The following is a 922746-nucleotide window of genomic DNA, read 5'->3' on the forward strand; positions in this document are numbered from 1 at the left end:
AATCGTATCGCCACTCCAGCCTGTCCAGGATCCTTCGATGCGCGATTGCATATCCACCTGCTCCTAGTCGATCCTGCGAACGCGAATGCCACGGCTCATGCCCTCGACATGCATGACGTTGCCTGAAAGGTTGACGTAGGGGCGATAGGCGTATCGATACTCGTAGTGATACTCCTCCTGCCGCCAAACTGATCCATCCGTGAGCCGGACGATGGTGTCGCCATCCCAGCCTGTCCACTCATCTTCAACCTGCCGAGTCATGTAGACCTCCTTGCGTGCGCTAAACGTCATGCTGCTTTAGGCAGACGCACCACTTCCGCGATCTCCGCAGCGATCTCCTCAACAGTGTGGGTAGCGGTGCTTCTTGCCAATCGGTCGGCGAGTGAAGCCGAATACCCGATCACTTCGCGCTTCGAGACGTTGTGCCAGATCGGCAGCAAGATTTGCTCGCCCGAGACGGCGCGGGTTACCAGCCCGTCCAGCTCGTACTCCGGCCACCCCTTGCCAAAGAATGCCTGTGACAGCACCACCACGCCGAAACGGCTGCTTCCCAGTCCGCGGTCGATCTTCCGTCGAAGGCTGTCACCGATGCGCAGCTCGAACTCGTCGTACCAGACTGACAGACCAGCGTCGCGCAAGGCAGTTGCTAGCGGCCGAACGACTTCGTCCTTGTCCTCGGAGGCATGGGAGATGAAGACGTCAAACACTCGCCCATCCGGAGACGCAGGTGCGGGCGCGAGATCGTCATCGTCTTCGTTGCGTACAAGCGTCGGCACGCTCCGCAGCGGAGCCTCATTGATCGCTGGCAGTGGGCCAAATGCCTTACTCGGGATTACCCGAACACCAGTTCGGACTGAGCCACGAAGCCCCTGCATGTCTACCGCGACGTGCCAAATGCCAGAGTGTGGCACTGTCAGTCGGACCGGTGAGCGCTTCGCAAGACCGCCAATGTAGCGATGGTGTCGGCCCGATTTATAGTTGTTGAAGTTCGAACCATCCATGAGGCGGACGTTGGCAGCATTTCCGCTGAGCGTGACGGCGACAACGCTTCCTCGCTCCACGTGACCTAAATTGTAGTGCGTAAAGTTCATCATCTACTCCAGGTCAGGAGATCTGAGTCTCCGGCTTGTCGATGACGACAGGTTCGCACGCGAGGGTGTCAAAAATAGACACCCTATGAAAGTAGAGATTTCTGACGGCGCTAGGCGGCAGCTTGGAACAGCATTTTGAGAAAACTGGCAGGCACGACCGCTGTTTTTGCTACTTCATGTGCGGCTGTCGCCTTCAAGGGATGGCTAGCGCTGTAGCGCAAGAAAAGATGGTTGCGCCCTCCCGCAACCATCTTTACCGGCGCCGATTGCAAGTTGTGATCGATGCCGGCCCCCGCAACCAATTCTCTCCAATTTATCAAATGCGTGAACGCCGCCCGCCAAGGCGGCGTTTGCGTTCGCGCTCACCGTGGAAGCACTGTGGAAGCAAGAGGGGCGAAAATTTGATGACGGACCCCAAGATTGCGCGGGGACATCCGGGCTACTCGAGCAGGGTCTTGATTGAATGCGCCGTCTCTTTCAATTTCTCAGAATCAAGTCCGCTCTCATGGTCTTCAGTTGATGTGAACAGCGTCTTGCCGTCGATAAAGCCGTTTGTCTGGTGCCGCTCAAGTTTCCATTCCCAGCCGCGCTCGTCGTCGGGTCGACAAAGCATGTTGGCGATGACGAGCTCCGACTTTGATCGAACGAGATGGCCTTTCTCTGTCCGATGGATGAGGTGCTCGGCGAAAGGCACACTGTCGTCGGCGACGCGGATCACCTCTTGGAAGAGATTCGTATTCCGACGTGTGGTTTCGGACCGTTCTGGGCGCAAGAGGCCGAACAGTACCGTGGCGTTGTCACCTTCGATCTGCAGCACGAGTTGCTCTCGCGAAGGAGTGATGCCAACGTGCGCGACCTCTGACTCATTTTGAGGATTCCCTGGGGAAATGTCGATTCAGCCTAGCCGCCGATTTCGAGGCGGCAGCGGTGGCCTGCGGGCAGGCGGTCATCGGGATTGGGGATTTCCAGCAGCACGACAAAGGTGCCGCTGGCGGCGTCGAACACGCGGTCGACCGTGATCACCCGGGCCTTGTACGCGCCCTCGATCGGTGCGGCCGGATGGACGATGGCGGTGTCGCCGGCCTTGACCTTGCCGAACAGGCTGATGGGCACGAACGCCTCGATCTTGAGCGGGTCGAGCTGGACGATTCGGACGACGTAATTGTCCTGGTTGACGTATTCGCCCTCGGTCAGATTGCGGAGCGCGACCACGCCGCTGATCGGGCTGAAGATCTCGCGCTGGCCGAGCGCGGCCTTGGCGCGGGCCAGTTCCTTGATGGCCAGATCCCGGTTCAGCTCCGCCTGGGCCAGCAGGCTCTGGCTGGCGATCCGTTCTCCCTCCACCTGGTCCAGGTCGCTGACGGATGCGACGCCCCGGTTGCGCAGGGTTGCGATGCGGTTGTAGCGCTTTTCGACCATATCCAGCTGCTTGCGCTGCGCGTCGATCACGCTGGTGGAGTTGGCGCGAAGGTCGAGCAATTCGACGGTGCTGGCCTCGACCTTGGAGTCCAGGCGCGCGATGAGCTGGCCGGCCTCGACCCGGTCGCCGCGGCGGACCTTGACCTCGGTCAGCAGCCCGGAAACGGCGCTGCTGAGTTCGACCACCTCATTCGGTTCCATCAGACAGTCGACTTCGGCCGAACGGGCCGGCAGGGCGGCCAGCAACGCCGTCGCCAGGCTCAGCACGCAGAGGGGTTTGGGCATCGTCACAGGGCTCGTGTTCCGCTATTCCAGTCCGCCGGTGAACGAAAGCATGGTGTTGAGGCGCTTGTCCTGGCGCACCAGCTCCTTGCGGGCGCGGGCGTGGTTGCGTTCGGCGGCCCGTTGCGCCCGGTCGAACAATTCCCGGCGCAGCGCGTTCGTGCCGATCGGGAAGCCGGCCAGGAGTTTCCGGATCGGTGCCCGCACTTCGTCGAGAAGGGAGTCTTCCAGCGAGAGGAAGGTGGCGACGCTGCCGGGCTCGCCGCGGCGGCCGGCGCGGCCGGCCAGCTGGCGGTCGATGCGTCCGGCGTCGTGGCGCTCGGTCAGGATGACGTGCAGGCCGCCGGCCTTTCGCACGTCCGGTGCCAGTTGGATATCGACGCCGCGTCCCGCCAGGTTGGTCGCAACCGTGATGCGGCCCGGCTGCCCCGCATCGGCGATGATTTCGGCTTCCTCGAAGTCGTTTTCCGCGTTCAGGACCCGGTGCGCGAGGCCCTTGGCCGTCAGCAACTCGCTGACCGTCTGCGAGGCGGCGACGGAGCGGGTGCCGATCAGCACCGCCCGCCCGGCGGCGGTTTCCCGTTGGGCGCTCGCCACCACCAACTCCCAGCGAGTCCTGGCGCGCGAGACCACGCGCGGCCGCCGGAAGCGCAGTTTCGAGCGGCGGTTCGGCGGAACGCGGTTCACGTCCAGGTCGTAGACATACCAGAGCTCGCTCCGCACCTCGCGCGCGGTGCCGGTCATGCCCGCCAGCAGGCGGTAGCGGCGGAACAGGCGCTGATAGGTCATCCGCGCGATCGAAAGGTTGCGGGCGGTGATCTCCACCCCTTCCTTGGCCTCGACCAGCTGGTGCATGCCGTCGGACCAGGAGCGGTCCTGCTGCACCCGGCCGGTGTATTCGTCGACGATCTGCACCTTGCCGTCGAGCACCAGATAATGCTCGCCGCGGTGAAACAGGAACAGGGCCGTCAGCGCCTGGCGCGCGGCTTCCTCGCGCCGGAGCCAGCTTTGCCAGGCATCGCCAAGCCCTTCGGCGCGCTGGGCCAGGAACTGGCGGCCGGCCTCGGTGACCTCGACCCGCCGCTCCTCCAGGCGCAGGCGGTAATGGCGGTTTGGCACCATCTCCTGGGCGATGGTCAGGGCGGTCGTCGCCCATTCGCGTTCGTCGGCGGGGTCGGATTGTTGCGAGATGATCAGCGGGGTGCGGGCCTCGTCGATCAGCACGCTGTCCGCCTCGTCGACAATGGCGAAATGCAGGCCGCGCAGCACGATGCGGCGGCCCCATTCGTCTTGCTCGGTCAGGCGGCGCAGGCGCCGGCGCAGGTCGTTCTGCTGGCCGCCGAAGACGATCCGGTCGCGCAGATAGTCGAACGCCAGTTCCTTGTTCGAGGCATAGACGATATCGGCGGCGTAGGCGCGCTGGCGCGCCTCGGTCTTCATGTCGGTTTCGACGACGGCGTGGGTCAGTCCCAGCGTCTCGTAGATCGGCGAGAGGTTGTCGCGGTCGCGGCCCGCCAGATAGTCGTTCACGGTGATGACGTGGACGGGGATGCCGGCCAGCGCCGCGGTGGCCGCGGCCAGGGCGGCGGTCACGGTCTTGCCCTCGCCGGTGTCCATCTCCGCCACCTCGCCGCGCAACATGGCGAGGCCGCCGCGGATCTGCACGTCGTGATGGCGCAGGCCGATCCTGCGGTCGGAGACCTCGCGCACCAGGGCCAGCGCGCGATGGATGGCCGAGCGTTTCAGGCCATGCCGGCGCAGGGTCGAGCGGACCTGGAAGATCTCGCGGCCCAGTTCTTCCTCGTCCATGGCCCGAAGGCGTCGGCCGGCCCGCGCGATGGCGAAGACGGCGACGCGGTCGCGCCACGGGCGGAGCAGGCGGCGGACATGCAGGCCGCCGCCCGCCAGAACCGTCTCCAACGTCGCCAGCCAGCCCTCATCCGGGTCGGCCCGTTCCGGATAGAATTCGAGCCGAACCTCGGGAAAGGCGGTCGGTGTCGCGGACGGTGTCGCAGACGGTGGCAGCATCGGCTATCCGGGGAGACCGGCCGTCCGGGGTCTAGGCGCCGGAAGCCCCATTGGCCGAGCCGTGGCCGCCGTCGTCGGTCGCGGCCGGCGGTGCGGCCGCTTCCGGAACCGCCGCCGGGATCGCCATACGGCCGATCATGTCGTTGAAGTGGCGCAGCGAATGCAGGTGCAGATAGGCACATTCCAGCTCGTCGGTCTGGAACATCTGCTTCAGGGTATCGTCTTCGAGCTTTTTGAACTTCTCGCGGTTGATCACCTGGAAGCCGGAGAGCGAGCGGCGCTCGCCATCGGCCAGGTTGAACTGCGCCTGCATGGATTGCAGCAGGTCCAGCTCCTTCAGCCGGCGGCAGAACAACTGCGTGCGCCGGAAATGAGCCTGGTATTCCTGCAGGAAGTTCAGGACGTTGCGCAGGAATTGCGTCTGGGACCCGCTGCTGTCGAACAGACGCTCGCCGACGCCGTCGCGATTGCAGCCCTCGAAACTCTCGTCGATGTTGAGGATGAACTGCTTGCCGTCGCCGCTGGTGGAGAACACGAACGGATAGCGGCGCACGAAGGCCGGGATGTATTTGCCGGCGGACCAGCGGCCGTCGCTGTCGATGAACAGGTTCTCGCTCTCGCCGACGCCCAGGATGGCGGCGGGCATGACGACATCGTCATTGCCGGCGAACACGATCGGATAGTGCGCGGCGGCGGCCGAGAATTCCACCGCCGTCAGCGGCACGGAATTGACGCCGCGGGCGAACCCGTACGTGCCGCCGACCTTGACCGACAGGTCCCGATGGCTTTGCTGGGTAACCGGCACGGCATCGGAGTAAAACAGCAGTTGAGTCGCCATAATGGAGTGCCTTTGTGTTGGAGAGGCTTATCGCATCATTTAAATCATGACACGACGGAAAAATAACGCAAGAACACTTGCAAAGCGGCCCGGTAGAGCCGTTGGGCCAGGGGGGTGTCGTCGTGAGAAAACCGCACATAGACACGGTCGCCGTATGCCAGAACCGACCGGGGCTCGTCCAGCTTGACCTCCAGATGATAGAGGCCCGTCAGCGCCTTGCGGGCGCCCTGCGGCGAGTTCGGGTCGAGGGCGATGGTGCCGCCCCCCTCGGTCGAGAGCGCCAGGCTGGGCAGGTCGCGCGTCACGGAGGGCGTGGCCCGCACCACATGCGCCGGGTAGACCCGGTCCAGCGCGCTGACGAAGCGGACCTGCAACGCCTTGGTGTTCCGCTGCACCAGATTGGCCTGGGATTCGGGAACGACGACGCGGATCAGCGGGTCTTCGAACCGGGCGACGACGGCCAGCGGCTGGCCCGGCTGGACGTAGCGGCCGACCAGGTCCTCGGGCGTGGCCATGATGACGCGGCCGTCCGCGCCCGCCTTCAGGGTGAGGTCGGCAATGCGCGAGCGGATGTTCGCCAGATTGGCCTCCGCCGTCTTCAACTCCTCGCGCATGATGCGCACGGCGACCTGGTCGTTGGGCAGTTCGGCGGCCAGGCGTTCCTGCAATTCGCCGACGCGGGCTTCGAGCACGTGCTGCTGCGATTCGATCAGCGGATCGTCGATACGGACCAGCGGCGTGCCGGCCCGCACGGTCTCACCCGGCTGAACGAAGACCTCGGCAATGGTGCCCTCGCCGCCGGCGTTGACATAGGCCTCCGGCCCCGGCGCGACCACGCCTTCCGCCATTGTGTTGTGCGGCAGGGGCACGGCGAGCAGAACGGCGGCGAGCGCGCCCAGCAGGGCGGCGGTGGCCGCCAGGGCGCGCCCGCGCTTGCGCCGCAGCATCGGGCTGTTGAGCAGGAACCAGCCCATTTTCAGGACCGGCAGCACCAGCATCAGGAACACGGCCCAGATGGCCAGGATCACGCCGACGATGAAGAATTGCGTCGCCACCAGTCCGACAATGGCAAACGTGACCGTCAGGCGATAGACGAAGGAGGCGATGGCGTAGACCAGGAACCAGGCCGGCTCGCCCCTGGCGGTGACCGGGTTTTCGGACCACTGGATGCCGAAGACATAGCGTTGCAGCAGATAGGCCAGATAACGGTTCGCGCGCTGGCCAAGATTGGGAATCTCGATCAGGTCGCACAGCACGTAATAGCCGTCGAAGCGCAGCAACGGATTGCCGTTGAACAACAGGGTGGAAACCCCGCCGATCAGCATGACGTTGAAGGCGAAGGCGCGGGCGAAGCCTTCCTCGGCATCGACCCAGACGATCATGGCGATCGCCGCCAGGAAAAGCTCCACGATGATGCCGGCCGAGCCGACCAGCGCCCGGCGCCACTTGCTTGCGAAGGCGGCACTGTCCGAGGCATCGACATAGGGCACCGGCATGAACACCAGGAACATGATGCCGATCTCGTGCACCGTGCCGCCCCAGCGTTTGATGGTGTAGGCGTGCCCCAACTCGTGCACCGCCTTGACCGATGGATAGGCGAGCAGCAGCAGCAGCAGGTTCTCGCTCGCCAGCACCCGGTCGATGACGTTTTCGGTGAGCGGCGCCCAGTTCAGGGCGACCAGAACGCCGCCATATCCAACCACCGCCAGCCAGGCCAAGGCGCCGAAGACCGAGAACAGGGGCCGGATCAGCGGCATGGTGGCGTTGAGGAATTCGTCCGGGTCGATGATCGGCAGGCGCAGCGCCAGCGGGTTCAGAATGCTGCGCACCAGCTTTTGCCGCCGGGTGCGCCGCCCGCGCTCGGACAGTTCCTGAATGTCGGCCGGTACGTCGCCCCGCAGCACGTCGGCGGTGTAGAGCCGGCCGACCAGGCTCGTCAGCTCGTCCTGGGTGACCGCGTCGGTCGGCAGTTGCTCGCACGCCAGTTGCCAGATCTGCTCCAGCGTGCGGCGCCCGTCCATCATGGCGATGAGGCGGTGTGCCTCGGGCGTGAAACGGTGGAAGCGGCCGGAACTGCGATCCTGCAACACATACCAGATCTCGCCGCGATAGACGTGGCGGTAGATGCTGGTGTGGTGGCGCAGGCTCGGCCGGTAGCCGGCAACGCGATACCAGGACCCGCTGGACCAGCTGCGGTTGGTGGTCATCGGCCCGCCCCGCTCACGGCAGCCAGCGCCAGAGCGCGAGCCGGACCCAGCCGACCAGCCGGTCGGACAGGGCGCGGATCAGCAGGCGCTCGTCGATGGCGGTGCGGGCGATGCCGAGCATGCCGGGGCGGAGGTCCGGCGCCTCGGTCAGCAGCGCCGCTTCGACCCGGAACCAGTTGCGGCCGTCGCGCTGTTCGGCCAGCGGCGTGATGCGCTTGACGGTGTATTGGAGCGGTGTCTCCGGGATGGCGGACACGCGCAGCACCCCTTCCTGGCCGACCGCAATGTCCTTGATGTCCCGCTCGTCGACTTCGAGAATGACCCGGAACGAGTCGAGCGGCGCGATGCGGAACAGGGTTTCGCCGCGTTCGATGGAGGCGCCGAGGCGCTGGCTCAGATCGCCCTGGACCACATAGCCGTCGAACGGCGCGCGCACGCGGGTGCGGGCCAGTTGCTGCTCGATCAGGGCCAGTTGCGCGTCGGACTGTCGGATCTGCGCCCGGATGATGTTGACCTCGGCCATTTTGCGCTCGGCCAGCGAGCGGTCGAGTTCGTTGGTCTTCTGCTGCCGCTCGGTGACGATGCGCAGGCGCTCCAGCGCCATGTCCTTGTCGTCGAGCGCCGCCAGGATGTCCTCCGCCTGCACCACGTCGCCGGCGCTGGCGTATTGCGCCGCCAGATAGCCGTTGAACGGCGCCACCACGGTGCGCTGCACGGTTCCCTCGATCGAGGCGCGCGAGGAGACGGCATAGTCGGTCTTGGTGTAGGCGAAGAAGGCGACGACGGCGGCGACGGCCAGCGTCGCCAGTTTGGTGGCGAAGTGCGAGGGGCCGAGCAGGCGCCGCAATTGCCCGCCGGCGCTTTCCCAGACCTTGACGATCAGCAGGCGGTCGTTGGCCTTGCGGTCCATCAGCACCGGGCCGACAATGCTGGCCACCGCATCCAGCACGTCCACATCCAGGGGCGAGAAGGGGGCGTCGCGGGGGCGTTCGAAGGTGAGCGCGCCGACGATCTCGCCCGCATTCTGCATGGGCACGGTCAGGATCGCGCCCATGCCGTGGGCCTGGAACAATTCCTCGTGCGCGCGGGTGACCCGGAACTCCCAGTTCGGCGGCGGCGGCCACAGGATGACGGCGTGCTGGTCGGCGGCCTCGTCCATGGCGCTGCTGACGTCGCGCATCAGATTGGTGCGGGCGCCGAAGGTGGAGCTTTGCGACATGGCGCGAACGCGGATGTGCCGGCGCTGGGCGAAACCGATAAAGACGGTCTCGCATTCCATCCGCCGGGCGATATCGGCCACCAGCGCGTTGCAGGCTTCGTCGAACCGGGCGTGTTCCAGAACGCTCGCCAGCATGTCGAAGGCGACGGCGATGCGCTCGCGCAGTTCGCCGCCCTTGATTTCCTGCTCGCGGCGGACCGCGACCTCGATCCAGCCGGCGCCCCATTCCAGCACCCGGAACGCGGCGGGCGTGGCCAGGTCGTTGGGGCCGAGGCGGACGACGACGGCGCCCATGAGTTGCTGCAACACCAGCAGCGGCTGCGCCAGGATGCGCTGGGTGCCCGTCTCGCCCAGCACCACGCCGCGGCGATGGTCGAGCGCCTGATTGGCGGCGGACACGATGTCCCCGTCGGGGCGGTCCTCGTGCGGCCAGGCGGCGATGGGATGGAACGGGCCCAGGTCCGGAGCCTCGCCGATGACGACATGGCCCGACACGCTGCGGCCCAGTTGTCGGCACTGCAGTGCCAGCCACGCTTGCAGGAACGCTTCGACATCGTGCGCCGAACGAAACCGGTTCCACAGGGTCTGATCCAGGACTTCGACACTGACGGTCGCGTTCTGTTCGGCCGTCGCATCGACGGCCTCTGGGCCACTGGTCCGGTCCATTGACGACCCTGCTCGCTAACCCGTTATTTGTATGCTATATTCTAGCACACTGTCGCTGCCGGTCCAAGGCGATAGGCGGGGGGTGGCCTGCCGACCAGGAGCGCAAGAACAGCAAAAACAGCCGCATAACAACCGGCAATTGTCCAGTAACCGATCTGGGTTGCTATGGAAATTATTCCCAAGAAATATGTAAAGAGGATATATTGCAAAGATTATAACTGATATTTTGGGTATGCTAAATACGCGGTCCAGAATAGAAGGATTATAATCTGATGTGGAAATTAAATTGCATACTCAATGACGATAAAGAAAAATACTGTTGAGTCCGTTGAAGAGATGGTATTTTAATTTCATTACATATGATTTTGACGTTATTGAAGTAGCGTCATACGCCCGGTCAGGGTAATTCAGTAGCGCGTTGCGATCGTGCAATGGTGCCGACCCTGGCGCAAAGGCGATACATTGAGGAGTGTGTGGCATGGCATTCCCGTTCGGCCAGTCGTCGTTTGAGCCGCCGAAAGTCTCGCGATTCCGCTCTCTGCCCTTGCTCCCATGGATGGCGCGCCAGACGCCTCATCGCTTTTTCTTCCGAAAGAGGAAACCGCTGACAAAGGCGGAGCGGCCGGTTCGGGTCTCGGCGATCAAGCTGGAGTCGCTGGAGCCGCGCTATCTGCTGTCGGCGGACCTGATGCCGCTGTCGGTCGATATGGCGGGCATTGATGGCGCCAGCTACACGCTCAGCTTCGACGACCTGGCCCAGACCTTCCGCATCTACGATGACGAGACCGGCGGGGTGGTCGACCAGCGGGCGGTGGCCGAGACGTCGGAAGTCATGATCCGCGGCACGGAAGGCAATGACCGCCTGACGCTGGACGTCACCGCCGCCATCCTGGACCTGATGATCTCGTTCGACGGCGCGGGCGGCGACGATGTCGTGGCCGGCCCGGCGGCGGATGCGCTCTGGACCATTGACGGCCACAATTCCGGTTCGGTCGCAAACCTCTCGTTCACCAATGTGGAGTCGGTCGAGGGCCAGGCCGACAACGAGGATACGTTTGTCGTCGGCGCGGCCGGCGTGCTCGACGGCGTGATCGACGGCGGAGCCGGCGGTTTCGACAGCATGGTGCTGGACGGCGGCTCGTTCGACAGCGTCGTCTACACCGCCACGGGGCCGAATTCGGGCTCGATCAACCGCGATGGCGTGACGCTCGTCTATGACGGGCTGGAGCCGCTCTATGACCAGACCGGCACCAACGACCTGGTGATCGACCTGACGGCGATTTCCGACGAGGCGACGGTGTTCCAGGATGGCGGCAATGTTCGTGTCGAGTCCACGGACGGCACGTTCGAGTCCGTGATTGCCGCGCTGCCGACATCCAGCCTGACCATCAATCTGGGCGACGATCTGGGCTTGATCCCGGCCAATGGCGACGAGCTGGACGTGCCGATCATCAGCCAGATCAACGGCGACGTGCTGACCGTCGGCACGCTCGACCTCGGTGCCGCCGCCTTCACCGTGAACGGTGAGGACGGGGCGGACCGCGTCGTGTTCACCGGCACCCTGTCGGCAGGCGCCGTGACCGTCAACGCCGAGGACATCGAGGTCGCGGGCGGGGCTTCGGTCACCGGCACGTCGGTGAGCTTCAACGCGGCGGCGACGGCGGACAGCCTGACCGTGGATCCGACCATGCTGGTGCCGGGCGTCTTCGTGGCGCTGCCGGTCTCCGAAATCCTGGTCAAGGCGATGTGACGGCCACCGCGGGCGACGTGGTGCTGAACGCCACGGCGAACCAGACCGTGCCGACCATGCCGGCCGTGTTCGGCCCGCTGGGCGGGGCGCTGGTGGTCGGCCTGCCGTCCGCGACCGTTGCGGTCGACGGCGGCGCGATCACCGCGACGGGTGCGGTTGACATCGATTCCGCGGTCACGCTGATCATCCAGGCCACCGACGCGGCCGATGCCGGCGACAACTCGACCAGTAGCGATGCCGCGGTTGCGGTGACGGTGGTGCTCTCGACCTCGACCGTGGACGTGGTCGGCGCCAGCTCGATTGCGGCCGACGGTGCCGTGTCGCTGAACGCGATGACGACCCTCACCGTGACCAGCAATGCCGATGGCACCGGCAGGACCGCCGGCGGCACGGTGGCCGTCAGCGAGGTGCAGGCCGCAACGCGGGTGGCGGTGAGCGGCTCCAGTTCCATCGGCGGCAATCTCGACACACCGGACAGCGTCGTGCTGGGCGCGACGCTCGGCAGCACGATCGCGACAACGGCAACGTCCACCGCCGGCGGCGCCTCGGACGGCGGCGGCACCAACGAGTCGGAAATGCGGTTGGAAGACGCCAACCAGGACGGCGACATGTCGGACAACGCCGCCACGCCCGGCGGCGGCAGCCTGACATTTGCCGGCGCGGTCGTGGTCTCCGACTACCGGCCGGTGACCGAGGCCTATATCAACAGTTCCGGGACCATCGCGTCGGCCGGGACGGTGGCGTTGACGGCGGTGGCGACGGAGTCCGTCACGGCGACGGCCGACGGCACCACCACCAGCGACGGCGGCACCGGTGTCGGCGTGGCCGTGGCCATCGGCGTGGTCGACAGTGTCGTCTCCGCGCGTCTGGGCGGAACCACAACTTATGAGACGCCTGCGATCACGGTGAGCGCGACCCTGAACGCGGGCGACAGCTATGTCCTGACCGCGACCTCCGGCGGCAGTGGCTCCGCCGGGACCGGCGTGGCCGGCTCGCTTGCGATTCACATTGTGACCACCTCGGTCGAGGCGATCATCGAGAGCGGCGCCAATCTGACCCTGAACGGCGCCGACCTGACCCTTTCGGCCAGCGGCGACGCACACCACCACCTCTGCCGTGCCGGACGAGGTCACGAATGCGAGCGACCTGGGCGTCGGTGCGTCCATTGCGCTTTACATCGGCAACAACACCGTGCGCGCCGGCATGGACGGCACGGAAACGCTGACCGGCGTCGACGATCTGACGATCACCGCCAGCGGCGATCACGACGACGAAACGCGCGCCGAGGCCGGTGCTGCGGGCACGAATACAACCATAGGTGGCGCAATAGCCATTGCGGTGGTCGACAATCTGGCCGAGGTCGATCTCGGCAATGCGGGCTCGACCCTGACGGTCGGCGGCAGTCTGACCGGCGAGGCGAGCAATGCCGGCACCAGCGAGACCGTGGCCGACGCCACGGTTTCCGGCGGCATGACCGCCATCGGCGCGGCGGTGGCCCTGGCCTTCGTCGACAACCGCTCCACCGCCAATGTGCGCCGGCAGTTGTCGGTCGCCGGCGCGGCGTCGATGACCGCGCGCAATGCCGGCGGCTCGTCGGTCGAGGCCAAGTCCTCGGTTGCGGGCACCGAGGAGGAAATGGGCGATCCGGATGCCATGGGCGGCGGCGCCGACGGGCAGCAGGACGAGGCGATCTCGTTCGCCGATAGTCGCGGCGGCGCGATGGATACCGGCGTTGCCTCCGAAGCGGATGCGGATTCGAGAGCGGCGGTTCCGGCGGCGTCAGCGTCGCGGCGGCGCTGGCGGTGAACATCACCGACGCCGAGGCCTCGGCGGTGGTCGACGGCGTGATCGTCGATGCGGCCAGCCTCTCGCTGATCACCACCAACGATCAGGACGCGACCGCGAACGCCGACGGTTCGGCCAGTGCCGGCGACGGCACCAGCGTCGGCGCGGCGGTGGCGATCAATGTCGCGACCATGACCAACACCGCGTCCGTCCTGGCGGGCTCGGACGTCAATCTGACGGGCAATCTGGCCCTGTCGGCGACGATGAACAACACCGACGGCGACGGCACCAGCACCTTCGGCGCGACGGCGATGTCCGGCGCATCGGGCGGCGACACCGGCGTCGCCGGCAGTTTCGCGCTGTCCATCGTCAACGCCAGCGCCATCGCGACGGTCGAAGGCACGGCCGACGTGGCGGCGGGCGGCGGCAATGTCTCGCTGATCGCCACCTCCATCAGCGACGGCACCGTCTCGGCCTCTGCCGAGAATGACGGTTCGGCAACGACCGGCGTCAGCGCGTCGATTGCGATTGGCGTGTCGAACCACACCGTCACCGCGGCCCTGCTGAATGGCGCGATCCTGACCGGCGCCGCGGATCTCAATCTCGCGGCGATTGGCGAGCACACCAACGCGGTCAGCGCCGGGTCCAGTGCCGATTCCATGGGAACCGCCGTCGGCGGTGCGCTGGCGATTGCCGTCGACGACCGCACGACCGATGCCTCCATCGGCACGGGCGCGCTCCTGTCGATCACCGGCAGCATGGACGCGACCGCGACCCACACCGGCAGCACGACCACCACCGCCGGCAGCGAGGCGACGGCGGCGGACGCCGGCGTCGGCGTGTCGCTGGCGCTGGCCTTCGTCGACGACACCGCCACCTCCTCGCTCGGGCGCAGCCTGACCGCGGGCGGCACGGTGAGCCTCTCCGCACTGGCGGAGGGCGGCTCGACGGTGGAGGCCATGGCCTCGGCGGCCGGTGCCGATACCGACGATGAAGCCGCGGATGGCAATTCCAGTGCGGACGACCAGGCGTCAGGCGCGACCGACCTCGCCAACGCCAAGTCCGGCCAGACGGACGGGACCAGCGAATCGGCGAGCACGGGCTCCGGCTCGGTCAAGGTCGGCGCGGCGCTGGCGTTGAACGTCTCCACGTCCACCGCGGTGGCGGAGACAGGCATGGTGACGGTGATGGCCGATGGCCTCAGCCTCATTGCGTCCAATGACATGGACGGCACGGCGTCGGCCGATGGCTCGGCGACCAATGGCGGCGAGGGCGACACCCAGGTCGGCATCGCGGTCGCGATCAATGTCGCCACCATGATCAACCGGGCCGAGCAGTTCGGCACCTTCATCAGCACCGGCGCCGATGGCCTGACCATTTCGGCCACCATGACCGACGACGGCACCCACAGCTATGGCGCGACCGCCATGTCCGGCGCCTCCGGCGGCGACACGGGCGTGGCCGGCAGCTTTGCGCTGTCGGTGGTAAACTCCACCACCACCGCGCGCCAGTCCGGCGCCGCCAGCCTCGGCTCCGGCGACGCCACCATTTCGGCCGAGGCCGTGAGCGAGGATACGGTTTCGGCGACGGCGGAGAATGACGGCTCCGCGACCACCGGCGTCGGCGTCTCCATCGCCATCAACGTCACCGATCACCTGACCACGGCCGCCGTCGCGAACGGCGCGACCATCACGGGCGGCGACGCTGTCACCATCAGTGCCGCGGGTGAGCACACCAGTTCGACCACGGCCAATTCCGGCGCCAAGGCGGCGGACGATACCGGCGTCGGCGGCTCGCTCGCCATCGCCGTGGAAGAACGCACCACCGCTGCGTCCATCGGCACCGGCCTGGCCATGGACCTGACCGGCGCGCTGCTGATCGCGGCGAACCATTCGGGCGCGAGCGTCACCACCGCCGGCAGCGAAGCGACGGCGGGCGGCACCGCGGTCGGTGCCTCGATCGCCATGGCGTTCGTCGACGATGTCGGCACCGCCATCCTGGCGCGCGACGTGACAGCGGACGGCAGTGTCTCGCTGGCCGCCAACACCGACGGCAGTTCGACGACGGCCGCGACGGCCTCCGCCGAAGGCGTGGAGAAATCCAACGAGGACGCCAGCGGCAACACCGACGGCACGGCGCAGCAGGACAACACCCAGGACCTGGCGGCCAGCAAGTCCGGCGACAATCTGGCGGCGAAGGACGCCAACACAGCGACCGCCAACAATGGCGGCGGCAATTCCAGCGTCGCCGTGGCGGCCGCACTCTCGGTCAATGTCAACAGTTCGATTTCCGAGGCCTCCATCGAGGACGGCCTGGCGGTCGTGGCCGGCGACGGCGCCGGCACCGGGGCGGTCTCGGTCACCGCCACCAACAATATCGGCGCCGAGGCCACCGCCGACGGTTCCGCCAAGCAGACGGCGATGAATTCCAGCGGCAGCGACGCCATCGGCATCGCCATCGCCATCAATGTCGCCGACATGAGCAACCGGGCCATCATCGGCGCCGATACCGACATCACCGCCGACGGTCTCACCCTGTCCGCGACCATGAAGGATGTCAGCGGCGAGGCCAGCGACAAGCACCAGTTCAAGGCCGAAGCGACCTCCGGCGCATCCGGCGGCGAGATCGGCGTGGCGGGCTCGTTCGCGCTGAGCGTCGGCACCACCACGACAGAGGCCGTGTTCGGCCAGGATCGGGCCGACCAGGCGGCCACCGGCGCGGCCTTGCTGACGCTCACCGGCGGCAATGTGAATGTCGATGCGGAGAGCATCACCACGACCACCACTTCCGCCACCTCGGCCACCGCGTCGGGCGGCTCGGATTCCGTCGGCGTCGGCGCCTCGATCGCCATCGGCATCGAGTTGAACGAAACCCGCGCCGAGTTCGAGGCGGGCGACACGATCAGCGGCTCGACCGGGTCCTTCACCGTCGACACCGTGGCCCACGACACCGTCACCACGACGGCCGAGGCGGGTGCTGCCGGCAGCACCGCGGTTGGCGGTGCCATCGCCATTTCCTATGTCGAGAACGACACCTATGCCGGGATCAATTCCGGCGGCAGCGCCATCACGCTTTCCGGCGGCGCGCTGTCGGCGACCGCCGATCATAGCGCCAACCTGACCACCACGGCGGACGGCCGGGCCAAGGGCGGCTCGTCGGCCGGCGTCGGCATCGCCATCGCCCTCAATATCGGCCAGTCCGACACGGACGCCCGGATAGCGCACAGCTTCTCCGGCGCCGGCAATGTGACGCTGAAGGCGGTGTCCGACCTCGACCTGACCACCACCTCGTTCGCGAGCGCGTCCGGCCAGGACAAGAATTCCCGCGATTCCGACCAGGAATCGAACGCCCAGACCTCGCTGGCCCAGGACCACGCCGGCAGCAGCAATGCGACGCCGACGGTCAAGGACGGCAGCGACACCCCGACCGGCAATGTGACCTCCGGGTCGCTGAACAATGCCGACAGCAACTCCTCGTCCGAGTCCGGCCAGTCCACCGGCGGCTCGACCCAGGTTGCGGCCGCGATTGCGCTCTCCTTCATGGAGGGCGATAACGACGCGACGCTGGCGACGGGCACGTCGATCACCGGCACCGGCGCGGTGGTCGTGGCCGCCGACATGAATGTCGACACCTACACCGTCGCCAACGCCACCGCGTTCACGTCCGACTCGAACAGCGACGCGATTTCGGCCGCGGTCGGCATCAATATCGGCCTGTTGCACAACCGCGCCGACGTGCAGGGTTCGACCACGCTCGGCGGCTCCAGCGTCGACATCCGGGCGATCACGCCGGACGGCGACACCGTGCCGAACGAGTTCCAGGTGCAGGCGCTTTCGGGCGCGGCCAGCACCGGTTCGTCCGTGGCCGGCTCCATCTCGGTCAACTATGTCGAGTTCGACACCGACGCGATGGTGCGCGCCAACGCCACCATCACGGCATCGTCCGGCGATGTGCGGGTGCGCGCCAGCTCCATTAACGAAGTCCAGAACCTGGCCGGTGGCGGCGCGATCACCACCGGCAGCAATACCGGCGTCGGCCTGGCCATCGCCGTCAATATTTTCAACGGGTTGGAGACGTCGGCAACGGTCGGCAACGACGCGGCCCTGACCGCCACGGGCGGCTCCGTCGAGGTGACCTCCGAGGCCAGCTTCACGCCGAAGAGCGACAGCCTGCAATTGCTGGATGTCGGCGACAACACGCTGACCGACACGCCGCTGTCCTTCACCAGCTTTGCCGCCGGCGTCGCCGCCGGCAACAACGGCACGGTCGTTTCCGGTTCGGTCAACGTCAATGTCCTGCTGATGACGACCGAGGCCGAGGTCGGCACCAACACGGTGCTGGACGGCAGCCAGGACGTGCTCGTCACGGCCGAGGACGTGGTCGAGATCTTCACCGGCGCCGGCGGCGTCGGCATTTCGCTCGGCTCCAGCGGCGTCGGCCTCGGCATCGACGTCAGCGTCATCACGCGCGACACGCTCGCCACCGTGGGCGGCGGCGCCGACCTGCTGGCCGGCTCCGGCGAAGTCAAGGTGCTGGCGGATTCCGACGACACCGTCACCTCGATTGCGGCGTCCTTCGGGCTCAGTGCGTCCGGCGGCAGCGGCGTTTCCGGCTCCGTCGGCGTGGTGGTGTTCCTGACCAGCACCAAGGCCATCGTCAATGCGGGCACGAGCACGCTTGATGGCGACCTGACCAAGCTGGAAGCGGGCGGCAATGTCTCGGTACTGGCCGAAGGCACGGCCGACGTGTTCATGCTGGCGGGCGGTCTGGCGTTCGGCCAGGGCGCCGGCATCGGCGTCGCCAGCACCGTGCTGGTGCACGAGGACACGGTGCAGGCCATCGTCCACGGCAACACCAATATCGAGAGCGGCGGTGCAACGGGCGTCAAGATCGACGCCAACTCCACCGACGACCTGGTGATGATCGCCGCGGCCGGCGGCATTTCCACCGGCTCGGCCGCGGTGGGCGGCTCGGTCGTCGTGCTGGTCCAGACCGAGACCACCGAAGCCAGCGTGGGCGAAGGCACCACGATCACGGCCGAGGACGGGTCGAACGACCCGGGCGTGGCGGTGCGGGCTCGCGACGTGACCGACCTGCTGGCCATTGCCGGCTCCATCGCGATCTCCGGCAGCAGCGCCGGCGTGGGTGCGGGCGTCAACGTGCACACCATCAACAAGACCACCACGGCCTTCATCGACGACGATGTGACGGTGGTGGCCGACGGCAATGTGACCGTCGATGCGATCAGCGACGAGGATATCAGCACGGTTTCGGCCTCGGCCTCCGCGGCGTCGTCCGCCGGCGTGGTGCTGACCGCCGATGTGTTCGTGCTGACGCTGGAGACGCGCGCCTATATCGGCGACGACGTCGCCCTGGATGACCCGGGCGCGGACGTGTACGCGCACGGCACGGTGCGGGTCTCGGCGATCGACGAGAGCGAACTCGACCTGATCGTCGGCGGCCTGGCCATCGGCGGTACGGCCGGCGTCGGCGCGGCCGCCGGCGTCGCGGTGGTGAACAAGACCACGGACGCCTTTATCGGCCATGACGCGCGAACGTCACGGGCGAGGGCGATTTCGCCGCGGCGGTGCGGGATGCAGGCTATTCCGCCAGCTATGTGGCGGAGGATGCGCCTGCCAGCGAAAGCGGGCTGGAGCCGACCGGCGGGTCCGATGCGTCTGCGTCCGGCCTGCGCTCCTCGGCGCCGGGTTCGAGCGCGCTCGAGGTTTCGGTTGCCGGCAACAGCGAGTTGGAGCAGCCGACCGATCTGGATGGCGACGGCGGCAACGAGACCGGCGCATCGCCCGGTCTGACGATGAAGCGCATGTCCAGTGCGGACCCCGACGCCACCTTCCGCGGCGTCGCCGTGACGGCGAATGCCAAGGACGACGTCGAGACCTATGCCATCGGCGCGGGCGTTGGCGGCAATGCGGCGGTGTTCGTCGGCGCCGCGGTGAACGTGATCACCTCGAACACGCACGGCTATATCGGCGACGATACCAACATCAACCAGCATATGGGCGCCACGCCCAACGCGAACCAGACGGTCCTGGTCTCGGCGGCGAGCGATTTCAGCCATGTCGGCGTCGGCGTCGGCGTCGCAATTTCCGGCAATGCCGCCGTGGCGCCGGGCGTCGATGTTTCGGCCATCGACCTGCACACCAACGCCTGGATCGGCGACCATTCGACCATCGATGCCGAAAACGACGTCAAGGTCCTGGCCGCGTCCGAGGCGGACTTTGTGATCGTGTCGTTTGCGGTGGCGATCAGCGGCACCGCGTCGGTTGGCGGCGGCGTCAGCGTGGTCACGCTGGACGCGGAAACCACGGCCGACATCTACAACTTCACCGACATCCAGGCCGGTGGCGACGTGGCGGTCATGGCGAGCGACCACTCGTCGATGATCGTCGTTTCGGGCGCGGTTGCGGCGGGCTTCGGTGGGGGCGGCATCGGCGCCGGAGTCGGCGTGGTGATCTTCAACAAGGACACCCGCGCGACCATCGGCGACGACACCGACATCGACGCCGAGGGCGGCGCCGGCATGAGCAATGTGCTGCTGGACGGCGTCAACAATGACGGCACCTTCAAGCGCGGCACCGGCCATGGCGTGATCGTGCAGGCCGACAGCGACGAGACCATCACGACCATCGCCGTTGCCGCGGCCGGCGGCATCTATGTCGGCGTTGCCGGCGCGGTGACGGTCAGCCTGATCGACAGCGACGCGACGGCGCGCATCGGCGAAGGCGCGATGATCAACCAGCGCAACGGCAATTATCTGACCAACGGTTCGGTGGGTTCTGACCAGGGCGTCTATGTCGGCGCCTCCAACGACGCGCGCATCCTGGAAGGCGCCGGAGCCGTCGGCCTCGGCCTGGCGGGAATTGCCGGCGCGGTCAGCTTCGGTTCGATCAAGAACGACGTGAACGCCTCCATCGGCACCGGCGCGCATGTGAACGCCCATGGCGACCTGAGCGTGAACGCGCTGGCCAACAAGGAATTGCAGGGCTTCACCATCAGCGGCTCCGGCGGCTTGGCGGCGCTGGCGGCGTCGGTCTCGGTCTGGTCCATCGGCGAGGACTTCTCGTCTGCCTACGAGGACAACGACTCCGAGAATCCGAGCGAGGGCGCGAACAATCAGCAGGATGCGCTCGAAGACGACATGGGTTCGAACAATGCCAGTTCGACCACGCAGAGCAATATCGATGGCACCAACAGCGATATCGCCGGCGAACTGGGCGGCCTCGACGACAACTCGACCGACCCGTCGGTGGCCGAGAACTCGGCCGACGACCGCGCCGGCAAGGCGTTGAACGGCCTGAGCCTGAATCCGGTCTCCGGAAGCGATCTGAACACCTCCCTGACGGCGTCTGCGGCCGGCCCGACGCGCGGCGTTAACGCCATCGTCGAAGGCGGCGTCGTTGCCGATGTGGGCGACGACGTGAATGTCGACGCCTATGAGCGCATCAAGGTCGACATTGCCGACGGTTCGGTCTCGGTCGGCCTGGTCGGCGCCGGCGCGGCGGTGGCCGTGCTCAATGTGGCGAGCCAGACCCGCGCCAAGCTCGGCGGGACCATCCGGGCGGATGGCGATATTTCCGTCACCGCGGCGGGCATCCGGGATTTCGACTACCACGTGGTCACGGGGCAGGGAGGGCTGGCGGCCCTCGGCGCCGGCGTGACGGTGATCAACGACAACAGCCTGGTGCTGGCCGAAATTTCCGACGGTGCCGTCATCCGCGATGCGGCGAGCCTGGCGGTGACCGCTGTCACCGACCAGGACATCAACGTCATCAATGTCGGCATCCAGGTCGGGTTCGCGGCCATCGGCGTGTCGTTCTCGCAGGTGAATGCGGACGACGGCAATGCCAACACGGTCGAGACCCTGGCCCGGATCGGCGACAATGCCGATATCGGGCTCGCGGTCGGCATGGACGACAACGAGGTCGGCAATATCACGGTGGAGGCGAACGCGACCTCCGACGTGATCGTGGAAGTCTATGCCGGCGCGGCCGGCGTCGGCGCCGGCAGCTTCAACTTCGGCTTTGCCACCTACAGCGCGCAAACCAAGGCCGAGATCGGCAACGATGTTCAGATCGATTCGCACGGTCAGGTGCTGGTGCTGGCCCGCGACAGCGCGAAGGCGGTGGCGCATGTGCTGACCGCGACCGCCGGCGGGCTGGCGCTCGGCGTCAGCCTGGCACGGGCAAAGACCAATGGGGACGTGACCGCCCGGATCGGCAACGAGTTGCAGTCCGACAGCGAGGGCCTGGCGGTCTATGCGCTGCACAACCAGACCCTCAACGGGATCGGCAGCATCAGCCTCGACGGCGGGCGCGGTGCGTTCGCGATGACCGAAGCGGCGGGCGGCGGCATTTTCAGCGGCCAGGGCTCGATCCCCGAGGCCGAAGACAAGACCGACGTGCTGGCGTCCATCGAGGCGGGCGAAGACGGCGGCGACATCGACGCCGGCGCCCAGCAGGTCATCGTCGATGCGCGCGGCACGATGTACGCCAAGGCGGAATCGTTCGCCTTCTCGCTGGGCGGGGTTGCGGCCGGCGCATCGCTGGTGGACGCGACCGCGGCCGGCAGCGTGACCGCCGCCATGAACGGCACCGTCACCGGCGGTTCGGGCGCGACGATCAACGCCTCCGCGATCTCCGATGCCATCGCCACGGCGGAGGCCGCCACGGTTGGGTTGCTGGAAATCACCGTCCCGCACGCGACGGCCCTCTCGGATACCGATGTTTCGGCCTCCGTCGGCGCGGATGCGACCCTGATCGTCGACCAGGCGGCCAACATCTCGGCCACGTCGGATGCGAACGCCGACGCCTCCGGCTTCGCCGCCGGCGGTGGCCTGATCGGCATCGGCTCCATGAACGCCCACGCGACGGTCCGGCCGAGCGTCAGCGCGTTCGTCGGCAGCGATGCGACGGTCGCGGCCGCCTCGCTCTCGGTGGCCGCCTCGCACAATATGGGGGTTGCGGGTTCTCGCAACGCCCGTGCCGAGGCCGAGGCCGCGAAGGGGGCGGGCCTGAGCTTCCAGTTCACGACCGCGATTGCCGAATCCACGGCGACGGTCGACAGCTATGTCGGCGGCGGGGCCATGATCACCACCGGTTCGACGCTGTCGATCTCGGCCGTTGGCGTGAACAATGCCGATTCGGACGTCGACAACGTGACCATCGGCATTCTGGTCAGCGTCGGCGAAGGCGACTCCCTGGCCGTGGCCAACGGTTCGTCCTCGGCCGGCATCAAGGACTCGGGCGCGCTGTCGGCGACGCCGAAGATTTCGGTCGGCGAACTCAACATCACCGCGACCACGACCGACACGGCGAACGCCCAGACCACGGCCGCGACCGGCGGCTTTGTCGCCGCGGGCGGCAACCAGGCCGTCGCCTATGCCGATGCGGTCGAGGATAGCGCGGGCTGGAAGCCGTTGGAAAACGACGACGGCAGTTTCACCCCCGATCCGAACTATGTTTCGGCCGATGCCTATATCGGCAACAACAGCTCGATCCTGGTGGGCGGCAATGTTTCGGTGACCGCCAATGCCCGGCCGCAGGCGGATTCCTATGTCAGGGGCTCGACCGGCGGTGCGGTCGATGTCGGCGGCTCGTTCTCCACGACGCGCGTGATGCCGGTGGTCAACGCGACCATCGAGTCCGGCACGGTGCTGGATGCCGGCGGCTCGATCTCGGTCGACGCCAAGGCGCTGGAGCAGGACGGCACGGTTCCGGACTATTTCATCACCAATGTCAGCACCGGCAACGACACGGCGAACGTGGCGGCGCACGGCCTGGAGACCGGCCAGATCGTCGAGTATGAGAGCAACACGAACGGCGATCCGATCGGCGGGCTCGACGAGTTCGTGACCGAAGAGGTTGCGGATGCAAACGACAATGTGACGACGCAGGAGTTCAACCGTCAGTATGCGGTGATCGCCGTCGATGCCGACACGCTCGCATTCGGCGCCGAACTCGACGACGCGACGGTCGATCCCAACACCGAGATCATCGAGTTCCAGTCCGAGCACGGCTTCCGGTCCGGCGACCAGGTGGTCTACCGGGTGTATTCCGGCTCGCCCATGCCGGGGCTGACCGATGGCGCAACCTATTACGTCCTGGTGATCGACGGCACGCACATCAAGCTGGTGGCGAGCGAGGCGACCGCGGAGGATCCCGACAGCGTGTTTGCCGGCAAGGACTTCCTGCCCTCCGATGTTGATACGGGCACCGAAGCCAACACGATCAGCGGCTTCACCCATGGCTTCCTGAACGACCAGCCGGTCACCTACAACGCGCCCGATCCGTTCACCTTTACCGACCGCCAGGTCGATGTGGATCCGAATGCAACCATAAGTGGCGGTTATATCGACCGCACCACGATCGACAACGACACGATCCGGTTCGCGATCACCGAGGGCACCAACGAGGGCAAGCCCTTCAACCACGGCTTCAGCAACGGCGACATCGTCCGCTACAATGTGGAATTCGTCGACGACAGCACCGACGCCTATACCGACCCCGGCGCGACGGCGATCGGCGGCTTGCAGGCGGGTGAGGACTACCGCGTGGTGGTCGTCTCGAACAGTGCGATCCAGTTGAAGCGCAGCAGTCTGATCAGCGAGAACGTCTATTATGTCCGCGACGGCTCCGGTTCTGACCAGATCGTCCGCACCGACGGCCTGAGCTGGGAAGACGACGGCTTCGTCGCCGGCATCGAGCTGATCATCACCAATGGCGGCGGCAATGACGGCCAGTACACGATCCAGAGCGTGAACGGCGATACGATCACGCTCGCCTCGAACGACGACGTCAGCGAGATCACCCGCGTCGACCGCTCCATGACGGTCGACCGCGTGGATCTGGGCGGCGGTGACTACCGCCTGACCCTGACCGTCACCGGCACCACCTGGGCGGCCCTGGGAATCACCAGCGGCACGGTTGAACTGCACGATCTGGGCGCCTATTCCGGGATGACCGGCACGATCGACAATGTGAGCGGCGGCACGATTCGCCTCTCCATCGACGCATCGGGCGGCGCCAATATCGGCAGCACGTTCAATACCGCCTTCGTCCAGCGGACCACGCCGCGCAACGACACGTTCGACAGCCCGGTCATCGCGCTGACGCCGAACAAGGGCTTCCCGTTCGACGATCTGAACGCGGCGAACGACACCTTGCCGGGCAACACCACGGACCCGGGCAACAGCGACATTCACTCGCTGATCCGCGTCGCGGACCTGCCCATTGGCAATCTGGTCGACGGCCAGACCTATTATGTCGACTATGTGAGCAGCACCGAATTCGGCCTGACCGCGACGCCCCTGGGCGCCCGCATCGACCTGATGCCGACGGCGCTGACCGGCGTGCTGACCCACAGCATCGGTGCGCTGGCGGTCGACATCTCGGCCGGCGGCGCCTCGCACGACCTGCGCATCAACATCACCAGCTTCACGGCGGGCGACCGCCTGCTGGGGCCGGGCGGCGTGCCGCTGAACCTGTTCGCGCCGCAAAGCGGCGACGGCATCTCGTCCTCGACCGCCAAGGGGTCGAGCGGCGCCATTGTCGGCGTCAAGCAGAATGAGGCGTTGCTGCGCTGGTCGCCGACCGCGGTCGCCAGCGTCAACGGCGACCTGATCCGCGCCGGCACGAATGTGACGATCACCAGCGACGCGGGGCTGCACAGCACCGCCACCACGACCAACGGTTCCGGTGGGTTCGTGGCGGTCGGCAATGTCGACGCCCGCACCAACTCCACCCTGACCAGCCTGGCCGAAATCGGCGCCAACACCCGCCTGATCGCGGGCGACAACCTGACCGTCGACGCCAACGCGGATGCGACCGCGGATAGCGCCGCTTCCTCCAGCACCGGTGGCTTTGTCGGCGTCGCGGATGCCGATAGCCGGGTCAATGTCGACTACAATGTCGATGCGAAGGTCGGCGACAACGCCGTCGTCCTGGTCGGCAAGCTGGCCTCGATCCTGGCCGCGGGCGGCGTGATCGGCACCTCGTCGGCGACCGGGCGCGGCGTCGGCTTCGGCGGTGACGCGGAAGCCTATTCCGAATACGTCACGGACTCCGCCAAGGCGGATGCGACCGTCGGCTCCGGCGCGAAGCTGGAGGCGCTGGAAGTCATCCTGAGCTCGACCGTCGGCGACACCGCATCCGGTCAGGACGCGCGCGCGGTCAATATCAGTGCCACGACCGACGCGCGTGCCGGCGGCTTCTATTCCGAAGCGACGGCCGACAGCATCACCAAGTACATCGCCGACAACACCGTGGCGATCAAGGGCAATGCCGAGGTGACCGGCTTCGAGGGCGTCGACCTGATCGCCACCTTCGACGACGTCCGCACCCACGCGAAGGCCTACACGCGGTCGACGGGCCTGTTCGGCTATGTCAGCTCCGACGCGACGAACGAGCAGGATCTGACCAATTTCATCGACGGCGACAGCGGCGCACTGGTCACCGCCGGTCCGCGCATCGAACTGCCGAACACCGACAGCGAGACCACGGAACTCGCCCAGTTCGACAACGCCAAATTCCGTCTGGCCCTCTATGGCACGACCGAGAACGGCACCAACCTGACCTACAGCAACGACGCGAGCCATTCGAAGCGGTCGCTGGCCGCGGGCGGGTCGGACGAGCACGGCGATCCGGATTATGTCGACTCGATGGACTTCGACTCCGACGTGCTGATCCTCTCCGGCCGCTCGCCGGAACTGGATGTGGTGCGCGAACTGGTCATCGGTTCGGGCGGGAACATCGTCAAGGCCGTCAACGTGACGGTCGACGACAGCCCTGGCGGCGGATCCGCGACCAAGACCAGCGGCACGACGCTCAGCGACCACATCATCGTCAACGACATCACCAATCCCGGCCCGGGCGACGTGGCGTTCGACTCGGCGGATATCGACGGCAGCGGCGGCACCTGGACCTTCCGCGAGTCGCTGGAGCGGGTGCGCATCACCAACGAGTCCGACCTGGATATCGAGATCAACAATATCGACGTGATGGCCGAGGACCGTCCGCTGGTCTGGCTGCGGCCGTCCGGCTCGGTGCCGCTGACCTTCACGATCAATGCGGAAGTCGCGCCGACCCTGGTCGAGATCTTCAATACCGGCGACAGCGACATCATCATCGACGGCACGATCAACAACCCGGTCGGCACGACCACCATCGTCAACACCGGTGGCATGGGCGGCGGCTCGGTGCTCTCCGGCAAGGACCGGGGCGTGAGTTCGCCGGACGGCCGCTATGCGCTGATCGTGACCAACATCCTGAACGTGGATGCCACGAACGATGTCGGCTCCGACACCGAGCGGCTGAACGTCGACCTGGTCAGCAGCGACGACGTTCCGCAGGCCCTGACCTTCACCACCGGCCAGGTGAGCGGCCTGACCGAGAAGATCTTCATCGGCCAGAACGGCAAGTTCTACGATGGCCAGCTGGTCCGCTACACGTCGGCCTCGCCGCTGGGCGGGCTCGCCAATAACGGGCTCTACTACGTGAAGCTGGGCGCCGACGGCAACTCGCTCAGCCTGTCGGCGACGCCGGGCGGCAGCGACATCGACCTGACGCCGTCGGGCTCGCTCAGCCAGACCCACAGCCTGACCTCGGTCGAGGTGTTCACCGTGGACGCGGTCGACAATATCGACCTCGACCTGCGGGCGCTGAAGCGCGAGGGCACGAATGTCGGCGAGTACATCGTCAACATCGACCGTATCGCCGCCGGCAACACCGCGGACGTGCTGCTGCGCAACAGCCTGTACCAGACGGGCACCGGCACACGCGGCGGCATCGACGTCGAATGGCCGAGCGAATCGCCGACCGCCGGCAATTACGTGTACTTCTTCCAGCCGGACATGGGCTTCAACCAGTTCCTGGGTCCGGTGCGGGGCGCGTTTGCCACCGGCTCGACCGTGGTTGACGTCACGACCTACGACTTCCGCGGCATCGACCCGCAGACCGACGCGCGCGAGCTGGCCGGCCTGCAATCGGGCGGCGTCAGCTATCCGGGCAACCCGGCTGCCGCCAATGGCGACATCATCGTTCAGGCCGCCAGCCTGACGGTCGGCGATCCGACCATCAACGTGCTGGCCCTGACCGAGGTCGCGAACCCGAATGCGGCGGACTACGAGAATGGCGAGATCACCGTCATCACCGACGGCTATATCGCGCTGACCGAGATCACCGACCACATGCGGGTCGGCGAAATCCGGTCGACCGGCTCGGACGTGTTGCTGTATTCGCCGCAATCGATCTTCGACGCCAACGACGACTTCGACACGGCCCCGGCCGACGTCGCCGGCGTCAACATCACCATGGTCGCCGCCTCCGGCGATGTGGGCGACCCCGGTTTCGTCAACCCGGATCCGGGCGACGTGGCCGGCGAAATCCTGAATCCGACCCGTGTCTGGAGCGGCCTGAGCGGCGGCATCGGCACCGATGATAACTTCCTGGAAATCAACGGAGATATCCTCGGCACCAACACCGGCGTGCTGCGCATTTACGACGATTTGGACGCATCCACGCTCGGAATCTATCTCGACGAAACCACCGGCGACATGCGGATCGACACGATCTGGTCGCTGGGCGACGTGGCGCTGCGCACCACCGACGGTTCGGTAATCGACGCCCGCGACGATGACCTGACCAACGTCTATGGCCAGAGCATCGACATCGACGCCAACGGCACCGGCGCCAATATCGGCGAGGACGGCGACGATCTCGAAATCGACAGCCGCCGCGGCTCGGCCGCCGTGGACCTGACCCAGATCGGCGACGACGTCGCCCTCGAAGCCATCGACAATATCTGGCTGACGGAGACGGCGGAAGAACTGCGCCTGGTCTTCGCCCACACCTATGACGGCCTGATCCGCCTGACCGTGAACGAAAGCGCCGACCCGACCTCGACCGGCGAGGACCTGGAACTGATCCAGAACGGCTCCGCCCGCTTCGCCGAGGACAACGGCGTGATCCCGCCCGGCGATCATGTGGACGCCGACCGCATTTTCGCGCACGGTATGATCTATGCCGAACAGGGCTCGGTCGAACTGCGCGTCGCCGACGACGTCACGCTGGACGACAACAGCCAGATCGTGGCCGGCCTCGGCATCATCGTGCGCGGCGACTTTGCCGACGCCGACCTGCATTTCGGCACCGAAATGGTGCTGCGCGGCATGATCGTCGCCGGCGCCATGCTGACGACGGCCGGCAGCCGCAACGGCGGCATCCCGGTCGGCGTTTCGACGCCGGACCTGAGCGCCGCGCCGGCGCCGGGCGAGGCGGGCTATGAGGACCGCCTGACCCAGATTTTCGGCGGCAGCGACATCGACTTCTTCCAGTTCGGCGACGAGACCGGTGCCGCCGGCACGACCACGTGGGGCGAGGACGGCTACATTTTCCTCGGCTCCAAGACGCGCGTCTATGGCAGCGCCGACGCCGACACCGGCGTCTACGACAATCCGGGCGCAATGCCAGCGTTTGTCGATATGAACGACGGCGAGGATCACTTCACCGTCTTCTATCTGCAGGACACGGCGACCCAGACCTCGCCGCAGACCGCGGACGTGGTGGCCGAGCACACCCTGACCCTCGATGGCCAGGCCGATACCGACTACTACGCGGTGCACACGCTGGGCTCGAACGGTGAGGATCAGCGCAACTACATCATCAACGTCCTCGACACGGGCGAGGAGTTCGATGGCGTCGACGAGCTGACCATTTTCGGCCTCGACAACACCGACCCGGACGCGAACGGCTCCGACCTGGTGGATGGCTCGTTCGTGCGCAAGCCGACCGACGACATCTTCCTGCTGCGCGCGGCCAGCTATCTGCCGCACGAAATCGCGGACCGGCCCGGCTATGTGGCGCTGCTGCATGGCGAGCTGGACCCCTATCAGGACGTCATTTTCGGCAACGAGCCCTCGAACGAGGTGCAGCGCATCAACTACGACACCGGCCTGAACGGTCGCCTGATCGTGGAGGGCGGCGGCGGCAACGACGCCTTCTTCTCCGACGACGCCACGGTGACGACGACGCTGGACGGCGGCCTGGGCGACGACCAGTTCCAGGTCGGCCAGATCTTCGGTGAGAAGCGCAATGTCGAAGACGGCAACCTGCTGGACCAGGATGTCTTCCCCGATCTGGTCGCCACCACCCGCGGCTGGCTGAGCCAGGGCATTTCCGCGCCCATGGTGGTCCAGGGCGGCACCGGCAATGACGAGTTCCGCGTCTATTCCAACCAGGCCGAACTGCGCCTGGAAGGCGACGACGACAACGACCTGTTCATCGTCCGCGCCTTCGCGCTGGCGGCGACGGTCGATTTCGACTGGAACAATGACGGCAGCATCGACGCGCTCGACCTGGACGACGGCGTTGCCGTGCTGAACGAGCTGCAGAGCCTCGCGGACGCGACGAACTCGGATCAGGCCATCACCGACCTGAGCCTCGCCTCGCTGCTGGGCACGCCGGAGGCCGATGCGACCTACCGCCAGTATCTGCGCGACAACCTGCCGACCGACGGCGGCCCGACCAACTATCGCTTCGACGTCAACGACGACCTGAACATCAACTATCTCGATCTGTTGCTGACGCCCAACGACGTCACCGACGACGAGATCGTGCTGGATCAGGACGGCGTGGCCGTGCCGCAGATCGGCCTCGGCTTCTCCATCGCCCAGGCGCCGGACATCCGCGCCGGCGGCGGCCAGGACGAGGTGCGCTACAACGTCAACGCTCCGGTTTCGGTCGAGGGCGGCACCGGCTTCGACAAGCTGGTCATTCTCGGCACCGAATTCCCGGACGACATCGCCATCACCAAGGACGGCATTTTCGGCGCCGGCCTGAATGTCCGCTACTCCACCATCGAGGTGGTCGAGGTCGACGGCCTGGAAGGCGATGACGAGTTCTTCATCCAGTCCACCGCTTTCGGCGTCGCCTATCGCGTCATCGGCGGCCTGGGCTCCGACACGATCAACGTGGCGGGCGACGTGACCGAGGATATCGTCACGCGCGAGCTGGAGGGCGTCTCCGGCGCGGTGAACCATATTGTCGGGTCCGAGGACGATCCGCTCTATGACGGCCTGCCGATCGACGGCTTCAACTACAACGTCACCACGGACGGCGAAGGCCTCGTCGTCATCGACGAGGGCACCGACGGCTTCACGGCCGTGCGCGAGGGCGATGCGGTGCGCGAGGTCGACAGCTACACCGTCAAGCTCGCCAAGCCGCTGGCCGCCGGCGAGGTGGTCTATGTGACCGTCTCGGCCGCCCGTTCGCCGGAAGAAGAGCGCAACGACACGCTGATGAACCCGGCGCCGCTGCCGAACGGCCCTGGCGACACCATCTGGCTCAGCACGGTCGCTCCGGGCGACCCCGTCACTCCGTCCGACTTCCAGCACTTGGAGCCGTACGACGCCAACGGCAACGGTATGATCGATGCGGACGAATTGCTGGTCGAGAACCGCGCCGTGGTGCTGCGCTTCGATCACACCAATTTCGGCACCGCACAGACCGTGTGGCTCTATGCGGTCGATGACACGCGCGCCGAGGGCGACCGCGTCGTGGTGGTGCAGCACTCGGTGATCTCGAACGTTGCTGACTACGACGCCATCGACGTGCGCAATGTCGAGGTGGAGGTCCGCGACAACGACACGCCGGGCGTCTATGTGACCGAAGTCGATGCCATGGGCAACGAGGACGGCCGCACGCTGGTGGTCGAGGGCGACGCCATCACCAGGCTCAGCGACCAGATCCAGGTGTCGCTGGCCTCGCAGCCGGCCGGAACGGTGGTCGTGGACATCGTGCTGAACGATTTCGCCGACAAGGCCATCGAACTGGTCAATACGGATATGAATCCGGATCTGGACATCCTGGTGGGCGCCGCTCGGCAGGATCTGGGCGATGGCCGCATCGTCGTGGCCCGCGCCACCTTCGACGCGGGCAGCTACGCCACGCCGATCACGGTCGGCATCGAGGCCCGCGACGACTTCGTGCGCGAAGACCCGCAGACCGCCGTGGTGGAATTCGTCCGCAACGATGCGGAGACCACCGACGCCAACTATGTCTTCCCGAACCTGCGCTCCGATCCGGGCCTGCTCGATGTCGAAGTGATCGACAACGAGACCGCCGGTGCGGTGGTGTTGCAGGAAGGCGGCGAAACGGTCCTGATCCCGGACGATCTCACCACGACCGGGGTGGGGGAAGATGAGAGCAACACCCAGGACTACACCATTCGCCTGACCAAGCAGCCGACGTCCGATCCGGACGTGCCGGGCAGCCCGGCGGACGTGGATGTGGCGATCGTGACCGACGGCCTGGCCGATGTCGTCCAGATCAATGGCATCGACGCCACCTACCAGACCATCGGCGGCGAGCGTGCCTCGCAGCGCTTCACCGGCTCGATCGTCTTCGAGGAGGTCGGCGGCAAGCTGACCCTGACCCGCGGCACCGGCGCCGACTTCGGCAGCTTCGTCTCCGACGGTTGGAAGGACGGCGATCTGCTCCGGATCGTCGGCACCGCCGGCGGTGCGGTCGATGTCGACGGCGACTACACGGTCGAGACGGTCTCCGAGCAGACCATCACGCTCACCACCACCAATGCCAACGCCACCGGACAGCCGGCGTTCGAGGTGATGGACGACGTGGTTCTGTCTCTCCTGATCGAGGAAGACATCTGGACCGGCTACGTCAAACACGAAAACGTGCTGGACGAGCAGTTGAGCCACGAGGCGGGCATGGACGTCTTTGTCGACCGGATCACCCGGGTCGATGCCGGCGGCGCCCTGTTCGCCGACACCGTCAAGGGCTGGCTCGACCAGGGCTTCCTGGAAGGCCAGCGGGTGCGGATCACCAATCTCGACAATCCGGCCCAGTATATCGACGCCAAGATCGCCATCATCCGCGGCGAGAACGACACGCTCGACGAGACGATCCAGTTCACGCTGGATCCGGACACCGACGTGCACACCCATGCGGCCTGGCTCGAGGACGCGACCAACCTGCATGTCGAGGTGAACCGCCTCGCCGTGGTGGCCTCGTTCGACGAGACCAACTGGTACCAGCAGCAGACCGTCACCCTGAAGGCCGACCCCTATTACGAGGTGCCGTCGACCCGCGAGGGCGTGAAGGTGTTCGCGGTGCAGCCGCACCGTCTGTCGAACCTGCGCGGCCCGCTGGCCGTGGAGGGCGGCCCGACCGGCGCCGACCGCTCACTGACCAACGGCGTCAAGCTGCCGGGCGAACGGGACGACTTCCTGATCGCCATCGGCGCGCAGCCGCCGGAAAGCCAGCAGATCGACGTTCTCAACATCTTCAACGACGGCAGCCAGGCCGACACCAACGGCGTGCTCACCTCGACCACGCTGCGCGGCTTCGGCATGGCGGAAGACCTGGTCTTCCCGAACGTCTCCGGCCCGCTCTATGGCGAGGGCGCCGACTCGAACGAGCCGACCGACCTGCTCTATCCGGGCGGCATCAGCTTCGGCAAGGTCAATTTCGGCTCCGGCGGCGTCAGCACCGAGGGGCTGACCAGCACCGTCGAGGTCGTGAACGTCATGCTGGGCGAGGGCAATGATCGCCTGGACGTGGAAGGCACGCTGAACCCGGCGGACTTCGTCTCGGCCGAGAACACGTTCACCTTCACGAACAGCTGGGATGGCACCTCCGACCCGAATTTCGGCCTGGTGGCCGACTGGGCGGGCTATGCGGGCGAGAACATCATCACCCGCGCCGGCTTCGACTGGAAGGCCCAGGGCTTCCTGGCCGGCCAGACCGTGACCATCGAAGGCATGGACGGCCTCGAATGGACCGTGCTTGGCGTCGAGGATGCCATCGAGTACTTCGATCCGATGACCGGCGACCCGATCATCAACCCGGCGACGTCAGAGCCGTATCGCGATCCGAACGACAACTCGATCCTGATCCTCTCCGGCCCCGACTTCAGCTTTGAAGGCATGTCGCCCGGCGACATCAAGATCGTCGCGGAGGACCTGAAAGTCCTGGAGACGGTTACGGCCACCGTCGGTGCCGGCGTGCTGACCCGCAGCACCGGCAACTGGGAAGACTCGGGCTTCATCGCGGGCCAGCTGCTGCATGTCGAGACCGAGGCCGGTTCGCATCAGTTCCGCATCGTCTCGATTTCCGACGACGGCACGACGATGGAGGTGAATGACGGCGACCTGGATGCGCTCGGCGCGCCGGGCGAGACGGTCACCGGCATCTTCTGGGTGCAGGGGCCCCATGGCGGCCTGACCGTGCTGCACGGCGGCGGCAATCTGGATGTCGACACCATCGGCACGTTCAACCTCGCCCAGAACGGCGCCGGCGAGACCCTGCTCACGCGCCTGGACGGCCGCAGCTTCGGCACGGTCGACGACGGCATGGGCGGCGAGATCTTCGGCGATGCGCGCTTCCAGGTCGGCCAGTTGATCCAGCTTGGCGACGAGACGCATGTGCGCCAGATCCTGGAAATCCGCGACGCCGATCCGGACGATTTCGGCATCGCCAACCCGTTCAGCACCTGGGGCCGCGCCTCGGTCCTGGTCCTGTCCGACCCGGTTGCGGGCGAGGGGGGCGACACGGTCCTGAGCGTCGGTGCAATGCCGGCAGACGGCATGGATCACGCCATCCGCGTTTCGCTCGCCACCCCGGACGTGACCGAGGTGACGGTGGCGGAGGTCGACATTCGCGTCGACCGGCTGATCGCGCCCGATGGCACCAACTGGGAGACCGACTACGGTTTCGAGGTCGGCCAGTTCATCGAGATCGACGGCCAGCCGGGCCAGTTCCTGATTGCCGATATCACCGGCAATGTGCTGCGCATCGCCAACGCCGCGCTCGATCCGTGCGACGATGGCACGGTGACGGTGCGCCTGACCCGGACGGATATCACCCGCACGGGCGGCGCCTCCGTCGGCGGCGACCACTTCGTCGTGACCGGCGGTGCCGGCCCCGACAGCCCGTTGGTGATCTATGGCGACACCAGCCAGGACGGCGTCTGGTATTCCGGCCACAGCGGCGACCAACTCGGCATCGAATTCGGCGAAAAGCCGTTCGATCCGTTCGCCGATCTGCCCGACAACGAGCTGGAGGACGACGAGTGGGTGTTCCCGGTCGCCGTGCCCTTCGGCCAGTACGGCAACGACATCATCGACGCCAGTGCGCTGTTCGCCGACGCCATCTATGACGCCGACGGCATACCGCACGATGCGGAGGGCAATGTCATCTCCGTCGGCCTGACGGCCTATGGCGGCGCCGGCAACGACCTGATCATCGGCAGCCAGGTGGGCGACCATCTGGCCGGCGGTTCCGGCAACGACACCATTATCGGCCAGCGCGGCGTCGACCATATCTATGGCGACAGCGGCGTGAACGTGAACATCTTCACGCGCGCGCTGGATATCGCGGTGATCGACGCCAGCCCGGCGCCTTCGGCCGATCCGAACACGCCGGAGACCGGCAGCACGTTCGCGCCGGTGGCCTCGCCGGTCCGCGACGACCTGACGGCCGGCAAGGACACCCTGATCGGCAATGGCGGCGCGCCGGACAACAACCCGGACATCATCTTCGGCGACCACGGCATCGTTACCCAGGACACGTTCGACCCGAACCTGCCGGACGTGTTCGCGGCCCCGGGCGAGATCGTCCTGCAGAAGATCCAGACGACGCTGCTGGACAGCATCCTCTCGATCAGTTCGACCGAACTCGACAACGGCGCCGACGACATTCTGATCGGTGCCGAGATCGATGACGTCATGATCGGCGGTGGCGGCAACGACATCATCGACGGCGGCATCGGCGACGACCTGATCTTCGGCGATGCGGTCACGCTGACCCGCATGGGCGGCGCCGACGACAACCTGCTGGACGACATTCGCAGCCTGCGTTTCCAGACCCTGGCCGGCACGCTGATGTATTCGCGCTCCGACCGCGAAACCCCCGCCGGCTATGACGAGGCGGGTGCCGATACCAGCGGCGTGCTGCTGGTCTCCCTCGACTCCATGGGCAACCCGATCCCGCGCGACTACCGCGACCCGAACGGGCCGCAATGGTGGGCCGAGTACGAGATCGACTATGCCGACACGCACACCAGCGCCATGGATGCGGGCCTGGCCGGCGTCGGCACGTTCGGCAACGACTACATTGCCGGCGGCCAGGGCAATGACATGATCTTCGGCCAGCTGGGCGACGACGTCATCCAGGGCGACGGCACGGTTCAGGGCACGATCCTGGATGCGGACGAGATCCAGGCCATTATCGAGGGCGCGAACCTCGATATGGACGACTCGAACGACGTCACCACCCGCCGGGTGGGCGCGGCCCGCGATCCGGGCGACGCCACGGATCCGATCGGCCCGCTGACGGTCATCCCGGTCGACGTGAACGCGACCGACCTGACCCAGGACGGCGAGGACTATATCGAGGGCGGCGGCGGTTGCGACGTCGTCTTCGGCGGCCTGGGCCAGGACGACCTGGTCGGCGGTTCGTCCAGCTTCTTCAGCCTGACGACGCCGGACGTGCGGCCCGACCACAATGATGTGATCTTCGGCGGCACCGGCGTGCAGATCGACCGCAACGACGCGGACCCGAACGGCGATGCGACGGCGGCGATGGACCCGCATTCGCGCGATGCCGACGTGATCGTCGGCGACAATGGCAACATTGTCCGCCTGGTTGGCGTCAACAACACCGACGACCCGTCGGCGCGGGGCGGGGCGGCGCTCTACCTGCACTTCGCCTATGACACCGACGCCTACAACGCCGACGAGAAGATCATCGCCCGCGGCGTCACGCTGCTTGACTACACGCCGGGCGGCACCGACTTCGCGCCGGCCCAGGCGATTGCCGACATCTTCGGCGACGACGAGGTGCATGGCGAGACCGGCGACGACGTCATCTACCTGGGCGCCGGCAACGACATCGCCTTTGGCGACGCCGAGAACGACGACATTTACGGCAATGCCGGCAATGACTGGATTTCCGGCGGCACCGGCATTGACGGTATCCTCGGCGACGACGGCCGGATCTTCACCAGCCGCAACGAAGCGCTCGCCAATGGCGAGGACTATGGCGCGGCCTATTCCGAAAGCCTCTACGGCGTCTTCAAGCTGCTGGCCCGCGATCCGGACAGCCGCACCAGTCAGGGCAATGTGATCGACGAGTTGGTCTACACCCCCGGCAAGGTGCAGACCGCCCTGATCAACCGGTCCGGCGAGTTGCTGAAGTCGGTGGATCTGACACCCTACAGCGTCGACCCGGAGGCGAACCTCTATTCCAACCCGCTGCTGTCCAACCCGCAGCAGGCCGACGACGTCATCTTCGGCGGTCTGGGCGACGACTTCCTGCATGGCGGCTCCGGCGACGATGCGATCGCCGGCGGCGAGGCCCTGCCGGACAGCTACACCCAGCTGTTCGAGAACGGGGTCGAGGTGGGCCTGGTCCGCACCGACTTCACCCGGCCGTGGAACCCCGGCGACATCCTGAAATTCGGCGAGGACACGGACCCCTGGAACGCGCCGAAGCCGATCCGCAGCCGCCTGGGCGAGTTCTACCTCTATGACGAGTACGATCCGCGCCGCGTGATCCTGTTCAAGGACAACGGTTCGGTTTGGGATGCCAACGATCCGCAGGATCCGACGCTGTACAAGCAGTACTTCCTGAACCAGCTCGACAACGAGGGTGAGACCTTCCTCGGCTATACCGGGTTCGAGCCGAACGGCACGCCGATCGGCGACGAGGTCCCGCGCGAGAGCGACGGCAACGACGCGATCTTCGGCGACCTCGGCAATGACTGGATCGTCGGCGGCACCGGGCGCGACCACATCTATGGCGGCTTCGGCAACGACCTGCTGAACGCCGACGACGTGATGGGCGGTCCCGGCACCTCCTACGATGAGACGGCCGGCCTGAACGATGCGCCGGACACGCACCTGATCTGGGAGGATCGGGCCTATGGCGGTGCCGGTCTCGACATCCTGATCGGCAACACCGGCGGCGACCGTCTGATCGACTGGTCGGGCGAGTTCAACTCCTACATCGTGCCGTTCGCGCCCTTCGGCATCGCGACGGTGAGCCGGCAGGTGCCGCCGCAACTGTTCGACTTCCTGTGGGCGCAGGCGGCCAGCGACGGCGTCGACGTGACCCGCTTCGGCGATACCGGTCAGTCCAACTCGCGCTCGCGCTATTCGAACGTGTCCGAGTCGCAGGGCGATCCCGACGGCGAACTGGGTCTCGTCACCCAGCGCGATCACGGCCTCTGGCAGGATCAGAGCGGCCCGCCGACCGATCCGCAAGCCGGCAACATCCCCGGCGGGCGGCGCGACGTGCTGCGTACCGCGGACTTCGACAACCGCACCATGGACGGCTTCTCGGTCGACCGCGGCAATTTCGTGGCCACCGGCGGTTCGCTCAGCGTTGCGGCGGCGAGCCCGGGCGACGTGGCGACGGCGGTGTTCATGCTCGACGACTACCTGCCGCAGTATTACGAGGTCGAGGCCACCATCAGCACCGACAAGCCGACTGGCGGTTGGAAGGCGAATGGCTACGTCATCTTCGACTACTATGACGACCAGGATTTCAAGTTTGCTGGTATCAACATCTCTACCAACAAAATTGAAATGGGCTATGTCGATGCCACCGGCTGGCACTATGTGCAGCAGTCGAACAAGCCGGTGCAGATCAAGCCGAACCAGAACTATCACGTGACGGTGGCGGTCAACGGCACGAACGTGACGCTGCAGATCGAAGGCGTGAACTGGTTCACCTACGACTACACCCCGCGCTACGAAGGCGGCGAGCCGGTGCCGTTGAACCGCGGTATGGTCGGTGTCGGCATGGATGGCTCGCGCGGCAAGTTCGACAACTTCCGGGTGCAGATCCTGCCGCCGGAATGGACGCTGGAGGCGACCGACGACTTCGAGGGTACGGTCGACGAGGTTCCGAATGTCGAGCAGAGCCCGACCTGGGCCGAGCTTGGCGGCGTGCTTGGCGGCACGGCCAATGGCGGCACGCCTGCGGTCCAGTTCGTCGAGTTGGGGGCCACGCTGGCGGCCAACAGCCATCTCGAACTGCAAGTCGATGTGGTTGCCAACGGCCAGGCCGGCCTCATCTTCGACAGCTACGACGATCAGAACTACAAGTTCGTCGTGCTGGACGCCGCGACGAACCGTCTGGTGATCGGTCATTCGACCACCGAACACGGGATCGTCCAGGATTTCTCCGTCGCGGTTAATGTCGGCAGCGGCAGTCACAATCTGATGGTGGGGATGCAGGGTGCCGGCATGGAAGTGCGCGTCGATGGCGCCCTGGTCAGCAGCTACGGCTTCAACGCCGCGACGGTCGACGGCCAGTTCGGCGTCATCGTGATGCAGGGCGAGGCGGCCTTCGACAATCTGCGGGTTGCGACGGACGACGATGCCTTCGCCGAGGCGCTCCGGCTCGCCGGCGGCGTGCGGGACGACTCGGTGGCGCCGACGACGGTTTCGGCCGACGACGTGCAGCGCCTGTACGAGCAGGCACTGGCCGACTGGGCCGACAGCGGTCTGGTCAGCGATGCCGACCTGGCGGCGCTGGCCGACGTCAAGCTGGAAGTCGTCGACCTCGAAGGCTCGACCCTGGCGCGTGCGCAGGAGGACGAGGACGTCATCCAGGTCGACCTCAACGCGGCCGGCGCCGGCTGGTATATCGACAGCGATCCCAGCACGACCGAGGCGTTCGAGGGCGTCGACCTGATCACCGTGCTGCGGCACGAGATCGGCCACCTGCTGGGCTATGAGCACAACGAGATCCTGCTCATGGCGGCCGAAATCGACACCGGCGTCCGCCTCGCGGTGGACGATGGGGCGACGGGCGGGGCGACCGCGACGGACGGCGCGACCTATGCGACCGACCCGACCTTCGACGATGGTTTGGCGACCGACCCGCTGAAGCGCGGCAAGGGCGACAAGACCGCCGCCGCCGAAGGCAGCCTGATCTTCGATCCGGAGACCGGCCAGCTGGTCGACTCGAACGAGGCCGCCCTGCTGTTCGCGAGCCGCACCACCGGTTCGGAGCGCGACCCGTCGATGATGCTGGCGGCCTTTGGGTCAGTGGCCGGCCTGGCCGCCATGAAGGCGCGCACCCACGCGGAGCGCGCCCGGATGGAGGCTCCGGTCGAGGTGCCGGGCGAGGTCATCGCCGCGGCAGAGGCCCGGCGGGGCGGCGGCTGGAAGCACCGCTTCCTGGCGCTGTTCGGCCGGCAGTAGACCGGGCATCAACGCGGTCGCCTCCCGCAGGCGGCCCGCCGCAGCACCCCCCGCGCCGGCCGGATCGCCCGCGCGGGGGCGTTGCGTTCGGAGGGCGTTGCGTTGGGGGGCTGCGACCGCGGGGGCTGCCGTGCGATCCGCAGCGCCGGCCGGCGATGGATCGGTTGGACAAGATCGGTTTTGCAAAGCGGGTGCGGCTCGCGCTATCCCTGGGTCGCGGACCGGCGGAAGCCCGCCGACCGGTCGCATGATGCGGGACGATGAGCAGACACTGGCAGACCTACCACCACTATGCCTATGGCGCGGTCGCGACCCTGGGAACGCTCGCCGCCGTCGCCGCGATCGGCTGGCTGATGACCTCGGCCCTCTGGGCGGCGTGGGCGCCGGCCATGGAGCAGGTGACCGGCCCGTTCCTGAACGTGCTCGGCGTGCTGTTCGGCCTGACCCTGGCCTTCCTGGCCAACGACACCTGGACCGCCCATGACCGGGCGCGAAGCGCCGTCCTGCGCGAGGTGGATGCGATCCGGCGGCTGGATATTCTGACCGAAGCCGTTCCGGCGGCGGCACAACCCGCCCTGCGCCAGGCGGTGCGCGACTATGTCCGCGCCGCCGTGGAGGAATGGCCGGCGCTGGCGCGCTGCGATTTCTCGCCGACGGCCTCCGTCGCCGCGGACGGGCTGCTGCGGCGGTTTTCCGGCCTCGCAACCGGCATTGGCTGCCAGCCGCCCTTGCTGCAGGCGATGCTGGGCGCCGTCACCGAGGTGCGCGAGAACCGCGATATCCGCATCGGGCTGAGCCGCACCCATGTCAATCCGCTGAAATGGCTGGGCATGGCCTTTCTCGGCTTCCTGACGATCGTGTCGATTGCCGTGGTCCATGCCGGCGACCCGGCGACGGCGCTGATCGGCATGGGCCTGTTCGGCCTCGCCTCGGCCCCGACGGCCACCATCGTGCTGATCCACGGCAACCCGTTTCAGCCGCCGTCCGCCGTGTCGGCCGCGCGACTGGCGGCGGCGCTGGCGGGGGACCGAAGCGGCGCGCGCGGTGGCGACGCGCGACAACAGCCAGTCGCGCGAAGGTTGCCGTAAGTCGAACATGCGATAAGTTTGAGACAAGCGCGAATTGGTGTGCATAGTCTCGCGCTTGGCGCTTTTCGCCGGACGTCCGTGTTTTGGAGTTCACAATGGTCAGCGAGTTACGATCCGCCGCGAATGCGCAGGGACGCGGTTATGCCGGCGACGCCCTGCGCGAAAAATACCGGGCGGAGCGCGATCGCCGTCTGCGCTCCGACGGCACCGACCAGTATGTGGCGACCGTCGGCGACTTTGCCCATTATCTCGACGACCCCCACGCCGACCCGACCTTTGCCCGCGCGCCGGTCGATGAAACCGTCGATGTCGCGATCCTTGGGGGCGGTTTCGGCGGATTGCTCGCGGCCGCGCGCCTTGTCGCCGCCGGCATCGACGATTTCCGCATCATCGAGAAGGCGGGCGATTTCGGCGGCACCTGGTACTGGAACCGCTATCCGGGCGCGGCCTGCGATACCGAAGCCTATATCTACATGCCGCTGTTGGAAGAGGTCGGCTACATCCCGACCCGGAAATACGCGCGGGCGACCGAGTTGTATGCGCATTGCCAGCGCATCGGGCGGCATTTCGACCTCTATGGCAGGGCGTATTTCCAGACCCTGGTGACCGAGGCGCGCTGGGACGAACGGGCGTTGCGCTGGATCGTGACCACCAGCCGCGGCGACAGCCTGCGCGCCCGGTTCCTGATCCTGGCCGGCGGCACGACGCTGGGCCGGCCCAAGCTGCCGGGCGTCCCGGGGATCGAACGCTTCAAGGGCCACACCTTCCACACCAGCCGCTGGGATTACGACTACACCGGCGGCGATGCGAGCGGCGGCCTCGACAAGCTGCGCGACAAGCGCGTGGGCATTATCGGCACCGGCGCGACGGCGGTTCAATGCGTGCCGCATCTGGGACGCTCGGCCCAGGACCTCTATGTGTTCCAGCGCACGCCGTCCTCCGTCGATGTCCGCGCCGACCGGCCGACCGACCCGGACTGGGCCGCCGGCCTGCGGCCCGGCTGGCAGCAGGAGCGGATCGCGAATTTCACCGCCGTCATCTCCGGCGCGGATTTCGAGGAGGATCTGGTCAATGACGGCTGGACCGACCTGATCGGCAACATCCTGCTGGCCGCGCGCCGCCGCCAGCAGGCGGGCGAGGCGGTGGAGGACGCGCAGGCGCTGATCCAGCAGGCCGACGACCAGAAAATGGACCAGGTGCGCGCCCGCATCGACGCCATCGTCAAGGACAAGGCCACGGCGGCGGCGCTGAAGCCCTGGTACAACCAGTTCTGCAAGCGCCCCTGCTTTCATGACGACTACCTCCCCACCTTCAACCGGCCGAACGTGCATCTGGTCGACACCAAGGGCCGGGGTGTCGAGCGGATCACGGAAACCGGCGTCGTGGTCGACGGCCGGGAATACGAACTCGACTGCCTGATCTACGCCACCGGTTTCGAAGTCGGCACCGGCTATCAGCGCACCATCGGCTTCGACCTCCACGGCCGCGGCGGGCAGAGCCTGGCCGACAAATGGAAGGACGGGGCCGAGACGCTGCACAGCCTCTTCACCCGCGGCTTTCCCAATCTGATCGTCTTTTCCACCATGCAATCCGGCCAGAGCGCCAACTTCCAGCATATGCTGGACGTCAAGTCCCGGCACATTGCCTATGTCCTGAGCGAAGCCAAGGCCCGCGGCGTCAAGGCGTTGGAGCCCAGCGCCGAGGCGGAACAGGAATGGGTGGATACCATCGTCAAACTCGCGATCGGCCGCCGGGCGTTTCTGTCGGAATGCACGCCCGGCTACTACAACAACGAGGGCGGCAAACTCGACATGCGCATTGCGAAGAACAACCAGTATTGGCGCGGGCCGATGGTCTATGTCCGCCATCTGGACCGCTGGCGCGCCGAGGGCACCCTGCCGGGGCTCGAACTGACGGTGTGATCGACCGGCACCCCGGCGACCGCGGCCGGGGCGTCGAGCCATGCCGCGGCGCGCGCGGTTCGCGGAGGCCCGCGCGGCTCAGTTCGCGGGGGTCAGGCGGATGAGCGCGCCATTGCCGGAGTCGGTCAGGATCATGACGGCGCCGTCCCGCGCCACGTCCACGTCGCGCACCCGGGCTTCGCCCTGAAGGTAGCGGGCCTCGCCGGTGACCCGGGTCCCGTCCAGTTCCAGCCGCACCAATGCCCGGCTCGCCAGGCCGCCGATCAGCACGCTGCCGCACCAGCCGGGAAACAGCCGGCCGTCGTAAAAGGCCATGCCCGACGGCGCGATCACCGGGTCCCAATAATAGAGCGGCTGCTCCATGCCGGCGGCGGCGGTCAGGCCCTGTCCGATCGGCGCGCCGGAATAATCCTCGCCATAGGTCACGATGGGCCAGCCATAGTTGCGGCCCGGCTCCGGCCGGTTCAACTCGTCGCCGCCGCGCGGCCCGTGTTCCACGGTCCAGAGCGCGCCGTCGGGGCCGAGCGCCGCTGCCTGGATGTTGCGGAAGCCCCAGGCCCAGATTTCCGGTTGCCCGCCCGCGATCCGGGGATTGCCGGCCGCCGCGCCGCCCATCGGCTCGATCCGCAGCACCTTGCCCAGATGGGTCGAGACATCCTGCGCCAGCCGGCGCGGCTCGGGGCGCGACCGCTCGCCCGTGGTGACGAACAGGGCGCCGTCGCGGTCGAACACCAGTCGCGAGCCGAAATGCAGGGTCGAGTTCCAGGCCGGCTGTTGGTGAAAGATCGCCCTGACTTCTGTCATGGTCCGGCCATCCGCCGACAGGAAGCCCGTGGCCACCGCGGTCGCGTTCGTGCCATGGCCGCGGGGTTCGGCATAGCTCCACCAGACCCGGCGGGTCGCGGCGAAATCGTCCGCCACGACAACGTCCAGCAGTCCGCCCTGGCCGCGCGCATCGACATCGGGCAGGCCCGCAATCGCAGCGGAGACGTGGCCATCGGGCGAGACCAGCCGCATCCGCCCCGGCCGCTCCGTCACCAGCCAGCGCCCGTCGGACAGTTGATCCATGCCCCAGGGGTGTTCCAGCCCGGTGGCGATCACCTCGCGGGTCAGGTTCACGCCCGCGTCGACGATCGGCGCGCGGGTCTGGCCCGCGAAAGCGGGGCGCTGGTCGGGCGCATTCGGCGGTGCGGCATTGAAGTTCTGTGCGGACCCGGCAAGGGGCGCCAGGGCGACCGCGAGCGCAAGGATCAGGATCGTCCGGTTCATCTGTTCACTCCGTTCCTGCGGCGCATTGCACTGCCCACCGTCCGGGATTTTGGCGCGATTGCCCAATGAATTTGGCGTGTTCCGGTAGGGGAGCGCGAGGGCCGCGGCGCAGGCCCGGCCCGGGATTGCGCCCTTGCCCTCGCCCCGTCGGCCTGGCGGGGCGTTCGAGGGGCGGGCCGCGGCCCGTTCGCGGGGCCTGCGGCGGCGACGTGCTCGAAATTCCGTTGCCGGCCGCCGCGGCTTCGCCTATCGTGGCCGGCATGGATGCGGGTGTAGTTCAGTGGTAGAACGTCAGCTTCCCAAGCTGAATGTCGTCGGTTCGATCCCGATCACCCGCTCCAACGCTCCGGCTTTCGACGCCGTTTCGCGCCGCTGATGCCCGTCGCCGGAACCGCCAAGCCAATGCCCCGCCTCCTGATCGTCTACCACTCCCGCACCGGCGGCGCGCGCCAGATGGCCGAGGCGGCCGCTGCCGCGGCGCGCGCAGAGGCCCCGACCACGCTCAAGCCCGCCGCCGAGGCCGGCCCGGACGACCTGCTGGCCGCCGACGGCTATCTGTTCGCGGCGCCGGAAAATCTGGCCGCGCTTTCCGGCGTGATGAAGGATTTCTACGACCGTTGCTATTACCCGGTGCTGGGCCGGATCGAGGGGCGGCCCTATGCGCAGATGGTCTCGGCCGGCTCGGACGGCGAGGGGGCGGCGCGGCAGACCGCGCGCATCGTCACCGGCTGGCGCCTGAAAGCAGTGCAACCGCCGTTGATCGTCTGCACCCACGCCCAGACGCCCGAGGCCATTCTCGCGCCCAAAACCATCGCCGAGGCCGACCTCGCCCGCTGCCGCGAACTGGGCGCGGCGCTGGCCGCGGGCCTGGCGCTCGGCGTGTTCTGAGCCGTCCCGCAGGCGCGTCCCGAACCCTGGCGCTCGCCCGGCGGCCGTGGCACACTCGTGGCCGAACCCCAACAATACCCCGATAAAATATCGACGAGGACCCCCCGATGGCAGAATACATCCCCCCGGCGCTGGATTGGGTGCGCGAGCAGGTGGAGCTCTATGAGGGCAGCGGCGGCACCAAGGGCACGACGCTCCGCGACACCGGCCTGCCCTGCATCATCGTCACCCACCAGGGCAACAAGACCGGCGGCATCCGCAAAATCCCGCTGATGCGGGTCAAGGTCGGCGATGCCTATGTGCTGGTCGGCTCCTATGGCGGGCGCGAGAAGAACCCGGTCTGGGTCTACAATCTGCGCGCCAACCCGGACGTCGACATTCGCGACGCGACCGAGGTGTTCAAGATGCGGGTGCGCGAGGTGCCGCCCGGGCCGGAGCGCGACCGCTTGTGGGAGGCCTGCGCCAAGGCGTTTCCGCCTTATCTGGACTATGAGAAAAAGGCGCCGCGCCTGATCCCGGTCTTCCTGGCCGAGCCGGTCTGAGGCCGTCGTCATGCCCGTCGAATTCAGCCGCCGCGACGAGTTCGCCATCATCACCCTCAACCGGCCGGAGGCGATGAACGCGCTGGCCTTTTCGGTGGTGGAGGAGATCGACGCCGCCATCGACCAGGCCGTCGCCAGCGACGCCCGCGCCGTGATCTTCACCGGCGCCGGCGACAAGGCGTTCTGCGCCGGGGCCGACATCAACGAGTTGCAGAGCCTGACGCCGGTCGGCTTCCGCACCCAGATGCGCCGCGGCCAGAGCGTGCTGGCGCGCCTCGACACGCTGCCGATCCTCTCCATCGCCGCGATCAACGGCTTTGCGCTCGGCGGCGGCATGGAGTTGGCGCTGGCCTGCACCTTCCGCGTCGCGGTGCCCTCGGCCCGGCTGGGCGTGCCGGAGATCAAGCTGGGGGCGATTCCCGGCTATGGCGGCACCCAGCGCCTGCCGCGCCTGATCGGCGAGGGGCGGGCGCTGGACCTGGTGCTCTCCGGCCGCTTCGCCGACGCGGCGGAGGCGGAGCGCATCGGCCTCGTGCACCGGGTGATCGAGGGCGACCTGATGGAGGGGGTGCTCGCCTTTGCCCGCCAGTACACCGGCATGAGCCTGGCGACGCTGCGGCTGGCGCGGGAAGCGGTGACCGGCGCGCTCGACCGCACCATCGCCGACGGTCTGAAGGTGGAAGCCGACCTCGCCGCCTTCTCCTTCACCCTGGAGGATGCGAAGGAGGGCACCAGCGCCTTCCTGGAAAAGCGCAAGGCCGTTTTCAAGGACCGCTAGCGCTGCCCCTGCACCGGGTTGATGGTCCCCGGACGGTGCGGAGCGCCGGTCCGGGGCCGGTGTCGGCATGCGAACACCGCCGCCTCGGGTGTTCGCGAGAGCGAGCGGCCCCGGATGCTTGCGCTGCAAGCTCCGGGGAACACCGACTTTCACCGCACTCCCGTTGGGTTGATGTTCCCCGGACGGTGCGCCGGTCCGGGGCCGGTGTCGGCATGCGAACATCGCCGCCTCGGGTGCCCGCCTGCGTTTCGCGCTGGCCATGGCTGGCCGGCCGTGGTTTTCTGCCCCCAGCCTCTCGCACCCGCAAACGAACGAGTTCGCCTATGCCCGGCCCGTTTTCCGCCGTCCTCTGGGATTTCGGCGGCGTGATTCTCTCCAGCCCGTTCGACGCCTTCGCCCGGTACGAGGCGGAGATCGGCCTGCCCGACGGCTTTATCCGCCGGTTGAACGCCACCAATCCGGACGACAATGCCTGGGCCAAGCTGGAGCGGTCCGACGTTTCGCTCGACGAATTCTGCAATCTCTTCGAGGCCGAAGCCCGCGCGGCCGGCGGCGAACTCTCCGGCCACAAGGTGATTTCGCTGCTGGCCGGCGAGGTACGGCCGGACATGGTGGCGGCCCTGCGCACCGTGGCCGCCCGCTACAAGACCGCCTGCCTGACCAACAACGTCAAGACCTCCACCCGGACGCCGGAAAAACAGGCCGAGATCGACCGGATCATGGGGATTTTCGGCGTGGTGGTCGAAAGCTCCAAGGTCGGCGTGCGCAAGCCGGAGCCGGCCTTCTACGCGAAGGCCTGCGCGATGCTGGAGATCGAGCCGCATCAGGCGATCTTCCTCGATGACCTGGGCGTCAATCTGAAGCCGGCGCGGGCCATGGGCATGGCCACGATCAAGGTGGCCTCGCCCGCCCAGGCGCTGGGGGAGCTGGAGATCCTGCTTGGCCATCCCGTCCGCTGAGACCGGCGATGGCTGAAAATGGCGATGGCTGAAAATGGCGACGGGACGCCGACGGTCCGGATTGCCATGTGGTCCGGGCCCAGGGCGCTCTCGACCGCGCTGATGCGGGCCTGGGAGAACCGGCCCGATTGCCTCGTGGTGGACGAGCCGCTTTATGCCGCCTATCTGGCCGCGACCGGCCTCGACCACCCGATGCGCGCCGCGGTGCTGGCGGCCCAGGCGCAGGACGCGGGCCTCGTCGCCCGGCGGATGACGACCATGACCGGCGCGCCCATCATCTACCAGAAGCATATGAGCCACCATCTGCTGCCGACCATGCCGCGGGATTGGGTGGACCGGCTCGCCAACGCCTTTCTGATCCGCGACCCGGCCCGCGTGCTCGCCTCCTATGACCGCAAGCGCCCGGCGCCGACCCTGGCCGATATCGGCATCGGGCAGCAGGGCGAAGTGTTCGACCGCCTGGCCGACCGCGACGGCCGCGCGCCGCCGGTGATCGACGCCGACGACCTGCAACGGGCGCCGGAGACGGTGCTGCGCGCGCTCTGCCGGGCGCTGGGCGTGCCGTTCCGGGCGGAAATGCTGGCCTGGCCCGCGGGTCCGCGGGCCAGCGACGGCGTCTGGGCGCCGCACTGGTATGATGCGGTCTGGCGCTCCACCGGCTTCGGGCCGCCGCGGGAGCGGGCGACGACGCTGGCGCCGGCGCTCGCCCGCCTGGCCGAGCAGGCCCGCCCGCTCTACGAGCGCCTTGCCCGCCATCGCCTCGCCGCGGCGTGACAAGCGCGGCCGCGGGTGGCATGCTGCCGGTCACACGCTCGCAAGACCGAAGCCGCCCATGACCATCCCCCCATTGTTCGACCTGTCCGGCAAGGTGGCCGTCGTCACCGGCGCCTCGCGCGGCATCGGCGAGTCCATCGCCCAACAACTGGCGGCGCACGGCGCCCGGGTCGTGGTGTCCTCGCGCAAGGCCGAGGCCTGCGACCGGGTCGTGGCCGATATCAAGGCCAACTGGGCCCGGGGTGAGGGCGACGCCATGACCATCCCCTGCCATGTGGGCCAGCGCGACCAGTGCGAGGCGTTGATCGACCGCACCATCGCCGCCTGGGGCCGGGTCGACATTCTGGTGCTCAACGCCGCCGTCAGCGCCCATCGCGGGCCGATGGCGGAGGCGGAGGACTGGATGTTCGACAAAATGTTCGCCGCCAACATCCGCGGCGCGCTCTGGCTGACCGACCGGGCCTGCCCGGACATGGCCCGCCGCAAGGACGGCGCCGTCATCCTGATCGGCTCGGCCGGTGGGCTGCGCGGCTCGTCGGACATGGGGCTTTACGGCATCACCAAGGCCGCGGACATGCAGATCGCGCGCAACCTGGCCGTCACCTGGGGCAAGCACAACATCCGCGCCAATTGCGTCGCGCCCTCGCTGGTGGTGACCGACATGGCGGAGGTGCTGACCACGGACGCGAAACGGCAGCAGACCCTGGAATGGACCTATCCCATGAAGCGCATCGGCACGGTGGAGGACGTCTCGGGCGTCGTCGTGGCGCTCGCCGGCCCGGCCGGGGCCTGGACCAGCGGCCAGACCATCGTCATCGACGGCGGCATGATGGCCGGCCCGGGCCGGGAGGAGGGCTGAGCCATGACCGAACCGAGCGAAATTCCCGCCATGTTCGACCTGTCCGGCCAGGTGGCCGTCGTCACCGGCTCGACCAAGGGTATCGGCAAGGCCATTGCCGCGCGGATGGCGCAGCACGGCGCCAAGGTGGTCGTCTCCTCGCGCAAGGCCGATGTCGTCGAAGCCGTGACGGCGGAGATCAACCGCGACTTCGCCGCCCATGGCGGCGAGGCCATCGGCGTTCCCGCCAATATCGGCCGCCGGCCCGAATGCGAGGCGCTGGTCGCCGCGGCGCTCGACCGGTGGGGCCGGATCGACACCTTCGTCGCCAATGCCGCCATCAACCCCTATTACGGCCCGCTGCACGAGATCCCGGAAGACGCCTTCCTCAAGATCATGAGCACCAATGTGCAGAGCCCGATCTGGTTCTCCGGCCTGGTTTGCCCGCAAATGGCGGCGCGGGGCGGCGGCAATTTCATCGTGGTGTCGTCGGTGGGCGGGTTGCGCGGCGACGCCAAGATCGGCGCCTATTGCCTGTCGAAGGCGGCCGACATGCAACTGGTGCGGAACATGGCGGTGGAATGGGGGCAACACAATATCCGCGCCAATTGCATCGCCCCCGCGCTGGTGCGCACCGATTTCGCGCGGGCCTTGTGGGAAAATCCGGTGCGCCACGAAAATGCCTTAATGACCTATCCGCTGCACCGATTGGGGGAGCCGGACGACATTGCCGGCATGGCCGTGATGCTGGCCAGCCGGGCCGGCGCCTGGATTTGTGGCCAGACCCTGACCGTAGATGGCGGAATGATGGCGGGAATCGGGCGATACGAGTAGCCGCTCCGACGCCGATTACGTCATTGTCGCATATCTGTAATTTCGTTTTTATTGATTGCGGAGCCAAACAGACGTAAGATTACCGCACAGGTAAGCGATTTGTTGCCGTCGGATTCAGCAACCCCGACGGCTGCGAATGAGGTGCAGCAAAAGCAGTCGCAACATCTGAGTCATATGGTCGAAGACGGGTTGGCGCCCGGGGGCCGATAAGGTCGGTCCACCACGCCGTCTCGCATCGCACTTACCTGTGAATCGTCCTACCGATCACACTGGCTCAGCGGACTTGCGGGTCGAACTAGGAAAGACCCGCTACGGAGTGGTTCCTACACATGTCGAATTTTGACCGGCCGCCTGTGAAGGCCGAGAGCGTGACCGTTACGGTCAAGTGGTTTAACGCGACCAAAGGGTTCGGTTTCGTCCAGCTCGAGGACGGCTCCGATGCGTTTTTGCACGCTTCGGTTCTGGTGCCCACCGGCTATGACGAACTCACCGATGGCAGCACGCTGGTGTGCGATATCGCCGATGGCCGCAAGGGCCAGCAGGTGGCCGCGGTGCACGAGGTAACGCTGGCGGATGCGCCGCCGCGTCGGCCGCGCGGGCCGGGCGGCCCTGGCGGTCCGCGCCGGGATTTCGGTGATCGCGGCGATCGCGGCGGTTATGGCGACCGGGGCGGTTTTGGCGACCGTGGCGGTTTCGGTGACCGTGGCGGTTTCGGCGGCGGACGCAGCGCCTATGGCCCGCCCCGCGGCGACCGTGGCGGCTTCGGCGGTCGCGACCGGGATCGCGACCAGGGTCCCGCGACCGTGGTCGATGGTACGGTGAAGTTCTTCAATGCCGAAAAGGGCTATGGCTTCATCGCGCCGGATGACGGTGGCGCCGATGTGTTCATCTCCGGCCGCGTGCTGGAGCGGGTGGGTGTCCCCAGCCTGGAAACGAACCAGCGCGTCCGCGTCTCGGCCCGCCAGGGCCAGAAGGGCATGGTCGCCTCGAATCTCGAACTGCTCTAAGCATTTTTCTTGCGGAAGCGGCGTGGTTGCCGCCGCTTCCTCCCATTCCGGCGCGACGCGGTTCCGACGGCGTGGCGCCGGATGGCGTTTGGCCGGACGGAATTCCCTGGACGGAATTCCCCATCAGAACCGATCCCCGGTCCTGCCGCAGGCGGAGAGCCTGCGCCGGCGGCGGCCCAACCCGCCGGGTTTCGTGGCAGAGGCCGGATACGCCACCCGCCACGACCAGCCCCGCCCGTAGCGGGAGCTGCGGCTCAGCCGGCTGCGAGCGCGTCCATCAGCGCCCAGCCGTCGGCGGCCTTGTCCAACCCCATGACCGCATCGAACACCCGTTCGGCCCGCACCCGGTTCACGGCCCGGGTGGCGTTGGCCCAGAATTTGGCCTCGATATCGGCCGCGGTCAGCGGATTGGCATCCGAGCCGCGATTGACGTCCTCGCGATAACGGTGGGTCCGGCCGTCCTTGGTCTGCACCACGATTTCGCCGGAATAATAGCGCGGGAAGCGGGTGTTCGGGTCCTCCGCCCAGTCCACCTTCGCCGCTAGGTCGAGCGCGGCCTCTTCGCTATAGGCGGCGGGGTCCAGCTCATCCAGGGTGAAGCGGCCGCGCAACAGGCTCTGGGCGACGATATAGGGCACCGAGAACTGCGCCTCGTAGGCGTTGGCCGGCCGCTGCTTCGCTGCCAGCGGCTCGCACACCACCTGGGCCGGGGTCGGGTGGATCAGGGCGGTGATGCGCTCGATGGCGTCGGCGGTGATGCCGTCGGCGCGCATGGCCAGCGCCGCGTCGGCGAATGAGTGGTTGAAATGGCAGGCGGGGTAGGGCTTGAAGCCGACCTGCTCCAACTCCCAATCCCGGCCGAGGCCGGCGGTGCAAACGCCGAGGTCCGCCTCGTTGTCCGCGCCCAGATGCAGGTTGAACAGGCCATAGCGGCCCTCATAGGTTTTGGACGGCCCCTGGAAGCCCTCGTTGGCCAGCGCGGTGGCGGTGATGCCCGCGACCCCGGCCCAGCCCGGATGCATGCGCTTGGTCCAGGCGCCATCGCTCAGGAATTCGAGCGATCCCGCGGCCATGGACAGCGCGATGCCCTGGGCGTCGCAGAGCTTGTGCACGGGCAGGCCCGCGAGCTTGCCGGCGGCGAGCGTCGCCCCGAACGCGCCCACCAGACCGGTCGGATGGTGGCCGCGCACATGGAAGCCGCCCTGGGCCGCCGCACCGATCCGGGCCGCGGTCTCGACTCCCACCAGATAGGCGGCCAGCAGGTCGCCGCCGGAGGCATCCACTTTCAGGGCCTGGCCCAGCGCCGTCGCCAGCGCGCTGGCGCTGGCGTGGATGACGCCGGCGGTGTGGGTGTCGTCATAGTCCAGACCGTGGATCAGCGTGCCGTTCAGCAGCACTTGGTCGCGCAGCGGCAGCGCCAGCGGCATGCCGATGGCCGGGTAGTCGCCCGCACCGGCCAGCCCGCCGATGGCGGTGGCGGCGCGCTGGGCGAACTCGAACGTGGTGGACGCGAGCGCAATGCCGAGACAGTCGAGAATGTGCAGCTTGGCCCGCTGCACCACCCGCTCCGGCACGTCGCCGAGGCTGAGATTGTCGGCGAACAGCGCCAGTTGCCGGGCGATGGTGGCGTCGCCGGCGCTGGCCTTGGCGGCGCTGGCGGTTTGGGGCTGGCTCGGCGCGTTCATGGGCGGATCTCCCTGGGCATTCGGTGGCCGGCACTATAGCCGCCCGGCCGCTACAAGGCGAGTTGCAGTTGCTGCCCCGGCGCGGGCGGCGGCGCGAACAGGTCGGTGCGCAGGTCTGCCGCCCGGCGGTCCAGGCCGAAGCGCTGTGCCGCCTGGCGGAAGCGCTGGCGGATCAGGTCGGCATAGGGGCCCGTGCCCCGCATCCGCTCGCCAAAGCCGCTGTTGTAGAGCGCGCCGCCGCGGGTCTGGCGCACCAGGCTTTCGACCTTGCCGGCGCGGTCGGGATAGTGTTCGGCCAGCCACTCGCGGAACAGGTCCTTGATCTCCAGTGGCAATCGCAACAGCGTGTAGGCGGCCTCGCGCGCGCCGGCGTCCCGGGCCGCTTCCAGGATCGGCTCGATCTCGTGATCCGTCAGGCCGGGGATGATCGGGGCGACGTTGACGCAGACGGGCACCCCCGCCTCGGCCAGCGCCCGGATCGCCTCCAGCCGCCGGCCCGGCGTCGAAGCCCGTGGCTCCATCGCGCGGGCCAGCCTGCGGTCCAGCGTCGTGACGGAGATGGTGACATGGCCCAGGCCCAGCGCGGCCAGTTCGGCCCAGAGATCGGCATCGCGCACCACCAGCGCCGACTTGGTCACCACGCCGACCGGGTGGCGGAATCGCAGCAGCACGCCCAGAATGGCGCGCGTGATCTTGTGCTCGCGCTCGATCGGCTGATAGGCATCGGTGTTGGCGCCCAATAGGACAAAATCCGGCTTGTAGCGCGGGTCGGAGAGTTCCCGGCGCAGCACCTCCGCCGCGTCGAATTTCGCGAACAGCTTCGTTTCGAAATCCTGGCCGGGCGAAAACCCCCAATAGGCATGGGTCGGCCGGGCGTAACAATAGATGCAACCGTGCTCGCAGCCGCGGTAAGGGTTGATGGTGCGGTCGAAGCCCAGGTCCGGGGACTGGTTGAAGGTGATGACATGCTTGGCGGTATCCGGCATGACCGTGGTCGGCAGACGGTTCTCCGGCTCCTGGAACCAGCCGTCGTCGACGGCGCTGCGGGTGGTCGCCTCGAACCGCCCGGACCGGTTCGAGACGGCGCCGCGGCCGCGCAGGGGGTGAAGGGGGGATCGCTCGCTCATAACGGAACAAAATGGCATTAAAGGAAACATGTCAAGAACAATTGAGAGGTTAAGCCTTGCGGTCCCGACCGGGTCGCGCCTGCCGGTGGCGGTGATCGTCCCGGCCCTGAACGCTGCCGCGCGGCTCGGCGCCACGCTGGACGCGGTGGCGGGCTCGGTCGACGCGGTCATCGTTGCCGATGGCGGGTCGGCCGATGCGACCGCCTCGGTGGCGGAGCGTCACGGTGTGCGCGTGGTGACGGCGCCGCGGGGCCGCGGCCCGCAATTGCGGGCGGGGGCGGAACTGGCGCGCGACCAAGCCTGGCTGCTGTTCCTGCACGCCGACACCGTGTTGCAACCGGGCTGGGAGGACGCGGTGCGCGCGCATATTGCCGATGCTGCCGGCAAGGCCGGGTATTTCCGCCTGCGGCTCGACGATGCCGCCCCTGCCGCCCGCCGTGTCGAGCGGCTGGCGGCCTGGCGCTCCCGCAGGCTGGGCCTGCCCTATGGCGACCAGGGGTTGCTGATTTCCCGCGCTCTTTATGTCGAAATCGGCGGGTTTCGGGCCCTGCCGCTCATGGAGGATGTGGACCTTGTCCGCCGCATCGGCCGGACCCGATTGCGCGCGCTGGCGGCGGATGCGCTCACGTCCGCTGCCCGCTATCGCCGCGACGGCTATTGGCGCCGGCCGGCGCGCAATCTGGCGCTGCTGTCGCTCTATTTCCTGGGCGTGGCGCCCGAGCGTCTGGTGCGCTGGTATGGATAGGTGCGCGCGCGCCCGGCCGCCGCGCACGGTCATCGTCTTCATGCGTTCACCGGTGCTGGGCCGGGTCAAGACGCGGCTGGCGCGCGAGACCGGCAGCCTGGCCGCCTGGCAGTTTTACCGCCGCGCCAGTGCGCGCCTGCTGCGCCGCCTGCGCGCCGACCCGACCTGGACCGTGGTCGTCGCCTGGGCCGGCCCGTCGGAGCAGCGGGCGCTGGCCCGGCCGCACGACCTTTCGCAGGGCCGGGGCGATATTGGCACCCGCATGGCCCGCTGCCTGCGCGCGGCGGCGCCGGGGCCGGTGGTGCTGTTGGGGGCCGATATCCCCGGCGTTCGCGCCCGCCATATCCGCCGGGCGTTCGCCGCGTTGGCGCGCGCGCCGCTGGTGTTCGGCCCGGCGGCGGACGGTGGCTTCTGGCTGGTCGGCGCCCGCAGCCCGGCGCACGTGCCGCGGCCGCTGTTCGCGCCCGGCATCCGCTGGTCGAGCCCGCAAACCTTGGCGGATGTGCTGGCCGACCTGCCATGTCCGGCCGCGCTCGCCGACACGCTGGCTGACGTCGACCATGCCGCCGACCTGCCGCTGCCGGCGAGCCTCACCGGCTTTCCCGGGCGTTGATCCGCTCTCAAGCGAAATGCCTGTATCCCGGCCGTCGCGGGGCGGCGGGCCGGGACCGGTCGGCGTTGCGAACACGGGCGCGGGCGGTGTTCGCACGCAGCGAACGGCCCCGGACGGCGGCTCCGCCCCTTCCGGGGAACAGGATGGGGCAAGGCTCAGGTGACGCGCTCTCAAGCGAGATAACAGTATCCCGGCCGTCGCGGGGGCGGCGGGCCGGGACCGGTCGGTTGGCGAACACGGGCGCGGGCGGTGTTCGCACGGGCGCGGACGGTGTCCGCCTCCGGGGGAACGCCGCAAGGCAGGTGACGGGCTCTGGCGAGATGGCAGTATCCGCCGTCGCTCCGGGGAACACGATGAACGCGGGCGCGGGCGGGCGCACGCCGGCGACGCGCTCTCAAGGCCAGGGGCGAGATGACTGTATCCCGGCCGTCGCGGGGCGGCGGGCCGGGACCGGTCGGCTTTGCGAACACGGGCGCGGGCGGTGTTCGCACGCCGCGAGCGGCCCCGGATGGCGGTTCCGCCCCCTCCGGGGAACAGGATGGGCAGGGCTCAGGCGACGCGCTCTCAAGCGAGATGCCTGTATCCCCGCCGTCGCGGAGCGGCGGGCCGGGACCGGTCGGCGTTGCGAACGCGGGCGCGGGCGGTGTTCGCACGCTGCCAGCGGCCCAAGACGGCGGCTCCGCACCCTCCGGGGAACAGGATGGAGGGGCTAAACCGCCTTGTCGGCCGCCAGCAGCGCGCGCAGGTCGGTCTTCAGCACCTTGCCGTAATTGTTCTTCGGCAGGCTTTCGACGAAATGGTAGGTTTTGGGCCGCTTGAACCGGGCCATGGTCTCGATGCAATAGCGGTCCAGCGTCTCGGCGTTCGCGCCGGCGCCCGCGCGGGCCACGACGAAGGCGACGACGTTTTCGCCCCATTCCTCGTCCGGCTCGCCGATCACCGAGACCTCCAGCACGGCCGGGTGCTGCAACAGCACCTCCTCCACCTCGCGCGGATAGATGTTGGTGCCGCCGGAGATGATCATGTCTTTCGAGCGATCCTTCAGCGAGAGATAGCCGTAGGCGTCGAACACGCCGACATCGCCGGTGTGCAGCCAGCCATTGCGCAGCGTCTCGGCCGAGGCCTCCGGATTGGCCCAGTAGCCGGACATGACCACGTCGCCGCGCACGCAGACCTCGCCCAGCTCGCCCGCCGGCAAGGGCCGGTCGTCGGCGTCGGCCACCATCACCTCCACATTGGCGAAGGCGCGGCCGGTGGAGGCGAGGCGGTCGGCAAAGCGCGGATGCTGCGCATCCTGCAACTCGGCCCGGCCGACCACGGTGATGGTCATCGGGCTTTCGCCCTGGCCGTAGATCTGCGCCAGCTTCGGACCCAGCAGGTCATAAGCTGCTTGGGCGTCAGCCAGATACATCGGCCCGCCGCCATAGACCACGGTGCGCAGGTTCGCCGTGTCGCCGTCCCGCACGGCCTTGTGCTCGATCAGGCGCTTGACCATGGTCGGGGCGGCGAAGAACGAGGTGCGGGGGAATCGCGCCAGCAACTCCATCATTTCCGGCGGATCGAACTTGCCGCTGGCGGGCACCACTTGCGCCGCGCAGGCAGCAACGAAGGGCAGGCCGTAGAGGCCGCCGCCATGGCTCATGGGCGCGGCGTGCAGCCAGTGATCGCCTTCCGCCACCGGGTCGACATCGCCGACATATCCGTGAATGCAGGCCATCAGGCTGCGATGGCTCAGCATGGCGCCCTTGGGCCGGCCGGTGGTGCCGCTGGTGTAGAACAGCCAGGCGAGATCGTCGGCGGCGCGGGGCTCCATCGCCAGGGGTTCGGCCCGGGTGGCGGCGCGGTAGTCCGCCGATCCGGTCACCACCAGCCGTTCGCAGGTGTCGAGCCCGGCCACCACGCCCGCCAGGTCGTCGGCCAGGTCCGGTGTGGCGAAGGCGACCCGCGCGCCGCTGTTGGCGAAAATATAGGCGAAGTCGCTCACATGCAGCTTGGCGTTGACCGGCACGGCGATCAGCCCGGCATGCCAGGCGGCCCAGAGGATTTCCTGGAATTCGACGCAATTGCTCATGGCAAAGGCGACCCGGTCGCCGGGTTGCAGACCCGCCTCGCGCCGCATCCAGCCGGCCAGCCGTTCCACCCGCTCGCCCAGTTGGGCGTAGGTCATGTGCAGGTTTGTGCCGGTGTAGAGCGCCGGGTTCTCCGGTCGGGAGCGGGCGGCGCGTTGCAAGAGCGCGGCGAGGTTCATGGGCGCGGATCCTCTGGTCGGGCGGATGGTGTTGCTTGGCCCCGACTATATCGCGCGGGTCCGGCCGCCGCTATCGGTTCACGGGACGCGGCAGCGCGCCCGCCAGGCGTTCCAGGCCCATGCGCAACGTCCTGCCGGTGACGGCGAGGCCGAAACCCGCCTCGCTGACGGCGACATGCAGGCCCACCACCGCATAACCCTGCCCCCGCCGCACCAGGATCGGCGAGCCGCTGTCGCCGTAGGTGGCGTCGCAGTCGTGCGCGAACAGCCGGCCATAGCGGTCGAACCCGCTGATGGAGCAGGCCGGTGTCCGGGTCAGGAGATGGGCGCGGTCGCCGCTATAGCCGGCCTGGGTGTAGCGGATGCCCGCCCGGCGGTCGTCCAGCCACCGGAACGCATCGAACGCCTCCACCGGCAACGGGCGCAGGGATGGGGGCATGGGATGGGCCAGCGTCACCACGGCAAAATCCGTCTCGCGACCCTCAAGGCCGCCACCGTCCTTGCGTCTCCCGCGGCCCGGCTCCGCCGGCGCGACGGCGATGGCGCTGGCCTGGCTGTGAGCCAGATACCGGCCGCGGCGATAGCCGGCGAGGAAATGCACGGTCCCCGGCGGCGCCCAGGCGTGGCCGGCGACGTGACTGCGCACGCAATGGGCGGCCGTCAGCACCCGGGTCGGCGCGATCAGGACCGCGGTGCAAAAGCCGCGCCCGGCATTGTTCAGCCGCCCGATGCTGGTCCAGGGATACGCCGCGGCCTCGACGGCCTGCCGGTCGTCCTGCCCCTGGATGCCCGGTCGCGCGCCGGGGGAAGGGGCGGGGGAAGGGGTGGGGGCGGCAACCGGCTGTTGCGCCGCCAGCGCGCCCAGCGCCAGCGCAAGCACAAACCCCAATGTCGGCAAACGGATCATCGCTGCCCCGAAAAGTCGTTGGGCCGGTCGGTGAGATGGTGCATAACGGGCACCGGGTAGGCTAATCTACTCCAACACAAAGAATACACCACAAAAGGGGACCGGGATGGATCAGTTGGCAGCCGTGAATTTGCTGCGTGGTCTGGAGCCCGCCGAGCGGGAGCGTCTGGCCAAACGCTGTGTCTGGCGCTCGTATCGCAAGGACCAGACGGTGGTGGAGAACGCCTCCGACGACCGCGACGTGTATTTTGTCATCAGCGGATCGGTGCGGATCGTGAATTTCGCGCTGTCCGGCAAGCCCGTCGCCTATGCCTCGCTCGGCGCCGGCGAGTTTTTCGGCGAACTGGCCGCCATCGACGGCCAGCCACGCTCGGCCACCGTGGTCGCGAACGAGGCGAGCCAGCTGGCGTCGCTGTCGCCGCACGCCTTCATCGAACTGATGCAGGGCCATCCCGACCTGTCGCTGGCGGTGATGCGCCGGCTGGCCGGCATCGTGCGCTCGTGCGACGAGAGGATCATGGACCTGGCGACGCTGGGGGCCATGCAGCGGGTGATCATGGAACTCTGCCGCCTGTCGAAGCCGGACCCGATCACCGCCGGCTCGTGGATGATCTATCCCTGCCCGGCCCAGCGCGAGATCGCGGCCCGCGCCTCCACCACCCGCGAGACCGTCGCCCGGGTGTTCACCCAGTTGCTGGACAGCAACCAGATCCGGCGCAAGGGCCGCAGCCTGTATTTGCAAGATCGCAAGGCGCTGGAGGCGCTGGCCTACCGGCTGGCGCCCGGCGCCAATTCCTGAGGCGGCGGCTCGGCCGCTGGCGCGGGAGCTGGGGCAGGGGAGTGGCTCAACCAGCGCCGAGACCGCTCTGGCGCGGGTTCCAGGCCGGGCCGAACAGGCAGGCCGCGAGCCCGATGCCGACGGTGGCCAGACCGGCGGCGACGCAGGCAAACAGGGCCGCGACGCTGCCGTCGAGGGCGATGACCGCAAACCCGCCGCCGGCAGCGACGGCGAAGCGCACCAGGCCCACCAGCACCGGCAACAGCATGCGGCCGGTGCCCTGGCAGGCGAAATACAGGGTCTGGCCGCCGCCGAACAGGCCATAGAGCGGCCCGGCAATGCCGAGATAGAGCCCGCCCATGGCAAACGCGGCCGCGTCGGCGGTGAACTGGCCCAGCCACAGCGTCGGCCAGAGTGCGGCCGCCAGCCCGATCGCGCCGATCAGCACGAAGCTGGCCGCAGCACCGGTCCAGGCCAGGCGGCGGGCGCGGGCATAGAGCCGGGCGCCGACATTGGCCCCGACCGCGCCGGTCAGCGCGCCGCCGATGCCGAAGGACAGCGGCACCATCATCAGCTCCAGCCGGCTGCCCAGGCCATAGCCGGCCAGCGCCGCGGTGCCGAACTCGGCCACCAGCCGCGTCACCACCACCACGGTCAGCGCGATGGTCAGGCTGTTGACGACGCCGAGCGCCCCGACCCGCAAAATATCGTGCGCCGGCGCCCAGGCGAGGCGCCGGGGCGCCAGCCGCACCGCCCGGTGCCCGCCGCCGTCGCCGGCCCGCACCAGATGCCAGCCCAGATAGAGCGCTGACAGGCCGAGGGCGATCAGCATGGCGACCGCCGGCCCGCTCACGCCCAGATTCGGGAACGGCCCCCAGCCGAGCGTCAGCGCGCCGGAAAGCGCGATTTGCACGGGGCTGGCGACGAGGACGGCGCGGGCCGGCGTCACCGTATCGCCGCTGCCGCGCAGGATCGCGAACATGGTCTGCATCGCCCACATGACGATGGCGCCGCCGAAGGCGATATGCGCATAGGCGACCGCGCCGTCCAGCACCGGTCCGCTGGCGCCGAACAGGGCGAAGACCGGCCGCGCGAACACGCCCAGCACCAGGGTGTAGAGGCCGGCCATGACGAGCGCGATCACCACCGCGTGCCAGGCCACCGCCTCGGCCCGGTCCGTGTCGCCCGCGCCCAGCGCCCGGGCGACGGCGGAGGTGATGCCGCCGCCCATGGCGCCGCCGGCCATCATCTGCATCAGGGTCTGCAACGGAAACACCAGCGCCAGGCTCGCCAGCGCCGTCGTGCCGAGTTGGCCGACAAACCAGGCGTCGGCGACAGTGACCGCGGTCATCAGCACGACCGCCGCCACGTTCGGCGTCGACAACCGCCAGAGCACCCGGCCGGGCGGCGCCTCCAGCAACAGCGCCAGCCGCGGCGATCGCGGCGGCGCCGGGGGAGGGGGTGGGGATGTCAGCGGCTGCACTTGCGCCATCGGGATGTCTCTTCGGGCTGTTTTAAGTGCATTTACACCTAAATGCCCGCTGCGTCACCGCCAATGCGATCCCGCGCAAAGCTGTTGTGCCGGGGGAGGCGGCAAAAGCCGCCCCTTGCCCCTTGCCCTCTTGCCCTCTTGCGCCCTTGCCCGTCCGGCTTGCGGCCGGCTCACTCCGCCGCCCGGTTGCGGGCCATCGGCACCGCCTGTTCCGCCCGCGGCAGCGGCTTCGGCCACCAGCGGTCCTCCCACTCATTGGTGAACAGGTCCTGCAATTGCGGCATGACCTTTTCCGCGAAAATGCGGGTGTTGTACTGGGTCAACTGCTTGTTCATGTTGCCGAATTGCAACAGCATCATCAGATGGCCGACATGCAGTTCCTTGGCCAGTTCCCGCAGTTTCTCCGCCACCTGGTCCGGATTGCCGACGATGATATAGCCGTTTTCCAGGATGGCCGGGAATTCGCGCGCGGTCTTGCTGATGACCCGTTCCTGTGCGGTTTTCGAGCGCGCGGCGGCGGAGGCGCGGGCCACCTGGCTTTCCATGCCGGCCCGCTGCGTGCCCTCGGTGACATAGCCGGGCGGGCCCGCAAAGCGCGGGTCGACGTGCAGGCATTTGTCGAAGAAATACTCCGCCGGCTCCTTGTAGAGTTCCAGCGCCTCTTTCTCGGTCTCGGCGACGCCGACGGCCTGGGCGAAGCCGGCCATATAGGGGTTGGGCTCCTTGCCGAGGGACTTCATCTCCTCCCAAAAGCCCTTCATCGTCGCCATGCCGGCCTTGTAGCCGTAATAGGAGAGGTAGGAGTAGACATAGTCCATCTCCGCGCACCAGCGCCAGGTCTCGACGCTGCCGCCGCCGGGAATCCAGATCGGCGGGTGCGGCTTCTGGATCGGCCGGGGCCAGATGTTGACATAGCGCTGCTGGTTGAAGCGGCCGTTGAAGTGGAACGTGTCCGGCTCGGTCCAGGCGCGCAGGATCAGGTCGTGCGCCTCCAGGTATTTCTCGCGCAGCTTCGACGGGTTCTGGCCATAGGCGAAACAGGTGTCCATCGGCGTGCCGACCGGGAAGCCGGCGATCAGCCGCCCGCCGGAAATGCAGTCGATCATGGCGAATTCCTCCGCCACCCGCGTCGGCGGATCGTAGAGCGCCAGCGAATTGCCCATGACGCAGATCGGCACCTGCTGCGTGCGCCTGGCCAGCGCCGAGGCGACCAGATTGGGCGAGGGCATCAGGCCATAGCCGTTCGAGTGGTGCTCGTTGCAGCAGATGGCATCGAAGCCGACATCGGCGGCGTATTCGAGTTCGTCCAGGAACTCGTTGTACATCAGATGCGCGCGCTCGGGCTTGAACAGGGTCGAGTGGATGTCGACCCAGACCGAGGGATTGTGCTCGCGGAAATCGTCCGGCAGCTCCGTATAGGGCATGAGGTGGAACCACATGAACTTCATGGCAGTGCTCCGCGGCTGGTCTGACCTGCGGCAAAGTCTCCGGCATTGCCGGGGAGGCGTCAATGGCCTCGGCCCGCGGCGGGTGCGGACCGGCGAACCTGTACCCCGGACGCTGCGGAGCGGCGAACCTGTTCCCCGGACGCTGCGGAGCGGCGAACTTGTTCCCCGGACGCTGCGGAGCGGCGATCCGGGGCCGGTGTCATCCTTCGAACACCGCCGCCCGCGGTGTTCGCGAGATCGGGCGGTCCCGGCCCACCGCTCCGCGGCGGCTGGGAAACAAGCGTCAGGGCATCAGGGACAGCGGCAGGGTCGGCCCGGTCGCGGCGTCCCAGATCGGCCGCGGGTCGCCCAGCACCCGCAGCAACGCCCAGGCGAGGCAGTAATTCGACGAGACCACCGGCTTTCCCAGCAATGGCGCGGCCTGACCGATCGCGGCGAGCGACGGCATGCCGGTGCCGCTCAACAGCACCGCGTCGGCGTCCCGCACCGGCAGGTCCGCCAGCGCCCCCAGCGCATCGGCGGCGCGCAGGCCGTAAATGTTCCGGGTGTCGTCCGAGCCGATGTCGATGCGGCGCACCGCGGCGACGCGCAGGCCCGCGGCCTCCCAGAACGCCACGCTGGCGTCGATGATCGGCTGCGGGTAGGGGGCGAGGATGGCGATCCTTCCAGCGCCCAGCGCCCGCAGCGCCTCCAGCACCGCGCCCGCCGCCGTTACCACCGGATAGCCGAACTCGCGCTCCACCGCGGCCCGGATCTCGGCCTCCCGCTTCGCGCCCACCAGATAGGACGAGCCGGTGTTGCCGAAGCCGAACACGTCCGGCTTCAGCGTGTCATAGGCCTGGAGCGCCCGCGGCAACTGCTCGATATAGTCCACCATGCGCTGCTCGGACGAGCCGGCGTCGCCGCGCAGGCGCGTCACCAGCAAGTCCACGTCCGGCGGCAGCAACCGGCGGAATTCCGCCTCCATGGTCGGGTTCGCCTGCGGCGTGCCGAGGCCGATCCAGCCGCCTCGGCCGTATTCGCGCTGGCTGCGGTCGGTGCTGCTCATGATGTGCGCGCCTCCCGGATCGCCCGCCAGACCGCCTCCGGCGTGGTCGGCATCTCCACATGGCGCACCCCGTAATCGGCGAGGGCGTGCGTGATGGCGTTGACCACGGCGGCCAGCGCCGGCGTCGTGCCGCCCTCGCCGCCGGGGCGGATGCCGTGCGGGTGCGAACTGGCGGGAACTTCCGTAATCACCGTCTCGATATTCGGCACCGTGTCGGCCCGCGGCAGGGCGTAGTCCATGAACGAGCCCGAGAGCAACTGGCCGCTGGCCGCGTCGTAGCGGCAGGCTTCCAGCAGCGCCTGGCCGATGCCCTGGACAACCGCACCCTGGGCCTGGCCGTGCAGGATCATCGGGTTGATGGCGAGGCCGACATCGTCGACGCCGGCCCAGCCGACGATTTGCACATGGCCGGTATCGGGGTCCACCTCCACCTCGCAGACATGGCTGCCATAGGGATAGCCGCCGGCGCGGTTGACGATGTCGCCCACCCCTTCCAGCGGTCCGCGCAACGCCTCCGGCAGGCTGTTCAGGGTTGCCGCCACGTCCGCCACGCCCCGGAGGTCGAGACTGCGGCCGTCCGGCGCCGCCACCACGCCGTCCGCATAGGCGAGGCGCTCCGGCGGCAGGCCCAGGGCGTGCCCTGCCACCGCCTTGGCGCGGGCCACCAGCGCCTCGACCGCGTCGCCGATGGCGATGCTGGCGAGGCGCATGGAGCGGCCGGAATGCGAACCGCCGCCGGCCACCACCCGGTCGGTGTCGTTCACCACATAGCGCACCGCCTCGAACGGGACGCCCAGCCATTCGCACACCAGTTGCGGGAAGCTGGTCTCGTGGCCCTGGCCGCTGCTGGTGGTGCCGACCACCAGCTCGATGCTGCCATCGGTGCAGACCCGCAATTCCGCCCGCTCGCGCGGGATGCCGCTGGTGATCTCGATATAATTGGCGATGGCGATGCCGCGGCAGAGCCCGCGCGCCGCGGACTCGGCCCGGCGCTGCGCGAACCCCGGCCAGTCGGCCTCTTGCAGCGCGGCGTCCATGCCGGCCGCATAGTCGCCGCTGTCATAGGTTACGCCGACGGCGGTGGTAAACGGCATGGCGTCGGCCGGGATCAGGTTGCGCCGGCGCAAGTCCACCCGGTCGAAGCCGCATTCCGCCGCCGCCAGGTCGATCAGGCGCTCGATCACGAAAATCGCCTCCGGCCGGCCGGCGCTGCGATAGACGGCGGTGGGCGTGGTGTGGGTGTAGGCCGCCCGGCCGCAGAAATGCACCGCCGGGATGCGATAGACCCCCTGCATCATCGACAACCCCTTGCGCAGCGGCCAGAAATACAGGCAGTGCGCGCCCAGGTTCGAGGTGTTGGTGCCGCGCAATCCCAGAAACGTGCCATCGGCATCCAGCGCCAGTTCGGCGGAGACGGCCAGGTCGCGGCCCTGCCAGTCGCTGGCAAAGCATTCCTGCCGGCTGGCGGTCCACTTCACCGGCCGGCCCACCCGCCGTGCCGCCCAGGGCACCAGCGTGTATTCGGGGGAATAGGCGTTGCGGGTGCCGAAATTGCCGCCCATGTCGCCGAACACCACCCGGCAGCGCTCCGCCGGCACGCCGAGCGTGATCGCCAGCCTCTCCCGCGTCTGCACGACGCCGCGCCCGGAACTGGTGCGCAGCGTGTAGCGGCCGCTGGCGGCGTCGTATTCGCCCAGCGCGGCGCGCGGCTCCATCGGCACGCCGGTGATGCGGTTGATCTGCGTCTGAAACCGCACCACGTGCGCTGCGCTCGCGAAGGCCCGCTCCGTCGCCGCCGCATCGCCGACCTCGCAGGTCAGCGCCAGATTGCCGGCGCAGGCGGGCCAGACCAGGGGCGCGCCCGGTTCGAGTGCCGTGAGCGCGTCCGTCACCGCGGCCAGGGGCTCATAGTCCACCAGAACCTGCTCAGCGGCATCCAGCGCCTGCGCTTCGGTCTCGGCCACGACCATGGCCACCGCCTCGCCCACATGGCGCACGGTCTCCGAGGGCAGGGGCGGTTGCGGCGAGACGAACACCTCGAACCCGTCCGGCAGGCGCAATTCCGCATCCGGCGGGCCGCGCCATTCCGGATTGTGCGGGATCGGTTGCAGGCCGTCCGCGGCGGCCTCCGCCCCGGTCAGCACCGCCAGCACGCCGGGCATGGCCCTTGCGGCGGCGGTGTCGATGCCGCGGATGCGGGCGTGCGCGTGCGGCGAGCGCACCATGGCGGCAAAGCAGAGCCCATCGGGCGCAAAGTCGCTGGTGTAGCGGCCCTTGCCGGTCACCAGGCGCCGGTCCTCGGCCCGGGGGATCGAGGCGCCGATGCCGGTTGCGCTGGCCTGGCCGCGCCTGTTGTCTGCCATGGGGGCTTGTCTCCGAAACGAATGTCTGGCCCGCAGTCTAGCGATGAGCCCCCTCCCGAACCAAGACGCTTTCCCGGAAGCGGCCCCGCCGCTATCCGGGACCTCGGCCCGAGCAGGCAACGCCCTTGCGGAGATGCTCCACGACCGGAGATCCCGGCCCTAGCACCCGCCCTGTCGGGCGCTTTCGGCACGGGTTGCCGACTCTCCTACCCCCTCTCCCGCGGAAGCGGGAGCCCATGCCTGAGCGCTTCTCACAGAAACCGGACTCTGTCTTGGTCTCTCCGGCATGGGTCCCCGCTTCCGCGAGGACAGGGGAGGTGGGGCGGTGCGCCTGCCGGAACAGAATCCGTTCTAGCCGAACACCTTCGCATCGAAGGCCGCCACCTCGCTCATGAACGGCGCGGCGACGTCGGCGTTGATCTTGCAGTCGAGGAAGATCGGCCCCTGCGGGTCGGCCAGCAGCGGCGCCAGCGCCTCCAACTCGTCCAGGGTGCGGATGGTGTGGGCGTCGTAGCCGAACGCTTCCGCCACCGGGGCATAGTCCACGTCCGGGAAGAACGCCTTTTGCGCCGGCAGTTGGCGCAGGCGCAGGAAATGCACCTCGGCGCCATAGGCGCAGTCGTTCATCAGCACCACCACCAGCGGCAGGTCCTCGCGCACCACGGTTTCCAGCTCGCCCATGGTCATGGCGAAGCCGCCGTCGCCGATCACCAGCACGGTCGGGATGTCCGGCCGCGCCTTGGCGAAGCCCAGCCCGGCGCCGAAGCCGAGGCCGATGGAGGCGAAGTCGCTGACCATCTTGAAATGGCCCGGCCCCGGCACGTCGAAATAGGGGACGACGCCCAGGAAATTGCCGCCGTCATAGGTCATGTTGCGCTCGGCCGGCAGCATGCGGTTCAGCGCCACTGCCATCGAGCGCGGGTCGAGCGTGCGGGCGGTGTTCTGCGGCTCGAAATCCTCCGCAATGGCGAAGGCTTCCAGCACCGCCCGGTTTTCGGCCGAATGGAACGGCTTGGCGCTGGCCGCCCGCTCCGGCACCGCGGCCAGCAATTGCTCCGCCACAAGCTTCGCGTCGCCGACGACCGAGACATCCGCCGGCGTCCAGCGGCTGATATGGGCGCGCACGGTGTCCACATGGATCAGCGGCACCGCCGGCAGCGATTCGCCGAAGCTCATGGTCAGGATGTTGAGGCCGGCGCCGAACACCAGAACGCAATCCGCCTCTGCCGCCATGCGCCGGGCGAGCGAGTGCGAGAACGAGCCGATAATGCCCAGATTCAGCGGATGCCCGCGGAACAGGTCCTTGCCCCGGGCCGAGGTGGCGAGCAGCGCGCCGGTCTTCTCCGCCAGCGCGATCAGCGCCTCGCGCGCGCCGGCCTTGTGGGCGCCAAAGCCGCCCATGATGAGCGGCTTCTTGGCCGAGGCCAGCACCGCGGCCGCGGCGGCAATGCTGGTGTCCGGGGCGGCCTGCACGCCGCGCGGCGGCAGCGGGTCGGCGAAGATCCGCGCCGGCGGCGGTTCGTCCGCGGGCACCTCGATCGTCTCCAACTGCACGTTCACCGGCATCAGATAGGCGACGGCCTGGCCCTGGGCGGCGGCGTTGGCGGCCTCCACCAGCATCTCCCGCGCCGAGGCGCCGGTCGCCGGCAGGAAGGAGCGGATGCCCGCCGCCTTCAGCACGCCCGCCTGGTCCAGCGCCTTGTAGTCCGGGCCGGGGCCGTTGGCGCGGGCCGGCACCTGGGGCGCCTCGCCATAGATGATCAGGGTGGAATTGCCGGTGCGGCTGGCGAAGGTGGCGCCGTGCAGGCCGTTCGCCAGCGCCGGACCCCTGCCGACGCAGGCGCAGGCCAGCCGCCCGGTCGCCTGCGCCCAGGCATCGGCCATGACCAGGGCGATGTTTTCGTGCCGGGCGCCGACGAATTTGATGCCGATGGCGTCCAGGGTCACGCCGAAATGGGCGGTGTCGTCGCTCATCAGGCCGAAGACGGTGTCGACGCCCATGGCTTTCAGATCGTGCGCCAGGGCCTCATAGACCGGGATGCTGCGGGTGGCTGCCGCCATGGGCCTGTCCTCCAGGGTGAACTTTGGTCGCAGGAGCCTAACGCCCGCCCCGGCGGGTGTCGAGCCGGGCGCTCAACGCAGCCAGACACCGGCGGCGTCGGTCCGATAGCCCAGCGCCCGGTAGGTGGCATCCACCAGCCCTTGCCCGCGCGGGTTCAGGAACACGCCCGGCCCCTGGCGGTTCATGGCATAGCCGAAGGCCAGCCCCGCCTCCGGGTCGGCAAAGCCCAACGAGCCGCCGGCGCCCACATGCCCAAAGGCGCGGGCGCCGAGGATGACGCTGTCGCCGCCCGCCACCCGCTTGCGATTGTCCATGGACAGCATGAAGCCCGGCCCGAAACGCACCGGCACGTGCAGCGTCGCGTCGGCGTGAGAGGCGGCCGAACACTGGCCGAAGCCCGCCAGCGTCTCGGGCGAGAAGCCCAGCGGTCTCGCCGCCGCCTCGTCCGTCATCGCGGCGAACAGGCCGGCCAGGCCGCGGCCGTTGGTGATGCCGCCTGCCGCGCCGATCTCCGCCGCCCGGCCGGCGCGGGTGTTGACGCCGCCCGCCATCCAGTCGCCGTGGTTGAAGACGAACAGGTTGGCCACACTGCCGCGCTTCGTCGCCTCGACCATGAACGGCGTGCGCGGCTCGTCCTTGCCCGGCCGGTACAGCAGGATCGGCGCCACCCGCGGCTCCATCGCCTCCGGCAGGCCGATCCAGTAGTCGATGCCGAGCGGCCCGGCGATCTCCTCGGCGAAATAGGCGCCCAGCGACCGTCCGGAGGCGCGGCGCACCATTTCGCCCACCAGATAGCCGAAGGTTACGGCGTGATAGCTGCTGCGGGTGCCCGGCTCCCAGAACGGCGCCTCCGCCGCCAGCTTTTCGCACATATAGTCCCAGTCGAGCAGGCAGTCGGGTTTCAGTTTCTCGCGCAGCGCGGGCAGGCCGGCGGTGTGGTCCAGCATCATGCGCAGGGTGAGCCCATCCTTGCCGTTGGCGGCCAGCTCCGGCCAGAGGTCCGCCGCCGGCGCATCCCGGTCGAGCGCGCCGCGTTCGGCCAGAAGATGGGCGCAGAAGGCGGTGGCCGCCTTGGTGCAGGAAAACACCGTGCAGACGGTGTCCTCCTGCCATGCCCGGCCGGCTTGCGGATCGGCGCTGCCGCCCCAGAGGTCGACCACGGGCTCGCCTCGCACCCGGACAGAGAGCGAGGCTCCGACCTCGCCGCGCTCGGCGAAGTTGGCGACGAACGTGTCCGCCACCGCTTCGAAACCGGGCGCGACATGGCCCTGAACGGTGCCGGTGGGAACGGTGGCGGAGAATGCGGTCATGGCGTCGTCTGGCTCGTCTACTCTGTTTCGCCCTGGCAGGCCGCGGCACGCCACTCCTTTTCATCCTGAGGAGCGCTCGCAGGGCGTGGATCGAAGGGTGAGATGGTGCGTTACGCAAACCGCTCGCTGTGCAGGCGGATGCCATGGGCCTCGCGGTCCCAGGTGTCGTTGGTGATGCCCTGAGCGCGCAGTTCGTGCTTCATCACCTTGGCGGTGGGCGTTTTCGGCAGGTCGTCGAGCACGCGCAGATAGCGCGGCACCATGAAATAGGCCATGCGCGGCGTCAGGAAGGCGATCATCTCCGCCGGGTCGATGTGCGCGTCCGGCTGAGCCGAGAGGCAGAGCATCACCTCGTCCTCGCCCAGGTCGCTCGGCACCGCGATGGCGGCGGCCTCGCGCACGGCCGGGTGGGCCAGAGCCTCCATCTCCACCTCCAGCGAGGAAATGTTCTCGCCGCGGCGCCGGATCGCGTCCTTCATGCGGTCGACGAAATAGAAATAGCCGTCGGCGTCGCGGGTGAAGGCGTCGCCGGTGTGGAACCAGCCATTGCGCCAGGCTTGCGCCGTCGCCTCCGGGTTCTGGTAATAGCCGCTGTTCATGCCCCAGGGCCGGTCGGTGCGCACCATCATCTCGCCGACCTGGCCGACGGGCACCTCGCAATCGTGCTCGTCCACCAGCCGCACCTCGACCCCGGCCCGCGGCTTGCCGCAGGTGCCGCGCCGGGTCGGGTTCGCCTCCGAGACGATGGGCGTCGAGATCTCGGTCATGTTGAAAATGGTGTAGACGTCCAGGCCGAAGCGCGCGCTGAAGGCGGGAATGTCGCCCGAGAGCGGCACCATGAAGGCCAGCCGCAGCGGATGGTCCGCATCCCGGGGCGAGGGCGGCTCCTTCGCCAGGAAGGTGGCCATCGCGCCCAGCAGGAAGGCCGCAGTGCATTGCAGCCGCCGCACCGAATCCCAGTAGGTGCGGGTGTCGAACCGCTCGCAATAGCCGACCGAGCCGCCGCGACAGAGCATCACGAAAAGCGTGCCCATGCCGCCGATATGGAACATGGGAAAGTTCATCAGCCAGCGGTCGTCGCCGGTCACCATGTGCCAGCTTTCCGGCCCCGCATTGGTGTAGATGTGCAGGTAGGACGCCAGAACGCCCTTGCTCGGCCCTGTGGTGCCGGAGGTGAAGATGATGGCGAACGGGTCCCAGGGCTCGATGGTGCGGGCGGGCGGCGCCAGCGTGCCCTCGGTCGGCTGCAACGCATCCTCGAAGCGGACGGAGGGCAGCGGCGTTTCCGCCTCGCCGCCGACGGTGACGATCCGCTCCAGCCGGGCGAGATCGACGCCGGCGAGGCGCTCGCACAGGTCCTTGTGCACCACGGCCAGCTTGGCGTCGGAAATGCGGATCACATGTGCCAGCAGGTTGCCGCGATAGGCGGTGTTGATCGGCACATAGACGCCGCCCAGATAATTGACGGCGAGGAAGGTCAGCGTGTGCTCGCGGCCGTTCGGCGCCCAGACCAGCACATGGTCGCCCTGCGCCACCCCCTGGCGTTGCAGGCCGAGCGCCACTTGCACCACCCGCGCGCGGAGGTCGGCATAGGTCCATTCCTCGCCGCCGGCCGGATGGTCCGGATCGTCGAATTTGAGGAACACCTTGTCCGGCTGCTCCGCCGCCCAGCGCTCGATCAGGTCGCGGGTGACGACCCGGTTCCGCGCCGGTATGCGCCTGTCGGAGGTTTCCGGCGTGCAAGGGCTATCGGCGACGTGGATCATGGGGCGCGAGGCTTTCAATATCGTATATTGATAAAAAATTTATTTACTTAATCCAAATTTATATAAATCTCCTTTTGATTGTATTCCTATTCTGCGCAAAAATTCAATTTTATCACGAGTCGAGATCGGTGTGTAGGGAGCAGGTACTTTCTCAACAATATATTCAAGAAGCTGTTTTTTGTCGGATTCGGAAATTTTGTTCCAGTTTGGAAGACGAGAAAAATCATCGTCACTGAGTTCTATCACAACAACACCTACGCCATATTTTTCTGCATATTGAAGAAGATCAGGCGTTTGGTCAGGGTCGCCAGGGGCTGATCTAAAAATAAAATATGATCGTTCTGAGAATCGTTTGTGTGACACGGCTTCGAAAAAGTAGTATCTCCATTGCAAAAGTGATGGTTTAACTTCGGCGGTAGAGATCTCTACATCAAAGAACCCCAATTCATCAACTGGCAGAATCGCCACCACGTCAGGGTTTGACCAAGTTCCGCCCGACTTAAGATTTGCAATTTCGTGCGATGCGTTCAGAATTTCTTTCTGCACCCTAAACCACATGGAAACTAGAGGCCATATATGTTTTTCTTGAACTTTTTCTTTCTCATATTCTGACTTGGTTGGAAGTATCCGATCTTTTTCTTCGGCTTCCGCGACCTCTTGTGGGATTAAATAGTATCCACCACCTCGTCCTTTTTTACTTCTTAATCGGCTTTTTTCATGTTTTGATGCGTCAAGAATGGTTAAATAAATAAGGCTATTTTTTGTGCTATCTGAAACTATTTCTTGAACAGATTGTTCCAAATCCTTTACGCTCATGGGGGTTTCGATGGTGCGCTCTTTTAAGGTAATTGCTGCTGCTCTGTAAATATCCTGTTGGTCTTTCTGGTTAAAGATAATTTCGGCCTCAGGGAAATCGACTTGATTGTCTGTGTTCATGATAGACCCCCAGTAATGGATTTGTAATATCACCAGTCGCTTTGAGCGACTGGTGATTGAGATGTTGAGTCCAGATCCTACTCCGCTGCGCGCCGGGTGAACTGGGTCTCGGCGCGGGCGCCGCCGTCCGGGTGGCCGTCGAACAGGATGCCGGAATAGCCGTCCGCCACCACCTGGTTGATGATGGAGACGAATTTCGGCGTGCCACCATTGTAGACCAGATAGCGGATCGTGCCGGCCTCGTGACCCTTCACGTTCGAGTTGTAGCCGGTGAACCAGCTCTTGGCCTTCCGCATCAGCATCATGGAATACATTTTCTCCACATGCTGGGTCCAGCGTTCCGCGGCTTCCTCCGTGGGCTCGACCCGCGTGTGGCCGTGGGCGCGCACGTATTCGAGGAAGTTCGACACCCAGTCGACGCCGATCTCGATGCCGCGCGGATAGTTGGTCGAGGCCGAGCCGCTTTGCGGCCCGTTCGGCATGATCAGGTTCGGGAAGCCCTCGATGAACATGCCGAGATAGGTGGAAATCCGCGTTTCCCACTTGTCGCGCAGCACCGCGCCGTTGGTGCCGCGAATGTCGATCCGGTCATAGGCGCCGGTGATCGCGTCAAAGCCGGTCGCATAGATGATGACGTCGAAGTCGTATGCCTGCGCGGTCGTCTGCAACCCGCTCTCGGTGATGCGCACCAGCGGCGTGTCGTTCAGGTCGACCAGATGCACGTTCGGGCGGTTGTAGGCCTCATAATAATAGGTCTCCAGCGGCACCCGCTGCACGCCGAAGCCGTGGTCGCGCGGGATCAGCTTTTCCGCCGTGACCGGGTCTTTCACCCGCTCGCGGATGCGGTCGGCGATCCACTCGGAGAATTCCTCGTTCGCCTTCTCGTCCATGAAGATTTCGCGGAAATTGGCGAGCCAGATGCCGAAGCCCGGCTCCTTGTAGAGCCGGTTCCAGAGCTTCTCGCGCTCCTCGCGGCTGACCTCGTAGAAGCCGCGGCGGTCCGGCTCGTGCTCGAAGCCGCCGGGGGTGCGGGCGCAGGTGGCGAAGATCTCGTCATAGCGCGCGCGGATTGCGGCCATCTGGTCGTCGGAGATCTTGCTGTTGTTCAGCGGCGCGGCCCAGTTGGCGCGGCGCTGGAACACGTGCAGCGAGCCGACCTTGTCGGCGATGTCGCCGATCACCTGGATCGCGGTCGCGCCGGTGCCGATAATGCCGACCTTCTTGCCGGTCAGGTCATAGCCCTCGTGGGGCCAGTCGAACGTGTGGAAGCTGTCGCCCTTGAAGGCGTCGATGCCTTCGAGGCGGGGCAGGGTCGGGATCGACAGCAGGCCGACGCCCATGATCAGCCAGCGGCAGGTCAGCTTGCGGTCGCCGTTGACCGTCAGGCGCCAGATATTCTCCGCGTCGTCGAAATGGGCGGCGTCCAGATGGCAGTGGAACTGCATGTGGCGGCGCAGGTCGAACCGATCGGCGACGAATTCCAGGTATTTCAGGTTTTCCGGCTGTGGCGAGTAGCGCTCCTGCCAGTGCCACTCGTCCAGCACCTCCTGCGAGAAGGAATAGCCGTAGGTGTAGCTCTCGGAATCGAAGCGGGCGCCCGGATAGCGGTTGTTGTACCAGGTGCCGCCCAGGCCGCCGCCGGCTTCCAGCACGGTTGCGTCCACGCCCATGTCGATCAGGCGCTTGATCTGGTAGATGCCGGCAACGCCCGCGCCGATGACGATGGCTTCGTAATGGGTTTTGTCGGGGCTGGTCATGGCTGTTTGTTCCTCGCCTGGTGGCTATCGACCCGATTTTGTCGTACTTAAGGCCAATGCTCAACGGTGGCAAAGTGTTTCAGTGGCCGGCCAGCCGGTCGCGATGAGGGGCGCCTGTTACTCGATCGGCACGAAAATCGAGTGCCGCAGTTGGCCCTCGATCGCCTTCGAGCAATGGCCCTTGCCGTGGGTGTCCTCGACCAGGATCACCTCGCCGGCGGCGATCACGCGGGTTTCGCCGTCGCTGGCGGTGATGGCGACGCCCGCGTCCAGGTTGATGATGTATTGCCGCCTGGGCGCCGGGTGCCAGTCATAGTCATAGCTGCCCGGCGTCTCGCGGAAGATGATGCCGGTCGCCGGCAGCCGGTCGGAGGTCTGGCCGCCCGGCCCCTGGTGTTTCCATTCCACTTCGATGTCGCGGAAATGGGTCTCGCCCTGGTCGTCGACATAAAGATTGTGAATGCGCATCGCGGGGTTCCTTGTGTGCCGGCCGGGCCGGTGTCGGGAGGGGCCTGTGTCGGGAGGGGCCGGAGTGTAGCGCGGCAGGGAGGGCCGCAACCGGCCCCGCCGCTTGGGGGCAGCGGAGCCGGCTTTGGGGGAGACCGGAAATCAGGCGGTCTTGGCTTTCAACTCGTCCAGCTGGCGCCGGGCGCCGGCCACCATGCAGGCGAGGTCGGAGGTCAGCATCACCATGTCGAAGCCGCGCTTGACGGCCTCGGCCGCGAACGCGGCGCTGGCGCAGTGCATCACCGCCTTGATGCCGTGCTTGTGGGCGGTGTCCTTGATCTTGTCGCAGGTGGAGAGGTGCAGCGGGTCCGGATTGTCGGCACGCGGCTCCAGGCCCAGCGCGAACGAGAGGTCGGCCGGGCCGATATAGACCGCATCCAGGCCGGGGGTGGCGCAGATCGCGTCCAGGTTGGCGAGGCCCTCTTTCGTCTCGATCATGGCCATGACGATAATCTCGTCATTGGCGTGCTTGACATAGTCGGCGCCGCCGTAATGCACGGCGCGGATCGGGCCGGACGAGCGCATGCCGACCGGCGGATAGCGGCAGGCGGCCACCGCCTGGGCGGCTTCCTCCGCCGTGTTGACCAGGGGCACGATGATGCCATAGGCGCCAAGGTCGAGCGCCTTCATGATCGTGCGCGGCTCGTTCCAGGCGACGCGCACCACCGGCACGGTGTCGGTCTGGGAGATCGCTTGCAGCATCGGGCCGACGTCGGGCAGTTCCGCGGTGCCGTGTTGCAGGTCGACGCAGAGCGCGTCGAATCCCTGGCGGGCCATCACCTCGGTGGTGAAGCCGTGCGAGATCGACAGCCAGCCCAGGGTCGCGAACTGGCCGTCGCGCCACATTTGTTTGATCTTGTTCGGTCGCATATTTCCTCCTGCGAGTGTTTCCGTCGGAACGAAACGGGGATGCCGCGACCCCGGTCGGGGCGCGGCCTGGCGGGAGCATCAAAGTGGCGGTTTCCGGGGCGGCGGTCGACCCTTATCATGCCGGCGGCGCGCCGCGACGCCGGTTTTTCCACCATGAGGCGGGCCTCAAGGGGCCGACGACCGTGCCATCCAGAACAGCAACTGCGCCAGCACGCCCCCGACCGCCAGCACGGCGGCGGCGGTCAGGGCCGGGTTGCTGCCCAGGCCGCTCAACGCGGCGCAAAGGCCGCCAATCCCCATTTGCGCGAACCCGTACAGGCCGGAGGCCGAGCCGCTGACCGCCGGATTGACGTTCAGCGCCTGGGTGACCGCCATCGGCGAGGAGATGCCGGCGCCGAAGGCGACCAGCAGCATCGGCAGCACCACGGTGAGGATGTGCAGCGGCCCCGCCAGCACGAACAGCAGAAAGGCAAAGGCCCCGGCGCAGCTCAGCAGGTTGCCGGCCATCAGCAGCCGGGTCATGGTCACCTTGCCGGCCAGCCGGCTGACCGCAAGGCTGCCGAACCACACGCCCAGGATGTTGAGCGCCAGATAGAGCCCGACCTCCTGCATCGGCCGGTCCAGCTGGTGCACGAAAATGAACGGCGCCGCGCCGATATAGGCGTACATCGCCGTCGTCGCGCAACCGCCGCCGACGGCGTATCCCAAAAACCGGCGCGAGCGCAGCAGCCGGGCATAGCTGCGCAGGACGGTGCGGGAATCGTGGCCGCGCCCCGCCCGGGTCTCGGGCAGGCGGCGCCAGATCAGCAGCAGGTTGACCAGGCCCAGCGCGGCGAGCGCCAGGAAGATCGCGCGCCAGCCGCTGGCCGCGGCAATGGCGGCGCCGATCATCGGCGACAGGCCTGGGCCCAGAATGACCATCAGGTTCATCAGCGACAGTTTTCGGGCGGCGTCGGGGCCGGAGGTGATGTCGCGCACGATCGCCCGGCCCAGCACCATGCCGGCGCCCCCGCCCACGGCCTCGAAGAACCGGGCGGCGATCAGAAAGTCGATGGTGGGCGCCTCCATGGCGACGAGGCTGCCGAGCGTGTAGAGCAGCGTGCCGACGATCAGCACCGGCTTGCGGCCGAACTGGTCCGACACGGGGCCGTAGACCAGTTGCGCCAGGGCGAGGCCGACGATATAGGCGCTGAGCGTCATCTGGGCGAGGCCGACGCTGGTTTCCAACCCCTGGGCTACCAGCGGCAGGGCCGGCACGAAAATGTGCATGGCGAGCGTGCCGGTCAGGGTGATCATGGCCAGCAGCCAGAGCCTGGCGCCGGGATTGGCGGCCGGCGCGGCCGGCGCGGCCGGCGGGGCCGGCGCGGCCGGTGGAGCGGTGCCGGGGGACGGGGGGCTCATCGGCAATCGCTCCCGTCGTTCGCGCTGTCGAGTTGCGCGCAAATCTGCGCCAGCACACGCCGGACCGTGGCGACGTCTTCGTTGGAAATCCCCGCGAGCAGCTCGGTCTCCTTGTCCCGGGAAATCTGCTCGATGCGCCGGGCGAGGTCGCGGCCCTTGGCCGTGACGACGACCGCCTTGGCGCGACGGTCGTCCGGGTCCTCCTGGCGCGCGATCAGCCCGGCCGCCTCCAGATTGTGGAGAATGCGCACGATCGACGAACCGTCGAGGAACAGCGCCGCGGCCAGGTCCTTCTGGCGCATGGGCACCGGCGCGCGCGCGAGATGCACCAGCGGCATCCACATCGCCTCGGTCAGGGCGAAGGGCTGCAAACGCAGGTCCACCGCGCGGCGCCATTGTCGGGCCGCGAGGCCGATCAGGCTGCCGAGCCGGTTCGGAATCGGCGGAAGGACGGAAGGGGGTGCCATGCCATCGGCCTCGAATATCGTCGGTGGGTCATCGGCAATAGATGGCATGCCAATTATTTGGATACAAGCCTTAGAGCCGGCCTTGCGGTCGGGGGAATCGGACAGGGGGAGGGGCCCGAGGCCTCGGCGGTCAGCGCGCCCCCTCCGCCTCGGCCGGCGGGCGGCGGTAGCAGAGGCGCTGCCCCAGCGTTGCGACCAGGACGGCCGCGATGAGCGGCAGCGCGAACGGTGCCAGGGGACCAGGCCTTCGACGGCGTGGCCCTCGACGACCGCATGGGCCAGGCCATGGGCGGCGGTGGCGATGGCGATGACCGACGCCAGGTCGAACATCAGTTCCAGCGGTGTCGCGACCCGGTGGGCTTCGTGCTTGTCGCGGGCCGCAAGGGCGAAGACGGTGCGCTTGGCCATGGCAATCCTCGTCCGGATCGGTCGTTCGGGTGCGGCGGTGGGATCATGGCGCCCGGTCGGGCAACGGCGATTCGGCCTCAGTCGGTCCCGGCGCCCGGGCGGCGGGCCGGCAGCGGCTCCGCCAGGGTATCGTGCCATTCCGGATGGCGGCGATAGAGCAGGGCGATATAGGTGCAGACCGGCGTGACCTTGAGCCCGGTGGCGCGGGCGTCCGCCACCATGTGCGCGACCAGCGCGGCGGCGATGCCGGTGCCGCGCAGATGTGGCGGCGCTTCGGCATGGTCCGCGCTGATATGAGCGCGGCCGCGCCGGGTGAACAGAATTTCGGCCGTGCCGTCCCGCTCTGTCATGGTGGCGACATAGCGGCCGTGGCGACCGTCGCCGTCGTCTTTGTGGAACTGGAATGCCATGTCGTTCGTCCTTGCTCCGGTGCGGTCCGATACCGGCACGCGACTACGTTGGCACAAAGCGGCGGAGAGGGGAACGCCGAGGGGGACACGGCTTCCCCCCTCGGCCCCCTCGGCCCGGTGTTTGCGCCTATGCCGCCGGCAGGTTGCCGAAACGGCCCTGGCGGAAGTCGGCAATGGCCTCGCGGATTTCCGCCTCGCTGTTCATGACGAACGGGCCGTAGCCGACCACCGGCTCGTCGATCGGCTCGCCGGTGAGCACCAGCAACACGGTCTCGCCGTCCGCCCGTACCCGAATGCCGGACCCGTCGTTCGAAAGCTGGGCGACTTCCGCCGCGCCGAGCTCGCGCCCGTCGACCGAGACATGGCCGGACAGAACCGCCAGCAAGGCGTTGTGCCCCTCCGGCAGGTCGAGGTCGACCTCGGCATCGGCGTCGAGCCGCACGTCCCAGACATTCACCGGCGTGAAGGTGCGGGCGGGGCCGGCCGTGCCGCCGAACGAGCCGGCGATCACCCGTGCCCGACCGCCTTCGAACGGCACGTCCGGGATGGCGTCGCCGGTGATGGCCTGGTAGGCCGGCGCCGTCATCTTGTCCTTGGCCGGCAGGTTGACCCAGAGTTGCACCATGCGGAACGGCCCGCCGGTCCTGGAGAAGCCCGCGGAATGGAATTCCTCGTGCAGGACGCCGCTGCCGGCGGTCATCCACTGGACGTCGCCACGGCGGATCGTGCCGCCGCCGCCGCTGCTGTCCTTGTGGCTGACCTCGCCGTCATAGACGATGGTCACCGTTTCGAAGCCGCGGTGCGGATGCTCGCCGACGCCGCGCGGCGGGCCGTCGTGCGGCTCGAACGTGTGGGGGCCGGCATAGTCGAACAGCAGAAACGGGCTGGTCGCTTTCGTGTCGCCCTGGTAGCTGAACAGCGAGCGGACCGGGAACCCGTCCCCGACCCAGTGGCCGGCTGTCTCGCTCAGAACGCGCTCGACTTTTTTCATGATCCTGTCTCCATAAGGGCCCCGAAGAACCGGCCGTCGGTGAGGCCGGGGGCGTGGCTGTTGCCAGGAATTTGTGATGCGCACAACGGCGTTCAAGTACTATCTCAGGGGATACTGCCCATGGCAAAGGAAGTGGGATGTCCAACCGAAACAGTGTTGGAATTGATTGCCGGTCGCTGGAAAGTCATGGTGATTTACTGGCTGCTGCAAGGCCCGCGTCGCTTTAATCAATTGCAACGGGATCTGGCCGGAATCACGCCCAGAACATTGGGGCGGCAGCTCAAGGAGATGGAGCGGGACGGTCTGTTGCAGCGGATCGACCATGACGAGACGCCGCCGCGGGTCGAATACCGCCTGACGCCGCGCGGCCGGTCGCTGGAAACCGTTCTGATGGCGATGCACGATTGGGCGGAGGCGCATGACGGCACTTCGCCGAGCCAAGCCGACGCGGCGGAGTAGGCTGCCCGCGAAAAATTTCCCGTATCCCGGACCGTGTATAACGCCGAGCTTTCCCGGACGGCGCAGCCGATCCGGGACCTCGGGCCGAGCGAAATGCCTCCCGGAGATCCCGGCTCTCGCCTCCGGCTCGGCCGGGAAAGCCGGCCGCATGTGCCCGGAGATCCCGGCTCTCGCCTCCGGCTCTCGCCTCCGGCTCGGCCGGGAAAGGTCGAGCGGAACTCCCTCGGGAGATTCCGGCTCTCCGCTCCGCCGCCTACATGATGGCGTCGGGCGCCAGCGTCACTTTCAGGCCGTCGAGGCTGGGGTCGAACTCGATCTGGCAGGACAGGCGCGAGGTGTCGAACACCTCCAGCGCCAGGTCGAGCATGTCGACCTCTTCCTCGGTCTTTTCCGGCAGTTTCGCGAACCAGTCCGCCTCGACGATCACGTGGCAGGTGGCGCAGACGCAGGAGCCGCCGCACTCCGCCTTGATTGGCAGGCCGGCGTCGCGGATCATTTCCATCACCGTCCAGCCGTCGGTCGCCTCGATCTCGTGTTCGACGCCATGGCCATCGGTCACCAGGATTTTCATCGCTCGAAAAGCTCCTTCAAGACGGCCCGCGCGTCAGCGCACGCCGAGTTTTTTCTGCAGTTCGCTGGAGGAGGTGGTGTACTGGAAGCGCAGCCGCTCGCCCGGCCGGGCGATCTTGAACGCCGCCTGGCTCATCAACGCCGCCTCGTGGAAGCCCGAGAGAATCAGCTTCAGCTTGCCCGGATAGGTGTTGATGTCGCCGATGGCGAAAATGCCGGGCACGTTGCTCTCGAACTTCGCGGTGTCGACCGGGATCAGGTTCTGTTCCAGGTTGATGCCGAATTCCGCCACCGGGCCCAGCTTCATGGTCAGGCCGTAGAACGGCAACAGCATGTCGCACTCGTGCACGAAGGCGCCGGTTTCCTTGCCTTCCAGGCGCACGCCGGTCAGGTGCGGGGCGGTGCCCTCCAGGCCCTTCATCTGGGCGATGTGCAACTCGCCCTTGCCCTCGGCGACGATGGCGCGCATGGCCTCGACCGAGTGGGGGGCGGCCCGGAACCCGTCGCGGTGGTGCACCAGGGCGATCTTGCGGGCGATGGGTTGCAGCGCGATGAACCAGTCCAGCGCCGAATCGCCGCCGCCGGCCACCAGCACGCTCTTGTCGCGGAAACGCTCCATCTGGCGCACGGCATAGAAGACGCTCTCGCCTTCATAGTCGTCCAGGCCTTCGAGATGGGGCTTTTTCGGCACAAAGCTGCCGCCGCCGGCCGCGATCACCAGGACCGGAGCCTCCAGCACGGTGCCGGCATCGGTCTTCAGGCGCCAGTGGCCGTTGTCGAGCCGGGTCAGCTCTTCGGCCATTTCCGACAGATGGAATTGCGGATCGAACGGGGCGATCTGCTCCATCAGCTTGTCGGTCAGTTCCTGGCCGGTACAGACCGGGATGCCCGGAATGTCGTAAATCGGCTTTTCCGGATACAGCTCGGCACACTGGCCGCCGATCCGGTCGAGAATGTCGACCAGATGGGTTTTGAGGCCGAGCAGGCCCAGTTCGAACACGGCGAAAAGGCCAACCGGCCCGGCACCGACGATGATCACGTCGGTCTGGTGCGCGTTGTCGCTCACGGGCGCCAATCCTTAATAGACGGGTCGCGGGGTGCGCTGGGTGCCCCTAGTATTTCTCTTTCGGCTCCAGCACCTGGCGGCCGCGATACATGCCGGTTTCCAGGTCGATGTGGTGCGGACGGTGGAACTCGCCGGTGTCCTTGTCCTCGCGCAGATTCGTGTGCTTGAGGGCGTGGTGCGAGCGACGCAGGCCACGCTTGGACGTGGTGGTTTTCTTCTTCGGAACGGCCATGGATAAAGGCTCCCAGAATATCGGACGGCCGCGGGAAGGAGGTCTGCCGCGGCCGCGCTAGAAACGGGCCTTATACAGAGTGCCGCCCGCCTTGCCAAGCGCTCGCTTCGGGTTTGTGCGTCGCACGCACCTCGCCTAAGGTAGCGGTATCGAACGACGGCGAGTGTCAGAGAAGGAGACGCCAAAGCCATGACCGATAAACCCGGCCGGCCCGTGCCGAAGGCCACGCCCGAAACCCAGCATTTCTGGGACGGTTGCAACCAGGGCAAGATCATCCTCCAGCGCTGCAAGGACACGGGCAAGGCCTATTTCCCGCCCCGCCCGTTCAGCCCCTACACCGGATCGCGCAATGTCGAGACGTTCGAGGCGTCGGGCAAGGGCGTGCTCTGGTCCTACATCATCAGCCACCGCGACCATCCCAACTTCGACATGAAGGCGCCCTACGCCATCGCCGTCGTCAAGCTGGACGAGGGCGTGCAGATGATGACCAACATCGTCGACTGCGAGCAGACGCCCGAGGCGCTGCAACTCGACATGCCGGTGCAGGTGACGTTCAAGCGCCTGACCGACGACATCAACCTGCCGCTGTTCAAGCCGGCCTCCTGAAGCGGCCTGGCGAAAGGAATACACGACCGATGAAACCCGGTTCCGTCGCCGTTGTCGGCGCTGCTGAGACCACCGAGCTCGGCAAACTCCCCCACATGTCCAACATCCAGCTGCACGCGGATGCCGCCCTCAACGCCATGGCCGACTGCGGCCTGAAGCCCGAGGACATCGACGGCATCGCCACCGCGCGCGAAAACCCGATCGAGATCGCCCACTATCTGGGCATCAAGCCGCGCTATGTGGATGGCACCAGCGTCGGCGGCTGCTCGTTCATGATCCATGTGAAGCACGCGGTCGCGGCCATCGAAAGCGGCATGGCCGACACCATCCTCGTCACCCATGGCGAGAGCGGCCGCAGCCAGGTCGGCATGACGCCGCGCGGCATCAACCCGGCCATGCTGGACGGCCAGTTCCAGATTCCCTACGGCGTCACCAACCCGCCGACCATGTTCACCATTCCGGTGCTGCGCTATCTCAAGACCTACAACGTGCCGATCGAGCGCGTGGCCAATGTGGCGGTGGTGCAGCGCGAGTGGTCGGCGATGCACCCGCGGGCGACCTTCCGCGACCCGCTGACGGTCGATGACGTGATGAACGCCCGCATGATCGCCTGGCCGTTCTCGCTGCTGATGTGCTGCCTGGTGACCGACGGCGGCGGCGCGCTGATCCTGACCCGCTCCGACCGGGCCAAGGACTTCCCGACCAAGCCCGTCTACGTGCTGGGCGCGGGCGAGGCCGGCGAGCACACGCTGGTCAGTCAGATGAGCGACTTCACCTCCTCCCAGGCCTTCCGCATCGCCGGCGAGAATGTCTGGAAGTCCAGCGGGCTGAAGCATTCCGACGTCGACCATTTGATGATCTACGATGCGTTCGCGCACCTGCCGATCTATGGCCTGGAAGACCTGGGCTTTGTCGGCCGCGGCGAGGGCGGCGATTTCATCTGGGAGGGCAACACCCGCCCCGGCGGCAAGCTGCCGCTGAACACCAATGGCGGCGGCCTCTCGTACATGCACAGCGGCATGTACGGCATGTACGCCCTGCAGGAGAGCGTGCGCCAGATGCGCGGCACCTCGCCGGCCCAGGTCGAGGGCGCCAAGGTGAGCCTCTGCCACGGCGTCGGCGGCATGTTCTCCGCCAGCGGCTCGATCATGTTCTCGAACGAGCTGCCGTGAAATTGAGTGCGTCTGGGCGAGGGGATTAATTGCCCTCGCCCAGATTATGTCTTGGCCAATTCAAAAATTGATAGCATGTGGAAAGCATCATTCCTATTTTTTGCGATCTTAGTCGGGTGTATAAAATATGTGGAGATACCCGATAAACAGCCCAGTGGTGGTCTGGAAACGCTTCAACTTGTCTACAATCTGGAGAATGGCTATGTGCCTTCTCGAATATTTTCCGGTCCGTCAGATTATCCACCAGAAAAATTTCACGTGTATGCGATAGTTGCGTTTCCAGCCAATGGTTTTGCCAAGGAGAGAGAAAGACATTTGTTGCATTGCAAAGCGTATATTGCGAGTCTTAATAATAGTTTCAGATTATCCAGAGAATTGCACAAGCAGCTTGTCACAGTGTGGCCATTAAATAGTAATAATACTGCATATTTTCTCAATAATAAGACTATCGAATTGGATAGTATATGTGAAATTGCTGTCAGTGAGTATGGTTTGTCATCTGCGCAACTTGCCTTAAGGCAAGCGAGAATGCGGGATTCTTCTGTTAAAGGGGTGGGGCCATTTCTACTAGCGTGGTCACCCGCGGCAAGAAAAGGTCAAAAGGACTCTGATATGCTGGTGATGGACCTTAGTGGAGTTAATTCCTATGATTCTGCCTTAAAGAGGTATGTAATGTGGGCTGAAGAGATTGAAAACGATCCGAGTACATGGGAATCTGGATGGGATTATGATAAAATTCTCGCTAATATTGCAAATTCATTGAATCAGCGGGGCAGGGAATGGTTTAGGATAATTCAAGGCGATGATTGAGAATATTTTTAAAATTCCGAAATGTATGATCTTGGGCTTAGTAATAGGCGTGTTAATTGGTGCTTTTTGGAGTGATTTGGACATGTATGGGATGGTCCTGTTTGTTATCATATTTTCTTTAGTTTTTTTTCTTTTTTGCCGATTTATTCAATGTATTAAAAAATAGGCATTTACAATATGAGCTTTGTAAGTATTGAAGGCAATAAATTTTGATTTTGCAGTCTATGGCCTGGAAGATATCGGCATTGTCGGCCGTGGCGAAGGCGGCGACTTCATCTGGGAGGGCAGCGCCCGTCCCGGCAGTAAGCTGTCGCTGAACACCAATGGTGGCGGGCGCACGCACTCCGGCATGTACGCCCTGCAGGAGAGCGTGCGCCAGATGCGCGGCACCTCGCCGGCCCAGGTCGAGGGCGCCAAGGTGAGCCTCTGCCACGGCGTCGGCGGCATGTTCTCCGCCAGCGGCTCGATCATGTTCTCGAACGAGCTGCCGTGATCCCGGATCGCGGTCTCGACTGTTGACGGCGGGAGCCCGGCTCGGAGACGAGCCGGGCTCCTGTCATGAACGGGGAGGGATCGGGGATCGGACTTGGAGACCGGGCTTGGGGCCGGCCGGCTTTGGCGCTTGGGAGAAGGCGTTTTCCGGTCGCCACGCCAATCGGCGCGCCAATCCACGCGCCAACGCCAAGCGGGCGAAGGTCCGGCGCAATCGGCGGACAGGATTTTCGGATTGAGACAAGCGCGTCTATTGCGCCGTCGCTGACGCAATCGGCCAGATCCAGGACGTTGGATATGCCCGCGCCTAATACCAAGTCCCGAAGAGGCTGACTCACGTCGGGGATTCCCAAGCGGCTGATTTTCTGATTCACCATCTCAGGTTGAAGGAGACTTGCGATGGCGGCTGCGATTGGGGTTCGAACAGACTACGCTTCGGCAGATTTGCGTGGTTTGGCGCGTTGTTGTGGTGATGGGGAGCAGGTGCGGCGGCTGTTGGCGCTGGCGTCGATCCTCGATGGCGGGAGCCGGAGTGAAGCGGCGAAGATCGGCGGCGTCACTCTTCAGATCGTGCGCGACTGGGTGATCCGCTTCAATGCGGATGGGCCGGACGGCCTCAAGTCGCGCAAGGCACCGGGCAAGCCCTCTATCCTGAACGATGAGCAGCGCCGTGCGTTAGCCGATATCGTCGAGGCAGGGCCGATCCCGGCTGCGCATGGCGTGGTTCGTTGGCGGCTGATCGACTTGGCGCAGTGGCTATGGGACGAGTACGGCCTGTCGATTTCCAAACAGTCGCTCAGCCGTGAGATGCGCGCGCTGGGCTTTCGCAAGCTTTCGGCCCGGCCTCGCCACCGAGGCCAGAAACCACAAGACATTGCCGATTTTAAAAAAGCTTCGCCGCCCGTCTGGCGCAGATCAAGCGAGGGCTTCCGAGGGGGACGCCCATAGAACTGTGGTGGCAGGACGAGGCGCGCATCGGCCAGCAGACCAAGCTCACTCGGCGCTGGGCCAGACGCGGCACCCGGCCTTCGGCGACGAGGGACCAGAGGCGCTCCTCGGCATGGATCTTCGGGGCCATCTGTCCTGCTGAAGGCAAGGCCGCCGGGATCGTCATGCCCCGATGCAACAGCGAGGCGATGAGCATGCACCTGGCAGAGATCGCCTTCCACGTCGCCACCGGCGCGCATGCCGTCGTCCTGCTCGATCAGGCCGGATGGCATGGATCGGCCGAGTTGGTCGTTCCCTCCAGCATCACCTTGATGCCGCTACCGCCCAGATGCCCGGAACTCAACCCGGTCGAGAATGTCTGGCAGTTCATGCGCGACAACTGGCTCTCGAACCGCATCTTCAAATCCTACGACGACATCGTCGATCACTGCTGCTTCGCCTGGAACCGTCTGGTCAATCAGCCATGGAAGATCATGTCCATCGGAATGCGCCAATGGGCACATGAGTTCTGATCAATGGGACTTGGTATCAGGTTGAAGGAGACTTGCGATGGCGGCTGCGATTGGGGTTCGAACAGACTACGCTTCGGCAGATTTGCGTGGTTTGGCGCGTTGTTGTGGTGATGGGGAGCAGGTGCGGCGGCTGTTGGCGCTGGCGTCGATCCTCGATGGCGGGAGCCGGAGTGAAGCGGCGAAGATCGGCGGCGTCACTCTTCAGATCGTGCGCGACTGGGTGATCCGCTTCAATGCGGATGGGCCGGACGGCCTCAAGTCGCGCAAGGCACCGGGCAAGCCCTCTATCCTGAACGATGAGCAGCGCCGTGCGTTAGCCGATATCGTCGAGGCAGGGCCGATCCCGGCTGCGCATGGCGTGGTTCGTTGGCGGCTGATCGACTTGGCGCAGTGGCTATGGGACGAGTACGGCCTGTCGATTTCCAAACAGTCGCTCAGCCGTGAGATGCGCGCGCTGGGCTTTCGCAAGCTTTCGGCCCGGCCTCGCCACCGAGGCCAGAAACCACAAGACATTGCCGATTTTAAAAAAGCTTCGCCGCCCGTCTGGCGCAGATCAAGCGAGGGCTTCCGAGGGGGACGCCCATAGAACTGTGGTGGCAGGACGAGGCGCGCATCGGCCAGCAGACCAAGCTCACTCGGCGCTGGGCCAGACGCGGCACCCGGCCTTCGGCGACGAGGGACCAGAGGCGCTCCTCGGCATGGATCTTCGGGGCCATCTGTCCTGCTGAAGGCAAGGCCGCCGGGATCGTCATGCCCCGATGCAACAGCGAGGCGATGAGCATGCACCTGGCAGAGATCGCCTTCCACGTCGCCACCGGCGCGCATGCCGTCGTCCTGCTCGATCAGGCCGGATGGCATGGATCGGCCGAGTTGGTCGTTCCCTCCAGCATCACCTTGATGCCGCTACCGCCCAGATGCCCGGAACTCAACCCGGTCGAGAATGTCTGGCAGTTCATGCGCGACAACTGGCTCTCGAACCGCATCTTCAAATCCTACGACGACATCGTCGATCACTGCTGCTTCGCCTGGAACCGTCTGGTCAATCAGCCATGGAAGATCATGTCCATCGGAATGCGCCAATGGGCACATGAGTTCTGATCAATGGGACTTGGTATAAGTCATTGAAGAGAATGGTGCCCAGGGGCGGATTCGAACCACCGACACGCGGATTTTCAGTTCGCGAGGATATACTTCCACCGTTGCTCATTGCTTCACATAACTCTATGATTTATCGCGAATATAGGGGTCTGAGGTGAACATAGCTGAACCTGGAAACACCCTCTTATGCACGCGATTTATGTGACTAAAAAGAGACTAATGCAATGAAGCTGCGGCTCACGGACATCGCCATCAAACGCCTCGCTTTCCCTGAGACAGGGCAACAAACGTACTGGGATGAAGCGACGCCCGGCTTTGGCCTGCGGTGTTCGCAGAAGAGTAAATCGTTTGTGGTGATGTATGGTGAGAAGCGCCGGTTGAAGACCTTGGGGCGTTATCCGGATTTCTCGTTATCCGAAGCCCGAAAGGAAGCCCGTCGGTTCCTGGCTGACGCTGACGAGCGTCCCGACGCGAGTGAGCCACCAACAATAGCGTTCGAAGAGGCAAAACAACGCTTTCTGGCGCACTGTGAAGGACGGAACAAGGAGCGGACCGTCAAAGACTATACGCGGCTGCTTAGGCCGTCGACTCATAAACGCGCAATCGGATGCGGATGGCCGCGAGCTTGATCATGGCGAGGTAAGTTGAGCCGAGCTTGTCGTAGCGGGTTGCGATACGACGGAAATATTTGAGTTTGTTGAAGAAGCGCTCGATGAGGTTACGCTCCCGGTACAAGGCAGGGCTAAAGCAAATGGGGTGTTTCCGGTTCGACCTGGCGGGAATATTGGCCCAGGCTCCAGCAGCGTACAGCGTCTCCCGTATCCAGTCGGCATCGTAGGCTTTGTCGGCCAGTAGCATCTCGCCGGAATCGATGGCGGATAGCAGATCCTCTGCCGCCCTGGCGTCATGCATTTGGCCGGGCGAAATCGCGAGGCGCACCGGCAGGCCACGGCCATCGACTACAGCATGGATTTTCGTTGTAAGACCACCCCGGCTTCGTCCGAGACAACGATCTGGGTGGCTTTTTTTAACGTCGCTGCCGAGTGATGGACGCGGACACTTGTGCCGTCGATCATCTTGATGCCGTCACCATAAGCATCTGTGATCGCGTCCATAATCTGGTCCCAGATGCCCGCCTTGGTCCAGCGGCGGAAACGGTTGTAGCAGGTCGTAACCGGGCCGTAGCGCTCCGGAAGGTCGGCCCAGGGCGCACCGGAGCGCAAGACCCAGAATATGCCGTTCAAAACGCGCCGGTCATCGACACGGGGAACACCGCGGGACTTCTGGGGCAGAACCGGCTGAATGACCGACCACTCGGCATCCGTGAGATCGTAGCGTGCCATGGACAATCCTCCTCCAGCACGCTTGAATCCGATTTGTCCACCTTTGGGAATCCCCAATGGCCGTTTATGAGTGCACGGCCTAATCGCCACTTCGAACTCCCCGGCGCTCTGCACGAAACCACTCGTGGTCAGATCATGAACGTCGTTGCAGGCTTATCTCGCACACCCTCGGAGCGCCAGCACGCATTCGTCGCCATCCGCACAATGATGAACTGGTGCGTGGAGGCGGGGTTAATTGAAAGTTCGCCTGTGCCGCGTATCCGCCAACAGACCACCTCGAGGGAACGGGTGCTCAGCGACGAGGAGCTTGCGGCAGTTTACCGACGAGCGCTTGAGACCCCGTATCCCTATGGCTCAATCATTCAGCTTCTCGTCTTGACGGGGCAGCGGCGGGGCGAGATTGCTGGTCTACGAAGGTCGTGGATCGAGGGTGACGTGCTCACCTTCCCAGCAGGGTTCACCAAGAACAAAAAGGAGCACCGACTCCCCCTGCCCCCGATGGCACGTCGGGTCATCGACGCGGTGCCGGACACCGGGGATCTACTCTTTCCCGCGCGCGGACGGGTCGAGAGACCCTTCAACGGCTGGGGCAAGTGCAAAGAGCGGTTTGACGCCGGTTTATCATTCTCGGATTACACACTGCACGATCTGCGCAGGACATTTAGCTCGAACGTGGCTCGACTGCGTGTACCCATCCATGTGACTGAAAAAATCCTCAATCATGCGTCGGGAACGATCGGAGGAATTGCTGCTGTTTACAATCGCCATTCTTACTTTGCTGAAATGAAAGAGGCGCTGCTGAGTCATGACGAATTCATCAGAAACGTATTTCAAGCCGATTCCGCCCTCTCTTCATTGTAATCAGAGGGTTAAGGGATGGAACTCCGCAGACGAAAACAATGAAATCAACCACCTATCTGGGTTACTACATTCTCTAGAGGCCACTTTGACCCTTCTCTAAGCGACGCCATCCATCTTCAGTGATCGAATAGTAATCAGGCGTATTCGCCGTGAAGATCATTGGAGAGTGCCATTCAATATAGCCCCAATTCTTAAGTTCTTCGAGCCATCGTGGCGATCCAGTACCTGCAGGGAGGTTGAATTCCCGGGAACCTTGCCGGAAAATATGAAACAAAAACTGTTTCTGTTGATCTGATAATTTATCAAAAGGCCGGCTGACTCTAGGCCGACGCCGCTTAGTTGCTTGGTCAATACATTGAAACAAGAGAAGAAAGAATGACAGGATACCAACGACGCCGATACCTGCCGCAACCTTATGTGGCAGTTCGCTAAATACAGGGGCCTCAAAAAAAACGAGCAAAAGGATAATGGCGGCTGTGACCGTTATGGCGGCAGCTACCCACCAAGCAATTTTGTGAATGGCCGTGAGCCAACCGCTGTCAGGGAGGCTTGTCATGAGGAAATTTTAGCACGGAAATTTTCCGGGACCATGGGTCACGAATCTCCCGAAAAGGTGATATCATCCAAAGTTGCACATCTCCAATTCGCCTTGAGGAATATGAGTCTAGCTATGTTGATCCAAAAAGCAACTCTCAGTCAATAAAAACCGCCTCCGATTACATCGCCGGAATTTGTATCAAGGTGTAAAATCACAATATGAAGAATAATTTTCCATTTACCAACTACGATTTCTACGCATATCTCACCAGTGGCGGGATGTTACTAGCCTTTTTAGATTATGTGTTCAACGACAGCAAGATAATTAGTCTAAAGGAATGGTCTTTTATGCAAATTGTGCTCTCTATTGCATCTGCCTATATCTTAGGACATCTGATTGCATGGGCATCACAAGTGACCATAGAAATGTGTATTATGCGAAGGCTTCTGACCGCACCAAACCAGATCCAGCTTGGCTTTTCCACTCCGAACCTGATCGAACGTTGGCTAGGGCTAGCCGTTGGACGATACTATGAACCGTTCTCGGAACCCGCGCGCCATGCGATTGTTGCTCGCGCCGCTGCAGCATTGGACTTGGAGGCAGCCGAACTGCGAGATGCGGAGGCCGTATTCCAAGTGGCACACAATAAGGCCACGAGAACGGATCCGATTCGCCAACGCTCGGACGATTTTCGAAACCAGTATGGTCTATTTCGAAATATCACCCTTGTCGGAATCGTAGCGACTATTATCTTATTATGGTCCGCCTGGTTTGGCTCTGGATCCGTACAGGATGGGTGGATTGTGATAATCGCCGCTAGCTTGACCATCGGAGCTTTTGTTCGGTTCGTTAAGTTCTACGCAAGTTTTTCAGCGGAAGTACTTAGATCATTATTGAGTAAGGAATAATATGCGACTAACTATATTCGATGTCGAACACGGGGCGTGTGCGCTGGTCCAATCCAATAATAGCGATTGCATTGCTCTCATAGATTGTGGAATTAATAGCACAACAGGCTGGACTCCTGGTGAATATATACAGAATATTCTCGGAAAAAACACTATAGATTATCTATTTATTACAAACGCTGACCAAGATCATTATGCCAATTTGTCATCTCTTAGACAAAAAATCTATATTAGAACATTTACAAAGAATCCATCGCTTAATGCAGATGCTTTTGAAAGAATTAAACGGCAAGTTGGCCCTATGAGCGCTGATGCGCTGGCATACCAAGCTCTACTAAATAGTCACACCCATCCAGTTACTACCTCTTTCAATGATGGAATGGGAGGGATTACCGCCAAGACCTTCTATAATTCGTATCCGAAATTTTCAGACACTAATAATCTGAGCCTTGTCACATTTATAAACTATAATGGTTTCCAAATCCTATTTCCGGGTGATCTTGAAAGACCGGGGTGGCTGGAAATGTTGGCCAACCCTGAATTCAGACAAGAATTACAGAATACAACAATTCTAGTTGCATCTCATCATGGCAGGCAAAACGGTTATTGTGACGAACTTTTCTCCGGTTGGTCACCACAGGCTGTGGTAGTGTCAGATAAGCCAATTGTTCATAATACTCAGAACGTACCACAATATCAAAACTGCATCAGTGGTGATGGTATTAATGTCTACGGACAAAATCGAAGGAGAAGGGTTCTGACCACACGAAAAGATGGAGCTATTACATTTACGGTCAACGCATCAGGCAACTACAACGTTCATACAAACACATAGCGTCAGTAACGACGACAAAATTTCGGATACACTTTTAATACGAATTCAACTGAATATCAGAATCACAAATAAGCTTAAAGTTGGCATAATAGTTTTGCAAATAAGGTGAACGAATTCTCCGAACATATCCTTCACTTCAGTTCGAGAAGTGTTCCGATCTGGGTCACCATCGGAGACACTGAAGATATTTTTGATCTCCAAAAGCCAATTATATGGCTCTAAATATACGTTTTCTGGACATACCGTCCGGTTCGAGAATGCATTTTCAACCATTCTGCGTTTTTCTGCTGGATTCGCTGAAATATAAAGCAAATTAAGGGTTTTCATGAGTTCGAGGAACTTTTGCATCTCCTCCGGCGAAAGGTCTTTTTTGCTACTATTTTCAATTTCTTCGTAGAGTTGATTTAACTCCTGCATCAGTCCAGCCTTTCGCCGGTCGTAAGCATCTCGATCAATCGTTCCGTCGATGAGGAGGTCGGTGAGGCGATCCAGCCTGGTTTCAGTTTCTTCAATTTGCCGTTTCACAGAATGCAGCAGCATTGGCTGCTTGTCGCTTGCAATCCACCGAAGCCATGCAGCTTCGAGCTTGTTTGCGTCGTCATCGTTGAGGGTCAACGTCCCGAGCTTTTCAACGATCGCTGCCTCAAGACGATCCTCCCTGATTGTGGTCATTGGGCAGCCAGCCGTTTGGCACCGATAATATACGTTTCCTTTCTGTCGCTCTGGCGAGAGTGGCCCTGCGCATAACCCACACCGAAACAGCCCGCGATATAGATGGTTGTGGCGAGTGACCTTCTTCCCAGTTTTGCCAGCTTTCCGGTCTTGAATCCTACGGAAGGTCGATCGATCAATCAGCGGCTCATGGATCCCGTCGTACGTCTCGCCCGACCGTTTGATCTCGATCCTACCGCAATAGAAGGGATTTGCGAGGATGGTCTCCACGTTGTGCTGGCTGATGGGCAGGCCCGAGTGGTTTTTGAGCTCTCTCCTTATCAGATACCGGTGCAAAGACCTGATTGAATGCTCTCCGGCGGCGTAGGACAGCAGTGCATCGCGCACGATCGGTCCTTTCACGGGACAGATGGTCTTCGGCTGCCCGCGGCCATTGTCCCGGTACCCAATCGGCGCTTTGAACGGATACAGGCCTTGCTTCAGACGGCCTTTGAGCCCCTTGATCGTCTCATCTCGCAGATTGCGGATATAATCGGCGGCAATTACCGCCTGGATATCAGCGGTTAGGCGTCCACCACGGGAGCGGAAATCCAAGCTCTCGGTCGCGAAGTAAACGTCGATGCCTTGGTCGGACAGCTCTCCGACGGTCGCCCAGTCCTTGAGGTTGCGGGCCGATCGATCGATCTTGTGCATCACAAGACCGCTGGCGGCCCCTTTGCGAAGCGCTGCCAACATCTGGTTAAATACCGGACGGCCTGACTTGGCGGCAGTTTCTTTCTCTTCGTACCAGCGGGTGATGTGGAGATGTTGGCGACTCGCAAAGGCCGTGATGGCATCTTTTTGTGCTTCGAGTGACACGCCCTCGCCCTGCTTCTGCGTGGACACTCGAATGTATCCAAAACACTGCTTCATGGTCGCTTGTTTGAGGACTCTGAATCTACCAGATCCTCAGAATTTTGCGAATCACGCCACGGCCAAGTACCGTCGCGCTGCATGCGTTTGCAAATCTCTTGGCAGAGTTTTAGGTGCGCTTCGAGGCGAGGATCCATTTCCATATCCATCAGTTTGCCGCCCTGGCTTGTTGTCCGCCACCACCCGGCGCGTGCACGAATGCTGTCACATGATCCGTGCCGCCACATCGCAGCGGACAAACTAGAAATCGACCGTCGCGTCCAGCTTTTTCAAAGGATGGCCATGGGCCGACAACTGCGCCAACCGATCCTCAAAATCCCAAAAGCCGGAATGCTGAGCCGTCGGTCAACTCCTCGATCCAAGGGCTCTATCAATTCAGAAAATCTTCCCTAGTTGTTTAGGCTTCAGCCTCATAGCCAATAGCAAATGATCGCTGCAATATGGACGGCTGCCAGTTATGAGCTTGCGAGCTTGTCGTACCGGGTTGCGATGCGGCAGAACATGCGCTCGATCGCGTTACGCGCACGATAGAGGAAAGGGCTGAACGGAGGCCGGAAGGCCCTGTTGCGCTTGGAAGGGATGTTGGGAACCGCACCGGCGGCATAGACCAAGGAGCGGTTCAGGTCGCTGTCGTAGGCGCGGTCGGCCAACAGGTGGACGCCGGGCGGCAAATGCTCCAGCAATGGTTCCGCCGCCTAAGAGCCTGACCGAAAAGAGGTTGAGCGATATCAGTAGGTTGTGATTCACCGTCTTTGCGAAGAGATGGAGGATCAGGTGCCTTGGACCGATACCGCTCGGGTTGAGCATAGTCGTCGCACGTGTCGCTATCCAAGCGATATGCTGGATCAGGAATGGCGGCTGATTGCGCCGCTCTTGCCTCCGGCCAAGCTCGGTGGGCGGCCGCGGTCAGTCGACCTGCGCGAGGTGATGAATGCGATCCTCTATCTCGGGTCGAGCGGTTGTCAGTGGCGTGCGTTGCCGAAGGATTTTCCGCCGGTGAGCACGGTGCAGGGCTATTTCTACGCCTGGCGTGATCTGGGCCTGTTCGAGACGATCAACGGATTGCTGACAATGGCCGCCCGAGAGTTGGAAGGCCGGGAGGCCAGTCCCACCGCCGGCGTGATCGACAGTCAGAGCGTCAAGACCACCGAAAGCGGCGGGATTTCGGGGTATGACGCGGGCAAGAAGGTGAAGGGCCGCAAACGCCACATCCTGACCGACATCCTAGGATTGCTGCTGGTGATCCTCGTCCTTGGGGCCGATGTGCAGGACCGTGATGGCGCACCGGGGGTATTGAAGGCCGCCCGGTTCCGGTTCCCGTGGCTGCGCCATGTCTTTGCCGATGGCGGCTATGCCGGGGACAAGCTGAAACGGACCCTCAAGGGCAGTGGTGAGTGGACGATCGACATCATCCGAAGGAGCGCCACCGCCAAAGGCTTCGAGATCCTGCCACGCCGCTGGGTGGTCGAACGGACCTTCGCATGGCTCGGCCGCTGCCGGCGGTTGGCCAAAGACTGGGAGCGAACCATCGAAAGCGCCACCGCATGGGCCTATATCGCCAGCATCTGCCTCATGACCCGCCGTCTCGCAAGGTATTGCTATTGCAGCTGAACTTTTGAATCAGGCTCTTACAGTCCGCGCGCTGCCCGCCGGTCAGGCGGAATACCGGCGGACGACCACGCGCATCTGTCAGGGCGTGGAGCCTAGGCCGTGCACTCATAAACGGCCATTGGGGATTCCCAAAGGTGGACAAATCGGATTCAAGCGTGCTGGAGGAGGATTGTCCATGGCACGCTACGATCTCACGGATGCCGAGTGGTCGGTCATTCAGCCGGTTCTGCCCCAGAAGTCCCGCGGTGTTCCCCGTGTCGATGACCGGCGCGTTTTGAACGGCATATTCTGGGTCTTGCGCTCCGGTGCGCCCTGGGCCGACCTTCCGGAGCGCTACGGCCCGGTTACGACCTGCTACAACCGTTTCCGCCGCTGGACCAAGGCGGGCATCTGGGACCAGATTATGGACGCGATCACAGATGCTTATGGTGACGGCATCAAGATGATCGACGGCACAAGTGTCCGCGTCCATCACTCGGCAGCGACGTTAAAAAAAGCCACCCAGATCGTTGTCTCGGACGAAGCCGGGGTGGTCTTACAACGAAAATCCATGCTGTAGTCGATGGCCGTGGCCTGCCGGTGCGCCTCGCGATTTCGCCCGGCCAAATGCATGACGCCAGGGCGGCAGAGGATCTGCTATCCGCCATCGATTCCGGCGAGATGCTACTGGCCGACAAAGCCTACGATGCCGACTGGATACGGGAGACGCTGTACGCTGCTGGAGCCTGGGCCAATATTCCCGCCAGGTCGAACCGGAAACACCCCATTTGCTTTAGCCCTGCCTTGTACCGGGAGCGTAACCTCATCGAGCGCTTCTTCAACAAACTCAAATATTTCCGTCGTATCGCAACCCGCTACGACAAGCTCGGCTCAACTTACCTCGCCATGATCAAGCTCGCGGCCATCCGCATCCGATTGCGCGTTTATGAGTCGACGGCCTAGTTCGGGGATGCACGGAGGCGTCCAAATCTTGCGGTATTTTGCTCTGGTGTTGAGTTGCAATACAACCTACTTTCAATAGAAGTTAAAATCAACTATTGGTACCATAATTGAAATCGCATTTCAGGTTTTGCATAAATTTCAATATTATAGATCTGTATATAAAAGAACTATAAATTCGAAATATCCGCTTGAGGTTTCTGTCTAATGTCGCTAGCCTATCAATGAATGTCGTGCTTGGATTTGGGATGTATAGGGGGGTAGTATGAAATACAACAGAATTACGCGGGCTGCAGTTGTGTTTGGTGGAATAACTGCGTTAAGTTCGCCTGCCCTTTCCGATAACATCGTTATTGGTATTATGGAGGGTTATGAGGCATTTGGCTTTGGCAATCCTGAAGACATTGCTAATTTGAACTCCAGTATACGAGACCAGTTGCGTGGTGAAAACTATTTCTCACGCATTTTCCAATGGGATGCAGTTGATGAGGCAACCAACTACTTTAATCTATTTCCCAATTCGCAAAATTATTTAATTGGGTACAGTAGGGGCGGGTATCAAGCGCTTCGCGTAGCTAATAATTTGGACCAACAAGACAAAAATATAAAAAGACTTGTGCAACTTGACCCCGTACGGTGTGGTGGGACTGGCACTTACGCTGCGGATAACGTGGCAGGATGTGCGGCTCTTAGTATAAATGATGTAGTCTCAAGTGGGCCTCAGATAGTTCCAGATAATGTAGAGGTGGCGAAGAATTTCTTCCAGACTGGAGGAGGAATAACTGGTGAAAGAAATGTTACTGGATCTGAAAATATTAACGCAAATATTATGTTTGGGGACGCATCCATAAATCATAGTACGATTGATGGAAGCCCGGACATTCGTGATTACATTGTATCCGATTTGAAATCATTAGCTGATAATAATGTGATAATGTCAGGCCTCGGTGGTGATGCTGGTTATGGCACTTTGGCAATGACACGCAATGATGATGGCTCGTCGTCGGAAATCACCTTGCCATTTTCTATTAACTTGAATGGCAACATATATGATCGGATGTTTATCAACAACAATGGGAATGTAACATTTGGTGACGATTACAGAGCATTCACCCCGACAGGGTTTAGCAATCTTCCGGTTGATATGATTGCCCCATATTGGGGAGATGTGGACACGCGATGTGCAGATTGCGGCGAGGTCTATTTAGCTGTGCCAACTGCTGATACAGCTGTGGTAACTTGGAACGAAGTGGGTTTTTATGCAGCGGATGCCAGCAAGAAAAACACATTCCAATTAATAATAAGAGATCGAAATGACCTCGTTGGAGACAACACAGATGTAGAATTCCGATATGGTCAATTAGAGTGGACGACAGGAGATGCAAGTGGGGGTGCAAATGGTTTAGGTGGGACGCCGGCGTTTGCAGGTTACACTGGTGGGCCGAATGGAGCGCCACAGACACTGATTGGATCAGGTACCTCATCGGTACTAACACTAAACAGCCGCTCTAACATTAGTAACGATGGCGTGTGGTATTTCCCATTTCGCGATGGGATGGCGCCAGGCGTCACTCCGGACAATCCTTTATTGCCCGACGTTCAAGATGGTAATTGGGAATTCCAGTTTGTTACGACAGACGTGACACAAGTTGTGTGGAGCGATCCGGAATTCGTGTTCGGCTATGATTTTGTGGGTCTGAATGGAACGCTTTTCAGGAGTGTTATATTTCCGATTTTGGGTGATAACGCATACTCGTTGTGGTTTGGCGCACTCGATGATCCCATCTACTTTGCCGATGTCATTGGCGGTGTAGAGTATCTCTTTGCGGATATGGGATTTTTAAATGGTGTCGATTTCTTTCGCGTAGAAGGGGTGGATTTGGATCTAATGCTAGATCCAAATGACGTAAATGGATTTGTTACAGGGTTGTCATTTATGAATACAGGTCTGGTTGAATGGTCGCAACGTCCTCTGGTCGTGCAAACTAGTGAACCACCAATTGTCATTGCTATGCTAATGTTAAGTGGTATAGCAGGTATAATGACTAGAAGGCGTCGCAAGGATAAGAGACATAAAAATGAAAAGAAAAATTAGAAATGTGTCTGGGGTGATCGTGATATGTACGATTGCATTGGGGGCGGTAGCTGTGGCAATGGAAGAAAGTGGGTCAGAGCACGAGAAGCAGGTGTTGATGGAGCAATTGGAGCAAGAGGTGCTTCAAGGAGCGGGAGAGGCGGAAGACTTACGTAATGATGCTGAGGCGCTGCAGCCGACCCACACGATATTTAATGGGTTATACCTAAATAATTTTGATAAATATGGAGAAGGTTGGGCGCTAGAAGCAAAGGTAATAGATAAGGTAGTCGCGGACGGGAGGATATTTGCGCTCGCAACATTCATTGTGAAGTATTACGAAAAGGGATTATGGAATAATAAATTAAATAAAAATAAATCAGAGATATTCGTAAAAGTGTACAAAAAAGAGAATGGAATTTGGGTGGATATCAGAGAAATAAGAAATCCGCCAAACCTAATGGGATTAACAATAGGAGATGACGGGTGTGAATTAAGAATATTGCAAACAGACATTGTGCAAAGACCGGCGGCGATTATTGATATTGATTGTATCCGATAGGTGTCACCACAACCCCTCAAACCTACTCGACGCCGTCCATGTGTAGTGCGCGGGGTGCGTCTGGTTGAGCCGCTCCAAAGCAAGAGCAGCAAGATTGGACGGATACCGTGTAAATCTCTCGGTGGAACTTCAGATGGGCTTCGAGGCGAGGATCCATTTCCATATCCATCAGTTTGCCGCCCCTGCTTGTTGTCCACCGCCACCCGGCGCGTGCACGAATGCCGTGAACGCATCGGTGCGCACGCCATCAACCATAACGCGGGCGTAGCACTCATAGTTGGCAAGGCCGGTAAGATTGCGCGGATTATCGATGGCCATCTGGTTGGCGAGAAATGGCGCGTCGGCAGCGCCGACCCGGAACACCATCAGGCTGCCGACGTTGCCCAACACCGCCGCCAAGAGGGGCCGCTCGACCTGCTCCAGGTATTGGTGGGCCAACGTGATGCCGATGCCGTATTTGCGCAACTGAGGCAGCATGGCCATCAGGCTGCCGCTTGAGAAGCTATGAAACTCATCGACATAGACAAAGAACGGACGGCGCGTGGTGCTGTCCGCCCGGCTTAAGGCGGCATTAGCAATCCCCGAAAGGATCAAGCCGCCGAGCACGTTGGCCGTATCCGCTCCCAATCGACCAGCAGCCAAGTTGACGATGAGCGCCTGGCCTTCATCCATGATCCGCCGGAAACGGATTGGTTCGGTGGGTTCGCATACCGCTTGCCGCACCAAGGGGTGGGCCAGAAACGCGCCGAGCTTATTGGCGATCGGCGCGACCGCATCGGTGGCGTTCTTGTATCGAAGCGCCGTGTATTCCTGCTCCCAAAACCCGCGCACCTGCTCGTCGCTGAGCTCTTGCACCACCTGGCGCTGAAACGTAAGCGATGCGCACGCCCCACGTTGCTGATTGTGTGATGGAGCGGTTGAAACGATCCTGATGAGAAGGATCGTGAGATGAAACGTTTCGACCAAAACGACATCGGTTTGTTAGACGACGTTCGCGACCGTGTTACGCGAATGGAGGTTCTGGAGGGGCCGACCGGCCGTCGGTCTTGGCCGGACGATGTGAAGGCACGGATCGTGGCTGAGAGTTTCGAGCCGGGGGCACGGGTGTGCGATGTCGCCCGGAGCCATGGGCTGGCACCGCAGCATCTGTCGACCTGGCGGGGCCTGGCGCGAAAGGGAGAACTCGACGTTGCCATCGGGCATGACGATCTTCCGGCCTTCGCCACAGTCGAGATCATGGAAGAAGGCACGGCGGGAACGTCTGTACTGATTGAGATCGAGGCCGACGGCATCACGGTCCGTCTTGGCGCCGACACGCCGGCCGATCGGATCGCCGAGATCGCCGCCGCCTTGCGCCTCGCCCGGTGATCGTTCCCTTCCAGGCGGTCAAGATCGTGATCGCAACCAAGCCGGTCGACTTCCGCAAAGGCCATGACGGCCTGGCCGCCTATGTCGAGAAGGAACTCGGGCTGAAGGCGCATTCCGGGATCGTCGTGGTCTTTCGTGCCAAGCGCGCCGACCGGATCAAGATCCTGGTCTGGGATGGAAACGGGCTTGTGCTGACCTACAAGCGGCTGGAGGCGGGGAAGTTCGCCTGGCCGGCGATCAAGGACGGTGTGATGCGGCTTTCGAAGGCGCAGTTTGAGGCTCTTTTCGAGGGGCTCGATTGGCGGAGGGTCCATGGCCGGCGGGTACGCCCGCCGCTCCTCACGGAATAGCGGCGACGGAGTGAGTCAGGCGGTATCGCGAAGGCCATGGGCCGGCGATCCGGCGGTATAATCCATGGCATGTCAGCTGCCCCAAGCGATCTCGACCTGAGCGTCCTACCGCCGGAATATCGGGCGGCCTTCGAAGCGCAGCAGGCACAGATTGCCGCCTTGAGCTCGGACAATTCCGCCCTGGCGGTATCAAACCGGCGTCTTGAAGCGCTGATCAAGGAACTGCGCCATGCGCTGCACGGCCGGACGTCGGAGAAGCTGACTGCCGATGAGCGCCAGCTTGCGTTTGAAGATCTCACGGTCGCGATCGAAGAGATCGAGGCCGCCTCGGAAGCGGCCCACGCGACGCCTTCAGCGTCGCGCCCGAGGCGCGCGCCTGTCAACCGCAACATTGGCAACCTGCCAGAGCATCTGCCCCGGATCGAGGAGGTGATCGAGCCGGAAAGCCTCGAGTGTCCCTGCGGCTGTGGAAACATGCACCGGATCGGCGAAGACCGCACGGAGCGGCTCGACATTGTGCCGGCCCAGTTGCGCGTGATCGTCACCATCCGGCCGAAATACGCCTGCCGGACCTGCACCGACGGCGTGAGGCAGGCGCCGGCGCGGTCCTGGCTGATCGAAGGCGCGTTGCCCACGGAGGGCGCCATCGCCCACGTGCTGGTCTCGAAATATGCCGACCACTGTCCGCTTTATCGCCAATCCCAAATCCTGGCGCGTTCGGGCATTCAAATCGACCGCTCAACGCTGGCAGGATGGGTCGGCAAGGCAGCCTTCCACCTCGGCCCTGTCGTCGATCGTCTGGCCGAGCACCTGAAACGGTCGACCAAACTCTTTATGGACGAGACCACGGCGCCGGTCTTGGACCCAGGCAAGGGCAGAACCAAGACCGGATATTTTTGGACGCTGGCCCGCGACGATCGCCGCTGGGGCGGCCCGGACCCACCGGGCGTCGTCTACTTCTACGCACCCGGCCGCGGCGGCGGACATGCCGAGACCTTCCTGGACGGCTTCGACGGCATTCTCCAGATCGACGGCTATGCCGGCTACAACCGGCTCACTCGACTGTCGCGCAAGGGCGGCACTCCGCTCACTGTCGCCCACTGCTGGGCGCATGCGCGGCGCAAGCTCCGCGAGGTCTTCGAACGCGACGGCTCGGCCATCGCCCGCGAAGGGCTCGAGCGCATCGCCGGGTTCTACGAGATCGAAGACGAGATCCGCGGTACCGATGCCGGCCATCGCCTCGCCGTGCGCCAGGCACGAACGGCGCACCTGGTCGCCGACTTCCGGGAATGGCTGACCAGCGCCCGCGCGCGGGTGTCCGCAAAATCGCGCCTGGGCGAAAAGCTCGGCTACATCCACCGCCTTTGGGACGGACTGCAGACCTTCCTGACCGACGGCAGGGTCGAGATCGACTCCAATGCCGTCGAGAACCTCGTGCGCCCGATTGCCCTCAACAGAAAGAATGCACTCTTCGCCGGCCACGACGAGGGCGCCAAAGCGTGGGGCCGGATTGCCTCCCTGATCGAAACGGCGAAGATCAACGGTGTCGAACCGTTCGCCTATCTGAAAGCGACACTCGAAGCGATAGCCCACGGCCACCCCAACGACCGTCTCGACGAGCTCTTGCCCTGGAACTGGGCGTCAACGTCAAGCTGATCGCTACGTGGGGCGCTCGCAGCGCTTACGCTGAAACTCGGTGTCGATGAAGAGCGGCAGCACATCCCGTAGATCAGTGCGCGGTTGTTCGAGAAGCGCCAAAAGCGCGTAGCGCAGCAAATGCTCCATGCGCGGCCCCCAGGCATCGGCCCACTGCTTTTTCAAGGTTTCAATCAGCCCGGACACGACCAGCGGACGATGTTGAGCCGAGACGGTAGTGAGTGGGTTGTATCCAAACCGGCACTCCGGATCAGCTGGGTTCCAATACAGGCAATTAGGCACGCTGGCGGCCAATTCACTGGCGAGGTCGCCATGGGGATCTAAGAGGCACAATCCCTGGCCGGAGGCGGCGTCCTGGCGCGCCAATTGCCCGAGCAAGGTCGATTTGCCGACGCCGGTTTGTCCGACCAGGTACAGGTGTTGGAGGCGGTCGGTGACGTGCATGCCAAACGGTTTGCGCCCGCGGCGGAAATAGGCATCTCCAAGAATGGTCGAGATTGGGCGCATGTTCGATGCCCATCCTCACAGAAACTGACTGTTCGCACGACCACCCGGCGCGTGCTGTCCCCAAGCATGCCGGGGGGTTTTGGTTCTTCGCGGCGGTGCCATACTACCGGCAGATCAGTTCTTTTAAGCGGACGTCTCCCTTGCCCTCGTGCGCCGGAAATCCTTCGGGCGTGCGTCGCAAGGGAGACTGCCTATGAGTACCAGTGACACGTCAAAGATCGCGGCGCTGAACGATCAGTTCCGCACTACCGGCATCGGTGGACAATTTCTCATGTCCGCCGGGATTGCCGCTTTGCCTTATGCAGAGCTGGCGGCGATTATGTACCGCGTGCGCAATTTCGCGGACTTCACGCCGGATAATGATCCCCATGGCGAACATGATTTCGGCTCGTTCACCTTCGGAGCCGAAACGATCTTCTGGAAAATCGATTGCTATGACCCGTCATTGCAATTCGGTTCCGAAGATCCGGCCAATCCAGAGGTCACCGCCCGCGTGCTCACGGTGATGTTCGCGCGTGAATACTGACCGCATGCCGCCACCAGCGTCTTCTACCTGGTGGCGGTTTTGTGTTTTGGGGGTGTGGACAGTGAGGTCAGGCGATGCGGATTCGGAATCGTCAAATCGGCTATCCGGTCAGGCAGCCTCTGCCAATCGGCTGGCGCATGGTCCGTGGCAAGGCGATTGCACACGGCGGGTGGTAGACAGGGTTTGGTCGCTTGCTAAGCTATTGATAACCAGTGGATAACCCTCCCGGTATACCTTCCATCCGCACGCCCGAACGCTGACGCAATGGCTCCCGCCATTGCGTTTCTCGTTATTCCTTCGGGCGTTGTGTGGATGGGCTTCCGGCGCACATGCCGGGTGGTTTTGGTTGGAGCTCCTGGTCGATAGAGTACGGGCGTTATCCAATTAAGTTCTTCTTTGCATATGAAAAATGATCTCGCCCTTGATCTAAAAGTAACCCGCCGGAAGTCCGGCCTTACCCAAGCCGACTGCGCCCATCTCTTATCAATCGACCGTGCCGGGATTTCCAGGATGGAGCGTGGCGACCGCCTGCCAACCGTATCTGAGGCCTGCCGTCTGTCGCTCATTTATGACCGGCCCCTTGATAGCCTCTTGGTTGCCGAAAAACTGCTGGCAGCCCGTGAACTGGGTGGACGGCTCTCGAGTTTGCCCATGCCGCCCGTGCGCTGGATCAGCACCTTTAACCGTCAACACACGCTCACCTCCTTGAGCGAGCGGTTGATCAGAACCGAATATGGGGACTTCGGCACAGTATGAACGCATCCTATCGTTTGCTGTATCGACTGGGCAGATGGCGATCGTCTTTGTGGCGCACGGGAAGCTACGGGACTGGCAGATGTGGCGGCAAGTTACCGATTGCCCGACGAAGGCTCGCTCAAAGCTGCGCGTGCTCATTGCCACCTATGACCCGGACCTAATCGCCTGCGAAGATCCCGGCCAAGGCTGCCGCAAGCGCGGCAAAAGCCTCAGGCTATTGCAGACGCTGGTGCAGGCGGTAGCGGATGAACCGATCCGCCATGTGAAGCTGCCGCGGCCCCGGCAGTATCGAACCCGGTATGAAGAAGCCAAGGTGCTGGCGCAGCGGTTCCCGGAGATCAGCGCCTGGTGCCCGGAGCCGCGGAAGAGTTTCGAGAAGGACGCCAAAAACCTGACGTACTTTGAGGCATTGGCATATGCGGCTGAGGTTCTGGACAGGTTGTAAAGCTTAGTGAAAGGAAAAGACTGCCCAGACTTGGGCAGCCTTCTATGTGAGTTCTCTAGTCATCTTCTAGCGAGTGCTCGGCTCGAACGCCGCATGCATAGACGATTGAGACCATCACTAATGCGACGGAATTAGGGACCCATAGCTCGGGTATCCCGAACACTAGCGCCCAAATCTCAATCACGATAAAGGGCCCCACGAAGAACAGAAAAATATATGGCATCGCGCACTCCAATTTAGATCCTCTGATCCAACAAACCAGCTCAACGCTGCACTTGTTGGATAAATCAACCAAATGATGCAAATTACATTGACAAAGATTCTATTGTCCTGAAAGGTCCTTATGCACTTTAATGCAACAGAACAGCCCAAGGCATGTGCATGAAAATATTACCACAACATAAATGATAACGCATCCCATGCCAGCAAAACCCAAGTTTATATGTTGCTGCAGATAGTATGCCAACTGTTCGATCCACGTCAATCGTTGCACATGAACATCTTGAAGAACGTGATGGAGAAAATTTTCATTATATTGCCATGTTAAATAAAATTTTGTGAAGACAATAATGAAAGAGATCATAATCATTGCAAACAAAAATCCTACAACAGCAGGGTAACGTGAAATTAGATTTCGTCCCAAACGAGCAAATCGAGTATGATGTTGGAACTTTTGAATATTTTTCAAATTTTGAGGGAGTGTTTTACCTTCTTCAATCTTGATTTCCTTCCGGGATTTGGCGAATATGACTGTAGAAATGGCGGCAATTAGGGAGAAGCTGCCAATCGACAAGATGGTGACGCCAATAAGAACTGCCACAATACCGGAAAGAGTAAGGAAAGGCTGTTCCAAAATCCCACCCCCAATACGCGTGTTCTCGTTGCTTAGAACTCAGTTGATCGCCTCTTGCCGCAGTACGGCAATGCGTTCTTCATAAAATTCAAACTCTTCAATCGCATCAGCATCCATCTCGGATGGAGGTACGAACTTTGCCGCATAGGCAACGGGAGAGCCAGGTGGGTGATCATATTCAATAAACATCGCGCGTTTGCCCCCCTTAAGGTGGAGCAATATCGGGTGTAAGTCTTGAAACAAGTCAGCAATATTGTTAATTCTGTGGTCTTTGCCACTTTTGGAAATAGACGTGCTAGATACATATAGGGAAAACTTATTGGGAAAATCAGATTCAATTTTCCTGAGAATAGGCACCGATTTTGGGTCGGCATTTGTTAGAAAGTACTCTATTTTTACGCCATCGTTAAGCCAGCGCCGTATATTGTTCTTAAAGTAACTACCATTTTTGCCCCTTATGTAATCTCCATTGGACCCAGTTAGCTGAAGAACATCGCCTTCACTTAAATATCGATTCAACAACGGAACCATATCTTTTGCTGGCGTCGTCAATCCTAAGAATATTACTTTTTCTGCCCACAGCCCTCTCAACGCCTTGATCGATCTCAAACCAAAAGATTGAGCTGCAACAATTAAAATCAAAGTTGCCGTGGCGGCAACCATGCCTATCAGCAGGCTGTTAACGTCGTTCGTTGTAGTCATTTTCCCCATTCCACTATGCGCCACGAACTTAGCTTGATGAAGAAGCCCGCACTTAGCGCTGTTCATCGTGCCAAAATTTGGCAGCGGATGTTAGAAGCTAAATCGAATGCTGCAAAGGCAAATCGTCACATATCGTGCGGTTGTCCTCTGTCGGAGGAAGCCGATTTCGGATAACAAATTGGAAAATATGAATAATGTGTGGAGTTTTCCTGTGGAAACTTTATCAAATTTTGGCTGATACACATAAGATTTTGTCCTCTTAGGAGTGTTTCACGGCGGTTAGCCGTCATAGATTGGGGCTGATAAGCACTATCTCCGATCGATCTGAAACGGTTCGCGACCCGCACGCTGCCAAGGGCCTTCGAGCAAGCCTGGCATTGGTAATGTTGGCCGGAAGATCGGGCCGAAGCCTTCGATCGTCTGGAATAGGTGGTAGGCGTTGCCGCTTGCCGGTGCCTTTTTTTCAGTGACCGCGAGCAGCTGGCTGAGGCGCGTTTCATCGGTGATGACGTTGAGAACCAAAAGCGGCGCGGTGAGCCTGAGGTGATCCTTGTATCGTGAGCGCCCGATGTATTCCTCATATTGCCGGAGACTGCGGAGCCAGCTTTTACGGTTGAAACGCTTCGTCGTGGCCGGTTCGGTGGCACGGTCGCATTCGACGACGAAAAACCGGAACCGGCTGCCATCGGGGGTGTGATACTCCAGGCCAAAGAGCGCGTCCGGGATCAGGTCTTTGGTGACACTGTCCCGCGCCTGCGGATCAATAATTGAGACCGGATGGCGGAGCTCTGCCTTGGCACGCGAGAGCACGCGATGTCCGGCGATGTATGAGACATCATTGCGAGAAAGTGTGGCCAGTTCGATCGAGGCGGTCACGCACGCCACCATGAAGCGGTGTACCCATGGCCCAGCCGATGCGGCCTGTACTGGAGGCAGGTCTCCAGCATCGCGGTAAGCGATGCGTGCGCCCACGTAGCAATCAGCTTGACGTAGGTGTCCAATTCCAGGGCAAGAGCTCGTCGAGGCGGTCGTTGGGGTGGCCGCCCGCGATGGCTTCGAGTGTCCCTTTCAGATAGGCGAACGGTTCGACACCGTTGATCTTTGCCGTTTCGATCAGGGAGGCAATCCGGCCCCAGGCCTTGGCGCCCTCGTCGTGGCCGGCGAAGAGTGCGTTCTTTCTGTTGAGGGCAATCGGGCGCACAAGGTTCTCGACGGCATTGGAGTCGATCTCGACGCGGCCGTCGGTCAGGAAGGTCTGCAGCCCGTCCCAATGGCGGTGGATGTAGCCGAGCTTTTCACCCAGGCGCGATTTTGCAGACACCCGCGCGCGGGCAGCGTTCAGCCATTCCCGGAAGTTGGCGACCAGGTGCGCCGTTCGTGCTTGACGGACGGCCAGGCGGTGGCCAGCATCGGTGCCGCGGATCTCGTCTTCGATCTCATCAGAACCCGGCGATGCGCTCGAGCCCGCTTCGCGGGCGATGGCCGAGCCGTCGCGTTCGAAGACCTCGCCCGGAGCTTGCGCCGCGCATGCGCCCAGCAGTGGGCGACAGTGAGCGGAGTGCCGCCCTTGCGCGACAGTCAGTGAGCCGGTTGTAGCCGGCATAGCCGTCGATCTGGAGAATGCCGTCGAAGCCGTCCAGGAAGGTCTCGGCATGTCCGCCGCCGCGGCCGGGTGCGTAGAAGTAGACGACGCCCGGTGGGTCCAGCCGCCCCAGCGGCGATCGTCGCGGGCCAGCGTCCAAAAATATCCGGTCTTGGTTCTGCCCTTGCCTGGGTCCAAGACCGGCGCCGTGGTCTCGTCCATAAAGAGTTTGGTCGACCGTTTCAGGTGCTCGGCCAGACGATCGACGACAGGGCCGAGGTGGAAGGCTGCCTTGCCGACCCATCCTGCCAGCGTTGAGCGGTCGATTTGAATGCCCGAACGCGCCAGGATTTGGGATTGGCGATAAAGCGGACAGTGGTCGGCATATTTCGAGACCAGCACGTGGGCGATCGCGCCCTCCGTGGGCAACGCGCCTTCGATCAGCCAGGGTCGCGCCGGCGCCTGTCTCACGCCGTCGGTGCAGATCCGGCAGGCGTATTTCGGCCGGATGGTCACGATCACGCGCAACTGGGCCGGCACAATGTCGAGCCGCTCCGTGCGGTCTTCGCCGATCCGGTGCATGGCCCCGCAACCGCAGGGGCATTCGAGGCTCTCCGGCTCGATGATCTCCTCGATCCGAGGCAGATGCTCGCCAGCGGGTTACCGATGTTGCGGTTGACAGCCGCCGGTCTTGGGCGGCGCGACGCTGAAGGCGTCGCGTGGGCTACTGCCGACGCGGTTTCGACCTCTGCCACCGCAGTCTCCAGATCTTCGAACGCAAGCTGACGCTCGTCTACTGTCAGCTTCTCCGATTTCCGGCCGTGCAGCGCATGACGCAATTCCTTGATCAGCGCTTCAAGACGCCGGTTCGATACCACCAGGGCGGAATTGTCGAGGCTCAGGGCGGCAATCTGTGTCTGCAGCGTTTCAAAAGCCGCCACGTATTCCGGCGGCAGGACGCTCAAATCGAGATCGCTTGGGGCGGCTGACATGCCATGGATTATACTGCCAGATCGCCGGCCGACGGCCTTTGAGATGCCGCCTGAATCACTCCGTCGCAACCGGCGGGCACCCGCCGGCCATACCACCCAGCGCCAGTCGAGCCCTTCGAACAGGGCCTCGAACTGCGCCTTCAGCCGCATCCACCGTCCTTGATCGCCGGCCAGGCGAACTTCCCGCCTCCAGCCGCTTGTAGGTCAGCACGAGCCCGTTTCCATCCCAGACCAGGACCTTGATCCGGTCGGCGCGCTTAGCACGAAAGACCACGACGATCGGAATGCGCCTTCAGCCCGAGTTCCTTCTCGACGACATAGGCGGCAAGCCCGTCATAGCCCTTGCGGAAGTCCACGGGCTTGGTTTGCGATCACGATCTTGACCGCCTGGAAGGAACGATCACCGGGCGAGGCGCAAAGGCGGCGGCGATCTCGGCGATCCGATCGGCCGGCGTGTCGGCGCCGAGAGACGGATCGTGATGCCGTCGGCCTCGATCTCGATCGGCGTCGAACATGCCGAAGCCTCGTCGTCAAAATCTCGAGTGCCGAAAGCCGGCATATCCTCTGGCCCAATGGCGACGTCGAGCTTTCCGCTTGCGCGCCAGGCCCGCCAGGTGGAGATGCTGGGGCGCCAGCCATGGCGCCGCGCCACATCGCACACCCGCGCTCCAGACTCGAAACTCTCGGCCACGATCCGTGCCTTCACATCGTCCGGCCAAGACCGACGGCCCGTCGGTCCCTCCAGAACCTCCATTCGCGAAACACGGTCGCGAACGTCGTCTAACAAACCGATGTCGTTTTGGTCGAAACGTTTCATCTCACGATCCTTCTCATCAGGATCGTTCAACCGCTCAATCACACAATCAGCAACGTGGGGCGTGCGCATCGCTTACGCATCGCGCAAGGCTGTGACCGCCGGTTTGCCGAGATCGTAGACGAGTTGGTTGTACCGGCTGTCGATGGTGCGGAATTGCTGCAGCGGGCGGGTGAGATAAGGGCCGCCATGCTTGGTCGTCTCCTCGTTAAAGAGATCGGTCAGTCGCTCTGTGGCGCGTTTGCGGCTCACCCGCAGATGCATACTGAATTGCAGCAGATACGAAGACGGCAGCGGTCCGTGCTCATAGAGTTTCTGGAACCATAGAAGATCCGCGGGTTGCAGCGTGATGCTCTTGCCGGTTGAGGTGGGCAACAGGCGCGTGCGCCGTCCTAAGGTATCGAGTACCACCGCTACCAGCTCTCTCCGGGAGCGGTGCCGTCATCTAGCGGCGGTGCCGATTTTGGCTTCTTCTTTGTCTGGCTGGCCTTTGGCGGATCCGGTTCTGGCGCTACGTTTTCGGGCGCGTCGGCAGCTTCCGGCTCGGGCTCGCGCTCGTAGAGCGCCGTGTAGTGGACAGCGTAGCGGTCCCGCATCCGGGCTTGGAGCGCCTCACGCTCTCTCTCGCCCATCCGCTCTTTTTGCTCAAGGTGGCCAAACGGGAACCGCAGCGGTAGCGCATGCAGCGTCACCCGCGGATATGGGCCGCAAAGCTGCCTTTGGGCCGGCTCTCGATAAGGGTCGGATCAGCATAGAGCATTGGTGCAAGGGTGCGGGCATCACGGGCCGATACACCACCGGCAAACTTGATGGCCGTATTGGCCGCGACCGCTTCCTGGGTTTAGGTTCAAGCTGCCTGAGGTACTGGTGCGCCAGCACCATGCCGACGTTGTATTTGCGGGCTTGGGAGAGAATGATACCGACGTTGCGGTCGAAGTAATCGGCAGCTTCGTCGATATAGACGAATGTGGGCAATCGATTGCGCTCCGGCAGGGTGGCGCGTTCCTGGGCCGCTTGGGCAATGAGCGCGATGAAAAACCGACCAAAGATTTCCGTGCCCTGTTCCCAGAGAAGATCCTTGGCGGTGTTGATCAGGATGACCTTGCCAGCGTTCATCTCGGAAAAGAGATCAAGCTTGGAGCGCGGATGGCTGAACATCCGCTCGAAGGTCTGGTTCTCAAGAATGCCCCAGAGCCGCCGCAGCACCTGCTTTTTGGTCTGCTCGAATTCCCGGCCTGGAAACTCGGTCTCGAAAAAGTGCCGGGCGGTACCTTCGAGTTTGGCGATATGGGTCGCGAATTTGACGTGGCTGCCGGGTTCCATGAGTTCCCGGAGCGTGTGGATGGTCGCGTCCGGAATGTGGAGCATGAGGCGTGTGACGTAGCGGAAGATGACGTTTTGCTTTTGCGTCATCTCAGCCGAAAGCAGCGTTCCCAACACGAAATCATAGAGCTCAAGGATCGAGTTGGTGAGCCGCTCGCGCTCCAGCGGTGCGTAGCCCTTCAGGCGATCGATACCGACGTCAAACAGGTTCAGCGAAACCGGATATTCGACATCTGTGGGGTCGATGATGACCACCCGGTCATGCAACGGGCCACCGGGCGCAAATTCGGCCAATTGCGAGATATTGCGAATGAGATCACCCTGGCTATCGATCACGACGATCGAGCGCTTACCGCGGGCAACGGCCTCCAGGTCCTGGCAGATTAGGTACTGCAACGTCTGGCTTTTGCCGTGTCCGGAGCCCGCCACGATGTGGTGGTGTTCAAAGCGGGAGTTGGTTGGAATGGCAAACTGGAGCGATTGGTCGAATAGATTCCGCAGCGGTGTGCCGCCGAGGTAGGTATCCAGAAGTTCCTTGGGATCCTTGATGTCCGATTTGCGCGGCATTTTCGGCGCGCGGTTGAAGCTCTTGGGGTCTGCTGGATTGCCACCGGAGGCGGCAATCAAATTACGGCCTAAACGGTCGCGAAGGCGCGAGAGTAGCTCCGCCTTCGTCAGGCCGTCGGCAAAGCTTACCTCTGCCACCGACTCACAAACGTCTCCGACATTACCCAAACTATGGATCAGTTCGGTTGGAACGATAATGTCTCCACCTTTTGGCACATCTAAGAGCGCTGGCGCAGCACTATAGACAGGGTCAAAGATCGCTGTGATGGCCCAAACGAACAGCTCGCGTGACTCATGGAACTGATCGACCACCGCTCGCTGGCGGTTCAATTCGTCTCGGATATCCCAATACGCAGATGTCGATCGGCTCTCGGTCCAATCAACTAACGGCAGCAGAAACAACTGCTCGTAGTCCAGTAACCGTGCGATGAAGGCCGTGAGCACCTCGACCTGAGGATGGTCTGGCGGTATGTCGAACGTGTCGAGCACTTCCGCGGCGAGGCTCGCGATCAGCGCACGGCGACCGCCAACTGTCTCAAGGTCATGTTCTTGGAACCGCCTTTCCACTCGGCCATAGAGTTCTCTGGTTTCCTGCTCGTCGGTCGGGCGAAAGAAGCCGTTGACGAATGCATGCATACGGGCGGCGAGGTGAACCGGCATCTAGAGCCCTCTGATGATTACCTGCCGGGCTTCGTCCTTGGGAAGCGGCTCGACGGTACGGCGCTCTGTTCCATCCCAGTGCTTGGCGCTCTCCATCACCTGCCGCAGGAAATCGACCACATAGGCGAGCCAAGCTTCCTTGCGGGCCAATTCGACAACGCTTGGGCAACTGAAGTTTCGACCATGCAGTAGATCGCGAACATAGATCGTCTCGCGCTTCTCGTGAAAATAGAGGTATCCCACCAAACACCCGGCAATGAGGCCAACGATAGTTGCGAACATAGCGGTCAACTTCATTGCGAAGAATCCGCCAACAACAATGAATGCAGCAACGCCTATCAGAATGGCATTTCGTAACAGCGTCGGTTGAAAGGCATCAATCAACATTGCTTCGTCGAACTTATACCGCCTGACTATGGCCTGCTCGTCTTGATCGAGTTCGATCTTACCCCAGAGTTTGAAATTTACCCGACCGAGGCTTCCGGTCGATTGTTCACGTCGAAATAATAGTTCCATGAGCGTGCCCCCGCTTGGATCGTTAAAGACATAGGCAGAGATTGCATCCTGAATATAGAAAGAATGCAAGCAAGGATTGATGACGGTTAGCGTAAAGGGGCCATCCACCCCGTCTTAGCGGGTGGATTTCACCCTGGAAAACGGTGAAGTCGCGGAAAAGGGCGATGAACCTGGGTTCAATAACGGATTCCTATGTGCCCCTATGGATAGGGATCGGAAATTCAATGAGATGGGGATACAGAGTCTTCGGAGTTTTCGAAGGCATTTTGGCGGGTGACCGGGTTGTGCACACCCGGTCACCCTTGCTCCTTAGACGGAGCGTCGGTTGGGCGCTTCGCGGCTGTCCAGGCGTTCCTGGAGCCAATCCAGCACTTCCGCTTCAACCCATCCCACTCTGTTAGGCCCGATCTGTACCCGCTTGGGGAATTGACCGGCTTTCTCCAGTCGCGCGATGTGCTGAGGGGAATACAGGACCATCTCCTTGACCTGACGCTTTGAGAGTATCCGCATCACGATGTCTCCATTCAGAGAGAGCATCGCGATGCCCTAGGTTACGACAATACCCAGGCACCGAAAGCGTATCATCGGTCGAATTTGGAGGCGAGATGCAATTTGGGGGAAGCCCACCGCACGTCAGCGTCCAGTGTGACTAACTCATGCACAAGAGATTTATGTGACTAAAAAGAGACTAAAGCGACTCGTGACCGCCTCTTTTTCCGACTAACTCATTGAAAAGAATGGTGCCCAGGGGCGGATTCGAACCACCGACACGCGGATTTTCAGTCCGCTGCTCTACCAACTGAGCTACCTGGGCGGGCAGCGCGCCGGGGCGCCGCTGAGAGACGGCGTGTTTAAGCGATCCCTCGCGTGCTGTCCAGAGGATTTCCAGGGCCTTTCTGCCGCGGTTAACCCTGCCTACAATGCGCTGCAATATTCCTTGCGCGTGCGCAAGCGCTATTTTCCGCCCTTTTTCGGGCCTTGGGGCTGGAATCCCAAGGGAACTACGCCTAGCCTAAGTTTGTCCTCCTGACGCTATCGCAACGCAAAAACAACCATCGGCGGTCAGGACGGTGAGCGTTTATGGAGTACGGACATCATGTTATATACGGCCTATGAGGCTACCCACGCGGCGATCAGCCCGCTGCGCGTGGCCGCCGATGTCACCCGGCGGTTCTATCGCTCGCCGATCAATCCGACCGCGTTCTGGCCCCAGTCGAAAGCCATTGCCGCGGCCTGCGACGTGTTCGAGCGCGTGACCCGGCGTTATGGCAAGCCGGAATGGGGGATTGCCGAAACCCAGGTCGATGGCGAGACCGTGCCCGTCCGCATCGAGGCAGCCGCGACGCACCCGTTCTGCACGCTGCTGCATTTCTGTCGCGAACCGGAGGCCATGCCGGCCGGACGGGCGCCGGATCCCGCCGTGCTGATCGTTGCGCCGCTCTCCGGGCACTACGCCACCCTGCTGCGCGGCACGGTCGAGGCGATGCTGCCGGAGCATGACGTCTACATCACCGACTGGCACGATGCGCGCATGGTGCCCGTGAACCAGGGCCGGTTCGGGCTGGAGGATTATGTCGACTATATCGTCGACTTCCTGCGCTTCCTCGGGCCGGATACCCATGTGCTGGGCGTCTGCCAGCCGGGCCCGGCGGTGCTGGCCGCCACTTCGGTCATGGCCGCGGCCAACGATCCCTGCCAGCCGGCCAGCATCACCCTGATGGGCAGCCCCATCGACACGCGCAAGAGCCCGACCGTGCCGAACCAACTCGCGACCTCGCGGCCGCTGGACTGGTTCGAGCAGAACGTGATTTCGCTGGTGCCCTGGCCCAATCCCGGCATGATGCGCCGGGTCTATCCGGGCTTCCTGCAACTGACCGGATTCATGACCATGAATCTGGACCGCCATGTCGACGCCCATTTGCAGCTTTTCCGCCATCTGATCACCGGCGATGGCGAAAGCGCGGACGCGCACCGCAAATTCTATGACGAGTACAATTCGGTGCTCGACCTCACCGCCGATTTCTACCTGGAGACCGTCAAGGTGATCTTCCAGGAGCATGACCTGCCGGACGGCCGCATGCGCCACCGCGGCGAACTGGTGCAGCCGGCGGCGATCCGGCGCACGGCGCTGATGACCGTCGAGGGCGAGAAGGACGACATTTCCGGGGTCGGCCAGACCCAGGCGGCGCACGGGCTCTGCACCGCCATTCCGGCCGAGCGGCGGCGGCTGATGGTGGCCGAGCGCGTCGGCCATTACGGCATTTTCAACGGCCGGCGCTGGCGCGAACAGATTCAGCCCCAGGTCCGCGATTTCATCCGCACCCACGCCACTCTGGGGCCGGCCTGACCGGATCGGGGCGCCGCAGCCAGGGCGTCCCGCGCGGGCGGGCGGGGCCCCTCCCGCGCTGGCCGGTCAGCGCAGATTGCGCTCCCACAGGCGGAAAATCTGGTTCCAGGCGTGTTCAGAGGCTTCGGGCGCGTAGGCCGGCCGCTCGGAGAACTGGAAGCCGTGCTGGGTGCCCGGCAACTGCTCCAGAAGGTGCCGGGTGCCGGCCTGTTCCAGCGCCGCGGTCAGCGTCGGAATGACGTTTTCGGGCACGGTCGCGTCGATTTCGGCGAAGCAGTAGTACAATTCGCCCTCGACCCGATCCAGCAGCCGGTGCGGCGAGTCCTCCTGGTCGGTGACGATGCCGACGCCATAGAGGCTGGCGGCGGCGGCCATCCGGTGCGGAAAGCGGGCGGCGACCGTGGTGATGTAGCGCCCGCTCATGCAATGGCCGACGCAGCCGACGGGGCCGGGCTTCACCATGCCCTGGGCGTCGAGCCAGGCCAGCATGGCGCCGGTGTCCTCGACCACCAGCGCGTTGGTCAGGTGGTTCATCGCGGCCCGGATGACGGCGGACATGCCGTCGTCGCGGCGCGGCAGGTCGAACCGCACCGTGCCGAGGCGGTAATACATGTCCGGCAGCAGGCAGAAATAGCCGGCCTTGGCGATGCGCCGGGCCATGTTGCAGAGTTCCTCGCGGAAGCCCGGCGCATCCATGTAGAAAATGATCGCCGGCACGGCGTCGCCTTCGGCCGGGGCGGCGGCGAAGGCGGGCATGCGGCCGTACTTCGTCGTGATGGTGACGTGGTCTTCCCAGAGCTTCATGGCACAGCATCCTTCGCCAGCGAGATCGACGCGCCACCATCCGATGGCAGCGATGCGGACACCAAAGCGAATTGGTCCGGTTCCGTCAACGGCGGCCAGCGGCCCGCGGCATCGGAGTGCGATGGCAACGCCACCGGTGACACAACCGGCAATTGCTGTCTAGAGTATTGGCGGCAAAGACAATTTGTGGACCGACACCGTTCGGAGGCGCCGATGACCAGACAAGCCCAGACGGCCGGCTCGCCCGCGCGTCAGCCCGTTTCGGCGGCTGCCCCGATCCAGGGTGCCGCCACCCACCCGTTGCAGGCCCTGGCTGATGCGTCCCCCGCGTCGGCCGGGCTGCTGGCCTTGCGCGGTCTGGCCGCGAACGCGCCGGCGGTGCAGCGCTTGCAGGCGCTGCAAATGCGGGCCGACGTGGCGCAGATGCGCGGCGGCGCCCGGACCTCTGTGCCGTCGTATCGGCCGATCCTGCAACGCAACGCCTTCCTGACCAACCTCGCCAACCCCGCCGGGCAGATCGACTATGGCGTGATTTCGGGGGGAGGGGCGACGGCCAACCAGGTGTTGCTCTACAACGCCATCAGCGATGCCGTGAACCAGAACCGGCGCAACCAGGCCGTGCTGGCGGCCATCGAGGCCAGCGGGCAGGGCGCGAATTTCGAGCAGTATGCGGCCGGGCAAGACTGGACCCTCGGCGCGATCGTGGCGGCGGGCCAGGATATCCGTTCCTCGCACTCCGGCGGCGCCATCGACCCCAACCTGCCCCAGGCCGCCTATGAACCGGGCGGCGTCGCCGGCGGCGGTCTCACCGTGTCGGTCGCGCCGCCTGCGCTGAACACGCTGGCGGAGCGGGCGAATTTCGATTGGCTGGATAGCTCGACCACCACCCACACCACCGACCCGGATCACCCGCAATTCCGGGGGCCGACCGCGTCGGGCGGTGCCAAGCCAACCCTTGGCAGCGTCGTCAATCCGGCCTTGGGAGGGCATCAGCGCCTGCCGACCGCGCCGAACCGGGTGGCCTCGTATTTCGAACTGGGGGCGCACGCGGTCAGCGATGGTGGCACCAAGCTGGTGAGTGGCACCCGCGTGGTGTTCGATCCCTTTGCCGGCCGGTATTTCGTGTCCGAGCATTACGCACGGCAATACGAGTTGACCAATGTTCCCGCGGCGACGGCCCACCCATTCTATAACAGCGTGTGGACCGGACTGACCAACATGCTGGCCTCGCCCGCCTATACCGGCGCGGGTCCGGCGGGGCAGGCCACCATGCGGGAGACCGCGTTCGCGCAAATTCTGAAAAGGTTCAACACCTGGGCCGCGGCCAAGGCGGGTTCGGACTAGAGCGGAGTCTTTTCCCGCTGGCTCACCAGCCCAGCATCCCTGTCCTCGCGGAGGCGGGGACCCATGCCCGAGAGGCAAAGACAGAGTCCCGTGTCCTGTGAGAAGCTCTCCGGCATGGGCTGCCGCTTGCGCGGGAGATGGGGCGGGAGAGGGGGGCAACCGTTACCGAAACCGCGCTGGCCGTTTGGTCCCGCCGACCGCTATCCCACCTTGGCATAGCGGACCGCCGCGTCCTGCTCGAACAGATAGAGCAGCACGCGCAGCGCCTGCCCGCGCTCGGTGGCGAGGTCCGGGTCGGTCTCGACGATCAGGCGGGCGTCGTCGCGGGCGACGGGCAGCAGGTCGGCATGGTGTTCCAGATCGGCGAGGCGGAAGGCCGGCAGGCCGCTCTGGCGCGTGCCCAGAACCTCGCCCGCACCCCGCAGCTTCAGGTCCTGCTCGGCGATCTCGAAGCCGTCATCGGTCGCGCGCAGGGTTTCGAGCCGCGCCTTCGCCGTCGCGCCCAGCGGCGGCTGGTAGAGCAGCACGCAGGTGGAGGCCTTGGCGCCGCGCCCGACCCGGCCGCGCAACTGGTGCAACTGCGCCAGACCGAAGCGCTCGGCGTGCTCGATCACCATGATGGTGGCGTCGGGGACGTTGACGCCGACCTCGATCACCGTGGTCGCCACCAGCAATTGCACCGGCCCCTCGGCGAAGGCGTGCATCACCGCCTCCTTGTCGGCGCCGCGCATGCGGCCGTGGATCAGGCCGACCCGCTCGCCGAAGCGCGCATGCAGGGTGGCAAAGCGTTCCTCCGCGGCGGCGAGGTCGACGGTCTCGCTTTCCTCCACCAGCGGGCAGACCCAATAGGCCTTGCCCCCGTTCGCCAGGGTCCGCTCCAGGCCGTCGATGATGTCGGACAGACGATGGGCCGGCACGACCCGCGTGTCGACCGGCTGGCGTCCGGCCGGCTTCTCGGTCAGGCGCGACCAGTCGAGATCGCCATAGGCGGTCAGCATCAGCGTGCGCGGGATCGGCGTCGCGGTCATCACCAGCGTGTGGCAGCCGCCGCCCTCGGCCTTGTCGCTCAGCACCATGCGCTGGTCGACGCCGAAACGGTGCTGCTCGTCCACCACCGCCAGGGTCAGCTTGCGGAAGTGCACGCTTTCCTGCACCAGCGCATGCGTGCCCAGCACCAGCGGCGCCAGCCCGTCGGCAATGTCCTCCAGGATGCGCTCGCGCGCCCGGCCCTTGTCGCGGCCGGTCAGCACCACGGTTTTGAGCCCCAGCTTGAGCGCGATGGGCGCGATGGTCTCGGCGTGCTGGCGCACCAGGATTTCCGTCGGCGCCATCAGCGCCGCCTGGCCGCCGGCGGCCACCGCCTCCAGCATGGCCAGCAGCGCCACCACGGTCTTGCCGCTGCCGACATCGCCCTGCAACAGCCGCTGCATGCGCTGGCCGGAGGCGAGGTCGCCGCCGATCTCCGCCAGCGCCTGGCGCTGCGAGCCGGTCAGTTGGTAGGGCAGCAGGTCGATGGCCTTTGCCGCCAGGTCGCCCGCGGGAATGACCGGCCCCGGCCGGCGTTTCTGCTTCGCCCGCACCAGCACCAACGCCAGCTGGTTCGCCAGCAACTCGTCATAGGCGAGCCGCTGGCGCGCCGGGGTGAGGGGCTCCAGATCCTCCGGCGCCGCCGGCGCGTGCACGCCGCGCACCGCCTCGGCCCAGCCGGGCCAGCCATGGCGCCGTTGCAGCGGCCCGTTCAGCCACTCCGGCAGGTCGGGCACGCCCGCCACCGCCTGGTCGACGGCGCGCCGCAGCGTGCGCGCGGTCAGGCCCGCGGTCAGCGGATAGACCGGCTCGATCAGCGGCAGTTCGTCCGCCTCGTCCGGCGAGACCACATGGTCCGGATGGGTGATCTGGAGCTGGCCGCGATAGTCCTCGACCAGGCCGCTCACCAGCCGTTCCTCGCCCGGCGGCAGCAGCTTTTCCAGATAGGGGCGGGAGGCGTGGAAATAGACCAGCGCGACCTCGCCCGTGGCATCGGCGGCGATGACGCGATAGGGCTGGCGCCGGTTGGGGCTCGGCTGGTGGCCGACCACCCGCAGGCGCAGCGTGGCGAGCCGGCCGGGTTCGGCCTCGATCACTTTCGGCTGGTAGCGCCGGTCGACCACGCCGGTCGGCGGCAGGAACACCAGGTCGCGCACGCGCTCGCCCGCCACTTTCGCGATCAGCGGCGCGATTTTCGGCCCGACGCCTTTCAGGCTGCCGACCGTGCGGAACAGGGGGAACAGGATTTCGGGACGCATGGCGCCAGTCTAGGCGAGAGCGCGCCTGGGCAACAGGGCAGGGCGATCGCCCGCACGCAAAAAAAACCGCCGGCTGCGGCAGGGCGCAACCGGCGGTTCGGCCTTCGCTGCGAGCGGGCCTATTCGACGTGAATGATGTCGCCGAACAGCACCCAGCGGTCGCCCTTGAACTCGGAGAGCTGCTCGGACTGGATGGTCTTGAAATCCGTCGGGCTGGTGGTGACCAGAATGCCCGGGATGATCATCGGCAACTGCAGGTCCTTGATGTTGGCCGCGCACTTCATCAGGCCCGGCCGGCTCAGGTCGTCACAGTTTTCCAGCATGGCCGTCAGCAGCGTGCCCAGGCTGTGGCCATAGGCATAGTTCACGTCGCTGCGGTCGGCATTCGGGAAATAGCCGTCCATGAACTTGGACCATTCCTTGTAGCCCTCGGTGTCCTGCCACTGCGGGTCGGTCGGGTCGCGCTGGTACTGGGCCGTGATCAGGCCCTGCGAGCATTCCAGGCCCGCCGGCTTCATCACCGCGCCGACCGAGGACGACACGTTGTTGATCAGGTGCAGCGGCTTCCAGCCGATTTCGCAGGCCTTCTTGATCGCCTGGGCCGCGAATTTCGGCGTCGAGATGTTCATGAACACGTTCGCGCCGCTGGCGGCCATCTCCAGCACCTGGGCGTCGATGGTCGGGTCGGTCACCTCGTAGGGCAGGTTCTTGACCACCATCTGCTCGGCCTTGTCGCCCAGCCCTTTCAGGAAGCCGTCGCGATAGTCTTTGCCGTAGTCGTCATTCTGGTAGATGATGGCGATCTTCGGGTTCTCGATATTGTCGAGAACGTATTTCGCGTAAATCAGACCCTCGACGTCGTAGCCCGGCTGGAAGCCGATGGTCCACGGATACTTCTCCGGATGGGCCCATTTGGATGCGCCCGTCGCGACGAACATCTGCGGCACCTTCTTCGCGTTCATATAGCGGTGCACGGCAGAGTTGGTCGGGGTGCCGACGGAGCCGGCGACCATCGCAACTTCGTCCTGCTCCACCAGCTTGCGGGTCTGCTCGACGGTGCGCGGCGGGCTGTAGCCGTCGTCCAGGCTGATGAACTCCACCTGGCGGGTCTTGCCATCCTTGCTGGTGATGCCGCCCTTGTCGTTCACCATTTTGAAATAGGCGGCAACGGTCTTGCCGATCACGCCATAGGCCGACGCCGGCCCGGAATAGGGGCTGGTGTTGCCGATCTTGATCGTGGTGTCGGTCACGCCGACGGTCTGCGCGAATGCGCCGGGGATAACGAAAGCGGACAAGGCCGCGGCAGCCAAACAGGCTTTCAACCGCATTTGAGGCTCCCTGATGTTTCGGGCAAAACGAACGCATACCCCATTGTGCATTGGGTATGCTGGGGCACACGTGTATCACCCATGCCCCGGATTCGTCTACGCGCATAAACGCCCGGTCGGACGGTCGCCACTTATGGCGACCGTCCGATCAGCAAGCCTTCCGGTAACGGTGAAGTGCTATTTTTTCGAGGCGTCGATGACGTCGCCGAACAGCACCCACTTTTCGCCGTCGAACTTTGACAACTGTTCCGCCTGCACGGGGTAGAAGTCGGTCGGGCTGGTGTTCACCTTGATGCCCGGCAGCACCATCGGCAGCTCGAAGTCCTTGATGTTGGCGGCACAGGCCATGATGCCGGGCCGGCTGAGATCGGCGCAGTTTTCGAGGACGTGCTTCAGCAGGGTCGAGGCGTTATACGCATAGGCGTAGTTTGCGTCGCCGCGGTCGCCGTCCGGCATGTTCTTGTCCATCCAGGCCGACCATTCCTTGTAGCCCGCGGTCGTTTCCCACTGCGGATCGGTCGGGTCTTTCAGCCACTGGGCGGTGATCAGGCCCTTGGAGCAGTCCAGGCCGGCCGGCTTCAGCGTCGCGCCCACCGAGGAGGACACGTTGTTCAGCAGATGCAGCGGCTTCCAGCCGATCTCGCAGGTTTTCTTGATCGCCTGCGCCGCGAATTTCGGGATGGAGACGTTGAAGAAGACGTTGGCGCCGCTCGATGCCAGTTCCAGCACCTGGGAATCGACGGTCGGGTCGGTCACCTCATAGGGCAACATCTTGACCACCAGGTCCTTCTTGTCGCCCAACCCGCGCAGGAAGCCGTCGCGGTAGTCTTTGCCGTAATCGTCGTTCTGGTAGAGGATCGCGATCTTGGGGTCCTTCACGTGTGACAGCGCATAGTTGGCGTAGATCTCGCCCTCCACGTCGTAGGTGGGCTGGAAGCCCATGGTCCACGGGAATTCCTTCGGATGGCCCCATTTCGAGGCGCCGGTCGCGACGAACAGCTGCGGCACCTTCTTCGCGTTCATGTAACGGTGGATGGCGGAATTGGTCGGCGTGCCGAGCGTGTTGAACGTGAAGGCGACCTGGTCCTGTTCCACCAGCTTGCGGATCTGCTCCACCGTGCGCGGCGGGCTGTAGCCGTCGTCCAGCGACAGGAACTCGACCTTGCGGGTCTTGCCGTCCTTGCTGGTCAGACCGCCCGCCGCATTCACTTCTTTCCAGAACGCCTGATGCGTCTTGCCGATGACGCCGTATGCGGACGCGGGCCCGGAATAGGGGCTGGTATTGCCGATCTTGATCGTGGTGTCGGTCACGCCGACGGTCTGCGCCTGTACGCCGAACGACGCCAGAACGGCTACGCCGACGGACGTCAAAAGGGCCTTGAGTTGCATCAGCAACCTCCCGGATGTTTTGCCTCGTATTTGCTTTCGGCACGCATCCCGCTCTGTGTCGGGTAGGCATGCCGGGCAACTCTAGCCGGCAATATTGGGCCCGTCTATGCAAGAAAAAGGCGGCAACCCAGTGGGTTACCGCCCGAATTTTTGAGACGACAATGTGTGTTACTTGGATGCGTCGATGATGTCGCCGAACAGTTGCCAAGTGGTGCCGTCAAATCGCGAAAGTTGTTCGGCCTGGATCGGGTAGAAGTCGGTCGGACTGGTGTTGACCTTGATGCCCGGCAAGATCATCGGCAGTTGGATGTCTTTCAGGTTGGCGGCGCAGGCCATGATGCCCGGGCGGCTCCAGTCCTCGCACTGTTCCAGCATGATCTTCAAGAGCGTCGACACATTGTAGGCAAAGGAATAGCTGGCATCGCCGATATCCGCGTTCGGCATTTCCGTCTGCATGAAATGCAGCCATTCCTTGAAGCCGGGATCGTTCTTCTCCGCCCATTGCGGGTCGGTCGGGTCCTTCAGATACTGGGCCGTGATCAGCCCCTTGGAGCATTCCAGGCCCGCCGGCTTCAGCACGGAACTGACCGAGGTGGAGACGTTGTTCAGCAGTTGCAGCGGCTTCCAGTCGATCTCGCAGGCCTTCTTGATCGCCTGGGCCGCGAATTTCGGCGTGGTCACGTTGAAAAAGACGTTGGCGCCGCTCGCCGCCAGTTCCAGGATCTGGGCGTCGATGGTCGGGTCGGTCACCTCATAGGGCAACATCTTGATGACCAGGTCTTTCTTGTCGCCCAGCCCCTTCAAGAAGCCGTCGCGATAGTCTTTGCCGTAATCGTCATTCTGGTAAAGGATGACGATTTTCGGGTCTTTGACGTGATCCAATGCGTATTTGGCGTAGATCTCACCCTCGACATTGTAGGTCGGCTGAAATCCCATGGTCCAGGGGAACTTCTCCGGATGGCCCCATTTCGAGGCACCGGTGGAAACGAACAGCTGCGGCACCTTCTTGGCGTTCATGTAGCGGTGGATCGCCGAGTTGGTCGGCGTGCCCAGCGTGTTGAAGGTGAAGGCCACATGGTCCTGTTCCACCAGCTTGCGGACCTGTTCCACCGTGCGCGGCGGGCTGTAGCCATCGTCCAGCGAGATGTAATCGATCTTGTGGCCGCGGATACCGCCATTGCGGTTGACCATGTTGAAATAGGCGGTTTCCAACTGGCCGATCACGCCATAGGCCGAGGCCGGACCGGAATAGGGCATGGTGTTGCCGATTTTGATGGTGGTGTCGGTCACCCCCACCATCTGGGCGCTGGCCGTAGCCGCGAGCAAGCCCGCGGCCAGGGCCGCCAACGCAGTGCGTATAACCATCGTGAGGATCTCCCTTTTTTCAAACGATCGATCGTTAACGATTGTCGTGGCTTCTGCGTCGGCCGGTGTGGCGCAGAACGGTCTGATTCTATCCGGCCATCCTTCGCTTCACCCACGCCAAGCCACGCTCGACACCGCCCCAGACCCCGAATGGAATGAAATAGATGATCAGGATCAAGAAGATGCCGAAAAGTGCCCACGGTGGCGGCAGCCACCCATGGGCCAGACGCAGATCCTGGGCCCAGTTCGGCATGAAGACGATGAACAGGCCCCCGAAAATTGCGCCGGGGATCGAGACGATACCGCCGACCACCGACCCTACCAGAATATAGACGGCAACAAAGAAGTTAAAGGCATCCGGCGAGACGAACTCGCTCGCATAGGTGAACAGCGCGCCGCCGATGCCGGCATACATGGCGCTCAGGCCGAACGTGGTCGTTTTGACCAGCGGCATGTTGATGCCCATGGTCTTGGCGGCAATCGGGTTGTCGCGAATGGCCATCATCGCCCGGCCCGACCGGCTGTGCAGGATGCACCAGGTGACGACCATCAGGAACAGCATGATCGCCAGCGCCACGTAATAGAGCGACTGGTCGGGGCTGAGGCCGGCGAAAATCGGCTCCGGCTTCGGCACGAAAATGCCCTGCACGCCGCCGGTCGCCTCTTCGAAGGCATCGAATTTCAGCAATTGCGGCGTGGCCACCGCCAGCGCGAAGGTGGCCAGGGCCAGATACAGACCCTCCAGCCGCAGCGCCGGCAGGCCGAACAGGAAGCCGAACACGAACGAGACCGCCGCGGCAAAGACGATGCTCTCGTACGGTCCCCACCCGAAATGTTCGATCATGATGGCAGACGCATAGGCGCCAGCGGCAAAGAACGCGCTGTGGCCGACCGAGAACTGGCCATTATAGCCCGTCAGCACGTTCAGGCCGAGCATGGCCACACCCCAGGCCATGGCCAGGGTGAACTGATAGGTGACGAAGTCGGGGACCAGGAACGGCACGACAATGCCGACGGCCACCGCGATGAGAAAGCCGATCAGAAGCGTCGGCGTAATGGGATTGGGACGCGCCATCGTTCGCTACACCCTCTTCACGACGACGCGGCCGAACAGGCCCGCCGGTTTCACCAACAAGACGCCGACGATCATGATCAGCGCGAAGGTCAGCTTCAACTCGCTGCCGCCCGGCACGTACTGGCCGACCCAGTTTTCGAGCACGCCGATGATCAGGCCGCCCATCACCGCGCCGAACGGGGTCGAGACGCCGCCCAGCAAGGCGCCGGCAAAGCCATAGAGCAGCACGCCGCTCATCATGTTCGGCTCCAGATAGACGATCGGCGCCACCAGCACGCCGCCAATGGCACCGACAGCGGCGGCCAGGCCCCAGCCCAGCGCCAGCATCCAGCTCACCGACACGCCGACCAGCCGGGCGGAGTCCGGGTTCGCGGCGGCGGCGCGCATGGCCAGGCCCACCCGCGTGAAGCGGAAGAACAGGAAGATCAGGAACAGCACCACCAGCGTCAGCACGATCACGCCCAGATTGTGCGGGCCGATCAGGTCGGACTGGAAGCCCAGGTCCGACGGAAACACGCTGGGGAAGGGCTTGATGGTGAATTCCCAGATCCAGCCGGCGACATTGTTCAAAATCACCAGCAGGCCGATGAACACGATGATCTGGTTGAAGATCGGTGCGTTTTCCACCGGCTTGATGATCACCCGTTCGATGATCACGCCGGCGATGAACGACACCACCACGGTGGCGATCAAGGCCAGCCAGACCGGCGCACCCAGCCCGAGGAAGGTCCAGGCGACGAAGGTCGAGAACATCGCCATTTCGCCCTGGGCGAAATTGAAGTGGTCGGTCGCCTGGTAGATCATCACCACGGCCAGGGCCACGCACGAATAGATCGAGCCAATCGCCAGCCCGGCCAGGGTCAATTGAAAGAATAAGTCCATGGTCTCCCGCCCCTAATAGCCGAGATAGCTCTTGCGCACGTTTTCATCGTCGCGGATGACGTGGCTTTCGCCCGACATCACCACCTCGCCCGTTTCCAGAAGATAGGCGTGGTCGGCCAGGTTCAGCGCGATATTGGCGTTCTGCTCCACCAGCAGCATGGAGGTTCCCTCCTGCTCGCGGATCCGCTTCATGATGCCGTAGATTTCCTGGACGATCAGCGGCGCGAGGCCGAAGCTCGGTTCGTCCAGCAGCATCAGCCGCGGCCGCAGCATCAGCGCCCGGCCGATGGCCAGCATCTGCTGCTCGCCGCCGGACAGCGTGCCCGCCTGTTGCTTCTGCCGCTCGCGCAGACGCGGGAAATACTCGTAGACCCGCTCGATATCGGCCAGGATTTCGCGTTTGTTGCTGCGGGTATAGGCGCCGAGCTGAAGGTTTTCCTCCACCGACTGGCGCACGAAGGTGCCGCGGCTTTCCGGGACGTGGGCGATGCCCAGTTGCACCACCTTTTCCGTCGCCATGCCGGTGAGGTCGCGGCCGTCGAAGCGGATTTCGCCGTCGGTCCGCACCATGCGCGAGATGGCGCGCAGCGTCGTGGTCTTGCCGGCGCCGTTCGCCCCCAGAATGGTGGTGATCGACCCTTCGTCCAGTTCGAAGTCGATGCCGTGCAGCGCCTCGACCTGGCGGTAATAGGCTTTGAGCCCTTTGACTTCCAAGAATGCCATCAGTCCGCCGTCCCCAGATAGGCCTCGATCACCTTCGGATCGCGCTGCACCTCCGCCGGCGTGCCGTCGGCTATCTTGCGGCCGAAGTCGATGGCGACGACCTTGTCCGACACCTGCATGACCAGGCTCATATGGTGCTCGACCAGCAGCACGGTGATGCCGCGCTCGTCCCGCACCTGGCGGATCTGGTCCTTGAGATGATCCAGTTCCTCGTGGTTCAGGCCGCCCGCCGGTTCGTCCAGCAGCAGCAATTGCGGCTGGCTCGCCAGGGCACGCGCCATCTCGACCCGTTTCTGATAGGGGAAGGGCAGGGAGCCCACCGGCGTGTTCACCACGTCCGTCAGGTCCATGAACTCGATCAGTTCCATGGACTGGGCCATCAATTCCCGCTCTTCCCGGTTGACCCAGGGCAGGCGGAAAGCGTTGGCGAGGAAGCCGCTATTGGTGTGGCAATGGCCGCCGATCATGACATTGTTCAACACCGACAGGGTCGGGAACAGCGCCAGGTTCTGAAACGTTCGACCGATGCCGAGCGATGCGATCTTGTCCGCGCCCGTGCCCAGGATCGATTGACCCTCGAACAGGATGTCGCCCTCGTTCGGGGTGTAGAGGCGGGACAGGCAGTTGAACAGCGTGGTCTTGCCAGCGCCGTTCGGGCCGATCAGGCCGACGATATCGCCTTTCGGGATGTCGAATGCGACCCCGTCCAGGGCGACGATGCCGCCGAAGCGGACCACTACGTCGCGCACTTCGAGGAGCGCTGCCATCACTGCCCCTCCCACAACGCCCACACCGGGCGCATGAACAGCGCGCCGGCCGTGTTTCGAGCCGATGTCAACGATTAACCTCCCATTGTGACTTTATCGGATGCGGAGAGGCCGCAGCCGGGTTGCCAGGGTCACGAGCAACCGTCGTTCTGTGCTAGCGGAATGGTCACAGCCATGCAACGGCGTTTCTGCCCGCGGCGGTCGACGCGCCCCACCGTCGGGCGCGCGGCGTCGAAGCCCCGCCTCAGCGCCCCAGACGCGCTTCGGAACCGCGGTTTCCCGGGTTTCGGCAAAGGAAAGCGGTACTATGTTGCGCAAATTACAAAGGGGATAATGCCACGGACGGAGCATGTTGGCGGCTCTGCCCGGCTGGCGGGGCTGAGCCGCCTTCGATGCCGGGGCATGCGGCTTGCATTGCGGTTGTCGCGCCTGGGAACCGGTCGCGGTGTGCGACGTCAAATCCCAGGAACGTTTCGCCCGCCGACGGCGGCGGCCCGGCCACTGACAAAGCCGTGGGCGGCTCGGGCGCTGCTCGGATGCGTTGGTCCTCGCCCCGACCGACGCCGCCGATGCGGTCCTCGGCCGGGCTGCGGCTGCGTTCCCCGTCTTGCCACCCAACCCGCGGCAACCCTATGTTTGTCGGTAACACGGTGCCGCTGAACCTGGCGTGCGGCGGGCCTTTCCGACGCCGTGTGCCGGCGCGTTTCGCCTCCCGCCGTTCCGAGTTCTCCCATGAATGATGCGTCGCCCATCGCTTCCCGCCCGGCACAACCCGCCGCAGAAGACGGCTTGCCGCGCCCGCGCCGGATCTGGGCGATTGCCGCGATCTCGTTCGGAACCGCGCTGTTCGTCGTGGACGGCACCATCGCCAACGTGGCGCTGCCGACGATCGCGCACGATCTGGGGACGGATCTTGCCGCCGTCGTCAGCGTCGTCACGGTCTATCAGTTGATCATGGTGATGGGGCTGCTGCCCTTCGCGAACCTGGGGGAGCGGATCGGGCTGCGGCGCCTCTATCAGTTGGGGCAGCTGGTCTTCATGCTGGGCTCCGGCCTGGCGCTGTTGGCGCACAGCCTGCCGATCCTGTTGGGGGTCAGGGCGATCCAGGCGCTGGGTGCGGGTATGGCGCTCAGCGTGTCCAGCGCGCTGATCCGGCAAACCTATCCCCGCTCGCGCCTGGGCAGCGGCCTCGGCATTAACAGCGTGATCGTCGCGTCCTCCAATGCGCTGGCGCCGGTGTTGGGCGGCTTCCTGGTCGCGCATGGCGACTGGCACTGGCTGTTTGTCGCTGGCGTGCCGCTGGCGGTGGCGTCGCTGTTGCTCGGCCGGACCTTGCCCGACCCGGTGCGGGGTCAAACGCCGCTCGACCCGCTCGCGGCGCTGTGGAGTGCCGTGGGCTTCGGATTGTTGATCGGCGGCATCGAGTATACCACCCATGGCGGGCCGGTGGCCGCCGGGACGGTAGCGTCGCTGCTGGGAGCCGTGGCGCTGATGCTGCTGGCGCGGCGCGAGGGCCGGCACAGGGCGCCGGTGCTGCCCGTGGATCTGGTGCGCGACCCGGCCATCGGCCTGTCGAGCCTCGCCGCGGTGCTGGGGTTTCTGGGTGCTGCCGGGCTGATGGTGGCGCTGCCCTTCCGCTTGCAGGAGGCGATGCACTATTCGCCCGATGACGCCGGCCTGATGATCATGGCCTTCCCGCTGACAATGCTGGTGGTCTCGCCCCTGGCCGGTTGGCTGTCGGACCGGGTGCGGGCCGCGCTGCTGGGCGCGGTCGGGCTCGCGGTTGCCTGTTGTGGCTTCGCCCTGGTGGCCTTCCTGCCGACGACGGCGGGCGCCTTCGATCTGAGCTGGCGTCTGGTCGTGGCGGCGACGGGCCTCGGCCTGTTTTTCGCGCCGAATGCGCGCATGATCGTCGGCCGCGCCCCGCACTCCCGAGCGGCTGCCGCGGGCGCGTTGCTGTCCACCGGGCGGTTGCTGGGCCAGACGCTGGGCGCCGCCGGGGTCGGCGTGTTGCTCAGCATGGGGGCCGGTCTGGGGCCGACCCCCATGCTGATCGGCATTGGGCTCGAAGCCATCGCCGCATTGTGCATTGTCAGCCAGTTCTGGATCGTCGGGCAACGCACCCCGTCTTACGTGAAGTCCTGACGGGGGAACCCGCGAACCGGGGAACCGGCGAACCGGCGCGGCGCGCCTTACTCCGCTGCGACGCTGCTGGCCTCGACCAGCGGGATGCCGTCGACGCGGGTTTCGCCCTTCAGGTTGTCGACCGTCACATGGGTGTCGTACCAGGTGAGGCGGGGTTTGACGCCGAAGCGCTCGGTCAGGCTGGCCAGCAATTTGTCCGTGTACCAGGCCTCTGCGGCGGCGCGGCTCTCCCAGAGATAGACGCCGCCGGCGCCGGTCTCGCCGTTCAGATAGTCCTTGCGGATCAATCCCTTGGCTGCCAGCCCGCGATAGGTCGGGGCCGACGCGGTGCCGCTGGCAACCGCTTGTTCCGGCGTGCGTTTCGGCAGGTCGAACTGGACGATGACGATGCATTGGCTCATGGGGCGCTCCTGATTTCGCGATGATGGCCGGTCTTGGGTCAGGGCGACCGGCCGGGGCGGAGATCATACCCCAGTCTTGGGAAATGCACGACCACTTCCCCCACCGCCGCATCGACCCGGCGGAGCGCGATCTCGGTTTCGTCGATGAAGACGAGGTCGCCCACGATCCCATCCCGGGCATAGTCGTCGGCGCGGATGCGCACGGGCGTGCCCAGCGGCGGGTCCTCCGCAAACGGCGCGGAGGCTCGCACCGGCGCGGGCTCGGTCGCCCTGGCGATGGCGAGCGCGTCCGCCGGCGCCATCGGGGTCCGGGCGCCGTGGCCGAAGGCGCGCATGCGTTCCATCCAGGCGGCAATGCGCTGATGCGGTGCCAACGCGGGCGCCAGGCGGTCGCTGCGGGCTGTGACGAACCAGAGGGCGTGATAGACGGCAAAGTCGGCGATGGTGACGGCCGGTCCGACGATCCAGGGCCGCCCGTCCGCCAGCAACGCCTCGATCCAGCCGAGTTGCACCCGCACCGGCGGCGCGCTGCGCCGGGCCGCCTGCCGCACCGCCGCGACGCTCGGCTCCGGCAGGCCGCGCATGCGCGAGCGGTCGGCCTGAAGGTCCGGCGGCAACAGGTCGAGATTGTGGCCGGAGACATAGAGCGACATCGGCCGGAACAACTGGTTCTCGGCCCAGTAGGCGATCATCGCCGCTTCGGCCTCAAACCCGGCGGGGAAGATCGGCGGCTCGGGGTGGCGCCGCTCCAGCTCGCGCAGGATCAGCCGTGTGTCGCAATAGATGTCCGCGCCGATCTGGAGCACGGGCGTGCGCCGATAGCCGCCGGTCAGCGGGGTCAGGTCGGGCTTGGGCGCCACCGGCGGGATGATGACCGAGCGCCACGCCAGTCCCTTGTAGCCCAGCGCCAGCCGCGCCTTCTCCGCATAGTTCGAAAAATCGTAGTGGTGCAGGATGAGATCGGGCGTCGGTGCCATGGTCGGCCTTTCGGTGGGAGCGGGACGGCCCCGGGATCGCTCTGGACTCATCGGGGCATGTCGGCGAAGCGGGCGAACACGACCGCGGCGCCGGCATCCGCCAGCCGGCCGGCGAGGCCTTCGTCGCCATGGCCGCCACCGGTGAAGCCCCAGACCCGCATGCCGGCGGCGACGCCGGCGCGGACGCCGTTGACGCTGTCCTCGACCACGACGCAGTCCGCCGGCGCCACGCCCAGCCGTTCCGCGGCGTGCAGGAACAGGTCCGGCGCCGGCTTGCCGCGGGCGACGTGCTCGGCCGAATAGACATGGGCGCCGAACCAGGGTGCCAGGCCGGTGAGCGCCAACTTGCGCGCCAGGCTCCTGACCGTGCTGGACGACGCCACCGCCTTCGGCCGCGCCAGCCGGGCCAGATAGGCCTCCAGCCCGTCGACTGCCCGCAAATCCGTGGTGAAGCGGTCGTAACAGGCGGCGCGCACCCGCTCCAGGAAATCCGGCGGAAACGCGCCGGTGCCGCGCACCGCATGGTCGGCCCGGAGTGCGGCAACGAAATCCCGGTCGGAGGTGCCGACAAACCGGGTCATATAGTCGACATCGTCATAGACCAGGCCGATTTCGGCCAGAAACCGGCGCTCGACGGCGATGATCAGCGCTTCGGAATTCACCAACACTCCGTCGCAGTCGAAAATGATGGCACTGGCTGTCATAATGGGCGTCAATGTCCCGTGTTCTGCGTTTCCGGAGTCCCCGCCATCATGCCAGACGGTCTGACCTATTTCATCCCCAGCGACCTGCCCGCGCCCATCGACCACCCCAGCGCCTGGTACGGTCCGGATCTGGTGCATTCGACCGCGTGGATCTATCAACTCAGCGAGAACGACATTGCCGAGATCGAGGCGGCGGTGCGGCCGCTGGCGGCGCGCGACGCGGATATCGCCCGCATCACCCGGGCCGATTTCCCGCTGCCGACGCTGGGGCCGAAGCTCGAAGAACTCTGCCGCGAGGTCATTGACGGTCGCGGCTTCCAGTTGATGCGCGGCTTGCCGGTGGAGCGCTACACCACGCGCGAAGCGGCCACCGCCTATTTCGGCATCGGCACCTATTTCGGCAATGCCCGCAGCCAGAACGCCAAGGGGCATGTGCTGGGGCATGTGAAGGATCTGGGACTGTCGACCGACGACCCGAAGGTGCGCATCTACCAGACCACCGAGCGCCAGACCTTCCACACGGACAGTTGCGATATCGTGGCACTGCTGTGCCTGAAGACGGCGAGAGAAGGCGGGCTGTCCTCCATCGTCTCGACCATGACGATCTATAACGAGATGTACCGCCGCGCGCCGGACCTGTTGTGGGAGCTGTTCCAGCCCTTCGCCACCGACCGCCGCGGCGAGATCCCGGAAGGCAAGAAGGCGTATTTCGAGATCCCGGTGTTCAACTCTTACGAAGGCCATCTCTCGGCGATCTATGCCCGGCGCTATATCGAAAGCGCCCGCCGGCTCGACGGTGTGCCGCCGCTGACCGAGAAACAGGTGGCGGCCCTGGACCTGTTCGACTCGCTGGCGGAGTCGCCGGAACTGCGGCTCGACATGGACTTCCAGCCGGGCGACATGCAGTGGGTGCACAACCACACCACCCTGCACGACCGCACCGCCTTCGTCGACTGGCCGGAGCCGGAGCGGCGGCGGCACCTGCTGCGCCTCTGGCTGGCGACGCCGGGCGCGCGGCCGCTGCCGCCGGTCTATGCGGAGCGCTACGGCAAGGTCGACGTGGGCGACCGCGGCGGCATCATCGTGCCCGGCACCCTGCTGAACGCGCCGCTGGAGGCGGTGTAGCGGTTCGCTGGCTAAGGGGGCCGGCTCCTTCCCAGCTCCCCTCTCCCTTCTCCCGCGCAGGCGGGAGGCCATGCCGGAGAGCCGGCCACGGAGTCCGGCCTCTGTGAGAAGCGCTCAGGCATGGGCCCCGGGTCGAGCCCGGGGCGGTGAGGCGTAAAAGTCCGAGGCGGTGGGGCGTTCGAGTTGGGGCCAAACCGGCCGACGCGCGGCTCAGATGCGGTAGACGCGGGCGGCGGTGTCGTGGAACAGCGCCGCGCGCTCGGCCGGGGCATAGGCCGCGGTCATGCGCTTGAAGGCGTTCCAGAGCACCGCATAGGAGCAACTGACCTTGTCGACCGGGAAGTTGCTCTCGAACATGCAGCGTTCGGGGCCGAACAGCTCGATGACGGCTTCGTAATAGGGTCGGTAGGCAGCCGCGAGGTCCTCGCTCGTGGGCGGCAGCGGCCGCTTTTCCCAGCCGAAGCCGCAATAGGTCATGTTCAGCGCGCCGAGCTTGACGACGACGTTCGGGCAATCGCGCGCGATGGCGGCCATGTCGGCGCGCCAGGACGCGAATATCTCGTCGCGGCGGCCGGCATAGGTGCCGACGCCGACCACGCCGCCAATATGGTCCAGCACCATGCATGTGTCGGGGAAGGCGCGGGCGAGGTCGAGGAAATCCGGCAGTTGCGGATGCCGGATCGCCGCCTCGAACACCAGGCCAAGCGGCGCCAGTTGCGCGAACCCCTCCCGGAATTTGGCGTCCAGATAGACGCCGGGCCCCGGCACGCGCGGCGGCGTGAACACCGCCTTGTCCTCCAGCCAGGCGCCGATGAAGCGGATGCCGCGAAAGCGCTCCGGCGCGGCCGCCTGCAACGCCTCCAGCACCGCTTTGACGTCGGCGCCCAGCAGCAGGTCCGCATGGCCGATGATCGCCTTGGCGACCTGCGTCCGCCCATATCCGCCGGAGGCGGCCATGGCGGCGATGCCGTTGACGAACTCGACCTCGCCCACCGGGCGCAGTGCCTCCGGCCCGTCGGCGCGATACATGGAATCGCACTCGACGAACACGGTCGAAACAACATTGTGGCCGGAGCCGAGATCGTCCTGGATCTCGTCCATCAGATAGCGGTTCTGGATGAACGAGGTGTTGCGGTCCCACAAATGGTGGTGCGGATCGATGATCGCCAGGTCCGGCTCCAGCGCATCCTCGCGGACCTGGTCGAGCCAGCCAGCGTTCTGGGATGTGGCCGTCTGGGATTTGGCCGTCTGGGAGTGCGACATGGCGGACGCTCCCCCTATTCCGCCGCCCGCAGGCGCGGCGCGTCCATGGCCTGGACGTGGGGCAGCACCTCCCTGGCGAACAGGCGCAGCATGTCCAGGGTCTTTTCGGTGCCGTAATAGGGCGGGTAGTGCAGCATCAGCGAGGTGGTGCCCGCCGCCTTGAACGCCTCGATCTTGCGCAAGACCGTGTCCGGCGAGCCGTGCAGCAGGGTGTGCTCGGCCAGGTTGTCATAGGCGAACTGGGAATCGTCGGTCTTGTCCGAGATATCGCCCAGATAGCCGCCGGTGGTGCTGCCGCCGGCCATGAAGCTTTTCATGTGGTGGGTGATGCCCGCCTCGGAGAGTTCCTTCGCCTTGGCGTCGGTCTCGGCGACGAAGGTCATGCGCGCCACGTCGACATCGCCGAAGGCCGGGTTCTGGTTCCAGGGCGCCGGCGCCTCTTTCATGTGCTCGCGGTAGTGTTGCACATGCTCGCGGATCACGTCGACGCTGGGGAAGGTGGACTGCATCAGGCCGAAACCGTTGCGGGCCGCCGTGGCAATCGACTCGGCCGAGCCCGCGCCCATGTAGAAGGGCGGGTGCGGCTGCTGGATCGGCTGCGGGAAGATTTCCCACTCGTCCGAGACGTCGAAGTCGAAATACCGGCCCTTGGCGGAGACGCGCTTCTTGTGGAAGCCGTCCAGGATCAGCGGCACGGCCTCGGCCTGGATCTTGCGTCGCTCCTCGTAGGAGACGCCGAGGCCGTGGAATTCATAGGGCCGGTAGCCGGAGCCGAGGCCCAGCTGGAAGCGGCCATTGCTCAGAATGTCGACGAAGGCGGCGTTCTCGACGATGCGCAGCGGGTGGTGCAGCGGCACCACCATCACCGCCGCGCCCAGCTTGATGACGCTGGTCTTGGCGGCGAGATAGGTCAGATAGCTGAACGGGTCCGGCAGGATGCCATAGCGGTTGGAGAAATGGTGTTCGGCGATCCAGACGCTGTCGAAGCCCAGTTGCTCGGCTTCCAGGATTTCGCGGGTGACGCGCTCGTGCACGCCCTGGTGCGGATAGGGCTCGGTCTTCGGGTCGGGGTGGGAGGTGTAGAGAACGCCTACCTGCATGATCTTGCGCTTCCTTCCGATACGGCTTCGGGTTCTACGACTTTCGTGCACCATAACCGGCAGGGGTCGTCAAGCCCAGAGGGCAGTTGGCGGCGGTCGAGGCGGCGGGATAGAGTGCGGCTCCTGTCCGCCGCCTTTGGAGCCGTGTTCATGTCCGACCGTCCCTCGTTTCGCGCCGCCGGCCATGCCTGGCGGCTCTATGTCGGCCCGGGCGTGCTGGAACAGTCCCTGGGCGAGGCGATGGACCGGGCCGGCGCCCGGCGCGCTTTCGTCATCTGCTCGCCCTCGGTCAACCGGCGCACCGACACGGTGCAGCGGATCGCGGCGACGCTGGGCGGGCGCTATGCCGGCGTCTATGACGGGATCGAGAAGGACTCGACCTATGCCAGCGTCCGGGCCGCCGCCGACGCCGCTCGCGAGGCCGGGGCCGACCTGCTGATCGCCGCCGGCGGCGGCAGCGTGGTGGTGGCGGTGCGGGTGGTGGCGATCTATCTGGCGGAGACCGGCTCACCGTTCGACCTGATGACGCAATACCCGGAGGGCAAGCCTGCCTACAGCCCGCGGCTGATGGCGCCGAAACTGCCCATCGTCAACGTGCCGACGACGCCGAACAGCGCGGTGAACCGGGCGGGCTCCGGCCTGAAGAACCCGGACCTGGACCACCGCATGGAGTATTTCGACCCCAAGACGCGGCCGCACTCGGTGTTCCTGGACGAGGCGGTGCTGCTGTCCTCGCCGGCGGAGGTGGTGCGCTCGACCGCGGCGACGGTGTTCGCCGGCACGCTGTCGGCGCTGTCGCAGACCGGGCAGAACCCGCTGGTCGACGGCGACCACCGCCAGGCCTTCCGCCTGGCGCACAACGCCTATCTGCGGCTGATGGACGAGCCCGACAATGCGGCGCTGCGCATCGACCTGGCGCTGGCCGCCTTCCTGCAGAACCGGGCGGAGGATGACGGGCGGCGGCGCTTTGCCGGCGGGCCGTTCAGCGGCAATTACGCGGTCTCCACCGCGCTGCACGTGCGCTATCCGAGCGTCGGCCAGGGCGAAAGCACGTCGGTGTTGCATGCGACGGCGCTCAGGCTCGCCGAGGGCGTGGACGCCGAGGCGGCAGGGCGGGTGGCGGATGGGCTCGGCGTGCGGCACGATGGCATGGGCACCGCCGAAACCGCCGCGGCGGTGGCGGACCGGCTGGAGGCGATCTATGCCGGCACCGGCATGCCGACCCGCGTCGGCCAGCTCGGCATTCCCGAGGACGACCTGCCGAACATCGCGGCCGAGACGGTGAAGAACTTCAACTTCAACCGCGGCGCCCGCTCGGCCGAGCAGCAGGTGGCCGATGCGCTGCGGCTGTTGCGGGCCGCCTGGTAGCCGCGGCGGTTTGCGCATCCCCCCGTACTTGATCCGGCCTGTCTAGCGAACCATCTGGCGGGCTATAACCGGGCAAGACCCGGACCGTTTGCCCATCCCGTCTTGTCCGATCCGATCCACGACAAGGGGATGCCGCCGCCCCGTACGGGCGGCCGAAGTTCGGATCGGCCCGTCCTGCTGGCGGGCCTGCCAGTTACGGCAACGAAGGAGCCTCAGCATGTACCCGAATGTTCAACTCTATCTGAACGGTGCCTGGGTCGATGGCACCGGCAAGCGCTCGATCCCGGTCGAGAACCCGGCCAATGGCGAGGTGGTCGGCACGGTCGCCCACGCCGAGCGGTCCGACCTGGACCAGGCGCTCGAAGCGGCGGCGAAGGGCTTCGAGACCTGGCGCAAGGTCTCCGCCTATGACCGCAGCAAGGTCATGCGCAAGGCGGCCGACCTGGTGCGCGAGCGCGCCGACCACATCGCCAAGCTCATGACGCTGGAACAGGGCAAGCCGCTGCCGGAGGCCAAGGGCGAGGTGCTGGCCGCCGCCGACGTCATCGACTGGTTCGCCGAGGAAGGCCGCCGCACCTATGGCCGCGTCATCCCGGCCCGCAGCGAGGGCGTCTATCAGCTGGTGATTCAGGAGCCGGTTGGGCCGGTGGCGGCGTTCACGCCCTGGAACTTCCCGATCAACCAGGTGGTGCGCAAGCTGTCCGCGGCCATCGCCACCGGCTGCTCGATCATCGTCAAGGCGCCGGAAGAAACCCCGGCCTCGCCGGCGGAACTGATCCGCGCCTTTGCCGACGCGGGCCTGCCGGCCGGCGTCATGCATCTGGTCTATGGCGTGCCGGCGGAGATCTCGGAATACCTGATCCCGCACCCGGTGATCCGCAAGATTTCCTTCACCGGCTCCACCGCCGTCGGCAAGCAGTTGGCGGCGCTGGCCGGCCTGCACATGAAGCGCGCCACCATGGAGTTGGGCGGCCACGCGCCGGCCATCGTCTTCGACGATGCGGACGTGGATCTGGCCAGCAAGATCCTGGCCGCCACCAAGTATCGCAATGCCGGCCAGGTTTGCATCTCGCCGACCCGCTTCCTGGTGCAGGAAGGGGTCTATGAGCAGTTCGTCGACCGGTTCGTGGCCTTCAGCAAGGGCGTGAAGGTCGGCGACGGCATGGAGAAGGACACCCGCATGGGGCCGATGGCCAACCCGCGCCGCATCACCGCCATGGAAAGCTTCACCGCCGACGCGGTGCAGCACGGCGCGACGCTGCGCACCGGCGGCAACCGCATCGGCAACAAGGGCAATTTCTTCGAGCCGACCGTGCTCACCGACGTGCCGCTCGACGCCAAGGTCATGTCGGAGGAGCCGTTCGGGCCGATGGCGGTGATCGCGCCCTTCTCCAGCTTCGACGACGTGGTGACGGAGGCGAACCGCCTGCCCTACGGCCTGGCGTCCTATGCCTTCACCCGCTCGGCCAAGACGGCGAACGCGATTGCCGCTTCCGTCGAGGCCGGCATGATGACCATCAACCATGTGGGCCTCGCCCTGCCGGAGGTGCCGTTCGGCGGCATCAAGGATTCCGGCTATGGCTCCGAAGGCGGGACGGAGGCGCTGGAAGCCTATCTGAACACCAAGTTCGTGACCCAGGCCGGGTTGTAGGGGCGGCTCTACCTTCTCTCTCCCCCGCCCCCGCGGAGGCGGGGGCCCATGCCTGAGCGCCTCTCCCAAAGTCCGGACCGTGGGGGCTGGTCTCAGGCATGGATCCCAGGTCAAGCCCGGGACAGGGGGAGGGTGTTGGCTCCGACGCGGGGGCTTGCTGCCGGCGCGGCGGTGGGGTGAGATGGCGGGCAACGCACAACACGCCCGCCCGAGGACCCGCCCCATGGCCCACAACCCCGACAGCCTGTTCAGCGAGGAGACCCTCAGCGCGGCAGGCTTCCCGACCATCTCCTATGACGTGCTGGCGGTCGGCACGGACATGCGCTCGGACGAGCGGCATTTGCGGCCGGAGGATACCGAAGCCTATGCCTGGGCGGTGGAGGACGAGGACCCGTGGTTTTTCGGCCCCTCTCCCTTCGGCGGCGCCGTCTGCCATCCGACATTGCTGGCGAACCAGGCGCTGTTGCTGCGCCACAACCGCTTCGTCGTGCCGGCGGGCCTGCACGCGCGCATGGTGTTTCGGTTCCACAAGGCGATCCCGCTGGGCGCGCGCATCCGCACCACGGGCCAGGTGGTCGACAAATACTGGCGGCGCGACAAGCCCTATATGGTGACGGCGTTCGAGACCCGCGGCGACGACGGCACGCTCTATACCAGCGGGCGGTTCGTGCAGATGCTGTTCGCCAAGGACACGGCGCCGGCGTCGGGGTCTTCGGCGGGCTCGAACCGGGCGGGCGACGCCGCGCCGGCCTATGACGACAGCATCGCCTCGGCCCAGGGCCGCGACGGCGTGCTGGAGCGGGGGCAGGCGCTGCCGGCGCTCAGCCGCACCATCGTCCAGCGCCAGATCGACATCTACAGCGGCATCCGCCCGTTCTCGATCCACACCGACGAGGACTGGGCCAGGCGGAAGGGCTTCGCCGCCACCATCGCCCAGGGAATGATGAGCACCGCCTATATCTCCACCATGCTGCAACGCGCGGTCGGCGCGGGCTTTGTCGAGGGCGGCACCATGGACGCGAAATTCCTGAAGCCCGTGCTCTGCGGCGACACGCTGGAAGTGACGGGCACCGTCGCCGGCTTCACCCGCGACGAGGACGGCCGCGTGCGCGCCCATGTCACCGTCGCCGCCCACAACCAGCGCGGCGAGCAGACCATGGCCGGCAGCGCCAGCGGCGTGTGCGCGCCATGAGCCAACCGCTTCCGCTCCCCTGCCGCTTCATCCCGAGTGGCCCGCAGAGCGGGCGTATCGAGGGACACTCCGGACCGCGCGGACCCGCCCCTCGATCCGCCCCGGCCCTCGGCCGGGACACTCGGCGTGAAGTCGAAGGGGAGGCGAAACGGTGACCGGCCTGGACCCCACGGACTTCCCCGCCAGCCCGCTTTCGCGCGCTCTGGAGCAGCCCTTTCTGCTGGGCCTGTTCCTGCCGATCCAGGATGGCGGCTGGACGCCCTCGACCCTGGAGCGCACCACCACCTGGAGTTTCGACTACAACGCCGCCCTGGCCCAACGGGCCGAGGCGCTGGGCTTCGACCTGGTGTTCGGCCTGGCGCAGTGGACGCCGAAGGGCGGGCATGGCGGCCAGATCAAATACCGGGAAATCTCCATCGACAGCTTCATGACCGTGGCGGCGCTGGCGGCGGTGACCGAGCGCATCCTGCTGATCTCCACCATTCATGTGCTCTATGGGCCGTGGCATCCGCTGCATCTCGCCAAGTTCGGGGCGACGCTGGACCATATCTCCGGCGGGCGCTGGGGCGCCAACATCGTCACCGGCCACATCCCGCGCGAGGCGCGCATGTTCGGCCAGATGCGGCCCGACCACGGCAAGCGCTACGAGATGGCCGACGTGTTCACGACCCGGCTGAAGGAGTTGTGGGCAGCGACCGAGAACCTGACCGTTGACGGCCCCTATTGGGCGATGGAGAACGCGTTCTGCACGCCGAAGCCGCTCTACGGGCGCCCGGTGCTGGTGAACGCCACCGGGTCGGCCGACGGGATCGGCTTTGCGGCCCGGCACTCGGACGTGGTGTTCATCACCAGCCCCTCCGGCAACCAGATGGCGGACGCGGTCGAGAGCCTGCCGCCGCACACCGCGGCGATCCGCCAAGCCGCCGCGGCTGAGGGGCGGCGGCTGCGCACGATCATCAACCCGATGGTGGTCTGTCGCCCGACCGAGAAAGAGGCGCTCGCCTATCGCGACGCCATCGTCGCCGCGGCCGACACCGGCGCGACCGAGGGCTTTGCCGCCATCACCCGCGGCGGCGACGCGGTGGCGTGGAGCAAGCAGAACCGGCAATACGCGGCGCTGGGCGGCAACCTGCACGTGGTCGGCTCGCCGGACCAGGTGGTCGAGCACTTCCTGGCGCTGCAACAGGCGGGCTGCGACGGCGTGCAGGTGACCTTCTACGACTTCGCCCCGGACCTGGAGTATTTCGGCGAGGCGGTGCTGCCGCTGATGCGAGAGGCGGGGTTGAGGGTGGGGTGAGATGGCCTCACCCCGAGGCAAAATGCGGGCTCAGGCGTCGCTCATCACGTGGATGACGCGGTCGGCGAGCAGGTCCTTGGTCTTGGCGCCGTAGGCTTTCATGTGCGGTGAGGCGGCGTGGGCGCCAAGGGCGGCGAGGCTCGCCCATTTCTCGACCACGACAAAGGTGTCGTCGCCGTATTTGGCGGCGAAGCCGGCATCGGCGCAGTCGACGGTGGCGCCGTATTCGAGGCAGCCGTCCTCGGCCTTGACGGCGGGGACGTTGGCGCGGAACAGGTCCAGCACCTCCTGGCGCTTGCCGGGCTTGGTGGTGATGACGGCGATCACGTGAACGCGGGACATGGTGGTTTCCTCCAAAGTGGGCGGGCAGCATGGCAACTGCCGCCCGAGACTGTCAATCGGGCGCGGATCAGGGGGCGAGGCCGGTCTCGCCTTCCGGCAGTTGCACATTGGCGACGTTCAGGGTCATGGAGACCATGGTGTAATAGCCGCTGATGCCGATCAGCTCGACCACGCCGCGCTCGCCGAACCGGTCCACGACGCGCTGGTAGGTGGCGTCGCTGACATTGTGGTCGCGGTGGAGCTCCTGGCAGAAATCGTAGACGGCGGCCTCGTCGTCGGCCATGTCCGGCCGCTCGCGCCGGGCGACGGCATCGATCACCGCGTCGGAGAGACCGCCCTGGCGGGCGAGGCGGGCGTGGGCGTACCACTCGTACTGCGCGGTCCAGAAGCGGGCGCATATGATGATGGCGAGTTCGGCCAGGCGCGGCTCGAACGCGGTGTTGAAGCGCAGGAACTCGCCCAGGCTTTGGCCGCGGTCGGCCAGTTCGGGCGAGCGGATCCAGGCCGGGAAGGGGCCACGGACGCTGCCCCGCGGGCCGGCGGCGATGGCGGCATAGACTTCTTTCTGTCGATCGGACAGCGTTTCGGGGTCGAGCGGCGGCAGGCGGCTCATGGGGCGTCTCCTGAAAGATGAACGGTAACGCAGGACATTAGCAGAGATCGCGCCGGCCATCCCCCTTAAACCGGCAGGCGCGCCGCAAATCGGCCGGCGGTCAAAGACCGGGATGGGGCCGCCGAACGCTCAATCCTCCGCCCTGAGCGGCGCCACCAGGTCGACGCCCGGCACCTTGATCCCATCCGGGCGGCCGCTTTTCGTCATGCCCTGGTGCTCGCCCGTGAACGCCGCCGGCAGCGTCGGGCCGTCCGCGCACGCCAGCCAGAGCCGCAGCAGGTGGCGGCGCTGCTCCGGCTCGGCGAAGTCCTCGTAGGCCGTGCGGGAGTGGGCGATGGAGTGGTTGCAGACCACCTGGATATCGCCGGGCTCGAACGTCATGTCCAGGTGCAGGGCCGGGTCGTTCGCCAGTTCGTCGAACAGGTCCATGGCCTCCACCTGCTCGGCCGAGAGGCGCGGCACCACGTCCATCAGCTGCGCCTTGCGCACGGCCGAGCGCACATAGGTGCAGATCACCCGCCCGTCGACGAGGCTGAACGCCGGCATGCCGTAATAGGGCTTCCGCCCCTCCGGCACCTCGCCCCAGCGGGTGCGGTAGAGCGGCTGCATCAACACCGCCGCCAGGTCCGGCCGGCGCCGCACCATCTCGTTGTAGACCGTCGTCGTCGAGACCAGCGAAGACAGCCCGCCCGCCTTGCTCTTTTTCAGGCAGAGCAGGCAGACTAGGTCGCTGCTGTCGGTGTGATAGGGCAGGCGGGCTGCGGTCTGGTAGCCGCGGGCCATCGGGTCGTTGTAGTTCAGGCCCAGGTCCTTCACATGCCCCAGCACATGGCCCTTGCCGTTCTGGCTGACCGGCTCGCCCCAGTGCGCGCCCAGGCCCCAGAAGATGCGGGCGGCGTCGGCGATGTCATAGCGCGCGATCGGCAGGCCGCGAAGCAGGAAGAAGCCGCAGCCGTGCAGCGCCTCCCGCCGGATCGCCGCGAGCCGGGGCGCCAGCGTCGGCAGCGGGAAGTCGGCCGCGCCGATCTCCAGGATCGGCCGGCCGCGCACGCCGGCCAGTGCCGCCTCGATCTCGGCGATCTCCGCCGCACCCAGCGTGTGGCGCCAGTCGGCGAGGCCGGCCACCGCCGGCCCGTACCAGGCCCCGGCGACGGCTTCCAGGGCGGCGGCGGGCGGGAGCAGGGTATCGGGCATCGGCGCATTCCTCCGGGTGAGGGCCAGGGGCCAGGACGAAAGTCGATACCGATCCTAGGGCGCGTGCGCCGCATCGTCCATTCCTTGGGGCGCGCGCGATCCGGGCTTGACGGCCCTGGCGACTTGATCTCTGTCATGGCGCCCGGCCGGCTTTGGGCGAAACTGACCCCGTTACCCAGGCATAAGGACCAACACCCGCATGACCCATACCCCGCACGAACTGGCGGAAATGTTTCCCGACGATGTCGACACCATCCACCGTCTGAAGGCCCAGAACCCGCATTTTGCGAAGCTGGCCGACGAGCACCACGAGGTGAACCGCGCCATTCACCGGATCGAGACCGAGGTCGAGCCCGCCTCCGACGCCCATGCCGAGGACCTGAAAAAGCAGCGCCTGGCCCTGCAGGACGAGATTGCCGCGATCCTCTCGGCCCAGCGCGGCGCCTGACGGCCCGCGCCCCGAGGCCCTGAGCCCCGACGCCCGACGCCCTGAGCCCCGGCGGGCCGGGGTTCGAGATTTGAGCCGGCGAACGCCCCTGGCGTCGCCGGCTTCGGTTTTGGAAAAGCCCGTTCTTGCCGGCGGTCGGGGCATGCTATGGGGGTGATGCGCGCCAGCCCCGCCCGAGACGACGGCCGCGGCGCGCGGCAACCCCAAGGAGACGGCCGTGACCGCCCGCCCCCGTCATATCCTGCCGGTGATTGCGATCTCGCAGTTTGCGGGCGTCTCGCTCTGGTTTTCCAGCAACGCCATCCTGCCGGACCTCCAGGCCAGCTGGCACCTGCCGCCGGAGGCGCTGGGCGACCTGACGTCCGCCACCCAGTTCGGCTTCATCGCCGGCACGCTGGTCTTCGCCTTCACCGCCTTGGCCGACCGCATCTCGCCGCGCAAGATCTTCCTCGCCTGCGCGCTGCTGGGCGCCGTGGCGAACGGGGCGGCGGTGCTGCTGGACCAGGCCTTGCTGGCGCTGCTGGTGCTGCGGTTTGCCACCGGCTTTTTCCTGGCCGGGATTTATCCGGTGGGCATGAAGATCGCCGCCGGCTGGTTCGACCGCGATCTGGGCCGCGCGCTCGGCTATCTGGTGGGGGCGCTGGTGGGCGGCACCGCCCTGCCGCACCTGATCCGCGGCCTCGGCGAGAGCCCGCCCTGGCAAGAGGTGACGCTGGCCGTCTCGGTGTTCGCGATCGCGGGCGGGCTCTTGATGTTCGCGACCGTGCCGGACGGCCCGTTCCACCGCGCCGGCGCCGTGTTCAACCCCAAGGCCCTGCTGGTCGTCTTCCACAACCGCGACTTCCGCGGCTCCGCCTTCGGCTATTTCGGCCATATGTGGGAGTTGTACGCGTTCTGGGCCTTCGCGCCGGTGGTGCTGGCCGCCTACGCCGCGGCGCGCGGCCTGGCGCTCGACATCTCGCTCTGGACCGGCGCGATCATCGCCACCAGCGTCGCGAGTTGCATGGTCGGCGGCCTGCTGTCGCCGCGGCTCGGCAGTGCGCCGGTGGCGGCGGTGCAGCTGGCGATATCGGGCCTTTGCTGCCTGGTGTCGCCGCTGCTGTTCTTCGCGCCACCCTGGCTGTTCCTGCCCTTCCTGCTGGTCTGGGGGCTGGCGGTGGCCGGCGACTCGCCGCAATTCTCGGCCCTGAACGCGCGGTTCGCGCCGCCGGAGCTGGTGGGCTCGGCGCTCACCATCGCCAACTGCATCGGCTTCACGATCTCGATCGTCAGCATCCAGTTGCTGAACCGCACCGTCGACGCGCTGGGCGCCGACTGGGTGCTGGTCCTGCTGGTGCCGGGGCCGGTGTTCGGGCTCTGGGCGCTGCGGCCGCTGCTGCGGCCGGCGGCGGTGCGGGCGACTATTTCCGCTCGATGAGCTGATACATCACGCCATGGCCTTCCTTCGGGTGCAGGAACACCTGCCGCCCGGCCTCGATCACGCGGGCGCCGCGCGCCTGCATGTCGGCCTTGGCCGCCGCCAGGTCCGGCACCGCCAGGGCGACCAGATGCACGCCTTCGCCGCGCTTTTCCAGGCTGGAGCGAATGTCGCTCTTGTCGCCCAGCGGTTCGCACAGTTCGATGAAGGTGCCGGACGAGCCCAGCCCCAGAATCGCCCGGCGCAGGCCCAGTTCCGGCTGCGCCTCGGCTTCTTCCGTGACGGTGAAGCCCAGGCGGTTGGTGTAGTGGTCGATGGCCTCGTCCAGGTTTTCGACGCGGACGACCACGTGATCGATCCATTTGTGCATGAGGGCGCTTCCTTCCGTTGTTGGCTGTTGGCATCATGCTATGCACGACAACCGCCGGCGCGCCAGAAGGAAATTTCCCTGCGGCCGGGGGTTCCGCACGACCGACCGGCCCCGGCAGGAGGACCACGACCCGCATGCGAAGCGCCCGGCCGTCGCCGCAAGTGCCGTCGGACCTGTTGCCGCCGCTTCCCGCCCGGGCGCCGGTGGCGCAGTCGCGCGGCATTGCCTGCCTGATCGCCTCCGGCGCGGCGTTTTCCTCCTCGGATGCGCTGTCGAAAGTGCTGACCGCCACCTATCCCACCGGCGAAATCCTGTTTTTTCAGGCCGTTTGCATTGTCGGCGCGACGCTGCTGGGCATCCGCCTGCGCGACGGGCGGCAGAGGCAGAGGCGGGGCCGGGGTGCCGGTGCGGGCGCGCCGCTGCGGGTGCACGACTGGCGCCGGCAATTGGTGCGCGGCGCGATCTTCGTGCTCAACTCGTTCATTTTCGTGACCGTGCTGCGCTATCTGCCGCTGGCCGATCTGATGGCGCTGTTGTTCCTCTCGCCGGTGCTGGTCACGCTGATGGCGCCCTATCTGCTGGGCGAGCAGGTGGGCTGGCGCCGCTATCTGGCGGTGGCGGTCGGCTTCGGCGGCACGCTGCTGATCGTCAATCCGGCCGGCGACCCCGCCGAAATCTGGCCGATGCTGCTGGCGCTGGTGGTGCCGGTGTTCGGCAGCTATCGCGACATCGTCACCCGCCAGCTCGCCCGCACCGATCCGCCGGACGCGACCATGCTGGTCACCACCTGCTGCCTGCTGGTCGCCAGCGCCGTCACCCTGCCCTTCGCCTGGGTCATGCCCGACGCGGCGGGGCTGGGCCTGCTGGTCGTCACCGGCCTGTTGCTGGGGCTGGGCATGTATTTGCAGGTCTATGCCTTCACGCTCGGCGAGGCGGCGGTGGTGGCGCCGTTCCGCTATTTCATCCTGCTCTGGGCGACGATCTACGGCTTTTTGCTGTTCGGCGACATACCGGGCGCCCGCACGCTGGTGGGCGCGGCGATCATCGTTGCGTCAGGGCTTTACATCTTCTTCCGCGAGGCCCGTCATAAGCGGCCCGCCCCTGCTTCTGCCTAGCCCGTTCCGCCTGCTCCGATGCCCGCACTGACGCCCGCATGACCGCCGCCTCCAGCGCCTCCACCCCCAGCGCTTCAGCCCAGATGAAGGGCATTCTGTTCATCGTCGTCTCGAACGGGATCTTCGGGCTGACCGACGCGCTGTCCAAGGTGCTGACCGGCAGCTATCCGCCCGGCGAGATCCTGTTCTTCCGTTCGGTGTTCGTGTTCGTCTCCATCGCCGTCATGGTGATGGCCCAGGGCGGCTGGCGCCGGGTGCAGATCGTCAACTGGCGCCTGCAATGGGCGCGCGGCCTGCTGCTGGCGGCCACCTCCTACATTTTCGTCGTCGTCCTGAAGCATCTGCCGCTGGCGGACCTGACGGCGATGATGTTCATCTCGCCGCTGGTGCTGACGGCGCTGGCGCCGCGCTTTCTGGGCGAGCGCGTGGGCTGGCGCCGCTGGACGGCGGTCGGCATTGGCTTCGGCGGCGCGCTGCTGATCATCCGGCCCAGCGGCGAGGGCGCGCTCTGGCCGATGCTGCTGGCCGCCACCATGCCGCTCACCATGAGCATTCGCGACATCATCACCCGCCGCCTGGCCGTGACCGACACCGCGACCGGCATGATGATCTGCTCGACCCTCTGCGTCATGGCCGGCGGTCTGGCCAGCCTGCCCTTCGGCTGGGCCATTCCGACCTGGGAGGGGCTGGGCCTGTTCGCGCTGACCGGCACGTTGCAGGGGGTGGCGCAGTTCTTCCTGGTCTACGCCTTCATCTATGGCGAGGCGGTGGTGGTGGCGCCGTTCCGCTATTTCCTGCTGCTGTGGGCGACGCTCTATGGCTGGCTGTTCTTCGGCGCGTTTCCGCGGGCGGAGACCATCACCGGCGCCGCCATCGTCTGCGCCGCCGGCCTTTACATCTTCTATCGCGAGATGCGCCATGGCCGCGGTTGAGCGGCCCGCCGCGGCGGACGGCATGGCGGGGCAGGGGCGGGGCATCGCCTACATCCTCGCCTCCGGCGCGATCTTCGCCTTCACCGACGCGCTGTCGAAGGTGCTGGCCGGCGCCTATCCGCCCGGGCAGATCCTGTGTTTCCGCTCGGTGTTCGTGCTGATCGCCATCGCCGTCATGGTGCGCCTGCGCGGCGGTCTCGCCTCGGTGCGGGTGCGCAACTGGCGGGGCCAGGTGTGGCGCGGCCTGATGGTGGCCGGCACCTCGCTGGTGTTCATCGTCGCCCTGAAGCACGCGCCGCTGGCGGACCTGACGGCGCTGCTGTTCGTCTCGCCCCTGATCCTGACCGCGCTGGCGCCCTATTTCCTGGGCGAGCGGGTGGGCTGGCGCCGCCGCGCCGCCGTTGCGGTCGGCTTTTGCGGCGTGCTGCTGATCGTCCGCCCCAGCGGCGACGTGCCCCTGTTCGCGCTGCTGCTGGGCCTGCTGGTGCCGGTGCTGCTGAGCGCCAGCGACCTGCTGACCCGCCACCTGGCCCGCACCGACACCGCCAATGCGATGATGCTGTTCTCGAACGCCGTCATGGCGGCGGTCGGCGTCGCCCTGCTGCCGCTCGGCTGGGAGACGCCGGACTGGGAGGGGCTGGCGATCTTTGCCGCCGCCGGCACCTTGCAGGGCGTGGCGCAATATCTGCTGATCTATGCCTTCATGCACGGCGAAACCGTGGTGATCGCGCCCTTCCGCTATGTCATGCTGGTCTGGGCCAGCCTGTACGGCTATCTGATCTTCGGCACCATCCCCCGCACCGAGACCTTTTTCGGCGCCGCCATCGTCATCGCCGCCGGCCTCTACATCTTCCACCGCGAGGCCCGCCATGGCCGCGCGTGAAAAAAGGAGCCTCGCCGCTTCGACCAAGGGCATTCTCTGCATTCTGGGGTCGGGTGCGATCTTCTCGTTCACCGACGCCGTCTCCAAGGTGATGATGGACGACTACCCGGTGGGCGAGGTGATCTTCTTCCGCTCGCTGTTCGTGCTGGTCTTCACCGTCGGCGCGATCCGCTATCAGGGCGGCTGGAAGGGCGTGCGCATCGTCGACTGGCGCCGCCAGATCGCCCGCGGCGTCAACATCGCGCTGACCGGCATCTGTTTCATGTTCGCCCTGAAACAGGTGCCGCTCGCCGACATGACCGCCATGGTGTTTCTGGGGCCGCTGATCCTGACCGCGCTCGCGCCCTATTTCCTCGGCGAGCGCGTCGGCTGGCGCCGCTGGACCGCGGTCGGCATCGGCTTTGGCGGCGTGCTGTTCATCGTCGACCCCAGCGGCGGCGGGCCGCTCTGGCCGCTGCTGCTGGCTGGCTGCGTGCCGCTCCTGACCAGCACCCGCGATATCCTGACCCGCAAGCTGGGCGCCACCGATTCCGCCAACGCCACCGTGCTGATCTCGACCGCGTGCTCGGTGATTTCGGGCGCGCTGCTGCTGTCGCTCGGCTGGGCGACGCCGGATCTTTACGGCATGGGCCTGTTCGCGCTCACCGGCCTGTTGCAGGGCGTGGCCCAGTTCCTGACCGTCTACGCCTTCGTCTATGGCGAGGCGGTGGTGGTGACGCCGTTCCGCTATTTCATGCTGCTGTGGGCGACGCTTTACGGCTATTGGTTCTTCGCCCACATCCCGCGGCTGGAGACCTTTGTCGGCGCGGCCATCGTCAGCGCCTCCGGGCTCTATATCTTCTACCGCGAGACGCGCGCGAAACGCCGCGCGTGAGCCGTCGCCGCGCCGCCATCAAGCCTCTTGACGCGCGCGGGGACGGGCCTATGTACGGCCCGATTCCGGAGTATCCCGCTGGCGCATGGGCGCCGGGACCGTCGGGCTCCGGCCATGGACGTTTCACGCCTTGGACCATCATCACGGGCTGAAGCCCGCCCCTTTCGGCACCGTGCTCGGCTATGGTCCGGGCGGCGTGCCGGTCTATTCCTCCGACTATGCCAGTGCCGACGAGCGCCGGTTCCCGAACCGGCAGGCCTATCGCAGCACGGCGGACGGCGTCTATCTCGGCCACAAATGGCAGTGCGTGGAGCTGGCGCGGCGCTGGCTCTACCAGACCCGCGGCTATGTCTTCGAGGACATCGCCATGGCCTATGACATTTTCCGCCTGCGCCAGGTGCGCGTGGTGGCCGACGGCTCGCTGCTGCCGCTGCAATCCTTCCGCAACGGCGCGAAACGGCCGCCGGAGCCGGGCGCACTGCTGATCTGGGACGAAGGCGGCGAGTTCGAGGTCACCGGCCATGTCGCCGTCGTCACCGAGGTGGGCGCGACCTGGGTCCGCTGCATCGAACAGAATGTCGAGGACATTGTCTGGCCGGCGGGCCAGACCTGGTCGCGGCAATTGCCGCTGCACCGCACGGCCGACGGCGGCTGGCAGGTCGCCTGTACCTTTCCGAACGGCATCATTCTTGGCTGGGTGATCCAGACCGACGACGCCACCCACGCCGAACGGGTTCTGGAGGACGAGCCCGCCCTGTTTCGGATCCAGCGCCGGGCTCTCGCCGGTCCGTCGTCGGCGCCGGCGGAGTGGCTCGACACCGCCGACCCGATGCAGGCGACCTATGTCCGCGCCTATGGCGGCCATACGCTTTCGGACGATCCGGCCGACATGGGGGCCTATTACGCCATCAGCGAGACGGCGCTGCGCGAGGTGCGGCGGGCGGCGAACGAACTGCACCGCATGTTCCTGCACGCCACCAACCATGTGCTGGAGAATGAGGCGCTGCTCGAGCGGTTCAACCTGCCGCCGGCGCTCCGGCCGCGGTTGCGCCAGTCCTGGGCGAACCGGCGCAACCACATGATCACCGGCCGGTTCGACTTCGCGCTGCGTCCCGACGGCCTGAAGGCCTATGAGTACAACGCCGATTCCGCGTCCTGCTACATGGAGTCCGGCTTTTTGTTCCAGCGCTGGGCCCACGCCTTCGGCTGTACCGCCGGCCGGGACCCGGCCGACGGGCTGCACGCGGCCCTGGTCGAAGCCTGGCGCGAGAGCGGGGTTCCCGGCCTGCTGCACATCATGCGCGACGACGACCCGGAGGAATCCTACCACGCCCTGTTCATGCGCCGCGCCATCGAGGAAGCGGGCATCCGCTGCAAGCTCGTGCGCGGCACCGCCGGCCTGCAATGGGGCGAGGGCGGGCGCGTGCTGGATGCGGACGGCGAGCCGATCCTCTGGGTCTGGAAGACCTGGGCCTGGGAAACCGCGCTCGACCAGATCCGCCACGACCTGGACGACGACGCGGAGAATTTGCGCCTCTCCCGCACCATCGACCGCGCCACCCAGAAGCCGCGCCTGGTCGACGTGCTGCTGCGCGAAGAGGTGATGGTGTTCGAGCCGCTCTGGACGCTGGTGACCAGCAACAAGGCCATCCTCCCGGTGGTGAAGCAGATGTTTCCATCCAGCCGCTTCCTGCTCGACACGCGGTTCGAGCTGGCCGACGATCTGCGCGAGCGCGGCTATGCCGCCAAGCCGATTGTCGGCCGCTGCGGCGCCAATATCGCCCTCTACAACCGCCGCGAGGACCTGATGGCGGAGACCGCCGGCCAATTCGACGACCGCGACACCATCTATCAGGAACTGTTCCGGCTGCCGCAGGTGGACGGCCGCAACGCCCAGATCCAGGCCTTCACCGTGGCGGGCCATTACGCCGGCGCCGGCATCCGCATGGACCGCTCGCTGATCATCACCACCGACAGCGACCTGCTGCCGCTGCGCGTGCTGCCGGACGAGGACTTCCTGACCGGCGCCTGATCCGCGCCCGCTTTCGCGAGCTTTCCCGGACGGCGCATCGCGCCGATCCGGGACCTCCGCCCGAGCCTGTCTCCACCGCCGGAGTGCCCACGCGGCCGGAGATCCCGGCTCGGGCTCCGGCGCCTTCGGGCCCCGCGCCCGGCCGGGACAGAGGGGAAAGCGGCGTAAGACGCCCTCAGCGGGCCGAGACGAACGTGCCGCCTTGGTAGATCTCGGCGGGGTCGTCCGGGTCCGCGGGCGGCTCGGCGGCCAGCACCTCGGCCGCGTGGTCCTCGGCGCAGTCCTGCGGCTTGTAGCCGAGCCGGTAGGCGTTCGCGTTGTCGTAAAAGGTCCGGTCGTTGTCCGAGACGCCGAACACGATCTCATAGCGAATGTCGGGATGCTCCAGGCCGATGCGGCAGAGCTGGGCCATGTCGCGCGGGCTGATCCAGATCGAGAGCCGCCGCTTGTCCACCGGCTGCTCCGCCACATTGCCGATGCGCATCATGAACACGCCCAGCCCGTGTTTCATCGCATAGAGTGCGCCGATGGCCTCGCCGAACGCCTTGGAGACGCCATAGCGGCTGTCCGGCAGCACTTTCAGGTCCGGGTTCACCCGCTGGTCGCGCCGGTAATAGCCGACCGCGTGGTTGGAGGTGGCGAAACACACCCGCTTCACCCCCTGGACGCGCGCCGCCTCGAACAGGTTGTAGACGCCGTCGATATTCTTGGCGCGGATGTCCTCCCAGTCGGTCTCCATGCCCTGGCCGGCGAAGTGCAGCACGCCGTCCACCCCCTCGCAGGCCGCCGTGAATGCCGCAAGGTCGGTGATGTCGAGTGGCTGCCAGGTCTCGCCGGGGCCGAGATCGCCCACGGGCCGCACATCGGCCAGGATCAGTTCCGGATAGACGCCCGCCAGCTCGCGCCGCAGAAAACTGCCGACGGAGCCGGCCGCGCCGGTCATGAGGACTCGTTGCATGGAAGGTCTCCCGCCCGGGTTGCGGTAATCCCCTCACCCTAAGGCTTTGGCCCGGCGGCGGAAAGGGAAAGGCGCAACGGGGCTGACGGGGTTCGGCATCTCGGCGGGTCGCCTCACGTCTCCCGACTCAGTCCCGCTTGTAGCGATAGAAGAATCGCTCCTGCCCGTCCGCCGTCACCAGCCCGGCGGTGGGCGCGGCGAAGTGGATCGGCAGGATCAGAGTCGGCGTGTCCGCGACCGCGGCGAGGAAATTCCGCCGCGATGCGATCCCCTGCTCAGGGTTCCAGTCCGGCGCGGCGGCCCAGCTGGGTTCCCGGCACTGGATCGGGTGGTGCATCATGTCGCCCGTCACCACCGCCCGGTGCCCCTGCGAATGCAGGTTCACGCAGCAATGGTGCGGCGAGTGGCCGGGGGTGGGCGTCAGCGTCACCAGATCGTCCAGCGCATAGTCGTCGTCGACCAGCAGCGCCTGGCCGGCCTCGACGATGGGCAGGCAGTTGAAGCGGAAAATGCAGCCATAGGGGTCGCGGCCCGCCTTGTATTCCTCCTCCCACACCGCGTATTCGGCCTTGTGGAAGATGTATTTGGCGTTGGGGAAGGTCGGGACCCAGCGGCCGTCCTTCAGCGTCGTGTTCCAGCCGGTGTGGTCCACGTGCAGGTGGGTGCAGAACACATAGTCCACGTCCTCGAAGCCGATGCCGAGGCGCAGGAACTCGTTGCGCCAGCGCTCCTTGCCGGGGAAGTCGAAGGGCGCCGGCAGGTCCTTGTGCTCGCCGGTGCAGGTGTCGACCAGAATGGTGTGGTGCGGCGTGCGCACGACGAAGGTCTGGTAGGTCATGACCAGCAGGCCGGTGGCGGCGTCGAATACCTCCGGGTCCATGGTGGGCAGGTGGGCGTCGAACACGGCCTGGTCGAAGGCGGGGAAGAAGTCGGCGGGTTTGCGCCACGGTCCCTCGCGCTCGATGATCGCGTCGATGGTGATGGCGCCGAGCCGGATTTGCCGCATGGTGGGAGGTCCTCCTGAAGGTCTGCCCGCAGTCTAGCCAGCGCGTCGCCCCTGCGCCAATGGGGCTCGAACCGGGCCGCGACCGGCGGACTCTTTTCCAGTTGGCTCGCCACCCCATCTTCCCAGTCCCCGCTTGCGCGGGAGATGGGGCCGGAGAGGGGGCAATCGGTACCGAAAGCGCCCTACAAATGCGGGCGCTTGTCCTGCGGGTCGTCGTACAGGATGCGCTCGGCCGCGCCCTCCAGGTCGTCGTACTGGCCGTTGTTCAGGCTCCAGAGGAAGGCGCCGAGGCCGGCCGCGCCCAGCAGCAGCGCCAGCGGGATCAACAGGATCAGGACGTCCATGGGCGGGGCCTCCAGCGCAGGCGCAGCGCGTTGAGCGTGACCAGGATCGACGAGGTCGACATGGCGATGGCGGCCAGCAACGGCGTCACATAGCCGGCCATGGCGAGCGGGATGCTGATGGCGTTGTAGACCGCGGCGAGGGCAAAATTCTCGAACACCAGTTCGCGCGCGGCCCGCGCCACCCGCAACGCCTCCGGCAAGGCCGCCAGCGAGTCGCCCTGGAACACCATGTCGGCGGCGGTCTGGGAAATGTCCGCCGCGGAGGACGGCGACAGCGAGGCATGGGCGGCGGCCAGCGCCGGCGCGTCGTTCAAGCCGTCGCCAACCATCAGCACGCGGGCGCCGCCGGCCTTCCAGGCGTCCAGCCGGGCGATCTTGTCCTTGGGGCTGAGCCCGCCCTCGGCCTCGTCCAGGGCCAGGGCACCAGCGGTGCGGGCCACCGTCGCCGGCCGGTCACCGGAGAGCAGGGCGGTCGGCATGTGATGGGCGTGCAGGTCCTGCACCACCGACGCCGCATCCGGCCGCAGCGTGTCGGCGAAGCGCAGGGCCAGGGCAGGGGCGTCCGGGCGGGTCAGGTAGACCGTGGTCTCGTCGCCGCCGTCGTCGGCCAGCCCGACCCAGGCGGCCGAGCCCAGGCGCCGGTCGCCGGCGGCGATGCCGGCGCCGGGCGTCTCTTCCGCCGCTTCCGCCGCGGCCACCGGCCCAAGCCGCGCTTCGGCCGCCCGCACGATGGCGCGGGAGAGCGGGTGGCGGCTGACCGCGGCCAGGCCGGCCGCCGCGCGCAAATCGTCGTCGCTGAGGCTTTCGGGCGCCAGCAGGCTGGGCTCGCCGAGCGTGAGCGTGCCGGTCTTGTCGAACACGACCCGGTCGACCTCGGCAAAGCGTTCGAGCGCGGCGCCGTTCTTCACCAGAATGCCGCGGCGGAACAGTCGCCCGCTCGCCACCACCTGCACCGCCGGCACGGCCAGGCCGAGCGCGCAGGGGCAGGTGATGATGAGCACGGCGATGGCGGTGATCAGCGCCTGCTCGACGCCGGCGCCGGCCAGCAGCCAGCCGACGAAGGTTATGGCGCCCAGCCCGTGCACCAGCGGCGCATAGACCTTGGCCGCCCGGTCGGCGAGGCGCACGAAGCGGTTGCGGGTCTGCTGCGCGTTCTCCATCAGCCGGGCGATGTCGGCCAGCAGCGAGTCGTCGGCCATGGCGATGGCGCGCAATTCCACGGCCGGGCCAAGATTGACGCAGCCGGCATAGACGGTGTCGCCCGCGCCGGCGCGCCGCGGCAGCGACTCGCCGGTGATCAGGCTGGTGTCGATCTGCGTCGCGCCCGCCAGCACCACGCCGTCGACGGGCACTTTCTCGCCGCTCGCCACCAGCACCCGGTCGCCGACCGCGACATCGCTGGAGCGCACGCGGCTGTGGGCGCCGGTCTCGGGCTCGACCCTTGTGGCCTCGGTCGCGGCGAAGGCCAGCAGGTTGCCGGCGGCCTCCCGCGCCTTGCCGCGCACCTGCGCGTCCAGATAGCGGCCGATCAGCAGGAAGAACAGCAGCGAGACCGCGGCGTCGAAATAGACCTCGTCCGCGCCGACCGCGGTCTGCCACAGGCTCATGCCGGTGGCCAGCAGCACCGCCAGCGAGATCGGCACGTCCATGTTGACCCGCCAGACCTTCACCGCGCTCCAGGCCGAGCGGAAGAAGGGCCGGCCGGCATAGGCCACCGCCGGCAGGGCGATCGCGGCGGCGATCCAGTGGAAGATCTGCCGGGTTTCCGCCGTCATGTCCTGCACCAGCCCGGCCCAGACCGCCACCATCAGCAGCATGATGTTGGCGGCGGCGAAGCCGGCGACGCCCAGGCAGCGCAGCAGGAATTTCAGGTCCTCGTCCGCCGCGGCCAGGCCGCCGTCGAAGCGCGCGGCCTGGAAGCCGGCCCGGGCGAGGCTCTTGATGACGCCCGGCACGTCGATGGCGGCGGGGTCGAAGCGCACGCGCACGCGCTTGGTGGTCAGGTTCGCCCGCGCCTCGGCAATGCCGGGCGTCTCGCCCAGCGCGCGCTCGATGCCGCGGACGCAGCCGCCGCAATGCATGTTGGAGACGGAGAGAACCGTCTCGTCGAACGCGGCGGCGGTAGTGGAGTTTAAGGTTATGGTACCCATAGGCGTGCGGTCACCTTGAACGGGGGGGCATCCGCCGATCCGGCCGGATGCGCGTCGGCCGCCAGATCCCAGACACCGGAGTCGAGCGTGCCGGCATCTGCCACATATAGGCCGCGGCCGAAGCCCTGAAAGGTGAGGGACCGGTCCTCGGCATCGGTCGAGGGGCGACCGATGCGCCCGCCGATCGTCAGGCCCTCGACCGGCTTGCCGTCGGCGTCGGTCACGGTCAGGCGCACATTCTGCCCGTCCATCTCGGCCCTGGCGTGCCAGCCGGTCGCCTCCTGGGCGCGATAAGCCCGGAGCGTCTGGTTATAGGCCACGCCCTTGCGGTACGGGTCCTCGGTTGAAAGGCCGGAGAAGGTGCTGGTGGCGAAATAGACGAAGGCGCTATTCACCGCCAGCATCACCCCGAAAAACGCGATCAGGCCCAGCAGGACATGGGTTCCGGTGATTGGCCGCATGGCTATCGTCCTTCCGGCAGGCGGAATGTCGTGCTGTTGCGCGACGTCCGGTCCGACTGGGTATCGTGCGCGACGATGGCGAAATCCAGGACGTCCTCGCCCGCGGCCATGGCCTTGCGGGTGGCCTCCGGCGACAGAACCACGAAGGCGCGCAGGCTTTGCAGGTCGTCCACCGGCACCTCGACCGTGCCACTGTCGTGCCCCTGCAGGACGAGCTGGCCGCCCTCCAGCCCATCCAGCGTCAGGACGACATGCATGGAGTCATGCTCCTTGTTCAGGATGCGCAGCGTGTAGCCGTTGCGGACGCCGCCGTCGGACAGGCGGACGAACAGCGGGTTGCGGTCGCGCAGCACGTTCACGTCCAGTTCGGTGCGCATCAGCAGGGCGGTCAGCATGATCAGGCCGACCACGGCGATCAGGCCCGCATAGATCAGGGTGCGCGGGCGCAGCGGCCGGAAGCGGTGGTTTTCGCCCTTCGCGGCGGCGCTGAGGCCCTGGAACGAGTCGTAGGCGATCAGGTTGCCGGGCCGGTTGATCTTGGTCATGACGTCGTTGCAGGCGTCGATGCAGAGCGCGCAGTTGATGCATTCGAGTTGCGCGCCGTCGCGGATGTCGATGCCCATCGGGCAGACGACGACGCATTGCTTGCAGTCGATGCAGTCGCCGCGATTGTCCCAGGATTCGCCCTTGCGGTAGTGGCTGCGCGGCTCGCCGCGCCAGCCGCGATACGAGACCATCAGGCTCTCGTCGTCGAGCATGGCGCCCTGGATGCGCGGCCAGGGGCACATATAGGTGCAGACCTGCTCGCGCGCGAGCCCGCCCAGCAGATAGGTGGTGGCGGTCAGGACGCCGATGGTGGTGTAGGCGACGATCGGGGCCTGGCCGGTGACAAGGTCGACCATCAGGGTGGGCGCATCGCCGAAATAGAACACCCAGGCGCCGCCGGTCAGCAAGGCCACCAGCAGCCAGAGCGCATGCTTGATCACGCGCTTCGCCAGTTTCGAGCCGCTCATGGGCAGCTTGTCGAGAACGATGCGGCGGCCACGGTCGCCTTCGACCAGGCGCTCGATCATGATCATCAGGTCGGTCCAGACCGTCTGCGGGCACATATACCCGCACCACACCCGCCCGGCCAGCGCGGTCATCAGGAACAGGACCAGCGCCGCCAGCACCAGCAGGCCGGTGACGAAATAGAATTCCTGCGGCCAGATCTCCAGGAAGAAAAAGAAGAACCGGGTGTTGGCGAAATCGATCAAAACCGCCTGGTCCGGCAGGTTCGGGCCGCGGTCCCAGCGGATCCACGGCGTCAGGTAATAGATGGCGAGGGTCACGCCCATCACCGCCCATTTGATCCGGCGCCAGTGGCCGTGCACCAGCTTCGGGTGGATCTTGACCCGTTCGGCATAAAGGGTCTCGCGGGTCGCCTTGGCATTGACCGCCTCGACGTCGGCGCGTTCGACGACGGTTCCCGTCTCGGTGATGGTCCCGGTATCGGCCATGTCGTTCATGGGCCAGCCTCGATGTGGACGTTCGGCCTGGGTGCGAGCCTCGAAAGCCGGGCGCGCCAGTGGGAAAGGACACAATCCCCGACCGGCACCGTCGCCCCGTCCCTCGCAAACGAGAGGACGGGGCGGGGGGCGGCCCGGTCGGGGAGCGACTCACACATGGGGGGTTACTGGCCGCCGCCCAACGAGTGGACGTAAACGGCAAGCTGTTTGATCGTGACCGGGTCGAGCCGGTGTTCCCATGTCGGCATCACGCCCTTGCGGCCGTTGGTGACGGTCTGGCGGATCGTATTCCGATCGCCGCCATAGAGCCAGATCGCGTCGGTCAGGTTGGGCGCGCCCAGTTCCTGATTGCCGACGCCGCCCTCGCCATGACAGGCGACGCAATTGTCTGTGAAGATCTGCTTGCCGCGTTCCGCCGCCGCCGCGTCGTGATCCTGGTGCGAGATGTCCAGAACATACTCGGTCACGTCGTTGATCTGGTCGCGGTTCAGGATCTGGTCGCGGCCGAACGCCATCATGTCGTTCAGGCGGGTGTTGTCGCTGGTCGAGCGGATGCCATAGCGGATGGTCGTGTGGATCGCATCCAGCGAACCGCCCCACAGCCAGTCGTCATCGTTCAGGTTGGGGTAGCCGGTGAAGCCCTGGGCGCCGGTGCCGTGACAGGGCGCGCAGTTGTCGCCGAAGGCGGCCTTGCCGCCGGCGACCGCGAACTGGAACAGTTCCGGGGTTTTCTCGATCGTGGTCAGATCGGCCGAGGCGATCTGCTGGCGCCATTGGCTCTGGGCCTCCTGCGCCTTGGCCAGATCCGCCGCGACCGTCTGGCGCTGCGAATAGCCCAGCACGCCCTTGGTGTAGCCGCCCACCAGCGGCCAGGCCGGATAGAGCACGAAATAGACCAGCGCCCACAGAATGCAGGCATACCAAACCATCAGCCACCATCGCGGCAGCGGCCGGTTCAGTTCCTCGATCCCGTCCCATTCGTGGCCGGTGGTCTGGAAGCCGGTGACGTCGTCGGTGCGGTTCATATCAGCCACAGCAGCCTCCGCGGGAAAGTTTGGTGTCGTCGGTATCGTCGTTCAGGGGGATGTTCGCGGCGTGATCGAATTTCGACCGGTTCTTCGGCCAGAGCGCATAGACCAGCACCCCGACGAAGAGGCCGACGAAGATCAGCAGCCCCAGCGTGCCGCTGATGGCGCGGACGGCCTCGTATTCCATTTCCATGGGCTCGCTCCCCCTACCGCGCGTTCGCGTTGGCGTCGTAGTCGGCGAACTTGACCAGGGTGCCCAGCATTTGCAGATAGGCCACCAGGGCATCCATCTCGGTCAGCCGCTGCGGATCGCCGTCGAAGGCGCGGACATTTGCGCCCGGATAGCGCTCCTCCAACCCGCCGACGCCGTCGGCGTCCGGGTTGGCCTGGGCTTCCAGATCGGCCTTGGCGTTGGCGATCATGGCGTCGTCGTAAGGCACGCCGACGGTCCGGTTCGCCTCCAGGTGCTGGGCGATCAGGCGCTCGTCCAGCTTGCGTTCGGCCAGCCAGGGGAAGCCCGGCATGATGGATTCCGGCACCACCGCGCGCGGGTTTTTCAGGTGCAGCACATGCCATTCGTCGGAATACTTGCCGCCGACCCGCGCCAGGTCGGGCCCGGTGCGCTTCGAACCCCACTGGAACGGATGGTCGTACATGCTCTCGGCCGCCAGGCTGTAGTGGCCGTAGCGCTCGACCTCGTCGCGCAGGGCGCGGATCATCTGGCTGTGGCAGGTATAGCAGCCCTCGCGCACATAGATGTCGCGGCCGGCCAGTTCCAGCGGCGTGTAGGGGCGCATGCCCTCCACCTTCTCGATCGTGCTTTTCAGGTAGAACAGGGGCACGATCTCGACCAGGCCGCCAATGGCCACGACCAGCAGCACGCAGAGCGTCAGGACGAGCGAATTCCGCTCGAGGAATGCGTGTTTCTCGAACATCTTCGCTTACTCCGCCGGCGTGCTGGCAAGTTGCGGTGCGGGGGTGAGGACGGTCTCGCTCTGGCGGACGTCGCCGCGGGCCGTGCGCCACAGATTGTAGCACATGATCAGCGCGCCCAGCAGGAACAGCGCGCCGCCGAAGGCGCGGATCACATACATCGGGTGCATGGCTTCCACAGTTTCGACGAAGCTGTATTCCAGGAAGCCCAGGCTGTCATAGGCGCGCCACATCAGGCCCTGCATGATGCCGGAAACCCACATGGACGAGATGTAGAGCACGATGCCGATGGTGGCGGTCCAGAAGTGCCATTCGACCAGTGCCGCCGAATACAGGCGCTCGCGCTTCCACAGCCACGGCACCAGGCAATAGACCGCGCCGAAGCTGACAAAGCCGACCCAGCCGAGCGCGCCGGAATGAACGTGGCCGATGGTCCAGTCGGTGTAGTGGCTGAGCGCGTTCACCGACTTGATGCTCATCAGCGGCCCTTCGAACGTGCTCATGCCGTAGAACGCCACCGAGACCACCAGCATGCGGACCACCGGATCGGTGCGCAGCTTGTCCCAGGCGCCCGACAGCGTCATCAGGCCGTTGATCATGCCGCCCCAGGACGGCATCCACAGCATCACGCTGAACGCCATGCCCAGCGTCTGCGCCCAGTCGGGCAGGGCGGTGTAGTGCAGGTGGTGCGGGCCGGCCCAGATATAGATGAAGATCAGCGCCCAGAAGTGGACGATGGACAGGCGGTAGGAATAGATCGGCCGGTTCACCGCCTTCGGCACGAAATAGTACATGATCGCCAGGAAGCCGGCGGTCAGGAAGAAGCCCACCGCGTTGTGGCCGTACCACCACTGGATCATCGCGTCCTGGACGCCGCTCCACGCGATATAGCTTTTCGAGCCGGTCCACGAGACCGGCACCGTCACGTTGTTGACGATGTGCAGCATCGCAATGGTGACGATGAAGGCCAGATAGAACCAGTTGGCCACATAGATGTGCGGTTCGCGCCGTTTCATCAGCGTGGCCAGGAACACCAGCAGATAGGTCACCCAGACGATGGTGAGCCAGAGATCGGCATACCATTCGGGCTCGGCGTATTCCTTGCTCTGGGTGACGCCGAACAGATAGCCGGTGCCGGCGATGACGATGAACAGGTTGTAGCCCCAGAACACGAACCACGGCGCCCAGTTGCCGGCCAGCCGCGTGCGGCAGGTGCGCTGGACGACATAGAAGGACGTGCCGATCAGCACGTTGCCGCCGAACGCGAAAATCACCGCCGAGGTGTGCAGCGGGCGCAGGCGCGAGAAGGTCGTATAGGGCCAGTCGAAGTTCAGGGCCGGGAAGGCGAGCTGCCAGGCGATGGTGTCGCCGACCAGGAAGCCGGCCACGCCCCAGAACATGGTGGCGATGACGAACGCCTTGATCACTGTCTCGTTATAGGCGGTGCCGTCCGGCGCGGTGCGACGCCCGGCGGAAATCTCGGACGCGTTGTTGGCGATGTAGATCGCGCCAACGACACACGCCGCGACCATCAGCCAGGCGTGAAACTCAAAAATGCCGTCGGTTGCCCTTGCGGCGAGAAAGAGCCCGATCAGGGCTCCGAGTACGAGCCCGATCCCGGCGATGATGTCCGAGAATTCGCGCCCGGCAGGTGTTCGCGCGGCCGATGCCATCTGCGCCTCCACTGGCTTGAAACGATCCGGCCCGACAGTATTCCGGTGTTGCCGGCTGACGGTTGACCTAAATCAAGAGCACACGACACCTTTGGTCGCAAGACTTTGGCATCACGATGGATCGTGCGACTCGCCGCCGGTCCGCAGGCCCGTGGGCGAGAGTTCCGTGGCGAGATTGAGCCATATTGTCGCGACTCCGGGCTGTGCGTGACAAAATTTTGCCATCTAAACAACATAGTACCGTTATTTTCTCAATAATGCAAACCCGGGACCCTTGGAATGTTGCGCACTATGGTGTTGCAATCTCCGGGTGAAAAAGTGAACCTCACATCTGAGGCAGGGTGCATACGAATGCTTTTGGTCGTATGTTTTTGGATGCCGCGGCTGAACCTATGGTTGAGACTTCGCTGAGGCCGCAAGTATGATATAGTATACGCAAAATACATGATAATTGATTGTGTATCATATAAGATGTTTATTAGAATTATTTGGCGCATAATCTCAGTTCGAATTGGGCAAAATCGGCGGTTTCCAGGTAAATTTGCCATGGAGTTGTTGGTGGCATAAGCGGCCCCTTTGCGCTATCATAAGCTGCGTTGGTTGATGGATCTGAGCGGCGTAGCGCTTAGCATACAATGTAAAGCGTGTCGGCCGCGAGAAGGGGGATGGAATATGTCAGTCGGTATGGATCGACAATGTAAGGTACGGCTTACAATGCGATTGCCAAAAAGAGCCGGGAGAGCGTGAAATGATGTTGTTTGGCCATCATCTGCGTCGCATGACTGTCTTCCTATGCCTGTTGGAAGCGGCCATTTTCGTTGCGGCGTTCTTTGCTGTCGCGCGCGGCTTGCCGCTGGCGAATTTCAACCCGGCGTCGGTCGGCGAGGTGTTTCAGGTCGCGGTGGTGCCGACGGTGCTGCTGTTCCTGGCCATGGTCGCGCTCGGCACCTACAATATCGACGTCTTGCAGTCGCCGGGAACGGTCACGCAGCGGCTGGTCGCCGTGGCCGTGCTCGGTGGTATCGCGACCCTGGTCCTGGCTGCGCTGGGCATTTGCGATCTGATTTCCGCGCGCCAGATGGTGCTGGCGGAGGCGGCGGCGTTCCCGCTGATCCTGGTGGGGCGGCTGTCCGTGCGCTATCTCACCGCCGTCCCGGTGCTGCGCTCGCGCGCCCTGGTGCTGGGCACCGGCCCGTCGGCCCGGCGCGTGTGGGAGGCCCTGAGCGGCGACAATCTGGGGCGGCTCTACCGCTTCGTCGCCATCGACGCCGGGGCGTCGGATCATCCGGAAGTGCCGGCCGCGCGGACCATGAGCCGCCCGGAATCGATTGCCGATTTCGCCCTGCGCAACAATATCGACCAGGTGGTCGTGGCATTGGACAACCAGCCCGACGCCATGCCGATGGCCGATCTGGTGGAATGCCGCCGGCGTGGCATCAAGGTGGAAGACACCAGCGCGTTCATCGAGCGCGAGACGGGCAAGGTCGATCTCGACGGCCTGGGCGCCGGCTGGCTGGTGTTCGACAAAGGCTTCGAACTCGGCCCGCTTGGCCAGTTGCTCAAGCGCGGGCTGGATGTGGCGGTGTCCGGCGCGCTGCTGATCCTGTTTGCGCCGGTGCTGTTGGCGACCGCCCTGTTGATCAAGCTGGACTCGCCCGGCCCCGTCTTCTACCGGCAAACCCGCGTGGGCCTGAACGGCAAGCCCTACAGCATTCTGAAATTCCGCAGCATGGTTCAGGATGCGGAGAAGGACGGCAAGGCGCAGTGGGCCAAATCGGGCGATGCCCGGGTGACGCGCGTCGGCGCCATCATCCGCAAGACCCGGGTCGATGAAATCCCCCAGGCCATCAACGTGCTGAAGGGCGATATGAGCTTTGTCGGCCCGCGCCCCGAGCGCCCGGTGTTCGTCGATCAGTTGGCGGCGGAAATTCCGTACTACAACGAACGCCATCGGGTGAAGCCGGGCATCACCGGCTGGGCCCAGATCAGCTACCCCTATGGTGCGTCGGTCGAAGACGCTCGGGAAAAGCTCAAATACGACTTGTATTATATCAAGCATCAGAGCTTCCTGTTCGATCTGGTCATTATCCTGCAAACCGTGCGCATCGTTCTGTTCGCCGAAGGCGCACGCTGACGGCGCCGACGTGCCCGGACCGGCGGTTGGGTCGCGCGGTTGGGGCGGACGGTTCGCATCCGAAAGGGGCGCTGGCGATAGTAGATGGGCGCGAACGCATATCTCCTGCCCCTGATCGGGATTGGCTATTTTCTGTGGCTGGCGACGCTGGTCGCCCGGCCGGGGCGGCAGCGGTTCGCCTTTTGCCTCGCCGCTGCCTCCACCATTCTCTGGGCGGCAATCGCCTATTGGGATGAGTATGTGGCGGCCCTGCCGCAAAGCCTGACGGTGGTGGCCGGCGTGGTGCGGCTGTGGACCTGGGTCTGGCTGGTCGCGCAATTGCTGTCGCTCTGGAGCAGTCCGGTCGACCCCGAAACCGGCCGCAAGGTGCGCTCGCCAGGGTCTGCGCCAATGCAGATTGCATCGGCGGTGGCGTTGGCCTCGATTGTCGTGGCGGTGGCCGCACAATGGGTCGGGCCGATGTACGAGCCGTTCGCCAACGCGACGGTCGGTCGGCTGTGCCTGGCGGTGATCGGGTTCATGCTGCTGGAAAACCTGCTGACGCTGGCACCGTCGCCGGCGCGCTGGGCGATCAAGCACATGCTGATCGGCTTCGGCGCGGCCTTCGCGTTCGATCTGTTCCTGTTCTCGGAAGCGATGCTGCTGAAGCAGATCAGCGAGGTGACGGCCGAGGTGGCGCCGTTCGTCATCGCCTTCGTGCTGCCGCTGGTCTGGATCAGCGAGCGGCGCCTGCGCGGCATCCGCAGCGGGATCGCGGTCAGCCGGACCGTCATGCTGCGCACCACGGCGCTGCTGGGCAGCGGCCTTTACCTGCTGGGGGTGGCGGGCGTCGGGTTTCTGATCCAGCGGTTCGGCTGGACCTGGGGGCCGGCCCTGCAAATGGCCGGGTTTATCGGTGCGCTGCTGGTGCTGGCCGTGATGCTCGCCTCCAGCCAGGTGCGCGCGCACACGCGGTGGTGGCTCTCGCGCAATTTCTTCCGCCTGCACTATGACTATCGCAGCGAATGGTTGCGGTATGTCGAGACGATGGCGGGGGTGGATGCGCTGACCGGGCGTCTGCACCAGCGGGCGATCAAGGCGACGGCCGACCTGTTGGATTGCGCGGGCGGCGCGCTGTATGTGCGCACCCGGCACAGCGGTTTCCGGCTGGCGGCGGAACTCGAATTCGGCAATGCCGTGCTCGCGGGACCGCCGCCGGAATCGCTGTTGGACCGGCTGACGCCGAAATCGCCGGTGGTGGACCTGACCGCCATGGCGCCGGTCGAGGAGCCGGCCGAGCGGGAATGGTGCCGGGCCATCGGCAGCGGCTGGGTGCTGCTTGGCCTGCAGCACCGTGGCCGCATGGTCGGGGCGTTGTTGGTGGCCTCGCCCCGGGTGCGCCGTCCGCTGTCGTGGGAAGACCGGGACCTGTTGCAGATCTTTTCCGCGCAGATCGGGTCCTATGTCGCGGAAGAGCAGGTGACCCTCGCGCTCGCGGAAGCGCGACGCTTCGAGCGCATCAGCAAAAATTTCAGCTTTATCGCGCACGATCTGAAAAATCTGGTGACGCAGCTCTCGCTGATCGTCAGCCAGGCCAAACGCCATGGAGACAACCCCGATTTCCAAAAGGACGCATTGAGCACGGTCGCCGATTCGGTGGAAAAGATGCGCACCATGCTGTTGCGCCTGCGCGATGTTCAGGCGGGCGACGATGGCGAGGCGTTGCAACTGATCCGCCTGGGGCCCCTGGTCGCCGATCTGTTCCAGCGCAAGGGCGCAATGATCGGGCGGCTGACCGTCGGCCAGCTGGACGGGTCCTTGCAGGTGCGCGCAGAGCCCACCACGTTAGCAGCGGTGCTGGAGAACTTGGTGCAAAACGCATTGGATGCTGTTGGCGATGACGGTCACGTGAGCGTGGGACTGGTGCGCCGGTCCGGTGAAAACAGACCTGGTGAAAACGGGTCCGGTGAAAACGGGTCTGGCGAAGCGGTCATCGCGATCGAGGATGACGGGGTCGGCATGACGCAACAGTTCATCGACGACCATTTGTTCCAACCGTTCGTCTCCACCAAGGAGACGGGATTCGGCCTGGGAATGTACCAGTGCCGGGAATGGGTGGAACGCTGGAACGGACGCTTGGAATTGCAAAGTGCGCCCGGGCAGGGCACAACGGCGCTGGTCGTGCTTCCGATTGTGCCGGACGATGCGAATGCAACCAGTGCGAACCAGGAAGCCAATAATGCGAACCAAGAAAAGGTCGAACGGTGAGCGAGCCAAAGGATGGAGCAGCTTTCGCCCAGGCGGCGAAAAGCGGGGACGGACGTCCCATTTTGCTGGCGGTCGATGACGATCCCGGCATTCAACGCAGTTTGCGGTGGTGCTTTGACGACTATGAGGTGATCACGGCCGGCGACCGCGCCACGGCCATCCAGGCGATGGAGGCGACCCGCCCCGCCGTCGTCACCCTCGATCTGGGCCTGCCGCCGTCGGTCGACGACGCGACCGAGGGCCTGGCCACCCTGGCGGCGATCCTGGCGATCGCACCGACGACCAAGGTGATCGTGGTCAGCGGCAACGAGGACCATGCCAACGCGGTCCGCGCCATCGCCGAGGGGGCGTACGATTTCTACTCCAAACCGATCGACGAGGAGGTGCTGCAACTGATCGTCCGGCGCGCCTTCCACGTGCACGAGCTGGAAGCGGAAAACCGCTCGCTGCGCACGGCGAAGGCCGACGATCACGGCATCCTCACCGCCAGCGAGAGCATGCAGGCGGTCTGCAAGATGGTGGAAAAGATCGCCCCCACCGACGCCACCGTGTTGCTGCTGGGCGAAAGCGGCACCGGCAAGGAGTTGCTGGCCCGCGCGCTGCACCGCCGCGCGCTGCGCGACGACGGCCCGTTCGTTGCGATCAACTGTGCCGCCATTCCGGAAAACCTGCTGGAAAGCGAGCTGTTCGGTCACGAAAAGGGCGCGTTTACCGGTGCCATCAAGGCATTGAAAGGCAAGATCGAACTTGCCGACGGCGGCACGCTCTTCCTGGACGAAATCGGCGACATGCCGCCCTCGCTGCAGGGCAAGCTGTTGCGGTTCCTGCAGGAACGGGAAATCGAGCGCATCGGCGGACGGGATATCATCCCCGTCGACGTGCGTGTGGTCTCGGCCACTCATCGCGACCTGCGCAAGCTGATCGACGAGGGGACGTTCCGCGAGGACCTGTTCTATCGGCTCGCGGAAATCGTGGTGGAAATCCCGCCGCTGCGCGACCGCGGCGACGACTCGGTGCTGCTGGCGCAGCATTTCGCCACCCGCTTCGCCGCACAGATGAACTCGGCGGCGGTGAAGCTGAGCGCGGACGCGGCGGACGCCATTCGCGCCTACAAATGGCGCGGCAATGTCCGGGAACTGGAAAACCGGGTGAAGCGGGCCGTCATCATGGCCAACCAGCCGGTCATCAATGCCAGCGACCTGGACCTGCCGAGCGTGACGCCCCGGGCAAGGGCGGCCTTCGATGGGCCGGCGGAAATCATCAGCCTGCGCGATGCGCGCGAGCGGGCGGAGCGGGAGGCGATCACGATCGCGCTGCGCAGCCTGTCCGGCAATCTTTCGGCCGTGGCCAAGGCTTTGGGCGTCAGCCGCCCGACACTCTATAACCTGTTGAAACAACACGATCTAAACGCCGATATGGAAGAGGGAACCAACGCATGAACAAGGCGAGCGGCAAGCGGGCGGCCTGGCGCGCAACCCGGATGGGGATGTTGGCGGCGGCTTCCGCCATTGTGCTGTCGGCCACGGTGTCGATGTCGGCGTTGGCGGACCAGGGGCGCTCGCAGGATTATTACAAGGACGCGCTGGAATGGCTGCAAAAGGGCGATGGCCGTGCGGCACTGATCCAGTTGCGCAACGCCGTGAAGGAGGACCCCGACAATTTCAACGCCCGCCTGCTGCTGGGGCGGTTGTACCTGGAGACCGGCAATCTGCCGTCGGCGCTGAAGGAACTCGAAGTCGCCCACAAAGGCGCGCCCGGCGATGAGACCGAGGTCTATTACGGTCGGGCCCTGCTGGCCGGCCGCCAGTATCAGAAGGTGCTGGATACGGTGCAGCAGACGGCCAACGATCCGACCTTCGGCACGGTCAAGGTCCTGATCCGGTCCGAAGCACTGTTCGGCCTGGGGCGTCTGGACGATGCGATGGCCGAAGTGCAACCCATCCTGGCCAAGGACTCGAACCAGCCGCAGGCAAACCTGATGGCCGCGCGCATCCTTGCGGCCCAGAACGATCCCAAGGCGGCGTACGCCCATGTCGATGCGGCCCTGGTCGGCAACCCGAAGTTGATGGAAGCCTATCTGGTGCGGGCGAACCTCGACTATGCCGCGCGCGACATGGACAAGGCGATGGAGTCCCTGGACCGGGCCATCGAACTGGCGCCGGACGACCCGCGCCCCAAAATGTTAAAAGCGGAAACGCTGATGCGCCTGGGCCGGCTGGACGAGGCCACGACCCTGGTGAAGGCCTATCAGGAAAAGAACCCGCGCGATGTGCGGGCGGCCTATCTGATGGCCCGCATCCTGGCCGCCGAGGGCAAGTATGAGGAGGCGGACCAGGAACTGCGTCCGATCTCGGAAGCGGTGCGGCAGATCCCGGCCGCCAGCCTGCTGGCCGGCATCGTGAAATATCATCTGGAGCAATACGCCCAGGCCGAGGAGGCGCTGCAGCGCTATGTGCAGACGGCCGGTGACGAGGCAAGGCAGGCGCGCCGCCTGATTGCGGCGATCCAGTTGCGCACCCTGCGCCCGCGCGCGGTGTTGGGCACGCTCCAATCCCTGATCGGCGAGGGCTCCCGCGATGTCGCGAGCATGCAGATGGCGGCAAGCGCCTATCTGCGCGTCAACGATCTCCAGAACGCCAAGGCGATGTTCGCGCGGGTGGTGCGCTACGGCGCGCCCGCCGACGTGCGCCAGGCCCAGCCCTTCCTGCAGGTGCTGGACTCCGCCAAGCCGGACGTCGACGGCAAGCTGACGCTCGACCCGCTGGTGAAGGACACGCTGGTCGTCCTGGACCTGATGCGGACCGGCGAAGAGGCCGAAGCGCTGAAGGATGCCCTGAAACTGGCCGAGGCGAACCCGGACAACAACAGCGTCGCCAATCTGGTGGCCGGGATCTATGTCGCCCGCAACGACCTGGAAACGGCGCGCAAATATCTGACGCCGGCGCTGGAGCGCGATCCCAACGCCATCACCCTGATGCGCACCATGGACCGGATCGATACGGCCGAAGGCAAGTTCGATGCGGTCGAGAAGCGGGCGCGGGATGCGCTGGCGGCATCGCCCGACAACGAACAGATCATTCTGCACCTGGCGCAGTTCCTGGCGCAGCGCGGCCGGCGGGACGAGGCCGTCCGGTTGCTGGAAGAGAAGGCGGATGCCCTGCCGCAGTCGCTCGCCCTGCGCCAGACGCTGGCGCGGTTGGATCTGGCCCTGAAACGGCCGGACGACGCCCGCAAGCGGGCGAACGAAGCGCTGGCAATCGGCAAGGCGGGCACGGTTCAGGGGCTGGTTCTGGCCGGCGATATCTTCGTGGCATTGAAGGATCTTCCCGCCGCCGAGGAGGCTTTCGGCCAGCTGGCGAGCGCGACGAACCAGAGCACCGGTGCCTTGCTGAAGCTGGCACAGGTCCAGTTCCAGGCCGGCGATACGAAGGCGACCCGGGCAACGCTGGAACAGGTTCTGGCCAAGGACCCGGCCAACGCGGTCGCCAACCGTTCGCTGGTGTCGCTGTATTTGCGCGACGGCGACGGCGACGCGGCGATGGCGGCGGCCGACCGTGCCGCCAAGGCGAACGACATTCTGGGCCTGCAATTGCGGGCCGAGGTCTATCGCCAAACCAAGCGTATGGATCAGGCCATCCTGGAAATGCGGAACGGTCTGGCGAAACACAAGATCAGCGAACTGGCGCAGCAGACGTTCCGCCTGCTGGTCGAGGCCGGCAAGGTCGACGAGGCGAAGAAGCTTCTGTCCGGCTGGCTGGTCGACCATCCCGACGATCCCGACTCGCTGCAACTGCTGAGCGCGCTGCTGATCCGCGAACAGGATTATGGCGGGGCGGCGGTGTATCTGGAACGGGCGTTTTCACTGCTGCCGAACAATCCGGTGGTGCTGAACAATCTGGCCTGGGTGCGCTATGAACTGCAACGCCCGGGCGCCCTGGCCGTTGCCCGTCGGGCCTATCGTCTGGCGCCCCAGGCGCCGGCGGTGATCGACACGCTCGGCTGGATCCTGGTGCGCGAGGGGGAATTGGACGAAGGGGTCAAGCTGCTCTACACCGCCAACGACGCCGCGCCCAAGGTCGGCGACATCGCCTATCATCTGGCGTTCGCCCTGGAGAAATCGGGCAAGAAGACGGATGCCATCGGCGTGCTGGAGCGGGCGCTGGACCCGGCGACCGATGCGGAGTTCGGCGAGGACCGGACCAAGGCGGAGGAGCTTCTGGCGAAGCTGAAGGCGGGTTAAGGCCCGCCACGACCGGAGCAGGTGGACATCTCCGGAAACCGTCATTGCGAGCCGAAGGCGAAGCAATCCAGAGTTTTCCATGGCAAAAGACGCTGGATTGCTTCGGCCCCCGGATGAAATCCGGGGGCCGAAGCAATGACGGAATCACGGTTTCCGGAAGCCTCCAGGTTCGACCGCGCAAATTTGACCGGCCCTAAACGAAACCGGCCCCAAACGAAGACGTCGGGAAGCGAGGGGCTCGCTTCCCGACGTTGTCACTCAATCCGGCAAGCGCCGGCTTGGCATGGGGTCGCGTCCGGGACGCGCGGGCTCTAGTAGCCCTCGCGCTCCATCCGCTTGCGCATCAGCTTGCGGTGGCGGCGAATGGCTTCGGCCTTCTCCCGTGCGCGGCGCTCCGACGGCTTTTCGTAGGACCGGCGCAGTTTCATCTCGCGAAACACGCCTTCACGCTGCAGCTTTTTCTTCAGGGCGCGAAGGGCTTGATCGACGTTGTTGTCGCGAACGGTTACTTGCACGGGAGGTTGTCACTCCGTTTCAGTCGGTTGCGGGTGCAGAAAATCGACCGGCAATCCATGGCCGGCTATTGCGGCGCGTTTTACCCGAAGGCGGCATGGCTTTCAATCGTTTTTCCGCGTACCCATGTTGGAAGCGTGCAAGGGAAGGATCCGAGCGACCGATGGCCATTCGCAAAATCGCCCGCATGGGCCACCCGGTTCTGTTGCAGCGCGCCGCGGAGGTCCCGGACCCGTCCGCCGTGCGCGACCTGATCCGGGACATGGCCGAGACGCTGGTGGATTCCGGCGGCATCGGCCTGGCCGCGCCGCAAATCCATGAAAGCGTTCGGCTTATTCTGGTCTCGGTCCCGGCCGGGCGCTCCGAGGCGGGCGAGGGCGAAACGCCGATCACCGCGCTGATCAACCCGGTGCTGACGCCGGTCGGCGACGACCGGGTGGTGGGCTGGGAGGGCTGCCTATCCATTCCCGGCCTTCGCGGCGCCGTGCCGCGCTTCCGCACCGTGCGCTTCGAGGCGCTGGACGCCGATGGCGCGCCGGTCGCGGGCGAGGCAGAGGGCATGATGGCGCGGGTGCTGCAACACGAGGTGGACCATTTGGACGGCATTCTCTACCCGATGCGCATGACCGATCATTCGCAATTCGGCTTCGACCAGGAAATCGGCCGCTACGCCCTCGGCAGAGGCCAGGGCGGGGACACCCGGAAAGGATCGACGAAATGAGCGCAGGCGACGACCCGAACCCGACGCCGGACCCGACGCCCGAGCCGACGCCGGACCTCACGCCCGACGAACTCGCGCGGCAACGGGCCGCCGACGAAGGCATGGAACCGCCTTACTCGGAAGAGGCCGGCGAGGGGGCCGACTCCGGGACGGCCGCCGAGGAGCCGGTGGAAGACCCGCACCGCGCCCTGCAACGGGCGATTCTGGAGGCCGCGCTGCCGCATATCGCCTTCGATGGCTGGACGCGGGAGGCGCTGACCCAGGCGGCCCTGGATGCCGGCTTCCACGAAGGCGATGCCGACCTGGCCTTTCCGGGCGGCCCCGCGGAAGCGGTGATCGCGCACGCCGCGCTCGCCGACGAGGACATGGCGGCGGAGATGGCGACGCTCGACCTGGAGACGATGCGCACCCGCGACAAGATCGCCATCGCCGTGCGCGTGCGTCTGGAAGCCCAGGTCGCCAACCGCGAGGCGATCCGGCGCGGCCTGCGCCTGCTGGCCGATCCGCGCCATGCGCCCGAAGCGGCGCGCAGCCTCGCCCGGACCGTGGATACGATCTGGCGGATTGCCGGCGATACCGCCACGGACTTCAACTACTACACCAAGCGCGGCCTGCTGGCCGGGGTCTATTCGGCGACGCTGGTCTACTGGCTCCAGGACGACTCCGAGGACCAGCACCGCACCTGGGAGTTCCTGAACCGGCGGCTCGACGAGGTGCTGCGCTTCGGCAAGGCGACGGCGGGCCTGGGCAAGGTGGCGGACCGGCTGCCGAACCCGTTCCGCCTCTGCGGTGGCGGCCGCCGCCGCTGGCGCGAAGGCCCCGTGCACCGGTAGGGGCCGGATCGAAGCCATTGCACCGGTAGGGGCCGGATCGAGACCCGTGCACCGATAGGGGCCGGATCGAAGCCGGCGCACCGATAGGCCGCCGGGCGGCCGGACAGCGGCCTTGATCGCCGGCGGGGTTCGCGCAATCTTGGCGGCGAACCTCCGCAATCAAGGCCCGTTCCGACCATGACCACCGCCCAACCGCCGATCCGCTCCTTCCTGTTCGTGCCGGCCGACAGCGAGCGCAAATACCAGAAGGCCGCCGGCACCAAGGCCGACGCCCTGATCCTCGACCTGGAGGATTCGGTGGCGCAGGAAAACCTGCCGAAGGCGCGGGAGATGGCGCGGGACTATCTCGCCTCCCACCGCGGCGATCGCGGCCGCCAGCAACTCTGGGTGCGCTGCAATCCGCTGGAAACGCCGCTGGCGCTGCCGGACCTGGCGGCGATCATGGCCGGTGCGCCGGACGGCATCATCCTGCCCAAGACCTATTCCGCGAAAGAGGCGGTCGAGTGCGACCACTATCTCTCCGCCCTGGAAGCGCGCGAGGGGCTGGCCATCGGCTCGACCCGCATCCTGGTGGTGGCGACCGAGACCGCACGCAGCGTCTTCACCATGGAGAGCTTCATCGGCGCCAGCCCGCGCATCTACGGCATGACCTGGGGGGCGGAGGACCTTTCCGCGGCGCTGCGCGCCACCACCAACCGGGCGCCGGACGGCCTCTATGAGGACGTCTATCGTCTGGTGCGCTCGCTCTGCCTCGCCGCCTGCCATGCGGGCGAGATGGAGCCGGTGGACGTGGTCTACCCGAATTTCCGCGACCTGGAGGGCATGAAGGCCGAGGCGATCCAGGCCCGCAAGACCGGCTTTACCGGCAAGGTTGCCATCCACCCGGACCAGGTCGACATCATCAACGAGGCGTTCACGCCGACCCCGGACGAGATCGCCTATGCCAAGCGCGTGATCGCCGCCTTCGGCGATCTCGGCTCGGGCACGGTCGGGCTCGACGGCAAGATGCTGGACATGCCGCACCTGAAACAGGCCCGCCACGTCCTGGCCATCGCCGACATGCTGGCCGCCCGCGGCTAGGCCGTCCCGGCCATGGCCCCGGCGGAACTGGAGGCGCTGCTGGCCGGCCTGCTGCTTGTGTGGCAGGTGCCGGCGGCGCTGTCGGTCCGCCGCGACGGCGAAGACCTGTGCGCGACGGTCGAGGGGCCGGCGGGCGCTGTCACGGTCGGGTACAGCGTCCCGTCCTTCGGTCCGCTCTGGCGGGTGCAGGAGGCCGGGCGTCGTCCGCGCACGTATCCGTCCACGATCGGCATGATCCGCCATCTGCGCGAAGCCCTGGCGCCGGAGCGCGGTGCGGCGCGGGTGGTGTTCGCTCCGGGGGCGGTCGGATGACGCGGGCATTTGCCCTGCAACCGGGCGCAGCGTCCCTCGATACGCCCGGCCGTTTGGCCGGGCCACTCGGGATGAAAGCCGGAACCGTGGCCGGTCCCGCGACCGGACCCGACATTCGCCCCCACCCCAGCTTCATCCCGAGTAGCGCCGCAGGCGCGTATCGAGGGACCGGCCCCAAACGCCCGCTCCCCTCGAAGCCACGGCGCGGGCAGCCATGACCCCGCTCCCGCTCACCGTGCTCACCGGCTTTCTCGGCAGCGGCAAGACGACGATCCTGCGCCACGCGCTCCGCGACCCGGCGCTGGCCGGCACGGCGGTGATCGTCAACGAGTTCGGCGCCGTCGGCCTCGACCACGACCTGCTGGAAAGTGCGGAAGAGGACCTGGTGGCACTGTCGACCGGCTGCCTCTGCTGCGCCGTGCGCGGCGACCTCGCCCGCACCATCGGCGACCTGCTGGCCCGCCGCGCCGCCGGTGCCATCGCGTTCGAGCGGCTGGTGATCGAAACGTCCGGCCTCGCCGATCCGGCGCCGATCGTGCAGGCGCTGGCGCTGGATCCGGCGTTGCGGGGGCGGGTGGCGCTCGCCCGGATCGTGACGGCCGTCGACGCCGTCACCGGGGCGCAAACCCTGGAAAATCATCCGGAGGCGCGCAAACAGGCCGCTTTCGCCGACACGCTGGTGCTGACCAAGACCGATCTCGCCCCGCCGCAGCCGGCGGAGCGGGCGGCGCGGCGCCACAATGCCGCCGCTCCCCTGGTCCGGGCCGAGCACGGTCGCCTCGACCCGGCACGCTTGCTGCCGCCGGCCGTCCCATCGGAGGCCCTGGCGGCGGCCATCGCCGCGACCGCGGACGCCGAGTCAGAGCACACAGAGGGCCTTGCCGCCGTCACCCTGGTGCGCGACGAACCGGTGCCCGCCATCGCCCTCACCCTGTTCCTGGAGGCGCTGGCCGAGGCCTGCGGCCCGGACCTGTTGCGGGTCAAGGGGCTGGTGCGCATTGCCGAAGCGCCGGAAACGCCGGCGGTGGTGCACGGCGTCCAGCATGTGTTCCACGCCCTGGAATGGCTGGACGCCTGGCCCGGCGGCGACCGGCGCACACGGCTGGTGTTCATCGGCCGCCGCCTGCTGCCTGGCTGGCCGCGCCTGCTGCTGGCCCAGATCGAGCGCGAGGTCGCGGCGGCGGCGTGAGGCTCATTCGGCCTCGTGCAGGGTTTCCGCGCCGCCGATCAGCGCATCGCGGACGAAGTCGAGCCGGTCCTGGCCCCAGAAGGGCTCGCCGTTGACGATGTAGAACGGGGCGCCGAACACGGCGGCCGCCTTCGCTTCCTCGGTCAGCGCGGCATAGCGGGCGGCGATGGCGTCGGACTGCGCCTCGGCCAGCAGCGCGTCGCCGTCGATGGCGATCGAGCGTGCGGCCTCCCGCACAAAGTCCGGGTCGGCCACGTTCCGGTCCTCGCACCAGACCCCGCGCATGAGCTGGTCCGCAAACGCCATGGCATCGAGGCCGGCCTCCGCCGCGGCCAGCACCGCACGGTTGCCCAGGTTCGGGTCGGCGGGGAAGTGCTTCGGGTGCAGGTTCAGCGGAATGCCGCGCTTGCGCCGCCAGCGCTGCAACTCGAACAGCCGGTAGCGCTGGCGCTGTTTCGGGCGCTGCGGCAGCGGCAGCCCGCCGGACACGGCGAACACGGCGCCGAAATCCACCGGCTTGATCGCGACCGAGACGCCGGCCTGGGTCACGATCTCGGAAAACTCCTCATGCCCCAGGAACGTCCAGGGCGAGGTGACGGTCATATAATATTCGACATGATGCTGCGGCACGGGGACGGGCTCCTTCCGTCGGGGGCGTTGGGCAAGACCGCGCCGGCCGGACTTAACCGGGATTGACCCGGCGGGCAGCGGATTAACGACTTTTTAATACCGCGACAGCGATCATTCCGGCCAGGGCAAACGGGATGCGAGGTGAAACTCCCATGAACGTCCTGGTGACCGGCGGCGCCGGCTTTATCGGCGGAACCTTGGTGCGGCGACTGCTCGGGCGGGGCTGCCGCGTCGTGAATGTCGATGCGCTCACCTATGCCGCGGCGCCCGAAGCGCTGGCCGCGTGCGGCGAGGCCGGCGGCTATGGCTTCGTTCGCGCCGACATCGCCGATGCCGACGCGATGGCCGGGATTTTCGCGCGGCACCGGCCGGATGCGGTGGTGCATCTGGCGGCGGAAAGCCATGTGGACCGCTCGATTGCCGGCCCTGCCGCCTGCATCCGGACGAATGTGACCGGCACGTCGGTGCTGCTGGAGGCCGCCCGGGCGCACTGGGCCGGCCTTTCGGGCGAGCGGCAGGAGCGGTTCCGCTTCCTGCACGTCTCCACCGACGAGGTGTTCGGCATGCTGGAACCGGACGAGCCGCCCTTCATCGAGGCCTCGCCCTACGCGCCGCGCTCGCCCTATGCCGCGTCCAAGGCCGCGGCCGACCATCTGGTTCGTGCCTGGGGCGAGACCTACGGCCTGCCGGTCCTGATCTCGAACGGCTGCAACACCTACGGCCCCTGGCAGCACCCGGAAAAGCTGATCCCGCGCATGCTGGCGCTGGCGCTGGCGGGCGAGGCGCTGCCGGTCTTTGGCGACGGCCGGCAGGTGCGGACCTGGCTGCATGTGGACGACCATGCCGACGCGCTCGCTCTGATCCTGGAGCGGGGCGAGCCCGGCCGGTCCTATCTGGTCGGCACCCGCGACGAGTGCCGCAATCTGGACCTGGTGCGCCGGCTCTGCACCCTGCTGGACGCCCGCCGGCCCGAGGCCGCCCCCCACGCCCGCCTGATCGCCCATGTGGCGGACCGGCCCGGCCATGACCGCCGCTATGCGGTCGACCCGACCCGGATCGAGCGGGAGCTGGGCTGGCGCCCGTGCCGGTCGTTCGATCAGGGGCTTGCCGCAACCGTGGACTGGACCCTGGCGCATCGCGACCGGTGTCTGGCACGGGCCGGTGCGGCCCCGTCTTTTCCTTCCCCCAACCGGAGAGCCGTTGCATGACCCGAGTTCTGATCTTCGGCGCCCAGGGTCAGCTGGCCCGGGCGCTGGCCCATAGCCCCTGGCCGCGCGGCTGGCGCACCCGCTATCTGGACCGCAGCCGCTGCGACCTGACCGACTTCGCCGCGGTGCGGGACGCGATCCTGGAGGGGGCGCCGGCTCTGATCGTCAACGCGGCCGCCCACACCGCCGTCGACCGGGCCGAATCCCAGCCCGACATCGCCTGGGCGGTCAATGCGCTCGCCCCTGCCGCCATGGCGGAGGCGGCGCGGCAGGTGGGGGCGGCGCTGGTCCAGGTCTCCACCGACTATGTGTTCAGCGGCAGCCTGGGGCCGGCCTGGACGGAGGCGGACGAGCCCCGGCCCCTCAACGTCTATGGCGCCACCAAGGCCGCGAGCGAGGAGGCGGTGCGGGCGGCGCTGCCGCGTCACCTGATCCTGCGCACCGCCTGGCTGTTCGACCGCAGCGGCCGGAATTTCGTCACCACCATGCTGCGCCTGGGGCGGATGCAGGACCGGCTTTCGGTCGTCAACGACCAGTACGGCCGGCCGACGGCCGCCGGCGACCTGGCGCAGGCCCTGGTGCACATGGCGCACGCCGCCATGAGCGCCGACAGCGGCTGGGGCACCTATCACCTCACCAACGGCGGCCCCGCGGTCATGCGGGCCGATTTCGCCCGGTCCATCTTCGCTGCTGCCGCGCCCTGGTATGGCGCGCCGCCGGAGATCGTGCCGGTCCGCTCCAACGCCTTCCCGGCGGCGGCGCAGCGCCCGGCGAACGCGGTGCTGGACACGGCGCGGGCCGAGCAGGTGTTCGGCCTGGCCCCGCGCCCCTGGTCGGATGCGCTGGGCGCAACCCTGGCGCAGCCCTTGCCCCGCTGTGCGGCGGCCCGGACCCGTTCGGCGCAGGGCGCATCGGCGAGGGTTGCGGCATGAGCGGCGGTTCGGACCTCAAGGGCATCCTGCTGGCGGGCGGCAGCGGCACCCGCCTGCACCCGGTCACGCACGGCCTCTCGAAGCAGTTGTTGCCGGTCTACGACAAGCCGATGGTCTACTACCCGCTCAGCGCGCTCATGCTGGCGGGAATCCGCGACATCCTGGTGATCTCCACGCCGCAGGACCTGCCGCTGTACCGGCGATTGCTGGGGGATGGAGGGGGCTGGGGCGTCTCCTTCGCCTATGCGGAGCAGCCGGAGCCGAACGGCATCGCCGAGGCGCTGCGGATCGGCCGGGGCTTTGTCGGCGACAGCCGGGTGGCGCTGGTGCTGGGCGACAACATTTTTTACGGCCACGGCCTGCCGGAGGTGCTGCGCGCCGCCGCGGCGCGCCCGGAGGGCGCGACCGTGTTCGGCTATTGGGTGCAGGACCCGGAGCGCTATGGCGTTCTGGCCTTCGACGCCGCGGGGCGCGCGATCGGCATCGTCGAGAAGCCGGCGGTGGCGCCCAGCCCCTATGCGGTCACCGGCCTCTATTTCTACGACAACCGGGTGCTCGATATCGCCGCGGCGCTGCGGCCGTCGGAGCGCGGCGAGCTGGAAATCACCGACGTCAACCGGGCCTATCTGGCCGCGGGCGCGCTGCATGTGGAGATGATGGGCCGCGGCTTTGCCTGGCTCGACGCGGGCACGCACGAATCCCTGCTGGATTCCGCCGTGTTCATCCGCACGCTGGAACAACGCCAGGGCCTGCGCATCGCCTGCCCGGAGGAGATCGCCTGGCGCCAGGGCTGGATCGGCGACGGCGACCTGGCGGCGCTGGCCGCCCCGCTCCGTCGCAGCGGCTATGGCGCCTATCTGCTGGGATTGCTGGGGGAGCCCGGCGCGCCGCCGGTCAACGGCTGGTCCCGAACACGAAGCGATAGTGCAGCGCCGTTGCCGCGTCCAGTTCTGCCGCCACTGTCTCTGCCACGGCACTGACCGTGCCGCTCTCGCCGCCTTCCAGCGCCAGCAGCCACTCCACCGTCTGCCCCGGCGGCACGGGTTGGCCCTGCTGGCGCAGCGGCGCGTTGGCCACGTCCAGGTCGTTTTCCAGCAGGCAACCGCCGGTCATGCCCGAGCGGTCGACGGCGCCGGGCAGCAATTCGCTCTCGATATGGGTGCGGAGCGCGGCCTGGGCATCCTCGCCTTCCGGCGCGGGAAAGCGGATCAGGGAGAGCGCGCCGCCGAAGCCGAAAATCTGGTCGACCGTCACCTTGAGCGTCAGGCGCTGGAACAGGGAGAACCGGCCCATCACCCGCTTCGACCAGGGCGTCTGGTCCGCCAGCAGCGCCAGATAGCCGGGGGCGGCCAGATCGGCGACGCTGCGGGTCTCGTACCAGGCGACATATTTCGGCGACGTCGTGCCCTCGCAGGCCAGATAGCGGCGCGAGCGCAGGAAGCCCGGCAACTGGGTGCGCTCGTCCACGTGCTCGCGATTGTACCATTCGTTGAAGTCCTGTTCGTGTTCGTCCGGGACTTCCGTGAACGTCATCAGCATGCCTTGGCCCAGCAGGGGCATCGCGCAATCCTCCCTCGGTCTCGCCTCATCCGGTCGATCCTGGCACAGCCGGTTTGCGCGCGCCAAAGGACGAGGTGCCACGGGCGCGAACCTGCGCCATAATACAGGCAGTTGCGGGGCCGCCGGTTCCTCCCGCCAGATCAGAGGCGCGTCATGTCGTTGGAACACAGCCATTCCCTGAATGCGATCCACGAGCGGATCCACGGCAAGACCAAGAACAGCTATGTCAGCGACTGGATTCTGGGCGGGATTGACGGTGCGGTCACCACCTTCGCCATCGTCGCCGGCGTGGTGGGCGCGGCGCTGGAATGGCATGTGATCATCATCCTGGGGCTCGCCAATCTGCTGGCGGACGGCTTTTCGATGGCGGCCAGCAATTACAGCGCCGTCAAGTCGGACGCCGACGACGTCAAGCGCCTCTGGAAGATGGAGCAGAAGCATATCCGCACCGTGCCCGAGGGCGAGCGCGAGGAGGTGCGCCAGATCCTGATCGGCAAGGGGCTGAGCGGCCCGACGCTGGAAGAGGCGGTCGAGGCGGTCTGCGCCAACGAGGCGGTCTGGATCGAGACCATGCTGGTGGAGGAATACGGCGTGCTGCCGGAAAGCCGCGACCCGCTGAAGGCGGCGCTGGCGACCATCAGCGCCTTCATTCTCTGCGGGTCGGTGCCGCTGGTGCCCTATGTGTTCGACATGGCGGAGCCCTTTGTGTGGGCCGTGGCGGCGACGGGGGTGGTATTCTTCGTGATCGGCGCCGCCAAGTCGATGTGGGCGCTGGCGCCCTGGTGGCGCTCCGGCCTGGAAACCTTCGCCATCGGCATGGCGGCGGCGGGCGTTTCCTATGCGGTGGGCTATTGGCTCAAGGGCCTGATCGGCTAAGCTGGCGGCAACGCCAAACCCCGCCGATCGGCAAGGAAACCGCCCCCATGATGGATTCGCACACCGGCCCCCTGTTGCTGCTGGTGCAGGCCAATATCGCGCCGGAGCAGGAAGAGGCCTTCAACGCCTGGTACTATCACCACGTGCCGCGCCTCTTGGAGATTCCCGGCTGGCTCTGGGGCCGGCGCTATCTGAACGTCAAGGGCACGACCAAGTATCTGGCGCTCTACGGGGTCGAGGACATGGACGCCATGGCCCGCGTCATGGCCGCCGACCCGGCCCTGAAAGACCCGCGCGCGGTGGAGGAGCGGGCCCGCTTCGACGCCATCTCGGGCAAGACCGACGTGGTCTCCAACGTCTACGAGCAGGTGAGCGGCACGCATCTGGGCCATCCGCTGCTGACCCGGGACCACTATCTGAGCCTCGTCATGGCCGACTGCAACGACCCGGCCGAGGAAGCGGCGTGGAACGCCTGGTACGACCACAGCCACGTGCCGAACCTGACCCGGGTGCCGGGCTATCTCTCCGGCGCGCGCTTCCGGGTCAGGCACGATCCGCGCTTCGGCGACAAGCCCATGGGGCCGAAATATCTGGCGCTCTACGAGTGGGAAGGCGCGCATTGCCTGCCGGCGCTCAGCGACCCCGACACCATGTGCGCGGAGGCGAAGGCCGAACTGGCGCAATGGAACGCCTATGGCGTGAAGTTCGCCGCCAACATGGCCTGGAACGTGTTCCGCCCCATCGCCAGCCACCACAGGTTCGCCTGGTAACTTCTCCGCCAAGACCGAGATACGCTCATGCTGCAACAAGTCGAAGACCTGCGCGCCGAGGGCGCCGACCTCTATGCCTTTCTCGACGGCCTCGCGCCCGCCGACTGGGACCGGCCGACGCCGTTCAAGGGCTGGACGCCCAACGACGTGGTGCAGCACCTGCACATGGGCGACTGGATGGCCGTGCTCTCCATGACCGACGAGGCGGCCTTCCTCGCCCTGCTGGAGAAGCGCAAGGCGGTGCGCGAGGGCGCCGCACCCGGCCAGGGCGTCGGCCCGGACATGCAGACCGGCGCGGCGCTGCGGGAGCAGTGGTACGGCTATTTCCGGCAACTCTGCGGCCTGCTGGACGCGCGCGACCCCAAGGACCGGGTGTTGTGGGTCGGGCCGTCCATGAGCGTGCGCATGTGCGCGACGGCGCGGCAGATGGAGACCTGGGCGCATGCGCAGGACATTTACGACCTGCTGCGCGCGCCGCGCGAGCACTTCGACCGCCTGCGCAACATCGCGGAGATCGGCGTGCGCACCTATGGCTGGACCTTCGCCAATCGGGGCGAGGAGCCCGGCGCCCACCGCTCCCTATGTGCGCCTGACCGCCCCCAGCGGTGCGATCTGGGAATGGGGCGAGCCGAGCGAGACCGACAGGGTGGCGGGCTCGGCCCTGGAATTCTGCCAGGTGGTGACCCAGGGCCGGAACATCGCCGACGTGAACCTGACGGTGGCGGGCGAGCCGGCACGGCAGTGGATGGCGATTGCCCAATGCTTCGCCGGCCCGCCCCGCAACCCGCCCGGCAAGGGGGAGCGCGCCTGGTCGTGACGCCGGCGGAGGTGGGGGGGGCGGGAGCTCTCCCGGCTCTCCACCCCGTTTCACGCATCTCCATCCCGTTTCACCCTGAGTAGGGCCGGAGGCCCGTATCGAAGGGCGGTGCCCGCGTCCCTCGATACGCCGGCTTCGCCGCCTACTCGGGATGAGAGCCGCGGGGAGAGGGTGGCGTCGCTCCGCCGGCGGCGCTGGTGTCGCGCCCCCTACGCCCCGCCGCCATAGCCGCCGCCGCCGGGGGTGCGCACGGTGATGGTCTGGCCCCTGGTCAGCATGTGGTCGGCGCGCACGTCGGCCGGCACGTCGTCCACCAGCACCTCGCCGAGCGCGCCGGGGCCGCCGCCTTCCAGGCCGGCCGCCGGGTGGGTCAGGCGTTCGGCCATGAAGATGACGCCGATGGGCGTGTCGCTTTCGCTCTCGAACACCACCTCCTGGCCCTCGCCGCCGGGGTGCACGCCGGCGCCGCCGGAGCCCTGGCGCAGCGCCTTGCGGTGGACGAACAGCGGCGTGTTGCGCTCCACCAACTCCACCGGCACGTTGGAGATGTTCGAGGGCCAGCTATAGCAGCTCTCGCCCGGCTTCGAGGGCAGGGCGCCCATGCCGCCGTTGAAGAACAGCGTGTTGGCATAGGTGCGGCCGCGCTTGTCGACGCCGGTCTGGATGATGCTCCACAAGGGCGAGCCGCAGGCGGCCATCACCTTTTCCGGCAGCACCGGCGCCAGCGCCTGGAAGATCAGGGTCGGCAGATAGTGGCCGGTCGCCATCCGCCCGCCGACGCTGACCGGCCGGGTCGGGTTGACGATGGTGCCTTCGGGTGCGAACACCTCCATGCAGCGGAAAATGCCGTCATTGTTGGGCACGTCCGGCAGCAGCGCGCATTTCAGGGCATAGGAGACCATGGCGAAGGTGTAGGTCATGGTGCAGTTGATCGCCCGCGGGATCTGGGCCGAGGTGCCGGTGAAATCGACCCGCACCCGGTCGCCGGTCACCGTGACCGCGCACTGATAGTGCAGCGGCCGGCCCTCGAAGCCGTCGGTGTCGAAGGCGGCCTCGTAGCGTCCGTCCGGCACGGCGGCCATGGCGGCGCGCATGGCGCGTTCGCTGCGGCCCTGGATGTCCTCGCCGAAGGCGGTGAGGTCGGCGAGGCCGTATTCGTCCATCAACTCGGTGACGCGGGCCTCGATCAGGTTCAGGCCGGTGACCTGGGCCCAAAGATCGCCTTCGGTCTGGTCCGGCGTGCGCACCTGGGCGCGGAACAGCCTGATGAGCGTCGCGTCCGCCTCGCCCCGGTCCAGCAGCTTCATGGCCGGGATCTGAAAGCCTTCCTCGAACAACTCCTTCGCCACCACCGAGCGCACCTTGCCGCCGATGTCCGGCGCGTGCGCGGTCGAGGCGGCGAAGGCGGCGAGCCGGCCGTCGCGGAAGATCGGCTTGGCCACGGTCACGTCGTTCAGGTGTCCGGTCGCGACCCAGGGGTCGTTGCAGATATAGACGTCGCCGGGGTTCATGTTCTCCGGCCCGATCACCGCCAGGAAATGCTGCACGGTCACCGGCAGGCAGGCGTTGAAGCTGGGAATGCTCTCGGTGTTCTGCACCAGCGAGTGGCCGGCGGCGTCGGTGACGACACAGGCGAAGTCGTTGCTCTCGTTCACCAGGGTCGAGAAGCTGGTGCGCTGGATCGTCTTCGCAGCCTCGTCGGCGGCGGAGATCATGCGCCGCCAGATCACTTCCAGCGTGACGGCGTCGAAGGCGGCGGTGGCGGTCATGGCAACTTTCCTTTGCTTTTGCCCTGCGTGGAGTCGGAGGCGCGCCCCTTCCTTTCACCCTGAGTAGCGCCGCAGGCGCGTATCGAAGGGCGTGTTGCCTCGGCCAAGGGCACCCTTCGATACGCCGCTTCGCGGCTACCCAGGGTGAGAGGACTAATGGGTGTGAGGTCAGCCATCACAAATCCACCACGAGATTGCCGTCCGGTGTGACGCGCGCCCGGCCGGAGGGGCCGACGATCAGGGTGGAGGCGGCTTCCTCGATCACCGCCGGGCCGGCAAAGGCGAAGCCGGCGGGCAGGTCGCCCCGGGCATAGACCGGCGTTTCGGCAGAGCCGCCTGCCTCGGGGAAGTAGACCGGGCGGCGGCCGGTGGGCGCCGGCGTGCCGGCGGCCGAGAGGGCCGGGCGCGGCCGCTCGCCCGGCACGTCGACCGAGACCGCGGTGCGGATGTTGATGATCTCCACCGGCACCGCCGGCGGCGTGCGCGTGAACTTGGCGAGATAGGCGGCCTCGAACGCGGCCACCAGCGCCGGCCTGGACGCCGCCGTGTAGGGCCCCGACGGCAGGCTCACCACCACCTCGAAGGCCTGGCCGACATAGCGGATATCCGCCAGCCGCTCGATCCGCGCGGCGGCGGGGTCGAGGCCGGTGCCGGCGATCAGGTCGCGCGCTTCCGCCTCCAGCCCGGCATAGCGGGCCTCGAACGCGGCCCAGTCGAGCCGGTCCAACTCCTCCGCCACCGTTGCGACCCGGTCGACGCGGGCGGGCGCGATCAGCAGGCCGACCGCGCTGGCGACGCCGGCGGCAGGCGGCACGATCAGCCGGCGGCAGCCCAGTTTCTGTGCCACGTGATAGCCGTGCAGCGGCCCGCCGCCGCCGGTGGTCAGCAGGGCGTAGCGGCGCGGGTCCTTGCCCCGCTCGGCGATGTGGACGCGGGCGGCGCCGGCCATGGCCTCGTTGGCGATGTCGTGCACGCCCCAGGCGGCCTGTTCCGGCGTCAGGCCCGCCGCCGCCGCCAGGCGTTCGAGGGCGGTGCGGGCCGCGTCCATGTCCACGGCCATGCTGCCGCCGGCGAAGAAATCGGGGTTCAGGTAGCCGAGCACGAAATTCGCGTCCGTCACCGTCGCGTGCTCGCCGCCGCGGCCATAGCAGGCCGGGCCGGGCTCGGAGCCGGCGCTGTCCGGGCCGACCTGCAACAGGCCGAGCGGGTTCAGCCGCGCGATCGAGCCGCCACCGGCGCCGATCTCGATCAGCTCGATGGTGGAAATCTTGATCGGCAGGCCGGAGCCATGGGCGAAGCGCTTCTGGCGCGCCGCCTCGAAATCGTAGGCGATCAGCGGCTGGCCGTCGTCGACCAGCGAGAGCTTGGCGGTGGTGCCGCCCATGTCGAAGGCCAGCACATGGCCGCTGCCATCGGCCTCGCCGAACCAGGCGCCGGCGAGCGCGCCCGCTGCCGGCCCGCTCTCCAGCAGGGCCACGGGTGCCTGCTTGGCCTGCTCCAGCGCGCCGAGGCCGCCGTTGGAGAGCATGAGTTGCAGCGGGGCTGCGATGCCGAGGCCCGCCAACTCGCCCGCCAGCCGGTCCAGATACTGGGCCGCCAGCGGCTTGATATAGGCGTTGACGACGGTGGTGGAGGTGCGTTCGAACTCGCGGATTTCCGGTGCCACCTCGACCGAGAGCGACACGGCCAAGTCCGGCACGGCCTCGGCCAGTGCGGCCGCCGCCGCCCGCTCGTGCGCCGGGTTGGCGTAGGCGTGCAGGAACACCACCGCGACCGAGGCGACGCCGTCCGCCTGCAAGGCCCGCGCCTGCGCCACCAGGCCGGAGAGGTCGAGCGGCACCCGCTCCCGCCCCTCCGCGTCCAGGCGGCCGGCCACTTCGCGTCGCCAGGGGCGGGGCGCCAGCGGGGCGGGCTTGGCGATGGAGAGGTCGTACAACTCGTATTTGCGCTCGCGCCCGATCTCCAGCACGTCGCGGAAGCCTTCGGTCGTGATCAGGCCGGTGGCCGCGCCCTTGCGCTCGATCGTGGCGTTGGTGAAGAGCGTGGTGGCGTGCACGACGCGGCCGATTTCGGCGGCGGGAAGTGCATCCTCGCGCAGCACCTGCCGCACGCCGTTGACCACGCCTTGGGCGGGGTCGGCATGGGTTGTCAGCACCTTGCGAGCGAACTGGCTGCCGTTGCGGTGGTCGAAAACGACGATATCCGTAAACGTGCCACCGATATCGATGCCGAGGGAGTAACGGGCGGTCATAGGATCGCTGGCCCAATCTTGGCGGGAAATGTGGGGTCTTCGCTCAGCGCAGCAATTGCCGTGCCAATCGTCGTTCGGCGCGGTTCAGGCGGTGCCCTGGCCAAACACCGGCATCACCTGCTCGGCGAACATGCGCATGGAGCGTTCGGCCTCGGCGAACGGCATGTTGTGGAAGTTGACCTGTAGCGAGGCGTGCTCGAAGCCGCCGGTCTCCTCCTGATACATGCGGATATTGTCGACGATTTCCGCCGGCGTGCCGATCCAGGCCGCGCCCTTGGCGATCTGGGTGTCGGTGGTCTCCTGCTGCATCATGGCGATGATCTTGTCATAGCCGGGATAGTCGGCGCTCGTCATGCCGTCGAGCCAGTCGGAGGCACCCTCGACCAGCGATTTCAGATAGGCGTCCAGATGCGGACGGGCGATGTCGCGCGCCTTGGCGCCGTCGGGATGGCAGAACATGTGATGGGCCAGCATGACCTGGCCCGGCCCCTCGTGCCCGGCCTTGGCGCGGGCCTCGCGGTAAATGCCGATCAACTCCTTCATCGCCGCGCCCAGCATGGGCACGCACATGATGTTGTGGCCGGCGGCCCCGGCGAATTCGAACGAGGCGGGCGTGCCCAGGGCGGCCACGTAGAAGGGCGGGCGCGGCCGCTGGGTCGGGCGGGGCAGGGTGGTGGTCTCGCGGATCTGGTGGAACCGGCCTTCGTGGGTGACGTTTTCGCGGGTCAGGAGCAGTTCCACCTGCTCGATCCCCTCGCGGTAGCGCGCCACGGACTCGTCCGGCGAGACGCCGAAGCGGCGGAATTCGTGCGGCAGGAAGGCGCGGGCGAAGCCCACGTCCAGCCGTCCGTTCGAGATCGCATCCAGCATGCCGATCTCGCCCGCCAGTTTCAGCGGGTTGTTGAAGGCTGGCAGCACGGCGCCGGTGACCAGCCGCACCTTGGCCGTGCGGGCCGCGACGGCGGCCAGGAACACCATCGCGTTCGGCGAGTAGCCGCCGTAATAGTGAAAGTGGTGCTCGACGATGCGCACATGGGTGTAGCCGAGCGGCTCGGCCTGATCGACCAGGGCCAGCGCCTCGCGGAAATACTGGTCGGCGGGCTTGTGCTGCGGGCCGACGTCGGGAAAGAACTGGATGCCGAATTCCATGGCGCGGGGCGTCTCCTGGCGGGACATTCTGGTTGCCTCCCAGCCTAGCGCCCCTGGCCCCGACGGCAAGCGCTTGCGGGTCGGCCGCAGTCAGGCCAAACCGGCCAGGTCGCGGATGCGGTCCAGGTTTTCCGGCCCCGGCTGCAGCGCGCCGGCGTGAATCTGGCGGGCGAGGGCGGTGATGGCGCCATTGACCGGCGCCGGTCGTCCGCTGACTTGCAGCGTGTCGGCGACCAGGCCGTTGATGAGGTCCACCTCGCTCAGGCGGCCCTTCATCAGGTCTTGCAGGACGGTGTTGATCGCGCTCGGCCCTACGTCGCGGGTGAGCTTGTCCAGCAGCAGTTCCAGCAGGGTGTTGGTGTTCTGCACCTGATCGGCCGAGAGGCCGAAAATCGGCACGACGCGATAGCCGAGCCTCTGCCCGGCCTCCAGCGCCTCCGCACCGGCGCCGAGGAACAGCTCGCGCACGCCCGACATCTCGGCCACCTGGGCGTTGGTCGCGCCCAGCACCGCCTTCAGCCCCATGGTCATGGCGTTGACGATCAGCTTCATCCACTTGGCCGAGAGGATGTCGTCCGACACCTCCACCCGGCCGGCATGGCCAATCACCTCGGCGGCGATGGCCACCTTGGCGCTCTGGGAGGGGTGGAAGGCGCCGACACCGAACCAGGTTTTCTCGCGCACCGTGCTGCGGGTGATAAGGCCGGGTTCGAACATCTGCGAGGCCAGTTCGACGACGCAGCCGACCGTGCGCTCCGGCCCGACCACCTCGGCCAGCATTTCGGCCGTCATGCCGTTCTGGACGCCGAGCAGCAGCCCGTCGGCGGCGAGATAGGGTTTGATAAACTCCGCCATCCAGCGCGCGTCATAGGCCTTGCAGGCGAGCAGCACCACGTCGAACACGGGACTGAGCGCGCAGAGATCGCAGAGATGGTGTGCCCGCACCGGCAGCGTGGTCTCGCCGTCCCGGGTGCGGACGGTGAGGCCGCCGGCGCGCATGGCCTCCACATGCGCCGGCCACTGGTCGACCAGGGTGACGTCGAGGCCGGCGGCGGTGAGGTCGGCGGCGATGCAACTGCCGTTGGCGCCGGTGGCGAGCACGGCGATCCTTCGGGCCATGGGAGGCTCCTCTCCTGGGGCGTGAACCCGACGATTGCACACCGCGGCGCGCGGTCGCGCAACCGGCTTTCGCCGCCGGCCGCACGGCCCTACGATCGGAGCGGTACCACCGCAGAGGAGACGCGCCATGACGATCGAGGTTCTGGGATTGCTGCACACGGGTTTCCGCGTCGGGCCGACGGACGCGGACGTGGCCAAGGCCCATGCTTTCTATGGCGACCTGCTGGGCTTGCAGACCGACGAGAAGCGGCCGGAAATCCGGGGCATTCCCGGCTTTTGGTCGAATGTCCGCCCCGGCGACCGCAGCCAGCAACTGCACATCATGGGCGCGGAGGGAGCGTCGCCGGTGGCGCGCTCGGACAAGCAGGACCCGACCCGCACCCATGTCGCATTCGCCGTCGCCGACCTGGATGCGGCCCGGGCCGAGTTGGAACAGCGCCAGATCGAATTCTGGGAATACAAGAGCCTGGTCGGCACGGCCTCCGACCAGATTTTCTTCGAGGACCCGTTCGGCAACATGATCGAGTTGCAACAGGGCTGACGGCGGCGGCCAGCCCTGCCTTGTCTCGCATAGGGCCTGCGTCCCTCGATACGGCGCGTTGCGCCTGCTCGGGATGAGAGGGGAGGGGCGAGAACGGGCCGGTCAGGCGCCCAGATAATATTGCTTGACCAGGTCGTTGTTCATCAGCGCGGCCGCACTTTCGCCCTCATAGGCGATTTCGCCGTGGACGATGATGTAGCCGCGGTCGGCGATCTTGATCGCCTGGTTGAAGTTCTGCTCGGCCATCAGCACGGTGAGCGCGCGGTGGTCGTGCAATTCCTTGATCTTGGCGATCATGCGGCTGACCAGGATCGGCGCCAGGCCGACCGAGGGCTCGTCGATCAGCAGCACTTGCGGGTCCGACATCATGGCGCGGGCCAAGGCCACCATCTGCTGCTCGCCGCCGCTCATCGAACCCACCATCTGCTTGCGCCGCTCGGCGAGGCGCGGGAAGGCCTCGAAGCAGAAGGCGAGGTTGTCGCGCAGGCGCTGGCGCGCGGCCGGGCGGAAGGCGCCCAGCTCCAGATTCTCGCGCACCGTCAGCTTCGGGAACAGGCGGCGGCCTTCCGGCACCAGGGCGACGCCCAGATTGACGATTTCCTGCGGCGAGCGGCCGGCAAGGTCGATGCGCTCGCCGTCGCGCTCCAGATAGACCCGGCCGGCAACCGGTTGCAGGATGCCGGTCAGGCATTTGATCAGCGTGCTCTTGCCGTTGCCGTTGGTGCCGAGCAGCACCACGGTCTCGCCCGGCTCGACCCGGAGCGAGACGCCGTGCAGCACCTGCACCGCGCCATAGCCGGCACAGAGGCTTTCGGCCACGATTCTACTCGCCAAGATACGCCCTCTCCACGTCCGGGTTCTGCATGATCTCGGCCGGCGCGCCGTCGGCGATCTTGCGGCCGGCGTCGAGCACGGCGATGCGCGTCGAGAAGCCCATGACCGCGCGCATGATGTGCTCGATCATGATGATGGCGACGCCGCGGCCGTTCACCGCCAAGAGGATTTCCAGGATCTCGTCCACCTCGTTGCCGGAAAGGCCAGCCATGGCCTCGTCGGCGATCAGCAGTTCGGGGTGGCAGGCCATGGCGCGGGCGAGTTCCAGCTTGCGCAACTCGATCTGGTTGAGCGCGCGTGCGTCGGTGTCGGCCAGGTGGTCGAGCCGCATCAGGGCCAGGATCTCCCGCGCCTCGGCCAGCAGGCCGCCGGAGCGCTGGCGCGAGCCGACATATTCCAGCGGGATGGCGACATTCTCCGCCACACTCATGCTGGCGAAGGGTCGGGGGATCTGGAAGCTGCGGGCGATGCCGAGGCCGGTGCGGCGGTGGGCGGAGAGACGCGTGATCTCCTGCCCCCGGAACCGGATCGCGCCGGCGTCGGCGATCAGCGTGCCGGCAATGCAGTTGATCAGCGTCGTCTTGCCGGAGCCGTTCGGCCCGATCAGGCCCAGGCGCTCGCCCGGCGCCAGGGCGAGGTCGATGCCGTCCAGGGCCGTGAAGCCGCCGAAGCGCTTGACCACGCCCTCGACTTGGAGAATGGGCTCGCCGCCCAGGCGGAGGAGGGGCGTCTCGCTCATGGCCGGCGCCTCACGCGGGCGAGCGCCTGCCGGGCGAGGCCGACCAGACCCTGCGGCGCCAGGACGACGAAGCCGACCAGGGTCACGCCGACGATCAGCAGGTTCAGCTCGGAGGAAATGGTCACCGTCGCCCATTGTTGCAGCGAGCCCAGCAGCACCGCGCCGATCACCGGGCCGAACCAGGTGGTGGTGCCGCCCACCATCGGCATGGCGATGGCGTTGACCGCATAGGTCAGGTTGAAGGCCGAGGTCGGCTCGACATAGGTGACGTAAAAGGGGTAGGGCGCGCCGGCAATGCCCATCAGCGCGCCGCTGAGGGTGGTGGCGATCAGCTTCAGCCGCAGCGTCGGCACGCCCATGCATTCGGCCGCCACCTCGTCGTCTCGGATGGCGGCGAAGCCGCGGCCGATCTTGGACCGCGCGATGTAGCGGGCGATGGCGACGGCGGCGACGGCCAGCGCCAGCATCAGGCTGAACAGGCCCTCGATATAGTTGTCGAAAAAGGGCACCTCCGCCGGCGGGATGACATAGGAGCCGGAGGCGCCGCCGACATAATCCCAGTTGGCGACCATCGTCTCCAGCACCACCGCCAGCGCCAGGGTGGCGATGGAGAAGAACACGCCGCGCAGGCGCAGGGTCAGATAGCCGGCGGCCAGACCGATCAGCCCCGCCACCAGGGCGGCCACCGGCAGGATCGCCAGCAGCGGCAGGCCCAGCCACTTGTTCAGGGCGATGGTGGTGTAGGCGCCGACGGCGAAAAAGGCGGCGCTGCCGAAATTCACATAGCCGGTGAAGCCGCCCAGAATGTTCCAGGCGGTGGCCAGCACGACGAATTGCAGTACCACATAGCCGGCATAGAACAGGAAGTTGGAGTCGACATGGCGGGTGGCAAGCGCGCCGCCCAGCACCAGCAGCACCGCCAGGGGCGCGAACCAGTCGATGCGCATGGCCCCCTACCTCCCGAACAGGCCGGCGGGGCGCACCGCCAGCGTTACCAGCAGGAAGCCGAACGCCACCGCCGGCGCCCAGGACGGGCCATAGAAGGTGGCGACCATGCTTTCGACCACCCCCAGAATGATGGCGGCGACGATGGTGCCGCCGATGCTGCCCATGCCGCCCAGGACGACGATGGCGAACACCCGGCCGATATAGAGCCGCCCCAGCGACGGCTCCACCGGCCCCAGCATGATCAGCAGCGACCCGGCGATGGCCGTGGTGGCGAGGCCGATGCCGAAGGCGATCTGCTTGGTCCTGACCGGGTCGGCGCCCATCAGTTGCAGCGCCAGCCGGTCCTGCGCCACCGCCAGGATGGCGCGGCCGGTGAAGGTTTTGGAGAGATAGAGATAGATCGCGCCCGCCGTCGCCATCGCCACCGCGAACGGCACCAGCATGCGGAAGGGCAGCCCGACCGGGCCGATATGGATCGCCTGGCCGATATAGGCGGTCTCCACCAGGCGGTAGTCGACGCCGAAGGTCATGATCAGCAGGACCTCCAGAATGAACATGATGCCGAAAAAAAAGGCGAGGCCGCGCAGGGTCTCGTCGCCGCGCCGCTCGAAGCTGGCGTAATAGACGCTGTAGAGGCCGACGCCGATGCAGAAGAAGACCGGCGTCAGCAGCACGCCCGCCAGCACCGGGTCGAGCCCCAGATGCTCGTGCAGCACGAAGGTGCAGAACGAGCCCAGCACGATGAAAGCCGGATGGGCGATGTTGACGATGTCGAGCTGGCCGAAGGAAATGGTCAGCCCGATCGTCACCGCCGCATAGAAGCCGCCCAGCAACACGCCGGCCGCGAGGGCGTTCAGGAAGAGATCGAGCACGGAGGCCTCGCTGTCGTCAGGCCGTCATGGCTTGCCCCGGGGGATGCCATGACGGCAGAGGCCCTTATTGCGCGTAGGGGTAGTGGAGCGTGCCGGACTTCCACTGTTCCGGCCAGAGCACGACGCGCTTGCCGGCGTGGGTGAACTGCTCCAGGCCGCTGTCGTCGACGCCCTGGAACTGCACCATCAGCGCCCGCGGCGTCGACCATTCGCCGTTCGGCGCGAAGGTGACGTCGCCGACCACGGTCTTGTGGGTGTGGCTGCGGATATAGTCGGCCAGCTTCTGCTGATCCAGCGAGCCGACCGCGTTCACCGCATTGCCCAGCAATTGCAGATAGGCATAGGCGTAGGGCGGCAGGTAATAGCCCAGCGGGTCGACGCCCTGGCCCTTGGCTCTTTCCTGGTATTTCTTCAGGAATTCCTCGACGCCTTCGAATTTCAGCGTCGGCTCCGGCACCCAGAAATCGTAGTTGACGATGCCGTTCAGCGAGGCGCCGAGCTTCGAGAGCAGCGAGGCGTATTGCAGGCCGACCATGCCGCCGCCCAGCAGCTTGGCCTTGAGCCCGACCTCGTTGATGGCGCGCACCATGCCGGCGGAATCCGGCGGGTAGGAGGCGATGAACACCATGTCCGGCGCTTCGGCCTGGATGGCGCGGACGATGGGGGTGAAGTCGGCGGTGGCCGCCGGGTAGGTCTTGTCATAGACGATTTTCAGGCCGGCCTTGTTCGCATTCTCGCGCGCGCCGTCCAGTGCGTTGCGGGCGAATTCCGCGTCGGCGCCGACCAGGGCGACGGTTGCGGGCTTCGGCGTCTGCGCCATGCCGATGTCGAAGAAGCCGGCCGACCAGTCCGAGCGCGGATGCGGGCCGGCGGGCATGATCTGGAAATAGTTCGGGTAGTGGAATTTCTCGTTCACGGCCAGGCCGAACAGGCTCATGAACACCATTTTGCGGCTCATGACGATGGGCATGGCCGGCGCCACCATGTTGGTGGCATAGCCGCTGACCACCAGGTCGACATTGTCGAGCGTCAGCAGCTTGGTGTAGATGCCGGGAACGGTCGAGGGGTTGGTCTGGTCGTCGTAATAGACGAACTCCACCGGCCGACCCAGCAGGCCCCCCGCCTTGTTGATATCGTCGCGCCAGATTTCCATGGCGATCAGGGCGGCCTTGCCGGCACCGGCGAGTCCGCCGGTCAGCGCCATGGAGAAGCCGATCTTCACCGGCTTTTGCGGCGAGGCGGCGCTGCTGGGCTGCAAGGGCGCCGCCAGCGTCAGCGCGGCGGCAAAGGCGGTGGCACCCAGTTTCAGCGCCCATCGGCGCGTCGCGGAGAAGCGTATCATCGAGCGGAGTCTCCCTGCTTGCTCGCCCCGGCACGCTGTTGGCGCAACGTCCTCGCCGGGACCCTGCGACAAGTTAAGCACGAGGCGAACCGATCCGGGAAGTCCGTTCGGGCAGGCGTCCGCCGACAGGTGCGGCGACGGCGGTACGGAAATACCAGTATCGCGTTGGTACGAGGTCTCGGACTATACTGCACCCTTATGCTGTACGCGTTACCGACAAAGGCCTCCGCATGACCGCGTCCGACTGGGACATTCCTGAGGAGATGAACCCGAAGGCGGAGGACTATGCCTTTGACATCGTCCGCGCCCTGGCTGCGGTGGTCAGTCTGCATTGCTATGTGCCGCCCGACGCCTTCACCGCCCACACGCTGGGTCTGGAGCGGGGCGGCAGCGGCGTGGTGATCGACGAGGCGGGCCTGATCGTCACCATCGGCTATCTGGTGACCGAGGCGGAGACGATCTGGATCAACACCGGCGACGGCCGGGCCATTGCCGGCCACGCGCTGGCGGTCGACCAGGAAACCGGCTTCGGCCTGGTGCAGGCGCTGGGGGATTTGCGGCTGCCGGCGCTGGTGCTGGGCGACTCGGACGCGTTGGAGGTCGGCGACGATTGCATCCTCGCCGCCGGTGGCGGCCGGCGCAACGCCGTCGCCACGCGCCTTGCGGCCCGGCACGAGTTCGCGGGCTATTGGGAGTATGCGCTGGAGGATGCGTTCTTCACCGTGCCGGCGCATCCGTTCTGGGGCGGCGCCGGCCTGATCGGCCCGGATGGGCGGTTGCACGGCATCGGCTCGCTGGTGCTGCAACAGGGCGGCCGGCGCAAGTCGCGCGTCGACATGAACATGGTGGTGCCGATCGCGCTGCTGAAGGGCATCCTGCCGGACCTGCTGAGCCAGGGGCGGGCGAACCGGCCGTCGCGGCCGTGGCTGGGCCTCTATGCGGCGGAGGATGGCGATTCCGTGGTGGTGGCCGGCGTCGCCGACCATGGCCCGGCCGAGCAGGCGGGACTGGAAATCGGCGACCGCATCGTCGCCATCGGCGACACCGAGATTCCGAACCTGATGGGGCTTTGGCGCGGGATCTGGTCCTGCGGCCAGGCCGGCGCCGAGGTCCCGCTCAGACTGCTGCGGCAGGACGAATTGATCGACGTCACCGTGAAATCCGCCGACCGCATCAGCCTGCTGCGAACCCCGGCAATGCACTGAGGCGGGCATTGGCTGCGGCGCTGGTGCCTCGGCCCGCGGATCATGCCAGGACCAGGCGAAGCAGGGTCGCCACCAGGCCGAGCGCCAGCACGCTCGCAACCCAGATGGCCACCATCCAGCCCAGCCGCTTCCAGAGCGATGCGGCCGGCGGCATCAGTGATAGCCCTGCGATCCGGCCTTGCCGCGAAACACCCAATAGGCCCAGGCGGTGTAGGCCAGGATCATGGGCACGATGACGACGGTGCCCACCAGCAGAAACGCCTGGCTCTCCGGCGGCGATGCCGCCTCCCAGATCGTCACGGCCTGGGGCACGGCATAGGGGTAAATGCTGATGCCAAGGCCCAAAAAGCCCAGCAGAAACAGGCCGAGCGCCATCAGGAACGGACGGCGCTCGTCCTGGCGGGCGAGGCTGCGGAAGAACACATACGCACAGCCCAGCACCAACAGCGGAACCGGCAGCGTCAGCAGCATTTGCGGGAACTGGAACCAGCGGGTCCAGTAGGCGAAATTCAGGAACGGCGTCCAAAGGCTGACCGCGGCGAGGGCGGCCAGGGTGGCGATGCCGAGCCCAAAGGCCATGCGGCGCGCGCGCGCCTGCCCCGGCCCGTCGGTCTTCCAGATCAGCCAGGTCGCGCCCAGCAGGCCATAGCCGAGCGCGACGGATACGCCGGTCAGAAGGCTGAACGGGCTCAGCCAGTCGAGCCAGCCGCCCGCATACATGTTGTTCTCGACACGAATGCCCTGGAGGATGGCGCCGAGCGTGATCCCCTGCGCCAGCGCCGCCACGGCGGAGCCGGTCGTGAAGGCCAGGTCCCAGAGTCGGCGATGACCGGGGTCGCGCCAGCGAAACTCGAAGGCGACGCCCCGGAAGATCAGGCCGAGCAGCATGGCGATGATCAAGGGATAGGTCGCCGGCAGGATGATCGCATAGGCCAGCGGAAACATCGCCATCAGCCCGCCGCCGCCCAGGATAAGCCAGGTCTCGTTGCCATCCCAGACCGGTGCGATGGAGTTCATGGCCCGGTCCCGCTCCTCGCCGACCGCGAAGCCGGGAAACAGCAGGCCGATGCCGAGGTCGAACCCGTCCATGGCGACATAGGCGAAAATGGCGAAGCCGATAATGCCGGCCCAGACGACGGTCAGATCGATGCCAGACATGGCGTTACCCTCCCTTCACCGGGGATGCCCCGACACCGGCCGCGGGCGTGATGCCGGAGGCGCGGTAGGGGGAGTTCGACAATTCCGGCTCGCCCCGCTGCGGCGGCTTCGCCATGAGACGCAGGATGTAGTAGATGCCCAGGCCGAAGACGCAGCAATACACCACCACGAAGGCGATCAGCGAGGTGGCGACCGCGGGCGCGGCCAGCGGCGAGGCGGACTCCGACGTGCGCAGCAAGCCATAGACGGTGAAGGGCTGCCGCCCCACTTCGGTCGTGACCCAACCGGCAATGACGGCCACCAGGCCGGACGGCCCCATCGCCACCGCCGCGCGGTGCAGCCAGGCTGAATCGTAGAGCCTGGACCGGTAGCGGGCGACCGCGCTCCAGAGGCCGATGGCCAGCATCGCGAAGCCGAGCGCCACCATGATGCGGAACGACCAGAACACGATCACGACCGGCGGCCAGTCGGCCTTCGGAAAGTCGGTCAATCCCGGCAGCGGTGCGAACGGGTCGTGCTTCAGGATCAGCGAGCCCAGATAGGGCAGGGCGATTTCGTAATGCACGCGTGCGTCCTGGTTGCTCGGCAGGCCGAACAGGACCAGGGGGGCGCCGTCGGGGCTGGGGGCGAAGTCGCCTTCCATCGCCAGCACCTTGACCGGCTGGTGCTCCAGCGAGTTGAGCCCGTGCTGGTCGCCGGCGATGATCTGGACCGGCGTGACCAGCACGGCCATCCACATCGCCATCGAGAACATGGTGCGGGCGCCGGGATTGGTTCGGTCCCGCAGCAGATGCCAGGCGCCGACGCCGCCGACGAGAAAGGCGGTCGTCAAATAGGCGGCGAGCGCGGTGTGGACCAGTCGGTAGGGAAAGCTGGGAGAGAAAATGATCGGCCACCACGAACCGTCGGGCACGAACTGGCCGGCCGGGTTGATCGCATAGCCGGTGGGGGTTTGCATCCAGCTGTTGACCGAGATGATCCAGGTGGCGGAGATCAGCGTGCCCAGGGCCACCATGCAGGTGGCGAAGAAATGCAATCGCGGGCCGACCTTGTTGGCGCCGAACAGCATGACGCCCAGGAACCCGGCCTCCAGGAAAAACGCCGTCATCACCTCATAGGCCATCAGCGGGCCGATGATCGGTCCGGCCTTGTGCGAGAATTCCGACCAGTTGGTGCCGAACTGATAGGCCATGACGATGCCGGAAACGACGCCCATGCCGAAGACGACCGCAAAAATCTTGAGCCAGTAGCGGTAGAGGTTCGCATAAACGCCGCGGCCGGTTTTCAGCCAAAGCCCTTCGAGCACCATCAGATAGCTGGCAAGCCCGATGGTGATGGCCGGGAAGATGAAGTGAAACGAGACCGTGAACGCGAACTGGATCCGCGCCAGGATCACCGGATCGAATTGCTCGAACATGCTGGAACCCTTTCAGCCGGGATGGGGCTGTGACGGGGCTGTCGACGAACCGAATGGCCGCTATCCGGCGACCACACGGACCGGAACGAACTTCGCGATGGCGGTCGTTTTGGCTGGAGGCGGTGGCGTCGGGCCCGACCGTCGAAGACGCCTTTCTGACATGGACGATGGAGCAAGGGCGTCAACACGGTGTGCCATTTGGTCCGGCGGACGGGCATGCCGGGCGGCGGCCTCGCCGTCTTCGCGTGCGGGCCGGGAGGCAAGCGGCTGGCCGTCCACGGCGATCTGTGCGGTTTCGTCCCAAAATCGGGCGCGGCAGCCGTTGACAGAGCCGCGCCGTGGCGGCATATAACGGCCTCTCGCGCGGCCCTGGCGTTCCGGCAGGGCGCGGCGCGGTCCGGTTGGCGGGATAGCTCAGCGGTAGAGCAGGGGAATCATAATCCCTTGGTCGGGGGTTCAAATCCCTCTCCCGCTACCAACCGAACCACCCCTCTTCCTCCTCGTGAAAACGCTTGGCGACCGGGCTACTCAGCTCCGGGGCGAGCGCCTATGTAGAACGCCACGACTCGTTACGAGGAAGGACCCCGACCATGGCCGCCAAGATGCAATTCGGCATCATGCAACGCGGGATTTTCGACTGGGACGACGATATCCGCCTGCGCTTCACCGAACTGATGGAGCAGGCGCGCACGCTGGACCGGCTCGGCTATCACTCGATCACCACCGGCAGCCATTTCTCCACCTGGCCGCACCGGGAATTCATGCAGATTCCCTATCTGAGCCGGGTCATGGCCGAGGCGCCGAACCTGCGGCTCAACGCCGGCATCGTGCTGCTGGCCCTGCACAGTCCGCTGGAGGTGGCCGAATACTTCGCCACCATGGACCTGATGAGCAATGGCCGCATGATTTTCGGCGCGGCGCTCGGCTATCGCGAGGTGGAGTATCGCGGCTTCGGCGCACGGAAAAGCGAGGGCGTGCGCCGCTTCACCCAGAATCTGGAGGCGATCCGCCGGCTGTGGACCGAAGAGAAGGTCTCCATGGTCGGCGATCATTTCGAACTGATCGAGGCGACGATCTCCACCCCGCTGGTGCAGGCGCCGCACCCGCCGATCTGGATCGGCGCCAATGTCGACAACGCGGTGAAGCGGGCCGCGCGGCTCGGCGACTGCTGGTATGTCAACCCGCACCAGAAGCTGGGAACCATCCGCCGTCAGATGGATGTCTACCGCGCGGAGTTGGACCGCATCGGCAAGCCTTTCCCGACCGAACTGCCGATCCGGCGCGAGGTGTTCTGCGCGCCGACCTACGAGGAAGCCCAGCGCATCGCCGGCCCCTATATGAAGAACATGTACGACGCCTATGTCACCTGGGGCCAGGACAAGGCGATGGCGGAAGACGACCGCGACATCTCCATGGCCTATGAGGAATTGGCGCGCGACCGTTTCATTGTCGGCGACCCGGACACGGTGGCCGAGGAGATGGTGCGCTACAACCGCGAGATCGGCGTCAACCACATCATCATGAGCGTCCAGGGCATCGGCATGCCGCAGACCCAGGTGCTGGAAACCTTCGACCTGCTGGCGAAGGAGGTGTTTCCGAAAGTGCAGGCGGCGCTGTAGGCCGGGCAGGCGCAAGGCGTCTCCGCTTTCCCGGCCGGAGCACCTCGTCCTTCCGCTTTCCCGGCTGGAGCGCAGCGCGCGGAGGGCCGGGATCTCCGGCCGGGATTGGCTCCGGCTCTGGAATGTCCGCCCGAGTCCCGCCTCGGCTGGAGGTCCCGGACTGGCTCCGCCATCCGGGAAAGCTGGGGAGTGGTGGCCGGAGCGCCGCGTTGCGGGCAGGGCAGGCGCCTCGTCCTTCCGCTTTCCCGGCCGGAGCACCTCGTCCTTCTGCTTTCCCGGCCGGAGCGCAGCGCGCGGAGGGCCGGGATCTCCGGCCGGGTTTGTCCCCGGCTCTGGATGTCCGACCGAGTCCCGCCCCGGCTGGAGGTCCCGGATTGGCTCTGCCATCCGGGAAAGCTGGGTGTGGGCTCCGCTTTGCCGCTGCCTTACGCGGCGACCGGGCGGGCGCTGCCGCGGACCTGGGTGCGGTGCATCAGGCGGCGGCTCGCGGGGTCGAAGGAATCGCGGCGGTGCAGCACGCAGCGATTGTCCCACATCACCAGGTCGCCCACCTGCCAGTGCTGGGTCCAGGTGCGGCCATGGGCCAGCAAATGCTGCCAGAGCGCATCCAGCAGGGTCTCGCTCTCCTCGGGCGGCAGTTCCATCACATGCGCGTTCAGGCGGCGGCCGGGATAGAGCGCCTTGCGGCCGCTTTCCGGGTGGCGGATCACCAGCGGGTGCACGGCGCCCGGCAGGTCCTCGCGGGTGTAGGCCTCCGCATAGCCCTGGCGCAGGCGGCCGTCGCTGGAGCGGGTGGCGTCGTGCTTGCAGGTCAGGCCGTCCAGGCGCTGCTTCATGGTTTCCGGCAGGGCCTCATAGGCCTGGTACATGTCCATGAACCAGGTGTTGCCGCCGCTCGCCGGCACCTCCAGCGAGTAGAGGGCGGAGGCGTCGGGCGGCAGGTCGATATAGGTCATGTCCGAGTGCCATTCGGCCTCGCCGTCGCCGAGCCCGCCAATGGCCTCGCCGTCGATCTTGATGTTGGAGATGACGGTAACCTCCGGCCGGTCGGTCTTGTATTTGCGCGTCTTGAAGCCAATGGGCGCGTTCTCCAACTCGCCGAAATAGGCGGAGAAATTGGCCATGGCGTCATCGTCCAGTTTCTGCCCCCGAAACCGCAGCACCGCGTGCTCGATCCAGGCCCGTTTGATGGCGGCCGCCTCCGCATCGGTGATGCGGGCGAGGTCGACGCCGGAAATATCGGCGCCGAGCCCTTCGGCGAACGGGGTGACGGTGACGGACATGGCGGTTCCTCCTTCTTGCTTATGGGCCTGATGCGCGCGATCCGGACTCAGTCATCATAGCCGGGCGGCGGCTGGAAACCGACGATTTCCTGCTCCACCAGCTTGGCGAATTCGATGGCGGTGTAGTCCCAATACTGGCCGGCGACGGCCTGGTAGCCGACCGGCAGGCCGCCGACCAGGCCCGCCGGGCCGACCGTGGCCGGCAGATAGACGTTGCAGGAATAGCCGGCCCAGAAAATCTGCTCCGTGCCATAGACCTGCTTGCCGTTGACCGCGATGGTGCGGTCGTGGCGCACCCCGGCCTCGTCCTTGGGGAAGGCCGGGCCGGCGGCGGCGGGACACAGCAGGATGTCCCAGTCCTTGAAGAACTCGGCGAAGGCATAGCGCATGCGGTGCCGCTCGTTGTTGTGGCCGAGCCATTCGCGGTGGGCCATCAGATTGCCGCGGGACATCCAGTAGAGATAGCTGCCGTCGTCCGGCCCCTGCACCACCCGTTCCGCCAGGTCGAGCATGGACTGCGGCACCCGGCCGGACGTGGCGGCGCGCAGCAGCAGCACATAGTTCTCGAACAGCTTGCGCGTGTCGACGTCCGGTTCGATCTCCTTCACCGTCGCGCCGGCCTTGGCGAGGCGGTCGGCCAGGTGTTGCAGCGCGTCGACATAGGCCGCGTCGGTCTCGACATTGGGGTCGGTGAATTTCAGGGCGACGCGGAAGTCCGACAGGCGCCGCCGGCGCGGCGCCGGCAGGGTCAGGCTCCAGCCGATGCCGTCGACCGCGTCGGGGCCGGCCATGACGCGCAGGCCGGTCTCCAGGTCGCGCGCGCTGCGGGCCATGGGGCCGATCACCGAAATGTCGCTGGTGGCATAGGCGTCGGGCAGGGACTGGCCCCGCGGCGTCACCACGCCATAGGTGGGCTTGTGCCCGAACACGCCGCAATAGTGGGCCGGGTTGCGGATCGAGGCGCCGATGTCGCTGCCGGCCTCCAGGCCGGTCAGGCCCGCCGCCAGCGCCGCCGCCGACCCGCCGGACGAGCCGCCGGGCGTGCGGGTCGTGTCCCACGGGTTGCTGGTGGTGCCGTAGATCTCGTTGAAGGTCTGCCAGTCGGCCAGCATCAGCGGCACGTTCGACTTGCCGAACAGGTTGACGCCGGCCTTTTTCAGCCGGTCGACGGTGATGGCGTCGGTCTCGGTCACGTTGTTGCGGAAATCCGGATGGCCCCAGGTGGTGGGCGAGCCGGCCACCTGGTAGCTCTCCTTGATGGTCATCGGCACGCCGTGCAGCGGCCCCCAGACCTGGCCGCGGTCCAGCGCCGCGTCGGCCGCGTCGGCGGTGCGGCGGGCGCCGTCCACGTCCAGCCAGATCAGGGCGTTCAGCGTCGGGTTGTAACGGTCGATGCGGGAGAGGAAATGCTCCAGCACCTCCCGCGCGCTGACCTTGCGGCGGATGATCTGGGAGGCGATGTCCGTGGCGGACTGGTAGTGCAGGGGCGTGGTCATGGGCGGCGTCCTGAGCGCATCGGTCTGGCTTGGCCGTCCAGCATGCCAGGGCCGGGCGGCCGTGCCAATCGCGAGGACCGCTATCGCCCGGCGGCGATCTTGGCCCCGATCAGGCTGTCCCAGGCCTCCAGCATACGGTCGATGCCGTAGGTGGCGCGGACATGGGCGCGGTTCGCCTCGCCGATGCGGGCGCGGGCCGCGGCATCGCCGGCGAGCCAGCGCAGGCGGGCGGCGAAACCGGCCTCGTCGTCCTTGGCCACCACGCATTCGTCGGCGATGGCGGGCGCGAGCATCTGGCGCACGTCGCCGACATCGGTGGCGACCACCGCCAGGCCGGCGGCCATGGCCTCGATGACGCTGTAGGGCATCTGTTCGGTGTCGGAGGAGAGGGCGAATAGGTCGAAGGCCGCCTGGGCGCGCTCCGGCGTGTCGGTGTGGCCGAGAAAGGCGACGCGCTCGCCGAGGCCCAGCCGCCGGCTCTCCGCCTGCAACGCCGCCAGGGTCGGGCCGCTGCCGGCGATGGCGAGGCTTACGGGCAGGTCCTCCAGCGTGGCGAAGGCGCGCAACAGGCGGCCGATATTTTTCTCCTGCCGCAGCATGCCGATGGTGCCGATGACGGTGCGGTCGGAGCCGAACGGGGTCGCCAGCGGCTCGGCGGCGGCGAACCGGTCGAGCTCGATCCCGTTCGGGATCAGGTGACAGCGCCGGGCCGGAATGTGCCAGACCCGGCGGGCGATGGTCTCCAGCGTGTGCGAGGGCACGATCAGGTCGCAACGGCCGCCGAGGCCGAGGCGGCGGGTCCAGACGCGGCGGGGAATCTGGCGGGTGCCGGATTCCTCCGGCCCGAAGCCGTCCTCGCAATGCAGTTGCGGCACCGCGCGCAGCAGCCGGTTCACCAGCGCCCACTCGATGGCGCCCCAGTTGTAGGACAGCAGCAGGTCCGGCTTTCGGTTCCGGATCACGCCGGCGATGGCGCGCAGCGTGCCGAGCGAGAGGCCGCCGCCCTTCGCCACCGGCGGGGCGACCACCTCGAACGCCACGTCGGGGCTCAGGTCGGCGAGCGATTGCGTGTTGCCGTCCATCGCGACGATGGCGTGGCGATAGCGCGGGCCGAAGGCGTTGGCGATCTGGACGAAACGCCGTTGCGGCCCCCCCATCGCCAGCGTGGAGAAGGCGTGCAGCAGCAGGGGAGCCTCAGCCGCCATGGGTCGCGAACGCCTGTTGCAGGAACCGCTCACGGTCCGCCTCCGGCTGCCAGCCGAGCAGGTCCTTTTCGGCCGAGCAGTCGAATTGCGAGACCAGGCCGCGGGATTTCAGGTCGGCGAACGAGGGCACCGGCACCTTGCGGCCGGCGACGCGCTTGATGCCCCATTTCAGTAGCTCTTCCGCCTGCATCGTCCAGGGCGCCGACGGGTGATAGACCAGCGGCCGGCCGGTGGCATAGCCGAGTTCGCGGGTGTAGTCGCGCGCGCTCAACCGCACGTCGCCCACCAGGTTGAGGGTCTGGCCGATGGCGGCGGGCGTGCGGATCGCGGCGGCGATGGCGCTGGCTACGTCCTCGCCCAGCACCAGGGGCAGCGGGTTCTGGCCGTCGTTCCAGCCGATGCAATGGGTCTGGCGGTTGTAAAGGCCGATGCCGGAATGGAAGGGCGAGGTGCCGAGGCCCAGCACCACGCCCGGCCGCAGGATCGAGACCGGCAGGCCCTGCTGCCGGTGCATGTGCAGCATGGCCAACTCCGCCAGCGCCTTGGCCCGGGCATAGTCGGCGCGGCGGTCGTGGTTCGGGTCCGGCGGCGTCGCGGCGGTGATCCGGGCGTCGCGGGCGCCGAGATACAGCGCGGCGATGGAGGAGACGAACACCAGATGCTCGCATCCGGCGGCCAGCGCGGCCTCGGCGACGAGGCGGGCGCCGCCGACCATGGCGGCCTCGACCGCCGCGGCCGAGGCGCCGCCGCCGCCATGGGCCAGGTTCACGATCACCGGCGCGCGGCGCGCCATGTCGGCCACCGCGGCCTTGTCGCCGATCGAGCCGCGGAACACGCCCACCGCCGGGTCGTGGAAGGGCGCCGGCAGGTTGTCGACGCTGCGGGCGAACACGGCGACGCGCTTGCCCTCGGCCCGCAGCGCGGCCAGCGTGTGCCGGCCGATAAAGCCGGTGCCGCCCAGCAGCACCACGTCATAGCGCGCGTCGTCGGCGGGCTGCGGCGGGCGCGGCCGGGCCTTGGGGCCGTCGACCGTGGCGGCGATATCGGCGCAGACCTGCACCAGCCGCGCGCCCATCTCGCCCCGCGGGCGGTCGCCCTTGGCAAGCTCACGATAAAACGCAGCGAGCGAGCCCTGCATGCACTGGAAAAAGGCGTCGCCGCGCGGGGCGAGGCCGCTCATGCCGGCCAGATAGCGCGTCGCGCCGGCGATGCTGCCGCCGACCAGACCGGAGGCGCGCTCGGCGCCGCTTTGCAGCGTGTCGGCGAACTCCAGCCAGCGGCTGGGCGTGGCCGCGGACACGCGGTTGTTGACGATGTCGGCCTCGATCTGGCCGTCGTCGCCGATGGCGGTGACGGACCAGACCGGATGGCTTTGGCCGAGCGCGAATTGCAGTTGCGCCGTGCCGCGCTCGCAGCGCAGCGACAGCAGCCAGCCGGTGATCAACTCCAGCCCCTCGCCGACGGCGCGCGGTGGTTGTGGTTGCGCCTGGACCGCCAGAATAGGGCCGAGCAGCGCCTCGATCTGCGAGAGCGGATGCACCGCCTGTTCCAGCAGCAGGTTGCGCGGCTCCGCGAACATCCAGTGGCCGAGCTGGCCGGCGTCGAGCTGGCGCAACGGCATGTTGTAAAGCACGGAGACATGGCGCACCGGACCGATGCGGTTGGCGCGGATGGCCTGTTGCAGCCCGACCTGGGCCGGGTGGAACACGAAATTCTGATTGACGCCGAGGGCGACGCCCGCCGTCGCGGCGGCCTGTTGCAGGGCGGCGCAGTCCTCGGGCGTTTCCGCCATCGGCTTTTCCAGCAGCACGTGCAGGCCGGCTTGCAGCAGGGGCTCGGCCACGCGGCGGTGCAGGTTCGGCGGCACCAGCACATGCACCGCATCGACCCGCCCGACCAGGTCGGCGGCGTCGGTGTGGCGGCCGGCAATACCCCACCGCTCCGCCAGCGCGGCCGCGCGGCCGGGGGCGGGGTCGGCAATCCCGGTCACGCTCACACCCGGAATCTGGCGAAGCGCTTCGGCGTGAATGTCGGCGATGAAGCCCGCGCCCACCAAGCCAACGCGAATGTGCGACATGAGAACGAATTCCGTTGGTGCTGCGTTCGGGTGGCCCTGTGGAACAGGGTGTTAGTGGTAACGCTCCCGCCTTGCCAGCCTGCACATTGTCGCCTGACGGGGGATGCCCGCTGGAGGACCGGGACGGTGTCCCTCAGCGACGTTCCGGCGGGCTGCTGGGGCTGGCCAGGCGCGGCATGCTGGTGCTGGCTTCCTTGATGGTGATGCCCAGCAGCGGATAGATGGCGTCGCGGCCCCAATCCTGGATTTGCTTCTGGAAGACGACGGCGAACAGCAGGACGATGGCCACCACCGCGCCGGTCAACAGCGCGCGAGCGATCTCCCGGCCCCAGCCCGTTTCGGCCTGGAGCGCCGCCACCTGCTGTTCGAGGCCGCCCATGCGCTGTTGCAGACCCTGCGCCTGCTGCTGGAATTCCTGGCGGATCTGACCCGGCAGCACATTGCGCAAATGCAGGAGCACGTCATCGTCGCTGCGGTCCGACAGCGTGTCCGCCGCCGCTTCCAGGCGGGCAATCAGGGTCGGATCGAGGCTGACCGGGCCGGAAGCGTTTGCGGCAACCGACTCGGCCACCGCATCGGCGACAGCGGCGCGGAGGGTGGCGGCCAGCTCCGCCGCGTCGACCGCCGGCGTGGGGGCGGGCGCCAGCCGGCCTTGTTCCGCGGCCTGACGGACCAGGGTGCGAAATTCCTCGGCGGTTCGTTCCAGTGGGCTGTCGGTCATTGGTTCTTCGCTCCAGGATGGTCTTCGTGCCCGACCGGGCGCGCGTCGCCTCGGGACAATGCTCCGGTCTTGCGGAGTTTTGTCTTAAGACGACGCGCCGCATCCTCTAACCGCAAATGCCACCGCGGTGCAAATGCGACCAGTGATTGCATCGGGATTTCGCGGTTGGACAGGCTGCGCTTATAGCGCGCCGGGCCGGCGAGGAAATCGTACAGGCGGTCGCCGCGTGCGGTGCAATAGTCGATGGCGGCACTGTGGCAGACCAGCCCCGGCTTCCAGCGGTTGTCCGGTGCGGGTGCGAGCCCGGCCTGATAGGCCATGGTCCAGCCATCGACCGAAAAGTTGTAAAGATAGCCGATTACCCGATCGCCCGCCGAAATCCGCAACAGGTCCACATAGCCGTGCGGATGGGCGGTTGCGATCAGCGTTTGATGGAAGGGGTGGAACCAGCGGTTGGTGAAGGCGTTGTGCGTGGCCCGCCCCTGCCAGGATGCCACATGCAAGGCCGCGAGGCAGTCGAACCAGGCCAGGGCCTCGGCGACGGATTCGGCGCGATGGACCCGAATCGGTCCGTCCGCTTCGTAGAGGCGGATGGAGCGCCGAATGGCAGCGCGGGTGTTCTTGCCGAGGCGCACCAGGGCATCCCGGCCGTCGGTCCGCAGCGGCTCCAGGTCGAGCACAGACGACGGCGCCCGGTTGGTGCAGCGCACCGCCCACCCCGCGTCGGCGGCCGCGCAGCGCAGGGCCGCAGCGGTGGCGGCGGTGGCATTGCGGACCACGAGTTCGTCGGCATCCGGCAGGTTGTGCAATAACCAATGCAAGGCCGCGCGCGTGCCGTCGGTGTTTTCGGCCAGTCCGGCCAGCCCGTTGTATTCCAGGGCCACCCGGTCGAAGACCGGATGGCCGGTCTCGTTGAGGAACCACTGGCGGACCGGCAAAACCCGGTGCCGGGTCGTGCGGCGGTGGCCGAGCAGGGCGCCCACCCTCCCGTCAATTTCCAGAAGGGTGAGAGACGCCTCTTCCGGCGCCGTGCGGACAGTGGTACCAAGCCAGTCGGATGACAGGAAAAAGCCGGCCGTGCCAGCGCCCGGCAGACCGCGGTCAAGAACCCGGATATCGGTGTCGGCGAGGCGCATCATCGTTCAATGCCATCGCAGGGAATCGTCGAGAAGTCAGAAAGTCTTTGCCTCCGCACCCGTATATGGCCGATGTCGGCGCGTGGCGTACTTTGGTAGGCGGTACGTCGGCCTGTCCTCAACGCAAGGGGCTTTGAAATCATGGAAGACACTGTAATGCCAACATCCTCTCGCCGCCAAGTGTTGGGTGCCGCCGCCTTGGCGGTGCTGGCGCCGTCCGTGCTTTGGCGCGTGCCGGCCCAGGCCAGGACGCCGGTGCGGTTCACCGCGGCGGAAGACCTGCCGGTGCTGGAAATGGATGTTGCCACGTCGATCGCCAAACGGCACCTGGTGACCCGTGGCCAGTCCTATCGGAGGATGCCGCGGGGCGCCGTGATCATGGTTCCGGCCGGTGTCGATATCCCGGCGGCCTGGTGGGAGTTGGGCCTGCGCCGCAATGCCCCGACCCAGGACGGCGCCCGCTTCATCATCCGCGGCGAAGGGCCGAACCGGCGTGGACGGCTGGTCGCGCCGGGCAAGCAAGGGGTGATCAGCCTGAACAACCGGATCGACCGCAAGGTCTCGTTCGAATTCGAAGATCTGGAGATCCGCGCCGGACTGAGCGGGGATGGGGTGCGCCTGGTGCGGGGCGATCACGTGCGTTTGCAGCGCGTCAAGGTCACGGGCGGCAAGAATGGGATCGCGACCACAACGAACCCGATCGACGTGGAGTTGATCGATTGCGACCTTCACCATTCCGGCCGCGGCGGCGGCAAGACGCATGCGATCTATGTCAGCTATATTCGCAATATGACGGTTCGGAACTGTCGGATCTCCGCGCCAAAGGCGTTGGGGCATGTGTTCAAATGCTATGCCCGTCATCTCGACATTCGCGATTCGCATCTGTCGCACTACGAAACCGCGGAAGACCTGGCCCAGGGCTATTATGGCGGATTGCCCTTGTTCGACCGCGGCGCCTGGGGCTCGACCATTGCGGTTGGAAACACGCTTGTGCGGCGCGGGCCGGTGCGCTCGCCGGTGATCACGCTTCGCAACCGCGCCTATCCGCCCGGTTATGCCAAATGGGTCGATGAAGGATGGGGAACCGAGGCGGTGGACTTTCACCAGGTCGACAATCGCAACCCGCAAAACCCGTACCTGTTCCGCCATCTGTTCTATCAGAACCGGATCCAGAACGGGGTTTTGCCGGATGGCGGTGTGGATCCCGATGTCCGCGCCAAACCCGGCGTGCTGTTGCGCAACAATGGCAGCGCCCCCTGGGCGGTGGTCGTCAGGGGCAAGTCCGCCCAACAGGGGATGCCGGCGGATTGGCAACCGCAGAACGAGCGCGCGGTGGCCTATCTGGTCGCAAACAGGACCGAAGGGGTTCCGTTCGACCGGATGACCGAATCCACACCCTACAAGAACCCCGAAGCCGCGCCGACGCCCATCGTGGAAGCCGATACGCTGCCGCAATGGGCGGCCGACTGGATCCGGGACTGAACATCTAGCGGCGGTGCGCAAGCCGCGCGCGGAACAGGTCCACGACGCGCTCGGCATTGTGCCGCCAGGTCAGGTTGCGCCGGTGCAACAGCGCCAGCGCGCCGCCGCCCAACCGTTGGCGCAGCGCCGGGTCGTTGGCGAGGCGGACGATGGCCTCGGCAAAGGCGTCGGTATTGCCGGCCGCAAACAACAGGCCGTCTTCGCCGTCGGTCAGGATCTCCCGGATGTTGCGGGTGTCCGGCGCGACGATGGCGCGGCCGAGCGCCAGGTATTCGATCAGCTTCAAGGGCGAGGCATAGGCGACCACGTGCGGCTGCAGCGCGATGTCGAAGGCGGCCACATAGTGGGGCACCGCATCGCGCTGGACCACGCCGGTGAAGGTGACCCGGTCGGTCACGCCCAGGCGTTGCGCCTGCGCTTCCAGGTCCGGCCGGGCCGGGCCGTCGCCGACCATCAGCAGGTGGGCTTCCGGCGGCAGACGGTCGCCGGCCAGCAGGTCGATCACCTTGTCGATGCCGTGCCAGGGGCGCACGAAACCGGTGAAGCCCAGCACCAGCCGTCCCTCCAGCCCGTGCCGGTCGCGCACCGAAGCGCCATCCGCGGAGCCGTCGAGGAAGGGGGCGCCGGCCCCGTTGGGAATGATGCGGATGCGCTCTTCGGGCACCCGGGCGGCGCGGACATAGTCCGCCAGGACATTCGTCACCGGCAGGCAGACATCGGCCGCCCGCCAGGCGGTCACCTCGGTCCAGCGCGCCAGGCCCTTCAAGGTCAGATCGCCGTGGGTGGAGCGTTCCTCAAAGAGCGGCGCGTTGACCTCCAGCGCCATGGGCAGGCCGGTCAGCCATCTCAGCCACGTGCCGGAGAGGCAATAGATGTTGTAGCGCTCGTACAGCACGTCCGGCCGGTGGCGGCGCCAGGCGCGCCAGAGCTTCCAGAACGCCACGGCGCTGTAGCCGAATTCCAGCAGTTCGTAGAGCCAGGCGGGCAGGCGCTCGCGCAGGCCCGGGCCGCTGTCCGTCCCCGCATCCATGCGGCGCTTCTCGTTGCCGCCGGGCCCGACCATGACGATCTCGTGGCCGAGCGCTTCGAGCGCTTCGGTCAGTTCGCTGATATGGACGTACTGGCCGTCGGCGGCCTGGGTGCGGTGGTGATAGAGAATCTTCATCGAATGCCGCTCGGCCGTGGGGCGGCGGGGTTGCCGGCAACGGGGCGAGACGGCAGATTGCCGGCACGGCCTGTTATTGTGGTCGCCCGCACCTTCGGCGGCGGTGGAAAGGATCGGCCAAGTCCATGGATCACGCTTCGCTGACAGTTACGGAGCACCCGCTATCCTCGCTGGCCTTGGCGTATGAAGGGGAAGGGATCGCAGAAACCGACCTCGATTACTACTCTACGGCACACTGGTTCGGGAATCTCGCGGCGAACTGTCTCCAACCGGCGGAAGCGCCGGTGGTTTTGCGCGCCGGCGGTGTGGTATTGCCGCTGCGGCCGGGGCCGGTGCGCCTCGGGCCTCTCTGCGGGCGGCAGGCGCGGGGGCTTTCCAATTTCTATAGCTGCCGGTTCGCGCCCCCCGGTCTGGAACGCGCCCGCGACCCGGTTGCGGCCATGGCGGCGCTGGCCCGCGATCTGAGGCGGCGGCGCTTCGATTCGCTCTGGTTCGATGCCCTGGACGAGGGGCCGAAGGATGTCGTGGCCGAGGGGTTGAGGCGGGCGGGCTGGATCGTGGAACCGTTTCCCCAGTTCGGGAACTGGTACCTGGCGACAGAGGGGCTCGACTTCGATGCCTACTGGCAACAACGGCCCGGTGCCCTCCGCAATACCGGTCGGCGGCGCAGTCGCGCTCTGCTGGAAAAGGGGGAGGGCCGGATTGCCCGCTTCGCCCAGCCGGAGGAGGCGGACGCGGCAATTGCCGCCTACGAGGCCGTCTATGCCACGAGCTGGCAACCGGCGGAGCCGTTTCCCGGCTATATCCCCGGATTGATTCGCCAGGGTCTGGCCGACGGGGAGGCGGCGGTGTGGTGTCTGTTCATCGGCGCGCGGCCGGTTGCGGCCCAGATCTGGGTCCGCCGGCATGGCCAGGCGACGATTTTCAAGCTGGCCTATGACCAGGATTGGAGCCGGCAATCGGTGGGCACGGTCCTGACCATGGCGGCGATGCGCGCCGCTTTGGCCGACCCGACCATCCGCGAAATCGATTTCGGTTGGGGCGATGACCCGTACAAGCAGGAATGGCTGCCGGAGCGGCGCCAGCGATATGGCATTGCGGCCTACAACCCAAGGCGATGGGTGGGCGTGGCATTGGCGATTCGCAACCTTGCGCGGCAGAAGATCCGCAATGCGATGGGTTAACGGTACGTCATTATTATAATTCTTCATTTTATATTTATGTTGTTGCGGTGATTTCGATGACAATTATGATTTGAGGTAAAGGAAGGGTATATGAATGAACAGTTCTCAAGAAAATTCCATGGCGTCGGGATGTGGGTTCGGAGAAGGTGAGCCGTTCGCCGGTTGGATCTGGGCGGCCTCGCCCGGACGCTGGTCCGTGGGTATGGCCATGGCCGGGGTGGCGACCGTCTCGCTGGCCGTCTGGACCGCGATCCTGTTTGCGGTCCTGCCCTGACGGTCCGCACACGATCGTGCCGCGCGGTTTTGGGTCGCGACAGGCTGCCGAGCCTGTGATAAAGCCGGTCCCAGGTCGGATTCTGGAATGAGGTCGGGATGATTCGCTGGGTCATCGCCCTGGTGTTTTTGGGATTGGTCGGTTGCGCGCCGCAGCAGCACTCCCTGCCAAAGACGTCGGTGGCAACCACGGTGGCGAAGCCGGAGGCGTCACGGGCGCCGGCGGCGGTTGCACATGCCCGCTTCGATTGGAATATGGTGGTGGATGGCCGGCGCGTTCGCGTCCATGTGGTCGCCCCGAACACCCCACCGCCCTGGCCGACGGTCATGCTGCTGCACGGTGCCAGCGGCTTGGGGCGGGGTTTCATGGTATGGCCGGTCGCCAATGCGCTGGCGGAGCGGGGCGTGGCCGCCGCGGTGGTCCGCTATTTCGATGCCATGCCCGCCTCGGTGAAGCGCAAGGGGGCCATCCCGTATTTCCAACTGCGCGAACGCCAGCTTTCGAACATGGTCGACCAATTGTTGGTCCGCCCGGAGGTGATGGGGCCGGAACTGGCGGTTTACGGCTATTCGCTGGGCGCGTTTCACGGGTTGGGCATGGCTGCGACCGACCCGCGCATCGCCGCGGTGGTGGCTCTGGCCGGCGGCCTGCCGCGGAACGTGCCTGCGTCCGCGGTCGAACGGGCCGCGCCGGTGATGCTGGTGCACGGCACCCGCGACCGGATCGTGCCCTATGCCCGCACCCGCGAGGCCGAGGCGGTGTGGCGGCACTATGGCCGGCCGGTGAGCGTCATGAAGCTCAAAAACACCGGTCATGTGCCGCGGCCGGCGGATCGCAAGAAAATGGCCAATCTGGCCGCCGACTTCCTGGCCAAGGAATTGCAGCTCCAGGTGGCGGAACTGCCGTGACGGGCGGGCTCCGGCCCGGCCAACCGGGTATCCGTCAGCTGGGCATCCGTCAGCTGGGCACGAGCCCGCCGTCGACATTGTAGCACTGGCCGGTGATGTTGCGCGCGCCGGGGCCGGCCAGGAACACCGCCATGGCGCCGATGTCCGCCGGGGTGTTGCCGCGGCCGATCGGGATCGGCTTTTCGATGCGGGTGCGCATGTCCTCGACCGTGATGCCCTGCTCCTTCGAGCGCGTCTCCAGCAGGTCTTCCAGGATGGCGGTGAAGGTGACGCCGGGGCAGATCGCGTTCACGTTGATGTCGTGGCGACCCAGTTGCTGCGCCGCGGTCTTGGTGAGCGAGATCACCGCGCCCTTGCTGGCGGCATAGACGGCGTTCGACGTGTCCTTGAAGCCGCGGCCGGCAATGCTGGCAATGTTGATGATGCGCCCGCCATGGCCCTGGGCGATCATCTGGCGCGCGGCGGCTTGCAGGCAGAAAAACACGCCCTTGGCGTTGACCCGGTGGATGCGGTCCCAATCCTCTTCGGTCAGGTCCATGATATAGGCGGATCGGGTGACGCCCGCATTGTTGACGATGATGTCCAGCCGGCCGTAGCGGGCGACGCATTGGTCGACCATGGCGTCGATCGAGGCGACGTCGCCGCAATCGGCCTCGATGGCCATGCTGGGCACCTGGAAGTCCGAGGCTTTGGCCGCGGTGGCGACCGCGGCGGCGCGGTTGATGTCGGCGCAGGCGATGCTGGCGCCGGCCTCGGCCAGGCCCAGGGCGATGCCTTCGCCGATGCCGCTGCCGGCACCGGTCACCAGGGCGACTTTTCCGTCAAGGCGCATGGGATTTCCTCATTGTTCTGGCATTGGCGCGGGGTTCTGGCATTGGCGCGGGGTTCTGGCGCTAGCGCGGGGCGCAGGCGCGGATGGCGTCTTCGAAAATGGTGGCGGACTCCGGCCCGCGGGCGAACGGGCTGATAATCGGCTCGTCCAGGCCGGACTCGCGATAGGCCTGGATCTTGTCGCGGCATTCCTCCGGCGTGCCGGCGACGCTGGTGGCATCGACCATGGCATCGGAGACGGCGGCACTGGCGGCCTTCTGGTCGCCGCGGCCCCAGGCCTCGGCGATCCGGGCGGCTTCGTCTTCGAAGCCGTGCGAGGCGATCAGCTTGTTGTAGCGCGGGAAGAAGCCGGCATAGAGCGCCAGGCCCGGCCGGCAGCGGTCCAGCGCCTCGGCCCGGGTCTTGGCGACGGCGGTTGGCAGCAGCGAGGTGACCTTGATGGCGGCCGGGTCACGACCCGCGGCCCTGGCCCCGTCGGCCAGTCCGGCGCGGATGCTGGCCGCGGTTTGCAGGGTCGAGCGGGTCAGGATGATGCCGTCGGCGATCTCGCCGGTGGCGTGCACCATTTTCGGGAACAGGCCGGCGGCATAGATCGGAATGTCGGGCCGCAGCGGCTGGAACCAGAGATCGAAATTCTCGATCTGCACGGTCTCGCCCCGGTAGGAGACGCGGCCGTCGCGCAGCAGCGCCCGGCAGACGGCCACCGTGTCGCGCACGCGGGTGATGGGCTTGGCATAGGCGACGCCGTGCTCCGGCTCCACCTGCACCCGGTGGCTGGAGCCGACCCCCAGGATGAAGCGGCCGCCCGAAAGCTGGTCCACGGTGGCGGCTGCCATGGCGATGGTGGGGGCGGTGCGCACGAACACGCTGGTGATGGCGGTGCCGAGTTGCAGGCGTTCCGTTGCGGTGGCCACCGCCCCCAGCACGGCGAACTGGTCGCCACCATGCCCCTCCGCCACCCAGGCCGAAGTGTAGCCGAGGTCTTCGGCGAGGCGGGACAGGCGGACGATCTCGCTGGCATTCGGGCCGCCGGAGACGGCAATACCGAGGGGTGGGGACATGGAAGGCTCCCGCGAGGCTGGGCTGCGACGCCGCCCATGCTGGGCGAAAGCGCGGGGAGGGGCAAGGGGGCGAAGAGGGTGCGGACGGTGTTCGCGAGATATAGCGGCCCCGGCCCGCCGCTCTGCGGGCGGCCGGGGAACAGGGGCGAATGTTCCCCGGAGGGGGCGGAGCCGCCATCCGGGGCCGGTGTCTTCGTGCGAACACCGCTGCTGCCCGTGCTCACGAGGGCGGGCGGCCCCGGATCGGCGCTCCGCACCGTCCGGGGAACAGGGGCTTACGGGGTTTCGCGCTGGAACAGGGCGACCAGTTCCAGGTGCGGCGTCCAGACGAACTGGTCGACCGGGATCACCTGGCGCAGTTCGTAGCCCCCGCCCGCCAGCACGCCGGCGTCGCGGGCGAAGCTGGCCGGGTTGCACGAGACGTAAACCACCGAAGGCACGCCGCTTTCGGCAGTCTGCGCGGCCTGGGCAGAGGCGCCGGAGCGCGGCGGGTCGAGCAGGACGAGGTCGGCGCCGCGCATCTCGTCGGCGCGCAGCGGCTGGCGGGCGAGGTCGCGGACATGGCCGGTGATGCGGCCGCCGAGGCTGGCGCGGCCCGCTGCCTGGTTCAGCGCCTGGATCGCCGCCGCCTCGCCCTCATAGGCCGTGACGCGGAAGCCGGCGGCGGCAAGCGGCAGGCCGAAGGCACCGCAGCCGGCGTACAATTCGATCACCCTGAGCGTGCCGGGCGGGACCAGCACCTGCACCGCCTCGCGCAGGGCCTGTTCGCCGGCCGCACTCGGTTGCAGGAAGGCGCCGGGCGGGAAGGCCACCGCCGTCTCGCCGAAGCGTGCCAGCGGCGGCGTGAACTGCACCACCACTTCCGGCGGAAAGCGCTCGTCCTGCTGGAAGCTGACGCGGCCGATGCCGTGCTCGCCCGCGAACGCGATCAGCCGCTCGCGCCGCTTGCCGTTCAGGGAGACGCGGGAGAGCAGCAGCAGGTCGAGGCAGTCGTCGGTCGCCACCACCTCCGCGTCGCAGGCCATTTTCGGCGGCAGGATGTCGCCCAGCGCCTCGCGCAGGGGCGCCAGCAGGGCGGCGATGCGCGGGTCGGCGACCGGGCATTCGGCCAGGTCGATCACCTGGTTGGAGTTGCGGGCGTTGAAGCCCAGCACCGCGCCCTCGCGCCGGCCGATGGCGGCGAAGCGCAGGCGGCGGCGTTCCGGCGGGCAGAGCACGAGGTCGGCCACCAGCCCCGCGTCGTCGAAGCCGCGGCGGGCGAGGACGTCCAGCAGCAGGTCGCGCTTCCAGGCGGCATAGGCGGGCGAGGCCAGGTGCTGGGCCTGGCAGCCGCCGCAGCGGCCGAAATGGCGGCAGGCCGGGGCCACGCGGTCGGCCGACTCGCTGCGGCGCTCGACGACGCTGGCCGCCATGCCCTCGGCCCGCGGCTTGCCCAGGCGCACGAGCACCTGTTCGCCGGGCAGGGCGTTGGGCACGAAGACGGGGCCTTCCGGCGTCTCGGCAATGCCGTCGCCACGGCCGCCGAGCCGTTCGATGGTGACTTCCAGGGCCCGGTCAGGGCGAGCGGTGCGCGACAAGCAAGAACTCCACATTTCCTTCGGGGCCCGTGATCGGGCTTTCGACAATGCCTTGAACGGTCCAGCCCGCACCCTCGGCCCAGGCGCGGACCCGCTCGCAGACGGCGCGGTGCACGTCGGGGTCGCGGACGACGCCGCCCTTGCCCACATGCTCGCGCCCGGCCTCGAACTGCGGCTTGATCAGGGCGACGAGCCGGGCGTTCGGCCGGGTGAGCGCCAGCGCGGCCGGCAGCACGGTGGCGAGGCCGATAAAGCTGGCATCGCACACCACCCAATCCACCGGCTCCGGGATGTGCTCGGCGGTCAGATGGCGGGCGTTGGTCTTTTCCAGCACCACCACGCGCTCGTCCTGGCGCAGGCGCCAGGCCAGCTGGCCGTGGCCGACGTCTACGGCGTAAACCCGGACAGCGCCATGAGCCAAAAGCACATCGGTAAAGCCGCCGGTGGAGGCGCCCACGTCGATGCAGACGGCACCTTCGGGCGAGAGGCCGAAGGCATCCAGCGCGTGCGCCAGCTTCAGGCCGCCGCGGCTGACCCAGGGATGGTCGCGGCCACGCACCTCCAGCGGCACGTCGTCCTTCAATTGCGTGCCGGGCTTGTCCAGCTTGCGCTCGCCGCTGAACACCTTGCCGGCCAGCACCAGCGCCTGGGCTTTCGAGCGGCTCTCGACCAGGCCGCGGTCGACGAGCATTTGGTCCAGGCGGTGTTTGGGGGGCATGGCTCGGCTGCAAGTGGGTGGGAGAGCGGGGCGATTTTGCGTATAAAGGCCCGAACTTTCTTCCCCCATGCAAGAGGAACCTTGGCCCATGAGCATCGCCGCCCGCCTGAAAGAGCTTGGCATCACCCTGCCCGACGCGCCGAAGCCGGTGGCGAACTATGTGCCGGCGGTGCAGGCCGGCAATCTGGTGTTCGTGTCCGGCCAGGTTTCGGCCGCCGGCGGCGCGGCGGTGAAGGGCAAGCTGGGCGCCGACGTGTCGCTGGAGGACGGGCAGAAGGCGGCCCGGCTCTGTGCGCTGGCGATCCTGGCGCAGGTGAACGCGGCCGTGGGCTCGCTCGACAAGGTGAAGCGCGTGGTGAAGCTCGGCGGCTTCGTCGCCTGCACGCCGGAGTTCGACCAGCATCCGGCGGTGGTCAACGGCGCCAGCGACCTGATGGTCGAGGTGTTTGGCGACAAGGGCAAACACGCCCGCTTCGCCGTCGGCGTGCCCTCGCTGCCGCTGGGCTTCGCCGTCGAGGTGGACGCGGTGGTCGAGGTCGAAGGCTGAGCCTGCGGGCGGGTGCCGGCCGCGCGGCGGGCATCCGTCACTTTGCCTGTTCGCTCCGCGCCTCGACATAGGTGGCGAGCGCGCCCAGCATCAGGATGGCGCTGGCATAGAAAATCCAACGCGGGTGGCCGTGGTCCATCAGCCAGCCATAGATCAGCGGCGTGATCGCATTGCCGAGGCTGAGGCCGGATGAGGTGAAGCCGTAGAGCGTGCCCATCTGGCCTTTCGGCGCCAGCGCCCGCACCAGCAGGTCGCGCACCGGCAACAGCGTGCCGTTCAGGGCGCCGGCGACGATGAACACCACCATCAGCACGATGGCCGGCATGGCGACCGAGCCGATCAGGGCGGTCAGGGCGGCGATGCTCAGAATGCTGAAATAGAAGATCAACTGCGGTCGGCCGGTGGTGTCCGCCGCCCATCCGCCCAGCAGGTTGCCGAACGAGGCGCCGACCAGATAGCCGGTCAGCGCGCTGGCGATCAGTTCCGGGGCGATGTCGGTCAGGGCGGTCAGCGCCGGCAGCGAGAAATTGCGGATGCCGCCGAACGCCATCGCGTGCACGATCTGGAAGGCCAGCAGCAGCAGCGCCGCGCGGGACAGCAGGAACCGCCAGCCGGGGCCGTCGGCGGCCTTCGCCTTGGTCTCGGTCTTGCGTTTTTTGGGTTGGTGGTCGGCGTCGGTTTCCAGATGGCCCGCCTGCAACAACAGGACCGCCGCCGTGGCGAGGCCGCAGCAGCCAGCGACGATGAATGCCGTTTGCAGACCATAGAGCGAGGCCAGCGGCACCATGACGATCGGTGCCAGCGCCCAGCCCATATTGCCGCTGACCGAATGCAGCGAGAACGCGCGCCCCAGCCGCCGCTCGTGCACCTTGGCCGCCAGGATCGAGAAATCCGCGGGGTGGTAGATGGCATTGGCGATGCCGCCGAACACCGCCAGCACCATCATCGCGCTGTAGGATGCGACCAGGCCATAGCCCAGCACGCTGGCCGACAGCACGGCGGTGCCGAGGATCAGCGGCCAGCGGGCGCCGATCTTGTCCACGATGATGCCGAGCGGCGTTTGGGCCACGGCGCTCATGGTGCTGAACACGGTCACCAGCAGGCCCAGCTCCACATAGGTCCAGCCGAAATGATCGGCCATGAACACGAACAGTGCGGGCAGGACCAACTGGTAGAAATGGCTGAAGAAATGCGCCGCACCCACAAGCCCGATCACACGGGCATCGCGGGAAAGCGGCGGGATGGGGGTGGCGGGTGCGGTCATGGGCGTCGCGTGGTAGCTGCGGGAGCGGTCGCCTATCTAAGCCGGTTCCGCGCGGTCTCGCTAGATGGTTGCCGCGGACCGGGAGCGGTGTCGGGACGGTTCCGGTCGCGCCCGCCGACTCCCGGCCCGAAGCGCTGGCGCGTCGGGGCTCCATCGGCTAAACAGCCGAACGCGGTTGGCCGGAATGGAGTTCGGGAGACTATGGGCGATCTGAGTTCATCCGAAACCGCACGCCTGTTCTATCTGAGCGTGCTGGGGATCGTGCTTCTGGTCTCGGTTTTCTCGCTCTATCGCCACCGGCTCGGCCAATCGTTGCAGCATGTCGCGATCTGGGGATTGATCTTCGTCGCTGTCGTGCTGGCTTTCGGCTTCAAGGACGAGTTGCTGGCCATTATCCAGGCCGACAAGGGCCGGGTGGTCGACGCGCGCACGATGTCCTTCACCCGGGACCGCGACGGCCATTTCTACGCCCGGCTGGCCGTCGACGGCCAGGACGTGTCCTTCCTCATCGATACCGGGGCCAGCGATCTGGTCCTGACCCGCGAGGCGGCCGCCAGGGTTGGCCTGGACGTCGACCGGCTGGATTTCAGCCGGCCGGCCCAGACCGCGAACGGCACCGTGCTGGGGGCGCCGGTCGTGCTCCGCACCGTGACGCTGGGGCCGTTCGAGGATCGCGACGTCCCGGCGGTCGTCAACGGCGGCGACCTCGATACGTCCTTGCTGGGGATGAGCTATCTCAAGCGGTTTCGGTCGTTCCAGATACAGGGCGATCGCATGACCCTGGTGCGCTGAGCGCCGCGGGCCGGTGGGGCGGCGGAGCGAACCGCCGTCAATAGCCCAGCGCGCAGCCGTCCTTCCGCGTCTCGCTGCCGGCGGTGAGCACGCCTTCCTTGCGGTCGATCCAGATCGCTTGGCCGCCGCCGTGCGGGCGCACCAAATATTCGCAATCGTGGCCGAGCGCGCGCAGTTCGCTCGCCATTTTCGGGCCGATCGTGGTTTCCAACTCCAGCTTGCCGCCATAGCTCATGACGCGGGGCAGCGCGATGGCCGCCTGCGGGTCCATGCCGTAGTCGAGCATGTTGGACAGCACCCAGGTGTGGCCGATCGGCTGGAAATTGCCGCCCATGACGCCGAACGGCATCACCGCCTCGCCATCCTGCATCAGCATGCCGGGGATGATGGTGTGCATTGGCCGCTTGCCGCCGGCGATGGCATTGGGATGGCCCTGTTCCAGCGTGAAGCCCCAGCCGCGGTTTTGCAGCACCACGCCCGATTTCGGCCCGACAATGCCGCTGCCGAAGCTGTGGAAGGTGGAGTTGATGAAGGAGCAGGCATTGCCGTCCCGGTCGACGACGCAGAGATAGACCGTGTCGCCGTTCTTATCGAGCCCCGGCGGCGGCAGTTCCGGCATGGCCTTGTTGTCGTCGATCAGGGCGCGCAGGCGCTCGGCATAGCCCTTGGAGAGCAGCAGGTCCTGGGGCACGTCCGCCATGCGTGGGTCGGCGACGAAGGCGTTGCGGTCGCGGATGGCGAGGCGGCTGACCTCCGCCATGCGGTGCAGGCGGGTGACGGCCAGCGGGTCGTCCGGCTGCTGGAAGCCCTCCCACATGTTCAGCATCAGCAGCGCGATGATGCCGACGCCATTGGGCGGGCATTCGTAGACCTGATAGCCCTTGTAGTCGGTGACGATGGGGGTGACGTATTCCGGCTGGCTGGCGGCGAAGTCGTCGAGCGTGTGCAGGCCGCCCATGGCGCGCAGATGGCCGACCAGGTCCTCCGCGACCTCGCCGGTGTAGAAGGCGTCGCGGCCACCCTTGGCGATCTTTTTCAGGGTTTCGGCCAGTTCCGGCTGGCGGTAGACCGTGCCCTCTTTCGGCGCCTTGCCGCCATTGCGCAGCAGGATCGCCTTGGCGGCCGGGTCGATGGAGAGCTTGTCCTCGGCCAACCGCCAGTCGAGCGCGGCGCGGTCGTGCACGGCGAAGCCGTTCTCCGCATAGCCGATGGCCCATTGCAGGCATTCGCCCAGCGACTTGGTGCCGTGCTCGCGCAACAGCGCGTCCCAGGCGCCGACCGCACCCGGCACGGTGACGGCGTGGGGCGAGGTGGTGTCCAGCTGGGTGATGCCCCGGTCGGCATACCATTCGGCCGACGCGGCGGCCGGCGCGCGGCCGGAGCCGTTCAGCGCCACCAGCGGCCCGTTCGCCGGCTTGTAGAGGCAGAAACAGTCTCCGCCGATGCCGGTCGAACCGGGCTCGGTCACGCATTGCACCGCGCAGGCGGCCACCGCGGCATCCAGCGCATTGCCACCGGCCCGCAACATCTCGATCCCCGCCAGCGTCGAACTGGGCTGCGAGGTGGCGACCATGCCATTCGTGGCGCGGACGGCGGAGCGGGTCGGCTGGTGGAAATCGCGCATCGGGCGAGGCTCTCCGGGACGGTGGCAATCGGAATCGGCGGAGCCTACGCCGGTTGGTCCGTATTGGCTAGATGCCCTACCCGACTGATCAGATGATGGCGCGTTCCCGGAACGGCTCGCCGCGGGCGATCCGCTCATAGCCGAGCGGCGACAGGTCGAGCGAGCGGAATTCGCCATGGGCGATCCATTCGGCCGTGCCGCGGCCCATGGCCGGCGACTGCTGCAAGCCGTGGCCGGAAAAGCCGTTCAGGAACAGGAAGTTCCGAACCTCGTCGTGCGGACCGACAATGGCGTTCTGGTCCAGCGTGTTATAGTCGTAATGGCCCATCCAGGCGTTCAGCAGCTTCACGCGCTCGAATGCGGGCACGCGGTGGGCCAGCGCCGGCCAGACCTTGTCCTCCCAGACGCCGGAATCGACGGCGAAATCGTCGAAATCGACCGCCCGGTCGTCGTCCGGCGGGCAGCCGCAGAGATAGTTCGCACCGTCGGAACGCATGTGCACGCCGGAGGGGTCGATGGTCAGCGGCAGGGCGCGGGGCAGCCGGTCCTCGGCGGCGAAGACGAAGGAAAAGCGTTTGCGCGGCTCGATGGGGATGTGAATGCCGGCCATGGCCGCGGTCCGGGCGCCGCGCGTGCCGGCGGCGTTGACCAGCCAGCCGCAGGCCACCCGCTCGCCGGAGGCCAGGGTCACGCCGGCAATGCGGTCGCCGGTGCGTTCGATGGCCACCACTTCGTTGGTGACGTATTCGACGCCGCGTCGCCGCGCCACGCGCCGCCACCAGTCGAACAGGGTGGAGCCTTCGAAATAGCCCTCGTCCCGGGTGTTGTGGCTGCCGAGGACGATGTCGGCGAGGTTGTAGAACGGATAGTCCGCCAGGATACGGTCCGGCGTCATCAGCCTTGTGCCGGCACCGCAGGCGGCCTGGGTTGTCTGGTTGGCGCGCAGCACGGCGGCGAAACGCTCGTCGGCGGCCAGGTAGAGATAGCCGAAGCTTTGCAACGGCACCGGCGGCACGTCCGGGTCGCCGCCCATATAGGCGCGGAAATTCTTCACATAGTCGGCGCCGAACTGCGAGATGCGGATGTTGATCTCGGCCGAATATTGCTGGCGGATGCAGGAATTGGTGCGCGCGGTCGCGGAATTCTCATACGAGGGGTCGCGCTCCACCACCAGCACCCGCCCGTCGAAATCCGGATTGTCGGCCAGGAACCACGCCGTCGCCGAACCCATCATGGCGCCGCCGACGATCACCACGTCATAGCGGGCGTGGCGCGGTGTCGGACCGATGGGGGGAGGGGCCATGGGAGCCGGATTTCGTCAGGTCAGGACCATCGCCAGGATAATGGCGGACAGAATGCCCCAGATCAGCACGTTGGCGTACATGCGCAACACCAGCCGGTTGTCGGAATCCTTGGGCAGGCCGGTCAGGCTGGCGACGAAGTCGCCGGGCCAGAGGAACAGTTTCATGCGGTTCTCCTTTTACATTCTTAATATAGAATGTTTATGGCGCGTTTTCCAGCAGCGTGACCCCGGCCGCGCGCAGGGCGCGCGTCGCCGCGGCTTCGGAGCCGTTCAGGTCGATGGCGCGGCAGGCGGCCGTCGCCACCGTCACATCGAACCCCAGGCGGCGGGCATCGAGCGCGGAATACAGCACGCAGAAATCGTAGGCGAGCCCCGCCAGGGTCAGGGCGGCGATATCGCGCTCGCGCAGATAACCCGCCAACCCGGTGGGCGTGGTGCGATCGTTCTCGAAAAAGGCGGAATAGCTGTCGATCTCGGGCCGGAAGCCCTTGCGGACCGCCAGTTGCGCCCGCGTCCGGTCCAGACCGGGGTGGAAGGCCGCGCCGTCCGTCCCCTGGACGCAATGGTCCGGCCAGAGGGTTTGCTCGCCATAGGGCAGCAACGCCGTCTCGAACGGCGCCTTGCCGGGATGCTGGCTGGCGAACGAGCGGTGGTCGGCCGGATGCCAGTCCTGGGTCAGCAGCACATGCTCGAAGTCCCGGGCCAGGCGGTTCGCCAGCGGAACGATCGCATCGCCATCCGGCACCGCCAGGGCGCCGCCGGGGCAGAAGTCGTTCTGAATGTCGATCAGGAGCAGGGCTTCGGCCATGGGGAGGCTCCCGCGGATGCGCAGTCAACCACTATTGCAGCGGAACCCCTTTCATTTGGGTGCAGTCGGCGGGCGTTGCCATCACGATTTGGTCGCGCAACCGGCAGGGCGCGAAGACGTTCGGCAGGGGCTCTGAGGGCGCCGCTTTGGGTGCCGCCGCTTTGGGTGCCGTCGGTTCCGTCAGTTGGGGCGGCGGAGGCGGTGTCTCCGGCATGGGCTCGGCCTGCTTGGCCGGTTCCGGCGATTGCTCGGCATCCGCAGGCGGTTGCGGCGCGGCCTGGTCGGGCGCAGGGGTCTCCGGTGTGCCCGTGTGGACGGGGACCAGTTGCAGCATCTCGACCTTGGGCTCCGTTTCCGCTTGTGGCGCGGGGGCCGCGGCGGGTGCGGGTGCCGGCGGGGGAGACGCCGCCGGCATGGCCTTGGCCGGTGCCGCCGGTTTCGGCGCCTTGGCCTTCGGCGGCGCGACCGTGACGGACGGCGTCTTTGCGGCCGCGGCTTTGGGCGGCTCTGCTTTCGGCATCGCGGCGGCGGGGGCCTCGACAGCCGGGGCCTGCACCACGGGCGTTTGGAAGTTCGGCCCCTGCGGGCTCGGCGTTGCGGCGGCGGGGGCCTGGACCGTGGCGCCCCGGACATCCGGCGTTTGCAACTCGGTCGCTTCGGTTGCGGCCGCCGCCGGTGTCTCCATCGGCGCGGCGGGGAGCGCGTTGCCCGGTGTCTGTGGCATGGCCGGTGACGTGGTCGGTGGCGTGGCCGCCTCGGTCGAGGGCAGGGGCGGCATCGGCTCGATCAGCGGCGGCGGCTGCCGGATCGGCAGGGGCGGTTGCAGGTCGGGCGCCCTGGGGCGAACCGGCCGTGCCGCCGGCGCCTCCGAACTTTCGACCACGTTTCCGGCCTCGTCGGTCGAGTCGCTGAGACCCAGTGTTTCGCAGCCGCCAACGGCCAGCAACAGGGCGGCCGCGACGATGTGTAACCCACGCATTCGCATCTCCAACGCTCCGGGATCAGCCGAGGCTGGCCCGCAGGGCCGCGATCCGGTCCAGCACCGGCAGGATCGCATCCGCCTTCGCCGAATCGAGGCTGAACACCACCCGGGCGATGCCCGCATCGCGGTAGCGCTTCAGCATGTCCGCGTCCTCGCCGGCGCCGAAAACCGACACCGGCAGGCTGTCGGGCTCGCGGCCGGCTTCCGCCGCCATCTGCCGGAAGCGCGGCAGTTGGTCGAGCACGTCCGCGCCGCGGCCGCCCAGCGGAATCCAGCCGTCGCCATAGGCAATGGCCCGTTGCGCGGCGTGGGGCATGGCGCCGCCGACCAGGATTGGCGGGTGCGGTTTCTGCACCGGCTTCGGCCAGGTCATCATCGGTTCGAAACTCTGGAACCTGCCCTGAAATTCCGGCTTGGTCTGGGTCCAGATCGTCTTGAGCATGGCGACCCGCTCGGCCATCAGCGCGATGCGGGTGCGCGGGTCGGTGCCGTGGTCGGCCATCTCCTCCCGGTTCCAGCCGGCGCCGATGCCGAACAGGAAGCGGCCGCCGGAGAGCAGGTCGAGCGTCGCCACTTCCTTCGCCAGTTGCAGCGGGTCGCGCTGGACGATCAGGCAGACGCCGGTGGCGAGCTTCAGGGTCTTGGTGACCACCGCGGCCGTGGCCAGGCCCACGAACGGGTCGATCACGTCGTAATAGCGCTTCGGCAGCTCCGGCCCGCCGCCCCAGGGCGACTTGCGTGAGAGCGGAATGTGCGAGTGTTCCGGCGCCCAGAAGGATTCAAAGCCCCGCTCTTCCAGCGCCGGGCCCAGTTCGGCCGGAGGCATGGAATAGTCGGTACAAAACATGGAGGCACCGAACTGCATGGGCGGGGTTTCCCTTGAACGAATGATCGAGGCGCCACCATAGCGCGTGTCGCGGCGGGTGGCCACTCATGCGGCGTCGTGGAAGATCAGGCCCAGCGTGTGCCGTTCGCCCCATATTACGCGGCTGACGCCATGGCGCAGCGACGCGCGCAGGATCGACCGCGCGCCCTGCACCGGCCGCTCGTTGGTCGGGAAGAGGATGAAAGAACCCTGGGGGATGTCGACCGCCGTGCCGATCGCCTGCTGGCGCGGGCGGTTCTCCACCAGCAGGAACTGCCCGCCGCCGAAATCCTGGCCCGGACGGCTCAGCATCGCGGTGGCCTGGAGCGGAAAGGCCAGGTCGCCGTAAAGATCGCGGTGCAGCCGGTTGTAGCCGCCTTCGCCATAGCGCAGCAGCAGGGGCGTGGGCTTGGTCTGGCCGTTGGCAGCGCAAACCGCGCGATATTCGGCCAGCGTCGGGGGATAGTGGGTGTCCCGTCCCATGGCCCGCAGCATGCGGTTGGCCATCGGTGCCAGGCCCTCGTAGAAGGCTTGCCGCAGACCCTGGATCAGCGGTGGCAGCGGATCGGCGAAATAGGCGTAGTCGCCTTCGCCGAAGGCGTGGCGCGCCATCACCACGCGCGAACGGAACGGCCGGTCGTCGCGGTAGAGGGCACGCAGGGCGGCACACTGGTCCGCCGTCAACACGGGCGGCGTCAGCGCATAGCCATAGGCCGTCAGGTCCGCTTCGAGCGCGGCCCAGTTCAGCGCGGCCCAGTCTAGCGGGGACCAGTCCATCAGGGGCCGGTCCAGAGCGAGCGGCCGCATCGGCCCGCGCTCAGGCGTGCGCGCGCTCGCCCTCGGCCGCGATCGGATGTTCGTCGGTGGCGGGGTCGAACAGGCGGTGGAGATGGACGATGAAATACCGGGTTTCGGCGTCGTCAATGGTGCTTTGCGCCTTGCCGCGCCAGACTTTCAATGCCTCGGCATAACTCGGATACATGCCGACGATATCGATGTCCTCGATACTTTCGAACGTCCGCGAATGCGGGTCTTTCAGTCGACCGCCGAATACGAGGTGCAACAACTGTTTCGCCATTGGGGGCCTCTTGCGTTCGAGCGTTTCACACCGTCGGCACGTGCGCGCGACGGGAACCGAAGACCCCCTACATAATTGAGCGAGCCGCGCTCCGCACCCCGACATTGGTCGAATTTTGTCGCAGTGCGGCCGCGGAGGCTAGGGTTTTTGCGCGATCATCAACACCGGGGCGAGGCGGCCCGCGCTGATATTGGCCACCATATTCGCCACTTTGGTGGCGGCGCTGGCCCCCATCAGGATATGCAGGCCAAGCGGCGGCGGCCCGCCGGCCTGGGCGGACGCGGCGCGCATCTTGGTGAAAAAATCGAGCGCGATGGCGCTGCGGTTTTCGTCGTGGACGAGGTCGAGCCTCGCATCGGTGATGGCGCTGCGGTAGTCGTCCGCGGGGGCGGCGGCGTTGGCGGCCGGCGTCTCGGCCCAGGGCACGGGAAAGGAGAGATCGCCCGGCCCGGTGCGCATCACGTCATAGATCGCCACCCGGCCGCCCGGCCGCAGCACCCGGGCGATCCCCTCGGCCAGCGTGGCCTTGTCGGCGATGTTCATGCCGACATGCAGCAGGTAAGCCTTGTCGAAGCTCTGGTCGGCAAAGGGCAGGGCCATGGCGTTGCCGTTCTGCAAGGCGACCTGCGGGCGAAGATTGAACCAGTCGCTCAGGGTGTTGCCGGTGGCGACATATTCCGGCGTCAGGTCGATGCCGCTGACCGTGCAGCCGTATGTGGCCGCCGCCAGGCGGGCCGGCCCGCCGATGCCGCAGCCGATGTCGAGGACGCGGTCGCCGGCTTCCAGGCCCAGCGTGTCGAACACGGACAAGGTCGCCGCCCGTCCGCCGATATGGAACTCTTCGACCGGCGCCAGATCGGCCATGCTCACCGTGGCCGGCGATTTGCCCAGCCTGGCCATGCCGGCCTCGATCGCCTGTAACAGCGAACCGTGGTGATAGTGACCGCTGACAATACTCGCATCTGCCATGACGGCCTCCTAATGGAGTAATGTATTTATTATAGTGGCAGATTTCGATTTGTCAGCGGTCGGTTGGCCATTAGAGATCGGCGTATTTCTGGATCGTGTCGGACCATTGCTTCAGGTCTTCCGGGCCGCGGATGCGGTTGGCGAGACCGGCTGCGCCCGTGACCGGCACCAGCAGGCGCTTCACGCCCATGGCGGCGAGCGCGGGGATGTCGTCCAGATTGTCCGGCAGGCTGGCGGTGAACTCGATGGCGTCCGGGTCGCGGCCGTGTTCGCGGGCGGTGTCGCGCGCCAGTTGGAACAGCTCTTTGGGATTGCCGCGGGCCGGGAAAAAGCCGTCGCCGAGGCGCCCGGCCCGGCGGGCCGCCGCCTTGGAATGGCCGCCGACGATCAGCGGCACGGTGCCGTTCGCGGGCTTGGGCCGACAATAGGCGCCGTCGAACTTCACGAACCGGCCGTCATAGGCGGGGCGCTCCATCTGCCAGAGCGCGCGCATGGCTTGCATATAGTCGTCGCAACGGGGGCCGCGCTCCTCGAAGTTGGCGCCGATGATGTCGAATTCCTCGCGCAGCCAGCCGACGCCGATACCCAGCAGCACGCGGCCGCCGCTCATGGCGTCCAGCGTGGCCACCTGCTTGGCGCACACCACGGGCGAATGCTGCGAGAGGATCAGAATGCCGGTCGCCAGTTTGATCTTCGAGGTGACCGAGGCCATGTAGGCCATCCACACCAGCGGGTCCGGCAGGTCGGTCGCCGCGTCGATGCCCGGCATTTTTCCGCTATCGGAATAAGGATAGCTGGACTCGTAGCCTTCCGGGATGATCGTGTGTTCGACGGTCCAGGCGCTTTCGAAGCCGGCGGCCTCGCCCGCCTGCACCAGTTCCATGGCCCTGGCGGTGTCGGTGTATTTTCCGGTGTTGCAATATCTTAAGCCGAACTTCATCGGGCGGTCCTCCTGGGGGATTGTGCAAACACGGTACACGGGCGGCTCGGACTTGCCTATATTGGCCGTGAAAGCCTGCCCACCGCAGACGCATGAGGATCGATATGGCCGACGGCTCCAGCGCGACCGCCCCCCAACTGCGCGACGTTTCCCTGGACGACAAATACACCGCGGAAAGCGGCCTGGTGTTCATGACCGGCACCCAGGCGCTGGTGCGCCTGCCGCTGGAACAGCACCGGCGCGACAAGGCGGCGGGCCTGGACACGGCGGGGTTCATCACCGGCTATCGCGGCTCGCCGCTGGGCGGCTATGACCAGCAATTGCAGCGCGCGTCCCGGCATCTGAAAGAAAACCAGATCCTGTTCCGCCCCGGCGTGAACGAGGATCTGGCCGCGACGGCGGTCTGGGGCTCGCAGCAGGCGGGGCTCTGGAACGACGGCAAGCATGACGGCGTCTTCGGCATCTGGTACGGCAAGGGGCCGGGGGTGGACCGGTCCGGCGACGTGTTCAAGCATGCCAACGCGGCCGGCACGCTGAAGCATGGCGGCGTGCTGGCCTTTGCCGGCGACGACCACATGGCCAAGTCCTCGACCAGCGCGCACCAGAGCGAATATGCCTTCGTCGATGCCTCGATCCCGGTGATCGCGCCCTCCGGCGTGCAGGAATTCCTCGACCTGGGTCTGCACGGCTTTGCCATGAGCCGGTTCTCGGGGCTTTGGACCGGCTTCAAGTGCATCGGCGAGACGGTCGACAGTGCGGCGACCGTGAATGTGGGCCTGGACCGCATCCAGCCGGTGATTCCCAGCGATTTCGAAATGCCGGAAGGCGGCCTGAACTCGAAGCTGATCGTGGCCGAATTCCTGATGCTGGAGGAATTGCTGCACAAGTACAAACTGCCGGCGGCGCTGGCCTATGCCCGCGCCAATCGCCTGGACCGGGTGGTCTGGAGCGGCCCGCGGCGGCGGATCGGCATCGTCACCACCGGCAAGTCCTATCTGGATGTGCGCCAGGCGCTGGACGATCTGGGCCTGGACGAGGCGACGGCGGCGGGCTTGGGCCTTTGCCTTTACAAGGTGGCCATGACCTGGCCGCTGGAAAACGAGGGCGCCCGGGCGTTCTGCGAAGGACTGGAGACGGTGTTCGTCGTCGAGGAAAAGCGCTCACTGATCGAATGGCAGTTGAAGGATGCGCTCTACCGCGTGCCGGCCGACCGGCGCCCGGACGTGATCGGCAAGACCAACTCGGCCGGTGCGCCGCTGTTGCCGAGCAATGGCGAACTCACCCCCAACATGATCGCGCGCGAGATCGCCAGGCTTCTGGACACGGACGCGGTGCCGTCGGGCCTGCGCAGCCGCATCGGCGAGCGCATCGCGCAAATGGATGCGTTGCAGGCGGCCAGCGGCGGCAACCAGCCGCCCAGCATGGTGCGAACGCCGTATTTCTGCTCCGGCTGCCCGCACAACACCTCGACCCGGGTGCCGGAGGGCAGCCGCGCCGGCGCCGGTATTGGCTGCCACTACATGGCGATGTGGATGGACCGGAACACGCTGGGCTTCACCCATATGGGTGCGGAAGGCGCGAACTGGACCGGCCAGGCACCGTTCGTGACCACGCCGCACATTTTCCAGAATCTGGGCGACGGCACCTATTACCATTCCGGCCTGCTGGCGATCCGGGCGGCGGTCGCGGCCGGCACCAACATCACCTACAAGATCCTCTACAACGACGCGGTCGCCATGACCGGCGGCCAGAGCCATGACGGCCCGCTCGACCCGGTGTCCATCGCGCACCAGGTCTGGGCCGAAGGGGTGAAGCAGGTCCAGATCGTCGCCGACGAGAAAGAAGACCTGCCGGCCAATGCCAACTGGCCGCCGGGCACCAAGGTGCACGAGCGCGCCGACCTCGACCGGGTGCAGCGCGAGTTGCGCGAGGTCCCGGGCGTGACCGCCATCGTCTATGTGCAGACCTGTGCCGCGGAAAAGCGCCGGCGGCGCAAGCGCGGCCAGTTCCCCGACCCGGACCAGCGCGTGTTCATCAACGAGGCCGTGTGCGAGGGCTGCGGCGATTGCGGCGTCAAGTCGAACTGCGTCTCGGTCACGCCGGTCGATACCGAGTTCGGCCGCAAGCGCCGCATCGACCAGTCGGCCTGCAACAAGGATTTCTCGTGCCTGAAAGGCTTCTGCCCCTCGTTCGTGACGGTGAAGGGCGGCAAGCCGCGCAAGTCCAAGGGCGTTGAGGGGACCGAGCCGCCGCACCTGCTGCCGGTGCCGGACCTGCCGGGGCTGGACGAGCCCTATGGCATCATGATCACCGGTATCGGTGGCACCGGCGTCATCACCATCGGCGCGCTGCTGTCCATGGCGGCGCATGTGGAGGGCAAGGCCTCGACCGTGATGGACATGACCGGCCTCGCCCAGAAGGGCGGCGCGGTCTGGAGCCATCTGCGCATCGCCAATACGCCGGAGGAGTTGCACGCGGTGCGCATCGCAGCCGGCGGCGCGAAATCGCTGATCGGCTGCGATCTGGTGGTCTCCGGCCAGGCGGACACGGTCTCGAAGCTGACGCGCGCGAGCAAGGCGGTGGTGAACAGCTATCGCCAGTTCACCGGCGATTTCACCCGCAATCCGGACTTCCAGTTCCCAACCGACGAGATCAAGGGCCGCATCACGTCCGCCGCGGGCGAGGCCAATGTCGACTTTCTCGACGCCACCGACATCGCCACACGGCTGATGGGCGACAGCATCGCCACCAACATGTTCATGCTGGGCTATGCCTTCCAGAAGGGCATGGTGCCGTTGTCGGAAGCCTCGATCCTGCGGGCGATCGAGTTGAATGAGGTCGCGATCGACTCGAACAAGCGCTCGTTCGCCTGGGGACGGGCGGCGGCGGCCAATCTCGCCATGGTCATGGACCTGCTGGGCGGCGAGAAAAAGGCCACCAACCAGCCGGATATCGCCAAGACGCTGGAAGAGATCGTCGCCAAGCGCGTCGCCGTCCTGACCGACTACCAGAACGCCCGCTATGCCCGGCGCTATCGGGCGCTGGTCGACACCGTGCGGGCAGCCGAGCAGGAGAAAGGTCTGGGCGAGGCGCTGAGCGAGGCGGTGGCCCGCTATTATTTCAAGCTGATGGCCTACAAGGACGAATACGAGGTGGCGCGCCTCTACACCCAGCCGGAGTTCAAGGCCGCGCTGGAGGCGCAGTTCGAGGGCGACTACACGCTGGAATTCAACCTGGCGCCGCCGCTGCTGACCAAGGTCGATCCGGCGACCGGCGAGCCGAAGAAGAAACAGTACGGCCCCGGCATGCTGCGCACCTTCGGCTGGCTGGCGAAGCTGCGCGTGCTGCGTGGCACGCCGCTGGACGTGTTCGGCCGCACCGAAGAGCGGAAAATGGAGCGCCGGCTGATCGGCGAGTACGAGCAGACGGTGAGCGACCTGCTGGCCGGCCTCTCGCGCGAGAACCATCGCTATGCGGTGGAGATCGCCAGCATTCCCGAGCACATCCGCGGCTATGGCCATGTGAAACAGCAGCACGTCGCCGATGCCAAGGCAAACGAGGCGGCGCTGTGGCAGAATTTCCGCAACCCCTCGGCGGCCACCGCGCTGGCGGCGGAATAAGGCGTCGCTGGCGGCGGAATAACCCGTGCCGCCCTCGGGCGGCGGGATGGAAACGAGAAAGGCACAGGCTCATGAAACTGAAGCTCTATCGCGCCAACGACCGCGCGACCAAGGTGGCCCCGGCCAGCAATTTCACCGGCACGGTGCTGCAGGACGAGGTGCTGGTGGGCCAGGCGCCCTCGCGCATGCGCGCCACCAATGTGACCTTCACCCCCGGCGCGCGCACCGCCTGGCACCAGCACCCGGTCGGGCAGACCCTGCTCGCCGTCTCCGGCGTTGGGCGGGTGCAGGTGGAGGGCGAGCCGGTGCAGGAATTGCGTCCCGGCGACACCGCCGTCATCCCGCCGAACACGCGGCACTGGCACGGCGCCGCCCCCGACCGGCTGTTCACCCACCTCGCCATGTCCGAGACCGGCGAGGACGGCGCCGGCACGGCCTGGTTCGAGCAGGTCAGCGACGGCGACTACGGCAAGACGCCCGACTGACCGGGCGCGCTGTTTCCCGGCCGAGCCGGAGGCGAGGGCCGGGATCGGTGTCGTTCATCGAACACCCGCTCCGGCGGTGTTCGCACGCCGCGAGCGGCCCCGGATGGCCGCTCTGCGACCTCCGGGGAACAGGCGGCGCACAGCACCGTCCGGGGAACATCGCTGTTTCCCGGCCAAGCGCCGTGCGAGCTTTCCCGGCCGAGCCGGCGGCGAGGGCCGGGATCTCCGGCGGTCCGGTGCCGGCGCTCGGGCGGAGTCTCGCCTCGGTCGGGGATCCCGGGTCGGCGTTGCCGTCCGGGACAGTTCGGAAATCGCCGAAGCCGTTGCCATCCCCGCAGCGGTCGCTCCCCGCTTCTCCGCCTCCCCGGCCGTCGCGCGCCGCGCGGTCCCGGCCGAGCGCCGTGCGAGCTGTCCCGGCCGAGCCGGAGGCGAGGGCCGGGATCTCCGGCGGTCCGGTGCCGGCGCTCCGGCGGAGTCTCGCCTTGGTCGGGGATCCCGGATCGGCGTTGCCGTCCGGGACAGCTCGGCAGGTGCCGGGACGGGGGCGGGGAGTGCAACGCCAGCGTCTTGTGCCGGCCAGCTCCCGCCGTCAGCGGGCCTCGCGCCACCAGACCGCCACCAAAAGGCCTGCCGCCAGAGTCAACAGCAGCCAGGTCGGCAGCAGCGGGTGTTGTTCCAGACCGGTGACGGTGTGGGCCTCGTTGCGCTGCAACCCGGCCCAGCCGCGCCCCGCCGCGGTCTGGCCGGGGGAGGTGCGGCGCAGGCCCGGCACCCCGTCCGACAGCCAGTAGGTGCCGCCGCCCTGGGCGTGTGCCGTCTCCGCCAGCGGTTCGGGGCTGGCGCGGGCATCCTCCCATTCCTTCGGGTCCAGGATGCCGACGGCGGCAACCACCGTGTTCCGGCCGTCGCTGACCCGGTAGAGACCATCGGCTGCGACGGGCAGGGAGGCGCCGAAGCGGCCGGGGCCGAGCGCGTGCAGGGCGACGGCCCGGGTGGTCTCGTCGGGCGCCGTGACCGTAACGGCGGGCGGCGTATCGCCCAGGGTGCGGTGTTCGATCGACAGGGTTCGCCCCGCGGCCGAGGCCAGCAGCGCTTCCTCTTCCAGTTCCGGCTCCTTCATCAGCCAGTGGGCGAGGCGGCGCAGCAATTCGCCGTGCGGGCCGCCGCCCTCGAAGCCGCGCGCCCAAAGCCAGATGTGATCGGACAGGATCTGGGCGACCCGGCCCTGGTTCTGGGGTTCGCCGACCCGGTCCAGCACCAGAAGGGGCCGGCCGCCAATGCCGGACATCACCACCTGGCCGCCGGAAACCGTCGCGTCGATCTCGCGGAACCAGCGCCCCCAGGGGTGACCGGCGGCGGTCGGCGGTGCGCTCAGGCCCTGCGTCACCGGATGGCGCAGGCCCATGGCGGTGATAGCCGGCCGGAACCCCTGTTCCAGCACGCTGCCGGTGGGAGCCGCGGGCATGATGTCGCCGATGGCGCTGTTGTGCAGCGAGGCATAGCGGTCGGCATAGGTGGGGCCGACGGCGATGAGCACGGCGCCGCCATTGCGGGCGTAATTGGCGATATTCTCCAGATAGGCGGGCGCGATCAGGCCGCGGAGCGAGTAGCGGTCGAACACGATCAGGTCGAATTCGCCGAGTTTCTCCTGGAACAGTTCCCGCACCGGGAACGAGATCAGCGACAATTCCTCGACCGGCGTCAGGTCCTGCTTGGTCGGCGGCCGCAGGATGGTGAAATGCACCAGGTCGACGGCCGGGTCCGACTTCAGCAGGTTGCGCCAGACGCGCTCGCCCTCATAGGGCTTGCCGGAAATCAGCAGCACGCGCAGCCGGTCGCGCACCGCGTTGATCGACGCGATGGCCCGGTTGTTGTTCAGGGTGAGTTCCGCCGGGCCGCCCGCCACGGAGATCTCGACCACGGCGGTGCCGGCGCGCACCAGGGGCAGGGACAGTTCCACCGGCGCGCCGGTCGGGACGGTGGCCTGCCGCACCACCTCGCCATCGCGGCGGACGGTGATCTGCGCGCTGGCCGGTGGGTCGGCCACGCCCAGATCGTCGACCTGGACCGCCAGCGTCACCGGCTCGCCAACAATGCCGTAGCGCGGCGCCTGCAACAGTTTCAGGCGGCGGTCGCGCTCGCCGGGAGCGCCGGTCAGCAGCAGGTGCAGCGGGCCGGTGACCTCGCCCGCCGCCGGACGGTCGTGGACCTGGCCGTCGGTCAGCACCAGCACGCCGGCGCGGCGGCCGGGCGGCACGTCCGCCACCGCCCGGCGCCAGGCGTCGAACAGACGGGTGCCCGGCGCGTGCGGGTCGGGCGTGCCGGCCCGGACCTCGCGCCATTCCAGGTTGGGCAGGCGTCGGGCCTCTTCCCGCAGACGCTCCAGCGCGGCGGTGCGCAGGGCGGTGCGGCCGTTGATGCCCTGGCTGGGGGATTCGTCGACCAGGGCGATGGCCACGTCCGGATGCACCCGCCATTGCTCGTCCAGCCAGAGCGGCCGCGCCAGCGCCAGCGCGATCAGGCCGAAGGCGGCCAGCCGCCAGAGCGTGCCGCGTGCCCGGCGCCAGAGGCCGAATGCCGACAGAGTCAGTGCCGCCGCCAGCAGGGCGGCGATGGCCCACCAGGGCACCAGGGGGGCGAAGGCGATGCTCCAGTCGCTCATGCCGCGCCGCTCACTGGCCGAGCCGCTGGAGAATATCGGGAATGTGCACCTGGTCGCCTTTGTAATTGCCGGTCAGCACATGCATGACGAGGTTGACGCCAAAGCGATAGGCCAGCTCCCGCTGGCGGTCGCCGCCCGGATAGACCGGATAGAGCGGCCGCCAGTCCTCCGAGAGCGCCCAGGCCGCGGCCCAGTCGTTGCGGCCGATGACGATGCTGGTGACGCCATCGCGGTTCGCCGCCGCGTTGGCCTCGATCCAGACCGGCGAGCCTTCCCAGCGGCCGGGAAATTCGCGCAGCAGGTAGAAGGCGCGGGTCAGCACATGGTCGGGCGGCACCGGCTCCAGCGGCGGGATGCGCATGCCGGCCAGCAACTGGCGCAGGCGCAGCATGCCGGGGCCGGTGTCGCCGCCGGCGTCCTGGTCGCGGGTGTCGAACAGGATCGTGCCGCCATGCTCCATGAAGGCCGACACCCGGTCGCGCGTGCGGGCGGAGAGCAGCGGTTGATCCGGCAGCACCGGCCAGTAGAGCAGCGGGAAGAACGCCAGTTCCGTGCTGTCGATGTCGACGGCGATGGGCGGGCCGGGCTCGACCGAGGTGCGGGCGGCCAGGATGTGGGAAAGTCCGGCAAGGCCGGCTTCGCTGGTCCGGTCCACCTCCGGATTGCCGGTGAGGACGTAGGCGAGATGGGTTTTGAGTGTCGCCTCCAGGGCCAGGTCGTCGGACGCGGCGGCGTTGCCGGCCGCCGCCAGCAGGGCGACCAGACCCGCTGCGGCCAGCGCCGCGAGCGCAGGAGCAACGCGCGTCGCCAGGCGCAGATGGCCCCGGAGCCAGAGCGAAGCCAGCGTGTCCAGGATCAGCAGAAGGGCCGCCGCCAGCAACAGCCAGGCGCCCAGATCCCGGCTGCGGTCCTGCCGGAAGCCGCGGACCTCGACGCCGCCGGGCCAGTCGGCGATGGCCCTGGGCGGTTCGGCGCCCAGGGCGGGGGCGAGATTCCAGGCGAACCGGTTGGTCTCGTCGCCGTAATAGCCGGGCGGATGCCGCGGCCCCAGCCGGGCGGCGGTTGCGGTGGGATGCGGCGGCAGCGGGCGCACCTCGGGCGAGGGCTCGTGCAGGCGCGCAAAGCCATCCAGCACCTGTCGCGGCGGCAGGGGCGCGTCTCCGGCCGCGACGCCGGACTGGCCGTGGCCCAGGCGGACCAGTCGGTCGAGCATTTGCAGGAACAGGCCGGAAAGCGGCAGGTCGGACCAGTCCGCCCCGGCGCCGACATGGAACAGCACGACCCAGCCCTTGCCGCGGGCCTCGGCCGTGACCAGCGGCGTGCCGTCGGCGAGCAGGGCCCAGGTCTTGCCGCGCAGGTCCGGCCCCGGCTCGGCCAGCACCTGACGGCTGACCGTCACCTCCTCCGGGACGGCGAGGCCGGCAAAGGGCGAGGTTTCCGGGAAGGGCGCCAGATGCTGCGGCACCTCCCAGCTGAGCGCGCCGCCGAGCGCGCGGCTGGCGGTGCGCAGGCGTACCGGCAACCACTCGTCCGGGTCTTCCGCCAGGCTCGGATCGGCGAAACGCAGCAGGACGCCGCCCGCATCGAGCCAGGTTTCGAGCGCCACCGCCGTCGCCTCGTCGGGCTCCAGGCGGGTGCGGGTGACGATCAGGCTCGGGCGCTGGTCCAGCAAGGCGGCCAGCGGTGCCTCGCGGAAGGTGGCGAGGTCGGCAAAGGCCGCGTGCAGATAGTGGTCCGGGTCCAGCAGCGGATGGCCGGCGCGGGTATCGCCGGCGGCGGCGATGCCGACCAGATGGCGTTGCCAGCGGTCGTCGAGCAGCACTGTCCCGGCCGCGCCGGCGCTGCCGGCCAGGCGCAACCGTCGGGCCTGGTTGAGCAATTCCCGGGGAAGGGTCCAGTCGGCGGTTGCCGTGGCAGAGCCGCCGGCGAAGGCCAGTTCGGTCTCGGCCAGCACCCGGCCGTCGGCCGCCACCGCCTGCACCTGCCGGCGCAGCGGCGCTTGCGGATCGGTGCGGACCGCGGACACGGTCAGGCCGTCCCCGGCGGTGTCCGGCTCCCGCAGCAACACGGTGGCGGCCGGCGGTGCGAACGCCACGAGGCGGCCGAGACGTTGCAGGCGCCGGGCGGCTTCGGCCCGGCCCATGGTCTCCACGCCGTCGCTGAGCCAGACCGCTTCGCCGGGGCCTTGCAACGCGGCGATGGCGGAGAGCAGGGCTTTGCGGTCGGTGGGCCAGGGATGGGGTGCGAGCGCGCCCGCAAAGGCCTTCCACGCCGTCGCGGGCCGGAAGGACACCGGCTCTGTCGGTTCCGCCCGTGCCGCGGTCGGCAGGATCGCGACCGGCCGGTCGGTCCGGTCGGCCGCGTCCAGCAGGTTGGCCAATGCGCGCTCCCGCGCGGGCCAGTCGGCGGCGGAGGCCCAGCCATTGTCGACCACGATCAACAGCGGCCCCTTGCCCTGCAATCCCTTTTGCGGCGCGAACACCGGGTCGGCCAGGGCCAGGATCACCAGGGCGGCCAGCAACAGGCGCAGGGCCAGCAACCACCAGGGCATGCGGGCACTGCTGTCCTCGCGGGCCACCAGCCCGGCCAGCAGGGCAATGGCCGGGAAGCGCTCGCGCCGCGGCGGCGGCGGTACCAGTCGCAACAGCCACCACAGCGCCGGCAGCGCCAGCAGCACGGCCAGAACCCAGGGTTGGGCAAAGCCGATCAGGCCCAGGTCAAGCATGGGCCACCCGCCGGTTCAGACCCAGCGTCTGGTAGAGCGACAGCAGCAGCGGCAGCGGTGCCTGGTCCGTGGCGTGATGTCGGAAGCGCCAGCCGCGGCGCTGACAGATCGCCTCCAGCCCGCGGCCATGGGCAGTGAAGCGCTCGCCATAAACGCGCGCGAGATCCTCGGCCCGGCGCAGGAGTTCCGGCGGCTCCCCCTCCAGGCCCTCGATCCGCAGGCGGCCGCGATAGGCAAAGCGCACCTCGCCCGGGTCGACGACCTGGACCAACTGGCCCCGTACCCCCGGTGCGGACAGTGCGGCGATGCGGCGGTCCCAGGCATCGAGCGGCGCCAGCGTGTCGCCGAACGCAAGGACGGTGGAAAAGCGCGGCAGCCGGGCCGTCGGCGGCAGGCTCGTGTCGGTGGCCGCGCCCGCCAGATGCTCCAGGAACCGGTCGAGCGCGTGCTGGCCGGTGCCCGCCGCGCGCGCGCCGGCCGCGGTCAGCACGCCGATGCGCTCGCCCGACCGGCAGAGCAGGGCCGCGGCGGCCATGGCCAGCACGGCGGCCCGGTCCTGTTTCGCCGGCCCATGCGGCCGGCTGCGATAGGCCATTGACGGCGAACGGTCGAGCCAGAACCAGAAGGTCTCGGCGGCCTGCCATTCCCGCTCGCGGAAATAGAGCCGGTCGCTGCGGGCGGAGCGGCGCCAGTCGATGCGGCGCACCGGGTCGCCGGGCCGGTAGGGGCGGAACTGCCAGAAACTGTCGCCGGGGCCGGGCCGGCGGCGGCCGTGGCTGCCGAGCGCGACCGTGGCCGCCACCCGCAAGGCCTGGATACGGAGGTCCGGCAGGCGGGCGGCCCAGGCCTCGGCTTCGTGTCGCTGCTGTTGGAGGGCGGTGGCGCTCACGGGAGGGGCTCAGGCGACGGCGCGCACGAGGTCGCCGATCACGTCTTCGGCGCTCACCCCGTCGGCGCGGGCGGTGTAGTTCAGGCCGATGCGGTGCCGCAGTGCCGGAGCGGCCAGCGCCACCACATCGTCCAGCGAGGGCGCATAGCGGCCTTGCAGCAGGGCGCGGGCGCGAATTGCCAGCATCAGCGCCTGGGCGGCGCGGGGGCCCGGCCCCCAGTCCAGATGGCGGGTGATGCGCTCGTCCGCCTCCGCCTCGCCGGGGCGGCCGGCGCGGACCAGACGCAGAATGCCCTCCAGCACCCGTTCGCCCACGGGCAGCTGGCGCACCAGATGCTGCGCGGCCAGCAACTCCGCCGGCGTCATCGCCGCGCTGGCGGTCGGGTCGGCGGTGCCGGTGGTCATGGTCAGGATTTTCGCCTCGGTCGCGCGGTCCGGATAGGGCACGCGGATGTCGAGCAGGAACCGGTCCAGCTGCGCCTCCGGCAGCGGGTAGGTGCCTTCCTGTTCGATCGGATTCTGGGTGGCGAGCACGGTGAAGGGGCTCGGCAGCGGCCGGTCGGCCCCGGCCACGGCCACGTGCCGCTCCTGCATCGCCTGCAACAGCGCCGACTGGGTGCGCGGGCTGGCGCGGTTGATCTCGTCGGCCATGAGCAACTGGGTGAAGATCGGCCCGGCCAGGAAGCGGAAATGGCGGCTGCCGTCTTCGGCGGTCTCCAGCACTTCCGAGCCCAGAATGTCGTCGGGCATCAGGTCCGGCGTGAACTGGATGCGCTTGGTCTCCAGGCCGAACACCACACCCAGCGTCTGGACCAGCCGGGTCTTGCCGAGACCGGGCACGCCGACCACCAGCGCGTGGCCGCCGGCCAGCAGCGCGATCAGAACCTGATCGATCACCTCGTCCTGGCCGAAAAAGACCTGGCCGATGGTCGCCCGGACCTCCGCCAGCCTGGTTCCCAGCGCGTTGACCGCGGCGACCGCGTCGTTTGCCATCGCAGCGTCCAATGTCTCGTTCATTCCGCGTCCCGTTTTGCTTGCGGCGGCCAACCCGCAGTATGCCCGTATCGCGCCGTGCTGGCGAGGGGCCAGCGCCCGCGATGACGCAAAGATGACCGCGGTTCCGGCCGGGGAATCGCGCTGTCGCCGCCAGGGTGCCTTCACGCCATGCGCCGACTCCCCTATATAGGAAGCCAATCGTTCCGCACGCAGAAGGGCGTTGGTATTGAGCGACTCGACTCCCGACCTGTCGATTCTGACCGAGGGCCTCGCCGCAAACAACGGCCCCGCGCGCCGGCCGTCGGGCCATGACCGGCCGTGCGTCGACTTCGGCATTCGCATCGCCAAGGACGGCACCTGGTATCACAACGGCCTGCCGTTCCGCCGTCCGGCTCTGGTCAAGCTGTTTTCCACCGTGATGACGCGCGCCGACAACGGCGACTATCTGCTGGCCACCCCGGTCGAGCGCGGCACGATCGAGGTGGAGGACGCCCCGTTCGTCGCCGTCGAAATGCGGGCGGAAGGCGAGGGGCGGGACCAGGTCCTGACCTTCCGCACCAATATCGACGAATGGGTGCGCGCCGACGCCGACCATCCGCTGTGGCTGGTCATCGACGAGGCGAATGCGGAACCCCGACCCTATCTCCTGGTCCGGCCGGGGCTGGAGGCGTTGATTGTGCGCTCGGTCTTCTATGATCTGGTCGAATTGGCCGAGGAACAGCCGGATGGTTCGCTGGCGGTCTGGTCGGGCGGGGCGTTGCACTCTTTGGGACAGGCAAGCGCGTGACGCGGGACCAGATCATCGAACGGCTCGCGGCCGGCGGCCTGCCGGTCGGGCCGGAGGCCACACGGGCGGCGAAGCAGGGCGAGCGCAGCGATTTCGACCTGCACCCGCACGGCCGGCCCGGCTATGTCGGCGAGCGGCGGCTGAAGCCGGCGGGCGTGCTGGTCGGCATCGTCAACCGCGCCGGCGGGCAGACCATCCTGCTGACCCAGCGCACCGCACACCTGAAGAAACACGCGGGCCAGATCAGCTTTCCCGGCGGCGGCTGGGAGGAGCAGGACCCGCACCTGGAAGCCACGGCGCTGCGCGAGACCGAGGAAGAGATCGGACTGCCGGCGGACCGTATCGAGGTGCTGGGCCAGCTCTCGCTTTACGAAACCTCGACCGCCTATGGCGTGACACCGGTGGTCGCCTGGGTCGAACCCCCGTTCCGGCTGAAAGCCGACCCGTTCGAGGTGGCGGAGGTGTTCGAGGTGCCGCTCGACTGGATTCTCGACCGGCGCAATCACCGGCAGGAAAGCCGCGTGCGCGACGGCCGCCGCCGCCACTATTATGTCCTGCCCTATGAGGGCCGGTTCATCTGGGGCGCCACCGCCGGCATGCTGGTCAATCTGGTCGACGTTCTGGTCGGCAAGGAGGGCTGAGCCGGCGATGCTGCGCAGCGTTCTGATGACCCTGCTGCCGCTGTTGCTGCCGCTCATCGTCTATTCGGCGTGGCGTCTGGTCTATGGCAATGAGCGGCTGCCGGATTGGGCGCAGCAGGTGCCCTGGGTGCCGCTGTTGAGCATCGGCATCGTGCTGGCGGCGCTGACGCTGGGGGCGTGGCGGTTGACATCGAATGTGCCGGCGGGCAGCGAATACGAACCGCCGCACATGGAGAACGGCAAACTCGTGCCGGGGACGTTCCGATGATAGCGCAGGCGCCGATCCTGGCGGACATGCCCGTCCGCACCATCAACCACATTCCCTGGATGGAAATTCCGGGCGTGCGCGCCGTGGTCTGGGCGTTGGGGCCGGAGCATGTGCGCTTTGTCGGCGGATGTGTGCGCGATTTCCTGCTGGGCCGGCCCAATCTCGACGTGGACATGGCGACGCCGTTGCCGCCGGACGAGACCATGCGCCGCCTCCACGCCGCCCATGTGCGCGTCAAGCCGATCGGCATCGAGCACGGCACCGTCGTCGCCCTGACCAGCACGGGCCAGTTCGAGATCACGACCCTGCGCCGGGACGTGGAGACCGACGGCCGGCGCGCCACCGTCGTCTTCACCACCGACTGGGTCGAGGACGCGCTGCGGCGCGACTTCACCATCAACGCCCTGTCGGTCGATCCCGAAGGCCGGCTGTTCGACCCGTGCGGCGGCCTGGCCGACCTGGAGGCCGGGCGCGTGCGCTTCATCGGCGACGCCGACGAACGCATTCGCGAGGATGTGCTGCGCCTGCTGCGGTTTTTCCGGTTCTCGGCCTGGTATGGCCGCGGTCCGATGGATGCGGCGGGGCTCGCGGCGTCCGCGCGGGCGGCGGCGCAACTCGACCGGCTGTCGGGCGAGCGGCTTTCGGCGGAACTCCACCGCCTGCTGGCCGCGCCGAACCCCGCCGCGGCGGTGGAGGCCATGGCGGCGCACGATCTGTTGCAGGCGCTGACGCCGGCGCAAATCCGGCCGCGGCCGCTGGCGGCCTTCGTCGCGCTGGAGGCTTCGCGGGGCCTGGCGCCGACGCCGGTGGCGCGACTGGCGGCGATGCTGCCCGCGTCCGCCGACGTCTATGCGGCTCTGGCGGAACGGTTGCGCTTCAGCCGCAAGGAGGCGCGGCGCCTGGAAGCGCTGGCGCGGCCGCTGCCGGCGCTGGGGGAGGACGAGGCCGACATCCGGCGGCGGCTGTATCGCACCGGCGACCGCGAACTCTACCGCCTGCGCGCACTGCTGGCTGCGGCCGACGGCGATCGCGGCGACCTCGACAAGCGCCTCGGCCTCGCCGATGGGTGGGCCTGGCCCAAATTCCCGATCGGCGGTCTTGACCTGGTGGAACTGGGGGTCGAGCCCGGGCCGCATCTGGGCGATATTCTGAACCTGGTCGAGGACTGGTGGGTGCGCCGGGATTTCGCCCCCGACCGCGACGCCTGCCTGGCCGCCATCCGGAAATCGCTGGCCGCCGATGCCTGAGCCTCTCCCCATCATGGCCAGCCGGGGTCGGTCGTGACCATGTCCGCTCCGAACGGGGTCGCTGCCGCGCTGCTGGCCGCAAACGAAGCCTTCTATGACGCGTTCGACAGCGGCGACATCGACGCGATGGCGGCGCTTTGGGCCGCGTCCCATCCGGTCGCCTGCCTGCATCCCGGGGCCGCGCCGATCATGGGGCGGGACGCGGTGCTCGCCAGTTGGCGCAGCATTCTTTCGGCTTCGACCCGGCCCGCAATCCAGTGCCTGCAACCGCAGGCGCTGGTGTTCGACGAAGCCGGACTGGTGGTCTGCGTCGAGGCGCTGGCGACCGGCCGCCTGATGGCCAGCAATCTGTTCGCGCTCGAACGCGGCGCCTGGCGCATGGTCCATCATCACAGCGGCCCGCTGAATGCGCCGCTGCCCGCCACCCCCGACGAACAGCGGACTTCCTAGAGGTTCGGCCCCGGACTGCGGGGCCGGCCTAGGCCTCGCGCAGATAGGGCAGCAGTTTCCGGATGGGGCGGGCGATACGGCGGGGCAGCAGCCCGACCAGATAGCGCTGGTCCGAGCGCGGCACGGCGATCAGCAGCACCGCCAGCGCCACCGGGCTGTAGGTCACGCAACCGAAGACGAACAATTCCAGCAGGTTCATGCCCGGCATTTGCTGGAGCAGCAGCCATACCGGCACCTGCAATGCGAGGCTGATGCCCATGATCCGTCCGATCTGGCCCAGATAGTGCCAGAGCGGAATCTCCAACTCGTTGCAGACATTGCGGGGTTTCAACAGGATCGCCACGGCCGCAACGGGCAGGGCGACGCCGAAGGCCACGCCGTTGATGCCAAACGGTATCGCCAGGGCGCAGGCCAGGGCGATAGTGGCGAGGGCGACGCCGAAGTCGAAATGGGCGAACCGGCGATGCTTTCCCAGCGCCGTCATCAACTGCAGCGCCGGGATCTGCGTGAGTTCGACCATCCACGCCACCATCAGGATCGCCAGCGGCCAATACGCGGCCCCATAGTCGCGTCCGATCCAGGCCAGGACGAAATCATGGCCGGCAACAAGCAGGCCGCCGCCGATAATGGACACGCCGAACGTCACGACGCGCGTGACCGTATAGAAACGCTGGCGCAGCAGGTTGGAATGGCCGGTCTGGGTGGCGATGGTGGTGAAGGCCGGCATGGCGAGGAAAATGCCCAGGCGGATCATGCGTTCCAGCCGGCTGACGACATTCAGGCCGATGGAGTAGATCGCCGTCGCCTGTACGCCGATCAGAGTCGATACGACGATGACGCTGGAATGCATCAGCGAGAATTTGGAAATGTTGGTCAGGAACACGAACCGTCCGAACTGCAACAATTCCTTGAAACATATCCAGGACACCAACGCCCATTCGTACCGCAATTCGGGAAACACCCGCCGTTGCAAATGCCAGACCGCCAGGCGATAGACGGTGTCGGTCGTGAAGGCGATGGTCGCAAGGCCGACAATGCCGTAGCCGGAACGCAGCGCCCAGTAGGATATGCCGACGCGTGCGGTCGCCCGTGTCAGCAACAGCAGGCTGCTCAGGTCCTGGCGCAAGGCCGCGGACAGGCTTCCCTCCAGGACATAGGTGGGGAAGGCTAGGGCTCCCGTGAGGCCGATCAGCAGTACGGTCCAGGACAGCGTTTCCCGCTCCTGCGGGTCGGCAATGGTGCGGTCGAGCACGATCAGTGTGCCGCAAACGACCAAAAGTGTGACGGCAGTCAACACCAGAAATGCCGTAATCGCGGTAGAGAACACGCGACGAGCGCCGGTGCTGTCGCCATCCGCCCGGAACTTGGAGAGAAAGCGGACGACGGTTTGCGACATCCCGAAGTCGAGGGCCTGATATTGCGTTACCACCGAGCCGATCAGCATCCAGATGCCGAACCAGTAATTGCCCAGTTCGCTTACGGCTATCGGAAAAATGGCCAGTGTTCCGATGGCGCTGACGAAGATTGCCAGCATTCGCATTCCTGCGCCACGCAGCACCAGCAGACCGACACGGGTTTGCTTGGGCAGGTCACTCTGGGACATGGATGGTCAGCTTTCCGAGGCAGGCGGCAACGGGGGGAAGTCGGTCAGAGTCTCTTACGCCGCAGTGCGCGCAAAAACGACGGGCTATGCGCGCGCAGGTGGTGGACTGCCTGCCTGCGGCGAGGCGCCTTTGACAGGTGGTGGCCATTTGCGGGGTACTGTGTTAGGCGATTGCGGGTGGCAAGGCGATGCCTTTTGGTTCATGTACACAATTCCTGCGATATGTCTTCGGTGTCGCGATGTGCCAAAGGTTGCGAAGAATGAATGGTAAACGATTGACGTTTAGTATAAAGATATGCCGTAGAGAACGGTATGGGGTGAGTGAATTTCGGGCGACCCCACCGTTGGCGAGAGACGCGGGAAAAGGCGACGGATGATGAAGGTGCATCTGGGTTTTCGATTGGTTGTGGCGGCCATGGCGGTCCTGTCGATTGCGGCGTGCAGCCAAACGCAACGAACCACGACGGCAGGGGTGCCGGCTGCGGTTGCGCCGGCGGACTATGTCATTGGGCCGCTGGATCAGGTGCAGGTCTTTGTCTGGCGCGCGCCGGACGTCTCCGTCACCGTGCCGGTGCGGCCGGACGGCAAGATCTCGACGCCGCTGGTCGAGGATATGCAGGCGGCCGGCAAGACGCCGACCCAGTTGGCCCGCGACCTGGAAGGCGCCTTGCGCACCTATATCCAGGATCCGGTGGTGACGGTCATCGTGCAGTCCTTCGTCGGCCCGTTCGACCAGCAGGTCCGGGTCGTCGGCGCGACGGAGCAGCCGGTCGCCGTGCCCTATCGCTCGCGGATGACCGTGCTGGATGTGATGGTGGCCGTGGGCGGGTTGACCGAATTCGCCGATGGCAACAATGCCATCCTGTTCCGCCGCGCCGGCGGGAAGGAGGAGTCGATCCCGGTTCGTCTGGATGATCTGCTGAAGGACGGCGATATCAGCGCCAACCAGCCAGTCGCGCCGGGAGACGTGATTTTGATACCGGAAAGCTGGCTGTAATTCCCGCTTTTGGCCACGGTCTTAAGCTTTCTGTGAGGAGAGCCCTGCGGTATGGGATCGACGACTGAGCTTCGCGCTCTCGTATTGTATTATTTGCACGGCCTGCTGGCGCGCCGTTGGACGATCCTGATCGTTGCCTGGATCGTTTGCGTCGCGGGATGGTTTGTGGTGGCCATGCTGCCGAACGTCTACACCTCGTCCGCCCGGATCTTTGTCGATACGCAAAGCCTGTTGCGCCCGTTGATGAAGGATCTGGCGGTCCAGCCGGATGTCGAACGCCAGGTCGATATGATGCGGCGCACGCTGCTGACCCGGCCCAATGTCGAGCAGATCGTGCGCAAGAGCGACCTCGACCTGACGGTGGCGACGCCGCTGGAACTGGATCGGTTGATCGACCGCCTTGCGAGGAACATCAATATCAAGGTCGAAGGGCCCAATCTCTTCCGGATCGAGTACAGCACCCGGACGCCGCAGCTGGCCCAGCGCGTCGTCGACACGACGTTGCAGATCTTCGTGGATATGAATCTGGGTGATGCGCAACAGGATATGGAATCGGCGCGCCGTTTCATCGACGAGCAGATCGCCGAGTACGAGAAGAAGCTGCGCAACTCGGAATTGCAGGTTGCGGAATTCAAGCGGTCGCACTCCGACCAGTTGAGCAACACCGAGCGGTTGCAGCGCGAACTCGACCGGGCGGAGCAGGAGATGAGCAACCTGCAATCGAGCCTGCAGTCCTCCACCTGGCAAATGGATCAGTTGCAGGTCCAGTTGTCGGGCACGCCGCAATATTCCGAGACGACCACGACGGCCGGCGGATCGCCCAGGGGGCAATTGCAGGCCCAGCTCGCACAGCAGAAAGCGGAGCTGGCGCGGTTGCAAGCGCAATACACCGACCGGCATCCGGATGTGATCGCGCAGCGCAATCTGGTGGCGCATACCGAACAATTGCTAAGCACCGCGTCCGGCGGATCGGTCAGTCGCATCAAGACCCAGAACCAAGCCTGGGGGCAGATCAAGGCGCAGGAGGAGCAGGTGACCCTGGCGATCAAGAGCATCAACGCTCGGATCGCCCAGCAGCAAAAGGTGATCGACGACCTGGTCCGGCGGGTCGGCCAAACGCCGGAGGCGGAGGCCGAACTGGTGCACCTGACCCGCGACCACGATGTGCTGTTGCGCCAGTACCAGCTTCTGATCGAGCGGCGCGAGTCGGCGCGGATGGCCGAGCGCATGGGCGCGGAGGCCGACAACGTCAAATTCCGCATTATCGATCCGCCGGTGGAGCCGACGGAGCCGAGTGGGCCGCCGCGCGTGCTGTTGATGGCTGCGGTCCTGTTGCTGGGGCTGGGGCTCGGCGGGGCCATCGCGTTCCTGCGCATTCTGCTGGTGGATGCCTTCGTGAACGCCAAGCAGTTGACGGAGACGTTGGGGCTGCCGGTCATCGGCACGCTGTCGGTGGCGCGAACCGCCATGGACGGGCCCCGGCGCGTGCTGGAGGTGACGTTGGCAGTCGCGGTCGTCGCGAGCCTGTTCTTGAGCTTCGGCGGGCTGAGTTATCTCTATACCGCCAATCCCGGCCAACCGGCGTTGCAGGGCGCCGTCAAAAATGCGGCTCAAGCCGTGATGCGGCGCTTTGGTCCGTCGCAATGATCAAATGACGGCCCCGACCTGAGGATTCGACGACCATGAGCCTGATCGAGAAGGCCGCCGAACGGTTCGAAAAGGAGCGCAGCGCACGGGCGCGCGGGCGGACGCCAACGCCGCATCCCGGCGCAGCCACTGTCCCGACCGGCGACGCATCCGCGGATGCGATGGCGACGGGCGGTGTGACCGACGTGCCGCCGGTCGCACCGCCGGTCGCGTCCGCACCGACGCCCACACCGACACCCGCACCGACGCCATCCGCCGGGGACGCCGGCGATGCGCCGCTGCCCCGCGGTCCGGTTGCGGAAAGTGCGGCCCGCCCCGCGTCGGGTTTTCCGGCGAGGCACAGCGAAGCCTCCGTCTCGCAGACCTTTCGGATCAATTTCAAGCAGATGGAAAAGCACGGCTTCGTCAGCCGTCCGTTTGGACGGGAGCGGCTGGCGAAGGATTTGCGCCTGATGAAGCACCGGTTGATGAACCGGATGAATTTTTTCAGCCTGGACGCGCATCGCAGCACGGGGCGCCAGCAGAACGTCATCATGGTGACCTCTTCGCTGGCGAGCGAGGGCAAGACCTTCACCGCGGCCAATCTTGCCATGTCCCTGGCGCTGGAAGACCGGGTCAGCGTGCTGCTGGTGGATGCCGACGTCATCCGCCCCTCGGTCCAGTCCATTTTCGGGCTGACCATGCGCGAAGGCCTGACGGACTATCTGCGCATGCGCGAGACCGACCTCTCGCCGTATCTGTGGCGGGCGGAAAATGCGCCCTTGTCGCTTCTTCTGGCGGGCAGCCCGGTGCAGGCGCCGCGGGAATTGTTCCGCAGCGATGAGATGTCCCGCTTCATTTTCGATGTCTCCAACCGCTATCGCGACCGATTGGTGATTTTCGACACGCCGCCCTTGCTGGTCACCGCGGAAGCGCCGGTGCTGTCCAATCACGCCGACCAGATCGTGATGGTGGTCCAGGCCGGCCGGACCCCTCAGACGACGGTGGAAGGGGCGCTGGAGTTGCTCCCGGCACACGACAATGTCAGCCTGGTGTTGAACCGGTGCAACGAATCCGAGCGCATGACCACACCGGATTACTACGGTTACGGGTATTATCAGGTGTCGGCCGAAATCGAAGACGCTAGGCCTCAGTCGTGACAGTCGACAACCGACATCGATTGTCCGCGCTCCGGGCCAGCCGCTATCCGGTGTCGGTGGCGGCCATGGCGGTTTCGCTCCTGGCCACCGCGCCGGCATGGGCGGTCGACTGGCAATTCAATCCGTATGTCAGCGAACAATTGTCGGTTTCGAACACGAGCGGACAGGGCGGCGGCTCCGGTTCCGACAATGGCGACGGTTTGGCGGCCCGTACCACGGTCGGCACCAATACCCGGGCGACCGGTCGCCGTCTGAAGCTGACCGCGGACGCCGCGTTGGCGATGGTCAATCGCACGGACGGGCGCACGGTCGACCTGGAGCAGAACCTGCACGGGCTGTCGACCCTGGAACTGGTTCCGAACCGGTTCCTGGTGGACGCGAATCTCTCGTCGACGCGAGAATTGGTTTCCACCACCAGCCCGGTCAGCGGCGCCGGTGCGGGCACCGACAACAACAACCGGACCAGCGTCACGTCCGTCAGCATCAGCCCGTACTGGCAGCAGCGCTACGGCCGCTGGGCGCAAAGCCTGGCCCGTTATCGCCACACCGAGGTGATCGGCAGCGGTGGCGACAGCAACGATTCCCGCAATGACAGCGTCGAACTGCAACTGGTGGCCGGCCACAAGCTTCAGCCCTGGCGGCCTGCGCTCACGGGCGAGTGGACGAATATCGACGAGCGCGGATCGGCCGGGTCGACCCCCAACGACCTGACGCGCTACTCCCTCGCGTTTTCCAACCAGCTTGGCCTGTCGCGCCGCTATTCGCTGACGGGGTCCATCGGTTACGACAATGTGGACGCGCCGACGCAGACCCGCGATCTGAGCGGCATCAGCTGGAGCATTGGCGCCATCGGCCGGCCGGGACCGCGGTCGTCGTTCGATTTGTCCTTCGGACAGCGGTATGGCGAGTGGGCGGTCAACGGCACGGCCTCCTATGCCCTGACCAGCCATTTGAGCATGCGTCTGTCGGCGAAGCAGAGTCTGGGCACCGGCCTGCAGGATTTCGTGAACGACAGCAACCTGGTGACCGTCGATCCGATCACGGGCGAGCTGGTGACGCCGGGGGGTACGCCGGTGGGCTTTCTCGACCGGGGCATCGACAACCAGATTTCCGTGAGCCAGTCGGTGGAGACGTCGCTGATCGGCGATTACGGGCGCAACCGGATCACCGTATCCAGCTATGTCGAACGGCGGAATTTCGATGTCGGCAACGAGGACCTCGTCCGGGTGCGCGGCGTGGTGACCCGCCGGCTCAGTCCGGACCTTTCGGCGACCTTGGCCTCCTTCTACCGCTACACCAAGCCCACCATCGAAGCGACGAGCCACACCGTCAACGCCCGCTTCGATCTCAACTACCGCCTGGGCCGCCGAACGACCGTGTTCGCCGGCTATTCCTATACCACCCGCCGGTCTTCGGACACGACGCTTGAGTACGACGAGCATGTCGCCAGTGTCGGCGGCAGGATATCGTTCTGATCATGATCGAAGAATTCTACGGGTTCTCCGCCCCGCCCTTCTCCCTCAGCCCCGACGCGCGGTTCTATTACGACAGTCCCGGGCACCGGCAGGCGCTGGCCTATCTGCAATTCGGGCTGCAACAGGGCGAAGGCTTCATCGTCATCACGGGCGAGATCGGGGCCGGCAAGTCGACCCTGATCAACCGCCTGCTGGGCGAGTTGGACCACAACGCGACCGAGGTCGCCTATATCACCACCAGCAATGTCAATCCCGACGACGTGCTGCGCCTGATCTGCAGCCGGTTTCAGCTGACGCCGGACGGTCCCGACAAGGCATCGCTGTTGCGCGCGCTGGAAGCCTATCTGGTGTATCAGCGCCGCATCGGCCGGCGGGTGCTGGTGATTGTCGACGAGGCGCAGAACCTGCCGAAAGGCACGATCGAGGAGCTGCGCATGCTCTCGAACACCAGTGTCGACGGCATGTCGGCGATCCAGTGTTTTCTGGTGGGCCAGCCGCAGTTCAAGGCGATCCTGTCCGATCCGGACATGGAGCAGTTGCGCCAGCGCGTGATCGCCTCCTATCACCTGGACAAGCTGAACCAGACCGAGACCAAGCGCTATATCCAGCACCGCATGCAAGTGGTGGGCTGGACGGGGCGGCCGGAATTCACCGACGACGCCGTGGTGGCGATCTTCCGCGCCACCGGCGGTGTGCCGCGGCGCATCAACAATGCGTGCAGCCGGTTGTTGATGCACGGCGCCCTCGAAGAACTCGAGGTGATCGATGCCGCCGCCGCCCAGGAAGTCTTGAGCGAGATGGGCACGGAAGTGGCGGAGGCCGCCAGCAGCCAGGGCACCGGCCTGTCGCTGGACGCCCGGCCCGCAGCGCCGACCGGTTCGCCGGCCCTGGCTCCGCAGGCCGTGGCGGAGTTGGCGGCCCGTCTGCAGTCGGTGGAGCGGAAGCTGACCGGCATCGAGCGGGCCCAGACCCAGATCGCGAAGCAACTGACCGACCTGCGCGCGCTGGAAGGCCGGGTCGAAGAGCTGGAAGCCCATGGCGGCGACGGCGGCGGCGCCGTGGCGGATGCCGCGGGCCTGAGCGGCGAGATCGACGCGTGCGCGGGCCGGTTGCAGGCGCTGGATCGGCAGATCGCCGAAGCGCTGGAAGCGTTGCCGCAAACCGATGCGAATGCCCTTCAGGGCCGCCTCGCCAGCCTGGAAGAGGCGATCCAAAGCCGTCTGCCGGCGAACGACGCCGGGCAGGGCGAGCAACTGGCGCAACTGGGTGGCGAGCTGCGCGTGCAGGGCGAAATCTTGCGGGATCTGATGACGGTGGCCATGTCCCTGCTGGGCCGTCCCGAAGCCGGCGAGGACGAGGCCATCAATCGGATCGCAAACTGACCGACGCGCGTTCGCGGCCCAGCAAAAGACCGGAGACAAGGTCGGAGGGCGGCGCGCGGGAGAGCATGGAATGACGAGTGTGGACAAAGCCATCACCAACGCCATGTCGGTGGACGTGGAGGACTATTACCAGGTCTGGGCGCTGTCCAGCGTGGTCCGGCGCGCGGACTGGCCGTCGTTTGAGAGCCGCGTCGAGGGCAGCACCTCCCGCATTCTCGACCTGTTCGACCAGGCCGGTGTCAAGGCGACCTTCTTCACGCTGGGCTGCGTCGCCGAACGGCATCCCGATCTGGTCCGCCGCATCGTGACCGCGGGCCATGAACTGGCCAGCCATGGTTTCTGGCACGACAAGGTGCACGACCTCAGCCGCAGCGGGTTTCTGGAGGATGTGCGCCGCACCCGCCTGCTGCTGGAGGATCTGGGCGGGATGGCGGTGCGGGGCTATCGCGCGCCCAGCTTCTCGATCAACGAGAACACGCCCTGGGCCTATGACGTGCTGGCGGAGGCCGGCTATGTCTACAGTTCCAGCCTGCACCCGATCGTCCACGACCATTACGGCCGGCCGGATGCGCCGCGCTTTCCCTATGTCGAGGCGAGCGGCATTCGCGAAATCCCGGTGGCGACGGTGGAATGGCGCGGCCGCCGCATCACCTGCGCCGGCGGCGGCTTTTTCCGCCTGCTGCCCTACGCCGCCTGGTTCCGGCCGCTGCTGCGTCGCCTGCATGCGCAGGATCGCCAGCCCGCGACCTTCTACTTCCATCCTTGGGAAATCGATGCCGGCCAGCCGCGGGTCAGGGGGCTGCCGGCGCGGTCGCGCCTGCGGCACTACACCAATCTGTCGAAAATGGAAGGCAAGCTGAGGCTGCTGCTCCGGGATTTCCATTGGGATCGCATGGATCGGGTCTATGCGCTGCCGGGCGCACCGGGGCCGGCCTAGCCGTTGTCCGCCCAAGCCCTGCATGGCCAACGAGGAGAGCCACGAACCGTGACCGTCCTGTCGAAGCATGCGCCCGATGCCGACCTGGCGACGCCTGCGGCCGGGCCGGCCAATGAGCCCGGCATTGCGGCCGCAATCGCCATTGCCCGTCTCGACGCGGCGGACGCCGCGGCCTGGGATGCCTTTGTCCTCCAGGAGCCGAGCGCCACGTTCTTCCACCGCGCCGGCTGGGCGCGTGTGATCCGCCGCGCCTATGGCTATGACACGCATTTCCTGATGGCGCGCCGCAATGGCGAGATCGTCGGCGTGCTGCCGCTGGTGCACCTGAAGACCCTGGCCTTCGGCCAGTCGCTGATTTCCATGGGCTTTTGCGTCTATGGCGGCATTGCCAGCAGCGACCCGCTGGCCATTGAAGCGCTGGCGGCGGAGGCGGCGCGCCTGGGCGAGCAACTGGGGGTCGGCTATGTGGAAATGCGCTCGGAACAGGCGCAGATTCCGGGCTGGCAGACCAAGTCGGACGTCTACGCCACCTTCCGGCGCGAATTGCACGATGACGACGACGCCAATCTGAAGGCGATCCCGCGCAAGAAGCGCGCCGACGTGCGCAAGGGCATCAAGAGCGACCTGACCGTCGACACCAGCGGCGATATCGACACCTTCCATGCCATCTATGCCGAGAGCGTGCGCAATCTCGGCACCCCGGTGTTCTCGAAGCGCTATATCCGCACCATCGCCGAGGAGTTCGGCGACGATTGCGAGATTTCGGTGGTGCACGGGCCGCAAGGTCCGGTGGCGGCGCTGGCCTCGTTTTTCTTCCGCGACCAGGTGCTGCCCTATTATGGCGGCGGCACCTTTGCCGCCCGGCCGCTGCACGCCTATGACCAGCTTTACTGGACCTTGATGGGGCGGGCGGTCCGCCGCGGTGCCAGGGTGTTCGACTTCGGCCGCTCGAAATACGGCACCGGCGCGTTCGACTACAAGACCTATTGGGGGTTCGAGCCGACGCCGCTCCGCTACCAGTATCATCTGGTCAAGGCGTCGGAGGTGCCGGACATCAACCCGCTCAACCCGAAATACAGGCTGTTCGTTGCGATGTGGCAGAAACTGCCGCTTCCCGTCGCCAACCGGGTCGGCCCCTGGGTCGCCCGGCAGTTGGGGTAGACGCGCCGTGGAACCGCTCCTCTTCCTCGCCCATCGCATCCCCTATCCGCCGGACAAGGGCGACAAGATCCGCTCGTGGAACATTCTGCGCCATCTGGCGCAGCATTATGCCGTTCACCTCGGCACCTTCATCGACGCCGAAGAGGACTGGCAGCACACGGGCCTGCTGGAGGATCTCTGCGCCAGCTGCCATTTCGAGCGTCTGGACCCGACCGCGGCCAAGCTGAAAAGCCTGAAAGGGTTTCTGAGCGGCGAGGCGCTGAACTTTCCCTATTACGAAAGCCGGGGGCTGGCCCGCTGGGTCGACCGGATCCTGGCCGCCGAACGGCCGGTGCTGGGCTTCGGCTTTTCCGGGCAGGTGGCGCCCTTCCTGCTACGCGAGAGTGCCCGCGACCTGCCCACCATCGTCGATTTCGTCGATGTCGACAGCGACAAGTGGGCCCAATACGCCCGTGGCAAGTCCTTCCCCATGTCGTGGGTCTATGGCCGCGAGGCGCGGAAACTGGCCGTGGCCGAGGCCCGCATCGCCGGCGCGGTCGGCGCCAGCCTGTTCGTGTCCGAGGCCGAGGCCGCCCTGTTCCGCCAGCGCTCCGGCCTGGGCGAGGACCGGGTGTTCGGCGTGCGCAACGGTGTCGATCTCGACTGGTTCACCGCCGAGGCCGAGCTGCCGAACCCCTATGCCGCCGACCATGGCGACGCGCCGATCCTGACCTTTGCCGGCGCCATGGACTACTGGGCCAATGTCGATGCCGTGCAGTGGTTCGCGGACGCCGTGCTGCCGGCGGTGCTGGCCGTGCACCCGCGCGCCCAGTTCGTCATCTGCGGCGCCCGCCCGACGGCGGAGGTGCAGGCGCTCGGCGCACGGCCGAACGTGACGGTGACCGGGCGGGTCGAGGACATCCGCCCCTATGTGCGCCACGCCAGCCTCAGCGTCGCCTCGCTGCGCATCGCCCGGGGCATTCAGAACAAGGTGCTGGAAGCGATGGCGCTCGCCCGTCCGGTGGTGTGCACGCCGCAGGCGCTCGAAGGCATCGAGGCCGTTCCCGGCGTCGAACTGGCGCTGGCGGACGGTGCGGAGGCGTTCGCCGCCACCGTGCTCGACCTGCTGGCGACACCGGTGCGGGCCGAGACCATGGGCGCGGAGGCGCGCCGGCGCATGGTGGAGGCCTATGGCTGGCCCGCCCAGATGGCGGTGCTGGATTCGATTATCGCGCGGGTCCGTCCGCTCCGGGATGAGGCTCCGCAAACGCAGGAGACCGCCGCGTGACTGCGACCGAGACTGCCACCGGCCACGAGACGCCATCCGGTTCGCCGCTGTTGCGCGTGGGGTTGGTCTATGCCGGGCTCTGCGTCCTCTGCATCCTGGTGTTTTACGACACCGCCGACTCGCTGGTTCGGGTGTGGTGGGGAACGCCGACCTTCAATCACGGCTTCTTCGTCGCCCCGATGGCGGCCTATCTGATCTGGATGCGACGGCATACGCTGGTCGGTGTGCCGATCCGGCAGGAATGGCTGGCGCTGCCGTTGATCGTGCTCGCGGGCCTGGTCTGGCTGGTGGGCTATGCCGGCGACGTGCGCTTGCTCCAGCATGCGGGCTTTGTCGGCATTCTGATCGCCATGGCCGGCGGGCTGGTCGGGCGGCACATGCTGCGGCTGATCTGGTTCCCGATTGCGTTCCTGGCCTTCATGGTGCCGGCGGGCGACCAGCTGGTGCCGCGGTTGCAGGACATCACCGCTGACTTCTCCGTTACCCTGCTGGGCTGGGTCAACATCCCCGTCTGGCGCGACGGCGTCTTTCTGCAAATCCCGAACGGCATGTTCGAGGTGGCGGAGGCCTGCGCCGGCATCCGCTTCCTGATCGCCAATGTGGTGGTGGCCTTCGTCTTCGCCTATCTCGCCTACAGCAAGTGGTGGAAATGGGTCATTTTCATTGCCATCAGCATCGCGGTGCCGATTTTCGCCAATGGCGTGCGCGCGTTCGGCATCATCTATATCGCCCATGTCACCGACAACGAATACGCCGTCGGCGTCGACCATCTGGTCTATGGCTGGGGGTTCTTCACCGTCATCATGTTGCTGTGCCTGTTCATCGGCAATCTGTTCGCCGACCGGCGCATCGGCGATTTCGAGCCGGACCCGCGGGCGGCGAGCCGACCGGTGCCCGCATGGAACTGGCCGTTCGTGGCCGCGGCCGCGGCGCTGATGGCGCTGGGGCCGGCCTATGCGGCCGTCATCATCGACAGCGGCTCCTGGCAGGGCCAGACCACACTGCAGCCGCCAACCGTCGCCGGCCCCTGGCAGCCGGGCGGCGAGCTGCAACCGCCATGGAAGCCGGTCTTCCGCGGGGCCTCCGCCGAACTGCTCCAGACCTATCGCGACGGTTCGGACCAGGTCAGCCTGTTCATCGCCTATTATCCGGCCCAGGGCCAGGGCCGGGAGGTGATCTATCACGCCAACCGCATGGCCGATGACGAGACCTGGAAACGGCTCGAAACCCGCCGCATCGGCCTGACGATCGACGGTGCGCCGATGCAGGTGCGGCTGGAGCGGATGAAGGGCCATGGCGGGGCGACCCGGGTGGCCGCCTACTGGTACTGGATCGCCGGCCGGTTCACGGCCGATCCGGTGCAGGCGAAGCTCTACCAGATCGCCGGCGCCCTCTCCCACGGCAACAAGGCGGCGGCGGCCGTCGCCGTCACGATGCTGCAGCCCGTGGACGCCGACGGTCTGGAACCGTTGCGCGACACCATCCAGCGTTTCCTGGATGCAACGCCGAACCTGAACGCCTATCTCCGCCGGCAGGCCGGCGCCCACTAGGCGATCGGCCGCCCCGTCCGAACCAGAAGAGCACCGGCCCATGTGCGGTATCGCAGGATTGTTCGACCTTGCCGGCCTCCGCCCGGTGGACCCGGCGCGGCTGGGCCGCATGAACGCCGCCCTGGTCCATCGCGGGCCGGACGGGGAGGGGACCCATCTGGCGCCGGGCATCGGCCTGGGGCACCGGCGGCTGGCGATCATCGACCTGCACACCGGCCAGCAGCCCATGGCCGACGCGCAGCAGCGATTGCAGATCGTCTACAACGGCGAAATCTACAACTACCGCGCCCTGCGCCGGGAATTGGAGGCCAAGGGCCACCCGTTCCTGACCCAGTCGGATACCGAGGCGATCCTGCAAGGCTATCACGCCTGGGGCGCGGACGGGCTGACCCGCCTGAACGGCATGTTCGCCATCGCCCTCTGGGATCAGGCGGCCGACACGCTGTTGCTGGCCCGCGACCGCATGGGCGAGAAGCCGCTTTACTACAGCGTCACCGCCGATGGCTGGCTGTTGTTCGCCTCGGAGATCACCGCGGTGCTGGTGGGGCTGGAGGCGGAGCCGCCGCTGCGGCCCGATGCGGTGGCGGATTATTTCGCCTATGGCTATGTGCCGGACCCGAAGACGATCTATCAGGGCGTGTTCAAGCTGGAGCCGGGGCAGAAACTCGAACTCTGCCGCGGCATGGACGCGGCGGCGGTGGTGCCGGAACCCTACTGGCGGCTGAGCGCCGCCGCCGGCCCGGCCCTTAGCGCCGAAGAGGCGCAGGAGGAGTTGGCGGAGCGTCTGGCCGCCGTGGTGCGCGAGCGCATGGTCTCGGACGTGCCGCTGGGGGCGTTCCTCTCCGGCGGCGTCGATTCCAGCGGCATCGTCGCGCTGATGGCCGGGGCCTCGGAGACGCCGGTGCGCACCTGCGCCATGGGCTTTCCCGACCCGAAATACGACGAAACCGCCTACGCCCAGATGGTCGCCGAGCGCTATGGCACCGACCATTACCGCGAGGTGGTGGAGCTGGAAGCGGTCGACCTGGTGGGGCGGCTGGCGCTGGCCTATGGCGAGCCGTTTGCGGACCCGTCGGCGCTGCCGACCTTCCGGGTTTCGAAGCTGGCGCGCAGCCGGGTGACGGTGGCGCTGTCGGGCGATGGCGGCGACGAGGCGTTTGCCGGCTATCGCCGCTACCCCTTCCATATGCGCGAGGAGGCGGTGAAGGCGCGCCTGCCGGCCGGGTTGCGCCGGCTGGTGTTCGGGCCGCTGGCCCGGGCCTATCCGCGCGCGGCCTGGGCGCCGCGCATGTTCCGGGCCAAGGCGACGTTCGAGGCGCTGTCGCGCGACCGCGCCGGCGGCTATTTCCGCGCCATCACCGTGCTGCCGGAGGAATTGCGGGCGCGGCTGCTGAGCGGCGATCTCGCGGCCTCGCTGCGGGATTACGACCCGGTCTCGGTCATCCGCCGCCATGCCGAGGCGGCCGACAGCGACGACGCGCTGCGGGTGGCGCAGTATGTGGACATGAAAACCTGGCTGGCCGGGCGCATGCTGGTGAAGGTCGACCGGGCGGCGATGGCGAACTCGCTGGAAGTGCGCCCGCCGCTGCTCGACCCGGACCTGGTGCAATGGGCGATCGGCCTGCCGGACCGGCTGAAGGTCAACGGCTTCGAGGGCAAGTGGATCCTGAAGCGGACCTTGGAGCCGCTATTGCCGCGGGAATTGCTCTACCGCACCAAGCAGGGTTTCTCCATGCCGCTGGCCGGCTGGCTGCGCGGCGGGCTGGAGCCGCGGATCGAGGCCCTGGTGGCCAGCAACGGCCGGCTGGCGACCAGCGGCCTGTTCGACATGGGCTTCGTCGCCCGCCTCGCCGCCGATCACCGCACCGGCCGCGCCGACAACTCCCAGGTGCTCTGGGCGCTGATCATGTTCGAGGCGTTTCTGGCCAAACCCTGGCAGCACCGGGGCGCGGCCTCGGCGGCGGTTGCGGCGTGATCGGGGTGGCGGTTGCCGCCTGATCCGGGCGGGCGAGGCGTCCTTGCACCCCGGACGGTGCGGAGCACCGATCTTGCACCCCGGACGGTGCGGAGCGCCGATCTTGCACCCCGGACAGTGCGGAGCATCGATCTTGTTCCCCGGACGGTGCGGAGCGCCGATCCGGGGCTGGTGTCATCCTTCGAACACCGCCGCCGCCGGTGTTCGCGAGAGCGACCGGTCCCGGCTTTCGCCTTCGGCTCGGCCGGGAAACACCGGCAATCGTGGGTTTTTCACACACCTTCGGCCGTCACCATCACAGCAGTGACGGCGGCAAGCCGTCCGCCGCGACTCCCAGATAGCCGAGAATGGTCGGGGCGATGTGCGGGAGGGATGACGCCTCGGCGCGCTCCCGGCCGCGGCCGCTGCCGTCGTCGACAATGAGGAAGGGGGCCGTCTCGCGGGCGCCGAGGCCGCCATGCTGGGCGAAGCCGCCGCCGGCGTCGCTCTCCGGGCCGTCAATGGCCTCATAGCGCTGGCCGGGGACGCCGTGGCCGTTGTCCCGGTCCAGCCGCGCCATGTCGAGGGCGAAGGTCAGGCCGTATTCGCGCCGGGCGCCGAGCGCCTCCAGCGCGTCGCCCTCGATCACCGCGCCGACCCAGGCCGCGGCTTGCAGGAAGGCGCGCAGGGCCGGCACCCGCGCCTCGGAGTCCGGGGCGACATAGACCAGGGCGCTGGTGCCCTGGCAGGCGACCGCCACGTCGCCGCTGTCCGGGCTGTCCTTCAGGCCCGCCTCCACCAGCCGCCGGGCCACGTGCACGCGGGGGCCGATGCTCTCCATGCCGTGGTCGGAGCCGACCAGGACCAGCACCGCCTCGCCCTCGGCCCGCAGGCGCTCGACCGTGGCGGCGATCCGGCCCGCATGCCGGTCGGCGGCGGCGAGCGCGGCGCGGTGGTCCGGCCCCAGCAGCGGCCGGCCATGGCCGGTCTTGTCGGGGGAGCATTGCCAGCAGATGGCGAGACGCGGGCGGCGTCGGGTCAGCACCTCGTCGCAGAAGCGCGCGACCATGACGGCATCGCCCTGCGCGTCGGAGGCGACGGCGAGGGCGTCCGCGCCGGTGATCGGCACGCCGCCCGGCCCGAAACTGCCGGCGCGGTGATAGACATGGCCGTGATGGTCCGGGTCGAGGAAATAGGCCGCGCCGGGCGAGACGTTGGAGAAGGCGATGGCGTCGCCGCCCAGGCGCTCCGCCAGGGTCGGCACGCGCAGGGTGCGGCCGGTGGCGCGGCGCATGTGGTCGCGGAAGTCCGGCAGGCCGGCGTCGCGCACCTCCAGCCGGCCGTCGACCAGAAAGCCCATGCGATTGCCGTGCAGGCCGTGACGGCCCGGCTGGTGCCCGGTCGCGACCGAGGCGGCGGAGGCGCGGGTCACGCTCGGGAACACGGCGCGGTGATCGGCGCACCAGAGGCCGTGCTGGCGCAACGCCCAGAGATTCGGCGTCCATTCCGGCGAGACCCACTCGCGGGAGAGGCCGTCGCACATCAGCAGCACGGCACGGCGTGTGCGGAGGGGCATGGGCTCAGGCCTCCCGGATCCGGTTCAGGATCACGTCGAAGGCGTCGTAATTGCGCAGCTTGTCCGGCCAGGCGATGAGCGGGTGCGAGGAGACCATGGGCACCGGTTGTTCGTGCAGGCCGCCATGGCTGCGCAACGGCCGGGTCAGGGCGGAGAGGTCATGCTCCTCCTCGCGCGTGCCCAGCACCGCGTCGCGGCGGGCGAGCACGCAGAGGTCGCCGATACGGTCGCGGGGCAGGTCCAACACCTCGCTGGCCTCGTCGGCGGTGATGACCAATTCCACCGTCGGCAGGTCGCGCAGCATGACGGCAACGGATTCCACATTGTCGGTCGCCGGCACATAGACGGTGGCGAAACTGCCCAGCGCGCCGTGATGCACCACATACGGGTCGGTGATCGGCAGGATCACCATGGCCCCCGGCGCGAACCGGTCCAGGAAATCCTGGAGATAGGCGACATTGGGCCGTCCGTCCGGCAGGTGCTTGGCGTTCATGCCGTGGTCGGCCGTCAGCACCACGTGCGCGCCGGCATTCGCCAGCGTCTGGCAATAGCCGTCCACCATCTCGGTAAAGTCCAGCGCACCCTCTTCCTCCGGCGCGTACAGGTGTTGGATGTAGTCGGTGGTGGAGAGGTACATCAGGTCGGGCCTGTGGCTCTCCAGCAAGGCGAGGCCGGCGGCAAAGACCGCCGCGCTGACCTCCGCCGAATAGACGCTGGGAATGTCGAAGGCGATCGGTGCCTTGTCGATGCCGTGCTCGGCCCGCGTCACGTCCGCCGCGAATTCGGTCGAGAAGCAGATGGCGGTTGCCGGGTCCAGGCCGTGGCCCAGCAGGCGGCGCAGCTTGTCCTTGGCGGTGATGACGACGACACTGGCCCCGGCCCGGCTGAATTCCGCCAGGATAGAGGGCGCGCGGAGAAAGCCGGGGTCGTTCATCATCACCGGCTCGCCCGAGCGCGGCTCCAGAAAGAAATTCCCGGCAATGCCGTGCACGGCCGGCGGTTGGCCCGTGACGATGGAGCAGTTGTTCGGGTTGGTGAAGCTGGGCATGGCGCCCTTGCAGAGCCGCAGGCGCCCTTCCGCGCGGGCCCGGGCGAAGAAGGGCGCGCGACCGGCCGCCTCCGCCGCTTCGAGATAGGCCATGTCGAGGCCGTCGGCGCAGATCACCACGCTCGGCACCGCGGGCCAGGCATAGGGGCGGTCGTTGACTTCCAGCGTCTTGCTCACCGTGGCTGTCCTTCCCGTGCGATTCGTCCGGGATATGATGGTTCGGGGCGCGGCGGTTGGCGCTTCCGCCTAAACATCCTCGATCGCGATCACCCGCGCCGGCGCGCCATCCGAGGTGGGCAGCTTGACCGGCAGGCCGATCACCTCCGGCCGGGCGGTGCGGATCTGGTGCATGTTGCAGAGATACTCGAACATGATGACGCCGTGGCGCAGCAACTCCCAGTGGGTGACATGGTCCTCCGCCGTCGCACGGCCATCGCCGGTCAGGAAGTTGCGGATGCAGTAATCCTGCGGGAAGTCGTAGCCGATGGCCTTGATGCCGCGTTCGCGCAGCCAGACCGCGGCCTCGCGCGTCATGTAGGGGGCGGTGGCCCAGAAATCCGGCGTGGCGATATCGGCCTTCAGGTCCCAGGCATTGCGCAGCAGCACGAAATCGCCCGGTTGCACGTGCGCGCCGGCCCGGGCGACGATCGCCTCGGTCACCGGCTCGTTCGGGCCGACGTCCGAGATATCCACGACCGCGCCGGCGCCGCAGGTCATGTCGAGCGTGATATGGTCGGTGGTGAAGCCGTCGGCGACGAAGTGCTTCGGCGCGTCCATGTGGGTGAAGCCGTGCACGATCCACCCGGCCCAGGTGGCCTGCACATGGTCGCCGGCCTCGTGGCTTTTCAAGAGCCTGCGTTCCACCGGCCAGCGGAAATGGTTCTCGACAACGGGGGTGGACAGATCGATATGGCGCCGCACGGGGGCAGGGTCCTTCGCTGGTGCTCTTGATGGTTGCCACCTTGCAGCCCCGGCCCGCTTGCGGCAAGAGTGGAGGTGCCGTTTCAACCCCGACCGGAGACCCATTGCCGATGAAAGCCTGGCAGGTTCAAGACTGGTGCGCCGCCCGCGCCATGCAACTCACCGAAATGCCGGTGCCGGAACCGGGGCCGGGCCAGGCCCTCGTGAAGGTGCACACGGCGGCGCTCAACTTCTTCGACAATCTGATGATCGGCGGCAAATACCAGGTGAAGCCGCCCCGCCCCTTCACCCCCGGCTGCGAGATCGCGGGCGAGGTGGTGGCGGCCGGACCCGGCAGCGACTTCCGGCCGGGCGACCGGGTCGCCTCGCAACCGGATTGGGGCGCGTTCGCGGAATACTGCCTGGTGAGGAACGCCCCCACCAACCGGGTGCCGGACGGCGTGCCGCTGGAGCAGGCGGCGGCGATCCCGGTGGTCTATCCGACCGCGCACATCGCCTTGCAACGGCGCGGCCAGTTGCGGGAAGGGGAGTTCGTGCTGGTCTCGGCCGCGGCCGGCGGCGTCGGCCTGGCGGCGATCCAGCTGGCCAAGGCCTGGGGTGGCCGGCCGATCGCGCTGGCGGGCTCGGAGGAAAAGCGCCGGGTCTGCCTGGAGAACGGCGCGGAACTGGCGCTGGACTACAGCGATGATGCCTGGATCGACGCGGTGCGCGAGCACACCGGCGGCAAGGGCTTCGACCTGTTGTTCGATCCCGTCGGCGGCGAGACCTTCGACCGGGCGCTGAAGGTGATCGCGTTCGAGGGCCGGGCGGTAATCATCGGCTTTGCCGGCGGTGCGATCCAGCAGATCGCCTCGAACCGGCTGTTGCTGAAGAATGCCAGCGCCGTCGGCGCGATCTGGGGCCGCTACCTGACCGAGGACCCGGCGTTTGCGCACGAGGTGGTGGCCGACTGCTTCCGCCTGCTGGCCGCAGGCAAGATCGCGCCCTGCGTCTGGCGCACCTACGGTCTGGACGAGGTGCCGGCGGCGCTGGAGGCGCTGGACACCCGCAAGACCTATGGCAAGGTCATGGTGCGGGTGGGGGACTGACCGGGCACCCCTCGGCATGACGGGGAGGCGGTTGTTTCCCGGCCGCCGCGGAGCGGGGGCCGGGATCGGTCGCTCTTGCGAACACCCAAGCCGGCGGTGTTCGAAGAATGACACCGGCCCCGGATGGCGGCTCCGCCACCTCCGGGGAACAGGGGCGCTCCGCCACCTCCGGGGAACAGGGGCGGTGGGGGCGCCTACAGCGTCAGATACTGGTCCAGCACTTCCTGGTTGGCGCGCAGGTCGGCAGGGGTGCCGGAGTATTTGATCTCGCCCTTTTCCATGATGTGGCAGTAGTCGGAGAGGTAGAGCACGAAGCCCAGATTCTGCTCCGCCAGCACGATGGAAATGCCTGTCTCCTTCAGCATTTTCACCTGTTCGCGCAGGTTCTCGACCACCCGCGGCGCCAGCCCCTCCGACGGTTCGTCGAGCAGGATCAGGCGCGGATTGCCCATCAGGCAGCGGGCTATGGTCAGCATTTGCTGCTGGCCGCCGGAGAGCACGCCGCCGGCGCGCTTCTGGATCTCTCGCAGGTCGGGGAACAGTTCGAACACCCGGTTCTCGTCCCAGCCCTCCTTGCCGCCGGCGGCGGGGCGGCGGGCGATGTCGAGATTCTCCCAGACGCTGAGGTCGGGAAAAATCCGCCGCTCCTCCGGCACGAAGCCGATGCCCAGTTTCGAGATGCGGTGGGCGGGCAGGCCGGTGATGTCCCGGCCCTCGAACCGCACCATGCCACGCCTGGGCGGCGTCAGGCCCATGATCGAGCGCATGGTGGTGGTCTTGCCGACGCCGTTGCGGCCGATCAGCGAGACGATCTGGCCGGGTTCGACCGTGAACGACACTCCGAACAGCACCTGGCTGAGGCCGTAGGAGGTGTGGATGCCGTCCACTTCAAGCTGGGGGTTAGGCATCGAGGGACTCTCCCAAATAAACGCGGCGGACTTCCGGGTCGTTGCGCACTTCGTCCGGCAGGCCGGAAGCGATGATCTCGCCATGGTGCAACACGCTGATGCGGTCGGAAATGCCGAACACCACCCCCATGTCGTGCTCGGTGAACAACAGGGTCAGGCCGCGTTCCCGGGTGATGCGGTCGACCAGGGCGATGGCCTCGTCGGTTTCCTGCGGGCTCATGCCGGCGGTGGGTTCGTCCAGCAGCAGCACGCGCGGGTTTTCCGCCAGCGCGATGGCCAGTTCCAGTTGCTTTTGCTTGCCATAGGAGAGTTCGCCCGCCACCTCCGTCGCTTCCGCGTCGAGGCCGACCAGGTGCAACAGTTCGGCGGTCTCGTCGCGGTTTTGCGGCTCGCCGAGCGTGAACAGCTTGAAATGCTTGTGGTCGCGGGCGATCAGCGCCACCTGCACATTCTCGAACACGGTCATGCGCGGATAGATGTTGATGCGCTGGAACGAGCGGGCGAGGCCGAGCCGCACCACCTTGTGCGGCGCCAGGCCGGTGATGTCCCGGCCTTCGAACAGCACCCGGCCGGCGGATGGCGTCAGGTGGCCGGTGATCAGGTTGAAGAAGGTGGTCTTGCCGGCGCCGTTCGGGCCGATGATGGCGTGGCGCTCGCCCTCTTCCAACTGGAAGGAGACGTGGTTGGTGGCGATGAAGCCGCCGAAATCCTTCATCAGGTCCTTGGTTTCGAGGATGACAGCCATCAGTTCGACCCTCCCTGGCCGGCCAGCTTGCCTTTGACCTTCTGTGCCAGACCCACCAGGCCTTCCGGCAGGAACATCAGGATCACCAGCAGAATGCCGCCGAGGACGGTCGGCCAGTACTCGGTGTATTCGTTGGTGAAACGCTCCAGCAGATAGAGCGCGGCGGCGCCGATGGCGGGGCCGAAGAACGAGTACATGCCGCCCAGCAGCACCATGATCAGCACCTGGGCCGACTGGGTCCAGAAGGCGTTCTCCACGTACATGCCGCGGTTGTACATGGCGAAGATGGCGCCGGCGATGCCGGCAAAGGTGCCGGCGACGACGAAGGCGGTCCAGCGCATCTGCCGCGTGTTGACGCCGACAAAGCCGGCGCGCGTGCGGTTCTCGCGCACCGCTACCAGCACCTTGCCGAAGGCGGAGTGGCAGATCAGCCAGAGCACGGCCGTGGCCGCGGCGACGATGGCCAGGGTGAAGTAGAAAAAGCCGACCCGGTCGTCCAGGAAGGCCGGCACGGTGACGCCGACAAAGCCGTCGTCGCCATGGGTCACGTCGCGCCATTTGAAGGCGATGGCCCAGACCAGCATGGCGAAGGCCAGGGTCAGCATGGCGAAATAGATGTCGGTCAGCCGGGTGCAGAACCAGGCGACGAACATGGCCGCCAGCATGGCCAGAATCACCGCCGCCGGCATGCTGACCACCAGCGGCACCTGGTAGGTGGTCAGCAGGATGGCGTTGGCATAGCCGCCGATGGCGAAGTAGGCCGCGTGGCCGAACGAGACATTGCCGCTATAGCCGATCAGCACGTTCAGGCTGAGGGCGAACAGCACGAACACCAGGATTTCGGTCGCGAGGTCGATCAGATAGGCCTCGCCCAGGAACGGGATGGCGGCCAGAAGCAGGAGAACGATCAGGCAGGCGACCTGACCGGATTTGCTCATGGGGCTGGTCATGGGGGGCCTCCTAGCCCTGTTCCGGCTTGCCGAACAGGCCCCAGGGCCGGATCAGCAACACCACGAGCAACAGCAGATAGGCCAGCACGTCCTGTGAGTTCGGCAGGATGACCGAGCCGAAATTGAACACGAAGCCATAGATCATCGCGCCCAGGAACGAGCCCCACAGGCTGCCGAGGCCGCCGATGATGACGATGACGAAACACTCGACGATGATGAACACGTCCATGCCCGGCACCGGCGAGTTGAAGGGCGAGGCCAGCGCGCCGCCGACCCCGGCCAGGGCCGATCCGACCAGGAACACGCCCGTGTAGATCACCGGCACGTTGATGCCGAGGGCGGCCAGCATTTCCCGGTCCTGGGTGGCGGCGCGGGTCAGGCGGCCCCAGCGGGTGCGCTCGGTGAAGTACCAGAGCACCAGCAGAATCACCGGCCCGATCAGGCAGAGCACGAGGCGGTAGCTGGGATAGAAGGTGATGCCCAGATTCCAGGCGCCGCCCAGGCCCTCCGGATAGCTGACGCTGTACTGGTCGGTTCCCCACAAAACCTTGGCCACGTCGCCCATGATCAGCACGATGGCGAAGGTCAGCAGCAGCTGCATCAGGTGTTCCTTGTCGTACAGGAACTGAAACAGCGTGCGCTCCAGAAACACGGCGATCACGGCCAGGAACAGGGCCGCGGCCAGGACCGCCGGCCAGAAGCCCAGCCCCCAGGCCGCCGATACGGTATAGGCGGTGTAGGCGCCGAACATGAAGAAGGCGCCATGGGCGAAGTTGATGACGCGCAGGACGCCGAAGATCAGGGAGAGGCCGGCGGCGATGATGAAATAGTTCATCCCCATCGACAGGGAGTTCATAACCTGAATGAAGGCAAATGTCGGATTGCCTATCAGCATTTCCAGGCCTTGCATGGGCGAAGCGTCCTAGCGCAGGGCAGTGGGGGCGGTCAGCAAAAGACCCTCGACCGTAAGGCAGCCGAGGGCCTTGAGACCAAGGCTCGGCGGGCAGCGACGGCCGAAGCCATCGGCCCCGCCAAGAACGGCGTTACTCCGCGATCTCGGCCGGGATGTAGGTCACCGGGCTCATCACGCGATAGGCGAAGCCCTCTTTCTTGACCAGCGGTCCCCAGAACTGGCCGGTATTGGCCTGGTGGTCCTTGGGGTTGATGGTGCGCTGGCCGACCGGCGTATCGATGGACATGCCTTCCAGCGCGGCCGAAAGCGCATCCGGATCGGCCGACCCGGCCTTCTCGACGCCGGCGGCGACGAATTTCACGCCGATATAGGCCAGCACCGGCCACATGGCGGTTTCCTTGGTGCCGGAGCGCTTCGACAACTCGTCGTGGAAGGTCTTGTGCGCCGGGACGGTGTCGTCGTACCAGAGTTCGTAGGCGTTCGACCAGACATTGTCCGGATAATCGTCGCCCATCTTGCCGGTGATCTCATGGCTGGCGACTTCGCCGCCGGAGATGAATTTGATGGTGTTGAACAGGCCGAAGGGCTTGGCCTGCTGGGCGAAATTCACGAAGTGCGCGCCCCAGAGGCCGCTGGTGACCACGTCGCAACCCGCGCCCAGGATCTGGGTGATCTGGGCGTTGTAGTCGGTGGCACCCAGCTTGGCGCGCAGGTCCATGACCTTTTGCACCTCCGGCGCGTGCCGCTTCAGGCCGTCCTCGATCCCCTTGGCCAGGTCATAGCCATAGGCGTAGTCGAGCTGGATGTCGCACAGCTTCTTGCCGCCCACATTGTGGACGAGCTGGGCCATGGCGTCGCCTTCGAAATCCGTGTTCGACGCGGTGCGGAACACGTATTTGTGCAGCTTGGTCGTGGTCATCTGGATGGTTTTGGGAATGGTCGCGATGTAGACGACCCCTTCCTGCTTCGCCACTTCGCTGATGGCCAGGCCCACCGCGGACGACAGTCCGCCGACCAGCACGTCGACGCCTTCCTTGGTGATCAACTCCTTGGCCGCCGCCGCCGCCGCGGAGGGGTTCAGCTTGGTGTCGCGGGCGAAGGTCACGAGCTTGGCGCCGCCGACCCCGCCGGCCGCGTTGATCTCGTCCACGGCCATGTTGTGGCCTTCCATCGCCGGAACGCCGTAAATGGCGCCGCCACCGGACGTTGGATAGAGCACACCGATCTTGATGTCCTTCGCCTGCGCCTGAGCGCCGACGAGGATCGCAGCCGTCGCGGCCACGACCGAAAGCGTCTTAACCATCCTCACCTGATCCTCTTTTGATTAACGCCATTCGAGTGGCGTCCGTTGCAACTACGCGCATCATATTTTCAGGCCCGCCAATGAAGATCAAGCATCATCGACGATGCGCGGTCGCCGGCATTTGCGCTACTAAAGTAGCGATTGGGCCGGCGCCCTCCCCGCCCGCAGGGGGAGGCTTGCCGGATTCCCCTTTCCCCTGCCGCCCAAGCGTCGCCCATTCATGGTTTTCTGGCATGTTTATCAAGCCGGTCGACGATGTCTTCGAACACATCCTTGCTGGCATTTTTTCCAATAAAGCAGTCGAGATGCCCGTAATTGGGAATGACTCGCCGGGTGTATTCGTCTTTCATCTCGGGGTTATTCTTGCGCAGCCAGTTGTAGGTGCGCAATGTCGTGTCCGGGGTGAATTCCTCGTTGATGGCGCCGGAGATAAAGTGAATCGGCAGTTGCAGACGCTCCGGATGCGGCAGGTAGAGATTTTCGCCCTTTGCCGTCACCGCCTCCCCCTTGCGTAGGATCGTCGCCAGTTGATTGAACGGCGTTGTCGAGATGTTGCCGAAGATTGTCTGGATCGCATCGTGCGTCGCTTCATTCAACTGGGCGTGCACATAAGCCGGGCCGTAAATGGAGAAGGCGCGGTGACAGGTGGGGCTGTAGCAGGGAATTCCGTTGGGGAAGGGCGCCGGCCAGGTCAGAAGATCCAGGACCTGGTCTTGCGGGGAAACCGGCCCGGGCGTCCGCGGGCCGGAATTGGTGTCGATCGTCTTGCGGCCGGCGAAGAGCTGGGCCGCATCGGGGCCAACCAGACCGTCGAGCGCCAGCACCAGCTCTTTCGGCAGGCCGTGGACGATCAGGGAGCCGATATGGGTATCGGCTTTCATCTGGTTGAACCAGAAATTGACGGGATGGACCGTCAGTTGCGAGCAGACCGCAGAGCGCACCTTGCCCGTCGCCAGACGGCCGGACAGCAGCGACATTTGCAGCGACATCGAGCCCATGCAATGCGCGACCACCTGTAGGTTTTTCGCCCCCGTCATCGCCAGAACGTAATCGACGGCCGCCGGCCAGTCCTCCAGGGCAATGTCGTCGATATCGAAGGGCTTCAGACTGACCTCGCCCAGCGCCGGGCTGCCCCGGTAGTCGAACAGCCAGACGTCATACTTCGCCGCGCAAAGGCAATCGACCAGGTTTTTGTCCACCGTCTCAATCGCAAAGCACTGAGCCACATTGGCGAAACCGGGCGCCAAGATGACCGGCCCCCGGTCGCCGCCGTTGTAGCGGATCAGTTGCAGTTCGACATTCGGCGCAGAGAAAAACCGGTAGCATTCGGATCGGACGTCATCCCGATACCGCAAGGGTGCCCCGTTGGCGGCGGGCATGGGGATGACCTTGCCGGCCAGGAAATCCTGGCGCGGAAAGTCGTTGAGATAGGAAAGCATGCCGCCATAGGTTCGGAAAATCAGGTTGGCGAAAAAGGCGGCGAATTCGAACTGGAAGTGGCGCATGGCAGCCGAGGCGATCTTCTTGGGCAGGGGAGACTGCCGGCCCGGCTTCAGCATGAGATCGACGGTTTTCAGAAGGAATTGATGACGAATTTCGGGCTTCTTCAGGTCCGTGTGGAGAATGCCCCAGCGGACACCGCCGTATCCTTTGGGGTAGGGGACCATATCCAGGAACAATTTCTTGTAAATGGAGGCGCCGTCATATGTTTTCAGCGTTCTGCAGAATTTCGACTCAAGCGTCTGCATTTGATTCAGAAAATCCTGAATCCCAAGGCGAATAACGCCTCTGGCGACGATTTGGGAAGGATCTTCGTCCTTGGCGATGTCGACATAAAGCGTTGTCAGATCGCCCCACCAGTTGGAGTCGGGCCGACGCTTCAGGGTTTTTGTTCCGGTAAACCGATAGTCTGCGCTCTTGCCTGCGACCGGGTTCCTTGGCTTGAGCTTGCCTGCGTAGATCATCTGCCAGGCTTCGACCGTCGCGGCGTCTTTTTTCAAGAGGCGGAAACTGCCATCCGTGACGGCAAACGCGACCGCCTCTTCTTGCGGCGCCTGCTTCCACTTCACGCTCCCCGACAACAGGGCCTTGTGGTCGGGGTTGGCGAGGAGTTGGCGCACACTGTCCGCGCGCACGCGGAAATCCGCCTCCAGGGATAGACCTTGGCTTTCCCCGACCCGTGCGGCCACCGCAAACGGATCGGATATGGCGGAGGTCGTCCCGCCGCCAGGCGCGGCGACAAAGCCGGTCATCGTTTCGGAGAAACTCAGATTGGGCGAGAAGTCGCCGAATGCCTTTTCGAGCACAGCGATGACGGCAGCGTAATCGTATGGTTCGGTGCGGATCGTATCGAGGACGCAATCCAAAATTTCCATCACGTCCCTGATGGATGGTCTGATATCCCTGGTCAATTCATCGGAGTGTTCGAGATAAAACCAAAAATCGTAGTTCTCATCCTTACTGATGGGGATTTTGAATGTCTTTCTGGCCCGTTCGATGGTGTGATAAATCGTGTTCGCGGCTTCCGTATAGTCCGCATTGTCGATTTTGTTGCCGAGATCCTTTAGCCAATCCTTCACCGCTGTCAGCAGTTGGACCGCTTCCGTCCATTCATCGGTACCGTCCGATAGGGGCGCGGCCTCTGGTGAAACGGCCGGAGGGAGGGGCTGCGGTCGGCGCTCCGCGCCGGGCTTCCGTCCCACCCTGTCGAGCAATCGCTCCATCGCCCGTTCGGCGACGGCGGAGATCGTCAGCAACGGATTGAGCCCCAACGATGTCGGCATGACCGAGCCGTCGCAGACCAGCAACCCGTCGTATACCGCGGTCCCGCCCGCATCGTCGGTTGAGGGCCTGAACACCTCGCAGTCCGCATTGACCACGCCGGCAGCCGACGTTTCGCCCATGCAGCACCCGCCGACCGGATGGACGGTGATCAGCCGGTTGCCGAAATTGGGATGCCAGAGCGGGCTCGGCAGGGAATTCGCCCAGATGCCATCGGCCGCGTCTCGCAACAGGGCGTTATCGCGCTCGTAAGGAAACTCTCGCCCGACCCCCGGCCAATCGACCCGCACCGTGTCGGTGGTTTCGTCGAGGACGATTTTGCCGCCGGAGCTGTCATGCGACATCAGCAGGAAAGATTGCGTCCGGCTCATCGCGCCATGATAACTCGCTTCGGATAGCCCGGTGCCGGACAGGAGGGCGGTGCCCAGGTCCTTCGCGTCCTGCAATCGCAGGGCGATATCCGGAAAACGGGTCAGCTGGCCGTGCAGGGCCTCCGACAGGAAGAACATCGCGGGATAGATCGGCGAGAGCGCCCCGGGGGCGACCCCCTCTTCGATGACGGCGGCTTGCTCGACCGGGGCATCCGCTGCCATATCCACCTCGATCACCCCGGTGATGCAGGGGCCGGGCCGGAATTCGGGGCCGCTGTCGCGCTTGAGCGGGTATTCCGCGCCCGCGCCGATACCCCAGACAGGCTGCCGCTCGCCGGCGCTGCCGCCGCGGGACCCCCGATCCCAATCGGCATCGAAGCCAAAGCTGAGAACATCGCCATTGCCGGAAAAGCGCTCGCCCAGTTGCCGGGAAAGCGCCAGCCCCTTTGCTTGCGACCGCAGCAGGATTTCGGTGGATCCGAGGGTTCCGGCCGCCACCACGACGATATCGGCACGGAGCAGCCTCCGCACGTTCCGATCCGCTTCATCCCGGCGGTTCCCGGCGGACATGTCTTTGACATGGATGACCCATTTCGCTTCCCCATCGGTCCCCCGCGCAAGATGATCGACGGCCGCTTCCGTGACGATGCGGGCGCCATGGGCGTGCGCGTAGGGCAGGTAGTTCATGAGGGTGGTGTTCTTGGCGCCGTAGTTGCAGCCGGCGCAGCAATCGCCGCACATGGTGCAGGCTTTCTGCTCCACCCCGGCCGCGTTGCGCCCGTCCTTGAAGGTGACGTTGATCGGCGCCCTTTTGCACGGTTGGCCGATCGCGCCCGCCGACACGTACAAGGCTTTCAGCTTGTTCGGGTTGTATTCTTGCGGCAGCGTAACGGTGCCGAGCATTTTCCGTGCGCGCGTGTAATAGGCGTCCAGAACCCCGTCCTTGCGATAGGCGGATGGCCAGTGGTACTGGCCGTCGGCATCCGTGCGGCAAAAGGTTTTGGGGTCGGTTTCCAACGCAACATTGGCGTTGATCAGCGAGGTGCCCCCCAGGCCGCAGCCTATGGCGACGTTCATATCGTCGTTGACGCGAAGGTCGAGCAGGCCGTTCGGAGTGTTTTTGGTAATCTTGCCAAATTTCGATGTGGTGACCTGGGTTTCCGCGAGCACGCCCGCCAGGTCGGTCGGATAATCGCCGGGCAGAATTTCGCGGCCCCGCTCCAGCAGGCAGACATTATGGCCGGCCTCCGCGAGCCGGGCCGCGGCGATGGCGCCGCCATAGCCCGAGCCGATGACGACAGCGTCGAACGCGGTGCGCTCCAACTGGCTCAGCGAGATGGAGATCGGGTTCATGTGGAACATTACAGGACACCCCCCGTCTTCTTGGCCTGTTCATCGGCGTATTCCGCCAGCCAGAGCACGAGTTGCTGGCGCAGCGCATAATCGTCCTCGACCGCCCGGGAGAAGGCGTCCCAGGCGGTTTGGTTGGTGGAAACCGCATGCCGCAACGCCGTCACCGCCGGGTTATCCTGCGGTGGTGTCGGGTCCGCGCTTGTGACGGCAACCGGTGACCGAACGCCGTTGACCGGCGGCGAAAACAATCGCAGCGTGGCCGTGTTCAGCTCGTCGTCGACGAACACGAGCGAGGCCGCCTCAACCGTGCTGAGCAGGCTGGTGTCCAGGATCCATCCGCCCGTATTGCAGACCGACACCGGGCGGGAAAATCCGTCCACCACCAGTTGATCCTCGAACGGCTTGTGCGTGTGGCCGAAAACGACGGCCGTTTCCATGTCCGTTGCCCCCGCGCCAAGCTCCGTCACCATTTGGGCGGCCACGGCCTCGGCCAGGTATCGTTTCAGACCGTCAATGGACGATTGCGACAAGGGCTGGGTGTAATTGTAGCGTTCCAATTGCGAAAACTTGCCGATGACCTGATCGACAATGCCCCTGATCAGAAGATCGATCGCCTGCCCCGCCATGCCGATTTTCGCAATGCCGGAATTGGCATCGACCCAGCGGTTCACAAGGCCCGCGATGCGACGCTCCAAACCGGCAACCGCGCTGCCTGTCAGCAGCAATTGGTAGACCGACGCCGCCTCCCGTCCGAGCGGCCCGGCATCGCCGATCGTCGACCAGCCGAAATCGATCCACGGGCCGTTGAACATTTCGAGATGGTCACAGGTTTGCGGTATCGCTTTTCCACTCAGCACGGCCTGGATATCCGACATCAGCCGGTACATCGGCTCAATGAAATGGCCATGATGGAAAACGATGGATTTGTCTCGATTGTTCTCCGTGTCCTTGGATGTATTTACCGTGGAAATTCCGTAATTGGGATAATAGAGTGCGGATGTAATTCCAATATCGGCGAGATATGTGTTCAATACCCGCGACTGCGGCGCCTGGCTTGTCGGGGCGAACGCGGGGGAGACGTGCGAAAAACCGTCGTCCGGAAACCGTTCGTTGTCGAAGCGCTGTTCGGTCCACAACGCGTGGTCGTGATTGCCCGGGACCAGGATCATCCGGCTGGCCAGCACGGGCACCTCGGACACCGCAGGATCCGCTGACCAAACCGCCTTCAGGAACCCTTTCAGGACCGGAAAACAGCGGTCGGGAGGGGACAGCGACAGATCCAGGCCATCGCCCAGCAAGATCATCGTCGCCGGGGATTGCGCATGCCCTTGAGCCGGCATTGCGTTGAGACTCCGCACTGTCGAGCGGAAGGCGTCGGCGAATGTTCGGGTCGTGGCGGTGAGCGCCGTCGGGTCATCGGCACAGTCCGGCGTGCCGTCCGCCCGGCCGGTCCACAATTTCGGGTCCCTTAAGGGGGTGAGCAGGCTTGTAAGGGCGCCAGCGTGTAAATCGGAAATGCAAATATGCGTTATGTTCGGCATTGAAAATTCCCTTACCATTTTATGTCATTGGGAATGTTCGGTTATTATCCCCTGTGTATCGACTGTTACACCGGTGCGATATTTAGTATTATGGAAAGCCACCCACGCCCGGAAACATCGTTCAGGCATCCTTTTGCATTAGCAATCCCCATCAATACGCACCCGAAATTATAACCACACTTGCCAGAGCCGTCCATATCTGATGAGGTAATCCTTGACTGGGGAGTAGCCTGATCGTGCCGTCGGAACACACGAGCAGAGAACCGAACGCGGAATGGGGTTCGAGCGAGGCCGCTGCGCCCGGTCCGCGGCGCGCTCCGATCCCGAGCCTCGATGGACAGCAGCGCTGGGCTGCGGTGCTCTTTGCCGATCTCGAAAATTTCACCGGGATCACGGAACGCGTGGGCGCCGAAGTCACGTTCGCGTTGATCGGGGAGATCGTGCGCGCATCCCGGGATATCATCGACGCGCACAAAGGGTGCGCGGTCGAGTATGCGGGCGACAGCATTCTGGCATCCTTCGGAACGCCGGTTGCGGTCGAAAACGCATCGTTCGAGGCGTGCCGGGCGGCGCTCGAACTGCAACAGTATATGGCCAGGTCGGAAGACCGATTTCAGGCCCGTTACGATATCAGGCCGCGCCTGCGGATCGGTATTGCGGGCGGCGTCATCGTCACCAGCCTGAAAGGCCCGGATCCGCATTTCACCACCGGCGTTCCGGGGGGCGGCGTTCCGGGGGGTGGCGTTCCGGGGCCGGGCGTTCTGGGAAATGCGGTGAATCTGGCCTCGCGCCTTCAGCATTTGGCCGGTCCGGGAGAAGTGCTGTGCTCGGACACGGTGCGAGACCAGATTGAGGGCCTGGCAACACTGGTGTCCCTTGGCCACAAGACCATCAAGGGAGTGAAGGAGCCGGTGGAAGTCTTCCGGCTCGACAAGTTGCATCCCGATCGGACGGTGTTCCACGGCAGGGTCGCGCGCGGCAGCAAGACATTCTATGCGCGCGAAGCCGATCTCGCGCTGTTGCAGGCCTGGATGGCGGCGGCTCCGCCAGAGGCCGGGCCGGTGGATATTTCCGGACCGGCGGGCATCGGCAAGTCTCGTCTGGTGTTCGAAGGCTGCAGGGCGCCGTTGCCGGGGACAAGCCTGCTCATCGCCAACTGCAACAGCGACCTTCAGGATAAGCCGTTCGCCCCCTTGATCGAACTGATCCATTCGGGCGCGGCACAGCAATCCGGGTCCGCCGATCCGAAACTCGACTCCTATCTGGGAGGACTTCTCGGCAATTCGGAGCCGGGATTCGATCTTTTTCTGGAATTCGTGAAAAATTCGCACGTGACGCCCGAGTCCACCGATCACGGGGCGGGCGTTTATGTGCGAAATTTGATGTACAAGGTGTTGCTGGAACTGTGCCAGGACCCTGCGGTTATCGTCGTTCTGGAGGATATCCACTGGATCGATCGATTTACGGGCGAAATTCTGCAACGGCTGGTCGAAACCCATGGGCGAGGGGTCAAATTGCTTTGGACCCGCCGCAGTGAATATCGGCTCGGGTGGGCGGAAGACCGGACCGTCGCGCATTGGGCGCTCGGTCCCGTCCCGGCGGAGGAAGTTGGCGCCATCGTCGCCGACCTTCTGCAGGTGCCGGGAATTTCGGCCGAATTGCTGGCCTTCATTCTCGAAACAACCGAGGGCAATTTCCTGTTTCTGGAGGAGACGGTTCGCTACCTGAAGCACACCGGCCAGGTGGTCGTTGACGGGGATGGGGTGGCCTTCAATCGACGTGCGGAAACGCAAGCGACCGCGGGGAATTTGCAACACTTGATCCTCAGCCGTTACGACCAGCTCGACAGCTCGGCGAAGGCGCATGTGCTGGCGGCGGCCACAAGGGGACGGCAGTTTTCGGAACGGTTCCTGGCGCGGTGCTATGACGATGCGGGGGCCGCCAGTGCGGCGATTGCCGCGGCGTCGGAGGTGGGACTTATTGAGCCCGCAGGGGAGGGGGGCGTGCGCCGGTGGCGCTTCTCCCACGCGCTCTTCGGCATGGCCATCGAACAAAGCGCCCTTTCGGCCCAACGCAAGGACGTGCATGGCGTGGTCGCTCGCGCGCTGGATACGGAAGATGACCGGGCGATCTCCGAATATTCCGAGGAATTGGCGTATCATTACAAGGAATGCGGAGATGCGGGCAAAGCGGTCTTCTATCTTTGGAAGTCAGCCGAGAGGGTGTTCGGCATTTATGCGGTGGTAGAGGCCGATCATTACCTGTCGGACGCCTTCGCCCTGATCGACGCTCAACCGGATCTGGTCTCAGAGGACGCGTTCGGGGAAATGCTGGTTCTGTGGGGGCGCACGCTGGAGGTGTATGGCGATTTCCGCCGGCTGAACGCGATCATGAAGGCGCATCTGCCGCGGTTGCGGTCAGGCGGCCCCACCGGTTCCCTCGCGATGTGCATGACGCTCCAGGCGCTCGGACGCTCGTTCGCGGGCCAACACGGCATCGCCATCGGCTACGCCAATGAGGCGGTGGAGATGGCGAAGATCCTGAATGACAAACATAAGTTGTTATGGGCGAATGTCGCGACCATGGTGGCCTATCTCCATGCGGATCATTGGCCCAGGGAAAGAATTTTAGAGCTTTATCGTGATATACGCTCTAAAATTTATCAAAACGGTGACGAGCACTTGATATCGGTGTGCGATTTCTATGGGGCCTCCATTTATAGAATGAAGGGAGAGATTGCAGAAGCCGCAAACATATGCGCAAGTTTGGTTGATTACGGTCATGCCAATGCCAACGCACGCGCGATTTCGTTTGGCAGCAATGCCCTGCTGATGGTGCGGGCGCTCCAGGAAGACTGGCAGGGCTTCGCCGCAGCGGCTCGGGAGTCGTTCCGGTATTCGATACCGGACACCGGCGCGCGGCGCGTGGCGGCCATCTCGCTGTTGTTGGTCGATTATAGGGACGGACAGCCCGGCTGGAATGCCCGATGCCTGTTGCCCCATGCGGACAGGGCGCGGGAATTCGAAGATCAGGTGCTTGAGCATGTCTGTCGCGGTCGCCTGTTTGGCGGCTATTTGATCCGAACCGGCGAAGTCGCGAAAGGCTGGGCCGAACTGCAATCCTGCCAGTCGATGTTCGGCCGAAAGGGGATTGCGGAGGTCAATCTTCAGTCATTGTTTGATAGAGCATTGATATTGCTTTCTATTGCGGGAATCGAGCCGAAAGACGAGGGCGGGCCGAAACCAAAATTCGGCTTGCGGGATCTGGTCGCGATTGCGGTGTTGCGCATCGGCGCGGTGCGCCGCGCCGAGGGCTATCTCAACGCGTTCCTTGCCAAGTGCCCGGAGGAACGCGGCCATTATATCGCCCATGTCCATCTGCGGCTTGGCCTGATCGCGCGGGCGCGCAAGCACAGGGACAAGGCGCGCCACCACTTCCGCCTCAGCCATGCGCTGTTTTTGGAGCAGGATCTCACCAAACGCGCGGCGCAAGCGCTCGAATTTGCGCAGGCGGAAGCGTAGAGCGGCCGCGCTCGCGGATCGGCTGCAACAAGTCCCGGGCCGCTCGATGCCCGTCGCGCCCCGCAGGGGGCCATCTCACCGCGCCGGCATGCGCTTCAGGAGCGGAGGCTCGTCGGCTTGAGGCTGACGATGCCGTCGGCCAGCAGCCGTTGGAAGTGCGCCGCATCCAGCCCGAGACCGTCGCGAAGCACCCGTTCGCTATCGCCGCCCAGAAAGGGGGCGGTGCCGCGCATCGGATAGCGGACGCCGTTCCATCGAAACGGCAGACCGCCCTGGCGTTCCGGGCCGATATGGGCCCGCTCGACATCGTAGAAAAAGCCCCGGTGCCGCAAATGCGGATCGGCCGCGATCCCGTGCAGCGGCAGGACCGGCGCGGCCGAGACGCCCAGCGCCTGGAGGTCTGCTGCGGCGGCACTGGCATCCTGCCGGCGGGTCCATTCGGCGATCCCGGCCTCGATCCCGGCTTCGCGGGCGCGCCGGCCGTCGGGGGTTGCGAGGTCCGGGTCGGCGAGCCAGTCCTTGCGTCCGATGTGGTCTGCCAGCCCCTGCCAGCCGGCCTCGTCCGTCACCGCGATCGCCAGCCAGGAGTCCGCGCCGCGGCAGGGGAAGATGCCATGCGGAACGAACCGGGGATGGCGGTTTCCGCGCCGCGGCGGCTCGCGCCCCATGGCCTGCCGATAGAGCACCGGGGCGGCGGTGAAGGGCAGCATCGCCTCGATCTGCGTGTTGTTGATCCATTGCCCCGCGCCGGTCCGCTGCCGGTGATAGAGCGCGGCCAGCAGCGAGGCCGCGCCATAGATGCCGCCGATCGGGTCGCCATAGGCGACATGGGCCATGGTCGGCGGGTCGCCCTCCCGCCCGACAAAGGACGGCACGCCCGATCCCTGCTCCAAGACCGAGCCATAGGCCCTGGTGTCCGACCAGGCATTGCCGGAACCGAAGGCACTCATCGACAGCATGATCAGATCGTCCCGGCCCGCGCTCAGCGCGTCATGGCCGAGGCCCAGTCGCGGCATCACGCCCGCGGCCTGGTTTTCCACCACCACCTGGCTTTCCGCCACCAGCTGCTTGGCCAATGGCAGGCCGTCCGGGTGCGTCAGGTCGAGGCTGAGGGACTGTTTGCCCCGATTGATGAACGAGAAATGGTGGCTTTCCTCGTACTGGCCGCGGGCGATGGCCTCCGGCGACCAATCGACGGAGCGCCACCAGTCGGGATAGCGCCCGGCCTCGATCTTGATCACCTCCGCACCCAGGTCGGCAAGCATCCGCGTCGCCAGCGGTCCGGCCCAGCCCATGGAGAAATCGGCAACGCGAATGCCGGCCAATGGCGCGAAGGGATCGCCGGCGGCCGGCAGCGGCGCGCTCGCCTCCGAGGATGGCGGCGAGTCCAGGTCGAGCCGCGGCGGTGTTCGCTCCAGCCGCAGCGGCGTGCGCGGCACCCGGTAGGTGCGCCCCTCCGCGCTGAACCGGGCCAGGGATTGCCGCGCCTGGAAGATCGGATGATCCAGAATGCCCTGGGCGTCGGGCACGATGACCATCGGCACCTTGTGCGCGCGGCCGAGCGCGGCCCATTCCATGGCGGTTTTCGTCGGGAACACGCGGTCGAATTCCGGCTCGATCCGGTCGGCGTGGGGGTAGCGCGTGCGCGCCGGCAACAGGTCCGGATCGTCGCGGAAGTCCGCCAGCCCCAGCATGTCGCAGAAGCTCTGCCATTGCGCCGGCGTCAGCGGCGTGATGCCGATCCAGCCCTCGCGGCAGCGGTGGATGGAAAGCGGGCAGGTGGGCAGGTACCGGTTCACGCCCAGGCGCGGGATCGGCATGGCGAGGGCGACGGCATTGGCCATCTGCAACTCCGACATGATGATGACCGCCTCGAAAATCGAGACGTCCAGCACCGCCGGCCCGGCGGGCTGCCGTCCGCCGATCAAGGCGGCCACCCCGGCGCAGAACGCGGCGACGCCGCCGACCATGGTCGCCTGGTGCTCGCCCAGAAAGGTCGGCGGGCCTTCCACCGGGCCGCAGGGATGGCTCATGCCGCTGAGCGCCTGCACGACCAGATCGCTGCCGGCCCATTCGGCATAGGGGCCGTCATGCCCGAACCAGGAGATGTCCAGCGTCGCGATGCGGGGCTCCGGCAGGCACAGGGATCGGTCCGTGTCCTCGCCCAGGATGACGATGTCCCAGGGGCCTTCGGGCGAGGCTTGGGCTTTGCCGGCGTTCAGATAGCGGTGCAGCAGCCCCGCGGTTTGCGGGGCCTCCAGCGCCAGCGGTTGCGCCGCCAGCGCGTCGCCGCCTTCGGCGGCCGGCCGCGCCACGTACGCCCCCATGTCGGCAAAGAGCTTGCCGCAATAGGCGCCCGCAACGCCGCCTGCGCATTCGAGCACCCGCACCCCGGCAAGGGCCTGGCCGTTCGTCATCGTTTCCATCCCATATTTACCGTTCTGCACACTATGCGGCCATGTCGGGTGGGTTGCAAAGCCTTGCCCGGCGGTGGGTTTGGCGGCAGGCTATCGGCCATCGCAGCGCCTTCGCGAAGGGATTCCCGGCCATGTCCGAGCACGACTCCTGGCAGCCCGAAGTGGACGAATTGAACCGCCGCCGCGCCTTGATGCAGCGCATGGGCGGGCCGGAGCGGATCCAACGCCAGCACGACACCGGCAAGCTGACGGCGCGCGAGCGCATTGCCGCCATGATCGACGAGGGCTCGTTTCGCGAGTTCAAGCACCTGGTCGGCGAGCCCCGATACGACGGCGACGGCGATCTGGTCGACTTCCTGCCGAAGGGCATGGTCGAGGGCATCGCCAAGGTCGACGGCCGCAAGGTCGTGGTCGCCGCGGGCGATTTCACGGTCCGCGGCGGTTCCGGGGCGGGGGCGGCCCGCGGCGCGCTGGGTGCGGAACCGAGTGCCAGCCAGCGCGCGCTGGAATGGCAAATCCCGTTCCTGCGGTTGCTGGACGCCGCCGGCGGCAGTGTCCGCGGGTTTGAGGTCCTGGGCCGCACCTACCTGCCCGACGGCAATTCGTATGGCCGCGACGACGTCGCCATGCTGCAAGCCGTGCCGGTCGCGGCGGCCGTGCTGGGGTCCGTCGCCGGACTGCCCGCCGTGGAGGCGCCGCTCAGCCATTTTTCGGTCATGGTGAAGGGGATCAGCCAGATCTTCCCCGGCGGGCCGCCGGTGGTGAAGGCGGCTCTGGGCGTCGACATCACCAAGGAGGAATTGGGCGGCGACCACATCCACACCCGTGTTTCCGGCTGTATCGACAATCTGGCACAGACGGAGGCGGACGCGTTCCGGCAGATCCGCCGCTGGCTGTCCTATCTGCCGTCGAACGTGCATGAAATGGCGCCGCGGGTCGAGACGGACGACGATCCGAATCGCCGGGACGAGGCCTTGCTCACCCTGATGCCGCGCGACCGGCGCTATCCCTACAAGGTGAAAACCCTGATCGACGGGGTGGTCGACCAGGGCACGTTCTTCGAGATTTCGCCTCTCTACGGCCGGTCGCGCGTCACCGGGCTGGCGCGGATCAACGGCTATCCGGTGGGCGTCATGGCGAACAATGTGATGGTTCGCGGCGGCTCGACCGATGTGGCGGCGGGGAACAAGGTCATGCGGCTGATGCAGCTTTGCGACACGTTCCACCTGCCGCTGATCTCGCTCTGCGACGAGCCGGGCTTTCACGTCGGGCTGGAACAGGAAAAGCGCGGGATCGAGCGGGCTGGCGCGCGCCTCATGAGCATGGTCTGCCTCTCGCGCATGCCCTGGTGCACCGTCGTTGTCGGCCGCATGTACGGCGTGGCCGGCCAGTGCCACCACCGGCCGACCGGCATGTTCCGGCGCTATGCCTGGCCCTCGGCCAATTGGGGTTCCATGCATATTGCGGGCGGTGCCGCCGCCGCCTATCGCCGCGAGATCGAGGCGGCGGACGATCCGGAGGCCAAGCGTGCGGAGATCGAGGCGCGGCTCACCGCCATCGCCAGCCCGTTCCGCACGGCCGAGGCGACGGGGCAGGACATTATCGACCCGCGCGAAACGCGCCCCATGCTCTGCGAATTCGTTCAGGACGCCCAGCGCATCCTGCGGCGGCAACTCGGCCCCCCGCACATGCCGTATTTGCCATAGCAGAGCCCGGCCGGCCGCCTCCGCTTCGTGATCGCTCTAACAGGCATAGAATGTGCGGGCAGCGGCGAGCAGGAAGCGCGCGGAGGCCGAAAGCTCGCCCTCGCGCCAGACGACGGCGACGCCATGTTGGGCCTCGGCCTCCCGCACTTCGAGAAACACGACATCGCCCGTTTCCCACCGGGCGAGGGAGCTGGGGACGAGCGCCACCCCCATGCGCTGGGCCACCAGCGCCAGCACCGTGAACCAGTTGCGGATGCCGAAATCCAGATGCGGCTCCACATGGGCGGCGCGCAAAAGGCCGACAATGCGGTCGTGATAATGGGCGGCATAGTCGCGCGAGAAGACCAGCGCGCGCTCGCCCGCCAGTTCGCCCAGCGCGATGCGGCTGCGTCCCGCCAAGCGATGCCCGCGCGGCAGGCAGGCCACGAACCGCTCCTGCTCCAATTCCAGCGCCGCCATGCCGTCCGGCGGCGGCACGGTGTGGATGAAACCCAGGTCGATATCCTGGGCGCGCAGGCGCTCAATCTGGCTCGACGTGTTCATTTCCTCGATGCGCAGGCGGATATCCGGATGGGACTGTTCGAACTCCGTCAGCAGGCGTGGCAGGTTGCGTAGGATCATCGACGGCACGAACCCGATCGCAACCGATCCGGTCGCACCGAGCGAGGCCAGCGTCGCGGCCTCCTTCGCCGCGTCGAGCTGGTTCAGGATGCGGCTGGCGCGATCGGCGAATACGGCGCCGGCGGGCGTCAGCCGGGCCGACTTGCCGCCGCGCTCCATGAGCTGCGTCCCCAGTTCCTCTTCGAGATTGCGCAGGCTGGCGCTCAATGGCGGCTGGGAGATGTGCAGCCGTTCCGCGGCCCGGCCGAAATGCAGCTCCTCGGCCAGCACGAGAAAGTGGCGCAACTGCCTCAGGGAAATCGCCATCGGGGAGCCTCATACGATTTTTGGTATGAAATTATACGATAAAGGTATTGGAAATAATATCACGCTGTTTGCATTCTCCCGGCGATCCCAACCAGGAGGACGCCGCCATGACCGCCACCCGCAATGTGCATCGCAATATCCCCGACAGCCGCGGGGTCAATGTGTATGCGAGCGACCCGGCATTCGCCGACCTGCTCGACGTGTATCTTGCCCCCGCAATCCGCAAGGCGGTCGAGCCGCACTTCCAGCGCATGGGCGGGCTTGCCGGCGACCACCTGGAGCGCCTGGCATTGGACGCGGACAAGAACCCACCGGTCTTGCATATCCGTGCCCGCAACGGGGCCGATGACGAGCGTATCGAGAAGCATCCGGCTTATGTGGCCCTGGAAGACGTTGCCTTCGGCCGGTTCGGGCTCGCCGCCATGTCGCACAGGGCCGGCGTGCTGGGCGCGGACGCGCCGCTGCCGCCCTTGGTGAAATACGGCCTGACCTATCTGTTCGTGCAGGCGGAGTTCGGCCTGTGCTGCCCGCTCAGCATGACCGACTCCCTGACCCGCACGCTGCGCAAGTTCGGCGACGACGACCTGATCGCCCGCTATATCGACGGCCTGACCACACAGGACATGGAAGCGCTGACCCAGGGCGCCATGTTCATGACCGAGCAGGTCGCGGGCTCCGACGTCGGCGCGATCGAGACCGTCGCCCGGTTCGAGGGCGGCGACTGGAAGCTCTATGGCGACAAATGGTTCTGCTCGAACCCCGACGCCGGGCTCGCCATGGTCCTGGCCCGGCCGGAGGGGGGCGAGGGCGGCACCAAGGGCCTGTCGCTGTTCCTGCTGCCGCGCCATCTTCCGGACGGCTCCAAGAACGCCTGGCGCATTCTCCGCCTGAAGGACAAGCTCGGAACGCGCTCGATGGCGAGCGGCGAGGTGGTGTTGGAAGGCGCGGTCGCCTATCTGGTCGGCGAGGCCGGAAACGGCTTCAAGCAGATGACGGACATGATCAACATGTCCCGCCTCTCCAACGGCGTGCGCGCCGCCGGGCTGATGCGGCGGTCCGTCAACGAGGCGCTCTTCATCGCACGGAACCGCACCGCGTTCGGCCAGCGCCTGATCGACCTGCCGCTGATGCGCCGCCAGATCGCGAAGATGCTGGTCACCGCCGAGCAGGGCCGCGCCATGGTCTTTCACACCGCCCGTGTGCTGGAGCGCGCGGACGCCGGCGATGCGGCGGCGCAAAAGGCGCTGCGCATCCTGACGCCGCTGATCAAGTTCCGCACCTGCCGCGATGCGCGCAAGGTCGCCGGCGACGCCATGGAGGTTCGCGGCGGCTGCGGCTATATCGAGGAATGGTCCGACGCCCGCGTGCTCCGCGATGCGCATCTCGGCTCGATCTGGGAAGGCACGAGCAATATCGTCGCCCTGGACGTGACCCGCGCGACCCGTCGCGCCGGCGCCCTCGATGCCCTGGAAGCCTATGTCGGCGACCTGCTTTCGGAAATCGACGACCGGGCCGGTCTGGGGCCCGCGTTCGCGCGCGCGGCCGGCCTGACCCGGGCGGTCGCCAGCGATCGCGCGGCCGAGTCCGAGGTGCGCCGTGCGGCCAGCGGTCTCTATAACGCGGTTTCGGCCGTGTTCCTGGCGTGGGAGGCGGACAGGATCGGGGCCAGAACGGGCGATTTCAGCCGGCGTGAACTGGCGCGCATGGTGGTCGAGCACAAGCTGACGCCGCGCGATCCCCTGGCGCCGGCGGCCGAGGACGGGCCGGTTCTGGACAGCTTGTTCGGGCGCGAAGAGGTGGCTGCGGCGGCGTAGCGTCCTACGGCGGGGGCCTGTCGCGGCGGGTCTGCTCCCGCAGGGGATGGAGTGGCGGCGCGGACGGCGTGTCCGGGGCGGGGAGCGGTGCTTTTGGGGGGCTCTGCGCAGTCCCGCCGCCGGTAGGCGGCGGCCGCTTGCGCTCGGGGGCGCCCCTTCCTAGGATGCCGCCATCCCGCCAGGCCGGCCCATTGGCGCCCTGGATCGAGAGACGTCACAACGACGGTCGGTCGCGCGCCACCGGCCGCCCCACGACCCGCAAGGACACGCCCCCATGGACTTTACCCAGATCCTCTATGAGGAAGATGGCCCGATCGGCACCATCACCATCAACCGGCCCGACAACGGCAACATGTTCACCGAGACCATGTGCCACGAAATCCGCGACTGCATCGAGGGCATCCGGCGCGAGACCCGCACCCGCGTCGTCGTGCTGACCGGCGCCGGCGACAAGTTTTTCTGCATCGGCGGCCAGAAGGACGGCATGGAGAAGACCAAGCTCTATGCCGGCGTGCTGCCGACCCTGGAAATGTACGAGGCCATCGACAAGCTGCAAAAGCCGGTCATCGCCAGCGTGAACGGCTATGCGGTCGGCGGCGGCAATGTGCTGCAAGCGGTCTGCGACCTGACCATTGCCAAGGAAAGCGCGGTGTTCCGGCAGGTCGGGCCGATGATGGGCTCGTTCGATGCCGGCTATGGCACCTGGTATCTGGAAGACCTGATCGGCAAAAAGCTGGCCAAGGAGATGTGGTACACCAACCGCCGCATCAGCGCCGCCGAGGCCAAGGAGATGGGCCTGATCAACCGGGTCGTGCCCGACGACCAGTTGCAGGCGAAGACCCGCGAACTGGCGCTGGAGATCGCCGACCGCAGCCCGGTGGCGCTGGCCGCGATCAAGCACGCCTTCCTCGCCCGGCATGGCGGTGTGGCCGGCCTGTCGCGCGTGACCCACGACCTCCTGCTGCGCCAGTACCTGGACACGGACGAGGCGAAAGAGGTCAACAAGAGCTTCAACGAGCGCCGCAAGCCCGATCCCGACACCTTCGGCCACTGAGGGCGCGGCCATGAAGCCGTTTCTCACGCTGCACGACCCGCAGGCGGCGCGGGTCTATTATGAGAAGGGCCTCTGGACCGGCGACACCTTCTATTCGCTGATGGCGGTGCATGCCGAACGCGCGCCCGCCGCGGCGGCGTTGCGCGACGGCCGCCAGCGGCTCGACTGGCAGACGTTGAAGGCGCGAGTCGACGCCATGGCCGACGACTTGGCCGGCCGGGGCATCACGGCGGGCGACCGCATCGCGCTCTGGCTCTCGAACCGGGCCGAGGCGATCGTCACCTTCCTCGCCTGCTCGCGCGAGGGCATTGCCTGCAACCCGTCGCTGCACCGCACCTTCACCTGCGCCGAGATTGTCGAACTGCTGACGGAACTCAGCGCCCGCGCCCTGGTGACGGAGGCCGGCTGGGGCGCCGACCGGGCGGCCCGGGACTTCGACGCCCTGCTGGCGGACCTGCCCTTCCTGAAAAAGGTCTACACGCCGGGGACGATGCCGACCGCGCCGACCGGCGAGCGCCGGCCGGTGCATGACAATCCGGACAGCGTCGTCTATCTGGCCTTCACCTCTGGCACCACCGGCCGGCCGAAATGCGTCATGCATTCCTGCAACACGCTGCTGGCCAACGCCCGCGACCTGGTGCGGGACTGGGGCCTGTCCAGCGACACGGTGATCCTGTCGCTCAGCCCGCTCTCGCACCACATCGCCTGGGTCGCCATCGCGCAATGGCTGGTCTGCGGCGGCGAGATGGTGACGGACGACCCGCCGGCGGGCCTGAGCAAGCTCGACTGGATCGTCGAAACGCAAGCGACCTATGTGCTGGGCGTGCCGACGCACGCCATGGACATCTTGGCGGAACAGAAGCGCCGCGCCATCCCGCGGCTCGGCCGGGTCGCCATCTTCTACATGGCGGGTTCGCCGATCCCGGAGGTGGTGGCGCGGGCCTTTGTCGACCAGGGCATCGCACCGCAGAACATTTACGGCATGACCGAATGTTCGTCGCACCAGTACACCCATCCGGACGATTCCAAAGAGGTCTGGATTTCCACCTGCGGCCGCGGCGGCCCGGCCTATGAGGTGCGCATCTGGGACCCCGAGCATCCGGGCGAGGAACTGCCGCCGGGCCGGTCCGGCCATATCGGCGGGCGGGGGGCCGCGATGATGCTGGGCTATTTCGCCAACCAGGCCGCGACCGAGGACACGTTCAACCGCCACGGCTATCTGCTGTCGGGCGACCTGGGCTCGTTCGACGCCGCCGGCAATCTGCGGATCGAGGGCCGGATCAAGGACCTGATCATCCGCGGCGGCCACAACATCTACCCCTCGCGCATCGAGTCGCTGGCGCTCACCCATCCTCGGGTCGAGAAGGCCGCTGCCTTCGGCGTGCCCGACGAGCGGCTGGGCGAGCGGGTCGGCCTCGCGGTGATCGGCGACCTTTCGGCAGACGCGATGCTGGAACACCTGGCGGCCGAGGGACTTTCGAAGTTCGACATGCCGGAATGGTTCGCCGCCACCCACGAATTCCCGCTGACCGCCAGCGGCAAAATCCTGAAGCGCGAGCTGGTGGAAATGGTCAAGGACGGCCGTTTCCGGCTCGAAGCCATCCGTTACCAGGAAAAGGGCTAGACCATGCAAGCCTCGCTTGCCGTGCCGGAGCGCCGGCATGGCTGACGGCCAGATTATCGTCACCGGCGCCTCCAAGGGCATCGGCGCCGCCATCGCCACGGAGCTGGTGCGGCGCGGCTATGCCGTCGTCTCGCTCTCGCGCTCCGGCACCGCCGCGGCGGGCGAGGCGATGCGCTGCGACGTGACCGACGAGGCGGCACTGCGGGCCGCGTTCGCCGCCATCGCCGCCAAAGGCCCGATTGCCGGCCTGGTGAACAATGCCGGCGTCCACATTCACGGCCCGACCGCCCGGCTGGAGACCGCCACCTACGAGCAAACCATGGCGCTGAACGCGACCGCGGTCATGGTCTGCTCGCGCGAGGTCTATCCGCACCTGAAGGACCAGGGCGGCCTCATCGTCAATATCGGCTCGTTCTTCGACCGCATGGGCGTGCCGGACAATCTCGCCTATTGCGCCTCCAAGGCGGCGGTGGCGGCGATGACCCGCTGCCTCGCGGTGGAGTGGGCCAAGGACGGCATCCGCGTTGTCAACATCGCGCCCGGCTATATCGAGACCGACCTGAACAAGGATTTCCTCGCCCGCGACAAGGTCAAGGCCTATCTCGCCAGCCGCATCCCGACCGGCGCGCCGGGCAAGGCCGAGGACGTGGCCCGCATGGTCGCCGCGATCTTTGTCGAGAGGCTCGACTACCTGACCGGCGAGACCGTCTATATGGACGGCGCCCAGGGGATCAACCACTGATGAAACTGCTGGAAAAAGTCGCCGCCGCCCGCAACTGGTCCGAGGACGAGCGTCAGGTGCTGGACCAGGTGCAACGGATGGTGGACGACGTGATCGCCCCCAACGCTGCCCGCATCGACGAGACCGGCGCCTTCCCGTGGGAGAATGTCGAGGCGATCAACGCCCTTGGCCTGAACACGATGTTCGTGCCGGAGGCGTTCGGCGGCGCGCCGATGCGCTACAAGCTTTATCTGGAGATCGTCTCGCGCATTGCCGAGGCATGCGCGTCGACCGGCATCATCTACGCCACCACCTTCCACGGCATGAAGCCGCTGATCGACTTCGGCAATGACGAACAGCGCGAGCGCCTGCTGCCGCGCATCGCCGAGGGCGGGCTCGGCTCGCTCGCCATCACCGAGCCGACGGCGGGCTCGGACGCGACCGGCATGAAGACCTCGTTCACGCCGGACGGCGACGACATCATTGTCAACGGCTCCAAGACCTTCATCACCAATGGCGACGTGGCCGACCTCTATCTGCTGTTCGGCAAGTGGAGCGAAATCGCCGAGTCGCGCGCCGCCATCTCGGTGCTGATCCTGGAGAAGGGCGCCGACGGTTTCAGCGTCGTCGGCAAGGAGCGCAAGATGGGCCATAACGGCTCGTCCACCTGCGCGCTGGCCTTCGACCGGGTGCGGGTGCCGCGCGCCAATCTGATCGGCCAGCCCGGCGATGGCCTCGGCATCCTGCTCGCCTCGCTGAACAAGTCGCGCCCGTCGATTGCGGCGCACGCCCGCGGCATCGCGCGGGCCGCCTTCAACGACATGGTCGCCTATGGCAATGAGCGCGAGCAGGGCGGCCGCAAGGTGCTGGATTTCCAGGGCAACCAGTTCACCCTCGCCGATCTCGGCAGCGAATTGCTGCTGCTGGAACGCTGGATCGACTATGTCGCCGACCTGGTCGATGGCGGCGACACCGATTTCGGCATGGAAGCCTCCATCGCCAAGCTGCGCGCCAGCGACCTCGCCATGAAAATGGCGCTGGAATGCGTGCAGTTTCACGGCGGCTATGGCTATTGCCGCGACTACCGGGCGGAGCGGCTGATGCGCGACGCCAAGATCACCCAGATCTGGGAAGGCACGAACCAGATCCATCGCCAACTCATCGGACGGAGCTTCAGGGTCAAATGACGGCAATCCGCAAGGTCGGCGTCTGCGGCGCCGGCGGCACCATGGGCGCGGGCATCGCGCTGGTCGCGGCGCGCGGCGGCTTCGAGACGGTCTGTTTCGACCTCTCGGCCGAGGCGCTGGCGCGCTCGCACACCGCCGCCGAGACCTTTTTCGGCCGCGCCGCCGAGCGCGGTCGCATGACGGAGCAAGAGCGCGACGCCGCACTCGCCCGCATGCAGTCCACCACCGACCTCGCCGATCTGGCCGATTGCGACCTGGTGATCGAGGCGATTTTTGAGAATTTGGCCGTCAAGCGGGAGTTGTTCGGCACGCTGAACACCCTCTGCAAGCCGGAGACGCTGTTCGCCTCCAACACCTCGACCCTGTCGATCACCGAGATCGCCGGCGGCTGCGGCCGCGAGGACAGGGTGGTCGGCATGCATTTTTGCCTGCCGGCACAGGTGATGAAGCTGATCGAGATGTCCCGCGGCCTCAACACGTCGGACGAGAGTTTCGCCGCCGCCTGGGCCTGGTCCGAGGCCGCCGGCCAGCTTTCGGTCGAGACCCAGGACAAGCCGGGGTTTATTCTCAACGCGCTGCTGGTGCCGTTCAACAACGACGTCATCCGCGCCATCGAAGCGGGCCTCGCGACGCCGGAGGATATCGACACCGCGATCAAGTCCGGCCTCGACTACAGGATGGGGCCGTGCACGCTGTTGGACCTGATCGGCCTCGACACGCAAATCCTGCTGGGCGAGGCGTTTTATCCGATCACCCACGACCCGCGCGCCGCCGTGCCGCCGCTGCTGCGCCGCATGGTGGCGGCCGGCAAGCTCGGCAACAAGTCGGGCCGGGGCTTCCTGACGGGCCTGACGGCGGAGAAGGCCATGTCCGCGCCGGCCTTTGCGATCCAGAGCGCCGGCGAAAGCCGCTCCTTCCCGGCGGGCGATGTCTTCCTCGACGGCGCGGGCGCCGATGGCGCGGTGACCGTCCATCTGGGCGGCGGCTTTGCGCCGGACGCCGGCAGGGCCGCCGTCCTGGTCGAACTCGACACCGAATGCCTGGGCGTGCACACCGGCGAGGACAGCGGCCGCGAGGGCTCGAACGCGGTCGGCTTCGCCCGCTACCGCAATGGCAGCGATGCGCCTTCGAACCTGATCGAACTGGTGCGCCAGCCGGCCACCGCCCCAGCGGCGCTGGCGGCCGCCCGCGCCGTGTTCGAGGCCGCCGGCTTCGACGTGGTGGTGTGCAAGGACCTGCCGGGCCGCATCGTCGACCGTCTGGTGCGTCCGAAATACAACGACGCCTTGCGCTTCATCGACGAGGGGCTCGCCAGTGCGGAAGACATGGACCGGACCTGCTGCCTGGGCCTCGGCTACCCGGATGGGCCGGTCGAGCGGGTGACCCGCGGCGGCCTCGCCCGGCATTTCGACGTCAGCCAGGCCATCCATGCCATGACCGGCCTCGCCGCCTACGCCCCGGCGCGGGCCGCCGCGGTCGCCAAGGCCCGCGAGGGCTGACTCTCGGAGTGGGCGCGGCCGGGTGGGGCGCTCCGGTCGCCCCAGCGGCCCCGACACTGGCCAAACCATTGCGGTGCGTTTGGACGACGCGCGCCCGCAATCATCCCACCATGTCGGCTGCCGCAATCGGGAAGACAACCGGAACGTCGTCATCGCTGAAGCGCAACACCTCGATATCGCGGAGCGTATCCCGGCCCTGGCTGCCGACCATGTCGGTGACGTACACCGTGACGCCGTCGGGGTCGTAGGCAATATCGAAATCGGCCGCGTTGCCGGGGAAGAGCGCGATATCGAAGCCGTCGCCGCCGTCGATCTCGTCGTCACCGCCGCCGCCCTTGATCTCATTGTCGGCGGCATTGCCGAAAATCAGGTTGTCGTAGCGGTTGGCTGTCAGCCCCACGGCACCGTCCAGCATCACGAAGGCTTCCACCTCGCTTGACACGTTCAGCCACGGCGCCGACGTGTACACGGTGTCATAGCCGCCGCCGACCCTCTCCCCCACCTGGGTTTGTTGCAGGCTGACCAGATAGGCGTCGTTGCCGTCCGTGCCGATCAGCCTGTCCCAGAACCCACCGCCGCCGTCGATCACATCCGGGCCGGCCGTGCCTTGCACCTCTTCATGACCCGCGGGCGTGCCGGTGATCGTCGCCGTCGGCACCGTGTCCGGCGTCGGCATCGGCGGCGGCGGGAAGCCGGCCCCGGCCACCGCGTCGGCGGTCGACAGCCGGCCATCGGCGAATTGCAGGTATTCGATGCTTTCCAGCGTGTCCGTCCCGTCCGGCCCCGTCAGCGTCGTCACCGTGACGCTGCCGTCGGGGTTCTCGGACACGTCATAGTTCGCTCGCTGGCCGACATAGACCGCGGTGTCGCTGCCCAGGCCGCCATGGATGTGGTCGTTGCCGCCCCGGCCCTGCAGGATGTTCGCCTCCGCATTGCCGTAGATGGTGTTGTCGTAGCGGTTGGCGGTCAGTTGCCGGGCGCCATCCAGCAGCACGAATTCCTCCACCTCCGAATAGGTGGTGAACGTGTCGGCCAGCAGCAACGCGGTGTCGTGACCGCCGCCGGTGGCCTCTCCAAGTGCCGTCTGTTGCAGGTGGACGATATAGGTGTCGTCGTTGTCGCCGCCCAGCAACCGGTCCCAGAAGCCGCCGCCGCCATCCAACACATCGGCGTCGGCGCTGCCGGGGATATCCTCGTTGCCGGCGGGCGTTCCCTGGTGGGTCGGGTCCGGCAGAACCACGTCGATGGTCAGGGTCTCGGTCGCGACACTGCCCATATGGCTCACCCGCACCGCGATGGTTTTCGGGCCCAACGCCGTGTAGGTGAGCGGCAGCGTTTCCTCCTGCAACAGGCCGGTGCCGGTGCCGGCGGAGCGGAAGCCGTAGCCATCGTCCCAGTCGATCTCCACCATGGCGCCCGCTGCCGCCGCAAAGGCGATGGTGGGCGTGAGGTCGCTGGTAATGTCGTCGGTATGGGAGACGCCGGTATCCGAGGCATCGATCAGATCGACCGGGCCAATGATACTGGCGCCGGTATCCTCCAGCACCTCGACGCTGAACGCGGCCTCTGCCGAGGCGATACCGTCGGAGACGATGACCGTGGCGTTGTAGGTGTTGTCGGTGCCGTCATCGGTCGGCATGTCGAAATCGGGCGGGTTCGCGAACGAGACCTCGCCGGTCATCGGGTCGATGCTGAACGCGCCGGCGTCGACACCGCCCAGGCTGAAGGTCAGGCCGTCCCTGTCGGCATCCTCGGCGGTGGGGGTGAACAGGGCGGTATCGAAGCCCTCGGTCACCGCAAGCGCCGCGATCGCGTCCAGGGTCGGGGCGTGGTTGCTGCCGGTCACCGTCACCGTCACCGTCGCCATGTCCGTGCCGTCATTGCCATCGTCGACAATGGTGTAGGCAAAGCCATCCGTTCCGGTTGCCCCGAAGGCCAGATGGTCGAACGCGCCGTTCGGATCATAGGCGAAAGTGCCATCGGCCTGCATCGTCAGCAGCGCGCCGGAGGCGAGCGCGATTGGCGTGCCGACCTGGGCGGCAATGCCGTTGACTTCCGTCACGGCGATCGCGTCGCCGTCCGGGTCCTGATCCGCGCCATTGCCGTTGTCGGCAAGGACATCGCCGGTCAGGAACCCGGTGGAGCCGACCGCCACGGCATCGTCATAGGCCACCGGCGGATCGCCCGGATCGGGGTCGACCAGGGTGATCGTATAGGTTTCGGTCCCATCCGCGGCCGAATGGTCGAACAGATGGATTTTGTCCTCGTAGGTTGGGCGTCCCGATGCGGGGAAGGTGCGATCCGTCTGCCACGCGTTGTCGTCCAGGAGGAACGAGCCGTCGGAGCGCTGCACCGACTGGATGCGGTAGTCGCCGAAGCCCGGATCGTCGAACTTCACATAGCCCCAGCCGGCCAGCCATTGTACGTCCACGTTCACCGTCAGGGTGTGACCGGCGGCGGTCGCCACGACCGGGGTGAGGGCGCCGGCAATGCCGGCATAGACGCTCTCGACCCGGCCGTCGCTCAGATAGAGCGTGTCGGGGGTGAAGTTCGCGTCGGCGACGTCGTTGACCAGGAAGTCCGGCAGGCCGTCGGAACCGGCGGTCGGATCGGCCACGATCTGGATCAGTTCGTGGATTTCCGCGTCCGTGATCAGCGACAATTCCTCGATGCCGAGATTGTTGACGTGGGTGAACGAGACCTCGTAGTCCTCGAAATGGCCCTGCAGGCTGGATTGCAACAGCCAGGTCGCAATGCCGGAGTCGCCGGCCATGATGTCGCCGAAGTCGGCGGTCAGCGTCTGCTGGACCGGATTGCCGTTGACCGCGGTTCCCAGGATCTCGAAATCGACCAACAGGCCCTTTTCGTTGTCGATGATCTTCGGCTGGGCCGAGGTGATCGACAGATTTTGGGCGTCGCCATTGCCGTGGTTCTGCACCAGCACGGCGAGCGCGAACGGATGCGCCGGTTCGACGATATCGTCGGTGAACGGATCGTCGGAGAACACGTCGCGCTGGTGGAAATAGTCGAGGCTCAGTTCCGCCTGCGGCGCAACGGTGACCTGGGTTCCCGCCAGCGGAATGTCGAGATCGTTGTCGCTCTCGGTGTAGCGCAGCCGGCCGCCGATGGAATAGCCGGTGTTCTCGTCCGGGGCGGCGAGGCGGCTCGGGATGATAGTGAAGGTGGCCGAGCCCATCTGGCCCGCAGCCAGCAGGCCGGTGCCGTCGACCGCGGTCAGGCCGCCGCCAAGCACGGCATCCTGAATGCCGAAGACGTTCTCCCCGACCAGGGCACCGGAGCCGTCGCGGATTTCGATCACGACTTCCAGGCCGGTCAGGTCGACCGTGCCGTCGTTTTCGATCTCCAGCGTCGCCTCGAACGCCTGCCGGGTGAGGACGGCATCCTGGTTGATCTGGATGCGGACCTTGGCGCAGACGCCCTCGTCCAGAGTGTTGAAATAGTCCTCGCCCGAGTTGAGATGGGCGTTGATGGCCTCCGGCAGGGTGGCATAGCCCGCCTGCAAGGCGGCCAGTTCCGCGGCGTCGAGCGCGTCCAGGGCGTTTTGCAGAAGATCGCCGGCGAGGAAATCGATGCTGTCGGTGGCGCCGACATCGGAGGCGTCAAAGGCGTTGCTGTCGTAGCTGTCGATCGACCGGTTCCAGCGCTCGATGAACGCCAGCGCCGGGCCACCGGCGACCTCCGGCGGCAGGTCCATGGCCAGCAGGGCATCGCGGTCGGTGATCGACAGGCGATTGCCGATGCCGTCATTGGCCTGGATGCGGGCGGACACTTCGGCAAACCAGGCATCGACCTGCGGGTCGCCCATCACGTCGAGCCAGGTGTCATCGCCGAACAGGTTGGAATACAGCGCTTCCAGCGTGTCGAGGCCGTCCTGGGCCCGGCCGACCTCCATCACGATCGGCTCCAACTGGATGATGTCGGACTTGAAGCCCTGCAGGGCGTTCTGGGCCGCTTCGAGCTGGTCCAGCGCGGCCTGGGTGAGCATCACGTCCGGATTGGCAGCCGCCGCATCGAAGAAGTCCTGGATTGCGCCGTCGAGCGCAGAGGCCAACGGGCGCAGCGTCAGCACGTCCTCGGCACTGCCGACGCCGGCGGCCGCCGCCTGGAACGCGTCGTTGGCGGTGGCGATGGCGTTGAGAAGGGCGGGGTCGATGCCGCCGGCCGCCGGCGCGATGCCGGGGCTTGCGCCGAGCGCGGCGAGGTCATCCGCCAGGTCCTGTAGCGGTTGCGGAATGGAATTGGCGGCATCCTCAACCGCCCCGGCCGCACGGGTCAGGGCGTCCTGGTCCAGGGCCTCGCCCACGGCCTTGGCGCATTTGGCGGCATCGCCGATCAGACCGAGCGCCTCGCTGGGCTTGATGGCCGAAGCGGCAGGGCCGGGCGTCGCCGACGCGCCCCCAAGCGCATCGCCGATCGCGCCCAGGGTGCCGAGGACATCGGAGACGGTGGCGACGATTCCTTCCTTGTTGCCGGTGGCCAGGAATTCCGCCACGTCGAGCAGCGTTGCGATCAACGGAGATTGCGGAACAAGGTCCTCGCAATCGAAGATCACCTTCAGGAAATCGCAAAGTTCCTGCACGGTAATGACGGGCACGGAACTGGCAATGTAGTTTCCAGCACCGCCACCACCGCCACCACCGCCGCCACCACCGCCGCCACCACCACCACCGCCACCGCCGAGGCCACCCAAGCCGCCGTCGGGGCAGTCCACATCGACATTGATGTAGCCGACATGGATGGTTTTGCCGACCTCATTGGGGCCGCACGGGAAGGTGTAATAGATGTCGCCGCTGATCGTGCAGGGCACGCTGCCCGCCGCCGGCGAAACGTCGAGGCCGGCGCCGTCAAGGGTCGGCTCGGCCGTCGGATCGGCGGAGAATTGCAGACCTTCCGACGCCGACGGCGTGATGGTCGGGCTTGGGGCGGGATCGCCGTCGGCCACCCGGGTGATGGTCACCGGAATGGTGATCGAACTCTTGGCTTCCAGCGACGGCAGGTAATCGACCAGCGCCGCGATGTCGTAATAGGGATGCTCGCCCAGGTTCAGGCGCACATCCTCGGCCGCGATGAAGCCGTGATTGGTCAGCGTGACGTCGATCTGCATCACGTCGCCGACCTGCTGCAACTCGTAGAGATCGAACACCGGCGGGTCCATCGTCACCACCGGCTGCGGGACGTTGGTGACGAAGGTGCTTTCGATCTCGATCTCGTAGCGATCCTCGATCGCGATCTCGCGCACGGTGAAGCTGTAACTGACCGTTTGCTGCGACAAGAAGGCCGTCAGGTCGTGCGTGTCGCCCGCTTCCAGATAGATCGTCGCGGCGAAATCGTCATGGCCGTCAGCCTCGATGACAATGTCGTAATAGCCTTCCGGCAGGTCCGCGAAGGTGACATCGCCGTCGACATCCATGTCCTCGGCCACCAGCGCGTCGGTCAGGGCGTTGCGCACCGTGACCGTGGCGTCGTTGACCTTGGGCATTTCGCTGGTCAGGTAGAACAACTCGTCGACGACGCTGATCGCCAAGTCGCCGGTGGCGCTGGAAACGGCTTCGAACGTGAACGGCAGGTTGACGATATCGTCCGCCGCGCTCACCTGGATGGCGCTGCCATAGAGGCCGATCGGCAGGTCCGCATCCGGCAGCAGCGACAGGGTCGCGGTCGCGCTCTCGCCCGGTGCCAGATTGCCGATCACCGCTGGCGACGACAGGTGCAGCCAGTCGGCACCGCCCGGCAGGCCGATGCTGATCGGGCCGCTGTCGGCGCCGCCGACATTCGTGATGTCGAACGCGACGAAGGTCTGGTCGCCCAGCACCATGCCACGGACGAGGCTGGCCGGATCGACCGCCAGTTGGGCCATGGCCTCGATGATGCCAAGGCTGACATCGGCCTCCGCTACGGCGCCTTCCTGGCTGGTGAGCCGCAGGGTGAAGTCGTCGGCGGTGACGGTCGCATCCATCGGCGTCGTCACCGTCACCGTGACCGCGGCGTCGGTATTGCCGGCCAGCATCGCCGGCGCGCTGATATGGGCGGTCAGTTCCGGGGCGAGACCGATCAGCTGCGCTTCCAGCATGGTCAGGTCCAGGCCGGCGACATTGCTCAGCACGAAGTCGAAATCGACCGACTGACCCTCGATCACACTGCCGGCCTGGTCGTTGTTGGCCAGCGTCATCCCGAACAGCAGCGTGCTCGCCTCCGGTGCCGCATCTTCGTTCGGCTGGCCGGGATGGCGGGCGGTGAAGGTGACCTCGCCGGCCTCGCCCGGCAGCGGCACATAAGCGAAGCTGAAATTGCCGTCCAGATCGCTGAGGACATGGAAGGCACGGGTAAAACCGCCCGTCTCCGCCTCGATGGTCACGAACTCGAACGGGACCGGCGTCGTGCCGCCGATCTGGGTGGCGCGGCCCGTCAGCATGACCGAGCCGTTGATCGGTGCCGTGGTCGGGGCCGTCAGGATCGCCGCCTCATAGGCGGCGGCGACGCTTGCGGTCGCGCTGACACCGATATTGTCGCCCTCGTCGATCTCGGCGATCGCGTTTTCGGCATCGACCCGGACCAGCAGGCGATAGTCGCCCGGCTCCGCCGGCAGGTCGACCTGTACCGAACGGTTGTACGACCCGCCGGCCGCCAGATCGCCGGCAAAGGAGAGCGAGCGCAACAGCGTGTCGCCGCCGTCCAGCGTGCCGTCGGTGGAGAGATAGAGCCGCTCGACATAGCCGCCGGTGGCCGGGACGGCACCATTGTTTTCAATGGTGTAGTGCGCCAGGACGGCTTGCTCTCCGAGGCCGCTCGGCAGAACGACATCTGCAACGGTCAGGTTCGGCAGGAAGCCGGTCACGCTGACATTCACCGTAGCCTGATCGGTTGCGCCGAGGCTGTCCGCGATCGTGTAGGTGAAGCTGTCGCTGCCGGTCTCGCCCAGGCCGAGAGTCGTGAACTGGCCGTTCGGATCGTAGACGAAACTGCCGCTCGCGTTCAGGGTCAGCAGCGCGCCGCTCGGCAGGGTGATCGGCTGGCCGACGTCGCCGGCATTGCCGTTGACGGCGGTGATGGTGAAGCTGTCGCCGGCATCCGGGTCGAAATCGAAACCGTGGCCGTTGCTGGCCGTGACGTCCCCATGCAACAGCGCATCGGCAAGGGTGGAGACATCGTCGTCCCGCGCCACCGGCGCGTCGTTCTCGCCCGTGAAGGCGATGGTGACGGTGGCCGCATTGGAGGCCAGTTCACCGTCGGTCAGGGTGTAGGTAAAGCCGTCGCTGCCGGGCTCGCCGTCGGCAAGGCCGGTGAAGGCGCCGTTCGGGTCGTAGGCGAAACTGCCGTCGCCGTTTAACGTCAGCAAGGCCCCGCTCGCCAGCACGATCCCGCTGCCGACATCGCCGGCAACGCCGTTGACGCTGGCGACCGTGATCGCGTCCATGTCCGGATCGCTGTCGGCGCCGTGGCCGTTGTCGTCCAGAACATTGCCGGTCACCGCGGAACTTGCGCTCGCCGCGGTGAAGGCGTCGTCGCGGGCTTCCGGCGCCAGGCCGGCGCCGTTCACGGTAATCGTCACGGTCGCCGTGTCGGTGGCGCCCAGGCCATCGCGCAGCGTGTACTGCACCGTCTCGACCGCGGTTTCGCCCGTCGACAGGCCGTCATAGGCGCCATTGGTGTCGAAGGTCAGGCCGCCGTCGCTTGTGATGCGCACCGTCGCACCGGACCCCAGCACCAGCAGCGCGCCGACATCGCCGGGCACGCCATTCACCGCCAGAACCGTCTTGCTGTCGCCGCTGTCGGGATCGCTGTCGGCGCCGTGGCCGTTGTCGGCAAACACGTTCGCCGCAATCGAGCCGTTCTCGACCACCGAAAGGTCGTCGTCCCTCGCCACCGGATCGTCGGCGAGGCCATCGACCCGGATGGTCAGGGTCGCCGTGTCGGTGCCGCCATGGCCATCGTCGATGCGATAGGACATCTGGTCGAAGGCATGGGTCCCGGCCTGGAGATAGGCAAACGCGCCGTTCGGATCGTAGCTGTAGCTGCCGTCGCCGTTGATCGTGACCAGACCGCCGCCGCCGGTTGCGGTCGCAACGCCGACTGCCAGCGCCGAGCCGTTGACGCGATCGACCGTCAGCACGTCGCCGTCCGGATCACTGTCCGGCGTGCCGTCGGTCAGGACATTGCCGGCCGTGCCGGTGTTCTGGTCCGTGCCGTTCGAGTCGTTGCGGGCCATCGGATCGTCGTTGACGCCGTCGATGGTGACCGTGACGGTGGCATTGGCGCTGCCGCCATTGCCGTCCGATACGGTGTAGGTGAAGCTGTCCGTATCCTGGTCGCCGACGCCCAGGGCTTCGAACTGGCCGTTCGGGTCATAGGCGAAGGTGCCGTCGCCATTCACCGTCAGCAACGCGCCGGAGGCGAGCGCAAGGGCCGTGCCGATAGTGGCGCCGCTGCCATTGACCGCGCTGACCGTCAGGGAATCCATCTCCGGATCGGTGTCGGGGCCGTTGCCGTTGTCGGCGAACAGGTCGCCCGTCAGCGCCGTGTCCTCATCCGTCGAGACGGAGTCGTCCTGGGGCGTCGGGTTGGTGTTGGTGTGGTTCACCGCGATGGTGGCGGTGGCACTGGCGCTGCCGCCGCGGCCATCCTCGACCGTATAGTCGAAGCCGTCGACGCCGCCGTCCGGAAAGGCGCCGTTCGGGTCGTAGTCGAAGCCGCCATCGCCGTTCAGGGTCAGCAGGGCGCCGCTTGGCAGGGCGATTTGCGTGCCGATGGCCATGCCGATGCCATTGACCGCCGTCACCGTCAGCGTGTTGGCCGCGTCGGGGTCGCCATCGGGGCCGCTGCCGTTGTCGGCCAGGACATTGCCGGCCAGCGTCGCGTCGTTGTTGACGTCGAAGGCGTCGTCCTGCGGCTCCGGCTGGTCGTTCTGGCCGTCGATGGTGACGAAGACCGTTGCCGTATCCGTCAGGCCGCCATCGTCCGCGATCGTGTAGGCGAAGCTGTCCGAGCCGTTCTGGTAATCCGCCAGCGACTCGAACTGGCCGTTCGGGTCATAGGCGAAACTGCCGTCGCCGTTCAGGGTCAGCAGCGCACCGCTCGGCAGGGCGATTTGCGTGCCGACGGCCATGGCGACGCCGTTGACCGCGGTCACGGCGAACGCATCGCCGCCCGGGTCGGAATCGGCGCCGGAGCCGTTGTTGGCGAACACGGTGCCGGCGAGCGCCGGGCCGTCCTCGCTGACCGCAACATGGTCGTTGCGGGCCACCGGGGCGGCGTTCACCACTTCCAGGGTGAAGCTGTCGGTCTCGACCGAATTCGCCTCGCCGGCGTTGTCGTCGACCGTGACGGTGACGGTATAGACGCCTTCGCCGGCATAGACATGGCCGGGCAGCGCCGGGGTCAGAGAGTCGGACTCGAACAGCGAAACCGCACTGCCGTCGCCCCAGTCGACCGTAAAGCTGCGGGTCTGGGTATCCGGGTCGCTCAGCGTCAGGGAGCGGGCGAGTGCGCTGCCCTCGTTGACGCTGGTGTCGGCCCCCGCTTCGAGGCCGGGCGCGTCGTTGACCGGGGCGACGTCGATCCGGGCCGCGACCGAGCTGCCGGCAAAGCGGATGCCGTCGGAGCCGCTCCAGTCGAATTGGTCGCTTCCGTTGAAATTCGGGTTGCCCTGATAGACCAGATTGCCGGCCAGCAGGTCGGCGCGGTCGATCTCCTGCCCGGCGACCACCGGGGCATCGGACAGCGTCAGGCTGCCGTCGGCGGGGAAGGTGTCGATGCGGATCGCCTGCAAGGTCTGCCCGTCCGGGTCGTCGAAGCCGGCGTCGAACACGGCGGCATCCAGGACGATGGCCGTGTCCTCCAGCCCCATGGCCGCAACCGGCGAGACCGCCGGCGCGGCATTGCCGAACACCTGCAGCATGACCGAGCCGTTCCAGGTGACGACGAAGCCGCCCTCCGGCAGGCCGGCCACCGCCGGCTGGTTCTGGTTGCCGCTGGTGGTGGTGTTGATCTGGTACTGGCTGTCGAGCCTTGCGCCGGCCGCGTCGTACTGCTGCGCGAACACGCCCTGGCCGTTGCCGTCGGTGCTGTTGTGGTCGGTCCAGACGATGACGAAGCCGCCGGTGTCCAGCGCGGCGATATCCGGTTCGTTCTGGTAGTAGGTGCGCTGGTCGTTGACGCGGAACTCGTCGGTGACCGGGGTGCCGTCCGGGGCGATGATCTTGGCGAAGATACCGGAAGAGCTGAAGTCGGCGGCGTCGTCGGTCCAGACCACGACCAGATTGCCGTCCTCCAGCAGCGTCGCCTGCGGCTGGTGCTGGTTGTTCGCCGTCGTCGTGTTCACCTGGAATTCGGCGCCGACGGCGGTGCCCGTGGCGTCATAGCGCTGGGCGAACACCCCGTAATTGCTGCCATCCTGTCCGTTCGACTGCCAGGTGACGAGGAAGCCGCCGTCGGTCAACGGCGCGATGGCCGGATTGTCCTGGTCGTTCAGTGTCTGGCTGTTGACCCGGAACTCGCCGCCCTGGGCCGTGCCGTCGAAGGCGAAGCGCTGGCCGAAAATGCCATAGCCGCTGCCGTCGCCGGAATCGCCGCCCGGATAGGCCTGCCAGACCACGACGAAGCTGTCGTCGCCCAGCACGGCGACATCGCTGCCATGCTGGTGATAGTCGGTGTTGGTCGGCACCGGGAATTCGCTGCCGTTCAGCGTGCCGTCGGCGTTGAAGCGCTGGGCAAAGACCCCGTTCCAGAAGCCGTCGGCCTCGCTGTCGGTAAAGGTGACGATCCAGCTGCCGTCGCTGAACGCCGCGATCTGCGGGTCGGACTGAGAGCCTGCCGTCAGCGTCGTGTTGACCGCGAACTCGTCGGTGGCGCCGTCGGCGAGGCCGCTGCCGTCGCGGGCCAGGGCGTTGCCGTTCTTGTCGAAGCGCTGGCCGTAGACGCCCTCGTCGTTGACGCCGGCATCCTGGTTGTAGCTCTGCCAGACCACGACGAAGTCGCCATCGGTGCCGGGCAGCATGGCCACGGCGGGATTGTCCTGGTTGCCGTTGTCGAAGGTGTTGACCACCTGCTCGCCGCCCACGGGCACGGCCGCATCGGGCGTCGGCGTGATCTGCACCTCGACCACGACCGGGTCGGAGGCGCCGCCATCGCCATCGGTGATCTGGATGCGGATCTGCCGGCTTTCCAGCGGATCGTCGGAGATGTTGCGATAGGTCAGGTTCTCCACCAGCCGCTCGACGATGCCGGCGGAGGCGTTGGCATTCAGGGCCAGTTCGAACGGCAGCCCGTTCTGGCCGGTCTGGACGATGACGGCGACGGGGGTGCCGTCGACCGATACCGTCACGCCGGCGATGGTGATGCCCGACGCCTGGCGCAGGCCGAGCTGATCCTGGGTCAGGTCGTCCGGCGGGTTGATCTGGTCGATCAGCGGCGAGGACGCCACCACGTTCGAAACCAGGATCGAGCCGCCGTCGAAATCGGCGGAATCCGAGTCCGAAACGGCGACGGCACCGTTGGCGTCGATCAGCTGCGGCACGCCGTTCAGCGTGTTCTCGTCATAGGCGACGGTCGGGTTGACCGCGTCCAGCACCGGGTCGGCCTGGCTGCCCGCGGTCGCCGGGTCGCCGAAGCGGCGGTGGAAAATGCCATAGCCACTGCCATCGCCGGACTCGCCGCTGGTGTTGGCGCTGAACGACACCGCCAGCGAGCCGTCCGCCAGCACGGCCAGGGCCGGCTGGTACTGGGTGGAACCGGTGGCCTGGTTGACCTGGACCGGAGCGTCGATCCGGTGGCCGTCGGCATCGTATTGTTGCAGATAGACGCCGTCGCCCGAGCCATCCGTGCCGTTGTTGTCGCTGTAGACGATGGCAAAGCCGCCGCCCGGCAGGCCGACGACATCGGGATGGTACTGGGCGTTGTCCACCTGTTCGTTGACCAGGAACTCGCCACCGACCTTGGCGCCCATGGCGTCGTAGCGCTGGGCATAGACCCCGGCATAGCTGGAGCTGTTTACGGAACCGAAATCGTCGCCCAGGTTGGAGCGGTAGACGACGACGAAGCCGCCGTCCGCGGTTGCGGCCACCCGTGCCTCGTACTGGGCGCCGCGCTCGATGGTGTTGACCTGTGTCGGCAGGCCCACGGGCAAGCCGCCGGCATCGACGCGCTGCAGGAACACGCCCCAACTGCCGTCGCCGCCATGGTCGAGCCCGCGCGCGGCGAACACGCCGACGAGCGAACCGTCCGCCAGTTGCGCGGCATGCGGCGCGGCCACGTCGGTCGCGCCGGCGGGTGCCACCACATACTCCGCGCCCACCAGGCCACCGGCATCGTTCAGGCGCTGGCCGACGATCTTGCCGATGCCGGTGCCGTTGTCGCGCGCCTCGTAAAGCACGGCGAACGCACCGCCGTCGAGCGCGACCAGGGCCGGGTTGCGCGGGTCGTAGCTGTCGGCGCCGGTCAGGTAGGTCTCGCCGCCGACCTTGGCGCCCAGCCCGTCGAAGGTCTGGACGGCAATCCGCTCGTCATAATCCGGCGCGGTCGAGGTCCGGGAATCGTCCCGCCAGGCCACTGCGAAGCCGCCGGTTGCAAGCCCCACCGCCTGGGCATCGGTCTGGGTCGAGATCGCCGTCGTGTTGACCTGGAACTCCCCCCCGACCGGGGCGCCGGCCGCATCGTAGCGCTGGGCGAAAATGCCGTCGCCGCTGCCGTCCTGGCCGTTCGAGGTCCAGGTCACCACATAGCCACCGTCGGCCAGCGCCGCGATATGGCTGTCGGTCTGGCTGCCCGGTGTGTAGGCGTTGGTCTGGACTTCGTCGTCCAGCGCGGCCAAGCCATCGGTCTGTGGCGTGATCGTAACCTGGATGGTTTCGCGCAGATAACCGCCATCGCCGTCGGTCAGTTGGATCGCCACCAGGCGGCCGGTGTTCGGATCGTCGGAGGCGTTGGCGTAGCCGATCCGCTCCAGCAGCGCTTCCACCCGTGCCGCCGTGGCATTGGCGTTGAGCGCGATTGCCAGATGGGCGCCGTCCTGGCCGTTGGAGACGATGTTGCCGATCACCGTGCCGTCATGGCTGACATCGCTGCCCGAGACCTGGATCGGGTGCCCCGTCTCGGTCAGGATCGACAACCGGTCCTGGGCGCCGTTGTCCGGCGGCGCGAACTGATCCTGCACTTGGTCGTTTTCGACCATGGAGACCGTCAGCATGCCGCCGTCGAAATCGGCGGAATCCGAGTCCCCCAATGCCAGCACCGGCGCCAGCAATTGCGGGCCGGCATTGACGTCGGCCTCGTCGAAGCTCACGGAGGCCGGCAGGCCGATCAGCATCGGCGCGGCGGACTCTGCCACCTCGCCCGGTGCGGTGAACAGGCGCTGGAAGATGCCGTAGTCGCTGCCATCGCCGGCGGTACCGCTGGTGGTGGACGACCAGAGTGCCGCAAAGCCGCCGCCCGGCAGGCCGACCAGGGCCGGTTGGTACTGTGTCGACGAGGCCTCGACATTGACCTGGAATTCGCCGTCCAGGCGCGCGCCGTCGGCGGCATACACCTGCGCGAAGACACCGGTGCCGGAGCCGTCGGTGCCGTTGTCGTTGCGCCAGGCCACCGCCCAGCCACCGTCGGCCAGGGCGATCACGTCCGGCTGGTATTGGGCGCCGGAGACCGTGTCGTTGACCAGCACCTGACCGCCGACCGCCGCGCCGGCCGCGTCGTAGCGCTGCTGGAACACGCCATAGCTGGAGCCATCGAGCCCGTTCTGGTCGGTCCAGACGACGACGAAACCGCCGTCCGCCAATGCCGCTGCCTCGGCCTGGGTCTGGCTGCCGGCCGTTGCGGTGTTGACCCGGAACTCCCCGCCCTGGGGCGTGTGGTCGGCGGCGAAGATGCGGGCGAAGACGCCATAGCCGCTGCTGTCGCCGGCGCTGCCGGAGGTCGCGGACTGCCAGGTCACCACATAGCGGCCGTCCGCGAGCGTCGCGACCGACGGCGAGAACTGGTCGGAAGCGGTTTCGCCATTGACCTGCCAGCCGGCGCCGAGCGCCACGCCCGCCGCATCGAACCCGCGGGCGAAGACGCCGTTGTTGCTGCCGTCGCGGCCGTTCGCGTCGCTCCAGACCGCCACGAAGCCGCCGTCGGCCAGCCCGGACAGCACGACCTCGCTCTGGGTGCCGGCGGTGACGTCGTCGATCAGGAACTCGTCGCCGACGCGGCTGCCGTCCTCGGCGAATACCAGGCCGAACACGCCGCCGCTGGTCTCGCCCAAGGGCAGGCCGGCCGGATGCGCGCCGCTGTCGTCGTACCAGCCGACGACGAAGCCGCCGCCGACCAGGCCCGCGACCGCCGGCTGATACTGGCCGCCTTCCGTGTGCGCGCTCACCTGGAACTCGGTGCCGAGCGGGTCGCCGTTCAGGTCGTAGCGCTGGCCATAGACGCCCCTGGCCCCGTCGTAAGGGCGATCCTGGTTGTCGCTCTGCCAGACCGCGACATAGCCGGTCTGCTGGCCCATCGCGTCATAGATCGGCGCGGCTGCCGCCGCCTGCTGGCTGCCGGTGGTGAAGGTGTTGACCTGCGCCTCGTCCGCCTGGCCCTGCAGGGCGAGGTCCTGTTCCGGCGCGATCGTGACCCTCTTGACCAGATTGCCGGTGGAGCCGCCGTCGCCGTCGCTGACCTGCAACAGCAATTCGCGCTGGTAGAGCGGGTCGTCGGAGGTGTGCGCATAGCCCAGATGGGCGATCAGCGTTTCCACCGCCTCCGGCGTGGCGCTGGCGTTCAGGGCCAGTTCCAGCGGCGCGCCGCCACTGCCGTCTTGCACCACGGTGGCGATGGCGGTGCCACCGACCGAGACCTGGTCGCCGGCAACGGTCACCACCGCATCGGTGACGATGCCCAGCACTTCCGCCGCCTGGTCCTGCTGCACCGAATACCCGTTGTCGATCGTGCCGTGCGAACCGACCACCCGGGCGAGAAACACGGTGCCGCCGTCGAAATCGGCGGAATCCATGTCGGTGAGCGACAGCAGGCCGTCGCGATCCAGCAATTGCAGGCCGGCGTTGACGTCGGCCTCGTCATAGGTCCCGGCGGTCTCGAAACCCTCCAGCACCGGTGCCATGGCGCCCGCCGGCAGCGCCGGCTGGTCGAACAGCTTGTGGAAAATGCCGCCGGCAGAGCCGTCGCCCTGGGAGTTGGAATAGGAATCGCTGCGCCAGGCGATGGCCAGGCTGCCGTCGGCCAGGATGGCGAGGTCGGACTGTTCCTGTGTGTAGATGTGGTCCGAGTTGACGACGAAGGCCGGGCCATCCGTGCTGCCGTCGGCGGCGAAGCGCTGGGCGACGACGCCGGTGCCGTATCCGTCCAAGCCGCTGGCATCGCTCCAGGAAACGACGAAGCCGCCATCGGGCGTGCCGTGCACCGCCGCATCGGATTGCGCCGATGAAATCTGCGGGTTGATCCGGAATTCGCTGCCTTGCGGCGTGCCGTCCAGGGCGTAGATCTGGCCCCAAATGCCATCTCCGCTGCCGTCCGGGCTTTGCCAGACCACGACGAAGCCGCCGCTTGGCAGCGTGGCGCTCGTTTCGAGCGCCGCGACGCGCGGCTGGTCCTGCGCTCCGCTGACGGTGGTGTTGACCAACCGCTCGTCCGAGGCGGCCATGCCCAGGTCGGAGCCGTCGAACGCCACCAGATTGCCGCTGGCATCCACTCGCTGGGCGAACACGCCATAGCTGTTGCCATCGCTGCCGCCGCGGTCCTCCCACACCACCAGCACATCGCCGTCCGGCAGGGTGGCGGCTCGCGGATAATACTGGTCGCCGGCGGTGGAGGTGTTGATCTGGAACTCGCCGCCTTCCGGTGCGCCGTTCGCATCGAACACGCGCCCGAAAATGCCGTAGCCGCTGCCGTCGCCGGCACCGCTGTAATAGCCGGATGTCCAGACCGCCAGGAACCGGCCGCCATCCAGCGCGACCACATCCGGCGTATATTGGTAGGCGGCAGTCACCTCGTTGACCAGGAAGGCTCCCCCGACCTTGTCGCCGTCCGCGTCCAAAAGCTGGCCATAGAGGCCATAATAGCTGCCATCGCGGCCGCTGTATTCCGCCCACAGCACGACGCTGTTGCCGTTGGCCAGGGCCGCAACCCGCGGGTCGCCCTGAGAGCCGGCGGCGATATCGTTGACCCAGATTTCCGGCCCGATCTGGCTGCCGGCCGCGGTGTAGCGCTGGGCGAAAATGCCGTAATCGCTACTGGCCGGAACGTCCTGGTACTGCGATTGCCAGACGATCAGATAGCCGCCGTCGTCCAGAGCCGCGATGCCGGGCGATGTCTGTTCGTTCGCCGTGTGCGTGTTGACCTGCCGGTCCTCGCCGGAGGCCGCCTCGGCCACATCCACTACATCGTTGACGATGCCGAGCACGCCCTGGCCCGCATAGGCCGATTGCCCGGCTTGATTGTAGACATAGAGCCGGAGGTCCGGATTGTAGTCGGCCGTGCCGCCGGAAAGGCCGAAGGTCAGGTTCTCGGCCAGCGCCTCGATCGCTTCCGGTGTCGCGTCGTCGGTGTCGAAGTCGATCCGCAGATCCTGGCCGTTGACGCCGTTCGAGGTGGCATTGACCGTGCCGAAGGCCAGGCCGCCATAGCTGACCGTGGTGCCGTCGAAGCCGATCTGGCCCGCTCCGGTGCCCTGGTCGCGCACCGACAATTGTTGCGCCACGTCGGAGGAGCCGGACTCCCCGAACAACAGATAGCCACCGTTGAAGGTGGTGCCGGCATGGTCGTCGAAGTCGACATGCTCATCCAGCATGGCCGGTACCAGGATCAGCGCCGATTCGCTGGCCTCGCCGAAATTCCGGACCTGCTCGTTCTCGCTCAGGCCCCAGTCGTTCAGGGCCAGGCCGGTCGGCACCGGCGCGGTGCCGGCCGCAATCGAGACATAATACGAGTCCGGCTCGGTCTGGCCGCCGCTGCCGTCGGTGATGCGGAAGCCGATGCCGCGCGCGGTGCCGGCGACGTTTGCGGCGCTGTCGGTGGAACCGAAGGCCAGATGTTCGAACACCGCCTGCACCTTCGCCGCCGTGGCGTCGGCATCGAAGGCGATGACGAGATTGGCGCCGTCCTGGCCGTCGCTGATGCCGTCGATCAGGCCGATTTCGGTTCCGTCATACCGCACCGAGTTGCCGACCACCGCGACCGGTCCGCCATCGACGATGGAGAGTTGATCCTGTGCCCGGCCGCCGGACGTGTAATACGCTTCGAGCAGGCCGCCGGCGAAATCGGCGTTGTCCGGATCGGCAAAGGCCACGCCATCGTCCAGCACGACCGGCCCGGCCGTCACATTGTCCGCATAGAGCGTCTGGGCGCGAACCGTGTCGCCCAAAGCCGGGGAGGTGCCGGCCGTCGCCGCACCCGGTCCGAACTCCCGCAGGAAAATGCCCTGATTGTCGCCGTCGCCGGCGAAGCCGCTGGTTTCGGAATCCCAGACCGCCGCGAACCCACCCGCCGCCGTCGCCGTCAGGCCCGGCGATTGCTGGGTGCTGTTGCTCTGTTGGTTGATGACGAACTCGCCGTCGATGCGCGCGTCCGAGGCATCGAACCGCTGGCCGATCACGCCCCAGCCGGAGCCATCCTGACCGCTGCTGTCGCTCCAGGCGATCAGATAGCCGCCATCGGCCAGCCCGATGACATCCGGCCCGTTGTCGGTGCCGGAAAGGTTGGTGTTGACCCGGAACTCGCTCGTGACCGGGGCATCGGCCGCATCGTAACGCTGCGCCCAAACCTCACCATTCGCATACCAGGTGACGACATAGCCGCCATCGGTCAGGCCCGCGACGGCGGCGCTGTTCTGGCTGCCTGCCGTCGTGGTGTTGACCAGGAATTCGGTGCCGACGGCATTGCCGCTGGCGTCATAGCGCCGGGCAAAGACGCCTTCGCCGTCGCCATCGCCGTTCGCACCGGAGGTCGGGGCGGTAAAGGTGATGACAAAGCCGCCATGCCCGCCCATGCCGTCGCTCAGCGCGGCGACGTCCGCATCGGATTGGCTGCCGCTGGTTTGTGTGCCATTGACCAGCATTTCCGCGCCATCCGGCGTGCCATCGGCAAGGAAACGCTGCGCCAGGATGGAGGAGCCGCTGCCGTCGGTGACGCCGGCGCCGCTGTCGTGATCGCTTTGATAGGCGATGACGAAGCCGCCGTCGGCAAACGCGGCAATGCTTGGATACTGCTGATGGCCCGCGACCGAGGTGTTGACCAGGATCTCCCCGCCCTCGGTGCCGCCGGTGCCGTTGAAGCGCTGGGCGACAATGCCGTAATCGTCGACGCCCGCATCCTGATTGTAGCTGAACCAGGTGACCACAAAGCCGCCATCGCTGGTGGCGGCAATCGCCGGCCAGGCCTGATAGCCCACCTCGGTCGCATTGATCGGAAATTCCCGGCCGACCGGTGCGCCGTCCGGCGCGTACATCTGGCCGAACACGCCCCAGCTGGCTTCGCCATTGTTGTCCTGGTACTGCGAGTGCCAGACCACCACCTTGCTGCCGTCGGTCAGTTCGACGATCTGCTGGCCGTACTGATCCCGCTGGGTGTGGGCGTTGACCCGCCGCTCGGCGCCGGCCTCCCACGGTGTGTCAGCCTCCGGCGTGACCGAGACATCGATGAACCGGGTGCGGATCGCCTGGCCGTCGCCGTCGGAGATCTCCAGGCTCAACTGGCGCAGCGCCGCCGGATTGCTGGACGCATTGCCGTAGCCGAGATTGCCGAGCAGCGCCTCGACCGCTTCCGGTGTCGCGTTGGCATCGAACAGGATCGAGAAGGGCTGACCGTCACTGCCGTCCGACGTGATCTGACCGATCACCGTGCCGTCGACCGAGACATCCGCCCCGGCAATCTGCACGTCGCCATTGCCGACATCCCCCGCCAGCAGGCCCAATCGGTCCTGCGCCGGGCCATCCGGCCCGCCGAACTCCTCCACCCGGTCATAGGTGTTGTAGACGCTCAGGGTCAGGACGCCGCCGTCGAGATCGGCGGAATCCGGGTCCATGAAGGCCACGGTTTTGTCCGGGTCCAGGCGCACCAGGCCGGCATTGACGGCGTTCTCGGCCAATGTGACCGCGGTCGGCAGGCCCAGCACGTCCGGCGCGGCGGCCATGGAGAAGTCGGCCGGATCGCCGAACACCCGCTGGAACACGCCATAGCCGCTGCCGTCGCCGGCACTGCCCGAGGTCTGCGAGGCCCAGGTGGCGACGAAATTCCCATCCGGCAGTGCGGCGAGGCGCGATTGAACCTGATCCCCCGAGGTCTGTTCGTTGATCAGGAACTGGCCGTCGATGCGCGAGCCATCCGCCGCGAACATCTGGCCGAACACGCCGTCGGCGCTGTTGTCCGGCGCCGGCGCGCTGGTGTCGGTCCAGGCGATGACGAAGCGGCCATCGCTCAGCCCGATCACATCCGGATTGGACTGGGTGCCGGAGCGGTGCTCGTTCGCCACGAACTCGCCGCCGACCGCCGTCGCCGATGCGTCATAGCGCTGGGCCAGGACGCCGTAACCGTTGCCGTCATGGCCGCTGCGGTCCTCCCAGGCGATGACGAACCCGCCGTCGGCGGTGGCGCCGACCGAGGAATTGAGCTGGTCGCCGCCGGTGCCGGTGTTGACCTGGAACTCGCCGACGGCCTCGCTGCCGTCCGGATTGAAGACGCGGGCAAAGACGCCATAACGGTCGCCGTCGCCGGACCCGCCGGAGGTATAGGCGCTCCACGTCACCACATAGCGGCCGTCGGCCAGGGTGGTGACGTCGGAAAGGTATTGCGTGCTGCTGGTCTGGGTGTTGACGACCGTCTCGCCGCCGACCGCCATGCCATCGGACGCAAAGCGTTGCATCAGCACGCCATAGCCGTCGCCATCGACGCTCTGGCGGTCGGTCCAGGTCACGACATAGCCGCCGCCGTCGGCCGCATGCAGCGCCGCAATCGATGGGTTTTCCTGATAGCGATAGGTGGAGGTGTTGACCGTCACCTCGGCAGACGGGTTCCCGGCCGCATCGAACTGGCGGAGGACGATGTCGCCATAGCTGACGTCGGTGGCATAGCTGTGATAGACGACGGCGAATCCGCCATCGGCCAGGCCGACAACGCTCGCATCGTCTTGCGTTGAATACGTCAGTTCGTTGACCTGGAACTCTCCGCCGGAGCGCTCGCCGGTCGCGGTGTAGCGCTGGGCGTAGACGCCGTAACCGCCATCGTCCTGAAGGGCCGATGTCCAGACCACGACCCAGCCGCCATCGGCCAGTGTCGCGACTTCCGCATCCGATTGGTTGCCGGACCAGAAACTGTTGACCTGTTCCTCACCCCCGCCCGACTCCGCATGGCCGGTGTCGGGCGTCGGGGCGATGGTGATCTGCACCGCCTCGGGCCCGAACTCGCCGCCATCGCCATCGCGCAGCAGCACTTCGTAGGCGCGGCTCGCTTCCGGATCGTTGCTGGGGTTTTGGTAGGTGACGACCCGCAGCACCTGCTCGATCCGCTCCGGCGTCGCGCCGGCCAGCAGGTCGAGCACCAGGTCGCTGCCGTCGGATCCGTCGGAGACGACGGTCGCCACGTCGACGCCGCCCACTTGCAGCGTCGCCCCGACAATGGCGATGGCGCCGCTGGTTGCGATCGTCAGATTGTCCTGGCCGTTGTCGTCCGGCGGGTTGTAGCCGTCGGCGTCCGCATTCACCGTCACACGGCGCAGTTCCAGCCGGCCACCCTCGAAATCGGCGGAATCCGAGTCCGTCAGCGTCACCAGCCCTTTCGGGAACAGCAGCGCGCCGGCTTCCGCCTCGTCCTCGCCCAGGGCGCGGCTGGTGGCCAGGCCGGTCAGGTTCGGGTCGTTGGAGCCGGGGAAGTCCGCCGGGTCGCCGACGATCTGCTGGAAGATGCCATAGCCCGACCCGTCGCCCGCGCTGCCGGAGGTCTGCGACGCCCATTGCGCCACGAACGCGCCATCGGCCAGCGCCACCAGCGCCGGCTGGTTTTGGAATCCGGAGGTCTCGGTGTTCAGGCGGAATTCGCTGTCGACGCGGCTGCCGTCGGCGTCGAACACCTGGGCGAAAACGTCATAGACATAGCCGACACCGTCTTCGTAAGCCTGATACCAGGCGATCGCAAAGCCACCGGTGTCGAGCGCCACGATGGCGGGGTTCTGCTGATCGGACCCGACGGACTCATTGACCCGGATTTCCTCGCCGAGGGGAGTGCCGTCGCTGGCGTAGCGCTGGTAGTAGACGCCGTAGCCCGACGAGTCCTGGGTGTAAGAGTGCCAGGCAACGACGAATTCTCCGTTCGCCAACACGGCGACAGAGGCACCACGCTGGTTACTGGCGGTATAGGTGTTGACCAGGAACTCGTCGGTTTCGGCGGTGTTGTCGGCGCCGAAGATCCGGGCCTTGACCGCAGAGCCGTCGCCATCGCCGCCGACGGCATCCCGGTCCTCCCAGGTCACGACATAGCGGCCGTCGTTCAGGCCAGCGATATCATTGGCGATCTGATCGCCGGCCAGTTGCTGGTTGACCAGCGTCTCGCTGCCGACCCGGGTTCCGTCCGCCGCCCAGCGCTGGAGAAAGACACCGCGACCGCTGCCGTCGCCGGCGCCGCCGGACGTCTCGGACCACCACGCCACCACCCAACCGCCATCGCTCAAGGCCGCAATGCGGCCACCTTCCTGCGTGCCGCTGCCCTGGGTCTCGACCGCCTCCTCGGTGACGATGCGGTTGCCGGCAGCATCGTAGCGGTTCAGGCGCAGGCCGGTGCCATTGCTGTCGTAATGGACCGTGACGAAGCCGCCGTCGCTCAGGCCGGCGACGTCGCGGGCATATTGGCTGCCTCCGGCGGTCTCGTTGACCCGGAATTCCTCGCCGACCGGCTGGGCGCTCGCGTCGTAGCGCTGACCATAGGCACCAGTCGTACCGCCGTCCTGGCCGTACGACGTCCAGACCGAGACATAGCCGCCGTCCGCCAGCAAGCCGACGCGCGGGTCGGACTGGTCGCTGTCGCGATAGGTGTTGACCCGTTCCTCGTCGCCGGCGAGGCCGGGCAGGTCCGGCTCGGAGACGATGGTCACCGTCACCAGCACCGGATCGCTGGTGGCGCCGTCGCCATCTTCCAGCAGGATCGAGATCAGGCTGGAGGCGCGCGGATCGTCCGACAGATTCTGGTAGGTCAGGTGCTCGATCAGCACCTCGACCGCCGCGGCATCGGCGTTGGCGTTCAAGGCGACGATCAGGTCGCTGCCGGCGCTGCCATCGCTGACAATGGTGCCGACCACCGTGCCGCCGACGCTGACGTCGGCACCGCTGATGCCGACCGGGCCGCTGGCGTCGAGTCCCAACTGGTCCTGCCCGTCCTCGTCCTGGAACGGGAACTGGGCCCGGTCGATCTGGTCGACCAGCGACGAGGAAACGATCAGCCGCCCGCCGTCGAAATTCGCCGAATCCCGGTCGGACACCGCCGCGGCGCCATCGGCGTCGAGCAGTTGCGGCGTGGCATTGACCGCATTTTCCGCGAATGTGCGGACGCTGGAGACCGCCTCGACCTCCGGTCGGGCCGACGGCGGCACGAAGGTCAGCGGATCGCCGAGCAGGCGCTGCACCACTGCATTGCCGGAGCCGTCGCCGGCCTCTCCCGACGTCGCCGATGTCCAGGTCGCAACCACCGTGCCATCGAACAGGGTCGTCAGGGCCGACCCGGTCTGATCGCCGCTGGTCTGTTCGTTTACCAGCAACTCATCGGACGTGGCGACACCGTCGGCATCGAACGATCGCGCCTTGATGCCATAGCCGCTGCCGTCATTGGCGGGCGCGTAGGGGCCCGACTGCCACGCCACCAGGAAACCGCCGTCGGCGGTTGCGGTCACACTCGGTTCGGATTGATAGTAATACGTCTCGACATTGACCTGGAACTCGGCCCCGACCGCCGTGCCGTCGCCCTCATACACTTGGGCAAACACGCCGTAGCGGTTGCCATCGGCAGAGTTCTGGTCGGTCCAGACCACCACGAACCGCCCGGCGGCGAGACCGACGACGACCGGCTGGTACTGTGTACCGGCCGTTGTGGTGTTGACCTGGATTTCCGCGCCCAGCGGCGTGCCGTCGAGGGCATAGCGCTGCGCGAACACGCCATAGCCGCTGCCGTCCGCCCCGTTGCCGTCGGTGAAGGCGACCACATATCCGCCGCCCGGCAGGCCGTTCGCCGCCGCGCTGGCCTGGATCACCGCAATGGCCGCATCGCTTTGCGTGCTGCTGACGCCGGCGCCCGTGGTGTTGACCGCGACCTCCGCCCCATCCGCGATGCCCATGGCATCGAAGCGTTGGGCGTGCACATCGCGGGTGTAGCCCAGGCCATCCTCGTACTCGTTATACCAGGTGACGACGAAGCCGCCGCCCGACAGGCCGACCACGTCGGGGTCGATTTGGCCGGCGTAAGTGGTTTGGTTGATCCGGAACTCGTCCCCGACCGCCGCGGCCATGGCGTCGAACCGCCGGCCGAACACGCCGTCGCTGGAGCTATCGGGACCAGCCCAGACCACGACAAAGCCACCGTCATCCGTCGCGGCGATCTTCGGCGCGTACTGATTGCCGGCAACGGTCGCGTTCACCCGGAACTCGGCACCGATCCGCTCGCCCTGGAAGGTGAAGCGCTGGCCGAAAATGCCATTGCTGCTGCCATCCTGGCCGGCTGATTGCCAGACCACCACATAGCTGCCATCGGCAAGCGTCGTCAGGTCCGGGTTTTGCTGATTTCCAGAAATATAAGTGTTAACAACATCTTCTGGCAAAATCGGCGCATTCATAGCCCTGCCTCCCTCTGGCCAACCATCACCCAACCCTCGGCCCCGAAACTGAACGCGACACCAGGATAGGGTACATACTAAGATATGTGGGTGAATATGATCAAGACGAAGATTGCTGCGCAGCCGACAAACGACGGAAGATTTCTTGCGGGGGTCTTTCTGCGCAAGACCAAGTGCTTGAAGCGTTTGCGTTAACTTACCGTCTGTCCGGTGCGGGCTTGTCCTGTGTAAGGGGCCCGTGCGCCTTATCACCCGCCGGCTCACTCCGAAGCGGCGAGCCGGATGCAGCGGTTTCGCGCCGTGTCCGGGGCGGAAGCGGCGTTCGCGCACACGAAGAGAAAATTTCCTTCCGGATTTTCGGCGATCTGTGGGACAACTGCCGGCAGTGGGCTGCTGCATGGCGGCGGTATGGGGGCCGAAATTGCTGGAAGGAGAAAACCGTGGCTGGCCAAACTGCCGGGCCTCCGGTGGGATATATGGAGCGAACGCGCCGATATTATCGCGCGCTCGGCTATGACAACGACTATGTGTGGGCGCATCACGACACGGCGCCGTTCACCCGGCTGGCAAAGCCGCTGTCCCAGTGCACGGTGGCGTTGATCACCACGGCGGGGCCGCCCGACCTCTCGAACCGGGACGAGCGCAATCGCAAGCATGTCTGGTCCGGCGATGTCGACAATCCGCCGGCGACGTTCGACACCGACCTGGCCTGGGACAAGGAATCGACCCACACGGACGACCGCGAGACCTTCCTGCCGACCGAGGCCGCGAAGCGGCTGGCGGCGGAAGGGGTGATCGGCCGGCTGGCGCCGCGCTTCCACGGCGCGCCCACCGACTACAGCCACCGCAAGACCAACGAGCAGGACGCACCGGAACTGTTGCGCCGGCTGCGCGAGGACCGGGTCGACGCCGCCGTTCTGACCGCCCTTTGACCGGTGTGTCATCAGACCGTGAGTCTGATCGCCCGGCATTTGGAAGAGAACGGCATTCCCACCGTCGTCATCGGCTCGGCCAAGGATATCGTCGAGCATTGCGGCGTCGCGCGGTTCGTGTTCTCGGACTTCCCGCTCGGCAATCCGTGCGGCCATCCCTGGACGCCGGACATGCAGACCGAGACGCTGCGGCTGGCGCTGTCCCTGCTGGAAACGGCGGCGGGGCCGCGGACCACCGTGCGCTCGCCGTTCGAGTGGAAGCCCGACCCCGACTGGCGCGAGCGCTACAACCGCATCCGGCCGGAAGACCGGGAGCGGCTGCTGGCCGTTGGTGACCAGCGCCGGCAAAATCGCGGCCAGGCGCCGCGGGACAGCGCCGCGGGCGATTGAGCACCGGGCGCTTGCGCCGGGATTGAACGCCGGGCGCTCGCGCTCGGATTGAAGCCGGGCGCTTGCGCTGGGATTGAACACCCGGCGCTTGCGCTGGGGGCCGCCACAGGCGAAACCGGGGTCGTGCGGGTGCCGGCACGACCCCGGCGCCGATCGGAGCCAAGGGAGGCGAGGCATGAAGGTTACCAATGTCGAAACGCTCGTGTGCGACGCGGGCTGGCGCAATTACTATTTTCTGAAGCTGTCGACCGACACCGGCATTGTCGGCTGGAGCGAGTATGACGAGAGCTTCGGCTCGCCCGGCGTCGGCACCATCATCGAGAAGCTGGCCGGCCGGCTGGTCGGCGAGGACGTGGGCGCGCACGAGCGTTTCGTGCAACTGGCCCAGAGCGTCACCCGGCCGGCCCCCGGCAGCGTGATCGGCCAGGCCATCGGCGCGCTGGAAAACGCGCTGCTGGACGCCAAGGCCAAGGCGCTGGGCGTGCCTTGCTACGAATTGCTGGGCGGCAAGCATCGCGATGCGGTGCGGGTCTACTGGTCCCACTGCCCCAGCTGGCGCATCAACCACCCGGGCTACTACCCGCCGGCGGTGACCGACCTGGACGGGGTCAAGGCGACCGGGGCGGAGGCGGCGGAGCGCGGCTTCACCGGGCTCAAGACCAACCTGTTCATTCACGAGGACGGCAACCCCTATGCCTGGCGGGCCGGCTTCGGCGTGCCCTACCAGCCGCAATTGCCCATCGACCGCAAGCTGATCCGCAATGTCCGCGCGCATCTGGAGGCGCTGCGCGACGGCGCCGGGCCGGACATGGACATTCTGATCGACATCAACTTCAACGCGAAGCCGGAAGGCCTGTTGAAATTCCTGCGGGCGTTCGAGGATTTCGACTTCTTCTGGGTCGAGGTCGACACGCACAACCCCAAGGCCCAGGCCTATGTGCGCGATCACAGCCCGCACCCGATCGCCTCGTGCGAGACGCTGATCGGCCTGAAGAATTTCCTGCCCTATTTCGAGGCGCAGGCGATGGACGTGGCCATTATCGATGCGGTCTGGAACGGCGTCTGGCAGTCCATGCGGATCGCGGCCATGGCCGACGCCCACGACATCAACATCGCGCCGCACAATTTCTATGGCGATCTGTGCAGCATGATGAACATCCAGTTCGCCGCCGCGGTGCCGAACCTGCACATCATGGAGATCGACGTGGACCGTCTGCCCTGGGAGACGGACCTGTTCACCCATGCGCCGGAGTTCAGGGACGGCCATGTGCTGGTGCCGGACCGTCCCGGCTGGGGCACCGAGCCCATCGAAGAGGCCATCCGCGCCCGTCCGCCGAAGCTCACCGGCGGCCTGTTGCAATACAAACGCTCGTAATCGCACCGGAGAACCCTGTTTCATGAGCGACTCTGTCAGCGTGGATGTGCGGGAGCGGGTGACCGTGGTCTCGCTCGCGCGTCCGGAAAAGGCCAACGCGCTTTCGGGCGAGATGGCGGACGGCATCCGCGACGCGGTGCACCGGGCCGCGGCCGAGGGTGCGCGGGCGCTGGTGTTGCGGGGCGAGGGCCGGCATTTCTGCGCCGGCTTCGACTTCGGCGACTTCGAACGCCTGACCGACGGCGATCTCGCCCTGCGGTTTTTGCAGGTGGAGGAGATGTTGCAGGCGGTGTTTCACGCGCCGATGCCGGTGCTGGCCCTGGTGCAGGGCCGGGCGGTGGGCGCGGGCGCCGATCTGGCCGCCGCCGCCATGCGCGTGGTGGCCGCGCCCGGCGTCCGGTTCCAGATGCCGGGGCCGCGCTTCGGCGTGGTGCTGGGGACGCGGCGGCTCGCCTATCGCATCGGCCCCGTCGCGGCCCGCCAGATCCAGATCGAAAGCCGGCCGGTGGCGGACGACGAGGCCCGGGCGCTGGGATTGGTCGATGCGCTGGTGCCGGCCGAGGATTGGCCGGCGGAAATCGACCGTTTCGCCGAGTCCTACACCCAGTTGGGCGCCTCCGTGACCGCGGCCCTGGCCGATGTCACCCGTCCCGACACCCGCGATGCGGACATGGCCGCGCTGGCCCGCTCGGTTGCGGTGCCGGGGCTGAAGGAGCGCATCGCCGCCTTTCGCGCCGCCGCGGCGCGGCGCTAGGGCCGGCGGCCGCACGGTTACGGATGATTCCAGAACACAAAGAACCAGAGAGGAAACGCACCATGAGCGGAATGACGGACAGTTACGGTTTTGCGATGACGACGGCGAACCCCGCCGCCGCCGAGGCGTTCGACGCGGGCGCCCGGTCGTTCGTCGCCTGGCGTGCCGATGCCATGGCGCATCTGAACGCGGCGATCGAGGCCGACCCGGAATTTCCGGCGCCGAAGCTGCTGAAGGCCTGGATCCTGCACGCCGCGCGCTCGGAGAAATTCCACCCGGCGGTGCGGGCCTTGCTGGCCGAGGTCGAGCCGTATCTGGGCGATGCCTCTTCCCGCGAACAGGCGATGGCGCGCGCGGTTGCGACCGCGGATTCCGGCCATTTGCAGGGCGGCGTCTCGCAGTTGGAAACCCATCTGGCCGAACACCCGACCGATTTGCTGGTGCACCGGCTGGCGCAGTTCGAACTGTTCTGGAGCGGCGAAAGCCGCTGGATGCGCGACATTGTCGAGCGCGCCGCGCCCGCCTGGACCGAGGACACGCTCGACTACGGCCATTTCCTGGCCGTGCGCGCCTTCTCGAACGAGGAAGCCGGCGACTATGCCATGTCCGAACGTTGCGGCCGCGGCGCGGTGGAGCGAGAGCCGGAAAGCGCCTGGGGCGCCCATGCGGTCGCGCACACGCTGGTGATGCAGGGCCGGGCGGACGAGGGCGCCTCGTTCCTGGGCGGGTTGTCGTGCAACTGGGGCCGGGTCAACCAGATCGCACACCATTGCTGGTGGCATCTCTGCCTGTTCCTGCTGGAGCGGAACGAGTACGACCGCATTCTCGAACTGCTCGACACCAAGGTGCGCAACCCGAACTCGCCGCTGGTCCAGGCCATGCCGGACGCGACCATCGACCTGCAGAACGTGGCCTCGTTGCTGATGCGCCTGGAACTGCGCGGCGTCGATGTCGGCGAGCGCTGGAACACCATTGCCGAGATCTGCGCCGGGCGCGTCCACGATCACGCCAACCCGTTCAGCAGCGCCCATGACGCCATGGCGCTGGCGGCGGTGGGGCGGTTCGACCTGGTGGAGACCCTGGTTGCGGGAATGCGCCAGTCCGGCAGCGCCGTCGGCACGATCGGCGCGGTGACCCAGACCGTGGGCGCGCCGGTCGTCGAGGCCATGGCGGCGCACCGCGCCGGCGATTATGGCAAGGTGGTGGACCTGATCTGGCCGGTGCGCCGCGACCTGCACCAGGTCGGCGGCAGCCATGCCCAGCGGGACGTGTTCTTTCAGATGCTGGTCGACGCGGCGGTGCGGGCGGGTCGCAAGACCGAGATCGGCATCCTGCTGGACGACATCGCCAGCATCGGCTTCGAACAGGTCGCCGGCCGCAGCCTCTATCGCGAGGCGGCGGCGGGCGAGCTGGCGGCCTGACCCGAACCGACGCTGTATCCCGGACGGTGCGGCGCGCCGATCTTGTTCCCCGGACGGTGCGGCGCGCCGATCTTGTTCCCCGGACGGTGCGGAGCGCCGAGCCGGGGCCGGTGTCTTTCATCGAACACCGCCCTCGCCGGTGTTCGCACGCCGCGAGCGGCCCCGGATGGCGGCTCCGCCACCTCCGGGGAACAAGATCGGCGCACCGCACCGCCGGGGAACACCGGTTTCCGTGGATCGCGGGCGGGGGTCAGGTGTTACGCCATGAACCACAGCCAGCCCTGACCACCGGAGGTTGGCGGGTCAGGCGCCCTTTTGCTGCTCGCTGGCGGCGGCCTGGGCCTTGGCGAAGGCCTCACGCAGCTTGTGCTCCTGACCGGTGTCGAGATTGGTCCGCAGCACCTCGCCGCCGTGTGTCGCCAACTCGGAGATCACGCGGTCGCTGTTGACCTGCCTCGCCATGATGAAGAGGGCGGCATGGCCCGGTTTCAGGACCTTTGCGACGTTCTTCATGAAGTCGTCATTGATGCCGTAGTCGTTCAACGCGCCGGAAACGGCGCCGGCGGCCGCTCCGGCCAGGACCCCGAACAGGGGGCTGAGGAACAGCAGCCCGATCAGCAGCCCCCAAAAGGCGCCGGTGGTGGCGCCGATGGACCAGAGATGGACCATCTGATTGAGTTTGACCTTTCCCTTATCGTCGGCAGTGGCGACGACTGCGTCGCCGACGTCGATGAGGTATTCTTTGGCCATTTGAAACAAGTCGTTCCGCGCTTCTTCGGCCTTTGCTTCGGAAGCGTAACCAATCACGATCAATTCAGCCATGACGTTGATACCTTTGCCAAATTCCGGGTAGGGGCCGTTACTCCATGAACCAGCCATGGCTGACCACCAGCGACTGGCCGGTCAGCGCGTTGGTGGGGAAGGCGGCGAACAGGTGCGCCACCTCGGCCACGTCCTCGACGGTGGTGAATTCGTGGTCGACCGTGCCGCCCAGCATGACGGTCTTGACCACCTCTTCCTCGGAAATTCCCAGTTCCTGCGCCTGTTCCGGAATTTGCTTTTCCACCAGCGGCGTCTTGACGAAGCCGGGGCAGATCACGTTGGCGCGGACACCGTGCTTGGCGCCCTCCTTGGAGATGACGCGGGCGAGGCCGAGCAGGCCGTGCTTGGCCGTCACATAGGCCGATTTCAGCGGCGAGGCCTCCTTGGAATGGACCGAGCCCATGAAAATGATGGCGCCGCCGCCCTGCGTGTACATGTGCGGCAGGCAGGCTTTCGAGGTCAGGAATGCGCCGTCGAGATGGATCGACAGCAGCTTTTTCCATTCGTTGAAGGGGAAATCGACCAGTTCGTGCACGATCTGGATGCCCGCGTTGGAGACGAGCACGTCCACCCGGCCCCAGGTGTCGACCACGGTCTGCACGCCGGCGTTCACGGCGGCCTCGTCCGTCACGTCCATGGCGATGCCGATGGCCGAACCGGGGCCCATCTTCGTCAGTTCGGCCGCGGTTTCCCGCGCCGATCCCAGGTTCAGGTCGGCGATGGCGACCTTGGCGCCGCTTTGGACATAGCGTTTGGCGATCGTCGCGCCAATGCCGCGGGCGGCGCCGGTAACGATGCAGGCTTTGTCTTGCAGGTTCATAAGCGTGATCTCCTCGATGACGCGGGCAGGTCGCCAGGGCTCGTGCGGAACACCGGTGCCCGCCGTGAAGTCGGCGCTTCCTCGCTACACGGATGTGGGTCAGCCGAGCCGTTCGGCCAACGGGTCGTGCCGGCGCACCGTTTGTCGCGCTCTCTCGTGGTCGCGCACCGCATAGCAATAGGCGCAACCGTGGGCGCAGGTGTCGTAGGCGCCGATATCGCGGCTTTCGGCGCAAAGGCAGCCGGGCCGGTTGCCCTTGGTACGCGCCCGGATGGCGTGGCCGGCGATGCGCGAGAGCCGGTCGGCGTCGACGCAGGCCGCGCCGGCAACGCCCGGTTGCTCCAGATGCGGTTGCGAGCAGACCGTGAGGCGCAGGCCGCGGTCGGCGGCAATCAGGGCCAGATCGGCGAGAAACGCCCGCTGTTCGTCCGCGGTCGGCTCGGGCCAGTCGAAGCCGTGCCGGGCCGCGGCGAGCCGCAGATTGCGGGCGGATTTGCGGTAGATGGTGGCGAACGAGACCGTGACCTCGTCCACCGCCGCCGCCAGGGCATCGGCGATGCGGGCAAAGGCCGCGCGATGCCAGTCCGGCGGGGTCAGGCTGGTGAACAGGATCGGGTCATAGCGCCAGACCGTTCCCGCCCGGCCGCGGCGCGCGGCCAGTTCGCGGATCTGGGCGACGGCATGGCCCGCGGGCGGCACGCCGGCCTCCAGGGCGGACGGATAGCCGGTGACGGTGTATTGCACCACATAGGGCCGGCGCATGGCCTCCACCGCGGCCAGGGCGTCCCGGAAGGGGGCGATGTTGCGGGTCCAGAACACGAAGCCGTCGACATCGTCCGGCGCCAGCGATACCCGATAGGGCTTGCCACCATAGGGATTCGTCACCCAGGCCTCTCCGGCGGCCAATCGACGGACGAACCATGCGGCATAGAAGGCGGGGATATCGGTGCGGTAACTGGCCGAGACGATCATGGTTTTCCCGGATTGCCACGATTTCGGCGTGCGCGCGACGCCGCATGGCGGAAATGGGGTTCAGTCCGCTGTTGAACCGCTGATTTTGCCTGCCTATATGGCCATCAACAAGGCGTGATCGGCCTTGATTTTCTCAACTCCTCTGGACCTCTCCAGGGGGCGGGCGATGCGCTGGCATCCATCAGGCCTCGCCTGCTCGCCGATGACGGAAAGGACTTAACAGTCAATGGCAAAAGTAATTGGCATCGACCTCGGCACGACCAATTCGTGCGTCGCGGTGATGGACGGTAAAGATGCGCGCGTGATCGAAAACTCCGAAGGCGCCCGCACGACCCCGTCGATGGTGGCCTTCACGAAGGACGGCGAGCGCCTTGTGGGCCAGGCGGCCAAGCGGCAGGCGGTGACGAACCCGGCCAACACGCTCTACGCGATCAAGCGCCTGATCGGCCGTCGCTTCGACGACCCGAAGATTCAGGACGAAAGGACCCCGTTCAAGCTGGTGAAGTCCGACGCGGGCGATGTCTGGGTCGAGGCGCAGGGCGAGAAATACGCGCCGTCGCAGATTTCCGCCTTCATCCTGCAGAAGATGAAGGAAACCGCCGAGGCGTTTCTGGGCGAGCCGGTGACCGAGGCGGTCATCACGGTTCCGGCCTATTTCAACGACTCGCAGCGCCAGGCGACCAAGGACGCCGGCAAGATCGCCGGCCTCGAAGTGCTGCGCATCGTCAACGAGCCGACGGCGGCGGCGCTGGCCTACGGCCTGGACAAGAAGAATTCCGGCACCATCGCGGTCTATGACCTGGGCGGCGGCACGTTCGACATCTCCATCCTGGAGATCGGCGACGGCGTGTTCGAGGTGAAGTCGACCAATGGCGACACCCATCTGGGCGGCGAGGATTTCGACCAGCGCATCATCGGCTATCTGGCCGACGAGTTCAAAAAAGAGCAGGGCATCGACCTGCGCAACGACCAGATGGCCCTGCAGCGCCTGAAAGAGGCCGCGGAAAAGGCCAAGATCGAACTGTCGTCCTCGACCCAGACGGAAGTGAACCTGCCGTTCATCACGGCGGACCAGACCGGGCCGAAGCACCTGAACGTCTCGCTCAGCCGGGCGAAGCTGGAAGCGCTGGTCGACGACCTGGTGCAGCGCACCGTCGGCCCGTGCAAGGCGGCGTTGAAGGACGCGGGCGTCACCGCCGGCGAGATCGACGAGGTCGTCATGGTCGGCGGCATGACCCGCATGCCGAAAATCCTGGAGACCGTGAAGAAGTTCTTCGGTCGTGAGCCGCACCGCGGCGTGAACCCGGACGAGGTCGTGGCCATCGGCGCGGCGATCCAGGGCGGCGTGCTCAAGGGCGACGTCAAGGACGTGCTGCTGCTGGACGTGACCCCGCTGTCACTGGGCATCGAGACGCTGGGCGGCGTGTTCACCCGGCTGATCGACCGCAACACCACGATCCCGACCCGCAAGAGCCAGGTGTTCTCCACCGCCGACGACAACCAGAACGCGGTGACCATCCGCGTCGGCCAGGGCGAGCGCGAGATGTTCGGCGACAACAAGGTGCTGGGCCAGTTTGATCTGGTCGGCATTCCGCCGGCGCCGCGCGGCGTGCCGCAGATCGAGGTGACGTTCGACATCGACGCCAACGGCATCGTCAACGTCTCGGCCAAGGACAAGGCGACCAACAAGGAGCAGAATATCCGGATTCAGGCGTCCGGCGGTCTGTCCGATTCCGACATCGACCAGATGGTGAAGGACGCCGAGGCCAACGCCGAGTCGGACAAGCAGCGCCGGGCCCTGGTCGAGGCGCGGAACCAGGCCGAAAGCCTGATTCACTCGGTTGAGAAGAATCTGGCCGAGTTCGGCGACAAGGTGGATGCCGGCGACAAGACGGCGATCGAGGCGGCCCTGCAGGCGTTGAACGACGTCAAGGACGGCGAAGACACCGCCGAGATCGAGGCCAAGACCCAGGCGCTGACCGAGGCTTCGATGAAGCTGGGCGAGGCCATGTACAAGGCGCAGCAGGGCGAAGGCGGCGACGCCGACGCCGGCGGTGCCGCCGGTGGCAGCCAGGGTGCTGCGGACGAAGGCGTCGTCGATGCCGACTTCGAAGAAGTCAAGGACGACAAGAAATCCGCTTGACCCCGTAGCTTGATGCTGGCGGTTCGGCATCAGGCTTGCCACACTGCGACACCCCGGCATTCGTTCGGGGTGTTCGCATGTCCGGCCATCCGGTCGTTCCTGGAGTAACCGATGCGCGACTATTACAGCGTGCTGGGCGTCGAACGCGGCGCTGACGAGAAGACACTCAAGTCCGCCTATCGCAAACTGGCGATGCAGTACCATCCGGACCGCAACCCGAACAATCCGGAGGCTGAGGCCAAGTTCAAGGAGCTGAACGAGGCCTATGACGTTCTGAAGGACGCGAACAACCGCGCTGCCTATGACCGCATGGGCCACGAGGCCTTCACCCAGCGCCAGCAGGGCGGCGGCCATCCGGGGGGCGGTTTCGGCTTCAACGGCGGCGGCGGCGGCTTCGCCGATATTTTCGAGGAGATGTTCGGCGATCTGGGCGGGCGGCGCCGTCGCGGCGGGCCGCAGCGCGGCAGCGACCTGCGCTACAACATGGAGATCTCGCTGGAGGAAGCCTATACGGGCAAGCAGGCGACGATCACCATCCCGACCCAGGTGGCGTGCGAGTCCTGCGACGGGTCGGGCTCCGAAGGCGGTGCGCCGCCGAAGACCTGCCCCATGTGCCACGGCGCCGGGCGGGTGCGGGCGCAGCAGGGCTTCTTTACGGTCGAGCGCACATGCCCGACCTGCCAGGGTGCGGGACAGATGATCTCCGATCCGTGCTCCGCCTGTTCGGGGCAGGGCCGGGTGCGGCGCGAGAAGACGCTGAACGTCACCATTCCGCCGGGCGTCGACGACGGCACGCGGATTCGCCTGGCGAGCGAAGGCGAAATGGGCATGCGGGGCGCACCGTCCGGCGACCTCTACATTTTCATCTCCATCCGGCAGCACCCGGTCTTCCAGCGCGAGGACGCGGACATCTATTGCGAGGTGCCGATCCCGATGGTGACGGCGGCGCTGGGCGGCTCGATTGAGGTGCCGACCATCGACGGCAACCGGGTCAAGGTGAACATCCCGGCCGGCACCCAGGGCGGCCACCAGTTCCGCCTGCGCGGCAAGGGCATGGTGCGGCTGCACAATCGCGGCGCCGGCGACATGTTCATCGAGTCCCGCGTCGAAACGCCGGTCAAGCTGACCAAGCGCCAGCAGGAGTTGCTGCGCGAGTTCGACGAGGCCGGCGAGGCGGGCTCGCATCCGCACACCGAGGGTTTCTTCAAAAAGGTCAAGGAATTCTGGGACGGCCTGGCGGACTGATTCGGGGGGCGGCGGTTGGATGACGCCGCGTTCGACGCCTGGGCCGCGGCCCGGCGCCTGCCGCCCGGGCTGACGCGGGGCCGGCCGCGGTTCTGGCTGGCGGGATTGCGGCGGCGCTGGTGGCGGCCGCTCCGCAACGTGCTGTTCGAGACCGGGCTGTGGCTGATCGGCCAGCACGCCGCCGGCCGTATCCAGGCGCTGGACGTGCGCGTCGCGCCGCTCGACCTGCCGGTGCCGGGGCTGGACCCGCGCCTGGACGGTCTTTCCATCCTGCATCTGAGCGATCTGCATCTGGGCTATCTGCCCGGCGGCGTTGCGGCGATAGCGGCGGCCGTGGCCGGACTGCGGGTCGATCTCTGCGTGCTGACCGGCGACTATGCCCCGCGCTATACCGCGCCGGCGGCGGCGGTGGTGGCGGCGTTGGTGCCGATCCTCGATGGCGTCGACAGCCGGCACGGGGTGTTTCTGACCCTGGGCAATTACGATTCGGCCCGGCTGGCACGGGCGTTGCGCGACGAGCCCTCCTGGCGACTGCTGGTGAACGAGCAGGCGGTTGTCGCCCATGGCGGGGCGACCGTGCGCCTGACGGGGCTCGACGACCCTTACGAGCAGGCGCACGGGCCCTTGCGGGATGCGCTGGCGACAGGCGGGGAGGGGTTCCGGATCGTGCTGGCGCACGCGCCCGAACTGGCGGCCGCCGCCGCGGCCGGCGGTGCCGATCTCTATCTCTGCGGCCACACCCATGGCGGCCAGATCTGCCTGCCGCGGGGCCGGCCCATCTTTCGCAACACACGCCGCCCCGACCTGGCGTGCGGCTTGTGGCGGGAGGGGGCGATGTGGGGCTACACCACCCGCGGCGCCGGGGTCTCCGGCATGCCGCGCCGGCACAATTGTCCGCCGGAAGTGGCCTTGATCCGCCTGCGGGCGGTCCTGCCGCCGGACCGGCAATAGCCGTCCGGTTGAGGGCTGCTCGGTTGACGGCTGCCCCAAGGCCGCCGCAGCGCGCGGGCTGTTCCCCGGACGGTGCGGAGCGCCGGTGTTCCCCGGACGGTGCGGAGCGCCGGTGTTCCCCGGACGGTGCGGAGCGCCGATCCGGGGCCGGTGTCATCCTTCGAACACCCGCGGTGGCGGTGTTCGCGAGAGCAACCGGTCCCGGCGCTCGCCTACGGCTCGGCCGGGAAGCAGCGGCTCAGGCGTCCAGGGCCGCGGGGACCGCCTCGCTGGCGAGGCGGGCGGCGGCGATCACGGTGTTGCGCAGCAGGCAGGCGATGGTCATCGGGCCGACGCCGCCCGGCACCGGCGTGACGGCGGCGGCCACTTCCGCCGCTTCCGCATAGGCGACATCGCCGACCAGACGGGTCTTGCCGCTGCCGTCCTCGCGCGGGATGCGGTTGATGCCGACATCCAGCACGATGGCGCCGGGCTTGATCCAGTCGCCCCGGATCATCTGCGGCCGGCCGACCGCGGCCACCAGCACGTCCGCCTCGCGGCAGACCGCCGGCAGGTCGCGCGTGCGGGAGTGGGCAATGGTGACCGTGCAGTTGGCGGCCAGGAGCATCTGCGCCATCGGCTTGCCGACAATGTTGGAGCGGCCGACGATCACCGCGTGCAGGCCGGTCAGGTCCTGGCGCACGCTCTGGGCCAGGATCATGCAGCCGCGCGGTGTGCAGGGCTCCAGCGCCGGCAGACCCAGCGACAGGCGGCCGACATTGACCGGATGGAAGCCGTCCACGTCCTTGGCCGGGTCGATGCGCTCGATCACGGTCTGCTCGTCGATATGGCCGGGCAGGGGCAGTTGCACCAGGATGCCGTGCACGGCGGCGTCGGCGTTCAGCCGGTCGAGCAGGGCCAGCAGGTCGGCCTGGCCGGTCTCGGCCGGCAGGGTGTGGTGGAAGCTGGCAATGCCGGCTTCCTCGCACGCCTTGACCTTGCTGCGCACATAGACCTGGCTCGCCGGGTCCTCGCCGACCAGGACGACGGCGAGGCCGGGCTTGACGCCCATCTGGGCAACGGCGGCGGCGACGCGGGCGCGAAGCGATTCGGCGACGGCCTTGCCGTCGATACGGGTGGCGGTCATAGATCGGCCTCGATCAGGCTGCGAAGATGGTCGGGGTCGCCCTCCAGGGCGAGAATCTTGTTGCGGGCCGAGGCGCCGGAGACGATGGCAATGGCGGATTTCGGCAGCCGCCAGCGCTTGGCCAGGAATTGCACCAGCGCCTTGTTCGCCTGGCCATCGGCCGGCGGCGCCGAGATGCGGACGCGCAGCCAGGATTTGCCGGCCGCATCCACCTCGCCGCCTTCCAGCTTGTTGGCCTTGGCGCCCGGCGTCAGCCGCACGGCCAGGCGCAAACCCTCCGGCGCGGGCGAGATCGGCGAGGGCTCAATAGCCGGCATAGACCAGGCCTCGGAACACGTCGCGCGCGAAGATCAGGATCAGGATCAGCACGATGGGCGACAGGTCGATGCCGCCGATATTCGGCAGGAAATTCCGGATCGGCCGCAGCGCCGGCTCGGTCAGGCGATAGCAGACATCGCCCACCATGTAGATCGCGCGGTTGGAGGTGTTGACGACGTTGAACGCCACCAGCCAGCTCAGGATCGCACCGATGATGATGACCCAGATATAGATGTTGATCACGGTGGAGAGGATGTTCAACAGCGGGATCAGGATAACGTCCATCGGTGCGCTCGCTTTTCGGGTCTGCCGGGGCCTTCAGCGGCGACAAGCTAGCGGCGCCGGCCTGTTGCGGCAAGGGTGCGGGCACGATTGGAAGGGGCCGCTGCATTTCGTCTCTTGCCCTTCGCCGCCGAAGGCGTGACAACCCGCCCTGATCCGATCATTGGAGAGCCGATTCCATGGCCATAGCCATCGACGAACTGCGCGAATCTCTCCTCGCGCAGGTGGAGGCCGCGGCGTCGACCGCGGCCCTGGACGAGGTGCGGGTGTCCGCCCTCGGTCGCAAGGGTGCGATCACCGACCAGATGAAGACGCTGGGCCAGTTGCCGCCGGACGAGCGGCGGGCGGCGGGCCAGGCGTTCAACGCGCTGAAGGACGAGGTCGCCGCCGCCCTCGAAACCCGCAAGGGCGCGCTGGAGGCGGCGGAACTGGAAGCCCGCCTCGCGCGCGAGCGGGTGGACGTGACCCTGCCGGTCCGGCCGCAGCCGGAAGGCCGGCTGCACCCGCTGATGCAGGCGTGGGACGAGTTGGTGGCGATTTTCGGCGAGATGGGATTCGTCATCGCCGAAGGGCCGGATATCGAGGACGACTGGCACAATTTCACCGCCCTCAACATCCCGGAAGAGCATCCGGCCCGCCAGGAGATGGACACCTTCTACCTGACCGAGCACGCGGACGGCTCGCGGCCGGTGCTGCGCACCCACACCAGCCCGGTGCAGATCCGCACCATGCTGACCCAGGAACCGCCGATCCGGATCATCGTGCCGGGCCGCACCTTCCGCAGCGACCACGACGCCACCCACTCGCCCATGTTCCACCAGGTGGAGGGGCTGGTGATCGACGAGTCGACCCATATGGGCCATCTGAAGGGCACGCTGATCGAGTTCTGCCGTGCCTTTTTCGGCATCGACGACCTGCCGGTGCGCTTCCGCAACTCGCACTTCCCCTTCACCGAGCCCAGCGCCGAGGTGGATATCGGCTGCTCGCGCAAGGGCGGCGGCCTCACCATCGGCGCGGGCGACGACTGGCTGGAAATCCTCGGCTCCGGCATGGTCCATCCGAAGGTGCTGGAATATTGCGGCATCGACTCGACCCGCTATCAGGGCTGGGCCTTCGGCATGGGGATCGAGCGCATTGCCATGCTGAAATACGGAATCCCGGACCTGCGCACCATGTATGACAGCGACCTGCGCTGGCTGCGCCATTACGGCTTCATGCCGCTGGACGTGCCGAGCCTGCTGGGAGGGCTCGCCCGATGAAGTTCACGCTTGGTTGGCTGAAAGACCATCTGGAGACCACCGCAAGCCTCGACCAGATCTGCGAGGCGCTGACCATGCTGGGGTTGGAGGTGGACAGCGTCACCGACCCCGCCGCGGCGCTGGCGCCGTTCAAGGTCGCCTATGTGATCGAGGCGAAACAGCATCCGAATGCCGACCGGCTGCGGGTCTGCCGCGTGCAGACCGCGGATGGGGAGATCCAGGTGGTCTGCGGTGCTCCCAACGCGCGCACGGGCATGAAAGGCGTGTTCGCGCCGGAAGGCACCTATATTCCCGGCACGGGCATCACGCTGAAAGCCGCGGAGATTCGCGGCGAGGCCTCCAGCGGCATGCTGGTGTCCGAGCGGGAACTGGAACTCTCGGACGACCACACCGGCATCATTGACCTGACCGAGCAGGACCCGCCGGTGGGCACAGCCTTTGCCCAGGTGATGGGGCTGGACGATCCGGTGATCGAGATCGGCCTGACCCCGAATCGCGGCGACTGCGCCGGCATTCGCGGCATCGCCCGCGACCTGGCGGCGGCGGGCCTGGGTCGGATGAAGCCGGAGCCCTATCGCGACCCGGTGCCGGGCGCGTTCGCCTCGCCGCTTCGGGTGCATCTGGAAGCGGGCGACGCCTGCCCGATGTTCGTCGGCCGCTATATCCGCGGCGTGACAAACGGGCCGAGCCCCGCCTGGCTGCAACGGCGGCTGAAGGCCATCGGCCTGCGCCCGATTTCGGCGCTGGTGGACATCACCAACTATTTCACCTTCGATCGCGCCCGGCCGCTGCACGTGTTCGATGCGGACAAGGTGCATGGCGACATCCATGTGCGCTTTGGCCGGCCGGGCGAAACGCTGCTGGCGCTCGACGGGCGCGAATACACCGCCGACGAGACCATGTGCATGATCGCCGACGAGCGGCTGGGCGAGGCGTTCGGCGGCATCATGGGCGGCGAACCCTCCGGCTGTTCGGAGGAGACGGTCAACGTGTTCGTCGAAAGCGCCTGGTTCGATCCGCTGCGCACGGCGGCGACGGGCCGGAAGCTGGGCATTCACTCCGACGCGCGCTATCGCTTCGAGCGCGGCGTCGACCCGCAGTCGCTGGTGAGCGGCGCCGAGGCGGCGGCGCAGATGATTATCGAACTCTGCGGCGGCGAGGCGAGCGAGCCGGTGATCGCCGGCGAGGAGCCGCAATGGCGGCGCGCCTATCACTTCCGCCCGCAGCGGGTGCTGGAACTGACCGGCGTCGACGTCTCGCGCCAGGAAGCGGAAGAGACGCTGACCAGGCTCGGTTTCGGCTGGAACCTGGTGGATGACGGCATTCAGGTCTCGCCGCCCTCCTGGCGGCCGGACGTGCATGGCGAGGCCGATCTGGTGGAGGAGGTGATCCGCGTCCACGGCTATGACGCGATTCCGATCGTGCCGCTGCCGCGCCTGACCACCTTGCCGCAGCCGGCCATGACCGAACCGCAGGCGCGCCGTCCGCGCGCCCGTCGCGCGCTGGCGAGCCTGGGGCTGCTGGAGGCCGTGACCTTCTCCTTCCTGCCGAAGGCCCAGGCGCTGAAATTCGGCGGCGGCGCGGATGTGCTGACGGTGGCGAATCCGATCTCCGAAGAACTGAACCAGATGCGGCCGTCCATCCTGCCGAACCTGCTGGATGCGGCCCGGCGCAACCGCGACCGCGGCCAGCGCTCCGCCGGCCTGTTCGAGGTCGGGCCGCAATACCGCGAGACCGACCACACCGGCCAGGACCTGATGGCCACCGGCCTGCGCTGGGGCCAGACCGGCCCGCGCCACTGGGCGGAGGCGCCGCGCGCCGTCGATGCCTTCGACGCCAAGGCCGACGCCCTGGCCGCGCTGGAGGCGGCGGGCGCGCCCGTCGCCAACGCTCAGATCGTAGCGGAAGCGCCGACCTGGTACCATCCGGGGCAAAGTGGCTCGATCCGGCTCGGCAAGATGGTGCTGGCCACGTTCGGCGTGCTGCACCCGGCGATCCTGCGCGACTACGACCTGGATACGGCGGTCTGCGGCTTCGAATGCTTCCTGGACCGCATCCCGCAGCCGCGCGCCAAGGGCGGCAAGGCCCGGCCCTTGCTGAAGCTGGAGGCGTTGCTGCCGGTGGAGCGCGACTTCGCCTTCCTGATGGATGCGGGCGTGGCGTCGGATGCCGTTGTGCGGGCGGTGCGTCAGGCGGACAAGGCGATGGTCGCCGATGTCTCCGTGTTCGACGTCTATACCGGCAAGGGCGTGCCGGAGGGGCAGAAGTCGCTCGCGCTCTCCGTCACCTACCAGCCGCGCGAGGCGACCCTGACCGACGAGCAGATCGAGGCGCTGGGCGCCAAGGTGGTCGCGGCCGTGGAGAAGGCCACGGGCGGCACGCTCCGCGGCTAGGGGCACCCGTCCCATGGAGTGGGTGGAGAAGCCGGTTCCGCATCTGGTCGCAGCGGCCCTTGCCAGCGAATGGCAGCGGGACGTGCTGCGGGCGGTGCGGGACCTGGGGCTCCGCGACTGCTGGGTGGCGGCGGGCTTCGTGCGCAACGCGGTCTGGGACCGGTTGCACGGCTATGCCGCGCCGACGCCGCTCGCCGACGTGGACGTGCTGTTCTTCCTGGATGCGCCGGACGCGGCCTATGACGAGCAGGCGCTGGAAGCACGTCTCGCCGCATGGCTGCCGCAACACGCCTGGCAGGTGCGCAACCAGGCGCGCATGCACCATGTGAACGGGTTCCGGCCGTTCCTTTCGTCGGCCGACGCCATGTGCCATTGGGTGGAGACGCCGACGGCGGTGGGTGTGGCGCTGGACCGCGCTGGCCGCTTGCAGATCAACGCGCCGCTCGGCGTCGGCGACCTGCTGGGCCTGCGCCTCCAGCCCGGCCCCATGTTCCGCGGCGAGCGCCTGGGCACCTACCGGCAGCGCGTGCGCGCCAAGGGCTGGGCGGACACCTGGCCGAAGCTGCGGGTGCTGGGGGTTTAGCGCGTTTTCGGTCCTGGTTGCCCCACTCTCCGGCCCCATCTCCCGCTTCCGCGGGGACAGGGAAGCCGGGCTGGTGAGCCAGCGGGAAAAGAAACCGCTCTAACGCCGCGCTTCAGGCGTCCTTGTGGTACTCGCAGAAGTGCTTGAGCGCCAGTTTCAGCGCCGCCGAGTGCCGATGGTCGCCGCGGGATTGCGCCTCGGCGATATCGTCCTCGATCATGCGGCGGATGCGTTTCTGGCCGTCGACGGTGTGGACGAGATATTCGCCCATCTCCATCGCCAGGGTTTCGGGCAGGTGTTCGTGCTCCGCAATCGCGTCGATTTCTTCGCGGGTCAGTTCGCAGAGCGCCAGGCAGTCTTCCAGGGTCAGCATCGACGGTTCTCCCGACAATATGCGCCATCATAGTCGAAGGCGCCATCGGGGCTATTGATTCAGATCAGGCCGGCCCTTGCGGTCGCCCCGCTGCCGTCACCGCATGTGCACATAGGTGCCGGGCGCGGCCTCCAGCGGCGGATAGCCCTTGTCCGGCGCACCCATCGCCGGCGGTGCGGTGCGCTCGGCGCTGCCCTGGGACGAGAGCCAGGCCTCCCATTCCGGCCACCAGGAGCCATCGAAATGCGGCGCCATGGCGGCCCAGGTGTCGGGGTCGACATAGCGATCGTTGCGGCGGCGGGTCAGCATCTGGAAATGCCGGCGCGGATGTCCCGGTTCGCTGACAATGCCGGCATTGTGGCCGCCGCTGGTGAGGACGAAGGTGACGTCCGTGTCCGTCGGCAGGTTCACCTTGTAGACCGAGCGCCAGGGCGCGATGTGGTCTTTCTCCGTGCCGACCGCAAAAATCGGCAGGCGGATGTCGCGCAGGGCGATGATGTGGCCCTCGACGGCGTACCGGCCGGTGGACAGGCGGTTTTCCAGGAACAGGGCGCGCAGATACTGGCTGTGCATGGCATAGGGCATGCGGGTCTGGTCGCTGTTCCAGGCCATCAGGTCGGTCATCGGCTCGTGCTCGCCCAGCACGTATTGCCGGATGATGCGCGACCAGATCAGGTCGTTGGAGCGCAGGATCTGGAACGCGCCCGCCATTTGCTGCGTGTCCAGATAGCCCTGGTCCCACATCAGGTCTTCGAGATAGGCCAGCTGCGCCTCGTCCACGAACAGCATCAGTTCGCCGGCCTGGGCGAAGTCGGTCTGCGCGGCCAGCAGGGTGACGCTGGCCAGCCGGTCGTCCTCGTCCCGCCCCATGGTGGCGGCGGCGATCGCCAGCAGCGTGCCGCCGAGGCAATAGCCGGTGGCGTGCACCTTCCGGCCGGGGCAGATGGCGCCGACCGCATCCAGCGCCGCCATGACGCCCTGGGTGCGGTAGTCGTCCAGGGTGGTGTCCCGGTCCTCGGCACCGGGGTTTTTCCACGAGATGATGAACACGGTGTGGCCGCGTTCGGTCAGGTATTTGACCAGCGAGTTCTCCGGCGAGAGGTCGAGAATGTAATACTTCATGATCCAGGCCGGCACGATCAGGATCGGCTCCGCCGCCACGGTCTCGGTGGCGGGCGCGTACTGGATCAGTTCGATCAGGTCGTTGCGGAAGACGACCCGGCCCGGCGTGCAGGCGATGGTGTCGCCGACGCGGAAGGCATGGGTGCCGTCCGGCGGCTCGCCGGAGAGCAGACGTTCCCAGTCGTTCAGCCATTGCTCGGCGCCGCGCACCAGATTGTGGCCCGCTTCGGCCTGGGTGCGTTCGACGATTTCCGGGTTCAGCCAGGGCACGTTGGTGGGCGCGAACACGTCGAGCCATTGTTGCAGGAGGAAGCGCATTTGCTCCTCGTGCTGGCCCTGCATGCCGCGCATGCCGCACGTGGCGCTGGTCCACCATTGCTCCACCGCCAAAAAGCTCTCGGCGAGGACGTTGTGCGGCCAGCGGTCCCAGTAGCCATTGCGGAACCGGTGATCGTTGGGATCGTGCGCAACCACGGGCGGGGCCGGTTCGTTCCGCATGGCGTGCCAGCCGAAAAAGCCGAGCCGGGTGGCCTGCAACCAGGCCTGTTGCATCAGGCTGATTTGCTTGCCGGGCGAGCGCGCCAGCAGTCCCAGCCAGTCGAACCAGGCGGCGGAGATAGCGGTGGGCGAAACGCCTTGCGTCAGCCGCGCCTCGTTCGCGCGCAAGGTGCGGTCGAGGTTCTCGTGACGGAAAACCGCCGCGAACGGATTTCGGGGTGACGTTGGATTGCCGGACTGTTTGCGGTCGGCCATGACGCAGGAAACTCCGGGCGGGTGGGCAAGGGACGAATTCGCCTCTTTACTTAAGCGCCCGGCATGACCGTTTGCGGTGGGGCAAATTCGCCCTTTTGTCGCGTGTCAGCCGCGGCCCGCCAGCGCGTCGGCCAGCGCCAGCACCGCCCGGGCGCGGTCGGCCACCGGCACGTCGACCATGATGCCGTCGACCGTGATCGCGCCCTGGCCCGCGGCGAGTGCCGCGTCATAGGCGTCGACGATCTTGCGGGCCTGGGCGATTTCCGCTTCCGACGGGCCGTAGACCTCGTTGCAGACCTTGACCTGGTTCGGATGGATGCAACTGGCCATGCGGAAGCCGGCGCGCTTGGAGTTGCGGAACACCTCGTAGAGCTTGTCCATGTCGCGGAATTCGGCGATGGAGCCGATGAAGCCCGCCGGCGACAGGCCGGCGGCACGGGCGCAGGCGATGATCTGTTGCTTCGGGCCGTAGAGCGTTTCCGGGCAGGATTCCATGCCCATGGAGAGCGCGAAATCCTCCGAGCCCAGCGACAGCGAGATCATGCGCGGGCTGGCAAACGCGATCTCGCGGGCGTTCAGATAGCCTTCCGCCGTCTCGATCAGCGGGCAGAGGAAGGTGTGGCCCTGGGGCAGGCCCTTTTCCGCTTCCACCTCCGAGACGACCTGGGCGACCTCCTTCACATGGGCGGCGGTGTCGGTCATCGGCAGCAGCAGGGCGACCACGTCCTCGGAGACGGCGGCCTCGATATCCTTCACCGCCAGCCGCCAGGGGCGGTTGATGCGGACGGTGACGTCCAGGCCCTGGGCGGCCAGGCGCTTCGCGACGCCGGGCAGGGCGGCGCGGGCGGCGTCCTTGGCGTTGGGCGCGACCGCGTCCTCCAGATCGAGAATGATGGCGTCCGCGCCGGAGCCGGGCGCTTTCTCGATGAATTTTTCCGAGGTGGTGGGGACGAACAGCATGGAGCGCCAGACGGGGCGCGGGCGAGGGGCGGTCATGACGTCAGATCCTGTTTCTCCGAACTCTTGCCGGAGTCATACCGCCCTTGCCGGGCAATGCGAAGGGTCAAGGCGCGGTATAGGACTCGGCCAGGTCGTAATGGCTGATCGTGCGTGCCTTCACCAGTTCGGCCTCGTCCGGGTGGATGTGCGCCGATTGCCAGTCTTCGCCGACGAACGCCTTCATGGCCTCCAGGTCCTTCCAGACCATCACCATACTGAAGTCATTGGGTGTTTCCGGTCGTGGCACCGAAGCGGTCAATGACACAAGCCCCGGCTGGCGTTTCATCAGCGGAAGCGCCGTGTTGCGGAAGAAGTCTTCGAACTCTGCCCGCTTCCCGTCCTGAACGGTGACTTGAAAAATTCGGACGATCATCCCGGCGGTCCTCCCGATGATTGGACGGTCGGAAAACTATACCGGGAGGATGGGAGGAAACATAGACGATGGCCGGCACGGCCCAGAGGGGCGGAACCGGCCTCAGCGCCGCGGCAGGTCGACGAAATTCACATGCCCCATCTTGCGCCCCGGCCGCGCCTCGCCCTTGCCATAGAGATGCAGGTGCGCGGTCGGGTCGGCGAGATAGCGGGCCCAGTCATCCACGGCGTCGCCCAGCAGGTTGCGCATGCGCGCCGGCGCCAGCACCGCGGTTCCGCCGAGCGGCAGGCCGCAGACCGCCCGCACGCACTGCTCGAACTGGTCGGTCTGGCAGGCATCCATGCTCCAATGGCCCGAATTGTGCGGCCGCGGCGCCAACTCGTTCACCAGCAGGCCGCCATCCGGCAGCAGGAACATTTCCACCGCCACCAGCCCAACCAGATCGCCGTGCCGGGCGATGGACTCCGCCAGGGCAACGGCCTTGGCGGCGACGCTGTCGGCAACCGGCGCCGGCGCGATGGTTTCTGCCAGAATGTGGTTCTCGTGCCGGTTCTCCACTGGCGGGAAGCATTGCACCCTGCCATCCGCGCCGCGGGCGACGATGACGGAGAGTTCGCGCTCGAACGGCACCACGGCCTCCAGCACGCACGGCACGCGACCCAGGCTCTCCCACGCCGCGGGCAGGTCGCTCGCATCGGCGACCCGCACCTGGCCCTTGCCGTCATAGCCGCTCTGGGCGGTCTTGAGGATGCCGGGGAAGGAGAGGCCGGGCTGGGTCAGGTCGGCCGCGGTGGCGATGGCCTTGTAGGCCGCGACCTCGGCGCCGGCGGCCTGGACGAAGGCCTTTTCGCGGCGACGGTCCTGGGCGACGCGCAGCCAGTCCGGCGCGGGCCGCACGGGCGTGGTGGCGGCGATGGTCTCGGCGGCGTCGACGGGCACGTTCTCGAATTCGTAGGTGACGACATCGCAGGCCGCGGCGAAGGCCTTCAGGGCTGCGGTGTCGTCATAGCCGGCGTGCGTGGCCGCGGCGCAAACCTGTTCGGTGGGGTTGTCGGCCTCGGGCGCGAACACGTGCACGCGATAGCCGAGGCGGGCGGCGGCCAACGCGAACATGCGTCCCAGTTGGCCACCGCCAAGGACGCCGATGGTGGCACCGGGGGCGATCATGAGTCGGACGGAGCCTCTTGCACGGCGTCGGTCTGCGCCTGGCGCAGAGCGTCCAGCCGCTCGGCCAGGGCGGGGTCGGTGGTGGCCAGCATGGCGGCGGCCAGCAGGCCGGCATTCGCGGCCCCGGCCTCGCCGATGGCGAGCGTGCCGACGGGAATGCCCTTGGGCATCTGCACGATGGACAACAGGCTATCCCAGCCGCTCAACGCCCGGCTTTGCACCGGCACGCCGAGGACGGGCAGCGGCGTCATGGACGCGACCATGCCCGGCAGGTGGGCGGCGCCGCCGGCGCCGGCGATGATCACCCGCAACCCCCGGTCCTTCGCCGCCTTGGCATAGGCGACCAGCCGGTCTGGCGTGCGGTGGGCTGAGACGATGCGGGCCTCGTACGGCACCTGCAAAGCGTCCAACATTTCCGCGGCCAAGCGCATGGTCGGCCAGTCCGACTGACTGCCCATCACGATGCCAACCAAGGCGGCCGCGTCGGTTTGATTGATCTGTGGCAACAACACTCACCATCGCGAGCCACGACCGGCTCGCATCGATACCCTCGAAAACTGCCCGTTTCGGGCGGTCAGGCGATCAGGTCGGGTCGGGCAAAGCCTTCGATCCGTTCGATCTCGTCCCGCAGGGACAGCTTGCGTTTCTTGAGCCGTTGCACCTGAACCTGATCGTACGGGGCGTGTTCGGTCAGGGTCGCAATCGCGTAATCCAGGTCGCGATGTTCGGCGCGAAGCATTTCCAGCTTTTGATCCGGCTTGCTGATCCCGGTGTCATCTGCCATGGGGGCTCCATGCATGGTTTTGCACTTCTCAACAGCAACCGCAGCAATTGGCTATGCCGCAGTGTTGCATTCTAACCTGACCGAATTACGGGAGTCGATGACGAACCGTGGATGAGACGATTGATCCTGTGGACGGGTTTTGGACATTTGCCCTGCGCATTTACGCTCTTCCCGAAGTCGCTGCACAAATGCTGGATTGGCAGGAGCGACGGGGCGCGAACGTGAACCTGGCATTGTTGTGCCTGTGGGCGGCGGAGCGGGGGCGGAGCCTGGATCGTGCCGCGTGCGACCGGGCGGAACGGGCCATTGCCGGCTGGCATGCGGCCGCGGTCGCGCCGCTGCGCGGTCTGCGGCGGCGGCTGAAGGCCGACTGGGCCGGCCTCGCAAGGACGGCGGAGCCAACCCGGCACGCCGTTCTGGCGGCCGAGCTGGAGGCCGAGCGGGCGGAGCAGGCGCTGTTGCTGTCCGCGCTCGCGCCCTGGCCGGCGCCCGAGGCCCGACGATCGCCGATTCGGCCGCTGGCCCGGGCGAATCTCCTCGCCTATCTGGGCAGGGCAGCGGCGGCGGAGATCGATGCGCTGCTGGACGCCGTCGGCTGAAGCGTCCCGGCGGCCGGCGGCAGGGCGTCGCCGATGCAGCGGGCCAGCAGCCGGTGCTGCTGCTCGTTCGGCATGGACACGCCCCAATTGCTGGCGGGCAGGAAGCCGAAACGGCGATAATAGTCGAAGTCTCCGACCAGAAAGACGTGCCGCCAGTCCTCGGCGGCGGCCGCCGCCAGCGAGGCCGCGACCAGCGCCCGGCCAATGCCCCGGTTGGCCCAGTCGGGCTCGACCGCGAGCGGCCCCAGCAGCAGCACGGTCTCGCCTTCCAGCAGCATCGGCCAGTACTGGATCGAGCCGATCAGCCGGCCCTCGTACAGCGCGACCCGGGCGAGCGAGGCCACCTCGTCGACGCCGTCGCGAAAGCGGTAGCTGGTCTTGGCGTGCCGGTTCGGGCCGAAGCTACGGTCCAGCAGGTCTTGGATCCGGGCGGAATGGGCAGGGGCGGTGGGAAGGATGGCAACCATGAGAACAGCGTCCGACAGAAACAGGAAAAAATCGCGGAGGGTACGGGACCCGGAGCCTTGCCCCCTGCACGCGCACGGGCAAACGCCCCCGGTCCGTCAGGCGGGGCGATGCGAGGTCTGTCGTCGTCGCTGTTGCTGTGTCATACCGGGCCTCATAGCGCACATCGGGGCCGGCTCAAACGGAAAAGTTGGGCCGCGACAGAAAATCGACTAGCGTCCGCCGGTCCGCCCCATGCCCGACCGGAACCCCAGGACCCTGGCCCCGATGACACCCGAGAAGATCGAAGCCTTCTTCGCCCGCCTCGCCGAGCGCACGCCGGAGCCGGTGACGGAGCTGGAATACACCAATGTCTACACGCTGCTGGTCGCCGTCGCGCTGTCGGCGCAGGCGACGGATGTCGGCGTGAACAAGGCGACGCGGGCGCTGTTCGCCAGGGTCTCGACGCCCGCGCAGATGCTGGCGCTGGGCGAGGAGGGGCTGAAGGCGCACATCAAGACCATCGGCCTCTACAACTCCAAGGCGAAGAACGTCATTGCCATGGCCGAGAAGCTGATTGCCGAGCATGGCGGGGAGGTGCCCCGCGACCGGGCCGCGCTGGAGGCGCTGCCGGGGGTCGGGCGGAAGACGGCGAATGTGGTGCTGAACAATTACTGGGGCGAGCCGACCATCGCGGTCGACACCCACCTGTTCCGGGTCGCCAACCGCACCGGCATGGCGCCCGGCAAGACGCCGCTCGCGGTGGAAAAGGGGCTGGAGGCGGTGGTGCCGGACCACTACAAGCGCCACGCCCATCACTGGCTGATCCTGCACGGGCGCTATGTCTGCAAGGCGCGCAAGCCCGACTGCGTGAAATGCGCGGTGGCCGACCTTTGCTGTTTCGACGCCAAGGTGGTGGAGGCCTAGCCGCGCCCCGGTTCTGCCACCGGCCCTACCAGATGCGGTGGAAGCGGTGGACCATGTAGGCGGTGCCGAGCGTCGGGCCGGCCAGGTTGACGAAGGGCACGGTGAACAGCAGCACCAGCAGCACGCCATCCATCCAGATCATCATGCGGTTCTGCCGCCGGGTGACCTTGGCCTCGGCCAGGGTGAGGCGGCGCAGGCCGACGGTCTCGAAATACTCGCGGCCGACCAGATAGCCGTTGACCGCGAAATACAGGATCAGGCCGGTGGGCGGCAGCAGCATCAGAATCAGATAGACCGGCAGCAGCACCAGGTTGACCACGATCACCAGCACCGTCAGCTTCACCGCCGCGAGCACGCCTTCCACGATCGGAACTTCGCGCGCCGGCGGCGTGTTGGCGTAATAGCGTGCCTCGACGGCATCGCAGACGCTGTCCAGGAACAGGCTCTGGATGGTGAGGGCCACGGCCGGGAACAACAGCAGCGCCAGCACGCCGACCGCGAACGAGCCGAGAATCTCCACCAGTCCCAGGGCCTCCAACTGGCGGCCGAACCAGCCGTCGCCGCCGGTGTCGATGCCGCCCAGGAGCCAGGCGGAAACGGCGACCAGGCCCGCCAGCGTGATCGCGGACGCGACGAAGCCCAGCAGGACGGGGCGCAGCAGGCGCTTGTCGTCGAGTTGTGCGAGGACGCGGAGAATATCCGTCAGCATAAAGGGTCATCCTGAAACGTGGGGAGGGCGCATGCTACTCGCCTGCGGCCGGCTGGCAACGGGACCGGCTGTCATCCCGTCACGTTGTGGTCGGGCGGCTTTGTCTTGTAGCGTCCGCCGCTCGCTATATCTTCTCCGTAAGACCGTCAGGAACGAAGAAATGACTGAAGCGACCCTCGATGTCGTCGGGATCGGCAATGCGATTGTCGACGTGCTGGCACATGTGGACGATGCCTTCATTCGCGACAACGGCCTGGAAAAGGGCGTGATGACCCTGATCGACGAGGCCCAGGCCGAGGCGATCTACACGAAAATGGGCAGCGCGATGGAAATGTCGGGCGGGTCCGCCGCCAATACCATCGCCGGCGTCGCCGCACTCGGCGGCAAGGGCGGCTATATCGGCCGTGTCCGCAACGACCAGCTGGGTACGATTTTCGCCCATGACATCCGCTCCGGCGGCGTCGCCTTCACCTCCGCCGCGGCCACGACCGGCAAGAGCACGGCGCGCTGCTTCGTGTTCGTCACGCCCGATGCCGAGCGCACGATGATGACCTATCTCGGCGCCTGCACCGAACTGGACAAGAGCGATATCGACGCCGATCTGATCGCCCGGGCCAAGGTCACCTATCTGGAAGGCTATCTCTGGGACGATCCCCGCGCCAAGGCGGCCATTGCCGATGCGGCGGAGATCGCCCACGCGCACGGCCGCAAGGTCGCGCTGACGCTCTCCGACCCGTTCTGTGTCGAGCGCCACCGCGACACGTTCCTGGAACTGATCGCCGACCATATCGACATCCTGTTCGCGAACGAGCACGAGATCACCGCGCTGTTCCAGACCGACAGCTTCGAGGAAGCCGCCAAGCGCGTGTCGGCCTTCACCGGCGTCGGCGTGCTGACCCGCAGTGCCAAGGGTTCGGTCGTGGTCGCCGACGGCGAGCAGGTGAGCGTGCCGGCGCAGGCGGTGCCGAAAGTGGTCGACACGACCGGTGCCGGCGACCTGTATGCCGCGGGCTTCCTCTATGGCTACACCCAGGGCAAGGATTGGGCGACGTGCGCCGCGCTTGGCGGCCTGTGTGCCGCCGAGATCATCGGTCATATGGGGGCCCGGCCCGAGACATCCCTTGCCGATCTGGTCCGACAGCACGGGCTCTGATCCGACGCGCCAGGGCGCGGGCGCGGGGCTCCAGGGCAACTGGGTCCAGCGCCTGCGCCTGTGGAGCGGCCTGGTGCTGATGGTCTTTGCGGCCTCGCATCTGGCCAATCACGCGATCGGCCTCTGGTCGCTGGCGGATGCGGAGGCCGCCCGTCTCTATTTCGTCGGGTTCTGGGACGGATGGGGCGGGACCGTGTTGCTGGCGGGCAGCGCGCTGGTGCATGTGACGCTGGCGCTGGCGAAGCTGTATGCGGGCAAGACGCTGCGCCTGCCCTTGTGGCAATGGGCGCAACTGGGGCTGGGGCTTTCGATCCCGCTGCTGCTGGCCGATCACGTGATTGCCACCCGCATCGGCCAGGAGGTGCTGGGCTATGACGACCGATACGCACTCGTCACCCTGATGACCTGGCCCGGCAGCCGCTGGGACATGATCTGGCTCGTTGCCGTGGTGTGGCTGCATGGTTGCCTCGGCGTGCACTACTGGGCCCGATTGTACCGGTTCTATCCTCTGGTGCGCCCCTGGCTGTTGGGCGCTGCGGTGCTGTTGCCGGCGCTGGGCTTTGCCGGGTTCGCCGACATGGGCCAGGAGGTGCGGACCCTGGTCGAGGAAAACCCCGATTGGCTGCCGGACCTGTTCCGCCGGACGAATTTCGTGCCCGGCGCGGCACAGGCGTTCGTCGATACGGTCTCCAATCGGGTGAGTTGGGTGATTGTGGCCTTCCTCGTCAGCCTGGCTCTGGTCCGGGCGGTTCGGGTCGCAGGGGCGAGGCGGGGCGACATCACCCTGTCTTATCCGCACGAGCGCAAGATTTCCGTGCCCGTCGGCATCACCGTGCTGGAGGCCAGCCGGCGGTTCGGCATTCCCCATGCCTCGGTGTGCGGCGGTCGCGGCCGCTGTTCGACCTGTCGGGTGCGGATCGGCGCCGGGGCGGACCGCCTGCCGCCGCCGTCGGAAGCGGAGGAGCGGGTGTTGCAGCGGGTCTCGGCCCCGCCGGGGGTGCGGCTCGCCTGCCAGATCGTCGTCACCGGCCCGTTGGAAGTGACGCCGCTGCTGCCGAACGCGAGCCCCGCCAACGTTTTCAGCGACGACGAGGCGCGGCGCTATGGCGTCGAGCGCGAACTGGTCATCGTGTTCAGCGACATCCGCTCGTTCACGCATCTGGCCGAGCACCGCCTGCCCTATGATGTCGTCTTCCTGCTGAACCAGTATTTCAAGGCGATGGTGGAGCAGGTGGAGACGCATGGCGGCCATGTGGACAAGTTTGTCGGCGACGGCATGATGGCCCTGTTCGGCCTGGACACCGACCGCGGCACCGCCTGCCGGCAGGCGCTGGCGGCGGTGCAGGCCATGGCGCGCGAGCTGGACGTGCTGAACATCGACCTGGCGAGCGAGCTGCGCGAGCCGCTGCGCATCGGCATGGGCGTGCATGTGGGGCCGGTGATCGTCGGCCAGATCGGCTATGGCCCCGCGGCGCATCTGACCGCCATCGGCGACACGGTCAACGTGGCGAGCCGGCTGGAGCCGCTGACGAAACAGTTCCAGGCCGACGCCGTGATCTCGCTGGACGTCGCCGAGGCGGCGGGGCTGGACCCGTCCCGCTACCCGGCGGCCGAATTGCCCTTGCGCGGCCGTTCGCGGCCGCTGGCGACGCTGGTGATCCAGCATGCCGCCGATATCTGGGGGCCCGAGGCGGCATAGACTTTTGCGCGCTTTGGCGGCACACTCGCCCGACCAAGCCGAACGCTGGAACCCGAACCATGCCCGACGGCAGCGAGACGCCGGTTACCCTCAAAATCCTCCATCGCCTGTCCGAGATCGACGCCGCCCGCTGGGATGCCTGCGCCGGGCCGGACAATCCATTCGTCAGCCACGCCTTCCTCTCGGCGCTGGAAGAGTCGGGCTCGGCGGTGGAAGAGGAAGGCTGGGGGCCGCAGCACCTGATCCTGGAGGACGAGGCCGGGCGTCTGGTCGGTGCCGTGCCGGCCTATCTGAAATCCCACAGCCAGGGCGAATACGTGTTCGACCATGGCTGGGCGCAGGCGTTCGAGAATGCCGGCGGCAGATATTATCCCAAACTGGTGGCGGGCGTGCCGTTCTCGCCGGTGCCGGGGCCGCGCCTGCTGATCCACCCGGAGGCCGACCGCGAACGGGTGACGGCGACGCTCGCGGCCGGGCTGGTCCAACTGTGCGATCGGCACGACGCGTCCTCGGTGCATGTGAATTTCCTGCCGGAAGACCAGTGGCTGGCCCTGGCGGAGCACGGTTTCCTGCAACGCCAGGGCCAGCAATTCCACTGGCACAACCAGGGTTTCGAGAGTTTCGACGACTTCCTGGGGGCGCTGTCGTCGCGCAAGCGCAAGAATATCCGCAAGGAGCGGGAGGCGGTGGCGGCCACCGGCGTCCGGATCCGGGCGCTGAACGGCGACGACCTGAAGTCCGAGCACTGGGACGCCTTTTACCGCTTCTATCGCAACACCACCGACCGCAAATGGGGCTGGGACTACCTGAAGCGCGATTTCTTCACCCTGCTGCACGAGCGCATGCGCGACAAGGTCGTGCTGGTGTTCTGCGAGTACGAAGGCAAACCGGTGGCGGGCGCCCTGAACCTGGTCGGGACCGATACGATTTACGGGCGCAACTGGGGCGGGCTCGCGCGCTTCAAGCACCTGCATTTCGAGGCCTGCTATTATCAGGCCATCGACTGGGCCATCGCCCACGGCCTGAAAACGGTCGAGGCGGGCGCGCAGGGCCAGCACAAGATCCAGCGCGGCTATCTGCCGAGCCCCACCTACAGCGCCCACTGGATTCCCCATCCCGGTTTCCGCCGGGCCGTCGCCGATTTCCTGCGCCGCGAGCGCGAGGCGGTGGGCGAGGACATGGAGATCCTGATGGAGTATTCGCCCTTCCGGAAGAACGGATAGGGCCATGACGGGCTTCCAGCGCGACAACTGGGGCGAGCGCGCCCGCATCGGAATGTTCATCGTCGGCTCGGAGGCGGTGCCGGAGGCCGAATGGTGGGCCATGGCGCCGCCGGGCGTTTCGGTCCACGCCGCGCGCGTCACCGCCAGGGCGCCCTGGGCACCGTGGCGGGCCGACCGCTCCGGCGTCGATCTTTGCGACGACCTGGCCCGTGGCTGCCGGCAGTTCGCGGCCATGCGGCTCGCGGCCGTGGTGATCGGCCATACCTCCAGCAGCGTCGTCGGCGGCGAGGGCTGGGATGACGCCGCCATGGCCGCGATGCACGGCATCCTGGGCGACGATGTGGCGATCACCACCAACGGGCGGGACACGGTCGCCGGCCTGAGGGCGGTCGGTGCCGCGCGGCCCTTTCTGGTGCTGCCGCCCTGGTTCGGCGACGGCACGGTCGCGGCGGCGGTCTCGTATTATTCGGGCCAGGGCTTCCGGCCGGCCGGGCATCTGCGCCACGATGCGGGCGAGGGCTGGCGGCATATCGCGCCGCAGGACCTCTACGCCCATGGCAAGGGCTTTGCCCAGGACGTGGCGGCGCTCTATGGCGAAATCGTCGCCTCCTGCCCGGCGGAGGCGGACAGTGTCTTTATCGCCGGCACCGGCTTTCGCTGTGTCGCCGTGATCGAGGCCCTGGAACGCGCGCTCGGCCGGCCGGTCGTCACGGCCAACCAGGCGAGCCTGTGGCGTTGCCTGCGGGCGTCCGGGATCCAGGATGCGGTTCCGGGCTATGGCCGGCTGCTGGGCCTGCCCGGCTGACGGACGCGTTCCGAGCCTGGACGCAAGGCGATCTCCGCGCCCACAATGCGGCAGTCAGAAACGGGCCGCCCGAGAGCGGTCGCCGCAACGGGAAAAAGGAACGACCATGCGTGCACTCGTAACCGGGGCCAGCCCCGGCATCGGCGGAGCCACCTGCCTGAAACTGGCACGGGACTCGCTCGCCCGCGGCCAGAAACCCCGTATCGCCGCCTGCGAGGTGCGCGAGACCGACGACGTCAAGGCGCTGGTGGACGAGCTGCGCGGCCTGGGCGCCGAGGCCATCGTGCTGACCGGCGACCTCAGCGATCCGGCGGTGCCGGCACGACTGGTCGAGGATGCGGTGAGCGCCTTCGGCGGCCTGGATGCGGTTGTCGGCAATGCCGGGATCACCGCGCCGTCGCCGCTCGCCGAACTGGCGCTGGCCGATTGGGACCGGGTGATGAACATCAACCTGCGCGGCAACTGGCTGCTGGCCAAGGCGGCGCATCCGCATTTGAAGGCCAGCGGCGGCGGCTTCGTCGCGGTGGCCTCCATGTCCGGCATGCGGCCGCACCGGGGCATGGGCGCCTACTCCATGAGCAAGTCCGGCACCATCATCCTGTGCGAGGTGCTGGCGCAGGAATGGGCGCCGGACGGCATCCGGGTCAATTGCGTTTCGCCCGGCATGATCCGCACGCCGTTGAGCGAAAGCGTGTACCGGGACAATTCGGTCGCTGCCGCGCGCGCTGCGCTGGTGCCGACCGGGCGCGTGGGCGTGCCGCAGGACATCGCCAACGCCATCGCCTTTTTCCTGGGGCCGGACAGCGGCTATGTCACCGGCCAGAATCTGTGCGTGGACGGCGCCTTCGCCGCCTCGATCCTGAGCCATATTCCGGGCCTGCCGCGCAGCGGCGCCTGACCCGAAAGGCAACGCCCCGGATGGCGGTCGGCCATCCGGGGCGTCTTCATGCCTATGGGAAAAAGGCGACTAGAGCGGATTCTTTTCCAACCGGCTCACCAGCCCGGCTTCCCTGTCCCCGCGCAAGCGGGGACCCATGCCTGAGAAACCAATACAGAGTCCGTACCCTGTGAGAAGCTCTCAGGCATGGGCTCCCGCCTGCGCGGGAGATGGGGCAGGAGAGTGGGTCAATCGGTGCCGAAAGCGCCTAGTTGGCGTAGTCGTAATTCCCGTCGTGCCATTTGTAGAAGACGTAGCCGGGCGCGGTCACGTCGCCCTTCGCGTCGAAGCCGATCTTGCCCAGGACGGTATCGAACTGGTTGCCGTTCAGCGCCTTGATCACCGCCTGGAAGTCGGTGCTGCCGGCCTTCTCCGCCGCCTGCGCCCAGGCCTGCACCGCGCCATAGGTGTAGAGCACATACCCCTCCGGCTCGACACCGGCCTTGCGGAATTCGGCCACGATCGGCGCGGCGACCGCGTTCTTGCGCGGGTCGGGGCTGAAGGTCATCAGCGTGCCTTCGCCCGCATCGCCCGTGATCGCCCAGAATTCCTGGGTCACCAGCGCATCGCCGGAAATCAGCTGCGTGTCCAGGCCCTGCGCCCGCATCTGGCGCACGATCAGGCCCGCTTCGGTGTGGTAGCCGCCCAGATAAAGGACGTCGATCTTCTCGGCCTTCAGCTTGGTGACCAGGGCGGAATAATCCTTCTCGCCGGCCGTGATCGCCTCATAGAGCTTCACCGTGCCGCCGGCCTTTTCCAACGCCGCCTTGGTTTCGTCGGCCAGGCCTTTGCCATAGGCCGTCTTGTCGTGGACGATGGCGATGTTCTTGCCCTTGTAGTGATCCGCCAGATACTGACCGGCGACCATGCCCTGCTGGTCGTCGCGGCCGCAGACGCGATAGACGCCGGGGCCGCCTTCGTCGGTCAGCTTCGGGTTGGTGGAGGCGGGCGAGATCTGGACGATGCCTTCCTCGTCATAGACCGCCGATGCCGGGATGGACGAGCCGGAGCAGAAATGCCCCGCCACCAGCACCACGCCTTTGTTCACCATCTGGTTGGCGACCGCCACGGCCTGCTTCGGGTCGCAGGCGTCGTCGCCGACTTCCAGTTTCAGCATCTGCCCGAGCACGCCGCCGGCCGCGTTGATGTCCTTCACAGCCATTTCGGCGCCGGCTTTCATCTGCTGGCCAAAGCTGGCGTATTGCCCGGTCATCGGGCCGGCAGTGGCGATTACGATGTCGGCATACGCCACGTTTGCCACCAACGCCGCAGCAGCGGCGGCAAGGGACAGGGTTTTGAGCATGCGTTGGAGTCTCCCGTTTGTGATGGCTCGTCTACCATGATCCGGCGAAAATGCCGCAATCCACTCCTTGAACCATCCAAAAAAGGGTAGCATTTGCCAAGTGCGCTCGACAACGGCTATGGGTACCTTCGACGAAAGACGCAGATCTTGTTGGGGCGATTGCGTCACTTCCTAGCACTTCGACATATTGTTTTTCCGTGAGGGGATGCGCGATGATGACAAAGCCATATGCCCCCTGGGTCCGTGCGAAATCTAATCAAGGTTGAATGGGAGAATGGGAATGAAGAGATTATTGGTATTGGCGGCAGGAATCGCAGTGATGGCTGGCAGTGCCGCCGCAGGCACTTTGGATGACGTGAAGGCGAAGGGTTATCTGGACTGCGGCATCAACACCGGCCTGATCGGCTTTGCCGCGCCGGATGACAAGGGCGAGTGGTCCGGCTTCGACGTCGACATGTGCCGCGCCGTCGCCGTCGCGATTTTCGGCGACAGGACCAAGGTCAAGTTCACGCCGACCACCGGCAAGTCGCGCTTCCCGACGCTGGCTTCGGGCGAGATCGATGTGCTGTCGCGCAACACGACCTGGACGTTCACCCGCGACGTGCAGCTGGGCTTCGAATTCGCCGGCGTCAACTATTACGACGGCCAGGGCTTCATGGTCCGCAAGGATCTGGGCGTGAAAAGCGCCACGGAGTTGGACGGCGCCAGCGTCTGCATTCAGACCGGCACGACGACCGAACTGAACCTCGCCGATTATTTCAAGACCCACGGCATGAAATTCGAGCCGGTGGCCATCGAGACCAACTCGGAAGCCCGGCCGGCCTATGAGCAGGGCCGTTGCGACGTCTACACGACGGACGCATCCGGTCTGGCGGCGACCCGTGCGCAGATGGACGACCCCAAGGCGCATATCATCCTGCCGGAGATCATCTCCAAGGAGCCGCTGGGTCCCGTCGTGCGTCAGGGCGACGACCAGTGGCTCGACGTGGTGCGCTGGACCCTGAACGCCATGATCATCGCCGAGGAACTGGGCGTCACCTCCCAGAATGTCGACGAGATGAAAAACTCGCCGAACCCGGAAGTGCAGCGGCTGCTGGGGGTGAGCGGCAATTATGGCGAGATGCTCGGCCTGTCGAAGGACTGGGCCTATAACATCATCAAGGCAATCGGCAATTATGGCGAGAGTTTCGACCGCAATATCGGCCCGGATACGCCGATTGGTCTGGAGCGCGGCCTGAACCAGCTCTGGAGCAAAGGTGGCATTCTCTATGCCCCGCCCTTCCGCTAGGATCATGGGCGTCTGAATTGCTTGCCGAGGGGAGGGGCCTGGTCATGGGCTCCTCCTTTCGCGTTTCATGAGGGGTGGTGTGGCCGCTGCCAAAGGGCTTGGTCCGAGGCGACGCGGGAGCGACGGGAGATACGGGAGTGGCCGGTAATACGTTGATGGCCGGACCGGCGGCCAGCGGGTCGTTTTGGAACGATCGGCGGTTTCGCGCGATACTGGTCCAGACCCTGGTCATGGGGGTATTGGCGGCCCTGATCGCCTTTGTGATCGCCAATACCGTCCACAATCTGCACCAGCGCAATATCGCCACCGGGTTCGGCTTTCTCGACCAGCCGGCCGGGTTCGAAATCCAGATGACGCTGATTCCCTATTCGGCGGAATCCACCCACGGACGGGTGTATCTCGTCGGCCTGCTGAACACGCTGTTGATTTCGGCGCTGGGCTGCATTCTGGCGACCTTGCTGGGGTTTTTGCTCGGCGTGTTGCGGCTGTCGGGAAACTGGCTGCTGGAAAAGATCATCTATTGCTATGTCGAGTTCACCCGCAATGTGCCGCTGCTGTTGCAGATCATCTTCTGGTACACGGTCTTTCTGGGCCTGCCGCACATTCGCGACAGCCTCCGGTTCGCCGATGGCTTTTACCTGAACAATCGTGGCCTGTTCGCGCCGGCGCCGGTGCTGGGCGAGCAATTCTGGATGGTGGGGGTGGCCTTCGTCGCGGGCGCGCTCGCCGCCTGGCTGGTCGGGCGCTGGGCGCACAAGCGTCAGGATGCGACGGGGCAGGCCTTTCCCACCATCTGGTTCGGCATCGGCCTGGTCGTCGGGGTGCCGCTGCTGGTGTATCTGGCCGCGGGAGCGCCGCTCGACTGGCAATTCGCCGAGCGGACCCGCTTCAGCCTGCGCGGCGGCATGCAGATTGCGCCGGAATTCATGGCGATGCTGCTGGCGCTCACGCTCTACACGGCTGCCTTCATCTCCGAGATCGTCCGCGCCGGCATCCTGTCGGTCAACAAGGGCCAGCGCGAGGCGGCGGCGGCCCTGGGCCTGAAGCAAAGCTGGACCATGCGGTTCGTCATCGTACCGCAGGCGCTGCGGGTGATCATTCCGCCGCTCGCCAGCCAGTACATGAACCTGACCAAGAACAGCTCGCTGGGCTTTGCCATCGGCTATGGCGAGTTGATGGCGGTGTTCGGCGGCATTTCCCTGAACCAGACCGGCCAGGCCATCGAGTGCATGGCGATCACCATGGCGACCTACCTGGTGATCTCGCTCGCGATTTCCGGCTTCATGAACTGGTACAATGCGCGCGTGCGCCTGGTCGAGCGCTAGGGCGGGGGAGGGCAGACCATCATGACCGACCAGACCCGAAGCGCCGCCCACTGGGTGCCGAAAGCCAGCCGTCCGCCGCCCGTCGCCACCACCGGCCTCCTGGGCTGGATGCGGGCGAACCTGTTCTCCGGCTGGCTGAACACGGCGCTGACCCTGCTGTCGCTGCTGCTGCTCTACATCACCATTCCGCCGCTATTGAACTGGGCCTTCTTCTCCGCCACCTTCGAGGGTGTCAGCCGCGACGACTGCGACATGCTCGGCGCCTGCTGGCCGATCGTGGCCGTGCGCTGGAAGCAACTCATCTATGGCTTCTACCCGGAGGCCGAGTACTGGCGGGCCGTGCTGGCCTTTGTCCTGCTGGCGGTGGCCCTGTTCTTCGGCCTCTACGACAAGGCGCCGGGCCGCAAATACGGCCTGTGGTTCGTCTGCGTCTATCCGTTCCTCGCCTATGTGCTGCTTTATGGCGGCATTGGCGGGCTGGAATACGTGGAGTCGCCGAAATGGGGCGGCTTGCTGCTGACGCTCGCCATGGGCGTGACCGGCATCGCGGTGTCGATCCCGTTCGGCATCGTTCTGGCGCTCGGCCGGCGCAGCCAGATGCCGGTGATCCGCCTGCTCTGCACCGTGTTCATCGAATTCATCCGCGGCGTGCCGCTGGTGACGCTGCTGTTCTTCGGCAATGTGATGCTGCCGCTGTTCTTGCCGGAAGGCATGAATATCGACAATTACGTCCGCGTCGTGGTGGCGGTCTGCTTCTTCGCCTCCGCCTATATGGCCGAGGTCATTCGCGGCGGCCTGCAGGCCATTCCCAAAGGCCAGTACGAGGCCGCGTCGGCCCTGGGGCTCGGCTATTGGAAGATGATGGGCTTCGTCGTGCTGCCGCAGGCCTTGCGCATCTCGATCCCCGGCATCGTGAACACGTCGATCGGTCTCTACAAGGATACGACCCTGGTTTCGCTGGTGGGCCTGTTCGACCTGCTGGGCATGGCCCGGGCGATCAATGCCGATGCCAAGTGGATGGGGCTGGAGATCGAGCTCTACGCCTTCATCGCCGTTTTGTTCTTCGTTTCGTGCTTTGCCATGTCCCGCTATTCGCTGTGGCTGGAACAGCGGCTGGCCCGAGGCGAGCGCCGGTAACCGGAAAAAGGCCCAACCCGCATGACCGACCAAGCCTTTGCCGTGGAAATGCACGGCGTCAACAAATGGTACGGCACCTTCCATGTGCTGAAGGATATCGAGCTTCAGGTGACCCGCGGCGAGCGCATTGTCATCTGCGGACCGTCGGGCTCCGGCAAGTCGACCCTGGTGCGCTGCATCAACCGGCTGGAGGAGCACCAGGAAGGCGACATCATCGTCGACGGCATCAGGCTCACCAACGACCTGAAAAACATCGACCAGATCCGCTCCGAAGTCGGCATGGTGTTCCAGTCCTTCAACCTGTTCCCGCATCTGACCGTGATGCAGAACTGCACGCTGGCGCCGATCTGGGTGCGCAAAATGCCCAAGGCCGAGGCGGAGGCCCTGGCCATGAGCCTGCTGGAGCGGGTAAAAATCCCGGAACAGGCGGACAAATATCCCGGCCAGTTGTCCGGCGGGCAGCAGCAGCGCGTCGCCATCGCCCGGGCGCTGGCCATGCAGCCGCGCATCATGCTGTTCGACGAGCCCACCTCGGCGCTGGACCCGGAAATGATCAAGGAGGTGCTGGACGTGATGGTGGACCTGGCCGAAAGCGGCATGACCATGCTTTGCGTCACGCACGAAATGGGCTTTGCCCGGCAGGTGGCGAACCGGGTGATCTTCATGGACGAGGGCGAGATCGTCGAGCAGAACGAGCCGGAAGAGTTCTTCAACAACCCGCAGAACGACCGGACCAAGCTGTTCCTCTCGCAGATCCTGGCGCACTGAGGCAAGGGCGGGACGGGCAATGGTCGAGCTATTGCAGCGTTGGCCGGACGAGGGCGCGTCGGTCTGGCACCATGCGCGCATCGTCCTGGGCGAGCCCTGCCCGTTCGCAGGCCTGCCCGAAGACGTGTGGGAGGCGCTGAGCGCCCCCGAAACCCGGCCGAACTGCGCCGCGCTCGAAGGCGGCGTGTTGCTGCTGTTGCGGGGCGTCAACGTCAATCCCGGCTCCCAGCCGGAGGACATGGTCTCGGTCCGCATCTGGATCGGACAGGGGGCGGTTTACAGCACGACGCTGCGGCGGGTCTTTGCCGCCGCCGATACGCGGGAGGCGCTCGCCGCCGGCGAGATCGAGGCCGAGCCCTATGCCATCGTGCTGCACATTGCCGAGCGTCTGGCGGCGCGCATTCGCGAGGCCATCCTGGTGATGGACGAAGCCTCCCAGGAAGTGGAGGCACAGCTTCTGGCCCATGACACGCTGGGGCGGGTGGAAATTCCGCCCTTGCAGACGGAGTTGCGTCACCTGCGCCGGCGGGCGGTGTTGTTGCGGCGTTACATGCTGCCGCAAAGCGTGGCGCTGGCCGATTTCCGCAAGCTCACCGCGCAAAGCCTGTCCAAGGACCTGGGCGAGGACTACAGCCAGGTCGCCAACGAAATGCAGCGCGTGGCCGAGGCGGTCCACACCCTGGCCGAATACGGAACGGTATTGCAGGACCAGATCGACTCGATGCGCGATGCGCAAATGGCCCGCACCAGCTATTTTCTGAGCCTGGTTGCGGCGATTTTCCTGCCGCTCAACCTGCTGGCGGCGGTCTTCGGTGCCAATGTCGGCGGGATTCCCTGGTCGGACACGCCCTGGGGGTTCGTCGCCCTGTCGGTGCTGAGCCTCGCGATTGCGATTGCCGGTGTCTGGCTGTTGCGCTGGCGTCGCTGGCTTTAGCGCGGTAAGACAGGAGGCCCGCTTCCGTCAGGTCTCGCCTCTGCCATCCCCATGAACCGGACCTTCGCCTTCGTCGTCGGCATGGCCGCCGTCTACTCGCTGCTGTTCGTGCAGGCGCAGATGCACCGCATGGGCGGCGCCGTCATCGCACCGGCCCTCAGTCTGGAATTGCACCTCAGCGCCAGCGATCTCGGCCTGATCATCGGGTCGATGTTTTTTGCCTCCGCCGCGACGCAGCCGGTCTCCGGCGTGCTGCTCGACCGGTTCGGCCCGGTGTGGGCGGTGGCGGTGCTGACGCCGCTGGCGGTGATCGGCATGTTGCTGTTCGCCTGGAGCGACGACGTCACCACCCTGACCATCGCCCGCGCCATGATCGGCTCCGGCTTCGGCTGCGTGGTCAGCGGCCTCTACGTGTTCCTGCTGGGCTGGGTCGACCGCAAGAATTTCACCACGGCAGCGGCGACCATCCAGGCGCTGCCGGGCACCGCCTCGGTGCTGATCGCCTCCACCCCGCTGGCGATTCTGCTGGCGGAGGTCGGCCGCGGGCCGGTGTTCACCGGCCTGGCGGTGATGACCGTGGTCATCGTCATCCTGGTGAGCCTGGTGGTGCGCGAGGGGCCGCTGTCCACCCGCAAGAACCGGGCGCCGGAAAGCGTGTTGCAGAGCTTCGGCGGCATTCTCACCATCGTGCGCCAGCGGCGCTTTCTGTGGCTGGCGGCGTTCAGCATCACCGCGGTCGGCCCCGCGGTCAGCGTGATCGGCCTGTTGTCCGGCGTCTATCTGCGCGGGCGCTTTCATCTGGATGCGACCCAGCTGGGCAATGCGGTGATGGCGCTGCTGATCGCGCTCAATCTGGGCGGCGTCATCTACGGACCGCTCGACCGCTGGACCGGGCGGCGCAAGCTGGTGGTGGCGGGCGGCGTGCTGACCCAGGTGACCATGCTGACGCTGCTGGCCTGCCTGCCGGGCCTGGGCTTCTGGCCGACGCTGGCGCTGCTGACCGCCTTCGCCAGCGTCTCGCAATTGCACGCGCTGGTCATCGCCCACGCGCAGAGCCTGTTCGGGCCGGAACTGGCCGGGCGGGTCATCACCACCACCAACATCTTCATGATCGGCGGTATTTTCGTGTTTCAGGTGGCCAGCGGGGCGGCCTATGACGTCTTCACCCACACGCTGGGCGCGAGTTCCGAGGATGGCTACCGCCTGACGTTTGCCGCACTGGCCTGCTGCCAGATCATTGGCCTGCTGTTCTATTCGCAGGCCCCGAACCCGCTGCGGCCGAAACTGCCGCGCTGACGGTTGCGGCGGCCCGCCGGTCTCAGTCCCGCCGGGCTCACTCCCCGCCGATCAGGCTGCGATAGAGGCGCATCACCGCCTCGGCATGGTGGTTGGCGTCGGCCTCGACCCGGGCGAGGTCCGGCAGGCCCAGGCCCTGGGCGATCACCGCCTGCACCGCCGGGCGCTCCAACCGCTCCGGCGCGCCGTCGGCGCCGGTCAGCCGCATCAGGGTTTGCAGGCCGAGCCAGAACGCTTCGGCATCGGCCAGCGCCTCCGCGCAATCGGGCGGGACGATCCCGGCCCTGGCAGCGGCCGCGGCGATGCCCGCCGTGTCGCGCGGGTCGAGCAGATCGGGGACGGCCGCCGCGTGCGCCAGCACCAGGAACTGCGCCAGGAAGCCGGTGTCGACCAGGCCGCCGCGGCGATGCTTGACGTCCCAGGGGCTCTGGCCCTTGAAGGTGGCGGCCATGCGGTTGCGCATGTGGTCGACCTGTCCGGCGAGGTCCGCGGTTTCGCGCGGGCGGGCCAGAACCTCGCGGCGCACCGCCTCGAAGCGGCCGCGCAGCGCCGCCGACCCGCAAACCGCGCGCGCCCGCACCAGGGCCAGATGCTCCCAGGTCCAGGCGTCGTTGCGCAGATAGGTCTCGAACCCTTCGAGGCTGGGCGAGAGCGGCCCCTTGTCGCCGTCCGGGCGCAGCCGCAGGTCGACCTCGAACAGGCGGCCGCTTTCGGTCTCGGCCGTCAGTGCGGTCACCAGGCGCTGGGTCAGGCGGGCACCGTAGGTGGCGGCGGCCAGGGGCTTGACGCCGTCGCTTTGCTCCAGCACCGACGGCGCGTCATAGAGGACGATGGCGTCCAGGTCCGACGACGGGTTGAGCTGGCCGCTGCCCCATTTGCCATAGGCCAGCACCAGCATGCCGTCGCCCGGCAGATAGCCGTGCCGCTCGGCAAAGGCGGTGTGGACCGCGGACAGCATGGCAGTGACGGTGTGGTCGGCCAGGGCGGACAGCACGGTTGCGGCCCCGTCCGGCGCGGTTTCGCGGCGCAGCAGATGGACGCCCACCTGAAAGGTCAGGTCGCTGGCATAGCGCCGCGCGAGGTCGAGCGTATCCTGCATGTCGCGCGCCTCTGCCAGCAGCGCCTCCAGTGCCTTGCCCTGGGCGGCGCTGTCGGGCAGGGCCGCGAAGAATTCGGGCGTCAGCACCGCGTCCAGCACGGCCGGCCGGCGTTGCATGTGCTGGCCCAAGAGCGGTGCGGAGCCGCAAATCTCCGCCACCAGCGACAGCAGGTCCGGATGGGTCTGGAACAGGCTGAACAACTGGACGCCGGCGGGCAGGCCGTGCAGGAAGCGGTCGAAATTCCCGAACGCCTCGTCCGGGTCGGCGGTGTTGCCGATGGTCTGCAACAGCGTCGGCATCAGTTCGGTCAGCAACTGGCGCGAGCGGTTGGAGCGCGTCGCCGCCATGCGGCCGTGATGCCAGCCGCGGACGGCGGTATCGACCCGCTCGACATTGCGGAAGCCCAGGCCGGCCAGGGTTTCGAGCGTGCCGGGGTCGGGGTCGCTGCCGGTGAAGACCAGATTGCCCAGCCCCTCGACCGCCAGGTCGGGCTCGTCCTCGAACAGCAGGGCGTAATGGCCTTCGACCGTCTCCAGCGTGGCGCGCACCTGGGCGACGAAGGCCGCGGTCTCGGCCTCGCCCATGAAGCGGGCGATGGCGTCGAGGCCGGCGGCGTCCGGCAGTTTCTGGGTCTGCTGGTCGGCGACCATTTGCAGGCGGTGTTCCAGCCGGCGCAGATAGGTGTAGCAGGCCTGGAGTTCCCGGGCCGCATCCGGCGTCACCTGACCGGCGCCCACCAGCGCGTCCAGCGCCTTGCAGGTGGGTTTGACCCGCAGCGCCGGCTGGCGCCCGCCCCAGATAAGCTGCTGGGTCTGGGCGAAGAACTCGATCTCGCGGATGCCGCCCCGGCCGACCTTGATGTCGTGGCCGGCCACGGCGATGGCGCTGCCGCCGCGGTGCGCGTTGATCTGGCGCTTGATCGAATGGATGTCGCGGATCGCCCAGAAATCCAGCGAGCGGCGCCAGACGAACGGGGTCAGGAATTCGAGGAACGCCTCGCCCTCCACCCGGTCGCCGGCGACGACGCGGGCCTTGATCATGGCCGCGCGCTCCCAGTTCTGGCCGGTGCTCTCGTAATAGATTTCGGCGGCGCGCACGGTGATGGCGGGCGGCGTCGAGGCCGGGTCCGGGCGCAGGCGCAGATCGGTGCGGAAGGCAAAGCCGTCGGCGGTGCGGTCCTGCAACAGCGCCACCCATTGCTGGGTCAGGCGGGCCATGTCCTGGCCCAGGCGGTCGGGCCGGCTGGTTGGGACCTTGTCCGGGTCGTAGAGGACGATCAGGTCGATGTCGCTCGAATAGTTCAGTTCGTGCGCGCCCAGCTTGCCCATGCCGAGCGCGAATATCCCGCAGTCGCGGGTGGGGTGGTCGGGGTCCGGCAGGGCGACGCGCCGCCGGTTGCCGGCCTCGGTCAGGACGAAGGCCAGCGCGGTTTCGATGCAGGCATCCGCCGTATCGGAAAGCGCCTGGGTGACCTGTTCCAGGGACCAATGGCCGGTGACATCGGCAATGGCGACGGCCAGGGCGGCGCGGCGGCGCGCGCGGCGCAGGCTGCGCTTGGCCTCCGCCTCCGACGCCGGCGGCGGGTCGAGGGGCGACAGCGCGTCCGGCCAGGCGGCATCGGGTCCGTCGGCCAGCAGGGCGAAACAATAGTCCGGTTCCTGCTGGGCGACGCCGGCCAGAAACGGGCTGCAACCGAAAATACCGGTCAGAAGCGCCCGTACCGATTCGGAGGCAAGCGCTTCGGCGGCCCGGTTCGCGTCGATTTTGCCCAGGGCGTCCAGCCATCGCTCTAACCCGGTGGCGCCCTGCTCTGCGTCGGCTGGTAGCGGCATCTCGCCAATGTGATCGCAAAACATGTCGCTTATCCTAGATATACCTGTCTAACCGTCTAGAGACCGCCGGGGTTTTGGGCCCGAACGGGCGCAGAGGTAAAGGGCGCGAATGCGACCAGGTTTGCAATGGGCGAAACGCATGCGGCTGGCTTCGAGACGGGGGCCGGTCGGCTGGGTCGTGCGCATCCTGGTGGGCGCCATGACCGTCCTGGTGCTGGCGGCCGTGTTCGTCGCCTGGCGAACCGCGCAGGAGCCGGTGTCGCTGCGGTTTGCCATTCCGGCCATCGAACAGGCGCTGTCCGCCGCCGACGGCTCGATGCGCGTGACCATCGGCGGGTTCCGGCTGCGGCGCGAGGGCTTGGCCTTCGTGCTGGAGGCCGAGGATATGACGGTGAAACGCGCGGCCGGGGAGGGCGAGCCGGCCCAGACCCTGGCCGTTCTGCCGGCGGCCGAAATCAGCCTCAGCGCATCGGCCTTTGTCCGCGACGGCATTCTGGCGCCCGAACGCGTGGTGGCGAAAGGCCTGGTGGTGACCGCCCGGCGCGGCCCGGACGGGGTCGAGTTGTTGGTGTCGCGCAAGGAAACCGAGCAAGCCGATCCGGTTCGCCTGACGGAGTTGCGCCGTCTGCTGGAGACCGACGCGCACCTGCGGCATCTGAAATCGGTGGACCTGTCCGACCTGACCTTTCGGGTGATCGATCCCGTGTACGGGCTTGCCTGGCAGACCGAAGACACGAGCATGCGCCTGCTGAACGATCCGGCCGGCTTCAAGTGGGAGGGGCAGGTCGGCTTCACCCGGCCGGGTGCGGTCTCCCCCGGCGCGGCGCAAGGCGGCCAGGCGCAATGGAGCCTGACCCTGCCGCCGGCCCCCATGACCGCAAACGAGGACGGCCATCCGTCCCCTGCGGCCCCGGCCCGGCTGAGCGTTCAATTGAACCGCCTGCAACCGAGCCTCGTCTTCGATATCGTGCCCGGCCTTCGCAATACCATCGGTTGGACGGGGGCGGTGAGCGGCGCGCTCTCCACCGAGTTCGAAGCGCGGACCGTACCGTCCGATATCCAGTTCGCGCTCCGGGTCGGCGAGGGGCGGCTGGTGCTGCCGGCCACCGGTGGCAAGCTGGAATTCGAGGCGGCGCGGGCGGTCGGCCATCTGCGGCTTGCCGACCGGGCGCTGGAACTGGACGAGTTGATGGTCCGGCATACCGGCCGCGAGATGCGCATTCGCGGCTTCGGCGCCCTGCACGGCGCCGATCAGGCGCGGGCCCAGCTTTCCGCCAGCGGGCTGCGCCTGTCCTGGCTCGCCGGGGCAATGCCGGGCATGGGCGTTCCGGACGGCATCGACCTGGCGGTGTTCGCCGACATCAACGCCACGGTGCGCATCGGCAGCGGTATCGAGCAGGCGAGCGCGTTCGTGCGCACCGAACCGGGCATGGTTTCGCTGCCCGGCGTGTTGCCGGAGCCGCTCGCGGTCGGCGCGAGCACTCTCGATCTTCGCATTGGCTCCAAAGGGCGGGCAATCGACCTGCGCGCCCTGAACGTCCGTCTGCCGGGCCAGCCGGGCGCACCGGATATCGAAATCCGCGCGGTCGGCAAGGCCGAAAAGGGCGGGGCGGGGCAGATCGACCTTGCGCTCAGCCCGCTGGCGGTGGCGGACCTGAAGCGGCTCTGGCCGATCGGCGTCGGCGAAGGCGGCCGGGTCTGGGTCGTCGACCAGGTGCTGAAGGGCCAGACCGGCGCGGCAAAGGGGACCGTGACCTTCCGCCTGCCGGATGCCAAGGGCCTGCCCGAGCCGGAAGACGTGCGGCTCGACCTGCGCATGCCGCTGACGGACGTGGATCTGGTCTACTGGCCGCCAATGCCGCCGGCGACCGGCGTTTCCGCCAATGCCCACATGACCGAGAAGCTGTTCGAGGCGGACGTGCAGGGCGGCGAAAGCGGCGGCATGCGGATCACGGGCGGTCTGGCCCGCTTTACCGGCATCGACAAGGGCAAGGGTTATGAGCGGACCGAGGTCTCGTTCGACATTGCCGGCCCTGCCCGGAACTTGATGACCATCCTGGACCGGCCGCCGCTGCGGTTCGCCCGGTACCTGGACCTGGAGCCGGGACGCCTGGCCGGGACCGTCGCCGGGACGCTGACGGCGGCCTTTCCCCCCATTGCCGACCTGGCCGTCGACGACATCGACATCGGCGCGACCGGCCAGACCCGCAATCTGGTCTGGCCCAATGCGGCGTTCGGCCAGGATCTGACCGGGGCGAACATGCGGTTCGACGTCGACAAGACAGCGCTGAAGCTGAACGGCAAGGGCGCGTTGGCAGGCGCGCCGCTGACGCTGGACGGCGATCTGCGATTTGCCGCCGACGCGCCCTATCGAAGCCGGTTCCGCCTGCACACCACGCTCGACAACAAGACGCGCCAGACGCTGGGCTTTGTGAGCTTTCCGTTTTCGACCGACATCCTGAACGGCCCCGCCGGCATCGACATGACGGTGACGGAGCAACGCAGCGCCGGCACGGTGATCGACGTCGCCGCCGACCTCTCCAAGGCGCGACTGGCCTTCCCGCTGCTGGACTGGACCAGCCCGGCCGGCGAGTATGCGGGCCTGAACGCCCGGGTGCGGATTGTCGGCGGCAAGCTGGAGCGGGTCGACAATTTCCGCCTGACCGCCCCGCAACTCAGCCTTGCCGGCGATGCGGAATGGGCGGGCGCGGCCGCCCCGACCGTGCGGCTGAGCGAATTCCGCCTGGAGGGCGGCACCAATCTGACCCTGTTGGCCCGGCCCGGCGTGGGCGACGCCTATCGCCTGTCGATTGCCGGCCCGCGGCTGGATGCCCGCCCCTTGCTGAAAGGCCTGGGCAAGGACAATGCCAAGGCGGACTTGGCCGACCCGGGCGACGACCCGCCCCTGGACCTGGACGTGAATATCGGCGCGGTCCAGGTGGGCAGTGGCCGGCCGCTCAGCCGGTTGCACGGCACGGTGTCGCTCAAGCAAGGCGAGCCCCATACCGTCCAGCTTGCAGCGAACACCGAGGGCGGCGGCACGGTGCTGGCCGAACTGCGGCCGAACCGGACGGCCAGCCTGAGCGCCAGCGATGCGGGCGCGTTGCTGGCCGCGCTCGGCGTGTCCGAGCGGATCGACAATGGCCGCCTCACGGTCAAGGCCAAGATGCTGGGCGCGGGCGAGGGGATCGACGGGACGGTGCTGTTGCAGGATGGCCTGTTCCGCGAGGCGCCGTTCCTGATGCGCCTGTTCGGCGGCGGCGCCGACCTGCCGGGCGAAAAGCGGGCCTGGTCGATCGATCAGCTCGACACCGATTTTTCGCTCAGCAACGGCATTTTGATGCTGGAGGAAGGCCGGGTCGCGGGCGGTGAACTGGGCGCGACGTTTCAGGGCTGGATCGACCTGAACAAGGAGGTGCTGGATATCAGCGGCGCCATCGTTCCGGTCTACTCGGTCAGCCGCGTGTTGCAGGCGATCCCCCTGATCGGCAATGTGCTGACCGGCGGTGAAGGCTTGTTTGCCGCCAACTACCGCGCCACCGGATCGCTGGAACAGCCGGCGTTCAACGTCAACCCCCTGACCGCACTGGCCCCCGGCCTGTTGCGGCGTCTGTTCGGGGATCGGGCCAGCGCGCCGCCGGGCGCCAAGCCCGCGACGACCCCGACAACCCCGACACAACCGCCGGACAACTTTGTTTCGTCCCCGGACGGCGGCCGATGATAGGATGGGCGCGCCGGAAAAGGCCTGTCGCCGAAGGGAAATCCGTGACACCGCCCAACACCTATAAGGCCTGGTCGTCCTACACCGCCATCGACATCGCCGCGATGGAGCGCGAACTGGCGCGCATGCCGTGGTTCAATCACCTGTTGATGGCCCAGGTCGGCGCGCTGGCGCTCTACGATTCCGACGACCGGCTGTCGCTGTTCAATCAACGCCATTACGACCTGTGGGGCGCGCTCGGATCGCTGTTGCGACCCGGCGTGCCCTACCGCCAGCTGCTGCAAGAGTCGGTGCGCCTGCGCGAGATCGAGGAGGCGGACATCGATCCCGACCGTTGGGTGGAATCGATGATCCAGGGGCATCGCTCCCCGCGCGGCGATTATGTGCACCGCTTTCGCGACGGGCGCATCGTGCAGGTCCACAACATCCGCACCGCCGAGGGCGGAACCGTCTCCATCTGCACCGATATCACGGGCGTGATGGAGCAGGAGGAAGCCCGGCGCCTGCGGGCGGAGGCCGAGAGCGCGGCCTTGCTGGCTTCCACGGTGACCAACATCGCCCAGGGGGTGAGCGTCTTCAACGCGCGCCGGGAGCTGGTGATCTGGAACCGCCGCGCCTGCGAGGTGCTGAACCTGCCCTATTACGCCGTGCGCCGCGGCATGCCTGTGCGCGAACTGATCCGACTGATGGTGTTGCACCGCGCGAAGATCGAACGCACCACCGCGCGGACCGTGCGGCAGTGGATCCGCCGCCGCCGCCCGCGCCCGCCCTTGCAGGTCGATTTGCAGTATCCCGGCGATACGGTCGTGGAAGCGGCGTTCCGGGCCATGCCGGACCAGGGCTTCGTCATCACCTTTTCCGATGTGACCGCCGACCGCCGCGCCGGCCGCGCCCTGGAGCGGCACCGGGAGGAACTGGCGGCCGAGGTCGAGGCGCGAACGAAGCAGCTTGTGGCGGTGAACCTGCGCCTGCAGCGGGAAGTGCGGCAGCGCCAGGCCGCGGCGGAGGCACTGGAACTCGCCCGCGCCGAGGCGGTGGCGGCGAACCAGGGCAAGACCCGCTTCCTGGCGGCGGCCAGCCACGATCTGTTGCAGCCGCTGAACGCCGCCCGCCTGTATGTCAGCGCGCTGGAGGCGGAGCGCAACGCCCTGCCGGAAGCGGCGGTCAAGACCCTGGATGGGCTGGCGGGCGCGTTCCAGTCGGTCGAGGATCTGCTGGGCGCGCTGCTGGAGATTTCCAAGCTGGATGTCGGCGCCATTCAGCCGACGGTTTCCGATTTCGCGGTGCAGCCGGTGCTGGAGGGATTGGTTCACTCCGTCGCCGGTCTGGCCGCCGAAAAGGGCCTGCAATTGCGGGCCGTCCCCACCTCCGCCTGGGTGCGTAGCGACCAGGCGTTGCTGCGGCGCATCCTGCTGAACCTGCTGACCAATGCGGTCAAATACACGCGCGAAGGGCGCGTCGTTCTGGGCGCGCGGCGCGATGGCAGCGACTGGCGCATCGAAGTGTGGGACACCGGACCCGGCATTCCGGAGGAGGACCAGCAGGCGATTTTCGAGGAGTTCCGTCGCGGCACCTACCTGGATTCGCAGGCGGCCACCGGCGCCGGGCTCGGCCTGTCCATCGTCCGGCGGGCGGTGGACCTGCTCGGCCACACCATCCGGCTCCGGTCCTGGCCGGGGCGGGGCACCTGCTTCCGCGTCACCCTGCCGTCCGCGCCGCCGCAGGCGATCGTGCCGACCGCGGCCCCTTTGGCCTCCGTTTCGGCCCACAACTGGGAGAACCGTCTCGTTCTGCTGTTGGAGAACGACCGGGAGATCGCCAAGGGCATGAAAATGCTGTTCGAGCGCTGGCGGTGCCCGCTGCTGACCGCCGCCTCCTACGAGGAAATGGCGGAATGGCTGGCGGACGAGGATGCGGTTCCGGACCTGGTCATCGCCGACTATCACCTGGACACCGCCATCGATGGCCTGACGGCCATCGAACTGCTGCGCGAGGATTATCCGGGAGTGCCCGCCGCCCTCGCCACCGCCGACCGCGGCGAGGAAACGGCCAAGCGGGCGGCGGCGCTGGGTGTCGAACGGTTCACCAAGCCCATCCGCCCGGCGGAGTTGCGCGCCTTCGTCGACTACTGCTTCGGCCGCGGCGCGGCGGAATGTTAGCGCGGTTTCGGTCCTGGTTGCCCCACTCTCCCGCCCCACCTCCCGCGCAAGCGGGAGCCCATGCCTGAGGGCTTCTCACAGGACATGGACTCCGTGTTTGTCTCTCAGGCAGGGGTCCCCGCCTCCGCGGGGACAGGGAAGCTGGGTTGGTCAGCCGGCTGGAAAAGACTCCGCTCCGGAAATCGCTTCAACCATCGGCGCGGACCGGCATGCCGCCGTCCGCTCGGGCTCTGCCGTCACCGCTGGTGCACCCGCGTGCCCTGTTGGATGGCGTCGTGCGGATAGCGGATGATCCGGTCGCCCGGCGCCAGCCCCGCCACAACCGCGGCATCCAGGTCGTTGCGATGGCCGAGCCGCACGGTCCGCAGCACGGCCCGGTCCTCCTGCACGGCGAACACCGCCCAGGCCTCGCCCTCGCGGAACAGCGCGGTGAGCGGCACGGTGGTCGCGTTCTCGCTCTCGGACAGCACCACCCGCACCTCCACCTCGAAGCCGTGGCCAAGGCGTCGCCAGACCTCCGGCGGGTCGGTCAGGTCGACGATGACATTGACCCGCTGCTCCTCGATGCCCAGGGCCGAGACCTTGGTGTAGCCATAGGGCTCCACCGTGCGGACCTTGCCGTTCAGCGGCCGGTCGCCGCCCCACTGGTCGACGATGACCCGTTGGCCGGGTTCGATGCGCACGGCGTCGGCGGACGGGAAATCGGCCACGATCTCCAGGTCGCGCGGATTGCCGACTTCCAGCAGCCGCTCGCCCGCGGCCACGACCCCCTCGCTTTCGTGCAGCACGCGCAGCACCTCGCCGCTGACGGGCGAGCGGATCGGGATGCAGGGGCAGCCGTCGCCGTCCGGCAGCGGCTCGCCGGGGTTTTGCAGGCGCACCCGGGCGGCGGCCAGTTCGGACTGGCGCATGCGCACCGCCGCCTGGGCCGTGGCGACCGCGGCCTGGCGGGACCGGAAGGCGCGCTCGGCATCGTCGAGCACGCTGGCGGACACCGTGTTGGTCTGGCTGAGCTTGCGCATACGCTCGACATGGGCCGAGGCATAGTCCAGCTCGGCCCGCGCCTGCTCCAGCGAGGCCTCGGCCAGGCCGACACCGGCCTCCGCGGTCACCACCGCCATGCGCGCCTCCGCCGCCGTGCGCGCGTCCAGGAATTCCGGTTCGATCGGCTCGATCTCCGCCACCACGGTCTCGCCGCCGATCACGGCGTCGCCCTCCTCGATGTCGATCCGCAGCGCCCGGCCGCGCACCGGCGCGGAGACCGTGAACACGTCGCGGATGCGGGTTTCGCCCTGTTCCTCGACGGTGACGATCAGCGGCCCCTGGGCGACCGTCGCAATGTCGACGGCCACCGATTGCGGCCGCAGCGCGAAGCCGAGGCCCACGGCCAGAAGCCCGATCGGAACGGCCCAGAAAGCGATGCGGCGGAACACGGGAGACATGGCGGTCACTCTCGGGTTTTCAGAACGGCAATCAGGTCGAGGCGGTCGAGGCGGCGGCGCACCAGGAGGCCGGCCAGCACGGCGGACACCAGAACGGCGATGACCGCGTTGGCATAGGCGGTCTCTCCCACCACGAAGGGCAGGCGGAACAATTCCGTCTCGAAACTCTGGACGATCAGCCAGGCCATGCCCCAGCCCCCCAGACAGCCGAGCGGCAGGGCGATCAGGGTGAGAATGGCGGCTTCGCCCAGCAGGATGTAGGCGATCTCGCCACGGCGAAAGCCCAGCACCCGCAGGGTGGCCAGTTCGCGCCCCCGTTCGGAGAGCGCGACGCGGACGGCATTGTAGAGCACGCCCATGGTCAGCACGCCGGCAAAGCCGACGAACATCGAGGAAAAAATCAGGATGGTGTCGCCCAGGGTCTCGTACAGCTTGCGCAGCGCATTGTCGCGCAGGGTCACGGAGGCAAGGCCGGGCAGTTCCGTCAGCTTGCGCAGCAGGTCGGCCCGCCGGGCCGGGTCGATCAGCAGGTTGGCGGTCTCCAGCACCCTTCCTTCCCCCAACGCGCGGTTGAGCGTGGCGAGGTCGACATAGGCGGGCGTGCCGATATAGGTCTCCATCAGGCCCGTCACCGGCAGGTGGAGGGTCGGCCGGGTGCCGGTGCGGATATGGACGGTGACACGGTCGCCGATCCCGACCCCCAGCTTGCGCGCCAGCACGGTGCCCAGCACGACGCCGCCGCGCGGCACCGGCCAGTTCCAGCCGCGCACGTCGTGGATCACTTGCAGCCGCGCGCCCTCCGGCAGGCCCTGGAGCGCGCCGCGGTGCCGGATCAGCCCGACCGTGAAGTCAGCGGGCGCGGCCCGCTCCGGCTCCACCGCCAACACCCCCGGCAGCCGGGCCAGCGCATGGCGCGTCGACAGTGGCCGCGGCTCGAAAAAGCCGATGGTGACGTTTTGGTGCTGGGACTCGATGAAATGGCTGGTGGCCAGGCGTTGGATCCCGTCCCGCCATTGCAGCGCCATCACCAGGATCGCGACCGCCAGCGACACGCCCACCACCGTGCTGACCGAGCGGACCGGCGCGCGCGCGATCTGGCGCAGGATGATCCGGGTGGGATGGTCCAGGCGACGGGTCACCGTCTCGGGCAGCAGGGAGCCGCCATGGCCCTGCGGCATGGGCGGACGCATCGCCTCCGCCGGATGCAGCGCCACCGCGCGGCGGACAGCGGTCAGCGCCCCGACCAGGGCGGCGGCCAGGCTGACGCCGGCGGAGATGGCAAATCCCGCGCCGCCCGGGTTGAAGGTCAGGAACGGGAACTGAAAGAACGCCGTGTACATCTCGGTGTTCCAGCGGCCGAGCGCCAGGCCGGCCGCCCAGCCGATCAGCACGCCCAGCGCGGCCATGGCCAGCGCCATCATGGCGTAGTGCCACCCCACCTCGGCATTGCGATAGCCGAACGCCTTCATCAGGCTGATCTCGCGCCGCTCCACCTCGATCAGCCGGGCGAGGAAGGTGTTGGTGAGGAAGGCCGCCGCCATCAGGAACACGGCGGGCAGGATCGTCGCCATGGTGCGCAACTGTTCCAGCTCGTTCGAAAGGAACCAGTGCGAGATCTGGTTGGCGCGGGCGATGGCGCCAGTGCCGCCGTAAGGATCGGTCAGCCGGTCCATCCGGTCGATCACCGCGCGCGGGTCGGTGCCGCGGGCCAGGGTCAGGCTGACGCTGTTGAAGGCGCCGTCCAGATCATAGGCCGCGGCCAGCGCCGTCCGCCCCATCCAGACGACGCCGAACCGGGCCTCGTCCGGCATGATCGCGCCGGGCGCCAGGGCGTAGACGAATTCGGGAGACAGGGCGAGGCCGACAATCTTCACCTGCCGCTTGGCGCCGTTCAGTAGCACGCCGAGCCGGTCGCCGACGACAAGCCCGTGTGCCCTGGCGAACGGGGCGAGCACCACCGCCTCGTCGTCCCGGCCGGGTTCGACCAGCCGGCCGGAGGTCAGGGCCAGGCGGTTCAGCCGGGGCGGACCGTGATCGGGCAAGGACAGGAGTTGCACCACCAATGGCTCGGCGACGCCCGGCACTTCCGCGGTGGTAAACGCGCCGATGCGGGTTTCGACGATTGCGACGCCGTCAATGGCGGCGATCCGATCCGCCAGCCGCTCCGGCGCGCGTTTCAGGCCGGCGATGACCTCGCCGAAACCGTAGCGCTGGTAATAGGCGTCGGTGGTGGTGCGCAGCGAGTTCAGGGCGGACAGCGACATGATCAGCAGCGCCACCCCGGACGCCACCACCAGCGCCACCGCGATCACCTGGCCGCGCATGCGCCAGAGATCGCGCAGGATTTTGCGGGTCAGGACCGGCATGCCCTCACCAGCGGATATCGGCCGGCGCCGCGCGTTCGGCGTTTTGCCGGCGCTCGACAATGCGGCCGTCGGCCATGGAGACCACCGTGTCCGCCATGGCGGAAATGGCGACATTGTGGGTGATCAGGGCGGTGGCGGCGCCGATTTCGCGGGTCACGCGGTCCAGCGCCTCCAGTACCAGCACGCCGGTCTGAATGTCGAGCGCACCGGTCGGCTCGTCGCACAGCAGGATGCGCGGGCGCTTGGCGATGGCCCGGGCAATCGCGACCCGTTGCTGCTCGCCGCCGGAAAGTTCGGCCGGGAAGTGGCGGCGCCGGTCCGCGAGGCCGACCAGCGCCAGGGCATCGGCCGGGGGCAGTGGGTCGGCGGCAATCTCGGTCACCAGCGCCACGTTTTCCTCCGCCGTCAGGCTGGCCATCAGGTTGTAGAACTGAAAGACGAAGCCGACATGCTGCCGCCGGTAGCGGGTCATGGCCCGGTCGTCGTCCATGGAAAGCTCCTGCCCCTCGAAATACAGATGGCCGGAGGTGGGCGCGTCGAGGCCGCCCAGAATGTTCAGCAAGGTCGACTTGCCGCTGCCGGAAGGCCCCAGCAACACCAACAACTCGCCGCCGTGCAAATCGAAGTCGACGCCGCGCAAGGCGTGCACGGCCGCCGCGCCTTCGCCGTAAATTCGGGTGATGTCCCGGGCGGCCAGGATTTCGTTGGGGGAGCGATCTGGACGCAATTCCATTCCGGCTCAAAGTGAAGGACGCACGCGATAACAGGCAGTATAACAAGCATTTGCGGTTCTGTTGGCATCGGGTACCGGTCCGCGCCTCGCCGCCAGCAACTGTAGCAGCAACCCGGACCGGGCCGCCAGCGCCCACCCGCGATCAAGGGCCGCCCGGAGTTTCGCCAACGGCCTTATGGGCGCGGCGCCATCCGGCAGGCCGGCCCGGGCTGCGCCTACTCCGCCGCCATCGCCACCTGGCGGCAGAAGCAGGAGGCCTTGACCGGCACTTCCGCACGGGCGGCGGCCAGATCGAGCCGTTGCTTGATCAGCACCGATTCGACCGTCTCGCCCCGCCGGATCAGGCATTCGTGCAGGCCATGCAGCGACCAGAGATTGTCCGGGTGCTGGCAGGCGCGGCTGAGCTTGCCGTCCAGCCCCAGGTCCGAGCGGTAGACGGCCTCCGCCTCCTCCACACGCCCCTGCTCCAGCAACAGCGCGCCGAGCGCGTGGCGCGCCGGCTGCATCCAGCCCCACGGCTCGTCATACGGCAGGGCGTCGTCGCGCGCGACCGACCGGCGGAGATGGTCGAAGGCAACGTCGAAATTGCCCTTGCGGTACTCCAACTCGCCGTTCAGCATCTCCTCCGCAATGCCGAGCAGGTCCAGGACGGTGTTGTTGTGCACCCTGCGCGTGTCCGGCACCCGCGCCTTGGCCGCCAGGAAGTTGGCTTTTTCCGTCTCAGCCGCCGCGACATGGCCCAGCGCCGAATGCGCCACGGCCTTGGCGTAGTGGATCATCGCGACATTGGAGCAATACAGCTCCCGGTCCTCCGGCAGGTCCTGGGCGATGATCTCGTGCCATTTGCCGAAGCGCACGAGAACGTGCTGTTTCATGGTCAGGTAGGCTTCCAGGAAGTCGGCCATCGGCGGCGACTCGACCCGCAGCACGGCTTCCGGCACGCGCGCGATCAACTCCTCCGCCGCCGCGATGGCCGGCGTGTACTGGCCGAGAAACATGGCGCCATAGATCGCGAAGTGAAAATTGTGGATCACGTACATCAGATAGATGCCGGGATCGTCCGAATAGGCGAGGAAGCGCCGGTCCGGCTCCAGCGCCTTCTGGTTATAGACCATGACATCGCGGTAAAAGCCGCAGAGCACGTCGATATGGGTCGGCATATGCACCAGATGGCCGGAGTCCGGCATGATGGTCCGCAGCCTGTCGCCGGCGCGGAGCGCCTTTTCGGGGTGCGGCGACATCTCCATCAGGTGGACGTACAGGTGCAACAGGCCGGGATGCTCCCACGCGCCCGGCATGGTCGCAAACGCATGGTCCATGGTGTCGACGGCTTCCAGCGTACCGGCGTCCTTGAACGGGCCGCCGGTTTCCAGATCCCACATGCGCCAGGGCGTCTCGTTCATGATGGACTCGACGAAGACCGAGCGCACGTCCAGATCGTTCGGATGGGCGTTCAGCAGTTCGCGCATGCGCCTGGTATAGGCCTTGTTCCACGGCATCATGTCGTCCGCCGGCTCCCGCGCCGGATAGCGGACGGTCAGCGCCTCGATCATCGCCCGTTCGATCGGCGTGACGCTGCCGGCATGCGCGAGCGCATCTTGCATGGCGTCATACGCCGCTTCCAGGGCCATGCGCTGACCCTTGGGGTCGTAGAGATCCCACGGCATGTTGTAATTCGGCCCGCTGGCATAGCTGATGCCCCAATGGGCCATGGCGCATTCCGGATCGTGCTCCACGGCCTTGCGGAAGCATTTGATCGACTCGCCATGATTGAAGCCGAACAGCCAGTTCAGGCCGCGGTCGAACCAGACCTGGGCTTCGGGCGACGCGGTGGTGACGGTCCGTGTGTAGGAGCCAAGATCAAAATACGACATTGGGAGCTTCCTTTGCTGCCATCCGCCCGTTCGAAACGCCAGTCTCGAAGATTAGCGGCAGATTTCACGACGAACAGCGCTTTCTTCGCGGAATGGTCGCAGCGGCTCGTTTTGAATTGGTCCAATTCGTGCAACATTGTCTTTTCGCAGCGCTATTCGGCTCTTGAGACGCAGGCTGTTTTGCCGGAAGCGGCGCGGGCCATGGCCGGGGTCTGCGCCGGGCGGGAGCGGCGACGATTGTGCCCTTGCAGAACGGCATCTCGCTACCGACCTTGTGGGTGCTGCGCAATGGCGACGATCGCGCCAAGCCCCGGATTTCCGCCGCGTCGCGGGGGGGCGGGTCGGTCGCATGTCGGCGCGTCGCGCTCGAACAGAACCGGGGGGAAACCCGAAGTCATCCGTGCCCGGCAAGGCGCGAGGTGGGGCGAGCGTTCCGGGAAGGTGATGCCCATCGCACCCCGATAGCGTGGAGAGAGCTTCGGCATGTCACGAACCAATATTTGCCTGTTCTGGGGATTCTGGGGCGCGCTCGCGCTGCTGTGGTTGTCGCTGAATCTGGCGGTGTTCGCGGCCCCGAACTTTTTCGCCCTGCGCGCCTCGATGATCCAGGTCACGGGCGTGATGGCGATGGGGGCGATGGGACTGGCGATGATCCTGTCGCTGCGGCCCAAATGGCCGGAAGCGCGGCTGGGCGGGCTCGACAAGATATACCGGTTGCACAAATGGCTCGGCATCGGCGCGCTGACCCTGGCGGTGGTGCACTGGCTCTGGTCGGAAGTGCCGAAATGGGCGGTGGGGCTCGGCCTTCTGGCCCGGCCCCAACGCGGGCCGCGGCCCCAGATCGACGATCCGGTGCAGGCCTTTCTCGGCAGTCTCCGCGGCACCGCCGAGGGGCTGGGCGAATGGGCGTTCTATGCGGTCGTCCTGCTCTTGCTGATCGCGCTGATCCATCTGATCCCCTATCGCTGGTTCCGCTACAGCCATCGGCTGGTGCCGGCCGCCTTCCTGGTGCTCGTCTTCCACGCCGTCGTCCTGCTCGACTATGCGATGTGGCCGACGCCCCTGGGAATTGTCCTCGGGGTGCTGCTGCTATGGGGCAGCTATGCCGCCATCCTCTCGATTTTCGGCCGGATCGGGGCCGGCCGGCGCGTACCGGGCGAGATTGCGGAAAAGCGCTTCTATGAGGGCGTCCGGTCGCTGGAGACGGTCGTGAAGCTGGGCCCCGGCTGGGCCGGGCACAAGGCCGGGCAGTTCGCCTTTGCCACCTCCAGCGCGTTGGAGGGAGCCCATCCCTACACCATTGCCTCCGCCTGGGACCCGAACGACCCCAAAGTGACCTTCATCGCCAAGGAACTGGGCGATCACACGACCGGGCTGGTGGACCGGCTGAAGGTCGGGCAGACGATAACGGTCGAAGGGCCGTACGGATGTTTCACCTTCGATGACGGCAGGCCGCACCAGATCTGGGTTGGAGCCGGCGTCGGCATTACGCCCTTCATCGCACGCCTCAAGGAGCTGGCGTCGGAGGAGCCGGGAACCGTTCGGCCCGAAATCGACCTGTTTCACACCACGCGGGAGGTCGACGAGCGTGCGCTGGAGCGATTGTCGGCGGACGCGCGGGTCGCCAGGGTCAGGCTCCACCTGCTGATCGACGCGAAGCATGGCCGCCTGACCGGCGAGCGCATTCGCGATCTGGTCCCGAACTGGCGCGAGGCGAGCCTATGGTTCTGCGGCCCCGGCGGCTTCGGAACATCCTTGCGGGCCGATTTCGCCGCGCACGGGCTGCCGGTCGAAGAGCGGTTTCACCGGGAGATTTTCGCATTGCGCTGATCCGGCGGCGGACGTTTGCGCTCCCGCCCGCGCGACACTCCCGGCCGCGCCGACCAGCGCCGCCGACCAGCGCCTTGGCCGGGACGTGCGGCCGGCGTTGACCGGCTGCCGTAACGGGGGGAGACTGAAAAAAACAGCGAACCCTTGCCCGGGAAACAGCGCCCATGCCGTTCTTCGAATCCATGCGGGAGACCGCCGGCCCGCCCAAGGTGTTCGTCACCTACCCGGATCTCTACCGGCCGTGGTCGGAGATGAGCCAGACGCTGATGAACGGCCCCTCGCCGCTCTCCGAGGCCGAGCGGGAGCTGATCCTTGCGCTGGCGGCCGGCGCCGCCGGCTGCGAGTTCGTCTATGTCGCCCATTCCGAAGTCGCCTATGCCTGGGGCATCGAGGAGGGGTTGCTCGACGCGCTGCTGGCCGACATCGACACGGCCCCGGTGGACGAGAAACTGCGGCCACTGCTGAAATTCGTGCACAAGCTCGCCGTCACGCCGAACGCTGTCACCCAGGCCGACGCCGACGCGGTGTTCGCCGCCGGCTGGGACGAGCATGCGCTGCACGACGCCATTGCCGTGACCGCGCGCGCCGCGTTCATGCAGCGGCTGGTCCAGGGCCATGGCTTCATCCCCATGGACCGGGAAACCGCCGCCAAGCACGCGAAGAACCGCGTCGAAAAGGGCTATGTCAACCTCTACCCGGCGTTCGCGAAACCGGCCGACGCGGACTGATCCGCCAGAAAGGCTTGCGCACGATGGACGAACTCCACCCCGACCATGTCCGCCAGATCCGCGACACCGTGAACGCGTTCATGGAGCGGGAAGTGAACCCGCACATGGACGCGATCGAAAAGTCCGGGGACGAGAACCTGCCCTCGAACCGCATTGCGGCCCTGGCAATGGTCCATGCCTCGCAAACGGCAAAGCTGGTGGGGGACAAGGCGCAGCAGATTTTCGGCGGCTATGGCATGGCGCTGGAATACCGGGTGTCGTGGCTGAAATCCTACGCCGACCTGTTCTTCACCGGCGAGGGCTCGGCCAATGTGCAGAAAATCGTGATTGCCGAGGATGCGCTCGGCTACAAGGTCGCCGACCGCCACCACGGCCGCACCGGCCTGCGCGACCCGCGCCGGGACGACATCGCCGACGAGATGACGGCGGCGTAGGGCTCACCCTGAACCAATCGGTTCATCCCATCCCAGCCCAGGCGGGAAAGCGCGAGAGCAATTTCGAGCGCAGTGGCATCACGAGGCGGCTCGGAAATGGCGTCAACACACAATGCTAGAACGTCCGAAGTGAGCCAAGACGAACGGAAAATACTCTAGGTTAAAGAAAGTTTGGGATCGACCACATCACGGCCGCCCCCCTGAAGCGCCACAGAATTTCTAGAGAGATGATATCTCTTTTCATAAGATCGTAACATTATAACCATTGCAGATAATAAATATGCCCATGGCTGAAATGCAACTCCAATAAATGCACCGCCCGACGCGAATACAAGAAGGCAAGTCAACACTGCTCTCCCCAGATCTGACAACCATATCAGTTCCGCATTCCCTCTATTTCGTCGGTAAATGCCATACGACATCTTCATAGCGACCAACAGAATACTGACAAAGATCACAAGCCCCACATAGCCATGCTCTCCCAAAACCTCGAAATAAATGCTGTGGAACGCCCGCGCCCGTCCTTGCCCCGGAATGAAGCCCAGGTTCGCCAGATAGGAGAAAAACCCGCCGCCAAACGGGTGTTCCTGTACGAACCGCAGCGTCCAGCCCCAGACTTCCAGCCGGGTCGATGCCGAGGTATCCGCGGCGGGATGAAGGATGGTATCCATTCGCGCATACCAGGCTTCCGGCAAGGCCATCAGCGCAATACCGGCGACGACCAGGAACACCACGGACAGGCGAATCTTGTAGCGCGAGAACCACCACGTCACCGCCGCCATGACGGCAAAGGCCACCAGCCCGGTCCTGGCAAAACTTCCCACGGCCGCCGCCAGACACAACACAACATATCCCGCCACCGCAACCGTTGCGATCCAGTTGCGCGGCATGATCAGCGTGTGCTTGCGCAGATACAGCACGATCACGATGGCCATCACCGAAAACATCGCCAACATACTGCTTTCCGCAAGCCCAACATTGTTTTGGCCGGCCACCTCGATCTCTCCATAGCCGCCGCCGCCGGACAGGATGGCCTTGAACCCGGCCGCCGCCACCAGCGGCACGGTGCCGACGGTCAGAACGTACAACAGCGCTTCCAGGTGAATGCGGGTGCGGATGACGAACGGAATGAAGCAGGCGAACGCAATCTCCTTGAACGCCCAGTTCCACTTCCACCAAGCCTGTTGCGGATACAAGGCGTTGAAGGTGGTGAGCGTCACCCACAGCGCAAACAGCCCCATCAGCATATGCAGCGCCGTGAACTTGGGCGGCGCCCGCCGGTCCACCACGAAATAGGTCAGCACGGCCGAGACCGCCAGAATCATCGCGATCGGCAAGGGTTTGAAAAAGCCATAGGCCAAATTCTGCGGTTTCAGGATGCTGGCCCAAAAGTATCCCAGGGTCAGCACGAACGGCGCCGCCATGCCAAGCGCCATCACGCCCAGGGAAAAGAGCGCCAGGACGATGTCCTTCATGGGCGCGCAGGCCCGTTGAAGCGCGGCTGGAACCGCCGGCCGGGCCGGGCGGGCGATGGTGTCTTGGCGCGCGAAGACGGCGACTGGACGGACCGCCGGTCCGGCGTCGTCCCGGTCGCCTCGGTGCCGGTCGCCTCGGTGCCGGTCGGAGGCCCGAACCAGGGCAGGCTCTTGTCCAGAATGACCGCCCGAAACAGGATATAGGCGAGCAGGGCAAGGCTCACCGCCAATGTCACAACGTCGATCATTCGAAACCGATCCTCGTGCACCCGCCAAACCGCGCCCAAACCGCAGGGCTCCGCAACGGGGCGCTCGTCATACCCGACTGTTTTGCACGGCAAGGTTTACCAAAATCCCCCCTGCCACCGCAATCGCTACGAAATGTCCGACAGCGAGACGGCCCGTGTCCCGCTGTCGGCGATTGCGGCCTTCCACCCGTGTGCCATGGCCGGGCGATGGCGCGAACGATCAGTTGCGGGTGCGGGCGTAGTCCGCCGCGAACTTGCCGGCGCGCTGGCCGAACACCGCGCCGCTCATCAGGCCGGTGCCGCCGGGGTAGTTCTCGTAAAACAGGCCGCCGACCAGTTCGCCCGCGGCATAAAGCCCGGGAATCGAGCGGTCGGTGATGTCCTGGACCTCGTTCTTGTCGTTGATCTTCACGCCGCCGAACGTGAACGTGATGCCGGTCGTGGTGACGTAGGCGACATAGGGCGGCTTGTCGATCGGCAGCGCCCAGTTGGTCTTGTCCGGATTCAGGCCGCTGGTGGTGACGCCGTCCAGCACCGCCGGGTTGTAGTCGTCGGCCGGGCCGCAGGCAGCATTGTAGGCGTCGATGGTCGCCCGCAGTTTCGCGGGATTGATGTCGAGCCCTTCGGCCAGTTCCTCGATCGTGCTGGCCTCGACCTTCGTCACCTCGCGGATGCGGTATTCGTCGCGCAGGCGGTGGACGGTCTTCTGGTCGAAAATCTGCACCGCCGTGCGGTGCGGCTGGCCCATGATCGCCCGGCCGAAGCGCACATAGGTGAGGTTGCGGTAGTCCTCGCCCTCGTCCACGAACCGCTCGCCGTTCAGGTTGACCATGATGCCGAGCGGGTAGGAATGCTTCTGGAAGTTGTCCAGGATCCAGCGGTCGCCATAGGGCGGCGCCGAGATATCCCAGCCGACCGAATGGCAGCCGCTCCAGTTGCCATAGGCCTGGGCGCCGATGTCCAGCGCCATCTTGATGCCGTCGCCGGTGTTGTGGCGGGTGCCGCGCACGCGGCAGAGATCCCAGCCCGGCCCCAGATAGCGCACGCGCATTTCCGGGTTGCTCTCGAACCCGCCGCAGGCCAGCACGACCGAGCGGGTGGGGATGTCCTCATAGCCGTCCGGGCCGCGCACGGTGACGCCGCTGATCTTGTAGTCCTGATCCTGGATCAGCCTGGTCGCGCCGGTGCCATAGCGGATTTCGATGCCCAGCTTCGCCGCACGCTCCAGCAGGAAGGTCACCAGGCCGGCGCCGCCGCCCACGGCCTCGATGTTCACGCCGCCATAGAAATGCTGCTTGCCGTCCACCTCGTAGGACTGGCGGCCGTACATCGGAATGAAGCGCACGCCGTTCTCGCGCAGCCACGCCATGGCCGGGCGGGACTCGTCGATCAGGATCCAGGCCAGTTCCTCGTTGGCCTGGTGGTGCGTGACCTTCATCAGCGTGTCGTAGAAGAACTGCCGGTCATGGGAGGGCAGGATGATTTTCTCCCGCTCCTCCGCCGTCAGGTCCGGCATCACGTCCTGGCAGACATCGTCGAGCCCGGTGTGGCAGAAGCGGAAGCCGCCGGCGGTGAAATAGGAGTTGCCGCCCTTCTCGTCCTCCGGCGCCTTTTCCAGCACCAGCACGCGGGCGCCGTTCAAATGGGCGTTGATCGCCGCGCACAGAGCGGCGTTGCCGGCGCCGGCAACGACGACGTCATAGGGATTGGGGGAAGGCATCGGGCGTTCGCTCCGTCTGGTGTTCGGCGGGAAAATGGAGAGGGCCGGCGGGGCGGCCTCGTCGGCCGGCATTCTAGCCCCGCTCCCCGCTGCAAACCAAGAGGGCTGCACGGCCGGACGGCGGGCAGGCCGCCGCGCCGGCGGCGCGGCCTCTTACGACGAATGGCGAATGGGCAGGCCGCGAATTGCCCCTAGGGTTCACACTTGGGCTAAAGTAGCATCCAGCTCCCCTGCATTGCTATAATCGCAATCGTCCTGAACCAACCGAGGCTAGAAATTATGGCAGGCTTTCTGATCGTCGACGACCATCCGATGATCCGCGCCGCCCTTGAAACAGCGTTGCTGCGGGCCTATCCGGACCGCCCCGTGCTGCACGCGTCCGATATCGCATCGGCAGAGGGCATTCTGGCGCGAGAAGCCGCGTTGGATCTGGTGCTGTTCGACCTGAACATTCCCGGCGCCGATGGCTTTACCGGCCTGATCCGGCTGCGCAACGCCTTTCCGCGCGTACCGATCCTGGTGGTGACGGGGCATGACGACCCGCCCTACCGGCGCGAGGCCCGGGCGGCGGGAGCGGCGGGCTTCGTCTCCAAGGCGGACGACACGGCCACCATGCTGAATGCCATCGCGGCGGTTCTGGCGGGCGACGGCCACTGGCCGGAAGACGATGCCCCCCCGGCCGCGGCCGACGAGGGCATCGGCTCCGCGCTCGCCTCGCTGACCCCGCAGCAATTGCGCGTGCTGGAATTGCTGGGCGAGGGCCTGCTGAACAAGCAGATCGCGCACGAACTGGACATCGTCGAATCGACGGTGAAGGCGCATGTCTCGGCGATTCTGCGCAAGCTCAACGTCCATTCCCGCACCCAGGCGGTTCTGCTGGCGCAAAAGCTGAATTTCAAGCAACTGGGTTGAGGCTCGCCGCCGGAAACATGCCGGGCCGAAACACGCCGCCGCACAGCGCTTAGAGCGGAGTCTTTTCCCGCCGGCTCACCAGCCCAGTTTCTCTGTCCCCGCGGAGGCGGGGACCCCTGCCTGAGAGGAAAATACACAGTCCGTGTCCTGTGAGAAGCTCTCAGGCACGGGCTCCCGCTTGCACGGGAGATGGGGCAGGAGAGTGGCTCAACCAGGACCGAAAACGCGCGAACATTCCCCTATGATTGGGGCGCCCAGACCTCGACGCTCTGACTGCGTCCGCGGATGGGTTCTTCGGCGAGGCGGGCGAACAGGCCCGTCACCTCGGCGCCCGCGGCCCTGGCCGCGTCGATGGCCGGCCGCCCGGTGACGAAGGTCACGCCGTGCGCCTTGGCGATGTCTTGCAGGCGGCTCGCGACATTGACCGTGTCGCCGGTGATCGTGATCTGCGCGTGATCCCTGCCGCCCAGCACCGCCACCGTCACCGGCCCGTACTGCACGCTGACCCGGAGGCGAAGCGGCTGGCCGGGGAAGACTTCGGACCGGAAACCGGTTGCCGCGTTCAGCAATTGCAGCCCGCACATGAGCGCCGACGCGCCGTCGTCCGGCCGGGGGTCCGGCAGGCCGAAAACGATCAGCGCGCCATCGCCCTCGAAACTGACGATCACGCCGCGATGGTCCGTGGCGCAGTCTTCGTAGAGACGGTGGAGTTCGCGCAGGAACGCGGCGGTTTCGGCCGGGGAGGCCTTCTCCACCAGCGTTGTGTAGCCGGCGGCGTCGACGAACAGCACGCCTGCGTCTTGCGTTCGGCCTTCGAAGGCCGGCCTTGCGCCTTCACTCAGATAGGTGACGAGGACCGGCGACTGATAGCGGGAGAGATTGTGCCGCTCGATCTCCAGCCGGACGGCGAGGCGCCGCTCCGCCCGCAGCCGTTGCGCCATGCACCAGGCGCTGGCGCCCAGCAGCGTCGCCAGGATCGCGGTGGCGTCCAGCCAGAGATTGCCCCGTTCGAACGCCAGTTGAACGGCGGCGGCGCCGGCGAGCCAGACCGCTGCCGCCATCGCAAGGGCCATCGCCGGTGATCGTGCCCGCGCGGCGTAGAAGAGCGCCACGGCCAGGGCAATGGCGAGGGCGGTGCCCAGCACGGCGGTCCGGGGGCCGTGTCGGATCAGGTCGCCGGCAACGAGGTTCGCCGTCAGGGTCGCCAGCACCTCGGCCCCCGGCGTATCCGTGCCGAACGGGGTCGCAAAACGGTCCGACAGGCTTTCTGCCGACGCGCCGATGAAGACGGCCCGGCCCCGGAAGACCGCCGGGGGCGCTCGTCCGTCGAGCACGTCCAGCAGGCTGACGGTGGGAATGGTGCCGCCGGGGCCGTAATGGTCGAGCGGCACCGCGCCGGCACGGTCGGTCCCGATCTCGCGCGGCCCGAGGCGGAGCCCCCGGCCGGGCTGCCACGCCACCTCGCCCCGGGTGAGGTTCAGGAGGCGGCGGGCGGCCTCGACCGAAAGGGCGGGGAGATAGCCTTGCGCGCCGATCCGGAGGGCCAGGGGAATTTCCCGCGCCACGGTGTCGTCGGCACGGGAAATGTTGACATGCCCGAGGGTCGCATGGCCCAGAATCTCCGGCAGCGGTGCGAACAGCCGGGGGGCGGGGCCGGCGCTCGCGGGGCCGCCGCTCGCGGGGGCGTCGATCACCACGCCGAACACGCTTCGTTGCAGCGCGCGAACGAGGCCGGGCGGTCGCTCCGTTGCCGGATTGCGGAGGGCGCTGCCGACGGCGGTGCCGAGGATCACGCGGTCGCCCGGCGCCAGCGCGGCCGCAAGCGCCGCATCGGCATCGGTCCGGTCGAGGAACAACAGGTCGAGTGCGACGACGCGCGGCCCGGCGGAGAGAATGGTCCGCACCGCCGCGGCGATGGCCGCGCGAGGAGGAGGGGACCAGCCGAGCCGGTCGATGGCCGCCTCGTCAATGGCGGCGATGACGACGGAATCCGGCGGTGCTATCGGGCCGCGCAGCCGGAAGCGGAGATCCAGCAGGCGGGCCTCGGCCAGGTCCGTGACCGGATCTCCCGCAAACACGCGCCAGAGCGCGAACACCAGCGCGCCGACGGCGACAAGGACGAGATGGCGCCGGGGGATATGCGGCCGGCGCCGGGACGCCGGGGTCATCGCCATCCCATGCCGAGGGCGTCGACGGATCGGGCGATCCGCGCCGCACCCCAGATCTTCACGGGGCCGGCCGTGCCGTCACGTCCGATGGTGACCCCTTCGTCGGCGTTGAGGTCCACCGGGGTGCCGTCGGCCGGCGCCACGGCGACCCTGCCATCGCGCACGAACACCGCGGTCTCCGCCCCGGCGGCGGTCTCGACCAGCCATTCGGTCGAGCGGGCGGAGGCGATGGCGAGCGGAGTCCGGACCTCGATGCGGTCCCAGCCCCGACCCGGCGCGACCAGGCCAACGACCCCGTCGACCAGCCGGAAAAAGATGCTTCTGGAAGGGCTGGCGAGATCCTGGATATCGAGCTCGGTCGCGACGCCGATCGTGACCGTGATGCCGTCGTTGCACGCGATCTTGACCCGGTCCTTGGGGCCGGTCTTGATCCTGGCCTCGCGGGGAAGCTGCGTGACGATCTTGAGGGGTTGCCACACCCCATTCACGCCGTAACGGGCCTCGCCCTCCATCCCGGTGACGGTGCAGGACCGGGGATTTTGGGCAAATGCCGGGCCGCTGAGACCGGCGAGGAGCATGACGATGGCGAGGGGACACCGGGACGGGATCATAGTGCAAGTCCTCCTCAAGGTCCGGGTCCGAGAATGGTATAGGAACCGTTGGATCGGGTCCACGAGCCTCGCGCCGCCCGCGGCCCCAGTTTGACACCGGTATCCTTTGCACGTCCTCTGGCGCGGCTGCCGATGGACCGATCCGGGTCGATGCGAGCGAGAGAATTTCGGGCTCGTCGGCCAAGTCGAGCCTGGCGAATCTGCGCCCCGTCTTCTCTCTCCGGTTGGTTCTGTTTGGAAGGTTGTCGTCTTCCGGCTCGGGGCGGCTGTGTCGCTTGCGTTGTTGGACGGTAGATCCCCGTCTATGCGTTTAGCCCGTCTATGCGTTTAGCCCGTCTATGCGTTTAGAACGTCGCCGTTAGGAGTAGAAAGAGTGTGTCGTTGTCGGAGGCATCGCGCCCGGTCCCGTCCACATTGCCGCTGCTGCCGTCGAAGCGCGTGTAATGCACGTATTGGAGCGACAGGCGCGGGTTGAACCACTCATAAACCGACCAGGGTTCCTTGTTGAACGGCAGCCAGTCGATCTGGGCGGTAAAGCTGGTGCTCGTCGGCGAGCCGCTGGGCGTGCCGTAGAGCGCGGCGTCGGAGCCGCCCCACAGATGGGATGCCCCGAGGCTGAACTGATAGGTCCCGTCATAGAGGTAGGCGATGCTTGCATCGGCACTGTTGAGCGCCCCGGTGGCACTGTCGGCACCGCCCAGCGTGGCCGACGCCGCCAAGTCCTGCATTTCATGGATCAGCGTGCCGCGTACGGTGACACTGTCGCGGTCACCGACATACTGGTACTGGGCATCGAAGCCCAGGTCGGTGTAGCGGTCCGCGCCGGCGCTCTTCTCACCGTTCGGGTAGAGCGAAGCGTAGAGGCCGAACGTGCCCACCATGAAATTGTTCGTTCCGTCGTCGCGGTGCCATGCGAACCGCCAATAGGGTGCGAGCCCGTTCGATTTCGGGGCGCCGTCGGAACTGACGTCCAGCGCGTTGATCATGTTGCGGGGCAGCGTGTGATAGAGGCCGACCTCGCCATAAATGCTCGAATTCCAGTCGGCAAAGGCACTCGCGCCAATCACGATCTGCCCGAGGCCATCTTTGAGCAGGGGCGAGGCTGCGGGCGTTGGCGCAAGTCCCGATCCGTCGAACGGGAACGACCAGACCGGAGTCGTGTTCCACGGATCGGTCACGGACGGGCTGTTGTTGAGGCTGACGCCGTAAGCGACGTCTTCGCCCGCAACCGTGCCCCGGTTGGCAAATCGCACGTCGATGTTGTCCCAGGCAAAGGCCTTGCCGATGCCGTCATAGGTGCCTTGCACAAAGGCTCCGACCTTGTCGATGACCCGCCCGCCAAAAAACAGGCTGCCCTGGTCCAATGCGAAATTGTCGTTCTCGCCGAAGTCCGGCGCGGCCCCGCCGGATTGGCCTTTGTTCGTGCGGGTGAAGGATCCTTGAAGCCATGCACCGATTTTCTTGTAGAGGGCCGTGTCGACATCCCCATCGACATAACCGTTCATCTTGAATTGCCGTCCGTAAGCGGTTAGTTGCGGATAGACGGTATGGCAGGCGCTGCATTCCAGGCCCGTCTGGCGCGCAAACGGTGGAATGGCATGGGCCGGCGCGCTTGGCGCAAGGACAATGGTAAGAAGAAAAAAACCGCTGACGGAAACAGGAATCTTGATGGGGTGATCTAAGAAAATAGGCATAAGAACCACTCCAAACTGCCGGTGGTTACTGTGGTGTTACTAGGATATATCCCCCAATACTCATTGAACATCTTACGAAAGAGAGTAAGCGGCGAGTTGCCCCCAGGCAATATCGTTTTCCCTCTGGGCAAGCACCGGTGCCAGACTGGGGAGACCCAAATCCAGCAGGGGAGCCCCTTCCTGCCAGGGCATCCGAAGCAGCCGATAGAGGCGTTCGTCGGGGACGATAACCGCCGCCGCTACCACGAGGGTCTGCCAAACCCGAGCCCTTGGCGGCCGGTTCATGACGAGGCACCACAACCGTCTTTTTGCCCGGTGGAGCCCGATCCGAGCGGTTTCGGCAACCCGCTTTGTCGTGGCGCAGCCTAGGCGCCGGACACCAGCGCTTGCCAGGCGGCCGCGACGGTTGCCGGCGTCTCGCCGGCGGCGGCCACATAGCGGTCCGGGCGGACCAGCACGCACTGGTCGCGGTGCGCGCGCAGCGGCTGGAGCGCGTAAGGGTCCGGGCCGCGGGCCGGCCAGGGCCGCTCGGTGCCCCGGCCCATCAGGGCGAACCAGGGACCCAACTCCCGGTCCAGCCGCACGACCGAGCCGTCAGCGCGCTCGACCTGCGGGTTCGGCACCATCGCGCCGACCAGCGAGGCCGGCGGCTGCTCCGGCGCGCCCAGGTCCACGAACAGGCCGCCGTCATAGCGCGGCTTCGGTTTGAATTTCATGTGCAACAGCCAGTCCCGCGCCTCCGGGAAGCGTTGCAGGCCCAGCAATGTGGCGTCGCGCAACTGTTTTTGCTCCGGCCCCAGCGGCATGACGATCTCGCCCATGGCGACGGCCAGGCGGATCATCGCCCGGGCCGGCTCGCGCCGCTCGCGCACATAGCTGGCCAGGATCGCCGGCGGCGCCTCGCCCCGCACCACCATGGCCGCTTTCCAGGCCAGGTTGTGCGCGTCGCGCAGGCCCGCATTCATGCCCTGGCCGGCAAAGGGCGGGGTCAGGTGCGCGGCGTCGCCGGCGAGCCAGACCCGGCCCTCGCCCCAGCGGTCCGCAACGCGGGCGTGGAAGGTGTAGATGACGGCGCGGAGGATGTCCTCCGCCGCCAGCGGCCGGATCGGCGCCAGCAGCCGTTGCAGGGTCGCCAGCTTCACCATCTCCGCCCCGTCCTCGCCCGGCAGCAGCATGAACTCATAGCGCCGGCCGCCGAACGGCGTCGGGATCGAGACCCAGGGCCGGGCCGGGTCGCAATGGAATTGCGACACCGGCTCGTCGTTCGGATCGCGGGCCAGGTCGAGCACGATCCAGTCCTGCGGATAGGTGTCGCCCTCCAGCCGCGCGCCCAGCAGGCCCCGCACCGTGCTGCGCGCGCCATCGGCGGCGATCAGCACGCCGGCGCGGACAGGGTGCGGCCGGCCCTCGTGCAGCAGCGTCGCGCTCACCGCCTCCGCCGTCTGTCGGAAGCCGGCGAGCGTGACGCCCCGCACCAGCGACACTTCGGGCCGCTGCGCCAGGCGTGCGAGCAGGGTCTGCTCCAGGTCCGGCTGGTGAAAGATGTTGCGCCGCGGCCAGCCGTATTCCATCGGCCCCGGTCCGACCTCGGCGAACGGAACGCCGCCTTCCAGATAATAGCGCGAGCCCTCCGAATGCCGCAGTTGCGGCAGCATCGCCTCCGCCTGGCCGCAGGCGTCGAGCGTGCGCAACCCCTCGTCGTCCAACGAGACCGCCCGCGGGATGTCCAGTGGCTCGGGCAGCGCATCCACCAGCAGCGTTTCGACGCCATAGGTCGCCAGCAAGTGCGCGGCAACGAGGCCGGTCGGCCCGGCACCGACCACCAGCACGGGAACGCGATCGGGAAGGGACAAGGCGGGCCTCGACGGTGGAAAGGCGGGGGCAGAGCTTCTAGGATGACGGCAAACGCGCGATCCGAAAAGAGGACTTGGCCCGCATGAGCCCGCCCTGGCACCGTTACAAGGCGCTGACCTTCGATGTCGGCGGCACCGTGTTCGACTGGCACGGCACGATCGCGCCGGCCGTCGCGGCGATGCTGCCGGGCGTCGATGCCCGCGCCTTCGCCAACGACTGGCGCCGCACCATGTTCCGCCTGCTGGCCGAGGTGCGGGCCGGGCGCCTGCCGCGCCACAACTCCGACCGGTTGCACCGGCTCGCCCTCGACCACGTGCTGCCGCGCTTCCCGTCGGCCTTTCTGAGCGAACGGCAGAAGGACGAATTGGCGAGCGCCTGGCACGTGCTGCGCGCCTGGCCGGATGCCGCCGCGGCGATCGAGACCCTGCGCAGCCGCTACACGGTGACGGTGCTGACGGTGCTCTCCTGGCGCTCGGTGGTGGCGTCGTCGAAGGCGGCGGGCATCGGCTGGGATGGTATTCTCTCCTGCGAGTTCCTGCCGGCCTACAAGCCGGAGCGCGCGGCCTATCTCGCCGCGCCGCGCCTGATTGGCTGCGCCCCGCACGAAACCGTCATGGTCGCGGCCCATGCCGACGGCGACCTGGAACACGCCGTCCGAGCCGGCCTCGCCGCCGCCTATGTCGACCGTCCCTCCGAATACGGCGAGACCCGCGCGCCGGCCCTGCCGGAACGGCGCTACTACATGGCGGAGGCGGTGGATTTCGCCGACCTGGCCCGGCAACTGACCGACCCGGACTATTTGAAGGACGCCTGAGCCCATGACCGTCGCCCTCTCGCCCGAAGCGATCCTGCCGCAGGATCACGGCCTGCTCGTCGGCCGGGTGTGGCGGCCCGCGCCCGTGGCCGGCCCCAGCGTCGTGCGCATCGACGGCGGCCGTGTGGTGGACATCACCCGCGCCTTTCCCACCATGGCCGACGTGCTGAACGCGCCTGACCGTGCCGCCCGCGTCCGCCATGCCGCGGGCGAGCCCATCGGCGACCTCGCCGCCCTGCTGGCGGAGAGCGCGCCCGACCGCCGCCGGGGCGCCCATTTTCTCGCGCCCAGCGACCTGCAACCGACCAAGGCCGCCGGCGTGACCTTCGCCATTTCCATGCTGGAACGGGTGATCGAAGAACAGGCCAAGGGCGACCCCGCCCGCGCCGCCGCCCTGCGCACCACGATCCAGCAGCAGATCGGCGCCGATCTTGCCGCCATCGTTCCCGGCTCGGCCCAGGCCGACGCGCTCAAGGCCCAGCTGATCGGGATGGGGGCGTGGTCGCAATATCTGGAGGTCGGCATCGGCCCGATGGCCGAGATCTTCACCAAGGCCCCGCCCATGGCCGCCGTCGGCGTCGGCGCCATGATCGGCTTGCATCCGGACTCCACCTGGAACAATCCGGAGCCGGAAATCGCGCTCGCCATCGCCGCCTCGGGCGAGGTGGTGGGCGCGACGCTGGGCAATGACGTCAACCTGCGCGACGTGGAGGGGCGGAGTGCGCTGTTGCTGGGCCGCGCCAAGGACAACAACGCCAGCGCGGCGCTGGGGCCCTTTCTGCGCCTGTTCGACGAGAGTTTCGGCATCGACGACGTCCGCGCGGCGCACCTGACCCTGAAAGTCTCCGGCGAGGACCAGTTCGTGCTGGAGGGGGCGAGCGACATGCGCGCCATCAGCCGCGACCCGCTGGACCTGGCGGCGCAGACGCTGTCGGCGCATCACCAGTATCCGGACGGCGCCTTCCTGATGTGCGGCACCCTGTTCGCGCCGATCCAGGACCGCGACGCGCCGGGCCAGGGCTTCACCCACAAGCGCGGCGACTGGGTCGAGATCGCGAGCCCGAAACTGGGGCGGCTGGTCAACAGGGTCGGCCTCACCACCGACGCGCCGCCCTGGCGCTTCGGCGCGCGGGCGCTGATGGCGAACCTGGCGCGCCGCGGCATCCCGGTCTGAGGCCGGATCGGGACCGCGGCCGGTCGCCCCTGTGTCCCGGCCGCCGCGGAGCGGTGGGCCGGGACCGGTGTCAGTCTTCGAACACCCCGTCCGCCCGTGTTCGCACGCCGCAACCGGCCCCGGATCGGCGCTCCGCACCGTCCGGGGTACACGGTGCTTGCGTGCCGGGCAGTCGCGGCGGCCGGGAGAGGAGTCTTCCCCCGCTGGCTCACCACCCCCTCTTCCCTGTCCTCGCGGAAGCGGGGACCCATGCCTGAGAGGCCAACACAGAGTCCGTGTCCTCTGAGAAGCGCTCAGGCATGAGCTCCCGCTTGCGCAGGAGAGTGCGGCAACCGTTACCGCAAGTGGCCTAGCTTCGATGCACCGGCCCGTTCGCCCCCAGGCGCACGCCGGGGCGCAGATGTCGGTAGGGCAGTTCCGCCGGGTCTGCCGTCACCGGGCCGGGGGCGGTGGCGATCAGGATTTCGCCGCCATCGAACGTGAAATCCGCGCGGAAATGCACCGACGATTTCAGCACCAGAACCGCCGCGTCTTTCGGCTCCACGCCCACATGGCGGAACATTTCCCGGTCGGCGGCCTGCACCTTGCGGCTGGCGACCACGACGCGGATGTCGTGGCCCGCGAGCCGCAACAGCGCCATCGGCCCCAGATCCATGTCGTTGCCGCCATAAAAGCCGCCGGTGCAGTGAAAGCGGCCGTCGCCGAGGCGCTCGACCTCGGCGCGCAGGCAGATTTTCTCGTCGCCGGGCCAGAAGCCGCCGAAACAGGCGGAAATCTCGCGGCCGGTCCCCGCCGCATGCGCCTTCGCCGCCACGTCCGGGTCGATATAGAGGCCGAGCACGGCGTTCTCCGCCCGTTCGGCCACCAGGGCGGCGAGCATGCCGGCGGTGTTGCCGTCGCCGCCGCCGCCGGGATTGTCCTGCGTGTCGGCGATCACCACCGGATGCACGCCTTGCTCCAGCAGCGTTTTCGCCTCCGCAATGGCGCCGGCGGGCGTGAAATAGCCGCCGTCGAACTCGTCCTCCTGCAGCGCGATGGTGGACGCGGCCGCCTCGGCCGCCGCCTCCGCCCGTGGCGAGGAACTGGCGTAGGCCAGGACAGCGGGCCCGCAGTCGGTGATGTCGGCCGGCGGAAAGCCGGGGGTGAAGGACAGGCTCCAGATCGCCCCGGTCTCGCCCTCCGCCATGGCGCGGTAGACCGAGCGGGCCGGCTCCACCAGCGAGCACTGCCAGTTGATCGAAATCAGGAAGTCCAGCTTGCGCCAGGCCTTGGCCGGCTTGCCCTCGCGGAAGATGCGGGCCATCAGGGCGGCGCAGCGTGCCCCTGTCTCCGCCATGTCAACATGGGGGTAGGTGCGGTAGCCGACCAGCAGGTCGCTGTGCTCGACCATGGCGGCGGTGACGTTGGCGTGCAGGTCGAGGCTGGCGACGATCGGCACGTCCGGCCCGACAATCGCGCGCACCCGGCGCAGCAATTCGCCCTCGCCATCCTCCAGGTGTTCGCAGACCATGGCACCGTGCAGGTCGAGGAACACCGCGTCCACCGGCCCCAGCGCCGCCAGATCCTCGGTCAGCATGCGGACGATGGGCTCGTAGGCGGCTTCCTCCACATGGGCGGACGGGCTGGCATTGCACCAGACCGTCGGCAGCAATTCCCAGTCCGACTGTGCCGCCGCCGCAAACCCGGCCAGCGGAATGTTCTTGCCCGCCAGCGTCGGCAGCATGGCGGTGCCCCGCAGCAACCCCGGCCAACCGTCGGTCCGCTCGAAATGATCGAAACTGGCCCGCGTGGGCGCGAACGTGTTGGTCTCGTGGTGGAACCCACCGACCGCGATGCGCGCCATCCTTTTCTCCACTGTTCTAGTACTTTGGTCGAAAGTTACCGGCAACGCGGTTCGATGGCAAGGCCCAACGCGCCCCGGGGCCTGGGCAGCGTTGACACAGGGTGGTAGGGATAGGCACTACCCTGAGATGTTGCGCGGGAAGGTTGCGGTGAAGCGGTGGATCATGGGGGCGTTGGCGGTGCTGGCTCCGCTTTCGGCCTGGGCGACGGAGCCCGGGCTGGAGGCTTTGCAGACTCCCAGCCGGACATTGATGCTGATCGAGCCGGAAACGGTGGATCGGTCGGTCCCCGATGCGGGGGCGGTATCCGACTGCGGCGGCACGACTTGGTTAACCGACGCCGGCAAGGCCAAGGCCAGGCGCATCGGCCAGCGCCTGCGGGCGGCGGGGCTCGACAAGGCGCCCGTGTTCACGAGCCCGTCCTGCGCCGCGGTGGAGGCGGGGATCGATCTGGGCCTGGGGAAGGTCTCGATCCAGCCCCTGTTGCAGGACCTGCTGAAAACGCCCCTGACGCGCAGCCGGCAACGACAGGAATTCGGGCTGTTTCTCGCCGATTATTACGGCGGACCGCCCTTTGTCCTCATCACCCACCGCAACAACGTCCTGGATCTGAGCGAACTGTACCTTGCGCCGGGCGACGGGATCATCCTGGCCATCGATCTGAACGGCGATGTGCCGTCGGTCCTCGGCAGCGCCAGGTTCCGGTGATCAGGCCGCCGCCATCAACGGATGCCGCTCGGCCGAGGCGTCCGCCGCACGACCCTGCCAGACGATCCGCCCCGCATCCAGGATGGCCGCATGGTCGAAGCGTGCGCCAAGGTCGTGAACGTCCGCCGTGACGATCAACGCCGAGGCGCCCTCGCGGCGGACCAGATGTCGGATCAACTGTTCCATGCTGGCGGCCAGCACCGGGTCCAGGCCGGCGGTGGGGTCGTCCAGCAGCAACAGGTCCGGGTCGCCCGCCACGGCCCTGGCCAGCGCCGCGCGCTTGCGCATGCCGCCGGACAGCGCGCTGGGTGCGGCCTCGCCCGCCCGGGCGTCGAGCCCCACCAGCGAGAGCAGGTGAAACGCCTTTTCCCGCGCCGGACCGGCGAGGGTGCCCTGTCGGCGCAGCGGAAACGCCACGTTCTGCCAGACGCTCATGCCGTCGAACAGGGCGTTTTGCTGAAACAGCACGCCGATGCGCGGGCGCAGATCCCGCCAGTGCCGGACATCGGTTTCGCCCAGCACGTCCACCCGGCCGGCATCCGGCCGCAACAGGCCGGCGGCGCATTTCAGCAACACGGTCTTGCCGCCGCCGGAGGGGCCGACCAGCACCGTCGTGGCGCCCTGCGGCACTTCCAGGTCGACGCCTTGCAGCACGCGCTTGGCACCGAAGGCCTTTTCCAGCCCGGTCAGGGTGAGAGCGGAGGTCATGCCGGCGCCCGCGCGGCGGAGAAGCCCGACATCTCGGCCGCGGCGGCATGGCGCGCGCGCCTCGCCAGGCGGGCGATGGCGACGCTCCGGGACTCGCGCGGGTGGTCGGCCCAATCCTGGCGCATGGCGGTTCCTTGTTCCGTGGCTGCGGTACCGATTTGTAGCACGATGTGACGGCTGGGAGTATAGGGACGGCGGGCGCGGGCGCCCATGCCAATGTTGGTCACAGCCGCCGTTTCGGTCCTGTCGACCCGGCGGGGATGCTGGGTTGATAATCCTGTTGCGGATTGCCGGTTCGGGGAGAAATGATCGGCAAGCCGGAATGGAAACCGTGCGCAGCGGCGGGTGTCGCTGCGCCTTGAGCGGTAGGTTCGCCCGGCTCCTGGTCACACGTCATGCCGTCTTATGCCAATCCGTTCGTTTACGCGCTCGTGGGTGTCTTTTGCCTGCTGGCCGCGGTGTTCGCTTTTCGACCGATGAAGCGTCTGTTCGGCGGGCGCCCCGCTGCGGCGGGCGGTTCGATCTCCGTCGCCGCCGAAATGGCCGTGGTGGCGTGGATGGCGCTGCTGATTGTCGGCATCTCGCTGGTCGCAAATGCGCTGCTCTGAGCGCCGGTTGCGGCGGAGGCTGTTCGCCTCCGCCGCGCGCCAAACAGCGGGGCCGATCGCCGGCTTGAGTCGCCAAGCGTCCCAGCCCCAACCGTTCGACGTCCGGTCTCACTCCTGACCCGGCCACCATACGCGTTTGCCCGATTGTACCCGGTGACCGCCGTCACAGTGTGTGCGGATCGCCCGGCGGCGCACGCGGGGCGCCGCTCGGCAGGGTCCCTTGTGAACGGTCCCGATGAAGGGTCTGGCGGTCGCGGCGGGAAGGCTTTTCAATGGCGGGGCCACCCGCAACGGAGGACCGCGCCCCATGAAAATCACCGACGTCACGCTCACCCTGTTTGCCTGGGACGACATCCCGGCGACCCAGTACGGCCAGCACACCGGCAAGTTCGGCGGTTCCTCGCAAATGGGGCTGCTGCGGATCGAGACCGATCAGGGCCTGACCGGCCATGCCTTTCTCGGCTCGTCCTCCCGCGGCGGCCAGATGGACGGGCAGTCGCTGATCGCCTATCTCAAGCCCATCGTCATGGGCCAGAACCCGCTGGAGCGGGAACGGCTCTACAAGGCCATGTACCGCCGCGCGCGCATGACGACGCTGCGCTGCATCGGCGCCGTGGACGTGGCGCTTTGGGACATTGCCGGCCAGGCCGCCGGCCTGCCGATCTGCGACCTGATCGGCCGGTTTCGCTCGTCCTGCCCCGCCTATGCCTCCAGCGCCGTGCTGGCCTCGCCGCAGGCCTATGCCGAAGAGGCCGTCCGGATTCGCGATGCCGGCTGGGCCGCCTACAAGATCCATCCCCCGACGGTGCCGGAGCAGGACATTGCGGTCTGCAAGGCCGTGCGCGAGGCGGTGGGCGACGACTACCGGCTCATGCTCGATTCGACCTGGTGCTATGACTACCCGCAGGCGCTGCGGGTCGGGCTCGCCATCCAGGATCTGGGCTTCTACTGGTACGAGGATCCGTTGGACGAGGAAGACCTCACCAACTACATCAAGCTGCGCCAGCAATTGCGCATACCGATCATGGCGACCGAGTATTCGCCCGGCGGCCTCTATTCCTACGCCCCCTGGCTGCTGACCCAGGCCACCGACTATCTGCGGGGCGACGTGGCGGTGAAGGGCGGCATCACCGGCATTCTCAAGGCGGCGCATCTGGCCGAGGCCTTCAAGATGAATTACGAAATCCACCATGGCGGCAACTCGCTGAACAATGTCGCCAACCTGCACGTCACCATGGCCATTCCGAATTGCGAGCTGTTCGAGGTGCTGATGCCGGCCGAGGCGCAGAAATACGGCCTGGTCGACGAGCCCGCGCCGGACGCCAATGGCCTGGTCCACGCCATCGACAAGCCCGGCCTGGGGGCGGAGATCGACTTTGCCCTGGTGGAAAAGAAAACCGTGGCCGTGTTGCGGTAGGGGCGGAATCACCCCAAATACCAATGGTCCGCCGGCGCCCGCAGCGGATCGTGTCCGGTCCGCGGGACGGCCGACTGGTCAGACATGGCCGTTTCGGCTATCACCGCCTCGTCGAAGGCAACTGAGGTTTTTCTTTCATGCGCCGCACGCATCCGGAATCCGGGGATCTCGACCATATCGACTGCTGGGTGTTCGATCTGGACAACACGCTTTACTGCTCGCGCAAATACGACCTGTTCCCGGCCATGGGCGCGAAAATGGAGCTGTATCTGCAGCGCACGCTGGGCATTTCGCGCGAGCAGGCGCAGCAATTGCGGGCGCAGTGGAGCACCGACCACGGCACGACGCTGCGCGGCCTGATGATCGAGCACGGCCTGGCGCCGGATACGTTTCTGGAGTTCGTCCACGACCTGGACCTGGACCAGATCCAGCCGGAACCGGCATTGGACCGGGCCATCGCCGCACTGCCGGGGCGCAAGGTGGTGTTCACCAATGCCACGGTGAAATACGCGGTCGACATCATGGACCGGCTGGGTGTCTCCGCCCATTTCGACCACATCTTCGATGTCGCCGCCGCCGACTATGTGCCGAAGCCGCAAATGCCGGCCTATGACCAGTTTCTGAAGGCCACGGGCGTCCGGCCCGAGCGCTCCATCTTTTTCGAGGACATGGCCCGGAACCTGGCGCCGGCGGCACAGATCGGCATGACCACGGTCTGGGTCGAGAACGAGCGCGCCAATGCGGGGCCGACGCCCGCCTGCGACCACATCCACTATATCGCCGAGGACCTGACCCGCTGGCTGCAAGCCGCCGCCGCCAGCCGCTGAGGCGCGGCCGGCGGGGCGAAAACGGGGAGGGCGCTCAGAAGCTGGCGCTGACGGTGAACACCGCCGTCGGGTCGCCGATGGAGCCGTTCAGGTCGTTGTCGATGTATTGCAGTTTCAGCGTGATGAACTTGTAGCTGGTGGCGATGCCCGCGCTCCAGTCGTGGTAGCTTCGGGTGCCGAACGCGGCCTCGTCGTCGATGGAGTTGTAGCCATAGGTCGCCGACAAGGTCAGCGGCAGGGGCAAGCCCAGTTCGGGCGTGTATTCGGCCGAAAGATGCGGGTAGTAGAAATCGCCGCTGGAGGCGAAATAGTCCGGCGAATAGTTGAGGCCAGCTCCCAGTGTCAGGCCATCCATCGGGCTGTAGCTGAGATCGATCTTGCCTTCGAAATAGTCGTAGTCCAGCCCGGACGAGGCGCCCGGATAGGTGTAGTAGATCAGGCCGACATCGATGCCGACGCCCATGTATTCGGCCGTGACGCCGCCGTAATAGTCGATTTCCACCTGCGCCTGGTCGCCATCCTGGAAGTCGACATTGGACGCCCAGATACCGGCATAGAGGCTGATCGGGTCCGCAATGGCCAGGCTGTAGTCGAACCCGCCCTGGATGGCCGGATTCTTGTCGGTCTGGCTGATGCCGCGGAAGCGGTAGTCGGTCGTCAGCGCGACATTGGCGGAGAATTCGCCGGGAATGGTGGGGCCGGCCTCCTCGGCCAGGGCCGGCGCGGCGCCGGCGGCGATCACCAGCAGCGGCAGGCAGGTCGCCGCGGCGGAGAGAGTGCCCAAGGTTTGGGCGAATCGTGTCACGAGCATGTGCAAATGCGTCCATATTTGGCAATTAGGGAAATTGTTACTTCCCATCATTTGCAATTATATAATATAAAATGTCAGTAAGGATGGTAATATTGACGCAAGTATTTTGCGTTTATTTTGTGCATTGCGCGCTGCAAAAGCGGGCAAATGCCTGCCGTTCGACCGGCGATGCATGTCGTTGACAGGGGGCTGGCGCTCCGCCAAGTTCCGCCGCGACATTCATGCCCCGACATCTGACCAGAGGACGTTCCCGCCATGGCTGGCTCGTTTGCCGATCTCGCCCAAACCATCGATCAGGCGTGGGAGGACCGCGCCGCCATCTCCGCCAGCACCCAGGGCGCGGTGCGCGAGGCCGTGAACGAGGCGTTGGACGCCATGGACAGCGGCAAGGTCCGCGTCGCCGAGAAGATCGGCGGCGAGTGGGAGGTGCGGCAGTGGTGCAAGAAGGCCGTGCTGCTGTCGTTCCGCCTGAACGATTCCGCGCCGATCAAGGGCGGGCCGGGCAACGCCACCTGGTTCGACAAGGTGCCGAGCAAGTTCGACAACTGGGGCCAGGCGGAATTCGCCGCCGCCGGCTTCCGCGCCGTGCCGGGCGCGGTGGTGCGCCACTCCGCCTTCATCGCCAAGGGCGCGGTGCTGATGCCGTCCTTCGTCAATGTCGGCGCCTATGTCGGCGAGAACACCATGGTCGACACCTGGGCGACCGTCGGCTCCTGCGCCCAGATCGGCGCCAACTGCCACCTCTCCGGCGGCGTCGGCATCGGCGGCGTGCTGGAGCCGTTGCAGGCGGAGCCGGTGATCATCGAGGACAATTGCTTCGTCGGCGCCCGCTCCGAAGTGGCGGAAGGCGTGATCATCCGCGAGGGCGCGGTGCTCTCCATGGGCGTGTTCATCGGCGCGTCCACCAAGGTGATTGACCGCCACACGGGCGAGATCCACATCGGCACCGTGCCGTCCTATGCGGTCGTCGTGCCGGGTTCGCTGCCGCAGGGGCCGGACAAGCCCAGCCTCTATTGCGCCGTCATCGTCAAGACCGTGGACGAGCAGACCCGCGCCAAGACCTCCATCAACGACCTGCTGCGCGACTGAGGGCGGGAGGCCCGCCGGCCATGCGATATGCCACCGACCCGGTCCAAATCCTGCAGGACCTGATCCGCTGCCCGAGCGTCACCCCCGTCGACGAGGGCGCGCTCGGCGTGCTGGAGCGCGCGCTGGAGCCCATGGGCTTTGCCTGCGAGCGCATGCCGTTCTCGACGCCGGGCACGCCGGACGTGGACAATCTCTATGCGCGGCTCGGCAGCGATGCGCCGCCGCTCTGCTTTGCCGGGCACACGGACGTGGTGCCGCCCGGCAATCCCGACGACTGGAGCCACCCGCCCTTTGCCGCCGACATTGTCGGCTCGGACGGAAACAAGGTGATGATCGGGCGGGGCGCGGTGGATATGAAGGGCGCGATCGCGGCCTTCATCGCCGCCGTCGGGCGCTATCTGGAGGAGAAAGGGCCGCCGGCCAACGGCTCCATCGCCTTCCTGATCACCGGCGACGAGGAAGGGCCGGCCCATAACGGCACCAAGCGCATGCTGACCAAGCTCGCCGACCGCAGCGAGAAACTCGGCGCCTGCATTGTCGGCGAGCCGACCAACCCGAACCATCTGGGCGAAATGCTGAAGATCGGCCGGCGCGGCTCGCTATCCGGCATTTTGCGGGTCGACGGCGTGCAGGGCCATGTCGCCTATCCGGCCCAGGCGAAAAACCCGATCCACCCGCTGGTCCGCATGCTGAACGAGATCACGGCGGAGCCGCTGGACGAGGGCTCGGACCATTTCCAGCCGACCTCGCTGCAACTCACGTCGGTGGATGTCGGCAACCCGACCCACAACCTGATTCCGGCCAAGGCCAAGGCGCATTTCAACGTGCGCTTCAACGACCTGCACACCTCGGCCGATGTGGAAGCCTGGGTGCGGGAGCGGCTCGACCGGGTCGACTTCCCCTATGACCTGGAGGTGATGGTCAGCGGCGAGAGCTTCCTCACCCCGCCGGGCCCGCTCTCCGACCTGGTTGCGTCGGCGGCCAAGGCCGAGACCAACCGCGATCCGGACCTGTCCACCACCGGCGGCACGTCGGACGCGCGCTTCATCAAGGATTATTGCCCGGTGATCGAGTTCGGCCTGATCAGCGAATGGGCGCACAAGGTCGACGAGCAGGTGCGGCTCGACGAACTGGAAGGCCTGACGCGGATTTACCGCCGTTTCCTCGACACCTGGTTCGCGCGGGCATAGGGGCTGCTGGTGGCGGCGACGACACTCCAGGAGCATTTGTGGGTCGCCTTCCGTCTGGCGCGGCGCGAGGGGCAGGCCGTCGACGAGATCGCGAACACCCAGGCAGCGTTTTGGTACAGCTTCCAGGCCGCGTTGATAACGCTGCCGATGATGGTGATCACGGTTCTGCTCGACTATGGCGGTTTTCCGGGGGCTCTGGAAATGCTGGCCGAGGTGGCGCTGTTCGTGGTCGGCTGGCTGCTGTTTCCGGTGGCGATGCTGGAAATCGCGCCCGCCATCGACCGCATGCAGTTCTACTGCCGCTACATCGCCGCTTCGAACTGGTGCAGCGTGTTCGAGGATGGGCTGCTGACGCTGGTTGTCGTGTTGCGGGCCCTGGACGTGATCCCCGGCGCCATCGGCGGACTGTTGTTCTTTGCCGGTGTGGTGTGGGTGTTTTCGTACCAGTTTTTCGTCGCGCGCAATGCCTTGCGGATCGACGCCGGCGTGGCGGCGATGATCATCGGCGCCCGGCTGCTGCTAGCCATCGTCCTGTTCATCGCCCGCGGGATCATCGGGGGGGCGTAGCGCCTCCGGCGGGTAGCGCACTTCCAGAAAATACAGCCCTGTCGGCGGCGCGGTCGGGCCGGCCGCGGCCCGGTCCCGGGCGGCGAGCGCGGCGGCAACATCGTCCGGCGTCCACTTGCCGTCGCCCACCTGTTTCAGCGTGCCGGCAAAGATCCGGATCTGGTTGTGCAGGAAGCTGCGCGCCTCCGCCTCGATCCAGATTTCCTCGCCGCGGCGGCGGACGTCGAGCCGGTCCAGCGTCTTGAGCGGCGACTTTGCCTGGCACTGGGCGGCGCGGAAGCTGGTGAAGTCGTGGCGCCCCACCAGGCGCTGCGCCGCCCAGTGCATGGCCTCGGCGTCCAGCGGCGTGCCCACATGCCAGACCAGGCCGCGTTCCAGCGCCGGCGGGGCGCGGCGGTTCAGGATGCGGAAGCGGTAGGCGCGGCCGATGGCGCTGCGCCGGGCGTCGAAGTCCGGGCGGGCGAGGGCGCAGTCCAGGGCCGAGATCAGGGCCGGGCGCACATGGTGGTTGACCGCATTCTGCACGATCCATGGCGGCCGGTTCTGCCGCAAATCCACATGCACCACCTGGCCCAGCGCGTGCACGCCGGAATCCGTGCGGCCGGCACAGACCACCGTGACCGGGCCGCCGTCGAGCGTTTCGAGGGCGGCTTCCAGGCGCGACTGCACCGTCTCGACGCCCTCCTGGCGCTGAAAGCCGGCAAAGGCGCCGCCATGGTATTCGATGGTGAGGCGGTAGCGGGGCATAGCGGATCGTACGTTGACCATTTCATCCCGAGTAGGGCCGAAGGCCCGTCTCGATGGGGCCTCGATCCGACGGCTACGCCGTGTGCTCGGGGGGAAGCGGGGTGGAGGGAAGGTCCAGGCGAGTCCCGGCCGGCAGGTCATAGCCCCGCAGCAGGTCGGCCGCGGCCATGGGGGCCTTGCCGGGGCGTTGAATTCGGGTCGGGCGCAAGCCGCCGGTGCCGCAGGCGATGGTGAGGGAGTCGTCCAGCACCGTGCCGGGCGCGCCCGTGGCGTCCGACACGGTTTCGGCCGCCGAGACCTTCAATACGGTATCGCCATGCAGAAACCATGTGCCGGGCCAGGGCGTCAGCGCGCGCACCTGACGCTCCAGGTCGACCGCCGGTCGGCGCCAGTCGAGCCGGCCGTCCTCGCGGGTGAGCTTGGCGGCATAGGTCGCGCCCTCGGCCGGTTGCGGCGTCGCCGTGAGCGTCCCGGCTTCCAGCCGCCCGAGCGCGTCCACGATCAGGCGGCAGCCGAGCGCGGCCAGGGCGTCGTGCAGGCTGCTGGCGGTGGTCGCCGCGGTGATCGGCACGGCTTCCCGGAGCAGCATGGCGCCGGTGTCCAGGCCCGCATCCATCTGCATGACGGTGACGCCGGTTTCGGCATCGCCCGCCAGGATCGCGTGCTGGATCGGCGCGGCGCCGCGCCAGCGCGGCAGCAGCGAGGCGTGGATGTTGAGGCAGCCAAGCCGCGGCGCGTCCAGCACCGGTTGCGGCAGGATCAGGCCATAGGCCGCGACCACGGCCACATCGGCCCGCAGCGCGGCAAAGGCCGCCTGGTCCTCCGCCGCGCGCAGGCGGCGCGGGGTGCGGACTTCGATGCCGTGGCTCTCGGCGAAGGCGTGCACCGGGCTTGGGCGCAGCTTGTGACCGCGGCCCGCCGGCCGTGGCGGCTGGGAATAGACGCAGCACACCTCGTGCCCCGCGTCCAGCAAAGCCGCCAGCGGCCCGACGGCGAAGTCGGGCGTGCCCATATAGACGATGCGGAGCGCCATGAGTCCCGCCTTACGAAGCCTTCTGCCGGCCCAGCTTCTCGGCCTGCTCGCGCAGCAGTTCGGGTTTGACCTTGGCCAGCTTGCGCAGGGTCAGTTCGCGTTTGATGCGGCTCAGATAGTCCACATGCAGCACACCGTCCAAATGGTCGATCTCGTGCTGGATGCAGCGGGCGAACAGGCCGTCCGCCTCGATCTCGTGCGCTTCGGCGTTCTCGTCCTGATAGGCGACGCGGATTCGGTCCGGCCGCTCCACGTCGACGAAGATTTCGGGCAGGGACAGGCAGCCCTCGTTCATCAGGATCACCTCTTCGGAAGCCCAGGTAACGGTCGGGTTGACCATTTTGTGCGGCCGCGGGTCCTCGCCCTCGCGCGCGACGTCGACGACGATCACGCGCCGGTCGCTGCCGACCTGGGGCGCGGCGAGGCCGATGCCGGGGGCCTCGTACATGGTCTCCAGCATGTTCTGGAGCAGGGTGCGGACGGAATCGTCAATTTGCTCGACCGGCTTGCACGGCGTTTTCAGCCGGCGGTCGGGGGCGATGACGATGGGCAACAGGGACATTCCGATGGGTTCCTCCAGGCGAATCTGTTGCTAGCTATGGTGGGAATCCCTCCGGGTCAAGGATGCAGACGATCGCGTGGCCATCTCTCAACATGCCGTTAGCGGAGGCCTGGCCGTGGCTGGCCGGGCTGGCGGCGCTGGTGCTGGGCTTTTGGCTCGGCCGATCCGGCCGCCGCGACGGCCGCCTGGAGGCGGCGCTGGAGCAGCGCCTCCAGGCGCAGGAACGCGCGCTGGGCGAGACGCTGGCCCGCTCGCTCGACCGGGTCAGCGCGCGGGCGGCCGAGGGCGAGCGGCGCGGTGCGGCGGACGCGGCGGCGTTGCGCACCCAACTCTCGGGCCTGACCCGGCAGCAAGAGGGCGTCGGCCAGGCGCTGGGCGCCTTGCAGCGGGTGCTGGACAGCAAGCAGGCCCGCGGCGCGTTCGGCGAGGTGCAGTTGGAGCGGCTGGTCTCCGACCTGTTGCCGGCCTCCGCCTTTCGCATGCAGGCCGCGTTGGGACCGTACCGCGCCGATTGCCTGATCCGCCTGCCATTCCCGCCGGGGCCGGTGGCGGTGGATGCGAAATTCCCGCTGGAGGGCTACCAGGCCTGGCAGGCGGCGCAGGGCGACGCCAAGGCGGCGGCCGTGGCGCAACGGCGCTTCCGCCGGGACGTCGCCGCCCATGTGGAGGCGATCGCGTCCAAATACATCCGCGCCGGCGAGACGGCGGATTTCGCGCTGATGTTCGTGCCGTCCGAGGCCGTGTTCGCCGCGGTGCACAGCGAGTGCCGGCCGGTGGTGGAGGCCGCCGAGCGGGCGCGGGTGTTCCTGGTGTCGCCGGGGACGCTCTGGCCGCTGCTAAACACGCTGGCGGCGGTGCTGCGCGACGTGCGCTTTGCCGCGAACACGGCGGCGATGCAGGCGCAGGCCACCCAACTGGCGGCCGATGCGGCCACTCTGGCCGACCTCGCCGCCAAGGCCCAGCGCGACTGGAGCCGCCTCGGCCAGGACGTCCAGGCCCTGATGCGCCGCGCCGACGCCCTGGCGCTCGCCGGCAAGGCGTTTGCGGAAGGGGGAGCGGTGGCGGACACGGGGGCCGCCACCGAATTACGCGCCACAGATTGAGCTGCGCCCGTGCGAGGGCCGGTTCACCCGGTCGCGGGTGCAATGCCCTGCTGCTGCCGGAAAAAGTCGCGCACCTTGGCGCGGCTGACCTTGCCGTTCTCGGTGCGGGGCAGGTCGTTCACGGCCGTAATGATGAGTCTGGCCCGGAATATAGACCAGCGCGTCAGAATTTCCGCCCTGACCGTCTCCAAGTCGGCATTGTCGGCCAGAACGAGAGCGACGCAAACCAGGTTGCCGCCGTCGCTTGCCTTGATGCTAACCACTGCCGCATCCCTGACGCCCGACCCGGTTCTGAGGACGTCTTCCAGAACCAGGGGCGACTCCTTCACGCCGCCCAGGAAGACCATGTCGTCGGCACGCCCCAACAGTTGGACCTTGCGCGGGCCGGTCATGATGCCGGCGTCGCCGGTGTAGAACCAGCCGTTGCGGAACCATTTCCCGGTTTCTTCTTCGCTCTTGTAATAGCCGTCGATCATGCTGGGCGTGCGGACGGCAATCCTGCCGGCAACGCCGTCTGGAACCGGTGCGCCGTATTCGTCGTGCAATTCGAGATCAACGCCCGAAACGACAGAGCCATTGTCGGAGTCCATCATCTTCATGAGGAATGTAGCTTCATTGCTCCCCATAAATGTTAAGATATTTTCCGTCAATTTGGATGTTACGAGTGTTTTTTGGGGAATGGACAGTGCGGACCCGGCGAGTTCAATGCTTAATTTTGGGTAAATCCGATTCTCTTCGGGCAAGGCGGATACAAGCCATTCGATCAGGCCCGTCAGCATCCATATGTGAGTGGGGATTTGTCGGTCGATGGCTTTGGCGGGATCGGAAGCCCTGTGCACGGTTGCACCCAGGCAAATGCAAGTTTGGCAACGGACAAGGATGGGGTTGATGTGGAACGTCGCCCCGACAAGGACGAGACGCGTTGCGGCGGTCAGGCCAATGATGCGAATGCATTCGGTGATGTAGGCTTCTTGGTTCCTCCGCGTTCGCGGAATCAACTTCGGAATCCCCGTCGATCCGGATGACCGGGTGATCCGCACAAGGGCGTCCAGGTCCGGCGTCGTCACCGGCTGCGTCTGCGCCAGCGCCAAATCCATCCGCAATACGGCGTAGGCCCAGTCATCCGTCAGGCAGTGATAGGGAAACGGCGGCTCATCATCGACGGCCGCGTTGGTCAAGCCGACGTCCACATGCTGGTAGAGATAGCCGGCCTGCTTCCAGTTCCTGGCATTGTCGGATACCGACACCGCACCGAGATTCTCACAGCCTATGGTCAGCAGCCATTCGATGTAAAAATGGGGATGATGGATGGTGACGACCTGCCCACCACGGATGCCCAATTCGGCCAGCGCCTTGGTGAAACGCATCGCATCGGCGGCAAAGCGACCATAGGTGATCTCGCCGTCGTCCAGGATCAATGCCACCCGGTCGGGCTGGATGGCGGCGTGATACTGCAAATGCTCGAATGTGGTCGCAGGGGGGCGGGGCATGCGCGTGTCTCTCCCGAGGGCCGATTTCCAATCGATATCCCATCGGGGCAAATTGCGTAATTCAGCGAACTACGTAATTTCCCCAAGGTCGGGTTTGTCGACACCACATCCGACGCGGATGCATCGCGCCGCCACCGCCCCGCGCGCTACAGATTGAGCCGGGCCCGTGCCAGTTGCGGCACCAGCAGGCGGTCTGCGATGAATTTCAGGCTCTTGTCCTCTCCGGCGCTGGCGCGGTCCCGGCAGGCGAGCAACAGCTTGCCGGCCCGGGTCTGGCCCCAGAACCAGTCGAGCACGTCCACATGGCTGCCGCCATGGCCGGGTTGGGCCGTCGCGGCTTCCTGGTAGAAGGCCTGAAGATCGTGGGTGATGCGCTTGAACGCCTCCGCCGCGGCGACGCCTTCCAATGGCGAGTCCGTGGCTCCGCCGGCGGCGAAACCGGCAACATAGTCGGCTGCCGCGTCGATGGAGAGGCCGGACTGGCCGTAGGTGGTGCGGCCGCGCCGCTCCTCCGCCAGCGCCTGCCAGGGTTTGAGGCTGGCGATCTCGCGCTTCAGGGCGGCGGCGGGCGTTTCCTCGCCGGCCGGGGCCGGGAAGCTCACCGGGCAGACCCAGGCGTCGCCCTCGTCGTCCGCGGCGCGGGTCGGCGCGTCCTCGGCATGGTCCGCCAGCACCGGCCCGTCGGTGCGCTCCAGCAGGGCGAGGGCGGCGCGCAGCACGCGGGTCTGGAACGCCGCATCGTTCGGCACGCCCAGCGGGCGACCCAGTTCGTACGGCACCCAGAGCGCGCGGGGCGGGCGCATTTTCTCCGTGTGCAGGCGAACCAGGCTGATCGAGACGGTGGGCAGGCCGGCCCGTTCCAGGTAGTGACCGATCGCGCTCACGGCGCGGGTGCAGTTCGGTCAGACCGGGATCAGGACGACGGCGTCGACGCCATCGGCCTTGAGCGGGCCGATCAGGCTCTCCACGGCGGGCTGCATCAGCTTGGGGTCCGACGCGCCCATGAAGGAATAGTGGAAATCCGCCACCGAGCCGATCTCCCCCGCCGCCGCCAGTTCGCGCAGGCGGTCGATGGGGAAGACGATGTTGACGTCTTCCTGGAAGCCGGTGCGGTCGTAGTTGACCGAGATATGGCTCATGGTGAGCTCGCCCGGCGGCAGGTCGGCCGGGATGACGCGATAGTCGCCGTCGCCGACGCCGAAGCCGGCATCGCTTTTCCGGCCGAGGCCCGCGGTCGAGATGATCGCGACCCGGCGCCGGCTTGGCGGCGGGCCGGCAACACAGGGCGTCTCGCCCATGTCCTCGCAGGGCAGGTTCAGCAAATGGGCCGCAAATTCGGGCGGCAGGTCTTCGATACGGGCCACGGCTCCGGTCCTCCTTTCAATGGGTTGGGGACGGGGAAGACCCTAGGGCAGGCACGGCCGCAGGGCCAGAGCGGGACCGTGCGTTCCGCTCACAACACCCGTGCGCACGGTCGCCGAACGGCGCGGACCGCCGCGCACGGGCGATGCCGCCTTGCCTCAGAGCCGGTCGACCAGAGCGCCGAACGCCTGCGGGTCCCTGACCTCGAAGATTTTGCCCTGCAATTCGGCCAGGCCCATGTCGCGCCAGAGGCGGAAGGTCTTGTTGATGCTCTCGCGCGTGGCGCCGGTGATCTCACCCAGTTCGCGTTGCGAGAGGGCGAGGGGGATGTGCAGCACGCCATGGGTTTCTGCGACACCCGCCTGTTCGCCCAGAGCCAGCATGACCCGCGCCAGCCGGGATTCCAGGCTGCGCAAGGCCAGGTCTTCCACCTGTTCGGTGGTGCGGCGCAGGCGGAAACAGAGGAGGCGCATCAATTCCAGGCACAGATCGACCCGCGCCCGCAGGAACGGCTCGAACTCGCGGCGGTAGAGCACCAACAGCTTTGTGTCTTCGACCGCTGTGGCGTCGGCGGTGCGCTCGGCATGGTCGAGCAGGGCGATTTCGCCGAAGGACTGGCCCGGGCCGATTTCGTTCAGGATGACTTCCCGCCCTTCGAGGGAGACGGAACTGATGCGCACCCGGCCCTCTACCACCAGCATCATCGATTCCGCGGGCTCGCCGCGGCCGAAAATCAGCGTGCCGCGGTCGACATGGCGCGAGCGGCAGATTTGGCTTAGCGCCTTCAGATCGTGGTCGTTCAACGATTCGAGCAACTCGCATCGTTGCAACAGCCGCGCGGTCTGACCCAGAGCCGAAGGCGGGCCGCCAGTCATCGTTCTTCCTCTTCCATCCTCTGCCTGCTGCGACTTGGTTTTCCGGAAGTTTTCCGGATTATCGCTTAGCGGCTACGAATTGTTACCATTCGCCGATCCAGCATGCGCCGTAGCCAGTACGCACGCAAGCCTGCGCCCGCCACGATCCTGGACCGAACGGGGAACCGGAGCTTATACTTTCGACCACGCCCAGCGCAGCCAAGCCGGAGAATGTTCCCATGAGTCCCGATAGCGGTTCGGTCATCGCCCCCTCGGCCCCGCCCACCGAAGACGAAATGATCCCGGTGCTGGATGTCGGCCCCTATCTGCGGGGCGAACCGGGGGCGCTCGCAGCGCTGGCGGACGCGCTGCGCGACGCGCTGGAGACGGTCGGCTTTTACTACCTGACCGGCCATGACGTGCCGCTCGCGCTGATCCGCGACGTCTTTGCGGCCTCCAAGCGCTTCCACGCCCAGCCGCTGGAGCGGAAACTCGCGCTGCGGGCGAACGAGCACAATGTCGGCTACATGCCGGTCAACAGTTCGGTCAGCCGCGCCAGCCAGGTGGAGCAGGCGAAAAAGCCGAACCTGGTCGAGGCCTTTTTCCTGAAGCGCGACATGCCGCCGGATCACCCGGACGTGCTGGCGAACAAGCGCTATCGCTGCCAGAACCAGTGGCCGGCGGAGGCCGACCTGCCGGACTTCCGCGCCACGGTGACGGCCTATATGGATGCGCTGGAAAATCTCTGCCTGCGCATGCTGCCGGTCTATGCCCTGGCGCTGGACCTGCCGGTGGACTGGTTCAAGGAGCCGTTCGACGACCCGCAATACACGCTACGCCTCTCCCACTACCCGCCCAGCGAGGCCGGGGAGGCGGACCAGTACGGGCTGGCGCCGCACACCGATTCCAGCTTCCTCACCATGCTGGCCCAGGCGGACCTGCCGGGGCTCGCCATCCGCACGCCCAAGGGCAACTGGATCGACGTGCCGGTGATCGAGGGCGCGTTCGTGGTCAATTCGGGCGACATGATGCGACGGTGGACCAACCACCGCTTCCTGTCGACGCCGCACCGCGCCATCAACCGCAATCCGGGCGCGGATCGCTATGCGATCCCGTTCTTTTTCGACGCGAACATCGACTACCCGATGGCCTGCCTGCCGACCTGTAGCGGCCCCGACAATCCGCCGAAATACGAGCCGATCTCGTATATGGACTACATGCTCTGGTTCACCCGGCGAAACTACGACCACGTCCGGGCGAAGGACGGGACGGAGGCCGCCGATCCGGGCGTGCCGAAAACCCAGTCGGCGCGGGACTGAGGGCGCGAGACCTCCGATATGGCGAACGACGAGACGGCCGCCGGCCGCATCCGGCTGACGGTGGACGCGGCGCGGGCGCTGGGCGAGGCGGCGATGCGCGGCGCCGGCTGCGACGCCGAGGATGCCTGGGCGCTCACCGACCATGTGCTGGACGCCGCGCTGTGCGGCTATGAGTATTCCGGCCTGCCGAAGCTGTTGAACGTGGTCGACGACCCGCTGTTCCGTCAGCCGCGCCGGACGGTCAGCGTGGTCAAGGAGACCGGGCCGACCGCGCTGCTGGACGGGCACAACACCACCGGCATGGTCGCGGCCTGGCACGCCACTCGCGCCACCATCGAGCGGGCGGAGCGCCACGGTCTCGCCCTGGTCTGCCTCGCCAACACCTGGATGACCGGGCGCAGCGCCTATTATTGCGAGATGATGGCCAAGGCCGGGCTGGTGGCGATCCATACCGTCGCCGCGCCGGCCATGGTGGCGCCGTTCGGCGGCGCCGCACCGGCGCTCGGCACCAATCCCATCGCCTTCGGCTTTCCGACCGACGGCGACCCGCTGGTGATCGACATGGGCACCTCGGCCTTCATGGGCACGGACCTGCAATTCCGCAGCCGCCTGGGTGCCGCGATCCCGGCGGGCGTGGCGCTCGGCCCGGACGGTGCGCCGACCACCGATGCCGGCGTGGCGCGCAAGGGCGCGTTGTTGCCGTTCGGCGGGCCGGAGAACGGCTACAAAGGGTTCGGCCTCGCGCTGGCCATGGATGCGTTGGGAGCGCTGGCGGCGGGGCTCCGGCCGGCGGGCAAGATCAGCGGCTATCTGTTCATCGCCTTCAAGCCGGACCTGTTCGTGCCGCTGGCCGACTACCGGCAAGAAGTCTCGGCCCGCATCGCCGCGGTGAAGGCGACGCCGCGCCAGCCGGGCGTCACCGAGATCCGCATTCCCGGCGAGCGCGGCACGCGCACCCGCGAGCGCCTGATGCGGGACGGCATCACCATCGACCGCAAAATCCACGACGCCCTGCAACGCCTCGCCGAAGGCCGGCTCGACCACGGCGGCTGGTAGGGGCGTGCGAACACGGGCGGTGGCGGTGATCGAAGGATGCCACCGGTCCCGGCCCTCGCCTCCGGCTCGTCCGGGAAACGGCCCTGTTCCCCGGACGGTGCGGAGTGGCGGTCCGGGGTCAGGCCGTGGCGGCGACCCGGTCGGTGATCATGCGGTGGTAGTAGTGCAGGCAGGGCTCGTTGCGGCCGAAGACGATCTCGTCCTGGGCGGCGGAGTGGAAGCCTTGCTGGATCTGCTCGCTGATCTCGAAATCCTCTTCCTCGACCGTCTTCAGCAGCAGCGCCATGTTGCGGTCCCAGTGGCCCTTGGCGTTCTCGGTCACCGCCTCTTCCGGCGTGAACAGCGAGACGCGCATGGTGCACTGGTTTACCGGATCGGCCTGGCTCGGATAGATGTGCCAGAGCTCGATATGGTCCAACTGCCAGGTCCAGATCACGTTCGGGAACAGCACATAGACGCCGACCAGATGGCGCAGCACGTCCCATTCGCTCTCCGGCCGGTCCTTCAGCGTCGGAATGGTGCGGCGGGCGCCGAGCCAGCGGATCGTGGTGCCGTCCAGCACGTCGGCGGTGTTGAGATTGCCGTGGATCAGCGGCGCAATCGAATTGCGATGCAGTTTCGGAAAGTGATAGCTCTCCAGGAAGGTGTCGACGCAGATCTTCCAGTTCATCTGCCGCGTCAGGCGGCGGGTCTCGTAATGGTGGTAGTCGGCGAACCGGTAGGCCGCGAGTTCCGCATTCGTCACCGGCCCCAGCACCCGGTCCAGGTCGAACGTCTTGCCGGGCGTCGGGCAGGCCCAGATATTGCCGTCGCGCTCCTCGCACCACAATTCGGTCAGGCCGTAGTCGGCGCGGTCCAGGCCGTCGAAGCCGTATTCCTCCGGCCGGCCGATCAGCGTGCCATCCAGGCCGAAATTCCAGGCGTGGTAGGGGCAGACAAAGCTCTTGGCGGCACCGCAGCCGGTGGCGACCTTGGCGCCGCGATGGCGGCAGACATTGAGAAAGGCGCGCACCCGGCCATCCCGGCCGCGGGCGACCAGGATCGGCGCGCCGGTCAGGTCGTCGGTGAAATAGTCGCCGGGCTTCGGCACTTCCGCCGACGCGCCCAGGCACAACGGCCCCTCGCGGAACAGCAGGCGCTGTTCCCTGGCGGCGTGGTCCGGGCAGACATATTCGCGGATCGGCTGGCGATAGGGCTCCGGCTCCGTCGCCGTCGTCCGGGTTTCGAGAAAGTCGAGAAGGCGCTTGGCTTGGACGATCTGCTCGGATTGCTGCATCGGCTTCGACCCTGTCTGGTTCTGTTATGACGCCATTATGGCAGGCTGCCGGGATTTACCCAATGGCCTAGCAGCGACGCCAGATAGCGCCCCAGGAACAGGACGAGCGTCACCGCCCAGACCCCCATGATCGCCAGTGGCACGATTAATGGCAGCAGCGCTAGCCGCTCCCGCCCGGCCCGGGCCAAAAGGAACCAGCTTGCAAAACAGGCGCCGGCGATGATCGGGTAGAGTACCGTCACCTGCAGGATGAACAGGAGGATGCCCGACCGCTCCTCCTCGCCCAGATGGCCCGCATACATGATCGCGGCGATGGCGGCCGCCGGCCACAGGACGAAGGATTGTCCGACCGCGCGCACCGGCTCTTTCAGCGGATGGGCGAGCCGGAACCGGCCCATGGGCTTGGCGCGTTGGAAGGGGTTGAAAAGTTTAGTCAAGGCGGGCTCGTTGTATTTGGTATTCGGCGATCGTTTCGCGCCCGAGATCCGAACGCTCGACGATCCTGGTGATGGCGGCGGCGTCTTCGGCGGAAATCTGGGATTCCCATTTGGACAATGCCGACAGCGTGTTGCGGATTAGGGAGAAATAGCTGGCATCGGTCGTGGCCGGGGCGTCCGTGTTCAAACGGATATAGTCACGAATTTGCTCGTCCATCGGCAGGCCGAGAAACGCGCAAAGCCGCTCTGCTTCCGCCTGGGGTTCGCAGCAGAGTTTCTCGTACGAAACGAAGGTGTAGTTTGGGTTGCCATGCAAATGGCGCCGGGCGAAGTCGTTGCGGATCATCCAGCGAAAGGCCTGTTGCTCGCCATAACTGGCCTTGGCCAGTTCGTCGTAGGTCAGCCCGTAGTCGTGGGCTTCCGGAATGGCGAAAAGCGCCTCCAGAAACACCTCTCCGGTCATCTTGCCGGCGGCACGACCACGGATCAGCGAGGCTAGGACCGCGCAGGGATGGCGGACGATGTGAATGATCTTGAGGTTCGGCAGGGCGTTGGCGAAGATGGGCGCGCGCATGGTTGCGCTGACGGACTTGATCACCACGAACGGCGGCTCTTTGCGCGCAATCATGTCCGGGACATGAAATATAATGCCTGCCTTGCCGAGGGCCTTGGCACCGTAAACCCAGCCGGGCATCATCGCGTTGCCGAGGGTCGAGCGGAACGCCTTGCGGAAGACGGGCCGGGAACCCGATGCGCGCTCGTCACTCTGCCGGGTGAGGGCGGCAAAATAGGAGCGCGCCTCATCGCGGTAGCGTTCAATGTCCGCAGCGCTCGGCGTATAGGGGATGCGGGAATTCGGCCTCGAAATGTCGGGCTCGTGCCGGTAGAGCACTTCCGGGGACGCATCCAAAATCTTCGTCAGGAACGACGTACCGGACCGGCCAGCCCCAACCACCAAGGCCATCCGGCTGGAGAGCGGTTCGGATGTGTTTTTGGGCATCAATCCACCTCTAACCCGTCCGGAGAATGTTTGGCCTTGGCCCAGTGAGGCTGTATGCGCGGTGGGATGGCCGAAGGCGTTGTCGTGTCCAGCAGCACTGTTCACAAGGCCAATAGAGTATGACGCAGTAGTCATTCCAACCCGTGAACATAGCCCAACCCCGATCCTAGACCGGTGGAGGAGCCGTTGCGATTTCTGCGCTTGGGCTATTTGTGCCGGAAGGTGATGCGGCCCTTGGTCAAGTCGTACGGCGTCATTTCCACCGCAACCTTGTCGCCGGGCATCACGCGAATGCGGAATTTGCGCATTTTGCCGGCGAGGCGGGCAATAATTTCGTGGTCGTTTTCCAGTTTCACCCGAAACATCGCGTTCGGGAGTTTTTCCACCACTTCACCCTGAAATTCCAGCAGGTCTTCTTTCGACATCCAGTCACTCTCAATTCGGGAAGCTCGTTTCGTGAGGCCGCAGCTCTTACGAAGGCATGCAGGGCTTTTACCCCCTTCGGCACCGTCAGGCCAGCTATTCGTGCGATCCTGCCCCGGCCCGCGTCACTCTGCGACCACGCGCAACATTGTGTCGGATGGCGAAGCTTGCAATGCCATTTCCCGCACCACTAACCCGCTCCCCGTGGAAATCAATACGTAAGACTGCGGAGAGAGTGATTGATTTAACAGGCTTGAAGCCTCCACCATGCGAAAAGACCCTGTCTCGTCGGCCTCGTGCTGGTGGCGTTTGCCGGCAAAACGCCGGGCTGGCCGCAACAACGGATCTCCTTTTGGGATTGCAGCGTATCATGAATGACCTCGACTACCTGGAAGCGGAAGGCATCTACATCTTCCGCGAGGCGTTCAATCGCCTGAACAATATCGCGATGCTTTGGTCGCTCGGCAAAGATTCGAATGTGATGCTCTGGCTGGCGCGCAAGGCCTTTTTCGGCCATGTGCCGTTTCCGGTGGTCCATGTCGACACCGAAAAGAAGTTCCCGGAAATGATCGAGTTCCGGGACGTGAAGGCCAAGGAATGGGGGCTGAACCTCATCACGGGCTTCTGCCCGCCCACCGAGGCAATGGACCCGACCCTGCCGCCCGCCGCCCGCTCGGCCGCGCGCAAGACGGCGGGGTTGAAGGCGCTGACCGACCAATACCAGTGGACCGGCATTTTTGCCGGCATCCGGCGCGACGAACAGGCGGTGCGGGCCAAGGAGCGGTTTTTCAGCCCGCGCGGCGAAACCTCCGAGTGGGATTTCCGCGACCAGCCGCCGGAGTTCTGGGGCCAGTTCAACACCGATTTCCCGCCCGGCACCCATCTGCGCATCCACCCGCTGCTGTCATGGACCGAAATCGACATCTGGCGGTATATCCAGCGCGAGAACATCCCGGTGATCTCGCTCTATTTCTCGCAGGGTGGCAAACGCTATCGCTCGCTGGGCGACCAGGACATCACCTTTCCCGTGGACAGCGAAGCCTCGACGATCGAGGAGATCATCGAGGAACTGACCACCACGACGGTTTCCGAGCGCGCCGGCCGTGCCATGGACCACGAACAGGAAGACGCGTTCGAGCGCCTGCGCCGCGCCGGCTACATGTAAGCCGCCCCGAACCGCTGTTCCCTACCAATAGTCATAGTCGAGAGAGAGCATGTCCGCAGCCGCTGCCACACACGTTACCCTGTCCGGGGTTCATCCGCTGCAACTCGTGATCGTCGGCCATGTCGACCACGGCAAGTCCACCTTCGTCGGTCGCCTGCTGCACGAGACCGGGGCCTTGCCGGAAAGCAAGGTCCAGCAGATCCGCGCGGTTTCCGAGCGCCGGGGCCAGCGCATGGAATGGGCCTTCCTGCTGGATGCCTTCCAGGCGGAGCGGGACCAGGGCATCACAATCGACGTGAGCCGCATCCCGTTCAAGACCCACAAGCGCCAGTACGTCATCATCGACGCGCCGGGCCACAAGGAATTCCTGAAGAACATGGTCACCGGCGCCGCCGACGCCGAGGCCGCCTTCCTGATGATCGACGCCAAGGAAGGCTTGCAGGAACAGTCGCGCCGGCATGCCTATCTGCTGTCGCTGATGGGCACGCATCAGGTGGCGGTTCTGGTCACCAAGATGGACCTGATCGATTTCGACCATCAGAAATTCGCCGAGATCGAGCGCGACATCCGCGCCTATCTGCGCGAGCTGGGACTGACGCCGCGCGCCGTGGTGCCGATTGCGGCCCAGGGGGAGGACGCCGCCAACATCGTGCGGCGGGCCTCCAACATGCTCTGGTACACCGGCCCGACGGTGATCGAACTGCTCGACCAGTTGGAGCCGCGGCCGCAGAACGACCAACTGCCCTTCCGCATGCCTGTGCAGGATATCTACCGGTTCGACGAACGCCGCATCATTGCCGGCCGGGTCGAGACCGGGCGGGTCGCAGTCGGCGATACGGTGATCTTCTCACCGTCCGGCAAGAGTGCGAAAGTCCGCTCGGTCGAGGCCTGGAACACCGACCGGCTGCCGCAATCGGGCAGTGCCGGCCAGTGCGTCGGCTTCACGCTCGATCAGCAGATTTTCGTGGAGCGGGGCGAGGTCGCCAGCCACGAGCAGGATGCGCCCATCCTCTCCAACGTGTTTCGCGGCAACATTTTCTGGTTCAGCCACAAGCCGCTCCGCGTCGGCCACACGCTGAAGCTCAAGCTTGCCACCGCCGAGCACATGGTCACGGTTCAGTCGGTGGACGAGGTCATCGACACCGAGAATCTGGGCGGCACCGGCCGGCAGGAGGTGCTGCGCAGCGAGGTGGCGAAGGTGACCCTGCGCGCCCGCGGTCTCATGGCCCTGGACGAGGCGGTGCGGAGCCCGTTGACCGGCCGGTTCGTGCTGGTCGACGATTTCCGCATCGTCGGCGGCGGCACCATCTCGATGGAGGGCTATCCGAACCAGCGCGATCTGATCACGGTGCGCTCCACCAACATCACCGCCAGCGAAACCCAGGTCGACCGCGACGCGCGCTGGAAGCGCAACGGTCACAAGGGCGCCGTGCTCTGGATGACCGGCCTTTCCGGTGCCGGCAAGTCGACCATCGCGCGCGAGGCGGAGAAGGTGCTGTTCCTGAAGGGCTACAACGTCTATGTGCTGGACGGCGACAATGTCCGCGGCGGCCTGAACGCCAATCTGGGCTTCTCGCCCGAAGACCGGGCCGAGAACATCCGCCGCGTCGGCGAGGTGGCGGCTCTGTTCGCCGATGCCGGCATTATCTGCCTGGCCTCGTTCATCTCGCCTTACGCCTCGGACCGCGAGCGGGCGCGCAAGGCCGCCGGCGATGCCTATCACGAGGTGTTCGTGCGCGCCGATCTGGAAGTGTGCGAGGAACGCGATCCGAAAGGCCTCTACAAGCGGGCGCGGGCCGGCGAGATCGCCGACTTCACCGGCATTTCCGCCCCCTATGAGGCGCCGCAGGCCCCGGAACTGGACATCAACACGGCCCAGCTCACCATCGACGAAGGGGTGGCCCTGCTGGTGAATTATGTGGAATCCCACATCCGCTTCACCTGAACCGGCGGCTTGTTCCCCGCTTTGACGACGAGGACAGGGTGACGATGGGCCGGCATTAACCAATTGTTCACCTGCTTGGCATCGAATGTCTGAATGATCGGTACAACCGTTAAGGTTGTGGTGAGGAGTTCAGGCATTGCCGGTGACCGTCCGCCCCCTACTCGCATCCGCGCTCGCATTCGGCTGGATTCTGGGCGCTCCCTTGCCGGGATTGTCACAACCGAAAGGGGAGGTTGTGGCGCTGCCGGATGGCGACACGGTCGCCATCGGCGCCCAGGGGCCGGCCCTGCTCGCAACCCACGACGCGGGCCGGTTGGAGGCCGTGCTCTGGCAATTGATCGACGAAGGCCGGGCCGATGACGCCATGGCCGTGCTCGCCTATGTCGCCCGCCATCGGCCCGCCGAGGCGCCGGCGCTGGCGGTCACGGGCCTGCGCATTGTCACCGACCTCAACGATCAGGCGCGAGCGCGGACGCTGGTGGCGGCCATTGCGTCGGAAAGCGGGACCCCACCCGATGCGATTCTGGCGGCGGTGCAGCAGTCGGGATTGCCGGCGGATTTCTGGACCGACGCCTCCGTGCCCGTCGCCGCGGCGGAGGAAGACGTCGCCGGTCTGGAGCCGGCCGCAGGGCGCCTGCCGGCCGCGGGGCGCCCGCAGGGGGCGGAAGGGCCCGCTTCGGACGCGGATCGCGCGCCCGCTGCGGTGGCAGCCAATGCGCCCGTTTACGGCGGCTATGGCGGCGGCGGCGGCTTCGGCGGCGGTCTGCCGCCGGGCCTGACCATTGGCGGCGGCAGCGGCGGCAGACCCTCGGTGCCACCGGGTCCGCCACCGGGGATCCCGGACCCTCCGACCGGTGGCGGGATGAGTCGCTGACATGCGGGCGGCAGCCATTTTCGGTCTGGCCTTTGCCGCAGTTTGGGCGGCGGCCCTGGTCCTGTCCGTGCACGCGGCGGAGGCACCGGCGCCCCGCCCGCGTCCGGAACTGGGCGATGGCTCCCCCGGCCGTGGCCCGGCGGGGACCGTCCGCGCCCGGCCACGGACCGACTATGACCCTATCGGCCTGCCGCTCGGTGCGTTCCGCGTCTATCCGAGCCTGGGCGCCGCCGCGCGGTACGACAGCAACATTCTCCGCGAATCCGCCAGCGGCGAGAGCGATGCGGTCGCAGTGGCCAGCCCCGGCGTCCGCGCCGAGTCCGACTGGGCCCGACACCGCCTGGCGCTCACCGCGTCCGCCGATCTCGGCATTTATGCCCGCCATTCCAGCGAAAATTATGCCGACGCCCGGGCGGAGGCGACGGGCTATATCGACATTCGCCGCGGTCTGCGCCTGGAGGCGACCGCCGGCTTCGGCCACGGGCACGAAGAGCGCGGCAGCGTGGACGGCGATGGCGGCACCGAGCCGGTGACGTTCTGGCGCTGGAACGCGCGGGCGGCGCTGGCCGGCGAGCGCGGTGCGTTCGGCTACCGCGTCGGCGCTGACTATGTGCGGCTGAACTATAACGACGTGGCCGCCATCGGCGGTGGCACGTTGAACCAGGACGACCGCGACCGGCAAATCCTGGGCGGGTTCGCCCGGCTCGACTACCACGCCTTTCCCGCCGGCGGCGTGTTCGTCGCCGGCCGCTATGACCGCACCGACTTCCGCACCCGCGTCGACGACGGCGGCGTCAACCGCGATGCCCGCAGCCAGACCCTGGTGGCGGGGGTGTCGCTCGACGCCGGCGGCATCACCTTCGGCCAGGTCTATGCCGGCTGGTTCGGCGAGCAGCCGGACGACGCCCGCCTGGAGGACGTCTCCGGCTTCACCGCCGGCGGCGAGCTCAGCGCCAATGTCACTCCGCTGACCACGGTCGGCCTGCGGGGCGACCGGGGCGTGCGGTCGACCGTGACGGACGGCGCGTCGTCGCTGGTCGTCACCGAGGTGCGCGCGACGGTCGACCACGAACTGCTGCGCAACCTGCTGCTGGGCGCCGTCGTGCACGGCCGCCGCCTGGCGTTTCAGGGCCTCGACCGCACCGACGACCATCTTGCCGCCGGGCTCGCGGCCGACTGGCTGCTGAACCGCACTCTGCGCCTGCGCTTCGACTACGCCTTCGACCTGCGCAACTCGCACGGCGCCGCGGCGGTGCACGGCTGGCGCCGTCATGTCGTCGGCCTGCATGTGTTGCTGCAACGATGACGAAGGGAGACCCCGCATGCCCGACCGCAGTCTGACAAGCGTCCTCGCGCTGATTCTGGCGCTGGTGCTGGGCGCCGCCGCCGGCGGGGCCGAGCGCCCGGTCTACCGCCTCGGCAGCGGCGACCGCATCGTCGTAACCGTGTTCGGCCACGAGGACCTTTCCGGCGAGTTCGAACTGGACGGCGAAGGCCGGATCGCCCTGCCGCTGGTGGGCGAGGTCGCGCTCGGCCATCGCAGCCTGCGCGAGGCGGAGGGCCTGGTGGCGGACCGTCTGAAGCCGGATTATCTGGTCAACCCGCGCGTCAGCATCCAGGTCGCCAACTACCGCCCATTCTACATCCTGGGCGAGGTGAAACAGCCGGGCAGCTACCCGTATGTCAACGGCCTGACCGTGGTGCAGGCGGTGGCCATCGCCGGCGGCTACACCTACCGCGCCCGCCAGAGCCGCGTCAGCATCCAGCGCGCCCGGGATCCGGCCGCCCAACAACAGGGTGTCGGTCCGGATACCGTCGTCCTGCCAGGGGATATCGTGAATGTTCCGGAACGCTATTTCTGAGCCGCCGGGCGCCGCCCGGTCGGCACCAGGCACCGCCGGCCGGCGCCGGTGACGCCGCTCCATCCCGCGACCGAGCCCCACCCGGCGCCCGGTGCCGGGCCTCGGCCGCCCCGCCGCCGAGCGCCGACGGCGCGCCCACCACAAGGCGCCGACGGCGCGCCACCGTCGTCCGCGCCCTGGCTCCAGCGCGAATGGGACCTGCCGGCCCTTGTCGGCCTGCTCTGGCGGCGGCGATGGTTGGTGGCGGCTGCGGTCGGTCTGGGCCTGCTGCTGGCCCTGTTGATGGTGGCGCAATGGCCCCCCTCCTACACGGCAGAAGCGGTGGTGCTGGTCGATCCGGAGGCCCAGCCGAAGGTGGAGTTCGAGGAGTTGCTGACCGGCGCCACCCCGGACGACCAGCGTCTCAGCAGCGAGGTGCTGGTGCTGCGCGCGCCGGATCTGGCGGCCAGCGTGGTCCGCCGCCTGAACCTCGCCGCCCGGCCGGATTTCAACCCCGATCTGCCGCAACGCCTGCCGCCCTATGCGCTCTGGCGGGCGCTGCCGGCGGACTGGGTCGCGGCCGTGGCCGGCTGGTTGGGTCTGGTCGCGCCGGAGCCGCCCCTGGCGCCGGAGGCGCGGCTGGAGGCGAAGGCGCAACGGGTGCTCGCCGCCTTCGCCGACCGGCTGGAGGTGGAGCGTATCGGCCGCAGCCACGCCCTGCGCATCGCGGTGACCGGCCACGATGCCGGCCTTGCCGCCGACGCCGCCAACGCCCTGGCCGACGCCTATCTGGACCAGCAGTTGGCGGCCAAGCACGCAGCCACGGCGGAGGCCAGCGCCTGGCTCGACAAGCGCATCGCCGACCTGCGCGCCCGGGCGGAGGAGGCGGAGCGCGCGGTGGAGGACTATCGCGTCGCCACCGGCCTGATCGACGCCAACGGCTCCACGGTCACGACCCAGCAACTGGCGGAGTTGAACACCCAGCTCGTCACGGCGCGGGCGGAGACGGCGGCGGCCCGGGCCCGGCTGTCCCAGGTGCGGGCGGAATTGCGGCAAAGCGGCGATGCCCTCGCCGCGGCCGAAGTCCTGTCCTCGCCGCTGATCCACCGCCTGAAGGAGCAGGAGGTGGAGGTGCTGCGGCAGCGGGCGGAACTGGCCCAGGAATACGGCCCCAAGCATCCGCGCATGCTCAGCGTCCAGGCGGAACTGGCGGACATCCAGGCCAAGATCGCTGCGGAGGTGCGCCAGATCGTGGCCGGCCTCAGCAACGCCGTGGCCGTCGCCGAGGCCCAGGAAGCGGCCCTCCGCGCCGCGCTCCGCCACACGGAGGCCGCCGCCGCCGACCAGGGCAAGGCCCAGGTGCGCCTGCACGCGCTGGAGCGCGAGGCGGAGGCCGCCCGCGACCTGTTGCAGACCTTCCTGCTGCGCACCAAGCAGACCGGCGACCAGCAGGAGATCCAGCGCCCGGATGCCCGCATCATCGCCCGCGCCAGCCCGCCGGAGCGGCCGTCGGAGCCGCGCCAGGCCCTGGTTCTGGGCGGATTCGGTGCGGTCTCGCTGCTGCTGGGCCTGGCCGCCGCCCTGCTTCTGGGCCTGCGCGAGCAGGGGTTGGGCGACCGGGGGTTCGGGGCGGCGGCCGCCCTGCGCGTCCGTCTCGGCGTGCCGGTGCTGGGCGCGGTGCCGCAGCAGAAGGCCCGGCGCGGCGCCACTCCGGCGGATGCGGTGGCCGACGCGCCGCTCGGCGCCATCGCCGAGGCCCTGCGCATGGTCGCCTCCGGCCTGGCCGGCGCCCCGTCGTGCTGGTCACGGCGGCGACGGCGGCGGAGGGCAAGACCACTCTCGCGCTGGCGCTCGCCCGCACCCTGGCGGCCCAGGGGCGGCGGGTGCTGCTGGTCGATGCCGATGTGCGGCGGGCCGGCCTCAGCCATCTGGTCGGGCTGGAGCGCATGCCCGGCCTGGCCTGAAGCCCTGGGCGGGGCGGCTCCCGCGCGGCCCTGGCGCTGGCCGGCGACCGGGTGCGCGGGCTGCACATCCTGCCGGCCGGCGCCGCCGCCGCGCGGCTGGAGGCGGCTGGCGCCGGCGACGAGACCGTGCTGGCCGGCCTGCTGGCGGACTGGCGCTTGCGGTTTGACCACGTGATCCTCGATTCCGCCCCCGGCTTTGCTGGTGGCCGACGTCGCGGCCCACGCCCGGCTGGCGGACGCGACCCTGCTTTGCGTGCGCTGGCGGGCGACGCCGGCCGAGTCGGCGGTCGAGGCCGTGGTCCGCCTGCAACAGGCCGGCGCGCACGTGGCCGGCGCGGTGCTGACCCGCGCCGATCCCGCCGCCGCCGGCGCCGCGGGCCTCGGCTATGGCGAAGCCGCCGGCTATGGCGCCGCACCGGCCCGAACCGGATGGAGGGGGCGTTATGGGCTGGCGGCCCGGTAACCGGCCGCAGGCGGGCTGCCCGCTCCGGCGTGCGGCGGTGCTGCTGGCGGCGCTGGTCCTGCTCTGGCAGGGCGGCGAGCGGCTGCGGGAGGGCTGGCGGATGGCGCCGCTCGTCGCGTCCATCCACGCGGTCTGGTGGGGTCGGGGACAAGCGCCGCCGCCGGCCGAGGTGCTGCAAACACCGCCGCGGCGGGCCGACGGCCGGGCTTGGTCGGCCTATGGCCAGGTGGCCCTCGCCGCCGCGGAACGGAGTCCGAACCCGGCCGAGCGCAACCGCCTGATCGCCCTGGCCGAAACGGCGACTCGGCGCGCGCTGGCGCTCGGCCCGGCGCAGGCGTCGGCCTGGGCGCGCCTGTCGCTGATCGCTCTCAATCGCGGCGACCGGGTGGGAGCGGTCCGGGCGCTGGCGCGCTCGCTCGCCCTGGCACCGAACGGGCCGCACCTGGCCTGGCCGCGGGTCCGGCTCGGCCTCTATCTCTGGGATGGGCTCGGCGCCCCGGCGCAAGCCGCCGTCGCCCGCGACCTGGCCCGCGTCTGGCGCCAGCCGCCCAGCGCCGGCCTGCCCTATCCGCGGCAGGCAGTGGCCCGCTATGCCCAGTCAATCGGCCGGCTGCCGCTGCTGGTTGCCTTGCTGCAAGACCGGGACCACCGCCCGGGAGGGAAACGCATATGATCGTCGAACGCCTGCCCTTGCCGGGTCCGCTGCTGCTCCGTCCCACCCGCCATGCGGACGAGCGCGGCTTCCTCGCCGAGACCTACCGGGCGCCGGGCTCCGGCCCGCTGGCCGGGCTCGCCCGCGTGGCGCAGGAAAACCTGGTGTTCTCGCACCGCGCCGGCACCGTGCGCGGCCTGCACGCCCAGGCCCCGCCCTCCGCCCAGGCCAAGCTGGTGGGCGTACTCGCCGGCCGCATCCGCGATGTGGCGGTGGATGTCCGTCGCGGCTCGCCGACCTATGGCCGGCACCTGGCCGTGGACCTGAGCGCGGCGGAGGGGGCGCTGCTCTTCGTGCCCCAGGGCTTTCTGCACGGCTATGCGACCCTCACCGACGAGACCCTGGTGCAGTACAAGCTCGACGCCCCTTACGCACCGGGCCGCGAGGTGGCCGTGCGGTTCGACGATCCCACCCTGGCCATCGACTGGGGCCTCGCGCCGGGCGCCTGCATTGTCAGCGAGAAGGACCGGCAGGCCGGCCCCTTCGCTGGCTTCGACAGCCCGTTCGCCTGGCGGGAGGCCGCCTGAGCCATGGCACCGGTCTCCGTTCTCATCGTTAACTACCGCAGCACCGACTGGCTGCTGCCCTGCCTCGAATCGCTGCTGCGCAACGCGCCGGAATTGCGGCGGGTGGTGGTGGTGGAAAATGCCTCCGGCGACGGCAGCGCCGAGCGGATTTCCGCCTGGGCCGCCGGACGCGAGGCCGCCCGCTCCCTCGCGCCGGCTTGCCTGCGTTCGCTCTGGCACCCCGCCCAGCCGAAACCCCTGGCCCTGCACCGGATTGCCGAGGGCGGTGCCGTCGACCCGGCCGCCCGGCTGGTGCTGATCGAGGCGAATGCGAACCGGGGCTTCGCCGCCGGCAACAATATCGGCCTCCGTCATATCGAAGCGTGTGGCGATGCCAGCGACGTCTGGCTGCTCAACCCCGATACGCTGGTCGCGCCCGGCACGCTCGCGGCCCTGCAAGCGCGGATGGCGGCGGACCCGGACATCGGCACCTGCGGCGCGGAACTGCGCTATCTGGAGCGGCCCGACCGCGTTCAGTGCCTGGCCGGCGCCTGGTTCCAACCCCGGACCGGTCGCGCCCGGCATCTGGGGGAAGGCGAGGCCGCCGGCCTTCGCCACGATGCCGCTACGGTCGAGCGCCGTCTCGGCTATGTCATCGGCGCCTGCCTGCTGGCGACCCGCGCCTATCTCGACCATGTCGGGCCGATGGACGAGCGCTTCTTCCTCTATTTCGAGGAGGCCGCCTGGCAGGCCCGCGCCGCCAATGCCGGCCGTCGTTTTCGCGCCGGCTTCGCGCCGGCGGCGGTGGTCTATCACCACCACCATGCCAGCGGCGGCCGGCACGAGCGCTATCTGCTGGCGGGCCGTTTGCGCTTCGCCCGCTATTACCGGCCGTGGAGCCTGCCGACCGTGGCGGCCGCGGTGGTGGTGGCCGCGTTCCGCGCCCGGCGCCGGGGCGAGACGGCCCGCCTGCGGGTCATCGCCTCGCCTGCCTTCTGGTGGGAGGCGTTGTTGCGTGCCGCGCGAGCCCCGGCGGCATAGCCCTTCGCACCCCATTGTGCTAGCGAAGCCGGATCGCCCAACGCCAAATCCGAGGAAGTGCCCCGATGTCCCCGTTGTCCCCCGCCTGGGTTCCCTATCACGAAACCGCTTCGCACAACCCAGCCGACTATATCGCGCCGGATGCGAGCGGCCGCAATTTCTACGACATCGATCCGGCGCTGCATCACATTCTCGACCTCTATCTGCCGGCCGACGAGCGGGAGCATTTCCGACCGCATCTGCGCCGGCTGGGCGAAGTCGCCGGCACCGAACTCGACGCCCTGGCGCGCGAGGCCGAGCGGCACCCGCCGGTGCTGCACGCGCGCGACCGCTTCGGCCGCGACGAGGATTGGATCGAGTATCACGGCAGCTACAGGGCCATGGAAAAGATCGCCTTCTGCGATTTCGGCTTTCAGGCGATGACCAACCGGACGGGCGTGATGGGCTGGCCCGACAAGCTCAGCTATGTCAGCAAATATGCGTTCCAGTACCTGTTCGTGCAGGCGGAATTCGGCCTCATGTGCCCGATTTCGGCGACGGACACTTCGGCCTTTCTCATCAACCGCTATGCCGACCCCGAGACCCATGCGCTCTATTTCGACCGTATGACCAGCCAGGACCCGGCGGCGTTTCTCTCCGGCACCCAGTTCATGACCGAGAAATCCGGCGGCTCCGACGTCGGCCAGATCGAACTGACCGCCGTGCACCAGGATGGCCAGTGGCGGCTCTATGGCGAGAAATGGTTCTGCAGCCACACCGACGGCGACGTCGCGCTGCTGCTGGCCCGGCCGGAGGGTGCGGCCGCCGGCTCGCGCGGGCTGGCGCTGTTCGCCATGCCGCGCGTCTGCCCGGACGGCACGCGCAACCGCTACCGCATCGCCCGCCTGAAAGAGAAAATGGGCACCAAGTCGATGGCGTCCGGCGAGATCATCTTCAACGGCGCCCTGGCGCATCTGCTGGGCGACGCCGACAAGGGCCTGAAGCAGATGATGGACCAGGTGAATCTCTCGCGCCTGTCCCATGGCGTGCGGGCCGCCGCCATGATGCAGCGCTGCTGGAACGAGGCCAAGGCGGTGGCCGACAATCGCCGTGCCTTCGGCAAGGGACTGATGGAGTTCCCGCTGCTGCGCCGCCAGCTGCTCGACGTGTTGCTGCCGACCGCCCAGGCCGTCAGCATGTTCGCTTATGCCGCCCATATGATGGACCGGGCACAGCGGGGCGAGGACGCGGCCCGCAAACAGCTTCGCATCATGACGCCGCTGCTGAAATACCAGACCGCGCGCGACAATATCGGTGTTGCCGGTGCCGCCATGGAGACCCGCGGAGGCAACGGCTATATCGAGGACTGGGTCAATCCTCGTCTGGTGCGCGACGCCCATATCGGCGTGCTCTGGGAAGGCACCAGCAACATCAACGCGCTCGACATCATCACCCGCGCGGTGGCGAAGGAGGAGGCGCATCGGGAGTTGCAGGAAGGCATCCGAGAGAAGCTGGACGACGTGCCGGCCCAGGTGCGTGGCCGCTACCAGACCCTGATGGACAAGGCGGTCGATTTCGCCGAGCGGGTGGCGCGCGAGCCGGAGAGCGAGCATCTCTGCCGCAAGGCCTCGACGGCGCTCTATCACGCCACCAGCGCCGCGCTGATGGCCTGGGAGGGCGCCACGGCCGAGGCGGCCGGCAAACCCACCAACCGCGTCGCCCTGGCGCAACTGGTGGAGGACACCCGCCTCGCGCCGCAGGACCCGTTCGCCGCTGACGATCTGGGCAGGGCGGGGGCGCTGGCGGATCAGGCGCTGGCGGCGACCGCCTGATCGGCGCTAACCTCCCATCAACGCCCCAGAAGACAGCTTGAGGAAACCCCCATGCGCATTTCCATCGGCATCGGCAGCCATTCCGCCCGCGACATCACCGGCGCGGTCGCATTCGTCCAGGCGGCCGACCGGCTCGGCGTCGATTGCGTCTGGTCGGCGGAGGCCTGGGCGCACGATGCCTGCACCAGCCTCGCCTACATGGCGGCGCTGACCAAGCGCATCCATATCGGCACCGCGATCATGCAGATCAGCGCCCGCACGCCGTCGATGACGGCGATGACGGCGCTCTCGCTCAACGACCTCTCCGGCGGCCGTTTCCGCCTCGGCCTGGGCGTCAGCGGCCCGCAGGTGGTGGAGGGGTTGCAGGGCGTCTCGTTCGCGAAGCCGCTCACCCGCCTGCGCGAGACGGTCGACATCTGCCGCATGGCCTTCCGCGGCGAGAAAATCCAGTACCAGGGTCAGGTGCACGTGCTGCCGCGGCCCGGCGGCGAGGGCAAGGCGATCCGGCTGGAGCACCGGCCGGCACCGATCCCGATCTATCTCGCCACCCTCGGCCCTAAGGCGCTGGAATACACCGGCGAGGCGGCGGACGGCTGGCTCGGCACCAGCTTTTCGCCGGATCATCCGGACGCGCACTTGGCCTATATCCGCAAGGGCGCGGAGAAGGCCGGCCGGTCGCTCGCCGATATCGACATCTGCGCCACCGCCGCGGTCGCCATCGGCGAGAATGTGGAGGAGATGATCGATGCCCGCCGCATGGGCGTCGCCTTCCAGATGGGCGCCATGGGCTCGGCCCGGACCAATTTCTACAACGAGGCCTTCCAGCGGGCCGGCTATCAGGACGACGCGCTGGCGATCCAGGCGCTCTGGAAACAGGGGCGGCGCGACGAGGCGGCGCAACGGGTGCCCGATGCCATGGTCACGCAGTTCCAGGCGGTGGGCACGGCGGACATGGTGCGCGAGCGCCTGCGCAAATACCGCGATGTCGGCGTCAACATGCTGAGCCTCCGCGGCGACGACACGCTGCCGTCGCACGAGCGCATCGCGCTTTTGGAGCAGATCATGGATCTGGCGAACGGCCTAGACGCCGCCGCCTGAGCCGCCTGTACCCCGGACGGTGCGAAGCGCCGATCCGGGGCCGGTCGCTCTTGCGAACACGGGCGAGGGCGGTGTTCGGAGGCTGACACCGGTCCCGACCCTCGCCTCCGGCTCGGCCGGGAAACAGGGGTTTCGGTTCCGGCGACGGTGCGGAGCGCTGGGTTAATCCAGCGCCGCCCAGGCCTGTTGCAGGGTGCCGAGCAGGTCGCCGCCCATGGCGATGAAGTCGTCTACGCCCGCGGCCTCATAGGCCTCCCGCGCCTCACCGGGGACGCCGGCGAGCGCCAGCCAGGCGCAGCCCGCGGCCTTGAGCGCGCGTGCCATTTCCTCGGCCTGCTCGCCATAGCGCTTGTCACTGGAGCACAGCACCGCCAGCCGCGCGCCGCTGGCCTTGAAGGCATCCGTGAGTGCCGCGGCATCGGTGAAGCCGCCCTGGTCCAGCGCCTGCAAGCCCCCGGCCTCGAACGCGTTCTTCGCGAACGTGGCGCGCGGCGTGTAGGTGGCGAGCGCGCCCAGATTGGCGAGGAACACCGCCGGCCGCCGGCCGTCGCGCTTCGCCCGCCGGTCGCTCTCGTCCCGCATGGCCTCGAACGCCTCGCCGAAGCGACGGCGGGGCAGGGGGGCGATGGAGGTGGCATTGCCGCCCAGCGCCGCCAGCAGGCTCGCCAGCGTCGCGCCGCCCTGCGCCGCCCGGATCGCCGCGGCGGTGCGCTCGCCCCGGCCGGCGGCGGGCAGGGTGACCGCCGCCGACGACAGCCGCGCGGCGAGGTCCGTCCGGATCGCGGCCAGGTCCGGCTCCGGCACGTCCGGCAGGTCCTCGGCGATGTTGGGGAATTCGCTGACGCCGGTCAGCGGGTCGCGGCGGCGGGCGAGGTTCTTTTGCCGCTCGGCCCAGGTCGCTTCGACCTGCCCCGCCACCATGCCGCCGGTCAGGGCCTCGGCCATGCCGCCGGCGCGCTCGATCTCCTGGAACAGCGCCCAGGACGACTGCGCCAGCTTCGCCGTCAGGTCCTCCAGGAACCAGGAGCCGCCGCCGGGGTCCATCACCCGGTGCAGGTTGGATTCCTCTTTCAGCAGCAACTGCGTGTTGCGCGCGACGCGGCGGGCGAAATCGTCCGAGACCGGGCCGAGGGCGGCGTCATAGGGCGCGATCGTGATGCTGTCCGCCCCGCCGACCGCGGCGGCGAACCCGGCCAGTGTCGTGCGCAGCAGGTTGGTGTAGGGGTCGCGCTCGGCCAGGTTGCGGTTGGCCGTCACCGCGTCGATCCGGGCCGCCCGCGCTGGCTCGGACGCACCGGCGACCTCGGCGATGCGCGCCCAGAGCTTGCGCGCGGCGCGCAGCTTGGCGATGGCGAAGAACTGGTCCGGCCCCAGCGGCAGGCGGAAGACGATCTGGGCGCAGGCGTCGTCGACGCCCATTCCGGCGTCGACCATGGCCCGCAGATAGGCGACGCCGGTCGCCATCGCCGCGGCCAGTGTCTGGCTTTCGGAGGCGCCGGCGGCGTCATAGGCCGAGGCGTCCACGGTCACCGCGGCCACATGCGGCCAGTGCTGCGCCGCATGGGCGGCCAGGTCCGCCATGTCCGCCAGCGCCTGCTCCAATCCCTGCGGCAGTGCGCCATGCGCCGCCAGCGTTCCGAGCGGGTCCGCGCCCAGCCGCGAGCCGGGCGCCGGCAGCGAGCCGGGCGCCGGACCGCCGGCCGCTGCCAGCAACGCCGCTGCCGGCAGGAAACCCGCGCCCGCCTCCAAAGCCAGCGCCGCCGCCGGCACGTTTGCCAGCAGCGCCTGCCAGCAGGCGGTGGAGTGCAGCGGCAGCCCGCCCTCGGCCACGCCGTTGGCATCGCCGCAGAGCGCGGCCCGGTCCAGGCGCAGCGACAGCGAGTGCACGCTGTTGTCCAGGTCCTCGCGCAGGGTGGCGTTGGCGTGGGCCAGGTCCGGATGGGTGACGGTCTGGCGGATGTCCCAGCCGCTGACCGTGCGCCCCGCCGCATCCGCGCCGCGGGTGAAGGGTGCCAGGCCGGGCAGGCCCGCCGGGTCCGCCGCGCCGCCGTCGCGCTCGCGCGTGTAGAGCGGTTTCAGCGCGAAGCCTTCATAGGTGCGGGTGGCGAGCGCCTTTTCCACGTCGCCGCGCTTCAGCGCCTTCTCGGCCGCTGCCAGCCAGTCGGCATAGCTGGTCTCGGGGAAGGAGGCGGCCAGTTCGAACGTCTCGTCGCTCATGAAAGGGCGGGTCCTTGGGGCAATGATTCGGTCTGGCCCCGTTGATAGTCGCCTCCGGCCGCCTTTGCCAAGGGCGGAACCGCGGTTAGCGGCCTTTGAACACGGGTTTGCGCTTTTCCGCGAACGCGCGGGCCGCCTCGGCATGGTCTTCGGTCTGGCCGGTGCGGGCGTGGTGGATCGCCTCCGCGTCCAGCGCCAGGCCCAAATCCCCCCGCTCGGCGACATTCATGTTTTTCTTCATGTATTCGATGGTGAGCCGCGGCCCCGCGGCCAGTTGCGCGGCGAATGCGGCAGTCTCCGCCTCCAGCGCGGTGTCGGCCACCAGCCGGTTGGCGATGCCCAGGCGGAGCGCCTCTTCGGCCCGCACCTCGCCGCCGGTGTAGTAGAGTTCGCGCGCCCGGCCCGTGCCGACCAGTTGCGCCAGGAAATAGCTGCCGCCGAAATCGCCGGAGAGCCCGACCTTGGCAAAGGCGGTGATGAAGCGGGCGGTCTCGCTCGCCACCCGCATATCGCAGGCCAGCGCCAGCGAGAGCCCGGCGCCGGCGCACGGGCCGCGGACCGCGGCGATCCAGGGTTTCGCCGCCTCGTGGATCATGCGCGAGAGTTCCATGCGGCGGCGCAGATTGCGGGCGCGGCCGTCGAAGCCCTCCCGCGCCTCGCTGCCCTGGGCCATGCTCTTCACGTCGCCGCCGGAGCAGAAGGCCCGGCCCGCGCCGGTGAGGACCACGCAGCCGACCGTCTCGTCCCGGTCCAGCCGCCCGACCGCCTCGGTGAGGCCGTCGAGCATGGGATAGGTGAGGGCGTTCAGGCTCTCGGGCCGGTTCAGGGTGAGGGTCACGACGGCACCGTCGCGGGCTTCGAGCAGTTCGGACATGGCGGATCCTGGAGGGGGATGAGGAACGGATGCGAGATGTACAATTCTGGAGACGCAGGCGGCCATCTGTAAAGCCGGCTGACACTCAGGGGGAATGCGATGGCGGTAAGGCATTGAAATTGCGCGATTGCAACTTTGGCACCGATCTTGCGTACCGAAATACATTGAACACAACGAGTGACAGTAACGATCAGGAGCAAAGCGATTATGCGTGGTTGGACGATGGCAATTGCGGTGGCGGGTGCGGTTCTGGCCTCGGCGTCGGCCCAGGCGGTGACGATCGACTGGGCCGACTGGGTCGCTGCCAGTGCATCCGGTGGTGTCGCCACCGGAACGATTGCGTCCGGTGCGACGTCGGTTGGCGTAACGTACAGCGGACCGCAATTTTTTGCCGCCCAGGTCTCGGGCGGGGGCAATTTCTACACCGGCAACGCCTACACCAATGGCGACGTTGACAACGCGCCGCCGACGAGCGACATTCTGGAACTGAGTTTAGGCGGCACCTCGACCATCACCTTCTCTCAGGCCGTGGTCGATCCGGTGCTGGCGCTGGTGAGCTGGAACGGCAATATCGTCGACTTCGGCACCCCGATCGAGATCGTCAGCAATGGCAGCGGCTTTTTCGGCAGCGGCACGCCGATCCTGAACGGTACCGGCACCGGCTTCACCGGCAATGGCGAGGTGCACGGGATCGTCCGCATCCTCGGCACGCATGACAGCATCACCTTCACGCACACATCCGAGCAATGGCACGGCCTGACCGTCGGCATCGCCGCGGTGGCGGCGCCCGAAGCCGCGCCGCTGGCGTTGCTCGGCTCGGCCCTGGCGGGTCTGGGCCTGCTCGCGCGCCGCAAGGCCTGATACGCTCCCGGCGCTTCCGGCGCTCCGGCGCGGCCCGCAGGCGACGAAACGCCATCGGGCCGCGCCCTTTTGATTCCGGACGGTCCCGCTAGCATTGGCGGTCTATAGGCCCGGGCGGCGTGCGGCGCGGCGGGCAATCCGATGCTGCGAGCGAGCCCCTGCCATGACCAATGTCCAATCCGTGTTTCAACGCGACCTGCAGGGGCCGGTCGCCGGCCCGAACCGGCGTGGTGCCAAACGTGTGGCTGTGATCGGCGCCGGGGCCTGCGGCCTGGCGGCGGCCAAATACCTGCTGGAGGCGGATTTCGACGTCACCGTGTTCGAGATCGGCAGCCAGATCGGCGGCATGTGGTGTTACAAGAACGACAACGGCCGCTCGTCCGCCTACCGCACGCTGCACATCAACACCTCGCGCGGTGTCACGCGGTTTTCCGACCTGGATTTCGACGACCGGACCCAACCTTTTCCCGACCATTTCGACATGCACCGGTATCTGGTGCAATACGCCGACCATTTCGGCGTGACCCCGCGCATTCGCTTCAACAGCAAGGTCGAGCGGGTCCGGCCGCTATTCACGCCGGGGCAGGAGGCGCCGCGCTGGCGGGTAGACCTGGCCGACGGCTCCGGCCAGGAGTTCGACGCGGTCATCGTCGCCACCGGCCACCTGACGCGGCCGATGGAAGTGCCAGAATTCCAGGCCTTCACCGGCGAATACCTGCATTCGCACCATTACAAGGAGCCGGAGCCCTTTGTCGGCAAGCGCGTCTGTGTCGTCGGCATCGGCAACAGCGCCTGCGATATCGCCAGCGACGTCTGCGTGACCTCGCCCCGCACGGTGCTGGTGGCGCGCTCGGGCGTGGTGATCCTGCCGAAGCTGATGTTCGGGCGGGCCTTCACCGACATCACCGCCCAGATCCAGCGCCCCTGGATTCCGCGCAAGCTGCGCCAGAAAATCACCCGGTTCCTGGTCTGGCTGGTGCATGGCGACATGACCAGGCTGGGCTTCCAGAAGCCGACCGCGAACACCCATGTCACCTCCAACGCCACGGTGGTGACGGACATCGCCTACCGCCGCATCGCCGTGAAGCCGGGCATCACGCGGGTCGACGGCCGGACCCTGCAGTTCGCGGACGGCACGGCGGAGGAGTTCGACACGCTGATCGCCGCCACCGGCTACGCAATCGACCTGGATTTCCTGCCGCCGGAAGTGGTGACGCTGGAGAACAACGAACTCGATCTCTACATGCGCATCGTGCCGCCGGACTGGCCGGGGCTCTTTCTGATGGGCTTTTTCAACACCGACACCGCGCTGAACATGGTGTTCGAGCACCAGGCGCGCTGGGTGCGGGAAGTGCTGCTGGAGAACGCCGCCCTGCCGCCCGCAGCGGAGATGAAACGCGCCATCGCCGAGCGCAAGGCCTGGTATGCGAGCCAGTACAAGCACACCGCCCGCCACACCATCGAGGAGGAGCATGTGCGCTATCTGGGCGACCTGAAGCGCACGCTGAAAGCCATGGTCAAACGCGCGGCCGGTGCGCTTGGCAAGAGCCGGGCGGCATAGGTCGAGTGCCCGCACGGCCTTGCAATCGCCATTGCGAGACGCCGAAGGCGGCGTGGCAATCCAGACAGGCTGTCATTCCGGGGGGGGGGGATGTCGGCCCGGATCGCCACGGGGCTTCGCCCCCTCGCGATGACTGGGCTTCGCCCCTCGCGATGACGGGGCGCGGATTGCGGCCGGCGCTATCGCTCAAATCACCCCCTCGGCCTTCAGGCGCGTCCGTTCCTCGGCGTCCAGGCCCAGCACGTCCCCATAGACCGCATCATTGTCCTGCCCCGGCCAGGGTGCCGGCGCCGCATACCCCGCATGGCCGCCGGAGAATTTTAGCGGAAACGCTGCCGCCACCGTCTCCGGAACCGCGCCCGCCCGCGGGTGGTGCAGTGGCGCCAACATCCCTCGCGCGGCGAGATGGGGCCAGGCTTTCAACTCCTCAATGCCGTTGATCGGCCCGGCAATTCCGCCGGCCTTGCGCAGTGTCGTCACGGCCTCCGCCACCGACAGGCAGGAGACCCAGGCACTGACCTTGGCCTCCACTGCGTCATTATGGGCGATGCGCCAGGCGACATCGCGCCAGTGCGGATCGTCCGCAAGTTCCGGCTCGCCCATGCACTGGCAGAGCGTGCGCCACTGCCCGGGCGTCGCCGCACCGATCACCAGCCAGCCGTCCGCCGCCCGGAACGTGTTGAAGGGCGAGAAGCGGGGAATGCGGTTGCCCTGCTGCGCCGGCAGGCCCAGCGCCTCGTAATGATCCAGCGGCTCGTCCAGCACCAGCGACAGCAGGCAGTCGGCCATGGAGACGTCGACGAACTGCCCCTTGCCGGTCACGCCCCGTTGCACCAGCGCCGCCGTCACGCCCAGGGCCGCGTGCACGCCGGCAATCCCGTCCGAGAGCGGCGAGCCGGCTTTCAGCGGCGGGTCGCCATTGCGGCCGGTGATGCTCATGAGCCCGGCGGCGGCCTGGGCGATCGGGTCATAGGATTTTTCGTGCGCGTCCGGTCCGGTCGAGCCCCAGCCGGTCAGCGCGCAATAGACCAGACGGGGACAGGCCGCCGACAGCGCAGCATAGCCGATCCCCAGCCGGTCGGCCACACCGGGGGTGAAGTTCTCGAACACCACGTCGGCTTCGGCGGCCAGCCGCCGGAACAGCGCCACTCCCTCCGCCGATTTCAAATTCAGGGTAATGGCCTTCTTGGCCCGGTTGCGCTTCAGATAATGGATGGAAAGGTCATCCGGGCTCCGCTCCGTCATGGCGACGCCGGCGGCACCCGCAAAGGGCGGGGCTTTGGCCTGTGCCATGGGCTGGGCCGGCTCGTCGATGCGGATCACCTCGGCGCCCATCCCGGCCAGCAGCAGGGTGGCGTGCGGACCGGAGTAAAACCGCGAAAGGTCCAGGACCCGAATTCCGGAAAGAGGGCTTAGCATCCATCCGTTCTCTTGGTAGAAATTGTCTCACGCGCTCTCATTGCGCCCACCGAAACGCCCTTTCCAGAATAACCGGAGGCTTGCATGCCCTTCGACATCCCCGCGCCGCCGCCCGGCGAACCGAGCTGGCCGTACGAACTGTACAAGCTGTTGAAAGACGCCGGCATCACGCAGTTTTCCTATGTGCCCGACGCCGGCCACAAGGTGCTGATCAACCTGTCGCTGGCCGACCCGGATGTCCACTCCATTCCGCTCACCAGCGAGGAAGAGGGCGTCGCCATGGCTGCCGGTGCGCATCTGGGCGGGCAGAAGCACGTGCTGCTGATGCAGTCGTCCGGCGCCGGCAACTGCATCAACATGCTGAGCCTGCCGCGGCTCGGCAAGTTCCCGTTCCTGACCATCCTCTCGATGCGCGGCGACTTCGGCGAGGGCAATCCCTGGCAGATGCCCATGGGCAAGTCGGTGCAGCCGGTGCTGGAGGCCTGCGACGTGTTGTGCCTGAAGGTGGAAAAGCCGGAAGAGGTGATCCCCACGGTCGAGGCCGCCATCACCATGGCGTTCCAGAGCCAGGAATCCGTTGCCGTGCTGCTGGGCCAGAAGCTCATCGGCGCCAAGAAATTCGGTTGAGAGAAGGGGTCCGCACCATGTCCGATTTCGTCCTGGACCGCAAAGACGTCATCCCGCAACTGATCCAGAATGCCGATCAGTATCTGATCGTCACCGGGCTCGCCGGCACCGCGCGCGACATCGCCAATCTCTGCGGCGCGGAGGGCACCAACTATTACAGCATGGCCGGTGCCATGGGCGGCGCGGTCGCCATGGGCCTGGGCCTGGCGCTGGCGCAGCCGGACAAGCGCGTGCTGGTGGTCACCGGCGACGGCGAACTGCTGATGAATGTCGGCGCGCTCGCCACCGTCGCGGTGATGAACCCGCCCAATCTCGGCATTGTCTGCGTCGACAACGGCCATTACGGCGAGACCGGCAATCAGGTCTCGCACACCGGCCACTCGACCGACCTGGCGGTGATGGCGAGTGGCGCCGGCATCAAGCAGGTGCGCACCGTGGCCAAGGAAGGCGAGATCGCCGACGCGGCGGCGATGATCAAGGGCGGCAATGCCACCTTCTTCGTCCACCTCAAGGTGAACGACAACCCGCCGGCGCCGATCAAGCGCTCGCTGGATGCGAACTATACCAAGACCGTGTTCCGCAAGGCGCTGCTCGGTTCCGCCTGAGCCGGGCCTGTCTTTGGATTCGATGCCGACGGCCCCGGAGTTCGCTTCGGGGCCGTTCGTTCGCGACGCCAGCGCGCGCCGTGACCCACCGGGAAGGGAGGCCGCATGACCCACCGAAAAATCGCCATTGTCGGCACCGGCCTGGTCGGCCGCGCCTGGTCCATCGTATTCGCCCGCGCCGGCCATCCGGTCTCGATCTTCGATCCCATGGACGGCGCCGCCGAACGGGCGCTGGCGCTGATCGCGGCCAACCTGCCTGACCTCGCCGCCGCCGACCTGCTGCGCGGCGAGACGCCGCCGGATGTGCTGGCCCGCATCGCCCGTGCCGACAGCCTGGAGCAGGCCCTGGACGGGGCCGTCCATTGCCAGGAAAGCGCGCCGGAGCGGGTGGAGGTGAAGGCGGCGCTTTACAAGGACCTGGACCGCATCGCCGCGCCGGCGACGGTGCTGGCCTCCTCCACCAGCGGCATCCCGGCCTCGCAATTCTCCGAAGGTCTGGCGGGCCAGCGCCGGGTGCTGGTGGCCCATCCGATCAACCCGCCGCACATCATCCCGCTGGTGGAGATCGTGCCGGCGCCGTGGACCGACCCGGCTCTCGTGCAGCGGACCCGCGACCTGATGGCCGCTGTCGGCCAGAGCCCGATCAGCACCACGCGCGAGATCAACGGCTTCATCGTCAACCGCCTTCAGGGCGCCCTGCTGGCCGAGGCGTTCCGGCTGGTGCAGGACGGTGTCTGTTCGGTGGCGGACGTGGATGCGGCGGTGGCCGACGGCCTGGGCCTGCGCTGGTCGTTCATCGGCCCGTTCGAGACCATCGACCTGAACTCGGCCCGGGGCGTGCCCGGCTATTGCGACATGCTGGGCCAGCTTTACTATGATCTGGCGAAGGAACAGGCGGACCCGCGCGAGTGGACGCCTGGCCTCGTCGCGGACATCGACCGCCAGCGCCGCGCCGCCCTGCCCATGGACCGGCACCAGGCGCGGCAGGACTGGCGCGACCGGCGGCTGGCCGCATTGGTCGGCCACAAGAGACAACAGGCGAAGCAAGACACGCCAGACTAGGAAGAAGGACGAAACGCCATGACCGATTCCCCCATCCGCATCGGCCTGATCGGCGCCGGCGGCAATGTCCGTTCGCGCCACATTCCCGGCTTCCGCCAGCAATCGGGCGTGGAGATCGTGGCGGTCGCGAACCGCACCCGCGCCTCCGGCCAGGCCATTGCCGACGAGTTCGGCATTGCCCGCGTGTATGACGGTTGGCCGGAGGTGCTGGCCGATCCCGAGGTCGATGCGGTCTGCATCGGCACCTGGCCCTACATGCACCGCACGCTCACCGTTGCCGCGCTGGAAGCGGGCAAGCACGTCATGTGCGAGGCGCGCATGGCCATGAACCTGTCCGACGCCCGGCACATGCTGGCCGCCGCGCGCAAGCGCCCGGACCTGGTCGCCCAGATCGTGCCGGCGCCGCACACGCTGGCCTTCGACCGCACCATCCGCGAGATGGTGGCCGGCGGCGCCGTCGGCGACATCATCGCCGTCGACGCCCGCATCGCCGCCGCCCGCGCCTTCCCGGATGCGAGCGGGCCGGTGCACTGGCGCCAGGACCGCGACCTCTCCGGCAACAACATCATGAATATGGGCATCTGGTACGAGGCGATGATGCGCTGGGTCGGCCCGATGAAGACGGTCATGGCCGTCGGCCAGAGCGTCGTGAAGCACCGGCTCGACGCCGACGGCCATCGCGTCGCCATGCGCATTCCCGACCATATCGACGTGATCGGCGAGTTGGAGCAGGGCGGCCAGATGCGCTTCAACGTCTCCAGCGTGGTTGGGCACATGCCGTCGCTTGCCGACGTCCACATTTTCGGCACCGACGGCACGATCCGCCTGCACCAGCCGGTTGGCGGCGCCATGGCGCTTTCGGCGGGCAAGCGGGGCGATGCGGATCTCTCGGCCGTCGCCATCGACCCGGCCAGGCAGGGCGGCTGGCGCGTGGAAGAGGAATTCGTCAACGCCATCCGCGGCCGCGAGCCGATCACCCACACCGATTTCGTCACCGGCTGCCAATACATGGAGTGGACCGACGCCGTCACGCTCAGCCTGCGCCAGCGCCGGACGGTGACCCTGCCGCTCTGACCGGCCCGACGGGCCAAGCGACAACGCGCCGCAACGCCGGCTGTGGCGGCAAGGCGCGTTGCCGTTGATCTACATCAAAGGTATTAGGTCGCCGATGCGCTTGTGATGACATCCGAGCCTGTCGGAAGAAAATGCGTTAACGGAAGGAACGATGATGGACACGGCAACCGCAACCCGTCCGGACGCCCGCGCCGCCGCGGGGCTGGACTATGACACCATCATTATCGGCGCCGGCCTTTCCGGCATGTACCAGCTCTATCGCCTGCGCAATCAGGGCCAGAAGGTGCGGGTGTTCGAGATGGGCACCGGCGTCGGCGGCACCTGGTACTGGAACCGCTATCCCGGCTGCCGCTTCGATTCCGAAAGCTATTCCTACGGCTATTCCTGGAGCGAGGAAGTGCTGAAGGAATGGGACTGGACCGAGCATTTCGCGCCGCAGCCCGAGACCGAGCGCTATTGCAACTTCGTCGCCGACAAGTTCGACCTGCGCAAGGACATCCAGTTCAAGGCCAAGGTCGCCTCCGCCCACTATCGGGACGACAGCCAGTCCTGGGAGATCACGCTGGCGGACGGCAGCACCCACACCGCCCGCTGGCTGGTGACCGCGATCGGGCCGCTGTCCGCCCCGGTGTTCCCGCGCATCAAGGGGCGCGACACCTATAAGGGCGAGGCCTATCACACCGGCCTCTGGCCGAAGCACGAGGTGACGTTCGAGGGCAAGAACGTGGCCGTCATCGGCACCGGCGCGACCGGCGTCCAGGCGATCACCGAGATCGCCAAGACCGCCAAGAGCCTGACCGTGTTCCAGCGCCGGCCGAACTGGTGCAAGCCGCTGCGCAACAAGAAAATCCCCAAGGCGGAAATGGATCAGATCCGCGCCCGCTATGACGAGATTTTCCGCAAGTGCCAGGAAAGCGCCACCTGTTTCCTGCACACGCCCGACAAGCGCAACACATTCGACGCCACGCCGGCGGAGCGCGAGGCGTTCTGGGAGCATCAGTACAACGAGCCGGGCTTTTCCATGTGGGTCGGCGGCTTCCGGGACATGATGACCAACCGCGCCGCCAATGACGCGGTGTCGGAATTCGTCGCCAACAAGATCCGCGAGCGCGTCAAGGACCCCAAGGTCGCCGAACTGCTGGTGCCGAAGGAGCACGGCTTCGGCACCCGCCGCGTGCCCCAGGAAAGCGGCTATTACGAGGTCTACAACCAGGACAATGTCGAACTGGTCTCGATCCTCGAAACCCCGATCGAGGAGATCACCGAGGCCGGCCTGCGCACCGCGGAGCGCGAATTCGAATTCGACATGATCGTCTACGCCACCGGCTTCGACGCCATCACCGGCAGTTTCGACCGGATCGACATCCGCGGCGCCGGCGGCCAGGCGCTGAAGGACAAGTGGAAGGGCGGGCCGAAGACCTTTGTCGGCGTGCTGGTGCGCGATTTCCCCAACATGTTCATGCTGGTCGGCCCGCACACCGCGCTCGGCAACATTCCGCGCTCCATCGAATACAATGTGGAGTGGGTGGACGACCTGATCGGCTATCTCTCGACCAATGGCTATACCTACGCCAATGCGTCGGCGGAAGGCGAGGCCGACTGGACCGAGGTGGTCGTCCGGTCGAACCATGGCCTGCTGTCGTCCGAGGTCGATAGCTGGATGACCGGCGTCAACCAGAATGTCGAGGGCAAGCAGCAACGCATCATCGCGCGCTATAGCGGCACCGCGCCGCAATACCGCGAATACTGCGACCGCGTCGCCGCCAACGGCTATCGCGAAATCGAGACGCGCTAGGCGGCTCTTTTGGGGGGGAGGGGCATCGCCCCACCCTCCTGCTGCCATCGGCCCGCTCCGAGGCCTCAGGCGCTCCTGGGCCATTTTGGGCGCTTTCCCGGGCTTGACCCGGGATCCCCAGCGCGCCGGGCGCCGACCGGGCCGGCGATCACGCCGAAGGAGATCCCGGGTCAAGCCCGGGAAAGCTAGGGGGTCACGCCTGGGAAAGCGCAAGGCGCGCGGAGGCGTCCCGTCCTACACCACGCCCTTGGCCCGCAGCGCCGCCACATCCACCCCCAACGCACCCAGCACCGCGTCGGTGTCCTGGCCGAGGCGGGGCGGGGAGCGGCGGGGTGCCGTGGTCTCGCCATTCGCCTTGAAGCCCAGGCTCGGCAGGGCGACCGTGCGGGCGAGCCCGTCCAGCGCCACCGGCTGCATCAGGCCGCGGGCGGCCAGTTGCGGCTCGCCCAGCACCTCGTCCATGCGGCGGACGCGAACGCCGGGGACGCGGGCGTCGTCCAGAAAGGCTTCCCATTCCGCGGCCGTTTTGGTGCGGAACAGCGCGGCGAACTCCGCCCGCAGCGCGGGCGCATTCCGTTTGCGCGCCGTCCGCTCGGCAAAGCGCTCGTCCTCCAGCAGGTCGGCGCGGCCGATGGCGCGGCAGAGGGTCTGGAACTGGCGCTCGTTGTTGGCGGCCAGCATGATCAGGCCGTCTTGAGTCTCATAGGTGCCGGAGGACGGCGAGCCGCTGAACGCCTCGTTGCCGGTGGGCGGCGGCGGCGTGCCGGTGGCCGCGGTCGAGACCGCCAGCGAGGCCATCAGCAGCATGGCGGTATCCAGCATGGCGACGTCGACGCGCTGGCCCGCCCCCGTCCGCTCCCGCTCCAGCAGGGCGGAGACGACGGCAAAGGCGCCCATCAGGCCGGTGGCATAGTCCACATAGGGGCTGCCGACCTTGTTCGGCACCGTCTCCGGCGTGCCGGTGGTGTGCATGATGCCGACCATGCCCTGGATGATGTGGTCGTAGGCCGGGCGATGGCCCAGCGGCCCGTCCTGGCCGAAGGCGCTGAGCGAGGCATAGACCAGGGTCGGGTTCAGGTCCCTCACATCCTCATAGCCGATGCCGAGCCCGGCGGCGGTGCCCGGCTTGAAATTCTCGACGAACACGTCGGCGGTCTGGATCAACTGTTTCAGGACCGCCACGCCCTCTGCCGTTTTCAGGTTGAGGCAGACCGATTTCTTGTCGGCGTTCTGGGTCAGGAAGCCGAGGGAATAGCCGGCGGCGCTCAATTCCGCATCCTCGCCGCCGAGGCGGGTCCAGTCGCCCTGGCCGGGCAGTTCGATCTTGATGACCTCCGCCCCCATCAGCGCCAGCTGGTAGGTGCAGTAGGGGCCGGCCAGGACCTGGGTCACGTCGATCACGCGCTTGCCGGCAAGGGGCTGGAACATGGCGGTTGGTCTTTCGTTGGTGCGGCGCGCCTTCCGGAGCGGCTGGCCCGTCCGGAAGGCGATGCTTGCCGAGGGGGGCTTATTTCGGCGGTTCGTAGCCGGAGGCTTTGATCATCGCGGCCGTCTCTGCGTCCGTCTTCTGCACGAAGGCAGTGACCTTGTCATGGCCCATATAGCTGATCGGCATTTGCAGCTTGGCCGAGATATCCTTCATCTCCGGCTGCTCCACCGCCCAGGCGACCGCGGCGTCCATCTTGGCGACGATGGCAGGATCGGTGCCTTTCGGAAAGGCGATCACGGTGGGCGCGTCGCTGGCGCCCTGGTAGCCCAGTTCCGTCAGGGTCGGCGCGTCGGGCGTTTGCGGCTGGCGCTTGGTCGTGGTGACGGCCAGGACCTTCATCTTGTCCGGATAGCGGGCGTGAATGCCGCCGGAATAGGCCGTCGAAACCTGGCCGCCCAGCACCAGTTGCACCATGCCGGCGCCGCCCTTGGTGGGAATATAGTTGATGTCGAGCCCGTCCTTCTCGGCAATCAACTGCATCAGGATGCGGGCATAGGGGCTGAGCGCGGCGTATTTCGTGCCGGGATGTTCCTTGGCATAGGCGACGAAGCCCTTCATGTCGTCGAACGGGGCGGAGGACGGCGCGACAATGGCCGGCTGGAACTCGGTGGCCGTGCAGCAATAGTCGAAATCGTCCCAGCGGAAGGCGAGGCGCGGGTTCAGGTGCGGGTTCAGCGTCAGGCCGGACACCGCGCCGAAGAAGAATGTGTCGCCATCCGGCTTCTGGTGCTTGAACCAGAGCAGCGCCGTCGCCTGGCCGCCGCCCGGCTTGTTCACGACCTTGACCGGCACGCCCAGCTTCTCGCCCAGCAGCTTGGCCAGCACGCGTCCCTTGGTGTCGGTGCCGCCGCCGGCCTTGTAGCCGATCAGCATGGTGAGCGGGCCGTCCGGCCATTCCGCCCGCGCCGGCAGTGCCGCCAGCGCCAGGCCGGCAGCGGCCACCGCCGCCAGTCCGAGGGATTTGAGGATTCGCATGGGCAGTCTCCCTGTTTCTTGTGAGGCCTCAGGCGGCCGGGGTGGAGGAAGCGCGTTGGCGACGCACGACCGCGACCACGCCCAGAAGCGTCAGCGCCCAGAAGACGATGGCGATCGGGTGGTCGAAAATCTGCTCCGGCGTGCCCTTCAGCAGGCCGATGGTCTGGCGCAGCGCCAGCTCGAACCCTTCGCCGATGACGAAGCCGATCAGGAAGGTGACGAAGCTGAAATCGTATTTGCGCGCGAAAAAGCCGATCACGGCGAAAATCGCCATGATGTAGAGCCCGAACATGCCGCCGCCCTGCAGATACGAGCCGAGGCAGCAGAGAAACACCACCGCCGACAGCACGATGCTGGGCGAAAGCTTGATGACGCGGGCGAACAGATTCTGGCCGAAATAGCCGATGCAGAGCAGGATCAGCGAGGCGACCAGCATGGAGGCATAGATGCCCTGCATCAGGTCTGCCTGTTCGATGAACATCAGCGGGCCGGGCGTCACGCCCTGGATGATGAAGGCGCCGATCAGGATCGCGGCGATGACGCTGCCGGGAATGCCGAGCGCGAACAGCGGCACGAAGCTGGCCGGCACGACGGCATTGTCGGCGCTCTCGGCCGCGGCCACGCCCTCGATGGCGCCGTCGCGCTCGAACGCCTCCGGGTCCTTGGCCGCCCGCCGCGCCATGCCATAGGACAGGAACGAGCCGGTGCTGGCGCCGAGGCCCGGCAGGATGCCGATGAAAATGCCGACAAACGTGCCGCGCACGATGGCGCGGGCCGAGCGTTTCCAGTCGTCCCAGGTGACAACGGCATCCTCCGGCTTGCCGGAGCCGCGCAGCAGGTCGGTCTCGGCCTCCAGCCGGCGGCGGTTGCCGATCTGCACCATCATTTCAGAAAGCGCCAGCATGCCGATGGCGACTGGGATCAGCGGCAGGCCGTCATAGAGTTCGTAAAAGCCGAAGATCAGCCGCTCGGTCGAGGTTTCGACCTCCAGCCCGACGGTGGCGCAGAGAATGCCGAACAGGCCGGCGATCATGCCCTTGACCAGCGACTTGCCGGAGAGCGCTGCGATGAAGGTCAGCGAGAAGGCCAGGATCGCCACCAGTTCGATCGGGCCGATGGCGAGGGCATAGTCCGCCAGGGTCTGGGCCAGCAGGATCAGCGCGCAGGTGGAGACGAAATCGCCGATCACGCTGGCGAACAGGCCCATTTTCAGGGCCTTCTGCGCCTTGCCGGCCCGGGCCAGCGGATAGCCCGCCAGCGCCGTCGGCGCGGACGAGGGCTCGCCCGGCGTGTTCATCAGAATGGCGGAAACGGCACTGCCCGCCGCCGAGCCCTTGGAAATGCCGACCAGGAAGGCGATGGCGGTCAGCGGCGCGATATAGAAGGTGATGGGGATCGCCACCGCCGTCGCCGTGCCCTTGCCGAGGCCCGGCAGCGCGCCGACCAGATAGCCGATGGCGACGCCGAGGGCGACGAAGGCGATATTGTACGGGGTCAGTGCTTGGCCGAAGCCGGCGATCAGGGCGTCCATCATTGGATCGCGGTCCCCAGCACCTCGTAGAACAGCAGGTAGATCGCCAGCACCAGGCCACCCGGCAGCGCCAGCAACAGGTACCAGCGGCGCTCGCCCATATAGAGCATGGGCGCCAGGCAGACGAAGAAGCCGGCCACCGCGGGATGGACGTATTCGAACAGCAGCGCGCCGCAGACGACGACGGCGACGATGGCGACCATGGCCGCCCATTCCGACGGCTTGGTCGGCTCCGCCTCCGGCATGCGGCCGCGGGCGGCGTTGAGGGTCAGGATCGCCGCCAGCACGGTGATGCCAATGGCACAGACCTGCGGCAGCAGGGCCGGCGGCACGACGGCGCCGGTGTTCTGGTCCGTCTGCATCGGAATGATCCAGAACACCAGGGCCAGGCCGACGCCCATCAACAGGACGCCGGCAATCAGGTCGGCTTTCGGCATGTCCTCGCCTTCGGTTTTTTGGTCATCGGCCGGTTGTCCTGGCCGTTGCCTTCGACCCTAGCGACGGGTTCCGCCGGCGCCAACCCCCTGGCGCCGCTCGACGATCAAACGGTCAGGTAGCCGCCGTCGGACATCAGCGTATGCCCGGTGACGTATTGGGCCAGATCGCTCGCCAGGAAGACGGCAGGGCCGGCGATATCCTCCGGTGTGCCGTGGCGGCCGAGCGGGATGTGGGTCATGAACCGCTCCAGCATCGGCGGATTCTTCATGATGCCGTTCTCGTTCAGCGGCGTCGCGATCAGGCCGGGGCCGATGGCGTTGACGCGGATGCCGAACTTGCCGAGTTCTGCCGCGAGCCCAACGGTGAAGCCCTTCACCGCGTGCTTGGACGTGGTGTAGGCGACGCAGTTCGGCGTGTGCACGAAGCTCTGGATCGAGCCGATGGAGATGATCCGGCCCTTGGTCGCCTTCAACTGCTCCAGAAAGGCGTAGGTGGTGTTGAAGACGCCGTTGACGTTGATGCCGATGGTGTCGTCCCAGTCGCCCAGCGCGTTGTCGGTATCCAGCGTGGCGCGGCGGACAATGCCGGCATTGTTCACCAGGATCGAGAGGTCGCCGACCTCGGCCTTCACCTTGGCGGCGAGCGCGTCGCAGGCGGCGCGGTCGCGCACGTCCAGGTGCTCGGCCCGGGCGGCGTTGCCGCCGATCATGGCGACGGTCTCGGCCGCGCCGGCGGTGTTGATGTCGGCCGCGATGACGGTGGCGCCCTGTTGGGCAAAGGCCTTGGCGATGCCGCGGCCGATGCCGCTGCCGCCGCCGGTGATGAGGGCAATATGGCCGTCGAGAAGTCCGGGCATGGGTGGGGTCTCCCTGTTGTGCGAGTTTGAGGCCGCCATTGTTCCCGCAGCGGGGCCGGCTGCCAAGCGCGCGAATCGCGGCGGGGCAGGGGGAAGGGGTGGAGCGTGGGGCGTCCCTCAATACGGCGCTGCGCGCCTACTCGGGATGAAGCGGAGGTGAGTGCGATACGGCTGCCTTGCGGCCTTCCGTGGAACCGCTCTCTGGCTTCACCCCGAGTAGGGCCGCAGGCCCGTATCGAGGGGGCGGGCGGACCTCACGCCGGCAGCGCCTCGCGCAGCAGGCGGCCGAAGGCGATCATTTGCGGGCTGGTGCCCTGGTAGGTCTCGATCGCGGCCAGGATGTGATCCGCCGGGGCGTCCGCGGGCGGTGGCGGCGCCGGCGGCAGCACGGCCAGGAATTCCGGCACGGCGGCGGCGATGCGGCGGCGCAGATCGTGGCACGCCGCCGTCACCGCCGGGTCGGCGAACACCGGGCCCAGTTCCGTGGCGATGTGGGCCAGATAGGCCGGCCAGTGCGCGAGCTGGCGATAGAGGCCGGGCACGAAGGTCTCGCCGTCCATGTCGGTCGCGAGTTGCAGCAGCACCGCGCGCGTATCCGGGGAGACCGCCTCCAGCGCCAGGGTCGCCGGCGGCGGCGGAAAGCGGTGCTGTGGCCGCCACTCCGGCGACGGGCCGGGCCGGGTGCCGCTGGTGTCGGCGCCGTGCAGCAGCGCCCGCACCGTTCCGCCCAGCGCCATGTTCAGCGGCGCCACGGTCTCGAACGAGCGGCAGACCTGCCGCACCGTCTCGACCGCCTCGCTCTCCACGCCCAGCAGCCGCAGGGCGGCGGGCGAGAGTGGCGGCAGCGGCCTCAGGTTGACCTCGGCCGCCAGCGCCCAGGCCCGCTCCGGCAGCACGCCGCTCGCAAAGGCCGGGCGCACCGCATCCCACGCCCATTCGAGCACGCCCGGCAGCGTCGCCAGATGGCGTTGCAGCGACGAGACATAGGGCACGCCGTAGAAATGGCGGATTTCCGCATAGATGTCCGCGATCCGTCCGGTCGCTGCGGCCTCCGGCAGTTCGGTGAACGCGCTCAAATCGGCGGTACCTCGCCGGCGCGCGGGTCGATGGGCAGGAGTTTCGCCAGGCCGGTAGCCTCCTCGAACACCGCGGCGAGCGCCAGCAGGCCGGCCTCGTCCTGGGGCGGGCCGACCAGTTGCAGGCCGATGGGCCGGCCGAAATCGTCGAAGCCCGCCGGTACGCTGATCGCCGGGCAGGCGGTCATGGAAATGGCCGAGGTGGTCAGCGAGCCCGCGATATAGTTCTCGATCTTCACGCCGTCGACGGTGTCGACATAGCGCAGATCCACGTCGAAGGGCGGCACATTCACCACCGGGCAGGCGAGGAAATCATAGGTCTCGAAGAAGTCCACGACGCGGCCGTAGAACGCCGCCCGCTCGCGCTCGGCCCAGCCGATCTGCTCCGGGCTTTGCGCCAGGCCTTTCTCGGTGTTCCAGAGAATGTCGGGCTTGAGCTGGTCGCGGTGGTGCGCCATTTCCTTGTGCCGGTTGGTGACGAAAATCTGGGCGCGCAGGATCTGAAACGCCTCGGCAATGCCGCCGAGGGCGGGGAAGGCTTCCTCGACCGCACAGCCCAGATCGGCCAGGCCGAGCGTGGCCTTCTCCGTCACCTGCCGCACCGCGCGGGCGACCGGGACGGTGCCGCCATAGTCGAGGGTGAAGCCGATGCGCTTGCCGGCCAAGCCGGTGCGCCCGCGGGCCAGCGCGGCCATGGTGGAGGCGAAAAAGCTCTCCGCCGGCGGGTGGAGGGTGAGCGGATCATACGGGTCGCGGCCGGAAATGGCGTCCAGGAACAGCGCCAGGTCCGGCACGTCGCGCGCCATCGGCCCCTCGACCGACGAGGGCGAGAACAGGTTGCCGGCCGTGCCGCGCGTCACCCGACCCGGCGAGGGCCGGAGCCCCACGACCGAGCAGAAGCTGCCGGGCTTGCGCAGGCTGCCGCCGTGGTCGGAGCCGTGGGCGAGCCAGACCTCCCCCGTCGCCAGCGCCACCGCCGCGCCGCCCGACGAGCCGCCGCAGGTCAGCGCCGTGTTCCAGGGGTTGCGGGTCTTGCCGAACACCTCGTTGAAGGTGGAGCCGCCGGCGCCGAATTCCGGCGTGTTCGACTTGGCCAGCACCAGCCCGCCATTCGCCTCCAGCCGTTGCACCATGCGGTGCGAGCGCTCCGGCACATGGTCCTTGTAGATCGGCGAGGCGTAGGTGGTGCGCACGCCTTCCACGTCCATCAGGTCCTTGATCGCCACCGGCAGTCCGCCGAGCCAGCCGCGGGCGTTCGGGGGCCGCGCCGGCAGGCGCCGGGCGCGTTCCCGCGCCCGGTCGGGGCAGAGGGTCGGCAGCGCGTTGACCTGGGGCTCGACCTGTTCGATGCGGGCGAGCGCCGCGTCGATCAACTCCAGCGGCGAGACCTCGCCCACCTCCAGCAACTGGACGACCTCGCGCGCGGGCATGCGCGTCAGCGACAGGTCCGCGCTCATGAGCCGAGCCGCTGGCGCAGGAAGCCGGTGAGCGCGGCAAACTCGGCCCGCGCCGCCGGCCCGCCGTCGCGCAAACGCAGGAAGCCGTGGATGAAGCGCGCGGCGCAACGGTAGGTGACCGGCACGCCGGCCGCCTTCAGCCGCCGGGCATAGTCGAAGCCGTCATTGTAGAGCGGGTCGTATTCCGCCGTGACGACGAAGGTGGGCGGCAGGCGCGACAGGTCCGTGGCGCAGGCCGGCGTGGCATACGGATCGTTCGAGCGCACGCCCTCGCCCAGATACCAGTCCCAGTACTGTTTCATCGACGCGGTGGTGAGGCCGGGCGGATCGGCATTGTAGGCGAAGGACGGCGCCGACAGGTCGTCGGTCAGGCAGGGATAGACCAGCACCTGCGCCGCGATCGCCGGCCCGGCCCGGTCGCGCGCGGCGAGGCAGACCGCCGCCGTCAGGCAGCCGCCGGCGCTGTCGCCCGCCACGGCGATGCGGCTGGCATCGATGCCGAGATCGGCGGCATGGGCGGCGATATGGGCGACGACGCCATAGCAGTCGTCGAACGGGTCCGGGTGCTTGTGCTCGGGCGCCAGCCGGTAGTCGACACTGACGCAGACCGCCCGCGCGTCCACGGCCAGGCCCCAGCCGGTGCTGTCGCTGGTCTCGGGCGAGCCCTTCATGAAGCCGCCGCCATGGATGTAGACCACGCAGGGCGCCCGTTTGCCCAGGCCCTTGGGCCGGTAGATGCGCACCGGCACCGGCTGGCCGTCGAGCCGGGGCATGGTGCTGTCCTGCACTTCCAGCCCGTCCGGCCGGGGCGGCTTGACGGCCGCGGCGGCGGCATCGAACACCGCGCGCATGTCTTCGAGCGTCGTGGCGGGCTTCTGCGCCGCGCGGGCGTCGATCAGCGGTTGCATTTCCGGGTGGGTGTCATAGCGGCCGGGCATGCGGGCGGCACTCCAGAGAGGGAGGTGAAGGGATGTGCCCTCAGCCTAACCCGACCCTCCGCCGCTTGACCAGAACCCTTGCGCGGTGGTGGGCGCCGCGATGCACCCCGGAGCCTGCGGAGCGGGCGTCCGGTGTCGGTCGCGGCGTGCGCACACGGGCGGCGACGGTGTTCGAAGGATGATGCCGATCCCGGATCGGCGCTCCGCACCGTCCGGGACACACCGAATGCTGATCGCGGGAGCGGGGGAGGTGGGCGCCGGCCGTTACGCCGCCAGCCCGTAGGCCTCGGCCAGCGACGGGTCGCGGGCGGCGACCTGGCGGGCCAGATCGACAATGACCTTGGCCTGTTTCCAGGTGGCATCGTCCTGCATCTTGCCGTCGATCATCACCGCGCCGGAGCCGTCGGGCATCGCCTCCAGAATGCGGAGCGCCAGTTGCACCTCGTCGGCGGGCGGGCTGAACACGCGCTTGGCGATTTCGATCTGCGACGGGTGCAGGCTCCACGCGCCGGCGCAGCCCATGAGGAAGGCGTTGCGGAACTGGGCCTCGCACGCGGCCGGGTCGGAGAAGTCGCCGAACGGGCCGTAAAACGCCTTCAGCCCGTGCGCCATGCAGGCGTCCACCATCTTGGCGAGCGTGTAGTGCCACAGATCCTGCTGGTAGAAGGCGCGGGCCGCCTCGGGCGCGGCCGCATCGGGATCGGCCAGCACGCCATAGGCGGGGTGGCCGCCGCCGACGCGGGTGGTCTTCATGCCACGGCTGGCGGCCAGGTCGGCCGGGCCGAGGCTCATGCCCTGCATGCGCGGGCTGGCCGCCGCGATGGCCTCCACATTGTTGACGCCCTGGGCCGTCTCCAGGATGGCGTGGATCAGGATCGGCGTCTGCACGCCGTGCTTGGCCTCCAACTGGGCCAGGAGCTGGTCCAGATAATGGATGTCCCACGGCCCCTCGACCTTGGGCAGCATGACCACGTCCAGCTTGTCGCCGATGGCGGCCACCAGTTCGGTGACGTCATCCAGCATCCAGGGGCTGTCGAGCGCGTTGACCCGGGTCCAGAGGCCGGTCTGGCCGAACTCGTTGGCCTGTCCGACCTCGATCAGGCCGGCCCGGGCGGCTTCCTTGGCATCGGCCGGGATGGCGTCTTCCAGATTGCCCAGCAGCACGTCCACGTTGGCGATCATGCCCGGCACCCGGTCGCGCATCTTTGCGACATGGGGCGGGAAGAAGTGGATCATGCGCTCGATCGCCACCGGCATCTCACGCGGGGGCTGCGGCGCACCGATGGCCAGCGGCTTGTAAAAGGCTTTGGCAGGCTTTTGCATGGAACTCGGGTCTTTTCGGGGGGTGGGTATGGGCGGCAGGGCCGGATCAGGCGACGCGGCGCGGCATCAACGCCCAGTAGTCCAGGTCCAGCAGCACATTCGGTTGGTAGCGCCCGTCCTCGCCTTTGAGCGAGAAGGCATCGCCCGCCGGCATGTCCTTCAGCGCGACCAGACGCAGGCGCAGGGCGCCGACGCCGGGGGCGGCGGTCTCGGCCTTGTCCAGCACCTCGCTCCACGCATAGACGGTATCGCCGGCAAACGCGGGGTTGGTGTGGCTGCCGGCGTTGATCCCGACAATCCGGCAGGCATTGGCCAGGCCGTTGAAGCTGAGGGCGCGAGCCATGCTGATGATGTGGCCGCCATAGACCAGGCGCCGGCCGAAGCGGCTATAGCTCTGGGCGACGCGGTCGAAATGCACCTTGGCCGTGTTCTGATAGAGGCGGGTCGCCATCATGTGCTCCGCCTCCTCAATGGTCATGCCGTCGACATGGTCGATGCGCTCGCCGACGGCATAGTCCTCCCAAAGCGCGGGCGACCCGGCAAGGTTGGTGTCGTAGGCGGTCGCGTCGAACGGCGGGGCAATCGGCAGGTCGGCCGGCGCGACGGCCGGCAGGAGGTCCGGCGTCTGGGCCGGGGGCGCGGCTGCCGCGGCGTCGAACTTGTGCACCATCACCCAGCGCTTGAAGGCCAGGACCGGCGCGCCGTGCTGGTTCCGGCCTTCGGTCTGCACATAGACGACGCCGGTCTTGCGGTTCGAGTTCTCGCGCAGGCCGATCACCGTCGAGCGGGCCGACAGGGTATCGCCGGGAAACACCGGGGCCAGGAAGCGGCAATCCGCATAGCCGAGATTCGCCACCGCGTTCAGCGACACGTCCGGCACCGACTTGCCGAAGACGACGTGAAACACCAGCAGATCGTCCAGCGGCGCCTGGGGGTAGCCGACCGCCTGGGCAAAGGAATCGGCGGACTGCAACGCGAACCGGCTGCCGTACAGGGCGGTATAGAGCGCCTGGTCGCCATCGGTTATGGTGCGAGGCGTGGCGTGCTCCAGCAGGGCGCCGATGCGAAAGTCTTCAAAAAACTGCCCGATCGATGATTTCGGGTGTGAAACCATGAATGGTCCTCCGATAACGAACGGACGTTCCTCGATTTTGCTGATGTTGCGCGCATACGAACATAAATCTCAGCATCGGCCCAGTTGGCGCATCGCCGCGCTTGGCGTCCAAGGGAATGCAGACGATGGTACCGAAAATGCCCTCCGATCCGGCGCTGGCCGAAGGGTTCGAGCTGGCCGGCGCGCCGGCGTCCTTCCTGGCCGACCCCTATCCCACCTATCGCTCGCTGCGGGACCACGCGCCGGTCAAGCGCCTGGCCGACGGGTCGCTGTTCCTGACCCGCTATGCGGATTGCCAGGCCGTGTACAAGGATCCGGCGCGGTTTCTTTCCGACAAGCGCGACGCCTTCCGGCCGGTGTTCGGTGACGGCTCGCCCCTGTTCGAGCATCACACCACCAGCCTGGTGTTCAACGACCCGCCCTTGCACACGCGGGTGCGGCGCCTGCTGGCGCCCGCCTTCACGCCGCGGGCGCTGGAGGCGTTGCGCCCGCGGGTCGCGGCCTTTGTCGACCGCCTGCTGGACGAGGCCGAGGCCAAGGGAGAGTTCGACCTGATCGGCGACCTGGCAAGCGCCCTGCCGGTGCAACTGATCGGCGACATGCTGGGCGTGCCGGCCGACGAGCGCGACCCGCTGCGCGCCTGGTCGCTGGCGATCCTGGGCGCGCTGGAGCCGCGGCCCTCAGCGGAGGTGCTGGCGGTCGGCAACCGGGCGGTGGAGGATTTCAAACGCTATCTGCGCGACCTGATCCGCCGCCGCAAGGCCGGCGCCCTGCCAGCGGTCGAAGGCGAGATTCTCTCCAAGCTGATGGCGGAAACCCGGGACGGCGACCGCCTCAGCGAGTGGGAATTGCTGCACAACTGCATTTTCCTGCTGAACGCCGGCCACGAGACCACCACCAATCTGATCGGCAATGGCGTCGAGGCGCTGTTCCGCCACCCGGCGGAGTTCCGGCGGCTCTGCGACGACCCCGGCCTGATCGCCGGCGCGGTCGAGGAATTGCTGCGGTTCGAGAGTTCCAACCAGCTGGGCAACCGTCAGGCGGCGACCGATTGTGCCATCGGCGGCGAGACCGTGGCCGCCGGCACCTATATTCATGTCTGCATCGGCGCGGCGAACCGCGATCCGGCGGAGTTTCCGGACCCGGAACGGCTCGACCTCGGCCGGACGCCGAACCGTCATCTGGCCTTCGCCACCGGCATCCATGTCTGCGCCGGCGCCGCGCTGGCGCGGATGGAGGGGCAGGTGGCCATCGGCAAGCTGGTGGCCCGCTTCCCCGGGCTGGAGCCCGCCGGCCAGCCCGTGCGCGGCGGACGCGCCCGCTTTCGCGGTTTCCTGGAACTGCCGGTCCGGGCCGGATGATGGCCGACCGCTGCCGGCAAGGGTGGCGCGAGCGATTCCATATCACAGGAATAAAATTCATGGTTGCGCACAACATACAATAGCAGGATTGTAATGCATGTAACCTGGTAATGGGAAATCATCTCATAAAGGGACTGAGCAGTGAAACGTATCGGAGGATTGATGCTGGCCGGCCTGCTGGTAACGATGCAGCCGGCATCCGCGGGTTTGATTGGTTATTATACGTTCGAAGCCAGCGACGGCACGGACAGCAGTGGCAGCGGCAATCATGGCACCGTCGGATCGGCGGTCGGCTTTACCGCCGCGGGACTGGGTGTCGATGGCGGCGTAGCCGGCAGTTTCAGCGATGCGACCGGCACGACCAACATGATCGGCCTGCCCATCGACATTCGTGCAGAGACCCATCCGACGCTCACCATGGGCGCGTTCGTGACCAAGACACCGGGAACCAGCACCAAGGCGAAATTCCTGAGCCACGACAATGGCGGCTTCGACCGCACCCTGGGCACCGACTTCCGCGGCGGCAGTGCGGCCGGCGCCTATGCGGCCTTCACCGGAGTGGGCGTGTTCAACTCCGGGATCGTGCCCGCCATGACCGGGTATGATTTCGTCGCCGTGCGCTATAACGCAGCCGGCACCATGACGCTGACCGTCAACGGCGTCCATACCAGCACCGTCGACAACACCGACTTCAATGTCGGGTTTTCCCAGCTCTTCATCGGCGGCAATCCCGGCTTCAACGAGGACTGGGTCGGCCTGATCGACAATGTCTTCGTCTATGACGAGTTGCTGAGCGACGCGGAACTGGCGGCCATCCAGCAGGCCCGTGGCGTGCCGGGCTTCAGCAGCGGCCAGGCGCCGGAGCCGGTTTCTCTCGCCTTGATCGGCGGCGGGCTCATGGCCATGACCCGACTGGCGCGGCGGCGACGCTAAGTCCCTTTCGCGCTTCTCGAATCGGAGCATAGTCGCAGGATTATGCTTCGATTCCTTCACACCGCCGACTGGCAGATCGGCCGCAGTTTCGCCTCGGTGCCGGGCGATGCGGCGGCGTTGCTGCGCCAGGCCCGCGTCGACGCGGTCGACCGGCTGGCCGAGGCCGCCCGCAACCACGCCTGCCCGTTCGTCCTCGTCGCCGGCGACGTGTTCGATGCCGAAGGATTGGCCGAGGCCACGTTGCAGGCGCCGATGGGGCGGATGGCGCGGGCGCGGGATCTGGTCTGGTACCTGCTGCCGGGCAATCACGACCCGGACCGGCCGGAAGGGCTGTGGGACCGGCTCGCCCGGCTGGGCCTGCCGGAGAATGTGCGCGTGCTGCGCGCGGCCGAGCCGGTGGCGCTGGGCGACGGCGCGGTGTTGCTGCCGGCCCCGCTCGCCGCGCGCGACCATGGCGACGACCCGACCGCCTGGATGGACAGCGCCGCGACGGCCGAGGGTCTGGTCCGCATCGGCCTCGCCCATGGCAGCATCCGCGATTTCGGCTCCGGCGAAACCGCGGTGCTGGAGCGGGAGGCGCTGGCGCCCGACCGGGCGGCTAGGGCCGGCCTCGCCTATCTGGCGCTGGGCGACTGGCACCGCGCCCGCAGCATCGCCGCCAACACCTGGTATTCCGGCACGCCGGAACCGGACCGCTTCTATGGCCCCGGCGAGCCCGACGGCGGCGAGGCGCTGGTGGTCGCCGTCGCCGGCCCGACCGCACCGCCAGAGGTGCAGCGGGTGCGGACCGCCCGCTACACCTGGGCCAGCCTCGACGAGACCGTGGCCGACGCCGACGACATCGCCGCGCTCGCCGCCCGCATCGACTCCCTGACCGACGATCCCGCCCGCCTCGTGCTGAAACTCGCCCTGCGCGGCAGCGTGCCGCTGGCGGTGCGCGAGCAGGCGGAGACGGGGCTGCGGCGGCGGCTGGAAGGGCTGCAAGTCATCCTGGACTGGGACGACGACCGGCTGTTGCCGGAGCCGACCGCCGACGACCTCGACGCCATCGACCGGCCGGGCGGCGTGCTGCGCCTTGCCGCCGAACGCTTGCAGGCCCTGGCCGACGACGCCGGCAATCCGGAGGCCGCCATGGCCCGGCGGGCGCTGGCCCGGCTCTATCTGGAAGCGAAGGCGGCACACGCATGAGCCGGCTGATCCTGACCGATCTGGTGGTGGAGAGCTTCCGCAAGTTCGACCGCCCGCACCGGCTGGAAGGGCTGGGCCCCGGCCTGAACCTGCTGGCCGCGCCGAACGAGGCCGGCAAGTCGACGTTGAAACTGGCCTTGGACGCAGCCCTGTTTCAGCGCCACCGCCTGTCCGGCGCCGGCGCGAACCAGTATGTGAACCAGTGGCACGAGGCGCCGCCGGCGGTGCGGGTGGCGTTCGAACTGGACGGCGCTGGCTACGGCCTCGCCAAGCGCTTCTACAAGCAGCAAAAGGCCGTCCTGCACCGGCCGGACGGCACCAGCGTCGAGGGCGATGCGGCCGAGCGCGAATTGCAGACGCTGCTGGGCTTCCAGGCGCCGGAGCGCGGCGGGATGCGGCCGGAATTGCTGGGGGTGTGGGGCCTGCTCTGGGCGAGCCAGGGCGACACGATCCAGCCATTGGCCGTCAGCGAGACCGCGCGGGACTCGCTCGCCGAGTGCCTGGCTGCCAGCGGCGTCGCGGCGGTGACCGGTGGCCGGCGCGGCAGCGCGGTCCCGGCGCGGGTGCGCGAGGCGCTGGCCGCCTATGTAACGCCGGGGCGGGCGCAACCGACCGGGCGCTATCGCCAGTTGCTGGCCGACCAAGCCGAGTACGCAGACGCGCTGGCGGCTGCCGAGCAGGTGCAGCGGGAATTGGCGGATCAGACCGAAGACCTGCTGGCCGCCCGCCGCGATCTGGCCGCCGAACAGCGCGGCACCGACGAGGCCGCCGAAGCCGAGGCCATCCGGGCCTTGCGCGCCCGCCTCACCGAGGCGCAGCAACTGGCGGGGCAGGTGGAGACCGCCTCGCTGGCGGTTTCGCTTGCCGGTCAGGAGGCCGCCGCGGCAGACGAAGCCGCCAAGCGCCGGCAGGAGGCAATCGCCGGCGTCAAAGGGCTGGCCCAGGCCCTCCAGACCGCAACGAAGGGTGCCGAGCAGGCGACGGCAGACCTGGCGGCGGCCGCCACGGCCCTGGCCACCGCCGAAGATGAGGCGACCACGGCCGCCGCCGCCGCCAAGGCCGCCAAGGCCACCGTCGACCGCGTTGCCCGGCAACGCTCGCTGCGCGAGCGCCATGCCACCCTCAGCCGCGAGACCGAGCGGCTGCAACAGGCGCTGGAGGCGGCGCGCAAGAGCCAGACCCTGCACCAGCAGGCCGAGGCGCTGCTTTGCACCCCGGCCAGAGTAAAGCGCCTGCGCGAACTCGCCGGCAAACAGGCCACCGCCGCCGCGGCGCGCGAGGCCGCCGCCACGGCCCTGCGCTTCCATTTGACGGCGGAGGGAGCCGACACCGTTCGCCTGGAGGGCGCCGCGCTGGCATCGGATGCGGTGGTGGACCTGCTGCAACCGGCCCGGCTCGACCTCGGCGCGCTCGGCCATGTGGAGATCGCGCCCCGGGTCCGGGATGCGGATGCGCTGGAGCGGGATTTGCGGCAGGCACAGTCCGATCTGGACGAGGCCTTGCACGCGCTGGGCGTCGCCAGCCTCGCGGAGGCAGACGAACAGGCGGAACGTCTCGCCGGCCTGCTGGCCGAGGCCAAGTCGGCTGCCGAGCGGGCCAAGACCCTGGTGCCCGATGCCGCCGGCGTCGCCGACCTCGCCGGCCGGTTGCAACTGGCGGAGGCGGACTTGCAGGCGCTGAGCGCGGCACCGGACGCGGCGGAAGACCCCGTGCCCGAAGACCTGGACGCGGCCGAGGACGAGGCCAAGGCCGAGGCAATTCAGGCCGATGCCCTCCACCAGGCCGCGCAGCAGCGCCTGGGCGATGCCCGGCAGGCGCACGCCCTGGCCAAGCAGGCCGACCAGCACGCGACCAAGGGTCTGCGCGACGCCCGGGCCACCCATGCCGCCGCCAGCCAGGCACTGGAGGCGGCCCGCACCGCCGCCTCCGACGGCTCCCTGGCCGAACGCATCGTCGCCGCGGCTCAAAAGCAGACCGGTGCCCAGGCCGCCCTCGCCGCCCTCGAAGCCAGCGCCGAGGAACTGGGCACGCCGCAGCGCGTTCAGGCCCAGTTGGACCGGGCCGAAACCGCGCGCACGAACCGCCGTGACCGTATCGTGAAGCTGGGCCTCAGCATCGCCCGCCTGGAAGAACAGGTCCGCGCCGCCTCGGCCAAGGGACCGGACGAGGCGGTGGCCGAGGCGCGCGACGGCCTGGAGCGCGTCGCGACCGAAACCGCCCGGATCGAGCGGGACAAGGACGCGCTGCAACTGCTCGACCGCGTGCTGACCGAGGCCGCGCGCGAGGCGGAGGCGCGTTATCTGGCCCCGCTCACCCGCCAGCTTCGCCCCTATATCGGCGACCTGCTGGGCCAGGCGGAACTGGAGCTGAACGCCCAGTTCAGCCCCGCCGGCCTCAGCCGCACCGCCGGGCAGGAGGCGTTCGCGCAACTCTCGGCCGGAACGCAGGAACAGCTTTCGATCCTGACCCGTCTCGCCTTCGCCGACGTGCTGGCGGCGCAAGGCCGGCCGGCGGTGTTGTTGCTGGACGACGCCCTGTTGTTTTGCGACGACGTGCGCCTGGAAAGCATGTTCGACGCGCTCGAACAGGCGGTCGAGCGGTTCCAGGTCATCGTCTTCACCTGCCACGCCCGCGCCTTCGACGGGCTGGGCGGCCGGGCGCAGCGGCGCCTTTCCATCGAACCCACCGACGCCATCGCCTTTTGATCGCGCTGCCGTCGGGGGCGTGGTTCCACCGACCCCACTCCGCCCCGATTCTCCCGCACAGGCGGGAGCCCATGCCTGAGACTCTCCCACGGAGCCCGGATTGTGTGACATGCTCACCGATACCGGCCCGCGACCCTTGCGGTCGAACGCAATGATACGGTGGAGACTCCCCATGGCAGCGCGCGCAGACACCGTCGGCTTTATCGGCCTTGGCCGCATGGGCGGGCCGATGGCGGCCAATCTCTTGCGACACGGCTTTCCGCTGGTCGTCCACGACCTCGACCCGGCCAAGACCGCCGCCGCGGCGGCCCTTGGCGCCACCGTCGCGGACGGCCCCGCCACCGTCGCGGATGGCCCCGCTACCGTCGCGGACGGCCCCGCCGCGGTCGCCCGACAGGCCAGCCGCACCGTCTGCATGGTCGAGACCACGGCCCAGGTCGAAGCCGTCGTCGCCGGCCCGGGCGGCCTCATCGAGACGGCCGAGGCCGGCGACATCGTCATCGTCATGGCCACCGTCGACCCGCTGGCGGTCAAGGCGCTGCACGCCCGCCTGGCCGAGCGCGGCGCCACCCTGATCGACGCGCCGGTCAGTGGCGGCGTGGTCCGGGCCGAACGCGGCGACCTCTCCACCGCCGTCGGCGGCGAGGATGCCGCCGTCGCCGCCTGCCGTCCGGTGCTGGAGGCGATGTGCTCGCGCATCTTCCCCATGGGCGGGGTGGGGCAGGGGCTGGCGATGAAACTGGTCAACAACATGCTGAACCAGATCGCCAAGGTCGCCGTGGCGGAGGCCATGGTGCTGGGCGTCAAGGCCGGCCTGGACGCGCGGCAGATGATCGAGATGATTTCCAGCAGTTCCGGCCAGTCCGCGACCTTCGAGGCGATGGCGCCGCGCTATCTCTCCGGCGATTTCGCCAACGCCAGCACCATCGACATTTCCTACAAGGACCAGGAGTTGGAGACCGCCTTCGCCAAGGCGCTGGGCGTGCCCATGTTCATGGCCGCGGTCTCGCAACAGGTCTACCAGATGGCCCGCGCCCATGGCCTGAACAAAGAGGACGGCAGCGCCCTCATCAAACTCTACGAGCGCATGGCCGGCGTGCAGCTGGGGCCGCGCGACTGAGGCCGTGCGGCGCTGCTCCCCGGACGGTGCGGAGCGCCGGTGTTCCCCGGACGGTGCGGAGCGCCGGTGTTCCCCGGACGGTGCGGAGCGCCGATGAACCCCGGACGGTGCGGAGCGCCGATCCGGGGCCGGTGTCATCCTTCGAACACCCGCGGTGGCGGTGTTCGGATGAAGTCACCGGTCCCGGCGCTCGCCTTCGGCTCGGCCGGGAAACAGCGGCTTCGATTCCACCGGTCGTGACCATCGATGTCGCCGATCCGCGCTTCCGCCGTTCCGCTCGCGATCTGGAACCCATGCCTGAGAGTTCCCGACAGGGTCCGGGCTTTGTGGGGAACTCTCGGGCATGGCCCCCGGCTCAAGGCCGGGGAAGCGGGAGGGAAAGGAGGGAAGCGAAAGACGGAAAGGCAGCGGAAGAAAAACGCAGCGACGACCCTTCCGTCGCCCCCTCCCTCAGGCCGCCAGCGCCTCGGCCAGCAGGAGGTCGGCGGCTTTCTCGGCGATCATGATGGTGGGGGCGTTGGTGTTGCCGCACACCACCATCGGCATGGCGCTGGCGTCGACCACGCGCAGCCCCTCCAGCCCCCGCACCCTGAGCGACGTGTCGAGCACCGCCATGGCGTCCCCGTCCGCGCCCATCCGGCAGGAGGACGCCGGGTGCCAGTTGCTGGCGCCGATCTCGCGGGCATAGGCCGCCATTTCGTCGTCCGATTGCACGTCCTTGCCCGGCATCATCTCGAAATCGTAATAGGGCCGCATGGCCGGCGCCTCCATCACCCGCCGGCAATAGCGCATGGCGGCGATGGCGGTTTGCAGGTCGTTGTCGGTGCCCAGCACGTTGGTGAAGATTGCCGGATCGGTGAACGGGTCCGCCGACTTCGCATGCACCGAGCCGCGGCTTTCCACCCGCAGCAGCGTCGGGCCGAGCGTGACGCCCGGCTCCCGGTGCAGGGCGCGGTCGCGCATGGATTCATAGGTGCCGGGGAAGAACTGGATCTGCACGTCCGGCGTCTCCAACTCTGGCCGGCTGCGGAAAAAGGCGTTGATCGGGTTGGTCGGGCTGCTCAGCACGCCCTTGCGCGCGACGATGTATTTCAATCCCTCGGCCAGCGCGGTCAGGCCGTGCGTGCGCTCGTTATAGGTGCCGGGCCGGCCCTTCAGCCGCCATTTCATGCGGAAGACCTGGTGGTCCTGAAGGCCGTTGCCGACCCCCGGCAGATGGTGCACCGGCGCGATGCCGATGGCCTTCAGGTGTTCCGCATCGCCGACGCCGGAGAGTTCCAGCAATTGCGGCGAACCATAGGCGCCACCGCAGAGAATGACCGCACGCCCGGCGCGCGCCTCCTGCGGCTGGCCGTTCCGGATATAGGCATAGCCGACGGCGCGCTTGCCCTCGAACAGCACCCGGTGGCCGCGGGCATGGGTTTCCACCCGCAGGTTGGGGCGCGAGCGGGCCGGCTTCAGATAGGCCTGGGCCGTGCTGTTGCGCCAGCCTTTCGATGTCGTGGTCTGGGTCAGGCCGATGCCGTCCTGCTCGGCCCCGTTGAAGTCCGGGTTCAGCGGCATGCCGGCTTCCTGCCCCGCCGCCAGGAAGGCGTCCAGCACCGGCGGGTGGTCGCGCAGGTCGCTCACCTGCAACGGGCCGCCGACGCCGTGGAACTCGTTCTCGCCGCGGGCGTTGTTCTCGGCCTTGCGGAAATAGGGCAGCACGTCCTGGTAGGACCAGCCGCGGCAGCCCATCTGCGCCCACAGGTCGTAGTCGGCGTGCTGGCCGCGCATATAGACCATGCCGTTCAGCGAACTGGAGCCGCCCAGCACCTTGCCGCGGGCCAGATAATCCCGCCTTCCGTTGGCGTTGACCTCCGGCTCGCTGTCGAAGCACCAGTTCACCGCCCGGTTCGTCAGGTTCTTGCCATAGCCAAGCGGGATGTGGATCCAGGGGTTGCGGTCCTCCGGCCCCGCCTCCAGCAGCAACACCTTGTTGCGCGGATCGGCGGACAGCCGGTTCGCGAGCACGCAGCCGGCCGAGCCGGCGCCAACGATGATGTAGTCGTAGGTCATGGGAGGTCCCGGAAGACGAGCAGGTGGCGAAATACTGCGGCCGACGCGCCCGGCCCGTCAATCGACTGCGGACGCGGATGGCCGCCGCTCCGCCGTTGACCGCCGCCCGCTTCCCTTCCAAGCTGCGCGTCGACCTGTGCCGTCCAACCCCAGGAGGTTCCGCCATGGCCAAGCTCCGTCACATCGCCATCACCGTGCCCGACATGGAGGCGGCCGCCGGATTTTATGAAAAGACCTTCGGCATGACACGGTCGATGGTCTCGCCCATCGCCATCCTGCTGACCGACGGCACCGTCAGCCTCGCCATCCTCAAATTCCAAACCGACCGGCAGGCCGGCGACGAGCGCGGCAAGGATTTCCACGGCTTGCACCATATCGGCTTTGTCGAGGACGACCTGGCCGGCATCAGCAAGACCATCGAGGGCAATGGCGGCAAGTACCATATGCGCCTGCCGGATACGCCCGAAGGCGCGACCGAGGTGAAGTTCCGCGACCCGAACGGCGTGGTGTTCGACATCGTCGACACCGGCTATGCCAGCCGCGCCTGGGGCCTGGACCTGGGCGAAGAATAGCGGCAGCGCCCGACACGGTCACGGCTGTTTCCCGGCCGAGCCGGAGGTGAGGGCCGGGATCGGTCGCTCTCGCGAACACCGGCGTGAGCGGTGTTCGACGGAAGACACCGGCCCCGGATGGCGGCTCCGCCACCTCCGGGGAACACAAGGCCTGACATTCGGTGTTTCCCGGCCGAGCCGGAGGTGAGGGCCGGGATCGGTCGCTCTCGCGAACACCGGCGCTGGCGGTGTTCGAAGGATGACACCGGCCCCGGATGGCGGCTCCGCCACCTCCGGGGAACACGGGCGCTCCGCACCGTCCGGGGTGCAACGCGGTTCAGGCCGGTAGCGATTTCAGTCGGCCCATCATGCCAACAACCGCCGAACTCACTCCCCCTCGGATTTTACCGAATAGCGAAAGTCGCAATGGCTGGCGCCGCCCATAATGGTCTGGCTGCGCTCGAAGCGGATGTTCGGGTCGTAGCCCTCGCAGAAGGTGCCGTCCCGGTTGCATGAGAGCAGATGGCCGATATGGCCGAGGCCCATGGCCTTGTACATCTCGGCATAGCGGCAGCGGGTGATGTTGAAGTCCACCCGCTCCGGCGTCTCCGCCAGCATCTCCATTTCCAGCGCGCCGCCCGCCTGCCATTGCGGCAGCAGCGCGCGAAAGCCGGGCAGGGAGGGCTCGCTCCCCTCGGCGCGGGCGGCGTCGGCATAGGCCTGACCCTGGGCGATGGCGTGCTTCTTGATGGCGCTGCCCAGAATCTCCTGCGCCCGCGCCTCGCCCAGCGCCGCCGCCATCTCCTCGTAGATCGGCTTGACGAGGGCCGCCTCGATGCGGCGTTGTTCCAGGATCGGCAGGTCGCTCTTGGCCATGGGTCCGGGCTCCGGTGGGTGAGGGGGTATTGCGGTTTGACAAACCGGCACGCGCTCCACTATAAGCCGCGTCTCACCTCCTGAGAATGCAGGTCGGGCCATCCGTTCGCTCGCCCTCGCCTGACCCGAAGCCATTCCTTGGCGGAGCGGCCAGGACTATCGGGACAACAAACATCATCCTGTAACAGGACCACATCCATGTCCAAACGCATCCAGGCGAAGCACAAGATCGACCGCCGCCTCGGCGTCAACCTGTGGGGCCGCCCGAAGAGCCCGATCAACAAGCGCGAAAGCGGCCCCGGCCAGCACGGCATGCGCCGCAAGAAGCCGACCGACTTCGGCACCCAGCTGCGCGCGAAGCAGCAGCTCAAGGGCTATTACGGCAACATCACCGAGAAGCAGTTCCGCCGTCTCTATGACGAAGCGGTGCGCCGCCGCGGCGACACCTCGGAAAACCTGATCGGCCTGCTGGAGCGCCGCCTGGACGCCGTGGTCTATCGCATGAAGTTTGTCCCCACGGTCTTTGCCGCCCGGCAGTTCGTCAACCACGGCCATGTCATGGTGAACGGCAAGCGGGTCAACATCCCGTCCTACCAGGTGAAGGACGGCGACGTGCTCACCCTGCGCGACAAGAGCCGCAACATGGCGCTGGTGCTGGAAGCCATCGAATCCGGCGAGCGCGACGTGCCGGACTATCTGGACGTCGACCACAACGACATGAAGGGCACCTATGTGCGGGCGCCCAAGCTGGCGGACGTGCCCTATCCGGTGCAGATGCAGCCGAACCTCGTGATCGAGTTCTACTCGCGCTAACAGCCTTCATGGAACGGGGCGGAGGTCGTCATGGCAGGTGTGTCTACCCAGAGCGCGCCGGTCGCCGACTTCCGTTCGCCCGACGATCTGGCCAAGGCCAGCGATCTGGAACGTCTCGCCGCCTATGGCGAGGATTGGGTCACCGCCCCGCGGCGCGCCGATTGCGGCGAGCGGTTGGGCGCGGAAACCCAGGCCAGGGTCGTGGCCCTGCTGGCCCGCGGCACGGACGAGGCCGCGATCCGCGAGGCGGCGCTGTCGGAACTGGCCGCCGAAGAACGCAACATCGTCCGCCGCCACCGCTTGCGCGGCTGGCTGGTGTTCGGCCTCTGCGTCGCCATCGGCGCCGCGGCGGTGTTGAACTGGGATGGCCGCGGCGATGGCCAGGCCCTGCACCAAATCCTGTTGCTGGGTGGCATCGGCCTGATGCTTGCCCATGCGGTGCACATGCACGGCGTGCGCCGTCGCGCCCGCCTGATCCGCTCGGCCACGGCGCGCAAGGCCGTCTGGCGCGCCGCCATCGACCGGCTGTATTCCCATCCGAATTGAAACGCGCGGCACAATCCGACGGGGTCGTACCCGGCCGGATTGTGCCGCGCATTCGTCCAGGCAGGAAGCGCCCCGGGTGAGGGGCGCGTGGCCGCCTCAGGCGTAGGCGACCATCAGGGTCTGCGCGACCAGCGCCGGCCGCGGCTCGCCTTCGATGTCGATGGTCTGCTCGCAGGTCAGGCGCACACCATTGCCGCGCATCTCGTCCGCCGCCGCCAGCTTGGTGCGCAGGCGCACCCGGCTGTTGACCGGCACCATGTTCGTGAACCGCAACCGGTTGATGCCGTAGTTGATCATGTTGGACGAATGCTTGATGCGGAAGGTCGGCAGGCCCGCGATCAACGACATGGTCAGAAAGCCATGGGCGATGGTCGATTTCGTCGGCAATTCCTTCGCCGCGCGCTCCGCGTCCAGGTGAATCCACTGGTGGTCGTTGGTGGCATCGGCGAATTGCTGGATTCGATCCTGGTCGATCAGGATCCACTGGCTGATGCCCAATTCCTGACCCACATACTTCAACAGGTCCTGGGGCGTTTCGACTTCCAGCAACCGGGGCTGATCGGCGTCCGACATTTTTTGACTATCCCTGAAACAGTGCGGCAGATGCGCCAGGAATGCCCCAAGCGGATCGCCTTGGCAAGCGGCACGGTGTCAGTTTTTGGCGCGTGCGAGCGCATCTGCGAACACGCGGACCGACTCCGCCATCGGTCGCGAGCGGTCCCAGGTCTGGCGGGTCTCGCTCGCCAGCGCTGTCGTCGCCAGAAAGCGGAACAACTCCTCCGCGCCGCGATGAAAGCCGACCGGCGCGCCGATGGCCGCCAGAGTCTCCGCGATTTCCGCCATTTCCGGGTGCCAGCGCTCGGCGTCGGCGGCCAGAAAGCCGACCCAGGCCTCCATGTCCCTGGCGCGGGTCGGGTTGCTGCCGGCCACCTCGCCCATGAAGGCGTCGAACAATCCGTACCGCTCCGCGGCGATGGCCATGGTGCATTGCAGCGCCCAGGTGCCCTTGTTCAATCCGGCATAAAGCATTTTCAGGGTCGAGGCCTGGCCCGCCTCCGGCCCGGCATAGCGCCAGATCATGGTTGGCGTCGTCAGGGATTCGAGTACCTGCGAATCCGGTCCGGAGACATACACCCTGGGCGGCGCGCCCTTGCCGGGCGTCATGCCGATAATGCTGCCGTCGATATAGGCCGCGCCCGCCGCAGCGATGATAGCGCCCACCGTGGCGGAGGTGGCCGGCGAGATCGCGTTCAGGTCGGCAAAGGCCGGCGTGCGCCCGGCCTGCCCCATGGCCGCGGCCGCCGCCTCCGCGAAGGCCACCGCCGCGGCCGGCGGCAGGATCGAGAGCACCAGGTCCGCCTCGGCCATGATGGCCTCCAGGCTGCCGGCGTCCTCCAACCCCGCTTCCGCCGCCAGCGCGCGCGAGCGTTCGCTGCGGCCGGTCAGGTTGGTCAACACGCGCTTGCCGCTTTCGCGGAGCGCCCGGCCGATGCCGTGGCCCATATCGCCGGGGCTGATCACGCCGATGGTGGCGATGGTGTCGAGGCGCATGGCGGTTCTCCTTCAGTTCGTCGTCCGGCGCTTCATCGTCGGGCGCTTCGTCGTTGGGGCGCTTCGTCGTGGAGCGGGCGGGCTAGGCCGCGTCTTCCAGCATCATGGCGGCGCATTTCTCGCCGATCATGATCGAGGGCGCGTTGGTGTTGCCGGCGACGATCATCGGCATGATCGAGGCATCGGCGACCCGCAACCCCTCGACGCCGTGCACGCGCAAGCGCGGGTCGACCACCGCGTCCGCGCCGGTGCCCATGCGGCACGATCCCACCGGGTGGTAGTTGGCGACGGCCCGGTTGCGCACGTCCTCCAGCAGCCCTTCGTCGTCGGTGACATGGCTGCCCGGCACCACCTCGTCCATGACATAGGCCGCCAGCGCCGGTTGCCGGGCGATCTCCCGGCAGAGCCGCATGCCGTACAGCATGGCCTGCCGGTCGTAGTCGGTTTTCAGGAACTCATAGCGGATCGCCGGCGCCGCCAGCGGGTCCGGCGATTTCACCTGCACCTGGCCGCGCCCTTCCGGGCGCAAATGCACCGGGCTCAGGCTGAAGCACGAGAACGGATAGACCTCCACCCCCTTGGCGGTGCGGGCCTTGGTGCCCCAGGGCAGGAAGTTCAGTTGCAGGTCCGGCCGCTCCAGCGCCGGATCGCTGCGCACGAAGGCGCCGGCATGGACGCCGGTGTTCGCCATCAGGCCCTTGCCAAGCACGAAATACTCCGCCCCCGACGCCATGCGCCGCCAGAAGCTGTTGGCCAGGTCGTTCGCGGTCACCGGCTTGGCGCAGCGGAAGGGGATGTAGGTGTTGAAATGGTCCTGCAGGTTCTCGCCCACCCCCGGCAGGTCGCGCACCACCGCAATGCCGTGCGCCTGCAACAGCGCCCCCGGTCCGATGCCGGAGAGTTGCAGCAGGTGCGGCGAGCCGAACGCGCCGCCGGAGACCACCACCTCGCGCCGCGCATGGGCGATGCGCTCCCCCCCGTTCTGGCGGAAGGCGACGCCGATGGCGCGCCCGTTCTCTGTCAGGACGCGCGTTGCGTGCGCGTCGGTTTCGACGGTCAGGTTGGCCCGCCCCCTGGCCGGCTCCAGATAGCTGCGCGCGGAACTCCAGCGTTTGGTCTTGGAGGCGGTGAACTGGTAATAGCCGGTGCCTTCCTGGGTCGGCCCGTTGAAGTCCGGGTTGCGCGGGATGCCGGCCTGCACCGCGGCCTCGATCACCGCGGCCGGCAGTTCGAATTCGGTCGGAATGTCCGAGACGCGCAGCGGCCCGCCCGAGCCGTGCAGGTCGCTCTCGCCCCGTTCCTGGTTCTCGGCCTTGCGGAAATAGGGCAGCACCGAGTCCCAGTCCCAGCCGGTGCAGCCCATCTGCCGCCACTGGTCATAGTCGCCCGGCGTGCCGCGCATATAGACCGTGCCGTTGATGGAACTGGTCCCGCCCAGCACCTTGCCCCGCGGCTGATAGAGCGTGCGGCCGTTCAGGGCCGCCACCGGCTCGCTTTCGAAGCGCCAGTTGACGGCCGGGTCGACGAAGACCTTGGCGGCGCCGATGGGAATGTGAATCCATCGGTTGGTGTCCGGCGGCCCCGCCTCCAGCAGCAGCACGCGGTGGCGGCCGGATTCGCTGAGGCGGGCGGCAATGGCGCAACCGGCAGAGCCGGCGCCGGTCACGATGTAATCGAACGTGTCTGGGGAATCGAAAGTCTCTGGTTCGGTCGGCATGGCGGCCCGGGCGTGAGGTGCGGAAGTCCAAGTCCGCCACCTTGCCGCAAAAGCCACGGCCTGCCTACCGCCCGAGCCTAGCTGCGCTGCTGGTCCACCAGATGCTCCAGCGTTTCCAGGCTGGCCGCGCCCGGGATCACGTGGTCGCCGATGATGAAGGCCGGGGTGCCGCGAATGCCCAGCGCGTCGGCAAGCGCGTGGTTGGCCCGGATGGTCTCGTCGACCGACGGGTCCTTCATCGCCGTTTCGACCGCCGCGGTGTCGGCGCCGGCCGCGGCGACGATCTTCATCAGCGCGTCCTCGGTCAGGGCGCCGCGGTGGCGCATGGTGGCGGTGTGGAAGGCGCGGTAGTGCTGGGGCGCCACCTTTTGCAGCGCCAGCGAGACGCGGGTGGCCGCCAGCGATTCCGGCCCCAGGATCGGCAGTTCCTTGAACACCACTCGCACGTCCGGGTTGCCGTCCACCAGGTCCAGCACGTTTTGCAGCGAGCGTTTGCAATAGCCGCAGCGATAGTCGAAGAACTCGACCAGGGTGATCTTGGCGTCGGGGCTGCCGATGGCCGGGTCGGCGGCGTTGTTGTAAATCGTGTCCTTGTGCGAGGTGAGCGTGTCGCGCTGGCGGTCGGCCTTGGCCGCTTCCTCCTTTGCCTGATAGGCACGGATGGCGTCGATGACGATTTCGGGCTTTTCGGTCAGCAGTTTGCGCACGACGGCTTCGATCTCGGCCTCGTCCGCGGCCCGGGCTTTCGGCACAAAGCCGGGCATGGTCACGGCGACCATCGCCATGGCGGCGACAAACAACAGGCCGGCAATCGCGGTACGCATTCGGCATTCCTTCATTCGGACACAATGGGCTCGTTCGGCAAGGTGGCGGGCATCGGGGCGATCCGCAACCGCAAAATTGGGCCTCTCACGGCCTTTTGACGGTCCCCCGATCCGCTGTTGCGGTAGGGGGCGAGGGGCCGGCGTGTTCAGTTCGCTTTCGGCACGGGTTGCCGACTCTCCTGCCCCATCTCCCGCGCAAGCGGGAGTCCATGTCTGAGAGTTTCTCACAGGACACGGGACTCTGTATTGGTCTCTCAGGCATGGGTCCCCGCATTCGCGAGGACAGGGAAGAGGGGGTGAGCCAGCGGGAAAAGACCTCGCGCTACCGGTTCTTCGCCTTTTCCAGCGCCCGTTCCGCCGCCAGCCGGATGTCATCGGCGCGCAGCCAGGCGGGCGAGCCCTTTTTCAGCAGGTTCTGCGCCCGGTGCGCCTGTTGCGCGGCCAGATCGGCGCGGCCGAACCGCACCTCGGACTCGGCCAGCGCCAGCGCGGCCTCGCCCAGCCGGTCCAGCCGGCCATAGGCGACGCCGAGCGTGCGCCAGGCCGACCCGTCGTCCGGCTCGCGTTGCACCGCCTTTTCCAGCAGCTTCACCGCCTTTTCCAGGCTCTGCCGGTCCGGCGCGACCACCAGCGCCTGGGCATAGGCAATCGCAATCAGCGGCTCGTTCGGCGCCATCGTCACCGCGCGGCTGTAGGAGCGCAGAGCGGCGGCGTTGTTGCCGCGCTCGAACTGGATCTGGCCTTCCAATTCCTCGATATAGGGGTCGTCGGGCAGGCGCTTCAGCAACACCGCCATGGTCCGGTCGGCGTCGTCCGGACGGTTGTCGCGGTGATAGGCGACGGCGCGGGCGATCAGCGCGGGCGTGCCGGTATCGCTCTCCGGATAATCCCGCAAGACCTGGCCGACGGGCTTGAGGAAGCCATCCAGCTTGGCCTTCATCCGCGCGTGCCGCTCATAGTCGGCCGGGCTCGCCTTCACGTTGGTGAAGCGCGAATGCGCCAGATGGTCCTGCAACGCCTCGATGCGTTCGCGCGACAGCGGGTGCGTGCGCAGATACGGGTCCTGGTGTTCCGGCAACAGCAATTCCTGGTCGCCCAGCACCGACAGGAACTGCTCCAGCCCGAGCGAGGTCTCGCCGGTCGCATCCAGCAGCCGCAGGGCCGCCTGGTCGGCCGCGGATTCCTGGGTCCGGCTGTATTGCAGCAGGTTCTTGACCGCGGTGTTCTGGCCGAACGCGCCGACCGCGGCGCCGACACGCGCATCGCCGGTCGCCACCGCCGCGGCAATGCCGATCAGCGTGAACAGGATCGACTGCGCCGAGGCGTTTTCCAACTCGCCGCGGAAGCGGGTCAGGTGGCCGCCCTGGATATGGCCGATTTCGTGCGCCAGCACGCCGATCACCTGCTCCGGCGTCTCCGAGCGTTGCAGCAGACCGGTATAGATAAAGATGTGCAGGCCCCCGGCCACAAAGGCGTTCAACTGGTCGTTGCGTACCAGGTGAATGCCCACGTCCCTGGGCGGAATCCCCGCAGCACGCAACAGTGGCGCGGCCCATCCTCGAATGGTAGCCTCTATCTCTGCATCCCGGATAAAGGTCTGCGCCGAGGCGTTCGAGGCGAGGGCAACGCTTGTGAGCGCTGTCACCAGTATGACCGCTATCATACGCCGCATCATCGCTGTGCAGGCGGCCCGACAAATGAAGATAGTACGGAAGATCATGTCCATCCGCCTTGAGGGCGTCACCCGAATGAAATGGCAACTGAGCGAAATGCGGTCAAGGGCGATCATCCTCGCACTGGCCGGCGCACTGGCCTTGAGCGCGTGCGGAAGCGAGCCGGATCTGGGCGCGCCAGGCTATGTGCAGGGCTTTGCCGGCGGCGTGGTCGCCGACGAGCCGCAGGCGGCCCTGATCGGGCGCGATGTCCTGGCGGCGGGGGGCTCGGCCGGGGATGCCGCCGCGGCCACCTTCTTCGCCCTGGCGGTGACCAAGCCCGCCTCGGCCGGCCTCGCGTCGCACGGTTATTGCCTGGATTACAACGTCAAGGACCAGACGCAGCAGGCCTACCGCTTCGGCAGCCCGGCCGCGGTGCGGGCCATGGCGGCCATCCATGCCCGGCTCGGGATTCTGCCCTGGCGGCAGGCGGTCGGCCCGGCGGAGGCGCTGGCGCGGTTCGGCTACAAGCTCTCGCTGGCCTTCGCGGCCGACTGGCAGGCCGCCGGGCCGGACGATCCGGCGGCCCGGGCGCTGTTCGGCGCCGGCACGGTCGGCACCGAGGTGCAGGAACTCGACCTTGCCGGGTTGCTGGGCCAGATTCGGGGGCAGGGGGCCGGCTCGTTCTATAGCGGCGCGGCGGCTCAGACCGTGTGGCAGGCGGCGGCGGCGGCCGGCCTGCGCATCAACGAGACGCTCTGGCGCGACGCGGTGGCGGAGGCGCAACCCGTGGCCACCCAGCCGCTCGGCAATCATACCCTGGCGCACCTGCCGTTTCCGGCCCAATCGGGAGTGGATTCCGCAGGTGCCACGTCCGCGGGGGCGGCCCAGACCTCCATCGCGGTGGTGGACCGGTTCGGCAACGCGGTCGCGTGCGTCTATGGCATGGGGCGCCCGTTCGGCATCGGCCGCCTGACCGCCGGCCTGTTTCTGGCCGCTCCGGGCGGGCCTTCCGCCGACACGGTGCTGGTCACGAACCCCAACACCAAGATTCTGCTGGCCGCGCTGGCCGGTGGCGCCGGCCGGGGTGTTTTGGAGCGCATGGCCGAGCAGACGATTTCGGGCGATACGCCGCTCGGGTCGGCCCTGGCCGCCAATGGCGCCGTCAACGCGATTGTCTGCCGGGGCGGCTTGCCGAACTACCCGGAGTCCTGCTCCGCCGGCACCGATCCCAACGGCAACGGCCTTGCCGCGATTGCCGAGCCCGGCCGATGAGCCTTTTTCCCTCCCACCCGACCCGTCCGCAACCGAAAGGATTGGCATGACTTTTGCCCCGGCTCCCCGCAGCGATATCGCCGCATTCATGGTGATGGATGTCATGATTGAAGCGGCAGCGTGCGAAGCGCGAGGCGATCACGTTTTGCACCTGGAGGTCGGGCAGCCCGGTACTCCAGCCCCGCGCATGGCCCGCGAGGCCGCCAAGCAGGCCATCGATACCGAAGTCTTGGGCTACACGCTGTCCTTCGGCATTCCGGCGCTGCGTGAGCGCCTGGCCGGCCACTATCAGGACTGGTACGGCCTGAACATGCCGGTGGAGCGGATCGCCGTCACCACCGGCTCCAGCGCCGGCTTCGTGCTGGCGTTTCTGGCCAGCTTTTCCCCCGGCGACCGCGTCCTGCTGACCGATCCGAGCTATCCCTGCTATCGCAACATCCTGGCCGCGCTCGGCTGCGAGGTGGTGCGGGTGCCCACCGGGCCCGCAACGCGCTATCAGATGACGGTGGACATGCTCGACCAGATGCCGGATGTGGCCGGTGTCGTCATCGCCAGCCCGTCCAACCCCGCCGGCACCGTCATTCCGCCGGGCGAGTTGAAGGCCATTGCCGAGGCCTGCCACGCCCGCGGCATCCGCCTGATCAGCGACGAAATCTACCACGGGCTGGTGTTCGAGGGCCGGGCCGATACGGCCGCCCGCTATTCGCCCAGCGCCATCGTCATCAACAGCTTTTCCAAATACTTCTCCATGACCGGCTGGCGCATCGGCTGGATGATCGTGCCGGAGGATTTGCTGGACTCGGTCGCGCGGCTGGCCACCAATCTCTACATCAGTCCTCCCGGCGTCAGCCAGGTGGCGGCCCTCGCGGCCCTGGACGCCGGCGAGGAGTTGGAGGCGAACAAGGCGGTCTATGCCACCAACCGCCAGTTGATGCTGGACGGGCTGCCGCAGATGGGCCTGGATCGGATCGCGCCGGCTGACGGCGCGTTTTACGTTTACGCCGATATCAGCCACCTGACGGACGACAGCCTCGCCTTCTCGTCGCGCCTGCTGGAGGAAGCGGGGATCGCGTCGGCCAGCGGTCTGGATTTCGATCCGGACCGGGGCAACCGCACCATCCGCTTCTCCTACTGCATTGCCCAGCCGGACATCGAACAGGCGCTGGAACGCCTGTCCGACTGGCTGGCCAAGCAGAACTAGCCCACGGACGGAGCGCGCGTGCAGGGGCAGGGCCAACACCCGGTCGCAACCGAAATCGTGCTGGTCGGCGGCGGGCATGCCCATGTCGCCGTGCTGCGCATGTTCGGCATGAAGCCGGAGCCGGGCGTGCGCCTGACCGTCGTCGCGCGCGACGCCTTCACGCCGTATTCCGGCATGATCCCCGGCTATATCGCCGGCCATTACCGGCACGCGGACTGCCATATCGACCTGGGGCCGCTCTGCCGCATGGCCGGCGCCCGCCTGATCCATGCGCCCGCGGTCGGGCTCGATCCGGAGGCCCGGCGGGTGCAAATCGCGGGCCGTCCCGCCTTACGCTACGACTGGTGTTCCATCGACACCGGATCGGTGACCCGGACCGACGGGATTGCCGGCGCGGCGGAGTTCGGCCTGCCGGTGAAGCCGCTCGACCGCTTCCTGTCCCGCCTGGACGCCGGCAGCGCCGCACTGCCCTCCGGCGCGCCGATCACCGTCGTCGGCGGCGGCGCGGGCGGCGTCGAACTGGCGCTCGCCATCGCCTGGCGCCTGCGCGAGCGGGCGCCGCGGGTCACGCTCGCCACCGATGCCGACGGCCTGTTGCCGAGCCACGCGCCGGCGGTGCAACAGCGCATGCGCGTCCTGCTGGCGGCGGGCGGGGTGGAGCTGCGCGCCGGCGCGGCCCTCTCCGCGATCGAGCCCGACGCAGCCTTGTTCGCCGACGGCAGCCGGCTGGAAAGCTCCCTGACCGTGCTCGCCACCGGTGCCGCGCCGGCGTCGTGGCTCGCAGAAACCGGCCTCGCGGTCGATGCACGCGGTTTCGTGCGGGTCGGACCGACGCTCGCCAGCCTTTCGCACCCGACCGTGTTCGCGGCCGGCGATGTCGCCGCCTTCGAAGCGCGACCGCTGCCCAAGGCCGGGGTCTATGCGGTGCGCCAGGGGCCGGTGCTGGCGGACAATCTGCGCCGGGTGGCGACAGGGCAGGCGCCGCGGCCCTACGAGCCGCAACACCGTTTCCTGTCGCTGCTCTCCGGCGGGCGGCAGACGGCGGTGGCGTCCTATGGCCGACTGGCCGCGTCCGGCGACTGGGTCTGGCGCTGGAAGGACTGGATCGACCGCCGCTGGATGCGCCGCTATCAGGAATTGCCGCCGATGGAGACCGGCCCCGACGCTGCGCCGATGCGCTGCGCCGGTTGCGGCTCGAAGATCGGCAGCGACGTGCTGGGCCGGGTGCTGGGCGGGCTCGACACGGGCCAGGCCCCCGGCGTGCTCATGGGCGCCGGCGACGATGCCGCGCTGGTGCAGCCGCCGCCGGGCCAGGTGCTGGTGCAGTCCACCGACCATTTCCGCGCCTTCACCGGCGACGCGCACCTGTTCGGCCGCATCGCGGCCGAGCACGCCCTCTCCGACCTGTTCGCCATGGGGGCCGAGGCGCACAGCGCGCTCGCCCAGGTGACCGTGCCCTTCGCCGTGCCGGGCGTGCAGGAGGCCGACCTGCTCCAGGTTCTGGCCGGAGCCTGCGTCGCCATCCGGGGCGCCGGCGCCGCCCTGATCGGCGGCCATTCGGCGGAAGGGCCGGAACTCGCCCTCGGCCTGACCGTCAACGGCTTCGCCGCGCCGGATGCGCTCTGGCGCAAGAGCGGCGCGCGGGCCGGCGACGCGCTGGTCCTGACCAAGCCGCTTGGCACCGGCGTTTTGCTGGCGGCGGACATGCAGGGCCAGGCGCGCTCCGCCTGGATCGAGGCGGCCCTGGCCGGCATGGTGCAGAGCAACCGCGCCGCCGTGCCGGTGCTGCGCGCCCACGGCGCCCGTGCGGTCACCGACGTGACGGGCTTCGGCCTCGCCGGCCATTTGCAGGAAATGACCGCCGCCTCCGGCGTCAGCGCCAGCGTGCGCCTGGCCGCCGTGCCGTGCCTGCCGGGCGCCGCCGAGAGCCTCGCCGCCGGCATCGAGAGCACGCTGGCGCCCGCCAACCGCACCGCCGTGCCGCACGCACCCCCGCTGCTGCTCGACCCGCAAACCTCCGGCGGGCTGCTGGCCGCGGTCCCGGCCGAGCAGGCCCCGGCTTGCGTCGCCGCCCTGCACGCCGCCGGCTATGCCGCCGCCGCGGTCATCGGCCAGTGCGACGAGGGTCTGTTCCTGTCGTTCGATACGTAAAGGGACGCTCTCGAAATCTGCGGTTTCTGTTGTCTTTATTTGATCCGGCAGAAGAACATCTGGTTGACTCCAAGGCGGTCAAATATCCGCATGGACACTAGCGCCTTTTCGACGGATCGACACAATCCCGCAGGAAAGATGCTGCGCATCTTGGTCGGAATAAATCCCGAGCCCTTGATCGTAATGATTTCAAATCCAGCATCATCAAGATATTTTCGTACTGTGCTGTTGGTCAAATACCCATAGAGATCTTTGCCATTTAATTTATCCTTGAGGTAATGATATGGGAGGAACAACATTCGATGGCTGTACGGGTTCCCATGGTTGTTGATGATCAGCACGCTATTGCGATCCCGCATCACCTCGCGCAATTTATGGAGCGCGGTAATGCGAAGCGATTCTTGTGAGTTGGCCAGGAACCGGAAGGCGGTTACCAAATCATAAGACGACAGGTTCAGTTGATTTGGACCGCTGGTGGTGATGTCGCCGCAGATGAAATTCGTTTTCTGACACTTTTCCTTCGCGATATCGATCATTTCCTCGGATATATCGAGGGCATCGACTTTTGCGAAATAAGTTTCCAAAAAACTGCAAAGCCTCCCGGTGCCGCAGGCAAAATCCAAGTAACTTCCGGAATTGTTTCGACCGAAATGGGATTCTACGAAGTCGGTAATCTGTTGTCGCTCTATTTCCCACCAAATATCGGCGGCACTACCTTTCATATACACTTTAGATTCATAGTTACTGGCACTTTTATCAGACCGGAAGGTCATGCGATAGTCATGGGCCATGGCGGTTCCTTTAAGGCGTCAGGGTTGAATCAGCAAGCTTGCTGACTCTTGTATGAAGATAATTGGCTTGAAGCCGAATTAAGATTTCGAACAAACGGCTCTTCAGCGGGTTGGTGTGATGGCACTTGTGGCGTTGAAAAAATGACATAACCTCATAAAGTTGAAATACGGAAAGGAAATAATGAAATTTCCGATTTTTCCCGCAGTCGTAAACGTCAATAAAATTGCGTGTTATTTTATCCATCAAATTGTCAGAATGTATCCATCCCCGAAAAATCAGCTTTCGCTGAAGGGAATTCAGGTAGAAAGCTGCATCCACTAACGAGTAATTGGCGATATCCCATGTGAAATCAACCCCATAACAAAATTCACCGCGGGTTAATACATTGTGAATTCCGAAATCGTTGTGCACTTTTACCAGGAATTGTTCTATTTCCGTGAAGTTTTCGCACTGGTGCTTTTCGGATAAAATGGTCTTCAACTGCGCGTGTTTTGGCGCGTTCAGCAAGGAAGGGGCCAGAGATACGATTTCCGAACACAGCCGTGGGTATGCAATGCCGCTGGTTCTCGTGTCGGGTTTGCCTTGGGCGGAATGGAAGTTCTGTAGCCACATCGCGGCCATTCGCGTCAAATCGATGAGATGATTGTTCGAGAAAGGGAATGACCTCACTTCATTCGCTATGACTGTGGCATCGATCCATTCCATGATGACGATGCCGCAGGTCGACAAATCGCGAATGATCCGAGGATGGCAAACCAAGCCATTTTCGGGCCAACCTCCCTTCAGTTGCGTCACCCTTTTGACAAAGCTTGCCGCGGCCTCCCGGTCGATGCTACGGCCGGAATCTTTCAAGAAAACCTTGAGTGCCGCTCGTTCCGTTACGTCTGTTATAGCGACCTGGTAGACCAGACTGTATGGTCCGCTATAGACCATTTTTTCAGGAAGAATTTCGAATTGATTGTTGTTATTATACTGTTGTATTAATTCTAATAAACAACTCTCCACACGCGAACTCCGAATTAGGGCAAGCCTGGGTGTCATTGCTTCATGTTGCGAATGCGTTATTGGAATTCCATATTGCCAATCGCTCGCAAAAGCGTCACAAAAGCTTCATCGGGGATGTATAAACTGAAACGCACTGCGTGAAAAGCCCGCGCGGAAATAATCGGGTGGGGGAGGCCGCCATCAGACGAAGCGGTGGCTGCTGCCGTATCGGTGCGCGCGGACCGTTTTCACAGCCAGCGCTTGCGCCGGCGATAGAATTTGACGTCGCGGAAGCTTTTGCGCTCGCCGGACGCGATGCCGAGATAGAATTCCTTCACGTCCTCGTTTTCGGCCAGCGCATGCGCATCGCCGTCCATGACCACCCGGCCGTTTTCCAGGATATAGCCGTAGTCCGCGTATTGCAGCGCCATATTGGTGTTCTGCTCGGCCAGCAGGAACGAGACGCCCTGGTCGCGGTTCAGCGAGCGCACGATCTCGAAGATTTCTTCCACCAGTTGCGGCGCCAGCCCCATGCTGGGCTCGTCCAGCAGCACGGTCTTGGGTCGGGCCATCAGCGCGCGGCCGATGGCGCACATCTGCTGCTCGCCGCCGGAGATATAGCCGGCCAGCGACTTCCGCCGCTCGCGCAGGCGCGGGAAATAGTCGTAGACCATGTCCAGGTCCTGGCGCACCGCGCCGCCGCCGTCGCGGCGGGTGTAGGAGCCGGTCAGCAGGTTTTCCTCCACGGTCAGGTGGGGGAAGCAGTGGCGCCCCTCCATCACCTGCACCACGCCGCGCTTGACCAGGTCGTTTGGCGTCAGCGCCTGCACCTCCTCGCCGCGAAAGCGGATCGTGCCCTTGGTCACCTCGCCACGCTCGGCGCGCAACAGGTTGGAGATCGCCTTCAGCGTCGTCGTCTTGCCGGCGCCGTTCGCCCCCAGCAGCGCCACGATCCCGCCTTCGGGAACGCTCAACGAGACGCCCTTCAGCACCAGGATGACGTGGTCGTAGATCACCTCGATATTGCTGACCTGAAGCAGCACGGATGCGGCCGGCGCAGCCGCGCTGTCGGCGGGGGCGGGGTGGGGCTGGGTCATGATAGGGTCTTCCGATGCGGACGGCGGGCCGGGTGCCACCGACACCCGGCCCGCCCCCGGTTCCGGTTACGAGCAGCTGCGCGGCGTGATGTTGTTTTCCTTCGCATAGAGCGCGGCGTCCTGCTCGATCAGCGGGCGCACCACGTCCGACATGGCCGGGACCCAGTCGGAGACGATGTTCCACTTCTCGCCGTCCCATTGCTGCACCAGGGCGGCCGGATGCGTGCCCTCGTGGTTGGCGCAGGTGACCTTGGTCGGCGGGATCAGCCCGGTCATGCCCATTTCCTCGATGCGGGCCGGCGTCAGGTCCAGGTTTTCCAGGCCCCAGCGCACGTCTTCGCCGGTCAGTTGCGTCTTGTTGAAATGCGCCTGGGCGATGCGGATGGCCTCGGCGATATAGGCCGCGTTGACCAGGCCGCGATTGTAGAGCACCTCGCCCATGCTTTCCGCGCCGACGCCCTTGCCGGCGTCATGCATGGCCTTCAGGTCTTTGAACACCGGATAGTCGCTGCCGGCGCCGTTCATGGTGAAGGCCTTGTAGCCCTTGGCGGCTTCGGCGGCCGGCAGCACGTCGGCCTCGGTGCCGGACCACCACCAGCCCAGGATCTTGTCCATCGGATAGCGGATGGCCGAGGCCTCCTTCATGCCAGTGGAGTTCATCACGCCCCAGCCGAAGAACAGCACATAGTCGGGCCGGTTCTTGCGCACCTGCAGCCAGGTCGACTTCTGCTCCGAGAGCGAGTTCAGCGCCACCGGCAGCTTGTCGAGCTTGTAGCCGTATTTCTCGGCCAGCAGTTCCAGGGTCGGGATCGGCTCTCGGCCGGCCGGGTGGTCGAAATGGACCAGCGTGATCTTCTTGCCCTTCAGCTTGTCGAGACCGCCGGCCTCCTGGCCGATATAGGCGATCATGCTGGAGGCCTGGCTCCAATAGGTGGCCGGGAAGTTGAAAATCCAGGGGAAGACCCGGCCATCGGCGGCCGACGTGCGCCCATAGCCCATGGACAGGATCGGGATCTTGTCCTGGGACGCTTTCTCGATCAGCGCGTAGGTCGTGCCGGTGGACCAGGGCGACAACGCGACGGCGCCGCCGTGATTCTCCTTCAGCCGGTCATAGCATTCGACGCCGCGGTCGGTCTTGTAACCGGTCTCGCACTCCTCGATGACGAAGGGGACGCCGCCGACGCCGCCGTCGCGGAAGTTCAGCATCTCGAAATAGTCGACATAGCCGTTGGCGAACGGTACGCCGTTCGGCGCATAGGGGCCGGTGCGGTAGGAGAGGACGGGGATGAAATGCCCGCCCTCGGCAAAGGCCGGCACGGCGGTGGCGATGGCCGCCGCGGCCGCCGCCGCCAGGGTCAAGGTGCGCAAGAACATGGGCGTGTACCTCCTCGGGTTTATGGGGTCGGCCCGGCCAGCGGACGGGTCGGCCGTGTGAAAGCATGGCACAACACTTGGCCGGGCCGCATGTCCCCGCGCGGGGCGCGGCTCAATGCGGAAATGGCCACAGACGAAGCTTCTCCCGCGCGATCATCCAGATGCGCGCCATGCCGTTCGGCTCGACGATCAGCACGAACACGATCACCGCGCCGAAAATCATGAACTCGATATTGGTGATGATGTTGCCGGGCACCTCGAACCCGAACCAGGCGGGGGCGCTGTTCAGCAGGATCGGGAACAGCGTGATGAAGATCGCGCCCAGGAAACTCCCCAGGATCGAGCCCAGCCCGCCGACAATGACCATGAACAGCACCTGGAACGAGCGGTTGATGTCGAACGCGGTCGGCTCCACCGAATTGATGTAGCAAAAGGACCAGAGCGCGCCGGCGACGCCGCAATAGAAGGCGCTGAAGGCGAAGGCGGAAAGTTTGGTCCACAATGGCCGGATGCCGATCAACTCGGCGGCGATGTCCATGTCGCGGATGGCCATCCACGTCCGGCCGATGCGGGTGCGCACCAAGTTGTAGGCGATCCAGGTCAGGAAGGCGACGAACCCCAGGCAGAACAGGTATTTGGCCCAGTTCGGCGCCTCCGCGCCCGTGATGTAAACGCCCAGAATGGTGGCGGGGGGCGGTGTCGGCACGCCGCTGATGGAATAGTTCACGAACCACGGCACATGGGTGAACAGCCACAGCAGGAAGAATTGCGCCGCCAGCGTCGCCACCGCCAGATAGAAGCCCTTGATGCGCAGCGACGGCAGGCCGAACACGATGCCGATCGCCGCGGTGGCCGCGCCCGCCAGCAGGATGGACACCGGCAGTGGCAGCCAGGGCATGGCGGTCGCGAACTTGTAGGCCATGTAGGCGCCGGACGCCATGAACGCGCCCGAGCCCAGCGAGATCTGGCCGCAATAGCCGAGCAGCAGGTTCAGCCCGATGGCGGCGACCGACATGATGAGTACGGGGATCGCCAGCGAGCCCAGCGCATAGTCGCCCGCCACCAGCGGCAGGGCCAGCGCTGCGGCGGCGATGAGATAAAGCAGCGCCCGGTCCTGGCGCACCGGCAGCAGCGCCTGGTCGGCGGCGTAGGTGATCTTGAAGTCGCCCGCTTCGCGGTAGAGCATTTCCCGGTCCCCCTCAGACGCGCTCGATAATCTTGTCGCCGAACAGGCCCTGGGGCCGGAAGAACAGGAAGAACAGCGCCAGGATATAGGCGAACCATTCCTCGATGGCGCCGCCGAACAGGCCGCCCCAGTACACCTCCGCCACTTTCTCGCCCGCGCCGACGATCAGGCCGCCGATAATGGCGCCGGGGATGGAGGTGAAGCCGCCCAGGATCAGCACCGGCAGCGCCTTCAGCGCGACGATGGAGATCGAGAACTGCACCCCCAGCTTCGAGCCCCACATGATGCCGGCCACCAGGGCGACGAAGCCGGCCACGGCCCAGACGATGATCCAGATGTGGTTCAGCGGGATGCCGATGGAGAGCGCCGCCTGGTGGTCGTCCGCCACCGCCCGCAGCGCCCGCCCGACGGCGGTATAGCGGAACAACAGCGCCAGCACCGTCACCAGGAAGGCGGCGGTGACGCCCGCAAACAGGTCCGCCTCCTGGATCAGGATGTCGTCTAGGAAGATGACGTCGCTGGGAATGCCCACGTCCAGGGGCCGCACATTGCCGCCCCAGATGATTTCGCCGAAGCCTTCCAGGAAAAAGGATATGCCGATGGTGGCCATGAACAGGATGATCTGTTGCTGGTTCACCAGCCGGCGCAACACCAGCCGCTCTATGGCCATCGAAAGCGCGATCATGATCGCCAGCGTCGCCACGAAGGCCAGGATCGGATGCAGGCCGGAATCGATCAGGCCGACAAAGTTCAGGGCCGCGAACAGCACCATGATGCCCTGGGCATAGTTGAAAATGCCGGAGGCCTTGTAGATCAGCACGAAGCCCAGCGCGACCAGCGAGTACATGACGCCGGACATCAGCCCGGCAATCACCACCTCGGCCAGGAATTCCGGCGCATCGGCCATCTCGACAAAGGGGCTGACAAAGAATGCGGTCAGAAATTCCACGCGGCTACGCTCCCTGCAATCCCGGCTGGCCGTTGTCGTGGGCGCCCGCTTCCCGTCGCGTCGCTGTGCGGCTCCCCGCTCCCTCTGGCGTCATTGCGAGTCCGCGGAGCGGGCGAAGCAATCCAGGGTGACCGCGACCGGGCACGGGAGCCGGTCTGGATTGCCACGCCCTTCGGGCTCGCAATGACGCCGGGAGAGAGACGAGGGCCAGCCCCCCGACGTCCCCTCGGGACGACAACGGCAAGCTTCGCCCAACCTCCATTCCGACATGGAAAGGCGGCCGGTTTCCCTTGGCGTCATTGCGAGGCGGTAGAGCCGCCGCGGCAATCCAGGCTCGGCTTTGACACGCGCGTGCATCAGGCTGGATTGCTTCGCCCGCTCTGCGGACTCGCAATGACGCCGGGAGGGGGAGACAATCGCGATAACCGCTGCCGTGCGCCGGGCGCGCGCCCGTCCTTCGGCCTCGCAATGACGCCAGCAGGGAATGACAGGCGCGGTATGACATGGCCTGCCCCCTCAATGCGACGCGCCCAGATAGGCATCGATGACGTCCGGGTTGCGGCGCACCTCGTCCGGTGTGCCGTCGGCGAGTTTCTCGCCATAGTTCAGCACCACCACCCGGTCGGACAGGTCCATGACCACCCCCATGTCGTGCTCGATCAGGGCGATGGTCGTGCCGAATTCGGCGTTCACGTTGAGGATGAAGCGGCTCATATCCTCTTTCTCTTCCACATTCATGCCGGCCATGGGCTCGTCCAGCAGCAACAGGTCCGGCTCGGCCGCCAGGGCGCGCGCCAGTTCCACCCGCTTTTGCAGGCCATAGGGCAGGCGGCCCACCGGCGTCTTGCGGATGGGCTGGATTTCCAGGAAGTCGATCACCTCTTCGACCTTGGCCCGGTGCGCGATCTCTTCCGAGCGCGCCCGGCCGACGAAAAAGGCCTGTTCCAGCAGCGAGCTTTTCATTTTCAGCACCCGCCCGGTCATGACATTGTCCAGCACGCTCATGCCGCGGAACAGGGCGATGTTCTGGAAGGTGCGGGCAATGCCCTGGCTCGCGGCCTCATAGGGGCGCATCTGCTTGCGGGTCTGGCCCTTGTAGGTGATGCGGCCTTCCTGCGGGTGATAGAAGCCGTTGATGCAGTTCAGCATCGACGACTTGCCGGCGCCGTTCGGCCCGATGATCGCCCGGATCTCGCCCCGGCGGATATCGAACGAGACATCGGTCAGCGCCCGCACGCCGCCGAAGCGCAGCGTGATGTTCTCGACGGTCAGCAGCGTTTCGGGGTCCGCCATCGCGCCTACTCCGCCGCCCGGGCCATGGCGGCAGGAGCCTCCGCTGCCGGCACGTCGCGAAGGGCAACGTCGCCCCGCACCGTGTCGCGGCGGCCGTCCTCGAACGTCACCTCGATTTCCATGTAGACGCTGTCGGCGCCGCTATAGAGGCCCGCGATCAGCGGCGCGTATTTCTCGGCGATGGCGCCGCGGCGGACCTTTTGCGTGCGGGTCATCTCGCCGTCGTCGGCATCCAGCAATTTCGGCAGCACCAGGAAGCGGCGGATCTGGCTGGCGGCCATTTGCGGCTCCTCTGCGAGGCTGGCATTCACCTCCGCCACATGGCCGGCCATCAGGTCATAGACCGCCGGCAGCGAGGCCAGTTCCTGGTACGAGGCATAGGCGATATTGCGCCGCTCGGCCCAGTTGCCCATGGCCTCCGCATCGATGTTGAGCATGACGGTCGCAAAGTCCCGCCCGTCGCCGATGGCCACGGCCTCGCGGATGTTGGGGAAGAATTTCAGCTTGTTTTCCAGATATTTCGGCGCGAACAGGTCGCCGCTCGCCAGCTTGCCGACATCGCGGGCGCGGTCGATGATGTGCAGATGGCCGGCCTCGTCGATGAAGCCGGCATCGCCGGTATGCACCCAGCCGTCCGCGGTCTTGGTCTCCGCCGTCGCCTCCGGGTTCTTGTAGTATTCGATGAACACGCCGGGCGAGCGGTAGAGCACCTCGCCGCCCTCGGCGATCTTCAATTCCACCGAGGGCGCCGGCTTGCCCACCGTGTCCGGCCGCACCTCGCCATCCGGTTGCAGCGTGACGAACACCGCCGCCTCGGTCTGGCCATAGGCCTGTTTCAGGTTGATGCCGAGCGCGCGGAAGAACACGAATATCTCCGGCCCGATCGCCTCGCCCGCGGTATAGCCGACCCGCATGCGCGAAAAGCCCAGCATGTTCTTCAACGGCCCATAGATGCAGACCTCGCCGAGCGCGTATTTCAGCCGGTCCCAGAGCCCGACCGGCTCGCGGTCCAGGATGCGCGCGCCCACCTTGCGGGCGTGATCCATGAAGGTGCGGAACAGCCAGCGCTTGAACGGGCCGGCATCCTCCATGCGGATCATGACGCTGGTCAGCATGGATTCGAAGATGCGCGGCGGTGCGAAGAAATAGGTCGGCCCCAGCTCACGCAGGTCGATCAGCAGCGTTTCGGCGGACTCGGGGCAGGCCATGCAGAAGCCGCATAGGTGCGACTGGCCATAGGACAGCAGGTTGTCGCCCAGCCAGGCCATGGGCAGATAGGCCAGCACCTCTTCCCGCTCGGTCAGGCGGTCGAATTCGATGGCGACGGCGCCGATGCGGATGCAGTTGTCGTGGCTCAGCACCACGCCCTTCGGCCGCCCGGTGGTGCCGGAGGTGTAGCACATGATGGCGTGGTCCGCGCCGCGGCCCCGGTCGACCTGTTCGTCGAAAAAGGTGGGGTGCACCCGGTCGAAGTCGCGCCCCTCGGCGACGACGCCGTCGTAATGGTGCAAAAAGGGCTCGGTGTAGTCGCGCAGGCCGCGCGGGTCGTCGTAGACGATGGCCTCCAGCGCCGGCAGCCGGTCCTTGATCGACAGCACCTTGTCGACCTGTTCCTGGTCCTCGGCGACGATCAGCTTCACCTCGGCATGGTTCAGGATGTACTGGATCTCCTCGGCCACCGAGTCCTGATAGACCGGCACCGGCACCGCTCCCAGCGCCTGGGCCGCGGCGATGCTCCAATAGAGGCGGGGACGGTTGGCGCCGACGATGGAGATACGGTCGCCGCGCTTCAGCCCCAGGCTTGCCAGGCCGCAGGCCAGCGCCCGCACTTCCGCCGCCTGGTCCGCCCAGGTGGTGGTGTGCCAGATGCCCAGCGTCTTCTCGCGCATGGCCGGCCGGTCGCCCCGTGTCGCCGCGTTGTGGCGCAGCAGCTTCGGGAAGGTGTCGAAGCGGTCGAGGTCAGGTAGCGTCATAACTCCCCCGCTCGGATGCGGGAGGGAGCCGGCGGGAGCAATGGTGCAGCAACGGGCGTTTCCCAGAAATCACAGGTCGATATGGCGCTCCGATCTGAGCCGGACTTACCATACGAATACGATCCTAGCGGCAGAAGGGCGCACGCGCCAAGAGCCAAACTGCACGAAAGGGCTGCATCGCCCGCGGGACACGCTATGGTGGCCGGCCCCGACCCGCTCGCCTGGAGTTCTTTGCCCGATGCGCACCATCGTCTGCCCCGACTACGGCCCGCCGGACCTCCTGACCGTCGAGGAACGCCCCGTGCCGGAGCCCGGCCCCGGCCAGGTGCTGGTGCAGCACAAGGCCTGGGGCATCAACTATGTCGACGTGCTGATGTGTGCCGGCGGCTACCAGTTGAAACCGCCGGTGCCCTTCGTGCCGGGGCTGGAGGCGTCGGGCGATGTGGTGGCGGTCGGCGCCGGGGTCACGGCGTTCCGCAGCGGCGACCGGGTCATGACCCGCGGCCGCCCCGGCGTGTTCTGCGAGTATTACCGGACCGACGCAAGCCAGGTGCACCGGCTGCCCTCCACCTTCGACTATGCCGAGGGCGCGGCCTTCCGCTCCGCCTACATGACCGCCTGGAACGCGCTGACCCATGGCGGCCGCCTGGAAGCGGGCGAGGTGTTGCTGGTGCACGGCGCGGCCGGCGGCGTCGGCCTCGCCGCGGTGCATGTGGGCAAGCTGCTGGGCGCCTATGTCATCGCCACCGCCGGCACCGACGAGAAACTGGCCGTGGTGAAGGCGCAGGGCGCCGACCAGGTCATCAACTACACCACCACCGACCTGCGCGAGGCGGTGAAGGGCATGACCGATGGCCGCGGCGCCGACGTCATCTACGACCCCGTCGGCGGCGACATCGCCGAGCAGAGCCTGCGCTGCATGAATTACGGCTGCCGCGTGGTCTATATCGGCTTCACCGGCGGCCCGCCGGTCTCCGTGCGCTCCAACCTGCTGCTGATCAAGGGGGCGAGCGCCGTCGGTTTCCGCGCCGGCGAGATCGGCCGCCGCATTCCCGGCCTGAACGAAAAGAGCATCGCGACGCTCATCACGCTGGCCGAGCAGGGGCGGCTGCGCCCGCACATCTCGCACCGCATTCCCTGGCCGGACATCCAGGCCGCCATGCGCCCGATCCAGGAGCGAACCGTGGTCGGCAAGGCGGTGATGGTCGCCTAGGACAGGCGTTTAGAGCCTGCGGCAAATATTGCGCGCGCGGCGGCGCGAAAGCGCTTGCCGCAGGGCGCGTTTCGGCTCATTTGCGCGGGTGAACCGTCGGACCCCGGCCAACCAAACTGCGCGTCTTCCGCCCGTCTTGTGCGGCGGCGTCGCACCAGGCCATCGCTCGGGCCGCGACCGGTGTTTCCGTTCACCGTTGCACCCGAGCCCCGCCCATGACGGCCGTCGTCCGCCCCGCCCTGTTTGCGCGCCTCGCCCCGGCCAAGGCCATGCCCGACCTGCCGGCGGGGGGCGACACCGCCGGCGACCGGCCCAGCCTCGCCATCGCCATCGTGCTGGCGGCGATGCTGACCTTCGTCGTCATGGACGGCCTCTGCAAGCTGCTGACCACCAGCGGCATGGTGCCGGAGACGATCATCTTCGTGCGCTATTCACTGGTGCTGCTGTTCCTGCTGCCGGTGGTGGTGGCGCGCTGGCGCTCGCGGCCGCTGGCGACCGGGCGTCCGGTGCTGCACCTGGCCCGGGGCGTGGCGCTGATCGGGTCGGCGACCCTGTTCGTCTACGCCCTGCAATCTCTGCCGCTCGCCACCGCCACCGCCATCGGCTTCGTCTCGCCGCTCTACGTCACCGCGCTCTCGATCCCGTTTCTGGGCGAGAAGGTGGGCATTCGCCGCTGGGCCGCGGTCGGCGTCGGGTTTTTCGGCGTGCTGCTGATCCTCCGGCCCGGTGGAGCGACGTTCGAACTGGCCATGGTGCTGCCGCTGGTCTCGTCCTTCCTCTGGGCCTGCGGCCTGATCATCACGCGCGCCATGCGCGGGCGCGAGCGGCCGCTGGCGATCCTGGTCTGGTCGACCTGCGGCGGTCTGATGGTGATCACGCCCCTCGGCCTGGCCGCCTGGCAGACGCCGACGGCGGAGCAATGGCTGTTGCTGGTCCTGATCGCCGGCTGCCACCTGCTGGGCCAGTATCTGACCATCCGCGCCTTCACCCTGGCCTCGGCCTCGCTGCTGGCGCCGTTCTCCTACACCACCATGATCTGGGCGACGCTGATCGGCCTGTTCGTGTTCGGCAACCTGCCGGACCTGCCGACATTGGCGGGTAGCGGCATCCTGGCCGCCGCCGGCCTCTATGTCTGGCACCGCGAGCGCATCGTCACCGGCCGCCCGACCGTGCGCCGCGGCGCCATCGCCGAGGTCGCGGCCGAGCCGGCCCCCGAACCCATTCCCGAACCCACCCCGGCGGCCCGGACGCCGTGACCGCGCCGGGCCTCGCACCGCCCGAGGACGGCACCCGCCTCGGCTTTGCCATCGGCCTGGTCTGCTTCGCCGCCCTGACGTTTGCGGCGCTCTTTGCCTGCGTGAAGCTGCTGGGCGCGGGCTATTCGCCCTTGCAGGTGCTGTTGATGCGCTATGGCTTCGGCCTGGCCCTCAGCCTGCCCTTCCTCTGGCGCGCCGGCCCGGCGCTCTGGCGGACGGACCGGCCGGTGGCGCATGGGGTGCGCGCCTTCTACGGCCTCGCGTCATCGTTCACGCTATGCCGTCGACGGGGGAGTCCGGCCCGGTGGCCTGCGAACAGTTCGCGATGGTCTCTCTCCGACCGGCAGCATGCGCGAGCTTGGTCTGGCCGATCTGCTCCTCGTATTCCTGGTCGATGCCCAGGACGTCGACCCAGGTCTCCGGGCGCTTGTCCATGTCACTGACCGTGATGGCGATGTGTTCCAGGCGTTTGATTTTCAGTGCGGCGTTCCTCGTGCGTGCGCGTTCCCGCCGAGCGTCGCGAGGGCTGCCAGTTCCTTGGCAAGCTGTTCGATACGAGTGTTGATTCACATTCTTCCGCGATTTCGCAGGCGCTTTGTTCCTCTCGGGGTGGCGGAGGTACATCATCTGGAGTTGGCGGAGCTGATCGGGATCTGTAGCCGCGAGGGAGCAATTGGGTACAGTTCAGGCTATTTCTAAATTGGTTGTTAGTGGGGAAATTCAGTACGGTTTCAAGCGTCTCCGAAATTTAAACCTTCTCGACTGGTCCATTGAAGCAGCTGTCCTCAGATTTCCTGAGTGTTTTAGTAGGGAAGTGAGGGCTGCTGCGGAATGGCGCCTCCATCAAGCCAGACACTGATTGCCGGGTAGACTTGGAAAAGTTGGCGGGAAACTTAATCATGAGGATTTGATAAGGAGAGGATGCTATATCTGCCTCTTGGCTGATGTCGCTACCTCACCCCACCCCTGCCGGCTTCGGTCCGCCCGTTGCCCAGTCCAGCAATTCCACCGTGTGCACCACCGGCACGCCGGCCTTGCCTGCCAGTTGGGTGATGCAGCCGATATTGCCGGCGGCGACGATTTCCGGGCCGGTGGCGGCGATGTTGCCCAGCTTGCGCTCGCGCAGGCGCTCGGCGATTTCCGGTTGCAACAGGTTGTAGGTGCCGGCCGACCCGCAGCAGAGATGCCCTTCCGCCGGCTCGCTGACGACGAAGCCCGCGGCGGCCAGCAACGCCTTCGGTTGGTTCCGCACCCGCTGGCCGTGTTGCAGCGAGCAGGCGGCGTGATAGGTGACGCGCCGGCCGGTCTTCACTACCGGGGCGGCCAGGCCGATCTCCGCCAGGAACTCGCTCACGTCCTTCGCCAGGGCACTGATCACCGCGGCCTTTTCGGCATAGGCGGCGTCGTTGCGCAGCATGTGGCCATAATCCTTGACCGTGGTGCCGCAGCCGCTGGCGTTGATGACGATGGCGTCCAGGCCCGCGCCGCCGCCCTCGGCCGTTTCCGGCCACCAGGCGTCGATCATGGCCTTGGCCTGGGCGTGGGATTCGCCCTCCCGGCCCATATGGTGCACCAGCGAGCCGCAGCAGGTGGCCCCGGCCGGGAACACCACCTCGGCCCCGTGCCGACGCAGCAGGCGCATTGTGGCCTCGTTGATCGCCGGGGCGATGGCCCGTTGCGCACAGCCGGGCAGGATCGCGACCCGATGCCGGCGCGCGCCCTCGGCCGCATAGACCCCCGGCGCGTCACCGGGCGAGCGGCCGGCAGGCAGGGGGGCGAGCCGCACCATGGCCCTCAGGCGCGCCGGCAGCAGCGGCGCCAACGGCTTGCCGAGCGCCCCCAGCGCCAGCGCCGCCCGGAACCGCCCCGGATAGGGGATCAGCTTTGCCAGCCCGCCGCGCAGCACCCGGTCGAACCAGGGCCGCCGGTAGGTCTCTTCCACATGCGCGCGGGCCAGGTCGATCAGGTGCATGTAATGCACGCCCGACGGGCAGGTGGTCATGCAGGCGAGGCAGGACAGGCAGCGGTCCAGATGCTTGACCACCTCTTCCGTCGCTGGCCGGTCGTTCTCCAGCATGTCCTTGATCAGGTAGATGCGGCCGCGCGGGCTGTCCAACTCGTCGCCCAGCAGGGTGTAGGTGGGACAGGTGGCGGTGCAGAAGCCGCAATGGACGCAGTTGCGCAGGATCGCGTCCGCCTCGGCAATGCGCGGATCGGCCTTCTGCGCCGCGGTGAAATGGGTTTGCATGGAACGTCGCCTTTTCGGCTTTCCCCTGGGCAGCGGCGGCACCGCGTGTCGAAGGGGCCTTTGCGTCTGACCTCGGCTGCCGCGATCCGGGCCGTTCGGCCCTGTTCGGGATGAAACAAGGGGCCGTCCGGCCTACTCCTCCGGCGGCTTGCCGCCGAATTCGCGGGTGATGACCCGGGCGGTGCGCTGCACCATCTCGGCCAGTTCGCGGAAGCGCCGGTCGGTGACCCGCGCCGCCGGCCCCGACAGCGAGATGCCGGCTATGGCCTCGCGCGCCTCGTTGAAGATCGGCGCGGCGACGCAGCGCAGGCCGATCGCATGCTCCTCGTCGTCGAGCCCATAGCCCTTGATCCGGATGTCCGACAGCGTTTTCAGGAACCGCTCGCGGCCGGTGATGGTGTTCGGCGTGAACCGCTCCAGCTTCATCCGGTCGATCATCGGCTGTTGCGCCAGCGGGTTCATATAGGCCAGCAACACCTTGCCCACGGCGGACGAATGCATCGGCACCCGCGCACCGGGCGAGGCCAGGGCGCGCATCATCTGCCGGCACTCGATCTGCGCCAGATAGATGATCTGGCCGCCATCCTCCACCGCCAGATTGACAGTCTCGTCGCACTGTTCCATCAGGCCGCGCATATAGGGGCGGGCCACCTGCACCAGGTCGCGGGCGCGCAGGAAGGCATTGCCGACCGTGAACGCCTTCACGCCGACGAACCACAGCGTGCGCTCGCCGTCGAAGCGCACGAAGCCTTCCAGTTGCAGGGTGGAGAGCAGTCGGTGCGCCGACGACACCGGCAGGCCGACCCGATTGGCGACCTCGGTGAGCGTGATGCCGTCGCCGGCTTCGGCCACCTCCTGCAACAGGCGGAGCGCCCGCACCAGGCTTTGCACCTGGCCGGAGCGCTCGGCGCCGGCTTTCGCCGGTTTCCGGGGCAGGGAGACGGAATTGGCCATCGCGTTCGCTCTTTCGGCCTTCACCTCAGGCGGCCGGAGCGAACTGCAGGTCATAGGCCGGCAGCGTCAGGAACTCGCCCAGGTCTTCGGCCAGGACCATCTCTTCCAGCAGCTTCGATGCCGGGCCGTAATGGCCCGCCTTGAAGCCTTCCTCGCCATGCTGTTGCTTCAGGCTCGCAACCTCGTTGGCGAAGGCCTGTTTGATCAGGGCGTCGTCCACCACCTCGCCCGAGTCCAGCGTCACCTTGTGCTTGCGCCACTGCCAGAGCTGGGCGCGGCTGATTTCGGCGGTGGCCGCGTCCTCCATCAGATTGTGCAGCGGCACCGCGCCCAGACCGCCGAGCCAGGCAGCGATATAGCCGATGCCGACATTGACGTTCATCTTCAGCCCGCCCATGGACTTCGGCCCCTCGCAGGGCGCGGTGAGTTCGGCGGCGGTGGCCGCCGGCACGTCATCGCGCTGGCGGGCGACCTGGTTCGGTTGCGGCATGGCGGCGTCGAACACCTCCATCGCCACCGGCACCAGACCCGGATGGGCGACCCAGGTGCCGTCATGGCCGTCGGTGGCCTCGCGCTCCTTGTCGGCGCGCACCTTCTCGAAGGCGATCTCGTTCGCCGCCTCGTCGCCGCGGATCGGGATCTGGGCCGCCATGCCGCCCATGGCGAAGGCACCGCGCTTGTGGCAGACCTTGATCACGTGCAGCGAGTAGGCGCGCATGAAGGGCACGGTCATGGTGACGGCGGCGCGGTCCGGCAGCACCTTGGTCGGGTCGGCGCGGTGCTTCTTGATATAGCTGAAAATATAGTCCCAGCGGCCGCAGTTCAGGCCGGCCATGTGTTCGCGCAACTCATAGATGATTTCTTCGGCGTGGAAGGTGCCGGGCAGCGTCTCGATCAGCACGGTCGCCTTGCACGAGCCCTGGGGCACGTCCAATTGGTCCTGCGCCCAGACGAACACGTCGTTCCAGAGCCGCGCCTCCAGATAATGCTCCAGCTTGGCCAGGTAGAAATAGGGGCCGGTGCCGCGGTCCAGCGCCGTCTTGGCGTTGTGGAAGAAATAGAGGCCGAAATCCACCAGCGAGCCGCTGATGGCGACGCCGTCGACCAGCAGGTGCTTCTCGTCCAGATGCCAGCCGCGCGGACGGACCAGCAGCGTCGCCAGATCGTCGCCCAGGGTATAGTCCTTGCCGTTGCCGGGATCGTGGAAGCTGATCGTGCCCGCCACCGCGTCGCGCAGGTTGATCTGGCCCTGGACGATGTTGTCCCAGGACGGCGCCGTGGCGTCCTCCAGGCAGGCCATGAACATTTTCGCGCCGCTGTTCAGGGCGTTGATGACCATCTTGCGGTCGCAGGGCCCGGTGATCTCCACCCGGCGGTCCTGCAGGTCGGCGGGGATCGGCGCCACCTGCCAGTCGCCCGCGCGCACGGCGGCGGTTTCCGGCAGGAAGTCGAGCTTGGCCTTGCCGGCGTCGAGATCGTTCTGAAACGCCGTGCGCGCGGCCAGCAACTCCTTGCGGCGGGCGTCGAACTGCCGGTGCAGGCCCTCCAGGAATGCCAGCGCCTCTGCGGACAGGATTTCAGCGTAACCGGGCTTCATCTCGCCCTTGATCTCGACAGCCATGACAGCCTCCAGCGATGTGCGGTATTTGCGGGCGTTTCAGCAGCCGACCCTTCCACAATCAAGGAGCCTTTTCGGATCGTGGAAATTAAAGGTGGCGCACGCTCCTCCCCGATTACCGCTCCGGACCATGGAACGATGGGTCGTCCGGCCCGTCAATCGGGGCGCCGACCCAGTCCGGCGTTTCCGCCGGCAGGGGCTGGCCGCGACCGAGTTTGAGGATGGCGCGGCAAGCCGGCGGCGCGGCGGGGATGGGCTCGTCCACCCACCAGGTCCGGCCCGCTGCGGGCACCGTGTGCCGCAGGCATTCGGCAATCGGCGCCGGGCAGGCGCGCAGGATGGCCTCGGCCACGTCCGCGGCCAGGGTTGCCGAGAACACGGCCCGCTCGCCACCGCCGGGACCGGTTTGCAGCGTCAACCGGGCTTCGCCGTCGGCGCCGAAGGCGGCCTCGACCCGGACGGATCCGGCGCGGGCGGTGCGGACCAGTGTTCTGGCAACCGCCATCCGCCGCCAGCCGTCTCCGCTAACCCGATATTTTTGTTCGGTTTTTATAGCCAAAACCCACCCCCTTCTTTTGAATTGTCCAGATCAAGTCACGGTTCGTCAATATTGGTTTCGTGCCGTGAGAAAACATCTTTCCCGTTCGCGGCGGCTTCACTTAGAGTCTCTGCTTCAGGCGGTGGCCAACACGCCGTCGTGCATAACCATGGGAAGGTCCATCAGATGCGGAAAGTCCTAGCCGGTGCGCTGGCGGTGGCCACAATGGCCGCCAGTCACGGCGCCCTCGCCCAGAAATCGGGCGGCATTCTCAAACTCTATCATCGCGAGACGCCGCCCAGCGCCTCGATCCACGAGGAAGCCACGATTTCCACCGTCGCGCCCTTTATGGCGGTCTACAACAATCTGGTGATGTTCGACCCGCACGTGCGGAAAAACAGCCTGGATTCGATCATCCCGGACCTGGCGGACTCGTGGTCCTGGAACGCCGACCGCACCGCCCTGACCTTCAAGCTGCACCCGGGTGTCACCTGGCACGACGGCAAGCCCTTCACCAGCGCCGACGTGAAATGCACCTGGGACCGGATCCAGGGCAAGGACGACTCGCGCGAAATGCGTTTCCAGAAGAACCCGCGCAAGCCCTGGTACTGGAACCTGCGGGAGGTCACGACCAATGGCGACCTGGAGGCGACCTTCCATCTGGGCCAGCCGCAGACCTCGTTCCTGGCGTTGCTGGCCGGTGGGCATTCGCCGGTCTATCCCTGCCATGTCAGCGCCAAGGCCATGCGCACCGCACCCATCGGCACCGGTCCGTTCAAATTCGTCGAGATGAAGCAGAACGAGCGCATCACGCTGGCCAAGAACGAGCACTATTGGAAGAAGGGCCTGCCCTATCTGGACGGCATCGAGTGGACCATCATCCGCAGCCGCTCGACCCGCGCGCTGGCCTTCACCGCCGGCGAGTTCGACATGACGTTCGATGCCGACATCACCATCCCGATGCTGAAGGATGTAAAGGCACAGGATCCGGCCGCCGTCTGCGACCTGACCCCCACCGGCGTCTACACCAATCTGATGCTGAACCGCGACGCGCCGCCCTTCGACAACCCGAAAGTGCGCCAGGCCCTGGCACTGACCCTGGACCGCGCGGCCTTCAACCAGATCCTGGCCGAGGGCCAGAACACGATCGGCGGCGCGATGATGCCGCCGCCGGAAGGCGTCTGGGGCATGCCGGCGGAGATGCTGGAACAACTCCCGGGGTATGGCCCGGATGTGGAAGCCAGCCGTGCCGAGGGCCGCAAGCTGATGGAGAGCCTGGGCTATAGCGCCGAAAATCCGCTGAAAATCAAGGTCGCGACCCGCAATATCGCGGTCTATCGCGATCCGGCGGTGATCCTGATCGACCATCTGAAACACGTCTATGTGCAGGGCGAGCTGGATGTGATCGAGACCGGCAACTGGTATGGCCGCATCGGCCGCAAGGACTATCAGGTCGCGCTCAACCTGACCGGCGTCGGCATCGACGATCCGGACGTGAACTTCTTCGAGAACTATTCCTGCGGCTCGCAGCGCAATTACACGGCCTATTGCAACGAGGAACTGAACGATCTGTTCAAGAAGCAGGCCGGCATGGCCGACCAGGAGGAGCGCAGGAAACTGGTCTGGGAGATCGACCGCCGCCTGCAACTCGACCACGCCCGGCCGGTGATCCATCACAACAAGGCGGCGACGTGCTGGCAGCCCTATGTGAAGAATGTCACCCGTCAGGTGAACAGCATCTACAACGCCTGGCGCATGGAGGACTGGTGGCTCGACAAATAGCCGCCGGTCCGGTTCGGGCGAGCCGCGCGCCGTTGCGTGAGGCTCAGCCCGGCCGCACCTGGCCCACCTGGCCCGTCGCCGGGGTGACGAATTCGCGCCGGTCGGGGGTCACGCCCGGTGCCAGATGGGCGGCGCTGGCTTCGTGCAGCCTGGCCGCGGCCTCGTTGAACAGGACCGGGATGAAGGCATAGCGCGTGCCCTCGCGCACCGGCGTCACCTCGTGCAGCAGGCTGCACGAATGCACCAGGGCACAACCGGTGGGAATCGGGTAGAGTTGTGGTCCATATTCCGGAAAGCGCAGCAGCCCGCCCGAACAGGTCTCTGCGTTCAGGGGGATGGTGACCGCGAACTGGCGGTGAGCCGTGCCCAGCGCGGCATTGTCCCGGTGCAGGCCGCAAAAATCGCCGGCGGCGTAACGTGTCACGACGGAGCGTTCCATCCTGGTGGCCTCGAACTGGAAAGCCTTGCGAATCTCCGGGATCAGCCGGCGGCGGACACGGATTTGCACGGCCGTGCGCAGCGTCTCGTCCGCGATCAGTGCGTCCTGGCGTTGCTTGCGGCCCGGGTCGAAGGTGAGGGCGGTCTTGCCGTCCACGTCCTCCAACACGCCGGACGGTTGCCCGCCGAGCGTGTCGAAATGGGCGATCAGGCGCCGGCACAGCTCGGTCTCGAACACCATCGGCAACAGCAGGACCGGCGCTTGCGGGGCGGCCGGCCGCGGCGGCCCGGCCGACGGCAGGCCTTGGAGAAACTGGCAGAGATGGACGGGGTGGTCGTCCGGATCGTCGATACGGTGCACCGCCAGCACCCGCATGGCCGCGTCCAGCAGCACGGTCAGCGGCTGGAAGGCGACGCCGTTGTCCGCTCCGTCCGTGGAGGCATCGTCGAGAGCGCCGAAGGCCCGGCTCACCGACTGGTCGAAGTCCAGCAGCATGCGAACCCCGGCGGAGGCGCCGGGCAGCCGGTCCTCCCGCTCGTCGTCCGGGTCGATGCTGACGCCGATCAGGCGGTGCGACTCGCCGTCGAACAGCTCGGTTCGTGCCGCGAGCCGGTCCAGCATTGCCGCCATGGCCGGATGCCCGGCCGAGCCGAACAGGCAGAGCGTGGTGAAGCCGCCGGCGAGCGTGTCGCGATCCAGGGTTTGGCCGTCGGTCGTCCGTCCGCTGAACGCGGGCGCTGGCTCGCCGGGGATCGGGAGGCTCATGCGGGGGCTCCGGTGCATTCGCGCGGGCCGGCGGCACCTGCGCCGGCCCATGATGGCCAAGGGTCTAGGCCAGTGCGGCGCGCTTGCAAACCCCGTTGCGGCGCTGGTTACCATCGCCGCCATCGTCATCGCCTGCCTGTCGCTGTCCGGCCCGGCCCTCGCCGCCGGCTCGGAGCGTGCCCTGGTCCGCGACGCCGGCTTTGCCGACACGGAAGTCGGCTATATCGTCTATGACCTCGACACGAGCCGTGTCCTGCGCAGCCATCTGGCGGATCAGGCATTTATCCCCGCCTCCATGGTCAAGCTCGCGACGGCATTGGCGGCGCTGGAGGTGCTGGGACCCGACCATCGGTTCCGCACCCGCGTGCTCGCCGTTCCGGTGGCGGGCGGGGTGCATCTGCACCTCTCCGGCGGCGGCGACCCGGTGCTGGTGCAGGAAAACCTGGATCGGCTGGCCGAATCCCTGGTGGTGCCGCTGGCCGGGCGGCCGGTGGTGCGTTTCAGCTTCGACGACGGAACCCTGCCCTTCGTGGCGCAGATCGACCCCGGCGACGACGGGCTGAAACCCTACAACCCGCCGATTTCGGCCCTGTCGGTGAACTTCAACCGGCAATGGCTGCGCTGGACCCGCGACCCGAAAAGCCGCGCCCTGCTGGTGTCGCTGCGGCCGGACCTGGGCGATGCGCTGGCGGGCATCGCGCCCCGTCCGCTGCCGGACGGCCGCTCGGTGGAGGCGGTGGGCAGCGCGCGCCTCCGCTATCTGCTGACGCCGCAGGTCCCCAGCGAGGGGCAGAGGCGCGTCGCGGTGCGCGCGCCCGCCCGGCACGCGGCCGCGATGCTGCGGGCCTATGCCGCCCGCGCTGGTGTCGCCCTGCCCCCGCCGGAGGCCGCGAAGGGACCGCCGGCAGGGGCGACGGAAATTGCCGTCCATGAGAGCCGGCCGCTGCTGCTCGCGGTGCGCGACCTGCTGGACTATTCCAACAATCTCTCGGCGGAGCTGATCGGGCTGGCGACGGCAAGGGCGCTGAACCCCAAAACCCGCACCCTGGCGGAGGGCGCGGCCGCGGTGCGGGCCTGGCTCGACCGGACCGTTCCGGCGGTGACCAGGGCCGGCTGGCAGACCGTCAACCAGTCCGGTCTTTCCGGCCGGACGCGGGCGACGCCGCGGGCGCTGCTGGAACTGCTGCGCTTTGCTTCGGGCCGCAGCTATGCGCCGCCGCCCGAATGGCAAGCGCAGGAAGGCGAGGGCAAGGCGAGCCAGGCGGGCGAGCCGGTGCCGTTCCTGGCCCTGCTGCGCCCGCCGTCCTGGGTGGAAGACCGCGACACGGAATTGGGCGGCAAGAGCGGCACCATGTACTATGCCCGCGGACAGGCGGGCGTCCTCACCGCGGCCTCGGGCCGGCGCGTGTTGTTCGTGCTGATGCACACCGACCTCGCCGCCCGCGGGGCCTATGAGGCGAACCCGGCACGGTTCCGGGCCCCGGTGCAGATCCGCGCACGGGCCTGGCTCGCGCGGGCCAAGCGGCTGGAGCAGCAAATCCTCGAATACTGGGCCGCTTCCCTCTGAACCCTGCGGGCCGGCGTTCGCTCCCTCTTTTCGATTGCGGGCGCTTGTCGCAGAATGTGCGCCAATTCCTTCCATATCCGCGCCCGAGGAGATCGGCCGAGCCATGGCGAAAGTTTTCGAAGGGGTGCGGGTCGTCGACTTCACCCAGGTGATTTCCGGCCCGTATGCCAGCTACCAGCTTGCGCTTCAGGGCGCCGACGTGATCAAGCTGGAACATCACCAGGGCGGCGACCAGGGCCGGGCGATGATGGCCGGCGGGCCGGATTTCCTGGACGCGGGCCAATCCTCGCTGTTCATGGCCTTCAACAGCAACAAGCGCTCGCTGGGCCTCGACCTGAAACACCCCGGCGCCAGGGACGTCGTGCGCCGGCTGGTGGAAAGCGCCGACGTCGTGGTCGAGAATTTCAAGGCCGGCACGCTGGCGCGCATGGGCTTCGGCTATGACACGATCAGCGAGTGGAAGCCGAACATTGTCTATTGCTCGATCTCCGGCTTCGGCGCGACCGGGCCGCTGGCGGGCAAGGCCGCCTACGATCCCGTCATCCAGGCGCATTCCGGCATGATGACGCTGACCGGCTTTCCGGAGAACGGCCCGACCAAGGTCGGCTTCTGGGTGACGGACGTGGCCGCCGGCATCCATGCCGCCTACGCCATCTCGTCGGCCTTGTTCGCGCGCGAGCGCACCGGCCAGGGCCGGCGTATCGACCTGTCCATGCTGGACGCCGCCATCGGCTTCATCTCGCCCATGGTGCTGCACTATCTGAATTGCGGGATCGAGCCGCAACTGGCCGGCAACGGTTCGGCCGCATCCTCGAACGCGCCGACGGTGTATCCGACCGCGACCAACATGATCCAGATCGCCACGGCCACCCAGGCCCAGTACGAGAAAATGTGCGACGTGCTGGAGCGCCCGGACCTCAAGACCGATCCGCGCTTTGCCGAGCGCCTGACCCGCATGGACAACGGCCCCGCCCTGTTCGAGGAACTCTCCCGCACCTTTGCCACCCGCCCGGCCAAGGAATGGGAGAAAAAGCTGGAGGCGGTGGGCGTCCCCGCCGGCGTCGTCAACACCGTGCCGGAAATGCTGCGGGACGAGCAGGTGATCCACCGCCATGTCGTCCAGACGGTGGACCCGCCGGTCGGCCTCGCCAAGTCCATGGCCATGATCAATGCCGCCTTCCACCTGAACGAGGGCTCGCCCAGCGTCGTCTCGCCGCCGCCGCATGTCGGCCAGCACACCGACCAGGTGCTGGGCGAGGTGGGCTTCTCGTCGGCCGACATCGCAAAACTTCGTGAAGACAGGGTTGTGGGCTGACATCGGCGTCTGGCAGCCTAAGTCAGTAAGAGAAGGAATATCCGCGCCCAGGGAGGCCACAGCATGGCTGCCACCAAACTCACCGCCGCCGATATCGGCATGCCGCATCACACGCCGTCGCCGGCGCCGGGCGGGGTGTTCGCCCTGTCGAGCCATGCCCGCGCCAAGGAGGCGCTGGACTTCGGCCTCTCGGCCCGGACGCCGGGGTTCAACATCTTCGTCGTCGGCGGCGACCGCAGCGGCCGCATGACCGAGACGCTGACCTATCTGAACGCGGAGATGAACCGGCGCCCGCCCGCGCCGGACTGGGTCTATCTCAACAATTTCCGCCGGCCGCACCGGCCGCGCCCGTGCCGCCTGACCGCGGGCACCGGCCGCCGCTTTCGCGACGCCATGGCGGCGCTGATCCCGAACATCCGCGCCGCCCTGCAAAAGGCGTTCGAGGACGAAGCCCACCAGACCGCGCTACAGGCGCCGGCGCGCCGGTTGCAGGAGGAGGTGAACCGGCAGATTGCCGAGGTGAAGGCCGAGGCCGAATCCCGCGGCCTGACCATCGTCCAGACCCAGACCGGCCCGACCATCACCCCGGTGCAGCCGAAGGAGGGCGAGCAACCCAAGCAACTGACGCCGCAGGAAATGGAGCAGGTGCAGGCGGACGCCCGCGCCATTGCCGAGCGCCTGACCCAGGTCTCGCGCTGGGCGGGCATGCAGCAAAAGCAGGTGGCCGAACACGCCCGCCAGGTGTCGCTCCAGATCGCGGACGGTGCGATTCACGGCCTGATCTCCGAACTTGCCGGCGAGTTTACCGGCCATGGCGCGCTGTTGCGCTGGCTGGAGGAGGTGCGGGTCGACATTCTCGACAACATCCAGCGCTTCGCCTCCCAGCAGCCCGAAGGCGCTCCGCCATTGGAGCCGCCGGAACTGCGCTATGCAGTCAACCTGTTCGTCGACCACAGCGACAACCAGCACCCGCTGGTCGTGCTGGAGGCGAACCCCACGTACGACAATCTGTTCGGCCGGTTCGAATACCGCCAGGCCGGCATGCGGCTGGAGACGGATTTCACCCTGCTGCGCGCCGGCGCCCTGCACCGGGCCAATGGCGGCATCCTCGTCCTGCGGGCCGAGGCGCTGGCGGCCCAGCCCTTCAGCTGGCTGTTCCTGAAGGGCGCCTTGCGCGACCAGGAAATCCAGCTGGAAGACCTGCGCCAGCAGGCGGCCCTGCCCATCGCCGGCGCGCCGCGGCCGAAGCCGATTCCGCTGGACGTGAAGGTGGTGCTGGTGGGCGCGCCGCAATGGTTCCAGACCTATTTCGGCGCGGACCCGGACTTCCAGACCCATTTCCGCATCAAGGCGGAAATCGACAGCGACATGCTGGCGGACGCCGACAACCTGGCCCGCTATGCCGGCCTGCTGGAGCAGATCGCCGAGCGCCGCGGCGCCACCGGCTGCGAGCCCGCCGCCATCACCCGCCTGCTGGCCCATGCCAGCCGTCTCGCCGACGACCGCACCCGCCTCAGCGCCAAGTTCGAGCTGCTGGAAGATGTCATCGCCGAGGCCCGGGTGGGCGCCCATCACGGGCCGGTGACGGCGGATTCGGTCGAGCGCGCCATCGCCCAGCGCCGCGTCCGCAACGCCCGCGCCGAGGATTTGATGCACGAGCGCATCGCCGACGGCACCATCCTGATCGAGACCACCGGCGCGGCGGCGGGGCAGGTCAACGGCCTGACCGTGCGCGATCTGGGCGACCACAGCTTCGGCTCGCCGGCCCGCGTCACCGCCCGCGCCTCGGCCGGGCGCGACGGCATCGTCAATATCGAGCGGGTCGTCGCCATGGGCGGGCCGATCCAGCAGAAGGGGGCGATGATCCTGCAAGGCTTCCTCGCCGGCCGCTTCGCCACCGCCATCCCGCTGTCCTTCACCTGCTCCATCACCTTCGAACAGAGCTATGGCGGCGTCGAGGGCGACAGCGCTAGCCTGGCGGAGGCGGTGGCGGTGATCTCGGACCTGTCCGGTCTGCCGGTGCGCCAGGACATCGCCATTACCGGCTCGATGAACCAGCACGGCCACGCCCAGGTGGTGGGCGGCGTCGCCCGCAAGGTGGAGGGCTTCTACCGCGCCTGCCTGGACGGGCCGGACGGGCTGACGGGCGGGCAGGGCGTGATCGTCCCCGCCGCCAACGCCCGCAACCTGGTGCTGAAGCAGGAGGTTGCCGACGCGGTCGCCGCCGGCCGCTTCCACCTCTGGGTGGTCAACCATGTCGACGAGGCGCTGGAGACGCTGTTGCAAACCCCGGTCGGCGCGGCCGATGCCGCGGGCGCTTATGCCGGTGACAGCGTGTTCGGCCGGGTCATGACCCGCCTGGAGGCCTTCAACGCCAGCATCGCCGAGACCTATCGCCCGGCGCGCTGAGAGGGCGAGAGGGCAAGGCGGGATGCGAGCCCGCCGGCTCAGCGCGTTTTCGGTCCTGGTTGAGCCACTCTCCTGCCCCGCCTCCCGCGCACGCGGGGACAGGGAAGCTGGGCTGGTGAGCCGGCTGGAAAAGACTCCGCTCCAGCGGCGCGAAGCGGCACCGGCAATCCCGGTACCCCGACGGTGCGGAGCGCCAATGTTCCCCGGACGGTGCGGAGCGCCGCTCCGGGGCCGCTCGCTGTCGCGAACACCGGCGAGGGCGGTGTTCGCAGGATGATACCGATCCCGGCGCACCGCTCCGCGGCGGCCGGGAAACACCGGGTCTCGATGGAAACCCAGCGATCATCGTGGGCCGCCAGGTCAGGCGCGCGCGGCTTCCTCGATGCCGCTGATGGTGGCGTTGGGCGAGATATGGTCGAGGCTGGTGCGGCAGTGGATCACCACCGGGCCGTCATGGGCCATGGCCTCGGCCACCTTGGCCTCCACCTCGGCTTCGGTCTCGATGGTGATGCCCTTGGCGCCGAAGCTCTCGCCCCACTTCGCGAAATCCGGGTTCTTCAGTTCGATGGCATAGCCGCGGCCGGGGAAGCTGCGGGCCTGGTGCATGCGGATCGTGCCATAGGCGCTGTTGTCGGAGATGAAGATCTTCACCGGCACGCCGTACTGCACCGCCGTCGCCAGTTCGTTGCCGGTCATGAGCACGCCGCCGTCGCCGACAAAGGCCACCACCTGCCGCCCCGGCGCGGCGATGCCCGCGCCGACCGCCGCCGGCACGCCGGGTCCCATGGCGCCGACCACCGCGCCGACGAACATATTGCCCGGCCCCATGTTCAGGAACTGCGCCATCCAACTGGAGAAATTGCCGGCGTCGCAGGTGACGACCGCATCCGGGCTCATATGCCGGTCGATGGCGGCGACCACATTGCCGAACACCAGCCCGTCGTTGGACGAGCGCGTCTTGTAGGTCATCACCTCGCGGTGCTGGGCGTTCAGCCGCTCGACCCAGCCCTTGCGCCCGGCCGGAAGCTCGCCGGGGCCGGCCGCCAGCATGGCCTGGACGAAGGCGTGCGGGTCGGCGGCGATGCCGAGCGTCGGGGCGTAGGCGCGGCCGACCTCGGTCGCGTCCGGCCAGACATGGACGAACGTCTGGTCCGGCACCGGCGCCTTGGGGAACTGGAAGTTCTGGGTCCAGGAGGGCAGCATGCGCTCGCCGATCACCAGGATCAGGTCGCTTTCCTTCATGATCGCCAGCGAGCCCGCATTGGCCCGGTTCGGCAGCCGGCCGCCGGCATTCGGGTGGCGGCTGTCGAAGGCGTGGAAGCGGCGCTGCGGCACCGCCACCGGCAGTTGGAACGTCTCGGCGAGGCGTTGCAGGTCGGCGAGGCCGTCGCCGTGCAGACGGTTGCCGGCCACCACCAGCGGTCGCTCCGCCCGGCGCAGCAGGTCGAGCACCACCGCCGTGTCGTCGGCCGTCATGCCGGGGCGCACCACGCGGCGCGGCTGGGCCGCCTCGGCCTTGGCCTCGCCATAGAGCAGGTCTTCCGGCAGGATCAGCGCCACCGGCCCCGGCGTGCCGCTCTGGGCGATGTGGAAGGCGCGGGCGGTGTCCTCGGCGATGTTTTCCGGGTGGATCACCTCGATCACCGCCTTGGTGGTGTCGGAGAAGGTCTTGGAATAGTTCATCTCCTGCAAGGCCATGCGGTTCAGCTCGTCCCGCTCCGCCTGGCCGATCAGGAACACCACCGGGTCGGCGTCGTGATAGGCGACATGCAGGGCGATGGCGGCGTTCATCGCGCCCGGCCCGCGGCTCACCAGGCAGACGCCGGGCGCGCCGCGCACCCGCGCGTGCGAGACCGCCATCAGGCCCGCGCCGCTCTCGTGCCGGCAGACGACGAGCTGGATCTGCGGCCGGTCGCGCAGCGCGTTGGTCAGCGGCAGGAAGCTCTCGCCCGGCACGCAATAGATCGTGTCGACGCCATGGTTGGCGAGCGTATCGGCGAGGATGGAGGCGACGGGTTGGGTCATGGCGTTTCTCTCTGGGGAACGGAGTGTCGTCGGGCAGCTTAGGCCGGTTGCAGCGCGCCGGGGAAGTGGGGTGCGACCCGCTCGACGAACAGGTCGACCGAGCGCCGCGCGGCGTCCGCCGGCAGGTTGCCGTAGGCGAAGCGGCAGAGCATGTAGTTGGCGCCGGCGGCTGCGATCTGGCCCGCCAGCGTCTCCGCCACCGCCTCCGGCGTGCCGGCGATGGCGAGGCCGCGGGCCTTGGCCTCGGCATAGTCCCTGGGGAAGCGCACCGGGTCGGCGCCGTTGTCGCGCCAGAGCTTGGCGAGGCTCGCCCGCCACTGGTCGAAGGCCGGCGCCGCCAGCCGCTCCGCCTCGGCCCGGTCGTCGGCGATCATCAGGTGGCGGGAGAAGCCCAGCTTCGCGTCGGTCGGGCCGCCGGCGGCGCGGTAGGCCTCGAAGATCGGTTTCAGGTCCGCCGGGCCGCCATTGCCGACGATGTTCATGCCGCGCGCCGCCGTCCAGGCGCCGTGATCGGGCCGGCCGACGCCGTACCAGAGCGGCGGGTGCGGCCGCTGCACCGGCGGGATTTCCATCGGCACGTTGCGATAGGTCCAGAACTTGCCCTCATAGGTCAGGCGCTCGCTGGAGAGGCCGGCCTTCAGGATGTCCAGCGCCTCCTCGAAGCGGGGCGGGGTGTCCAGGTGAGTGAGGCCGTAGAACGCGGTCTCGAACGCGACGATGCCGCGGCCGACGCCCATTTCCAGCCGGCCGCCGCTCATCTGGTCGAGCATGCCGATCTCCTGGATCAGGCGCAGCGGCTGGTAGAGCGGCAGGGTGTAGACCAGCGGCCCGAAGCGCAGCCGCTTCGTGCGCGCCGCCACCGCCGCCAGGAACACGCTGGGGCTGGGGGCGAGACCCAGCGGCGAGCCGTGGTGCTCCGCCAGATGGAAGGCATAGAAGCCGGCCGCGTCATAGGCCTCGACCAGGCTGAGGCGCTCGGCATAGTCGGCGGGGATGGGGCGGCCGCTCTTGTCCAGATGGTCGAACGTGCCGAAGCGCAGGGCAGGGGACATCGGGGCGGTTTCCTCGGGCGCGGGGAGGGGCGCCGCGCGTTCGAATGGGCGCGGGCCTTATGGTTGCCGCCCATCCTACCGGCGTCACGCGGGCAGGGCCAGCGCTTGCGGGGGGAGGGAGACCCTCACCCGCCATTTCATCCCACCCTCCGGGTTCATCCCATGCGCCGGTTTCATCCCACCCTCCGGTTTCATCCCGAGTAGGCCCGCAGGCCCGTATCGAGGGACGCGCTCGCCCCCTCGATACGCCGGCGGCGCCGGCCACTCGGGATGAAGCGGAGTTTGCCTCAGCCCTTGTCGGGGGTGTCGAGCAGGCCGTGGGCGCGGTGCCAGTCCTCCAGCGACCGGTCCGGATAGTCCGCGTGCCGGGCCTCGCCGGGCCGGGAGTCGTCGCGGACCCAGCCAGGCTTGGCCGAGAGCATCATGTGCACCTGCTCCGGTGGCTCCGGCAGGGGCGTGTCCACGGCGCTCGCGAACGGGTGGACGAGGTCCGGCCAGCGCGGGTCCCAGACCCAGAGCGCCGAGCCGCACTTGGCGCAGAAGCGGCGCTCGCCGGGGCTTTGCTCGCCGTCGATGACGGCGTGGAAGATGGTGATGTGCTCTTCGCCCTCGACTTTGAGGCTGGCAGCGAGCGCCCCCAGATTGATCGCAAACCCGCCCCCGCCCGCGGTCTTGCGACAGATCGAGCAGTGACAGCGCAGATACGGCACGGGCGCATACGCCTCGCACGAGAAGCGGACGGAGCCGCAATAGCAGGAGCCGGTGAGGTGCATGGTTCGATCCTTCCTCGGGCCGGGTCAGGAGCGCGCCGGCCAGGCCTGGTGCTCGTCGTCGATGACGAACACATGCCGGTGGCGCGGCCCGCCCGCCCCGTGCTGCCGCAGGTGGGGGTGGTCCGGGGCCAGGTCCGGATGGTCGTGCGGCACCACCTCCGGGTCGTCCGCCGGCCAGAGCGTTCGCGCCGCCAGCACGCCGGCCAGAGCGCCCGCGCCCAGCAGCAGCATGGCCGCCGGCAGGCCGATCCGGTCGCCGACCTGCCCCGCGACGGGATAGCTGACCAGCCAGCAGGCATGGCTGAGGGCGAACTGCGCGGCGAACACCGCCGGCCGGTCCTCCGCATGGGCGGACCGTCGCAACAGGCGGCCGGAGGGCGTGAGGATGGCGGAATAGAGCGCGCCGCTGGCCGCCCAGGCCGCCAGAAACGCCGGCCAGCCGGGCAGGCCTCCGGCGAGCCAGACGCCGCCATAGGCGAGGGTCAGCAGCGCCAGCAGGCCCGCACCGGCGAGCATCACCGTGCGGTCGGCCACCCGTTGCAGCAGCCGCGGCAAGGCCAGTGCCGCCGCCATCGAGCCGCCGCCGAAGGCCGCCAGGGCCAGTGCCACGTCGCTTTCGGAGGCGCCATAGCCGGCCTTGACCACGACCACCGTGTTGACGATCACGAACGCGCCCGCCGCCGCGGCGCTGAAATTCAGGGCCAGCAGGCCGCGCAGGCGCGGGGTGGCGAGGTAGATGCCCGTTCCGCGCGTCAGCCGCTCGCGGAAGCTGCGGGCTTTCCCGCTCTCGCGGCGCGGCGGCACCGCCGTCCGCCACACCAACGCGGCCGAGGCGAGGAAGCCCAGCATCGTGCCGGCAAACAGCCAGTGGAAGCTCAGGACCAGCAGCAGCGCGCCCGCCAGCGCCGGGCTGATCAGGTTTTCCAGGTCATAGGCCAGGCGCGAGAGCGACAGCGCCTTGGTGTAGGCGTCCTCGTCGTCGAGAATGTCCGGGATCGTCGCCTGGAACGCCGGCGTGAAGGTGGCCGACGCCGCCTGGAGGACGAAAATCAGAGCGTAGATTTCCCAGACCGCGTCGATGAACGGCAGGAACACCGCAACCGAGGCGCGCAGCAGGTCCGCACCGATCAGCAGCGCCTTGCGCGGGATGCGCTCGGCGATGGCGTTGGCGAGCGGGGCGAGCGCAACATAGGCGATCATCTTGATTGCCAGCGCCGTACCCAGCACCGCCCCCGCCCGTTCGCCCGCCAGATCGTAGGCCAGCAGGCCGAGGGCGACCGTCAGCAAGCCGGTGCCGAGTAGCGCGATGACCTGCGCCGCGAACAGGCGCCGGTAGACCGGGTGAGAGAGAACGCTCAGCATGGCAACGCTCCGCAGGCACGGGGACCGGCCCCAGTCCTAGCCGATGCGCGGGGGGAGCGGAAGGGCCAGGCGCCCGCGCGAGGAGCCGGTTTCCTCGCCGATGGCGGCGGGGACGGTGGTGCTGTGCTGCTCGCCCGCGCCCTTGCGACAGATCGAGCAGTGACAGCGCAGATACGGCACGGGCACATAGGTCTCCCATGAGAAGCGGACGGAGCCGCAGTAGCAGGAGCCGGTGGTGTGCATGGGTTCACTTTGCATCCGGTGGGAAATTTGAGATTATAAGCCGAAAAAGCCCTTTTAAGAAAAGAATGAAATTGATCAATTTTGTTGAGGATGTTATTCAAGGAATTTGAGGAGAAATATAACATTGGGAAGGGATTGGGGATGACAGAAAATATGAACAGGATTGTCAAAAATAGCACAAAGTGGTTAATGCTTATTTCTGCGTGTTCGACGTTATTTTTATTAATTATAGCGGCATTTTTGTTTTACAATGTGGATTCTAAGCAGGTTGCAGATTATGGATCGTTTGTCGGTGGTTTCTCGACGGCAATTGCCTTGGTTTGGATTGTTTCTGGCTTCTGGAATCAGAGATCTGAATTAGAATCCCTATATGAGCAATTGAATTTACATGCAATATCCCTCGACAATAATAAGTCTATCCAAATACAAAGTATAACGATTGGAGTATTACCGTCATATTTCGAGATATTAGATCAAATAGCGCACTCTCTCACTATGGGCCTGTATCCAGAACTGCTAAACACAGAGTTGGTGGCAATTCCTGATTCAACAGGTGCAAACACAAAGTGGATAAACTGGCTTCTAAGTCGATCAGATGTCCCGCAGAGAATAGTTGAATCATCGAATGGCGGCTTTCCAGTGTCTACAGTCCTAGTAGATTCCTATATCAAAAATCACCAAAAAATTGTAGATTTACTTTCCCCTCCAAATGGCGATGCGGAAATATGGAGAATTATCAAGCCAGTAATTGATGGCCACCCTGGCACCAATCTTCGTAAGATTCTTGAGTAATTATTGATATTATTCAATTATTAGAACTTCCAACGGTATCTATTTGGGCAATAATGCGTCGAAATCTTTCATTGTCTCGAATATTTGGCCCTGCGTACATCAAGGGGTCAAGAGAGCTCGGATCGACAGCTAGTGCTAATATATTGAACGCGTCCGTTGCATCTTGGAGGGCTCCATCGACCAATGCCCGAGTTGCTTGCTTATCGCCCATCAGGCTCCGTTCTGCTACGGAAACTTCTTCCTTATTGTATCCAAGGCTCGTTACTTCATTTGGGTGCAGTGATGAAAGGAATGGAATCCAGAAATCTTTCATAATCATACGCATTAGTTCTGGGTAGATGAATTGGTCATTATCTCTAATTAATGCCTGTATTTTTCTGTAGATAATTTTCATGATATCATTTTTTAGCTCGAGTGTTCTTGCTGTGTTCCTTTTTATATTTATTTCATCATCGAGTGATGAGGTAATAGCTACGGTCCAATATAGAAATGTCAGAAAATGTCGAGAATATTGATCTGCTTCCTGAGCAAAAAAGTTCCTTTTCATTTGCGATCCAACGGCGATGAACTTTCCCTTTTCTTCTCGAAAATCGCGATTCATGAATAATATGTGACGAAGATCAATAGCATCCATCCACGATTCAAAAATGTGATGTTCCATTGTTTGTTCTGAATTATTTTTCCTGGAGAGGCGGTGCTTTAAATTATCCTGTTGGATATTATTTAACAGACTATCGGCTGGTATAGAATTAAAGAGGGTATCCGAATCTATTATGGAATCTGGCAATTTGAATATATTATTTCTAATCATTTCGACAATTAACGATATATTTTCTTTTAAGGTTGGAAATTGGATGGTTTCCATGTAATTTCGTAAAGCCTGTTCGACATCGCTTTTCCCAATATTTTTATTAGGTAAGTATAAGCTAGTTGCAAAGGCTTGTTTTATTTCGGTTGAAGAGCGAGCCGATCGTATTTTATTCAAAAAATCAATTCGATAGGATAGGTGGTTAAAGAGCTTTCCGATAGTTCCCGGAGGTAGATAGTTATTGTATCCTAAATAAGGCGTGCATTCCGGTAGATGTCTCACCACAGTCAGTGCGGTAAGGTCATAATGATCATTTTTATTGAGTGGGGACAGAATTTTGCGAGGTGATATGGCCGGGTAAATGCCACTAAAAGACCATGCTGCAAAGATTTTCCCATGTTCTTGTGAAAATTCATTATCGGAAACAGCATGACGTATAGATTTAGCGTGCATTTCCAATACTGGGCGCAGTTCCTCAGCGTTGAAACTATCTTTCATATGTGTTGTGGGTTGTGGCATTTTCTTTCAGTACCCCTCGTTAACAAGAAGAGCCGGCATTGGATATCAAGAAATTATTTCCCCATACCCCCCAGCCCCACTCAGCCGGAAACTTACCACATCCCCGCGCTTCAGCGTGCGGATTTCCTTGCTGCCCAGCCTCTCACCGTTGCCGTCCGGGTTCAAGACGGTTTCGCCGACGGCGCCCGGCTCGCCGCCGAACAAGCCATAGGGCCGCGACTCATGCCGGTCGCCCAACAACGTCAGCACGCCCTCTTCCGCCAGCAGTTCCACGTCCTTGCGCAGGCCGCTGCCGCCCTTGTACCGGCCCGCGCCGCCGGTGCCGTCCATCAGTTCGACGCGGTGGATCAGCACCGGGTTGACGGTCTCGTGCACCTCCACCGGGATGTTGGAGCAGTTCATCACCGGCGAGAGGCCCTCCGGCCCATCGCTGTCGGCGCGGCCGCCATAGCCGCCCAGGATCAGGTCGTAGAACACGAACGGCTTGCCGGTCTTCGGGTGCACGCCGCCGATATTCGGGTTCGACCAGTGGCTGAAGGCGCCCATGGCGCGCTCCGGCAGGGCCTGGGCGAGGGCGCCATTGATGGTCTCGAAAATCCGCACCTGCAGCGCCGCCCGGCCGCCCGACGGCGCCGGGAAGCGCGGGTTGAAGAACGAGCCCTCGCGCGCCACCAGGCGGATCGGCGTCATCGCGCCCGAGTTCTGCGGGCTGAGCGGATCGCAGAACACCTTGATCGCGAACAGGGTATAGGCGCGGGTGTAGTTGATATAGCTGTTGATCGCCGCCGGCACCGCATCGGACGAGCGCGAGAAGTCCACCACCACCTCGCGGCCCGCGTCCGTGTCGGCGAAGGTGATGTCGACGGAAAAGCGGATCGGCTCGGTGCCGGGGCCGTAGTCGTCCATCTGGTCGTCGAAGCTGTAGGTGCCGGCCGGCACCTCGGCCAGCGCGGCGCGCATGCGCGCCTCGGAGCGGTCCAGGATCTGGTCGAAGGCGGCCTCCACCGTCGCCCGCCCCTGGGCCGCGAACAGGTCGCGGAAGCGCTTGGCGGCGGTCAGGTTGGCGGTGTGCTGGGCCATCAGATCGCCCCGCACCTTGTCCGGCACCCGCGTGTTGCCGAGGATCAGGCGCAGAATGTCCGCGTCCACCTCGCCCGCGCGGCAGAAGCGGATCGGCAGGATGCGCAGACCCTCCTGAAAGCTCTCGGTGACGCCGTGCACCTTCTGCGAGCCGGGGGCCGCACCGCCGACATCCATCTGGTGGGCGGAGGCCGCGACATAGCCGAGCAACTCCCGGCCCGCCGCGTCGAACACGGGCATGACCTGGAAAATGTCCGGGAAATGGCCGGAGCCCATCCAACTGTCGTTCAGCATGATCGCGTCGCCGGGCCTGAGGCTTTCCGGCGGAAAGGCGTCGGTCACATGGCGGATGACGAACGGCATGGAGCCCAGATGGCCCGGCGAGAAATTGCCCTGGGCGATCATCCGGCCCTGGCAGTCGAACACCGCGGTCGAGAAGTCGTCGCCCTCGCGCACGGCCTCGCTGAACGCGGTGTTGCGCATGGTGGTGCCCAGCTCCTCGGCAATCGAGACGATGGAGTTCCAGATCACGGTGAAGGTGATGGGGTCGATGGCGGGGCTCATGCTTTCGCTCCCTGGTGTTCCCCGACCGCTCGCAGAGCGAGCCGGGGCCGGTGTCGGAGTTTCGCTCGGAAGGGTGTCCCGGCTCAAGGCCGGGACACACCGGCGGCGGCGGCGTTGATGGCGATGATCAGGTGGCCGCCGGGGCCGAGACAGGCGGTGTCGCCCGGCAGCAGCAGGGTGGTGGCCTCGGCGTCCTCGACAATGGCGGGGCCGCCGACGATCGTGTCCGGCCCGATGGCCTCGCGCCGCCAGACCTGGGTGGGCGTGAAGCCGCCGGCTTCCGGGAACCAGGCGTCGCGCGTGGCGGGCGGCTCGCCGCTGGCGGGCAGGGCGGCGGTGCTGGCTTCCACCCCTCCGCGCGGAATAATGGCGGCGAGGCCCCAGTCCACCGCCTCGACCGCCGCGGCCGGGTCGCCGGTCAGGTAGCGCGCCTTGTAGGCCGCGCGGAAGGCCGCTTCGGCCCTGGCGGCGAAGGCCGCGTCGATCGCGCCCGCCGGCAGGTCCACCGGAATTTCGAAGCCCTGGCCGGCATGGCGCATATAGGCGAAGCGGCGGAAGCGCGGCGGGGCGGCTTCGTGCAGGCGCTCCAGGTCGGCGGCGAGCCGGGCCTCCAGATCCGCATAGACGCGGGCGATGGCGGGCGCGGTCTCCGCCGTCACCGCCAGGATGCGCGACAGCGAGACGTCGAGCCTGGCGTCCGCCGCCAGCATGCCCACGGCCGAGCCGACGCCGGCAGCGCGCGGCACCACCACCCGCTCGACGCCGATGGCCCGCGCGATGCGGGCGGCGTGCAGCGGCCCGGCGCCGCCGAAGGCAACCATGGCATAGCGGCGCGGGTCACGGCCGCGCTCGACCGAGACGACGCGGAGCGCGTGCTCCATATTGCCGGTCGCGATCAGATGCACGCCCCAGGCCGCCTCCGCCACCCCCAGGCCGAGCGGCTCGGCGACGTGCGCCCGCACCGCCGCCTCCGCCCCGCTGCGGTCCAGCCCCATGCTGCCGCCGTTGAAATAGGCGGGGTTGAGATAGCCCAGCACCAGGTTGGCGTCCGTCACCGTCGGGCGTGTGCCGCCGGTGCCATAACAGGCGGGGCCGGGGTCGGCGCCCGCACTCTCCGGGCCGACGCGGATGGCGCCGTCCTGCACCCGGGCGATGGAGCCGCCGCCGGCGCCGATCTCGATCAGCTCCACCGCCGGCACGTTGATCGGCAGGCCGGAGCCCTTCTTGTAGCGCACCGGGTCGATCTCGAAGGTGGGCGCGATCACCGGCTCGCCGTCGTCGATGGCGCCGAGCTTGGCCGTCGTGCCGCCCATGTCGAAGCTCAGCACATGGGCCTGGCCGATCTCAGCCCCGACCTGGCCCGCCAGCAGCACGCCCGCCGCCGGGCCGCTTTCGACGATGCGGATCGGATAGGCCTCGGCCAGGGCGGGGGAGACCAGGCCGCCGTTCGACTGCATGATCGAGAATTCGGCGGCGATGCCCTGGCCAGCGAAGGTCTCGCCCAGCCGGTGGACATAGCGGCCGACCAGCGGCTGGACGAAGGCGTTGGCGACGGTGGTGTTGGTGCGCTCGTACTCGCGCAGTTTCGGCGAGACGTCGACGGAGAGGCTGACGGCGACGCCCGGCAGGCGCCGGGCCAGGGCCTGACCGACGGCGCGCTCATGCGCCGGGTTGGCATAGGCGTGCAGGAAGGCGACGGCGACGGCCTCGAAACCGCCCGCGGCGACGCGGTCCAGGGTTGCGGCGAGGTCGGCCTCGTCGAGCGGTTTCAGCACCTGGCCTTCATAGTCGACCCGCTCGCTCACCTCGAAAATCTGCTCGCGCGGGATCAGCGGCGCGGGCTTGGTCAGGTGCAGGTCATAGGTCTCGTAGCGCTTCTGGCGGCCGAGAATCAGCACGTCGCGGAAGCCGCGCGTGGTGATGAGCGCGGTCTTCGCACCCTGGCGCTGGATGATGGCGTTGGTGGCGACGGTGGTGGCGTGCAGCAGATGGGCGACCGCGCCGGGTGCGATGCCGGCCTTGTCCAGCAGCACCGGCAGGCCGTCCGCCACCGCCCGCGACGGGTCGGCCGGGGTGGAGGGGGCCTTGTGGGTGACGGTGCGGCCGCCGGCCGGATCGACCAGGACGAAATCGGTGAAGGTGCCGCCGATGTCGAAGGCTACGTGAACCATGGCGGGGAGGGGCCTTGCTTGCGGACGAATGCTCGCCGCAAAGCCTATCCGAGGCGGCGGGACCCCGGCCAGTCCCTAAATGCCTAATCCACCGGCAACAGCGCGGCAGCGACCTTGCGGCCTTCGGCCATCAGCACATTGTAGGTGCGACAGGCGGCGCCCGTGGACATGGCCTCGACCACCATCCCCTGGGCACGCCATTCCTGTTTGAGTGCGCGGCTGGGAAAGAACTGGGTCGCGCCGGTTCCCAGCAGCAACGTCAGCGGCTCGCTCGCCCCGGCGTCGAACAACGGGGCGAGGGACGCTGCGGTCACCGATTCCCAGTCCGAGACCGCCCAGGCCACCGTCTCGGTCGGGCGGACGATGACCGCGTGTTCATAGCGTTGGCCCGTGATGCGAAATCCGCCGGCGCCATAGGTTTCGATCACCTGGCGTCCGGCTGGGATGATCGGGGAGATATCCGCCATGCCAGCCTCCTTTCGCCGTCAGGGCGTGGCCGGAAGGTTGCCGTTCTCGTCGGCGTCTTCGCCGCCATTGCCGGACCCGCCCGCCATGCCGACCGGGGTCACGCCGGTCCAGAGCAGCGCCGGCACCGCCAGATAGACCGACGAATAGGTGCCGATGACGATGCCCCAGATCAGGGCGACACAGAAGCCGCGGATGACCTCGCCGCCGAACGCGGCCAGCGCGAACAGGGCCAGCAGCGTGGTGAACGAGGTCATGAAGGTGCGCGACAGCGTCTCGTTGATCGAGAGGTTCAGGAGGTCCGGCATGCTCATGCGCTTGTAGCGGCGCAGATTCTCGCGCACCCGGTCATAGACCACGACCGTGTCGTTGATCGAATAGCCGGCCACGGTCAGCACCGCCGCGACGGTGGCCAGGTTGAATTCCATGCCGGTCAGCGCAAACAGGCCGATAGTCGCCAGCACGTCGTGGATCAGCGCGCCGACCGCGCCGACGGAGAACTGCCACTCGAACCGGAACCAGACATAGGCGAAAATGCCCAGCAGCGAGACCACCACCGCGATGAACCCGGCTTCCTTCAACTCCTCGCCCACCGTGGGGCCGACGAATTCGGTGCGCCGGTATTCGATGCCGGGGCCGAGGGCCGCCTGCACCTTCTTGATGACGATGGTCTGGTCTTCGCTGTCCTGCTCCTGCACCCGGATCAGAACGTCGGTATCGGCGCCGAAGCGTTGCAACGAGACATCGCCGAGGCCGAGCCCGCCCAGCTGGGTGCGCAGGGCGGCGACGTCGGCCGGGCCCTGGGTGCGGATTTCAATGACGGTGCCGCCGCGGAAATCGATGCCGAAATTCAGGCCGGGCGCGATGGTCAGCGCAATGGAAGCGGCCACCAGCAGCAACGAGAAGGTCAGCGCGATCTTGCGCAGGCCCATCACGTTCAGATTGGGCTTTTCCGGGATCAGGCGGAGGAGTTTCATGACAGATCGGTCCTCTCGCGGCTCAGATCGGCAGCGCCTTGGGCCGCGTCCGCCGCAGCCAGGTGACAACAATGGCCCGGGTCACGAACACGGCCGTGAACATGGAGGTGATCAGGCCGATGGCCAGCGTCACCGCAAACCCCTTCACCGGCCCGGAGCCGAGGCTGAACAGCACGATGGCGGCGATCAGCGTGGTCAGGTTGGCGTCGATAATGGTGCTCATGGCGGTCCGGAACCCGGAATCGATGGCCGTGACCGGCGTTCGCCCGTTGCGCAATTCCTCGCGGATGCGCTCGTAAATCAGCACGTTGGCGTCGACCGCCATGCCGATGGTCAGCACGATGCCGGCGATGCCGGGCAGGGTCAAAGTCGCCTGTAGCACCGAGAGCAAGGCGACGATCAGCACCAGGTTCAGCACCAGGGCGATCACCGAGAATATGCCGAACAGGCCATAGCAGATGATCATGAACACCATGACCAGGGCCAGGCCGATGGCGCTGGCGAACTTGCCGGCCTCGATGGAATCGGCGCCGAGCCCCGGTCCGACCGAGCGCTCTTCCAGCACGGTCAGCGGCGCAGGCAGCGCACCCGCCCGCAGCAACAAGGCCAGGTCCTGCACCTGCTGGGTGGTGAACGAGCCGGAAATGATGCCGCTGCCGCCCAGGATCGCATCGCGAATGACGGGTGCGGAGATCACCCGGCCGTCCAGCACGATGGCCAGGGGCTTGCCGACATTCTGCTGGGTGGCGCGGCCGAATTTCTGGGCGCCGACCGTGTCGAACCGGAACGAGACGACGGGTTGGCCCTGCTGGAAGCTGGGCTGGGCATCGACCAGGCTCTCGCCGCCGACGATCACGCGCTTTTGCACGACGTATTCGGTCTGCTGGCCGGGCCGGCGCTCGTCCTGACCCGGCAGGATGACCGCGCCGGGCGGCAGGGCGCCCTGGCGGGCCTCGGCCGCGGTGGTGTTGGTATCGACCAGATGGAAGGTCAGCTTTGCGGTCTGGCCGATCACGTCTTTCATGCGCTGCGGGTCGTCGACGCCCGGCAACTGCACGATGACCCGGTCCTCGCCCTGGCGCTGGATGATCGGTTCGCGCGTGCCGGTCTCATCGATGCGGCGGCGGATGATCTCGATCGACTGGCTGACGGCCGAATGGCGAAGCTCGCGCAGGTCGCTGTCGCGCAGGGACAGGCGCACATGCCCTTCCGGCGTCGTCTCGATGTCCAGCGTCGGGTCTTCGTTCTGGAGCAGGCCGCGGACATGCTCCACCTGGGACGGGTCGAGCAGGTCGAACGAGACGCTCTGGGTCTCGACCTTCAGGTTGCGGCGACGGATCCGGTCTTCGCGGAGCGCGTTCCGCACCACGTCGGTCAGGCTCTCGACCCGCTCGCGCACCACCGCATCGGTCTGGACCTGCAACAGCAGGTAGGAGCCGCCGCGCAGGTCGAGGCCCAGATTGATGGTGCGGTAGGGCACATAGAACGGCAGTTGGGCGTCGGCATCGCCCTCGTCACGGCTCAGAAACAGGTTCGGTGCGGCGTAGGCGAAGCCCAGCACGCACACCAGGGCAATGAGAAGGAGCTTCCAGCGCTCGATATACAGCATGAGCCGCGACCTCTGACTTTCGCGAGTGGACTACTTCTCGCCGCGGATCTTGGAAAGGAAGCCCGACAGCCCGCCCTGGCCGGAACCGCTGCCGGTGTCGTTCGCCGGCTTGGACGGGGTCTTGGCGGCCTCGCCGGTGGGCGCGGATTTCGAGAGCACGTCGGCCACGGTGCCGCGGGCGATGCGCACGACGGTGTTCGGCGCGATTTCGACCTCGATTTCCTGCTCGTCGACGACCTTCGTCACCTTGGCGATGATGCCGCCGCCGGTCACGATCTTGTCGTTGCGGCGCAGATTGCCGATGGTTTCCTTGTGCTGTTTCACCTTCTTCTGCTGCGGACGGATCAGCAGGAAATAGAAGACGGCAAAAATCAGCACCAGGGGCAGGAAGCCCATGATGCTGCTGGCAGGGTCGCCGCCAGCCTGGGCGAAAGCAGGAGAAATCAGCATGGAAGCGCTCCCAAACGCTGTGCGATCCCGGCCCTTTGGCCGGAACCGGAGGTAAGGCGAAGGCGGGACTATAGCGGCGCGCCGTGCGGGCGCAAGGATAGCGCGCGCCCTGCGCGGCTTTGCCGGGGGGCGCCCGGGGCCCTGTTCGCCGCCAATCCGTGCGGCCTGCGCGGTTTGCGGCATTGACGGACTGCGACACCGACGCCTAAAGCCTCCGCCCCGATAGCGCTGCTTTGCCACCGTATTAAAGAGAGTTCGATCCGTGGATCAGACCGAATTGCTGCCCGTCCTGGCCCGCATCGCCGACGCGCTGGAACGCCTCGCGCCGGCAAGCGACACCCAGAACGATCTGTCCGCCGCCGACGCCTTTGTCTGGCATGCCGACCGCCGCTGGTTGCAGCCGGTGCCGAGCGTCAACCGGGTCGAACTGGAATTGCTGCAGGGCATCGAGCGGATGCGCGACATCCTGCTGGACAACACCCGCCGCTTCGCCCAGGGCCTGCCGGCCAACAACGCGCTGCTCTGGGGCGCGCGCGGCATGGGCAAGTCCTCGCTGGTCAAGGCGGCGCACGCCCAGGTCAACGGTGAGATCGACGACAAAATCCTGCTGATCGAGATCCACCGCGAGGATATCGACTCGCTGCCGGCCCTGCTCTCGATCATCAAGGCGGCCGGCCGGCGCGCCATCGTCTTCTGCGACGACCTCTCGTTCGACTATGACGACACGTCCTACAAGTCGCTGAAGGCCGTGCTGGAAGGCGGCATCGAGGGGCGGCCCGACAATGTTCTGTTCTATGCCACCTCGAACCGCCGCCATCTGATGCCGCGCAACATGATGGAGAACGAGCGCTCGACCGCCATCAATCCGGCAGAAGCGGTGGAGGAAAAGGTGTCGCTGTCCGACCGGTTCGGCCTGTGGCTCGGCTTCCACAATTGCAGTCAGGACGTCTATTTCGCCATGGTCGAGGGCTATGCCAAGGCGCACGACCTGAAGATCGATGCGGAAACGCTGCGCAGGGAAGCCGCCGAGTGGTCCGTCACCCGCGGCAGCCGCTCCGGCCGCGTCGCCTGGCAATATGTGCAGGATCTGGCGGGCCGACTGGGCCAGCGCCTCGGATAGAAACGTTGGGCAGGGGCGCGCGCCGCTTGCCGGGGGACAAGGGGCGCGACTAGGCTTTGGCAGCGCCCCATCAGCAGCACCGGAGTCCCCCGCCCATGTCCGCCCCCGACCTGACATTCGGCTGGTTTCTGCCCACCAGCGGCGACAGCACCAATCTCGGCGACCCGAAGGCCCGGATTCCGCAAAGCCCGGAACTGTTCGACGAGATCGTCGATGCGGTCGACCGGGGCGGCTTCCGCTACATGCTGCTGCCGGTGAACGCCTTTTGCTGGGAGGCGACGGTGATGGCGTCCTATTACATCGCCCGCACCCGGACCATGGCGCCGCTGATCGCGCTGCGCGCCGGCTATGCCAACCCGGTGCTGTCGGCTAAGATTTTCGCCACCCTCGACCAGATGAGCCGCGGTCGGCTCTGCATCAACCTGATCGCCGGCATCAACGACGACGACACCCATGCCGACGGCCTGTTCGACTCCAAGCAGGTGCGCTACGAGAAAATGGACGAGGAAGTGGAGATCATGAAGCGGCTCTGGGCCGCGTCCGAGCCCATTGGCTATAAGGGTAAGCATTATCAGGTGGATACGGTGATGCAGCCCACCGCCTACCAGAAGCCGCACCCGCCCTTCTTCCTCGGCGGCGGCTCCGACCAGGCGCTGGAGATCTCGGCCAAGCATTCGACCGTGCACCTGTTCTGGGGCGACCGCCCCTCCGGCATCGCCGAGAAGGTCAAGGACATCCGCGCCCGCGCCGAGAAATACGGCCGCGCCGACCACATCCAGTTCGGCATGCGCCTGCAGATCGTCTGCGAGGAGACGGAGGACCAGGCGTGGGAGGCGGCCTATCGCCTGATCGACGGTGCGACGCGGTTCAACCTCGCCAACATGCGGGCCGGCCAGAACTCGGCCGACGGCATCCGCCGCACGTCGGAGGCGAACCGGCAGGTGTGGAAGCTGCTGGAGGAAAGCGGCAACGACATGAAAATCCACCCGCATCTGTGGACCGGCATTTCCACCGTGCGCAGCGGCGCCGGCATCGCGGTGGTGGGCAATCCGGAACAGGTGGCCGCGACGCTGCAGGAATTCGTCGATGCCGGTTGCACCAGTTTCTGCCTGTCCGGCTACCCGCATGCGCGCATGGCGCGCGTGGTCTCGGAACGGGTGATGCCGTATTTCCAGGGCCGTCTCGCCGACAGCATCCCGCAGGCGGCCTGACCGCGCCGGAGCCCATCCCCGATGCAGCACAATCTTGCCCGCGGCATTCTGCTGCTGCTCGGGACCATGGTCATCATCGGCACCATGGACGCGCTTTCGAAGCTGCTGGTGCACGACCTGGCCGTCGGCCAGATTCTGGCGGTGCGCTATTGGATGTTTTTCTGCGTCGCGGCCTGGATGGCGCATCGCAGCATCGGCCTCGGTGCCGCCTATGCCTCGAAACGGCCCTGGGTGCAGCTGATTCGCTCCGGCATTCTGATGGCGGAGATGGCGTTGTTCATCCAGGCCTTCGTCTACATGCATCTGGGCGACGTGCACGCCATCGCCGCAGCGGCGCCGTTGCTGGTGATGGTCATGGCCGCGGTGTTCCTGGGCGAGCAGATCGGCCCGCATCGCAAGGCGGCGGTGGCCATCGGCTTTCTGGGCGTGCTGGTGATCATCCGGCCCGGCAGCGGCGTGTTCGGGTGGCCGGCGCTGTTGCCGGTGGCGGCGACGCTCGGCTGGGCGACCTATCAGGTGCTGCTGCGCCAGGTCTCCGCCTACGACCGGTCGGAGACGACGGTGCTCTACACCGCCACGGTGGGCCTGGTGGTGTATTCGGTGGCCGGCCTCGTGCTCTGGCAGCCGCCGACGGCGGAGCAATGGCTGTTGCTCGCCGGCGTGGGCGTGATGGGCTCGGCCGGGCACATCCTGCTGGTGAAGGCCTACGAGCAGGCGCCGGCCTCGGCCCTGCAACCCTACAATTACGGCCTGCCGCTCTGGGCGGTGTTTGTCGGCTGGCTGGTGTTCGACCACCTGCCCGACGCCATGACCTTTGCCGGCGGCGGGCTGGTGATCGTCGGCGGCCTCTACGCCCTCTGGCGCGAGCGCCTGCGCCGGGGGGAGGGGCTGGCCTAGCCGGCAGTGATCCCGGCAGCGGCTAGGGCGGCTCGGGCGCGGACGGTGCCTCCCTGAACACTGCCGCCACGTCCCGCGCGCCGTGGACGACGCGAACGACCACTACGACGTCGGCTTCGATGCGATAGAAGATGAGATAGGAGCGATGCGGCAGAAATCGCAGATCGGCGGCGATGTCCGGTCGGGCGGGGCCGAGATGAGGCTGATGCGCCAACTGCCGGCAACGTTCTTCCAGACTGGCAATGAACCGTGCAGCGGCTTCCGGATTCGACTGTTCGATATACCGGCCGATGGCGAACAGATCGTCTTCGGCCGCCGGCAGAATGCGCAGCCTCATTCGCTCGGAACGGTGCCGAACCGTGCGCGCAGCCTGTCGAACACGGCGTCGGCCTCGCGCGGCTCTCCGCTTTGCAGCCCTTCCTGCCACAGGCGGCGGACTGTCGCGACACCGTCGGCAGAGGCCTGGCGGTTGGCTTGCCAGGCCTCCAGCGCTTCCCGCAAGACCGCTTCCTCGTCGGCATAATCGCCGCTGGCGATCGCTGCATCGATCAGCGCCTGCAGGTCATCGGGCAGGGTGACGCCGTCCGGCATGAAAGAGCCTCTTGAAAAGTGCGGCCACGGTGGCTTCCGCGGCCGCACTCTAACACAATCGGGCTGCGGGCGCAGCGTCCGGGGGTAGGCGTCTCGCCTAACCCTCGATCACGGCGACTTCGTCGCCTTCTTCGACCGCGTCGCCCTCTTCGACCAGGATTTCCTTGACCGTGCCGGCGCAGGGGGCACCGACCGGAATCTCCATTTTCATGCTTTCGAGGATGATGATCGGGTCGTCTTCCTCGACTTTGGTGCCCACCGGGGCTTCGATACGGAAGACCTTGCCGGGAATCTCGGATTCCACTGTCGTTTCTGCCATCTTGGCGTTTCCTTGGGAGAGACTAGATAGAGGCTGGCGACGTTAACTGCCCCCATTCTCCCTGACAAGCACGTCAACACCCCGAGCCCGTCAACACCCAGGAGTGCCCGCGCATGAGCATCATCCGCTCGATCGACGACCTGCACGATGGCTATCGCCGATTCCGCGCCGGGCGGTTTCTCGAAGCCCGCGACCGCTACCGGCATCTGGCAGAGCAGGGGCAGCAACCCACCGTCATGGTCATCGCCTGCTGCGACAGCCGCACCGACCCGGCGCTGATCTTCGATGCCGGCCCGGGCGAGCTGTTCGTGCTGCGCAATGTCGCCAACCTCGTGCCGCCGCCCGCCACCGACAACGCCTACCGCTCCACCAGCGCGGCCATCGAGTTCGCGGTGACGGTGCTGAAGGTCGAGCATGTGGTCATCATGGGCCACGCCCAGTGCGGCGGTGTCCGCGCCTATGTGGACGGCGCCATGGGCGAGGCGGTGGCCGGCCGTTATCTGGCCCGCTGGGCCTCGCTGCTGGCGCCGGCCTACGATTCCGTTCCCGATGGCCTGGATGCGGACAGTGCCGCGAAGTCGCTGGAACGCCATGCGATTCGCCACTCGCTGGAGCAATTGAACGCGTTTCCCTTCGTGCGCGAGCGGGTCGAGGCCGGCACGCTCGCCACCCATGGCGCGTTTTTCGGCATCGCCTCCGGCGTGCTGGAATGGCTGAACCCGGCGGACGACACCTTCCGCCCGGTCGCCTGAGCGGGGGCCTCCCGCCATGGGCCGGCCGCGCGCCGGCGCGGGCCGCCGGACCTCGGTCTTGGTTTCCCGGCCCCGCCGGCGCTAATGTCCCGGGCAACCAAACCGTTGCCCCTGGGAGACTTGCGTCATGGCCGTGCCCTCCGACATCGAAATCGCCCGCGCCGCACATCTGCGCCCGATCGCCGAGATCGCCGCGAAGCTCGACCTGCCGGAAGACGCGCTGGAGCCCTATGGCCGGACCAAGGCCAAGATCGCGCTGAACCGCGTGCCCGGCCTTGCGGAGCGCCCGGACGGCAAGCTGATCCTGGTCACCGCCATGACGCCAACCCCGGCGGGCGAGGGCAAGACCACCACGACGGTCGGCCTCGGCGATGGGCTGAACCGCATCGGCAAGCGCGCGATCATGTGCCTGCGCGAGCCCTCGCTCGGCCCCTGTTTCGGCCAGAAAGGGGGTGCTGCCGGCGGCGGCTATGCCCAGGTCGTGCCGATGGAGGATATCAACCTTCACTTTACCGGCGACATGCATGCCATTGGTGCAGCCCACAATTTGCTGTCTGCCATGGTCGACAACCACATCTATTGGGGCAACGACACGGGCCTGGATGCCCGCCGCGTCACCTGGCGGCGCGTCGTCGACATGAACGACCGGGCGTTGCGCGATATCGTCGTCTCGCTGGGCGGCGTCGCCAACGGCTTTCCGCGCCAGACCGGCTATGACATCACGGTCGCCAGCGAGATCATGGCCATTCTCTGCCTGTCGACCGACCTGGCGGACCTGGAACGCCGCCTCGGCCAGATCGTCGTCGGCGCCACCCGCGAGGGCGAATACGTCACCGCCCGCGACCTGAAGGCGGACGGCGCCATGGCGGTGCTGCTGCGCGACGCGCTGATGCCGAACCTGGTGCAGACGCTGGAAAACAACCCGGCCATCGTCCATGGCGGCCCGTTCGCCAACATCGCCCATGGCTGCAATACGGTGCTGGCGACCAAGACCGGCCTGAAGCTGGCCGACTACGTCGTCACCGAGGCCGGCTTCGGTGCCGATCTGGGGGCGGAGAAATTCTTCGACATCAAATGCCGCAAGGCGGGGCTGCGGCCGGCCGCGGCCGTGGTGGTCGCGACCGCTCGCGCGTTGAAATTCCACGGCGGCGTCGCCCGCGCCGACCTGAACCACGAGAATGTCGCGGCCCTGCAGCAAGGGCTCAGCAATCTCGGCAAACACATTGACAATGTGGCGAGTTACGGCGTTCCGCCTGTGGTCGCGATCAACGGTTTTTCCGCCGACACCGCCGCCGAGCATGACGCCATCCTCGCCTTCTGCGCCGCCCGCGGCGTCGAAGCCGCGCTCTGCACCCACTGGGCCGATGGCGGCCAGGGCACGACCCGACTGGCCGAGATCGTTGCCGCCACCGCCGACTCCGGCAGGGCCGACTTCAGCCCGATCTATCCCGACGCCCTGCCGCTGGCCGACAAGGCCCGCACCGTCGCCCAGAAAATCTATGGCGCGGCGGATATCGACCTCTCCGGCGCCGCGGCGCGGCAGCTGGAACAGTTCGAGGAGAAGGGCTACGGCCATCTGCCGGTCTGCATGGCCAAGACCCAGTACAGCTTCTCCACCGACCCGTCGGCCAAGGGCGCGCCCACCGGGCACACGGTCGAAATCCGCGAGGCCCGCCTCTCGGCCGGGGCGGAGTTCGTGGTGCTGATCTGCGGCGATATCATGACCATGCCGGGCCTGCCCCGCACCCCCGCCGCCGAGGCCATCGGCCTGACCGCGGCCGGCGAGGTGGAGGGCCTGTTCTAGCCCGCCCGAACCGGTCCTCAACCTAGGTTATACGGCGGATTTCCTGAGCCTTTGAGCAATGGTCGTTGGGGCGGCTGCGGTCCACGTCATCGCCAGCAAGCCCGAATGGTCGGGCCTGTCCCACCGCTCGAAGGAGACTTAAGCGATGACTCAGAAACTGTCCCGCCGTGCCCTGCCGCTCGCCGCCATGGTCGGCGCCGTGCTGCTGCCGCTCGCCGCTTTCGCCGGCATGATGCCGGGCGACAGCCTCGGCAAGACCGAAGCCGATGTCCGCGCCGCCCTGACCCAGCAGGGCTACACGGTCGGCGATGTGGAGCGGGAAGACGGCGCCATCCAGGCGGAGGTGACCGCCAACGGCCAGGCGATGGAAGTCACGGTCGACCGCGACACCGGCAAGGTGGTTGCGGTCGAGCAGGACGACCATGACCCGGCGGACCGCGACGGCAAGGACGACGACGGCGCGGAGCGGGACGGCAAGGACCGCGACTAGCCGCGACGGCTGACTTTGGGCGGCGGGGATCCTCCGCGGGAGCCGCCGCCAACCTCCGACTTTCTCCCCTTCAGTGATTTGGCAGCGCCGGTCCGCTTGCAGGCCGGCCCTGCCGCTTGCGGGAACCGATCATCATGGCAAATTTCTCTCTCCAAGCCGTTGCCGTGCCGGCGGAAGCCGGCGGCGCGCCGGATCCGGGCGAAGCATCTCTCGGCCGCGAACTGTTCAACAAGGTTCCGGAAGTCACCGCGTATTTCTGGATCATCAAGGTCTTGGCCACCACGGTGGGCGAGACCGCCGCCGACTTCCTGAACGAAACCCTGGGCCTGGGGCTCAGCGGCACGTCCGTCATCATGGCGGCGTTCCTGATCGGCGTGCTGGTGCTCCAGTTCCGCCAGGATCGCTACAAGCCGGGCACATACTGGCTGGCCGTGGTGTTGATCAGCATTGTCGGCACGCTCATCACCGACAATCTGGTCGACAATCTGGGGGTCAGCCTGCAGACGACGACCCTGGCCTTCTCGGGCGCGCTGGCGGCGACATTCGCGCTCTGGTACGCGGTGGAGAAGACGCTGTCGATCCACACCATCTACACCAGCCGGCGCGAGGTGTTCTACTGGCTCGCCATCCTGTTCACCTTCGCCCTCGGCACCGCTGCCGGCGACCTGATGGCGGAGAAGCTGGCGCTCGGCTATGCCCCGTCGGCCCTGATCTTTGCCGGCGCCATCGCCCTGGTCGCCCTGGCCTATAAGGGACTGGGCATGAACGGCGTGCTGTCGTTCTGGCTCGCCTATATCCTGACCCGGCCGCTGGGTGCGTCCATCGGCGATTTTCTCTCGCAACCGGTCGACCATGGCGGCCTCGGCCTCGGCACCGTCGTCACCAGCGCCTTGTTCCTGGGCGTGATCCTGGCGCTGGTGATCTATCTGACCGTGTCGCGGGTCGACCTGCAAGGATCGCGCAGCATCGGTGTCGCCGATGAGCGGCTCGGGGTCGACGAATAGGCGGTGGGGCCGTTAAGCTACGTCACGATGCTAAACGGCCCTTGCCCACCCTGTCCCGAGCCCGCCGGCCCGGATCGTCGAAGGGGGCGATCCGGGCCGAAAGGTGAGGGACCCATTGCCGTTTCTTCGTGCCATCACCCAAAGGATCACGGCGCTCTGGGTGATCCTGGGGCTTCAGGCGGCCTGCGCCGCCTTTTTCCTTCTCGACGCGCTGTCCGACTGGATCTCGGCCCTGCGCGGAGTCGCGCTGGGGCTGACCTTTCGGGAAATCCGCCGCCTGCTGCGCCGGCAAAAGCGCATGGGTCAGCAACTCCGGGCGGCCTCCGGCGCCTTTGCCCAGCTGCTGGACGAGCATTTCGACGAATGGGCGCTGACGCCGTCCGAGCGCGACGTGGCCTTGCTGGCGATCAAGGGCCTGTCCATTGCCGAGATGGCCGCCCTGCGCAGCACCAAGGAAGGCACGATCAAGTCGCAGTGCAACGCCATCTACCGCAAGGCGGGCGTCAGCGGCCGGCTGCAACTGCTGAGCCTGTTCGTCGAGGAACTGGTGGCCGACGGCATGCCGGCCGGAACGGCGTCGCCGCCGCAGGGCGCGGCCTGACGCCGGGCCTTTTCTGCCGGCAAAGGCTGGCCTAGGCTTTCCGGCAAGCCATCAACACCGCTTGCCGGAGGAACCCCGCCATGGCCAAGACCGAGAAATTGCTGACCGAGGAAGTGCGCACCGGAGAAGGCATTGTCCGCGTGCTGGAAGAAGCCGGGATCGACATGATTTTCGGCATTCAGGGCGGCAATATGGGCCGCCTCTACGATGCCCTCTACGACCATCAGGATTCGATCCGCGCCGTACTGGTCCGCCACGAGCAACTCGCCAGCGTCATGGCCGAGGTCTATGGGAGGCTCACCGGCAAGCCGGGCGTGTGCACGGGCCAGGGCATTTTCATGCTGGCCAACGCGCTGCTGGGCACGCTGGAGGCGCATTTCGGCTCCTCGCCCATGCTGTTCCTGACCGATTTCTCGGACGTGCACCCGTTCACCCAGCACGCGCCCTATCAGAGCGGCACCGGCGACTATGGCGCCGCCGACACGCGCAAGGCGCTGGAGGCGGTGACCAAGACCACCCTGGTCGCCAACCATCCGGCCCAGGCGGTGCACGCGACGCAGCTGGCGATCAAGCACGCGCTCAGCGGCGAGCGCGGGCCGGTGGGTGTGCTCTATCACTCGCAGGCGCTGGCCGGCACGGTCGATCCGGACGCGCGGCCCTTCCTCTATTCCACCAAACACTATCTGCCCGAGCCGCAGCCGGCCGACCCGGCCAGCATCCGGGCCGCCGCCGCCGCACTGCGCCAGGCCGAGCGGCCGGTGATCATCGCCGGCAACGGCGTGCGCGTCGCCGGCGCCTATCACCAGTTGGAGGTGCTGGCCGGCCTGATCGGCGCGCCGGTTGCCACCTCGGCCTCCGGCAAGGGCGTGTTTGCGGAAACCGGCGACTGGGCGCTGGGCGTTTGCGGCAATTTCGGCCAGCCGACCGCCAACCATGTCATCGGCCAGGCGGACCTGGTGCTGGCCGTCGGTACGCGCCTCGGCCCCGCAGACACGGCGAACGAGAACCCGGCCCTGATCGACCCGGCCCGCCAGACCCTGATCCAGATCGAGATCGAGCCCAAGAACGCCTCGTGGAGCTTCCCCTGCGACGTCACCGTGATCGGCGATGCCAAACTGGCGCTGGCCCAGATCGAGCGGGAGATTGTCGCCGAGGGGGCGCCCACGTCCGCGGTCCTGGCGAAACGCAAGGCCGCGCTGGATGCGGCGCGCGAGGCTCACAATTTCTTCCGCGGTCCGGACTATGACTCGGACGAAGCGCCGATCATGCCGCAACGCCTGTTCAAGGAAATCCTGGCGGCGACCGACGACGATGCCATTTTCACCCTCGATGCGGGTGAGAACCGGCTGTTCTCGGTGCATTACTTCCAGTGCAAGAGCGCCGGCAGCATGCTGATGCCGGGCATTGGCGCCATGGGCTATGCGGTGCCGGCGGCCCTGGCGGCGAAGCTGGTGTATCCCGGGCGTCAGGTGGTCTCGATCTCCGGCGACGGCGGGTTTTCCATGGCCATGAACGGCATCATGACCGCCCGCGACGAGAACATTCCCATCGTCTCCGTGATCCTGAACAACTCGGCGCTGGGCTGGGTCAAGCACGGCCAGGGCAACCGCACCATCGCCAGCACCTTCGCCGAGATGGACTTTGCCGCCATCGCCAAGTCCATGGGCGTGCACGGCATTCGCGTCACCGACCCGGCCGAGCTTCCGGGCGCGCTCGCCGAGGCGCTGAACAGCGGCCGGCCGACGGTGGTGGACGTGGTCACCAGCTTCAAGCCCACTTTCCGCGACGTCACCAGCCCGCTCGCGGCGGGGTAGGGGCTCCCCGCCCGTGCCCAGCTTTCCCGGACGGCGCGCAGCGTCGATCCGGGACCTCTCGGTGGATGGAGCCATGCCGGCGGAGCCTCCCCGGTCGGAGGTCCCGGCACTTCCCCCGCCTGCCGGCGGGCTCCGGCCGGGAAAGCGAGGGGTTGGAGAGACGGTTCCGGCATTCCGGGCCGCTGGCTGACGGCCCGGCAGATTGCCGGGAAGGACTTTTGCGCCGTCGCCGCCCCTGCTGCCGCTAGGCGGCGAAGGTTGCGTTGGAGTAGGAATGCGCCTGCATAACCATCAATAACGACAGCAGGAACCGCGTCATGGCCGTTCGCCCCGTCGCTCGCATCGTCACCGCCCATCAACAGAAGGAGGGGGCGGGTTTCCTCGTGCGGCGGCCGGTGCCGACCGCCGGGCTGGACCAGGTCGACCCGTTCCTGATGCTGGACGAGGTCGGCCCGGTGGAATACGCCCCCGGCCAGGCCCTCGGCGCGCCGGACCACCCGCATCGCGGCTTCGAGACGGTCTCCTACATTCTGGCCGGCGAAAAGCTCCACGAGGACTCGACGGGCAAATCCCAGCTCATCCGCGCCGGCGACGTGCAGTGGATGACGGCGGGCGCGGGCATCATCCATTCCGAACTGCCGGGGCCGGACTTCAAGGCGAGCGGCGGCCTCGCGCATGGCTTCCAGATCTGGGTGAACCTGCCGGCAGCGGCCAAGTTCGCCGAGCCCGGCTACCAGTATCTGCCCGCTGCCGAAATTCCCCGGGCCGAGAGCCCCGACGGCCGCATCGCCGTCACCGTCGTTGCGGGCGAGGCCTTCGGCGTTCGCGCCGCCATCGGCACGCACACGCCGATCTGGCTGCAGGATTGGCGCGTCAGCCCCGGTGGCGCGGCGGAAATTGAGGTGAATTCGAGCTTCAATATTGCGGCTTATGTCTTTGACGGAATGGTCGGTTTCGGACCGGATGGTGTCATGGTCGGGCGCGGGCAGATGGCCGTGTTCGGCCCGGGCGACCGCTTTGCCGTGCAGGCGGGCGAAACCGCCGGCCGCTTCCTCCTGCTCGCCGGCGAGCCGCTGAACGAGCCGGTGGCGCGCTATGGCCCCTTCGTCATGAACACCAAGGACGAGGTCATCGCCGCCATGCAGGACTTCCAGACCGGCCGCATGGGCGTCATCCGCCGCTGATCGGGCGTGCGCTGCTGCGTCCCGGAGCCTGCGAAGCGGGCGTCCGGGACCGGTTGATCTCACGAACACCGGCGGCGGCAGTGTTCGAAGGATGACGCCGGCCCCGGGTCTCGGCTCCGCCTCGCCCGGGGAATATCGGGCCGGAAGGGGAGTCTGATCGTCAAAACCCCGCGCTTGCCCGCATCGTAGCTCCAACCAACCTCACCCAGCCTTGGCGATCACCTCCTCGCCGAAGCGGGCGAGATGGTCCTCCAGGTCCGGCAGGAACGGGTCGAGCGGCAGCACCAGCCGGCCGGCACCCAACGCCTTGCGCTCCGCCACGGCTTCCAGCGGGTCCTGGCCGGAGCCCGGCAGGGCGCCGGGGCAGCCGAGCGTGATCTCGATCGCCGCCGGGTCGCGGCCGGCCTTCACCGCTTCCTCGCGCATCAGGTCCAGCACCGGGCGAAAGTCGGTCTGCATGCCGGTCGCCGGGAAGAAGCCGTCGCCATAGCGTCCGGCGCGCCGCGCCGCGAACTTGGTATGGCCGCCGATGACGAACGGCACCCGGCCGTTCGCCGGCTTCGGGTTGCAGTTGACGTTCTGGAAGTTGATCAACTCGCCGTCGAAGCTGACATCGTCGCCGCTCCAGAGTGCGCGCATCGCCTGCATCGCCTCGTCGGTGTAGCGGCCGCGGGTCTTGAACGGCACGCCGAGCGCATCGAACTCCTCTTCCAGCCAGCCGACGCCGACGCCCAGCATGATGCGGCCGCCGCTCATATGGTCCATCGTCGCCAACTGCTTCGCCAGCACCAGGGCGTTGCGCTGCGGCAGGATCAGCACGCCGGTCATGAATTTCAGCGTCGTCGTCACCGCGCTCGCGTAGCTCATCCAGGCGAGCGGGTCGGGCATGGCGATTTGCGGCGTGCCCATCAGCTTGCCGGACGAGTGATAGGGGTAGACCGAGGCATAGTCCGACGGGATCACCACATGCTCGATGGCCAACACGGATTCGAACCCGGCCTTCTCCGCGGCCTGCACCAGCCGCTTGGCGCCGGGGCCGTCGGGAAAGGCGAGATTGCCGAAATGCAGGGCGAATTTCATGGGGCGGACCTCCTGTCTCGTTGAGACGGGAGCCTACGCCGCCGGTTCGCTGAACTGCAAGGCGTGCAGATGGGCGTAGAGGCCGCCTTCCTCCAGCAGCGCCTGATGCCGGCCCGATTGCACCACCCGCCCGGCCTCCAGCACGTGGATCACGTCGGCGTCGATGACGGTGGAGAGGCGGTGGGCGATGACGATGGTCGTGCGCCCCTGCATCAGCCGGGCGAGCGCCGTCTGGATTTGCCGCTCGCTCTCCGTATCCAGGGCGCTGGTGGCCTCGTCCAGCAGCAGGATCGGCGCGTCTTTCAGGATCGCGCGGGCAATGGCGATGCGCTGGCGCTGGCCGCCGGAAAGCTTCAGGCCCTGCTCGCCGACCACGGTGTCGTAGCCGGCGGGCAGATCGGCGATGAACCCGTGCGCCGCCGCCGCCCGGGCGGCCGCCTCGACCTCGGCCTGGGTCGCGTCCCAGCGGCCATAGCGGATATTGTTCGCCACCGTGTCGTCGAACAGCACCACCTCCTGGCTCACCACCGACACCGTATCCCTGAGCGAGGCGAGGCTCACCTCGCGCACGTCCCGGCCGTTGACCGAGACCGTGCCCGCCTGCACGTCGTAAAATCGGGGGATCAGCGCGAATATGCTGGACTTGCCGGCCCCGGACGGCCCGACCAGCGCCGTGGTCCGCCCCGCCGGCGCCTCCAGCGAGACGCCGTGCAGCGCCTGGTGCTCGCCGTCATAGCTGAACGCGACGCCCTCCAGCCGCACCGCCCCGGCCTGGCGCGGCAGGGTCGCGGCACCGGGCTTGTCGGTCACGCTCGGCAACTGGTCCAGCAGGGTGTAGACCCGCTCGGCCGCGGCCAGCCCTTCCTGAATGCGGGCGTTCATCTTCCCCAGCGCCCGCATCGGCTGGTAGGCCATCAGCATTGCCGCGATGAACGAGAAAAAGGCGCCGGCCGTGGTGTCGCCGTCGATCACCCTGAGGCCGCCATAGACGATGATCGCCGCCACCGCGACGCCGCCCAGCGCGTCGATGATCGGCTGGGTCGCGGCCTTGGCCAGGGCCGAGCGGTAGCTGAGCTCGAAAATCCGGCGGATCAACGTGCCGGCGCGCTCCTGCTCGTGCGCTTCCATGCGGAAGGCCTTGACCGTGCGGATGCCCTGGAAGGTCTGCCCCAGCCGGGCCGTGAGCGCGCCCATTTCCTCCTGCGTCTCGCGGGTGATGGTGCGCACGCGCTTGCCCAGCATTTGCAGCGGCCAGATGGTCAGCGGCGCGCCGGCAAAGGCGATCGTCGCCAGCAGCCATTCCTGGTAGAACATCAGCCCCACCAGAAAGGCGATGGTCAGCGCATCCCGGCCGATCACCACCACCGCGTCGCTGACCACATAGCGCATGGTGTTGACGTCATAGGTGAAGCGCGAAAGCAGGGTGCCGGAATGGTGGCCCTGCAAGGTGGCCACGTCCTGGTGCATCAGATGGCCGAACAGCCGGGCCTGGATGTCGGCGACGATGCGCTGGCCGACATAGACGACCAGCGTCTCCTGGGCGAAGGTGGCGGCGCTGCGCACCAGAAAGGTGAGCATGACCGCCGCGCCGATCCACCAGATCATGCCGCGGTTCTGGTTGACGAACAATTCGTTGATGACCGGGTCCAGCAGCCAGGCGGTCAGCGAGGTGGTGCCGGCCACGACCACCATGCACACCGCTGCCACGACCAGCCGCTTGCGGTAGGGGGTCACCGAATCGCGCCACAGCCGTTTCAGCAGCGCGAACGAGTTGCGGTCGGCCAGGGGGTGCGGGGCGCGCGTCGCCATCCTATATCCTGTCTCATCGGTACCGGCCCGCCTTGTAGCCGCTTCGCGCTGCGGCGGCGAGGGGTGTTGCCGCCGCGCCCCGGACGGTCTATCCGGGCAGCCCCTGCCGGCCCGCGCGCCCGGCCAGAACGAGGTGCCTGTTTCTTGGTTCGCGATTTGCCCACCACGGCCCTGCCGGCCCCGCCGCTCGACGCCGCCAAGCGCCGCTGGGCCGAACGCAATATGAGCCTGGTCGACCATGGCTGCCTGCGTCTGGTCTACAGCAACCGCCACCCGTTGGACGGGCAGATGTGGCGCTCGGCCCAGCCCGGCCGGCGGGCGCTGGCCTGGGCGAAGCGCAACGGCATCCGCACCATCCTGAACCTGCGCGGCGAGCGGCTGAACTGCGGCACCTATCTGACCGAGCGCGACGCCTGCCAGGAACTGGGCCTGCGCCTGGTCAACTTCCCGATTCGCTCGCGCGGCATGCCGGAGAAAGAGACCGCGCACGCCATGGCCAGCGTGTTCGAGCATCTGGAATACCCGGTGCTGATGCACTGCAAGTCCGGCGCGGACCGGGCCGGGCTGATGGCAACGCTCTACCTGCACCTGCACAAGGGCGAGCCGATGGAGGTGGCCATGCGCCAGCTCTCGTTGCGCTTCGGCCATGTGCGCTATGCCCGCACCGGCATGCTGGACTTCTTCCTGGAGCGCTACTGGCGCGACACCGGCGGTGACCGCACGCAGTTCCTGCGCTGGGTCGACGAGGTCTACGACCCGGCGGTGTTCACCCGCGAATTCCACGCCAGCGGCTTTGCCAGCTTCCTGGTCGACCGGATTTTGCACCGGGAGTAACGCCGGCGGCCTTGGTCTTCGACGCTTGAGTTCCCCGGGCGGTGCGGAGCGCCGATCCGGGGCCGCTCTCTCTCGCGAACACCGCCGGCGAAGGTGTTCGCATGAAGGCGCCGGTCCCGGCCCTCACCTCCGGCTCGGCCGGGAAACACCGGTGCCCGAGCGCGCGGCGATCGGGTCTCACACCCTCACGCAAACGCCTTCAGGCGCGCCGCGGTCTCCTCGGCCAGGGTGCGGACCAGGTCGGCGGCGGCCATCTCGCGGGTCAGGCCGACATTCTGGCCGGCCCAGAGCGCCTGGTAGGCGCCGTCGCCCTTCGGCCCCAGCGGCGCCACCAGCGAGCGCTGGGCGGGGTAGGGGGCAACCTCGCCTTCCATGTCCGCCAGATCGTCCAGCAGGCGGTTGCGGATGGCGCGGGCCGGCTTGCCGGAATGCAGGCGCGTGACGCGGGTGCTCTCGTCGCCGGCGCTCGCCAGCGCGCGGCGGTGCGGCTCGCTGATCTTGCTTTCGGCATTGCGCAGGAAGGCGGTGCCGACCTGCACGGCGCTGGCGCCCAGCATGAAGGCGGCGGCGGCGGTGTGGCCGTCGACAATGCCGCCGGCGGCGATCACCGGCACACTCACCGCGCGGCAGACCTGCGGCAGCAGCGCGAACAGGCCCGGCTGGTTGAGCTGGTCGCCGCCGAGGAAGGTGCCGCGATGCCCGCCCGCTTCCAGCCCCTGGGCGATGATGGCATCGACGCCGGCGGTCTCCAGCGCCCGCGCCTCCGCCACCGTGGTGGCCGTGCACAGGATAAAGGCGCCCGTCTCCCGCACCTGTTGCAGCAGGTCCTTGTCGGGCAGGCCGAAATGGAAGCTGACGACCGCGGGCTTCTCCAGCGTCAGCATGGCCGCGTGCTCCGGCCCGAACGTGCCATAGGGCACGGTGGGCTCGGGCACATCGCCGGCGTTATGATCCTGGTAGAACGGGGCCAGCCGCCGGCGCATGTGATGGCCGGTGCCGGTCACGTCGCCGGGGGAGTCGTGACAGAAGAAATTGGCATTCAGCGGCTTCTCGGTCATCTGCCGGAAGCGTTGGATTTCCGCCGCCGCCACCTCCGCCGTCGACGTCCCCAGTCCCAGCGATCCGAGCGCCCCCGCCTCGCTGACCGAGGCGGCCAGCGCGGGGGTGGTGGCACTCGCCATCGGTGCCTGGACGATCGGGTAGGTTAGGCCCAGGCGGTCTGTCAGCGCATTGCGAGGCAACATGGCGGCGGCGGCTCCTCGGGTTACGTGTTCAGGAAGTTCAGGGCGAGGCCGGGGCGGGGCCAGTCGACGGCGACCAGCTTGCCGTAATAGCTCTGGGTGATGAACGCGGTTTTCAGGTCCGGGCCGCCGAAGCAGATATTGGTGCAATAGGGGTCGCCCGGCAGCGGCACATGCTCGACGCTGGCGCCGTCCGGCGTCATCACCGTGATGCCCGGGTCGAACAGGGTGGCGATGCAGATGCGGCCGTCGGCCTCCACCGCCAGGCTGTCGAAATTGCGGAAGCCGCTGGTGTTGGCGACGAGGCGGCCGCCGTGCGGGATCGGCCAGGGCTGCTTTTTCACCACGCCCGGCGCCTCCAGGTCGAACGCCCAGAGCCGGCCGGTCCAGGTCTCGGCCACGTACAGCGTCTTCTCGTCCGGCGAGAGGCTGGTGCCGTTCGGCGTGATCAGCGGATAGGCGATCTCGGTGATGTGGCTGCCGTCCGCCTTGGCGTAATAGATGCCGGTGCGGTCCCAGTCGCGCTCGCGGGTCTTGCCCAGATCGGTGAAATACATGCCGCCCTGGCTGTCGAACACGATGTCGTTCGGGCCGCGCAACTGGGTCTCGCCGCAATGGGTGTAGAGCGTTTCGACCTTGCCGGTCTTGATGTCGACCGCCTGGATCGAGCCGCCCTTGTAGTCGTCGGCCTGGGCGATGGAGCGCATGCCGCCATCCTCGCCATAATGCCATTTGAAGCCGCCATTGTTGCAGATATAGATGCGGCCGTCCGGCCCCATGGCCGCGCCGTTCGGCCCGCCGCCGGTTTCGGCCACCACCTCGGTCGAGCCGTCGGGGTTGCAGCGGGTGAGCGTGCCGCGCTCGATCTCCACCAGGATGACCGAGCCGTCGGGCATGGCGATGGGGCCTTCCGGGAAGCGCAGGCCGGTGGTGACGACGCGGGCCCTGGGCTCGGGCGCGGTGGTGTGCCGGGTGGGGGAAGACATGGGGGCGTTCCTCTTCGGGGGCATGGCATTTGTCGTGATGGACGGGCACTATAAGCCCAACCCAAGGCGAGGAGCGAGTGCCCTATGTTGAGTTTTGCCATCACCGCCGCCGACGGCAGGGTCGAGCGCCTGCCGCTGGCCGTGACCCGGCTGGTCATTGCCGGCTGGACCGGCCGCGACAAGGCCAAGCTGCAGGAGCATATCGACGAGTTGCAGGCCCTGGGCGTGGCGCCGCCCGTCTCGACGCCGATCTACTACCCGCTGAGCGCGTCGCTGCTGACCCAGGACGACGCCATCCAGGTGCTGGGTGCGGGCTCGTCGGGCGAGGTGGAGGCGATGCTGATCGGCACGCCGCGCGGCATGCTGGTGACGCTCGCCAGCGACCACACCGACCGCGAGGCCGAGGCCTATTCGATCCAGATCTCGAAGCAGATGTGCCAGAAGCCGGTGGCACGCGCGGCCTGGTGGTTCGCCGACGTGGCCGAGCGCTGGGACTCGCTGACCCTGCAAAGCCGGCAGGACGGTGCGGTCTACCAGGATGGCGACTGCACCGCCATGCTGCCGCCGCTGGAGATCGTGCGCGGCGCCTGCGGCGCGGAGGAACTGCCGCCCGGCTGGGCCATGCCGCTCGGCACGCTGCCGGTCCATGGCGGCATTCGCGGCGGCGACCGGTTCGCGATGACGCTGGCCGACCCCAAGACCGGCCGTACCATCGAACACGCCTACCGCGTCGAGCGGCTGGAGATGGCGGGGTAGGGGGGCGCGCCTCCCATCCCCGTCATTGCGAGCCCGCAAGGCGGGCGCGGCAATCCAGGCCGGCCATTCTGCCAAGCGTCCATTCGCTGGATTGCTTTGTCGCCCCGGCACAAGGCCGGGCCTCCTCGCAATGACGCCCGGGAGTTGGCACTCTCCTGACAGCGGAAATACGGAAGGAACACCCCATGAAATTCGGCGGCATGGTCGCGACCAAGATCGACGACTGGCAGATTTTTCCCGAACTGGAGCGCCTCGGCTATGACCATGGCTGGGCGCCGGACAGCCAGATGATCTGGTCCGACAGCTATGCCACCCTGGCGCTGGCCGCGCACCACACCTCGCGCATCCGGCTCGGCACCGGCGTGGCGATCGCCGGCACGCGGCTCGCGCCGGTGACGGCGCACTCCATCGCCTCGATCAACAAGCTGGCGCCGGGGCGCACCTTTCTCGGCATCGGCACCGGGCACACGGCCATGCGGATCATGGGCCAGCGGCCGATGAAGGCCGCTGCCTTCCGCGAGTATCTGCGCGTGCTGCGCGCCCTGTTGCACGGGCAGGAGGTCGACTATGCCATGCCCGGCGGCGACGGCGAGGCCCGGCCGATCCGCTTCCTCGACCGCGAGTTGGAGAGCGTCAACACCGACCAGCCGGTGCCGGTCTACGTCGCCGCCAACGGGCCGAAGGCGCTGGCCGCCGCCGGCGCCTATGGCGATGGCCGCATCTGTGCCGGCAACGAGCCGCTGGGCGTGCTGGCCCGCAATCTGGAGCGGGTCGAGGCCGGTGCGGCGGAGGTCGGGCGGAGCCTGCCCGGGGACTTCCACACCGCCTCGCTCACCTTTGCCTGCGTGCTGAAGCCGGGCGAGACGCTGGCGAGCGAGCGGGTGATCGACGAGGTCGACGCCGCTGCCGTCTCCACCCTGCATTACTGGTACGAGCTGTATCAGGAATGGGGCCGGGACGATTTCGTCTCCGACCGGGTGCGCGGCACGTGGGAGGACTACAAGCGCTATGTCGAGACCACCATGCCGCCGGAGCGCCGCCACCAGATGCTGCACACCGGCCATTGCGCCTTCTGCCCGCCGGCCGAGCGCCGCTTCATCACGCCGGACCTGATCCGCGTCGCCGGCGGCCTGGTGGGCGAGCCGGACGAGATTGTCGAACGCCTCGGCCAGCTGGAGGCGGCGGGCCTGAAAGAGGTCACGCTGTTGCCGCCCGTGGCCCGCATGCGGTCGAACTTCCGGGACTTCGCCGAACAGGTCATGGCCCGCGTGCGCTGACGCTTGGCCCGGCCTTCTGGTGCGATGTTCCCCGGGCGAGGCGGAGCCGAGACCCGGGGCCGGTGTCCTCCTTCGAACACCGTTCCAGCCGGTGTTCGCCTGCCGCAACCGATCCCGGACGCCCGCTCCGCAGGCTCCGGGACACGGCGGTTGTCCGCCTCCGGTCGCCCGCCCATGACCATCTAGGCGCCCCAACGCTCCGTCTGGTAGGCTGACTTTCCAACGATCCAGAATCCCCAGGGAGCCCCCCCCATGCCCGTCGATCACCCCGCCTCCGCCGGCTGGCGCGACTTCCCCCGCTATCCCGACCCGGCGGTCGAGGTGCTGGACGAGCGTTTCGCCCCGATGCGCATTTTCTCCGCCGCGGTGGAGCGGCTTTACACCGGCTGCCGCTGGGCGGAGGGGCCCGTTTGGTTCGGCGACGGCCGCTACCTGCTCTGGAGCGACATCCCGAACCAGCGCATCCTGAAATGGGAGGAGGAGACCGGCCGGACCAGCGTCTACCGCAAGCCCTCCAACTGGGCGAACGGCAACACCCGCGATCGGCAGGGCCGGCTCGTCACCTGCGAGCACGGCCGGCGCGTGACGCGCACCGAATACGACGGCTCCATCACCGTTCTGGCCGACCGGTTCGAGGGCAAGCGCCTGAACTCGCCGAACGACGTGGTGGTGAAATCGGACGGCTCGATCTGGTTCACCGACCCCTATTTCGGCATCATGGGCCGCTATGAGGGCGAGAAGGCGGAAAGCGAGCTGACCTGGGCGGTCTACCGGCTGGAGCCCGACAGCGGCGCCATGACCGTGATCGCCGACGATATCGACGGCCCGAACGGCCTCTGCTTCTCGCCGGACGAGAGCGTTCTCTACGTGGTCGCCAGCCGCTCCATGCCGACGCGGACCATCCTGGCCTACGACATGGCGAGCGACGGCCGGAGCGTGCAAAAGGCGACCCGTCGCGTCCATATCGACGCCGGCCCCGGCGGCACGCCGGACGGCATGCGCTGCGATACGGAGGGCAATCTCTGGTGCGGCTGGGGCATGGGCTCGGCGGAATTGGACGGGGTGCGGGTGTTCGCGCCGGACGGCACCGCCATCGGCCATATCCACCTGCCGGAGCGCTGCGCCAATGTCTGTTTCGGCGGCGCCGAGCGCAACCGCCTGTTCATGGCGGCCAGCCAGTCCGTCTACGCCCTTTATGTGAATGCGCAGGGCGTCAAGGGCGGCTAGGTTGGCGCGGCGACACGCGCAGGCCCCCGTTGCGGGAGTCTGTTCGGGTCAGCCGCTCCGAATGCGAAGCGCCCGAACGCGGAGAGACGACCGATGCCGGACACCACCACGCCCCTGCCGAACCGCGGCTCCAACCAGGCCGACATTGCCCTGCTGGAGCAGTTGGAGCGCAAGGTCCTGTGGCTCTCGTCCTGGACGATCCACAACGCCAACCATGTGCGCGAAAGCCGGGACGGGCTGAAGGTCGGCGGGCATCAGGCGTCGTCGGCCAGCGTCTCGACCATGCTGACGGCGCTCTATTTCTCCGAACTGAACCCGGAGGACCGGGTGGCGGTGAAGCCGCACGCCTCGCCCGCCTATCACGCCATCCAGTACCTGATGGGCCGCCAGAGCCAGGAGCAGTTGCAGCGCTTCCGGGCGCTGGGGGGCGCGCAGTCCTACCCGTCGCGCACCAAGGACCGGGACGATGTCGACGTCTCCACCGGCTCGGTCGGTCTGGGCGCGGCCTTCACCAGCTTTGCCGCCCTGGTGCAGGACTATGTGCAGATGAAATGGCGCCCGGGCGAGCAGCCGGGGCGCATGATCTCCATCGTCGGCGATGCCGAACTGGACGAGGGCAATGTGTTCGAGGCCCTGCTGGAGGGCTGGAAGCACGACATCCGCAATGTCTGGTGGCTGATCGACTATAACCGGCAGTCGCTGGATGCGGTGGTGTCCGACAGGTTGTTCGGGCGCATCGACGGCCTGTTCCACGCCATGGGCTGGGACGTCATCACGCTCAAATACGGCCGCAAGCTCCAGGCCGCCTTCGCCGAGCCGGGCGGGGAGGCGCTGCGCGACTGGATCGACGATTGCCCGAACTCGCTCTATTCCGCCCTGGTCTACAAGGGCGGCGCGGCCTGGCGGGCGCAGGTGCTGCGCGATATCGGCGCCGTGCCGGGCATTCCCGACCTGCTGGCGAAGTACGACGACCCGGCGCTGGCCGACCTGATGACCAATCTGGCCGGCCAGGACATGGCGGCCATGGTCGAGGCGTTCCGGACCGTCGACTGGGACCGGCCCACCTGCTTCATCGCCTACACGATCAAGGGCAACAACCTGCCGTTTGCCGGCCACAAGGACAACCACGCCGGCATCATGAACACCGCGCAGATGGAGGCCTTCCGCAGCCAGATGCACGTGGCGGAAGGGCAGGAGTGGGAGAAGTTCGCCGGCATGGAGGACGACCGCCCGGCGCTCGAATCCTTCATCCGGGCCGCGCCTTTCCTGCGCGACCGGGGTGCGGCCCGGCGCCACGACGCGGCCAAGATCGAGTTGCCGGCGGCCCTGCCGGCGCCGAAGGCCGAGCGGATGTCGACCCAGGAGGGCTTCGGCCGCATTCTCTCGGACATCGCGCGCGTCGGCGGCCCGCTCGCCGACCGCATCGTCACCACCTCGCCGGACGTGACCGTCTCCACCAATCTGGGCGGCTGGGTGAACGCGCGGGGCATTTTCGCGCGCGAACCGCGCATCGACGTGTTTCGCGAGGAGCAGGTGGTCAGCGCCCAGCGCTGGTCCATGGACCCGAAGGGCCAGCACATCGAACTGGGCATTGCCGAGAACAACCTGTTCCTGATGCTGGCCGCCCTCGGCCTGTCCGGGCCGCTGTTCGGCGAGCGGTTGCTGCCCGTCGGCACGCTCTACGACCCGTTCATTATGCGCGGCCTGGATGCGATGAATTACGCGCTCTACATGGATGCGCGCTTCATGGTGGTGGCGACGCCGTCCGGCCTGACGCTGGCGCCGGAGGGCGGGGCGCACCAGTCGATCGAGACGCCCCTGATCGGCATGGGCCTGCCGAATCTCGCCTATTTCGAGCCGGCCTATGTGGACGAACTGGCGGCCATCATGCACTGGGGCTTCGACCACATGCAGGCGGACGACGACGGCGGCAGCGTCTATCTGCGCCTGTCGACCCGCAGCCTGGCCCAGCCGGACCGGCCGCTGGACGCGGCGGCGGTGGTGCAGGGCGGCTATTGGCTGCGCCGGCCCGCCGGCGATTGCGACCTGGCCCTGGTCGCCATGGGCGCGGTGCTGCCGGAGGCGCTGGAAGCCCTCGACCAGCTGGCGGAGGATGCGCCGGGCGCGGGCCTGCTGGTGGTGACCTCGCCCAGCCGCCTGCACCGCGACTGGCGCCGGCGCGGCCGCGATTCGTGGATTGCCCGCCTGCTCGGCGACCTGGATGAGGGGGCGGCGCTGGTCAGCCTCTGCGACGGCCATCCCGCCACGCTCTCCTGGCTCGGCAGCGTGCGGCAGCAGCCGTTGAAAGCGCTGGGGGTGGAGGCGTTCGGCCAGTCCGGCGACATCCCGGACCTCTACCGCACGCACGGTCTGGACGCCGAAGCCATCCTGGATGCGGTGGCGGCGGTGCTGACGGACCGGCTGCGATGATGCGGCCTACGCCTTCTTCCTTGCGCTGGGCCGCCGCCTGCGGTATTTGGCCCGCTTCCCCAATGCGGGCGTGGCGGAATTGGTAGACGCGCTGGATTTAGGTTCCAGTGGCCTTGGCCGTGGGGGTTCGAGTCCCTTCGCCCGCACCAGTTCCGTCGGCACACGCCATCATCTCCAGAGGTCTTTAAAGAGCAGCCCATGCAGGTTACCGAGACGCTAAACGAAGGTCTGAAGCGCGAGTTTGATTGCGTGATCGCCGCCGCGGAAATCAGCGAAAAGGTCGACGCCAAGCTTCAGGAAATCGCACCGACCATGCGGCTGCCGGGCTTCCGTCCGGGCAAGGTGCCGATGAAGGTGCTGCGCCAGCGCTTCGGCAAATCGGTCAGCGGTGAAGTGATCGACGAGGTGGTGCGGACCGGCATTCAGTCCACCATGGACGACCGCAATCTGCGCCCAGCCGAAGAACCGAAAATCGAGAACGTCGAATACGCCGACGGCGCCGATTTCAAATTCCGGTTGAAGGCCGAAGTCCTGCCCGAGATTGCGGCGATGGACTTCGCCACGCTCGAACTGGAAAAGCTGGAGCCGGAAATTCCCGACAGCGAGGTCGACGAGGCGTTGCAGCGCATGGCCGAAAGCCGTCGCGACCGGATCGACGTGACCGAAGCCCGGCCGGCGGCCGATGGCGACGTGGTGGTGATCGACTTCGTCGGCTCCGTCGATGGCGAGGAATTTCCCGGCGGTGCCGCCGACGGCTATGAACTGGCGCTCGGCAGCGGCCAGTTCATCCCCGGCTTCGAGGAACAGCTGGTCGGCCTGAATGTCGGCGACGAAAAGACCGTCACCGTGACCTTCCCGGAGGATTACGGCGCGGAGCATCTGGCCGGCAAGGAAGCGTCCTTCGCGGTGACCCTGAAAGGGCTGAAGGAGCTGGGTCCGGCCGAGGTGAACGAGGCCCTGGCCGAGAAATTCGGTGCGGAGAGCCTGGACGACCTGCGCCGGCAGATGCGCGAGACCATGGAGCGCGAATACGCCGAGGTCGGCCGCAACAAGCTGAAGCGGGAATTGTTCGACCTGCTGGACAAGGCGCACGTCTTCCCGCTGCCGGAAACGCTGGTGGATCTGGAATTCGACGGCATCTGGCGCGAGGTCGAGCAACAGCTTCAGGGCGACGAGGCCGAGGACGTGCGCGACGGCAAGAGCGACGACGAGTTGCGCGCCGAATACCGCACGGTCGCCGAGCGCCGCGTCCGTCTTGGCCTGCTGCTGTCCGAGGTCGGGCGGCAAAACAATATCGCGGTCAGCCCCCAGGATCTGCAAACCGCCGTGGCCCGCCAGGCGGCGCAGTATCCCGGCCAGGAAGAGATGGTGCAGAAATTCTACATGGAGAACCCGCAAATGCTGGGTCAGCTCCAGGCGCCGATCTTGGAAGACAAGGTGGTCGACTACATCTTAGAGTTGGCCAAGGTCGAGGTGCGGAAGCTGCCGCCGTCCGAACTGTTGGAAGCGGTGCAAGAGGCCGAGAAGGCCGACGATGCCGCCGCAGCAGAGGCGGCGGGCTGATCGCGAACCCTCGGCATCCGCAGATAGCGAAGGACTGGCGTTGCCATGCATGACGCGCGCGATACCACTATGAACATGCTCGTGCCGATGGTGGTGGAGACCACCAATCGCGGCGAGCGGGCGTATGACATCTACTCCCGCCTGCTGCGCGAGCGCATCATCTTCCTGACCGGCCCGGTGCATGACGGCGTTGCCAGCCTGGTCTGCGCCCAGTTGCTGTTCCTGGAAGCGGAAAATCCGAAGAAGGACATCTTCTTCTACATCAACTCGCCGGGCGGCGTGGTCTCCTCCGGCATGGCGATCTACGACACCATGCAGTATATCCGCTGCGACGTGTCGACGGTCTGCATCGGCCAGGCGGCCAGCATGGGCTCGCTGCTGCTGGCGGCGGGCGCGGCCGGTAAGCGCTACTGCCTGCCGAACGCCCGCGTCATGGTGCATCAGCCCTCCGGCGGCTTCCAGGGGCAGGCGTCGGATATCGAGATCCATGCGCGTGAGATCCTGGCCCTGCGCCAGCGCCTGAACGAGATCTATGTCCACCACACCGGGCAGGATCTCAAAACCATTGAAGATGCGCTGGAACGCGACCGTTTCATGACGGCGGAAGAAGCCAAGGCGTTCGGGATCGTCGACGAGGTGGTCGCCCAGCGGCCGGCGGCGGTGGAGACCGAATAGGCGCACTCGCTGTTTGAGTGCATTCTGATTTCGGCAAGATTTTTGCGCCAGCATAGTGGGCACGGCCGATCGCCGTGCCCATCATTGTGAGATGGGTTCGCAATCGGCCATTGTCGGCGCGGGCGAACCCTGGCAACATGCCCGGTGGCGTACGCGGACCAAGTGGAAAACAGATGAGCAAATCTGGCAACGGCGGCGATTCGAAAAACACCCTCTACTGCTCCTTCTGCGGGAAGAGCCAGCACGAAGTGCGCAAGCTGATCGCGGGGCCGACCGTCTTCATTTGCGATGAATGTGTCGAGCTCTGCATGGATATCATCCGCGAGGAGCACAAGAGCACCCTGGTCAAATCGCGCGACGGCGTGCCGACGCCGCAGGAAATCTGCAAGGTTTTGGACGATTACGTCATCGGTCAGGCCCATGCCAAGCGCGTGCTCTCCGTCGCCGTCCACAACCATTACAAGCGCCTCTCGCACGCCGGCAAGGCGAACGAGATCGAGATCGCCAAGTCCAACATCATGCTGATGGGCCCGACCGGCTGCGGCAAAACCCTGTTGGCGCAGACGCTGGCGCGGATTCTCGACGTGCCCTTCACCATGGCCGACGCGACCACGCTGACCGAGGCCGGCTATGTGGGCGAGGACGTGGAAAACATCATTCTGCGTCTGTTGCAGGCCGCCGACTACAATGTGGAGCGGGCGCAGCGCGGCATCGTCTATATCGACGAGGTCGACAAGATCAGCCGCAAGTCCGACAACCCCTCCATCACCCGGGATGTCTCGGGCGAGGGGGTGCAGCAGGCGCTGCTGAAGATCATGGAGGGCACGGTCGCCAGCGTGCCGCCCCAGGGCGGGCGCAAGCACCCGCAGCAGGAATTCCTGCAGGTGGACACCACCAACATCCTGTTCATCTGCGGCGGCGCCTTTGCCGGGCTGGACAAGATCATCTCGCAGCGCGGCCAGGGCATGGCCATCGGCTTCGGTGCCGACGTGCGCTCGCCGGACGACCGCAAGACCGGCGAGATCCTGCGCGAGGTGGAGCCGGAAGACCTGCTGAAATTCGGCCTGATTCCCGAATTCGTCGGCCGCGTCCCCGTGCTGGCGACGCTGGAGGATCTGGACGAGCCGGCGCTGGTCGAAATCCTCACCCAGCCGAAGAATGCGTTGCTGAAGCAGTATCAGCGCCTGTTCGACATGGAGGGCGTCGAGCTGAAATTCACCGACGACGCGCTCAGCGCCGTCGCCAAGCGGGCGATCGAGCGCAAGACCGGCGCGCGCGGGCTGCGCTCCATCCTGGAGGGTATCCTGCTGGACCCGATGTACGACCTGCCGACCATGGACGGCGTGTCGGAAGTCGTGGTCAACCGCGAGGTGGTCGAAGGCCGCGCCGCGCCCCTGTCGATTTACGCGGAAAAGAAGGCCGGCGCCGGCCCCGATCTGGCATCCTGATCTCGGGTCGGTGACGGTATTCCGCGATCCCGTGCGGCGACGCGGACCTTCGCCGGGTTTGGAAGGGGCGCTTGTATAGGCCCCTGTCCGATCTTATTTGACCGTTAACGTGGCCGCACATGTGATGTTGTTGTGGCCCATCATTAGAGGTGTTCGATGGGCGAAACTTTTCCTGTTCTCCCCTTGCGGGATATCGTTGTGTTCCCGCACATGATCGTGCCGTTGTTTGTCGGGCGCGATAAGTCCGTGCGTGCGTTGGAAGAGGTGATGAAGGACGACAAGCAGATCCTGCTCGTCGCCCAGAAAGACGCCGCCGATGATGATCCGGATCCCGCGGATATCTACACCGTCGGGACCATCGGCACCGTCCTGCAATTGCTGAAACTGCCGGACGGCACGGTGAAGGTGCTGGTCGAGGGCACGCGGCGCGTGTCGATCGCCCGCTACACCGAGCGCAGCGATTTCTTCGAGGCCGAGGCCGAACTGCTGGAAGGCACCGAGGCCACCGGATCGGAGGAGACGGCGCTGGCCCGCACCGTGGTCACGCAGTTCGAATCCTATGTGAAGCTGAACAAGAAGATCCCGCCCGAGGTGCTGGTCTCCATCAACCAGGTGGAGGACCCGGCGAAGCTGGCCGATACGGTCGCCGCTCACCTGTCGCTGAAAATCCCGCAAAAGCAGGAACTGCTCGAAACCCTGACGGTGCGCGAGCGGCTGGAGAAGGTCTTTGCCCATATGGAGGGCGAGATCGATGTGCTGGAAGTCGAAAAGCGCATCCGCAGCCGGGTCAAGCGCCAGATGGAGAAGACCCAGCGCGAGTACTATCTGAACGAGCAGATGAAAGCCATTCAGAAGGAACTCGGCGACGGCGAGGACGGCCGCGACGAGCTGGCGGAACTGGAAGAGCGGATCGAGAAGACCCGCCTCTCCAAGGAAGCCCGCGAAAAGGCGCAGGCGGAGATGAAGAAGCTCCGCAACATGTCGCCGATGTCGGCCGAGGCCACCGTGGTGCGCAACTATCTGGACTGGCTGCTGTCGATCCCGTGGAAGCAGCGCAGCCGGGTCAGCAAGGACCTGCGCCGGGCCGAGGAGATTCTCGACGCCGATCACTATGGCCTGGAAAAGGTCAAGGAGCGGATCATTGAGTATCTGGCGGTGCAGCAGCGCACCCGCGTGGTGAAGGGCCCGATTCTCTGCCTGGTCGGCCCGCCCGGCGTCGGCAAGACCTCGCTCGGCAAGTCGATCGCGCGGGCGACCGGACGCGAGTTCGTGCGTATGAGCCTGGGCGGCGTGCGGGACGAGGCCGAGATTCGCGGCCACCGGCGCACCTATATCGGCTCCATGCCCGGCAAGGTCATCCAGGGCATGAAGAAGGCCAAGAAGTCGAACCCGCTCTTCCTGCTGGACGAGATCGACAAGCTCGGCGCCGATTGGCGCGGCGATCCGTCGTCGGCCCTGCTAGAAGTGCTGGACCCGGCCCAGAACGGCACCTTCATGGACCACTATCTGGAGGTCGAGTACGACCTGTCGGACGTGATGTTCATCACCACGGCCAACTCGCTGCGCATGCCGCAGCCGCTGCTGGACCGGATGGAGATCATCCGCATCGCCGGCTACACCGAGGATGAAAAGGTCGAGATCGCCAAGCGCCACCTGCTGCCGAAGCAGCAGAAGGACCATGCCCTGAAGAAAGGGGAATGGGTGGTCGACGAAAGCGCGGTGCGCGACCTGATCCGCTATTACACCCGCGAGGCGGGCGTGCGGAATCTGGAACGCGAGCTGGCCAACCTGGCCCGCAAGTCGGTGAAGGAACTGGCGGTGTCCGACCGCAAGACCATCACCATCGACGCCGCGAATCTCGGCGACTTCGCCGGCGTGCGCAAATTCCGCTATGGCGAGATCGAGGCGGAGGACCAGGTCGGTGTCGTCACCGGTCTGGCCTGGACCGAGGTCGGCGGCGAGCTGTTGCAGGTCGAAGCCGTCACCATGCCGGGCAAGGGCAGTGTCGCCCACACCGGCAAGCTCGGCGACGTGATGCAGGAATCGGTGCAGGCGGCGCGCAGCTTCGTGCGCTCGCGGCTGTTGAAATACGGCATCATCCCGCCGGAGTTCGACAAGAGCGATATCCACGTCCACGTGCCCGAGGGCGCGACCCCCAAGGACGGCCCGTCGGCGGGTGTCGCCATGTGCACGGCGATCATCTCTGCGCTGTCGGGCATCCCTGTGCGCCGCAACGTCGCGATGACCGGGGAAATCACCCTGCGCGGCCGGGTGTTGCCCATTGGCGGCCTGAAGGAAAAGCTGCTGGCGGCGCTGCGGGGCGGTATCACCAAGGTCTTAATCCCGAAGGATAATGAAAAAGACCTGGCCGAGGTTCCGGACAACGTCAAGCAAGGCTTGGAAATCATCCCGGTCGAAACCGTCGATGAAGTCTTGGCCATTGCCCTGGTGGAACTTCCGACCGCCGTGGAATGGACGCCGGAGAGTTCGGCGACCGTGGTTCCGGGCAAGACCGGTTCGGAGCTGACGACGCACTGACGTAACGCTTCCTATCTTATCGAAAGAGCCTCGTCGCGAAAAAGTGGCGAGGCTTTTTCGTTATATGTGGAAAATCCCTTGGGAATCCGCCTTCTTTGATTGACCGAAGACGCCGCTAGCGTATCTTTGGCCCGGGTGTTGCCGACCCCGTCGTGCGGCACGGATTGCCCAGTTTCTGGGTGAATGGAGAATAGGGAGAATTCCTTTGAACAAAAACGATCTGGTGGCTGCCGTTGCCGAGGCGTCCGACATCACCCGTGCCGAAGCCGTCAAGGCCGTGGACGCGGTGTTCGATTCGATCACCGGCGCGCTGAAGGCGGGTGACGAGGTTCGCCTGGTTGGTTTCGGCACGTTTGCGGCCACCCAGCGCGCCGCCAGCACCGGCCGCAACCCGCGCACCGGTGCGCCGATTGAAATTGCCGCCTCCGTCCAGCCGAAATTCCGCGCTGGCAAGGGCCTGAAAGACGCCCTGAACGACTGACGCAGTCGGTTCGGGGAAGGGGTGCTGTGCGCGGTCGTTGACGACCGCGTCTGCCTTCCCAGGGACGGGCGGTTAGCTCAGTTGGTAGAGCGGCTGGTTTACACCCAGTAGGTCGGCAGTTCGAGCCTGTCACCGCCCACCATCGCATCATTCGAATCTGGCCGAGCCGGCGCCGCCACGCTTTCGGGCGCTGGTGCGGCAGCATTTCTGTGGGAATAGCGGCATGGCACACGGAATCTATGGCGATGCGCTGGCCGGTCGGGTGGCCCTGGTCACCGGATCGGGCAAGAATATCGGGCGCCAGATTGCGCTTTGCCTGGCTGAGGTCGGGGCGAATGTCGCCGTGAACGGCCTGAGCGACCGCGCGGCGGTCGACGCGGTCGTGGCGGAAATCAACGCCGCCCATGGCCAGGGCAGGGCGCGCGGCTATATGGCGGACGTGACCGACGGCGCGTCGGTGAAGGCCATGGTCGACGGCATTGCCGCCGATTTCGGCCGGCTGGACATCCTGGTCAGCAATCCCGCCATGCGCCGCCAGACCCCGTTTCCGGACATGACCTTCCAGGAATGGACCCAGGTGATCGACGTCGCCCTGAACGGCGCGTTCCACTGCGTCAGCGCGGTGGTGCCGCACATGATCGCCGGCGGAGAGGGCGGGCGCATCGTCACCATGTCCGGCGTATCCACCCGGCTCGGCACCAAGAACCGGGCGCATGTCTGCGCGGCCAAGGGTGGGCTGGAAGGCTTCACCCATGGCCTGGCGATGGACCTGGCCGAATACGGCATCACCGTCAACGCGGTCTCGCCCGGCGCCATCGACACGCAACGCGGCGCCGCGGCGGGCGCGCTGCCGGGCACGCTCGGCAATGAGAGCATTCCGCTGAAGCGGAAGGGGCTGCCGATGGAGGTGGCGGCCATGGTGCGGCATCTCTGCCTGCCGGATTCGGCCTATGTCACCGGTCAGGTGGTGCAGGTGAACGGCGGCGTCTACCTCGCCTGAAGAAAGTTTGGGAAAAGGCCGTTTTGGCCGTTGACGCCTGCGGGTGCAGCGGCTAGATACAGCCTCCTCAAACGCGGCGCGCCGGTCCACCGGCTGCGGACCGCGGCACCCTTTGCGGGGGTGTAGCTCAGTTGGTTAGAGCGCTGGCCTGTCACGCCAGAGGTCGCGGGTTCGAGCCCCGTCACTCCCGCCATTTCCCTCCCCATCGCTGCCAAAAAATCCGGCCCTCTGGGCCAATTTGCGCATGCGTGCGCGTTGCCTTTCGGTAGCGATTGGCCTAAACCATGAGCCGCCGGTTGTTCGGTTCGTGCCTCTGCTTTGGCGGTGCGGCACGGCGCAGGCAGTCGCGTCTTTTGGTGTTTCCATAGCCCGCAGGCGAGGGATCATGCCCGGCCTTGAGCCCCTTCTGGCAGAATATCTGCCGATTCTCATGTTTCTCGGCATCGCGCTCGGCGTCGCAACGGCGGCGGTGGTGGCGTCGATGTTGATCCGCCGTCAAAAGCCCGACCCGGAAAAGAACTCCGCCTACGAGTGCGGGTTCGAGCCGTTCGACGACGCGCGCGGCCGCTTCGACGTGCGCTTCTATCTGGTGGCGATCCTGTTCATCATTTTCGACCTGGAAGTGGCCTTCCTCTTCCCCTGGGCGGCCTCGCTTGGCGGGATCGGCATGATCGGCTTCTGGTCCATGGTGATTTTCCTCGGCATTCTCACCATCGGCTTCGTGTACGAATGGAAAAAGGGAGCGCTGGAATGGGAGTGATCGGCTCCGCTTCCGCCGCGCATGGCGGTGCCGTCGGCCCGGGCGCCCAGCAGGATGCGATCCTGCGCGGCGTCACCGACGAGTTGCAGGACAAGGGCTATGTCGTCGCCCAGATGGACAAGCTGGTGAACTGGGCGCGCTCCGGTTCGCTCTGGCCCATGACCTTCGGGCTCGCCTGCTGCGCGGTGGAGATGATGCACACCGGTGCGGCGCGCTATGACCTGGACCGGTTCGGCGTCGTTTTCCGCCCCAGCCCGCGCCAGTCGGACGTGATGATCGTCGCCGGCACGCTCACCAACAAAATGGCGCCGGCGCTGCGCAAGGTCTATGACCAGATGGCGGAGCCGCGCTGGGTGATTTCCATGGGGTCGTGCGCCAATGGCGGCGGCTATTACCATTACAGCTACAGCGTCGTGCGCGGCTGCGACCGCATCGTACCGGTCGACGTGTACGTTCCCGGCTGCCCGCCGACGGCGGAGGCATTGCTGTACGGCGTGCTGCTGTTGCAGAAAAAGATCAACCGGACCGGCACCATCAGCCGCTAGACCGCAGAGCCACGCCCTTATCGCCAGCCGTCCAGCCCAAGGATTGAACCGCTTGCAAGATCTAGCCGCCCATATCGAAGCCGGCTTGCCAGATGCCGTTTTGCGCACCGAGGTGCGGCGCGGGGAGTTGATCGTCTGGGTCAAGCGCGACTCGATCGTCCCCGCCGCCACCTATCTGCGCGACGACGCGCAGTGCGACTTCAAAATGCTGATCGAAATCACCGCGGTCGATTATCCGGCGCGCGATCAGCGGTTCGAGGTGGTCTACCTGTTCCTGTCGCATCGGCAGAATCACCGGGTGCGGGTGAAGATCGCCACCGACGAGGATACGCCGGTGCCGTCGATCGTCGGCGTCTATCCGGTCGCCAACTGGCTGGAGCGGGAAACCTACGACCTGTTCGGCGTGTTGTTTTCCGGCCATCCCGACCTGCGCCGCATCCTCACCGACTACGGGTTCGAGGGGCATCCGCTGCGCAAGGACTTCCCGCTGACCGGCCATGTGGAAGTGCGCTATGACGACGAGGCGAAGCGGGTGGTCTACCAGCCGGTGCGCCTGACCCAGGATTTCCGCACGTTCGACTTCCTCAGCCCGTGGGAAGGCCCGGAGCGGCTGCTGCCGGGCGACGAAAAGGCCGGCGAAGACGGCGAGGGGGCCGAGGGCTAGAGCCATGTCCGAGCAATTCATCCAGAACTACACCCTGAATTTCGGGCCGCAGCATCCGGCCGCGCACGGCGTGCTGCGCATGGTCATGGAGATGGACGGCGAGATCGTCGACCGCATCGACCCGCATATCGGCCTGTTGCATCGTGGCACCGAAAAGCTGATCGAGTACAAGACCTTCAACCAGGCGCTGCCCTATTTCGACCGGCTCGACTATGTCGCGCCGATGAACCAGGAGCACGCGTTCGCGCTGGCGGTGGAAAAGCTGGCGGGGATCGAGGTGCCGGAGCGCGGCCAGTATATCCGCGTGCTCTATTGCGAGATCGGCCGCATCCTGAACCATCTGCTGAACCTGACCGCGTTCGCCCTCGATGTCGGCGCGATGACGCCGTTCCTCTGGGGGTTCGAGGAGCGGGAAAAGCTGATGGAGTTCTACGAGCGCGCCTGTGGCGCCCGGCTCCACGCGGCGTATTTCCGGCCGGGCGGCGTGCATCAGGACATTCCGGCGGGCCTGACCGACGATATTCGCGCCTGGGCCGACCAGTTCCCGAAATTCGTCCACGACATGGAAGTCCTGCTGAACGAGAACCGCATCTTCAAGCAACGCACCGTCGATATCGGCCGGGCGACGCGGGAGGAGGCGATGGAATGGGGGTTCAGCGGCCCGATGCTGCGCGCCTCGGGCGTGCCGTGGGATCTGCGCAAGGCCGAGCCCTACGACGTCTATGACCGCATGGACTTCGACATTCCCATCGGCAAGAACGGCGATTGCTACGACCGCTATCTGGTGCGGGTCGAGGAAATGCGCCAGTCGTTGCGCATCATCTATCAGTGCCTGGACCAGATGCCGGAAGGCCCGGTCCTGACCACCGACGCCAAGTTCGGCCCGCCGCGCCGGGCTGAGATGAAGACGTCGATGGAAGCGCTGATCCACCACTTCAAGCTCTATACCGAAGGCTATCACGTGCCGGCGGGCGAGACCTATGTGGCGGTCGAGGCGCCGAAGGGCGAATTCGGCGTCTTCCTGGTGTCGGACGGCACCAACAAGCCCTATCGCTGCAAGATTCGCGCGCCCGGCTTCCCGCATTTGCAGGCGATGGACTATCTCTGCAAGGGGCACATGCTGGCGGACAGCGTTGCGGTGCTGGGCGCCATGGATATCGTGTTCGGGGAGATCGACCGGTGAGTCATTTCCATATCGCCGACGACGCCCAACAGCCGGCCAGCTTTGCCTACACGCCGGACTATCAGGCCAAGGTCGACAAAGAGATCGCCAAATACCCGCCCGGCAGGCAGCAAAGCGCCGTCATGGCCCTGCTCGACCTGGCGCAGCGCCAGCACGGCTGGGTGACGCGCGCGGCGGTGGCGCACATTGCCGGCCTGCTGGAGATGCCGGAAATCCGGGTGTGGGAGGTGGTGAGCTTCTACACCATGTACCGCACCACCCCCGGCGGCCGCGTCAACGTGCATGTCTGCACCACGACGCCCTGCTGGCTGCGCGGCTCGGACGAGGTGGTGGCCGCCTGCAAGAAGAAGCTGGGCATCGGCTTCGGCGAGGCGACCGAGGACGGCCAGTTCGCCCTGCACGAGGTGGAATGCCTCGGCGCCTGCGTGAACGCGCCGATCCTGCAGATCGACGACGACTATTACGAGGATATGGACGGTCCCAAGACCGAGGCCATCCTCGACGCTTTCCTGCGCGGCGAGACGCCGACCCCCGGCCCCCAGATCGAGCGCCAGACCTCGGCCCCGGTCGGCGGGCGGACCACCCTTCAGTCCGTGGACGGAGACGACTAGCCCATGCTGCGCGACGAAGACCGCATCTTCACCAATCTCTACGGCCAGCACGACTGGAAGCTGGCCGGCGCGCGCCAGCGGGGCGATTGGGACAACACGGCCGCGATCATCGCGCTCGGCCGGGACGAGATCGTCAACCGCATGAAGGCGTCCGGCCTGCGCGGCCGCGGCGGCGCCGGCTTCCCGACCGGCCTGAAATGGTCGTTCATGCCCAAGGACACCGGCGGCCGGCCCTCCTACCTGATCGTGAACGCGGACGAGGGCGAGCCCGGCACCTGCAAGGACCGGGACATCATGCGCCACGACCCGCACAAGCTGGTCGAAGGGTGCCTGATTGCCGGCGCGGCCATCGGCGCGACCGCGGCCTATATCTATGTTCGCGGCGAGTTCTATCGCGAGGCGCAACACCTGCAATTCGCCATCGACGAGGCCTACGAGGCCGGGCTGCTGGGCAAGAACGCGGCCAATAGCGGCTTTGATTTCGATGTCTATGTGCACCGCGGCGCCGGCGCCTATCTCTGCGGCGAGGAAACCGCGCTGATCGAGAGCCTGGAAGGCAAAAAGGGCCAGCCGCGGCTGAAGCCGCCGTTTCCGGCCGGCGCCGGCCTTTATGGCTGCCCGTCGACCGTGAACAATGTGGAGAGCATCGCGGTTTCGCCCACCATTCTGCGCCGCGGCGCCGAGTGGTTCGCGGGCCTCGGCCGCGAGAACAACACCGGCACCAAGCTTTTCTGCATTTCCGGCCATGTGAACAAGCCGTGCAATGTGGAGGAGGAGATGGGCATTCCGCTGCGCGAGCTGATCGAAAAGCATGCGGGCGGCGTGCGCGGCGGCTGGGACAATCTGCTGGCGGTGATCCCGGGCGGCTCGTCGACGCCGGTGCTGCCCAAGCACATTTGCGACGACGTGCTGATGGATTTCGACTCGCTGCGCGGCCAGCAGTCGGGCCTCGGCACGGCGGCGGTGATCGTCATGGACAAGTCCACCGACATCATCAAGGCGTTCGCGCGCCTGTCCTATTTCTACAAGCACGAGAGCTGCGGCCAGTGCACCCCCTGCCGCGAGGGTTTCGGCTGGGTGCATCGGGTGATGCAGCGCATGGTGACCGGCAACGCACGGGTCGAGGAAATCGACATGCTGTGGGAGGTCACCAAGGAAATCGAGGGCCACACCATCTGCGCCCATGGCGATGGCGGCTCCTGGCCGATCCAGGGCCTGATCCGGCATTTCCGGCCGGTGATGGAGGCCCGAATCGCCGAATATCACGGCAAAGCCGCGGCGGCTTGAGGAGAGTTTCGAGCAATGCCTAAGCTCAAGGTCGACGGGATCGAGGTCGAGGTGCCGCCCGGCAGCACGGTGCTGCAGGCGTGCGAGGAGGCCGGCAAGGAAATCCCGCGTTTCTGTTACCACCAGCGCCTGTCCATTGCCGGCAACTGCCGCATGTGCCTGGTCGAGGTGAAGCCCGGACCGCCGAAGCCGCAGGCCTCCTGCGCGCTGCCGGCGATGGACAACCAGGAAGTGTTCACCGACAGCGAAATGGTCGTGAAGGCCCGCAAGGGCGTCATGGAAATGCTGCTGATCAACCACCCGCTCGACTGCCCGATCTGCGACCAGGGCGGCGAGTGCGATCTGCAGGACCAGGCGCTGTATTACGGCATGGACCATTCGCGCTATGCCGAGAACAAGCGCGCGGTGACCGACAAATACATGGGCCCGCTGATCAAGACGATCATGACCCGCTGCATCCACTGCACCCGCTGCGTGCGCTTCGTGGACGAGGTGGCGGGCGTGCCGACCATCGGCGCGCTGGGCCGCGGCGGCGACATGGAAATCACCACGCTGGAACAGGCGGTTGCTTCCGAGCTTTCGGGCAATGTCATCGACCTCTGCCCGGTCGGCGCGCTGACCTCCAAGCCCTATTCCTTCCATGCCCGCCCCTGGGAGTTGACCAAGACCCAGAGCGTGGACGTGCACGACGCCATGGGCGCCGCCATCCGCATCGACTCGCGCTCCGGCGAGGTGCTGCGCGTGCTGCCGCGCCTGAACGAGGACGTGAACGAGGAATGGTTGGGCGACAAGTCGCGCTTCGCCTGTGACGGCCTGAAGCGCCAGCGCCTCGACCGCCCCTATGTGCGCAAGGACGGCAAGCTGCAGGCGGCGTCGTGGGCCGAAGCATTGCAGACCGTGGCGGCGAAGCTGAAAGCCACCGACCCGGCCAAGGTCGGCGCCATCGCGGGCGACCTCGCGGATTGCGAAAGCGTCTTCGCACTCAAAGGCTTGCTGGACGGTCTTGGCGCAACCTCCATGGATTGCCGCCAGGATGGCGCCGCCGTGGATGCGTCCTGCCGCGCCGGCTATATCCTGAACACCGGCCTGGCCGGGATCGACCAGGCCGATGCGCTGTTGCTGATCGGCACCAACCCGCGGGTCGAGGCGCCGGTCTGGAATGCCCGGATCCGCAAGGCCTGGCTGGACAATCGCCTGACGGTCGGCGTGATCGGAGAGAATGCCGATCTGACCTATGATTACAGCTATTTGGGCGCTGGCGCTCAGACCTTGCAGCAGGTGGCGGACGGCACCCATGCCTTCGCGCAGGTGCTGCGGGATGCGGAGCGGCCGCTGATCGTCATCGGCCAGGGCGCGCTCGCCCGGCCGGACGGCGCGGCGGTGCTGGCCGCGGCGCGGGCCGTGGCCGAGACCTATGCCGGCGGCCGCGATGGCTTCGGCATGCTGCACACGGCGGCGGGCCGGGTCGGCGCGCTCGACCTGGGCTTCGTGCCGGGCGAGGGCGGCCGCGACACGGCCGGCATTCTCGACGGTGTGGCCGGCGGCGAGATCGAACTGGTGTTCCTGCTGGGCGCGGACGAGATCGACGCCGCCAGGCTCGCCAACGCCTTCGTCGTCTACCAGGGCCATCACGGCGACCAGGGCGCCCATGCGGCGGACGTGATCCTGCCGGGCGCCGCCTATACCGAGAAGGACGCCACCTACGTCAACACGGAGGGCCGGCCGCAGCGGGGCTATCGCGCGATCTTCCCGCCGGGCGACGCGCGCGAGGACTGGGCCATCGTCCGGGCGCTGTCCGGTGCGCTGGGCGCGCCGCTGCCGTTCGACACGCTGGAGGCCTTGCGCGCGGCCATGGCCGAAGCGGTGCCGCATCTGGGCGCGGTCGACCGGGTGTCCGAGGCCGACTGGGGCGCCTTCGGTGCGGCGGGCGACATGAGCGACGCGCCGTTTGCCTCGCCGGTGCGAAGCTATTACCACACGAACCCGATTGCGCGCGCCTCCCAGACCATGGCGCGCTGCATCGAGGAATTGCAGCCCGCTGCGACAGAGGCGACCGGCACCGATGGATAACGCCATGGAACTCGGTTTTTGGGCCGGCTATGTCTGGCCCGGCATCATCATCGTCGCGCAGATCCTGGCCGTCGTGCTGGCGCTTCTGGGGGCGGTGGCCTATCTGACCCTGGCCGAGCGCAAGGTCATCGCGGCCATGCAATTGCGCAAGGGGCCGAACGTGGTCGGCGCCTTCGGTCTGCTGCAACCGATTGCCGACGGCCTGAAGCTGTTCGCCAAGGAAACCATCATTCCGACCGGCGCGAACCGGTTTCTGTTCATCGTCGCGCCGATCCTGACCTTCCTGCTGGCCGTGGTGGCCTGGGCCGTCATTCCCCTGGACAAGGGCTGGGTGATCGCGGACATCAATGTCGGCGTGCTCTACCTCTTCGCGATCTCGTCGCTGGGCGTCTATGGCATCATCATCGCCGGCTGGGCCTCGAACTCGCGCTATCCGTTCCTGGGCGCGTTGCGCTCGGCGGCGCAGATGGTCAGCTACGAGGTCTCGATCGGCTTCGTCATCATCACCGTGCTGCTGTGCGTCGGCTCGCTGAATCTGTCGAAGATCGTCGAGGCGCAACGGGGCCTGTGGTTCTGCGTGCCGCTGCTGCCGATGTTCATCATCTACTACATCTCGGCCCTGGCCGAGACCAACCGCGCCCCCTTCGACCTGCCGGAGGCCGAGGCGGAACTGGTATCCGGCTACAATGTCGAATACTCGGCCATGGCGTTCGCGTTGTTCTTCCTCGGCGAATACGCCAATATGATCCTGATGAGCGGCATGGGCACCATCCTGTTCCTGGGCGGGTGGTTGCCGATCATCGACGTGGCGCCCTTCAACTGGATCCCGGGCATTTTCTGGTTCCTGGCCAAGACCTGCGTGCTGCTGTTCGGCTTCCTCTGGGTGCGCGCCACCTTCCCGCGCTACCGCTACGACCAGTTGATGCGGCTCGGCTGGAAGGTGTTTCTGCCCTTCACCCTGTTCTGGGTGATCCTGACCGCGGGCGTTCTCGTCGCCTTCGGTTGGGTTCCGAACCCAGGCGTATAGGAGCGCTGCGCAAGATGAGCTTTTTCGACCGCACTGCTCGCGGCTTTCTGCTGTCCGAATTGATCGAGGGCATGGTCCTGACCTTTCGGTACATGTTCAAGCCCAAGGTCACGCTGAACTATCCCTATGAGAAAGGGCCGCTGTCGCCCCGGTTCCGCGGCGAGCACGCGCTGCGCCGCTACCCGAACGGCGAGGAGCGCTGCATCGCCTGCAAACTCTGCGAGGCGGTGTGCCCGGCCCAGGCCATCACCATCGAGGCCGAACCGCGCGACGACGGCTCGCGGCGGACCACGCGCTACGACATCGACATGACCAAGTGCATTTATTGCGGCTTCTGTCAGGAAGCGTGTCCGGTCGATGCCATTGTCGAGGGGCCGAATTTCGAGTTCGCGACCGAGACCCGCGAGGAGCTGATGTACGACAAGCAGAAGCTTCTGGACAACGGCGACCGGTGGGAGAGCGCCATCGCCCGCGCCCTCGAAGCCGACGCGCCGTATCGTTGAGGCCGGGGACGAAGAGAGACATTCCATGATCATCCCGGCTATTGCCTTCTATGTCTTCGCGGCGATCACCATCATCTCCGGATTGATGGTGGTGACGGCGCGCAATCCGGTGCACTCCGTGCTCTGGCTGATCCTCGCCTTCTTCAACGCCGCCGGCCTGTTCGTGCTGATGGGCGCGGAGTTCCTGGCGATGGTGCTGGTCATCGTCTATGTCGGCGCGGTGGCGGTGCTGTTCCTGTTCGTCGTCATGATGCTGAACGTGAACTTCCAGGGCCTGCGCCAGGGCGCCACCAACTACGCCATGATCGGCGGTCTGGTGGGCGTCATCCTGTTGCTGGAACTGGTGTTCCTGATCGGCTCGACGGCGGCGCTGCCGGAGGGGCTGGCGGGCTCGGTGCCGACGCCGGCGTTCGACGTGATGGACAACACCCACGCCCTCGGCCACGTGCTCTACACCGACTATTTCTACCTGTTCCAGGCGGCGGGTCTGGTGTTGCTGGTCGCGATGATCGGCGCGATCGTGCTGACCCACCGCCAGCGCGAAGGCGTGCGCAAGCAGCGGATCGTCAATCAGTTGGACCGCCACCCCCGCGATACGGTGGAAGTGGTCAAGGTCCAGACCGGTCAAGGCGTGTAGGGGAGAGAGACATGCTCGAGATCGGGCTCGCCCATTATCTGGTCGTGGCGGCCGTGCTGTTTGTGCTCGGCATCTTCGGCATATTCCTGAACCGACGGAACGTCATCGTCATCCTGATGTCGATCGAACTGATCCTGCTGGCGGTGAACATCAACTTCGTCGCCTTCTCCGCCCATCTGGGCGATCTGGCGGGCCAGGTGTTCGTGATGTTCATCCTCACCGTCGCCGCTGCGGAGGCCGCCATCGGGCTGGCGATCCTGGTGGTGTATTTCCGCAACCGCGGCTCCATCGCGGTCGACGACATCAACCTGATGAAGGGCTAAGATGTATTCGCTCGCAATCTTCCTGCCGCTGCTGGGCGCGATCATCGCCGGCTTTTTCGGCCGCGCCATCGGCGACAAGGCCTCGCAATGGGTCACCTGCGGCCTGGTGATCGCCTCGGCGGTGATCTCCGTGATCGCCTTCGTCGACATCGCGCTCGGCGGCAACAGCCACACCGCCGACCTGGCGACCTGGATCAGTTCCGGCACGCTGGAGGCGCACTGGGCGCTGCGCTTCGACACGCTCACCGCCGTCATGCTGGTGGTGGTGACCGTGGTCAGCGCCTGCGTGCATGTCTACTCCATCGGCTACATGCACCACGATCACAGCATTCCGCGGTTCATGGCCTATCTGTCGCTGTTCACCTTCTCCATGCTGATGCTGGTGACGAGCGACAACCTCCTGCAGCTGTTCTTCGGCTGGGAGGGCGTGGGCGTCTGCTCCTATCTGCTGATCGGCTTCTGGTATGACCGGCCCAGCGCCAACGCGGCGGCGATCAAGGCGTTCGTGGTCAACCGCGTCGGCGATTTCGGCTTCGCGCTCGGCATTGTCGGCTGCTACATGCTGTTCGACAGCATTTCGTTCGACACGATCTTCCACAACGCGCCGGAAATGGCGTCGCACACGCTCACCTTCATCGGCATCCAGTTCCCGGCGCTGGAAATCCTTTGCTTCCTGCTGTTCATCGGCGCCATGGGCAAGTCGGCCCAGCTCGGCCTGCACACCTGGCTGCCGGACGCGATGGAGGGCCCGACCCCGGTCAGCGCCCTGATCCACGCCGCCACCATGGTGACCGCCGGCGTGTTCCTGGTCGCGCGCATGTCGCCGGTCTTCGAGTACGCGCCGAACACGCTGGCCTTCGTCGCCTTCATCGGTGCGTCCACCGCGTTCTTCGCGGCGACCATCGGGCTGGTGCAGACCGATATCAAGCGGGTGATCGCCTATTCGACCTGTTCGCAGCTCGGCTACATGTTCTTCGCCTGCGGCGTCAGCGCCTATCCGGCGGCGATTTTCCACCTGATGACGCACGCCTTCTTCAAGGCGCTGCTGTTCCTTGGCGCCGGCAGCGTGATCCACGCCATGTCGGACGAGCAGGACATGCGCAAGATGGGCGGCATCTGGCGCTATATCAAAAAGACCTACATCCTGATGTGGATCGGCTCGCTGGCGCTGGCCGGGATTCCGTTCTTTGCCGGCTATTTCTCCAAGGACATGATCCTGGAGAGCGCGTTCGGCTCCGGCTCGACCGTCGGCGGGCTCGCCTATGTGCTGGGCGTGCTGGCGGCGTGCATGACCGCGTTCTATTCCTGGCGTCTGCTGTTCATGACCTTCCATGGCGAGCCGCAGGCGGACGAGAAGGTGATGGCGCACGTGCACGAGTCGCCGCCGGTCATGCTGGTGCCGCTCTACGTGCTGGCGGCGGGCGCGGTGTTCTCCGGCCTGTTGTTCGCGGGCATGATGGTCGGCGACGACTATCACGACTTCTGGGGTCACTCGATCCTGATCCTGGAACAGCATCCGGCCATGCACGCGGCGCACAGCGTGCCGCTCTGGGCCAAGCTGCTGCCGCTGGTGCTGTCGCTGTTCGGCGTCTGGCTGGCCTATGTGCTCTATATCCGCAACCGGGCGGCGCTGGCCGACCTGGCGGCGCATGCCAAGGGCCTGCACGCCTTCCTGCTGAACAAATGGTATTTCGACGAGTTGTACGATGCGGTGTTCGTCCGCTCGGCCCGTTGGATCGGCCGGCTGTTCTGGAAGGGCGGCGACGGTCGGATCATCGACGGATTTGGCCCGAACGGCATTGCCGCGCGGGTGATCGAGGCGGCGCGCGGCGCCAGCCGTCTGCAAAGCGGTTATGTCTACCACTACGCGTTTGCGATGCTGATCGGCGTGGTGCTGTTGCTGACCTGGTATTTCGGCCAAGCGGGAGCGTGATCCGGTGACCGGTATCCCCTTGTTATCGCTCACGATCTTCCTTCCGCTGATCGGTGCGTTGTTCATTCTGTTCGTCCGGGGCGACGAACAGACCGTGGCCCGCAACGCCCGTTATGTGGCGTTGTGGACCAGCGTGGTGACCTTCGTCGTCTCGTTGTTCCTCTGGTTCGGGTTCAAGCCCGGCACGGCGGAATTCCAGTTCCTGGAAGAGCACCAGTGGTTCCCCGAGTTCAACATCGCCTACCGGGTGGGCATTGACGGCATCAGCCTGTTCTTCGTCCTGCTGTCGACCCTGCTGACGCCGATCTGCGTGCTGGCGTCCTGGGAGTCGATCAAGTCCCGGGTGAAGGAATACATGATCGCCTTTCTCGTGCTCGAGACCTTCATGGTCGGCATGTTCTGCGCGCTCGATTTCTTTGCCTTCTACGTCTTCTTCGAGGGCGTGCTGATCCCGATGTTCCTGATCATCGGCGTCTGGGGCGGCGGCAATCGCATCTACGCGGCGTTCAAGTTCTTCCTCTATACGTTCCTGGGCTCGGTCCTGATGCTGATCGCGATCCTGGCCATGTACTGGGACGTGGGCAGCGCCAGCATTCCGGCGGCGTTGCAGCACACCTTCTCGCCGGCCATGCAGCCCTGGCTCTGGATCGCCTTCTTCGCCTCGTTCGCGGTGAAGATGCCGATGTGGCCGGTTCACACCTGGTTGCCGGATGCGCACGTGGAGGCGCCGACCGCCGGCTCGGTCATTCTGGCGGGCGTGCTCCTGAAGATGGGCGGCTACGGCTTCCTGCGCTTCTCGATCCCGATGTTCCCGCTGGCCTCGGCCGACTTCGCGCCGCTGGTCTATGGCCTCTCGTGTGTCGCCGTCATCTACACCTCGCTGGTGGCGCTGGCGCAGGAGGACATGAAGAAGCTGATCGCCTATTCGTCGGTCGCGCATATGGGCTTCGTCACCATCGGCCTGTTCACCATGAACCAGCAGGGCGTCGAGGGCGCGGTGTTCCAGATGCTCTCGCACGGCGTGGTGTCGGGCGCGCTCTTCCTCTGCGTGGGCGTGGTCTATGACCGGCTGCACACACGCGAGATCGCGCGCTATGGCGGCCTGGTGCACAACATGCCGAAATACGCCTTCGTCTTCATGGTGTTCACCATGGCGAGCGTCGGCCTGCCGTCGACCAGCGGTTTCGTCGGCGAGTTCCTGGTGCTGGCCGGCGCCTTCCAGGACAACACCTGGGTGGCGGCGCTGGCCGCGACCGGGTTGATCCTGGGTGCCGCCTACATGCTCTATCTCTACCGCCGGGTGATTTTCGGCCGGCTGGAGAAAGAGGACCTCAAATCCCTGCTGGACCTGAACTGGCGCGAAGTCGGCATCATGGTGCCGCTGGTGGTGCTGGTGTTCTGGATGGGCATTTATCCGTCCAGCTTCCTGAAACTGATCAATCCCTCGGTGACCGCCGTGGTGGAACAGACCACTCATGCGCTGGAGGCGAGAGCCGCCGGCATTCCCGAAGCCGCCGCCGCCGCCAGCGGCCATCACTAAGGAGGCAGTGCGAGACATGTCTTGGACCGTAGCCCTGCCCGAAGTGGTGTTGGCCGTCGGCGTCATGGCGATGCTGATGCTGGGCGTTTTCCGCGGCAATGGCGCGACCGGCCTTGTGGCCGTATTGTCGTCGGTGTTGCTGCTGGTCGTGCTCGGCCTCAGCACCATGGGCGAGAACGGCATCGCCTTCGGCGGCCTGTTCGTCGAGAACAGCTTCACCGGGTTCGTGAAAGTGCTGATCCTGGTGGCCAGCGCCGTCGCCATCATCATGGCCATGGACTTCTTCCGGCGCGAAGGCCTGGAGCGGTTCGAATATCCGGTGCTGATGCTCACCGCGACGCTCGGCATGCTGCTGATGGTGTCGGCGAACGACTTCATCGCGCTCTATATGGGCATCGAACTGCAATCGCTGTCGCTTTATGTGCTGGCCGCCTTCCGCCGCGACTCGCTGCGCTCGACCGAGGTCGGCCTGAAGTATTTCGTGCTGGGTGCGCTGTCGTCGGGCATGCTGCTCTATGGCTGTTCGCTGATCTACGGCTTCAGCGCCCACACCGGCTTCGAGGCCGTGGCAGAGGTGCTGACCGGCGGCGAGACCGTGCCGCTGGGCGTTGCCGCCGGCATCGTCTTCGTGATCGCCGGCCTGGCCTTCAAGGTGTCGGCGGTGCCGTTCCACATGTGGACGCCGGACGTCTATGAGGGCGCGCCGACGCCGATCACCGCCTTTTTCGCCGTTGCACCGAAAATCGCCGCCATGGCGCTGTTCGTCCGGGTCCTGTTCGGGCCGTTCGGGCACATGGTCGATGTCTGGCAGCAGGTGATCGTGTTCATCTCGCTGGCCTCCATGATCATCGGCGCGTTCGCGGCGGTGGCGCAGACCAATATCAAGCGCCTGATGGCCTATAGCTCCATCGGCCATATCGGCTATGCCCTGGTCGGTCTGGCGGCGGGCACGCAGGCGGGCGTCAGCGGCGTGCTGATCTATTTCGCGATCTACCTGTTCATGAATGTCGGCACCTTCGCCTGCATTCTCTCCATGCGCCGCAGCGGCCGCATGGTGGAGGGGATTGCCGATCTGGCCGGCCTTTCGCGCAGCCATCCGATGATGGCGGCGGCAATGGCGGCCTTCATGTTCTCCATGGCCGGCGTGCCGCCGCTGGCCGGTTTCTGGGGCAAGCTGTATGTGTTCCAGGCCGCCGTCGGCGCGCAGCTTTACGTCCTGGCCGTGGTCGGCGTGCTGACCAGCGTGGTGAGCTGCTTCTACTATATCCGCATCGTCAAGCTGATGTATTTCGACGACGCGGCCGAGGCGCTGGACCGCAATATCGGCAGCGAGATGAAGGCGGTGCTGGCGGTCTGCTCGATCGTGATCCTGCTGTTCATCCTGGTGCCGGGGCCCATCGCCCAACCGGCGACCGCCGCCGCCGCGGCCCTGTTCGGGGGCTGAGGCGACGGTGCCGAACCTGCCGCCCGGCTACCGTGTGACCCGGTTCGAAACCGTCGGCAGCACCAATGACGAAGCCAAGGCCGCCGCCCGCGCGGGCGCGGTCGATGGTTCGGTGTTCTGGAGCCCGCACCAGAGTGCGGGGCGCGGTACTCATGGCCGCGACTGGGCGACGCCGCCGGGCAATCTGGCGGTGTCGATCCTGAAACGCCCGCGCATGCCGCTGGCCTTTGCGCCCCAGGCGGCGCTCGTCACCGCCGTTGCCGTCGCCGAGGCCTTGCCGGAGTTGGGTGTGGCGTCCGACCGCATCCGTCTGAAATGGCCGAACGACGTGCTGGTGGACGGCGCCAAGATCTGCGGCATCCTGATGGAAGGCGAGGCGGAGGGCGTCGGCACGCGCTGGCTGGTGATCGGCACCGGCCTGAACCTGGTGCATCATCCGGCCGAGACGCGCCATCCCGCCACCGACCTCGCGGCGCTCGGCCTGTCGGTGACGCCGGAGGCCGCGCTGGCCGCCTATCTGACCGCGTTCGACCGCTGGTGGGGGCGCTGGCGGCGCTACGATTTCCAGGTGGTCGCCACCGCCTGGGCCGCCCGCACCCTGCACCGGCCGGGCGACCGGCTTACCCTCACCGTCGGACGCGACACGCTGACGGCCGTCTACCAGGGGCTTGCGCCGGATGGCGCGCTTGTGATCCGGGATGCGGACGGGGTAGAGAAACGAATCGTCTCGGGCGAGATCTTCACCGGATCGCAGACCTGATCCTCAATCGCACGGAAGCCTGTTGCCATGCTGTTGGCCATTGACGCCGGCAATACCAATACCGTCTTTGCGGTGTACGAGGGCGAGGAGCAACGCGGCCTGTGGCGCGCCGCCACCGACTCGCACCGCACCGCCGACGAGCACGCGGTCTGGCTGATCCAGTTGATGGGCCTGAAAGGGCTGAAGCCGTCGGACATCGACGCAGCCATCATCTCGACCGTGGTGCCGGCGGCGATGTTCAACCTGACCAATCTCTGCGGCAATTATTTCAACGTCACCGCGCTGGTGGTCGGCGATCCGGGCGTCGAACTCGGCATCACCGTGAACGTGCCGAACCCGCGCGAGGTGGGCGCGGACCGGTTGGTCAACGCCGTCGCCGCGCACCAGGCCTATGCGGGCGCGCTGATCGTCATCGACTTCGGCACCGCCACCACGTTCGACGTGGTCAGCGCCGACGGCGGCTATCAGGGCGGCATCATCGCGCCGGGCGTCAACCTGTCGATGGAGGCGCTGCACATGGCGGCGGCGAAACTGCCATTGGTCGCGGTGCGGCGGCCGCAGAAAATCGTCGGCACCGACACGGTCGGGGCCATGCAGTCCGGCATTTTTTGGGGCTATGTGGGCTTGATTGAGGGGCTCGTCGCCCGAATTAAAGCGGAAGCCGAACTGACGGATGTGAAGGTCGTTGCCACCGGCGGGCTTTCCACCCACTTCTTCAACGCAACGGATGTGATTGATTTGACCGATAAGGACCTGACCTTGCGCGGCCTGCTGGAAATTCACCGGCTGAACCGCCCCGGGATGCGGGCGAGCCAGTGAGCGCAAGGAAGCCCGTGAAAAAATCGAAGAGCATGGCTCCATCGAAAGACAATGTCCTGGCCAAACTGCCGGTTCCCGGCAAGGACGAGGTGCTGTTCTGCGCCCTGGGCGGCATCGGCGAGATCGGCATGAATGCCGCGCTCTATGGCCATGACGGCCAGTGGATCATGGTCGATTGCGGCATCACCTTTGCCGACGACCAGAATCCCGGCGTCGACGTGATCGTGCCGGATATCCGCCCCGCCCGCGCCCTGGGCGACCGGCTCCAGGCCATCGTCATCACCCACGCGCACGAGGATCATGTCGGCGCGGTCCCCTATGTCGGCCCCGGGCTCGACGTACCGGTCTATGCGACGCCCTTCACCGCGATGTTCCTGAAGCGGAAGTTGCAGGAAGACGGCGACGGCGACGTTGCGGTGCGCACGGTCGACAAGGGCGGCTCGTTCCAGGTGGGGGTGTTCAAACTCAGCTATCTGCCGGTGGCCCATTCCATCCCGGAGGCGCAGTCGGTCGCGATCGAGACCGGCATCGGCACCATCCTGCACACCGGCGACTGGAAGACCGACCCGACCCCGGTGGTCGGCAAAGGGTTCCAGCCGAAGCGGTTCGAGAAGCTGGGCGAGGCGGGCGTGCTCGCCATGTTCTGCGACTCGACCAATGCCCTGGTCGAGGGCCGCACCGGCAGCGAGGCGGAACTGGCTCCCGGCATCGCCCAGCAGATCGCCGAGGCGCCGGGACGGATCATCTTCACCAGCTTCGCCAGCAATGTGGCGCGCATGGTCACCATCTGCCGCGCGGCGGCGGAGCAGGGACGGCATGTCGGCCTCGCCGGCCGGTCGCTGCGGCGCATGCACGACATTGCCAAGGCGACCGGCTACTGGCCGGACGACCTGCCGGCGCTGGTGGACGAGGCCGACCTGGGCTATCTGCCGCCGGAGACGACCGTGATCCTCTGCACCGGCAGCCAGGGCGAGGCCAACGCGGCGCTGGCGCGCATGGCCGGCGGCGCCCATCAGCACATCACGCTCGGCAAGGGCGATACCGTCGTCTATTCCTCGCGCGACATTCCCGGCAATGAGCGCGCCATCGGCCGCGTGCGCAACCGTCTGCTGGCGCTCGGCGTCCGGGTGGTGACGGAGCGGCAGGCGCATATCCATGTCTCCGGCCACCCCGCGCGCGACGAACTGCGCGACATGTATGGCTGGGTGAAGCCGAGTCTGGTCGTGCCCTGCCATGGCGAGACCGCGCACCTGCTCGCCAACGCCGAACTGGCCACGGCCTGCGGCGTGCCCGCCGTGGCGCAGGCGCCGGACGGCATCGTGCTGCGCATCAAGAAGGACCACGCCACCGAGCTGGGCCGGTTGCAGACCGGGCGGCAGGCCGTCGACGGCTCGCGCACGGTCGCCATCGGCGGCGACACCCTGCGCGACCGGCGCAAGGTGATGGAAAACGGTGCCGTGCTCATCAGCGCCGCGCTCGACCGCGACGGCGATCTGGTGGCCGACCTGGAAATCTCCACCCACGGCCTGACCGACGGCGACGACGAGGAATTGCTCGACGACATTGCCGACGTGGTCGAGGAAACGCTGGAGGAAACCGGCAACCGCGATGTGGATGCCCGGGCCGACAAGGTGCGCACGGCGGTGCGCCGCTTTCTGCGCCACCGTTTCAACAAGCGCCCGGTCGTGACCGTTCACCTGTTGCGGGTCGACGCCACCGTCGTGGCCTGACCCGCCGTTTTCGTTTGTCCCGAAGGAGCCCGCCTCATGCTTGGCCGTCTCAACCATGTTGCCATCGTCGTTCCCGATCTGGCCGCCGCGGCCGAGACCTACCGCGCCACCCTGGGCGCCACGGTGTCGGCGCCGGAAACCCTGCCGGAGCACGGCGTCACCGTCGTGTTCGTGGAACTGCCGAACACCAAGATCGAACTGCTGGAGCCCTATGGCGAGGGCTCGCCCGTTGCCGGCTTCCTGCAGAAGTCGCCGTCCGGCGGCATGCATCATGTCTGTTACGAGGTGGACGACATCATCGCCGCCCGCGACAAGCTGAAAGGCGAGGGCGCGCGGGTGCTGGGTGACGGCGAGCCGAAAATCGGCGCGCACGGCAAGCCGGTGCTGTTCCTGCACCCGAAGGATTTCTGCGGCACGCTGGTCGAACTCGAACAGGCCTGAACCCATGAATATCGTCACGGGAATCGCGGCCTTTATCATCATCTGGTGGGTGGTGCTGTTCGCGGTCCTGCCGTTCGGCGTGCAGCAGAACAAATCCCCGGCTCTGGGTGAGGATCACGGCGCGCCGGTGCGCCACCGCATGTGGATCAAGGCGGGGGTGACGACGGTGATCGCGGCCGTGCTCTGGGGCGGGCTGTATCTCGCCCAGGAATGGAACGTGTTTTCGTTCCGGGATATCTCCGGCGGCTACACGTCGATGGACAAACCGGCGGCAAAATAACCCCAAACGCGAAAAAGCAAGCCCGGCATGCCGGCCTTGCTTTTCGCTCCCGACCGCCTGCGTACAGGCGCCGGAAATGGGCGAATTGCTTCCTCCCTGGACTTGAGCCGCACGCTTTTAGAGCATGTGATGCAAAAGTGCTCGTCCAGATGCGAGGTCGACACTAAGGGCCGAGTGACGTAAGGTCACTGCCCTTTCCACGATGCGGAAGTGTCGCATGTGGTTTCTGCGTACCGCCTCGATATTGGGCAGGAACCGCAGCCGACGACAGGGAGGAATCCGATGACCGAGACCGCCACTGCCATTGACCACGACGCCCGGCGGGCCGGGCTGGTCGCGAAATACCGCCCCACCAACCAGCCGGCGGGCGCGGCCCGGGTCGGCACGGGCGGCGTCGATCACCTGGCACTGATATGCTCCGACGTCGGGCAGACGATCGAGTTCTACACCCAGGTTCTGGGCATGACCCTGAACAAGATCGTTCCGAACCGCGACGAGCCCAGCTCGACCCACATTTTCCTCGACATGGGCGGCGGCAATTTCCTCGCCTTTTTCGATTTCCCGAAAAAGGGGCCGGCCAAGACCCAGCGCGGCGTCGGCAGCATGCATCACCTGGCGTTGAAGGCGACGCCCGCACAATATGCGCACGCGGTCAAAACCGTGCGCGCGCGGGGTATCGAGCACGATATCCACGGCAGCGAGACCAAGGGCGCCCTCTATTTCCGCGACCCGGACGGCATCCTGCTGGAAGTCACCACCGGCTACTGACCGGCTCCGACCCCGAGGAGGGCGAGGGGGAGAGGGGGCGAGGATATGAGCGGTGTGCCGGCCGGGCCGGTGCGCCGGTTCCGCTTGGCCTGGTCCCATGCCGGGTAGCATTTGCGCGGGCTTGTGAAGAGGTCGCAACCTTTGCGCCCGCATCGTGGCGTACGCGGGTGATCCAGGTCACAGCGCTCCGACCATCATTTCGCCAGATTTTCGGTGGTCCAATGGGCCGTGCTGCACCTTCTCCCCGCGTGGTGGAGAATGTGTTATGTGAGGTGCGTATTAAATTAAGATTTGATTTGTTCGAAACGGAGTGAAGTATTTCATACATTAACCAGCGATATCATTGACAAGTATCGGATTTCGGCAAACAATCCCCTCACGACGATTGTGATCGCGGGCCCAGAGGCCTGGCCAGCGCAGGCGGTGGACCCTTCCGTAACCTTTGTTCAGAGGGATGGAACATGCCGGTTCAAGTCAGTTATCCTGGGGTCTACGTTCAGGAAATTCCCAGCGGTTCCCGCGCCATCGTCGGAGTGCCGACGTCCATCGCCGCCTTTGTCGGCTACACGGCCCGCGGCCACGACAACCTCGCCACCCGCATCTTCAATTTCGGCGATTTCGAGCGGAAGTTCGGCGGCATCGCCCGCGACAGCCTGGTGTCGCACCAGGTCAAGCACTTCTTCGACAATGGCGGCGGCCAGGCCTATATCGTGCGCACGCCGAAGCCGGATTCCGTGCCGGCCGCCATCAATCTGCTGGACGGGACCGCCGGCGGCGACGACGTCTCGTTCACGCTGACCGCGCGCAGCCGCGGCGCCTGGGCCAATTCGGTGGTGGCCGCGGTCGATTACAACGGCGCCGCCGACGCCAATTCCTTCAACCTGCATCTGACCGACCTCGCCACCGGCGAAAGCGAGAGTTTCCTCAACCTGTCGGTCAGCGCCGCCTCGCCGAATTACGTGCCGGTGGTGGTGAACGATCCCGCCAGCGGTTCGAACATGGTGAACGCCACGGTGCCGGCCACGAATGCCGGCGGCCGGCCGATCCAGACCGGCCTGGTCGGCGGCGATTTCACCCTGACGGGCGGCCAGATCACCACGATTTCGAACGCCGCCAATCTCGACATCGCGGTCACCGCCTCGCGGCCGGCGGGGCAGATCGCGGCGGTCAATGTCCGCCTGATCCAGCAGAACGAGGCCGTGCCGACCAGTGTCGTCAGCCTCGCCCGCCTGGTCGAGCGGCGCATTTCGAACGCGCTGAACGCGGTGCTGCCGGGGGCAGGGGTGACGGTGACGCCCAGCGCCAGCGGCCTCGGCCTGCGCATCGTCGCCGACTTCGACTTCACCCTGATCCCGTCCGGCATCGACACGCTGCTGACGCTGGCGGACGTGACGCCGGGGGCGCTCGCCGCCTTCCACCTCGGCGCGCCGTCGGCCAATGTCGCCCACTATCGCCTGGGCGCCGGCGCGACCGAGGCGGCGCAGGCGGGCGCGGTGCTGGGTGTCGACGGCGTGCAATTGCCGCTGAACGCCGACCTGATCGGCTCGGAGGCGGCGTTTACCGGCATTTACGCGCTCGACCGCGCCGACGTGTTCAACATTCTCTGCATTCCCGATGCGACCCGGCCGCTGGTGGCCGACCCGAACCGGCTCGACACCAACCTGGACCCGAACGCGGTCTATGCCGCGGCCGCGACCTATTGCGAGCGCCGCCGTGCCTTCCTCCTGATCGACCCGCCGCCGGAAATCGGCGACCTGGAGGATGCGGTGGAGTGGATCAGCGGCGGCCTCACCGTCGGCGGCACCAACGCCGCCACCTACTGGCCTCGCGTGCGCCTGCCGGACCCTTCGAACGCCTTCAAGCCGCGCGCCTTCGGCCCCGCCGGCGTGATCGCCGGCCTTTATGCCCGCACCGACAGCGCCCGCGGCCTCTGGAAAGCGCCCGCCGGTACGGAGTCGCGCCTGCGCGGCGTGCAGGAGCCGCTCTACAAGCTCACCGATGCCGAGAACGGCGTGCTGAACCCGCTGGGCCTCAATTGCATTCGCAGCTTCCCGGTCTACGGCATCGTCTCCTGGGGCGCGCGCACCCGGGTCGGCGCGGATGCGCAGGCCAGCGAGTGGAAATATGTGCCGGTGCGCCGGCTCGCCCTCTATATCGAGGAAAGCCTGCGCCGCGGCATCCAGTGGGCGGTGTTCGAGCCGAACGACGAGCCGCTCTGGGCCCAACTCCGCGTTTCGGTCGGCGACTTCATGCACGATCTGTTCACCCAGGGGGCGTTCCAGGGCTCGTCGGCGCGCGACGCGTATTTCGTGCGCTGCGACAGTTCCACCACGACCCAGTTCGATATCGACCGCGGCATCGTCAACGTCGTGGTCGGGTTCGCGCCGCTGAAGCCGGCGGAGTTCGTCGTCATCTCGATCCAGCAGATCGTGAACCAGCAGTAAGACCCGAGCGGAGGCAATCATGGCCCAATTCAGCGTCAACGCGAACCGGTTCGACCCCTACAAGAACTTCAAGTTCCGCGTGAAATGGGACGGCCGCTATGTCGCCGGCGTCAGCAAGGTCAGCGCGCTCAAACGCACGACCGAGGTGGTGAAGCACCGCGAAGGCGGCGACCCGTCCACCAGCCGCAAATCCCCCGGCCGCACCGAGTACGAGGCGATCACGCTCGAACGCGGCGTCACCCACGACCCGGAATTCGAGGTCTGGGCCAACAAGGTCTGGAATTTCGGCTCGGTCGGCGAGGAGGTCTCGCTGAAGGACTTCCGCAAGCCGATCATCCTGGAGGTCTACAACGAGGCCGGCCAGAAGGCGATCGCCTACAAGATCTTCCGTTGCTGGGTGTCGGAATTCCAGGCGCTGCCCGACCTGGACGCCAACGCCAACGCCGTCGCCATCCAGATGCTGAAGCTGGAGAACGAGGGCTGGGAACGCGACTACGACGTGACCGAGCCGGAAGAGCCATCCTTCGTGGAGCCCGCCTGATCCCGGCCCGAAAGGGGAGTCCGCTATGCTCGAGCCAGGCTCAGGCGCGGCGGTTCTTCGGATCTGGGAAGCCGCCGCCGCCGCACCGCCGCACCGCCGGGGCTCGGTTCTGGTCGCGCAGGCGACCGGCCAGCCGCTGGCGGCGGTCGAGGCCGGCCCCGTCGGCCGGCGCGACCGGCACCTGTTGCAGGTGCGCCGCGCCCTGATCGGCGAGGCGGTGGAGGCGCGGGACGCCTGTCCGCACTGCGCCGCCCGGGTCGAAGCCAGCTTCGCCGTGACCGATGTGCTGGGGGCCGATCCGTTGGACGTGGCGCCCGATCCGCCGACCGTCGAACTCCGCCATGGCGATCTGTGCCTGACGGTGCGGGCGCCGTCCGCCGGCGATCTTGCCGCGCTGGCCGATGCCGGCGGCGAGCCGGAGGCAGTGCGCGCGGCCCTGTTCGCGCTCTGCGTCGCCCGGTGCGAAACCGCCGACGGCGCGCCCGCAGTGCCGCCGCCGGAGGCCGCGGCCGCCGTCGCCGCCGCGGTGGAGTCGCTCGACCCGCTTGCCGCCATCGTCTTCGCGCTGACCTGTCCCGAATGCGGCACGGCCTTCGAGACGCCGTTCGATCCGCCGGCCTTTGTCTGGCAGGAACTCGCCGCCGTCGCCAGCCGCCTGCTGTGGGAGGTGGACCAGCTCGCCCGCGCCTATGGCTGGCCGGAGGCGGACATTCTGGCGCTCTCGCCGCTGCGCCGCCGGGCCTATCTGGAGATCGCCGCCGGATGACCGATTTCCTCGCCCGCATCGCCGCCCGCGTCGCCGCCCCCGGCGGCGGCCTGCGCCCGAACACACCCAGCCGGTTCGAGCCGACCCCCGGCCTCGCCGGCGAGCCCGGCCTGTTCGAGGTGGCGGACGAACGCGAGATCGCCGCCCCGCCGGCCAGCCAGGCCGCGGCGCGCACGCCGCCCTCCGGCATGGCCCCCGCCCCGATTGCGCCCCCGCCGGCCATGCCGCTTGAGACACCAGCGATGGGCCGGGGCCAAGCGCCTTCGGTTGCGCCACCGCCGCCACCATTGGTCGAGACGGGCAGGGGACCGGACCCGCTGGAAGCGCCGCCGGCGGTTCGGACCCGCACCCTTCCGGCCCCGCCCGCCGAGGGCTCAACGCCCGCGCCGCGCACGGCCCCCCTGCCGTCGCTGGAAGCCGACACTCCCGGACACGCCCCGCCGAACCCGCCGGCCGCGTCGCATTCGGTCGAGCATCACCACCACCCTGTCGAGCGGGTGGTCGAGCGAACCGTCCTGCCGTCACCGCCGCCGGCCGGAGCGCCGCCAGCGTCCTCGCCATTGCCCCGCGGCACAGAGTCGTCCCGGCCCACCGCCAACCGCTCGGAGCCGACCTCGCCGCCGCTGCCGCCAGAGCCGCGCCCACTCCAGGCCCGCACTGCCGCGCCCGCCCCGCCTTCCGCGCCGGCCTCGGCACGCGCACCCCGTCAGCCTGCCAGTGAGGTGCCACCGCCACCTGCGCCGGTGGTGGTGCGCATCGACCGGCTGGAGGTGCGGGTGACACCGCCCCGCAGTGCCACTCCTGCGCCCGCGGCATCCCGCCGGCCGGAGGCCGCGCCGGACCTCGACCGTTATCTGGCCCAGACGGAGGGGCGGCGCCCATGAGCGACGGATACGCCATCGCCGCGGTGACCGCCGTCCTGCGGCGCACCATCCTGGAGGCGCTGTCGGCGGCCCAGGTCTCGGACGTCACCGGCACCGTGCCGGTCACCGCCCTGCCGCCGGACCGGGTCATTCCGCCCGCCGGCGCCGAGCCGACCCAGCTCAACATTTTCCTGCACCAGGTCACCCGCAACGCCGCCTTCCGCAACTGGGACCTGCCGAGCCGCAACGCCGCCGGCGACCTGATCTCCGGCCCGCCGCTGGCCGTCGACCTGCACTATCTGATCACCGCCTACGGCGCCGAGCCCTTCTGGTCGGAAATGCTGCTGGGCCATGCCGCTCTCGCCCTGCACGAGAACGCGACCCTGACCCGACCGGCCATCGCCCGCGCCCTGTCGCCGAACCCGCCGGACCCGCTGGTGCCGGCTGTCCTGCGCAGCGCCGGCATCGAGGCGCAAATCGAACTCATCAAGCTGGTGCCCGAAGCCATCGACAGCGAGGACATGTCGCGGCTCTGGTCGGCGATCCAGGGCCAGTATCGCGCGACCATGGCCTACCGCGCCTCTGTCGTGCTGATCGAGCCCCGGGCCGCCGGCGCCGCGCCGCCGCCGGTGCGCTCGCCGGGCGGTCGCGCGCTGCCGCTCGCCAATGTCACGCTGGAGAGCGTCGCCGCGCTCACCGGCGCCCGCGACCCGATCACCCGCGCCAGCACCATCGTCCTCTCCGGCCAGGGCTTCACGCCCGGCGAGATGACCGTGGAACTGGGCGAGACCGTGGCGACGCCGGCCGTCGGCGATGTCGGCAGCACGACCATTCAACTCGACCTGTCCGCCCTGACACCGCGCGCCGGCCTGCTGCCGCTGCGCGCACTCCGCACCCGATCGCTCGGCCCCGCGCCGACGACGCCGGCGGTCGAGGTGTCGAACACGCTGCCGCTGACACTGCGCCCGGCGATCACCGCCAGCAATGTCGTCATCGACAGCACCGACACCGTGGATGGCCAGCCGGTTGCGAGCGGCACCGTCACCCTGACGCTCGACCCGCCGGTGGGCCGCGATCAGCACGCGGCGATGCTGCTGAACACCGCCGGCGGCGGGCCGATGCACCGGCTGCCGGCGCCGCCGAACAACGGCGCGGCCACCAATGTCGCCACGGTCACGCAGATCGCCTTCGCCTTCCGCCGGCTGCGCCGCGGCCCCTATCTGGTCCGCGCCTCGGTCGATGGGGCGGAGAGCGTGCTGACCGTCGACGGCAACGGCGTCTATGACGGGCCGGAGGTGACGCTCTGATGCCGCTCGCCATGCCCGACACCGGCGCCAACGCCGCCCCCGGCGCGGAACTCACCCGCATCGCCCATGCGCTGGCCGCTGCCGCCGCACCGGCGGGGGAGGAGGCGCCGCCGCTGCCGCCGCGCTCCGCCGGCCCTGTGGCCGCGCTGGGCGCGCGCCTGGGCCTGACCTTGTTCGAGACCGACGTGCTGGCCTTCGCCATCGGCGTCGAGGTCAATGCGGAGATCGCGGCGCTGGCCGGCCAGGCGGCGGGCGACCCGCGCGCGAGTTTTGCCAGTTTCGGCGTGGCGCTCGCCGCCTTCGAGGATGCGGACTGGGCCGCCACCGCGCCGCATCGGCCGCTGCGCCGGCTGCGCCTGGTTTCGCTAACGGCACCGGACCGCCTGATCGCCTCGGAATTGCGGGTGGACGAGCGGGTGTTGCACGCCCTGTTCGGCGCCGACGGGCTCGACGCGCGCCTGACGCCCTATCTGCGCCCGCTCGTGGGCCTGCCGCGCCCGGCCGCGCGCCTGGGAGAGCACGCCCGCCGCGTCACGGCCCATCTGGGCGAGCGGCGGGTGCCGGGCGTTGTCCTGACCGGCCGGCATGCCGCCGACCTCCGCCTGGTGACGGCCGCGGCCGCCGGGGAGCGGCCGGTCTGGTGCCTTGCGCCCGCCGACCTGCCCGCTGCCGCTACCGAACGGGAAACCTTCGCCCGCCTCTGGGAACGCGAGGCCCGGCTGACCGGCGCCCTGCTGCTGGTGGAAGCCGAAGGCGAGGACCAACGGCTCACCCATCTGCTGGCGGACCAGCCCGGCCCCATCGTCCTCGCCGGCCAGGAGCCGCCGGCGGTCGACCCCGCCTGGCCGGTCCTCGCCATCCCCGCCCCCGACCGCAGCGAGCAGGCGGACCTCTGGCGCCGGGCGCTGGGCGGGCAGGCGCGGCGGATGAACGGGGCCATCGACACGCTCACCCAGACCTTCGACCTGGGCGAGGCCCAGATCGGCACGCTCGCCGCCAAGCTCGGCCAGGGCAGCCGTCGGCTGGAGCAGGAGTTGTGGGAGGCCTGCCGCGGCAGCGCCCGTCCGCGCCTCGGCCAGCTGGCGCAGCGCATCGAGGCGGTGGCGGGCTGGGACGACCTCGTCCTGCCGGCCGACGCTTTGGCGACACTGCGCACGCTCACGGCCCAGGTGCGGCACCGGCATCGGGTCTATGGCGACTGGGGCTTCGGCGGCAAGTCCAACCGCGGCCTCGGCATCTCCGCCCTGTTCGCGGGCCCGAGCGGCACCGGCAAGACCATGGCGGCGGAGGTGATCGCCCGTGCGCTCGACCTCGACCTCTACCGCATCGACCTCTCGGCCGTGGTCAGCAAGTATATCGGCGAGACCGAAAAGAACCTGCGCGCCCTGTTCGACGCCGCCGAGGGCTCCGGTGCCATCCTGCTGTTCGACGAGGCCGACGCCCTGTTCGGCAAGCGCTCGGAGGTGAGCGACGCGCACGACCGCTATGCCAATATCGAGGTCAGCTATCTGTTGCAGCGGATGGAGGCCTATGCCGGCCTCGCCATCCTGACCACGAACATGCGCAGTGCCCTCGACGAGGCGTTCGTGCGGCGCATCCGCTTCGCCGTGACCTTCCCGTTCCCGAACTATGCCGCCCGCCTGCGGGTCTGGCAGGGCGTGTTCCCGGCGGCGGCCGAGCACTCCGACCTCGCCTGGGAGAAGCTGGCGCGGCTGGAACTGACGCCCGGGCATATCCGCAACGTGGCCGTCAACGCCGCCTTCCTCGCCGCCGAGGCGGGCGAGCCCATCGGCATGCCGCACCTGTTGCAAAGCGCGCTGATCGAGTGCGCCAACCTGGAGAAATCGCTGTCGCCGACCGAGATCGCCGGGTGGGTGCCATGAGCGACAAGCCCGCCCTTCCGCCCGCCCCGGCGCCCATCTCCGTCGAGATCGGCACGCTGGCACTGACTGGCGTCAGCCGCGGCTATGGCGAGCGCGCCGCCGCCAGTTTCGAGGCCGCCCTGCCGCAGGCGCTGGCCGGCCTCTCGGCGGCGGATCTGCACCCGGACGCCGGTTCGCGTCCGCTCACGCTTGCGGCCTCGCCGCGCCTGCCGCCGGAGGAGTTCGGCCGGCGTCTGGCCCGGCAGGTGGCGGAAGGGTTGCGGCGATGACCAGGCTCGCCACCGCCCCGGCCCCGGAGCCGGCTGCCGACCAGCGGGGAGGGGACCACCGTCTCCGCCTTGACGGCAGCGTGCCGGCGGTGCAGGCCGCGGCGGCGGAGGCGTTGGTGCGCGGTTTCGCCGATGCGCTCGGCTTGAAGCTGGACGGGCTGACCGTCGCCATCGACCGACCCGCCGGCCGGGCGGTGCAGGCCCATGGCGCGCGCGGGCGGGCGCTCGGCAATCTGGTGGAACTCGACCCCGCCGGCTTCGACCCGACCGGCGCCAGCGGCCGGGCGCTGCTGGCGCATGAACTCACCCACGCGGCCCAGGCGCGGCTCGCCCGCGGTGTCGGCCGGCCGTCGCTGCCGCGGGCGGAGCGGGAGGCCGCGGCCAATGCCAATGCGGCGGCTCTCGGCCGGCCGCTAAGCCTGCCGATCCATCGCTGGACCGGCCCGGCGCTCGACGCCGGCGCGGCCGTGGCGGCGCGCAAGGCGACCTCGACCCTCGAAAGCCTGGTGGTGCGGAACTATGGCCGCGAGCGCGACGCGATCGAGGCCATTCTCGACGACCTGATCGTCACCGACGGCAAGGTCGAGCGCGTGCTGCGCATTCTGGAACCCCTGGCGTTCGAGACCGCGGCCGCCCTGGTCGGCTCGCTGGAGGACAAGGCCCGGCTGCGTCTGGTGCGCGAGGTCGACACCGACCACTATGCCCGCTTCCGCCGCGAGGTCATCGCGGCGCTCGCCGGCCTGACCGACGCCGACATCGGCGAACTCGACGCGGCCGTGCTGGAGGATTTGCCGTTCGAGGGGCTGGAGCCGGTCGAACTGATCACCGTGCAGCGCGTCTACCGCCGCCTGCCGCGGAAGGCGCAACTGGAACTGGCGGACGGCGAGCGCAAGGCCGATTTCCGCAAGCTCCGCCACACCGCCCCCGGCGAATACGACGCCGACAAGGCCAAAAGCGAGCGGGCGCTGGCCGAGGAAGACCGCTCGCCCGCGGTGGTGCTGGGCGACGCGGATGTGCGCGGGCGGGTCTATGACCTGTCGCTGGAGCTTCAGGCGCTGCTGGAGGACCCGGACGCCGAGCGGGCCAAGGCCGCGCTCCGCCGCATTGCCGGCCTGGGCGTGCGCATGGAGGCCGACCCCCGCGCCGCGCCCGAGGCGGACACCGCCGCATCCGCCACACCGGAAGGCGAGCAGGCCAAGGCCGACCCCGCGGCGACGCCGGAGGACGCCCGGACACCGCCGGCGCCGCCCGAGGCCGCGGCCAGGCCCAAGGACGGCCCGCCGGCCCTGTCCGCCGCCGCGCTCCGCATCATCGCCGCCGATCTGGACGAGGCCGGCGCCATCCAGCGCCTGATCGACGAACTGCCGGAAGAGGCCCGGCGCCAGCCCGAGTATCTGGAACCGTTCCGCCTGCTGGTCAGCGCCCGCGAGGCCTATCGCAATCTCGCCCTGGTGGAAGACCTGCTCGACCCCGGCTGGTGGATTTTCGGCCGCGTCGACGAACAGGAAGCGACGCTCGCCTATGACATCGTCATGGCCATGCCGCTCGGCGAGCGCGAGCGGTTCCGGCAGTTGGACGACGGCAAGGCGTTGCGGCGCATGCTGGACGCGCTGCCGCGGGCGTTGATCGAGTCCCCCGATTTCGTCCTGCCGGAGGTGGCGCGCACCGCCGACGGCAAGCTGATCGCCGCCGATGCGCTTTACGCCCCCGGCGGCCTCAGCGGCAGCGAGGCGGAGTTGGTGGGCGAGACCCTGACCCTGTTCCGCGAGGCCGCGGCGGCGGAGGAGGCCGACCCCGAACCGCGCTGGAACCGCCTGCTGGCCATCGCCGCCGGCGACCCGGACGTGATGGGCGACAAGCCGGCGCGGCCGGACGCGGTGCTGGCGACCATGGTGCGCCGGCTCGATGCGGAAGGGCTGCTGGCGCCGGTCCTGGCCGCCCTGCCGCCGGACGTGCTGGCCGCCCGCGACACCTGGAGTCGCACCGCCGCCATTCTCAACGCCCGCGACCCGGTGCTGGCGCGCGAGCACATTCTGCGGCTGCTGAACGAGTCCACCTTCCTCTGGCTCTTCACCACCGACGCGGTCGAGCCGGGGGAGGCGCTGCTGGCCTTCCAACTGGTGCGCGCCCTGCCGCCGGCCGACCGCGAGGCACTGGAAGCCGCCCATGGCGGCGAGCCCTGGGGCCGCATGCTCGCCGGCCTCTCCAACCAGACCCTGGGCGAGGCGAGCTTCACCTGGTTTCAGGGCGAGCTGGACCGGTTCGGCACCAACTCCATCCGCGACCGCATCAATGACGACCGGCTGTGGGCGCGGGCCGAGACGGACCCGAAGGCCCTGGACCAGTTGATCGTGCTGATCGAGATCGCACGGGCGGCGGGCGAGTTCGCCTATGTGTTCGACTATTCGAAACTGCTCTACGAGGCGGGTCGCCCGGCGCCGCAGGCCCTGACCAAGCGCTTCGCCCTCTACGATCCGGGGCGCGGCCGCACGGCGCCGGAGCCGATCCGCACCAGCCTGGAATCCGGCGAGAGCAGCTTCTGGCGGCTGTTGCTCGGCACCGGCTGGCGCGAGATCGAGACCAAGTCCGTTACCACGCCCGGGCCGGACATTCTGGGCTCGCCCTATCAGGACCAGTCGGTGTCGCAGGTGCGCGTCACCGTCGACCTGGAGCAGTTGGAAGACGCACTGGGCGGCCGGCTCACGCCCGGCGTGGCGGTGGCGAAGTCCGGCGGCGAGCGGACGGCGGTCTCGAAAAAGACGCGGCGCTATCTGCTGGAGAACGAGTCCAACATCGTCGACGTGTTGTTGAACCTGGAGACGAACCATCTGACGCTCCGGGCGCCGAAGCTGCGCTTCGCCTCGCTCAGCTTCGTCACCGGCGGCTCGATCCTGCGCACCGGCCCGGTGAATGTGGACGGTCTGGTCCTCGACATCGACTTCCAGAAGGGCGACCTGATCGACCTCACCAACGCCATCGCCCGACTGGGCGAGTTGCGCGTGGAGACGCCGGTCTATTCCGACGCCGGCACTATCGCCGCCGCCCGCCGCGCGGTGCTGAAAACCCTGTTCATCGCCGCCGGCGACTTCTCCGGCGACGAGTTGCGCGAACCCATGGTCGGCAGCTTTTTCGGCTTGGTGGTGCGCATGGCCTGGCGGCAGTTCGTCTCGAAAAAGTCCTATATCGGCAACCCGCTGGAGCGCTCGGCCCTGTTCGACCGGCTCGAACTGCGCTTCGACTCGCTGGTCGTCGACGAGTTCCAGACCTCCGGCGGCCAGCGCGTCGGCCAGGTGTCGGTGGAGGGCGTGCGCGTCGCCGCCGCCACCAACCGTGCCGCCTATCAGCGCCTGCTGATCGCCTCGCTGAACGAGCGCATGGCCAAGGCGACCGACCCGAACGACAAGGCACAACTGGCGCAGCGGCTGGAGACGGCGGAGGCCGAACTGCAACGCCTGGAAGGGCTGGAGCAGGAATACCGCAATCTGGTGCGCAAGATGAACCGCCAGGGCGGCCGCCTCGACAAGGACGAAAGCCAGCGCCTCACCGACCTGCAGGAGAAGGAAGGCATCGCCGTCGCCAGCCATATGGGCGCGGTGGTCGACATCGGCCGCGTGGCGGTCTCCGGCGTCGAGGGTTCGGTGCAGGTGCAGGACTTCGCCGTGACCGACCTGCACGGCGAGGGCGAGTTCCGGGGTCTTGCCGGCTTCTCCGCCGAGCAGCTGACCAGCGAGGAATCGATCCGCCGCTTCGTCGAATTCGGCCCGCAGGCGATGCAGACCCAGCCGGAGAACAAGGACAAGCCCGAGAACACGTTCGCGCTGTCTCTGGGCATGGTCAATGTCAACGGCCTGGTGGTGGAGGCGGACATCCCGTCCGCCTGGTCGCTGTTGCGGCAGGCGCTGGAACTGCCGGCCATCCCCGAATTCGCCGCCGAACGCTCGCGGCTGCTCGTTCTTGCCGGCCGGGTGCTGGTCTACGAGGGGCTGCGGCGCATGGAGGAGCCGGAGGATCCCGCGCAGCGGCTGGCCCATCGCCGCCGCATTCTCGACCAGCGCCGGGAACTGGCGCGGCTGTTCGGCGGCGAAGTGGAGCACATGCATTTCACCGGCGTTTCCGCCGGCGCTTTCCCCGGCCTCTCCACGCCGGAGGAGCGGCGCGGGCGGGAGGACGAGGAGCGGCTGCGCGACGATGCCGGCTTCCGCATCGGCGGCGCGACGCTCTCCGGCGTGCGCTATGGCGGCTATGCGGCGGACACGATCACCGGCACCGACCTGCGCGGCGCGGTGCAGTTGCGCCAGCCGGGCGTGGATGCGCTGGGCGACCCGAACCACCAGGTCGAGGTGGCGCTGCTGGGCGGCAAGGAGGTGGTGATCGAAAACCTCCGCCAGGGCGAGAGCCCGAACCGCGCCGACAAGATCGTCATTACCAATTTCGATGGCACGGTTCGCCTGACCGACCACGGCCTCGCGGTCGAGCATTTCGGCATCGAGAATTTTGCGGTGGAGGGCGCGCAGTATCGCACCGCCACCTCCTATCTCTGGTCGCACGGCACCACGAACTTCCGCGGCATCACCGTCGACCTGACCATCCCGTTCGAGGCCGCGGAAAGCCGCAATGCGGAGGGCGAGACCGACGACGACCCGCCGGCCTGGTCGCGCCTGAACACCGGTGTGGTGCGCATCCAGCGGTTGCACGTGGACGCGATAGAGGCCGGCAATCTCGGCTATCGCGGTTATGACGACCGCGGCGCCATGGCCAAGGAAGTGGAGGTGGTCAGCGGCTCGCTCCGGGATGTGAACGTCACCGATTTCTCGCTGACCATGCCGAAGGACGGCGATATCACCTATTCCGGCGGCATCACGGTCCAGACCCTGGACGGCGTCAAGTTCAAGACCCGCATGGGCGAGGATTTCGAGGCCACCGGCCTGCTGGGCGAAGGGCGCAAAAAGCGGGCCGACGACCAGCCGGCGATCCGAATCGGCCTGGCCCGGTCCGGCAATATCGAAGCCGAGATCGACAAGGTGCTGCTGACCGACGGCGTGTTCGACAAGCGCACCGAGTCCGGCAGCGGCCGGGTGCTGGTGCGCCGGGCCAACATCTCGGCCCTCGTCGGCCTGGAGGGCGACACGATCAAGGTGCGCTCGCTTACCATTCCGCTTTTGGACATGCCGCGCATCGACTGGCGCTCGAACGACGGCAGCACGCTCACCGTCACCGGCGCCAAGGCGCACGATTTCCGCCTGCGCCTCGACTACACCACCGAAAGCGAGACCAAGAGCACGGTGGTGCTGCACGAACTCTATGTGGGCGCGCTCCGGGCCAGGGAGATCATCTACGACGCGCGGCCGGGCGTGTATGTGACCCTGATCCCCGATGCGGCACCGAAGGGTGGGTATATGCCGCTGATCCAGGGCCTGTTGCTCCAGGACCTGACCGTGACCATGGGCGCCAAGAGCATCGGGCTTTCCGGCGGGCACGGCCGGATCGACCAGACCAGCGTCATCGCCACCTTCGCCGCCAATTTCGAAACCGGCTCCGACCCTTCCAAATACGAGGCGTTCGCCACGGCGGTCGCCCGCCTGTCGGCCAAGGGCTTCACGTTCGAGGATTTCGGCTATGGCGACGAGGGGCTGACGCTGGCGGGCGGGGTCGAAAACCTGTCGCTCGGCGGCAATGGCGATTTCGCTCCAGCCGATCCGACCGCAGCGCCCTATGGCGCGGTGAGCGCCAGCGGCGACGTGGCCGCCCTGGATGGGCGGATCGGCCATTTCCGGATCGGCAACGGCCTGATCTCCATCGGTTCGGAGGACCAGGACGGGCTGGTCTTCCCGGAAATCCTGTTGACCGGCCTGTCGTTCGATGCCGGCGACAAGGCCCTGATCCCGGTCGCCTCGCAGGACGCCGAAAAGGTGTGGGAGGCGAACCCCTCGGCGGCGGTGACCGAGTCCGGCGTGACGGCCAAGAACCTGAACCTCAAAATGGACATCCACCTGCGCAAGGATACCGAGCCGGCGGAAGCCAAGGTCGGCAAGGCGGGCAAAAGCGAGCTGGGCGCGGTCGAGCGCATCGACATTCACCAACTGCATTTCGACTCCATCGCGCTTCAGGGCTACCGGCTCTATCTGCGCCAGAAGGGCGTCTATATCGACATCCCGACCGGCATCGAATCCAGCATCGGCCCGATCGACCTGCACGGCCCGCTGCCGGACAAGCCCTTCCGCATCGAATTCAACGAGGCCGGGACCAAGGCCCTGGGTGGGGTCCTCACCGGGCCGCTGATCGCCCGGCAGATCGGCGTACAGATGGAGCAGAGCTTGCGTGCCCGGCTGGATTTTCAGGCGGCCTCGGTCTCGGTCGGCTTCCTGGAAGCCGCGGACCCGACCAGCGGCAAGGGCGGGCCGATCAAGATCGACCTGAACGACTGGAGCGCCACCAACATCCTGGCCTATCTGGGCGAGGGCACGGGCAGAAGCCTGCGCGCCGGCCGCCTCTCCGGCGCGGCGGGCGAGGGCGTCGGCGGCAAGCAACTGACCATCGACGTCGACGAGGGCGGCAACATGGCGGTCAAGCTGCGCGGCCTCTGGGCGCGAGGCTTCACCCTGAAGGACAAGGCGCTGGGCCTGACCCTGAAGCTGGACCGCGCCACCATGCCGGACGACAAGCTGCTGTCCTATGTGAGCGGCAAGGACTCGCCGAAGGGCAGCAGTTACTCCCGGTCCACGATCCACGTCGACAAGCTCGACGTCGACAACGCGGACCTGACCATCGACAGCCTGACCGGCATGCTCAAAACCCTGGGCGTGGCCGATATCTACACCACGCTGCACGCCCGGCCCGACGCTTCGGGTGGCGGAACGGCGGAAGGCGAGGCCGACACCGAAGCCACCTTCATCTCCGGTGACGCCCTCGACTGGGTGACGCAGCACGAGGCGTTGTTCCGCAGCCTGGAAGGCTCGCTCGACCTGTCGCTGGAGGCATTCGGCGGCGAAGGCGGCTTGATTCATCCGTCGATTGCGCTGGATATCGAGCACGGGCGTCTCGACCTCGATGCGTTCGAAGATGCGATCACCACCTCCGGCGACACCCTGCTCGACTATTCGATCCTGGGCGCGGCCAACCTGACCTTCGACCCGAACACCAAGCAGCCGACGCTGGTGTTCGGCTTTGGCGGACATATGGCGGTGCCATCGGGCGGGCCATTGCCCGACCCGAACGGTCCGGTCTATGCGGATTTCCACTACACGCTGGTGCAATGGCCCCTGCGTGGCGACGAATACAAGATTGCCAAGCGCTCGAAGACGAACCCGCACCCGAAGATCGGCATCGACACGTTGCTGCGCGCCGAGGACCCCGACTTTGGCAAGCCCAAGGACGAGGACGAGGAGGACGATCTCTACAATCAGAGCATAGCCGAAAAGCTCTCCGACCTGCGGATTACAGATTTCAAGCTGAAGCTCAGCACCCAGCACAAGGACCCGCTGACCCTGCTGCTGGGCGAATATGGCTCGCTGGATCTGGCCCCGAACGCCCTCCAGAACCTGGAAATCTCGGGCTACCTGCAGAAGGCCAATTACCGCAAGGGGATGGAGGACAACCCTACCCTGAACTGGTTGGAACTGAAAAAAACGAACCGGCCGGGCGAGGTGACGATGAGCCTGGACTCGTTGGCGGTGGCCGGCATGGACCTGAAGCTGCCGGCCTTTGCCGGCTATAGCGGCGGTAGCGCCAAAGGCCGTGTCACCATCGGCGACGCCGACAAGCGGACCAAGCTGAACCTCGGCTTTTCCGGCCTGGTGCCGAAGAAGCTCGATGGCCGGATCGGGCCGATCCATCTCGAAGACATCGAGATCAATCTCGACAAGTACAATTTTTACGGCCCGGAAGAACCGACACCGGAGTTCGAGTTCGACGCGCCCGACGTGTTCACGAAGGAGGAAAAGGCGAAATGACCGTCGCCCCTCCCACCTCGCCCCGCCGGATGGATCGCATCCCGCCGCCGCAGCCGGATCTGCCGGATGCCCTGGCCCTGGAGAGCGACGCCGATGCCCGTGCCGACCGGGCGCTGTCCGACCGTGGCCTGGGGACTCCGGGGCTGGAGACAGCGTCGCCGCGTACCGCCGGAGGTTCGGCCAAGGGGGCCGAAGCCGGGTTCCGCGGCCTTGGCGCCGGGCGGGCGCTGCCGCCGCAGCTGGCCGGGCGGCTGTCGCGGGCGCTGGGGGTCGATCTCTCGCCGCTGCGGCTACACACCGGCGCTGCCGCGGCCGCGCGCGCCGAGGCGATGGGCGCGCGGGCAGCGACCGCCGGGACGGACATCGTGCTGGGCGCCGACGCCCAGGATCTCTCCCGCCCGGACGCGGTGCAGACCGTCGCGCACGAGGCGGCCCATATCGCCCAGCGTGCGAGCCGGACGGAATTGCCGTCGGTGCTGCGCCAGGACAAGGACACGCCCGGCACCGGTATCGGCCGGGCGCCGCCCAGGGCCGACTACAGCCGCGGCACCGGCCTGGCGGCGGAGGACCGGGCCGTCACCTTCGCCTTCGACAGCGCCGACCTTTCGCCCACGGCCCAGGCGGACCTGCGGGCGCTGGCGGCGACCTGGACCGGGCCGGTCGAGATCGACCTTTACGGCTATGCCAGCGCCGAGGGGCCGGGCGTCTACAACCTCAACCTCTCCGCCCATCGGGCGGTGGCGGTGCGCCGCCTGTTGCAGCCGCTGCTGCCGGAAGGCTCGGTCGTTCGCCTGCACGCCCATGGCGAGATCACGGATTTCGACCCGGCAGAGGGCAATCGCCGCGTCGGCATCGACGTGACCGAGAAGGCGGCCAGCACCGCGACGCCGGCCCAGGTGCCGGGCCTGCCGGCGCCCGCGCCGCCGCGGCCCGCCGCGAGCGGTCAGGAGCGCGCGCTGCCGGCTCCGCGGACACGCCGCCCCCGCCCACCGTCGACCCGGTCGAGCGGGAGGTGCCGAGCCCCGACGCGGAAGGACCGGCCGCGCCGCTGTCGCTCTATCCGCGCCGCTTCCGCATCCCCCTCAGCCGGCCGCTGACCCTCAGCCCGCAACTGGCCGGCAACTTCTTCCGGTTCCCGCCGCTGGGCAGCGATCCGGCGGCGCGCATCGACTATCTGCCGCTCGCGCGGTCGGCCGCCGCCCACGGCGTCAGCCTGATCGACCTGACCGCCCGCGGCGAGCTGGAAGGCGCCTATGCCCTGCACCGCCGCCTCTATCCTTGGATCCCGGAAAGCGCGGACGAAGTCGACAACTGGCTGCTGAGCAAGCTCGTCGGCGCGATGACCGCCCAGGCGGCGACTGAGCGGGCGCTCGACGCCTATCTGGACCGCGAATATCCGGGGCCGCTGCAACGGCTGGAACGGCTCGACCAACTCGACCGCGTCATGCGCGGCGAGGACGAGCCGTTCGTTATCCCCCCCATCACCGTCCTGGAGTTCGAGTTCGATCTCGGCCTGGGTGTGTTCCGCAGGAAGTGAGGCGCGCATGGCAAGCTCCCCCCTCAATCCGAAACTGCTGAAGGGCGGCCTGTTCCGGGTCGACCGCGACAGCGGCGCGGTCAGCAATATCGTGCCCTTCCAGTACAACCCGGAATCGGTCAGCCGCTCGCTGACGCCGCGGGGCACGGCCGGCGAGGGGCAGCGGGCCGATGCGCTCCGCCTGATCGGGCCGCCGGTGGAGACCATCAATATCGAGATCATTCTCGAAGCCAGCCGGGCGCTGGAGACGGCCGAGCCGGACGACACCGTCGCCACCGAGGGGCTGGCGCCGCAACTCGCCCTGCTGGAGATGATGATCTATCCCAGCGTGGATGCGGTGCAACGCACGGCCGATCTGGCCGCCCAGGGCCTGATCGAGGTGCTGCCGGAGCCGGAGCCGCTGACCCTGCTGGCCTGGAGCCGCAACCGCATCACGCCGGTCAAGATCACCGAGTTTTCGGTGACCGAGGAGGCATTCGACACCAACCTCAACCCGATCCGCCTGACCATCTCGCTCGGCCTGCGTGTCATGAGCATCGACGACCTGGGCGCTTCCAGCCGGGGCGGCGGCATCTTCATGAGCTATTTCCGCCGCAAGAGCGAACTCGCGGGCCTGGCGGGCTCGGGCGATCTCGCCGCCTTCGGCATCAGCCAGGGAGACCTCGGATGACCGTCCCGACACCCGGCCAGGGCTTCTTCCTGCCGGTGCAGGAGCAGCGGCGCTTCCCCCAGACCAGCCGCTATCATACCACCGGCACCGCAATCCACACCGCGGCCGACGGGACGCCCGTGCCCTATCTGCTGCGCCGCTTCCCGCCGCAGCCGGCGCGGCTCGCGACCATCGGCAGCTACACCGCCGCCGCCCCCGACCGGCGCGACCTGGCGGCGTCGACCGCGCTGGGTCGGGCGGAGTTGTGGTGGCGTCTTGCCGACGGCGCCGGTGCGTTCGACCCGGACACCGTGGTCGACCAGCCCGGCGCGCCCGTTCGTCTGACCCTTGACGAAAGCGAAGGGGGCTAGGCGGCCATGGGCGGCGTGCAGCTATCGGTCAAGACGGGAATGTTCACCTTCGCCCCGGTGCCGGAGGCGGTGGTGGATGCCATCCGCGACGTGCGGGTGACGCAGAAGGCGGGTCAGCGCTCCGGCTTTCAGATGACGCTGGCGATGGAAAAGGGCGGCGCGATCGAGCGCGAATTGCTGCCCTCCGGCTTTTTCGCGCCCGGCACGCGCATGGTGCTCTCGCTCATCACCAACGGCGTGCGCGAGGTGCTGATGGACGGCCATATCGCCCGCTACGACGTCAGCCAGTCGAACGAGCCGGGCCAGGCGACGCTGGCGCTCACCGGCACCGACGCGACCCAGTTGCTGGACCAGATCGACCTGACCGGCGTGCCGCTGCCCGGCATGCCGCCCGTCGCCCAGGTCGCCATGATGCTGGCGCCGCTGGCGCCGCTGGGCGTGGTCCCGACCGTGGTGCCGACGCCGCTGGTCGCGGTCGAAAACCCCTTGAAGGAATGGAAGAGCGTCAAGGGCACGTTCTACAACCACATCCAGTGGCTGGCGAGCCAGGTCGGCTATCAGTTCTCGCTGGAGCCGGGCGTGACCGAGGGCCAGCAATTCGCCTATTTCGGCCCCGATATCGGCACCCTGATCGCCCTGGGCCGCAGCGCAGCGGGCGACCTGCTGCCGCCGCTGACCGTCAACATGGACGCCGCCAGCAATATCGAGAGCCTGTCGGTCAGCTTCGACGGCCTGTCCAAGCCGCTGGTCTATGGCTTCTACCAGCCGAAGGAGGCGCCGAGCCCGGTGATCCCGATCCCGTTCCCGGACGCGGTGTTCAACCCGCCGCTCGGCCCCGGCTTCATCCCCTATGCCAAGAACCTGGCCATGAACCAGCCGAGCAGCGGCGGCGGCAATGACAACACCGAGGACGGCATGACCACCAGCGACCTGGCCGCGCTGATCATGCGCGGCATGGGCCGGGCGGCGCGGGCGGCGAACGTGATCACCGCCAGCGGCTCGCTGGATGTCGCCCGCTACGGCCAGATCCTGCGCCCGCGCCGATTGGTGAGCGTGCGGGGCGCCGGGCCGCATTCCGACGGCACCTATTACGTCCAGTCGGTCTCGACCACGATCCAGCGCGGCTCGTTCAAGCAAAGCTTTTCCCTCTCGCGCAACGCGCACGGTTCCTTCAGCGAAAAGGTGGCGGTATGACCGAAATCCGACGCTATTACGGCAAATACCGGGGCATTGTCGTCTCGAACGAGGACCCGCTGCGGGAAGGTCGCCTGCTGGTGCAGGTCGGCGATCCGGGCGGCGTCATCCCCACCAGCTGGGCCACCCCGTGCTTCCCGGCGACCGGCATCCAGATGGGTGTCTACATGCTGCCGCAGATCGGCGCCGGCGTCTGGGTCGAGTTCGAGCAGGGCGACGCGGACCGGCCGATCTGGTCCGGCTGCTGGTACCACAATGGCGGCGAGATTCCGGCCCTGGCGCAGATTCCGCCGCCGCCCGGCCTGTCGAACTTCGTGATCCAGACTGCCGGCCAGCAGACGCTGATGCTGAGCGACACGCCCGGCCCGACCGGCGGCATCCTGCTGAAGACCACCACCGGGGCGCTGATCTCCATCAACGATGTCGGCATCACGATCTCGAACGGGAAGGGGGCGATGATCACCCTGACCGGCCCGGCCGTGACCATCAACCAGGGCGCCCTGACGGTGACCTGAAGCGCGCGCGGAGGAAACAGACATGCCCGGACCCGTTCTCACCATCGCCGCCGCCGCCACTTGTCCCCATGGCGGCAAGGTCACCATCGCGCCCGGTGCCGCGCGCGTCTCGATCCTGGGGCAGCCGGTGGCGACCATGGCGGACCAGTACCTGATCGCCGGCTGCCCGTTCCAGATCCCGGTCGGCGCCGGCACCAAGCCGCAGCCCTGCGTCAAGATCCAGTACACCGTGCCGGCGACGCGGGTGCAGGTGATGGGCATGCCGGTGGTGCTGTCCACCAGCGTCGGCCTCTGCCAGTCGGTCGAGCAGATCCCGCAGGGCGCGCCCATCGTCTCCGCCGTGCAACCCCGGGTGATCGCGACATGACCCATATCGCCTTTCCCTTCCGCCCCGGCCCGCTCGGCCGCACCGAAACCGCGAGCGACCCCGTCTATATCCGCAGCCTGATCGAGCAGGTGCTGTTCACCCAGCCGGGCGAGCGGGTGATGCGGCCGGGCTTCGGCGGCGGCGCGACGGCGCTGGTGTTCCAGCCGAACGGCCCGGACCTGGCGAGCGCCGCCGAAATCGGCATCCACGCCTCGCTGAACCAGGCCCTCGGCGACCTGCTGGAGGTCACGGGCGTCCAGGTCGAGAACGACGAGGCGGCGCTCCGCATTGCGGTGCGCTTCGCCATCCGCGGCCAGAGCCAAGCCCAGGTGGCCACGTTCGAAAGGAAGCGGGGATGAGCACGCCCTATCTCTGCGACGACGACGACCGCCGCCGCGCGGTGCGGGCGGCCGGCACGATCAACGGCATCGACTTCCTGGAGGTCGCCGACGCCAGCCAGACGGTGCTGGACGTCACCTTCCTCCACCCCCTGCCGGGAGAGGCGGGGGCGGTGCCGGCCGCGAGCCCAGCGCTCACCGCCGACAATGTCCGCCTATCCGGCGGCGTGCGCATCACGCCGGTGCGGGTGCTGGCGGTCGCGCGGCCGCAGCCGAACGTGCTGCGGGTGACGGTGGACCAGCCGGGCGATTTCTCGCCCTACACCCTGTCGCTGGTGGCCGGCGCCGATGTCAGCGTGCCGCCGCCGGGCTTCGACCCGACGCTGTCGGCGGTGGCGTTCTCGTTCAAGGCGGCATGTCCGACCGACCTGCCGTGCGCGCCCCTGCCGGGCGGTCAGCCGCTGCCGGGCGAGGGGCCGGCCATCGACTATCTGGCCAAGGACTATGACAGCTTCCGCAGCCTGATGCTGGCCCGCCTGCGCCAGTTGATGCCGGACTGGCGCGACGCCAGCATCGCCGACCCGTTCATCGGCGCGGTCGAGACGCTGGCCTATGCCGCCGACCGCCTCAGCTACATGCAGGACGCCGCGGCGGGCGAGGCCTATCTGGCGACGGCGCGCAGCCGCATCTCCGTCCGCCGCCATGCCCGCCTCGTCGGCTACACCATGCACGAGGGCTGCAACGCTCGCACCTTCGTCGCCTTCGACGTGCTGGCGGCGGCCGACGGCCATACGGTCCGCGCCGGCACGCCGGTGGTGAGCCAGGTGCCGGGCCTCCCCGCCGATATCGGCAGCGACGCCTATCAGACTGCGTTGCAGGGCGGGGCGGAGGCGTTTGCCACCCTGGCCGACGTCACCGTGTTCGCCAATCACGACCATATCGCCTTTCACACCTGGAGCCGGCGCGATTGCTGCCTGCCGAAAGGCTCGACGGCGGCGACGCTGTCGGGCAGCCCGACGCTGTCGCTCGCGGTGGGCGACTATCTGCTGCTGATCCAGACCGCCGGGCCGGAGACCGGTGCGGCGGCGGATGCGGACCCGGCCATGGCGCATGTGGTGCGCATCACCAGCGTTGTGCCCGGCAGCGATCCGCTGGACGGCGCGGCGGTGGTCGCGGTCGCCTGGGGCCGCGAGGACGCCTTGCCCTTCGACCTGCCGCTGGAAGGCGCCGTCGGCACGGACGGAGCCGACATGGCGCTGGCGGAGGCGCGCGGCAATATCGCGCCCGCCGATCACGGCGCCTGGGTCGCCGCCGCGCTGGAGCCCGACCTGGTGCCGCTGGAAGACGCCTACCGCCCCTGCGTGAGCCTGCCGGACGTGACCTTCGCCGCGCCGTTCCGGGCCGCCGGCACCTCGGCGGCGGCGGTGCTGCGCACCGACCCGCGCGAGGCCGCGCCCGAACTGCGCCTCTCGGACCCCACCGGCGACTGGACCTTCCAGCACGACCTGCTCGCCAGCGACCGCTTCGCCAACGACGTGGTGGCGGAGGTGGACGAGGCCGGCTTTGCCCTGTTGCGCTTCGGCGACGACATCAACGGCCGCCGGCCGACGCCGCTGAACCGGTTTGCGGTGACGGCCCGGGTCGGCAACGGCACGCGCGGCAATGTCGGCCGCAACGTGCTGGCCCATGCGGTGACGGCCTGGGACGGCGGCCCGGCGGTGCCCGGCATTCGCGGCGTCTCCAACCCGTTGCCGGGGCAGGGCGGCGTCGACCGCGAGCGGGTGGCCGAAGCGCGGCTGTTCGCGCCGCCCTCGATCCGCACCCAGCAACGCGCGGTGACCGAGGCCGACTGGGCCGAATGGGCGCTGCGCCATCCCGAGGTGCAGCGGGCCTCGGCCGAACTGCGCTGGACCGGAAGCTGGTACACGGTGTTCGTGACCGTCGACCGGGTCGGCGGCGGCTCGGCCGTGGACGATGCGGAGTTCCGCGACGCCATCCTGGCCCATCTCGCTCGCGGCCGGCTGGCGGGCTATGACCTGGAACTGCGCGACCCGATCTATGCGCCGCTGCGCCTGGAGCTGCGCATCTGCGTTGCCCGCGACCACGCCAAGGCAGCGGTGCGCGCGGCGCTACTCGACAGGTTTTCCGCGGGCATCCGCCACGACGGCAGCAAGGGCTTCTTCCACCCGGACCGGTTCAGCTTCGGCGACCCGGTGTTCTCCAGCCGCATCTATCGGGAAGCGATGGCGGTGGATGGTGTCGGCTCGGCCGAGATCGTCACCTTCCAACGGGTCGGCCAGGCCGCGAACGGCGAGATCGCCGCCGGTGTGCTGCGGCCCGGCGACCGCGAGATCGTGCAGTTGGACAACGACCCGAACTTCCCCGAACGCGGCACGTTCGACGCGATCATGGAGGGCAGCCTATGAGCCGTGCCACAGAGGATTGCGGTTGCGGGACCGAGCCCGTGCGCACCCCGGTCGCCACCGACCCGCCCGCCTATCAGAGTGCGCTGACCTATCGGGTCGGCCGGCATGGCAGCTTTCTCGGCACCATGACCGCCGGCATTTCCGCCGATCCGGCGCTTTCGCGCCTGACGACGCGCGACCCGTCCGATCCGGCGCTGGCATTGCTGGATAGCTGGGCGACGGTGCTGGACGTGCTGACCTTCTATCAGGAACGGATTGCCAACGAGGGCTTTCTCGGCACCGCGGTCGAGCGGCGGTCGATCCTGGAACTGGGCACGCTGATCGACTACGAACTGGCGCCCGGCGTCTCGGCCGAGACCTATCTGGCCTTCACCACCGACGACATCCCCGGCAGCCCGACCGAGGTCACCATCCCCCAGGGCGCGAAGGTGCAGAGCATCCCCTTCGCCGACGGGGAGTTGCCGCAGACCTTCGAAACCGGCCAGGACCTGCTGGCCCATTCGGCCTTCAACGACATGCGCCTGGAACTGGCGCTCTATACCGAGCCGGAGCCGGGCGACACGGTGCTCTATCTGGACGTGGCCGCCGCCCAGCTTGCACCGGGCGATGCGCTGGTGCTGCTGGGGGACGAGCGCAAGGCGTCCGCCGCCAGCCGGCGCTGGCAGGTGCGCCGCGTGCTGTCGGCCGAGGTGATCGCCGAGGACCCGGTCTCGCACCAGCCGGCCCGCGCCGTCGTCACCCTGGAACAGCCGCTGGACGGCGCCGACCGGCTGCCGCAGACCGGCATGCGCGTCCACGCCTTCCGCCAGCGCGCCGCCCTGTTCGGCCACAACGCCCAGCCCTGGCTGACGCTGCCGATTTCGCTCCGCATCGGCGAGTTGCTGCCGGGCGTCGGCGTGCTGACCGCCTCGCAGACATTGGCGGCCAACCCGGTCTTCGCGCTGGCCGAGGCGGCCCCACAGGCAATGGTTGCCCCCCAGGCAATGGTTGCCCCCCAGGCGATGATGGCCCCGGAGGCCGCGCCGGCACCTGCCGCGAGGGTGATGCGGGCGCCTGCGCCCGGCGGGCCGCAAGCCGCCGTTGCGGGCGTGGGAACCCTCGCCGGCGTCAACCGGGCCGACCTGTTCGCCTCGCCGATCTTCGACAATCTTCAGTACATCGACGGCACGAACGACAGCCTGATCCAGGGGCCGTTCGCCGACCGTCAGGATAGCTGGGCGGAGGCCTTGTTCGCCGCCGACGACCCCTATGTTTATCTCGATCAGGTCTATGACAAGGTTGTGGCCGGCGGCTGGCTGGTGCTGCGCAAGGCCACCGACGGCGGCACCGACGAGGAGCTGTATTTCATCGAGGAAGTGGCCGAAGTCAGCCATTCCGATTTCAACCAGACCGCCAAGGTCACGCGCCTGCGGCTCTCCGGCACCGGCCTGGACAAGTTCTCGCCCCGCAACGCCACGGTCTATATTGCGAGCCAGCTGGTGCCGTGGGCGCGCAAGCCCATCACCGACCCGATCCAGGGTCTCACCCTGCGCCTGGAAAAGCCGGTGGCGGGTCTGGCCGAGGGGCAGTGGCTGTCGATCCGCGGCACCGACGCCGCCACCGGCAAGCCCGCGGCCATGATCGGCGTGATCGACGGCCTTGCCTCGGTCCCGGCCCGTGGTAGCGCCGAAATGCAGGACACGGTGACCGACACGACGGAGGTGACGCTCGCCCTGGACCTGGCGCCGGCAATGCTGCGGAACACGGTGCGGATCAACGGCAATGTCGTCACCGCCTCGCACGGCGAGACCCGGTCCGAGCCCATCGGCTCCGGCGAGGCGACGCGGCGCTTCCAGATCGTCGACCTGCCGGCCAAGCCGCTCACCCATGTGAGCGCGCCCGGCGAGAGCGGCCGCGCCTCGACCCTGGCGCTTCGGGTCAACGACATCCTCTGGAAGGAGGTGCCGGATTTCCTGAAGGCCGGGCCGCGCGACCGGGTGTTCACCCAGACCATCGACAATGAGGGCACGGTCAGCCTGACCTTCGGCGACGGCGTTACCGGCGCGCGCGTGCCGACCGGCACCGCCAATATCACCGCGGAATATCGGGTCGGCACCGGCCTGGCCGGCCTGCTGGTGGAAGACCGCCTGACCCAGCCCATGACCCGGCCGGTGGGCCTGCGCAGCGTCACCAACCCGCTCGCCACCAGCGGCGCCGAGGACCCGGAAACGTTGGAGACCGCGCGGCAGAACGCGCCGGTGACGGTCAAGACGCTCGGCCGCATCGTCTCGCTCGCGGACTACGAGGACTTTGCCCGCGCCTTTGCCGGCATCGCCAAGGCCAAGGTGACGCCGCTCTGGGATGGACGGCGGACGGTGGTGCATCTGACCATTGCCGGCGCCAACGGCACCAGTCTGGGGCCGGCCGACGCGGCCTACCAGAATCTGGTCGACGCCATCGACCTCGCCCGGCCGCGCGGCCAGCCGATCCGGATCGACAGCGCCATGATCGTCGATTTCGTCGTCGATGCGGAGGTCTGGGTGCACCCGGACTATCTGCCGGAGGTGGTGCTGGTCGAGGTGCGCGCCGTGCTGGAGGCGGCCTACGCCTTCGACGCCCGCGAATTCGCCCAGCCCGTCGCCGCCAGTGAGGTGGTGGCGCTGGCCCAGGCAGTCGACGGGGTCGAGGGGGTGACGCTGCTGGCGTTCTACCGGCCGCCGGTTTCGGGCTCGGCCACGCCGCCGGTGGAGGCACTGCTGCTGGCGGCACCCGCCCGGTTCGAGAACAATGCCTACAAGAAGGCGGAACTGCTGACCCTCGCCCCCGGCAGTCTGACCGTGCGGGAGGCAACACCATGACCAGCGCCATTTACGACCTGCTGCCCGCCCATATCCGCACCCGCGACCTGGAGGCCGGCGGCACGCTCCAGGCCCTGTTCGCGCTGATGGAGCGCGAAGGCGGCGTGGTCGAGGACGACATCCGCCGCCTGGCGGAGACCTGGTTTATCGAGACCTGCCCGCCCTGGGCCATTCCCTATATCGCCCAGTTGCTGGACGCCCGCGCCCTGCACGATCTGGGGCCGGACAGCGGCTTCTCGCCCCGGGCCTGGGTCGGCAACACCATTCGCAACCGCCAGCGCAAGGGCACGCTCGGCGCCATCGAGGCGGTGGCGAGCGAGGCGACCGGCCTGCCGGCCCGCGCGAACGAAATGTTCGAGCGCCTGTCGGCGACGCAGTGGCTGAACCACACGCGCCTGCACCGCAACGCCGCCGCCCGGGTGCGGGACGGCGACGCCATGGCGCTGACTGGCTCGGCCTTCGACCGCACGCCGCGCAGCGTCGACGTGCGCCGCATCGACCGGGGCGGCGGCCGCTACAACATCCCGAACATCGCCGTGCATCTCTGGCGCCTTCAGCCCTATCGCCTGCCTTCGGTGGAGGCAGCGCGGATCAGCGACCACCAGTTCGTGCTCGATCCGCTGGCGCGCGACCTGCCGCTCTACTGGACCGGCCGGACCGAGACCGACGCCATCGGCATTGCCAGCATGCTCGACTTGCCGGTACCGCTCGCCATCCGGCCCCTGTTCCGCGAACTGGAGGCGGCGCGCCAGGCGATCAGCGACGGCGGGACGCCGGCCTATGAGTGGTTCGGCGCCAACCCGGCCGTCGCCCTGGAAATTCAGCTGGCGCCGGGCGGTCCGTTCGGGCCGGTTGACCCGGCGGAGATCGCGATTTGCGACCTGCACGATGTCGGCGGCGGCGACTGGCGGCGGCCTCCGGCCTCCAAGGACTACACGACGGCCTCCGGCGCGACCGAGACCCGGACCATCCGGGCCGGGCTCGACCCGGTGCGCGGGCGGGTGGCGTTGCCGGCGGGCGGCACCGCCAACGGCCTGCGCGCCACCTATGTCTATGCCGCGCCGGGCGATCTGGGCGGCGGCGCCTATGACCGGCGCCAGACCGCGGAGGCGCTGCTGGGCCGGGCCGCGGACTTCCAGGTCGGCGTCACCAAGCGTTTGCCGGGCAACGGCGCCACCATCGTCCCCTCCATCGCCGAGGCCATCGGCCTCTGGAACGGCCGGCCGGCCGGGGAGGCGGGGGTGATCGTCCTCATGGACAACGACCGCTTCGAGGAGGACCTGACCGGCCCGAACGCGCCGGTGATCCGCGACGGCTCGGCCCTGGCCATCGTCGCCGCCAACTGGCCGGAGGAACCGGCATCCGGCGGTGGCACGATCCGGCGCACCGGCACCTTCACCGCCCGCGACCGCCGCGCGGCGCTGGTCGGCTCGCTGGAGGTCGTGACGGAGGTGGCGCTGGGCGCGCCGGTGCCGGGGCGGTTTGCGCTCGACGGCCTGCTGATGGCGGGCACGCTCACGCTCTCCGGCGCCGTCGGGACCGCGTTCGGCGCGGTGCGGCTGACCCATGCCGGGCTCGACCCGGCGGCCGGCGGCCTCACCCTGAACGGCCCCAGCATCGAGGACGCGTTGCACCTGGAGCGCTGCGTTTGCGGCCCGCTGGCCCTGGGCGCGGTCGAGACGGAGTTGCGGATTCTCCAATCCATCGTCGATGGCCATGGCGGCCCGGCGATCCAGGCGAGTGCTGTCAACCTGACCGCTGAGGCCGCGACGATCCTGGGCGACACGGCCATCGGCGAGGTGTTCGCGACCGACTGCCTGTTCGACGGCGCCCTGGTGGCCGAGCGCACCCAGGCGGGCTGTCTCCAGACCTCGGCCTATGCCCCGGCCGGCTCGCGCACGCCCCGGCGCTATCGCTGCCAGCCGGACCTGGCGCTCGCCGGCCAGCCGGCGGCGGAGCAGGCGGCCATCATCGCCGGACTGAGGCCGCTGTTCGCCTCGACCCGCTTCGGCGACCCGAACTATGGCCGGCTCGACGACCGGGCGGCCTGCGAACTCTGGACCGGGGCCGCCGACGGCGATGCCATGGGCGCCTGGGGTCTGCTCAATCTCGGCTGGCGCGAGACCAATCTGCGCATCGCCATCGAAGAATACCTGCCGTTCGGCCTCGCCGCCGGGTCGGTCTACGAAACTTGAGGCTTGGGAAGGTGTCTGCACCATGAAAGGCGATTTCTCCCGTCTGACCTTCGATCCCGCCCGCGCGTTCACGCAGGTGCTGCGCCAGCAGGGCCGGGTCGATATCGATGCCGACTGGAACGAACAGCAGGCGATCCTGACCCATCTGGACCGCACCACCCGGCGCGACGTGATCGGGCCGAGCGGTGCGCCCATCGGCCAGGCCGGCTTCGCCATCTCCGCGGCCGGGGGGCTGGAGATCGGGGCCGGGCGCTTCTATGTCGGCGGGCAATTGGTGGAATTGGCGGCGCCGGTGGCGCTGGCGGACCAGCCCTTCCTGGCGGGGCTGACGCCGTTCCTGAACGGCAACGGCAATCCCGTCGCCAACCCGACCTCCGGCCGCTACCTGTTCTTCCTGGAGGCCTGGGACTTCCACACCACCGCGGTCGAACTGCCGGCGCTGAAGGAGCGGGCGCTGGGCGGGCCGGATACGACGACGCGGCTCAAGACCGTCTGGCGGGTGCGGGCGCTGCGCCTCGGCAATGCCGGCGGCAGCGACCATTGCGAGACCGTGACCGCCGCCTGGACGGCCATGACCGGCGCGCCCACCGGCACGCTGGCGGCGCAGGCGCAACCGGTCGCGGGCGACGGCAGCCTCTGCGCCCTGCCGGAGACGGCGGGCTATCAGAGCCTGGACCATCGCCTGTACCGGGTGGAGGTGCACGAGGGCGGGTTGCCGAACGGCGCCTCGTTCAAGTGGTCGCGCGACAACGCCTCGTTCGTGGCGGGCTGGCTGGCGCGCAACGGCAACGAGCTGACGGTGACCACCACCGGCTTCGACGCGCAGATCGGCTTCCGCAACGGCGGCTGGGTCGAACTGACCAGCGATGCGCGCGAACTGGCCGGCCTGCCGGGCACGATGGTGCGCGTCGCCCGCGTCGTCGGCGAGGTGCTGGAGGTGGAGACGTCCACCGCGACCGGGACGCTCGACATCAACGCCTTCGGCGATACGCCGAAAATTCGCGCCTGGGACAGCCCCGGCCCGGTGACGATCACCGCCGGCGGCTTCCTGCCGCTGGAAAACGGCGTCGAGGTCGAGTTCGGCACTGGCAGCTATCGCACCGGCGACTGGTGGACCATTCCGGCCCGTTCGGGCTTCGGCGTCGAATGGCCGGTGGAGTCCGATGGCACCACGCCCAGCGCCCTGCTGCGCCAGGGCACGGCCCACCGCTTCGCCCGGCTGGCGCTGCTGGACTTCCAGGCCAATGCCTGGAGCTTCGTTTCCGACTGCCGCGCGCTGTTCCCGGCGGCCACGGAATTGCTGACGCTGGATGCCCTCGGCGGCGACGCCCAGGAAATCGCGCCGGACCCGACGGCACCGAACGCGCTGCTGCCGCTGCGCCGGCCGCTGGTGGTGGGCGTCGCCCGCGGCCAGTATCCGGTTGCCAATGCCCGCGTGCGCTTCCGCGTCTCGCTCGGCAACGGGCGGCTGGGCGGCGGCAGCACCGAGCAGATCGTCACCACCGGGCCGGACGGGACGGCCAATATCGGCTTCTCGCTCGATTCGACCACGCTCGATCAGGCGGTGGAGGCGACGCTGCTGAGCCCGGCCGGCGCTGCCCGGCACCTGACCCACATCTTCAGCGCCCGGTTGTCGCGCGCGGCGGAGGTGTCGTTCGACCCGGCGAACTGTCCGCCGCTGGCCGGCGACCGCACGGTGCAGGCGGCGATCGAGCGGCTCTGCCAGATGGACGGCAATGGCTGCGCCACCTATGTGCTGGCGCCCGATTCCGACTGGGCGGCGGTGCTGGAGACCATCGGCGAGGGCGAGCACGCCCATGTCTGCTTCCAGCGCGGCGTGTTCCGGACCGAGCGGCGGGTGACGCTCTCGAACCTGGGCCATATCCGCCTGACCGGCGCCGGGCCGGGCACCCGCGTCGTCGTGCGCGGCGGCGAGTGCGCCCTGCATTTCGTCAACTGCGCCAGCCTCGGCATGGCCGACCTGGCGTTCGAGGCGCCGGACCGGGGCCAGCCGCAGGGCCGGCGCCCGACAACCGTCGGCGTGGTCATGGCGACCGGCTGCGGCGCGGTCGACGTCCAGAATGTCGAGATGATGACCGCTGCCGACACGCTCACCTACCGCGCCTGTCTGGCGGTGGTGGAGGCGGAAGGGCGGCCAAGGCCGGATCGGCTGCTGGTGCACAACAGCCGCTTCCGCGCCGGCAACGCCCAGATGGCGCTGGCGCTGTCCGATGCGGACTGGGTCAGCGTCGAAGGCAACCGCATCACCAGCACCGACCCGCCGCGGCTGCGGACGGTGCCGGCGGAATTCGTGGACCCGGTGGTGAACCGGTTGATTCGGGACGTGGTCGCCGGCACCGGCACGCCGACCCCGACCCGGCCGGTGCCGGGCACGGCGGAGGTGGCGGCCGGCAATTTCCGGGCCGTCATCCCGACGACGGTCGATCAGGTGGATTGGGAACGGGCGGTCCAGGCCAACCCGCCCAGCCGCGTCGAACTGGCGAACGAGGCCAATTTCCAGCGCTATGTTCAGCGCGTCGGTGACAGCATCGCCGCCGCTCCCGACAATTCCGCCAGCCTGACGCGCGTGCTGACCGCGGTCCGCGGTGCGGACACGACCAGCCCGCCGAACCGGGAGTTGATCCGCCGGCTGGTGATCACCAATGACCGGATCGTGGTGGGGCCGGCGGCTCCGACCGATACGGGCCGCAACGTCACCATCAGCGTCGGCCGCATCCGGATTGCCTTCAATTCGGAGCTGCGGCAGGCCGACTGGAACGCGCTGCTGGAACTGGTGCCTCCGGGGCGGGTCACCACCACCGACGAGTTGGAAACGGCGGTGCGAAGGGCCGCCGCCGCCATGCTCACCGACGAGGCGCTGGCCAACCGGCTGCCGTTTGCGCGGGCCCTGGTCGACAGCCTGCTGCCGCGGATGGGGCCGGTCGCGGCCCTGGGCGTGCTATGCCTGGGCGCGACGCTGCCCGCGGTCTCCATCACCGGCAATGTGTTCGAGCGCGTGGCCGAGGCGGTCCGCGTCGCCCGCCAGGGCCTGGGCACCGCGAACCAGCCGTTGCGGGCGGGCTCTGTCGAGATATCGGACAACCGCATCGGCCTGTTGCTGCCCTTCCTGGCGCAATCGGGCCAGCAGGGCATCCTGGCCGGCGGCGCCGAGCGGGTGATCATGTCCGGCAACGAAGTGATCTATCGCCAGTTGGCGGACGAGCAGACCTTCGATGCCGGGATCGAGTTGCAGGGCAATTTCGGCAACCAGATCCATCTGCGCGAAAACACGGTCGAGCGGGCGATCACCGCCATCCGGGTCTCGTTCGTCGGCACGCCGCCCGTGGTGACCGAGTCGTCGCGCCCGATGTGGCGGGCGACCGCCAATCTCTCGGTCGGCGGCGGCGACAACCCGTTCGTGTTCGTCGCCCAGACGACCGGCGGGGCCTTGCCCTTCATCCTGCGGGACAATTTGCGGATGTAGGCGAGCGGCGCGCGGCCGCCGGAGGTGTTCCGATTGCGGGGTGTGCGTCGGACGGGATAGCCTGTTGGCCGAACGGCCGCGCATCCGCCCCGGCGGACGACCGGCCCACCGCAAAACCGTTGAGAGGAAACGCACGCCCATGAGCCGCACCGTGACGGAGGTCTCCGCCCCCGATCTGAAAGCCTGGTTGAAGGATGGCGGCGAGATTGCCGTGCTGGACGCCCGCGAGGAATGGACGTTCGGCAAGCGACATTTGCTGCTCGCCTCCTGCGTGCCGCTTTCGCGCCTGGAACTGATGGTCGATGACCTGGTGCCGCGTCGCGACACCCGCGTTGTCTGGTGCGATGACGGCGAGGGGCTGGCCGGGACCGCCGCCCGGCGCATGGCAGCGCTGGGCTATTCCCAAGTCTCCGTCCTTCTGGGCGGGGTGAAGGGCTGGGAGGCGGCCGGCTTTCGCGTCTATAGCGGCGTCCACGTGCCCAGCAAGGCGTTCGCCGAGGTGGTGGAGCACGACGCCGGCACGCCCTGGGTGACTGCCGAGCAATTGAAGGAGATGATCGACGCCAAGGCCGACATCGCCATCTACGACAGCCGCTCCTACGAGGAATACAACAACAACAGCATCCCGACCGCGATCAGCGTGCCGGGGGCCGAACTGGTCTATCGCTTCACCGACCTGACGCCATCCGAGGATACGCTGGTTGTCGTCAATTGCGGCGGCCGCACCCGCTCGATCATCGGGGCGCAGTCGCTGATCAATGCCGGTTTCAGGAACAAGATCGTCTCCATGAAGGACGGCACCATGGCCTGGCACCTGGCCGGGTTCGACGTGGTGAACGGCGCCACCCGCCGCCCGCCGGCGGTCTCGGAGGCCGGCCGCGAGGCGGCGTTCGCCGGCGCGGCGCGGGTGCGCAGCCTTTGCGACGTGCGGGAGATCGACTTCGCGACGCTGGAACACTGGCGCAGCGAGGCCGGGACGAGGACAACCTATGTCATCGACGTGCGCACGCCCGAGGAATACGAAGCCGGTCATCTGGCCGGCGTCCGCCTCGCCGCGGGCGGGCAGTTGGTGCAGGAGACCGACAGCCATATGGCGGTCTGGGGGGCACGAGCCGTGCTGGTGGACGACAACGGCGTCCGCGCCACCATGACCGCCTCCTGGTTGACGCAGATGGGCTGGGCCGACGTGGCGATCCTGAAAATGGACGCGCTGGACGGCGCCGGCGGCCCGTTGGTCAAGGGCCGGCATGAGCCGAAGGCGCTGGGCTTCGATGCGGCTTCGGTGGCCCCGATCTCCGTGGCGGCGTTGCGGCAGGCGCTGGACGCCGGCACGGCCGTGGTCGTCGATTTCGCCGACAGCCGCAGCTATGGACGCGGCCATATTCCCGGCGCCTGGTTTTCGACCCGCGCGCGCTTGGCGGAGGCGCTGGCCAGGCTCCCGACGGCGGAGACGCTGGTTTTCACCTCGCCGGAGGGCGCGCTTGCCGGCCTGGCGGCGGCGGACGGTGTGGCCGCGGGTGCCAGGGTGCTGGCGGGCGGCACCGAGGCCTGGGTCGCGGCCGGCCTGCCGCTGGAGCAAGGGCATACGCACATGGCGGACGAGGCCGACGATGTCTGGCTCTCGGCCCGCGAGCGCGGCCAGAACCGGGAGGAGGCGATGCGCGAATACCTCGCCTGGGAAATCGACCTGGTGAACCAGATGGCGACCGACGACGATCACCGCTTCCGGGTGGCGGTGCCGCGATAGGGCGGCCTGACCCGCACCCGGGCATTGCGCCCGCCACCGGTGCGGGCGCATCCTGGACGTTCAACAACGCAAATCATCGCAAAGAGGAACTTCCATCATGGCAGATCTGGACGGCAAGGTCGCGGTCATCACCGGCGGCGCCAGCGGCATTGGCGAGGCGACCGTGCGCCTGTTCGTCGAGGAAGGCGCGCGCGTCGTCATCGCCGACATGCAGCGCGACCGCGGCGAGGCCCTGGCCCGCGACCTGGGCGAGGCAGCGACCTTCGCTTTCTGCGAAGTCCGCCAGGAAGACCAGGTCAAGGCGGCGGTGGCGGCCGCGGTCGACCGCTGGGGCCGCCTGGACTGCATGTTCAACAATGCCGGATTCGGCGGCGCGCTCGGCCTGTTCGAGGACATTCCGGGCGACGAGTTCGACATGACCTTCGACGTGCTGGTGAAGGGCGTGTTTCTGGGCATGAAGTACGCGGTTCCGGTGATGCGCCGGCAGGGTGGTGGCTCGATCATCAACACCGGCTCGATTGCCGGCGTCGCGACCGGGCGCGGCCCGCTGCTCTACTCCGTCGCCAAGGCCGCGGTCATCCACATGAGCAAGGTGGCGGCCATGCCCTATGGCGAGGAGAATATCCGCGTCAACTGCATCTGCCCCGGCTATATCCCGACGCCGCTCTCCACCAATGCGGTGGGCAAGCCGGACGAGGTGGTGGCGGACCGCTCCGCCGGCTATGACAAGCGCCAGCCGATCCCGCGCGCCGGCCGGCCGGACGACATCGCCCAGACCGCGCTGTTCCTGGCGAGCGACCGTTCCGGCTTCATCAACGGCCAGGCCATCGTGGTCGACGGCGCCGCCGCCAGCGGCGTGATGTGGGCGGACCAGCAGCCGGCCTACAAGACGCACCGTCCGATCAAGGTCTACAACCCCGACCGCACTTGAGGGGGCTCGCCCGGTTCCAAGTGCCGTTCTCCCCAATCGCCTTCATCCCGAGTGGCCGCGGGCAAGGCCCTGGGCGTATCGAGGGACGACTGCGCCGCCGCCCGGCCACTCCGCCCCTCGATGCGGGCCTGCGGCCCTACTCGGGGTGAAGCAATGCGGAAGGGTGTCAGCTTCGCCCTCTCTCCCGCCCCACCCTTGCCTTCATCCCGAGTGGCCGCGGGCAAGGCCCGGGGCGTATCGAGGGACGACTGCGCCGCCACCCGGCCCCTCCGCCCCTCGATACGGGCCTGCGGCCCTACTCGGGGTGAAACGGGGAGGAGGGGCTGGCGAGACGTTGCCGCCTCAGGCCTGCTTCACCGCCGCGGCCTGCTCCAGGGTGGCGATTTCGTCCGGGCTGAAGCCCCAGCCGGCCAGGGCCTCGCGGGTGTGCTGGCCGGCGGTGGTGGAGCCGTGGCGCACGGCGGACGGGGTCTTGCTGAAGCGCGGCGCCGGTCCCGGCTGCTTGTAGCCGTCCAGGTCGACGAAATTGCCGCGTTCGACGTTGTGCGGATGCTCCATCGCCTCGGACATGGTCAGCACCGGCGCAAAGCAGATGTCGGAGTCGCGCAGCAGCGCATCCCATTCGTCCCGCGTCTTGGTCCTGAAGATCGCGGCCAGCCTGTCGGCGTTTGCTTCCCAGTGCTCGCGGTCGTGCTGGGGGTAGAGGTCGTCCTCGGCGAGGCCCAGCCGCTGCAGCAGTTCGGCATAGAATTGCGGCTCGATCGAGCCGATGGAGACGTGGCCGCCGTCCTTGGTCTCATAGACCCGGTAGAAATGCGCGCCGCCGTCCAGCAGGTTGCTCGCCCGCCGGTCCTCGCGCCACTGGCCCGAGGCGAGAAAGCCATAGACGAAGGTCATCAGCGAGGCCGAGCCCTCCAGCATGGCCGCATCGACCACCTGGCCCTGGCCGGTCTTCTGGGCGGAGATATAGGCGGCCAGCACGCCCAGGCCCAGATAAAGCGAGCCGCCGCCGAAATCGCCCGTCAGCATCAGAGGATGCACCGGCGGCCCGTCGGCCGGGCCAATATTGGCGAGCACGCCCGAGAGCGAGATATAGTTGATGTCGTGGCCGGCGGTCTGGGCGATCGGCCCATCCTGGCCCCAGCCGGTCGCCCGGCCGATCACCAGCTTCGGGTTCTCGGCCCACAGCGTCTCCGGCGCCAGCCCCGCCCGCTCCAGCACGCCGGGGCGGAAGCCTTCGATCAGGATATCGGCCCCGGCGCAGAGGCGCTTGATGGTCGCCAGGCCCTGCGGGTTCTTCCAGTCGATGGCGACATTGGGGCGCGAGCGGGTGAGGGGATCGAACTTCTCCGGAAAGCCCCGCTTCTGCACGCCGACATTGGCGAGCCGGTCCACCCGCAGCACGTCCGCGCCCATCTCGGCCAGCAACATGCAGCAATGCGGCGTCGGCCCGATGCCGGCCAGCTCGACCACTTTCACTCCATCCAACGCGCCCATGGGCGAGGTCTCCCGTTCTTCGGTCAAATGCTCTTGCCGCCGTCGATGTCCAGGCTGACGCCGGTCACAAACCCCGCATCGTCGGAGGCGAGATAGAGCATGGCGTTGGCGACGTCGTCCGGGTCGGTCAGGCGGCGCAGCGGCACCTCGGATTCCATGCGTTTGCGGCCCTCGTCCGACAGGCGGTCCTGGCCGGTCACGGCCTTGAAAAAGCCAGTTTCCGAGGCAAGCGGGCAGACGCAATTGACCCGGATCTTGAAGCGCGCCAGGTCGACGGCCAGGCCGCGCGTCATCACCACCACCGCGCCCTTGGACGCGTTGTAGGGCGTGCTCTTCGCCCGCGGGTTCTTGGCGCCGATGGAGGCGGTGTTGACGATCGCGCCGCCGCCGTTTGCGATCATCACCGGCGCGACCGCCTTCACCCCCAGATAGACGCTCTTGGTGTTGAGGTCGAAGATGCGGTCGAACTGCTCTTCCGGCATGTCGTGCAGGAACATGGGCGCATGGCCCCCGCCGGCATTGTTCACCAGCACATCGACCGTGCCGAACGCCGAGACCGCGGCGTCGACCATCGCCTGCACCGAGGCGGCCTTGGTCACGTCGGTCTCGACGCCGATGACCTGATGGCCGTCGGCGGCGAGCGCGTCGACCACGGTGCGCAGGCCGTCCGGGTTGATGTCGGCGGCCACGATCCGGGCGCCTTCGGCCGCGAATTTGCGCGCCGCCGCCCGGCCGAAGCCGGATGCCGCGCCGGTGATGACGACCACCTTGTGTTCGAACCGCATGATTTCCTCCGAATGTGTCGCCCCTGGCGGGGGCGTTGTCCGTTCGCCGCAAAGCCTAGCCGCCGCACGCGGGGCCGGCAACGCGGGACGGCTGGCCGGATCGTGGAAATCCCGCGGAAGTCCGGTGACAAGGCGCACGGGAATGCGCATGCTGCGCGGGAACCGAATTCCCCATCCCTTGGCGCCACGCCGACAGGAGACCCGCCATGAACGGCATCGACTACATCGCCCGGATTTTGCAACAGGAAGGCGTGGAGTGGATGTCCTGCTTTCCCAGCAACCCGTTGATTTCCGCCGCGGCGCGGGTCGGCATCCGCCCGGTCGCCTTCCGGCACGAGCGCGGCGCGGTGATGGCGGCGGATGGCTATAGCCGCATCAGCGACCGCCAGCGCTTCGGCGTCGTCGCCGTGCAGTCGCAGGCGGGCGCGGAGAACGCCATGGGCGGCCTCGCCCAGGCCTATGCCGACAACATTCCGTTGCTGATGTTCGTCGGCGGCAACACGCTGGAGACCATTGGCGTGAAGCCGAATTTCAGCGCCGCGCGCAGCTATCAGGGCTGGGTGAAGCATGTGGAAGCGATCTACACGCCGAACCAGGTCGGCGACGTCATGCGCCGCGCCTTCCACGCGCTCCGCAACGGGCCGCCCGGGCCGGTGGTCGTCGAACTGACCGCCGATGTCTGCGCCCAGGAGGTGCCGGAGGCAGCGCAGACCTACAAGTCGCCGAAACTGGTGCGCCAGGCGCCGGAAGCGGCGGAGATCGAGGCGGCGGCCGACGCGCTGATCGGCGCGCAGCGGGCGGTGCTCTGGGCCGGTGCCGGCGTGCTGTTTGCCGGCGCCACCGCGGCGCTGCGCGAGCTGGCGGAATTGACCGCGACGCCGGTGTTCTGCACCATGCCCGGCAAGTCCGCCTTCGACGAGCGCCACCCGCTCGCCCTCGGCGCCGGCAGCGGCACCACCACCGGCCCGGCGCACGAATGGCTGAGCGAAAGCGACGTGCTGGTGGCCCTCGGCAGCAGCCTGACGCGCACGCCCTACGGCCAGAAAATCCGGCCGGGCAAGACCCTGGTGCACAACACCAACAATCCGGCCGACCTCAACAAGGACGAGGCCGCCGACATCGGCCTGATCGGCGACACGCTGCTGACCATCGAGGCGCTGATCGCCTGCATCAAGGCCAAGACCGGCGGCAAGGGCTGCGGCAATCGCAGCGAGACCGAGGCCGCCGTCGCCGCTGCCAGGGCCAAGTGGATGGCGGAGTGGCAGCCCGTCCTCGCCTCCGACGAGGAGCCGATTGCCTATTACCGCGTGATCCAGGCCCTGAACGAGACGCTGGACCTGGAAAACAGCATCGTCACCCACGACGCCGGTGCGCCGCGCGACTCGATCGTGCCGTTTTACACCGCGACGACGCCGCACAGCTACATCGGCTGGGGCAAGACCACCCATCTGGGCTTCGGCATCCCGCTGGCGATCGGCGCGAAAATGGCCGAGCCGCAGAAATTCTGCCTGAACCTGATGGGCGATGGCGCGTTCGGCATGTCCGGCACCGATATCGAGACCTCGGCCCGCTCGGGCGCGGCCATCACCACGCTCCTGCTGAACAACAGCGCCATGGCGACCTATTCCGGCCCGACCCGCGGCACCATCGGCGAGGAGGCGCGGACCACCTATGGCGTCTCCACCATGCAGGGCGACTATGCCAAGATCGCCGAGGGCATGGGCGCGGTCGGGCTTCGCGTCGCCAGGGTCTCGGAACTGGCGCCTGCGCTGCGGGAGGCGCAGCGCCTGAACGCGGAAGGCCGGACCGTGCTGATCGACGTCGCGGCCAATGTCGAAGAGCGGCGCTCGCGTTTCTGACCGGCGGGAGGCCAAAATGACCGATTTCGGCATCTTCACGTTTGCGACCGACTATTCGCTCGACCCGGCCCGGCTGGCGCGGGAGACCGAGGCCCGAGGGTTCGAATCCCTGTTCCTGCCGGAGCACTCGCACATTCCCGTCAGCCGCGACACGCCCTATCCCGGCGGCGGCGACCTGCCGAAGGAGTATTCCCACACCCACGACCTGTTCGTCGCCCTGACCGCGGCGGCCGCGGCGACGACGACGCTGAAACTCGCCAGCGGCATCTGCCTGATCACCGAGCACCATCCGGTGCGGTTGGCCAAGGCCATTGCCTCGCTGGACCAGTTGTCGAAGGGGCGGGTGCTGCTGGGCGTCGGCGTCGGCTGGAACGCGGAGGAGATGGAAAACCACGGCGTGCCGTTCAAACGCCGCTGGAAGGTGATGCGCGAGCGCATCGAGGCGATGAAGCGGATCTGGCGCGAGGACGAGCCGGAATATCACGGCGAATTCGTGGATTTCGACCCGGTCTGGTCCTATCCGAAGCCCTACCAGCCGGGCGGGCCGCCGGTGCTGATCGGCGCCAACTCCGAATGGGTGTTCGACCGGGTGGCGGGCTATGCCGACGGCTGGTTGCCGATCAACCCGATGCCGGGGCGCGTCCATGCCGGCGTCGAACTGGCGGACGGCCTGCGGCGCCTGCGCGAGTCGGTCGAGCGCGCCGGGCGCACCATGGCGGAGATCGACCTGACCGTGTTCGGCCTCGGCCCCGATCCGGAGGCGGTGGAACGGCTGATCGGCCTGGGCTTCAACCGGATCGTCTTCCACGTGCCGCCGGTCGAGGAGGCCAAGGTGCTGCGGCTCCTGGATCGCTACCAGGGCGTCGCCGCGGCGTTTGCGGGATAGGGCTGCTGCCGGCCAGGGCTACACGCACTCCCCCCCCTTTCTCCCGCGGAGGCGGGAGCCCATGCCTGAGCGTGTCTCACAAAGTCCGGACTTTGTAGGGGAGGCTCAGGCATGGACCCCGTGTCGAGCACGGGGCGGTGGAGGAGTGGGCAATGCAGCGCGCGAACATCGGCATTGACGGTGTTCGATGAACCAGGCCGATCCCGGCCCACCGCTCCGCGGCGGCCGGGAAACGGCGGCCTCGGAGCGCGTCCGAAGCCGCCGTCCGGATCAGGCCAGGTCGAAGCGGTCGGCGTTCATGACCTTGGTCCAGGCCGCCACGAAGTTGCGCACGAACTTCTCGCCCGCGTCGCCCTGGGCATAGACCTCGGCCAGGGCCCGCAATTGCGAGTTGGAGCCGAACACCAGGTCGACGCGGGTGCCGGTCCACTTCACTTGCCCGGTCGCCCGGTCGCGGCCTTCGAACACGTCGCCGGTGTCGTCGGCCGGTTTCCACTCCGTGCCCATGTCCATCAGATTGACGAAAAAGTCGTTGCTGAGCGTGCCGGGGCGGTCGGTGAAGACACCGTGCTTGGACCCGCCGACATTGGCGCCCAGCGCGCGCAGGCCGCCGACCAGCACCGCCATTTCCGGCGCGGTCAGGGTCAGCAACTGCGCCTTGTCGAGCAACAACTCCTCGGCCGAGACCGTGTATTTCGTCCTGGCGTAATTGCGGAAGCCATCGGCCATCGGCTCCAGCACGTCGAACGACGCGGCGTCGGTCTGCTCGGCCGTCGCGTCGGTCCGGCCGGGGGCGAACGGCACCTCGACGCTGTGGCCGGCCGCCTTCGCCGCCTGTTCGATCGCCGCCGAACCGCCAAGGACGATCAGGTCGGCCAGCGAGACCGACTTGCCGCCGCTCTGGGCCGCGTTGAAGTCCCGCTGGACGGTCTCCAGCGCAGCCAGCACCTTGGCCAGGGTGGCGGGCTCGTTCGACTCCCAGTCCTTTTGCGGGGCCAGGCGGATGCGGGCGCCGTTGGCGCCGCCGCGCTTGTCCGAGCCACGATAGGTCGCGGCCGAGGCCCACGCCGTCTTGACCAGGTCCGGCACCGACAGGCCGGACGCCAGGATCTTCGCCTTCAGGCCGGCAATGTCCCCTGCGTCCACAACGGGATGATCGGCGGCGGGGATCGGGTCCTGCCAGATCAGGTCTTCCGCCGGCACTTCCGGCCCCAGATAGCGGGACTTCGGCCCCATGTCCCGGTGGGTCAGCTTGAACCAGGCACGGGCGAAGGCGTCGGCGAACTGGTCCGGGTTCTCGTGGAAGCGCTTCGAGATCGGGCCGTAGATCGGGTCCATGCGCATCGCCATGTCGGCGGTGGTCATGATCGTCGTCACCCGCTTCGAGGCGTCGTGCGCGGCCGGCGCCATATGGTCCTCCGGCACATCCTTCGGCACCCACTGCCAGGCACCGGCGGGGCTTTTGGTCAGCTCCCACTCATAGCCGAACAGCATGTCGAAATAGCCATTGTCCCACCGGGTCGGGTTCGGGGTCCAGGCGCCTTCGATGCCGCTGGTGATGCTGTCGTCGCCCTTGCCGCTGCCGTGGCTGCTGAGCCAGCCGAGGCCCATCGCCTCCAGCGGTGCCGCTTCCGGCTCGGGGCCGACCAGGGCGGCGTCGCCGGCGCCATGGCATTTGCCGAAGGTGTGGCCGCCGGCGGTGAGCGCAACGGTCTCCTCGTCGTCCATGGCCATGCGGGCGAAGGTCTCGCGGATGTCGCGGCCGGAGGCGACCGGGTCCGGCTCGCCGTTCGGTCCTTCCGGGTTCACGTAGATCAGGCCCATCTGCACCGCGGCCAGCGGGTTTTCCAGATCGCGGTCGCCGCTATAGCGCTTGTCGCCCAGCCACTCGCTTTCCGTGCCCCAGTAGATATCCTCTTCCGGCTCCCACACATCCTCGCGGCCGCCGCCGAAACCGAAGGTTTTGCCGCCCATGGATTCGATGGCGCAATTGCCGGCCAGGACCAGCAGGTCGGCCCAGGAGAGCTTGTTGCCGTATTTCCGCTTGATCGGCCATAGCAGCCGGCGCGCCTTGTCCAGGTTGGCGTTGTCCGGCCAGCTGTTCAGCGGCGCGAACCGCTGCGTGCCGGACGAGGCGCCGCCGCGGCCGTCGCCGGTGCGGTAGGTGCCGGCGCTGTGCCAGGCCATGCGGATGAACAGCGGGCCATAATGGCCGTAGTCCGCCGGCCACCAGTCCTGCGAGTCGGTCATCAGGGCATAGAGGTCCTGCTTCACCGCCGCCAGGTCCAGCGACCGAAAGGCCGCGGCATAGTCGAAGTCCTCGCCCATTGGGTTCGACTTGGCCGAATGCTGGTGCAGGATCGACAGGTTGAGCTGGTTCGGCCACCAGTCGCGGTTCGACTGGGCGCCGGTGGTGGTTGCGGCGGCACCGTGCATCACCGGGCAGCCTTGGCGGGATTTCGGGGTCTTGGCGTCCATGGAGTCCTCCGAGCGGTGATTGATTGGACGAAATATCGAGCCACAGGGTGGCAGGGGACGGATCGGCGCTCCGATCACCACATGCGACAAATGTAGCGCCTGATCCGGTCGAATTCGATATAGCGCTCATTTGCAATCATTATAATTTGTATTTTCTAATCTCATTCATAAGAGTTTCTGATGAACAACCTGACGCTCCGGCAGTTGCGCTATTTCGAGGCCGTGGCCCGGCACGGGCATTTCGGCCGGGCGGCGGAGGCGTGCGCCATCAGCCAGCCGGCACTCTCCATGCAGATCAAGGACCTGGAGGAGGCGCTGGGGGCGGCCCTGTTCGAGCGCAGCCCGCGGCAGGTGCGCCTCACCGCCCTGGGCGAGGCGTTTGCCGGGCGCGTCCGCGACATTCTGCGGGCGGTCGACGATCTGGGCGCGCTCGCCCGTGCCTCGCGGCAGGGGCTGGCGGGGCGGCTGCGCCTGGGCGTGATCCCGACGATTGCGCCCTATCTGCTGCCGCGCATCGTCCGTGAGCTTTCGGAAGCCTATCCGGGCTTGGACCTGCGCCTGCATGAGGCGTTGACGCAAACCCTGCTGCGGGACCTGGCCGAAGGCCGGCTGGACCTGGCCCTGGTGGCGCTGCCGGTCTCCGAAGCGTCGCTGACCGAGGTGCCCCTGTTCACCGAGGATTTTGTCCTGGTCCGCCCCGCCGGCGACGCCGACCAACCGGCCCCCACCCGCGAGATGCTGCGGGACATGCGCCTGCTGCTGCTGGAAGAAGGGCATTGCTTCCGCGATCAGGCCCTTTCCTTCTGCCAGGTCCATGCGGCCATTCCCTGGGACCTGATGGAGGGAAGTTCGCTTTCGACGCTGGTGCAGATGGTCAGCGCCGGCATCGGGGTCACACTGATCCCCGAAATGGCGATCCCGCTGGAGACGGGCTCGGCGGCGGTATCGGTCGCCCGCTTCCGCGATCCGCGCCCGTCGCGCACCATCGGCATGATCTGGCGGGCCCAGAACCCCATGGCCGACCAGTTGATGGCGGTCGCGGACGCGGTGCGGCATGTGGCGGAGGCCTCCGGGGAGGCGCCGTAGCCGATGGCGCCGGCGCGCTCCCAAAGGGGCCGGTCCGGCCGGCTATTGCAGCCTTTGCTCCAGGCGCGGCAGCAATTTCTCCAGCCGGTCCAGCCCGCTTTCGAGCCGCGGCAGCAGGCGTTCGATCCGTTTCAGCGTCGCCGGGTCGAATTTCGGCGGTTCGGGCCGTTTCTGCGAGCGGAACGCGATGTCGAACCCGCCCAGCACCGTCGGCGACTTCTGGGTCAGATTCAACTGCCGCAGCGAGACCTCGCCTTCGAGCCCCGGCTTCGGCGCCTGCACATAGACCCGGACCGGCTTTTCGCTCTGCGGCTCCAGCGCGAACGGCCGGCCGATCGGCAGGCCGCCGGTGTCGACCTTCCACCCCTCCGGTGCATCGACGATCAACAACGTGCGGATCGGCTCGCGGAACGGGTTGCGCACCATCAGCGTGTCACGGAACGCGCTGTCGCTGTCGGAATCCTGCAGCGACAGGTTGCGGTGGGTCATGTTGTTGTTGCGCGGCGTGGCCACGTCCACGACCAGGGTCGATTCCGCAATCGGGTCCTGCGGCGAGTCGAGCACCACCATGACGCAATAGTGCCTTGGGTTGGCCGCCGTCGGATCGACCGCGGGGGCGTGGAAGTCGAAGCTCAGGATTTGCGCCGCATCGCCGCCCGTGCCCGCGACCGAGGCGCCGGAATAGGCCAGGTTGGCGATGGTCTGCGCCGGTTCCGGATGCCAGACGGAGGTATCCGCGGAATCCGCCGGGAAGGCGGTCCAGAAATCCGCGGGCAGGGCCGGCAGCGCGGTGCCGGCGAAGGCCCAGTGGAATTTCACCGTGACCGACTCCGCCGTGACCGGGCCGCGATTGCGCACGCGGACATAGACCCGGTTCACCGTGCTCTCCACCGGGTTTTCGTCGGCGAAGGCTTCGAACGCGGCGTTCGTGGTCGGGGCGGCGGCATAGGGCGGGGCATCGACCTTGATGTCGACGCTGCGCCAGTGCGGGATGAAGCCGCGCGTGGCCTCGAACAGCGTGTTCGAGGGCTCCGCGGTGTTGCCCCAGTCCAGGCGGTTGTCGCGGATGAACACGTCGACGCCGCCCTTGCCGCCGGAGGCCACCGGGGCGGCGATGCGCACCGCCTCGAACGCGTTGAGACGGCCCCAGCTATGGGTCGGCGTGCCGCCGGGCGCGCTGAAGCCGTTCGCCTCGGCATACTGGCCCACGGAATCCTCGATCCGGTCGGTGGTGTCCTGGATCAGGTTCTGGATCTGGGTGCGGGTGATGGTGCCGTTCACGGTCTCGATCAGGCCGATCACGCCGGCCGTCAGCGGCGTCGCCGACGAGGTGCCGCCAAAGCATTCGGTGTAGTCGCGGGCGTTCGCGGGCGGCGGCGCGTTCTCTGCCGTCGGACAGTTGTTCACCGGGCTGCCATTGTTGTAGCCGGCGGCCCCCTGCCGGTCGGTGGTGGTGATGTTCAGCGTGCCGGTGAAGGGGTCGGCCGCGTTGTAGCCCCGGTGCGAGGGCGACAGCACATCGACGCAGTTGCCGATCGAGGAGACGATCACCTTGCGATCCTGGTTCGACGACGAGGACACGGCCAGGACGGAGGCGTTGTTGCCGACCCGCGGATCGCCGCAATTGTTCAGCGCCGTGTTGCCGGCGGCGAATACGACCGAGAGACCGGCCGTGGCCGCCGCGTTGATCGCCGCGGTCGTGGTCGGATAGAGGCCGCTCGAACTCCAGGAATTCGAGACGATCCGGGCGCCCTCTGCCTGGGCATAGCCATAGGGCAGGCTCTTGGCGAAGTCGTTCGCCACATAGCCGGACCGCAACAGGATCAGCGTGCATTGCGGACAACTGCCGGACACGCCCAGCGCATTGCCGCCGCGTGCCGCGGCGACGCCGGCGACCGCGGTGGCGTGGTTTTCGGTGGCGTCGTTCGGCGTCGGTGCGTTGTCGCCGCAGCCAGGCGACGTGGCGGCGGTGCAGCCCTGGAAATCCCAGCCCAGCGTATCGTCGACCCAGCCATTGCCGTCGTCGTCGATGCCATTGCCGGGGATCTCGCCCGGATTGGCCCAGAGATTGGGCGTCAGGTCGGGGTGGGTGGTGTCGAAGCCGCCATTCTCATGGATGGCGATGATCGTGCCCGCGGCCCCCTGGGTGATGTCCCAGGCCAGCGACAGGTCGGCGTCGGCATCCACCGTGCCGCCGTTCTGGCCGGTGTTGCGCAGATGCCATTGGTCGACGAAACGGGTGTCGTTCAGCAGGGTTTCGGTGTCGAACGCGACCGAGACGAAGTTGGGATAGGCGAACTCCGCCGGCGTCTTCTCGACCACCTGGCGGGCGACCGCCATCAGGTCCACCGCATCCCGATCCGGCGCGGCGAACACCGCGTAGGATTTCAGATAGGGATGAACGGTAAGGAGCTTGAAGCCTTGCTCCTGCATCGCGGCGATCAGCCGGTCCGGCGACTCGGCCTTGGTGCTGCCGGCGACGATCTCGTCCAGTGCCACGGAGGGAATGCTGTCGCCGTCGCCCTCGCGATAGGCGAGGCCGAAGCGGACTCCGGTCCGCGCCGCCTTGGCCCGCAACTCGCGCACCAGCTTGACGAGGCCGTCGCGCCCGCTCCCGTCGTCGCGCACGCGCAGGAAGGCGAGCTGGTCGTGATAGATCCGCTCGATCTCCAGCCCATAGGACGAGGCCAGCTCGCGCAGGGCGCGCTGTTGCTTTTCGGGATCGGGGAGATAGGCGCCGATATGGCTGACCAGCAGGCGGACCTCTGCCTTGCCCTCCGGCCCGATATAGCTGTCCGGGACGGTTTTCAGACCGTTCGGGGCGAAACTCGGTTGCGGCCCGTCCGCCACGGCAAGAAACGGCCAGACCAGAATGGCAGCGACGGCAGAGAGAAATTTCCAGTATCGCATCACGGCCCATTCCTTCTTCGAGGACACCAACACACCCAATAGAAAATCCGATGGATACTCTATCACGAATGATGGGCCGAAACCACTTGTGATTGAAATAGTGGCCGCCCGAAATAATAATTTATGGTGGTTCTAATTCGCGCGAGACAATAGTCGAAATTTGCGGTCTTTGGGTCGATATTTCGGCTCTTCGGTCAACCCATGTTCAAAATTCCGCCGTATTGTTGACGCAGTTTGCACCTTGAGGACGGCGGGGCCGTTGACTTGGGCGTGCACCGTTGGCGGCGAATGGCTTGATTGCCGGCGCGTACCGTTCCACCCTTTCGGATCGGCGCAGGCTCGGAGACCAACCATTGCGACGCGGAACGGGACCCAGGGTGAAACTCGCGCTCGTCAATCCCAACACCAATGCGGACACCACCGCGGCGATGCTGGCGATTGCTCGCGATGCGGCGCCGCCGGCGGTGCAGGTCCAGGGCTTCACCGCTGCCTTCGGCGCGCCGCTGATCCAGAACCCGCCGGCCCTGGGCTTGGCCGCAGGGGCGGTCGAGGCCCTGGCCGGTTCGCTGGCCGGGTTCGACGGCGTCATTGTCTCGGCCTTCGGCGACCCGGGCCGGGACCGGCTGGCGGCGGCGCTGCCCGCTCCGGTCGTCGGCATCGCCGAGGCCGGCATGGCACTGGCCGCGCGGCGCTCCGGCGGGCGGTTTGCGGTGGTCACCACCACGCCCGACCTGACCGAGAGCATCCGCGAGACCGCGCGCGCCTATGGCCATGGCGAGGCCCTGGTGGCCGTGCGCACCACCCGCGGAGACGCCGCCGCCCTCATGGCAGACCCGCCGCGGCTGCAACAGGCCCTGGCGCAGCTGATCGCGGACGCGGTTGCGCAGGACGGTGCGCGGGCCATCGTCATCGGCGGCGGGCCGCTCGCCCTGGCGGCCCGCCGGCTTTCGGGCCGGTTTGCGGTGCCGATCATCGAACCCATTCCGGCGGCGGTCGCGCATCTTTGCCGGCTTCTGAAGGCGCCGGAAGCGGAAAACGCCGCGCGGCCCGGCCGCTGACGCGAGCGGCAAAATCTTGCTAGGCTCGGCCGGCAATCGCTCGACACCATCGCCGTCGACCCTGCCGATACGGGCCGGCGGCCAACAGGAGGAACAGGCCCATGAGCCCGTTGTTGCAGGGACATATCGCGGTCGTCACCGGCGGCGGCTCCGGCATCGGAGAAGCCATCGCGCTCGGCTATGCGGAGCAGGGCGCGACCGTCGCCGTGCTGGACGTCAACGCCACGGCGGGCGCCGACACGGCCCGGCAGATCGCGACCGCCGGCGGCCGCGCCACCAGCCTGGAGGTCGACGTGACCGACCGGGCCGCCTGCGACGCCGCGGCGGCTGAGGTGCAGCGGCAGTTGGGCCCGATCTCGATCCTGGTGAACAATGCCGGCATCAACCGCCGCACGCCGATCACCGGCGACAAGGCCGCGGTGCGCCAGGACTGGGACGACATCATCGACCTGAACATCAAGGGCGTGTTCAACATCACCCACGCCTTTCTGGACCAGTTGCGGGCGACCAAGGGGCGCGTGGTCAATATCGGCTCGATCCAGTCCTTCGTGCATGTGCGCTGGCCGAACTCGGCCGCCTACACCACGTCCAAGCACGGCGTGCTGGGCTTCACCCGCGCGCTGGCGGCGGAACTGGGGCCGGAGGGCATTCGCGTCAACGCCATCGGCCCGGGCATGATCGAAACGCCGCTGAACAAGGCCGCGCGCGAGGCGAACCCGGACATGGTGGCCCAGGTGATGAGCCACACGCCGCTGGGGCGCCCCGGCAAGCCCGGCGACATTGTCGGGCCGGCGATCTTTCTCGCCTCCGATCTGGCCGCCTACGTGACCGGCGGCATCGTCATGGCGGACGGCGGTTTCCGCAGCGTCTAGTGGGCTTTCGGCTCTGGTTGAGCCAATCTCCTGCCTCATCTCCCGCGGAAGCGGGAGCCCATGCCTGAGAGCTTCTCACAGGACACGGACTCTGTACTGGTTTCTCAGGCATGGGTCCCCGCTTGCGCGAGGACAGGGAAGATGGCGTGGCGAGCCAGCGGGAAAAGAATCCGCTCCAGGCCCGCGGTTGTGACGGGTCTTGCCGGTTGTCTGCCACAACCCCATGTGTGGTCCTGGATTGCGAAGGGCACCTTCCGGGACGAAGCATGGCGACTTGGCTGGACCTCGAACGGGAATTGCGGACCTGGCGGGCAGCCGGTGAGACACCCACTTTCTGGTGGCGCGACGACGATGCCGACGCGCCGACCGCGGCGCTGGAGCGCCTGCTGGCGCTGGCCGACGGGCATGGCGCGCCGCTGCATCTGGCGGTGGTGCCGCGGGACGTGTCGCCGGAACTGGCGCCCCTGCTGGGGCAGTCGGGCGAGGTCTATGTGCTTCAGCACGGCTTTGCGCACGTCAATCACGAACCGGCCGGCGCGCCGGCCGCGGAGGTGGGGCAGGGCCGACCCGCAACCCTGAAGCTGCGCGATCTCCGCGAGGGCTGGCGCCGGCTGCGGGCGGCGCAGTTGCCCAACCTGCTGCCCGGCCTGACGCCGCCCTGGAACCGGATTTCCCACGATACCGTCGTGCAATTGCCGCGGCTCGGCTATCGCCTGCTGTCGACCGGCTATCCGCGCAAGGCCCGGAAGGCGGCGCCGGGCCTGCATCGTGTCAACATCCATGTGGACCCGATCCGCTGGAAGCGGGGGCCGGAATTCCGCCAGGTCGAGGGCACGCTGGAATTGCTGACCGAACATCTCGCCCGGCGGCGACTGGGTGTGGTCGATCCCGCCGAGCCGACCGGCCTTTCCACCCACCATCTCCAGACCGGCGAGCCGGTGTGGGAGTTCCTGGACCAGCTTCTGGAACGCCTGACCCACCGGGAGCGCGGCCGATGGGTGCGTCTCGCCTCCATCCTCGAATCCGGTTAGAAATTTCTCATGGTCGACGTCGTCTCAGCCCATCCCGACCAGCGCGATGACGTGGCGCGCTTCATGCAGACCGTGTTCCCGCGGGCGAAATGGCCGTTGGCGGGGTGGCAGGCGCTGCTCGCCGGCCGCTGGAACCGCCCGGGCGACCCGTATGCCATCGTCGCCATGGACGGCGACCGCATCGCCGGCGCGCTGGCCATGATCATGGCGGAGCGCATGACCGACCGCGGCCCGCACCGCACCGCCAATCTCAGCTCCTGGTATGTGCTGGCCGACTATCGCGGCCAGAGGGTCGGCCAACGCATGCTGGCGCTGGCGCTTTCCGACCCGAGCGTGACCATCACCGATTTCACCGCCTCGAAAATGGTGATCCCCGGGGTCCAGAGGGCAGGGCTTCGGGTGCTGGACCAGGAACGCTGCCTGTGGCATCGCTCGGCCGATGCGGGGGCGCGCTGGCCGATCCATCGGGACCCGCTGGCTCTGGGCGAGGCGCTTGCCGCCGCCGATCGCCGGGTGCTGGAAGACCATGAGGGCCTGTCCCTGACGCCGCTGGCCATCGAGACGCCGGACGGGCTGTGCGTTCTCATCCTGTCGGTGCAGCGCAAGGGCCCGGATTATCTCACCTATGAGGTGCTGTATGCCGGCGACCGCGTGTTGCTGACCCGGTATGCGCGCGCCATTGCCGACAGCATCCTGCCGGATGACGGTGCGGTCTTCTCCGTCGACCGGCGGTTTCTGACCGGACCGGTGGCGTGCGACCGCGAGCAGGAAATCCCCGTGCCGCGGCTGTACCGGCCCGCCCAGTTGGAACCGGGCGAGATCGACAAGCTGTATTCGGAAGTCGTGCTTCTGAACATGAAGCTGGACTGACGTCCGACCGCTGGACCGAACCGCCCGCGGCTACGCCCAGCGTGCCGTGTCGGCGCGATCGTCGGCGGTCAGCAGCGTCGTGGTATGGACCATGGTCCAGTCGCAGAGATCGTAGCGGCGGCTGAGCTTGCGGCGCACCTCTTCCTCCGCGGCACCCTGCGGGATTTTCGAGCGCTCCCACATGGCGAGGTCCGGGCGGCGGGTCAGCAGCAGCGAGCGCACCGGCGCATCCGCCGCGCCACCGTCCGGCTCCCGCAGCCGCCAGAGGCCGATGACCTGCGAGTCGTAGGACGCCTCGAACCCCGGCCAGGCACCCGCGCAGAGGGCCAGGAACTCGTCCCAGTGCCGGGCCGGCGTCTCGAACCAGCGAAAGGCGAAATTGCCCTGGCGCCGCGGCGGCTCGATCCGCTCGGGGCGCAGGGTCGGGGTCATGGCAGACGCAGACGCCTTACGGATCGAACCCACATCCTCCGTCAGCAGGCGGGCGGCATGGTCCGCGCCGGCGCCGCCCGGCCAGGCGGTGATGACGTTCAACTCGTCCCGCGGCGCGCCGATCTGGCTGCGCCAGATGCCGAACAGCACACCCCCCGCCGTGGCGAGCCTTGGCGCGGCGTCGGCTTGCAGCGCCTGGGCGACATCGGCCCAGGCGCGGGGCTCGCACGCCAGCCGGTGGTGGACGTACAGGTCCGTCAAGGCCAGAGGCCCCCGAACCTCAGCGGCCGGTCGGCAACTGGTCGAACGGCACGTCCTTGTCGACGCGGATATCCTGCGGCAGCCCGAGAACCCGCTCGGCGATGATGTTGCGCAGGATCTCGTCCGTGCCGCCGGCGATGCGGCTGCTGGGCGAGGACAGCATGGCCTCCTGGAACATGCCGGCCATGGGCTGGTCGTCGGTCAGGCGCACGCCGCCCTGCTCCAGCAGGTCCATGGCGAAATTGGCGATGTCCTGGCGCTTGTTGGCCGAGATGATCTTGGTGATGGAGCTTTCCGGCCCCGGCGTCTCGCCGCGGCTGAGCGCGGTGATGGTGCGGTACTGGGTCAGTTCCAGCCCTTTCATCTCCACATACCAGTCCGCCAGTTTTTCGCGCACGCTGGCGTCCCGGATCGCCGGGCCCGTCTCCAGGTCGAGCGATCGGGCCAGCGCGAAAATCTCGTTGAAGTCCGGGGGCGGGGTCTGGCCCACCGCCAGACGCTCGTTCATCAGCGTGGTGAGCGCCACGCGCCAGCCCTCGCCGACCTTGCCGAGCCGCTGCGAGTCCGGCACGCGCACGTCGGTGAAGAACACCTCGTTGAAATTGCTGGTGCCGCTGATCTGCTTGATGCGGCGCACCTCCACGCCCGGCGACTTCATGTCCAGGAAGAAGAAGCTCATGCCCTTGTGCTTCGGCACGCTCGGGTCCGTGCGCAGCACGATGATGCCGTAGTCGGAGAAATGCGCGCCGGAGGTCCAGATTTTCTGGCCGTTGATGATCCAGTCGTCGCCGTCGCGTACGGCCCGCGTCTTCGAGCCGGCCACGTCCGAGCCGGCTACCGGCTCGGAGAACAACTGGCACCAGATCTCCTCGCCCTTCTGCGCGGCGGGGGCATAGCGCTGCTTCTGTTCCTCGGTGGCATAGGCCAGCATGGTCGGGATGCACATGCCGAGGCCGATCTCATAGACGCCGCGCGGGGTGACGTAGTTCGCCTCCTCCTGGTTGTAGATCACCTGCTGCATCTGGTTGCCGCCCTGGCCGCCATACTCTCTCGGCAGGGTGATGCCGGCAAAGCCGCCGGCGAATTTCTTCGCCTGCCAGTCCTTCGCCAGGGGCACCAGACCGTCCTGGCCGTATTGGACCTGGAAGGTCTGGCCGGGCTTGCGGCGTTCGGCGTTGGCGTCGAGCCAGGCACGGACATGGGCGCGGTATTCGGCTTCTTCGCGTGTGTCGCTGAAATCCATGGGTCGTGATCCTTTCGCCGCGTCAGGCCGCGTTGCGCTGTTCGAGTTGGGCGACCAGCCGGTCTTTCCATTTGCGCTCGCCGCCGATGGTGAGGGCCAGATGCTTGGCGCGGCGCAGATACAGGTGGCAGTCGAACTCCCAGGTGAAGCCCATGCCGCCATGGGTCTGGATATTCTCTTCCGCCGCGAAGCAGAACGCTTTCGAGCCGGCGACGCGCGCCGCAGCGGCCGCCACCGGCAGTTCCGGCGCGTTCGTGGCCAGCGCCCAGGCGCCGTAATAGGCGTTGGAGCGGGCCAGTTCGGTCTTCATATAGACGTCGGCCAGCTTGTGCTTGATCGCCTGGAAGCTGGCGATGGGCCGGCCGAAGGCATAGCGGTTGAGCGCATACTCCTTGGCGTCTTCCAGGCATTTCTGGGCGCCGCCCACCTGTTCGAACGCCAGCAGCACGGCGGCATGGTCCAGCACGGCGTCCAGATGGCGCCAGCCGTCGGCGGCGGACCCCAGCGGCGCGGCCGGGGCGCCGTCGAAGACGAGGGCGGCGTGCGAGCGGGTCGGGTCCACGGTCTCCACCGGCTCCCGCCGGACGCCGGGGCCGGCGAGATCCACCAGGAACAGGCCGACGTCGCCGCCGGATCGGGCCGCGACCACGGCCAGGTCGGCCACGTCGCCGTCGGCGACCGGGGTTTTGGTGCCGGTGAGCTTGCCGCCGGAGACCTCCGCGTGGATGGTTTTCGGCGAGAGGGGGCCGTTGCCCTCGGCGGTGGCGAGGCAGCCGATGGTCGAGCCGTCGCAAAGGCCCGGCAGGTGTGCCTTTTTCTGGTCCGGCGAGCCGGCCAGCGCAATCGCCTCCCGCGCCATGTAGATCGAGGACGCGAACGGGACCGGCGCCAGGGCGCGGCCCAGTTCTTCGGCGATGACGCAGAGGTCGATATGGGTCAGGCCGATGCCGCCGTCTTCCTCCGCCAGGGCCGTGCCCATCCAACCGAGATCGGCGATTTTCTTCCAGAGGTCGCGGTCGAAGGGCTCGACGCCCTCCAGGATGGCGCGGGGCTTGGCGTTGTCATCCAGGAAGCGCCGCGCCTGGTCGCGCAGCATGCGTTGATCGTCGGAGAAGTCGAAATTCATCGGAAGCGGGCGTCCTCTGGCGGCGGTTGTCGGTATCAGCCTAGGACAGGGGCCCGGCGCTGCCAAGCCGTGACTTAAGGCGGTGTACCGGCCCATTGCCTTGCTGCCCCGGAGGCCCCTTTCGCGCTTACCCGGCCGTCGCTACCCCTCCCGAGCTTCCCCGGCCGCAGCGGAGCGGAGGGCCGGGGTTTCCGCCGTGTCAGGAGTTCCGCCCCGGCCGGAGGTCCCGGATCGCCCTCCGGGCGTCCGGGAAAGCTCGGTTGCCTTGTGCGCCTCCAGGTAGGCGCATTGGTCGTGGCCGCCCCGGCCAACCCGCTTCCCCGGCCGTAGCTGCCCCTTCCGCGCTTCCCCGGCTGTCGCTATCCCTCCCGCGCTTCCCCGGCCGGAGCGGAGCGGAGGGCCGGGGTCTCCGTCGTGTCAGGAGTTCCGTCCCGGCCGGAGGTCCCGGATCGCCCTCCGGGCGTCCGGGAAAGCTCGGTTGCCCTTTGGGGGTCCGGGAAGGCGCCCCGGTCGCGGCGCCGGCGCGATCAGGGCCGCATCTGGAAATAGCTCGGCCCCGGCGTGCGCAGGGGCGCGGCGAGGTTGGCGAATTCGACCAGCAGTGGACGGGTCTTGCGCGGGTCGATGATTTCCTCGATCCAGAACGCCTCGGCCGAGCGGAAGGGCGAGCGCAGCTTGTTCAGCCGCTCCTCGATTTCTTCCTTCTTGGCGACCGGGTCGTCGGCCGAATTGATGTCCGCGCGATAAGCCGCCTCGATCCCGCCTTCCAGCGGCAGCGAGCCCCAGCGCCCCGACGGCCAGGCATAGCGCAGCGCCAGCCGGCCGCCATTCTTGTGCGCCGCGCCGGCGACGCCGAACGAGTTGCGCACGATCACCGTGCACCACGGGATCGTCGTCTGCCACATGGCGCTCATGGCGCGCACGCCCTGTTTGATGACGCCGGTTTCCTCGGCCTGCTTGCCGATCAGGAAGCCGGGGCAGTCGCAGAGATAGATCATCGGCAGGTGGAAGGTCTCGGCCAGGTCGCAGAACTTCTCGACCTTCTGCGAGGTTTCCGACGTCCAGCCGCCGCCGAAGAACATCGGATCGGAGGCCATGACCGCCACCGGCCAGCCATCGATGCGGGCCAGGCCGGTGATGCAGGACCGGCCGTAATAGCGGCCGATCTCGAAGAACGAGCCCTCGTCCACCAGGGTCTCGACGATCGGGCGCATCTTGTAGGCGCGGCGGATGTCGCGCGGGATCGCTTCGATCAGCTTTTCGTCGCAACGGTCCGGATCGTCGGTCGGGTCGATGCGCGGCGGCAGGCCATAGACCGAGGAGGGGAGGTAGGAGAGGAAGCGGCGGGCGCACGCGAACGCCTCTTCCTCCGTGTCCACCGCATGGTCGATGGCGCCGGCGCGGAGCTGGATCTTGGTGCCGCCCAGCTCCTCCTTGGTGAGCTTCTGGCCGGTCCACTCCACCACCGGCGGGCCGGCGACGAACAGGGCCGAAGTCTTGTTCACCATGACCGAATAATGCGTGGCCGCCAGATGGGCGGCGCCCAGGCCCGCGACCGAGCCGAGGCCGAGGCCGACGCGGGGCACGGTCCCCATATTGGCCACCACCGTCTCCCAGCCGCTGACGCCGGGGACGTTGGCGCGGCCCGTGGTCTCGATGGTCTTGACCGAGCCGCCGCCGCCGGAGCCCTCCACCAGCCGCAACAGGGGCAGGCGCAGTTCGTTGGCCATGCGCTCGCAAAGCTGGTGCTTTTCCTTGATCGTGGCGTCGGCCGAGCCGCCGCGCACGGTGAAGTCGTCGCCGCCGATCACCACTGGCCGCCCTTCCACCTTGGCCCGGCCGAACACGAAGTTGGAGGCCATGAAGCTCTCCAGGTCGTTCTGGCCGTCATACTGGGCCATGCCGGCGATCTTGCCGATCTCGTGGAACGAGCCCTGGTCGGCCAGCAGGGCGATGCGCTCGCGGATGGTGTAGCGGCCGCCATCGTGCTGGCGCTTGATCCGGTCCGGCCCGCCGAGTTGTTCGGCGAACGCCTCGCGGCGGGCCAGTTCGTCCAGTTCCGGCTGCCAGGGGTTGGACTTGTTCTCTGGCGGATTGGCGTTCATCGCAGCGTGTCCTCGAAAGTCGCGAAAAGCATCGGGCGACACTCTACGACTTTTGGCCGAGAGGACAAAGGGGCAGGTGCCCGGAAAGCCCATTCCGCTGCGTCGCGCCCGGTCCCTCTGCCGCGGCCGGACCGTGGCATCGTGTGGGGCGGTACTGCCTTAGTTCTGTCCCATTCCTTCATGGCGGAACCATGGCGGCCCGGCATGACCGGGAAATGACAATGCGGCAAATTCTGGACCATCGAAGCGTAACGGGCTGATCATCAACACAGGATCGCGCCGGTAAATCCGATCTTCTTGTGTCAAATATAAAACACGACAACTTTTGCTTGTGATTTTGAAATTTCTCAAATATGGCCGAAAAATGCATGATAATTGCCGCAATTGGACAAATATTATGGTTTTTGATTCTTAGTCTTGATTCAATTTTCCGCGAGTCGTATTATAGTATTGCACTTATTGTTCCGGAATAACGCAGGTTAATACTGCGCGGAGTCGTATGGGTGCTACATCAAATCTATGGAGTGAGACCATGCGTATTCTAACCACGGTTGCCGTCGCATCGCTTTGCCTTGGCGCGATGCCGGCGCATGCGTTCTTGATCGACGATTTCGATACCGGAACCGGGTTCAACGTGGCGCCGAGCGATCCCGGCCCGACGAATGTTCCGGCCGTAACCGCAATCGGCGGTAGCCGCACCATGGCGATCGATCCCGCCAGCGCCAACGGCACCACGCTGGAAGTGACCACCGGCGGTACGCTGGATCACGGCCAGACCACCGCCGGCGGCGGTTCTTCGTCCGTGACGTGGGATGCGAACGGCGCCGGCCTGGGCGGGCTCGACCTGACCGATGGCGGTCTCGCCACCCTGGTCCGCGTTTCCGTCCTCGGCATCGATGTGGGCCATGTCGACCTGGCCCTCGAAGTGACCGACACCGGTGCCATGACGTCGAGTCTGGCGCTGACCGGTCTGAATGTCGGCACGTTCGATTTCGACTTCGCCAGCTTCGTCGGCTCGGCGGATCTGACCGCGACGGATAAGATCGTCCTGACCATCGCCGCGGGCACCAACTCCGACGTCTCGCTCGACCTGGTCGAAACCGATCAGCTCCGTCCCCCGGTTTCCGAGCCGGGCATCCTGGCACTGGCCGGCGCGGGACTGGTGGGCCTCGCCGTTGCCCGCCGCCGGGTCTAGGCGTCGGGTCTAGGTATCGGGCGCCTGTCCGAGTCGGACGGGCGCCCTTTCAAAGCAAGGGCAGTCCTCCCACCCGGAGGACTGCCCGTTTTCGCGTGAAGTCTGCCGGATGGCCGGCACGGCGGCCGTGGCGCTATTCCGGCCGGATCAGCGTGCCGGCGCCGGTCTCGGTGAAGATTTCCAGCAGCACCGCATGCGGTTTGCGGCCGTCCAGGATGATGGCGGCGTCGACGCCGGCCTTCACCGCCTCCAGGCAGGTCTCGATTTTCGGGATCATGCCGCCGGAAATGGTGCCGTCCTCGATCATGCCTTCGGCGCGCAGGCGGGTCATGTCCTTGATCAGCTTGCCGTCGCCGTCCAGCACGCCGGCCACGTCGGTCAACAGCAGGAAGCGTGCCGCCTTCAGCGCGCCCGCGACCGCACCCGCCGCCGTGTCGGCGTTGATGTTGTAGGTCTCGCCATTGTCGCCGACGCCGATGGGCGCGATCACCGGGATCACGTCCGACTTGGCCAGTTCCAGCAGCAGGTTGGCGTCCACTGCCGTCGGCTCGCCGACAAAGCCCAGGTCCAGCACCTTCTCGATATTGGAGTCCGGGTCGCGTTTGGTGCGCATCAGGCGCTTCGCCTTGAGCAAGTTGGCGTCCTTGCCGCACAGGCCGATGGCGCGGCCGCCGGCGCGGTTGATGGCGGTCACCACCTCTTTGTTGATCGAGCCCGCCAGCACCATTTCCACCACCTCGACCGTGGCCTGGTCGGTGACGCGCAGGCCGTCGACGAAGTCGCTCTTGATGTTGAGCCGTTCCAGCATGCGGGCGATCTGCGGGCCGCCGCCATGCACGACGATGGGGTGGATGCCCACCTGTTTCAGCAACACGATGTCGCGCGCGAACAGGTCGGCCAGCTCCGGATCGCCCATGGCATGGCCGCCATACTTGATCACGAAGGTGGCACCGGCATAGCGGCGCATATAGGGCAGGGCCTCCGACAGCAGCCGGGGCACCTGGACCAGTTCGGATTCGCTCAAGCTCATGGCAACCGCTCTTGTATCGCGGGCCGGGCAGGGGGGGCCTGCCGAAGCCCTTGGAAGTCTGTTGGAACCCGATGTACCCTTGCCGCGCCCGCCTGCGCAACCGCTATCGCGCCCGCGGCTTTGGGAGGAAAAGAATGGTCGCACCCTTGGACCTGTCGAACGGCCAGACGTTCAAGAACGGATTTCCGCACGACTTTTTCGCCGATTTGCGGGCGCACCGGCCCATTTACTGGCACGAGCCGACCGAGCACACGCCGGGCAAGGAGGGGTTCTGGGTCGTCAGCCGCTATGACGACATCGAGCGGGTGTTCCGCCACCCGGACCTGTTCTCGTCGGAAAAGGGCCCCGGCCGCTCCTTCGGCGGCACCACCCTGCTGGACGACCCGGCGGCCGGCAAAATGATGATCCAGATGGACAATCCCAAGCACGCCCGCTTGCGCGCCATCGTGACCTCCGGCTTCACGCCGGCCACGCTCGCCCGGCTGGAACAGGATGTGCAGCGGCTGACCGGGGAGATCCTGGACGGTGTGGCCGAGGGCGAGCCGTTCGACTTCGTCGAGACCGTGGCGCGCGAACTGCCGCTTCAGGTGATTTGCGAGATTGTCGGCGTGCCGCGCGCGGATCGCTTCCAGTTGATCGACTGGCTCGACAAGGGCATTTCCCAGCCGAGCGAAGGCGTGATCGCCACCGAATACTACCGCAAGGTGCGCGACTACGGCCGCGCGCTGGTCCAGGAAAAGCGGCGGGCGCCGAGCGACGACATTCTCTCGATCATCACCCATGCCCGCCTGGAGGATCACCCGGACGGCGGCCTGACCGACCGTGAGCTGGAATTGTTCTTCGTGCTGCTGTTCTCGGCCGGGTCGGAGACGACGCGCAGCGCCATCGGCGGCGCCATGCTGGCCTTCCTGCAGAACCCGGACCAGTTGCAGAAACTGCGCGACGAGCCGGGCCTGATGCGCTGGGCGCTGGAGGAAATCGTGCGCTGGACCACGCCCTCGATTTACAAGCGCCGCACCACCACGGCGGAGGTGGAAATCGCCGGCCAGCGCATCGCGCCGAACCAGAAGGTGACGGTCTGGGAGATGTCGGCCAACCGCGACGAGCGCAAGTTCGACAATCCCTTCGCATTCGACATCGCGCGCAAGCCGAACCGCCATATCGGCTTCGGTGCCGGCGTGCATTTCTGCCTGGGCGCGAACCTGGCGCGCATGGAAATCCGCTGCATGCTGGGCGAATTGCTGCGCCGCTACCGGGGATTCGAACTGGCGGGCGAGCCGGAATGGACGCCCAGCAACCGCCTGCTGGGCCTGAAACGCCTGCCGGTAAGCCTCGCGGCGGCGTGAGGCGGGCGCCAGGGTCTGATCCGGGCGCCAAGGTCTGATCCGGGGGCGGTGCGGAGTTCTCGATCCCGAGCGGGTGGCAGCGCGCGGCCTGCCCTTTCCGCGCTTCCCCGGACGGTGCGAAGCGCCGATCCGAGGTCGCTGACAGTGACCGGCCCGCCCCTTTCTAGCTTCCCCGGACGGTGCGGAGCGCCGATCCGGGGTCTCTATCGGTGTGCGACCGAGGGCGATGGGCCACAAGCGGCAGAGATCCCGGCGCTCGCCTCCGGCTCGGCCGGGAAAGCTCTGTGGCGGTGAGGCTACGCCTGTTGCGGCACAGGCAGGGCGTGTGCGGGTGCGCGGGAGTGGGGGCGAGAACCGCTGCCGACGCTTCTAAGCCGGCAGCGCCAGCCCGGCCAGGAAGGCACGCAATTCCGGCACGCCCTGGCCGGTCTCGGCACTGGTGGCGAGCACGACCGGGTAGGCCGCGACATGGGTGGCGGCCTCGGCTTGCACCTTGGCGAGCGTGGTCTTGAGTTCCGCCGCGCCGGTCTTGTCGGCCTTGGTCAGCACGATCTGGAAGGTGACGGCGGCGCGGTCGAGCATGGTCATCAGTTCGCGGTCGCTGTCCTTCAGGCCGTGGCGGCTGTCGATCAGCAGGCAGAGCCGGATCAGCGACGCGCGGCCCTGCAGGAAGGCGAACACCAGTTCGGTCCAGTCGGCCACCTTCTGCTTCGAGACCTTGGCATAGCCATAGCCCGGCAGGTCCACCAGGGTCAGCCGGTCGCCGAGATTGAAGAAGTTCAACTCCTGCGTCCGCCCCGGCGTCTGCGAGGTGCGGGCGAGCGTGTTGCGCCCGGTGAGCGCGTTCACCAGCGACGACTTGCCGACATTCGAACGCCCGGCGAACGCCACCTCGGGCCGCTCCGCCGGCGGCAGATTGCCGAGGCGGGCGGCGGCCCAGAAGAACTGGCATTCCTTGGCGAACAGCAGGCGGCCGGCCTCGATCGCGGCCGGCGTTCCGTAGTCCTCGGGGTCGAGCGGAGCGCCGGTCATGGTCACTTGGCTTTTTTGGCCTTGGCCGGGGCGATGCGCGCGGACGCCTTCTTCTCGTTCGCGGCCTTGCGGTCCTTGCGCATGATGATCCATTGCTGCGCGATGGACAGCGAGTTGTTCCACGCCCAGTAGATCACCAGGCCCGCCGGGAAGCTGGCCAGGAAGATGGTGAAGATCAGCGGCATGAACTGGAACATGCGCGCCTGCACCGGGTCCGCCGGCTGCGGGTTCAGGCGCTGTTGCAGGAACATGGTCGCGCCCATGATCAGCGGCCAGGCGCCGAAATGCAGGAAGTGCGGCGCATCCCAGGGGATCAGGCCGAACAGCGTGAAAATGTTGGTCGGATCCGGGGAGGAAAGGTCGTGAATCCAGCCGAAAAACGGCGCGTGCCGCATTTCGATCGAGACGAACAGCACCTTGTAGAGCGAGAAAAACACCGGGATCTGGATCAGGATCGGGATGCAGCCGGCCGCGGGGTTGATCTTCTCCCGCTTGTACATGGCCATCATTTCCTGCTGCATCTTCTGCCGGTCGTCGCCGTATTTCTCCTTCAGCTCGGTCATTTTCGGCTGCAACAGCTTCATCCGGCTCATGGCCTTATAGGACTTGTTGGCCAGCGGGAAGAACAGGGTCTTGATGCCGAGGGTCACGATCAGGATCGCGATGCCGAAATTGCCGACAATGCCATAGAGCCAGTCGAGCACGTAGAACAGCGGCTTGGTCAGGAAGTAGAACCAACCGAAATCCACCGCGCGGTCGAACAGGGGAATGCCGAGGGCTTCCTCGTAAGAGTCCAGAAGGTTGACCTCCTTGGCGCCGGCGAACAGCCGGTTGGTGACTTCGACGCTCTGGCCGGCGGCGACCGAGACGGCGCCGGTGGCGAGGAAGTCGGCCTGGAACTTGCCGTGGCCCTCGACCGAGCTGTGCAGCATGCGGGCCTTGTAGGCCGCCTTCTGGTCCGGGATCAGCGCGCCCAGCCAGTATTTGTCGGTAAAGCCCAGCCAGCCGCCGGTGCTTTCGGTCGAAAACGGCCCGTCATCCACCAGGTCGCCGTAGTTGAGCTCCTTCAGCGACTCCTTGAACACACCGATCGGACCCTCGTGCAGAATCCGGAAGCCGGAGGTGTGCGGCATGCCATCCCGGCCGAGCAGGCCATAAGAGTACAGCGTCGCCGATGCGCCTTCGCTCGCCTCAACCTTGTCGGTGACGGAGAACATGTAGCTCTTGTCGATGGCGATGGTGCGCGAGAAGCGCAGGCCCTGGCCGTTGTCCCAGGTCAGAACAACCGGGGTTTCGACCGTGAGCGTGTTGGCGGAAGCGGTCCAGAGCGTGTCGTCGGTCGGGACCGCGATGCCGTCGGCACCGGCGACCCAGCCGAACTGCGCATAGAATCCGTTCGGGCTGCCGCTCGGCGAGAACAGCACGACGTTGGGCGACGTCTTGGCGACCTCGACGTGATAGTCCTTCAGCACCAGATCGTCGATCCGACCGCCCCGCAGCGCAATCGAGCCGCGCAGGCGCGGCGTGTCGATGGCGATGCGCGGCGACTGCTCCAGGATGCCGGCGCGCGTGGCGGCGGGCGGCATTGCGGGCGCGCTGGCGCTGCCTGGTGTCTGCGGACCGGTGTTGGGCGCGCTGGGAGCCCCCGGCGTCGCCGACATTCCCGAGCCCGTCTGCCCGGCAGCGGTCTGCGCGCTGTCGCCCGGCGGCGGTGGCGGCGCCGGGAAGAACTCCTGCATCAGGGTTTGCGAGCCGATCAGAATCAGCACCGCGAGCCCGATGGCGATGAAGAGATTGCGCTGTTCCATAACTGGCAGCCGGGTCCGTTCACAGTGGGAAGAAGGAAAATTCGGGGTCTACTTAGCCTGCCTAGGGCACGGGATCAAAGCCGCTGCCGCCCCAGGGGTGACAACGGACGATCCGCCGCGCGGCAAGCCAACCGCCGCGCCACGGTCCGTGCCGCTGGATCGCCACCAGGGCGTACTCCGAGCAACTGGGCGCAAACCGGCAGGCTTTGGGGAACATCCAGCCCAGGCCATAGCGATAGACGGCGATCAGGGCGAGCATCGGCCAGCGGATCATGCGGACCTCGCAAGGTTGGCAGATTGGGATTCGCGGGGTGCGGACGGGCGCCGGCGCCGACCCCGTCCGGCGTGGACGCGGGCAATCGCATCCTCCAGATCGCGGACCAGATCGGGGAAGGGGCGGGTCACGGTCGCCGTGCGCCCCACCAGCACATAGTCGAGGCCGGGGCGGGCCAGCGGTGCCAGCACGGCCTCTGCCAGCGCGCGCAGCCGGCGGCGTGCCCGGTTGCGGGCAACGGCATTGCCGACCTTTTTCGAGGTGGTGAAGCCGACGCGCGGCGGTCCCGCACTGTCTGCCGCTTCGCCACGCTTATAGGCCTGCAGAACCACACCGGGGGTGGAGGCGTGCAGGCCGGAATGCGAGGCGCGGACGAACTCGCCGCGCTTTTTCAGCCGCGGCATCATCGGGTCGCCGGCAGCCCGGATCGGCGGGCCGCCGGATGAGCCTAGGCTGACAGCCGCTTGCGGCCTTGGTTGCGGCGATTGGCCAGAACCTTGCGGCCGCCGACGGTTTTCATGCGCGAGCGAAAGCCATGGCGGCGCTTGCGGACCAGATTGCTCGGCTGGAAGGTGCGTTTCATTGTCTGCAGAACTCTTGAAAGCGGTTGCGGCGCCAAAGTGAGCCGGCGCCATCGGAATTCCAGGAAGGGGCGGCTTATACTGTCCCCGGGTCCGCCTTGTCAATTTCTCTGTCGGGCCGTCGGGGAGGAGGCCGCCAAATCCGGTGCCAAACGGCCATGATGGATATCGCTCGCCACCCTGCGCCGCAACCGGTTTCCGAGGGGGCCGGCATCCTGGCCGTGCGGGGACGACGCCCGACCCTTGGGGCCGGGCGCCGGCTGCGACTCATGCCGCGATCTGGCGGGAAATCTCGGCGACGTGACGGTGGTCGGTGCCGCAGCAACCGCCGAACACGCGCAGCGCCGGCAGGGTGTCCTGCAAGGCCCGGTATTGCCGCCCCAGCTCGACCGGGTTGCCCTCGTCCAGTTCGGTGCAGGCCTCCAGCTCCGCATGGCTGAGGCAGGAGGCGTTGGCCCGCAGGCCCCGAATCCGCCGCGTCCAAGCCTCGCCCGCCGCGACCGCGTCGGCGAAATGAGTCGGGTGGGCGCAGTTGATCATATAGTAGGCGGGCGCGGCCCCGGTCTCGGCGTCCACCTGGGCGATGGCATCCGCCAGGCTCTGTCCGGTCGGCAGGCGCCCGTCGGTTTCGACGGTGAAGGAAATTGCCACCGGCATGCCCGCATCGCGGGCGGCCTCTGCGACGCCGATGGCCTCGTCCGCATAGTTCAGGGTCAACGCCGTCACCAGATCGGCGCCCGCCGCCGCCAGGGTCTCGATTTGCGGGCGATGATAGGCCGCCGCTTCCGCCGCGGTCATGAGGGCGCCGGGCACATAGCCGTCGCCGCGCGGGCCGATGTCGCCGCTGATCACGAACGGGCTGTCCGGCGTCTCGTGCGTGTCGCGGATCGCGGCCAGCAGGGCCACGGACCGGTGGTGCGCGGCCTCCATCTCCCGCGGCGTGTAGCCCAGTTCCTGCGCCCAGTCGCTGCTGGCCCGCCAGGTCGGCGTGCCCAGGATCAGGCCCCGGCCGGACGCCAGCGCAATGTCCACATAGGGCCGGAAATACTCCCGGATGATCCGCTCGCCGCATTGCAGGCGCAGCACGGTAATGGCGGCGAAACAGGGAATGTCCATCTCCTGGTGAAAGACGAGCGTCGTTTCCAGGCCGCCGTCGGTCAGCATGGACTTGCCGTTCAACTGCGGTAGGCGGTTACGATATTTCGTGATCGGCATGGGAAGTCTCCTTTGTCCTTGGCACGACCAGAAGATGTCGCCGGGGCGTTCCGGAAACCAGTGAGCGCGTGGTGCACTCGCCGGAGCCAAAATTTGTCATAATGATCAGTAAGTTGGGGGTGGTTGCTGCAAGCGTTGTGAGCGGGTTCACGCGGAAACCGCACTTGCGGTACACTTCTTTGGTGCCGGCCGCATGGGCGAGGCCGGCGCCGCTGCCGTTCGTGCCGTGTCGAAGGCCGGACCGGTGGCCAATGGGAGAAAGGCGAAGCGGCATGCGCAAGGGCCAGGCCACCAAGAACCGGGTCATGGATATCGCCGAGGCGGCCATCCTGGCCAAGGGCTATGGCGCCACCTCCATCGAGGAGATCATCGAGGAGGCCGGCATCACCAAGAGCGGTTTTTTCTATCATTTCCCGGACAAGCGGGCGCTCGCTCTCGCCCTGCTCGACCGCTATATCGACAGGGAAGATGCGTTCTTCGATGCCCTGTTCGACCGTGCGGAGGAGTTGCACGACGACCCGCTGCACGCGTTTCTCATCGCCCTGAAGCTGTTCTCGGAAATGATGGCGGACCTGCCGACCGGCCATCCGGGCTGCCTGATCGCCACCTATTGCTATAACGAGCGCCTGTTCGACCGGGCGTTCCAGCGGATCAGCCAGGAGGCGATGCTCACCTGGCGCGCGCGCTTTCGCCAGATGCTGGACCGCATCGCAGAGACTTACGAGATGGCGGACGCCGTCGACCTCGACCATGTGGCGGACATGGTTTCCAGCATGGTCGAAGGCGGCATCGTCGCGTCGAAGACACTGCACGACCCGCGAATCCTGCCGCAGCAAATCCTGTTGCTGCGGTCCTACATCAAGCTGTTGTTCGTCGACCGCAAGCCGCGGTAGGGCGGACGTGTCTGCGAATGCTTGGCGTTACCGGGGAAAGTTGATATGCACCGGGGGACCGCTTCCCCGGATGACGAGCCCCACCGATGACGCAGCTTTCCTCCGAACGGTACACCGTCGACGACGTGATGGCCGCGCAGGAGTTCTATCACGCCCGCAACTGGACCGACGGCCTGCCCATCGTGCCGCCGACGGCCGACGCGGTGCAAGCCTGCCTCGACTGGGCCATGCTGCCGCCGGACCATCTGGTCGGCATCGAGCCGGTGCGGGCGCGGGAGATCACGGCGGAGAAGCTGGCCATCAACAGTGTCATGGCCGGTTGCCTGCCCATGCATTTCCCCCTGGTCGTGGCCGCCTTCACCGCCATGCTGCAAGAGCCCTTCCTGCTGCACGGCGCCACCGCCAGCACCGGCGGCTGCGCCATTTTCACGGTCATCAACGGCCCCTGCCGGCAGGAATTGGGCATGAGCGGCGGCTTCAACGCCCTCGGCTCCAGCGACCGGGCGACGACGGTGATCGGCCGGGCGATCCGCCTGGCGCTGGGCAATCTGCTGGACGTGCGGCCGGGCGATGTGGACCGTTCCACCCTGGGCCACCCCGGCAAGATCAGCTATTGCGTGGCCGAGGACGAGGAGAACTCGCCCTGGCTGCCGCTGGCCGAGGAGCGGGGCGTGCCGAAATTCGCCTCCGCCGTCACCGTGATGTCGGCGGGCGCGCCGCGGCAAATCATGAACGAGTGGACCACCGATCCGGAGGAAATCCTCCAGACCTTCATTGCCGAGATCAAGGCGTCGATGCGCCATTACTCGATCCATGCCGGCAACTATGCCATCGTCGTGCCGCCGCAACTGCGCACCCATTTCGCCGCCGCCGGCTGGTCGAAGGCGGACATGCGCGCCTATGTCTATGAGCATGCGGTGGTGCGCCGGCGCGAATGGGCCGACGTGGGCAAGGGCGCGGTGGTCGGCAAGCATGGCGACAGCGAATACCGCGCGCTCTCGGCGCCGGACGACCTGTTGATCGTGGCGGCCGGTGGGCCGGCGGGCGGGTTTGGCGCGGTGATCCCGCCCTGGCTCGGGCCGAAGAGCAAGGCCTGCACCGTGGCCGTCGGCGCCTGCGTCGACTGCGAGATTTAACGGTTCTGTTTTCGGAGAGGAGTCCCATGACGATTGAGGTTCTGGACCCGACCTATGGCGGCGGCGCGGCGGCATTCGCGCTCGCGCCCAGGCTCGGGTCGCTGGAGGGGAAGACGGTGGGCGTCATCTCCAACGGCAAGCGGGGCACCCGCCCCTATTTCGCGGCGCTGGAGCGCATGCTGCTGGAACAGGGCGCGGCGCGCGTGGTGCTGCGGACCAAGTCCAACTACAGCGCCCCGGCCGACGCGCCCATCATGGCGGAGGCGGCGGATTGGGACGCGGCCTTCGTCGGTATCGGGGATTGAGGCAGCTGTTCGTCGTGCAGTTTGCATGACGCCATAGCGGTCGAGAAACTCGGTGTGCCGGCGGTCGGCGTGATGACCACGAAATTCGTCAGCGCGGCCGATCTGATGGCGCGGGTGTTGGGGGCCGATGGCTTCCGCTACGTCGCCATAGACCACCCGATCTCCAGTGCTTCGGACGAGGCCCTGACGGCCGAGGCCGCGCGGACGCTGGCGGAGGGCCGGACCATCCTGGCCGGCTGACGCCGGAAGCTAACACGCCGGGTGCGGATTGAACCACTCTCCCGCCCCATCTCCCGCGCAAGCGGGAGCCCATGCCTGAGAGCGTCTCACAGGACACGGACTCTGGATTGGTCTCTCAGGCATGGGTCCCCGCATTCGCGAGGACAGGGAAGATGGAGGTGAGCCAGCGAGAAAAGAACTCGTGCTAACACGCCGGATGCACCTCCGGAGCGCATGTTCCCCGGAGGTGGCGGAGCCGCCAGTGTTCCCCGGAGGTGGCGGAGCCGCCATCCGGGGCCGGTGTCTTCGTGCGAACACGGGCGACGGCAGTGTTCGTGAGGGCGACCGGTCCCGGCGCACCGCTCCGCGGCGGCCGGGAAACACTATGCCCGTGCAGAGCGTTTCAGATCACGCCGTCGCGCCTCAGTGCGGCGATGGCGTCGGGCGTGAGACCCAGCAGGCCGCCATAGATCCTGTTGTTGGCGGAACCGAACGCCGGCCCCAGGCTTTTCAGCGCGCCCGGCGTGCGGCTCAGCTTCGGCATGACGCCGGGCACGGTCACCGGCCCCAGGTCCGGCTCGTCGAGGGTCAGCAGGTTGTCGCGGGCGGCGAATTGCGGGTCGTTGAAAATGTCCTCGACCGAGTTGATCGCACCGGCCGGCACCTCCGAGCGGACGCAGACCTCCAGCACCTGTTCGCGGCTCATGCTGGCGGTCCAGGCGCCCACCAGCGCATCGACCCGGTCCCGCCCCGCCAGCCGGTCGGCCACCTTGCCGTAGAGCGGCAGCAGGTCCAGCCGGTCCATGGCGTGGCACAGGCGCTCGAACATCTTGTCGCTGGTGCAGGCGACCGCGATCCACCTGCCGTCGCCGCATTCGAAATGGCCGTGCGGGCAGGCGTTGAGCGTGCCGATGCCCTCGCGCCCGCGCACCTTGCCGGTGGCGGCATAGGCCGGCACCAACTCGTCCAGCACCCGGTAGACGCTTTCGTAGAGCGCCATGTCGATTTCCTGACCCGGGCCGCCGGCCTCGACCTCGCGCAAGGCCATCAGCACGGCGATGGCGCCGTACATGCCGGTCATGTAGTCGCCGAGCGAGGTGGAGCCGGGCGTCACCGGCGGGCCGCCCGGCATGCCGGCCAGGTGCGTCAGGCCGCCGACCCCGTGGGCGATGCGGGCGAATCCCGGCCGGTCGCGATAGGGGCCGGTCTGGCCATAGCCGGACACCCGCATCAGGATCAGCCGCGGATTGACCTCCGAGAGCACGTCATAGCCGAGCCCCCATTTCTCCAGCGTTCCCGGCCGGAAATTCTCGCAGACCACGTCGGCGAGCCCGACCAGGCGCAGGAACAACTCCTTGCCCTGGCGTGAGCGCAGGTCGAGGGTGATCGACTGCTTGTTGCGGGCTTCCGTCAGCCAGGCCAGGGACGAATCGGCTCGCTTGCTGGGCGTTCCGTACCGCCGCCACGGGTCGCCGCCATTGGGATGTTCGACCTTGATGACCTCTGCGCCGAACTCTCCCAGAATGGTGGCGCAGTGTGGCGCGGCGATGAAGGTGGCGATGTCCAGAACGCGGACCCCGTCCATGGCTCCGGCGCCGGGTTTGCGAGGCAAGGGCAATGCGTGCAACTCTCTTTCGAAAGATTGATGAAAAATTCCGTCGCGCGGGCGTGACAGTATCGGTTCGACACGATAAGCCATTCCCCGGTCTCGCGTCACTGCGTTCCGGGCGCTTGGGTGGAGGAAATCGCTTGCCAGTGCTGAAGATACGCCATTGCTTTCTGCCCGCCCTCCTGGCGGCGGCGGTAATCGCGTCCGGGCCGACGGCGTCCATCGCGGCCGAACCCGCGCTGCCCTTCGGCGTCGACTCCAAGCGGTTGGTGGGCGACGAGAATCTGCCCTTCCTGCTGGAGGCGGACACGGTCCGCTACGACCAGAAGGCCGATACCATCGTCGCCGAAGGCGATGTTCAGATCACGCGGCAGGGGCGGGTGCTGACCGCCGATCACGTGGAGTTCCGCCGCGCCGAAAAGATCGTCGCCGCCAAGGGCAATGTCACGCTGGTCGAGACCACGGGCGAGGTGCTGTTCGCCGACGAGGTGGAACTGACCGAGGATCTGGACCAGGGCTTTGCCGTCGCACCGCGCATCCTGCTGCCGGACGGCTCGCGGCTGGCGGCGAACGCGGCCACCCGCCAAAGCCGGGACCGTTTCGAGATCAAGCGCGGCGTCTACAGCCCCTGCCTGATCGATCCGATCTGCCCCGACCGTCCGCCGTTGTGGCAGGTCCGGGCCGAGACCATGACCCATTCCGAGACCCGGCGCGAACTGGAATTCTACGACGCCTCGCTCGACGTGTTCGGCGTGCCGGTCGCCTGGTTCCCCTATTTCTCGCAGCCGGACCCGCGGGTGAAGCGCAAGACCGGCTTTCTGGTGCCGACCTTCGGCAGCGACAGCGATCTGGGGTTTGTCGCCCGGGTGCCGTTCTTCTGGAACATCGCGCCGAACCAGGATGTGACCCTGACGCCGATCGTCACCTCCGAGCAGTATCCCGTCGGCCTTGTCGACTTCCGGCACCTGTTCCCCTGGGGCGAGACCGAGGTCGAAGGCAGTTTCGGCATGGTGGAGCGTACCGAAAACGGTCAGTCCCGCGGCACCAACGCCCGCGGCCATATCAAATGGACCGGCAACGCCAATATCGACGACAACTGGCGCTCCCGCTTCCAGCTTTACCGGTCCAGCGACGACACCTATCTGCGTCTGTTCAAGATCGATTCCGCCGGCGTCTTGCGCAGTTTCGGCACGGTGGAAGGCTTCTATCCCAATGCCTATATCAACGGCACCGTGTTCAGCGTGCAGGAACAGCGCTTCAATTTCAGCGAGAACGATACGCCGGACGCATTTCCGTACATCACGGCGGATTATCAGGTGCCGATCGGCAATACCGGGTTCACCCTGACGGGTAAGGCCGGGTTTCAGTCGTTGTTTCGATCCAGCGGACCGGATTCCCAGCATCTGGCGGCGCAGGTCGGCGTCGGCCGCGAGTGGAATTTCGGCGGCCATCTGATCCAGGCGGATGCCAGCGTGCGCGGCGACGTGTTTTATGCCCAGGACCTGACGACGACCAGTTCCGGCGACAAGTTCATCGGACGCTTCCTGCCGCGCGCGACGGTCGACTGGTCGTATCCGCTGTTCCGGACCCTGGGCGAGGATGGCGTGCTGACGCTCACGCCGCGGGCCATGGCCACGGCCACGATCGGCTCCGTCAACTCGTCCGAACTGCCGAACGAGGACAGCCAGTCGGTGGAATTCGACGCCACCGCCCTGTTCCGCCCCGCCATCGCCACCGGCCGCGACCGCATCGACGACGGCCAGCGCTTCGATTATGGCCTCGAGGCCACCTACGACCTGACAGGGGTGCAATTGAGTGGCCTGGTCGGCCAGTCCTACCACATCAACTCCAGCCGGGATTTCGGCGCCGGCACCGGCCTTGACCGGCCATTCTCCGACATCGTGGTCGGCGTCGGCGCCCGCGTTCAGGACTGGGTCGACGGCGCCATGCGCGTGCGCTGGGACCCGAGCGACGGCCATGTCTCCGCCACCGAGGCGCGTGCCCATTTCGGCACGCGGCCGATCGAGCTGTCGCTCAGCTATACCATGCTGGATGCCCGCACCGCCGACGGCGTCACCATTGGCGAGACCAACCAGATCGACGCGACGCTGCGCGGCCAGTTCACCGACCACTGGGCCGGCTATCTGCGCCACCAGCGCGACCTGGATGTCGGTCGGGCGCTACGCTCCCAGGTTGGCCTGTCCTATGCCGACGAATGTTTCCAGTTCGAAGTCGTCTACACGCGGGAATCGCTGCGCAATGCGGAGGTGCAGGACAACGATTCCATCGTCTTCCGCATTGCGCTCCGCAATCTGGGTTCGGCCAGCAACAGCCAGAGTTTCGCCCGCGAATGAGCGCCCCGGATGACACCGGACTAAGCTATAACGGCGAGGCCCCCTCGCTTCAGCGGGGCTTTGGCGTGATCCGCGCGGCCCTGCTCGACATGCCGAACCGCCCCGGCTGCTATGTCATGCGCGACGACGAGGGGCAGGTGCTCTATGTCGGCAAGGCCGCGGCGCTGGCCAAGCGGGTGCGCAATTACGCCAGCCCGACCAACCTGCCGAATCGCATCCTGCGCATGATCGCCGAGACGGCGACCATCACCACCACCGTCACGCACAGCGAGGCGGAGGCGCTGCTGCTCGAAAACAATCTGATCAAGTCCGAGCGGCCCAAGTTCAACATCCTGTTCCGCGACGACAAGAGCTTCCCCTATATCGAGCTGACGCTCGGCCATGCCTGGCCCATGCTCTCGAAGCACCGGGGCGAGAAAAAGCCCGAGAACGTCTATTACGGCCCGTTCGCGTCGGCCGGGGCGGTCGAGAACACCATTGTTTCGCTGCAAAAGGCGTTCCAGTTGCGCTCGTGCTCCGAGCACATTTTCCGCACCCGCACCCGGCCCTGCCTGCTGCACCAGATCAAGCGCTGCTCCGCCCCCTGCACCGGCGAGGTGAGCGCGGAAGACTATGCCGAGAGCGTTGCGGCCGCGCGCCAGTTCCTGGCCGGCTCCAGCGACGCGGTGCGCCGGGCCTGGACCGAACGCATGCAGCACGCGGCCGAGAACATGGAATTCGAACAGGCCGCCATTTACCGCGACCGGCTGCGGGCGCTGGGGCATGTGCAGGCGCGCCAGGGGGTGAATGTGCCGGAAATGGGCGACAGCGACCTGTTCGCCCTGGCCCGCCAGGGGGATCGGGTCTGCGTGCTGGTCTGGTTCTTCCGCGCCGGCCAGAACCAGGGCGGCAAGCCGTATTTCCAGACCGTCGATGCCACGGTCAGCGCGGCGGAGGTGATGGACAGCTTCCTGGCCCAGTTCTACCACGCCCATCCCGTGCCGAAGACGGTGGTGCTCTCGGAAACGCCGCTGGACCGCGACCTGTTGCAGGAGGCGCTCAGCGCGCGCGAGGACAAGCGCGTGCAGTTGCTGACGCCGCAGCGCGGCCCCCGCCGCAGGGTGGTGGAACAGGCGCTGGAGAACGCGCTGCACGCGCTCAAGCAGCGCCTGAACCAGCAGGCCGGTCACGCCCAGGCGCTGGAGGCCATCGCCGCCTCGCTGGGCCTGGAAAGCCCGCCGGAACGGGTGGAGATCTATGACAACAGCCACCTGATGGGCACCCACCCGGTGGGCGGCATGGTGGTCTACACGGCGGAGGGCTGGCTGCGGCGCGCCTTTCGCCGGTTCAAGATCGGCAAGCACGGCTCCGGCACCGCCGGCGACGACGACTATGCCATGCTGCGCGAGGTGCTGACCCGGCGCCTGCGCAAGCTGGCCGATGCGGACGATGACGACACCGACAGTCACACCCGCCCCGACCTGCTGCTGATCGACGGCGGCAAGGGCCAGTTCTCGGCCGTGCGCGAGGTGCTGGAGACGCTGGGCCTGACCGACATCGCCATGGTCGCCATCGCCAAGGGGCCGGACCGCGACGCCGGCCTGGAGCAGTTCATCTCGGCCGAGAAGGGGGCGTTCCGCCTGGCGCCGAACGACCCCGCCTTGCTGCACCTGCAACGCCTGCGCGACGAGGCGCACCGCTTCGCCATCGGCGCCCATCGCCAGGCCCGCCAGAAACAGGTGCGCGGCTCGCAACTGGACTCGATTCCGGGGATCGGGCCGAAGCGGAAAAAGCAGTTGCTGCTGCATTTCGGCTCGGTGCGGGGCGTGACGCGCGCGAGCGTCGACGAGCTGTCCAAGGTCGGCGGCATCAACCGCGCCGTCGCCCAGAAAATCTACGACGCCCTGCACTGACGCCGCACCGCTGCCCTCGCACGCGGTGCCGGGGCGACCGGGCCGGGCGGCGACTGGCGCGCGTTCGGTATCGGTTGAGCCACTTTCCGGCCCCATCTCCCGCGTAAGCGGGACTGGCGAGCCAGTTGGAAAAGACTCCGTTCTACCGCGTCGGCACCGGGTCCGGGCCGTTATAGTCGTAGAAGCCGCGATTGGTCTTGCGGCCGAGCCAGCCGGCCTCGACATATTTCACCAGCAGCGGGCAGGGGCGGTATTTGCTGTCGGCGAGGCCGTCATAGAGCACCTGCATCACCGCCAGGCAGACGTCGAGCCCAATGAAATCCGCCAGTTCCAGCGGTCCCATCGGGTGGTTGGCGCCCAGTTTCATGGCGGTGTCGATGGCCTCGACCGAGCCGACGCCCTCGTAGAGCGTGTAGACCGCCTCGTTGATCATCGGCAGCAGGATGCGATTGACGATGAAGGCCGGGAAGTCCTCGGCCGAAACCGGGCATTTGCCGAGCCGCTGGGTGATCTCGCGGAAAGCAGCGACGGTTTCTTCCTCGGTCGCGATGCCGCGGATCAACTCCACCAGGTTCATCATCGGCACGGGGTTCATGAAGTGAACGCCCATGAAGCGGCCCGGCCGGTCGGTGGTCGCCGCCAGCCGGGTGATGGAGATGGAAGAGGTGTTGGAGGCGATCAGCGCGTCCGGGCGCAGATTCGGCACCAGCTTGGCGAACACTTCGCGCTTGACCGCTTCGTTCTCGGTCGCTGCCTCGATCACCACGTCGCAATCGCCGAAATCGGCATAGTCGGTGGTGGTCCTGATCCGGGCCAGCGCCTCGACCTTGCCGAATTCGTCGATCAGGCCGCGGCGGACCTGGCGGTCCAGATTGCGGCCCATGACGGTGATGGCCGTATCCAGCCGGTCCTGCGACAGGTCTGCCAACACGACGTCATAGCCGGCAACGGCGCACACGTGCGCGATGCCGTTGCCCATCTGGCCGGCGCCGATCACACCGATTTTCTGAACCATGAAGACCTGCTCCTCGACGCAATACGGCGTTTGGCCGTGGTGGGCGGTTTCGAGCCGGGGTTCGGCAATCGCAACCGGGTATGCTGCCCCTCAATACAGAAAGAGCGCCAACTCCACCCGCCCGGTATCGGACGGTTGGGTGACGCTCCTCCCTTGTGCTGCGGCCGTGAGCCTTAGGCTTCGGCGCGGCGCTTCTTGATTTCGGCGGTCAGTTCCGGCACGGCGGTGAACAGGTCACCGACCAGGCCGTAGTCGGCCACCTGGAAGATCGGGGCTTCTTCGTCCTTGTTGATCGCGACGATCACCTTGGAGTCTTTCATGCCCGCCAGATGCTGGATCGCGCCGGAAATGCCGACGGCGATGTAAAGCTCGGGCGCGACCACCTTGCCGGTCTGGCCGACCTGGTAGTCGTTCGGCACGAAGCCGGCATCGACCGCCGCACGCGAGGCGCCGACGGCGGCGCCCAGCTCATCGGCCAGTTCTTCCAGGATCTTGAAATTGTCGCCGGAGCCCATGCCGCGGCCGCCGGAGACGATGATGCCGGCCTGGGTCAGTTCCGGACGCTCCGACTTGGTCAGCTCGCGGCCGACGAAGGAGGAGAGGCCCGCATCGCCGGCGCTGGCCGCGCTCTCGACGCTGGCGGAACCGCCGGTCGCCGGGGCCGCATCGAACGCCGTGGCGCGCACGGTGATGACCTTGACGCCGTCCGACGACTGCACCGTCGCCAGCGCGTTGCCGGCATAGATCGGACGCACGAAGGTGTCGGCCGACTTCACCTCGGTGATTTCCGAGATCTGCATCACGTCCAGCGCGGCGGCGACGCGGGGCAGGATGTTCTTGCCCTGGTTGGTCGCGGCGGCCAGCACGTGGCTGTAATTGCCGGCGAGATCGGCGATCAGCTTCGACATGTTCTCGGCCAGGCCGTTGGCATAGACCGCATCGTCGGCATGCAGGACCTTGGTGATGCCGGCGATCTTGGCGCCGGCCGCGGCTGCATCGCCGCTGCCTTCGCTGCCGGCGACCAGCAGGTGCACGTCGCTGTCGATCTGGGTGGCCGCGGTCACCGCATTGCGGGTGGCCGGGGCAATTTGGCTGCCGTTAACTTCGGCTACAACGAGGACGCTCATTAGATGACTTTCGCCTCCGTCATCAGCTTGGACACCAGTTCCTGCACATCGGCCACCTTGCCGCCGCCCTCGCGCTTCGGCGGTTCGGCGACGTTCAGCACCGCGAGGCGCGGGGCGGTGTCGACGCCAAGGTCGGCCGGCGCATACTCGTCGATCGGCTTTTTCTTCGCCTTCATGATGTTCGGCAGCGAGGCATAGCGCGGCTCGTTCAGGCGCAGGTCGACGGTGACAACCGCCGGCATGGAAATCGACACGGTCTCCAGACCGCCGTCGACCTCGCGGGTGACGGTGGCCTTGTCGCCCTCGATCTTCACTTCGCTGGCAAAGCAGGCCTGCGACCAGCCCAGCAGGGTGGAGGTCATCTGGCCGGTCTGGTTCGAGTCGTCGTCGATGGCCTGCTTGCCGACGATGATGAGCTGCGGCTCTTCCTTTTCGGCCAGCGCCTTCAGCAGCTTGGCAACCGCGAGCGGCTCCAGCGCATCGTCGGTCTTCACATGAATGCCGCGGTCGGCCCCCATGGCGAGCGCCGTGCGGATGGTCTCGGTGCACTGGGCCGGACCCATGGAAACGGCCACGACCTCGGTCGCCGTGCCGGCCTCTTTCAGGCGAACCGCTTCTTCGATGGAGATCTCATCGAACGGGTTCATCGACATTTTGACATTCTGGGTCTCGACGCCCGTGCCATCCGCCTTGACGCGGATTTTCACGTTGTAGTCGATGACCCGTTTGACCGGGACCAGGACTTTCATGAGAGGCTCGTTCCGTTACTGGAGGTGATGCGCCTGCTAGGCAAAACTGAGACGATGTAGTTACGGAGCGCGCGGCAGCGTGTCAACGGTGGGCCTGACCGGCCGCGCGCCTTCATCGCGGCTCGGGTCTCACCGGTTGCCACCGGGAACCCAGAGAACGTCGGCCGCGCCATCGTCGTTGCAGTGGCGCGCCAGCACGAACAGATGGTCCGAAAGCCGGTTGATATAGCGGATGGCGGCCTCGTTGACGGGCTCGTGTCCGGCCAGTTGCACCATGTGCCGCTCGGCCCGCCGCGCGATGGTGCGGGCCGCGTGCAGGTACGCCGCTGCGGCAGAACCGCCCGGCAGGATGAACGAGGTCAGGGTGGCCAGACGTTCGTTCATGGCGTCGATTTCCGCCTCCAGCCGCTCGACCTGGGCGGCGACAATGCGCAAGGCGCCATGGGCCTTGGCGCCGCCGGTCTCCGGCGTGCAGAGGTCGGCGCCCAGGTCGAACAGGTCGTTCTGGATGCGCGCCAGCATCGCGTCCGCCTCGCCCGACGTGTGCAGGCGGGCCAGGCCGATGGCGGCATTGGCCTCGTCGACGGTGCCGTAGGCCTCGACGCGAAGCGCGTATTTCGGCACGCGCGCGCCGGTGCCGAGCGAGGTTTCGCCCTTGTCGCCGCCGCGGGTGTAGATTTTCGTCAGTTTCACCATGGCTAGCCGCTCATCCCGCCGACCACCGCCAGTAGCAACAGCAGCATGACGGCGATGAATTGGAGAATGACGCGGGCCTGCATCAGCTTGTTGCCGTATTGGCGGTTGAACTTGCCGCCGCGGGCGAAGCCGACAACGCCGGTGACCAGCACGACCACGACGGCGAGGACCGCCAGCGGGATCAGAAAATAGAGGAGTGAACTCATGACAATGGGTCTTCTGCCGGAAAGGGCTCAGCGATCATAGACACCATATCTGGTCGCGCGAGAGGATTGCAGCAGTGGCATCTCGCCCCGGAATGCGGCCTCAAGGTTCCGGCGTCGCGGTGTTCCGGCCCCGGGCGGTTGCGGCATGGTGCCCCGCGATCCGGCCGAAGACGCAGCCGCGCATCACGCTGGTGGAGCCGGTATAGGTGCGGTGATAGACGCCCATGGTCTCGCCGGCGGCATAGAGGCCGGGCAGGGGGCGGCCGTCCATGTCCAGCACCTGCGCATCCGGGTTCACCTTCAGGCCGCCGAAGGTGAAGCAGTTGGCGCACATGATCGGCCAGGCGCGCCAGGGGCCGCGGTCGAGCGGCCGCGCCCAGTTGCTCTTGGCCGGTGCCAGGCCGGGGCGGGTGCGGAGGCCGTCGAGTTCCAAGGGCCGGAAGGCGTCACCGGTCGGCTCCGGCGGGCAGTGGGCGTTGTAGGCGTCGATGCTGGCGCGCAGGCGGTCGGGGTCGAGGCCCAGCCTGGCCGCGAGTTGCTCCAGCGTTTCCGCCTCGATCGGCGGCTGGTCCGAGCGCACGCCCAGGCGCCAGTTGGGCACGTCGTCGAGCCGGCCGTCGTGGATGACGTAGGCCAGGCCCTTTTTCTGGGTCAGGATATCGCGGGTGATGGCCTCGTAGCAGGCATCCGCGGTGGCCGGTGCCTCGTCGGTAAAACGGTCGCCGTCGAGGTTGACGAGCAGGCCATAGTTGAACGTGACCACCGCCGCCTCGATGGCGCCGGAGCGCGGGTCGACCGGCTGGGCGTGGAAACTGCCGAAGTCGCCGCCGGGCGCCGCCCCCAGGTCCAGCGCCATGCGGATACCCTCGCCGCGGTTGAAATAGCCGCCCTTGGCGATGGGGCGGATCCATTGCGCGGTGGGGCCGCAATAGCGCGCCAGCATCTCCGCATTGCCCTCGAAGCCGCCGGAGGCGAGCACGACCGACCTGCCGCGATATTCGGTGCGGCCGCCGGGGCCCTGCGCCCGGACTCCGACGACGCGGCCGGCCTCGTCCTGGATCAGGCCCTTGGCCGTGGTCTCGTAATGGATGGTGACCTGGGACGCGCCTTCGGTCTCGCACCAGGTCGCCAGTGCCTCCACCAGCGCCCAGCCGCCGCCGACCGGCGCCAGGCGCGAGGTGGAGACGGTCAGGAAATAGATCGGCAGATAGTCGAACCTCGCACCCTTGCTCTCCAGCCAACGCACGGCCGGGCCGGCGCCGTCGCCCCAGGCCTCGATCAGGGCCGGGTCGAGCGCGGGCTGGGCGCGCAGCAGCGGCGACCACTCCGCATAGGGGCGGGCATAGTCCTTGGTCACTTCGGGGTCGAGATAGCCGGCCGCGTTCTCCGCCAGCCGCTCGGCAAAGTCGTCGGCGATGGTGTCGTGGTCCTTCATGCGCCAGAAGGACTCGGTGTAGCGCGTGTTGCCGCCGCGGTCGTTCCGGGGCGCCCGTTCCAGCACATGGACGGTCGCGCCCGCCTCGGCGGCGGACACGGCGGCGGAGAGGCCGGCAATGCCGCAGCCGACCACGATGACGTCTGCCGTGTGCGTTTCCATGCCATTGGTCCTTTTGTCGGTTGCAGGCGGTGATCTTTCCATCCCAGCCGGGTCGCCCTCCGTCAAGCGCAAGGGCAAGCGCAAGGGCCGGCGCATTCCCGGAAGCGGCGCAGCCGCTATCCGGGACCTCCCGCCGGGCGTGCCGCCCGCATCGCGAGCACGCACGGCCGGAGGTCCCGGCCCTCGGCTCCGCCTCGGCCGGGAAAGCGGGGAGGGGCTAGGCCGCTTCCGGCAGGATGACCGCGTCGGGGGCGGCCTTGTCCAGGATCATGTCGGCGGCTTTCTCGCCGATCATCAGCGTCGCGGCGTTCAGATTGGCCGACAGCATCATCGGCATGATCGAGGCATCGGCGACGCGCAACCCCTCCAGCCCATGGACGCGCAACCGGTCGTCGACCACCGCGGTCGGGTCGGTCGGCGGCGCCATGCGGCAGGTGCCCATCAGGTGGAAGGTGGTGGTGCCGCGTTCCTTGGCGAACGCCAGCAACTCGTCGTCGCTCTGGGCGTCCGCGCCGGGAAACTCCTCGCGCTCGAAATAGCGCAGCATCGGCGGGGTTTGCAGCAATTGCCGGGCGAGGCGCATTCCGCCCAGCAACACCTGCCGGTCCATTTCGTCCGCCAGATAATTGGGCTGGATTTCCGGCGCCTCGAAGGGATTGGCAGACCGGGCGAGCAGGTGGCCGCTGCTCTCCGGCCGCTGCTGCCAGGGCGCGCAGGTGACGGCCGGGAAATCGTCGAGCTGGCTTTGCACGCCTTCCTTGTAGCTGGCGGGCGTGAAGGTCATTTGCAGGTCGTTGCCGTCCACCGCGGGGTGGCTCTTCCAGAAGCAATGCACCAGCGACGGGCAGAGGCCGAGAATGCTGGGCTGGCCGGTGAAATACTTCAACGCCTCGCCCATCAGGCCCAGGCCGCGCGATTTCTCGTTGATGGTCCAGGTGTTCTTGACCCGCGCCACCATGCGCACGGCGTAGTGGTCGCGCAGGTTGCGGCCAACGCCCTTGAGCGCGTGCCGCACCTCGACGCCGATGCGTTTCAGGTGCTCCGGATCGCCGATGCCACTCAGTTGCAGCAGTTGTGGCGAGTTCACGACACCGCCGGACAGGATCACCTCCCGGCGCGCGCTCACCCGTTTGCGCGCGCCGCCCTGGGCGTATTCCACGCCGACGGCGCGCTTGCCCTCGAACAGGATTTGAGTGGCGTGCGCGTGGGTGATGACCTGGAGGTTCGGGCGGCTCATGGCCGGATGCAGGAAGGCGCGGGCGGCGGACATGCGCCGGCCCTTGTAGATCGCGCGTTGGAAATAGCCGACGCCGTCCTGGCTCTCGCCGTTGTAGTCGGGGTTGCGCGGGATGCCCATGCCGACGGCACCCTCGATAAACGCCTCGCAAAGCTCGTGCTTCCAGGGCGTGTCGGTGACGACGAAGCTGCCGGACTTGCCGCGGAAGGTGTCGTCGCCGGGGCCGTCCTTGCGCTCGGTGCGCTTGAAATAGGGCAGGATGTCGGCATAGCCCCAGCCGCGATTGCCGCGCTGGGCCCAGCCGTCATAGTCGGCCCGCTGGCCGCGGTTATAGATATGGCCGTTGATCGAGGACGAGCCGCCCAGCGTCTTGCCGCGCGGGGCGGCGATGCGGCGGCCGCCGGTCCACTCGCTGGGTTCGGCGGAATAGAGCCAGTTCACGCTCTTGTCGGTCAGCGTCTTCATGAAGCCGGCCGGGATGTGCACGAACGGGTTGGTGTCCTTGCCGCCGGCCTCCAGCACGCAGACCGAGTGCTTGCCGTCGGCGGAGAGCCGGTTCGCCAGCACGCAGCCGGCCGAGCCGGCGCCGACAATGACATAGTCGAAGGTGGAGGTGTCGGTCATGGTCTTGCTGAGACTTTCAAAGGCGCGTCGTCATGGCGTGTACAACCGTGTCGTCATTGCGAGCCGGCGTGGCGGGCGTGGCAATCCAGCATCGCCATCCGGTCGGACCCTGGCACTCCCTGGATTGCTTCGTCGCCTCCGGCTCCTCGCAATGACGCCGGAGGGGAGGGAGGCGACAGGTCAGGCCGGTCCGGCATTGCCGGTCAGCACCGTCATCGCCGCGTCGACGCCGCCCTTGGCATGCGGCACGCCGGCCAGCCCCAGCCCCATTTCCACGTTCGCGAGCGTGCCCATCAGCATGCTGTCGTTGAAATCGCCCAGATGGCCGATGCGGAACACCCGGCCCTTGACCTTGCCGAGGCCGTTGCCGAGCGACATGTCGAACCGGTCCAGCACCACCTTGCGGAAGGCGTCGGCGTCGTGGCCCTCCGGCAGGCGGACCGCGGTGAGCACGTTGGAATAGTCCAGCGGCTCCCGGCACTGCACCTCCAGCCCCCAGGCCTGCACGGCGCGGCGGGTGGCCTCGCCATGGCGGGCGTGGCGGGCGAAGACGTTGGCCAGGCCCTCGGCCTCCAGCATGGCGATGGCCTCTTTCAGGCCATAGAGCAGGTTGGTGTTCGGCGTGTAGGGGAAATAGCCGGTCTCGTTCAGGTCCAGCATCGGCCGCCAGTCCCAGTAGGAGACCGCGAAGCCGGCGCTCTTGCGCGCCTCCAGCGCCCGCGGCGACAGCGCGTTGAAGCTGATCCCCGGCGGCAGCATCAGGCCCTTCTGCGAGCCGGAGACGCTGACGTCCACGCCCCATTCGTCGTGGCGGTAGTCCATGGAGCCGAGGCCGCTGATCGTGTCCACCAGGAACAGCGCCCCGTGCCCGGCGGCGTCGATGGCCTTGCGCACCTCGGCAATGCGCGACGTGGCGCCGGTGGAGGTCTCGTTGTGGACGCAGCAGACGGCCTTGATCTCGCCCTTGGTATCGGCCTTGAGCGCGGCTTCCACCTGCTCCGCCACGACGCCGCGGCGCCAGTCGCCCGGCAGGAATTCCGGCTTCAGGCCCAGCCGCTCCGCCAGTTCGCGCCAGAGCGTGGCGAACTGGCCGGTCTCGACCATCAGCACCCGGTCGCCGGGCGAGAGCGTGTTGACCAGTGCCGCCTCCCACGCGCCCGTGCCGGAGGCGGGATAGATCACGACCGGGTGCCGGGTCTGGAAGATGCGGCGAATGCCGGTCAGCACCTCGCGGCCCAACGCGCCGAAGTCCGGCCCGCGATGGTCGATGGTCGGATGGGCGATGGCGTGCAGGATGCGGTCCGGCACGTTGCTCGGGCCCGGGATTTGCAGGAAATGGCGACCGGCGCGATGGGACATGAAGCGGGAGACCTCCGACAAAGACGCTTGCCGGGCAGGCAGCACGGCGCTTAAAGCCCTGTCAATCGTTCTGGTACCCGCCACCCCGCTTTTTGCGCATCCCGGAGCCCGCCCATGGCCCACGATCCCCGAGACTGGCACCCCGACACCCTGGCCGCCCAGGCCCTGCACCGGTTGCAGGAGGACACTGGCGGCGTGATCCCCGGCTGGCAGCCGGCCACCACCTTCGCCCGCCGCAGCCAGGATTACGATTTGACGGCGCCGGGTTATGTCTATGGCCGCGCCGACAACGCCAATGTGCGCCTGGCCGAGGAGATCATCGCCGGGCTGGAAGGCGGGCAATCCTGCCGGCTGTTTCCGAGCGGCCTGGCGGCCATCGCGGCGCTGTTCCGCTCGCTGCCGGCGGGGAGCCATGTGGCGGTGCAGGATTCCGGCTATTTCGGCACCCTGAAATGGCTGCGCGACAATGCGGAGCGGCTGGGCCTGGCGCTCAGCTTCTTCGCCACCGGCGACCTGCGCGCATTGGAAGCGGCGCTGCGGCCCGGCGAGACGGCGCTGGTGTGGATCGAGACGCCGGCCAATCCGCTCTGGACCGTGACCGATATCGCCGCGGCCGCGGACCTGGCGCACGGGGCGGGCGCGGTGCTGGCGGTGGACGCGACCGTGATGACGCCGGTGCTGTGCCGGCCGCTGGGGCTGGGGGCGGACCTGGTGTTTCACTCCGCCACCAAATACCTGAACGGCCATTCCGACGTGCTGGCCGGCGCCCTGGTCACGAACACGCCGGGGGCCGCGCTCTGGCAGGCGGTGGAGGTCGAGCGTCACGGCTCCGGCCCGATCCTGGGGGCGTTCGAGGCCTGGCTGCTGGTGCGCGGCATGCGCACGGTGCATTTGCGGGTGCGGCAAGCCTCGGCCGTGGCGCAGGTGCTGGCCGAACGGCTGGCGGCACATCCCAAGGTGGAGGTGGTGCGCTATCCGGGCCTGGCGGGCGATCCCGGCCACGGGGTCTCCGCCCGGCAGATGCAGGGCGGGTTCGGCGGCATGCTATCGTTCGACGTGGCCGGCGGCGCGGAGGCGGCGCTGCGGGTGGTGAGCCGCCTGCGCCTGATCATTCCGGCCACCAGCCTGGGCGGAGTGGAAAGCCTGATCGAGCACCGGGCGACGGTGGAGGGGCCGCATTCGGATGTGCCGAAGGGCCTGCTCCGCCTCTCCGTCGGCGTCGAGGATGCGGACGACCTCTGGGCCGATCTGGAACAGGCGCTGTCGGGCTAGCGTGCGTTCGGTCCTGGTTGAGCCACTCTCCCGCCCCACCTCCCGCGCAAGCGGGGACAGGGAAGATGGGTTGGTGCGCCAGCAGGAAAAGAGTCCGCTCCAGCGCCCTCAGCCCTCGCACTCCAGCGTGACGGTTTCCTCCAGCAAGGCGTAGAGGCTGTTGGGTTCGCCGTGCCGGAACAGCGGTGGCGGGTTGTCGTTTCCGGCGCCGGTGCGCTTTGCCTCGACCGGGCGGCGACAGACAATGCTCGCGACCGCGTTGCCATATTCGACGGCGCCGATGCCGCCATAGTCCAGATTGTCGTTATCGAACCAGATGAAATGGGCCATCACAACAACTCCCATGACCTTTGCCTCTCATGGATGTAGGGGCTGGGAGCCGGTTCGGTTTGTGAAATGCGTCACTGATTTGGCGAGATTTTCCGGATCCCCCGAGGCGCAGTCCGCCTCGGGGTCCGGATTTCCATCGATTTTCAGGCGTTTCGGCCTGACGGCCCGTGGTTCGCCCCATGGTTCGCCCCGTGGTTCGCCAGGTGCCCCACCATGCGCCGCATGGCGAGGGCGACCGCGCTTTCGACCGGTAGCCAGGCCAGGGCGTAAGCCCAGACCGCCAGGGCGTAGGGCCAGCCGATCGGCGTCACGAACAGGCCATAGACGGCGATGAGCGTGCCGGCGACCTGGGTCAGCTCGCAGGTCCAGAACAGGCGGCCGCTGGGCCAGGGGCGGTTCCAGAACCACCGCTGGTTGCGGGTGACATAGATGGTCAGATGGCCGGCGACCAGAAGCTTCAGGAAGATGACGGTCTGGATCGTCTCGCGCGGGAGTTGCAGCACCCGGTCGGCAAACCAGAACAGCAGGAAGGTCTCCGCCACCCCCATCAGGCCGATGGCGGCGGCCACGATCAGCACGCGGCGCATATCCCAGCGCAGCGGCCGCGCCGCCACCGTGGCGTTGTCGTAGGCGATCATCATGATCGGGAAGTCGTTCAGCAGCGCCAGCAACACGATCATGACCGCCGTGACCGGATAGAAGTCGAAAATCAGGATCGACAGCGTCATGAACACCAGCACGCGGATCGTCTCGGCGATGCGGAAGGTGGCGTAGCTGGTCATGCGCTCGAAAATGCGCCGCGCCTCCTCGATCGCCGCGGTGATGACCGAGAGGCCGGTTCCCGTCAGCACCACGTCGGCCGCAGCGCGCGCGGCGTCGGTGGCGCCGCTGACGGCGATGCCCGCGTCGGCCTGTTTCAGCGCCGGCGCGTCGTTCACACCGTCGCCGGTCATCGCCACGATGTGATTGTTCGACTGCAAGGCCCGGACGATGTTGAACTTGTGCTCCGGCAGGACCCGGGCAACCCCGTCGGCGCCCTCGATCCGGCGGGCGACATCGCCGTCGCCGTCGAACATCTGGTCCGCCGACACGATATTGCCGCCAAGCCCCAGCTTGCCGGCGATCTGGCGGGCGATGGCGTCGTGGTCGCCGGTGATCATCTTGATCGAAACGCCCATTTGCTGGGCCGTGGCGATGGTGGCCGCGGCGTCCTCCCGCGGCGGGTCGAAGATCGGGATCAGGCCCAGGAACCGCCACTCGCCGTCGCCGTCCCGGCGGGCTGCGCCCAGCGCCCGGTAGCCGCTTTGGCCCAGGGCTTCCACCGCGTCCTCGACGCGTTTGCGCTCGCCGCCCTGCAAGGCGACCAGGTCGAGGATGACCTGCGGTGCGCCCTTGCTGAAGCGGAAGGTCCGGCCGTCTTTCGTCGCTGCCACTTCCGTGCGCTTCGAGATCGGGTCGAACGGCCTGAACGCGGTGATCGCGAAGCCGCTTTCGTCATCGGTCCGGCCGCCGTCGGCCGCGAGCACGGCGGCGTCGATGGCATCCGGGTCTTCGCGATTGCTGGCCATGCGCGCCGCCAGCATCAGGGCGGCGGCGTCGGTTCCGGGCTCCGGCCGGAGATCGCCCACGGTCAGTTCGTTGCGGGTCAGCGTGCCGGTCTTGTCGGCGCAGAGCACATCCACCCCGGCCAGTTCCTCGACGGAGACGAGGCGCGAGACGATGGCCTTCATGCGCGCCAGGCTTTCGGCGCCGACGGCCATGGTGACCGACAGGACGGTCGGCAGGGCGACCGGGATCGCCGCCACCGTCAGGATCAGGCAGAATTTCAGCGTTTGCCAGAACGGCGTTTCGCGGAACAGCGCCACCAGCAGGATCATCACCACCAGCCCGATGGTGGTGATGATGAGGAAGTTTCCGATATTCAGCACCGCCCGCTGGAAATGCGAGCGGGTCGCCGCCGACTGCACCAGTTGCGCCGTTTTGCCGAAATAGGTGTGCATGCCGGTCTGCGTGACGACGCCGGTCATCTCGCCCAGCTTGACGACGGCGCCGGAATACGCGGTATCGCCGGGTTTTTTCTCGACCGGCAGCGACTCGCCGGTCAGGGCCGACTCGTCGGCGCTGAGAAAATCGCCTTCGGCCAGGTGGATGTCGGCCGGCGTGATATCGCCGAGCTTCAGGTGCACCACGTCGCCGGGCACCAGTTCGCGCGCCGCCAGGGTCTGCCACGTGCCGTCGCGCAACACCCGTGCGGCAGGCGCAAGCCGGGCCTTAAGCGCCTCGATGGCGTTGCCGGCCTTGCGCTCCTGCCAGAAATCGACGCCGGCATTGACCAGCAACATGGCCATGATGATGGCGAAGTCGGGCCAGTCGCCCAGCACCGCGGACAGGATGGCCGCCGCCTCGATCATCCAGGGGATCGGGGCCCAGAAATACTGCGCCAGCCGTTCCAGGGGGCTGGTTTTCTTCTCGGCCAGTTCGTTCGGGCCAAACCGCTCCAGGCGCCTTGCGGCTTCCGCCGCGGTCAGGCCCGTGGTGAGATCGGTATCGGGACTGTCGGCCGCCGCCGCAGGTTCGGCGGTGTCCGGGCTCATGCGCCGGACTCCGTGGAGGCGATCCATTTGGCGACGTCGGGCCAGGCGTTTTTCAGGGTATTGGAGCCCATGAACAGGCCGATATGCCCGCCGGGCACCAGCTTTTGCCGGATCTGCCGTTTCGGTGTGGCCACCAGGTCGGCGGCGGCAAACACCTGCTCTTTGGTCGTGATGTCGTCGCTTTCGCCCGCCAGCAGGTAGAGCGGGCAGGCGATGGATTTGAGGGAAAGCCTCTGGCCCAGCGCCACGAACTCGCCCTTGGCGAACAGGTTTTCCTTGAACAGCAGCTTGATGGCCTGGAGGTAATAGGCGCCCGGCAGGTCGAGCGGGTTTTCGTACCAGCGTTCGAACCGCTCGGTGCGTTCGATGTAATTGCGATCCTCGATATGCTCGTAAAGGTCGATGAATTTGTTGAGGTATTGCTCGCCCGGATGCATGTTTTTCCAGCCGGCCAGCATGTACTGCCCCAGCATCCGCCCGCCGCCGGAGGCCACCATTTCCTCGTAGGTCACAAGGGGCATTTCGTGGGCGAGCCTTTTGATCGGGCCGTCGCCGGCATCGGTGTCGATCGGCGAGCCGGCAAGCACCAGCGACGCCACTTTCTCGGGAAACAGGCAGGTGTACATCGCCGACATCCAGCCGCCCTGGCAGAGGCCGACCAGATGCGCCCGCCCGCCGACCGCCGCGACGGCGGTGTCGATATCGCTCAGGTATTTGTCGATGTCGTAATCGCGCATCGCAGCCGTCGCCGACTTCCAGTCGAAGACCATGACCCGTTGCAAGCCATTGCCCAGCAGGGTTTCGACCAGGCTCTGGCCCTTGTCATAGTCGGCAATCGTCGAGGAATGCCCGGCATAGGGCGCATCCACCAGAACCGGAAGCGCGGGTGCGTCGGCGGCGGAGAAGTCGCGGAAGCGCATTGTGTCGAGATCGCGGAGAATGCGGTTTGCCGTTGCCCATTCGGGCGGCGGAGGCGCTTCGATCTCGGCCGCTTCCTCGATGAAGCGGAGATTGTCCTGAAACAGGCGAAGGCCGGCCTCTTCGAACTCCGCCGCGGCGGCCATGGGCCAGAACCAGGGAACGGAGTGTTCGTGTGCCGGCTTGCGGGGCGCGCGCTTGGTCATATCGGTGTCTCTCGCATAGGGGCGGAGCGCGGTGGTCGAAGCACGGCCAGACAAGGGGCGATCTTGCCGACATCCCCTGGTCTTTGCCGCAATCACGGCCATCCGATCCGAACAGGAAGTGCCATTCCATGTCGGTTGTCCGGTTGCGCGTTCAACCCTCCGGTACCAAGTCGCGCAGGCGGCGGACGGTTCCTATTGCGCCGTCCAGCCGCCGTCGACCGCAAGGCTGGTGCCGGTGACGCTGGCGGCGGCGGGCGCGGCGAGATAGACGACGGCGGCGGCAACCTCTTCCACCGTCGCCAGCCGGCCGATGGGCAGGCGGTCCATGACCCAGTCCGAAAATGCCTGGTCCTCGAAGAACGGCTTGGTCAGCGGCGTGTCGACGAAGGTCGGCGCGACCGCGTTGACGCGAATGCCGTGCGGCGCCAGTTCGATCGCCGACGCGCGCACCAGCCCTTCCAGCCCCCATTTGGTGGCGCAATAGACGCTGCGGTTCGGCCCGCCGACCCGGCCCATCTGGCTGGTCATGTGGATGATGGAGCCGCCATGGCCTTCCGCCAGCATTTTCTGTGCCGCCGCCTGGCCCAGCACGAACATGGCGGCCAGGTTCAGGTCCAGCAGGAAGTCCAGGTCTTCGTCCGGCACCTCCAGATAGGGTTTGGGCCGGTTGCTGCCGGCATTGGCAACCAGGATGTCGAGCCGGGGCAGGGCGGCGATGGCGGCGCGGCTGGCGGCCCGGTCGGTGACATCGAGGACAGAGACGCTGGCCTTGCCGCCCGCCGCTTCGATCTCGGCGGCCAGCGCCGTCAATTCGTGCTCGGTGCGGGCGGCACAGACCACCTCGGCCCCGGCGGCGGCCAGCGCCAGCGCACAGCCCCGGCCGAGGCCGCGTCCGGCGCCGGCGACAAAGGCGGTGAGGCCGGTCAGGTCGAAAGGATGGGCGGCCATGAGCTCAGCCCCCCATCAGCTTGCGCACCGCCGGCCAGTTGGCCCGGCCCTGGCGTGCGGCGGCGATGATGGCCTGTTCGCGCTCGGCCACCCGGCGCACGGCGGCGGGCAGGGCGGCGGCCAGATGATGGGGGATGACGGCGGCGCCGTTGCGGTCCATATGCACCAGGTCGCCGTCGGCGACGCGCAGGCCTGCCACCTGCACCGGCTGGCCGAATGCGACCATGTGCAATTCGCCGTGGCTGGGCTTCTCGCCGGTGGCCAGCATCTGGATGCCGTCGGGCATGCCGGGAATGTCGCGAATGGCGCCGTTGGTGACGACGCCGACGACGCCCAGGGAGAGATGCACCGTCGCCATCACGTCGCCCCAGCAGGCGGCGAGACCGTGGGCGGCATCCAGGTCCTGGTGCACGGCGATCTGCGGCCCCTCGTCGCCGGCCACATGGTCGTACCAGGCGAGACGGCGCGCCTTCAGCGCGGCCGGGTCCTCGCCCTGGGGCGGGGTGGTGCGGATCTGGGCCGTGCGCGCATAGCCGACCCGGGCCGGCCGGTCCGGGTGCGAGCAGACCAGGAAGTCCTTGGTATAGCTGAAGAGCGTATAGGACGGGTCCAGCACCTCCAGGCCGTTGCAGACGGCCGGGGTGTCGAAACGGGCCAGCTCTTCGAGGAGCGCGGGCGGATGGACGGTCATGAAAATGCGGGCTTTCGACAGGTCGCGAAAGCCCGCACTCTAGCGGTCGTCCCCGCGCGGCTCAAACGCTACGGCAGGGCGGCGGAAGGATTACGGACGCCAGCTTGCAAACGGCTCGGTGGTGTGGACCATCGGCGGCAGGCCGACATCGGCCCGCAGCTCGTTGCCGATGGTTGCGGCGTCCTGGTCGGAATGGGGCTTGGCAAACCAATGCCCAAATCGCTCCCGCAGACGCTGCAACAGCGAGGCGCGGGCCGGCGCAGCAATCGGCTGCGGCGTGAAAATCGTGGCGGAGCCCATGAGAGCAACTCCTCGGGATCGGGGACGGCTGCCTGCGCGGCGCGGCGGATGCGGTCTTGCATCACGCGACAGGGCGGCAGGCGAAGCGTGCGCTGGGCACAAGCCGGCAGCGGCCGTGACCGCCGCCGACCGGTGTGCTAGCGCTGCCAGGGGGCCTTGTTGATTTCCAGCATGGCATCCGACCGGGTCAGGCCGATGTCTCGCAATTCGTAGGTGTTCATCGCGGCCAGCTGCTGGCGCTGCTGCATCCGCTCCACCCACTCGCGGACGAAGGTGCGAAGCCGACCCGTGGTGCGGGTTTCAGCGACCGGAGCGGTGGCGGCGCTGGGCGAAAAGAGCGTTGCGGTACCCATGACACTGTCTCCTGGGTTTGTGTTGCATTGCAATATAAATAGCCCGCCCGTTGAATTCCGTTAGGGGGGCTGATGCAATGCTGCGCCGCAATATATGCATGGCTATGATTGTTGGGAAAACTCAGCCGCTACAAGTGGAAAAAGGCATACCATTATACCGCGATGGGCTGGGCGTGGGCGCGGGCCTGGGCGTGGGCGAAGGCGCGCGCGTCAGTAGCCGCGGCTGACATCCACCGGATTGACGACGGGCTGGCCGGCGAGAATGCGCCCCACATTGGTGGCCACCTGTTCGGCGGCGGTGGCCGGCGTGGTGATGCCGCTTTCGTGCGGCGTGAGGATGACGTTCGGGTGTCGCCACAGCGGATGGCCCGCCGGCAGGGGCTCCGGATCGGTCACATCCAGCACCGCGCCCAGCAACTGCCCTTCGTCCAAGAGCGCCAGAAGGTCGTCGGTGACCACATGGCTGCCCCGTGCCAGGTTCAACAGGACGGCGCCGCGGGGGAGTTTCTCCAAACGGGCGCGATTCAGGATGCCGTCGGTCTCGCTGGTGAGGGGCAGCGAGCAGACCAGGAACGGGCTGGCCGCCAGAAAGGCATCCAGCCGGTCCCAGCCGGCATAATTGTCGATCGGGCCAAGGTCGCGGGGCGACCGCGTCCAGCCGTTCACGAAGAAGCCGAGCGCCAGCAGGCCGCGACCGATGGCCCCGCCGATCTCGCCGAAGCCCAGCACACCGACGCGCGGGGGGTGCCGCGAGGGGGGGCCCAACTCCCGCCACTCCGCCTTGCGTTGCAGGGCGGCGTATTCGTCGAACCGGCGATAGAAGTGCAGAACGCCATAGGTGGCCCACTGCACCATTTGCTGCGTCATATACGGGTCGACGATGCGGGCGATCGGCAGATGCGCGGGCACGTCCGGATCGGCAAAGAGGCCGTCGACGCCGGCGCCGGTGGCGAGAATGCCTTTCAGGTTGGGGAAGTGCGCGAAAAAGCCGGGCTCGACCTTGAAGGCCAGCACGAAGTCGACCGTTGCCGGGTCGCCAACATCCGGCCAAACCCGCCAGTCCAGATTCGGCAGGCGTTGGCGGAGTTCGCGGTGCCATTCGTCCGGATTGCCGGCGCCGGCCTTGAAAACGATCGAAACCATGATTGCCTCACGCTCTTCTGTTGAGGCGGGTCTACGGCAAATCCGACCCCAAGTCGAGACCGGTGTCCGGCGCGTTCCGGGCGGCTGAGGCATATTCGACCCCGGATTCAGCGGGTTGCAATCCGCTATCGGGGTGAGGGGTGGGGCGGCCTGGTCCGATCCGGCCCAGACCAAATGCCGCGCCTCGGCGATAGTGCCACGCGGTCTTCGCTCCCGATCGGCCGCGCTGCCGACCTTGGTTTGCCCGGCCATCTGACCTAATATGGTGTGGCTATCCTTCGGTTCTCAAAGGAGAGACCATGAACCGTTCCCTTCTGATTCCCGCGGCGTTGCTGCTGGCGCTCTCAGCATGCAAGACCGTCGAGCCGCCCATGCCGGCGGTGGCGCCCGCCGGGACGGCGGTGGTGGCGCCGGCCAGCGACGTGCCGGCGCAGATGGCGGCCTTTTCGGGGACGTGGCGCGGCAAGTGGCAGCGCGTGCTGGACGCATTGCTTGTCGTCGAGACGGTGAGCCCGACGGGCCAGGTGCAGGCGACCTATGCCTGGGCCGACGCGCTCAACTGGAGTATCCACGCCGGCAGCACCCGGCTCAAAGGGCAGATCACCGGCAATACGCTGCAACTGGAACCGCTGCCGGACGGGGGCAAGATCCACTATGTGATGCGGCCGGACGGCTCGCTGGACGGGCATTATGTCTGGGGCGGCGGCCCGACCGAGGGGCATTTCGTCCGGCAATAGCCGCGCCGCACACTCCCGCGCCGGAAGCGCCGGAGAGGGGACCCCTGAATGCGAAGAGCGCGACAGGACCGGCGGGTCCGTGTCCCGCTCCTGTTGGCTCCGGCAGGAACAGCAGCCAAACGGGTAACGGTTCGCGTCAGCGCGGCAGCATGCTTTCGCCCATCAGGAAGGTGTCGACCGCCTGAGCACACTGGCGCCCCTCGCGGATCGCCCAGACCACGAGCGACTGGCCGCGGCGCATGTCGCCGGCGGCGAAGACGTTCGGCAGGTCGGTCTTGTAGTCCGCCGGCGCCTCCGGAATGCGGCCGAGCGCGTCGCGCTGCACCACGGTATTGATGCCGAGGTCGGCCAGCACATCGTCCTGACGCGGGCCGACAAAGCCCATGGCCAGCAGCACCAGTTCGGCATCGTATTCGAACGTGTCGACGGTTTCCGGGGTCATGCGGCCATCCTTATGGACCCATTTGACCCGGTTGCCCTTGATTCTGGCGACATTGCCCTTGCCGTCATCCACGAGCTCGGTCGTCACCATTTCGTATTCGGTGTCGGTGCCGTAGGTCTCCGTCACCTCGATCTGGCTGGTGGAGACCCGCTCGCGCCGGGGCCAGTCCGGCCAGACCAGGGGCTTGTTCTCGGCCTGGGGCGGGCGGTCGAACAGTTCGAACTGGCGCACCAGCTTCGCGCCCTGGCGGGTGGAGGTGCCGATGCAGTCGCTGCCGGTGTCGCCGCCGCCGATGACGATGACATTCTTGCCGGTCGCCAGGATTTCCGTGTCGGCCGGGACGGAGCCGCCCGCCACGCGCCGGTTCTGCTGTGGCAGGAATTCCATCGCATAGTGCACGCCGTTCAATTCGCGGCCGGGCACGTCCAGATTGCGCGGCGCCTCGGCACCGCCGGCGAGGACGACGGCGTCGAAGTCCGCGGCCAACTGCTTGGCCGAGACATCCTTGCCGACATGCACGCCGGTCTTGATCGTCACGCCTTCGGCCTGCATCTGCTCGGCGCGGGCGTCGATCAGGCTCTTGTCCAGCTTGAAGTCGGGAATGCCAAAGCGCAGCAGGCCGCCGATCCGCTCGTTCTTTTCGTAGAGCGTCACGGCATGGCCGGCGCGGGCGAGTTGCTGCGCGCAGGCCATGCCGGCCGGGCCGGAGCCCACCACCGCGATGCGCTTGCCCGTTTTGTGCGCCGCAGGCTGCGGCGCCAGCCAGCCATTGTCGCGGGCCTTGTCGGCGATGGCGCACTCGATGGTCTTGATCGTGACCGGGCGCACGAAGGTGTTGAGGTTCAGCGTGCAGCTTTCCTCGCACGGCGCCGGGCACACCCGCCCCGTCACCTCCGGGAAGTTGTTGGTGGAGGAGAGGTTCTCCCACGCATTCTGCCACTCGCCCAGATAGGTCAGGTGGTTCCAGTCGGGGATCTGGTTGTTGACCGGGCAACCGTTGTGACAGAAGGGGATGCCGCAATCCATGCACCGCGAGCCCTGCGCCCGAACCTCGCCCTCCGGCAAGGGTTGGACGAACTCGCGATAATGCTTCAGGCGCTCGGCAACCGGCGCGTAGCCGCGGTCGTGGCGTTCCTGCTCCAGAAAGCCGGTGGGCTTACCCATGGGCCACCTCCTCGGCCGCGGCGCCCTGGCCGGCGGCGGCATCGTCTTCAGCCATTTCGTTCAGGGCGCGACGGAAATCGTTCGGCATGACGAGCACGAAGTTGGCAACCTCCGTATCGAAATTTTCCAGGATATTCCGCGCGACCGCGCTATCGGTGTAATGGGCGTGCCGCTCGATCAGGCGGCGCAGGCGGTGCACATGGTATTTGAGCTGGGGCACGCCCTTGACCATCACCGTCGCCGGGTCGGCCGGTGCGGGCTCGCTCGGGTCGACGGTCTCCAGGGAGACCATCTCCATGTTGCAACGGTCCTCGAACCGCTTGTCCGGGTCCCAGACATAGGCGAGGCCGCCGCTCATGCCGGCGGCGAAGTTCACGCCGGTCGGGCCGAGCACGACCATGCAGCCGCCGGTCATGTATTCGCCGCCATGGTCGCCGACGCCTTCGACTACGCAGTACGCGCCGGAATTGCGGACGCAGAAGCGTTCGCCGGCGACGCCGCGGAAATACGCCTCGCCGTCGATGGCACCATAGAGCACGGTGTTGCCGATGACGATATTGTCTTCCGGCACATAGGGCGAGACGCGCGGCGGGAACACGGCGATGCGACCGCCGGACAGGCCCTTGCCGACATAGTCGTTGGCAACGCCTTCCATCTCGATCGACACGCCGCGGGCCAGGAAGGCGCCGAAGCTCTGGCCGCCGACGCCGCGCGCCTTGATGGCGATGGTGTCCTCGGGCAGGCCGGCATGGCCGAAGCGCTTCGCCACCTCGCCGGAGAGCATGGCGCCGACGGTGCGGTTGATGTTGCGCACCCCGGTCTCGATCACCACCGGCTGGCGGCTTTCGAGTGCCGGCCGGGCCTCGGCGATCAGGGTGTTGTCGAGCGCCTTGTCCAGGCCGTGGTCCTGGGTCTCGCAATTGTAGACGGCGATGTCGTTCGGCACGTCCGGACGGTGCATCAGCCGCTTCAGGTCGACGCCGTGGGCCTTCCAGTGATCCTCGGCCTTGCGCATGTCGAGCATGTCGGTGCGGCCGATCAGGTCGTTGAACGTGCGGAAGCCCATTTCCGCCATCAGTTCGCGCACTTCCTCGGCGACGAAGAAGAAATAGTTGATGACGTTGTCGGGCGTGCCCTGGAAGCGCTTGCGCAGTTCCGGGTTCTGGGTGGCGACGCCGACCGGGCAGGTGTTCAGATGGCATTTGCGCATCATGATGCAGCCCATGCTGATCAGCGGCGCGGTGGCAAAGCCCATCTCGTCCGCGCCCAGCAGGCCGGCAATCACCACGTCGCGGCCGGTGCGCAGCCCGCCGTCGGTCTGCACCGCGATGCGGCCGCGCAGCCCGTTCAGCACCAGGGTCTGGTGGGTCTCGGCCAGGCCGATTTCCCAGGGGCTGCCCGCATGCGTCAGCGAGGTGACGGGCGAGGCGCCAGTGCCGCCCTCGAAGCCGGAAATGGTGACATGGTCGGCCTTGGCCTTGGAGACGCCGGCCGCGACCGTGCCGACGCCCACCTCGGACACCAGCTTGACGCTGATGCGCGCGCGCGGGTTGGCGTTCTTCAGGTCGTGGATGAGCTGGGCCAGGTCCTCGATCGAATAGATGTCGTGGTGCGGCGGCGGCGAGATCAGGCCGACGCCCGGCGTCGAGTGGCGCACGGCCGCGATGGCGCGGTCCACCTTATGGCCCGGAAGCTGGCCGCCCTCGCCGGGCTTGGCGCCCTGGGCCATCTTGATCTGGATGTCGTCGGCATTGACCAGATATTCGGTCGTCACGCCGAACCGGCCGGATGCCACCTGCTTGATGCGGCTGCGCATGGTGTCGCCGTCCTGGCGCCAGAACGGATGGTCCTTGGCCAGCGGCAGGAAGCGGTCCGGTTCCTCGCCGCCCTCGCCGGTGTTGGAGCGGCCGCCGATGCGGTTCATGGCGATGGCCAGCGTCGAGTGCGCCTCGCGGCTGATCGAGCCGAAGCTCATCGCACCGGTGGAGAAGCGCTTGACGATCTCGCTGGCCGGCTCGACCTCGTCGATCGGGATGGCGGTGCCGGGGCGGATGCCGAACAGGCCGCGCAGCGTGTAGAGGTCGCGCGACTGGTCGTTCATCTTCTGCGCGAACAGCTTGTATTCGCGCGTGTTGTTGCCGCGGACCGCGTGTTGCAGGTGCGAGACGGTGGTCGGGTTCCAGGCGTGGTATTCGCCGCGGAAGCGGAAGGCGTATTCGCCGCCGACATCCAGCATGGTGAGCAGTGTCGGGTCGTCGCCGAACGCACGGATGTGCCGCTGCACGGTCTCGCGCGCCACTTCCTCCAGGCCGATGCCCTCGACCGTGGTCGCGGTGCCGGTGAAGTATTTGTCGACGAACGGGGTGGCGAGGCCGACCGCGTCGAAAATCTGGGCGCCGCAATAGCTCTGATAGGTCGAGATCCCCATTTTGGAGATGACCTTCAACAAGCCCTTATTCAGCGCCTTGACGTAGTTGTAATAGGCCTTGTCGAGGGTCAGGCCGTCCGGCAGTTCCTCCAGCCGGTCGGCAATGGTCTCGAACGCCAGATACGGGTTGATCGCCTCGGCGCCATAGCCCGCCAGCACGCACATATGGTGCACTTCGCGCGCCTCGCCGGTCTCGATCACCAGGCCGGTTTCGGTGCGCAGACCCTTGCGGATCAGATGATGATGCACGGCCGAGCAGGCCAGCAGCGCCGGCATGGGAATGCGGGTCGCGCTCATGCCGCGGTCGGAGAGGATGAGGATGTTGTATTCCTCAAGCACCGCCTGTTCCGCCGCCTCGCACAGCGCCTGCACCGCCGGGGCCAGACCGGCGATGCCGTCTTCGGCGCTCCAGCAGATATCGAGCGTCTTGGTGCGGAAGGCCGCGCCCACCAGTTCGTCGAACTCGCGGATCTTCTCCAGATCCTCGTTCGAGAGGATCGGCTGGTGCGCTTCCAGGCGCTTGTGCTGCGGATCGTGGCCGGAACCCAGCAGGTTCGGGCGCGGGCCGATCAGGGTGGTGAGGGACATCACCACCTCTTCGCGGATCGGATCGATCGGCGGGTTCGTGACCTGCGCGAAATTCTGCTTGAAATAGGTGTAGAGCAGCTTCGGCTTGTCGGAGAGCACGCTGATCGGCGTGTCCTTGCCCATGGAGCCGATCGGATCGTCGCCGGCGCTGGCCATCGGCTCCAGGAAGAATTTCAGGTCTTCCATGGTGTAGCCGAACGCCTGCTGGCGGTCGAGCAGCGGGATGTTGCTGGTCGGCGGCTCGTTCACCGGCGCCGGCAGGTCCTCCAACTGGTACTGGCTGTCGTCCAGCCACTGCTGATAGGGATGGGCTTCCGACAGGGAGGCTTTCAGTTCCGCGTCGTCGACGATGCGGCCCTGTTCCATGTCGACCAGCAGCATCTTGCCGGGCTGCAGGCGCCATTGCTGCTTGATCTGGTCTTCCGGCACCGGCAGCACGCCGACTTCCGACCCCATGATGATGCGGTCGTCGGTGGTGACGATATAGCGGGCCGGGCGCAGGCCGTTGCGGTCGAGCGTGGCGCCGATCTGGCGGCCGTCGGTGAAGCAGACGGCGGCCGGGCCGTCCCACGGCTCCATCAGGCTCGCATGATACTCGTAGAAGGCCCGGCGCTTCGGGTCCATCAGCTTGTTGCCGGCCCAGGCTTCCGGGATCATCAGCATCATGGCGTGCATCAGCGAATAGCCGCCGAGCACCAGCAATTCCAGCGCGTTGTCGAAGCAGGCGGTGTCCGACTGGCCGGGGCCGATCAGCGGCCAGACCTTTTCCAGATCGTCGCCGAACAGGTCGCTCTTCATCGAGTGCTTGCGCGCGGCCATCCAGTTGGTGTTGCCGCGCACCGTGTTGATCTCGCCATTGTGGCAGATCATGCGGTAGGGGTGGGCCAGGCGCCAGGACGGGAAGGTGTTGGTCGAGAAGCGCTGATGCACCAGACCGAAGGCGCTGACATAGCGCGGATCGTTCAGGTCGTCGTAATACTCGCCCACCTGGCCGGCCAGCAGCATGCCCTTGTAGACGATGGTGCGCGAGGAGAAGCTGGGCGTGTAATAGTCGTCCGCGCCCGGCATGCCGCGCTCGCTGACCAGGTTAACGGTCACCTTGCGCGCGACGTAGAGCTTCCGTTCGAATTCGTCATGGGACCAGCCCGCCGGCTTGGCGACGAACATCTGGCGGTGGAACGGCTCCACCTCGAACACGGCCTTGCCCAGGATTTCCGAGTGCACCGGCACGTCGCGCCAGCCGATGACGGCCATGCCCTCGGCGACGAAGGTCTGTTCCAGCAGCAGTTCGATTTGCTGGCGGGCGGTGACATCCTTCGGCAGGAACAGCATGCCGACGCCGTATTCGCCTTCCGGCGGCAGTTCGAAATCGCAGACCTCGCGGAAAAAGGCGTCGGGGATCTGCGTCAGGATGCCGGCGCCGTCACCGGTCAGCGGGTCCGCGCCGACGGCGCCGCGATGATCCAGGTTCAGCAGGATCTGCAGGCCGTCGCGAACATGAGAATGCGATTTTCGGCCCTTGATGTCGGCGACAAAGCCGACACCGCACGAATCGTGCTCGTTGCGCGGATCGTATAAGCCTTGCGCAGCGGGCAGCCGCATCCTGTTATCCTCCTGGTCCAAGGGCTCGCCTCCGTCGCTGAAGGTCGAGGGCATTACCGCACCCGCGCGGTCGTTTCGTCCCCCCGTCGGAAGGCGAATAACCGAATGCGCTGGTCCGATCGAACGAATTGAACGGTACACACGCGCCTGACGCAGATCGGCTCGCAAGGGCACATCCGTCGCCAGACAATTCAGGGATCGCTGCGCCCCGAAAAACCGGGCAGACGCTTGACCCTAAAACAAAACGCAAATGAGCGGGATGCTCTAACCGATCATAAACGATCCGGCAAGTCCGTTGATCCTAATGCACTGCAACACACCGTTGCCAGAGGCGCAATTGGCGCAGGATTCCGCCACTCTGACGCAGTCGGCGAATTATCCGTTGGGCAAGTGCGAAGGCAACGTGTAGAGCAAGGTGACAGAGACGAAAGCCAATTGGAGCCCGCCCCATGACCGTGTCCGCCGATTCCGTCGTTCTGCCCGATTTGCTCGCCAAGGCCGCGGATGCGTTGGCGGCTGCCGAGACCCATACCGAGCAGGCGCGGCAGAGTGTGGCTGCCCTCGTTTCGGCCGACGGCAAGGTTTCGGCCGGCCTGCTGGAGCGCGAGCAACTGGCGGCCCACGGCCTCGCCTGGCTCACCACCTACACCGCCGCCCTGCGCGAGTCGCTGCACTGGGCCGAGCGGCTGGAGGCTGCGGGCGGCCTGGGCGAGTTGGAGGCGCTGCTGATGCAGGCGGGCTTCGGCGAGTATCTGAACCAGATGGCCGGCGGTCTGATGCTGAGCCAGGGCGAGATCGTCCGGCCCGGCGACCTGGGGCTCGACGCGGGCGCCCTGCTGGCGTCTGCCGGGGCGAAGGCGCTGATGGCCGGTGGCTCCAGCGCCGCGGTGCGCCGGCGCATCGGCGCGTTGCTGGAGGACGCGCTGGCGACCGGCGCGTTCGGCAACCCGGGCCTGGAGGACGAGGCGCTGGTGATGGTGCAGGACCAGTTCCGCCGCTTCGTCAACGACCAGATCATCGGCCCGGCGCACGAATGGCACCGGGCGGACGAGTTGATCCCGATGCCGGTCGTGCAGCAAATGGCGGAAATGGGCGTGTTCGGCCTGACGGTGCCGGAGGCCTATGGCGGCTTCGGCATGGGCAAGGTCGCCATGTGCGTGGTGACCGAGGAACTCTCCCGCGGCTATATCGGCGTCGGTTCGCTCGGCACCCGCTCGGAAATCGCCAGCGAACTCATCCGCCTGGGCGGCACCGAGGCGCAGAAGCAGGCGCTGTTGCCGAAAATCGCCTCCGGCGAGATCCTGCCCACCGCCGTGTTCACCGAGCCCGGCACCGGTTCCGACCTGGGCTCGCTGCGCACCCGCGCGGTGAAGGAGGGCGACGCCTACAGGGTCTATGGCAACAAGACCTGGATCACGCACGCCGCCCGCACCGACCTGATGACGCTCTTGGCCCGCACCAACCCGGACCAGCCGGGTTATCGCGGCCTCTCCATGTTCGTCGCGCCGAAGCCCCGCGGCACCGACGGCAATCCGTTCCCGGCCGACGGCATGTCCGGCGGCGAGATCAAGGTGCTGGGCTATCGCGGCATGAAGGAATACGAAATCGGCTTCGACGGTTTCGCAATCGCGCCGGAAAACCTGCTGGGCGGCGAGGAAGGCCAGGGCTTCAAGCAGTTGATGGCCACGTTCGAGAGCGCCCGCATCCAGACCGCCGCGCGCTCCGTCGGCGTGGCGCAGCGGGCGATGGAACTGGCGCTGGCCTATGCGACCGAGCGCCAGCAATTCGGCAAGTCGATCTACGCCTTCCCGCGGGTTTCCGGCAAAATCGCCATGATGGCGGTGGAAACCATGATGGCGCGGCAGCTCTCGTATTTCGCCGCGCGCGAGAAGGACCAGGACCGGCGTTGCGATATCGAGGCGGGCATGGCCAAGCTGCTGGCAGCGCGGGTGGCGTGGGCCAATGCGGACAACGCCGTGCAGGTCCATGGCGGCAATGGCTATGCCGAGGAATACGAGATCAGCCGCGTGCTGTGCGATGCCCGCATCCTCAACATTTTCGAGGGCGCGGCGGAGATCCAGGCCCATGTGATCGCCCGCGGCCTGCTGGAGCGGCGCAACTGACGTGACGCGAAACGGCGTCGGCTTCCGGCCCGCGGCCACGATGCCGCGGGCCGCACACTGGTATGGTCGCCCGGCGGCGCCGCGTGTGCTAAGTCCCGGAAGGTCAGGGACGTATTTCGCTAGCGGCTGAGGATTGCCCCATGCCAGCCTACGGGATCGACAGCATATCGCCGGCGACGGCGCCATGACCGAGACCGAAATCCGCTTTGCGCTGACCGAGCCGCTCGCCGAGCGCTTGCAGCGCCACTATCTGGCGGACGGGGCCGGCGTCGGCGAGCACAACGAGACCGTCTACTACGACACGCCGGACCGGCTGCTTTGGCGCCATGGGGCAGAATTCCGCCTGCGCGAGAACGCCAAGGGCATCAGGCAGACCGTCAAATACCGCACGCGCGAGGCCGTCCTGTTCGCCCGGCACGAAGCGGAGATCGATCTGGCCGTTTCCGAGCCGGATATCGGGCACCTGCGCCGGTCCATCCCCGGCGATCTGGCCGAGGCGGTCGAGGGCCGGACGTTCGCGCCGGTGTTTCGCTCGTCCGTGGACCGGGTCAAGGCCATGGTACAACAGGGCGATGCCCGGATCGAACTCGCCTACGACCGCGGCCGGATCACCGCCGGCCCGCACGGCCAGGCCATCCACGAGCTGGAACTGGAACTGAAGCAGGGCAGCGACGCCGATCTGGCCGATGCCGTCCTGGCCTTTCTCGACCGGGTTCCGGCCGGCTTGCAGACGCTGGGCAAGGCGGCGCGCGGGTTTCAACTCGCAACCGGCGACACGCCGCAGCCGGTGTTCCAGGAAAAGCAGCGCATTTCCGCGGATACGGTGCTGCCGGAGGCGGTCGCGCTGATATTGCGGTCCGCCTTTGCCCAGGCGCTGGCCAACCAGGCCGCGGTGGTGGCGACCGAGGCGCCGGAAGCGGTGCACCAGATGCGGGTGGGGCTGCGCCGCCTCCGCTCCATCGTCGCGGCGTTCCGGCCGGTGCTGGACCTTTCGGCGACCGGCGATCTGCTGGAGCGCACCAAGGCGTTCTTCTCACTTCTGGGCGATGTGCGCGAGGCCGATGTTTTCCTGACCGAAACCGTCGACACTTTTCCGCAAAGCCATGGCGGCGGGGAGCGGCACGCCGTGCTGGTGCGGGAGGTGGAGCGCTTCCGCGACCAGGCGCGCAAGCGGATGATCGCCCATGCCGCCGGTCCCGAATTCGCGCGCCTCGCCCTCGGCTGGCTCCGCTGGATCGAGGGCGGCGACTGGCTGCGCAATGATCAGCCGCTGGACCGCCTGTTGCAGACCCGACCGGTCGGCGCGTTCGCCGCCGGCCGCCTGGAAAGCCTGACCCGCAAGCTGGTGAAACGCGGCCACCGCGCCCTGACCGGCAGTGTCGACGACTGGCACGCGGCCCGGATCGCCGCCAAGAAATTGCGCTATGCCGGCGGCCCGCTGCTGACCGTTGTCGACCACGAGGCCGGGCTGAAGGGCACGGCGCAAGGCTCGCGGCGGGCGACCAAGCGCCTGGCCCGGTTGCAGGACGAGTTGGGCCGGTTCAACGACCTGTGTAACGTGCCCCTGCTGCTGGATCGGGTGGCCGCATCGGTTCCGCCCGGCTCGCGTCCGGCCTTTGCCGTCGCGGCGGCCTATTGCGGCGGCTGGTGCGATGCCCGGGTTGCCCACGCCATTCCGCGGCTTGAAACCACCTGGCAGGCGTTCGAAGCCGCGATGAAGGGGCCGGCATGACCACGCGCGTCTGTGTCATCAACGGCAAGGGCGGTTGCGGCAAGACCACGGTTGCGACGCATCTGGCGGCCGGCCTGGCCGTCTCCGGCCTGAATACGCTGCTGGTCGACCTGGACCGGCACCGCGGCGCCAGCCGCTGGCACAAGATCCGGCCGAAATCCGCTGCGAGCGTCGCCCTGACGGACTGGAGGAAGGGGTTCGGCAGCGTGCCGAAAGGCGTGCAGCGCGTGGTCATCGACTGCCCCGCCTCGCTGCGCCAGCCCCAGGTTCGGGACATCGTTGCCGAGAGCGACCTGCTGGTGGTGCCGCTGCTGCCCTCCATCTTCGACCAGCACGCGACCAAGCTGTTCCTGCAACGGCTGCACAAGATCAAGAAAGTCCGGTCGGGCCGCAAGGAAGTGCTGATCGTCCACAACCGCTGCCGCGAGCGCTCCACCGCCTCGCGCCAGCTGGACGCCTATCTGGCCGATCTCGGCCACGCGCCCTTCGCCCGCATCGCCGACCGCACCCTCTACCCGCAACTGGCGGCGCGCGGGCTGACCGTGTTCGACGGCACCTCGCAAGCGACCCGCGCGTTGCAAGAGGAATGGATGCCGCTGATTGAGGAAATCGAGGCCGTCAGCCGGCCGGCTTGACCCGCTGACCGGTGGCGTGAGTTGCTATCTGTGTTCCCCGGACGGTGCGGAGCGCCGATCCGGGGCCGGTGTCATCCTTCGAACTCCGCCCGTTCCGGTGTTCGCGAGAGCGAGCGATCCCGGCGCGCCGCTCCGCGACGGCCGGGAAATGGGGTCAGTCGCGCCAGCCGGATCTCGTCGCGGTCGAGCAGGCGCTTGATGGCATCGAAATGCCCCTGCACCTGGGTCAGGTCGCTTTCCTGGTTGATCTGGCGGGCGGTGTGCTCGACCATTTGCTGCGGGATGGCGCGGAACGGCTTGCCGTGCGCCTTGGCCAGCGTCTGCACCTGCGCCGCACGCTCCAGGTAATAGAGGTCGTCGAACGCCTTGGCGACGGTCGGTGCCGTCACCACGACGCCGTGATGACCCAGAAAGGCGATGGGCTTGTCGGCCATGGCATCGGCAATGCGCTCGCCTTCCTGGTGGTCGAGCGCCAGGCCGCCATAGCCGTCGTCATAGGCGATGCGGTCGTAGAAGCGCAGCGCCCCTTGCTCCACCATTTCCAGCCGGCCGTCCTCGACAATGGTCAGCGCCGTGGCATAGGGCATATGCGTGTGCAGCACCGCCCGCGCCGCCGGGCGCTTGGCATGGATCGGCGCGTGGATGTAGTAGGCGGTGGCCTCCACCGTGCCGGCGCCGTCCAGCACGCGGCCGTCACGGTGGCAGAGCACGATGTCGCTCGCCCGGATTTCCGACCAGTGCATGCCCTGGGGGTTGACCAGGAACTCGTCGCCGCTCTCGGAGACGGCGAGCGAGAAATGGTTGCAGATGCCCTCGTTCAGGCCCAGCCGCGCCGAATAGCGGAGGGCGGCGGCGAGGTCTTCGCGGTCCTGTTGCAGATCGTTGCGCATGTTCGCTGTCCCTTAAAGCGTGAGCCCGCCGTCCGACACCATGACGGAGCCGGTGGTGTAGGCGCTTTCATCACTGGCGAGGTAGACGGCCAGGGCCGCGATCTCCTCCGCCGTGCCGACACGCCCGAGCGGCTGGCGGGCAATGAAGTCCTTGCGCGCCTGCACCGGGTCGGCGAAGGCGTTGATACGGTCGTCGAGGCTGGGCGATTGCACGGTTCCGGGTGCAATCGCGTTGCATCGAATGCCCTGGGCGATGAAGTCGCGTGCCACCGACTTGGTCAGGCCGATCACCGCCGCCTTGGTCGCGCCATAGACACAGCGCACCGGCACGCCGGAAATCGAGCCGGAGACGCTCGCCATGTTGATGATGGAGCCGCCGCCCGCCGCGATCATGCCGGGCAGGAACGCCTTGATCATGCGGAACTGCGAGCGGACGTTCAGGTCGAAGCCGAACGCCCATTCGTCCTCGGTCGCGTCCAGAATGCTGCCATGGTGCACGAAGCCGGCGCAGTTCAGCAGCATCGCCGGCGCCGAAATCTCTGCGGCCAGCGCCTGGATCTGAGCGGGGTCGAGCACGTCCAGGCGGCGGGTGGTGAGGCCGGGCGTGCCGTCCAGTTCCGCCAGCTTGTCGGCATTGATGTCGGTCGCCAGCACCTGGGCACCTTCGGCGGCAAAGGCGATGGCGCAGGCGCGGCCGATGCCCTGGGCGGCGGCGGTGACGAGGGCGGTCTTGCCGGCGAGGCGGTCGGTCATGAAACGGGCCTTTGTGTTTGAAGTTTGTTGGCGCGACGCGGCTAGCCGGTTTCGATGGCCGCCCGGATCACCTGCCACTCGTCCTCGATCGTGCCCGGATGGCGGTCCTTGCCGGCGTGGCGGTACCAGTAGCCGGCGTTTCTGTCGTCGCCTTCGATCCGATGCACCAGCGCATGCACCCAGTCGAACAGGGGATCGCCCTCGTGCGCCTGGCAAATCTGGTGCGCGGTCTCCCAGGCCTCGCCCATCCGGAACCCGCCGGATTTGAGCAGGTCCATCGCTTCGACAAGGTGTTCCTGAGACATGGGGGCCGCCTGACGGTCTGCTGGCTGGTGGCGTTGCGCGAGGGCCACAGGCTAGCAGCCGCAGGCGCCGATGGCACCCGGAATTTGCGCTGGCGGAGCGCGGCGGCCATCCCCCGAAACGCAACGACCCCACCCGTAGTGGGTGGGGTCGCGGTGCCGAAGCGCCGGGTGAGGGTGCCGGTCAGGCGGTGCGGCGCCGCCGGAGCGTCAGCCCCGCGAGGCCCAGAACCGGCCCCATCAGCAGCAGGCCCGCCGGAGCGGGGACCGCCGTTTCCTCGATGCCGGCATAGAGCACTTGCGCCTGCGAATAGTTGTAGAAGCCGAAACCCCCGTCCGGGAAGCTGCCGGCCACGCTGAGTTCTAGCGCGTCGTTGACCTTCACTTGCACCAGCGTCGGGGTGAACACCAGGTCGAACGTGTAGGTGGTGTTGTCGGCCCAGCCGGTGCTGCCGAGATTGGTCGCCCGCGCCAGTTCGGTCACATTGTTGGCCGGCGCGTGGCACCAGCCACCACTATCGTTGCCCAACGGGCCCGTGACGTGGGAAATCGCCAGTCCGGCCGGCGCGGAGCAGCTGAAGCCGCCTTGTGTGTTCTGTTTCCAGTCCACCAGCAGATAATCGGCGCTGCCATTGCCCAGGTCGCCGGCGTGATAGCCCAAGACGAAGCCGATAAAGTCGTCGTCGCCGGTGGTCTGGACGCGGATCGTGCCGGACAACTGGCTGCCCTGGCTGGAGGCCGAGTTGTTGTGGAACACGGTCGGTGAGCCATTCTGGGTCTGAAGCACGGCATTGTTGCCGGCCTGTAGGTTCCAGGTGCCAGGGCCTTCGGCGACCCAACCGGTCAGGTCCACCGGGGCCGCATTGGCCGACGCTGTCGTCAGTGCCACAACGGCGGTTGCCACGAAGCCTTTCATCATGCGGTACATTCTTGCCCTCTTCGATCTGTTGTAAGTGTCGCATAACATTTTATGGCAAGGGGTATACAGGTAGCGATATTGAGAGGCAACCCTTTTCCAAAATTTGTCTGTGTTTTTCGGTGTGCCGCGCTGCGGCAGTCGCCGGACCTTTGACATCGCCATCCGGTTCGGCGATCTAAGGCGTCTGTTTTCCGGCAAGCAGGAAGTCCGCGCATGGCGTCCGCCACCGTCGACCCCGTCCAACTCGAAATCATCCGCAACGCGCTCGTGGCGGCGGCGGAGGAGATGAGCGTCACCATCTGGCGCACGTCGCGCTCGACGGTGGTGCGCGAGATGCTGGACTATTCCACCCAGGTGTTCGACGGCAAGGGCCGGGCGGTGGCGCAGGCGGCGCGCATTCCCGTGCACCTGAACAGCATGAGCGTCTGCCTCGACCGCATCGTCCGCGATTTCCTCCCGCTGGAGGACTGGAATGACGGCGACGTCATCCTGACCAACGACCCCTATTGCGGCGGCCAGCACCTGCCGGACTTCGTCGCTTTCAAGCCGGTGTTTGCCGATGGCGTCAGGGTCGGTATCGCCGCCACCATCGTCCACCATATCGATGTGGGCGGCGGTGCGGCGGGCTCGTACTTCCCCCAGGCGCGTGAGGTCTATCACGAAGGGCTGCGCATCCCGCCCTGCAAGGTGGTGGAAGCCGGCAAGCTGAACACGGCCGTCGTCGCGATCATCCGCCAGAACTCCCGCGAGCCGGACCAGATCGGCGGCGACTTCGCCAGCCAACTCGCCGCCATGGAGATCGGCGCCCAGGGGCTGCGCAAGCTCGCCCGGCGCTATGGTGCCGACGGATTGCAGGCGGCGATGGATGCGTTGCAGGACCAGTCGGACCGAACCATGCGCGCCATGCTGCGCGACCTGCCGGACGGCACCTATCGCTTCACCGACTATGTCGACGACGACGGCATTTCGAACGAACCCTTGCGCCTGGAATGTGCGGTCACGATTGCCGGCGACACGGCGGAGGTGGATTTCTCCGGCTCCAGCCCGCAGGCGGTGGGGCCGGTGAACTGCACGTTGAACATGACGGCCTCCGGCATCTATTGCGCCTTTGCCATGCTGGCGGACGGCAAGGTCATGGCGAATTCCGGCGCCTATCGCGCCATTGCCATCCGGGCAGAGGAGGGGACCGTGGTCTCGGCCCGCGCGCCGGCGCCGGTGGCGAACCGCATGGCGACCGGCCACCGCGTCGTGACCACCGTTCTCGGCGCGCTCGCCCAGGCCGCGCCGGATCGGGTGCCGGCGGCCTATTACGGCGTCAGCTATGTGCAGACGCTCTCCACGCCCGACCCGGCGACCGGCGCGCCCAGGGTGTATTTCGAGATCGAGATCGGCGGTTGGGGCGGCCATCCGGAGCAGGACGGCGCCGATGCCTTCAGCGCCGGCTTCCACAACTCGTCGGCGACGCCGGTCGAACTGAACGAGGCCTATTTCCCTCTGACCTTCACCGAATACAGCCTGATCCCGGACTCGGGCGGCGCCGGCAAGCATCGCGGCGGCACCGGCCTGCGCCGCGCCTACCGCCTGGATGCGCCGACCAGCGGCTGGCTCTCGGGCAATTTCGAGCGTTTCACGGTGCCGCCCTATGGCCTCGCCGGCGGCGAACCGGGCCGGCCGGGGCGGTTCTACCTCGTCCGCGACGGCAAGGAGCAGGCACTGCCCTCGAAGATCGCGAACCAGGAGGTCCGCCCCGGCGACGTGGTCGTGCTGGAGACCGCCGGCGGCGGCGGCTTCGGCAACCCGGTCGAGCGGGACGACGGGGCCCGCGCGCGCGATGTGGCCGGCGGCTATGTGAGCGGGTGACGCCTATGCAAGCGGGTGAGGGGCGGCGGTTTTGCGGCCGCCGGTGACTTCGGCTAAAACACCGTGGCGCCGGCGGAATTGTAGAATGCCGCAACGCCCAGGAGATGGGTCACCTCGCCATTCTCCCGGCCGAACGGCAGCAAAACGCGCTGGTAGCGATAGACATTGCCGCGGTCGGGCCAGTTGGTCTCGCTTTGGCTCACGATGGGCTGGCGCGCATCGGCACATGCGCGCAGGTCGCCCAGCACTTGCGGCGCCAGGCTCTTCGGTATCAGATCCCGCACGCGGGCGCCGGTGATCTCCCGCCCGTAGACGGAGCCATAGGCGGCGCCGGCAAACCGCACGTGCCAGTCGTCCTCGGTCGGGTCCCGTTCCAGCAGAAACGTCACCGGCCAAAGCCGATGAAATTCGGCCGGGTCGAGATCGCTGCGGCTGGGCAGGATCTTGTCGCCTTGCTTGGCGTGCCAAAGCGCGGAAATGAAAGTCAGGCGCTCTTCCAGCGGCTGGAGGGCCGCGGCTTCGTCGAAACGGCGCGGAGCCGCGTCACGATCGGGCTGCACCGCACGCTTTGGGACCGTTTCGGAAACGGTAGCGATGCCTCTCCCGTTGCTTTTGTGACCGGGCATTTCTGCCATCGAATCATCCTGACCATCACCGGCTCGAGGCATTCCGCCGATTACGTCACCACAACCAAGGGTGTTACGGTCTGCCTTAATCGCGCCTTAAATGCGACTCTAGGGGCCGAATTTAGGAATGGCAACTGAACATACGGTTAGCAGGTACCACAAAAATGCGGGGCTCCGGGTTCGTGCGGGCTTTGCCCTTTTGTTTAGGACCGTAGCAATTCATGCAGCGTTTGATTGAACGCGTCCGGTCGCTCGTACATGACCCAGTGGCCGGCATCGGGCACGATTGCGAACGGACAATCGGGCTGGATGGCTTGCAACAACTCCTTGCGCTCGTGCAGGAACGGGTAGCCGGTCGAATCGAACTCGCCCCAGATGCCGGCAATGGGGGCGGGGCATTTCGGCAGCACCTTGGCCAGGCTGGCCTCGCGCGCGAAAATGCGGCTGCGGGTGACGGCGCGGGTGGTGTTCAGCATCTGCATCAACAGGGCGACGTCGTCGATCTCCGCCCGGTCGCGCAGCATCAGGATGCCGAGATTGTTGCGTGCCAGCTCCGTGAATTCCGCGTGGGTCATGTCGCGGCGGAAGCGGGACATGGGCATGCCCTCGGCGCGGCTCAGGCCCATGCCGCCGGCGCCGACCAGCACGAAGCGGCGCAGGCGCCGGTCCATGAACTGGGCCGTGTGCCCGCCCAGGATCGAGCCGAAGGAAAAGCCGACCAGGTCGAAACGGTCGTCCGGGGAGGGAAAGAGCTGTTTCAGGCCGTTCGCGATCACCTCGCCGATGCTGTCGGCGTTGCGGGTGTCCGGCGGCGGGTCGCTGTCGCCGAGGCCGGGGGAATCGGCGCAATAGACGGTGAAATGCTGCTTGAAATACGGCACGTTGCGGATCCAGTGGATCCACGAGCCATAGCCGCCATGGAAGAAGACGAGGTTCGGCTTGCCGGAGCCGAGCCCCCAGACCCGCCAGATCTGGTGCCCCTCGCCGGAGGGCGTGCGCAGGATTTCGGCATCGGCCTCCACCGCGCCGATTTTGGCTGCGGCTTCCGGCATGGGCGGGATGCCATGGTCCATGCGCGGCTCGCGCAGGATGCGCATGGTGGGACTGTCGTTCATTGCCGTCTCAAGCCTCATCGTCATGCGTCGTCCGCAAACGCTTTCAGGTCTTCGGCCACGTCTTCGACCGAGGCCCAAAAAATTCGTTCCCCGTGTGCCACCGTCGACAGCGACGGGTCGGAGCCGATGCGTCCGTCCGGGAAGCGGCGGCGATAGTCCTCCGCGTCGCGGATCGGGCCTTTCGGCGCGATCTTCGGCGCCATCTGCGCCTGCTTCACGTGATCGGGAAAGGCGTAATAGCTGAGCGAGACCTCCGACGGCGTGGCATGGCTGCCCTCGCTGTCGCCATAGAGTTCCTTGGAGAGTTCGCGGAAGCGCTTGCCCATGAACCAGTTTTGCAGCTTCAGGCGGAAGCCGCGTTCGGCGCCTTTCAGGCTGGCCTCGGCATAGATTTCGCTGAACGCGGCGCTGATGGTGGCAATATTGCCGCCATGGCCGTTCAGGAAATACAGCCGGTCGAAGCCGTGCTTGGTCAGCGAGGTCACCACGTCCTTCAGCGTCTCGATCAGCACCTGCGGGCGATAGGTGATGGTGCCAGGGAAGGCCATGTGGTGCTGCGCCATGCCGATGGACAGCGTCGGGCCGACCAGCACGCCGGTCTTGTCGGCCACGCCGTTGGCGATGGTTTCCGGGCAGATGGCGTCGGTGCCGATCAGGCCGTTGGGGCCGTGCTGCTCGGTCGAGCCGATGGGGATGATGATGTCACGGCGGGTTTGCAGGTAGGTTTCGACCTCCTGCCAGGTGCTGAGTTGCAGGCGAGGCATGCGGGCGGGCTTTCAAGGGCATCGGAGCGCACGGGAACCGCCATCCTCAGCGAGGGGAGGGGGCGGAGTCAAACCCTCTTGCCGACGCCGTGGGCCGGCGGCCGCCTCAGCCCTCCGCCCACATGCGCAACAGGTTGCTGCGGGCGCGTTGCAGGCGCGCGAACTCCGGCGAGGGGCCGGCGGCGGCGAAGAGCGCGCTCGCGGCCTGGTCCAGGTCGAACAGGATGGCGCGCCGGGCGGCATCCGGCACCCAGCTGGTGATCCAGCCCACCACGGCGAGGCGGGCGCCGGCGGTGACCGGCGCGACACGGTGGAGCGTATCCGAAGGGTAGAGCACCATCTGCCCGGCCTCCAGGCGGATGGCACGCTCCTCCAGCGCCTCGTCGATCACCAGTTCGCCGCCCTCGTAGGCATCGGACGGCGAAAGGCAGAGGGTGAACGAGAGGTCGGTGCGGCGACCGTCCATGATCGCGTCATCGACATGCAGGCCATAGGCCATGCCGGGGGTGTAGCGCGAGACCAGCAGCCGGGGATAGGCCCGCGGCCGGGCCAGCGACCGGACGAGCGGGTGCTCGTCCAGCGCCTCCCGCACCTTGTCGAGAATGGCCTGGCGGTTCGGTGTCGGCTCGGCCTGCTCGTTGGCCTTGACCGCGCGGGCATAGCGCCCGGCGGTGCGCCGCCCGTCCTCGAAGGGCAGGGCGGCGGCGGCCTCGTAGAGGGCCGCGACCGTGTGCCGGTCCAGCAGATCGTCGATGACGCAGACCATGGCAGGGCTTACTTCACCGCCAGCGCGGCGATCTCCATGCGCGCCGCCGCGCCATAGAGCAGGGCCGCGTCCATCTCCATCTGGCCCTGGCCCTGCAGGTCGCCGAACGCCGGGTCGGTGGTGCGGACCTGGGCCAGGATGGCGCGGGCGGCCTCGGCCACGCTGGCATTGCCGGAGGCGGCATAGACCTCGGCCTCCGCCTCGACCGCGCGCATGAAGCCCCAGGCGTCCTGGTATTCGTGCAGGTTGGAGACCTTCCCGCCCTCGGTGCCCTCGGCGTATTCCTCGGCGGCGATGCGGGTCAACAGCGCCAGCGAGCGCAAGGCGGCCGCCGGACCGCCGGGCGAGGCTTCGTGTACGGCGCGGGTGCGGGCGGTGATCTTGTCGAACAGGGCCGCGACCTGGTCGACGGGCTTTTCGTCCTCGGCGGCGTCCATCAGGCCGTCGATCAGGTCTTCGAGGTCGCCGAAGCCGCGCTCTTCGAGCGGGTGTTCGACCGCCGCGAATTTCTCTTCGAGCGGGTGGCCCATATGGGTCTTTGCCGCCGCCAGATCGCCGGCGCGATAGAGCGCCATGCCGGCGCGCAGATGCCCTTCCATGAAGGCGACATCGGTCAGGAAGGCGGCCTCGTCCTTGGCCTGGCTGGGTTTGCCGCCCTCGCCACCCTCGCCGCCTTCACCGCCTTGGTTGCGTTCGACCCGGGCATGGCCCTCGCCCCCTTCGCCGCCCTTGACGAGGTGAACAGTGCCCCGGGCGTGGCCGACGGCCGGGGCCGGATTCGGAAGCTGCATGGCCGCGGTTGCGGTACCGGCGGCAAGTCCGGCGGCCGCGATCGTGCCGAGCGCGGTCCACAGGCGCGGGCGGACCGGACGAATGGGTTTGTCGGAGCGAGACATCATACCTCTGCACTGGCTGGGAGGGGATTGGGAAGCGATAATGAGAACCATTCGCACAATGTTGTCAACCGCTTTGGCGACAAGCTCCGCACCGGGAGCGCCATTTCAGAGGCGAACCGGCAACCGTTTTGCCATGTGAACCGCAACGTGGCCCCGTACCAGGACCTCGCGCTTGGTTTCCGCGTAACCTCGCTTCGCATAAAACCCGATGTTCGACGCGAACGCCGCGTTGGTAAAAAGACGAACTTCCGAATGCCCGAGATTTTGGGCAACCCGCTCGGCGTGCGCAAGCAAAACCCCTCCGCAACCTCGACCTTGCCGGGCGGGATCAACCGCAATGTTTTCGATGAGAAGATGATCGGCCCGATCGATCATTTCGACCAAGGCGATCAACTGGCCGCCGTCTTCCCACAAATCGATAAGGTGATTGCGGACCGCGGAGGTGTAGTCCGCGGTCATAGGCAATGGCTCGCGACCGATCAACTCCGCCCATTTGGCATAGGCTCTGCGGCTGAGGGATCGAACCCGCATGGCATCGTCGGCGGTGGCTCTCTTCGGTTCAAATTCATCCATCGCAATGCTCCGAACGGGACCCCCTGCGCAAATCGCAGCAAGGAAATTCGCGGCGCAACATGCCGGTATGTCAATCGCCCGCAGCGCCACCTCGCCCTGGCCAGGTGGTCATGGGAAGGGGGAGGGGCCAACGTCGTTTGGATTGCATTGGTCAGCGTCATGCGGTCGGCATTGTCAGGGCCAACCCGTAACATATTGATTTGCATGAATGATGGAGGATTGGTGGAGCCGAGGGGGATCGAACCCCTGACCTTCGCATTGCGAACGCGACGCTCTCCCAGCTGAGCTACGGCCCCTTGAACCAAGGGCGCGCCGCCGGTCTGGTCTGGCAGCGCGAGACGCGTATATGCAGCGGCAGCCCTGCCAAAGTCAAGCGCTATTCCCGCCTTTGTGCCCGCCCCAGCACCCAGGCCGGAACCAGCGCGAACAGGAACACCGCCGCCAGTGCCATGAAGCAATGCTGGAAGGCAAAACCCTGCGCCTGGGCGTGGACCATCCGCCCCAGAAAATCGAGCGCAACGCCATGGCTGACGATGGAATCGATGCCGCTCGGCTCCAGCAGGCTTTGCACCGAGTTCAGCAGCACATTGCTGGTCGAATTGGTCGCGGTCTGGGTCGCCGTCAGGGCGTCGCTGTAATACACGGTCTGCAATTGCAGCCAGACCACGATCAGATTGGTGCCGCTCGCCCCGCCCAGTTGGCGGATGAAATTCATGTTGCCGGAGCCCTTGGCCAGTTGCGAGGGTGCCAGCGCCTTCAGGGCCGATGCCGACAGCGAAGGCAGGATGAAGGCCAGCCCGCCGCGGCCGATCGCGGCATAGAGCGCGAATGTCCAAAAGCCCGTATTCACGTCGCTGGACATCATCAGCGCGGTGCCGAGCGCGAACGAGGCGAGCCCCATCATGACCATGGTATAGCCCGGCAGTTTGTCCGCGAGGCGCCCGGTGAAGGGCAGCAATGTCGCCAGCAGGATGGCCGCCGGCGCCAGCACCAGGCCGGCGCGGGTCGGCGTGTAGCCCTGCACCTGTTGCACGAACACCGGGATCACATAGCTGGAGCCGAAATTGCCGGCGCCGAACACGAAGGCGACGAACACGGCCGCGCCGAACACCGGGTTGCGGAACAGCTCGACGGCCAGCAGCGGCGAGGCGCTGCGCAGTTGCATCCAGACGAACAGGCAGCCGCCGACAACGGCCGAGCCGGCCAGGGTCATCACGTGGTCGCTGGTCCAGCCGAAGCGGGGGCCGTGCGCCATGGCGGTCATGGCGCAATAGAGCGAGAAGCACAGCAGGCCATAGCCAACCCAGTCGAAGCGGGGCAGTCGCTCCTCACGCGGCGGCTGCGGCATGAAGATCAGACCGCCGATGATCGCCAGCGCCACCAGCGGCAGCGGCAACAGAAACATGGCGCGCCAGCTGAAGGTGTCGATCACCAGCCCGCCCACCGCCGGACCCAGCCCCGGTGCCAGCACGATGCCGGTGCCGAACACGCCCATGGCCGTGCCGCGGCGATCCGGTGGAAACACCTGAAACACCGTGGTCATGACCAGCGGCTGGATCACCCCGGCGGCAAAGCCCTGGAGGATGCGACCGAGAATCAGAATTTCGATGGTCGGCGCGGTCGCGCACACGACCGAACCGGAGCCGAACGCCAGCAACATGACGATATAGGCGCCGCGCTGACCCAGCGCCGCGATCATCCAGGCGTTCAGCAACTGGCTCGCGGTCATGGTGGCGAGGAAGGCGGTCGCCATCCATTGCGCCTGGTCCTGGCCGATGCCGAAGGCGCCCATGACATTGGGAACCGCCACATTCACCAGGGTCGAGGTCATCACCGCCGAGGTCGCGCCCAGCAGGCCGGCCGCCGCCACAAACCAGCGGTAGTTGGGGCCGAAGCGCTCGGAGAGGGCTTCGACCGTATCGTGCTGGGCCATTGATGGGGAAAGCGCGGCGTGCCGCGCCCTGCCTGACGGAATACAGAGATTTCCATTGTCGCCACTTCCAGCGGGAACGGCAAGCGGCCTGCCGTTGGGTTCCTGCCGTTGGGTTCCTGCCGCTGCGCTCCCGACGCGGCGGTTACAGGCCGCGCTCTGCCAGCCAGTCCAGAACATGCGCCGCACCGCCATGGTCGAACAGGTCGACATGGCCGGCGGCATCGAGGTGGACGAAGTGTTTCGGCTCCGGCAGTTCGTGGAACAGGCGCATGGCGTGCGCGATGGGCACGGTCTTGTCCATGCCGCCGTGCAGCATCAGCACCGGCGCCTTGCAGGCCGGCGCGACGGCCAGCGAATCCCAGCGGTCCCGGATCAGGCGCGCGGCCGGGAACATCGGATAGCGCGCCTGGGCCAGATTGGCGGCGCTGTCGAAGGCGCCTTCCAGCACGATGGCGCGCGGCCGCACCCGCGGCGCCAGATGCAGGGCGACGCTGCTGCCGAGCGATTCGCCGAAATAGATCAGGGGGGTATCCGGTGCCTCCCGCGCCAGCCAGTCCGTGGCGGCCTGGGCGTCGCGAACCAGCGCGGCCTCGCTGGCCTGGCCGGCATTGCCGCTATAGCCGCGATAGGCCGGCATCAGCAGGCCGTAGCCGGCCTCGGCGAAATGGGCGAACTTGACGGCGCGGCTGGCGAGCGAACCGGCATTGCCATGAAAATACAGCACCGTGGGCCGCCCCGGCTCGGGCTTCTGCCACCAGGCGAGCAGCGACAGCCCGTCCCGGGTTTCCACCCGAACCTCCTCCACGTCGCGCAGGCCGACGGCGCGCGGTGGCGGCGTCGGCTCGGAGCCGGGATACATGAGCCGGCTTTGAAACGCATAGAGCGCGGCCACGGCGCCGCCATAGACCGCGCCGGCGGCCAGGGCTCCCGTCCAGATCATGCGTCCTGCCCCGCCAACCGGCGTCGCATTCCCCTCAATGGTGCACGAAGACCGGGATCGGACAGGCCCGAATCAACTGCTTGGTGACCGACCCGACAAACAGTTGGTGCATCAGCGAATGCGAGCCGAACGCGCCCATGACCAGCATGCCGACATCCAGATTCTCGACGGTGTTCAGGATGGTGGCCGCGATCTCGGTCGAGGCCTGGAGCGCGTGGGGCGTGACCTTCTCGCCGTGGCTTTCGAAGAACGAGGCGCCACAGGCCGCTTTCGCCTCCGCCGCCGCGCCATCCTCGTCCACCGAGACGATGTGGATCGGTCCGCTATTGGCCAAACCCATCAGGTGAAACATCTGCATGGCCCGGCTGGCCTGGTTCGAGCCGTCGAACGCGATCACCGCGCCGTTGCCCGGTCCCAGCGCCGTCGGCGGCACCACCAGCACGGGGCGGGGATTGTCCTTCAGCAATTGTTCGACCGTGTCGCCGATATCATGGCCTTTCACACCGTGGAAATTGGTGTCGCGGCCGATGATGATCAGGTCGTGCCGGTCGGATTCCTGGTCGATCTGCTGGGCCGGTACGCCTTCCGATTCGACGGCGCGCATCGGCACGCCCTCGCTTTCGCACAGCTTGCGGAAGGCGTTGATCCGCGCATCCAGGGTTTCGCGATGCTCGGCCATGACGGTGGCGTCGCGGTGTTCCTTGTAATAGCCGCCGCCGATCGGGGTCGCCATCGGTGCGGTGATCCAGGGCACGTCCAGCACGGCGATCCCGGTCACCTCGGCATGGTAGCGTTTGGCGAGCGCCAGCGCATAGTCCTGCGCGCGGGCGCTGGACTCCGTGGAATCGATCGCCACCACAATCGACTTGATCATATTTGCGCGCTCCTCGCTCGAACCGGTCTCGTACAGGGCTCCATCGCCCTAACATATGCGACAGGGCAGCGAATGGGGCAAGGCGCTGCTGGCGTTTATTGCCTGCCGGGACTAGCTTTTCCGCCAACGCCTTCCCGCGGCACAGGAGCCGAACCCGCCCATGAACGCCATGAACATCGTGTATTTCGACTATGTGATGGATCCCATTTTCCTGGAGATCCTGGAAGCCGATGGCGGCTTCGCCATCGACCGGCGGACGCTGGCCGATCCGGAGGCGGACAATTTCGAGGCGCTGTCGCGCACCCATGTCTACCAGATCAGTTCGGCCAAGGACGAACTGCCGAAGCCGTTCTGGGGTGCCGCGCCCCTGTTCGAGCGCTGCCCGAACATTCTGCTGCTGTCCACCTATGGCGCCGGCTATGACGTCTGCGACCTGGAGGCCGCCACCGCCGCCGGCGTTGCCGTGGTCAACCAGGCCGGCGGCAACAAGGAAGGCGTGGCCGAGCATGCGCTGGCCATGATGCTGACGGTGGCGAAAAAGATCATCGACGCCGACCGCGCCACCCGCCGCGGCGGCATCACCGATCGGGCGGCCTTCAAGGGCATCGAGCTGAACGACAAGACCGTCGGCATTATCGGCATCGGCCATGTCGGCACCCGCCTGGCCAAGATGTGCCGCGGCATCTTCAACTGCCGGGTGCTGGCCTACGACCCCTATCTGACGGCCGCGGAAATCGCCGCCCGCGGCGCGGAGAAGGTCGAGAGCCTCCAGGCCCTGGCCGCCGGCAGCGACTTCGTCTCGCTGAACTGCCCGCTGACGCCCGAAACCCGCGGCATGGTCGATGCCAGCGTGTTCCGGGCGATGAAGTCCGGCGCGATCTATGTCGCCACCGCCCGCGGCTATATCCACGACGAGGCCGCGCTGACCGAGGCGTTGGCCTCCGGCCATCTGGCCGGTGCCGGGCTGGATGTCTGGGATATCGAGCCGCCGCCGGTCGACCACCCGATCCTGGCCATGGACAATGTCGTCGTCTCGCCGCACACCGCCGGCGTCACCTTCGAAAGCCGGCGCAACATCGCCAAGATCACCGCGGAGCAGCTCATCGCCATCCGCAATGGCGAGCGGCCGCCGCGCCTGCTGAACCCGGAGGTGTGGCCGAAATTCCAGGAGCGCTTCAAGGCGGTCTATGGCGTTCGTCCGGCCGACTGAGCCCGCGGCGTCGCACCCGGCCGGCGATGCGGAAAACCTCTTGCCTCTGCCCGCGTTGGGAGGCTATAAGCCTGCCTCTCGCGCGGGCCAGCCGGCAGCGACGCGACGGATGGGCGGTTAGCTCAGCGGTAGAGCACTACGTTGACATCGTAGGGGCCACTGGTTCGATCCCAGTACCGCCCACCATTCCAATCCTCTAGTGCCCTGAAAAGCCTAGGGGATTTTTTGTTGCCGTTGGAGCGGGGCGGGCGCCGATGCGGTCGTCCGGCCCGGTGGCCGCGGTGGTGAACGGTCGTCTTTTGGACGGATTTCGGTTAGAAGCCTCGCAGGGCGGTCGAATGTGTCGGCGGCCGGTGGCGATGCGAGGAACCCATGGCAGTTCGCACAATCGGCGTGGTCGGAGCCGGAAGCTGGGGAACCGCGCTGGCTCTGGTGGCCGCGCGGGCCGGCCGGGACGTCGTCCTTTGGGCGCGCAACCCGGACCATGCGGCGCGCATGGCGCGCGACCGCACCAATGCTCGCTATTTGCCCGACATTCCCTTGCCGCCCGCAATCCGCCCCACGGCGGAGCGCGGCGATCTGCACGCCTGCGATGCGGTTCTGCTGGTGACGCCGGCCCAGACCGTGCGCGCGGTGGCGCGTGCGTTCGCCGGCGTGCTGGGGGCCGATTGCCCGCTGGTGGTCTGCGCCAAGGGCATCGAATTCCAGACCGGCGCCTTGATGAGCGAGGTGCTGGCGGCGGAACTGCCGGGGCGGTGCTACGCCGTTTTGTCCGGTCCGACCTTCGCCAGGGAGGTGGCCCGGGGCCTGCCGACGGCGGTGACGCTGGCCTGCGAATCGCTGGCGACGGCGACCGATCTGGCCGAGAGTCTCGCCTCGCCTGCCTTCCGCCCCTATGCCAGCGGCGACCTGATCGGCGTCGAGGTGGCGGGGGCGCTGAAGAACGTGATCGCCATTGCCTGCGGCGTCGTCAAGGGCCGGGCGCTGGGCGAGAACGCACGGGCCTCGCTCATCACCCGCGGTCTGGCGGAGTTGCAGCGTCTGGCCGTCGCCAAGGGCGGGCTTGCCCAGTCGATGATGGGCTTGGGCGGTGTCGGCGACCTGACCCTGACCTGTTCGACGGAGCAGTCCCGCAACTTCCATTTCGGCGTCCTGATCGGCCGGGGCCTGCCGGTCGCGGACGCCCTGGCCCGCCCCGACGTGGTGGTGGAGGGCGTGCACACGGCGCGGGCCGTGCCGGGGCTGGCCCAGGCCCTCGGGGTCGACCTGCCCATCTGCCAGGCCGTCGCCGATGTCTTGCATGCGGGTTGTCCCATCGACCGGGCGATAGCCGACCTGCTGGCCCGGCCGCTGCGGCGCGAGGAAGCCTGAGGGCTGCGGCCGCCCGCCATCGGGGCTACGCACCGCCCTCCCGAAGACCGCGATAGGCCGCCCGCAAGCCCCGTAGCGTCGCGCCGGCGGCATCCACCGCCCGGGCCGCGTGGGCGGTGGCACGCAACGCCGCGACATAGTGAGAGGCGAGCGGTTGCTGGCCCAGCACGGTGATCGGCGTCGAGCGGTCCGGCGCCATGGCGGCGATCTCGGCCCCGATCAGCCAGCCCGACAGCCGGGCGCGGGCCACGGCCGGGTCCAGGCCGTGCAGCAGCGAGCCCGCGCGCAGGCCGAACAACCGGCCGGGGAGGGAGGCGGGCTCGGCATGGGCCTCGCGGACCGCGGCCAGGAAGGCGTCGCGATCCCAACCCTCGCCGACCGAATGGCGCAGCACCGAGCGCTCGGCCAGCAGGGCGAACAGTTCGCCGGTCATGGCGGTGCGGAACCGCTCGACCCGCCGCTCGCGCACCTCCACCCATTTCGCATGCGTGCCCGGCAGGCAGAGCGTGCCGGAAAACTCCGGAGCGTCGGCCAGAAAGCCCGCCACCTGGGTCTCCTCGCCCCGCATCACGTCCGGCGGCGTCCCCTGCATCAGGCCGGGGACGATCCGGACCGCCAGGCGGGGATCGGCCGTCGGGGCCGTGACGCAGCGCTCCGCCGCCAGCGGCGGGCACGGAACCGGCGTGTAGGGCGCCTCGACCCAGCCCTGGCGGGCGCCGACCATGCCGCAGGCGACGACCGGCACGGTCCGCCCGGCGGTGAGCCAGGGCGCGATCAGGGCCAGCAGCGCCGGCTCGAACCCGTCGCGGTCCAGGCTGGCCATGCCCTGGGCGGAGCGGGCCGCGGCCAGGGGTGGCCCATCCTCCGGCATGGCCCAGACGCGCAAGGCGGAGGTGCCCCAGTCGACCGCGATCCAGGCCGGGTCCGGCCGATTCGCGGCGCAGGGCGCCCCTTGCCGCATCATCGGCGCTAACGGTCCCCGGGCGTCGCCACCGCGACATTGTCCAGCCACCAGTCGCCGCCCTTGTTGATGAACGAGACGCCGTCGAAGCGCTGGAAATCGCGGTCTTTGGCGGACAGCACCTCTTCGCGGTCGATCGCCAGCCGCAGCGTGCCATCGTCCTCGCGCTCCAGAACCACGCGGTGCCACCCGCCGTCATCGAGGGAAATTTGGCGGTAGGCGGTGGCGATGTGGCGCGAGCGACCGTCGCGAACCGCCCACAGCTTCAGACCGCCGCGGCGCGAGTCGCCCACGGTGACGCGATAGCCCGTGCCCGCATTGCGGTCCAGATAGGCGCCGAAATTGAAGACGGTCCCGCCCCCGGGCGCATTGCCCCGGACGCGGAAGCGCAGGCGGAACGCGCCGTCGAAGCGCACCGGCAGGGCAGCCACGGCCGCCTCGCTCCGGCGGTCGGCCGGAACGCCCAGGGCCTGGCCCAGCACATCCCGCAACGACCCTTCGTCGTTGCGGCGCGGATCGTCGGCAATCGCGCTGAACAACGCCCCGTCGCGAATATCGAAGCGGCCGCTCAACACCTGCCAGGCCGGGTTGCGGGTGTGGTCGCCGTCGTCGAACCGGTCGCGCACCAGCACCTGCATGCGATCGCGCGGACCGTTTGCCTCGTCATCGTCCCGGTCGCGGTTGGCTGCATCGGCCGAGCCCGGGCGATCCGGCACGCCCAGGCTGCGCCACAGATTGGGGGACATGGCGCCGATCGGCTCCATTTTCTGGTCGCGGCGATAGGCAGCGATGGCCTTGCGCGTGTTCGGGCCAAGCTGCCCGTCCGGCTGGCCCGTATCGTAGCCGCGGCGGTTCAGGGCCGTCTGAACCTCCCGGATGCGGTCGCGCGACAGGTCGTCCCCGTTGGTGTCGCGCAGGTGCCGGGCCAGTTCCGCGTTCGGCTCGCCATTGACCGGGCGCCCGTAGTCGCGCTGGTAGGAGCGGATCGCGGCTTCCGTCGCCGGGCTCCAGTCGCCGGCAACGCTGTCCACCGGATAGCCCCGCTGGTGCAGTTGTTGCTGGATGGCGGACAGGGTCTGGCGGTCGGCCGCGGGGCGTTTGCCCGGCTCCGTCCACTGACTGCCCTGGTTCCGGTCCTTGCTCGCCTCTTCCCGCTCGCGTTCGCGTTCGGCCTTCGTCGCCGCGTTGCGGACATGCTCGGCCAGAACCCGGTTGTATTCGCCGGTCACCAACAGCTTGTGATCGCGCTCATAGGCGCGGATGGCGTCATGGGTCTGGGAATCGACGCGGCCGGTCTCGCGAATGTCGTAGCCCAGCGCGCGCAGATCCTGTTGCAGCGCGCGCACCGCCGGATCGCCCGGCTGGATCGCCGGCGGCGAGGTGTCCGTCGGCGGCGGTGCCGCCTTGGCGGCGTCGGCATTGGCGCGGATATGCTCCAGCAGCGCGTTGGACGGCTCGCCGGTGACCAGCAGGCGGTGGTCGCGCTGGTAGGCCTCGATGGCGGCCTGGGTCTTGCGGCCCATCAACCCGTCTGCGGTTCCGGCATCGTAGCCGGCGGCGTTCAGCGCCCGCTGGATGTCCAGCACGGTGATGCTGACCGCGGCCCGGGTTACCGGCAGCGCGTGGGGCAGGTGCCCGCCGCTTGCGGCCAGGGAGGCGGCCAGGGCCGGACCGGACAGGCCGATCAGGCTTCCGGCGAGAAGGGCGGAAATCAGGCGCATGGGTGTCGGTCTCCCTGTCGCGGGCGGGGCAATGCCAAGGGTCCGGCCGGAACCGTCAGACGATCCGGCTGGTATGGTTCCCCCAATATCGGTCTTTTAGCAGCCGTTTGTAGAGCTTGCCGGTTTCGAGCCGCGGCAGTTCCGCCTCGAAGTCGACGGACCGGGGCACCTTGTAGTGGGCCAGGTGCTCGCGCGCATGGGCGATCAGTTCGTCCGCCAGCGCCGCCGAGGGCTCAATGCCGGCGGCGGGCTGGACGACGGCCTTGACCTCCTCGCCGAAGTCGGGATTGGGCACGCCGATCACGGCGACATCCGCCACTTTCGGGTGCATGACCAGGGCGTCCTCGATTTCCTGCGGATAGATGTTGACGCCGCCGGAAATGATCATGAACGACTCGCGGTCGGTCAGGTGGAGAAAGCCGTCCGCGTCGACAAAGCCGACATCGCCCAGCTTCGACCAGTTGCGGTGGATCGGATGGCGCGCCGCCTCGGTCTTTTCCGGGTCGTTCCAGTACTGGAACGGCATCTCGTCCCGCTCGAAATAGATCAGGCCGGGCGCGCCGGTCGGCAGGTCGTGGCCGGCCTCGTCGCAGATGTGCAGCACGCCCAGGATGGCGCGGCCGACCGTGCCCGGATGGGCCAGCCATTCCTCGGCATTGCAGACGGTCATGCCATTCACCTCGGTGCCGCCGTAGTATTCGAAAATGATCGGCCCCCACCAGTCCAGCATCTGCCGTTTCACGTCCATGGGGCAGGGGGCGGCGGCATGAATCGCCACCCGATGGCTGGAGAGGTCGTGGCCGAGCCGGTCCTCGGGCGGCAGTTTCAGCATGCGGATGAACATGGTCGGGACCCATTGCGAGTGGGTGACCCGGTGCCGCTCGATCAGGCGGAGCGATTCGGCCGCGTCGAACCGCTCCATGATCACATTGGTGCCGCCCAGCGCGTGCACCGCCGCGGTGAAGGCCAGCGGTGCCGCGTGGTAAAGTGGCGCCGGCGAGAGATAGACCGCATCGGGGCCGACGTCGTAGAGGCCCTGCACCAGCAGGTCCAGGTTCGAGAGTTCGGCGAAAGTCCTGCCCGAGAGCGGGCGCTGAATGCCCTTCGGCCGGCCGGTGGTGCCGGAGGAATAATTCATGAAATCGCCGAGGGGCTCTTGCCGCAGCGGCCGGGTCGGCCGGTCGCGGATCGCGTCCTCCAGATGGCCGAAACCGGCGACCGGGCCATCCACCGCCAGCCGCAGCGGCGCGGCTTCGAGATGGGCGAGCATGGCGCTTGCCTCCGGTGCCAGCGCGGCGGAGGTGACCAGGGCCTTGGCACCGGAGTCGTTGACGATATAGGCGGCTTCCTCCGCGGTCAGGTATTTGTTGACGGCGCAGAGATAGAGGCCGCTGCGCACCGCGGCCCAGTAGACCTCATGATAGCGGATGTTGTTTTCCATGAAGAGGGCGACGACGTCGCCGGGCCGCAGTCCGTGCGCGGCGAACACATGCGCCAGCTGGATGCTGCGCGCGTTGAGTTCGCCATAGGTGAGCCGCTCGCCCGAGCCGGCCATGATGGTGGCGATTTTGTCGGGATGGGCGGCGGCGTGTTCGGCGAGCGGCATGGGCGTTTCCTCATTTTTGCCGGGCGGCTGTTATGAGGCCGGATGGTACCGCCGAACCGGACGGATGATAAGCCGGCGCTTCCGAGGGGCTTGTTTTCCGGCTGCGGCGGAGCGGTGGGCCGGGACCGCCCGCTCTCGCGAACACCGCGGTCGCCGGTGTTCGCGTGCTGATACCGACCCCGGATGGCGGCTCCGCCACCTCCGGGGAAGCGTGCGCCTAGGCCACCCACTCCGACACGGGCGCGGCGGCTTCGTGCAGGGGTTGGCTCAGCACGTCGATCAGGGTCGGGCCGTCGTGCGCCAGAGCCTGTCGCAGCACGCCGGGCAGGTCGGCCGGGTCCTCCACCCGCCAGCTCTTCACGCCGAAGGCGGAGGCCACGGCCGCATGGTCGGTGCGGCCGAAATCGACATTGTAATAGCGCTGGCCGAAGCCCGCATGCTGGCCCGCCTTGATCCAGCCGAACACGGCGTTGGAAAACACGATAGAGGTGATCGGCATGCGGTGGCGCACCAGCGTCTCGAACTCGCCGCAGCAGAAGTTGAACGAGCCGTCGCCCATCATCGCCACGGTCTTCGCCGCCGGCCGGCCCACATGCGCGCCCATGGCCGCGGCGAGCGCGAAGCCGAGCGCGCCGTGGGCGCGGTTGGTGATGAAATGCCGGCCGCTCTCGCGCCAGCGATAATGGGCGGAGACATACGGGCAGGGCGTGCCCGGGTCGGCGACGACGATCGCGTCCGGGTCCAGGGCGTCGTGCAGCGCCTGTACCACCGCTTCCGGCCGGATCGGACGGTCTTTCGCGGCGGCGAGCGGCCGATACGCCTGGAGCTTGCCGGTCCAGGCAGCCGCCGCGCGGGCGGTGCCGTGCTGGCGGTGGCGCCCGGCCAGCGCCTCGACCGCGTCGGCCAGCGCCTCCAGGGCCAGGCGCGCGTCGGCGGCGATGGCGACCGCGGTCGGATAGTTGGCGCCGATCACCAGCGGGTCGCTGTCGATGTGCAGGATGGTCTTGCCCGGCGGCGGCGAGCGCCAGCGCTCGGTCGTGACCGAGCCGGCGCGGCAGCCGATGAACAGCACCACGTCGGCCTCGTCCACCACGGCGCGGGTCGACGGCACGCCGCCGTTGGAGCCGACGACGCCGACCGCCAGCGGGTCGGTTTCGGCGATCGCGCCCTGGCCGGATACGGTGGTGGCCACGGGCAGGTCGAGCGCGCGGGCCAGTCGGGCGAGCGGCTCGAACGCGCCGGCGATCACCGGCCCGCCGCCGCAGATCGCCACCGCCCGCGAGGCGCCGGCGAGGATGCGCGCCGCCTCGGCAATGGCCTCCGGGTCGGCGGCGGAGGGTTCGGCCGGATAGGTGCGGTGGCGCGCGTCGGCCCAGATCTCGGCCTCGTCGACCGGGCCTTTCTGGGTGTCGAACGGCAGGGCCAGATGGGCGGCGCCGGGGCGGCCGGTGGTCATGGCGCGGAAGGCGGCCCGCACCGTCGCCGGCAGCCGCGCCGCATCGTCCAGGCTGGCGGTGAATTTGGTCAGCGGTCGGAACAGGCCGACCTGGTCCAGCTCGGTCAGCGGATAGCGGCCGCGCGCGGCCGTGGAAACGTCGGAGGTGATGGCCAGAACCGGCACCGAACTTTCGTTCGCCTCGACCACGCCCGGCAGGATGTAGGTGGCGCCGCCGCCGGACGGTCCCTCGCACACGCCGGGCTTGCCGGTGACGCGGGCATAGCCGTCGGCCATATAGGCCGCGTGCCGCTCGTCGCGGGTCAGGATATGGCGAATGCCGTGGTCGAGGCGCGCCATCGCATCGTAGAAGGGCAGCGTGGTGTCGCCGCAGAGGCCGAACATGTCGGTGACGCCATGGGCCTGGAGCATGCGCACCATGGCTTCGGCGCCGGTCAGGTGGTTGGGAACGGGCTGGGTCATGGAGGGGCTTCGGGGGACATGGTGTGAATCAAGACCCCGGATCGCTCTTGCGGGCGTCCGGGGTCGGGTAACGGTGCCAGAGAGGCGTCAGGCCGGGGCTAGCGCGGCTGCCGCGGCGGCCAGTCCACCTGACGGCGAAGCTCCAGGCGGGCGATCTGCTGGCGATGCACCTCGTCCGGGCCGTCGGCAAAGCGGAGCGCGCGCATCCGGCTCCACATGAAGGCCAGCTTGAAGGCCTGGCTGATGCCGCCGCCGCCATGGGCCTGCATGGCGTTGTCGATGACCTCCAGCGCCATGTTGGGCGCGGCCACCTTGATCATGGCGATTTCCTGGCGGGCGGCCTTGTTGCCCACCGTGTCCATCATGTAGGCGGCCTTGAGGGTCAGCAGGCGGCACATCTCGATATTGATGCGGGCATCGGCGACGCGCTCCATGAAGTTGTCGCGGTCGGCCAACTGCTTGCCCCAGGTCACGCGCTCGGCGCCGCGCCGGCACATCAGCTCCAGCGCGCGCTCGGCAACGCCGATGATGCGCATGCAGTGGTGGATGCGGCCCGGGCCGAGGCGGCCCTGCGCGATCTCGAAGCCGCGGCCCTCGCCCAGCAGCATGTTCTCCTTCGGCACGCGCACATTCTCGAACAGCACCTGGCCGTGGCCGTGCGGGGCGTCGTCATAGCCCATGACGTGCAGCATGCGCTCGACGGTGATGCCGGGGGTGTCGCGCGGCACCAGGATCATCGACTGCTGGCGATAGGTCGGGGCGGACGGGTCGGTCTTGCCCATCAGGATCAGGATTTTGCAGCGCGGGTCGCCGATGCCGCTGGTCCACCATTTGCGGCCGTTGATGACGTATTCGTCGCCGTCCCGCTCGATCCGGCATTCGATGTTGGTCGCATCCGACGAGGCCACCGCCGGCTCGGTCATGGCGAAGGCGGAGCGGATTTCGCCGTTCAGAAGCGGCGTCAGCCAGCGCTTCTTGTTCTCCTCGCTGGCATAGCGCTCCAGCACTTCCATGTTGCCGGTGTCGGGGGCGGAGCAGTTGAACGCCTCCGGCGCCCAGTTCACCCGGCCCATGATCTCGCAGATCGGCGCGTATTCCAGGTTGGTGAGGCCGGCGCCGTTCTGGCTTTCCGGCAGGAACATGTTCCAGAGGCCTTCGTCCTTGGCCTTCTGCTTCACCTCTTCCAGGATCGGCACCACCGTCCAGCGGGAATCGGCCTGTTCCAGTTGTTGGTAGTAGAGATCCTCGTTGGGATAGATATGGCGGTCCATGAAGTCCTGGACGCGCGCGCACAATTCCTTTGTGCGGTCGTTGAACTCGAAATGCATAGGGGGGTTCCTCACCTCGTCTTGAAGCTAGCGGGGCCGTTGGTATGCAGAGGCCAGCCTAGCGCGGCCCGGCTGCGGGCGGAAGCGTTAAGGCGCCCGGATTCGGGACTCGATGCCGCGTGGCAAGGGTTGCAGGCCGGCGCGATTTGCGTCTCAATACGGCGATGGTTTGGCAATGCGCGGCCCGTTGCGATGGGGCCGTGGGGAAGCGTCGGGCAATGCGGGGACTTTTCCAGACGGCGATGATCGGTTTGCGCATGGCAGCGCTCGCGACGGTGGTGATGCTGGCGGCTGTCGGACCGACGCCCGGAAGCGCGGCCCACGCCCAGGCGGCGGCCGGCGCGGTCGCTTCCGATGAAACATCCCTGGCGGAAAAAGCGGTCGCGACGAAGAAGCGGTTCATCGCCGCGGTTTATCGCGGCGGCGTCCGGGTCGCGCGGCTGTTTCCGGAGTGGCAGCGGGGTTACGAGGAGTTGCGCGCCCCGGAGGGTTCCACGACAGGCGGCGGGGCGGAGCGAGAGACGGTCGGCCGTCAGTGGGCGGTAGGAGCCGGCGGCGCGATCATGTCCTCCGAGGACGGCGGCACCACCTGGCGGCAGCCCTGGACGGGGACCCGGCACGACCTGCGCGATATCTATGTCCTGCCCCATGACGGCCTCCCGCTGGATTATCGCGGGCCGACGGCCTGGGCGGTGGGCGACGCCGGAACCGTGTTGACCAGTTTCGACCGCGGCCGCACCTGGCAATTGGGGGGCGAGGTTGCGCGCGGCCCAGGCCGCCGCGAGCGCGTCGCTCTGACCGAGGTTGGCTTTCAGCGGCAGAGCCGGAACGCCTATGCAACGTACGCCGAGGGCAGCAAGGCGGTCCGGCTGGAGCCGGACGGGCGCGGTTGGCTGGACGTCAACTCCCCGAACGGGCTCGAAAGGATGCAACAGCTCGACACCATCCGGGGGCCCATTCACCCTTCCGACAAGCCCTGCTGGGTCACATTCAACAGCGCCGACCGGACGTTCACGATCCGATTCACCAAACGGGAGTATAGGCTACGGCTGGGGTGGACCGTGCAATCGCTGACCCGGCTCGGCGGGTCGGATACGTGCCGGGCCTGGGACACCGACGGGGTCGTGTACGCCACCCGGTACGAAGAAGGGCAGCGCCGGGTCACCGAACTGGATCGGCCGCTGGGCTCGTACACCATCCGGTCGGATTCCCTCCGATGCGAAGGTGATCAAACGGTTAACGATTGGTACGGCAATGATCGGTATGCGGTCATGGCTTCTGATGATTGCGTCTATGTGCAGACGGTCGGCCCCGATGCGCCGTGGGAGCGATTGATCGGCATCGCCGATGGGGCTGGGATTACGGCCGCGGCCGTCGCCGGGCATTCTCCACGCGTCTGGACGGTCGGCACGGGCGTGATCCGAGCCTACGACCGGCATGGCCAGGTGAAATTCGAGGGCCTCGGGGAAAACCACCCGGTCCTGGGAACCGTACTCAACGATATTGCCGTCGCATGGGACGGCCGCACCGCGATTGCGGTTGGGTCCAAGCGCAATCAGGCCAGCCTGGTCTTCGCCGCCTTGCGAACGGCCCTCGTTTCCGCCAGGAACGATCGGCCGACCGTGGCGGTCCAAGAGCTGTTGCGCACCCATGACCAGCCGAACACCGCCGATCCGCCGGAGGTTCGAAGCATGCCGCAAATCGCCGACACCTTTCGCCGGGTCGTAGCCGACGACGACGCCCGCAGTGGCGTGATCATCGGCGATAAAGGGCTCTATTCCTTTGTCTTGGATCCGGACCTGCCGCCGGTGAACGCGCTGGCGGACTATGACTGCCAGGAGTTTCTGAAGCCGGCATGGCGATGGCGCTCCTTCGGTGAGGACGCGGTGCAGCGGGCGGAGGAACTGAATGCCCTCTGCCTCAAGGACAAGACCCTCCTTCTGCCGGGACAATCCTGACGCGATATCCCGGCCGCCCGGCGGTTGCACTTTGCCGGAAATCCCTCTGTCCAGGCGTAGGATGTCGTTGGTTTCCGCCTTGTGACCCCGGCGCCAATGGGCGCGGGTGAAGGCCGGGATACCGCACAGGTTGTGTGACTTGTGTCACGCCATGGTGCCTTGAAACTCTCGCCAGGGTTGCATTTCTTCGCGCGTATCGTTATGTATGCGTTCGATCGGTTCATTGGCTTATCCCATTGTTGTTTGGGAATTGTCTGCGGGCCGGTAGGGGCGCATCCGCATCGGAATGCGGGTGCAGGTCTCTGGCAGAGGAGCGTGCTGGTGATGAGCATTGATGGACAACGTCCGCGATATGCGGCGGAAATTTCAATCAAAACGAGACGTTGAGCGTTTCTGAGATCTTTACGGTCTGCAACGATTGTGTATGCCATGAAAACAAGATGCTTCCTCACTGGCGCCACAGGCATGACGCGGAGGCTTGGCAGGGCGGCCACGGCCGGCCTGATCGCGTTGGCGACGATGGCGCACGGGTCCGCTTACGCCAGCATGGCGGATAGCCGGTCCGGCGCGGCTCCTGCGGAGCCGCCGACGGAAGCCGCGGCCCCGGTCCATACGACGCAGGTTCCGCCGGCCTGGGTCCGTGAGATGGCGCCGGTGACGCACTGGTATCGCGACCGGACCGAACTGACGGGCGACCGGACGGCTGCCGGCGACGAGACCTCCTGGAAAGACACCATTGGCGGGACCGTGTTCGACACGGAGGGTGTGGGCGTCGGCTGGCACGAAGACACGCTGACATTGCTGCTGGCGACGCACTTCCCCAACCGGAATGTTCTGTCGGCGGGCCGCATGGTGGCCCCTGCCGACCTGGCGCTGGACCTGGACGGCAACGGGACGCTCGAAACCGCCGTGGTGCTGAGCGATGTTCGCGCGACCGGTGACCGCAATATCGTCCGGCCGGGCTCGGTCGCGCGCGGGCAGGTCTATCGGGTCAGCGAGTGGTACCGGCCGGACGACCTTCTCTATACGACCTATGGCCAGGGTTGGCGTTGGACGGGGCCGGACGGCACGGAGTTCGCCCAGCCCCTGGTCCCGGTCTGGATGAAACAGGGCGACTTGCGCCGGGACGTGGAGGCCAGCGTCGACTGGCTGCCGCGTCCGGACGATCAGGGGTGGGCCGTCAAGGTCACGCTGCGGTTTCTGGACCCGGACGCCATCCCGCCAACCTTTGCCCTGGTGTGGGGCACCGCGGTTTGCGGCAACGATGTCGTGGTGGTCCAGCCCTCCTGGCCGGACGACATGCTCGCAGCCAGCGCGGTGTTGCCCGATATGGCCGAGACCGGCGGCGAGCCATTGCCGCCGGGCGGCCCGGCGCCACTGCCGCGGTGGAATGTTCCGTTTCCCGTTGCCTTCCATCCGACGCCGGTGGCTTTCGGTGGCGGCTTTGGCCCCGGAGGTTCTGGCCCCGGCGGTTTTGGGCCCGGCGGGTTCGGTCCGGGCGGTCCGGGCCCCGGCGGTTCGGGCCCTGGTGGATTTGGCCCTGGCGGGTCAGGTCCCGGCGGTTTTGGCCCTGGCGGGTCGGGTCCCGGCGGTTCTGGCCCTGGCGGCTTCGGGCCGGGTGGGCCGGGTGGGCCGGGCCCCGGCGGTCTGGGACCGGAGCCGAACGAAAAGCCCCCGGTGATCGTGGTGAGCGAACCGAACCTGTTGGCCATGTTCGGCATCTGCGGCGTGGCGCTGGTCTGGCTTCGCCGACGCCGGGCGTCTTAGGGTTTGAAGGCCGCCTTACCGATTTCGCTTTGACGAATTCTTTGATTGATCCACCTCAAGGGTGACGCGTCCGTCTCGGTTGATAGAATGCGGCAACCAAGATGACGAGGATGGGTCCATGTCTTCCGCAAAGACCGCACTGTCTGTGGCCGACCTGCGCTGGCGCTGTCATCCGGACCAGCTGCCGTTCAAGACCACCGCCGAGTTGCAGCCACTCGCCAATGTCGGCGGCGTGCATCGGTGGATGGAAGCGTTGACGCTCGGCATGGCCATCCGCCGGCCGGAATACAACATCTTTGCCGTCGGCGCCGACGGCACCGGCAAGACCTTTCTCTCGCAACGGTTTATCGAGGCCCAGGCCAAGGCGGAACCGCCGCCGGACGACTGGTGCTATGTCTACAATTTCGAGCAGCCGCACGTGCCCAACGTGCTGCGCCTGCCGACCGGCCGCGGCCGCCCGTTCAAGGCGGATATCGAACGGCTGGTGGACGACCTGCGCGAGGTGCTGACCGCGACCTTCGAGGGCGAAGAGTATCGCAGCCACCGCCAGTTGATCGAACAGGAACTGAAAGACCGGCAGGAGCAGGCCTTCGGCGAAATCGAGCACGAGGCGCAGCGCGACTCCATCGCGTTTCTGCGCACGCCCATGGGCTTTTCGTTCGCGCCCATGCACCAGGGCAATGTCATGCAGCCGCAGGTGTTCCAGGCGCTGAGCGAGGCGGACCGCACCGCCATCGAGCACAAGATCAAGGAGTTGCAGGACAAGCTGCAAGACCTGCTGCAGCAAATCCCGCTCTGGGTGAAACAGACGCAGGACAAGCTCCGGGAACTGAACCAGGAAACCGCCACCTATGCGGTGAGCGGCCTGATCGCGACCCTGGAGGCGACCTATGGCGACGTGCCGGAAATCCCGGATCACCTGCAGACGCTGAAGGCGGACATGGTCGCCAATGCGGAGGCCATCCTGACCATGGCGGCGCAGATGGCGCAGGCGCCGACACAGGTGCATGACGGCCAGAACCCGCTGTTGCGCCGCTATGGCGTCAACCTGATCGCCGACAACGCCGACCTGACCCATGCGCCGGTAATCCATGAAGACAACCCGACCTATGACCGGTTGATCGGGCGGATCGAGCATCGCTCGGAAATGGGCGCGTTGATCACCGACTTCCATCTGATCCGCCCCGGCGCGCTGCACCGGGCGAACGGAGGCTATCTGCTGATCGACGCCAAGCGCCTGCTGTCGCGGCCGATGGCCTATGAGGGGCTGAAACAGGCCCTGCGCGGCTCGACCATCGAAATCGAGTCGGCGGCCCAGCTCTACGGCCTGCCGGCCACGATCACGCTGCAACCCGAAAGCATCCCGCTGTCCATGAAGGTCGTGCTGCTGGGCGACCGCATGCTGCACTACATGCTGAGCCAGTACGACCCCGAGTTCCACGACCTGTTCAAGGTGATCGCCGATTTCGACGAGGACATCGCCCGCAGCGGCGACGCGCTGGGGGATTTCCACCGCGTCATCGCCGGTCTGGTGGAGAATGCGGGCATTCGCGCCGTGGATGCCGGCGGCGTCGGCCGGCTCTGCGAGTTCAGCGTGCGCATGGCCGAGGATTCGGAAAAGCTGTCGCTGAAGATGGAAGTGCTGCGCGACGTGCTGATCGAGGCGGATTACTGGGCCGGCCTCGCCGGGCGCGATGCGGTGACGGCGGCGGATATCGACCGCTCGCTGGATCAGCGCGAATACCGGGTCGACCGCATCCGCGAGCGCATCCAGCAGGAAATCGGCAAGGGCACGATCCGGATCGAGTCCGAGGGGGAGGTGGCGGGCCAGATGAACGGCCTCTCCGTGTTGCAGATCGGCGATTTCGCCTTCGGCCGCCCGAGCCGGATCACGGCGCAGGTGCGGCTCGGCAGCGGCGCCGTGGTCGATATCGAGCGCGAGGTGAAGCTGGGCGGGCCGTTGCACTCGAAGGGCGTGATGATCCTCTCCGGCTATCTGGGCGCCAAGTTCGGGGTGGAGGCGCCGCTGTCGCTCTCGGCCACCCTGGTGTTCGAGCAGTCCTATGGTGGCGTCGACGGCGACAGCGCTTCGGCGGCGGAGCTGATCACCCTGTTGTCTGCCATCGCCCAGGTGCCACTCGCCCAGCGTTTCGCCATGACCGGCTCGGTCGACCAGATGGGCCGGGTGCAGGCCATCGGCGGCGTGAATTTCAAGATCGAGGGCTTTTTCGACGTCTGCGACGCGCGCGGCCTGACCGGCGAGCAGGGGGTGTTGATCCCGGCCACCAACACGCGCCACCTGATGTTGCACGACCGGGTGGTGGATGCGGTGGCGGCCGGCAAGTTTCACATTCACGCGGTGGAAACGGTCGACCAGGCCATCGAAATCCTCACCGGCCTGCCGGCGGGCGAACCCGACGCCAAGGGCGAGTACCCGGAGGGCAGCTTCCACCGCAAGGTGGCGGATCGCCTGGCGGCGTTGGCGGAGGCCCGGCGCAAGTTCGCGCCGCAGCCGGGCCAGCCGGAGACCAAATCGCGGGAGGACGAGTAAATGCCTGCGCCTGAAGCGCGGCGGCCGACACGGATCGTGATGCCGCTGCAATGCGATGAAAGCAGTTGGGCCGCCCTGGAGCACGCGGCCGCGGTGGCCAAGGCCCTGCACGCCGAACTGCGCGCCACCTTCCTGGAGGATCTGGACGTGCTGGCCGCGGCCAGCCTGCCCATGACCCGGTCGATTTCCTACCGCTCCGGGCGCGTTGGCGTGCTGGAGCCGGCGCAGGTGGAGGCGCAGTTCCGCGCCATGGCGGCCCGCGCGCGGCAGCGGCTGGCGGCGCTCTGCCGCGAACACGCGCTCGCCTGGTCGTTCGAGGTGGCCGCGCGTGGACCGGAAGACGGCGACGAGGAGACGGCAACCCACCCCGACCTGCTGCTGGTCGACCGCGGCGTGTTGCGGCGGCGGCAGAATATGGCGGCCCTGTTGCGGCTCGCGGCCCGCTACGACACGGTGGGTGTGTGGGACATGAGCGTGCCGCGACCGTCTCGGCTGATCCTGGTGCATCGCGGTGAGGCGGCCGGCCTGATGGCGGCCGGCGAACTGGCGCGGACCCTCGACCTGCCGCTGGAGGTGCTGATCCCGACGACCGACGCCGCCGCAGCGGAGGCCGCGGCTGCCAGCGTGCGGGAATGGTTGGGCCTGCACCGCGTCGCCGGCTCGGTGGTGCCGGTTTCGACGGACGCAGGCGACACGGATCTTGCCCTGCAAGCCATGGCGGACGGGCCGGGAACCCTGGTGATTTTCGAACACGCCGATCTGCTTCGCCTGCTGGGCGGCTAGCGGCGCGTCAAGGAGGCCCTCCGATGCGGGCAATGGTGTTGGACAAGGCCGGGGCGCCGCTGGTGCTGCGCGACCTGCCCTTGCGGGAGCCGGGCGCCGGCCAGGTGCGGATCCGGGTGGCGGCCTGCGGCGTCTGCCGCACCGACCTGCACGTGGTCGACGGCGACCTGACCGAGCCGAAACTGCCGCTGGTGCCGGGCCACGAGATCGTCGGCCGGGTCGCGGCGCTGGGAAGCGGTGTCGAAGGGCTGGCGGTGGGCCAGCGCGTCGGCGTGCCGTGGCTGGGCCACACCTGTGGGCATTGCCCCTATTGCCGGATGCAGGCGGAAAACCTGTGCGATGAGCCGGGGTTTACCGGCTACACCATCGACGGCGGCTATGCGGAGGCCTGCGTCGCCGACGCCCACTATGTGCTGCCGCTGCCGGAAGGCCCGTCGGATGCGGAGCTGGCGCCGCTGCTCTGTGCCGGGCTGATCGGCTACCGCTCGCTGCGCATGGCCCGGGACGCCGACCGGCTCGGCCTGTACGGGTTCGGGGCGGCGGCGCACATCCTGGCGCAGGTCGCGCGATGGCAGGGCCGCCGCCTGTTCGCCTTCACCCGGCCGGGCGATACCGCGGCGCAGGCGTTCGCGCGCAGCCTGGGGGCGGAGTGGGCCGGCGGCTCGGACGAGACGGCGCCGGAGGAACTGGACGCCGCCATCATCTTCGCGCCGGTGGGGGCGCTGGTGCCGGCGGCGCTCAGGGCCGTGCGCAAGGGCGGCACGGTCGTCTGCGGCGGCATCCACATGAGCGATATCCCGTCCTTCCCCTACGGCATTCTCTGGGGCGAGCGGCAGGTGGTCTCCGTCGCCAACCTGACCCGGCAGGACGGGCTGGAATTCCTCGACATCGCGGCGAGAGCCGGCGTGCGCACGGAAGTGACGGCGTATCCGTTGGACCAGGCGAATGCGGCCCTCGACGATTTGCGGGCCGGCCGCCTGACCGGCGCGGCGGTGCTGGTGCCGTAGAACGCCGGCGGTCGTCGGAGCACGCCGGCGTTCTACGGAGCGCGTCAGCCCGCGAATTCGGACCGCAGCCTGGCCCCGTGTTCGTCATAGCCCGGCGCCGGGCCGTAGTCGTCGCGGGCCTCGCCGCGGATGGTCGGCGGCGCGGGGTAGGAAATGTCGCCGTTCGGCGTGCCGACCGTGATCCGGCGCAGCGCCCCATGGCGCGAGACGTCCGGGATTTCGTTCACCGCGCCATAGGCAATGTCGCCCTGGCGCAGGCGGGCATGAAACTCTTCGCGCGTGATCTGGCGCGTCGTTTCCTCGATCCGGCCCTCGACGAACGGGCGGTTGGCGACGCGGACCACGTTGGTTTCGGCCTGGGGGTGTTTGGCGAAGGCCTTGTCCTGCAGCACGTGCTCGCAGAAGCGCTGCCATTCCCGCTCGTTCTGGCAGGCGACCAGGGTGCGCGAGCCGTCGCTGGTGGGGAAGGCACCATAGGGGCACATCAGCGGATGACGCAGCGCGTTGCGCGGCCAGATCGTGTCGGATTGCTCATAGGCCATCAACGGCGCGGCCATCCAGTCGGCCATGGAGCCGAACAGCGAGGCCTTCACGCCCGAGCCCTTGCCGGTCTTGGCCCGGTCGATCACCGCTTCCAGCACGGCGGTGTAGGCGTTCAGGCCGGTGGTCAGGTCGCAAATCGAGACGCCGACCCGGCCCGGCTCCTCCGGCGAACCGGTGATGGCGGTGATGCCGCTTTCCGCCTGCACCAGCAGGTCATAGGCCTTCATCTCGTTATAGGGCGCGCCGGCATCGCCATAGCCGGAAATATCCACCGTGATCAGGCGCGGATACTGCGCACGCAACGCCTCCGAGCCCAGGCCCGCCCGCTCCATCGCGCCGGGGGCGAGGTTCTGCACCCAGACATCGGCCTGGGCCAGCATGCGGTGCAGCAGCGCCAGGTCGTCCGGCTGCTTGATGTCGATGGCCAGCGATTCCTTGCCCCGGTTCAGCCAGACGAAATAGCTGGACATGCCATGGGCGTGCTGGTCATAGCCGCGGGCGAAGTCGCCGGCACCGTCGGCGCGTTCCAGCTTGATCACGCGCGCGCCGGCATCGGCCATGCGGCAGGTGAGGTGGGGCGCGGCGACGGCCTGCTCCAGGCTGAGGACGAGGAGGTCGGAGAGAGGTTTGGACATGGACGCTCTTGGGCTGACAGCGGTTTGGTTCGCCAAAGCTTAGGCGCGGCCGCCGCGGCGGGCAATGCGCGGCAGTGGCCGGCCGGTCCGGATCACGCCGCCATGCGGCCGGGATTGCGCGCGGCCAGCAGCGGGCGCACCAGCCGGGCAAACCGCATCGCCTCCTGGTCGTGCAGGTAGCCGGAGAGGCAGAAGGAGTGGCAGCCGGCGTCGATGAATTCCTGCAACTGTGCGGCGCACTGCTCCGGATTGCCGACGACGGCGATGCCGGCGCCGGAGCGCACCCGCGAAATGCCGGTCCAGAGCGCCGGGCCGATCATCTCGCCCCGGCTCTCTGCCAGTTCCTGGATGCGCCGGTTGGCGGCGGAGTTGGAGGTGATATCGCGGATGCGGGCGCGGGTGGCGTCGCTGCCGGCGGAGACCAGTTCCCGCGCCGCCGCCCAGGCCTCCGCCTCCGTCTCGCGGCAGCAGATTTGCAGGCGCATGCCGAAGCCGATCCGGTCCGCCCGACCATGGGTCGCTGCCAGTTCGCGGATGGCGGCGATATTCTCGGCGATCCGCTCCGGCGTGTCGCCCCAGAACAGGTGCACGTCCGAATGCTTGGCCGAGACCGCCCACGCATCCGCAGAGCCGCCGCCCAGATAGAAGTCGGGATAGGGTTTCTGGAAGATCGGCGGCACGATTTCCGTGCCCTGCAAGGTGTGGAACCGGCCGTTGAAGTCGATCGGGCCGTCCGCGGTCCAGATCGCCTTCAGGATATCGACCTCCTCCATCATCAGCGCATAGCGCTCCTCCTTGGCATAGCGGATGCCCTCGCGCCGGATCTCGCCCTCGTTCTGGCCGGCGATCAGGTTGACGGCGATACGGCCCTGGGTCAGTTGGTCGAAGGTGGCGATCATCTTGGCCAGCAACACCGGATTGATATAGCCGGGACGGGCGGCGATCAGCGGCTTGATCGTCCGGGTCTGGCCCGCGAGATAGGCGCCGGTCACATAGGCCTCCCAGCAGATCGGCGTGACCGGAATCAGGATGTAGGAGAAGCCGGACTCCTCGGCGGCGCGGATGATCTTCAGGAACAGCTCGCTGTTCGGCGCGACGGCGGCATCCGGGTTGCCGATGGCCGTGGTATCGCCGTTGGTGGGCAGATACCAACCGAATTCGAGCGGTCGCATGCGAAGGGTTCCTCTCAGCATAAACATCGGATCATAATCAGCTTACGCCCATGCGCCCGGCCGTCACAATCGGGATGCGGGCGCGTCCCTTATCCTGGTCTCCGGTCATGTCTCCCGCCCGTCTCGTCATTCTCGTCTGCACCGCCCAGGTGCTCGCCCAGATCGGTGCCTATACTTGGCCCGCCCTGCTGCCCGGCTTTGTCGAGCGCTGGGGCCTGTCCAACAGCGAGGCCGGCTGGATCACCAGCATGCTCTATGCCGCCTACACGGTGTCCGTGCCGGTCCTGGTGACGGCGACCGACCGGGTCGACCCGAAGCGCATCTACCTGCTGGGGGTGGGCTTCACCGTGCTGGGGCATCTGGGCTTTGCCCTGTTCGCCGACGGCTTCTGGAGCGCCATGGTCTGCCGGGCGCTCGCCGGTATCGGCTGGGCCGGCACCTATATGACGGGCCTGAAACTGCTGGCCGACCGGGTCGACGCCCGCCTGCTGAGCCGCGCCACCGCCGGCCATGCCGCCAGTATCGGCGTTTCCGGGTCGGTCTCGTTTCTGGTGGCGGGGCAGGTGGCGGCCATCTGGGACTGGCCAACCGCCTTCGGCCTCAGCGCCGCCTGCGCGCTGGCGGCCTGGCTGATCGTGCTGTTCGCCGCGCCCTGGCAGGAGCCGAAGCCGAAGACCGGCGCCCGGCTGTTCGATTTCGGCCCGGTGTTCCGCAACACCTCGGCGCTGGCCTACAGCCTCGCCTATTGCGTCCACACCTGGGAGATGAACGCCCTGCGCGGCTGGTGCGTCGCCTTCCTCGCCTGGGTCGCGCTCTCGACCGAGGCCGAGGCCGGCTGGTTTCCGCCCACCGCCGCGGCGATGGTGATGGGGCTGGTGGGCACGGGCGTCAGCGTTTTCGGCAATGAGGTCTCGATCCGGCTGGGACGGCAGCGGCTGGTGGCGCTGGCCATGGGGCTCAGCATTGTCTGCGGCCTGACCATTGGCTGGTTCGGCTCGTATTCCTACGGCCTGGCGGTGACGTTCGTGCTGGGCTATGGCGCGGTGATCTGGCTGGATTCGTCCTCGCTGACCGCGGGGGCGGCCGGTGCCGCCGACCCGGCCCGCCGCGGCGCGACGCTCGCGGTGCATTCCATGCTGGGCTATGCCGGCGGCTTTGTCGGCCCGATCACCATCGGCATCGTGCTGGACGCCGCCGGCGGCATGAGCCAGTGGGGCTGGAGCCTGGCGTTCGGCAGCCTGGCGGTCGCCATGCTGGCCGGCCGTATCGCCTTCACCCTGCTCCGCCCCCGCGACCTGTCCGGCGACCGCGCCCGTGGCTGAAACACGAGGCGCGCGGCGGCGGCGTGCCTCGATACGCCGGCGTTGCCGGCTACTCGGCATGAAGCGGGAGGGAGTGGCCTGGATGACCCTTTCGCCTGCATGAGGCTGCCGCTCTCACACTCCCTGCTTCACCCCGAGTAGGCGCGTTGCGCCGTATCGAGGGGCGGGCGGCGGCAACCCTGGGCTTCAGGCCGTTCCCATCGTGCCGTTGCCGAAATAGCGATGGTACATGTCGAAACAGTCGGTCGCGAGCGTGCGTTTCATGTAGAACGACAGGAAGTGCGCCCAGAACTCGAACAGGATGTCCTTGCGCGCCGGGCTGGCGGTGTTGAGCTGGTATTCCTCGATCACCGATGTCGCGTTGCGGAAAATGTGGGCGTCGCCCTGATACTTGCCGGCGCAATGGGCCAGCATGCGGATCAGCGGCACGCGCGAGCCGTCCTCTTCCGGCGGATGGCGCCGGTTCCATTCCCGCACCAGCGCCACCGAGCGGGACGGGTCCTGCGCGAACACGGCATCCTCCAACTCCGCCAGCAGCCGGTCCGTGGCGATGCCTTCGGCCCAGCCGCGCTGGCCGTCCGGGTCGGGCTTGGCGGTCCCCGGCAGGTCCGGATAGGCGTCGATCTCGCGAATGGTGTCGGTCACGAACCAGGCCGAGAGATAGATCGCCTTCGCCTGGTGCGGGTTCCGGGAATTGCGCAGCCAGAAATTCACCACGTTCGCATAGTCGAAGCTGTGCATCGGCACGGTGTAGGCGATGGGCGAGCGCAGACGCTGCACCGAATGGGTGGCGTGCGCGATATTGACGACATCGGAGATGTTGAGCGGCGCCACCCCCTGTTTCAGATAGCCGGTGATGGCATCGGCCACCGCCGTCGGATCGCCGGCCAGGATCAGGTCGCGCAGGCGGTCCTGGTCGGCCTCGGGCAACGGGGCGGTGTTCCGCTCCATGATCCGGAACTGTTCGCCCTTGAAGGCCAGGTTGAGCAGGAACGACGCGTGGTCATAGAGCGAATGGAAGATCGGCGCATTGCACACGTCAGGTACACCCAGATAGAAGAAGGGCTTGGCCCGCTCCCAACCGACCCAGTCGGCCAGATCGAACATGGCGCGCGTGCGGATGGCCTTGTGACCGATATGGCGCACCCGCCGGAAGGAGTTGTATTCCTGCTGGTCTATGATCGAGGCGAACAGCAGCGTGTCGCGCAGGCGCGCGCGCAGTTCCGGCTGGGCGGCGAGGCCCAGGAAAATGCGGTAGCTCCGGTCCTTGTTGCCCTGGGTCAGCGCCAGGAACATGGCGTCGAACCGCTCGTCCACCGTGCCCTCGGCCAGCGGTTCCCCGTCCGGAAAATGGCAGTTGAGCGTGTGGCCCAGCTCGTCTTCGGCGCAGCGTTCCTGTTCGCGCGCATAGTGGCCGGGAAAACCGCATTCCAATTGGGACCATACGTCGAGACCCTGTGGGATGTAGTACATTCCCTGGACGATACCCAGATTCTTTTCTACGTCCGATAGCCAAGGCGACAATCGCATGCCGGCGCGAATACCCAGCATGGTATGATCGTAGTTCACGTTGCGAAACTCGCCATTCGGCAGCAGTTTTTCATGCGCCGGGACATGCAAATAGGGGGCGGCCGTGGTCATGGCGTGCAAGGCCAGGTCCTGGACTGTGTGCCCATTGGTGGCGAGACGGCAAAAAGCGTCGGTTGCCTCGTGAAACTTGCCGTCCAGGATCAGCCGATCCATCTCTGCGAGCGTTGCGGTGGCCATCGAGCGTTACTCCCGGGTTTGCGCGCATGCGTCTTTGGTCGGATGCTGTTGCCGGTCCGGGAGGTGCGGCATTGATCTAGGTCAATCCGGTCGGCGCGCAGGCGGTGCGGTGGCCGCGCCGGGGGCTAGGGTGGATTCTGTTCCCGCTGGCTCACCGCCCCATTTTCCCTGTCCCCGCGGAAGCGGGGACCCATGCCCGAGAGACAAAGACCGAGTCCCGTGTCCTGTGAGAAGCGCTCAGGCATGGGCTCCCGCTTGCGCGGGAGATGGGGCAGGAGAGGGGGCAACCAGGACCGCAAGCCCTAGCCATAGCGCTTGCGCAGCATCTGGAACACGCCGCGCACGGCCTGGGCCTCGCCGCCCTTGGGACGGCCGGGCTTGGCGCTGTTGTTCCAGGCCATCATGTCGATATGCGCCCAGGACGTGGTCGGGCTGACGAAGTGCTCCAGATAGAGCGCCGCCGTGATCGCACCGCCGAACCCGCCTTCGGAGACGTTGTTCAGGTCGGCGACGTCGCTCTTCAGCAACTCCTTGTAGGGCTTGTGCAACGGCAGCCGCCACAGCGGGTCGCCGGCGCTCTCGCCCATGGCCAGCAGGTCGGCGGCGAGGGCGTCGTCGTTGCAGAACAGCGCCGGCAGGTCCGTCCCCAGCGCCACCCGGGCCGCGCCCGTGAGCGTGGCGCAGTCCAGCAGCATGTCGGGGCTCTCCGTATCCGCCTCGGCCAGGGCATCGCAGAGGACCAGCCGGCCTTCCGCGTCGGTGTTGCCGATCTCGACGGTCAGGCCCTTGCGGGTCTTGACCACGTCCAGCGGCCGCATGGCGTTGCCGGAGACCAGGTTCTCCACCGCCGGGATCAGCACACGCAGGCGAACTTTCAGCCCGGTCGCCATGATCATGTGCGCGAGCCCCAGAACGCAGGCGGCCCCGCCCATATCCTTTTTCATCCGCAGCATGCCGGCGGCGGGTTTCAGGTCGAGCCCGCCGGAATCGAAGCAGACGCCCTTGCCGACCAGCGTCACCTTCGGCGCGACCGGATCGCCCCAGCGGATGTCGACCAGGCGCGGCGGCCGGTCGCCGGCACGACCGACCATGTGCACGGTCGGATAGCGATGGCCCAGCAGGTCGTCGCCCACCAGTTCGCTCACCTCGGCGCCGAAGGGTTCGGCCATGGTGCGGGCGGCGGCGCAGAGTTCCTGCGGCCCCAGGTCGTTGGCCGGCGTGTTGATCAGGTCGCGGGCCAGGCAGATGCCGGTGGCGATCGCCTCCGCCACGGTGCGGTCGGCCGCCAGCGGCCAGGACAGGCGCGCCTTCGGCGTCTCCACCGTCTTGTAGCGCCCGAACGTGTAGCCGCCGAGCGCGAAGCCGGCGGCGATGTCGGTGGCGTCGGCCTCGTCCCACAGGTCGGCGAGGCGATAGAGGCCCTCCGGCAGCCTGGCCGCGAGGCCGCCGGCGGCCCATAGCGGGCGCTCGTCGCCCATGCCGGCCAGCACCGCCGCCAGCTTGCCGTCGTCGCCGGGGATCAGGCAGAGGCTGCCGGCCTTGGCCAGGAAGCCGGTGGCGGCGGCCCATTGCTGTTCCTCGCGCGGGCGGTTGGCGATCCATTCCGCCCACTCGGCGCTTTTCAAGAGATGCAGCGGGATCGCTCCGGCTGCGCTGTCCACCAACAGGCTGTCCATGGCCTTATCCTTCCTCGGCGGGCCGTTCCGCCATCCGCTCGCTCACCAGGGTTGAAACTTCGCAGACCGCCGCGTCCAGCAGGGCCAGCTGGTCCGGCTCGGACAGGCGATGGTCGCCGCCCTTGACATAGGTAATGCGCACATCGTCGCTCGCCAGCCGCGCCATCAGCCCCAGCGATTCCTGCCAGGGCACGGCGTCGTCCTCCATGCCGTGCAGGATGCGCACCGGCCCCGCGAAACCGTGGCCATGGGTCAGCACCAGATTCCGCTTCCCGTCCTCGATCAACCGCCGGGAGATGGTGTAGGGCTCGTCGGAATACTCGGTCGGGCGGGTGGTATAGCCCTGGGAGGCCAGTTCCGCTTTCTGCTCCGGCGAAAGATCGGCCTCCATGCGCAGCACGAAGTCCGGCGCCGGCGCGATGCCGACCAGCCCTTGCACCCGCGCGCCCAGCCGGTTGGCCAGCAACAGCATGATCCAGCCGCCCATGGACGAGCCCACCAGCACTTGCGGCCCGCCGCACGCAGCCTCGATCACCGCCGCCGCATCGCCGGCCCAGTCGGAGATGCCGGCCTCGGCAAAGACGCCGCCCGATTGGCCATGGCCGCGATAGTCCAGTCTGGTGTATTGCTGGCCCCGTTCCCGACACATTGCCTCCAGGTGCAGCGCCTTGCCGCCCTCCATGTCCGACATGAAGCCCCCCAGAAACACCACACCCGGCAGGCGGGCGCCGGCGCCCTGTGCGGGCCGGTGGTGGTATGCGATGGGAATGCCGTCGCGGTCGAGAAGTGCGGGCGCGCCTGCCATGCCGGTCTCCGGATGCGGGAGGGGTGCGGATGGCCGATAGCATTGCCCCGGCCACGGCGACGGCGCAAGCCCTGCCGCCCGGCACGACGATTTTGCAGGTGCTGCCGGCGCTGGGCCATGGCGGCGTCGAGCGCGGCACGCTGGAGGTCGCCGCGGCCATCGTCGCCGCCGGCGGCCGCGCCTTGGTCGCGAGCGACACCGGTGCCAATGTCGAGCGGCTGCAACGCCTTGGCGGCGAACACATTGCCCTGAACCTCGCCAGCAAGAACCCGCTGGTCATGCGGGCCAATGCGGGGCGGCTGGCCGAACTGATCCGGCGCGAGCGGGTCTCGCTGGTCCACGCCCGCAGCCGGGCGCCGGCCTGGTCGGCGAAATGGGCAACGGCACGGACCGGAACGCCTTTCGTCACCACGGTGCACGCGGCCTATACCGAGAAGGGGCGGCTGAAACGGCGCTACAACCGCGTCATGGCGAGCGGCGACCGGGTGATCGCCATTTCGCACTTCATCGCCGACCTGGTCCGCCGGCGCTACGCCACGCCCGACGAGCGATTGCGGGTGATCCATCGCGGCGTCGACCTAGCCGTGTTCGATCCGGACGCGGTCGAGGCCGGCCGGCTGGCGGCGCTGCGCACGACCTGGAACCTCTCCCCGACCGCCCGCGTCGTGCTGATGCCGGCACGGCTGACGCGGCTGAAAGGCCATGCGGTGCTGATCTCCGCCATCGCCGAACTGCTGCGCCAGACGCCGCTGCCCGAGTTGGTGTGCGTGCTGGTCGGGGCCGATGAGGGGCGGGACGCCTATCGCGACGAGTTGCAGCGCCACGTCCGCGCCGTCGGGCTGGAGCCGCAGCGGGTGGTGTTCGCGTCCCATTGCGACGACATCGCCGCCGCCATGGCGCTCGCCGCGGTGGTGGTCTCCGCCTCGACCGAGCCGGAAGGCTTCGGCCGCACGCTGGCGGAGGCCGCGGCCATGGGCAGGCCGGTGATCGCCACGGCGCACGGCGCCGCGCCGGAGGTTCTGGTCGAGGGCGAGACCGGCTGGTTGGTGCCGCCGGGCCAATCCGGCCCGATGGCCACCGCCCTGGCCGCCGCGTTCGGCCTGTCGGCGCACGAACGCGAGCGTCTCGCCGCCGCCGCCAGGCAGCGCACCCGCGCCCTGTTCTCGAAACAGGTCATGTGCGAGCGCACGCTTGAGGTTTACCGCGAATTGCTGTCCAAGACGGGCAGTTAGTGCGGTTTCGTTCGGACGGGTGCGGCAGGTGCAGCGGGTATTGATCATCAAGCTTTCGGCGCTGGGCGACTTCGTGCTCAGCATCGGGCCGATGCAGGCGATCCGCGCCGCCCATCCCGAGGCCGCCCTGACCCTGCTCACCACCAAGGGACTGGCGGGCCTGGCCGAGGCGACGGGCCTGTTCGAGGCGATCTGGCTCGACGAGCGGCCGAAGCTGTGGCGGCCGGACCGGGTGCTGGCGCTGCGCCACCGTCTGCGCGCGGGCCGCTTCGACCGGGTCTACGACCTGCAAACCTCCCGCCGCACCGATTCCTATTACCGGCTGTTCTGGCCGGGGCCGTGGCCGGAATGGTCCGGCACCGCGCCCGGCTGCTCGCACCCGGACACCAACCCCGAGCGCGGCCGGCAACATCCGGTGGAAACCCAGCGCGGGCAACTGGCCGCCGCCGGCATTGCCGATGTGCCGCTTTCCGATCTCTCCTGCTGGCAGAGCGATATCTCCGGCCTGAACCTGCCGGCGGACTATGCCGTGTTGCTGCCCGGCGGCGCGCCGCACCGGCCGGAAAAGCGCTGGCCCGCCGGGCGATTCGCGGAACTCGCGGTGCGATTGGCTGAAACGGGCCTCACCCCCGCCGTCGTCGGCGGCCCGCCGGAAACCGAGGCCGCCCGCGCGATCAGCGCGGTTTGCCCGCAGGCGCTGGATATTGTCGGCCGGACCAGCCTGCTCGACCTTGCGACGGTGATGCGCGGCGCCCGGCTGGTGGTCGGTAACGACACCGGCCCGATGCACATTGCGAGCCTCTGCGGCTCGCCCTGCGTCGTGCTGTTCGGCCCGGATTCCCGCCCTGTCCTCTCGCGCCCGCGCGCCCATCCGGGCGGCCCGGAACCGGTCATCCTGGACGCGGCCAACCTCGCCGACCTGCCGGTGGACACCGTTTGGCGGGCGGTGCCAGCGTCTGCCATCCCTCGCCCAGGTGATGAGCAGCCGAATCCCGAAGCCGGCCAGGCCGATTGAGCCCGGACACAGTACCCTCCGTCCGGCGAGGTTCTGCCATCCTTTCGGTTGCCGTCAGGCGGCGTATTTCCGCCTGCGCTGACCTATCAGAAGAACCGCAACTCCGCCCGCCATGCCATAAAGACTGCCGGCAACCGGAACGGCGTGCTTGCCCTGAAAGCCAATTTTTAGGGATTGGAAGCGGTAAACCGGCAGCGCACCGCCCAGGTCCGGGTAGGCCTTGGCGGTATATCGGGTCAGGAATAGGTCGCTGTGCGGCCCCACCCGGTGCGGGACGACCTGACGTTGAAAGTTCGACTGGGTCCTTCCGGATAACGCAGCGACATCGGCCGCGTTCCACACATTGCCGAAGCTGACCGAGTTTCCGGGGATTTCGACACCGTGCGGTGCGGTCTGGTGAACGAAGGTTCCGTTCAGCGTCATGGTCTCGCCCAGGGCGCCATTGAGGACGACCTCGCAATTCTCGATCCGCCAATGGGTTCCCGCGTAGTCGCAGCTCGTCTCGTACCGATACGATCCTGCCGCACCGGTCACCGGCCGTGCGGTGGTGAGGGCTAACTCGTATGTCGCGAGGAACAGAGTGTCCTGGTCCGTTGTCGGGGGGATATAGACTCCCGTCCCGACGGTGGCCGGCATCGGAACCGCCCCGGCGGCCAGTGGCAGGGCCAGAATCGAAGCCAGTACCAATCCGCGGCTGATCTTGGGCAATCGGGAAGTCATATCGCTTTCCTTTTCGTCTCTGAACTCCAATTTTTCGACGTTAACGGTAAAATAATACCACGTCAGTCATCCAAATTCAGCCGAATAGCGTAAAACTCCGGCCGAGCACGTGCAGCGTCCCTGCGTTCTGACGTGCGGGATTTCGGCCGAGGCGAGCCCGCCGCCCGCCGTTAGCGACATCCTGCGCGAACTGGCCCCCTTGCCCCGCTAGTCGGCCGGCAGCAAGTTAGGGCCCGCTGCCGCCCTGTTCGCGCGGCAGAAGTACGACTGGAGTCAACCAAATGCCGGATACACAACTCGCACAGGTCACCATCACGTTGCCCGACGGCGCGACGCGCACCTATGCGACCGGCACTACCGTGGCAGAGGTCGCCGAGAGCATTTCGAAGTCGCTCGCCAAGCGGGCCATCGCCGCGAAGATCGACGGCCAGGTCCGCGACCTCGCCACGCCGCTGGACCGCGATGCCGCCGTCGCCATCCTGACCCGCGACGACGCGGAGGCGCTGGACCTGATCCGCCACGACGCCGCCCATGTCATGGCGGAGGCGGTGCAGGCCCTGTTCCCCGGCACCCAGGTCACCATCGGCCCGGCGATCGAGCACGGCTTCTATTACGACTTCGCGCGCGAGGAGCATTTCACGCCGGAAGACCTCGACGCCATCGAGGCGAAGATGCGCGAGATCATCGCCCGCGACGAACCCTTCGTGCGCGAGGAATGGGACCGCGACGCGGCCATCCGGCATTTCGAGGCCATGGGTGAGACCTTCAAGGCCGAGCTGATCCGCGATCTGCCCGAAAGCGAGACCATCTCGATCTATCGCCAGGGCGCCTGGCACGATCTCTGCCGCGGCCCGCACCTGCCATCCACCGGCCATGTCGGCAACGCCTTCAAGCTGCAACGCCTGGCCGGTGCCTACTGGCGCGGCGATGCCAAGCGCGAGCAGTTGCAGCGCATTTACGGCACCGCCTGGCGGAACGAGAAGGAGTTGAAGGCCCACCTGACCATGCTGGAGGAGGCGGCCAAGCGCGACCATCGCCGCCTCGGCCGCGAGATGGACCTGTTCCATTTGCAGGAGGAGGCCGTCGGCAGCGTCTTCTGGCACCCGAAGGGCTGGACCGTCTACCGCCTGTGCGAGGAGTATATGCGCGGACGCCTGGAAGACGGCGGCTATGTCGAGGTGAAAACGCCCCAGTTGATCGACCGCGTGCTGTGGGAGCGCTCCGGCCACTGGGAGAAGTTCCGCGAGAACATGTTCATTGCCGAGGCGGACGAGTCGCGCATTCTGGCGGTGAAGCCGATGAACTGCCCGGGCCATGTCCAGATCTTCAACCAGGGCCTGAAAAGCTATCGCGACCTGCCGCTGCGCATGGCTGAGTTCGGCTCGTGCCACCGCAACGAGTCGTCCGGCTCCATGCACGGCATCATGCGCGTGCGCGCCTTCACCCAGGACGACGCCCACATCTTCGCCACCGAGGACCAGATCACCGACGAGACCCGCACCTTCTGCGAGCTGTTGCTGTCGGTCTACAAGGATTTCGGTTTCGAGGACGTGGTGGTGAAATTCTCGGACCGGCCGGATATCCGCGCCGGCTCGGACGCCACCTGGGACAAGGCCGAGAACGCACTGCGCGAGGCCATCGAGGCCGTGGGCCTGCCCTACACCATGAATCCCGGCGAGGGCGCTTTCTATGGGCCGAAGCTGGAATTCGTGCTGAAGGACGCCATCGGCCGCGACTGGCAGTGCGGCACCTTCCAGGTCGATTTCGTGCTGCCGGAACGGCTCGATGCGAACTATATCGGCGAGGACGGCGAGAAGCACCGGCCGGTGATGCTGCACCGCGCCATCCTGGGCTCGTTCGAGCGGTTTATCGGCATCCTGATCGAGAACTATGCCGGCCGCTTCCCGCTCTGGCTGGCGCCGGTGCAGGCGGTGGTGGCGACCATCACCAGCGATGCCGACGCCTATGCGGCGGAGGTCGCCGCCGCCTGCCACAAGGCCGGGCTGCGCGTCGAGACCGATCTGCGCAACGAGAAGATCAACTACAAGGTGCGCGAGCACTCGGTGACCAAGGTCCCGGCCATGCTGGTGGTCGGCAAGCGCGAGGCGGAAGAGGGCACCGTCGCGCTCCGCCGCCTGGGCGGCAAGGCGCAGGAGGTGCTGCCGCTCGCCGACGCCATCGCCGCGCTGGTGGCCGAAGGCACCATGCCGGGCGGGGAAGGGTGAGCGGATGAAGAAACGCACCGGGACTCCGTGGAAGCCGGCCGGCGAGTATTCCAAGGACCTCGGCGGCCTGACGGTCAACCTGCTGGTGCGCGACATGCCGCGGGCCACCGCCTTTGCGCGCGCGGTGTTGCAGGCGAGCGTGGTCTACGAGGACCCGGACTTCGCCGCCCTGGAGGCGTGCGGCGCCAAATGGTGCCTGCACGCCGACCACACCTACAACGACCACCCGCTTTCCGGCTCGCTGGCCGAGACCGAGATCCGCGGCATCGGCGCCGAACTGCGCCTGCTCGGCCTCGACCCCGACGCGGCCGAGGCGCGGGCACGGGCGGCGGGCTATGAGGTGCTGGCCGGCTCGCTCGACAAGCCGCACGGCATGCGCGAGGCCTATCTGCTGGACCCGGATGGCTATCTCTGGGTCCCGAGCGTCACCCTCTGACCATGACCGAGGGCGAGGGCGCGCCGGCGGAGGACGCCGGGCCGAAAAAGTGGAATGTGCGCAATGTGATGTCGTGGGGCGTGATCGTGGGGCCGGCGGTGCTCTACGGCTATAATCGCGTGTTTCCGCCAGCGGATGGCGCGGGCGACATTGATTTCATGGTCTATGTGATCGGAGGCGGCATCGGCGGCGCGCTCGCCTTCACCGCCATCGCCGCGATTCGCAACGCGCTGGTCAAATAGCCACCGGCACGCACCGCAATAGCCCCACACCACGAGAGTCTGGCATTTCCCGGCCGCCGCGGAGCGGCGGGCCGGGATCGGTGTCTTCGTGCGAACACCGCCCTCGCCGGCGTTCGCGAGATACGGCGGCCCCGGATGGCGGCTCCGCCCCCTCCGGGGTGCAGGCCCACGTTGGGTTTGCGGCCCCTATCCTTGCGGCCGGCGCGCATCATAAGAGTATGGCGTTTCCCGGCCGCCGCGGAGCGGTGGGCCGGGATCGGTGTCCTGCATCGAACACCGCCCTCGCCGGTGTTCGCCCACCGCAGGAGACCCCGGATCGGCGCTTCGCACCGTCCGGGGATGCTCGGGGATGGTTTTGAGGGGCTCGCCCGGCCCTTGCGGCAGGCCGTCGTCATAAGAGAGCTTTCCCGGCCGAGCCGGAGGCGAGCGCCGGGATCTCCCGCGTTCGCGAAGACCGTTTCGAGCCGGTGTCCGCCCACCGCAGGAGACCCCGGATCGGCGCTTCGCATCGTCCGGGGATGCTCGAACGCGCGGGCGCATCATCCGGAGGCGCATCGTTCGGTCCCGGAGGGCGGCTCCGCCCCCTCCGGGGGCTTGCCTAGTACCCGACCCGCCGGCCCTGGTCGACCGCATAGCGCTCTTCCAGCTCTTTCACCCGGTCCATGCCCAGCAGGTCGAAAAATTGCTGGAAGCTGGCCAGGCTGTTGGCGACGGCCTTGGCCTCGCCGGTCTCCTTCAACGTGCGCAGCATGGCCTGTGCCGCCGGGATCGCCGCCAGCATCACGAAATTCGGGTAGATGCAGACCGAAAATCCCAGCGCCTGCATCTCGTCCGCCGAGAGAAACGGCGTCTTGCCGCTGCTCGCCATGTTGTAGAGCAGCGGCGTGTCCGGGAACTGGCGGCAGGCCTCGGCCAGTTGCTTGCGTGAGGTCATGGCCTCGATGAACAGGACGTCGGCGCCGGCCTCGCGATAGGCGTGGGCGCGCTCCAGCCCGGCCTCGAACCCTTCCACCGCGATGGCATCCGTGCGGGCGATCAGCACGAAATCCCGGTCGTGGCGGGCGTCGCAGCCGGCCTTGATGTGTGCCACCATGTCGGCGGTCGGGATCACCGCCTTGCCCGCCAGGTGGCCGCAGCGCTTGGGCCAGACCTGGTCCTCGATATGCACGCCGGCCACCCCCGCCCGCTCGTAGGACTGCACGGTGCGGCGCACGTTGAGCGGGCCGCCATAGCCGGTGTCGGCGTCGGCGATCAGCGGCAGTTGCCTTCCGTCCGGCGCGATGCAGGCGTCGGCGATGCGGCCGGCATTGTCCACCATCTCGCTCATGGTCAGGAGGCCCACATCCGGCCAGCCCAGGCGCGAGGCGCTGGTGCCGGCACCGGTCATGTAGACCGCGTCGAAGCCCTCGGCCGCGACCACCCGCGCCCAGGCGGCATCGACGACGCCCGGCACCTGCGTCAGCTTCGGGTCGGCCAGCAGGCGGCGGAGGGCGGCGGTGGGACGGTCGGCCATGGCGGCGGTTTCCTTTGCGGCTCGGGACGCTTGTGCCTAGACTAGCCAAAACCGCCGCCCTTGCCACCAAGGACGAGACCCCGCATGAGCGCCGACCTGAAACCGGGCGATCCCGTCATCGTCCGCAACGACGTCCCGAACGGCCATTGCCGCACGCCGCACTATCTGCGCGGCCACCGGGGCGAGATCGTGTCGATCCTGGGCACGTTCCCGAACCCGGAGCAGATCGCCTATTACCAGAAAGGCGACCCGCTGGTGCTGTACGAAGTGCGCTTCGCGTCGGCCGAGGTCTGGGGCGACTATGCGGGTTCGCCGAAGGATTCCATCCTGGCGGACATTTACGATCACTGGCTGGAGCCGGCCCATGGCTAGCACGCATGACCATCACGACCATCACCACGGGCACCATCACGACGACGACCATGCCCGCACCTTCCAGCCGGACCATCCGGACACGGAATACGACGTGCTGGAGCAGGCGCTGCGCGAATTGTTGATCGAGAAGGGCCTGCTGACCGCCCGGCAGATCCAGCAGCAGATCGACAGCATGGACAGCCGCGGCATCGAAAACGGCCAGGAACTGGTCGCCCGCGCCTGGACCGACCCGGCCTACAAGGCCCGCCTGATCGCCGAGCCCATGGCGGTGATCCGGGACATGGGCATTGACATGGAACACCAGCCGGAAGTGAAGGTGGTCGAGAACACCGACGCCGTGCACAATGTCATCGTCTGCACGCTCTGCTCCTGCTATCCGCGCTCGGTGCTGGGCATTCCGCCGGCCTGGTACAAGAAAAAGGCGTATCGCGCCCGTGTGGTCGTCGAACCGCGCCAGGTGCTGCGCGAGTTCGGCACCGACCTGCCCGACACGGTCGAGGTGCGGGTGCACGACTCCACCGCCGACCTGCGCTATATCGTGCTGCCGCAGCAGCCGGCCGGCACCGAGGGCTGGAGCAAGGACGCCCTCAAGCCGCTGGTGACCCGCGACGCCCTGATCGGCGTCGCCCCGGCCCGCTTGCCCGCTGCCTGACGGAGAGACCCATCGCATGACTGGGGAGACTTTCGACCCCGCCTCCTATCTGGCCGGGCTGGAGGATGCCGCGCGCGTGATCCGGGCGCCGATGCCGCATGGCGGCAGTATGGTCTGGCACCAGTGGGGCGCCGGCCGGCCGGTGTTTCTGATGCACGGCTCGTTCGGCGCCTGGACCCACTGGACCAAGAATATTCCGGCGCTGGTGGCGGCCGGCTATCGCGTCATCGCCGGCGACACGCCGGGCCTTGGCGACAGCGACCCGCCGCCCGACGACTGGGACATTTACAGTATCGGCAAGCTGGTCGCCGGCGCGATCGAGCACGCGCTGGCGCCGGGTGAGCGCTTTCACCTGGCGGGTTTCTCGTTCGGCGGCATTGTCGGCGGGCAGGCGGTGCAGGCGCTGGAGGACCGCTGCGACGGTTTCATCGTCGTCGGCTCGAACGCGCTGGGCGTGCGCCTGAACGAGGCGCGCCCGGACCTCCGCAAAATGCGCTCGACCATGACGCCGGAGGAGATGTTGCACGTCCACCGGCACAATCTGGGCGTCATCATGTTCGGCGACCATGGCCGCATCGACCCGCTGGCGCTGCATATCCAGCAGCGCAACACCCGCAAGGCGCGCATTCGCAGCAACACCATCCCGCGCGGCGACAGCTTGGCGACGGTGCTGCGGTCGATCCGCGTGCCGGTGACCGGCATTTTCGGCGAGAAGGATGCCACCGCCGGCCCCTATATGCAGGACCGCCGCGACGTGTTCGAGCCGCTGCAGCACTGCCGCGGCTTCCACTTGGTCGAGGGCGCCGGCCACTGGGCCCAATACGAGCGCCCCGACCTGGTCAACCCGCTGCTGTTGCAGGCTTTGGCGCGGTAGGGCCGGTTGCCGCTTCGAGGCTCGCTCACGCTCGCACCTCAGCGTGAAGGGGGGCGGGCGGGGCATGGGCCCGCCTGCGCGGGAGAGGGCGGTGATCATCTGTGCCGCGGCTGCGAGACACCCGCGACCGAGCGTTCCCGGACGCTGCGGAGCGGCGATCCGGGATCTCCCGGCCCGGAGGCACCCGGCGGCCGACGGCGTTCCCCGTCTGGAGGTCCTGGCTCAAGGCCGGGACAGTTCGGAAGTCAGGGGCCCTCGGCATGAGCCCCTCCCGCCTGCGCGGAGCCCTGGGGCGGGTGGCGGTTGCGCCGTGCTGCGGGACGGTGGCGTTCCCGGCGCTGGTCGGCTGGCGATCCGTTCGCCCGGAGGCTCCGGCGGCCGGCGGCGATCCCCGTCATGGAGGTCCCGGAGGACCCCGGAGTTCAATCAGGGGCCCCGGCAATCCCCCGCCTTTGCGGGAGAGGGGGCTGGATTGCTTCCCCCGGCGCAAGGCCGGGGTCGCAATGACGGTTTCGGGATGTGCCCGCCGGTTCTTCGCCACCGCCCTGACGGGCCATTCCCCGCCGTCACGTGGCTCTCTTCCGCCCCGTCCGATCCATGCCTGAGCGTTCCCGACAAAGTCCGGACCCCGTGAGGAGCGCTCCGGCATGGGCTCTCGCCTGCGCGGGAGAGGGGGCGGTGATCTGTGCCGCGGCTGCGAGACGCCCGCGACCGAGCGTTCCCGGACGCTGCGGAGCGGCGATCCGGGATCTCCCGGCCCGGAGGGCTCCGGCGGCCGACGGCGTTCCCCGTCTGGAGGTCCCGGCTCAAGGCCGGGACAGTTCGGAAGGCAGGGGCCTCGGCATGGGCTCCCGCCTGCGCGGGAGAGAGGGGCGAGGGCGTGTTCAACACGCCACCGCCAGCATCGTTACCCCGCGCGCTTCCAGGTGGTGCCACCGGCGCCGTCTTCCAGCACAATGCCCTCCATGGCGAGCGCGTCGCGGATGCGGTCGGCCTCGGCGAAGTTCTTGGCCTTGCGCGCCGCCTGCCGGTCGACGATCAGTGCTTCGATCCGGGCGGCCTCGCCCGCGTCGACGGCGCCGCCGAACCATTCCGCCGGGTCCTGGCCCAATAGCCCGAGTTGCGCGCCCGCCGCCAGCAGCACACCCTTCAGCCGCGCCTGCTCGCCGGCATGGCCCGCCGCAGCACCCAGGGCGCGGGCGATGCCGTGCACCTCCGCGAACGCCTTCGGCGTGTTCAGGTCGTCGGCCAGCGCGGCCAGGAAGCGACCGAAGTCCGGGTCGTCGTCCGCCACCGGGGTCGCCTCCACAGCGGACACGTCGCGCAGCAGGCCATAGAGCCGGTCCAGCGTCGTCTTCGCCTGGGTGACGCCGTCGGCCGTCCAGTCCAGCGGCTGGCGGTAGTGGGCCGACAGCAGCACGAAGCGCAGCACCTCCGCCGGGTGCTGCTCCAGCAGGTCATGGACCAGCAGCACATTGCCGACGGACTTGGCCATTTTCCGGCCTTCCACCTGCACCATGCCGTTGTGCACCCAATAGCGCGCATACTGCTTGCCGTGATGGGCGCAGGTGCCCTGGGCGATCTCGTTCTCGTGGTGGGGGAAGACCAGGTCGTTGCCGCCGCCGTGAATGTCGATGGTCTCGCCCAGATGGGTTTCCGCCATGGCCGAGCATTCGATGTGCCAGCCCGGCCGGCCGCGGCCCCAGGGCGACTCCCAGCCCGGTTGCGTCGCGTCCGACGGCTTCCAGAGCACGAAGTCCGCCGGGTCGCGCTTGTAGGGCGCCACGTCGATGCGGGCGCCGGCGATCATGTCATCCATGCTGCGGCGCGAGAGGGCGCCGTAATTCTGGTAGGACGGCACGTTGAACAGCACATGCCCCTCGGCCTCATAGGCGTTGCCGGCGGCGATCAGGGCCTGGATCTGGGCGATGATCTGCGGGATGTGCTGGGTGACGCGCGGCTCCACCGTCGGCCGCAGAATGCCGAGCGCGTCGGTCTCGTCCTGGTAGATCTTGATGAATTTCTCGGTGATCTGGCCGATGGGCACGCCCTGGTCGGCGGCGGCGGCGTTGATCTTGTCGTCCACGTCGGTGAAATTGCGGACATAGACCACGTGCGCCTTGCCATAGACGCGGCAAAGCAGGCGGTAGAGCACGTCGAACACCACCGCCGGCCGGGCATTGCCGATATGCGGGTAGTTGTAGACCGTGGGTCCGCAGACATAATAGGTCACCCGCTCCGGATCCTGCGGGACGAACCGCTCCTTTTTCCGTGTCAGCGTGTTCTGCAGATAGATGTCGGTCATCGGTCGGGCCCGGTGTGCGAACGGTGGCGGGATGGATGGGCGGCGTCGGCATGGCTGCCCCGGCCGCCTCCGGTGTCCTCGCGCAAATGTGAGACCCGCACCCTCCCGTTTGGTGCTGGAATGTCAAGAGGCAGTCCTGCTTCCGGTCCGGTTGCGCCGACCGTCCCTGTCCGGCCTGGGCGGGAGGACCGGAGCGTCAGGGCGGCCAATGGAGGGATTACGATGTTGAACGCCCGATTTTCTGCCTGGTTGGAACCGTTTTGCGCGCGTCTCGGCGTGATGGTGGGGCTTTGGGCGCTGCTGGCCGCCGTCGTCGGCATTGCGCTCTGTGTCGCGGACCCGCAGTCGGCGAGCTCCGGGCCGGCCGTGGCGGGCACCTTGGTGCAGGATGACCAGCCCGACGGTTAGCGTTATGGTGGGCGCGTCGTCCCGCAATCCGTGAGCGTTCCCTGCATGCCCGGCAATGATCTTCGCGCGAACGGCGCGCGTTTCTGGCAGACCGTTGAAGCCTCGGCCCAAATCGGCGTGGGAGTGGCCGGCGGCCTGCGCCGGCTGGCACTCACCGACAGCGACCGCGACATGCGCAACCTGTTCCGCCAGTGGTGCGAGGCGGCGGGCTGTCGCGTCACTGTCGACCGCATGGGCTCCATGTTCGCCCGGCGCGAGGGGCGGGAGGATCTGCCGCCGGTGCTGGTCGGCAGCCATCTGGACACGCAGATTGCCGGCGGGCGCTATGACGGCATTGTCGGCGTTCTGGCCGGCCTGGAAATCCTGCGCACGCTGAACGATCGCGGCCTGGTCACCCGCCGGCCGATCGAGGTGGTGAACTGGACCAACGAGGAAGGCGCCCGCTTCCAGCCGCCCATGGTGGCGGCCGGCGTGTTTGCCGGCGTCTACGACCTGGACTGGGGCCTGTCGCGCCCGACCCGCGATCCGGAGCCGGGCGAGGGCCGGACCCTGGGCGAGGAGTTGCAACGCATCGGCTATGCCGGCGAGGCTCCGGTGGGCGGCCGCGACGTGGACAGCTATTTCGAACTGCATATCGAGCAGGGGCCGGATCTGGACCGGCTGGGCGTGCAGGTGGGCGTGGTCACCGGCGGCTATGCGGTGCGCGGCCTGCTGGTGCGCATCCGGGGCGAGACCGCCCACACCGGCCCGACGCCGATGCCGCGCCGCCGCAATGCCCTGGTCGGCGCCGCCCGCATGATCGCGGCGGCCGACGACGTCGGCTGGGATTATGCCGGCAGCGACGGCAAGGTGACCGCGGCCCGCCTGACCGTGTCGCCGAACCTGGCCGGTATTCTGTCGGACCGGGCCGAACTGACCCTGGACCTGCGCCATCCGGACCGGGCCCAGGCGGACGCCATGCTGGCAGCGGTGGAACGCGGCCTCGCCCAGGCGGCGCGGCGCGCCCAGGTGGACTATGACATTGCCGAGCGCTGGGTGTATGGCGACGAGGTGTTCGATCCCGACTGCATCGGCCGGGTGCGCGCCGCCGCGGCAGCGCTGGGAGTCTCGCACCGCGACATGCTGAGCCAGGCCGGCCATGACGCCTATCACATGGCGTCGCGCTACCCGACCGCCATGGTGTTCTCGCCCTGCGGCGACGGCATCACCCACAACGAGGCCGAAAACACCACGCTGGAGGCGCAATTGCCGGCGGTCGACGTGCTGTTGAATGCCGTGGTGGCCCGGGCAGACCGGTAGGGAGGACAAACACGGATGACTTTGCAACCGCAACACTTTCTGGTCGAGACCGACTGGCTGGAGGCGCATCTGGGCGATCCGGGGCTGCGCGTGCTCGACTCGACCATCGCCATGACGCGCCAGCCGGACGGCGGCTGGCAGCCCACCAGCGGGCGGGACGGGTTCGAGAAGGGGCATATTCCGGGCGCCCAGTTCGTCGACCTGATGACGGAGTTGCAGGACCGCACCAGCCGGTTCGCCTATGCGCTGCCCACGGTGGCGGACTTCGAGGCCAAGGCCTCGGCCCTGGGCATCGGCCCCGAGACCCAGGTGGTGATCTACACCGCCGCGGTGCCGTGGTGGGCGACGCGGCTCTGGTGGATGTTCCGGGTGTTCGGGCACGAGCGCGTGGCGGTGCTGAATGGCGGCCTGGGTAAGTGGCAGGCGGAGGAGCGGTCCTTGACCGCCGCGAGCGCCGCCTATCCGCCGGCGGACTTTCGCGCCGCCTTCCAACCCGCCCTGGTGGCGGACAAGGCGCAGGTGCTGGCGGCGGTCGAAAGCGGGCAGGGTTGCGTGCTGAATGCCCTGTCGCGGCAATTGTTCACGGGCGAGAGCGACCTCGGCTATGCCCGGCCGGGGCGTATTGCCGGCAGCGAATTGCTACCGACCCTGGGCTTCATCGACCAGAAGACCGGCGCCTATCGGCCCGATGCGGATCTGGCCGCGGCGGCGGACGGGCTCGGCCGTGGCAAGGACGCGGAGATCATCAGCTATTGCGGCGGCGGCATCGCGGCCACCATGAACGCCTTCGTGCTGATGAAGCTCGGCTACCGCAAGGTCAGCGTCTATGACGGCTCGCTTGCCGAATGGTCCGCCGATCCCGCCATGCCGATGGAGACCGGCGAGCCCGGCTGACGGGGATTGGGAAGGGGGGATCGGCCTAGCCGTCCGCCAGGATCATCTCGTCGATGATGCCGAGGAACAGGCCGTGCTCGACCACGCCCGGCAGCAGCGCCAGTTCGGCGGCCAGGCTTTCCGGGTCGTCGATTGTGTCGAACGGGCAGTCGAGGACGACATTGTTCTCGTCGGTGCGGAATTCGGCACCGCCGGCGGTGCGGCGCAACAGCGGCTGGCAGCCATGGGTGGCGATGCGGCTGGCGACGAAGGGAGCGGCGAACGGGATCACCTCCACCGGCAGCGGGAAACGCCCCAGCGTCTCGACCCGCTTCGAGGCGTCGGCGATATAGACCACCCAGTCGGAGGCCGACGCGACGATTTTCTCGCGCAGCAGCGCGCCGCCGCCGCCCTTGATGGCGCGGTTCTCGCCGTCCACCTCGTCCACGCCGTCGACACAGAGGTCGATATGCCGGCCGTTGTCGAAGCCGACCTCGTCCAGGCCGATCACCGGAATCCCCAGGCTGTTGGCCAGTTTCGCCGTCGTCTCGCTGGTGGGAACGCCGCGCACGCGCAGGCCCTGCTGCACCCGCTCGCCCAGCAGGCGCACGAACCAGGCGGCGGTCGAGCCGGTGCCGAGGCCGAGCGTCATACCGTCCTTGACCAGTTCGACGGCCTTGCGGGCAGCCTCGCGTTTCTGAGCGTCGGCGGGGGAAAGGGTCATGGCGTGGGGCTCCGGCGGGGGCGGGCAAGGTCTGGTTGTACGTAGTGCGGGGCGGGCGATCTGAAAACGTGGCCAATGGTGCCGGCCGCCCGGAGCGGGGCTCTGGACGATCGGGACAATATCGTGCTCACTCGTCCGAATATCGGTTCCCCTTTACGCGATCACACGAGGAAACGTCCCATGGCCGCCAAGCCCGACCTGCTGCAAGTCGCCCAGATTCCGCCCTTTCTGATGGAGCGGTTGCAGCAAGAGTTCACGATCCACGATTTCGTCAACCCGGCCGACCCGGACGCGCTGTTGGAGCGGATCGGCTCGCGCATTCGCGGCATCATTGCGGGCGGCACCAAGGGGCCGAACGCCAACCTGATCAACGCCCTGCCGAACCTCGAAATCATCTCGTCCTTCAGCGTCGGCTATGACGCGACGGATGTGGTGGCGGCGCAGTCGCGCGGCGTCATCGTCACCCACACGCCGGAAGTGCTGACCGGCGACGTGGCCGATCTCGCCATGACCTTCATCCTGATGATCACCCGCCGCATCGGCGAATCCGAGCGTTTTCTGCGCCAGGGCAAGTGGTTGCAGGGCCGGATGGACCTGGGCACGACCGTGAAGGGCAAGCGGCTCGGCATTCTGGGGCTCGGGCGCATCGGCAAGGCCGTGGCGCGTCGGGCCGAGGCGTTCGGCCTGCACATCCAGTATCACGACATCAAGCCGCTGGGCGACCTGGCCTACCGCTCCTATCCGACCCTGCTGGACCTCGCGCGCATGAGCGATATCCTGCTGGTCACCTGCGAGGGCGGCGAGGCCAACCGCGGCCTCGTCAATGCCGAGGTGCTGGATGCGCTGGGGCCGGAGGGCTTCCTGGTCAACACCGCCCGCGGGCCGATCATCGACCAGCCGGCCATGGTCAAGGCGTTGCAGGAGGGCCGGATTGCGGGCGCGGCGTTGGACGTGTTCGACGGCGAGCCGGAGGTGCCGGCGGCGCTGATGGCCATGGAAAACGTTGTCCTGACCCCGCACATCGCCAGTTCCACGCACGAGACGCGGCGGGCGATGGGCGATCTGGTCTACGACAATCTGAAGGCCCATTTCAGCGGCAAGCCCGTGCTGACACCGGTGCCGCCCCAGGTCTGAGCCCGGCGGCCGCTCCCGTCTCTTTCGGCCGCTCTGCCGTTCCCCACCACCCGGTTTGCCCGCTTCCCCGGCCTTGAGCCGGGGCCTCCGGCCGAGGCTATCGCCCGCAATGGGAGCCTTACCGGGAAGTCTCAGGCATGGGCTCCCGCCTCCGCGGGAGAGGGGAGGGGAGGATAAGGCGGAGGTGGCGGGCCTCTTGCCCCGCCCGGCGGTTCATGCCGTAATGCGCGTCAACCATAACCATCCAACGAGGACGCCCCATGACCCTATCCAGCGTCTCCGACGTAGACGCGTCGAGCCCGAAACATCTGGCCGACCGATACGCCATTGCCGGTGTCGGCGAGACCGCCTTTTCCCGCGGCGGCCTGTTCCGCACCACCCGCGCCATGGCGACGGAGGCCATCTCCAAGGCCCTGGCCGACGCCAACATGACCGCCGACGATGTCGATGGCATGCTGAGCTATTCCAGCGGCGACAGCACGTTCTCGCCCTTCATCGCCGGCGATCTGGGCATCCGCCTGAATTTCTACATGGACGTGTTCGGCGGCGGCTCCTCGACCGAGGCGCTGATCGGCATCGCCATGGGCGTGATCGAGGCCGGCATGTGCAAGTCGGTGGCGATCTTCCGCTCCATGAACGGCTTCAGCCAGGTGCGCATCGGCGGCACCGGCGCCCGCTCGGCCGTGCCGGTGAAGGGCGACGAAATGCACTCCCGCGCCTATGGCTGGCAGGCGGCGGGCCAGATGTTCGCCCCCACCTTCATGCGCCACATGTACGACTACGGCACGACGCCGGAGCAGGTGGCGATGGTGAAGGTCACCCACTCGCAGCATGCGGCCCGCAACCCCAAGGCCTATTACAAGAACATCGTCACCGTGGACGACGTGCTCTCCAGCCGCTTCATCGTCAAGCCGCTGCACCTGCTGGATTGCTGTGTCGAGACCGACAACGCCACCTGCATCATCGTCACCCGCGCCGACCGCGCCCGCGACCACCGCGCCGGCCCGCACGCGCTGATCCGCTCGGTCGTCGGCCGGTGCTGCAAGCCGCGGGTCGACATGCACTACCAGTACGGCCCGATCAGCACCGTCGCCGGCCACTATGCCAAGGATATCCTGTGGGCGAATGCCGGCCTGGGGCCGGACGACGTGGACGTGACCGGCGCCTATGACGCCTTCACCTTCACCAGCATGTTGCAGCTGGAGGATTACGGCTTCTGCAAGAAGGGCGAGGGCGGGCAGTATGTCTCCGACGGCTCGATCCGGCTGGGCGGCAAGCGGCCGAACAACACGTCGGGCGGCCATCTCTGCGAGGGCTACACCCACGGCATGAACATGGTGATCGAGAATGTCCGCCAGATCCGCGGCGAGATCGACGACGCCTGCCCGATGGGGCCGGACGGCAAGCGCATCCACACCCACGACTATTCCGAGAGCGGCTCCTGCCGCCAGGTTCAGGACGTGGAGGTGACCGCCAATCTGGGCTGGGCCATGCCCGGCACCGGCTCGGCCATGGTGATGGTCAAGGGCTGAGGCGAGAGAGAGGGAACAAGGACAATGCCTGGACAGATTACCGCCGACCATCTCGGCATGACGCTCACCGTCGACGAGCAGGATCACGAGAACCGCGAGTATTTCGCCTATTGCGCCAAGGGCGAGTTCCGCCTGCAACGCAACCCGAAAAACGGCCTGCTGCGCTATCCGCCGACCACCCGCTGCCCCTGGACCGGCGATGCCGAGGCCGAATGGGTGCCGGTGGAGGGCAAGGGCACGGTGTATTCCTATAACGAGGTGCACCACGCCATCCAGCCGGCCTTCAAGGCGGTGGCGCCCTATATGTTGCTCTTGGTCGAACTCGACACCCAGAAGGGCCAGCCGAGCGAGGTCGAGGGCCTGCGGGTCGCTGGCAACCTGGTCACGGCGGATGGCGAAATGGCGCCGCCGGAAATGGTCAAGAAGGTGGGCATCGGCAGCCGCATGCGCATGGTGCTGAAAAAGCTGAACGACGACATCGCCCTGCCCATGTGGACCCTCGACGAGGACGCCGACCAGCCGGAGAAGCCCTGGCGCTATCCGCAGGAATAGGCCGAGCCGAAGCTCCAAGCCAGCTTCCCCGGAGGCGGCGAAGCGGCCATCCGGGGCCTCTTGCGAGGTGCGAACACGGGCGGGGTCGGTGTTCGAATGCCGAAGCCGATCCCGGCCCCCGGCTCCGCGGCGGCCGGGACATGTTCTCGCTCGTGGTGTTTGCAGGCCGCAGGGCCGGGGGAGGACGCAAACCCGAAACCCTCAGCGTCCCCGGAGGCGGCGAAGCCGCCATCCGGGGTCTCTCGCCGCGTTCGAACACAGGCGGGGTCGGCGCTCGAATGGCGCTGCCGAGCCCAGCGGCCTCCGCTCTCAGCGGCCCTTGAATTCGGGCTCGCGCTTTTCGGTGAAGGCGCGGGGGCCTTCCTTGGCGTCCTCGGTCTGGCCGATGACCCAGCGCATGGTGTCGCCGAAGCGCAGGGACTGTTCCAGCGTCTGGTCCAGGGCCGCCGTGGCGATCTCCTTGACCGTGCGGACCGCGAGCGGCGCATGGCCGGCGATGCGCGCCGCCAGTTTTTGCGCCGTCGGCATGAGGTCGTCGACCGCCACCACCCGGCTCACCAGGCCGGAGCGGAGCGCCGCCTCGGCGTCGATGCGGTCGCCGGTCAGCAGCAATTCCATGGCCATGGATTGCGGGATGGCGCGGACGATCCGCTGCGGCCCGCCGCCGCCGGGGAAGAAGCCGCGCACGATCTCCGGCAGGCCGAATTGCGCCGCGGTCGAGCAGATGCGGATATCGCAGGCCAGCGCCAGCTCCATGCCGCCGGCCAGGCAATAGCCGTCGATGGCGGCGATCAGCGGCTTGGCGACCTTGAGCGTCGACCAGCGTGCGTCCGGGTCCGGCGCCAGCACCGCGGCCGGGGAACTGTCCTCGGCGCGGGCGCCGCCGCTCGCCGCCCGCTGCTTCAGGTCGGCGCCGGCGCAAAACGTGCCGCCCGCACCGGTGACGATCGCCACCCGGATATCCGGATCGGTCGAGATCTGCTGCAGGTGCCGGCTCAGGCGCTCGCGCATGTCCGCCGTCATGGCGTTGCGCTGGGCCGGCCGGTTCAGGGTCAGGGTGGCGACGTGGTCGGTCACGTCGAACAGCAGGTCATCGCTGGTCATGGGGTCCTCCGTCCGTGCCGTGGTTCCCGAGGCTCACCGGCGTTGCAGCATGAACACCGCCTGCTCGCCGAAAATGTTGGCGCGGCGACTGGTGACCGGGTCCGGCGAGGGCTTGCCCTTGGCATTGAGCACCACCGCCCGCTCGATATTCAGCCCCACGATTTCGACCAGGTCGAGGAAGTCGCGGATGGTGCAGAAATGGATGTTCCGGGTCTCGTACCAGGGCTGGTTCAGCGCTTCGGTAATCGGCATGCGCCCGTTCAGCAACAGGGACAGGCGGATGCGCCAGTGGCCGAAATTCGGGATCGAGACGATGACGCGGTTGCCGATACGCATCAATTCCTCCAGCACCGCCCGCGGTTGCTCGACCGTTTGCAGCGTCTGGGTCAGGACCACATAGTCGAAGCTGTCGGTCGGGTAGAGCGACAGGTCGCGGTTCGCATCGCCGCGGATCACCGAAAGACCGGCGGCCACGCAGTGATTGACCTTGGCGCGGCGGATTTCGATGCCGCGCCCGTCCACGTTTTTCTCTCGGACCAGATAATCCAGGAGCGCGCCGAAGCCGCAGCCGATATCCAGCACGCGGGTGCCGGGCGCGATCCAGTCGGCGACGATTTGCAGGTCCGGCCGGATGGCCGAAGTCGGATCGATCATGTCCCCGCGTCCCGCCCTGCCGGTCCCTTGGGCGGTAGCCCGCGCGCCCGCGCGGCGCCGTCGATGAAGCCCTGCAATGTCCGGAACATTTCCGGCTCGTCCAGCAGGAAGGCGTCGTGGCCCTTGTCGCTCTCGATCTCGACAAAGCTGACCGGCGCGCCGGCGGCGTTGAGGGCGTGGACGATGGCGCGGCTTTCCGAGGTGGGAAACAGCCAGTCGCTGGTGAACGAGACCAGGCACATGCGGGTCTTGCAGCCCATGAAAGCCCTGGCCAGCGAGCCCTCGCCATGCTCCGTCGCCAGGTCGAAATAGTCCATGGCGCGGGTGATGTAGAGATAGGAGTTGGCGTCGAACCGGTCGACGAAGGTCGAGCCCTGGTGGCGCAGATAGCTCTCCACCTGGAAATCGGCGTCGAAGCCGTAATTGAGCTTGTCGCGGTCCTGCAGGGAGCGGCCGAACTTGCGGTGCAGCGCCGGCTCGGACAGATAGGTGATGTGCGCGGTCATCCGCGCCACCGCCAGGCCGCGGCGGGGCAGCTTGTCGTAAAGCTGATAGTCGCCGTTGCACCAGTCCGGGTCGGCCATGATCGCCTGCCGCCCTACCTCGTGAAAGGCGATGTTCTGGGCGGTGTGATGGGCCGCGGTGGCGATGGGGATGGCGCTGAAGACGCGGTCCGGATAGGCCGCGACCGCCTTCAGCACCTGCATGCCGCCCATGGAGCCGCCGATGGCGCAGAACAACTGGCCGATGCCCAGATGGTCGACCACGCGCATGCAGCCGCGGACCATGTCGCCGATGGTGATGACCGGGAAGGCCAGGCCGTAGGGCTGGCCGGTGGCCGGGTTCAGGTCGGCCGGGCCGGTGGAGCCCATGCAGCCGCCCAGCACGTTGACGCAGATCAGGAAAAACCGGTCCGTGTCCAGCGGCAGGCCGGGGCCGACCAGGGTTTCCCACCAGCCGGACTTGCCGGTCAGCGGGTGATCCTCGGCCGGGAACTGGTCGCCGGTGAGCGCGTGGCAGATCAGGATGGCGTTCGACTTGTCCGCGTTCAGCTGGCCGTAGGTCTGGTAGGCCAGCGTGACGGGCGCCAGGTCGACGCCGCAGTCGAGGGGTAGCGGATCGGAGGCGTCCAGGCGCAGGGCATGGCCCGGCAACGGCCGGTCGCCGTTGCGGGCCGCCACGGGCACGGTCGCCGCGAAGGATGGGGGGGAGGAGGTCGGTTCCAATGTTGCCTTTGATTTCGGCTCGTGGCCGCTCTATGTCTAGACGCCTGTGCTGGCGATCCGCCATCGCCCGGGCAGCATCGCCAGACCCCTATATAGTCCAGAGTTGCCGAATGTCCCAAGCTTCCTCGGATCTTGCCAACCGCCGGGCGGAGATCGACCGGATCGATCGCGAGATGCAACACCTTTTGCAATCCCGTGCCAAGGTGGTTCAAGGGGTGTTGCGCGCAAAAAAGGCCGCAACCGCCGCCGGCGAGATTACGCCGCCCTTCCGCCCGGGGCGCGAGGCAGAGGTTTTGCGCGGCCTGCTGCAACGCCATGAGGGCGATTTCCCGCCGGCCAGCCTGCTGCGAATCTGGCGCGAGATCATGTCCGGCGCAACCCGAATCCAGGCCGTGCAGCGAATCGCGGTGGTCGGGCGCGGCACCGAATGGGACCTGGCGCGCGATCATTTCGGCCTGGGCGCGGAATTCGACACCGTGGCCGATCCGGCCGCGGCCTTTGCCGCGCTGCGCGAGGGCGCGGCGGCGGCGGTGGTTGCCATGCCCTCGGCGCAAGGGCCGGGTGCGTGGTGGCGCGGCTTGTTGCAGGGGCCGAGCGTCCGAGGGCGCGCCGCAGGTCGTGGCGCGCCTTCCGTTTTTCCGGGCCGGTACCGAAGGCGAGGCTCTGGTGCTGACGCCGTTCGCGCCGGATGCGAGTTCGCGGGACCGCGGCGTGCTGGGCTTGACTCTGGACGCCGGCGGCGCTGCGGTGGCGGCCATGGGCGCGCTGGAGGCGGCGGGCTTTCGGCCCGTCGGTGCGCCGCTGGTGGCCGGCTGTCATGTCTGGGCCGAGGTCGAGGGCCTCGTGGACGCGGACGCGCCGGCGCTGCGGGCCGTGGCTGCGACCCCAGGGATGGTCGATGTTCGCATTCTGGGCGGCTATGCCGTTCCGCTGGCCTAACCTCCCGCTGGGACCGATACCGGCGTCGGCCGAAAGCGGTCGGGCCGAAACCCGATAGGATTCTGGAACCATGGCGACCGATCAGACTGGCCCGCTCACCCCGCAACCGGGCATTATGGGCATCGCGGCTTACGTGCCGGGCGAGCATGGGCTCGCCGGCCACAATCGGGTCGTCGTGCTCTCGGCCAACGAGAACCCGCTGGGGCCGGGGGATGCGGCGCGCAAGGCCTATATCGACGCTGCCGCCTCGCTGGAGCGCTATCCGGAAGGCAGCGCCCGCGTGCTGCGCGAGGCCATCGCCAAGGCGGAAGGGCTGGAGGCGGACCGGATCGTCTGCGGCGCCGGCTCCGACGAATTGCTGACCATGCTGGGCCATTGCTATGCGGGCGTGGGCGATGAGATCGTCTATTCCGCCCACGGCTTCACCATGTACCCGATCATCGCCCAGAGCGTCGGCGCGCGGCCGGTGGCGGCGCCGGAAACCGACCTGACCGCCGATGTCGAGGCGCTGCTGGCCGCGGTGACGCCCCGCACCAAGATGGTCTATCTCGCCAACCCGAACAACCCGACCGGCACCTATCTGCCGATGCGCGCCTTGCAGGATTTCCGCGCCCGGCTGCGCGAGGACATCCTGCTGGTGCTGGATGCCGCCTATGTCGAGTATGTGACCGCGGCCGACTACGGCAACCCGGCCGATCTGGTGCGCCAGAACCGCAATGTCGTCATGTGCCGGACCTTCTCGAAGATCCACGGCCTGGCGGCGGTACGGCTCGGCTGGTGCTATGGGCCGCCGGAGGTGATCGCGGTGCTGAACCGGGTGCGGGGGCCGTTCAACGTCAACAGCGCGGCCCAGGCCGCCGGCGTGGCTGCGATCCTGGACAAGGCGCATCAAGACCGATCGCGCGCGCACAACGCCCACTGGCTGCCCTGGCTGACCGCGGAAATCCGCAAGCTGGGGCTGGAGGTGCCGTCGAGCCAGGGCAATTTCATCCTGGTGCGCTTTCCGGACCAGCCCGGCCGCGATTCGGCCGCCGCCATCGAGCATCTGAACGCGCACGGCATCATTCCGCGGCGCATGGCGGCTTACGGGCTGCCGGACAGCGTGCGCATCACCATCGGTCTGGAAGAGGACAACCGGGCCGTGGTCGCGGCCTTGCGCCAATTCGTGGAGCGGACATGAGCGAGGGGCCTGCGTTTAACCGCATTTGCATCATCGGCATCGGCCTGATCGGGTCGTCGCTGGCGCATGTGATCCGGCGCGAGAAGCTGGCGGCGCATCTGGCCGTCTGCGATCTCGACCCGGAGCACCGGCAGCGGGCGTTGGACCTGGGGCTGGCCGATAGCGTCTACGAGGATGCGGCGGAGGCCATTGCGGGCGCGGACCTGATCGTGGTGGCGACGCCCATCGGTGCGTTCGACCGCGTCGGCAAGACGATCGAGCCGGCGTTGAAGCCCGGCATGATCGTCACCGATGTCGGCTCGTCGAAGCGGTCGGTGCTGCGCGATCTGGGGCCGCACATTCCCGACGGCGTGCACTTCGTGCCGGGCCACCCCATCGCCGGCACCGAGCATTCCGGCCCCGATGCCGGCTTCCCGGAGCTATTCCAGGGCCGCTGGTGCATTCTGACGCCGCCGCCGGGCACCGACGCCGCGGCGGTGGAGAAGGTGGCGAGCCTCTGGCGGGCGGCGGGCTCGATGATCGAGATCATGGAGCCGGGCCATCACGACCAGGTGCTGGCGATCACCAGCCACCTGCCGCACCTGATCGCGTTTACCATCTGCGGCACCGCCGGCGACCTGGAGGAGGTGTTGCAGCAGGAGGTGATCAAGTTCTCCGCCAGCGGCTTCCGCGACTTCACCCGTATCGCCGCCAGCGACCCGACCATGTGGCGCGACATCTTCCTGAACAATCGCGACGCGCTGCTGGAAGTGGCGAGCCGGATGCAGGAAGACCTGGCCCGCCTGCAACGGGCGATCCGCTGGGGCGAGGGCGAGGAAATCGAAAAGCTGATCCGCCAGACCCGCGAAATCCGCCGCAAGCTGATCGAGGCGAAGCAGGCCTAGGGTCGAGGCGCTCGCGGCGCGTTTCCGGGGGCACGCTAGACCATCCCTTTGGCGTCATTGCGAGGCGCCCCGGGTAAATCCCAGGGCGCCCCTCGCAATGACGCTGAGGAGAAGGCCGCCCTCACGCCGTCAGGAAGTGGCGGATAGCCTGGATCTGCGGCTGGTCGACCAGGCCCGGGCAATGGCCGAACTGAAACCGTTCTCCTCGGCGTCATTGCGAGAAGTCGCAAGCGACGAAGCAATCCAGCACCAGCCCCAAGGCTTGGCTTGCCTGGATTGCCGCGTCACCCCGGCATTAACCCGGGGCTCCTCGCAATGACGTTGAGGAGAAGGCCGCCCTCACGCCGTCAGGAAGCGGCGGATGGCCTGGATTTGCGGCTGGTCGACCAGGCCGGGGCAATGGCCGACGCCGGGGACTTCGTGGATTTGCGCCTTCGGCCCGGTGGTGCGCATGCGCGCGACGGTTTCGGGCGTGAGCAGCACCGAATCCAACCCCCAGACGCAGAGCACGGGGCAGGCGATCCGCTCCCACTGGTCCCAGGCGCTGTGGTCGTCCATGGAGCGGGTTTCGGCCAGGCCCGGATCGTAGTCCAACCCCCATTCCGTGTCGGAAATCTGGCGCAGCGAGTCGCGGCCGAATTTCTCCCACTGCGCATCGGTGAAGGGGCCGAAGGCGGTGCGGTTGGCGCGCACCCAGCGCACCCCCTCCGCCTCCGAGGCGAAGCGAGTGTCGAGGCCGAAGCTCTGGCCGTTCTGCCGCCGGCCGGCGGCGGGGATGAATGGGCCGATATCGTTCAGCACCAGCCTGCGGATCGGCGAATTCGCCATGGCCGCGACCCGCATGCCGATCACCCCGCCCATGGACGTGCCGATCCAGTCGACGTGGGGCACCCCGGCCATGGCGATGATCTCGCCCGCGACGGTTTCGTAGAGCGGGTAGCCGTAGTGGATCTTGTCGTCCATCCAGTCGCTGCGGCCGCGTCCGGGCATGTCGACGGCGATGACGTAATAGCGGTCGGCCAGCGCCTCGCCGATGGTGTCGAAATCGCGGGCGTTGCGCGAAATGCCGTGGACGCACAGCAGCACGTTCGGATTGGCCGCATCGCCATAGGCGCGATAGCCGACGGTGTAGTGCTGGCCGAACCAGGGGAATTGCAGATAATGCTGTTGCATGGGGTGCACCGCCGGGCGGGGAGGGAGCAAAAACCCTAACATTTGCGAACGGGCCTGCGCAAAACATAACACAAGACGTTATGATAGTAGCGCGCACTGCGAGCGGGCGGATGTTCGCGTCGCAGGGGTTGAACCGGGGTCCTTTGCGGTTTTGACCGGCTTGCGGCCGGTGGCGGCGGCGCTCATATTGACGGCATGACAGAGTCGTCCCTTACCGATCTCGCCTCCTGCGCGTGCTTCAACCTGCGGCGCGCGGCGCGGCAACTCTCGCAGGTGTTCGACGCGACGCTGAGGCCATCCGGCGTCTCCGGCGGGCAGTTCAGCCTGTTGGCGGTGCTGCGGGCGGCAAAGGGCCGGTCGGTGCGCCTGAGCGATCTGGCGTCGCGTCTGGGCCTGGACCGCACCACCCTGACCCGCAACCTGCACCTGGCCGAGCGCGAAGGCTGGGTGAGCGTCGAGCGGAGCGACCAGGACCGTCGCGAGCGGCTGGTGACCCTGACCGAGGCCGGTGCGGCGGCTTTCGAGCGCGCCTTGCCCTACTGGCGGGAGGCGCAGGCGCAGGCGGTCCGGCAGTTGGGCGCGGGCGGGCTGGAGCAATTGCTCGACCTGACCGGGCGGCTGCGCTCCGATCCCGCCTGAAGGCGTTGGCGCGCCGGCGATGCGTCGGAGATTGCCTCTCGGCGCCGGGGGAGACTAACGTGGTGGCCTCAATGTCCGAATGGAGGCCCTGCCCATGTCTGCCGATCCCAACCGCGTGCTGTGCTGCGGCGAGAACCCGTTCATCCGCCTGTCGGAATCCGATGGTGGCGCGGAGACCACGGTTGCCAGCTATTGGCGCAACGTGCTGTCGCCGGCGGGGCCCGGCCATGTGCTCTATCTGAAAAGCGAACTGACCGAAAACCGCTGGCGCATCTGGTCGGACAACATCGCCATGGCCCGCTGGCTGCAAAAGACCATCCAGGGCGTGCTCAACCCCGAACTGGCCGACCTGTCGATCCCGGTGGAAGAGGCGGTGTTCGAGAAGGAAGGCGATCCGCACCGCTTTTACACCGAATATGTCAGCGCGCCCGATGCGGACCTGGCCCTGACCTGGTTCGACCTGGGCGACCCGCTGATGATCCACACCCAGCCGGGCAGCGGCCCCGGCGAGCGGCCTTATGGCGTCAACACCGTGCTGATCCCGGCACTGGGCACCCGGCTGGTGATGGACGGGATGCAGGCGCGCGGCCAGGCCTGGCCGCGCGAGCGCGAAGGCCGGCCGTTCAGCACCTCGGCCCTGGCCTTCTGCGAAAGCTGGACCGAGAAGCGCTAGCGGCGCTCCCCCCCAGAGGGGTGCCCGGCGACCCGGGAGATCCGCCATGACCGTCGATTTCGCGGCCCCGGCCCTGCGGGGGGCCTATGGTGACCGGGAGGTCAGCGCGGAGTGGCTGGCCTGGTGCCGCGCCCATCTGGCGCCGGCGGGCCGGGACGTGGCCGATATCGGCTGCGGCGGCGGCATTTACAGCCGGGGGTTTGCGCGGGCAGGGGCGGCTTCGGTCGTGGGCGTCGACCGCTCGCCGCAATACGTGGCGGAGGCGCGGGCGGCCGGCGCCGGCTTGGTCGCCATGCGCTTCATCGAGGGCGATGCGGCGGCGACGGGGCTGCCCGATGCCTCCATCGATCTGGTGTTCTGCCGGGCGGTGATCCATCACCTCTCCGCCGGGGAGCAAGCGGCGGCCGCGGCCGAGTGGCGGCGGATTTTGCGTCCGGGCGGCCTCTGCGCGGTGCAGGACCGGACGGCGGACGATGCGAGTGCCGACGATCCGGCCTATTGGGTGCGGGCTACGCTGTTCCGCACCTTTCCCCGCCTGCTGGCGACCGAACGGGCGCGCCGGCCGGATCGGGCGGCCTACGCCGGGTGTCTGGACGCTGCCGGCTTCGAGGCGGTGACGGTTGCGACGTTCGCGGAGACGCGGCGGACCTATGCCGACTTTCCGGCCTTGGAGGCGGAAATCCTGGCGCGCAAGGGCAAGAGCATCCTGCACGAACTCTCCGACGCGGAACTGGCGCTCTATGCCGCCCGCCTGGGCGAGGCCGCCGGTGCGCCGCCGCTGGTGGAGCGCGACCCCTGGACCGTCTGGCTGGCGCGGAAAGGGTGAGGGCAGCCGAAACGCGTGCCGCGGCGGTTCCCCAGCCTCCCACCGCTCCCGCGAAGGCGGGAGTCCATGCCTGAGAGTTTCCCACAAGGTCCGAACTTGGTCAGAATCTCTCAGGCATGGGCCCCGTGTCGAGCACGGGGCGGAGGAGACGCGGACGAACGACCGCCGCTCCGATCAGACGCTCAGCAGGGTGGGGATTTCGTCCAGGGTGTGGATGACGGCGGTGGGCTTGCCGGGCAGTTTCTCGGCCGGGGCGTCGGCGCGATTGCACCAGGCGACCTGGAAGCCGAAATGGGCCGCGCCGGCCACGTCCCACGCGTTCGACGAGACGAACAACACCTGATGCGCCTGCAGGTTGAAGCGGTCCAGCACCAGCTGGTAGACGCGCGGATGCGGCTTGTAGATGCCGGCCTCGTCGACGGACAGAACGGCATCCAGATGCGGGGTGAGGCGGGCGTGGTTGATCGCTGCGGTCAGCATGGTGACCGAGCCGTTGGAGAGAATGGCGGTCTGGTATTTGGCCGCCTTCAGCCGCTCCACCGTTGCCAGGGATTCGGGATAGGGCGCGATGGAGAGATAGAGTTCCATCAACTCCGCCCGCAGCGCCGGATTGTCGATATTGCAGGCGGCCAGCGCGTAGTCCAGCGCTTCCGCCGTCACCTGCCAGAAATCGGCATGGATGCCCATGAGAGAGCGCAACCAGCTGTACTCCAGCTGTTTCTGGCGCCACAGCAGGTTGAACCGGTCGGCTTCCGGCCCGATCTTCTCGCGCCGGCGCTGCATGGGCGAGGAGAAGTCGAACAGGGTGCCATAGGCATCGAACACACAGGCTTGAATGTCTTGCAGGCTGCTCATGATCGGCCTTTCGACGGAACGGACGGATACCATGTCGCGTAGCACGCTGCGGCGCTTGCCGCCACCCCCCACGCTGCGGTAGGGTGCGCGTTCATTTTGTGACCGGTTTAAGGAGACGCCGCCATGTTCAAGGGTTCGCTCGTCGCGCTGATTACGCCCTTCAAGGACGGCAAAGTGGATGAAGACGCGTTCCAGCGCTTCGTCGAATGGCAGATCGAGCAGGGCACGCACGGTCTGGTGCCCTGCGGCACCACCGGCGAATCGCCGACGCTGAGCCATGCCGAGCACAAGCGCGTGGTCGAACTCTGCATCGAGGCGGCGGCCGGCCGCGTACCGGTGATCGCCGGCGCGGGCTCGAACAACACGGCGGAGGCCATCGAACTGACCCAGCACGCCAAGGACGCGGGCGCCGACGGCGTGCTGGTGGTGACGCCCTATTACAACCGGCCGACCCAGGAAGGGCTCTATGAGCACTTCAAGGCGGTGCACGACTGCGCCGACATTCCCGTCATCATCTACAACATCCCGCCGCGCAGCGTCGTCGACATGTCGGTGGAGACCATGGCCCGGCTCGCCAAGCTGCCGAACATTATCGGCGTGAAGGATGCGACCACCGACCTGCAACGCCCGTCGCTGGAAAAGATGGCTTGCGGCGACGACTTCCTGTTGCTGTCGGGTGAGGATGGCACCGCCATCGGCTATCTGGCCCAGGGCGGCGTCGGCTGCATCTCGGTCACCGCGAACGTGGCGCCGAAGCTGTGCGCGATGATGCACGAGGCCTGGCAGCAGCACGCGATCGAGCGGGCGCAGCAGATCAACATGCAGTTGATGCCGTTGCACGTCGCCATGTTCCACCAGCGCTCGCCGGCCGGCCCGAAATACGGCGCCCACCTGCTGGGCCATTGCTCGCCGGAGACGCGCCTGCCGATGACCCCGGCGACACCGGAAACGCAGCAGGTGATGCGCGAGGCGATGGAAGGCGCGGGTCTTCTCTGAGGCCCGCAACGCTGAAGGAGGTGCCGGGACGTTGAAGCGTCCCGGTTTTTCATGGCGAAGAAACCCGAAACCCAAAAGAACGTGGTGGCCCAGAACCGCCGCGCTCGCTTCGATTACTTCATCGAGGATACGATGGAGGCGGGCCTCGTGCTGACCGGCAGCGAGGTGAAGTCGTTGCGCGCCGGCAAGGCCTCGATCGTTGAGAGCTATGCGGCGGAGGAAGACGGCGGGATCTGGCTGATCAACGCCCACATCCCGGAATATCCGGGCGCCAAGCATTTCGGCCACGCGCCGCGGCGGCACCGGAAGCTGCTGCTGCACCGGCGCGAGATGGAGCGCCTGTCCGGCCAGATCAAGCGCGAGGGCGTGACCCTGGTGCCGTTGAACATCTATTTCAACGAGCGCGGCATCGCCAAGCTGACGCTCGGCCTGGCGCGGGGCAAGAAACAGGTCGACAAGCGCGAGACCATCAAGCAACGCGACTGGCAGCGCGACAAGGCGCGGCTGATGCGGGAGCGGGGGTAGGAAAGACACCTACTTTATCTGTGGAGGCAAGGTTGGGACATGCCTGAATGGGTAGAAATTGACGAACCAAAAGATATTTATCACTCTTTGAATGAGACTCTATTTCAGCTAAAAAGAATAAAAGCGGAAAATATTTACTGGAAATGGTCCATAATTGCACTGACATGTTCTGTCAATAGTGCGCTTGTATTCCATTTAACTGGAACTTATGGTATTGGTGCTCTTGAGGAAAATTGCGCCGAGAAAACATTATCTGCATTAAATGATTTCGAATGCGATAGCGAATATCCGAAATCATTTCTTGCGAAGCCAATTGATCTTTTGAAACGCGTGAGCGGTAAGCTTGAACCATTAGAATATGGTGGCGGAATCATTCTTATAAATGAGATAGAATTTCTAGAATTTAAAAAAATATTTCAAATTAGGAATGAATTTATTCATTATAAACCGACAAGTTGGGCGATTGAAGTCTCTGGCCTTCCAAATTCGTTCTTCAATGTAATGTCTATTATCCAAAAAATTATTGATAATGGATATGCGTTGCGACATCTTTCTGCTCGAGAAAGAGAAGAAATTATAGATATTTGTGCTAAAATTTATAAAGAAATAGACAGTATAAAACGTCAATATGAGAGTTAATATATTGAATATTTTGCATTAACACAGACAATTATGGATTATATTCGCAGATATATTAATTGGGAAATAGAGAATGGCCCAGAACATTTACGACAACCCCGAATTCTTTGCCGGCTATAGCGGCCTGAACCGTTCGGTGCGGGGGCTGGCGGGCGCGCCGGAATGGCCGTCGGTGCGGGCCCTGTTGCCGTCGCTGGCGGGCAAGCGGGTGGTCGATCTGGGCTGCGGCTTCGGTGCGTTCGCGCGCTGGGCGGCCGAGCAGGGGGCGGCCGAGGTGGTCGCGTTCGACCTCTCCGAGAACATGCTGGCACGGGCGCGGGCGGAGACCGCCGCGGAGCAGGTGCGCTATGGCCGGGCCGACCTGGAGGCGTTGGTGCTGCCGGAAGCGGCGTTCGATGTCGCCTACAGCGCGCTCGCCTTCCACTATGTCGAGGATTTCGGGCGGCTGATGGCGACGGTGCGGGCCAGCCTGCGGCCGGGCGGAGTACTGGTGTTTACCATCGAGCACCCGATCTACATGGCGCCTGCCGAGCCGGGCTGGCAGACGGCGGCGGACGGGCGCCAAGTCTGGCCGCTGGACGGCTATGGCCGCGAGGGGCGGCGCGAAACGAACTGGTTCGCCGACGGGGTCGTCAAATATCACCGAACCTTGGGAACGACCTTGAACACTCTGATTCGGAGTGGATTTTCGATTTCACACGTCGAGGAGTGGCGGCCGAGCGACGCCCAGGTCGCGGCGGTGCCGGACTATGCGCCGGAGGTGGAGCGGCCCATGTTCCTGCTGGTCCGGGCGGACCGGCCCTAGTGCGCTTTCGGCGCTGGTTGACTCACTCTCCTGCCCCATCTCCCGCGCAAGCGAGGACAGGGGAGATGGCGCGGTGAGCCAGCGGGAAAGGACTCTGCCCTGGGAGGCCCCGGCTCAGGGCCGGGGAAGCTGGAGAGGAGTCGGGAAGGTGGAGAGGAGCGGGGACGCTGGAGGGGGCCCGGGACGCTGTTCCGCTAACGCCAGGCTTGCACCAGGGGCGCGATGGTTTGGGCGCGGTCGAGGGCGTCCACTTCGGCGATGAGTTTGCCGGCCTGCTCCGCGCCGATGACGGGATCGGCGCATGTGTGGAACTTGGCCGCCAGCTTGGCATGCTGGCGCGCGAGGTCGGTATCGGGAATGCCGGCGTCCCAGGAGCCGCGATGCACGACGCCGCTTTTCAGGTGCACGACCACGTCCGAGGTTTTCATCTCCATTTCCGGCCGGGCGACGATGCTGACACGGTCGAGCAGGTCGACCAGGGGCGGGTCGGCGACGGCGCGGTCGCTGTAGGTCTCCGGGTCGGCGGTGTCGGCGCCGGCCAGCGCCAGGGCCGAGCAGAATTTCAGGCTGAACTTGCCCTCCAGCCCGGTTTCCGGCCGGTCGATGCCGCAAATGTTCAGGTATTCGTTCTGCACCGCCACCTCGACCGATTCCACGTCGGCGGCGGCGAGGCCGGTGCTGCGGCGGATGTCCTGCAATGCCTCGACCGAAGCGTGCACGCCGTGGCAGGCGGCGTGGTATTTGAACAGCACGTCGCTCACCTCATAGCGCTCGCCCAGGCCCGCCAGCGCCCGTTCCGCGCTGGGGCCGTCGGACTGGGTGGCGCCGAAGCCCAGCGGGCGCTCCAGCACGTCCGGGCGCGAGGTCAGGCCGCGGGCGGCCATCTGGGCGGCGAACAGGCCGTTCTGGGCGGCCTTGCCGGCGTGCATGGGCTTGCACATGGTGCCGAACATGGCGCGCAGCCCGGCCGCCTGGGTGCCGGCAATGCCCATGGCGACGGCACATTGCTCGGCGGAGAAGCCCAGCAAGTGGCCGGCCGCCACGGCGGCGCCGAAGGTGCCGTTGGTGGCGGTGGAGTGCCAGCCGCGCTCGTAATGGCCCTCGCCCATGAACTGGTTGACGCGGCATTCGACCTCGACACCGGCGACGAAGGCGGCGATCAGGTCGCGGCCGCTGCGCCCGTCTTTCTCCGCCAGGGCCAGCAACACCGGAGCGATGGGCGCGGTCGGGTGGCCGTGCAGGCGCTCCTGCACATCGTCATAGTCGAGCGCGTGCGAGGCGCTGCCGTTGATCAGCGCGGCCTGGCCGGCATTCACCTTGGTGGCCATGCCGACCACGGTCGCCTGCGGCGCGCCGCCGTCGGCGACGGCCTGGTCCAGCAGCATGCGCACCAGCGGCTCGTCGCGGCCGGCGATGGTGACGCCGAGCCAGTCGAGCAGGCAGTGCTTGGCGACCTCCACCACGTCGGCGGGCAGGTGTTCGAATCGGATCGCCATGGCGAATTCGGCCAAAGCCGCGGTGACGTCCTGGCGGATGGCGGGGGCGGACTGGGGCGTCGGCATCGAATATCCTCCCAATGGCACTTTGGTGTGATAGCGTAGCCGCCCGCGCACGTCCGGTCGACAGGCATGGCCTGGCGCCTGGGCGGACAACCCTTTCGCGAAACCAGGGAGAGCCGGATGAGCGGCGCCATGACCACCATCACCATGAGCGGCGGCACGAAGGTGGAGGCCTATATGGCCAGGCCCGCGGGCAATGGCCCCTGGCCGGGCCTGGTGATCCTGTCGGAGGTCTACAACGTCAACCACTGGGTGCGGGAAGTGGCGGATGGCTATGCCGAGCAGGGGTATCTGTGCCTGGCGCCGGACCTCTACTGGCGCCAGGAGCCGGGGCGCTATCTGAACTACAACCCGCACGACCAGCAGATCGCGCGTGGCCTCGGCTATGCCATGGACCTGGATGCGTTCACCGGCGACATGACCGATTATGTGAAGACGCTCGCGGACCGGGACGACTGCACCGGCAAGGTCGGGACCGTCGGCTATTGCCTGGGCGGCAAGCTGGTCTATCTGGCCATCGCCCGTGGGCTGGCGGATGCGGGCGTCGGCTATTACGCGGTGCAACTCGACAAGTTCCTGGGCGAGGCGGCCAACATGTCCCGCCCGCTGATGCTGCACTTTGCCGAACTGGACGAGCACGTGCCGCAGGCAACGGTGGCGCTGGTGAAGGACGCCGTGGCGGGCAAGCCGGGCGTGGCGGTCTACGACTATCCGGGCGCGGACCACGGCTTCAACCGCCATGGCTATCCGCCCTACCATGAGGCGGCGGCGAAGGCGGCGCTGGAGCGCTCGCTCGCCTTTCTGGAGCGGCATTTGCGGGGGTAGGGCGCGGCCGGTGCCTCTACGCTTGCCGGGGCGCGGCAAAACCTGTTTGGTGGCAGGATGACGACGCCGCCAGACTATGATCACATCCGCGCCCGGGTCCGCTCGAAACAGGCCGATCTGGTCGCCTTCGCGCAGGACCTGATCCGGGTGCCCTCGCTGAACCCGCCCGGCAAGGCTTATCGCGAAGCATGCGAAACGCTTGGCAATAGACTGAAACAGCGGGGCTTTCAGGTGGAGTATATCCGGGGCGAGGGCGCGCCGGGCGACTCGGATCGGTATCCGCGCTGGAATGTGGTGGCCCGGCGCGAAGGCCGCTCGGCCGGGGCGTGCGTCCATTTCAACTCGCATATCGACGTGGTCGAGGTCGGCCATCGCTGGACCGTCGATCCGTTCGCCGGAACCGTGAAGGACGGCCGCCTTTATGGCCGGGGCGCGTGCGACATGAAGGGCGGGCTCGCCGCCAGCGTCATCGCCGCCGAGGCGCTGATCGAGGCCTGGCCGGATTTCCCCGGCGCCATCGAGATTTCCGGTACGGCGGACGAGGAATCCGGCGGCTATGGCGGCGTCGCGCATCTGGCGCGCATGGGACTGTTCTCCAAGCCACGGGTCGACCATGTCATCATCCCGGAGCCGCTGAACAAGGACCGCATCTGCCTGGGCCATCGCGGCGTCTGGTGGGCGGAGATCGAGACGCACGGCCATATCGCCCACGGCTCCATGCCGTTTCTGGGCGACAATGCGGTCCGGCATATGGGGGCCGTGTTGCAGGCGTTCGAGACCGAGCTGTTTCCGGCGCTGGCCGCGCGCCAGACCGCCATGCCGGTGGTGCCGGAAGGGGCCAAGGCCTCGACCCTGAACATCAACTCGATCCATGCCGGCCCGCCGGAGGACGATTCCTATGACGGCCTGCCGGCGCCGGTGGTGCCGGACCGGGCGCGCATGGTGATCGACCGGCGCTTTCTGATCGAGGAAAGGCTGGCCGACGTGAAGGGCGAGGTGCGGGCGCTGCTGGACCGGCTGGCGGCGAGCCGGCCGGATTTCCGCTATGACCTGCGCGACATTTTCGAGGTGATTCCGACCCAGACGGCGGAGGACGCCGCCGTGGTGCGGGCGGTGGCCGACGGCATCGGGCAGGTGCTGGGGAAGGCGCCGGAACTGGTCGTCTCTCCGGGGACTTACGACCAGAAGCACATTGCGCGGATCGGCCATCTGCACGACTGCATCGCCTACGGTCCCGGCATTCTCGACCTGGCGCACCAGCCGGACGAGTTCGTCGGCATCCAGGACATGGTCGACAGCGCCGAGGTGATGGCGCTGGCGCTCTGCCAGTTGCTGCCGCGGCCGGGGTGACACACGGCCGTCGGGTCCGGAACGGAGGCGCGGCGTTGGAGCCTCGGGCTTGTGGGTTTCGCATGCGGGACGGGGATACCATCTAAGGGCCAGACGATTCCCCCGACAGGTGGCAGTCAAATGGCAGAACTGGCCCGAGCGGAAGCGCTGGATCGATTTCTGATTTCGCGGGCGAAAGGCCTTGCCGTCGATATCGCGGGGCGTGTGCTGGCCGCGACCTCGCCCTTGAATGCGCTCGACTGGTTGGTGCCGAAGGAGGGCTATGCGGTCACGCGCGGGCTGGCCTTCGGCTCGGAGCCGCGGCAGGCGCTCGACCTGTATCGCCCGGCGCAGGGCGAGGGGCCGTTTCCGGTGGTGGTGTTCTTCTATGGCGGCAGTTGGCGCTGGGGCTCGCGCGACCAGTACCGGTTCGTGGGCGAGGCGCTGACGCGCCGGGGGTTCGTGGTCGCGGTGGCCGACTACCGGCTGCATCCGGACGTGCGCTTCCCCGCCTTCGTGGAGGACGGCGCCGCGGCGGTGGCCTGGGTCCGGCGGCACGTGGCCGACTATGGCGGCGACCCGGCGGCGATGTTCGTCATGGGGCATTCGGCGGGCGCACACACCGGCGCCCTGCTGGCGCTGGACCAGCGCTATCTGGGCGCCCATGGCCTGTCGCCGATGGACCTGTCTGGAATGATAGGAATGTCAGGTCCTTATGCGGTTAACCTCATCGAGTACGATAGCGTGCGCTCGGTGTTTGCGCGCTGGCCGGAGCCGATGGACACCGTCCCGCTCTCGTTCGTGCGGGGGGATGCGCCGCCGATGCTGCTGTTGCACGGCTTGAAGGACACGCTGGTCTCTCCGCTTAACACCACCCGCTTTGCCGAGGCGTTGCGGGCGGAGGGCGCGCGGGTGGCGACCGATTTGGTGCCGGGCATCGGCCACTACCGCATCATGGCGGCGGTGGCGAAGCCGTTCGAGCGGCTGGCACCGGTGGCGGATCGGATCGCGGGCTTTGTGCGCCGGCCGGATGCGGTCGGCTGATCGCCGTTCCTTCTACTTCGCGGCTTCGAGTTTCGGCGCGACGAAGTGGATCTGATGCGCGAATTCGCGGCCGTTGGTGATGGTCAACTGTTTGAACCCCAGCATGTAGCAGAGGTCGAAAAAGGTGTAGTGCTGGTCCGGGTCGATATCCTGGAACAGCGGCGTGGCGCGCGTCAGCGCTGTCATGGCCGCCATCAGGGCGCGGGTGCGGTAGATGGTATCGTAAAACCCGTCGCGCACGCCGACGATGATGAGCTTTTCGGCCTCCGCGCCCTTGGCGAAGATCGCATAGGTCGGCGGGTAGGGGCGCGATGCGATTTCCTTGATGATGCCGTCGATGAAGGTCAGGCGGCGGCTGCGGCTGTTGCCGTCGAGCAGCGGCGCCCGGGCCTCGTAGTCTTCCATCACGTCCGGCGGCGGATAATAGTAGCCGACATGCTGGTCTTCGGCGCGAGCCACGCCCGCAGCCGCGACGAAAACAACGAAAATCGCAAGCAAAAACGACGGGCGCATCCGGTTTCTCCCAGGGGGCGACGGCCCATAAGGACGTGCTTCCGGCGGTCCTGTCAACGGTCGCGACACGAGGGGCGCACAAGCCGCCTTGACACGGACGCGGCGGGCGGGTTGCTTGGCCTGCGAAACTGCCCGCGACGAGGAAACGTAGCCGTGTCCCGCCAACCCGTTATCGTCGGTGTCAGCGATGCGCCGACCCATGAGCGCGGCCGCGCCCTGCCCGGTACGCACGTGCTCAACATGCAGCGCGACTGCGCCAACGAGGCCCTGGCGGAGGCCGGTCTGACCATGGCCGATGTCGATGGCCTGGCGGTGGCGGGCATGTGGGGCATGCCGGGGCCGGGCGCCATGCAGCCGAACCTGCTGACCGAATATCTGGGCATCCGCTTTCCGAAATGGCTGGACGGCACCAATGTCGGCGGGTCGGCCTTCGTGCTGCATGCGGGCCACGCCTACGAGATGATCAAGGCGGGCGTCTGCGACACGGTGCTGATCCTCTATGGCTCGATGCAGAAAAGCCAGGCGGCGCGCTCGCTGGGCGGCCGGCCGGCGCTGTTCTCGAACCAGTGGGACATGGTTTCGGGCCTGCCGTCGCCGGCCGGGGCCTATGCCATGGCCGCCAACCGGCACATGCACGACTACGGCTCCACGCGCGAGACGCTGGCGGAAATCGCGGTGGCGACGCGAGCCTGGGCCGGGCTGAACCCGAAGGCGGCGTTCCGCGACCCGATGAGCATCGACGACGTGCTGGGCGCGGCGCCGATCGTCGACCCGCTGGGCCGCTATGACTGCTGTCTGGTGACCGACGGCGGCGGTGCGGTGGTGATGACGACGGAGGAGCGCGCGCGCGACCTCAAGACCAAGCCGATCTATGTGCTGGGCCACGGCGAGAGCGCCAGCCACGTCAACATCAACTACATGCCGAACATGGCGCATCTGGAGGTGGCGGAGCACGCCTCGAAGCGGGCCTATGCCCAGGCGGGCCGCGGCCCCGACGCCATGGACATGGCCATGATCTATGACAGCTTCACCATCACGGTGCTGCTGACCATGGAGGCGCTGGGGCTCTGCGGCATCGGCGAGGGCAAGGATTTCGTCAAGGGCCAGCGCACCGCGCCGGGCGGCGAATTCCCGATGAACACCAATGGCGGCGGGCTTTCCTATTGCCACCCCGGCATGTACGGCATTTTCCTGCTGATCGAGGCGACGCGCCAGTTGCGCGGCGACGCCGGCGAGCGGCAGGTGCAGGGCCTGACCAACGCGGTCTGCCACGGCACCGGCGGCGTGCTGTCGTCGGGCGCGACCGTCGTGCTTTCCAACACCAGGGACTGAGGGAACCCCAGCAATGAGCTACAACAAGCCGGTTCCCGCCATCGACCCCGACAGCGCCCCTTATTGGGAGGGGGCCAAAGCCGGGAAGCTGATGATCCAGCGCTGCAAGGCGACGGGACAAGCCTTTCTGTATAGCCGCCAATTGGTGCCCGGCGTGGTCGAGAGCGAGGTGGAGTGGATCGAGGCCAGCGGCAAGGGCACGATCTATTCCTTCACCGTCGCGCGCCGGCCTGCGGGGCAGGCCTTCGCCGACGTGACGCCCTATGTCATCGTCTCGGTCGAGCTGGAGGAAGGGGCGCGTGTGATGAGCAATCTCGTCACCGACGATCCGGACAGCGTCGCCATCGGCCAGCCGGTCGAGGTGGTGTTCGACGCGGTGACGGACGACCTCACCATCCCCAAATTCAAGCGCATCTGAGCAGGCCGGGCGACACGGCGCAGCGGGCTCGGAGCCGCAAGCCGGGTTCGGCTCTCAATAAGGACAAGAAAGGGACCGTGCCCCGCATGTGGAAACGTATCGGCCATATCGCCGGCATTCTGGTTGGCATTGGCGTGTCTGCGGCGGCGGTCTGGGTGCTCTGGAAGCAGATCCAGGTGCTGAAATACGACGCGGTCGTGACGCAGTTCCACGACCTGTCGCTTTCGCGCATCCTGCTGGCGCTGGCCTGCACCGCAGGCGCCTATCTCACTCTATCCGTGTACGATTCGACCGCGTTCCGCTACATCAAGCGCGAGATGCGGTTTTTGCGCATCATGCTGGTCGCGTTCATCTCCTATGCCTTCAGCCACAATCTGGGCTTTGGCGCGGTAACGGGAAACTCGGTGCGCTACCGGTTTTTCAGCCAGTGGAAGGTGCCGCTGGTCGATATCGCCCGGGTGGTGGTGTTCGGCGGTACCGCCTATGTGCTGGGCATCGTCACCATTGCCGGCCTGTTGATCCTGCGGAATGCGCAGCATCTGGCGCTGGCGACGAACCTGCCGGTGTCGTCGGCCTATCTGATCGGCGTGGGCGCGGCTCTGGTCGGCAGCGTCTATCTGGTCTGGAGCGTGGCGAAATGGCCGACGATCAGCCTGAAGGGCGTGGAGTTGCCGCCGCCGGGGCTGGGCATCGTCACGGTGCAGTTCGCCGCCGCCGCGGTGGAGTGGGGGTTTGCCGCCGGGGCGCTGTTTTTCCTGCTGCCGGTGCATGGCGGGCTCGACTACTGGCATTTCATCGGCATTTTCGTGATCGCCTATGTCAGCGGCATGATCAGCCAGGTTCCGGGCGGGCTGGGCGTGTTCGAGGCGGTGCTGCTGCTGCTGCTGCCGGAGGATATCACCCGCGAGACCATCGTTGCCGCGGTGCTCACCTATCGCGCCGTGTATTTCCTGCTGCCGCTGCTGGTCGCCGCGGCGCTGATGGTGACGGCGGAGGTGACGATCCAGGGCCGGGTGGCGACCCGCTGGGCCTGGTGGCGCCGGCAGAAGCGGCGCGGGCGGGCGCAGAACGGGCAGACCGGCTGACGGCCCGGCTGATGGTCGCCGCAGCGACCGGCTGGCTTGTCGGGGCAAAGCCAGTCTATCATGTCGCCGCGCAGGACTTACGCACCGGAGAGGGGAGTGATCCGGCATGACGATGACGGTGTTGCAACCGGAGGGCTGGCCACGGCCGCCGGGGTTTTCCAACGGCACGGCCGCCGACGGCCGGCACGTGTTCGTGGCGGGGCAGGTGGGAATCGATCCGACCACCGGCACCATGGCCGATTCGTTTGCCGGTCAGTGCCGGCAGGCGCTGGCGAACGTGCTGGCGGTTCTGGCCGAAGCGGATGCCGGCCCGGAGCATGTGGCGAAGCTGACCTGGTTCGTCACCTCGATCGCGGCCTACCGCGAGGCGGGCCGGGCGCTGGGCGATGCCTGGAAGGCGACCATGGGCCGAAATTTTCCGGCCATCACGCTGGTGGAGGTGACCGCGCTGCTGGCCGAGGGCGCCATGGTGGAAATCGAGGCGCATGCGGTGATCGCCGCTTAAGACGTCATGTCGGGATTTTGGGGTTGCCCTTTGCGCAATCCCCACGAAAATACGGCAATGGTAACAGAACCGTGTGCGGAGCGAGAGTGATCTCTTGATCCGGACCGGGTTCCTGCGGATAAATGGAGCGAAATGCCAGTGAAGCACCGCCCTGAGGCAGCACCTAGGGAAACGACACGATGAACTCTTCCGCCAAGACTGCTTCGGATCAGACGGTTGGCAAGCCGGTGAGCGCCGGCCGGCCGACCCTGTCCAACACCGTGGCCCGCCGGTTTCTGAAAACCTGCGAGGGCATTGAAGTCGGCCATCTCACCGTGACGACGCCGGACGGCGAACGCTATCGGTTCGGCAATGGCGGCGGCCGCGAGGCGGAACTGGTGGTTCGCGACTGGGGCGCCATCTCGGCCCTGGCGGCGCGGGGCGATATCGGATTCGGCGAGGCCTATATCCAGGGGCTGTGGGACTCGTCCTCCATCGAGGACCTGACCTCGCTGGCGCTCGAAAACGAGGATGCGCTGGACAGCCACCTGCACGGCTCGCGCTGGAACCAGGCGCTGTTCCTGCTGACGGACCGGTTCCTGCGCCGCAATTCGCGCAAGGGCAGCAAGCGCAACATCCAGGCCCATTACGACGTCGGCAACGATTTCTACCGGCTGTGGCTCGACCCGACGCTGACCTATTCCAGCGCGCTCTATGCCAACCCGGACGCCTCGCTGGAGGAGGCGCAGACGCGCAAATACAACCGCCTGCTGGAGCAGACCGAGGGCACGGGCGAGTCGGTGCTGGAGATCGGCTGCGGCTGGGGCGGCTTTGCCGAGGCCGCGGCCGACCAGGGCCGCAACGTGACCGGCCTGACCATTTCGCCCTCGCAGCACGCCTTCGCGACCGAGCGGCTGGCGGGCAAGAGCGCCAATATCGCACTTTGCGACTATCGCGACGTGCGCGGCAAGTATGACAGCATCGTCTCGATCGAGATGATCGAGGCGGTGGGCGAGCGCTACTGGCCGGCCTATTTCGGGCAGATCAAGCAGCGTCTGGCCGACCATGGCCGCGCGGCGATCCAGGCGATCATTGTCGAGGACGAGCATTTCCCGGCCTATCGCTCGCGCTCGGACTTCATCCGCCACTACACCTTCCCCGGCGGCATGTTGCTGTCGCCCGGCAAGATTGCCGAGGAAGCGGCGCGGGCGAAAATGGCGGCGGAGAACGTGTTCCGCTTCGGCCAGGACTATGCGCGCACGCTGCGGGAATGGGTGGAGCGGTTCGAGGCGGCCGGGCCGAAGATCAAGGCGCTGGGCTATTCCGACGGCTTCATGCGCAGCTGGCGCTTTTACATGGAAATCTGCGCTGCCTCGTTCGCGGTGGGCCGCACCGACGTGATCCAGGTGGAATTGCGCCACGCCTGACGGGCGGGCGCGGGGCACCCGCGCCTCACTCCCATCCCGCCGGTTTTCCTGTTGCCTTTGGCTCTGCGCCATTCCCCGCCGCTCCCGCGGCGGCGGGAGCCCATGCCTGAGCGTATCTCACAGAGTCCGGGCTTTGAGGGGGCTCTCAGGCATGGGTCCCAAATCGAGTTTGGGACGGGGGAGGGCGCTCAGAGCCGCGCTTCGATGGCGTCCCAGATCAGGCGTTCGATATGGGTCTCGTCGAAACGGTTCATCTCCTGGATGCCGGTCGGCGAGGTGACGTTGATCTCGGTGATGTAGTCGCCGATCACGTCGATGCCGACGAAGATCAGCCCCTGGTCCCGCAGCGTCGGGCCGATGATCTCGCAGATTTCGCGTTCGCGCGGCGTCAGCAGGGTTTTGAGCGCGCGGCCGCCCACATGCATGTTCGCCCGCGCCTCGCCCTCCGCCGGCACCCGGTTGATGCCGCCGACGGCGACGCCGTCCACCAGGATCACCCGCTTGTCGCCCTTGCGCACGTCGGGCAGGTATTTTTGCACGATCACCGGTTCGCGGAACATCTGGGTGAAGAGTTCCAGCAGCGAGGTCAGGTTCTCGTCGCCCGGCGTGATGTGAAACACGCCGGCGCCGCCATTGCCGAACAGCGGCTTGACGATGATGTCCTTGTGCTCGCGCCGGAATTCCAGGATTTCCTTGCGGTCCGACGAGATCAGCGTCGGCGGCATGATGCCCGGGAAATGGGTGACGAACAGCTTTTCCGGCGCGTTGCGCACGCTGGTCGGATCGTTCACCACCAGGGTCTTCGGGTGGATGTGGTCGAGAATGTGGGTCGCGGTGATGTAAGACATGTCGAAGGGCGGGTCCTGGCGCATCAGCACCACCGCCGCCTCCGTCAGGTCGATGCAGCGCTCCTCGCCCATGGTGTAGTGGTCTTCCAGGTCATAGCGCACGGTCAGCGGATGGCCGCGGGCGATGACCTGGCCGTTTTTCAGCGACAGGCCGTTGGGCAGGTAGTGGAACAGTTCGTGCCCGCGCCGCTGCGCCTCCAGCGCCAGCATCAGCGAGCTGTCGCCTTTCACGTCGATCGAGTGAATCGGGTCCATCTGAATCGCGACGAGGGCCATGGGCGCTTGTCCTGTGCTTGGGGGTTCGGTGTTTGCGCCACACCATAGGCAGGATTGCATCCGGCGAGAAGGGGCCGAAATCACGGCGCCAGGGGTCGTGACGATCCAGGGCGGAAGCCGGTTCGTGCCACGGGTGACAGGGGGCCGGATTCGGACTATATGGTATACGTGCATCCCAAGGAGCCACCATGAGCAAACAGACCGCGATCCGCTTCCCGGACGAGACCTATGCGCGCTTGCAGGCGCTCGCGGCGAAAACCGGCCGCACCGCCAGCTACTATATCCGCGAGGCGGTGGAAGAGCATCTTGAGGACCTGGAGGATCGCTATGCGGCCGAGGCCGCGCTGATCGCGCACCGGCGCTCGGGCCAACCGGCGCTCAGCCTTGACGAGTTGGACGCTGAACTTGGCCTGGACGGTTGAGGTCACGCCCGCCGCTGCCAGGCAGATCAAGCGTCTTGGGGCGACCGGAGCTCACCGGGTCAGCCAATTCCTGCGCACCCGCATTGCCGGGAGCGATGACCCTCGCCAGTTTGGCAAGGCGCTGAAAGGCTCGGACCTGGGCGACCTCTGGCGCTATCGCGTTGGCGACTACCGCATCCTCTGTGAATTGCAGAACGAGGTGCTGACCGTTCTGGTCGTGGAGGTCGGGCACCGGCGCGAGGTGTATCGGTGAAAGGTCGCTTTGCGCTGACAGACGCCAATAACGCGGCTAGATTGCAGCCGAACGAGCCGAACGCGGAGCCGCTGCCCATGCCCTTGCTCGAAGTCGAGAACCTGACCGTGGTCTACCCGACGCGGACCGGCAAGTTCACGGCCGTGCGCGATGTCGGCTTCGCGGTGGAGCCGGGCGAGATCTTGGGCATTGTCGGCGAATCCGGTGCTGGCAAGTCGACCATCTCCACGGCGATCATGCGCCTGATCGACTATCCGGGCTATATCGAGAGCGGCCGCATCCGCCTGGACGGCACCGACCTGATGGCGCTCTCGGACGAGGCGATGCAACAGGTGCGCGGCAAGCGTATCGGCGTGATCTTCCAGGACCCGCTGACCGCGCTGAACCCGGTGCTGACCGTCGGCTTCCAGATCATGGAGACCGTGCGCCTGCATCTGGGCCTCACCGGCGACGCGCTGCGGGCGCGGGCGGTGGAGTTGCTGCGCCAGGTGGGCATTCCCGACCCGGAGCACCGGGTGAACCAGTATCCGCACCAGTTCTCCGGCGGCATGCGCCAGCGGGTGGTGATCGCGCTGGCGCTGGCGGGAGAGCCGGAACTGCTGCTGGCCGACGAGCCCACGACGGCGCTGGACGTTTCGATCCAGTCGGAAATTCTGGGGCTGATCCAGTCGCTCTGCCGCGAGCGGCAACTGGGCGTGGTGCTCATCACCCACGACATGGCGGTGATCAACGAGGTGACCGACCGGGTGGCGGTGATGCGGCACGGGCGCATGGTCGAGGTGGATACCACCGCCAACATCATCAACCGGCCGCAGCGCGACTACACCCAGAGCCTGATCGCCGCCGTGCCGCGCACCGACGTGAAGCTGGAACGCTTCGCCCTGGTCCATGCCGGCGCCGAGGCGGGGGAGACCGGCACCACCCAGGCGATGAGCCGGCAACTGACCTGGTTCGACGGGCTCACCCGCGCGGCGGATCGCGACGAGCCGCTGGTGACGGTCGAGAACCTGTCGGTGGAGTTCGTGAAGACCAAGGGCGTGCTGAAGCGCTGGAACACCTATTTCCGTGCGGTCAACAAGGTCTCGTTCGCGATCCGCCAGGGCGAGACCTTCGGGCTGGTGGGCGAGAGCGGCTCCGGCAAGTCGACCGTGGCCAAGATGATCGTCGGGTTGGAGACACCGCTGGAAGGGCGGATCGCCTATAACGGCCGCGACATCACCGGCCTCTCGCGCGACGCGCGGCTCAGGGCCGAATGCGTCGACATGCAGATCATCTTCCAGGACCCGTTTTCGAGCCTGAACCCGCGCATGCGGGTGCGGGACATCATCGCCGAGCCGGTGGTCCATCACGGCATGGCCGGGGCTACGGAAGCGCGCGACCTGGCGGAGCAGGTGTTGCAGCGGGTGGGCCTGGCCGTGGACGCGGGCGGCAAGTATCCGCACCAGTTCTCCGGCGGCCAGCGCCAGCGCATCTGCATCGCCCGCGCGCTGGTGATGCGGCCGCGCTTCCTGATCTGCGACGAGCCGACCAGCGCGCTCGACGTCTCGATCCAGGCCTCACTGCTGAACCTGCTGAAGGATTTGCAGGATGATCTGGGCCTGACCATGCTGTTCATCAGCCACGACCTGGCGGTGATCCGGCAGATGTGCGACCGCATCGCCGTGATGCGCTATGGCGAACTCTGCGAGGTGGCGGACAGCGAGACATTGTTCGAGCATCCGCGCCACGAATACACCCGGGAATTGCTGCGCCTCGCGCCGAAATTCAGCCGCGAGGTGGCGGCGTAGGGGTTGTTCCCCGGACGATGCGGAGCGCCGATCCGGGGTCGGCTAGCGGCGTGCGAACACCGGCAGTGGCGGTGTTCGAATGAAGACACCGATCCCGGCCCACCGCTCCGCGGCGGCCGGGAAACGGCGGCTTGTTTCCGGGGCCGCCTATTTCGGCGGCCGGCGGCCGCGCCATTCGGCGAGGCGGGCGACGACGCCGCGGAAGGAGCGCACCTCCTGCTCGGTCAGGCCGGCGCGGCGGAAGACGTTGTGCAGGTTTTTCTGCATGGTCGGGCGCAGGTTCGGCTCGCGATAGTATTCCGCCAGCGTCAGCTCGTGGTCGAGATGCTCCAGCAGGCCGTCGATTTCGGCCTGGGTGGCCGGTGTGCCCTCGCCGATTTCTAGGACGCCGGGCGGCGTTGCGTCGGCGGACGTGTACCATTCATAGCCGATCAGCAGCACCGCCTGGGCCAGGTTCAGGCTGGTGAAGGCGGGATTCAGCGGCACGGTGACGATGCCGTGAGCGCGCATCACGTCCTCGTTGACCAGGCCGGAACGCTCCGCCCCGAACAGGATGCCGACCCGTTCGCCGCGGGCCATGGCCGCGCGCATGTCGCCGGCGAGGCCGCGGGGCGTGAACACGGGCTTGACCATGTCGCGCCGGCGCGCGGTGGTGGCATAGAGGCGGTCGATGTCGGCCACGGCCTCGGCGGTGGTGGCGAACACGCGGGCCTTGTCCAGCACCACGTCGGCGCCGGAGGCGGCCGCCACGGCCTTTTCGCTGGGCCAGCCGTCGCGGGGGGCGACCAGGCGCAGGTCGGCCAGACCGCAATTCCACATGGCGCGGGCCGTGGTGCCGATGTTCTCGCCCAGCTGCGGGTGGACGAGGACGACGGCAGGGCCGGGGGCGTCGGTCGCCGGTTGGGTGTGGTCGGTGCCGGCCATGGCTTTACGTCCGTCGTGGCGAGACGGCGGAGCGGGCGACGCAATCCACGGGAGCCGCGGCTCGGCACAATGGCCGGTCTGGATTGCCACGCCCTTCGGGCTCGCAATGACGGCGAAGGGAGGGGATGAAGCGGCTCACAGCGCCGCCACGCCCTTCTGGAACAGCAGATAGGTGACGGCGTCATAGAGCGCCTCGTAGGAGGCGTTGATGATGTTGCCGCTGACGCCGACCGTGGTCCAGCGCTCGTCGTCGCCGTCGGCGGTCTCGATCAGCACGCGGGTGACCGCGGCCGTGCCGTCGGTGGGGGCGAGGATGCGGACCTTGTAGTCGACCAGACGCATGCCTTGCAGCGGCTTGTAGTGCGGCACCAGCACCTTGCGCAGCGCCGCGTCGAGGGCGTTCACCGGGCCGTTGCCCTCGGCGACGGTCATGGACTGGTGGCCGCCGACGGTCACCTTCACGGTCGCTTCGGAGAGGGTGATCAGGTCGCCCTTGGCGTTCACCCGCCGCTCGTCGATGACGCGGAAGCTGTCGAGTTGGAAATACTCCGGCACATCGCCCACCAGCCGGTGCGCCAGCAGCGCGAAGCTGGCGGCGGCGCCGTCATAGGCATAGCCCTGGAACTCGCGCTCCTTCACCTCTTCCACCAGCCGCGCGACGCGGGGGTCGTTGGCGGCGATCTCGATGCCCATGTCGCGGAAATTGGAGAGGATGTTGGCCCGGCCGGACTGATCGGAGACCACGATCTGGCGCCGGTTGCCGACCAGTGCCGGGTCGATGTGCTCGTAGAGGCTGGGATCCTTCTCCACCGCCGAGACGTGCAGGCCGGCCTTGTGGGCGAAGGCGCTGGCGCCGACATAGGGCGCGTGCCGGTTCGGGGCGCGGTTCAGGCGCTCTTCCAGCATGTGGCTGACCTCGGGCAGCTTGGTCAGCGCCTCGCGGGTGACGCCGGTTTCGAAGCCCTTTTTCAGGATCAGGGTCGGCAGCAGCGAGATCAGGTTGGCGTTGCCGCAACGCTCGCCGAGGCCGTTGATCGTGCCCTGCACCTGGCGGCAGCCGGCCTCGATCGCGGCCAGCGAGTTGGCGACGGCGTTTTCGGTGTCGTTGTGGGTGTGGATGCCGAGCCGGTCGCCGGGGATATGGCCGGCGACGGCGGTGACGATGCGGTGCACCTCGTCCGGCAGCGCGCCGCCATTGGTGTCGCACAGCACCACCCAGCGCGCGCCGGCCTCATAGGCCGCCTGGATCGCCTGGAGGGCGTAGGCGGGGTTGGCCTTGTAGCCGTCGAAAAAGTGCTCGGCGTCGAACAGGGCTTCCTTGCCGCGGCGGACGATCTCGGCGATGGAATCGCGGATCATGTCCAGGTTCTCGTCCAGGTCGACGCCGAGGGCGGTCTGGGCGTGGCGGTCATGGGTCTTGCCGACCAGACAGATGGTCTCGACCTTGCTGCGCAGCGTCACCGCCAGGCCCGGATCGTTGGCCGCCGAGCGGCCGCCGCGCCGTGTCATGCCGAACGCGGTGAGCCGGGCGTTGTGCAGCGCCGGCGGCTGGGCGAAGAAGGTGTCGTCGGTCGGGTTGGCGCCGGGCCAACCGCCCTCGACATAGTCGATGCCGAGCTGATCGAGCGCGCGGGCAATGGCAATCTTGTCGGACACGCCGAAATCGACCCCCTGGGTCTGATTGCCGTCGCGCAGCGTCGTGTCGAATATGTACAGGCGGTCGGTCATCGTGTTTCTCCATCCTCCCCAGTCCGTCATTGCGAGGAGTCCCGGGCTTGATCCGGGGCGACGAAGCAATCCAGGGCAGCGCCTATGCGCACAGCCGGTATGGCTGGATTGCTTCGCCTAGCGGCTCGCAATGACGGGGTTATGCGGATTTTTCCATAAGACCAAGGGCCACACTCAGCCCTGCTTGAGGCGTTCGAGCGCCTTGGCACGGCCGATGAGCGGCAGCAGCGCCGCCATTTCCGGGCCGTGCTCGCGGCCGGTGAGCGCGAGGCGGAGCGGGCGGAACAGCGCCTTGCCCTTGCGGCCCGTTGCGGCCTTGAGGGCGTTGGTCCAGGCCTTCCAGGTGGTGGCGTCCCAGGGTTCCTGCGGCAGGGCGGCGGCGGCTTCGGCGATATAGTCCGGCTCTTCGATTGCCGGCGCGACCGTGCCGGCCCAGACCGCCTGCCAGGCGGCAAAATCGGCGAGAGTCTCCAGATTGCCGCGCACGGCGAGCCATTGCGCCTCGCTCGCGCCGGCGGGGAGGCGGGCCTGCACCGCGGCGAAGGGCTGGGTCGCCAGGATGCCGTGGTTCAGGCGCTGCAACTCGGCCGGATCGAATTTCGGCGTGGCGCGGCCGAAGCGGGAGAGGTCGAACGTCTCGACCAGGGCGTCGAGGCTGGCGACCGCCTCCACCGGGTCGGGCGTGCCCAGGCGTGCGAGCAGGCTGTTGACCGCCATCGCCTCGATCCCCTGCGCGCGCAGGTCGCGCAGCGACAGCGAGCCCTCGCGCTTCGAAAGGCCCTCGCCCTGGGCGCCGGTCAGGAGCGGCAGGTGGGCGAAGGTCATGGCCGCCGGGTCGCCGCCGAGCGCGGCGATGATCTGCACCTGCACGGCGGTGTTGGAGACATGATCCTCGCCACGCAACACGTGGGTCACGCCCTCGTCCACGTCGTCGACGCAGGAGGAAAACGTGTAGAGCGGCCGGCCGTCCTCGCGCAGCAACACCGGGTCGGTGAGGTGGGCGGTTTCGAAGCGGACCGGGCCGCGCACCGCGTCTTCCCAGACGATGTCGGCATCGTCGAGCCGGAAGCGCCAGTGCGGCCGGCGGCCTTCGGCCTCGTAGGCGGCTTTTTGCGCGTCGGTGAGGGACAAGGCGGCGCGGTCGTATTTCGGCGGCAGGCCCTGAGCCAGTTGCGTCTTGCGCTTCAGGCCCAGTTCTTCCGGCGTCTCGTAGCAGGGGTAGAGGCGGCCGGCGGCTTTCAGGTGTTCGAACGCCTCGTCATAGCGCGCCATGCGGTCGATCTGGCGGAAGCTGCGGTCCCAGGCGAGGCCGAGCCAGGTCATATCCTCGCGAATGGCCTCCGCGAACGCGTCGGTCGAGCGCTCGGTGTCGGTGTCGTCGAGGCGCAGGATGAACACGCCGCCGGCCTTGCGGGCCAGCAGCCAGTTCAACAGCGCGACGCGCGCATTGCCCACATGCAGATAGCCGGTGGGCGAGGGGGCGAAACGGCAGACCAGGGTCACGAGGCGGCCACCCGTCGGAAGGCGTTGGTGATGGGATAGCGCCGGTCGCGGCCGAAATTGCGGCTGGAGATCTTCACGCCGGGCGGGGCCTGGCGCCGCTTGTACTCGGCAATGTCCAGCAGGCGCCAGATGCGCTTGACCGTGGCCTCGTCATGGCCGCGGGCGACGACTTCCTCGACGCGCATTTCGTTCTCGATGAAGCAGAACAGGATGTCGTCCAGATGGTCGTAGGGCGGCAGCGAGTCCTCGTCCTTCTGGTCCGGGCGCAGTTCGGCCGATGGCGGCTTGGTGATGATATTCCAGGGGATGACCACGCCGTCGGCGCCCAGCGCCGTGGCCGGCTTGTGCTGGTTGCGCCAGCGGGAAATGGCGAACACCGTGGTCTTGTAGATGTCCTTCAACACATTGTAGCCGCCGCACATGTCGCCATAGAGCGTGGCATAGCCGACCGACATCTCGGACTTGTTGCCGGTGGACAGCACCATGTGGCCAAACTTGTTCGAAAGCGCCATCAGGGTGATGCCGCGGGCGCGGGCCTGGATGTTTTCTTCCGTCGTGTCCGGCTTGGTGCCGGCAAACGCGGTGGCCAGCATCTGGTCGAACGCGGCCATGGCCGGGCCGATGGCGATGGTGTCGTATTTCATCCCCAGCGCATCGACCACGCCCTGGGCGTCGTCGAGGGATTCCTGGCTGGTATAGGGCGAGGGCATCATCACGCAATGCACCCGGTCCGCGCCCAGCGCATCGACGGCGATGGCGGCCGACAAGGCCGAGTCGATGCCGCCCGAAAGGCCGATCAGCACGCCCGGAAAGCCGTTCTTGTTGACATAGTCGCGCAGCGCCAGCATGGCGGCCTGATAGACCTGCTCGGACCGGTCGCGCTCGGCCACGATCTCGCCCTGGGCGCAGCGCCAGCCGCCGTCGGCCTGGCGGGTCCAGTCGGTGACGACGACCTGGTCGCGCCAGCTGTCCATCTGCACCGCCAACGTGCGGTCGGCATTGACGACGAAGCTGGCGCCGTCGAAGGCCAGTTCGTCCTGGCCGCCGACCTGGTTGACATAGGCCATGGGCAGGCCGCTCTCGGAGACGCGGGCGATGACGTGGTTCAGGCGCACGTCCGGCTTGTCGACTTCGAAGGGGGAGCCGTTCGGCACCAGCAGGATTTCGGCGCCGGATTCCTCCAGGCACTCGACCACGGCTTCGCCCCAGATATCCTCGCAGATCGGCACGCCCAGGCGGACGTCGCGGAAGTTCACCGGTCCCGGCATCGGGCCGGGCGTGAACACGCGCTTTTCGTCGAAGACGCCGTAGTTCGGCAGGTCGGCCTTGAAGCGAACCGCCCGGATTTCGCCGCCGTCGGCCAGCAGCACCGCGTTGTAGAGTTGGTGCTCCGTCACCCAGGGGGTCGTGAGCAACAGCGCGGGGCCGCCATCCGCGGTTTCCCTGGCGAGGGCTTCGGCCGCCGCGCGGCAGGCGTCCTGGAAGGCCGGCTTGAGAACCAGGTCCTCCGGCGGATAGCCGGCCAGCACCAGTTCGCCATAGACGACGAGGTCGGCGCCCTGGGCCGCGGCATCGGCGCGGGCGGCGCGGACCTTGTCGGCATTGCCGGGAACGTCGCCCACGACCGGGTTGATCTGGGCAAGCGCGATGCGGAGACTGTCGGTCATGGCGTTCTAATCCGCTCCATGGGCGGCGCGCTGGCGCAACAGGAATTCGCGGCCGACTTTGACGCTGGGCTTGCCGTCATACTCGATAATGTCGGCGGTGGCATAGGTTTCGCCCCAGCGCTCCGGCAGGAAGGAGCCGGTGCCGATCAGGTCGACCGGCGTGTTGGCGACGGCGAAGGCCCGGCATTTCTCCACGCCGAAGCCGGAGGATGCGACGATCCGGGCCTTGGGGAAGCCGGCCTCGTCCAGCCGCTCGCGCAGGTGCCAGACCGCGGCGGCGGAGACGCCGGTGCCGTTCAGATAGCGCAGTTCCGACTCGCTGCGGAACTGGCGGATGGCTTCCGGCGCGTTGCGGTCGAGCACGGCATAGGAGGTCTGGGTGTCCAGCCCTTCCACATAGCGGCCGCCGTGGGTGTCGAGCCGGAAGGCGAGCCGGCCCGCGGCGGCCAGCTCGGGAAAGGCGCGGCAGACCGCGAGCGAGTCGCTGACTTCCTGGCCGTAATAGTCCACCAGCACGGTCAGATTGTCGTCCGGGTGGGTCGCGTGGAACATCTGCGCGGCCTTCAGGGTCGAGCCCGCATAGCCGATCAGGGCGTGCGGCATGGTGCCGAAGCCGACCGGCTGGCCGAAATAATGCGCCGTCGCATCGGTGGCGTTGCCGACAAAGCCGACCGCGCCCACCTCCCGCTTGGCCGCCGCCGAGCCGACGCTGGCGGCATAGGCCATCAGGTCGGCCATGTCGGTGCCGGCGCAGTGGCGGGCGTCCATGGCCAGGAAGGCGGCCCGGGGCAGGGCCTTGCACATCTCGTAGGCGTTGTAGGCGGCGACGCAGGCCGCGCCCAGTTTCTGGAGATAGAGGGTTTCCAGATCGACCAGATGGAACAGCGAGCCGGAGAGATACATCAGCGGCTCGCCCGCCCCGACCCATTCGCCCTCGGCGTGGGTCAGTTCGATCTCGAAGCGCACGCCACGGCTGGCAGCGATGGCCTGGAGCCATTCGACCGCAAGCCGCGGGCAACACACCACCGGTCGGCGCATGAACACCGCATAGGTCACGGCCACGTCGCCGAACCCGCCGACCACGGCCTTGGTCTTGCGGAAATAGGCGTCCGTGTACCGCGGAACCTCGTCCACGGTCGGGCGAACGGTTGCGCCGTTCGCAGGCTTCAACGCGCTCACCGGCAACCCCCTTGGCGAGGTCAGGCGCGTGCCGCCATCGGCACGGTACCGTAGCGCCGCTCTTCCTTCAGTTGCTCGGCCAGCAGGAAGGCCAGCTCCAGCGACTGGGAGGCGTTGAGGCGCGGGTCGCAATGGGTGTGGTAGCGGTCGGCCAGCGTTTTCTCGCTGATCGCCTGCGCACCGCCCAGGCATTCGGTCACGTTCTGGCCGGTCATCTCGATATGGACGCCGCCCGGATGCGTGCCTTCGGCCCGGTGCACGGCGAAGAAGCCGCGCACTTCCGACAGCACCCGGTCGAACGGCCGGGTCTTGAAGCCGCCGGCGGTGATGGTGTTGCCGTGCATCGGATCGCAGGACCAGACCACTTTGCGGCCCTCGCGCTCGACGGCGCGGATCAGCGGCGGCAGGTGCTCCTCCACCTTGTCCGCGCCCATGCGCGCGATCAGGGTCAGGCGGCCGGCCTCGTTGTGCGGGTTCAGGGCATCGATCAGGCGCAGCAGGTCGTCCGGCTCCAGGCTGGGGCCGCACTTCAGGCCGAGGGGGTTCTTGACGCCGCTCAGGAATTCCACATGGGCGCCGTCCGCCTGGCGGGTGCGGTCGCCGATCCAGAGCATGTGGGCGGAGCAGTCGTACCAGTCGCCGGACGTGCTGTCGACGCGGGTCAGCGGCTCCTCGTAGGACAGCAGCAGCGCCTCGTGGCTGGTGTAGAACGAGGTCTCGCGGATCTGCGGCGTCGTCGCGCTGGTCAGGCCGCAGGCGGCCATGAAGTCCAGGGTTTCCGACAGCCGGTCGGCCAGTTCCTGATAGCGCGCCGATTGTGGGCTCTGGCTGACGAAGTCCAGATTCCACTGGTGCACCTTGTGCAGGTCGGCATAGCCGCCCTGGGCGAAGGCGCGCAGCAGGTTCAGCGTGGCGCTGGCCTGGCTGTAGCTTTGCAGCATGCGCTGCGGGTCGGGCGTGCGCTCGGCCTCGGTGAACTCCATGCCGTTGATGATGTCGCCGCGATAGCTGGGCAAGGTCACATCGCCCTGCGTCTCCACATCGGACGAGCGCGGCTTGGCGTACTGGCCGGCCATGCGGCCGACCTTCACCACCGGCATGGCGGCGCCATAGGTCAGCACCACCGCCATTTGCAACAGCACGCGGAAGCTGTCGCGGATCTTGTCGGCCCCGAACTCGGCAAAGCTCTCGGCGCAATCGCCGCCCTGCAGCAGGAATGCCTTGCCCTCGGCCACCTCGGCCAGGGCCGCTTTCAGGTTGCGCGCCTCTCCGGCGAAGACCAGGGGCGGCATGGCGCGGAGCGTGCTTTCCGCGGCGGCCAGCGCTTCGGCGTTGGGATAGTCCGGCACCTGCCGAATCGGCTTCGTGCGCCAGCTCGCAGGGCTCCAGGACGTAGACATCGGACCACTCTCTAAAGTGAAAAACAGTGACAGGGCGTCCCATATAGGACTCTCGCCGGCCCTTGGCCAGTGGAGATACCAACACAGGGGCAATCCGGCAACTATTGCAGCGTGTCGGCGGCGGCGTCCGCGCTCTCGCGGTAATGCGGCGCGAGGCTGAGATTGGCCTCGTCGAAGGCGATGGATTTGATGACGGCATAGACCGACCGCCCCGGCCGCAGGTCCAGCCGGCTGACCGAGCGGCGGGTGAGACGGGCGGTCAGTTCGGCATCGCCGGCGGCAAGGCGCACCTCCACCACCGGGCCGTGCGGCGCGCCGATCTCGCGGATGGTGGCCGCCAGGACGTTGAGGGCGCTGAGGCCGTGCGGTTGCTCGACCGCCAGCATCACGTCCCGCGCCCGCACCCGCACCCGCACCGGCGTCCCCACCGGCCGGTGCACGCGCGGCACGGTCAGCATGCCGCCGGCGGCGGCAAGGGCGGTCAGGCCGAAGGCGTCGTCGTGCTCGCGGATCACCGCTTTCAGCACCGCGCCGGCCTCCGCCTCGTCCGCGCCGGGGGTGAGGTCGGGGTGGCTGAGCACGTCGCTGGGGCGGCCGACGCCCGTTACCCTGCCGTCGGCCATGGTGACGACGGTGGTGGCGAGCCGCGCCACCTCCGCCACCGAATGGCTGACATAGACGATGGGCAGGCGCAGCTCGTCGCGCAGGCGTTCGATATAGGGCAGGATTTCCGCCTTGCGCGCCTCGTCGAGCGCCGCCAGCGGCTCGTCCATCAGCAGCAGGCGGGGCGAGGCCAGCAGCGCCCGGCCGATGGCGACGCGCTGCTTCTCGCCGCCGCTGAGGCGGGCCGGGCTGCGATCCAGCAGCGGGGCGATGCCGAGCAGGTCGACCACGTCGTCCAGGCGGGTGTAGCGCTCCGCCCCGGGGGTGAACCAGTGGCCGTAGAGCAGGTTGCGGCGCACGGTCAGGTGCGGGAACAACCGGCCCTCCTGAAACACATAGCCGACGCGCCGGCGGTGGGCCGGCACGAACAGGCGTCGCGCAGTGTCCACCAGCGGTTCGCCGTCGATGGCGATCCGGCCCTGGTCCGGGCGGGCAAGCCCGGCGATCAGGGCGATCAGCGACGACTTGCCGGCGCCGGAGCGGCCGAACAGCGCCGTCAGCCGTCCGGCGCTCTCGAACCGGGCTTCCAGGCGAAAATCGCCCTGGCGGTGGCGGATGTCGACCGAGAGGCTCATGCGGTCTGGCCGATGCCGCGGGCGATGCGGCGCGAGAGGGCGTTGGAGACCAGCAGCGCCGCGAGCGACAGCGCCACCGCGATCAGGGTGAGGCGCAGCGCCTGGGCGTCGCCGCCCGGAACCTGGGTGAAGGTGTAGATCGCGCTCGGCAGGGTCTGGGTCTCGCCCGGAATGTTGGAGACGAAGGTGATGGTGGCGCCGAACTCGCCCATGGCGCGGGCGAAGCTGAGGATCATGCCGGCGGCGATGCCGGGGGCGATCAGCGGCAGGGTCACGGTCAGGAACACCCAGAGCGGCGGCGCGCCCAGCGTGCCCGCGGCCTCCTCCAGGCGCCGGTCGACCGCCTCCAGCGACAGGCGGATGGCCCGGACCATCAAGGGAAAGCCCATGATGGCGCAGGCGAGCGCCGCGCCGGTCCAGCGGAAGGCGAAGACGATGCCGAAATGCTCGGCCAGGAAGCCGCCGAGCGGCCCGGCGCGCCCGAACAGCAGCAGCAGCGCATAGCCGGTGACGACCGGCGGCAGGATCAGGGGCAGATGGACCAGCCCGTCCAGCACCTCCCGGCCCCAGAACCGGCCGCGCGCCAGGGCATAGGCGGCGGCGATGCCGAATGGCAGGCTCGCCCCCGTGGCCCAGAGCGCGACCTTGAGCGAGAGCAGGACGGCCGTCCGCTCTTCGGCCGAAAGGATGAACCAGTCGGTCATGCCGCGGCTCTAGCGCACGAAGGTGAAGCCCTGGTCCAGGAAATACTGCCCGCCTTCCCCGGAACTGAGAAAGGCCAGCAACTCCGCGGCAGCGGCGGCGTTCGCGGCGGCGCTCAGCACGGCGCCGGGATAGACGATGGGGTCGTGGCTGTCGGCCGGGAAGGCGTCGATCACCTGCACCCGCGGCTCCGCGTTGGCGTCGGTGGCGTAGACGATGCCGAGCGGCGCCTCGCCCCGGGCCACAAGGGCGAGGGCGGCGCGCACGTCCTGAGCCTGGGCCAGGTGCAGTTCCACCTGCTCCCAGAGCCCGAGCTTGGTCAGGGCCTGTTTGGCATAGAGGCCGGCCGGCACCGCCAGCGTGTTCGCCACGGCCAGATGGCCGTCGCCGAGCGCCTCCATCAACGTGCTGGCCGAGGAGAGGGTCGCACGGGCCTCGCTCGCCTTCGGCGCGATCAGCACGAGCTGGTTGCCGAACAAATCCCGGCGCGAGGCGGTATCCAGCAGACGCCGGTCCTCCAGATAATCCATCCAGCGGGTGTTGGCGGACAGGAACAGGTCGGCCGGCGCGCCGCTCTCGATCTGCCGGGCGAGGGATGAACTGCCGGCATAGGCGATGCGGGTCGCATGGCCGGTGCGCTTGCTCCAGGCGGCCGCGGCGGCATCCAGCGCGGTTTTCAGGCTGGCGGCGGCAAAGACGGTGACCGTGGACGGCTCCGCGGCGGCGCGTGCCGACCGCAACGGGGTCGCCATGACCGTCGCTGCGATGACGCCGGCACAGAGGGAGAGGACAGTGCGGCGCAACATCGGTCTGGAAAGGGACATGGCGGGCCTCGGAAGTGGATATGTATAAGAGGATATATCGCGGGGTTTGCCGGCGCGGTCAAGCGTTATGGTTGTTTGGGAATATCGCGGGTCAGGGCCTGCAAGGCGGCGATCTCCGTCGCACCCGCCGTGCGGGCTTCGCCCTCCAGCCGGCGGTAGGCGGCAAGCACGGCCTGGCCGGTGGGGGTCAGCCGGGCGCCACCGCCCTGTTCGCCGCCGCGGCTGCTGATCACCACGGGCTCCCGGAACATGGCGTTCATGGTCTCGACCAGGGTCCAGGCGCGCTTGTAACTCATCTTCATGCGCCGGCCCGCGGCAGCGATCGAGCCGGTCTCGTGGATGAAGTCCAGCAGATCGGCCTTGCCGGGCCCCAGCATGCCGATCTCGCCGAAGACCACGCGGATCCGCACTTTGGGTTCGCCGCCGCTCGTTCTCTCTGCCATGGTGTTACCTGCCTGAGCCCCGCGCATGCCGGAGCGATTGTCACGTCATCGGGCCGATGCGACACGGCCCATCGCCCGTTCGTTGCCGAAGGACTGTAGCCATGATCATCAACCACCGCACCTACACCATCACGCCGCGCAAGATGAAACCCTATCTGGAGCTGGTGGAGAGCCTGGCGCTGCCGATCATGTTGCGGCACGGGTTCGAACTGGCGGGCTATTACGTGGTCAAGCACGGTCCGTTGAATCAGGTGGTCCACCTCTGGAAGTACGACAGTCTGGCCGATCTGGAGGCGAAGCGCGCCTCGCGCGATGCCGATCCGGCCTGGGCCGATTATCTGGCCCGGACCGAGGGGATGGTGCAGCACCAGGAAGACCGAATTATGGCGCCGGCGGCGTTCTCGCCGGACGCGGACTAGGACGGGAGCGCGCTGCCATGTCCACCGCGCCCCGGTATTCCATCGACCCCGCCGCCTTCTGGGCCGACCCCTATCCGGACCTGGCCCGCATGCGGGCGGAAGCGCCGATCCTCTTCGTACCGGAACTGAACGCCACCCTGTTCCTGAGGCGCGACGACATTTACGCGTGCGAGAAGAACATCGCCGTGTTCTCGTCCGACCAGCCGGGCGGGCTGATGAACGTGCTGATGGGCCAGAACATGATGCGCAAGGACGGCGAGGCGCACCAGGCCGAGCGGCGCGTGTTCTTTCCCGCCGTCTCGCCCAAGGCGGTGCGCGAGGTCTGGCGTGCCGGGTTCGAGCGGGAAACCGCGGCCATTCTCGACCGGCTGGCGCCGCGGGGCGAGGCGGATCTGGTGCGCGACTATGCGCTGCCGGTGTCGGGCGAGGCGCTGAAGCTGCTGACCGGGCTCACCAACATCACCTTCCAGGAAATGGATGCCTGGAGCCAGGCGATGATCGACGGCATTGCCAATTACGCCGGCGATCCGGCGGTGGAGGCGCGCTGCCATGCGGCGACAGCCGCCATCGACGCGGCCATCGACGCGCGCCTGCCGGCGGTGGAGGCGACACCGGACTCCAGCCTGCTGTCGGTCATGCTGCGGGGCGGGCTGTCGCTGGCGCAGACGCGGGCGAATATCAAGCTCGCCATTTCCGGCGGCCAGAACGAGCCGCGCGATGCCATTGCCGGCTGCATTTACGCGCTGCTGACCCATCCCGAGCAACTGGCCCTGATCCGCGACGGCCGGGCGACCTGGCGCGCCGCCTTCGCCGAGTATTGCCGCTGGGTCGCGCCCATCGGCATGACGCCGCGGCGGGTGGCGCAGGCGTTCGACTATGCCGGGGTGGCGTTCGAGCCGGAGGAGCGCGTGTTCTTCATGTTCGGCTCCGCCAACCGGGACGAGGCGCATTTTGCCGAGCCCGACCGCTTCGACCTGACCCGGGACACCCGGGCCAGCATCCCGTTCGGCGCGGGGCCGCATTTCTGTGCCGGTGCGGCGGCGTCGCACACCCTGGTGGCGGAGGTGGCGCTGCCGCTGGCGTTCGAGCGGCTGCGGGGCCTGCGGTTGCCGGAGCCCGAGGCGGTGCGCTTCGGCGGCTGGGCATTCCGCGGGCCGATCGCCCTGCCGGCGGTGTGGCAGGGATAGGGGAAACCGGCCGGCCTAAGCCCGCCTCAGAGGCCGCTGTTCCCCGGACGGTGCAGAGCGCCGATCCGGGGCCGGCCGCGGCGTGCGAACACCGGCGGCGGCGGTGTTCGAAGGATGACACCGGTCCCGGCCCACCGCTCCGCGGCGGCCGGGATACACCGGCTCCGGTGCGTCTTCATGCTGAGTCGGCCGCCGGGTCAGCCCCAGCGGGCGGCGGCCGCGTCGTCCGCCTCGCGGGCGTCGACCCAGTGCTCGCGGCCGTCGGCGGTTTCCTCGCACTTCCAGAACGGCGCCTTGGTCTTGAGCCAGTCCATCAGGAATTCCGCGCTCTCGAACGCCGCCTGGCGGTGGCTGGCGGCGGTGACGACCAGGACGATGGGCTCGCCCACGGTCATGCGGCCATAGCGGTGGATCACCAGCGAGGCCTCCAACTGCCAGCGCTGGCGAGCCTCGGCCTCGATCTGTTCCAGCATGCGCTCGGTCATGCCGGGATAATGTTCCAGCGTCATGGCGACGACGCCGGATTCGGTCGAGAAATCGCGGACATAGCCCGTAAAACTGGCGACGCCGCCAATGGCGGTGTTGCCGGCCACGAGGGCCTCGATCTCGGCCCCGGTGTCGAATCGCTCGGCCTGGACGCGCACGGCCATGGCTCAGCCCCCCGTTACCGGCGGGAAGAAGGCGATCTCGGCGCCGGCGGGGATCGGCGTCGCCGGATCGACGAATTCCTGGTTGATGGCCGCGCGCACGCAGGCAAGGTCGGCGAACGCCTCCGCATGGCCGGGGCTTTGCTGGCTGAGCCAGCGGGCGAGGTCGGCGACGGTGACGACCGAGGCCGGTGGGTCCACGGCCTCGCGGCCGGTGCCGATCTTGGCGCGGACCCAGGCGAAATAGAGCACGTTCATCGGGGCTCGTCCCTTTCAGCCAGCGCGGCGAGGCCGCGGCGCGAATAATCCCAGGCGCTGATCAGGCTCAGCAACAGCGCCGGCGCCAGGGCCAGTTCCGCCAGCCAGCCGAGCCGCAGCCCGGCCCAGGCATCGGCGAACACCAGCAGCAGGCCGGCAAACTGGAATGTGGTTTTCCATTTGGCGGCTCGCGTGGCGCTTAGCAAGGCCGAGCGTTCGCCCAGCCCCTCGCGCAGACCGCCGACCCAGATTTCCCGCAGCAGCAATAGCAGTGCGATGGCCACGCCGACGGGGCCGAACAGGCCGATCTGGATGGCCAGCACGAGCAGGCTCGCCAGGATCAGCTTGTCGGCGACGGAGTCCAGCACCTGGCCGACGCGCGAGGTCACGCCCCAGGCCCGCGCCAGCTTGCCGTCGAGAAAGTCGGTGGCCGCGGCAATGGCGAGGACCAGCAAGGCCACGCCGGCCGCGGTCGCCTGCGCGCTCGCCAGCACGGCAAGGGGGACGAACGCCGCGGCGACGCGGAGCGCGGTCAGCAGGTTGGGGATATGGCGGTGCACAACGACCTTTACCACGTCGTCATTGCGAGCCCGCCCCGGCGGGCGCGGCAATCCAGGCAGCGGCTCGAAACGCCGAACCGCTGCTGGATTGCTTCGTCGCCTGCGGCTCCTCGCAATGACGAGAAAGAGATGCGGGGATGCTCACAAAGAGGAACCGGCCCTCAAACGCTCATGCAGACGTATTTGGTCTCGAGATAGTCCTCGATGCCGTATTTCGAGCCCTCGCGGCCGAGCCCGCTTTCCTTCATGCCGCCGAAGGGGGCGACGGTGGTCGAGATCAGGCCGGTGTTGACGCCGACAATGCCGTATTCCAGCGCCTCCGACACGCGCCAGATGCGGGCCATGTCCTTGGAGTAGAAATAGCTGGCCAGGCCGAATTCGGTGGCGTTGGCCATCTGCACCGCCTGTTCCTCGGTCTCGAATTGGAACACGGGGGCGAGCGGGCCGAAGGTCTCGTCGCGGGCGACCAGCATTTCCTGGGTCACGCCGGCGACGACGGTGGGCTCGAAGAAGGTGCCGCCGAGGGCGTGGCGATGGCCGCCGAGGACGATGCGCGCGCCCTTGCCGACGGCGTCGCCGATATGCTCCTCCATCTTGTCGACGGCGTCCTGGTTGATCAGCGGGCCGATCAGGACGCCGGGCTCCATGCCGTTGCCGACCGGCAGCTTCTGCACCGCGGCGGTCAGCTTCTCGACAAAGGCGTCATAGACGCCGGCCTGCACATAGAGCCGGTTGGTGCAGACGCAGGTCTGGCCGGCATTGCGGTATTTCGAGGCGATGGCGCCCTCGACCGCGGCGTCCAGGTCGGCGTCGTCGAACACCAGGAAGGGCGCGTTGCCGCCCAGTTCCATCGAGACCTTCTTCACCGTGTCGGCGGTCTGCTTCATCAGCACCTTGCCGACCGGGGTGGAGCCGGTGAAGGTCACCTTGCGCACGATCGGGTTGGTGCACATCTCGGTGCCGACCTTGCCCGAATTCTTGCCGGCGCAGGTGACGACGCTGAAAATGCCGGCCGGGATGCCCGCCCGCTCGCCCAGTTCGGCGATGGCGAGCGCGCTGAAGGGGGTGGCCGAGGCCGGCTTCGCCACCATCGGGCAGCCGGCGGCCAGCGCCGGGCCGGCCTTGCGGGTGATCATGGCGTTGGGGAAGTTCCAGGGGGTGATGGCACAGCACACGCCCACCGGCTCCTTCAGCACGACGATGCGCTTGTCGGCCTGGTGGGCCGGAATCACGTCGCCATAGACGCGGCGGGCTTCCTCGCCGAACCATTCGATGAAGCTGGCGCCATAGGCGATCTCGCCCTTGGCTTCCAGGAAGGGCTTGCCCTGTTCCAGCGTCATGATCTTGGCGAGGTCGTCGGCGTTTTCCATCATCAGGTCGGCCCAGCGCCGCAGGATGTCCGCGCGCTCCTTGGCCGTCTTGGCACGCCAGGCCGGCCAGGCGGCGTTGGCGGCCTCGATGGCGCGGCGGGTCTCGTCCGGCCCGCAATTCGGCACCGACCCCAGCACCGCGTTATCCGCCGGGTTGGTGACGGCCGCGGTCTCGCCGCTGTCTGCGTCCACCCACTGGCCGGCGATATAGGCTTGCTGGCGGAACAGCTTCGGATCTTTCAGGTCCATGGGGAAGGCTCCCTTCAAAAGCGTGACGGGCGGAGACGCGATCTGTTCGGCTATATAAGCCTTTGCGGGGTGGGAGGCCAGCCGGCGCGGGCGTCAATTGCGTTGCAACAATCGCAAAGCCGTGCGCACGGGCTCGGTGGGCGCGCTGGCGGTGATCGCATAGACGGGCTGGGCGATACGGGGGGCGCCGGGCAGTGCGCGCACCACCCCCTGTTCGAGCGCACCGGCCAGTGTGCGCAGCGGCAGGTAGGCGCTGGCGGGCGTCGACAGCAGATAGGCGAGCGACAGGCTGCCGATATTGAGGATCAGGTCCGGCACATAGCCATCCGGCCAGGCGCGGGCATGCTCGGCCTGAAAGGCCGGTCCCCAGTCGATATAGACATAAGGCACGTCCTCCGTCTCCGGCGGCGCGCTGGAGACCAACAGCAGTTCGTCGTCGAACAGATGGGTGACCGCGAGGCCGGCGACGGTTTCCGGCCGGTAATGCAGGGCCAGGTCGAGCGTGCCGTTGACGATGCGGGCGGCGATTTCCGCCGGGTTCGCCAGCTCGCCGCGAATGACCGTCTCCGGCAGCGCCTCGCGCAGGCGCGGCAGCGCCGGCAGCAACACGCCTTCCCAGAGCGTCGCCGGGCCGGCGACGGTCAGGAGGCCGTGCATGTTCTGCGGCAGGCTGACCGCGAGTTGCGCCTGGTTCCAGGCGCGCAGCATCGCCTCCGCGTGGCGCTGCAACTGCCGGCCGGCCGGGGTGAGCTTGGCCCCTTGCTTGCCCCGGTCGAAGACGCGGGTGCCCAGGGTCTGCTCCAGCGTGCGGATGCGGCTGCTGACGGTGGACTGGGTCACGAACAGCCGTTCGGCCGCCGCGGCAAAGCTGTGGGTTTCGATGATGGTCAGAAAGGTGCGGATCGTGGCGATGTCCATGCGTCCCTGATATCGGAATTTTCGATATCAGATGCACCAAAATTCGTTACCTGATTCGATTGCCGTACGATAATGTTCCATATGTCGCGCTGGAGACGGTGGCAAGAAATTGTCACGGCGGTGTTCTGTTGCCGAAAAGAACCCTCCGCGTGATGGCTTGGTCGAAATCGGGCCTGCCATGCCGCAGGTCGAATATACCGACCATGATATCGCAACAATGCGCCCCTTTTTCCGAAAGGACCCTACGATTATGAAAAGGTTCGTCTTTGCCACCGACATTTCCGCGATGGCGCTCGCTTTCGCCATTGCTTCCGGTGCCGCAAGTGCTGCCGACATCACCAACAATGATTCGGACATCCACACCATCCAGATCACCGATAGCGCAGGCAACGTGACGTCGATGGACATCGAGTCGACGCAGACCGTGAATGTCTGTGATACGGGCTGCGCCGTGACCATCGAAAGCGAAACCCTGCAGTTGAAGGGCGACGAGTCGCTGATGATCAAGGATGGTCGGTTCCATCCGGTGCAGTAAGGCCAGTCGCCCGGCGATGCCATTCCCCGACCGATGGACGGGGGAGGGCGGTTGCGCCGCTGGTGGCTCCACTGCCGAGAGACCCCGCCGCTTGTCGGCGGGGTTTTTTCGTTGCCGGAGGGAAATGCCTTGGTGTGCCGCCCCGGGCCCTTACGTCCCGCCTCCGCCGACGTCTTGCTCATCTATTGGAAAATTCGATTTTATCCGACAATAAATTTCGCTTTTCTGCATTATAAGCTTGCGGCATTGTCCGCGCCGTCGCGTCGGGAAAGGCGTGACGCTGAAAGAACACGCGGAAAGAGCAGAGGTAATGAGGGTTCCTCTGTCTGGCTCCGATGCCGAAAAGCGGTTTTCCACCTCTCTATCCGAATGTTCCGGTGATCGAACGTCTGGATCGTAACCGGGTTCGGGAAAGGACTGTACTTCCATGAGCAAGCTCACGATTGTGTCGAGTGTTTCCGCGATTGCGCTGGGTCTGGCGATTGTCTCGGCCCAGGCCGGTGCCGCCAGCATTGTCAACAACGACGCGGTGGCGCACACCGTGCAGATCAACGACGGCTCCACCACCAGCGAGGTCGAAATCGGCGCCGGCGATGAGGTGACCGTCTGCGAGCAGGGCTGCACCCTGACCGTCAACGACCAGTCGCTCGACGTCAAAGGCGACGACAAGCTGGAAATCGTCGACGGCGCGCTGAAGGCCGCTGAGTAAGCGCGAGCCGACGACTGCCGCCAAACCCTCGGCGGCAGGGGGAAGGGGCCTCGCAGGAGGCCCCTTCTTTTTTTGAACTATGGTCGGGTTTTGAACTAGCGTCGGGGCCTTAGTTCGGGTCGTCCGGATGGGCGGGGGTCGCCTGGGCCGGCCACGGGTCGCCCACGTCTTCCAGAACGCAATCCAGCGTCTCGGCCGAGAGGCGCAGCAAGCCGCCGCCGGCGAACACCGCCAGCAGGTCGCCGTCTTCGACGGTGAGGCTCAACAGGTTCAGGATGCGCTCGCGTTCGTGGCGGTTGAGATTGCGGGTTTGCACCTGCTCCACCTGCTGCACCGTCAGCAGCGCATGGGTGCGGCTCGGCGCGTCCGGCGCATCCCAGCGGTAGCGGTTCAGGGCGATGACAAAGCGCCTGTCCTCGGCCAGGTAGACCATGTCCGACAGCGGCACGAGCGCGTCCTGCACCATGGCCGACATCACGGCCAGGTCCTCCGCATCGCGGGCGCGCAGTTTCAGCGGCGCGCTCATTGCGGCACCCGCTCGATCAGGGCGCCGCAGGCGGAGAGTTTCTCCTCCAGGCGCTCATAGCCGCGGTCCAGATGGTAGATGCGTCGCACTTCCGTCTCCCCCTTTGCCGCAAGCCCGGCCAGCACCAGCGACACCGAGGCGCGCAGGTCGGTCGCCATCACCGGCGCGCCGACCAGCTGGCGCACCCCCCGCACCAGGGCGGAGGCACCGTGCACGGTGATATTGGCGCCCATGCGCGCCAGTTCCGGCACGTGCATGAACCGGTTCTCGAAAATCGTTTCGGTGAGCATGGCCGCGCCGTCCGCCACGCACATCAGCGCCATGAACTGCGCCTGAAGATCGGTCGGGAAGCCGGGATAGGGCTCGGTCATGGCATCGGTGCCGACCAGGCCGTCCGGCCGGGCGATGCGCAGGCCGTCCGGCGTTTCCTCCGCCGTCACGCCGGCCTTGCGCAGCACGGTGAGCGCGGCGGCCAGATGGGCCTCGCGCGCGCCCAGCAGTTCGACCGACCCGCCGGTGATGGCGGCGGCCATGGCATAGGTGCCGGCCTCGATCCGGTCGGGAATGACCGGGTGGCGCGCCGGGGTCAGGCCGGTGACGCCCTGGACGCGGATCGTGTCGCTGCCGGCGCCCTCGATCGGCACGCCCATGGCCGCCAGGCACTGGGCGAGGTCGACGATTTCCGGCTCGCGCGCCGCGTTCAGGATCACGGTCTCGCCGCGGGCCAGCGCCGCCGCCATCAGCGCGTTTTCGGTGGCCCCGACCGAGACTTTCGGAAACGCGATGCGCCCGCCGCGCAGGCCCTTCGGCGCGCGCGCCTCGATATAGCCGCCGGTGATCTCGATTTCGGCCCCCAGGTCCTCCAGCGCCCCCAGATGCAGGTCGACGGGCCGGTTGCCGATGGCGCAGCCGCCGGGCAGCGACACCCGCGCCTCGCCGGCCCGGGCGACCAGCGGCCCCAGCACCAGCACCGAAGCGCGCATCTTGCGCACCAACTCATAGGGCGCGGTCGTGCTGGTGAGCGTGCGCGCGTGCAACTCCATCGCGTGGCCGTCGGGGCAGCCGGCGTCGTGGCCGTTCAGCCGGATGTCGACGCCGTGCTGCGACAGCAGTTCCGCCATGGAGGCGATATCGGCCAGATGCGGCACGTTCGTCAGTTGCAGCGGCTGCTCCGAGAGCAGGGCAGCGGTCATCAGCGGCAGGGCGGCATTCTTGGCGCCGCTGACCGGAATGCGGCCGTGCAGCGGGCGGCCGCCCTGGATGCGGATCATGTCCATGGCTACAAGCCTCCCCCAACCGGAGCGGTCACAGGCGCGGCAGGGTCACGCCGCGTTGACCCATATATTTGCCGGCGCGGTCGGCATAAGACACTTCGCACGTCTGGTCGGCCTTCAGAAACAGGAATTGGCAGGCGCCTTCATTGGCATAGATTCGGGCAGGAAGTGGGGTGGTGTTGGAGAATTCCAATGTGACATGACCTTCCCATTCCGGCTCCAGCGGCGTCACGTTGACGATGATGCCACAGCGGGCATAGGTGGATTTGCCGAGGCAGATCACCAGCACATCGCGGGGGATGCGGAAATATTCGACCGTGCGGGCCAGCGCGAACGAGTTCGGCGGGATGATGCACACATCGGTGTCGCGCTCGACAAAGCTTTGTTCCGAGAACGCCTTGGGGTCGACCGTGACCGAATCGACATTGGTGAAGATGCGGAATTCGCTGGCGACGCGCGCGTCATAGCCATAGCTGGACACGCCGTAGGAGATGACGCCTTCGCGATGCTGGCGGTCGGCAAAGGGCTCGATCATGCCATGCTGCACGGCCTGCTCGCGGATCCAGGAGTCGGGCATGATGCTCATGGCTTGGTCTTTCCTTCGTCCGCGGCCGGCATGGCCGGGGCAGCGGATGCGTCGGTTGCGGGGCTGCGCCGTGCCGAGGCCTGGGCCTTGCGCCGGCGCAGATTGGCGCGCAATTGCTGCGCCAGCCGCTCGGCCTTGTCGGCGGCGGCTGGGTTCGGCTGGGGTTTTGGATCGCGCGCCATGGGTCGGGCCTTCATTGGGGCTTGCCAATCGGTCTCGCGCTAGATAGAAGGTCGCCTCTCGCTCGGTCAAGGCGTCGCGGTGACCGAGGCTTGCCAGCGCCAGCCGGCGCTGGCATTAAGAGCACCACGTCGCGTGACGAAGCCGCCGTAGCTCAGTGGTAGAGCGCACCCTTGGTAAGGGTGAGGTCGAGTGTTCAATCCACTCCGGCGGCACCAGTCTCACAGGCAAAGTGCTGCGCAGCTCAGGCGCGCCGGGGCGATCCGATCGAGGGTCGAACCACCAAACGCCGGCCGGATCGACGGACCATACAGCCAAAGCCCCGATCGCCTGTACCCGGATGGCCGGGGCTTGTGTGTTTGTGCGCTGCCGTTGCGCGATGCCCAGCGAGGTTCCTCACCCCACCCAGAGCGCCGATTGACGGATTCCGGGCGATCCTGCCGGCAGGGTTCGCCTCTTTTTTGGTTCTGGCGCCAATCCTGTCGCGGACCTGTGGCCTCCGGGTTGGCGTGTATTTCGGATTCGAGGGTTTTCTTAATAAATCATATTGTTAATATATATATAATAAAAAATGGATTACGATAAGATGTTATAAAGGGGTGATGTCATGCGACGGTCGTGTGGAAAGGCCGTGATCTTGGCGCTTCTGATCCTGCCGTGGACGGGGACTGCGGCATTGGCTGCGGAGGCGAACCAACCCGCCTGTGATGCCCTGGAGGCCTGGGCGGCCACGGTCGACGCGCGCGACCGCTACACGCCGATACCCGGCAACCGGACCTGGGCGCCGCAAGCCTTCGGCGCGCCCGCTTTCGCGGCAGTGTTCGGCAAGCCGGCGCTGGACCTGAGCCAGGATGAGGTCAACACGCTTGGCGACCGCATGAAGGAGTGTCAGAAAGCGGCGACGCGCGAACGGCGCTACGATGCCCAGAAGGCACTGAATGCCGCGCGCGGCCTGTTCGTGGGCCGCATGACCCGGATCCTTGCCGCCACGGCCGGCATGGCGAAGGCGCAGGCCGCCGACCAGGCGGCGGAGCGCGCGCAACGGGAACGTGCCGTCGCCCGGCAGCAGGCGCGGCAGCGACAGGGCGAGGGGGCGGTCCGGAACTTTCTGGCCAAGCTGCTGGGCCAGCCGGATTCGCCCGAATTGTTGCGCGACCTGGTGTTGCTTCGCAGGCCGCAGGCGCCGGACCCAAACCAATTGACCACGCCGTTTGCCCGCAATTTCACCGACTATGTCTCGCAATGGGGCAAGTCGCCGAACGATCCGGACATCGCCGCCGAAATCGATGGCCGCATCGACACCCTGCGGGACCCCTTGCTGGCAGACGTCGAACACCGAATGGATGCCGTTCCCAGCAGTGGAAAGGGCCTTGGTACCCTGAAGCAGGTCCTTGCCCAGGCGTTCGACCGCATCGGGCCGGCCTTGCGTCCCGACGACCGGACGCGTCTGAAAGGCCATTACGCAGCCCGGCGCACGGCGATGCAGGCGGACGTGACCGGGTTTGCCAGGGAGAATATCGCCAAGCTTCCGGCCACTCCGGACGGCTTGGTGACCGTGCAGCGCTGGCGGCGCGAAATCCTCCGCATGGATGTGACCGCGGCGCAGCGGCAGGACATCATCCGGGTCGCGGAGGCGCGGCAGACGGCCATCGCCGACCGGTTGCTCGCCAAGGCGACGGCGGCCCTGGAAGCCGTTCCGGAAACGCTGGACGGAATCGCCCGGCTCGACCGGGTGGCGAAGACCGTGCGTTCCGCGCGGGCGGTTGCCAGCGAACCGGCGCGCGCGGCCTTTGCGACGGCCCTGGACCGCCGCCAGGCGGAGGTTCGCGAAGGCGCGCTGCCGGAATTCCGGGCCCGCATGGCCTCGCTGCCGGAAGACCGGGACGGTCTGAATCAGGCCCGGGACTGGGTCGCCCAGACCAAAGCGGCACTGCCTGACGCGCCGGTGCGCACGCAGTATGTCGAGGCCGCCATTGCGCGGCGGGATGCGATCCAGGCCGCGCTCGACGCACGCGACCGCGACCGGCGGCAGGCGGCGTTGGCTGCCGGCGGCGACCCGCGCCTTGTCGGTTTGGCCTTTGTCGAGGGCATTGCCGGCATGCGCCTGGAGTTCCGCGATGAACGGCGGGTCTTCATGAATTTCCTGGGGGTTCGGGCGATGGGGGATTACGAGGTCTCGCGGGACGATGTCATCGTCAACGGCCCGCACGGCCAGATGGTCCTGACCATCCAGGGCGACACCCTGAGCGGGCAGGGGCTGACCTTCGCGCGGCAGGAATAAGGGGCAAGCGCCCGTTGACAGGCCGTCGCCCGGTCCCCTGCCAGGGCGATCAGCCGCCGCGCAGCCGCCGCTCGACGGCCGAGGCCGCGGCGATCAGGGCCAGGTCCTGGCCATAATGCCCGACCAATTGCAGCCCGATGGGCAAGCCCCGCGGGCCGTGGAACAGGGGCAGGCTGATGCAGGGCAGGTGGAGGCTGGTCCACAGGCCGTTGAAGGTGGCCGCTCCGGTGGAGCCGAGACCGAGCGGCGCCTCGCCCGGTGCGCTCGGGCACAGCAGCAGATCGAAGTCGCGGCTCGCCATGGCCACCTGGGCCCGGTAGATGCCGAGGCCGGCGAGCCCGGCGCGATAGTCCGCCAGCGTCACCGTCAGCCCGTCATTGACCCGGCCATTCAGCAGGGCTCCGGAGAGGCGGTTGCGGTGGTTCAGCCGCTCCCAGGCCATGGCGCCGGCGAACTCGTAGCCGGCGACGGTGCGGATGGCGGCCTCGAACGCCTCGAAGCCTTTCGGCAGGGCAAAATCGCTGACGCTGGCGCCGACCCGTTCCAGGCGGGCGGCGGCGCCTTCGATGAAGCCGCGGGTGGCGGGGCAGGCCTGCTCCCAGTGAGGCGTGCGGCAGAGGCCGATGCGCAGATGCCCGAGCGCTGGCGGTGCGATCTCCGCCAGTGGCTCGGTCGTGGCGGCGGCGCGAATCGGCGCCAGGTCCTCGACGGCGCGGGCCAGCACGCCGACCGTGTCGAAGCTGCGGACATTGCCGCGCACGCCCTCGGTGTTGATCTCGCCCCAGGAGGGCTTGTAGCCGACCACGCCGCAATAGGCGGCCGGGCGGATGACGCTGCCGGCGGTCTGGGTGCCGAACGCCCAGGGCACCATGCCCGCCGCCACCGCTGCGGCCGAGCCGCTGGACGAGCCGCCGGGGGTGTGGGCGGCGTTGTGCGGATTGCGGGTCTGGTTCGGGTGGACGTGCGCGAACTCCGTCGTCACCGTCTTGCCCAGTAGCACCCCGCCCCGGTGGCGGGCATAGGCGACGCAGGCGGCATCCGCCGTCGGTCGCCGGCCCGCATGGATCGGTGAGCCGTGCTCGGTCGGCAGGTCGTGGCTGTCGATGATGTCCTTCACGCCGAAGGGGACGCCGTGCAGCACGCCCTCGGCGGGAGACTTGTCCCGCGCCCGCGCCTCGGCCAGGGCCTGGCCGGCCGCGTGATGCGCCCAGGCCTGCACCTCGGGCTCGCGCGCCGCGATCCGGTCCAGGTGGGCGGCGGTCACGGCTTCGCTGGTGGTGCGGCCGTCGGCGATGGCGGCGGCCAGCGCCCGGGCGCTGAGGGAACAGGGGTCTTGCATGGTGGGAAACCTCCGCGACGGCTGCACTTTCGGCCACTATCCTGGCCGCAGAGCCAGAACACAATCCGGGAGAACCGTCATGCCTCGCCCCATCACCCTCGCCGGCGCCCAACTCGGCCCGATCCACCGGGCGGACAGCCGCGAAAGCGTCGTCCAGCGGCTTTGCGACCTGATGCGGCGTGCGCATGGCAAGGGCGCGCATCTGGTCGTGTTCCCGGAACTGGCGCTCACCACCTTCTTCCCGCGCTGGTACATGGAGGACCAGGCCGAGGTCGACACCTGGTTCGAGTCCGAAATGCCGAACGCCGCCACACGGCCGCTGTTCGAACTGGCCGCCAGCCTGAAGATCGGCTTCTATCTCGGCTATGCGGAGAAATGCGTCGAAGGCGGCGCAGTGCATCGCTACAACACCGCCATTCTGGTCGACCGGGACGGCAAGATCGTCGGCAAATACCGCAAGGTGCATCTGCCGGGCCATTCCGATTACGTGGCGAGCTATCCCTGGCAGCATCTGGAAAAGCGCTATTTCGAGGTGGGCGATCTGGGCTTTCCGGTCTGGCGCACCATGGGCGGCGTCATGGGCATGTGCCTCTGCAACGACCGCCGCTGGCCGGAAACCTATCGCGTCATGGCGCTGAAAGGGGCCGAGGTCATCCTGCTGGGCTACAACACGCCGACCCAGAACCGCGAGAGCAACACGATCGAGCCGCCGCACCTGCGCATGATGCACAACCACATGACCATGCAGATGGGCGCCTATCAGAACGGCTGCTGGGTGGTGGGCGTCGCCAAGGCGGGCGCGGAGGACGGCTATGACATGATGGGCGGCAGCGTGATCTGCGCGCCATCGGGCGAGATCGTCTGCATGGCCCGGACGCTGGGCGATGAGCTGATCGTCGCCGACGCCGACCTGGACGAATGCACCTTCAACAAGACGACGATCTTCAACTTCGCCGCCCACCGTCGGCCGGAGGCCTATGGCATCATCACCGCCCAGGCCGGCGCCACGCCGCCGCCGGAGGAATGAGGCCGTGACCGCCGCGTCTCGCGCCGCCGCGCCATCCCTCGGCCGGATCATGCTGCTGGTGCTGTTGCCGTTCGGCAGCGGCTATTTCCTGTCCTACCTGTTCCGGGCGGTGAACGCCGTGGTGGCGCCGGACCTGGTGCGGGATATCGCGCTTTCCGCCAGCGGTCTCGGCCTGCTGACGGCGGCCTATCTGTTCGCGTTCGCGGCGTTCCAACTGCCGCTCGGCATCCTGTTGGACCGGTTCGGGCCGCGGCGGGTGCAGGCGGTGTTGCTGGTGACCGCCGGCACCGGTGCGCTGCTGTTCGGGCTGGCCGAGAGCGAGGTCGCGCTGATCGCGGCGCGCGGCATGATCGGCCTCGGCTTTGCCGGCGGCCTGATGGCGAGTTTCAAGGCGGTGGCGGAATGGGCGCCGCCCGGACGGATGCCCTTGCTCAATTCCTGGGTGATGGCGTTCGGCGGCATTGGCGTGATCGCGGCCAGCACGCCGGCGGACCTGGCGGTACAGGCGTTCGGCTGGCGCGCCGTGTTCCTGGCGCTCGCCGCCGTGACGGCGCTGGTCGCGGTGGTGATCTGGACCGTCGTGCCCCGCCGGGGCGAGGTGCGTCACGCCGGCGGCGAGAGCCTGGGCCGGCAGTTGCGGGCGCTGGGGACGATCTACAGCGACCGGGAGTTCTGGCGGGTGGTGCCGATCATCGCCGCCATGTGCGGCAGCCATATCGCCGTGCAGACCCTGTGGGCCGGGCCCTGGCTGGCCGATGTCGGCGGGCTGGAGCGGGACGCGGTGGCCGCGGTGTTGACGGCGATGGCGGTGGCCTTCACCGTCGGCATTCTCGGCAGCGGCGCGCTGGCGGACTGGGTCCGGCGCTTCGGCTATGGGCCGCTCAGCGTGATGATGGCGATGGGCGGGCTCTATGTCGTGGCCATTGTTGGGCTGTTGTGGGCACCGCTGGACTGGATGATCCCCCTCTGGCTGCTGTTCGCCGGCACCGGCCAGCTTGGCATTCTGGGCTATCCGCATGTCTCCGAGCATTTCGGCGCGGCGCTGGCCGGGCGGGCCGGCACGGCGATCAACCTGCTGGTGTTCGGCGCGGCGTTCGCGCTCCAGTACGGTATCGGCGCCGTGCTCGACCGCTGGCCGACCGCGGACGGCCATCACCCGGTCGAGGCCTATGCGACGGCGCTGGGCGGTGTGCTGGCGCTGCTGGTCGTCACCTTCCTCTGGATGCTGTTGCAGAGGCCGGCACCGCGGCGGTAGCGCAGCCCATCCTGCTCTCAACCCGCTTCATCCCGAGTAGGGCCGAAGGCCCGTATCGAGGGACGCGTGCCGCCGCCCCTCGATACGCCCCGGTCCGCGTCCGCGGCTACTCGGGGTGAAGCCGCCTGAACCTAGCGACCGACCGGTCTCTCACGCGGCCGGCGTTTCCGCCAGCCGCGCCTGGGAGCGGCGCCACTGGCGCAGCCAGAGTGCCGCCAGCAGGGAGAGCAGCAGCAAGGGCAGGGCGCCCAGATTGACCCAGGTCCAGCCGAAGGCATGCATCAGCGCGCCGGAGGAAATCGCCCCCAGCGCCACCACAGAGAAAATGATGAAGTTCGTCGCCGCCTGGGTCTTGGCCCGCTCGGCGGCAGTGTGGGCCTCGGTCAGCAGGTTGGTCGAGGCCGTGAAGGCGAAATTCCAGCCGAGGCCCAGCAAGGCCATCGCGCCCCAGAAATTCAGCACCTCCGTGCCGGACAGCGCGATCCCGACACAGATGGTTTGCAGCGCAATGCCGATGGCGATGACCCGCGTCACGCCGAGCCAGCGGATGACCGTGCCGGTGAAGAAGCCGGGCGCGTACATGAAAAAGATATGCCATTCGATCACCAGCGCGGTCGAGGCGAACTGGTGCTGGGCATGGTTCATGGCCAGCGGCGTCGAGGTCATGAGCAGGTTCATGACCGCCTGGCCGACGGTGGCGCAGAGCGTGGCGACGATGAACACCGGCTGGCGCATGATCCGGCCGATGGGCCGACCGCTGTCCTTTGCCTCTTCCGGCGTCAGCTTCGGGATGTCGACCGCCAGGACGATGATGCCGCTCAGCACGGTCAGGCCTACGAGAAAGGCATAGGAAGCCAGGAACGGCCGGTCGGCCACCAGATGCTCGCCGAGCTTGGCGAGTTCCGGCCCGACAAAGGCCGCGACCAGCCCGCCGGTCAGCACCAGCGAAATCGCCCGGCTCTTGAACGCGTCGGACGCCACGTCGGCGGCGGCGAAGCGGTAGAGCTGGGCGAAGCCGGAGAAAAACCCGAACAGCAGGGCGCCCAGGCAGAACACGAGGAAACCGGCGGTCTCGATGCCCCAGATGCAGGCGAGCCCGCCGGCAATGCCGATGAGGGACCCGACGGAGAAGCCCGGCCCGCGCCCGATCCGGCGCATCAGCAGCGAGGCGGGAATACTCGCCGCCGCCGTGCCGACCACCGCCAGGAAGATGGGCACGGTCGACAGCGCCTTGTCCGGCGCGATCTGGTAGGCGATCAGCGGGCTGGTGGCCACCAGCAGCGAGCGGCCGGAATTGTAGAGCATCTGGCAGGTCGCCAACACGGCGACATTGCGCCGGTCGCGGTATCTGGACCGGGCCAGTTCGGGAGTTTCCACCATGTCTCGTTGTTCATTCGTTGAGCGGTGCTCCCCTCCCGCGCGGCCAGCCGCGAGGGAGGGGCTGAATCCATGCGGGGAGAGTGACGTCAGGCGAACGGGTCGGTGTCGACCAGCCCTTCCTCCATCGCCTTGATCTGCAGCGCCATGTATTTGGAGTAGATGCGCGCCTGGGTCAGGCTGCCGGCGATGAACCAGGCGCCCGGCTGGGACGTGCGTTTGTACATGTTGGCCAGTTCGCCGTCCGCGCCCTCGCCCCAGATCGGGCCGATCTTGGCGGCCACGTCCTCGCCCAGCGCGCGGCGCACCAGCTCTGCCTGCGGGTAGTAGCCGGTGGCGAGCACGATCAGGTCGGCCGGCACGACGGTGCCGTCCTTCAGCACCGCACCCTCCGGGCCATAGCGCTCGATGGTCTCGTTCTGGAGCAGGCCGATCTCGCCCCGGATCATCAGGTCGGAGGAGCCGGCATCCAGGTTGTAGCCGCCGCCGCGGCGCCGGTATTTCATCTGGTGGCCGGTGTTGTCCTCGCCGATGTCGAACTTGAAGCCGATGCCCTTCAAGCCGGCGATCATGTCCTTGTCCAGCTCCACCATGCGCTGGACCGCAAGCTGATAGCCCTTGACGATCATCGGCGGCGTCGAGGCGCCGCCCATCAGGTCGCATTCCTCCACCGGCAGGCCCTCGTCATAGAGCGCGTAGTTGAGCTTCGCCGACGGGTCGATCGAGACCACGGTGGTCGAGCCGCGCTGCACGATGGTGGTCTCGCAGCCGAAATTGTAGAGGTCCAACGCAATGTCGTTGGCGCTGGAGCCCGTGCCGATGACGATGGCCCGCTTGCCCTGGAAGGGCGCGCCGCTGTCGAAGCCCTCGGAATGGATGACCTCGCCCCGGAAACTGTCGAGGCCGGGAATGTCCGGGACCAGCGGATAGCTGCTGACGCCGTTGGCGAAGACGATGTGGCGCGGATGCATGACCCGTTCGCTGCCGTCCGCCAGTTTCAGGGTCGCGGTCCACTGCCGGGCGGCCTCGTCCCACTCGCCCTTGGTGAACTCGGTGTTGGTCCAGTGGTTGATTTCCATCACCTGGGCATAGAACTCGAACCACAGCCCCAGCATGTCCTTCGGGATGTAGTTCGGCCAGGTTTCCGGGAAGGGCAGGTAGGGCAGGTTGTTGACCTTGATCGAATTGTGCAGCGCCAGCGAGTGATAGCGCTTGCGCCAGCTGTCGCCGATGCGCGGCCAGCGCTCCACCACCAGATTGTCGACGCCCAGCTGATTGAGCCGCGCGGCGATGGAGAGGCCGGCCTGGGCGCCGCCGACCACCAGAACGGTCGGGTCGCGATCGTCGTAGGCTTGCGCCTTGCGTCGGACGTCCTCCCAGTTGTCGCCGCCGAAATTGCGGGAATAGGCCTCGCCGGTCGGGCGCTTGGCTCCGATCTTCTCTTCGAAGCCCTTCAACTCTTGCAGCGAGGTGGAGAACACCCAGGCCCGGTGCCCGGCGGCACCGCCGTCTGCGGCCGGCACCAGGCGCACCACGCCCTCGCCGCGGCCGACCTTGGTCTCGAACCGGTGGAGCGCCTCGACGCAGTCGCGGCCCAGGCGCTTGACGCGGCGGGGCGGCGTGCGCGTCTCGCTGACGGCAAAGTCCTTGGCCGCGACCGCGGGCTGCCGCGCGGCGAGGCCGGCGGCAATGGCGTCGGCGCCGAGATGCGGTGTCAGATGCCAGGTGAAGGCCAGCACGTCGCGCCAGTTGGCGTCGTCGGTGAACAGAGCGGCCAACCGGGCCTGGTCGCCGTCCGTCAGCGCGGCTTCGAAGGCCTGGAGCCAGGCGGAAACGATGGCGTCGGTGGCAAGCTCGTCTTGCGCGGCAAAACCCTGAGACTCGACGTGGTTCATCCACGGATCCCTTTCGGCTGGTCTGGTTCGATGGCTCAGGAACATGTACCGACGCGCCGGGCTGTCACCCGGCGTGCCGTCGTCCATTCCAGAACCGTTATGCGAGCCTAACCCCCGCGAACCGCCGCCGCCAAGGGCCTTGGCTCACGGCCGAAGCCGAACCGGTGTTGAGCGCCGTCCGGGAGTACGACGGTCAGGCGTCCAGCAACTCCGCCGCTTCCATGGCCGCATAGGTCAGGATGGCGTCGGCGCCGGCGCGTTTGAAGCTCATCAACGCCTCCATCATGGCGCGGTCGTAGTCGAGCCAGCCCTGGATCGCCGCCGCCTTCAGCATCGAGTACTCGCCCGACACGTTGTAGGCCACGGTCGGCGCGCCGAAGGCGTCCTTCACCCGGCGGATGATGTCGAGATAGGGCAGGCCGGGCTTGACCATGACCATGTCCGCGCCCTCGGCCAGGTCGAGGGCGACCTCGCGCAGGGCCTCGTCGGTGTTGGCCGGGTCCATCTGGTAGGTCTTCTTGTCGGCCGTGCCCAGATTGGCGGCCGAGCCGACCGCGTCGCGGAACGGCGCGAAATAGGCGCTGGCGTATTTGGCGGCGTAGGAGAGGATGCGCACATGGTCGTGGCCTTCCGCGTCCAGCGCCTTGCGGATGGCGCCGATGCGGCCGTCCATCATGTCCGACGGCGCGATCACGTCGCAGCCGGCCTCCGCCTGCACCACCGACTGCCGGCAGAGGATTTCCACCGTCACGTCGTTCTGGACATAGCCGTTCTCGATCACGCCGTCATGGCCGTGGCTGGTGAACGGGTCCAGCGCGGCGTCGCAGATCACGCCGATGTCCGGCACCGCGTCCTTGATCCGCCGCACGGCCTCGCAGAGGGCGTTGTCCGGGTTCACCGCCTCGGAGCCGATCGGGTCTTTGAGGCCGGGCTCGACCAGCGGGAAGATGGCGACGGCGGGAATGCCGCGCTCGTAGGCCTGCTTCACCGTGGCGACGATCCGGTCCGGCGAGTGGCGAAACTGGCCCGGCATGCTGTCCACCGGCTCCACCAGATCGGTGCCGGCGCGCACGAAAATCGGCCAGATCAGGTCATCCACCGCAAGCCGGTTTTCCGCCACCAGACGGCGGGTCCAGGCATCGCGCCGGTTGCGGCGCATGCGGGTTGTGGGATAACCAGCACTCGGAAACTGCAAGACCATCGCCTGGCCCTCCTGCGTATCAAATCGAGGCGCCATGCTATCGTCGCGAATGCAAGCCGCAAGATGAGCTTTTCGCACAGGCGGATCGGGAGCCTATGACGCCATGCCTTTTGACCTGACCGAAGACCAGATCGCCTTTCAGGACACCGCCCGCGCCTTTGCCGAGGAACAGTTCGCGCCGAACGCCGCGCGCTGGGATGCCGAAAAAATCTTTCCGGTGGAGCAGTTGCGCGCCGCAGCCGCCCTGGGATTCGGCGGCATCTATGTGGGCGAGGACGTGGGCGGCTCGGCGCTGACCCGCCACGACGCCGCCGTGATCTTCGAGGAGTTGGCCGCCGGCTGCACGTCGACCGCCGCCTATATCTCGATCCACAACATGGCCGCCTGGATGATCGACCGCTTCGGCGGTCAGGACCTGCGCGAGCATTTGCTGCCGCAGCTCTGCACCATGGACCTGCTGGCGAGCTATTGCCTGACCGAGCCGGGCTCCGGCTCCGATGCGGCGGCGCTGAAGACCAAAGCGGTGCGCGACGGCGACGACTATGTGGTGAATGGCTCCAAGGCCTTCATCTCCGGCGGCGGCCATACGGACCTCTACGTCACCATGGTCCGCACCGGCGACGACTCGCCCCGCGGCATCACCTGCCTCGCCATTCCCAAGGATGCGCCCGGCCTCTCGTTCGGCGAGCAGGAGCGCAAGATGGGCTGGAACTCGCAGCCGACCTCCATGGTGCTGTTCGACGACTGCCGCGTGCCGGTCGCCAACCGCATCGGCGAAGAAGGCGAGGGGTTCAAGATCGCCATGGCCGGCCTCGACGGCGGCCGCATCAATATCGGTGCCTGTTCGCTGGGCGCGGCGCGGGCGGCGCTGGCGGCGGCGACCGCGTATATGGGCGAGCGCAAGGCGTTCGGCTCGCGGCTCGCCGATTTCCAGGCGCTGCAATTCAAGCTGGCGGACATGGCGACGGACCTGGAGGCGGCGCGCCTGATGATCCACCGCGCGGCGATGGCGCTGGACGCGGGCCACCCGGACAAGACGCTGTACTGCGCCATGGCCAAGCGCTTCGCCACCGATGCCGGCTTTGCCATCTGCAACGAGGCGCTGCAAATTCACGGCGGATACGGGTACCTTCAGGATTTCCCGCTGGAGCGCTATGTGCGCGATACCCGCGTGCACCAGATCCTGGAAGGGACGAACGAGATCATGCGCGTCATCATCGCCCGCCGCCTGTTGCAGGATTTGTCGCGCTGAAGGCTTCCCGCTCGCAATGACGGCAGGCGGGATCGCGCCAGGCCCCGAAATTCCCTTCACCAGGACCCCACCCATGACCGACGATATTCTGTTCGACCGCGAGGGCTCGCTGGCCCAGATCACGCTCAACCGGCCGAAGGCGCTGAACGCGCTGACCCTGGAAATGCTCGACGCCATGGACCGGCGGCTGGTGCAATGGGCGGACGATCCGGCGGTGGCGTGCGTGGTCATCCGCCCGGTGGCCGGCAGCCGCGCCTTTGCCGCGGGCGGCGATATCGAACGGCTCTACCGCGAGCGCGGCCAGCCCTATACGGCGACGTTCTTCTGGGACGAATACATCGTCGACTGGCGCATCCACCACTATCCGAAGCCCTATGTCGCCTTCCTCGACGGTATTGTCATGGGCGGCGGCGTCGGCGTGTCCATCCTGGGCGCCGTGCGGGTCGCGACCGAGAACACCATGTTCGCCATGCCCGAGACCGGCATCGGCTTTTTCCCGGATGTGGGCGGCGGCTGGTTCCTGCCGCGGCTGCCGGGGCGGCTGGGCGTCTATCTGGCGATGACCGGCGGGCGGCTTTCGGGTGCGGATTGCTGCGCGGTCGGCCTCGCCGATGCCTATGTCCCGCGCGAGCGGCTGGACGACGTCGCCGAACTGCTGGGCAATCTGGAGCCGGGCGCCAGCCGCCAGGCGGTAATGGGCGTGCTGGATGCCTTCGCGGAAAAGCCGCCGGCGGCGAAGATCACCGCGCTTCAGCCGCAGATCGACCGCCTGTTCGCGGGCGAGACGGTGGAGGACATTTTCAACGCCCTGTTCGACGACCCGAGCGAAGAGGCGCAGAAATGGGCCAAGGCCATGGCCGGCAAGTCGCCCACCTCGCTGAAGGTGGCGCTGGAGCAATTGCGCCGCGGCGCCGGCAAGACGCTGGACGAGGTGCTCGCCATGGAATTCCGCCTGTCGCAAGCGTTCTGCGCCGACCACGATTTCTTCGAGGGCGTGCGGGCGCTGATCGTCGACAAGGACAACCAGCCCCTGTGGCAGCCCTCGACCCATGCCGGCGTTTCGGACGAGCGGGTGGCGAGCTATTTCCTGCCGGCTGCGGCGGGCGAGCTGACCTTCGATCCTCCGGTACGGCGCTATGGGGTCGCGGGGTAGGGAGCTTTACGCAGCGGTTGCGAAAGGCGTAGGCTCGACGAACGGTTCAGGTTGTCTAAAGGAGACGGACGCATGAGCAGTTCTTCCTCGGACCAAAAAGGCACTGCATTGCCGGGCTTTGGCGGGTTTTTCGATGCCTTCCAGGGTCAACTCCAGTCCATGCCGGCCTTGCAATCCCGCCTGCTGCAGGAAATGCAGACCTTCAACACCGAGGCGATGGAATTCGTGCAGAAGCGGGTCGAGCACGATGTCGAAGCCTCGGGCAAGCTGATGGCCTGCAAGACCCCGGCCGAAGCGGCGGAGGTGATGCGGGCCTTCTACGACCAGGCCTTCCAGGAATATTCGGCCCAGGCCAGCCATGTGTTCGAGCGGGCACTGGCGGTGGTTCAGGGGCAGGCGGAGGGCCAGGCCTCCGACAAGCCGAAGAAGGCCGGCAAGCCGTCCGCGGACGGCTGATCCGCCAACGCGGCGCATTGCGGTTCCGCGGGTGCGCGTCTAGGGTCTCTGTCCCCGTTCCGAACCGTTACCCCAAGACCAGACAGAGGAAGTTCCCATGGCGCGCATCGGCTTTATCGGCGTTGGCAATATGGGCGGCCCGATGGCCGCGAACCTGATGAAGGCGGGCCACACCCTGACCGCCTTCGACCTGTCCGCCGCGGCTCTGGACGCCGCCGTCGCGAGCGGCTGTGCCCGGGCGGAGAGCGCGGCCGCCTGCGCCAGGGGGCAGGATATCGTCATCACCATGCTGCCGGCCGGCCCGCACGTGCGCGCCGTCTATGGCGCCAAGGGCGAGCAGGGCAGCGTCATCGATGCCGTGGATGACGGCACGCTGCTGATCGATTGCTCCACCATCGACGTGGCCTCGGCCCGGCAGGTGGCGGCGAGCGCCGAAGAGCGCGGCCTGGAAATGGTCGAGGCGCCGGTGACCGGCGGCGTTCCCGGCGCGGTGGCCGGCACGCTCACCATGATCGTCGGCGGGCCGAAGGCCGCGTTCGAGAAGGCCAAGCCGTTCCTGGAAATCGTCGGCGGCAAGGTGGTCCATTGCGGCGAGGCCGGCGCCGGACAGGCGGTGAAGATCTGCAACAACATGATGCTGGCCGTGAACATGATCGGCGTTGCGGAGGGCATGACCCTGATCCGGGCGCTGGGCATCGATCCGGCGGTGCTGAAAGAGGTCTCGACCGCCGGTTCGGGCAATAGCTGGGCGCTGACCAACTACAACCCGGAGCCGGGGCTGACCGAAGGCGCGCCCGCCAACAACGCCTACAAGCCCGGCTTTGCCGGCGCGATGATGGCCAAGGACACGGGCCTGGCCATCGAGGCCGGCGCCTCCGTCGCCGTGCCGCTGCCGCTGGGGGGCGCGGCGGCGCAGATGTTCCGGCTTTATTGCAAGGCCGGGATGGGCGATGACGATATGTCGGGCATCATCCGCATGCTGAAGGACTGACCGGCGGATTAACCGCAACCGTTCAGCACGTTTTCAACCCTTCGCTGTAGCGTGACCCTCAATGCAGAGGGGTCTGCGGCGAAGGGGAAGACGATGCAACACTATCTGGAGTGTGTGTCCTGGATCGAGCGGCTGCACCGCTTGTTCCTGGACGTGGTCAAGGCGGAGCTGGACGCGCTGCGCGTGCGCGACATCAACAACGTCCAGAGCCTGATCCTGTACAGCATTGCCGGCAACGAGATCAGCGTCGGCGAACTGACCCAGCGGGGCTATTTCCTGGGCTCGAACGTGTCCTACAACCTGAAGAAAATGGTCGAGGCCGGGTATCTGGAACAGGAGCGCTCGCCCCATGACCGCCGCTCGGTGCGGGTGCGGCTGACCGAAAAAGGGCACGGGTTCTGGGAAACGCTGGACGCAGTGTTCCAGCGCCATGTCGGACTGCTGGCGGAAGTCGAGTTGACCGGCGAGGGGCTCGCAGCGGTCTGCGAAAGCCTGCAACGGCTGGAAAAGTTCTGGAACCTTGCCCGCACGTGCGTGCCACGCCCGCCGGAACCCCTGGTTGGCCGCCCGGTGAGCACCGAAGAGGCGCACACCTATTTCCATGCGCCGCGGCGCGTGGCGGCGACGTATTGAGACCCGTCGGCGAGGTCCCTCGGCGAGGCCCGCCCGCGAGACCCGCCGGCCGGACGGCGCTCAGTCCACCAGCGCGTAGTCGATGGTGGAGACGACGCGCACGGTCTTGTTGATCTGACCCTGCTCATAGAGGCCCGGCGCCTGATCGCGCGGCAGGATCTGGAACACGCCCTGCCAGGCCCGCCGGATGCCGCCGACCTTCGCGCCGGCATCGCGCGCAAAAGCCGATGCACCCTCGCGGGCATTGGCCAGCGCCTCGGCCAGCATGGCGGGTTTGATGGCGTTCAACCGGGTGAACAGATAATTCGGACCCGAGGTGAAGCCGCCCTCGGTCGACAGGATGACGCCGGCGGTCACCAGCTGGCCGACGTCCTGCGCCAGCTTGGCGACCTTGTCGATGGCGCCGCTGCGGACCAGCAGGGTTTCGTTGACGATATAGCGGCTGCGCACCGGGCCGGACTGGTATTGCTGCGCCAGTTGGTCGACGACCGAGAATTGCTGCACGCCGATCTCGGCGGCGTCGATGCCGCCGGCGGTCAGAAAGGCGTGCACCGTTTTTTCGTCGGCCGCCAGCTTGGCCAAAGCCCGGTCCAGGTCGTCGTGGGTGGCGGTGAAGCGCAGCGGCCAGATGGCGGTATCCGCCACCACCTCCCGCTCGGCCAGGCCCTTGACCGTCACGGTGCGGTCGACCGTGCGGGCCTGAACGAAGGCGCGGGAGAATTCCATCGCGGCAAAGGCGATGCTGGCCGCTATCAAGACGCCGGCAATGGCGAGGCCCACGACCGTCCGCATGGCTGGGCTCACTCCCCTTTGAACGCTGCCTTGCGCTTGCCGACAAAGGCGCGGATGCCCTCCTGCATGTCGGCCGAGGCCGAACAGGCCAGGATGCCCTCGCGCTCCGCTTCCAACTGGCGGTCGATGTCGGTGTCGAAGCTCTGGTCGATCAGTTTCTTGGTCCAGCCGAAGGCATAGCTGGGGCCGTTCGCCAGCCGCTCGGCCCATTCCATCGCCGCCGCGTCCAGATCCGCCGCTGGCACCACCTTGTTGACCAGGCCGAGCCGCTCGGCCTCCGCCGCACCGAACCGGTCGGAGAGCAGGGCGATCTCCAGCGCCTTGCGCCGCCCGACCAGGCGCGGCAGGAAATAGGTGGAGCCGCCGTCGGGGCTGGTGCCGAGGGCGGAATAGGCCAGCGTCATCATCAGATTGTCGGCCCCGATCGCCAGGTCCGGCGTCATGGCTAGGCTCATGCCGGCGCCGGCCACGGGCCCGTGCAGGGCGCCGATCACCGGCTTGGCCATGCGGACGATGGCGCGCGTCGCGCAGTGGAAATCGTCGAGCATGCTGCCGACATGCACCTGCAAATGGTCCATATTCTCGTGGAAACCGCCCACGTCGCCGCCGGCCATGAAGCCGCGGCCGGCGCCTTTCAGCACGACGGCCCGCACGGCCTTGTCGGCTTCCAGTTCGTACATGGTGTCGCGCAGCGCCACGGCCATGGCGTGGTTGAGCGCGTTCAGCACGTCCGGCCGGTTCAGGGTGACCGTGGCGACGGCGCCGGTGCGCTCGACAAGGACGGGATCGGCGGACATGCGAAGGCTTCCTCACTGGGGGCGAATTGTCAGGCAACGACCCTAGCGCCGCCGCCCGCTCAGGACAATCGCGGCGGTGGAGCCGGCCGCGGGGTCAGATGCGCGGGGCGGTCGACAGCAGCACGCCGAAAATCATCTGGGCCGCCCTTTGGGCCTCGGCGACGACGGGCGCGCAGGCGGGCAGGTAGGGCTGGGCCTCGCAGAAGGTCATGGCCTGGGCATTCATGTCCCAGTAGGCGCCGATCACGCCCGTGAAGGTGGCGTAGGTCGTTCGCGGCGGCTGGTGCAGCAACAGCGTCTCGAACGCCAGTGATGGCACGTATTGCGGGCTGAGGCCGACGGCGGTCTTGCGGTTCACGGTCAGGCCGTCGCCGCGATTGTAGGGGCCGATATAGGAATAGTCCGGCGCCGGCGCCCACTGGCGGCCGGAGCGGTAGATAAAGGCGTTCTCGAACTGGGTCGAGGTGATCTGCGCCTCCACGGCGGACCCGACGACGGCACCGGCGAAGTCGACGGTGATGCGGCCGGTCGGGTCCAGCGCCCGGCAGACCGGGCCGGTATCGCGCACCGCGGTCCAGTCCGGGATCGCCACCGCGGCGCCGCCATCGACCGGTTGGAAGGTGTGATAGCGGAAGGCCGCGGTCTGTTGCGGCGTCAGGGCGAACGCCGCCATCAGCCGGTGGACGCTGTTCAGGTCCTCGTGCCCGACCGTCAGTTCGTTGAAGCTGCGCAGGCCGGTGTAGACGAAGCGGACACCGCCGCAACTCGCCTGCATCGTCTGCGGCGCGTTGGCGTTGCCGGCGCCGGCGGAGGGATCGGGCGCGGTGCTGGCAAAGAGCCCGGCCACGGCCTGGCCGTTCATGGGGCCGTCCTGCGAGGCGAGCAGGGCGGTCAGATAATGCGCCGGCACGGCCCAGCTGACCGACGCCGCACCGCTTTTCAGGCCGCCGGAGCCGACGCCCACGACCTTGCCCTGCATGTCGAAGATGGGCGCGCCGGAATGGCCCGGCAGCAGATGGCCGTCGAGCCGCAGAATGTCGAGGTCGATGGCGATCGCGCCGCTTTGTTGCAGTTCGCGCCGGACCTGCGGCGGCACCATGTCGGACAGGCGCGCCGAGCCATAGGTGACCCTGAGGCGCTTGTTGCTCATGGTCGGCACGGAGAGGTAGTAGCCGAGCGTCTCCACCTCCGTATCGACGACCGGGCGCCGCGGTTCCGCCGGCAGTGCCGGACCGGGCGTCGCCGCACCGACGGCCAGCAGCGCCAGGTCGGCGCGGGCCAGGACGCGGGCGAGGGTGGCCGGCTGGGTCTGGCCGCCATGCTTCTCCCAATAGACCGTGATCGCATCGCAGCCGGCGACCACATGCGCCGCCGTCACCACATGGCCCGCCGGGCCGAAGGCGAAACCGGTGGCGACGCGGCGCTCCGGCCCCTGGGTGCCGGGGCAGCCGCGCGCCTGCACCTGTGCCACGCTCTGCGCCAGACGGTCGCGCAATTGCGGACTCAGCCCCTCGGCCGCCGCGCTGCCCGCCAGCAGGCAGAGCCAAAGCGCCAGGAGAAGCCGGCTCACCCGCATCTTTCTAGGGCTTCCGGCAGAGCGCGCCGACGGCGGCCTGCAATGTCGCGAGGCGCACGGCGTCGTCGGCCCGGGCGGCGACGGTCTCGGCCAGCCGGGCCCAGACGCCGCCTTCCGCCTGCATCGCGCCCGCAAGCGCCGCGCCGGTCGCATAGTGGCGGGCGAGCAGGGCGTCGCAGGCATCGTCCTCGCCCGCATCGGCATAGAGCGCGCCGGTGCCGGCCTTGCCGGCCTTGGCCTCGCCGGTCTGGCGGCCGGCCGGGATGAGCCCCAGGCGCTGGAAAGCGGCCAGCGCGGCGGCATCGGCGGCGGAAAATCCGGCAGCGACCCAGCGGTCGCGGATTTCGGCCGGCGAGGGCTCCAGCCAGCCATGGGTGCGCGCGGCCAGCGCGACCAGCACCGCCAGTCCGCCGACCAGGGCGAAGCCGGCGACGCGGCCGCCATTGGCGCCGGACAGCGGACCCGCCGCGGCTTCGGTGCGCAGGCCCAGCAGGGTTCCCAGCAGCGCCACCAGCGCCGTGACGACGCCGGCCACGACCTCCGACGTCGACAGGCCGATCAACAGGCCGAGAAACAGGCCCAGAGCCGCTCCGATGCCAAAATCGCGCACGCCATTCCTCGCCGTTGCCATTGCGTACGCTTCATTGTGCCCCAGCGTTGGCGCGGGGCCAAGCGCTCAGGCAAGGTCGAGCGCGTGTTGCTTCAGCGCCGCCATGGGCAGAACCGCCAGGGTTTCGATATGGGTGGCCCGCAAATACACGGGCGCGGCCTTGCCGGCCTCATAGGCCTCGCGCCAGCGCCCGGCGCACACGCACCAGCGATCGCCGGCCTTCAGGCCGGGAAAGCCGAATTCCGGGCGCGGGGTCGACAGATCGTTGCCGGTTTCCTTGGAGAAGGCCAGGAATTCCGTCGTCATCCGGACACAGACCGTGTGCATGCCGACGTCGGCCGTCCCGGTGTTGCAGCAGCCGTCGCGGAAGAAGCCCGTGACGGGATCGCGGCCGCAGGGCTCCAGCGGCTCACCGAAAACATTCAACGACTCGTCCATCATGACCGCCTCCGCGGAACCGGATTGAGACTCGCACTCTACCGGGAAGTGGCCGCGGTTTCGACCGTTCCGATTGGCCGCGGCGGATGGGCCGCGCGGGCGGGCGTTAACCAAGTTGTCATCAAAGCACGGCAGGATCGAGACTCTGTGCCGGACTCGGGACGTTCCCTTGGAGACTCTTGAAGTCCGGGCCATTCCGCCCAAGTAGAAACGTATGCAATTTCAAGAATCGACTGCCCCTATGGCAGCCTTGCCGCGGTTCGCGGCTCATCCGGCGGAACCCGCCGGCCTGTTCCTTTCCTTCGAGGATGTGGTGTCCGAGTGCGACGGCGGGGTTTCCGCCGCCGCCCGTCTGCGGCTGCTGCGGCTGTTTCAGGCCGTGGGCGGTGCCGTCGCCGTGTTCTCCGCGCACGGCCTGGGCGACCTCGACCGCGCGTTGGGCCTGCCCGACCTGCCGCTGATCGGCCGCAAGGGCGAAGAAGTGCGCCTGGGGCACGACCTGCCGACCCTCCGTTCGAACGGGCTCCGCACCTTGCTGGCAGCGCCGCCCTTTGCCGACCGCCCCTTGTGGCTGTTCGGGCTGCAAGGCGCCGGCGACGACCTGCTGGCGGCGGCGGCCCGCCAGGGCGGGGCATGCGCCAGCGGCGATGCGGCCCGGCTCGCGCTGGCCGGATGGCTGGACCGGTTCGCGCTGCCGACGGTTGGCCGTTCCGCCCTGGCCTGAGGCCGGATTTCGACCGCCGGCCTTCCCTCGTGCCGCGCCTTGCGGCGCTAGGCCCGCTTGCCCTCGGCCTGCCGGGGCGGCAAGACCGCCCGCAACACTCACCGACCTTGTTGCGGGGAACAGGACAAGATGGCCGCCTTCAAAACCCTGGATGACTTCGACGTTGCCGGCAAACGGGTGCTGGTGCGCCTGGATCTGAACGTGCCCATGGCCGACGGCCGGGTCACCGACCTGACCCGCATCGAACGCTCCGCCCCCACGGTGCGCGAGTTGATGGGGAAGGGGGCGAAGGTCGTCGTCCTCGCCCATTTCGGCCGGCCCAAGGGCCAGCGCAATGCCGAACTGAGCCTAGCGCCGGTCGCCCAGGCGTTTGCCGAAGTGCTGGGGCGCCCGGTGGTGTTTGGTGAGGACTGCATCGGCGAGATCGCGGCCGCGGCCGTCAACGGGCTGGGCCATGGCGGCGTCGCCCTGCTGGAAAACCTGCGCTTCCACGCCGGCGAGGAAAAGAACGACCCGGCCTTCGTCCGGGCGCTGGCCAGCCTCGGTGACCTGTACGTGAATGACGCGTTTTCCACCGCCCATCGCGCCCACGCCTCGACCGAGGGGCTGGCGCATGTGTTGCCCGCCGCGGCCGGCCGACTGATGCAGGCGGAGTTGGAGGCGCTGAACGCGGCGCTCGGCGACCCGGCGCGGCCGGTGGCGGCGCTGGTCGGCGGCGCCAAGGTCTCCACCAAGCTGGACGTGCTGAACAATCTGGTGGCCAAGGTCGACACGCTGATCATTGGCGGCGGCATGGCCAACACGTTCCTCCACGCCCAGGGCAAGCCGGTCGGCGCCAGCCTGTGCGAGAAAGACCTGGCGGATACGGCCAGGGCGATCCTGGAGAAAGCGAAGGCCTGCGGTTGCGCCATCGTCCTGCCGGTGGACGCCACCGTCGCGCGCGAGTTCAAGGCCGGGGCCGCGTGCGAGGTGGTGGCGGCCGACGCCTGCCCGGACGACGCCATGATCCTGGACATCGGCCCCGCCGCCATCGCCGACCTGGAGCGGCGTCTGGCCGAAACCCGCACCCTGGTCTGGAACGGCCCCATGGGCGCGTTCGAGATCGAGCCGTTCGACGCCGGCACCAACGCCGTCGCCCGTGCCGCCGCCGCGGCGACCCGCGCCGGCCGGATGGTGACCGTGGCCGGTGGCGGCGACACGGTCGCGGCACTGGCCAAGGCGGGGGTGGTCGATGATTTCACCTATATCTCGACCGCCGGCGGTGCGTTCCTGGAATGGCTGGAAGGGCGGGAACTGCCGGGTGTGGCCGCCCTGGAACGGGAGGCGGAGTGATGGCGCTCGACAACGCGTCCGTGCAGCGGGTGCAGGCGGCATTGCGCGATGCCGGCTCCGATGCGCAGGTGATCGCGCTGGCCGCGACCGCGCGCAGCGCCCAGGAAGCCGCCGACAGCGTCGGCTGCGACCTCGGCGCGATCGTCAAGTCCCTGGTGTTCCAGGTGGGCGAGCAGCCGGTGATGGCGCTGGTGGCCGGCGACCGGCGCTGCAAGGAAAAGGCCCTGCCCGCGGCCCTCGGCCTGGAGGGCAAGGCGAAGCGCGCCAGTGCCGAGACCGTGCGGGACGCCACCGGCTTTGCCATTGGCGGCGTCGCCCCGGTGGGGCATCCGCAGGCGCTGCCGCTGGTGATCGACGCGAGCCTTTCCCGCTTCCCGACGATCTACGCCGCCGCCGGCCATCCGCACTGCGTGTTCGCCACCACGCCGGACGAGTTGCAGCGCCTGACCGGTGGTGTCGTCAGCGAGGCCATCGCAAGCGCCTGACAGCGCCGGTCCGGGGCGCTATCCTCTGCGGCAGACAAATTTCTGCGAACGAGGAAACCCGCCCATGGCCGCCCGCGTGCCCTATCTCAATGCCGAGGACCTGTCGGACGCCGACAAGGACCTGTTGAAGCGCCCGATCTGGCTGACCCGCGCGCTGGTCAACAGCCCCGGCACGGCCCGCGCCTTCCATGTGCTGGGCAACCACATCCGCTATGGCATGACGCTGGACATGCGCCTGCGCGAGCTGGCGATTCTCCAGGTGGGCTGGCTCGCCCGCTCGCCGTTCGAGTGGAGCCATCATGTCAAGCTCGGCATGGATTTCGGTGTCTCGAAGGAAGACATCGAGGGGCTGATTGCGGAGACCGAGGGGCGTGACAGCGATCTGGGCGCGCTGGAGAAGAAAATCCTGCGCGCCGCCCGCGAGATGACCGAGAATGTCGAAATGCCGGAACCCCTGTTCCGGGAGTTACAGGCCGAACTGGGCAACGAGCAGATGGTCGACCTGGTGGTTGCCATCTCCACCTACTGCGCAGTGGTCCGCATCCTGGCCTCGCTCGCCATCGAGGTGGAGCCGGAATACCAGCCCTATCTCGACATGTTCCCGCTGCCGGCGAATTAACGTCAGAACCGAAGGAAACACCCCTATGCGTCTGAAAGACAAAATCGCCATCGTCGTCGGTGCCGGCCAGTCGCCGGGCGAAGGCGTTGGCAATGGCCGCGCCACCGCCCAGGTGTTCGCCCGCGAGGGCGCCACCGTCGCCTGTATCGACCTGCAGCAGGAGCGCGCCGAGGAAACGGCGGAGATCATCCGCAGCGAAGGCGGCAAGGCCCTGGCGCTCGGCGCCGACATCACCCATGAGGAGTCGATCAAGGCCGCGGTTCAGGCCGTCGCCGCCGAGTGCGGTCGCATCGACGTGCTGCACAACAATGTCGGCGTCTCCATCGCCGGCGGCGACAAGCCGTTGGAAGACCTGACGGAGGCGGATTTCGACCGCTGCAACGCCATCAACCTGCGCGGCATGATCATGACCTGCAAGCATGTGGTGCCGGTGATGCGGGCGCAGAAATCGGGCGCCATCGTCAACATCTCGTCGATGGCGGTGCGCTCGCGCTATCCGCTGGTGGTCTACAAGACCTCGAAGGCCGGCGTGGTCGCGCTGACCGAGCAACTGGCCTACACCAATGCCGACGCCGGCATCCGCGCCAATGTCATCCTGCCGGGCCTGATGGACACGCCGATGGCGGTCGACACCCGCGCGCGCGAATGGGGCAAGACGCGGCAGGAAATCGTCGACATGCGCGACGCGCAGGTGCCGCTCGGCGGCAAGATGGGCACCGGCTGGGATGTCGCCTATGCCGCCCTGTTCCTCGCCAGCGAGGAGGCGAAGTTCATCACCGGCGTGACGCTGCCGGTGGATGGCGGCGCCAATATCTGGGTCCGGTAGGGCGGCTGACGACGGCGCATCTCGGCCGGAGGCCCCGGATCGCGCTCTCGCGCGTCCGGGGAAGCCGGGTTGAGGGGCGCCGAGGCGATGGGCGTCGGGCACAGAGACAGCGGTCACGAAGAAAGCTGGCTTCCCCGGAACGGCGCCAGCCGTATCCGGGGTCTCTTATGAGTGTGCATCTCGGCCGGAGACCCCGGATCACGCTGTCGCGCGTCCGGGGACGCTGGATCACCGCGCGCGTCAGCCCAGGTCGGCGCTGAGCTTGTAGGAGTGCGGCATCGCCGGCGGCATGCCTTCCTTCTCGTGCGCGCGCACGACCGAGCGCGCAATGGTGCGCAGGTGCACCTCGTCCGGGCCGTCGATGAATTGCAGCGCCCGGCCCCAGGTCCAGAGATAGGAAATCGGCGTGTCCGGCGTCAGGCCCATGGCGCCGAACACCTGCATCGCCCGGTTCGTCACCGTGGTTTGCAGGCGCGCCGCCACCACCTTGATCGCCGAGACGGCGTTGCGGGCGGCGCGGTTGCCCTCCTGGTCGATCAGCCAGGCGGTTTGCAGGCAGAGCAGGCGGGCCTGGTCGATCTCGATCCGGCTGAGCGCCACCTGCTCGCGCACATTGTCATGGTCGATGGTGCGCTTGCCGAAGGTGGTGCGGTTCAGGCCGCGGTCCAGCATCAGCGACAGCGCCACCTCGCACTGACCGATGGTGCGCATGCAGTGGTGGATGCGGCCCGGCCCCAGGCGCGCCTGGGCGATCATGAAGCCGTCGCCTTCCTCCGCCAGCAGGTTCGAGGCCGGCACACGCACATTGTCGAACACCACCTCGCAATGGCCTTCCGGCGAGATGTGGTGCATTACCGGAATGTTGCGCACGATCTTCACGCCGGGCGTGTTCGGCGGCACGATGATCTGCGATTGCTGGCGGTGAGTCGGCGCGTCCGGGTCGGTCTTGCCCATGACGATCATCACGCCCAGTTGCGGGTGCGAGGCGTTGGTGATGAACCATTTGCGGCCGTTGATGACGTATTCGTTGCCGACCTTCTCGATCCGGGTCTGCACGTTGGTCGCGTCGGAGGAGGCGACCTCCGGCTCGGTCATGCAGAAGGCGGAGCGGATCTGGCCGTTCAGCAACGGCGTCAGATACTGGGCTTTCTGCTCCGGCGTGCCGAACATATGGAAGACTTCCATATTGCCGGTGTCGGGCGCGTTGCAGTTGAACATTTCCGGCGACCAGTAGATCCGGCCCATGATCTCGGCCAGCGGCGCGTATTCCAGGTTGGAGCAGCGGGTGCCCGGCATGTCCTCCGGCAGCGAGGGCAGGAACATGTTCCACAGGCCCTCGGCCTTGGCCTTGGCCTTGATGTCCTCGCAGAAGGGCGGCGGAAAGGTGCCGGCTTCGGTCAGTTCGTGCCATTCCCGGTCCCGCGGCGCGATCTCGCGCTCCATGAACTGGGTGAGCTGCTCCTGCAGGGCTTTGACTTTGTCCGAATAGGCGAAATCCATCGGAGGGCGTCCTCAATCGTGGTCGGTCTTGACAATCGCGGCGATGGTGCGCCGCCGGGGCGGCTCTGGCAACGGCCCGTTAGGTCGCGCGCGGCGGATAGAGGCGGAAAAACAGCGCCGGCAGAACCGCAAAGCCGCCAATGGCAAGCGACGACGGCAACAGTGTAATCGCGCCGGTGGCAAAGACGGCGGCGACCAGGCCCGCCAGCACGCCGCCGCCCATCTGCAGGAAGCCCAGCAGCGCGGAAGCCGCGCCGGCGCGATCCCGGAACGGCGCCATCGCGCCGGTGACGCTGTTGGGGCGCATCAGGCCGGTGCCGTGCATGATGACGGCCATGGGCAGCACCAGCGTCAGGGCATGCTGGATGCCGGCGGCCGCGCCCGCCACCATCAACACGCCGCCGACGGCGCTGACCGTCGTGCCGAGCCGCACCATCTGCGTGGCCGACCGGGTGCGCGACAGCCGGGCGGAGAGGCTGGCGCCGGTGATGAAGCCGATCATAACCATGGCGAAGAACACGCCGAACATCGCCGGCGGATAGCCGAACTGGCCGATCAGCACGAAGGGCGCGGCCGGGATGAACGAAAACAGCGCGCCGCTCGCCAGCATGGAGGGCAGGGCGAAGCTGAGGAAGGTGCGGTTGCCCACCATCTCCCCGTAATTGAAGGCGATGCGCCCGAACCGCATGGCCCGCGGGTCGCGCGCCGGCAGCGTCTCGCCCAGCAGCACCAGAACGAGCGCCAGCATGATGGCGCCGGTCAGCGCCAGGGTGAAAAAGACCGCGGTCCAGTCGAACCAGGTCAGCAGCGCACCGCCGATCATCGGTGCCGCAATCGGCGCGACGCCCATTCCGGCGGTGACGATGGACATGGCCCGTTGCGCCGCCTTGCCGTCATAAATGTCGGCGACGATGGCACGGGCCACCACCGGCGCGGCACAGGCCGCCACGCCCTGTACGAAGCGGGCAGGCAGCAGCACCGCCAGGCTGTCCGCCTGCATGCAGACCACGCCCATGGCGCCATAGACCGCCAGGCCCGCCAGCAGCACCGGCCGCCGGCCGATCCGGTCCGAGGTCGGGCCCAACAGCAATTGGGCGATGGCGAAACCGGCCAGAAACACGCCGACGACCAATTGCGCCCGCGCTTCCGGCACGTTGAAATCGGCCGCCAGCGCGGGCAGGCCCGCCAGCGGCATGTCGATGGACAGGGGCGTGATGCCCGTCAGACCGGTCAACAGGATGATAACGGCAAGGCTCTCTTTCCGCAGCACGGCGGTAAAATCCTTCTAATCCAACGCGGAATGGTGGGAAAACCGGGAGGGAGGCGATAACATTATGGCATGTGGCTGTCTGATGCTTCCTTTTCAGGGGTTCGCGGTGCTTTGGCCGCACTGGTGCTGCTGTCGGCCATGCCGGTCGGGTCTGCCGCGCGCGCCGACCAGACCGACCCGGCCCTGGACGGCCTGTTTGCCATTTTGCAGACCACGGCCGATCCGGCGGTGGCGAGCGCGGCGGACCGGGAAATCTGGTGGCGCTGGACCGAATCCGGCGATGATGCCATCGATCGGCTGATGCAGATGGGGCTCTTGGCCATGCAGGGCGGCCGGCTGGCCGCGGCGGAAGAGGTGTTTGGCGAGGTCGTTGCCCTGCGTCCCGACTTTGCCGAGGCGTGGAACAAGCGGGCGACGGTCCGCTATTTCGCCGGTAACCTCGACGGCTCGATGGCCGATTGCGCGCAGGTGCTGGCGTTGGAAGGACGACACTATGGAGCAATGTCGGGCATGGGGCTGATCCTGATGGCCAAAGGCAACAAGCGGGACGCGCTGGAATGGTTCGAGCGCGCCCTGGCGGTCAATCCGCACATGGTCGGTGCGCGCCTCCATGCAGAGGCGTTGCGCAAACACCTGGAAGGCGAACCGATCTGACCCCCGCAATCCGAATTGCTTGACGAACCGCCAGACCTGGCGATGTGGAGGCCCCCTTTGACCCGACCGGAAGCATACGGCTTCCAATCCGGTTATGCGCCCGTGGGCGACGTGCGGCTGCATTATGCCCGCACCGGAAATGGACCCCCGTTGATCCTGCTGCACGGCTGGCCGGAATTCTGGCTGACCTGGCGCAGGCTCATGCCGTTGCTGGCCGACCGGTTCGACCTGATCGCACCGGACCTGCGCGGCTTCGGCGCCAGCGACAAGCCGACTTTCGGCCCCTCCCGCACCCAGACGGCGGATGTGATGGCCCGGGATATTCTGGGCCTGATGGATGCGCTCGGCATCCGGCGCGCCGGGCTGGTCGGCCACGATGTCGGCGCCATGGTGATGCAGGCGGCGGCCTTGCAGGCGCCGAACCGGATCAGCGGCCTGTTCTTCTTCAACTGCCCCTATCCCGGCATCGGCCAGCGCTGGTATGCGCCCGAGCAGGTGAAGGAGGTCTGGTATCAGAACTTTCAGCAACTGCCCTGGGCCGCCCGTATGGTGGGGGAAAGCCGGCAGAGTTGCGCGCTCTATTTCCGCCATTTCCTGACCCACTGGGCCGGCCGCATCGACGCGTTCGACGAGGATTTCGAGGCCTGGGTCGACAATTTCATGCAGCCGGGCAACATCCAGGGCGGGTTCAACTGGTATCTGTCGGTGGCGGCAACGCGCCTGGCCATTGCCCGGGGCGAGCTGCCGCCGCAACCGCCCATCGACCTGCCGACCGGCGTGCTCTGGGGGCGGCTCGATCCGGTGCTGCGGGTGGAGTGGGCGGACCGCATGCCGGAGTTCTTTCCCCGGGTCGAAATGGCCGTCTGTGAGAGTGCCGGCCATTTCGTGCATTACGAAGCGCCACAGGAAGCCGCCGCCGCCGTGGGGGCCCTGTTCGAACGCGTCTCCTGAGACCAGGGCGGCGGCGCTCTTCCCCCTCGGGCCGACCCGCGCAAATCCGTCCGAACGGAGACGGCGTCAGAATTCTTTTCCCACTGGCTCACGATCCCAATCGCGCGCTCGAACAGCGCCAGACAGTCCGTGTCCTGTGAGACGACAGGATTTGGGCTGGCGCGGGAGATGAGGGCAACCGGCAAAGTGTGCTTGTCCGGTCGACCGAACAGCGCCAGCCTCCGCGACCCCGGTTGGCGAAAGGCACCGCATAGCTGCCGGCAAAACAGCCGCCGTCAAGGGCGCAATCGCCGATGGCGACCACCCATTTGGGCGCGGGCATGGCGTTGTAGGTCCGCTGCAAGGCCTCGCGCATGTTTTTGGTGACGGGGCCCGTCACCATCAGCACGTCGGCATGGCGCGGCGAGGCGACGAAGCGCAGGCCGAAGCGTTCGATATCGTAATAGGCGTTGTTGAGCGCGTGGATTTCCAGCTCGCAGCCATTGCAGGAGCCGGCATCGACCTCGCGGATCGACAGGCTGCGGCCCAGGCTCTTGCGCGCCTGCCGCCCCAGCGCTTCGGCCAGTTCGGTCAGGGCCGCGTCGTCCACTGTCGGCGGCGCTTCGGTGAGGGGCCGCTTGATCAAGCTTTCGAACAGGAGCTTGCGCATCTCAGACCTACAGATCGTGCCCGGAATACGAGCAGTTGAACGACTTGTTGCAGAGGGGGAAGTCCGCGACGATGTTCCCTTCGATCACCGCTTCCAACAACGGCCATTGGAACCAGGACGGATCGCGCAGATGGCAGCGCGCGACCCGCCCGTCCGCGCCGATCCTGAGCCAGACCAGGATGTCGCCGCGGAATCCTTCCACGAGCGCCAGGCCCTCGGCCGGGCCGGACACCGGGTCCAGCGGCGATACGAGCGGTCCGTCCGGCATCCCATTCAAGATTTGCGCGATCAGCGACAGGCTTTGCTCCGCCTCCCGGATGCGGATCCAGACCCGTGCGTCGACGTCGCCGGCTTCCAGCACCGGAACCTCGAACGACAGTCGGTCATAGGGCGGATAGGCCCGCGCCCGCCGGGCATCGAATGCCCGTCCCGACGCCCGGCCGACAAAGCCGCCGGCGCCGAACCGCCGCGCCAGCGCCGGATCGAGCCAGCCGGTGGACACGGTCCGGTCCTGTAGCGAGGGCGTGTGGTCATACAGCGCGATCAGCTTCGGCAGACGCAGCCGGATTTCGTCCAGCATCGCCCCGATGGCGTCCCGGCCCTCGCCGGTCAGGTCGGCCGCCACGCCGCCGGGAAGGATGCGGTCGCGCATCAGCCGATGGCCGAAGGCGGTATCTGCTGCCCGCAGGACCAACTCCCTGAGCACGCTGCAATGGGCGTGCATCAACCCGAACGCGGCATCGTTGCAGACCGCGCCGAAATCGCCCAGATGATTGGCCAGCCGCTCCAGCTCCGCCATCAGCGCGCGCAGCCAGACGGCGCGGGTGGGGGGCTCGACCGCCAATGCCTCCTCGGCGGCCTGGGCAAAGGCCAGTGCGTAGGCCACCGTGCTGTCGCCGGAGGTTCGGGCGGCGAGGCGCGCGGCGTCGGCAAGGCTGGCGCCGGCCATGAGGCCTTCGATGCCCTTGTGCACATAGCCGAGCCGCTCTTCCAGCCGCACGACCGCTTCGCCATTGGCGGTGAAGCGGAAATGGCCGGGCTCGATGATGCCGGCATGGACCGGGCCGACGGGGATCTGGTGCAAGCCATCACCTTCCGCGGCCAGAAAGGCGTAGGCGTCGCCTGCGGCCGCATCCGGCCGGGCCTGGCCGAGCGGTTGGCGGGTGCCCCAACGGCCGTGATCCAGCCAGGGGCGGCGATCCGGGGCGTCGTCGGGCACCAGTCCGAACAGGTCACGCGCGGCCCGCTCCAACCGCTGCGCCGGTGCGTGCTGTCGGCCAACCGACGGATAGGTGCCGTCCGGGCAGGCGAGTTCCAGAACGGCGATTTCGTGCGTCGTCTCGTCGAGAAGCGCCATGCGGATTGTGCCCGAGTTGCCCGAAAGCGTGTCGGCCCAGAGACCGAGCAGCACCGCGGCCGGGTTCGCGAGCGCCTCGGCGGCCCGCTGCCAGCCAGTCTCGTCAACCGCGTATCGCTGCCAGTTCCCGTGCGGGGCGCCAGCGGGAGACTTCAGGATGCTGTCCCAGAATGCGGCCATTGTCGGCGCTCCCCTTCGCTCAACCGAGGATGCGGGCGATGTGCTGGAACCAGCCCACCAACGGCACCGGCAGATAGAGACCGGCGCCCAGCACCAGCGCCAGATGCGCATAGAGCGGCAGGTAGGAGGCCTGGCTGGGCACGGTGTTGCCGACCGGCTCGCCGAAGACCATTCCCGTCACGCGCAACAGCAGGGCGCCGAAGGCGACCAGCAGGCCGAAGACCAAAGGGATGGCGAGCAGCGGCTCGGCCGCGAAGGTGGAACTGACGATCAGGAATTCGCTCATGAAAATGCCCATGGGCGGCAGGCCGGCAATGGCGACGACCCCGACCAGCAGGCCCCAGCCCAGGGCCGGGTGGGATTGGGTCAAGCCGCGAATGTCCGAAATCCGTTGGGTTCCCTTGATCTGTGCCACATGGCCGACGGCGAAGAAGATGGCCGACTTGGTCAGGCTGTGCATGACCATGTGCAGCAGGCCGGCGAAATTGGCGAGCGGCCCGCCGAGGCCGAAGGCGAAGACGATGATGCCCATATGCTCGATGGAGGAATAGGCGAACAGCCGTTTGATATCGTGGCGGCGATAGAGCATGAAGGCCGCGAAGATCAGCGACAGCAGGCCCATCGTCATCATCAGCGGCCCCGGACCGATGGCCTCGGGATTGGCGGCCAGCAGGATCTTGAAGCGCAGCACCGCATAGAGCGCCACATTCAGGAGCAAACCCGAAAGCACGGCCGAGATCGGGGTCGGGCCTTCCGCATGGGCGTCGGGCAGCCAGGCGTGCAGCGGCGCGAGGCCCACCTTGGTGCCGTAGCCGAGCATGAGAAAGATGAAGGCCAGATTGAGCAGGGCCGGATCGAAGGCGGCCGCCTGCTCCACCAGCAGGGTCCAGACCATGGCGTCGCCGCCCTCGCCGACGAAGGGGCGCGCCGCCAGATAGACCAGGATCGTTCCGAACAGGGCGAAGGCAATGCCGACACTGCCGAGCAGGAAATACTTCCAGGCCGCTTCCAGCGCCTCGTGGGTGCGGTAGATGCCGACCATCATCACGGTGGTCAGCGTGGCCAGTTCGACCGCCACCCACATCAGGCCGATATTGTTGGCCACGAACGCCAGATTCATGCCGAACATCATGATCTGGTACATGGCGTGGTAGAAGCGCAGGTTCGCGGGCGTCAGCCGCCCGGTTTCCAACTCGTGGGCGATATAGCTGGCGCTGAACAGGCTGGCGGTGAAGCCGACGAAGGTGTTCAGCACGATGAAGACGATGTTGAGGTCGTCGACGAAGAGATAGTGCCAGGCGTCCGGACGGTCGGTCACGAACAGCGACAGCGCGGAGAGGAAGGTGAGGAAGCAGGCGAGCACGTTGAGGCGCGCCGCCGCCTTGTAGCCGGGCAGCGCCGCCAGGAGGGCGGCCGCCACCACGGGAATGATCAGAACGGCGCTTTCCGCCTGAAAGGGCAGAGCGATCATCGCCGCTCTCCCCGGAAATCGTCGAGCGCGCCGACATCCACCGTGTCGAACCGCTCGCGGATGCGGAACAGGAAGATGCCGATGACGATGAAGGCGATGACGATGGAAAAGGCGACGCTGATTTCCACGACCAACGGCATGCCGCGCGCGCCGGTGGCGGCGAAGATCAGGCCGTTTTCCAGCGACATGAAGCCGATCACCTGGCTGACCGCGTTGCGGCGCGTCACCATCACCAGCAGGCCGAGCAGCAGCACCGACAGGGCAAAGGCCAGATCCTCGCGCGCCAGCGGGTCCGCCTCCGGGGTGATCCTCAGGATCACCACCAGCGACAACGCCACCAGCGCCATGCCGGCCAGCATGGTCGGGCCGATGCCGCCGACGGTTTCGATGTCGCGGTGAATGCCGAGCCGGCGCACGATCCGGTGCAGCGTCAACGGAATGACGATCGCCTTGAAGCCCAGCGCAATGCCCGCCGTGACGAACAGATGCGGCGCATCCTGGATCACGGCATGCCAGGCGACCGAAAGCGTCAGCACCAGCGCATGCAGGGCATAGACATTGATGAGGGCGGAAAGCCGATCCTGATACAGCAGCATGAAGCTGACCAGTACCAGACCGCCGGCCAGCAGATGGGCGACATCGAAGGTAATATTGCCGTACATCACAGACTTCTCGACACGAACAGCAGGAGCGTGCCCAGAAGGCCGAGCATGAGCGCCGCGCCCAGGAAATCCGGCACCCGGAACACCCGCATCTTGGCAATGCTGGTTTCGAATACGGCGAGAAGACCCGCGCCGACAGCGATCTTGGCGACGAAGGTCCCGGCTCCAACCAGATAGTCTGTCCCGCTGGCGCCGGGCGCCGCGATCCCCCAGGGCACGAAGATGCAGGCGATCAGCGACATGTAGAGCACCAGCTTCAGGGATGCCGCCATTTCGATCATGGCCAGATGGCGCCCCGAATATTCCAGCACCATGGCCTCGTGCACCATAGTGAGTTCCAGATGGGTGGCGGGGTTGTCGACCGGGATGCGGGCGTTCTCTGCAATCGCCACCAGGATCAGCGCGACCAGGGCCATGCCGAGCGACACGCGCAGCCCCACCTCGGGCGAGCTCATCAGTTCGGAGACGGTCAAGAGCTGCGTCGAGCCCGCGACCAGCGACAGGGTGAAGACGGTCAACAGCATCGCCGGCTCGGCCAGAGAGGCGATCATCATTTCCCGGCTGGAGCCGATGCCGCCGAAACTGGTGCCGACATCCATGCCGGCCAGGGCCAGGAAGAACCGTCCGAAGCCCAGCAGGGCGATGATGGCGATCAGGTCCGCCGTCCAGCTGAACAGGAAGCCGCTGCCGAAGGTGGGCACCAGGGACGCGGCGACCCAGGTCGACGAGAACACGAGATAGGGGGCCACCCGGAACAGCCAGGAGGCGTTTTCCGCCAACACCGTTTCCTTGCGCAGCAAGCGGATCAGGTCCCGATACGGCTGAAAGACCGAGGCGCCCTGCCGGCGGGTCAGCCGCGCTTTCAGCTTGCGCACGACCCCGGTAAGCAGGGGGGCGAGCAGCAGCACCGCCGTCATCTGCAGCCCTTGGGTGAGGAGATCGACGATCAGGTCCATAGCGCCAGCACCAGCAAAAGGCCGACCAGGGCAAGGAAGACGAGGCCCAGATATTTGCGGATTGTCAGGAATTGCAGCCGGTTGAGCCGCACGGCCGCGAACTGGATTCCCTGGGAAACCGGCGCGTAGAGCCATTCCCAGACCAGATCGCGATGCTCCACCACCAGCCGGGCCGGGCGGAGATCCCCCGGCGGCGGCATGGTCACCCGCTCGCGCGCCAGGAACACCATCGAGCCGAACACCCGGCGGATCGGCTGGGCGAAGCTGCTGGCGGTGTATTGCGTATTGGGCAGCGCGTTGGGGAATCCGCAATCCCAGGCCGCGCTCCGCCGCGACTGGCGGGACGCGAAATTGTGGATGATCAGGGCCGCGATCCAGGCCGAGGCAACGATGAAAACGAACAGCAGCACGCCGTTATAGGAGCTCTTGGTTTCCGCGATCGGCGCGATCGACAGCCATGGCAGGTTCGACTGGGGCGGGATGGTGCCGTGGATCAGCGTTGCGGTCAGCGGCGCCAATGCGTCCATGACGAATCCCGGCAGAACGCCGAGAATCAGGCAGAGCGCGGCAAGCGCCAGCATCGCCGAGAGCGAAAACCGGTCGACCTCATGCGCCTCGCCGGCGGCCGGCGACCGGGGCCGGCCGAGGAAGGTGATGCCGAAGGCCCGGACGAAACAGCCCGCCGCCAGCGCCGCGGACAGCGCCAGCAGGCCGCCGACGCCCGGAACGATGATTTTCAGCCCCCATTGCGGCAGGTCCGGGCTTTGCAGCACCGCCTGAAACGTCAGCCATTCCGACACGAAGCCGTTCAGCGGCGGCAGGGCGGAGATGGCCATGGCGCCGATCAGGAAGGCAAAGCTGGTATAGGGCATCCGGTGGATCAGCCCGCCCAGCCCGTCCATGTCGCGCTTGCCGGTGGCATTGATGACCGCACCGGCGCCGAAAAACAGCAGGCTCTTGAACACCGAGTGGTTGAGGATGTGGAACAGCGCGGCGGTGAAGGCGAGGGCCGCGGCCCAGCCCATGTCGCTCGCCCGGAACGCCAGGGCCAGGCCGAGGCTGACGAAGATCACGCCGATATTCTCGATGGTCGAACAGGCGAGCAGGCGCTTCAGGTCGGTTTCCATCAGCGCATAGAGAATGCCGAGCGTCGCGGTCACGCCGCCGAGTGCGATCAACACCGCGCTCGACCACCAGGCCGGCTCGCCGAGGAGATCGAACACCACGCGGATAAAGCCGTAGATCGCCACCTTGGTCATGACGCCGCTCATCAGGGCGGACACGTGGCTCGGGGCGGCCGGATGGGCCAGCGGTAGCCAGACATGCAGCGGCACCAGGCCGGCCTTGGACCCGGCGCCCAGCAGCATCAGCAGGAACACGATCGCGGTGATGACCGTGTCGTGCGGCATGGCGCGGATGGCGTCGAAACCATAGCCGCCGGTCGGCCCGGCCAGCAGGCCGAACGCCAACAGCAGCGACAGCGTGCCGAAACTCGCCATGACCAGATAGACAAAGCCGGCGCGCAGATTGTCTTCCGAGCGGTGATGCGACACGACCAGCGCCCAGGACGCCAGCGACATGAACTCCCACGACAGCAGGAAGGTGAAGGCGTCATCCGCCAGCACCACCAGGTTCATGCCGGCCAGAAAGGCCGGGAAGAACGGCAGGACGCGGTGCGGCGCGTCTTCATGCCGGCCATAGCCGATGCCGTAGAGGCTCGCCATGGCGCCGCCGAAATTCACGATGGCCAGAAACAGCGCGGACAGCCCGTCGAGCCGGAAATGCGCGCCGATCCAGGGCAGGCCCAATGGCAGGGAAACGCGCGAGACGACGTCGGGCGCCCCGATCAGATGACCGCCGGCAATCGCCAGGATCAGCCCGCAAACCCCCAGCGTCACGCCATAGACCCATGCGCCGACAGCGGCCGCGCGCGCCAATGCGATGGCAAGGACGGCCGTTCCCAGAAGGGCCGCAATCGCCCACAACAGCCAGGAAGCCTCGCCGATCATGATGGCCGGCTCTCCTCCGCCGCTCCGCCCTTGGCGAGCCGGGCCGGATCGAAGTCGGTTTTCAGGCGCACCCCGCGCCCGCCCGCGGTGCTTTCCGCACCTTCGGCGATCAGTTCGAGGCCGGCCGCATCGAGGGCTGCGATCAACTTCATCAGCGAATCCACATTTCCCCGGATCACGGACTCGCTCGCTTCCATCCGCTGGATCGTCGGGACCGACAGGCCGGCCAGATCCGCGAGCGTCTTCTGATCGATCCCGAGCAGCGCCCGTGCGGCGCGCAACTGAGCAGCGGTTATCACAAACGGACCCCAGGGTTGGAGACGAAGCTTGAGAATTGAGTTGGATACTATGATTAAGAATGGCTTTTGGTCAAGAAGTGATGTTTCAAACATCAAAACTGATAGGGCGGCGCATGCGCCATAGCGGATTGCACCGAGAATTCGGCGCGAAGGCGATCACGAACGAAAGCAGTCAAACCGCACGGCGGATGGCTTGCAAAACATTCGGTTACACTCTGGGGGAGGTGGTGGCAAAGGGATCGGCAACCCTTTGAAGTCTTTGGTGGGTGCACAAGGACTCGAACCTTGGACCCGCTGATTAAGAGTCAGCTGCTCTACCGACTGAGCTATGCACCCGAAAGAGGGGCTTACCTAGCAATGCGCGGCGCGCTTGTCGAGGCAAAATTTGCGCCTCGGCCCTAGGAAATGCCGCGATGCCGGAGCGGCAGACGACCGCGGTGGATGGCGGCGCTCTGAATAAAGCCAAAGCCGATCAGCAGGGTCAGCATGGACGTGCCGCCATAAGAGACCAGCGGCAATGGAACGCCCACCACCGGAAGCAACCCCATGACCATCGCCATGTTGATGAACGCGTACAGAAAGAAATTCGTGGCCAAGCCCAGAACCAGAACACGGGCAAAGACGCTCTCGCAGCGCATCATGATGGCGTAACAGCAGCCGATAATGCCGATGATGATCGCCGCCAGCAGGATCGAGCCGAAAAAGCCGAACTCCTCCGCCAGCAGGGTGAAGATGAAGTCGGTGTGTTTTTCCGGCAGGAAGCTCAGTTGCGATTGGGTGCCGCCGATGAAGCCCTTGCCGAACAGGCCGCCGGACCCCAGGCCGATCTTCGATTGCAGGATGTGATAGCCGGCGCCGTGCGGGTCGCGTCCGGGGTCGAGAAAGGTCAGAACCCGGTCGCGCTGGTAGTCGTGCAGCAGGAACCGCCAGGCCAGCGGGCCGGCGGCCGCCGTCAACGCGGCGCCAAGGGCGAACTTCCACCAGGCCAAGCCGGCCAGGAAGGTGACGGCCACGGCCAGCGCCACCAGAATCATCGCGGTTCCCAAATCGGGCTGTCGCAGGACCAGCAGGGCCGGTATGCCGGTCAGCACCGCGGGTGGGATCAGAACGACGATCCGGTCGACCTGGTTTTCGTCCAGGTCGTGGAAATAGCGCGCCAGGGCCAGCACCAGCGCCAGTTTCATCGTTTCCGAGGGCTGGAGGTTCATGAAGCCGAGGGAGATCCAGCGCTGCGAGCCTTCGCCGACGCCGGTGAACTCGACCATCACCAGCAAGGCCAGCGCCAGGGCATAGACCAGATAGGCGGTGCGCCACCACAGCGTGAAGCTGATGGTGGCGACGGCGATCATCATCACCATGCCGATGCCGAATCGCAGCGCCTGTTTCCCGGCCCAGGGCTGCCAGGAGCCGTCCGCGGCGGAATAGAGGATGGCGAACCCGATGCCCGCCAGCGCAACGATCAGGCCGATCAGCCACCAGTCGAGACGGGTGACCCGATACCAGAGCGAGGCCGGGTCCGCCGCGGCGGCAGGGGACGCGAGGGAAAAGCGGGGCGAGAGGCGGGCCGGGCGCATGGCGTCGGTCTCAGGTCGGTTGGTTCTGGCTGAGCCGCATCTGGGCGACGCGCAACAGGTCGGCGGCGATCGGAGCGGCGACGCGCGAACCGCCGCCGCCATGCTCCACGATCACGCTGACCGCGTAGCGGGGGGCGTCGATGGGGGCAAAGCCCACGAACAGCGCGTGGTCGCGCTCCTGGCGCGGCAGTTCGTCGTTGCGCAGCACGCGCTGCCGCCGCTCGCGCTGGCTGATGCGGCGGACCTGGCTGGTGCCGGTCTTGCCGCCCATGCGCAGGCGTTCGTGCGGGATTTGCGAGGAGGCCGCGGTGCCCTTGGGCTCGCTGGTGACGCCGATCATGGCCCGGCGCACAATGTCCAGGGCTTGGGCGGAGACGGTGAGCGTGTCTTCGGCCTGACCCGGATGAGCCGATTCGGCCAGAAGCCCCGGGCGCACCAGTTGGCCGCCATTCACCATCCGGGCCGTCATGGCCGCCAGTTGCAGCGGGGTTGCCAGCACATAGCCCTGGCCGATGCCGGCCACCAGGGATTCGCCGATCTGCCAGGGGCGGTCGAAGCGTTTGCGCTTCCATTCCTTGTCGGGGATCAGGCCGGGTTGTTCGCCCGGCAGATCGATGCCGAGCCGGCTGCCGAGCCCGAACCGGCGCGCCATGTCGGCGATCCGGTCGATGCCGATGCGCCGGGCGACCTCGTAGAAATAGATGTCGCAGGACTGCACGATGGCGTCGTGCACGTCGACCGAGCCGTGCCCGCCGCGGTTCCAGCAGTGGAAGCGGCCCTTGCCCAACTCCAGCACACCGGAGCAATGAAACTTCGTTTTCGGCGTGATCTGACCGGATTCGAGCCCGGCCAGCGCCACCAGCATTTTGAAGGTCGAGCCCGGCGCGTACTGGCCGGCAATGGCCTTGTCCACCAGCGGCGCATTCGGCGCGTTCAGCAGCCGGTCCCAGTTGACCTGGCTGATGCCGTCGGGAAACAATCCGGGGTCGAATGACGGGCGGCTGATCAGGGCGATCACCTCGCCCGAATGGATGTCCATGACCACGGCGGCGCCTGTTTCCTCGCCGAACAGGCTGGCGCCGTAGCGCTGCAACTCCGCATCCAGGGCGAGGCGCACGGTGGCGCCGGGCTTGCCGGGATCGCGGTGCAATTCCCGGATGACGCGCCCGACCGCGTTGACCTCCACCTGCCGCCGCGCCGCCTCGCCCCGCAAGGCGTCGTCATAGACGCGCTCGACGCCGGACTTGCCGATGCGCAGGTCCGGCAAGGCCAGCACCGGGTCGCCGGTCAGGTCCTTCTTGGCGACGGCGCCGACATAGCCGACCACGTGCGCACACAACTCGCCCGTGGGGTAGACCCGTTCGTCGGTGGCGGCGATCTCCACCCCCGGCAGGTCCGGGCTGCGCGCGGCGACGTGGGCGATCTCCTTCCAGGTCAGATTGCTGTGCGTGACGATGGGCACGAACGCCCGCTGACGCCGGGCCAGTTCGATCACCCGCTGGCGATGCTCCGGCGCCAGCGGCACGATCCGGTCGAGCCGGTCGAGCAGGGCGGCGAGGTCTTCGGCCTCTTCCGGCACGACGGCGATGCGATAGCTGGTGCGGTTCGTCGCCAGCGGCTGGCCGAAGCGGTCGACGATCATGCCCCGGCTGGCCACGGCGAAGCGCACATTGATGCGGTTCTCGTCGGCCAGCACCGCGTACCGGTCGGCCTCCAGCACCTGAAGCTGGTACATGCGGGCGGCCAGCAGGCCGAATCCGCCCAGTTGCGCGGCGCCCAGCAGCATGGCGCGGCGGGAAATGCGGCCCAGTTGCCGCTGGCTCTGCCGGTCGGGGCCGTTACGGTTCATCGCGCCGGCTCCACAAAACCCAGGTCAGGACAAACGCCAGCAGGGGAAAGACGACGATGGATGCGGCCGCGCGCGCCAGCATCGGATCCGGCGCCAGCCAGATCACGTGATAGACGGAGACCGCAAACCAACTGGCCGCCGCCGCGAGGGCGGCCACCGGCACGAAGCCCAGCCAGAGATGGGACAGGCGGTGCGGGTCCAGCGGAAGGTTGCTGGCCAGCCCATAGACCAGCACATAGACAAAGGCGTGCAGGCCGACCGGCACCGCACTCAGCAAATCGTGCAGCAGGCCCAGGCCGAACAGAACCGGCGCCGACACCGCCGGCGGGCGCCGCACCGATGCCAGATAGACCGCGATCAGCACGAAGTCGGGCAGGGGCCTCTGGTCGAATGGGGTGGGCAGGGCGGACAGCAGGATCAGGCCGGCCAGTGCCATGCTTGGCAGGGCCTGTGCGGCCCACCCTTCGGCCAGGTCGGTGGAGTTGCGATAGAGCATCGTCTCAGCGCGATCCCTGCGCCAGGTCGAGTTGCGGCACACTGCCGTAGTCGACGATGCGGACGAAGTCGAGCCGATCCCAGTCGACGAACGGACGCACCTCCCAGCCGCCGCCGGCCGCGGCCTCGACGACGCCGATGGGCAGGCCGGCCCGGAAAACGCCGCCGTCGCCGGAGGTCAGCACGATGGCGCCGGGCGCCGGCGCGGCGTCGCTGACGAAGAATTCCAGCCGTGGCAACGGGCCGTTGGTGCCGGTCATGATGGCGCGCCGGCGGCTTTCGCCGATGGCGACCGGGATTTTCGAGTTGAGGTCGGTGATCAGCAGCACGCGCGCGGCCTGCCGGCCCACCGTCTGCACCCGGCCGATCAGCCCCTCCGCCGCCAGCACCGGCAGGTCCTTGCGCACCCCCTGGTCGCCGCCGACATGCACCATCAGGCTGCGGGCGAACACGCCGCCGGTATCGGCGATGATGCGGGTGCTGACCGATTTCGCCACCGGTCCGGGATCGAACCGCAACAGCCGCCGCAGCCCGGCATTCTCGGTCTTCAGGTCGTGGGCGATCAGGCGGAGATTGGCGAGGCGGGCGTTTTCCTCCCGCAGGCGGCGATTCTCGTCGATCAGGTCGCCGATGGCGGCAACGTCCTTGAACCAGCCGTAAACGCCGGCAAACGGCGAGGACACCGCGTCCAGAACGGGTGCGGACAGGTCGGAAACCGTGCTGCGGGCCGTGTCGAAGATCCGGGTGTCGACCTTGCCGATCAACACCAGCCCGAACGCAATCAGCGCCAGGCCGAACACCGCCAGCCGGCGCAACACGCTGGCCGCGGTGCGCAGACCGGCATCGATCAGTTCGCCGACGCTATGCGGTTCGTCGTCCATCCGGCTCCCAGGCACCGCGCTTCCCCTCAAGGAAGGCGGGTAGCTATTCGATCAAGACGCTTTGGAGGGCTTGCCGTTCCTCCAGGCAGCGTCCGCAGCCGAGCGCAACGCATTCTAGCGGATTCTCCGCAATCGATACAGGCAGCCCGGTCGCCTCGCGCAGCACCAGGTCCAGATTCGGCAACAGGCCGCCACCGCCGGTCAGCACGATGCCCCGGTCGACGATATCCGCGGCCAGTTCCGGCGCGGTGTTCTCCAGGGCGACCTTGACCGCCTCGACGATCTGGTGGATGGGCTCTGCCAGGGCTTCGGCAACCTGACTTTCGCTGATCACGACCTCACGCGGGACGCCGTTCGTCAGGTCGCGCCCGCGTACCGCCGCCCGGCGCTCTTCCTCTTCCTCTACCGGCCAGGCCGTGCCGATGGAAACCTTGATCCGTTCCGCCGTCGATTCGCCGATCAGCAGGTTGTGATGGCGGCGCACATAGTTGGCGATCGCTTCGTCCATCTTGTCGCCGCCGACGCGGACCGAGCGGGAATAGACGATGCCCCCCAGCGACAGCACGGCCACTTCCGTGGTGCCGCCGCCGATATCCACGACCATGGAGCCGGTCGGCTCCGTGACCGGCAGGCCGGCGCCGATGGCCGCGGCCATGGGTTCCTCGATCAGGTACACCCGGCGGGCGCCGGCGCCCATGGCGCTTTCCTTGATGGCGCGCCGTTCCACCTCGGTTGCGCCGGAGGGCACGCAGACCACGATTTGCGGGCTGACGAAGCTGCGCCGGTTGTGCACCTTATGGATGAAATGCTTGATCATTTCCTCCGCCACCTCGAAATCGGCGATGACGCCGTCCCGCAGCGGGCGGATGGCCGTGATATTGCCGGGGGTGCGCCCCAGCATGCGCTTGGCTTCCTCGCCGACGGCGACGACCTGCGGCCGCCCGCGGATCTCGCGCACGGCGACGACGGACGGTTCGTCCAGCACGATGCCGCGGCCGTTGACATAGACCAGGGTGTTGGCGGTGCCCAGGTCGATGGCCATATCCTGGCTCAGAAGTCCGAGAACGGCTGAAAACATTGCGCCTCACAAAAACCTTGCGCCCGAAACGGGCGCAGCGCGGCTATATATAGCCGCGCTGCCAACCCTTCGAAAGTGGAACGCTGTCGCGCAACAGCTTAGTTCTTGGATTTATCCACCAGCGCGTTCTCGCCGATCCACGGCATCATCGCGCGCAGGCGCTCGCCGACCTCTTCGAGCTGGTGCTCGGCACCGATGCGGCGCTTCGCCTTGAAGCTGGTCTGGCCGGCGGCGTTCTCCAGCACCCATTCGCGGCTGAACTCGCCACGCTGGATCTCGCCCAGCACCTCTTTCATGCGCTCCTTGACAGAGGCATCGATGACGCGCGGGCCGCGGGTGTAGTCGCCGTATTCGGCCGTGTTCGACACCGAATAGCGCATGCCGGCCATGCCGCCCTCATAGATCAGGTCGACGATCAGCTTCACTTCGTGCACGCACTCGAAATAGGCCATTTCCGGCGCATAGCCGGCCTCGACCAGGGTTTCGAAACCGGCCTGGATCAGGGCGGTCAGGCCGCCGCAGAGCACGGTCTGCTCGCCGAACAGGTCGGTCTCGCACTCTTCCTTGAAGGTGGTCTCGATCACCGCCGCGCGGCCGCCGCCATTGGCGCAGGCATAGGACAGCGCCAGGTCATGGCAGTTGCCGCTGGCATCCTGATGGATGGCGATCAGCGACGGCACGCCGGCGCCGCGCACATACTCGCTGCGCACCAGGTGGCCGGGGCCCTTTGGCGCGACCATGAACACGTCGATGTCCGAGCGCGGGTTGATCAGGTTGAAGTGGATGGAGAGGCCGTGCGCCACCGCCAACGCCGCGCCGGGGCGGATATTGGCGGCAATGTCCTGGGCATAGAGCGCGGCCTGGCCCTCGTCCGGGGTCAGCATCATGACCACGTCGGCCCACTTGGCGGCCTCGGCCGGCGCCATCACCTTGAAGCCGGCGCCTTCGGCCTTCGGCGCGCTGCCTGAGCCCGGACGCAGGCCGACCACGACCTCGGCCACGCCGCTGTCGCGCAGGTTGTTGGCATGCGCGTGGCCCTGGCTGCCATAGCCGAGAATCGCGACTTTCTTGCCTTTGATCAGGTTCAGATCGGCGTCGCGATCATAGTAAACACGCATGGCACACATTGGTTGGTCGTCCTTCTTGTTCGGATCGGATCGGGCGCCGCCAGCGGCGCAGGGATCGGTGACGGCCCCGACAAGCCAAAATCCCACGGGGCCGATAATCTTAGGTGCAGGCTTCTAAAGCCCTCGATTGCCGCGCGCAATGGCGACGGAGCCGGTGCGGGCCACATCGGTCAGGCCCAATGGCCGCATCAGGTTGATGAACGCATCGACCTTTTCCCCGGAGCCGGTGATTTCGAACACGAACGACTCGTTGGTGGAGTCGACCGGATGGGCCCGGAAAATATCGGCGATCCGCAGCGATTCCACCCGGGTTTCGCCCTTGCCGACCACCTTGATCAGCGCCAGCTCGCGGCCGACGAACGGCCCTTCCTCGGTCAGGTCGCTGACCGCGTGCACCGGCACCAGCCGGCCGAGCTGCGCCTTGATCTGTTCGATGATCATCGGCGTGCCGGAGGTGACGACGGTGATGCGGGAGAGATGCTCTTCCGGGTTCACCTCCGCCACCGTCAGGCTTTCGATATTGTAGCCGCGGCCGGAAAACAGGCCGATGACCCGGGCCAGAACGCCCGGTTCGTTGTCCACCAGCACCGATAACGTGTGCTGCTCAATCGCTTGGTCTTGCAAGAATGCCTCCGCGTGGGGCGGTTGTTCGGTTTGTCCTGGGTGGCCGTCATCGCGAGGCGGCGTGTTCGCCGACGCCACCCGGCCATGGCCGTCCGGATGGCGTCGCGCCGCGCGCGATGACGCCGACAGAGGGGGAGGGGCCTAGACCAGCACCATGCCGTCTTCGGAGATGGGGCGGGCGGCCTCGTCTTCCGGGCCCAGCAGCATGTCGCAATGGGCCGCGCCCGACGGGATCATCGGGAAGCAGTTTTCCTTCTTGTCGACGCAGATGTCGGCGATCACCGGGCCGTCGGTCGCGATCATCCGGGCGATGACGTCGTCGAGCTCGTCCGGCGTGGTGGCGCGCAGGCCGGTCCAGCCGAAGCTTTCCGCCAGCTTGATGAAGTCCGGCAGCGAGGCGGTGTAGCTCTCGGCATAGCGGCCGCCATGCAGCAATTCCTGCCACTGGCGCACCATGCCCATCCATTCGTTGTTCAGGATGAACACCTTGATCGGCGTCTTGTACTGCGCCGCACACGACATTTCCTGCATGTTCATCAGGAACGACGCCTCGCCGGAGACATCGACCACCAGCGCATCCGGATGGGCGACCTGGGTGCCGATGGCGGCCGGCAGGCCATAGCCCATGGTGCCGAGCCCGCCCGACGTCATCCACCGGTTCGGCTTCTCGAACTTCAGGAACTGCGCCGCCCACATCTGGTGCTGGCCGACCTCGGTCGTGATGAAGACGTCGCGCTTGTCCTTGTCCAGATGGGCCTGCAAGCGCTCCAGCGCGTATTGCGGTTTGATGACCTCTTTGCTGGTCCGGTAGGTGAGGCACTTCCGCTCTTGCCAGCTGCGGATCTGCTCCCACCACTGGGCGAGGGCCGCGCCGTCGGCCGCCAGCTTTTGCTGGTGCCAGCCGTTCAGCAATTCCGCCAGCACCACGCCGGCATCGCCGACAATGGGCAGGTCGACCGGCACGTTCTTGTTGATCGACGAGGGGTCGATGTCGATGTGGATCTTCTTCGCCGTCGGCGCGAACGCATCCAGGCGGCCGGTCACCCGGTCGTCGAAGCGGGCGCCGACCGCGATGATCAGGTCGCTCTGGTGCATGGCCAGATTGGCCTCGTACATGCCGTGCATGCCCAGCATGCCGAGCGACATCGGGTCGGAGGCCGGGAAGGCGCCCAGCCCCATCAGCGTCTGGGTGCAGGGGAAGCCCGTGGTGTGCACCAGCCTGGTCAGCGTCTCCGAGGCACCGGGGCCGGCGTTGATGACACCGCCACCCACATAGAAGATCGGCTTTTTCGCCGCCGCCATCATCTCCAGCGCCGCCTCGACCTTGCCTTCGGCCGGCTGGGTCGGCGGGTTGTAGGAGCGGTGCTGCACCGCGCTCGGCGGGGTGTAGACGCCCTCGGCGAACTGCACGTCCTTCGGCACGTCGATCACCACCGGGCCGGGGCGGCCGCTGCGGGCGACATAGAACGCCTCGTGCACCACACGGGCGACGTCGTTCACGTCCTTGATCAGATAGTTGTGCTTGGTGCAGGGGCGGGTGATGCCGGTCGTATCCGCTTCCTGGAAGGCGTCGTTGCCGATCAGGTGCGTCGGCACCTGCCCCGTGAAGCAGACGATCGGAATCGAATCCATCAAGGCATCGGTCAGGCCGGTCACGGCATTGGTCGCGCCCGGACCGGACGTCACGAGCACCACGCCCACCTTGCCGGTGGAGCGCGCATAGCCCTCCGCCGCATGGACCGCACCGCCTTCCTGGCGCGCCAGGAAGTGGCGAAGCTGGTTCTGCTTGAAGATCTCGTCATAGATCGGCAATACCGCCCCGCCCGGATAGCCGAATACGGTGTCCACGCCCTGGTCGATCAGGGCGCGGATAATCAGGGCGGCGCCGTTCATGCGCTCTTCGGTCATCGGTCCAATTCCTTGGGAAGCTTGGAGCAGGAGGGGTAAGAAAATAGCCCACCCTGGCATAGCCGGGCGGAACTTAGAGAAGGATCATTCGCCGGTCAACCCGTTTTGCGAATAAATGATAAGATTTCTTCCGTTAAACTTTCCGAAAATTGCGCGTCAATCCGTAGCGCCCCCGGCAATCGGTGACGGAACCAGGTCAACTGCCGCTTGGCAAACCGCCGCGTGGCCTGCTGTGCGGCGGCCAGGGCCTCCGGCAGCGACATGGTGCCGCGTAAATAGGCAGCCAGGTCGGCCATGCCAAGCGCTTTCATCGCCGGCAGGCCGGGATCGAGCCCGCGGGCCAGCAGCGCCTCGACCTCCGCCAGGGCGCCTTCGTCCAGCATCGCCTCCAGCCTGCGGTCGCACCGCGCGTACAACACCGGGCGCGGCGGGTTGAGCCAGACGGCCGCGTGCGGGAAGGGCGCGGGCTCCGGCGGCAGGCGTTGCCAGGCGCTGAGCGTCCGGCCGGTCGCCCGCCACACCGCCCGGGCGCGGATCAGGCGCTGCCGGTCGCCCGGGCCGATGCGGGCCGCGGCTTCCGGGTCGTGCTCCGCCAGGGCCGCGGCGAAGGCGGGCAGGCCCAGGCGCTCGGCCTCGGCTTCGGCCTCTGCCAGGGCCGCGGGCGGCAGGTCCGGGATCGGGCTCAGGCCGTTTGTCAGTGCCTCGATATAAAAGCCGGTGCCGCCGGTGACGATGGCGCGGCGCCCGGCGGCATGGGCCTCGTGGATACAGGCCAGGGCCGCCTCCCGCCACCGGCCGGCGGAATAGCGCTCGGCCGGGTCGACATGGCCGTAGAGCCGGTGGGGCACCCGCGCCTCGTCTTGCGCGGAGGGACGGGCGGTCAGGATGCGCAGGCCCTCATAGACCTGCATCGAGTCGGCGTTGATGACGTCGCCGTCCAGGTGCTCGGCCAGCGCCAGGGCCAGCGCCGACTTGCCGGATGCGGTCGGCCCGGCCACGACGATGATGGGGCGCGCACTCATCGCGGAGAAAGGCCGCATCGCGGCGGCCGCCCGGCTCGGCTATGACCGCCGCCATGACGAACGACAGTCCCTACACCCTGACCCTGGTCGCCGCCGACGGCATGTTGCGCGGCGGCCTGTGGGAGCGCGCGCTGGCCGCTCTCGCCCGGCACACCGCGGTTCTCGGCCCGGCCGACTGGCTGGCGCCGGAGACCGCCTGCGACTGGCCGCTGGCGCATCTGCCCGACGACCATCTGGGCCCGGAACTGGATGGGCTCGGCCTCGATCATGCGGTGCACCGCCAGGGCGAGACGCGGCGCAAGCGCGTGCTGATCGCCGACATGGATTCCACCATCGTCCAGTCCGAAACCCTGGACGAACTGGCCGGCGAGGCGGGGATCAAGGACCAGATCGCGGCCATCACCATGCGCTCGATGCGCGGCGAACTGGACTTCGCCGAAGCCCTGACCGAGCGCGTCGGTGCCCTGAAAGGGCTGGAGGAAGCCGCGCTGGCACGCACGCTCGCCCGCACCCGCGTGATGCCGGGCGCGACCCGGCTGGTGCGCACCATGCGCGCCCAGGGGGCCATTTGCTGGCTGGTCAGCGGCGGATTTTCGTATTTCACCTCGCATATCGCCAAGCAAGTAGGCTTTCACGCCGACCGCAGCAACCGGCTTTGCATTGCCGACGGCCGCCTGACCGGCACCGTCGGCCAGCCGATCCTGGATCGCAACGCCAAGCTGGAGGCGCTGCACGCGCTCTGCGGCGAGGCCGGCGTGGCACCGGCGGAGGCGCTGGCGGTGGGCGATGGCGCCAACGATCTGGCCATGATCCAGGCCGCCGGCATGGGCGTCGCCTTCCAGGCCAAGCCGGCCGTCAAGGAAGCGGCGCGGTTCCGGGTGAACCGCGCCGACCTCACAACGCTTCTGTATTTCCAGGGCTACCGGGCAGCCGAGATTACCGACCGTCTGCCCTGAAGCCTTGCCTCGCTTGGGATGCCCGTGTATCCCGGCCGCCGCAGAGCGGGGCGCCGGGACCGGTTGGCGAGAGCGAACACCGACCGCGCCGGTGTTCGAAGGATGACACCGGCCCCGGAGCGGTGCTCTGCACCGTCCGGGGAACAAGGGGGGACGAACGAGAGCGCCCCCCAAGCCGATGGCGTCAGTCCTCGTGCGTCAGGGGGACGACGACGAAGCGCCGCTCGCCGCCGCGATTGAACAACACCAGAACCGATTTGCGACCGGCTTCCTTGACCGTGGCGACGATGCTGGCGACCTCGCTGGGCTTGGTCACCGCTTCCTGGTTCAGTTCGACCAGGATATCGCCTGGCTTCAGGCCCTTCTTGGCCGCATTGCCGTCCGCCATGACGTCGGTGACGAGCACGCCGTTGACGTCGTCCGGCAGTTCCATGCGTTCGCGGGTCTTGTCGGTCAGGCTGCTGACGGAGATGCCCATGTCGTCGATGGCCGCACCGTTGCCGGGCTCATCGCCCTTGGCCACGGTCGCGGCTTCCTGATCCTCGAGACGGCCGAGGGTCACGGCCACGGTCTTTTCCTCGCCCTTGCGCCAGAGCACCACGTCCACCTTTTCGCCCACCGGCGTTTCGGCGACGATGCGGGGCAGGGCGCGCATGCGGTCGATGGTGTGGCCGTTGAACGACAGGATGACGTCGCCGGACTGGATGCCCGCCTTCGCCGCCGGACCGTTCTCGGAGACGTTGGCGACCAGGGCGCCGTGCGGAGTCTTCAGGCCCAGGCTATCGGCGATTTCCTCGTTGACGGTCTGGATATGCACGCCCAGCCAGCCGCGGCGGGTCTCGCCATACTTGCGCAACTGCGCGATCACCGGCTTGGCCAAGTCGATCGGGACCGAAAAGCCGATGCCGACGCTGCCGCCCGACGGCGAGTAGATCGCCGTGTTGATGCCGATCACCTCGCCATCGACATTGACCAGCGGACCGCCGGAATTGCCCTTGTTGATGGCCGCATCCGTCTGGATGAAGTCATCGTAGGGGCCGCTGCGGATGTCGCGCTTCTGCGCCGAAACGATGCCCGCGGTGACGGTGCCACCCAGGCCGAACGGGTTGCCGATCGCCACCACCCAGTCGCCGACCCGCAGCACGTCGCTGTTGCCGAGCGGCAGATAGGCCAGCGGCTTGTCGCTTTCCACCTTCAGCACGGCGATGTCGGTCTTGGGATCGTGACCGATCAGCTTCGCCGGCAGAGAGGTATCGTCCTGGAAGCGAACGAGGATTTCGTCCGCGCCGTCGATCACATGATTGTTGGTCACGATGATGCCGGTGGGATCGATGACGAAGCCGGACCCCAGCGACGTGACCTGCCGCGGCGCGCTATCCTGCCCCTGCTGGCGGTCGAAGAACTCCCGGAAAAATTCCTCGAACGGAGAACCCGGCGGGAATTGCGGATGCCCGGGGGCGGAGTCCCGCTTGATGGTCTGGGTCGTGGAGATGTTCACCACCGCCGGAAGCGCCTTTTCCGCCATGTCGGCGAAGCTTTCCGGTAAGGCTTTGGCAAAGGCGCCGGACGTGGCGGAGACGAGAAATATCACAAGCGCAAGGGCCATTGAACCCGAACGCTGAACAGCCGGCCAACTCATTGGCTAAGGCCTCCCTCAATCAAAAAAACCTGGAACCGTCGCGAAAGAATGGGACGCGACTCCCAGAACGCAACCCGTATGTAGGCAATCGGTGAGGCTGTTCAACGGCAACGGACGCTGCCCCTTTCCGGGACGCGAGAGCCCGGCGGAAGAACCGGCCGGAGCCGCGGTTTTCGCGTGGCTCCGGCCGGGCAACGGGTCTCACATGCGGATGACCCAGACGATGAAGACGCCGACCACGGCCATGGTCAGGCCGAAGAATCGCACCCGGTCGGTGGGCTCCTGCAGAATGCGCACCACCATGCGCCGCATGGCGTCGGGGAACAGCGCGTAAAGCGCCCCCTCGATCGCCAGCATCAGGCCGAGCCCGACGATGAAGTCGATCATGCGCTGGCCCCGGCCTCGCGGTCTATTGCGCGGTCGCCGGCGAAGTGGCGGGCGCCGTGGGCGTCTCCGTCGTTGCCGGCGGCACCGCGGGAGCGGCCGGCGCGTCGGCGGCCCCCGGAGCGGCCGGCAGGGTCGGCACGTCGGGCACCGCCGGAAGTTTCGGCATTTTCACGTCCGGCACGGCCGGCAGCTTTTGCAGCGACGCGCCCCCGGACCCGTTCTGTCCGTTGGCGGGTTCGCCCTCTTTTGCGCTCTCTTCCGCGGCCTTCTCCGACTGCGCCGGCAGCGACACGCCCGACTCGATCTTGCCCACGTTCAGCTTGCTGAAATAGCTGAAGAAGTCGGAGTCGGGGCTCAGGACCATGGTGGTGCCGTCGGCGTTCAGCGCCTTGCGGTACGCTTCCATCGAGCGGTAGAAGGCAAAGAACTCCGGGTCCTTGCCAAAGGCATCCGCATAAATGCTGATCGCCGAGGCATCGCCTTCGCCGCGCAGCACCTGCGACTGGCGTTGCGATTCGGCGATGAGCACCGTCTTCTCTCGCTCGGCGCGGGCGCGGATGCGCTGGGCGACTTCGGCACCCTGGGCGCGGAACTCGCGCGCTTCGCGCTCGCGCTCCGATTGCATCCGCTGGTAGATCGCCTCGGCGTTGGCCGCGGGCAGGTCGGCGCGGCGGATGCGGACGTCGACCACGTCGATGCCGAACTTGGAGGCGGCCTCGTTGGTGTCGGCCAGGATACGGGCCATGATATCCGCGCGCTCTTCCGAGAGCACGCTCGCCAGGGTCTCGTTGCCGACCACGCGGCGCAGCGAGGCGCTCAGAATGCCGGCCAACCGCGCCCGCGCGGCGGCCTCGGAACCGACGGCTTTGTAAAATTCCAGCGGGTCGCCGATGCGGTAGCGGGCGAAACTGTCGACCACCAGCCGCTTCTGGTCGGCGGCGATGATTTCTTCCTGCGGCGGCGCAAAGTCGAGAATGCGCGATTCGAAATAGACGACGTTTTGCACGAACGGCAGCTTGAAGTGCAGGCCCGGTTCCTTGATGACCTGCTTCGGATCGCCGAACATCAGCACGATGGCCTGTTCGGTCTGGCGCACGACAAAGGCGGCGCTGGTCGCGACAATTCCGGCGACGATGACGACGACGCCGAGGACGACGAGCAGATTCCGGCTCATGAGGTTTGGCTCCTGTTGCTCGCGTCGGTTACTGGCTGCGGCCGGAGGCGCTGCCGGTGCTGCCGCTCTTGGCGGTGTGGCTTTGCAGTTCCGGCAGGGGGAGATACGGCACCACGCCGGACCCGGTGGCGCTGCGGTCGAGGATCAGCTTGTTGGCGTTGCCCAGCACCTCTTCCATGGTTTCCAGATAGATGCGGCGCACGGTGACGTCCTTGGCCTTGCGATAGGCGGCGTAGACATCGTCGAAGCGGCCGGCGTCACCGCTGGCACGGGCGACGACTTCCTGCTTGTAGGCCTCGGCCTCCTGGATCAACTGCTCGGCCTCGCCGCGGGCACGCGGGATGATGTCGTTGCGGTAGGCCTCGGCCTCGTTGCGCAGGCGCTCCTGGTCGGCGCGGGCGCGCTGCACGTCACGGAAGGCGTCGACCACCTGCTGCGGCGGGTCGACCTTCAGCAATTGCGACTGGGTGATCTGAATGCCGGACCCATAGTCGTCCAGAATGGTCTGGATATCCTGCTGCGCGCGCGCTTCGATGGCGCCGCGGCCTTCGGCCAGGGCGGAGGCGATCGGCGTCTGGCCGATGATCTCGCGCATGACGCTTTCGGCGACGGCTTTCACCGTGCCTTCCGGGTCGCGGATGTTGAACAGATAGTGGCCGGCGTCCTTGATGACCCAGAACACGACGAAGTTGATGTCGACGATGTTCTCGTCGCCGGTCAGCATCAGCGATTCGTCCGGCAGGCTGCGCATCAGGTCCGAACGCCCGGTGTCGCCGGCCGAGCGGAAGCCGACCTCCGCCCGGTTGACGCGCGTCACCTTCGGCGTGACCACGTCCTCGATCGGGTAGGGCAGGTGATAGTTCAGGCCCGGCGGCGTGGTGGCGACATAGGCGCCGAACCGCGTGACCACGCCTTGCTCGTCCGGCAGAACGCGATAAAAGCCGCTGACGAGCCAGAGCGCGACGGCCGCCAGGATCAGCAGCAACGGCCCGCGGCCGCCGCCCACACCGCCCGGCAGGATCTTGCGCAAGGCTTCCTGGCTTTTCTTGATGGCCTCGTCGATATTCGGCGGCTGCGGTCCCTGACCGCCGCCGCGGCCACCGCCGCCGGACGGACCCCAGGGGCCGCCACCGCCGCCCCAAGGGCCTCCGCCGCCGCCACGACCGCCTCCGTTACCTCCGCCGCCCCAAGGGCCGCCGCCACCGCTCTGATTGTGCATGGGCATGCAAATCTTTCCCGCAAATGAGTTCTGCCGCGTGCGGCCTTCCATTGAACGCAGCGCCTCATATATGACAGGCAGTGCCGCCGCACAACCGAGGCGCGGCGATCCTTGCTCCGATCGGTCGAAGAAAGAGTTGATGCATGGCGGGTCCCACCGAAGCCCAAGTGCGCGCAGAATTGGCAAAAGTTCCCGGCGCCGGACAGTTGCTGGACGGGGTTGCCGTGAAGGACGGGCACATCCAGGTCGCCCTGGCGATTGACCCGGCCCAGGCCCAGCAGGCAGAGCCGGTGCGCCGGCAGGCAGAGACCGCGTTGCGTGCACTGCCGGGTGTGTTGTCGGCCACGGTCGTGCTCACGGCCAACCGCGATCCGGCGCAGCAAAGCCCGGCGCCTGCGCAACGCGGGGCCGCGCCCCGCCAGCACAGCCCCCAGCAAAGCCCGATGAACCCGGAACCGGTGCCGGGTGTCGGCGCGGTGATCGCGGTCGCGTCCGGCAAGGGCGGCGTCGGTAAGTCCACGGTCGCGGCGAATCTCGCCGTGGCCCTGGCCCAATCCGGCCTGCGGGTCGGCCTGATGGATGCGGATGTCTACGGCCCGTCGGTGCCGCGCATGCTGGGCGTCAACCGCAAGCCGGACAGCGACGGCCAGATGCTGCTGCCGCTGGAGGCGCACGGGGTCAAGCTCATGTCCATGGGCTTCATGGTCGAGGAACGCACGGCCATGATCTGGCGCGGCCCCATGGTCATGAGCGCCGTGCAGCAGATGATTTTTCAGGTGCAGTGGGGCGCTCTCGACGTGCTGGTGCTCGACCTGCCGCCCGGCACGGGCGACGCCCAGCTGACCATCGCGCAGAAGGTGAAGCTGGCAGGCGCCGTCATCGTCTCGACCCCGCAGGACATCGCCCTGCTCGACGTCCGCCGCGGCATGACCATGTTCGAGAAGGTCAACGTGCCGGTGTTCGGCCTGGTCGAGAATATGAGCATGTATATCTGCCCGAACTGCGGGCACGAGGCCCACATTTTCGGTCATGGCGGCGCGGCGGCGGAGGCGAAAGCGCTCGGCTGCGACTTCCTGGGCGAGATCCCGCTGTCGCTGCCGATCCGCGAGCAGAGCGACGCCGGCGCCCCCATCGTCGTTGCCCAGCCCGGCAGCCCGGAGGCGGAAGCCTTCCGCACCCTGGCCGCACGCGTCCGCGCGAAGCTCTGACCCGTTCCGTGCCGTCCCTCCCCCGATCAAGTCGGGGGAGGGGTGACAGACAGCGTCCGCCCTACTCCGAGACGCGCAGGGCCGAATCCCGCGGCTCCGGCGTGCCCATCAGATAGCGATGGAGGAATTCGCGGCAGAGGCGGATTTCCTCCATCGGCACCGCCGGATGCAGGCCGGGGTTGGCGTGCAGGCGCTTGTCCTCGCTGGCCAGCGCATCGAACAGGGCGAGGCAGTCCTCGCGGCTGAACAACTCGTCCTCCAACTGCCAGAGGAAAAACACCGGGCAGGTGATCGCCTTAGCCGCGGCCTCGACCTTGGGGCGATAGTGATCCGGACCGGTGATGCCCATCAGGCCCAGCACCGCCGCCTTGATGCGCGGCTCGGCCGCGACCAGCGGCGCGCCGTAGATCGTGCCCATGGAGAGGCCGTAATAGCCGACCGGCCCGGCGCCCACCTCCGGCAGCGCCTGCACCGCGTCCAACACGGCCTGCCAGTCGGCGACCATGTCGGCCTCGGTGCCCTCGCGCTGCCATTCCGGCCAGAACGCGGCCCGTCCGCCCGGCCCGACCTGCCGGCGACCGTGCACCGGCCCGTCGATGGCGAGCACGAACATGTTGTGGTCGCCCACCAGATGCTCGGCCATGTGCGGGATCGGCGCCTGATGGCGCGAGCCGCTGGCGCCGTGTCCGCAGAGCACCAGCGGCGCGCCGGTTTCAGGGCGTTCGCTCTGCCAGAGCACGCCGGTGACCGTGCGGTCGCCGCGCTGCAACGTGAACTCGCGCGCCACCAGGCCGGGGCGGGCAGGGGTGGAGGCGTCGGGGGCGTGAAAGTCCATGAGGGTTCCTCGGTCGTGTCGGAGGCAGTATTGCGGGTTTGATGCGTTGGGGGAAGAGAACCGCGGTTCAGATCAGTGGCCGGCAAGCCTCTCCCGTCTCGGGCGTCATTGCGGGCCCGAAGGGCATGGCAATCCAGACCGGCCCGTGAGCCAGGCCGCCGCCTACCTGGATTGCCGCGCGGGCCTTGCCCGCTCGCAATGACGCCCGAGAAGGGGAGGGGGCAGCCCTCAATCCCGCAGTTTGAAGCGCTGGATTTTGCCGGTCGCGGTCTTGGGCAGTTCCTCGACCACCTCGACCCAGCGGGGATATTTCCACGGGCCGACGCTGGCCTGCACATGGTGTTTCAGGTCCTCGAACAGGTGGTCGGAGCCCTGGCCCTCCTTCAGCACGACGATGGCCTTGGGCTTCAGCAAGCCCTCGTCGTCCTCGGCCGGCACGACGGCTGCCTCCAGCACGGCCGGGTGGGAGATCAGCGCGCTTTCCACCTCGAACGGCGAAACCCAGATGCCGGAGACCTTGAACATGTCGTCGGTGCGGCCCTGGTAGGTGTAATAGCCATCGGCCGAGCGTAGGTATTTGTCGCCGGTGTGGGTCCATTCGCCGGCAAAGGTGCGGCGGGTCTTTTCGCGCTGGTTCCAATAGCCCTCGGCCGCCGTCGGCCCGCGCACCAGCAACTCGCCGATTGCGCCGTCGCCCAGCTCCGTGCCGTCGTCGTCCACCAGCCGCAGGTCATAGCCGGGCAGCGGCTGGCCGCTGGTGCCATAGCGCACGGCGTTGGCGCGGTTGGAGAGGAAAATGTGCAGCATCTCGGTCGAGCCGATGCCGTCCAGGATTTCCACGCCGAAGCGCTTTTCCCACGCCTTGCCCACCTCTTCCGGCAGGGCCTCCCCGGCGGAAACGCAGAGGCGGAGACGGCCGCCGGTGTCGATGTCCGCGCCCTCTGACTGGGCAAGCGCCAGCATGCCGGCATAGAGGGTGGGAACGCCGAAATAGAGGGTCGGCCTGTGCTGCTGCAATTGCCGGAACATCGCCTGCGGCGTCGGCCGCTCCGGCCACAGCACCGCCGTGGCGCCGACCGAGAGCGGGAAGCTCATGCCGTTGCCCAGGCCATAGGCGAAGAACAGCTTCGCGGCCGAGAAGAATACATCGTCCTCGCCGATGCCCAGCACCGGCTTGGCGTAAAGCCGGCAGGTCTCCATCGGCGAGGTGTGCAGGTGTTTCGTGCCCTTCGGCATGCCGGTCGAGCCGCTGGAATAGAGCCAGAACGCCACCTCGTCCGCCACCGTGTCGGCAAGCGCAAAGGTCTCGGGCTGGGCGTCGCGCTGCGCAGCATAGCCGCCATCGCCGCCGACGACGATCACATGGTTCAGGAACGGCAGGCCCTCCAGGATCGGCTCGACCACTGGCAGCAGCGGCGCGGAGACGAACACCGCCCGCGCCCGGCTGTCCTCCAGGATGTAGCGGTATTGCTCGGTCGTCAGCAGCGTGTTGAGGGCGATCGGCACCACGCCCGCCTTGATCGCGCCCCAGAAGATCGCCGGGTAGTCGCACGTGTCCAGCAGCACGCAGGCCACCCGCTCCTCGCGCCGGATACCCAGCGCCGCCATCAGGTTCGCGGCCTGGTTCGTCTCCGTCACCAGTTCGCCATACGTCATGGACCGCGCCGGGTCGATGAATGCCGTTTTGTCGGAGCGCCCTTCGACCCCATGTCGGTCGACCATGTCGGCGGCGGCGTTGTACTGGCGCGGATAGTCGGACATGAGGCGAGATTTCCCTGGCGGCTATTGGTCTTCGGGCCGATCATAGCGCTCTCGGCCCGTGGCGTCAGCCGCAGCGCATCCGGGAAGGAGGAGTTCGCTCATGCCGATCATCGACCAAGCCGCCCAGCCCGTCGAGGAATGGCGGCCGGGCGTGCGCACCGTCATGCTGGTTTCGGCGGTGACCGGCTCCAGCCAGTTCTGCATTTTCGAGCAGTTCTGCGCTCCCGGTCTCGGCGCGCCGACCCATCTGCATGCGGTGGAAGAGGTGCTGACCATCGTTGCCGGTCAGGCGGAAGTCTGGCTTGGGGACGAGCGCCATGCGCTCTCGCCCGGCCAGTCCATCGTCATTCCCGCCGGTCGCTTCCATGGCTTCCGCAACGCGGGCGACGGCGAGTTGCACGTCCGCGCCACCCTGGCCGCGCCGATCTTCGAAGCCAGCTATGACGACCGCAACGAACTGAGCCGCCGCTGGGTGCCCTGAGCCACCCCGCCGCCCTCCGCACCATTCCCGCTTTCCCGGCCGGCCGCAGGGCGGGCCCCGCCGAGGCGGAGGCGGCCACCCTGGACCTGTGCTTTCCCGGCCGTCCGCAGGGCGGGCCGGGATCTCGAGCCGGGGAGGGCTCCCTCGGTCGGGGACGCACGCGCATGGAGGTCCCGGATCGCCGCTCCGCGCCGTCCGGGAAAGCGGGCGCGAGGGCGTCGCGGTTTGCCTGCGGCAGCGGGTTCGCTCCCCTTTGCGGCACGGTCGTGCTAGGCGGAAGGCACTTCCGATTACTCCAGTGAGGGTCTGTGTCATGGCCGCGTTTCCGCTGCTGGCCATTGTGGTCGTGCTGTTCAACGCCCTGGCGTTCTTCGCGCCAGGGCTGATCGAAGCGCCGCTGGTGGATGCCATCCTGCCATCCGGTGCCGGTTTCCTGGTCCGCTATGCCGATGCGCTGGTTGGCCTGGGCCTGGTGTTGCTGTTCCTGGAAATCGCCAAGGCGACGCGTACCTCCGGTGCGGCAGTCGTGGACCATGCGCTGTCCATGGTGGTGTTCGTCGTCTGTCTGGTCGAGTTGTTATTGGTGAAGGAGGTGGCGTCTGCCGCCTTTGCCCTGCTGACCCTCATGACGATGATCGACGTCATTGCCGGCTTCACCGTCACCATCGCCGGCGCCCGCCGCGATTTCGGGGTGGAGCGCTAGCGGCTCGCCATCAAAGCGGGCCATCCCATGGACGTCGCCACCCGGGTTGCGTAAACACAGACCCAGCCCAAGACGCCCCAGTCCGCCGGAGGAACCCCCACCCCATGGCCACCTATCTGAAACGCGGCGAGGCCGCGGAAGCCTTCGACCGCGCGATGGTCGAGGACACCGTCCGCACCATGCTGGCGGACATTCGCACCAATCGCGAGGACGCGGTCCTCAAATACGCCCGCGACCTGGACAAGTGGACCAACCCGGAGGTCCGCCTGTCCGAGGACCGCATCCGCCAGGTCGAGGCCATGCTGCCCCAGACCTGGAAGGACGACGTCGCCTACGCCATCCAGCAGGTGCAGGACTTCGCGCGCGTGCAGAAGGCCGCCCTGCAAGAGGTTGAGGTGGAACTGCAACCGGGCGTCGTGCTGGGCCACCGCCATATCCCGGTCGGCTCGGTCGGCTGCTATATTCCCGGCGGCAAGTATCCGCTGGTGGCGGGCGCCTTCATGACCGCGGGCACGGCCCAGGTCGCGGGCGTCGAGACCATTCTCGGCTGCGCCCCGCCGCGGGACGCCGACGGCATGTACCCGCAGACACTCTATGCGCTGAAAGCGTCGGGCGCCGGCGCGCTCTATTCGCTGGGCGGCGTGCAGGCGCTGGCCAGCATGGCCTATGGCTGCTTCGACATGCCGGCCTGCGACATGATCTGCGGCCCCGGCAACCCGTTCGTCGCCGAGGCCAAGCGCCAGCTCTTCGGCACCACCGGCATCGACCTGCTGGCCGGCCCGACCGAAATCCTGATCATCGCCGACGGCAGCGTCGACGCCGCTTTGGTCGCCACCGACCTGCTGGGCCAGGCCGAGCACGGACCGGATTCGCCCGTCTGGCTGATCGTCACCGACGAGGCCTTCGGCCATGCCGTCATCGCCGAGGTGGAGAAACAGCTTCTCACCCTGCCCACCCGCGAGATCGCCGAGAAGGCCTGGCGCAACAACGGCGAAGTCGTCGTCGCGCGGGATCGCGAGGAGGCTGCCGACCTCTCCGACGCCTATGCCGCCGAGCATCTGGAACTGCTGACCGGCGAGGACGACTGGTATTTCCGGCGCCTGAAGAACTACGGCTCGCTCTTCATCGGCGAGGAAAGCACCGTGGCCTATGGCGACAAGGGCGTCGGCACCAACCACACCCTGCCCACCGGCCGCGCCGCGCGCTTCACCGGCGGGCTCTGGGTCGGCAAGTTCCTGAAAACCTGCACCTACCAACGGCTGACGCCGGCGGCCTCGCGCCATATCGCGCCCGTGATCTCGCGCATTTGCGAGGGCGAGGGCATGCTGGCCCACGGCATCACCGCCGACGTCCGCTACACCCGCTTCGCGCCCAAGAACGAGACCTGACGCCATGTCCACCGCCCCCACGCTCACCTGCACCAAGCTGGAAATCGCCGGCCGTGTCGCCACCTTCACCCTGAACCGGCCGGAGGCGTTGAACGCGCTGTCCTGGCAGATGCGCGAGGACTTCAAGGCCCTGGTCGATTTCGTCGAGGGCAATGAGGCCATCGGCGCCCTGGTCCTGGCAGGCGAGGGGCGGGCCTTCTGCGCCGGCGGCGACGTCACCACCATGACCGACCGGGTCGGCGACGGCCCCGGCCCGTCGCGCCAGCGCATTCTCGACGTGCACCAATGGCTGCTGCGGCTGCACAATATCGACTGTCCGGTGATTGCCGCCGTGGAAGGTCTGGCCTTCGGCGGCGGCTTCTCGCTCGCGCTGACGGCGGACCTGGTGTTTGCCAGCGAGAAAGCGCGCTTTTGCGCCGTCTTTGCCCGCATCGGCCTGATGCCGGACATGGGGCTCGCCTACACGCTGCCGCGCCTGGTCGGCCCGCAGATGGCGAAGGACCTGATGTTCACCGGTCGCTCCATCACCGCGGTGGAGGCGCAGGCGCTCGGCCTGGTCCATTCGCTGCACCCGGCGGGCGAGACCCTGGCCGCGGCCCAGGCCTATGCCGCGCGTCTGGCGGAGGGGCCGAAGACCGCCCAGTCGCTGACCAAGCGTCTGGTCAACAAGAGCTTCGAGCGCGGCTGGCAGGACGTGGCCGACGCCGAGGCCGACGGCCAGACCCTGTTGTTCTCCAGCGCCTTCGCCCAGGAGGCCATCCGCCGCTTCCTGGCCAAGGAGCCGGGTCCCTACAACTGGGACGCGCCGAAGGGCTAGAGCGTCCCGAGGTGAACCCGCGGCAGTTTCCCTCCCTCCACCGCTTCCCTCCCTCCACCGCTTCCCCGGACTTGATCCGGGGCCCATGCCTGAGAGCGCACCACAAAGACCGGACTCTGTGAGAAGCGCTCAGGCATGGCCTCCCGCTTGCGCGGGAGAAGTGGGGAGGGTGGGCGGAAGCGAGCGGAGGCCCCCCCGGCGCCGCGGCGCTCACCCTCCCCGGATGCTTGCGAATGCCGCCAGCGCCCGCTCCCGCGCGGCCTTGTGGTCCACCAGCGGCGGGATGCCGGCGGCGCCCGGCGCGTAGCTCTGCGCCTCCGGCTGCCAGCGGCGGCGATAGGCGCCGGACGGATCGAATTTCGCGCCTTGGGTGATCGGATTGAAAATGCGGAAATAGGGCGCGGCGTCGGCGCCGCAGCCGGCGACCCATTGCCAGTTGGCGATGTTCTGGGCCGGGTCCGCGTCCACCAGCGTGTCCCAGAACCAAGCCTCGCCCGCCTGCCAGGGCAGCAGCAGGTGCTTGGTCAGGAACGAGGCCGCGCCCATCCGCACCCGGTTGTGCATCCGGCCGGTCTGCCAGAGCTGGCGCATGCCGGCGTCGATCCAGGGGTAGCCGGTGCGTCCCTCCTGCCACGCCTGCAAGGCCGCCGGGTCTTCGGCCCAGGGGAAGGCCTCGAACCGTTCCTGGAACGGCCGCTCGGCCAGGGTCGGGGTGTGGTAGAGCAGGTGGGCGCCGAAATCGCGCCACACCAGTTGGCGCAGAAACGCCTCCGCGCCCGCCGCCAGCGCCGGCTCCGCATCGGCGGCGTGGCGGGTGGCGTGCCAGACCTGCCGCGGCGAGATCTCGCCGAAGGCCAGATAGGGCGAGAGCGCCGACGTGCCATCCCGGTCCGGCCGGTCGCGCCCGGTGGCGTAGGCGGCTGCCGCCGCGTCCAGGAAGTGCGCGAGCCGTGCCTCGGCGGCGCCTTCCGCCGCCGGCCAGGTCTCGCGCAGGCCGCCGGCCCAGTCCGGACGGGTCGGCAGCAGGTGCCAGTCCGCCAGCGCCTCGCCGGCGAGGGGAATGGGAGGCAGCGTTTGCGGCGATGGTTCCGGCAGGGGCGCGGACGGCTCGCCCAGCGCCAGGCTCGCCTTGTGGAAGGGCGTGAACACCTTGAACCAGCCGCCCTGCCGGGTCTTCACCTCCCAGGGTTCGCGCAGATAGGCGGCGGCGAAGCTCTCCGCCGTCACCCCAAGCCGACGCAACTCCGCCTTCAACGCCGTATCGGCGTCCACCCCCCAGGGCGTGTAGCGGCGGTTCCAGAATACGCCGCCGGCGCCCAGCGCCGCGGCCACGCGCAGCACTTCCGCGTTCTGCTCGCCACGGCAGAGCAGCAGCGGCACGCCGATGGCCTCCAGCCGGCTGGAAAGGCGGGTCAGCCCGTGGCGCAGCCACCAGCGCGCCGCCCCGCCCAGCGGCCGGCCGTCGGCCGAATCGTCCAGCACATAGAGCCCGACCGCGGGGCCGGCGCGCATCGCCGCCGTCAGCGCCGGATGGTCCCCAACCCGCAGGTCGCGGCGGAACAAAACGAGGGTCGGTGCGGCCATTGCTGCCTCCCGGCGCCGGTGTCGCCGAATCGTCATCCGAGTTGATTACCCACCGCTTGCCGGTTAGACCCGGTTCCACCCCCGCGAGCGACCGCCTCCGCCGGCGGCATGAGGGCAGCGATGTTGATGCAACAGACCTTCCGCTATCGCGCGATCTGGATCTCGGATGTGCATCTGGGCACGAAAGGCTGCCGGGCGGAACTGCTGCTGGACTTTCTCAGGCACACGGAAAGCGAAACGCTCTATCTGGTCGGGGATATCATCGACGGCTGGCGGCTGAAAAGTGCCTGGTACTGGCCGCAGTCGCACAACGACGTGGTGCAGAAACTGTTGCGCAAGGCGCGCAAGGGCACGCGCGTGATCTATATCCCCGGCAATCACGACGAGTTTGCCCGCCCTTTCGTCAACCACCAATTCGGCGGCATCGACGTTCGGCCCAATGTCATGCACCGGACCGCCGATGGCCGCCGCCTGCTGGTCATTCACGGCGATGAGTTGGACGCCGTGATCCAGTCCGCCAAATGGCTGGCGCTGCTCGGCGACTGGGCCTATCGCCTGGCCCTGGTCGCCAATGTCTATTTCAACGCGGTCCGCAGGGCGCTGGGCTATGATTACTGGTCGCTGTCGGCCTATCTGAAATACAAGGTCAAGAACGCCGTCGCCCATATCGGCCGGTTCGAGGCCTCGGCCGCCCAGTACGCGCGCGAGCGCGGCGCCGACGGCGTCGTCTGCGGCCACATCCATCACCCGGAAATGCGCGACGTGAACGGCACGCTCTATGCCAACGATGGCGACTGGGTCGAAAGCTGCACCGCCCTGGTCGAGCACGAGGACGGCCGCCTCGAACTGCTGCACTGGCGGGCGCCGCTGGCGCTGCAACGGCCAGAAGCGCCGGTGTCCGACCGGGTCGCGGCGCCCGCTGCCGCGGCGCGGGTGTAGCGGCTTGGCGTTGCGTCTGCTGATCGTTACCGACGCCTGGTTCCCGCAGGTGAACGGCGTCGTCCGCACGCTCTCGACCATGGTGGAGCGGTTGCGGGCCGCCGGCGACGCGGTCGAGACCCTGACGCCGGCGGATTTTCGCAGCCTGCCATGCCCGACCTATCCGGAAATCCGTCTGGCGGTGTGCACGCCCGGTGCGGTCGCGCGGCGGATCGAGGCGTTCCGGCCGACCGCGCTCCACATCGCGACCGAGGGGCCGCTGGGGGTCTGGGCCCGGCGCCATGCTCTGAAGCGGGGCTGGCCGTTCTCGACCAGCTTCCACACCCGGTTTCCCGAATACATCCACGCCCGCACCCGCTTTCCGATTCGCTGGAGCTATGCGGCGCTGCGCCGGTTCCATGGGGCCGCGGCCGCGGTGATGGTGCCGACGGCGGCGGTGCAGCACGACCTGGAGCGCCGCGGTTTCCCGAACCTGCGGCTCTGGACCCGCGGCGTCGACACGAGCCTGTTCCATCCCGGCCCCCGCCCGGACTGGGCGCGGGACCTGCCGCGGCCGGTGATGCTGTCGGTCGGCCGCGTTGCCGTTGAGAAGGGGCTGCCGGACTTCCTCGCGCTCGACCGCCCCGGCACCAAGCTGGTGGTCGGCGAAGGCCCCGCCCGCGCCGAGCTGGAGCGGCGCTTTCCCGAGGCCCGATTCCTGGGCGCAAAATTCGGGCCGGACCTGGCCGATGCCTACCGTGCCGCCGACGTGTTCGTTTTTCCGAGCCGCACCGACACGTTCGGCCTTGTGATGCTGGAGGCGCTGGCGAGCGGCGTGCCGGTCGCGGCCTATCCGGTCATGGGACCCGTCGACGTGATCGGCACCGCGCCGGTCGGCTGCCTGGACCTGGATCTGGGCCGGGCCGTCACCGGGGCGCTGGCCGTTCCCCGCGACCGGTGCCGCGCGTATGCGGAGCAATTCTCCTGGGCCGCCTGTGCCGAGCGGTTCCGCGGCTTCCTCGTGCCGTTTGCCTGACGCGCCGGCAACGGGCCTCTGGCGTCGCCGGCGGTTCCCTCCTAAAACCGCTGATATCCCTTCGCAAGCAGACGAGGCATCCCTCATGAAACTCTCGACCGACAAGATGATCGGCAAAAAGGACGGCCATATCGGCTGGATGACCTTCAACAATCCCGACCGGCGCAACGCCATGTCGCTGGAAATGTGGGAGGCCGTCGGCGAGATCATGGCGGAGTTCCAGGCGGACGAGAATATCCGCGTCGTCGTCATGCACGGCGCCGGCGACAAGGCGTTCGTCTCCGGGGCCGACATCTCGCAGTTCGAGAAAATGCGCGCCGACGCCGCCATGACCGAGCAGTACAACGCCCGTGCCGAGGCCGGCCGCAAGGCGATCCGCGACTTCGACCGCCCGATCATCGCCATGATCCGCGGCTTCTGCATGGGCGGCGGCCTGGGCATCGCCATGTCGGCCGATCTGCGCTTCGCGGCGGAGGGCTCGACCTTTGGCATTCCGGCCGCGCGCCTCTCCATCGCCTATACCGGCGAGAACATCGTCAATCTTTACAATCTGGTCGGTCCGTCCCGCGCCAAGGACATTCTCTACAGCGCCCGCCGCTTCGATGCGGCAGAGGCGCTCTCGATCGGCCTGATCAACCGCGTGTTCAGCACCGACACGCTGGAGGCCGAAACCCGCGCCTATTGCGAGACCCTGGCCGACAACGCGCCGCTCTCGATCAAGGCGCACAAGGTCATCCTGGGCGAGTTGTCGAAAAAGGCCCCGGACCAGTCCAAGATCGACGCGGTTGCGAAGATGTGCTTCGACTCGGCCGACTACAAGGAAGGCCGGACCGCGTTCATGGAGAAGCGCAAGCCGGTCTGGAAGAGCGCCTGAGGCGCGCGGCGGCGGCGCCCGACAAGGCGCTGCCGCACACGGTCGGTTGACACCGGGCCTCGCCAGCGGGGCTCTCACGCGCCGGAGGCAAGCCGATGGCCAGTTTGATCGTGGCGACGCTTGGTTTCATCGCCATTCACCTGTTCGTTTCGGGAACGCGGCTTCGGGACCGTCTGGTCGGACGGTTGGGGGAGGGCGCCTATACGGGTCTGTTCTCCGCCGCCTCGCTGGCACTCATCGTCTGGATGGCCATGAGCTACGGCCCGGCGCTGACAGCCGACGGCAATGCCTTTCTGTGGCGGGCGCCCGGCTGGTGGCCGCATCTGGGCGCGATTGTCGTGCTGATCGCCTTCGTTCTGGGCGTGCTCGGCATGCTCTCCCCCAATCCGGGCGCGGTGGGCCAGGCGGGCCGCGCGGCGGAGGAACCCCGCGGCATCCAGCGGGTCACGCGCCATCCGTTCCTTTGGGGCGTCGGCCTCTGGGCGGCGTTTCACCTGGTCGCCAATGGCGATCTGGCGAGCCTGATCCTGTTCGGCGGGTTCGCCATTCTCGCCCTGGGCGGCACCGTCTCCATCGACGCCAAGCGTCGGCGCAAGCTGGGCGCTGTCTGGGACGGGTATGCGGCCCGGACCTCCAACCTGCCATTCGCGGCCATTCTCGGCGGACGCCAGCGGCTGGTGTTGCGCGAGTTCTCGTGGTGGCGGCTGGCGCTGGCGCTGGCCGCCTACGCCCTGGTGTTCGTCCTGCACCCGATGCTGTTCGGTGTTTCACCGACCGGCGGTTGATCCCGGTCGAGACGCTTGCCAAATCGGGATAACATCCTAACCGGAGGAGTTGCCATGCGGATCGAAATCATCTGGTGTGCGCCTTGAAACTATGAGCCCAGGGCCCGCCGTGCGCGGGATTTGCTGCGGGAGCAGGCGCCGAATGCGGAAATCGTGCTGACCAAGGGGACGGGCGGCGTGTTCGACATCGTCGTCGATGGCCGCAAAGCCTATTCCAAGCACAGCACCGGCCGCTTCCCGACCGACGCCGAAGTCCGCGCCTGCCTTTGAGGCGCATCTGCGCCTCAACCCATACGCGAGGCGCATCTGCGCCTGAATCCACACCTGAGGCGCAGTTGCGCGCCTCAGGTTGCTACGGCATTCGCGGCGTCATTGAGCACCGTTGAACGCAACCAGGGCCGGGATCCGGCTGAAATTGGAGTGTCCCGGCTCCCGCACCCCGAAGCGGACCATGATTGCGGCGGGGTTCACGTCTTTCGGCAGCACGCACGCTATCGACGCTAGGAGCGGGTACAACTGGCTCTTCGTCATTTGGACCGTATCCGCCCCGGTCAGCACCGCGCGGTCGGTGTCGTCGTCGGCGAGCAGCTTGCCGCCAAGAACCAAATTATTGTCCGCCGTAAAAAGATAGGCGTAACAAATGATAAGGCCCATTTTTTTCTGAATGGAGTGATCCACTTCCAGATTGGCGGTAAATTGGTAATTGCCATCGACCTTGGGCCGGAAAAACGATGTCAGCACGAATGCCGCGTTATTTCCAACGAACACGTCATTTTTCTTGTCCATGTCGAGGCTCAGCCAGTCCGCGCTGTACAGAAATTTGCCAACGCTTTGCGCGGCTCCGTGCCAGTTGGCCTGCTGGGGTGCGCTCGGCATCGGGTAGACGTTGACCTCCCAGGCGGGAACGAGCGTGGCGGTCCGCCAGGTCTTCGGCACTTCGATCGGCCGCGGGTTTGCCGTCTTTACGATGCTATCGATGCGGGCACTCAGCCGCCGCTCAACATTCCCCATTCGATGCAGGCCGACCAGGTTGACGGTCAAAAGCCCTATGAAACTGACGGTAATCACCGCGGCCAGGATCATGACTATTCCCAAGCGCGATATCGACATCCTTTTTTTCCTTCTCGGTTTTCGTCGATCGGTTCGGAACGGCGGCGGAAGCGGAGTAGTTTAGATTCATACCAAGAAGGTTTACTATAATACGCCCTTGTGAATCCAGCGGGTTCTTCGGCCAACCCGGGGGCAGGCCGTTATTCGCTGTATCCAAGTCGCTGCGTTCGCTAACCCGCGGTATCCCTGATCTCTCCCGCCGGACCTTGGCGGTCCGTGCCTGTTTTCGCGTCCGGGGATACCACCGGATGCTTTCACGGCACCGCGAAAATCGGCCCATGCGGCTTTTGGCGTCAAGAGACAAACAAATGGCCAGGCCGGATGGGCGACGTCTCGCCAAGTCGGTTTCGGCCGTTATGCTAGGGCCGGCTTCGACACCCCGCAAACGCATCCAGGGAAGGCATTGTCCATGCTGCCGATCAAAGACACCGTCACCATCGTCACCGGTTCCTCCAGCGGCATCGGTGCTGCCACCGTGCGCATGCTGGCCGAGAACGGCGGCCACGTCGTCATCAACTATTCGAAGAGTGCCGCCGCCGCCGAGCAGGTGGCCGCCGACTGCCGCGCCCATGGGGTCGAGGCGCTGGTCTGCCGGGCCGATGTCGGCAGCGAGGCCGACCGGCTGCGCCTCGTCGACGAGACCATGCAGAAATTCGGCAAGGTCACCGGCCTCGTGAACAATGCCGGCACCACGGTCTTTGTCGACCACGCCAACCTCGCCGGTCTCTCCGAAGAGGATTTCCACAACATCTACCGACTGAACGTCGTCGGTGCCTTCATGATGACCCGCGCCTGCGAGCCGCACATGCGCGCCGGCGGTTCGGGTTCCGTCGTGAATATCTCGTCGGTGGCAGGGGTTATGGGAGTTGGTTCATCCATTGCCTATGCTGCCAGCAAGGGCGCGCTCAACACCATGACCCTGTCGCTGGCCCGCGTGCTGGGGCCGGAGATCCGGGTCAACACCGTCTGTCCCGGCTTCGTCGTTGGCGAGTGGTTGAAGAACGGCATGGGAGCAGAGAAATACGAGGCAACCCGCGCGGCGCTGGCCAAGGGCACGGCCCTGCACAAGCCCGGCGGCACGCCGGAGGATATGGCCGAGGCCGTGGTCTGGTTCCTCTACGGCGCCCGTCACATCACCGGCGAGTTCCTGCTCACCGATGGCGGCCAGCATCTCGGCCAGGCGCCGCTGGTGGCACGCTAGGGCCGGGAAACGGCAGGCGAGACCATCCCGCCCTGGCGGTGCGTTTCAGGAACCGCCCAACCCCGGTCAAGCCTCGCGCCCGCCGTCAGAGCGGCTGCGGCGACTATCGCGAAGCCGCGGCGGCGCCCTGGCCGAAACTTTCGCCGTCGGTTTGCAGGAAGGCCAGTTCCTCGGCCGTGCTCTCGCGCCCCAGGGTGCGGTTGCGATGCGGGAAACGGCCGAAACGGGCGACGATGTTGCGGTGGCGGGTCCAGCCCTGGATCGAGCGCTCGACATAGGGGCGCCAGTCCGGCGCGGCATCCGCCAGCACGCCTTGCAGCAGCGTCAGGCCCTGATCCTGTTCGGCGATGCGTTCGGAATGGTGATAGGGGTGATAGAGCCAGATGCGCTCGACCGGGTGCAATTCTGCGTCCCGTCCGCTGTCGATGGCGGCACGGACCACCGCCATCGCCCGCGGATCGCCGGCATAGGCGCGGGGTGTCGCGCGGTAGATGTTGCGGGTGAACTGGTCCAGCAGCAGCACCAGCGCAAAGGCGCCCTCCGCCGATGCCTCCCACTCCGTCAGGCCGCCCTCGCAGGCGGCGGGCACCAGGTCGCCGAAGCGCGTGCGGATTTCGGCGTCGACCGGCTCGCCGCCCCTGTACCACCAGTCGCGTCGGCCGCCGGCGGCGTCGGGGCTCTCCAGGGCGGGGCCGAGCCAGAAGCGGGTGATCTCGGCAATGCGGGATGCGCTCATTGTCGATGGGTCCGATCAGTGGGGAGGAAAGGGGGCTAGAAGATCGCGTATTCGGCGTTCAGGCGGTCGGTGACCAGCATGTGGCCGGGCTTGTGGGCGATGCAGATCGGCGGCCGGGCCTGCGCGATCACCGACTGGGGGGTGACGCCGCAGGCCCAGAACACCGGCGTCTCGCCCGGCTCGACCGGCACCGCCGCGCCCCAGTCCGGGCGGGCCAGGTCGGCAATGCCGATTTGGGCCGGGTCGCCGAAATGCACGGGAGCGCCGTGAACCCGCGGAAAGCGCGAGGTGATCTGGATCGCGCGAATGGCGTCGGCCGGCCGGAAGGGCCGCATCGACACCACCATCGGCCCGGCAAAGGGGCCGGCCGGATTCGTGGCGATGTTGGTCCGGTACATGGGCACGTCCGTGCCAAGCTCCCAGTGGCGCAGCGGCAGGCCGGCGGCGATCAGCGCCTCCTCGAACGAGAACGAGCAGCCAAGGACGAAGGCGACGAAATCGTCCTGCCACAAATGCCGGATGTCCGGGGTTTCGTCGGTCAGTTGACCGTCGCGGAAGACCCGGTACATCGGCACGTCGCTGCGAATGTCCAGGTCCTCGCCCAGTTCCGGCAGCCGGGGGTCGCCCGGCGCGGAGGCCGCCAGCAGCGGGCAGGGCTTCGGGTTGAGGTGGCAGAAGCGTAGGAAATCGTCCGCCCAGTCGCGGGGCAGGATCGCGAGATTGCCCTGGACCGCTCCGGGCGCCAGCCCCGGCGTGGGGGCGGCGAGGGTGCCGGCGCGCGCCGCCAGCCGCGCCTCGCGGGCGGCGGAGCGAATGGCGTCGGGAGAAGACAGGGCAGGCATGAGGGCGCTCGGCTGAGGGGAGGACGGGCGCCAGTCTATCGGTTCGCGCGGCCGGAGTCTTCCGCCGCGCTTCCTCCCCGTCAGTCGCTGCCGGCCGCGCCGGGTTGCGCGCCGGCATCGGGCGGTGGGAACACCAGCCGGCGCAGCGCCGCATCCTGGCCGGGCCGGGCGATCAGGTCGGCGAGGGTATAGCCGTCCAGCACGTGGAGAAAGGCGGCCAACGCTTCCTCCAGCGGCCCGCGCAAGCCGCAGGCGGGCGTCAGAAGACAGCGGTTGCGCTCGGCATCGAAACAGTCGACCAGGGTAAAATTGTCCTCGCACGCCCGCACCACCGCGCCGAGCCGGATTGCCTCCGGCCGCCGTGCCAGCGCAATTCCGCCATTGCGGCCGCGGGTGCCCTCGACAAAGCCCGCCTGCGTCAGGGTCTGCGCCACCTTCATCAGGTGGTTGCGGGAAAGGTCGTGCCGGCGCGCCACGGTCTCCACCGTGTGGCGGCCTTCCGGCGCCACGGCCAGCGATATCAAGACCCGGAGGGCATAATCGGTGTGTTGCGTCAGGCGCATGGATTGCTCCGCTCCCGTAAGACAGGACTTGTAGCACAATTTCGTGTCGATGGCGAAATGCCAAGCGACCACGCCCCGGACGCGTCCGGGCTTCCAACCGTTGGCGCCGCCGGGCCATTCGCGGGCCGCCAACCACGCCACTCGGCCATACTTCTAATTTGGTATTTGACATGCGGGTTTCCAGTGGATTTAATATGTATGTTAAATACCACTTTAAGAGGCTGCCATGGCTTTCCGCACCCCCCTCATCACCGCCCTTTCCGCCGTTGCTCTGATGGGGCTGGCCAGTGCCGCATCCGCCGAGACGGTGAAGGTGGCCATGACCGTCATGGAAAAGGACGTCGTCATCGACAACAAGGGCACGACCCAGCGCATGTGGACCTATGGCGGCACCATTCCGGGGCCGGTGGTCCGGGTGAAGCAGGGCGATACGGTCGACTTCACCCTGACGAACGACCCCAAGAACGAGAACAGCCACTCCATGGACTTCCACGCCGCCGTTCTCGACGTGCTGGACGAGTTCGCGGAGATCAAGCCGGGCGAGCAGAAGCATTTCACGTTCGTGGCCGAGCATCCGGGCGTGTTCATCTACCATTGCGGCGCCAGTTCCATGGCCGAGCATATTTCGCGCGGCATGTACGGCCTGATCGTGGTCGACCCCAAGGACGGCTATTCCGACGCCTATCCGAAGCCGGACCGCGAATATGTGCTGGTGCAGGGCGACCTGTTCCAGGAGGGCACCAGCGCCCAGGATCGGGCGATGAACAAGAACTGGGTCGCAGCCCTCGTGAACGGCAAGGTCTTCCACTACGACCCGGTGCACGACCCGAACGCCTCGCTGACGCTGGAGGCCGAGCCCGGCGAGCGGGTGCGGATCTATTTCGTCAACGCCATGATCAACGAGGCGGCGGCCTTCCACCCGATCGCCGGCATCTGGGACCGGGTCTGGGACAACGGCAACCCGTTGAACGTCCGCTATGCCATGCAGACCGTGGACGTTCCGCCGGCCCACGCCATGACCTTCGATATCGTCCCGCCGGCCGGTCGTGACAGCAACAACGCCATCGTCGACCACCGCATGAAACACGCCCTGAACGGCGCGATTTCCGTGCTGATGACCTACAAGGGCGCCGACCCGAACAAGGGGCGGGGCGACCTCACCATCCTGCGCTGACGGAGGAACCGAACCATGCGGAATGCCCTGTTCGGACTGGCCCTGGCGGGAGCGGCGTTCGCCGCTCCGGCAGCCCCGGCCCAGGCCGCCGATGCCGAGGCCTTTCTGACGGAGCAATGCGGCACCTGCCACCAGTTGCAGCCGCCCGCCGACGCCTCGCTGACGGTGCGGGCGGAGCGGAAAGGGCCGCCGCTGTTCTATGCGGGCGACAAGTTCCGCAAGGAGTGGCTGGAGGAGTGGCTGCAAAAGCCGACCCGCATTCGCCCCGCCGGCGACTTCCCGCTCGCCCATGTGAAGCACACGGACAAAGGCGACGTGATCGACGAGTCGACGCTGCCCGCGCATCCCGCGCTGTCCGAGGAGGACGCGGAGATGGTGGCCGAGGCGCTGATGGCGAAGACGCCGAACCATGCCCTGATCGAAGCGGAGGCGTTCGAGCCGGTCCGCCTGTCCAAGCGCATCGGCGAGATGGATTTCGTCAAGTTCAAGGGCTGCGCCGCCTGCCACCGGGACACGCCCAAATACGGCGGCGTCTCCGGGCCGGAGCTCTACACGGCGTGGCAGCGCCTCCAGCCGGCGTTCATCACGTCCTACATCCGCAGTTCCACGGCCTGGGAGCCGCGCTCGCTGATGCCGAGCCTGCATTTGCAGACCGGTGCGATCAACAAGCTCGCCAGCTATCTGAAACTGGTCGGCGAAAAGAAGGGAGACGCGAAATGATCGGACGCATCCTTCTCGGCGGCGCGCTCGCTCTGGCGCTGACCCAGTCGGCGCAGGCCGCCGACGCCGCCCATGGCGGGGCGCTCTACCATGTCTATTGCGTGCAGTGCCACGGCACCGACGGCAAGGGCGACGGCGTGAACGCACCGCACCTCAAGGTGCAGCCGCGCAACCATACCGACCGGGCGGAGATGGGCGCCCGCACCGACGAGGACCTGTTCAAGGCCGTCAAGCACGGCGGGCAGGCGGTGAACAAATCCAACCTCATGCCGAACTGGGACGGCAACCTCACCGACCCGGAAATCCACGATCTGGTCGCCTTCCTGCGCCAGCTCTGCTGTCAGGCGGAAACCAAGGACACCAGCCAATGATCCTGTCCCGCATTTTGCCCGCCGCGACCCTGGCGCTGGCCGCGATGCTTCCCGCGCTGGCCCAGGCCGAATTCCGCCATTTCGACATGACCGTCGAGGAAGTGACGCTGGACGTGGCGCCCGGCTTCAAGGCCGCCGTCTGGGCCTATAACGGCCAGGTTCCGGGGCCGCTGATCCATGTCCAGGAAGGCGACGAGGTGGAAGTCAGCCTGACCAACAACACCACGCTCAACCACACCATCCACTGGCACGGCATGCACCAGATCGGCACCTGGCAGAGCGACGGCGTGCCCGACATCACCCAGAAAGCGATCGAGCCCGGCGAGACCTACACCTACCGCTTCGTCGCCGACCGCATCGGCACGCTCTGGTATCACTGCCATGTCAACGTGCCGGAGCATGTGGGCATTCGTGGCATGTGGGGGCCGTTGATCGTCGATCCGAAAGACCCGCTCCCCATCGAGAAAGAGGTGACCAAGGAGGCCATCCTCATGTTCTCCGGCTGGAATCCGGATGTGGCGATGGAATACGGCAAGGGCGGCAAGCCGGGCGAGCCCATCAGCTATTTCTCCATCAACGGCAAGGCGTTCCCGACGACGCAGCCGCTGCGGGTCAAGAAAGGCGATGTGGTGCGGCTGCGCCTGATCGCGGCGACGGTGGACGTGGCCTTTCACCTGCACGGCCATGACATGATGGTGACGCACAAGGATGGCCTGCCGCTGCCGAAGCCGTTCATGGCCGATACGCTCCACCTGTCGCCGGGCGAGCGCTATGACGTGATCGTCCGCGCCAACAATCCCGGCCGCTGGATCGCCCACGACCATATCGAGCACCACGTCTCCAACAACGGCAAGGAGCCGGGCGGGTCGATCCTGATCCTCGAATACGAGAGTGTCGAACGCACCGACGACTGGTATGTCTGGAAGGACAAGGCCTACGAGCCGGACTTCTATTTCAGCGAAAGCATGACCAAGGGCCCGGGCCTGTTCGACATCCCGGTGCATGAAGGCGAAATGGCGGACCTGCGCCGCTGACCCGCCCGCCGGTGCGCCCCCTGGTCAGACGCTTCGAGGGCGTCTACCGGTCGATGGTGGCCGCCATATAGAGCTGGTAGGCGCGGGCATGGGCTGCCCGCGCCGCCGGCGATTCCGACGGCGAGGCCAGCCGCTCCTCCGGGTGATAATGGCCGAACCGGTCCTCGCCCCGCACCAAGAGGGCGCTGTTCACCGGCGCCGTGGTTGGCTTCACATGCGCCGGAATATAGCTGATGCCGACGCCGATGCGCCGGTCGCCGGAGCGGTTCGGGCCGGAGCAGTGCGGCGTGTGCGTGTGGTGCAGCGACAGGCTGCCGGCCGGCACCGGCACCAGCACGCAGTCATCGTCGCCGAACCGGCCCCAAATGCCCTTGCCGCGACGGATCAGGTGGTTCGGCTGCGGGTCCTCGATATGGGGCAGGGCGCCGTCCTTGAAGGCGCCGGGCACCATGCGCATGCAGCCGGCGGCCGCGGTCGCATCGGACAGCGCCACCCAGGCGGTGACGTGCTCGGCGGGCGAGAGGTGGAAATAGTCGTCGTCCTGGTGCCAGATGATGACGGCGTCGGTGTCCGGCTCCTTGATGTGCATGGTCAGGTGATAGCAGAGAATGTCCGGCCCGATCACGTCTTCCACCGCGTCCAGCACGGCCGGGTGGTGGACGATGGCGTCGGCCCAGTCGAACAGCAGGTGCGACTTGGAGCGCTCCGGGAAGGTGAGGGGTTTGCCGTCGCGGCGCTCGAAATCCTCCAGCCCGGCGCGGAAGCGGGCGACCTCTGCCGGCGTGAGCACGGGCACGGGGCCGGTATAGCCGTCCTCGCGATACTGGCGCACCTGGGCGTCTGTGAGTTGTTTCGGCATGGGTTGCGGGTCCTCACGGGCTGTATTGGGGGCGAGATGTTCGCGCTGTCTCTCTTATCCTACTCCTCCCCCGACTTGATCGGGGGCCCATGCCTGAGAGCCAACCACAGAGTCCGGACTCCATGAGAAGCCCTCTGGCATGGGTCCCGGGTCAAGCCCGGGACGGGGGAGAAAGGGAATTGGGCATCCGCGCAGGCAGTGGCGGTCATTTGGCCGTCCTCACGATCAGATTGCCGTAGCGGTCGACGGTGGCCGTCTCGCCGGGCAGCAGCACGGTGGTGGCATCCAGCTGGGTCAGGATGGCCGGGCCGTCGACCCGCACGCCGGCGCCGAGGCGGCTGCGGTCGTAGACCGGCGTCGGCACCGGCCCCTCGTCGAACCAGACCGGGTGGCGCTCCACCAGCGCTTCGGCGAGCGAGCCGCCGGCCGCGCGCTCCACCAGCCGCGGCCGCGCCAGGTCGCAGGCGGCGGAGACGCGCAGGTTCACCAACTCCACCACGGTGTCGCGCTGGGCGAAGGTGTAGAGCTGTTCGTGCAGGCGGTGGAACCGCTCCACCGCCTCGGCCATGCTGGCCTCCGTCACCGGCCCGTCCGGCCAGTCCACGGTCAGTTCGAAGCCCTGGTGGCGATAGCGCAGGCTGGCCGAGCGGTTCTTGCGCCTTGTGTCGGCGGGGGCGTTCTCGCGTGCGAGCCAGGCGTCGGCCTCTTGCTCCAACTGCCTGAACGTGGCGGCGATGCGGGCGCCGTCATAGGGCGGGGCCTCGACGCAGGTCTGGGCGTAGTCGGCCCGCAGGGTCGAGACCAGCAGGCCGATGGCCGAGAGCACGCCGGGCGACGGCGGCACGACCAGGGTGGTCATTCCCAGCAGCCGCGCCATCTCGCTGCCGTGCAGCGGCCCGGCGCCGCCGAAGGGGATGAGCGCGAACTGCCGCGGGTCCTCGCCGCGCTCGACCGAGATCACGCGGATCGCGCCGACCATGTCGTTGTTGGAAATGGCAAGAATGCCCCGCGCGGCGTCCTCGACGGAGAGGCCCAGCGGCCGGGCCACGTCGCGTTCGATGGCGGCACGGGCGGCGGCGACGTCCAGACTCATGCCCCCGCCCAGCAGCGAGGGCGGCAGCCGGCCCAGCACCAGATGCGCGTCGGTGACGGTGGCGCGCTCGCCGCCCTGGCCATAGCAGGCGGGGCCGGGATGGGCACCGGCGGAGCGCGGGCCGACGGTCAGCGCACCGGTCGCCGTCAGGCTGGCGATGGAGCCGCCGCCGGTGCCGACCGTGTTGATGTCGATCATCGGCAGCGCCAGCGGCCACTCGCCGATCTGGCCGCTTTCGGAGAGCCGGAACTGGCCGTTCTTGATCAGGCTGATGTCGGCCGACGTGCCGCCGATGTCGATGCCGATCACGTTGCGAAAGCCGGCCGACTCGCCGATGAAGCCGGCGCCGACCACCCCCGCCGCCGGCCCGGAGAGCGCCGTGTAGGCCGGCGCGGTCCGCACCTCCGGCGCGCTGACCACGCCGCCGTTCGACTTCATGATGAGCAGCGGCGCGGTGACGTTTTCCTCTGCCAGCCGTTCTTCCAGCCGCGCCACATAGCGCGAGACGGCGGGCATGACATAGACGTTCAGCACCGTCGCCATGCTGCGTTCGTACTCGCGCACCAGCGGCAGCACGTCGGAGGAAAGCGAGACCAGCGCCTCTGGATGCTCCGCCAGGATCAGGTCGCGGGCCTGCCGTTCGTGCGCCGGGTTGGCGAAGCTGTGCAGGAAGCAGACCGCGACGGCATGGATGCCGCGGTCTTTCAGGGTGCGGGCGGCGGCGCGCACGGTTTCGGGCTCCAGCGCCGTCAGCACCGAACCATCGGCGGCGACGCGTTCGCTCACCTCGAAAACGCGGTCGGCCGGCACCGGGCGGGTGGGCTTGATCCACGAGAACAGGTTGGCGCGGCGCGGAATTTCCTGCCGGCCGATCTCCAGCACATGCCGGAAGCCGGCGGTGGTGAGCAGGCCCGCTGGCGCGCCCTTGCCCTCCAGGATCAGGTTGGTCGCGACCGTGGTGCCGTGGAACACCTGGCCCAGATCGGCGGGCGCGATGCCGGCCTGTGCCACCGCCAGGCCGATGCCGGTCATGAAGCCTTGCGAGGGATCCGCCGGCGTCGACGGCGTCTTGGCCGTCCACGAGCGGCCGGTCTCGCGGTCCAGCAGGGTGACGTCCGTGAAGGTGCCGCCGGTGTCGATGGCGACGGCGTAGCGCAGGCCGGGGGTGTCGCTCATGCGGCGGGCTCCCGCGTCTCCAGCGAGTCGCGATAGCCCTGGCGGTGGAACAGGCCGGTGACCGGCGGCCGGTCGGCGCGGCGGCGCGCGGTGGCGGCGGCGTCGACGCTGCGGCCGTCGTCGGCGAGCATGACGCCATAGTCGTGCGCCGCGGCCTCAGGGCTGACATAGCCGTTCAGCACGTCGGCCAGCACCCGCTCCGGCTCGCGGTCGAACGGATGGCCCCAGCCACCGCCGCCGCCGGTTTCCAGCCGCAGCACCTCGCCGCGCTTCAGCACGTTGCCGTCGCTGAACGGGTCCAGTTCCCGTTCCTGCGGAGTGCCGGGGTTGGCGATGGCGCGGCCGCTGCCGCCGTTCCGCCCGCCCTTCACGCCCCAGCTCGGCATGGCGACGCCGTCGATGCGGAGCGCGAATGTGGCCTGGTCGGCCAGCACCTCGATCTCGCGCACCACACCGGCGCCGCCGCGCCAGCGGCCCGGCCCGCCGGAGTCTTTGTTGACGCCGTAGGCGCGGACGCGGACCGGGTAGTCGAGTTCCAGCATCTCCGCCGGAAAGTTCTCCTGGGCGATGTAATAGACGCTGTCGATGCCGTCGGCATAGGGCCGGGCGCCGTAGCCGACGCCGAGCCCATCCGACATCAGGAAGGTGTTGCCGTCCGCGTCCTGCCCCCGGGCGAAATAGATGACATAGGCGCAGTTCGCCGCCATGGACTCGCCGCCCGCCGCGTTCACCAGCCCCATGGTGGAGGACAGGAGCCGCATCATGGTGAGGCCGCGCTGGCCGAGCGGCGCCGGCCAGTTCGGCTGCAACAGGCTGCCGGGGCGCAGCACGATCTCGTCGATGGCCTTGCCGGCGCCCCAGTTCAGCAACAGCGTCCGGTCGCCGCCCAAGAGGTACATGCCCATCATCGCCCGCGGCACGGCCGGGTTGACCAGATAGTTGATCGGCCCCGGCGCCTGGTCGTCGCTGGCGGAGCAATCCAGCACGGTCCGGCCCGGCTCCACCCGCAATTCCAGGCGCATCCAGTAGGGGCCGTTGCCCTGGCCGTCATGGTCCAGTGCGTCGGCGAAGCGATAGGTGCCGGGCGGGAAGGTCTCGGCCAGACGCTTGCGGGCGGCCTGTTCGGAGCGGTCGGCCAGTTGCACGAAGGCGTCGGCGATCAGGGCGCGGGGGAAGCGCTCCGCCAGGTCCTGCAGGCGCTTCTCGCCCAGGCGCACGGCGGCGATGCAGGCGCGCATGTCGCCGCGCACCATGTCGGGAAAGCGGGTGTTGCGCTGGAAAATGCGCATCAACTCCTCGTTCACGACGCCGTCGCGGGCGAGGCGCACGGGCGGGATGATGACGCCTTCCTGGAAGATGTCGGTGCAGTCCGGTGAGATCGAGCCCGGCCGCATGCCGCCGATATCGGCGAAATGCGCCCAGCTTTGCGCGAAGGCCAGAATTGCGCCATCGACGAAGATCGGCTGCACGAACACCTGGTCCGGCGAATGCGAGACCGAGCCCTTGGAGCCGTAGCAGTCGTTGTACCAGTAGAGGTCGCCCGGCCGCATGCTCTCGATCGGATAGTGTTCGAACACCGGCCGCACCGGATCGCCGAACGAGGGGCGATAGGCGCCGACGATCAGGTCGCCATTGTGGTCGAACAGGGCGACGAAGAAGTCTTTCTTCTCGCGGATGAAGCCGGACATGGCGGTGCGCTCGATCAGCGCCTCCATTTCCTTCTGCGCCGATTGCAGCGCGCCGCGAATGACTTCGAGCGAGACGGGATCGCAGCGCGCTTCGGCGGCGTTTGCTGCGGCGGGCAAGGCGGTGTCGGGCAAGGCGGTGTTGGGCATGAGGACCCCTCCGCTGGCATGGCTTCCGGTCCCGCCAGTCTAGGGCCCATTCCCGACGCGCGCCAAGAGCCAACCCGCGGCGGCGTCCGGCGTCAGCGGTGGTCGCGGCGGAAGCGCATGGCGCGCTCGACCCGCTCGCGCGCCATGGCGACGGCGGCGGCCCGCGGCAGCACCGCGTCGCGCTGCATGCGGCGCAGAACCTCGTCCGTGTTGCGCTGGATCTTTTCCTTGATGGTGGCGAGCGCACCGCTCTCGCTGCCGCCATGGTATTCGACGGAGGCGCAGATGACGCCGCCGGCATTGGCGATGAAGTCCGGCACCGACAGCACGCCCCGCGCGTGCAGGGCCGCCTCCGCCTCGGCGGTGGCCGGGATGTTGGCGCCCTGGAGGATCAGCCGCGCCTTGACCTGGCCGGCATTGGCGGCGGTCAGCACGTTGGGCCGGGCGGCCGGAATCCAGATGTCGCAGTCGACGCCCACAATGGCGTCCCGGTCCCCGGCCGTGCCGCCGGCGAACGCGGCGACGCCCTCGCCGGTCTTGTGGTGCTCTGCCAGCGCCTCGATATCGAGCCCGTCCGGATTGAGGGTCATGCCGCGCGAGTCGGCGGCGGCCACCAGCACGCAGCCGAGGTTTGCCAGGAAGCGGGCGCCGTGATAGCCGACCGCGCCGAAGCCCTGCACCGCGACCCGCGCGCCTTTCAGCCTCACGTCGCAATGCTTCTCCGCGATCTCGGCGCAGGCGGCGAGGCCATAGCCGGTGGCGCCGATCACATCCAGCGGAATGCCGCCCAACTCCCGCGGCAGGCCGACCGAGCGGCCGTTCTCGTCGCGGATCCAGGCCATGGCCTCTTCGTTCGTGCCCATGTCCGGGCCGGGAATGTAGGAGGTGATCTCGCGGAGGCCGCGGGCGAAGGCGCGGATCAAGCGTTCCTTGTCGGCGATCGGCATGGCCGGGTCGGCGGCAATCACGCTCTTGGCGCCGCCATGCGGCAGGCCGGCCGCCGCGTTCTTGAAGGTCATGGCGCGGGCGAGGCCGAAGCATTCCTCCAGCGTCACGTCCGGCGCCATGCGGGTGCCGCCGATGGCCGGGCCGGCAGCGGTGTTGTCGACAACGACAATGGCTTTCAGTCCGACGCCCGCGTCGTAGAGTTCGACGACCTTTTCCGGGCCCAGATCGTCGGTGAAGGCGAAGGCCATGGGCTGGTCCTCCTCAGTCCGTTTGTTCCAGATGGGTTTTGATCGCAGAGAGAAAGCGGGCGGCCTCGCCGCCGTTGACGGCGCGGTGGTCGAAGGTGAGCGACAGCGGCAGCCGGCCGTCGCGGAGGCGTCCCGCCCCCAGGATCGCCACCTGCGGCGGCACGATCACCAGTTCCGCGAACAGGCCGCCGATGGCGCCGAAATTCGAGAGGGTGATGGTGGCGCCCCTCAGGTCCGCCGGCGAAAGCGAGCGGCGCTGCGCGCCCTCGACCAGCCGCCGCAACTCGCCGCGCAAGTCGTGCGGGTCGGGAAAGTCGGCGGTGCGCAGCACCGGCACGATCAGCCCGTCCGCCGTATCGACGGCAATGCCGATGGCAGCATCCGGGTTCAGCCGCCGCGCCTCCCGCTCGCCGTCATAGGCGGCGTTGAGCGCCGGTTCGCGGTCCAGGGCCCTGACCATGGCCTGCACCAGCACCAGCGTCACCGGCACGTCGTCGGGCCAGTGGCCGACATCGGCCTCCTCGGTCACGGTCGCGCGCGGGATGGAGAGCGCCGCGGTCATGCTGCGAGCCATGGCCTTGCGCACGCCCCGCAGCGACTGCCATTCCGGGCCGAGCGGCTTCGGTCGCGTCCGGCCGGAGGCCGCAGCCTGCACGTCGGCGCGCAGGATGGCCCCGTGCGGCCCGGTGCCCTCGATCCGGTCGAGATCGACCTTCAATTCCTCGGCCAGGGCGCGGACCGCCGGCGCGGCACGAGCCGCGCCGCTCTTAGGAGTATCGGCGGCACGAGCCGCGCCGCTCTTAGGAGTATCGGCGGCACGAGCCGCGCCGCTCTTGGGAGTATCGGCGGCACGAGCCGCGCCGCTCTTGGGAGTATCGGCGGCACGAGCCGCGCCGCTCTTTGCGGACTCGCTGGCAGGGGCAGGGGCGGGGTGTTTGGTGGCGGGCTGCGGTTTGGCGGCGGGCGGTGTCGCCCGGGCCTCCGTGTCCTCGCCGTCCGCTTCCAACTGGCCGACCACCGCCCCGGCGTCGGCGCGTTCGCCCTCGGCATAGTCGGCGAGCGGCGCGCCGACCCGCAGCGTCTCGCCCGGCTCGCCATAGGTCTTGGCGATGGTGCCGGACCAGGGTGCCGGCACTTCCACCACGGCCTTGTCGGTCTCGACCGAGACCAGGGGCTGGTCGGCGGTGACATGGTCGCCGGCGGCGACATGCCAGTGGACGATTTCGGCCTCTTCCAGGCCTTCGCCCAGGTCGGGCAGGGTGAATGTCTTCATGCGTAGCCCATCACCTCGCGCGCCGCGTCGACAATGCGCGCCACCGAGGGCAGATAGTGGTGTTCCAGTTTCGGCAGCGGGATCACCGTGTCATAGCCGGTCACGCGCCGCACCGGCGCCAGCAGCGACAGCAGGCCGTGCTCGGCAATGCGCGCGGCGACCTCACCGCCATAGCCGCCGGTCAGCGCCGCCTCGTGCACGATGACGACCCGGCCGGTTTTCTCGATCGAGGCGAGAAGCGTGTCCTGGTCCAGTGGCTTCAGTGTGGCAAGGTCGATGACCTCCGCCGAAACGCCGTCCTCCTCCGCCAGCCGGTCGGCGGCGGCCAGGGTCTCCTTCATCATGGCGCCCCAGGAAATCAGCGTCAGGTCGCTGCCTTCGCGCTCGACGAACGCCTTGTCGAGGGGCAGGGCTTCGCCGTCGTCGCCGACTTCCTCCTTGCCGGCGCGGTAGAGCCGCTTCGGCTCCAGGAACACCACCGGGTCCGGGTCGCGGATCGCCGCCAGCAACAGGCCATAGGCCTTGGCCGGCGACGACGGGATGACGACGCGGATGCCCGGCACATGTGCCAGCATCGCCTCGACGCTTTCGGAATGGTGCTCGGGCGCATGGATGCCGCCGCCAAAGGGCGCGCGCAGCACCATCGGGCAGGAGAGGCGGCCGCGGGTGCGGGTGCGCAGGCGCCCGGCATGGTTCACGATCTGGTCGATGGCCGGGTAGACGAAGCCCATGAACTGGATTTCCGCCACCGGGCGCAGGTCCTGCGTCGCCGCACCGACCGCCACGCCGGCAATCACCGCCTCGGACAGCGGCGTGTCCAGCACCCGGCCGGAGCCGAAGCGCTGGATCAGCCCGTCCGTGGCGCGAAACACGCCGCCGTCGATGCCGATATCCTCGCCCAGCAGCACCACCCGTTCGTCCTCGTCCATCGCCCGCGACAGTGCCATGCGCACCGCTTCGACCAGGGTCAGCTCCGCCATGGCTCAGTTCTCCCCCGCGGCCAGAACGGCCGCCCGTTGGGCGGCGACATCGGCCGGCAGCGCGGCATAGGTGTGGTCGAAGATCGCTTCCGGCGGCTCGGGCGGCAGGGCCTCGAATGCGGCGACGGCGGCGTCGATCCGGGCGCGGCAGTCGGCCAGCAAGGCCTCTTCCTGTTGCTTGTCCCAGACCTTTTGCGCCGCCAGATAGGTGCGCAGGCGGGCGATGGGCTCTTCCTTCCAGTGACGGCGCACCTGGTCGTCCTCGCGATAGCGGCTGGCGTCGTCGGCGGTGGTGTGGTCGCCCAGGCGATAGGTGATCGCCTCGATCAGCGTCGGCCCGTCGCCGCGGCGGGCGCGGGCGAGTGCCACGTCCACCCGGTCGCGCACGGCGACGACGTCGTTGCCGTCCACCTGCTCGCCCGGAATGCCGGCGGCCAGCGCCTTCTGCGCCAGGGTTTCCGCCGCGGTCTGTTCCGCACGGGGCACGGAGATCGCCCACTGGTTGTTGTTGATGACGAACACCACCGGCAGTTTCCAGACGCCGGCAATGTTCATGGCCTCGTAGAAATCGCCCTTGGAGGTGGCGCCGTCGCCGGCCATCACCACCGCCACCCGGTCCTCGCCGCGGCGACGGAAGGCGAGGGCGACGCCGGCGGCGTGGGGGAAGTTGGTGCCGACCGGGATCGACACCGGCAGATCGTGCCGCGGCCCGGCATAGTCGCTGCCGCGCTCGCTGCCGCTCCAATAACAGAGGTGTTCGACCAGGGAAACGCCGCGCCACAACTGGGCGGCCTGATCGCGGAAGCCGGGCACCAGCACATCGTCGGCCCGCATGGCGCTGGCGGTGCCGACCCCCACCGCCTCCTGCCCCAGGGCCGAGGCATAGGTGCCGAGGCGGCCGGTCCGCTGCATCGCCACCGCCCGTTCGTCCACCACGCGGGTCAGCACCATCGCTTCGTACAGGGGAATCAACGCAGCGGCGTCGGCGGCAAGGGCCGGCAGATCGGGAGTTGCCGTGCCATCGGTATTCAAGTAACGGAAGTGGGAAATTTCCCCGCTGAACGTCGTCGTTCGCATTCGGTCCGACCTCCTTATGCCCCTAACTTGATATGGGCACTGATTTCGCCGCTTGAAAGCTAGCGTGGCATGTTCCGGCCAAGTTTGACATAGATCATGGGCGACGCGGCGTCCGCTTTGCTTTTCTCCTGGCATGGACAGCCAGCCTGGTTTCCGCCGAACGAGTTGAGTGTGCTTCCATGCATTCGCCCGATGAGCGCACGAAACGGCCTGCAAGCCTCCTCGACCGCGCCGGTCTGGACCGGCTGATCGCGGTGCTGCGTGGGGATGGCTATGCGGTGATCGGGCCGGTCGTGGACGGGGGCGCCGTCGCCTATCGGGAAATTTCCGGCATCGCCGATCTGCCGGCCGGCTGGGGCAGCCGCCAGGACGCCGGCCGCTACCGGCTGGAGCGGCGAGCGGACGATGCCCTGTTCGGCTATGTCTCCGCCGTCGAATCCTGGAAGCGCCATATGTTCCAGCCGAGCCGAACGCTCTGGCAGGCGGAGAAGACCGCCGACGGCTTCGCCATCCACGAGCCGGAGGCCGCGGCGCCGAAACTGGCCTTTCTCGGCGCCCGCGCCTGCGAACTGGCCGCCATCGACCTGCAGGACCGGGTGTTCGTCACCGGATCTCAGCCGGACCCGGATTACGCTGCCCGGCGCGCGGCAGCCTTCATCATTGCCGTGCATTGCACCGAGGCGGGCGAGACCTGTTTCTGCGCCTCCATGAATACCGGGCCGGCCGCCCGCGATGGGTTCGATCTGGCACTGACCGAATTGATCGACGCCGAACGGCACGAATTCCTCCTCGAAATCGGCAGCGAGCGGGGCGAGGCGGTGGCGGCGCGCCTGCCGCTGCTGCGGGCCAGGGAGGACGACCGCCGGGCGGCGACGGACGGCATTGCCGCGGCGGCCGCCGGCATGGGGCGCAAGCTGGAAACGCACGGCCTGAAAGACCTGATCCAGGCGAACCAGGACCATCCGCACTGGCAGGCGGTGGCCGAGCGCTGCCTCGCCTGCGCCAACTGCACCGCGGTCTGCCCCACCTGCTTCTGCCACACCACCGAGGACCGGGTGGCGTTGGACGGCGCAACGGCCGAGCGGCGGCAGCGCTGGGATTCCTGCTTCAGCCTGGATTTCTCGCACCTGCCGCACGGGCCGGTGCGCCAGAGCGTCGGCGCGCGCTATCGCCAGTGGATGAGTCACAAGCTCGCCCACTGGGTCGACCAGTTCGGCGATTTCGGCTGTGTCGGCTGCGGGCGCTGCATCGCCTGGTGCCCCGCCGGCATCGACATCACCGCCGAGGCCGCGGCCCTGCGCCGGGCGGTCGAGGAAGAAGGCTGAGCCCATGGACGTCAAATCGCTCGACCGGATCATCGCCGCCCATCGCTTCTTCCAGGGGCTTTCGCCTGCGGCCTGTGCGTTGATCGCCGGCTGTGGCCGCAATGTGCACTTTCGGCCCGGCCACCGCCTGTATCGTCAGGGCGACCCGGCCGATACCTTCTATGTGATCCGCCACGGCAAGGTGGCGCTGGAAATGCCGGGCGCGGGACCTGCGACCGTGTTCCAGACCGTCGGGCCCGGCGACATTCTCAACGCCTCCTGGCTGGTGCCGCCCTATCGCTGCACCTCCGATGCCCGCGCCATGGAGACCACCCGCGCCATCGCCTTCAATGCGGTCTGTCTGCGCGACAAGTGCGACCAGGATCACGACCTCGGCTACGAATTGATGAAGCGCTTCGTGCCGGTGGTGATCGAACGCCTGAGCCATTCCCGCCTGCAAGCCATGGACCTCTACGCCGCGGGGGGCATCCACGAATGAGGCCGGCTGTCCGCACATCCGACGCCTATGTGCCGGCGCTCTGGCGGGTGGCAGCGCGCGAGCAGGAGACCGCGGATACCGTCACCTTCGCCCTGACGCCGCCGCCCGATGCGCCACCGCTGCCGTTCCGGCCGGGGCAGTTCAACATGCTCTATGCCTTCGGCGTGGGCGAGGTGCCCATCAGCATCAGCGGCGACCCCGCCCGGACCGACCGGGGCATGGTGCACACGCTCCGCGCGGTCGGAAGCGTCACCCGGCCGCTCGCCCGCCTGAGCGAGGGGCAGACGGTCGGGTTGCGAGGGCCGTTCGGCAGCCACTGGCCGCTGGAGGCGGCGGCGGGCGGCGACCTCGTCCTGGTCGCCGGCGGGCTCGGCTTGGCGCCGCTGCGCCCGGCGATCTGGGCGGCGCTGGCAGCGCGGGAGCGCTTCCGCAACCTCGTCATCGTCTATGGCACCCGCAATCCGGCGAACCTGATCTTCCGCCGCGACCTGCGGGAATGGCGCAGTCGGCTCGATACGGAATGCGAGGTGACGGTGGACCACGCCGCGCCCGACTGGCACGGCCATGTCGGCACCATTCTGCAACGCCTCCAGCACGCCGAGTTCGAGCCCGCGGCCACGACCGCCTTTGTCTGCGGGCCGGAAATCATGATGCGGCACACCGCCCACGCCCTGATCGACCGCGGTGTGCCGGCGGCGCGCCTGTATCTCTCCATGGAACGCAACATGAAGTGCGCGCTCGGCCGCTGCGGCCATTGCCAGTTCGGCCCGCACTTTGTCTGCAAGGACGGCCCGGTCTTTGCCTATGACCGCATCCGCCCCTTGCTCGGCGTGGCGGAGGTGTAGGGTCATGGCCGAGCCCGCTTCCGCACCAAAGCCCCGGCTGGCGGTCTGGAAATTCGCCTCGTGCGACGGCTGCCAGCTCTCGATCCTCGATCTGGAGGACGAATTGCTGGCGCTTGCCGGGCGGGTCGAGATCGCCTTTTTCCTCGAAGCCTCCAGCCGCACGGTCGACGGCCCCTATGATCTCTCCCTGGTCGAGGGCTCGATCACCACGGCCCACGACGCCCGGCGCATCCAGCAGGTGCGCGCCCAGTCCAAGGCCCTGGTCACCATCGGCGCCTGCGCGACGGCAGGCGGCATCCAGGCGCTGCGCAACTTCGCCGACGTGGAGGAATTCACGCGCGCGGTCTATGCCCGCCCGGACTATATCGAGACGCTGGCGACCTCCACTCCCATCGCCGACCATGTGGCGGTGGATTTCGAACTGCGCGGCTGCCCGGTGAACAAGCACCAGCTTCTGGAACTCGTCGCCGCGGTTCTGTTCGGCAAACAGCCGGCCTTTTCCGGCGACAGCGTCTGCACCGAATGCAAGCGGCGCGGCACTGTCTGTGTCGCCGTTGCCAACGGCACGCCCTGCCTCGGGCCGGTGACGCAGGCGGGCTGCGGCGCCATCTGCCCGGCCTATGACCGCGGCTGCTATGGCTGTTTCGGCCCCAGCGACGGCGCGGCCATGCCGGCCTTCTCGCGCATGCTGGCGGCCCACGGCCTGGAGCCGCCGCAGATCACGCGCTATCTGCGCACCTTCAACGCCAACGCCCCGGCCTTTCGCGCCGAAAGCGAACGCCTTGCGCCGGGCGAGGGGGAGGGCAGCGCATGACCCGCCGCACCATCAAGGTCGACTATCTGGCGCGGGTCGAAGGCGAGGGGGCGCTGCACGCCCGCATCGCCGATGGCGCGGTCGAGCATGTCGAGCTCAACATTTTCGAGCCGCCCCGCTACTTCGAGGCGCTGCTGCGCGGCCGCGACTTCCGCGAGGCGCCCGACATCACCGCCCGCATCTGCGGCATCTGCCCCGTCGCCTATCAGATGAGCGCCGTTCATGCCATGGAGGCCGCCTGCGGCGTGAGCCTGCCGCCGTCGCTGCGTGCCCTGCGCCGGCTGCTCTATTGCGGCGAGTGGATTCAGAGCCACGTTCTGCACGCCTTCATGCTGCACGCGCCCGACTTTCTCGGCTGCGACAGCGTCGTCGAGATGGCCCGGACCAACGCGCCGCTGGTGCAGCAGGCGCTGCGCATGAAGAAGGCGGGCAACGCCATCATCGCCGCCGTCGGCGGGCGCGAGGTCCATCCGATCAATGTCAAGGTCGGCGGCTTCTACCGCGCGCCCCGCCGCGAGGAGATCGCCGGCCTGCGGGACGAAGTGGCCTGGGGCCGCGACGCCACGGCCGAGGCGCTGGCCTGGGCCGCCACGCTGCCCTATCCCGACTTCGAGCGTGACTACCAGTTCGTCGCGCTGCGCGCGGCGGACGAATACCCGATGAATGCCGGCCGGATTGTCTCCTCCCGCGGTCTCGACATCGACACCCTGGCCTATGAACAGACCTTTGCCGAGAGCCACGAGCCGCAGTCGACCGCCCTGCATTCGCGCCTGATCGCCGACGGCAGCGCCTATCTGGTCGGCCCGCTCGCCCGCTATGCCCTGAACTTCGACCGGCTGCCGCCGGCGGTGCAGGCCGCGGCCCGCGCGGCCGGCCTCGGTCCCGTCTGCCGCAATCCCTATCGCAGCCTGCTGGTCCGTCTTGTCGAGGTGCTGTTCGCCTTCGGCGAGGCCCTGCACCTGATCGAGGCCTATGAACCGCCGCCCCAGCCCTCGGTCGCGGTCGAGCCGCGCGAGGGCAGCGGTTGCTGGGCGACCGAGGCGCCGCGCGGCCTGCTCTACCACCGCTATGCCATCGGCGCGGACGGTTTGATCCGCGAGGCCAAGATCGTGCCGCCGACCTCGCAGAACCAGCCCAGCATCGAGGACGACCTGCGCGGCGTGCTGGCCGCCAACCTGGCGCTCGACGACGACGCGTTGCGGCACCGGTGCGAGGTGACGATCCGAAATTACGACCCGTGCATTTCCTGTGCGACGCACTTCCTGACCCTGACGCTGGATCGCGACACCGGGGCGGAGGCACCGCCATGAGCGTGCTGGTGATCGGCATCGGCAACCCCGACCGCGGCGACGATGGCGCCGGACCGCTCGTGGTCTCGCGTCTCGGCAAGGCCGGGGTGCCGGGGCTCGCGCTCCGGTCCAGCGGCGGCGACCCGGCCGATTTGCTGGCCGCCTGGGAGGGAAAGGCGGCGGTGGTGCTGGTCGACGCTTGCGCGAGCGGGTCGGAACCCGGTACGATTCACCGGTTCGATGCGGTGGACCGGCCCTTGCCCGAAACCTTCGGCGCCGTTTCCACCCACGGTTTCGGACTGGGCGCGGCGGTGGAACTGGCCCGTGCCATGGACGCCCTGCCGCCGGCACTCCGGGTCTATGGCATCGAGGCTGCCGGGTTCGCGCCCGGTGCGCCGCTGTCGCCGGCGGTCGAGGCCGCCGCAGAGGCCGTTGCCGACGAAATCGCACGCCTATTCGGGAGCGGACCATGCACGAAGCCGGCCTGATGCGCGACCTGATGCGCAAAATCCTGGACCTCGCCGCCGCCAACCGGGCCCGGCGCGTCAGCGGCGTGACGGTCTGGCTCGGCGCGCTGTCGCACATGTCGCCCGGCCATTTTCAGGAGCATTTCGACCAGGCCGCCGCCGGCACCCTGGCGGAGGGCGCGCGCCTGACCTGCCAGACCTCCGACGACATGGCCGACCCCAACGCCCAGTCCATCCTGCTGCGCAGCATCGAGACGGAGGACTGAATGAGCGGGTTTGCGGGCAGCACGGTCGCCACCGTCATCCGCCTGCGGCTGACGGTGTCCGGTGTGGTCCAGGGGGTGGGCTTTCGTCCCTTCGTCTACCGCCTGGCCGAGGCGCACGGGCTGGCCGGTCATGTCCTGAACGCCAGCGATGGCGTGCGGATCGAGGTGGAAGGGCCGCTGGACGCCGTCGAGACGTTTGCCGCCGCCATTCCCCGGCACGCGCCGGCGAACGCCCGCATTGACGCCATCCGCCGGCACATGATGGAGCCAGCCGGCCAAGCCGGGTTCTGTGTGCTGGGTTCCGAGGCCGCGGCAGAGCCCGCCCTGCGGGTGCCGCCGGACCTCGCCACATGCCCGGATTGTGTTGCGGAGGTGCTGGACCCGGCCAACCGCCGCTATCGCTATGCCTTGACCAACTGCACCGCCTGCGGCCCGCGGTTTTCGATCCTGGACGCCTTGCCCTATGACCGCCACCGCACGGCCATGCGCGGCTTCGGCCTCTGCGCCGACTGCCGGGCGGAATATGGCGAGCCGCTGGACCGGCGGTTTCACGCCGAACCGATTGCCTGTTCGGCCTGCGGCCCGCAACTGGCCCTCAGCGGCAGCGACGGCGTGGCCGTGGCGAGCGACGCCGCCGCCATCGCCATGGCCGCGGCCGAGATCGCGGCCGGTGGGGTGGTCGCGGTCAAGGGGCTGGGCGGCTATCATCTGGCGGTCGATGCCACCAGCGACGCCGCCGTCGCCCGACTGCGCCGCCGCAAGCGCCGCCCGACCAAGCCGCTGGCGGTCATGGTTCCCTCCCTGGCCGTCGCCCGCGCGCTTTGCCGCCTGGGCCCGGCGGAGGAAGCGGCGTTGCAGTCTCCGGCCGCGCCGATTGTCCTGGCGCCGAAGCGGCACGCGCAACTCAGCGATCAGGTGGCGCCGCAATGCGCCGAACTCGGCTTGATCCTGCCCTACACGCCCTTGCACCACTTGCTGATGCGGGCCCTGGCGCGGCCCCTGGTGGTGACGAGCGGCAATCGCAGCGGCGAGCCGATCCTCTATGACGACCGCGGCGCGCAACGCGGGCTGGCGTCGGTCACCGACCGGTTTCTGAGCCACACGCGGCCGATCCGCCGGCCGGTCGAGGACTCCGTGGTGCGCACGATCGGCGGCGCGCCGCAGGTGCTGCGCCTCGGCCGCGGCCTGGCGCCGGACGTGCTCGCCCTCTCGCCCGCGGCCGTGCCCGACGGACCGGCCATCCTGGCACTGGGTGGCTATCTCAAGACCGCGCCGGTGTTGCTGCGCGGTCACGAGGCGATACTCGGGCCGCATGTCGGCGACCAGGAGACCGCCGCGGCGGAGGAAAGCCTGGGCCGCGCGCTGGAAGACCTGCAAAGCCTGCACAACACCCGCGCCGCCGTGGTGGCCTGCGACCGGCACCCGGACTATCCGACCACCCATCTGGCGGAAGTCTTCGGTTTGCCGGTGGTCCGGGTGCAGCACCACGCCGCCCACATCGCCTCCGTCATCGCCGAACACGGCCTGACCGAGCCGGTGCTGGGCATTGCCTGGGACGGCACCGGCTATGGCCTCGACGGTACGGTCTGGGGCGGCGAGGCGCTTTGGATGACGCCGGACGGCTGGCACCGCGTCGCCCGCCTGCGGCCGTTCCCGCTGCCCGGCGGCGAACAGGCGGTGCGCGAGCCCCGCCGTGCGCTCTACGGCCTGTTGCACGCCGCCGGCCGCCTCGACCTGCTGCCCTCCGGCCTGTTCTCGGCCGAGGAGCAGCGCATGCTGGCCAAGCTGCTGGATGTCGGCGTGAACGCGCCCGCCACCTCCAGCATGGGCCGGTTGTTCGACGCGCTGGCCGCCCTGCTGGGACTGGGAGCGGTGAACCGGCACGAGGGCGAGGCCGCCGCCGCGCTGGAGCACGCGGCCCGCCGCATCCCGGACGATACGGTGCTCGCGCCCTATGCCATCGCCCTGGATGCCACCGCCTTGGATGTCACTGGCCCGCAAGGACTGCTGGAGCTGGACTGGCGGCCGATGCTTGGCGCGATTGTGCGCGATCTTCACCGCGGCCGCTCGGTCGCGGGCGTCGCCCGGTCGATCCACGAGGCCCTGGCGAGCGCCGTCGTCGCCATCGCCCGCGCCCGGAACGCCCCGGCGGTTGCGCTATCGGGCGGGTGCTTTCAGAACCGGCTGCTGCTGGACCGCTGCATGACCTTGCTCGCGGCCGATGGGCGCCGCGCCTACGTCAATCGCCGCGTGCCGCCCGGCGATGGCGGCCTGGCGCTCGGCCAGGCATTCGTGGCGCGCCAGCGGCTGGCGGCGGGAGGTTGAACCATGTGTCTCGCCGTACCCGGACATCTGGTGGAAACCCGCGGCTACGACCTGGAGCGCATCGGCCTGGCCGATTTCGGCGGCGTCCGGCGCGAGGTCAGCCTGGCCTTCGTGCCGGAAGCGGTCGTCGGCGATTACGTGCTGGTGCATGTCGGCGTCGCCATCGCCCGGCTCGACGAGGCCGAAGCGGCCCGCACCTTCGCGGAACTGGCGGCCGCCGGGGTGGTCGAATGAGCGAGGCAGGGCGCCCATGAAATACGTGGACGAATTCCGTGAGCCGGATCTGGTGCGCCGCCTCGCCGCTGCCATCGCGGCCACGGTCACCCGGCCCTGGACGGTGATGGAGGTGTGCGGCGGCCAGACCCACGCCATCCTGCGTTTCGGCCTCGACCAGTTGCTGCCGGACAACCTCACCCTGCTGCACGGCCCCGGCTGCCCGGTCTGCGTCACGCCCGCCGCCATGATCGACAAGGCGGTGGAAATCGCGGCCCGGCCCGAGGTCGTGTTCTGCACCTTTGCCGACATGCTGCCGGTCCCGGCCGGCAAGGGCTGCCTGGCCGACGCCAAATCGCGCGGCGCCGATGTGCGCCCGGTCTACTCGCCGCTGGAGGCGGTGCGCATCGCCGCCGCCGAGCCGGAGCGGGAGGTGGTGTTCTTCGCCGTCGGCTTCGAGACCACCGCGCCGGCCAACGCCCTGGCGGTGCGGCAGGCGGAGACGCAGGGGCTCGGCAATTTCTCGCTGCTGGTGGCCCAGGTGCTGGTGCCGCCCGCGCTCGAAAGCCTGCTTTCGGCGCCGGGGACCGGCATTCACGCCTTTCTGGCCGCGGGCCATGTCTGCACCGTCATGGGCACGGCGGACTACGCGCCCATCGCCCGCCGGCACGGCGTGCCCATCGTCGCCACCGGCTTCGAGCCGGTCGACATTCTGAGCGGCGTTCTGAGTGCGGTGCGGCAGCTGGAGGCCGGAGAGGCGCGGGTGGAGAATGTCTATGCCCGCGCCGTCGCGCCCGCCGGCAACCCGGCGGCGCGCGCGCTGGTGCAGGCGGTGTTCCGGCCGGTCGATCGCGACTGGCGCGGTCTGGGCACCATCCCCGCCAGCGGCCTCGATCTGCGGCCCGAACTGCGCCGGTTCGATGCCTGCGCCCGGTTCGGCGCCCTGGCCAAGGCGCCGGCCGGCGATCCGCGCTGCATTGCCGGCCGCGTGTTGCAGGGCCAGGCCCGGCCCGACCAGTGCCCGGCCTTCGGCGGCGCGTGCACGCCGGATCGCCCGCTGGGCGTGCCGATGGTGTCGGCCGAGGGCGCCTGCGCCGCCTACTATCTCTACCGCCATCAGGAGACCGCGACCGCATGACGGCCGAACCCGCCGCTTCGAACTGGCCCGCGCCCGCGGGCATTGGCGACCGGATCCAGATGGGCCATGGCGGCGGCGGCCGCATGATGCAGGACCTGATCCACCAGGTGATCGAGCCCGCCTTCCGCAACCGCCTGCTGGAGCAGCGCCACGACGGCGCCATCTTTCCGGCGGGGGACGGGGAGTGGGCCTTCACCACCGACGGCTATGTGGTCCAGCCCCTGTTCTTTCCCGGCGGTGACATCGGCAAGCTGGCGGTCAACGGCGCGATCAACGACCTGGCCATGTGCGGCGCCGCGCCGGGCCGGATCGCGATTTCCCTGATCCTGGAGGAAGGCTTCCCCATCGCCGACCTGCGCCGCATTGTCGGCTCCATGGCGGAGGCCGCGGCGGCCATGGGGGCGGAGATCGTGACCGGCGACACCAAGGTGGTCGAGCGGGGCAAGGGCGACGGCGTGTTCGTCACCGCCAGCGCCGTCGGCTCGGTGCGGGTGCCGGCGCAGCCCTTGCCGAGCGCGGTTCGCCCCGGCGACGTCGTGCTCATTTCGGGCGATATCGGCCGGCACGGGATCGCGGTCATGGCGGCGCGCGCCGACCTGACCTTCGACCCGCCGCTCTTCAGCGATTGCGCGCCGCTCTGGCCGGCGGTCGCGGCGCTGATCGAGGCCGACATCCCGCTGCATTGCCTGCGCGATCTCACCCGCGGCGGCCTCGCTGCCGGCCTGGTGGAGGTGGCAGAGACCGCGTTGCTGGGCGTCGAGGTCGAGACCGCGGCCATTCCCGTGACCGAGCCCGTGCGCAATGCCTGCGAACTGTTCGGGCTGGAGCCCATGCACGTCGCCAACGAGGGCTGCTTCCTCGCCTTCGTCCCGCCGGATGACGCGGCGGCGGCCATCGCCGTGCTGCGCGCCTTCGGCGACGCCCGGCTGATCGGCCGCGTTTGCGAGGAGCAGTCCGGCGCGGTCACGCTCGTCAACCCCTACGGCACCCGCCGCCGCCTGCGCCTGCCGAACGGCGAGCAGTTGCCGCGGATCTGCTGACGCTTGCAGCCGCCCGGCTCAGCCGGGGGAGCCGGCCTCTGCGGCGTTCGCCGCCGTGCCCGAGAGGCGCAGATAGACACAGGGCGGGATCGCCAGCACCGCCACGCCCGCCATGGCGAGCATGGCGGTCTCGATGCCGAACCGGTCGCCAATCAGGCCGAAGCCCAGCGGCCCCGCCACCGACGAGAAGCTGGACGAGGCATAGATCAGCGCGAACCCGCGCGACACCCGGCTCGGATGCACGAAGTCGTTGACCATGCTGTAGGTGATGGAGGTCGACCCTTGCAGCACCACGCCCAGCAGCGGCAGCAGCAGATAGGCGAACCCGCCGGGCACCAGCACCGCCGCGACGATGGCCAGCCCGGTCAGGGCCTGGACCAGGGCAAAGGCGGTGCGGGGGCCGATCCGGTCGGCCAGGAAGCCGCAAAACGCCTTGCCGGCCATGCCGCCGATCAGGATGGCGGTGGCGGCGAAGGTGGCGATGTAGAGCGGCTGGCCTTTCGCCAGCATCAGGAAGGCGGTGAAGGTCAGGGCGCTGGCCTGCACCATGCTGTCCAGGAACACCACCGCCAGCAACGCCGAGAATCCCTGCCGGTCGAGAATGCCCCAGCCCTTGGCCGCCCCGTTTTCGGGCGCCGCCTTCGCCTTCTGCGCCGTGCGCCGAAACAGGGCGCTGGCGCTGCCTCGCGGCCACAGCAGCAGCACCAGCACGCCGGCCGCAATCGCCGCCACCGCGCCGAAACCGACGGTCGGCACCGACCAGGCGAGACCGGCGCCGATGGCCAGGCTGAAGCTGGTGGTGAACAGCAGCTTGCCGGCGTCGCCCGAAGAATTGTAGAGCCCCAGCGCGCCGCGCCGGCCGGCGTCCGGATAGGCGCGGCTGACCAGGGCGGACGAGGGCGCATGCTGGAACGCGGTGCCGATGCCGACCAGCACCAGGCAGGCCAGCACCACCGCCGCGCTGCCGGCGAACCAGAACAGCAGGTAACCCAGCGCCGATACGGCGAGGCCGAACACCAACAGGATGCGGTCGCCGAACCGCTCCGCCGCAACGCCGGAAACGATCTCCAGCAGGCCCTGAGCCAGGCTTTTCAAGCCCTTGAAAAGGCCGACCTCGCCCAGATTGAGGCCCAGGCTCTGCGCCAGCACCGGCAACAGCACATAGATGGCCGCACTCAACCCGTCCTGCACCGCATGTGCCAGGCAGCACATCGACAAGATCAGGCGGCGTTGGGGCATGGGACTGTTGCAGCTCCCGGCTGGTGGCGGCGAATGGAAAAGCATAGGCCGGTGGGCCGGTTCGGAACAGGTGTTTGCACACGGTATTTACCCATTGCGGCGGAGCCTGAGTGGCGGCACGGCCGGTGCCGCAAGACGCCGGCCGGCCGGAAACCCCAGGAAATGCGCGGTGTTTGGGACTCGCGGCCGGGTCTGCTCGGGACGCCACGGGCTTGGGCGCGCGGCTTGTTCCGGGATGCGAACCCGGGCGCGAAACGTCTGGACAAGGTTCGTCTTCCGGACGTAGCGTTATCAAATGCTTCGAATGGCCGTCAGGTCATCGGGCAAGAAAGCATGGTCTTATAATTGGAGGTAACGCCATGAAGTCCCAATCAAACAAGCCCTCACGCCGTCAATTTCTGGGAACGACGGCGGCGGTGTCGGCCGCGGCGCTTGCGGCGCCTTATGTGAAGCGCGCATACGCCGCCGGTTCGCTCTCCGTCGGGCTCTGGGATCACTGGGTGCCTGGTGCCAATGACGCCACCCGCTCGCTGATTGCGGAGTGGTCGAAAAAGGAAAACGTCGAGGTCAAGCTCGACTACATCACCTCCCAGGGCGGCAAGATCCGCCTGACCTGGGCGGCGGAATCCCAGGCGCAATCCGGCCATGACGTCATGGCGTTCTCCAGTTGGTACCCCGCGCAATACGCCAACAGCCTGCACGGCGTGAACGATCTGGTCGAGGACCTGATCAAGGAAAACGGCCAGGTCAACGGCACGGTCGAATATCTGGGCAAGGTCGGCGGCAAGTGGCTGGGCGTTCCGGCAACGGTCGGCAGCCAGATGAAAGGCCCGTGCTCCCGCATCGACCTGCTGAAGAAATACGGCGGCATCGACATCCAGAAAATCTACCCGGCGGGCGCGGAGCCGCAGGACAAGGACTGGAATCTCGACGTTTTCATGAAACTGGCCGAAGCCTGCCATGCGGGCGGCAATCCCATCGGCATCGGCCTGGGCGTCACCTCCGACAGCGTCGATTCCGTCGGCGCGTTCTTCCATGCCTTCGGTGCGAAACTGGTCGACGAGAAGGGCGACATCACCGTCAACACGCCGGAAGTGCGGGCCGCGCTCGAATACATGGTCAAGCTCGGGCCGCTGCTGGCGCCGGATGCGCCGGCCTGGGACGATTCCTCCAACAACAAGTGGCTCGTCTCCGGCAACGGTTCGATGATCATGAACCCGCCCAGCGCCTGGGCCGTCGCCAAGCGCGATGCGCCGGAAATCGCCGAGCAGTTGTGGACCCACGGCTTCCCGTCCGGTCCGAAGGGCCGTTTCGGGCCGTTCCTGCCCTTCTTCTGGGGCATCTGGGAATTCAGCGAGCAGAAGGAAGCGGCCAAGAGCCTGCTGCGGTATCTGTCGTCGAAGGAAGCGGCCTATCGCATGGTCGATGCCAGTGGCGGCTATGACATCCCGGCCTTCGCGAACTTCACCAGCTTCGATATCTGGGGCAAGGTGGAGCCGCCGAAGGGGACGCTGTTCCACTATCCGGACCCGTACCACCACCAGACCCTGTCGATTGCGGCCGCCCCGGCGCCGCACGCGATCGCCGCGCAGATCTTCGCGCAAGGCACCATGCCCAAGATGGTCGTCCGCTTGATGCAGGGCGAGGACATCGAACGCACCATCAAATGGGCCGAGAGCGAGTGCGAAGGGTATATGCGCACCTAGTCTCTCGCCGTCCCGATCAGCGCCCGCTGCCGAAAATGGCGGCGGGCGCCTCCCGCCAGATGCGAAGCAGGCGATGACCGATACTCTCTCCGCTTCGGAACCGATGGTCCCCCGCGCCGGTATCCGCACGATGCTGCGGCGCAAGTCGACGATTGCGTTCCTGATGACCCTGCCGCTGATCGTCTTGATCTGCGTGTTGGTCGTGTACCCCGCTGGCTATGCCATGCACCTCGCAATGCTGAACAAGGGCATGACGAAATTCGTCGGTCTCGGGAATTTCGAGTTCCTGTTCGGCCGTGAAACCTTTTGGATGGTGGTGAAGCAATCCTGCATTTTCGCCATTTCCGCGGTGATCTTTAAGGCGATCATCGGGTTCATCGTCGCCCACTTCGTGCACAACATCCCGTCCAAGGGGCAGCGCAAGTGGCGCGGCATGCTTTTGGTGCCGTGGGTCATCCCGCCGGCGATGAGTACGCTGGCCTGGCTTTGGCTGTTCGATCCGTCCTACAGCGCGTTCAACTGGATCATCGCCCATTTCGGCGGCGACCCGATTCCCTGGACGGGCGACGCCTACTGGGCGCGGTTCTCGGTCATCCTGGTGAACATCTGGATCGGTTCGCCCTTCTTCATGATCATGTATCTGGCGGCCCTGAAGAGCGTGCCCGACCAGCTTTACGAGGCGGCCCTGATCGACGGCGCGACCTGGTGGCAACGCATCTGGTTCATCACGCTGCCGATGATGCGCAACATCATCGCGATCACCGTGCTGTTCTCGCTGATCGTGACCTTCGCCAATTTCGACATTGTCCGCATTCTCACCGCGGGCGGGCCGCTCGATCAAACCCATGTGTTTGCGACCTGGGCCTTCCTGGTCGGCATCGAGAGCGGCGACATTCCGCTGGGTGCCAGCGTTTCCCTGTTCATGATGCCGTTCCTCGCCATCGCCGCGGTGATCATCCTGCGCGACGTGGTCAAGCGGGGGAGTGAGGTCTGATGACGACTGCGACGACCCCCGCCACGGGCGGCCCCAGCCGCCCCCAATACGGAAGTATGAGCCGCAGCCGCCGCTGGGCGTTGCGCTGGTCGTATTTCTTCCTGGTGCTGTTCGCCATCTTCTTTCTGATGCCGCCGATCTACATGTTCATCACGTCGCTGAAGACCAGCGCGGAGATTTCGGCGATCACCAATCCCTGGTGGGTGTACGAGCCGACGCTCGAAAACTATATCGAGCTGTTATCGACCAACACCTATCTGGTCTTCTTCCGGAACTCGGCCATCGTCTCGATCTTCGTGGTAAGCATCACCATGCTGATCGCGGTCCCGTCGGCCTTTGCGCTCTCGCGCATGAAGTTCTGGGGCTCCGGCGCGCTCGCCACCGGCGTGTTCCTCACCTATCTGGTGCCGGAGACGCTGCTGTTCATTCCGCTGTTCAAGATCTTCGCGGAATTCAAGAACCTGACCGGGATCGAGCTCATCAACAACTGGTGGGTGCTGCTGATCCTGTATCCGACCCTGACGGTGCCGTTCTGCACCTGGATCATGATCGGCTATTTCGCCTCCATTCCCAAGGAGTTGGACGAGGCGGCGCTGATCGACGGCGCGACCTGGATGCAGACGCTGACCAAGATCTTCATTCCGGTGGCGCTGCCGGGCATCATCGCGGCGACGATCTTCGCCTTCACGGTCTCGTGGGCGCAGTTCCTCTATCCATTGGCGTTTACCACCTCCACCGATCAATTGGTCTTACCGGTGGGCATCGTCACCACGCTCATCAAGGGCGACGTGTTCAACTGGGGCCAGATCATGACCGGTGCGCTGCTGGGCGCCGCGCCGCCGCTGATCATCTATGCCTTCCTCATGGACTATTACATTGCCGGCCTGACTTCCGGCGCGACGAAAGGATAAGCCCCGTGTCCGAAGTCTCCCTGCACAAGGTCGTCAAGAAGTACGACGACGTTCTGGCCGTGCGCGGCATCGACCTCACCATTGCCGACCAGGAATTCGTGGTCCTGGTCGGCCCCTCCGGCTGCGGCAAGTCGACGACGCTGCGCATGATCGCCGGGCTGGAGGAAATCACCGACGGCGCCATCAAGATCGACGACCATGTGGTCAATGACGTGCCGCCCAAGGACCGGGACATCGCCATGGTGTTCCAGAACTACGCGCTCTACCCGCATATGACGGTGGCCGAAAACATGTCCTTCGGCCTGCGCCTGAAGCGCTTTCCGAAGGAGGAGATCCGCGCCCGCGTCGACGAGGCGGCGCGCATTCTCAACATCGAGGACCTGCTGGAGCGGAAGCCGCGGCAGTTGTCCGGCGGCCAGCGCCAGCGCGTCGCCATGGGCCGGGCCATCGTGCGACACCCGAAAGTGTTCCTGTTCGACGAGCCGCTGTCGAACCTGGACGCCAAGCTGCGCGTGCAGATGCGGACCGAGATCAAGCGTGTGCACCAGAAGGTGCCCGTCACCACCGTCTATGTGACCCACGACCAGGTGGAGGCGATGACGCTCGCCGACCGGGTCGTGGTCATGAACAACGGCAATATCGAGCAGGTGGGCGCGCCCAACGACCTGTATCACACGCCGGCCACACGCTTTGTCGCGGGCTTCATCGGCTCCCCGGCCATGAATTTCGTGCCTTGCGGGCTGGAGCAGGCCGGCAGCGGCCTCGTGGTGCGCCTGAACGGCGAGATTGCGCTGCCGGTGCCGGAAAGCCGGGCCGCGGCCTACCGCGATTATGCGGGCCGGACGCTGGAATTCGGCATCCGCCCCGAGCACCTGACCGAGGTTCGCCCCGCCCGCGAGGGCGAGCTGGCGGCGCCGATGACCGCGACCCTCGACGTGGTCGAACCGATGGGCATGGAGACCCTGGTCTATTTCCAGGTCAACGGCACGGAGGTCTGCGCCCGCATGGACCCGAGCGCCAATCCGCAGGCCGGCCAGGCGACCCAGTTGTCGGCCAACATGGCCCACATGCACCTGATCGACCCGCAGTCGAACAAGGTGCTGGGCAACGGCTAGCGGATTCTTTTCCCGCTGGCTCACCGCCCCGTTTTTTCCCTGTCGCCGCGGAGGCGGGGATCCATGCCTGAGAGACAAATACAGAGCCCGTGTTCTGTGAGACGCTCTCAGGCATGGGCTCCCGCTTGCGCGGGAGAGGGGGCGGGAGAGCGGCTCAACCGGTACCGAAAACGCTCCAATCGCCCGGCCCCGGACACACGGGCTGCCCCGGACACACTGTGCCCCGGACTTGGTCCGGGGCCGCCTTCGCTCTCGCCGGGGCCTCCTTCGCTCTCGAAGGCGGGGTTTGGGGTCTCTCCCGGCAGGAGGTCCCGGGTCAGGCCCGGGAAAGTGCGCGCGGTGGGGGGTGGTGAGCCTGACCGGCCGCCTCACTCGGCGGCGTGCCGGCTCCGGTCGGCCGGCAGGGCCTGATCGCCTAGCATGTCGGCCAGGATGACGCTTCGCACCTCCTCCGGATCAAGGCCGTGCGCGCGGATCTGATCCGCTGAGGCCGTCAGGATGGCGTCGGCGTCCTGCATCGCCTTCAACGCCTTGAACCGGTCCGGAGCGGCCAGCCCCATGCTCTCGCCCACCAGTTCCATGTAATTGGCGACCGCAAACGGCCAGTGGGCCTCGTGTCCGGCGAATTCGCGGTGGTCGGAATGATAGAGGCCCACGAGCGTGTCGACGCCCGCCGCCTCCGCATCGCGCAGCGCCGCCGCCAGCCGGTCGCGATGATAGCGGCCGAGCGGCGCCAGCGCCGACGAGGTGTAGCCGATGCTGCGTGTTCCGATCTCCACCAGTTCCAGCCCCGGCACCGCGCCCAGCAGCGCCCGCACGGCCTGGTTCACGCCCAGTTCGCCGGCATATTCGTAGAGTGCGACGCGGCGCGGCACCGGCCGGGTCATCATCGGCCGCAACGCCTCCAGCCGGGCGGCGAGCCAGACCGGGAACATGGTCATGTCGAACGCCTTGCCGGTGACCTCGCGATAGCTGGGAATCATGGTCTCGCCGAACTGCACCTGGCAGGTCGGGCACCAGGACAGCACCTGGCTGGTCTTGGCCGCCGCCATCCGGTCCAGCGTGGTGAAGGCCTGCCGGCCGGCATTGGCGGTGTCGCCGGGGCGGGTCTGGAGGATGCCGCAACAGGCGCCGGGGCCGCCCTGCACCTCGTAGGTGATGCCCAGCCGCTCCAGCACATCCAGGCAGAGCAGGCCGATATGCGGCGTCTTCAGCAGGTTGCAGCCGGTGTAGAACACCACGTCCGGCGCCTCGTCCCGCTCCGGGTGCGAGCGCGGGCTGAGGCGCGCCAGCAGGTCCGGCGGCAGCGACAGGCGCGAGAGCACGCGCACGCCGCGGCTCATCTTCTGGAACGCGGCCTTGCCGGCGGCCCGCCTGTCCTCCGCCGCAGCCTGTCGGGTGAGGGTGCGCCGGGCCATGGTCAGCATGAAGCGCGGGTTGATGCCCTCCGGGCAGACGGTCAGGCAGTGGCCCGACCCGCAGCACACTCTGGCCCAGGCTTCCGATGGCGCCGGCCCGCCGCCGGCTTGCAAGATCGCGCGCACCCCTGCCGTCAGGGCCTCCGGCGCGCCCGCGTCGATCCCGGCCACGTCCAGGGTGGGGCAAGCGGTCGCGCAGGCGCCGCAGGCGGTGCAAGCGTCGGCGATGGCCTCGACCCGCCGGTCCAGGGTTTCCAGGAAGGCGGCGCTGCGGTCGGTCATCGGGACTCCTCCGTGTCTGGCGATGGCACACCGCGCCGGCCATCGGCGCGGGCCTCACCCAAACGGCGGCGCCTATGCTAAGACAGCAGCGGATCGAATGCCATCGGCCGCAACGGTTTCGGCATTCGGGCAGGGAAGGACAGGCATGAGCATTTTCACCATCGGCTCGATCCTGGTCGGGCTTTCGGCCCTGTTCGGCTATCTGAACCATCGGCATCTGCACCTGCCGCACACCATCGGCCTGGTGGTGATCGCGCTGGTTGCCTCGCTCGCCGTGATCGGCGTCGATATCGTCTCGCCGTCCGTCAATATCGCCGGCGAGATGGTCGGCATGATGAAGCAGATCGACTTCAACGAGACGCTGATGCACGGCATGCTGAGTTTCCTGCTGTTCGCCGGAGCCTTGCACGCCGACCTTTCCGCCTTTCGCAGCCGCCGCTGGACCATTGCCATTTTGGCGGTGGTCGGCACGCTGATCTCCACCTTTGTCGTCGGCTATTGCATGTGGCTCCTGGTGGGCTTGTCCGGCTTTGACCTGCCTTTCATCTGGGCGCTGGTGTTCGGCGCGCTGATCAGCCCGACCGACCCGGTCGCAGTGCTGGGCCTGTTCAAGACCGTGAAAGTGTCGGACGTGCTCCATGCCAAGATGGCGGGCGAATCCCTGTTCAACGACGGCGTCGGCGTCGTCGTCTTCACCGTCATCCTGGGGATCGCCACCGGTGCCGGCGGTGCGGAAGGCCAGAGCGCCGGTCAGATCGCCCTGTTGTTCGTCAGCGAGGCGTTGGGCGGCGCGGTGCTGGGCCTGGCTGCCGGCTATCTCGGCTATCGTTCGCTCTATCGCATCGACGAGGCCAGTCTTGAAGTCCTCATCACGCTGGCGCTGGTGATGGTGACGTTCTCGGTGGCGCTGGCGCTGGAGATGAGCGGGCCGATCGCCATGGTCGTGGCCGGCCTGTTCATCGGCAACAAGGGCCTGGCCTATGCCATGAGCGAGCGCACCCGCACCTATGTGCTGACCTTCTGGACCCTGGTCGACGAAATCCTGAACTCTGTCCTGTTCCTGCTGATCGGCATGGAGGTGCTGGTGGTGAGCGAGGTGGCGGACTATCTGGACGCCGCGCTGATCGCCATCCCGGTCACCCTGTTCGGCCGGGCGGTCAGCGTCGGGCTGCCGATCCTGACCCTGTCGCGCTGGGTCGGGTTCGAGCGCGGCACCATTCCGGTGCTGATCTGGGGCGGGCTGCGCGGCGGCATCGCCGTGGCCCTGGCCCTGTCGCTGCCGGATGTGGAGTACAAGCCCGGCATTCTGGGTGTGACCTATGCGGTCGTGCTGTTTTCGATCATCGTGCAGGGGCTGACCGTCAAGCCGCTGGTGCGCTGGGTGATCCGCTGAGCGCCTCGCGGGCGATCGCACCGGCCCCCCTTGCCATCGGGGTGCGGTCCGGGCTTTGTTAGCAGCCTCCATCAGAACGCCAAACAACCGGAAACGCCGTCCATGCCCGCCCCTTCCTCCTATGATTACATCGTCGTCGGCGCCGGCTCGGCCGGAGCCGCGGTCGCCACCCGGCTGTCCGAGAGCGGCGAATACCGCGTGCTCTGCCTGGAAGCGGGCACGGAAGGGTCGGACTTTTTCTGGTCCAAGGTGCCCGTCGGCATCGCCAAGCTGATCGACAACCCGGCGGTCAACTGGTGCTATTCCTCCGAGCCGGACGAGGGCTCGGGCGGCCGCCGCATCGAGGTGCCGCGGGGCAAGATGCTGGGCGGCTCGTCCTCGATCAACGGCATGGTCTTCATCCGCGGCCAGGCGCAGGACTACGACCACTGGGCGCAGCTCGGCAATCGCGGCTGGAGCTGGGAGGACGTGCTGCCGGTGTTCAAGAAGATGGAGACCTACACCGGCGGCGACGACGAACTTCGCGGCCGGAACGGCCCGCTCCAGGTGCGCGACACGCCGCGCCACCAGGTGCCGCTGCTGGAGAAGCTGATCCAGTCGGCCGAGGCCATGGGCGTGCCCTTCAACCCGGACCTGAACGGCAAGACCCAGGAGGGCATCGGCATGTCCCAGGTCACCATTGCCAAGGGGCGGCGCCAGTCCACCGCCTATTGCTATCTGGACCCGGCGCGGGGCCGCGCGAACCTGACCATCGAGCAGGGCGCCATGGCCGAAAGCCTGGTCCTGGAGGGCAAGCGCTGCGTCGGCGTGCGTTATTCCGTGAAGGGCGAACCGCGCGAGGCCCGCGCAACGCGCGAGGTCGTGGTCTCCGGCGGGTCGATCAACTCGCCGAAGCTGCTGGAATTGTCCGGCATCGGCCAGACCGACCTGCTGCGCCAGTTCGGCATTGCCTGCGTGCACGAACTGCCGGGCGTCGGCGAGAATCTGCGCGACCACTACTCCCCCCGCGTCAAGTTCGAGATCAAGCAGAAGAACGCCACTTTCAACGACGGCGCCCGCGGCTGGCGCCTGGCGGTGGAGGCGATGAAATACGGGCTGTTCAAGGAAGGCTTCCTGTCCCGCACCTCGGTGCCGCTGCGCATGTATATCAAGACCCGAGAGGGGCTGGAGACGCCGGACGCCACCATCTCCATCCTGCCCTTCATCTATGAGATGATCGGGCGCGAGCGCCGGGTTTCGCCCAATTTCAAGGGCATCACCATGAATATCAACGTGCTGCGTTCGGAAAGCATCGGCTCGATCCACATCAAGTCCGCCAATCCGGCGGAGCAGCCGGCGATCCGCTTCAACTTCCTGTCCTCCCAGCACGACCGCGACGGCCTGCTGGCCGCCATGCGCAAGGGGCGCGAGCTGATGGCGACGCCGCCCGTCTCCGAATGGACCGGCCGGGAAATCGCGCCGGGTGCCGACAAGCAGACCGACGAGGAGTTGCTGGAATGGGTCCGCAACACGGCGGAAACGACTTACCACCCGGTCGGCACCTGCAAGATGGGCCCCGCCACCGACCCGCGCGCCGTGGTCGACGACCGGCTGCGGGTGCACGGCATCGAGGGGCTGCGCATCGCCGACGCCTCGATCATGCCGACGCTGACCAGCGGCAACACCAACGCCCCCAGCATCATGATCGGCGAGAAATGCGCCGCCATGGTACTGGCCGACGCGCAGGACAGCCGCCGCGCCGCCGCCTGAGCGGAGTTCGCGCCATCCGAGCTTTCCCGGCCGAGCCGGAGGCGAGAGCCGGGACCTCCGAGCGAATGGGCGGGAGGTCCCGGATCGCCGCGCTGCGTCGTCCGGGAAAGCTCGCTTTCGCGAACACCGACCTGCCATCACTCCCCGCAACGGCTGGATTTCCGCCATGACCGCTTCCGACCCCGTCCCTGCCATCACCGAGGCCGAAGCCACCGGCGACATCGCGGCGATCTATGCCGACATCCGCGCCACGCTGGGTGTGCCCGTGGTCAACCTGATCTGGCGCTATCTGGCGACCATGCCCGGCGCGCTCGCCTGGACCTGGGGCAGCCTGCGGCCGCTCTATGCCTCCGGCCAGGTGGCGAGTGCGGCGGCGCATTTGCAGGGGGCGCTCGACCTGCCGGACCTGCCGCCCTGGCCGGCCTCCGCGCTTGCCGCCGCCGGGCTGGACGCGGCGGCCTGCACCAGCATCCGCCAGATGCTCGCCACCTATGACCGCGGCAATTCCCTGAACCTGGTGGCGCTCTCCGCCTTCCGCGCCCACGCCCGCGGCGAGGCCGACCCGACGCCGCTGCCCGCCACCGCCCCCGGCACGGGGATCGAGGCCAGCCTGCCGCCGCTCATCCCCATCGGCGAGATGGCGCCGGCCCTGGCCGATCTGGTGCACCGGCTCAACGCCATCGGCGACCCGGAGCAGCGGGTGCTGGCCAGCCTGTACCGGCATCTGGCCCACTGGCCGCCCTTCCTCGCCCTGGCCTGGACGCGGCTCGCGCCGCTGGATGCCGCCGGCGCGGTCGGGCCAATGATCGCGCGCAATCGCGAGACCGCCCGGGGCATCGGCCGCCGGCTGGCCGCCGCCATCCCGGCGCGCGACGTGCACCTCGACCCCGCGGTCCGGGCGGAGGCCGAAGCGGCGGTCGATCTGTTCATCGGCTATGCCATCAGCCGCATGGTGCCGCTCGGCGCGATCCTCTCGCGCTCCATGCCGGATCAAGGCGGTAGCGTTAGATCTTAAGAGTAACCATCCGGCTCTCGCCAAAAGAGGCGTGCTTGGCTATAACGCCTCGAACCCGTGTGCGAGGACGTAGCGATGGCCGATCACTCAACCCTGGAGCAGCTCTGCGTCGAACGCGGGCTGAAAATGACGGACCAGCGCCGGATCATCGCCCGCGTCATCTCCGAGGCGAGCGACCATCCCGATGTCGAGACCGTCTATCGCCGGGCGACCGAGATCGACCCGCGCATCTCGATTGCGACCGTTTATCGTTCGCTGAAGCTGTTCGAGGATGCCAACGTCCTGATTCGCCACGATTTCGGCGAAGGCCGCGCCCGGTATGAGGAAAGCGGCGAGCATCACGAGCACCTGATCGACATCGAAACGGGCGAGGTCATCGAGTTCCACAACGACGAGATCGAGGCGATGAAGGAACGCATCGCCAAGGAACTCGGCTATGAGTTGATCGACCATCGCCTGGAACTGTACGGCCGCAAAATAAGGTCGTAGCCGATGACCGGAACACGGGGGCTCGGCGGTGGCCGGGCCTGGGCCTGCGGTGTCGGACTGCTGGCGGGATTGGTGGCGCTGCCCTTGCTGGTGGTGGTATGGCTGGCGCTGACCCCCAGCCTGGACCTGTGGCAGCACCTCTGGTCGTCGGTGCTGGCGGACTATCTGAGCAGCACCCTGCTGCTGGGCCTCGGCGTCGGGGCGGGCACGCTGCTGCTGGGCGTGCCGCTCGCCTGGATGGTCAGCGTCTACGAGTTTCCCGGCCGGCGCTGGTTCGACAGCCTGCTGTTCCTGCCGCTGGCCATGCCGACCTATCTGATCGCCTTCGTCTACACCGATCTGCTGGACTATGCCGGCCCGGTGCAGGCCGCGCTGCGCGCCGTCTTTGGCTGGCAGAGCGCCCGCGACTACAGCGTCCCCGAAATCCGCACGCTCGGCGGCGGCATTGTCGTGCTGTCGCTCTGTCTCTACCCCTATGTCTACTGGCTGGCGCGGGCGGCGTTTCTGGGCCAGGGCGCGCGCCAGATCGAGGCGGCGCGGCTGCTGGGGCAGGGGCCGTTCGGCGCGTTCTGGCGGGTGGGCCTGCCGCTGGCCCGGCCGGCGCTGGCCGCGGGCGTGCTCATCGCCTGGATGGAGACCATCAACGATATCGGCGCGGTCGAGCATTTCGGCATCCAGACCCTGACCGTCGGCATATTCGACGTCTGGCTGCATCTGGGCCGCCCCGACGGCGCGGCGCAGATCGCGCTGTTGCTGCTGTTCCTGATCGTCGTTCTGGTCACCGCCGAACATGTCGCCCGCGGCGGCCGGCGCTTTCACACCACCGGCGCGGCCGGGCCGCGGCGGCGCCTTTCCCCCTGGCGCGGCTGGTTGACCGCGGCCCTGGTGAGCCTGCCGTTCGCGCTGGGCTTCCTGGCCCCGGCCGGCCGGCTGTTCTACTACGCCATCGGCCGCCTGGAAGGCGAGAGCCTGGCGGAGTTCGCGGCCCTCGCCCGCAACAGTCTGACGGTCGCCGCCATGACGGCCGCCGTGGCGGTGGTCGCGGCGCTGATCCTGGCCTATGGCGTCCGCCTCAGGCCGACCCGCATCATGCGCCACGGCGTGCGCCTCGCGACGCTGGGCTATGGCGTGCCGGGCGCGGTGCTGGCCCTGGGCGTGCTGGTGCCGGTGACCCGGCTCGACTTGGGCCTGGCCGACCTGACCGAGTGGCTGGGGGGCCATCCGCAGGCCATTCTGGGCGGCACGGTGTTTGCCCTGGTGTTCGCGCTCGCCGTGCGGTTTTTGGCGCTGGCGCACGGCACGGTGGACGCCGGCTTGCAGCGGGTTACCGTCAGCATGGACGATGCCGCCCGCACCCTGGGCCTGACCCCGCGCGAGACGCTGTGGCGGGTGCATGTGCCGATCCTGCGCGGCAGCCTGCTGACCGCCGCCGCGCTGGTGTTCGTCGACACGATGAAAGAACTGCCGATCACCCTGCTGCTGCGCCCGTTCAACTACGAGACCCTGGCGAGCCAGGTCTACCAGCTCGCCAGCACCGAGCAGCTCGAAGCCTGTTCGCTGTCGGCGCTGGCGATCGTGGTGGCCGGCGTGGTGCCCGTCGGCATTCTGGCGCGGCTCAGCGGGCGCTGAGGCGGCGCCGCCGCTCGCGGGGCGGCTGGAGCGGGGTCTCTTCCCGCCGGCTCACCACCCCATCTTCCCTGTCCTCGCGCAAGCGGGGACCCATGCCGGAGAGACCAATTCAGAGTTCGTGTCTTGTGAGAAGCTCTCAGGCATGGGCTCCCGCTTGCGCGGGAGATGGGAAAGGAGAGGGGGCAAACAGGACCGCAATCGTTCTAGAGCGGATTCTTTTCCCGCTGGCTCACCACCCCAGCTTCCCTGTCCCCGCGGAGGCGGGGACCCATGCCTGAGAGACACATACAGAGTCCGTGTTCAGTGAGAAGCTCTCAGGCATGGGCTCCCGCTTGCGCGGGAGATGGGGCAGGAGAATGGCTCAACCAGTACCGAAAACGCGCTAGCTGAAGTGCAGGCCGCCGTTGATGTCCAGCACCGCGCCGTTGATGTAGGTCGCCGCCGGTGAGACCAGGAACACCAGCGGCCCGGCAATCTCGTCCGCCCGGGCCATGCGCTGCATCGGGAAGGCCTCCGGGTCGAAGGGCTCGCCCTGGGTCATGGGCGTGTCGACCGGGCCGGGCGCCACCGCGTTGATGGTGCAATGCGGCGCCATCCGCCGGCTCGCCCAGTGCACGAAGGCGTGGATGCCGCCCTTGCTCATGGCGTAGTGCGCCGAGGCCCGGACACCGCCGATCCGCCCGGCAATCGAGCCCACCAGGGCGATGGAGCCCTTGCCGCGGGCCTTCATCTTCGGCATGGCGGCGCGCACCAGGTTCAGCGGGCCGACCATGTTGACCTGGAACAGGCGTTCGGCCTCCTGATTCCAGCCCTGATTGTCCCAGTCGGTGAAGGGACAGATGGCGGCGCAATCGATCAGGGCGTCGAAATCGCCGAGGCCATCCAGCCACGCCTCGACCGCGGCTTGGTCGGTGACGTCGAGCGCGTCGGCGCGGTGGCCTTGCCCCCGGACGCCCTCCAGTGCCGGCGCGCGCAGGTCCGTGGCGCTGACCCGCGCGCCCAGTTCCGAGGCGATGCGGGCGGCGGCGGAGCCGATGCCGCCACCGGCGCCGGTGATGGCGATGTGCTGTCCGTCGAGAGAGAAGGCGTGCATGGGGCGGTTTCCTCTGATGATGGGGCCGTACTTTCGCAGGCGCGATCCTGCGCTATAGTTCCGGCCAGCATAGGGATGCCAAGGGTATCGACCAATGAAGGAGAACGCCGCATGACGGCATCGGGAACCCCGCCGTTTCAAGGGCTGCGGGTGTTGGATTTCAGCCGGGTGATCGCCGGCCCGGCCTGCACGCAGACGCTGGCGGACTTCGGCGCCGACGTCATCAAGATCGAAAACCCCGCCGGCGGCGACGACACCCGCAACATGGCCGGCCCCAGCCATGGCGGCGAGAGCCACTTCTTTCTGGCCTTCAACCGCGGCAAGCGCTCGCTGGCGCTCGACATGTCCAAGGCCGCGGCGCGGGACATCGTCTGCGCGCTGGCGGCCCAGAGCGACGTCGCCATCCAGAATTTCCGCCCCGGCGTCGCCGAGCGCCTGGGCATCGACTATGCGGCGCTGGCGGCGGTCAATCCGCGGCTGATCTATGTCTCGATCAGCGCCTATGGCGGGCAGGGGCCGTTCAGCGACCGGCCCGGCTTCGACCCGGTGTTGCAGGCGGAGGCGGGCATGATGGCGATGAACGGCCCGATCGAAGGACCGCCGATGCGCCATCCGCTCTCGATCATCGACACCTTCACCTCACTGCACGCGACCACGGCGATTGCGACGGCGCTCTATGCCCGCACCGAGACCGGCAAGGGGCAGCATGTGGAGCTGGCGCTGTTCGATGCGGCGGTGGCGGCGACCTCGAACGCGGCGCAGCATTATCTGACCGGCGGCACCATGCTGGCCCGCGCCGGCAACGCCCATCCGACCGCGGCGCCGGTGAACGTGCTGACCGCCAGGGACGGGCCGGTCTATCTGGCACTCGGCAATCAGCGCCTCTGGGAGCAACTCTGCCGGTTGATCGAGCGCCCGGACCTGGCCGAGGATCCGCGCTTCGCCACCATGGCCGCCCGGCGCGAGCACCGGGATGCGCTCTATGCGGCGCTCGACGCGGTGTTCGGTGCGGAACCCCGCGCCTATTGGGCCGAAAAGCTGCGCAGCCTGCCGGTCGGGCCGGTCCTCACCGTGGCGGAGAGCCTGGACGGCGAGATCGTCGCCGCGCGGGAGATGGTCCGCACCGTCGATCATCCGGGCGGGCCCATGCGCCAGCTCGGCTCGCCCTATCATTTCAGCGACACGCCGGTGGACGACCGCCATCGCGCGCCGCTGCTGGGCGAGCACACGGACGAGGTGCTGGGCACGCTCTGCGGCCTGGATGTGGAGCGCATCGCCGAATTGCGGGCCATGGGAGTGGTGGCATGAGCCAGTATTTTCCCCCGCCGGGCGATGAGGCCTGGGCGCACATCGCTCCGGCCGAGGCCGGCCTCTCCGCCGACGGCGTCGCCGCGGCGGTGGCCCATGCGGAGGCGCACGATTCGCCCTGGTCCCATAACCTGCAAGAGCATCTGGAGGCCGGCCATTTCGAGCCGCCGCCCTGGAACGCCATCATCGGCCCGACCCGCGGCCGCGGCGGCCCGTCCGGCGTCATTCTCAGCGGCGGCAGGATCGTCGCGGAATGGGGCACGCCCTGGCGGCCCGACATGACGTTCAGTGTCGCCAAGTCCTTCATCTCGCTCTGCGTCGGTCTCGCCCATGACGACGGCCTGATCCCCGACCTCGACGCGCCGGTGCGCCGGTTGGTGCACGATGGCGGCTTCGATTCCGACCAGAACGCGCCGATCACCTGGCGCATGCTGCTGCAACTCACCAGCGAATGGGAGGGCGAGCTCTGGAGCAAGCCCGACCTGGTCGACCGCAACCGCGACCTCTCGACCGAGGGGAAGAACGCGGCCAAGGGGGAGGCGCGGCCGTTGCAGGCGGCGGGCACGCACTGGGAATACAATGACGTGCGCGTCAACCGGCTGGCGCTGGCGCTGCTGCGCGTCGTCGGCCGTGGCCTGCCGGACCTGCTGCGCGAGCGCGTGATGGGGCCGATCGGCGCGTCGGCCACCTGGGAGTGGCACGGCTACAAGAATTCCTGGGTGACCGCCCGCGGCAAGCGCGTGCAGAGTGTCTCCGGCGGCGGCCATTGGGGCGGCGGCATGTTCATTTCCGCCTATGACCTGGCCCGCGCCGGCCTGCTGGTCGCCCGCGACGGCGTCTGGGAGGGGCGCCGCTTGCTCTCCCACGCCTATCTGGACGAGGCGGCGCGGCCGTCGGCGCTCAACGCCAGCTATGGCCTGATGTTCTGGCTCAACACGGGCCGGGTGCAGTATCCGGATGCGCCGGCCCATCTGGTGATGATGCACGGCGCCGGTGCCAACCGGGTCATCGTCGACCGCGAGCGCGACCTGGTCGTCGTGCTGCGCTGGATCGACGGTCAGGCGGCCAACGGCGTGATGAAGCGGCTTTACGGCTAGGGGAGAGGCTGTTCCCCGGGCGAGGCGGAGCGCCACTGTTCCCCGGGCGAGGCGGAGCCGAGACCCGGGGCCGGTCGCTCTCGCGAACACGGACGGCGGCGGTGTTCGAAGGATGACACCGGTCCCGGATCGGCGCTCCGCACCGTCCGGGATACATCGGTGCTCCGCACCGTCCGGGATACGCCGGCGCGGCTACAGCGCGTCCTCGCCGGTCTCGCCGGTGCGGATGCGCATGGAGCGCTCCACATCCAGGACGAAGATCTTGCCATCGCCGATCTGCCCGGTTTCGGCGGCGGTGCGGATCGTCTCCATGGTTTGCTCGACCAGATCGTCCGGCACGACGATCTCGATCTTCACCTTGGGCAGAAAGGCCACCGTGTACTCCGCGCCGCGGTAGATTTCGGTGTGGCCCTTCTGCCGGCCGAACCCCTTGACCTCGCTGGCGGTCAGGCCGGCGACGCCGATTTCGGTCAGCGCCTCCCGCACCGGGTCCAGCTTGTGCGGCTTGATAATCGCCATCACGAGTTTCATGGCTGGTTGTCCTTCCTGCCCGGGCCGTCCCGGCGGCCCTGCCTATCGCCCGATGTCATAGCCGCGCTCGCCGTGATAGGCGAGGTCGAGGCCTTCGATTTCCTGTTCCTCGGTCACCCGCAGACCGCCGGTCAGGGCACCCGTCACTTTCACGATAAGGAAGGTGAGGCCCGCAGACCAGATCAGCGTCACGCCGACGCCGACCGCCTGCACGCCCAACTGGCCGATGGCGGTCTGCCCCTCGGCCAGGCCGCGGCCGCCGAAGGCGGCCAGCGCCAGCACGCTGAGCAGCAGCGAGCCGAGAATGCCGCCGACGCCATGGACGGCGAACACGTCCAGCGAGTCGTCGAGCTTCAGCGAGAACTTCATGATCTGCACCGCATAGAAGCAGACAAAGCCGGCCGCTAACCCCAGGATCAGCCCGCCCATCGGCCCGACAAAGCCACTGGCCGGCGTCACGGTGGCCAGGCCGGCGATGACGCCGGTGACCGCACCCACCACCGAGGGCTTGCCGAATTTGACCCATTCGATGGCCGACCAGGTCAGCGCCGCGGTGGCGGCCGCGATATGGGTCGCGGCAATCGCCATGCCGGCGCCGCCGTCCGCCGCCAGTTGCGAGCCGCCGTTGAAGCCGTACCAGCCGACCCAGAGCATGGCCGCGCCGGTCGCGGTCATGCCCGGATTGTGCGGCGGGCGCACATGCTCCGGAAAGCCGCGGCGCGCACCCAGCATGACCGCGATGACCACGGCGGAGATGCCGGCCGTCGCGTGCACGACAATGCCGCCGGCAAAGTCCATCACGCCCATGCCCGCCATCCAGCCGCCGCCCCAGACCCAGTGGCAGACCGGCGCATACACCAGCAGCAGCCAGAGGCCGCTGACCCACAGCACGGCCGAGAACTTCATGCGCTCCGGATAGGCGCCGACGATCAGGCCGGGGGTGATGATGGCAAAGGTCATCTGGAAGATCGCGAACACGATCTCCGGGATCGAGCCGTGCAGGGCCTCCGGCGTGACACCGGCGAAAAACGCCTTGTCCAGATTGCCGATCCAGCCCGAGACACTGTCGCCGAATGCCAGGCTGTAACCCGCCACCAGCCACAGCACGCTGGCGAGGCAGGCAATGGCAAAGCAATGCATGATCACCGAAAGCACGGACTGGCTTTGCACAAGCCCCGCATAGAACAATGCCAGACCCGGCAGGGTCATGAACAGCACCAGGGCGGTTGCGACGATGATCCAGGCGGTATCGCCCGAGTTCAGGGCGTCCTGGGCAAAGGCGGGAAGCGGCAGCAACAGACCCAGGGTCAGCGCAGCGCCCACGCGAAAGCGAGGCAACATTGGAGGCAGTCTCCCTGCATATTTTGTCAGCATTGACCGCTGAATGCGCCCGGGCAATCGGCAATTCAAGCAAAAGCCGCCTGATATTCCAGCAGGGAATACGAATTGCCCGTTATTTGTGCGAAATGATGCGGTTGTGGGCAATGCTTGCCCAGGCGCTGCGCAGACGCGGACAATGAGCGGCGAAACCGGACCTTTCGCCGGAAGCGCTCAGGGCTTGCCTTCGCCGGCCAGCCCCTTCTCGATCCAGTCGCCCGCCCATTTCGCGGGGCCTCTCACGCCGCGGGTGGGATTGTTGGGCTCGTCGGCCTGGACGCGGGGATTGGCGACCAGGCGGGCGAGCATCGCCTTGGCGCGGCGCAACTGATCGGCGGTGAGAACGCCGGCACCGTGTTTGACATCGGCGAGGATGGTGCGGTGCAAGGCGCTGGTCAGCGTCCACACCGTGTGCAGGCGGATGCCGTGGAGGTCGTCGTCGCGCGCCAGACGGTCGAGGCAGTCGACGAGATCGTCGAACAGCCGCGGATCGCGCCGGGTTCGGGCGACTTCGGCGGCGGCGTACAACTCACCGGCATCCTTGTATTGGGTCAGATTGAGCCGCACGGGCTCCAGGTCGTCCATGCTGGCTGCCATGGCCTTCAGGGCGCTGCGGGTGGATTCCAGCTCCGCCACCGGGGCATGCGGGTCGAAGCTTCCGGCGAGGGCCTGAAAGCGCTCTTGCTCATGGCTGAGATCGGCCTCCAACACCGCCACCTGTTCTTTGGTGTCGGCCAGTTCCTTCTGAACCTCGCGAAACTTGGCTTCCAGGGGCCCCAGTTTCAGATCGGAGACATAGCGGGCCAGGGTGTCGAACAATTCCGGATGGCGCACCAGCCAGACAATGCCCACCACGATCAGCACCGGCCAGATGGAGACATTCTCCAAGATCAGTTTCAGATACGGGTAAAACGGATCATCGGCCATCCCTCAACCTCCTGCTTTGCTTGCCTGTTTTGAATTGTAGCCAATGGAACGGGCCGGGGCCAGGGCTGGATTCCCGGCCCGGGGCGGGGCTATGGTATGGCTCCGTTCCGACCGATCCCCTCCCGAAAGGGCCTATCCCATGAGCTGGCAACGCCAAGTCGACGACCTGAACGCCAAGCGCGACCTCGCCCTGAAACAGGGCGGCGACGAGGCGGTGGCGCGCCAGCACGCCAGGGGCCATCTCACCATTCGCGAGCGGATCGCGGCCCTGGTTGACCAAGGCTCGTTCGCCGAGCACGGCCGCGGCGCCGGTGGCGCGGAGCGGGACGAGGCCGGCAATCTCACCGATTTCACGCCGGGCAACTATGTCACCGGTCTCGCCAAGATCGACGACCGGCTGGTCGCCGTCGGCGGCGAGGATTTCACGGTGCGCGGCGGCTCGCCCAACGCGGCGGGGCTGCGCAAGAGCGTCTATGTCGAGCAGTTGGCGTTGCAGTTCCAGGTGCCGCTGGTGCGCATTCACGAGGGCGGCGGCGGCTCGGTGACCGGCTCGACCGGCAAGGGGCCGGTGGGCTCGCCGGTCTACGAGAAGCCGCGCTTCCAGTCGGTGGCACAGTGCATGACCCAGGTGCCGGTGGCGACCGCGGGCCTGGGGCCGGTGGCCGGCCTGCCGGCCTCGCGCCTGGTCGCCTCGCACTTTTCCGTCATGGCCGAGAATGCCCAGGTGATGATCGGCGGCCCGGCCCTTGTCGAGCGCGCCCTCGGCAAGCCCATCACCAAGGAGGAACTGGGCGGGCCGAAGGTGCACGCCAAGTCCGGCGTCGTCGACGCGGTCGCCAAGGACGAGGCAGCGGCGCTGGGCCTGATCCGCCGGTTCCTGTCCTACATGCCGCGCAATGTCTGGGAACTGCCGCCGGTCGCCGCGTGCAGCGACCCGGTCGACCGTTGCGACGACCGCCTGCTGTCGCTGGTGCCGACCGAGCGGCGCCACGCCTTCGACATGCGCAAGCTGATCGCCATGGTGGTGGACGAGGGCTCGTTCTTCGAGTTCGCCCGCGCCTATGGCTCGGCACTCATCACCGGCTATGCCCGGCTGAACGGCCGGCCGGTGGCGCTGTTCGCCAATGACGGCCGCTATCTGGCCGGCGCGATGACGGCGGAAGCGGCGCAGAAGGTGCGCCGGCTGATCGAGATCGCGGAGACCTTCCACCTGCCCATCGTCACTTTCGTCGACGAGCCGGGCTTCATGATCGGCCCCGGTGCGGAGGCGGCGGGCGCCATCCGCTATGGCACGTCCGCCGTGCTGGCGGCGGCCATGTGCGAGAACCCATGGGCGACGGTGGTGGTGCGCAAGAATTACGGCGTGGCCGGCGCGGCCCATTATGGCGCCAACGCCTATGTGCTGGGCTGGCCCTCGGCTGAGATGGGGGCGCTGCCGCTGGAAGGCGGCGTCGCCGTCGCCTTCCGCCGCCAGATCGCCGCCGCGGACGACCCGGTGGCGGAGCGCGCGCGGCTGGAAGCGGACATGGCAGCCAAGCTCTCGCCGAACGCCCGCGCCGAGAGTTTCGCCATGCACGAACTGATCGACCCGCGCGAAACCCGCCCCTATCTTTGCCGCTGGGTCGAGTGGTCGGAAGGGCCGCAGCGGCAGTTGCTCGGCCCGAAGAGCTTCGGCATCCGGCCATAAGGGTTGGCAGGGGACGAAGGCATCGCCTCCGGGCTAACCATTTGGCCCCATTGTGGGGCGGTGCGGCCCGGCCCTATGGTCTGGGCGGTTGATGGTGGGCCGATCCTGCCCTGAAGGAGTGTTTTCCATGCGCCTTTCCGATTTCACCACCCTGACATTCGACTGCTATGGGACTCTCATCGACTGGGAGGCCGGCATTGTCGCCGCCGTTCGGTCCTGGCTCACGGGCAAGGGGGCCGAGAAGAGCGACGACGACATCCTGTCCGCCTTCGCCACGGCCGAATCCTCGCAGCAGCGCGATACGCCGGCGATGCGCTATCCGGAACTGCTGGGCCACACGCTGCGCCGCATGGCCCACGCCTGGGAGATCGAGGCCAGCGATGCCGAGGCGGCGACGTTCGGGAATTCGGTCAAGGACTGGCCCGCCTTTCCCGATGCGGCGGCGGCGCTGGCGCGGCTGAAACGGCATTACCGCCTCGTCATCCTCTCCAATGTCGACCATGTCAGCTTCGAGGCCTCCAAGGCCAAGCTGGGCAATGTGTTCGATGCGGTCTACACGGCCCAGGATGTGGGCTCGTACAAGCCCAATCCGCGCAATTTCGCCTATATGCTGGAGCACGAGGCGGCGGCCGGAATCCCGCCCAGCAAGATCCTGCACACGGCGCAGTCGCTGTTCCACGACCATGTGCAGGCCAAGGCGCACGGCCTGCATTCCGCCTGGATCGACCGCCGCATCGACGCCGATGGCTGGGGCGCGACCATGCCGCCGGAAGCGCCGGTCACGCCGGACTTTCACTTCCCGACGCTGGAGGCCATGGCCGACGCGCGCGAAGCGGAGTAAGCTTTCGCCTCCATCGCTTTGGAGGTTCCGCCCATGCCGCTCGATTCCGCCCGCATCCACGAAGTGCCGGACGATCTGCTGGCCGCCATCGACTATTGCTACGAGCAGGGATGGACCGATGGCCTGCCGGTGGTGCCGCCCGTGGTCGACCGGGTCGAGGCGATGCTGGCCTATGAAGGGCGGCCGCCGGAGACGATCATCTGCACCCATCCGGCGACGACGCTGGAGCTTTCGGTACACGCCGCTGCCGTCAACGCGGTGATGGCCGGTTGCCTGCCGGAGTATTTTCCGGTGATCGTCGCGGCCTTCGAGGCCATGAACCTGCCGGGCTTCAACTTCCACGGCTCGACCGCGTCCACCGGCGGCTCGGCGCCGCTGCTGATCGTGAGCGGCGGCTATGCCGACGATATCGGCATGAACGGGGACGTGAACCTGTTCGGCCCCGGCAACCGGGCCAACGCCACCATCGGCCGGGCGGTGCGGCTGATCCTGCGCAACGTGTTTCAGATGATCCCGGGCATTTCCGACAAGTCGACCCAGGGCAATCCCGGCAAGTATTCCTTCTGCATCGCCGAGCGCGCCCGCGGCAATCCCTGGCCGCTGCTCTGCCAGGAACAGGACTATCCCGAGGGCGTGTCCAGCGTCACCTGCTTTGCCGGCGGCGGCTTCTGCAACGTGGAGAATCACGGCGGCAACACGCCGGAGCAGGTGCTGGGCGCGGTCGCCGACAGCATGGCGAACTATGGCTGCATCACGCTCGGCCAGAGCGTCGTGATCCTGGCGCCGGAGCATATGCGCATCGTCGCCGGCGCCGGCTGGAGCCGCCGCGACGCCCAGGAATTCCTGTTCGCCGAGGCGAAGCGCTCGGTCGCGGGCATGCAGCGGGTCGGCAAATACCGCGACAGCGAATACGCCAAGCAGCACGGCGACGACGCCCACGCGCTGGTGCGGGAGGGCTTCGTGCACCGCGGCCTGTCGCCGGACGACATTCTGATCACCATGGGCGGCGGCGATGCGGGCGGGCATTCCTGCTTCATCCCAAGCTGGAGCCGCGGGCGCTCGTCGCTGATCCAGCACAAGCCCATCGGCGTCTGCATCGACTGCGATTGACGAAGGAGAGCGTTTCCCCACCATGCAACTCTACGACCCCACATCCTCCGGCCCGGAGCGGCAGTTGCACCGCGCGCCGGCGCTCTCCGGCCTGGAGGGCAGGACCGTCGGCGTCCTGCACAACAACAAGCTCAACGCCGAGGCGATGCTGGGCGAGATCGCGGCCCTGTTCGCCGAACGCCATGGCTGCACCATCCGCCCGATCTATGCCAAGACCAATGCCAGCGCGCCCGCGCCCGCGGAGACGCTGGGCAAGGCGGCGGCGGAGGTGGATTTCCTGATCACCGGCCTTGGCGACTGAGGCTCTTGCTCGACGTGCAGTTTGCATGACGGCATCAGCTTCGAACAGCTGGGGAAACGGGCGCTGGTTCTGTGCACCGAACCCTTTGAGGTGACAGCCAAGAACATCGCGCGGGTCATGGGGCTGGCCGACTTTCCCTTCATGCTGGTCGACCACCCGATCGGCTCCTGCACCCTGCCGGAGTTGAAGGCGCGGGCGGAAATGGCCTACCGGCAGGCGCTGCCGATCCTGCTGGAGGAGTAGGGGAGAGGCGGCGCCGCCGCCGCCTCTCTTGCGACCGGCGGGACGCTATTTCGGGTCCGGCAGCGGCGGGATGCTGCGCAGGTATTTGATGATCGCGGCGACGTCGGTCGGCTTCATGTGGGCGTAATAGCCATAGCCCATGGGCGGAAACATCTCGGAGCCGTCCGGCCGTGTTCCCGTGGTGATGATGGTGGCGACCTGCTGGTCCGTCAGGTCGCGGATGCCGTCCGCGTGCGGGGTCAGGTTCGGCGCGACCGAGACGCCCCACGGGCCCTCGAACTTCATGCCGCCGGCGCCGAGCGCGTGCTGCCAGTCCGGCCCCATCGGCCCCGGGGTGGAGTGGCATTCGACGCAATGCGCGACCGGGCCGGCGAGGTAGGCGCCGTATGCGACCGTCACCCCTTCCGGCACGTCCGGCACATGGCCGACCGGCGGGCCGTAGGACGGCGGCAGGGGAATGCGGTAGAGCGATTTCGGCTCGGTGTTGCCGACCGGCTTCACCGTCCGCAGATAGGCGACGATGGCCTGGATATCGGTGTCGGAAAGTCCGCGATAGAGGCCGATCGGCATGGGCGGCCCGATGATCGACCCGTCCGGCCGCACGCCTTCGCGCACCGCCTTGACGATCTGCGCGTCGGTCCAGCTGCCGATGCCGGTTTTCTCGTCCGGGGTGATGTTGGGGGCGTAGGCGTCGAATGCGGGGTTCTTCTCCACCAGCCGCCCGGACAGTTTCCGGGTCATATCCGGTCCGTTCGGCCCGAACGGCGTGTGGCAGTTGCCGCAGGCGGCGACCGAGTTCACCAGATAGGCACCGCGTTCCAGCGGTGTTTCCGCCGACGCCGTGCCGCACCAGACGAGGCTGGCGAGGGCAAGCGCGAGGCGGACGAAAGCGGGTTTCGTCATGACCGATCTTTCCTGTTCTTTTGATGGCGTTGGGTGCGTTCGCGGCACCGGAGCCACCAGGCGTTGTTCGCGTTGGTTTGGAATGATGGCAATTGCGCTAGGACATATTTCCAGAATTTGTCAGGTGCGCAAGAGGGGCGATAGCACGAAAGTCTTGTGGGGCGCCGGTCGGACGCTGATAATGCCGGCGAATAGGTTTTAGAGGATCCGTTTTCGAAGGCGCAGCCGATGAACAATGTGACCGAAGCCGCCGCCGTCGACCCCCGTGCCCGGGCGGCGAGCGTTCTGCCGCTGCTGCGGGAGGCGGCGCCGGAGATCGAGGCCGGAAACGAACTGCCGGCCCGGGTGCTGCGCGCCCTGCACGAGGCCCGCCTGTTTCGGCTGCTGTTGCCGCGCGCGGTCGGCGGCGAGGCCATCGATCTGCGCACCTTTGGCGAAGTCATCGAACTGATCGCCTCCGCGGACGCCAGCACCGGCTGGGTGATGAGCCAGGGCGGCGGCTGCTCCATGGCCGCCGCCTTCATGGACCCCGGCGGGGCGGAGCGGATGTTCGGCCCGGCGAATGCGGTTCTCGCCTGGGGCGCCGGCATCCAGGGCAAGGCAGTGGCGGTCGAGGGCGGCTATCGCGTCACCGGCAAATGGCAGTTCGCCAGCGGCTCGCGCCATGCCACCGTGCTGGGCGGCCACAGCTTCGTCTACGAGGCGGACGGGGAAACCCCGCGCCGGCATGCGGACGGCCGCCGGGTCGACCGCACGGCCATTTTCCTGCGCGAGAAGGCCATCGTGCACGATGTCTGGGACGTGATGGGCCTGCGCGGCACCGGCAGCGACACGTTCGAGGTCACCGACCTGTTCGTGCCCGAGGACGAAACCGTCGACCGTGAGGACCAGGCGGCGCTCACCGACTCTGCGCCGATCTACCGGATCAACACCGCGCTGGTCTATGCGGTGGGCTTCACCGGGCTGCAGATCGGCATTGCCCGCGCCATGCTAGACGCGCTGCGCGATCTGGCGATGCAGAAAACGCCGCGCGGCGCGGCCTCGCCCCTGCGCCAGAGCGCCGTCTTCCAGAGCCAGTTGGCCCAGTTCGAGGCGCGGCTGCGCATGATCCGCACCTCGGTCTTTGCCACCGCCGACGAGGTCTATGGCAATGTCGTGCGCACCGACGCCTTCACCATGGAAGACCGGGTGGCGTTGCGGCTCGCCTGCACCCACGGCATCAACGAGGCGGTGGCGCTGACCACCGACGTCTATCGCGCGGCCGGCGCCACGGCGATCTTCCCGAGCCAGCCGTTCGAGCGCCGCTTCCGCGACGCGCTCACCGCCAGCCAGCAGGTGCAGGCGCGCATCGACCATTACGAGAATGTCGGCCGCTATCTGCTGGACCTCGAACCGAATTCCACCATGTTCCTTTGACGGAACCCCCCGCAGGAGACCCGCCCCATGCCCCGTTTCGACCGGACCGTTGAGGATGTCGGCAATATCGTGCTGCTGGAGCACGTCAACACCCGCGTGGCGGACCAGCAACTGGCCGTGACCTTCTACCTGATGGGGCTGGGCCTGACCCGCGATCCGTATCTGATGGCCGGCACCAACAACATGTGGATCAATGTCGGCAAGAGCCAGTTCCACCTGCCGACCCACGCGGACTCGCAGGTGCTGACCGGCCACACCGGCCTGGTGATCCCACATCGCGGCGCCCTGCTGGAGCGGCTGGCGGCGGTGAAGGATGCGCTGGCCGGCACCCGCTTCGCCTATGCCGAGCACAACGACTATGTCGAGGTGACCTGCCCCTGGGGCAACCGCATCCGCTGCTACGAGCCGGGCGAGCGCTTCGGCGCCATGCGTCTCGGCATGCCCTATGTGGAGATCGATGCGCCCAAGGGCACGGCCGACGGCATCGCCCGCTTCTACAACCAGATCATGAACACCCAGGCCGACGTGGTGCAGGAGGACGGGGCCGCCGTCGCCCGCGTCTCCGCCGGCGACGGGCAACTCTTGCTGTTCCGCGAGACCGACGCGGCGCTGCCGGACTATGACGGCCACCACATTGCGGTCTACATCGCCGACTTCTCCGGGCCGTACAAAAAGCTGCTGGAGCACGGCATGGTCTCGGAGGAAAGCGACCAGCACCAGTATCGGTTCCTGGACGTTTTCGACCCCGCCGACGGCAAGGTTCTGGTGCGGATCGAGCACGAGGTGCGCAGCATGCGCCACCCGATGTACGCCCGGCCGATGATCAACCGCGACCCGCGCATGACCAACCGCAACTATGTCCCGGGCTACGAGGACAATGCGTTCGCCATGGCGCCGAGCCTCTGACGGTCCGGACCGCCTTTCCCTTTCTCTGCGTCATTGCGAGGCGGCTCTGCCGCCGCGGCAATGACGCAGAGAAGTGGGGGCGCCGGGTGCGTCGCGCACCGCAAACCGAATTTGAACAACTCACCTGAGGAAACGCCATGACCACGTTCGTGCTGCTGCACGGTGCCTATCAGGGACCGTGGATCTGGAAAATGGTGGCCGAGCGCCTGCGCGGGGCCGGGCATACGGTTTACATTCCCTGCCTTGACGGCTGTGCCGAGCGGGCGGCGGCGGTGCGCCCCGGCATCACCACCGAAACCCAGGCCGAGGAGGTGGTGGAGATGCTGCGCCTCGAAGACCTGTCGGAGGTGGTGCTGGCGGGCACGTCATCGGGCGGCATGGTCATGGCCCGCGTTGCCGAGCGGGCGCGGGACCGGGTGGCGCGGCTGGTGTTCGCCGACGCGCTGTCGCTGCTCGACGGCGAGAAAATCCGCGACATCGTCACCATGCCGGCCACGGTCGAGGGCCGGGTTGCCATCGGCCCGGACCGCAACGATCTGCTGAACCGCAGCTTCAAGGACATGGAGCGCGGGCTGGCCGAATGGGCCGCCGACCGCATGACCCTGCACCCGCGCGCCTGCTTCTATGAGCCGGTGAAGCTGGAGCGCTTCTGGGATCAGACCTGGGATGCGAGCGTGATTTATTGCCCGCAGGCCCAGAATCCGGGCCGTGCCCACCAGGAGCGCTGTGCCGGCAAGCTGAACGCGCGCTGGCACGAGATCGACACCGGCCACTACCCGATGCTGACCACCCCGGACGACCTCGCCCGCCTCATCGCCGAGGGCTGACGGCCGTCCGAGGGATCGCGCCAAAGCCTCGGCGTACCCCGGAGGCCGCGGAGTGGGCATCCGGGGCCGGCGTCCTCCATCGAACGCCGCTGTTGCCGGTGTTCGCCCGCTGCCGGCCGGTCCCGGATCGGCGCTCCGCACCGTCCGGGAAACAGGGGCGCGGTGTGGGCCTGCTTAACGACCGGCACAAAGCCTCGGTGTGCCCCGGAGGCCGCGGAGCGGGCATCCGGGGCCGGCGTCCTCCATCGAACGCCGCTGTTGCCGGTGTTCGCCTGCCGCCGGCCGGTCCCGGATCGGCGCTCCGCACCGTCCGGGAAACAGGGGTGCGGTGCGGGCCTGCTCAAAGGGCGGCACGAAGCCCCGGTGTACCCCGGAGGCCGCGGAGCGGGCATCCGGGGCCGGCGCCCTCCATCGAACACCGCTGTCGCCGGTGTTCGCCCGCTGCCGGCCGGTCCCGGATCGACGCTCCGCACCGTCCGGGATACGGCTCGCGTTACGCCTTGCCCTCGATCATTACCTGGATCAGCGACGGGCCGTCCTTGGCGAAGGCGCGTTTCAGCGCTGCCCGGAAGTCGTCCGGCTCGGTCACCTGCTCGGCGTGCACGCCCATGCCGTGGGCCAGGTCGACAAAGCCCAGGTCCGGGCCTTCCAGGTCCATATGGGTGTAGCCGCGGTTGCTCTCGACGCTGAAGCGGCCGCGATAGTTGTCGATATTGTGCTTCAGGATGCGGTATTCGCGGTTCGAGAGGATCACGAACACGATGTTCAGGTTGTGGTGCGCCGCGCTCCACAGCGCCTGGATCGAATACATGGCCGAGCCGTCGCCCGAGACGCAGACCACCTGCGCCTCCGGTTTGGCGACCGCGACCCCCAGCGCGCCGGCCAGGCCCTGGCCGATGCCGCCGCCGCGGCCGGAATAATAGTGGCCGGTGCCGGCGATCTCGACCGAGCGGTTGAAATCCGGCCCGGCTGTGATCGCCTCTTCCACGAACACCGCACCCGCCGGGGCGGCGGCGCCGAGGGTTTCCATCGCCACCGACATCGCCATCGGCCGGCGCAATGCGGCGCGCTCGGCGCGGGCGGCCTGGCTGGCGCGTTCCTGCTCCCGCGCGGCCGCCAGCGCCTGGCAGCGCGCCCTGGCGGCAGCGGCGTCCGGCGCAACCTTCGCCACCAACTCGCCGAGCGCCGGCTTCATCCCGCCGACCGCGCCCAGCGCGACGCTGTTGTTGCGCGCGAGCTGCGCGGCCGATTCCTCGATCTGTAGCACGGTCAGGCCCGGCGGATAGGGCGAGGCGTCGTCGTACCAGACCTCTTCGAAGAACGGCCCGCCCAGCAACAGCAGGCAGTCGTATTCGGCCAACGCCTTGGCGATGTTGCCGGCTTCGAGCGGCAGCGTGCCGCGCAGCAGCGGGTGGCGGTTCGGCAGCGGCGACTGCGCCCGGATGCCTTCCAGCCAGACCGTGGCGCCGAGTTTTTCCGCCAGGGCAGCCAGTTCGGCCGAGGCACCGGCGCGGGCGACGTCATCGCCGGCGACGATGGCGGGGTTGCGGGCGGCGCTGAGTTTCGCCGCCATCTGTGCCAGCGCGTCCGCATCCGGGCGCGGCGCGCGGTGCAGGGCGCCGGCGGTGAAGGCGGCGTTGGCGGTTTCCTGCTCCATCACGTTGATGGGCAGGGCGACGAAGACCGGGCCGTAGGGCGGGTCGTTCGCGATCTTGAACGCCCGGCGCATGATGTCGGCCATGTCGTCGGCGTGGGGAACCTGCACGCTCCACTTGGTAACCGGCGCGGCCATGGCGGCCAGGTCGTGGCTCAGCACCGGCTGGCGCAGCAGCATGCGCGTGTCCTGCTGGCCGGCGGTGACGATCAGTGGCGCGTTCGCCCGGAGGGCGTTGAACACCATGCCGATGCCGTTGCCGAGGCCCGGCGCCACATGCAGGTTGGCGATGCCGGTGGTGCCGGTCGCCTGGGCGTAATAGGCCGCGGCGCCCACGGCGACGCCCTCGTGCAGGGCGACGATGTAGTCCAGTTCCGGATGGTCGGCCAGATGGTCGAGTAGGGGGCTTTCGGTCGTGCCGGGATTGCCGAAAATCCGGCTGACCCCGTGGGCTTTCAGGCTGCCAAAGAATACGTCGCGTCCGCGCATCGGGCGTCTCCACTGTCGGGATCGGGATTGTTGTTGGCGCATATCATAGCCGCGTCGCCGCCGCTGCCTAGGGCGTGCTAGGGTTGGCGACCGCTAGACAAACCGCTAGTCAAGGAGACCCCCCATGCCCGCGCGCATTGTCGGCATGCTCGGCGTGACGCCGCCGCAAAGCTCATCCACCCTGCTGGTGATCGAGGGCGACGTGTCGCCCGCCTATATCGTCGAGCACGCCCGCGCCCACGAGGCCGCCGGCTACGACCTGGCGCTGGTGGGCTATACCTCGTCGTCGGCGGAAGGGTTCCTGGTGGCGATGCACGCGGCGGCGCACACCGAACGGCTCGGCTATTTCATCGCCCACCGGCCCGGCTTCGTCGCGCCGACGCTGTTCGCGCGCAAGGTGGCGACCTTCGACCACCTGACCGGCGGCCGCGTCGCCCTGCACATCATCACCGGCAAGACCGATGCGGAGCAGGAGGGCGACGGCGACTTCACGCCCAAGGCCGAGCGCTATCGCCGGGCAGAGGAGTATCTGCATCTGGTCAAAAAGACCTGGGCGGCGACCGAGCCGTTCGACTTCGAGGGGGCGTTCTACCGCGTGCGCGGCGCCCATTCCGACGTGCGCCCGGTGCAGCAGCCGCACCCGCAAATCATGTTCGGCGGCGCCTCCGAAGGCGCGCTGGACATGGGGGCGGCCGAGTGCGACGTCTTTGGCATCTACGCCGAGCCCCGGGCCACCACCGCCGAGCGCATCGCGGAGTTCCGCGCCCGCGCCGCCGGCTTCGGCCGCAGCGTCGGGTTCAACATGTCGGTCCGCCCGATCATCGCCCCGACCGAGGGCGAAGCCTGGGACAAGGCGCACCGCATCCTTGAGGGCATGACGGGCCACAAACTCGGCTGGTCGCGGCAGGAAAGCGAGGGCGTACGGGCGCCGGTCGACAATGCGGGCAAGCGCCAGTTCGCCTTTGCGCTGGAAAAGGAGGTGCATGACGAGCGGTTGTGGATGGGCATCACCAAGGCCACCGGCGCGCTCGGCAACACCTCCTGCCTGGTGGGCACGCCGGAACAGGTGGCCGACGCCGTTCTCGGCTATTACCGGCTGGGCGTGGAGTCCTTCCTGATGCGCGGCTTCGACCCGCTGAACGATGTCGCGGACTATGGGCGGGAGCTGATCCCGCGCATCAAGGCCGGCGCCCTGGAAATCGACCGGCAGGCCGCCGCCTGACGCGCGGCGGCCCGGCCGGCGGGGGCGTCTCAGCCGCCGTAGAAGACGTTGTCGCCCAGGTCGCGCATGTGCAGGGTGGCGTCGTCGGCCCGGCCCTCGGGCGCCTGCGGCAGGTGGGCGTGGATCACCTCGGCGATGACGATGTGGTGGTCGCCGCGGCTGACGATCTCCTCCACCCGGCATTCGACGCAGGCGGGGGCGCTTTCCAGCACCGGGTGGCCGCTGTGGCCGGCGCGGATTTTCTCCTTGCCCAGCATGTCGCCGTCGCGCTCGACGGTCTTGAAGAAGCCGAAGGCGGTGCCCTGCTGGCCCTTGCCCAGAATGTTGAGCGCGAACGAGCCGGCGGCTTCCACCGCCGCGCGGGCCCCGGAATCCGCCTTGACCGCCACCGCCACCAGCGGCGGGTCGAACGAGGTCTGGGTCACCCAGTTGACCGTCGCCGCCGCGGTCTGGCCGTCGGCCTCCGCGGTCAGGACGTAGATGCCGTAGGGGATCATGCGCAGGGCGGTTTTCTTGTGATTCGGGTCCATGGGGTGTTTCCTCAGAAAGGGGCCGTTCGGCTCTTGGTGGGCGGCAGGGCCGCTTGCCGGAGTATCCTGCCGCGACGGCGGGCTGGCAAGGGCGCAGGGCAAAGGTGTTGGACCGGGCCGCAGCGTCGACGGGCGCACGCGCATCGGCTAGGCTCGCAGCCGCTATCGGCCCGCCACGAGACAAGACGCCATGTCCACCGTCAAACGCCAGATGAAGCTGGGCGCGTTCATGCGCCCGGTCTCGATCCATACCGCCGCCTGGCGCTATCCGGGCGGCACGCCGGACGCGAATTTCAACCTGGATGCGCTGATCCGCTATGCGCAGAAGCTGGAGCAAGGGCGGTTCGACGCCTTCTTCATGGCGGATCATCTGGCCGTGCTGAACATGCCGATGGAGGCGCTGAAGCGCTCGGCCACCGTCACCAGCTTCGACCCGCTGACCCTGCTGCCGGCGCTGGCGCAGCACACAAGGCATCTGGGGCTGATCGCCACCGCATCGACCACGTTCGAGCCGGCCTATATGATCGCCCGGCGCTTCGCCTCCCTGGATCACATCTCGAACGGGCGGGCCGGCTGGAACATCGTCACCACCTCCAACCCCGACGCCGCCCAAAATTTCGGCCACGACGAGCAGATGGCGCATGACGAGCGCTATGCCCGGGCCCGGGAATTCTATGATGTGGTGACGGGGCTCTGGGACAGCTGGGCCGATGACGCCTTCGTCCGCGACGTCCAAAGCGGCCTGTTCTTCGATCCCGAGAAGCTGCACGTGCTGGACCACAAGGGACAATATCTGAGCGTGCGCGGGCCGCTGAATATCGCCCGGCCGGTGCAGGGCTGGCCGCTGATCGTGCAGGCCGGTGCCTCCGAGGCGGGCAAGCAACTCGCCGCGGAAACGGCGGAGATGGTGTTTTGTTCCTACCGCACCCTGGCCGACGGGCAGGAATTCTACCGGGACGTGAAGGGGCGGATGCCGGCGGCGGGCCGCAACCCGGAACACATGAAAATCCTGCCGGGCGCCCTGGTCGTCGTCGGCGCCTCCGAGGCCGAGGCGCGGGAGAAGCGGGCGCTGCTCGACAGCCTGGTGCACTACGACAGCGGCATCGCTTCGCTATCGATCGCGCTCGGCTGCGATGCCAGCGGCTTCGACCCGGACGGTCCGCTGCCGGAGAACCTGCCGCCGACCGAGGCGAGCCTGAGCGGCCGCGAGCGGGTGCTCCGGGTCGCGAAGGAGGAGGGGTTGACCGTGCGGCAACTGGCCGGGCGCTGGGGCGGCTATGCCGGCCTCAGCTTTGTCGGCACGCCGGCCCAGATCGCCGACGAAATGGAACACTGGCTGATGGCGGGCGGCAGCGACGGCTTCAACATCATGTTCCCCTATCTGCCGGCGGGCCTAGACGATTTCGTCGACCTTGTGGTGCCGGAACTGCAGCGCCGCGGCATCTTCCGCACCGAGTATGAGGGCCGCACCCTGCGCGAGAATCTGGGCGTGCCGCGGCCGGCGAACCGGTTTTTTCCGGGATAGGCGGGCCATCCGTCCGCCATGCTCTCCCGGCGGGAGCCGGCCCGCAGGGCGGGCGGACAGCCGGGACCTCTGGCAGGGGAGCGCTCCGACTTTCGAGAGGTCCCGGATCGCGTCGCTGCCGCGTCCGGGAAAGCCGGGGCGGAATGGGCGCTTGGTTGTTGCCGTTTGCCCCTACCCGCGGCGGGCGAACCCGGTACAATCGTTGCAAATCTCTCCCACAAGGGCCGCGGCGTGTGCCGGCGGCGCGAGGCGCAGGACGACATGCAAACCTATGACTTTATTGTGGTCGGTGCCGGCTCCGCCGGGGCGGCGGTGGCGCATCGGCTGTCCGAGAATCCGAAGCACCAAGTGCTGTTGCTGGAGGCGGGGCCGGCCGGCCATTTCTGGGCCCGCATCCCGATCGGCTATGCCAAGCTCCTGAAAAATCCCAAGGCCAACTGGCTCTACGAGGGCGAGCCGGAGGAAAGCACCCATGGCCGCCGGGTGGCGGTGCCGCGGGGCAAGATTCTGGGCGGCTCCAGCTCGATCAACGGCCTCGCCTTCGTGCGCGGCCAGGCGCAGGATTTCGACACCTGGGCGCAGATGGGCAACCAGGGCTGGAGCTATCGCGACGTGCTGCCCCTGTTCCGGCGCATGGAGAGCTTTACGCCCAGCGAGGGCGAGGATGCCTTCCGCGGCCGCGGCGGGCCGCTCCGCGTCACCAATCCGAAGCCGACCGACCCGTTGCTGGCGACGGTGGTGCAGGCGGCGGAGCAGGTGGGGATCCGCTACAACCCGGACTACAACGGCGCGGCCCAGGACGGCATCGCCATGAGCCAGGCGACGATCTATGGCCGCCGCCGCATGAGCACCGCCGCCTGCTATCTGGAGCCGATCCGCAAGCGCCCGAACCTGCACATCGAGACCGATGCCCAGGCGGAAAGCCTGATGCTGGAGGGCCAACGCTGCGTCGGCGTGCGCTATTCGGTGAACGGTGCGAAGCGCGAGGCGCGCTCCGGCCGGGATGTGGTGGTCAGTGGCGGGTCGATCAACTCGCCGCAATTGCTGGAACTCTCCGGCATCGGCCAGGCGGAGCGGTTGCGGGCGCTCGGCATTGCCGTGCAGCACGATCTGCCGGGCGTCGGCGAAAATCTGCGCGATCACTATGCGCCGCGCACCCGCTGGCTGATCGGCGCGAAGGGCTATTCCCTGAACGACCGCACCAAAGGGCTGGGGCTGGCCTATCAGGCGCTGCGCTATGTGCTGGGGCAGACCAGCATGATGGCGGCGGTGGCCGCGCCCATGCGCGCCTTCGTCCGCTCGCGCGAGGGGCTGGAGGCGCCGGACTGCCTGCTGGGCTGGGTGCCGATGCTGTCGGACATTCGGCCGTCCGGCCCGGTGATCGCAAAGGAGTCGGGCATGACCTGCTACGCCCATCCGATGAGGCCGGAAAGCAAGGGTCATATCCATGTCACCTCGGCCGATCCGCGGCACGCGCCGGCGATCAATTTCAACTTCCTGTCGGCGGAGGTGGATGCGGAACTGACCGTGGCGGCGGTCAACATCGCCCGCTCGATCATGCGGGCGCCGGCCATGGCGAAGCTGCAACTGACCGAGGTCGGGCCGGGTCCGGAGCGCAATTCCCATGACGAGATCATCGACTGGGTGAAGCGAACCGCGGAGACCACCTATCACCCGGTCGGCACCTGCAAGATGGGCCAGGATGCGATGGCGGTGGTGGATCACCGCCTGAAAGTGCACGGGATCGAGGGGTTGCGGGTAGCCGACGCCTCGATCATGCCGACGCTGACCAGCGGCAACACCAATGCGCCCTCGATCATGATCGGCGAGAAAGCCGCCGACCTGGTGCTGGCGGACGCGGCCTAGAGCCGGTTCCGGGACGTCCGTCGGCGCGGTCAGGCGCCGCTCCCACGGGCTCACACCACGATCGAGCGCCAGCGCCGGCCGTCGCGGTGCAACAGGCCCAGGGCATCGTCGGGGCCGGAGGAGCCGGGGTCGTAGCGGTGCGGCCGGGCCGTGCTCTCGGCCCAGGCCGCCACCAGCGGGTCGACCCAGGCCCAGGCGGCCTCGACCTCGTCGCCGCGCATGAACAGGGTCTGGTCGCCGCGGATCACGTCCATCAGCAACCGCTCATAGGCGTCGGGCATGCGGCCATGGCCGCCGCCCAGGCTCTCGGCGAAGGTCATGTCCAGGTCGGCGCTCGTCAGGCGCATGCCCCCCGGCCCCGGCTCCTTCACCGTCATGCCGAGCGTGATCCCCTCGTCCGGTTGCAGCCGGATCGCCAGCACGTTCGGGCGGGTTTGCTGGTAGGCGGCTTGCGGAAAGATCGAGTGCGGCGGCTCCTTGAACTGGATGGCGATTTCCGAGAGCCGGGCGCGCAGGCGCTTGCCCGTGCGCAGGTAGAAGGGCACGCCGGACCAGCGCCAGTTCGCCACTTCCGCCTTGATGGCGACGAAACTCTCGGTCCGGCTCTCGTCCAAGCCGACATCGTCGCGGTAGGCGGGCACGCCATAGGCGCTTTGGTACTGGCCGCGCACGATCCGCTCCGGGTCGGTGATCGGCGCCAGCGCGCGCAGCACTTTCAGCTTCTCGTCCCGCACCGCGTCCGCCTCGAACCGGGCGGGCGGCTCCATGGCGATCAGGCAGAGCAGTTGCAGCAGGTGGTTCTGCACCATGTCGCGCAGCGCGCCGCTCGCGTCGTAATAGCCGCCGCGGCCCTCGACGCCGACGCTCTCGGCCACGGTGATCTGCACATGGTCGACATAGCGGCTGTTCCAGAGCGGCTCGAACAGGGCGTTGCCGAAGCGCAGCGCCATCAGGTTCTGCACCGTCTCCTTGCCCAGATAATGGTCGATCCGATAGAGGCAGCTCTCGCAGAACCGGTCGGCGAACCAGGCGTTCAGGGTGCGGGCCGAGGCCAGGTCGTGGCCGATCGGCTTTTCCAGCACAATGCGGCTGTCGCCCCGGCAAAGGCCGTGTTGCTGCAATTTCTCGCCGATGGCCATGAACAGGTCCGGGCCGACGGAGAGATAGAAGGCGCGCACGCATTCCGGCGGCCGGTTCAGCAATGCCGCCAGCGCGGCCCAGCCAGCGGCGGCCTGCGGCCCGTCGCCGGCCACGTCCACCGCCACATAGTCGAGGCAGGAAAGGAAGCGCCGGCGCGTCTCCGCATCCAGTGCTGCGGCGGGCACGAATTCGCCCAGCGCCGCGTCGGCGAGGCGGCGGAAGTCGTCCGCGCTCATCGCGCGTCGCGCGGTGCCGATGACGCGCGCATCCGCCGGCATCTGCCCGTCGCGGAAGCGGTGATAGAGGCCGGGGATCAGCTTGCGTTTCGCCAGGTCGCCGGTGGCGCCGAACACAACGAGGTCGAACGGAGGGACCGGGACGACGGTCCGGGCCATGGCGGGCTCCCGTGGGTCCGTGTGAGGAAAGGCGACAGTATCACAGACCCATCAAGGGCCGGTAAGCCTTCCAAAAGCCGCGGACGGAGGTTTCGGTCGCCCGCGTCGCCTGGGTCTCTGCGCCGTCGCCGCCCATCTGCACCACCGAGCGCTCGTCCGCCGCGCCGGCAATGCCGCGTTGCACGAAGCCACCGACGCAGCCGTCCTCCATCGAGATATAGCCCGCCGGACCGACCAGGTTCGACTGGCGCTGCCGGGTTTGCAGCATGGCCGTGTCGTCGTCGGCGAAGCCGTAATAGGTCCAGACCAGTTCGGTCCGGTCCGGGCCTTTCGGCAGCACGAGGCGCACCGCCAGCGCGTTGCGGATTTGCTGCATGACGAAGTTCGGGAACACGGTCAGGATTTGCAGCGTGACGCCGTCTCCGAACTCGTCATGGCCGGCGATCAGGTTCGGGTCGGCCAGCGCCATGTCGTCCACATGGGCGCGGATATCGCCGGATTCGTATTCGGTCCTGGTTTGCGCGTCCTCGGCCGCCTTGGACCAGCTGACATGGTGGCCGCCCGATCCGTCGACGACGATGCCGCCCTGCATGGTCAGGCGGTTCAGCTTGAAGGTGGTGAAGAAGGCGTGCAGCAGGCTGGCGTGATAGCTGTCCTTCACATTCTCCACATAGAGTTTCCAGTTGTTGTGCATCACCTGCCGGCTGTGGCCGAGCGGCACCAGCGGCCGCGGCGTGACCCGCCGGATGCGGGCCAGGATGTCCGGCCCCAGATAGGCGTCCAGCGGCGGCGTTTCGGGGTGGAACGTGGCGAAGATCAGGCCGTTCAGGGTTGCGACCCTGAGCTTGCGCAGGCCGTGGTTTGCCTTGTCGAAGCCCGGCGGCATGCCGCCCTGGCCCTTGACGCCGCGCTCGAACGCGACGCCGATCAGGTCGCCCTTCAGCGAGTAGTTCCAGGCATGATAGACGCAGGCGAGGCTGCGGGCGTTGCCGTGCTCCTTCAGGCAGACCAGCGCGCCGCGATGGGCGCAGCGGTTCTCCAGCACGTTGACGCCGCCCTCGCGGTCGCGCACGACGATCACCGGGGTCTCGCCGACGAACCCGGTCTTGAAGTCGCCGGCCTTCGGGATTTCCGCTTCCAGGCCGACGAAATTCCAGGTGGGGCCCTGGAAGATACGCGCCTGCTCCAGGGCATGGATGTCCGGGTCGGCATAGAGCCGGTTCGGCACGCGCGTCAGCCCCTCGGCGGGCCAGGCGATGGGCGGCGAGGGGGCAGGCTGGGTCATGACGGCGGCTCGCATGGCGGGAGGATGCGTTCCCCGCCACTATGCCACGGCCAATCCCCAGGACCAATCATCCCCGGAGGGGGCGGATGTACCCCGGAGATGGCGGAGCGCCCTTGTACCCCGGAGCCTGCGGAGCGGGCGTCCGGGGCCGGTGTCGGCGTGCGAACACCGCCGCCGCCGGTGTTCGCGAGAGCGACCGATCCCGGATCGGCGCTCCGCACCGTCCGGGAAATACATTGTTAAGGGTTTTGGTGAACAATGTGCTGCGAAAGACCTCTGAAATTCACGTCCGGGCAACCAGCATGACCTATTGGGTGTACATCCTGGCCCACAAAAGACGGCGCCTTGTACGTCGGCATGACCTGTGACCTGTCGGAGCGCCTCGCCCAGCACCGCAGCGGCCGGCATTCGGCACACGCGCCGCTATGGCATCCATCGCCTCGTCTATGCCGAGGAACATGCGGATGTGGCCGAGGCCCAGACCCGCGAACGGCGCATCAAGCGCTGGCGGCGGGCCTGGAAAATCGCGCTGATCGAGACCGCCAACCCGACTGGAACGATCTCGCTGATACCTTGGACTTGAAGGCCAAACAAGCTGTGAGCCGAGGCGGATGTACCTCGGAGATGGCGGAGCGCCCTTGTACCCCGGAGGCTGCGTAGCCGGCGTCCGGGGCCGGTAATCGGCGTGCGAACACCGCCGCCGCCGGTGTTCGCGAGAGTGACCGATCCCGGATCGGCGCTCCGCACCGTCCGGGAAATACCTTTTCTGGTTATTTTATGATAATTTTCAATGTATTATCAGCGTGCTCTCACAGCGTCCGCAAGGCCGCCTGTACCCGAGGCGTCAGTCCCGGCGCCCGTCCCTCCGCCGCGGCGGTGAGCAGGGCGCTCCGCATGCGCGGCTCCCAGAAGCGGCGCAGGTGCGAGGCGATCGCCGCCACCGCCTCGTCTTCGGCGTAGAGGTGAAAGTTGGCGGCGATCTGGTTCGCCATGCGCACAAGCTCGTCCGATTTCATCGCGGCGGCTCCGGGGAGAAAGCCATGATGCCCTCCGGCGTCCGCACATAGACCGTCATGCCGGCGCGGCCGGCCATGCGCAGCGCCAGCGCCGTCGGCGCCGAGACCGCGGCCAGTGCCGGCGCGCCGATGGCGGCGGCCTTCTGCACCATCTCGACGCTGACCCGGCTCGACAGCAGCACGAAGCCGGCGCCGGCGTCACGGTTATCGCGCGCCAGGGCGCCCGCCAGCTTGTCGAGGGCGTTGTGGCGGCCGATATCCTCGCGCAACGCCTGCACGCTGCCGTTCAGGGCGCACCAGGCGGCGGCGTGGGTGGTGCGGTTCGCCCGGTTCATCGCCTGTGCCGCCGGCAGGGCGGCATAGGCGCGGGCGAGCGCGGCAAAGTCGGGCAGGGCGCCGGAGACCGGCCGCGGCTTCGGCACCGCCGCGGCGATGGTCTGGGCGCCGCAGACGCCGCAGCCGGAGCGCCCGGCCAGCGTGCGCCGCCGTGCCTCCACCCCCGAAAGCAGGCCCGGCGCGATTTTCAGGTTCGCCACCAGTCCCTCGGCCGCCTCGCCGAGGGCGATGGCCTCGACGTCCGCGGCGCGCCGCACCAGCCCTTCGGTCAGGGCGAAGCCGAGCGCGAAATCCTCCAGGTCGGCGGGGGTCAGCATCATGACGGCAAAATTCTCGCCGTTCACCAGCACCGCCAGCGGCACCTCTTCGGCCACCCGCCATTCCGCCGGGCGCGCGCCCACGGCGGTCAGCAATCGCCCCGCCACGAGCGGCGAGACCTCCGGCGAATGCGTGGGCACTGCCGGCACCGGGGCAGGGGAGGGGCGCAGCGTGGCCACCGCCCTATTCCGCCGCGGTTTCGGCGACGCGATAATGCGAGGCGTGCAGCGCCTCATGCTCCTCCTGCCACGCGGACGGGCGGTTGGTCGGGAAGACCTGCACCGCCGTCACCTTGTATTCCGGGCAGTTGGTGGCCCAGTCGGAATAGTCGGTGGTGATGACGTTGGCGCCCGTCACCGGGTGGTGGAAGGTGGTGTAGACCACCCCTTGCGGCACCCGGTCGGTGATGTCCGCCCTGAGCGTCGTCTCGCCGATCCGGCTGGTGAGCCGCACCGCGTCGCCGTCGGAAACGCCGCGTTCCTCCGCATCGTGCGGGTGGATTTCCAGCACGTCTTCCCGATGCCAGCGGCTGTTCTCGGTCCGCCGGGTCTGCTGGCCGACATTGTACTGGCTCAGAATGCGCCCGGTGGTCAGCAGCAGCGGGAAGCGCGGCCCGGTGCGCTCGTCGGTCGGCACGTATTCGGTCAGCATGAACCGGCCCTTGCCACGCACGAAGCCGTCCACGTGCATGATCGGCGCGCCGTTTGGATGCTCGGCATTCACCGGCCATTGCATCGAGCCCTCGGCATCGAGCCGGGCATGGCTGACGCCGGCAAAGGTGGGGGTGAGCCGCGCGATCTCGTCCATGATCGCGGCCGGGCCGTCATACTGCATCGGATAGCCCATGGCGCGAGCCAGCCGGCACACGGTCTCCCACTCGCTCAGGCCCGCGGCCTCCGGCATCACCGGGCGCACCCGGTTCAGGCGGCGTTCGGCATTGGTGAAGGTGCCGTCCTTCTCCAGAAAGCTGGTGCCGGGCAGGAAGACATGGGCATAGGCCGCGGTCTCGTTCAGGAACAGGTCCTGCACCACCAGGCAGTCGAGGGCGGCCAGCGCCGCCTGCACATGGGCGGTGTTCGGGTCGGACTGGGCCATGTCCTCGCCCTGGATGAACATGCCGCGGAACGAGCCGTCGAGGGCGGCGGCGAACATGTTGGGGATGCGCAGGCCCGGCTCCGCCAGGATCGGCACGCCCCAGTCCGCCTCGAACTCGGCTCGCACCGCCGCATCCTCCACATGGCGATAGCCCGGCAGTTCGTGCGGGAAACTGCCCATGTCGCACGAGCCCTGCACGTTGTTCTGGCCGCGCATCGGGTTCACGCCGACGCCGGGGCGGCCGATATTGCCGGTGGCCATGGCGAGATTGGCCATGGCCATGACCATGGTCGAGCCCTGGGAATGCTCGGTCACGCCCAGGCCGTAATAGATCGCGCCATTGCCACCAGTGGCATAGAGCCGGGCCGCGGCCCGCAGCGTTTCCGCCCGGACGCCGATGATCTCGGCCAGCGCTTCCGGGCTGTTGCGGTCGTCGGCGATGAAGGCGCGCCAGCGGGCGAAGGCGTCGTCCTCGCAGCGCGCCCGGACGAAGGCCTCGTCCACCAGCCCTTCGGTCACGATCACATGCGCCATGGCATTCATGACCGCGACATTGGTGCCGGGGCGCAGCGGGATGTGGTGGGCGGCGCTGATGTGCGGGCTCTGCACCAGGTCGATGCGGCGCGGGTCGACGACGATGATTTTCGCCCCCGCCCGCAGGCGCCGTTTCAGCCGGCTCGCGAACACCGGGTGGGCGTCGGTCGGGTTCGAGCCGATCAGCAGGATCACGTCGGCATTCTCCACCGACTTGAAATCCTGCGTGCCGGCGGAGGTGCCGAAGGTCTGTTTCAGGCCATAGCCGGTGGGCGAGTGACAGACCCGGGCGCAGGTGTCGACATTGTTGTTGCCGAAGGCGGCCCGGACCATTTTCTGCACCACATACACTTCCTCGTTGGTGCAGCGCGAGGAGGTGATGCCGCCAATGGCGCCCTGGCCGTGGCGCGCCTGGATCGCCCGGAAGCGCTCGGCCGCAAAGGCGATGGCCTCGTCCCACGCGACCGGGCGCCACGCATCGGTGGTGGTCTCGCGCACCATCGGCGTGGTGATGCGGTCCTTGTGGGTGGCATAGCCCCAGGCGAAGCGGCCCTTGACGCAGGAATGGCCCTCGTTGGCGCCGCCATTCTTGGCCGGCATCATGCGCACCACCCGCTCGCCCTGCAATTCCGCCTTGAACGAGCAGCCGACGCCGCAATAGGCGCAGGTGGTCTCCACCGTGCGCGTCGGCGTGCCGTGTTCCACCACCGAGGCTTCGACCAGGGTCGCGGTCGGGCAGGCCTGGACGCAGGCGCCGCACGAGACGCAGTCGGAGCCGAAAAAGTCGTCGGACGCGATGCCGGCGGAGACGCGGCTTTCGAAGCCGCGGCCCTGGATGGTCAGCGCGAACGTGCCCTGGGTCTCCTCGCACGCCCGCACGCAGCGCGAGCAGACGATGCACTTGGCCGGATCGTACTGGAAATAGGGGTTGGAGCCGTCCACGGGCACCGCGTGCGCGGCGTCGAAATGGTTGTCGCCGGCCATGCCATAGCGCACCTCGCGCAGGCCGACGGCGCCGGCCATGTCCTGCAACTCGCAATCGCCGTTGGCGGCGCAGGTCAGGCAGTCGAGCGGGTGGTCGGAGATATAGAGCTCCATCACGCCCTTGCGCAGGCGGGCGAGCCGGTCGCTTTGCGTCGTCACGCGCATGCCGTCGGCGACCGGCGTGGTGCAGGAGGCGGGCGTGCCCTTGACGCCCTCGATCTCCACCAGACACAACCGGCACGAGCCCCAGGCCTCCAGGCTGTCGGTGGAGCACAGTTTCGGCACGCTGCGGTCGGCCAGCGCGGCCGCGCGCATGACGCTGGTGCCGGCGGGCACGGTCACCGCCGCGCCGTCGATCCAGAGCGTGACGGGCGCGCCGTCCCTGGCCGGCGTGCCGTGGTCGGGTTCGCGGAGCAAGGTCATGGTGCCACTCCCATAAGGGGGTCAGCGCAATCGTCTCTTTTGCCGTCCTTGCGAGGAGCCGTAGGCGACGCGGCCATCCAGGCGGCCTCCCGGCGTGGTGCGCTGCTGGTCTGGATTGCCACGCCCGCTTCGCGGTCTCGCAATGACGGCGGGGAGAGGGCGACGTCCCTTAACTCTTCGCCGTCCTTGCGAGGAGCCGTAGGCGACGCGGCCATCCAGGCGGCGTCTCGATGTGCTGCGCTGCCGGTCTGGATTGCCACGCCCGCTTCGCGGTCTCGCAATGACGGCGAGACGGATGGCAGACCCCCGTAAAGACACGCATCAAGCAGCATCGGAGCTCCTCCGCCGTTCGAAATCCTCCGGAAAGTTGCGCATCGCCGACAGCACCGGGTTCGGCGTCAGCCCGCCCATGGCGCAGAGCGAGCCGTCGCGCATCAGTTCGGCCAGGTCCTCGATCAGGGCGAGGTTGCGGGCGACATCCTCGCCGCGCATGACCTTCTCGACCGTTTCCCGGCCCCGCACCGCGCCGACGCGGCAGGGCGTGCACTTGCCGCAGCTTTCGATGGCGCAGAAATCGAAGGCGAACCGGGCCATGGCCGCCATGTCCGCCGTGTCGTCGAACACCACCAGACCGCCATGGCCCAGCATCAGCCCAGCCTCGGCCAGCGCCTCATAGGTCATGGGCAGGTCCAGTTGGTCCGCCGTCGCATAGGCGCCCAGCGGCCCGCCGATCTGCACCGCCTTCAGCGGCCGGCCGGAGGCGGTGCCGCCGCCATAGCCCTCGACCAGTTCGCGGAGCGTCACGCCGAACGGCACCTCCACCAGCCCGCCGCGCGCGATATTGCCGGCCAGTTGGAACGGCTGCGTGCCGACCGAGCGGCCCTCGCCGAAGCCCTTGTACCAGTCGGCGCCGCGGGCGAGGATCGCCGGCACCGTAGCGAGCGTCAGCACGTTGTTGACCACGGTCGGGCGGCCGAACAGGCCGGCCACCGCCGGGATCGGCGGTCGCGCCCGGGCGGTGCCGCGCCGGCCCTCCAGCGAGTTCAGCATGGCGCTTTCCTCGCCGCAGATATAGGCGCCGGCGCCCCGCCGCAGCGCCACCCGGAAGGCCCGGCCAGACCCGCCCAAATCGGCGCCGAGCCAGCCAGCCGCCTCCATCGCCGCGATGGCCGCCGCCATCACCCGGATCGCGTCCGGGTATTCGGAGCGGATATAGACGAAGCCCTGCTCCGCTCCGGTGGCGAGGCCGGCAATCGCCATGCCTTCCAGCAGCGCGAACGGGTCGCCCTCCAGCAGCAGCCGGTCGGCGAAGGTGCCGCTGTCGCCCTCGTCGGCATTGCAGGCGACGTATTTCGGCCCGTCCGCGGACTGGTCCAGCACCGTCTGCCATTTGATCCCGGCCGGGAAACCGGCGCCGCCGCGGCCGCGCAGGCCGGAGTCGGTGACGGTCCGGCAGATCGCCGCCGGCGCCAGGGCCAGGGCGGCCCGCAGCCCGGCGAGGCCGCCGCCGGCCTCATAGGCCGCCAGGTCCAGCGGATCGGCGAGGCCCAGGCGCGCGAAGGTGAGGCGGGTCTGCCCGGCCAGATAGGGGATGGCCGCGGTCTCGCCCCGGCAAAGCGCGTGGGCGCCGCCATTCAGAAAGCCGGCGTCGAACAGGTCCGCAACATCCTCCGCTGCGACCGGCCCATAGGCGATGCGGCCGGCGGCGGTCTCGACCTCCACCAGCGGCTCCAGCCACAGCAGGCCGCGCGAGCCATTGCGCACGATGGTCACTGCCTCGCCCTGGGCCGCCGCATGGGCGGCGATGGCCGAGGCCACCGCGTCGGCACCGACGGCCCGAGCCGCCGCGTCCTGCGGAACGTAAACCCGGACGCTCACGACTGCGCCTCCCGCACCAATTCCAGCAGGCGCTCGGCGGTCAGACGCGCCGCCGGCCGGTCGTTCACCAGCGCCGCCGGCGCCAGGGCGCAGAGGCCAAGGCAATAGACCGGCTCCACCGCCACTTCGTCCGCGCCCCCTAGTGCCGCCGCGACGGTGCCGGCCAGGCGCTCTCCGCCCATGGCCTGGCACGCCTCCGCCCGGCAGAGCTTCACCACCACAGCAGGCGGCCGGGTGGTGCGGAAGTCGTGATAGAAGCTGGCGACGCCGTGCACCTCGGCCCGGGCGATGTTGAGGCTTTTGGCAATGGTCGGCAGGGCGGCCTCGGGCACGCAACCGGTCGCCGCCTGCAGGTCGTGCAGGATTTCCAGCAATGCGGCCGGGTTGTCGCCATGCCGGCGACAGATCGCAGCCGCGACGTCTTCTGGGTTCGGGGCCACCGTCATCGGGCCTGTCCTCTGCGCATTCGGCAGCGTTCGCGTGCGCCAGTATGGGGCATTTTCGGGCCGAGAGAAATCCATTGTCGTCGCATCCGGCCCGCTATCCCTCAAACGTGATCGGCCGGCCGGCAAGGGCAAAACGGCGGAGCGAGGTCTTTCCCCGCAGGCTCACCACGCCATCTTCCCTGTCCTCGCGAAAGCGGGAGCCCATGCCAGAGAGGCAAATTCAGGGTCCGTGTCCTGCGAGAAGCTCTCAGGCATGGACTCTCGCTTGCGCGGGAGATGGGGCAGGAGAGTGGGTCGACCGGTGCCGAAACCGCCTGGGGGCCGCGGCGCCGGCTCCCTTGCTGGAGCCCATCACCGCACATGGCGCAACGAAAAGGGCGGCGCCAGCAAGGCCGGCGCCGCCCCAAATAGCCCTTCAAGATCCCGCGCGGGACCCCGGTCGGTTGCTGTCCTCAGTCCGCGGCGGCCAGCGCGTTCGTGCCGAAGGTGCGTTCCAGCGCCACCAGCGACGAGCGTTTGTGCTTGGTGTCGATGCTGATGCTCACCGTCATGCCGGCCCGCAGCGGGGTTGCCTCGTCATGGTCGTCGACGATGCGGAGCTTCACCGGCAGGCGCTGCACCACCTTGACCCAGTTGCCGGTGGCGTTCTGCGGCGGCAGCACCGCGAATTCCGCGCCGGTCGCGGGCGAGATGCTTTCGACGGTGGCGGTGAACATCTTGTCCGGATAGGCGTCGACCACGACGGTGGCTTCCTGGCCGACCTTCACATGCGTCAGGTCGGTTTCCTTCAGGTTCGCCTCGACCCAGGGCTGGCCGGTGGAGATCAGCGAGAACACGGGCTTGCCGGATTCGACATACTCGCCGGTTTGCAGCTTCATGTTGGTGATGATGCCGTTGGTCGGCGCATAGACCGCCGAGCGCTCCAGGTCGAGCCGCGCGTCGCGCAGCATGGTGACCTTTTCCTTGTACATGGGGTGCTCGCGCGCATCCATGTTGGCGTCGCCGCCCAGCGCGGTCAGCAGGCGGTGCATGGTCTGTTGCGCCGCGACCCGCTTTTGCCGTTCGACGGCCAGGTCGGAGGTGACCTTGTCCAGGGCGTCGCGGCTGGTGACGCCGCGCTTGCGCAGGGTTTCCTGCCGGGCGGTCTGGCGTTCCAGATAGGCGATGCGGGCGTCGATCTCGCCCAAGGCCGACTTCGCTTCCTCGTACTGGGCGCGCATGGTCTCGACCTCGGTATAGACCATGCCCATTTCCGCCCGGGCGCGGGCGACGGCGATTTCGATGGGCGCGGAATCGATGCGGAACAACAGGTCGCCCTGCTTCACGCGCTGGTGGTCCTTCACGGCCACCTCGGTCACGCGGCCTTCGACATCGGCGCTGATTTGCAGGATATCCGCCTTCACATAGGCGTTTTCGGTCGTCACGAAGCGGCCGCCGATCAGGTAGAAATAGCCGCCAATGGCAATGGCGATGGCGGGCACCCCGATCAACAGGATCGCCCGGATCAGAAAGCTGCGGGATTTGCGGTCGCTCATGATGAGATCGCCTCTAGGCGTTGCATTTGGTTGGACGGGCCGTTGCCGTTCGGCAGGCCGGTCATTTCTTGGAGACGGGCCTTGACGGCCACCATCACGCCGCAGACCCGGTCATGATCGGCGCTGCTGAGCCCGTCGAAGGCCTCTTCCATGGTTTCGCGCGCGATACGGCGCATTTTCTGGTAGACCGCCTCGGCTTCCGGCGTCGGATAGAGGCGTTTCACCCGCCGGTCCTCGCGGTCCGGCTCCCGCCGCACCCAGCCGCCGTCTTCCAGGCGGTCGATCAGGCGGCCGGCCGGCGCCTTTTCCATTTCCAGCATGTCCGCCAGCGCCGAGAGGCTGACGCCGGGGAAACGGGCGAGCCGGGACAGCGCAACCCATTGCGAGCGGGTCAGGCCCTGTCCGCGGGTTCGTCGGTCCAATTCGGTCCGCAGCAGCCGTGCCACATCCGAGACCAGCACCGCGAACAGAATGTCGTCGTCATCCATCGGACAGAAAAACCGTAACCTAGGTGAATATATCCTTTAATACCATTTTTGGGAGTACCGACGCAAGCAAACGAGCCATGCGTTGACTGCATGGCTATGCGCGTGGCGCGCAAGTGTGCTACGCGATTGCGGAATTTCCGGGTGGGCCCTCAAAACGGCTCGTCGCCGCAGACGGTGATGCGGTGCATGATGCGGGTCTGGCCCGGATAATCGTCGATGGCGAAATGCTGGGTGCAGCGATTGTCCCAGAACGCCATGGAGCCCGGCCGCCAGCGGAAGCGGCAGGTGAATTCCGGCCGGGTCGAATGCTCGCGCAGATAGGCCATCAGCGGTGCGCTCTCGGCCTCGGTCATGCCCTCGAAATGGCGCCAGTGACCGCCGGCATAGAGTGCCTTGCGACCGGTTTCGGGATGGGTCCGCACCACCGGGTGGGCGTTGGTGGTCTTTTCGGTCGTCGGCGGTTCGCGCACCTGCATGGTGTGGTACTGGCCATAGACCTCCCTGCGCGACTTGCCGCCGTCCTGCTTGAAATTGTCACCCGCCGACACCGCCTTGAGCCCGTTCAGCATGGCCTTCATGCCGTCGGAGAGCGCGTCATAGGCGGCATACATGTTGGCGAACAGCGTGTCGCCGCCGGCCGCCGGCGTTTCGCGCGCCAGCAGGATCGTGCCCATGGCGGGCTTGGGCGCGAACATCTGGTCCGAGTGCCAGCCGCCGCCGAAATTCTTTTTGTCGGTCGGCAGTTTCTTGATTTCCAGAATGTCCGGATAATCCTCCATCCCCTTCATGAAGGGATGCTGATGCAGGTCGCCCCAGCGGCGCGCGAACGCCAGTTGCCGGTCCGGCGTGATGTCCTGGTCGCGGAAGAAAATCACCAGGTTTTCCAGCAGGGCCCGGTGAATTTCGGTATACACCCCCTCCGGATTGTCGGCCGCCAGGTCGACATTGCCAATTTCCGCGCCGAGCGAGCCGGCGATCGGGCTCACGGTGATATGCTGGTAGTCGTTGCGCATGGGGCGTTTCTCCGCATTGGTCTTTGGTCGTAAGTTTGCCAAGTCGCGCGCAATTCGGCAAGACGCCCCTATCCGGTCGCGAATGGAGGACAATCGTGCGCGTAGGATTTCTGGCCCTGGCGATGTTGGCCCTGGGGATGTTGGCTCTGACGGTGTTGGCTCTGGCAACCGCCCTGGCGACGGGGCAGGCCGTTGCCTGCGAACGGTATCCGCAGCCGCCCCTGCCGACGGCGGAGGTGGTGGTGCAATCGGCCGGCGGCGACCGCGCCATCACCGCCGAACTCGCCACGACCGACGAGCAGCGCGGTTGCGGCCTGATGGGCCGGCCGGCGCTCGCGCCCGACCGCGGCATGCTGTTCGACATGCGCCCGCCGGGCCCGGCCTTTTTCTGGATGGACAACACGCCGGAGCCGCTGGACATGCTGTTTGCCGACCCGACCGGCGTCATCATCCATATCGAGCATGACGCGGTGCCGTTGTCGCGGCGGGTGCGCGGCACGCGCAAGGCCGTGGCCGCCGTGCTGGAACTGGCCGGCGGTTCCGCCAGGCGTCTCGGCATCCGGCTCGGCGACCGCATCGTCCTGCCCTGGGCCAAGGCGCAGCGGCCCTGATGGCACACGCCCGCCGCGGCGTTTCCCTTGGCGCCCGCCCGGTCTTAAGATAGGCACTCAAACGCAAAACCACACCGAAGGAACCGCCCGCCCATGACCGCGAACATCGCGAAGCTGGTCATTTTCGACACCTGGATGGCCGGCAAGGCCATGGACATGCTCCGCGCGAGCGACGTGATCGACCTCTGCCATCTGCAACAGGCCGACGGCCTGGCGGCCAACGAGCCGCATTTGCTCTCCATGCACGGCTATCAGAGCCTGCCGCGCACCGAGCTGCAAAAGGACTATCTCACCAATGCCGACTTCATCGCCCGCATGCCGAACCTGCTGGCGGTCGCCTCCACCGGCGCCGGCTATGACATGATCGACGTCGACGCCTGCACCGAGGCCGGCGTCATCGTCGTCAACCAGTCCGGCGCGAACAAGGAAGCGGTGGCCGAGCACGCCTTCGGCCTGATTCTGGGCCTGTCGAAAAAGATCGCCCAGGCCGACCGCGGCATGCGCGAGACCGACATGTTCAACCGCCGCACCGTCACCGGCAACGACATTCTGGGCAAGACGCTGGGCGTGGTCGGCCTGGGCCAGATCGGCACCCGCTCGGCCGAGATCGCCAAGGCCTTCCGCATGCGCGTCATCGCCTACGATCCCTATGTCTCGGCCGGGGAATGCCAGGCCCGCGGCGCGGAGAAGGTGGACTGGGAGACGCTGTTCGGCGAGAGCGACTTCATCACCGTCCATTGCCCGCGCTCGGCGGAGACGCTGGGCATGATCGACGCGGCGGCGTTCGCGCTGATGAAGCCGTCCGCCTATTTCGTCAACACCGCCCGCGGCGGCATCCACAAGGAAGACGACCTGTTGCAGGCGCTGGAGGCGGGCCGGCTCGCCGGTGCCGGCCTCGACGTCTGGTGGGAGGAGCCGACGCCGAAGGACCATCCGCTGTTGCAGCGCAACGACGTCATCGCCACCCCCCACAGCGCCGGCGTCACGCACGAGGCGGTGACCAATATGCGCGAATGGGCGGCCAGCCAGTGGATCGAGATTTTCCAGGGCAAGGTGCCGCCGCGCCTGATCAACCCGGAAGTCTGGCCGAAATACCAGCAACGCTTCGCCGAAAAGCTCGGCTTCACCCCGGAGCCGCTGAAAGGCTGACGGCCGCGCGCGGGGCGGTGCGCAACCGCCCCTCGATACGCCGCGTGTGCGGCTACTCGGGATGAAAGACCGACTGGGCACCACCAAAGCGCATTGCGCCGGCGCCCCTTTCCTCCCCATTTCACCCTGAATAGGCCCGTCAGGGCCGTATCGAAGGGGCGCCCGCCGCATCAAGCAGCCGCTTGGCTAATCGCCGGTCAAAAACGCCCGGATCGCCGGGGCAAACCGCTCCGGCTGCATCACCACGCTCATATGGCCCGCGCCGGCAATCGTTGCCGTTTGCGCGCCCGGCATTGCCTCGGCCAGCCGCTGAACGATGCGCCGGGCCGGCAGCGGCGAGGCCGAGCCCGCCAGCAGCAAGGTCCGCCCGCCCAGCGCCGCGTAGACGCCGGCGGGTGTCTCGTCATACGAGGTCTCGTAGGCCTCGCGCCGCAACTGCCGGCCCATGGCCAGCAACCGCGCCTGGACATGCTCCGGCAGCGTGGCCCAGGGCGCGCCGCCCCAATAGTCGATGAACGCCGCCACGCCCGGTTCGAGCCGGCCGGCATCCACTGCGGCGATCATCGCGTCGATGGCCAGCCGGTCCTCCACCAGGGCCGCGCTATCCTCCGGCTCGCCAGTGTGCAGGCTGCCGAAGCACATCGGCTCCACCGCCGCCAGCCGGCGTACCCGTTCGCGCCAGCGCGCCGCCGCCCGGAGCGCCATGAACCCGCCCATGGAGTGGCCGACCAGGTCGATCGGTCCGTCGCAGAGCGCGAACGCCCTCCGCACCACCTCCTGGTGCTGGTCCAGCGCCGGGCGCTCCGGGTCCTGGGCCGCACTGCGGCCATAGCCGGCCAGATTCGGCACCAGCACGCGATAGCCGGCGCCGATGCCCTCGACCAGGCCCAGCATGGCCTCGGCGCTGGCGCCGCCGCCGTGCAGAACCAGGAGCGCCGGGCCTTCGCCGCCCAGCCAGTAGTCCATTCCGTCCGTCGTGATTCGTTCCATGTTGCACCGAAATCCGGAAATCGTTCGAAGGCGGGGCGCCGGGGATGGCTGCGGCTGCGCCAGGGGGTGTCGGCGTCAGGGTAGCGCCCTCAGTCCTCGCCGGCCATGGCCGCCGGCAGCGGCCGCAGCAATTCCGGCGGCACGGCGCCGATTTCCGCCAGAATGGCCCGCACGGTCTCCGTGACCACAGCGGCCTCCGGCAGCAACCGCCGCGAGCGCTCGTCCATGTAGAGCGGCCGGGCGAATTCCAGTTGCAGCGCGTGCAGGCCGCCGGCCGGTCGGCCGTAATGCTGGGTGATGAAGCCGCCGGCATAGGGATAATTGCGGGCGACGCTCAGGCCCTGGTCCTGCGCCGCGCGGCTCGCGGCCTGGGGCAGGGTGCTGGCGCACGACCGGCCGAAGCCGTCGCCCAGCACCAGATCCGGCAGGCGCTCGCCCGGCAATTGCGGCATGGAGTGCAGGTCCAGCAGCACCGCATAGCCGAATCGTTGCCGCGCCGCCGCCAGCAACTGGTTCAGGGCGCGATGATAGGGCCGGTGGCCGGTCAGCCAGCGCGTGGTGCCCTGGCGCAGGGTCAGGCGTTTCAGATTGACGGGCTGGCGCGGCGGCAGGAAGCGGGGAAAGGTGCCGAGCCCGGCGCGAACGCGGCTCGAATCGCTGGCCAGTTGCGAAGGCAGGGGCTCGCGGAACATGCCCGGGTCCCACTCGCCGGCGGCCCGGTTCACGTCGCAATAGGCCCGGCCCCAGCGGCAGGTCAGCACCGGCAGGCCCAGGCCGTGCAGGTCGCGCACCAGATGGTCCAGATGCGGATCTTCCAGCGCGCCCAGGTCGGCATCTGGGTTCATGCCGCCGCGGGCGTCGTCCGGGATTGCCTGCCCGCTATGCGGCACCGACAACACGCACGGCACCCGCCAGGCCTTTGGCCAGGCCAGGCGATACGACGGCGGGTCGGAGGCGGGGGCAGGAGGGACGGGCGCGGCCAAGGCGGAAGGCCCTCGTCAAGGCCGCGCTGTCACGGGAAGGCGCCTTAGCGCTTCAGGCCAAAGGCCTGGAACTTCTTGTTGAAGCGGGCGATCTGGCCACCGGTGTCGAGCAGGCGCTGGCCGCCGCCGGTCCAGGCGGGATGCACCAGCGGATCGATGTCCAGGCGCAGGGTGGCGCCCTCGCTGCCATAGGTGGAGCGGGTCTTGAACTCGGTCCCGTCGGTCATGATGACGGTGATCTCGTGGTATTCCGGGTGAATGTCGGCTTTCATGGCGGCCCTCGTTTGCAAAACGCCCGTATAATCGCGGTGGCGCGTCGGTGCAAGCATCTAGGGATGCAGCGCGGCCAATTGCGCGGCATAGGCCTCGCGGATGACGTGGCGGCGGATTTTCATGCTGGGGGTCAGCATGGCGTTTTCGGTGGTGAACGGCTCCGGCACCAGCGCGAAGCGGCGCACCTGTTCCGGCCGGCCCAGATGCTTGTTCGTCGCCTCCAGCACGCGCTCGATATGCGCATGGAAGGCCGGGTCCGCGGCCACGCTCGCCAGGTCGGTCGGCTTGCCAAGGGATTTGGCCCAGTCCCGCGCCGCCTCCGCATCGGGCACGATCAGGGCCACGAGATAGGGCTGCTTGTCGCCGGCCACCATGGCCTGGGCGATTTCCGGCGCCAGTTGCAGCATGCCCTCGACCCGCTGCGGCGACAGCGTGTCCCCGCCCGACAGCACGATGATATCCTTCTTGCGGTCGGTGATGCGAATATAGCCGTCCGCGTCGATCTCGCCGACATCGCCGGTGTGCACCCAGCCATCCTGCAACGCCGCCGCCGTCGCCTCCGGATCGCCCCAGTAGCCGAGCATGGCCAGCTCGCCCCGCACCAGGATTTCGCCGTCGTCGGCGATCTTCACCTCGACGCCGGGAAAGGCGGGGCCCACCGTCTCCAGCTTGATCTTGTGCGCCCGGTTGCACGAGACGATGGGCGCGGTCTCGGTCTGGCCATAGCCTTGCAGCAGGCGCAGGCCCAGCGCGGTGAAGAACAGGCCGATATCGTGGTTCAGCGGCGCGCCGCCGGAGATCAGCGCCTTGTTGCGCCCGCCGAAGCGCTCGCGCACCTTGGATCGCACCAGCCGGTCCAGCACCGAATCGACCAGCCGTTCCGGCAGCGACAGGCATCCGCGCAGGTGCTTTTTCCGCCCCAGCTCCACCGTCTTCCAGAACAGCTTCTGCCGCAGCTTCGGCTGGCCGCGCAGGCCCGACAGCACCCGGCCGTGCAGCGTCTCGTAGAGCCGCGGCACCGCGGTCATGATGGTCGGCTTCACCTCGGCCATATTGCGCGCCAGCGCCTCGACGCTTTCGGCGTAATAGATCTGCGCGCCGATGGAGAGCGGGAAGAATTGCCCCGCCGTGTGCTCGTAGGAATGGCTGAGCGGCAGGAAGGACAGGAAGACCTCGTCGTCCGGCATGCGGTCGTCCAGCTCGTAGAGCAAATCGCAGGCGCCCATGGCGTTGCAGAGAATGGCGCCGTGCGACAGCATCACCCCCTTGGGCGCGCCGCCCGTGCCGGAGGTATAGATCAGGCAGGCGAGATCGCCGCGCCCGGCGTCGTGCAGCGGTCCTGGCGGGTCGTCGCCGCGCAGCACCCGCCCTTCGGTCAGCAGCGAGGCCCAGGATTGCACCGGCTTGTGCGGGTGTTCCGGCGGGTCGCTGTCGATCAGGATCACCCGCTCGACGCTCGCCACCTGTTCCGCCGCCGGCAGCACCCGCGCCAGCAGCGCCGGGGTGGAGACGATGACGAAGCGGGCGCCGCTGTCGCCCAGGATATGGACGTGGTCCTCTACCGTGTTGGTGATATAGGCCGGCACGGTGACGCCGCCGGCCGCCATGATTCCCAGGTCCGCCACCAGCCATTCCGGCCGGTTTTCCGCCACCAGACAGACCCGGTCGCCCGGCGCCAGCCCCAGGTCGCGCAGGCCGTGGGCGCAGTCGGCGATCAGGCCCGCCACCGTGGCGAAGCTCTGGCTGCGGAAATGGCTGTTGCGCTTGGCCCACAGGAACGGCCGGTCTTCCTGCCGCTGCATCACGTCGAAGGCCATGGCCGTCAGCGAGGGCCAGCGCAGATAGGGCTCCAGCGCGGCACGGCGGGCGGGGTCGGCGATGGACCGGAGCGGATCGTGCAAAGCGGTGCTTCCCAAAACGGCGATTCCCTGTGACGCTCGCGCGGGTTGGTCCCGCCTGCCTGCATCCTTATATCGGCGGAGTGCCTTTTGGAGTAAAGCCCATGCCCGACGCTTCCGCCGCCGATGCCCTGCTTGCCGATCTGCCGACCTGGGATCTGAGCGACCTCTATCCCGGCCTGGACGCGCCGGAACTGGCCGCCGATTTCGAGGCCGCCGACCGCGAGGCCAAGGCGTTCGCGGCCGAGTACGAAGGCAAGCTCGCCAGCCTCTCGGCCCAGGGCCTCGCCGAGGCGATCGCGCGCTACGAGGCCATGGACGAACGCTTCTGGCGCATTATGAGCTTTGCCGGCCTGAAACACGCCGAAAACCAGCTCGACCCCAAGGTCGGCACCTTCTTCCAGAACGCGCAGGAGAAGGTGGTCACCATTTCCAGCCACCTGCTGTTCTTCTGCCTGGAACTGAACAAGATCGAGGATGCCACCGTCGAGCGCTGGCTGGCCGCGCCCGCCCTGGCGCAATACGCGCCCTGGGTGCGCAATGTCCGCATCAACCGTCCGCACCAACTCTCGGACGAGATGGAGAAATTCCTGCACGAGCAGCACGTGGTCGGCACCGCCGCCTGGAACCGGCTGTTCGACGAGACCATGGCCGGGTTGCGCTTTCCGCTCGACGGCAAGGAGCTGACCAGCGCCCAGGCCTTGCACCTGCTCTCCGACCCTTCGCGCGACAAGCGCAAGGCCGCGGCCCATGCCCTGGGCGAGGTGTTCACCCGGAACCTGACCCTGTTCGCGCGCATCACCAACACGCTGGCCAAGGACAAGGAAATCGACGACCGCTGGCGGCGCTACGAGCGCAGCGTCTCCGCCCGCAACATCGCCAACCAGGTCGAGGACGAGGTGGTCGATGCGCTGGTCAAGGCCGTGCGCGACAGCTACCCGCGCCTCAGCCACCGCTATTACGCGCTGAAGGCCAAGTGGATGGGCGGCGACCGGCTCGATTACTGGGACCGCAACGCGCCGCTGCCCGACGCCGACGACCGCGTCATCGGCTGGGACGAGGCGCGCGACACGGTGCTGTCCGCCTATGGCGCGTTCTCGCCGAAGCTGGCCGATGTCGGCCGCCGGTTCTTCGACCATGCCTGGATCGACGTGCCCACCCGGCCGGGCAAGTCGCCCGGCGCCTTCGCCCATCCGTGCGTGCCGAGCGCGCATCCGTATCTGCTGCTGAACTATCAGGGCAATGTGCGGGACGTGATGACGCTGGCGCACGAACTCGGCCATGGCTGCCACCAGGTGCTGGCCGGACAGGCCCAGGGCCATCTGATGTGCCAGACGCCGCTGACGCTGGCCGAGACCGCCTCGGTGTTCGGCGAGATGCTGACCTTCCGCCGCGTGCTCGATGCGGAGCAGGACCCGGCCAAGCGCCGCGTGCTGCTGGCCGGCAAGGTGGAGGACATGCTGAACACCGTCGTCCGCCAGATCGCCTTCTATTGCTTCGAGGAAAAGGTGCATGCCGGCCGCCGCGAGGGCGAACTCACCGCCGAGCAGATCTGCGACATGTGGATGGAGGTGCAGACCGAGAGCCTCGGCCCTGCGCTGCGCTTCGACGATCTCTATCGCGGCTACTGGACCTATATCGGCCACTTCATCCACTCGCCGTTCTACGTCTACGCCTATGCGTTCGGCGACTGTCTGGTGAACGCGCTCTACGCCGAATACCAGCGCAACCCGGACGGCTTCCAGGAGAAGTACCTGACCCTGCTCGCCTCCGGTGGCCGCTACCGCCACAAGGAATTGCTGGCCCCGTTCGGTCTCGATGCCAGCGACCCGGCCTTCTGGAACCAGGGCCTGGACATCATCGCTGGCATGATCGACGAACTGGAGGCGCTGAGCTGACTTGAGCGGTCGGATCGCCCCCACCGCTCCCACCCATTTCCCCCGCGCAGGCGGGGGCCCATGCCTGAGAGTGCCCGCTGGGTTGGGTTTTTGTGATTCGGGCGCCATTATCCCGACGGGCTGTCGCAGAGACGGAGCACCGTGACCATGCCCGCCTGTGTCTACATGCTCGCCAGCCAGAAGAATGGCACGCTCTATATTGGCTCGACCACCGATCTTGCCCGGCGCGTGCAGGACCATCGGGACAAGGTGCTCGACGGCTTCACGAAGCGGTATGGCGTCACGCGGCTGGTTTATGTGGAGGCCTTTCCAACGGTTTTCGAAGCGCGCCAACGGGAACGGCAGATCAAGAACTGGCGGCGGTCATGGAAAATCAATCTGATCGAAGCGCAAAACCCGCATTGGGAAGACTTGGTGAAATTCCTGTGAGCACGATGATGTTCGAATTTTCGGTCGGCGCATCTCGTTCGACCCGCTCCATCCGCCGCCCTGAACTCGTTTCAGGGCCCATGCCTGAGAGTATCTATCAAGATTCATTGCCTGTCATACGCTCTCCGGCATGGGTCCCGAATCAAGTTCGGGACGGGGAAGCGGGTGGGGAAGCCGCCGAACTCCCCTACCAATGCCCCTCCGCAACCCCAGAGCCCCACCCATGACCGCTGACGACGAAGCCTCCCGTTTTTCCCGCCGCGCGCGCCGGTATGTCGGCACGTCGCGCACCGTGGGCAGTCTGGCGGCCAAGGTGGCGGGTGAGCATTATCTCGGCCTGAAAATGGACCGGGAGCGCCACGCCCAGACCCTGCGCAAGGCGCTGGGCGGCCTCAAAGGGCCGTTGATGAAGGTGGCGCAGATCCTCGCCTCCATCCCCGACGCCCTGCCCAAGGAATACGCCGAGGAACTGCGCCAGTTGCAGGCCAACGCGCCGCCGATGGACTGGCTGTTCGTGCGCCGGCGCATGACCGGCCAGCTCGGCCATGGCTGGCAGGAGCGCTTCGCCGACTTCGGCGAACAGGCCGCGCACGCCGCCAGCCTCGGCCAGGTGCACAAGGCCCGCCTCCACGACGGCCGCGCCGTCGCCTGCAAGCTGCAATACCCGGACATGGCCAGCGTGGTCGAGGCCGATCTCGGCCAGTTGCGCCTGATCTTCTCGCTCTATTCCCGCTTCGACAAGGCGATCCAGACCGAGAACATCTACGAGGAAGTCGCCGCCCGCCTGCGCGAGGAACTGGACTACGAGCGCGAGGCGAAGCAGATGCGCCTCTACCGCCGCATGCTGGCGAACGAGCCGGGCGTGCACGTGCCGGAGCCGGTGGAGGAACTCTCCACCCGCCGCCTGCTGACCATGACCTGGCTCGATGGCGTGCCGCTGCTGGAAGCCGCGCAACGCCCGGCGGAGGAGTGCAACCGCATCGCCCACAACATGTTCCGCGCCTGGTATGTGCCGTTCTACGACTACGGCATCATCCATGGCGACCCGCATCTCGGCAATTACACGGTGCGCGAGGACAACAGCGTCAACCTGCTGGATTTCGGCTGCATTCGCGTGTTCTCGCCGCCCTTCGTCGCTGGCGTGATCGACCTCTACAAGGCGATCCGCGACCGCGACGAGGCCTTGGCCGTCCACGCCTACGAGACCTGGGGATTCGAAAACCCGTCCAAGGAGTTGATCCGCGTCCTCAACCTCTGGGCCGAGTTCATCTATGCGCCGCTGATGCAGGACAAGGTGCAGAAAATCCAGGAAAGCGAGAGCGGCCATTACGGCGCCAGGGTTGCGGACAAGGTCCATACCGAGTTACGAAAGCTTGGCGGCGTCCGGCCGCCGCGGGAATTTGTACTGATGGATCGGGCCGCCATCGGCCTGGGAAGCGTGTTCATGCATTTGAAAGCGGAAATCAACTGGTACCGGCTGTTCCACGATCTGGTGGGCGATTTCGACAGCGCGGCCCTGGCCCGCCGCCAGGCCGAGGCCCTGGCCGCGGTCGGCCTGGAGCAGCAGCCATGAGGCGCGCGCTGCTGGCGCTATTGGCGCTCTGGGTCTGGGCCGCGCCCGCCGCGGCCGAGCCCCGGTCGGTCGTCGTCTCGATCAAGCCGATTTATGGCCTGGCGGCGGCCTTGCTGGACGGCATAGCCGAGCCGGTGCTGTTGCTCCACGGCACCGCCTCGCCGCACACCTACGCCCTGCGACCGTCTGAGCGGCGCGCCTTGGAGGACGCCCGCGTCGTCGTCTGGGTCGGGCCGGAACTGGAGAGTTTTCTCACCCGCTCCCTGGCCGTGCTGCCGGATCGGGTCCGCGTGGTCGGTCTGCTGGCGGAAACACCCGGCCTGCAACGCCTGCCGCTGAGCGAGGACGACGACCACGATGACCATGGCCACGATGACCATGGCCACGGGGATCATGGGCACGGGGACCATGGGCACGGCGACCATGGCGGCGCGGATGCGGTCGACCCGCACATGTGGCTTTCACCCGCCAATGCCCGCGCCATGGCCCGGTATCTGGCCGAGGTGTTCGTCCCGCTCGGCCAGCCGGAGCGCCTCGCGCGGAACGCCGCCGCGCTCGACGGGCGTCTGGCGGCTTTGGAAACGGCGCTGGCGGCGGAACTCGCCCCCGTGGGCGAGCGGCCGTTCGTCGTGTTCCATCCGGCCTACAACTATTTCATCGCGGCCTTCGGCCTACACCAGGCCGGCACCCTCGTCCTGACGCCGGAGCAGGGAGCGAGCGCCCGCCATCTGGCCGAGTTGCACCGGCATCTCGCCGAGACCGCTGCCGTCTGTGCCTTCCGCGAGCCCCAGTTCTCGGACCGCGCACTGCTGAGCCTCGCCCGCGACACCGGCTTGCGCGTTGCCGTGCTCGACCCGCTCGGCACCGCGGTCCCGGCCGGCCCCATGGCCTATGAGGGGACCCTCCGCACCATGGCGAATGCGCTGGTCGGCTGCCTCGCACCCGACCGGTAGGCCCGCGCCGGGGGACAGAGCCATCCCCCACTCGCGATAGGGCGTTTCCCGGCCGCCGCGGAGCGGTGGGCCGGGACCGGTGTCATCCTTCGAACATCGCCGCCGCCGGTGTTCGCACGTCGCTGACCGGCCCCGGATCGGCGCTCCGCACCGTCCGGGGAACATCGGCGCTCCGCACCGTCCGGGGAACATCGGCGCTCCGCACCGTCGGGGAACCCAAACTCGCGCGCGGAAAGCCTTCCGTTACCCCTGGCGTTCGTCGCGCCGCGCCCATTGCGCCAGCACGACCGCGGCCAGCAACAGCAGCGCCGGCAGGTAGAACACCTCTTTCGGCCAGCGTTCGGCGGGCGTCTGGACGTTCACCACCTCCCAGTCGAAGTCGATCTTGGCCTTCTCGGCCGGGCCGCCGAACGCCAGGTCGTCGATCAGCGCCTTGCCGTCTTCCAGCCGCACGGCGATGCCGGCGTCGCGCATCAGGCGCTCGGCTCCCGGTGCGGCGTCGCCCATGAAGAAGTTCACGGTCTTCTCCTGGATCTTGCCGTCCAGGTCCTCGCCCTTCACCACCATGCGCAGGTCGCTGCCCGCCGGCGCCGCCTCGGCCGCGGCCAGCACCTCCGTTCCCGGTCGGGTATCGAACGGGTCCTGCCACTGGTCCAGCCAGTAGCCCGGCCGGAACAGGGTGAAGGCGACCAGCGCCAGCGCGACGCTCTCCCACAGGCGCGAGCGCACCAGGAACCAGCCCTGGGTCGAAGCCGCAAACAGTAGCATCGCCGCCAGCGCCACCAGGAAGACGAAAATGCCTTCCAGCCAGCCGACATTGATCAGCAGCAGGTCGGTGTTGAAGATGAAGAGGAAGGGCAGCAGCACCGTGCGCAGCGAGTAGTAGAACGCCGTGAAGCCGGTCTTGAGCGGGTCGCCGCCGGAAATCGCCGCCGCTGCGAACGAGGCCAGGCCGACCGGCGGGGTCACGTCGGCCATGATGCCGAAATAGAACACGAACATGTGCACCGCAATCAGCGGCACGATCAGGCCGTTCTGGGCGCCGACATCGACGATGACGAAGGCCATCAGCGACGAGACGACGATATAGTTCGCCGTCGTCGGCAGGCCCATGCCGAGGACGATCGACAGCACCGCCACCAGCACCAGCATCGCCATCAGCGAGCCGCCGGCGAGATACTCGATCAGCTCGCCCATGATCTGCTGCATGCCGGTCAGGCTGATCGTGCCGACGATGATGCCGGCGACCGCGGTCGCCAGCGCGATGCCGGTCATGTTGCGGGCGCCGGCGATCAGCCCGTCGATCATGTCGCGGAAGCCCAGGCCCATGTCGTCCGGAATGTTGACGGCGCCGCGGAACATGCTCTTCAGCATGCGGTGGGTCAGCAGGATCGCCACCATCGCCACCATGGCCCAGAAGGCCGAGAGGCCGGGCGAAAAGCGCTCGATCATCAGGCACCAGACCAGCACTACCAGCGGCAGCAGGTAATAGAGCCCGGTCAGCGCCGTCGGCAGCGTCTCCGGCAGCGAGACGATGGGCGCGTTCGGGTCGTCCAGTTCCAGGTCCGGCCGCATCGCCGCGATCAAAAGCAGGCCGATATAGGCGGCCGCGAACAGGGCCAGCACCACCCAGAACGTGGCGTCGCCGAAGGCCAGCTTGGCCCATTCCAGCACATAGTAGATGACCGCGCAGGCGCCGCCGAACACGCCGAAGCCGCCGACCAGCCCCATCAGGCGGCGCAGCAGCGGCCGGTCCGCGCCGGGCTTCGGCAGGCCGGTCATGCCCGCCTTGCAGGCCTCCAGATGGACGATATAGACCAGCGCCAGATAGGAGATGATGGCCGGCAGCACCGCATGGCGGATCACCTCATTGTACGAGATGCCCACATATTCGACCATCAGGAAGGCGGCCGCGCCCATCACCGGCGGCATCAACTGGCCGTTGACGCTGGAGGCGACCTCGACCGCGCCGGCCTTCTCGCGCGAGAAGCCGACCCGGCGCATCAGCGGAATGGTGAAGGTGCCGGTCGTCACCGTGTTGGCGATGGAGGAACCGCTGACCACGCCGGTCAGCGCCGACGACAGCACCGCCGCCTTGGCCGGTCCGCCGCGCAGATGGCCCAGCAACGCGAACGAGACCTGGACGAAATAATGGCCCGCACCGGCCTTCTCCAGCAGCGCGCCGAACAGCACGAACAGGAAGATCATGGAGGTGGATACGCCGAGCGCTATGCCGAACACGCCCTCGGTCTGCATCCAGAAATGCCACATCGCCTTGTTGTAGGAGGCTCCCTTCCACTGCATCACGTCCGGCAGGATCGGGCTGTCGCCGAAAAAGACGTAGAGCAGGAACACCACGCCCACCAGCACCATCGGCAGGCCCAGCGTGCGATAGGCGAGCAGCAGCAGCAGCGCCATGCCGATGGTCGACATGACCAGGTCGGCGGTGGTCGGCAGGCCGGCGCGACCGGCGATGTCGTCGGAGAACACCACCATATACATGCAGGCGGCGACGCCCAGCGCCGCCAGGCCCCAGTCGTAAAGCGGGATGCGGTCCCGCGGCGACCGGGGGGTGAGCGGGTAGGACAGCGCCGCCAGCACCATGGCGAAACTCAGATGGATCGACCGGGCCGAGTCGCTGTTCAGCGTCACGTTCCAGCCGGTCAGGTCGGTCAGGAAAAATGGGATGTTGGAGGCGTAATAGATCTGGAACAGCGACCAGAGCAGCGCGATCCCGGCCAGGGCCTTGGCCTGCCACCCCAGCGGCTGCCGGCCGCCGGTGTCGGTGGCCGCCACCAGGTCTTCGAGGTCGGCTTGGGTGCTGTGCTGGCCGCTCATGGGCGCTCTCCCGACAGGGTCAAAGCGTTAAACCGATGATCCCCGGAAAGCCCAGCGGGCCGTCCGGGGTCGAGAGTCCGAGCGCTCCGCGGATCCGAACGGCGTCCGAATCCGGGGGCCCGAAACGGCTACATCCAGCCGCGTTCCTTGTAATACTTGATCGCGCCCGGGTGCAGCGGAGCGGACAGGCTGTCCTTGATCATTTCTTCCGGCTTCAGGTTGGCGAAGGCCGGGTGCAGCTTCTTGAAGTCGTCGAAATTGTCGAACACCGCCTTGACGACCACATAGACCACATTGTCCGGCACCTTGGCCGAGGTGATGAAGGTCGCGCCGACGCCGAAGGTGTGGATGTCCTCCGGGTTGCCGCTGTACATGCCGCCCGGAATGATCGCATGGCGATAGAACGCGTTGTCGGCCACCAGCTTGTCGATGTCCGGGCCGGTCACGTTCACCAGCTTCGCGTCGCAGCTCGACACGGTTTCCTGGGTCAGCGCGGACGGATGGCCCACCAGCCAGAAATAGGCGTCGATCTTGTTGTCGCAAAGCGCCTGCCCGGTCTCGGCCGATTTCAGCTCGGCCGCCAGCGCCAGGTCGCTGCGCTGCCAGCCCATGGCTTGCTCCAGCACCTCCCAGGTGCCGCGGGTGCCGCTGCCGGCATTGCCGATATTGACCCGCTTGCCCTTGGCGTCGTGGATGTTCTTGATGCCGCTGTCGGCGCGCGCCAGCATGGTGACCGGCTCCGCGTGAACGCTGAACACCGAGCGCTCGTCCGTGAACGGCCCCTGTTCCGCGAATTTCGAGGTGCCGTGATAGGCGTGATACTGCCAGTCCGACTGCGCCACGCCGAATTCCAGCTCGCCCGCCCGCACGGTGTTGATGTTGTAGATCGACCCGCCGGTGCTTTCGGCCGAGCAGCGGATGCCGTGCTCCTTGCGGCCCTTGTTGACCATCCGACAAATGGCGCCACCAGTCGGGTAATAGACGCCGGTAACGCCACCGGTGCCGATGGAGATGAACTGCTGTTCCGCCTGCGCCGGGAAGGCCAGACTGCCGGCCAGCGCCAGCGCCGCAAATCCAAGTGTCCACTTCATGTACCGTTCTCCCATTATAATTGTGGCAAGAGTGTCGGATGGGAGAATAAGGTTTCCGAGAGTGTATTGATAGTTTTGTCTTATACGTCGATCGACGCATCCACCGCTTCACCCAGTAGGGTCACGGCCAGTTCCAGTTCGCGGTCGCTGGCATTGTAGGGCGGCGCCAGGGTGACATGGTCGCCCTGCACGCCGTCGATGGTGCCGCCCATGGGATAGCAGATCAGGCCGCGCGCCAGCGCCTCCTGCCCCAGGCGGACATGGCGTTTCTCCGCCGGGTCGAACGCTGCCTTGGAGGCGCGGTCGGCGACGAATTCCAGGCTCCAGAAATAGCCGCGGCCACGGATGTCGCCCACATGGGCGTGGTTGCCGAACCGCTCCTGCAACAGGGCTTCGAGGCGTGGGCCGTTGTTGCGCACATGCTCGACCAGCCCTTCCTCGCGCAGCACCTGCTGCACGGCCAGGCCGGCGGCGCAGGCGACCGGGTGGCCCATATAGGTGTGGCCATGGGTGAAGGCGCCCGAGCCCAGGCGATAGGCCTCCACCACCGCGTCCGAGGCCAGCACGCAGCCGATCGGCTGGAAGCCGCCGCCCAGCCCCTTGGCCATGACGATCAGGTCCGCCTGCACGCCGTCATGCTCCAGCGCATAGAGCGTGCCGCAGCGGCCCATGCCGCTCATCACCTCGTCGGCGACGAACAGCACGCCGTGGGCGTCGCAGATCTCGCGGATGCGCCGGAAATAGCCCGGCACCGCCGGCGCCGAGCCCAGGGTCGCGCCCACCACCGGCTCGGCGACGAAGGCCGCCACCGTCTCCGGCCCCAGGCGCTGGATTTCCGCTTCCAACTCGTCGGCGGCGCGGCGGCCATAGTCGGCCTCGCTTTCGCCGTCCCGCCGGTCGCGATAGGCGTAGCAGGGCGCGATATGGCTCATGGCGTCGGAGAGCAGCGGCGCATAGGGCGCGCGCCTCGCCATGTTGCCGCCGACCGCCAGCGCCCCCAGCGTGTTGCCGTGATAGCTCTGGCGCCGCGCGATGATGCGGGTGCGCTGCGGCTCGCCCTTTTCCAGCCAGTATTGCCGCGCCATCTTGATCGCGCTTTCGATCGCCTCCGACCCGCCGGAGACGAAAAAGGCGCGGGCCATGTTGGCGGGCGCGTGAGCGATCAGGTCGTCCGCCAGGGCTTCCTGTGCCGTGTTGGTGAAGAAGCCGGTGTGGGCGTAATCCAGCCGGCCGATCTGTTCGCGGATCGCCTCCACCACCTTGGGGTGGCTGTGCCCCAGGCACGAGACCGCGGCGCCGCCCGACGCGTCCAGATAGCGCTTGCCCTGGTTGTCGAAAATGAAAGCGCCCTCGGCGGCGACCGCGGTCAGCGGCGGCGAGGCGAGCGAGCGATGGAAGACGTGGCTCGGCATGGGAAACTCTCCGAACGGGGGTTTTCCCTATACCTAGCGCCCAAAATGCGGTTTCGCTATGGTCGCGCCGCTTTCAACCGCCAGCCAGGAGCCTTTGCAAGCGATGGACCTGAAAGAGCATATTCGCGGCATCCCGGATTTCCCGAAGCCGGGCATCCTGTTCTACGACATCTCGACGCTTCTGGCCGAGCCGAAGGCGTGGCGCCACACGGTCTACCAGCTGGCGGCGCACCTGACGCCTTATGAGCCGGACGTGCTGGCCGGCATCGAAAGCCGCGGCTTCCTGGTCGCCGCCCCGCTGGCGCTGGCGCTCGGCTGCGGCTTCACCATGGTGCGCAAGCAAGGCAAGCTGCCGGGCGAGACCGTACGCTATTCCTATGACCTGGAATACGGCAGCGATACGATCGAGATCCAGAAGGACGCCGTGCAGCCGGGGCAGCGCGTGGTGATCCTGGACGACCTGCTGGCAACGGGCGGCACCATGGCCGCGGCGGTCGACCTGTTCCGCAAGGTGGGCGCGGAAGTGGTGGGCGCTGCCACCATCATCGAACTGACCTTTCTCGAAGGTCGCAAGCGGCTGGACGTGCCGGTGACGACCCTGGTCGAATACGCCTCCTGACCGACACCCGCCCCCGGCGGCGCTGTACCCTCAGGGTATCCACTGCCGACGGCCCCTGATCCGCACGACGCGGACGCGTCGCCCGTGCATCCCTCTCCCACCGCCCCCGCGCAGGCGGGGGCCCATGCCCGGGTGCCTCTCACGCAGTTCCCACTCCGTGAGGGGCACCCGGGCCTGAACTTCCCGGCCGGGCAGGGGAAGCGGAGGCTCGCCCCTTACTCGGCCGCCATGCGGGTGGCGGAGAGTTCGTCCTCCACCTTCCACGACTTCACCACCGGCAGCACTTCCTTGATATAGAGTTCGAGGCCGGTCTTGGCGGCCTCGAACGGGATGCCGCCGAAGCGGAAGCTGGTGGCCAGTTCGTAGTCGCCGACCAGTTTCCGGCGCTCTTCCAGCATGCGCAGGATGTGGTCCGGCGTGCCCCAGACGCTGGCGGACATGAAGCCGTCGATAATGCCGTCCATGCCGATTTCCTTCGCCGTGGCGATCTTGGCGGCATAGGCGTCATAGCCTTTGACGGTGGCGAAATGCTCGCCCAGCAGTTCGTAATGGTCGAAATTCGACATCACGAACTTGCCCATCCAATCCCGCGCCTTCTCCCGCGCGCCGTCCATGGTCGGCGTGCAGACGCAGAAATCGGCCATCAGCGGCGGCGGCGCCTTGCGGCCGTGCATTTCCTGGAACAGTTGGCGGTGGCGCTCGATCGCCGGCAGGCGGCTTTCCCACGGCCGGTCGGAGAACATGACCATGCGCGCCGCGATCTTCGCCGCCGAAACCACGGAATCGTCGCTGGAGGCGACGGCATAGAGCCGGTTCCGGATCGGGAAGCGCGGCCGCGGCCGCAGTTCGGCGCGCGGCTGCTTGTAGTGCGGGCCGTCGCCCTCGATGAAGCCGGTCTCCAGCGCCTCGACGATCATCTTGGCCGCCTCGTCGAACCGGGTGCGGCTTTCGTCCATGCTGGTGCGGAAAATGTTGAACTCGCGCCGGGCCAGGCCGCGGCCGATGCCGAAGCGCAGGCGGCCGTTGCAGAAATGGTCCAGCATGGAGACCTTTTCCGCGACGCGCAGCGGGTCGTTCCAGGGCAGGATCACCGCCGCGGTGCCGACGTCGATCTGCGGATATTTCGCCGCCAGATAGCTCATCAATTGCAGATTGTCGGGGCAGAACGAGTAGTCGTCGTCGTGGTGCTCCACGGCCCAGAGGCAGTCGAACCCGCCTTCCGCGGCGATTTCGGCGATGGCCAGTTCCTCGTCCCAGCATTGCTGGTCGGTGACGCCGGGCGGGCAGCCATAGGTGGCGAAAACCATCTGCAAGCCAACATCCATGGGGCTGGTTCCTTATTCCATAGGCGGGTTTCGACTTTTGTCGTATGCAGTCTAGGAAGGACGCGCGCGCCGGATCAAGGCGCGATTGTCCGCCGCGCCAGCGGACAAAGGCCGCAGGGCCATGGTAAAAGCACCGCCAACGCAACCGAATGCCTGCCGGAGGGCGCCTCATGAAAACCGCACGCATCAACGATTACGCCATGGCCTATCTCGATCTGGGACAGGCGGAGGGCGGGCGGCCGCCGCTGGTCTGCGTGCACGGCTCGCTCAACGATTTCCGCGCCTGGGTGCCGGTAATGGGGCCGCTGTCCGCCGGCCGCCGCCTGATCATGCCGAGCCTGCGCCACTATTTTCCGGAGCACTGGGACGGGCAGGGCGGCCGGTTCACCATGGCCCAGCATGTCGAGGACGTGATCGCCTTCCTCGACCATCTGGCCCTGGGGCCGGTCGACCTGATCGGCCATAGCCGCGGCGGGCATCTGGGCTTCCGTCTCGCCTCGAAGCGGCCGGACCTGTTGCGGCGTCTGGTGCTGGCCGAGCCCGGCGGCACGCTCGACGACTCGCTGTTGCCGGAGGAAGCCAAAAGCCTCCCGCCCGGCGCCGGCTCGCGCGCGCATGTGGCCGCCGCCTCGGAGAGGATCGCGGCGGGCGACGTGGAAGGCGGGCTCCGTGTCTTCATCGATGGCATCAACGGCCCCGGCTCGTGGGACAATCTCGCCGCCGCGGACCGGATGATGCGCGAGGACAATGTCTACACCCTGCTGGCCCAGGTGAACGAGGGCCGCCAGCCCTTCACCCGGGCGGAGGCCGAGGCCCTGGCCGTGCCGACCCTGTTCGTCGGCGGCGCCGACACCACCGGCATGCTGCCGATCGTCCTCAAGGCGCTGTCGGCGCACGTGCCGGGCGCGCAAGTCGCGATGATTCCCAACGCCGGCCACAGCATGTTCCGCCAGCAACCGAAAGCCTTCTGCCAGGCGGTGCTGCCCTTCCTGGACGGGTAGCGCGAGTTCTTTTTCCGCCGGTTCACCACCCCATCTTCCCTGTCCTCGCGGAAGCGGGGCCCCATGCCCGAGAGAGCAATACAGACTCCTTGTCCTGTGAGAAACCCTCAGGCATGGGCTCCCGCTTGCGCGGGAGATGGGGCAGGAGAGGGGGCAACCAGTACCGAATGCGGTCTTGCGCTGCCTCCCGCCCGCGCCCGCCGCCGCCGGCAAAGCGGACCTATTTCGACAGGATCACCCACTCGCCGGATTGGCCGGACAGGACGCCGGGGCCTTTGGGAACGCCCCGGTGGTCCTGGGAGTCCGGGTCCGGCGGTTGGGTCTGGACGCCGCTACAGGCCGCCAGCGCCAGGCCCAGCGCCAGAACAAGCGCCCGGGCCCGACCGGACAGGGGCGAGGCGTTTGTGTGTGTCATGCGCCCATGACCGTCTGTGTGTGTCATGCGGCCATGACCGTCAGAATTTCACGCGGGTGCCGACCGAGACGACGTGGATGTCCTCATAGTCGGCATTGGTCTCGTCCAGCGTGTGCCAGCGATAGCCGGCATAGAATTCCACGCCGTATTCGGCCCAGTTCTGCACCACGGCAAAGCCGGCCGATTGGGCCTCGCTGTCGGTTCCGGCTTGCGGATTCACGTTCTCGTTATAGGCGTAGTCGAGGCTGAACGCGGTCGGTCCGATCGACACCAGGTCCCGCGCCATCCAACCGAGTTTGCCATAGACGCCCCAGGCATCGTCGCTGTTCGAACCGTCGCGGAAATCCTGGCCGCTGGATACGGTCAGGCTCAAGCCGGTGGGCTTGTGCAGCACCGAAACCGACCCGTCCAGCCGCTGGGCGTCGGTGCCGGAATGGCGCTCGGAGAAGGCGACCGCCGCTTCGGCCCTGACGTCGTCGAGGTCCAGCCTGCCCGTGGAGGCCACGCTCCAGCGCCGGTCGGACGCGACATCGCCGGCAAAGCCGATACTCGCCGTTTTGTCACCGAATCGCGGCGTGTCGTATCGCAGCCGGCTGGTGCGGCTGTTGCCGTCGAAATCGTCGAAGACCGTGCCGATGCTCGGGCCATAGGCGCCGCTCTTCTTGTCGTAGAATTGGAGGCCGCCGGCCTGGCCCTCAAGGAAGGCGTACTGGATCACGCTCGTTCCCGACAGGTCCACCTCCGCCGTGTTGTCGCTGGCGGTGCTGCCCTGGCCGATGGTCAGGCGTCCGTAATCGTCGTGCTGGAAATAGGCTTCGACCTTGCGGCCCTCGAAGGTGAAGCTGCCCAGATCCTGGTCGTTCTGGCTGACCTTGCCGGAACTGTTCGACTGGAGTGCAACCTCCAGCACCGTGCCGAACGACATTTTGTCGTCCACCTTGGCGGTGCCGACCACGCGCACGCGCGACGAAGAATTGTTGTTGTCGACGTTATAGAAGTCCGTCGCTTCTCCGTCGTTGGCCACGGTGACCATGCGGTTGATATGGCCGCTGAGCGCAATCTTGACGCGCTCATTGCCGTTGGTGACGGTTTTCGACTGGGTTGACGCCGCTTCGGTAGCCTTGGCAACCTGATCGGTTTTGGCCTGTAACTGGTTGTACTTGGTCAGGGTCTCGTCGAATTTCTGCTGCAATTGTTGCTGCTGGCGCTGCATCTGTTCGATCATTTGCTGCTGCTGCAACAGCATGCGTCGCATCTCATCGAGCGACTGGCCCGCCGCCGCACCCGGAATCAAGGCGCCGGCTCCTATCGCCAGCAAACCCGCCGTGCCGAAACAACTCCGCCTCATCGGCTATCTCACCCATCGCGTCAGGGCTTCCCCTTGCCTTGCAGAACGCCCTTTGGATGACGGTATCCTAATAGGATTTCCATCGAGGCAAAATTGCGCCGATGCGGTGGTGAAGACATAATTCAGTAGCTGTTGCGTGTGGGCAACAAGGCGCCGCTCGGTTCATTCATGGCCGTGCGATCGGCGGGGCCTTTCGTCAGACCGCCGCGCGGTCCCGACGCTCGGGTGCGGCGTTGGCCGATGCGCCATGGGTGCGGACCGCGTCGGTCGCCGTGCCGGCATCATGCTCCAGCAACTGGTCGATGATCAGGCTCAGCAGGTCGCCGCGATTGCCGGCGCCGGATTTGCGGTAGATCGCGTTCAGATGTGCCTTTACCGTGCCTTCGGCGCTGCCGCGCACCGCGGCGATCTCGGCGATGGAGAGCCCCTTGATCAGCAGATTGGCGACGTCGCGCTCCGACGCCGTCAGGCGCCACGCGTCCAGCGCGGCCGCGATCACGTCCTGCACCGCGGCCGACGCGATGGAGACATTGCGCTCCAGCTGGGCCTTGCGGCGCAGCAGGCTCAGGACGTACCGCACTTCGAAGGCGATGGCGGCCCAGAGCGACACGGCCGCCAGGCCCTCGATGGCCAGATGCCAGTCCGGCCCCTCGGCCTGTGAGGATTCCGCCGAGCGGAACAGGTCGGTCACCGCGTCGAGGCCGAAGAACACGGCGCAGAACACCTGCGCCGCGATCAGCAGAAGCAGCGCCCAGGGCAGTGGGGTCCGGGTCGGGAATGGAAGGGCCATCCATCCATCGCTCAGGAATCGGCGGGGGTCTCCTTATAGCCCGTGACCATGGCGCGCGGAAGGTTGATGCCGGTGCGGCGCGACTCAAAGACCACGGCGGCGATGTGGGCGACGACCGAGATTTCGGCCCAGGTGACGGCGGCCTCGTGCAGTTCTTCCGGCCATTCCAGCCCCCAGAAGGCGTCCGTGGTCATCAGATAGCCGGAGGCCGCGATCACCGCGAGCGTCAGCAGCAGGTTGTAGATCATCCAGGCGCCCAGCGGCGTGTGCCCCACATGCGGGCGCACCCGGCCGCTGGCGATGTCGCCCGCCTGTTGCAGCGCGCCGCCGACGCTGGGGGGGAAGCTGGCAAAGCGGGCATAGCGGCTGCCGACCACCCCCCAGACCAGCCGCGCGGCCACCAGGCCGGCCACGGTATAGCCGATCCAGATATGCCACTGGCTCTCGTCTTCGACGAGCAGCGCATTCAGGGCGAAGCAGATGACGAGCGTCCAGTGGAACAGCCGCACGAACGGGTCCCAGACGCGGATTCGATGGGTCATGACGGTTCCTGTGGAGCCGGAGGGGAGAGGCGGGGCGCGCCGATCTGTTCCCCGGAGGTGGCGGAGCGCCGATCTGTTCCCCGGAGGTGGCGGCGCGCCGATCTGTACCCCGGACGGTGCAGCGCGCCGATCCGGGGCCGGTGTCATCTCGCGAACACCGGCGGGGGCGGTGTTCGAAGGATGACGCCGGTCCCGGCCCGCCGCTCCGCGACGGCCGGGAAACGCGGGCACGCGTTCCGGATGGCGGTCGGGTTCAGTCGGCGTCCTTCGTGCGCACCAGGTTCAGGTCGCGGTCGAGATAGAGTTCCGCCCGCTTGCCGTCTCTCAGCACATAGGCTTCGTACAGGCCGTCCTCGGCCTTGATCTTGCGCACGTCATACCCGTCCGCGGCGAGTTTCTCGCGGATGGCTCGTTCGGTCTGGGCGTCCAGGCGTTCATGGCCTTCGCTGGCCAGGGCGCCGGCGGCGGTGAGCGACAGGGTGGCGGCCACGAGGGCGGCGGCAATCCGGTTCATGGTAACGATGCTCCCATCGGGTTGGGTTCGGTCAAGCGAAGCGGGCCGAGCGGGCCGCGCTTGCCCTGGCCATTTGCGGTGGCGGCGCGGCAAAGACCATGGGTCCGCAGTGCCATGCGACCGCCTTGCCGCGGCACCGCCCCCGCGCTCCAACAGCGGTTTAGGCGCCTATAACCCGGGTTTAGGTGGATGATTGCATGGATTTGTCAGACCGTTCGGCAATTTCCCCGTAGCGTCTTTGCAACTTTCGCATTATTCTTCTCGCCAACTTGGATAGGAGGTATTTCATGGCCCACGAGTATGATCTGATCGTGCGCAACGGCACGGTGGTGGATGGCACGGGTGCCGAGCCGTTCGCCGCCGACGTCGCCGTCAAGGACGGCAGGATCGCCGCCGTCGCCGCCAATCTCTCCGGCACGGCCGCGAAGGAGATCGACGCGAAGGGCAAGCTGGTCACCCCCGGCTTCGTCGACATCCACACCCATTACGACGCCCAGGCGGTGTGGGACTCGCATCTGGCCCCGTCGTCCCTGCACGGCGTCACCACCGTGGTCATGGGCAATTGCGGCGTCGGCTTCGCCCCCTGCCGCCCCGAGGACCGGGAAAAGCTGATCGAGCTGATGGAAGGCGTGGAGGATATCCCCGGCGCCGTCATGCACGAGGGCCTGGAGTGGAAGTGGGAGAGCTTCCCCGAATATCTCGACGCGATCGAGGCCAAGCCGCACGACGTCGACATCTGCGCCCTGGTTCCGCACTCGGCGATCCGCGTCAACGTGATGGGCGACCGCGCCACCGCGTTCGAGCCCGCCACCGCCGACGATATCGCCAAGATGCGCGCCCTGACGGCCGAGGCGGTGAAGGCCGGCGCCTTCGGTGTCTCCACCAGCCGCACCACCAGCCACAAGACGCTGGCCGGCGAGTATATCCCGACGCTGCGCGTCTATGAGGACGAGCTGATGGGCCTGGCCGAGGGTCTGAACGACGCCGGCAGCGGCTTCCTGGAGGCGGTCAGCGACTGGATCACCGACGCCACCCCCAACACCCAGAATGCGGAGCCCGACCCGGTCGAGGCGTTCGGCATCCTGAAGCGCGTCGCCCAGAAGAGCGGTCGGCCGATGGTTTATACCCTGGCCCAGCGCAACAGCATCCCGCACGTCTTCCGCGACCTGCTGGAGATGAACCGCAAGGCCTATGAGGACGAGGGCGTCAACATCCGCCCGGTGTTCCCGCCGCGCGCCATCGGCATTCTTTTGGGCCTTCAGGCGAGCCAGACCCCCTTCAGCGGCTGCCCCACCTTCAAGACCCTGAACCACCTGCCGCTGGCGGAGAAGGTCGCGAAGCTGCGCGACCCGGCGATCCGCGCCAAAATCCTGTCGGAGGACCCGGTGAAGGAAAGCACCTTCCCGCTGATCCACCGCATGAGCTACGGCTACATGTTCCCGTTCGGCAACAAGGACTACCAGCCGCAGCAGGACCAGAGCGCCGAGGCCGTCGCCAAGCGCACCGGCCGCAGCGCGCCGGAAGTGGCCTATGACTGGCTGCTGGAGAATGACGGCAAGAACTTCATCTACATGCCGATCACCAACTATTCCGACTTCTCGCTGTCGGCGTCCGAGAAGCTCCTGGGCGAGAAGATGGCGATCATGGGCCTCGGCGACGGCGGTGCCCATATGGGCTTCATCCTCGACGCCGGCTTCCCGACCTGG

Annotated in this window: 770 protein-coding genes, 10 tRNA genes and 9 pseudogenes (1 of these 789 only partly in view); 395 read left to right on the forward strand and 394 right to left on the reverse strand. The window is 67.4% G+C overall.

All coding sequences use genetic code 11. The annotated features are described in order from the left end of the window. Positions 1-63: 63 nt before the first annotated feature. From H6844_06210 to H6844_06245, 8 genes are all read right to left on the reverse strand, one after another. Positions 64-261, reverse strand: coding sequence for a hypothetical protein (locus tag H6844_06210; GenBank protein ID MCB9928991.1), 198 nt, complete (start codon positions 259-261; stop codon positions 64-66). A 26-nt stretch (positions 262-287) separates the two neighbouring features. Beyond that, positions 288-1091 carry a DUF1883 domain-containing protein gene (locus tag H6844_06215; GenBank protein MCB9928992.1) on the reverse strand — a complete coding sequence of 268 codons (804 nt, stop codon included), beginning with the start codon at positions 1089-1091 and terminating at the stop codon, positions 288-290. A gap of 439 nt (positions 1092-1530) precedes the next feature. After that, positions 1531-1908 carry a hypothetical protein gene (locus tag H6844_06220; GenBank protein ID MCB9928993.1) on the reverse strand — a complete coding sequence of 126 codons (378 nt, stop codon included), beginning with the start codon at positions 1906-1908 and terminating at the stop codon, positions 1531-1533. A gap of 83 nt (positions 1909-1991) precedes the next feature. After that, the gene (locus H6844_06225; GenBank protein ID MCB9928994.1) at positions 1992-2795 is read right to left on the reverse strand and encodes an efflux RND transporter periplasmic adaptor subunit; all 804 of its coding nucleotides are present in this window, start codon (positions 2793-2795) and stop codon (positions 1992-1994) included. A gap of 21 nt (positions 2796-2816) precedes the next feature. Then, positions 2817-4820: a prepilin peptidase gene (locus H6844_06230; GenBank protein MCB9928995.1), complete on the reverse strand. Its 2004-nt coding sequence runs from the start codon at positions 4818-4820 to the stop codon at positions 2817-2819. Positions 4821-4851: 31 nt separating this feature from the next. Then, positions 4852-5658 carry a SapC family protein gene (locus H6844_06235; GenBank protein MCB9928996.1) on the reverse strand — a complete coding sequence of 269 codons (807 nt, stop codon included), beginning with the start codon at positions 5656-5658 and terminating at the stop codon, positions 4852-4854. 44 nt (positions 5659-5702) lie between these two features. Beyond that, entirely contained in the window at positions 5703-7865 is a 2163-nt protein-coding gene (locus tag H6844_06240) for an HlyD family efflux transporter periplasmic adaptor subunit (GenBank protein MCB9928997.1), read from the reverse strand. 13 nt (positions 7866-7878) lie between these two features. Beyond that, positions 7879-9750, reverse strand: coding sequence for an HlyD family efflux transporter periplasmic adaptor subunit (locus tag H6844_06245; protein MCB9928998.1), 1872 nt, complete (start codon positions 9748-9750; stop codon positions 7879-7881). Between the two features lie 478 nt (positions 9751-10228). On the opposite strand from H6844_06245, the gene H6844_06250 reads away from it, so the two are divergent. Continuing rightward, positions 10229-11500 carry an LEPR-XLL domain-containing protein gene (locus H6844_06250; protein MCB9928999.1) on the forward strand — a complete coding sequence of 424 codons (1272 nt, stop codon included), beginning with the start codon at positions 10229-10231 and terminating at the stop codon, positions 11498-11500. Here the strand turns inward: H6844_06250 and H6844_06255 are convergent. Together H6844_06255 and H6844_06260 are read right to left on the reverse strand one after the other, a co-directional pair. After that, a complete protein-coding gene (locus tag H6844_06255; protein ID MCB9929000.1) occupies positions 11487-12110 on the reverse strand; it encodes a hypothetical protein in 624 nt (207 codons plus the stop codon). The genes H6844_06250 and H6844_06255 overlap by 14 nt on opposite strands. A gap of 87 nt (positions 12111-12197) precedes the next feature. Continuing rightward, the gene (locus tag H6844_06260; GenBank protein MCB9929001.1) at positions 12198-12335 is read right to left on the reverse strand and encodes a hypothetical protein; all 138 of its coding nucleotides are present in this window, start codon (positions 12333-12335) and stop codon (positions 12198-12200) included. A gap of 281 nt (positions 12336-12616) precedes the next feature. Here H6844_06260 and H6844_06265 point away from each other — a divergent pair, with 281 nt between their 5' ends. The 6 genes and pseudogenes from H6844_06265 (at position 12617) to H6844_06290 (ending at position 42543) form a co-directional block, all read left to right on the forward strand. Beyond that, on the forward strand, positions 12617-13306 hold the full coding sequence (locus H6844_06265) for a hypothetical protein (protein MCB9929002.1): 690 nt from the start codon (positions 12617-12619) through the stop codon (positions 13304-13306). A 170-nt stretch (positions 13307-13476) separates the two neighbouring features. After that, positions 13477-17295 (forward strand): annotated as a pseudogene (locus H6844_06270) (hypothetical protein). A gap of 291 nt (positions 17296-17586) precedes the next feature. Further along, positions 17587-17871: pseudogene (locus tag H6844_06275) on the forward strand (hypothetical protein). A gap of 1001 nt (positions 17872-18872) precedes the next feature. Further along, positions 18873-39533, forward strand: a complete 20661-nt coding sequence (locus H6844_06280; protein ID MCB9929003.1) for a hypothetical protein — start codon at positions 18873-18875, stop codon at positions 39531-39533. Between the two features lie 260 nt (positions 39534-39793). Beyond that, entirely contained in the window at positions 39794-40621 is an 828-nt protein-coding gene (locus H6844_06285) for a DUF4239 domain-containing protein (GenBank protein MCB9929004.1), read from the forward strand. Between the two features lie 95 nt (positions 40622-40716). Continuing rightward, a complete protein-coding gene (locus H6844_06290) occupies positions 40717-42543 on the forward strand; it encodes an NAD(P)/FAD-dependent oxidoreductase (protein MCB9929005.1) in 1827 nt (608 codons plus the stop codon). 78 nt (positions 42544-42621) lie between these two features. Here H6844_06290 and H6844_06295 read toward each other — a convergent pair whose 3' ends face one another. After that, positions 42622-43812 (reverse strand): PQQ-dependent sugar dehydrogenase, encoded by a 1191-nt coding sequence (locus H6844_06295; protein ID MCB9929006.1) that lies wholly within the window; start codon positions 43810-43812, stop codon positions 42622-42624. Between the two features lie 266 nt (positions 43813-44078). On the opposite strand from H6844_06295, the gene H6844_06300 reads away from it, so the two are divergent. From H6844_06300 to H6844_06340, 9 genes are all read left to right on the forward strand, one after another. Then, positions 44079-44153: transfer RNA gene (locus tag H6844_06300), tRNA-Gly, on the forward strand. Between the two features lie 61 nt (positions 44154-44214). Beyond that, positions 44215-44700 carry a flavodoxin family protein gene (locus H6844_06305; protein MCB9929007.1) on the forward strand — a complete coding sequence of 162 codons (486 nt, stop codon included), beginning with the start codon at positions 44215-44217 and terminating at the stop codon, positions 44698-44700. A 107-nt stretch (positions 44701-44807) separates the two neighbouring features. Next, positions 44808-45242 (forward strand): nitroreductase family deazaflavin-dependent oxidoreductase, encoded by a 435-nt coding sequence (locus H6844_06310; GenBank protein ID MCB9929008.1) that lies wholly within the window; start codon positions 44808-44810, stop codon positions 45240-45242. A gap of 10 nt (positions 45243-45252) precedes the next feature. Next, complete coding sequence (locus H6844_06315) at positions 45253-46020, forward strand: enoyl-CoA hydratase/isomerase family protein (GenBank protein ID MCB9929009.1); 768 nt, start codon at positions 45253-45255, stop codon at positions 46018-46020. Positions 46021-46343: 323 nt separating this feature from the next. Continuing rightward, positions 46344-46979, forward strand: coding sequence for an HAD-IA family hydrolase (locus H6844_06320; protein MCB9929010.1), 636 nt, complete (start codon positions 46344-46346; stop codon positions 46977-46979). A gap of 66 nt (positions 46980-47045) precedes the next feature. Next, positions 47046-47753 carry an HAD family hydrolase gene (locus tag H6844_06325; protein ID MCB9929011.1) on the forward strand — a complete coding sequence of 236 codons (708 nt, stop codon included), beginning with the start codon at positions 47046-47048 and terminating at the stop codon, positions 47751-47753. 58 nt (positions 47754-47811) lie between these two features. Beyond that, on the forward strand, positions 47812-48612 hold the full coding sequence (locus H6844_06330) for a glucose 1-dehydrogenase (GenBank protein MCB9929012.1): 801 nt from the start codon (positions 47812-47814) through the stop codon (positions 48610-48612). A 30-nt stretch (positions 48613-48642) separates the two neighbouring features. After that, the gene (locus H6844_06335; GenBank protein MCB9929013.1) at positions 48643-49425 is read left to right on the forward strand and encodes an SDR family oxidoreductase; all 783 of its coding nucleotides are present in this window, start codon (positions 48643-48645) and stop codon (positions 49423-49425) included. Between the two features lie 329 nt (positions 49426-49754). Next, the gene (locus H6844_06340; GenBank protein ID MCB9929014.1) at positions 49755-50432 is read left to right on the forward strand and encodes a cold-shock protein; all 678 of its coding nucleotides are present in this window, start codon (positions 49755-49757) and stop codon (positions 50430-50432) included. A gap of 254 nt (positions 50433-50686) precedes the next feature. On the opposite strand, the gene H6844_06345 is transcribed toward H6844_06340, so the two are convergent. Both H6844_06345 and H6844_06350 read right to left on the reverse strand, forming a co-directional pair. Continuing rightward, positions 50687-52117, reverse strand: coding sequence for an MmgE/PrpD family protein (locus H6844_06345; GenBank protein MCB9929015.1), 1431 nt, complete (start codon positions 52115-52117; stop codon positions 50687-50689). Positions 52118-52167: 50 nt separating this feature from the next. Beyond that, complete coding sequence (locus tag H6844_06350) at positions 52168-53244, reverse strand: PA0069 family radical SAM protein (GenBank protein MCB9929016.1); 1077 nt, start codon at positions 53242-53244, stop codon at positions 52168-52170. 28 nt (positions 53245-53272) lie between these two features. Between H6844_06350 and H6844_06355 the strand changes: the two genes are divergently transcribed. Further along, complete coding sequence (locus H6844_06355) at positions 53273-53989, forward strand: TIGR04283 family arsenosugar biosynthesis glycosyltransferase (GenBank protein MCB9929017.1); 717 nt, start codon at positions 53273-53275, stop codon at positions 53987-53989. Next, entirely contained in the window at positions 53982-54602 is a 621-nt protein-coding gene (locus tag H6844_06360; GenBank protein ID MCB9929018.1) for a DUF2064 domain-containing protein, read from the forward strand. The genes H6844_06355 and H6844_06360 overlap by 8 nt, the downstream gene beginning before the upstream one ends. Positions 54603-55311: 709 nt before the next feature. On the opposite strand, the gene H6844_06365 is transcribed toward H6844_06360, so the two are convergent. Both H6844_06365 and H6844_06370 read right to left on the reverse strand, forming a co-directional pair. After that, a complete protein-coding gene (locus H6844_06365; GenBank protein ID MCB9929019.1) occupies positions 55312-56850 on the reverse strand; it encodes an AMP-binding protein in 1539 nt (512 codons plus the stop codon). 70 nt (positions 56851-56920) lie between these two features. Further along, positions 56921-57757 carry a trypsin-like serine protease gene (locus H6844_06370; protein ID MCB9929020.1) on the reverse strand — a complete coding sequence of 279 codons (837 nt, stop codon included), beginning with the start codon at positions 57755-57757 and terminating at the stop codon, positions 56921-56923. Positions 57758-57863: 106 nt separating this feature from the next. Between H6844_06370 and H6844_06375 the strand changes: the two genes are divergently transcribed. Further along, complete coding sequence (locus tag H6844_06375) at positions 57864-58556, forward strand: Crp/Fnr family transcriptional regulator (protein ID MCB9929021.1); 693 nt, start codon at positions 57864-57866, stop codon at positions 58554-58556. Positions 58557-58602: 46 nt separating this feature from the next. On the opposite strand, the gene H6844_06380 is transcribed toward H6844_06375, so the two are convergent. The 15 genes from H6844_06380 to H6844_06450 all read right to left on the reverse strand — a co-directional run bounded on the left by H6844_06380 (position 58603) and on the right by H6844_06450 (position 77771). Beyond that, positions 58603-60027 carry a multidrug transporter gene (locus tag H6844_06380; protein ID MCB9929022.1) on the reverse strand — a complete coding sequence of 475 codons (1425 nt, stop codon included), beginning with the start codon at positions 60025-60027 and terminating at the stop codon, positions 58603-58605. Positions 60028-60197: 170 nt separating this feature from the next. After that, complete coding sequence (locus H6844_06385) at positions 60198-61475, reverse strand: LLM class flavin-dependent oxidoreductase (GenBank protein MCB9929023.1); 1278 nt, start codon at positions 61473-61475, stop codon at positions 60198-60200. Positions 61476-61758: 283 nt separating this feature from the next. Next, complete coding sequence (locus H6844_06390; GenBank protein MCB9929024.1) at positions 61759-62523, reverse strand: hypothetical protein; 765 nt, start codon at positions 62521-62523, stop codon at positions 61759-61761. Beyond that, entirely contained in the window at positions 62520-64886 is a 2367-nt protein-coding gene (locus H6844_06395) for a xanthine dehydrogenase family protein molybdopterin-binding subunit (protein MCB9929025.1), read from the reverse strand. Before H6844_06395 ends, H6844_06390 begins: the two co-directional genes overlap by 4 nt. 351 nt (positions 64887-65237) lie before the next feature. Next, the gene (locus tag H6844_06400; protein MCB9929026.1) at positions 65238-66947 is read right to left on the reverse strand and encodes a thiamine pyrophosphate-binding protein; all 1710 of its coding nucleotides are present in this window, start codon (positions 66945-66947) and stop codon (positions 65238-65240) included. A gap of 72 nt (positions 66948-67019) precedes the next feature. After that, complete coding sequence (locus H6844_06405) at positions 67020-68258, reverse strand: beta-lactamase family protein (GenBank protein MCB9929027.1); 1239 nt, start codon at positions 68256-68258, stop codon at positions 67020-67022. A gap of 110 nt (positions 68259-68368) precedes the next feature. Further along, positions 68369-70024, reverse strand: a complete 1656-nt coding sequence (locus H6844_06410) for an AMP-binding protein (protein MCB9929028.1) — start codon at positions 70022-70024, stop codon at positions 68369-68371. A 39-nt stretch (positions 70025-70063) separates the two neighbouring features. Further along, the gene (locus H6844_06415) at positions 70064-70960 is read right to left on the reverse strand and encodes a hypothetical protein (protein MCB9929029.1); all 897 of its coding nucleotides are present in this window, start codon (positions 70958-70960) and stop codon (positions 70064-70066) included. A gap of 77 nt (positions 70961-71037) precedes the next feature. Beyond that, positions 71038-72717, reverse strand: a complete 1680-nt coding sequence (locus H6844_06420; protein MCB9929030.1) for an NAD(P)/FAD-dependent oxidoreductase — start codon at positions 72715-72717, stop codon at positions 71038-71040. Between the two features lie 117 nt (positions 72718-72834). Beyond that, positions 72835-73185, reverse strand: coding sequence for a hypothetical protein (locus tag H6844_06425; protein ID MCB9929031.1), 351 nt, complete (start codon positions 73183-73185; stop codon positions 72835-72837). A 141-nt stretch (positions 73186-73326) separates the two neighbouring features. Further along, the gene (locus H6844_06430) at positions 73327-74070 is read right to left on the reverse strand and encodes a 2,4-dihydroxyhept-2-ene-1,7-dioic acid aldolase (GenBank protein ID MCB9929032.1); all 744 of its coding nucleotides are present in this window, start codon (positions 74068-74070) and stop codon (positions 73327-73329) included. Between the two features lie 189 nt (positions 74071-74259). Continuing rightward, on the reverse strand, positions 74260-75495 hold the full coding sequence (locus H6844_06435; GenBank protein MCB9929033.1) for a multidrug effflux MFS transporter: 1236 nt from the start codon (positions 75493-75495) through the stop codon (positions 74260-74262). Next, the gene (locus H6844_06440; GenBank protein ID MCB9929034.1) at positions 75492-75962 is read right to left on the reverse strand and encodes a MarR family transcriptional regulator; all 471 of its coding nucleotides are present in this window, start codon (positions 75960-75962) and stop codon (positions 75492-75494) included. The genes H6844_06435 and H6844_06440 overlap by 4 nt, the downstream gene beginning before the upstream one ends. A 485-nt stretch (positions 75963-76447) precedes the next feature. After that, the gene (locus H6844_06445; protein MCB9929035.1) at positions 76448-76780 is read right to left on the reverse strand and encodes an N-acetyltransferase; all 333 of its coding nucleotides are present in this window, start codon (positions 76778-76780) and stop codon (positions 76448-76450) included. 127 nt (positions 76781-76907) lie between these two features. Beyond that, positions 76908-77771 carry a pirin family protein gene (locus H6844_06450; GenBank protein MCB9929036.1) on the reverse strand — a complete coding sequence of 288 codons (864 nt, stop codon included), beginning with the start codon at positions 77769-77771 and terminating at the stop codon, positions 76908-76910. 120 nt (positions 77772-77891) lie between these two features. Between H6844_06450 and H6844_06455 the strand changes: the two genes are divergently transcribed. Next, the gene (locus tag H6844_06455) at positions 77892-78230 is read left to right on the forward strand and encodes a helix-turn-helix transcriptional regulator (GenBank protein MCB9929037.1); all 339 of its coding nucleotides are present in this window, start codon (positions 77892-77894) and stop codon (positions 78228-78230) included. Between the two features lie 253 nt (positions 78231-78483). Here H6844_06455 and H6844_06460 read toward each other — a convergent pair whose 3' ends face one another. From H6844_06460 to H6844_06470, 3 genes are read right to left on the reverse strand one after another with little or no spacing between them, the layout of a single operon-like run. After that, entirely contained in the window at positions 78484-78801 is a 318-nt protein-coding gene (locus H6844_06460) for a 2Fe-2S iron-sulfur cluster binding domain-containing protein (GenBank protein ID MCB9929038.1), read from the reverse strand. Between the two features lie 33 nt (positions 78802-78834). After that, positions 78835-79866, reverse strand: a complete 1032-nt coding sequence (locus H6844_06465; GenBank protein ID MCB9929039.1) for an NAD(P)/FAD-dependent oxidoreductase — start codon at positions 79864-79866, stop codon at positions 78835-78837. Between the two features lie 46 nt (positions 79867-79912). Continuing rightward, positions 79913-80098, reverse strand: coding sequence for a 50S ribosomal protein L32 (locus H6844_06470; GenBank protein MCB9929040.1), 186 nt, complete (start codon positions 80096-80098; stop codon positions 79913-79915). 189 nt (positions 80099-80287) lie between these two features. Here H6844_06470 and H6844_06475 point away from each other — a divergent pair, with 189 nt between their 5' ends. The 7 genes from H6844_06475 (at position 80288) to H6844_06505 (ending at position 86365) form a co-directional block, all read left to right on the forward strand. Further along, positions 80288-80704 carry a Zn-ribbon domain-containing OB-fold protein gene (locus H6844_06475; GenBank protein ID MCB9929041.1) on the forward strand — a complete coding sequence of 139 codons (417 nt, stop codon included), beginning with the start codon at positions 80288-80290 and terminating at the stop codon, positions 80702-80704. A gap of 29 nt (positions 80705-80733) precedes the next feature. Beyond that, complete coding sequence (locus H6844_06480) at positions 80734-81876, forward strand: thiolase (GenBank protein ID MCB9929042.1); 1143 nt, start codon at positions 80734-80736, stop codon at positions 81874-81876. A 6-nt stretch (positions 81877-81882) separates the two neighbouring features. Then, positions 81883-82686 (forward strand): hypothetical protein, encoded by an 804-nt coding sequence (locus H6844_06485; protein MCB9929043.1) that lies wholly within the window; start codon positions 81883-81885, stop codon positions 82684-82686. A gap of 193 nt (positions 82687-82879) precedes the next feature. Further along, entirely contained in the window at positions 82880-83179 is a 300-nt protein-coding gene (locus H6844_06490) for a hypothetical protein (protein MCB9929044.1), read from the forward strand. A 398-nt stretch (positions 83180-83577) separates the two neighbouring features. Then, positions 83578-84638, forward strand: a protein-coding gene (locus tag H6844_06495) for an IS630 family transposase (protein ID MCB9929045.1) whose coding sequence is annotated in 2 segments (ribosomal slippage) — positions 83578-84085 and positions 84085-84638 — 1062 coding nt in all. Because the reading frame shifts where the segments join, the coding sequence is not laid out codon by codon here. A gap of 37 nt (positions 84639-84675) precedes the next feature. Then, a protein-coding gene (locus H6844_06500; protein ID MCB9929046.1) for an IS630 family transposase occupies positions 84676-85736 on the forward strand; the annotation gives its coding sequence in 2 pieces (ribosomal slippage) (positions 84676-85183 and positions 85183-85736; 1062 coding nt in all). 224 nt (positions 85737-85960) lie between these two features. Then, a complete protein-coding gene (locus H6844_06505) occupies positions 85961-86365 on the forward strand; it encodes a DUF4102 domain-containing protein (GenBank protein ID MCB9929047.1) in 405 nt (134 codons plus the stop codon). Here the strand turns inward: H6844_06505 and H6844_06510 are convergent. Beyond that, a protein-coding gene (locus H6844_06510; protein MCB9929048.1) for an IS5 family transposase occupies positions 86313-87079 on the reverse strand; the annotation gives its coding sequence in 2 pieces (ribosomal slippage) (positions 86313-86764 and positions 86764-87079; 768 coding nt in all). The genes H6844_06505 and H6844_06510 overlap by 53 nt on opposite strands. 66 nt (positions 87080-87145) lie before the next feature. Between H6844_06510 and H6844_06515 the strand changes: the two genes are divergently transcribed. Continuing rightward, positions 87146-87940, forward strand: coding sequence for a site-specific integrase (locus H6844_06515; GenBank protein MCB9929049.1), 795 nt, complete (start codon positions 87146-87148; stop codon positions 87938-87940). Positions 87941-88013: 73 nt separating this feature from the next. On the opposite strand, the gene H6844_06520 is transcribed toward H6844_06515, so the two are convergent. After that, positions 88014-88496, reverse strand: a complete 483-nt coding sequence (locus tag H6844_06520) for a hypothetical protein (GenBank protein ID MCB9929050.1) — start codon at positions 88494-88496, stop codon at positions 88014-88016. Positions 88497-88696: 200 nt separating this feature from the next. Here H6844_06520 and H6844_06525 point away from each other — a divergent pair, with 200 nt between their 5' ends. Together H6844_06525 and H6844_06530 are read left to right on the forward strand one after the other, a co-directional pair. Continuing rightward, on the forward strand, positions 88697-89386 hold the full coding sequence (locus H6844_06525) for a hypothetical protein (GenBank protein ID MCB9929051.1): 690 nt from the start codon (positions 88697-88699) through the stop codon (positions 89384-89386). A gap of 1 nt (position 89387) precedes the next feature. After that, positions 89388-90221 (forward strand): hypothetical protein, encoded by an 834-nt coding sequence (locus tag H6844_06530; GenBank protein MCB9929052.1) that lies wholly within the window; start codon positions 89388-89390, stop codon positions 90219-90221. Positions 90222-90266: 45 nt separating this feature from the next. Here H6844_06530 and H6844_06535 read toward each other — a convergent pair whose 3' ends face one another. Both H6844_06535 and H6844_06540 read right to left on the reverse strand, forming a co-directional pair. After that, positions 90267-91778, reverse strand: a complete 1512-nt coding sequence (locus H6844_06535) for a recombinase family protein (protein ID MCB9929053.1) — start codon at positions 91776-91778, stop codon at positions 90267-90269. A gap of 482 nt (positions 91779-92260) precedes the next feature. Then, complete coding sequence (locus H6844_06540; protein ID MCB9929054.1) at positions 92261-92488, reverse strand: transposase; 228 nt, start codon at positions 92486-92488, stop codon at positions 92261-92263. A 91-nt stretch (positions 92489-92579) separates the two neighbouring features. Here H6844_06540 and H6844_06545 point away from each other — a divergent pair, with 91 nt between their 5' ends. The 4 genes from H6844_06545 (at position 92580) to H6844_06560 (ending at position 96991) form a co-directional block, all read left to right on the forward strand. Beyond that, positions 92580-93416, forward strand: coding sequence for an IS5 family transposase (locus H6844_06545; GenBank protein ID MCB9929055.1), 837 nt, complete (start codon positions 92580-92582; stop codon positions 93414-93416). A gap of 175 nt (positions 93417-93591) precedes the next feature. Then, positions 93592-94358 (forward strand): IS5 family transposase gene (locus H6844_06550; protein ID MCB9929056.1). Its coding sequence is split into 2 segments (ribosomal slippage): positions 93592-93907 and positions 93907-94358, totalling 768 coding nucleotides; the frame shifts between segments, so codons are not numbered across the junction. A 262-nt stretch (positions 94359-94620) separates the two neighbouring features. Continuing rightward, positions 94621-96450 carry a hypothetical protein gene (locus H6844_06555; protein MCB9929057.1) on the forward strand — a complete coding sequence of 610 codons (1830 nt, stop codon included), beginning with the start codon at positions 94621-94623 and terminating at the stop codon, positions 96448-96450. Further along, positions 96434-96991, forward strand: a complete 558-nt coding sequence (locus H6844_06560; protein MCB9929058.1) for a hypothetical protein — start codon at positions 96434-96436, stop codon at positions 96989-96991. Before H6844_06555 ends, H6844_06560 begins: the two co-directional genes overlap by 17 nt. Before the next feature lie 168 nt (positions 96992-97159). Here the strand turns inward: H6844_06560 and H6844_06565 are convergent, their stop codons facing one another. Further along, the gene (locus H6844_06565) at positions 97160-97957 is read right to left on the reverse strand and encodes a type IV secretory system conjugative DNA transfer family protein (protein ID MCB9929059.1); all 798 of its coding nucleotides are present in this window, start codon (positions 97955-97957) and stop codon (positions 97160-97162) included. Between H6844_06565 and H6844_06570 the strand changes: the two genes are divergently transcribed. The 3 genes from H6844_06570 to H6844_06580 all read left to right on the forward strand — a co-directional run bounded on the left by H6844_06570 (position 97940) and on the right by H6844_06580 (position 100365). After that, positions 97940-98359, forward strand: coding sequence for a transposase (locus tag H6844_06570; protein ID MCB9929060.1), 420 nt, complete (start codon positions 97940-97942; stop codon positions 98357-98359). The two genes, H6844_06565 and H6844_06570, sit on opposite strands and share 18 nt — an antisense overlap. Continuing rightward, positions 98356-98709, forward strand: coding sequence for an IS66 family insertion sequence element accessory protein TnpB (tnpB, locus tag H6844_06575; protein MCB9929061.1), 354 nt, complete (start codon positions 98356-98358; stop codon positions 98707-98709). The genes H6844_06570 and tnpB overlap by 4 nt, the downstream gene beginning before the upstream one ends. Positions 98710-98778: 69 nt before the next feature. Then, positions 98779-100365, forward strand: coding sequence for an IS66 family transposase (locus H6844_06580; GenBank protein ID MCB9929062.1), 1587 nt, complete (start codon positions 98779-98781; stop codon positions 100363-100365). Between the two features lie 3 nt (positions 100366-100368). Here the strand turns inward: H6844_06580 and H6844_06585 are convergent, their stop codons facing one another. Continuing rightward, complete coding sequence (locus tag H6844_06585; protein MCB9929063.1) at positions 100369-100872, reverse strand: type IV secretion system DNA-binding domain-containing protein; 504 nt, start codon at positions 100870-100872, stop codon at positions 100369-100371. A gap of 193 nt (positions 100873-101065) precedes the next feature. On the opposite strand from H6844_06585, the gene H6844_06590 reads away from it, so the two are divergent. The 3 genes from H6844_06590 to H6844_06600 all read left to right on the forward strand — a co-directional run bounded on the left by H6844_06590 (position 101066) and on the right by H6844_06600 (position 102599). Next, a complete protein-coding gene (locus H6844_06590; GenBank protein MCB9929064.1) occupies positions 101066-101398 on the forward strand; it encodes a DUF3768 domain-containing protein in 333 nt (110 codons plus the stop codon). Positions 101399-101800: 402 nt separating this feature from the next. Continuing rightward, positions 101801-102154: a helix-turn-helix transcriptional regulator gene (locus H6844_06595; protein ID MCB9929065.1), complete on the forward strand. Its 354-nt coding sequence runs from the start codon at positions 101801-101803 to the stop codon at positions 102152-102154. 34 nt (positions 102155-102188) lie between these two features. After that, on the forward strand, positions 102189-102599 hold the full coding sequence (locus H6844_06600) for a hypothetical protein (GenBank protein ID MCB9929066.1): 411 nt from the start codon (positions 102189-102191) through the stop codon (positions 102597-102599). Between the two features lie 322 nt (positions 102600-102921). Here the strand turns inward: H6844_06600 and H6844_06605 are convergent, their stop codons facing one another. The 11 genes and pseudogenes from H6844_06605 to H6844_06655 form a co-directional block, all read right to left on the reverse strand. Beyond that, on the reverse strand, positions 102922-103452 hold the full coding sequence (locus tag H6844_06605) for a hypothetical protein (GenBank protein ID MCB9929067.1): 531 nt from the start codon (positions 103450-103452) through the stop codon (positions 102922-102924). A 39-nt stretch (positions 103453-103491) separates the two neighbouring features. Continuing rightward, on the reverse strand, positions 103492-104154 hold the full coding sequence (locus H6844_06610) for a hypothetical protein (protein MCB9929068.1): 663 nt from the start codon (positions 104152-104154) through the stop codon (positions 103492-103494). A gap of 309 nt (positions 104155-104463) precedes the next feature. Continuing rightward, on the reverse strand, positions 104464-105030 hold the full coding sequence (locus H6844_06615; GenBank protein ID MCB9929069.1) for a replication-relaxation family protein: 567 nt from the start codon (positions 105028-105030) through the stop codon (positions 104464-104466). Positions 105031-105133: 103 nt separating this feature from the next. Further along, positions 105134-106728 (reverse strand): annotated as a pseudogene (locus H6844_06620) (IS66 family transposase). Between the two features lie 55 nt (positions 106729-106783). Next, positions 106784-107002, reverse strand: coding sequence for an IS66 family insertion sequence element accessory protein TnpB (locus H6844_06625; protein MCB9929070.1), 219 nt, complete (start codon positions 107000-107002; stop codon positions 106784-106786). 126 nt (positions 107003-107128) lie between these two features. Beyond that, entirely contained in the window at positions 107129-107545 is a 417-nt protein-coding gene (locus H6844_06630; protein ID MCB9929071.1) for a transposase, read from the reverse strand. Between the two features lie 72 nt (positions 107546-107617). Further along, positions 107618-107953 (reverse strand): hypothetical protein, encoded by a 336-nt coding sequence (locus H6844_06635; GenBank protein MCB9929072.1) that lies wholly within the window; start codon positions 107951-107953, stop codon positions 107618-107620. 234 nt (positions 107954-108187) lie between these two features. Further along, positions 108188-110092, reverse strand: a complete 1905-nt coding sequence (locus H6844_06640; protein ID MCB9929073.1) for an ATP-binding protein — start codon at positions 110090-110092, stop codon at positions 108188-108190. Then, positions 110093-110716, reverse strand: a complete 624-nt coding sequence (locus H6844_06645; protein MCB9929074.1) for a hypothetical protein — start codon at positions 110714-110716, stop codon at positions 110093-110095. It abuts the gene before it with no gap. Positions 110717-110917: 201 nt separating this feature from the next. Beyond that, positions 110918-111118: an AlpA family phage regulatory protein gene (locus H6844_06650; GenBank protein MCB9929075.1), complete on the reverse strand. Its 201-nt coding sequence runs from the start codon at positions 111116-111118 to the stop codon at positions 110918-110920. A 228-nt stretch (positions 111119-111346) separates the two neighbouring features. Continuing rightward, positions 111347-111422: transfer RNA gene (locus H6844_06655), tRNA-Phe, on the reverse strand. A gap of 282 nt (positions 111423-111704) precedes the next feature. Here H6844_06655 and H6844_06660 point away from each other — a divergent pair. Continuing rightward, positions 111705-112955, forward strand: a complete 1251-nt coding sequence (locus H6844_06660) for a polyhydroxyalkanoate depolymerase (protein MCB9929076.1) — start codon at positions 111705-111707, stop codon at positions 112953-112955. A gap of 66 nt (positions 112956-113021) precedes the next feature. On the opposite strand, the gene H6844_06665 is transcribed toward H6844_06660, so the two are convergent. Further along, the gene (locus H6844_06665; protein ID MCB9929077.1) at positions 113022-113759 is read right to left on the reverse strand and encodes a dienelactone hydrolase family protein; all 738 of its coding nucleotides are present in this window, start codon (positions 113757-113759) and stop codon (positions 113022-113024) included. Between the two features lie 213 nt (positions 113760-113972). Here H6844_06665 and H6844_06670 point away from each other — a divergent pair, with 213 nt between their 5' ends. Then, entirely contained in the window at positions 113973-115103 is a 1131-nt protein-coding gene (locus tag H6844_06670) for a hypothetical protein (GenBank protein MCB9929078.1), read from the forward strand. 200 nt (positions 115104-115303) lie between these two features. On the opposite strand, the gene recG is transcribed toward H6844_06670, so the two are convergent. The 8 genes from recG to H6844_06710 form a co-directional block, all read right to left on the reverse strand. Further along, a complete protein-coding gene (gene recG, locus H6844_06675; protein ID MCB9929079.1) occupies positions 115304-117388 on the reverse strand; it encodes an ATP-dependent DNA helicase RecG in 2085 nt (694 codons plus the stop codon). Between the two features lie 119 nt (positions 117389-117507). Continuing rightward, positions 117508-118716: an ABC transporter substrate-binding protein gene (locus tag H6844_06680; GenBank protein ID MCB9929080.1), complete on the reverse strand. Its 1209-nt coding sequence runs from the start codon at positions 118714-118716 to the stop codon at positions 117508-117510. 177 nt (positions 118717-118893) lie between these two features. Next, positions 118894-120105 carry an ABC transporter substrate-binding protein gene (locus H6844_06685; GenBank protein MCB9929081.1) on the reverse strand — a complete coding sequence of 404 codons (1212 nt, stop codon included), beginning with the start codon at positions 120103-120105 and terminating at the stop codon, positions 118894-118896. Between the two features lie 168 nt (positions 120106-120273). Next, a complete protein-coding gene (locus H6844_06690) occupies positions 120274-121470 on the reverse strand; it encodes an ABC transporter substrate-binding protein (GenBank protein ID MCB9929082.1) in 1197 nt (398 codons plus the stop codon). A gap of 88 nt (positions 121471-121558) precedes the next feature. Continuing rightward, positions 121559-122545: a branched-chain amino acid ABC transporter permease gene (locus tag H6844_06695; protein ID MCB9929083.1), complete on the reverse strand. Its 987-nt coding sequence runs from the start codon at positions 122543-122545 to the stop codon at positions 121559-121561. 6 nt (positions 122546-122551) lie between these two features. Continuing rightward, positions 122552-123427, reverse strand: coding sequence for a branched-chain amino acid ABC transporter permease (locus H6844_06700; GenBank protein ID MCB9929084.1), 876 nt, complete (start codon positions 123425-123427; stop codon positions 122552-122554). Between the two features lie 12 nt (positions 123428-123439). Further along, positions 123440-124153, reverse strand: a complete 714-nt coding sequence (locus tag H6844_06705) for an ABC transporter ATP-binding protein (GenBank protein ID MCB9929085.1) — start codon at positions 124151-124153, stop codon at positions 123440-123442. Further along, on the reverse strand, positions 124150-124917 hold the full coding sequence (locus H6844_06710; protein ID MCB9929086.1) for an ABC transporter ATP-binding protein: 768 nt from the start codon (positions 124915-124917) through the stop codon (positions 124150-124152). Before H6844_06710 ends, H6844_06705 begins: the two co-directional genes overlap by 4 nt. Before the next feature lie 732 nt (positions 124918-125649). Here H6844_06710 and H6844_06715 point away from each other — a divergent pair. After that, positions 125650-127062 carry an MFS transporter gene (locus H6844_06715; GenBank protein MCB9929087.1) on the forward strand — a complete coding sequence of 471 codons (1413 nt, stop codon included), beginning with the start codon at positions 125650-125652 and terminating at the stop codon, positions 127060-127062. Between the two features lie 47 nt (positions 127063-127109). Here the strand turns inward: H6844_06715 and H6844_06720 are convergent, their stop codons facing one another. From H6844_06720 to H6844_06730, 3 genes are read right to left on the reverse strand one after another with little or no spacing between them, the layout of a single operon-like run. Next, complete coding sequence (locus tag H6844_06720) at positions 127110-127463, reverse strand: monooxygenase (protein ID MCB9929088.1); 354 nt, start codon at positions 127461-127463, stop codon at positions 127110-127112. A gap of 38 nt (positions 127464-127501) precedes the next feature. Further along, on the reverse strand, positions 127502-128440 hold the full coding sequence (locus H6844_06725) for a glutathione S-transferase family protein (GenBank protein MCB9929089.1): 939 nt from the start codon (positions 128438-128440) through the stop codon (positions 127502-127504). A gap of 47 nt (positions 128441-128487) precedes the next feature. Then, positions 128488-129144: an HAD family phosphatase gene (locus tag H6844_06730; GenBank protein ID MCB9929090.1), complete on the reverse strand. Its 657-nt coding sequence runs from the start codon at positions 129142-129144 to the stop codon at positions 128488-128490. Positions 129145-129192: 48 nt separating this feature from the next. Between H6844_06730 and H6844_06735 the strand changes: the two genes are divergently transcribed. Continuing rightward, a complete protein-coding gene (locus H6844_06735) occupies positions 129193-130269 on the forward strand; it encodes a TauD/TfdA family dioxygenase (GenBank protein MCB9929091.1) in 1077 nt (358 codons plus the stop codon). A gap of 210 nt (positions 130270-130479) precedes the next feature. On the opposite strand, the gene H6844_06740 is transcribed toward H6844_06735, so the two are convergent. Together H6844_06740 and H6844_06745 are read right to left on the reverse strand one after the other, a co-directional pair. Continuing rightward, positions 130480-131532, reverse strand: a complete 1053-nt coding sequence (locus H6844_06740) for an amidohydrolase family protein (protein ID MCB9929092.1) — start codon at positions 131530-131532, stop codon at positions 130480-130482. Positions 131533-131546: 14 nt separating this feature from the next. Beyond that, positions 131547-132632 carry an LLM class flavin-dependent oxidoreductase gene (locus H6844_06745; protein ID MCB9929093.1) on the reverse strand — a complete coding sequence of 362 codons (1086 nt, stop codon included), beginning with the start codon at positions 132630-132632 and terminating at the stop codon, positions 131547-131549. A gap of 150 nt (positions 132633-132782) precedes the next feature. Here H6844_06745 and H6844_06750 point away from each other — a divergent pair, with 150 nt between their 5' ends. The 4 genes from H6844_06750 (at position 132783) to H6844_06765 (ending at position 138140) form a co-directional block, all read left to right on the forward strand. Continuing rightward, on the forward strand, positions 132783-134000 hold the full coding sequence (locus H6844_06750; GenBank protein MCB9929094.1) for an iron-containing alcohol dehydrogenase: 1218 nt from the start codon (positions 132783-132785) through the stop codon (positions 133998-134000). A gap of 217 nt (positions 134001-134217) precedes the next feature. Beyond that, entirely contained in the window at positions 134218-135651 is a 1434-nt protein-coding gene (locus H6844_06755) for an NAD-dependent succinate-semialdehyde dehydrogenase (protein ID MCB9929095.1), read from the forward strand. A gap of 223 nt (positions 135652-135874) precedes the next feature. Next, positions 135875-136843, forward strand: coding sequence for a MaoC family dehydratase (locus H6844_06760; GenBank protein ID MCB9929096.1), 969 nt, complete (start codon positions 135875-135877; stop codon positions 136841-136843). A 151-nt stretch (positions 136844-136994) separates the two neighbouring features. After that, positions 136995-138140 carry an LLM class flavin-dependent oxidoreductase gene (locus H6844_06765; GenBank protein MCB9929097.1) on the forward strand — a complete coding sequence of 382 codons (1146 nt, stop codon included), beginning with the start codon at positions 136995-136997 and terminating at the stop codon, positions 138138-138140. A 30-nt stretch (positions 138141-138170) separates the two neighbouring features. Here H6844_06765 and H6844_06770 read toward each other — a convergent pair whose 3' ends face one another. The 3 genes from H6844_06770 to H6844_06780 all read right to left on the reverse strand — a co-directional run bounded on the left by H6844_06770 (position 138171) and on the right by H6844_06780 (position 140289). Next, positions 138171-138482 (reverse strand): antibiotic biosynthesis monooxygenase, encoded by a 312-nt coding sequence (locus H6844_06770; protein MCB9929098.1) that lies wholly within the window; start codon positions 138480-138482, stop codon positions 138171-138173. A 67-nt stretch (positions 138483-138549) separates the two neighbouring features. Next, positions 138550-139095 carry a carboxymuconolactone decarboxylase family protein gene (locus H6844_06775; protein MCB9929099.1) on the reverse strand — a complete coding sequence of 182 codons (546 nt, stop codon included), beginning with the start codon at positions 139093-139095 and terminating at the stop codon, positions 138550-138552. 129 nt (positions 139096-139224) lie between these two features. Continuing rightward, positions 139225-140289, reverse strand: coding sequence for a TauD/TfdA family dioxygenase (locus tag H6844_06780; protein ID MCB9929100.1), 1065 nt, complete (start codon positions 140287-140289; stop codon positions 139225-139227). Between the two features lie 199 nt (positions 140290-140488). Here H6844_06780 and H6844_06785 point away from each other — a divergent pair, with 199 nt between their 5' ends. Further along, positions 140489-140737 (forward strand): YdcH family protein, encoded by a 249-nt coding sequence (locus H6844_06785; protein MCB9929101.1) that lies wholly within the window; start codon positions 140489-140491, stop codon positions 140735-140737. A gap of 217 nt (positions 140738-140954) precedes the next feature. After that, the gene (locus H6844_06790) at positions 140955-142154 is read left to right on the forward strand and encodes an MFS transporter (GenBank protein MCB9929102.1); all 1200 of its coding nucleotides are present in this window, start codon (positions 140955-140957) and stop codon (positions 142152-142154) included. Here the strand turns inward: H6844_06790 and H6844_06795 are convergent. Beyond that, entirely contained in the window at positions 142138-142524 is a 387-nt protein-coding gene (locus H6844_06795) for a VOC family protein (protein MCB9929103.1), read from the reverse strand. The genes H6844_06790 and H6844_06795 overlap by 17 nt on opposite strands. Before the next feature lie 134 nt (positions 142525-142658). On the opposite strand from H6844_06795, the gene H6844_06800 reads away from it, so the two are divergent. From H6844_06800 to gss, 5 genes are all read left to right on the forward strand, one after another. Next, positions 142659-143639 (forward strand): DMT family transporter, encoded by a 981-nt coding sequence (locus tag H6844_06800; protein MCB9929104.1) that lies wholly within the window; start codon positions 142659-142661, stop codon positions 143637-143639. Between the two features lie 38 nt (positions 143640-143677). Beyond that, the gene (locus H6844_06805; protein ID MCB9929105.1) at positions 143678-144571 is read left to right on the forward strand and encodes a DMT family transporter; all 894 of its coding nucleotides are present in this window, start codon (positions 143678-143680) and stop codon (positions 144569-144571) included. Next, entirely contained in the window at positions 144558-145454 is an 897-nt protein-coding gene (locus tag H6844_06810; protein ID MCB9929106.1) for a DMT family transporter, read from the forward strand. The genes H6844_06805 and H6844_06810 overlap by 14 nt, the downstream gene beginning before the upstream one ends. Then, positions 145441-146328, forward strand: a complete 888-nt coding sequence (locus tag H6844_06815) for a DMT family transporter (protein MCB9929107.1) — start codon at positions 145441-145443, stop codon at positions 146326-146328. The genes H6844_06810 and H6844_06815 overlap by 14 nt, the downstream gene beginning before the upstream one ends. An 85-nt stretch (positions 146329-146413) precedes the next feature. Next, complete coding sequence (gene gss, locus H6844_06820; GenBank protein ID MCB9929108.1) at positions 146414-148360, forward strand: bifunctional glutathionylspermidine amidase/synthase; 1947 nt, start codon at positions 146414-146416, stop codon at positions 148358-148360. A gap of 175 nt (positions 148361-148535) precedes the next feature. Here the strand turns inward: gss and H6844_06825 are convergent, their stop codons facing one another. The 10 genes from H6844_06825 to ccoN all read right to left on the reverse strand — a co-directional run bounded on the left by H6844_06825 (position 148536) and on the right by ccoN (position 158421). Continuing rightward, complete coding sequence (locus tag H6844_06825) at positions 148536-149318, reverse strand: NAD(P)-dependent oxidoreductase (GenBank protein MCB9929109.1); 783 nt, start codon at positions 149316-149318, stop codon at positions 148536-148538. A gap of 127 nt (positions 149319-149445) precedes the next feature. After that, a complete protein-coding gene (locus H6844_06830) occupies positions 149446-150324 on the reverse strand; it encodes an MBL fold metallo-hydrolase (protein MCB9929110.1) in 879 nt (292 codons plus the stop codon). A gap of 182 nt (positions 150325-150506) precedes the next feature. Next, positions 150507-150668, reverse strand: coding sequence for a cbb3-type cytochrome oxidase assembly protein CcoS (ccoS, locus tag H6844_06835; GenBank protein ID MCB9929111.1), 162 nt, complete (start codon positions 150666-150668; stop codon positions 150507-150509). After that, positions 150656-152818, reverse strand: a complete 2163-nt coding sequence (cadA, locus tag H6844_06840) for a cadmium-translocating P-type ATPase (GenBank protein ID MCB9929112.1) — start codon at positions 152816-152818, stop codon at positions 150656-150658. The genes ccoS and cadA overlap by 13 nt, the downstream gene beginning before the upstream one ends. After that, complete coding sequence (locus H6844_06845; GenBank protein ID MCB9929113.1) at positions 152806-153279, reverse strand: FixH family protein; 474 nt, start codon at positions 153277-153279, stop codon at positions 152806-152808. The genes cadA and H6844_06845 overlap by 13 nt, the downstream gene beginning before the upstream one ends. A 2-nt stretch (positions 153280-153281) precedes the next feature. Beyond that, positions 153282-154787: a cytochrome c oxidase accessory protein CcoG gene (gene ccoG, locus H6844_06850; GenBank protein MCB9929114.1), complete on the reverse strand. Its 1506-nt coding sequence runs from the start codon at positions 154785-154787 to the stop codon at positions 153282-153284. Between the two features lie 164 nt (positions 154788-154951). Further along, positions 154952-155812: a cytochrome-c oxidase, cbb3-type subunit III gene (gene ccoP / locus H6844_06855; protein ID MCB9929115.1), complete on the reverse strand. Its 861-nt coding sequence runs from the start codon at positions 155810-155812 to the stop codon at positions 154952-154954. Between the two features lies 1 nt (position 155813). Continuing rightward, the gene (locus H6844_06860; protein ID MCB9929116.1) at positions 155814-156002 is read right to left on the reverse strand and encodes a cbb3-type cytochrome c oxidase subunit 3; all 189 of its coding nucleotides are present in this window, start codon (positions 156000-156002) and stop codon (positions 155814-155816) included. A 19-nt stretch (positions 156003-156021) separates the two neighbouring features. Then, on the reverse strand, positions 156022-156750 hold the full coding sequence (gene ccoO / locus H6844_06865; protein ID MCB9929117.1) for a cytochrome-c oxidase, cbb3-type subunit II: 729 nt from the start codon (positions 156748-156750) through the stop codon (positions 156022-156024). Positions 156751-156756: 6 nt separating this feature from the next. Beyond that, positions 156757-158421: a cytochrome-c oxidase, cbb3-type subunit I gene (ccoN, locus tag H6844_06870; GenBank protein MCB9929118.1), complete on the reverse strand. Its 1665-nt coding sequence runs from the start codon at positions 158419-158421 to the stop codon at positions 156757-156759. A gap of 748 nt (positions 158422-159169) precedes the next feature. Between ccoN and H6844_06875 the strand changes: the two genes are divergently transcribed. The 4 genes from H6844_06875 to prsT all read left to right on the forward strand — a co-directional run bounded on the left by H6844_06875 (position 159170) and on the right by prsT (position 167042). Beyond that, the gene (locus tag H6844_06875) at positions 159170-160555 is read left to right on the forward strand and encodes a TIGR03013 family PEP-CTERM/XrtA system glycosyltransferase (GenBank protein ID MCB9929119.1); all 1386 of its coding nucleotides are present in this window, start codon (positions 159170-159172) and stop codon (positions 160553-160555) included. An 84-nt stretch (positions 160556-160639) separates the two neighbouring features. Then, entirely contained in the window at positions 160640-162802 is a 2163-nt protein-coding gene (gene prsK, locus H6844_06880; GenBank protein ID MCB9929120.1) for a PEP-CTERM system histidine kinase PrsK, read from the forward strand. Positions 162803-162867: 65 nt separating this feature from the next. Next, the gene (gene prsR, locus H6844_06885) at positions 162868-164241 is read left to right on the forward strand and encodes a PEP-CTERM-box response regulator transcription factor (protein MCB9929121.1); all 1374 of its coding nucleotides are present in this window, start codon (positions 162868-162870) and stop codon (positions 164239-164241) included. After that, complete coding sequence (gene prsT / locus H6844_06890; GenBank protein ID MCB9929122.1) at positions 164238-167042, forward strand: PEP-CTERM system TPR-repeat protein PrsT; 2805 nt, start codon at positions 164238-164240, stop codon at positions 167040-167042. Before prsR ends, prsT begins: the two co-directional genes overlap by 4 nt. 311 nt (positions 167043-167353) lie before the next feature. Here prsT and H6844_06895 read toward each other — a convergent pair whose 3' ends face one another. Next, positions 167354-167557 carry a 30S ribosomal protein S21 gene (locus tag H6844_06895; protein ID MCB9929123.1) on the reverse strand — a complete coding sequence of 68 codons (204 nt, stop codon included), beginning with the start codon at positions 167555-167557 and terminating at the stop codon, positions 167354-167356. Between the two features lie 161 nt (positions 167558-167718). Here H6844_06895 and def point away from each other — a divergent pair, with 161 nt between their 5' ends. The 5 genes from def (at position 167719) to H6844_06920 (ending at position 171690) form a co-directional block, all read left to right on the forward strand. Then, complete coding sequence (def, locus tag H6844_06900) at positions 167719-168276, forward strand: peptide deformylase (GenBank protein ID MCB9929124.1); 558 nt, start codon at positions 167719-167721, stop codon at positions 168274-168276. A gap of 101 nt (positions 168277-168377) precedes the next feature. Then, positions 168378-169109 carry a COQ9 family protein gene (locus tag H6844_06905; protein MCB9929125.1) on the forward strand — a complete coding sequence of 244 codons (732 nt, stop codon included), beginning with the start codon at positions 168378-168380 and terminating at the stop codon, positions 169107-169109. A 177-nt stretch (positions 169110-169286) separates the two neighbouring features. Next, positions 169287-170189 carry a CoA ester lyase gene (locus H6844_06910; GenBank protein MCB9929126.1) on the forward strand — a complete coding sequence of 301 codons (903 nt, stop codon included), beginning with the start codon at positions 169287-169289 and terminating at the stop codon, positions 170187-170189. A gap of 12 nt (positions 170190-170201) precedes the next feature. Continuing rightward, positions 170202-170501, forward strand: a complete 300-nt coding sequence (locus H6844_06915; GenBank protein ID MCB9929127.1) for a hypothetical protein — start codon at positions 170202-170204, stop codon at positions 170499-170501. A 214-nt stretch (positions 170502-170715) separates the two neighbouring features. After that, positions 170716-171690: a GTP-binding protein gene (locus tag H6844_06920; protein ID MCB9929128.1), complete on the forward strand. Its 975-nt coding sequence runs from the start codon at positions 170716-170718 to the stop codon at positions 171688-171690. Positions 171691-171693: 3 nt separating this feature from the next. On the opposite strand, the gene H6844_06925 is transcribed toward H6844_06920, so the two are convergent. Continuing rightward, on the reverse strand, positions 171694-172293 hold the full coding sequence (locus tag H6844_06925) for a 2-hydroxychromene-2-carboxylate isomerase (GenBank protein ID MCB9929129.1): 600 nt from the start codon (positions 172291-172293) through the stop codon (positions 171694-171696). Positions 172294-172472: 179 nt separating this feature from the next. Between H6844_06925 and rfbB the strand changes: the two genes are divergently transcribed. Genes rfbB through rfbA form a run of 3 tightly spaced genes read left to right on the forward strand, consistent with a single transcriptional unit; the run spans position 172473 to position 175440 of the window. Further along, on the forward strand, positions 172473-173528 hold the full coding sequence (rfbB, locus tag H6844_06930; GenBank protein ID MCB9929130.1) for a dTDP-glucose 4,6-dehydratase: 1056 nt from the start codon (positions 172473-172475) through the stop codon (positions 173526-173528). After that, positions 173525-174460 carry a dTDP-4-dehydrorhamnose reductase gene (gene rfbD / locus H6844_06935; protein MCB9929131.1) on the forward strand — a complete coding sequence of 312 codons (936 nt, stop codon included), beginning with the start codon at positions 173525-173527 and terminating at the stop codon, positions 174458-174460. Before rfbB ends, rfbD begins: the two co-directional genes overlap by 4 nt. Beyond that, on the forward strand, positions 174457-175440 hold the full coding sequence (rfbA, locus tag H6844_06940) for a glucose-1-phosphate thymidylyltransferase RfbA (GenBank protein MCB9929132.1): 984 nt from the start codon (positions 174457-174459) through the stop codon (positions 175438-175440). The genes rfbD and rfbA overlap by 4 nt, the downstream gene beginning before the upstream one ends. Here the strand turns inward: rfbA and H6844_06945 are convergent. After that, positions 175355-176020, reverse strand: coding sequence for a hypothetical protein (locus tag H6844_06945; GenBank protein MCB9929133.1), 666 nt, complete (start codon positions 176018-176020; stop codon positions 175355-175357). The two genes, rfbA and H6844_06945, sit on opposite strands and share 86 nt — an antisense overlap. Before the next feature lie 153 nt (positions 176021-176173). On the opposite strand from H6844_06945, the gene H6844_06950 reads away from it, so the two are divergent. The 3 genes and pseudogenes from H6844_06950 (at position 176174) to H6844_06960 (ending at position 178483) form a co-directional block, all read left to right on the forward strand. Beyond that, a complete protein-coding gene (locus H6844_06950; protein ID MCB9929134.1) occupies positions 176174-176896 on the forward strand; it encodes a VIT1/CCC1 transporter family protein in 723 nt (240 codons plus the stop codon). Between the two features lie 47 nt (positions 176897-176943). Beyond that, positions 176944-177666: a hypothetical protein gene (locus H6844_06955; GenBank protein ID MCB9929135.1), complete on the forward strand. Its 723-nt coding sequence runs from the start codon at positions 176944-176946 to the stop codon at positions 177664-177666. A 27-nt stretch (positions 177667-177693) separates the two neighbouring features. Beyond that, a pseudogene (locus H6844_06960) lies at positions 177694-178483 on the forward strand (TIGR03084 family protein). A gap of 209 nt (positions 178484-178692) precedes the next feature. Here H6844_06960 and H6844_06965 read toward each other — a convergent pair. The 4 genes from H6844_06965 to H6844_06980 all read right to left on the reverse strand — a co-directional run bounded on the left by H6844_06965 (position 178693) and on the right by H6844_06980 (position 184771). After that, a complete protein-coding gene (locus H6844_06965) occupies positions 178693-180252 on the reverse strand; it encodes a hydantoinase B/oxoprolinase family protein (GenBank protein ID MCB9929136.1) in 1560 nt (519 codons plus the stop codon). 175 nt (positions 180253-180427) lie between these two features. After that, the gene (locus H6844_06970; GenBank protein ID MCB9929137.1) at positions 180428-182503 is read right to left on the reverse strand and encodes a hydantoinase/oxoprolinase family protein; all 2076 of its coding nucleotides are present in this window, start codon (positions 182501-182503) and stop codon (positions 180428-180430) included. Positions 182504-182587: 84 nt separating this feature from the next. Further along, positions 182588-183652: an LLM class flavin-dependent oxidoreductase gene (locus H6844_06975; protein MCB9929138.1), complete on the reverse strand. Its 1065-nt coding sequence runs from the start codon at positions 183650-183652 to the stop codon at positions 182588-182590. 90 nt (positions 183653-183742) lie between these two features. Further along, positions 183743-184771: a 2-dehydropantoate 2-reductase gene (locus H6844_06980; protein MCB9929139.1), complete on the reverse strand. Its 1029-nt coding sequence runs from the start codon at positions 184769-184771 to the stop codon at positions 183743-183745. Positions 184772-184898: 127 nt separating this feature from the next. Between H6844_06980 and H6844_06985 the strand changes: the two genes are divergently transcribed. After that, positions 184899-185312: a VOC family protein gene (locus H6844_06985; protein ID MCB9929140.1), complete on the forward strand. Its 414-nt coding sequence runs from the start codon at positions 184899-184901 to the stop codon at positions 185310-185312. 102 nt (positions 185313-185414) lie between these two features. Here H6844_06985 and H6844_06990 read toward each other — a convergent pair whose 3' ends face one another. From H6844_06990 to H6844_07010, 5 genes are all read right to left on the reverse strand, one after another. After that, the gene (locus H6844_06990; protein ID MCB9929141.1) at positions 185415-186146 is read right to left on the reverse strand and encodes an ABC transporter ATP-binding protein; all 732 of its coding nucleotides are present in this window, start codon (positions 186144-186146) and stop codon (positions 185415-185417) included. Beyond that, the gene (locus tag H6844_06995) at positions 186136-186885 is read right to left on the reverse strand and encodes an ABC transporter ATP-binding protein (GenBank protein MCB9929142.1); all 750 of its coding nucleotides are present in this window, start codon (positions 186883-186885) and stop codon (positions 186136-186138) included. Before H6844_06995 ends, H6844_06990 begins: the two co-directional genes overlap by 11 nt. Next, positions 186882-187832 (reverse strand): branched-chain amino acid ABC transporter permease, encoded by a 951-nt coding sequence (locus tag H6844_07000; protein MCB9929143.1) that lies wholly within the window; start codon positions 187830-187832, stop codon positions 186882-186884. The genes H6844_06995 and H6844_07000 overlap by 4 nt, the downstream gene beginning before the upstream one ends. A 6-nt stretch (positions 187833-187838) precedes the next feature. Beyond that, complete coding sequence (locus tag H6844_07005; protein ID MCB9929144.1) at positions 187839-188705, reverse strand: branched-chain amino acid ABC transporter permease; 867 nt, start codon at positions 188703-188705, stop codon at positions 187839-187841. A gap of 64 nt (positions 188706-188769) precedes the next feature. After that, positions 188770-190047, reverse strand: coding sequence for an amino acid ABC transporter substrate-binding protein (locus tag H6844_07010; GenBank protein MCB9929145.1), 1278 nt, complete (start codon positions 190045-190047; stop codon positions 188770-188772). A 230-nt stretch (positions 190048-190277) separates the two neighbouring features. Between H6844_07010 and H6844_07015 the strand changes: the two genes are divergently transcribed. Then, positions 190278-191252 (forward strand): serine protease, encoded by a 975-nt coding sequence (locus tag H6844_07015; protein ID MCB9929146.1) that lies wholly within the window; start codon positions 190278-190280, stop codon positions 191250-191252. Between the two features lie 40 nt (positions 191253-191292). Here H6844_07015 and H6844_07020 read toward each other — a convergent pair whose 3' ends face one another. From H6844_07020 to H6844_07030, 3 genes are read right to left on the reverse strand one after another with little or no spacing between them, the layout of a single operon-like run. Next, complete coding sequence (locus H6844_07020) at positions 191293-191406, reverse strand: DUF2474 domain-containing protein (protein ID MCB9929147.1); 114 nt, start codon at positions 191404-191406, stop codon at positions 191293-191295. Beyond that, positions 191406-192410 carry a cytochrome d ubiquinol oxidase subunit II gene (gene cydB / locus H6844_07025; GenBank protein ID MCB9929148.1) on the reverse strand — a complete coding sequence of 335 codons (1005 nt, stop codon included), beginning with the start codon at positions 192408-192410 and terminating at the stop codon, positions 191406-191408. The genes H6844_07020 and cydB overlap by 1 nt, the downstream gene beginning before the upstream one ends. A 4-nt stretch (positions 192411-192414) precedes the next feature. Continuing rightward, positions 192415-193827 carry a cytochrome ubiquinol oxidase subunit I gene (locus H6844_07030; GenBank protein ID MCB9929149.1) on the reverse strand — a complete coding sequence of 471 codons (1413 nt, stop codon included), beginning with the start codon at positions 193825-193827 and terminating at the stop codon, positions 192415-192417. A 403-nt stretch (positions 193828-194230) separates the two neighbouring features. Here H6844_07030 and H6844_07035 point away from each other — a divergent pair. Both H6844_07035 and H6844_07040 read left to right on the forward strand, forming a co-directional pair. Next, a tRNA-Met gene (locus H6844_07035) sits at positions 194231-194305 on the forward strand. 112 nt (positions 194306-194417) lie between these two features. Then, positions 194418-195446, forward strand: coding sequence for an LLM class flavin-dependent oxidoreductase (locus H6844_07040; GenBank protein MCB9929150.1), 1029 nt, complete (start codon positions 194418-194420; stop codon positions 195444-195446). Positions 195447-195871: 425 nt separating this feature from the next. On the opposite strand, the gene H6844_07045 is transcribed toward H6844_07040, so the two are convergent. From H6844_07045 to H6844_07070, 6 genes are all read right to left on the reverse strand, one after another. Further along, on the reverse strand, positions 195872-196729 hold the full coding sequence (locus H6844_07045) for a TauD/TfdA family dioxygenase (GenBank protein ID MCB9929151.1): 858 nt from the start codon (positions 196727-196729) through the stop codon (positions 195872-195874). Between the two features lie 47 nt (positions 196730-196776). After that, complete coding sequence (locus H6844_07050) at positions 196777-198225, reverse strand: amidase (protein MCB9929152.1); 1449 nt, start codon at positions 198223-198225, stop codon at positions 196777-196779. Positions 198226-198305: 80 nt separating this feature from the next. Further along, positions 198306-199430 carry a glycosyltransferase family 4 protein gene (locus H6844_07055; GenBank protein ID MCB9929153.1) on the reverse strand — a complete coding sequence of 375 codons (1125 nt, stop codon included), beginning with the start codon at positions 199428-199430 and terminating at the stop codon, positions 198306-198308. Further along, positions 199420-201507, reverse strand: coding sequence for a Gfo/Idh/MocA family oxidoreductase (locus H6844_07060; GenBank protein MCB9929154.1), 2088 nt, complete (start codon positions 201505-201507; stop codon positions 199420-199422). Before H6844_07060 ends, H6844_07055 begins: the two co-directional genes overlap by 11 nt. Positions 201508-201640: 133 nt before the next feature. After that, positions 201641-202228, reverse strand: a complete 588-nt coding sequence (locus H6844_07065) for a hypothetical protein (protein ID MCB9929155.1) — start codon at positions 202226-202228, stop codon at positions 201641-201643. Further along, entirely contained in the window at positions 202225-203367 is a 1143-nt protein-coding gene (locus H6844_07070) for a GNAT family N-acetyltransferase (protein MCB9929156.1), read from the reverse strand. The genes H6844_07065 and H6844_07070 overlap by 4 nt, the downstream gene beginning before the upstream one ends. A 153-nt stretch (positions 203368-203520) precedes the next feature. Between H6844_07070 and H6844_07075 the strand changes: the two genes are divergently transcribed. Next, positions 203521-204846, forward strand: coding sequence for a hypothetical protein (locus tag H6844_07075; GenBank protein MCB9929157.1), 1326 nt, complete (start codon positions 203521-203523; stop codon positions 204844-204846). Positions 204847-204850: 4 nt separating this feature from the next. On the opposite strand, the gene H6844_07080 is transcribed toward H6844_07075, so the two are convergent. Then, positions 204851-206011, reverse strand: coding sequence for a glycosyltransferase family 4 protein (locus tag H6844_07080; GenBank protein ID MCB9929158.1), 1161 nt, complete (start codon positions 206009-206011; stop codon positions 204851-204853). Positions 206012-206451: 440 nt separating this feature from the next. Here H6844_07080 and H6844_07085 point away from each other — a divergent pair, with 440 nt between their 5' ends. The 3 genes from H6844_07085 (at position 206452) to H6844_07095 (ending at position 208377) form a co-directional block, all read left to right on the forward strand. Then, a complete protein-coding gene (locus H6844_07085; GenBank protein MCB9929159.1) occupies positions 206452-207195 on the forward strand; it encodes a GNAT family N-acetyltransferase in 744 nt (247 codons plus the stop codon). A gap of 94 nt (positions 207196-207289) precedes the next feature. Continuing rightward, positions 207290-207469 carry a hypothetical protein gene (locus H6844_07090; protein MCB9929160.1) on the forward strand — a complete coding sequence of 60 codons (180 nt, stop codon included), beginning with the start codon at positions 207290-207292 and terminating at the stop codon, positions 207467-207469. Between the two features lie 98 nt (positions 207470-207567). Beyond that, the gene (locus H6844_07095) at positions 207568-208377 is read left to right on the forward strand and encodes a dienelactone hydrolase family protein (GenBank protein ID MCB9929161.1); all 810 of its coding nucleotides are present in this window, start codon (positions 207568-207570) and stop codon (positions 208375-208377) included. A gap of 49 nt (positions 208378-208426) precedes the next feature. Here H6844_07095 and H6844_07100 read toward each other — a convergent pair whose 3' ends face one another. From H6844_07100 to H6844_07115, 4 genes are all read right to left on the reverse strand, one after another. Beyond that, positions 208427-209209, reverse strand: a complete 783-nt coding sequence (locus H6844_07100; GenBank protein MCB9929162.1) for a glucose 1-dehydrogenase — start codon at positions 209207-209209, stop codon at positions 208427-208429. 61 nt (positions 209210-209270) lie between these two features. After that, positions 209271-210269, reverse strand: a complete 999-nt coding sequence (locus H6844_07105) for an LLM class flavin-dependent oxidoreductase (protein MCB9929163.1) — start codon at positions 210267-210269, stop codon at positions 209271-209273. A 275-nt stretch (positions 210270-210544) separates the two neighbouring features. Then, the gene (locus H6844_07110; GenBank protein ID MCB9929164.1) at positions 210545-211846 is read right to left on the reverse strand and encodes a class I SAM-dependent RNA methyltransferase; all 1302 of its coding nucleotides are present in this window, start codon (positions 211844-211846) and stop codon (positions 210545-210547) included. Further along, positions 211824-212537 (reverse strand): TlyA family RNA methyltransferase, encoded by a 714-nt coding sequence (locus H6844_07115; GenBank protein ID MCB9929165.1) that lies wholly within the window; start codon positions 212535-212537, stop codon positions 211824-211826. The genes H6844_07110 and H6844_07115 overlap by 23 nt, the downstream gene beginning before the upstream one ends. A 115-nt stretch (positions 212538-212652) precedes the next feature. On the opposite strand from H6844_07115, the gene H6844_07120 reads away from it, so the two are divergent. Continuing rightward, positions 212653-213111, forward strand: coding sequence for a RidA family protein (locus H6844_07120; GenBank protein ID MCB9929166.1), 459 nt, complete (start codon positions 212653-212655; stop codon positions 213109-213111). A 37-nt stretch (positions 213112-213148) separates the two neighbouring features. Here H6844_07120 and H6844_07125 read toward each other — a convergent pair whose 3' ends face one another. Continuing rightward, positions 213149-214375, reverse strand: a complete 1227-nt coding sequence (locus H6844_07125) for an MFS transporter (GenBank protein MCB9929167.1) — start codon at positions 214373-214375, stop codon at positions 213149-213151. 201 nt (positions 214376-214576) lie between these two features. Between H6844_07125 and H6844_07130 the strand changes: the two genes are divergently transcribed. Continuing rightward, a complete protein-coding gene (locus tag H6844_07130; protein MCB9929168.1) occupies positions 214577-215167 on the forward strand; it encodes a TIGR02281 family clan AA aspartic protease in 591 nt (196 codons plus the stop codon). 37 nt (positions 215168-215204) lie between these two features. Here H6844_07130 and ggt read toward each other — a convergent pair whose 3' ends face one another. The 10 genes from ggt to H6844_07180 form a co-directional block, all read right to left on the reverse strand. Further along, entirely contained in the window at positions 215205-216791 is a 1587-nt protein-coding gene (gene ggt, locus H6844_07135) for a gamma-glutamyltransferase (GenBank protein ID MCB9929169.1), read from the reverse strand. A gap of 88 nt (positions 216792-216879) precedes the next feature. Next, the gene (locus H6844_07140) at positions 216880-218094 is read right to left on the reverse strand and encodes an FAD-binding oxidoreductase (GenBank protein ID MCB9929170.1); all 1215 of its coding nucleotides are present in this window, start codon (positions 218092-218094) and stop codon (positions 216880-216882) included. 15 nt (positions 218095-218109) lie between these two features. Continuing rightward, on the reverse strand, positions 218110-218259 hold the full coding sequence (locus H6844_07145; protein ID MCB9929171.1) for a hypothetical protein: 150 nt from the start codon (positions 218257-218259) through the stop codon (positions 218110-218112). Between the two features lie 34 nt (positions 218260-218293). After that, positions 218294-218902, reverse strand: a complete 609-nt coding sequence (pncA, locus tag H6844_07150; protein ID MCB9929172.1) for a bifunctional nicotinamidase/pyrazinamidase — start codon at positions 218900-218902, stop codon at positions 218294-218296. Positions 218903-218933: 31 nt separating this feature from the next. Next, the gene (locus H6844_07155) at positions 218934-219881 is read right to left on the reverse strand and encodes a hypothetical protein (protein MCB9929173.1); all 948 of its coding nucleotides are present in this window, start codon (positions 219879-219881) and stop codon (positions 218934-218936) included. A gap of 22 nt (positions 219882-219903) precedes the next feature. Continuing rightward, the gene (locus H6844_07160) at positions 219904-220749 is read right to left on the reverse strand and encodes an LLM class F420-dependent oxidoreductase (protein ID MCB9929174.1); all 846 of its coding nucleotides are present in this window, start codon (positions 220747-220749) and stop codon (positions 219904-219906) included. Positions 220750-220815: 66 nt separating this feature from the next. Next, entirely contained in the window at positions 220816-221556 is a 741-nt protein-coding gene (locus tag H6844_07165) for a 2OG-Fe(II) oxygenase (protein ID MCB9929175.1), read from the reverse strand. A gap of 10 nt (positions 221557-221566) precedes the next feature. Next, on the reverse strand, positions 221567-221827 hold the full coding sequence (locus tag H6844_07170) for a DUF4170 domain-containing protein (GenBank protein MCB9929176.1): 261 nt from the start codon (positions 221825-221827) through the stop codon (positions 221567-221569). Positions 221828-221965: 138 nt separating this feature from the next. Continuing rightward, positions 221966-222796, reverse strand: coding sequence for a methyltransferase domain-containing protein (locus H6844_07175; protein ID MCB9929177.1), 831 nt, complete (start codon positions 222794-222796; stop codon positions 221966-221968). Positions 222797-222866: 70 nt separating this feature from the next. Further along, positions 222867-223736 carry an LLM class F420-dependent oxidoreductase gene (locus H6844_07180; GenBank protein ID MCB9929178.1) on the reverse strand — a complete coding sequence of 290 codons (870 nt, stop codon included), beginning with the start codon at positions 223734-223736 and terminating at the stop codon, positions 222867-222869. A 104-nt stretch (positions 223737-223840) separates the two neighbouring features. Between H6844_07180 and H6844_07185 the strand changes: the two genes are divergently transcribed. Together H6844_07185 and H6844_07190 are read left to right on the forward strand one after the other, a co-directional pair. After that, positions 223841-227356 (forward strand): indolepyruvate ferredoxin oxidoreductase family protein, encoded by a 3516-nt coding sequence (locus H6844_07185; GenBank protein MCB9929179.1) that lies wholly within the window; start codon positions 223841-223843, stop codon positions 227354-227356. Between the two features lie 71 nt (positions 227357-227427). Continuing rightward, positions 227428-227841 carry a cupin domain-containing protein gene (locus H6844_07190; protein MCB9929180.1) on the forward strand — a complete coding sequence of 138 codons (414 nt, stop codon included), beginning with the start codon at positions 227428-227430 and terminating at the stop codon, positions 227839-227841. Between the two features lie 589 nt (positions 227842-228430). Here H6844_07190 and H6844_07195 read toward each other — a convergent pair. The 4 genes from H6844_07195 to H6844_07210 are packed head-to-tail and all read right to left on the reverse strand — an operon-like array spanning position 228431 to position 235110. Further along, positions 228431-230503 (reverse strand): hypothetical protein, encoded by a 2073-nt coding sequence (locus H6844_07195; GenBank protein ID MCB9929181.1) that lies wholly within the window; start codon positions 230501-230503, stop codon positions 228431-228433. 10 nt (positions 230504-230513) lie between these two features. Next, positions 230514-233228 carry a DUF4159 domain-containing protein gene (locus tag H6844_07200; protein MCB9929182.1) on the reverse strand — a complete coding sequence of 905 codons (2715 nt, stop codon included), beginning with the start codon at positions 233226-233228 and terminating at the stop codon, positions 230514-230516. Then, on the reverse strand, positions 233221-234117 hold the full coding sequence (locus H6844_07205; GenBank protein ID MCB9929183.1) for a DUF58 domain-containing protein: 897 nt from the start codon (positions 234115-234117) through the stop codon (positions 233221-233223). Before H6844_07205 ends, H6844_07200 begins: the two co-directional genes overlap by 8 nt. A 9-nt stretch (positions 234118-234126) precedes the next feature. Further along, positions 234127-235110 (reverse strand): MoxR family ATPase, encoded by a 984-nt coding sequence (locus H6844_07210; protein ID MCB9929184.1) that lies wholly within the window; start codon positions 235108-235110, stop codon positions 234127-234129. A gap of 229 nt (positions 235111-235339) precedes the next feature. Between H6844_07210 and H6844_07215 the strand changes: the two genes are divergently transcribed. The 5 genes from H6844_07215 to H6844_07235 are packed head-to-tail and all read left to right on the forward strand — an operon-like array spanning position 235340 to position 238506. Further along, the gene (locus H6844_07215; GenBank protein ID MCB9929185.1) at positions 235340-235900 is read left to right on the forward strand and encodes a DUF1285 domain-containing protein; all 561 of its coding nucleotides are present in this window, start codon (positions 235340-235342) and stop codon (positions 235898-235900) included. 38 nt (positions 235901-235938) lie between these two features. Then, positions 235939-236541 carry a CoA pyrophosphatase gene (locus tag H6844_07220; GenBank protein ID MCB9929186.1) on the forward strand — a complete coding sequence of 201 codons (603 nt, stop codon included), beginning with the start codon at positions 235939-235941 and terminating at the stop codon, positions 236539-236541. A gap of 7 nt (positions 236542-236548) precedes the next feature. After that, positions 236549-236809 carry a hypothetical protein gene (locus tag H6844_07225; GenBank protein ID MCB9929187.1) on the forward strand — a complete coding sequence of 87 codons (261 nt, stop codon included), beginning with the start codon at positions 236549-236551 and terminating at the stop codon, positions 236807-236809. Positions 236810-236835: 26 nt separating this feature from the next. Further along, positions 236836-238056 carry a CCA tRNA nucleotidyltransferase gene (locus tag H6844_07230; GenBank protein MCB9929188.1) on the forward strand — a complete coding sequence of 407 codons (1221 nt, stop codon included), beginning with the start codon at positions 236836-236838 and terminating at the stop codon, positions 238054-238056. Between the two features lie 39 nt (positions 238057-238095). Beyond that, on the forward strand, positions 238096-238506 hold the full coding sequence (locus tag H6844_07235) for a nuclear transport factor 2 family protein (protein MCB9929189.1): 411 nt from the start codon (positions 238096-238098) through the stop codon (positions 238504-238506). Between the two features lie 28 nt (positions 238507-238534). Here the strand turns inward: H6844_07235 and H6844_07240 are convergent, their stop codons facing one another. After that, positions 238535-240040 (reverse strand): oligosaccharide flippase family protein, encoded by a 1506-nt coding sequence (locus H6844_07240; protein MCB9929190.1) that lies wholly within the window; start codon positions 240038-240040, stop codon positions 238535-238537. A 442-nt stretch (positions 240041-240482) separates the two neighbouring features. On the opposite strand from H6844_07240, the gene H6844_07245 reads away from it, so the two are divergent. From H6844_07245 to H6844_07290, 10 genes are all read left to right on the forward strand, one after another. After that, on the forward strand, positions 240483-241106 hold the full coding sequence (locus H6844_07245; protein MCB9929191.1) for a polysaccharide biosynthesis/export family protein: 624 nt from the start codon (positions 240483-240485) through the stop codon (positions 241104-241106). Positions 241107-241157: 51 nt separating this feature from the next. Beyond that, entirely contained in the window at positions 241158-242753 is a 1596-nt protein-coding gene (locus tag H6844_07250) for a hypothetical protein (protein ID MCB9929192.1), read from the forward strand. 35 nt (positions 242754-242788) lie between these two features. After that, positions 242789-243892, forward strand: a complete 1104-nt coding sequence (locus tag H6844_07255) for a P-loop NTPase (GenBank protein ID MCB9929193.1) — start codon at positions 242789-242791, stop codon at positions 243890-243892. 65 nt (positions 243893-243957) lie between these two features. Next, positions 243958-245367: a TIGR03016 family PEP-CTERM system-associated outer membrane protein gene (locus tag H6844_07260; protein ID MCB9929194.1), complete on the forward strand. Its 1410-nt coding sequence runs from the start codon at positions 243958-243960 to the stop codon at positions 245365-245367. Between the two features lie 2 nt (positions 245368-245369). Next, positions 245370-246749 carry an AAA family ATPase gene (locus tag H6844_07265; protein ID MCB9929195.1) on the forward strand — a complete coding sequence of 460 codons (1380 nt, stop codon included), beginning with the start codon at positions 245370-245372 and terminating at the stop codon, positions 246747-246749. A gap of 70 nt (positions 246750-246819) precedes the next feature. After that, positions 246820-247686, forward strand: a complete 867-nt coding sequence (locus tag H6844_07270) for a DUF3473 domain-containing protein (protein ID MCB9929196.1) — start codon at positions 246820-246822, stop codon at positions 247684-247686. A gap of 123 nt (positions 247687-247809) precedes the next feature. Further along, on the forward strand, positions 247810-248847 hold the full coding sequence (locus H6844_07275; protein MCB9929197.1) for a FemAB family PEP-CTERM system-associated protein: 1038 nt from the start codon (positions 247810-247812) through the stop codon (positions 248845-248847). A gap of 7 nt (positions 248848-248854) precedes the next feature. Beyond that, on the forward strand, positions 248855-250114 hold the full coding sequence (locus tag H6844_07280) for a TIGR03087 family PEP-CTERM/XrtA system glycosyltransferase (protein MCB9929198.1): 1260 nt from the start codon (positions 248855-248857) through the stop codon (positions 250112-250114). Then, complete coding sequence (xrtA, locus tag H6844_07285) at positions 250111-251664, forward strand: exosortase A (protein ID MCB9929199.1); 1554 nt, start codon at positions 250111-250113, stop codon at positions 251662-251664. Before H6844_07280 ends, xrtA begins: the two co-directional genes overlap by 4 nt. Before the next feature lie 40 nt (positions 251665-251704). Continuing rightward, positions 251705-253639, forward strand: a complete 1935-nt coding sequence (locus H6844_07290) for an amidotransferase 1, exosortase A system-associated (GenBank protein ID MCB9929200.1) — start codon at positions 251705-251707, stop codon at positions 253637-253639. Between the two features lie 295 nt (positions 253640-253934). On the opposite strand, the gene H6844_07295 is transcribed toward H6844_07290, so the two are convergent. From H6844_07295 to H6844_07305, 3 genes are all read right to left on the reverse strand, one after another. Beyond that, entirely contained in the window at positions 253935-255194 is a 1260-nt protein-coding gene (locus tag H6844_07295; GenBank protein ID MCB9929201.1) for an alkaline phosphatase family protein, read from the reverse strand. Positions 255195-255198: 4 nt separating this feature from the next. Continuing rightward, positions 255199-256419, reverse strand: a complete 1221-nt coding sequence (phnA, locus tag H6844_07300; protein MCB9929202.1) for a phosphonoacetate hydrolase — start codon at positions 256417-256419, stop codon at positions 255199-255201. A 69-nt stretch (positions 256420-256488) separates the two neighbouring features. Beyond that, positions 256489-257163: a cyclase family protein gene (locus H6844_07305; protein ID MCB9929203.1), complete on the reverse strand. Its 675-nt coding sequence runs from the start codon at positions 257161-257163 to the stop codon at positions 256489-256491. A gap of 110 nt (positions 257164-257273) precedes the next feature. Here H6844_07305 and H6844_07310 point away from each other — a divergent pair, with 110 nt between their 5' ends. Beyond that, positions 257274-258251 carry an NADPH:quinone oxidoreductase family protein gene (locus tag H6844_07310; protein MCB9929204.1) on the forward strand — a complete coding sequence of 326 codons (978 nt, stop codon included), beginning with the start codon at positions 257274-257276 and terminating at the stop codon, positions 258249-258251. A 194-nt stretch (positions 258252-258445) separates the two neighbouring features. Here the strand turns inward: H6844_07310 and H6844_07315 are convergent, their stop codons facing one another. The 7 genes from H6844_07315 to H6844_07345 form a co-directional block, all read right to left on the reverse strand. Beyond that, on the reverse strand, positions 258446-259243 hold the full coding sequence (locus H6844_07315) for an ABC transporter ATP-binding protein (GenBank protein MCB9929205.1): 798 nt from the start codon (positions 259241-259243) through the stop codon (positions 258446-258448). Further along, positions 259152-259904 (reverse strand): ABC transporter ATP-binding protein, encoded by a 753-nt coding sequence (locus tag H6844_07320; GenBank protein MCB9929206.1) that lies wholly within the window; start codon positions 259902-259904, stop codon positions 259152-259154. Before H6844_07320 ends, H6844_07315 begins: the two co-directional genes overlap by 92 nt. Next, on the reverse strand, positions 259904-260854 hold the full coding sequence (locus H6844_07325; protein ID MCB9929207.1) for a branched-chain amino acid ABC transporter permease: 951 nt from the start codon (positions 260852-260854) through the stop codon (positions 259904-259906). The genes H6844_07320 and H6844_07325 overlap by 1 nt, the downstream gene beginning before the upstream one ends. Before the next feature lie 10 nt (positions 260855-260864). Then, complete coding sequence (locus tag H6844_07330; GenBank protein ID MCB9929208.1) at positions 260865-261764, reverse strand: branched-chain amino acid ABC transporter permease; 900 nt, start codon at positions 261762-261764, stop codon at positions 260865-260867. Positions 261765-261897: 133 nt separating this feature from the next. Beyond that, a complete protein-coding gene (locus tag H6844_07335; protein MCB9929209.1) occupies positions 261898-263070 on the reverse strand; it encodes an ABC transporter substrate-binding protein in 1173 nt (390 codons plus the stop codon). Positions 263071-263288: 218 nt separating this feature from the next. Next, positions 263289-267584, reverse strand: coding sequence for an alpha/beta fold hydrolase (locus H6844_07340; protein MCB9929210.1), 4296 nt, complete (start codon positions 267582-267584; stop codon positions 263289-263291). Further along, the gene (locus H6844_07345; GenBank protein MCB9929211.1) at positions 267584-269116 is read right to left on the reverse strand and encodes a hypothetical protein; all 1533 of its coding nucleotides are present in this window, start codon (positions 269114-269116) and stop codon (positions 267584-267586) included. The genes H6844_07340 and H6844_07345 overlap by 1 nt, the downstream gene beginning before the upstream one ends. A gap of 236 nt (positions 269117-269352) precedes the next feature. On the opposite strand from H6844_07345, the gene H6844_07350 reads away from it, so the two are divergent. Further along, complete coding sequence (locus H6844_07350) at positions 269353-272637, forward strand: AAA family ATPase (GenBank protein MCB9929212.1); 3285 nt, start codon at positions 269353-269355, stop codon at positions 272635-272637. A gap of 95 nt (positions 272638-272732) precedes the next feature. Here H6844_07350 and H6844_07355 read toward each other — a convergent pair whose 3' ends face one another. After that, positions 272733-275054: a CoA transferase gene (locus H6844_07355; GenBank protein ID MCB9929213.1), complete on the reverse strand. Its 2322-nt coding sequence runs from the start codon at positions 275052-275054 to the stop codon at positions 272733-272735. A 131-nt stretch (positions 275055-275185) separates the two neighbouring features. On the opposite strand from H6844_07355, the gene H6844_07360 reads away from it, so the two are divergent. Next, entirely contained in the window at positions 275186-276760 is a 1575-nt protein-coding gene (locus tag H6844_07360) for a hypothetical protein (protein ID MCB9929214.1), read from the forward strand. 36 nt (positions 276761-276796) lie between these two features. Here the strand turns inward: H6844_07360 and H6844_07365 are convergent, their stop codons facing one another. Further along, positions 276797-277687, reverse strand: a complete 891-nt coding sequence (locus tag H6844_07365; GenBank protein MCB9929215.1) for a LysR family transcriptional regulator — start codon at positions 277685-277687, stop codon at positions 276797-276799. 107 nt (positions 277688-277794) lie between these two features. On the opposite strand from H6844_07365, the gene H6844_07370 reads away from it, so the two are divergent. The 6 genes from H6844_07370 to H6844_07395 all read left to right on the forward strand — a co-directional run bounded on the left by H6844_07370 (position 277795) and on the right by H6844_07395 (position 285586). Further along, positions 277795-279501 carry an acyl-CoA dehydrogenase family protein gene (locus tag H6844_07370; GenBank protein ID MCB9929216.1) on the forward strand — a complete coding sequence of 569 codons (1707 nt, stop codon included), beginning with the start codon at positions 277795-277797 and terminating at the stop codon, positions 279499-279501. A 274-nt stretch (positions 279502-279775) separates the two neighbouring features. Then, positions 279776-280555 carry an enoyl-CoA hydratase/isomerase family protein gene (locus H6844_07375; GenBank protein ID MCB9929217.1) on the forward strand — a complete coding sequence of 260 codons (780 nt, stop codon included), beginning with the start codon at positions 279776-279778 and terminating at the stop codon, positions 280553-280555. A gap of 10 nt (positions 280556-280565) precedes the next feature. Next, positions 280566-282179: an acyl--CoA ligase gene (locus H6844_07380; GenBank protein ID MCB9929218.1), complete on the forward strand. Its 1614-nt coding sequence runs from the start codon at positions 280566-280568 to the stop codon at positions 282177-282179. A gap of 37 nt (positions 282180-282216) precedes the next feature. Further along, positions 282217-282921: an SDR family oxidoreductase gene (locus tag H6844_07385; protein ID MCB9929219.1), complete on the forward strand. Its 705-nt coding sequence runs from the start codon at positions 282217-282219 to the stop codon at positions 282919-282921. Further along, positions 282921-284087 carry an acyl-CoA dehydrogenase family protein gene (locus H6844_07390; protein MCB9929220.1) on the forward strand — a complete coding sequence of 389 codons (1167 nt, stop codon included), beginning with the start codon at positions 282921-282923 and terminating at the stop codon, positions 284085-284087. The genes H6844_07385 and H6844_07390 overlap by 1 nt, the downstream gene beginning before the upstream one ends. Further along, positions 284084-285586: a hypothetical protein gene (locus H6844_07395; GenBank protein MCB9929221.1), complete on the forward strand. Its 1503-nt coding sequence runs from the start codon at positions 284084-284086 to the stop codon at positions 285584-285586. The genes H6844_07390 and H6844_07395 overlap by 4 nt, the downstream gene beginning before the upstream one ends. A gap of 100 nt (positions 285587-285686) precedes the next feature. Here the strand turns inward: H6844_07395 and H6844_07400 are convergent, their stop codons facing one another. Then, positions 285687-309389 (reverse strand): tandem-95 repeat protein, encoded by a 23703-nt coding sequence (locus H6844_07400; protein ID MCB9929222.1) that lies wholly within the window; start codon positions 309387-309389, stop codon positions 285687-285689. A gap of 476 nt (positions 309390-309865) precedes the next feature. Between H6844_07400 and H6844_07405 the strand changes: the two genes are divergently transcribed. The 4 genes from H6844_07405 (at position 309866) to H6844_07420 (ending at position 314261) form a co-directional block, all read left to right on the forward strand. Beyond that, entirely contained in the window at positions 309866-310711 is an 846-nt protein-coding gene (locus tag H6844_07405; protein MCB9929223.1) for a glycine reductase, read from the forward strand. Positions 310712-310886: 175 nt separating this feature from the next. After that, positions 310887-312086, forward strand: coding sequence for a mandelate racemase/muconate lactonizing enzyme family protein (locus H6844_07410; GenBank protein MCB9929224.1), 1200 nt, complete (start codon positions 310887-310889; stop codon positions 312084-312086). A gap of 22 nt (positions 312087-312108) precedes the next feature. Further along, a complete protein-coding gene (locus H6844_07415; protein MCB9929225.1) occupies positions 312109-312840 on the forward strand; it encodes an enoyl-CoA hydratase/isomerase family protein in 732 nt (243 codons plus the stop codon). 62 nt (positions 312841-312902) lie between these two features. After that, positions 312903-314261, forward strand: a complete 1359-nt coding sequence (locus tag H6844_07420) for a tetratricopeptide repeat protein (GenBank protein MCB9929226.1) — start codon at positions 312903-312905, stop codon at positions 314259-314261. A gap of 303 nt (positions 314262-314564) precedes the next feature. Here the strand turns inward: H6844_07420 and H6844_07425 are convergent, their stop codons facing one another. The 3 genes from H6844_07425 to H6844_07435 form a co-directional block, all read right to left on the reverse strand. Further along, the gene (locus H6844_07425) at positions 314565-315083 is read right to left on the reverse strand and encodes a DUF1269 domain-containing protein (protein ID MCB9929227.1); all 519 of its coding nucleotides are present in this window, start codon (positions 315081-315083) and stop codon (positions 314565-314567) included. Between the two features lie 37 nt (positions 315084-315120). Then, positions 315121-315903, reverse strand: a complete 783-nt coding sequence (locus H6844_07430) for a 3-hydroxybutyrate dehydrogenase (protein ID MCB9929228.1) — start codon at positions 315901-315903, stop codon at positions 315121-315123. Between the two features lie 99 nt (positions 315904-316002). Further along, positions 316003-316875 carry a DUF1848 domain-containing protein gene (locus H6844_07435; protein MCB9929229.1) on the reverse strand — a complete coding sequence of 291 codons (873 nt, stop codon included), beginning with the start codon at positions 316873-316875 and terminating at the stop codon, positions 316003-316005. A 226-nt stretch (positions 316876-317101) separates the two neighbouring features. Between H6844_07435 and dnaK the strand changes: the two genes are divergently transcribed. The 3 genes from dnaK to H6844_07450 all read left to right on the forward strand — a co-directional run bounded on the left by dnaK (position 317102) and on the right by H6844_07450 (position 321214). Then, positions 317102-319018: a molecular chaperone DnaK gene (gene dnaK / locus H6844_07440; protein ID MCB9929230.1), complete on the forward strand. Its 1917-nt coding sequence runs from the start codon at positions 317102-317104 to the stop codon at positions 319016-319018. A gap of 111 nt (positions 319019-319129) precedes the next feature. Further along, on the forward strand, positions 319130-320263 hold the full coding sequence (gene dnaJ, locus H6844_07445) for a molecular chaperone DnaJ (protein ID MCB9929231.1): 1134 nt from the start codon (positions 319130-319132) through the stop codon (positions 320261-320263). Between the two features lie 15 nt (positions 320264-320278). After that, entirely contained in the window at positions 320279-321214 is a 936-nt protein-coding gene (locus H6844_07450) for a metallophosphoesterase (GenBank protein ID MCB9929232.1), read from the forward strand. Positions 321215-321452: 238 nt separating this feature from the next. Here the strand turns inward: H6844_07450 and folD are convergent, their stop codons facing one another. Genes folD through H6844_07465 form a run of 3 tightly spaced genes read right to left on the reverse strand, consistent with a single transcriptional unit; the run spans position 321453 to position 322943 of the window. Then, positions 321453-322340 (reverse strand): bifunctional methylenetetrahydrofolate dehydrogenase/methenyltetrahydrofolate cyclohydrolase FolD, encoded by an 888-nt coding sequence (gene folD / locus H6844_07455; GenBank protein ID MCB9929233.1) that lies wholly within the window; start codon positions 322338-322340, stop codon positions 321453-321455. Beyond that, the gene (locus H6844_07460; GenBank protein ID MCB9929234.1) at positions 322337-322657 is read right to left on the reverse strand and encodes a DUF167 domain-containing protein; all 321 of its coding nucleotides are present in this window, start codon (positions 322655-322657) and stop codon (positions 322337-322339) included. Before H6844_07460 ends, folD begins: the two co-directional genes overlap by 4 nt. Beyond that, on the reverse strand, positions 322644-322943 hold the full coding sequence (locus tag H6844_07465) for a YggT family protein (GenBank protein MCB9929235.1): 300 nt from the start codon (positions 322941-322943) through the stop codon (positions 322644-322646). The genes H6844_07460 and H6844_07465 overlap by 14 nt, the downstream gene beginning before the upstream one ends. Before the next feature lie 176 nt (positions 322944-323119). On the opposite strand from H6844_07465, the gene pheS reads away from it, so the two are divergent. From pheS to H6844_07480, 3 genes are read left to right on the forward strand one after another with little or no spacing between them, the layout of a single operon-like run. Then, the gene (gene pheS, locus H6844_07470) at positions 323120-324199 is read left to right on the forward strand and encodes a phenylalanine--tRNA ligase subunit alpha (protein MCB9929236.1); all 1080 of its coding nucleotides are present in this window, start codon (positions 323120-323122) and stop codon (positions 324197-324199) included. Further along, positions 324196-326592, forward strand: coding sequence for a phenylalanine--tRNA ligase subunit beta (locus H6844_07475; GenBank protein MCB9929237.1), 2397 nt, complete (start codon positions 324196-324198; stop codon positions 326590-326592). Before pheS ends, H6844_07475 begins: the two co-directional genes overlap by 4 nt. Before the next feature lie 13 nt (positions 326593-326605). After that, positions 326606-327175, forward strand: coding sequence for a nucleotidyltransferase family protein (locus H6844_07480; GenBank protein MCB9929238.1), 570 nt, complete (start codon positions 326606-326608; stop codon positions 327173-327175). Positions 327176-327287: 112 nt separating this feature from the next. Here the strand turns inward: H6844_07480 and H6844_07485 are convergent, their stop codons facing one another. The 7 genes from H6844_07485 to H6844_07515 form a co-directional block, all read right to left on the reverse strand. Beyond that, positions 327288-327548: a hypothetical protein gene (locus H6844_07485; protein ID MCB9929239.1), complete on the reverse strand. Its 261-nt coding sequence runs from the start codon at positions 327546-327548 to the stop codon at positions 327288-327290. Positions 327549-327644: 96 nt separating this feature from the next. Continuing rightward, positions 327645-329423 carry a polyhydroxyalkanoic acid synthase gene (locus H6844_07490; protein ID MCB9929240.1) on the reverse strand — a complete coding sequence of 593 codons (1779 nt, stop codon included), beginning with the start codon at positions 329421-329423 and terminating at the stop codon, positions 327645-327647. A 105-nt stretch (positions 329424-329528) separates the two neighbouring features. Continuing rightward, on the reverse strand, positions 329529-330419 hold the full coding sequence (locus H6844_07495; GenBank protein MCB9929241.1) for a CoA ester lyase: 891 nt from the start codon (positions 330417-330419) through the stop codon (positions 329529-329531). Between the two features lie 67 nt (positions 330420-330486). Further along, a complete protein-coding gene (locus H6844_07500; GenBank protein ID MCB9929242.1) occupies positions 330487-330795 on the reverse strand; it encodes an antibiotic biosynthesis monooxygenase in 309 nt (102 codons plus the stop codon). 102 nt (positions 330796-330897) lie between these two features. Further along, positions 330898-331962, reverse strand: coding sequence for a 5-(carboxyamino)imidazole ribonucleotide synthase (locus H6844_07505; protein ID MCB9929243.1), 1065 nt, complete (start codon positions 331960-331962; stop codon positions 330898-330900). Further along, the gene (gene purE, locus H6844_07510) at positions 331959-332420 is read right to left on the reverse strand and encodes a 5-(carboxyamino)imidazole ribonucleotide mutase (protein ID MCB9929244.1); all 462 of its coding nucleotides are present in this window, start codon (positions 332418-332420) and stop codon (positions 331959-331961) included. The genes H6844_07505 and purE overlap by 4 nt, the downstream gene beginning before the upstream one ends. Positions 332421-332536: 116 nt before the next feature. Further along, entirely contained in the window at positions 332537-332746 is a 210-nt protein-coding gene (locus H6844_07515) for a YdcH family protein (GenBank protein MCB9929245.1), read from the reverse strand. 107 nt (positions 332747-332853) lie between these two features. Between H6844_07515 and H6844_07520 the strand changes: the two genes are divergently transcribed. Next, positions 332854-333345, forward strand: a complete 492-nt coding sequence (locus tag H6844_07520) for a TIGR02444 family protein (GenBank protein ID MCB9929246.1) — start codon at positions 332854-332856, stop codon at positions 333343-333345. On the opposite strand, the gene H6844_07525 is transcribed toward H6844_07520, so the two are convergent. Next, positions 333288-333812: an N-acetyltransferase gene (locus H6844_07525; GenBank protein ID MCB9929247.1), complete on the reverse strand. Its 525-nt coding sequence runs from the start codon at positions 333810-333812 to the stop codon at positions 333288-333290. The two genes, H6844_07520 and H6844_07525, sit on opposite strands and share 58 nt — an antisense overlap. 265 nt (positions 333813-334077) lie before the next feature. On the opposite strand from H6844_07525, the gene nth reads away from it, so the two are divergent. Next, positions 334078-334716, forward strand: a complete 639-nt coding sequence (gene nth, locus H6844_07530; GenBank protein ID MCB9929248.1) for an endonuclease III — start codon at positions 334078-334080, stop codon at positions 334714-334716. A gap of 25 nt (positions 334717-334741) precedes the next feature. Here nth and H6844_07535 read toward each other — a convergent pair whose 3' ends face one another. Continuing rightward, positions 334742-335425, reverse strand: coding sequence for an EI24 domain-containing protein (locus H6844_07535; protein MCB9929249.1), 684 nt, complete (start codon positions 335423-335425; stop codon positions 334742-334744). 160 nt (positions 335426-335585) lie between these two features. On the opposite strand from H6844_07535, the gene H6844_07540 reads away from it, so the two are divergent. The 5 genes from H6844_07540 to H6844_07560 all read left to right on the forward strand — a co-directional run bounded on the left by H6844_07540 (position 335586) and on the right by H6844_07560 (position 341203). Then, the gene (locus H6844_07540) at positions 335586-336578 is read left to right on the forward strand and encodes an adenosine kinase (GenBank protein MCB9929250.1); all 993 of its coding nucleotides are present in this window, start codon (positions 335586-335588) and stop codon (positions 336576-336578) included. Next, on the forward strand, positions 336547-338277 hold the full coding sequence (locus tag H6844_07545; GenBank protein MCB9929251.1) for an adenylate/guanylate cyclase domain-containing protein: 1731 nt from the start codon (positions 336547-336549) through the stop codon (positions 338275-338277). Before H6844_07540 ends, H6844_07545 begins: the two co-directional genes overlap by 32 nt. Positions 338278-338336: 59 nt before the next feature. Continuing rightward, complete coding sequence (locus H6844_07550) at positions 338337-339500, forward strand: N-acetyltransferase (GenBank protein MCB9929252.1); 1164 nt, start codon at positions 338337-338339, stop codon at positions 339498-339500. 4 nt (positions 339501-339504) lie between these two features. Further along, entirely contained in the window at positions 339505-340305 is an 801-nt protein-coding gene (locus H6844_07555; GenBank protein ID MCB9929253.1) for a hypothetical protein, read from the forward strand. 106 nt (positions 340306-340411) lie between these two features. Beyond that, complete coding sequence (locus H6844_07560; GenBank protein MCB9929254.1) at positions 340412-341203, forward strand: SDR family oxidoreductase; 792 nt, start codon at positions 340412-340414, stop codon at positions 341201-341203. Between the two features lie 247 nt (positions 341204-341450). Here the strand turns inward: H6844_07560 and H6844_07565 are convergent, their stop codons facing one another. After that, positions 341451-342545, reverse strand: a complete 1095-nt coding sequence (locus tag H6844_07565; protein ID MCB9929255.1) for a branched-chain amino acid ABC transporter substrate-binding protein — start codon at positions 342543-342545, stop codon at positions 341451-341453. A gap of 274 nt (positions 342546-342819) precedes the next feature. On the opposite strand from H6844_07565, the gene H6844_07570 reads away from it, so the two are divergent. The 6 genes from H6844_07570 (at position 342820) to H6844_07595 (ending at position 349293) form a co-directional block, all read left to right on the forward strand. Further along, complete coding sequence (locus H6844_07570; protein MCB9929256.1) at positions 342820-343833, forward strand: amino acid ABC transporter substrate-binding protein; 1014 nt, start codon at positions 342820-342822, stop codon at positions 343831-343833. A gap of 155 nt (positions 343834-343988) precedes the next feature. Next, a complete protein-coding gene (locus H6844_07575) occupies positions 343989-345158 on the forward strand; it encodes an amino acid ABC transporter permease (GenBank protein ID MCB9929257.1) in 1170 nt (389 codons plus the stop codon). Between the two features lie 21 nt (positions 345159-345179). Further along, the gene (locus tag H6844_07580; protein MCB9929258.1) at positions 345180-346295 is read left to right on the forward strand and encodes an amino acid ABC transporter permease; all 1116 of its coding nucleotides are present in this window, start codon (positions 345180-345182) and stop codon (positions 346293-346295) included. Between the two features lie 21 nt (positions 346296-346316). Continuing rightward, positions 346317-347063: an amino acid ABC transporter ATP-binding protein gene (locus H6844_07585; GenBank protein MCB9929259.1), complete on the forward strand. Its 747-nt coding sequence runs from the start codon at positions 346317-346319 to the stop codon at positions 347061-347063. 19 nt (positions 347064-347082) lie between these two features. Beyond that, positions 347083-347997, forward strand: a complete 915-nt coding sequence (locus H6844_07590; GenBank protein ID MCB9929260.1) for a hypothetical protein — start codon at positions 347083-347085, stop codon at positions 347995-347997. 51 nt (positions 347998-348048) lie between these two features. Then, positions 348049-349293, forward strand: a complete 1245-nt coding sequence (locus H6844_07595) for an MFS transporter (GenBank protein MCB9929261.1) — start codon at positions 348049-348051, stop codon at positions 349291-349293. Between the two features lie 37 nt (positions 349294-349330). Here the strand turns inward: H6844_07595 and H6844_07600 are convergent, their stop codons facing one another. Then, positions 349331-352249, reverse strand: coding sequence for a bifunctional [glutamine synthetase] adenylyltransferase/[glutamine synthetase]-adenylyl-L-tyrosine phosphorylase (locus tag H6844_07600; GenBank protein MCB9929262.1), 2919 nt, complete (start codon positions 352247-352249; stop codon positions 349331-349333). A gap of 85 nt (positions 352250-352334) precedes the next feature. Here H6844_07600 and H6844_07605 point away from each other — a divergent pair, with 85 nt between their 5' ends. Further along, positions 352335-355946 carry an AsmA-like C-terminal domain-containing protein gene (locus tag H6844_07605; protein ID MCB9929263.1) on the forward strand — a complete coding sequence of 1204 codons (3612 nt, stop codon included), beginning with the start codon at positions 352335-352337 and terminating at the stop codon, positions 355944-355946. A gap of 44 nt (positions 355947-355990) precedes the next feature. Then, entirely contained in the window at positions 355991-358105 is a 2115-nt protein-coding gene (locus H6844_07610) for a PAS-domain containing protein (protein ID MCB9929264.1), read from the forward strand. 236 nt (positions 358106-358341) lie between these two features. On the opposite strand, the gene H6844_07615 is transcribed toward H6844_07610, so the two are convergent. The 4 genes from H6844_07615 to H6844_07630 all read right to left on the reverse strand — a co-directional run bounded on the left by H6844_07615 (position 358342) and on the right by H6844_07630 (position 364520). Next, complete coding sequence (locus H6844_07615) at positions 358342-359547, reverse strand: HlyD family efflux transporter periplasmic adaptor subunit (GenBank protein MCB9929265.1); 1206 nt, start codon at positions 359545-359547, stop codon at positions 358342-358344. Positions 359548-359552: 5 nt separating this feature from the next. Further along, the gene (locus H6844_07620; GenBank protein ID MCB9929266.1) at positions 359553-361913 is read right to left on the reverse strand and encodes an ABC transporter permease; all 2361 of its coding nucleotides are present in this window, start codon (positions 361911-361913) and stop codon (positions 359553-359555) included. A gap of 4 nt (positions 361914-361917) precedes the next feature. Beyond that, on the reverse strand, positions 361918-362646 hold the full coding sequence (locus H6844_07625; protein ID MCB9929267.1) for an ABC transporter ATP-binding protein: 729 nt from the start codon (positions 362644-362646) through the stop codon (positions 361918-361920). 215 nt (positions 362647-362861) lie between these two features. Then, positions 362862-364520, reverse strand: coding sequence for a tetratricopeptide repeat protein (locus H6844_07630; protein MCB9929268.1), 1659 nt, complete (start codon positions 364518-364520; stop codon positions 362862-362864). Positions 364521-365120: 600 nt separating this feature from the next. Between H6844_07630 and H6844_07635 the strand changes: the two genes are divergently transcribed. From H6844_07635 to H6844_07645, 3 genes are all read left to right on the forward strand, one after another. Beyond that, complete coding sequence (locus H6844_07635) at positions 365121-366350, forward strand: ferric reductase-like transmembrane domain-containing protein (GenBank protein MCB9929269.1); 1230 nt, start codon at positions 365121-365123, stop codon at positions 366348-366350. A gap of 164 nt (positions 366351-366514) precedes the next feature. After that, complete coding sequence (locus H6844_07640) at positions 366515-367078, forward strand: carboxymuconolactone decarboxylase family protein (GenBank protein ID MCB9929270.1); 564 nt, start codon at positions 366515-366517, stop codon at positions 367076-367078. Positions 367079-367101: 23 nt separating this feature from the next. Then, complete coding sequence (locus tag H6844_07645) at positions 367102-367512, forward strand: hypothetical protein (protein ID MCB9929271.1); 411 nt, start codon at positions 367102-367104, stop codon at positions 367510-367512. Positions 367513-367667: 155 nt separating this feature from the next. On the opposite strand, the gene H6844_07650 is transcribed toward H6844_07645, so the two are convergent. The 3 genes from H6844_07650 to tcuA form a co-directional block, all read right to left on the reverse strand. Further along, a complete protein-coding gene (locus H6844_07650; protein ID MCB9929272.1) occupies positions 367668-368987 on the reverse strand; it encodes a putative O-glycosylation ligase, exosortase A system-associated in 1320 nt (439 codons plus the stop codon). Further along, positions 368984-369235 carry a hypothetical protein gene (locus H6844_07655; protein MCB9929273.1) on the reverse strand — a complete coding sequence of 84 codons (252 nt, stop codon included), beginning with the start codon at positions 369233-369235 and terminating at the stop codon, positions 368984-368986. The genes H6844_07650 and H6844_07655 overlap by 4 nt, the downstream gene beginning before the upstream one ends. A 220-nt stretch (positions 369236-369455) precedes the next feature. Next, entirely contained in the window at positions 369456-370955 is a 1500-nt protein-coding gene (gene tcuA / locus H6844_07660; GenBank protein MCB9929274.1) for an FAD-dependent tricarballylate dehydrogenase TcuA, read from the reverse strand. Between the two features lie 279 nt (positions 370956-371234). Here tcuA and H6844_07665 point away from each other — a divergent pair, with 279 nt between their 5' ends. Beyond that, positions 371235-371867, forward strand: a complete 633-nt coding sequence (locus H6844_07665) for a response regulator transcription factor (protein ID MCB9929275.1) — start codon at positions 371235-371237, stop codon at positions 371865-371867. Between the two features lie 239 nt (positions 371868-372106). On the opposite strand, the gene H6844_07670 is transcribed toward H6844_07665, so the two are convergent. From H6844_07670 to H6844_07685, 4 genes are all read right to left on the reverse strand, one after another. Beyond that, positions 372107-374035, reverse strand: coding sequence for an adenylate/guanylate cyclase domain-containing protein (locus H6844_07670; GenBank protein MCB9929276.1), 1929 nt, complete (start codon positions 374033-374035; stop codon positions 372107-372109). Next, positions 374032-374646: a FecR domain-containing protein gene (locus H6844_07675; protein ID MCB9929277.1), complete on the reverse strand. Its 615-nt coding sequence runs from the start codon at positions 374644-374646 to the stop codon at positions 374032-374034. The genes H6844_07670 and H6844_07675 overlap by 4 nt, the downstream gene beginning before the upstream one ends. Before the next feature lie 344 nt (positions 374647-374990). Further along, on the reverse strand, positions 374991-376340 hold the full coding sequence (locus H6844_07680) for a cytochrome C (GenBank protein ID MCB9929278.1): 1350 nt from the start codon (positions 376338-376340) through the stop codon (positions 374991-374993). Between the two features lie 365 nt (positions 376341-376705). Beyond that, positions 376706-378193: a bifunctional 3-(3-hydroxy-phenyl)propionate/3-hydroxycinnamic acid hydroxylase gene (locus tag H6844_07685; protein MCB9929279.1), complete on the reverse strand. Its 1488-nt coding sequence runs from the start codon at positions 378191-378193 to the stop codon at positions 376706-376708. Between the two features lie 83 nt (positions 378194-378276). Here H6844_07685 and H6844_07690 point away from each other — a divergent pair, with 83 nt between their 5' ends. Together H6844_07690 and H6844_07695 are read left to right on the forward strand one after the other, a co-directional pair. Next, positions 378277-379008, forward strand: a complete 732-nt coding sequence (locus H6844_07690; protein ID MCB9929280.1) for an HAD-IA family hydrolase — start codon at positions 378277-378279, stop codon at positions 379006-379008. 4 nt (positions 379009-379012) lie between these two features. Continuing rightward, positions 379013-380182 (forward strand): fumarylacetoacetate hydrolase family protein, encoded by a 1170-nt coding sequence (locus H6844_07695; protein MCB9929281.1) that lies wholly within the window; start codon positions 379013-379015, stop codon positions 380180-380182. 349 nt (positions 380183-380531) lie between these two features. Here H6844_07695 and H6844_07700 read toward each other — a convergent pair whose 3' ends face one another. Beyond that, positions 380532-382025, reverse strand: coding sequence for a M81 family metallopeptidase (locus tag H6844_07700; GenBank protein MCB9929282.1), 1494 nt, complete (start codon positions 382023-382025; stop codon positions 380532-380534). Between the two features lie 148 nt (positions 382026-382173). Between H6844_07700 and H6844_07705 the strand changes: the two genes are divergently transcribed. Then, entirely contained in the window at positions 382174-382731 is a 558-nt protein-coding gene (locus tag H6844_07705) for a hypothetical protein (GenBank protein ID MCB9929283.1), read from the forward strand. On the opposite strand, the gene H6844_07710 is transcribed toward H6844_07705, so the two are convergent. Beyond that, a complete protein-coding gene (locus H6844_07710; protein MCB9929284.1) occupies positions 382732-383439 on the reverse strand; it encodes an ATP-binding cassette domain-containing protein in 708 nt (235 codons plus the stop codon). It abuts the gene before it with no gap. 395 nt (positions 383440-383834) lie between these two features. On the opposite strand from H6844_07710, the gene H6844_07715 reads away from it, so the two are divergent. From H6844_07715 to H6844_07725, 3 genes are all read left to right on the forward strand, one after another. Continuing rightward, on the forward strand, positions 383835-384047 hold the full coding sequence (locus H6844_07715) for a hypothetical protein (GenBank protein ID MCB9929285.1): 213 nt from the start codon (positions 383835-383837) through the stop codon (positions 384045-384047). A gap of 307 nt (positions 384048-384354) precedes the next feature. Then, positions 384355-385464, forward strand: coding sequence for a mandelate racemase (locus tag H6844_07720; protein MCB9929286.1), 1110 nt, complete (start codon positions 384355-384357; stop codon positions 385462-385464). Between the two features lie 137 nt (positions 385465-385601). Further along, positions 385602-386291 carry a pyrimidine 5'-nucleotidase gene (locus H6844_07725; protein ID MCB9929287.1) on the forward strand — a complete coding sequence of 230 codons (690 nt, stop codon included), beginning with the start codon at positions 385602-385604 and terminating at the stop codon, positions 386289-386291. Between the two features lie 34 nt (positions 386292-386325). Here the strand turns inward: H6844_07725 and H6844_07730 are convergent, their stop codons facing one another. Continuing rightward, positions 386326-387102, reverse strand: a complete 777-nt coding sequence (locus tag H6844_07730) for a hypothetical protein (GenBank protein MCB9929288.1) — start codon at positions 387100-387102, stop codon at positions 386326-386328. A 255-nt stretch (positions 387103-387357) separates the two neighbouring features. On the opposite strand from H6844_07730, the gene dapD reads away from it, so the two are divergent. From dapD to H6844_07745, 3 genes are read left to right on the forward strand one after another with little or no spacing between them, the layout of a single operon-like run. Next, positions 387358-388191, forward strand: coding sequence for a 2,3,4,5-tetrahydropyridine-2,6-dicarboxylate N-succinyltransferase (gene dapD / locus H6844_07735; GenBank protein MCB9929289.1), 834 nt, complete (start codon positions 387358-387360; stop codon positions 388189-388191). A gap of 20 nt (positions 388192-388211) precedes the next feature. Next, positions 388212-389381 (forward strand): succinyl-diaminopimelate desuccinylase, encoded by a 1170-nt coding sequence (gene dapE / locus H6844_07740; protein ID MCB9929290.1) that lies wholly within the window; start codon positions 388212-388214, stop codon positions 389379-389381. 9 nt (positions 389382-389390) lie between these two features. Then, complete coding sequence (locus H6844_07745; GenBank protein MCB9929291.1) at positions 389391-389948, forward strand: hypothetical protein; 558 nt, start codon at positions 389391-389393, stop codon at positions 389946-389948. Here the strand turns inward: H6844_07745 and truA are convergent. The 3 genes from truA to H6844_07760 form a co-directional block, all read right to left on the reverse strand. Beyond that, entirely contained in the window at positions 389901-390695 is a 795-nt protein-coding gene (gene truA / locus H6844_07750; protein ID MCB9929292.1) for a tRNA pseudouridine(38-40) synthase TruA, read from the reverse strand. The two genes, H6844_07745 and truA, sit on opposite strands and share 48 nt — an antisense overlap. Positions 390696-390768: 73 nt before the next feature. Then, the gene (locus H6844_07755; GenBank protein MCB9929293.1) at positions 390769-391728 is read right to left on the reverse strand and encodes a methionyl-tRNA formyltransferase; all 960 of its coding nucleotides are present in this window, start codon (positions 391726-391728) and stop codon (positions 390769-390771) included. A gap of 10 nt (positions 391729-391738) precedes the next feature. After that, a complete protein-coding gene (locus H6844_07760; GenBank protein ID MCB9929294.1) occupies positions 391739-392290 on the reverse strand; it encodes a peptide deformylase in 552 nt (183 codons plus the stop codon). 92 nt (positions 392291-392382) lie between these two features. Between H6844_07760 and H6844_07765 the strand changes: the two genes are divergently transcribed. Further along, positions 392383-393393 (forward strand): DNA recombination protein RmuC, encoded by a 1011-nt coding sequence (locus H6844_07765; protein MCB9929295.1) that lies wholly within the window; start codon positions 392383-392385, stop codon positions 393391-393393. Between the two features lie 23 nt (positions 393394-393416). Here the strand turns inward: H6844_07765 and H6844_07770 are convergent, their stop codons facing one another. The 4 genes from H6844_07770 to H6844_07785 all read right to left on the reverse strand — a co-directional run bounded on the left by H6844_07770 (position 393417) and on the right by H6844_07785 (position 397120). Continuing rightward, positions 393417-394883, reverse strand: coding sequence for an acyl--CoA ligase (locus H6844_07770; GenBank protein MCB9929296.1), 1467 nt, complete (start codon positions 394881-394883; stop codon positions 393417-393419). A gap of 146 nt (positions 394884-395029) precedes the next feature. Then, positions 395030-395767 (reverse strand): hypothetical protein, encoded by a 738-nt coding sequence (locus H6844_07775; protein ID MCB9929297.1) that lies wholly within the window; start codon positions 395765-395767, stop codon positions 395030-395032. A gap of 18 nt (positions 395768-395785) precedes the next feature. Then, a complete protein-coding gene (locus H6844_07780) occupies positions 395786-396247 on the reverse strand; it encodes a selenoprotein B glycine/betaine/sarcosine/D-proline reductase (GenBank protein MCB9929298.1) in 462 nt (153 codons plus the stop codon). A 156-nt stretch (positions 396248-396403) separates the two neighbouring features. Continuing rightward, the gene (locus tag H6844_07785; protein ID MCB9929299.1) at positions 396404-397120 is read right to left on the reverse strand and encodes a Crp/Fnr family transcriptional regulator; all 717 of its coding nucleotides are present in this window, start codon (positions 397118-397120) and stop codon (positions 396404-396406) included. A gap of 218 nt (positions 397121-397338) precedes the next feature. On the opposite strand from H6844_07785, the gene H6844_07790 reads away from it, so the two are divergent. Beyond that, positions 397339-398418 (forward strand): isopenicillin N synthase family oxygenase, encoded by a 1080-nt coding sequence (locus H6844_07790; protein ID MCB9929300.1) that lies wholly within the window; start codon positions 397339-397341, stop codon positions 398416-398418. 18 nt (positions 398419-398436) lie between these two features. Beyond that, positions 398437-399474, forward strand: coding sequence for an Ldh family oxidoreductase (locus tag H6844_07795; protein MCB9929301.1), 1038 nt, complete (start codon positions 398437-398439; stop codon positions 399472-399474). Positions 399475-399592: 118 nt separating this feature from the next. Here H6844_07795 and H6844_07800 read toward each other — a convergent pair whose 3' ends face one another. From H6844_07800 to infA, 4 genes are all read right to left on the reverse strand, one after another. Then, entirely contained in the window at positions 399593-400750 is a 1158-nt protein-coding gene (locus tag H6844_07800) for a Rieske 2Fe-2S domain-containing protein (protein MCB9929302.1), read from the reverse strand. A 35-nt stretch (positions 400751-400785) separates the two neighbouring features. Then, positions 400786-401187: a hypothetical protein gene (locus tag H6844_07805; protein ID MCB9929303.1), complete on the reverse strand. Its 402-nt coding sequence runs from the start codon at positions 401185-401187 to the stop codon at positions 400786-400788. Further along, positions 401180-402187, reverse strand: coding sequence for a sulfotransferase (locus H6844_07810; GenBank protein ID MCB9929304.1), 1008 nt, complete (start codon positions 402185-402187; stop codon positions 401180-401182). The genes H6844_07805 and H6844_07810 overlap by 8 nt, the downstream gene beginning before the upstream one ends. A 206-nt stretch (positions 402188-402393) precedes the next feature. Further along, on the reverse strand, positions 402394-402612 hold the full coding sequence (infA, locus tag H6844_07815; protein MCB9929305.1) for a translation initiation factor IF-1: 219 nt from the start codon (positions 402610-402612) through the stop codon (positions 402394-402396). A gap of 368 nt (positions 402613-402980) precedes the next feature. On the opposite strand from infA, the gene H6844_07820 reads away from it, so the two are divergent. From H6844_07820 to H6844_07875, 12 genes are all read left to right on the forward strand, one after another. Continuing rightward, entirely contained in the window at positions 402981-403775 is a 795-nt protein-coding gene (locus tag H6844_07820; protein MCB9929306.1) for a sulfate adenylyltransferase subunit 2, read from the forward strand. Between the two features lie 49 nt (positions 403776-403824). Continuing rightward, entirely contained in the window at positions 403825-405720 is a 1896-nt protein-coding gene (gene cysC, locus H6844_07825) for an adenylyl-sulfate kinase (GenBank protein ID MCB9929307.1), read from the forward strand. 136 nt (positions 405721-405856) lie between these two features. Continuing rightward, positions 405857-406594: a hypothetical protein gene (locus tag H6844_07830; protein ID MCB9929308.1), complete on the forward strand. Its 738-nt coding sequence runs from the start codon at positions 405857-405859 to the stop codon at positions 406592-406594. A 1-nt stretch (position 406595) separates the two neighbouring features. Continuing rightward, a complete protein-coding gene (locus tag H6844_07835) occupies positions 406596-407900 on the forward strand; it encodes an outer membrane beta-barrel protein (protein MCB9929309.1) in 1305 nt (434 codons plus the stop codon). 31 nt (positions 407901-407931) lie between these two features. Beyond that, complete coding sequence (locus H6844_07840; protein MCB9929310.1) at positions 407932-408456, forward strand: polysaccharide export protein; 525 nt, start codon at positions 407932-407934, stop codon at positions 408454-408456. A gap of 48 nt (positions 408457-408504) precedes the next feature. Then, complete coding sequence (locus H6844_07845; protein ID MCB9929311.1) at positions 408505-410574, forward strand: GumC family protein; 2070 nt, start codon at positions 408505-408507, stop codon at positions 410572-410574. 27 nt (positions 410575-410601) lie between these two features. Further along, positions 410602-410862 carry a hypothetical protein gene (locus H6844_07850; protein MCB9929312.1) on the forward strand — a complete coding sequence of 87 codons (261 nt, stop codon included), beginning with the start codon at positions 410602-410604 and terminating at the stop codon, positions 410860-410862. Then, positions 410843-411535, forward strand: a complete 693-nt coding sequence (locus H6844_07855; protein MCB9929313.1) for a hypothetical protein — start codon at positions 410843-410845, stop codon at positions 411533-411535. The genes H6844_07850 and H6844_07855 overlap by 20 nt, the downstream gene beginning before the upstream one ends. Then, on the forward strand, positions 411532-412101 hold the full coding sequence (locus H6844_07860) for a dTDP-4-dehydrorhamnose 3,5-epimerase family protein (GenBank protein ID MCB9929314.1): 570 nt from the start codon (positions 411532-411534) through the stop codon (positions 412099-412101). Before H6844_07855 ends, H6844_07860 begins: the two co-directional genes overlap by 4 nt. Positions 412102-412104: 3 nt before the next feature. Further along, positions 412105-413121: a glycosyltransferase gene (locus H6844_07865; protein MCB9929315.1), complete on the forward strand. Its 1017-nt coding sequence runs from the start codon at positions 412105-412107 to the stop codon at positions 413119-413121. 65 nt (positions 413122-413186) lie between these two features. Then, positions 413187-414932: an acyl-CoA dehydrogenase family protein gene (locus H6844_07870; protein MCB9929316.1), complete on the forward strand. Its 1746-nt coding sequence runs from the start codon at positions 413187-413189 to the stop codon at positions 414930-414932. Between the two features lie 51 nt (positions 414933-414983). Then, positions 414984-416030, forward strand: a complete 1047-nt coding sequence (locus H6844_07875; protein ID MCB9929317.1) for an LLM class flavin-dependent oxidoreductase — start codon at positions 414984-414986, stop codon at positions 416028-416030. Positions 416031-416192: 162 nt separating this feature from the next. On the opposite strand, the gene H6844_07880 is transcribed toward H6844_07875, so the two are convergent. Together H6844_07880 and H6844_07885 are read right to left on the reverse strand one after the other, a co-directional pair. After that, complete coding sequence (locus H6844_07880; GenBank protein MCB9929318.1) at positions 416193-418247, reverse strand: methylmalonyl-CoA mutase; 2055 nt, start codon at positions 418245-418247, stop codon at positions 416193-416195. 85 nt (positions 418248-418332) lie between these two features. After that, entirely contained in the window at positions 418333-419121 is a 789-nt protein-coding gene (locus H6844_07885) for an enoyl-CoA hydratase (GenBank protein ID MCB9929319.1), read from the reverse strand. A 207-nt stretch (positions 419122-419328) separates the two neighbouring features. Between H6844_07885 and H6844_07890 the strand changes: the two genes are divergently transcribed. Beyond that, complete coding sequence (locus tag H6844_07890; protein ID MCB9929320.1) at positions 419329-419982, forward strand: hypothetical protein; 654 nt, start codon at positions 419329-419331, stop codon at positions 419980-419982. 163 nt (positions 419983-420145) lie between these two features. Beyond that, positions 420146-421543: an NAD(P)-binding domain-containing protein gene (locus tag H6844_07895; protein MCB9929321.1), complete on the forward strand. Its 1398-nt coding sequence runs from the start codon at positions 420146-420148 to the stop codon at positions 421541-421543. A gap of 186 nt (positions 421544-421729) precedes the next feature. Here the strand turns inward: H6844_07895 and H6844_07900 are convergent, their stop codons facing one another. Further along, positions 421730-422962, reverse strand: coding sequence for a CoA transferase (locus H6844_07900; GenBank protein ID MCB9929322.1), 1233 nt, complete (start codon positions 422960-422962; stop codon positions 421730-421732). A gap of 84 nt (positions 422963-423046) precedes the next feature. Between H6844_07900 and H6844_07905 the strand changes: the two genes are divergently transcribed. The 5 genes from H6844_07905 (at position 423047) to H6844_07925 (ending at position 428125) form a co-directional block, all read left to right on the forward strand. Continuing rightward, positions 423047-423589, forward strand: coding sequence for a phosphonopyruvate decarboxylase (locus H6844_07905; protein MCB9929323.1), 543 nt, complete (start codon positions 423047-423049; stop codon positions 423587-423589). Positions 423590-423606: 17 nt separating this feature from the next. Continuing rightward, on the forward strand, positions 423607-424194 hold the full coding sequence (locus H6844_07910; GenBank protein ID MCB9929324.1) for a thiamine pyrophosphate-binding protein: 588 nt from the start codon (positions 423607-423609) through the stop codon (positions 424192-424194). 105 nt (positions 424195-424299) lie between these two features. Next, the gene (locus H6844_07915; protein MCB9929325.1) at positions 424300-425256 is read left to right on the forward strand and encodes a 3-hydroxyacyl-CoA dehydrogenase; all 957 of its coding nucleotides are present in this window, start codon (positions 424300-424302) and stop codon (positions 425254-425256) included. Between the two features lie 18 nt (positions 425257-425274). After that, the gene (locus H6844_07920; protein MCB9929326.1) at positions 425275-426330 is read left to right on the forward strand and encodes a Gfo/Idh/MocA family oxidoreductase; all 1056 of its coding nucleotides are present in this window, start codon (positions 425275-425277) and stop codon (positions 426328-426330) included. A 154-nt stretch (positions 426331-426484) separates the two neighbouring features. Continuing rightward, positions 426485-428125 carry an NAD(P)/FAD-dependent oxidoreductase gene (locus H6844_07925; protein MCB9929327.1) on the forward strand — a complete coding sequence of 547 codons (1641 nt, stop codon included), beginning with the start codon at positions 426485-426487 and terminating at the stop codon, positions 428123-428125. A gap of 234 nt (positions 428126-428359) precedes the next feature. Here H6844_07925 and H6844_07930 read toward each other — a convergent pair whose 3' ends face one another. The 10 genes from H6844_07930 to H6844_07975 all read right to left on the reverse strand — a co-directional run bounded on the left by H6844_07930 (position 428360) and on the right by H6844_07975 (position 439322). Further along, positions 428360-429553, reverse strand: coding sequence for a CoA transferase (locus H6844_07930; GenBank protein MCB9929328.1), 1194 nt, complete (start codon positions 429551-429553; stop codon positions 428360-428362). Positions 429554-429632: 79 nt separating this feature from the next. Beyond that, a complete protein-coding gene (locus tag H6844_07935; GenBank protein MCB9929329.1) occupies positions 429633-430589 on the reverse strand; it encodes a tripartite tricarboxylate transporter substrate binding protein in 957 nt (318 codons plus the stop codon). 28 nt (positions 430590-430617) lie between these two features. Continuing rightward, the gene (locus H6844_07940) at positions 430618-432120 is read right to left on the reverse strand and encodes a tripartite tricarboxylate transporter permease (GenBank protein ID MCB9929330.1); all 1503 of its coding nucleotides are present in this window, start codon (positions 432118-432120) and stop codon (positions 430618-430620) included. Then, on the reverse strand, positions 432120-432557 hold the full coding sequence (locus tag H6844_07945; GenBank protein MCB9929331.1) for a tripartite tricarboxylate transporter TctB family protein: 438 nt from the start codon (positions 432555-432557) through the stop codon (positions 432120-432122). Before H6844_07945 ends, H6844_07940 begins: the two co-directional genes overlap by 1 nt. A 104-nt stretch (positions 432558-432661) precedes the next feature. Then, positions 432662-433414, reverse strand: coding sequence for an SDR family oxidoreductase (locus H6844_07950; GenBank protein MCB9929332.1), 753 nt, complete (start codon positions 433412-433414; stop codon positions 432662-432664). Positions 433415-433668: 254 nt separating this feature from the next. Further along, positions 433669-434490 (reverse strand): hypothetical protein, encoded by an 822-nt coding sequence (locus H6844_07955; protein MCB9929333.1) that lies wholly within the window; start codon positions 434488-434490, stop codon positions 433669-433671. Then, complete coding sequence (locus tag H6844_07960) at positions 434487-435947, reverse strand: amidase (GenBank protein ID MCB9929334.1); 1461 nt, start codon at positions 435945-435947, stop codon at positions 434487-434489. Before H6844_07960 ends, H6844_07955 begins: the two co-directional genes overlap by 4 nt. Then, on the reverse strand, positions 435944-436885 hold the full coding sequence (locus tag H6844_07965) for an alpha/beta hydrolase (protein MCB9929335.1): 942 nt from the start codon (positions 436883-436885) through the stop codon (positions 435944-435946). Before H6844_07965 ends, H6844_07960 begins: the two co-directional genes overlap by 4 nt. A gap of 264 nt (positions 436886-437149) precedes the next feature. Continuing rightward, complete coding sequence (locus H6844_07970; GenBank protein MCB9929336.1) at positions 437150-438208, reverse strand: CoA ester lyase; 1059 nt, start codon at positions 438206-438208, stop codon at positions 437150-437152. 46 nt (positions 438209-438254) lie between these two features. Beyond that, positions 438255-439322, reverse strand: a complete 1068-nt coding sequence (locus H6844_07975) for a MaoC family dehydratase (protein ID MCB9929337.1) — start codon at positions 439320-439322, stop codon at positions 438255-438257. A 137-nt stretch (positions 439323-439459) separates the two neighbouring features. Between H6844_07975 and H6844_07980 the strand changes: the two genes are divergently transcribed. From H6844_07980 to H6844_08000, 5 genes are all read left to right on the forward strand, one after another. Continuing rightward, on the forward strand, positions 439460-440683 hold the full coding sequence (locus H6844_07980; protein MCB9929338.1) for a cytochrome P450: 1224 nt from the start codon (positions 439460-439462) through the stop codon (positions 440681-440683). 141 nt (positions 440684-440824) lie between these two features. Then, positions 440825-441616: a hypothetical protein gene (locus tag H6844_07985; protein ID MCB9929339.1), complete on the forward strand. Its 792-nt coding sequence runs from the start codon at positions 440825-440827 to the stop codon at positions 441614-441616. Between the two features lie 42 nt (positions 441617-441658). Continuing rightward, on the forward strand, positions 441659-442804 hold the full coding sequence (locus tag H6844_07990) for a metallophosphoesterase (GenBank protein ID MCB9929340.1): 1146 nt from the start codon (positions 441659-441661) through the stop codon (positions 442802-442804). Beyond that, complete coding sequence (locus H6844_07995) at positions 442801-445509, forward strand: hypothetical protein (GenBank protein ID MCB9929341.1); 2709 nt, start codon at positions 442801-442803, stop codon at positions 445507-445509. Before H6844_07990 ends, H6844_07995 begins: the two co-directional genes overlap by 4 nt. Positions 445510-445681: 172 nt before the next feature. Next, entirely contained in the window at positions 445682-446629 is a 948-nt protein-coding gene (locus H6844_08000) for an NAD(P)-dependent oxidoreductase (GenBank protein MCB9929342.1), read from the forward strand. A gap of 450 nt (positions 446630-447079) precedes the next feature. On the opposite strand, the gene H6844_08005 is transcribed toward H6844_08000, so the two are convergent. After that, positions 447080-448687 (reverse strand): GMC family oxidoreductase N-terminal domain-containing protein, encoded by a 1608-nt coding sequence (locus tag H6844_08005; protein MCB9929343.1) that lies wholly within the window; start codon positions 448685-448687, stop codon positions 447080-447082. 164 nt (positions 448688-448851) lie between these two features. Between H6844_08005 and H6844_08010 the strand changes: the two genes are divergently transcribed. Next, on the forward strand, positions 448852-449259 hold the full coding sequence (locus H6844_08010) for a VOC family protein (GenBank protein MCB9929344.1): 408 nt from the start codon (positions 448852-448854) through the stop codon (positions 449257-449259). A 366-nt stretch (positions 449260-449625) separates the two neighbouring features. Here the strand turns inward: H6844_08010 and H6844_08015 are convergent, their stop codons facing one another. Continuing rightward, positions 449626-450114 carry an L-2-amino-thiazoline-4-carboxylic acid hydrolase gene (locus H6844_08015; protein ID MCB9929345.1) on the reverse strand — a complete coding sequence of 163 codons (489 nt, stop codon included), beginning with the start codon at positions 450112-450114 and terminating at the stop codon, positions 449626-449628. Between the two features lie 198 nt (positions 450115-450312). Between H6844_08015 and rpsD the strand changes: the two genes are divergently transcribed. Next, positions 450313-450927: a 30S ribosomal protein S4 gene (rpsD, locus tag H6844_08020; protein MCB9929346.1), complete on the forward strand. Its 615-nt coding sequence runs from the start codon at positions 450313-450315 to the stop codon at positions 450925-450927. 30 nt (positions 450928-450957) lie between these two features. After that, positions 450958-451473: a hypothetical protein gene (locus H6844_08025; GenBank protein MCB9929347.1), complete on the forward strand. Its 516-nt coding sequence runs from the start codon at positions 450958-450960 to the stop codon at positions 451471-451473. Between the two features lie 96 nt (positions 451474-451569). Here the strand turns inward: H6844_08025 and H6844_08030 are convergent, their stop codons facing one another. The 5 genes from H6844_08030 to H6844_08050 form a co-directional block, all read right to left on the reverse strand. Then, a complete protein-coding gene (locus tag H6844_08030) occupies positions 451570-452046 on the reverse strand; it encodes a MaoC family dehydratase (protein MCB9929348.1) in 477 nt (158 codons plus the stop codon). Between the two features lie 78 nt (positions 452047-452124). Beyond that, positions 452125-453024, reverse strand: coding sequence for an NAD(P)-dependent oxidoreductase (locus H6844_08035; protein MCB9929349.1), 900 nt, complete (start codon positions 453022-453024; stop codon positions 452125-452127). A gap of 82 nt (positions 453025-453106) precedes the next feature. Beyond that, entirely contained in the window at positions 453107-454741 is a 1635-nt protein-coding gene (locus H6844_08040) for a GMC family oxidoreductase N-terminal domain-containing protein (GenBank protein MCB9929350.1), read from the reverse strand. A 77-nt stretch (positions 454742-454818) separates the two neighbouring features. Beyond that, entirely contained in the window at positions 454819-455565 is a 747-nt protein-coding gene (locus H6844_08045) for a DsbA family protein (protein MCB9929351.1), read from the reverse strand. 322 nt (positions 455566-455887) lie between these two features. Then, positions 455888-457075: a M48 family metalloprotease gene (locus H6844_08050; GenBank protein MCB9929352.1), complete on the reverse strand. Its 1188-nt coding sequence runs from the start codon at positions 457073-457075 to the stop codon at positions 455888-455890. A 208-nt stretch (positions 457076-457283) separates the two neighbouring features. On the opposite strand from H6844_08050, the gene H6844_08055 reads away from it, so the two are divergent. From H6844_08055 to selD, 3 genes are read left to right on the forward strand one after another with little or no spacing between them, the layout of a single operon-like run. Then, positions 457284-458492 carry a gamma-glutamyltransferase gene (locus H6844_08055; protein MCB9929353.1) on the forward strand — a complete coding sequence of 403 codons (1209 nt, stop codon included), beginning with the start codon at positions 457284-457286 and terminating at the stop codon, positions 458490-458492. A 46-nt stretch (positions 458493-458538) separates the two neighbouring features. Further along, positions 458539-459693, forward strand: a complete 1155-nt coding sequence (locus H6844_08060; protein ID MCB9929354.1) for an aminotransferase class I/II-fold pyridoxal phosphate-dependent enzyme — start codon at positions 458539-458541, stop codon at positions 459691-459693. Between the two features lie 18 nt (positions 459694-459711). Then, positions 459712-461844 (forward strand): selenide, water dikinase SelD, encoded by a 2133-nt coding sequence (selD, locus tag H6844_08065; protein MCB9929355.1) that lies wholly within the window; start codon positions 459712-459714, stop codon positions 461842-461844. Positions 461845-461879: 35 nt separating this feature from the next. On the opposite strand, the gene H6844_08070 is transcribed toward selD, so the two are convergent. The 8 genes from H6844_08070 to H6844_08105 form a co-directional block, all read right to left on the reverse strand. After that, positions 461880-462635, reverse strand: a complete 756-nt coding sequence (locus H6844_08070; GenBank protein MCB9929356.1) for a methyltransferase domain-containing protein — start codon at positions 462633-462635, stop codon at positions 461880-461882. Between the two features lie 10 nt (positions 462636-462645). Then, complete coding sequence (locus tag H6844_08075) at positions 462646-463488, reverse strand: hypothetical protein (GenBank protein ID MCB9929357.1); 843 nt, start codon at positions 463486-463488, stop codon at positions 462646-462648. Positions 463489-463868: 380 nt separating this feature from the next. After that, a complete protein-coding gene (locus H6844_08080) occupies positions 463869-464717 on the reverse strand; it encodes an ABC transporter ATP-binding protein (GenBank protein MCB9929358.1) in 849 nt (282 codons plus the stop codon). 66 nt (positions 464718-464783) lie between these two features. Continuing rightward, entirely contained in the window at positions 464784-466091 is a 1308-nt protein-coding gene (locus H6844_08085) for an ABC transporter substrate-binding protein (GenBank protein MCB9929359.1), read from the reverse strand. 112 nt (positions 466092-466203) lie between these two features. Further along, the gene (locus H6844_08090; protein MCB9929360.1) at positions 466204-467277 is read right to left on the reverse strand and encodes a branched-chain amino acid ABC transporter permease; all 1074 of its coding nucleotides are present in this window, start codon (positions 467275-467277) and stop codon (positions 466204-466206) included. Between the two features lie 13 nt (positions 467278-467290). Beyond that, positions 467291-468184: a branched-chain amino acid ABC transporter permease gene (locus tag H6844_08095; GenBank protein MCB9929361.1), complete on the reverse strand. Its 894-nt coding sequence runs from the start codon at positions 468182-468184 to the stop codon at positions 467291-467293. Positions 468185-468742: 558 nt separating this feature from the next. Beyond that, complete coding sequence (locus H6844_08100) at positions 468743-469519, reverse strand: ABC transporter ATP-binding protein (protein MCB9929362.1); 777 nt, start codon at positions 469517-469519, stop codon at positions 468743-468745. Positions 469520-469524: 5 nt separating this feature from the next. After that, a complete protein-coding gene (locus H6844_08105) occupies positions 469525-471492 on the reverse strand; it encodes an AMP-binding protein (protein ID MCB9929363.1) in 1968 nt (655 codons plus the stop codon). 238 nt (positions 471493-471730) lie between these two features. Here H6844_08105 and H6844_08110 point away from each other — a divergent pair, with 238 nt between their 5' ends. Further along, a complete protein-coding gene (locus tag H6844_08110) occupies positions 471731-472705 on the forward strand; it encodes an NADPH:quinone oxidoreductase family protein (protein MCB9929364.1) in 975 nt (324 codons plus the stop codon). Between the two features lie 215 nt (positions 472706-472920). Beyond that, positions 472921-473961, forward strand: coding sequence for a DMT family transporter (locus H6844_08115; GenBank protein ID MCB9929365.1), 1041 nt, complete (start codon positions 472921-472923; stop codon positions 473959-473961). 270 nt (positions 473962-474231) lie between these two features. Here the strand turns inward: H6844_08115 and H6844_08120 are convergent, their stop codons facing one another. The 5 genes from H6844_08120 to H6844_08140 all read right to left on the reverse strand — a co-directional run bounded on the left by H6844_08120 (position 474232) and on the right by H6844_08140 (position 479286). After that, on the reverse strand, positions 474232-474396 hold the full coding sequence (locus tag H6844_08120) for a hypothetical protein (GenBank protein MCB9929366.1): 165 nt from the start codon (positions 474394-474396) through the stop codon (positions 474232-474234). A gap of 520 nt (positions 474397-474916) precedes the next feature. After that, positions 474917-476209 carry a glycolate oxidase subunit GlcF gene (gene glcF, locus H6844_08125; protein ID MCB9929367.1) on the reverse strand — a complete coding sequence of 431 codons (1293 nt, stop codon included), beginning with the start codon at positions 476207-476209 and terminating at the stop codon, positions 474917-474919. 132 nt (positions 476210-476341) lie between these two features. After that, positions 476342-477163: a helix-turn-helix domain-containing protein gene (locus H6844_08130; GenBank protein ID MCB9929368.1), complete on the reverse strand. Its 822-nt coding sequence runs from the start codon at positions 477161-477163 to the stop codon at positions 476342-476344. Between the two features lie 25 nt (positions 477164-477188). Next, positions 477189-478784 (reverse strand): malate synthase A, encoded by a 1596-nt coding sequence (gene aceB, locus H6844_08135; GenBank protein MCB9929369.1) that lies wholly within the window; start codon positions 478782-478784, stop codon positions 477189-477191. Positions 478785-478896: 112 nt separating this feature from the next. Beyond that, positions 478897-479286 carry a hypothetical protein gene (locus H6844_08140; protein ID MCB9929370.1) on the reverse strand — a complete coding sequence of 130 codons (390 nt, stop codon included), beginning with the start codon at positions 479284-479286 and terminating at the stop codon, positions 478897-478899. Between the two features lie 219 nt (positions 479287-479505). On the opposite strand from H6844_08140, the gene H6844_08145 reads away from it, so the two are divergent. Then, complete coding sequence (locus H6844_08145) at positions 479506-481101, forward strand: ABC transporter substrate-binding protein (protein ID MCB9929371.1); 1596 nt, start codon at positions 479506-479508, stop codon at positions 481099-481101. A gap of 43 nt (positions 481102-481144) precedes the next feature. Here H6844_08145 and H6844_08150 read toward each other — a convergent pair whose 3' ends face one another. Beyond that, complete coding sequence (locus H6844_08150) at positions 481145-482305, reverse strand: redoxin domain-containing protein (GenBank protein ID MCB9929372.1); 1161 nt, start codon at positions 482303-482305, stop codon at positions 481145-481147. On the opposite strand from H6844_08150, the gene H6844_08155 reads away from it, so the two are divergent. From H6844_08155 to H6844_08165, 3 genes are all read left to right on the forward strand, one after another. Then, positions 482304-483872: a D-alanyl-D-alanine carboxypeptidase gene (locus H6844_08155; GenBank protein MCB9929373.1), complete on the forward strand. Its 1569-nt coding sequence runs from the start codon at positions 482304-482306 to the stop codon at positions 483870-483872. The genes H6844_08150 and H6844_08155 overlap by 2 nt on opposite strands. Positions 483873-483975: 103 nt before the next feature. Next, a complete protein-coding gene (locus tag H6844_08160; GenBank protein ID MCB9929374.1) occupies positions 483976-485187 on the forward strand; it encodes a CoA transferase in 1212 nt (403 codons plus the stop codon). A 63-nt stretch (positions 485188-485250) separates the two neighbouring features. Continuing rightward, positions 485251-487596, forward strand: coding sequence for an AAA family ATPase (locus tag H6844_08165; protein ID MCB9929375.1), 2346 nt, complete (start codon positions 485251-485253; stop codon positions 487594-487596). Between the two features lie 360 nt (positions 487597-487956). On the opposite strand, the gene H6844_08170 is transcribed toward H6844_08165, so the two are convergent. The 5 genes from H6844_08170 to H6844_08190 form a co-directional block, all read right to left on the reverse strand. Beyond that, positions 487957-489621 (reverse strand): acetolactate synthase, encoded by a 1665-nt coding sequence (locus tag H6844_08170; protein ID MCB9929376.1) that lies wholly within the window; start codon positions 489619-489621, stop codon positions 487957-487959. Positions 489622-489659: 38 nt separating this feature from the next. After that, positions 489660-490673, reverse strand: coding sequence for an LLM class flavin-dependent oxidoreductase (locus H6844_08175; protein ID MCB9929377.1), 1014 nt, complete (start codon positions 490671-490673; stop codon positions 489660-489662). A gap of 287 nt (positions 490674-490960) precedes the next feature. Beyond that, entirely contained in the window at positions 490961-491446 is a 486-nt protein-coding gene (locus H6844_08180) for a GFA family protein (GenBank protein ID MCB9929378.1), read from the reverse strand. Positions 491447-491470: 24 nt separating this feature from the next. Further along, positions 491471-492808 (reverse strand): MFS transporter, encoded by a 1338-nt coding sequence (locus H6844_08185; GenBank protein ID MCB9929379.1) that lies wholly within the window; start codon positions 492806-492808, stop codon positions 491471-491473. Between the two features lie 36 nt (positions 492809-492844). Further along, a complete protein-coding gene (locus tag H6844_08190) occupies positions 492845-493066 on the reverse strand; it encodes a hypothetical protein (protein ID MCB9929380.1) in 222 nt (73 codons plus the stop codon). Positions 493067-493204: 138 nt separating this feature from the next. Between H6844_08190 and H6844_08195 the strand changes: the two genes are divergently transcribed. Next, a complete protein-coding gene (locus tag H6844_08195; GenBank protein MCB9929381.1) occupies positions 493205-493843 on the forward strand; it encodes a hypothetical protein in 639 nt (212 codons plus the stop codon). 13 nt (positions 493844-493856) lie between these two features. Here H6844_08195 and H6844_08200 read toward each other — a convergent pair whose 3' ends face one another. The 7 genes from H6844_08200 to yajC form a co-directional block, all read right to left on the reverse strand. Beyond that, on the reverse strand, positions 493857-495149 hold the full coding sequence (locus tag H6844_08200; protein ID MCB9929382.1) for a hypothetical protein: 1293 nt from the start codon (positions 495147-495149) through the stop codon (positions 493857-493859). Positions 495150-495215: 66 nt separating this feature from the next. Further along, positions 495216-496814 carry a hydantoinase B/oxoprolinase family protein gene (locus H6844_08205; protein MCB9929383.1) on the reverse strand — a complete coding sequence of 533 codons (1599 nt, stop codon included), beginning with the start codon at positions 496812-496814 and terminating at the stop codon, positions 495216-495218. Positions 496815-496897: 83 nt separating this feature from the next. Beyond that, entirely contained in the window at positions 496898-498985 is a 2088-nt protein-coding gene (locus H6844_08210; GenBank protein ID MCB9929384.1) for a hydantoinase/oxoprolinase family protein, read from the reverse strand. A gap of 83 nt (positions 498986-499068) precedes the next feature. Continuing rightward, positions 499069-499452 carry an Mth938-like domain-containing protein gene (locus H6844_08215; GenBank protein ID MCB9929385.1) on the reverse strand — a complete coding sequence of 128 codons (384 nt, stop codon included), beginning with the start codon at positions 499450-499452 and terminating at the stop codon, positions 499069-499071. Between the two features lie 18 nt (positions 499453-499470). Then, on the reverse strand, positions 499471-500427 hold the full coding sequence (secF, locus tag H6844_08220; protein MCB9929386.1) for a protein translocase subunit SecF: 957 nt from the start codon (positions 500425-500427) through the stop codon (positions 499471-499473). Between the two features lie 22 nt (positions 500428-500449). After that, positions 500450-502036 carry a protein translocase subunit SecD gene (gene secD, locus H6844_08225; protein ID MCB9929387.1) on the reverse strand — a complete coding sequence of 529 codons (1587 nt, stop codon included), beginning with the start codon at positions 502034-502036 and terminating at the stop codon, positions 500450-500452. Between the two features lie 30 nt (positions 502037-502066). Then, complete coding sequence (yajC, locus tag H6844_08230) at positions 502067-502486, reverse strand: preprotein translocase subunit YajC (GenBank protein ID MCB9929388.1); 420 nt, start codon at positions 502484-502486, stop codon at positions 502067-502069. A 262-nt stretch (positions 502487-502748) separates the two neighbouring features. Here yajC and H6844_08235 point away from each other — a divergent pair, with 262 nt between their 5' ends. The 3 genes from H6844_08235 to H6844_08245 all read left to right on the forward strand — a co-directional run bounded on the left by H6844_08235 (position 502749) and on the right by H6844_08245 (position 505714). Continuing rightward, positions 502749-503606 carry an ATP-binding protein gene (locus tag H6844_08235; protein MCB9929389.1) on the forward strand — a complete coding sequence of 286 codons (858 nt, stop codon included), beginning with the start codon at positions 502749-502751 and terminating at the stop codon, positions 503604-503606. A gap of 95 nt (positions 503607-503701) precedes the next feature. After that, a complete protein-coding gene (locus tag H6844_08240) occupies positions 503702-504817 on the forward strand; it encodes an LLM class flavin-dependent oxidoreductase (GenBank protein ID MCB9929390.1) in 1116 nt (371 codons plus the stop codon). Between the two features lie 21 nt (positions 504818-504838). Next, positions 504839-505714: a DMT family transporter gene (locus H6844_08245; GenBank protein MCB9929391.1), complete on the forward strand. Its 876-nt coding sequence runs from the start codon at positions 504839-504841 to the stop codon at positions 505712-505714. A gap of 22 nt (positions 505715-505736) precedes the next feature. On the opposite strand, the gene H6844_08250 is transcribed toward H6844_08245, so the two are convergent. From H6844_08250 to H6844_08260, 3 genes are all read right to left on the reverse strand, one after another. Beyond that, positions 505737-506051, reverse strand: coding sequence for a type II toxin-antitoxin system RelE/ParE family toxin (locus H6844_08250; protein MCB9929392.1), 315 nt, complete (start codon positions 506049-506051; stop codon positions 505737-505739). Further along, entirely contained in the window at positions 506048-506305 is a 258-nt protein-coding gene (locus H6844_08255; GenBank protein MCB9929393.1) for a type II toxin-antitoxin system ParD family antitoxin, read from the reverse strand. The genes H6844_08250 and H6844_08255 overlap by 4 nt, the downstream gene beginning before the upstream one ends. Positions 506306-506402: 97 nt before the next feature. Further along, the gene (locus H6844_08260; GenBank protein MCB9929394.1) at positions 506403-506624 is read right to left on the reverse strand and encodes an acetyl-CoA carboxylase biotin carboxyl carrier protein subunit; all 222 of its coding nucleotides are present in this window, start codon (positions 506622-506624) and stop codon (positions 506403-506405) included. A 119-nt stretch (positions 506625-506743) separates the two neighbouring features. Here H6844_08260 and H6844_08265 point away from each other — a divergent pair, with 119 nt between their 5' ends. From H6844_08265 to H6844_08295, 7 genes are all read left to right on the forward strand, one after another. Beyond that, a complete protein-coding gene (locus H6844_08265) occupies positions 506744-507376 on the forward strand; it encodes a carbonic anhydrase (GenBank protein ID MCB9929395.1) in 633 nt (210 codons plus the stop codon). 127 nt (positions 507377-507503) lie between these two features. Then, a complete protein-coding gene (locus tag H6844_08270; protein ID MCB9929396.1) occupies positions 507504-509180 on the forward strand; it encodes a formate--tetrahydrofolate ligase in 1677 nt (558 codons plus the stop codon). 145 nt (positions 509181-509325) lie between these two features. Then, complete coding sequence (locus tag H6844_08275) at positions 509326-509670, forward strand: PepSY domain-containing protein (protein ID MCB9929397.1); 345 nt, start codon at positions 509326-509328, stop codon at positions 509668-509670. 134 nt (positions 509671-509804) lie between these two features. Then, complete coding sequence (locus tag H6844_08280) at positions 509805-510674, forward strand: hypothetical protein (GenBank protein ID MCB9929398.1); 870 nt, start codon at positions 509805-509807, stop codon at positions 510672-510674. 115 nt (positions 510675-510789) lie between these two features. Beyond that, the gene (locus tag H6844_08285) at positions 510790-511275 is read left to right on the forward strand and encodes a helix-turn-helix transcriptional regulator (GenBank protein ID MCB9929399.1); all 486 of its coding nucleotides are present in this window, start codon (positions 510790-510792) and stop codon (positions 511273-511275) included. An 80-nt stretch (positions 511276-511355) separates the two neighbouring features. Then, complete coding sequence (locus H6844_08290) at positions 511356-513089, forward strand: thiamine pyrophosphate-binding protein (protein MCB9929400.1); 1734 nt, start codon at positions 511356-511358, stop codon at positions 513087-513089. 317 nt (positions 513090-513406) lie between these two features. Then, entirely contained in the window at positions 513407-514273 is an 867-nt protein-coding gene (locus tag H6844_08295) for a pirin family protein (protein MCB9929401.1), read from the forward strand. A gap of 201 nt (positions 514274-514474) precedes the next feature. Here H6844_08295 and H6844_08300 read toward each other — a convergent pair whose 3' ends face one another. Next, positions 514475-515353: an LLM class F420-dependent oxidoreductase gene (locus H6844_08300; protein ID MCB9929402.1), complete on the reverse strand. Its 879-nt coding sequence runs from the start codon at positions 515351-515353 to the stop codon at positions 514475-514477. Between the two features lie 33 nt (positions 515354-515386). Continuing rightward, the gene (locus H6844_08305; protein ID MCB9929403.1) at positions 515387-517162 is read right to left on the reverse strand and encodes an ATP-binding cassette domain-containing protein; all 1776 of its coding nucleotides are present in this window, start codon (positions 517160-517162) and stop codon (positions 515387-515389) included. 144 nt (positions 517163-517306) lie between these two features. Here H6844_08305 and H6844_08310 point away from each other — a divergent pair, with 144 nt between their 5' ends. Beyond that, positions 517307-517996: a tyrosine-protein phosphatase gene (locus H6844_08310; protein ID MCB9929404.1), complete on the forward strand. Its 690-nt coding sequence runs from the start codon at positions 517307-517309 to the stop codon at positions 517994-517996. Positions 517997-518181: 185 nt separating this feature from the next. Here the strand turns inward: H6844_08310 and H6844_08315 are convergent, their stop codons facing one another. Then, complete coding sequence (locus H6844_08315) at positions 518182-519240, reverse strand: nitronate monooxygenase (protein ID MCB9929405.1); 1059 nt, start codon at positions 519238-519240, stop codon at positions 518182-518184. Positions 519241-519260: 20 nt separating this feature from the next. After that, positions 519261-520223, reverse strand: a complete 963-nt coding sequence (locus H6844_08320; protein MCB9929406.1) for an SMP-30/gluconolactonase/LRE family protein — start codon at positions 520221-520223, stop codon at positions 519261-519263. An 84-nt stretch (positions 520224-520307) separates the two neighbouring features. Here H6844_08320 and H6844_08325 point away from each other — a divergent pair, with 84 nt between their 5' ends. The 55 genes from H6844_08325 (at position 520308) to H6844_08595 (ending at position 587556) form a co-directional block, all read left to right on the forward strand. After that, positions 520308-520979 (forward strand): DUF2848 family protein, encoded by a 672-nt coding sequence (locus H6844_08325; GenBank protein MCB9929407.1) that lies wholly within the window; start codon positions 520308-520310, stop codon positions 520977-520979. A gap of 185 nt (positions 520980-521164) precedes the next feature. Then, entirely contained in the window at positions 521165-522256 is a 1092-nt protein-coding gene (locus H6844_08330; GenBank protein MCB9929408.1) for an LLM class flavin-dependent oxidoreductase, read from the forward strand. Between the two features lie 252 nt (positions 522257-522508). Next, the gene (locus H6844_08335; GenBank protein ID MCB9929409.1) at positions 522509-523483 is read left to right on the forward strand and encodes an SMP-30/gluconolactonase/LRE family protein; all 975 of its coding nucleotides are present in this window, start codon (positions 522509-522511) and stop codon (positions 523481-523483) included. A 93-nt stretch (positions 523484-523576) separates the two neighbouring features. Continuing rightward, on the forward strand, positions 523577-525913 hold the full coding sequence (locus tag H6844_08340) for a transketolase (GenBank protein ID MCB9929410.1): 2337 nt from the start codon (positions 523577-523579) through the stop codon (positions 525911-525913). A 64-nt stretch (positions 525914-525977) separates the two neighbouring features. After that, a tRNA-Leu gene (locus tag H6844_08345) sits at positions 525978-526062 on the forward strand. A gap of 49 nt (positions 526063-526111) precedes the next feature. After that, positions 526112-527476 carry a trigger factor gene (locus H6844_08350; protein MCB9929411.1) on the forward strand — a complete coding sequence of 455 codons (1365 nt, stop codon included), beginning with the start codon at positions 526112-526114 and terminating at the stop codon, positions 527474-527476. A 45-nt stretch (positions 527477-527521) separates the two neighbouring features. Beyond that, positions 527522-528151, forward strand: a complete 630-nt coding sequence (gene clpP / locus H6844_08355) for an ATP-dependent Clp endopeptidase proteolytic subunit ClpP (protein ID MCB9929412.1) — start codon at positions 527522-527524, stop codon at positions 528149-528151. Positions 528152-528324: 173 nt separating this feature from the next. Further along, positions 528325-529599 carry an ATP-dependent Clp protease ATP-binding subunit ClpX gene (gene clpX / locus H6844_08360; protein MCB9929413.1) on the forward strand — a complete coding sequence of 425 codons (1275 nt, stop codon included), beginning with the start codon at positions 528325-528327 and terminating at the stop codon, positions 529597-529599. Between the two features lie 156 nt (positions 529600-529755). Next, positions 529756-532137: an endopeptidase La gene (gene lon / locus H6844_08365; GenBank protein MCB9929414.1), complete on the forward strand. Its 2382-nt coding sequence runs from the start codon at positions 529756-529758 to the stop codon at positions 532135-532137. Between the two features lie 205 nt (positions 532138-532342). Further along, positions 532343-532618 (forward strand): HU family DNA-binding protein, encoded by a 276-nt coding sequence (locus H6844_08370; protein ID MCB9929415.1) that lies wholly within the window; start codon positions 532343-532345, stop codon positions 532616-532618. Between the two features lie 66 nt (positions 532619-532684). Further along, positions 532685-532760 (forward strand) — tRNA-Val (locus H6844_08375). Between the two features lie 81 nt (positions 532761-532841). Next, positions 532842-533618, forward strand: coding sequence for an SDR family oxidoreductase (locus H6844_08380; GenBank protein ID MCB9929416.1), 777 nt, complete (start codon positions 532842-532844; stop codon positions 533616-533618). A 116-nt stretch (positions 533619-533734) separates the two neighbouring features. Beyond that, positions 533735-533811 (forward strand) — tRNA-Asp (locus H6844_08385). Positions 533812-534003: 192 nt separating this feature from the next. Next, complete coding sequence (locus H6844_08390; GenBank protein MCB9929417.1) at positions 534004-534378, forward strand: NADH-quinone oxidoreductase subunit A; 375 nt, start codon at positions 534004-534006, stop codon at positions 534376-534378. Then, positions 534369-534923 (forward strand): NADH-quinone oxidoreductase subunit B, encoded by a 555-nt coding sequence (locus H6844_08395; protein MCB9929418.1) that lies wholly within the window; start codon positions 534369-534371, stop codon positions 534921-534923. Before H6844_08390 ends, H6844_08395 begins: the two co-directional genes overlap by 10 nt. A gap of 43 nt (positions 534924-534966) precedes the next feature. Continuing rightward, the gene (locus H6844_08400; GenBank protein ID MCB9929419.1) at positions 534967-535587 is read left to right on the forward strand and encodes an NADH-quinone oxidoreductase subunit C; all 621 of its coding nucleotides are present in this window, start codon (positions 534967-534969) and stop codon (positions 535585-535587) included. Positions 535588-535591: 4 nt separating this feature from the next. Continuing rightward, positions 535592-536770 carry an NADH-quinone oxidoreductase subunit D gene (locus H6844_08405; protein ID MCB9929420.1) on the forward strand — a complete coding sequence of 393 codons (1179 nt, stop codon included), beginning with the start codon at positions 535592-535594 and terminating at the stop codon, positions 536768-536770. A gap of 11 nt (positions 536771-536781) precedes the next feature. Then, complete coding sequence (gene nuoE, locus H6844_08410) at positions 536782-537381, forward strand: NADH-quinone oxidoreductase subunit NuoE (protein MCB9929421.1); 600 nt, start codon at positions 536782-536784, stop codon at positions 537379-537381. A 3-nt stretch (positions 537382-537384) separates the two neighbouring features. Then, the gene (gene nuoF, locus H6844_08415) at positions 537385-538668 is read left to right on the forward strand and encodes an NADH-quinone oxidoreductase subunit NuoF (protein ID MCB9929422.1); all 1284 of its coding nucleotides are present in this window, start codon (positions 537385-537387) and stop codon (positions 538666-538668) included. 15 nt (positions 538669-538683) lie between these two features. Beyond that, entirely contained in the window at positions 538684-540738 is a 2055-nt protein-coding gene (locus H6844_08420) for an NADH-quinone oxidoreductase subunit G (protein MCB9929423.1), read from the forward strand. Between the two features lie 4 nt (positions 540739-540742). After that, positions 540743-541765 (forward strand): NADH-quinone oxidoreductase subunit NuoH, encoded by a 1023-nt coding sequence (gene nuoH, locus H6844_08425; protein MCB9929424.1) that lies wholly within the window; start codon positions 540743-540745, stop codon positions 541763-541765. A 14-nt stretch (positions 541766-541779) separates the two neighbouring features. Continuing rightward, positions 541780-542268 (forward strand): NADH-quinone oxidoreductase subunit NuoI, encoded by a 489-nt coding sequence (gene nuoI / locus H6844_08430; protein ID MCB9929425.1) that lies wholly within the window; start codon positions 541780-541782, stop codon positions 542266-542268. 25 nt (positions 542269-542293) lie between these two features. Beyond that, positions 542294-542905, forward strand: coding sequence for an NADH-quinone oxidoreductase subunit J (locus tag H6844_08435; GenBank protein MCB9929426.1), 612 nt, complete (start codon positions 542294-542296; stop codon positions 542903-542905). 11 nt (positions 542906-542916) lie between these two features. Beyond that, the gene (gene nuoK, locus H6844_08440; protein MCB9929427.1) at positions 542917-543228 is read left to right on the forward strand and encodes an NADH-quinone oxidoreductase subunit NuoK; all 312 of its coding nucleotides are present in this window, start codon (positions 542917-542919) and stop codon (positions 543226-543228) included. 1 nt (position 543229) lies between these two features. Next, complete coding sequence (gene nuoL / locus H6844_08445; protein MCB9929428.1) at positions 543230-545161, forward strand: NADH-quinone oxidoreductase subunit L; 1932 nt, start codon at positions 543230-543232, stop codon at positions 545159-545161. A 4-nt stretch (positions 545162-545165) separates the two neighbouring features. Then, positions 545166-546701 carry an NADH-quinone oxidoreductase subunit M gene (locus H6844_08450; GenBank protein ID MCB9929429.1) on the forward strand — a complete coding sequence of 512 codons (1536 nt, stop codon included), beginning with the start codon at positions 545166-545168 and terminating at the stop codon, positions 546699-546701. A 16-nt stretch (positions 546702-546717) separates the two neighbouring features. Continuing rightward, positions 546718-548145 (forward strand): NADH-quinone oxidoreductase subunit NuoN, encoded by a 1428-nt coding sequence (nuoN, locus tag H6844_08455; GenBank protein MCB9929430.1) that lies wholly within the window; start codon positions 546718-546720, stop codon positions 548143-548145. Positions 548146-548179: 34 nt separating this feature from the next. Further along, the gene (locus H6844_08460; GenBank protein MCB9929431.1) at positions 548180-548905 is read left to right on the forward strand and encodes a biotin--[acetyl-CoA-carboxylase] ligase; all 726 of its coding nucleotides are present in this window, start codon (positions 548180-548182) and stop codon (positions 548903-548905) included. A 27-nt stretch (positions 548906-548932) separates the two neighbouring features. Further along, positions 548933-549724 carry a type III pantothenate kinase gene (locus H6844_08465; GenBank protein ID MCB9929432.1) on the forward strand — a complete coding sequence of 264 codons (792 nt, stop codon included), beginning with the start codon at positions 548933-548935 and terminating at the stop codon, positions 549722-549724. A 32-nt stretch (positions 549725-549756) separates the two neighbouring features. Continuing rightward, on the forward strand, positions 549757-551454 hold the full coding sequence (locus tag H6844_08470) for a ribonuclease J (GenBank protein ID MCB9929433.1): 1698 nt from the start codon (positions 549757-549759) through the stop codon (positions 551452-551454). Between the two features lie 36 nt (positions 551455-551490). Next, positions 551491-551895: a methylmalonyl-CoA epimerase gene (gene mce, locus H6844_08475; protein ID MCB9929434.1), complete on the forward strand. Its 405-nt coding sequence runs from the start codon at positions 551491-551493 to the stop codon at positions 551893-551895. Positions 551896-551899: 4 nt separating this feature from the next. Beyond that, entirely contained in the window at positions 551900-552175 is a 276-nt protein-coding gene (locus H6844_08480) for a DUF1467 family protein (GenBank protein ID MCB9929435.1), read from the forward strand. 282 nt (positions 552176-552457) lie between these two features. Further along, positions 552458-552943, forward strand: coding sequence for a VOC family protein (locus tag H6844_08485; GenBank protein ID MCB9929436.1), 486 nt, complete (start codon positions 552458-552460; stop codon positions 552941-552943). Between the two features lie 461 nt (positions 552944-553404). Further along, positions 553405-555387, forward strand: coding sequence for a phage tail sheath subtilisin-like domain-containing protein (locus H6844_08490; GenBank protein MCB9929437.1), 1983 nt, complete (start codon positions 553405-553407; stop codon positions 555385-555387). Between the two features lie 19 nt (positions 555388-555406). Continuing rightward, positions 555407-555928, forward strand: a complete 522-nt coding sequence (locus H6844_08495; protein MCB9929438.1) for a phage tail protein — start codon at positions 555407-555409, stop codon at positions 555926-555928. 25 nt (positions 555929-555953) lie between these two features. Then, on the forward strand, positions 555954-556694 hold the full coding sequence (locus tag H6844_08500) for a hypothetical protein (protein ID MCB9929439.1): 741 nt from the start codon (positions 555954-555956) through the stop codon (positions 556692-556694). Next, positions 556691-557578: a hypothetical protein gene (locus tag H6844_08505; protein MCB9929440.1), complete on the forward strand. Its 888-nt coding sequence runs from the start codon at positions 556691-556693 to the stop codon at positions 557576-557578. Before H6844_08500 ends, H6844_08505 begins: the two co-directional genes overlap by 4 nt. Then, complete coding sequence (locus tag H6844_08510; protein ID MCB9929441.1) at positions 557575-558864, forward strand: DUF4255 domain-containing protein; 1290 nt, start codon at positions 557575-557577, stop codon at positions 558862-558864. Before H6844_08505 ends, H6844_08510 begins: the two co-directional genes overlap by 4 nt. Then, complete coding sequence (locus H6844_08515) at positions 558864-560747, forward strand: ATP-binding protein (GenBank protein ID MCB9929442.1); 1884 nt, start codon at positions 558864-558866, stop codon at positions 560745-560747. Before H6844_08510 ends, H6844_08515 begins: the two co-directional genes overlap by 1 nt. Further along, entirely contained in the window at positions 560744-561016 is a 273-nt protein-coding gene (locus H6844_08520) for a hypothetical protein (protein ID MCB9929443.1), read from the forward strand. Before H6844_08515 ends, H6844_08520 begins: the two co-directional genes overlap by 4 nt. Continuing rightward, positions 561013-568965 carry a DUF4157 domain-containing protein gene (locus H6844_08525; GenBank protein ID MCB9929444.1) on the forward strand — a complete coding sequence of 2651 codons (7953 nt, stop codon included), beginning with the start codon at positions 561013-561015 and terminating at the stop codon, positions 568963-568965. Before H6844_08520 ends, H6844_08525 begins: the two co-directional genes overlap by 4 nt. Beyond that, complete coding sequence (locus H6844_08530; protein MCB9929445.1) at positions 568962-570062, forward strand: DUF4157 domain-containing protein; 1101 nt, start codon at positions 568962-568964, stop codon at positions 570060-570062. The genes H6844_08525 and H6844_08530 overlap by 4 nt, the downstream gene beginning before the upstream one ends. Then, a complete protein-coding gene (locus H6844_08535) occupies positions 569978-570502 on the forward strand; it encodes a hypothetical protein (protein MCB9929446.1) in 525 nt (174 codons plus the stop codon). The genes H6844_08530 and H6844_08535 overlap by 85 nt, the downstream gene beginning before the upstream one ends. Before the next feature lie 7 nt (positions 570503-570509). Beyond that, complete coding sequence (locus H6844_08540) at positions 570510-571172, forward strand: hypothetical protein (protein ID MCB9929447.1); 663 nt, start codon at positions 570510-570512, stop codon at positions 571170-571172. After that, positions 571169-571522: a LysM domain-containing protein gene (locus tag H6844_08545; GenBank protein ID MCB9929448.1), complete on the forward strand. Its 354-nt coding sequence runs from the start codon at positions 571169-571171 to the stop codon at positions 571520-571522. Before H6844_08540 ends, H6844_08545 begins: the two co-directional genes overlap by 4 nt. A 6-nt stretch (positions 571523-571528) precedes the next feature. Then, positions 571529-572716 (forward strand): hypothetical protein, encoded by a 1188-nt coding sequence (locus tag H6844_08550; GenBank protein MCB9929449.1) that lies wholly within the window; start codon positions 571529-571531, stop codon positions 572714-572716. Beyond that, complete coding sequence (locus H6844_08555; GenBank protein MCB9929450.1) at positions 572713-573231, forward strand: baseplate assembly protein; 519 nt, start codon at positions 572713-572715, stop codon at positions 573229-573231. Before H6844_08550 ends, H6844_08555 begins: the two co-directional genes overlap by 4 nt. Before the next feature lie 22 nt (positions 573232-573253). Continuing rightward, positions 573254-573598 (forward strand): hypothetical protein, encoded by a 345-nt coding sequence (locus H6844_08560; GenBank protein MCB9929451.1) that lies wholly within the window; start codon positions 573254-573256, stop codon positions 573596-573598. Beyond that, positions 573595-573957, forward strand: a complete 363-nt coding sequence (locus H6844_08565) for a GPW/gp25 family protein (protein MCB9929452.1) — start codon at positions 573595-573597, stop codon at positions 573955-573957. Before H6844_08560 ends, H6844_08565 begins: the two co-directional genes overlap by 4 nt. Further along, positions 573954-576362 (forward strand): putative baseplate assembly protein, encoded by a 2409-nt coding sequence (locus H6844_08570; protein ID MCB9929453.1) that lies wholly within the window; start codon positions 573954-573956, stop codon positions 576360-576362. The genes H6844_08565 and H6844_08570 overlap by 4 nt, the downstream gene beginning before the upstream one ends. Beyond that, the gene (locus H6844_08575) at positions 576359-579199 is read left to right on the forward strand and encodes a putative baseplate assembly protein (protein ID MCB9929454.1); all 2841 of its coding nucleotides are present in this window, start codon (positions 576359-576361) and stop codon (positions 579197-579199) included. The genes H6844_08570 and H6844_08575 overlap by 4 nt, the downstream gene beginning before the upstream one ends. After that, positions 579196-581394, forward strand: a complete 2199-nt coding sequence (locus H6844_08580; protein MCB9929455.1) for a hypothetical protein — start codon at positions 579196-579198, stop codon at positions 581392-581394. Before H6844_08575 ends, H6844_08580 begins: the two co-directional genes overlap by 4 nt. A 22-nt stretch (positions 581395-581416) precedes the next feature. After that, positions 581417-584878, forward strand: coding sequence for a hypothetical protein (locus tag H6844_08585; protein MCB9929456.1), 3462 nt, complete (start codon positions 581417-581419; stop codon positions 584876-584878). A gap of 139 nt (positions 584879-585017) precedes the next feature. Next, on the forward strand, positions 585018-586625 hold the full coding sequence (locus tag H6844_08590; protein ID MCB9929457.1) for a thiosulfate sulfurtransferase: 1608 nt from the start codon (positions 585018-585020) through the stop codon (positions 586623-586625). A 97-nt stretch (positions 586626-586722) separates the two neighbouring features. Next, positions 586723-587556: a glucose 1-dehydrogenase gene (locus H6844_08595; protein MCB9929458.1), complete on the forward strand. Its 834-nt coding sequence runs from the start codon at positions 586723-586725 to the stop codon at positions 587554-587556. A 342-nt stretch (positions 587557-587898) separates the two neighbouring features. Here H6844_08595 and H6844_08600 read toward each other — a convergent pair whose 3' ends face one another. After that, entirely contained in the window at positions 587899-589053 is a 1155-nt protein-coding gene (locus H6844_08600; GenBank protein MCB9929459.1) for a CoA transferase, read from the reverse strand. Between the two features lie 23 nt (positions 589054-589076). After that, on the reverse strand, positions 589077-589838 hold the full coding sequence (locus H6844_08605) for a glucose 1-dehydrogenase (GenBank protein ID MCB9929460.1): 762 nt from the start codon (positions 589836-589838) through the stop codon (positions 589077-589079). A gap of 206 nt (positions 589839-590044) precedes the next feature. On the opposite strand from H6844_08605, the gene H6844_08610 reads away from it, so the two are divergent. Both H6844_08610 and H6844_08615 read left to right on the forward strand, forming a co-directional pair. Beyond that, entirely contained in the window at positions 590045-591697 is a 1653-nt protein-coding gene (locus H6844_08610; GenBank protein ID MCB9929461.1) for a hypothetical protein, read from the forward strand. 16 nt (positions 591698-591713) lie between these two features. Beyond that, on the forward strand, positions 591714-592583 hold the full coding sequence (locus H6844_08615; GenBank protein MCB9929462.1) for an LLM class F420-dependent oxidoreductase: 870 nt from the start codon (positions 591714-591716) through the stop codon (positions 592581-592583). A 270-nt stretch (positions 592584-592853) separates the two neighbouring features. Here H6844_08615 and katG read toward each other — a convergent pair whose 3' ends face one another. Next, a complete protein-coding gene (gene katG, locus H6844_08620) occupies positions 592854-595061 on the reverse strand; it encodes a catalase/peroxidase HPI (protein ID MCB9929463.1) in 2208 nt (735 codons plus the stop codon). A gap of 180 nt (positions 595062-595241) precedes the next feature. Here katG and H6844_08625 point away from each other — a divergent pair, with 180 nt between their 5' ends. Further along, entirely contained in the window at positions 595242-596147 is a 906-nt protein-coding gene (locus H6844_08625; protein ID MCB9929464.1) for a LysR family transcriptional regulator, read from the forward strand. Between the two features lie 42 nt (positions 596148-596189). Here the strand turns inward: H6844_08625 and H6844_08630 are convergent, their stop codons facing one another. Beyond that, positions 596190-599057: a S8 family serine peptidase gene (locus H6844_08630; GenBank protein ID MCB9929465.1), complete on the reverse strand. Its 2868-nt coding sequence runs from the start codon at positions 599055-599057 to the stop codon at positions 596190-596192. A gap of 377 nt (positions 599058-599434) precedes the next feature. Here H6844_08630 and H6844_08635 point away from each other — a divergent pair, with 377 nt between their 5' ends. The 4 genes from H6844_08635 to H6844_08650 all read left to right on the forward strand — a co-directional run bounded on the left by H6844_08635 (position 599435) and on the right by H6844_08650 (position 602888). Then, entirely contained in the window at positions 599435-600115 is a 681-nt protein-coding gene (locus tag H6844_08635) for a hydrogenase expression protein HupH (GenBank protein ID MCB9929466.1), read from the forward strand. Between the two features lie 101 nt (positions 600116-600216). Then, a complete protein-coding gene (locus H6844_08640) occupies positions 600217-600987 on the forward strand; it encodes an SDR family oxidoreductase (GenBank protein MCB9929467.1) in 771 nt (256 codons plus the stop codon). 266 nt (positions 600988-601253) lie between these two features. After that, positions 601254-602018, forward strand: coding sequence for a polysaccharide deacetylase (locus tag H6844_08645; GenBank protein MCB9929468.1), 765 nt, complete (start codon positions 601254-601256; stop codon positions 602016-602018). Between the two features lie 9 nt (positions 602019-602027). After that, positions 602028-602888 carry a GNAT family N-acetyltransferase gene (locus H6844_08650; GenBank protein ID MCB9929469.1) on the forward strand — a complete coding sequence of 287 codons (861 nt, stop codon included), beginning with the start codon at positions 602028-602030 and terminating at the stop codon, positions 602886-602888. 30 nt (positions 602889-602918) lie between these two features. Here the strand turns inward: H6844_08650 and H6844_08655 are convergent, their stop codons facing one another. The 4 genes from H6844_08655 to H6844_08670 all read right to left on the reverse strand — a co-directional run bounded on the left by H6844_08655 (position 602919) and on the right by H6844_08670 (position 608055). Beyond that, positions 602919-603581: a hypothetical protein gene (locus H6844_08655; protein ID MCB9929470.1), complete on the reverse strand. Its 663-nt coding sequence runs from the start codon at positions 603579-603581 to the stop codon at positions 602919-602921. Between the two features lie 19 nt (positions 603582-603600). After that, on the reverse strand, positions 603601-604824 hold the full coding sequence (locus H6844_08660) for an acyl-CoA dehydrogenase family protein (GenBank protein MCB9929471.1): 1224 nt from the start codon (positions 604822-604824) through the stop codon (positions 603601-603603). A 22-nt stretch (positions 604825-604846) separates the two neighbouring features. Further along, the gene (locus H6844_08665; protein ID MCB9929472.1) at positions 604847-605950 is read right to left on the reverse strand and encodes an acyl-CoA/acyl-ACP dehydrogenase; all 1104 of its coding nucleotides are present in this window, start codon (positions 605948-605950) and stop codon (positions 604847-604849) included. 527 nt (positions 605951-606477) lie between these two features. Beyond that, on the reverse strand, positions 606478-608055 hold the full coding sequence (locus H6844_08670) for a methylmalonyl-CoA carboxyltransferase (protein MCB9929473.1): 1578 nt from the start codon (positions 608053-608055) through the stop codon (positions 606478-606480). A 532-nt stretch (positions 608056-608587) separates the two neighbouring features. On the opposite strand from H6844_08670, the gene H6844_08675 reads away from it, so the two are divergent. Further along, a complete protein-coding gene (locus H6844_08675) occupies positions 608588-609250 on the forward strand; it encodes a PEP-CTERM sorting domain-containing protein (protein ID MCB9929474.1) in 663 nt (220 codons plus the stop codon). Between the two features lie 133 nt (positions 609251-609383). Here the strand turns inward: H6844_08675 and argB are convergent, their stop codons facing one another. Continuing rightward, the gene (gene argB, locus H6844_08680; GenBank protein ID MCB9929475.1) at positions 609384-610280 is read right to left on the reverse strand and encodes an acetylglutamate kinase; all 897 of its coding nucleotides are present in this window, start codon (positions 610278-610280) and stop codon (positions 609384-609386) included. Positions 610281-610414: 134 nt separating this feature from the next. Here argB and H6844_08685 point away from each other — a divergent pair, with 134 nt between their 5' ends. Then, a complete protein-coding gene (locus tag H6844_08685; GenBank protein ID MCB9929476.1) occupies positions 610415-611626 on the forward strand; it encodes a cytochrome P450 in 1212 nt (403 codons plus the stop codon). Positions 611627-611995: 369 nt separating this feature from the next. Here H6844_08685 and H6844_08690 read toward each other — a convergent pair whose 3' ends face one another. From H6844_08690 to H6844_08715, 6 genes are all read right to left on the reverse strand, one after another. Next, a complete protein-coding gene (locus H6844_08690; GenBank protein MCB9929477.1) occupies positions 611996-612658 on the reverse strand; it encodes a YihA family ribosome biogenesis GTP-binding protein in 663 nt (220 codons plus the stop codon). A 2-nt stretch (positions 612659-612660) separates the two neighbouring features. Next, positions 612661-614466 carry a membrane protein insertase YidC gene (yidC, locus tag H6844_08695; GenBank protein MCB9929478.1) on the reverse strand — a complete coding sequence of 602 codons (1806 nt, stop codon included), beginning with the start codon at positions 614464-614466 and terminating at the stop codon, positions 612661-612663. A gap of 61 nt (positions 614467-614527) precedes the next feature. After that, positions 614528-614740 carry a membrane protein insertion efficiency factor YidD gene (yidD, locus tag H6844_08700; protein MCB9929479.1) on the reverse strand — a complete coding sequence of 71 codons (213 nt, stop codon included), beginning with the start codon at positions 614738-614740 and terminating at the stop codon, positions 614528-614530. Then, positions 614737-615144, reverse strand: a complete 408-nt coding sequence (gene rnpA, locus H6844_08705) for a ribonuclease P protein component (GenBank protein ID MCB9929480.1) — start codon at positions 615142-615144, stop codon at positions 614737-614739. The genes yidD and rnpA overlap by 4 nt, the downstream gene beginning before the upstream one ends. A 44-nt stretch (positions 615145-615188) precedes the next feature. After that, positions 615189-615323 carry a 50S ribosomal protein L34 gene (gene rpmH, locus H6844_08710; protein MCB9929481.1) on the reverse strand — a complete coding sequence of 45 codons (135 nt, stop codon included), beginning with the start codon at positions 615321-615323 and terminating at the stop codon, positions 615189-615191. Between the two features lie 265 nt (positions 615324-615588). Then, the gene (locus H6844_08715; protein MCB9929482.1) at positions 615589-616530 is read right to left on the reverse strand and encodes a homocysteine S-methyltransferase family protein; all 942 of its coding nucleotides are present in this window, start codon (positions 616528-616530) and stop codon (positions 615589-615591) included. 278 nt (positions 616531-616808) lie between these two features. Here H6844_08715 and H6844_08720 point away from each other — a divergent pair, with 278 nt between their 5' ends. The 4 genes from H6844_08720 to H6844_08735 all read left to right on the forward strand — a co-directional run bounded on the left by H6844_08720 (position 616809) and on the right by H6844_08735 (position 619110). After that, complete coding sequence (locus H6844_08720) at positions 616809-617429, forward strand: TetR/AcrR family transcriptional regulator (GenBank protein ID MCB9929483.1); 621 nt, start codon at positions 616809-616811, stop codon at positions 617427-617429. Between the two features lie 86 nt (positions 617430-617515). Then, positions 617516-618565: a hypothetical protein gene (locus H6844_08725; GenBank protein MCB9929484.1), complete on the forward strand. Its 1050-nt coding sequence runs from the start codon at positions 617516-617518 to the stop codon at positions 618563-618565. Positions 618566-618591: 26 nt separating this feature from the next. Then, positions 618592-618870, forward strand: coding sequence for a hypothetical protein (locus H6844_08730; protein ID MCB9929485.1), 279 nt, complete (start codon positions 618592-618594; stop codon positions 618868-618870). 72 nt (positions 618871-618942) lie between these two features. Beyond that, positions 618943-619110: a hypothetical protein gene (locus H6844_08735; GenBank protein MCB9929486.1), complete on the forward strand. Its 168-nt coding sequence runs from the start codon at positions 618943-618945 to the stop codon at positions 619108-619110. A gap of 382 nt (positions 619111-619492) precedes the next feature. Here the strand turns inward: H6844_08735 and H6844_08740 are convergent, their stop codons facing one another. Further along, positions 619493-620674, reverse strand: a complete 1182-nt coding sequence (locus tag H6844_08740; GenBank protein ID MCB9929487.1) for a CoA transferase — start codon at positions 620672-620674, stop codon at positions 619493-619495. A 170-nt stretch (positions 620675-620844) separates the two neighbouring features. On the opposite strand from H6844_08740, the gene H6844_08745 reads away from it, so the two are divergent. Then, entirely contained in the window at positions 620845-623052 is a 2208-nt protein-coding gene (locus tag H6844_08745; GenBank protein MCB9929488.1) for an LPS-assembly protein LptD, read from the forward strand. Continuing rightward, complete coding sequence (uvrC, locus tag H6844_08750; GenBank protein MCB9929489.1) at positions 623049-624944, forward strand: excinuclease ABC subunit UvrC; 1896 nt, start codon at positions 623049-623051, stop codon at positions 624942-624944. Before H6844_08745 ends, uvrC begins: the two co-directional genes overlap by 4 nt. 142 nt (positions 624945-625086) lie before the next feature. On the opposite strand, the gene H6844_08755 is transcribed toward uvrC, so the two are convergent. From H6844_08755 to H6844_08790, 8 genes are all read right to left on the reverse strand, one after another. Beyond that, complete coding sequence (locus H6844_08755) at positions 625087-625959, reverse strand: 3-hydroxybutyryl-CoA dehydrogenase (protein MCB9929490.1); 873 nt, start codon at positions 625957-625959, stop codon at positions 625087-625089. Between the two features lie 173 nt (positions 625960-626132). Then, positions 626133-627086: an electron transfer flavoprotein subunit alpha/FixB family protein gene (locus H6844_08760; GenBank protein MCB9929491.1), complete on the reverse strand. Its 954-nt coding sequence runs from the start codon at positions 627084-627086 to the stop codon at positions 626133-626135. Further along, positions 627086-627835, reverse strand: a complete 750-nt coding sequence (locus H6844_08765) for an electron transfer flavoprotein subunit beta/FixA family protein (protein ID MCB9929492.1) — start codon at positions 627833-627835, stop codon at positions 627086-627088. Before H6844_08765 ends, H6844_08760 begins: the two co-directional genes overlap by 1 nt. 129 nt (positions 627836-627964) lie before the next feature. Then, positions 627965-628531 carry a cob(I)yrinic acid a,c-diamide adenosyltransferase gene (locus tag H6844_08770; protein MCB9929493.1) on the reverse strand — a complete coding sequence of 189 codons (567 nt, stop codon included), beginning with the start codon at positions 628529-628531 and terminating at the stop codon, positions 627965-627967. A 2-nt stretch (positions 628532-628533) separates the two neighbouring features. Then, on the reverse strand, positions 628534-628737 hold the full coding sequence (locus H6844_08775) for a twin transmembrane helix small protein (protein MCB9929494.1): 204 nt from the start codon (positions 628735-628737) through the stop codon (positions 628534-628536). Between the two features lie 100 nt (positions 628738-628837). After that, on the reverse strand, positions 628838-630334 hold the full coding sequence (locus H6844_08780) for an FAD-dependent oxidoreductase (protein MCB9929495.1): 1497 nt from the start codon (positions 630332-630334) through the stop codon (positions 628838-628840). Positions 630335-630551: 217 nt separating this feature from the next. Next, positions 630552-632195: a GMC family oxidoreductase N-terminal domain-containing protein gene (locus H6844_08785; protein ID MCB9929496.1), complete on the reverse strand. Its 1644-nt coding sequence runs from the start codon at positions 632193-632195 to the stop codon at positions 630552-630554. 180 nt (positions 632196-632375) lie between these two features. Next, the gene (locus H6844_08790) at positions 632376-633554 is read right to left on the reverse strand and encodes an aminotransferase class V-fold PLP-dependent enzyme (protein MCB9929497.1); all 1179 of its coding nucleotides are present in this window, start codon (positions 633552-633554) and stop codon (positions 632376-632378) included. Positions 633555-633668: 114 nt separating this feature from the next. Here H6844_08790 and H6844_08795 point away from each other — a divergent pair, with 114 nt between their 5' ends. After that, positions 633669-634826 (forward strand): PLP-dependent transferase, encoded by a 1158-nt coding sequence (locus H6844_08795; protein ID MCB9929498.1) that lies wholly within the window; start codon positions 633669-633671, stop codon positions 634824-634826. 108 nt (positions 634827-634934) lie between these two features. Here H6844_08795 and H6844_08800 read toward each other — a convergent pair whose 3' ends face one another. The 8 genes from H6844_08800 to H6844_08835 form a co-directional block, all read right to left on the reverse strand. Continuing rightward, positions 634935-635156, reverse strand: coding sequence for a hypothetical protein (locus H6844_08800; GenBank protein ID MCB9929499.1), 222 nt, complete (start codon positions 635154-635156; stop codon positions 634935-634937). A gap of 143 nt (positions 635157-635299) precedes the next feature. Continuing rightward, entirely contained in the window at positions 635300-637750 is a 2451-nt protein-coding gene (locus tag H6844_08805; protein ID MCB9929500.1) for a plasma-membrane proton-efflux P-type ATPase, read from the reverse strand. After that, complete coding sequence (locus tag H6844_08810) at positions 637747-638814, reverse strand: alpha/beta fold hydrolase (GenBank protein MCB9929501.1); 1068 nt, start codon at positions 638812-638814, stop codon at positions 637747-637749. Before H6844_08810 ends, H6844_08805 begins: the two co-directional genes overlap by 4 nt. A gap of 252 nt (positions 638815-639066) precedes the next feature. Continuing rightward, entirely contained in the window at positions 639067-639822 is a 756-nt protein-coding gene (locus tag H6844_08815; GenBank protein ID MCB9929502.1) for an SDR family oxidoreductase, read from the reverse strand. 4 nt (positions 639823-639826) lie between these two features. Further along, entirely contained in the window at positions 639827-640513 is a 687-nt protein-coding gene (locus H6844_08820; protein MCB9929503.1) for an RraA family protein, read from the reverse strand. Positions 640514-640603: 90 nt separating this feature from the next. Continuing rightward, positions 640604-640813 (reverse strand): hypothetical protein, encoded by a 210-nt coding sequence (locus tag H6844_08825; GenBank protein ID MCB9929504.1) that lies wholly within the window; start codon positions 640811-640813, stop codon positions 640604-640606. 137 nt (positions 640814-640950) lie between these two features. Then, a complete protein-coding gene (locus H6844_08830) occupies positions 640951-641166 on the reverse strand; it encodes a DUF1127 domain-containing protein (GenBank protein MCB9929505.1) in 216 nt (71 codons plus the stop codon). A 210-nt stretch (positions 641167-641376) separates the two neighbouring features. Then, a complete protein-coding gene (locus H6844_08835; protein MCB9929506.1) occupies positions 641377-642309 on the reverse strand; it encodes a glyoxylate/hydroxypyruvate reductase A in 933 nt (310 codons plus the stop codon). Between the two features lie 299 nt (positions 642310-642608). Between H6844_08835 and H6844_08840 the strand changes: the two genes are divergently transcribed. Next, the gene (locus H6844_08840) at positions 642609-643046 is read left to right on the forward strand and encodes a hypothetical protein (protein ID MCB9929507.1); all 438 of its coding nucleotides are present in this window, start codon (positions 642609-642611) and stop codon (positions 643044-643046) included. A gap of 136 nt (positions 643047-643182) precedes the next feature. On the opposite strand, the gene H6844_08845 is transcribed toward H6844_08840, so the two are convergent. Beyond that, positions 643183-644652 (reverse strand): glutamate synthase subunit beta, encoded by a 1470-nt coding sequence (locus H6844_08845; protein ID MCB9929508.1) that lies wholly within the window; start codon positions 644650-644652, stop codon positions 643183-643185. Then, positions 644645-649270, reverse strand: coding sequence for a glutamate synthase large subunit (gene gltB / locus H6844_08850; protein MCB9929509.1), 4626 nt, complete (start codon positions 649268-649270; stop codon positions 644645-644647). The genes H6844_08845 and gltB overlap by 8 nt, the downstream gene beginning before the upstream one ends. A gap of 449 nt (positions 649271-649719) precedes the next feature. Between gltB and H6844_08855 the strand changes: the two genes are divergently transcribed. The 3 genes from H6844_08855 (at position 649720) to H6844_08865 (ending at position 653760) form a co-directional block, all read left to right on the forward strand. Then, positions 649720-651393 (forward strand): acyl-CoA dehydrogenase family protein, encoded by a 1674-nt coding sequence (locus H6844_08855; protein ID MCB9929510.1) that lies wholly within the window; start codon positions 649720-649722, stop codon positions 651391-651393. Between the two features lie 184 nt (positions 651394-651577). Continuing rightward, positions 651578-653125, forward strand: a complete 1548-nt coding sequence (locus H6844_08860; protein ID MCB9929511.1) for a CHAD domain-containing protein — start codon at positions 651578-651580, stop codon at positions 653123-653125. Further along, complete coding sequence (locus H6844_08865) at positions 653122-653760, forward strand: ParA family protein (GenBank protein ID MCB9929512.1); 639 nt, start codon at positions 653122-653124, stop codon at positions 653758-653760. The genes H6844_08860 and H6844_08865 overlap by 4 nt, the downstream gene beginning before the upstream one ends. Before the next feature lie 71 nt (positions 653761-653831). On the opposite strand, the gene H6844_08870 is transcribed toward H6844_08865, so the two are convergent. The 4 genes from H6844_08870 to H6844_08885 all read right to left on the reverse strand — a co-directional run bounded on the left by H6844_08870 (position 653832) and on the right by H6844_08885 (position 656624). Next, on the reverse strand, positions 653832-654650 hold the full coding sequence (locus H6844_08870; protein ID MCB9929513.1) for an aldolase: 819 nt from the start codon (positions 654648-654650) through the stop codon (positions 653832-653834). A gap of 12 nt (positions 654651-654662) precedes the next feature. Beyond that, complete coding sequence (locus H6844_08875) at positions 654663-655403, reverse strand: SDR family oxidoreductase (GenBank protein MCB9929514.1); 741 nt, start codon at positions 655401-655403, stop codon at positions 654663-654665. Between the two features lie 41 nt (positions 655404-655444). Then, positions 655445-655708 carry a hypothetical protein gene (locus H6844_08880; protein ID MCB9929515.1) on the reverse strand — a complete coding sequence of 88 codons (264 nt, stop codon included), beginning with the start codon at positions 655706-655708 and terminating at the stop codon, positions 655445-655447. A gap of 181 nt (positions 655709-655889) precedes the next feature. Beyond that, positions 655890-656624: a PEP-CTERM sorting domain-containing protein gene (locus H6844_08885; protein ID MCB9929516.1), complete on the reverse strand. Its 735-nt coding sequence runs from the start codon at positions 656622-656624 to the stop codon at positions 655890-655892. A 213-nt stretch (positions 656625-656837) separates the two neighbouring features. Between H6844_08885 and H6844_08890 the strand changes: the two genes are divergently transcribed. Then, entirely contained in the window at positions 656838-658484 is a 1647-nt protein-coding gene (locus H6844_08890) for a hydantoinase B/oxoprolinase family protein (GenBank protein MCB9929517.1), read from the forward strand. A gap of 53 nt (positions 658485-658537) precedes the next feature. Here the strand turns inward: H6844_08890 and H6844_08895 are convergent, their stop codons facing one another. The 10 genes from H6844_08895 to H6844_08940 form a co-directional block, all read right to left on the reverse strand. Then, the gene (locus tag H6844_08895) at positions 658538-659044 is read right to left on the reverse strand and encodes a PAS domain-containing protein (GenBank protein MCB9929518.1); all 507 of its coding nucleotides are present in this window, start codon (positions 659042-659044) and stop codon (positions 658538-658540) included. 269 nt (positions 659045-659313) lie between these two features. Beyond that, entirely contained in the window at positions 659314-660225 is a 912-nt protein-coding gene (locus tag H6844_08900) for an alpha/beta hydrolase (GenBank protein MCB9929519.1), read from the reverse strand. Positions 660226-660245: 20 nt separating this feature from the next. Continuing rightward, complete coding sequence (locus tag H6844_08905) at positions 660246-660989, reverse strand: creatininase family protein (GenBank protein ID MCB9929520.1); 744 nt, start codon at positions 660987-660989, stop codon at positions 660246-660248. A 106-nt stretch (positions 660990-661095) separates the two neighbouring features. After that, positions 661096-661755, reverse strand: coding sequence for a Fe2+-dependent dioxygenase (locus H6844_08910; protein MCB9929521.1), 660 nt, complete (start codon positions 661753-661755; stop codon positions 661096-661098). An 8-nt stretch (positions 661756-661763) separates the two neighbouring features. Next, positions 661764-662546, reverse strand: coding sequence for a hypothetical protein (locus H6844_08915; GenBank protein MCB9929522.1), 783 nt, complete (start codon positions 662544-662546; stop codon positions 661764-661766). Positions 662547-662756: 210 nt separating this feature from the next. Next, on the reverse strand, positions 662757-663224 hold the full coding sequence (locus H6844_08920) for a GNAT family N-acetyltransferase (protein ID MCB9929523.1): 468 nt from the start codon (positions 663222-663224) through the stop codon (positions 662757-662759). Positions 663225-663444: 220 nt separating this feature from the next. Continuing rightward, a tRNA-Ala gene (locus tag H6844_08925) sits at positions 663445-663520 on the reverse strand. Positions 663521-663600: 80 nt separating this feature from the next. Beyond that, positions 663601-665157, reverse strand: coding sequence for a DHA2 family efflux MFS transporter permease subunit (locus tag H6844_08930; protein ID MCB9929524.1), 1557 nt, complete (start codon positions 665155-665157; stop codon positions 663601-663603). Between the two features lie 142 nt (positions 665158-665299). Next, complete coding sequence (locus H6844_08935) at positions 665300-666097, reverse strand: alpha/beta hydrolase (protein ID MCB9929525.1); 798 nt, start codon at positions 666095-666097, stop codon at positions 665300-665302. A gap of 34 nt (positions 666098-666131) precedes the next feature. Further along, complete coding sequence (locus H6844_08940) at positions 666132-666971, reverse strand: universal stress protein (protein ID MCB9929526.1); 840 nt, start codon at positions 666969-666971, stop codon at positions 666132-666134. A 160-nt stretch (positions 666972-667131) separates the two neighbouring features. On the opposite strand from H6844_08940, the gene H6844_08945 reads away from it, so the two are divergent. The 3 genes from H6844_08945 to H6844_08955 all read left to right on the forward strand — a co-directional run bounded on the left by H6844_08945 (position 667132) and on the right by H6844_08955 (position 669552). Next, positions 667132-668181: a 3-phosphoglycerate dehydrogenase gene (locus H6844_08945; GenBank protein MCB9929527.1), complete on the forward strand. Its 1050-nt coding sequence runs from the start codon at positions 667132-667134 to the stop codon at positions 668179-668181. Positions 668182-668292: 111 nt separating this feature from the next. Continuing rightward, a tRNA-Val gene (locus H6844_08950) sits at positions 668293-668367 on the forward strand. Between the two features lie 186 nt (positions 668368-668553). Then, positions 668554-669552, forward strand: a complete 999-nt coding sequence (locus H6844_08955; protein MCB9929528.1) for an NAD(P)-dependent glycerol-3-phosphate dehydrogenase — start codon at positions 668554-668556, stop codon at positions 669550-669552. Between the two features lie 25 nt (positions 669553-669577). Here H6844_08955 and H6844_08960 read toward each other — a convergent pair whose 3' ends face one another. The 5 genes from H6844_08960 to H6844_08980 all read right to left on the reverse strand — a co-directional run bounded on the left by H6844_08960 (position 669578) and on the right by H6844_08980 (position 677086). Then, the gene (locus H6844_08960; protein MCB9929529.1) at positions 669578-670513 is read right to left on the reverse strand and encodes a 2-dehydro-3-deoxygalactonokinase; all 936 of its coding nucleotides are present in this window, start codon (positions 670511-670513) and stop codon (positions 669578-669580) included. Positions 670514-670521: 8 nt separating this feature from the next. Beyond that, positions 670522-672234 (reverse strand): peptidoglycan-binding protein, encoded by a 1713-nt coding sequence (locus H6844_08965; GenBank protein MCB9929530.1) that lies wholly within the window; start codon positions 672232-672234, stop codon positions 670522-670524. 55 nt (positions 672235-672289) lie between these two features. Continuing rightward, complete coding sequence (locus H6844_08970) at positions 672290-673840, reverse strand: acyl-CoA synthetase (protein ID MCB9929531.1); 1551 nt, start codon at positions 673838-673840, stop codon at positions 672290-672292. 217 nt (positions 673841-674057) lie between these two features. After that, on the reverse strand, positions 674058-675758 hold the full coding sequence (locus H6844_08975) for a thiamine pyrophosphate-binding protein (GenBank protein MCB9929532.1): 1701 nt from the start codon (positions 675756-675758) through the stop codon (positions 674058-674060). A 98-nt stretch (positions 675759-675856) separates the two neighbouring features. Further along, complete coding sequence (locus H6844_08980) at positions 675857-677086, reverse strand: acyl-CoA dehydrogenase family protein (GenBank protein ID MCB9929533.1); 1230 nt, start codon at positions 677084-677086, stop codon at positions 675857-675859. 218 nt (positions 677087-677304) lie between these two features. On the opposite strand from H6844_08980, the gene H6844_08985 reads away from it, so the two are divergent. The 5 genes from H6844_08985 to H6844_09005 all read left to right on the forward strand — a co-directional run bounded on the left by H6844_08985 (position 677305) and on the right by H6844_09005 (position 685152). After that, on the forward strand, positions 677305-679044 hold the full coding sequence (locus H6844_08985; GenBank protein MCB9929534.1) for a hypothetical protein: 1740 nt from the start codon (positions 677305-677307) through the stop codon (positions 679042-679044). 465 nt (positions 679045-679509) lie between these two features. Then, on the forward strand, positions 679510-680811 hold the full coding sequence (locus tag H6844_08990) for a hypothetical protein (protein ID MCB9929535.1): 1302 nt from the start codon (positions 679510-679512) through the stop codon (positions 680809-680811). A 118-nt stretch (positions 680812-680929) separates the two neighbouring features. Further along, complete coding sequence (locus tag H6844_08995; GenBank protein ID MCB9929536.1) at positions 680930-683362, forward strand: AAA family ATPase; 2433 nt, start codon at positions 680930-680932, stop codon at positions 683360-683362. Continuing rightward, on the forward strand, positions 683363-684145 hold the full coding sequence (locus H6844_09000) for a hypothetical protein (GenBank protein ID MCB9929537.1): 783 nt from the start codon (positions 683363-683365) through the stop codon (positions 684143-684145). A 23-nt stretch (positions 684146-684168) separates the two neighbouring features. Then, positions 684169-685152, forward strand: a complete 984-nt coding sequence (locus tag H6844_09005) for a zinc-dependent alcohol dehydrogenase family protein (GenBank protein MCB9929538.1) — start codon at positions 684169-684171, stop codon at positions 685150-685152. A 44-nt stretch (positions 685153-685196) separates the two neighbouring features. Here H6844_09005 and H6844_09010 read toward each other — a convergent pair whose 3' ends face one another. Together H6844_09010 and H6844_09015 are read right to left on the reverse strand one after the other, a co-directional pair. Next, the gene (locus tag H6844_09010; protein ID MCB9929539.1) at positions 685197-686330 is read right to left on the reverse strand and encodes a CoA transferase; all 1134 of its coding nucleotides are present in this window, start codon (positions 686328-686330) and stop codon (positions 685197-685199) included. Positions 686331-686422: 92 nt separating this feature from the next. Further along, positions 686423-687502 (reverse strand): LLM class flavin-dependent oxidoreductase, encoded by a 1080-nt coding sequence (locus tag H6844_09015; protein MCB9929540.1) that lies wholly within the window; start codon positions 687500-687502, stop codon positions 686423-686425. Positions 687503-687609: 107 nt separating this feature from the next. On the opposite strand from H6844_09015, the gene H6844_09020 reads away from it, so the two are divergent. Beyond that, the gene (locus H6844_09020) at positions 687610-688824 is read left to right on the forward strand and encodes an MFS transporter (GenBank protein ID MCB9929541.1); all 1215 of its coding nucleotides are present in this window, start codon (positions 687610-687612) and stop codon (positions 688822-688824) included. A gap of 186 nt (positions 688825-689010) precedes the next feature. Here the strand turns inward: H6844_09020 and H6844_09025 are convergent, their stop codons facing one another. The 3 genes from H6844_09025 to H6844_09035 all read right to left on the reverse strand — a co-directional run bounded on the left by H6844_09025 (position 689011) and on the right by H6844_09035 (position 693072). Continuing rightward, positions 689011-690591, reverse strand: coding sequence for a hypothetical protein (locus H6844_09025; GenBank protein ID MCB9929542.1), 1581 nt, complete (start codon positions 690589-690591; stop codon positions 689011-689013). A gap of 302 nt (positions 690592-690893) precedes the next feature. Next, on the reverse strand, positions 690894-692267 hold the full coding sequence (locus H6844_09030; GenBank protein ID MCB9929543.1) for a leucyl aminopeptidase family protein: 1374 nt from the start codon (positions 692265-692267) through the stop codon (positions 690894-690896). Between the two features lie 4 nt (positions 692268-692271). After that, complete coding sequence (locus H6844_09035) at positions 692272-693072, reverse strand: alpha/beta hydrolase (GenBank protein MCB9929544.1); 801 nt, start codon at positions 693070-693072, stop codon at positions 692272-692274. A gap of 29 nt (positions 693073-693101) precedes the next feature. Here H6844_09035 and H6844_09040 point away from each other — a divergent pair, with 29 nt between their 5' ends. Beyond that, on the forward strand, positions 693102-694304 hold the full coding sequence (locus tag H6844_09040) for a glycosyltransferase family 4 protein (GenBank protein MCB9929545.1): 1203 nt from the start codon (positions 693102-693104) through the stop codon (positions 694302-694304). A gap of 28 nt (positions 694305-694332) precedes the next feature. After that, positions 694333-695319 (forward strand): glycosyltransferase family 9 protein, encoded by a 987-nt coding sequence (locus tag H6844_09045; GenBank protein ID MCB9929546.1) that lies wholly within the window; start codon positions 694333-694335, stop codon positions 695317-695319. 54 nt (positions 695320-695373) lie between these two features. Here the strand turns inward: H6844_09045 and H6844_09050 are convergent, their stop codons facing one another. Further along, on the reverse strand, positions 695374-696039 hold the full coding sequence (locus H6844_09050; GenBank protein ID MCB9929547.1) for a hypothetical protein: 666 nt from the start codon (positions 696037-696039) through the stop codon (positions 695374-695376). Positions 696040-696320: 281 nt separating this feature from the next. Between H6844_09050 and thrS the strand changes: the two genes are divergently transcribed. The 3 genes from thrS to H6844_09065 are packed head-to-tail and all read left to right on the forward strand — an operon-like array spanning position 696321 to position 698942. Continuing rightward, positions 696321-698264, forward strand: a complete 1944-nt coding sequence (thrS, locus tag H6844_09055) for a threonine--tRNA ligase (protein ID MCB9929548.1) — start codon at positions 696321-696323, stop codon at positions 698262-698264. A gap of 4 nt (positions 698265-698268) precedes the next feature. Further along, complete coding sequence (locus tag H6844_09060) at positions 698269-698700, forward strand: hypothetical protein (protein ID MCB9929549.1); 432 nt, start codon at positions 698269-698271, stop codon at positions 698698-698700. 2 nt (positions 698701-698702) lie between these two features. Beyond that, positions 698703-698942 carry a hypothetical protein gene (locus tag H6844_09065; protein MCB9929550.1) on the forward strand — a complete coding sequence of 80 codons (240 nt, stop codon included), beginning with the start codon at positions 698703-698705 and terminating at the stop codon, positions 698940-698942. Between the two features lie 598 nt (positions 698943-699540). Here H6844_09065 and H6844_09070 read toward each other — a convergent pair. Further along, entirely contained in the window at positions 699541-700455 is a 915-nt protein-coding gene (locus H6844_09070) for an oxaloacetate decarboxylase (GenBank protein MCB9929551.1), read from the reverse strand. Positions 700456-700539: 84 nt separating this feature from the next. On the opposite strand from H6844_09070, the gene H6844_09075 reads away from it, so the two are divergent. From H6844_09075 to H6844_09085, 3 genes are read left to right on the forward strand one after another with little or no spacing between them, the layout of a single operon-like run. After that, complete coding sequence (locus H6844_09075; protein MCB9929552.1) at positions 700540-700827, forward strand: nitrile hydratase subunit beta; 288 nt, start codon at positions 700540-700542, stop codon at positions 700825-700827. Beyond that, positions 700820-701482, forward strand: coding sequence for a nitrile hydratase subunit alpha (nthA, locus tag H6844_09080; protein MCB9929553.1), 663 nt, complete (start codon positions 700820-700822; stop codon positions 701480-701482). Before H6844_09075 ends, nthA begins: the two co-directional genes overlap by 8 nt. 16 nt (positions 701483-701498) lie before the next feature. After that, positions 701499-702356, forward strand: coding sequence for an alpha/beta hydrolase (locus H6844_09085; GenBank protein MCB9929554.1), 858 nt, complete (start codon positions 701499-701501; stop codon positions 702354-702356). Between the two features lie 907 nt (positions 702357-703263). On the opposite strand, the gene H6844_09090 is transcribed toward H6844_09085, so the two are convergent. After that, positions 703264-704661 (reverse strand): cysteine--tRNA ligase, encoded by a 1398-nt coding sequence (locus H6844_09090; GenBank protein ID MCB9929555.1) that lies wholly within the window; start codon positions 704659-704661, stop codon positions 703264-703266. A gap of 222 nt (positions 704662-704883) precedes the next feature. Here H6844_09090 and H6844_09095 point away from each other — a divergent pair, with 222 nt between their 5' ends. The 3 genes from H6844_09095 to H6844_09105 are packed head-to-tail and all read left to right on the forward strand — an operon-like array spanning position 704884 to position 707262. Next, on the forward strand, positions 704884-705069 hold the full coding sequence (locus H6844_09095; protein MCB9929556.1) for a hypothetical protein: 186 nt from the start codon (positions 704884-704886) through the stop codon (positions 705067-705069). A gap of 45 nt (positions 705070-705114) precedes the next feature. Further along, positions 705115-706368, forward strand: a complete 1254-nt coding sequence (locus H6844_09100) for a Zn-dependent hydrolase (GenBank protein MCB9929557.1) — start codon at positions 705115-705117, stop codon at positions 706366-706368. 15 nt (positions 706369-706383) lie between these two features. After that, complete coding sequence (locus tag H6844_09105) at positions 706384-707262, forward strand: sulfurtransferase (protein MCB9929558.1); 879 nt, start codon at positions 706384-706386, stop codon at positions 707260-707262. Positions 707263-707287: 25 nt separating this feature from the next. Here H6844_09105 and rpiA read toward each other — a convergent pair whose 3' ends face one another. After that, complete coding sequence (gene rpiA / locus H6844_09110) at positions 707288-707965, reverse strand: ribose-5-phosphate isomerase RpiA (protein MCB9929559.1); 678 nt, start codon at positions 707963-707965, stop codon at positions 707288-707290. 180 nt (positions 707966-708145) lie between these two features. Between rpiA and H6844_09115 the strand changes: the two genes are divergently transcribed. From H6844_09115 to H6844_09125, 3 genes are all read left to right on the forward strand, one after another. Then, positions 708146-709099: a 2-hydroxyacid dehydrogenase gene (locus H6844_09115; GenBank protein MCB9929560.1), complete on the forward strand. Its 954-nt coding sequence runs from the start codon at positions 708146-708148 to the stop codon at positions 709097-709099. Positions 709100-709359: 260 nt separating this feature from the next. Next, positions 709360-710631 carry a hypothetical protein gene (locus H6844_09120; GenBank protein MCB9929561.1) on the forward strand — a complete coding sequence of 424 codons (1272 nt, stop codon included), beginning with the start codon at positions 709360-709362 and terminating at the stop codon, positions 710629-710631. Between the two features lie 24 nt (positions 710632-710655). Next, complete coding sequence (locus H6844_09125) at positions 710656-711183, forward strand: OB-fold domain-containing protein (GenBank protein MCB9929562.1); 528 nt, start codon at positions 710656-710658, stop codon at positions 711181-711183. 309 nt (positions 711184-711492) lie between these two features. On the opposite strand, the gene H6844_09130 is transcribed toward H6844_09125, so the two are convergent. From H6844_09130 to H6844_09140, 3 genes are read right to left on the reverse strand one after another with little or no spacing between them, the layout of a single operon-like run. Then, positions 711493-712287, reverse strand: coding sequence for an enoyl-CoA hydratase/isomerase family protein (locus H6844_09130; protein ID MCB9929563.1), 795 nt, complete (start codon positions 712285-712287; stop codon positions 711493-711495). A 33-nt stretch (positions 712288-712320) separates the two neighbouring features. Then, a complete protein-coding gene (metW, locus tag H6844_09135) occupies positions 712321-712941 on the reverse strand; it encodes a methionine biosynthesis protein MetW (protein MCB9929564.1) in 621 nt (206 codons plus the stop codon). Continuing rightward, complete coding sequence (locus H6844_09140; protein ID MCB9929565.1) at positions 712938-714128, reverse strand: homoserine O-acetyltransferase; 1191 nt, start codon at positions 714126-714128, stop codon at positions 712938-712940. Before H6844_09140 ends, metW begins: the two co-directional genes overlap by 4 nt. Positions 714129-714142: 14 nt before the next feature. Here H6844_09140 and H6844_09145 point away from each other — a divergent pair. The 4 genes and pseudogenes from H6844_09145 (at position 714143) to H6844_09160 (ending at position 717170) form a co-directional block, all read left to right on the forward strand. Then, positions 714143-714556: pseudogene (locus tag H6844_09145) on the forward strand (chorismate mutase). A gap of 229 nt (positions 714557-714785) precedes the next feature. After that, complete coding sequence (locus H6844_09150) at positions 714786-715106, forward strand: hypothetical protein (GenBank protein ID MCB9929566.1); 321 nt, start codon at positions 714786-714788, stop codon at positions 715104-715106. 70 nt (positions 715107-715176) lie between these two features. Further along, positions 715177-716286: a histidinol-phosphate transaminase gene (locus H6844_09155; GenBank protein MCB9929567.1), complete on the forward strand. Its 1110-nt coding sequence runs from the start codon at positions 715177-715179 to the stop codon at positions 716284-716286. After that, positions 716283-717170, forward strand: coding sequence for a prephenate/arogenate dehydrogenase family protein (locus H6844_09160; GenBank protein MCB9929568.1), 888 nt, complete (start codon positions 716283-716285; stop codon positions 717168-717170). The genes H6844_09155 and H6844_09160 overlap by 4 nt, the downstream gene beginning before the upstream one ends. Before the next feature lie 339 nt (positions 717171-717509). Here the strand turns inward: H6844_09160 and H6844_09165 are convergent, their stop codons facing one another. Continuing rightward, positions 717510-718343, reverse strand: a complete 834-nt coding sequence (locus H6844_09165; protein MCB9929569.1) for an alpha/beta hydrolase — start codon at positions 718341-718343, stop codon at positions 717510-717512. 195 nt (positions 718344-718538) lie between these two features. On the opposite strand from H6844_09165, the gene H6844_09170 reads away from it, so the two are divergent. The 3 genes from H6844_09170 to H6844_09180 all read left to right on the forward strand — a co-directional run bounded on the left by H6844_09170 (position 718539) and on the right by H6844_09180 (position 720481). Continuing rightward, on the forward strand, positions 718539-718982 hold the full coding sequence (locus tag H6844_09170; protein MCB9929570.1) for a MarR family transcriptional regulator: 444 nt from the start codon (positions 718539-718541) through the stop codon (positions 718980-718982). Between the two features lie 94 nt (positions 718983-719076). Further along, positions 719077-719655: a hypothetical protein gene (locus H6844_09175; GenBank protein MCB9929571.1), complete on the forward strand. Its 579-nt coding sequence runs from the start codon at positions 719077-719079 to the stop codon at positions 719653-719655. Positions 719656-719701: 46 nt separating this feature from the next. Next, positions 719702-720481: a class I SAM-dependent methyltransferase gene (locus H6844_09180; GenBank protein MCB9929572.1), complete on the forward strand. Its 780-nt coding sequence runs from the start codon at positions 719702-719704 to the stop codon at positions 720479-720481. Positions 720482-720655: 174 nt separating this feature from the next. Here H6844_09180 and H6844_09185 read toward each other — a convergent pair whose 3' ends face one another. Further along, positions 720656-721336: a haloacid dehalogenase type II gene (locus H6844_09185; GenBank protein MCB9929573.1), complete on the reverse strand. Its 681-nt coding sequence runs from the start codon at positions 721334-721336 to the stop codon at positions 720656-720658. Between the two features lie 123 nt (positions 721337-721459). On the opposite strand from H6844_09185, the gene H6844_09190 reads away from it, so the two are divergent. From H6844_09190 to H6844_09205, 4 genes are all read left to right on the forward strand, one after another. Then, positions 721460-722332 (forward strand): 4-hydroxy-tetrahydrodipicolinate synthase, encoded by an 873-nt coding sequence (locus H6844_09190; GenBank protein ID MCB9929574.1) that lies wholly within the window; start codon positions 721460-721462, stop codon positions 722330-722332. A gap of 51 nt (positions 722333-722383) precedes the next feature. Further along, positions 722384-722857, forward strand: a complete 474-nt coding sequence (gene smpB / locus H6844_09195) for an SsrA-binding protein SmpB (GenBank protein MCB9929575.1) — start codon at positions 722384-722386, stop codon at positions 722855-722857. A gap of 39 nt (positions 722858-722896) precedes the next feature. After that, positions 722897-723496 carry a hypothetical protein gene (locus tag H6844_09200; GenBank protein MCB9929576.1) on the forward strand — a complete coding sequence of 200 codons (600 nt, stop codon included), beginning with the start codon at positions 722897-722899 and terminating at the stop codon, positions 723494-723496. A 73-nt stretch (positions 723497-723569) separates the two neighbouring features. After that, on the forward strand, positions 723570-724301 hold the full coding sequence (locus H6844_09205; GenBank protein ID MCB9929577.1) for a class I SAM-dependent methyltransferase: 732 nt from the start codon (positions 723570-723572) through the stop codon (positions 724299-724301). 194 nt (positions 724302-724495) lie between these two features. Here H6844_09205 and H6844_09210 read toward each other — a convergent pair whose 3' ends face one another. After that, a complete protein-coding gene (locus H6844_09210) occupies positions 724496-725863 on the reverse strand; it encodes an MmgE/PrpD family protein (GenBank protein ID MCB9929578.1) in 1368 nt (455 codons plus the stop codon). A gap of 117 nt (positions 725864-725980) precedes the next feature. Here H6844_09210 and H6844_09215 point away from each other — a divergent pair, with 117 nt between their 5' ends. The 3 genes from H6844_09215 to H6844_09225 all read left to right on the forward strand — a co-directional run bounded on the left by H6844_09215 (position 725981) and on the right by H6844_09225 (position 729058). After that, on the forward strand, positions 725981-726685 hold the full coding sequence (locus tag H6844_09215; GenBank protein MCB9929579.1) for a dienelactone hydrolase family protein: 705 nt from the start codon (positions 725981-725983) through the stop codon (positions 726683-726685). Positions 726686-726742: 57 nt separating this feature from the next. Further along, complete coding sequence (locus tag H6844_09220) at positions 726743-728035, forward strand: acetylornithine deacetylase/succinyl-diaminopimelate desuccinylase family protein (protein ID MCB9929580.1); 1293 nt, start codon at positions 726743-726745, stop codon at positions 728033-728035. Positions 728036-728155: 120 nt separating this feature from the next. Continuing rightward, positions 728156-729058, forward strand: coding sequence for an alpha/beta hydrolase (locus tag H6844_09225; GenBank protein MCB9929581.1), 903 nt, complete (start codon positions 728156-728158; stop codon positions 729056-729058). Positions 729059-729070: 12 nt separating this feature from the next. Here H6844_09225 and H6844_09230 read toward each other — a convergent pair whose 3' ends face one another. Beyond that, positions 729071-729571, reverse strand: coding sequence for a molybdopterin-guanine dinucleotide biosynthesis protein A (locus H6844_09230; protein ID MCB9929582.1), 501 nt, complete (start codon positions 729569-729571; stop codon positions 729071-729073). On the opposite strand from H6844_09230, the gene H6844_09235 reads away from it, so the two are divergent. From H6844_09235 to H6844_09255, 5 genes are all read left to right on the forward strand, one after another. Next, entirely contained in the window at positions 729494-730903 is a 1410-nt protein-coding gene (locus H6844_09235; GenBank protein ID MCB9929583.1) for a thiolase, read from the forward strand. The two genes, H6844_09230 and H6844_09235, sit on opposite strands and share 78 nt — an antisense overlap. A gap of 13 nt (positions 730904-730916) precedes the next feature. After that, positions 730917-731321: a Zn-ribbon domain-containing OB-fold protein gene (locus tag H6844_09240; GenBank protein ID MCB9929584.1), complete on the forward strand. Its 405-nt coding sequence runs from the start codon at positions 730917-730919 to the stop codon at positions 731319-731321. 86 nt (positions 731322-731407) lie between these two features. Beyond that, entirely contained in the window at positions 731408-732406 is a 999-nt protein-coding gene (locus H6844_09245; protein ID MCB9929585.1) for a UPF0104 family protein, read from the forward strand. Between the two features lie 112 nt (positions 732407-732518). Beyond that, the gene (locus H6844_09250) at positions 732519-732911 is read left to right on the forward strand and encodes a RidA family protein (protein ID MCB9929586.1); all 393 of its coding nucleotides are present in this window, start codon (positions 732519-732521) and stop codon (positions 732909-732911) included. A gap of 179 nt (positions 732912-733090) precedes the next feature. Beyond that, positions 733091-734317 (forward strand): class I SAM-dependent methyltransferase, encoded by a 1227-nt coding sequence (locus H6844_09255; GenBank protein MCB9929587.1) that lies wholly within the window; start codon positions 733091-733093, stop codon positions 734315-734317. Between the two features lie 188 nt (positions 734318-734505). On the opposite strand, the gene gshB is transcribed toward H6844_09255, so the two are convergent. Then, positions 734506-735441, reverse strand: coding sequence for a glutathione synthase (gshB, locus tag H6844_09260; protein MCB9929588.1), 936 nt, complete (start codon positions 735439-735441; stop codon positions 734506-734508). 188 nt (positions 735442-735629) lie between these two features. Between gshB and H6844_09265 the strand changes: the two genes are divergently transcribed. The 3 genes from H6844_09265 to H6844_09275 all read left to right on the forward strand — a co-directional run bounded on the left by H6844_09265 (position 735630) and on the right by H6844_09275 (position 737903). Continuing rightward, positions 735630-735863 (forward strand): ribbon-helix-helix protein, CopG family, encoded by a 234-nt coding sequence (locus H6844_09265; GenBank protein MCB9929589.1) that lies wholly within the window; start codon positions 735630-735632, stop codon positions 735861-735863. Next, positions 735847-736116 (forward strand): type II toxin-antitoxin system RelE/ParE family toxin, encoded by a 270-nt coding sequence (locus H6844_09270; GenBank protein ID MCB9929590.1) that lies wholly within the window; start codon positions 735847-735849, stop codon positions 736114-736116. The genes H6844_09265 and H6844_09270 overlap by 17 nt, the downstream gene beginning before the upstream one ends. 77 nt (positions 736117-736193) lie before the next feature. Beyond that, positions 736194-737903, forward strand: a complete 1710-nt coding sequence (locus tag H6844_09275) for an ABC transporter ATP-binding protein (protein ID MCB9929591.1) — start codon at positions 736194-736196, stop codon at positions 737901-737903. Between the two features lie 147 nt (positions 737904-738050). On the opposite strand, the gene H6844_09280 is transcribed toward H6844_09275, so the two are convergent. The 10 genes from H6844_09280 to H6844_09325 all read right to left on the reverse strand — a co-directional run bounded on the left by H6844_09280 (position 738051) and on the right by H6844_09325 (position 749511). Further along, positions 738051-738827 (reverse strand): RNA methyltransferase, encoded by a 777-nt coding sequence (locus tag H6844_09280; protein MCB9929592.1) that lies wholly within the window; start codon positions 738825-738827, stop codon positions 738051-738053. 135 nt (positions 738828-738962) lie between these two features. Beyond that, positions 738963-740555: a citramalate synthase gene (locus H6844_09285; protein MCB9929593.1), complete on the reverse strand. Its 1593-nt coding sequence runs from the start codon at positions 740553-740555 to the stop codon at positions 738963-738965. A gap of 174 nt (positions 740556-740729) precedes the next feature. Then, complete coding sequence (locus H6844_09290; protein ID MCB9929594.1) at positions 740730-742058, reverse strand: glutamate--tRNA ligase; 1329 nt, start codon at positions 742056-742058, stop codon at positions 740730-740732. Next, a complete protein-coding gene (locus H6844_09295; protein ID MCB9929595.1) occupies positions 742055-743725 on the reverse strand; it encodes an NAD+ synthase in 1671 nt (556 codons plus the stop codon). Before H6844_09295 ends, H6844_09290 begins: the two co-directional genes overlap by 4 nt. 6 nt (positions 743726-743731) lie before the next feature. Continuing rightward, entirely contained in the window at positions 743732-744904 is a 1173-nt protein-coding gene (locus H6844_09300) for a nicotinate phosphoribosyltransferase (protein ID MCB9929596.1), read from the reverse strand. A gap of 20 nt (positions 744905-744924) precedes the next feature. After that, positions 744925-746304 carry a 3-deoxy-7-phosphoheptulonate synthase class II gene (locus tag H6844_09305; GenBank protein MCB9929597.1) on the reverse strand — a complete coding sequence of 460 codons (1380 nt, stop codon included), beginning with the start codon at positions 746302-746304 and terminating at the stop codon, positions 744925-744927. Positions 746305-746405: 101 nt separating this feature from the next. After that, positions 746406-747542 carry a molybdenum ABC transporter ATP-binding protein gene (modC, locus tag H6844_09310; protein MCB9929598.1) on the reverse strand — a complete coding sequence of 379 codons (1137 nt, stop codon included), beginning with the start codon at positions 747540-747542 and terminating at the stop codon, positions 746406-746408. After that, positions 747539-748246, reverse strand: a complete 708-nt coding sequence (gene modB, locus H6844_09315) for a molybdate ABC transporter permease subunit (GenBank protein MCB9929599.1) — start codon at positions 748244-748246, stop codon at positions 747539-747541. Before modB ends, modC begins: the two co-directional genes overlap by 4 nt. A gap of 9 nt (positions 748247-748255) precedes the next feature. After that, positions 748256-749068 (reverse strand): molybdate ABC transporter substrate-binding protein, encoded by an 813-nt coding sequence (gene modA / locus H6844_09320; GenBank protein MCB9929600.1) that lies wholly within the window; start codon positions 749066-749068, stop codon positions 748256-748258. Between the two features lie 65 nt (positions 749069-749133). Continuing rightward, positions 749134-749511: a winged helix-turn-helix domain-containing protein gene (locus H6844_09325; protein MCB9929601.1), complete on the reverse strand. Its 378-nt coding sequence runs from the start codon at positions 749509-749511 to the stop codon at positions 749134-749136. 101 nt (positions 749512-749612) lie between these two features. On the opposite strand from H6844_09325, the gene H6844_09330 reads away from it, so the two are divergent. Both H6844_09330 and H6844_09335 read left to right on the forward strand, forming a co-directional pair. Next, positions 749613-749930, forward strand: a complete 318-nt coding sequence (locus H6844_09330) for an NIPSNAP family protein (GenBank protein MCB9929602.1) — start codon at positions 749613-749615, stop codon at positions 749928-749930. Positions 749931-749947: 17 nt separating this feature from the next. Continuing rightward, positions 749948-751117, forward strand: coding sequence for a cytochrome P450 (locus tag H6844_09335; protein ID MCB9929603.1), 1170 nt, complete (start codon positions 749948-749950; stop codon positions 751115-751117). A 197-nt stretch (positions 751118-751314) separates the two neighbouring features. Here the strand turns inward: H6844_09335 and H6844_09340 are convergent, their stop codons facing one another. The 5 genes from H6844_09340 to H6844_09360 form a co-directional block, all read right to left on the reverse strand. Continuing rightward, on the reverse strand, positions 751315-751767 hold the full coding sequence (locus tag H6844_09340; protein ID MCB9929604.1) for a molybdenum cofactor biosynthesis protein MoaE: 453 nt from the start codon (positions 751765-751767) through the stop codon (positions 751315-751317). A 3-nt stretch (positions 751768-751770) separates the two neighbouring features. After that, positions 751771-752022 (reverse strand): molybdopterin converting factor subunit 1, encoded by a 252-nt coding sequence (moaD, locus tag H6844_09345; protein ID MCB9929605.1) that lies wholly within the window; start codon positions 752020-752022, stop codon positions 751771-751773. After that, on the reverse strand, positions 752019-752597 hold the full coding sequence (locus tag H6844_09350; GenBank protein ID MCB9929606.1) for a CDP-alcohol phosphatidyltransferase family protein: 579 nt from the start codon (positions 752595-752597) through the stop codon (positions 752019-752021). The genes moaD and H6844_09350 overlap by 4 nt, the downstream gene beginning before the upstream one ends. Before the next feature lie 146 nt (positions 752598-752743). Next, positions 752744-754201 carry an NADP-dependent succinate-semialdehyde dehydrogenase gene (gene gabD / locus H6844_09355; GenBank protein ID MCB9929607.1) on the reverse strand — a complete coding sequence of 486 codons (1458 nt, stop codon included), beginning with the start codon at positions 754199-754201 and terminating at the stop codon, positions 752744-752746. A gap of 93 nt (positions 754202-754294) precedes the next feature. After that, positions 754295-755119: a LysR family transcriptional regulator gene (locus H6844_09360; GenBank protein ID MCB9929608.1), complete on the reverse strand. Its 825-nt coding sequence runs from the start codon at positions 755117-755119 to the stop codon at positions 754295-754297. Positions 755120-755369: 250 nt separating this feature from the next. Between H6844_09360 and H6844_09365 the strand changes: the two genes are divergently transcribed. Both H6844_09365 and H6844_09370 read left to right on the forward strand, forming a co-directional pair. After that, the gene (locus tag H6844_09365; GenBank protein ID MCB9929609.1) at positions 755370-755654 is read left to right on the forward strand and encodes a hypothetical protein; all 285 of its coding nucleotides are present in this window, start codon (positions 755370-755372) and stop codon (positions 755652-755654) included. A gap of 427 nt (positions 755655-756081) precedes the next feature. Then, positions 756082-756363: a hypothetical protein gene (locus H6844_09370; protein ID MCB9929610.1), complete on the forward strand. Its 282-nt coding sequence runs from the start codon at positions 756082-756084 to the stop codon at positions 756361-756363. Positions 756364-756472: 109 nt separating this feature from the next. On the opposite strand, the gene H6844_09375 is transcribed toward H6844_09370, so the two are convergent. From H6844_09375 to H6844_09390, 4 genes are read right to left on the reverse strand one after another with little or no spacing between them, the layout of a single operon-like run. Further along, on the reverse strand, positions 756473-756889 hold the full coding sequence (locus H6844_09375) for a DUF2948 family protein (GenBank protein MCB9929611.1): 417 nt from the start codon (positions 756887-756889) through the stop codon (positions 756473-756475). Then, on the reverse strand, positions 756886-758166 hold the full coding sequence (murA, locus tag H6844_09380; protein MCB9929612.1) for a UDP-N-acetylglucosamine 1-carboxyvinyltransferase: 1281 nt from the start codon (positions 758164-758166) through the stop codon (positions 756886-756888). Before murA ends, H6844_09375 begins: the two co-directional genes overlap by 4 nt. Before the next feature lie 28 nt (positions 758167-758194). Next, entirely contained in the window at positions 758195-758749 is a 555-nt protein-coding gene (locus tag H6844_09385; GenBank protein MCB9929613.1) for a dCTP deaminase, read from the reverse strand. Next, positions 758746-758931, reverse strand: a complete 186-nt coding sequence (locus H6844_09390) for a hypothetical protein (protein MCB9929614.1) — start codon at positions 758929-758931, stop codon at positions 758746-758748. The genes H6844_09385 and H6844_09390 overlap by 4 nt, the downstream gene beginning before the upstream one ends. A gap of 141 nt (positions 758932-759072) precedes the next feature. Between H6844_09390 and H6844_09395 the strand changes: the two genes are divergently transcribed. Further along, positions 759073-759147: transfer RNA gene (locus tag H6844_09395), tRNA-Thr, on the forward strand. Between the two features lie 413 nt (positions 759148-759560). After that, a complete protein-coding gene (locus H6844_09400; protein ID MCB9929615.1) occupies positions 759561-761210 on the forward strand; it encodes a hypothetical protein in 1650 nt (549 codons plus the stop codon). Between the two features lie 49 nt (positions 761211-761259). Here the strand turns inward: H6844_09400 and H6844_09405 are convergent, their stop codons facing one another. Further along, complete coding sequence (locus tag H6844_09405; GenBank protein ID MCB9929616.1) at positions 761260-762549, reverse strand: amidase; 1290 nt, start codon at positions 762547-762549, stop codon at positions 761260-761262. Between the two features lie 79 nt (positions 762550-762628). Between H6844_09405 and H6844_09410 the strand changes: the two genes are divergently transcribed. Continuing rightward, positions 762629-763576: an N-carbamoyl-D-amino-acid hydrolase gene (locus tag H6844_09410; protein ID MCB9929617.1), complete on the forward strand. Its 948-nt coding sequence runs from the start codon at positions 762629-762631 to the stop codon at positions 763574-763576. Between the two features lie 4 nt (positions 763577-763580). Next, positions 763581-764831, forward strand: coding sequence for an MFS transporter (locus tag H6844_09415; GenBank protein ID MCB9929618.1), 1251 nt, complete (start codon positions 763581-763583; stop codon positions 764829-764831). A gap of 150 nt (positions 764832-764981) precedes the next feature. Here the strand turns inward: H6844_09415 and H6844_09420 are convergent, their stop codons facing one another. The 3 genes from H6844_09420 to hemB form a co-directional block, all read right to left on the reverse strand. After that, a complete protein-coding gene (locus H6844_09420; GenBank protein MCB9929619.1) occupies positions 764982-766211 on the reverse strand; it encodes an MFS transporter in 1230 nt (409 codons plus the stop codon). 86 nt (positions 766212-766297) lie between these two features. After that, entirely contained in the window at positions 766298-768103 is a 1806-nt protein-coding gene (locus H6844_09425; protein MCB9929620.1) for an NAD(P)/FAD-dependent oxidoreductase, read from the reverse strand. A 193-nt stretch (positions 768104-768296) separates the two neighbouring features. Next, positions 768297-769262 (reverse strand): porphobilinogen synthase, encoded by a 966-nt coding sequence (gene hemB / locus H6844_09430; protein MCB9929621.1) that lies wholly within the window; start codon positions 769260-769262, stop codon positions 768297-768299. A gap of 145 nt (positions 769263-769407) precedes the next feature. Here hemB and H6844_09435 point away from each other — a divergent pair, with 145 nt between their 5' ends. The 5 genes from H6844_09435 to H6844_09455 all read left to right on the forward strand — a co-directional run bounded on the left by H6844_09435 (position 769408) and on the right by H6844_09455 (position 773789). After that, the gene (locus tag H6844_09435) at positions 769408-770556 is read left to right on the forward strand and encodes an acyl-CoA dehydrogenase family protein (protein ID MCB9929622.1); all 1149 of its coding nucleotides are present in this window, start codon (positions 769408-769410) and stop codon (positions 770554-770556) included. Positions 770557-770629: 73 nt separating this feature from the next. Further along, complete coding sequence (locus H6844_09440) at positions 770630-771709, forward strand: enoyl-CoA hydratase/isomerase family protein (protein ID MCB9929623.1); 1080 nt, start codon at positions 770630-770632, stop codon at positions 771707-771709. Between the two features lie 72 nt (positions 771710-771781). Next, positions 771782-772165, forward strand: a complete 384-nt coding sequence (locus H6844_09445; GenBank protein MCB9929624.1) for a phasin family protein — start codon at positions 771782-771784, stop codon at positions 772163-772165. A 97-nt stretch (positions 772166-772262) separates the two neighbouring features. Beyond that, positions 772263-773156 (forward strand): 3-hydroxyisobutyrate dehydrogenase, encoded by an 894-nt coding sequence (mmsB, locus tag H6844_09450; protein MCB9929625.1) that lies wholly within the window; start codon positions 772263-772265, stop codon positions 773154-773156. Between the two features lie 93 nt (positions 773157-773249). Beyond that, the gene (locus tag H6844_09455) at positions 773250-773789 is read left to right on the forward strand and encodes a winged helix DNA-binding protein (protein MCB9929626.1); all 540 of its coding nucleotides are present in this window, start codon (positions 773250-773252) and stop codon (positions 773787-773789) included. A gap of 60 nt (positions 773790-773849) precedes the next feature. Here the strand turns inward: H6844_09455 and H6844_09460 are convergent, their stop codons facing one another. The 5 genes from H6844_09460 to H6844_09480 all read right to left on the reverse strand — a co-directional run bounded on the left by H6844_09460 (position 773850) and on the right by H6844_09480 (position 778005). Further along, positions 773850-774581, reverse strand: a complete 732-nt coding sequence (locus H6844_09460) for an SIMPL domain-containing protein (GenBank protein ID MCB9929627.1) — start codon at positions 774579-774581, stop codon at positions 773850-773852. 8 nt (positions 774582-774589) lie between these two features. Further along, entirely contained in the window at positions 774590-775378 is a 789-nt protein-coding gene (locus tag H6844_09465) for an enoyl-CoA hydratase (protein ID MCB9929628.1), read from the reverse strand. 94 nt (positions 775379-775472) lie between these two features. Further along, the gene (locus tag H6844_09470) at positions 775473-776948 is read right to left on the reverse strand and encodes a trypsin-like peptidase domain-containing protein (protein MCB9929629.1); all 1476 of its coding nucleotides are present in this window, start codon (positions 776946-776948) and stop codon (positions 775473-775475) included. 10 nt (positions 776949-776958) lie between these two features. After that, positions 776959-777564, reverse strand: a complete 606-nt coding sequence (locus H6844_09475) for a hypothetical protein (protein ID MCB9929630.1) — start codon at positions 777562-777564, stop codon at positions 776959-776961. 66 nt (positions 777565-777630) lie between these two features. Then, positions 777631-778005, reverse strand: a complete 375-nt coding sequence (locus H6844_09480) for a DUF2237 domain-containing protein (GenBank protein ID MCB9929631.1) — start codon at positions 778003-778005, stop codon at positions 777631-777633. Between the two features lie 238 nt (positions 778006-778243). Between H6844_09480 and H6844_09485 the strand changes: the two genes are divergently transcribed. The 5 genes from H6844_09485 (at position 778244) to H6844_09505 (ending at position 781988) form a co-directional block, all read left to right on the forward strand. Continuing rightward, positions 778244-778726, forward strand: coding sequence for a hypothetical protein (locus H6844_09485; GenBank protein MCB9929632.1), 483 nt, complete (start codon positions 778244-778246; stop codon positions 778724-778726). 129 nt (positions 778727-778855) lie between these two features. After that, positions 778856-780058: a phosphoglycerate kinase gene (locus H6844_09490; protein MCB9929633.1), complete on the forward strand. Its 1203-nt coding sequence runs from the start codon at positions 778856-778858 to the stop codon at positions 780056-780058. Then, positions 780058-780543: a YbaK/EbsC family protein gene (locus H6844_09495; protein ID MCB9929634.1), complete on the forward strand. Its 486-nt coding sequence runs from the start codon at positions 780058-780060 to the stop codon at positions 780541-780543. The genes H6844_09490 and H6844_09495 overlap by 1 nt, the downstream gene beginning before the upstream one ends. A gap of 64 nt (positions 780544-780607) precedes the next feature. Then, complete coding sequence (locus tag H6844_09500; GenBank protein ID MCB9929635.1) at positions 780608-781162, forward strand: carboxymuconolactone decarboxylase family protein; 555 nt, start codon at positions 780608-780610, stop codon at positions 781160-781162. Between the two features lie 25 nt (positions 781163-781187). Next, entirely contained in the window at positions 781188-781988 is an 801-nt protein-coding gene (locus tag H6844_09505; protein ID MCB9929636.1) for an SDR family oxidoreductase, read from the forward strand. Between the two features lie 240 nt (positions 781989-782228). Here the strand turns inward: H6844_09505 and H6844_09510 are convergent, their stop codons facing one another. Together H6844_09510 and H6844_09515 are read right to left on the reverse strand one after the other, a co-directional pair. Continuing rightward, complete coding sequence (locus H6844_09510) at positions 782229-783488, reverse strand: acyl-CoA dehydrogenase family protein (protein ID MCB9929637.1); 1260 nt, start codon at positions 783486-783488, stop codon at positions 782229-782231. 79 nt (positions 783489-783567) lie between these two features. Then, a complete protein-coding gene (locus H6844_09515; protein MCB9929638.1) occupies positions 783568-784758 on the reverse strand; it encodes a multidrug effflux MFS transporter in 1191 nt (396 codons plus the stop codon). A gap of 111 nt (positions 784759-784869) precedes the next feature. On the opposite strand from H6844_09515, the gene H6844_09520 reads away from it, so the two are divergent. Together H6844_09520 and H6844_09525 are read left to right on the forward strand one after the other, a co-directional pair. Further along, a complete protein-coding gene (locus tag H6844_09520; protein ID MCB9929639.1) occupies positions 784870-785412 on the forward strand; it encodes a tetratricopeptide repeat protein in 543 nt (180 codons plus the stop codon). A gap of 42 nt (positions 785413-785454) precedes the next feature. Next, on the forward strand, positions 785455-786363 hold the full coding sequence (locus H6844_09525; protein MCB9929640.1) for an alpha/beta hydrolase: 909 nt from the start codon (positions 785455-785457) through the stop codon (positions 786361-786363). Between the two features lie 88 nt (positions 786364-786451). Here the strand turns inward: H6844_09525 and H6844_09530 are convergent, their stop codons facing one another. The 17 genes from H6844_09530 to miaA form a co-directional block, all read right to left on the reverse strand. Continuing rightward, positions 786452-787012 (reverse strand): hydrogenase, encoded by a 561-nt coding sequence (locus H6844_09530; protein ID MCB9929641.1) that lies wholly within the window; start codon positions 787010-787012, stop codon positions 786452-786454. Positions 787013-787019: 7 nt separating this feature from the next. Continuing rightward, a complete protein-coding gene (locus tag H6844_09535) occupies positions 787020-788549 on the reverse strand; it encodes an NADH-quinone oxidoreductase subunit C (protein MCB9929642.1) in 1530 nt (509 codons plus the stop codon). Positions 788550-788568: 19 nt separating this feature from the next. Then, positions 788569-790020, reverse strand: coding sequence for a hydrogenase 4 subunit F (locus H6844_09540; GenBank protein ID MCB9929643.1), 1452 nt, complete (start codon positions 790018-790020; stop codon positions 788569-788571). Continuing rightward, a complete protein-coding gene (locus tag H6844_09545) occupies positions 790017-790682 on the reverse strand; it encodes a hydrogenase-4 component E (protein ID MCB9929644.1) in 666 nt (221 codons plus the stop codon). The genes H6844_09540 and H6844_09545 overlap by 4 nt, the downstream gene beginning before the upstream one ends. Then, a complete protein-coding gene (locus tag H6844_09550; GenBank protein MCB9929645.1) occupies positions 790682-791638 on the reverse strand; it encodes an NADH-quinone oxidoreductase subunit H in 957 nt (318 codons plus the stop codon). Before H6844_09550 ends, H6844_09545 begins: the two co-directional genes overlap by 1 nt. Next, positions 791629-793647, reverse strand: coding sequence for a hydrogenase 4 subunit B (gene hyfB, locus H6844_09555; GenBank protein ID MCB9929646.1), 2019 nt, complete (start codon positions 793645-793647; stop codon positions 791629-791631). The genes H6844_09550 and hyfB overlap by 10 nt, the downstream gene beginning before the upstream one ends. Then, positions 793644-793946, reverse strand: a complete 303-nt coding sequence (locus H6844_09560) for a helix-turn-helix domain-containing protein (protein ID MCB9929647.1) — start codon at positions 793944-793946, stop codon at positions 793644-793646. Before H6844_09560 ends, hyfB begins: the two co-directional genes overlap by 4 nt. Positions 793947-794206: 260 nt before the next feature. Next, positions 794207-794282: transfer RNA gene (locus H6844_09565), tRNA-Lys, on the reverse strand. Positions 794283-794344: 62 nt separating this feature from the next. Further along, entirely contained in the window at positions 794345-795520 is a 1176-nt protein-coding gene (rodA, locus tag H6844_09570) for a rod shape-determining protein RodA (protein ID MCB9929648.1), read from the reverse strand. Positions 795521-795530: 10 nt separating this feature from the next. Continuing rightward, on the reverse strand, positions 795531-797369 hold the full coding sequence (gene mrdA / locus H6844_09575) for a penicillin-binding protein 2 (GenBank protein MCB9929649.1): 1839 nt from the start codon (positions 797367-797369) through the stop codon (positions 795531-795533). Further along, positions 797359-797865, reverse strand: coding sequence for a rod shape-determining protein MreD (mreD, locus tag H6844_09580; GenBank protein MCB9929650.1), 507 nt, complete (start codon positions 797863-797865; stop codon positions 797359-797361). Before mreD ends, mrdA begins: the two co-directional genes overlap by 11 nt. Positions 797866-797869: 4 nt before the next feature. After that, positions 797870-798745 (reverse strand): rod shape-determining protein MreC, encoded by an 876-nt coding sequence (locus tag H6844_09585; GenBank protein MCB9929651.1) that lies wholly within the window; start codon positions 798743-798745, stop codon positions 797870-797872. Positions 798746-798788: 43 nt separating this feature from the next. Next, complete coding sequence (locus H6844_09590; protein MCB9929652.1) at positions 798789-799823, reverse strand: rod shape-determining protein; 1035 nt, start codon at positions 799821-799823, stop codon at positions 798789-798791. Positions 799824-799921: 98 nt separating this feature from the next. Next, positions 799922-800941, reverse strand: a complete 1020-nt coding sequence (ilvC, locus tag H6844_09595) for a ketol-acid reductoisomerase (GenBank protein MCB9929653.1) — start codon at positions 800939-800941, stop codon at positions 799922-799924. 123 nt (positions 800942-801064) lie between these two features. Then, the gene (gene ilvN, locus H6844_09600; GenBank protein MCB9929654.1) at positions 801065-801574 is read right to left on the reverse strand and encodes an acetolactate synthase small subunit; all 510 of its coding nucleotides are present in this window, start codon (positions 801572-801574) and stop codon (positions 801065-801067) included. Positions 801575-801715: 141 nt separating this feature from the next. Further along, positions 801716-803482 carry an acetolactate synthase 3 large subunit gene (locus H6844_09605; GenBank protein ID MCB9929655.1) on the reverse strand — a complete coding sequence of 589 codons (1767 nt, stop codon included), beginning with the start codon at positions 803480-803482 and terminating at the stop codon, positions 801716-801718. Between the two features lie 95 nt (positions 803483-803577). Then, complete coding sequence (gene miaA / locus H6844_09610; GenBank protein MCB9929656.1) at positions 803578-804504, reverse strand: tRNA (adenosine(37)-N6)-dimethylallyltransferase MiaA; 927 nt, start codon at positions 804502-804504, stop codon at positions 803578-803580. A 101-nt stretch (positions 804505-804605) separates the two neighbouring features. Between miaA and serB the strand changes: the two genes are divergently transcribed. Next, positions 804606-805460 (forward strand): phosphoserine phosphatase SerB, encoded by an 855-nt coding sequence (serB, locus tag H6844_09615; GenBank protein MCB9929657.1) that lies wholly within the window; start codon positions 804606-804608, stop codon positions 805458-805460. A gap of 184 nt (positions 805461-805644) precedes the next feature. On the opposite strand, the gene H6844_09620 is transcribed toward serB, so the two are convergent. The 4 genes and pseudogenes from H6844_09620 to hflK form a co-directional block, all read right to left on the reverse strand. Then, positions 805645-807099, reverse strand: coding sequence for a DegQ family serine endoprotease (locus H6844_09620; GenBank protein ID MCB9929658.1), 1455 nt, complete (start codon positions 807097-807099; stop codon positions 805645-805647). Positions 807100-807300: 201 nt separating this feature from the next. Next, positions 807301-807486: a DUF2065 domain-containing protein gene (locus tag H6844_09625; GenBank protein ID MCB9929659.1), complete on the reverse strand. Its 186-nt coding sequence runs from the start codon at positions 807484-807486 to the stop codon at positions 807301-807303. Between the two features lie 262 nt (positions 807487-807748). Next, positions 807749-808660: pseudogene (hflC, locus tag H6844_09630) on the reverse strand (protease modulator HflC). Positions 808661-808688: 28 nt separating this feature from the next. Next, complete coding sequence (hflK, locus tag H6844_09635) at positions 808689-809885, reverse strand: FtsH protease activity modulator HflK (GenBank protein ID MCB9929660.1); 1197 nt, start codon at positions 809883-809885, stop codon at positions 808689-808691. Positions 809886-810022: 137 nt separating this feature from the next. Between hflK and H6844_09640 the strand changes: the two genes are divergently transcribed. Then, positions 810023-811087 (forward strand): Mrp/NBP35 family ATP-binding protein, encoded by a 1065-nt coding sequence (locus H6844_09640; protein ID MCB9929661.1) that lies wholly within the window; start codon positions 810023-810025, stop codon positions 811085-811087. Positions 811088-811229: 142 nt separating this feature from the next. Here H6844_09640 and H6844_09645 read toward each other — a convergent pair. Further along, a pseudogene (locus tag H6844_09645) lies at positions 811230-811922 on the reverse strand (alpha/beta hydrolase). Positions 811923-812150: 228 nt separating this feature from the next. Further along, entirely contained in the window at positions 812151-813683 is a 1533-nt protein-coding gene (locus H6844_09650) for a benzoate-CoA ligase family protein (GenBank protein MCB9929662.1), read from the reverse strand. A 100-nt stretch (positions 813684-813783) separates the two neighbouring features. Here H6844_09650 and H6844_09655 point away from each other — a divergent pair, with 100 nt between their 5' ends. From H6844_09655 to H6844_09670, 4 genes are all read left to right on the forward strand, one after another. Beyond that, complete coding sequence (locus H6844_09655; GenBank protein MCB9929663.1) at positions 813784-814164, forward strand: cupin domain-containing protein; 381 nt, start codon at positions 813784-813786, stop codon at positions 814162-814164. Between the two features lie 313 nt (positions 814165-814477). Continuing rightward, positions 814478-814867: a hypothetical protein gene (locus H6844_09660; GenBank protein ID MCB9929664.1), complete on the forward strand. Its 390-nt coding sequence runs from the start codon at positions 814478-814480 to the stop codon at positions 814865-814867. A 104-nt stretch (positions 814868-814971) separates the two neighbouring features. Further along, positions 814972-816255 carry a histidinol dehydrogenase gene (gene hisD, locus H6844_09665; GenBank protein MCB9929665.1) on the forward strand — a complete coding sequence of 428 codons (1284 nt, stop codon included), beginning with the start codon at positions 814972-814974 and terminating at the stop codon, positions 816253-816255. Between the two features lie 4 nt (positions 816256-816259). Next, positions 816260-817072: an enoyl-CoA hydratase/isomerase family protein gene (locus H6844_09670; protein MCB9929666.1), complete on the forward strand. Its 813-nt coding sequence runs from the start codon at positions 816260-816262 to the stop codon at positions 817070-817072. A gap of 210 nt (positions 817073-817282) precedes the next feature. Here the strand turns inward: H6844_09670 and H6844_09675 are convergent, their stop codons facing one another. After that, complete coding sequence (locus tag H6844_09675) at positions 817283-818692, reverse strand: deoxyribodipyrimidine photo-lyase (protein MCB9929667.1); 1410 nt, start codon at positions 818690-818692, stop codon at positions 817283-817285. A 72-nt stretch (positions 818693-818764) separates the two neighbouring features. Between H6844_09675 and H6844_09680 the strand changes: the two genes are divergently transcribed. From H6844_09680 to H6844_09700, 5 genes are all read left to right on the forward strand, one after another. Then, positions 818765-819595, forward strand: a complete 831-nt coding sequence (locus H6844_09680; protein ID MCB9929668.1) for a UDP-2,3-diacylglucosamine diphosphatase — start codon at positions 818765-818767, stop codon at positions 819593-819595. Between the two features lie 10 nt (positions 819596-819605). Continuing rightward, the gene (locus H6844_09685) at positions 819606-820610 is read left to right on the forward strand and encodes a glycosyltransferase family 1 protein (GenBank protein ID MCB9929669.1); all 1005 of its coding nucleotides are present in this window, start codon (positions 819606-819608) and stop codon (positions 820608-820610) included. Positions 820611-820695: 85 nt separating this feature from the next. Then, positions 820696-821484 (forward strand): enoyl-CoA hydratase/isomerase family protein, encoded by a 789-nt coding sequence (locus H6844_09690; GenBank protein MCB9929670.1) that lies wholly within the window; start codon positions 820696-820698, stop codon positions 821482-821484. Positions 821485-821579: 95 nt separating this feature from the next. Beyond that, positions 821580-822269: an NnrU family protein gene (locus H6844_09695; protein MCB9929671.1), complete on the forward strand. Its 690-nt coding sequence runs from the start codon at positions 821580-821582 to the stop codon at positions 822267-822269. 120 nt (positions 822270-822389) lie between these two features. Further along, positions 822390-822539 carry a hypothetical protein gene (locus H6844_09700; protein ID MCB9929672.1) on the forward strand — a complete coding sequence of 50 codons (150 nt, stop codon included), beginning with the start codon at positions 822390-822392 and terminating at the stop codon, positions 822537-822539. 99 nt (positions 822540-822638) lie between these two features. Here the strand turns inward: H6844_09700 and H6844_09705 are convergent, their stop codons facing one another. Beyond that, positions 822639-823352 (reverse strand): hypothetical protein, encoded by a 714-nt coding sequence (locus H6844_09705; GenBank protein ID MCB9929673.1) that lies wholly within the window; start codon positions 823350-823352, stop codon positions 822639-822641. 436 nt (positions 823353-823788) lie between these two features. On the opposite strand from H6844_09705, the gene H6844_09710 reads away from it, so the two are divergent. Further along, positions 823789-824580, forward strand: coding sequence for an SDR family oxidoreductase (locus tag H6844_09710; protein MCB9929674.1), 792 nt, complete (start codon positions 823789-823791; stop codon positions 824578-824580). A gap of 103 nt (positions 824581-824683) precedes the next feature. Here H6844_09710 and H6844_09715 read toward each other — a convergent pair whose 3' ends face one another. From H6844_09715 to H6844_09725, 3 genes are all read right to left on the reverse strand, one after another. Next, positions 824684-825316: a DUF924 domain-containing protein gene (locus H6844_09715; GenBank protein MCB9929675.1), complete on the reverse strand. Its 633-nt coding sequence runs from the start codon at positions 825314-825316 to the stop codon at positions 824684-824686. A 35-nt stretch (positions 825317-825351) separates the two neighbouring features. Next, positions 825352-826158: a putative hydro-lyase gene (locus H6844_09720; GenBank protein MCB9929676.1), complete on the reverse strand. Its 807-nt coding sequence runs from the start codon at positions 826156-826158 to the stop codon at positions 825352-825354. Positions 826159-826238: 80 nt separating this feature from the next. Continuing rightward, positions 826239-826721 carry an Rrf2 family transcriptional regulator gene (locus H6844_09725; protein MCB9929677.1) on the reverse strand — a complete coding sequence of 161 codons (483 nt, stop codon included), beginning with the start codon at positions 826719-826721 and terminating at the stop codon, positions 826239-826241. Between the two features lie 226 nt (positions 826722-826947). On the opposite strand from H6844_09725, the gene H6844_09730 reads away from it, so the two are divergent. Genes H6844_09730 through H6844_09745 form a run of 4 tightly spaced genes read left to right on the forward strand, consistent with a single transcriptional unit; the run spans position 826948 to position 830020 of the window. Continuing rightward, a complete protein-coding gene (locus tag H6844_09730) occupies positions 826948-827895 on the forward strand; it encodes a multicopper oxidase domain-containing protein (protein MCB9929678.1) in 948 nt (315 codons plus the stop codon). Positions 827896-827910: 15 nt separating this feature from the next. Further along, positions 827911-828615 (forward strand): cytochrome C, encoded by a 705-nt coding sequence (locus tag H6844_09735; protein ID MCB9929679.1) that lies wholly within the window; start codon positions 827911-827913, stop codon positions 828613-828615. After that, complete coding sequence (locus H6844_09740) at positions 828612-828986, forward strand: cytochrome c (GenBank protein MCB9929680.1); 375 nt, start codon at positions 828612-828614, stop codon at positions 828984-828986. Before H6844_09735 ends, H6844_09740 begins: the two co-directional genes overlap by 4 nt. After that, on the forward strand, positions 828983-830020 hold the full coding sequence (locus H6844_09745) for a multicopper oxidase domain-containing protein (protein ID MCB9929681.1): 1038 nt from the start codon (positions 828983-828985) through the stop codon (positions 830018-830020). The genes H6844_09740 and H6844_09745 overlap by 4 nt, the downstream gene beginning before the upstream one ends. Positions 830021-830063: 43 nt before the next feature. On the opposite strand, the gene H6844_09750 is transcribed toward H6844_09745, so the two are convergent. The 7 genes from H6844_09750 to pdhA all read right to left on the reverse strand — a co-directional run bounded on the left by H6844_09750 (position 830064) and on the right by pdhA (position 839509). After that, the gene (locus H6844_09750; GenBank protein ID MCB9929682.1) at positions 830064-830879 is read right to left on the reverse strand and encodes a phytanoyl-CoA dioxygenase family protein; all 816 of its coding nucleotides are present in this window, start codon (positions 830877-830879) and stop codon (positions 830064-830066) included. 205 nt (positions 830880-831084) lie between these two features. Then, on the reverse strand, positions 831085-833148 hold the full coding sequence (locus tag H6844_09755; GenBank protein ID MCB9929683.1) for a hydantoinase/oxoprolinase family protein: 2064 nt from the start codon (positions 833146-833148) through the stop codon (positions 831085-831087). Then, on the reverse strand, positions 833145-834983 hold the full coding sequence (locus tag H6844_09760) for a hydantoinase B/oxoprolinase family protein (GenBank protein MCB9929684.1): 1839 nt from the start codon (positions 834981-834983) through the stop codon (positions 833145-833147). The genes H6844_09755 and H6844_09760 overlap by 4 nt, the downstream gene beginning before the upstream one ends. 92 nt (positions 834984-835075) lie before the next feature. Continuing rightward, positions 835076-836179 carry a Glu/Leu/Phe/Val dehydrogenase gene (locus tag H6844_09765; protein MCB9929685.1) on the reverse strand — a complete coding sequence of 368 codons (1104 nt, stop codon included), beginning with the start codon at positions 836177-836179 and terminating at the stop codon, positions 835076-835078. A 13-nt stretch (positions 836180-836192) separates the two neighbouring features. Then, positions 836193-837452 carry a 2-oxo acid dehydrogenase subunit E2 gene (locus H6844_09770; protein ID MCB9929686.1) on the reverse strand — a complete coding sequence of 420 codons (1260 nt, stop codon included), beginning with the start codon at positions 837450-837452 and terminating at the stop codon, positions 836193-836195. Continuing rightward, the gene (locus tag H6844_09775) at positions 837449-838432 is read right to left on the reverse strand and encodes an alpha-ketoacid dehydrogenase subunit beta (GenBank protein ID MCB9929687.1); all 984 of its coding nucleotides are present in this window, start codon (positions 838430-838432) and stop codon (positions 837449-837451) included. The genes H6844_09770 and H6844_09775 overlap by 4 nt, the downstream gene beginning before the upstream one ends. A gap of 3 nt (positions 838433-838435) precedes the next feature. Then, positions 838436-839509 (reverse strand): pyruvate dehydrogenase (acetyl-transferring) E1 component subunit alpha, encoded by a 1074-nt coding sequence (gene pdhA / locus H6844_09780; protein ID MCB9929688.1) that lies wholly within the window; start codon positions 839507-839509, stop codon positions 838436-838438. 179 nt (positions 839510-839688) lie between these two features. On the opposite strand from pdhA, the gene H6844_09785 reads away from it, so the two are divergent. From H6844_09785 to hypE, 11 genes are read left to right on the forward strand one after another with little or no spacing between them, the layout of a single operon-like run. Then, on the forward strand, positions 839689-840834 hold the full coding sequence (locus H6844_09785) for a 4Fe-4S dicluster domain-containing protein (GenBank protein ID MCB9929689.1): 1146 nt from the start codon (positions 839689-839691) through the stop codon (positions 840832-840834). A 4-nt stretch (positions 840835-840838) separates the two neighbouring features. After that, entirely contained in the window at positions 840839-841312 is a 474-nt protein-coding gene (locus H6844_09790; protein ID MCB9929690.1) for a cyclic nucleotide-binding domain-containing protein, read from the forward strand. Then, on the forward strand, positions 841309-842157 hold the full coding sequence (locus H6844_09795) for an FAD/NAD(P)-binding protein (GenBank protein MCB9929691.1): 849 nt from the start codon (positions 841309-841311) through the stop codon (positions 842155-842157). Before H6844_09790 ends, H6844_09795 begins: the two co-directional genes overlap by 4 nt. A gap of 4 nt (positions 842158-842161) precedes the next feature. Next, on the forward strand, positions 842162-842971 hold the full coding sequence (locus H6844_09800; protein ID MCB9929692.1) for an oxidoreductase: 810 nt from the start codon (positions 842162-842164) through the stop codon (positions 842969-842971). Continuing rightward, positions 842968-844281, forward strand: coding sequence for a nickel-dependent hydrogenase large subunit (locus H6844_09805; protein MCB9929693.1), 1314 nt, complete (start codon positions 842968-842970; stop codon positions 844279-844281). The genes H6844_09800 and H6844_09805 overlap by 4 nt, the downstream gene beginning before the upstream one ends. Next, a complete protein-coding gene (locus H6844_09810) occupies positions 844278-844748 on the forward strand; it encodes a hydrogenase maturation protease (protein MCB9929694.1) in 471 nt (156 codons plus the stop codon). Before H6844_09805 ends, H6844_09810 begins: the two co-directional genes overlap by 4 nt. Further along, a complete protein-coding gene (locus tag H6844_09815) occupies positions 844730-844993 on the forward strand; it encodes a hydrogenase maturation nickel metallochaperone HypA (GenBank protein ID MCB9929695.1) in 264 nt (87 codons plus the stop codon). The genes H6844_09810 and H6844_09815 overlap by 19 nt, the downstream gene beginning before the upstream one ends. Then, positions 844994-847318 (forward strand): carbamoyltransferase HypF, encoded by a 2325-nt coding sequence (gene hypF / locus H6844_09820; protein MCB9929696.1) that lies wholly within the window; start codon positions 844994-844996, stop codon positions 847316-847318. Between the two features lie 3 nt (positions 847319-847321). Next, positions 847322-847552, forward strand: coding sequence for a HypC/HybG/HupF family hydrogenase formation chaperone (locus tag H6844_09825; protein ID MCB9929697.1), 231 nt, complete (start codon positions 847322-847324; stop codon positions 847550-847552). A 16-nt stretch (positions 847553-847568) separates the two neighbouring features. Then, a complete protein-coding gene (hypD, locus tag H6844_09830; GenBank protein ID MCB9929698.1) occupies positions 847569-848669 on the forward strand; it encodes a hydrogenase formation protein HypD in 1101 nt (366 codons plus the stop codon). Next, a complete protein-coding gene (hypE, locus tag H6844_09835) occupies positions 848666-849709 on the forward strand; it encodes a hydrogenase expression/formation protein HypE (GenBank protein ID MCB9929699.1) in 1044 nt (347 codons plus the stop codon). The genes hypD and hypE overlap by 4 nt, the downstream gene beginning before the upstream one ends. Positions 849710-849727: 18 nt before the next feature. Here the strand turns inward: hypE and H6844_09840 are convergent, their stop codons facing one another. Then, positions 849728-850948, reverse strand: a complete 1221-nt coding sequence (locus H6844_09840; GenBank protein ID MCB9929700.1) for an MFS transporter — start codon at positions 850946-850948, stop codon at positions 849728-849730. 359 nt (positions 850949-851307) lie between these two features. Between H6844_09840 and H6844_09845 the strand changes: the two genes are divergently transcribed. The 4 genes from H6844_09845 to ugpC all read left to right on the forward strand — a co-directional run bounded on the left by H6844_09845 (position 851308) and on the right by ugpC (position 855674). After that, positions 851308-852654 carry an extracellular solute-binding protein gene (locus tag H6844_09845; protein MCB9929701.1) on the forward strand — a complete coding sequence of 449 codons (1347 nt, stop codon included), beginning with the start codon at positions 851308-851310 and terminating at the stop codon, positions 852652-852654. Positions 852655-852727: 73 nt separating this feature from the next. Beyond that, a complete protein-coding gene (locus H6844_09850; GenBank protein ID MCB9929702.1) occupies positions 852728-853648 on the forward strand; it encodes a sugar ABC transporter permease in 921 nt (306 codons plus the stop codon). Continuing rightward, the gene (locus H6844_09855; protein MCB9929703.1) at positions 853648-854559 is read left to right on the forward strand and encodes a carbohydrate ABC transporter permease; all 912 of its coding nucleotides are present in this window, start codon (positions 853648-853650) and stop codon (positions 854557-854559) included. Before H6844_09850 ends, H6844_09855 begins: the two co-directional genes overlap by 1 nt. A gap of 5 nt (positions 854560-854564) precedes the next feature. Continuing rightward, positions 854565-855674, forward strand: a complete 1110-nt coding sequence (ugpC, locus tag H6844_09860) for a sn-glycerol-3-phosphate ABC transporter ATP-binding protein UgpC (GenBank protein ID MCB9929704.1) — start codon at positions 854565-854567, stop codon at positions 855672-855674. 368 nt (positions 855675-856042) lie between these two features. Here the strand turns inward: ugpC and H6844_09865 are convergent, their stop codons facing one another. Then, positions 856043-857374 carry a (Fe-S)-binding protein gene (locus H6844_09865; GenBank protein ID MCB9929705.1) on the reverse strand — a complete coding sequence of 444 codons (1332 nt, stop codon included), beginning with the start codon at positions 857372-857374 and terminating at the stop codon, positions 856043-856045. A 145-nt stretch (positions 857375-857519) separates the two neighbouring features. On the opposite strand from H6844_09865, the gene H6844_09870 reads away from it, so the two are divergent. From H6844_09870 to H6844_09890, 5 genes are all read left to right on the forward strand, one after another. Next, the gene (locus H6844_09870) at positions 857520-858767 is read left to right on the forward strand and encodes a sodium:proton antiporter (GenBank protein ID MCB9929706.1); all 1248 of its coding nucleotides are present in this window, start codon (positions 857520-857522) and stop codon (positions 858765-858767) included. Between the two features lie 102 nt (positions 858768-858869). After that, the gene (locus H6844_09875) at positions 858870-860516 is read left to right on the forward strand and encodes a GMC family oxidoreductase N-terminal domain-containing protein (GenBank protein MCB9929707.1); all 1647 of its coding nucleotides are present in this window, start codon (positions 858870-858872) and stop codon (positions 860514-860516) included. 166 nt (positions 860517-860682) lie between these two features. Beyond that, on the forward strand, positions 860683-861531 hold the full coding sequence (locus H6844_09880) for a hypothetical protein (GenBank protein ID MCB9929708.1): 849 nt from the start codon (positions 860683-860685) through the stop codon (positions 861529-861531). A 75-nt stretch (positions 861532-861606) separates the two neighbouring features. Beyond that, positions 861607-862020, forward strand: coding sequence for a transcriptional repressor (locus H6844_09885; protein ID MCB9929709.1), 414 nt, complete (start codon positions 861607-861609; stop codon positions 862018-862020). Positions 862021-862023: 3 nt separating this feature from the next. Beyond that, on the forward strand, positions 862024-863649 hold the full coding sequence (locus H6844_09890; protein ID MCB9929710.1) for an iron ABC transporter permease: 1626 nt from the start codon (positions 862024-862026) through the stop codon (positions 863647-863649). A gap of 382 nt (positions 863650-864031) precedes the next feature. Here the strand turns inward: H6844_09890 and H6844_09895 are convergent, their stop codons facing one another. Beyond that, entirely contained in the window at positions 864032-864742 is a 711-nt protein-coding gene (locus H6844_09895) for an SDR family oxidoreductase (protein ID MCB9929711.1), read from the reverse strand. Between the two features lie 111 nt (positions 864743-864853). Here H6844_09895 and H6844_09900 point away from each other — a divergent pair, with 111 nt between their 5' ends. Both H6844_09900 and H6844_09905 read left to right on the forward strand, forming a co-directional pair. Then, a complete protein-coding gene (locus H6844_09900; protein MCB9929712.1) occupies positions 864854-866050 on the forward strand; it encodes a CoA transferase in 1197 nt (398 codons plus the stop codon). Beyond that, positions 866047-867147 carry a serine hydrolase gene (locus H6844_09905; protein MCB9929713.1) on the forward strand — a complete coding sequence of 367 codons (1101 nt, stop codon included), beginning with the start codon at positions 866047-866049 and terminating at the stop codon, positions 867145-867147. Before H6844_09900 ends, H6844_09905 begins: the two co-directional genes overlap by 4 nt. A 192-nt stretch (positions 867148-867339) precedes the next feature. On the opposite strand, the gene H6844_09910 is transcribed toward H6844_09905, so the two are convergent. The 3 genes from H6844_09910 to H6844_09920 all read right to left on the reverse strand — a co-directional run bounded on the left by H6844_09910 (position 867340) and on the right by H6844_09920 (position 869982). Beyond that, positions 867340-867678: a P-II family nitrogen regulator gene (locus tag H6844_09910; GenBank protein MCB9929714.1), complete on the reverse strand. Its 339-nt coding sequence runs from the start codon at positions 867676-867678 to the stop codon at positions 867340-867342. 42 nt (positions 867679-867720) lie between these two features. Beyond that, positions 867721-869019 carry an ammonium transporter gene (locus H6844_09915; protein ID MCB9929715.1) on the reverse strand — a complete coding sequence of 433 codons (1299 nt, stop codon included), beginning with the start codon at positions 869017-869019 and terminating at the stop codon, positions 867721-867723. A 210-nt stretch (positions 869020-869229) separates the two neighbouring features. Next, the gene (locus tag H6844_09920; protein MCB9929716.1) at positions 869230-869982 is read right to left on the reverse strand and encodes a hypothetical protein; all 753 of its coding nucleotides are present in this window, start codon (positions 869980-869982) and stop codon (positions 869230-869232) included. A 139-nt stretch (positions 869983-870121) separates the two neighbouring features. Here H6844_09920 and H6844_09925 point away from each other — a divergent pair, with 139 nt between their 5' ends. From H6844_09925 to H6844_09945, 5 genes are all read left to right on the forward strand, one after another. Next, positions 870122-871669, forward strand: a complete 1548-nt coding sequence (locus H6844_09925) for a propionyl-CoA carboxylase (protein MCB9929717.1) — start codon at positions 870122-870124, stop codon at positions 871667-871669. Positions 871670-871796: 127 nt separating this feature from the next. Beyond that, on the forward strand, positions 871797-872510 hold the full coding sequence (locus H6844_09930; GenBank protein ID MCB9929718.1) for a haloacid dehalogenase type II: 714 nt from the start codon (positions 871797-871799) through the stop codon (positions 872508-872510). Positions 872511-872543: 33 nt separating this feature from the next. Further along, a complete protein-coding gene (locus tag H6844_09935; protein MCB9929719.1) occupies positions 872544-873620 on the forward strand; it encodes a hypothetical protein in 1077 nt (358 codons plus the stop codon). A 22-nt stretch (positions 873621-873642) separates the two neighbouring features. Next, a complete protein-coding gene (locus H6844_09940) occupies positions 873643-873921 on the forward strand; it encodes a hypothetical protein (GenBank protein MCB9929720.1) in 279 nt (92 codons plus the stop codon). A 90-nt stretch (positions 873922-874011) separates the two neighbouring features. Beyond that, positions 874012-874164, forward strand: coding sequence for a hypothetical protein (locus tag H6844_09945; protein MCB9929721.1), 153 nt, complete (start codon positions 874012-874014; stop codon positions 874162-874164). Positions 874165-874209: 45 nt separating this feature from the next. On the opposite strand, the gene H6844_09950 is transcribed toward H6844_09945, so the two are convergent. After that, entirely contained in the window at positions 874210-875067 is an 858-nt protein-coding gene (locus tag H6844_09950; protein ID MCB9929722.1) for a c-type cytochrome, read from the reverse strand. Between the two features lie 228 nt (positions 875068-875295). Between H6844_09950 and H6844_09955 the strand changes: the two genes are divergently transcribed. From H6844_09955 to H6844_09965, 3 genes are all read left to right on the forward strand, one after another. Beyond that, positions 875296-876483 (forward strand): acyl-CoA dehydrogenase, encoded by a 1188-nt coding sequence (locus tag H6844_09955; GenBank protein ID MCB9929723.1) that lies wholly within the window; start codon positions 875296-875298, stop codon positions 876481-876483. A gap of 27 nt (positions 876484-876510) precedes the next feature. Continuing rightward, positions 876511-877389, forward strand: a complete 879-nt coding sequence (locus H6844_09960; GenBank protein ID MCB9929724.1) for a hypothetical protein — start codon at positions 876511-876513, stop codon at positions 877387-877389. 137 nt (positions 877390-877526) lie between these two features. Continuing rightward, positions 877527-878216 carry an alpha/beta hydrolase gene (locus tag H6844_09965; GenBank protein ID MCB9929725.1) on the forward strand — a complete coding sequence of 230 codons (690 nt, stop codon included), beginning with the start codon at positions 877527-877529 and terminating at the stop codon, positions 878214-878216. Positions 878217-878709: 493 nt separating this feature from the next. On the opposite strand, the gene H6844_09970 is transcribed toward H6844_09965, so the two are convergent. Continuing rightward, positions 878710-880359: a thiamine pyrophosphate-binding protein gene (locus tag H6844_09970; protein MCB9929726.1), complete on the reverse strand. Its 1650-nt coding sequence runs from the start codon at positions 880357-880359 to the stop codon at positions 878710-878712. Between the two features lie 124 nt (positions 880360-880483). Here H6844_09970 and H6844_09975 point away from each other — a divergent pair, with 124 nt between their 5' ends. Further along, positions 880484-881581, forward strand: coding sequence for an LLM class flavin-dependent oxidoreductase (locus H6844_09975; protein MCB9929727.1), 1098 nt, complete (start codon positions 880484-880486; stop codon positions 881579-881581). Positions 881582-881610: 29 nt separating this feature from the next. Here H6844_09975 and H6844_09980 read toward each other — a convergent pair whose 3' ends face one another. Beyond that, positions 881611-882111, reverse strand: a complete 501-nt coding sequence (locus H6844_09980; GenBank protein ID MCB9929728.1) for a flavin reductase family protein — start codon at positions 882109-882111, stop codon at positions 881611-881613. Between the two features lie 190 nt (positions 882112-882301). Between H6844_09980 and H6844_09985 the strand changes: the two genes are divergently transcribed. Together H6844_09985 and H6844_09990 are read left to right on the forward strand one after the other, a co-directional pair. Beyond that, a complete protein-coding gene (locus H6844_09985; protein MCB9929729.1) occupies positions 882302-883636 on the forward strand; it encodes an LLM class flavin-dependent oxidoreductase in 1335 nt (444 codons plus the stop codon). 261 nt (positions 883637-883897) lie between these two features. Next, on the forward strand, positions 883898-885502 hold the full coding sequence (locus H6844_09990; GenBank protein MCB9929730.1) for a GMC family oxidoreductase N-terminal domain-containing protein: 1605 nt from the start codon (positions 883898-883900) through the stop codon (positions 885500-885502). 50 nt (positions 885503-885552) lie between these two features. Here the strand turns inward: H6844_09990 and zwf are convergent, their stop codons facing one another. Beyond that, positions 885553-887037 (reverse strand): glucose-6-phosphate dehydrogenase, encoded by a 1485-nt coding sequence (gene zwf, locus H6844_09995; protein MCB9929731.1) that lies wholly within the window; start codon positions 887035-887037, stop codon positions 885553-885555. A 40-nt stretch (positions 887038-887077) separates the two neighbouring features. Then, positions 887078-888322, reverse strand: a complete 1245-nt coding sequence (locus H6844_10000) for a Rieske 2Fe-2S domain-containing protein (GenBank protein ID MCB9929732.1) — start codon at positions 888320-888322, stop codon at positions 887078-887080. Between the two features lie 357 nt (positions 888323-888679). On the opposite strand from H6844_10000, the pseudogene H6844_10005 reads away from it, so the two are divergent. Then, positions 888680-888905 (forward strand): annotated as a pseudogene (locus H6844_10005) (GIY-YIG nuclease family protein). Positions 888906-889131: 226 nt separating this feature from the next. Here H6844_10005 and H6844_10010 read toward each other — a convergent pair. From H6844_10010 to H6844_10040, 7 genes and pseudogenes are all read right to left on the reverse strand, one after another. After that, positions 889132-889338, reverse strand: coding sequence for a formate dehydrogenase subunit delta (locus H6844_10010; protein MCB9929733.1), 207 nt, complete (start codon positions 889336-889338; stop codon positions 889132-889134). Continuing rightward, the gene (gene fdhD / locus H6844_10015; protein ID MCB9929734.1) at positions 889335-890228 is read right to left on the reverse strand and encodes a formate dehydrogenase accessory sulfurtransferase FdhD; all 894 of its coding nucleotides are present in this window, start codon (positions 890226-890228) and stop codon (positions 889335-889337) included. The genes H6844_10010 and fdhD overlap by 4 nt, the downstream gene beginning before the upstream one ends. Next, positions 890176-893028, reverse strand: a complete 2853-nt coding sequence (gene fdhF, locus H6844_10020; protein ID MCB9929735.1) for a formate dehydrogenase subunit alpha — start codon at positions 893026-893028, stop codon at positions 890176-890178. Before fdhF ends, fdhD begins: the two co-directional genes overlap by 53 nt. Positions 893029-893349: 321 nt before the next feature. Continuing rightward, positions 893350-895352: pseudogene (locus tag H6844_10025) on the reverse strand (NAD(P)H-dependent oxidoreductase subunit E). A gap of 452 nt (positions 895353-895804) precedes the next feature. Then, positions 895805-896887 carry an HlyD family secretion protein gene (locus H6844_10030; GenBank protein MCB9929736.1) on the reverse strand — a complete coding sequence of 361 codons (1083 nt, stop codon included), beginning with the start codon at positions 896885-896887 and terminating at the stop codon, positions 895805-895807. Continuing rightward, positions 896884-897375: a MarR family transcriptional regulator gene (locus H6844_10035; GenBank protein MCB9929737.1), complete on the reverse strand. Its 492-nt coding sequence runs from the start codon at positions 897373-897375 to the stop codon at positions 896884-896886. Before H6844_10035 ends, H6844_10030 begins: the two co-directional genes overlap by 4 nt. A 149-nt stretch (positions 897376-897524) precedes the next feature. Continuing rightward, a complete protein-coding gene (locus tag H6844_10040; protein MCB9929738.1) occupies positions 897525-898388 on the reverse strand; it encodes a TauD/TfdA family dioxygenase in 864 nt (287 codons plus the stop codon). A 95-nt stretch (positions 898389-898483) separates the two neighbouring features. Between H6844_10040 and H6844_10045 the strand changes: the two genes are divergently transcribed. Both H6844_10045 and H6844_10050 read left to right on the forward strand, forming a co-directional pair. Next, positions 898484-898999: a DUF192 domain-containing protein gene (locus H6844_10045; GenBank protein MCB9929739.1), complete on the forward strand. Its 516-nt coding sequence runs from the start codon at positions 898484-898486 to the stop codon at positions 898997-898999. 93 nt (positions 899000-899092) lie between these two features. Beyond that, positions 899093-900148, forward strand: coding sequence for a hydroxyacid dehydrogenase (locus H6844_10050; protein ID MCB9929740.1), 1056 nt, complete (start codon positions 899093-899095; stop codon positions 900146-900148). Positions 900149-900334: 186 nt separating this feature from the next. Here H6844_10050 and H6844_10055 read toward each other — a convergent pair whose 3' ends face one another. The 4 genes from H6844_10055 to H6844_10070 all read right to left on the reverse strand — a co-directional run bounded on the left by H6844_10055 (position 900335) and on the right by H6844_10070 (position 904211). Then, positions 900335-901138, reverse strand: coding sequence for an alpha/beta hydrolase (locus tag H6844_10055; GenBank protein MCB9929741.1), 804 nt, complete (start codon positions 901136-901138; stop codon positions 900335-900337). A gap of 89 nt (positions 901139-901227) precedes the next feature. Continuing rightward, positions 901228-902121 carry an N-formylglutamate amidohydrolase gene (locus H6844_10060; GenBank protein ID MCB9929742.1) on the reverse strand — a complete coding sequence of 298 codons (894 nt, stop codon included), beginning with the start codon at positions 902119-902121 and terminating at the stop codon, positions 901228-901230. 44 nt (positions 902122-902165) lie between these two features. Next, positions 902166-902393 (reverse strand): 50S ribosomal protein L31, encoded by a 228-nt coding sequence (gene rpmE, locus H6844_10065; protein ID MCB9929743.1) that lies wholly within the window; start codon positions 902391-902393, stop codon positions 902166-902168. A 57-nt stretch (positions 902394-902450) separates the two neighbouring features. Further along, on the reverse strand, positions 902451-904211 hold the full coding sequence (locus tag H6844_10070) for a long-chain fatty acid--CoA ligase (GenBank protein ID MCB9929744.1): 1761 nt from the start codon (positions 904209-904211) through the stop codon (positions 902451-902453). A gap of 185 nt (positions 904212-904396) precedes the next feature. Between H6844_10070 and H6844_10075 the strand changes: the two genes are divergently transcribed. From H6844_10075 to H6844_10090, 4 genes are all read left to right on the forward strand, one after another. Next, positions 904397-906190, forward strand: a complete 1794-nt coding sequence (locus tag H6844_10075; GenBank protein MCB9929745.1) for a M3 family oligoendopeptidase — start codon at positions 904397-904399, stop codon at positions 906188-906190. Between the two features lie 147 nt (positions 906191-906337). Next, on the forward strand, positions 906338-906619 hold the full coding sequence (locus H6844_10080) for a GIY-YIG nuclease family protein (protein ID MCB9929746.1): 282 nt from the start codon (positions 906338-906340) through the stop codon (positions 906617-906619). A 223-nt stretch (positions 906620-906842) separates the two neighbouring features. Continuing rightward, positions 906843-908192 (forward strand): AarF/ABC1/UbiB kinase family protein, encoded by a 1350-nt coding sequence (locus H6844_10085; protein ID MCB9929747.1) that lies wholly within the window; start codon positions 906843-906845, stop codon positions 908190-908192. Then, complete coding sequence (locus H6844_10090) at positions 908189-909145, forward strand: zinc ABC transporter substrate-binding protein (GenBank protein ID MCB9929748.1); 957 nt, start codon at positions 908189-908191, stop codon at positions 909143-909145. The genes H6844_10085 and H6844_10090 overlap by 4 nt, the downstream gene beginning before the upstream one ends. 243 nt (positions 909146-909388) lie before the next feature. Here H6844_10090 and H6844_10095 read toward each other — a convergent pair whose 3' ends face one another. The 3 genes from H6844_10095 to H6844_10105 form a co-directional block, all read right to left on the reverse strand. Beyond that, entirely contained in the window at positions 909389-911983 is a 2595-nt protein-coding gene (locus H6844_10095; protein ID MCB9929749.1) for a TRAP transporter permease, read from the reverse strand. A gap of 128 nt (positions 911984-912111) precedes the next feature. After that, on the reverse strand, positions 912112-913074 hold the full coding sequence (locus H6844_10100; GenBank protein ID MCB9929750.1) for a TAXI family TRAP transporter solute-binding subunit: 963 nt from the start codon (positions 913072-913074) through the stop codon (positions 912112-912114). Between the two features lie 80 nt (positions 913075-913154). Next, a complete protein-coding gene (locus H6844_10105) occupies positions 913155-914486 on the reverse strand; it encodes an aspartate aminotransferase family protein (GenBank protein ID MCB9929751.1) in 1332 nt (443 codons plus the stop codon). Between the two features lie 103 nt (positions 914487-914589). On the opposite strand from H6844_10105, the gene H6844_10110 reads away from it, so the two are divergent. Continuing rightward, complete coding sequence (locus H6844_10110) at positions 914590-915105, forward strand: adenine phosphoribosyltransferase (GenBank protein MCB9929752.1); 516 nt, start codon at positions 914590-914592, stop codon at positions 915103-915105. A gap of 215 nt (positions 915106-915320) precedes the next feature. Here H6844_10110 and H6844_10115 read toward each other — a convergent pair whose 3' ends face one another. After that, on the reverse strand, positions 915321-916430 hold the full coding sequence (locus H6844_10115; protein ID MCB9929753.1) for an LLM class flavin-dependent oxidoreductase: 1110 nt from the start codon (positions 916428-916430) through the stop codon (positions 915321-915323). Between the two features lie 170 nt (positions 916431-916600). Here H6844_10115 and H6844_10120 point away from each other — a divergent pair, with 170 nt between their 5' ends. After that, positions 916601-917431: an alpha/beta hydrolase gene (locus tag H6844_10120; GenBank protein ID MCB9929754.1), complete on the forward strand. Its 831-nt coding sequence runs from the start codon at positions 916601-916603 to the stop codon at positions 917429-917431. Between the two features lie 220 nt (positions 917432-917651). On the opposite strand, the gene H6844_10125 is transcribed toward H6844_10120, so the two are convergent. The 5 genes from H6844_10125 to H6844_10145 form a co-directional block, all read right to left on the reverse strand. Beyond that, entirely contained in the window at positions 917652-917846 is a 195-nt protein-coding gene (locus H6844_10125) for a hypothetical protein (GenBank protein MCB9929755.1), read from the reverse strand. A 40-nt stretch (positions 917847-917886) separates the two neighbouring features. Further along, positions 917887-919140, reverse strand: coding sequence for a hypothetical protein (locus H6844_10130; GenBank protein ID MCB9929756.1), 1254 nt, complete (start codon positions 919138-919140; stop codon positions 917887-917889). A gap of 250 nt (positions 919141-919390) precedes the next feature. Beyond that, complete coding sequence (locus H6844_10135) at positions 919391-919984, reverse strand: helix-turn-helix transcriptional regulator (GenBank protein MCB9929757.1); 594 nt, start codon at positions 919982-919984, stop codon at positions 919391-919393. An 11-nt stretch (positions 919985-919995) separates the two neighbouring features. After that, positions 919996-920526: a cytochrome b/b6 domain-containing protein gene (locus H6844_10140; GenBank protein ID MCB9929758.1), complete on the reverse strand. Its 531-nt coding sequence runs from the start codon at positions 920524-920526 to the stop codon at positions 919996-919998. Between the two features lie 253 nt (positions 920527-920779). Further along, positions 920780-921040, reverse strand: coding sequence for a PepSY domain-containing protein (locus H6844_10145; GenBank protein MCB9929759.1), 261 nt, complete (start codon positions 921038-921040; stop codon positions 920780-920782). Between the two features lie 287 nt (positions 921041-921327). Between H6844_10145 and H6844_10150 the strand changes: the two genes are divergently transcribed. Beyond that, positions 921328-922746: the 5' portion of an amidohydrolase family protein gene (locus H6844_10150; protein MCB9929760.1), read on the forward strand. The gene runs 357 nt beyond the window's last position; the window shows 1419 of its 1776 coding nt (coding positions 1-1419); it begins with the start codon at positions 921328-921330; its stop codon lies off the right edge, out of view.

The organism is Alphaproteobacteria bacterium (assembly GCA_020638555.1).
In the GTDB taxonomy this organism is placed as follows: domain Bacteria; phylum Pseudomonadota; class Alphaproteobacteria; order Bin95; family Bin95; genus JACKII01.

Bases quoted from the DNA above. Each gene is read 5' to 3' on its own strand.
- H6844_06210 (MCB9928991.1), bottom strand. From the start codon at position 261: ATGACTCGGCAGGTTGAAGATGAGTGGACAGGCTGGGATGGCGACACC.
- H6844_06215 (MCB9928992.1), bottom strand. From the start codon at position 1,091: ATGAACTTTACGCACTACAATTTAGGTCACGTGGAGCGAGGAAGCGTT.
- H6844_06225 (MCB9928994.1), bottom strand. From the start codon at position 2,795: ATGCCCAAACCCCTCTGCGTGCTGAGCCTGGCGACGGCGTTGCTGGCC.
- H6844_06230 (MCB9928995.1), bottom strand. From the start codon at position 4,820: ATGCTGCCACCGTCTGCGACACCGTCCGCGACACCGACCGCCTTTCCC.
- H6844_06235 (MCB9928996.1), bottom strand. From the start codon at position 5,658: ATGGCGACTCAACTGCTGTTTTACTCCGATGCCGTGCCGGTTACCCAG.
- H6844_06240 (MCB9928997.1), bottom strand. From the start codon at position 7,865: ATGACCACCAACCGCAGCTGGTCCAGCGGGTCCTGGTATCGCGTTGCC.
- H6844_06245 (MCB9928998.1), bottom strand. From the start codon at position 9,750: ATGGACCGGACCAGTGGCCCAGAGGCCGTCGATGCGACGGCCGAACAG.
- H6844_06250 (MCB9928999.1), top strand. From the start codon at position 10,229: ATGGCATTCCCGTTCGGCCAGTCGTCGTTTGAGCCGCCGAAAGTCTCG.
- H6844_06255 (MCB9929000.1), bottom strand. From the start codon at position 12,110: ATGTCGCCGTCCTGGTTGGCGTCTTCCAACCGCATTTCCGACTCGTTG.
- H6844_06260 (MCB9929001.1), bottom strand. From the start codon at position 12,335: ATGGCCACGGCCACGCCGACACCGGTGCCGCCGTCGCTGGTGGTGGTG.
- H6844_06285 (MCB9929004.1), top strand. From the start codon at position 39,794: ATGAGCAGACACTGGCAGACCTACCACCACTATGCCTATGGCGCGGTC.
- H6844_06290 (MCB9929005.1), top strand. From the start codon at position 40,717: ATGGTCAGCGAGTTACGATCCGCCGCGAATGCGCAGGGACGCGGTTAT.
- H6844_06295 (MCB9929006.1), bottom strand. From the start codon at position 43,812: ATGAACCGGACGATCCTGATCCTTGCGCTCGCGGTCGCCCTGGCGCCC.
- H6844_06305 (MCB9929007.1), top strand. From the start codon at position 44,215: ATGCCCCGCCTCCTGATCGTCTACCACTCCCGCACCGGCGGCGCGCGC.
- H6844_06310 (MCB9929008.1), top strand. From the start codon at position 44,808: ATGGCAGAATACATCCCCCCGGCGCTGGATTGGGTGCGCGAGCAGGTG.
- H6844_06315 (MCB9929009.1), top strand. From the start codon at position 45,253: ATGCCCGTCGAATTCAGCCGCCGCGACGAGTTCGCCATCATCACCCTC.
- H6844_06320 (MCB9929010.1), top strand. From the start codon at position 46,344: ATGCCCGGCCCGTTTTCCGCCGTCCTCTGGGATTTCGGCGGCGTGATT.
- H6844_06325 (MCB9929011.1), top strand. From the start codon at position 47,046: ATGTGGTCCGGGCCCAGGGCGCTCTCGACCGCGCTGATGCGGGCCTGG.
- H6844_06330 (MCB9929012.1), top strand. From the start codon at position 47,812: ATGACCATCCCCCCATTGTTCGACCTGTCCGGCAAGGTGGCCGTCGTC.
- H6844_06335 (MCB9929013.1), top strand. From the start codon at position 48,643: ATGTTCGACCTGTCCGGCCAGGTGGCCGTCGTCACCGGCTCGACCAAG.
- H6844_06340 (MCB9929014.1), top strand. From the start codon at position 49,755: ATGTCGAATTTTGACCGGCCGCCTGTGAAGGCCGAGAGCGTGACCGTT.
- H6844_06345 (MCB9929015.1), bottom strand. From the start codon at position 52,117: ATGAACGCGCCGAGCCAGCCCCAAACCGCCAGCGCCGCCAAGGCCAGC.
- H6844_06350 (MCB9929016.1), bottom strand. From the start codon at position 53,244: ATGAGCGAGCGATCCCCCCTTCACCCCCTGCGCGGCCGCGGCGCCGTC.
- H6844_06355 (MCB9929017.1), top strand. From the start codon at position 53,273: ATGTCAAGAACAATTGAGAGGTTAAGCCTTGCGGTCCCGACCGGGTCG.
- H6844_06360 (MCB9929018.1), top strand. From the start codon at position 53,982: ATGGATAGGTGCGCGCGCGCCCGGCCGCCGCGCACGGTCATCGTCTTC.
- H6844_06365 (MCB9929019.1), bottom strand. From the start codon at position 56,850: ATGAACCTCGCCGCGCTCTTGCAACGCGCCGCCCGCTCCCGACCGGAG.
- H6844_06370 (MCB9929020.1), bottom strand. From the start codon at position 57,757: ATGATCCGTTTGCCGACATTGGGGTTTGTGCTTGCGCTGGCGCTGGGC.
- H6844_06375 (MCB9929021.1), top strand. From the start codon at position 57,864: ATGGATCAGTTGGCAGCCGTGAATTTGCTGCGTGGTCTGGAGCCCGCC.
- H6844_06380 (MCB9929022.1), bottom strand. From the start codon at position 60,027: ATGGCGCAAGTGCAGCCGCTGACATCCCCACCCCCTCCCCCGGCGCCG.
- H6844_06385 (MCB9929023.1), bottom strand. From the start codon at position 61,475: ATGAAGTTCATGTGGTTCCACCTCATGCCCTATACGGAGCTGCCGGAC.
- H6844_06390 (MCB9929024.1), bottom strand. From the start codon at position 62,523: ATGAGCAGCACCGACCGCAGCCAGCGCGAATACGGCCGAGGCGGCTGG.
- H6844_06395 (MCB9929025.1), bottom strand. From the start codon at position 64,886: ATGGCAGACAACAGGCGCGGCCAGGCCAGCGCAACCGGCATCGGCGCC.
- H6844_06400 (MCB9929026.1), bottom strand. From the start codon at position 66,947: ATGGCGGCAGCCACCCGCAGCATCCCGGTCTATGAGGCCCTGGCGCAC.
- H6844_06405 (MCB9929027.1), bottom strand. From the start codon at position 68,258: ATGACCGCATTCTCCGCCACCGTTCCCACCGGCACCGTTCAGGGCCAT.
- H6844_06410 (MCB9929028.1), bottom strand. From the start codon at position 70,024: ATGATCCACGTCGCCGATAGCCCTTGCACGCCGGAAACCTCCGACAGG.
- H6844_06415 (MCB9929029.1), bottom strand. From the start codon at position 70,960: ATGAACACAGACAATCAAGTCGATTTCCCTGAGGCCGAAATTATCTTT.
- H6844_06420 (MCB9929030.1), bottom strand. From the start codon at position 72,717: ATGACCAGCCCCGACAAAACCCATTACGAAGCCATCGTCATCGGCGCG.
- H6844_06425 (MCB9929031.1), bottom strand. From the start codon at position 73,185: ATGCGCATTCACAATCTTTATGTCGACGACCAGGGCGAGACCCATTTC.
- H6844_06430 (MCB9929032.1), bottom strand. From the start codon at position 74,070: ATGTGGCGCGACGGCCAGTTCGCGACCCTGGGCTGGCTGTCGATCTCG.
- H6844_06435 (MCB9929033.1), bottom strand. From the start codon at position 75,495: ATGAGCCCCCCGTCCCCCGGCACCGCTCCACCGGCCGCGCCGGCCCCG.
- H6844_06440 (MCB9929034.1), bottom strand. From the start codon at position 75,962: ATGGCACCCCCTTCCGTCCTTCCGCCGATTCCGAACCGGCTCGGCAGC.
- H6844_06445 (MCB9929035.1), bottom strand. From the start codon at position 76,780: ATGGCATTCCAGTTCCACAAAGACGACGGCGACGGTCGCCACGGCCGC.
- H6844_06450 (MCB9929036.1), bottom strand. From the start codon at position 77,771: ATGAAAAAAGTCGAGCGCGTTCTGAGCGAGACAGCCGGCCACTGGGTC.
- H6844_06455 (MCB9929037.1), top strand. From the start codon at position 77,892: ATGGCAAAGGAAGTGGGATGTCCAACCGAAACAGTGTTGGAATTGATT.
- H6844_06460 (MCB9929038.1), bottom strand. From the start codon at position 78,801: ATGAAAATCCTGGTGACCGATGGCCATGGCGTCGAACACGAGATCGAG.
- H6844_06470 (MCB9929040.1), bottom strand. From the start codon at position 80,098: ATGGCCGTTCCGAAGAAGAAAACCACCACGTCCAAGCGTGGCCTGCGT.
- H6844_06475 (MCB9929041.1), top strand. From the start codon at position 80,288: ATGACCGATAAACCCGGCCGGCCCGTGCCGAAGGCCACGCCCGAAACC.
- H6844_06480 (MCB9929042.1), top strand. From the start codon at position 80,734: ATGAAACCCGGTTCCGTCGCCGTTGTCGGCGCTGCTGAGACCACCGAG.
- H6844_06505 (MCB9929047.1), top strand. From the start codon at position 85,961: ATGAAGCTGCGGCTCACGGACATCGCCATCAAACGCCTCGCTTTCCCT.
- H6844_06515 (MCB9929049.1), top strand. From the start codon at position 87,146: ATGAGTGCACGGCCTAATCGCCACTTCGAACTCCCCGGCGCTCTGCAC.
- H6844_06520 (MCB9929050.1), bottom strand. From the start codon at position 88,496: ATGACAAGCCTCCCTGACAGCGGTTGGCTCACGGCCATTCACAAAATT.
- H6844_06525 (MCB9929051.1), top strand. From the start codon at position 88,697: ATGAAGAATAATTTTCCATTTACCAACTACGATTTCTACGCATATCTC.
- H6844_06530 (MCB9929052.1), top strand. From the start codon at position 89,388: ATGCGACTAACTATATTCGATGTCGAACACGGGGCGTGTGCGCTGGTC.
- H6844_06555 (MCB9929057.1), top strand. From the start codon at position 94,621: ATGAAATACAACAGAATTACGCGGGCTGCAGTTGTGTTTGGTGGAATA.
- H6844_06560 (MCB9929058.1), top strand. From the start codon at position 96,434: ATGAAAAGAAAAATTAGAAATGTGTCTGGGGTGATCGTGATATGTACG.
- H6844_06570 (MCB9929060.1), top strand. From the start codon at position 97,940: ATGAAACGTTTCGACCAAAACGACATCGGTTTGTTAGACGACGTTCGC.
- H6844_06580 (MCB9929062.1), top strand. From the start codon at position 98,779: ATGTCAGCTGCCCCAAGCGATCTCGACCTGAGCGTCCTACCGCCGGAA.
- H6844_06585 (MCB9929063.1), bottom strand. From the start codon at position 100,872: ATGCGCCCAATCTCGACCATTCTTGGAGATGCCTATTTCCGCCGCGGG.
- H6844_06590 (MCB9929064.1), top strand. From the start codon at position 101,066: ATGAGTACCAGTGACACGTCAAAGATCGCGGCGCTGAACGATCAGTTC.
- H6844_06595 (MCB9929065.1), top strand. From the start codon at position 101,801: ATGAAAAATGATCTCGCCCTTGATCTAAAAGTAACCCGCCGGAAGTCC.
- H6844_06600 (MCB9929066.1), top strand. From the start codon at position 102,189: ATGGCGATCGTCTTTGTGGCGCACGGGAAGCTACGGGACTGGCAGATG.
- H6844_06610 (MCB9929068.1), bottom strand. From the start codon at position 104,154: ATGACTACAACGAACGACGTTAACAGCCTGCTGATAGGCATGGTTGCC.
- H6844_06630 (MCB9929071.1), bottom strand. From the start codon at position 107,545: ATGAAACGTTTCGACCAAAACGACATCGGTTTGTTAGACGACGTTCGC.
- H6844_06640 (MCB9929073.1), bottom strand. From the start codon at position 110,092: ATGCCGGTTCACCTCGCCGCCCGTATGCATGCATTCGTCAACGGCTTC.
- H6844_06650 (MCB9929075.1), bottom strand. From the start codon at position 111,118: ATGCGGATACTCTCAAAGCGTCAGGTCAAGGAGATGGTCCTGTATTCC.
- H6844_06660 (MCB9929076.1), top strand. From the start codon at position 111,705: ATGTTATATACGGCCTATGAGGCTACCCACGCGGCGATCAGCCCGCTG.
- H6844_06665 (MCB9929077.1), bottom strand. From the start codon at position 113,759: ATGAAGCTCTGGGAAGACCACGTCACCATCACGACGAAGTACGGCCGC.
- H6844_06670 (MCB9929078.1), top strand. From the start codon at position 113,973: ATGACCAGACAAGCCCAGACGGCCGGCTCGCCCGCGCGTCAGCCCGTT.
- recG (MCB9929079.1), bottom strand. From the start codon at position 117,388: ATGCGTCCCGAAATCCTGTTCCCCCTGTTCCGCACGGTCGGCAGCCTG.
- H6844_06680 (MCB9929080.1), bottom strand. From the start codon at position 118,716: ATGCGGTTGAAAGCCTGTTTGGCTGCCGCGGCCTTGTCCGCTTTCGTT.
- H6844_06685 (MCB9929081.1), bottom strand. From the start codon at position 120,105: ATGCAACTCAAGGCCCTTTTGACGTCCGTCGGCGTAGCCGTTCTGGCG.
- H6844_06690 (MCB9929082.1), bottom strand. From the start codon at position 121,470: ATGGTTATACGCACTGCGTTGGCGGCCCTGGCCGCGGGCTTGCTCGCG.
- H6844_06695 (MCB9929083.1), bottom strand. From the start codon at position 122,545: ATGGCGCGTCCCAATCCCATTACGCCGACGCTTCTGATCGGCTTTCTC.
- H6844_06700 (MCB9929084.1), bottom strand. From the start codon at position 123,427: ATGGACTTATTCTTTCAATTGACCCTGGCCGGGCTGGCGATTGGCTCG.
- H6844_06710 (MCB9929086.1), bottom strand. From the start codon at position 124,917: ATGGCAGCGCTCCTCGAAGTGCGCGACGTAGTGGTCCGCTTCGGCGGC.
- H6844_06715 (MCB9929087.1), top strand. From the start codon at position 125,650: ATGAATGATGCGTCGCCCATCGCTTCCCGCCCGGCACAACCCGCCGCA.
- H6844_06720 (MCB9929088.1), bottom strand. From the start codon at position 127,463: ATGAGCCAATGCATCGTCATCGTCCAGTTCGACCTGCCGAAACGCACG.
- H6844_06725 (MCB9929089.1), bottom strand. From the start codon at position 128,440: ATGGCACCGACGCCCGATCTCATCCTGCACCACTACGATTTTTCGAAC.
- H6844_06730 (MCB9929090.1), bottom strand. From the start codon at position 129,144: ATGACAGCCAGTGCCATCATTTTCGACTGCGACGGAGTGTTGGTGAAT.
- H6844_06735 (MCB9929091.1), top strand. From the start codon at position 129,193: ATGCCAGACGGTCTGACCTATTTCATCCCCAGCGACCTGCCCGCGCCC.
- H6844_06740 (MCB9929092.1), bottom strand. From the start codon at position 131,532: ATGTCGCACTCCCAGACGGCCAAATCCCAGACGGCCACATCCCAGAAC.
- H6844_06745 (MCB9929093.1), bottom strand. From the start codon at position 132,632: ATGCAGGTAGGCGTTCTCTACACCTCCCACCCCGACCCGAAGACCGAG.
- H6844_06750 (MCB9929094.1), top strand. From the start codon at position 132,783: ATGTCCGACCGTCCCTCGTTTCGCGCCGCCGGCCATGCCTGGCGGCTC.
- H6844_06755 (MCB9929095.1), top strand. From the start codon at position 134,218: ATGTACCCGAATGTTCAACTCTATCTGAACGGTGCCTGGGTCGATGGC.
- H6844_06760 (MCB9929096.1), top strand. From the start codon at position 135,875: ATGGCCCACAACCCCGACAGCCTGTTCAGCGAGGAGACCCTCAGCGCG.
- H6844_06770 (MCB9929098.1), bottom strand. From the start codon at position 138,482: ATGTCCCGCGTTCACGTGATCGCCGTCATCACCACCAAGCCCGGCAAG.
- H6844_06775 (MCB9929099.1), bottom strand. From the start codon at position 139,095: ATGAGCCGCCTGCCGCCGCTCGACCCCGAAACGCTGTCCGATCGACAG.
- H6844_06780 (MCB9929100.1), bottom strand. From the start codon at position 140,289: ATGCCCGATACCCTGCTCCCGCCCGCCGCCGCCCTGGAAGCCGTCGCC.
- H6844_06785 (MCB9929101.1), top strand. From the start codon at position 140,489: ATGACCCATACCCCGCACGAACTGGCGGAAATGTTTCCCGACGATGTC.
- H6844_06795 (MCB9929103.1), bottom strand. From the start codon at position 142,524: ATGCACAAATGGATCGATCACGTGGTCGTCCGCGTCGAAAACCTGGAC.
- H6844_06800 (MCB9929104.1), top strand. From the start codon at position 142,659: ATGCGAAGCGCCCGGCCGTCGCCGCAAGTGCCGTCGGACCTGTTGCCG.
- H6844_06805 (MCB9929105.1), top strand. From the start codon at position 143,678: ATGACCGCCGCCTCCAGCGCCTCCACCCCCAGCGCTTCAGCCCAGATG.
- H6844_06810 (MCB9929106.1), top strand. From the start codon at position 144,558: ATGGCCGCGGTTGAGCGGCCCGCCGCGGCGGACGGCATGGCGGGGCAG.
- H6844_06815 (MCB9929107.1), top strand. From the start codon at position 145,441: ATGGCCGCGCGTGAAAAAAGGAGCCTCGCCGCTTCGACCAAGGGCATT.
- gss (MCB9929108.1), top strand. From the start codon at position 146,414: ATGGGCGCCGGGACCGTCGGGCTCCGGCCATGGACGTTTCACGCCTTG.
- H6844_06825 (MCB9929109.1), bottom strand. From the start codon at position 149,318: ATGCAACGAGTCCTCATGACCGGCGCGGCCGGCTCCGTCGGCAGTTTT.
- H6844_06830 (MCB9929110.1), bottom strand. From the start codon at position 150,324: ATGCGGCAAATCCGGCTCGGCGCCATCACCATCGACGCGATCATCGAG.
- ccoS (MCB9929111.1), bottom strand. From the start codon at position 150,668: ATGGACGTCCTGATCCTGTTGATCCCGCTGGCGCTGCTGCTGGGCGCG.
- cadA (MCB9929112.1), bottom strand. From the start codon at position 152,818: ATGGGTACCATAACCTTAAACTCCACTACCGCCGCCGCGTTCGACGAG.
- H6844_06845 (MCB9929113.1), bottom strand. From the start codon at position 153,279: ATGCGGCCAATCACCGGAACCCATGTCCTGCTGGGCCTGATCGCGTTT.
- ccoG (MCB9929114.1), bottom strand. From the start codon at position 154,787: ATGAACGACATGGCCGATACCGGGACCATCACCGAGACGGGAACCGTC.
- ccoP (MCB9929115.1), bottom strand. From the start codon at position 155,812: ATGAACCGCACCGACGACGTCACCGGCTTCCAGACCACCGGCCACGAA.
- H6844_06860 (MCB9929116.1), bottom strand. From the start codon at position 156,002: ATGGAATACGAGGCCGTCCGCGCCATCAGCGGCACGCTGGGGCTGCTG.
- ccoO (MCB9929117.1), bottom strand. From the start codon at position 156,750: ATGTTCGAGAAACACGCATTCCTCGAGCGGAATTCGCTCGTCCTGACG.
- ccoN (MCB9929118.1), bottom strand. From the start codon at position 158,421: ATGGCATCGGCCGCGCGAACACCTGCCGGGCGCGAATTCTCGGACATC.
- H6844_06875 (MCB9929119.1), top strand. From the start codon at position 159,170: ATGATGTTGTTTGGCCATCATCTGCGTCGCATGACTGTCTTCCTATGC.
- prsK (MCB9929120.1), top strand. From the start codon at position 160,640: ATGGGCGCGAACGCATATCTCCTGCCCCTGATCGGGATTGGCTATTTT.
- prsT (MCB9929122.1), top strand. From the start codon at position 164,238: ATGAACAAGGCGAGCGGCAAGCGGGCGGCCTGGCGCGCAACCCGGATG.
- def (MCB9929124.1), top strand. From the start codon at position 167,719: ATGGCCATTCGCAAAATCGCCCGCATGGGCCACCCGGTTCTGTTGCAG.
- H6844_06905 (MCB9929125.1), top strand. From the start codon at position 168,378: ATGGAACCGCCTTACTCGGAAGAGGCCGGCGAGGGGGCCGACTCCGGG.
- H6844_06910 (MCB9929126.1), top strand. From the start codon at position 169,287: ATGACCACCGCCCAACCGCCGATCCGCTCCTTCCTGTTCGTGCCGGCC.
- H6844_06915 (MCB9929127.1), top strand. From the start codon at position 170,202: ATGGCCCCGGCGGAACTGGAGGCGCTGCTGGCCGGCCTGCTGCTTGTG.
- H6844_06920 (MCB9929128.1), top strand. From the start codon at position 170,716: ATGACCCCGCTCCCGCTCACCGTGCTCACCGGCTTTCTCGGCAGCGGC.
- H6844_06925 (MCB9929129.1), bottom strand. From the start codon at position 172,293: ATGACCGTCACCTCGCCCTGGACGTTCCTGGGGCATGAGGAGTTTTCC.
- rfbB (MCB9929130.1), top strand. From the start codon at position 172,473: ATGAACGTCCTGGTGACCGGCGGCGCCGGCTTTATCGGCGGAACCTTG.
- rfbD (MCB9929131.1), top strand. From the start codon at position 173,525: ATGACCCGAGTTCTGATCTTCGGCGCCCAGGGTCAGCTGGCCCGGGCG.
- rfbA (MCB9929132.1), top strand. From the start codon at position 174,457: ATGAGCGGCGGTTCGGACCTCAAGGGCATCCTGCTGGCGGGCGGCAGC.
- H6844_06945 (MCB9929133.1), bottom strand. From the start codon at position 176,020: ATGCCCCTGCTGGGCCAAGGCATGCTGATGACGTTCACGGAAGTCCCG.
- H6844_06950 (MCB9929134.1), top strand. From the start codon at position 176,174: ATGTCGTTGGAACACAGCCATTCCCTGAATGCGATCCACGAGCGGATC.
- H6844_06955 (MCB9929135.1), top strand. From the start codon at position 176,944: ATGATGGATTCGCACACCGGCCCCCTGTTGCTGCTGGTGCAGGCCAAT.
- H6844_06965 (MCB9929136.1), bottom strand. From the start codon at position 180,252: ATGACCGCCACCGCCGCCTTCGACGCCGTCACGCTGGAAGTGATCTGG.
- H6844_06970 (MCB9929137.1), bottom strand. From the start codon at position 182,503: ATGACCGCCCGTTACTCCCTCGGCATCGATATCGGTGGCACGTTTACG.
- H6844_06975 (MCB9929138.1), bottom strand. From the start codon at position 183,652: ATGGAATTCGGCATCCAGTTCTTTCCCGACGTCGGCCCGCAGCACAAG.
- H6844_06980 (MCB9929139.1), bottom strand. From the start codon at position 184,771: ATGGCCCGAAGGATCGCCGTGCTCGCCACCGGCGCCAACGGCAGTTGC.
- H6844_06985 (MCB9929140.1), top strand. From the start codon at position 184,899: ATGACGATCGAGGTTCTGGGATTGCTGCACACGGGTTTCCGCGTCGGG.
- H6844_06995 (MCB9929142.1), bottom strand. From the start codon at position 186,885: ATGAGCGAGACGCCCCTCCTCCGCCTGGGCGGCGAGCCCATTCTCCAA.
- H6844_07000 (MCB9929143.1), bottom strand. From the start codon at position 187,832: ATGCGCATCGACTGGTTCGCGCCCCTGGCGGTGCTGCTGGTGCTGGGC.
- H6844_07010 (MCB9929145.1), bottom strand. From the start codon at position 190,047: ATGATACGCTTCTCCGCGACGCGCCGATGGGCGCTGAAACTGGGTGCC.
- H6844_07015 (MCB9929146.1), top strand. From the start codon at position 190,278: ATGACCGCGTCCGACTGGGACATTCCTGAGGAGATGAACCCGAAGGCG.
- H6844_07020 (MCB9929147.1), bottom strand. From the start codon at position 191,406: ATGCCGCCGGCCGCATCGCTCTGGAAGCGGCTGGGCTGGATGGTGGCC.
- cydB (MCB9929148.1), bottom strand. From the start codon at position 192,410: ATGTCTGGCATCGATCTGACCGTCGTCTGGGCCGGCATTATCGGCTTC.
- H6844_07030 (MCB9929149.1), bottom strand. From the start codon at position 193,827: ATGTTCGAGCAATTCGATCCGGTGATCCTGGCGCGGATCCAGTTCGCG.
- H6844_07040 (MCB9929150.1), top strand. From the start codon at position 194,418: ATGGCCGCCAAGATGCAATTCGGCATCATGCAACGCGGGATTTTCGAC.
- H6844_07045 (MCB9929151.1), bottom strand. From the start codon at position 196,729: ATGTCCGTCACCGTCACCCCGTTCGCCGAAGGGCTCGGCGCCGATATT.
- H6844_07050 (MCB9929152.1), bottom strand. From the start codon at position 198,225: ATGACCACGCCCCTGCACTACCAGTCCGCCACGGACATCGCCTCCCAG.
- H6844_07055 (MCB9929153.1), bottom strand. From the start codon at position 199,430: ATGGCGGCTGAGGCTCCCCTGCTGCTGCACGCCTTCTCCACGCTGGCG.
- H6844_07060 (MCB9929154.1), bottom strand. From the start codon at position 201,507: ATGTCGCACATTCGCGTTGGCTTGGTGGGCGCGGGCTTCATCGCCGAC.
- H6844_07065 (MCB9929155.1), bottom strand. From the start codon at position 202,228: ATGACCGACAGCCCACTGGAACGAACCGCCGAGGAATTTCGCACCCTG.
- H6844_07070 (MCB9929156.1), bottom strand. From the start codon at position 203,367: ATGATGCGCCTCGCCGACACCGATATCCGGGTTCTTGACCGCGGTCTG.
- H6844_07075 (MCB9929157.1), top strand. From the start codon at position 203,521: ATGCCAACATCCTCTCGCCGCCAAGTGTTGGGTGCCGCCGCCTTGGCG.
- H6844_07080 (MCB9929158.1), bottom strand. From the start codon at position 206,011: ATGAAGATTCTCTATCACCACCGCACCCAGGCCGCCGACGGCCAGTAC.
- H6844_07085 (MCB9929159.1), top strand. From the start codon at position 206,452: ATGGCGGCGCTGGCCCGCGATCTGAGGCGGCGGCGCTTCGATTCGCTC.
- H6844_07090 (MCB9929160.1), top strand. From the start codon at position 207,290: ATGAACAGTTCTCAAGAAAATTCCATGGCGTCGGGATGTGGGTTCGGA.
- H6844_07095 (MCB9929161.1), top strand. From the start codon at position 207,568: ATGATTCGCTGGGTCATCGCCCTGGTGTTTTTGGGATTGGTCGGTTGC.
- H6844_07100 (MCB9929162.1), bottom strand. From the start codon at position 209,209: ATGCGCCTTGACGGAAAAGTCGCCCTGGTGACCGGTGCCGGCAGCGGC.
- H6844_07105 (MCB9929163.1), bottom strand. From the start codon at position 210,269: ATGTCCCCACCCCTCGGTATTGCCGTCTCCGGCGGCCCGAATGCCAGC.
- H6844_07115 (MCB9929165.1), bottom strand. From the start codon at position 212,537: ATGCTCGTCGACCGCGGCCTGGTCGAGAGCCGCTCGAAAGCCCAGGCG.
- H6844_07120 (MCB9929166.1), top strand. From the start codon at position 212,653: ATGAGCATCGCCGCCCGCCTGAAAGAGCTTGGCATCACCCTGCCCGAC.
- H6844_07125 (MCB9929167.1), bottom strand. From the start codon at position 214,375: ATGACCGCACCCGCCACCCCCATCCCGCCGCTTTCCCGCGATGCCCGT.
- H6844_07130 (MCB9929168.1), top strand. From the start codon at position 214,577: ATGGGCGATCTGAGTTCATCCGAAACCGCACGCCTGTTCTATCTGAGC.
- ggt (MCB9929169.1), bottom strand. From the start codon at position 216,791: ATGCGCGATTTCCACCAGCCGACCCGCTCCGCCGTCCGCGCCACGAAT.
- H6844_07140 (MCB9929170.1), bottom strand. From the start codon at position 218,094: ATGGCCCCTCCCCCCATCGGTCCGACACCGCGCCACGCCCGCTATGAC.
- H6844_07145 (MCB9929171.1), bottom strand. From the start codon at position 218,259: ATGAAACTGTTCCTCTGGCCCGGCGACTTCGTCGCCAGCCTGACCGGC.
- pncA (MCB9929172.1), bottom strand. From the start codon at position 218,902: ATGGCCGAAGCCCTGCTCCTGATCGACATTCAGAACGACTTCTGCCCC.
- H6844_07155 (MCB9929173.1), bottom strand. From the start codon at position 219,881: ATGCGTGGGTTACACATCGTCGCGGCCGCCCTGTTGCTGGCCGTTGGC.
- H6844_07160 (MCB9929174.1), bottom strand. From the start codon at position 220,749: ATGCAGTTCGGTGCCTCCATGTTTTGTACCGACTATTCCATGCCTCCG.
- H6844_07165 (MCB9929175.1), bottom strand. From the start codon at position 221,556: ATGCGGCCGCTCGCTCTGGACCGGCCCCTGATGGACTGGTCCCCGCTA.
- H6844_07170 (MCB9929176.1), bottom strand. From the start codon at position 221,827: ATGGCGAAACAGTTGTTGCACCTCGTATTCGGCGGTCGACTGAAAGAC.
- H6844_07175 (MCB9929177.1), bottom strand. From the start codon at position 222,796: ATGGCAGATGCGAGTATTGTCAGCGGTCACTATCACCACGGTTCGCTG.
- H6844_07180 (MCB9929178.1), bottom strand. From the start codon at position 223,736: ATGAAGTTCGGCTTAAGATATTGCAACACCGGAAAATACACCGACACC.
- H6844_07185 (MCB9929179.1), top strand. From the start codon at position 223,841: ATGGCCGACGGCTCCAGCGCGACCGCCCCCCAACTGCGCGACGTTTCC.
- H6844_07190 (MCB9929180.1), top strand. From the start codon at position 227,428: ATGAAACTGAAGCTCTATCGCGCCAACGACCGCGCGACCAAGGTGGCC.
- H6844_07195 (MCB9929181.1), bottom strand. From the start codon at position 230,503: ATGAGCGACTGGAGCATCGCCTTCGCCCCCCTGGTGCCCTGGTGGGCC.
- H6844_07200 (MCB9929182.1), bottom strand. From the start codon at position 233,228: ATGCTTGACCTGGGCCTGATCGGCTTTGCCCAACCCTGGGTTCTGGCC.
- H6844_07210 (MCB9929184.1), bottom strand. From the start codon at position 235,110: ATGGCAAACGACGCGGTCGCCGCGGTCAACGCGCTGGGAACCAGGCTG.
- H6844_07225 (MCB9929187.1), top strand. From the start codon at position 236,549: ATGCTGCGCAGCGTTCTGATGACCCTGCTGCCGCTGTTGCTGCCGCTC.
- H6844_07230 (MCB9929188.1), top strand. From the start codon at position 236,836: ATGCCCGTCCGCACCATCAACCACATTCCCTGGATGGAAATTCCGGGC.
- H6844_07235 (MCB9929189.1), top strand. From the start codon at position 238,096: ATGTCCGCTCCGAACGGGGTCGCTGCCGCGCTGCTGGCCGCAAACGAA.
- H6844_07240 (MCB9929190.1), bottom strand. From the start codon at position 240,040: ATGCTGGCAATCTTCGTCAGCGCCATCGGAACACTGGCCATTTTTCCG.
- H6844_07245 (MCB9929191.1), top strand. From the start codon at position 240,483: ATGATGAAGGTGCATCTGGGTTTTCGATTGGTTGTGGCGGCCATGGCG.
- H6844_07250 (MCB9929192.1), top strand. From the start codon at position 241,158: ATGGGATCGACGACTGAGCTTCGCGCTCTCGTATTGTATTATTTGCAC.
- H6844_07255 (MCB9929193.1), top strand. From the start codon at position 242,789: ATGAGCCTGATCGAGAAGGCCGCCGAACGGTTCGAAAAGGAGCGCAGC.
- H6844_07260 (MCB9929194.1), top strand. From the start codon at position 243,958: ATGGCGGTTTCGCTCCTGGCCACCGCGCCGGCATGGGCGGTCGACTGG.
- H6844_07265 (MCB9929195.1), top strand. From the start codon at position 245,370: ATGATCGAAGAATTCTACGGGTTCTCCGCCCCGCCCTTCTCCCTCAGC.
- H6844_07270 (MCB9929196.1), top strand. From the start codon at position 246,820: ATGACGAGTGTGGACAAAGCCATCACCAACGCCATGTCGGTGGACGTG.
- H6844_07290 (MCB9929200.1), top strand. From the start codon at position 251,705: ATGTGCGGTATCGCAGGATTGTTCGACCTTGCCGGCCTCCGCCCGGTG.
- H6844_07295 (MCB9929201.1), bottom strand. From the start codon at position 255,194: ATGCCCCTCCGCACACGCCGTGCCGTGCTGCTGATGTGCGACGGCCTC.
- H6844_07310 (MCB9929204.1), top strand. From the start codon at position 257,274: ATGAAAGCCTGGCAGGTTCAAGACTGGTGCGCCGCCCGCGCCATGCAA.
- H6844_07315 (MCB9929205.1), bottom strand. From the start codon at position 259,243: ATGGCGAGATCATCGCTTCCGGCCTGCCGGACGAAGTGCGCAACGACC.
- H6844_07320 (MCB9929206.1), bottom strand. From the start codon at position 259,904: ATGGCTGTCATCCTCGAAACCAAGGACCTGATGAAGGATTTCGGCGGC.
- H6844_07325 (MCB9929207.1), bottom strand. From the start codon at position 260,854: ATGACCAGCCCCATGAGCAAATCCGGTCAGGTCGCCTGCCTGATCGTT.
- H6844_07330 (MCB9929208.1), bottom strand. From the start codon at position 261,764: ATGCAAGGCCTGGAAATGCTGATAGGCAATCCGACATTTGCCTTCATT.
- H6844_07335 (MCB9929209.1), bottom strand. From the start codon at position 263,070: ATGGTTAAGACGCTTTCGGTCGTGGCCGCGACGGCTGCGATCCTCGTC.
- H6844_07340 (MCB9929210.1), bottom strand. From the start codon at position 267,584: ATGTTCCACATGAACCCGATCTCCATCTCGCTGAGCCAGTTGGAGCGC.
- H6844_07345 (MCB9929211.1), bottom strand. From the start codon at position 269,116: ATGCCGAACATAACGCATATTTGCATTTCCGATTTACACGCTGGCGCC.
- H6844_07355 (MCB9929213.1), bottom strand. From the start codon at position 275,054: ATGACGAACGGCCAGGCCCTTGCCGGGGTGCGGGTGCTCGAATGCGCA.
- H6844_07360 (MCB9929214.1), top strand. From the start codon at position 275,186: ATGTCCGAGCACGACTCCTGGCAGCCCGAAGTGGACGAATTGAACCGC.
- H6844_07365 (MCB9929215.1), bottom strand. From the start codon at position 277,687: ATGGCGATTTCCCTGAGGCAGTTGCGCCACTTTCTCGTGCTGGCCGAG.
- H6844_07370 (MCB9929216.1), top strand. From the start codon at position 277,795: ATGACCGCCACCCGCAATGTGCATCGCAATATCCCCGACAGCCGCGGG.
- H6844_07375 (MCB9929217.1), top strand. From the start codon at position 279,776: ATGGACTTTACCCAGATCCTCTATGAGGAAGATGGCCCGATCGGCACC.
- H6844_07380 (MCB9929218.1), top strand. From the start codon at position 280,566: ATGAAGCCGTTTCTCACGCTGCACGACCCGCAGGCGGCGCGGGTCTAT.
- H6844_07385 (MCB9929219.1), top strand. From the start codon at position 282,217: ATGGCTGACGGCCAGATTATCGTCACCGGCGCCTCCAAGGGCATCGGC.
- H6844_07390 (MCB9929220.1), top strand. From the start codon at position 282,921: ATGAAACTGCTGGAAAAAGTCGCCGCCGCCCGCAACTGGTCCGAGGAC.
- H6844_07395 (MCB9929221.1), top strand. From the start codon at position 284,084: ATGACGGCAATCCGCAAGGTCGGCGTCTGCGGCGCCGGCGGCACCATG.
- H6844_07400 (MCB9929222.1), bottom strand. From the start codon at position 309,389: ATGAATGCGCCGATTTTGCCAGAAGATGTTGTTAACACTTATATTTCT.
- H6844_07410 (MCB9929224.1), top strand. From the start codon at position 310,887: ATGAAGGTTACCAATGTCGAAACGCTCGTGTGCGACGCGGGCTGGCGC.
- H6844_07415 (MCB9929225.1), top strand. From the start codon at position 312,109: ATGAGCGACTCTGTCAGCGTGGATGTGCGGGAGCGGGTGACCGTGGTC.
- H6844_07420 (MCB9929226.1), top strand. From the start codon at position 312,903: ATGAGCGGAATGACGGACAGTTACGGTTTTGCGATGACGACGGCGAAC.
- H6844_07425 (MCB9929227.1), bottom strand. From the start codon at position 315,083: ATGGCTGAATTGATCGTGATTGGTTACGCTTCCGAAGCAAAGGCCGAA.
- H6844_07430 (MCB9929228.1), bottom strand. From the start codon at position 315,903: ATGAACCTGCAAGACAAAGCCTGCATCGTTACCGGCGCCGCCCGCGGC.
- H6844_07435 (MCB9929229.1), bottom strand. From the start codon at position 316,875: ATGATCGTCTCGGCCAGTTACCGCACCGATATCCCCGCCTTCTATGCC.
- dnaK (MCB9929230.1), top strand. From the start codon at position 317,102: ATGGCAAAAGTAATTGGCATCGACCTCGGCACGACCAATTCGTGCGTC.
- dnaJ (MCB9929231.1), top strand. From the start codon at position 319,130: ATGCGCGACTATTACAGCGTGCTGGGCGTCGAACGCGGCGCTGACGAG.
- folD (MCB9929233.1), bottom strand. From the start codon at position 322,340: ATGACCGCCACCCGTATCGACGGCAAGGCCGTCGCCGAATCGCTTCGC.
- H6844_07460 (MCB9929234.1), bottom strand. From the start codon at position 322,657: ATGCCGGCTATTGAGCCCTCGCCGATCTCGCCCGCGCCGGAGGGTTTG.
- H6844_07465 (MCB9929235.1), bottom strand. From the start codon at position 322,943: ATGGACGTTATCCTGATCCCGCTGTTGAACATCCTCTCCACCGTGATC.
- pheS (MCB9929236.1), top strand. From the start codon at position 323,120: ATGGCCATAGCCATCGACGAACTGCGCGAATCTCTCCTCGCGCAGGTG.
- H6844_07475 (MCB9929237.1), top strand. From the start codon at position 324,196: ATGAAGTTCACGCTTGGTTGGCTGAAAGACCATCTGGAGACCACCGCA.
- H6844_07480 (MCB9929238.1), top strand. From the start codon at position 326,606: ATGGAGTGGGTGGAGAAGCCGGTTCCGCATCTGGTCGCAGCGGCCCTT.
- H6844_07485 (MCB9929239.1), bottom strand. From the start codon at position 327,548: ATGCTGACCCTGGAAGACTGCCTGGCGCTCTGCGAACTGACCCGCGAA.
- H6844_07490 (MCB9929240.1), bottom strand. From the start codon at position 329,423: ATGGCCGACCGCAAACAGTCCGGCAATCCAACGTCACCCCGAAATCCG.
- H6844_07495 (MCB9929241.1), bottom strand. From the start codon at position 330,419: ATGACCGCCCCTCGCCCGCGCCCCGTCTGGCGCTCCATGCTGTTCGTC.
- H6844_07500 (MCB9929242.1), bottom strand. From the start codon at position 330,795: ATGATCGTCCGAATTTTTCAAGTCACCGTTCAGGACGGGAAGCGGGCA.
- H6844_07505 (MCB9929243.1), bottom strand. From the start codon at position 331,962: ATGATCGCCCCCGGTGCCACCATCGGCGTCCTTGGCGGTGGCCAACTG.
- purE (MCB9929244.1), bottom strand. From the start codon at position 332,420: ATGGGCAGTCAGTCGGACTGGCCGACCATGCGCTTGGCCGCGGAAATG.
- H6844_07515 (MCB9929245.1), bottom strand. From the start codon at position 332,746: ATGGCAGATGACACCGGGATCAGCAAGCCGGATCAAAAGCTGGAAATG.
- H6844_07525 (MCB9929247.1), bottom strand. From the start codon at position 333,812: ATGGTTGCCATCCTTCCCACCGCCCCTGCCCATTCCGCCCGGATCCAA.
- nth (MCB9929248.1), top strand. From the start codon at position 334,078: ATGACACCCGAGAAGATCGAAGCCTTCTTCGCCCGCCTCGCCGAGCGC.
- H6844_07535 (MCB9929249.1), bottom strand. From the start codon at position 335,425: ATGCTGACGGATATTCTCCGCGTCCTCGCACAACTCGACGACAAGCGC.
- H6844_07540 (MCB9929250.1), top strand. From the start codon at position 335,586: ATGACTGAAGCGACCCTCGATGTCGTCGGGATCGGCAATGCGATTGTC.
- H6844_07550 (MCB9929252.1), top strand. From the start codon at position 338,337: ATGCCCGACGGCAGCGAGACGCCGGTTACCCTCAAAATCCTCCATCGC.
- H6844_07555 (MCB9929253.1), top strand. From the start codon at position 339,505: ATGACGGGCTTCCAGCGCGACAACTGGGGCGAGCGCGCCCGCATCGGA.
- H6844_07560 (MCB9929254.1), top strand. From the start codon at position 340,412: ATGCGTGCACTCGTAACCGGGGCCAGCCCCGGCATCGGCGGAGCCACC.
- H6844_07565 (MCB9929255.1), bottom strand. From the start codon at position 342,545: ATGCTCAAAACCCTGTCCCTTGCCGCCGCTGCTGCGGCGTTGGTGGCA.
- H6844_07570 (MCB9929256.1), top strand. From the start codon at position 342,820: ATGGGAATGAAGAGATTATTGGTATTGGCGGCAGGAATCGCAGTGATG.
- H6844_07575 (MCB9929257.1), top strand. From the start codon at position 343,989: ATGGCCGGACCGGCGGCCAGCGGGTCGTTTTGGAACGATCGGCGGTTT.
- H6844_07580 (MCB9929258.1), top strand. From the start codon at position 345,180: ATGACCGACCAGACCCGAAGCGCCGCCCACTGGGTGCCGAAAGCCAGC.
- H6844_07585 (MCB9929259.1), top strand. From the start codon at position 346,317: ATGACCGACCAAGCCTTTGCCGTGGAAATGCACGGCGTCAACAAATGG.
- H6844_07590 (MCB9929260.1), top strand. From the start codon at position 347,083: ATGGTCGAGCTATTGCAGCGTTGGCCGGACGAGGGCGCGTCGGTCTGG.
- H6844_07595 (MCB9929261.1), top strand. From the start codon at position 348,049: ATGAACCGGACCTTCGCCTTCGTCGTCGGCATGGCCGCCGTCTACTCG.
- H6844_07600 (MCB9929262.1), bottom strand. From the start codon at position 352,249: ATGTTTTGCGATCACATTGGCGAGATGCCGCTACCAGCCGACGCAGAG.
- H6844_07605 (MCB9929263.1), top strand. From the start codon at position 352,335: ATGCGACCAGGTTTGCAATGGGCGAAACGCATGCGGCTGGCTTCGAGA.
- H6844_07615 (MCB9929265.1), bottom strand. From the start codon at position 359,547: ATGTCTCCCGTGTTCCGCCGCATCGCTTTCTGGGCCGTTCCGATCGGG.
- H6844_07620 (MCB9929266.1), bottom strand. From the start codon at position 361,913: ATGCCGGTCCTGACCCGCAAAATCCTGCGCGATCTCTGGCGCATGCGC.
- H6844_07625 (MCB9929267.1), bottom strand. From the start codon at position 362,646: ATGGAATTGCGTCCAGATCGCTCCCCCAACGAAATCCTGGCCGCCCGG.
- H6844_07630 (MCB9929268.1), bottom strand. From the start codon at position 364,520: ATGTCGTATTTTGATCTTGGCTCCTACACACGGACCGTCACCACCGCG.
- H6844_07635 (MCB9929269.1), top strand. From the start codon at position 365,121: ATGATCCAGGTCACGGGCGTGATGGCGATGGGGGCGATGGGACTGGCG.
- H6844_07640 (MCB9929270.1), top strand. From the start codon at position 366,515: ATGCCGTTCTTCGAATCCATGCGGGAGACCGCCGGCCCGCCCAAGGTG.
- H6844_07645 (MCB9929271.1), top strand. From the start codon at position 367,102: ATGGACGAACTCCACCCCGACCATGTCCGCCAGATCCGCGACACCGTG.
- H6844_07650 (MCB9929272.1), bottom strand. From the start codon at position 368,987: ATGAAGGACATCGTCCTGGCGCTCTTTTCCCTGGGCGTGATGGCGCTT.
- H6844_07655 (MCB9929273.1), bottom strand. From the start codon at position 369,235: ATGATCGACGTTGTGACATTGGCGGTGAGCCTTGCCCTGCTCGCCTAT.
- tcuA (MCB9929274.1), bottom strand. From the start codon at position 370,955: ATGCCTTCCCCCAATCCCTATGACGTCGTCGTTGCCGGCGCCGGCAAC.
- H6844_07665 (MCB9929275.1), top strand. From the start codon at position 371,235: ATGGCAGGCTTTCTGATCGTCGACGACCATCCGATGATCCGCGCCGCC.
- H6844_07670 (MCB9929276.1), bottom strand. From the start codon at position 374,035: ATGACCCCGGCGTCCCGGCGCCGGCCGCATATCCCCCGGCGCCATCTC.
- H6844_07675 (MCB9929277.1), bottom strand. From the start codon at position 374,646: ATGATCCCGTCCCGGTGTCCCCTCGCCATCGTCATGCTCCTCGCCGGT.
- H6844_07680 (MCB9929278.1), bottom strand. From the start codon at position 376,340: ATGCCTATTTTCTTAGATCACCCCATCAAGATTCCTGTTTCCGTCAGC.
- H6844_07690 (MCB9929280.1), top strand. From the start codon at position 378,277: ATGAGCCCGCCCTGGCACCGTTACAAGGCGCTGACCTTCGATGTCGGC.
- H6844_07695 (MCB9929281.1), top strand. From the start codon at position 379,013: ATGACCGTCGCCCTCTCGCCCGAAGCGATCCTGCCGCAGGATCACGGC.
- H6844_07700 (MCB9929282.1), bottom strand. From the start codon at position 382,025: ATGGCGCGCATCGCGGTCGGTGGGTTCCACCACGAGACCAACACGTTC.
- H6844_07710 (MCB9929284.1), bottom strand. From the start codon at position 383,439: ATGACCTCCGCTCTCACCCTGACCGGGCTGGAAAAGGCCTTCGGTGCC.
- H6844_07715 (MCB9929285.1), top strand. From the start codon at position 383,835: ATGCCGTCTTATGCCAATCCGTTCGTTTACGCGCTCGTGGGTGTCTTT.
- H6844_07720 (MCB9929286.1), top strand. From the start codon at position 384,355: ATGAAAATCACCGACGTCACGCTCACCCTGTTTGCCTGGGACGACATC.
- H6844_07725 (MCB9929287.1), top strand. From the start codon at position 385,602: ATGCGCCGCACGCATCCGGAATCCGGGGATCTCGACCATATCGACTGC.
- H6844_07730 (MCB9929288.1), bottom strand. From the start codon at position 387,102: ATGCTCGTGACACGATTCGCCCAAACCTTGGGCACTCTCTCCGCCGCG.
- dapD (MCB9929289.1), top strand. From the start codon at position 387,358: ATGGCTGGCTCGTTTGCCGATCTCGCCCAAACCATCGATCAGGCGTGG.
- dapE (MCB9929290.1), top strand. From the start codon at position 388,212: ATGCGATATGCCACCGACCCGGTCCAAATCCTGCAGGACCTGATCCGC.
- truA (MCB9929292.1), bottom strand. From the start codon at position 390,695: ATGCCCCGCTACCGCCTCACCATCGAATACCATGGCGGCGCCTTTGCC.
- H6844_07755 (MCB9929293.1), bottom strand. From the start codon at position 391,728: ATGGCGCTCCGCATCGTCTATATGGGCACGCCCGACTTCGCCGTCGGG.
- H6844_07760 (MCB9929294.1), bottom strand. From the start codon at position 392,290: ATGTCCCTGTTGCCCATCGTCATCGCCCCCGACCGCCGGCTGAAAACG.
- H6844_07765 (MCB9929295.1), top strand. From the start codon at position 392,383: ATGCCGTTAGCGGAGGCCTGGCCGTGGCTGGCCGGGCTGGCGGCGCTG.
- H6844_07770 (MCB9929296.1), bottom strand. From the start codon at position 394,883: ATGCCCCGCCCCCCTGCGACCACATTCGAGCATTTGCAGTATCACGCC.
- H6844_07785 (MCB9929299.1), bottom strand. From the start codon at position 397,120: ATGACTGGCGGCCCGCCTTCGGCTCTGGGTCAGACCGCGCGGCTGTTG.
- H6844_07790 (MCB9929300.1), top strand. From the start codon at position 397,339: ATGAGTCCCGATAGCGGTTCGGTCATCGCCCCCTCGGCCCCGCCCACC.
- H6844_07795 (MCB9929301.1), top strand. From the start codon at position 398,437: ATGGCGAACGACGAGACGGCCGCCGGCCGCATCCGGCTGACGGTGGAC.
- H6844_07800 (MCB9929302.1), bottom strand. From the start codon at position 400,750: ATGCAGCAATCCGAGCAGATCGTCCAAGCCAAGCGCCTTCTCGACTTT.
- H6844_07810 (MCB9929304.1), bottom strand. From the start codon at position 402,187: ATGCCCAAAAACACATCCGAACCGCTCTCCAGCCGGATGGCCTTGGTG.
- infA (MCB9929305.1), bottom strand. From the start codon at position 402,612: ATGTCGAAAGAAGACCTGCTGGAATTTCAGGGTGAAGTGGTGGAAAAA.
- H6844_07820 (MCB9929306.1), top strand. From the start codon at position 402,981: ATGAATGACCTCGACTACCTGGAAGCGGAAGGCATCTACATCTTCCGC.
- cysC (MCB9929307.1), top strand. From the start codon at position 403,825: ATGTCCGCAGCCGCTGCCACACACGTTACCCTGTCCGGGGTTCATCCG.
- H6844_07835 (MCB9929309.1), top strand. From the start codon at position 406,596: ATGCGGGCGGCAGCCATTTTCGGTCTGGCCTTTGCCGCAGTTTGGGCG.
- H6844_07855 (MCB9929313.1), top strand. From the start codon at position 410,843: ATGGGCTGGCGGCCCGGTAACCGGCCGCAGGCGGGCTGCCCGCTCCGG.
- H6844_07860 (MCB9929314.1), top strand. From the start codon at position 411,532: ATGATCGTCGAACGCCTGCCCTTGCCGGGTCCGCTGCTGCTCCGTCCC.
- H6844_07865 (MCB9929315.1), top strand. From the start codon at position 412,105: ATGGCACCGGTCTCCGTTCTCATCGTTAACTACCGCAGCACCGACTGG.
- H6844_07870 (MCB9929316.1), top strand. From the start codon at position 413,187: ATGTCCCCGTTGTCCCCCGCCTGGGTTCCCTATCACGAAACCGCTTCG.
- H6844_07875 (MCB9929317.1), top strand. From the start codon at position 414,984: ATGCGCATTTCCATCGGCATCGGCAGCCATTCCGCCCGCGACATCACC.
- H6844_07880 (MCB9929318.1), bottom strand. From the start codon at position 418,247: ATGAGCGACGAGACGTTCGAACTGGCCGCCTCCTTCCCCGAGACCAGC.
- H6844_07885 (MCB9929319.1), bottom strand. From the start codon at position 419,121: ATGTCCGAACTGCTCGAAGCCCGCGACGGTGCCGTCGTGACCCTCACC.
- H6844_07890 (MCB9929320.1), top strand. From the start codon at position 419,329: ATGCGTGGTTGGACGATGGCAATTGCGGTGGCGGGTGCGGTTCTGGCC.
- H6844_07895 (MCB9929321.1), top strand. From the start codon at position 420,146: ATGACCAATGTCCAATCCGTGTTTCAACGCGACCTGCAGGGGCCGGTC.
- H6844_07900 (MCB9929322.1), bottom strand. From the start codon at position 422,962: ATGCTAAGCCCTCTTTCCGGAATTCGGGTCCTGGACCTTTCGCGGTTT.
- H6844_07905 (MCB9929323.1), top strand. From the start codon at position 423,047: ATGCCCTTCGACATCCCCGCGCCGCCGCCCGGCGAACCGAGCTGGCCG.
- H6844_07910 (MCB9929324.1), top strand. From the start codon at position 423,607: ATGTCCGATTTCGTCCTGGACCGCAAAGACGTCATCCCGCAACTGATC.
- H6844_07915 (MCB9929325.1), top strand. From the start codon at position 424,300: ATGACCCACCGAAAAATCGCCATTGTCGGCACCGGCCTGGTCGGCCGC.
- H6844_07920 (MCB9929326.1), top strand. From the start codon at position 425,275: ATGACCGATTCCCCCATCCGCATCGGCCTGATCGGCGCCGGCGGCAAT.
- H6844_07925 (MCB9929327.1), top strand. From the start codon at position 426,485: ATGGACACGGCAACCGCAACCCGTCCGGACGCCCGCGCCGCCGCGGGG.
- H6844_07930 (MCB9929328.1), bottom strand. From the start codon at position 429,553: ATGTTCCAGCCCCTTGCCGGCAAGCGCGTGATCGACGTGACCCAGGTC.
- H6844_07935 (MCB9929329.1), bottom strand. From the start codon at position 430,589: ATGCGAATCCTCAAATCCCTCGGACTGGCGGCGGTGGCCGCTGCCGGC.
- H6844_07940 (MCB9929330.1), bottom strand. From the start codon at position 432,120: ATGGACGCCCTGATCGCCGGCTTCGGCCAAGCACTGACCCCGTACAAT.
- H6844_07945 (MCB9929331.1), bottom strand. From the start codon at position 432,557: ATGCCGAAAGCCGACCTGATTGCCGGCGTCCTGTTGATGGGCGTCGGC.
- H6844_07950 (MCB9929332.1), bottom strand. From the start codon at position 433,414: ATGCCCGGACTTCTCGACGGCCATATTGCCCTCATCACCGGCGGCGGC.
- H6844_07960 (MCB9929334.1), bottom strand. From the start codon at position 435,947: ATGAGCGCGGACCTGTCGCTGACGCGCATGCCCGCGCGCGAGGTCGTC.
- H6844_07965 (MCB9929335.1), bottom strand. From the start codon at position 436,885: ATGCCCGGCCGCTATGACACCCACCCGGAAATGCAACCGCTGATCGAC.
- H6844_07970 (MCB9929336.1), bottom strand. From the start codon at position 438,208: ATGCAAAAGCCTGCCAAAGCCTTTTACAAGCCGCTGGCCATCGGTGCG.
- H6844_07975 (MCB9929337.1), bottom strand. From the start codon at position 439,322: ATGGTTTCACACCCGAAATCATCGATCGGGCAGTTTTTTGAAGACTTT.
- H6844_07980 (MCB9929338.1), top strand. From the start codon at position 439,460: ATGCCCTCCGATCCGGCGCTGGCCGAAGGGTTCGAGCTGGCCGGCGCG.
- H6844_07990 (MCB9929340.1), top strand. From the start codon at position 441,659: ATGCTTCGATTCCTTCACACCGCCGACTGGCAGATCGGCCGCAGTTTC.
- H6844_07995 (MCB9929341.1), top strand. From the start codon at position 442,801: ATGAGCCGGCTGATCCTGACCGATCTGGTGGTGGAGAGCTTCCGCAAG.
- H6844_08000 (MCB9929342.1), top strand. From the start codon at position 445,682: ATGGCAGCGCGCGCAGACACCGTCGGCTTTATCGGCCTTGGCCGCATG.
- H6844_08005 (MCB9929343.1), bottom strand. From the start codon at position 448,687: ATGACCTACGACTACATCATCGTTGGCGCCGGCTCGGCCGGCTGCGTG.
- H6844_08010 (MCB9929344.1), top strand. From the start codon at position 448,852: ATGGCCAAGCTCCGTCACATCGCCATCACCGTGCCCGACATGGAGGCG.
- H6844_08015 (MCB9929345.1), bottom strand. From the start codon at position 450,114: ATGGCCAAGAGCGACCTGCCGATCCTGGAACAACGCCGCATCGAGGCG.
- rpsD (MCB9929346.1), top strand. From the start codon at position 450,313: ATGTCCAAACGCATCCAGGCGAAGCACAAGATCGACCGCCGCCTCGGC.
- H6844_08025 (MCB9929347.1), top strand. From the start codon at position 450,958: ATGGCAGGTGTGTCTACCCAGAGCGCGCCGGTCGCCGACTTCCGTTCG.
- H6844_08030 (MCB9929348.1), bottom strand. From the start codon at position 452,046: ATGTCGGACGCCGATCAGCCCCGGTTGCTGGAAGTCGAAACGCCCCAG.
- H6844_08035 (MCB9929349.1), bottom strand. From the start codon at position 453,024: ATGCGCCTCGACACCATCGCCACCATCGGCGTGATCAGCCCCGGCGAT.
- H6844_08040 (MCB9929350.1), bottom strand. From the start codon at position 454,741: ATGCCGACCGAACCAGAGACTTTCGATTCCCCAGACACGTTCGATTAC.
- H6844_08045 (MCB9929351.1), bottom strand. From the start codon at position 455,565: ATGCGTACCGCGATTGCCGGCCTGTTGTTTGTCGCCGCCATGGCGATG.
- H6844_08055 (MCB9929353.1), top strand. From the start codon at position 457,284: ATGTCCATCCGCCTTGAGGGCGTCACCCGAATGAAATGGCAACTGAGC.
- H6844_08060 (MCB9929354.1), top strand. From the start codon at position 458,539: ATGACTTTTGCCCCGGCTCCCCGCAGCGATATCGCCGCATTCATGGTG.
- H6844_08070 (MCB9929356.1), bottom strand. From the start codon at position 462,635: ATGGCCCATGACTATCGCATGACCTTCCGGTCTGATAAAAGTGCCAGT.
- H6844_08080 (MCB9929358.1), bottom strand. From the start codon at position 464,717: ATGACCCAGCCCCACCCCGCCCCCGCCGACAGCGCGGCTGCGCCGGCC.
- H6844_08085 (MCB9929359.1), bottom strand. From the start codon at position 466,091: ATGTTCTTGCGCACCTTGACCCTGGCGGCGGCGGCCGCGGCGGCCATC.
- H6844_08090 (MCB9929360.1), bottom strand. From the start codon at position 467,277: ATGCTCTACCGCGAAGCGGGCGACTTCAAGATCACCTACGCCGCCGAC.
- H6844_08095 (MCB9929361.1), bottom strand. From the start codon at position 468,184: ATGGCCGATGCGCCGGAATTCCTGGCCGAGGTGGTGATTGCCGGGCTG.
- H6844_08100 (MCB9929362.1), bottom strand. From the start codon at position 469,519: ATGGCGGACCCCGAAACGCTGCTGACCGTCGAGAACATCACGCTGCGC.
- H6844_08105 (MCB9929363.1), bottom strand. From the start codon at position 471,492: ATGACGCTACCTGACCTCGACCGCTTCGACACCTTCCCGAAGCTGCTG.
- H6844_08110 (MCB9929364.1), top strand. From the start codon at position 471,731: ATGCGCACCATCGTCTGCCCCGACTACGGCCCGCCGGACCTCCTGACC.
- H6844_08115 (MCB9929365.1), top strand. From the start codon at position 472,921: ATGACGGCCGTCGTCCGCCCCGCCCTGTTTGCGCGCCTCGCCCCGGCC.
- H6844_08120 (MCB9929366.1), bottom strand. From the start codon at position 474,396: ATGGACAAGCGCCCGGAGACCTGGGTCGACGTCCTGGGCATCGACCAG.
- glcF (MCB9929367.1), bottom strand. From the start codon at position 476,209: ATGCAAACCCATTTCACCGCGGCGCAGAAGGCCGATCCGCGCATTGCC.
- H6844_08130 (MCB9929368.1), bottom strand. From the start codon at position 477,163: ATGGCCAATTCCGTCTCCCTGCCCCGGAAACCGGCGAAAGCCGGCGCC.
- aceB (MCB9929369.1), bottom strand. From the start codon at position 478,784: ATGGCTGTCGAGATCAAGGGCGAGATGAAGCCCGGTTACGCTGAAATC.
- H6844_08140 (MCB9929370.1), bottom strand. From the start codon at position 479,286: ATGGCGGTTGCCAGAACACTGGTCCGCACCGCCCGCGCCGGATCCGTC.
- H6844_08145 (MCB9929371.1), top strand. From the start codon at position 479,506: ATGCGGAAAGTCCTAGCCGGTGCGCTGGCGGTGGCCACAATGGCCGCC.
- H6844_08155 (MCB9929373.1), top strand. From the start codon at position 482,304: ATGCGGGGGCTCCGGTGCATTCGCGCGGGCCGGCGGCACCTGCGCCGG.
- H6844_08150 (MCB9929372.1), bottom strand. From the start codon at position 482,305: ATGAGCCTCCCGATCCCCGGCGAGCCAGCGCCCGCGTTCAGCGGACGG.
- H6844_08160 (MCB9929374.1), top strand. From the start codon at position 483,976: ATGGCGAAAGTTTTCGAAGGGGTGCGGGTCGTCGACTTCACCCAGGTG.
- H6844_08165 (MCB9929375.1), top strand. From the start codon at position 485,251: ATGGCTGCCACCAAACTCACCGCCGCCGATATCGGCATGCCGCATCAC.
- H6844_08170 (MCB9929376.1), bottom strand. From the start codon at position 489,621: ATGACCCAACCCGTCGCCTCCATCCTCGCCGATACGCTCGCCAACCAT.
- H6844_08175 (MCB9929377.1), bottom strand. From the start codon at position 490,673: ATGTCCCCTGCCCTGCGCTTCGGCACGTTCGACCATCTGGACAAGAGC.
- H6844_08180 (MCB9929378.1), bottom strand. From the start codon at position 491,446: ATGCACCTCACCGGCTCCTGCTATTGCGGCTCCGTCCGCTTCTCGTGC.
- H6844_08185 (MCB9929379.1), bottom strand. From the start codon at position 492,808: ATGCTGAGCGTTCTCTCTCACCCGGTCTACCGGCGCCTGTTCGCGGCG.
- H6844_08190 (MCB9929380.1), bottom strand. From the start codon at position 493,066: ATGCAAAGTGAACCCATGCACACCACCGGCTCCTGCTACTGCGGCTCC.
- H6844_08195 (MCB9929381.1), top strand. From the start codon at position 493,205: ATGAACAGGATTGTCAAAAATAGCACAAAGTGGTTAATGCTTATTTCT.
- H6844_08200 (MCB9929382.1), bottom strand. From the start codon at position 495,149: ATGAAAGATAGTTTCAACGCTGAGGAACTGCGCCCAGTATTGGAAATG.
- H6844_08205 (MCB9929383.1), bottom strand. From the start codon at position 496,814: ATGAGCCCCGCCATCGACCCCATCACCTTCACCGTGATCTGGAACTCC.
- H6844_08210 (MCB9929384.1), bottom strand. From the start codon at position 498,985: ATGGTTCACGTAGCCTTCGACATCGGCGGCACCTTCACCGATTTCGTC.
- H6844_08215 (MCB9929385.1), bottom strand. From the start codon at position 499,452: ATGGCGGATATCTCCCCGATCATCCCAGCCGGACGCCAGGTGATCGAA.
- secF (MCB9929386.1), bottom strand. From the start codon at position 500,427: ATGAAACTCCTCCGCCTGATCCCGGAAAAGCCCAATCTGAACGTGATG.
- secD (MCB9929387.1), bottom strand. From the start codon at position 502,036: ATGCTGTATATCGAGCGCTGGAAGCTCCTTCTCATTGCCCTGGTGTGC.
- yajC (MCB9929388.1), bottom strand. From the start codon at position 502,486: ATGCTGATTTCTCCTGCTTTCGCCCAGGCTGGCGGCGACCCTGCCAGC.
- H6844_08240 (MCB9929390.1), top strand. From the start codon at position 503,702: ATGTCCGCCCCCGACCTGACATTCGGCTGGTTTCTGCCCACCAGCGGC.
- H6844_08245 (MCB9929391.1), top strand. From the start codon at position 504,839: ATGCAGCACAATCTTGCCCGCGGCATTCTGCTGCTGCTCGGGACCATG.
- H6844_08250 (MCB9929392.1), bottom strand. From the start codon at position 506,051: ATGAGGCTGCGCATTCTGCCGGCGGCCGAAGACGATCTGTTCGCCATC.
- H6844_08255 (MCB9929393.1), bottom strand. From the start codon at position 506,305: ATGCCGGACGGCGTCACCCTGCCCGATGACCTGCAGGCGCTGATCGAT.
- H6844_08260 (MCB9929394.1), bottom strand. From the start codon at position 506,624: ATGGCAGAAACGACAGTGGAATCCGAGATTCCCGGCAAGGTCTTCCGT.
- H6844_08270 (MCB9929396.1), top strand. From the start codon at position 507,504: ATGGCCGTGCCCTCCGACATCGAAATCGCCCGCGCCGCACATCTGCGC.
- H6844_08275 (MCB9929397.1), top strand. From the start codon at position 509,326: ATGACTCAGAAACTGTCCCGCCGTGCCCTGCCGCTCGCCGCCATGGTC.
- H6844_08280 (MCB9929398.1), top strand. From the start codon at position 509,805: ATGGCAAATTTCTCTCTCCAAGCCGTTGCCGTGCCGGCGGAAGCCGGC.
- H6844_08290 (MCB9929400.1), top strand. From the start codon at position 511,356: ATGGCCAAGACCGAGAAATTGCTGACCGAGGAAGTGCGCACCGGAGAA.
- H6844_08295 (MCB9929401.1), top strand. From the start codon at position 513,407: ATGGCCGTTCGCCCCGTCGCTCGCATCGTCACCGCCCATCAACAGAAG.
- H6844_08300 (MCB9929402.1), bottom strand. From the start codon at position 515,353: ATGAAATTCGCCCTGCATTTCGGCAATCTCGCCTTTCCCGACGGCCCC.
- H6844_08305 (MCB9929403.1), bottom strand. From the start codon at position 517,162: ATGGCGACGCGCGCCCCGCACCCCCTGGCCGACCGCAACTCGTTCGCG.
- H6844_08315 (MCB9929405.1), bottom strand. From the start codon at position 519,240: ATGTTGCCTCGCAATGCGCTGACAGACCGCCTGGGCCTAACCTACCCG.
- H6844_08320 (MCB9929406.1), bottom strand. From the start codon at position 520,223: ATGTCTTCCCCCACCCGGCACACCACCGCGCCCGAGCCCAGGGCCCGC.
- H6844_08325 (MCB9929407.1), top strand. From the start codon at position 520,308: ATGTTGAGTTTTGCCATCACCGCCGCCGACGGCAGGGTCGAGCGCCTG.
- H6844_08330 (MCB9929408.1), top strand. From the start codon at position 521,165: ATGAAATTCGGCGGCATGGTCGCGACCAAGATCGACGACTGGCAGATT.
- H6844_08335 (MCB9929409.1), top strand. From the start codon at position 522,509: ATGCCCGTCGATCACCCCGCCTCCGCCGGCTGGCGCGACTTCCCCCGC.
- H6844_08340 (MCB9929410.1), top strand. From the start codon at position 523,577: ATGCCGGACACCACCACGCCCCTGCCGAACCGCGGCTCCAACCAGGCC.
- H6844_08350 (MCB9929411.1), top strand. From the start codon at position 526,112: ATGCAGGTTACCGAGACGCTAAACGAAGGTCTGAAGCGCGAGTTTGAT.
- clpP (MCB9929412.1), top strand. From the start codon at position 527,522: ATGCATGACGCGCGCGATACCACTATGAACATGCTCGTGCCGATGGTG.
- clpX (MCB9929413.1), top strand. From the start codon at position 528,325: ATGAGCAAATCTGGCAACGGCGGCGATTCGAAAAACACCCTCTACTGC.
- lon (MCB9929414.1), top strand. From the start codon at position 529,756: ATGGGCGAAACTTTTCCTGTTCTCCCCTTGCGGGATATCGTTGTGTTC.
- H6844_08380 (MCB9929416.1), top strand. From the start codon at position 532,842: ATGGCACACGGAATCTATGGCGATGCGCTGGCCGGTCGGGTGGCCCTG.
- H6844_08390 (MCB9929417.1), top strand. From the start codon at position 534,004: ATGCCCGGCCTTGAGCCCCTTCTGGCAGAATATCTGCCGATTCTCATG.
- H6844_08395 (MCB9929418.1), top strand. From the start codon at position 534,369: ATGGGAGTGATCGGCTCCGCTTCCGCCGCGCATGGCGGTGCCGTCGGC.
- H6844_08405 (MCB9929420.1), top strand. From the start codon at position 535,592: ATGTCCGAGCAATTCATCCAGAACTACACCCTGAATTTCGGGCCGCAG.
- nuoF (MCB9929422.1), top strand. From the start codon at position 537,385: ATGCTGCGCGACGAAGACCGCATCTTCACCAATCTCTACGGCCAGCAC.
- H6844_08420 (MCB9929423.1), top strand. From the start codon at position 538,684: ATGCCTAAGCTCAAGGTCGACGGGATCGAGGTCGAGGTGCCGCCCGGC.
- nuoH (MCB9929424.1), top strand. From the start codon at position 540,743: ATGGAACTCGGTTTTTGGGCCGGCTATGTCTGGCCCGGCATCATCATC.
- nuoI (MCB9929425.1), top strand. From the start codon at position 541,780: ATGAGCTTTTTCGACCGCACTGCTCGCGGCTTTCTGCTGTCCGAATTG.
- H6844_08435 (MCB9929426.1), top strand. From the start codon at position 542,294: ATGATCATCCCGGCTATTGCCTTCTATGTCTTCGCGGCGATCACCATC.
- nuoK (MCB9929427.1), top strand. From the start codon at position 542,917: ATGCTCGAGATCGGGCTCGCCCATTATCTGGTCGTGGCGGCCGTGCTG.
- nuoL (MCB9929428.1), top strand. From the start codon at position 543,230: ATGTATTCGCTCGCAATCTTCCTGCCGCTGCTGGGCGCGATCATCGCC.
- nuoN (MCB9929430.1), top strand. From the start codon at position 546,718: ATGTCTTGGACCGTAGCCCTGCCCGAAGTGGTGTTGGCCGTCGGCGTC.
- H6844_08465 (MCB9929432.1), top strand. From the start codon at position 548,933: ATGCTGTTGGCCATTGACGCCGGCAATACCAATACCGTCTTTGCGGTG.
- H6844_08470 (MCB9929433.1), top strand. From the start codon at position 549,757: ATGGCTCCATCGAAAGACAATGTCCTGGCCAAACTGCCGGTTCCCGGC.
- mce (MCB9929434.1), top strand. From the start codon at position 551,491: ATGCTTGGCCGTCTCAACCATGTTGCCATCGTCGTTCCCGATCTGGCC.
- H6844_08480 (MCB9929435.1), top strand. From the start codon at position 551,900: ATGAATATCGTCACGGGAATCGCGGCCTTTATCATCATCTGGTGGGTG.
- H6844_08485 (MCB9929436.1), top strand. From the start codon at position 552,458: ATGACCGAGACCGCCACTGCCATTGACCACGACGCCCGGCGGGCCGGG.
- H6844_08490 (MCB9929437.1), top strand. From the start codon at position 553,405: ATGCCGGTTCAAGTCAGTTATCCTGGGGTCTACGTTCAGGAAATTCCC.
- H6844_08495 (MCB9929438.1), top strand. From the start codon at position 555,407: ATGGCCCAATTCAGCGTCAACGCGAACCGGTTCGACCCCTACAAGAAC.
- H6844_08500 (MCB9929439.1), top strand. From the start codon at position 555,954: ATGCTCGAGCCAGGCTCAGGCGCGGCGGTTCTTCGGATCTGGGAAGCC.
- H6844_08505 (MCB9929440.1), top strand. From the start codon at position 556,691: ATGACCGATTTCCTCGCCCGCATCGCCGCCCGCGTCGCCGCCCCCGGC.
- H6844_08510 (MCB9929441.1), top strand. From the start codon at position 557,575: ATGAGCGACGGATACGCCATCGCCGCGGTGACCGCCGTCCTGCGGCGC.
- H6844_08515 (MCB9929442.1), top strand. From the start codon at position 558,864: ATGCCGCTCGCCATGCCCGACACCGGCGCCAACGCCGCCCCCGGCGCG.
- H6844_08520 (MCB9929443.1), top strand. From the start codon at position 560,744: ATGAGCGACAAGCCCGCCCTTCCGCCCGCCCCGGCGCCCATCTCCGTC.
- H6844_08525 (MCB9929444.1), top strand. From the start codon at position 561,013: ATGACCAGGCTCGCCACCGCCCCGGCCCCGGAGCCGGCTGCCGACCAG.
- H6844_08530 (MCB9929445.1), top strand. From the start codon at position 568,962: ATGACCGTCGCCCCTCCCACCTCGCCCCGCCGGATGGATCGCATCCCG.
- H6844_08540 (MCB9929447.1), top strand. From the start codon at position 570,510: ATGGCAAGCTCCCCCCTCAATCCGAAACTGCTGAAGGGCGGCCTGTTC.
- H6844_08545 (MCB9929448.1), top strand. From the start codon at position 571,169: ATGACCGTCCCGACACCCGGCCAGGGCTTCTTCCTGCCGGTGCAGGAG.
- H6844_08550 (MCB9929449.1), top strand. From the start codon at position 571,529: ATGGGCGGCGTGCAGCTATCGGTCAAGACGGGAATGTTCACCTTCGCC.
- H6844_08555 (MCB9929450.1), top strand. From the start codon at position 572,713: ATGACCGAAATCCGACGCTATTACGGCAAATACCGGGGCATTGTCGTC.
- H6844_08560 (MCB9929451.1), top strand. From the start codon at position 573,254: ATGCCCGGACCCGTTCTCACCATCGCCGCCGCCGCCACTTGTCCCCAT.
- H6844_08565 (MCB9929452.1), top strand. From the start codon at position 573,595: ATGACCCATATCGCCTTTCCCTTCCGCCCCGGCCCGCTCGGCCGCACC.
- H6844_08570 (MCB9929453.1), top strand. From the start codon at position 573,954: ATGAGCACGCCCTATCTCTGCGACGACGACGACCGCCGCCGCGCGGTG.
- H6844_08575 (MCB9929454.1), top strand. From the start codon at position 576,359: ATGAGCCGTGCCACAGAGGATTGCGGTTGCGGGACCGAGCCCGTGCGC.
- H6844_08580 (MCB9929455.1), top strand. From the start codon at position 579,196: ATGACCAGCGCCATTTACGACCTGCTGCCCGCCCATATCCGCACCCGC.
- H6844_08585 (MCB9929456.1), top strand. From the start codon at position 581,417: ATGAAAGGCGATTTCTCCCGTCTGACCTTCGATCCCGCCCGCGCGTTC.
- H6844_08590 (MCB9929457.1), top strand. From the start codon at position 585,018: ATGAGCCGCACCGTGACGGAGGTCTCCGCCCCCGATCTGAAAGCCTGG.
- H6844_08595 (MCB9929458.1), top strand. From the start codon at position 586,723: ATGGCAGATCTGGACGGCAAGGTCGCGGTCATCACCGGCGGCGCCAGC.
- H6844_08600 (MCB9929459.1), bottom strand. From the start codon at position 589,053: ATGGGCGCGTTGGATGGAGTGAAAGTGGTCGAGCTGGCCGGCATCGGG.
- H6844_08605 (MCB9929460.1), bottom strand. From the start codon at position 589,838: ATGCGGTTCGAACACAAGGTGGTCGTCATCACCGGCGCGGCATCCGGC.
- H6844_08610 (MCB9929461.1), top strand. From the start codon at position 590,045: ATGAACGGCATCGACTACATCGCCCGGATTTTGCAACAGGAAGGCGTG.
- H6844_08615 (MCB9929462.1), top strand. From the start codon at position 591,714: ATGACCGATTTCGGCATCTTCACGTTTGCGACCGACTATTCGCTCGAC.
- katG (MCB9929463.1), bottom strand. From the start codon at position 595,061: ATGGACGCCAAGACCCCGAAATCCCGCCAAGGCTGCCCGGTGATGCAC.
- H6844_08625 (MCB9929464.1), top strand. From the start codon at position 595,242: ATGAACAACCTGACGCTCCGGCAGTTGCGCTATTTCGAGGCCGTGGCC.
- H6844_08630 (MCB9929465.1), bottom strand. From the start codon at position 599,057: ATGCGATACTGGAAATTTCTCTCTGCCGTCGCTGCCATTCTGGTCTGG.
- H6844_08640 (MCB9929467.1), top strand. From the start codon at position 600,217: ATGAGCCCGTTGTTGCAGGGACATATCGCGGTCGTCACCGGCGGCGGC.
- H6844_08645 (MCB9929468.1), top strand. From the start codon at position 601,254: ATGGCGACTTGGCTGGACCTCGAACGGGAATTGCGGACCTGGCGGGCA.
- H6844_08650 (MCB9929469.1), top strand. From the start codon at position 602,028: ATGGTCGACGTCGTCTCAGCCCATCCCGACCAGCGCGATGACGTGGCG.
- H6844_08660 (MCB9929471.1), bottom strand. From the start codon at position 604,824: ATGGATTTCAGCGACACACGCGAAGAAGCCGAATACCGCGCCCATGTC.
- H6844_08665 (MCB9929472.1), bottom strand. From the start codon at position 605,950: ATGAATTTCGACTTCTCCGACGATCAACGCATGCTGCGCGACCAGGCG.
- H6844_08670 (MCB9929473.1), bottom strand. From the start codon at position 608,055: ATGAACGCCAATCCGCCAGAGAACAAGTCCAACCCCTGGCAGCCGGAA.
- H6844_08675 (MCB9929474.1), top strand. From the start codon at position 608,588: ATGCGTATTCTAACCACGGTTGCCGTCGCATCGCTTTGCCTTGGCGCG.
- argB (MCB9929475.1), bottom strand. From the start codon at position 610,280: ATGAGCTTGAGCGAATCCGAACTGGTCCAGGTGCCCCGGCTGCTGTCG.
- H6844_08685 (MCB9929476.1), top strand. From the start codon at position 610,415: ATGGTCGCACCCTTGGACCTGTCGAACGGCCAGACGTTCAAGAACGGA.
- H6844_08690 (MCB9929477.1), bottom strand. From the start codon at position 612,658: ATGACCGGCGCTCCGCTCGACCCCGAGGACTACGGAACGCCGGCCGCG.
- yidC (MCB9929478.1), bottom strand. From the start codon at position 614,466: ATGGAACAGCGCAATCTCTTCATCGCCATCGGGCTCGCGGTGCTGATT.
- yidD (MCB9929479.1), bottom strand. From the start codon at position 614,740: ATGATCCGCTGGCCGATGCTCGCCCTGATCGCCGTCTATCGCTATGGC.
- rnpA (MCB9929480.1), bottom strand. From the start codon at position 615,144: ATGCCGCGGCTGAAAAAGCGCGGCGAGTTCGTCCGCGCCTCGCATTCC.
- rpmH (MCB9929481.1), bottom strand. From the start codon at position 615,323: ATGAAACGCACCTTCCAGCCGAGCAATCTGGTCCGCAAGCGCCGCCAT.
- H6844_08720 (MCB9929483.1), top strand. From the start codon at position 616,809: ATGCGCAAGGGCCAGGCCACCAAGAACCGGGTCATGGATATCGCCGAG.
- H6844_08725 (MCB9929484.1), top strand. From the start codon at position 617,516: ATGACGCAGCTTTCCTCCGAACGGTACACCGTCGACGACGTGATGGCC.
- H6844_08730 (MCB9929485.1), top strand. From the start codon at position 618,592: ATGACGATTGAGGTTCTGGACCCGACCTATGGCGGCGGCGCGGCGGCA.
- H6844_08735 (MCB9929486.1), top strand. From the start codon at position 618,943: ATGACCACGAAATTCGTCAGCGCGGCCGATCTGATGGCGCGGGTGTTG.
- H6844_08740 (MCB9929487.1), bottom strand. From the start codon at position 620,674: ATGGACGGGGTCCGCGTTCTGGACATCGCCACCTTCATCGCCGCGCCA.
- uvrC (MCB9929489.1), top strand. From the start codon at position 623,049: ATGAGCGCCCCGGATGACACCGGACTAAGCTATAACGGCGAGGCCCCC.
- H6844_08755 (MCB9929490.1), bottom strand. From the start codon at position 625,959: ATGGTTCAGAAAATCGGTGTGATCGGCGCCGGCCAGATGGGCAACGGC.
- H6844_08760 (MCB9929491.1), bottom strand. From the start codon at position 627,086: ATGAGCGTCCTCGTTGTAGCCGAAGTTAACGGCAGCCAAATTGCCCCG.
- H6844_08765 (MCB9929492.1), bottom strand. From the start codon at position 627,835: ATGAAAGTCCTGGTCCCGGTCAAACGGGTCATCGACTACAACGTGAAA.
- H6844_08770 (MCB9929493.1), bottom strand. From the start codon at position 628,531: ATGGTGAAACTGACGAAAATCTACACCCGCGGCGGCGACAAGGGCGAA.
- H6844_08775 (MCB9929494.1), bottom strand. From the start codon at position 628,737: ATGAGTTCACTCCTCTATTTTCTGATCCCGCTGGCGGTCCTCGCCGTC.
- H6844_08780 (MCB9929495.1), bottom strand. From the start codon at position 630,334: ATGGAAACGCACACGGCAGACGTCATCGTGGTCGGCTGCGGCATTGCC.
- H6844_08785 (MCB9929496.1), bottom strand. From the start codon at position 632,195: ATGACCGACACCTCCACCTTCGACTATGTCATTGTCGGCGCCGGCTCG.
- H6844_08790 (MCB9929497.1), bottom strand. From the start codon at position 633,554: ATGTCCCATCGCGCCGGTCGCCATTTCCTGCAAATCCCGGGCCCGAGC.
- H6844_08795 (MCB9929498.1), top strand. From the start codon at position 633,669: ATGGCCCACGATCCCCGAGACTGGCACCCCGACACCCTGGCCGCCCAG.
- H6844_08800 (MCB9929499.1), bottom strand. From the start codon at position 635,156: ATGGCCCATTTCATCTGGTTCGATAACGACAATCTGGACTATGGCGGC.
- H6844_08805 (MCB9929500.1), bottom strand. From the start codon at position 637,750: ATGAGCCCGGACACCGCCGAACCTGCGGCGGCGGCCGACAGTCCCGAT.
- H6844_08810 (MCB9929501.1), bottom strand. From the start codon at position 638,814: ATGGCCGCCGCGGCGGAGTTCGAAGAGGCCGGCCTTCGCCTGTTTCAG.
- H6844_08815 (MCB9929502.1), bottom strand. From the start codon at position 639,822: ATGGCCGCCCATCCTTTCGACCTGACCGGCCTCACCGCCTTTGTCGCC.
- H6844_08820 (MCB9929503.1), bottom strand. From the start codon at position 640,513: ATGACCGTCCATCCGCCCGCGCTCCTCGAAGAGCTGGCCCGTTTCGAC.
- H6844_08825 (MCB9929504.1), bottom strand. From the start codon at position 640,813: ATGGGCTCCGCCACGATTTTCACGCCGCAGCCGATTGCTGCGCCGGCC.
- H6844_08830 (MCB9929505.1), bottom strand. From the start codon at position 641,166: ATGGGTACCGCAACGCTCTTTTCGCCCAGCGCCGCCACCGCTCCGGTC.
- H6844_08835 (MCB9929506.1), bottom strand. From the start codon at position 642,309: ATGGTTTCGATCGTTTTCAAGGCCGGCGCCGGCAATCCGGACGAATGG.
- H6844_08840 (MCB9929507.1), top strand. From the start codon at position 642,609: ATGAACCGTTCCCTTCTGATTCCCGCGGCGTTGCTGCTGGCGCTCTCA.
- H6844_08845 (MCB9929508.1), bottom strand. From the start codon at position 644,652: ATGGGTAAGCCCACCGGCTTTCTGGAGCAGGAACGCCACGACCGCGGC.
- gltB (MCB9929509.1), bottom strand. From the start codon at position 649,270: ATGCGGCTGCCCGCTGCGCAAGGCTTATACGATCCGCGCAACGAGCAC.
- H6844_08855 (MCB9929510.1), top strand. From the start codon at position 649,720: ATGACCGTGTCCGCCGATTCCGTCGTTCTGCCCGATTTGCTCGCCAAG.
- H6844_08860 (MCB9929511.1), top strand. From the start codon at position 651,578: ATGACCGAGACCGAAATCCGCTTTGCGCTGACCGAGCCGCTCGCCGAG.
- H6844_08865 (MCB9929512.1), top strand. From the start codon at position 653,122: ATGACCACGCGCGTCTGTGTCATCAACGGCAAGGGCGGTTGCGGCAAG.
- H6844_08870 (MCB9929513.1), bottom strand. From the start codon at position 654,650: ATGCGCAACGATCTGCAACAGGACCGCGAAGACCTCGCCGCCGCCCTC.
- H6844_08875 (MCB9929514.1), bottom strand. From the start codon at position 655,403: ATGACCGACCGCCTCGCCGGCAAGACCGCCCTCGTCACCGCCGCCGCC.
- H6844_08880 (MCB9929515.1), bottom strand. From the start codon at position 655,708: ATGTCTCAGGAACACCTTGTCGAAGCGATGGACCTGCTCAAATCCGGC.
- H6844_08885 (MCB9929516.1), bottom strand. From the start codon at position 656,624: ATGATGAAAGGCTTCGTGGCAACCGCCGTTGTGGCACTGACGACAGCG.
- H6844_08890 (MCB9929517.1), top strand. From the start codon at position 656,838: ATGGCGTCCGCCACCGTCGACCCCGTCCAACTCGAAATCATCCGCAAC.
- H6844_08900 (MCB9929519.1), bottom strand. From the start codon at position 660,225: ATGAACGACAGTCCCACCATGCGCATCCTGCGCGAGCCGCGCATGGAC.
- H6844_08905 (MCB9929520.1), bottom strand. From the start codon at position 660,989: ATGCCTCGCCTGCAACTCAGCACCTGGCAGGAGGTCGAAACCTACCTG.
- H6844_08910 (MCB9929521.1), bottom strand. From the start codon at position 661,755: ATGGTCTGCGTCATCGACGATCTGCTGGACCGGCACACGGTCGCGGCC.
- H6844_08915 (MCB9929522.1), bottom strand. From the start codon at position 662,546: ATGCAGCTTCCGAATCCGGCCCCGGCCGTCGGCCACGCCCGGGGCACT.
- H6844_08920 (MCB9929523.1), bottom strand. From the start codon at position 663,224: ATGGATGAATTTGAACCGAAGAGAGCCACCGCCGACGATGCCATGCGG.
- H6844_08930 (MCB9929524.1), bottom strand. From the start codon at position 665,157: ATGGCCCAGCACGATACGGTCGAAGCCCTCTCCGAGCGCTTCGGCCCC.
- H6844_08935 (MCB9929525.1), bottom strand. From the start codon at position 666,097: ATGATCTGGACGGGAGCCCTGGCCGCCGGCGCGGTCTATGGCGGCGCC.
- H6844_08940 (MCB9929526.1), bottom strand. From the start codon at position 666,971: ATGATCAAGTCGATTGTGGTGGCGATCGATTCCACGGAGTCCAGCGCC.
- H6844_08945 (MCB9929527.1), top strand. From the start codon at position 667,132: ATGAACGCCATGAACATCGTGTATTTCGACTATGTGATGGATCCCATT.
- H6844_08955 (MCB9929528.1), top strand. From the start codon at position 668,554: ATGGCAGTTCGCACAATCGGCGTGGTCGGAGCCGGAAGCTGGGGAACC.
- H6844_08960 (MCB9929529.1), bottom strand. From the start codon at position 670,513: ATGCGGCAAGGGGCGCCCTGCGCCGCGAATCGGCCGGACCCGGCCTGG.
- H6844_08965 (MCB9929530.1), bottom strand. From the start codon at position 672,234: ATGCGCCTGATTTCCGCCCTTCTCGCCGGAAGCCTGATCGGCCTGTCC.
- H6844_08970 (MCB9929531.1), bottom strand. From the start codon at position 673,840: ATGCCGCTCGCCGAACACGCCGCCGCCCATCCCGACAAAATCGCCACC.
- H6844_08975 (MCB9929532.1), bottom strand. From the start codon at position 675,758: ATGACCCAGCCCGTTCCCAACCACCTGACCGGCGCCGAAGCCATGGTG.
- H6844_08980 (MCB9929533.1), bottom strand. From the start codon at position 677,086: ATGCATTTCGAGTTCAACGACCGCACAAAGGAATTGTGCGCGCGCGTC.
- H6844_08985 (MCB9929534.1), top strand. From the start codon at position 677,305: ATGCGGGGACTTTTCCAGACGGCGATGATCGGTTTGCGCATGGCAGCG.
- H6844_08990 (MCB9929535.1), top strand. From the start codon at position 679,510: ATGACGCGGAGGCTTGGCAGGGCGGCCACGGCCGGCCTGATCGCGTTG.
- H6844_08995 (MCB9929536.1), top strand. From the start codon at position 680,930: ATGTCTTCCGCAAAGACCGCACTGTCTGTGGCCGACCTGCGCTGGCGC.
- H6844_09000 (MCB9929537.1), top strand. From the start codon at position 683,363: ATGCCTGCGCCTGAAGCGCGGCGGCCGACACGGATCGTGATGCCGCTG.
- H6844_09005 (MCB9929538.1), top strand. From the start codon at position 684,169: ATGCGGGCAATGGTGTTGGACAAGGCCGGGGCGCCGCTGGTGCTGCGC.
- H6844_09010 (MCB9929539.1), bottom strand. From the start codon at position 686,330: ATGTCCAAACCTCTCTCCGACCTCCTCGTCCTCAGCCTGGAGCAGGCC.
- H6844_09015 (MCB9929540.1), bottom strand. From the start codon at position 687,502: ATGCGACCGCTCGAATTCGGTTGGTATCTGCCCACCAACGGCGATACC.
- H6844_09020 (MCB9929541.1), top strand. From the start codon at position 687,610: ATGTCTCCCGCCCGTCTCGTCATTCTCGTCTGCACCGCCCAGGTGCTC.
- H6844_09025 (MCB9929542.1), bottom strand. From the start codon at position 690,591: ATGGCCACCGCAACGCTCGCAGAGATGGATCGGCTGATCCTGGACGGC.
- H6844_09030 (MCB9929543.1), bottom strand. From the start codon at position 692,267: ATGGACAGCCTGTTGGTGGACAGCGCAGCCGGAGCGATCCCGCTGCAT.
- H6844_09035 (MCB9929544.1), bottom strand. From the start codon at position 693,072: ATGGCAGGCGCGCCCGCACTTCTCGACCGCGACGGCATTCCCATCGCA.
- H6844_09040 (MCB9929545.1), top strand. From the start codon at position 693,102: ATGGCCGATAGCATTGCCCCGGCCACGGCGACGGCGCAAGCCCTGCCG.
- H6844_09050 (MCB9929547.1), bottom strand. From the start codon at position 696,039: ATGACTTCCCGATTGCCCAAGATCAGCCGCGGATTGGTACTGGCTTCG.
- thrS (MCB9929548.1), top strand. From the start codon at position 696,321: ATGCCGGATACACAACTCGCACAGGTCACCATCACGTTGCCCGACGGC.
- H6844_09060 (MCB9929549.1), top strand. From the start codon at position 698,269: ATGAAGAAACGCACCGGGACTCCGTGGAAGCCGGCCGGCGAGTATTCC.
- H6844_09065 (MCB9929550.1), top strand. From the start codon at position 698,703: ATGACCGAGGGCGAGGGCGCGCCGGCGGAGGACGCCGGGCCGAAAAAG.
- H6844_09070 (MCB9929551.1), bottom strand. From the start codon at position 700,455: ATGGCCGACCGTCCCACCGCCGCCCTCCGCCGCCTGCTGGCCGACCCG.
- H6844_09075 (MCB9929552.1), top strand. From the start codon at position 700,540: ATGAGCGCCGACCTGAAACCGGGCGATCCCGTCATCGTCCGCAACGAC.
- nthA (MCB9929553.1), top strand. From the start codon at position 700,820: ATGGCTAGCACGCATGACCATCACGACCATCACCACGGGCACCATCAC.
- H6844_09085 (MCB9929554.1), top strand. From the start codon at position 701,499: ATGACTGGGGAGACTTTCGACCCCGCCTCCTATCTGGCCGGGCTGGAG.
- H6844_09090 (MCB9929555.1), bottom strand. From the start codon at position 704,661: ATGACCGACATCTATCTGCAGAACACGCTGACACGGAAAAAGGAGCGG.
- H6844_09095 (MCB9929556.1), top strand. From the start codon at position 704,884: ATGTTGAACGCCCGATTTTCTGCCTGGTTGGAACCGTTTTGCGCGCGT.
- H6844_09100 (MCB9929557.1), top strand. From the start codon at position 705,115: ATGCCCGGCAATGATCTTCGCGCGAACGGCGCGCGTTTCTGGCAGACC.
- H6844_09105 (MCB9929558.1), top strand. From the start codon at position 706,384: ATGACTTTGCAACCGCAACACTTTCTGGTCGAGACCGACTGGCTGGAG.
- rpiA (MCB9929559.1), bottom strand. From the start codon at position 707,965: ATGACCCTTTCCCCCGCCGACGCTCAGAAACGCGAGGCTGCCCGCAAG.
- H6844_09115 (MCB9929560.1), top strand. From the start codon at position 708,146: ATGGCCGCCAAGCCCGACCTGCTGCAAGTCGCCCAGATTCCGCCCTTT.
- H6844_09120 (MCB9929561.1), top strand. From the start codon at position 709,360: ATGACCCTATCCAGCGTCTCCGACGTAGACGCGTCGAGCCCGAAACAT.
- H6844_09125 (MCB9929562.1), top strand. From the start codon at position 710,656: ATGCCTGGACAGATTACCGCCGACCATCTCGGCATGACGCTCACCGTC.
- H6844_09130 (MCB9929563.1), bottom strand. From the start codon at position 712,287: ATGACCAGCGATGACCTGCTGTTCGACGTGACCGACCACGTCGCCACC.
- metW (MCB9929564.1), bottom strand. From the start codon at position 712,941: ATGATCGATCCGACTTCGGCCATCCGGCCGGACCTGCAAATCGTCGCC.
- H6844_09155 (MCB9929567.1), top strand. From the start codon at position 715,177: ATGGCGACCGATCAGACTGGCCCGCTCACCCCGCAACCGGGCATTATG.
- H6844_09160 (MCB9929568.1), top strand. From the start codon at position 716,283: ATGAGCGAGGGGCCTGCGTTTAACCGCATTTGCATCATCGGCATCGGC.
- H6844_09165 (MCB9929569.1), bottom strand. From the start codon at position 718,343: ATGCAACAGCATTATCTGCAATTCCCCTGGTTCGGCCAGCACTACACC.
- H6844_09170 (MCB9929570.1), top strand. From the start codon at position 718,539: ATGACAGAGTCGTCCCTTACCGATCTCGCCTCCTGCGCGTGCTTCAAC.
- H6844_09175 (MCB9929571.1), top strand. From the start codon at position 719,077: ATGTCTGCCGATCCCAACCGCGTGCTGTGCTGCGGCGAGAACCCGTTC.
- H6844_09180 (MCB9929572.1), top strand. From the start codon at position 719,702: ATGACCGTCGATTTCGCGGCCCCGGCCCTGCGGGGGGCCTATGGTGAC.
- H6844_09185 (MCB9929573.1), bottom strand. From the start codon at position 721,336: ATGAGCAGCCTGCAAGACATTCAAGCCTGTGTGTTCGATGCCTATGGC.
- H6844_09190 (MCB9929574.1), top strand. From the start codon at position 721,460: ATGTTCAAGGGTTCGCTCGTCGCGCTGATTACGCCCTTCAAGGACGGC.
- smpB (MCB9929575.1), top strand. From the start codon at position 722,384: ATGGCGAAGAAACCCGAAACCCAAAAGAACGTGGTGGCCCAGAACCGC.
- H6844_09200 (MCB9929576.1), top strand. From the start codon at position 722,897: ATGCCTGAATGGGTAGAAATTGACGAACCAAAAGATATTTATCACTCT.
- H6844_09205 (MCB9929577.1), top strand. From the start codon at position 723,570: ATGGCCCAGAACATTTACGACAACCCCGAATTCTTTGCCGGCTATAGC.
- H6844_09210 (MCB9929578.1), bottom strand. From the start codon at position 725,863: ATGCCGACGCCCCAGTCCGCCCCCGCCATCCGCCAGGACGTCACCGCG.
- H6844_09215 (MCB9929579.1), top strand. From the start codon at position 725,981: ATGAGCGGCGCCATGACCACCATCACCATGAGCGGCGGCACGAAGGTG.
- H6844_09220 (MCB9929580.1), top strand. From the start codon at position 726,743: ATGACGACGCCGCCAGACTATGATCACATCCGCGCCCGGGTCCGCTCG.
- H6844_09225 (MCB9929581.1), top strand. From the start codon at position 728,156: ATGGCAGAACTGGCCCGAGCGGAAGCGCTGGATCGATTTCTGATTTCG.
- H6844_09235 (MCB9929583.1), top strand. From the start codon at position 729,494: ATGCTGGTCTTCGGCGCGAGCCACGCCCGCAGCCGCGACGAAAACAAC.
- H6844_09230 (MCB9929582.1), bottom strand. From the start codon at position 729,571: ATGCGCCCGTCGTTTTTGCTTGCGATTTTCGTTGTTTTCGTCGCGGCT.
- H6844_09240 (MCB9929584.1), top strand. From the start codon at position 730,917: ATGAGCTACAACAAGCCGGTTCCCGCCATCGACCCCGACAGCGCCCCT.
- H6844_09245 (MCB9929585.1), top strand. From the start codon at position 731,408: ATGTGGAAACGTATCGGCCATATCGCCGGCATTCTGGTTGGCATTGGC.
- H6844_09250 (MCB9929586.1), top strand. From the start codon at position 732,519: ATGACGGTGTTGCAACCGGAGGGCTGGCCACGGCCGCCGGGGTTTTCC.
- H6844_09255 (MCB9929587.1), top strand. From the start codon at position 733,091: ATGAACTCTTCCGCCAAGACTGCTTCGGATCAGACGGTTGGCAAGCCG.
- gshB (MCB9929588.1), bottom strand. From the start codon at position 735,441: ATGGCCCTCGTCGCGATTCAGATGGACCCGATTCACTCGATCGACGTG.
- H6844_09265 (MCB9929589.1), top strand. From the start codon at position 735,630: ATGAGCAAACAGACCGCGATCCGCTTCCCGGACGAGACCTATGCGCGC.
- H6844_09275 (MCB9929591.1), top strand. From the start codon at position 736,194: ATGCCCTTGCTCGAAGTCGAGAACCTGACCGTGGTCTACCCGACGCGG.
- H6844_09280 (MCB9929592.1), bottom strand. From the start codon at position 738,827: ATGGCCGGCACCGACCACACCCAACCGGCGACCGACGCCCCCGGCCCT.
- H6844_09285 (MCB9929593.1), bottom strand. From the start codon at position 740,555: ATGACCGACCGCCTGTACATATTCGACACGACGCTGCGCGACGGCAAT.
- H6844_09295 (MCB9929595.1), bottom strand. From the start codon at position 743,725: ATGACCGACAGTCTCCGCATCGCGCTTGCCCAGATCAACCCGGTCGTG.
- H6844_09305 (MCB9929597.1), bottom strand. From the start codon at position 746,304: ATGTCTACGTCCTGGAGCCCTGCGAGCTGGCGCACGAAGCCGATTCGG.
- modC (MCB9929598.1), bottom strand. From the start codon at position 747,542: ATGAGCCTCTCGGTCGACATCCGCCACCGCCAGGGCGATTTTCGCCTG.
- modB (MCB9929599.1), bottom strand. From the start codon at position 748,246: ATGACCGACTGGTTCATCCTTTCGGCCGAAGAGCGGACGGCCGTCCTG.
- modA (MCB9929600.1), bottom strand. From the start codon at position 749,068: ATGTCCCTTTCCAGACCGATGTTGCGCCGCACTGTCCTCTCCCTCTGT.
- H6844_09325 (MCB9929601.1), bottom strand. From the start codon at position 749,511: ATGGCAGAGAGAACGAGCGGCGGCGAACCCAAAGTGCGGATCCGCGTG.
- H6844_09330 (MCB9929602.1), top strand. From the start codon at position 749,613: ATGATCATCAACCACCGCACCTACACCATCACGCCGCGCAAGATGAAA.
- H6844_09335 (MCB9929603.1), top strand. From the start codon at position 749,948: ATGTCCACCGCGCCCCGGTATTCCATCGACCCCGCCGCCTTCTGGGCC.
- H6844_09340 (MCB9929604.1), bottom strand. From the start codon at position 751,767: ATGGCCGTGCGCGTCCAGGCCGAGCGATTCGACACCGGGGCCGAGATC.
- moaD (MCB9929605.1), bottom strand. From the start codon at position 752,022: ATGAACGTGCTCTATTTCGCCTGGGTCCGCGCCAAGATCGGCACCGGC.
- gabD (MCB9929607.1), bottom strand. From the start codon at position 754,201: ATGGACCTGAAAGATCCGAAGCTGTTCCGCCAGCAAGCCTATATCGCC.
- H6844_09360 (MCB9929608.1), bottom strand. From the start codon at position 755,119: ATGGACATCGCCACGATCCGCACCTTTCTGACCATCATCGAAACCCAC.
- H6844_09365 (MCB9929609.1), top strand. From the start codon at position 755,370: ATGAAAAGGTTCGTCTTTGCCACCGACATTTCCGCGATGGCGCTCGCT.
- H6844_09370 (MCB9929610.1), top strand. From the start codon at position 756,082: ATGAGCAAGCTCACGATTGTGTCGAGTGTTTCCGCGATTGCGCTGGGT.
- H6844_09375 (MCB9929611.1), bottom strand. From the start codon at position 756,889: ATGAGCGCGCCGCTGAAACTGCGCGCCCGCGATGCGGAGGACCTGGCC.
- murA (MCB9929612.1), bottom strand. From the start codon at position 758,166: ATGGACATGATCCGCATCCAGGGCGGCCGCCCGCTGCACGGCCGCATT.
- H6844_09385 (MCB9929613.1), bottom strand. From the start codon at position 758,749: ATGAGCATCATGCCCGACTCCTGGATCCGCGAGCAGGCCGTGCAGCAT.
- H6844_09390 (MCB9929614.1), bottom strand. From the start codon at position 758,931: ATGGCGCGCGATCCAAAACCCCAGCCGAACCCAGCCGCCGCCGACAAG.
- H6844_09405 (MCB9929616.1), bottom strand. From the start codon at position 762,549: ATGCAAGACCCCTGTTCCCTCAGCGCCCGGGCGCTGGCCGCCGCCATC.
- H6844_09410 (MCB9929617.1), top strand. From the start codon at position 762,629: ATGCCTCGCCCCATCACCCTCGCCGGCGCCCAACTCGGCCCGATCCAC.
- H6844_09420 (MCB9929619.1), bottom strand. From the start codon at position 766,211: ATGGTGGAAACTCCCGAACTGGCCCGGTCCAGATACCGCGACCGGCGC.
- H6844_09425 (MCB9929620.1), bottom strand. From the start codon at position 768,103: ATGAACCACGTCGAGTCTCAGGGTTTTGCCGCGCAAGACGAGCTTGCC.
- hemB (MCB9929621.1), bottom strand. From the start codon at position 769,262: ATGCGCCGCAACCGGCGCGATGCCTGGACCCGCCGTCTGGTGGCGGAA.
- H6844_09435 (MCB9929622.1), top strand. From the start codon at position 769,408: ATGCCTTTTGACCTGACCGAAGACCAGATCGCCTTTCAGGACACCGCC.
- H6844_09440 (MCB9929623.1), top strand. From the start codon at position 770,630: ATGACCGACGATATTCTGTTCGACCGCGAGGGCTCGCTGGCCCAGATC.
- H6844_09445 (MCB9929624.1), top strand. From the start codon at position 771,782: ATGAGCAGTTCTTCCTCGGACCAAAAAGGCACTGCATTGCCGGGCTTT.
- mmsB (MCB9929625.1), top strand. From the start codon at position 772,263: ATGGCGCGCATCGGCTTTATCGGCGTTGGCAATATGGGCGGCCCGATG.
- H6844_09455 (MCB9929626.1), top strand. From the start codon at position 773,250: ATGCAACACTATCTGGAGTGTGTGTCCTGGATCGAGCGGCTGCACCGC.
- H6844_09460 (MCB9929627.1), bottom strand. From the start codon at position 774,581: ATGCGGACGGTCGTGGGCCTCGCCATTGCCGGCGTCTTGATAGCGGCC.
- H6844_09465 (MCB9929628.1), bottom strand. From the start codon at position 775,378: ATGTCCGCCGATCCCGTCCTTGTCGAGCGCACCGGCGCCGTCGCCACG.
- H6844_09480 (MCB9929631.1), bottom strand. From the start codon at position 778,005: ATGATGGACGAGTCGTTGAATGTTTTCGGTGAGCCGCTGGAGCCCTGC.
- H6844_09485 (MCB9929632.1), top strand. From the start codon at position 778,244: ATGGCAGCCTTGCCGCGGTTCGCGGCTCATCCGGCGGAACCCGCCGGC.
- H6844_09490 (MCB9929633.1), top strand. From the start codon at position 778,856: ATGGCCGCCTTCAAAACCCTGGATGACTTCGACGTTGCCGGCAAACGG.
- H6844_09495 (MCB9929634.1), top strand. From the start codon at position 780,058: ATGGCGCTCGACAACGCGTCCGTGCAGCGGGTGCAGGCGGCATTGCGC.
- H6844_09500 (MCB9929635.1), top strand. From the start codon at position 780,608: ATGGCCGCCCGCGTGCCCTATCTCAATGCCGAGGACCTGTCGGACGCC.
- H6844_09505 (MCB9929636.1), top strand. From the start codon at position 781,188: ATGCGTCTGAAAGACAAAATCGCCATCGTCGTCGGTGCCGGCCAGTCG.
- H6844_09510 (MCB9929637.1), bottom strand. From the start codon at position 783,488: ATGGATTTCGCCTATTCGGACAAAGTCAAAGCCCTGCAGGAGCAGCTC.
- H6844_09525 (MCB9929640.1), top strand. From the start codon at position 785,455: ATGTGGAGGCCCCCTTTGACCCGACCGGAAGCATACGGCTTCCAATCC.
- H6844_09530 (MCB9929641.1), bottom strand. From the start codon at position 787,012: ATGCGCAAGCTCCTGTTCGAAAGCTTGATCAAGCGGCCCCTCACCGAA.
- H6844_09535 (MCB9929642.1), bottom strand. From the start codon at position 788,549: ATGGCCGCATTCTGGGACAGCATCCTGAAGTCTCCCGCTGGCGCCCCG.
- H6844_09540 (MCB9929643.1), bottom strand. From the start codon at position 790,020: ATGATCGCTCTGCCCTTTCAGGCGGAAAGCGCCGTTCTGATCATTCCC.
- H6844_09545 (MCB9929644.1), bottom strand. From the start codon at position 790,682: ATGTACGGCAATATTACCTTCGATGTCGCCCATCTGCTGGCCGGCGGT.
- H6844_09550 (MCB9929645.1), bottom strand. From the start codon at position 791,638: ATGGACCTGATCGTCGATCTCCTCACCCAAGGGCTGCAGATGACGGCG.
- hyfB (MCB9929646.1), bottom strand. From the start codon at position 793,647: ATGATCGGCGAGGCTTCCTGGCTGTTGTGGGCGATTGCGGCCCTTCTG.
- rodA (MCB9929648.1), bottom strand. From the start codon at position 795,520: ATGCGCCCGGCCCGCCTCTCGCCCCGCTTTTCCCTCGCGTCCCCTGCC.
- mrdA (MCB9929649.1), bottom strand. From the start codon at position 797,369: ATGAACCGTAACGGCCCCGACCGGCAGAGCCAGCGGCAACTGGGCCGC.
- mreD (MCB9929650.1), bottom strand. From the start codon at position 797,865: ATGCTCTATCGCAACTCCACCGACCTGGCCGAAGGGTGGGCCGCACAG.
- H6844_09585 (MCB9929651.1), bottom strand. From the start codon at position 798,745: ATGGACGACGAACCGCATAGCGTCGGCGAACTGATCGATGCCGGTCTG.
- H6844_09590 (MCB9929652.1), bottom strand. From the start codon at position 799,823: ATGTTTTCAGCCGTTCTCGGACTTCTGAGCCAGGATATGGCCATCGAC.
- ilvC (MCB9929653.1), bottom strand. From the start codon at position 800,941: ATGCGTGTTTACTATGATCGCGACGCCGATCTGAACCTGATCAAAGGC.
- H6844_09605 (MCB9929655.1), bottom strand. From the start codon at position 803,482: ATGACCGAAGAGCGCATGAACGGCGCCGCCCTGATTATCCGCGCCCTG.
- miaA (MCB9929656.1), bottom strand. From the start codon at position 804,504: ATGAGTGCGCGCCCCATCATCGTCGTGGCCGGGCCGACCGCATCCGGC.
- serB (MCB9929657.1), top strand. From the start codon at position 804,606: ATGTTGCGCGGCGGCCTGTGGGAGCGCGCGCTGGCCGCTCTCGCCCGG.
- H6844_09620 (MCB9929658.1), bottom strand. From the start codon at position 807,099: ATGAGTTGGCCGGCTGTTCAGCGTTCGGGTTCAATGGCCCTTGCGCTT.
- H6844_09625 (MCB9929659.1), bottom strand. From the start codon at position 807,486: ATGATCGACTTCATCGTCGGGCTCGGCCTGATGCTGGCGATCGAGGGG.
- hflK (MCB9929660.1), bottom strand. From the start codon at position 809,885: ATGCCCATGCACAATCAGAGCGGTGGCGGCGGCCCTTGGGGCGGCGGA.
- H6844_09640 (MCB9929661.1), top strand. From the start codon at position 810,023: ATGGCGGGTCCCACCGAAGCCCAAGTGCGCGCAGAATTGGCAAAAGTT.
- H6844_09650 (MCB9929662.1), bottom strand. From the start codon at position 813,683: ATGTCCGACTATCCGCGCCAGTACAACGCCGCCGCCGACATGGTCGAC.
- H6844_09655 (MCB9929663.1), top strand. From the start codon at position 813,784: ATGCCGATCATCGACCAAGCCGCCCAGCCCGTCGAGGAATGGCGGCCG.
- H6844_09660 (MCB9929664.1), top strand. From the start codon at position 814,478: ATGGCCGCGTTTCCGCTGCTGGCCATTGTGGTCGTGCTGTTCAACGCC.
- hisD (MCB9929665.1), top strand. From the start codon at position 814,972: ATGGCCACCTATCTGAAACGCGGCGAGGCCGCGGAAGCCTTCGACCGC.
- H6844_09670 (MCB9929666.1), top strand. From the start codon at position 816,260: ATGTCCACCGCCCCCACGCTCACCTGCACCAAGCTGGAAATCGCCGGC.
- H6844_09675 (MCB9929667.1), bottom strand. From the start codon at position 818,692: ATGACGATTCGGCGACACCGGCGCCGGGAGGCAGCAATGGCCGCACCG.
- H6844_09680 (MCB9929668.1), top strand. From the start codon at position 818,765: ATGAGGGCAGCGATGTTGATGCAACAGACCTTCCGCTATCGCGCGATC.
- H6844_09690 (MCB9929670.1), top strand. From the start codon at position 820,696: ATGAAACTCTCGACCGACAAGATGATCGGCAAAAAGGACGGCCATATC.
- H6844_09695 (MCB9929671.1), top strand. From the start codon at position 821,580: ATGGCCAGTTTGATCGTGGCGACGCTTGGTTTCATCGCCATTCACCTG.
- H6844_09705 (MCB9929673.1), bottom strand. From the start codon at position 823,352: ATGATCCTGGCCGCGGTGATTACCGTCAGTTTCATAGGGCTTTTGACC.
- H6844_09710 (MCB9929674.1), top strand. From the start codon at position 823,789: ATGCTGCCGATCAAAGACACCGTCACCATCGTCACCGGTTCCTCCAGC.
- H6844_09715 (MCB9929675.1), bottom strand. From the start codon at position 825,316: ATGAGCGCATCCCGCATTGCCGAGATCACCCGCTTCTGGCTCGGCCCC.
- H6844_09720 (MCB9929676.1), bottom strand. From the start codon at position 826,158: ATGCCTGCCCTGTCTTCTCCCGACGCCATTCGCTCCGCCGCCCGCGAG.
- H6844_09725 (MCB9929677.1), bottom strand. From the start codon at position 826,721: ATGCGCCTGACGCAACACACCGATTATGCCCTCCGGGTCTTGATATCG.
- H6844_09730 (MCB9929678.1), top strand. From the start codon at position 826,948: ATGGCTTTCCGCACCCCCCTCATCACCGCCCTTTCCGCCGTTGCTCTG.
- H6844_09735 (MCB9929679.1), top strand. From the start codon at position 827,911: ATGCGGAATGCCCTGTTCGGACTGGCCCTGGCGGGAGCGGCGTTCGCC.
- H6844_09740 (MCB9929680.1), top strand. From the start codon at position 828,612: ATGATCGGACGCATCCTTCTCGGCGGCGCGCTCGCTCTGGCGCTGACC.
- H6844_09745 (MCB9929681.1), top strand. From the start codon at position 828,983: ATGATCCTGTCCCGCATTTTGCCCGCCGCGACCCTGGCGCTGGCCGCG.
- H6844_09750 (MCB9929682.1), bottom strand. From the start codon at position 830,879: ATGCCGAAACAACTCACAGACGCCCAGGTGCGCCAGTATCGCGAGGAC.
- H6844_09755 (MCB9929683.1), bottom strand. From the start codon at position 833,148: ATGAGCGACACCCCCGGCCTGCGCTACGCCGTCGCCATCGACACCGGC.
- H6844_09760 (MCB9929684.1), bottom strand. From the start codon at position 834,983: ATGCCCAACACCGCCTTGCCCGACACCGCCTTGCCCGCCGCAGCAAAC.
- H6844_09765 (MCB9929685.1), bottom strand. From the start codon at position 836,179: ATGGCCTTCGCCTTCACCGACGATCTGGGCCCGGAAAAGGTCGTCGAA.
- H6844_09770 (MCB9929686.1), bottom strand. From the start codon at position 837,452: ATGAAGACATTCACCCTGCCCGACCTGGGCGAAGGCCTGGAAGAGGCC.
- H6844_09775 (MCB9929687.1), bottom strand. From the start codon at position 838,432: ATGGCGGAGCTGACCCTGGTCGAAGCGGTGCGCATGGCACTGTCGCGG.
- pdhA (MCB9929688.1), bottom strand. From the start codon at position 839,509: ATGCGAACGACGACGTTCAGCGGGGAAATTTCCCACTTCCGTTACTTG.
- H6844_09785 (MCB9929689.1), top strand. From the start codon at position 839,689: ATGCATTCGCCCGATGAGCGCACGAAACGGCCTGCAAGCCTCCTCGAC.
- H6844_09790 (MCB9929690.1), top strand. From the start codon at position 840,839: ATGGACGTCAAATCGCTCGACCGGATCATCGCCGCCCATCGCTTCTTC.
- H6844_09795 (MCB9929691.1), top strand. From the start codon at position 841,309: ATGAGGCCGGCTGTCCGCACATCCGACGCCTATGTGCCGGCGCTCTGG.
- H6844_09800 (MCB9929692.1), top strand. From the start codon at position 842,162: ATGGCCGAGCCCGCTTCCGCACCAAAGCCCCGGCTGGCGGTCTGGAAA.
- H6844_09805 (MCB9929693.1), top strand. From the start codon at position 842,968: ATGACCCGCCGCACCATCAAGGTCGACTATCTGGCGCGGGTCGAAGGC.
- H6844_09810 (MCB9929694.1), top strand. From the start codon at position 844,278: ATGAGCGTGCTGGTGATCGGCATCGGCAACCCCGACCGCGGCGACGAT.
- H6844_09815 (MCB9929695.1), top strand. From the start codon at position 844,730: ATGCACGAAGCCGGCCTGATGCGCGACCTGATGCGCAAAATCCTGGAC.
- hypF (MCB9929696.1), top strand. From the start codon at position 844,994: ATGAGCGGGTTTGCGGGCAGCACGGTCGCCACCGTCATCCGCCTGCGG.
- H6844_09825 (MCB9929697.1), top strand. From the start codon at position 847,322: ATGTGTCTCGCCGTACCCGGACATCTGGTGGAAACCCGCGGCTACGAC.
- hypD (MCB9929698.1), top strand. From the start codon at position 847,569: ATGAAATACGTGGACGAATTCCGTGAGCCGGATCTGGTGCGCCGCCTC.
- hypE (MCB9929699.1), top strand. From the start codon at position 848,666: ATGACGGCCGAACCCGCCGCTTCGAACTGGCCCGCGCCCGCGGGCATT.
- H6844_09840 (MCB9929700.1), bottom strand. From the start codon at position 850,948: ATGCCCCAACGCCGCCTGATCTTGTCGATGTGCTGCCTGGCACATGCG.
- H6844_09845 (MCB9929701.1), top strand. From the start codon at position 851,308: ATGAAGTCCCAATCAAACAAGCCCTCACGCCGTCAATTTCTGGGAACG.
- H6844_09850 (MCB9929702.1), top strand. From the start codon at position 852,728: ATGACCGATACTCTCTCCGCTTCGGAACCGATGGTCCCCCGCGCCGGT.
- H6844_09855 (MCB9929703.1), top strand. From the start codon at position 853,648: ATGACGACTGCGACGACCCCCGCCACGGGCGGCCCCAGCCGCCCCCAA.
- H6844_09865 (MCB9929705.1), bottom strand. From the start codon at position 857,374: ATGACCGACCGCAGCGCCGCCTTCCTGGAAACCCTGGACCGGCGGGTC.
- H6844_09870 (MCB9929706.1), top strand. From the start codon at position 857,520: ATGAGCATTTTCACCATCGGCTCGATCCTGGTCGGGCTTTCGGCCCTG.
- H6844_09875 (MCB9929707.1), top strand. From the start codon at position 858,870: ATGCCCGCCCCTTCCTCCTATGATTACATCGTCGTCGGCGCCGGCTCG.
- H6844_09880 (MCB9929708.1), top strand. From the start codon at position 860,683: ATGACCGCTTCCGACCCCGTCCCTGCCATCACCGAGGCCGAAGCCACC.
- H6844_09885 (MCB9929709.1), top strand. From the start codon at position 861,607: ATGGCCGATCACTCAACCCTGGAGCAGCTCTGCGTCGAACGCGGGCTG.
- H6844_09890 (MCB9929710.1), top strand. From the start codon at position 862,024: ATGACCGGAACACGGGGGCTCGGCGGTGGCCGGGCCTGGGCCTGCGGT.
- H6844_09895 (MCB9929711.1), bottom strand. From the start codon at position 864,742: ATGCACGCCTTCTCTCTCGACGGACAGCACATCGCCATCACCGGCGCC.
- H6844_09900 (MCB9929712.1), top strand. From the start codon at position 864,854: ATGACGGCATCGGGAACCCCGCCGTTTCAAGGGCTGCGGGTGTTGGAT.
- H6844_09905 (MCB9929713.1), top strand. From the start codon at position 866,047: ATGAGCCAGTATTTTCCCCCGCCGGGCGATGAGGCCTGGGCGCACATC.
- H6844_09910 (MCB9929714.1), bottom strand. From the start codon at position 867,678: ATGAAACTCGTGATGGCGATTATCAAGCCGCACAAGCTGGACCCGGTG.
- H6844_09915 (MCB9929715.1), bottom strand. From the start codon at position 869,019: ATGTTGCCTCGCTTTCGCGTGGGCGCTGCGCTGACCCTGGGTCTGTTG.
- H6844_09920 (MCB9929716.1), bottom strand. From the start codon at position 869,982: ATGGCCGATGATCCGTTTTACCCGTATCTGAAACTGATCTTGGAGAAT.
- H6844_09925 (MCB9929717.1), top strand. From the start codon at position 870,122: ATGAGCTGGCAACGCCAAGTCGACGACCTGAACGCCAAGCGCGACCTC.
- H6844_09930 (MCB9929718.1), top strand. From the start codon at position 871,797: ATGCGCCTTTCCGATTTCACCACCCTGACATTCGACTGCTATGGGACT.
- H6844_09935 (MCB9929719.1), top strand. From the start codon at position 872,544: ATGCCGCTCGATTCCGCCCGCATCCACGAAGTGCCGGACGATCTGCTG.
- H6844_09940 (MCB9929720.1), top strand. From the start codon at position 873,643: ATGCAACTCTACGACCCCACATCCTCCGGCCCGGAGCGGCAGTTGCAC.
- H6844_09950 (MCB9929722.1), bottom strand. From the start codon at position 875,067: ATGACGAAACCCGCTTTCGTCCGCCTCGCGCTTGCCCTCGCCAGCCTC.
- H6844_09955 (MCB9929723.1), top strand. From the start codon at position 875,296: ATGAACAATGTGACCGAAGCCGCCGCCGTCGACCCCCGTGCCCGGGCG.
- H6844_09960 (MCB9929724.1), top strand. From the start codon at position 876,511: ATGCCCCGTTTCGACCGGACCGTTGAGGATGTCGGCAATATCGTGCTG.
- H6844_09965 (MCB9929725.1), top strand. From the start codon at position 877,527: ATGACCACGTTCGTGCTGCTGCACGGTGCCTATCAGGGACCGTGGATC.
- H6844_09970 (MCB9929726.1), bottom strand. From the start codon at position 880,359: ATGCGCGGACGCGACGTATTCTTTGGCAGCCTGAAAGCCCACGGGGTC.
- H6844_09975 (MCB9929727.1), top strand. From the start codon at position 880,484: ATGCCCGCGCGCATTGTCGGCATGCTCGGCGTGACGCCGCCGCAAAGC.
- H6844_09980 (MCB9929728.1), bottom strand. From the start codon at position 882,111: ATGGACCCGAATCACAAGAAAACCGCCCTGCGCATGATCCCCTACGGC.
- H6844_09985 (MCB9929729.1), top strand. From the start codon at position 882,302: ATGTCCACCGTCAAACGCCAGATGAAGCTGGGCGCGTTCATGCGCCCG.
- H6844_09990 (MCB9929730.1), top strand. From the start codon at position 883,898: ATGCAAACCTATGACTTTATTGTGGTCGGTGCCGGCTCCGCCGGGGCG.
- zwf (MCB9929731.1), bottom strand. From the start codon at position 887,037: ATGGCCCGGACCGTCGTCCCGGTCCCTCCGTTCGACCTCGTTGTGTTC.
- H6844_10000 (MCB9929732.1), bottom strand. From the start codon at position 888,322: ATGACCCAGCCTGCCCCCTCGCCGCCCATCGCCTGGCCCGCCGAGGGG.
- H6844_10010 (MCB9929733.1), bottom strand. From the start codon at position 889,338: ATGAAATCGGACGAGCTTGTGCGCATGGCGAACCAGATCGCCGCCAAC.
- fdhD (MCB9929734.1), bottom strand. From the start codon at position 890,228: ATGAGGCGCTGCACGCCTCGCATTATCGCGTCGCCGAAACCGCGGCGG.
- fdhF (MCB9929735.1), bottom strand. From the start codon at position 893,028: ATGACCTTGCTCCGCGAACCCGACCACGGCACGCCGGCCAGGGACGGC.
- H6844_10030 (MCB9929736.1), bottom strand. From the start codon at position 896,887: ATGAGCGACCGCAAATCCCGCAGCTTTCTGATCCGGGCGATCCTGTTG.
- H6844_10035 (MCB9929737.1), bottom strand. From the start codon at position 897,375: ATGGATGACGACGACATTCTGTTCGCGGTGCTGGTCTCGGATGTGGCA.
- H6844_10040 (MCB9929738.1), bottom strand. From the start codon at position 898,388: ATGCGCAACGACTACCAGCATATCACCGTGAGCCCGATCGCCGGCTCG.
- H6844_10050 (MCB9929740.1), top strand. From the start codon at position 899,093: ATGACCGCGAACATCGCGAAGCTGGTCATTTTCGACACCTGGATGGCC.
- H6844_10055 (MCB9929741.1), bottom strand. From the start codon at position 901,138: ATGGAACGAATCACGACGGACGGAATGGACTACTGGCTGGGCGGCGAA.
- rpmE (MCB9929743.1), bottom strand. From the start codon at position 902,393: ATGAAAGCCGACATTCACCCGGAATACCACGAGATCACCGTCATCATG.
- H6844_10070 (MCB9929744.1), bottom strand. From the start codon at position 904,211: ATGGCCTTCGACGTGATGCAGCGGCAGGAAGACCGGCCGTTCCTGTGG.
- H6844_10075 (MCB9929745.1), top strand. From the start codon at position 904,397: ATGCCCGACGCTTCCGCCGCCGATGCCCTGCTTGCCGATCTGCCGACC.
- H6844_10080 (MCB9929746.1), top strand. From the start codon at position 906,338: ATGCCCGCCTGTGTCTACATGCTCGCCAGCCAGAAGAATGGCACGCTC.
- H6844_10085 (MCB9929747.1), top strand. From the start codon at position 906,843: ATGACCGCTGACGACGAAGCCTCCCGTTTTTCCCGCCGCGCGCGCCGG.
- H6844_10090 (MCB9929748.1), top strand. From the start codon at position 908,189: ATGAGGCGCGCGCTGCTGGCGCTATTGGCGCTCTGGGTCTGGGCCGCG.
- H6844_10095 (MCB9929749.1), bottom strand. From the start codon at position 911,983: ATGAGCGGCCAGCACAGCACCCAAGCCGACCTCGAAGACCTGGTGGCG.
- H6844_10100 (MCB9929750.1), bottom strand. From the start codon at position 913,074: ATGAAGTGGACACTTGGATTTGCGGCGCTGGCGCTGGCCGGCAGTCTG.
- H6844_10105 (MCB9929751.1), bottom strand. From the start codon at position 914,486: ATGCCGAGCCACGTCTTCCATCGCTCGCTCGCCTCGCCGCCGCTGACC.
- H6844_10110 (MCB9929752.1), top strand. From the start codon at position 914,590: ATGGACCTGAAAGAGCATATTCGCGGCATCCCGGATTTCCCGAAGCCG.
- H6844_10115 (MCB9929753.1), bottom strand. From the start codon at position 916,430: ATGGATGTTGGCTTGCAGATGGTTTTCGCCACCTATGGCTGCCCGCCC.
- H6844_10120 (MCB9929754.1), top strand. From the start codon at position 916,601: ATGAAAACCGCACGCATCAACGATTACGCCATGGCCTATCTCGATCTG.
- H6844_10125 (MCB9929755.1), bottom strand. From the start codon at position 917,846: ATGACACACACAAACGCCTCGCCCCTGTCCGGTCGGGCCCGGGCGCTT.
- H6844_10135 (MCB9929757.1), bottom strand. From the start codon at position 919,984: ATGGCCCTTCCATTCCCGACCCGGACCCCACTGCCCTGGGCGCTGCTT.
- H6844_10140 (MCB9929758.1), bottom strand. From the start codon at position 920,526: ATGACCCATCGAATCCGCGTCTGGGACCCGTTCGTGCGGCTGTTCCAC.
- H6844_10145 (MCB9929759.1), bottom strand. From the start codon at position 921,040: ATGAACCGGATTGCCGCCGCCCTCGTGGCCGCCACCCTGTCGCTCACC.